Source organism: Bacteroides sp. RCH18, from assembly GCF_058231005.1.
Map to the genome: position 1 here is coordinate 346,029 of NZ_JBIPTC010000002.1, position 922,746 is coordinate 1,268,774.

The 922,746-nt window shown below is 44.5% G+C and carries 679 protein-coding genes, 8 tRNA genes, 3 rRNA genes and 10 pseudogenes (1 of these 700 cut by a window edge); 396 read left to right on the forward strand and 304 right to left on the reverse strand.

The annotated features are described in order from the left end of the window. Window positions 1-191, reverse strand: partial view of a GH92 family glycosyl hydrolase gene (locus tag ACHLI0_RS16590; protein WP_225695554.1) — the 5' end (the start) only. Its footprint begins 2,092 nt before the window's first position; 191 of the gene's 2,283 nt are visible here — the first part of the coding sequence; its start codon is at window positions 189-191; its stop codon lies off the left edge, out of view. 209 nt (window positions 192-400) lie between these two features. Between ACHLI0_RS16590 and ACHLI0_RS16595 the strand changes: the two genes are divergently transcribed. From ACHLI0_RS16595 to ACHLI0_RS16625, 7 genes are all read left to right on the forward strand, one after another. Beyond that, window positions 401-4,438 carry a hybrid sensor histidine kinase/response regulator transcription factor gene (locus tag ACHLI0_RS16595; RefSeq protein WP_490749709.1) on the forward strand — a complete coding sequence of 1,346 codons (4,038 nt, stop codon included), beginning with the start codon at window positions 401-403 and terminating at the stop codon, window positions 4,436-4,438. Between the two features lie 518 nt (window positions 4,439-4,956). Next, the gene (locus tag ACHLI0_RS16600) at window positions 4,957-6,315 is read left to right on the forward strand and encodes an IPT/TIG domain-containing protein (protein ID WP_011108971.1); all 1,359 of its coding nucleotides are present in this window, start codon (window positions 4,957-4,959) and stop codon (window positions 6,313-6,315) included. Window positions 6,316-6,337: 22 nt separating this feature from the next. Beyond that, on the forward strand, window positions 6,338-9,439 hold the full coding sequence (locus ACHLI0_RS16605; RefSeq protein WP_011108972.1) for a SusC/RagA family TonB-linked outer membrane protein: 3,102 nt from the start codon (window positions 6,338-6,340) through the stop codon (window positions 9,437-9,439). Window positions 9,440-9,458: 19 nt separating this feature from the next. After that, window positions 9,459-11,438, forward strand: a complete 1,980-nt coding sequence (locus ACHLI0_RS16610) for a RagB/SusD family nutrient uptake outer membrane protein (RefSeq protein WP_011108973.1) — start codon at window positions 9,459-9,461, stop codon at window positions 11,436-11,438. An 18-nt stretch (window positions 11,439-11,456) separates the two neighbouring features. Then, window positions 11,457-12,431, forward strand: coding sequence for a BT_3044 domain-containing protein (locus ACHLI0_RS16615; RefSeq protein ID WP_011108974.1), 975 nt, complete (start codon window positions 11,457-11,459; stop codon window positions 12,429-12,431). A 70-nt stretch (window positions 12,432-12,501) separates the two neighbouring features. Then, entirely contained in the window at window positions 12,502-14,139 is a 1,638-nt protein-coding gene (locus ACHLI0_RS16620) for a LamG-like jellyroll fold domain-containing protein (RefSeq protein ID WP_070750591.1), read from the forward strand. Between the two features lie 19 nt (window positions 14,140-14,158). Further along, window positions 14,159-15,736, forward strand: coding sequence for a glycoside hydrolase family 76 protein (locus ACHLI0_RS16625; RefSeq protein WP_011108976.1), 1,578 nt, complete (start codon window positions 14,159-14,161; stop codon window positions 15,734-15,736). A 91-nt stretch (window positions 15,737-15,827) separates the two neighbouring features. Here the strand turns inward: ACHLI0_RS16625 and ACHLI0_RS16630 are convergent, their stop codons facing one another. The 7 genes from ACHLI0_RS16630 to ACHLI0_RS16660 form a co-directional block, all read right to left on the reverse strand. Further along, window positions 15,828-16,721 (reverse strand): hypothetical protein, encoded by an 894-nt coding sequence (locus tag ACHLI0_RS16630; protein ID WP_011108977.1) that lies wholly within the window; start codon window positions 16,719-16,721, stop codon window positions 15,828-15,830. 614 nt (window positions 16,722-17,335) lie between these two features. Further along, a complete protein-coding gene (locus ACHLI0_RS16635; protein ID WP_008762730.1) occupies window positions 17,336-17,605 on the reverse strand; it encodes a hypothetical protein in 270 nt (89 codons plus the stop codon). A gap of 695 nt (window positions 17,606-18,300) precedes the next feature. Beyond that, the gene (locus ACHLI0_RS16640; protein WP_490749710.1) at window positions 18,301-19,857 is read right to left on the reverse strand and encodes a sulfatase; all 1,557 of its coding nucleotides are present in this window, start codon (window positions 19,855-19,857) and stop codon (window positions 18,301-18,303) included. A 17-nt stretch (window positions 19,858-19,874) separates the two neighbouring features. Next, a complete protein-coding gene (locus tag ACHLI0_RS16645; protein ID WP_490749711.1) occupies window positions 19,875-21,956 on the reverse strand; it encodes a Sip1-related alpha-galactosidase in 2,082 nt (693 codons plus the stop codon). Window positions 21,957-21,966: 10 nt separating this feature from the next. Continuing rightward, window positions 21,967-23,349, reverse strand: coding sequence for an alpha-L-fucosidase (locus ACHLI0_RS16650; RefSeq protein WP_490749712.1), 1,383 nt, complete (start codon window positions 23,347-23,349; stop codon window positions 21,967-21,969). 5 nt (window positions 23,350-23,354) lie between these two features. Next, window positions 23,355-24,824 (reverse strand): sulfatase family protein, encoded by a 1,470-nt coding sequence (locus ACHLI0_RS16655; protein WP_490749713.1) that lies wholly within the window; start codon window positions 24,822-24,824, stop codon window positions 23,355-23,357. Window positions 24,825-25,123: 299 nt separating this feature from the next. After that, window positions 25,124-26,497: a sigma-54-dependent transcriptional regulator gene (locus ACHLI0_RS16660; protein WP_008766933.1), complete on the reverse strand. Its 1,374-nt coding sequence runs from the start codon at window positions 26,495-26,497 to the stop codon at window positions 25,124-25,126. Window positions 26,498-26,585: 88 nt separating this feature from the next. Here ACHLI0_RS16660 and ACHLI0_RS16665 point away from each other — a divergent pair, with 88 nt between their 5' ends. The 4 genes from ACHLI0_RS16665 to ACHLI0_RS16680 all read left to right on the forward strand — a co-directional run bounded on the left by ACHLI0_RS16665 (window position 26,586) and on the right by ACHLI0_RS16680 (window position 32,510). Continuing rightward, entirely contained in the window at window positions 26,586-27,425 is an 840-nt protein-coding gene (locus ACHLI0_RS16665; RefSeq protein WP_258982841.1) for a peptidylprolyl isomerase, read from the forward strand. A gap of 5 nt (window positions 27,426-27,430) precedes the next feature. Then, window positions 27,431-28,669 (forward strand): M16 family metallopeptidase, encoded by a 1,239-nt coding sequence (locus ACHLI0_RS16670; RefSeq protein ID WP_490749714.1) that lies wholly within the window; start codon window positions 27,431-27,433, stop codon window positions 28,667-28,669. A gap of 84 nt (window positions 28,670-28,753) precedes the next feature. Continuing rightward, a complete protein-coding gene (locus ACHLI0_RS16675) occupies window positions 28,754-30,112 on the forward strand; it encodes an MATE family efflux transporter (protein ID WP_055220334.1) in 1,359 nt (452 codons plus the stop codon). A 19-nt stretch (window positions 30,113-30,131) separates the two neighbouring features. Next, window positions 30,132-32,510: an ATP-binding response regulator gene (locus ACHLI0_RS16680; protein ID WP_490749715.1), complete on the forward strand. Its 2,379-nt coding sequence runs from the start codon at window positions 30,132-30,134 to the stop codon at window positions 32,508-32,510. A 349-nt stretch (window positions 32,511-32,859) separates the two neighbouring features. Here ACHLI0_RS16680 and ACHLI0_RS16685 read toward each other — a convergent pair whose 3' ends face one another. Next, entirely contained in the window at window positions 32,860-33,741 is an 882-nt protein-coding gene (locus ACHLI0_RS16685) for an IS3 family transposase (RefSeq protein WP_490750164.1), read from the reverse strand. Further along, window positions 33,738-34,109, reverse strand: coding sequence for a hypothetical protein (locus tag ACHLI0_RS16690; RefSeq protein ID WP_258971489.1), 372 nt, complete (start codon window positions 34,107-34,109; stop codon window positions 33,738-33,740). Before ACHLI0_RS16690 ends, ACHLI0_RS16685 begins: the two co-directional genes overlap by 4 nt. A 246-nt stretch (window positions 34,110-34,355) precedes the next feature. On the opposite strand from ACHLI0_RS16690, the gene ACHLI0_RS16695 reads away from it, so the two are divergent. From ACHLI0_RS16695 to rodA, 11 genes are all read left to right on the forward strand, one after another. Beyond that, a complete protein-coding gene (locus tag ACHLI0_RS16695) occupies window positions 34,356-38,864 on the forward strand; it encodes a translocation/assembly module TamB domain-containing protein (protein WP_490749716.1) in 4,509 nt (1,502 codons plus the stop codon). Window positions 38,865-38,866: 2 nt separating this feature from the next. Next, window positions 38,867-41,233, forward strand: coding sequence for a translocation and assembly module lipoprotein TamL (gene tamL, locus ACHLI0_RS16700; protein WP_074859259.1), 2,367 nt, complete (start codon window positions 38,867-38,869; stop codon window positions 41,231-41,233). 128 nt (window positions 41,234-41,361) lie between these two features. Beyond that, on the forward strand, window positions 41,362-42,273 hold the full coding sequence (locus ACHLI0_RS16705; protein ID WP_008762743.1) for a nucleotidyltransferase family protein: 912 nt from the start codon (window positions 41,362-41,364) through the stop codon (window positions 42,271-42,273). Window positions 42,274-42,416: 143 nt separating this feature from the next. Beyond that, window positions 42,417-44,372, forward strand: coding sequence for a ribosomal protection-like ABC-F family protein (gene abc-f, locus ACHLI0_RS16710; RefSeq protein ID WP_490749717.1), 1,956 nt, complete (start codon window positions 42,417-42,419; stop codon window positions 44,370-44,372). 13 nt (window positions 44,373-44,385) lie between these two features. After that, window positions 44,386-46,422, forward strand: a complete 2,037-nt coding sequence (locus tag ACHLI0_RS16715; RefSeq protein ID WP_055220327.1) for a M13 family metallopeptidase — start codon at window positions 44,386-44,388, stop codon at window positions 46,420-46,422. Window positions 46,423-46,573: 151 nt separating this feature from the next. Next, window positions 46,574-48,097, forward strand: a complete 1,524-nt coding sequence (gene purH, locus ACHLI0_RS16720) for a bifunctional phosphoribosylaminoimidazolecarboxamide formyltransferase/IMP cyclohydrolase (RefSeq protein ID WP_490749719.1) — start codon at window positions 46,574-46,576, stop codon at window positions 48,095-48,097. A gap of 107 nt (window positions 48,098-48,204) precedes the next feature. Beyond that, window positions 48,205-49,227, forward strand: a complete 1,023-nt coding sequence (locus tag ACHLI0_RS16725) for a rod shape-determining protein (protein ID WP_008762747.1) — start codon at window positions 48,205-48,207, stop codon at window positions 49,225-49,227. 19 nt (window positions 49,228-49,246) lie between these two features. Beyond that, window positions 49,247-50,089 carry a rod shape-determining protein MreC gene (mreC, locus tag ACHLI0_RS16730; RefSeq protein ID WP_016269863.1) on the forward strand — a complete coding sequence of 281 codons (843 nt, stop codon included), beginning with the start codon at window positions 49,247-49,249 and terminating at the stop codon, window positions 50,087-50,089. After that, window positions 50,089-50,586, forward strand: a complete 498-nt coding sequence (gene mreD / locus ACHLI0_RS16735) for a rod shape-determining protein MreD (RefSeq protein WP_008762749.1) — start codon at window positions 50,089-50,091, stop codon at window positions 50,584-50,586. The genes mreC and mreD overlap by 1 nt, the downstream gene beginning before the upstream one ends. A gap of 2 nt (window positions 50,587-50,588) precedes the next feature. Then, on the forward strand, window positions 50,589-52,451 hold the full coding sequence (mrdA, locus tag ACHLI0_RS16740; protein WP_490749720.1) for a penicillin-binding protein 2: 1,863 nt from the start codon (window positions 50,589-50,591) through the stop codon (window positions 52,449-52,451). Continuing rightward, on the forward strand, window positions 52,432-53,889 hold the full coding sequence (rodA, locus tag ACHLI0_RS16745; RefSeq protein WP_490749721.1) for a rod shape-determining protein RodA: 1,458 nt from the start codon (window positions 52,432-52,434) through the stop codon (window positions 53,887-53,889). The genes mrdA and rodA overlap by 20 nt, the downstream gene beginning before the upstream one ends. A gap of 1 nt (window position 53,890) precedes the next feature. Here rodA and gldH read toward each other — a convergent pair whose 3' ends face one another. The 6 genes from gldH to ACHLI0_RS16775 form a co-directional block, all read right to left on the reverse strand. After that, the gene (gldH, locus tag ACHLI0_RS16750) at window positions 53,891-54,370 is read right to left on the reverse strand and encodes a gliding motility lipoprotein GldH (protein ID WP_490749722.1); all 480 of its coding nucleotides are present in this window, start codon (window positions 54,368-54,370) and stop codon (window positions 53,891-53,893) included. Next, entirely contained in the window at window positions 54,348-55,931 is a 1,584-nt protein-coding gene (locus tag ACHLI0_RS16755) for a PSP1 domain-containing protein (RefSeq protein WP_490749724.1), read from the reverse strand. The genes gldH and ACHLI0_RS16755 overlap by 23 nt, the downstream gene beginning before the upstream one ends. 14 nt (window positions 55,932-55,945) lie before the next feature. Next, window positions 55,946-57,070: a DNA polymerase III subunit gene (locus ACHLI0_RS16760; protein WP_490750165.1), complete on the reverse strand. Its 1,125-nt coding sequence runs from the start codon at window positions 57,068-57,070 to the stop codon at window positions 55,946-55,948. Between the two features lies 1 nt (window position 57,071). After that, window positions 57,072-58,025: a methylenetetrahydrofolate reductase [NAD(P)H] gene (gene metF / locus ACHLI0_RS16765; RefSeq protein WP_055220318.1), complete on the reverse strand. Its 954-nt coding sequence runs from the start codon at window positions 58,023-58,025 to the stop codon at window positions 57,072-57,074. A 156-nt stretch (window positions 58,026-58,181) separates the two neighbouring features. After that, on the reverse strand, window positions 58,182-58,712 hold the full coding sequence (locus tag ACHLI0_RS16770; protein ID WP_118337550.1) for a hypothetical protein: 531 nt from the start codon (window positions 58,710-58,712) through the stop codon (window positions 58,182-58,184). 252 nt (window positions 58,713-58,964) lie between these two features. Further along, window positions 58,965-59,477, reverse strand: a complete 513-nt coding sequence (locus tag ACHLI0_RS16775) for a ferritin-like domain-containing protein (protein WP_008762757.1) — start codon at window positions 59,475-59,477, stop codon at window positions 58,965-58,967. Between the two features lie 171 nt (window positions 59,478-59,648). On the opposite strand from ACHLI0_RS16775, the gene ACHLI0_RS16780 reads away from it, so the two are divergent. The 16 genes from ACHLI0_RS16780 to der all read left to right on the forward strand — a co-directional run bounded on the left by ACHLI0_RS16780 (window position 59,649) and on the right by der (window position 75,265). After that, the gene (locus ACHLI0_RS16780; protein WP_195380848.1) at window positions 59,649-59,804 is read left to right on the forward strand and encodes a hypothetical protein; all 156 of its coding nucleotides are present in this window, start codon (window positions 59,649-59,651) and stop codon (window positions 59,802-59,804) included. Between the two features lie 742 nt (window positions 59,805-60,546). Continuing rightward, window positions 60,547-62,250, forward strand: coding sequence for a tetratricopeptide repeat protein (locus ACHLI0_RS16785; RefSeq protein ID WP_414202990.1), 1,704 nt, complete (start codon window positions 60,547-60,549; stop codon window positions 62,248-62,250). Between the two features lie 241 nt (window positions 62,251-62,491). Beyond that, complete coding sequence (locus ACHLI0_RS16790) at window positions 62,492-62,854, forward strand: DUF3244 domain-containing protein (protein ID WP_195380847.1); 363 nt, start codon at window positions 62,492-62,494, stop codon at window positions 62,852-62,854. Window positions 62,855-63,029: 175 nt separating this feature from the next. Beyond that, a complete protein-coding gene (locus tag ACHLI0_RS16795) occupies window positions 63,030-63,242 on the forward strand; it encodes a hypothetical protein (protein WP_008762761.1) in 213 nt (70 codons plus the stop codon). A 61-nt stretch (window positions 63,243-63,303) separates the two neighbouring features. Then, on the forward strand, window positions 63,304-63,915 hold the full coding sequence (locus tag ACHLI0_RS16800; RefSeq protein WP_414202992.1) for a tail fiber domain-containing protein: 612 nt from the start codon (window positions 63,304-63,306) through the stop codon (window positions 63,913-63,915). 7 nt (window positions 63,916-63,922) lie between these two features. Then, window positions 63,923-64,708: a class I SAM-dependent methyltransferase gene (locus ACHLI0_RS16805; protein WP_414202993.1), complete on the forward strand. Its 786-nt coding sequence runs from the start codon at window positions 63,923-63,925 to the stop codon at window positions 64,706-64,708. A 994-nt stretch (window positions 64,709-65,702) separates the two neighbouring features. Further along, window positions 65,703-67,225: ribosomal RNA gene (locus ACHLI0_RS16810) — 16S ribosomal RNA — on the forward strand. 161 nt (window positions 67,226-67,386) lie between these two features. After that, window positions 67,387-67,460: transfer RNA gene (locus ACHLI0_RS16815), tRNA-Ile, on the forward strand. A 54-nt stretch (window positions 67,461-67,514) separates the two neighbouring features. Next, window positions 67,515-67,591: transfer RNA gene (locus ACHLI0_RS16820), tRNA-Ala, on the forward strand. 159 nt (window positions 67,592-67,750) lie between these two features. Then, window positions 67,751-70,630: ribosomal RNA gene (locus ACHLI0_RS16825) — 23S ribosomal RNA — on the forward strand. A 117-nt stretch (window positions 70,631-70,747) separates the two neighbouring features. Beyond that, a 5S ribosomal RNA gene (gene rrf, locus ACHLI0_RS16830) occupies window positions 70,748-70,858 on the forward strand. Together the 16S, 23S and 5S rRNA genes with 2 tRNA genes alongside form the textbook arrangement of a ribosomal RNA operon. Window positions 70,859-71,065: 207 nt before the next feature. Further along, window positions 71,066-71,644 carry a YceD family protein gene (locus ACHLI0_RS16835; protein ID WP_008760763.1) on the forward strand — a complete coding sequence of 193 codons (579 nt, stop codon included), beginning with the start codon at window positions 71,066-71,068 and terminating at the stop codon, window positions 71,642-71,644. A gap of 12 nt (window positions 71,645-71,656) precedes the next feature. Then, window positions 71,657-71,842: a 50S ribosomal protein L32 gene (rpmF, locus tag ACHLI0_RS16840; RefSeq protein ID WP_002562387.1), complete on the forward strand. Its 186-nt coding sequence runs from the start codon at window positions 71,657-71,659 to the stop codon at window positions 71,840-71,842. An 86-nt stretch (window positions 71,843-71,928) separates the two neighbouring features. Next, window positions 71,929-72,936: a beta-ketoacyl-ACP synthase III gene (locus ACHLI0_RS16845; RefSeq protein WP_008760764.1), complete on the forward strand. Its 1,008-nt coding sequence runs from the start codon at window positions 71,929-71,931 to the stop codon at window positions 72,934-72,936. 85 nt (window positions 72,937-73,021) lie between these two features. Next, the gene (era, locus tag ACHLI0_RS16850; RefSeq protein ID WP_008760765.1) at window positions 73,022-73,903 is read left to right on the forward strand and encodes a GTPase Era; all 882 of its coding nucleotides are present in this window, start codon (window positions 73,022-73,024) and stop codon (window positions 73,901-73,903) included. Between the two features lie 48 nt (window positions 73,904-73,951). Next, on the forward strand, window positions 73,952-75,265 hold the full coding sequence (der, locus tag ACHLI0_RS16855) for a ribosome biogenesis GTPase Der (protein ID WP_008760766.1): 1,314 nt from the start codon (window positions 73,952-73,954) through the stop codon (window positions 75,263-75,265). Window positions 75,266-75,342: 77 nt separating this feature from the next. Here the strand turns inward: der and lptB are convergent, their stop codons facing one another. Continuing rightward, window positions 75,343-76,110 (reverse strand): LPS export ABC transporter ATP-binding protein, encoded by a 768-nt coding sequence (gene lptB / locus ACHLI0_RS16860; RefSeq protein WP_008760767.1) that lies wholly within the window; start codon window positions 76,108-76,110, stop codon window positions 75,343-75,345. Between the two features lie 75 nt (window positions 76,111-76,185). Between lptB and ACHLI0_RS16865 the strand changes: the two genes are divergently transcribed. Beyond that, window positions 76,186-76,929 carry an MlaE family ABC transporter permease gene (locus ACHLI0_RS16865; RefSeq protein WP_008760768.1) on the forward strand — a complete coding sequence of 248 codons (744 nt, stop codon included), beginning with the start codon at window positions 76,186-76,188 and terminating at the stop codon, window positions 76,927-76,929. Next, the gene (locus ACHLI0_RS16870) at window positions 76,926-77,696 is read left to right on the forward strand and encodes an ABC transporter ATP-binding protein (protein WP_490749729.1); all 771 of its coding nucleotides are present in this window, start codon (window positions 76,926-76,928) and stop codon (window positions 77,694-77,696) included. The genes ACHLI0_RS16865 and ACHLI0_RS16870 overlap by 4 nt, the downstream gene beginning before the upstream one ends. 88 nt (window positions 77,697-77,784) lie before the next feature. On the opposite strand, the gene rbpC is transcribed toward ACHLI0_RS16870, so the two are convergent. Further along, the gene (gene rbpC / locus ACHLI0_RS16875) at window positions 77,785-78,030 is read right to left on the reverse strand and encodes an RNA-binding protein RbpC (protein ID WP_004297160.1); all 246 of its coding nucleotides are present in this window, start codon (window positions 78,028-78,030) and stop codon (window positions 77,785-77,787) included. Between the two features lie 398 nt (window positions 78,031-78,428). On the opposite strand from rbpC, the gene tig reads away from it, so the two are divergent. The 23 genes from tig (at window position 78,429) to ACHLI0_RS16990 (ending at window position 116,273) form a co-directional block, all read left to right on the forward strand. Beyond that, window positions 78,429-79,784 carry a trigger factor gene (gene tig / locus ACHLI0_RS16880; RefSeq protein WP_008764110.1) on the forward strand — a complete coding sequence of 452 codons (1,356 nt, stop codon included), beginning with the start codon at window positions 78,429-78,431 and terminating at the stop codon, window positions 79,782-79,784. 143 nt (window positions 79,785-79,927) lie between these two features. Continuing rightward, a complete protein-coding gene (clpP, locus tag ACHLI0_RS16885) occupies window positions 79,928-80,590 on the forward strand; it encodes an ATP-dependent Clp endopeptidase proteolytic subunit ClpP (protein WP_004297164.1) in 663 nt (220 codons plus the stop codon). Window positions 80,591-80,592: 2 nt separating this feature from the next. Then, the gene (clpX, locus tag ACHLI0_RS16890; protein WP_490749730.1) at window positions 80,593-81,837 is read left to right on the forward strand and encodes an ATP-dependent Clp protease ATP-binding subunit ClpX; all 1,245 of its coding nucleotides are present in this window, start codon (window positions 80,593-80,595) and stop codon (window positions 81,835-81,837) included. A 169-nt stretch (window positions 81,838-82,006) separates the two neighbouring features. Continuing rightward, entirely contained in the window at window positions 82,007-84,187 is a 2,181-nt protein-coding gene (gene recQ / locus ACHLI0_RS16895) for a DNA helicase RecQ (protein WP_008764112.1), read from the forward strand. Between the two features lie 87 nt (window positions 84,188-84,274). Further along, window positions 84,275-85,753, forward strand: coding sequence for an IMP dehydrogenase (gene guaB, locus ACHLI0_RS16900; RefSeq protein ID WP_490749731.1), 1,479 nt, complete (start codon window positions 84,275-84,277; stop codon window positions 85,751-85,753). A 94-nt stretch (window positions 85,754-85,847) separates the two neighbouring features. Beyond that, window positions 85,848-87,392 (forward strand): peptidylprolyl isomerase, encoded by a 1,545-nt coding sequence (locus ACHLI0_RS16905; protein WP_490749732.1) that lies wholly within the window; start codon window positions 85,848-85,850, stop codon window positions 87,390-87,392. 54 nt (window positions 87,393-87,446) lie between these two features. Next, a complete protein-coding gene (locus tag ACHLI0_RS16910; protein WP_008760774.1) occupies window positions 87,447-88,292 on the forward strand; it encodes a peptidylprolyl isomerase in 846 nt (281 codons plus the stop codon). Window positions 88,293-88,301: 9 nt separating this feature from the next. Continuing rightward, a complete protein-coding gene (locus ACHLI0_RS16915; RefSeq protein ID WP_008760775.1) occupies window positions 88,302-89,684 on the forward strand; it encodes a peptidylprolyl isomerase in 1,383 nt (460 codons plus the stop codon). Between the two features lie 22 nt (window positions 89,685-89,706). Next, window positions 89,707-91,437 carry an OstA-like protein gene (locus tag ACHLI0_RS16920; protein ID WP_490749733.1) on the forward strand — a complete coding sequence of 577 codons (1,731 nt, stop codon included), beginning with the start codon at window positions 89,707-89,709 and terminating at the stop codon, window positions 91,435-91,437. A gap of 1 nt (window position 91,438) precedes the next feature. After that, window positions 91,439-91,741, forward strand: a complete 303-nt coding sequence (locus tag ACHLI0_RS16925; RefSeq protein ID WP_008760777.1) for a hypothetical protein — start codon at window positions 91,439-91,441, stop codon at window positions 91,739-91,741. Window positions 91,742-91,755: 14 nt separating this feature from the next. Further along, complete coding sequence (gene mutL / locus ACHLI0_RS16930; protein ID WP_234118551.1) at window positions 91,756-93,678, forward strand: DNA mismatch repair endonuclease MutL; 1,923 nt, start codon at window positions 91,756-91,758, stop codon at window positions 93,676-93,678. Between the two features lie 102 nt (window positions 93,679-93,780). Further along, entirely contained in the window at window positions 93,781-94,965 is a 1,185-nt protein-coding gene (locus tag ACHLI0_RS16935; RefSeq protein WP_055216327.1) for an OmpA family protein, read from the forward strand. A gap of 228 nt (window positions 94,966-95,193) precedes the next feature. Next, a complete protein-coding gene (locus ACHLI0_RS16940; RefSeq protein WP_490749734.1) occupies window positions 95,194-97,755 on the forward strand; it encodes a Kelch repeat-containing protein in 2,562 nt (853 codons plus the stop codon). 467 nt (window positions 97,756-98,222) lie between these two features. Then, the gene (locus ACHLI0_RS16945; protein ID WP_490749735.1) at window positions 98,223-101,354 is read left to right on the forward strand and encodes a SusC/RagA family TonB-linked outer membrane protein; all 3,132 of its coding nucleotides are present in this window, start codon (window positions 98,223-98,225) and stop codon (window positions 101,352-101,354) included. Between the two features lie 11 nt (window positions 101,355-101,365). Continuing rightward, window positions 101,366-103,297, forward strand: coding sequence for a RagB/SusD family nutrient uptake outer membrane protein (locus ACHLI0_RS16950; RefSeq protein ID WP_195211640.1), 1,932 nt, complete (start codon window positions 101,366-101,368; stop codon window positions 103,295-103,297). Window positions 103,298-103,325: 28 nt separating this feature from the next. Continuing rightward, window positions 103,326-104,021, forward strand: a complete 696-nt coding sequence (locus tag ACHLI0_RS16955; protein ID WP_008760783.1) for a DUF3823 domain-containing protein — start codon at window positions 103,326-103,328, stop codon at window positions 104,019-104,021. Window positions 104,022-104,039: 18 nt separating this feature from the next. Further along, complete coding sequence (locus tag ACHLI0_RS16960; RefSeq protein WP_490749736.1) at window positions 104,040-105,947, forward strand: GxGYxYP domain-containing protein; 1,908 nt, start codon at window positions 104,040-104,042, stop codon at window positions 105,945-105,947. A gap of 31 nt (window positions 105,948-105,978) precedes the next feature. Continuing rightward, window positions 105,979-108,246, forward strand: a complete 2,268-nt coding sequence (locus ACHLI0_RS16965) for a GH92 family glycosyl hydrolase (protein WP_490749737.1) — start codon at window positions 105,979-105,981, stop codon at window positions 108,244-108,246. 38 nt (window positions 108,247-108,284) lie between these two features. Next, window positions 108,285-110,261 carry a GxGYxYP domain-containing protein gene (locus ACHLI0_RS16970; protein ID WP_490749738.1) on the forward strand — a complete coding sequence of 659 codons (1,977 nt, stop codon included), beginning with the start codon at window positions 108,285-108,287 and terminating at the stop codon, window positions 110,259-110,261. A gap of 33 nt (window positions 110,262-110,294) precedes the next feature. Further along, complete coding sequence (locus ACHLI0_RS16975; RefSeq protein ID WP_490749739.1) at window positions 110,295-111,425, forward strand: DUF4972 domain-containing protein; 1,131 nt, start codon at window positions 110,295-110,297, stop codon at window positions 111,423-111,425. Window positions 111,426-111,451: 26 nt separating this feature from the next. Then, the gene (locus ACHLI0_RS16980) at window positions 111,452-112,594 is read left to right on the forward strand and encodes a DUF4972 domain-containing protein (RefSeq protein ID WP_258983667.1); all 1,143 of its coding nucleotides are present in this window, start codon (window positions 111,452-111,454) and stop codon (window positions 112,592-112,594) included. A gap of 74 nt (window positions 112,595-112,668) precedes the next feature. After that, window positions 112,669-113,817, forward strand: coding sequence for a glycoside hydrolase family 99 protein (locus ACHLI0_RS16985; RefSeq protein ID WP_048696344.1), 1,149 nt, complete (start codon window positions 112,669-112,671; stop codon window positions 113,815-113,817). Window positions 113,818-113,897: 80 nt separating this feature from the next. Next, window positions 113,898-116,273, forward strand: a complete 2,376-nt coding sequence (locus tag ACHLI0_RS16990) for a DUF2339 domain-containing protein (RefSeq protein ID WP_490749740.1) — start codon at window positions 113,898-113,900, stop codon at window positions 116,271-116,273. 80 nt (window positions 116,274-116,353) lie between these two features. Here the strand turns inward: ACHLI0_RS16990 and trpS are convergent, their stop codons facing one another. Beyond that, window positions 116,354-117,454 carry a tryptophan--tRNA ligase gene (gene trpS / locus ACHLI0_RS16995; protein WP_008760790.1) on the reverse strand — a complete coding sequence of 367 codons (1,101 nt, stop codon included), beginning with the start codon at window positions 117,452-117,454 and terminating at the stop codon, window positions 116,354-116,356. Between the two features lie 430 nt (window positions 117,455-117,884). On the opposite strand from trpS, the gene carB reads away from it, so the two are divergent. Continuing rightward, complete coding sequence (gene carB / locus ACHLI0_RS17000) at window positions 117,885-121,106, forward strand: carbamoyl-phosphate synthase (glutamine-hydrolyzing) large subunit (RefSeq protein ID WP_490749741.1); 3,222 nt, start codon at window positions 117,885-117,887, stop codon at window positions 121,104-121,106. 983 nt (window positions 121,107-122,089) lie between these two features. On the opposite strand, the gene ACHLI0_RS17005 is transcribed toward carB, so the two are convergent. Continuing rightward, window positions 122,090-124,075 (reverse strand): beta-N-acetylhexosaminidase, encoded by a 1,986-nt coding sequence (locus tag ACHLI0_RS17005; RefSeq protein WP_490749742.1) that lies wholly within the window; start codon window positions 124,073-124,075, stop codon window positions 122,090-122,092. Between the two features lie 146 nt (window positions 124,076-124,221). Between ACHLI0_RS17005 and yaaA the strand changes: the two genes are divergently transcribed. The 12 genes from yaaA (at window position 124,222) to tsf (ending at window position 134,325) form a co-directional block, all read left to right on the forward strand. Then, window positions 124,222-124,995, forward strand: coding sequence for a peroxide stress protein YaaA (yaaA, locus tag ACHLI0_RS17010; RefSeq protein ID WP_490749743.1), 774 nt, complete (start codon window positions 124,222-124,224; stop codon window positions 124,993-124,995). 5 nt (window positions 124,996-125,000) lie between these two features. Next, window positions 125,001-125,552: a sugar O-acetyltransferase gene (locus tag ACHLI0_RS17015; RefSeq protein WP_490749744.1), complete on the forward strand. Its 552-nt coding sequence runs from the start codon at window positions 125,001-125,003 to the stop codon at window positions 125,550-125,552. A gap of 236 nt (window positions 125,553-125,788) precedes the next feature. Next, window positions 125,789-125,863, forward strand: a tRNA-Val gene (locus ACHLI0_RS17020). Window positions 125,864-125,894: 31 nt separating this feature from the next. Further along, window positions 125,895-125,969: transfer RNA gene (locus ACHLI0_RS17025), tRNA-Val, on the forward strand. Between the two features lie 138 nt (window positions 125,970-126,107). Beyond that, window positions 126,108-127,454 carry an adenylosuccinate lyase gene (purB, locus tag ACHLI0_RS17030; protein ID WP_008760796.1) on the forward strand — a complete coding sequence of 449 codons (1,347 nt, stop codon included), beginning with the start codon at window positions 126,108-126,110 and terminating at the stop codon, window positions 127,452-127,454. Between the two features lie 74 nt (window positions 127,455-127,528). After that, window positions 127,529-129,028, forward strand: a complete 1,500-nt coding sequence (locus ACHLI0_RS17035) for a pseudouridine synthase (RefSeq protein WP_195380905.1) — start codon at window positions 127,529-127,531, stop codon at window positions 129,026-129,028. A 27-nt stretch (window positions 129,029-129,055) separates the two neighbouring features. Further along, the gene (gene asnS / locus ACHLI0_RS17040; protein WP_055216360.1) at window positions 129,056-130,459 is read left to right on the forward strand and encodes an asparagine--tRNA ligase; all 1,404 of its coding nucleotides are present in this window, start codon (window positions 129,056-129,058) and stop codon (window positions 130,457-130,459) included. A gap of 139 nt (window positions 130,460-130,598) precedes the next feature. Further along, window positions 130,599-131,090, forward strand: coding sequence for a DUF4488 domain-containing protein (locus tag ACHLI0_RS17045; RefSeq protein WP_008760799.1), 492 nt, complete (start codon window positions 130,599-130,601; stop codon window positions 131,088-131,090). A gap of 304 nt (window positions 131,091-131,394) precedes the next feature. After that, window positions 131,395-131,856, forward strand: coding sequence for a 50S ribosomal protein L13 (rplM, locus tag ACHLI0_RS17050; RefSeq protein WP_008760800.1), 462 nt, complete (start codon window positions 131,395-131,397; stop codon window positions 131,854-131,856). A 6-nt stretch (window positions 131,857-131,862) separates the two neighbouring features. Continuing rightward, window positions 131,863-132,249, forward strand: coding sequence for a 30S ribosomal protein S9 (gene rpsI, locus ACHLI0_RS17055; protein WP_008760801.1), 387 nt, complete (start codon window positions 131,863-131,865; stop codon window positions 132,247-132,249). Window positions 132,250-132,370: 121 nt separating this feature from the next. Then, window positions 132,371-133,207, forward strand: coding sequence for a 30S ribosomal protein S2 (gene rpsB / locus ACHLI0_RS17060; protein WP_008760802.1), 837 nt, complete (start codon window positions 132,371-132,373; stop codon window positions 133,205-133,207). 125 nt (window positions 133,208-133,332) lie between these two features. Continuing rightward, window positions 133,333-134,325 (forward strand): translation elongation factor Ts, encoded by a 993-nt coding sequence (tsf, locus tag ACHLI0_RS17065; RefSeq protein ID WP_016269412.1) that lies wholly within the window; start codon window positions 133,333-133,335, stop codon window positions 134,323-134,325. Window positions 134,326-134,383: 58 nt separating this feature from the next. On the opposite strand, the gene ACHLI0_RS17070 is transcribed toward tsf, so the two are convergent. Next, entirely contained in the window at window positions 134,384-134,734 is a 351-nt protein-coding gene (locus ACHLI0_RS17070; protein ID WP_008764143.1) for a translation initiation factor, read from the reverse strand. Window positions 134,735-134,845: 111 nt separating this feature from the next. Between ACHLI0_RS17070 and ACHLI0_RS17075 the strand changes: the two genes are divergently transcribed. The 5 genes from ACHLI0_RS17075 (at window position 134,846) to ACHLI0_RS17095 (ending at window position 140,376) form a co-directional block, all read left to right on the forward strand. Further along, window positions 134,846-137,446 carry a DUF5686 and carboxypeptidase regulatory-like domain-containing protein gene (locus ACHLI0_RS17075; RefSeq protein ID WP_490750166.1) on the forward strand — a complete coding sequence of 867 codons (2,601 nt, stop codon included), beginning with the start codon at window positions 134,846-134,848 and terminating at the stop codon, window positions 137,444-137,446. 89 nt (window positions 137,447-137,535) lie between these two features. Further along, window positions 137,536-138,198, forward strand: coding sequence for a redox-sensing transcriptional repressor Rex (locus tag ACHLI0_RS17080; RefSeq protein ID WP_008760805.1), 663 nt, complete (start codon window positions 137,536-137,538; stop codon window positions 138,196-138,198). Continuing rightward, window positions 138,198-138,812: a fumarylacetoacetate hydrolase family protein gene (locus tag ACHLI0_RS17085; RefSeq protein ID WP_490749745.1), complete on the forward strand. Its 615-nt coding sequence runs from the start codon at window positions 138,198-138,200 to the stop codon at window positions 138,810-138,812. The genes ACHLI0_RS17080 and ACHLI0_RS17085 overlap by 1 nt, the downstream gene beginning before the upstream one ends. Window positions 138,813-138,851: 39 nt before the next feature. Further along, complete coding sequence (gene ispF / locus ACHLI0_RS17090; protein WP_490749746.1) at window positions 138,852-139,331, forward strand: 2-C-methyl-D-erythritol 2,4-cyclodiphosphate synthase; 480 nt, start codon at window positions 138,852-138,854, stop codon at window positions 139,329-139,331. A 37-nt stretch (window positions 139,332-139,368) separates the two neighbouring features. Beyond that, entirely contained in the window at window positions 139,369-140,376 is a 1,008-nt protein-coding gene (locus ACHLI0_RS17095; protein WP_490749747.1) for a metallophosphoesterase family protein, read from the forward strand. Here the strand turns inward: ACHLI0_RS17095 and ACHLI0_RS17100 are convergent. Together ACHLI0_RS17100 and ACHLI0_RS17105 are read right to left on the reverse strand one after the other, a co-directional pair. After that, complete coding sequence (locus tag ACHLI0_RS17100) at window positions 140,351-141,229, reverse strand: exodeoxyribonuclease X C-terminal domain-containing protein (protein WP_490749748.1); 879 nt, start codon at window positions 141,227-141,229, stop codon at window positions 140,351-140,353. The genes ACHLI0_RS17095 and ACHLI0_RS17100 overlap by 26 nt on opposite strands. A gap of 370 nt (window positions 141,230-141,599) precedes the next feature. Next, on the reverse strand, window positions 141,600-141,827 hold the full coding sequence (locus tag ACHLI0_RS17105; RefSeq protein WP_195591665.1) for a hypothetical protein: 228 nt from the start codon (window positions 141,825-141,827) through the stop codon (window positions 141,600-141,602). A 158-nt stretch (window positions 141,828-141,985) separates the two neighbouring features. On the opposite strand from ACHLI0_RS17105, the gene mnmA reads away from it, so the two are divergent. From mnmA to ACHLI0_RS17145, 8 genes are all read left to right on the forward strand, one after another. After that, window positions 141,986-143,074, forward strand: a complete 1,089-nt coding sequence (gene mnmA / locus ACHLI0_RS17110; protein WP_048695159.1) for a tRNA 2-thiouridine(34) synthase MnmA — start codon at window positions 141,986-141,988, stop codon at window positions 143,072-143,074. Window positions 143,075-143,098: 24 nt separating this feature from the next. Further along, window positions 143,099-144,454, forward strand: coding sequence for a S8 family peptidase (locus ACHLI0_RS17115; protein ID WP_490749749.1), 1,356 nt, complete (start codon window positions 143,099-143,101; stop codon window positions 144,452-144,454). Window positions 144,455-144,805: 351 nt separating this feature from the next. Then, window positions 144,806-146,059: an exodeoxyribonuclease VII large subunit gene (xseA, locus tag ACHLI0_RS17120; RefSeq protein WP_490749750.1), complete on the forward strand. Its 1,254-nt coding sequence runs from the start codon at window positions 144,806-144,808 to the stop codon at window positions 146,057-146,059. Window positions 146,060-146,070: 11 nt separating this feature from the next. Next, the gene (xseB, locus tag ACHLI0_RS17125; protein WP_225694108.1) at window positions 146,071-146,277 is read left to right on the forward strand and encodes an exodeoxyribonuclease VII small subunit; all 207 of its coding nucleotides are present in this window, start codon (window positions 146,071-146,073) and stop codon (window positions 146,275-146,277) included. 51 nt (window positions 146,278-146,328) lie between these two features. Continuing rightward, window positions 146,329-147,348 carry a branched-chain amino acid aminotransferase gene (locus tag ACHLI0_RS17130; RefSeq protein WP_008760814.1) on the forward strand — a complete coding sequence of 340 codons (1,020 nt, stop codon included), beginning with the start codon at window positions 146,329-146,331 and terminating at the stop codon, window positions 147,346-147,348. A 40-nt stretch (window positions 147,349-147,388) separates the two neighbouring features. Next, window positions 147,389-148,012 (forward strand): DUF975 family protein, encoded by a 624-nt coding sequence (locus tag ACHLI0_RS17135; RefSeq protein ID WP_225665174.1) that lies wholly within the window; start codon window positions 147,389-147,391, stop codon window positions 148,010-148,012. Window positions 148,013-148,122: 110 nt separating this feature from the next. After that, the gene (trmB, locus tag ACHLI0_RS17140) at window positions 148,123-148,881 is read left to right on the forward strand and encodes a tRNA (guanosine(46)-N7)-methyltransferase TrmB (RefSeq protein ID WP_234118528.1); all 759 of its coding nucleotides are present in this window, start codon (window positions 148,123-148,125) and stop codon (window positions 148,879-148,881) included. Between the two features lie 82 nt (window positions 148,882-148,963). Continuing rightward, entirely contained in the window at window positions 148,964-150,064 is a 1,101-nt protein-coding gene (locus tag ACHLI0_RS17145; RefSeq protein WP_490749751.1) for an Mrp/NBP35 family ATP-binding protein, read from the forward strand. A gap of 120 nt (window positions 150,065-150,184) precedes the next feature. Here ACHLI0_RS17145 and ACHLI0_RS17150 read toward each other — a convergent pair whose 3' ends face one another. The 3 genes from ACHLI0_RS17150 to ACHLI0_RS17160 all read right to left on the reverse strand — a co-directional run bounded on the left by ACHLI0_RS17150 (window position 150,185) and on the right by ACHLI0_RS17160 (window position 154,464). Continuing rightward, the gene (locus ACHLI0_RS17150) at window positions 150,185-152,107 is read right to left on the reverse strand and encodes a TlpA disulfide reductase family protein (protein ID WP_490749752.1); all 1,923 of its coding nucleotides are present in this window, start codon (window positions 152,105-152,107) and stop codon (window positions 150,185-150,187) included. Between the two features lie 144 nt (window positions 152,108-152,251). Beyond that, on the reverse strand, window positions 152,252-154,081 hold the full coding sequence (locus ACHLI0_RS17155; protein WP_490749753.1) for a TonB family protein: 1,830 nt from the start codon (window positions 154,079-154,081) through the stop codon (window positions 152,252-152,254). A gap of 17 nt (window positions 154,082-154,098) precedes the next feature. Continuing rightward, complete coding sequence (locus tag ACHLI0_RS17160) at window positions 154,099-154,464, reverse strand: BlaI/MecI/CopY family transcriptional regulator (protein ID WP_048695148.1); 366 nt, start codon at window positions 154,462-154,464, stop codon at window positions 154,099-154,101. Between ACHLI0_RS17160 and ACHLI0_RS17165 the strand changes: the two genes are divergently transcribed. After that, window positions 154,463-154,696 carry a hypothetical protein gene (locus ACHLI0_RS17165; RefSeq protein ID WP_373150897.1) on the forward strand — a complete coding sequence of 78 codons (234 nt, stop codon included), beginning with the start codon at window positions 154,463-154,465 and terminating at the stop codon, window positions 154,694-154,696. The genes ACHLI0_RS17160 and ACHLI0_RS17165 overlap by 2 nt on opposite strands. A gap of 161 nt (window positions 154,697-154,857) precedes the next feature. Beyond that, window positions 154,858-155,415: a porin family protein gene (locus ACHLI0_RS17170; protein WP_054960130.1), complete on the forward strand. Its 558-nt coding sequence runs from the start codon at window positions 154,858-154,860 to the stop codon at window positions 155,413-155,415. Window positions 155,416-155,586: 171 nt separating this feature from the next. Here the strand turns inward: ACHLI0_RS17170 and ACHLI0_RS17175 are convergent, their stop codons facing one another. From ACHLI0_RS17175 to ACHLI0_RS17190, 4 genes are all read right to left on the reverse strand, one after another. Beyond that, window positions 155,587-156,846, reverse strand: coding sequence for an ABC transporter permease (locus tag ACHLI0_RS17175; RefSeq protein ID WP_490749754.1), 1,260 nt, complete (start codon window positions 156,844-156,846; stop codon window positions 155,587-155,589). After that, on the reverse strand, window positions 156,846-158,027 hold the full coding sequence (locus ACHLI0_RS17180) for an ABC transporter permease (RefSeq protein ID WP_008760823.1): 1,182 nt from the start codon (window positions 158,025-158,027) through the stop codon (window positions 156,846-156,848). Before ACHLI0_RS17180 ends, ACHLI0_RS17175 begins: the two co-directional genes overlap by 1 nt. Window positions 158,028-158,029: 2 nt before the next feature. Next, window positions 158,030-159,022: an HlyD family secretion protein gene (locus ACHLI0_RS17185; protein WP_011109013.1), complete on the reverse strand. Its 993-nt coding sequence runs from the start codon at window positions 159,020-159,022 to the stop codon at window positions 158,030-158,032. Between the two features lie 78 nt (window positions 159,023-159,100). Continuing rightward, window positions 159,101-160,564, reverse strand: a complete 1,464-nt coding sequence (locus ACHLI0_RS17190) for a TolC family protein (protein WP_490749755.1) — start codon at window positions 160,562-160,564, stop codon at window positions 159,101-159,103. A gap of 236 nt (window positions 160,565-160,800) precedes the next feature. On the opposite strand from ACHLI0_RS17190, the gene ACHLI0_RS17195 reads away from it, so the two are divergent. The 5 genes from ACHLI0_RS17195 to ACHLI0_RS17215 are packed head-to-tail and all read left to right on the forward strand — an operon-like array spanning window position 160,801 to window position 168,073. Next, entirely contained in the window at window positions 160,801-162,129 is a 1,329-nt protein-coding gene (locus ACHLI0_RS17195) for an SWIM zinc finger family protein (RefSeq protein ID WP_117981651.1), read from the forward strand. Continuing rightward, entirely contained in the window at window positions 162,116-163,591 is a 1,476-nt protein-coding gene (locus ACHLI0_RS17200) for a DUF5691 domain-containing protein (RefSeq protein WP_490749756.1), read from the forward strand. The genes ACHLI0_RS17195 and ACHLI0_RS17200 overlap by 14 nt, the downstream gene beginning before the upstream one ends. Window positions 163,592-163,609: 18 nt before the next feature. After that, complete coding sequence (locus ACHLI0_RS17205; RefSeq protein WP_008760828.1) at window positions 163,610-164,689, forward strand: ATP-binding protein; 1,080 nt, start codon at window positions 163,610-163,612, stop codon at window positions 164,687-164,689. Window positions 164,690-164,703: 14 nt separating this feature from the next. Next, complete coding sequence (locus ACHLI0_RS17210; protein WP_490750167.1) at window positions 164,704-166,932, forward strand: DUF5682 family protein; 2,229 nt, start codon at window positions 164,704-164,706, stop codon at window positions 166,930-166,932. A 10-nt stretch (window positions 166,933-166,942) separates the two neighbouring features. Continuing rightward, a complete protein-coding gene (locus ACHLI0_RS17215; protein ID WP_010536536.1) occupies window positions 166,943-168,073 on the forward strand; it encodes a vWA domain-containing protein in 1,131 nt (376 codons plus the stop codon). An 87-nt stretch (window positions 168,074-168,160) separates the two neighbouring features. Here ACHLI0_RS17215 and mdh read toward each other — a convergent pair whose 3' ends face one another. Then, window positions 168,161-169,102: a malate dehydrogenase gene (mdh, locus tag ACHLI0_RS17220; protein WP_008760830.1), complete on the reverse strand. Its 942-nt coding sequence runs from the start codon at window positions 169,100-169,102 to the stop codon at window positions 168,161-168,163. 183 nt (window positions 169,103-169,285) lie between these two features. On the opposite strand from mdh, the gene ACHLI0_RS17225 reads away from it, so the two are divergent. From ACHLI0_RS17225 to ACHLI0_RS17235, 3 genes are all read left to right on the forward strand, one after another. After that, window positions 169,286-170,158 carry a DUF8429 coiled-coil domain-containing protein gene (locus ACHLI0_RS17225; RefSeq protein WP_008764168.1) on the forward strand — a complete coding sequence of 291 codons (873 nt, stop codon included), beginning with the start codon at window positions 169,286-169,288 and terminating at the stop codon, window positions 170,156-170,158. Between the two features lie 108 nt (window positions 170,159-170,266). Further along, on the forward strand, window positions 170,267-170,842 hold the full coding sequence (locus ACHLI0_RS17230; protein ID WP_008760832.1) for a DUF5034 domain-containing protein: 576 nt from the start codon (window positions 170,267-170,269) through the stop codon (window positions 170,840-170,842). Window positions 170,843-170,853: 11 nt separating this feature from the next. Further along, complete coding sequence (locus ACHLI0_RS17235; RefSeq protein ID WP_117859985.1) at window positions 170,854-171,756, forward strand: hypothetical protein; 903 nt, start codon at window positions 170,854-170,856, stop codon at window positions 171,754-171,756. Between the two features lie 744 nt (window positions 171,757-172,500). On the opposite strand, the gene ACHLI0_RS17240 is transcribed toward ACHLI0_RS17235, so the two are convergent. After that, entirely contained in the window at window positions 172,501-173,409 is a 909-nt protein-coding gene (locus ACHLI0_RS17240) for an NAD kinase (RefSeq protein WP_117859984.1), read from the reverse strand. A gap of 112 nt (window positions 173,410-173,521) precedes the next feature. Here ACHLI0_RS17240 and ACHLI0_RS17245 point away from each other — a divergent pair, with 112 nt between their 5' ends. The 14 genes from ACHLI0_RS17245 to folE all read left to right on the forward strand — a co-directional run bounded on the left by ACHLI0_RS17245 (window position 173,522) and on the right by folE (window position 185,285). Next, window positions 173,522-174,235, forward strand: coding sequence for a pyridoxine 5'-phosphate synthase (locus ACHLI0_RS17245; RefSeq protein ID WP_048697017.1), 714 nt, complete (start codon window positions 173,522-173,524; stop codon window positions 174,233-174,235). After that, window positions 174,235-174,954, forward strand: coding sequence for a MotA/TolQ/ExbB proton channel family protein (locus ACHLI0_RS17250; RefSeq protein ID WP_008760839.1), 720 nt, complete (start codon window positions 174,235-174,237; stop codon window positions 174,952-174,954). The genes ACHLI0_RS17245 and ACHLI0_RS17250 overlap by 1 nt, the downstream gene beginning before the upstream one ends. Window positions 174,955-174,999: 45 nt before the next feature. Beyond that, on the forward strand, window positions 175,000-175,416 hold the full coding sequence (locus ACHLI0_RS17255) for an ExbD/TolR family protein (RefSeq protein ID WP_008760840.1): 417 nt from the start codon (window positions 175,000-175,002) through the stop codon (window positions 175,414-175,416). A 42-nt stretch (window positions 175,417-175,458) separates the two neighbouring features. Continuing rightward, window positions 175,459-176,337 carry a TonB family protein gene (locus ACHLI0_RS17260; protein ID WP_008760841.1) on the forward strand — a complete coding sequence of 293 codons (879 nt, stop codon included), beginning with the start codon at window positions 175,459-175,461 and terminating at the stop codon, window positions 176,335-176,337. A 25-nt stretch (window positions 176,338-176,362) separates the two neighbouring features. Then, complete coding sequence (locus tag ACHLI0_RS17265; RefSeq protein ID WP_016269433.1) at window positions 176,363-176,914, forward strand: DJ-1 family glyoxalase III; 552 nt, start codon at window positions 176,363-176,365, stop codon at window positions 176,912-176,914. Window positions 176,915-176,921: 7 nt separating this feature from the next. Further along, complete coding sequence (locus ACHLI0_RS17270) at window positions 176,922-177,581, forward strand: 2-C-methyl-D-erythritol 4-phosphate cytidylyltransferase (protein WP_490749757.1); 660 nt, start codon at window positions 176,922-176,924, stop codon at window positions 177,579-177,581. Further along, window positions 177,582-179,678, forward strand: coding sequence for an ATP-dependent DNA helicase RecG (gene recG, locus ACHLI0_RS17275; RefSeq protein WP_132062339.1), 2,097 nt, complete (start codon window positions 177,582-177,584; stop codon window positions 179,676-179,678). A 223-nt stretch (window positions 179,679-179,901) separates the two neighbouring features. Continuing rightward, window positions 179,902-180,366 (forward strand): nucleoside-diphosphate kinase, encoded by a 465-nt coding sequence (ndk, locus tag ACHLI0_RS17280; RefSeq protein WP_008760845.1) that lies wholly within the window; start codon window positions 179,902-179,904, stop codon window positions 180,364-180,366. An 18-nt stretch (window positions 180,367-180,384) separates the two neighbouring features. Further along, a complete protein-coding gene (locus ACHLI0_RS17285; RefSeq protein WP_008760846.1) occupies window positions 180,385-181,257 on the forward strand; it encodes a peptidoglycan DD-metalloendopeptidase family protein in 873 nt (290 codons plus the stop codon). 109 nt (window positions 181,258-181,366) lie between these two features. After that, window positions 181,367-181,909: a DUF1599 domain-containing protein gene (locus ACHLI0_RS17290; protein WP_011109023.1), complete on the forward strand. Its 543-nt coding sequence runs from the start codon at window positions 181,367-181,369 to the stop codon at window positions 181,907-181,909. After that, the gene (locus tag ACHLI0_RS17295; protein ID WP_105100232.1) at window positions 181,899-183,215 is read left to right on the forward strand and encodes a BT_3928 family protein; all 1,317 of its coding nucleotides are present in this window, start codon (window positions 181,899-181,901) and stop codon (window positions 183,213-183,215) included. Before ACHLI0_RS17290 ends, ACHLI0_RS17295 begins: the two co-directional genes overlap by 11 nt. Before the next feature lie 29 nt (window positions 183,216-183,244). After that, window positions 183,245-184,003 carry a triose-phosphate isomerase gene (tpiA, locus tag ACHLI0_RS17300; protein WP_008760849.1) on the forward strand — a complete coding sequence of 253 codons (759 nt, stop codon included), beginning with the start codon at window positions 183,245-183,247 and terminating at the stop codon, window positions 184,001-184,003. A 234-nt stretch (window positions 184,004-184,237) separates the two neighbouring features. After that, window positions 184,238-184,687: an SPOR domain-containing protein gene (locus ACHLI0_RS17305; RefSeq protein ID WP_008760850.1), complete on the forward strand. Its 450-nt coding sequence runs from the start codon at window positions 184,238-184,240 to the stop codon at window positions 184,685-184,687. A 7-nt stretch (window positions 184,688-184,694) separates the two neighbouring features. Next, the gene (folE, locus tag ACHLI0_RS17310; RefSeq protein ID WP_490749758.1) at window positions 184,695-185,285 is read left to right on the forward strand and encodes a GTP cyclohydrolase I FolE; all 591 of its coding nucleotides are present in this window, start codon (window positions 184,695-184,697) and stop codon (window positions 185,283-185,285) included. 47 nt (window positions 185,286-185,332) lie between these two features. Here folE and dnaG read toward each other — a convergent pair whose 3' ends face one another. The 8 genes from dnaG to recJ all read right to left on the reverse strand — a co-directional run bounded on the left by dnaG (window position 185,333) and on the right by recJ (window position 196,757). Further along, window positions 185,333-187,525, reverse strand: a complete 2,193-nt coding sequence (dnaG, locus tag ACHLI0_RS17315; RefSeq protein WP_490749759.1) for a DNA primase — start codon at window positions 187,523-187,525, stop codon at window positions 185,333-185,335. 114 nt (window positions 187,526-187,639) lie between these two features. Continuing rightward, window positions 187,640-188,413, reverse strand: coding sequence for a prephenate dehydrogenase (locus ACHLI0_RS17320; protein WP_151209114.1), 774 nt, complete (start codon window positions 188,411-188,413; stop codon window positions 187,640-187,642). A gap of 217 nt (window positions 188,414-188,630) precedes the next feature. Next, the gene (locus ACHLI0_RS17325; RefSeq protein ID WP_008760854.1) at window positions 188,631-189,692 is read right to left on the reverse strand and encodes a bifunctional 3-deoxy-7-phosphoheptulonate synthase/chorismate mutase type II; all 1,062 of its coding nucleotides are present in this window, start codon (window positions 189,690-189,692) and stop codon (window positions 188,631-188,633) included. Between the two features lie 92 nt (window positions 189,693-189,784). Further along, window positions 189,785-190,966 (reverse strand): pyridoxal phosphate-dependent aminotransferase, encoded by a 1,182-nt coding sequence (locus tag ACHLI0_RS17330; protein ID WP_490749760.1) that lies wholly within the window; start codon window positions 190,964-190,966, stop codon window positions 189,785-189,787. Further along, window positions 190,941-191,789 (reverse strand): prephenate dehydratase, encoded by an 849-nt coding sequence (locus tag ACHLI0_RS17335; RefSeq protein WP_055216402.1) that lies wholly within the window; start codon window positions 191,787-191,789, stop codon window positions 190,941-190,943. Before ACHLI0_RS17335 ends, ACHLI0_RS17330 begins: the two co-directional genes overlap by 26 nt. A gap of 350 nt (window positions 191,790-192,139) precedes the next feature. After that, window positions 192,140-193,102: a tetratricopeptide repeat protein gene (locus ACHLI0_RS17340; RefSeq protein WP_490749761.1), complete on the reverse strand. Its 963-nt coding sequence runs from the start codon at window positions 193,100-193,102 to the stop codon at window positions 192,140-192,142. Between the two features lie 39 nt (window positions 193,103-193,141). After that, window positions 193,142-195,046, reverse strand: coding sequence for a RecQ family ATP-dependent DNA helicase (locus ACHLI0_RS17345; RefSeq protein WP_490749762.1), 1,905 nt, complete (start codon window positions 195,044-195,046; stop codon window positions 193,142-193,144). Then, window positions 195,039-196,757 carry a single-stranded-DNA-specific exonuclease RecJ gene (gene recJ, locus ACHLI0_RS17350; RefSeq protein WP_055216406.1) on the reverse strand — a complete coding sequence of 573 codons (1,719 nt, stop codon included), beginning with the start codon at window positions 196,755-196,757 and terminating at the stop codon, window positions 195,039-195,041. Before recJ ends, ACHLI0_RS17345 begins: the two co-directional genes overlap by 8 nt. A gap of 862 nt (window positions 196,758-197,619) precedes the next feature. On the opposite strand from recJ, the gene ACHLI0_RS17355 reads away from it, so the two are divergent. Continuing rightward, window positions 197,620-198,474 carry a phosphodiester glycosidase family protein gene (locus ACHLI0_RS17355; RefSeq protein ID WP_070751128.1) on the forward strand — a complete coding sequence of 285 codons (855 nt, stop codon included), beginning with the start codon at window positions 197,620-197,622 and terminating at the stop codon, window positions 198,472-198,474. Window positions 198,475-198,662: 188 nt separating this feature from the next. Here the strand turns inward: ACHLI0_RS17355 and ACHLI0_RS17360 are convergent, their stop codons facing one another. Beyond that, window positions 198,663-199,100, reverse strand: coding sequence for an acyl-CoA thioesterase (locus ACHLI0_RS17360; protein WP_008760862.1), 438 nt, complete (start codon window positions 199,098-199,100; stop codon window positions 198,663-198,665). A gap of 78 nt (window positions 199,101-199,178) precedes the next feature. Between ACHLI0_RS17360 and ACHLI0_RS17365 the strand changes: the two genes are divergently transcribed. The 46 genes from ACHLI0_RS17365 to ACHLI0_RS17590 all read left to right on the forward strand — a co-directional run bounded on the left by ACHLI0_RS17365 (window position 199,179) and on the right by ACHLI0_RS17590 (window position 256,975). Then, entirely contained in the window at window positions 199,179-199,742 is a 564-nt protein-coding gene (locus ACHLI0_RS17365; protein ID WP_054959195.1) for an L-threonylcarbamoyladenylate synthase, read from the forward strand. Next, window positions 199,743-201,539, forward strand: coding sequence for a chloride channel protein (locus ACHLI0_RS17370; RefSeq protein WP_055216419.1), 1,797 nt, complete (start codon window positions 199,743-199,745; stop codon window positions 201,537-201,539). Window positions 201,540-201,601: 62 nt separating this feature from the next. Beyond that, window positions 201,602-202,570, forward strand: a complete 969-nt coding sequence (fmt, locus tag ACHLI0_RS17375; protein ID WP_258971725.1) for a methionyl-tRNA formyltransferase — start codon at window positions 201,602-201,604, stop codon at window positions 202,568-202,570. Between the two features lie 52 nt (window positions 202,571-202,622). Then, window positions 202,623-203,273, forward strand: a complete 651-nt coding sequence (gene rpe / locus ACHLI0_RS17380; RefSeq protein WP_113748946.1) for a ribulose-phosphate 3-epimerase — start codon at window positions 202,623-202,625, stop codon at window positions 203,271-203,273. Between the two features lie 36 nt (window positions 203,274-203,309). Beyond that, on the forward strand, window positions 203,310-205,499 hold the full coding sequence (locus tag ACHLI0_RS17385; RefSeq protein ID WP_490749763.1) for a ComEC/Rec2 family competence protein: 2,190 nt from the start codon (window positions 203,310-203,312) through the stop codon (window positions 205,497-205,499). A 45-nt stretch (window positions 205,500-205,544) separates the two neighbouring features. Then, complete coding sequence (locus ACHLI0_RS17390) at window positions 205,545-206,582, forward strand: DHH family phosphoesterase (RefSeq protein ID WP_010536566.1); 1,038 nt, start codon at window positions 205,545-205,547, stop codon at window positions 206,580-206,582. 118 nt (window positions 206,583-206,700) lie between these two features. Next, window positions 206,701-207,345, forward strand: coding sequence for a BamK family beta-barrel-assembly machinery protein (bamK, locus tag ACHLI0_RS17395; protein WP_010536567.1), 645 nt, complete (start codon window positions 206,701-206,703; stop codon window positions 207,343-207,345). Window positions 207,346-207,374: 29 nt separating this feature from the next. Continuing rightward, entirely contained in the window at window positions 207,375-208,763 is a 1,389-nt protein-coding gene (glmM, locus tag ACHLI0_RS17400) for a phosphoglucosamine mutase (RefSeq protein ID WP_008760870.1), read from the forward strand. 195 nt (window positions 208,764-208,958) lie between these two features. Then, window positions 208,959-212,933, forward strand: a complete 3,975-nt coding sequence (locus ACHLI0_RS17405; RefSeq protein ID WP_490749764.1) for a two-component regulator propeller domain-containing protein — start codon at window positions 208,959-208,961, stop codon at window positions 212,931-212,933. Window positions 212,934-213,233: 300 nt separating this feature from the next. Continuing rightward, the gene (locus ACHLI0_RS17410; RefSeq protein WP_081030289.1) at window positions 213,234-216,377 is read left to right on the forward strand and encodes a SusC/RagA family TonB-linked outer membrane protein; all 3,144 of its coding nucleotides are present in this window, start codon (window positions 213,234-213,236) and stop codon (window positions 216,375-216,377) included. 21 nt (window positions 216,378-216,398) lie between these two features. Continuing rightward, the gene (locus ACHLI0_RS17415; RefSeq protein WP_490749765.1) at window positions 216,399-218,333 is read left to right on the forward strand and encodes a RagB/SusD family nutrient uptake outer membrane protein; all 1,935 of its coding nucleotides are present in this window, start codon (window positions 216,399-216,401) and stop codon (window positions 218,331-218,333) included. Window positions 218,334-218,370: 37 nt separating this feature from the next. Beyond that, a complete protein-coding gene (locus ACHLI0_RS17420) occupies window positions 218,371-219,726 on the forward strand; it encodes a hypothetical protein (protein WP_490749766.1) in 1,356 nt (451 codons plus the stop codon). Between the two features lie 24 nt (window positions 219,727-219,750). Next, complete coding sequence (locus tag ACHLI0_RS17425) at window positions 219,751-221,106, forward strand: hypothetical protein (protein ID WP_490749767.1); 1,356 nt, start codon at window positions 219,751-219,753, stop codon at window positions 221,104-221,106. Window positions 221,107-221,184: 78 nt separating this feature from the next. Further along, complete coding sequence (locus ACHLI0_RS17430; RefSeq protein WP_008764196.1) at window positions 221,185-222,576, forward strand: alpha-L-fucosidase; 1,392 nt, start codon at window positions 221,185-221,187, stop codon at window positions 222,574-222,576. Window positions 222,577-222,880: 304 nt separating this feature from the next. After that, window positions 222,881-226,828: a helix-turn-helix domain-containing protein gene (locus tag ACHLI0_RS17435; protein ID WP_490749768.1), complete on the forward strand. Its 3,948-nt coding sequence runs from the start codon at window positions 222,881-222,883 to the stop codon at window positions 226,826-226,828. 631 nt (window positions 226,829-227,459) lie between these two features. Next, window positions 227,460-229,418: a SusC/RagA family TonB-linked outer membrane protein gene (locus ACHLI0_RS17440; protein WP_490749769.1), complete on the forward strand. Its 1,959-nt coding sequence runs from the start codon at window positions 227,460-227,462 to the stop codon at window positions 229,416-229,418. Between the two features lie 218 nt (window positions 229,419-229,636). Continuing rightward, window positions 229,637-230,767 carry a site-specific integrase gene (locus tag ACHLI0_RS17445; RefSeq protein ID WP_007569236.1) on the forward strand — a complete coding sequence of 377 codons (1,131 nt, stop codon included), beginning with the start codon at window positions 229,637-229,639 and terminating at the stop codon, window positions 230,765-230,767. Between the two features lie 257 nt (window positions 230,768-231,024). After that, entirely contained in the window at window positions 231,025-231,669 is a 645-nt protein-coding gene (locus ACHLI0_RS17450) for a hypothetical protein (protein WP_044301893.1), read from the forward strand. Between the two features lie 198 nt (window positions 231,670-231,867). Further along, a complete protein-coding gene (locus ACHLI0_RS17455; RefSeq protein ID WP_004294465.1) occupies window positions 231,868-232,242 on the forward strand; it encodes a helix-turn-helix domain-containing protein in 375 nt (124 codons plus the stop codon). Then, window positions 232,220-233,344 carry an AAA family ATPase gene (locus ACHLI0_RS17460; RefSeq protein ID WP_007569240.1) on the forward strand — a complete coding sequence of 375 codons (1,125 nt, stop codon included), beginning with the start codon at window positions 232,220-232,222 and terminating at the stop codon, window positions 233,342-233,344. The genes ACHLI0_RS17455 and ACHLI0_RS17460 overlap by 23 nt, the downstream gene beginning before the upstream one ends. A gap of 81 nt (window positions 233,345-233,425) precedes the next feature. Beyond that, window positions 233,426-234,313 carry a DUF8464 domain-containing protein gene (locus ACHLI0_RS17465; RefSeq protein ID WP_007569241.1) on the forward strand — a complete coding sequence of 296 codons (888 nt, stop codon included), beginning with the start codon at window positions 233,426-233,428 and terminating at the stop codon, window positions 234,311-234,313. A gap of 241 nt (window positions 234,314-234,554) precedes the next feature. Then, window positions 234,555-235,004, forward strand: a complete 450-nt coding sequence (locus ACHLI0_RS17470; protein ID WP_007569247.1) for a hypothetical protein — start codon at window positions 234,555-234,557, stop codon at window positions 235,002-235,004. A 1-nt stretch (window position 235,005) separates the two neighbouring features. After that, on the forward strand, window positions 235,006-235,332 hold the full coding sequence (locus ACHLI0_RS17475; protein WP_004289321.1) for a DUF4134 domain-containing protein: 327 nt from the start codon (window positions 235,006-235,008) through the stop codon (window positions 235,330-235,332). A 74-nt stretch (window positions 235,333-235,406) separates the two neighbouring features. Next, entirely contained in the window at window positions 235,407-235,772 is a 366-nt protein-coding gene (locus ACHLI0_RS17480) for a DUF4134 domain-containing protein (protein ID WP_007569248.1), read from the forward strand. 12 nt (window positions 235,773-235,784) lie between these two features. Beyond that, a complete protein-coding gene (locus tag ACHLI0_RS17485) occupies window positions 235,785-236,081 on the forward strand; it encodes a DUF4133 domain-containing protein (RefSeq protein WP_007569249.1) in 297 nt (98 codons plus the stop codon). A 106-nt stretch (window positions 236,082-236,187) separates the two neighbouring features. Further along, window positions 236,188-238,893, forward strand: a complete 2,706-nt coding sequence (locus ACHLI0_RS17490) for a TraG/VirB4 family ATPase (RefSeq protein WP_080783882.1) — start codon at window positions 236,188-236,190, stop codon at window positions 238,891-238,893. A 24-nt stretch (window positions 238,894-238,917) separates the two neighbouring features. Next, window positions 238,918-239,328, forward strand: coding sequence for a DNA-directed RNA polymerase subunit alpha C-terminal domain-containing protein (locus tag ACHLI0_RS17495; RefSeq protein WP_007569251.1), 411 nt, complete (start codon window positions 238,918-238,920; stop codon window positions 239,326-239,328). A gap of 33 nt (window positions 239,329-239,361) precedes the next feature. Further along, entirely contained in the window at window positions 239,362-241,917 is a 2,556-nt protein-coding gene (locus ACHLI0_RS17500; protein ID WP_032587840.1) for a hypothetical protein, read from the forward strand. After that, window positions 241,914-242,636, forward strand: coding sequence for a hypothetical protein (locus ACHLI0_RS17505; protein WP_007569256.1), 723 nt, complete (start codon window positions 241,914-241,916; stop codon window positions 242,634-242,636). The genes ACHLI0_RS17500 and ACHLI0_RS17505 overlap by 4 nt, the downstream gene beginning before the upstream one ends. 155 nt (window positions 242,637-242,791) lie before the next feature. After that, window positions 242,792-243,550 carry a DNA-methyltransferase gene (locus ACHLI0_RS17510; protein WP_007569258.1) on the forward strand — a complete coding sequence of 253 codons (759 nt, stop codon included), beginning with the start codon at window positions 242,792-242,794 and terminating at the stop codon, window positions 243,548-243,550. Between the two features lie 75 nt (window positions 243,551-243,625). Further along, complete coding sequence (locus tag ACHLI0_RS17515) at window positions 243,626-244,393, forward strand: DUF5045 domain-containing protein (protein ID WP_007569261.1); 768 nt, start codon at window positions 243,626-243,628, stop codon at window positions 244,391-244,393. 13 nt (window positions 244,394-244,406) lie between these two features. Beyond that, on the forward strand, window positions 244,407-245,540 hold the full coding sequence (locus ACHLI0_RS17520; protein ID WP_008655099.1) for a membrane protein: 1,134 nt from the start codon (window positions 244,407-244,409) through the stop codon (window positions 245,538-245,540). A 27-nt stretch (window positions 245,541-245,567) separates the two neighbouring features. Then, window positions 245,568-246,182 (forward strand): conjugative transposon protein TraK, encoded by a 615-nt coding sequence (gene traK / locus ACHLI0_RS17525; RefSeq protein WP_007569263.1) that lies wholly within the window; start codon window positions 245,568-245,570, stop codon window positions 246,180-246,182. Between the two features lie 13 nt (window positions 246,183-246,195). Then, a complete protein-coding gene (locus ACHLI0_RS17530) occupies window positions 246,196-246,579 on the forward strand; it encodes a hypothetical protein (protein WP_007569264.1) in 384 nt (127 codons plus the stop codon). Between the two features lie 72 nt (window positions 246,580-246,651). Further along, complete coding sequence (gene traM / locus ACHLI0_RS17535; protein ID WP_007569265.1) at window positions 246,652-247,803, forward strand: conjugative transposon protein TraM; 1,152 nt, start codon at window positions 246,652-246,654, stop codon at window positions 247,801-247,803. A 13-nt stretch (window positions 247,804-247,816) separates the two neighbouring features. After that, window positions 247,817-248,170: a hypothetical protein gene (locus tag ACHLI0_RS17540; RefSeq protein WP_007569266.1), complete on the forward strand. Its 354-nt coding sequence runs from the start codon at window positions 247,817-247,819 to the stop codon at window positions 248,168-248,170. Then, window positions 248,167-248,979, forward strand: coding sequence for a DNA-methyltransferase (locus ACHLI0_RS17545; protein WP_007569267.1), 813 nt, complete (start codon window positions 248,167-248,169; stop codon window positions 248,977-248,979). Before ACHLI0_RS17540 ends, ACHLI0_RS17545 begins: the two co-directional genes overlap by 4 nt. A 9-nt stretch (window positions 248,980-248,988) precedes the next feature. Continuing rightward, window positions 248,989-249,840 (forward strand): conjugative transposon protein TraN, encoded by an 852-nt coding sequence (gene traN / locus ACHLI0_RS17550; protein ID WP_007569269.1) that lies wholly within the window; start codon window positions 248,989-248,991, stop codon window positions 249,838-249,840. After that, a complete protein-coding gene (locus ACHLI0_RS17555; protein ID WP_007569273.1) occupies window positions 249,837-250,349 on the forward strand; it encodes a hypothetical protein in 513 nt (170 codons plus the stop codon). Before traN ends, ACHLI0_RS17555 begins: the two co-directional genes overlap by 4 nt. A 7-nt stretch (window positions 250,350-250,356) precedes the next feature. Then, on the forward strand, window positions 250,357-251,028 hold the full coding sequence (locus ACHLI0_RS17560) for an Lcl C-terminal domain-containing protein (protein WP_007569275.1): 672 nt from the start codon (window positions 250,357-250,359) through the stop codon (window positions 251,026-251,028). 4 nt (window positions 251,029-251,032) lie between these two features. Beyond that, complete coding sequence (locus ACHLI0_RS17565; RefSeq protein ID WP_007569279.1) at window positions 251,033-251,515, forward strand: hypothetical protein; 483 nt, start codon at window positions 251,033-251,035, stop codon at window positions 251,513-251,515. Between the two features lie 7 nt (window positions 251,516-251,522). Beyond that, a complete protein-coding gene (locus tag ACHLI0_RS17570; protein ID WP_007569281.1) occupies window positions 251,523-253,709 on the forward strand; it encodes a type IV secretory system conjugative DNA transfer family protein in 2,187 nt (728 codons plus the stop codon). A gap of 228 nt (window positions 253,710-253,937) precedes the next feature. Further along, window positions 253,938-254,702 carry a type IV toxin-antitoxin system AbiEi family antitoxin gene (locus tag ACHLI0_RS17575; RefSeq protein ID WP_032571833.1) on the forward strand — a complete coding sequence of 255 codons (765 nt, stop codon included), beginning with the start codon at window positions 253,938-253,940 and terminating at the stop codon, window positions 254,700-254,702. Beyond that, window positions 254,695-255,606: a nucleotidyl transferase AbiEii/AbiGii toxin family protein gene (locus tag ACHLI0_RS17580; RefSeq protein ID WP_007569286.1), complete on the forward strand. Its 912-nt coding sequence runs from the start codon at window positions 254,695-254,697 to the stop codon at window positions 255,604-255,606. The genes ACHLI0_RS17575 and ACHLI0_RS17580 overlap by 8 nt, the downstream gene beginning before the upstream one ends. Then, the gene (locus ACHLI0_RS17585) at window positions 255,504-256,115 is read left to right on the forward strand and encodes a GNAT family N-acetyltransferase (RefSeq protein ID WP_225719309.1); all 612 of its coding nucleotides are present in this window, start codon (window positions 255,504-255,506) and stop codon (window positions 256,113-256,115) included. Before ACHLI0_RS17580 ends, ACHLI0_RS17585 begins: the two co-directional genes overlap by 103 nt. Next, a complete protein-coding gene (locus ACHLI0_RS17590; RefSeq protein WP_007569291.1) occupies window positions 256,112-256,975 on the forward strand; it encodes a helix-turn-helix domain-containing protein in 864 nt (287 codons plus the stop codon). The genes ACHLI0_RS17585 and ACHLI0_RS17590 overlap by 4 nt, the downstream gene beginning before the upstream one ends. 14 nt (window positions 256,976-256,989) lie before the next feature. On the opposite strand, the pseudogene speD reads toward ACHLI0_RS17590, so the two are convergent. Then, window positions 256,990-258,501: pseudogene (speD, locus tag ACHLI0_RS17595) on the reverse strand (adenosylmethionine decarboxylase); the annotation flags it as partial. 106 nt (window positions 258,502-258,607) lie between these two features. On the opposite strand from speD, the pseudogene ACHLI0_RS17600 reads away from it, so the two are divergent. Continuing rightward, window positions 258,608-258,901 (forward strand): annotated as a pseudogene (locus tag ACHLI0_RS17600) (type IV secretory system conjugative DNA transfer family protein); the annotation flags it as partial. Window positions 258,902-259,306: 405 nt separating this feature from the next. Beyond that, entirely contained in the window at window positions 259,307-260,200 is an 894-nt protein-coding gene (locus ACHLI0_RS17605; RefSeq protein ID WP_007569300.1) for a DMT family transporter, read from the forward strand. Window positions 260,201-260,202: 2 nt separating this feature from the next. Here the strand turns inward: ACHLI0_RS17605 and ACHLI0_RS17610 are convergent, their stop codons facing one another. Beyond that, complete coding sequence (locus tag ACHLI0_RS17610; protein ID WP_007569301.1) at window positions 260,203-261,102, reverse strand: helix-turn-helix domain-containing protein; 900 nt, start codon at window positions 261,100-261,102, stop codon at window positions 260,203-260,205. A gap of 265 nt (window positions 261,103-261,367) precedes the next feature. On the opposite strand from ACHLI0_RS17610, the gene ACHLI0_RS17615 reads away from it, so the two are divergent. From ACHLI0_RS17615 to tatC (ACHLI0_RS17635), 5 genes are read left to right on the forward strand one after another with little or no spacing between them, the layout of a single operon-like run. Then, window positions 261,368-262,555 carry an aldo/keto reductase gene (locus tag ACHLI0_RS17615; RefSeq protein ID WP_007569302.1) on the forward strand — a complete coding sequence of 396 codons (1,188 nt, stop codon included), beginning with the start codon at window positions 261,368-261,370 and terminating at the stop codon, window positions 262,553-262,555. 9 nt (window positions 262,556-262,564) lie between these two features. Further along, a complete protein-coding gene (locus tag ACHLI0_RS17620; RefSeq protein WP_007569304.1) occupies window positions 262,565-263,593 on the forward strand; it encodes an alpha/beta hydrolase in 1,029 nt (342 codons plus the stop codon). Continuing rightward, a complete protein-coding gene (locus ACHLI0_RS17625; protein ID WP_080783879.1) occupies window positions 263,590-263,673 on the forward strand; it encodes a twin-arginine translocation signal domain-containing protein in 84 nt (27 codons plus the stop codon). Before ACHLI0_RS17620 ends, ACHLI0_RS17625 begins: the two co-directional genes overlap by 4 nt. Before the next feature lie 30 nt (window positions 263,674-263,703). After that, entirely contained in the window at window positions 263,704-263,901 is a 198-nt protein-coding gene (tatA, locus tag ACHLI0_RS17630; RefSeq protein WP_007569305.1) for a twin-arginine translocase TatA/TatE family subunit, read from the forward strand. A 1-nt stretch (window position 263,902) separates the two neighbouring features. After that, window positions 263,903-264,706: a twin-arginine translocase subunit TatC gene (gene tatC / locus ACHLI0_RS17635; RefSeq protein ID WP_007569307.1), complete on the forward strand. Its 804-nt coding sequence runs from the start codon at window positions 263,903-263,905 to the stop codon at window positions 264,704-264,706. Window positions 264,707-264,908: 202 nt separating this feature from the next. On the opposite strand, the gene ACHLI0_RS17640 is transcribed toward tatC (ACHLI0_RS17635), so the two are convergent. From ACHLI0_RS17640 to ACHLI0_RS17655, 4 genes are read right to left on the reverse strand one after another with little or no spacing between them, the layout of a single operon-like run. Continuing rightward, on the reverse strand, window positions 264,909-265,286 hold the full coding sequence (locus ACHLI0_RS17640; RefSeq protein ID WP_007569310.1) for a hypothetical protein: 378 nt from the start codon (window positions 265,284-265,286) through the stop codon (window positions 264,909-264,911). 32 nt (window positions 265,287-265,318) lie between these two features. Then, window positions 265,319-265,591: a hypothetical protein gene (locus tag ACHLI0_RS17645; RefSeq protein ID WP_007569311.1), complete on the reverse strand. Its 273-nt coding sequence runs from the start codon at window positions 265,589-265,591 to the stop codon at window positions 265,319-265,321. 10 nt (window positions 265,592-265,601) lie between these two features. Next, a complete protein-coding gene (locus ACHLI0_RS17650) occupies window positions 265,602-265,874 on the reverse strand; it encodes a hypothetical protein (RefSeq protein WP_171059051.1) in 273 nt (90 codons plus the stop codon). 11 nt (window positions 265,875-265,885) lie between these two features. Further along, window positions 265,886-266,083 carry a hypothetical protein gene (locus ACHLI0_RS17655; protein WP_007569317.1) on the reverse strand — a complete coding sequence of 66 codons (198 nt, stop codon included), beginning with the start codon at window positions 266,081-266,083 and terminating at the stop codon, window positions 265,886-265,888. A 369-nt stretch (window positions 266,084-266,452) separates the two neighbouring features. Here ACHLI0_RS17655 and ACHLI0_RS17660 point away from each other — a divergent pair, with 369 nt between their 5' ends. Both ACHLI0_RS17660 and ACHLI0_RS17665 read left to right on the forward strand, forming a co-directional pair. Continuing rightward, on the forward strand, window positions 266,453-266,767 hold the full coding sequence (locus ACHLI0_RS17660; protein ID WP_007569322.1) for a helix-turn-helix domain-containing protein: 315 nt from the start codon (window positions 266,453-266,455) through the stop codon (window positions 266,765-266,767). Further along, entirely contained in the window at window positions 266,764-268,044 is a 1,281-nt protein-coding gene (locus ACHLI0_RS17665) for a type II toxin-antitoxin system HipA family toxin (protein ID WP_007569324.1), read from the forward strand. Before ACHLI0_RS17660 ends, ACHLI0_RS17665 begins: the two co-directional genes overlap by 4 nt. Before the next feature lie 69 nt (window positions 268,045-268,113). Here the strand turns inward: ACHLI0_RS17665 and ACHLI0_RS17670 are convergent, their stop codons facing one another. Then, on the reverse strand, window positions 268,114-268,590 hold the full coding sequence (locus ACHLI0_RS17670) for a hypothetical protein (protein ID WP_007569325.1): 477 nt from the start codon (window positions 268,588-268,590) through the stop codon (window positions 268,114-268,116). A 137-nt stretch (window positions 268,591-268,727) separates the two neighbouring features. Here ACHLI0_RS17670 and ACHLI0_RS17675 point away from each other — a divergent pair, with 137 nt between their 5' ends. Then, window positions 268,728-268,925 carry a hypothetical protein gene (locus ACHLI0_RS17675; protein ID WP_154396197.1) on the forward strand — a complete coding sequence of 66 codons (198 nt, stop codon included), beginning with the start codon at window positions 268,728-268,730 and terminating at the stop codon, window positions 268,923-268,925. Between the two features lie 124 nt (window positions 268,926-269,049). Here ACHLI0_RS17675 and ACHLI0_RS17680 read toward each other — a convergent pair whose 3' ends face one another. From ACHLI0_RS17680 to ACHLI0_RS17715, 8 genes are all read right to left on the reverse strand, one after another. Further along, entirely contained in the window at window positions 269,050-269,565 is a 516-nt protein-coding gene (locus ACHLI0_RS17680) for a DUF4313 domain-containing protein (protein ID WP_007569328.1), read from the reverse strand. 413 nt (window positions 269,566-269,978) lie between these two features. Further along, on the reverse strand, window positions 269,979-270,146 hold the full coding sequence (locus ACHLI0_RS17685) for a hypothetical protein (RefSeq protein WP_007569330.1): 168 nt from the start codon (window positions 270,144-270,146) through the stop codon (window positions 269,979-269,981). A 60-nt stretch (window positions 270,147-270,206) separates the two neighbouring features. Beyond that, the gene (locus tag ACHLI0_RS17690) at window positions 270,207-271,961 is read right to left on the reverse strand and encodes a ParB/RepB/Spo0J family partition protein (protein WP_007569332.1); all 1,755 of its coding nucleotides are present in this window, start codon (window positions 271,959-271,961) and stop codon (window positions 270,207-270,209) included. A gap of 53 nt (window positions 271,962-272,014) precedes the next feature. Then, window positions 272,015-272,266, reverse strand: coding sequence for a hypothetical protein (locus ACHLI0_RS17695; RefSeq protein WP_007569334.1), 252 nt, complete (start codon window positions 272,264-272,266; stop codon window positions 272,015-272,017). A 465-nt stretch (window positions 272,267-272,731) separates the two neighbouring features. Beyond that, entirely contained in the window at window positions 272,732-272,986 is a 255-nt protein-coding gene (locus ACHLI0_RS17700; RefSeq protein ID WP_007569339.1) for a plasmid partition protein ParG, read from the reverse strand. Window positions 272,987-272,993: 7 nt separating this feature from the next. Beyond that, window positions 272,994-273,749 (reverse strand): ParA family protein, encoded by a 756-nt coding sequence (locus ACHLI0_RS17705; RefSeq protein WP_007569340.1) that lies wholly within the window; start codon window positions 273,747-273,749, stop codon window positions 272,994-272,996. Between the two features lie 246 nt (window positions 273,750-273,995). Next, window positions 273,996-274,409, reverse strand: coding sequence for a single-stranded DNA-binding protein (locus tag ACHLI0_RS17710; protein ID WP_007569341.1), 414 nt, complete (start codon window positions 274,407-274,409; stop codon window positions 273,996-273,998). 468 nt (window positions 274,410-274,877) lie between these two features. Continuing rightward, a complete protein-coding gene (locus ACHLI0_RS17715) occupies window positions 274,878-275,324 on the reverse strand; it encodes a hypothetical protein (protein ID WP_007569346.1) in 447 nt (148 codons plus the stop codon). An 86-nt stretch (window positions 275,325-275,410) separates the two neighbouring features. Between ACHLI0_RS17715 and ACHLI0_RS17720 the strand changes: the two genes are divergently transcribed. Beyond that, on the forward strand, window positions 275,411-275,650 hold the full coding sequence (locus ACHLI0_RS17720) for a hypothetical protein (RefSeq protein WP_007569347.1): 240 nt from the start codon (window positions 275,411-275,413) through the stop codon (window positions 275,648-275,650). A gap of 491 nt (window positions 275,651-276,141) precedes the next feature. On the opposite strand, the gene ACHLI0_RS17725 is transcribed toward ACHLI0_RS17720, so the two are convergent. The 3 genes from ACHLI0_RS17725 to ACHLI0_RS17735 form a co-directional block, all read right to left on the reverse strand. Then, entirely contained in the window at window positions 276,142-276,552 is a 411-nt protein-coding gene (locus ACHLI0_RS17725) for a hypothetical protein (protein ID WP_007569349.1), read from the reverse strand. Window positions 276,553-276,581: 29 nt separating this feature from the next. Further along, window positions 276,582-277,106 carry a hypothetical protein gene (locus ACHLI0_RS17730; protein ID WP_007569350.1) on the reverse strand — a complete coding sequence of 175 codons (525 nt, stop codon included), beginning with the start codon at window positions 277,104-277,106 and terminating at the stop codon, window positions 276,582-276,584. 452 nt (window positions 277,107-277,558) lie between these two features. After that, window positions 277,559-282,535 (reverse strand): N-6 DNA methylase, encoded by a 4,977-nt coding sequence (locus ACHLI0_RS17735; RefSeq protein WP_007569351.1) that lies wholly within the window; start codon window positions 282,533-282,535, stop codon window positions 277,559-277,561. Between the two features lie 436 nt (window positions 282,536-282,971). On the opposite strand from ACHLI0_RS17735, the pseudogene ACHLI0_RS17740 reads away from it, so the two are divergent. Further along, window positions 282,972-283,610 (forward strand): annotated as a pseudogene (locus ACHLI0_RS17740) (DUF1016 N-terminal domain-containing protein); the annotation flags it as partial. A 66-nt stretch (window positions 283,611-283,676) separates the two neighbouring features. Here the strand turns inward: ACHLI0_RS17740 and ACHLI0_RS17745 are convergent. Then, window positions 283,677-284,432 carry a LytR/AlgR family response regulator transcription factor gene (locus ACHLI0_RS17745; protein ID WP_007569354.1) on the reverse strand — a complete coding sequence of 252 codons (756 nt, stop codon included), beginning with the start codon at window positions 284,430-284,432 and terminating at the stop codon, window positions 283,677-283,679. Then, complete coding sequence (locus ACHLI0_RS17750) at window positions 284,429-285,502, reverse strand: sensor histidine kinase (RefSeq protein ID WP_101543009.1); 1,074 nt, start codon at window positions 285,500-285,502, stop codon at window positions 284,429-284,431. Before ACHLI0_RS17750 ends, ACHLI0_RS17745 begins: the two co-directional genes overlap by 4 nt. Window positions 285,503-285,890: 388 nt before the next feature. Here ACHLI0_RS17750 and ACHLI0_RS17755 point away from each other — a divergent pair, with 388 nt between their 5' ends. From ACHLI0_RS17755 to ACHLI0_RS17790, 8 genes and pseudogenes are all read left to right on the forward strand, one after another. Beyond that, a complete protein-coding gene (locus tag ACHLI0_RS17755) occupies window positions 285,891-286,430 on the forward strand; it encodes a GNAT family N-acetyltransferase (protein WP_171059046.1) in 540 nt (179 codons plus the stop codon). Further along, the gene (locus ACHLI0_RS17760; protein WP_007569358.1) at window positions 286,427-287,551 is read left to right on the forward strand and encodes an efflux RND transporter periplasmic adaptor subunit; all 1,125 of its coding nucleotides are present in this window, start codon (window positions 286,427-286,429) and stop codon (window positions 287,549-287,551) included. Before ACHLI0_RS17755 ends, ACHLI0_RS17760 begins: the two co-directional genes overlap by 4 nt. Further along, complete coding sequence (locus ACHLI0_RS17765; protein WP_007569360.1) at window positions 287,548-290,661, forward strand: efflux RND transporter permease subunit; 3,114 nt, start codon at window positions 287,548-287,550, stop codon at window positions 290,659-290,661. The genes ACHLI0_RS17760 and ACHLI0_RS17765 overlap by 4 nt, the downstream gene beginning before the upstream one ends. Next, complete coding sequence (locus ACHLI0_RS17770) at window positions 290,662-292,017, forward strand: efflux transporter outer membrane subunit (protein WP_007569361.1); 1,356 nt, start codon at window positions 290,662-290,664, stop codon at window positions 292,015-292,017. Between the two features lie 56 nt (window positions 292,018-292,073). Beyond that, a complete protein-coding gene (locus ACHLI0_RS17775; RefSeq protein ID WP_007569362.1) occupies window positions 292,074-292,385 on the forward strand; it encodes a winged helix-turn-helix transcriptional regulator in 312 nt (103 codons plus the stop codon). Between the two features lie 165 nt (window positions 292,386-292,550). Continuing rightward, a pseudogene (locus ACHLI0_RS17780) lies at window positions 292,551-293,382 on the forward strand (phosphoribosyltransferase family protein). 131 nt (window positions 293,383-293,513) lie between these two features. Continuing rightward, window positions 293,514-293,960, forward strand: a complete 447-nt coding sequence (locus ACHLI0_RS17785) for a GNAT family N-acetyltransferase (protein WP_007569366.1) — start codon at window positions 293,514-293,516, stop codon at window positions 293,958-293,960. A 163-nt stretch (window positions 293,961-294,123) separates the two neighbouring features. Beyond that, window positions 294,124-294,408, forward strand: a complete 285-nt coding sequence (locus ACHLI0_RS17790) for a hypothetical protein (RefSeq protein ID WP_164932424.1) — start codon at window positions 294,124-294,126, stop codon at window positions 294,406-294,408. Window positions 294,409-294,694: 286 nt separating this feature from the next. Here the strand turns inward: ACHLI0_RS17790 and ACHLI0_RS17795 are convergent, their stop codons facing one another. The 13 genes and pseudogenes from ACHLI0_RS17795 to ACHLI0_RS17855 form a co-directional block, all read right to left on the reverse strand. After that, window positions 294,695-296,173 carry a PepSY domain-containing protein gene (locus ACHLI0_RS17795; protein WP_007569370.1) on the reverse strand — a complete coding sequence of 493 codons (1,479 nt, stop codon included), beginning with the start codon at window positions 296,171-296,173 and terminating at the stop codon, window positions 294,695-294,697. A 10-nt stretch (window positions 296,174-296,183) separates the two neighbouring features. Continuing rightward, window positions 296,184-297,077 carry a hypothetical protein gene (locus ACHLI0_RS17800; RefSeq protein WP_007569372.1) on the reverse strand — a complete coding sequence of 298 codons (894 nt, stop codon included), beginning with the start codon at window positions 297,075-297,077 and terminating at the stop codon, window positions 296,184-296,186. Between the two features lie 12 nt (window positions 297,078-297,089). Continuing rightward, a complete protein-coding gene (locus ACHLI0_RS17805) occupies window positions 297,090-298,019 on the reverse strand; it encodes a hypothetical protein (protein ID WP_007569373.1) in 930 nt (309 codons plus the stop codon). Further along, a complete protein-coding gene (locus ACHLI0_RS17810) occupies window positions 298,006-298,260 on the reverse strand; it encodes a hypothetical protein (RefSeq protein ID WP_225719307.1) in 255 nt (84 codons plus the stop codon). The genes ACHLI0_RS17805 and ACHLI0_RS17810 overlap by 14 nt, the downstream gene beginning before the upstream one ends. 8 nt (window positions 298,261-298,268) lie before the next feature. Beyond that, window positions 298,269-298,982, reverse strand: coding sequence for an HmuY family protein (locus ACHLI0_RS17815; RefSeq protein WP_008655044.1), 714 nt, complete (start codon window positions 298,980-298,982; stop codon window positions 298,269-298,271). A gap of 14 nt (window positions 298,983-298,996) precedes the next feature. Further along, entirely contained in the window at window positions 298,997-301,354 is a 2,358-nt protein-coding gene (locus tag ACHLI0_RS17820; protein WP_008655042.1) for a TonB-dependent receptor, read from the reverse strand. Window positions 301,355-301,443: 89 nt separating this feature from the next. Further along, entirely contained in the window at window positions 301,444-302,076 is a 633-nt protein-coding gene (locus tag ACHLI0_RS17825) for a DUF4903 family protein (RefSeq protein WP_044301994.1), read from the reverse strand. A 412-nt stretch (window positions 302,077-302,488) separates the two neighbouring features. Continuing rightward, window positions 302,489-302,980 (reverse strand): hypothetical protein, encoded by a 492-nt coding sequence (locus ACHLI0_RS17830; RefSeq protein ID WP_007569380.1) that lies wholly within the window; start codon window positions 302,978-302,980, stop codon window positions 302,489-302,491. A 40-nt stretch (window positions 302,981-303,020) separates the two neighbouring features. Further along, the gene (locus tag ACHLI0_RS17835) at window positions 303,021-304,463 is read right to left on the reverse strand and encodes a hypothetical protein (RefSeq protein WP_007569382.1); all 1,443 of its coding nucleotides are present in this window, start codon (window positions 304,461-304,463) and stop codon (window positions 303,021-303,023) included. Window positions 304,464-304,610: 147 nt separating this feature from the next. Continuing rightward, a pseudogene (locus ACHLI0_RS17840) lies at window positions 304,611-307,348 on the reverse strand (outer membrane beta-barrel protein). A 386-nt stretch (window positions 307,349-307,734) separates the two neighbouring features. Then, complete coding sequence (locus ACHLI0_RS17845) at window positions 307,735-308,274, reverse strand: DUF8460 domain-containing protein (RefSeq protein WP_007567538.1); 540 nt, start codon at window positions 308,272-308,274, stop codon at window positions 307,735-307,737. 120 nt (window positions 308,275-308,394) lie between these two features. Continuing rightward, window positions 308,395-308,781 carry a DUF8440 family protein gene (locus tag ACHLI0_RS17850; protein ID WP_172681970.1) on the reverse strand — a complete coding sequence of 129 codons (387 nt, stop codon included), beginning with the start codon at window positions 308,779-308,781 and terminating at the stop codon, window positions 308,395-308,397. A 123-nt stretch (window positions 308,782-308,904) separates the two neighbouring features. Next, window positions 308,905-309,699 carry a M23 family metallopeptidase gene (locus ACHLI0_RS17855; protein WP_007567541.1) on the reverse strand — a complete coding sequence of 265 codons (795 nt, stop codon included), beginning with the start codon at window positions 309,697-309,699 and terminating at the stop codon, window positions 308,905-308,907. Window positions 309,700-309,839: 140 nt separating this feature from the next. On the opposite strand from ACHLI0_RS17855, the gene ACHLI0_RS17860 reads away from it, so the two are divergent. From ACHLI0_RS17860 to ACHLI0_RS17940, 17 genes are all read left to right on the forward strand, one after another. Beyond that, window positions 309,840-310,598: a DUF4099 domain-containing protein gene (locus tag ACHLI0_RS17860; RefSeq protein ID WP_007567550.1), complete on the forward strand. Its 759-nt coding sequence runs from the start codon at window positions 309,840-309,842 to the stop codon at window positions 310,596-310,598. Between the two features lie 20 nt (window positions 310,599-310,618). Further along, window positions 310,619-310,843 (forward strand): hypothetical protein, encoded by a 225-nt coding sequence (locus ACHLI0_RS17865; protein ID WP_007567552.1) that lies wholly within the window; start codon window positions 310,619-310,621, stop codon window positions 310,841-310,843. A gap of 25 nt (window positions 310,844-310,868) precedes the next feature. After that, a complete protein-coding gene (locus ACHLI0_RS17870; RefSeq protein WP_007567553.1) occupies window positions 310,869-312,443 on the forward strand; it encodes a hypothetical protein in 1,575 nt (524 codons plus the stop codon). 8 nt (window positions 312,444-312,451) lie between these two features. Further along, window positions 312,452-313,900 carry a toprim domain-containing protein gene (locus tag ACHLI0_RS17875; RefSeq protein WP_007567554.1) on the forward strand — a complete coding sequence of 483 codons (1,449 nt, stop codon included), beginning with the start codon at window positions 312,452-312,454 and terminating at the stop codon, window positions 313,898-313,900. A gap of 46 nt (window positions 313,901-313,946) precedes the next feature. Next, window positions 313,947-315,338 carry a toprim domain-containing protein gene (locus tag ACHLI0_RS17880; RefSeq protein WP_007567560.1) on the forward strand — a complete coding sequence of 464 codons (1,392 nt, stop codon included), beginning with the start codon at window positions 313,947-313,949 and terminating at the stop codon, window positions 315,336-315,338. Further along, window positions 315,335-315,832, forward strand: coding sequence for a PH domain-containing protein (locus ACHLI0_RS17885; protein WP_007567564.1), 498 nt, complete (start codon window positions 315,335-315,337; stop codon window positions 315,830-315,832). Before ACHLI0_RS17880 ends, ACHLI0_RS17885 begins: the two co-directional genes overlap by 4 nt. Then, the gene (locus ACHLI0_RS17890) at window positions 315,813-316,508 is read left to right on the forward strand and encodes a hypothetical protein (protein WP_007567566.1); all 696 of its coding nucleotides are present in this window, start codon (window positions 315,813-315,815) and stop codon (window positions 316,506-316,508) included. Before ACHLI0_RS17885 ends, ACHLI0_RS17890 begins: the two co-directional genes overlap by 20 nt. Before the next feature lie 27 nt (window positions 316,509-316,535). Beyond that, entirely contained in the window at window positions 316,536-317,219 is a 684-nt protein-coding gene (locus ACHLI0_RS17895; RefSeq protein WP_008655035.1) for a hypothetical protein, read from the forward strand. A 16-nt stretch (window positions 317,220-317,235) separates the two neighbouring features. Then, a complete protein-coding gene (locus tag ACHLI0_RS17900; RefSeq protein WP_008655034.1) occupies window positions 317,236-317,901 on the forward strand; it encodes a hypothetical protein in 666 nt (221 codons plus the stop codon). A 22-nt stretch (window positions 317,902-317,923) separates the two neighbouring features. Then, a complete protein-coding gene (locus tag ACHLI0_RS17905) occupies window positions 317,924-318,754 on the forward strand; it encodes a M23 family metallopeptidase (RefSeq protein WP_008655033.1) in 831 nt (276 codons plus the stop codon). Window positions 318,755-318,777: 23 nt separating this feature from the next. Next, window positions 318,778-319,062: a hypothetical protein gene (locus ACHLI0_RS17910; RefSeq protein WP_008655032.1), complete on the forward strand. Its 285-nt coding sequence runs from the start codon at window positions 318,778-318,780 to the stop codon at window positions 319,060-319,062. Between the two features lie 15 nt (window positions 319,063-319,077). After that, window positions 319,078-320,886 carry a hypothetical protein gene (locus ACHLI0_RS17915; protein ID WP_008655031.1) on the forward strand — a complete coding sequence of 603 codons (1,809 nt, stop codon included), beginning with the start codon at window positions 319,078-319,080 and terminating at the stop codon, window positions 320,884-320,886. 26 nt (window positions 320,887-320,912) lie between these two features. Beyond that, window positions 320,913-323,252 carry a zincin-like metallopeptidase domain-containing protein gene (locus tag ACHLI0_RS17920; protein WP_008655030.1) on the forward strand — a complete coding sequence of 780 codons (2,340 nt, stop codon included), beginning with the start codon at window positions 320,913-320,915 and terminating at the stop codon, window positions 323,250-323,252. 4 nt (window positions 323,253-323,256) lie between these two features. Beyond that, complete coding sequence (locus tag ACHLI0_RS17925) at window positions 323,257-324,804, forward strand: glucosaminidase domain-containing protein (protein ID WP_008655029.1); 1,548 nt, start codon at window positions 323,257-323,259, stop codon at window positions 324,802-324,804. Window positions 324,805-324,816: 12 nt separating this feature from the next. Continuing rightward, window positions 324,817-324,993: a hypothetical protein gene (locus ACHLI0_RS17930; protein WP_008655028.1), complete on the forward strand. Its 177-nt coding sequence runs from the start codon at window positions 324,817-324,819 to the stop codon at window positions 324,991-324,993. Window positions 324,994-325,071: 78 nt separating this feature from the next. Then, entirely contained in the window at window positions 325,072-325,680 is a 609-nt protein-coding gene (locus ACHLI0_RS17935) for a hypothetical protein (protein ID WP_008655026.1), read from the forward strand. Window positions 325,681-325,685: 5 nt separating this feature from the next. Further along, on the forward strand, window positions 325,686-327,371 hold the full coding sequence (locus ACHLI0_RS17940; protein ID WP_008655024.1) for a zincin-like metallopeptidase domain-containing protein: 1,686 nt from the start codon (window positions 325,686-325,688) through the stop codon (window positions 327,369-327,371). 103 nt (window positions 327,372-327,474) lie between these two features. On the opposite strand, the gene ACHLI0_RS17945 is transcribed toward ACHLI0_RS17940, so the two are convergent. Beyond that, window positions 327,475-327,843: a hypothetical protein gene (locus ACHLI0_RS17945; RefSeq protein WP_008655022.1), complete on the reverse strand. Its 369-nt coding sequence runs from the start codon at window positions 327,841-327,843 to the stop codon at window positions 327,475-327,477. Between the two features lie 94 nt (window positions 327,844-327,937). Between ACHLI0_RS17945 and ACHLI0_RS17950 the strand changes: the two are divergent. Continuing rightward, window positions 327,938-328,036: pseudogene (locus ACHLI0_RS17950) on the forward strand (IS982 family transposase); the annotation flags it as partial. Window positions 328,037-328,183: 147 nt separating this feature from the next. On the opposite strand, the gene ACHLI0_RS17955 reads toward ACHLI0_RS17950, so the two are convergent. From ACHLI0_RS17955 to ACHLI0_RS18035, 17 genes are all read right to left on the reverse strand, one after another. Next, the gene (locus ACHLI0_RS17955; RefSeq protein WP_008655007.1) at window positions 328,184-328,468 is read right to left on the reverse strand and encodes a hypothetical protein; all 285 of its coding nucleotides are present in this window, start codon (window positions 328,466-328,468) and stop codon (window positions 328,184-328,186) included. A 12-nt stretch (window positions 328,469-328,480) separates the two neighbouring features. Beyond that, the gene (locus ACHLI0_RS17960; RefSeq protein ID WP_008655004.1) at window positions 328,481-328,675 is read right to left on the reverse strand and encodes a hypothetical protein; all 195 of its coding nucleotides are present in this window, start codon (window positions 328,673-328,675) and stop codon (window positions 328,481-328,483) included. Then, the gene (locus ACHLI0_RS17965; protein ID WP_008655002.1) at window positions 328,672-329,025 is read right to left on the reverse strand and encodes a hypothetical protein; all 354 of its coding nucleotides are present in this window, start codon (window positions 329,023-329,025) and stop codon (window positions 328,672-328,674) included. Before ACHLI0_RS17965 ends, ACHLI0_RS17960 begins: the two co-directional genes overlap by 4 nt. Window positions 329,026-329,541: 516 nt before the next feature. Continuing rightward, window positions 329,542-330,807 carry a PcfJ domain-containing protein gene (locus tag ACHLI0_RS17970; RefSeq protein WP_008654999.1) on the reverse strand — a complete coding sequence of 422 codons (1,266 nt, stop codon included), beginning with the start codon at window positions 330,805-330,807 and terminating at the stop codon, window positions 329,542-329,544. A gap of 2 nt (window positions 330,808-330,809) precedes the next feature. Then, the gene (locus ACHLI0_RS17975; protein ID WP_008654998.1) at window positions 330,810-331,235 is read right to left on the reverse strand and encodes a PcfK-like family protein; all 426 of its coding nucleotides are present in this window, start codon (window positions 331,233-331,235) and stop codon (window positions 330,810-330,812) included. Window positions 331,236-331,252: 17 nt separating this feature from the next. Further along, window positions 331,253-331,738, reverse strand: coding sequence for a hypothetical protein (locus tag ACHLI0_RS17980; protein ID WP_008654997.1), 486 nt, complete (start codon window positions 331,736-331,738; stop codon window positions 331,253-331,255). A gap of 503 nt (window positions 331,739-332,241) precedes the next feature. Then, window positions 332,242-332,730, reverse strand: coding sequence for a GNAT family N-acetyltransferase (locus ACHLI0_RS17985; protein ID WP_008654991.1), 489 nt, complete (start codon window positions 332,728-332,730; stop codon window positions 332,242-332,244). Between the two features lie 456 nt (window positions 332,731-333,186). After that, window positions 333,187-334,101 carry a hypothetical protein gene (locus tag ACHLI0_RS17990; RefSeq protein ID WP_007572000.1) on the reverse strand — a complete coding sequence of 305 codons (915 nt, stop codon included), beginning with the start codon at window positions 334,099-334,101 and terminating at the stop codon, window positions 333,187-333,189. Window positions 334,102-334,478: 377 nt separating this feature from the next. Further along, entirely contained in the window at window positions 334,479-334,673 is a 195-nt protein-coding gene (locus ACHLI0_RS17995; RefSeq protein WP_007571998.1) for a hypothetical protein, read from the reverse strand. Window positions 334,674-334,866: 193 nt separating this feature from the next. Then, window positions 334,867-335,568 (reverse strand): hypothetical protein, encoded by a 702-nt coding sequence (locus ACHLI0_RS18000; protein WP_225719306.1) that lies wholly within the window; start codon window positions 335,566-335,568, stop codon window positions 334,867-334,869. 15 nt (window positions 335,569-335,583) lie between these two features. Continuing rightward, window positions 335,584-336,165, reverse strand: a complete 582-nt coding sequence (locus tag ACHLI0_RS18005) for a hypothetical protein (RefSeq protein ID WP_007571996.1) — start codon at window positions 336,163-336,165, stop codon at window positions 335,584-335,586. A gap of 627 nt (window positions 336,166-336,792) precedes the next feature. Beyond that, window positions 336,793-338,523: an ABC transporter ATP-binding protein gene (locus ACHLI0_RS18010; protein WP_007571994.1), complete on the reverse strand. Its 1,731-nt coding sequence runs from the start codon at window positions 338,521-338,523 to the stop codon at window positions 336,793-336,795. A gap of 12 nt (window positions 338,524-338,535) precedes the next feature. Continuing rightward, window positions 338,536-339,156 (reverse strand): class I SAM-dependent methyltransferase, encoded by a 621-nt coding sequence (locus ACHLI0_RS18015; protein ID WP_007571993.1) that lies wholly within the window; start codon window positions 339,154-339,156, stop codon window positions 338,536-338,538. Window positions 339,157-339,166: 10 nt separating this feature from the next. After that, window positions 339,167-340,972, reverse strand: a complete 1,806-nt coding sequence (locus ACHLI0_RS18020) for an ABC transporter ATP-binding protein (protein WP_007571990.1) — start codon at window positions 340,970-340,972, stop codon at window positions 339,167-339,169. Window positions 340,973-340,996: 24 nt separating this feature from the next. Next, a complete protein-coding gene (locus ACHLI0_RS18025) occupies window positions 340,997-341,698 on the reverse strand; it encodes an L-2-amino-thiazoline-4-carboxylic acid hydrolase (protein ID WP_007571988.1) in 702 nt (233 codons plus the stop codon). After that, window positions 341,695-342,549 (reverse strand): class I SAM-dependent methyltransferase, encoded by an 855-nt coding sequence (locus ACHLI0_RS18030; protein WP_007571986.1) that lies wholly within the window; start codon window positions 342,547-342,549, stop codon window positions 341,695-341,697. Before ACHLI0_RS18030 ends, ACHLI0_RS18025 begins: the two co-directional genes overlap by 4 nt. Before the next feature lie 132 nt (window positions 342,550-342,681). Beyond that, on the reverse strand, window positions 342,682-343,293 hold the full coding sequence (locus tag ACHLI0_RS18035; RefSeq protein ID WP_007571984.1) for a TetR/AcrR family transcriptional regulator: 612 nt from the start codon (window positions 343,291-343,293) through the stop codon (window positions 342,682-342,684). Window positions 343,294-343,543: 250 nt separating this feature from the next. Here ACHLI0_RS18035 and ACHLI0_RS18040 point away from each other — a divergent pair, with 250 nt between their 5' ends. The 3 genes from ACHLI0_RS18040 to ACHLI0_RS18050 all read left to right on the forward strand — a co-directional run bounded on the left by ACHLI0_RS18040 (window position 343,544) and on the right by ACHLI0_RS18050 (window position 345,463). Then, complete coding sequence (locus tag ACHLI0_RS18040; protein ID WP_007571983.1) at window positions 343,544-344,353, forward strand: KilA-N domain-containing protein; 810 nt, start codon at window positions 343,544-343,546, stop codon at window positions 344,351-344,353. Window positions 344,354-344,409: 56 nt separating this feature from the next. Further along, window positions 344,410-344,964, forward strand: a complete 555-nt coding sequence (locus tag ACHLI0_RS18045; RefSeq protein ID WP_007571982.1) for a Crp/Fnr family transcriptional regulator — start codon at window positions 344,410-344,412, stop codon at window positions 344,962-344,964. A 79-nt stretch (window positions 344,965-345,043) separates the two neighbouring features. Continuing rightward, entirely contained in the window at window positions 345,044-345,463 is a 420-nt protein-coding gene (locus ACHLI0_RS18050) for a DUF4405 domain-containing protein (protein WP_007571980.1), read from the forward strand. An 11-nt stretch (window positions 345,464-345,474) separates the two neighbouring features. Here the strand turns inward: ACHLI0_RS18050 and ACHLI0_RS18055 are convergent, their stop codons facing one another. Then, entirely contained in the window at window positions 345,475-345,744 is a 270-nt protein-coding gene (locus ACHLI0_RS18055; protein WP_225719305.1) for a hypothetical protein, read from the reverse strand. A gap of 189 nt (window positions 345,745-345,933) precedes the next feature. Between ACHLI0_RS18055 and ACHLI0_RS18060 the strand changes: the two genes are divergently transcribed. The 7 genes from ACHLI0_RS18060 (at window position 345,934) to ACHLI0_RS18090 (ending at window position 354,961) form a co-directional block, all read left to right on the forward strand. Continuing rightward, window positions 345,934-346,593: a recombinase family protein gene (locus ACHLI0_RS18060; RefSeq protein ID WP_007571976.1), complete on the forward strand. Its 660-nt coding sequence runs from the start codon at window positions 345,934-345,936 to the stop codon at window positions 346,591-346,593. A gap of 322 nt (window positions 346,594-346,915) precedes the next feature. Further along, complete coding sequence (locus ACHLI0_RS18065) at window positions 346,916-348,166, forward strand: DUF3575 domain-containing protein (RefSeq protein ID WP_007571972.1); 1,251 nt, start codon at window positions 346,916-346,918, stop codon at window positions 348,164-348,166. Continuing rightward, window positions 348,163-349,191: a DUF5119 domain-containing protein gene (locus tag ACHLI0_RS18070; RefSeq protein ID WP_007571970.1), complete on the forward strand. Its 1,029-nt coding sequence runs from the start codon at window positions 348,163-348,165 to the stop codon at window positions 349,189-349,191. The genes ACHLI0_RS18065 and ACHLI0_RS18070 overlap by 4 nt, the downstream gene beginning before the upstream one ends. Before the next feature lie 58 nt (window positions 349,192-349,249). Beyond that, window positions 349,250-350,278, forward strand: coding sequence for a fimbrillin family protein (locus tag ACHLI0_RS18075; RefSeq protein ID WP_007571968.1), 1,029 nt, complete (start codon window positions 349,250-349,252; stop codon window positions 350,276-350,278). Between the two features lie 145 nt (window positions 350,279-350,423). Beyond that, entirely contained in the window at window positions 350,424-351,392 is a 969-nt protein-coding gene (locus tag ACHLI0_RS18080; protein ID WP_225719302.1) for a fimbrillin family protein, read from the forward strand. A gap of 46 nt (window positions 351,393-351,438) precedes the next feature. Further along, window positions 351,439-352,581: a fimbrillin family protein gene (locus tag ACHLI0_RS18085; RefSeq protein ID WP_225719301.1), complete on the forward strand. Its 1,143-nt coding sequence runs from the start codon at window positions 351,439-351,441 to the stop codon at window positions 352,579-352,581. 301 nt (window positions 352,582-352,882) lie between these two features. Next, window positions 352,883-354,961, forward strand: coding sequence for a DUF4906 domain-containing protein (locus ACHLI0_RS18090; RefSeq protein WP_225719300.1), 2,079 nt, complete (start codon window positions 352,883-352,885; stop codon window positions 354,959-354,961). Between the two features lie 389 nt (window positions 354,962-355,350). On the opposite strand, the gene ACHLI0_RS18095 is transcribed toward ACHLI0_RS18090, so the two are convergent. The 8 genes from ACHLI0_RS18095 to ACHLI0_RS18130 form a co-directional block, all read right to left on the reverse strand. Further along, complete coding sequence (locus ACHLI0_RS18095) at window positions 355,351-356,481, reverse strand: acyltransferase family protein (protein ID WP_007571958.1); 1,131 nt, start codon at window positions 356,479-356,481, stop codon at window positions 355,351-355,353. Window positions 356,482-356,658: 177 nt separating this feature from the next. After that, window positions 356,659-358,065: an OmpA family protein gene (locus tag ACHLI0_RS18100; RefSeq protein ID WP_007571956.1), complete on the reverse strand. Its 1,407-nt coding sequence runs from the start codon at window positions 358,063-358,065 to the stop codon at window positions 356,659-356,661. Between the two features lie 52 nt (window positions 358,066-358,117). Further along, window positions 358,118-359,575: a MobV family relaxase gene (gene mobV / locus ACHLI0_RS18105; RefSeq protein WP_007571955.1), complete on the reverse strand. Its 1,458-nt coding sequence runs from the start codon at window positions 359,573-359,575 to the stop codon at window positions 358,118-358,120. Between the two features lie 222 nt (window positions 359,576-359,797). Next, window positions 359,798-360,640 (reverse strand): hypothetical protein, encoded by an 843-nt coding sequence (locus ACHLI0_RS18110; protein WP_008654966.1) that lies wholly within the window; start codon window positions 360,638-360,640, stop codon window positions 359,798-359,800. Beyond that, on the reverse strand, window positions 360,630-361,220 hold the full coding sequence (locus ACHLI0_RS18115; protein WP_007571950.1) for a hypothetical protein: 591 nt from the start codon (window positions 361,218-361,220) through the stop codon (window positions 360,630-360,632). The genes ACHLI0_RS18110 and ACHLI0_RS18115 overlap by 11 nt, the downstream gene beginning before the upstream one ends. Beyond that, window positions 361,217-361,615, reverse strand: a complete 399-nt coding sequence (locus ACHLI0_RS18120) for a hypothetical protein (protein WP_171059043.1) — start codon at window positions 361,613-361,615, stop codon at window positions 361,217-361,219. The genes ACHLI0_RS18115 and ACHLI0_RS18120 overlap by 4 nt, the downstream gene beginning before the upstream one ends. 10 nt (window positions 361,616-361,625) lie before the next feature. Then, entirely contained in the window at window positions 361,626-362,078 is a 453-nt protein-coding gene (locus ACHLI0_RS18125) for a hypothetical protein (RefSeq protein ID WP_007571948.1), read from the reverse strand. A gap of 26 nt (window positions 362,079-362,104) precedes the next feature. Beyond that, on the reverse strand, window positions 362,105-363,154 hold the full coding sequence (locus ACHLI0_RS18130; protein ID WP_007571947.1) for a hypothetical protein: 1,050 nt from the start codon (window positions 363,152-363,154) through the stop codon (window positions 362,105-362,107). A gap of 234 nt (window positions 363,155-363,388) precedes the next feature. Between ACHLI0_RS18130 and ACHLI0_RS18135 the strand changes: the two genes are divergently transcribed. After that, on the forward strand, window positions 363,389-364,036 hold the full coding sequence (locus ACHLI0_RS18135) for a recombinase family protein (RefSeq protein ID WP_007571946.1): 648 nt from the start codon (window positions 363,389-363,391) through the stop codon (window positions 364,034-364,036). A 335-nt stretch (window positions 364,037-364,371) separates the two neighbouring features. Then, a complete protein-coding gene (locus ACHLI0_RS18140; protein WP_008654963.1) occupies window positions 364,372-364,704 on the forward strand; it encodes a DMT family transporter in 333 nt (110 codons plus the stop codon). 100 nt (window positions 364,705-364,804) lie between these two features. Here ACHLI0_RS18140 and ACHLI0_RS18145 read toward each other — a convergent pair whose 3' ends face one another. After that, complete coding sequence (locus tag ACHLI0_RS18145; protein ID WP_007571944.1) at window positions 364,805-365,041, reverse strand: winged helix-turn-helix domain-containing protein; 237 nt, start codon at window positions 365,039-365,041, stop codon at window positions 364,805-364,807. 210 nt (window positions 365,042-365,251) lie between these two features. After that, window positions 365,252-366,616, reverse strand: coding sequence for an MATE family efflux transporter (locus ACHLI0_RS18150; protein ID WP_007571943.1), 1,365 nt, complete (start codon window positions 366,614-366,616; stop codon window positions 365,252-365,254). 217 nt (window positions 366,617-366,833) lie between these two features. Between ACHLI0_RS18150 and ACHLI0_RS18155 the strand changes: the two genes are divergently transcribed. Both ACHLI0_RS18155 and ACHLI0_RS18160 read left to right on the forward strand, forming a co-directional pair. Next, window positions 366,834-367,115 (forward strand): HU family DNA-binding protein, encoded by a 282-nt coding sequence (locus ACHLI0_RS18155; protein ID WP_007571941.1) that lies wholly within the window; start codon window positions 366,834-366,836, stop codon window positions 367,113-367,115. Window positions 367,116-367,212: 97 nt separating this feature from the next. Then, the gene (locus ACHLI0_RS18160; protein ID WP_007571940.1) at window positions 367,213-367,605 is read left to right on the forward strand and encodes a hypothetical protein; all 393 of its coding nucleotides are present in this window, start codon (window positions 367,213-367,215) and stop codon (window positions 367,603-367,605) included. Window positions 367,606-367,664: 59 nt separating this feature from the next. On the opposite strand, the gene ACHLI0_RS18165 is transcribed toward ACHLI0_RS18160, so the two are convergent. From ACHLI0_RS18165 to ACHLI0_RS18180, 4 genes are all read right to left on the reverse strand, one after another. Further along, entirely contained in the window at window positions 367,665-367,979 is a 315-nt protein-coding gene (locus ACHLI0_RS18165; protein ID WP_007571936.1) for a hypothetical protein, read from the reverse strand. A gap of 469 nt (window positions 367,980-368,448) precedes the next feature. Then, a complete protein-coding gene (locus tag ACHLI0_RS18170) occupies window positions 368,449-369,138 on the reverse strand; it encodes a DUF1281 family ferredoxin-like fold protein (protein WP_007571930.1) in 690 nt (229 codons plus the stop codon). Between the two features lie 426 nt (window positions 369,139-369,564). After that, the gene (locus ACHLI0_RS18175) at window positions 369,565-370,092 is read right to left on the reverse strand and encodes a hypothetical protein (RefSeq protein WP_007571928.1); all 528 of its coding nucleotides are present in this window, start codon (window positions 370,090-370,092) and stop codon (window positions 369,565-369,567) included. A 380-nt stretch (window positions 370,093-370,472) separates the two neighbouring features. Then, on the reverse strand, window positions 370,473-370,856 hold the full coding sequence (locus tag ACHLI0_RS18180; RefSeq protein WP_007571923.1) for a single-stranded DNA-binding protein: 384 nt from the start codon (window positions 370,854-370,856) through the stop codon (window positions 370,473-370,475). 213 nt (window positions 370,857-371,069) lie between these two features. Between ACHLI0_RS18180 and ACHLI0_RS18185 the strand changes: the two genes are divergently transcribed. Beyond that, window positions 371,070-371,264, forward strand: a complete 195-nt coding sequence (locus tag ACHLI0_RS18185) for a hypothetical protein (RefSeq protein ID WP_080715528.1) — start codon at window positions 371,070-371,072, stop codon at window positions 371,262-371,264. Between the two features lie 304 nt (window positions 371,265-371,568). Here ACHLI0_RS18185 and ACHLI0_RS18190 read toward each other — a convergent pair whose 3' ends face one another. The 8 genes from ACHLI0_RS18190 to ACHLI0_RS18225 form a co-directional block, all read right to left on the reverse strand. Then, window positions 371,569-372,711, reverse strand: coding sequence for an IS481 family transposase (locus ACHLI0_RS18190; RefSeq protein ID WP_005867787.1), 1,143 nt, complete (start codon window positions 372,709-372,711; stop codon window positions 371,569-371,571). Window positions 372,712-372,867: 156 nt separating this feature from the next. After that, window positions 372,868-373,083 carry a thioredoxin domain-containing protein gene (locus ACHLI0_RS18195; RefSeq protein WP_007571920.1) on the reverse strand — a complete coding sequence of 72 codons (216 nt, stop codon included), beginning with the start codon at window positions 373,081-373,083 and terminating at the stop codon, window positions 372,868-372,870. A 36-nt stretch (window positions 373,084-373,119) separates the two neighbouring features. Further along, window positions 373,120-373,407: an LPD11 domain-containing protein gene (locus tag ACHLI0_RS18200; protein ID WP_007571918.1), complete on the reverse strand. Its 288-nt coding sequence runs from the start codon at window positions 373,405-373,407 to the stop codon at window positions 373,120-373,122. A gap of 472 nt (window positions 373,408-373,879) precedes the next feature. Next, the gene (locus tag ACHLI0_RS18205; RefSeq protein ID WP_007571911.1) at window positions 373,880-374,137 is read right to left on the reverse strand and encodes a DUF8466 domain-containing protein; all 258 of its coding nucleotides are present in this window, start codon (window positions 374,135-374,137) and stop codon (window positions 373,880-373,882) included. Window positions 374,138-374,141: 4 nt separating this feature from the next. Next, window positions 374,142-374,438 (reverse strand): hypothetical protein, encoded by a 297-nt coding sequence (locus ACHLI0_RS18210; protein WP_007571910.1) that lies wholly within the window; start codon window positions 374,436-374,438, stop codon window positions 374,142-374,144. 12 nt (window positions 374,439-374,450) lie between these two features. Continuing rightward, window positions 374,451-374,783, reverse strand: coding sequence for a hypothetical protein (locus tag ACHLI0_RS18215; RefSeq protein ID WP_007571909.1), 333 nt, complete (start codon window positions 374,781-374,783; stop codon window positions 374,451-374,453). A gap of 14 nt (window positions 374,784-374,797) precedes the next feature. After that, on the reverse strand, window positions 374,798-374,974 hold the full coding sequence (locus ACHLI0_RS18220; protein ID WP_007571908.1) for a hypothetical protein: 177 nt from the start codon (window positions 374,972-374,974) through the stop codon (window positions 374,798-374,800). An 18-nt stretch (window positions 374,975-374,992) separates the two neighbouring features. Then, on the reverse strand, window positions 374,993-375,289 hold the full coding sequence (locus tag ACHLI0_RS18225) for a hypothetical protein (RefSeq protein WP_007571905.1): 297 nt from the start codon (window positions 375,287-375,289) through the stop codon (window positions 374,993-374,995). Window positions 375,290-376,070: 781 nt separating this feature from the next. Between ACHLI0_RS18225 and ACHLI0_RS18230 the strand changes: the two are divergent. The 8 genes and pseudogenes from ACHLI0_RS18230 to ACHLI0_RS18265 all read left to right on the forward strand — a co-directional run. Next, a pseudogene (locus tag ACHLI0_RS18230) lies at window positions 376,071-377,255 on the forward strand (SusC/RagA family TonB-linked outer membrane protein); the annotation flags it as partial. Window positions 377,256-377,279: 24 nt separating this feature from the next. Further along, a complete protein-coding gene (locus tag ACHLI0_RS18235; RefSeq protein ID WP_011109040.1) occupies window positions 377,280-379,244 on the forward strand; it encodes a RagB/SusD family nutrient uptake outer membrane protein in 1,965 nt (654 codons plus the stop codon). 57 nt (window positions 379,245-379,301) lie between these two features. Further along, window positions 379,302-380,828: a C2 family cysteine protease gene (locus ACHLI0_RS18240; RefSeq protein ID WP_011109041.1), complete on the forward strand. Its 1,527-nt coding sequence runs from the start codon at window positions 379,302-379,304 to the stop codon at window positions 380,826-380,828. A 25-nt stretch (window positions 380,829-380,853) separates the two neighbouring features. Continuing rightward, complete coding sequence (locus ACHLI0_RS18245) at window positions 380,854-382,089, forward strand: DUF4302 domain-containing protein (protein WP_490749770.1); 1,236 nt, start codon at window positions 380,854-380,856, stop codon at window positions 382,087-382,089. A gap of 281 nt (window positions 382,090-382,370) precedes the next feature. Continuing rightward, window positions 382,371-384,656 carry a GH92 family glycosyl hydrolase gene (locus ACHLI0_RS18250; RefSeq protein WP_490749771.1) on the forward strand — a complete coding sequence of 762 codons (2,286 nt, stop codon included), beginning with the start codon at window positions 382,371-382,373 and terminating at the stop codon, window positions 384,654-384,656. Window positions 384,657-384,694: 38 nt separating this feature from the next. Then, on the forward strand, window positions 384,695-386,998 hold the full coding sequence (locus ACHLI0_RS18255) for a GH92 family glycosyl hydrolase (protein ID WP_490750168.1): 2,304 nt from the start codon (window positions 384,695-384,697) through the stop codon (window positions 386,996-386,998). A 29-nt stretch (window positions 386,999-387,027) separates the two neighbouring features. Beyond that, the gene (locus ACHLI0_RS18260; protein WP_490749772.1) at window positions 387,028-387,822 is read left to right on the forward strand and encodes a basic secretory family protein; all 795 of its coding nucleotides are present in this window, start codon (window positions 387,028-387,030) and stop codon (window positions 387,820-387,822) included. 13 nt (window positions 387,823-387,835) lie between these two features. Further along, the gene (locus tag ACHLI0_RS18265) at window positions 387,836-390,175 is read left to right on the forward strand and encodes a GH92 family glycosyl hydrolase (RefSeq protein ID WP_490749773.1); all 2,340 of its coding nucleotides are present in this window, start codon (window positions 387,836-387,838) and stop codon (window positions 390,173-390,175) included. 127 nt (window positions 390,176-390,302) lie between these two features. On the opposite strand, the gene ACHLI0_RS18270 is transcribed toward ACHLI0_RS18265, so the two are convergent. The 4 genes from ACHLI0_RS18270 to ACHLI0_RS18285 form a co-directional block, all read right to left on the reverse strand. After that, window positions 390,303-391,094 carry a LytR/AlgR family response regulator transcription factor gene (locus ACHLI0_RS18270; RefSeq protein WP_490749774.1) on the reverse strand — a complete coding sequence of 264 codons (792 nt, stop codon included), beginning with the start codon at window positions 391,092-391,094 and terminating at the stop codon, window positions 390,303-390,305. A gap of 17 nt (window positions 391,095-391,111) precedes the next feature. After that, window positions 391,112-392,170: a sensor histidine kinase gene (locus tag ACHLI0_RS18275; RefSeq protein WP_490749775.1), complete on the reverse strand. Its 1,059-nt coding sequence runs from the start codon at window positions 392,168-392,170 to the stop codon at window positions 391,112-391,114. A 62-nt stretch (window positions 392,171-392,232) separates the two neighbouring features. Then, complete coding sequence (locus tag ACHLI0_RS18280; protein ID WP_490749776.1) at window positions 392,233-393,162, reverse strand: efflux RND transporter periplasmic adaptor subunit; 930 nt, start codon at window positions 393,160-393,162, stop codon at window positions 392,233-392,235. 76 nt (window positions 393,163-393,238) lie between these two features. Further along, a complete protein-coding gene (locus tag ACHLI0_RS18285; RefSeq protein ID WP_490749777.1) occupies window positions 393,239-397,564 on the reverse strand; it encodes a CusA/CzcA family heavy metal efflux RND transporter in 4,326 nt (1,441 codons plus the stop codon). Between the two features lie 378 nt (window positions 397,565-397,942). On the opposite strand from ACHLI0_RS18285, the gene ACHLI0_RS18290 reads away from it, so the two are divergent. Continuing rightward, complete coding sequence (locus ACHLI0_RS18290; RefSeq protein WP_490749778.1) at window positions 397,943-398,080, forward strand: hypothetical protein; 138 nt, start codon at window positions 397,943-397,945, stop codon at window positions 398,078-398,080. A 468-nt stretch (window positions 398,081-398,548) separates the two neighbouring features. Next, window positions 398,549-399,091, forward strand: coding sequence for a glutathione peroxidase (locus ACHLI0_RS18295; protein WP_016269479.1), 543 nt, complete (start codon window positions 398,549-398,551; stop codon window positions 399,089-399,091). Here the strand turns inward: ACHLI0_RS18295 and ACHLI0_RS18300 are convergent. The 3 genes from ACHLI0_RS18300 to ACHLI0_RS18310 all read right to left on the reverse strand — a co-directional run bounded on the left by ACHLI0_RS18300 (window position 399,069) and on the right by ACHLI0_RS18310 (window position 400,984). Beyond that, window positions 399,069-399,611, reverse strand: coding sequence for an NUDIX hydrolase (locus ACHLI0_RS18300; protein ID WP_490749779.1), 543 nt, complete (start codon window positions 399,609-399,611; stop codon window positions 399,069-399,071). The two genes, ACHLI0_RS18295 and ACHLI0_RS18300, sit on opposite strands and share 23 nt — an antisense overlap. A gap of 20 nt (window positions 399,612-399,631) precedes the next feature. Further along, window positions 399,632-400,852, reverse strand: a complete 1,221-nt coding sequence (locus ACHLI0_RS18305; RefSeq protein ID WP_490749780.1) for an S-adenosylmethionine:tRNA ribosyltransferase-isomerase — start codon at window positions 400,850-400,852, stop codon at window positions 399,632-399,634. A 58-nt stretch (window positions 400,853-400,910) separates the two neighbouring features. Then, window positions 400,911-400,984 (reverse strand) — tRNA-Pro (locus ACHLI0_RS18310). A 295-nt stretch (window positions 400,985-401,279) separates the two neighbouring features. On the opposite strand from ACHLI0_RS18310, the gene ACHLI0_RS18315 reads away from it, so the two are divergent. Continuing rightward, window positions 401,280-402,143, forward strand: a complete 864-nt coding sequence (locus ACHLI0_RS18315; RefSeq protein WP_055217481.1) for a helix-turn-helix domain-containing protein — start codon at window positions 401,280-401,282, stop codon at window positions 402,141-402,143. Between the two features lie 123 nt (window positions 402,144-402,266). On the opposite strand, the gene aroB is transcribed toward ACHLI0_RS18315, so the two are convergent. After that, window positions 402,267-403,328: a 3-dehydroquinate synthase gene (gene aroB, locus ACHLI0_RS18320; protein WP_234118453.1), complete on the reverse strand. Its 1,062-nt coding sequence runs from the start codon at window positions 403,326-403,328 to the stop codon at window positions 402,267-402,269. 80 nt (window positions 403,329-403,408) lie between these two features. Between aroB and ACHLI0_RS18325 the strand changes: the two genes are divergently transcribed. The 3 genes from ACHLI0_RS18325 (at window position 403,409) to cls (ending at window position 408,407) form a co-directional block, all read left to right on the forward strand. Continuing rightward, window positions 403,409-403,813 (forward strand): hypothetical protein, encoded by a 405-nt coding sequence (locus ACHLI0_RS18325; RefSeq protein ID WP_490749781.1) that lies wholly within the window; start codon window positions 403,409-403,411, stop codon window positions 403,811-403,813. 80 nt (window positions 403,814-403,893) lie between these two features. Continuing rightward, window positions 403,894-406,824: a TonB-dependent receptor gene (locus ACHLI0_RS18330; protein ID WP_490749782.1), complete on the forward strand. Its 2,931-nt coding sequence runs from the start codon at window positions 403,894-403,896 to the stop codon at window positions 406,822-406,824. A gap of 143 nt (window positions 406,825-406,967) precedes the next feature. Continuing rightward, window positions 406,968-408,407: a cardiolipin synthase gene (gene cls, locus ACHLI0_RS18335; protein WP_008764220.1), complete on the forward strand. Its 1,440-nt coding sequence runs from the start codon at window positions 406,968-406,970 to the stop codon at window positions 408,405-408,407. Window positions 408,408-408,441: 34 nt separating this feature from the next. Here cls and ACHLI0_RS18340 read toward each other — a convergent pair whose 3' ends face one another. Genes ACHLI0_RS18340 through ACHLI0_RS18350 form a run of 3 tightly spaced genes read right to left on the reverse strand, consistent with a single transcriptional unit; the run spans window position 408,442 to window position 410,422 of the window. Continuing rightward, window positions 408,442-408,975, reverse strand: coding sequence for an RsmD family RNA methyltransferase (locus tag ACHLI0_RS18340; protein ID WP_055216478.1), 534 nt, complete (start codon window positions 408,973-408,975; stop codon window positions 408,442-408,444). After that, window positions 408,966-409,736: a DUF3822 family protein gene (locus tag ACHLI0_RS18345; RefSeq protein WP_225679749.1), complete on the reverse strand. Its 771-nt coding sequence runs from the start codon at window positions 409,734-409,736 to the stop codon at window positions 408,966-408,968. Before ACHLI0_RS18345 ends, ACHLI0_RS18340 begins: the two co-directional genes overlap by 10 nt. Continuing rightward, window positions 409,736-410,422, reverse strand: a complete 687-nt coding sequence (locus tag ACHLI0_RS18350) for a hypothetical protein (RefSeq protein WP_008760896.1) — start codon at window positions 410,420-410,422, stop codon at window positions 409,736-409,738. Before ACHLI0_RS18350 ends, ACHLI0_RS18345 begins: the two co-directional genes overlap by 1 nt. Before the next feature lie 95 nt (window positions 410,423-410,517). Between ACHLI0_RS18350 and ACHLI0_RS18355 the strand changes: the two genes are divergently transcribed. From ACHLI0_RS18355 to ACHLI0_RS18385, 7 genes are all read left to right on the forward strand, one after another. Then, complete coding sequence (locus tag ACHLI0_RS18355) at window positions 410,518-411,936, forward strand: ATP-dependent DNA helicase (protein ID WP_490749783.1); 1,419 nt, start codon at window positions 410,518-410,520, stop codon at window positions 411,934-411,936. 224 nt (window positions 411,937-412,160) lie between these two features. Continuing rightward, complete coding sequence (locus tag ACHLI0_RS18360) at window positions 412,161-415,544, forward strand: SusC/RagA family TonB-linked outer membrane protein (protein WP_413555013.1); 3,384 nt, start codon at window positions 412,161-412,163, stop codon at window positions 415,542-415,544. Between the two features lie 16 nt (window positions 415,545-415,560). After that, window positions 415,561-417,174: a RagB/SusD family nutrient uptake outer membrane protein gene (locus ACHLI0_RS18365; protein ID WP_413555014.1), complete on the forward strand. Its 1,614-nt coding sequence runs from the start codon at window positions 415,561-415,563 to the stop codon at window positions 417,172-417,174. A gap of 24 nt (window positions 417,175-417,198) precedes the next feature. Next, entirely contained in the window at window positions 417,199-418,275 is a 1,077-nt protein-coding gene (locus tag ACHLI0_RS18370; protein WP_413555015.1) for a glycoside hydrolase family 18, read from the forward strand. 8 nt (window positions 418,276-418,283) lie between these two features. After that, window positions 418,284-419,438, forward strand: coding sequence for a DUF1735 and LamG domain-containing protein (locus ACHLI0_RS18375; RefSeq protein WP_413555016.1), 1,155 nt, complete (start codon window positions 418,284-418,286; stop codon window positions 419,436-419,438). Between the two features lie 33 nt (window positions 419,439-419,471). Continuing rightward, complete coding sequence (locus ACHLI0_RS18380; protein WP_490749784.1) at window positions 419,472-420,902, forward strand: BT_3987 domain-containing protein; 1,431 nt, start codon at window positions 419,472-419,474, stop codon at window positions 420,900-420,902. Between the two features lie 30 nt (window positions 420,903-420,932). Further along, entirely contained in the window at window positions 420,933-422,267 is a 1,335-nt protein-coding gene (locus ACHLI0_RS18385) for a DUF4989 domain-containing protein (RefSeq protein ID WP_490749785.1), read from the forward strand. Window positions 422,268-422,536: 269 nt separating this feature from the next. Here ACHLI0_RS18385 and ACHLI0_RS18390 read toward each other — a convergent pair whose 3' ends face one another. The 7 genes from ACHLI0_RS18390 to alaS all read right to left on the reverse strand — a co-directional run bounded on the left by ACHLI0_RS18390 (window position 422,537) and on the right by alaS (window position 434,528). Continuing rightward, window positions 422,537-422,971, reverse strand: coding sequence for a DUF6078 family protein (locus tag ACHLI0_RS18390; protein WP_490749786.1), 435 nt, complete (start codon window positions 422,969-422,971; stop codon window positions 422,537-422,539). A 173-nt stretch (window positions 422,972-423,144) separates the two neighbouring features. Beyond that, window positions 423,145-425,415, reverse strand: coding sequence for a GH92 family glycosyl hydrolase (locus ACHLI0_RS18395; RefSeq protein ID WP_490749787.1), 2,271 nt, complete (start codon window positions 425,413-425,415; stop codon window positions 423,145-423,147). Window positions 425,416-425,438: 23 nt separating this feature from the next. Further along, window positions 425,439-427,724 carry a GH92 family glycosyl hydrolase gene (locus ACHLI0_RS18400; protein WP_490749788.1) on the reverse strand — a complete coding sequence of 762 codons (2,286 nt, stop codon included), beginning with the start codon at window positions 427,722-427,724 and terminating at the stop codon, window positions 425,439-425,441. Window positions 427,725-427,755: 31 nt separating this feature from the next. Continuing rightward, window positions 427,756-428,766, reverse strand: a complete 1,011-nt coding sequence (locus tag ACHLI0_RS18405; protein ID WP_225679769.1) for a FecR family protein — start codon at window positions 428,764-428,766, stop codon at window positions 427,756-427,758. Window positions 428,767-428,803: 37 nt separating this feature from the next. Next, on the reverse strand, window positions 428,804-429,358 hold the full coding sequence (locus tag ACHLI0_RS18410) for an RNA polymerase sigma-70 factor (RefSeq protein WP_055216501.1): 555 nt from the start codon (window positions 429,356-429,358) through the stop codon (window positions 428,804-428,806). Between the two features lie 27 nt (window positions 429,359-429,385). Then, window positions 429,386-431,617, reverse strand: a complete 2,232-nt coding sequence (locus ACHLI0_RS18415) for a GH92 family glycosyl hydrolase (RefSeq protein WP_490749789.1) — start codon at window positions 431,615-431,617, stop codon at window positions 429,386-429,388. Window positions 431,618-431,909: 292 nt separating this feature from the next. After that, window positions 431,910-434,528 carry an alanine--tRNA ligase gene (alaS, locus tag ACHLI0_RS18420; protein ID WP_225679773.1) on the reverse strand — a complete coding sequence of 873 codons (2,619 nt, stop codon included), beginning with the start codon at window positions 434,526-434,528 and terminating at the stop codon, window positions 431,910-431,912. A gap of 107 nt (window positions 434,529-434,635) precedes the next feature. Between alaS and ACHLI0_RS18425 the strand changes: the two genes are divergently transcribed. Both ACHLI0_RS18425 and ACHLI0_RS18430 read left to right on the forward strand, forming a co-directional pair. Next, the gene (locus tag ACHLI0_RS18425) at window positions 434,636-435,604 is read left to right on the forward strand and encodes a M23 family metallopeptidase (protein ID WP_061474349.1); all 969 of its coding nucleotides are present in this window, start codon (window positions 434,636-434,638) and stop codon (window positions 435,602-435,604) included. 21 nt (window positions 435,605-435,625) lie between these two features. Next, window positions 435,626-435,967 carry a MerR family transcriptional regulator gene (locus ACHLI0_RS18430; protein ID WP_008760912.1) on the forward strand — a complete coding sequence of 114 codons (342 nt, stop codon included), beginning with the start codon at window positions 435,626-435,628 and terminating at the stop codon, window positions 435,965-435,967. Between the two features lies 1 nt (window position 435,968). Here the strand turns inward: ACHLI0_RS18430 and ACHLI0_RS18435 are convergent, their stop codons facing one another. The 5 genes from ACHLI0_RS18435 to ACHLI0_RS18455 all read right to left on the reverse strand — a co-directional run bounded on the left by ACHLI0_RS18435 (window position 435,969) and on the right by ACHLI0_RS18455 (window position 442,168). Continuing rightward, window positions 435,969-438,212, reverse strand: coding sequence for a RelA/SpoT family protein (locus ACHLI0_RS18435; protein ID WP_055216510.1), 2,244 nt, complete (start codon window positions 438,210-438,212; stop codon window positions 435,969-435,971). 72 nt (window positions 438,213-438,284) lie between these two features. Beyond that, on the reverse strand, window positions 438,285-439,580 hold the full coding sequence (locus ACHLI0_RS18440) for a lytic transglycosylase domain-containing protein (protein WP_008764235.1): 1,296 nt from the start codon (window positions 439,578-439,580) through the stop codon (window positions 438,285-438,287). Between the two features lie 33 nt (window positions 439,581-439,613). Continuing rightward, on the reverse strand, window positions 439,614-440,501 hold the full coding sequence (locus ACHLI0_RS18445) for a DUF5683 domain-containing protein (protein WP_196069240.1): 888 nt from the start codon (window positions 440,499-440,501) through the stop codon (window positions 439,614-439,616). Continuing rightward, window positions 440,502-441,392, reverse strand: coding sequence for a ParB/RepB/Spo0J family partition protein (locus ACHLI0_RS18450; RefSeq protein ID WP_196069239.1), 891 nt, complete (start codon window positions 441,390-441,392; stop codon window positions 440,502-440,504). Window positions 441,393-441,403: 11 nt separating this feature from the next. Beyond that, the gene (locus ACHLI0_RS18455) at window positions 441,404-442,168 is read right to left on the reverse strand and encodes a ParA family protein (RefSeq protein WP_016269488.1); all 765 of its coding nucleotides are present in this window, start codon (window positions 442,166-442,168) and stop codon (window positions 441,404-441,406) included. Window positions 442,169-442,528: 360 nt separating this feature from the next. Here ACHLI0_RS18455 and surE point away from each other — a divergent pair, with 360 nt between their 5' ends. From surE to ACHLI0_RS18470, 3 genes are all read left to right on the forward strand, one after another. Beyond that, window positions 442,529-443,308: a 5'/3'-nucleotidase SurE gene (gene surE / locus ACHLI0_RS18460; RefSeq protein WP_008764237.1), complete on the forward strand. Its 780-nt coding sequence runs from the start codon at window positions 442,529-442,531 to the stop codon at window positions 443,306-443,308. A gap of 51 nt (window positions 443,309-443,359) precedes the next feature. Continuing rightward, the gene (gene lpxB / locus ACHLI0_RS18465) at window positions 443,360-444,496 is read left to right on the forward strand and encodes a lipid-A-disaccharide synthase (RefSeq protein WP_055216517.1); all 1,137 of its coding nucleotides are present in this window, start codon (window positions 443,360-443,362) and stop codon (window positions 444,494-444,496) included. Between the two features lie 91 nt (window positions 444,497-444,587). Further along, on the forward strand, window positions 444,588-445,364 hold the full coding sequence (locus ACHLI0_RS18470) for a NigD1/NigD2 family lipoprotein (RefSeq protein ID WP_008764239.1): 777 nt from the start codon (window positions 444,588-444,590) through the stop codon (window positions 445,362-445,364). Between the two features lie 112 nt (window positions 445,365-445,476). On the opposite strand, the gene ACHLI0_RS18475 is transcribed toward ACHLI0_RS18470, so the two are convergent. Genes ACHLI0_RS18475 through rsfS form a run of 3 tightly spaced genes read right to left on the reverse strand, consistent with a single transcriptional unit; the run spans window position 445,477 to window position 448,849 of the window. Next, on the reverse strand, window positions 445,477-446,319 hold the full coding sequence (locus ACHLI0_RS18475; protein WP_196069235.1) for a phosphatidate cytidylyltransferase: 843 nt from the start codon (window positions 446,317-446,319) through the stop codon (window positions 445,477-445,479). Window positions 446,320-446,335: 16 nt separating this feature from the next. Beyond that, window positions 446,336-448,480 (reverse strand): ATP-dependent zinc metalloprotease FtsH, encoded by a 2,145-nt coding sequence (gene ftsH / locus ACHLI0_RS18480; protein ID WP_221647222.1) that lies wholly within the window; start codon window positions 448,478-448,480, stop codon window positions 446,336-446,338. 9 nt (window positions 448,481-448,489) lie between these two features. Then, the gene (gene rsfS, locus ACHLI0_RS18485) at window positions 448,490-448,849 is read right to left on the reverse strand and encodes a ribosome silencing factor (protein ID WP_221647223.1); all 360 of its coding nucleotides are present in this window, start codon (window positions 448,847-448,849) and stop codon (window positions 448,490-448,492) included. 264 nt (window positions 448,850-449,113) lie between these two features. Here rsfS and ACHLI0_RS18490 point away from each other — a divergent pair. From ACHLI0_RS18490 to ACHLI0_RS18545, 12 genes are all read left to right on the forward strand, one after another. Next, window positions 449,114-449,184, forward strand: a tRNA-Gln gene (locus ACHLI0_RS18490). A gap of 172 nt (window positions 449,185-449,356) precedes the next feature. Next, window positions 449,357-450,619 carry a site-specific integrase gene (locus ACHLI0_RS18495; protein WP_490749790.1) on the forward strand — a complete coding sequence of 421 codons (1,263 nt, stop codon included), beginning with the start codon at window positions 449,357-449,359 and terminating at the stop codon, window positions 450,617-450,619. Beyond that, window positions 450,616-450,876, forward strand: coding sequence for a hypothetical protein (locus ACHLI0_RS18500; protein ID WP_117578836.1), 261 nt, complete (start codon window positions 450,616-450,618; stop codon window positions 450,874-450,876). Before ACHLI0_RS18495 ends, ACHLI0_RS18500 begins: the two co-directional genes overlap by 4 nt. A 21-nt stretch (window positions 450,877-450,897) precedes the next feature. Further along, window positions 450,898-451,194: a helix-turn-helix domain-containing protein gene (locus ACHLI0_RS18505; protein WP_117578837.1), complete on the forward strand. Its 297-nt coding sequence runs from the start codon at window positions 450,898-450,900 to the stop codon at window positions 451,192-451,194. After that, complete coding sequence (locus ACHLI0_RS18510) at window positions 451,191-452,177, forward strand: DUF4373 domain-containing protein (protein ID WP_490749791.1); 987 nt, start codon at window positions 451,191-451,193, stop codon at window positions 452,175-452,177. Before ACHLI0_RS18505 ends, ACHLI0_RS18510 begins: the two co-directional genes overlap by 4 nt. A 26-nt stretch (window positions 452,178-452,203) precedes the next feature. Then, a complete protein-coding gene (locus tag ACHLI0_RS18515; protein ID WP_490749792.1) occupies window positions 452,204-452,431 on the forward strand; it encodes a hypothetical protein in 228 nt (75 codons plus the stop codon). After that, window positions 452,428-452,700 carry a hypothetical protein gene (locus ACHLI0_RS18520; protein ID WP_490749793.1) on the forward strand — a complete coding sequence of 91 codons (273 nt, stop codon included), beginning with the start codon at window positions 452,428-452,430 and terminating at the stop codon, window positions 452,698-452,700. Before ACHLI0_RS18515 ends, ACHLI0_RS18520 begins: the two co-directional genes overlap by 4 nt. Window positions 452,701-452,926: 226 nt before the next feature. Beyond that, window positions 452,927-453,583 (forward strand): hypothetical protein, encoded by a 657-nt coding sequence (locus tag ACHLI0_RS18525; RefSeq protein ID WP_490749794.1) that lies wholly within the window; start codon window positions 452,927-452,929, stop codon window positions 453,581-453,583. 125 nt (window positions 453,584-453,708) lie between these two features. After that, a complete protein-coding gene (locus ACHLI0_RS18530) occupies window positions 453,709-453,963 on the forward strand; it encodes a DUF4248 domain-containing protein (RefSeq protein ID WP_008764272.1) in 255 nt (84 codons plus the stop codon). A 176-nt stretch (window positions 453,964-454,139) separates the two neighbouring features. After that, the gene (locus ACHLI0_RS18535) at window positions 454,140-454,643 is read left to right on the forward strand and encodes an N-acetylmuramoyl-L-alanine amidase (RefSeq protein ID WP_258901728.1); all 504 of its coding nucleotides are present in this window, start codon (window positions 454,140-454,142) and stop codon (window positions 454,641-454,643) included. A gap of 394 nt (window positions 454,644-455,037) precedes the next feature. Then, the gene (locus ACHLI0_RS18540) at window positions 455,038-455,514 is read left to right on the forward strand and encodes an HU family DNA-binding protein (RefSeq protein ID WP_011109078.1); all 477 of its coding nucleotides are present in this window, start codon (window positions 455,038-455,040) and stop codon (window positions 455,512-455,514) included. A 401-nt stretch (window positions 455,515-455,915) separates the two neighbouring features. Continuing rightward, the gene (locus ACHLI0_RS18545) at window positions 455,916-456,230 is read left to right on the forward strand and encodes a hypothetical protein (protein ID WP_490749795.1); all 315 of its coding nucleotides are present in this window, start codon (window positions 455,916-455,918) and stop codon (window positions 456,228-456,230) included. Between the two features lie 272 nt (window positions 456,231-456,502). Here the strand turns inward: ACHLI0_RS18545 and ACHLI0_RS18550 are convergent, their stop codons facing one another. The 10 genes from ACHLI0_RS18550 to rsmA form a co-directional block, all read right to left on the reverse strand. Continuing rightward, a complete protein-coding gene (locus ACHLI0_RS18550) occupies window positions 456,503-456,826 on the reverse strand; it encodes a hypothetical protein (protein WP_258982707.1) in 324 nt (107 codons plus the stop codon). A 407-nt stretch (window positions 456,827-457,233) separates the two neighbouring features. Beyond that, a complete protein-coding gene (locus ACHLI0_RS18555) occupies window positions 457,234-457,554 on the reverse strand; it encodes a helix-turn-helix domain-containing protein (protein WP_008764277.1) in 321 nt (106 codons plus the stop codon). A 17-nt stretch (window positions 457,555-457,571) separates the two neighbouring features. Further along, on the reverse strand, window positions 457,572-458,120 hold the full coding sequence (locus ACHLI0_RS18560; protein WP_414238228.1) for a hypothetical protein: 549 nt from the start codon (window positions 458,118-458,120) through the stop codon (window positions 457,572-457,574). 88 nt (window positions 458,121-458,208) lie between these two features. After that, window positions 458,209-458,466, reverse strand: coding sequence for a hypothetical protein (locus ACHLI0_RS18565; RefSeq protein WP_490749796.1), 258 nt, complete (start codon window positions 458,464-458,466; stop codon window positions 458,209-458,211). A gap of 465 nt (window positions 458,467-458,931) precedes the next feature. Then, complete coding sequence (locus tag ACHLI0_RS18570; RefSeq protein WP_151210011.1) at window positions 458,932-460,773, reverse strand: RagB/SusD family nutrient uptake outer membrane protein; 1,842 nt, start codon at window positions 460,771-460,773, stop codon at window positions 458,932-458,934. Window positions 460,774-460,797: 24 nt separating this feature from the next. Beyond that, complete coding sequence (locus ACHLI0_RS18575; protein ID WP_414231632.1) at window positions 460,798-463,899, reverse strand: SusC/RagA family TonB-linked outer membrane protein; 3,102 nt, start codon at window positions 463,897-463,899, stop codon at window positions 460,798-460,800. A 39-nt stretch (window positions 463,900-463,938) separates the two neighbouring features. Continuing rightward, window positions 463,939-465,282, reverse strand: coding sequence for a BT_3987 domain-containing protein (locus tag ACHLI0_RS18580; RefSeq protein ID WP_414231633.1), 1,344 nt, complete (start codon window positions 465,280-465,282; stop codon window positions 463,939-463,941). A gap of 904 nt (window positions 465,283-466,186) precedes the next feature. Then, window positions 466,187-468,064, reverse strand: coding sequence for a DUF349 domain-containing protein (locus tag ACHLI0_RS18585; protein ID WP_259020271.1), 1,878 nt, complete (start codon window positions 468,062-468,064; stop codon window positions 466,187-466,189). Between the two features lie 85 nt (window positions 468,065-468,149). Further along, window positions 468,150-469,490, reverse strand: coding sequence for a magnesium transporter (gene mgtE, locus ACHLI0_RS18590; protein WP_008760927.1), 1,341 nt, complete (start codon window positions 469,488-469,490; stop codon window positions 468,150-468,152). A 53-nt stretch (window positions 469,491-469,543) separates the two neighbouring features. Beyond that, entirely contained in the window at window positions 469,544-470,347 is an 804-nt protein-coding gene (rsmA, locus tag ACHLI0_RS18595) for a 16S rRNA (adenine(1518)-N(6)/adenine(1519)-N(6))-dimethyltransferase RsmA (RefSeq protein WP_310505097.1), read from the reverse strand. 70 nt (window positions 470,348-470,417) lie between these two features. Between rsmA and ACHLI0_RS18600 the strand changes: the two genes are divergently transcribed. Together ACHLI0_RS18600 and ACHLI0_RS18605 are read left to right on the forward strand one after the other, a co-directional pair. Then, window positions 470,418-471,404, forward strand: coding sequence for a lysylphosphatidylglycerol synthase transmembrane domain-containing protein (locus ACHLI0_RS18600; RefSeq protein ID WP_414231634.1), 987 nt, complete (start codon window positions 470,418-470,420; stop codon window positions 471,402-471,404). 24 nt (window positions 471,405-471,428) lie between these two features. After that, window positions 471,429-472,886, forward strand: coding sequence for an aminoacyl-histidine dipeptidase (locus tag ACHLI0_RS18605; RefSeq protein WP_132060092.1), 1,458 nt, complete (start codon window positions 471,429-471,431; stop codon window positions 472,884-472,886). Between the two features lie 579 nt (window positions 472,887-473,465). Here the strand turns inward: ACHLI0_RS18605 and ACHLI0_RS18610 are convergent. Beyond that, window positions 473,466-473,826: pseudogene (locus ACHLI0_RS18610) on the reverse strand (PD-(D/E)XK nuclease domain-containing protein); the annotation flags it as partial. Between the two features lie 925 nt (window positions 473,827-474,751). On the opposite strand from ACHLI0_RS18610, the gene ACHLI0_RS18615 reads away from it, so the two are divergent. The 5 genes from ACHLI0_RS18615 (at window position 474,752) to ACHLI0_RS18635 (ending at window position 488,599) form a co-directional block, all read left to right on the forward strand. Further along, window positions 474,752-480,526, forward strand: coding sequence for an alpha-2-macroglobulin family protein (locus ACHLI0_RS18615; RefSeq protein ID WP_490749797.1), 5,775 nt, complete (start codon window positions 474,752-474,754; stop codon window positions 480,524-480,526). 235 nt (window positions 480,527-480,761) lie between these two features. Further along, window positions 480,762-481,829 carry a DUF1573 domain-containing protein gene (locus ACHLI0_RS18620; protein ID WP_008760932.1) on the forward strand — a complete coding sequence of 356 codons (1,068 nt, stop codon included), beginning with the start codon at window positions 480,762-480,764 and terminating at the stop codon, window positions 481,827-481,829. An 11-nt stretch (window positions 481,830-481,840) separates the two neighbouring features. Beyond that, window positions 481,841-482,935, forward strand: a complete 1,095-nt coding sequence (gene meaB / locus ACHLI0_RS18625; RefSeq protein ID WP_008760933.1) for a methylmalonyl Co-A mutase-associated GTPase MeaB — start codon at window positions 481,841-481,843, stop codon at window positions 482,933-482,935. 91 nt (window positions 482,936-483,026) lie between these two features. Next, a complete protein-coding gene (locus ACHLI0_RS18630) occupies window positions 483,027-487,055 on the forward strand; it encodes a glycoside hydrolase family 2 TIM barrel-domain containing protein (RefSeq protein WP_490749798.1) in 4,029 nt (1,342 codons plus the stop codon). A 221-nt stretch (window positions 487,056-487,276) separates the two neighbouring features. Continuing rightward, window positions 487,277-488,599 (forward strand): IS4 family transposase, encoded by a 1,323-nt coding sequence (locus tag ACHLI0_RS18635; protein WP_490748799.1) that lies wholly within the window; start codon window positions 487,277-487,279, stop codon window positions 488,597-488,599. A gap of 247 nt (window positions 488,600-488,846) precedes the next feature. Here ACHLI0_RS18635 and ACHLI0_RS18640 read toward each other — a convergent pair whose 3' ends face one another. Next, window positions 488,847-489,764, reverse strand: a complete 918-nt coding sequence (locus ACHLI0_RS18640) for a DMT family transporter (protein ID WP_490749799.1) — start codon at window positions 489,762-489,764, stop codon at window positions 488,847-488,849. A gap of 106 nt (window positions 489,765-489,870) precedes the next feature. Between ACHLI0_RS18640 and ACHLI0_RS18645 the strand changes: the two genes are divergently transcribed. The 7 genes from ACHLI0_RS18645 (at window position 489,871) to ACHLI0_RS18675 (ending at window position 501,832) form a co-directional block, all read left to right on the forward strand. Then, window positions 489,871-490,746, forward strand: coding sequence for an AAA family ATPase (locus tag ACHLI0_RS18645; protein WP_490749800.1), 876 nt, complete (start codon window positions 489,871-489,873; stop codon window positions 490,744-490,746). A gap of 13 nt (window positions 490,747-490,759) precedes the next feature. Further along, on the forward strand, window positions 490,760-491,761 hold the full coding sequence (locus ACHLI0_RS18650) for a DUF4435 domain-containing protein (RefSeq protein WP_490749801.1): 1,002 nt from the start codon (window positions 490,760-490,762) through the stop codon (window positions 491,759-491,761). A 51-nt stretch (window positions 491,762-491,812) separates the two neighbouring features. Further along, window positions 491,813-493,144 carry a mechanosensitive ion channel family protein gene (locus ACHLI0_RS18655; protein ID WP_258894534.1) on the forward strand — a complete coding sequence of 444 codons (1,332 nt, stop codon included), beginning with the start codon at window positions 491,813-491,815 and terminating at the stop codon, window positions 493,142-493,144. A 60-nt stretch (window positions 493,145-493,204) separates the two neighbouring features. After that, a complete protein-coding gene (locus tag ACHLI0_RS18660) occupies window positions 493,205-494,101 on the forward strand; it encodes an AraC family transcriptional regulator (RefSeq protein WP_413555610.1) in 897 nt (298 codons plus the stop codon). 696 nt (window positions 494,102-494,797) lie between these two features. Beyond that, window positions 494,798-497,512, forward strand: coding sequence for a TonB-dependent receptor (locus tag ACHLI0_RS18665; protein WP_490749802.1), 2,715 nt, complete (start codon window positions 494,798-494,800; stop codon window positions 497,510-497,512). A 43-nt stretch (window positions 497,513-497,555) separates the two neighbouring features. Continuing rightward, window positions 497,556-498,767 (forward strand): beta-helix domain-containing protein, encoded by a 1,212-nt coding sequence (locus ACHLI0_RS18670; RefSeq protein ID WP_490749803.1) that lies wholly within the window; start codon window positions 497,556-497,558, stop codon window positions 498,765-498,767. Window positions 498,768-499,036: 269 nt separating this feature from the next. Next, window positions 499,037-501,832, forward strand: coding sequence for a sensor histidine kinase (locus tag ACHLI0_RS18675; protein WP_490749804.1), 2,796 nt, complete (start codon window positions 499,037-499,039; stop codon window positions 501,830-501,832). Window positions 501,833-501,911: 79 nt separating this feature from the next. On the opposite strand, the gene ACHLI0_RS18680 is transcribed toward ACHLI0_RS18675, so the two are convergent. The 11 genes from ACHLI0_RS18680 to ACHLI0_RS18730 form a co-directional block, all read right to left on the reverse strand. Beyond that, entirely contained in the window at window positions 501,912-503,354 is a 1,443-nt protein-coding gene (locus tag ACHLI0_RS18680; protein WP_259020275.1) for an NADH-quinone oxidoreductase subunit N, read from the reverse strand. A 37-nt stretch (window positions 503,355-503,391) separates the two neighbouring features. Next, entirely contained in the window at window positions 503,392-504,876 is a 1,485-nt protein-coding gene (locus ACHLI0_RS18685; RefSeq protein WP_055298756.1) for a complex I subunit 4 family protein, read from the reverse strand. Window positions 504,877-504,965: 89 nt separating this feature from the next. Next, window positions 504,966-506,855: an NADH-quinone oxidoreductase subunit L gene (gene nuoL / locus ACHLI0_RS18690; RefSeq protein ID WP_490749805.1), complete on the reverse strand. Its 1,890-nt coding sequence runs from the start codon at window positions 506,853-506,855 to the stop codon at window positions 504,966-504,968. Window positions 506,856-506,942: 87 nt separating this feature from the next. After that, window positions 506,943-507,251, reverse strand: coding sequence for an NADH-quinone oxidoreductase subunit NuoK (gene nuoK / locus ACHLI0_RS18695; protein WP_007764713.1), 309 nt, complete (start codon window positions 507,249-507,251; stop codon window positions 506,943-506,945). Between the two features lie 95 nt (window positions 507,252-507,346). Continuing rightward, window positions 507,347-507,859 carry an NADH-quinone oxidoreductase subunit J family protein gene (locus ACHLI0_RS18700; protein WP_055216576.1) on the reverse strand — a complete coding sequence of 171 codons (513 nt, stop codon included), beginning with the start codon at window positions 507,857-507,859 and terminating at the stop codon, window positions 507,347-507,349. Between the two features lie 2 nt (window positions 507,860-507,861). After that, window positions 507,862-508,350, reverse strand: coding sequence for a 4Fe-4S binding protein (locus ACHLI0_RS18705; protein WP_055216579.1), 489 nt, complete (start codon window positions 508,348-508,350; stop codon window positions 507,862-507,864). A 10-nt stretch (window positions 508,351-508,360) separates the two neighbouring features. Further along, window positions 508,361-509,437: an NADH-quinone oxidoreductase subunit NuoH gene (gene nuoH / locus ACHLI0_RS18710; RefSeq protein WP_113748814.1), complete on the reverse strand. Its 1,077-nt coding sequence runs from the start codon at window positions 509,435-509,437 to the stop codon at window positions 508,361-508,363. Between the two features lie 125 nt (window positions 509,438-509,562). Next, on the reverse strand, window positions 509,563-511,155 hold the full coding sequence (locus ACHLI0_RS18715) for an NADH-quinone oxidoreductase subunit D (protein ID WP_008760950.1): 1,593 nt from the start codon (window positions 511,153-511,155) through the stop codon (window positions 509,563-509,565). Between the two features lie 20 nt (window positions 511,156-511,175). Next, window positions 511,176-511,769: an NADH-quinone oxidoreductase subunit B gene (locus tag ACHLI0_RS18720; RefSeq protein WP_008764304.1), complete on the reverse strand. Its 594-nt coding sequence runs from the start codon at window positions 511,767-511,769 to the stop codon at window positions 511,176-511,178. Then, entirely contained in the window at window positions 511,760-512,110 is a 351-nt protein-coding gene (locus ACHLI0_RS18725; protein WP_008760952.1) for an NADH-quinone oxidoreductase subunit A, read from the reverse strand. The genes ACHLI0_RS18720 and ACHLI0_RS18725 overlap by 10 nt, the downstream gene beginning before the upstream one ends. A gap of 113 nt (window positions 512,111-512,223) precedes the next feature. Then, complete coding sequence (locus ACHLI0_RS18730) at window positions 512,224-512,601, reverse strand: hypothetical protein (RefSeq protein WP_055216583.1); 378 nt, start codon at window positions 512,599-512,601, stop codon at window positions 512,224-512,226. 259 nt (window positions 512,602-512,860) lie between these two features. On the opposite strand from ACHLI0_RS18730, the gene susR reads away from it, so the two are divergent. The 28 genes from susR to ACHLI0_RS18870 all read left to right on the forward strand — a co-directional run bounded on the left by susR (window position 512,861) and on the right by ACHLI0_RS18870 (window position 563,888). After that, window positions 512,861-514,465 (forward strand): SusR family glycan utilization regulator, encoded by a 1,605-nt coding sequence (susR, locus tag ACHLI0_RS18735; RefSeq protein WP_022470737.1) that lies wholly within the window; start codon window positions 512,861-512,863, stop codon window positions 514,463-514,465. Window positions 514,466-514,655: 190 nt separating this feature from the next. Next, the gene (locus ACHLI0_RS18740) at window positions 514,656-515,180 is read left to right on the forward strand and encodes an RNA polymerase sigma-70 factor (RefSeq protein WP_008760954.1); all 525 of its coding nucleotides are present in this window, start codon (window positions 514,656-514,658) and stop codon (window positions 515,178-515,180) included. A gap of 75 nt (window positions 515,181-515,255) precedes the next feature. Next, window positions 515,256-515,486, forward strand: a complete 231-nt coding sequence (locus tag ACHLI0_RS18745; protein WP_048695082.1) for a hypothetical protein — start codon at window positions 515,256-515,258, stop codon at window positions 515,484-515,486. 7 nt (window positions 515,487-515,493) lie between these two features. Then, entirely contained in the window at window positions 515,494-518,043 is a 2,550-nt protein-coding gene (locus tag ACHLI0_RS18750; protein WP_490749806.1) for a glycoside hydrolase family 38 N-terminal domain-containing protein, read from the forward strand. Between the two features lie 34 nt (window positions 518,044-518,077). Continuing rightward, a complete protein-coding gene (locus tag ACHLI0_RS18755) occupies window positions 518,078-520,426 on the forward strand; it encodes a GH92 family glycosyl hydrolase (RefSeq protein ID WP_490749807.1) in 2,349 nt (782 codons plus the stop codon). 13 nt (window positions 520,427-520,439) lie between these two features. Continuing rightward, window positions 520,440-523,523: a discoidin domain-containing protein gene (locus ACHLI0_RS18760; protein WP_490749808.1), complete on the forward strand. Its 3,084-nt coding sequence runs from the start codon at window positions 520,440-520,442 to the stop codon at window positions 523,521-523,523. A gap of 768 nt (window positions 523,524-524,291) precedes the next feature. Continuing rightward, window positions 524,292-525,695 carry an SGNH/GDSL hydrolase family protein gene (locus ACHLI0_RS18765; RefSeq protein ID WP_490749809.1) on the forward strand — a complete coding sequence of 468 codons (1,404 nt, stop codon included), beginning with the start codon at window positions 524,292-524,294 and terminating at the stop codon, window positions 525,693-525,695. A 71-nt stretch (window positions 525,696-525,766) separates the two neighbouring features. Beyond that, window positions 525,767-528,445, forward strand: a complete 2,679-nt coding sequence (locus ACHLI0_RS18770) for a glycoside hydrolase family 78 protein (protein ID WP_490749810.1) — start codon at window positions 525,767-525,769, stop codon at window positions 528,443-528,445. Window positions 528,446-528,454: 9 nt separating this feature from the next. Beyond that, a complete protein-coding gene (locus tag ACHLI0_RS18775) occupies window positions 528,455-529,321 on the forward strand; it encodes an alpha/beta hydrolase (RefSeq protein WP_490749811.1) in 867 nt (288 codons plus the stop codon). Between the two features lie 353 nt (window positions 529,322-529,674). Then, window positions 529,675-530,346 (forward strand): GDSL-type esterase/lipase family protein, encoded by a 672-nt coding sequence (locus tag ACHLI0_RS18780; RefSeq protein WP_234118406.1) that lies wholly within the window; start codon window positions 529,675-529,677, stop codon window positions 530,344-530,346. Window positions 530,347-530,373: 27 nt separating this feature from the next. Continuing rightward, complete coding sequence (locus ACHLI0_RS18785; RefSeq protein ID WP_490749812.1) at window positions 530,374-532,134, forward strand: hypothetical protein; 1,761 nt, start codon at window positions 530,374-530,376, stop codon at window positions 532,132-532,134. A 183-nt stretch (window positions 532,135-532,317) separates the two neighbouring features. Beyond that, window positions 532,318-533,688: an IPT/TIG domain-containing protein gene (locus tag ACHLI0_RS18790; protein ID WP_225694310.1), complete on the forward strand. Its 1,371-nt coding sequence runs from the start codon at window positions 532,318-532,320 to the stop codon at window positions 533,686-533,688. A 31-nt stretch (window positions 533,689-533,719) separates the two neighbouring features. Then, a complete protein-coding gene (locus ACHLI0_RS18795) occupies window positions 533,720-536,821 on the forward strand; it encodes a SusC/RagA family TonB-linked outer membrane protein (RefSeq protein WP_490749813.1) in 3,102 nt (1,033 codons plus the stop codon). A gap of 31 nt (window positions 536,822-536,852) precedes the next feature. After that, window positions 536,853-538,904 (forward strand): RagB/SusD family nutrient uptake outer membrane protein, encoded by a 2,052-nt coding sequence (locus ACHLI0_RS18800; RefSeq protein ID WP_055216610.1) that lies wholly within the window; start codon window positions 536,853-536,855, stop codon window positions 538,902-538,904. Between the two features lie 19 nt (window positions 538,905-538,923). After that, window positions 538,924-539,952: a BT_3044 domain-containing protein gene (locus ACHLI0_RS18805; protein ID WP_234118402.1), complete on the forward strand. Its 1,029-nt coding sequence runs from the start codon at window positions 538,924-538,926 to the stop codon at window positions 539,950-539,952. Between the two features lie 26 nt (window positions 539,953-539,978). Then, window positions 539,979-541,310 (forward strand): DUF5005 domain-containing protein, encoded by a 1,332-nt coding sequence (locus tag ACHLI0_RS18810; RefSeq protein WP_490749814.1) that lies wholly within the window; start codon window positions 539,979-539,981, stop codon window positions 541,308-541,310. Window positions 541,311-541,527: 217 nt separating this feature from the next. Beyond that, a complete protein-coding gene (locus tag ACHLI0_RS18815) occupies window positions 541,528-543,384 on the forward strand; it encodes a RagB/SusD family nutrient uptake outer membrane protein (protein WP_490749815.1) in 1,857 nt (618 codons plus the stop codon). Window positions 543,385-543,413: 29 nt separating this feature from the next. Continuing rightward, on the forward strand, window positions 543,414-543,866 hold the full coding sequence (locus ACHLI0_RS18820) for a DUF5004 domain-containing protein (RefSeq protein ID WP_055216614.1): 453 nt from the start codon (window positions 543,414-543,416) through the stop codon (window positions 543,864-543,866). Between the two features lie 17 nt (window positions 543,867-543,883). Beyond that, window positions 543,884-544,936 (forward strand): DUF4961 domain-containing protein, encoded by a 1,053-nt coding sequence (locus ACHLI0_RS18825; protein ID WP_490749816.1) that lies wholly within the window; start codon window positions 543,884-543,886, stop codon window positions 544,934-544,936. A 24-nt stretch (window positions 544,937-544,960) separates the two neighbouring features. Continuing rightward, window positions 544,961-548,095, forward strand: coding sequence for a SusC/RagA family TonB-linked outer membrane protein (locus tag ACHLI0_RS18830; RefSeq protein WP_490749817.1), 3,135 nt, complete (start codon window positions 544,961-544,963; stop codon window positions 548,093-548,095). Between the two features lie 6 nt (window positions 548,096-548,101). Further along, window positions 548,102-549,898 (forward strand): RagB/SusD family nutrient uptake outer membrane protein, encoded by a 1,797-nt coding sequence (locus ACHLI0_RS18835; RefSeq protein WP_055216626.1) that lies wholly within the window; start codon window positions 548,102-548,104, stop codon window positions 549,896-549,898. 4 nt (window positions 549,899-549,902) lie between these two features. Then, on the forward strand, window positions 549,903-552,983 hold the full coding sequence (locus tag ACHLI0_RS18840) for a SusC/RagA family TonB-linked outer membrane protein (protein ID WP_490749818.1): 3,081 nt from the start codon (window positions 549,903-549,905) through the stop codon (window positions 552,981-552,983). 152 nt (window positions 552,984-553,135) lie between these two features. After that, window positions 553,136-555,124, forward strand: a complete 1,989-nt coding sequence (locus ACHLI0_RS18845; protein ID WP_413554693.1) for a sialate O-acetylesterase — start codon at window positions 553,136-553,138, stop codon at window positions 555,122-555,124. A 37-nt stretch (window positions 555,125-555,161) separates the two neighbouring features. Further along, on the forward strand, window positions 555,162-557,435 hold the full coding sequence (locus ACHLI0_RS18850; RefSeq protein WP_490749819.1) for a GH92 family glycosyl hydrolase: 2,274 nt from the start codon (window positions 555,162-555,164) through the stop codon (window positions 557,433-557,435). Window positions 557,436-557,553: 118 nt separating this feature from the next. Then, a complete protein-coding gene (locus ACHLI0_RS18855; protein ID WP_414231644.1) occupies window positions 557,554-559,707 on the forward strand; it encodes a GH92 family glycosyl hydrolase in 2,154 nt (717 codons plus the stop codon). Between the two features lie 26 nt (window positions 559,708-559,733). After that, window positions 559,734-560,867, forward strand: coding sequence for a beta-1,2-mannosidase (locus tag ACHLI0_RS18860; protein ID WP_011109096.1), 1,134 nt, complete (start codon window positions 559,734-559,736; stop codon window positions 560,865-560,867). 6 nt (window positions 560,868-560,873) lie between these two features. Then, window positions 560,874-562,412 (forward strand): family 43 glycosylhydrolase, encoded by a 1,539-nt coding sequence (locus ACHLI0_RS18865; RefSeq protein ID WP_055216632.1) that lies wholly within the window; start codon window positions 560,874-560,876, stop codon window positions 562,410-562,412. A gap of 93 nt (window positions 562,413-562,505) precedes the next feature. Continuing rightward, window positions 562,506-563,888: an SGNH/GDSL hydrolase family protein gene (locus ACHLI0_RS18870; protein WP_008760980.1), complete on the forward strand. Its 1,383-nt coding sequence runs from the start codon at window positions 562,506-562,508 to the stop codon at window positions 563,886-563,888. Window positions 563,889-563,972: 84 nt separating this feature from the next. On the opposite strand, the gene ACHLI0_RS18875 is transcribed toward ACHLI0_RS18870, so the two are convergent. The 3 genes from ACHLI0_RS18875 to dxs all read right to left on the reverse strand — a co-directional run bounded on the left by ACHLI0_RS18875 (window position 563,973) and on the right by dxs (window position 568,845). Next, window positions 563,973-565,424, reverse strand: coding sequence for a TrkH family potassium uptake protein (locus ACHLI0_RS18875; protein ID WP_081030297.1), 1,452 nt, complete (start codon window positions 565,422-565,424; stop codon window positions 563,973-563,975). Between the two features lie 134 nt (window positions 565,425-565,558). Then, window positions 565,559-566,899 carry a Trk system potassium transporter TrkA gene (gene trkA, locus ACHLI0_RS18880; protein WP_008764324.1) on the reverse strand — a complete coding sequence of 447 codons (1,341 nt, stop codon included), beginning with the start codon at window positions 566,897-566,899 and terminating at the stop codon, window positions 565,559-565,561. A gap of 2 nt (window positions 566,900-566,901) precedes the next feature. Next, complete coding sequence (dxs, locus tag ACHLI0_RS18885) at window positions 566,902-568,845, reverse strand: 1-deoxy-D-xylulose-5-phosphate synthase (protein WP_490749820.1); 1,944 nt, start codon at window positions 568,843-568,845, stop codon at window positions 566,902-566,904. A gap of 666 nt (window positions 568,846-569,511) precedes the next feature. Between dxs and ACHLI0_RS18890 the strand changes: the two genes are divergently transcribed. The 5 genes from ACHLI0_RS18890 (at window position 569,512) to ACHLI0_RS18910 (ending at window position 577,779) form a co-directional block, all read left to right on the forward strand. Beyond that, entirely contained in the window at window positions 569,512-570,501 is a 990-nt protein-coding gene (locus ACHLI0_RS18890) for a GSCFA domain-containing protein (protein ID WP_490749821.1), read from the forward strand. Beyond that, on the forward strand, window positions 570,477-573,026 hold the full coding sequence (locus ACHLI0_RS18895; protein WP_490749822.1) for a bifunctional UDP-N-acetylmuramoyl-tripeptide:D-alanyl-D-alanine ligase/alanine racemase: 2,550 nt from the start codon (window positions 570,477-570,479) through the stop codon (window positions 573,024-573,026). Before ACHLI0_RS18890 ends, ACHLI0_RS18895 begins: the two co-directional genes overlap by 25 nt. 208 nt (window positions 573,027-573,234) lie before the next feature. Next, entirely contained in the window at window positions 573,235-573,456 is a 222-nt protein-coding gene (locus ACHLI0_RS18900) for a Sec-independent protein translocase subunit TatA/TatB (protein ID WP_008760985.1), read from the forward strand. Window positions 573,457-573,462: 6 nt separating this feature from the next. Continuing rightward, window positions 573,463-574,290, forward strand: a complete 828-nt coding sequence (gene tatC, locus ACHLI0_RS18905; protein WP_055216640.1) for a twin-arginine translocase subunit TatC — start codon at window positions 573,463-573,465, stop codon at window positions 574,288-574,290. 114 nt (window positions 574,291-574,404) lie between these two features. Further along, window positions 574,405-577,779: a DEAD/DEAH box helicase gene (locus ACHLI0_RS18910; protein WP_490749823.1), complete on the forward strand. Its 3,375-nt coding sequence runs from the start codon at window positions 574,405-574,407 to the stop codon at window positions 577,777-577,779. A 370-nt stretch (window positions 577,780-578,149) separates the two neighbouring features. On the opposite strand, the gene ACHLI0_RS18915 is transcribed toward ACHLI0_RS18910, so the two are convergent. The 3 genes from ACHLI0_RS18915 to ACHLI0_RS18925 all read right to left on the reverse strand — a co-directional run bounded on the left by ACHLI0_RS18915 (window position 578,150) and on the right by ACHLI0_RS18925 (window position 582,277). Beyond that, window positions 578,150-579,667: an MFS transporter gene (locus ACHLI0_RS18915; protein ID WP_165938023.1), complete on the reverse strand. Its 1,518-nt coding sequence runs from the start codon at window positions 579,665-579,667 to the stop codon at window positions 578,150-578,152. 259 nt (window positions 579,668-579,926) lie between these two features. Further along, window positions 579,927-580,847: a 5-dehydro-4-deoxy-D-glucuronate isomerase gene (gene kduI, locus ACHLI0_RS18920; RefSeq protein ID WP_225658130.1), complete on the reverse strand. Its 921-nt coding sequence runs from the start codon at window positions 580,845-580,847 to the stop codon at window positions 579,927-579,929. 32 nt (window positions 580,848-580,879) lie between these two features. Then, a complete protein-coding gene (locus ACHLI0_RS18925; RefSeq protein WP_011109102.1) occupies window positions 580,880-582,277 on the reverse strand; it encodes a PTS galactitol transporter subunit IIC in 1,398 nt (465 codons plus the stop codon). A 346-nt stretch (window positions 582,278-582,623) separates the two neighbouring features. On the opposite strand from ACHLI0_RS18925, the gene ACHLI0_RS18930 reads away from it, so the two are divergent. From ACHLI0_RS18930 to ACHLI0_RS18945, 4 genes are all read left to right on the forward strand, one after another. Then, a complete protein-coding gene (locus tag ACHLI0_RS18930; protein ID WP_490749824.1) occupies window positions 582,624-583,778 on the forward strand; it encodes a glycoside hydrolase family 88/105 protein in 1,155 nt (384 codons plus the stop codon). Between the two features lie 9 nt (window positions 583,779-583,787). Continuing rightward, window positions 583,788-584,756: a pectinesterase family protein gene (locus ACHLI0_RS18935; RefSeq protein ID WP_202572887.1), complete on the forward strand. Its 969-nt coding sequence runs from the start codon at window positions 583,788-583,790 to the stop codon at window positions 584,754-584,756. A gap of 137 nt (window positions 584,757-584,893) precedes the next feature. Beyond that, window positions 584,894-586,621: a pectinesterase family protein gene (locus ACHLI0_RS18940; RefSeq protein ID WP_490749825.1), complete on the forward strand. Its 1,728-nt coding sequence runs from the start codon at window positions 584,894-584,896 to the stop codon at window positions 586,619-586,621. A 124-nt stretch (window positions 586,622-586,745) separates the two neighbouring features. Further along, complete coding sequence (locus ACHLI0_RS18945; protein WP_490749826.1) at window positions 586,746-591,281, forward strand: hybrid sensor histidine kinase/response regulator transcription factor; 4,536 nt, start codon at window positions 586,746-586,748, stop codon at window positions 591,279-591,281. A 910-nt stretch (window positions 591,282-592,191) separates the two neighbouring features. Here the strand turns inward: ACHLI0_RS18945 and ACHLI0_RS18950 are convergent. From ACHLI0_RS18950 to ACHLI0_RS18970, 5 genes are all read right to left on the reverse strand, one after another. Further along, entirely contained in the window at window positions 592,192-593,769 is a 1,578-nt protein-coding gene (locus ACHLI0_RS18950; RefSeq protein ID WP_490749827.1) for a DUF5123 domain-containing protein, read from the reverse strand. Between the two features lie 13 nt (window positions 593,770-593,782). After that, window positions 593,783-595,603 (reverse strand): RagB/SusD family nutrient uptake outer membrane protein, encoded by a 1,821-nt coding sequence (locus ACHLI0_RS18955; RefSeq protein WP_234118377.1) that lies wholly within the window; start codon window positions 595,601-595,603, stop codon window positions 593,783-593,785. 19 nt (window positions 595,604-595,622) lie between these two features. After that, window positions 595,623-598,844 (reverse strand): SusC/RagA family TonB-linked outer membrane protein, encoded by a 3,222-nt coding sequence (locus ACHLI0_RS18960; RefSeq protein WP_008764337.1) that lies wholly within the window; start codon window positions 598,842-598,844, stop codon window positions 595,623-595,625. A gap of 219 nt (window positions 598,845-599,063) precedes the next feature. Further along, window positions 599,064-600,557: a pectate lyase gene (locus tag ACHLI0_RS18965; RefSeq protein WP_490749828.1), complete on the reverse strand. Its 1,494-nt coding sequence runs from the start codon at window positions 600,555-600,557 to the stop codon at window positions 599,064-599,066. Window positions 600,558-600,563: 6 nt separating this feature from the next. Beyond that, window positions 600,564-602,135 carry a pectate lyase family protein gene (locus tag ACHLI0_RS18970; protein ID WP_490749829.1) on the reverse strand — a complete coding sequence of 524 codons (1,572 nt, stop codon included), beginning with the start codon at window positions 602,133-602,135 and terminating at the stop codon, window positions 600,564-600,566. Window positions 602,136-602,418: 283 nt separating this feature from the next. Between ACHLI0_RS18970 and ACHLI0_RS18975 the strand changes: the two genes are divergently transcribed. The 7 genes from ACHLI0_RS18975 to ACHLI0_RS19005 all read left to right on the forward strand — a co-directional run bounded on the left by ACHLI0_RS18975 (window position 602,419) and on the right by ACHLI0_RS19005 (window position 615,277). Beyond that, entirely contained in the window at window positions 602,419-603,213 is a 795-nt protein-coding gene (locus ACHLI0_RS18975) for a LiaF transmembrane domain-containing protein (RefSeq protein WP_011109111.1), read from the forward strand. Window positions 603,214-603,216: 3 nt separating this feature from the next. Continuing rightward, on the forward strand, window positions 603,217-604,029 hold the full coding sequence (locus ACHLI0_RS18980) for a LytTR family DNA-binding domain-containing protein (RefSeq protein ID WP_259022533.1): 813 nt from the start codon (window positions 603,217-603,219) through the stop codon (window positions 604,027-604,029). Between the two features lie 626 nt (window positions 604,030-604,655). Continuing rightward, complete coding sequence (locus ACHLI0_RS18985) at window positions 604,656-606,158, forward strand: pectate lyase family protein (protein WP_490749830.1); 1,503 nt, start codon at window positions 604,656-604,658, stop codon at window positions 606,156-606,158. 29 nt (window positions 606,159-606,187) lie between these two features. Beyond that, complete coding sequence (locus ACHLI0_RS18990; protein WP_490749831.1) at window positions 606,188-607,855, forward strand: hypothetical protein; 1,668 nt, start codon at window positions 606,188-606,190, stop codon at window positions 607,853-607,855. A 26-nt stretch (window positions 607,856-607,881) separates the two neighbouring features. Beyond that, a complete protein-coding gene (locus ACHLI0_RS18995; protein ID WP_490749832.1) occupies window positions 607,882-611,310 on the forward strand; it encodes a SusC/RagA family TonB-linked outer membrane protein in 3,429 nt (1,142 codons plus the stop codon). Window positions 611,311-611,324: 14 nt separating this feature from the next. After that, on the forward strand, window positions 611,325-613,400 hold the full coding sequence (locus ACHLI0_RS19000) for a RagB/SusD family nutrient uptake outer membrane protein (protein ID WP_490749833.1): 2,076 nt from the start codon (window positions 611,325-611,327) through the stop codon (window positions 613,398-613,400). 290 nt (window positions 613,401-613,690) lie between these two features. Beyond that, complete coding sequence (locus tag ACHLI0_RS19005; RefSeq protein ID WP_490749834.1) at window positions 613,691-615,277, forward strand: glycoside hydrolase family 28 protein; 1,587 nt, start codon at window positions 613,691-613,693, stop codon at window positions 615,275-615,277. A 233-nt stretch (window positions 615,278-615,510) separates the two neighbouring features. On the opposite strand, the gene ACHLI0_RS19010 is transcribed toward ACHLI0_RS19005, so the two are convergent. Beyond that, window positions 615,511-619,863: a hybrid sensor histidine kinase/response regulator transcription factor gene (locus tag ACHLI0_RS19010; RefSeq protein ID WP_490749835.1), complete on the reverse strand. Its 4,353-nt coding sequence runs from the start codon at window positions 619,861-619,863 to the stop codon at window positions 615,511-615,513. Between the two features lie 444 nt (window positions 619,864-620,307). Here ACHLI0_RS19010 and mnmL point away from each other — a divergent pair, with 444 nt between their 5' ends. From mnmL to nagB, 3 genes are read left to right on the forward strand one after another with little or no spacing between them, the layout of a single operon-like run. Continuing rightward, window positions 620,308-621,282, forward strand: a complete 975-nt coding sequence (gene mnmL / locus ACHLI0_RS19015) for a tRNA modification radical SAM protein MnmL/YtqA (protein WP_490749836.1) — start codon at window positions 620,308-620,310, stop codon at window positions 621,280-621,282. 55 nt (window positions 621,283-621,337) lie between these two features. After that, window positions 621,338-622,534 (forward strand): FprA family A-type flavoprotein, encoded by a 1,197-nt coding sequence (locus tag ACHLI0_RS19020; RefSeq protein WP_490749837.1) that lies wholly within the window; start codon window positions 621,338-621,340, stop codon window positions 622,532-622,534. A 45-nt stretch (window positions 622,535-622,579) separates the two neighbouring features. Next, window positions 622,580-623,392 carry a glucosamine-6-phosphate deaminase gene (nagB, locus tag ACHLI0_RS19025; RefSeq protein ID WP_008761009.1) on the forward strand — a complete coding sequence of 271 codons (813 nt, stop codon included), beginning with the start codon at window positions 622,580-622,582 and terminating at the stop codon, window positions 623,390-623,392. 124 nt (window positions 623,393-623,516) lie between these two features. Here the strand turns inward: nagB and ACHLI0_RS19030 are convergent, their stop codons facing one another. The 4 genes from ACHLI0_RS19030 to ACHLI0_RS19045 all read right to left on the reverse strand — a co-directional run bounded on the left by ACHLI0_RS19030 (window position 623,517) and on the right by ACHLI0_RS19045 (window position 629,613). After that, a complete protein-coding gene (locus ACHLI0_RS19030) occupies window positions 623,517-624,131 on the reverse strand; it encodes an L-threonylcarbamoyladenylate synthase (RefSeq protein WP_008761010.1) in 615 nt (204 codons plus the stop codon). A 17-nt stretch (window positions 624,132-624,148) separates the two neighbouring features. Beyond that, complete coding sequence (locus ACHLI0_RS19035) at window positions 624,149-626,665, reverse strand: AsmA family protein (protein WP_490749838.1); 2,517 nt, start codon at window positions 626,663-626,665, stop codon at window positions 624,149-624,151. A gap of 120 nt (window positions 626,666-626,785) precedes the next feature. Next, window positions 626,786-628,783 carry an AAA family ATPase gene (locus ACHLI0_RS19040; RefSeq protein ID WP_008761012.1) on the reverse strand — a complete coding sequence of 666 codons (1,998 nt, stop codon included), beginning with the start codon at window positions 628,781-628,783 and terminating at the stop codon, window positions 626,786-626,788. A 44-nt stretch (window positions 628,784-628,827) separates the two neighbouring features. Continuing rightward, complete coding sequence (locus ACHLI0_RS19045) at window positions 628,828-629,613, reverse strand: Cof-type HAD-IIB family hydrolase (protein WP_055216694.1); 786 nt, start codon at window positions 629,611-629,613, stop codon at window positions 628,828-628,830. Between the two features lie 68 nt (window positions 629,614-629,681). Here ACHLI0_RS19045 and ACHLI0_RS19050 point away from each other — a divergent pair, with 68 nt between their 5' ends. The 9 genes from ACHLI0_RS19050 to ACHLI0_RS19090 all read left to right on the forward strand — a co-directional run bounded on the left by ACHLI0_RS19050 (window position 629,682) and on the right by ACHLI0_RS19090 (window position 636,973). Continuing rightward, window positions 629,682-630,854, forward strand: coding sequence for a MalY/PatB family protein (locus ACHLI0_RS19050; protein ID WP_490749839.1), 1,173 nt, complete (start codon window positions 629,682-629,684; stop codon window positions 630,852-630,854). 74 nt (window positions 630,855-630,928) lie between these two features. Next, complete coding sequence (locus tag ACHLI0_RS19055) at window positions 630,929-631,252, forward strand: nucleotidyltransferase domain-containing protein (RefSeq protein ID WP_117859954.1); 324 nt, start codon at window positions 630,929-630,931, stop codon at window positions 631,250-631,252. Continuing rightward, window positions 631,249-631,650, forward strand: coding sequence for a HEPN domain-containing protein (locus tag ACHLI0_RS19060; RefSeq protein WP_062695672.1), 402 nt, complete (start codon window positions 631,249-631,251; stop codon window positions 631,648-631,650). The genes ACHLI0_RS19055 and ACHLI0_RS19060 overlap by 4 nt, the downstream gene beginning before the upstream one ends. Window positions 631,651-631,690: 40 nt before the next feature. Then, window positions 631,691-632,782, forward strand: a complete 1,092-nt coding sequence (locus tag ACHLI0_RS19065) for a metallophosphoesterase (protein WP_195577127.1) — start codon at window positions 631,691-631,693, stop codon at window positions 632,780-632,782. A gap of 87 nt (window positions 632,783-632,869) precedes the next feature. Further along, window positions 632,870-633,184 (forward strand): nucleotidyltransferase family protein, encoded by a 315-nt coding sequence (locus ACHLI0_RS19070; RefSeq protein ID WP_008764355.1) that lies wholly within the window; start codon window positions 632,870-632,872, stop codon window positions 633,182-633,184. Next, on the forward strand, window positions 633,181-633,585 hold the full coding sequence (locus ACHLI0_RS19075) for a HEPN domain-containing protein (protein ID WP_490749840.1): 405 nt from the start codon (window positions 633,181-633,183) through the stop codon (window positions 633,583-633,585). The genes ACHLI0_RS19070 and ACHLI0_RS19075 overlap by 4 nt, the downstream gene beginning before the upstream one ends. A gap of 447 nt (window positions 633,586-634,032) precedes the next feature. Beyond that, window positions 634,033-634,347, forward strand: coding sequence for a hypothetical protein (locus ACHLI0_RS19080; RefSeq protein WP_490749841.1), 315 nt, complete (start codon window positions 634,033-634,035; stop codon window positions 634,345-634,347). A gap of 818 nt (window positions 634,348-635,165) precedes the next feature. Next, window positions 635,166-636,293, forward strand: coding sequence for a GyrI-like domain-containing protein (locus tag ACHLI0_RS19085; RefSeq protein WP_490749842.1), 1,128 nt, complete (start codon window positions 635,166-635,168; stop codon window positions 636,291-636,293). Beyond that, complete coding sequence (locus tag ACHLI0_RS19090; RefSeq protein WP_490749843.1) at window positions 636,290-636,973, forward strand: epoxyqueuosine reductase; 684 nt, start codon at window positions 636,290-636,292, stop codon at window positions 636,971-636,973. Before ACHLI0_RS19085 ends, ACHLI0_RS19090 begins: the two co-directional genes overlap by 4 nt. 261 nt (window positions 636,974-637,234) lie before the next feature. Here ACHLI0_RS19090 and ACHLI0_RS19095 read toward each other — a convergent pair whose 3' ends face one another. The 6 genes from ACHLI0_RS19095 to ACHLI0_RS19120 all read right to left on the reverse strand — a co-directional run bounded on the left by ACHLI0_RS19095 (window position 637,235) and on the right by ACHLI0_RS19120 (window position 647,839). Then, the gene (locus ACHLI0_RS19095) at window positions 637,235-640,009 is read right to left on the reverse strand and encodes an alpha-L-rhamnosidase (RefSeq protein ID WP_490749844.1); all 2,775 of its coding nucleotides are present in this window, start codon (window positions 640,007-640,009) and stop codon (window positions 637,235-637,237) included. Next, window positions 640,009-641,412, reverse strand: coding sequence for a rhamnogalacturonidase (locus ACHLI0_RS19100; protein ID WP_490749845.1), 1,404 nt, complete (start codon window positions 641,410-641,412; stop codon window positions 640,009-640,011). Before ACHLI0_RS19100 ends, ACHLI0_RS19095 begins: the two co-directional genes overlap by 1 nt. A 208-nt stretch (window positions 641,413-641,620) precedes the next feature. Next, window positions 641,621-642,211, reverse strand: a complete 591-nt coding sequence (locus ACHLI0_RS19105) for a DUF4450 domain-containing protein (protein WP_008764363.1) — start codon at window positions 642,209-642,211, stop codon at window positions 641,621-641,623. After that, the gene (locus ACHLI0_RS19110) at window positions 642,162-643,682 is read right to left on the reverse strand and encodes a glycoside hydrolase family 28 protein (protein WP_490749846.1); all 1,521 of its coding nucleotides are present in this window, start codon (window positions 643,680-643,682) and stop codon (window positions 642,162-642,164) included. The genes ACHLI0_RS19105 and ACHLI0_RS19110 overlap by 50 nt, the downstream gene beginning before the upstream one ends. 24 nt (window positions 643,683-643,706) lie before the next feature. Beyond that, a complete protein-coding gene (locus ACHLI0_RS19115) occupies window positions 643,707-644,945 on the reverse strand; it encodes a rhamnogalacturonan acetylesterase (protein WP_055216702.1) in 1,239 nt (412 codons plus the stop codon). A 17-nt stretch (window positions 644,946-644,962) separates the two neighbouring features. Further along, the gene (locus ACHLI0_RS19120; RefSeq protein ID WP_490749847.1) at window positions 644,963-647,839 is read right to left on the reverse strand and encodes an exo-beta-1,4-galactosidase; all 2,877 of its coding nucleotides are present in this window, start codon (window positions 647,837-647,839) and stop codon (window positions 644,963-644,965) included. Window positions 647,840-648,126: 287 nt separating this feature from the next. Between ACHLI0_RS19120 and ACHLI0_RS19125 the strand changes: the two genes are divergently transcribed. From ACHLI0_RS19125 to ACHLI0_RS19135, 3 genes are read left to right on the forward strand one after another with little or no spacing between them, the layout of a single operon-like run. Beyond that, complete coding sequence (locus tag ACHLI0_RS19125; protein WP_490750169.1) at window positions 648,127-651,063, forward strand: beta-galactosidase; 2,937 nt, start codon at window positions 648,127-648,129, stop codon at window positions 651,061-651,063. 50 nt (window positions 651,064-651,113) lie between these two features. Next, window positions 651,114-652,412 (forward strand): rhamnogalacturonidase, encoded by a 1,299-nt coding sequence (locus tag ACHLI0_RS19130; RefSeq protein WP_490750170.1) that lies wholly within the window; start codon window positions 651,114-651,116, stop codon window positions 652,410-652,412. Between the two features lie 24 nt (window positions 652,413-652,436). Continuing rightward, entirely contained in the window at window positions 652,437-653,816 is a 1,380-nt protein-coding gene (locus tag ACHLI0_RS19135; RefSeq protein WP_490750171.1) for an alpha-d-galacturonidase, read from the forward strand. 124 nt (window positions 653,817-653,940) lie between these two features. Here the strand turns inward: ACHLI0_RS19135 and ACHLI0_RS19140 are convergent, their stop codons facing one another. Beyond that, complete coding sequence (locus ACHLI0_RS19140) at window positions 653,941-656,379, reverse strand: glycoside hydrolase family 2 protein (RefSeq protein ID WP_490749848.1); 2,439 nt, start codon at window positions 656,377-656,379, stop codon at window positions 653,941-653,943. Window positions 656,380-656,385: 6 nt separating this feature from the next. On the opposite strand from ACHLI0_RS19140, the gene ACHLI0_RS19145 reads away from it, so the two are divergent. From ACHLI0_RS19145 to ACHLI0_RS19155, 3 genes are all read left to right on the forward strand, one after another. Further along, the gene (locus tag ACHLI0_RS19145) at window positions 656,386-657,078 is read left to right on the forward strand and encodes an SGNH/GDSL hydrolase family protein (protein ID WP_490749849.1); all 693 of its coding nucleotides are present in this window, start codon (window positions 656,386-656,388) and stop codon (window positions 657,076-657,078) included. Window positions 657,079-657,318: 240 nt separating this feature from the next. Beyond that, complete coding sequence (locus ACHLI0_RS19150; protein ID WP_490749850.1) at window positions 657,319-658,980, forward strand: glycoside hydrolase family protein; 1,662 nt, start codon at window positions 657,319-657,321, stop codon at window positions 658,978-658,980. 28 nt (window positions 658,981-659,008) lie between these two features. After that, complete coding sequence (locus ACHLI0_RS19155) at window positions 659,009-661,105, forward strand: exo-beta-1,4-galactosidase (protein ID WP_490749851.1); 2,097 nt, start codon at window positions 659,009-659,011, stop codon at window positions 661,103-661,105. Window positions 661,106-661,243: 138 nt separating this feature from the next. Here ACHLI0_RS19155 and ACHLI0_RS19160 read toward each other — a convergent pair whose 3' ends face one another. After that, on the reverse strand, window positions 661,244-661,846 hold the full coding sequence (locus ACHLI0_RS19160; protein ID WP_143919575.1) for an HU family DNA-binding protein: 603 nt from the start codon (window positions 661,844-661,846) through the stop codon (window positions 661,244-661,246). A 412-nt stretch (window positions 661,847-662,258) separates the two neighbouring features. Between ACHLI0_RS19160 and ACHLI0_RS19165 the strand changes: the two genes are divergently transcribed. Next, window positions 662,259-664,337 carry a BT4734/BF3469 family protein gene (locus ACHLI0_RS19165; protein ID WP_490749852.1) on the forward strand — a complete coding sequence of 693 codons (2,079 nt, stop codon included), beginning with the start codon at window positions 662,259-662,261 and terminating at the stop codon, window positions 664,335-664,337. A 100-nt stretch (window positions 664,338-664,437) separates the two neighbouring features. On the opposite strand, the gene ACHLI0_RS19170 is transcribed toward ACHLI0_RS19165, so the two are convergent. Continuing rightward, window positions 664,438-664,677 carry a hypothetical protein gene (locus ACHLI0_RS19170; RefSeq protein ID WP_490749853.1) on the reverse strand — a complete coding sequence of 80 codons (240 nt, stop codon included), beginning with the start codon at window positions 664,675-664,677 and terminating at the stop codon, window positions 664,438-664,440. Between the two features lie 239 nt (window positions 664,678-664,916). Then, window positions 664,917-665,093 (reverse strand): annotated as a pseudogene (locus ACHLI0_RS19175) (tyrosine-type recombinase/integrase); the annotation flags it as partial. 386 nt (window positions 665,094-665,479) lie between these two features. Between ACHLI0_RS19175 and ACHLI0_RS19180 the strand changes: the two are divergent. The 10 genes from ACHLI0_RS19180 (at window position 665,480) to ACHLI0_RS19225 (ending at window position 686,978) form a co-directional block, all read left to right on the forward strand. After that, complete coding sequence (locus ACHLI0_RS19180; protein ID WP_490749854.1) at window positions 665,480-667,801, forward strand: fasciclin domain-containing protein; 2,322 nt, start codon at window positions 665,480-665,482, stop codon at window positions 667,799-667,801. An 18-nt stretch (window positions 667,802-667,819) separates the two neighbouring features. After that, window positions 667,820-671,086 (forward strand): SusC/RagA family TonB-linked outer membrane protein, encoded by a 3,267-nt coding sequence (locus ACHLI0_RS19185; protein WP_490749855.1) that lies wholly within the window; start codon window positions 667,820-667,822, stop codon window positions 671,084-671,086. Window positions 671,087-671,098: 12 nt separating this feature from the next. Then, entirely contained in the window at window positions 671,099-672,685 is a 1,587-nt protein-coding gene (locus ACHLI0_RS19190) for a RagB/SusD family nutrient uptake outer membrane protein (protein ID WP_490749856.1), read from the forward strand. Between the two features lie 8 nt (window positions 672,686-672,693). Next, on the forward strand, window positions 672,694-674,439 hold the full coding sequence (locus tag ACHLI0_RS19195; protein ID WP_490749857.1) for a DUF5108 domain-containing protein: 1,746 nt from the start codon (window positions 672,694-672,696) through the stop codon (window positions 674,437-674,439). A 5-nt stretch (window positions 674,440-674,444) separates the two neighbouring features. Next, window positions 674,445-676,187 carry a hypothetical protein gene (locus tag ACHLI0_RS19200; protein ID WP_490749858.1) on the forward strand — a complete coding sequence of 581 codons (1,743 nt, stop codon included), beginning with the start codon at window positions 674,445-674,447 and terminating at the stop codon, window positions 676,185-676,187. Window positions 676,188-676,203: 16 nt separating this feature from the next. Further along, window positions 676,204-679,356: a SusC/RagA family TonB-linked outer membrane protein gene (locus ACHLI0_RS19205; RefSeq protein ID WP_490749859.1), complete on the forward strand. Its 3,153-nt coding sequence runs from the start codon at window positions 676,204-676,206 to the stop codon at window positions 679,354-679,356. Between the two features lie 5 nt (window positions 679,357-679,361). Beyond that, on the forward strand, window positions 679,362-681,113 hold the full coding sequence (locus ACHLI0_RS19210) for a hypothetical protein (protein ID WP_090613916.1): 1,752 nt from the start codon (window positions 679,362-679,364) through the stop codon (window positions 681,111-681,113). Between the two features lie 32 nt (window positions 681,114-681,145). Next, window positions 681,146-682,753: a rhamnogalacturonan lyase gene (locus tag ACHLI0_RS19215; RefSeq protein WP_090613726.1), complete on the forward strand. Its 1,608-nt coding sequence runs from the start codon at window positions 681,146-681,148 to the stop codon at window positions 682,751-682,753. Window positions 682,754-682,774: 21 nt separating this feature from the next. Then, window positions 682,775-683,428, forward strand: coding sequence for a hypothetical protein (locus ACHLI0_RS19220; RefSeq protein WP_118417752.1), 654 nt, complete (start codon window positions 682,775-682,777; stop codon window positions 683,426-683,428). 253 nt (window positions 683,429-683,681) lie between these two features. Then, complete coding sequence (locus ACHLI0_RS19225; RefSeq protein ID WP_490749860.1) at window positions 683,682-686,978, forward strand: exo-rhamnogalacturonan lyase family protein; 3,297 nt, start codon at window positions 683,682-683,684, stop codon at window positions 686,976-686,978. Window positions 686,979-687,056: 78 nt separating this feature from the next. Here ACHLI0_RS19225 and ACHLI0_RS19230 read toward each other — a convergent pair whose 3' ends face one another. Together ACHLI0_RS19230 and ACHLI0_RS19235 are read right to left on the reverse strand one after the other, a co-directional pair. Then, a complete protein-coding gene (locus ACHLI0_RS19230; RefSeq protein WP_490749861.1) occupies window positions 687,057-688,691 on the reverse strand; it encodes a rhamnogalacturonan acetylesterase in 1,635 nt (544 codons plus the stop codon). Between the two features lie 20 nt (window positions 688,692-688,711). After that, window positions 688,712-689,851: a glycoside hydrolase family 88/105 protein gene (locus ACHLI0_RS19235; protein ID WP_072066190.1), complete on the reverse strand. Its 1,140-nt coding sequence runs from the start codon at window positions 689,849-689,851 to the stop codon at window positions 688,712-688,714. 266 nt (window positions 689,852-690,117) lie between these two features. Here ACHLI0_RS19235 and ACHLI0_RS19240 point away from each other — a divergent pair, with 266 nt between their 5' ends. The 7 genes from ACHLI0_RS19240 (at window position 690,118) to ACHLI0_RS19270 (ending at window position 702,232) form a co-directional block, all read left to right on the forward strand. Then, the gene (locus tag ACHLI0_RS19240) at window positions 690,118-691,959 is read left to right on the forward strand and encodes a rhamnogalacturonan lyase (protein ID WP_055216749.1); all 1,842 of its coding nucleotides are present in this window, start codon (window positions 690,118-690,120) and stop codon (window positions 691,957-691,959) included. Window positions 691,960-691,962: 3 nt separating this feature from the next. After that, on the forward strand, window positions 691,963-693,360 hold the full coding sequence (locus tag ACHLI0_RS19245) for a glycoside hydrolase family 88/105 protein (RefSeq protein WP_490749862.1): 1,398 nt from the start codon (window positions 691,963-691,965) through the stop codon (window positions 693,358-693,360). 30 nt (window positions 693,361-693,390) lie between these two features. Beyond that, a complete protein-coding gene (rhaM, locus tag ACHLI0_RS19250; RefSeq protein ID WP_258972014.1) occupies window positions 693,391-693,705 on the forward strand; it encodes an L-rhamnose mutarotase in 315 nt (104 codons plus the stop codon). Between the two features lie 142 nt (window positions 693,706-693,847). After that, window positions 693,848-698,149, forward strand: coding sequence for a hybrid sensor histidine kinase/response regulator transcription factor (locus ACHLI0_RS19255; RefSeq protein WP_270600280.1), 4,302 nt, complete (start codon window positions 693,848-693,850; stop codon window positions 698,147-698,149). A gap of 157 nt (window positions 698,150-698,306) precedes the next feature. Beyond that, complete coding sequence (locus ACHLI0_RS19260) at window positions 698,307-700,085, forward strand: polysaccharide deacetylase family protein (protein ID WP_413554670.1); 1,779 nt, start codon at window positions 698,307-698,309, stop codon at window positions 700,083-700,085. A gap of 44 nt (window positions 700,086-700,129) precedes the next feature. Then, window positions 700,130-700,936 (forward strand): sialate O-acetylesterase, encoded by an 807-nt coding sequence (locus ACHLI0_RS19265; protein WP_490750172.1) that lies wholly within the window; start codon window positions 700,130-700,132, stop codon window positions 700,934-700,936. Between the two features lie 15 nt (window positions 700,937-700,951). After that, window positions 700,952-702,232 (forward strand): rhamnogalacturonan acetylesterase, encoded by a 1,281-nt coding sequence (locus ACHLI0_RS19270; protein WP_490749863.1) that lies wholly within the window; start codon window positions 700,952-700,954, stop codon window positions 702,230-702,232. A 135-nt stretch (window positions 702,233-702,367) separates the two neighbouring features. Here the strand turns inward: ACHLI0_RS19270 and ACHLI0_RS19275 are convergent, their stop codons facing one another. Together ACHLI0_RS19275 and ACHLI0_RS19280 are read right to left on the reverse strand one after the other, a co-directional pair. Further along, complete coding sequence (locus tag ACHLI0_RS19275; protein WP_490749864.1) at window positions 702,368-705,337, reverse strand: glycoside hydrolase family 2 protein; 2,970 nt, start codon at window positions 705,335-705,337, stop codon at window positions 702,368-702,370. A gap of 87 nt (window positions 705,338-705,424) precedes the next feature. Beyond that, on the reverse strand, window positions 705,425-709,720 hold the full coding sequence (locus ACHLI0_RS19280; protein WP_490749865.1) for a hybrid sensor histidine kinase/response regulator transcription factor: 4,296 nt from the start codon (window positions 709,718-709,720) through the stop codon (window positions 705,425-705,427). Window positions 709,721-710,064: 344 nt separating this feature from the next. Here ACHLI0_RS19280 and ACHLI0_RS19285 point away from each other — a divergent pair, with 344 nt between their 5' ends. Continuing rightward, window positions 710,065-711,378, forward strand: a complete 1,314-nt coding sequence (locus tag ACHLI0_RS19285; RefSeq protein ID WP_258894580.1) for a right-handed parallel beta-helix repeat-containing protein — start codon at window positions 710,065-710,067, stop codon at window positions 711,376-711,378. A 112-nt stretch (window positions 711,379-711,490) separates the two neighbouring features. Here ACHLI0_RS19285 and ACHLI0_RS19290 read toward each other — a convergent pair whose 3' ends face one another. The 4 genes from ACHLI0_RS19290 to ACHLI0_RS19305 all read right to left on the reverse strand — a co-directional run bounded on the left by ACHLI0_RS19290 (window position 711,491) and on the right by ACHLI0_RS19305 (window position 717,056). Further along, on the reverse strand, window positions 711,491-712,141 hold the full coding sequence (locus tag ACHLI0_RS19290; RefSeq protein WP_490749866.1) for an HAD family hydrolase: 651 nt from the start codon (window positions 712,139-712,141) through the stop codon (window positions 711,491-711,493). A 73-nt stretch (window positions 712,142-712,214) separates the two neighbouring features. Beyond that, on the reverse strand, window positions 712,215-713,891 hold the full coding sequence (locus ACHLI0_RS19295) for a glycoside hydrolase family 43 protein (RefSeq protein ID WP_061473393.1): 1,677 nt from the start codon (window positions 713,889-713,891) through the stop codon (window positions 712,215-712,217). Window positions 713,892-714,055: 164 nt separating this feature from the next. Then, window positions 714,056-715,288: a DUF4861 domain-containing protein gene (locus tag ACHLI0_RS19300; RefSeq protein WP_490749867.1), complete on the reverse strand. Its 1,233-nt coding sequence runs from the start codon at window positions 715,286-715,288 to the stop codon at window positions 714,056-714,058. A gap of 151 nt (window positions 715,289-715,439) precedes the next feature. After that, window positions 715,440-717,056, reverse strand: a complete 1,617-nt coding sequence (locus tag ACHLI0_RS19305) for a glycoside hydrolase family 28 protein (RefSeq protein ID WP_072066194.1) — start codon at window positions 717,054-717,056, stop codon at window positions 715,440-715,442. Between the two features lie 350 nt (window positions 717,057-717,406). On the opposite strand from ACHLI0_RS19305, the gene ACHLI0_RS19310 reads away from it, so the two are divergent. From ACHLI0_RS19310 to ACHLI0_RS19320, 3 genes are read left to right on the forward strand one after another with little or no spacing between them, the layout of a single operon-like run. Further along, window positions 717,407-718,264, forward strand: a complete 858-nt coding sequence (locus ACHLI0_RS19310) for an enoyl-ACP reductase FabI (protein WP_008759864.1) — start codon at window positions 717,407-717,409, stop codon at window positions 718,262-718,264. Between the two features lie 6 nt (window positions 718,265-718,270). Further along, window positions 718,271-719,278, forward strand: a complete 1,008-nt coding sequence (locus tag ACHLI0_RS19315; protein WP_055216780.1) for a gliding motility protein GldB-related protein — start codon at window positions 718,271-718,273, stop codon at window positions 719,276-719,278. A 46-nt stretch (window positions 719,279-719,324) separates the two neighbouring features. Beyond that, the gene (locus tag ACHLI0_RS19320; RefSeq protein WP_055216782.1) at window positions 719,325-720,029 is read left to right on the forward strand and encodes an SAM-dependent methyltransferase; all 705 of its coding nucleotides are present in this window, start codon (window positions 719,325-719,327) and stop codon (window positions 720,027-720,029) included. Here the strand turns inward: ACHLI0_RS19320 and ACHLI0_RS19325 are convergent. From ACHLI0_RS19325 to ACHLI0_RS19335, 3 genes and pseudogenes are all read right to left on the reverse strand, one after another. Continuing rightward, window positions 719,995-721,117: pseudogene (locus ACHLI0_RS19325) on the reverse strand (hypothetical protein). The gene ACHLI0_RS19320 and the pseudogene ACHLI0_RS19325 overlap by 35 nt on opposite strands. 57 nt (window positions 721,118-721,174) lie before the next feature. Continuing rightward, the gene (lipA, locus tag ACHLI0_RS19330) at window positions 721,175-722,023 is read right to left on the reverse strand and encodes a lipoyl synthase (protein ID WP_008764405.1); all 849 of its coding nucleotides are present in this window, start codon (window positions 722,021-722,023) and stop codon (window positions 721,175-721,177) included. Beyond that, window positions 722,023-724,233: a S9 family peptidase gene (locus ACHLI0_RS19335; protein ID WP_272184240.1), complete on the reverse strand. Its 2,211-nt coding sequence runs from the start codon at window positions 724,231-724,233 to the stop codon at window positions 722,023-722,025. Before ACHLI0_RS19335 ends, lipA begins: the two co-directional genes overlap by 1 nt. A 269-nt stretch (window positions 724,234-724,502) precedes the next feature. Between ACHLI0_RS19335 and ACHLI0_RS19340 the strand changes: the two genes are divergently transcribed. From ACHLI0_RS19340 to ACHLI0_RS19375, 8 genes are all read left to right on the forward strand, one after another. Continuing rightward, window positions 724,503-725,450 carry an SPFH domain-containing protein gene (locus tag ACHLI0_RS19340; RefSeq protein ID WP_008764407.1) on the forward strand — a complete coding sequence of 316 codons (948 nt, stop codon included), beginning with the start codon at window positions 724,503-724,505 and terminating at the stop codon, window positions 725,448-725,450. Window positions 725,451-725,477: 27 nt separating this feature from the next. Next, the gene (locus ACHLI0_RS19345; protein WP_151209250.1) at window positions 725,478-725,690 is read left to right on the forward strand and encodes a type II toxin-antitoxin system antitoxin; all 213 of its coding nucleotides are present in this window, start codon (window positions 725,478-725,480) and stop codon (window positions 725,688-725,690) included. A gap of 78 nt (window positions 725,691-725,768) precedes the next feature. Then, window positions 725,769-726,071, forward strand: a complete 303-nt coding sequence (locus tag ACHLI0_RS19350) for a hypothetical protein (protein ID WP_008764409.1) — start codon at window positions 725,769-725,771, stop codon at window positions 726,069-726,071. A 700-nt stretch (window positions 726,072-726,771) separates the two neighbouring features. Continuing rightward, window positions 726,772-727,137, forward strand: coding sequence for a BlaI/MecI/CopY family transcriptional regulator (locus ACHLI0_RS19355; protein WP_008759873.1), 366 nt, complete (start codon window positions 726,772-726,774; stop codon window positions 727,135-727,137). A gap of 34 nt (window positions 727,138-727,171) precedes the next feature. Continuing rightward, entirely contained in the window at window positions 727,172-728,791 is a 1,620-nt protein-coding gene (locus ACHLI0_RS19360) for a M56 family metallopeptidase (protein ID WP_490749868.1), read from the forward strand. A gap of 17 nt (window positions 728,792-728,808) precedes the next feature. Then, entirely contained in the window at window positions 728,809-730,941 is a 2,133-nt protein-coding gene (locus ACHLI0_RS19365; RefSeq protein WP_490749869.1) for a M56 family metallopeptidase, read from the forward strand. Window positions 730,942-731,041: 100 nt separating this feature from the next. Beyond that, window positions 731,042-733,294, forward strand: coding sequence for a M56 family metallopeptidase (locus tag ACHLI0_RS19370; protein WP_490749870.1), 2,253 nt, complete (start codon window positions 731,042-731,044; stop codon window positions 733,292-733,294). 125 nt (window positions 733,295-733,419) lie between these two features. Further along, on the forward strand, window positions 733,420-733,863 hold the full coding sequence (locus ACHLI0_RS19375; RefSeq protein WP_055216794.1) for a hypothetical protein: 444 nt from the start codon (window positions 733,420-733,422) through the stop codon (window positions 733,861-733,863). Here ACHLI0_RS19375 and miaA (ACHLI0_RS19380) read toward each other — a convergent pair. From miaA (ACHLI0_RS19380) to ACHLI0_RS19505, 26 genes are all read right to left on the reverse strand, one after another. Continuing rightward, window positions 733,836-734,762, reverse strand: a complete 927-nt coding sequence (miaA, locus tag ACHLI0_RS19380) for a tRNA (adenosine(37)-N6)-dimethylallyltransferase MiaA (protein WP_490749871.1) — start codon at window positions 734,760-734,762, stop codon at window positions 733,836-733,838. The two genes, ACHLI0_RS19375 and miaA (ACHLI0_RS19380), sit on opposite strands and share 28 nt — an antisense overlap. 117 nt (window positions 734,763-734,879) lie before the next feature. Continuing rightward, window positions 734,880-735,434 carry an IS1096 element passenger TnpR family protein gene (locus ACHLI0_RS19385; protein WP_008759878.1) on the reverse strand — a complete coding sequence of 185 codons (555 nt, stop codon included), beginning with the start codon at window positions 735,432-735,434 and terminating at the stop codon, window positions 734,880-734,882. Between the two features lie 21 nt (window positions 735,435-735,455). After that, window positions 735,456-736,223, reverse strand: coding sequence for an acyl-ACP--UDP-N-acetylglucosamine O-acyltransferase (gene lpxA / locus ACHLI0_RS19390; RefSeq protein ID WP_008764415.1), 768 nt, complete (start codon window positions 736,221-736,223; stop codon window positions 735,456-735,458). Between the two features lie 10 nt (window positions 736,224-736,233). After that, window positions 736,234-737,619: a bifunctional UDP-3-O-[3-hydroxymyristoyl] N-acetylglucosamine deacetylase/3-hydroxyacyl-ACP dehydratase gene (locus ACHLI0_RS19395; RefSeq protein ID WP_008759880.1), complete on the reverse strand. Its 1,386-nt coding sequence runs from the start codon at window positions 737,617-737,619 to the stop codon at window positions 736,234-736,236. A gap of 11 nt (window positions 737,620-737,630) precedes the next feature. Beyond that, complete coding sequence (gene lpxD, locus ACHLI0_RS19400; RefSeq protein ID WP_055216796.1) at window positions 737,631-738,671, reverse strand: UDP-3-O-(3-hydroxymyristoyl)glucosamine N-acyltransferase; 1,041 nt, start codon at window positions 738,669-738,671, stop codon at window positions 737,631-737,633. A gap of 81 nt (window positions 738,672-738,752) precedes the next feature. Then, window positions 738,753-739,982, reverse strand: coding sequence for an HD domain-containing protein (locus ACHLI0_RS19405; RefSeq protein WP_008759882.1), 1,230 nt, complete (start codon window positions 739,980-739,982; stop codon window positions 738,753-738,755). Window positions 739,983-739,991: 9 nt separating this feature from the next. Beyond that, entirely contained in the window at window positions 739,992-740,816 is an 825-nt protein-coding gene (pyrF, locus tag ACHLI0_RS19410; protein WP_055216800.1) for an orotidine-5'-phosphate decarboxylase, read from the reverse strand. 16 nt (window positions 740,817-740,832) lie between these two features. After that, a complete protein-coding gene (prfA, locus tag ACHLI0_RS19415; protein ID WP_008759884.1) occupies window positions 740,833-741,945 on the reverse strand; it encodes a peptide chain release factor 1 in 1,113 nt (370 codons plus the stop codon). Between the two features lie 3 nt (window positions 741,946-741,948). Beyond that, complete coding sequence (locus ACHLI0_RS19420) at window positions 741,949-743,115, reverse strand: AIR synthase-related protein (RefSeq protein WP_055216802.1); 1,167 nt, start codon at window positions 743,113-743,115, stop codon at window positions 741,949-741,951. 325 nt (window positions 743,116-743,440) lie between these two features. Next, the gene (locus tag ACHLI0_RS19425; RefSeq protein WP_151209254.1) at window positions 743,441-744,022 is read right to left on the reverse strand and encodes a LemA family protein; all 582 of its coding nucleotides are present in this window, start codon (window positions 744,020-744,022) and stop codon (window positions 743,441-743,443) included. Window positions 744,023-744,072: 50 nt separating this feature from the next. After that, window positions 744,073-744,990: a TPM domain-containing protein gene (locus ACHLI0_RS19430; protein ID WP_490749872.1), complete on the reverse strand. Its 918-nt coding sequence runs from the start codon at window positions 744,988-744,990 to the stop codon at window positions 744,073-744,075. A 7-nt stretch (window positions 744,991-744,997) separates the two neighbouring features. Beyond that, complete coding sequence (locus tag ACHLI0_RS19435; protein ID WP_490749873.1) at window positions 744,998-745,948, reverse strand: alpha/beta hydrolase; 951 nt, start codon at window positions 745,946-745,948, stop codon at window positions 744,998-745,000. 74 nt (window positions 745,949-746,022) lie between these two features. After that, complete coding sequence (locus tag ACHLI0_RS19440; RefSeq protein WP_490749874.1) at window positions 746,023-746,769, reverse strand: shikimate dehydrogenase family protein; 747 nt, start codon at window positions 746,767-746,769, stop codon at window positions 746,023-746,025. A gap of 38 nt (window positions 746,770-746,807) precedes the next feature. Then, entirely contained in the window at window positions 746,808-747,545 is a 738-nt protein-coding gene (gene ubiE / locus ACHLI0_RS19445; RefSeq protein WP_234118291.1) for a bifunctional demethylmenaquinone methyltransferase/2-methoxy-6-polyprenyl-1,4-benzoquinol methylase UbiE, read from the reverse strand. Window positions 747,546-747,547: 2 nt separating this feature from the next. Beyond that, window positions 747,548-748,492 (reverse strand): phosphoribosylaminoimidazolesuccinocarboxamide synthase, encoded by a 945-nt coding sequence (locus ACHLI0_RS19450; RefSeq protein WP_048696888.1) that lies wholly within the window; start codon window positions 748,490-748,492, stop codon window positions 747,548-747,550. A gap of 46 nt (window positions 748,493-748,538) precedes the next feature. Continuing rightward, complete coding sequence (locus tag ACHLI0_RS19455; RefSeq protein ID WP_048696890.1) at window positions 748,539-749,555, reverse strand: PhoH family protein; 1,017 nt, start codon at window positions 749,553-749,555, stop codon at window positions 748,539-748,541. A 74-nt stretch (window positions 749,556-749,629) separates the two neighbouring features. After that, window positions 749,630-751,186, reverse strand: a complete 1,557-nt coding sequence (locus ACHLI0_RS19460; protein ID WP_490749875.1) for an ATP-binding protein — start codon at window positions 751,184-751,186, stop codon at window positions 749,630-749,632. A 113-nt stretch (window positions 751,187-751,299) separates the two neighbouring features. Beyond that, complete coding sequence (locus tag ACHLI0_RS19465; RefSeq protein WP_008759894.1) at window positions 751,300-751,977, reverse strand: DUF5715 family protein; 678 nt, start codon at window positions 751,975-751,977, stop codon at window positions 751,300-751,302. A gap of 83 nt (window positions 751,978-752,060) precedes the next feature. Then, a complete protein-coding gene (locus tag ACHLI0_RS19470; RefSeq protein ID WP_008764424.1) occupies window positions 752,061-753,719 on the reverse strand; it encodes a flotillin family protein in 1,659 nt (552 codons plus the stop codon). Window positions 753,720-753,739: 20 nt separating this feature from the next. Further along, a complete protein-coding gene (locus ACHLI0_RS19475) occupies window positions 753,740-754,237 on the reverse strand; it encodes a hypothetical protein (protein ID WP_008764425.1) in 498 nt (165 codons plus the stop codon). Window positions 754,238-754,625: 388 nt separating this feature from the next. Beyond that, window positions 754,626-754,886, reverse strand: coding sequence for a hypothetical protein (locus tag ACHLI0_RS19480; RefSeq protein ID WP_490749876.1), 261 nt, complete (start codon window positions 754,884-754,886; stop codon window positions 754,626-754,628). A gap of 39 nt (window positions 754,887-754,925) precedes the next feature. After that, entirely contained in the window at window positions 754,926-757,784 is a 2,859-nt protein-coding gene (locus tag ACHLI0_RS19485; protein WP_490749877.1) for a DUF4906 domain-containing protein, read from the reverse strand. An 18-nt stretch (window positions 757,785-757,802) separates the two neighbouring features. Further along, the gene (locus ACHLI0_RS19490; RefSeq protein WP_490749878.1) at window positions 757,803-758,840 is read right to left on the reverse strand and encodes a FimB/Mfa2 family fimbrial subunit; all 1,038 of its coding nucleotides are present in this window, start codon (window positions 758,838-758,840) and stop codon (window positions 757,803-757,805) included. A gap of 16 nt (window positions 758,841-758,856) precedes the next feature. Further along, window positions 758,857-759,945 carry a FimB/Mfa2 family fimbrial subunit gene (locus tag ACHLI0_RS19495; RefSeq protein ID WP_490749879.1) on the reverse strand — a complete coding sequence of 363 codons (1,089 nt, stop codon included), beginning with the start codon at window positions 759,943-759,945 and terminating at the stop codon, window positions 758,857-758,859. A gap of 111 nt (window positions 759,946-760,056) precedes the next feature. Further along, window positions 760,057-761,337: a fimbria major subunit gene (locus ACHLI0_RS19500; protein WP_490749880.1), complete on the reverse strand. Its 1,281-nt coding sequence runs from the start codon at window positions 761,335-761,337 to the stop codon at window positions 760,057-760,059. 764 nt (window positions 761,338-762,101) lie between these two features. Next, window positions 762,102-763,361, reverse strand: coding sequence for a DUF3874 domain-containing protein (locus ACHLI0_RS19505; protein ID WP_490749881.1), 1,260 nt, complete (start codon window positions 763,359-763,361; stop codon window positions 762,102-762,104). Between the two features lie 328 nt (window positions 763,362-763,689). On the opposite strand from ACHLI0_RS19505, the gene ACHLI0_RS19510 reads away from it, so the two are divergent. Next, window positions 763,690-764,328 (forward strand): HU family DNA-binding protein, encoded by a 639-nt coding sequence (locus tag ACHLI0_RS19510; RefSeq protein ID WP_048694232.1) that lies wholly within the window; start codon window positions 763,690-763,692, stop codon window positions 764,326-764,328. Window positions 764,329-764,535: 207 nt separating this feature from the next. Then, the gene (locus ACHLI0_RS19515) at window positions 764,536-764,838 is read left to right on the forward strand and encodes a helix-turn-helix transcriptional regulator (RefSeq protein ID WP_048694281.1); all 303 of its coding nucleotides are present in this window, start codon (window positions 764,536-764,538) and stop codon (window positions 764,836-764,838) included. Window positions 764,839-764,909: 71 nt separating this feature from the next. On the opposite strand, the gene ACHLI0_RS19520 is transcribed toward ACHLI0_RS19515, so the two are convergent. Together ACHLI0_RS19520 and ACHLI0_RS19525 are read right to left on the reverse strand one after the other, a co-directional pair. Next, window positions 764,910-766,367: a DUF3868 domain-containing protein gene (locus ACHLI0_RS19520; protein WP_490749882.1), complete on the reverse strand. Its 1,458-nt coding sequence runs from the start codon at window positions 766,365-766,367 to the stop codon at window positions 764,910-764,912. A gap of 12 nt (window positions 766,368-766,379) precedes the next feature. Next, window positions 766,380-766,949 (reverse strand): DUF3575 domain-containing protein, encoded by a 570-nt coding sequence (locus ACHLI0_RS19525; RefSeq protein ID WP_048694237.1) that lies wholly within the window; start codon window positions 766,947-766,949, stop codon window positions 766,380-766,382. 496 nt (window positions 766,950-767,445) lie between these two features. Between ACHLI0_RS19525 and ACHLI0_RS19530 the strand changes: the two genes are divergently transcribed. The 5 genes from ACHLI0_RS19530 (at window position 767,446) to ACHLI0_RS19550 (ending at window position 775,010) form a co-directional block, all read left to right on the forward strand. Then, a complete protein-coding gene (locus ACHLI0_RS19530; RefSeq protein ID WP_234118277.1) occupies window positions 767,446-768,081 on the forward strand; it encodes a DUF5033 domain-containing protein in 636 nt (211 codons plus the stop codon). A gap of 304 nt (window positions 768,082-768,385) precedes the next feature. Then, on the forward strand, window positions 768,386-772,543 hold the full coding sequence (locus tag ACHLI0_RS19535) for a response regulator (RefSeq protein WP_490749883.1): 4,158 nt from the start codon (window positions 768,386-768,388) through the stop codon (window positions 772,541-772,543). Between the two features lie 47 nt (window positions 772,544-772,590). Continuing rightward, the gene (gene truA / locus ACHLI0_RS19540; protein ID WP_055216836.1) at window positions 772,591-773,352 is read left to right on the forward strand and encodes a tRNA pseudouridine(38-40) synthase TruA; all 762 of its coding nucleotides are present in this window, start codon (window positions 772,591-772,593) and stop codon (window positions 773,350-773,352) included. Window positions 773,353-773,449: 97 nt separating this feature from the next. Further along, entirely contained in the window at window positions 773,450-774,349 is a 900-nt protein-coding gene (locus ACHLI0_RS19545) for a DMT family transporter (protein WP_055216838.1), read from the forward strand. A gap of 10 nt (window positions 774,350-774,359) precedes the next feature. Next, window positions 774,360-775,010 carry a DUF3256 family protein gene (locus ACHLI0_RS19550; RefSeq protein WP_195380951.1) on the forward strand — a complete coding sequence of 217 codons (651 nt, stop codon included), beginning with the start codon at window positions 774,360-774,362 and terminating at the stop codon, window positions 775,008-775,010. A 24-nt stretch (window positions 775,011-775,034) separates the two neighbouring features. Here the strand turns inward: ACHLI0_RS19550 and ACHLI0_RS19555 are convergent, their stop codons facing one another. The 9 genes from ACHLI0_RS19555 to ACHLI0_RS19595 all read right to left on the reverse strand — a co-directional run bounded on the left by ACHLI0_RS19555 (window position 775,035) and on the right by ACHLI0_RS19595 (window position 792,179). Further along, window positions 775,035-776,126: a phosphotransferase enzyme family protein gene (locus ACHLI0_RS19555; RefSeq protein WP_225720824.1), complete on the reverse strand. Its 1,092-nt coding sequence runs from the start codon at window positions 776,124-776,126 to the stop codon at window positions 775,035-775,037. A gap of 29 nt (window positions 776,127-776,155) precedes the next feature. Then, window positions 776,156-779,530 (reverse strand): glycoside hydrolase family 2 TIM barrel-domain containing protein, encoded by a 3,375-nt coding sequence (locus ACHLI0_RS19560; RefSeq protein WP_490749884.1) that lies wholly within the window; start codon window positions 779,528-779,530, stop codon window positions 776,156-776,158. A 23-nt stretch (window positions 779,531-779,553) separates the two neighbouring features. Beyond that, complete coding sequence (locus tag ACHLI0_RS19565) at window positions 779,554-780,444, reverse strand: YitT family protein (RefSeq protein WP_011109173.1); 891 nt, start codon at window positions 780,442-780,444, stop codon at window positions 779,554-779,556. Between the two features lie 108 nt (window positions 780,445-780,552). Then, window positions 780,553-781,956 (reverse strand): Gfo/Idh/MocA family protein, encoded by a 1,404-nt coding sequence (locus ACHLI0_RS19570; protein WP_490749885.1) that lies wholly within the window; start codon window positions 781,954-781,956, stop codon window positions 780,553-780,555. Window positions 781,957-782,189: 233 nt separating this feature from the next. After that, window positions 782,190-784,763, reverse strand: a complete 2,574-nt coding sequence (locus ACHLI0_RS19575; protein WP_258972086.1) for a M60 family metallopeptidase — start codon at window positions 784,761-784,763, stop codon at window positions 782,190-782,192. Between the two features lie 82 nt (window positions 784,764-784,845). Continuing rightward, the gene (locus ACHLI0_RS19580) at window positions 784,846-786,138 is read right to left on the reverse strand and encodes a BT_3987 domain-containing protein (protein ID WP_234154458.1); all 1,293 of its coding nucleotides are present in this window, start codon (window positions 786,136-786,138) and stop codon (window positions 784,846-784,848) included. Between the two features lie 36 nt (window positions 786,139-786,174). Next, complete coding sequence (locus tag ACHLI0_RS19585) at window positions 786,175-788,115, reverse strand: RagB/SusD family nutrient uptake outer membrane protein (RefSeq protein ID WP_490749886.1); 1,941 nt, start codon at window positions 788,113-788,115, stop codon at window positions 786,175-786,177. Between the two features lie 6 nt (window positions 788,116-788,121). After that, entirely contained in the window at window positions 788,122-791,475 is a 3,354-nt protein-coding gene (locus ACHLI0_RS19590; RefSeq protein WP_258972091.1) for a TonB-dependent receptor, read from the reverse strand. Between the two features lie 50 nt (window positions 791,476-791,525). Continuing rightward, window positions 791,526-792,179 (reverse strand): FecR family protein, encoded by a 654-nt coding sequence (locus tag ACHLI0_RS19595; RefSeq protein WP_048694264.1) that lies wholly within the window; start codon window positions 792,177-792,179, stop codon window positions 791,526-791,528. Between the two features lie 266 nt (window positions 792,180-792,445). Between ACHLI0_RS19595 and ACHLI0_RS19600 the strand changes: the two genes are divergently transcribed. Continuing rightward, window positions 792,446-792,679: a hypothetical protein gene (locus ACHLI0_RS19600; RefSeq protein ID WP_048694267.1), complete on the forward strand. Its 234-nt coding sequence runs from the start codon at window positions 792,446-792,448 to the stop codon at window positions 792,677-792,679. 129 nt (window positions 792,680-792,808) lie between these two features. Further along, window positions 792,809-793,354, forward strand: coding sequence for an RNA polymerase sigma-70 factor (locus ACHLI0_RS19605; protein ID WP_048694270.1), 546 nt, complete (start codon window positions 792,809-792,811; stop codon window positions 793,352-793,354). A gap of 64 nt (window positions 793,355-793,418) precedes the next feature. Here ACHLI0_RS19605 and ACHLI0_RS19610 read toward each other — a convergent pair whose 3' ends face one another. From ACHLI0_RS19610 to ACHLI0_RS19635, 6 genes are all read right to left on the reverse strand, one after another. Then, on the reverse strand, window positions 793,419-795,266 hold the full coding sequence (locus ACHLI0_RS19610; RefSeq protein WP_490749887.1) for a right-handed parallel beta-helix repeat-containing protein: 1,848 nt from the start codon (window positions 795,264-795,266) through the stop codon (window positions 793,419-793,421). Between the two features lie 37 nt (window positions 795,267-795,303). Beyond that, window positions 795,304-796,563 (reverse strand): Gfo/Idh/MocA family protein, encoded by a 1,260-nt coding sequence (locus tag ACHLI0_RS19615; RefSeq protein WP_055216856.1) that lies wholly within the window; start codon window positions 796,561-796,563, stop codon window positions 795,304-795,306. Between the two features lie 61 nt (window positions 796,564-796,624). Next, window positions 796,625-796,697, reverse strand: a tRNA-Gly gene (locus ACHLI0_RS19620). Window positions 796,698-796,705: 8 nt separating this feature from the next. Beyond that, window positions 796,706-796,788 (reverse strand) — tRNA-Tyr (locus tag ACHLI0_RS19625). Window positions 796,789-796,838: 50 nt separating this feature from the next. After that, on the reverse strand, window positions 796,839-797,333 hold the full coding sequence (gene ribH, locus ACHLI0_RS19630) for a 6,7-dimethyl-8-ribityllumazine synthase (RefSeq protein WP_008764452.1): 495 nt from the start codon (window positions 797,331-797,333) through the stop codon (window positions 796,839-796,841). A 167-nt stretch (window positions 797,334-797,500) separates the two neighbouring features. Then, on the reverse strand, window positions 797,501-798,184 hold the full coding sequence (locus ACHLI0_RS19635) for a tetratricopeptide repeat protein (RefSeq protein ID WP_008759931.1): 684 nt from the start codon (window positions 798,182-798,184) through the stop codon (window positions 797,501-797,503). Between the two features lie 161 nt (window positions 798,185-798,345). On the opposite strand from ACHLI0_RS19635, the gene recF reads away from it, so the two are divergent. Then, window positions 798,346-799,455 carry a DNA replication/repair protein RecF gene (gene recF / locus ACHLI0_RS19640; protein ID WP_055216859.1) on the forward strand — a complete coding sequence of 370 codons (1,110 nt, stop codon included), beginning with the start codon at window positions 798,346-798,348 and terminating at the stop codon, window positions 799,453-799,455. Further along, window positions 799,452-799,739 (forward strand): DciA family protein, encoded by a 288-nt coding sequence (locus tag ACHLI0_RS19645; RefSeq protein WP_008764453.1) that lies wholly within the window; start codon window positions 799,452-799,454, stop codon window positions 799,737-799,739. Before recF ends, ACHLI0_RS19645 begins: the two co-directional genes overlap by 4 nt. On the opposite strand, the gene ACHLI0_RS19650 is transcribed toward ACHLI0_RS19645, so the two are convergent. From ACHLI0_RS19650 to gap, 7 genes are all read right to left on the reverse strand, one after another. Then, complete coding sequence (locus ACHLI0_RS19650; protein ID WP_055216861.1) at window positions 799,726-800,517, reverse strand: histidinol-phosphatase; 792 nt, start codon at window positions 800,515-800,517, stop codon at window positions 799,726-799,728. The two genes, ACHLI0_RS19645 and ACHLI0_RS19650, sit on opposite strands and share 14 nt — an antisense overlap. Next, window positions 800,462-801,022: a 5-formyltetrahydrofolate cyclo-ligase gene (locus ACHLI0_RS19655; protein ID WP_490749888.1), complete on the reverse strand. Its 561-nt coding sequence runs from the start codon at window positions 801,020-801,022 to the stop codon at window positions 800,462-800,464. The genes ACHLI0_RS19650 and ACHLI0_RS19655 overlap by 56 nt, the downstream gene beginning before the upstream one ends. Beyond that, window positions 800,964-802,712: a S41 family peptidase gene (locus ACHLI0_RS19660; protein WP_048692196.1), complete on the reverse strand. Its 1,749-nt coding sequence runs from the start codon at window positions 802,710-802,712 to the stop codon at window positions 800,964-800,966. Before ACHLI0_RS19660 ends, ACHLI0_RS19655 begins: the two co-directional genes overlap by 59 nt. A gap of 31 nt (window positions 802,713-802,743) precedes the next feature. Next, window positions 802,744-803,193: a dCMP deaminase family protein gene (locus tag ACHLI0_RS19665; protein ID WP_016268480.1), complete on the reverse strand. Its 450-nt coding sequence runs from the start codon at window positions 803,191-803,193 to the stop codon at window positions 802,744-802,746. Window positions 803,194-803,211: 18 nt separating this feature from the next. After that, complete coding sequence (locus ACHLI0_RS19670; protein ID WP_016268479.1) at window positions 803,212-803,709, reverse strand: DUF4847 family protein; 498 nt, start codon at window positions 803,707-803,709, stop codon at window positions 803,212-803,214. A gap of 24 nt (window positions 803,710-803,733) precedes the next feature. Further along, window positions 803,734-805,797, reverse strand: coding sequence for a M3 family metallopeptidase (locus ACHLI0_RS19675; protein WP_490750173.1), 2,064 nt, complete (start codon window positions 805,795-805,797; stop codon window positions 803,734-803,736). A 181-nt stretch (window positions 805,798-805,978) separates the two neighbouring features. After that, entirely contained in the window at window positions 805,979-806,989 is a 1,011-nt protein-coding gene (gene gap / locus ACHLI0_RS19680) for a type I glyceraldehyde-3-phosphate dehydrogenase (protein WP_016268477.1), read from the reverse strand. A gap of 142 nt (window positions 806,990-807,131) precedes the next feature. On the opposite strand from gap, the gene mscL reads away from it, so the two are divergent. Together mscL and guaA are read left to right on the forward strand one after the other, a co-directional pair. After that, window positions 807,132-807,578, forward strand: coding sequence for a large-conductance mechanosensitive channel protein MscL (gene mscL, locus ACHLI0_RS19685; RefSeq protein WP_008759941.1), 447 nt, complete (start codon window positions 807,132-807,134; stop codon window positions 807,576-807,578). A gap of 205 nt (window positions 807,579-807,783) precedes the next feature. After that, the gene (gene guaA / locus ACHLI0_RS19690; RefSeq protein ID WP_413590379.1) at window positions 807,784-809,307 is read left to right on the forward strand and encodes a glutamine-hydrolyzing GMP synthase; all 1,524 of its coding nucleotides are present in this window, start codon (window positions 807,784-807,786) and stop codon (window positions 809,305-809,307) included. Between the two features lie 170 nt (window positions 809,308-809,477). Here guaA and ACHLI0_RS19695 read toward each other — a convergent pair whose 3' ends face one another. Continuing rightward, entirely contained in the window at window positions 809,478-809,765 is a 288-nt protein-coding gene (locus ACHLI0_RS19695; RefSeq protein ID WP_055229305.1) for a hypothetical protein, read from the reverse strand. A 487-nt stretch (window positions 809,766-810,252) separates the two neighbouring features. Here ACHLI0_RS19695 and ACHLI0_RS19700 point away from each other — a divergent pair, with 487 nt between their 5' ends. The 7 genes from ACHLI0_RS19700 to ACHLI0_RS19730 all read left to right on the forward strand — a co-directional run bounded on the left by ACHLI0_RS19700 (window position 810,253) and on the right by ACHLI0_RS19730 (window position 823,606). Next, window positions 810,253-811,725, forward strand: coding sequence for a hypothetical protein (locus tag ACHLI0_RS19700; RefSeq protein ID WP_234118265.1), 1,473 nt, complete (start codon window positions 810,253-810,255; stop codon window positions 811,723-811,725). A 17-nt stretch (window positions 811,726-811,742) separates the two neighbouring features. Continuing rightward, window positions 811,743-814,862 carry a SusC/RagA family TonB-linked outer membrane protein gene (locus ACHLI0_RS19705; RefSeq protein WP_234118264.1) on the forward strand — a complete coding sequence of 1,040 codons (3,120 nt, stop codon included), beginning with the start codon at window positions 811,743-811,745 and terminating at the stop codon, window positions 814,860-814,862. A 21-nt stretch (window positions 814,863-814,883) separates the two neighbouring features. Further along, window positions 814,884-816,935: a RagB/SusD family nutrient uptake outer membrane protein gene (locus ACHLI0_RS19710; protein ID WP_234134042.1), complete on the forward strand. Its 2,052-nt coding sequence runs from the start codon at window positions 814,884-814,886 to the stop codon at window positions 816,933-816,935. A gap of 28 nt (window positions 816,936-816,963) precedes the next feature. Beyond that, window positions 816,964-817,959 carry a BT_3044 domain-containing protein gene (locus ACHLI0_RS19715; protein WP_234134041.1) on the forward strand — a complete coding sequence of 332 codons (996 nt, stop codon included), beginning with the start codon at window positions 816,964-816,966 and terminating at the stop codon, window positions 817,957-817,959. A gap of 13 nt (window positions 817,960-817,972) precedes the next feature. Then, window positions 817,973-819,790, forward strand: coding sequence for a BACON domain-containing protein (locus ACHLI0_RS19720; RefSeq protein ID WP_490749889.1), 1,818 nt, complete (start codon window positions 817,973-817,975; stop codon window positions 819,788-819,790). Window positions 819,791-819,908: 118 nt separating this feature from the next. After that, window positions 819,909-820,610, forward strand: a complete 702-nt coding sequence (locus ACHLI0_RS19725) for a tetratricopeptide repeat protein (protein WP_032850061.1) — start codon at window positions 819,909-819,911, stop codon at window positions 820,608-820,610. Window positions 820,611-820,615: 5 nt separating this feature from the next. Continuing rightward, window positions 820,616-823,606, forward strand: a complete 2,991-nt coding sequence (locus ACHLI0_RS19730) for a M60 family metallopeptidase (protein ID WP_490749890.1) — start codon at window positions 820,616-820,618, stop codon at window positions 823,604-823,606. A gap of 77 nt (window positions 823,607-823,683) precedes the next feature. Here ACHLI0_RS19730 and ACHLI0_RS19735 read toward each other — a convergent pair whose 3' ends face one another. Further along, a complete protein-coding gene (locus ACHLI0_RS19735; protein ID WP_178069556.1) occupies window positions 823,684-824,607 on the reverse strand; it encodes a DUF5030 domain-containing protein in 924 nt (307 codons plus the stop codon). Between the two features lie 1,431 nt (window positions 824,608-826,038). Between ACHLI0_RS19735 and ACHLI0_RS19740 the strand changes: the two genes are divergently transcribed. Next, window positions 826,039-828,132 (forward strand): BT4734/BF3469 family protein, encoded by a 2,094-nt coding sequence (locus ACHLI0_RS19740; RefSeq protein ID WP_234118255.1) that lies wholly within the window; start codon window positions 826,039-826,041, stop codon window positions 828,130-828,132. Window positions 828,133-828,253: 121 nt separating this feature from the next. Here the strand turns inward: ACHLI0_RS19740 and ACHLI0_RS19745 are convergent, their stop codons facing one another. The 8 genes from ACHLI0_RS19745 to ACHLI0_RS19780 all read right to left on the reverse strand — a co-directional run bounded on the left by ACHLI0_RS19745 (window position 828,254) and on the right by ACHLI0_RS19780 (window position 841,960). After that, complete coding sequence (locus ACHLI0_RS19745) at window positions 828,254-829,999, reverse strand: ATP-binding protein (protein WP_490749891.1); 1,746 nt, start codon at window positions 829,997-829,999, stop codon at window positions 828,254-828,256. Window positions 830,000-830,092: 93 nt separating this feature from the next. Next, window positions 830,093-830,794, reverse strand: coding sequence for a tetratricopeptide repeat protein (locus ACHLI0_RS19750; protein WP_490749892.1), 702 nt, complete (start codon window positions 830,792-830,794; stop codon window positions 830,093-830,095). 114 nt (window positions 830,795-830,908) lie between these two features. Next, window positions 830,909-832,753, reverse strand: a complete 1,845-nt coding sequence (locus ACHLI0_RS19755; protein ID WP_490749893.1) for a BACON domain-containing protein — start codon at window positions 832,751-832,753, stop codon at window positions 830,909-830,911. 9 nt (window positions 832,754-832,762) lie between these two features. After that, window positions 832,763-833,782 carry a BT_3044 domain-containing protein gene (locus ACHLI0_RS19760; protein WP_008764488.1) on the reverse strand — a complete coding sequence of 340 codons (1,020 nt, stop codon included), beginning with the start codon at window positions 833,780-833,782 and terminating at the stop codon, window positions 832,763-832,765. A gap of 27 nt (window positions 833,783-833,809) precedes the next feature. Beyond that, window positions 833,810-835,861 (reverse strand): RagB/SusD family nutrient uptake outer membrane protein, encoded by a 2,052-nt coding sequence (locus ACHLI0_RS19765; RefSeq protein ID WP_011109191.1) that lies wholly within the window; start codon window positions 835,859-835,861, stop codon window positions 833,810-833,812. 18 nt (window positions 835,862-835,879) lie between these two features. Continuing rightward, window positions 835,880-838,969 carry a SusC/RagA family TonB-linked outer membrane protein gene (locus ACHLI0_RS19770; protein WP_016268367.1) on the reverse strand — a complete coding sequence of 1,030 codons (3,090 nt, stop codon included), beginning with the start codon at window positions 838,967-838,969 and terminating at the stop codon, window positions 835,880-835,882. Between the two features lie 18 nt (window positions 838,970-838,987). Then, window positions 838,988-840,475, reverse strand: coding sequence for a hypothetical protein (locus ACHLI0_RS19775; RefSeq protein ID WP_490749894.1), 1,488 nt, complete (start codon window positions 840,473-840,475; stop codon window positions 838,988-838,990). An 822-nt stretch (window positions 840,476-841,297) separates the two neighbouring features. After that, the gene (locus ACHLI0_RS19780) at window positions 841,298-841,960 is read right to left on the reverse strand and encodes a Crp/Fnr family transcriptional regulator (protein WP_054959787.1); all 663 of its coding nucleotides are present in this window, start codon (window positions 841,958-841,960) and stop codon (window positions 841,298-841,300) included. A gap of 135 nt (window positions 841,961-842,095) precedes the next feature. On the opposite strand from ACHLI0_RS19780, the gene ACHLI0_RS19785 reads away from it, so the two are divergent. Then, window positions 842,096-842,695, forward strand: a complete 600-nt coding sequence (locus tag ACHLI0_RS19785; protein ID WP_117577006.1) for a MarC family protein — start codon at window positions 842,096-842,098, stop codon at window positions 842,693-842,695. Window positions 842,696-842,702: 7 nt separating this feature from the next. Here the strand turns inward: ACHLI0_RS19785 and ACHLI0_RS19790 are convergent, their stop codons facing one another. After that, window positions 842,703-843,371, reverse strand: coding sequence for a rhomboid family intramembrane serine protease (locus ACHLI0_RS19790; protein WP_490749895.1), 669 nt, complete (start codon window positions 843,369-843,371; stop codon window positions 842,703-842,705). A gap of 215 nt (window positions 843,372-843,586) precedes the next feature. On the opposite strand from ACHLI0_RS19790, the gene ACHLI0_RS19795 reads away from it, so the two are divergent. From ACHLI0_RS19795 to ACHLI0_RS19805, 3 genes are read left to right on the forward strand one after another with little or no spacing between them, the layout of a single operon-like run. Continuing rightward, window positions 843,587-845,524 carry a glycogen debranching enzyme N-terminal domain-containing protein gene (locus ACHLI0_RS19795; protein ID WP_008759974.1) on the forward strand — a complete coding sequence of 646 codons (1,938 nt, stop codon included), beginning with the start codon at window positions 843,587-843,589 and terminating at the stop codon, window positions 845,522-845,524. Between the two features lie 17 nt (window positions 845,525-845,541). Further along, window positions 845,542-846,816 carry a glycosyltransferase family 4 protein gene (locus ACHLI0_RS19800; RefSeq protein ID WP_008759975.1) on the forward strand — a complete coding sequence of 425 codons (1,275 nt, stop codon included), beginning with the start codon at window positions 845,542-845,544 and terminating at the stop codon, window positions 846,814-846,816. A 13-nt stretch (window positions 846,817-846,829) separates the two neighbouring features. Continuing rightward, on the forward strand, window positions 846,830-848,212 hold the full coding sequence (locus tag ACHLI0_RS19805) for a glycoside hydrolase family 57 protein (protein ID WP_008759976.1): 1,383 nt from the start codon (window positions 846,830-846,832) through the stop codon (window positions 848,210-848,212). Window positions 848,213-848,418: 206 nt separating this feature from the next. Here ACHLI0_RS19805 and bamH read toward each other — a convergent pair whose 3' ends face one another. Both bamH and ACHLI0_RS19815 read right to left on the reverse strand, forming a co-directional pair. After that, window positions 848,419-850,038: a BamH family beta-barrel-assembly machinery protein gene (gene bamH / locus ACHLI0_RS19810; protein WP_055216873.1), complete on the reverse strand. Its 1,620-nt coding sequence runs from the start codon at window positions 850,036-850,038 to the stop codon at window positions 848,419-848,421. A gap of 19 nt (window positions 850,039-850,057) precedes the next feature. Further along, the gene (locus tag ACHLI0_RS19815) at window positions 850,058-850,894 is read right to left on the reverse strand and encodes a glycogen/starch synthase (protein ID WP_008759978.1); all 837 of its coding nucleotides are present in this window, start codon (window positions 850,892-850,894) and stop codon (window positions 850,058-850,060) included. A gap of 142 nt (window positions 850,895-851,036) precedes the next feature. On the opposite strand from ACHLI0_RS19815, the gene panC reads away from it, so the two are divergent. Beyond that, complete coding sequence (gene panC, locus ACHLI0_RS19820) at window positions 851,037-851,885, forward strand: pantoate--beta-alanine ligase (RefSeq protein WP_055216874.1); 849 nt, start codon at window positions 851,037-851,039, stop codon at window positions 851,883-851,885. A 21-nt stretch (window positions 851,886-851,906) separates the two neighbouring features. Continuing rightward, a complete protein-coding gene (gene panD / locus ACHLI0_RS19825; RefSeq protein WP_008759980.1) occupies window positions 851,907-852,260 on the forward strand; it encodes an aspartate 1-decarboxylase in 354 nt (117 codons plus the stop codon). A 74-nt stretch (window positions 852,261-852,334) separates the two neighbouring features. On the opposite strand, the gene ACHLI0_RS19830 is transcribed toward panD, so the two are convergent. From ACHLI0_RS19830 to ACHLI0_RS19950, 25 genes are all read right to left on the reverse strand, one after another. After that, window positions 852,335-854,626, reverse strand: coding sequence for a bifunctional dihydroorotate dehydrogenase B NAD binding subunit/NADPH-dependent glutamate synthase (locus tag ACHLI0_RS19830; protein ID WP_055216876.1), 2,292 nt, complete (start codon window positions 854,624-854,626; stop codon window positions 852,335-852,337). Between the two features lie 144 nt (window positions 854,627-854,770). Beyond that, entirely contained in the window at window positions 854,771-855,982 is a 1,212-nt protein-coding gene (gene gluP / locus ACHLI0_RS19835) for a glucose/galactose MFS transporter (RefSeq protein ID WP_193759420.1), read from the reverse strand. Window positions 855,983-856,064: 82 nt separating this feature from the next. Next, window positions 856,065-857,339 (reverse strand): serine--tRNA ligase, encoded by a 1,275-nt coding sequence (gene serS / locus ACHLI0_RS19840; RefSeq protein ID WP_055216881.1) that lies wholly within the window; start codon window positions 857,337-857,339, stop codon window positions 856,065-856,067. 149 nt (window positions 857,340-857,488) lie between these two features. Beyond that, window positions 857,489-857,758, reverse strand: a complete 270-nt coding sequence (rpmA, locus tag ACHLI0_RS19845; protein WP_055216883.1) for a 50S ribosomal protein L27 — start codon at window positions 857,756-857,758, stop codon at window positions 857,489-857,491. A 21-nt stretch (window positions 857,759-857,779) separates the two neighbouring features. After that, the gene (rplU, locus tag ACHLI0_RS19850) at window positions 857,780-858,097 is read right to left on the reverse strand and encodes a 50S ribosomal protein L21 (RefSeq protein ID WP_008759984.1); all 318 of its coding nucleotides are present in this window, start codon (window positions 858,095-858,097) and stop codon (window positions 857,780-857,782) included. Between the two features lie 159 nt (window positions 858,098-858,256). Next, window positions 858,257-858,898, reverse strand: coding sequence for an HAD-IA family hydrolase (locus tag ACHLI0_RS19855; protein WP_490749896.1), 642 nt, complete (start codon window positions 858,896-858,898; stop codon window positions 858,257-858,259). After that, complete coding sequence (locus ACHLI0_RS19860) at window positions 858,898-859,782, reverse strand: TraB/GumN family protein (protein ID WP_022471541.1); 885 nt, start codon at window positions 859,780-859,782, stop codon at window positions 858,898-858,900. The genes ACHLI0_RS19855 and ACHLI0_RS19860 overlap by 1 nt, the downstream gene beginning before the upstream one ends. Window positions 859,783-859,808: 26 nt before the next feature. Next, entirely contained in the window at window positions 859,809-860,321 is a 513-nt protein-coding gene (locus ACHLI0_RS19865) for a C40 family peptidase (RefSeq protein WP_055216887.1), read from the reverse strand. 42 nt (window positions 860,322-860,363) lie between these two features. Continuing rightward, window positions 860,364-861,068, reverse strand: a complete 705-nt coding sequence (locus ACHLI0_RS19870) for an ABC transporter ATP-binding protein (RefSeq protein ID WP_055216889.1) — start codon at window positions 861,066-861,068, stop codon at window positions 860,364-860,366. A 50-nt stretch (window positions 861,069-861,118) separates the two neighbouring features. Next, window positions 861,119-862,612 (reverse strand): DUF5687 family protein, encoded by a 1,494-nt coding sequence (locus tag ACHLI0_RS19875; protein WP_165938062.1) that lies wholly within the window; start codon window positions 862,610-862,612, stop codon window positions 861,119-861,121. Between the two features lie 22 nt (window positions 862,613-862,634). Beyond that, window positions 862,635-865,475 carry a M16 family metallopeptidase gene (locus tag ACHLI0_RS19880; protein WP_234118247.1) on the reverse strand — a complete coding sequence of 947 codons (2,841 nt, stop codon included), beginning with the start codon at window positions 865,473-865,475 and terminating at the stop codon, window positions 862,635-862,637. 96 nt (window positions 865,476-865,571) lie between these two features. Beyond that, window positions 865,572-868,373: a M16 family metallopeptidase gene (locus ACHLI0_RS19885; RefSeq protein WP_490749897.1), complete on the reverse strand. Its 2,802-nt coding sequence runs from the start codon at window positions 868,371-868,373 to the stop codon at window positions 865,572-865,574. A 46-nt stretch (window positions 868,374-868,419) separates the two neighbouring features. Continuing rightward, entirely contained in the window at window positions 868,420-869,220 is an 801-nt protein-coding gene (gene kdsA, locus ACHLI0_RS19890; protein ID WP_113748729.1) for a 3-deoxy-8-phosphooctulonate synthase, read from the reverse strand. A gap of 83 nt (window positions 869,221-869,303) precedes the next feature. Then, a complete protein-coding gene (locus ACHLI0_RS19895) occupies window positions 869,304-870,230 on the reverse strand; it encodes a diacylglycerol/lipid kinase family protein (protein ID WP_008759992.1) in 927 nt (308 codons plus the stop codon). 80 nt (window positions 870,231-870,310) lie between these two features. Further along, a complete protein-coding gene (gene miaA, locus ACHLI0_RS19900; protein ID WP_490749898.1) occupies window positions 870,311-871,231 on the reverse strand; it encodes a tRNA (adenosine(37)-N6)-dimethylallyltransferase MiaA in 921 nt (306 codons plus the stop codon). A gap of 139 nt (window positions 871,232-871,370) precedes the next feature. Next, complete coding sequence (locus tag ACHLI0_RS19905; protein ID WP_490749899.1) at window positions 871,371-874,013, reverse strand: TonB-dependent receptor plug domain-containing protein; 2,643 nt, start codon at window positions 874,011-874,013, stop codon at window positions 871,371-871,373. 11 nt (window positions 874,014-874,024) lie between these two features. Then, a complete protein-coding gene (locus ACHLI0_RS19910) occupies window positions 874,025-875,230 on the reverse strand; it encodes an ABC transporter permease (protein WP_490749900.1) in 1,206 nt (401 codons plus the stop codon). Between the two features lie 45 nt (window positions 875,231-875,275). Continuing rightward, window positions 875,276-875,920: an ATP-binding cassette domain-containing protein gene (locus ACHLI0_RS19915; RefSeq protein WP_165938061.1), complete on the reverse strand. Its 645-nt coding sequence runs from the start codon at window positions 875,918-875,920 to the stop codon at window positions 875,276-875,278. 16 nt (window positions 875,921-875,936) lie between these two features. Then, window positions 875,937-877,484, reverse strand: a complete 1,548-nt coding sequence (locus ACHLI0_RS19920; RefSeq protein ID WP_490749901.1) for a DUF4836 family protein — start codon at window positions 877,482-877,484, stop codon at window positions 875,937-875,939. Between the two features lie 21 nt (window positions 877,485-877,505). Next, entirely contained in the window at window positions 877,506-878,204 is a 699-nt protein-coding gene (locus ACHLI0_RS19925) for a 16S rRNA (uracil(1498)-N(3))-methyltransferase (RefSeq protein WP_258972178.1), read from the reverse strand. Window positions 878,205-878,210: 6 nt separating this feature from the next. Continuing rightward, the gene (locus ACHLI0_RS19930; RefSeq protein ID WP_234118236.1) at window positions 878,211-878,822 is read right to left on the reverse strand and encodes a bifunctional nuclease family protein; all 612 of its coding nucleotides are present in this window, start codon (window positions 878,820-878,822) and stop codon (window positions 878,211-878,213) included. Window positions 878,823-878,835: 13 nt separating this feature from the next. Further along, a complete protein-coding gene (locus ACHLI0_RS19935; protein ID WP_055216905.1) occupies window positions 878,836-880,086 on the reverse strand; it encodes a nucleoside permease in 1,251 nt (416 codons plus the stop codon). A gap of 376 nt (window positions 880,087-880,462) precedes the next feature. Beyond that, window positions 880,463-881,641, reverse strand: a complete 1,179-nt coding sequence (locus tag ACHLI0_RS19940; protein ID WP_055216907.1) for a class I SAM-dependent rRNA methyltransferase — start codon at window positions 881,639-881,641, stop codon at window positions 880,463-880,465. Between the two features lie 54 nt (window positions 881,642-881,695). Next, window positions 881,696-882,346, reverse strand: a complete 651-nt coding sequence (locus ACHLI0_RS19945; protein WP_055216909.1) for a 3'-5' exonuclease — start codon at window positions 882,344-882,346, stop codon at window positions 881,696-881,698. A 6-nt stretch (window positions 882,347-882,352) separates the two neighbouring features. Continuing rightward, complete coding sequence (locus ACHLI0_RS19950) at window positions 882,353-883,054, reverse strand: DUF5063 domain-containing protein (RefSeq protein ID WP_055216911.1); 702 nt, start codon at window positions 883,052-883,054, stop codon at window positions 882,353-882,355. Between the two features lie 122 nt (window positions 883,055-883,176). On the opposite strand from ACHLI0_RS19950, the gene ACHLI0_RS19955 reads away from it, so the two are divergent. From ACHLI0_RS19955 to trxB, 3 genes are read left to right on the forward strand one after another with little or no spacing between them, the layout of a single operon-like run. Then, the gene (locus ACHLI0_RS19955) at window positions 883,177-885,672 is read left to right on the forward strand and encodes an FtsK/SpoIIIE family DNA translocase (RefSeq protein ID WP_258972188.1); all 2,496 of its coding nucleotides are present in this window, start codon (window positions 883,177-883,179) and stop codon (window positions 885,670-885,672) included. Between the two features lie 19 nt (window positions 885,673-885,691). Then, entirely contained in the window at window positions 885,692-886,339 is a 648-nt protein-coding gene (lolA1, locus tag ACHLI0_RS19960; RefSeq protein WP_490749902.1) for an outer membrane lipoprotein periplasmic chaperone LolA1, read from the forward strand. A 60-nt stretch (window positions 886,340-886,399) separates the two neighbouring features. Further along, on the forward strand, window positions 886,400-887,350 hold the full coding sequence (gene trxB, locus ACHLI0_RS19965; RefSeq protein ID WP_011109204.1) for a thioredoxin-disulfide reductase: 951 nt from the start codon (window positions 886,400-886,402) through the stop codon (window positions 887,348-887,350). Between the two features lie 113 nt (window positions 887,351-887,463). Here trxB and ACHLI0_RS19970 read toward each other — a convergent pair whose 3' ends face one another. The 4 genes from ACHLI0_RS19970 to ACHLI0_RS19985 all read right to left on the reverse strand — a co-directional run bounded on the left by ACHLI0_RS19970 (window position 887,464) and on the right by ACHLI0_RS19985 (window position 893,751). Next, a complete protein-coding gene (locus ACHLI0_RS19970; RefSeq protein WP_490749903.1) occupies window positions 887,464-889,893 on the reverse strand; it encodes a beta-N-acetylhexosaminidase in 2,430 nt (809 codons plus the stop codon). A 157-nt stretch (window positions 889,894-890,050) separates the two neighbouring features. Beyond that, window positions 890,051-890,752, reverse strand: a complete 702-nt coding sequence (locus ACHLI0_RS19975) for a Crp/Fnr family transcriptional regulator (RefSeq protein ID WP_008760011.1) — start codon at window positions 890,750-890,752, stop codon at window positions 890,051-890,053. A gap of 117 nt (window positions 890,753-890,869) precedes the next feature. Then, window positions 890,870-893,059, reverse strand: coding sequence for a glutamine synthetase III family protein (locus tag ACHLI0_RS19980; RefSeq protein ID WP_022471551.1), 2,190 nt, complete (start codon window positions 893,057-893,059; stop codon window positions 890,870-890,872). Between the two features lie 182 nt (window positions 893,060-893,241). Continuing rightward, a complete protein-coding gene (locus tag ACHLI0_RS19985; protein ID WP_195382179.1) occupies window positions 893,242-893,751 on the reverse strand; it encodes a hypothetical protein in 510 nt (169 codons plus the stop codon). A 924-nt stretch (window positions 893,752-894,675) separates the two neighbouring features. Here ACHLI0_RS19985 and ACHLI0_RS19990 point away from each other — a divergent pair. Both ACHLI0_RS19990 and ACHLI0_RS19995 read left to right on the forward strand, forming a co-directional pair. Then, a complete protein-coding gene (locus tag ACHLI0_RS19990) occupies window positions 894,676-896,835 on the forward strand; it encodes a DUF5686 family protein (RefSeq protein WP_490750174.1) in 2,160 nt (719 codons plus the stop codon). Window positions 896,836-897,040: 205 nt separating this feature from the next. Continuing rightward, window positions 897,041-898,171, forward strand: coding sequence for a retron St85 family RNA-directed DNA polymerase (locus ACHLI0_RS19995; RefSeq protein ID WP_490749904.1), 1,131 nt, complete (start codon window positions 897,041-897,043; stop codon window positions 898,169-898,171). 2 nt (window positions 898,172-898,173) lie between these two features. On the opposite strand, the gene ACHLI0_RS20000 is transcribed toward ACHLI0_RS19995, so the two are convergent. The 9 genes from ACHLI0_RS20000 to ACHLI0_RS20040 all read right to left on the reverse strand — a co-directional run bounded on the left by ACHLI0_RS20000 (window position 898,174) and on the right by ACHLI0_RS20040 (window position 912,129). After that, window positions 898,174-899,094: a DUF5106 domain-containing protein gene (locus tag ACHLI0_RS20000; RefSeq protein ID WP_234120048.1), complete on the reverse strand. Its 921-nt coding sequence runs from the start codon at window positions 899,092-899,094 to the stop codon at window positions 898,174-898,176. 89 nt (window positions 899,095-899,183) lie between these two features. After that, window positions 899,184-902,309 carry a hypothetical protein gene (locus ACHLI0_RS20005; protein ID WP_234120049.1) on the reverse strand — a complete coding sequence of 1,042 codons (3,126 nt, stop codon included), beginning with the start codon at window positions 902,307-902,309 and terminating at the stop codon, window positions 899,184-899,186. Window positions 902,310-902,339: 30 nt separating this feature from the next. Continuing rightward, a complete protein-coding gene (gene fimD / locus ACHLI0_RS20010) occupies window positions 902,340-904,550 on the reverse strand; it encodes a fimbrial tip adhesin FimD (RefSeq protein ID WP_490749905.1) in 2,211 nt (736 codons plus the stop codon). Window positions 904,551-904,556: 6 nt separating this feature from the next. Further along, the gene (locus ACHLI0_RS20015; RefSeq protein WP_490749906.1) at window positions 904,557-906,068 is read right to left on the reverse strand and encodes a fimbrial protein; all 1,512 of its coding nucleotides are present in this window, start codon (window positions 906,066-906,068) and stop codon (window positions 904,557-904,559) included. Between the two features lie 6 nt (window positions 906,069-906,074). After that, window positions 906,075-907,034, reverse strand: a complete 960-nt coding sequence (locus ACHLI0_RS20020; protein ID WP_490749907.1) for a FimB/Mfa2 family fimbrial subunit — start codon at window positions 907,032-907,034, stop codon at window positions 906,075-906,077. A gap of 112 nt (window positions 907,035-907,146) precedes the next feature. Beyond that, entirely contained in the window at window positions 907,147-908,304 is a 1,158-nt protein-coding gene (locus ACHLI0_RS20025; protein WP_490749908.1) for a fimbrial protein, read from the reverse strand. A 41-nt stretch (window positions 908,305-908,345) separates the two neighbouring features. Next, entirely contained in the window at window positions 908,346-909,839 is a 1,494-nt protein-coding gene (locus tag ACHLI0_RS20030) for a DUF3868 domain-containing protein (RefSeq protein WP_490749909.1), read from the reverse strand. 15 nt (window positions 909,840-909,854) lie between these two features. Next, window positions 909,855-910,430, reverse strand: a complete 576-nt coding sequence (locus ACHLI0_RS20035) for a DUF3575 domain-containing protein (RefSeq protein ID WP_315864405.1) — start codon at window positions 910,428-910,430, stop codon at window positions 909,855-909,857. Between the two features lie 487 nt (window positions 910,431-910,917). Next, window positions 910,918-912,129: a site-specific integrase gene (locus ACHLI0_RS20040; protein WP_490749910.1), complete on the reverse strand. Its 1,212-nt coding sequence runs from the start codon at window positions 912,127-912,129 to the stop codon at window positions 910,918-910,920. A gap of 679 nt (window positions 912,130-912,808) precedes the next feature. On the opposite strand from ACHLI0_RS20040, the gene rpsA reads away from it, so the two are divergent. The 5 genes from rpsA (at window position 912,809) to ACHLI0_RS20065 (ending at window position 917,128) form a co-directional block, all read left to right on the forward strand. Then, window positions 912,809-914,608 (forward strand): 30S ribosomal protein S1, encoded by a 1,800-nt coding sequence (rpsA, locus tag ACHLI0_RS20045; RefSeq protein ID WP_008764512.1) that lies wholly within the window; start codon window positions 912,809-912,811, stop codon window positions 914,606-914,608. A gap of 104 nt (window positions 914,609-914,712) precedes the next feature. Continuing rightward, window positions 914,713-915,663, forward strand: coding sequence for a ribonuclease Z (locus tag ACHLI0_RS20050; protein WP_032840516.1), 951 nt, complete (start codon window positions 914,713-914,715; stop codon window positions 915,661-915,663). After that, entirely contained in the window at window positions 915,650-916,201 is a 552-nt protein-coding gene (locus ACHLI0_RS20055) for an RNA polymerase sigma factor (RefSeq protein WP_008760019.1), read from the forward strand. The genes ACHLI0_RS20050 and ACHLI0_RS20055 overlap by 14 nt, the downstream gene beginning before the upstream one ends. A 47-nt stretch (window positions 916,202-916,248) precedes the next feature. Then, the gene (locus ACHLI0_RS20060) at window positions 916,249-916,635 is read left to right on the forward strand and encodes a hypothetical protein (RefSeq protein ID WP_008764514.1); all 387 of its coding nucleotides are present in this window, start codon (window positions 916,249-916,251) and stop codon (window positions 916,633-916,635) included. Window positions 916,636-916,660: 25 nt separating this feature from the next. Then, window positions 916,661-917,128: a hypothetical protein gene (locus ACHLI0_RS20065; protein WP_008760021.1), complete on the forward strand. Its 468-nt coding sequence runs from the start codon at window positions 916,661-916,663 to the stop codon at window positions 917,126-917,128. 193 nt (window positions 917,129-917,321) lie between these two features. Here the strand turns inward: ACHLI0_RS20065 and mazG are convergent, their stop codons facing one another. Further along, entirely contained in the window at window positions 917,322-918,110 is a 789-nt protein-coding gene (gene mazG / locus ACHLI0_RS20070) for a nucleoside triphosphate pyrophosphohydrolase (RefSeq protein ID WP_008760022.1), read from the reverse strand. 104 nt (window positions 918,111-918,214) lie between these two features. Beyond that, on the reverse strand, window positions 918,215-919,282 hold the full coding sequence (locus ACHLI0_RS20075; RefSeq protein WP_490749911.1) for a DUF3810 domain-containing protein: 1,068 nt from the start codon (window positions 919,280-919,282) through the stop codon (window positions 918,215-918,217). A 91-nt stretch (window positions 919,283-919,373) separates the two neighbouring features. Between ACHLI0_RS20075 and ACHLI0_RS20080 the strand changes: the two genes are divergently transcribed. Further along, window positions 919,374-920,012 (forward strand): hypothetical protein, encoded by a 639-nt coding sequence (locus ACHLI0_RS20080; protein WP_008764517.1) that lies wholly within the window; start codon window positions 919,374-919,376, stop codon window positions 920,010-920,012. A 64-nt stretch (window positions 920,013-920,076) separates the two neighbouring features. Then, window positions 920,077-922,716 (forward strand): valine--tRNA ligase, encoded by a 2,640-nt coding sequence (locus ACHLI0_RS20085; RefSeq protein ID WP_234120060.1) that lies wholly within the window; start codon window positions 920,077-920,079, stop codon window positions 922,714-922,716. The last annotated feature ends 30 nt before the right edge of the window (window positions 922,717-922,746 follow it).

The window sequence follows — 922,746 nt, forward strand, 5'->3', positions numbered from 1 at the left end:
GTCCAGAAGTTCATTCCCCACGGCAGTGCCGTGGCCGGATAGGTATTTCCGGTCGATAACTCAAACTTGGACTGCGTTCCTACCAGCGTGCTGACATAGTCTACCGGATTCTTGACGGCAGAAATTTGCATGCTGTACAACACCGCACCTCCAATAAATAACAGGTGTTTAAATGAAAAATGTGTTTTCATGAACAAATGAATTTATGAATAAAATTAGTTTCTGTGACGAAAATAGAGAGAAAAGGAATGCCGCTACCGGAAGTCGAAATACTAAATTGCCCTGTGGCGCTATAATTAACTAAACTGGCACGCATTCTTACATATATTCTGCGCCAAAAAAGTGCTGGAAAGTTTTTTTGTTTACCTTTGTCATATTGCAAATCTAAGGATTCTATGCCATGAAAAAACATTGTATTTTACTTTTCTTCTGCTGCCTTAATCTGCTGATGAATACAGCCGGTGCCTATAATCTGAAGCAGGTTGCCGACAAAGAATATATGTCCAACAGCTCTATTACTTCTCTGTGCCAGGACGACAAAGGACTGATGTGGATCGGCACTTGTGACGGACTCAATATCTATGACGGTCAGGAGATCGAAGAATTTAAGACCCGTGACAAGGAGGATTACTTATCCGGCAATCAAATTGATAATATTATCTATACCGGCAACGATACTTATTGGTTTCAGACCTATTATAGCCTGATTCGTCTGGACCGTAAAACGAACTCCATAACACGCTTTAATGAGTTTCAGAAACTCTTCTTGATGAATAAGGATAATCATGGCACCTTGTTTATCATTAAAGACACCAACTGCATCTATTATTTTCATAAGAAGGAAGGCATCTTTAAGAAAATCAATGTGACCGGTATCCCGATATCGGATGTCATTACTTTCTTCTTTGATAAAAATAACCGTATGTGGGTGATGATGAAAGGGTATAACCGGTGTTATGACCTGCAACAGGACCCTCTGACGGAGAATATCACTTTAGTATCGCAGAAAAGCGGTTTGGATCATCACACGCCATTGATTTGTAGCTTTTACGATGACGCCGCCGTTTACTATGTGGATAAAGAATACAATCTCTATGCCTTTCATATTGAGAGTAAAAAGAATGAATTTATAGCTAACCTGGGAGCGAACATACAGGCGCATGACAAGATTTCCTCCATTGTTAAATATCATGATAGCTTTTTTGTCGGCTTAATGATGGACGGTGTTCTGACGTTGGAAAAACAAAAGGGCAGCGGTGAATATCAGATTCAGACCTTACCTATAAATAGCGGAACATTCAGCCTGATAAAAGACCGCTTTCAGGATGTTGTCTGGATTGGTACGGATGGGCAGGGCGTTTATCTTTACTCAAATCCTCTTTATTCTATAAAATCGGTGGTACTGAATAACTATACCGAAAAGATAGAACGGCCCGTGCGTGCTTTGCTGCTTGACAAGGAGCGTACTTTTTGGATCGGTACCAAAGGAAATGGTATACTTAAAATCTTTGATTATGAGGTACAAAAGAATATCTCGGACTGCCGCTCGGAGATACTGACAACATCGAACAGCGGTTTAGGCAGTAATGCGGTCTACTGTATCAGAGAAAGTAACCGTAACTTGTTATGGATCGGTGATGAAGAAGGACTGAACTTTTATTCGTATCGCGAACGCCGTATCAAGAAACTTCCTCTCTGGATTGATAATGAGGAATTCAAATACATACATGATATTTATGAAACGGAGGACTCGGAATTGTGGCTGGCCAGTGTGGGGATGGGAGTAGTCAGAGCGCGTATCGGAGGTACACCGGATCATCCGGTTCTTGAAGATGTGCAACGATATGTGGTCAATGGCGGAGAATTCGGCTCTAATTACTTCTTTACGATCTGCAAGGGAGACAGTCTGAACCTGTTGTTCGGCAATATGGGATACGGGGTATACCGCTTCAATGAAACGATCAACGGATTGGAACCGCTGACCACTCATAAGTATGAGAATATGAACTTGAACAAGGTAGTACCTATTATAAAAGATGATGCGGACAATTATTTGATCGGTACTACTTATGGAGTCATCAAGTATGCCTCAGAAAACTCTTATCAACTGTTTAATGCGAAAGACGGTTTTCTGAACAGTACCATTCATGCCATTCTGAGGCATTCGTCCGATAACTTTTGGCTGAGTACGAATCAGGGATTGATTAATTTTGATACCAAAAGAAATGTATTCCGCTCTTATGGCTTTGGCGACGGGCTTAAAGTCGTCGAATTTAGTGACGGAGCTTCTTACAGAGACCCGCAAACGGGTATACTGTTTTTTGGAGGAATCAACGGCTTTGTAGCTATTCAGGCAGATGGACGTCCCGAACAGCTTTATATGCCTCCCATCTACTTTGACAAACTCTCTATCTTTGGAGAACAATACAACCTTGGAGAGTTTATCACCCGTAAAAAGGAGAATGAAGTATTGAATCTGAAATACGATCAGAACTTCTTTGCTGTTTCATTCACCTCTGTCGATTATCTGAACGGAAATAACTGCACCTATTCTTATAAACTGAAAGGATTGAGTGACCAGTGGATTAATAATGGTAAAGAAAGTTCTGTCTCTTTCACGAACATGGCTCCCGGCGAATATACGTTATTGGTGAAGTACTACAATAGTGTATTCGATAAAGAAAGTGAAGTCTATTCTTTGTTGATACGGATCGGTGACCCGTGGTACGCCTCTTGGTGGGCGTATCTCATTTATTCTTTATGTCTGCTTATGATAGCCGCCATGCTGGTACGTTCGTTTATTCTCCGCACCAAACGGAAAAAGCAGGAACTGCTGAATGAAATAGAGAAACGCCATCAAAAGAATGTATTCGAGTCGAAACTTCGTTTCTTCACTAATATAGCTCACGAGTTCTGTACCCCGTTGACTCTTATCTACGGTCCTTGCGGACGTATCCTTTCATCAAAAGGACTCAGTAAATTCGTAGTCGATTATGTTCAGATGATTCAGACGAACGCGGAACGTTTGAATAACCTGATTCACGAACTGATCGAATTCCGCCGTATCGAAACCGGAAACCGGGAAGTGAGGATCGAAGCCCTGAATGTATCTTCCTTAATGAAAAATACGGCAAAGACCTTTGTCGATATGGCTAAATCCCGGAATATCACATTCCTGAGCAAGATACCCGAGCAAGTTTCCTGGAACTCAGACAAAGGTTTTCTGAATACTATTATTATCAATCTGATATCCAATGCTTTCAAGTATACTCCGGATGGGAAAAGTATCAAAATAGAAGTGGATACCAACGATGAAAACCTGCTGGTTCTCCGGGTGGCCAATGAAGGAAGTACGATTAAAGAAGAAGACTTTCAATATGTTTTCAACCGTTATGCTATCCTGGATAGCTTTGAAAACCAGGATGAAAAGAACTTCTCCCGTAATGGGCTGGGACTTGCCATTTCCTACAATATGGCGAAATTGCTGAATGGTACGCTGAAGGTGGAAAATACGCCTGACGGCTGGGTATTGTTTACTTTGTCATTGCCTCCGCTGGAAGTGACTACCGGCGTATCGTCTTCTAAACGAATCACTTCGGAATACATTCCAAAAATAGAGTCGCAACTGGTGCTGAAACTTCCTCACTATGAATTTGACAAGATGCGGCCTACATTGCTGGTGATTGATGATGAACTGGAAATGTTGTGGTTCATCGGGGAAATCTTCTCTAACGATTTTAATGTGGTCACCCTGCAGGAGCCGGAACGGGTGGAGCAGGTATTGAATGAAGTTTATCCGAATGTGATCATTTGCGATATCATGATGCCGGGAGTTGGCGGTATCGAATTGACGAAACGGATTAAGTCGGTGAAGGAAACGTCACATATACCTATTATTATGGTTTCCGGCCGGCATGAAATGGAACAGCAGATGGCTGCACTTTCTGCAGGAGCCGAGATGTATATCACCAAACCGTTTAATGCCGAATATCTCCGTATCTCTGTTTGTCAGATGTTGGAACGTAAGGAAGTACTGAAGGATTATTTCAGTTCAGCAATCAGCTCTTTTGAAAAGACAGATGGTAAACTGACACATAAGGAATCGAAAAAGTTCCAGCAATCTGTTCTGAAGATTATCAATGACCACATTCAGGAGAAGGAACTGACTCCCCGTTTCATAGCCGATCATTTGGCTATCAGCGTTCGCAGCCTTTACCGGAAAATGGAGGAGATGGGGGAAGAAAGTCCTACGATTATGATTAAGGAGTGTCGTTTGTATGTAGCGAAAGATTTGCTGCTGAAAACGAAAAAGACGATTGATGAAATTGTATTCGAAGCCGGATTCTCTAATAAGGTCACTTTCTTTAAAGTATTTCGTGAAAAGTACGGATGCACGCCAAAAGAATTCCGGACCAAACACTTGGAAGAAGTACAATAATTATTGGAGTGGTATGGCAACAATTAGAATTTTTTCGAATTTTCATTCGAAAAAAATAATACTGAGTAATTGGAGGATTTTTCTCTTTATCCCTACCAGTAGCAGTTTTAATTTATGAAATAGAAAGATATGATAGTGTCGCATTTAGTTTATATATGAGTAAATGTCTATGCCAAAGAAGTAAAAAAGGAAGTTCGTTCTCCAGTTATTGTTTTCTTGATTTTTATCTTGATTTTAATAGCGGGGAATTTAACCTTTAAGGAGAACTGGAATACTATTAAATCATGCCAAAATAGTAAATATCCCTGCCGTATAATATAAAACACAAAGAAGGAAAACTAAAAATCTTGGCAAACACATTAATTTTGCTGGTGCATTAAAAAGGTCAGAATAATATAATATGTTTAACTAAATATCTCATGAAACTATGAATCAACAACACGATCCTCCACCTGTTTTTTAAGTATGTAATGATCCCTTTTTACTTTTTATTTTATTTGAATTAAATTTAATATCTTATGAAATCTAATTTATTTATGAAGCGAAAGCTTGAAATCGGACTATCTTTATTAATTGGAACGTCCGTTTTTGGAGGATGCAATAATGACTTGGCTCCGATACGCCAAAGTCAGACTTTTCCTCCCAATTTGAATGCACCAACTGTTTTTGAGAGTTTCTCTCCTGATAGTGGTGGCGTAAAGACTCAATTAATTATTCGTGGACAGAATTTTGGTACGGATACTGCCTATCTGAAAGTGACTGTTAATAATAAGCGTGCTGCTATTGTAGGAGTAGCGGATGATGTAATTTACGCTATTGTTCCTGCGCGTGCTGATACTGGTTATGTTCGTTTATTTGTGGGCAAAGATGATAATGTCGAAGAATATGCTTCCCAAACAAAATTTATTTATCAGTTTAAACGTAATGTAACAACTTTGATGGGTAGACAAGGGCAAAGTGGGCGTGATGACGGACCATATGCTGAATGTAAACTACAACGTCCTTGGTTTGCTTTGGCGGATAAAGATGGTGCCTTGTTTTTTATTGATGAGGGGCGTGGACAAAATAAAAATGGTGCTTTGCGCCGTGCTCAGGAAGGCTGGGTGGAAACTTTGGTGCAAAATTCGAGTGGTCCATTCCAAAGTCCTACCTGTCTTGCGTTTAATCCCAAGCAGGACACTCTTTATATTTCTAATATGTCCTACGGAAGTGATATAAAAACTAGTTTTAACATACTATATGTAACACGTGAAGGTGGTTTTATGGATGTGAAAGGGCTATGTAAGTTTGAAAAAGCAGAAACGCAAGGTTTAGCTGTGCATCCACAGACTGGTGAAATTTTCTTTTGTAATAAATCTGGTGGATATATTTATCGCTTTAATGGTCCCGATTATGAGGATTATGAACCATTATTCCAAATAAACAGAGCAGATAAAATAGATACTCGTATGGTTTTTAATCCCGAAGGTACGGCTTTATTCGTGGTAGTTTGTAACAGACATTGTATCTATAAAGTTCCTTATAATGCATTGACTCATACTTTTGGTGAGCCTGAACTATTCGCAGGTGGCTGGGATGAATCCGGTTATGTCAATGGTAGTGGGGTGACTGCTCGTTTCGATAATCCGAGACAACCTGCTTTTGATCAGGATGGGAATATGTTTGTCCCTGAATATGGACGACATACTATTCGTAAAATTACTCCAACAGGTGAGGTGTCTTTGTATGCTGGATTACCTGGTCAAGCAGGATTTACGGATGGTCTTCCAGAGAAGGCTAGATTTAATAAGCCTGAATGTGTGACAGTTTATTTAGATAATTCACTATATGTAGCCGATAGAGATAACCATCTTATTCGTCGTGTAACAGTGGAATAATAATGTATAAAAAGATATATTCATGAAAAATACACAGAAATATTTCATATTACTTTTGATGTTGATATTACTTGTTCCAAGCAATATATGGGGACAAGAAACAAAAAAGGAAATTATAGTCAAAGGTGTAGTGGAAGATGATTTAGGGCCGATAATTGGTGCGTCAGTCGTTGCTAAAAACCAGGCAGGTGTGGGAGTAATCACAAATACTGAAGGTAAGTTTTCTTTGAAAGTGGGACCTTATGATGTATTGGTAGTGACTTTTGTTGGTTATCAGCCATATGAGCTGCCTGTTCTGAAAATGAATGATCCCAATAATGTAACTATAAAGTTATTGGAAGATGTTGGCAAAATTGATGAAGTGGTAATTACAGCCAGTGGACTTCAACAAAAGAAAACTCTGACTGGGGCAATAACCAATGTTGATGTAAAACAGTTGAATGCTGTAGGAAGTAGTAGTCTTTCTAATTCATTGGCTGGTGTGGTTCCCGGTATTATAGCCATGCAGCGTAGTGGTGAACCGGGTGAAAATACATCTGAATTCTGGATTCGAGGTATTAGTACCTTTGGTGCAAAATCAGGAGCCTTAGTTCTTATCGACGGAGTAGAACGAAATTTTGATGAGATTTTGCCGCAAGACATTGAATCGTTCTCAGTACTGAAAGATGCATCAGCAACTGCAATATATGGTCAGCGCGGTGCAAATGGAGTTATCTTAATTACCACCAAGCGTGGGGAAAAAGGTAAGGTGAAAATTAATGTAAAAGCAGGATTTGACTGGAATACTCCTGTAAAAGTGCCAGAGTATGCAAGTGGTTATGATTGGGCGCGTTTAGCCAATGAGGCTCGGTTAGGACGCTATGATTCCCCGATTTATACTCCTGAAGAATTGGAGATAATTAGATCAGGTTTAGATACTGATTTATATCCTAATATTGATTGGAGGGATTTAATGTTGAAGAGTGGTGCACCTCGCTATTATGCTAATATTAGTTTTTCAGGTGGTAGTGATAATGTACGTTATTATGTCTCTGGACAATATACCAGTGAACAAGGACGTTACAAAACGTTTAGCTCTGAAAATAAGTACAATACCAATACGACTTATGAACGATATAATTATCGTGCTAACGTAGACATGAACATAACTAAGACAACAGTACTGAAAGTTAGTGTAGGTGGATGGTTGGTGAATAGGACTACGCCTACTAGAAGTACTGGTGACATATGGGAGGATTTTGCCAAATTTACTCCTTTGTCTACTCCTCGTAAATGGTCTACAGGACAATGGCCGAGAGTGGATGGGCAAGATACTCCTGAATATCATATGACACAAAGAGGATATCATACGAAATGGGAGAGTAAGGTGGAAACTAGTGTAAAGTTAGAGCAGGATCTTAAGTTTATTACGCCCGGTTTGAAGTTTGAAGGAGTATTTGCTTTTGATACTTATAATGAGAATATAATAAAACGGGAGAAAAAAGAGGAAGTATGGGAAGCCCAAAAATATAGAGATGAAAATGGTAAATTGATTTTGAAAAGAGTGGTCAATAGAAGTCCGATGAATCAAAATAAGGAAGTTAGGGGTGATAAACGATACTATTTTCAGGCGTCATTAGATTATAACCGTTTATTTGCTCATGCACATCGTGTCGGTGTTTTTGGCATGGTATACCAAGAGGAAAAGACGGATGTTAATTTCGACTCCAGTGATTTGATTGGTTCTATTCCTCGTCGTAATTTGGCTTATTCCGGTCGTTTTACTTATGCTTATAAAGATAAATACCTTGCTGAATTTAACTGGGGATGTACTGGTTCAGAGAATTTTGAACATGGAAAACAATTTGGTTTCTTTCCTGCTGTTTCTGCCGGTTATGTAATTTCTGAAGAGGCTTTTATGAAAAAAGCATTGCCATGGATAGATCAATTTAAGATCAGAGCTTCTTATGGTGAGGTAGGTAATGATGTATTGGATGGTCGTCGATTCCCTTATGTGTCTCTTATAGATACTGATGATGGAGGATCATATTCATTTGGGGAATTTGGAACAAATAGAGTGCAAGCCTACCGTATTAGAACTTTGGGGACTCCTAATTTGACTTGGGAGATAGCTAAGAAATATGATGTAGGTGTTGACTTTTCTTTTTTTAATGGGAAAATTAGTGGTGCTTTAGATTGGTTTTTGGATAAACGTGATGACATCTTTATGCAGCGTAAACATATGCCATTGACTACCGGGCTTGCTGATCAGACTCCAATGGCCAATGTCGGAAAGATGAAGTCTTATGGATGGGAAGGAAATATAGGATTTACTCAATCTATTGGTCAGGTGAATCTCCAACTTCGTGCCAACTTTACTTATCAGACTACTGATATCATAGATAAGGATGAAGCAGCCAATGAGTTATGGTATAAAATGGATAAAGGCTTTCAGTTAAATCAATCGCGTGGATTGATTGCTTTAGGATTATTTAAAGATCAAGATGAAATAGACCGTAGTCCGAAACAGACAAGTAACAGACCTATCCTTCCCGGTGATATTAAATACAAAGATGTAAATGGTGATGGAGTTATTAATGATGATGATATTGTGCCTTTAGGATATCGGGAAGTTCCGGGATTACAGTATGGTGTCGGTTTAAGTGCTAATTGGAGAAATTGGAATTTGAGTGTACTTTTCCAAGGAACAGGTAAATGTGATTTCTTTATTGGCGGTAATGGGCCTCATGCTTTCCGTAGTGAACGTTATGGTAATATTTTACAGGCAATGGTCGATGGTAATCGTTGGATACCCAAAGAAATATCAGGCACGACTGCTACTGAAAATCCAAATGCGGATTGGCCGCTTTTGACATATGGCAATAATGATAATAATAATAGAAAATCAACATTTTGGTTGTATGAAAGAAAATATTTGCGATTACGGAATGTTGAAGTCAGCTATGATTTTCCACAAACTTGGACGCGTAAATTTTTTGTAAGTAACTTACGTCTAGGCTTTGTTGGACAAAATTTGTTGACATGGGCTCCTTTTAAAATGTGGGATCCGGAAGGGACTAGAGAGGACGGATCTAACTATCCGATAAATAAAACATTCTCATGTTATCTTCAAATAAGCTTTTAATCTTTTGAAAAAACAGATCATGAAAAAACTAGTATATTATATATTGTTATCCATAAGTGCGTTATCTTTTTCGGCATGTACCGATTATATTAATGTGGATAAATATTTCTACGATCAGGTATCATTGGATTCAGCCTTTTCCAAACGTATTTATGTTGACGGATGGTTATCCAGTGCTTATAGTGTAATGAATAAGCTAGGTGAATACAAGGAACCGTTTCGCTGGGCAAGTGATGATCTTTACCATCCTGATATGAAAGAATATGTGGAAGGAAGTTATAGTGCTGATAAACCAAAGGGTGATGAAAATGCTGGTGAGTCTCGTTTATGGAAATATTATGAAGGTATCCGTAAGGCATCTACTTTCTTGGATAATGTAGACCGTTGTCCGGAACTAACTATGGATGAAATAGCTGATATGAAAGGACAAGCCCGCTTTTTACGTGCTTATTGTTATTGGGCTTTGATACGTGTTTTTGGACCAGTACCTCTTATTCCGCTTGAGGGACTAGATGCTGACCTTTCGTATGAAGAATTGTCTTTGCCACGTACTCATTTTGATGAGATAGTTAGTTTTATTGATACGGAACTTGCCGAGACAGCCCGCTTGTTACCCATGAGAAGAACTGTCAACAATTTGGGGCGTCCTACACGAGGTGCGGCTTTAGGACTTCGTGCACGTGTATTACTTTATGCTGCAAGTCCTTTATATAATGGAAATCTCGATTTCTTCAACGTAGTAGATAATAAAGGAAACCAGTTGATTTCTCAAACGTATGATGAATCTAAATGGGCAAAAGCAGCAGCTGCTGCCAAAGATGTAATAGAACTGGCTAAAACCTCAGGTTTGTACGAGCTTTACACCATAGCTCCTAAAATTGGGACATTGGATATGTATCGTCCGCCGGTGCATCCCGAATATTCTACAAAAGATTATCCTGATGGTTGGGCGAATATTGATCCGTTACTTTCGTATAAGTCAAATTTTGATGGTTCAGTTCAAGGTTCCAAGAATCCGGAATTGATTTTTACAAGAACCAGTGATGGAACGGGGACTATTAATGATTGGATGTATCAAGCTTTACCCAGAACAATAAGTGGAAATAACCGTTTATGTGTCACACAAAAGCAAGTTAATGCATACGCAATGAATGATGGACGCACGATTTCGGAAGCTGCAAACACGGGTGATTATGTGACGACAGGTTTTACAACTGAAGCATATTCGGAAAATAATCCATTTCTACCGGCTAAAGTTAGTCTTATGTACAATAAACGTGAACCTCGTTTTTATGCATCTATCGCATATAATGGTTCGGTATGGGAAGCAGCCAGTGCTTCGGAACCTCGATATCGTAATCAACAGATCTTTTATTATCGTGGAACTGAAGATGGTAAACAAGGTTTTAAAGAAGAATGTCCTCTTACAGGGATGACTTTGAAGAAGTTTTATAATTCGGAAGACTCCAGAACAGATGGTGGTTATGTTATAGAAAAAACCGAAATGACTATTCGTTATGCTGAAATATTGCTGATTTATGCGGAGGCATTAAATGAATTATCGGAGGGGGAAGTTTATCATTTAAAGACCTACTCTAATGAAGATGTAGAAATAAAGCGTGATGAGGATGAGATGCGTTATGCTATCAAGCGTATTCGTATGCGTGCCGGAGTTCCCGATTATACGAATGAGACTTATAAAAATCAAGCAGATTTTCGTGTAAAACTGAAAAGAGAACGGCAAGTGGAATTGTTAGGAGAAAACAGTATGCGTTATTTTGATCTCCGCCGATGGAAGGATGCTTTGACAGAAGAAAATCAATTATTGCAGGGTTGTAATATTAATATTAGTGATGATGATACTTATATTGCAGACTTTTACAAGGAAACTCCAGTCTCTTCAGTACATAAAGTCTTTGAACAGCGTATGTATTTATTCCCATTCCCGACATACGAATTAAAGCGCAATGTAAATTTGACACAAAACCCGGGTTGGTAATTAAAACAGTATCATGTTATGAAAAAAGTAATGATTAAAAATATAATAAACAGCCTTTTACTCGTTGTCGTTTTGGGAGTATCTTCTTGCAATGATCAATTGGCTGATGAATTGTTTGAAAAAAGAACATATTTAATAGAAAATGGCTGGAAAGATTATCAACTCGAAGTAGATGATGACAATACCGCTATATTACCGGTTTACTTTGGTATAAACGGCACATCTTTGAATGATAAGGATATAACTTTGACTTTAGATGTAGATCCTGATACACTTGAAAGATATAATTGGGAGAAATATAAAAATCAGAAAGAACTTTATTTAAAACTATTACCAGAGGAATCTTATACTTTTGATGCAAGCTCATGGACTATTCCAAGTGGTGAATTAAACACGTCAGCATATATAAAGATTTCATTGGATAAAATAAAAGAAGTTGGTAGTTTATACAATGATTATGTATTGCCTCTCAGAATAAATTCTTCAGTAGGAGAGCCGATAGGGAGAAGTAAGTACACGAAAGTATTGGCACATATTGCTTTTAAAAATGATTTTTCTGGTCAGTACACAGGAAAAGGTGTCATAAAGCAAATAGGGACAAGCTTTACAACGGATATAACCAGCACCAATATCTATGCTATCAATCAGAATACATGTTATATGTTTGTTGGCGACAAGACTCGTGAAAAAACAACGAATTATCTAGATTATGTTGTCGAAATTACCAAAGATGACGAAACAGGTACTTTTGTGTTAACTTCTCCAGTGGAAAGTTTGAAGTTTAAATCTTATTCATCTCAAATAAGTCGTAAATATACATTGAATTATGGTGATGACAGATATTATATAGAAATTACAACTGTTGATTTTTCTTATGAATATCAAGACTCATCTTATAATAATGAGCCTGTGCTAATGAATTTTCAAGGAAGTTTTACGATGACTAAAAACGTATGGAAATATCAATATCCGGATGTGGATGTAGAAGATTAAGCCATGGTTGCTGGAATGAAAATATCAGTGGCTATTCTAACTGTTTGTTTAAACCCTAAATTTTGTATATATGAAAATTGTGAAGTATATAGTTATCGTATCATTATTTAGTATTTCTGCATGTAGTGATGATGATGATAAAAAAAACAATGAGCGACCTGGGAATCTTGTAGAGTTACAGGTTGATGTAAATGAGATTAATATTGCGCAAGGAGATACCCGTACTGTAAACATTACGTCAGGTAATGGGGAATATGTTGCGACTTCGGCTAATGAAGAAGTAGTTGTCGCAGAAATAGATGGAAATGTGGTGAAACTAACCGCTGTTGAGGGGCATAATAATGCTCAAGGAGTTGTTTATGTTAGCGATAAGTATTTCCAACGCACTAAAATTCTAGTTAATACGGCGGCAGAATTTGAATTGAAGTTGAATAAAACTTTGTTTACGCTTTATTCTCAAGTGGAAGGATCTGATGAAGCTCTCATCAAGATCTATACAGGAAATGGAGGTTATTCTCTTGAAGTGATTGATGATAAAAATTGTATTGAAGTTGATCAATCTACGCTTGAAGACACAGAATCATTTATGGTGAAAGGCATTGCTCAAGGTAATGCTGAGATTAAGATTACTGACCAAAAAGGAAAAGAAGCTTTTGTGAATCTGAATGTAATTGCTCCTAAGCAAATTACGACTGATGCTGACGAAAAGGGCGTTCTGATAAATTCTAATCAAGGATCACAACAAGTGAAGATTCTTACAGGTAATGGAGAATATAAGGTTCTTGATGCTGGTGATGCAAAGATCATTCGTTTGGAAGTTTATGGTAATGTGGTAACGGTGACCGGAAGAAAGGCCGGAGAGACTTCATTTACTTTGACTGATGCAAAAGGACAAGTTTCACAGACTATTCATGTAAAGATCGCTCCTGAGAAGCGTTGGTATATGAATTTAGGAAAAGAGTATGCAGTTTGGACTCACTTTGCAGAGATGACTGGTGAGGGACTAGAGGCTGTGAAAGTTGAAACTAACGGCTTTAAACTTAAAAAAATGACTTGGGAGCTAGTTGCTCGTATCGATGGAACTAATTGGCTACAGACCTTTATGGGTAAGGAAGGCTATTTTATTCTTCGCGGTGGTGATTGGGAAAATAATAAGGGTAGACAGATGGAGTTGGTAGGTATAGATGATAAACTAAAACTGAGAACTGGACATGGAGCCTTTGAACTCGGAAAATGGTCTCATATTGCTTTAGTTGTAGATTGTTCGAAAGGTAAGGATGATTACAATGAAAAATACAAGCTTTATGTTAATGGTAAACAAGTAAAGTGGGACGATAGCCGCAAAACCGATATGGACTATTCTGAGATTGATCTTTGTGCAGGTAATGACGGGGGTAGAGTATCAATCGGAAGAGCTAGTGACAACAGACGCTTTCTTGATGGTGCTATACTCGAAGCACGTATCTGGACGGTTTGTCGTACAGAGGAACAACTTAAGGCTAATGCATGGGAGCTTCATGAACAAAATCCCGAAGGGTTATTAGGGCGCTGGGATTTCTCGGCTGGAGCTCCGACATCTTATATTGAGGATGGTACCAATTCGGATCATGAGTTGCTGATGCATATTTCGAAGTATGATAGCTGGAATGCCACAGAATTTCCTATGAGCAGATTTGGGGAAGCTCCCATTGAAGTACCTTTTAAATAACTTTTAAATTCGAAGAAAAATGAAAGCAATATTCAAGCTGTTGATATTGAACTTTTTGACTCTGTTTATCTTTCCGTCTTGCAGTGATGATGATAAGTCAAAGTCTGAATTGAATGACCCCATCAGTGGCAATATTTCTCCGGTAGGTTCATTTGCGGTAGAAGCTACCAATAACGAGAATGAACTTCTGGTGAAATGGACCAATCCCAGTAATCGCGACGTGGATATGGTAGAACTCTCTTACAGGGACGTGGAAGCGAGTTTGTCTCGTGCTACCGACTTCTCGCCGGGACATATCATAATACAAGTAGAGCGTGATGTCACACAGGAATATATGTTGAAGGTTCCTTATTTTGCTACTTACGAAGTTTCTGCCGTAGCTATCAGCAAAGCCGGCAAGCGATCGGTACCCGAAAGCCGTGTGGTGATGCCTTATCATGAAAAGGTGGACGAGCCGGAACTGAAACTGCCGGAAATGCTGGACCGTGCACATTCTTACATGACTTCTGTCATTGGATATTATTTCGGCAAGAGTTCCAGAAGCTGCTGGCGTAGTAATTATCCTTATGATGGAAAAGGTTATTGGGATGGTGATGCGTTGGTCTGGGGACAAGGCGGTGGGCTTTCGGCATTTGTTGCTATGCGTGATGCAACCAAAGAGAGCGAAGTGGAGAATCTTTACGGTGCAATGGATGATATGATGTTCAAAGGAATACAGTATTTCTGTCAGCTGGATCGTGGAATCCTGGCTTATTCCTGCTACCCGGCTGCCGGTAACGAACGTTTTTACGATGATAACGTATGGATCGGGCTCGATATGGTCGACTGGTATACGGAAACGAAAGAGATGCGTTATCTGACACAGGCAAAGGTGGTATGGCGCTACCTGATCGATCACGGTTGGGATGAGACTTGCGGAGGAGGTGTACACTGGAGGGAGTTGAACGAACACACTACCAGCAAGCACTCTTGCTCTACCGGACCTACTGCTGTGATGGGCTGTAAGATGTATCTGGCAACTCAGGAACAGGAATATCTCGACTGGGCGATCAAATGTTACGACTATATGCTGGATGTATTGCAAGACAAGTCCGATCATTTATTCTATGACAATGTACGCCCGAATAAGGATGATCCCAATCTGCCGGGTGATCTTGAAAAGAACAAGTATTCCTACAACTCCGGACAACCATTGCAGGCGGCCTGTCTCTTATATAAGATTACCGGCGAACAGAAATATCTGGATGAAGCGTATGCGATTGCTGAAAGCTGTCATAAGAAATGGTTTATGCCCTATCGTTCCAAAGAGCTGAATCTTACTTTCAATATCCTTGCTCCGGGACACGCTTGGTTCAATACGATCATGTGCCGTGGATTCTTTGAACTTTATTCTATAGACAATGACCGTAAATATATCGATGATATCGAAAAGTCAATGATTCATGCGTGGAGCAGTAGCTGTCATCAGGGTAATAACTTGCTGAATGACGATGATCTGAGAGGGGGAACTACCAAGACCGGTTGGGAAATACTCCATCAGGGAGCATTGGTTGAATTGTATGCCCGGTTGGCAGTATTGGAACGTGAAAACCGATAGTTGAACGATTCCCGTTCAGGGAACATATGAACATAAAAAAGCCATCCCCGGAATAGACAAAGTAGGGATGGCTTTTTTGTAGTGTGCTTATTTACCGTAGATTAACATTTATATCAAATGAAAATGGTGGAGTTATTTCATTTGGGGTACAAGTGGGTATAGTGAATAACATAGGGTCAAAGGATATATAATACCCTCCTGGAGTACGGTTGGTAACTGATATACTACACCCATGATAATTAATATAGGCTTTATCCATTGAAATAGTATATGTTTCTCTATAGCCTGATTTTTTATAGTATTTATCCTTTACTGTATAAGTTAAATTTTTATCTCCATATTTTATAGAAGCTGCAAAATTGGATAAATCTTTCTCCCATAAGTAACCTGTGTAGGATGCGTTAAAAATGAAATTGAGTTCTACTATTATATTGTTTTTTGTTAACGAAATCCCATCGCTATTATAGATATTGTTAAATGCATATAGTGAATATGACCATGGAGATAGTTCGTATGAATATTCATATTGTCTGGATCCAGGAATTTTAGCTAACTCCTCTTTATCCATAGTTCTTGCTCTAAAATATATTTCTCCAAATGGATAATAACTTTTCTTCAAATATATTGGATTCTCCATTTGAATTACAGCATCTTTCCAATCTCCATCATAGAAAGAATTCACTTTACAATATTGAAGTTGTATATATTGTCCTTTATGTCCATAATCATATTCTCCGTTTTCATTATATCTGTCAGTTCTAATATATAATATCCACATATCAGTTGTATCTTTATGACTAGTGTTATCTAAATCAGGGCGCGAAATATATGGCATGTCTAAAACAACTCCGTTAGAACGAGTAATTACATTATTTTCAATGGGTGGAGGTGGGGATGGAATTAATGAATCCTCATTTGAACAAGAATAAATTACAGAACTAATAAATAGTAATAGTAATAATAATTTGTAATTTAAAGTTTTCATGGCTTTAACTTTTTAAGGTTAATATATTGATTATTCTCAAAGGTAGTATATTAATACTAGAACTTATGCTAAAATTCAATGTTTGATGGCATGAATGCTTTTAATTTTTAATTAATTGGTAGAAATAAGCTCATGTTGGACTATGGTTTGGTAAAAATGTATGGTACAAAGGCGAAGTATTTCAACCGGTCGGTAATAAACCGGTCGGTTAAGAATACCCCCAAACGCTTCCCCGGGTCTTTATGTTTGAAATAACAAAGGACGTATGAGATTCTCTAAGGTGCAATTTTAGTACCTTTTGAGGTTATAAATGACTTATCAGAGGATAATTGTAAAGAATTTGATAGATTATATCGCCTTTTCGCAGTTGGTGGATAAGATGAGGCGATCAAAACCATGTAGACCTATAGGCTTCTCAATTCCGAATAAATATATGAAGAAAGAATAACTACGGCTAATAACTGCATGATCTCCGATTGCTCCGTTGATTATTTATTAACCTTAATTGGAAACCATAAAAAAGCCATCCCCGGAATAGACGAAGTAGGGATGGCTTTTTTTGTAGTGTGCTTACTATTGTTCGGCAGACTATGTTCCGTGAGTTTTTGGAAAGGTTATTCCTTGACAGGCTCAGCCGGTTTGTCTTTGGATGCAGTGTCAGTAACGACTGTATCGTTGACAATAGCGGTCGGTGCACTCAGTTCTGTCTTAACAGGTTCCTCGCTCTTGGTTACAGTATCTTTTACTACTGTATCATTAACGATAGCTGTTGCATTAACTTCTGCCAGGGCTGTCGCAGCTTCTGCAGAGTTCTGAGCCTTTACAAGGAATGAACCACCACAAACAAACATAAACATTGCTACTACTAATACTAATTTTTTCATAATCGTTTGCTTTAATGATTATTAAACATATATTTTCAATTCTCTCTTATGTGTTAAGGAATCGGTTGTTGCTTTATCTAACGGCTAATTAAAGATCAAAGTGCGTGCCAAAGACTGATGTGTGTTAACAATTCGTTGATTATAAGTGGAATATGTAGATTATGTACATTATCTATAGTGTGGAAACCTATGGGGAATATGTGGAAAATGGGGCAGGGAGTGTGGAATTATTCCACAATAGTGTGCTTTGCTATGCAGGTAATAATAAGTAATGAAAGAATGGTTGTGATACAATGAACTTATGTTTAAGTGACAGTGAGTTGAAATGTAGTAAATAAGTGACCGTTCTGCTACTGTTTATTAGTCGGTCATATTGGTTCTCTAACCATTATAACCCTGTTTTTATTTCGTTGCACCTAGGTTTAATAGTCATTGCACCTAGGTTGAATAGTTGAAGCACCTTAGTGCTATATTCGTTGTACCTTGGTGCAACGAAAGAAAATTACTGATGAGAATGAATATTGCTTCAAATAAAATGCTTATTTAGTAGTAAATTCCACTAAAAAAATAATGAAGGTGTGTCAAAAGTCAGTAGTAACTAAACTCTCCTCCTTCCTGAAGGAGAGTTTAGTTACTACTGACTTTTGACACACCTTCATACGATTAATGTAATTTCCGACTAAACAGGTGAATAATTACTTAATTTCGTCCGGCCAAGGACAAGGTTTACCCGTAGCTTTGACAATAGGACGTTGGGCATCAACTTTTCTCAAATAGGTTCCTAATTCTTTAGAAAGCCGTTTCACAATATCCGGATGTTGTGCGCTGAGATCATTACTTTCGCCTATATCATCGGGGATATTGAATAGTTCTTTTTTACCTGTACCATAGTAATAGATTAATTTCCAGTCACCGTTGCGTACGGCACAGTTAAAGTTGATTCCCGGACCGTCGTTTCCCCAGTTGTTGGGCATATTCCAGAAGAGGCTGCGTCCTTTGGAGGGATTTCCGGTCTGTTTCAGTAAAGGCATGAAGCTGATGCCGTCGATAGGCTGAACTGTCTTGTATTTTTTGATGCCCGCCATTTCGAGGATAGTAGGATAGAAGTCTTCTATCAGCAGATAGTCATTGCATTTGCTGCCAGGGGCTACGACACCGGGCCAGCTGACGATCATCGGTTCACGGATGCCGCCCTCATAGGTGGAGCCTTTACCACTGTTGAGAGGATGATTCTGGGTGTGCAGTTTGCCGTCACGCCAATACGATTCGGCGGCAAGTCCTCCGTTGTCGCTCATGAAGATGATAATGGTGTTGTCGGCTTCTCCGCTCTTTTCCAGCCAGTCCATCAGATCGCCCAGACTCTTGTCCATGCCTTCGATCAGTGTGGCGTATGCGGCTTCATGATCAGTCATACCTTTTTTCTTGTATTTGTCGTAGAAACGTTTGTCCTTGTCCAAGGGGACGTGGATGGCGTATTGGGACATATACAGGTAGAAAGGCTGGTTGTACTTCTTAGCCTTGTTCAGAGCTTTGATGGCTTCCAGAGTTAATGCTTCGGTGACGAAGGTCTCCGTACCCCAGTACTTTTCAAGTCCGGGAACGGCCATGAGTGATATTGGCTTTCCGTCTTTGTTGTGACCGTAATTCTCTTCTCCCAGATAGCTGGCGAGTCCTCCGGCAGCATGTCCGGCTATGTTTACTTCGAAGCCCCAGTGGTGTGGGTCTTCTCCCGGAGTGTCTATGGCACCGAAATGTGCTTTTCCGCAATGAATCGTATGATAGCCGCTGTCTTTCAGTAGTTGTACGAAGGAGGTTCCTACGAATGTGTTGTTGGTGCCGGGCACTTGGCTTACTCCGTTGTAGTTCCAGTCCGGCACATCCAGCACTTTGTCCTTGCGGTCTGTCTTTGTGTTCTTTTGCAGCGTCCAGTTGGTTACGCGGTGGCGTGCCGCGTTCGTTCCGGTGATGAGGCTGCATCGGGTGGGGGAACTGATACTGCTGGCATACGCTTGTGTGAACATCATGCCTTGTTTGGCAAGTCGTTCCATGTTGGGTGTTTCGTACAGCTTATTGTAATCTGTCTTTTGTGTCCAGAAGGGGAGTGAAGTGTCTTGCCATCCCATGTCGTCTACCATGAAAAGGATGATGTTGGGGCGTTTGTCCACGCGTTGTGTCTGGGCGGACTTCTGTGCTTGCAGGCTGGTGGCAGCCAGTGGCACGAGTGCGAGGGGGAAAAGTAGTTTTTTGTTCATGGATTAATTATTTAGTGTTATTTCTTTATTTCAATTCTGCCGGCCTTTTTGATCGGTATGCTCCGTAATTCCTGGTTCCCGTGGGAGTCTGCCCATATTCTTAATGTACCGGTGCAGTGGACATCCAATATCAGCTTATCGGTAGTACGTTTGAGTATCTGCACGGTGGCAGGCGACAGGTATTTTTCTTGTATGCCGATGACTGCCCAGCCTTTACGGATGGGGCAAAGATGGAACAGACTATCTGTAAATCCGGATAACTTTATTTTTCTTTCAGATGCGTTCAATACTTCGGCGCTCTGTTTTTCCCAGTTGAATGCGAGAATGCTGTCGCAAGAAGAATCTGCGGATTTACCGGTGCTTTCCCGTAACAGGTAATCTTCCTGTTTGACGAAACTTTCTACTTCCCGATAAGCGGGAGAAGTGTTCAGATTGTAGCAAATGACTGAGAGCGCTTCGTCTCCTGTAGGGGCAAATACGCGGTAGGCTTTACCGCTTTGCAGGGGATTGGTCAGTATGGATTCCGGAGTCGGGACGGCGGGAGCCGCCGGACGGAATATCTTTCCGGTTTCATCAATCAGAGGGCGGATATTGTCGGCAATAAATTCGCCTGGTGAGTCGGACAGGTAAACAGGTCCGCCGGAGATCGCTTTCGAACGTGCCATCAGACTGCCGCAAACGGTATCGCAGGAATGAAACATATCGTGGTCGGGCCAGACGGTCTGCCCCAGTATGAGTGTATTGGTATATGACTGGAACAGATGTGATTTAGCCATATTCTCGTCATATTTCTTATAGTCGATGCTGGCACGGGTTACGCTACTGTACAAGGTATGGTCAATGTTCAGCACATTTTGTGCCATGCAGTTCATCAGTCCCATTTGCATTCGATGTGTCTGATGTTCCAGAGCAAGGTTGCAGTCCTTAGCCTGTCGGATAACCTGCGTTCCGCCCATATAGAGCGGGAGGGTGAAGGATTGATTGTCTATCTTCAAGAAGTCAAATCCATACTCCTTCATGGTACGGACATAATATTCGTACCATGTTTCTATCTTTTCTGTACTGGTGCCGGGTAGTAAACTGCCATTATATGAGTGTAGAACTTGCCGGATTTCCGGCGGAAAGTCATTCTCGGCAGAGATTCCCATCCAATAGCCGGAAAGGCTGTACCATAGCCCTATCCATCGGATTTTATCTGCTTGTTTGCGCTTCATGATGCGGCTCCATCCGTTCGGAAAACGTTTTTTGTCGGGGACGAGACTGGTCAGTTGCCGGTTCTTGTTTGCTATGTGTCCGTCGTCAATTAAGACATAACGTACCGGTATGCCGGATGCTTCGATGGCATCGATATCGTTCAGTATTTTCGTTTCATCAATGTCATAATGATAATGTTCCCACGTACACCATCCCAGATAGTCAAAGGCATTGAAATACTCTTTGTCCGCTCTTTTGCGGAGGGCAGATACGGCTTTCTTTGCGATTAACGAATCGTAGGCGTCACTGAATACATGGTAGACGGATGAAGATTTCCGGAAAATCAGGAGGGGGAGTCGGCCGGTCAGTGCATCTTCTCCTAATGTGGAGACATACAACGTGAGCGTGCCGTCCTGATTAACCTGAAACCAGCTGAGGCTGTTGCTGCCCGCAATGGCTTTGGCGAACAGATATTCTCCGTCTGCGAGTTCGAGGAGCAGTGCATCGCCCGATGCGGACGGCAGGGCATTGGAAGGAATGCCTGCATAATCGCTCCGTGTGAGGTCTTCGAGACGGTTGAACATCCAGGGGAGCAACCGATTGGTGTTATTCGGCCATTGATAGTCGCCGGGGCGGGAATCACGGCTGAAGAATATGCCACGAACATACAAAGGAAGTGCAACTTTATACGAAAGAGTGCTTTGGTGTTCCGGCACTTGTTGTTCGCATAAGATGGGGGTGGATGGAGTATGCGTGTTCAGGTCGATGATTTCTTCCATCCGATAAGCTGCAACATCTTTGTATGTCTTCCCTTTATGGTAGATAAACGGGTTCTGTGCAGACAGCGATGCTTCCGCAAAGATGCCCGTCAATAGCCATAAACAGATGTGGATCATTCTTCTCATGCCTCTTGTGTTATTTTACGGAATAGGCGCTGAAGTTGATAATATCCGGCAGTGCGACAGATTCGGATACGGTCAGTCTTAATGCTGTGGCTTCTACCGGTTCAAACTTTTCGATTCGTTTGTGCCCTACAGATTCTCCTTTGCAGACTGTTTGCCATTTACCGTTCACTTTGGCTTCTATCTGATATTGCCGGATGCGTTCTCCGTTTTTGATGTTTTCCTGGATGATGCAGTAATTGACAGGCTGCTCCTTTCCGAGTTTCAGTGTCAGGCTTTTCTTTTGTCCCGAAATGCGGGCTATCGGGGAGGAGAACCGCCGATTGATTTCATCTCCCATTTCTTTCAGGCGCTGTGCGTCTCCGGCGGGGATTAATCCGGTCGGGTCAGGAGTTAATCCGAGAATGAGGGTGGCGTTTCTTCCTACTGACTTTTCATATTTATCTATCAGCGTGTTTAGCGGATAGATGTTGTTCTCGTCATCCGGTTCCCAGAACCATTCGTGGCGGCCGTTTGCTCCCCGTAGCGGAGTGTCCGCCATTGCCGGTACCCAGTATTTACCGTTCTTATCGCCGTGTTTTAACAGTTCGAGCTGGTCGATACTGCTCTCAATGCGTTTATGGTGTGAGCAGGGGACGGGAAAGGTAGACCAGCAGGGATATTCCACTGTACCTGTCTCCGAACCTCCCCAACGGAAGTCGGCACGGTCGATGTTATGATAGAAAAGGCAGTTTGGCTGATACTTGTTGACAATCGGTTCCACGTCGGGGCCATCGGCACGTGGATCATCGGCTCCGCCGTCAAACCATATCATATATAAATCTCCGTAGCGGGTGCAGAGTTCTGTCACCATTTTCTCGCACAGGCGCTTGTACCATGCCTGGCGGTTGCGGGCGAACGCTCCTTCTCCTTCGGCCTTGAAGTTATGGATGCCCAGCAGGGAGTTCCATCGGATACCGATATAGATGCCCGGTTGCAGACCATATTTGCGGCAGGAGTTGACGAAGTCACGGACAATGTCTCCTTTCCCGTCTCTCCATTTCACGGCTTTCAGGCAATAAGGGTTGACGTCGCTTTGCCAGAGTCCGAAACCTGTTTCGTGGGTAGCAGTCAGTACGGCAAATTTGCATCCGGCAGCTTTGGCGGCTTGTACCCATTGGTCAGTGTTCAGTTCGGTCGGGTTGAAGATGTTGTAATCTTCGATGGGATTGATACGGTTGTTGCCTTGTCCGTAGCGGATGCCGTCAAACACGTGCAGGTCATAATGGAAGACAGCTCCCATTTCCGCCTCATGCCATTTAAGTTGATGGGGCTTGGGGACGGGGATAGCCTGTTGTTGTGCGAAGCTGCAAACTGAGTATAGGATAAAAAGAGAGAGATAGCAAAGTTTCTTCATGGTGTTTATTTAGTTACGGTTTCGAGATAATGGGCAAATGAATCGTTGGTATGGAGTAGCCATGCCTTGAGTTGTTTGTTGAATTGCCGGACCAGACGGGGGGATTGTCCGGCAATATTATCCATTTGATATGGGTCTTTGGTTCGGTCGTAAAGAACTGTTTCGTCTATTTTTCCATTGGTTGCGTGGACTGCGAATGTGTGGGTTGACGTACGTAGCCCGCGGTATCCGGTGGCATGATTGTCAAACTGTACATAATAATAAGGTTGTACCACTTCTTTTTTACTCTTGCCCAGAATATGGCGGGATAAGTCGAAAGTCTGTACCGTTTCGGGTATTTCTTTCCGGAACCCCATCAGGGAAAGGAGGGAAGGATATAAGTCGGCGAAGGCGATCATCAAATGGTCGTCTTTGCGTGGCTTTATCTTTGCCGGCCATGAGATAATCATGGGGATGCGCATGGCTTCTTCGTAGAAGATATCCTTTCCGGCATTGTTGTGAGCTCCCATGCAGATGCCATGATCGGAAGTAAATACAATGATGGTATTTTCAAACAGTCCGTTGCTTTTGAGGGTTTCGATGATACGTCCTACCTGCTCGTCTACCCCTGTGATACAGGCGTAATAATTGCGTATGTTATTTCTGAAATAGTTTCCCATTTCGGTTCCTTTGGCGGGTATGTCCGGGCGGTGGGCACAGAGGGCTTCCACATCTATATCCTTATATAGGGCTTTGTATTTGTCGGGAACCAGTTCGTAACCGGTATGCGGAGGATTCATCGATACGACCAGTGCGAAAGGTTGTTTATTCTCTTTTTGTGTCTGAATGTATTCGATGGCTTTGTCCGCTTCGTATGCAGGGCCCCATTGGTTGACGTAGTAGAAACTGTCACGTGGAGCAGTCGTGTCCCAGTACATCGGTTTCAGATGATAATCGTATGTCCCGTAGGCTGTCCAGTATTCAAATCCGTGGCGGCGTTCGGGCGGACACCATTCGTTCCACGCTACTTTGCCACGATTGTTGTAAGTGTCTACATAAGGCTTGTAAGGAGAATCCAGATGCCATTTTCCTATGTATCCCGTACGGTAGTTCATGTCTTTTAGTACATCACTCCAACAGCGGGCCTCCTGTGGAAGCTCCACTCCGTAAGGCGCTGTTTGTGAATTGCAGTTGCCCGTTACCTTATTATGCAGGGGGTACATGCCCGTCATCAGCATGGCACGGGCGGGTGATGAAACAGGATAACTGCTGACTGCATTAGTGAATAAGACTCCTTCGGAAGCCAGATGATCCAGGCAAGGAGTCTTTACGGGTTCTTTGCCCAGACAACCTAGTGCGTCCCCCCGATACTGGTCTGCCATGATGAAGACAAGATTCGGAGACGTCTGGGCGGCAAGCGGAAGAACCGGAGCGACGAGTGTAGCTCCGATGAACCATTTATGATAATATGTACTCTTTGGTATGTGCATTATCATAAAAATTTCTCCTTTGTGTCTGACAGGTTAAGATAAACTAAGGTCATTGTATATTATTTAAAAGGTGTACATCAGGTTGTTGTATGGCTGCAAATGTACGCAAACAATGTGGTTCCGAGTATGCCTGTTTCTTTCATTCAACATACATGTTTAATTCATAAGTCCATTTCTTTATTCGTTTTTTGTATGTTCTGACTTAATTTTGTTTGTTTGCTATATATTGTTTAATAGGATGAAGCACTTCATGGAACAGTTCGGCGTATCTCCTTCTAAATATCTAGATACTACTGATGGATAACCTACAAGTCGATATTATATAGTTTCAGCTTATTATATAATGTCTTCCGGTCGATATTTAGTAATTGTGCCGCTTTACTCTTGTTATTTCCGGTTTGGCGCAATGCCTCCAGAATGTGTTCTTTCTCTGTCTCTTCGTTGCGTAGCGCCATGCTTGCGGAACAAACGGTACTTGTTTCCAGTAATTCGGTTCCTAACTCAAGAAGAGTGATGAAACTGCCTTGTGCCAGTAAGGTCGCTCTTTTTACGATATTCTTCATTTGGCGTAAGTTGCCCGGCCAGTGATAATTGAGTAAGGCTTGTGAGGCTTTCGAGTCAAAACCGATCAGATGCTTGTCCAGTTCCTTGTTTGCCTGATCGAGGAAGAAGTTGGCAAATAACAGGATATCCTCTTTCCGTTCTTTCAGGTCGGGCATCCGCAGGGTAAATTCATTGATACGATGGAAAAGGTCTTCACGGAAAGTACCTTTCTCGATAGCCTGTTCCAGATTCTCGTTGGTGGCGGATACCAGACGGATATCAACCGATACCTCTTGCGTGGAACCGACCGGACGAATCTTTCTCTCTTGCAAGGCACGGAGAAGTTGTATCTGTACCTCGTAACTGAGATTTCCTATTTCATCCAGGAAGATAGTGCCTCCATTGGCGGCAACGAACGCTCCGGTCTTGTCCGTCAGTGCTCCTGTAAAAGAGCCCTTCACATGGCCGAAAAACTCGGATGCAGCTAATTCTTTGGGGATCGAACCACAGTCTACCGCGATAAACGGCTTGTCATTCCGTTTGCTCAGTTGATGGATGCGGTGCGCCACATACTCTTTTCCCGTTCCGCTGGAACCGTTGATCAGTACGGACATATTGGTGGGAGCTACCAGACCTACATAATTATAGAGTTGCTTGGCGGCATCACTTTCTCCTTCCAGATAAGCATGATGGGTTTCGGTGGCGTTTCCGGACGAAACGGAAGAACCTTTCTTTGCAGAAGTTTTGGCTGCGGTATGCGTAGTCGGCGCTTCTTTTGCTTGCAAAGCTTCTGACATCTTTTTGAGTAGTTCCTCCGGATTCACCGGTTTGGCAACATAGTCGCGTGCTCCCAGTTTCATCGCTTGTACTGCCGATTGGATATCGGCATAACCGGTCATGATGATCAAAGGAATATCGATTCCTTTTTCGTTCATCCATTTCAGAAGATCGATTCCGTCGTGATCCGGCAGGCGTAAATCGGACAGGATTAAGTCTGCCCCTTGTCCTTCAATGTGCTTCTGGGCACGGGCAATGTTACTAACTGACGACACTTCAAACCCTTTTTTACTTAGCCAGGTTTTCAGCATCATTCCGAAAGTGATATCGTCTTCTATTATTAATATGGATTTCATCATACTCTCTTTTGCCTCTTTTAATGCTACAAAGGTAAGAGGATTTGGGCGAAAGTAGTATATTTGCAAACTTAAATTAAATAAAAGTGTTATGAAAAAGATTGCATACTTACTATTAACCATATCGTTTTGCGGACTTACGGCCTGCAAAACCGGAACAAAAAAAGGAGGAAATATGGACAACGAAACGTTGGTAAAGATTGAAACGACCTTGGGAGACATCAAGGTTAAGTTGTATAATGAGACGCCGAAACATCGTGATAATTTCATTAAGCTGGCGGAAGACGGCGTTTATGAAGGAACGCTGTTCCACCGTGTTATCAAAGACTTTATGATTCAGGCAGGTGACCCGGATTCAAAGAATGCACCGAAAGGAAAGATGCTGGGTGCAGGAGATGTGGGTTACACCCTTCCGGCCGAATTTGTTTATCCGAAGTATTTTCACAAAAAAGGCGCTTTGTCTGCTGCCCGTCAGGGAGACAATGTCAATCCGAAGAAAGAATCATCCGGTTGCCAGTTCTACATTGTGACAGGCAAGGTGTACAACGACTCTACATTGCTGGGCATGGAAAGCCAGATGAATGAGAATAAGATCAATGTTATTTTCAATACGTTGGCTCAGAAGCACATGAAAGAAATCTATAAGATGCGGAAGGAAAACGATGAAAACGGTTTGTATGAATTGCAGGAGAAGCTTTTTGCAGAGGCGGAGGTAGAAGCTGCCAAGCAACCGGAATTCCACTTTACGCCGGAACAGATCGAAGCTTATACGACTGTAGGAGGTACTCCTCATCTGGACGGTGAGTATACGGTTTTCGGTGAAGTAATCGAAGGCATGGACATCGTGGATAAGATTCAGCAGGTGAAAACCGACCGTAGCGACCGCCCCGAAGAGGACGTGAAGATTGTAAAAGTAGAAGTACTAGATTAAGTAGAATGAAGATCAACAGGCATATTCTGGACAATGGGTTACGTCTGGTACATTCGCAGGACGAAAGTACGCAGATGGTAGCTCTTAATGTATTATATAATGTGGGAGCCCGCGATGAACATCCCGAGCATACCGGCTTTGCTCATTTGTTCGAACACCTGATGTTCGGAGGTTCGGTGAACATCCCCGATTATGATATGCCGCTGCAACTGGCAGGCGGCGAGAATAATGCCTGGACCAATAATGACATAACCAATTACTACCTCACTGTACCCCGGCAGAATGTAGAAACCGGCTTTTGGCTGGAATCCGACCGTATGCTGAGCCTTGATTTCAGTGAACGGAGTCTGGAAGTACAGCGTGGAGTAGTAATGGAAGAATTCAAGCAGCGTTGCCTGAATCAGCCTTACGGAGACGTCGGTCATCTTTTGCGTCCTCTGGCATATCGGGCACATACTTATCAGTGGCCTACCATCGGAAAAGATTTGTCGCACATAGCCAACGCGACGCTGGAAGAGGTGAAAGCATTCTTCTTCCGTTTTTATGCGCCGAACAATGCAGTGCTGGCCGTAACGGGAAATATCTCTTTTGAGGAAGCAGTCGCATTGACGGAAAAATGGTTTGGTCCCATCCCTCGCAGGGAGGTTCCTCAACGGAATCTGCCGCAGGAACCGGAGCAGACAGAAGAACGACGGTTGACAGTAGAGCGTAACGTACCCCTTGATTCACTATTCATGGCGTATCATATGTGTAGTCATGAGCATCCGGATTATTACGCTTTTGATATATTGTCGGATTTGTTGAGCAACGGACGTTCCAGTCGTCTGAATCAACGGCTGGTACAGCAAAAACAATTGTTTTCGAGTATCGACGCTTATATTTCCGGTAGTGTGGATGCCGGATTGTTCCATATCTCAGGCAAACCTGCGGCAGGTGTTTCGCTGGAACAGGCGGAAGCGGCCGTACGTGAAGAACTGGAACGTTTGCAGCAAGAACCTGTTGACGAACAGGAACTGGAAAAAGTGAAGAATAAATTCGAATCGACGCAGATATTCGGCAATATCAATTATTTGAATGTCGCTACCAATCTTGCGTGGTTTGAACTGTTGGGCAGGGCGGAAGATCTGGAAAAGGAGGTAGAGCGTTATCGCGCCGTTACTGCCGGACAATTGCAAAAGGTAGCTCAGTCTGCTTTCCGCAAGGAGAATGGAGTGATACTTTATTATAAGAAACAAATATCCTGACTTCTCCTTACCGGCGGGATATTTATTGGAGGCAACGGCGGGATGCGGAGTTGCCGGAATATGCGATTAACTACAGAAAAATAAATGAGAAATATCTATAGTATATATAAGGAGCATTACAAAGCACTGATTTCTCTCGGATTGCCCATTGTAATCGGGCAAATAGGAGTTATTGTGCTGGGGTTTGCCGATACGTTGATGATCGGACATCATAGTACGATAGAACTGGGTGCTGCTTCCTTCGTCAATAATGTATTCAATCTGGTGATTATTTTCAGTACGGGCTTCTCGTACGGGCTGACCCCTATCGTGGGAGGTTTGTATGGAACTCATCAGTACGCTTCGGCAGGACAGGCGTTGCGTAACAGCCTGCTGGCAAATTTGTTGGTGGCACTCTTGCTTACCATCGGTATGACTGTCCTTTATTTTAATGTAGGAAATCTGGGACAGCCGGAAGAACTTATTCCCCTGATAAAACCTTATTATCTGGTTCTGCTGGCTTCGCTCGTATTTGTGATGCTGTTCAATGGCTTCAAGCAGTTTACGGATGGAATTACGGATACTAAGACCGCTATGTGGATATTGCTTGGCGGAAATGTGCTGAATATTATCGGCAATTATATCCTGATATACGGAAAGCTGGGCTTGCCGGAAATGGGCTTGCTGGGTGCAGGTATCAGTACGCTGTTCTCGCGTATCATGATGGTAGTCGTTTTTATCATTGTCTTTATGCGGAGTCCGCGTTTTCTTCGTTTTAAGCTCGGCTTCTATCGTCTGGGATGGTCGAAGGCTATATTCGGACGTTTGAATTCGCTGGGTTGGCCGATTGCTTTTCAGATGGGGATGGAGACAGCTTCGTTCAGTCTGAGTGCGGTGATGATTGGCTGGCTGGGTACCATTGCGCTGGCTTCTCACCAGGTCATGCTGGCTATTTCCCAGTTTACGTTTATGATGTATTACGGGATGGGGGCAGCTGTGGCTGTCCGTGTGAGTAACTTTAACGGGCAGGGCGATATACTCAATGTACGTCGTTCGGCTTATGCCGGTTTTCATTTGATGATGGCGTTGGGCGTCGTGCTTTCTTCCATCGTATTCCTCTGCCGCAATTATCTGGGAGGCTGGTTTACCGATAGTACCGAAGTGGCGGCTATGGTAACTTCGCTTATCCTTCCGTTCCTTGTATATCAGTTTGGAGATGGATTGCAGATAACCTTTGCCAATGCCTTGCGTGGAATCTCAGATGTAAAACTGATGATGCTGATTGCCTTCATTGCTTATTTCCTTATTTCGCTTCCGGTCGGCTATTTCTGCGGATTCGTGTTGGAGTGGGGAATCATAGGTGTCTGGATGGCATTTCCTTTTGGGTTGACCAGTGCCGGTCTGATGTTATGGTGGCGTTTCCATCACAAGACGAAACTACCGCCTTCCATTCAAAATTCATAATTTAAAATCATCATTGCCTATGGCTTCCTTTCGCTCCACCAAACTGAAAATAACCATCGGCTATATATTGCTGCTGGCGATTCTTCTTTTTTCTCTGGTCTTTGTGCATCAGGAGATGGAGACGCTGTCGGCTGCGGACGATCAGCAGAATCTGCGGACAGACAGTCTGCTGAGTCTTCTTCATGAGAAAGATCAGAATACCCTTCAGATGCTGCGGGTGCTGAGCGAGGCGAATGACAGCTTGCTTTCCGCCTCGGAGATTGAAGAAATCATATCAGAACAGCAGGACTCGGTGATTACTCAGCAACGGGTACAACACCGGGTCATTACCAAACGCGATTCTCTGATCACTACTCCGAAGAAGAAAGGCTTCTTCAAACGATTGGGGGAAGTGTTCGCGCCTTCTAAGAAAGATACTGCCGTGCTGGTCAATACTTCTCTGGAAGTTGCCACCGATACGATTCTGGAACCTGTCAAGTCGGCGGACTCCCTTCAGCATAAAATTCGCATGGCTACCGAAGAGAAACGGTTGCAGCGGAGGCGAACGATCCGGCGTACCAGTACGAGGTATCAGCGGATGAATACACAGCTGACCGCAAGAATGGATAGTCTGATAAAAGGATACGAGGAGGAAATGTCTGTGCGTGCCCGTCAGGATGCGGAACTTCAGCAAGAGGTGCGGATGCGTTCGGCTAATATCATTGCCGGGATCGCCATTGGCGCCGTATTTTTATCCGCCTTTTTCCTGATCTTAATTATGCGGGATATTACTCGTAGCAACCGTTATCGGCGTCAGCTCGAAGAAGCGAATAAGCGGGCGGAAGATTTGCTTGTTGCCCGTGAGAAACTGATGCTTGCCATTACCCATGACTTTAAGGCACCATTAGGCTCGATCATGGGATATACGGAACTCTTGTCCCGCCTGACCGAAGATGAACGGCAGCGATTCTATCTGGACAACATGAAAAGTTCTTCAGAACATTTACTGAAGTTAGTAAGCGACTTGCTTGATTTCCACCGTCTTGACCTCAATAAAGCGGAAGTGAACCGGATTGTTTTTAATCCTGCTCAGTTGTTTGAAGAAATCCGTGTTTGCTTTGAACCTCTGACGGCGGCTAAAGGCTTGGTCTTGCAATGTCATATCGCTCCGGAATTGTCGGAGAAATATATCAGTGATCCTTTACGTATTCAGCAGATAGTGAATAATCTCTTGTCTAATGCGGTGAAATTCACTCAGCAGGGCAAGATCACACTAACTGTCGGTTATAACGCTTCGAAGCTGACAATAGCGGTTGCGGATACCGGCAAAGGGATGGCATCGGAAGACCGGGAACGCATCTTCCAGGAATTTACCCGCCTCCCCGGTGCGCAGGGAGAAGAAGGATTCGGACTGGGATTGTCCATTGTGCATAAGCTGGTTCTTCTGCTTGAAGGTACGATTGATGTACAAAGCACGTTAGGAAAAGGAAGTTGCTTTACTGTCGTGTTGCCACTTTTTCCGGTAGGCAAGTCAATAGTGGAAAATAAACCTTTCGGAAGCAGAATCAAGAAAACGTCGAAAGATACGGATGCTTCTCCGGAAGAAACAGATGTTTCTCCGGAAGAGACAGATGCCGTACCGGCCATGAAGGTGATCCGTGTGCTTCTGATTGATGATGATAAGATTCAGCTGAACCTGACTGCTGCCATGTTGAAACAGCACGGTATCGATGCTGTCTGCTGCGAGCAGTTGGAAGAGCTGATAGAGCAACTGCGCTCTTCGACGTTTGATGTGCTGCTGACCGATATACAGATGCCTGCTATCAACGGTTTTGATCTGGTCAAATTATTGCGTGCCTCTAACATTCCGCAAGCCCGCAATATTCCTGTCATTGCTGTCACGGCACGCAGCGAAATGGATGAGAAGGCTTTGCATGAACACGGCTTTGCCGGATGCCTGCACAAACCTTTTACGGTGAAAGAATTGCTGGTAACTCTGAATGAAGGACAAAGGTCAGCTGATGAGGCGCATATAACACATGATATGCAATTGATTGCAGATGCGCTACCTAAAGATACTTTATTCAACTTTTCTGCACTGACTGCCTTCTCGGAAGATGATTCGGAAGCGGCGTGTTCTATTATCCGGACTTTTATCGAAGAGACCGGCAAGAATGCCGACCGGATGCAACAGGCATTAACTGACCGGGAGGTGGATGGAATAGCCGCTATGGCTCATAAACTCCTTCCGCTTTTCACCTTGATCGGAGCATCTGAGTCAGTCACTTCATTAAGATGGCTGGAGTCTTGCCGGGGGGAAGAATTCTCCGAAGAAATAGAAAAGACTACGCTGGAAGCTTTGGAGGCGGTGCGTAAAGTTGTTCGTGCTGCTGAGGAGTATAGTCTCGGTTTACATTAAATCTCTCCCGGCAGCTCCTTTGGAACAGCCTATATAGTGCCATGTTTGTGCCACCTTGTTGGCACAGTTGTGCCAAAGGCATGTCACAGTCGTGCCACTGCGGTGGCACAAGCGTGCCAACGTAGTGGCACGGGCATAAGTGTCTTATCCTAAAAATGGTTGTCACTATTAGAGGCTGGTTACTAAAAAGGTTGTTACATTCTATTATTTTATACTGAAAAAGTTTCTAGTTTGCATGTCTCTATTCTACAAAGGTTGTCATTAAAAAAAATAATGGACAAACCCAAATGTTCTCCGGTTCTCGGTGAAACAAAAATACAATAAATTTATGTATTCCATGCCTGTCCTTTCATTTTTTCCACAGTGATTTTCCTGGTACTTCACCGTAATACACATCTATCGGTTTTTTCATGCCGATGCTCATATGTGGTCGTTCATTATTATAGAATTCTATCATTTTTCCGATTTGTTCCCGTGCTTCCTGTTCATCCTTAAACAATGACATGCCGTATATCCATTCTGTTTTCAAAATCCCGTTCATCCTTTCAGCGACAGCATTGTCAGTGGGATTGTAGCATTCAGTCATACTCACGCGTATATGATGTTCCACCAACAGGTGAATGTAGGCATCACAGGCGTACTGCGCGCCACGGTCGGAGTGATGGATAGTTCCACATAGATTCCCGCCTCCGGCTATGACTATAGCCTGTTCTAATGCCTGTAAAGTGTATTTGGCATTAAGACCGGAAGAAAGTATCCACCCCAGAACTGCATGTGAATATATGTCAGTCAGCAGATGGAGATAACACACGCCACCTTCAATCCATATATACGTTATGTCACTGACCCAAATATGATTCGGATATTGTGCCGTTACGCCTTTTATCAGATTCGGGTATTTTTTGTACAGATGGTTCGAGTCTGTTGTATGCCTGGGTTTCTTAGGGGGTAGCATCAGACGCTCGGAACGCATTAAGTTAAGGAATGCATCCCTGCCACCAATCACATCACCACCATAAATGGAACGCAGCTCGTAATGGAGCTTCAAACCGCCTATGCCAGGATCCTTGGAACGATAATACAGGATTGAATCCACAATCATTTCCCTTATCTGCTTGCGTGAGAGAGAAGATTTGTGTTTCTTGTAGTAGGCCTGGGAAGACTTGCCAAACAGTCCGCAAAGAGTCTTCAGACTGATAGCCGGAAACTCTTCGCGAAGACCTGTGACTATTTGGCACCATCTTTTTTTAAGATGGAAATTCCTTCCTCCTTTTCCGTGGTTTCAATCAGCTTTTTAAAGGCATGAGAACGAAGTTTCTCCAGTTCAAGGGCTTTTCGCAGACGGAGAACCTCTTCTTCTAGAAGCTGTTCCTTGGATTTTGGTGCATCCTTCATTTTCAATTCGGAGATTAGTTCAGGGGGCAAAGATAGTAAATCTGAATCAATAGGGTACTGATGCAGCCATTTTATCAATACTGAATGACTACTTAAACCCCATTTCTTAGCAGTTGAAATCTTTGACATACCGCTAGTGTAATAGTCTATTAAGACTTCCAATTTGAAAGTCTCAGAATAACTCTTAGGAGATTGATTTGGCATATTTTTTCGGTTTTTATGCCTCTAAAAGAGTGTCAACCTAAATCCGTATAAGACATAAGCTCGTAGCACAGTGAGGAAGGTGCTGCCTTAACAAGTATCTAACCTTCCGAATGAACAGAATGAACGGGATGAAATTGCGCTAAATGTAACCATAACCTCCGCCTTTTTCACATTTTAGCTCTTGGACAAACCTTTTTTCAAAGTAATTTGTTTACTTTGTATCACTTTTACACTGACACATCCTGCATGAAACGAAAATGGATAAGACGGGTGGGCTGGATATTGCTTACTCCTATAATACTTTTTGTAATACTGATGGTATTACTTTATATACCTCCTGTTCAGAATCTTTTGCGCCGGGAGGTTACTGCGTATGCTTCTAAGGCAACCGGAATGCAGATTCAGGTGGAACGGATAGACCTTCGTTTTCCATTAAATCTGCTGGTACGAGGGGTGGAAGTCATACAGCAGCCGGATACCTTATTGTCTTTGGAAAGCCTGAATGTCCGCGTACAGGCATGGCCGTTGCTCAAAGGAAAAGTCGAAGTTGACGAGGTTACCTTAAGTCAGGTGGCGGTCAATTCAGCCAATCTGATAGAGGGGATGCAGATAAAAGGCGTTTTGGGACGCTTCTTTCTGCAAAGTCATGGGGTCGATTTATCGAACGAAACGGCAGTTGTTAATCGGACAGAGCTATCCGATACTCATATACAACTTCTGATGACTGATACCACGACCACTCCCAAAGACACGACGGCATCCGCCCCTGTGAACTGGAAGGTGAATCTTCATCAACTGAAGTTGAAGAATGTATCATTCGGTATGAAACTTCCTGCCGACTCCATGAAGATGGCGGCGTACATAGGCGAAGCGACCATTGATGACGCCAAAGCGGATTTAAAGAACCAGTTTTATGGATTGAAGCAATTCCTTTTGTCGGGTGCCTCCGCCAGTTATGACACCGGAGAGGCCCAACCGTCGGAAGGTTTTGACGCCTCTCATATGGCAGTCCGGAATATCCGCATCGGATTGGACTCTCTGCTCTACGAAGGCAGAAATATGAACGTTGTGATTCGTGAAATAACGATGGAAGAGCGTTCGGGACTGAGTATTACTTCACTGACAGGGCGACTCTTTTCGAATGATTCTATCATCCGCATTCCTGAACTGAAACTGCAAACCCCACATTCTGAAATAGACCTGTCTGCCCAGACTTATTGGGAACTCGTAAATATCCCGACGACAGGACGTTTATCCGCCAGCTTTAACGCACATATAGGTAAAGAGGACGTGATGCTTTTTGCCGGCGGACTGCCTCAAACGTTTAAAGAAGCATATCCGTTCCGTCCGTTAGTGATCCGTGCCGGTACGGATGGGAATCTGAAAGAAATGCAGATTTCGCGCTTCACAGTAGACTTGCCGGGAGCTTTCTCGCTAAAGGGGGGAGGAATCCTTGAAAACCTGACGGACAGTCTGACTCGTTCGGGAACTATTGGGCTGGATATGGTTACCCGGAATCTGAACTTCCTGACAGGATTGACCGGAGTCACACCCGATGGCTCTTTGGTAATTCCCGACAGTATGAGTCTCAAGATGAAGATGGAGATGAACGGCCCGCAGTATAAAGCAAAACTCGATCTGAGAGAAGGCAAGGGCAGCATGAATGTAAATGCCGCATTAAATAGTTCGACAGAGGCTTATACGGCCGATCTGAAAATAAACGATCTGCAACTGCATCATTTTCTCCCGAAAGACTCGATTTATGAACTGTCTCTTTCGGCAGATGCCAAGGGAAGAGGGCTGGATGTCATGTCCTTCCATTCTTTAGCCAATCTGAATCTTTCTTTGGACCAGCTTCATTACGCCCGCTATCATCTTTCGAATGTTCATTTGACGGGAAATCTCAAAGGTGCTTTGGCAACGGCTCAGCTTACGAGTGATAATGAACTCTTGAAAATGACGGCGGATGCAGAATATAATTTAGCTCATAGCTATCCGGACGGTAAAGTGACAATTGACGTTACTCAGCTTGATTTGTACGAACTGGGACTTATGCCCAAGCCGATGAAGCGTCCGTTGGCATTCAATTTAAGCGGAGAGGCACGGCAGAACCGTGTTTTCACTCATTTCACCGCCGGTGATATGAAACTGAATCTGAGTGCCCGTGCCGGTGTATATCCTCTGATTCGTCAGTCTACCCATTTTGTAGATGTGTTGATGAAGCAGGTGGATGAAAAACTCTTGGATCATGCTGCTTTGCGTGAAGCATTGCCATCGGCCATTTTCTCTTTCTCGGCAGGAAAGGAGAATCCGTTGGCATACTATATGGCAATGAAGAATATATCGTTCCATGATGCTTCCATGAAATTCGGCACTGCTCCCGATTGGGGAATCAACGGAAAAGCAGCCATCCATGCTTTGAAAGTGGATACCTTGCAACTGGATACGGTCTTTTTCACCGTCAAACAAGATACTACCCGTATGAACCTTCGTGCCGGAGTAATCAACGGACCGAAGAATCCCCAGTTTTCCTTCTCCACTATTCTGACAGGCGAGATTCGCGACCGCGATGCCGAGCTGCTGGCAGAATATAAGAACGAAAAGGGGAAAACCGGTGTGTTGCTCGGAGTCAATGCCCGTCCGCTCGTTGGAGGACGTGGAAAAGGGGATGGACTCGCTTTTACACTGATTCCGGAAGAACCGATTATTGCGTTCCGTAAATTCCATTTCAACGAAGATCATAACTGGATTTATCTACATAAGAATATGCGCGTGTATGCCAATGTGGATATGTGGGATGATGAAGGTATGGGATTCCGTGTGCATTCGGTACAGGGAGATACGGTCTCTTTGCAGAATATCGATGTCGAAATCCGGAGAATCCGCTTGGATGAAATAACGAGCGTACTGCCTTACTTCCCCGAAATCACCGGATTGTTCTCGGCAGAAGCACACTACATACAGACCGAAAAAGACCTTCAGCTCTCTGCGGAAGCATCCATTGATGAACTGACTTATGAACGCCAGCGCATTGGTGATATTACGTTGGGAGCTACATGGCTACCGGGCGAACAGGGAAAACAATACCTCAACGCTTATCTGAATCATGATAAGGTAGAAGTGCTGATAGCAGATGGCAAGCTGCTCCCTACTTCGACGGGAAAGGATAGCCTGGAAGTAAATACGACGCTGGAACATTTCCCGCTTCGTATTGCCAACGCCTTTATTCCCGACGGGCTGGTTACGCTTGCCGGTGATATGGACGGTGACCTGAATATAACAGGCAGTACCGAGCAGCCATTGATAAACGGCGAACTGATACTGGACAGCGTATCTGTCCTGTCACGCCAGTATGGTGCTAACTTCCTGTTTGATAACCGTCCTGTGCAGTTGAAGAACAATCGTCTGATATTTGATAAGTTCGCCATCTACACCACAGGAAAGAATCCGTTTACGATCGACGGTTATGTCGATTTCCGTGATATGTCCCGACCGATGGCGAGTCTGAATCTGCTGGCGGAAAACTATACCTTGTTGAATGCGAAGCGTACCCGCGAAAGCCTTGTCTACGGAAAAGTCTTTGCGGACTTGCGGGCAACCATAAAAGGCCCGTTGGACGGGTTGAATATGCGTGGAAACCTGAATCTGCTGGGCAATACGGATGTCTCGTATGTACTGACCGATTCACCGCTGACCGTACAGGATCGTCTGGGAAGTCTGGTGACATTTACTTCATTCAGTGATACTACGACAGTTGTCCGCCAGGAAGTGCCTACCGTATCTTTAGGTGGGCTGGATATGCTGATGATGGTTCATATCGACCCTTCAGTCAGGGTGAAAGTGGACTTGGATGCCAGTGACAATCGTATCGAACTGGAAGGAGGCGGCGATCTTTCGATGAAATACACTCCACAGGGAGACCTGACATTGACCGGACGTTACACACTGAGCGGTGGACTGATGAAGTATTCTCTGCCTATCATTGCAGTCAAGGAATTTGCCATTGATAACGGCAGCTATGTAGATTGGACCGGAAACCCGATGGACCCCATGCTGAATTTCAAGGCAACCGACCGTATCCGTGCTTCTGTATCCGAAGGAGAGAACGGAGGAACGAGAATGGTTAACTTTGACGTTTCCATTGTCGTAAAGAACCGGTTGGACAACCTGTCTTTTGCTTTCGACGTAGCGGCCCCGGAAGATGCGACCATACAGAATGAACTGACAGCAATGGGAGCGGAAGAACGTGGAAAACAGGCACTTTATATCATGTTGATGAAAACCTATCTCGGCACCGGACCGATCGGCGGTGGAGGCGGCGGACTTGGCAAGCTGAATATGGGTTCTGCCCTGAACTCCGTACTGAGCAGTCAGATAAATTCACTGATGGGTAACCTGAAGAATGCCAGCGTCTCTGTGGGTGTCGAAGATCATGACGCCTCGGATACTGGCGGCAAGCGTACGGATTACAGTTTCCGTTATTCGCAGCGCCTCTTCAATAACCGCTTCCAGATTGTAATCGGCGGTAAGGTATCGACGGGCGAAAATGCGACGAATGATGCCGAATCCTTCATTGACAATATCTCTTTGGAATATCGTCTGGACCGTACGGGAACCCGTTATGTCCGTTTGTTCTACGATAAGAACTATGAGAGTGTACTCGAAGGCGAGATTACGGAAACCGGAGTCGGTCTGGTACTTCGCAAGAAACTGGATAAACTCAGTGAACTGTTCATCTTTAAGAAAAAGAAGTAAGAATGAAAGATATACGTATTAACATATTAGCAGGCTGTCTTATAGGTATAGTGTTGTTCTCGGCGTGTTCGGTGACGAAACATCTGCCCGAAGATGAAATACTCTATACCGGAGGAAAAACGGTGATTGTCAATAAATCATCGACACGGGTTGGTGAAACTGCTTTGACGGAAATCAATGCGGCACTTGCCAAAACTCCCAGTACTACTCTGTTGGGAGGTTTTCTGCCTATTCCTTTTAAAATGTGGATGTATAATGACTTCGTGAAATACAAGAAAGGATTCGGTAAGTGGATGTTTAACCGCTTTGCCGCCAATCCGCCTGTCTTTATTTCTACTGTCAACCCCGAAGTACGTGTCAAGGTGGCCACTAACCTGCTCCGTGATTACGGATATTTCAATGGAAAAGTGACTTACGAGACCTTGGTCGATAAGAAAGATAGTCTGAAAGCAAGTCTGCTTTATACGGTAGATATGAAGAATCCTTATTTCATAGATACTGTGTATTATCAGCGTTTCACTCCCCAGACTCTGAAGATCATGGAACGCGGACGTCGTATGTCTTATATCACCCCCGGCGAACAGTTTAATGTGGTGGATTTGGATGAAGAACGTTCCCGTATCAGTACCCTTTTGCGTAATCGGGGATATTTCTACTTCCGTCCGGACTATATGACCTATCAGGCGGATACAACCTTGGTTCCCGGCGGACATATCAGTCTTCGTCTGATTCCTCTTCCGGGATTACCGGCTGCCGCTCAACGTTCTTACTATGTAGGAGATGCTTCGGTCTATCTCTTCGGAAAGAATGGCGAGGCACCTAATGACAGTATCTTGTACAAGAATCTGAATATCCACTATTATGATAAATTGCAGGTCCGTCCGAATATGCTCTATCGATGGATGAACTATCAGCAGTTTGTACGGAGCAAACAGATGAGGGCTTCCAACCGTACCCGCCTTTATAGCCAGTACCGGCAGGAGCAGGTGCAGGAGAAATTGAGTCAGCTCGGTATATTCAGCTATATGGATATGCAATATGCTCCCCGAGATACGACAGCGGCTTGTGATACACTGGATGTCACTATGCAGGCTACGTTTGCCAAACCGTTGGATGCGGAACTGGAACTGAATGTAGTAACGAAGAGTAATGACCAGACCGGTCCTGGTGCATCTTTCGGTGTCACCCGTAATAATGTATTCGGAGGTGGTGAAAGCTGGAACGTAAAACTGAAAGGCTCTTATGAATGGCAGACCGGAGGCGGTGAGAAGAGTTCACTGATGAACAGTTGGGAAATGGGGCTTTCTACTTCTCTGACTTTCCCGAGAGTCGTGTTCCCGCATCTGGGTAAAAGGGAGTTTGATTTCCCGGCCACGACGACCTTCCGTCTGTATATCAACCAGCTGAACCGGGCAAAGTATTATAAACTGCTGTCCTTTGGCGGCAATGCTACATACGATTTCCAGCCCTCCCGTACCAGCCGGCATAGTATTACTCCTTTTAAACTGACATTTAATGTCTTGCAGCATCAGTCTGCGGAATTTAAAGAGATAGCTGAAGCTAATCCTGCACTGTATGTCAGTCTTAGGAATCAGTTTATTCCGGCGATGGAATATACGTATACGTATGACAATGCTTCGGTTCGCAGGATAAAGAACCCTATCTGGTGGCAGTCTACCGTCACTTCGGCGGGTAATATCACTTCCCTTATTTACCGTGCTTTTGGCAAGCCGTTCAATGAAGAAGATAAAAGTTTATTAGGTGCTCCGTTTGCACAGTTTGTGAAGTTGAATACGGAGTTGCGTCATTTGTGGAACATAGATAAGAATAATGCGATAGCCAGTCGGGTGGCAGTAGGTGCACTGTTTACTTATGGCAACGCTACGATAGCTCCCTATAGTGAACAATTTTATGTAGGTGGTGCCAATAGTATCCGCGCTTTTACAGTGCGCAGCGTCGGTCCGGGCGGTTATCATCCGGAAGAGGGAAAATATTCCTATCTGGATCAGACCGGTACATTCCGCTTTGAGGCGAATGTGGAATATCGTTTCCGTATTTTCAAGAGCTTTTGGGGAGCTACCTTTCTGGATGCAGGAAATGTGTGGTTGTTGCGCAAAGACAGAAAGCTTTTGGCTGATGGAAAAGAAGCACGTCCCGATTCACAACTGCGTCTGAAGACTTTCCCTAAACAAATAGCTTTGGGAACCGGTGTCGGTATCCGTTATGATATGGATATTCTCGTATTCCGTCTCGACTTCGGTATTCCTCTGCATCTGCCTTATGATACGGATCGTAGCGGCTATTATAATGTAACCGGAGCTTTCTTTAAGAATCTGGGAATACATTTTGCTATCGGTTACCCGTTCTAATGAATGATTTTTGTACGATTTTAGTGAATAATGATTGATATTTGTCCTGTTGGATTCAACTATTTTTGTAAATTTGCAACGAAATCTGATGCCATTGACATCACTAACCTTTTAATATTACACAATTTATGAAACCAACTTTATTCTTATTGGCTGCTGGTATGGGTAGCCGTTATGGAGGCTTGAAGCAATTGGACGGACTGGGTCCTAACGGCGAAACTATTATGGATTACTCTATCTATGATGCTATCAACGCAGGATTTGGTAAGCTTGTATTTGTAATCCGCAAAGATTTTGAACAGGATTTCCGCGAAAAGATTATTTCTAAATACGAAGGCCATATTCCTTGCGAACTGGTATTCCAGTCTATCGATGATCTTCCGGAAGGCTTCACTTGTCCGGCAGACCGTACCAAACCATGGGGTACAAATCATGCGGTAATGATGGGAGCTGATGTGATTAGTGAACCGTTTGCGGTAATCAACTGCGATGACTTCTATGGTCGTGACTCGTTCCAGGTAATGGGCAAATTCCTGTCTGCTCTTCCCGAAAATTCCAAGAATGTTTATTCAATGGTAGGTTTCCGTGTAGGAAATACGTTGAGCGAGAGCGGTACGGTATCTCGTGGTATCTGCAGTACAGATGCTAACAACTTGCTGACTTCCGTAGTGGAACGTACGAAGATTCAACGTCTGGACGGTGAAGTAAAATACATCGATGATAACGGTGAATGGACAGCTACTCCTGATACGACTCCGGTTAGTATGAACTTCTGGGGTTTTACTCCCGACTATTTTGCTTACAGCGAAGAGTTCTTCAAGACTTTCCTGAGCGATCCGAAGAACATGGAGAACCTGAAGAGCGAATTCTTTATCCCGCTGATGGTGGATAAATTGATTAACGACGGAACTGCAACTGTGGAAGTTCTGGATACTACCAGCAAATGGTTTGGGGTAACTTATCCGGAAGACCGTCAGAGCGTAGTGGACAAGATTCAGGCATTGGTAGATGCCGGTGAATACCCTGCTAAATTGTTCTAAAGAAAAGCTTTTGATAAAGATCAGGAAGCAGTCATTCTTATGAATGACTGCTTTTTTTGTCTTTCATAACGGATAATACTGCCCTTTATCCAATAATTATTCATTATCTTTGCAATCCAAAATCTTATAAATCAGAGACAGAAGTGATTTCAGTAGAAGGATTATCAGTAGAATTTAATGCGACACCGCTCTTTGCGGATGTCAGCTATGTGATCAATAAAAAAGACCGCATCGCTTTGGTCGGCAAGAACGGTGCGGGCAAATCGACTATGCTGAAAATATTGGCAGGTCTGCAAACACCGACCCGCGGAGTGGTAGCCGTCCCCAAAGATGTAACGATCGGCTACCTGCCGCAAGTCATGATTCTTTCGGATGTCCGCACGGTGATGGAGGAAGCAGAACTCGCCTTTGAGCATATTTTCGAACTTCAGGCAAACCTTGAACGGATGAATCAGCAGCTTGCCGACCGCACCGACTATGAATCCGAAGAATACCACCAGTTAATAGACCGCTTCACACACGAAAACGACCGTTTCCTGATGATGGGTGGAACCAATTTTCAGGCGGAAATAGAACGTACTCTGTTGGGATTGGGCTTTAGCAGGGAAGACTTTAACCGTTCGACTTCCGAATTCTCCGGCGGCTGGCGTATGCGTATCGAACTAGCGAAGCTCTTGCTCCGTCGTCCGGATGTGCTGCTCCTTGATGAGCCGACTAACCATCTGGATATCGAGAGTATACAATGGCTGGAGAACTTCCTGTCTACCCGTGCCAATGCTGTTGTGCTGGTCAGCCACGACCGTGCTTTCCTTAATAATGTAACTACCCGTACGATTGAGATTACCTGCGGTCAGATTTATGATTATAAAGTGAAGTACGATGAGTTTGTTGTATTACGTAAAGAGCGTCGTGAGCAGCAGCTCCGTGCCTATGAGAATCAGCAGAAGCAGATACAGGATACGGAAGACTTTATCGAACGCTTCCGCTATAAGGCAACCAAAGCCGTGCAGGTGCAGAGTCGTATCAAACAACTGGAAAAGATAGACCGTATCGAGGTCGATGAGGAAGATAACTCTTCCCTCCGCCTGAATTTTCCTCCTGCCAGCCGTAGCGGGAATTATCCGGTTATCTGTGAAGATGTACGCAAGGCATATGGACATCACGTTGTTTTCCATGATGTGAATCTGACGATCAACAGAGGAGAAAAAGTCGCATTTGTCGGAAAGAACGGAGAAGGTAAATCTACGTTGGTGAAATGTATCATGGGCGAGATCGATTTTGATGGTAAACTGACGATCGGACATAACGTTCAGATCGGTTACTTTGCACAGAATCAGGCGCAGATGCTGGATGAAAACCTGACGGTATTTGATACGATCGACCGTGTGGCGACAGGAGATATCCGGTTGAAGATACGTGACATTTTGGGTGCATTCATGTTTGGCGGAGAGGCTTCGGATAAAAAAGTGAAAGTACTTTCCGGTGGAGAACGTACCCGTCTGGCTATGATTAAGTTGCTGCTGGAACCGGTGAACTTCCTGATTCTGGACGAACCTACCAATCATCTGGATATGCGTTCCAAAGATGTACTGAAGGAAGCGATCCGCGAATTTGACGGAACAGTGATACTTGTCAGCCACGACCGTGATTTTTTGGACGGACTTGCGACTAAAGTATATGAGTTCGGTGGTGGAATAGTGAAAGAACATCTTGGCGGTATTTACGATTTCCTGCAAAAGAAGAAGATCGACAGCCTGAATGAACTTCAGAAAGGAGCTTCTCTCTCTACTTCTCCTACCGCATCTGCCAAAGGAAACGAAGCGGATACAGAGCAACCTTCGGAGAACAGACTCTCGTATGAAGCGCAGAAGGAACTCAATAAGAAGATAAAGAAGTTGGAACGCCAGGTGGCGGACTGTGAGGCTTCGATTGAAGAAACGGAATCGGCAATCGCCATTCTGGAAGCAAAGATGGCAACCCCGGAAGGAGCATCGGATATGCAACTGTATGAACGGCATCAGAAGCTGAAACAGCAATTGGATACCACCGTTGAAGAGTGGGAACGGGTTTCGATGGAACTGGAAGAAGTGAAAAACTAATTTATTATATAATATGAAAGTAACCAAGTATTTACCAATTCTTGCCGTATGCCTTATGACAACAGGATGTAATAGCAAGAAAGAGGCCGTACTAACGTCCGGTATCGACCTTGCTAATCTGGATACCACGGCAATGCCGGGTACAAGTTTTTATCAGTATGCCTGCGGTGGGTGGATTGAAAGTCATCCGCTGACAGACGAGTATTCACGCTTCGGCTCTTTCGATATGCTTCACGAGAAAAGCCGCGAACAGTTGAAAGAACTGATTGCCGAACTGGCTGCAAAGAAAGACAATGCTCCGGGCAGTGCTGCCCAGAAAGTGGGTGATCTTTATAACATCGCTATGGACAGCGTGAAGCTGAACAAAGAAGGAGCAGCTCCGATCAAAGAAGAAATGGCGGCTATCGATGCGCTCAAAGATAAAGAAGAGATTTACACCTACATTGCCGAAAGTCAGAAGAAAGGAATACGTCCTTACTTTACCATGTTTGTTAGTGCGGATGATATGAACAGCTCTATGAACATGGTGCAGACCTATCAGGGCGGTCTCGGAATGGGACAGCGTGACTACTATCTGGAGAATGACGAGCAGACGAAGAGTATCCGCGATAAATATAAGGAACACCTCGTTAAAATGTTCCAGTTGGCCGGCTATGACGAAGCTACCGCACAGAAAGCAATGGTGGCCGTGATGAACATCGAAACACGTCTTGCCAAAGCTGCCCGTTCTCAAGTAGAATTGCGTGATCCGCATGCCAACTATAATAAGATGGACATGGAAACGCTGAAAAAGAACTTTCCTACTTTCAACTGGGATGTTTACTTCACTACTTCGGGACTGAGTGACTTGAAAGAAGTGAATATCGGTCAGCCTGCAGCTATGAAGGAAGTTGCCGATGTTATTAATACAGTACCTCTTGAAGACCAGAAGTTTTATCTTCAATGGAATCTGATCGATGCCGCAGCTTCTTTCCTTAGTGATGATTTCGTGGCACAAAACTTCGACTTCTATAGCAAGACAATGTCCGGCAAGAAAGAAATGCAGCCTCGCTGGAAACGTGCGGTAAGCACTGTAGACGGCTCTTTGGGTGAAGTCGTAGGGCAGATGTATGTCGAAAAATACTTCCCTGCCGCTGCCAAAGAACGTATGGTTGGACTGGTGAAGAATTTGCAGACTTCTCTGGGCGAACGCATCAAAGCGCTGGAATGGATGAGCGAACCGACAAAGGTGAAAGCATTAGAGAAACTGGCTACCTTCCATGTAAAGATAGGTTACCCGGATAAATGGAAAGATTACTCTGCTCTGGAGATCAAAGACGACTCTTATTGGGCAAATATCGAGCGTGCCAGCCAATGGGATTTCAATGACATGATTGCGAAAGCCGGTAAGCCGGTCGACAAGGACGAATGGTTGATGACACCTCAGACGGTGAACGCTTATTATAACCCGACAACCAACGAAATCTGTTTCCCAGCCGCTATCCTGCAGGCTCCGTTCTTTGATATGAACGCTGACGATGCGATGAACTATGGTGCTATCGGTGTGGTAATCGGCCATGAAATGACTCACGGATTCGATGATCAGGGTCGTCAATACGACAAGGATGGTAACCTGAAAGACTGGTGGACAGAAGAAGATGCTAAAAAGTTCGAGGAACGTGCTCAAGTGATGGTTAACTTCTTTGACAGCATAGAAGTGGCTCCCGGTGTACATGCAAACGGTGAACTTACTTTGGGAGAGAACATTGCCGACCACGGTGGCTTGCAGGTTTCTTTCGCAGCTTTCAAGAAAGCAATGGAAACAGCACCGCTGGAAGTTGTTGACGGATTTACTCCCGAACAACGTTTCTTCCTTGCTTATGCTAATGTATGGGCAGGACACATCCGTCCGGAAGAGATTCTCCGACTGACCAAACTCGATCCTCACTCTTTAGGAAAATGGCGTGTGGACGGGGCATTGCCTCATATCCAGAACTGGTACGAAGCATTCAATATCACAGAACATGATCCTATGTTCGTAGCGAAGGACAAACGAGTGTCTATCTGGTAATAGATTTTGATTAGAAGCTCTATATGAGAAGAAGCGTTGACTTTCCAACAGGAATAGTCAACGCTTTTTTTTATTAATTCACACCTTATTTATTACGTACGATAAACAATATTTCGTAACTTTGCGCATCAAATACTTAATAAGCAATTCAATGTCAGAGTCTAAAAGAATAAAAACTGCATTGGTATCTGTATACCATAAGGAAGGTTTGGATGAAATTATTACCAAACTTTACGAAGAAGGAGTAGAGTTTCTCTCAACAGGTGGAACTCGTCAGTTTATTGAATCACTAGGATATCCCTGTAAGGCAGTGGAAGATTTGACCACTTATCCTTCCATCCTTGGTGGTAGAGTGAAGACATTACATCCGAAGATTTTCGGAGGTATCCTTTGCCGTCGTGACCTGGAACAGGATATTCAACAGATTGAAAAGTATGAAATCCCCGAAATAGATTTGGTTATTGTCGACCTGTATCCGTTTGAAGCTACCGTAGCTTCCGGCGCATCCGAAGCAGACATCATTGAAAAAATCGATATAGGTGGAATCTCTTTGATTCGTGCTGCTGCCAAGAATTATAACGATGTCATCATCGTGGCTTCTCAGGCACAATATAAGCCATTGCTGGATATGCTGATGGAACATGGCGCTACTTCTTCACTCGAAGAACGTCGCTGGATGGCAAAAGAAGCGTTTGCCGTTTCTTCTCACTACGACTCAGCTATCTTCAATTATTTCGATGCCGGCGAAGGTTCTGCTTTCCGTTGTTCGGTAAACAACCAGAAGCAACTCCGTTACGGTGAAAACCCTCATCAGAAAGGTTATTTCTACGGAAATCTGGATGCGATGTTCGATCAGATTCACGGTAAGGAAATCTCTTATAACAACTTGCTGGACATCAATGCTGCCGTCGATCTGATCGACGAATACGAAGATTTGACTTTCGCTATCCTGAAACATAATAATGCTTGCGGCCTGGCTTCTCGTCCAACTGTACTGGAAGCATGGACAGATGCGTTGGCTGGTGATCCCGTTTCCGCTTTCGGAGGCGTATTGATTACTAACGGAGTGGTTGACAAAGCAGCAGCCGAAGAGATCAACAAGATATTCTTCGAAGTGATTATTGCGCCGGACTATGACGTAGACGCGCTCGAAATTTTGGGACAGAAAAAGAACCGCATCATCCTGGTTCGCAAAGAAGCCAAACTGCCGAAGAAACAGTTCCGTGCTTTGCTGAACGGTGTATTGGTGCAGGACAAAGATATGAATATTGAAACGGTTGCCGATCTGAGAACTGTGACAGACAAAGCTCCTACTCCGGAAGAAGTGGAAGATCTGTTGTTTGCCAACAAGATTGTTAAGAACAGCAAGTCGAACGCTATCGTGCTGGCAAAAGGCAAACAGCTTCTTGCAAGCGGTGTGGGACAGACTTCACGGGTAGACGCCTTGAAGCAAGCGATTGAAAAAGCCAAATCATTCGGATTCGATCTGAACGGTGCGGTAATGGCTTCAGATGCTTTCTTCCCCTTCCCGGATTGCGTGGAAATAGCAGACAAAGAAGGTATTACGGCAGTCATCCAGCCGGGCGGCTCGGTGAAAGACGATCTTACTTTTGCTTACTGCAACGAGCACGGTATGGCGATGGTGACCACCGGTATCCGTCATTTTAAACATTAAAAACAGGCATTAAGTATTAGGTATTAAGTATTAACCTTGCGGATAAGGCAGTCTACTTTATACCTGATACTTTATACCTAATACTTAATACTTAATACTTTATATTAATGGGATTATTCTCTTTTACACAAGAAATAGCGATGGACTTGGGGACAGCCAATACCATCATCATCACAAACGGGAAAATTGTGGTGGATGAGCCTTCGGTTGTGGCCTTGGATCGCCGTACAGATAAGATGATCGCCGTTGGGGAAAAGGCGAAGTTGATGCACGAAAAGACCCACGAAAATATACGTACTATTCGTCCGTTGAGGGATGGAGTGATCGCCGACTTCTATGCTTGCGAGCAAATGATGCGCGGTTTGATTAAACAGGTAAATACTCGTAATCACTTGTTTTCGCCGTCACTTCGTATGGTGATCGGTGTACCGTCGGGAAGTACGGAAGTAGAACTCCGTGCCGTTCGTGACTCAGCCGAGCATGCCGGTGGACGTGACGTCTATCTGATATTCGAACCGATGGCTGCGGCAATCGGTATCGGTATTGATGTAGAAGCGCCCGAAGGAAACATGATTGTGGATATAGGTGGTGGGTCTACGGAAATTGCCGTTATCTCTTTGGGAGGTATCGTTTCCAACAACTCTATCCGTATCGCCGGTGATGATCTGACTGCGGATATCCAGGAGTACATGAGCCGTCAGCATAATGTGAAAGTCAGCGAACGTATGGCAGAACGTATTAAGATCAACGTAGGTGCTGCACTGACCGAGCTTGGCGATGACGCTCCGGAAGATTACATCGTTCATGGACCGAACCGTATCACAGCTCTTCCGATGGAAGTGCCCGTATGTTATCAGGAAGTGGCTCACTGTCTGGAGAAATCCATCTCCAAGGTTGAAACAGCCATCCTGAGTGCATTGGAAAATACGCCGCCCGAACTGTATGCGGATATTGTACACAACGGTATCTATCTTGCCGGTGGTGGTGCATTGCTTCGCGGACTGGACAAGCGTTTGACAGATAAGATTAACATACCTTTCCACATTGCTGAAGATCCTTTGCACGCAGTAGCCAAAGGTACGGGTGTGGCATTAAAGAATGTAGACCGTTTCTCTTTCTTGATGAGATAAATAATACGGATCATTATTCATGCGGAATTTAATAAACTTCCTTTTGAAATACAATTACTGGTTCCTCTTCATCGTATTAGAGGTAGCCAGTTTTGTTTTGTTATTTCGGTTCAACAACTACCAGCAGAGTACTTTCTTTACATCTGCCAATGTCGTTGTGGGGGCAGTTTATGAAGTTTCGGGAGGAATAAGCTCTTATTTCCATCTCAAATCGGTCAACGCAGACTTGCTGGATCGTAATATGGCGCTCGAACAGCAGATCACTAATCTGGAAAAGGCGTTGCGGGAGCATCAGGTTGATTCGGTTACTGTAAACAGCATCAAGGAGATACCTCTGACAGATTATCAGTTGTTCAAGGCACACGTCATTAAGAACAGTCTGAATCAGGCGGATAATTATATAACGCTCGATCAGGGTTCTTCTGCCGGTATCCGTCCCGAAATGGGAGTGGTGGACGGAAACGGAATTGTGGGCATTGTCTATGAAACCTCCTCTTCGTATTCACTCGTGATATCGGTATTGAACAGCAAGTCAAATATTAGTTGCAAGATTGTCGGAAGTGACTACTTTGGTTATCTGAAGTGGGAGCATGGAGATTCCCGCTATGCGTATCTGAAAGATTTGCCTCGTCATGCAGAGTTTAATCTGGGTGATACGGTGGTGACAAGCGGCTTCTCTACCGTATTCCCCGAAGGAATCATGGTAGGAACAGTCGATGATATGTCCGACTCGCACGACGGATTGTCTTATTTGTTGAAAATCAAGTTGGCTACCGATTTCGGCAAGGTGAGTGATGTGCGGGTGATAGCCCGGAACGGTCAGCAGGAACAGAAAGAACTGGAAAATAAGGCTGTGAAATAATGATAATTACCTATATACATAGAATCGGATGGTTTATCGGGCTGGTACTTCTTCAGGTACTGATCCTGAATAACGTACATATTGCCGGATATGCTACTCCCTTTCTCTACATTTACTTTATCCTGAAATTCGCTTCCGGAACTTCCCGGAATGAGTTGATGTTGTGGGCTTTCTTCTTCGGACTAACCATTGATATCTTTGCCGATACTCCGGGGATGAATGCTGCGGCAACCGTGTTGCTGGCTTTCCTTCGTCCGTCTTTGCTGCGCCTGTTTACTCCGCGTGACAATCTGGACAGTATCATCCCTTCTTTCAAGAGCATGGGCATCACTCCTTTCCTGAAATATACCACGGCAAGTGTTTTTGTCCATAGCCTGGCATTACTCAGCATTGAGTTCTTCTCATTTACCAGCATCTGGCTGTTGTTATTGCGGGTGATTTCGTGCACCCTTCTGACTTTAACCTGCATTCTTGCTGTAGAAGGAATAAGGAGATAGGAATGGCAAAAGACTATAGATTAGAAAAGCGGAAATTTGTTATCGGGGGGATTGCTTTAACTATTGTGTTGATTTATCTGATACGCCTCTTCGTATTGCAGATAACGACAGATGACTACAAGAAGAATGCCGACAGCAATGCTTTCCTGAATAAAATTCAATATCCCTCACGGGGAGCTATTTACGACCGTAACGGCAAACTGCTGGTATTCAACCAGCCGGCTTATGACATCACTCTCGTCCCGAAAGAGGTAGAAAATCTGGATACACTCGATTTATGTGAATCGTTAGGCATTACTCGTGCTCAGTTCCTTAAGATCATGAGTGATATGAGAGACCGTCGCCGCAATCCGGGATATTCTCGATATACCAACCAGTTGTTCATGTCACAACTCTCTGCGGAGGAGTGCGGTGTCTTCCAGGAGAAACTGTTCAAGTTTCCCGGTTTTTATATTCAGCGGCGTACGATCCGGCAATATTCATACAATGCTGCCGCCCATGCTTTGGGGGATATCGGTGAGGTATCCGTTAAAGATATGGAGGCGGATGAAGAGGGATACTACATCCGTGGAGATTATGTAGGAAAACTGGGGGTCGAGAGATCGTACGAGAAACACCTGCGTGGAGAAAAGGGAGTAGAGATTCTGTTGCGCGATGCGCACGGACGTATCCAGGGACGTTATATGGACGGAGAGTATGACCGTCCTTCCATTCCCGGCAAGAATCTGACTTTGAGTCTCGACATTGATTTGCAGATATTAGGCGAACGGTTATTGAAAAATAAGATTGGAAGTATCGTAGCTATCGAACCGGAAACCGGAGAAATCCTTTGTCTGGTTTCTTCTCCGAATTATGATCCGCATCTGATGATTGGTCGTCAGCGTGGTAAGAACCACCTGATGCTGCAACGTGATAAACAGAAACCGTTGCTCAATCGTGCATTGATGGGAGTCTATCCTCCGGGGTCAACTTTCAAGACGGCACAGGGACTGACCTTCTTGCAAGAAGGAATCATTACCGAGCAAAGTCCTTCTTTCCCCTGTTCTCGTGGTTTCCATTATGGACGTCTGACAGTGGGATGTCATGCTCACGGCTCACCTTTGCCATTGATTCCGGCTATTGCGACTTCCTGCAACTCCTATTTCTGTTGGGGGCTGTTCCGAATGTTCGGCGATCGCAAGTATGGTTCACCACAGAATGCCATCACAGTCTGGAAAGATCACATGGTTTCTCAGGGATTCGGCTATAAGTTAGGAGTCGATTTGCCCGGAGAGAAACGGGGCTTGATACCGAACGCACAATTTTATGACAAGGCTTATCGTGGACACTGGAACGGACTGACGGTCATCAGTATCTCCATCGGACAAGGTGAAATTCTGTCTACCCCTCTTCAGATAGCTAACTTAGGGGCAACGATTGCCAATCGCGGACATTTTACAACACCACATATTGTGAAGGAAATTCAGGATGCGCAGTTGGATAGCATTTATCGACATCCACGCAACACAACCATAGAGCGAAGACATTATGAATCTGTGGTAGAAGGAATGCGTGCTGCTGCCACCGGAGGTACTTGCCGTATGCTGTCCGTGATGGTTCCGGAACTTGAAGCCTGTGGAAAGACAGGAACGGCGCAGAATCGCGGACATGACCATTCGGTGTTTATGGGCTTTGCTCCGATGAACCAGCCTAAGATTGCCATTGCGGTATATGTGGAGAATGGAGGTTGGGGAGCGACTTATGGAGTGCCGATCGGTGCATTGATGATGGAACAATATATGAAAGGGAAATTGTCGCCCGAGAATGAGTTAAGAGCAGAAGAAATCAGTAACAGAATCATTTTATATGGTAACGAGGAACGATAGTTTGTGGAAAACACTGGATTGGGTAACGATTGGTATCTATCTGCTTTTGATTGTCGGCGGATGGTTCAGCGTTTGCGGTGCCAGCTATGACTATGGCGATCGTGACTTCTTTGATTTCTCTACCCGTGCCGGAAAGCAGTTTGTATGGATTATTTGCTCCTTTGGTTTGGGATTTGTCTTGCTGATGCTGGAAGACCGGATGTATGATATGTTCGCGTACATTATATATGTAGGGATGATTGTGCTGCTTATTGTTACCATCTTTATCGCACCGGATACGAAAGGGTCGCGTTCGTGGCTGGTGATGGGGCCGGTCAGCTTGCAACCCGCCGAGTTTGCCAAGTTTGCTACGGCACTGGCGCTGGCGAAATATATGAACTCATACTCATTCAGCATAAAGAAAGAAAAGTGTGCCTTCGTCTTGGGCTTTATCATTCTTCTTCCGATGCTCCTGATTATCGGACAGCGGGAGACGGGGTCGGCATTAGTCTATCTTGCTTTCTTTTTGGTGCTTTATCGGGAGGGAATGCCCGGTGTAGTGCTTTTTGCCGGTCTGTGTGCAGTGATTTACTTTGTTGTCGGCATCCGTTTTGACGAGGTTTTTATTGCCGATACTCCTACACCGTTAGGCGAATTTATTGTGCTGTTATTGATTCTGTTGTTTGCCGGAGGAATGGTATGGGTGTACCCCAAAAAGTGGGAACCTACACGGAACATTATCGGAGGAAGCCTGATTGTTCTGCTTATCGCATATTTAATATCGGAATACGGAATACACTTCAGTTTGGTATGGGTGCAATGGGGGCTTTGTGTTCTTGTGATAGGTTATCTGCTCTATCTGGCATTGAGAGAGCGTCAACGTTCCTATTTTCTGATTGCTCTGTTTGCTATCGGATCTATCGGCTTCCTGTATTCCAGTAATTACGTATTTGATAACATCTTGGAATCCCATCAGCAAATCCGCATCAAGGTTGTACTCGGTATGGAAGAAGACCTGACGGGAGCGGGATATAATGTCAATCAGTCAAAGATAGCCATCGGTTCCGGTGGATTGACTGGAAAAGGCTTTCTGAATGGCACACAGACGAAACTGAAATATGTGCCCGAACAAGATACTGACTTTATCTTCTGTACAGTGGGAGAGGAGCAGGGATTTGTCGGTTCGGCTGCTGTCCTGTTGGCTTTCCTTATATTGATTCTGAGACTGATTGCTTTATCCGAGCGGCAGACTTCCATTTTTGCACGTGTCTATGGATATTCCGTTGTCAGTATCTTCCTTTTCCATCTTTTTATTAATGTCGGGATGGTGCTTGGGCTGACTCCGGTCATTGGTATTCCTTTACCGTTCTTCAGTTACGGAGGTTCTTCCTTGTGGGGATTCACCATTTTATTGTTTATCTTCCTGAGGCTGGATGCCGGAAGAGGCAGAAGGCTTTAATCTATTCTCCTTGTTTTTCAATTCGGATACCGACGTCATTGAGTCCGGTTAATTTCTCATCCTGCATTCCGTGCACAATCTTAACTGTGTAGTTTCCGGGATGCAGCGGGCGGACAGATTTGACAAAAATAGCTGTTTGATAGATACTTCCCCAGCCATTTCCTGTCCATCTTCCTGTGGAATCAGCCAGGTTGACCGCTATCGTGTCAGTACGCCATACTGTGGAATCAAGCAGGTTTTCATGAATGAATAAGTAAAGGTTGCGGTAAGGGTATTCACTTCTGTTGCGAACTTCCGCAAATAATCTGAGTGTACCAGGAATGCTGTCCGTAACAGGACACTGAAAAGAGAGTGTATCACTCTTTCCCCATCCCTCATTGGGCAGGGACTGGTAGGAGTGATACACGGTATTTTCATTACAGGCTGCCATGAAGCAGACACCGAATAAACAAAATAAGCTATTCCTGAGCAGGCTTTTCATTATTTTGCGGCTTCTCTTGATTCGAATTTCTTTCAGGTCTGGGAGTACGTTCCTGGTTGGGCTGCCTTCCTTGTTCCTGCGGGCGTTCCTGATTTAGAGGACGTTCCTGTTTGGGTTGTCGTTCTCTATTCTGCGGACGTTCCTGATTGCGTTCCTGATTTACCGGACGCTCTTGATTTTGTGAACGCTCTTGATTCTGCGGACGGTTCGGATTCTGTGGACGTTCCTGATTCTGACCTCTTTCCGGACGTCTGTTCTCATTATTCCGTCCTTGATTCTGTCCTCTGTTCCGGTTATTATTGTTATTGTTTCTCGGACGATTTTCTCTGTCTCCTCTTTCTCCTCTGTTGCCGTTCTCTGACGGTTGGGGACGATTCTCGTTCTCCCCCCTCTGAGGTTGCTGCGGACGATTTCCACCTTCGGCCTGTGCCTGCGGGCGGTTGTCATTATTTCCTTTTCTCTTCTTCTTGTTCCGGTTACCGTTGTTTCCGTCCTTATTATTTCGGTTACGGTCGAAGCGGGTGAGGCTTTCCTGTTCCAGCAAGTCAATCGGCTTTTTGGATTCTTGCTTCACTTCAGCTTCGAGCAAACTATCCGGTTTCATTCCTTTCTTGTTCATGGCAATCACCTCAAAGGCACGTTTTCCACTGATTGTTACTAGGTTGGCGGGGAAGTTCTTGTCCGTAGAGTAAGAAACATGATTACTCAGAATATCAGCTTTGAAGAAGTAGAAAGTGCCGTCCTTTGTTTCCAGTTCGATTTCTCTGGAAGGAAGGCGTTTCTGAGCTTCCACATAGCAGTCCACCTCATAGTTGAGACAACACTTTAACTTGGCGCACTGTCCGGCAAGCTTTTGAGGATTCAGTGAAATGTCCTGAAAGCGGGCGGCACTTGTAGATACCGACACAAAACTCGTCATCCATGTAGCGCAGCAAAGCTCCCGTCCGCAAGGACCGATACCTCCGATACGTCCTGCTTCCTGTCGTGCACCGATCTGTTTCATTTCAATGCGGACACGGAAAGCTTCGGCAAGTACCTTAATCAGTTGGCGGAAGTCCACACGCTCGTCAGCAATGTAGTAGAAAATAGCTTTATTGCCGTCGCCCTGATATTCCACATCACCGATTTTCATATCCAGGTTCAGGTTCAGTGCGATCTGGCGGGCACGGATCATGGTCGCATGTTCCTTCGCTTTCGCTTCGTTGAATTTCTCCATATCCACCGGCTTCGCTTTCCGGTAGATTCTTTTTATTTCAACATCAGTCTTGAAGTTGGCCTTCTTCATTTGCAGTGGGACGAGTCTTCCCGTCAGGGTCACGACACCGATGTCATGACCCGGAGCAGCTTCTACGGCAACGATGTCTCCCTTTTCCAGTTTGATTTTGTTGCTGTTGCGGTAATAGCCCTTTCGGGTGTTTTTAAATTGTACTTCCACCATATCACACTCTTCCGCGTTGCCTGGTATGTCTGCCAGCCAATCATAAGTGTTCAGTTTCTTATCTTGTCGGGAGCATCCTTTGCAGCAAAGACCGCCGCTCCCATTATGAAGCTTATATTCCATAGTTTATATATTTATTATTGCTTCAACAGTACGATCATCTTCAGTGAGAAGTCGAAGAATACCATCTTGGCATTTACATTTTGTTCTATATGTAGTTGCGCTTCGCTTAGTTCATCCATGATGCCCATTACGTTCCTTTCGTTGACGAAAGGAGCAAAGCGAGAGGCGAAATTCTGTTCGTTGATTGTCATGTATGTCAGATCACGCTGATGGAGATTGAATATAAAGTTTTCGCGGATCATGCGCTGACAGTATTCCAGAAAGTTCTTCTGGCGTTCACGTCCCATGCCGGCAACCTGTTCGCTCCAGAGCTTCATTTCCCTGATTTTCCGTTGATAGGACAATCGCATCAGGCTGACAAATAAGTCGAAGAAGAGCTGATTCTCTTCATTCAGGTGAATGGTTTCCAGTGCTTTGATAAAGTTCCCGTTTGCCAGATGGGCAATGGAAAGGCTGTCGGCAGGCTGGATACCATATTTGGACTGCAATACGCGGTCGATGGCCGGCTCGTCTATTTTTCGCACGTTCATGCGTTGAGTACGGCTCAGAATGGTAGGCAGAATCATTTCCGGAGCTTCCGATACGAGCAGGAAGATGGTTTTCTCAGGTGGCTCTTCGAGTAATTTCAGTAATTTGTTGGCACATACCGGATGCATCTTTTCGGGCAACCAGAGAATCGTGATCTTGAATCCTCCTTCGCTCGATTTGAGGCTGAGTTTCTTCAGGATCTCATCGCTCTCTTTCGCGTAGATGATGGCCTGTGCATTCTCGGCATCCATTTCTCTCAGCCAGTGATTCAGGTTGAAGTACGGATTCTTCAGAACGAATGGTCTCCAGTCGGCGATATAGTCATCGCACACTTCCCGTTTCCCTTTAGAACTTTTCACAATGGGGAATACGAAATGTACGTCCGGATGTACCAGTTTATTGAATTTCACACACGACGGACATACTCCGCAGGCATCCGTCTCACCCCGGTTGGTGCAACTGATGTAGCGGGCATAAGCGATAGCCAGCGGCATTTTACCGACTCCTTCGGGGCCACAGATCAATTGGGCATGCGGTATGCGCCCTTCATTCACTTCCTGAATGAGTCGTTGCTTGATTTCTTCTTGTCCGATTACGTCTCTGAAAAACATATCAATAAATGATTTTAGCCACTTCTTTGATACTGTCCACTGCTCCGATGGAGTAGAAGTGGATGCTTGGCACTCCATGTGCCATTAACTCTTTGCATTGGGCGACACACCATTCGATACCTACCTGTTCGGCTTCCTTGTCGTTCTTGCATTTCAAAGCCTCCTTGACCAAATCTTCCGGCAAGTCTACTTTGAATGTCTTGGGCACCATACTGAGTTGAGACAACTTCTTGAATGGCTTGATGCCCGGAATGATAGGCACATTGATGCCTGCTGCCTTCGCTTGCTCTACAAATTCGAAGTATTTCTTATTGTCGTAGAATAACTGTGTCACAGCATATTCCGCCCCTGCTTCTACTTTCTTTTTTAGCCAGAAGAGATCGGATTCGATGTTGGGAGCCTCCTCGTGCTTCTCCGGATAGCAAGCCACACCGTAGGAGAACGGACTGTTGGTTACTTTCATCTCCGAGCCGTCTACAAAGATTCCCTTATTGAAGTTATTGATTTGTTCCTGCAACTCGATAGCATGATGGTACCCGTCGCCCTCAGGAGTGAATACTGATTCATGTTTGGCCTTATCTCCCCGAAGTACCAGCAGATCGGTGATATTGAGGAATTGCAGGTCGAGCAGTACATATTCGGTTTCTTCACGGGTGAAGCCGCTGCACAGTATGTGCGGAACCACCGTTATATTATACTTGTTCTGGATAGCGGCAGCTACGGCAACAGTCCCCGGGCGTCTTCTCAGCCGGTTTCGCTGGAAAAGTCCGTTGCCCAGATCCTTATATACGTATTCGCTGCGATGCGTGGTGATATTGATATATTTCGGATCAAACTCCCGAAGGGTATCGATAGTCTGATACAGCTTTTCGATGCCTGTACCTTTCAGAGGAGGAAGGATTTCGAAAGAAAAAGCTGTTTTTTCGCTGTTATGTATTAAATCAATTACTCTCATTCTTTTTCGTTGATGTTCGTTGTCTACTTGAATTAAACGTGCATATTGGGACAAAAATACGAAAAAAGAAAGATTTCTTCTTGATTTGTTTGAAAATAGTTTGGTTTTTATCGCACTATTACGTAAAAGTGGGGATAGATAAAATAAAACGGACTCTTATTTAGAGTGTTCCAGGAAATTCTCCAGAGCGGTGATCTTGTCATTCCGCAGATATTGCATATCTATGACCGGAATGTAGCTGTAAGGAATAAACTGTAACAATCTCACTGCTGCGAATTTCTTGTCAGCTGACATGAGGACATCCAGCCGAAGATTCCCGCCTGTTCCTTTCTCTATATTGATATTGTTGGAAAAATTCCCTGATTCGATCATCTCTTTCAATGGTTCAAGGTATTTCAGATTGAAGGAATAGTTCTTCTCTTTGACCACGCTTTTAGTCGGCAGATATCTCATTTCCCTGGAACGGAATTTAAGTTGGTATATACCAAGTAAACAGAGTAATATATTGCCGATAAGATACAATATGCTATCTAAAGAAATGTCGTCCATAATGAGGAGGATCGCTTCAGGTAAGTGACATAATCCTATTAATAAAACAATAACCCCGATGATTGTTTTTTTTACGTTGAACCCTTGTCTGATATCCTGATTGGATGAACTATCAGTTCTTGATAATTGATTTGCCATAGTCTTTTCTTTTTATACTCTTTATACCTATTTTCTATGCACTTATGATTAAGTGTGGTTGCAAATGTAGGAGGAATCAACTGAAATGCGGTGTTCCATTCAGGACGAAAATTGTTCAAAAGGAGACTAAAGGAGTATAAACTTCGGGGTCGTTTTCGCATCTATTTGTGAAAAAAGGCAATCTTGAAGAGAGAATGTTTTGATATTCTCTTTTTAAGACTGCCTTTCGCTCATTCTCTGACGAGTCGGAAATTACTTGTCGAGAAATGATTTTTTCATTCTGGCAATGTCAGTCAGGTAATCCTGAAGATCTTGTTCATGCTCTTCTTCTTCAGCAAGGATATGCTTGGCAATGTCGCAGGTAGTGAAATCTTTTCCATTGGTAAAGTCAGCAATTTCCTGATAACGCAGTATTGCGCAACGCTCAGAAGCTACATTATCTTTTAGCAGACTTACAGAATCAAACCCTTGGGGAGCATCATATTTGCATCTTGCCAGTTCGAACCATTTCTTTGGGTCCAATACGGGTACTCCTTCCAGTTCGATAATGCGGTCGGCAAGCAGTTGCGCATGTCTGCGTTCTTCTTCCGCATGTTCTTCGAATTCGCCTTGTACGTCTGCACGCATGGCGCCTTCTACTACTAATGCACCTACCCAGTATTGGTAATATGCCAACCATTCTTCGGACAATGCTGCATTCAACTGTGAAATCAAGCTTTCTACATCAAGCTTTCCTTGTAAGATTTTTACGCTTTCTCTAGCCATAATTTAAAAGTTTAGGTTACTATATTCAAGTCGGGTATGTAACAGACGGGAGATGTTTTTGTTTGAGAGTTAGCAGTGATTTAACAGTGATTTTATATATGCATGGTATGCAAGCGTTGAAATGAGATTTCTCCTGTAATATATAAGTGTACAAGATAGAAAAATGCCAATATGGCAGATGGATTGATTGATTTAGGGGTGGATGTTCGTGTGCCATTTGGTATTCTTTTTTTTGTGTTCGGTAACCGGGAATGCTTGCTTCATGCTGAATCAAGCACAACCGGTTTGCTAAGACAAATGATTGAAGCATCAATAGCAGGCAAATAATAAGAGTAGATTCAAGGCGAGTATATTTTCTGCTTACTATGAATTAAACACGTGTTTTGCTCCCATGCTCTCACTTTTTGCTTGTATCGTCTTATTCATCGTTGTTACAGCTGTTGTAGCAAGTGTGGTAGCAGTGTGGGAGCAGGCATTTGCTCTCACTCTATATCCATGCTTTAATACACTTTTTACTTGATGTTGTGGTTTGATATTCAGCGTGTTAATGTCTGATAGCCCCTCTTTTGTTGTCTGTACTGTATTGGATTTAGTTGACAACCTCGTGAAGCGTTAGTTTCCTCGGAGGAAACGGCAGTTCCCTTTAAAAGGAACGGTCGTTTCCATTAAAAGGAACGCCCGTTCCCTCGCCGGGAAACGACAGTTTCCATTTCAAGAAATGATAGGAAACTATAAATCATTGAGATCTAGCTGTATAGAATGCTATCGGTAATGTTATAGAGTTTATGTTCATGTCTTAACTGATTTGAATCATTTCAGTATAATTTTGATTCAACTACTGATTCACATTTTTAATTTTAAAATATGCAACAGGGTTATTTGTAGTTTAAGAAATAATTCATATCTTTACAAGACAGCATAATACTTTTGAAACTGAAAAAAATAATTATTGCACATATTGATACTATCTGTGTTTTCAAGGGTTCAACGGAAAAATGGGAAAAGAATTTTTTATCCCCTCGTTTAACTTACTTGTTTGTTTTTTATTCATATAAGCAAAACTATAATAATGAAACATTTATCATATGTGTTAACACTAGTGCTAATATTATTTTTTGTAGCTTGTAGACAGCAACAATCAGTGTCTACTCCGTTAAATGCTGCAGAGCGAATACTCAAAGACAATCCGGATAGTGCTTTTCGTATTATACAAAGTATTCCTTATCCTGATAAACTGGATAAGGAAGATTTAGTGCGTTGGTGCTTGATAGCTGGTAAAGCTGCTGACAAATTGAATACGTCTCTTCCTCCTTCTTACTATTTCGATCATGCATATTCTTGGCTGATTAAATATGGAATAACTAAAGATCAAGTAGATATAGGGTTGTTTTGGGGGCGCTCTCTAGTGGCTGATGGGGAATATGATAAGGCAATGAGCATTTATGCAGAAGTATTGGCAATCGCAAAAGAGAAAGAACTATATAATGAAGCAGGCTATATATGTACGTATATAGCCGATCTATATGATTTTAGGGATATGCAAAAAGAGGCCAGACATCAATATGAGGAAGCGCAAGGACTATTTAAGAAAGCGGGAAATATCAAAAGTCATGTATTTGCTTTGCGAAATATAGCTCGTGAATGGGCCTTTTTCGATTCTTTGGAATGTGCATTAAAATATATGGGAATAGCAGATTCTATTGCTCAGCAGTTGCATGATAATGAGGTTAGATCTTCTCTAGATAATGCTTTGGGTAACATTTATTTGGCAATGAATCAATATTCTAAAGCAGAATATCATTTCCTTAAATCAACATCTTTGGATAAGGAAAATGAATTGTATAATACATTCTGTCTGATCAAACTATATCTGCAAGTTGGTGATATTTTAAAAGCTCGTGAGCTTTTGTCTACACTGCCTTTAGATAACTCTGAATATGAATATGGTATAGAGCGGGCTTTTTATCAGGTAACTAAAGCGGAAGGTAACTATAAAGAAGCACTTAAGTATCTCGAAAGTTGTAAATCTTTTAGTGATTCCATTACTATACTACAGAATAATACAAAAATACTGGAAGTAGAAAAGAAATTTAATAATTTGAGACTTAAAGAAAAGAATCATCAATTGGAACTCACTCAGCAAAAGTATATGATTATAATTTGTATATGTTTGATTTTTGGTATAGCTATCACATTACTCTATTTGCTGTACAGGCAAAAAACCAAAAATGAAATGAATAAGCAAGCCCTTGAGTTGAATAATATAAAACTAGAGTTGGCTAATGCCTTTATAGAGTTGGATAAAAAGAAAAATCAATTAGTGGTTTCGCAAAAAGAGAATGAAAGTAGTCAAAGTCGATTAGAAAATGAAATTAAAAACTTAACCTCTAATTATAAGAAATTGCAGCGAAGAAGAATTGTTACGTCAATAATTTTTAGAAAATTAGTGAATATTGCTGAACGTAATACGAATTGCAATGAACCATTACTAACGGAGCAATTATGGTTCTCTATTGTTTCTGAAATAACAGAAACTTATCCGAATTTAAAAATGTATTTATTAGAACGATACCCCAATTTATCAAGTCAGGAGTGGGAATATTGTTGTTTATGCATGTTTAATTTTGATTCGAAAACCGAAGCTAGATTGCTTGGTATTAATCCTAGTTCAGTTTCTACAAAGCGATTAAGGTTCAGACAAAAATTGGGAATCTCTGCTTTACAGGAAGAAGCCAACTTGTGTGAGTATCTGATTAACGAGCTTTTAAAATAATCCTATTTAAGTAGTTCTTTTCTGAATAAGGCAATGCATGCTGCTATATTGATAGTGGCATGCACTTTTTTTATTTTAATGCTCTGAAAGTCCCTTTGAAATAGTAAATGTATACTATATGTCTATGTTATTTTTATAAGTTGTTGATAATCAAGCTGTATTTGTCTATTCTGATATTGTTTTGAATATAACAAACGAATCATCTATCCCCTATATTTGCAAAAAAACAAAATTAATAAATATGAAAAAGTTTGAGCTTGTATTATTAGTGATGTTATTAATGCCTGTTTCTTTTGCAGTAGCTAACAGACATGTTGATATTAAAATGGAATGGCGAGAGGGGCAAAAAACTTCTGTTGACCCCGAATGGCTTAAAGTGTATGTGGATGATGAAAGCAAAAGTCTTTATTTAAATTTTAAAGACAGTTTTGCTCCTATAACTATTGAAGTAAAAGACATTGAAAAACAAATCGTTTTTCGAACTATAATATTCCCTGTTGTGGCAGGAGAGTATACTCTTTATTTAGGTGATCTATCATTAGGTCAATATGAGTTGTATATATACAATGCAAATGTTAAGGTTATAGGAAACTTTAACCTTTAAGGATTGATATATAGATATTTCAGAAGAATAGTATTATCAATGCAATAATTATTTAAATCTAAAGTTATGAGAGCAAACACAATGTCTAATTTAAGGATAAGACTACCTACATTTAGGTGAGATACTAATCTTTATCAAGTAATTTTTTGACACTTAATGTTTAATTTGAATAGTCATGAGAAAGTTATTTATGTTATTTTCTTTTTCTATGATGATTCTCTGTGGATGTACGGACGAATCGGAGGAAGTAAATACGAACAATGAAACTACTACTGGTATAACTACTAGGGCGGTTGGTGTGGTTGTATGGGAAGCTCAACCTGGCACTGTAGATATTCCTTTTGGACAAGCTGTAACCATAGGATTGGATGGCTCAGTAACAAAATGATGTCTAAGGGATATGTGCCTTTATTTATATCGAAAAGTTATTAATTAAAACTTGTAATATTATGAAATCATTATTTTTAAAAAGTATACTCTTAGTGCTATTCTTGGCTGTTGCAGTTCTTGCAAATGCACAAATTAAGTATTATTCAAATGGTAAATTGACAATTGGCAATACCGAACCTTATTCATTTTATCATACGACGTTTAGTGGAAACGGAATATATATGAAATGTAATGCTAGTAACTTCTTTCAAATTGATTGTAGTCCGGCTGCAACTCGATTGGCTAGTCATTATGATCAAGTTGTTTTCTATAATACAGCATCCGGAGTATATAATAGTATTCAGGTGAAAAATGTATATAACTATTCTGATGCTAGAGCAAAAATTAATATTAATCCATTAGGTTATGGTTTAAATGTTCTGTCTAAACTGAATGCTGTAAGTTATGATTTCAAAGATAAGAATGAACCGGCAGCTGCTGCTTTTCGAGTAGGTGGAGATGGTAAAGAAATTGGGTTGTTGGCTCAGGAAGTTGAGAAAGTTCTTCCGAATATAGTATTGACTGATCCGGATGGGAATAAACTAATTAATTATACAGCAATTATTCCTATAATGATTCAATCAATCAAGGAATTAAAAGCAGAAGTTGAGGCTTTGAAAGCAAATAAATAGATCGACTATGCAGCAAAGACATATAGATAGATATTCCTATTTTAATGAACTTGCAATAACTTCTCGAGACTTTTATATTGATTATCTCGAGAAGTTTGTTGCTATAAAAAGAGGTATGAATATATTGGAGATAGGGTGTGGGGAAGGAGGAAATTTGTTACCATTTGCCGAAAAAGAATGCAATGTAACAGGAATAGATCGTTCCGAAGAACGAATCTCTCAGGCAATTAGTTATTTCAATCTCTTAGGTTTTAATGGGCGGTTTATTCATTCTGACTTTTTTGATTTTAGTTCTGAAGAGGATATGAATAAATATGATATAATTTTGATACATGACGTTATAGAACATATAGATAAATATCGGAAAGTTGAATTTATGCTTCATGCTAAAGAATTTCTGTCTGAAACAGGTATAATCTTTTGGGGATTTCCTGCTTGGCAAATGCCGTTTGGTGGACATCAACAAATATGCCGTAATGGATTTTGTTCTAAAATGCCATTTATTCATCTTTTACCTTTATCTGTGTACAATAAAATTCTATTTATTTTTGGTGAAAATGATTCATGTATTAAAGAATTGTTGAATATAAAAGCTGCGGGGCTGTCTATAGAGCATTTTGAAAGCATAATAAAAGAAAGTAATGGCAGAATTGTAGACCGAATTTTGTGGTTTATTAATCCCCATTATAAGCAAAAGTTTAAATTAAAACCGCGCAAACTTATGCCAATACTTAGTTCTATTCGATATATTCGAAATTATTTTTCTACTTCCTGTTTCTACATAACTAAATGATTGTATTTTATAAGGAATTGGGGTTTCATATGTCCAGAGGGCGAACGAAGCCCTATTTTGTTTTAAGAGATACAACAAGCTGTGTGACTACTCATGACAGATACTTTCAACTTCCGGGCTTCCTTCTACTGTATCTAACCTGTGTTATCTAACCAGTGTTTTATATAACAGACTATTTCATGAATCTGATATTTCCTCTTATTCCATCCTCTTTGTTCCCTTTTCCTCCATCTTTTTCTTCCTTTTCTTTGGATTCCCGGTCTGCGTTTCCTCTGCGCATCTTCTTCACCTTTCCTGTATTTCCTCTTCATTTCCCTGGTGCATACGCCCGTGCCCTCGCCCTCCTAACGCGCGTGTGAATATAATAATGTGTATGCCTTTCCTCTGTTCCTCCTACATCCGAGAAAAATATGTTCTACAACATCCTTATGATTCAACACTTTAGCGAGTCTTTTCAAAAATAATTCAAAAAAAGAGTGATTTAAGTTTGGAGTATATTTGAAAAGGGGCTACTTTTGCACCCGCTTTCCAAGAGAAGAAAGCCTTGATAAATTGACTTAGTGTAAAAGCAAGTGTCTGCTTAACCATAAGAACAAAAAAACTTCCGATAAAGTTTGGAGGATAATGCTAAAAGTTCTTATCTTTGCAGTCCGATTCGCAAAGCAAAGGTGTTTCGCTTTTCTTCTTTACCTTCTTTCCCTTTCGCTAAGAGAGTCTGAGAAACGATAGAAAAAGAAAAACGAAAAAAAACTTCCGAAAACATTTGGTAGTTAAAATAAAACCTCTTACCTTTGCACTCGCTTTTAAAACGAAAGCAAGATGTTCTTTGAAATATTGATAAACAATACAAGTAGTACAAGAAAAAATAGAACCGTCAATACTTGTCTTATATGTAGTAATATGTATGAGTCATAAGGTATTAATGAAGTCAATAAATTGTACGGCATCCTGAACAGAGCAAAAAGCAGCAGCAATGCTGATTGAAAATACTTTTACAATGAAGAGTTTGATCCTGGCTCAGGATGAACGCTAGCTACAGGCTTAACACATGCAAGTCGAGGGGCAGCAGGATCTAGCAATAGATTGCTGGCGACCGGCGCACGGGTGAGTAACACGTATCCAACCTGCCGATAACTCGGGGATAGCCTTTCGAAAGAAAGATTAATACCCGATAGTATAATCAGACCGCATGGTTTGATTATTAAAGAATTTCGGTTATCGATGGGGATGCGTTCCATTAGGCAGTTGGTGAGGTAACGGCTCACCAAACCTTCGATGGATAGGGGTTCTGAGAGGAAGGTCCCCCACATTGGAACTGAGACACGGTCCAAACTCCTACGGGAGGCAGCAGTGAGGAATATTGGTCAATGGACGGGAGTCTGAACCAGCCAAGTAGCGTGAAGGATGACTGCCCTATGGGTTGTAAACTTCTTTTATATGGGAATAAAGTTTTCCACGTGTGGAATTTTGTATGTACCATATGAATAAGGATCGGCTAACTCCGTGCCAGCAGCCGCGGTAATACGGAGGATCCGAGCGTTATCCGGATTTATTGGGTTTAAAGGGAGCGTAGGTGGACAGTTAAGTCAGTTGTGAAAGTTTGCGGCTCAACCGTAAAATTGCAGTTGATACTGGCTGTCTTGAGTACAGTAGAGGTGGGCGGAATTCGTGGTGTAGCGGTGAAATGCTTAGATATCACGAAGAACTCCGATTGCGAAGGCAGCTCACTGGACTGCAACTGACACTGATGCTCGAAAGTGTGGGTATCAAACAGGATTAGATACCCTGGTAGTCCACACAGTAAACGATGAATACTCGCTGTTTGCGATATACAGTAAGCGGCCAAGCGAAAGCATTAAGTATTCCACCTGGGGAGTACGCCGGCAACGGTGAAACTCAAAGGAATTGACGGGGGCCCGCACAAGCGGAGGAACATGTGGTTTAATTCGATGATACGCGAGGAACCTTACCCGGGCTTAAATTGCAAATGAATAATCTGGAAACAGGTTAGCCGCAAGGCATTTGTGAAGGTGCTGCATGGTTGTCGTCAGCTCGTGCCGTGAGGTGTCGGCTTAAGTGCCATAACGAGCGCAACCCTTATCTTTAGTTACTAACAGGTTATGCTGAGGACTCTAGAGAGACTGCCGTCGTAAGATGTGAGGAAGGTGGGGATGACGTCAAATCAGCACGGCCCTTACGTCCGGGGCTACACACGTGTTACAATGGGGGGTACAGAAGGCAGCTACCTGGTGACAGGATGCTAATCCCAAAAGCCTCTCTCAGTTCGGATCGAAGTCTGCAACCCGACTTCGTGAAGCTGGATTCGCTAGTAATCGCGCATCAGCCATGGCGCGGTGAATACGTTCCCGGGCCTTGTACACACCGCCCGTCAAGCCATGAAAGCCGGGGGTACCTGAAGTACGTAACCGCAAGGAGCGTCCTAGGGTAAAACTGGTAATTGGGGCTAAGTCGTAACAAGGTAGCCGTACCGGAAGGTGCGGCTGGAACACCTCCTTTCTGGAGTGATGTCGTTACAACGATTTCATTGGTTCTATTATTGTACTACTGGTACTTGTTTATTTATAACATATAGATCAACCATCTATAGAAGTATAGATAGAGATAAACAAGAGAAAAGAAAGAAGCCGAGTCTAACATCAGGTAGACAAGGTTGAACTAGTCCTATAGCTCAGTTGGTTAGAGCGCTACACTGATAATGTAGAGGTCGGCAGTTCAACTCTGCCTGGGACTACTCCGAACAAAAATTGTCGTTGCCAATACAGTGTTGGAATGTTCAATTACTCTTGGGGGATTAGCTCAGCTGGCTAGAGCATCTGCCTTGCACGCAGAGGGTCAACGGTTCGAATCCGTTATTCTCCACCATCTCTGAAAAGAGAAACGATCTTTGACATGATGTACAAAAAGTAAAATTTAGTAAAGAGCTAAAAGTATATATCGAACCGTACGTTTTAAGTACCGCGATATTAAGTACTCCGGTTTAATACCTGATACTTAATACCTGATACTTAAAAGTAAGTTTGAAAGAAAGTAAGCAAGGGCGCATGGCGGATGCCTTGGCTCTCGGAGGCGATGAAGGACGTGATAAGCTGCGATAAGCTCTGGGTAGGTGCAAATAACCTTTGATCCAGAGATTTCCGAATGGGACAACCCGGCATTCTGAAGGAATGTCATCCATCTTTGATGGAAGCTAACGCAGGGAACTGAAACATCTTAGTACCTGTAGGAAAAGAAAATAATAATGATTCCCCTAGTAGTGGCGAGCGAACGGGGAATAGCCCAAACCACCCATGTTACGGCATGTGTGGGGTTGTAGGACCACGATGTCGCAAGACATTTGATGAGTAGAATCCTCTGGAAAGTGGAACCATAGACGGTGATAGTCCGGTATACGAAGTCAAATTAAGCGTAGTGGTATCCTGAGTAGCGCGGGACACGAGAAATCTTGCGTGAATCTGCCGGGACCATCCGGTAAGGCTAAATACTCCCGAGAGACCGATAGCGAACCAGTACTGTGAAGGAAAGGTGAAAAGCACTTCGAATAGAAGAGTGAAATAGTCCCTGAAACCGTGCGCCTACAAGCGGTCGGAGCTTCGTAAGAAGTGACGGCGTGCCTTTTGCATAATGAACCTACGAGTTACTTTTTCCGGCAAGGTTAAGCATCTTGAGATGTGCAGCCGAAGCGAAAGCGAGTCTGAACAGGGCGTCGAGTCGGAAGGAGTAGACGCGAAACCAAGTGATCTACCCTTGGTCAGGTTGAAGGTTAGGTAACACTAACTGGAGGACCGAACCGATAAGCGTTGAAAAGCTTCCGGATGAACTGAGGGTGGGGGTGAAAGGCTAATCAAACTTGGAGATAGCTCGTACTCCCCGAAATGCATTTAGGTGCAGCCTTGTGAGTTACTAATGTGAGGTAGAGCGACTGATAAGATGCGAGGGCTTCACCGCCTATCAAGTCTTGATAAACTCCGAATGCGCATTAGTTCTATCACAGGAGTGAGGGCATGGGTGCTAAGGTCCATGTCCTAAAGGAGAAGAATCCAGACCATCAGCTAAGGTCCCCAAATAAACACTAAGTTGAACTAACGAAGTCAGATTGCTAAGACAGCTAGGATGTTGGCTTGGAAGCAGCCATTCATTTAAAGAGTGCGTAACAGCTCACTAGTCGAGGAGTTTGGCGTGGATAATAATCGGGCATTAAGTGTTTTACCGAAGCTATGGGATCAGTAATGATCGGTAGGGGAGCATTCCACTCTGCGTCGAAGGTGAAGCGTGAGCTTTGCTGGAGCGTGTGGAAAAGCAAATGTAGGTATAAGTAACGATAAAGGGGGTGAGAAACCCCCTCGCCGAAAGACTAAGGTTTCCTGATCAACGCTAATCGGATCAGGGTTAGTCGGGTCCTAAGGCTCAGCCGAACGGTGAGGCCGATGGCAGAACAGGTTAATATTCCTGTACTACCTTAAGGAGTGACGTGGAGACGGAGCAGTGACAGCGCCGCGGACTGACGGAATAGTCCGTTGAAGGGTGTAGATGTTGATCATCCCAGGCAAATCCGGGATGAGAGTCGAACCTGATAGTATGGAGCGTTCTTCGGAACAATCCAATAGTGCGTGTAAGCATACTCCCAAGAAAATCCGCTAAACTTAATCCTTAAGGTACCCGTACCGCAAACGGACACACGTAGTCGGGTTGAATATACTAAGGCGCTTGAGTGATTCACGGTTAAGGAACTAGGCAAATTGACCCTGTAACTTCGGGATAAAGGGTCCCAACGAGAGTTGGGCGCAGAGAATAGGTCCAGGCAACTGTTTAACAAAAACACAGGGCTGTGCCAAATTGAAAGATTATGTATACAGCCTGACACCTGCCCGGTGCTGGAAGGTTAAGAGGAGATGTCATCGCAAGAGAAGCATTGAATTGAAGCCCCAGTAAACGGCGGCCGTAACTATAACGGTCCTAAGGTAGCGAAATTCCTTGTCGGGTAAGTTCCGACCTGCACGAATGGTGTAATGATCTGGACACTGTCTCAACCGTGAGCTCAGTGAAATTGTAGTATCGGTGAAGATGCCGATTACCCGCGATGGGACGAAAAGACCCCGTGAACCTTTACTATAGCTTAACATTGAATTTGGGTAATTGATGTGTAGGATAGGCCGGAGACTTTGAAGCAGGTACGCCAGTATTTGTGGAGTCGCTGTTGAAATACGGCCCTTTGATTATTTGAGTTCTAACTCGTAGTTGCGAGGACACTGTTTGGTGGGTAGTTTGACTGGGGTGGTCGCCTCCAAAATAGTAACGGAGGCTTCTAAAGGTGCCCTCAGGACGATTGGTAACCGTCCGTAGAGTGTAATGGCATAAGGGCGCTTGACTGGGAGACTAACAAGTCGATCAGGTAGGAAACTAGAGCATAGTGATCCGGTGTTTCCGTATGGAAGGGACATCGCTCAAAGGATAAAAGGTACTCCGGGGATAACAGGCTGATCCCTCCCAAGAGCTCATATCGACGGAGGGGTTTGGCACCTCGATGTCGGCTCGTCACATCCTGGGGCTGGAGAAGGTCCCAAGGGTTGGGCTGTTCGCCCATTAAAGTGGCACGCGAGCTGGGTTCAGAACGTCGTGAGACAGTTCGGTCTCTATCTATCGTGGGCGTATGAAATTTGCGTGGCTCTGACACTAGTACGAGAGGACCGTGTTGGACTGACCGCTGGTTTACCAGTTGTGCCGCCAGGTGCATTGCTGGGTATCTAAGTCGGGATTGGATAAGTGCTGAAAGCATCTAAGTACGAAGCCAGCCACAAGATTAGATTTCTTAGGGTCGTTAAAGACGATGACGTTGATAGGATGCAGGTGTAAAGGTGGTAACATCAAAGCCGAGCATTACTAATTGCCCGTTCACTTTCTTTCGGACGGTGCGGATCGCGATATATACGTTTAGCGAGCGTATCAGTAAGTTCATTCATTTGACTCTGATATCTTACTTAAGTTTTACTTTTCATCATGTCATAACCTTATTGAATTTATTCAGGTGGTTATAGCACGAGGGTTCCACCTCTTCCCATTCCGAACAGAGAAGTTAAGCCTCGTCACGCCGATGGTACTGCGTAACAGTGGGAGAGTAGGTAGCCGCCATTTTTAGAGAAGCCCTTCAGGTAGAAATACCCGAAGGGCTTTCTTGTTTTTTGTCCTTCTGAAATTTGTGACATCATTTTTAACAGCAATAATCCTCATAATACCTATTAAAAAAGTGAATATTTACTGGTAATTTGTATGTTATGAGGATATTTATTTGTATCTTTGTCGCCCGAATTGTAATCTAACGATTTAAAAAAGAGAGAAGCTTTGGGAAAGTTTGATAAATACAAAATTGATTTGAAAGGCATGCAAACAGACTCTGCTAAGTATGAGTTTGTTTTGGATAACCTTTACTTCGCCCACATTGATGGTCCTGAAGTTCAGAAAGGAAAAGTAAATGTTACTTTGACTGTGAAAAGAACCTCTCGTGCTTTCGAACTGAGCTTTCAGACAGACGGTATAGTATGGGTACCATGCGACCGTTGCCTGGACGAAATGGAGCTACAGATCACTTCGTCTGACAAACTGATGGTGAAGTTTGGACATGAATATGCAGAGGAAGGCGACAACCTGATTGTGATCCCTGAAGAAGAGGGAGAAATCAATGTTGCATGGTTCATGTATGAATTCGTTGCACTCTCTATCCCAATGAAGCATGTACATGCTCCGGGTAAGTGCAACAAAGCTGTTACTAGCAAGTTGAGCAAGCATCTCAAAACAGATGCTAATGAAGATAGCGATGAAGTCTTCGACACAGGTGGAGATGATATCGTAGTTGAGGAGGAAATGGAGGAACAAATTGATCCCCGTTGGAATGAATTAAAAAAAATATTAGATAATAATTAAAGTTTTAAGAAAATGGCACATCCTAAGAGAAGACAATCAAAAACAAGAACAGCAAAGAGAAGAACTCATGATAAGGCAGTAGCTCCTACATTGGCTATTTGTCCGAATTGCGGAGAATGGCATGTTTATCACACTGTATGTGGCGCATGTGGTTACTACAGAGGTAAGCTCGCTATCGAAAAAGAAGCAGCTGTATAATTAGTACAGTATACTCAAGACAGCCGAGGGGGAAAACTCTCCGGCTGCTTTAAGTATTATAGTATCGCTAATTTAAAATAGGTTTGATGGAAAAAATAAATGCAGTAATCACAGGAGTTGGAGGATATGTACCCGATTATATCTTGACTAATGAAGAGATATCAAAAATGGTAGATACCAACGATGAATGGATTATGACTCGTATTGGAGTAAAGGAAAGACATATTCTGAATGAGGAAGGATTAGGTAGCTCATACATGGCACGCAAAGCTGCCAAGCAGTTGATGAAGAAGACCGGAGCCAATCCTGACGATATCGATTTGGTTATTGTTGCTACTACTACTCCTGACTATCACTTCCCTTCTACAGCTTCTATTCTTTGCGATAAACTCGGACTGAAAAACGCATTTGCTTTCGATTTGCAGGCCGCTTGTTGCGGTTTCCTGTATTTGATGGAAACAGCTGCTAACTTCATTCGTTCGGGAAGATATAAGAAAATTATCATTGTCGGTGCCGATAAGATGTCGTCAATGGTTAACTATACAGATCGTGCTACATGCCCTATCTTTGGTGACGGCGCCGCTGCTTTTATGATGGAGCCCACTACGGAAGATTTAGGTGTTATGGATTCGATACTGAGAACAGATGGTAAAGGCTTGCCTTTCCTCCACATGAAAGCTGGTGGTTCGGTTTGTCCTCCGTCTTATTTCACTGTAGACAATAAAATGCACTATCTGCACCAGGAAGGAAGAACAGTGTTCAAATATGCGGTTTCAAGTATGTCGGATGTATCGGCTGCAATTGCAGAAAAGAATGGTTTGACCAAAGATACTATTAACTGGGTGGTTCCCCACCAGGCGAATGTACGTATCATTGAAGCTGTGGCTCATCGCATGGAACTCCCGATGGATAAAGTGCTGGTGAACATTGAACATTATGGTAACACAAGTGCCGCTACGCTTCCTCTGTGTATCTGGGATTTTGAAGATAAACTAAAAAAAGGTGATAACATTATATTTACAGCATTCGGCGCCGGATTTACATGGGGTGCGGTTTATGTAAAATGGGGTTATGACGGAAAAAAGGAATCGTAACGTAAGTTACTGAATTATAACACAAAAAACGCATCCTATTTCGATTCGATGCGTTTTTTTGTCTCAACCAATAAAATAAAGAGAAATGCATAAAGCAGGTTTTGTAAACATCGTAGGGAATCCGAATGTCGGAAAGTCGACATTGATGAATGCTTTGGTGGGAGAACGTATATCAATTGCTACCTTCAAAGCGCAGACTACCCGTCACCGAATTATGGGAATTTATAATACGGATGATATGCAGATTGTTTTTTCTGATACTCCGGGAGTATTGAAACCTAACTATAAGTTGCAGGAGTCGATGCTGAACTTCTCAACTTCTGCACTGACAGATGCGGATGTACTGCTTTATGTGACTGACGTGGTGGAGACGCCCGATAAGAATAATGAGTTTATGGGAAAGGTGCGTCAGATGACGGTTCCTGTCCTGTTGCTTATCAACAAAATAGACCTTACGGATCAGGAGAAGCTGATCAAACTGGTCGAAGAGTGGAAGGAACTGCTTCCGCAGGCTGAGATTATCCCTATTTCCGCCGCATCCAAGTTTAATGTAGACTATGTGATGAAGCGTATTCAGGAACTGTTGCCTGATTCTCCTCCTTATTTCGGCAAAGATCAATGGACGGATAAGCCTGCCCGTTTCTTTGTGAATGAGATTATCCGTGAAAAGATTCTGCTATATTATGATAAAGAAATCCCCTATTCGGTGGAAGTAGTAGTGGAAGAATTTAAAGAGGAAGCGAAAAAAATACATATCCGGGCAGTGATTTATGTGGAACGTGATTCACAAAAAGGAATCATTATCGGCAAGCAGGGAAAAGCATTGAAAAAAGTAGCTACCGAAGCACGCCGGGAATTGGAACGTTTCTTTGGAAAGACGATTTTCCTGGAAACTTATGTGAAGGTTGATAAAGATTGGCGTAGTTCGGATAAGGAACTGCGGAACTTTGGTTATCAGTTAGATTAAGAGTATTCATGCGACTGGGATAGTCGTGAAAAAACAAGGTATTGAGCTATGAATAATTTAGTTGCAATTGTAGGACGCCCCAATGTGGGCAAGTCTACCTTATTTAACCGTCTGACGAAAACTCGTCAGGCAATTGTGAATGAAGAAGCGGGTACAACCCGTGACAGACAGTATGGCAAGTCCGAATGGCTGGGCCGTGAGTTCTCCGTGGTAGATACCGGCGGATGGGTAGTGAACTCTGATGATATCTTTGAAGAGGAAATACGGAAGCAAGTATTGCTGGCTGTGGAGGAAGCAGACGTTATTCTGTTTGTAGTGGATGTGATGAACGGAGTGACTGACCTGGATATGCAGGTTGCGACTATCTTGCGACGTGCTAACAGCCCGGTGATTATGGTTGCCAATAAGACAGATAATAATGAACTACAATATAACGCTCCTGAGTTTTATAAATTAGGATTGGGCGATCCGTATTGTATCTCTGCTATCACCGGAAGTGGTACAGGTGATTTGATGGACTTGATTGTCAGCAAATTCAATAAAGAGACTTCGGAAATCCTGGATGATGATATTCCCCGCTTTGCTGTAGTAGGACGCCCGAATGCGGGAAAATCCTCTATCGTAAACGCGTTTATCGGAGAAGACCGTAACATTGTTACGGAGATCGCCGGAACAACCCGTGACTCTATTTATACTCGTTACAATAAATTCGGATTTGATTTTTATCTGGTAGATACAGCCGGTATCCGTAAAAAGAATAAGGTGAACGAGGATCTGGAATACTATTCGGTAGTTCGTTCGATTCGTTCGATTGAAAATGCGGATGTCTGTATTTTGATGCTCGATGCTACAAGAGGCGTTGAAAGTCAGGATTTGAATATTCTTTCTTTGATTCAGAAAAATCAGAAGGGACTGGTAGTCGTGATTAATAAGTGGGACCTGATAGAGGATAAAACAGCGAAAATGATGAAGGAGTTTGAGGCGACTATCCGTTCACGTTTTGCTCCCTTTGTGGATTTCCCGATTATATTTGCTTCTGCATTGACCAAACAGCGTATCCTGAAAGTGCTTGAAGAAGCCCGTAACGTGTATGAAAACCGTACGACGAAGATACCGACTGCCCGTCTGAACGAAGAGATGCTTCCGCTGATTGAGGCATATCCGCCTCCATCCAATAAAGGTAAATATATCAAGATTAAATATATCACGCAGTTGCCGAATACACAAGTGCCTTCATTTGTGTACTTCGCCAATTTGCCGCAGTATGTGAAGGAACCGTACAAACGTTTCCTGGAAAACAAAATGCGTGAGAAGTGGAACCTGACCGGTACACCGATCAATATTTATATCCGACAGAAGTAAAAGGTATATTCGTATGAATAAAAAGAAATCGCCCGGCAATATTCCATTGCCGGGCGATTTCTTTTTATTTAAGAGGATTATTCGTCTTTATTTAACTGGAAGTCCTTACGGCGCAAAACGAAACTGTTACTCAGGTATTTTTCACGCACAATCTTGTTTTCTGCCAATTCTTCCGGTGTTCCCTGAAACAGGATCTTGCCTTCGAACAGCAGATAAGCGCGGTCAGTGATACTTAATGTTTCCTGCACATTGTGGTCGGTAATCAGGATACCGATGTTTTTATCCTTCAGCTTCCACACAATCTGCTGAATATCTTCTACTGCGATAGGGTCGACTCCGGCAAACGGTTCATCGAGCATAATGAACTTCGGGTCGATGGCAAGACAACGGGCGATTTCAGTACGACGGCGTTCACCTCCGGACAACTGGTTACCCTTGTTCTTGCGTACCTTCTGAAGGCGGAACTCAGCAATCAGACTTTCGAGCTTGTCTTTTTGATAATCTTTGGGCTTATTGGTCATTTCGAGTACGGAAGCGATATTGTCTTCTACACTCATCTGACGGAATACGGAGGCTTCCTGTGCAAGGTATCCGATACCTGTCTGCGCCCGTTTGTATACTGGAAACTTGGTTATCTCAAGGTCGTCGAGAAAGATTCGTCCTTCATTAGGAGTAATCAGTCCTACGGTCATATAGAATGAAGTCGTCTTACCGGCACCGTTCGGTCCCAGCAAACCCACAATTTCACCTTGCTTCACGTCGATGGATACATGGCTTACAACGGTTCGTTTACCGTACTTTTTAACCAGGTCTTCCGTGCGAAGCACCATCTTGCTTTCTTCCATATTCTAGTTATTTTGCGGCAAATGTAGTAAAAATAAGCTGAAATAATGTACATTTGCAGACAAATAGTGTGAGTTATGATAAAAGCATTGAGAACTGTCGGACGATATATCATGCTGATGGGACGTACTTTTTCCCGTCCCGAGCGTATGCGTATGTTTTTCCGGCAATACCTTAACGAGATGGAGCAACTGGGTGTGAACTCCATCGGCATCGTGTTGTTGATTTCGTTTTTCATCGGCGCGGTGATTACTATTCAGATTAAATTGAATATTGAAAGTCCATGGATGCCTCGCTGGACAGTGGGATATGTGACACGTGAAATTATGTTGCTGGAGTTCTCCTCTTCTATTATGTGTTTGATTCTGGCGGGAAAGGTCGGCTCGAACATTGCTTCGGAACTGGGAACAATGCGGGTGACGCAACAGATTGACGCACTCGAAATAATGGGTATTAATTCCGCCAATTATCTGATACTACCCAAAATAACGGCCATGGTAACTGTGATCCCTGTGTTGGTGACGTTTAGTATTTTTGCCGGTATTATCGGTGCTTTTTGTACCTGTTGGTTTGCCGGTGTGATGAATGCGGTCGATCTGGAATATGGACTGCAGTATATGTTTGTCGAATGGTTTATCTGGGCGGGTATCATAAAATCCCTTTTCTTTGCCTTTATTATTGCAAGTGTTTCTGCCTTTTTCGGCTATACGGTAGATGGTGGTTCCATTGCTGTAGGAAAGGCTTCTACGGATGCTGTGGTAAGCAGTAGTGTGTTGATTCTGTTTGCAGATTTGGTATTAACTAAACTTTTGATGGGATGATTGATATTAGAGGACTTTATAAATCATTTGAAGATAAAACGGTATTGAGTAATATCAATGCGTCTTTTGAGAATGGAAAGACAAACCTGATTATCGGTCAGAGCGGCTCTGGTAAAACGGTCTTGATGAAATGTATCGTAGGCTTGCTTACTCCCGAAAAAGGAGAAGTGCTGTATGACGGACGTAACCTTGTCCTGGTGGGGAAGAAGGAGAAAAAGATGCTTCGTAAGGAGATGGGGATGATTTTCCAGAGTGCGGCGCTTTTTGACTCCATGTCGGTGCTGGATAATGTAATGTTCCCGCTGAATATGTTTAGCAACGATACACTGCGTGACCGTACCAAGCGTGCCATGTTCTGTCTGGAACGTGTGAATCTGACTGAGGCGAAAGATAAATTTCCGGGTGAAATCAGTGGCGGTATGCAGAAGCGTGTGGCTATTGCCCGTGCTATCGCATTGAATCCGCAGTACCTGTTCTGTGATGAACCGAACTCCGGGCTGGACCCCAAAACGTCATTAGTTATTGATGACCTGATTCATGACATCACTCAGGAGTATAATATGACGACTATTATCAATACCCATGACATGAACTCTGTGCTGGGAATCGGTGAGAAAGTGATTTATATTTATGAAGGACATAAGGAATGGGAAGGGACGAAAGATGATATTTTCACTTCTACCAATGAACGGTTGAATAACTTTATCTTTGCTTCGGACCTGCTTCGTAAAGTGAAGGATATGGAAGTGCAGAATATGGAAGGCTGACGGAAAAGTAAATAGAAGGACATAAAAAAACTTCTGTCATCAGGTGGCAGAAGTTTCTTTTTTTTCTTAGCTATATTAGCGTCGGCAATTAAGCTCTGGGTCTAGCTTCTTTAACTACCATTGTACGGCCCATGTACTCTGCACCGTTCAATTCTGCGATTGCTTTAGCAGCTGCTGCATCGTCTTCCATTTCGATGAAAGCAAATCCTTTGGATTTACCGGTTTCACGATCCATAACTACTTTAACTGATGATACTGCTCCGTAATCTTCCATCACTTGTTGCAGATCTCCTTCCTTAACACGGTAGTTAAGGTTTCCAACATAAATGTTCATAATGAAAATGATAAAAAAATAAATAAATGAATAAAACTCTCTGGATAGATGGTTACTAATAAAAAGATTAAAACGACAGAGAGTTTACAAATGCGTTTTCGAAACAGAAGTAAAAACCTTGTAATCAAATCGAGAAACTAATGGTCCATCAATCCGCAGCAAAGAAAAGAATAATTTTTGGATTGACCATCTTTTTCTTACTTTTATTTGCAGGCAACGAGAAAAAAACAAGGATGCGTGGCTAGTGAACCGCTGCCTGTCATGCAATTGTCATTTGTATATTCCAAAATAGATGCGAAATAAATCTGCAATGTCTTTTGAAAATTGAAAGATTAGCACTAATTTTGCACCCTCGTTTGAGTTAGAACAAAGTATAAATCAAATAAATAATTGTCAGAATGAACGTTTCATTACAAAACATTGACAAAGTAAGCGCACAGCTTACTGTGAAGCTTGAGAAAGCCGACTATCAGGAAAAAGTAGACAAATCGTTGAAATCATTCCGTCAGAAGGCACAGATGCCGGGATTCCGTAAAGGAATGGTTCCGATGAGCCTGGTTAAGAAGATGTATGGTAAATCAGTGATTGCAGAAGAAGTGAATAAGGTACTGCAAGAAGCTGTTTACAACTATATTAAAGAAAATAAGGTGAACATGCTGGGCGAACCGTTGCCTAACGAAGAAAAACAGCAGGTTATCGACTTCGATACAATGGAAGAATTCGAGTTTGTGTTCGATATCGCTCTGGCACCTGAATTCAAAGCTGAAGTAAGCGCTAAAGATAAAGTAGATTACTATACGATCGAAGTATCGGATGAAATGATCGAAAACCAGGTGAAGATGTATACTCAGCGCACCGGTAAATACGACAAAGTAGACGTTTACGAAGATAACGACATGCTGAAAGGTCTGTTGGCTCAGCTGGACGAAGAAGGTAATACGAAAGAAGGCGGTATTCAGGTAGAAGGTGCTGTATTAATGCCTTCTTATATGAAGAACGACGATCAGAAAGCTATCTTTGCTAATGCCAAAGTAAATGACGTATTGGTATTCAACCCGAATGTTGCTTACGACGGACACGCTGCTGAACTCGGCTCTCTGTTGAAGATCGACAAGGAAATCGCTAAGGATGTGAAGTCTGACTTCAGCTTCCAGGTAGAAGAAATCACTCGTTTCGTACCGGGTGAACTGACTCAGGAAGTATTTGACCAGGCATTTGGTGAAGGTGTAGTGAAGACTGAAGAAGAATTCCGCGCTAAGATCAAAGAAGAAATCGCAGCAAGATTTGTTGCTGACAGCGATTATAAATTCCTGATCGACATTCGTAAAGTGATGATGGACAAAGTAGGTAAGCTGGAATTCTCTGATGCATTGCTGAAACGTATCATGTTGCTGAACAACGAAGAAAAAGGCGAAGAATATGTAGCTGAAAACTACGATAAGAGCATTGAAGAACTGACTTGGCACCTGATCAAGGAACAGCTGGTAGAGGCAAACGATATTAAGGTAGAGCAGGAAGATGTGCTGAAGATGGCGAAAGAAACTACCAAAGCACAGTTCGCTCAATATGGAATGTTGTCTGTACCCGAAGATGTGCTTGATAACTATGCACAGGAAATGTTGAAGAAGAAAGATACTATCAACAATCTGGTAAGCCGCGTAGTGGAAGTGAAGCTGGCTGCAGCTTTGAAAGCTCAGGTAACTTTGGAGAACAAGAACGTTTCTATGGAAGAATTCAATAAAATGTTTGAATAATCGTTCGGTTGAATAGAACATAAAGTCACAGAAACACAGAGTTTTTATAAAATTATAACTCTGTGTTTTTTTGTGTCTCTGTGTTCTTTTTCGTTTCTTTGCACTTACGTTTATTATAAATTTAATTAGAAAGGAACAATAACATGGATGATTTTAGAAAATACGCAACCAAGCATTTAGGAATGAATGGCATGGTGCTGGACGATGTGATTAAATCGCAAGCCGGGTATTTGAATCCCTATATTCTCGAAGAGAGACAGCTGAATGTAACTCAGCTCGATGTATTCTCCCGACTGATGATGGATCGCATTATTTTTCTGGGTACACAAGTAGATGACTATACGGCAAACACGCTTCAGGCGCAGCTGCTCTATCTGGACTCTGTAGACCCGGGCAAGGATATCTCTATCTATATCAATTCTCCGGGCGGTAGTGTGTATGCCGGACTGGGTATTTACGATACCATGCAGTTTATTTCAAGTGATGTTGCTACTATTTGTACAGGTATGGCTGCTTCGATGGCTGCTGTATTACTGGTAGCCGGTGCCGAAGGCAAACGTTCTGCATTGCCGCATTCACGTGTGATGATTCACCAGCCGATGGGCGGTGCGCAGGGACAGGCTTCGGATATTGAAATCACAGCCCGTGAAATTCAGAAATTGAAGAAAGAACTTTATACGATCATCGCTGATCATTCGCACACTGACTTTGATAAGGTATGGGCCGATTCGGACCGTGATTACTGGATGACAGCTCAGGAAGCGAAAGAATACGGAATGATTGATGAAGTATTGATTAAAAAATAAAAATGGCTGATTCAAAGACAAAGAAAAAGTGTAGCTTCTGCGGTCGGTCGGAGAATGAAGTCGGATTCCTGATCACAGGAATGAACGGCTATATCTGCGACAGCTGTGCTACTCAGGCTTATGAGATTACTCAGGAAGCCCTGGGCGAAGGCAGAAAAAGGGCGGGAGCTACCAAACTCAACTTAAAAGAACTGCCCAAACCGGTAGAAATAAAGAAATTCCTCGACCAGTACGTAATCGGACAGGACGATGCGAAACGCTTTCTTTCTGTATCAGTTTACAACCATTACAAGCGTCTTTTGCAGAAAGACAGCGGTGATGATGTAGAAATTGAAAAATCAAACATTATCATGGTGGGTAGTACCGGAACCGGAAAAACATTGCTGGCACGTACTATTGCCAAGCTGCTTCATGTCCCGTTTACGATTGTAGACGCTACGGTATTGACGGAAGCCGGTTATGTCGGTGAAGATATTGAAAGCATTCTGACCCGTTTGCTTCAGGTGGCAGATTATAATGTGCCGGAGGCTGAGCAAGGAATTGTGTTTATCGATGAGATAGACAAGATTGCCCGCAAAGGAGACAATCCTTCTATCACCCGCGACGTAAGTGGAGAGGGTGTGCAGCAAGGTTTGCTGAAATTGCTTGAGGGATCGGTGGTGAACGTTCCTCCCCAGGGAGGCCGTAAGCATCCCGACCAGAAAATGATTCCGGTGAATACCAAGAATATTCTCTTTATCTGTGGTGGTGCTTTCGATGGTATTGAAAAGAAAATCGGCCAACGGCTGAATACGCATGTGGTAGGATATACCGCATCGCAGAAAACAGCAGTGATCGATAAGAATAATATGATGCAGTACATTGCTCCTCAGGATTTGAAGTCATTCGGCCTGATTCCCGAAATAATCGGTCGTCTTCCGGTGCTGACTTATCTGAATCCGCTGGACCGCAATGCACTCCGTGCTATTCTTACCGAGCCGAAAAACTCTATCATCAAGCAATATATCAAGTTGTTTGAAATGGATGGTATCAAGCTGACATTTGAAGATTCTGTTTTCGAATATATCGTTGACAAGGCTGTAGAATATAAGTTAGGTGCCCGTGGATTGCGTTCTATTGTGGAAACAATCATGATGGATGTCATGTTTGAAATCCCTTCAGAGAGCAAAAAAGAGTATAAGGTAACGCTGGATTATGCAAAACAACAGCTGGAAAAAGCGAATATGGCAAGGCTGCAAATTGCTTAATATCAAATAGTAAGGCTACTGAAAATGATTGTTTCTGTTTTTTCTTGAAAATATTAGTCGTATTTTGCTTGGTAATTACGAAGTTGTTTATAACTTTGTTTGGCTCTCTTGCAATGGAGGGCTTTACTTAAAGTTAAACCATGAACTGAATAAAACAACCTAAGTTAAGATGGCAGGGAAGATTAATTTAACAGATGAACTGAAAAAGTATTTCGGATTTAATAAGTTCAAGGGAAACCAGGAAGCAATCATTCAGAACTTGCTTGATGGTAAAGATACCTTTGTGCTAATGCCTACCGGTGGCGGAAAATCTTTATGCTATCAGTTACCTTCGCTCTTGATGGAAGGTACGGCAATTGTTATTTCTCCGCTCATTGCGTTGATGAAGAATCAGGTGGATGCAATGCGTAATTTCAGTGAAGAGGATGGCATCGCCCATTTTATAAATTCTTCATTAAATAAAGGCGCAATAGACCAAGTAAGGTCTGACATCCTTGCCGGAAAAACAAAATTGCTATATGTGGCTCCTGAGTCATTGACAAAGGAAGAAAACGTAGATTTTTTGCGTTCGGTGAAAATTTCGTTCTATGCGGTAGACGAAGCTCATTGTATTTCCGAATGGGGGCATGACTTCCGTCCGGAGTATCGGCGAATTCGTCCGATCATTAACGAAATAGGGAAAGCTCCCTTGATTGCGCTTACTGCAACAGCAACACCGAAGGTACAGCACGATATCCAGAAAAATCTGGGGATGGTGGATGCACAGGTTTTCAAATCCTCGTTCAACCGTCCGAATCTTTATTATGAGGTACGCGCAAAGACCAATAATATTGATAAAGATATTATCAAGTTCATCAAGAACAATTCGGAAAAGTCGGGCATTATCTATTGCCTGAGCCGGAAGAAAGTAGAGGAACTTGCTGAAATTCTTCAGGCAAACGGAATAAACGCGCGTCCTTATCATGCAGGTATGGACTCAATGACGAGAACGAAAAACCAGGATGATTTCCTGATGGAAAAGGTGGAAGTGATTGTGGCTACCATCGCTTTCGGTATGGGAATCGACAAGCCGGATGTACGGTTTGTGATCCATTATGATATCCCGAAGAGTCTGGAAGGGTATTATCAGGAGACAGGACGTGCCGGCAGAGACGGCGGCGAAGGCCAGTGCCTGACCTTTTATACAAACAAAGACTTGCAGAAACTGGAAAAGTTCATGCAAGGAAAACCTGTGGCAGAACAGGAAATTGGCAAGCAGCTTCTGTTGGAAACCGCTGCTTATGCCGAATCTTCCGTGTGTCGGCGCAAGACATTGCTGCACTATTTCGGTGAAGAATATACGGAAGAAAATTGTGGAAATTGTGACAACTGTTTAAACCCTAAAAAACAAGTGGAGGCTCAAGAGTTATTATGTGCCGTGATTGAAGCGATTATCGCGGTGAAAGAAAATTTTAAGGCAGATTATATCATAGACATACTACAAGGTAGAGAAACGTCGGAAGTACAGGCTCACCTACACGAAGATCTCGAAGTGTTCGGTTCGGGTATGGGCGAAGAAGACAAAACATGGAATGCAGTGATCCGACAAGCTTTGATTGGCGGTTACTTGAGCAAAGATGTGGAGAATTATGGTCTCCTGAAAGTGACGGAAGAAGGACACAAGTTCCTGAAGAAGCCAAAATCATTCAAGATTACTGAAGATAATGATTTTGAAGAAACGGAAGAAGAAGTACCTGCACGTGGCGGTGGCTCTTGTGCGGTAGACCCGGCTCTTTATTCAATGCTGAAGGACTTGCGGAAGAAGCTGTCCAAGAAACTGGAAGTTCCTCCTTATGTCATTTTCCAGGATCCGTCTTTGGAAGCAATGGCTACCATCTATCCGGTGACATTGGATGAACTGCAGAATATTCCGGGCGTAGGTGCCGGAAAGGCGAAACGCTATGGTGAAGAGTTCTGTAAACTGATCAAACGTCATTGCGAAGAGAATGAAATCGAACGTCCGGAAGATTTACGTGTACGTACGGTTGCCAATAAGTCAAAGATGAAGGTGGCTATCATTCAGGCTATCGACCGTAAAGTGGCGCTGGACGATATCGCTCTTTCCAAAGGAATCGAGTTTGGTGAACTGCTGGATGAAGTGGAAGCAATCGTTTACTCTGGAACCAAACTGAATATCGACTACTTCCTGGAAGAAATTATGGATGAAGATCATATGCTCGATATCTATGATTACTTCAAGGAATCTACGACAGACAAGATTGATGATGCTCTTGACGAACTGGGCGATGAATTTACCGAAGAGGAAGTCCGACTGGTGAGAATTAAGTTCATCTCTGAAATGGCTAATTAAAAAAGCGAAAAAAATAGGCGTGCAGGTATGCTGTTTTGAATAAAAACCGTATATTTGCACGCAATAAATTTTTAAACGCACAGCCCTATGTCATTTATTGCTGATAAGATTGTAATGGATGGGTTAACTTACGATGACGTATTGTTGATCCCCGCTTATTCTGAAGTTTTACCGCGCACTGTCGATCTCTCGACAAAGTTTTCAAGAAACATTGAGTTAAAAATTCCTTTTGTGACGGCTGCCATGGATACGGTTACCGAAGCGAAAATGGCTATTGCCATTGCCCGTGAAGGTGGTATCGGTGTGATTCACAAAAATATGTCTATTGAGGAGCAGGCAAGACAAGTTGCCATTGTAAAGCGTGCTGAAAATGGTATGATTTACGATCCTGTTACTATCAAGAGAGGTTCTACTGTCAGCGACGCTTTGGGAATTATGGCTGAATATAAAATCGGTGGTATTCCTGTAGTGGATGATGAAGGTTATCTGGTAGGTATCGTTACTAACAGAGATTTGCGTTTCGAAAGAGACATGACAAAGCATATTGATCTTGTTATGACTCCTAAAGAAAGATTGGTTACTACTAATCAGTCTACCGATCTGGAATCTGCTGCACAGATTCTTCAAAAACATAAGATTGAAAAGTTGCCGATTGTAGGAATGGATGGCAAACTGATCGGTCTTGTTACATATAAAGATATTACAAAGGCAAAAGATAAGCCGATGGCTTGTAAAGATGCCAAAGGTCGTCTGCGGGTAGCTGCAGGTGTCGGCGTTACTGCTGATACGCTGGATCGTATGCAGGCATTGGTGGATGCCGGTGCAGATGCTATCGTAATCGATACAGCTCACGGACATTCTATGTACGTTATTGAAAAACTAAAAGAAGCAAAGAAACGCTTCCCGAATATTGATATCGTGGTAGGTAACATTGCTACCGGAGAAGCTGCGAAGGCTTTGGCAGAAGCTGGTGCTGATGCAGTGAAAGTAGGTATCGGTCCGGGTTCTATCTGTACTACTCGTGTTGTTGCAGGTGTAGGTGTTCCTCAGTTGTCGGCTGTATATGATGTAGCCAAGGCACTGAAAGGTACAGGTGTTCCTCTGATTGCTGATGGTGGTTTGCGCTATTCCGGTGATGTGGTAAAAGCATTGGCTGCCGGCGGATATTGTGTGATGATCGGATCATTGGTTGCCGGAACAGAAGAGTCTCCGGGTGATACTATCATCTTCAACGGACGTAAATTCAAATCATATCGCGGTATGGGCTCATTGGAAGCGATGGAGAATGGCTCAAAAGACCGTTACTTCCAGAGTGGAACTGCCGATGTGAAGAAACTGGTTCCGGAAGGTATTGCTGCTCGTGTTCCTTATAAAGGTACACTTTACGAAGTGGTTTATCAGCTGTCCGGTGGTCTTCGTGCAGGTATGGGATATTGCGGTGCTGCTAATATTGAACAACTACATGATGCGAAGTTTACTCGTATCACAAATGCCGGAGTGATGGAAAGTCACCCGCATGACGTGACGATTACCAGTGAATCGCCTAACTATAGCCGTCCGGAATAATTTATATAAACGGTAAACGATTAACGGTGAACGGTGAACAGGCTGTATGGCATATGTTCGTTGTTCACCGTTTGTCGTTTTAAAATAAAAATCAATGATGAAAAGAAATCTGCTTTTAGGATGGATAAGTCTCTTCGGAGTATTGGCTTTCGCTCAGGAAGATCCCGTAGTGATGCGGATTAATGGGAAAGAAATACCTCGTTCGGAGTTTGAATATTCCTATCGTCGGCATACGGACGGTAATGGTACGAAATTGTCTCCTAGAGAATATGCGGAGCTTTTCATTCAGTCTAAGTTGAAAGTGGAAGCAGCCAGAGCGACCGGACTTGACACAGCTTTGGCTTTCCGCAAACAACAGGAGGCTTATCGGACAAATCTGCTGAGGTCATACCTTCTGGATGATCAGGAAATGGATGGCAATGCCCGTATTCTATATCAGAAGATGAAGGAAAATGTACGTGGCGGACAAGTGCAGATACAGCAGATTTTCAAATACCTGCCTCAGACCATTACTTCCCGGCATTTACAGGAGGAACAAGCCCGCATGGACTCTATTTATCAGGTGATACAAAATCAGCCGAGCGTGGATTTTGCCCGTTTGGTGGATCGGTTTTCGGATGATAAACGCTGTCGGTGGATAGAAAGTTTGCAGACAACCTCGGAGTTTGAGGAAGCAGCTTTCTCTTTAGCAAAAGGTGAAATATCCAAACCTTTTTTTACTCCGGAAGGGATTCATATTCTGAAAGTTATAGATCGGAAGGAAGTGCCTGCATATGAAGTCGTTAGTGACAGCCTTCTGAATCGTTTAAGGCGTCAGCCGTTGGATAAAGGAACGGAAGCCATAGTAGAACAACTGAAAAAGGAATACCAGTATATTCCGAATACGGAGTCTTTGGACGAAGTATTGCAGAAAGGTGGAACGGAGCGGACTTTGTTTACCATCAACGGGCAGGCATATACTGGGGAAATGTTTAAGCGGTTTGCTTCATCCCATCCTCAGGCTGTAAAACGGCAGTTGAATGGTTTTATAGCAAAATCTCTACTGGATTATGAGAGTCAGCATATGGAAAGTAAGCATCCGGAGCTTCGTTATACTTTGCAGGAATATGCTGAAAAATGTCTGGCTGAGGAAATTGTGCATCAGAAAGTAGATTTACCGGCTGTTAATGATCGGGCGGGATTGGCTACTTATTTTAGGTTTCATTCATCGGATTACCGATGGGAACATCCCCGATATAAAGGAGTGGTGTTGCATTGTGCAGATAAAAAGACTGCCAAACAGGCTAAAAAGCTGCTGAAAAAAGTTCCGGAGAATGAATGGGAGGATATACTTCGCAAAAGTTTTAATACATCCGGTGCCGAAACAATTAAAATTGAACAGGGTATTTTTGCCGACGGAGATAATAAATATATAGATAAATTGGTCTTTAAGAAGGGGGGATTTGATCCTGTAGTGTCTTATCCTTTTACTATTGCTGTGGGCAAAAAACAGAAGGGACCGGAGGATTACAGAGAGGTAATTGATCAGGTGAGAAAAGATTATAGAAACTATCTTAACGCATATTGGGAGCGGGAATTGAGGGAGTCTGGTAAGGTTGAAATAAACCAAGAGGTTTTAAAAACAGTTAATAATAACTGATGTAACCGATTATTCACTATCTTCGTACCTTAAATAAGTAGATTTGAATTGACAATGCGAATATTAGTCCTCTTACTAATTACCCTTCTCTGTTGTGGAGCGTGCAAAGAGCAGTACGACCACAAAGGCAAGACTGCATTGGTGGAGGTAGATGGTAACTTTTTGTATAAAGAAGATTTGATGTCTGTACTACCGGTCGGATTGTCAAAAGATGATAGTATTCTTTTCGCTGAGCATTACATTCGTAGTTGGGCGGAAGAGATTTTGTTGTATGAAAAAGCAGCGAATAATATTCCGGATAATGTGGATGTAGATAAGCTGGTGGAGAATTACAGGAAAGCTTTGATTATGCATACCTATCAGCAGGAATTGATAAATCAAAAACTGACGAATGATATTTCGGAACAGGAAATAGCGGATTATTATGAGAAAAACAAGGAATTGTTTAAATTGGAATCTCCGCTGATCAAGGGATTGTTTATTAAAGTACCGTTGACGGCACCTCAGCTGAACAATGTTCGCAGATGGTACAAGACGGAAAAACAGGATGCTGTGGAAAGTCTGGAAAAATATAGTTTGCAGAATGCGGTGAAGTATGAATACTTTTACAATAAATGGGTTCCGGTAACGGATGTTCTGGACCTGATTCCATTGAAAGAGGCATCACCGGAGCAATATGTAGACAAGCACCGACATGTGGAACTGAAAGATACGGCATTTTACTATTTCCTCAATGTGAGCGATTATCGCGGGGCAGGTGAAGAGAAACCGTATGAGTTTGCCCGGTCGGAAGTGAAGGATTTACTGGTCAATCAGAAACGGGTGAACTTTATGGAACAAGTGAAGAATGACCTGTATCAGCAGGCTGTAAACAAGAAGAAGATTATATACAATTATTAAATACAAAGAATGAAGAAGTTTGTGAACTTTAGATTTATTGTTACCCTTGTCCTGGCAGTATTTGCCAACGTGGTAACTTATGCACAGGACAATGTAATTGATGAGGTAGTTTGGGTAGTAGGTGACGAAGCTATTTTGAAATCAGATGTAGAAGAGGCCCGTATGGATGCCTTGTACAATGGACGCAGATTTGAAGGCGATCCTTATTGTGTAATACCCGAAGAAATCGCTGTGCAGAAGTTATTCCTGCACCAGGCAAAGTTGGATAGTATCGAAGTTTCCGAAGCGGAAATCATTCAGCGTGTAGATATGATGACCAATATGTATATCCAGCAGATTGGTTCTAAGGAGAAAATGGAGGAATACTTCAATAAGACTGCTACTCAAATTCGTGAAACGTTGCGCGAAAATGCCCGTGATGGACTGACAGTACAGAAGATGCAGCAGAAACTGGTAGGAGATATCAAGGTAACTCCGGCAGAAGTACGCCGCTATTTCAAGGATCTTCCTCAGGACAGTATCCCTTATATTCCGACTCAGGTAGAAGTGCAGATTATTACACTGCAACCTAAAATTCCTATTGCTGAAATTGAAGATGTAAAGAGACGTCTGCGTGATTATACAGACCGTGTGACAAAGGGTGAAATTGATTTTTCTACACTGGCACGTCTGTATTCCGAAGATAAGGCTTCTGCTATCAAAGGTGGTGAACTTGATTTTATGGGACGTGGTATGCTGGATCCGGCTTATGCCAATGTAGCATTCAGTCTTCAGGACCCGAAGAAAGTTTCCAAGATCGTAGAATCTGAATTTGGTTATCATATTATCCAGCTTATCGAGAAACGTGGCGACCGTGTGAATACCCGTCACATCCTGTTGCGCCCGAAAGTATCTGAAAAGGAGTTGACAGAGGCTTGTGCCCGTCTGGATTCTATTGGCGATGATATCCGTCAGAATAAGTTTACATTTGATGAGGCTGCCTCTGTGATTTCACAGGATAAGGATACTCGTAATAATCACGGTCTTATGGTGAATACGAATGAGCGTACAGGTATCACTACTTCTAAGTTCCAGATGCAGGATTTACCTCAGGATGTTGCGAAAGTGGTGGATAAGATGAATGTAGGCGAAATTTCCAGAGCCTTTACGATGATTAACGAGAAGGATGGAAAAGAAGTTTGTGCTATTGTAAAACTGAAAGCAAAGATCAACGGTCATAAAGCTACCATTGCAGAAGACTATCAGGACCTGAAAGAAATCGTGATGGATAAGCGCCGGGAAGAAATGTTGCAGAAGTGGATTCTGAACAAACAAAAACATACGTATGTACGTATTGACCCGAACTGGCAGAAGTGTGACTTCAAGTATCCGGGTTGGGTAAGGAACGATTGATGTTTAAACAGCTTGACTTTATATGCTGAAACAAAACAAAAAAGATAAACAGCAAGACGGGCATAGATGGCTTCTTATAGGCTTTCTATGCCTGTTTGCCGTATGCCTTGTGGCGCAGGTGAAGCCCACCGGACAGACTAAAAAGGCTGAGACTCCGGCTGCGAAAACTCCGGATGGAACGAAGCAAACTGGTAAAGATACCAAGAAAGAGCCGGAAAATAAGAAGACGAAAGTATATTTGCTTCATGCAAACCAAGGAAAAGCTGATAAGCTTGCCCGTCCGGATGTTCAAGTATTGATTGGTAATGTGAAATTGCGTCATGATAGTATGTATATGTACTGTGATAGTGCCTTGATTTTCGAGAAAACCAATTCGGTTGAAGCATTCAGTAATGTACGTATGGAACAGGGAGATACCTTGTTTATCTACGGTGATTATCTTTATTACGACGGAATGACACAGATTGCGCAGATTCGTGAGAACGTAAAAATGATTAACCGGAACACGACGCTTCTGACCGATAGTCTGAATTATGACCGTCTTTATGATCTCGGTTATTATTTCGAGGGTGGTACTTTGATGGATGAAGAGAATGTACTGACCTCGGACTGGGGAGAATACAGCCCGGCTACCAAACAGTCGGTATTCAATCATGATGTGAAATTGGTGAATCCCAAGTTTGTCCTGACATCGGATACACTGAAATATAATACTTTTTCCAAGATTGCTACCATTCTCGGTCCTTCGAATATCGTAAGTGACAATAATCACATCTATTCGGAACGAGGCTTCTATAATACACTCAGTGAACAGGCTGAATTACTGGACCGTTCTATCCTGACGAATGAGGGAAAGAAGTTGATTGGTGACAGTTTGTTCTATGACCGGAAAGTGGGATACGGTGAAGCGTTCGATAATATACGAATGACGGATACCATTAATAAAAATATGCTGACCGGCGATTATTGTTTCTATAACGAATTGACCGACTCTGCTTTTGCTACCAAACGTGCAGTTGCTATTGACTATTCGCAAGGAGACAGCCTCTTTATGCATGGAGATACGTTGCAGCTTATTTCCTATAATCTGAATACGGACTCTGTTTTCCGCCTGATGAAAGCTTATCATAAGGTACGTATGTACCGGACGGATGTACAGGGAGTTTGTGACTCACTGGTTTATAATTCAAAAGACTCTTGTCTGACCATGTATACCGATCCGATTCTTTGGAATGAAGGTCAGCAACTGCTTGGCGAGGAGATCAAGATTTATATGAATGACAGTACCATTAACTGGGCCCACATTATCAATCAGGCACTGACGGTGGAGATGAAAGATTCTGTTCATTATAACCAAGTGTCCGGTAAAGAGATGAAAGCCTATTTCGAAAATGGTGATATGCGTCATATTGAAGTGATAGGTAATGTGATGACCGCTTTCTACCCGGAAGAAAAAGACAGTACGATGACCGGATTTAATAATATGGAGGGGAGTGTGCTCCATCTTTATATGAAAGAGAAGAAGATGGAAAAAGGGATGTTCGTAGGTAAGTCCAACGGAACATTATATCCGATGGATCAGATCCCTCCCGACAAGTTGCGGCTATCTACATTTGCCTGGTTTGACTATGTCCGTCCTTTAAATAAAGAGGATATCTTCAACTGGAGAGGCAAGAAGGAAGGAGAGACACTGAAACCAACCACCGACCGGAAACCAAAGACAGATAAGCGAAACTTAATTAATATGAAGTAATATGGGAATGTTTTTCAATTCGATGAGAAAACCTCGAGGCTTTAATCATCAATACATTTATGTAAACGAGCGGAAAGAAAAGCTTGAGAAGATGGAGGAGAAGGCGAAACGCGAGTTGGGAATGCTTCCGGATAAAGAGTTCAGTCCCGAAGATATCCGCGGTAAGTTTGTCGAAGGAACAACGCACCTGAAGCGCAGAAAGGCAAGTGGCCGTAAGCCTGTATCTTTTGGAATCATATTGATTATCATAGCTTTCCTTTTGTATTTGTGGCATTATTTAGCGACGGGAAGCTGGTCATTTTAACTACTAAATAAACTATGAGCGATATTATTCATTTGTTGCCTGATTCGGTAGCTAATCAGATTGCTGCCGGTGAAGTGATACAACGTCCGGCATCTGTTATTAAAGAGCTAGTGGAGAATGCGATCGATGCAGATGCTCAAAATATACATGTGTTAGTTACGGATGCCGGTAAGACCTGCATCCAGATTATAGACGATGGAAAGGGAATGTCCGAAACGGACGCGCGACTTTCCTTTGAACGCCATGCGACTTCTAAGATTCGGGAAGCGGCGGATTTGTTTGCTTTGCGTACGATGGGGTTTCGTGGAGAAGCACTGGCTTCCATTGCGGCTGTGGCGCAGGTTGAACTGAAAACACGGTTGGAATCGGAAGAACTGGGAACAAAACTGGTGATTGCAGGCTCCAAAGTCGAAAGTCAGGAAGCCGTTTCCTGTTCCAAGGGAAGTAACTTCTCTGTGAAGAATCTGTTCTTCAACGTGCCCGCCCGTCGTAAATTTCTGAAAGCTAATTCAACAGAACTAAGTAATATTCTGGCAGAGTTTGAACGTATTGCTTTGGTTCATCCCGAAGTAGCCTTTTCGCTTTACAGCAATGATTCCGAACTGTTTAATCTGCCTGTATCTCCTTTGCGGCAACGTATTCTTGCTATCTTCGGCAAGAAGCTGAATCAACAGTTGTTGAATATAGAGGTGAATACTACGATGGTGAAAATCTCGGGTTACATAGCGAAGCCGGAAACAGCCCGTAAGAAAGGTGCTCACCAATATTTCTTTGTCAACGGGCGTTATATGCGCCATCCTTATTTTCATAAGGCAGTGATGGAGGCTTATGAACAGCTGATTCCCGTTGGCGAGCAAGTTTCCTACTTTATTTATTTTGAAGTAGATCCGGCTAATATCGATGTGAATATTCATCCCACAAAGACAGAAATCAAGTTTGAGAATGAACAGGCCATCTGGCAAATACTTTCGGCATCAGTAAAAGAGTCTTTGGGCAAGTTCAGTGCCATTCCTTCCATTGATTTCGATACGGAAGATATGCCGGATATTCCTGCATTTGAGCAGAACCTGCCTCCTGCACCTCCGAAGATTCATTATAATTCGGATTTCAATCCGTTCAAAGTATCTTCCGGTGGAAGTGGCGACGGATCATATAGTCGTCCGAAGGTGGAATGGGAAGGACTGTATGGTGGATTGACCAAAGCAAGTAAGATGAATGAGCCTCAGCAGGAACCGGAAATGGATTGGGAAAATTCTCCTTTCGAGGAAGAACCGATGGTTGCTGAAGAGAAAACTATTTCGGCGGTATCTGCCGCTTCCTCCACTTTCTCATCGGCTTCCTCTACTTTATATGCTAATGAACCTGTGATTGAGAAAGGAAATCTGCATTTGCAGTTCAAAGGTCGTTTTATTCTGACTTCGGTGAAATCCGGTTTGATGTTGATCGACCAGCATCGTGCGCATATCCGCGTACTTTTTGACCGGTATATGGTGCAGATAAAACAAAAACAAGGTGTTTCGCAGGGAGTGCTTTTCCCCGAGATATTACAGCTGCCTGCTTCAGAAGCGGCTGTCCTGCAAGGAATCATGGATGATTTGTCGGCGGTAGGTTTCGATTTGAGTGATTTGGGTGGCGGTAGTTATGCCATCAATGGCATTCCTTCGGGGATAGAAGGATTGAATCCGGTTGAGTTGGTACGGAATATGCTACATACAGCTATGGAAAAAGGGAATGATGTGAAGGAGGAAATTCAGAATATCTTAGCTTTAACACTAGCGCGTGCAGCGGCTATTGTCTATGGTCAGGTGTTGAGTAATGAGGAAATGGTAAGTCTTGTAGACAGTCTTTTTGCCTGTCCTTCACCAAATTACACTCCGGATGGCAAAACAGTCTTGACAACAATCAAGGAAGAGGACATCGAGAAATTATTCAAATAAAACAAATAAAATCATCATTTCTTAAAACCTTTTAGTTCAGTTCGTGTTATTTAAATAGTTCAACAAAGAAAAGATTATAATAACCACTTAACTATTAGGTATATGAAAAAGATTCTAATGTTGCTGGCTTTTGCCGGCGTTGCGTCTGTCGCTTCTGCGCAGCAAACCGTGACTGTAACTGAATACGATGTTATTCAGGTACAAGATAAACATCAAGTAATAACTAACCCATTCTGGAGCAACTGGTTCTTCTCTGTAGGAGGCGGTGCACAGGTATTATTTGGTAATAACGACCATATCGGAAAATTCAGAGATCGTATTGCTCCGACATTGAATGTGTCAGTTGGTAAATGGGTAACACCCGGTTTCGGATTGCGTATGCAATATAGCGGACTGCAATCCAAAGGATTCACCACCAATGAATCTGCAAACTATGTAGTCGGTGGTCCGAGAGAAGATGGCTCCTACAAACAGAGATGGGACTATATGAATCTTCATGGTGACTTGCTGATTAATCTGAATGCACTTTTCGGTGGTTACAATCCGGATCGCGTATATGAAATTATTCCGTATATCGGTGCCGGTTGGGCTCATTCTTATTCTAAGCCTCATACAAACGCTGCTACCTTCAATGCAGGTATTATCAACCGTTTCCGTTTGTCAAACGCTGTAGATTTGAACCTTGAACTGAGTGCAACAGGTCTGGAAGGTAAATTTGACGGTGAACACGGTGGTAAACCCGATTATGATGGTATCTTAGGTGCTACTCTCGGTGTGACTTATTATTTCCCGACCCGTGGATTCCAACGTCCTGTTCCACAGATTATCTCCGAACTGGAATTGAGACAAATGCGTGATCAGATGAATGCTATGGCAGCCGCAAATATGCAGTTGCAGCAACAGTTGGCCAATGCACAGCAGCCTGTAGTGGAAGAAGCAGAAGAAGTCGTTGTAACAGATGCCAACATTGCACCGCGTACCGTATTCTTCAAGATTGGTTCAGACAAATTGTCTCCACAAGAAGAAATGAACTTGTCATATCTTGCCAGCAAGATGAAAGAATTCCCGAACATGACCTATACAATCAACGGATATGCAGACTCTGCAACCGGTACTCCTTCTATCAACCAGAAGTTAAGTCTGGAACGTGCACAAGCTGTTAAGGACCTGTTGGTTAAGAAATATGGCATCTCTGCAGACAGACTGTCTGTTGCAGCAGGTGGTGGTGTCGACAAGTTCGGTCAACCGATTCTGAATCGTGTTGTATTGGTAGAATCAGCTCAATAATACATTTGATATTGTAATATAGATACGGCTGTTAAGTGGGCCGTATTTATGAAAGGAAAGACTTGCTCAGGTAAAGATATCCCTCGGATACTTTACTTGGGCGAGTCTTTTTGTTTCCAATGATTTGCATATCCTATAATTTTTTGCGAATATTGCAATCAAATGCATTGGTCTTAGACATAAGTTTCTTACTTTTGAACAAGGATTCCGGTTTTTATGATTGTTACTATGAAATGTAGATACCTTCTATCTTTAGTCTTTTTATTGCATATATGGGTATGCAAGAGTAATGTTATAGATAATAGTGTCTATGATTATGGTCTCACGTTTCTGGCTCATTCTACCAATCAGGATCAGCGGACCAATCTGGATCTTACTCCTGCGGCTTCTTTGTCTTTTCCCGAGGACGGTTTCTCGGTGGGATTCGATATAAAGTTGAGAAATGAGCTGTATACTTATGGTTATGTTGTACGGGTCATAGCAGATGATTCTTCTTGCTTTGATTTTATCTCCTACCTGCTTTATTCCCGGTTTAATATTGTATTGACTGACAAAGACCGGGTGATCAAGAATACAGAGATTGCAGATTCGGTAAAGATTGTAGCAGATAGATGGATACACGTCAATCTGCAATTTACCAAAGACCGGATTCATATTGCTGCAGACGGTATCCAGGCGGAAATCAATCATTCCCTGAGCAACTTTAAGGATATCAAGATCTATTTCGGAGGCAGCAAGCATCCCCGTTTCTTCTCTACAGATGTACCTCCTATGACCATTCGTAATATAGAACTTGCTGATATTCAAGGTAAACTACTTTATAAATGGGAATTGGCTGCTCATGATAAAGATGTGACTTACGATAGTGTCAGAAATAAACAGGCTTTTGTACGTAATGGCGTCTGGGAGATAGATAAACATACTAAATGGGCGGCATTAGCTTCGTTGAATGTGCACCATATTAATCCGCAGGTGGCTTATGACGATGTGTCGGGACGTTTTTTCATAGCAGGAGGCGGTCAGTTATTTGTTTACGATGTGAAGACGAATCGTATTGATTCGATTGCTTATAAAGGACATCCTTATATAGGAGCTTCCAGCCAGATGATTTTTGATGCCAAACGAAACAGGCTCTTGTCTTATACACCGGATTTCAACGATTTGAATGTCTATGAGTTTGACCGGAAATGCTGGACATTAGAAACTCCGGTAATGATTGATACCCGCCAGCATCATAATCGTATTATCAATCAGAAAAGAGATGAACTGATTGTTTTTGGTGGCTATGGAAATCACCGCTATAATTCACAGTTGAGCAGAATAAACCTGTCTGATCCGCAGGGGTGGTCGATCAGTTCCCTTGATTCCTGTCTGTTTCCCCGCTATTTAAGTGCGATGGGGGCGGAGAATGAGGACTACTTATTGATCATGGGTGGTTATGGCAACCAGTCGGGTAAGCAGGAAGAATCTCCGGGAAACTTTTATGATCTTTACCGGTTGAATTTGAAAACAGGTAAATGCGCTAAGTTATGGGAGTTTGTGAATGACAGGCAGCACTTTACTTTCGGTAATTCAATGATTATCGATACACCGTCGAATAGTGTATATGCTTTGACATATAATAATGACCGGTATAATACTTTTGTTTATTTGAGCCGGTTTGATATACATACCAGACAACCGGTTCAGGAAGTGATGAGTGATTCCATTGTTTATAACTTCCTCGATATTCATTCTTATTGTGATATGTTTCTACATAAAGAGACATCTTCTATTTATGCCGTGGTGTTGCAGGAAAAGGAGCCCGGAATATCTAAAGTCGAATTTTATAAACTGGCATTTCCACCTTTGTCCAAGGAAGGTATTTTGCCTCATCAGACTGGCGGAATGAAGCCGGTGGTATTGATATCCGGTATTTTGGCAGGACTACTGTGCCTGATAGGAGGAAGTATATGGTTATTGCATAGTGAGAGAAAGAGAAAAGTGAATGTGGCAGTCGGTCCGGTTGCTACAGAAGAAGCAAAAGACAGATTGGCCGAAGAAGAACCGACTGAACAAAAAGTATCTTCGGTTTTATTACTGGGCGGATTCCAGATATTTGATAAGCAAGGTGATAACATCACGGGAGATTTTACGCCTACTCTTAAGCAATTATTCTTGTTTTTACTGCTGAATACCATCAAGAACGGAAAGGGAACGACTTCTCAATGCCTGGATGAAACTTTCTGGTTCGATATGAGTAAGTCCAGTGCATCGAATAACAGAAACGTGAATATCAGAAAGCTAAGGCTGATCATTGAGAAAATCGGAGATATCAATATTGCCAATAAGAACGGCTATTGGTATCTGAATCTGGGGAAAGACGTGACCTGCGATTATCAGGAAGTGATGAGATTGCTGGATCAGATAAAAGATACCATTACGGACAAAAAGATAATCAATAAAATCATATCCCTGGCGAGTGCCGGCGCATTGCTCCCTAACGTCAGTGCCGAATGGATTGACGAATATAAGTCAGCCTACTACGTTCTGTTGACGGAAATACTGCTTTCTGTGGTCAACCGTCCCGATATAAAAGAAGATTCTAGGCTTTTGCTGAAAATATCAGATGTAATTCTGCTTGTTGATAATATAGACGAAGACGCTATCCGCACTAAATGCAGAGTTTTGTATCAGATGGGGCAGAAAGGTTTGTCCAAGCAAAGTTTCGATAAGTTCTGTATTGAATATGAACGTTTACTGAATGCCAAGCCTGATTTCTCTTACGATGATATTATAAATTCACTCTAAATTAATCCTCTATTAATAATTTTCCGCTACTTCCTGTTGGTCGGTGGAGAGGTATGCCTTCATCGGTGCCGGAGCCTGTCCTCATCGGTGCCGGAAGTAGGTCTCATCGGTGCCCGAAATAAATCCTTGCGGAGTAAGGCACTCATTATACCATCAAATAATAATTGTTTTTTTTATCATGAAAACATCATTGATAACTAGATACTTATGCGAAAAGGATGAAATTATTTATCTCTATTAATCTAAAATTAATATGGCATTAAGGACTGGAATTCTATATTTGCTTCAGAAACGGACGGGATATCCTCCACTATGTTTCTGATGACTTGAGCGGATCAAACTATAACCTTATAAAATGATGGAAATATGAAAAACGACACTTCTTAATTACTGCTTGGACTTACTTGTCAGAGAAAGTTTTCTTGAGATGAAAACGGTTTGAATCAATTAATGTTAATCTATAAATTATGAAAACAGGAAAGAGCAAAGATCATTTGCAAAGAGTTTTTTTAAGGTTCCTTTATTTGATAATGGGGAGCATCCTTTCTTTGGATTCTGTTATGGCGCAGGAAAACCTGAAAGTTTCCGGGCAGGTGACAGACAATAAAGGAGAAGCCATTATCGGAGCCTCAGTGAAAGTACTGAAAACGGGTACGGGGACTATTTCTGATATGGATGGTAAGTTTACTATCCAGGTTCCTGTGGGAGCGGAACTGGAGATAGGATATGTCGGCTATAATCCGAAGAGAGTGAAAGTGGTGAATAAAAACTTCGTAACGGTAGTCCTTGAGGAGAATGTGGTAGCATTGGGCGATGTAGTTGTTGTCGGATATGGCATTCAGAAAAAGGAAAGTCTGACGGGAGCTATCGGAAACCTGAAAGTAGATGATATCGTAAAGACCAAGGCACCTAGTTTGGCACAGGCCATTCAAGGAAAAGTTGCCGGTCTGCGGATCAGACAGGAGAATGGAGAGCCGGGTAAGTTCAGTTCCAATATCAATGTCCGTGGCTTCGGAACTCCTTTGTTTGTGATTGACGGAGTAGTGAGAGACGGTTCCAGCGAATTTCAACGGCTGAATCCGGAAGATATTGAAAGCATATCTTTTCTGAAAGATGCTACTGCCTCTATCTATGGTATGAATTCGGCGAATGGTGCCGTGATTGTTACCACCAAGAAAGGGGCTACAGGCAAACCGCGTATTACGTTGAACGCCAATGTCGGCATTACTTCTCCTACCAATGTGCCGGAGATGGCCAACGCCGGACAATATATGACCATGCGAAATGAGGCGGAAATCAATGCAGGCAGACCGGCTTATATCACAAAGGACGAATTGACCAAATGGCAGCAAGGTGCTCCCGGTTATGAGAGTGTAGACTTGTATGATGCCGTTTTCAATAAGCACGCCACACAGTTCCAGACGACTCTGTCCTTGGAAGGTGGTACCGACAAAGTAGGTTATTACGGTAGTTTCGGTTATGCCACCGATAACAGTTTGTTGAAGAATAACGCATTGACTTATGATAAATATACATTCCGTTCCAATGTCAGTCTGAAGATTACCAAAGACCTGACAGCCAGTATCAATCTTGGCGGACGTTATGATACCACCAACCGTCCCTGGTTTCCTTTCTATGATATATTTAAGAGTACGCGTGTAAATCCGCCGACTACTTCTATCTATGCCAATGACAATCCGGATTATTATAATAACTTCTCTTATGTTCCTAATCCGGCAGCTATGATCGATGCCGATTATACCGGCAGCGCTAAAGAGCGGAATAAGAACTTGCAGACACAGTTTGCATTAGAGTATAATATTCCTTATGTAAAGGGGCTGAAGGTGAAAGGTACTTTTATCTACGATTACAATAACTACGGATATAAGGCAACGCGGAAAGGTTTTAAGACATATACCTATGGCGAATATACGGGCGAGTATACGGCGGCAGATGCCAACTATCCGGCTTTACTCCAGGATAATCGCAGAGAATCGGAACGGGTGGATATGCAGTTCCAGACAAACTATAACAGAACGTTCGGCAACCATACCATCGGAGCTACTTATGTCTTCGAAAGACGCGAAGAGAAAGCAAACTGGATGAATGGCGAGCGCAAGTTTGACTTTTTCACGATCGGTGAACTGGACAATGCACGCGAATCTGACCAGAAAGTATCCGGTTCCTCGGAACACCAGGCTTATCTTTCTCATATCGGGCGTCTGACCTATGATTATAAAGGCAAATATCTGGCAGAGCTTGCTTGCAGATACGACGGTTCTTATCGATATGCTCCGGGCAGCAGATGGGCATTCTTTCCGTCCGCTTCCGTAGGATGGAGAATTTCGGAAGAGAGATTTATCAAAGACAACTTCAAGTTTGTCGATAATCTGAAACTTCGTTTCTCTGCCGGTCGTTCGGGGCAAAATGCCGGTGATCCGTTCCAATACTTCTCCGGTTACACGTTGAACAGTGGCGGATATGTATTCAGTCAGGGAAATTATACCAATGGGGTGGCTTCTCCTGTGATGATCAATAAGAATCTGACCTGGATTAAAGTGAATATGTATAATATTGGTATTGACTTTTCAATCTTTAACCGGCTGATCGCAGTAGAGTTTGATATTTATCAGCGTGACCGCAGCGGCCTGTTAGCCGACCGTTACGGCTCTCTTCCCAATACGTTCGGTTCCAAGTTGCCACAGGAAAACCTGAACGGCGACCGTACGAGGGGTATTGAATTTACATTGACTCATACCAACAAAATCGGTGATTTCCACTACAGTGTATCCGGTAACTTTAACCTGGCGCGTACCCAACGCCGTTATATAGAGAGCGGTCCTTACAAGAGCAGTATGGAAAGATGGAGAAACCAGGCATCCAACCGCTGGGGAGATTTTATCTGGGGGTATCAGACGGACGGACGTTTCCAGAACTTTGACGAGATTAATACATATCCGCTTCAGAATGGGGATAACGGAAATTCCAAGGAACTTCCCGGTGACTACATCCTGAAAGACGTAAATGGTGACGGAGTGGTGAATGATCTGGACAAGACTCCTTTGTTCTGGTCCGGCAGCCCGTTGATTCACTATGGTTTCAATGTGGAAGCGTCCTGGAAGAACTTCGACTTCTATGCTCTTTTTCAAGGTTCTGCCCTGTACACGGTGCAGTTTGACGAGGTATACGCAAAGATGCTCTGTTTCAAGGGTGGCAATACCCCCGAATACTTCTACGACCGTTGGCATCTGTCCGATCCGTATGACTCGAACAGTGAATGGATACCGGGAGAATGGCCGGCCATCCGTCTGGAGCAGGACATGGGATCGTTCTATACGAGGGATTCGCAGATATGGCGTAAGAACGCTTCTTATCTGAGACTGAAAACAATTGAGATCGGCTACACCTTCAGTCCCCGACTGATGCATAAACTGGGTATCGGTAGTTTAAGAATCTATGCGAACGGAAATAACCTGTTTACTATCTGTGACCCGTTTGTAAAGGCATTCGATCCGGAAAAGATTGAAGGAGACTATAGTGCCGGCTTGAATTATCCTCTGAATAAGAGCTTTAACTTTGGATTGACCTTGAACTTTTAAAGAAGATGATTATGAAAATATATAGTTGTTTATTATTGGGAGCCATGTTCCTGCTGGGCGGATGTAGCGATTTGCTTGATATCGATCCGAAGAATAAAATTCCGGCGGATGAATTGTTCTCCACTCCGGAAGGAGTACAGGCACATATGGCCAATCTGTACGGTCGTTTGCCTATCGAAGATTTTACCTATTCACCGAATCGCGGCTTCAATGTGGGAGTCGGTACGGATGTGAATAATGCTGGTTTTATGGCTGCTCATTTCTGTGATGAGGCTATCCATCCGGAGTACAATGACTTTGGAGAAGAGTGGTTCGATTATTGGGAAGACGGTTATAAACTCATTCGTGATTTAAACAGTCTGTTGGTTACTATTCCTACATTGACCAGTATTACCGAACAGCAAAAGAATGAGATCAATGCGGAAACTCATTTCCTGAGAGCTTATACCTATTTTGCCTTAGCCAAAAGATACGGTGGGGTACCTATCATTAAAGAACCGCAGGAGTATAATGGTAATATCGAAGAACTGCGTGTCCCCAGAAATACGGAGAAAGATACTTGGGACTTTGTCTTGGAAGAATGTGACCAGGCAGTATCGCTTTTTGGAGATGCGAATGAAAATGATGTGCTGAGAGCGAACAAATGGGTAGCATTGGCGCTGAAGTCAAGAGCCGCTCTGTATGCCGCTTCCGTTGCCAAGTTTACTCATCAGCCTTATGTTTCTTTCTCAGGTCCGGCTGTTGACCAGAAGCTGGTAGGTATAGAAGTTATATCGGCCGATCATTATTATGATGAATGTATATCAGCCTCACAGGAAATCATGAATAGCGGTAAGTTCGGTCTTTACAAACCTTCTCCCGCTACTCCGGAAGAAGCGACAACCAACTATCAGAAGTTATTTGAACAGCCTTTCCAATGCCTGGACGGATTGAAAGAGCCTATCTTCATGAAAGCCTATGCTGCAAATACCATTCTGGCACATAACTATGATGTCTGGTTCAGCCCCCGTCAGATGATCCTCGATCCGAATCTCTATCCCGGTCGTATGAATCCGACACTGGATTTTGTCGATTCTTTCGAAGATTATACGGATGACGGAACCGGAACGCCCAAACCAATCAGCACGCGTGTGGATGGAAATGAAAGTGATTATAATGGATTTAACCTATCCACTCGATACCTGTCTTTCCCGATAGATAAACCTTACCAGGCATTTGCCGGTCGTGATGCCCGTTTGAGTGCGATGGTGTTATTCCCGGGACAGAACTTCGGAAGTACGAAGATCATTATTCAGGGTGGTTTGGTAAAAGCTGACGGTTCCGGTTATCATTACAGGACTCAGGCTTCGGAGAAGGGGCAGGATGGTCTGATCTATTATACTTACGGAGCGGAGAAAAGCACGGAATATTCAGGATTCGATCCGACTTTGGGACACTATACCCGTAGCGGGTTCCTGTTTAAGAAGTTCTTGCAGATAGAAAGTCCGGTTGAGCAGGCATGGAGTAAAGGTACACAGCCTTGGATCGATTTCCGTTATGGGGAAATTCTTCTCAACTATGCAGAAGCCGTTATCGAAAAGACAACCTCTACTTCTGCTGAAAAACAGGCTGCACAAGACGCTTTGAATGCGATCCGCAAAAGAGCGGCTCACAAAGATGACATTGCATTGACTCAGGCGAATGTTCGCAAAGAACGTTTTGTCGAGCTGGCATTTGAAAACAAACGCAGATGGGATTTGTCGCGCTGGAGAACTTTCCATAAGGAATTTGAAAACCGGGTGAGAAAGGGACTTGTACCTTTCCTTGACCTGCGGACAAATCCTGCGCATTATGTATTTGTACGTGTCAATCCGTTGGGCATTGAATCAAAGACCTTTGATTATAGCTGGTATTATAAGAGTATTCCGGGTACAGGGGCTAATGGGCTGGTACAGAATCCTTAATTAGTATATTCTAAAATATAGATTAGATATGAAAAAGCTTCTATTTTTATTATGCGTTGTAGTAGCAGGCAGTATGTTTTACTCTTGCGAAAAAGATAATCTCGAAGGGCCGGATGCAATCTTTGCCGGCGAACTGAGAGACCGGAAGACCGGAGAACTCATTCAACAGGAGATATCGGACGGTTCCCGCGTTTATTTCATCGAACAGGGGTGGGGAGATAATCCTCCTGTTCAAAATATGGTCGTTAAAAAAGACGGAACGTTTTATAACGGTATGATTTTCTCCGGTGACTATAAAATCATCCTGAATCGTGGGAACTACGTTCCTTTGGATACCCTGGATATGAAAATAAAGCCGGGAAAGAATTATCAGGTCTTCGAAGTGAATCCTTATCTGCGGATCATTGAACCAGAAATATCTGTGATCGGAAGAAAGGTAGTGGCGAAATTCAAACTGGAGCAGGTGACCAGTAACGAGGTCTATCGCATTTCGTTGTTTGCACACTCTCACATCGATGTATCCAACAAACTGAATATTGTCAACCGGACAGAAGAACTGAACCGTTCCATTACCGATGGTGAGGCTTTCGAACTGTCTATCAATCTGGACGACTACACTTCCACGCTGGTTCCGGGCAAGAGTTATTATTTCCGGATCGGCGCACAGTCTCACGGAAGCGAGACAAAGTACAATTATTCGGCATCTGTACAGTTGGATATTTAGCATAAAAACGGAAAAGCCATGAGAAAGTATTTACAGTTGGTATTCCTTGCGGTCTCTGTCTTTTGTTCAGAGATATTGTTGGCAGAATCTCGTGATCCGGTCCGGATACTGGATTTGAGAACGCTCAATGAACTTGATCTGAAAGAACAGGAGAAGGCGGAGCAACTATGGGACATTATGCATACGACAGCTACTTTGCAAGGCATTGTGAATCGGAATAGTCCGAGATTGTACATTCGCTATGTCAAGAACGGGCAGGGAGAGAATGTCGATGATTATTGGTGGAATAAATACCGTCAGGCAGAACAGTGGCTGGCGGGACGTGATACGGTAGCTTACACGGAACTGTCGGATGTCGTGACCGTTTTCAGAAAAGAAATACGCGGGGTGGTTGTTTATGACTCAAAAGTAGCATCTACCAGTAATATTGCTTCATCTGTGGCGGGAATCGAGAATCTGATAGCTGTGCGCTATGACATATCTCCCAATAGTCTCTATACCCGTTTGGTACTGCAAGGACCGAAGCTGGCTGTGAAATGCTGGCTGGTGAACAAAGATGGTTCTTCTCTTTTCACGGGCAAAGGAAAGATTGCCGGAACCGGTCAACCTTCGACAGGATCTTTGAAAATCGATCCCTATGTATGGTTTATAGAGAAATACCTGAAGAAAGGGTTATGCAATACGGAGTACGCCGCTTATTACATCGACCAGTTCTGGCGTACCGATCCTACCCGGACGGTAACGAACCATCACCAGTTGACCAATCATGACTTTTTTGTCAGCAAGAAAGCTTTCTTCTTTGACCTTTCTCCTTGGGGAGACGAGCCGGCAACAGATGATCCGACACAAAAAGAAGGACTGGACTTGCAGATACTGGAAACTTTTCTGCAAGAAGCCTATAAGCAAAATAAAGGAGAGAAATTCTGCTATATCGGAGGTTTCCCGAGCTGGATTTATAAATATACGCAGCACGCCGGAGGAAAGCATGAAGATGTAGCTACTGAATGGGAATTTTCCCGTATTATCAGTGCTTATAACGCCTTTAAGGATGCCGATGCCATCGGACTGGGAGCATTGGCTAACTCCTCCTTCTGGCAACATTTTCCTCTTCAGGAAAAGTATCCCCAAAAGTGGGTGACACATCAGGAGCTGATGGACAGAGGCTATCTGAACAGTGACGGAACAATCAACTTCCAGGGACGGAACTTTATCCTCTTCTATGTAGGCGATTATGATTCCTCCTCCTGGATTGCTCAGACTACCCCTTTCCTGTGGGACGAACCCAGCCGGGGAGAAGTGCCTTTGATGTGGTCTGTCAGTCCTGTACTTGCAGAACGCGTTCCGATGGTGATGCATAATTATCGGGTGACTGCTACTCCGAATGATTATTTTGCCGCTGCCGACAATGGTGCCGGATATTTAATGCCGGGTATGTTGCAAGAGCCCCGGCCGGTGTCCGGATTGAAAAGCGGATTGAGTGCATGGGCAAAGCATTGCAGCAAATATTATCAGAAGTGGGGATTGACCATTACAGGATTTGTGATCGACGGCGAAGCCCCCGGACTGGATTCAGACGGATTGGACTGTTACGCATCGTTCAGTCCGAATGGAATAGTTCCGCAGAAGATGCCTTTGACATTGCTGCACAATGATATGCCGGTGATCCGGGCAGATTATGATATTGTAGATCAAGATTACCGCAAGGCAACGGATGTGATTGTGGAAAGAGTAGAGAAACGCCCGGTTCCTTTCCATTGGTTCAGAGCCATATTGAAGTCACCTTCCTGGTATAAAGGGATTTGTGATGAGTTGAAACAGCGGCATACGAATATTGAATTGCTGGATGCACCGACATTTTTTGAACTCTATCGTATCTATCTGAAGCAACATCCGAATGCTGCTGCCGGAAAGATAACGATGAACTAACCAAATTAATGAACAGACATATTCATATAGAATGATGATGAACAGATTGAATATAAAAAGAACAGTCGGCTCCTGTTTGATGGCGATGGCGTTTTTTTCGTGTACCCATACGGATCAGACGCCCGCGAAAGACTTTGTCGATTATGTAAATCCATATATCGGCAATATCAGCCATCTGCTGGTGCCTACTTACCCAACCGTACATCTGCCGAACTCGATGCTCAGGGTCTATCCGGAAAGGGGAGACTATACATCGGACAGGGTAAACGGCCTTCCGGTCGTGGTGACCAGTCATAGAGGCAGCTCGGCTTTTAACCTGAGCCCGGTGCAGGGAGAGGTATCCCGACCGATTGTATCTTACTCCTATGATTTGGAGAAGATTACCCCCTATAGTTATTCCGTATACCTGGATGAGGCTGATATACAGGTTGAGTATGCCCCTTCACATCAGGCTGGTATTTATCATATCAGTTTTGGGACGGAAGGTGATAATGCTTTGGTGGTGAATACGAAGAACGGAAAGCTGGTCGCTGAAGAAAAAGGAGTCAGTGGCTATCAGATTATTGACAACACTCCTACCAAAATCTATCTGTATCTCGAAACCAGTCAGCCACCTTTACGTAAAGGAGTACTGGCAGATGGAAAAGTTGATATGGAAAGTAAGGAAGGCAGTGCCATCGCTTTGTTTTATGGAAGCGAGAAGAACCTGAATCTACGTTACGGAATTTCCTTTATCAGTGCCGAGCAGGCAAAGAAGAATCTGCAACGTGACATCACCACCTATGATGTAAAGGAAGTGGCGAATGCCGGACGCAGGATGTGGAACGAGACATTGGGCAAGATTGTGATAGAAGGCGGTTCGGAAGACGAGAAAGAAATCTTCTACACTTCCCTTTATCGTACATACGAACGGATGATCAATCTTTCGGAAGACGGGAAGTATTACAGTGCTTTCGATGGCAAGATTCATGAAGATGGCGGAGTACCTTTTTATACAGATGACTGGATATGGGATACTTACCGGGCTACACATCCGTTGCGTATCTTGATAGAACCGCAGAAAGAACTCGATATGATTCGTTCATATATCCGGATGGCAGAACAGTCGGACAGAAGATGGATGCCTACCTTCCCCGAGGTGACCGGAGACAGCCACCGGATGAATGGCAATCATGCAGTGGCAGTTATTTGGGATGCTTATTGCAAAGGATTGAAAGACTTTGATCTGGAGGCTGCTTATGAAGCCTGCAAGGGAGCGATCACAGAGAAAACATTGTTGCCCTGGCTGAGATGTCCGTTGACGGAGCTCGATGAGTTCTATCAGGAAAAAGGATTTTTCCCTGCACTGAACCCTGGCGAAGAAGAGACTTGCAAGGCTGTTCATTCGTTCGAGAGGCGACAAGCAGTTGCGGTTATGTTGGGTAACTGTTACGATAATTGGTGTCTGGCACAGATAGCCAGAACATTAAACAAGACCGATGACTATAAGAAGTTTATGCGAATGTCTTATACGTACCGAAATGTTTATAATGCGGAAACGGGGTTCTTTCATCCCAAGAACAAGGACGGAAAGTTTATCGAACCGTTTGACTATCGCTATTCGGGAGGACAGGGGGCACGTGGCTATTATGGTGAAAACAACGGTTGGATCTATCGTTGGGATGTGCAGCACAATCCGGCGGATTTGATTGCCTTGATGGGTGGACAGGCTTCATTTATCGAGAGATTGAATCAGACATTCAATGAACCGTTGGGGCGGAGCAAGTTTGATTTCTATCATCAGTTGCCGGACCATACCGGTAATGTCGGCCAGTTCTCTATGGCAAATGAACCTTGTCTGCATATTCCCTATTTGTATAACTATGCTGGTCAGCCGTGGATGACACAAAAAAGGATTCGCGTTTTGCTGAACCAGTGGTTCCGTAATGACTTGATGGGCGTTCCCGGTGATGAAGACGGAGGTGGAATGACCGCATTTGTGGTATTCTCCATGATGGGCTTTTATCCGGTAACTCCCGGTTCTCCAACCTATAATATCGGCAGTCCGGTATTCAAATCCGCAAAGATGGAGGTAGGTGACGGACATTCTTTCGAGATCATAGCGGAGAATTATGCGCCGGACCATAAGTACATCCAGTCGGCTACCTTGAATGGAAAGCCGTGGAATAAGCCGTGGTTCAGCCAGTCGGATATTCAAAACGGCGGACGTCTGGTTTTGCAGATGGGAGATAAGCCCAATAGGAAGTGGGGGACAGCTTCGGACGCCGTGCCGCCTTCTTCAGAGAGTTTGCCGGAATAAAGTCAGAATAATAATATTAAAATCTAAAATATAACACAATGAAAAAGATGATTGTACTCACCAGTCTATGGTCGTTTTTATTTATCTTTTCCTTTTCAATGTTCGGTTGCAGCGAGGATGACGATGAATTTGGTACAACGGCCGAAAGAGGAAATGAAGTCCGTACTCCCCGTGTGGAGGAGATTAATGGAAAAGCAGTGGTCACCTGGATTGATCCTTATATTACAGACATCAAGGAGGTGCAGGTAAAAGATTTGCAGACTAATGAGCAGCAGACGGTTGCCAAAGGAGTGCAGAGCGCAGAATTTGCGATTACGGATAATAGCCTGTTGTCTTACCGATATGAAATGAAAGTTGTCAGAACGACCGGAGAGGTGTCTGCCGGAGTGACTGCCCGTTTGGTGAAGAACTGGGCGCAAAAGCTGCATCCTTTGATGGATTATCATAGTGATGCGACTCCTCAAAGTGGTATGTTCTTTAAAAATCAGCCGGTAGCGAAAGTGAATGTGTTCGATATTCGTGATGACGAAAACATATCGAAGCTGACTACCGCTGTCATGCAGGGAGTGATTAACCAGGAACAGGCACTGACTTATCTGATCTGGTTACAGCAGGATTTGACGCAGCTGGATGATGCCGAAGTGCAGTATGAAATGCAGCCTTTGGCGAATACTTCCCGCAACAGAGGTTTTGCGGCATTATATAATATGTACAAAGACCGCTTCAACTGCCTGGTAGTCTGGGATGAGAATCAGCCTTGGTCATGGAGTATGGCACAGATGATTTCGTCACAGGAGAAAGGTATTCCGGTTACGGAATCCATGAGAAAGTTTATAGAGGACGAGCTGGGAACAGGAAATCTGGAAGTTAGGGATATACGTAACCAATGGTCGTCAAAGGCAGAAGCTTATGGCTGGGCGATAGCGCACTATGCCGGCAAATGCCATCCGAAGCTAACCTTCTCCGGTGGATTGCGGAGTGATTATAAAGATAATCCGTGGAGAATGTACGATTACGTAGCTGCTTCTAAAGGTTTTGTTTTCTGGTTGGACGACTCTAATGGAGATGACAAACAGATCATGGATAATATCTTCAATAGCGGATCTTATCCGGTGGGTTCTTCGGTATTTGGTTATGGAATGAATGCCAATGGCGATGAACTGAACAAGATTACCAACATCCATAATGCAGGATTTGTGGTGAGTGACTATTATGCGAATGGCAGTTATTGGTGCAGTTTCCCGAGCAAAGCCTTCCAGCAGCGTAAAGGGATAGCCGGAGAAGTGAAGCCGGGTAAGATATATGTCGCTATCAGTCTGAGTGACGGAGATAATATTCAGTTCGATGCAAATTCTCTTTATCAGATATTCAAGGAAGGAAAGCGCAGAGGCGAAGTCCCCGTAGGAGTGACTTTGGCGGCAGGCTTACAGGAATTGAATCCGAAGTTGCTTGAATTCTACTATAAGAATATGACTCCGAACGATGAATTGACGGCAGGACCTTCCGGTTTCCAGTTTATCTATGGTGATTATTATGCGCAGAGCGGTAAATATGCGGAATGGCTGGAAATGAACAAGAAATGGTTATCCACCGCCGGTTTCCACACGGCGCATCTCTGGAATACAGACGAGCAGATGTATTTCGAACAATACATGAAGAGCAAGGCTGTCGATGTGATCATGGACGGATCTAACCGGACGCATACCACAGGCTCATCCTACAAATTGGTAGATGGCGTGGTGCGTATCGATCAGGGAACCATGTGCCGCAATAATGGAGACGTATACCGTGATCTGATGTCTGTATCTCCCAGCCCGCGGCGTCCTTTATTCCGGCATGTATATCTGTTGACCAACTATTACGGATTTGAAGGAAATAAAGTGGTGGTGTACGAGAGACTGATCAAGGAACTCGAACGGGTTGAACAGGATTGTCCGGATACGTATGAATTTATGCTCCCGATGGATTTGGCCGCTTCTATCAGGAAGTACATAGAAGAAGGCGGTATTTATTAAAGGAATTATAAACGAATCTAAAACAAATGAGATATGAAAAATAGATATAGTATCCGGTTACTGGTTATAGCCTTTCTTTCGGCTTTCGCTATGGGTATCTGCTACTCATGTTCGGATGATGACGGAGAAGGAGTGAAGGTATATGAGTATCGTGAACAGATAGGCAAGAAGATAAAAGTGTTGACCGACCTGCAGGCTGAATCCCAGTTCGGGCTTCGGGAAGGAATGTATCCTGAAACAAGCCGGGCGATTCTGGAAGAAGCGATAGCCAAGCTGAAAGATTTCCTTCAGACGATAAAAGAAGCGGGAGTGGCGGAAGCTCAGATTCCCGAAGAGACAGCCAGACTGCTGAAAGAATCGGACGAAAAGATAGCTGAGTTTAAAGCGACTGTCCGGACGGAAGACTTACTGGTTCCGGCAGAGCTGGAAGTAAGCGGAAAGAATGGCGGATATATTGACTTTGGCGCTCATTCGGAGTATTCCACATTCGGTGAAGTTGGCAAGCAGGCATTTACTGTTGAGTTTTGGGTAAAGCTGAAGGATGTAGAAGGCTTCTTCTATCTGATCTCTACCTTTACGGATGATGATACGAACAATCACGAGCGCAAAGGCTGGTGCGTGAATAGCTACAACTATGGTGGCAACAACATGCGTATGACATACGGAATGGGCTTTAATGACCTGATGGAACCTGCCTTCGGATTTACCACCATTAATGAGTGGGTACACTTGGCTGTGGTGACGGATGAAATCGGAGTAGACGGCGAGATGAATGGAGGCAGACCTGTCATGACCAAAATGTATATGAACGGTGAACTGAAACTGTCGACCACTTCTCATCAGGATGCTTCCAAACCATACGCTTCTAACGACAGCAATGTCCCGATGGTGGCATTTGGCGGCATGAGTGCTACAGGCAACCGTATCGGTGATAAAGGTGCTAACGGAAGTATGAAACATCTGCATATCTGGCGTGCCGCCAAGACTCAGGATGAAATCCGCCGGTTGATGGAGCATCCGGAGAATGTGACGGGCGAAGAGGACGATTTGGTTTGCGGATGGACTTTCGCGAAGATGGCGCTTGACGACCAGGAAATTAAAGACTTGACCGGAAAGTATACGGCAAAGCTGGTCGGAGACTATAAGTGGATTGAATTAGAATGATACGAAACAGAAAATACAGGATAGATATGAAAAATAACTATTTATATAATTGGGTAGTGATAGTGTTTATGATGCTTCAGATGCTGGCATTTACTTCTTGTTCTGATGATGATGACAATAGCGGCTGGCCGACGGAAACGGACAAGACCGAAATCTTCATAGAGCGCTTCAGTACATTGGTGACTAACCTGACTGCGCTGCGGGATGGAGCTACATATGGCGAACTGAAAGATAACTATCCGGTATCCAGTAAAGCCATGCTGGATGATGAGATTGCTTATCTGGAGGAAACGATCGCTAAACTGAAAGAAGGAAACAAAAAGTTGGCTGACAGTGAAGCCGACCGCATTATCCGTGAAGCTAACCAGATAGAGAAGAACTTCAGAGCGACTAGACGTACCGAAGACTTTTTACCGATTTCCGCTGAACTGTTGGTCAACGGAAAGAATGGCGGATACATTGATTTTGGTGTTCATCCGGAGTATTCAGCTTTCGGCGAGCAGGGGCAACAAGCATTCACAGTCGAGTTCTGGGTGAAGCTGACAGATGTGGACGAATATCTCAATAGCTTTGTATTCTTGCTTTCCACCTTTACGGATGATGATACGAAAGATCACGAGCGTAAAGGATGGGCGGTAAACAGTCACTTCGGCAGATTACGTATGACGTATGGTATAGGCTATAGTGACTTGTTTGAACCGGGCTTCTCGTTCAGCACACTAAATCAGTGGGTTCATGTGGCAGTTGTCACTAACGAGAACGGAGTGGACGGAGAAATCAGAGACGGAATCCCGGTGATGACTAAGATTTACGTCAACGGTCAGTTGATGTTGTCGGAAAGAGGCCGGGATGACCGTTTGCCATATACTTCGAATGATAAGGAAGTGGCTATGGTTGCCTTTACCGGACTTAGCGCAACAGCCAACCGTATCGGAGAAAAGAGCACCAATGGATGTATGCGTCATCTGCATATCTGGAAATCAGCGAAGACACAGGCCGAAATACAACATCTGATGGATACTCCGGAATCCGTGACAGGAAGCGAATCGGATCTAGTGTGCGGATGGACATTGAATAAGACTGTTTCGGATAACAATAACATCAAAGATCTGACGGGCAAATTCTCAGCCAGGCTGATCGGAGATTTTCAATGGGTAGAGAATAGATAATTGTTTTACGAACCGGGTAGTTCCCAAGGCCGTCGGATAGCTGGCTTTGGGACTACTTTCTTAAACAAACGAACATGAGGAAAGAACTTGTTTTTGTTTTATTGGCATTATTTCTGTGTGCCGGCTGTAACGGCAACAAAAAGAAAATGAACGGTGAACACGATTTGGATGCGGCAAACATTACGTTGGATGACCATACGATCAGTTTTTATTATAATTGGTATGGAAATCCGTCAGTGGATGGAGAAATGAAGCACTGGATGCACCCGATAGCCCCTGCTCCGGGACATTCGGGAGATGTCGGTGCCATATCCGGACTTAATGATGACATCGCCTGTAATTTTTATCCGGAGCTCGGAACGTACAGCAGCAATGATCCTGAAATCATTCGGAAACATATCCGGATGCATATAAAAGCGAATGTCGGTGTACTGTCTGTCACTTGGTGGGGAGAAAGCGATTATGGCAACCAAAGTGTGTCTCTCCTGCTGGATGAGGCTGCAAAAGTAGGGGCAAAGGTGTGCTTTCATATAGAGCCTTTTAATGGACGCAGCCCGCAAACGGTAAGGGAGAATATTCAATATATAGTGGATACTTATGGTGATCACCCGGCTTTTTACCGTACGCATGGCAAACCTCTTTTCTTTATCTATGATTCTTATCTGATCAAACCTGCCGAGTGGGCGAAGTTGTTTGCTGCCGGGGGAGAGATAAGTGTGCGTAATACCAAGTATGATGGTCTTTTTATAGGTCTGACATTGAAGGAAAGCGAGTTGCCCGACATTGAGACAGCGTGCATGGATGGCTTTTACACTTACTTTGCCGCAACAGGTTTCACAAATGCTTCTACTCCGGCCAACTGGAAATCCATGCAGCAATGGGCAAAGGCACATAATAAATTGTTTATTCCGAGTGTCGGTCCGGGATATATTGATACCCGGATTCGTCCTTGGAACGGAAGTACCACCCGCGACCGTGAGAATGGAAAATATTACGACGATATGTATAAAGCTGCCATAGAAAGCGGTGCTTCTTATATTTCGATTACGTCTTTCAATGAATGGCATGAAGGAACTCAGATAGAGCCGGCTGTCTCAAAGAAGTGCGATGCTTTTGAATATTTGGATTATAAACCATTGGCTGATGATTACTATTTGATAAGAACCGCCTATTGGGTAGATGAATTTCGGAAAGCAAGATCTGCTTCGGAAGATGTTCAATAATATGCTATATCTTGCCGGTTTTGCCCATTTGTAATTAAAATGTTCTATATTTGTGATACATAACTCAAATATAGAACATTATGGGTGAACTTTATGGCACATGTGCATTGCTTGCTGCAGTGTTGTTTTTTGTTCTGCTGCAAAAGTTTGAAAGCCGGTTCGGCAAGGTAGACAAAGAGCTTGGCGAGATAAAGAAACGAATGGACGACCTGCTCAAAGCTCAGGAGAAAATGGCTTCCGGCCCTGTAAGGGCCAAAGAGGATGTAACGGCAGAGACTTTGGACAATACGGATATACTGCCTTATGTAACAGAAGAATTGCCCGATTCGACAGTGACAGCCTTGAAGGAAGAGAAAGCTGTCGAAGAAAAAACTGTTGAAGGCATACAGCCCATTATGGCGGAAACTACGCCGCAGAAATTAAACGCTTCCCTTGAAAAAGAATCTGCTGAGGCTACTTTGCAGGAAACTTCTCCGGAAGCTCCTTTCGAAATACCGTCTGTTCCCAAACGGAAGCAGGTTAACTATGAAAAGTTTATCGGTGAAAATCTTTTCGGTAAGATTGGTATTCTTGTATTCGTCATCGGAGTCGGCTTCTTTGTAAAATATGCCATTGATAAAGACTGGATTAACGAAACATTGCGTACCGTACTTGGTTTCCTGACCGGCTCCGCATTGCTGGTAGTTGCCGAACGCCTGCAAAAGAAGTACCGCACATTCAGCTCCTTGCTTGCGGGTGGCGCCTTTGCCGTTTTCTATCTCACAGTCGCCATTGCCTTTCATTTTTATCACCTTTTCCCTCAGACGGTCGCCTTTACTATTCTGATAGCTATAACGCTGTTCATGTCTATCCTGTCCATTCTGTATGACAGGCGCGAACTGGCTATCATCTCACTTGTCGGGGGATTTCTGGCACCTTTCCTTGTTAGCACCGGGAATGGTAACTACCTGGTACTGTTCACTTATATGAGTATCTTGAATCTTGGAATGTTCGGACTGTCCATCTATATGAAATGGGGAGAACTTCCGGTGATTGCATTTGTTTTTACTTATGTGGTAATGGGAATCTTCCTGTTGACAGGCTTTACTACAGGATCGACACATATTTCCGTCCATCTCTTCATTTTTGCGACGCTGTTTTATTTCATCTTCCTCCTGCCGATATTATCGATACTCCGGATAGAAGCCGTGAAAAAGAACAGGGGATTGCTGCTGGTCATCATAACCAACAACTTCATTTATCTGCTATTGGGAATCCTGTTCCTGCGTAATATGGGACTGCCGTTTAAATCGGAAGGATTACTGAGTTTATTGATCGCTATCATCAATTTAGTTTTAGTCATCTGGCTACGGATGAGCAAGAAAGATTATAAGTTCCTCATTTATGCGATGTTGGGACTGGTACTGACATTTGTCTCCATCACTATACCTATTCAGTTGGATGGAAATTATATCACGTTGTTCTGGGCAGCGGAAATGGTTCTGCTGTTATGGCTTTACGTAAAATCGAGGATTGGAGTATACGAACGTGCTACACAGGTATTGATGGGACTGACCCTTGTTTCATATCTGATGGATATATATAATGTACTGATGACCTCTTCCTCCTCCGAAACCATTTTCCTGAACAGTTCTTTTGCTACTTCCCTGTTTGTCGGTCTGGCCACGGGAGCATTCGCTTTACTGATGGGGCGTTACCGTTCTCTCTTTACCGAAGCCCGTTATCTGAGATACACTCCCTGGAATTCGATCATGCTTCTTGCTGCTGCCGTTATCCTCTATTATACATTTATGGCAGAGTTTGCCTTGCACTTGGCAGGAGCTACAAGAAGCGGAATGATGTTGGCGTTTACTTCCGCTGCCATCTTCATCCTCAGCTATGCTTTCAAAAAGCGCTTCCCGATAGAACAATACATAATCCCTTATCTGGCAGCTATGGGAATGAACGTGCTGATATATGCGATCAATATATGGGGAGGCCAGGGGGCATACACGAGCCTGACTCCTGCTTTGCTCCGATGGCTTGCGGCAGCGTTTGTTATAGCTAACCTCTACTACGTTGCCCGTCAATACTATACATTAATAGGATTGAAAACTCCTTTCACCGTTTATCTGAATGTCCTGGCGCTCCTCCTTTGGTTGACGATGGCACGTTCTTTCCTCCTGCAAGCAGGAGTAGAGGATTTCGATGCCGGCTTCTCCGTTTCACTGAGTATCGCAGGATTTATTCAAATGGCACTGGGTATGCGTCTGCATCAGAAAGTACTGCGAATCATCAGTCTTTCAACTTTTGGAATCGTCCTGTTGAAGCTGATTCTGAAAGACTTATGGGCAATGCCAACAATCGGTAAGATCATTGTATTTATCATTTTAGGATTAATCCTGCTGATTCTCTCATTCCTTTATCAGAAACTGAAAGACGTACTCTTTAAAAATGATGAAGATGAAACAGATTGAGCATACTATATAATAAAGTAAAGGCTGCCTGTTCGAAAGTGAACGGCAGCCTTTACTTTATTATATAGTCTTTATTATCTTTATTCCTGTGAAGCTGCGAAGCGTTTCACCTGCTCTTCAATCAGTTCTTTATCATCGAAATAGTTGATCTTCATAGCCTTCTTCACATCCGCCAATGTTTCGGCAGCGGCAGCTCTGGCTACTTCGCATCCTTTTTGTAACATCTCGTAAACGGCAGGAATATCCTTGCTGAACTCTTTACGACGATTGCGGATCGGTTCCAGTGTTTCCTGCATGATAGCATTCAGGAAGCGTTTTACCTTCACATCACCCAGTCCGCCGCGTTGATAATGCGCTTTCAGTTCATCCAGATTCGGATAATCCGGCAGATAGCGTTCGAAGTGTTCCGGACGGCAGAAAGCATCCAGGTATGTAAATACGGTATTACCTTCAATCTTGCCCGGGTCCTGAACACGGAGATGTCCCGGATCGGTATACATACTCATGATTTTCTTCTGAATTTCTTCCGGTTCTTCCGACAGGTAGATACAGTTGCCGAGTGATTTACTCATCTTGGCTTTGCCGTCCGTTCCCGGCAGACGCAGGCAGGCAGCGTTGTCCGGCAACAGGATTTCCGGTTCTACCAGCGTTTCGCCATAGATATAGTTGAAACGGCGGACGATTTCACGAGCCTGTTCGAGCATCGGTTCCTGGTCTTCACCGACGGGGACGGTGGTTGCCCGGAAGGCAGTAATGTCCGCAGCCTGACTGATAGGATAAGTGAAGAACCCTACAGGGATGCTTGCCTCAAAGTTACGCATCTGTATTTCTGATTTCACAGTCGGATTACGTTGTAAGCGGGATACGCTTACGAGGTCCATATAGTAGAAACTGAGTTCGCAAAGTTCCGGAATCTGTGACTGGATGAAGATGGTAGCCTTGGACGGGTCTATTCCACATGCCAGATAGTCAAGAGCAACCTCAATTACATTTTGACGTACCTTCTCCGGATTATCTATATTGTCCGTCAACGCTTGTGAATCGGCAATAAAGATAAACATCTTACTATAATCACCTGCATCCTGCAGGTCAACTCTGCGCTTCAATGAACCTACATAGTGTCCGATATGAAGTCTCCCGGTAGGGCGGTCACCGGTGAGTATGATTTTTTCTTTTCCCATTGTTGTTACCTTATTATAATAGATTTAGCGACAAAGATAAGGATAAAAAATGAAAGATGCGTCAAAATGGAGCTACTTCGTTACTAATGCTTACTATTGCTGGCTTTTGGTATCAGATGGCAGGGGAACGGTGCCTGTTTTCACAGCAACAAAGCAAATAAAAGAGAATATTCTTCTTCAAATTCTTTGTAGTTTTAGAAATATGTCGTTACTTTGCACAAATTTTGAAATCGACAATGAATCAACAAGAAATAAGAAGTAAGTATTATCTACATTCGGATGTTTTCCACCCGGAATCAACAACCTTCTTCTTTTTTCTCCAAAAACGATATTTTAGTTCTTTGGTAATGCGTTAATCCTTTTACGAGGGTAACGCATTTTTTTTATTGGCAAAACTTAGAAATAACAACTTACTATAACAACAAAAGAAATGGAAAAGGAAATCAAGAAAGTTCTCGTTTTGGGTTCTGGAGCACTCAAAATCGGACAAGCCGGAGAATTTGACTACTCAGGCTCACAAGCACTGAAAGCTTTGAAAGAAGAAGGTATCAGCTCAGTATTGGTAAACCCGAACATCGCAACCATTCAGACTTCTGAAGGAATTGCCGATAAAGTGTATTTCCTTCCCGTAACTACTTATTTCGTAGAAGAGATTATCAAGAAAGAACGTCCCGACGGCATCCTGCTGGCATTTGGCGGACAGACTGCATTGAACTGCGGCGCCGAACTGTACACGCAAGGTGTTCTTGATAAATATGGAGTGAAAGTACTCGGTACATCGGTAGAAGCTATCATGTACACGGAAGACCGTGACCTGTTCGTGAAGAAACTGGATGAAATCAATATGAAGACTCCGGTAAGTCAGGCAGTAGAAAGCATGGAGGATGCCATCGCTGCTGCCCGCAAGATCGGTTATCCGGTGATGGTACGTTCGGCTTACGCGTTGGGAGGTCTGGGTAGCGGTATCTGCGCTAACGAAGAAGAATTCCTGAAACTGGCCGAAAGTTCTTTCGCCTTCTCCAAGCAGATTCTGGTAGAAGAATCTCTGAAAGGCTGGAAAGAAATCGAGTTCGAAGTGATCCGCGACGCGAACGACCATTGCTTCACTGTAGCCAGCATGGAAAACTTCGACCCGCTGGGTATCCACACCGGTGAATCTATCGTAGTAGCTCCGACTTGCTCATTGGACGACAAAGAACTGAAACTGTTGCAGGAACTGTCTACAAAATGTATCCGTCACCTCGGCATCGTAGGTGAATGTAACATCCAGTATGCGTTCAACTCAGATACGGACGACTACCGTGTGATCGAAGTAAATGCTCGTCTGAGCCGTTCTTCCGCGCTGGCATCCAAGGCTACCGGTTATCCGCTGGCATTCGTTGCCGCCAAGATCGCATTGGGTTACTCACTCGACCAGATCGGTGAAATGGGCACTCCGAACTCTGCATATCTTGCTCCGCAACTGGACTACTATATCTGTAAAATCCCTCGTTGGGACTTGACGAAATTCGCCGGTGTATCCCGCGAAATCGGTTCAAGCATGAAGTCGGTAGGTGAAATCATGTCTATCGGCCGCTCTTTCGAAGAAATCATCCAGAAAGGTCTTCGTATGATCGGACAAGGCATGCACGGTTTTGTCGGTAATGATGATGTACACTTCGACGACCTCGACAAAGAACTTTCACGTCCGACCGACTTGCGTATCTTCTCCATCGCACAAGCTATGGAAGAAGGATATACCATCGACCGCATCCACGAACTGACTAAGATCGATCCTTGGTTCCTCGGCAAGCTGAAGAACATTGTTGACTACAAGGCAAAACTGTCTACATATAATAAGGTGGAAGATATTCCGGCTGATGTGATGCGCGAAGCTAAAATCCTTGGTTTCTCTGACTTCCAGATTGCCCGCTTCGTACTGAACCCGACCGGCAACATGGAAAAAGAAAATCTGGCAGTACGTGCTCACCGTAAAGCCTTGGGCATCCTTCCGGCAGTAAAACGTATCAATACTATCGCTTCCGAACATCCGGAACTGACTAACTACCTGTACATGACTTATGCAGTAGAAGGTTACGATGTAAACTATTATAAGAATGAGAAATCAGTAGTCGTACTGGGTTCGGGTGCTTACCGCATCGGTAGCTCGGTTGAATTTGACTGGTGTTCGGTGAACGCTGTTCAGACTGCCCGCAAACTGGGTTACAAGTCTATCATGATCAACTACAACCCCGAAACGGTTTCTACTGACTACGATATGTGCGACCGTCTGTACTTCGACGAACTCTCTTTCGAACGTGTACTTGACGTGATCGACCTTGAACAACCGCGCGGTGTGATCGTATCCGTAGGCGGACAGATTCCGAACAATCTGGCTATGAAGTTGTATCGCCAGTCAGTTCCTGTACTGGGTACTTCTCCGGTTTCCATCGACCGTGCCGAAAACCGTAACAAGTTCTCGGCAATGCTCGACCAGCTTGGCATCGACCAGCCGGCTTGGATGGAACTGACCAGCCTTGAAGAAGTGAAGGGATTTGTAGAAAAAGTAGGTTATCCGGTATTGGTTCGTCCTTCTTACGTACTTTCGGGTGCGGCTATGAACGTTTGCTATGATGACGAAGAACTGGAAAACTTCCTGAAGATGGCTGCCGAAGTATCTAAAGAATATCCGGTAGTTGTTTCTCAATTCCTCGAGAATACAAAGGAAATTGAGTTCGACGCGGTAGCTCAGAACGGTGAAGTGGTTGAATACGCTATTTCCGAGCACGTAGAATTTGCCGGTGTACACTCCGGTGACGCTACACTGGTATTCCCTGCACAGAAGATTTACTTTGCAACTGCCCGCCGCATCAAGAAGATCAGCCGTCAGATTGCTAAAGAACTGAATATCTCCGGTCCGTTCAACATCCAGTTCCTTGCCCGCAACAACGAGGTGAAGGTGATTGAATGTAACCTGCGTGCTTCCCGTAGCTTCCCGTTCGTATCTAAGGTGCTGAAACGCAACTTTATCGAAACAGCTACCCGCATCATGCTGGATGCTCCGTACAGCCAGCCGGACAAGACTGCGTTCGACATCGACTGGATCGGCGTAAAAGCTTCTCAGTTCTCTTTCTCCCGTCTTCACAAGGCTGACCCTGTTTTGGGCGTGGATATGTCCTCTACCGGTGAAGTTGGCTGTATCGGCGATGACTTCTCTGAAGCATTGCTGAACGCAATGATCGCTACAGGATTCAAGATTCCGGAAAAGGCGGTGATGTTCTCTTCCGGTGCTATGAAGTCTAAAGTAGATTTGCTGGATGCGAGCCGTATGCTGTTTGCCAAGGGATATCAGATTTATGCTACTGCCGGAACGGCTGCATTCCTGAACGCTCACGGTGTAGAAACAACTCCGGTTTACTGGCCGGATGAAAAACCGGGTGCTGAGAACAACGTGATGAAGATGATCGCTGACCATAAGTTCGATTTGATCGTCAACATTCCGAAGAACCACAGCAAACGTGAGTTGACGAATGGTTACCGTATCCGTCGTGGTGCTATCGACCATAACATTCCGTTGATCACCAATGCCCGTCTGGCAAGTGCTTTCATCGAAGCATTCTGTGAACTGAAACTGAGTGATATTCAGATTAAGAGCTGGCAGGAATATAAATAAACTGCTTTAGCTGTATATATATTAAGGAGACTCCCTCTTTGGCTTGCCAAGGGGGAGTCTCTTCTTTTGTAGGTATGACTCTTCTTTTTGTTTGTTGTCTGCGGTGTAATGAGTCGTAAGATAGTGCTAATGTTCTCTTTAGCTCCTTATATACTTGCTTTTTCCTATAAGGAAAGTAGGAATAGAGTGCCGTTCTCTTTGGCTCTTCACGGCCGTGAACAGAGCTGCTCATGGCCGTGATCAACTCTTGTCACGACCGTGAGCAATGCTTGCCACGGCCGTGAACAACTAAAGAGATCGGTGTCTTAATGGAACAATAAAGGCACTATAAGAGAAAGATACCGGTAGTATACGGTATTTGTTGCATAGGATCAGGATTCGGATGAAGTAGGCCTGATGGGGAGATAGCAGTAGGTGAGATGAACAGTGAGATTGGGAGGGAGGTGACAATAAAATGTATGAATGCGGCTATTGTCACCATATTATCACCGCTTATTATCACCGATGATATGTTTATAATCAGTTAGTTAACTTCGAAAAGTGATAAGTGACAATAAAAAAGCGTTTTATTGCTTAGGTAAGAAACGTTTGTGTAGCTTTTGGTTATACAGGTTTGAATTGATTCATAACCATACAGGAAACGAGCTAAATTAAAAGTCGGTAGTATCTTAAATCTCCTCCTTCGGGAAGGAGGAGTACCCGCAGGGGGAGGTGGTAGGTGAATACGCAATTCTTTCATTCATAATAAATTAGGTACACCTTGTTTTACCTACCACCCCGCCCTTTGGGCACCCCTCCTTCCCGAAGGGAGGGGAATCCATACGGATAGCTAGCTTAACCCTAGCGGATAGCTGGTTCGAAACTGTGCATAAATGAAATGAATGATTGTGCTTCTTCCAGAAGCGGATTACACAGATTGATACGGTTTTTGGTAGATTGTACCGCTAAAAAAATGTGAAATCTGTGTAATCCGTATTTGAATCTTATGGTTTGCTTACGCAATAATTGTATACTTTCAGATTCTGTACCTTACTATTAAAGTTTCCTGCTTTCTCCAGCGGGAAAACCAGTGTACGTACATAGTTCATCGAATCTTTTCCCGCATTAAAGTAAAGTTTCTGCGTATTCATTTCATCAACCACTTTACCGTTGACTCTCAGCGTTGTACTGCAATTGTCTCCTTCTATCTGAATCGTTGCTTTTTCTCCCGGATTCACTTTGTAGGGGAAGGTATTCAGATAGCCGTCGCGTGCAAATCCCATCATCCCCCGAATAGGGTCTGACAGATAGAATACGGCGTTAGGCGAACGGAACAATTCGGTTCCTTCACTTTCTTTAGCTCCGGTAATATCGAAACTAACTGTGTAATTATAGCCAATTTCCGGATAATCGGAAGTGCTGCCGGGAGCGACTGTGGAACGTTCGTATACCAATTCCGGCTTTTTGCCGATTCTTGCCAGTTGGTTGACTCCGGGCGCTTCGCTGAGGAGGGCACGTTTCTCATTGAATGTTTCATAAGGAATACCCGTCTGAGCGCCTGTCCACATCTTTACAGAGAGTGTTTGCAGGGGCGAGAATATACGGTGATGGATGTCTTTCACCGAAATACCGTTGCCGACATGGTCGTTCCAGATGGCAAACATACCGCCGAGAATGGAAGGATGTCTCTCGTCGAATACAGCTTTGCCGATATGGGCGGGTGTCCATTCCTTATATAAGTATGGTTCGTTGAGGTAATCATAGTAGTAGCCGGCTTTCGGAACGATATATACCAGTCCGTCCGGAATACTGATCAGTTGATATCCGTCTTTGATCATAGTTGCCGGATCGGCGTATCCGTTGTACCAAGCATTCATGACGACATTTTCTGATTTGACGGGCGTATCGCCTTTGGCATGGCTGAGCGCACCCCATACGACTGCTTGCTTGCCGAAACCTTCCACAAAACGGATGTAATGGTCGGTGAAAGCGCGGAATTTTTCTACCACGTCTTTCTTCGCATTCGAGTATTCGTCTGTACCGATATGTACACGCTTGCCTACGAATACCGGATTGTCGCCCTCCAGATATTCTTTGAACAGAGCATCTACGAATTCGTAAGTTTCCGGCTTGAACAAGTCGAGATGATCCATGCCGTACTCTTTGCTTCCGATTTCCGGTTTGTAATGGGTGAGAGCCAGTGAGTGGGCGGGAACGTCAATCTCCGGAATGATTTCCACGAAGTTGGATGCCGCCTGTTTCTGGAAGTCGATGAATTCTTTCTTGGAGTACGAGCCGTCACGGGCTGTCAATCCCGGATAAGTCTCCGATTCCAGTCGGAAGGCAGCGTAAGTCTTGTCCCAGTTGTGTTCGAAGTATTGCTTGAATCCGTTATCGTTCAGATGGACTTGCAGGGTGTTCATTTTGTAGTAAGCCATGATTTTCACCAAGTCCTGCAGATAAGCCATCGGAATGAACTTACGGCCACAGTCTATCATGAAACCACGAAGCGGATAATCGGGAAAATCACGAATCGTTCCTTGCGGGAGTGAGCGTTCCTGATTCTGTTCCGCCAGTTGCAGGAGTGTGCGTGTACTCCAGTAAAGACCGGTCGGGGTGGGAGCGGAGATGGTTACACGGTCGGTTATCTTGATGGCGTAACCTTCCTCGCCGAGTTTCTTGTCTGCCGACAAGGATAAGACGAAATCGCCGGACGTGGCTTTGCCTTGCGCTACGCTTAATGTCTGCCCGAACATCTGTTGATAATCGTCGGCAAACATCCGGGCTATTCTCAGTAATTCGGGATTTTGGGAAGTGCAGACGATTCGGGTGTCTTTTCCCGGGGTGAAGTTACCGTCTTTTCCCGTCCATTGTTTGAGTTCGGGGACAACAAACGGTTTCGGATTGACAGCGGCACGGGTTAAGCTACCCGTCAGACAAAAGATGACCAATAAGGCCAGAGCTTTCAAAGATACAAACTTGTTTCTCATAAGGGGGATTCTTGTGTTTTTGTTAATTAATAAATGATTATAGTTAATTATTGGCTGAAAGTAGGCATAATTTGGATATCTGTCAACAAGTGAAGCTATTTATTTTTTATTTTTGTGTTTTTCAAAATGATTAAACCCGATTCAGAATGTTAGTACTTCTATCTTGTGCCAAGACGATGAGTGCGGTGTCGAAGGTGAAAGTTCCTTTGACCACGAGTCCCCGTTTTCAGAAGGAAGCGGCGGAAATAGCGTTGCAGATGTCCCAGTTTTCTGTAGACGAATTAGAACGTCTGCTGCGTGTAAACGCAAAGATTGCTGTGGAGAATTATAAACGTTATCAGGCTTTTCATGCGGAAGCTACTCCGGAATTGCCTGCTTTGCTGGCGTATACCGGCATTGTATTCAAACGGCTGAATCCGAAGGACTTCTCTGCAGAAGATTTCGGGTATGCGCAGGAACATTTGCGGCTGACTTCTTTCTGTTACGGTCTGTTGCGTCCTTTGGATGTGATTCGTGCTTATCGGCTGGAGGGAGATGTCGTATTGCCTGAACTGGGGAATCAGACCTTGTTTTCTTATTGGCGGTCGCGACTGACGGATACGTTCATAGAGGACATCCGGTCGGCAGGAGGAATCTTGTGCAATCTTGCCAGTGATGAGATGAAAAGCCTGTTTGACTGGAAGCGGGTGGAGAGCGAAGTCCGTGTGGTCACTCCCGAATTTCATGTCTGGAAGAATGGAAAGCTGGCTACGATAGTGGTGTATACCAAGATGTCCCGTGGCGAGATGACATGTTTCATATTGAAAAATAAGATCGGAAATCCGGAGGAACTGAAAGGATTCTCGTGGGAAGGGTTCGAGTTTGACGAATCGTTTTCGGATGAAAAGAAATTGGTATTTATTAATGGGAAGGGAGAATAAGGAATATGACAGAAGTGGAGAAGATGCGTAGCAGCCAGTTGGCTGATATGTCTGCGCCGGAGTTGCAGGTACGTTTTGAGCATGCCAAGAAGTTGCTGGCGATCATGCGTGGGTTGAGCACGTACGATGACGGGTACAGAGAATTGTTGGAAGAATTGGTGCCGGGTATTCCTGAAACTTCGGTGATCTGTCCTCCTTTCCATTGCGATCACGGAGACGGGATAAAGTTGGGCGAACACGTGTTTGTCAATGCTAACTGTACTTTTCTGGACGGAGGGTATATCACAATCGGTGCCCATACGCTGGTCGGTCCTTGCGTACAGATTTATACGCCGCATCATCCGATGAATTATCTGGAGCGTCGCGGTTCGAAAGAGTATGCTTATCCGGTTACGATCGGTGAGGATTGCTGGATTGGCGGCGGGGCTATCATTTGTCCCGGTGTGACGATTGGCAACCGTTGTGTGATAGGAGCGGGAAGCGTCGTGACGAAAGATATTCCCGACGACAGTGTTGCAGTCGGGAATCCGGCGCGCCTTATCCGTAAGCAGGCTTGACCGGGAATCTTATTTCCCGGATTTGAGTGTTCCCGCATTATTGTCTTCATCTTGTTCTGTTTAGTGGACGGACTTGGAGAAGGGAAAGTTGCATGAAAAAAAACTTTTTTCATTATTTGCTGATAATCAGTTGGTTCTTACTTTTGATAAAAAGTTTCTTGAAAAATAATATGCAAAATGTTTGGAGGTTTCAAAAAAAACCGTACCTTTGCATCGCTTTTGAAACGGAAGTGTACGGGCGCTTAGCTCAGCTGGTTCAGAGCATCTGGTTTACACCCAGAGGGTCGGGGGTTCGAATCCCTCAGCGCCCACAAAGAATACCGAACACTTCCGCTAATAAAAGGGCGCTTAGCTCAGCTGGTTCAGAGCATCTGGTTTACACCCAGAGGGTCGGGGGTTCGAATCCCTCAGCGCCCACGAAAAGAAGTCTTACGAAGAAATTCGTGAGACTTTTTTTATTTCTTACCGCTTTTATACAAACTTTCTTTATCCTTTTGTCTTATAACTCAGGAAAAAGAGTTAATTTTGCAGTCTGATAATTATCTAAGAAAACGTATGGAACTTGATGTATTAACGGCCATATCTCCGATTGATGGTCGATATAGAGGCAAAACTAAAGCTTTGGCAGCTTATTTCTCTGAATTTGCACTGATTAAATACCGTGTACAGGTAGAGGTGGAATACTTTATCACCTTGTGTGAACTTCCTTTGCCGCAGTTGAAAGGAATCGATAGCAGCGTGTTTGAAACTTTACGGAATATCTACCGTAACTTCTCGGAAGCAGATGCGCAACGCATTAAAGATATCGAAAGTGTAACCAACCATGATGTAAAAGCCGTAGAATATTTCCTGAAAGAAGAATTCGATAAGCTGGGTGGAATGGATGACTATAAAGAATTCATTCACTTCGGACTGACTTCTCAGGACATTAACAATACCTCTGTGCCTCTTTCTATCAAGGAAGCTTTGGATAAAGTCTATTATCCGCTGATTGAGGAACTGATTGCACAACTGAAAACATATGCAACAGAATGGGCTGAAATCCCGATGCTTGCCAAAACTCATGGGCAACCGGCTTCTCCGACTCGTCTGGGTAAGGAAGTAATGGTATTCGTTTACCGCCTGGAACGTCAGCTGGCTATGTTGAAAGCATGTCCGATCACTGCAAAATTCGGTGGCGCTACCGGAAATTATAATGCTCATCATGTAGCATATCCTCAATATGACTGGAAACAATTCGGTAATCGGTTTGTTGCAGAGAAACTGGGACTGGAACGCGAAGAATATACCACTCAGATTTCGAACTACGATAACTTGTCTGCTGTCTTTGACGCGATGAAACGTATCAATACCATCATGGTGGATATGAACCGTGATTTCTGGCAGTATATTTCTATGGAATACTTCAAGCAGAAGATCAAAGCCGGTGAAGTAGGATCAAGCGCGATGCCGCATAAAGTGAATCCGATCGATTTTGAAAATGCGGAAGGTAATTTGGGTATCGCAACTTCTATTTTGGAACACCTGGCTGTGAAACTGCCTGTTTCCCGTTTGCAGCGTGACCTGACAGACTCTACGGTACTCCGTAATGTAGGCGTGCCTTTCGGTCATATCGTGATTGCTATTCAGAGTTCACTGAAAGGACTTCGCAAACTGTTGCTGAACGAACCGGCTATTTACCGTGATCTGGACAACTGCTGGAGCGTAGTGGCTGAGGCAATCCAGACGATTTTACGCCGCGAGGCTTACCCGCATCCGTATGAAGCTTTGAAAGCTTTGACCCGGACCAACCAGGCTATTACAGAAAGTTCTATTAAAGAGTTTATCGAAGGCTTGAACGTAAGCGAAGATATTAAAAAAGAGTTAAGAGCAATTACTCCGCATACATATACGGGACTTTAATTGTTTACTTATACAATAAACGTGTTTTTTAAATAGGCCGTGAGGCCAAAGTCTAATTTTATTCGAATAAAAAAATGAGCACAGAAAACGAAGAATGGCGCGAAAATTCTTACAATGAGGAGAATACAGGTGCCGGCCGTGATGGTAACAAGTCTTACAACAGAGAAGGTGGAGAACGTCCGTATCGTCCTTCTTACAACCGTGAAGGTGGGGATCGTCCGTATCGCCCGCGATTTAATACCAACAGTGAAGGTGGAGAACGCCCGCAGCGTTCTTATGGAGACCGCTCTTATGGCGACCGTCCCCAGCGTCCTTCTTACAATCGTGAAGGTGGAGACCGTCCGTATCGTCCTCGCTTCAATAGCAACAATGAAGGAGGCGAACGTCCGCAACGTCCTTACAACCGCGAAGGTGGTGAACAACGTTCTTATGATCGTCCTCAACGCCCTTCTTACAACCGTGAAGGTGGAGACCGTCCGTATCGTCCGAGATTTAATCCGAACGGTGAAGGAGGCGATCGTCCGCAGCGTCCTTACAATCGTGAAGGTGGCGAACAACGTTCTTATGGCGACCGTCCGTACCGTCCCCGTTTCAACAGTGGTGAAGGTGGCGACCGTCCTCAGCGTCCTTACAACCGTGATGGCGGTGGTGACCGTCCATACCGTCCTCGCTTCAACAGTGGTGAAGGTGGTGGCTACCGTAATAACAACGGTGGTGGCGGCTATCGTCCGAGATTTAACAATGACCGTTCGCAGGGTGGCTATCGTCCGCGTCCGCGTACCAGTGATTACGATCCGAATGCTAAGTATAGCATCAAGAAGCAGATTGAGTACAAGGAACAGTTTGTTGATCCGAACGAACCGATTCGTCTGAATAAGTTCCTGGCTAATGCCGGTGTTTGCTCACGTCGCGAAGCTGATGAGTTTATCACAGCAGGTGTGGTTTCTGTAAACGGTGAAGTAGTAACTGAATTGGGTACAAAGATCAAACGCTCGGATGTGGTGAAGTTCCACGATGAACCGGTTAGCATCGAACGTAAGGTATACGTACTGTTGAATAAGCCGAAAGATACGGTTACTACATCGGATGATCCGCAGGAACGCCGTACGGTAATGGATCTGGTAAAAGGCGCTTGCAACGAACGTATTTATCCGGTAGGACGTCTTGACCGCAACACGACTGGTGTACTCCTGTTGACAAATGACGGTGATCTGGCTTCCAAGCTTACACACCCGAAATTCTTGAAAAAGAAAATATATCATGTTCATCTGGACAAGAACCTGACAAAAGCAGATATGGATCAGATTGCAGCCGGCGTACAGTTGGAAGACGGTGAAATCCATGCAGATGCTATCAGCTACACAGATGATTTCAAGAAAGACCAGGTAGGTATCGAAATTCACTCCGGCAAGAACCGTATCGTTCGCCGTATTTTCGAATCACTGGGATATAAAGTAGTAAAACTCGACCGTGTATTCTTTGCCGGACTGACCAAAAAAGGTCTGCGCCGCGGAGACTGGCGTTACCTGTCGGAAGCAGAAGTAAACTACCTCCGCATGGGTTCGTTTGAGTAATATATAATATTGTATTAAAAAAGTTTTATGGAAAAGATTGGTAGAACAAAAATTGTTGATCTGTTGAAGCGCGAAGATATTGGCGCTATGGTCAATGTGAAAGGATGGGTTCGCACCCGTAGAGGTAGCAAACAAGTAAACTTTATCGCACTGAATGACGGTTCTACAATAAATAATGTGCAGATCGTAGTAGATCTGGCTAATTTCGATGAAGAGATGCTGAAACTGATTACTACCGGAGCTTGTATAAGCGTGAACGGAGTAATGGTGGAATCTGTGGGTTCCGGTCAGAAAGTGGAAGTGCAGGCTAAAGAAATCGAAGTGCTGGGTACTTGCGACAATACATATCCATTGCAGAAAAAAGGTCACTCCATGGAATTCTTGCGCGAGATCGCTCACTTGCGTCCGCGTACCAATACCTTTGGTGCAGTGTTCCGCATTCGTCACAACATGGCGATTGCTATTCACAAGTTTTTCCATGAAAAGGGATTTTTCTATTTCCATACACCGATTATCACAGGTTCCGACTGTGAAGGTGCCGGACAGATGTTTCAGGTAACTACCATGAATCTGTATGACTTGAAGAAAGACGAAAGAGGTTCTATCTCTTATGATGACGACTTCTTCGGCAAGCAGGCAAGTTTGACAGTATCCGGTCAGTTGGAAGGTGAATTGGCGGCCACTGCTTTGGGCGCTATCTACACATTCGGTCCTACTTTCCGTGCCGAAAACTCCAATACTCCCCGTCATTTGGCAGAGTTCTGGATGATTGAGCCGGAAGTTGCGTTCAACGACATTGCCGACAATATGGACCTGGCAGAAGAGTTCATCAAATATTGTGTGAAATGGGCGTTGGATAACTGTGCGGATGATGTGAAGTTCCTGAACGATATGTTCGATAAGGGCTTGATTGAACGTCTGCAAGGTATATTGAAGGATGATTTCGTTCGTCTGCCTTATACGGATGGTATCAAGATTCTGGAAGATGCCGTTGCGAAAGGTCACAAGTTCGAATTCCCTGTTTACTGGGGGGTAGACTTGGCTTCCGAGCACGAACGCTATCTGGTGGAAGATCACTTCAAACGTCCGGTGATTCTGACTGATTATCCGAAGGAAATCAAAGCCTTCTATATGAAGCAGAATGAGGATGGAAAGACAGTACGTGCAATGGACGTTCTTTTCCCGAAGATCGGTGAGATCATTGGTGGTTCTGAACGTGAAGCGGATTATAACAAGCTGATGACTCGTATTGAAGAAATGCATATCCCGATGAAGGATATGTGGTGGTATCTGGATACCCGTAAGTTCGGTACTTGTCCTCACTCCGGTTTCGGACTCGGTTTTGAACGTCTGTTGCTGTTTGTAACAGGTATGTCAAATATCCGTGACGTGATACCGTTCCCGCGTACACCGAGAAATGCTGATTTCTAATATTTCGGTATATTTATGTAAAACTCGCATAATCTTTTGATTGTGCGAGTTTTTTTATGCATTTGATTGTTACTTTCTCAAAATAAATCTTTATATTTGGACATGCGCATTCAAGAGTGTTAACTAAAATCATATTGTCATGAAAAAGCTCTATTTTTTTACCATGCTTTCAATCATGTTGTTAGCGGTAACAGGTGCGACGGCCCAAAAGAAAACCAAATTCAAACCGGCCGATTTGAAAGGGATCTGGCAGTTGTGCCATTATGTATCAGAATCTCCCGATGTTCCGGGATCGTTGAAACCCAGTAATACATTTAAGGTATTGAGTGATGACGGCAGAATCGTGAATTTTACCATTATTCCCGGTTCTGATGCGATTATCACAGGATATGGTACATATAAACAGTTGACTGATGATTCTTATAAGGAGAGTATCGAGAAGAATATCCACCTTCCGATGCTCGATAATCAGGATAATATTCTGGAGTTTGAAATAAAGGATAATGATTATTTGCATTTGAAATACTTCATCAAGAATGATCTGAACGGAAACGAACTGAACGCCTGGTATTATGAGACCTGGAAACGGGTGGAGATGCCGGCTAAGTTTCCGGAAGATATTGTGCGATAAATGAGATTGCAATATAGATTCTTTGTTGTTTCTTGACCTCCCCGGTGTAAATCCGGAGGAGGTCTTTTTGTTTTCTGTTCCTTATTTGTAAATATAGTAAGTTCCCCTTGTCATTCAACCCGATAAATCTAAAAAAAGCTAGAAATAGTTTGCCAATTCAAAGAAAAGCCGTACTTTTGCAAGCCGATTATTATCACAAAATGATAAGAGATTAATTCATAGCAAGTTAGTCCTCCTTTGTCCGGGGAGGCTGATATGTGGTGAAGAAAATTTTTAGTAGTAACATTTAAAAAACAAAATTAGAGTGGATACTTTAAGTTACAAGACCATTTCTGCAAACAAAGCGACCGTAACCAAAGAATGGGTTATCGTTGACGCTACAGACCAAACTTTAGGTCGTCTGGGAGCAAAAGTTGCAAAATTGCTGAGAGGAAAGTACAAACCAAACTTTACTCCTCACGTAGACTGCGGTGATAACGTTATTATCATCAATGCAGACAAAGTAAAACTGACTGGTAACAAATGGAATGACAGAGTATATTTGTCATATACAGGCTACCCTGGTGGTCAGAGAGAAATGACTCCTGCCCGTTTGATCACTAAACCGAACGGCGAAGAGAGATTACTGAAAAAAGTAGTGAAAGGCATGCTTCCTAAGAATATCCTGGGAGCTAAATTGCTGGGTAACCTGTATGTTTACGCTGGTAGCGAACACAAACATGAAGCTCAGAGCCCGAAAATGATTGATATTAATTCATATAAATAAGATATAATGGAAGTAGTAAATGCATTAGGCAGACGTAAACGTGCAATTGCACGTGTATTCGTAAGCGAAGGTACAGGAAAGATTACTATTAACAAGAGAGACCTTGCAGAGTACTTTCCATCAACTATACTTCAGTATGTTGTAAAACAACCATTGAACAAGCTGGGTGCTGCTGAGAAGTATGACATCAAAGTAAACTTGTGTGGTGGTGGTTTCACTGGCCAGTCTCAGGCATTGCGTTTGGCAATCGCTCGTGCATTGGTTAAGATGAACGCTGAAGATAAGGCTGCACTTCGTGCTGAAGGCTTCATGACTCGTGACCCACGTTCTGTAGAGCGTAAGAAACCGGGACAGCCGAAAGCTCGTAGAAGATTCCAGTTCAGCAAGCGTTAATGTGCTGCCTGACCGAGGAATATGTTTAGTATCTAAACTACTGGGACTCTGCTCATAGACTACCCAGCGGTTGGTTTAGAAAAAACAAAAAAGAAAGTAAACGATTTAAAGAAAAAACAAGATGTCAAGAACAAATTTTGATACTTTATTGGAAGCCGGTTGCCACTTCGGACACCTTAAGAGAAAGTGGAACCCTGCAATGGCTCCTTATATTTTCATGGAACGCAATGGTATTCACATCATTGACCTCCACAAAACAGTTGCAAAAGTAGACGAAGCTGCTGAAGCTTTGAAACAGATTGCCAAATCAGGCAAGAAAGTTCTTTTTGTTGCTACTAAAAAACAAGCAAAGCAGGTTGTAGCTGAGAAAGCTCAGTCTGTTAATATGCCTTATGTAATCGAGCGCTGGCCGGGTGGTATGTTGACCAACTTCCCGACTATCCGTAAGGCTGTGAAGAAGATGGCTACTATCGATAAATTGACTAACGATGGTACATATTCTAACCTTTCTAAGAGAGAAGTTCTTCAGATCTCTCGTCAACGTGCAAAATTGGACAAGACTTTGGGTTCTATCGCTGACCTGACTCGTCTGCCGTCTGCATTGTTCGTTATCGACGTAATGAAAGAAAATATCGCAGTTCGTGAAGCTAACCGTCTGGGTATCCCTGTATTCGGTATTGTTGATACTAACTCTGATCCTACAAACGTTGACTTCGTAATTCCTGCTAACGATGACGCTACTAAATCGGTAGAAGTTATCCTGGATGCTTGCTGTGCTGCAATGATCGAAGGTCTGGAAGAAAGAAAAGCTGAAAAGATCGATATGGAAGCTGCTGGTGAAGCTCCTGCAAACAAAGGCAAGAAGAAATCAGTAAAAGCAAGACTCGACAAGTCTGATGAAGAAGCTATCAACGCAGCGAAAGCTGCTGCCTTCATCAAGGAAGACGAAGAGGCTTAAATATATAAATGTGCCAATTTGCTAGCGTGCAGGCGTGTGGTAGTTACCTCATCCTGCATTGTATTGGCAGATTGGCACATTTTTTGTTTTGAAAATTATTATTCATTTAAATAAAGGAAATTATTATGGCTGTAACTATGGCTGATATTACCAAGCTGCGCAAAATGACCGGAGCTGGTATGATGGATTGCAAGAATGCATTAACAGAAGCTGAAGGCGATTACGACAAGGCAATGGAAATTATCCGTAAGAAAGGACAAGCTGTTGCTGCTAAGCGTTCAGAACGTGATGCTTCTGAAGGTTGCGTTTTGGCTAAGACTACCGGTGACTATGCCGTTGTCATTGCTCTGAAGTGTGAAACTGACTTTGTGGCTCAGAATGCTGATTTTGTGAAACTGACTCAGGATATTCTTGATCTTGCTGTGGCTAACAAATGCAAGACATTGGACGAAGTAAAAGCTTTGCCGATGGGTAACGGTACTGTACAGGATGCAGTGGTTGACCGTAGCGGTATCACAGGTGAGAAAATGGAGCTTGATGGTTACATGACTGTAGAAGGAGCAAGCACTGCTGTTTACAATCACATGAACAGAAACGGTCTTTGCACCATTGTTGCTTTTAACAAGAACGTTGACGAACAGTTGGCTAAGCAAGTAGCTATGCAGATTGCTGCCATGAATCCGATTGCTATTGATGAAGATGGCGTTTCTGAAGAAGTAAAGGAAAAGGAAATTGCTGTTGCTATCGAGAAAACAAAAGCTGAACAGGTACAGAAAGCTGTAGAAGCTGCTTTGAAGAAAGCTAACATCAACCCTGCTCATGTAGATAGCGAAGAGCACATGGAAAGTAATATGGCTAAGGGCTGGATTACAGCTGAAGATATAGCTAAGGCAAAGGAAATCATTGCTACCGTTTCTGCTGAAAAGGCTGCACATCTGCCGGAACAAATGATTCAGAACATCGCTAAGGGTCGTCTGGGTAAGTTCTTGAAAGAAGTTTGTCTGCTGAACCAGGAAGATATTATGGACGCTAAGAAGACTGTAAGAGAAGTATTGGCAGCTGCTGATCCTGAACTGAAGGTTCTTGACTTTAAGCGCTTCACTCTGAAAGCTGAATAATCTATCTCAAAAAGATAATAGAGAAGGGCGGAACTTTGATGGTTTCCGCCCTTTTTCATTATCCTCCGACTCCTTTGGTCTTTGTATATCCTTCTTTTATCAGCAGGTCTATCACTTTTTGTTTGAAATCTCCCTGTACGATGATTTCCCCGTCTTTGGCCGAACCTCCGACTCCGCATTTACTTTTTAGCATTTTTCCGAGTTCTTTTTGGTCATTCTCTGTTCCAACGAATCCGGTGATGAGTGTAACTACTTTGCCGCCACGGTTTTTTCGGTCGAGAGAAACCCGAAGGTTCTGTTTGCTCTTGTCCAGCGTCACTTGTTCCTGATCGTCATCCATGTCATAGTTGAAATCAGGATTTGTAGAGTAGACCACGTTCAATCTATCTTTCCAATCATTATTTTTCATATACTTCAGCTTTTATTGTGTCAAAAGTAATATTTTGTGGGGAACTTTGCAATCTTTTGTTTACTTTGGCGTCTAATAATAAAACGAAATAAGACTAATAAACAGAAAATGATGAAACGATCCATAGCGTTTGCTCTCATATGTTCTTTTACTATTTCTCTTTGGGCACAAACATTTAAAGGCAGAGTAGTTGATCTTGCAGGAAATCCGATCCCCTATGCGGCACTCTATCTGAAAGAACTTAAAACAGGCTTCACTACCGATGATAACGGCTGTTTTCAGACCTCGCTCCGGCCGGGACAATATACCTGTGAGGTTTCCTCTTTAGGTTTCGCCGGACAAACATTCTCCTTTTCCATATCTGCCGGAGATGTGGAAAAGAATGTTGTGCTCTCCGAACAAATATATAGTCTGCGGGAAGTGAGTGTGGTGAAAGGTGCGGAAGATCCGGCCTATTCCGTAATGCGTAAGGCGATTGCGAATGCTCCTTATTACCGGACACAGGTGAAGGGATTTAGAGCTGGCACCTATCTGAAAGGCACAGGAAAAATGAAGACTATTCCCGCAATTCTAAAGCTGTCGAAGGAAGTCAGGAAAGAGTCGAAAGAGTTTCTGGGCAAGTTGTTTGTGATGGAGGAACAGCGAGTGGTGACTTTCAAGGCACCCTCTACTTGGGAAAATCAGGTGAAGGCCTATTCCAATTCATTTCCCGAGGAGATGGAGGTCAGAATCGGTCTGACCACTATTAACTTTTACGAACCTACTATCTTCGATAAAGTATCACCGCTAAGTGCCGGAGCATTCTCTTATTACCGTTTTAAACTGGAAGGCTGCTATAGTGAAGGCAACCATCTGATCAATAAAATAAAAGTCATCCCCAAGCAAGACAGTCCGCGTCTGGTGTCCGGAGATTTATATATTGTGGAAGATCTCTGGTGCGTCTCTGCGGCCGAATTTTCTATCCGTATGAGTGGCTTGAAAGCTACGGGCAAGGCAACTTGTAAAGAAGTTCAGCCTTCTGTTTTCCTGGCTACCTCCACAAGTATGTCCTGTGAAATCAAAATGATGGGATTTTCTGCAGAGGCTTCCTATCTGGCAGCAGTACATTATACGAATGTGGAAGTAGCAGACCGTCAGCAAATGATGAATGGGGCTTCTGATGCCTCACCGAAACAAAACAGGAAGCAGCAGAAACTTGTAAAGCAGATAGAAGAACTGTCGACGAAGGAGGACTTGACTTTGAGAGAAGCCTATAAGCTATCTAAACTGATGGAAAAGAACATTGCCGAATCCGATTCCGCACGTTCTCTGCATAAATATGAACGTAAAGTGAGAAAAAGAGAGGTGAATGTAAAGACCGATTCGCTGGCGGGCAAAAAGGATTCGCTTTATTGGGCAGCTATCAGAAGTGTACCTTTGCGTCCGGAAGAAATACAGAGTTATATTCATAAAGAAAAGTTATCCCTCTCCAAAGACTCCGTTCAAGAGAATGATTCGGCTAAAACAACAGTCGGGAAAAAGATCGTTCAAACATTCCTGATGGGCAAAACCTATCGTACTTCAGACAAGAAAGCATGGATTGGCTGGAAAGGCTTGCCTTCCTATGTACCTGAGTATAATTTTGTGGATGGCTTCTGGCTGGGAGCTAAGTTTGAAACAGGGTTGAAGTTATCGGAGGCATCTACTTTGCAATTCACTCCTTCTGCTTATTATACCACTGCCCGTAAAGCGGTAGCAGGGCAAAGTGAACTCTCCTTGAGTTATGCTCCGAGGCGACGGGGATACATGGAACTGTCCGGCGGAGTTCTTTCTGCCGATTATAATGGAGAAAGTGGAGAATCCCGTCTGATAAATACCGTTGCCTCTTCTTTCTTCGGGCGGAATGATGTGAAACTCTATGAGAAGCGTTTCCTGTCTTTCCAAAATAAGATCGAACTGGCGAATAGTTTGTTGCTTTCTACCTCGCTATCCTGGCAGCGACGGCAGATGCTGGAGAATCATATACACCGGAGCTGGTTCAAGAAAGAAGCGGAGTCGAATATTCCGGACAGCCGGGCATTCTATCCGATGCCGGAAAATGAATTGTTGAAAGCTTCCTTTGCCTTGGAATATACACCGGCTCATTATTACCGGATGTACAGAGGAAAGAAAGTATACGAAGAATCCAGATACCCTACCTTTACATTGCGTTATGACCGTGCCTTCCCGTTGAAAGGTTCTTTCCCTTCTCCGTCCTATCACTTGGCGGAGTTTTCGGCCAGGCAGAGCATAGAGTTCGGAATGTTTAATACACTGAACTGGGCTGTTAATGCCGGAACATTCTGGAATAAGAGCGGTATGCAATTCCCCGATTTCAAACATTTTGCGACCACAGGTTTGCCGGTGACGGAACGCTCGTTTGATACAGGATTCTCTTTGCTGGATAATTATGCATACTCTACCAATACCCGTTGGGTGCAAGCCAATATGTCCTGGTACACACCCTATCTGTTTCTGAAGTTCCTTCCTTTTCTGAAAAAGAAGAACCTTGACGAAGCGCTGCATCTCCGTACACTCGTGAGATACGACCGTCGTCCCTATTCGGAAATCGGCTACTCCATCGGATTCATGAAACTGGCACGGTTAGGCGTCTTCCTTGGCTTCGACAGTTTGAAATACCGCTCGGCGGGAGTTTCCGTCAGCATTCCGTTGTCAACGTTTGCGGGAGAATAGCGCCTGTGTAGAAATAGTATGAATCATTCTTGCAATTCCGAAAAAAAAACGTATTTTTGTCAATCTTATAACCTGAATAAATAAAAGAAATGGCCGAGAACCAAAAGATACAGCAGATAGATTGTACGAAAGTGCCGGAGCCTACTTTGCGCAGGCTGCCGTGGTACTTGTCGAATGTCAAGTTGCTGAAGCAAAGAGGCGAACGTTTTGTCTCTTCTACGCAGATATCTAAGGAAATAAATATTGACGCTTCACAGATAGCAAAAGACTTGTCGTATGTGAATATCTCCGGGCGTACACGTGTGGGGTACGAGGTCGATGCGCTCATTGAGGTTTTAGAGCACTTCCTGGGGTTTACGGAGATACATAAGGCTTTTCTTTTTGGAGTCGGCAGTCTGGGAGGCGCACTTTTGCAGGACTCCGGTCTGAAGCATTTCGGGCTTGAGATTGTGGCTGCTTTTGATGTAGACCCGACTTTGGTCGGCACTAACCTCAACGGGATTCCTATCTACCATTCGGACGACTTTCTGAAGAAGATGGAAGAATATGACGTGCAGATTGGCGTGCTGACCGTTCCTATCGAGATTGCCCAGTGCATCACAGATATGATGGTGGACGGGGGAATCAAGGCAGTCTGGAACTTTACCCCGTTCCGTATCCGTGTACCTGAGGACATCGTGGTACAGAATACATCCCTTTACGCTCATCTGGCGGTGATGTTCAACCGCCTTAATTTTAACGAAATCAAATAATGAAGATTATTGCCGTAGGAATGAACTATGCCCTGCATAATCAGGAGCTGGGACATACATCCGTAAATAAAGAACCGGTTATTTTCATGAAGCCCGATTCGGCTATTCTGAAAGATGGCAAACCGTTCTTTATCCCCGATTTTTCGAATGAAGTACATTATGAGACGGAGCTTGTAGTACGCATCAACCGTCTGGGAAAGAATATTTCTCCCCGTTTTGCCAGTCGTTATTATGACGCATTGACGGTAGGCATTGACTTTACCGCCCGTGACCTGCAACGGAAATTCCGCGAAGCGGGCAATCCGTGGGAACTTTGCAAAGGCTTCGACTCTTCTGCCGCTATCGGCACCTTTGTTCCGGTAGACCGCTACAAAGATATCCAGTATCTGAATTTCAATCTGATGATTGACGGCAAGGAAGTGCAGCGCGGTTGTACGGCCGATATGCTTTTCAAAGTCGATGATATCATTGCTTACGTCAGTCAGTTTGTAACCTTGAAGATTGGCGATTTACTATTTACGGGCACGCCTGTCGGAGTAGGACCGGTCAGTATCGGTCAGCACTTGCAGGGATATCTTGAAGGAGAAAAGCTGCTTGACTTTTACATACGTTGACCCGTGTATTCTTTATTTGACTCATTTATTAAATAGCTTATGAAAATAAGAGTAGGTTTTGGCTTCGACGTACATCAGTTGGTCGAAGGTCGTGAATTGTGGCTGGGCGGTATCCGTCTGGAACATTCCAAAGGGTTGTTGGGACATTCGGATGCTGACGTATTGCTGCATACGGTTTGCGATGCCTTGTTGGGAGCGGCCAATATGCGCGATATCGGTTATCATTTTCCGGATACTGCCGGAGAGTACAAGAATATCGACAGCAAGATTCTTTTGAAGAAGACGGTAGAGCTGATTGCGACCAAAGGATACCGTGTCGGGAATATCGATGCGACTATTTGCGCGGAACGTCCCAAACTGAAAGCTCATATTTCTTTGATGCAGGAGACGATGGCAGCCGTCATGGGAATCGATGCGGAAGACATCTCTATCAAGGCAACTACGACGGAGAAACTCGGTTTTACCGGACGGGAAGAAGGCATTTCCGCTTATGCTACCGTGTTGATAGAGAAGGACTGACAAAGCAGATTACTAACCCCCTTAAACGATAAATAGTATGAATCGAACTTTAAAATTATTCTTAGCACTGGTCTCTTTGTGTATGACCGCCTTCTGCTTCGCCCAAAAGAGCGAATTACGGTTCAACAAAGACGGTAAATTTAAAATCGTACAGTTCACCGACGTCCATTTCAAGTATAAGAATCCCGCTTCCGACATCGCATTGGAACGTATTAATCAGGTACTCGACGAAGAACAACCTGATTTTGTAATCTTCACCGGAGACGTCGTTTATTCCGCTCCGGCAGATAAAGGTATGTTGCAGGTGCTGGAACAGGTATCGAAGCGTAAGCTGCCGTTTGTTGTCACTTTCGGCAATCATGATAATGAACAGGGAATGACGCGGGAACAGCTATATGACATCATCCGTCAGGTACCCGGCAATCTGATGCCGGATCGTGGCTCGATCCTTTCTCCGGATTATGTATTGACCGTGAAATCCTCTTCTGATGCGAAGAAGGATGCAGCCGTCCTGTATTGCATGGACTCTCATTCTTACTCCCCGCTGAAGGATGTGAAAGGTTACGCATGGCTCACCTTTGATCAGGTCAACTGGTATCGTCAGCAGAGCGCAGCCTATACAGCACGGAACGGCGGAAAGCCATTGCCGGCACTTGCTTTCTTCCACATCCCTGTACCGGAATACAATGAAGCTGCTTCCGACGAAAATGCCATCCTGCGCGGAACCCGCATGGAAGAAGCCTGTGCGCCGAAACTGAATACGGGTATGTTTGCTGCCATGAAAGAGTCCGGTGATGTGATGGGAATATTCGTGGGGCACGATCATGATAATGATTATGCAGTGATGTGGAAAGGAATCCTGTTGGCTTACGGTCGTTTCACAGGCGGAAATACAGAATACAATCACCTGCCGAACGGCGCCCGTATCATCGTGCTTGATGAAGGCGCCCGCACGTTCACTTCCTGGATTCGTCAGAAAGACGGTATCGTCGACAAAGTGACCTATCCGGCAAGTTTCGTCAAAGACGACTGGACCAAGCGTTAACTATTGCCAGCTTCACGTTGCTGAGGCGGGTATATTTGGAACCGTAGCTTTCGAACAGGCGTGACACCCGCGCCGATGCTACATATATAATTTCTCCCGGTCGATATTCATGCTCTATTCCGGATAGAGTGCATGATACCGCACTGGGAGTTTTTGATGGGATGCTCATCGTCACCAGGTTGCCGCTGGCATCGTTCAGAGTCAGTATCTGCTTCACGAAAAATTGCGGAGTCGTCCCATATACTCTTGTTTTATACGGATCGTCTTCCAGGCGCACCCGCATGACTTTCAACTTTAAGTCCGTCAGCTTCTCGTTCACTTCTCCCAGATAGCGGCTCTTCCGGCGTACCTCTTTGCTCTTCCGCAGCATCACGTCCAGATGTATCGAGTGATACGCCTGCGCTATTTTGACAAAACGCTCCTGTTTGGGAATCTTCGGAGTAAACTTATAGGCGATCCAGCTTAGATAGGCAGGATCGACTTTGAGGATTTCGTGTAGGAAGTGTCCCCTGTATTTGCCGAAAAAGATGAGGTCGTCACCGTTGCTCTGCATTCTCTTCTCGTTGTAATCCACAAGGATGAGGCACCGTCGTGAATAATAAAACATGGTGCTTGCTATCCGCAGGGACTCGTTGATATCCGGAGATAAATCGTGTATATAGAGAATCGATTGCTTTTCGGGCAGGGGAGAGTAGAGCCAAAGGGAATAGTTGGGTTTTCCCGGTCGGGGCAACACCACCAGATAAACTCCTGCCTCTTTAAAGGAGGCTCTGCCTCGGTTGTATTCATTCAGTTTGGCATACAATAAGGCTTGCTCGCTTTCGGAAATTCCCGGTAATTTTGGATTAGCCATAATTGTTCTCGCTTTTGGTATAATTCAAATATACGAAATTATGACCAGAAAAGCAAATTTTGGCGGGAGTTTCTTTGAATAAGACCTGTTGGCGAAGTTAACTCGTTTCCGATTCAATTATACGCTAAATTGTTAGTCCATATAAATCAAGTATCAGTATCTATAGAGCAATCGTTGGTTTCCTCGGAGGAAACGCCAGTTCCCTTTAAAAGGAACGCCCGTTCCCTCACCGGGAAACGACAGTTTCCATTACAAGAAATGATAGGAAACTATAAATTATTGATATCTAACTACATATAGTTCTATCGGTAATGTTATAGAGTTTATGTTCATTTCCGTACAGTTTAGCTCATTTCTGTACAGTTTTGAACTAAATGATAGTCAATAGTATCTTCAATCTCCTCCTTCGGGAAGGAGGAGTACCCGTAGGGGGAGGTGGTAGGTGAATGCATAAATCTTTCATATACAAAGAAATAGGAATAAACATTATTTCTCCTACCACCTCGGTCTGCGACCACTCCTCCTTCCCGAAGGAGGAGATTCGAGATACTATTGACTTTTTAGTCACCCCCAATGGAGATACTACTGTTTGATTCATTTATCATTCGTTTTGAATAGTAGAAAATGATTGTCTGATGATGGCAATGGGGCTATTGTCTGTTCATTCATTCGGGGACGCAAACTTTTCATTTCCTTTTTATGGCTGTCTGACTATAATCTTGTACTTTTGTATTCTTCTAATGATTGGAAATTCGGATGAAAGAACGAAATAAAAGAGTATTGGTCGGCATGAGTGGCGGTATAGACAGTACCGCTACCTGTCTTATGCTACAAGAGCAGGGATATGAAATAGTAGGAGTCACGATGCGTGTTTGGGGAGACGAGCCCCAGGATGCCCGCGAACTGGCCGCACGAATGGGAATTGAACATTATGTGGCTGACGAGCGTATACCTTTTAAGGAGACCATCGTGAAGAACTTTATCGATGAGTACAAGCAAGGACGTACCCCGAATCCGTGTGTGATGTGCAACCCCTTGTTTAAATTCCGTGTACTGGCGGAATGGGCCGACAAGCTGGACTGCGCCTACATTGCGACCGGACATTACTCTCGGCTGGAAGAGCGGAACGGGCACATCTATATTGTAGCGGGGGATGATGATAAAAAAGATCAGTCCTACTTCCTATGGCGGCTGGGGCAGGATATACTGAAGCGGTGTATCTTCCCGTTGGGCGACTATACGAAAATAAAGGTGCGTGAGTACCTGGCGGAGAAAGGATATGAAGCGAAGTCTAAGGAAGGCGAAAGCATGGAAGTCTGTTTCATTCAGGGAGATTACCGTGATTTTCTGCGCGAGCAATGTCCGGAACTGGATACGGAGATCGGTCCGGGATGGTTTGTCAACTCCGAAGGAGTGAAGTTGGGGCAGCATAAGGGAGCACCTTATTATACCATCGGTCAGCGGAAAGGACTGGAAATTGCCTTGGGCAAGCCCGCTTATGTGCTGAAAATCAATCCGCAGAAGAATACAGTGATGCTGGGAGATGCCGAACAACTGCAGACGGAATATATGCTGGCGGAACAAGACCGGATAGTAGATGAGCAAGAACTGTTCTCATGCGAGAATCTTGCGGTGAGAATCCGTTACCGCAGCCGCCCGATACCTTGTCGGGTGAAACGTCTCGAAGACGGACGCTTGTTGGTACGCTTTCGTGAGACGGCTTCGGCTGTTGCCCCCGGTCAGTCTGCCGTATTCTACGATGGACGGCGGGTACTCGGCGGCGCGTTTATCGCTTCGCAGCGGGGAATCGGACTGGTGATCATAGAGAATAAAGACGAATTGTAGAATAAAATAAACAGAGAGATTCAGATGAAAAGATTAGTATTAGCGGCATTGATCCTGACTACAGCGGTGGGAGCATCTGCTCAATTTACCTCTACCGATACCTTGAAATATCGGATCAGCCTCACAGATAAGGCTGCAACCACTTATTCCATCCAGCAACCGGAGAAGTTCCTTTCCAGAAAATCCATCGACCGCAGGTTGAGACAGAAGTTGGCTATCGACTCTACCGACTTGCCGGTATGCAAGAAATATGTGGATGCCATACGGAAGAAAGGCGTCCATGTGCTTGTCACCGGAAAGTGGGATAATTTCGTCACAGTCTCCTGCAATGACAGTATGCTGATCGATGAAATAGCCAAACTGCCTTTTGTACGTTCCACCGAGAAAGTGTGGCAGGGAAAAGTGTCGGCAGTTACCAAAAGAGATTCGCTGATCAATGATCCGCAGCGTTCGGACAGCCTGTATGGGCCCGCTATCACTCAGATTGAAATGAGCCGTGCCAATCTTCTCCACGATGCCGGATTCAAGGGACAGGGCATGACGATTGCCGTTATCGACGCCGGATTTCATAATGCGGACAGAATCGAAGCGATGAAGAATATCCGCATACTCGGGACACGCGACTTTGTGAACCCCGAAGCGGACATCTATGCCGAAAGCAGCCACGGTATGTCAGTGCTGTCTTGTATGGCAATGAATCAGCCGAATGTCATGGTCGGCACCGCACCGGAAGCCTCCTACTGGTTGCTTCGCAGTGAGGATGAGGCTTCCGAGCATTTGGTAGAGCAGGATTACTGGGCGGCAGCCATCGAATTTGCCGATAGCGTGGGCGTGGATGTTGTGAATACCTCACTGGGCTATTATACCTTTGACGACCCGACCAAGAACTATCGTTACCGTGACTTGAACGGACACTATGCACTGATGTCAAGGGAGGCTTCGAAGGCAGCAGATAAGGGGATGGTCCTCGTTTGCAGTGCCGGCAACTCCGGCAGTGGCTCATGGAAGAAAATCACTCCTCCGGGCGATGCCGAGAATGTGCTGACTGTGGGAGCTATTGATAAGAAGAAGTTGCTGGCTCCGTTCTCTTCTATCGGCAACACTGCCGACGGACGTGTGAAACCGGATGTCGTAGCGGTCGGATTCAAGGCGGATATAGTGGGCACAGACGGTAATCTTCGTCTGGCCGACGGAACTTCTTTCTCTTCTCCTATCATGTGCGGAATGGTAGCTTGCCTGTGGCAGGCCTGCCCGAAGTTGACCGCCAAAGAAGTGATCGAACTGGTGCGCAGCGTAGGCGACAGATCCGATTTCCCGGATAACATCTACGGTTATGGCATTCCGGATCTCTGGAAAGCATACCAAATGAGCAAAGAATAGTGCTCATTTCTTATTCTTAACTGAAATTTCGCAGATTACCTGTACGTTATCATAACTATCTCCAGCGGGATTGACTAAAAAGTCGGTACTACCTTAAATCTCCTCCTTCGGGAAGGAGGAGTACCCGTAGGGGGAGGTGGTAGGTGAATGCATAAAGCTATCATTTACAATAAAATAGGAATAAACATCTTTTTTCCTACCACCTCGGTCTTCGACCACTCCTCCCTTCCCGAAGGAGGAGATTTAAGGTAGTACCGACTTTTTAGTCAACCCCATTTAAGGTAGTTCTATTCAGTAAGATAGATAACTTGTGAAACCTAAATTCTCTATTCTTCATTATAATAAAAGCCTATGGATTCTCTTTCCCTACTAGAGCTAAACGCGCTTGTCCGGCGAAGTCTGGAGCAATGCCTGCCCGATGAATATTGGATACAGGCAGAACTGAGCGATGTCCGTTCCAATACTACCGGACACTGCTATCTGGAGTTTGTGCAGAAAGACCCGCGCAGCAACAATCTCGTAGCCAAGGCACGGGGTATGATCTGGAGTAATATCTACCGCTTGCTGAAACCTTACTTTGAGGAAACTACCGGACAGTTATTTACTTCCGGCATCAAAGTCCTGGTGAAAGTAACAGTCCAGTTTCACGAACTCTACGGTTACAGTCTGACTGTTCTCGATATCGACCCTGCCTATACGCTGGGCGATATGGCCCGCCGTCGTCGTGAGATACTCATGCAACTCGAAGAAGAAGGAGTACTGACCTTGAATAAAGAGCTGGAGATGCCGGTTCTTCCTCAACGTATAGCGGTCATTTCCTCTGCCACGGCAGCCGGATACGGAGATTTCTGCCATCAGTTGCAGCACAATCCCGGCGGATTCTTTTTCTATACCGAACTGTTTCCGGCATTGATGCAGGGCAATCAGGTGGAAGAGTCCGTATTGGCTGCATTGGATCGCATCAATGACCGGGTGAACGAGTTTGATGTAGTGGTTATCATACGAGGCGGAGGGGCGACTTCGGATTTATCCGGTTTTGATACGTACCTCTTGGCGGCCGCTTGTGCTCAGTTCCCGTTGCCCGTCATCACCGGTATCGGTCACGAGCGGGACGATACGGTGCTCGACTCTGTGGCACATACCCGGGTGAAGACTCCGACGGCTGCTGCCGAACTTTTGATTCACCGGATCACCGAATCGGCAGATCATCTGGAAGAGTTATCCGCCCGTCTGCAACAAGGGGCGTATGCCCTGCTCGAACAGGAAGGACGGAGGCTGGAAATGATTCAGACCCGCATCCCGAACTTTGTTCACCGGAAACTGACAGATGCCCGTTTTGCCTTACTGGCAGCCGGAAAAGACTTGGCGCAAGTCACTCAGACCCTGTTGTCCCGTCATCGTCACCGGCTGGAACTTTTGCAGCAGCGTGTGGCGGATGCTTCTCCCGACAAACTGCTGAGTCGTGGATATAGCATCACGCTGAAAGACGGAAAAGCGGTCACGGATGCCGCTTCGCTGAACCCCGGAGATCAGTTGGTGACCCGTCTGGCTAAGGGAAGTTTCACTTCCGAAGTCCGGCTCGATGAGCATTATTATTCATCTTAAATACAATAAATATGGCAGCTAAAAAAGAAACATACTCCCAGGCAATGGAGCGTCTTGAAAAGATAGTCCGTCAGATAGACAACAACGAACTGGATATCGACATTTTGAGCGAAAAAATAAAAGAAGCCAATGAAATTATTGCCTTTTGCACCGAGAAACTGACAAAAGCGGATCGGGAAGTCGAAAAATTGTTGCAAGAAAGGCGGCAGTCTGAATAATAAAAGTTATTTTTGCGAATCAAAGCGTAAAATAAACTAATACATAACGATATGAAAGAAATAGACTGGGCGAATCTGTCGTTCGGATACATGAAGACAGATTACAATGTGAGAATCAATTTCCGTAACGGCGCATGGGGCGAACTGGAAGTCAGCAGTGATGAACATCTCAACCTGCACATGGCGGCTACTTGTCTGCACTATGGTCAGGAAGCTTTTGAAGGTTTAAAGGCTTTCCGCGGCAAAGACGGTAAAGTACGTATCTTCCGTCTGGAAGAAAATGCGGCACGCCTGCAATCTACTTGCCAGGGCATTCTGATGGCCGAACTGCCAACCGAACGTTTCAAGGAAGCGATTCTGAAAGTTGTAAAGCTGAACGAACGTTTCATTCCACCTTATGAGACCGGTGCTTCTCTATACATTCGTCCGTTACTGATCGGAACAAGTGCCCAGGTAGGCGTACATCCTGCCGAAGAATATATGTTCGTGGTATTTGTAACTCCGGTAGGGCCTTACTTCAAAGGTGGTTTCTCTACCAATCCGTATGTGATTATCCGCGAGTTCGACCGTGCCGCTCCTCATGGAACTGGTATCTACAAGGTAGGCGGTAACTATGCGGCCAGTCTGCGTGCCAACAAGAAAGCACACGATCTGGGCTATTCCTGCGAGTTTTATCTGGATGCAAAAGAAAAGAAATATATCGACGAGTGCGGCGCAGCTAACTTCTTCGGAATTAAAGATAATACGTATATTACTCCGAAATCATCTTCTATCCTGCCTTCGATCACCAATAAGAGTCTGATGCAGTTGGCAGAAGATATGGGCATCAAGGTAGAACGCCGCCCGATACCGGAAGAAGAACTGGAAACGTTCGAAGAAGCGGGTGCTTGCGGTACAGCTGCGGTAATCAGTCCGATTCAGCGTATCGATGACCTGGAGAACGGAAAGTCATACGTTATCTCTAAAGACGGCAAGCCGGGACCGGTCTGCACGAAACTGTATAATAAGTTGCGTGGTATTCAGTACGGTGACGAACCGGATACACATGGTTGGGTGACGATTGTAGAATAATTGATCTTTAAGTATAATCTCTTTTAATTGCGTAATTACTATGTTGAAACAAAATTCAGAGTTGCGTGCTCAGGCACGTGAAGCCCTTCGTGGAAAGTGGCCTATGGCAGCCGTTGCTGCTCTTATTTATTCGGCTATTGCCGGTGGTTTGTCTTCCATTCCTTTTATTGGATGGATCGGTTCTTTGTTGGTCGGACTGCCTGTTGCATACGGCTTTGCTATTTTGATGCTGGCTGTATTCAGAGGAGCGGAAGAGGTTGATCTGGGAGTGTTGTTTGCAGGATTTCAGGAATATAGTCGTATCTTGACTACTAAACTGCTGCAGGCTGTTTATACTTTCCTGTGGTCATTGCTGTTGCTGATTCCGGGTATCATTAAGCATTATTCTTATGCGATGACGGACTATATTTTGAAAGACGAACCTGAATTGTGTAACAATGCTGCCATTGAAAGAAGTATGGCAATGATGGAAGGCAACAAGATGAAATTGTTCCTGCTTGATTTGAGCTTCATCGGTTGGGCTATCCTTTGCCTCTTTACTTTCGGTATCGGATTCTTCGTTTTGCAACCCTACATGCAAGTATCTCATGCTGCTTTCTATGAAGATTTGAAAGCTCAGCAGGGTGGTATTAATATCAATGTAGAAGTGACTGTCGAAAGTTGATAAGCGAATAAATATCATTCTATAGAATGGAGTACGGAGCAATCTGTACTCCATTTATTTTTGTAGTTTACGCCAAAAGTAAGTACCTTTGCGTCCTAATCAGTAATGAGATGGGAAAGAATAAATTAGAGAAGTTTGCCGATATGGCGAGTTACCCGCACGTGTTCGAATATCCTTATTCGGCGGTGGATAATGTGCCTTTTGACATGAAGGGAAAATGGCATCAGGAGTTTTTCGGAAATGATCATCCTATTGTGCTCGAACTGGGCTGCGGACGGGGTGAATATACCGTCGGACTGGGCCGGATGTTTCCCGATAAGAACTTTATAGCAGTTGATATCAAGGGTTCCAGAATGTGGACAGGCGCCACGGAGTCCTTGCAGGCAGGAATGAAGAATGTCGCTTTCCTGCGTACAAATATCGAGATTATCGAACGCTTTTTTGCAGCAGGTGAAGTCAGTGAAATCTGGCTGACCTTCTCCGATCCGCAGATGAAAAAGGCTACTAAGCGGCTAACCTCCACTTATTTCATGGAGCGCTACCGTAAATTCCTGAAACCGGATGGAATCATTCATCTGAAAACCGACAGTAACTTTATGTTCACCTATACAAAGTACATGATAGAAGCCAATCAGCTTCCTGTCGAGTTTACCACCGAAGATTTGTATCATTCGGATTTGGTAGACGATATTCTGAGTATTAAGACTTACTATGAACAACAATGGCTCGATCGTGGTTTAAATATCAAATATATCAAGTTCCGCCTTCCGCAAGAGGGAGTTTTGCAGGAACCGGATGTGGAAATAGAACTTGATCCGTACCGTAGCTACAACCGTAGCAAGCGGAGCGGACTGCAAACGAGCAAATGATAAGTAATAAGTGACAAGTAATAAGTAATAAATAGTAATTGGGTGGAACTATCAATTTTCCACTCTCAATTCTGAACTAATTATGACTCTTTATCCGAAATTAATATTGGATGCGCTGGCAACGGTGCGTTATCCCGGTACGGGAAAGAATCTGGTGGAAGCGGAGATGGTCGCTGATAATTTCCGCATTGATGGCATGGCGGTTAGCTTTTCATTGATATTTGAAAAACCGACCGATCCGTTTATGAAATCAATGCTGAAGGCTGCTGAAACAGCTATTCATACGTATGTATCACCGGATGTGCAGGTAACTATTACAACGGAAAGCAAGCAGGCAGCCCGTCCGGAAGTGGGTAAACTGCTTCCGCAAGTAAAGAATATAATCGGTATCTCTTCCGGTAAGGGAGGGGTAGGCAAATCTACCGTATCCGCAAATCTGGCGGTGGCTTTGGCTAAGTTGGGCTACAAGGTCGGTTTGCTTGATGCTGACATTTTCGGTCCTTCCATGCCGAAGATGTTTCAGGTGGAAGATGCCCGTCCGTATGCGGAAAAAATCAATGGACGTGACTTGATTATTCCGGTAGAGAAATACGGTGTGAAACTGCTTTCTATCGGTTTCTTCGTTGATCCGGATCAGGCTACACTCTGGCGTGGCGGTATGGCGAGCAACGCATTGAAGCAGTTGATTGGCGATGCCGACTGGGGTGATCTTGATTATTTCCTGATTGACCTTCCTCCAGGCACAAGTGACATTCATCTGACCGTTGTCCAGACGTTGGCAATGACGGGAGCAATTGTTGTTAGTACTCCGCAGGCGGTAGCGCTGGCGGATGCCCGCAAGGGAATCAATATGTTTACGAATGATAAAGTGAATGTGCCTATTTTAGGACTGGTTGAGAATATGGCTTGGTTTACGCCTGCCGAACTACCGGAGAATAAGTACTATATCTTTGGTAAGGAAGGAGCCAAGAAACTGGCGGAAGAAATGAATGTGCCTCTGCTCGGTCAGATTCCTATTGTACAAAGTATCTGCGAAGGTGGGGATAATGGAACTCCGGTGGCGCTGGATGAAGATACGGTAACCGGTCGTGCTTTCTTGTCATTGGCTGCCAGCGTAGTTCGTCAGGTAGATCGTCGGAATGTGGAGATGGCTCCGACTAAGATTGTAGAGATGCACAAATAAGTGCTCTTATTTACTTTAAATATAAAACCTCCCGATGATGTTACTTTTGTCTGTCATCGGGAGGTTGTTTTATCTTATGGTATATTGGTATAGCTTGTTGTTACCTTGCGATTGGTGATTCTACTTTTCCAATGCTTTCATCAATTGTTCTTTCATGGTGTCCACTCCGGGGAATCCGGTTTGTTTATAAGTGATGTTTCCTTCTTTGTCAATGACAAAGTAAGTAGGAACGCCCCGGATACTGAACTTCTCGCGCAGATAGCTCCACTGTTCATCCGTCACACGGAAATGTTCTCCGTGAATGTCAGGAATCATGTTTCTCCAGGTTCCCAGCGGAGACGTTTCACCTGTGATGTAAAGGTAGATGATGTCTTTGTCTTTCAGTTCTTTTTTCATCGGGAGAATCTGTTTGTTGGCAGACCGGCATGGACCACACCATGTTGCCCAAAAATCAACTAACAGCGTATGTCCCCGGAATTTGGAGATAATGGAGGGGAATAAATCTTCATTCGATACTTCTCCTGTCTCATTAACGGTGAATCCTGTTTTCTTCTTGTTGATTTCTATTTGTTTCAGCAGGTCGTTGTTCATAGCCAGAGCCATGTCGTTGTATGCTGCGGGCATCGTTGACAGTTCTGCCTTTTGCTTATCGTTAAGTGGATTGAGATCTCTCATGGAGACTCCAATCATCTGTGCCTTCAGATTTTGTATTAAGTAACTGGCAGCTGTATGATTGCTCAGACTCTTAAGAATCTTATCATCTATGCCTATACGGCGTATGATGTCAAACAGTATCGGGTATCTGCTGTTGTAACAGGCTTTAGGTGAAAGGATATAGGTGAAGTCCTGAAGACTTTCATAATATCCTTGCGGAATATCAATCTTAGTCTCGGCATAGTATTTATTTGCTTTTTCTCCTTCCAGCCCATTCGTCATGATATGAGCTAATTTCAAGTTCCTTTCAGTTTCGATAATCTTTAGTGCGGCAGACAATTCGAGGTCTGTATTAATAATCTCCTTATATGCAGGGCTTCCTTTCGACTGTGTGATTTGTTTTCTGAACTCAGGGAGTCGGGCAAGTATTTGAGCTTTATATTCTTCAGCTGTTTTACCATTCAGCTTTTTAATCTGTTGTTGGTATTCTTCATAACTATTGCCTTCAGTGAAACTGAAGCTCATAGGATGATCTGCCAGCTCTTGCTGTACTCCGGCTAAATATCCTCCGTAATAGATTTCTTTTCCGTATGGCTTTTCTGCTTGACGAAGATGTGACTGCTTGCGAGCATTTTCGCGAAGATTGATAACGACCGAGGTGGTTTCCCCCGGTGCTAATAAGTAGCTGACAGCTCCAAAAGGAAACCTGATCATGCATGGGGTGACCATGAAGACATTCATCTCATGATAAAACGTTCCGTCATCCTGGATGCGGATTTTTCCTTCCTGAGCTTCGTCTCTTATTACATCTTGAAAATAAAGACTGCCTTTGTTGGGCATCCCTTTTTGGTAGTCAAGGATTCTTCCTTTGAGAATTGCTTTGGCGTATTTAGCGACTGGCTCGGGCAACGTCGTTTTATGGTCTGCTTTGGTGACTGTAATGTCTTTAGGCAGTTTGAACTTGCTGAATGTTTTCTTGTCCAGCTGTATGCCCCATATCTTAAATGCGCCCTCAAAGTCTCCTTCAGAGAAATCCAGGCAAGTCACGTTTTGAGGAATAGGTGGGAAAGTTAATTGGAATTCGGCTTCGCCGGATTCGGGCATCCAGAACTCTTTGTCCAGTGTAATGCCGATTCCCTTCCGGACAGGGTATAGGTTGCCATTGTTGTCTTTCAGTACACTGCCGGTTGCGATCTTTATCCAGTATTTGGGCCGATAGAAAGCTTTGATATACACAGTGGTGACTGTGTCACTCATGACAATTTTGTCTATCTCTATACTTGAGGAACTCTGAGCTAAAAAGGGAGGACGTTCTACGATTCTGTCTTTAGCTTGTGTCATACAAAGTATGCTTAGCAGCAAACTTATCATTAATGCGAATCTTTTCATACGATTAGGCTTTTATCTCCAACAAATGTAATCATATTATTGTAATTATCTATGCGAAAATAGAAAAAGGAGCAGAATCGCTTACGATTGCTCCTTTTTTCTGTTATTTATTTGTTAGGGGAATAATGATATTTTCGGTTTTGCTTATTGAAGTCGGAATGTAATAGGGAATGTATATTCTACAGCAACGGCTTGTCCGTTCTGTTTTCCCGGTTCCCACTTAGGCATACCCCGCACTACACGAATTGCTTCAGCGTCCAACCATGCCGACGCACCTTTTAATATTTTTATATTCGACACGTTACCGTCTTTTCCGATGACAATCTGGACCAGCACTTTGCCTTGTTCCTTATTCTGCTGGGCCATAGTCGGATATTTTATATTTTTGGCTAAGTAGCGCATTAATCCTTCCTGTCCTCCGGGGAATTTAGGCATCTCGTCTACGACTTTGAAAGTTGGTTCATTATTGGGTGTGGCTTCTTTAGGACCATAGCCCACCACTACGACCTCTTCAAACTTTTCTATTGCTACTGCTTCGGGTGTTTCTGCCGGTTTTGCAGGTTCCGGACCGGACAGACGGAAAGTTACGGGAACCGTAAATCTAACGTTCACAGCTTGTCCTCTTTGCTTGCCGGGTTTCCAATTAGGCATGGCGGTAATCACTCGTTCAGCTTCCTTGTCAAGATAGGGGTCTACGCCTCGTTCTATTTTAGTATCGCTGATACTTCCGTCTTTTTTAACGACAAAACTGACAATCACACGTCCTTGCTTTCCATTTTCATGAGCTGTTGCCGGATATTTGATATTCTTGGCAAGATATTCCATCAGTGCTGATTGTCCACCGGGGAAGTCGGGCATTTCTTCTACAACTTCAAATACGACAGAATCATTTACAGTAGCATTTTTAACGGGTGCCGGAGGGGGAGGAGGAGCTACCTCTTTTGTTTTCTGCGTTCCTTTTTTATCCTGTAATGTCGCTACTCCCGTCATTCCATCGGGAAGTTCCGGACCATTGGCGAGTTCGGTTTGCGAAACACCTTGTTCTTCCGGTGCTGCCATCATTTCTTTGGCAAATTCTTTCGTTGTACGAGCTACTACTTCGATGTTGCTGATAATCATCAACAGGGCAGCCAAGGGAAGGAACATCAGATATTTAGTCCTTCCTATTTCTTTGGTTCTTCGTTTATTCATCATTTTGATACGATTTTTAAGTGGTAAAACATTGAAACTATTAGATAAATTTGCTGCAGCCTTGTGATGTGCCAGTCCCAGCAAGTGGTACTGGTATGATTTACTATCATGTCCCGTCTCTAATACCCGGTGATCTGCCATGTATTCCAGATTACCTCTGACTTCCCGTTTCATCAGCCAGACGAAGGGATTGAACCAGCAGAAAGTACACATGATCTCGCTGACGAGTACATCTGCTGAGTGATATTGGCGGGCATGAGTCTCTTCATGCGTGATTATTTCGCTGATCTCGGATTCTGTATGCGATTCCGGATGTATGAATATCCAGTGGAAGAAGGAAAAGGGTCCTGTACCTTTCTTCAATATGTGTACACGTGATCCTTGTATCGTGCTTTTCGGGCATAGGAAATGCAATCGTATGATACTGCCCAGTTGGATCAGGAAGCGTAGGGCAAGAAGTAATACCCCGGTCCAGTAGATAAATCCCAGAATTTGTGGGATTAGCTCCTGCCAGTTGGCCGTTGTTTCCTGTGGTGCCTCGATGATTTGCTCCGGAAGTATGATCGTAGCATAAAGATCTGCCATTGCCACCATCGGCTCCTGCTCCTTTATCCACTCTTGAATATTCAGTAAGGGATAGAGCAGAGAGATGCCAAAGAAGCATAACAGAGCGGTCCGTCGCCAGTGGAAGAAGGTGTCTTTATGAAAAAACAACCGATAGAAAGCGTAGAACAATGCGATGGCTACGTTTATCTTTAAGAAATAGGCAAGTTCCGGAGTCATATTGATAAAGTTTCAGTTTATTTTTCTTTTCCTTTCTCTATCAGGTCGATAATGTCCTTAAGGTCATCCGTAGATATCTTCTGGTCCTTTGCAAAGAAAGAAACCATTTCCTTATAGGAGTTCTCGAAATAGTTGCGGACAACTCCACTCATGAAGTGGCGTTTGTATTCATTTTCACGAATAGAGGGAGTATATTGGTAGGTATTCCCTATATGTTTCGATTTAACGTATCCTTTCCGTTCGAGATTTTTCACGATGGATGCAACGGTGGTATAAGGTGGTGCCGGTTGCGGAAACTTAGATACGATGTCCTTTACGAAACAGTCTTGTAACTCCCAAATGTAGATCATTACTTCTTCTTCTTGTATAGTTAACTTTTCCATGGAGATGATGTTTAATTACGATTCTTTCGCAAAGCTACGAATATTTCGTAATAAAGCAATAGCTAGTCGGTTAAATATTGTAAATGCCTCTTTGGAATGGGGTGATTTGCGGGTAAAAGCCCCTGATTCTCGTAAGCATGAAAATAATGTGGATAAACGTTATTTTCATCCAAATAAGCAATCTTTAGGACATTTAGGTGAACAAAAAGCCTATCGTGGCTTTTTTATATAAAATAAATGAAATACTTTTGTAGAGTATAAAACGTATGTTAATAAAAGGAGAGTGCGTTTCAACACAAAGCAAAGCTTGAAAGATTCCCCGTACTCGATAATGAAGCTATTAACTATGCAGCCCGGAGGGAGGAGGGAGGCAAACTAAAAAAAATGACTGATATGAAAAAAGGTTTGATTTTTGTGCTGTTTGCACTTGTTTCTATCGTTTCTTATTCTCAGATTTCCTGGAATGCTAAGGTAGGTATGAACATGAGTAATTTCACAGGAGATGCTGATACGGACATGAGAGTAGGTTTTAATGTTGGAGTGGGAATGGAGTATCAGTTTACTGATATGTGGTCTATTCAGCCTTCGTTGATGTTTACTCAGAAAGGTGCAAAACTGGGTGATATCAAGGCTAATCCGATGTACCTGGAACTGCCGGTAATGGCTGCTGCTAGATTTGCTGTGGTAGACGGACAAAATGTAGTTGTAAAAGCCGGTCCGTATCTGGCATGTGGTATTGCCGGTAAATATAAGATAGCTGGCGTTAAGGAAGACTTCTTTGGTGATGATGCAGCGAAAAGATTTGATTTTGGTCTAGGTGTGGGCGTTGCTTATGAAATCAATCGGTTCTTTGTTGACTTATCCGGTGAATTCGGATTAGTTAAGATGTACGATGGTGACGGTTCTCCTAAGAACATCAACTTCTCTATCGGAGTAGGTTACAAATTCTAATTGAATTATATTCTCTTTATAATACCATTCATAAAGTCCTCTGCCCAATAGATGGAGCGGAGGACTTTTTCATTTCCTCCCATAAAGAAATTTCTCTTCCTATAAAGAAAAACGATGTATACTTCCGAAGAAGCACACATCGTACTAAACTCTCTCTCTCTCTTAATTGTCTCAATCGGTCATCTGTTTGGCCAGATTCTCTTTTTCTTTCAGTTCTTTATATCTCTCTATGGCGTGTTTCCGGCTCATCAGTATTTGCCAGCGGTATACCCAGCAAGTGGTGAGGAAATAAACGCCTGCTTGTATCCACAGTGCCTTGTATTCAAAGGCGACTTCGCTTAAGGTAGCTCCCATATTATTGATCTTCACAAAGCCGTTGATGCCGAATGTGGACGGGAAAATGTAAGAAACATATTTCCAGAACGGAGGAATGGCGGCTCCCGGCCACGAGATACCGGAAATAAACAGCAGCGGTACGGAAGTGAATACAAAAATCAGCATACAGGTTTCCCGGTTGCGAATGGCGATGGAGGTGGTCATTGCAAAGAAAATGCAGGCCGCCAGATAGGGGGCGACGAATAATACCAGTGAACCGGGTTGCCCGATTTGGTTGAGGCTGAATAGTCTTGGCACGATATGCAGCACGTAAAATGATACAAGTACATACACAAGGAAGTAACTTAGCCCCTTGCCAAGTACAATTCGCAACGTTCCGTTATAATGCCGGTTGATGGGGACAAGGTCTTTAAACCGGTTGTTTTCCCGGGCAGTTCCTGCTGCCAGTCCGATTCCGAGCAATAGTGTCTGCTGTATGATCAGTACCAATACGGCAGGAATCAGGAAAGCGGCAAAACCGGCTGTAGGATTAAAGATGGAAATCTCTTCATATTCTATCGGATAACCGGTGATTTCGTCCTGTCGCCCGGTCGTGTTCCCGCTACGCGCGATCTTTATATCTTTATTCATATCCAATGATACGGCCGTATTGGCGATCAGCATGGATTTATAGTACAGCAATCCGCTCATGTCGCAATAGATACTGACTTGCGTCTGTTTCCCTTTGGCGATGTTGTCGTTGAAATCAGATGGGATATAGATGATGCCGTATGCAAGCCGGTTCTTCAGCATTTGCTTGGCTTCTTCCATATCGGCACAATAGGCAACAATCTGAATGTCCGGTGTGGCATCCACCTTCCGGAGATATTCGCGGCTAAGGGATGAATGAGAGTCATCGACTACAACGGCCGGGACTTCTCGTACTACTTCATTGTCATAGATAAAGCTGTACAGTAACGGATAGCCCAGTGGGACGAGGATAAAGAAAATCAGTACCCCCTGGTCGCGGAAAGTTGTCTGAAACTCGCGCTTCCAGATATAAAACAGGTCGTTGATGCCTTGGGCTATCTTGTCTTTAAATTTTATATCTTTCATCAGGGTATGTATTTATAGTAAACCAATGCTTCTTTCAAGCGGTGAACCACAAAGAAGGGAAGCATCATGAATATTAATAATGCCATATAGTTGGACCATGAGTAAGCCATGCTGTATCCGTTGAGCGCCTGATCTACATAAATCAGGAAATAATGACGTAACGGAAACAGGTTGCTCAAGGCCTGCAAAACAGGATTCATTGCCATCACCGGAAAAGAAAAACCGGAGATGGAGAATGAAATCACTCCCCACAAGGAGGCAAAACTTAATCCGAGGCGGAGTGTAGGCAGTGTACCTATCATGACGATGCCGCAACACTGGGATGCCAATACAAGGCAGAGCGTGGCGAATATCATCGGGAAGATGCCACTGTTGCAGGGGAAATGCAGAAAACCATACAGGTATACATTATAGAATATCCCCATTATGAAAAAGACCACCGTATGCGGAAGCAGTTTGCCTGCCAAAGCAATGTAAATGGAATTGTTACTCATTCGCAACCATTCACGGGCAGTGCGGTCTTTGATTTCTACACCGATAGAATAAACGGTGACCATGAAGATGAGCAGCATGAGTACTCCCGGTATCAGTGTATTGCACAGGTATACCGAATAGTTCAGCCACGGATTGTTCAGTGGATGCGTGTCGATCACGATCGGTTGCAGGAACCCCATTGCCTGATCTTCCGTAGCCCCTTTGGCGTACAGTACGCTCCTTGCCGCGGAGCCGGCGGTGAGTTCTCCCATCATTTTCATGTCTCTGAATAGTAAAGAACCTGCAATCAGATAGGAGTAATTGGTGTAGAAAGAGATTTTGGGCTGCCGTTGGCTTTGTGCCTCTGCCGACAGGCCTTTCGGGATATAGAAGAAACCGTAGATCTTGCCTTCCTGCACAGCGATACGCGCGTCCGTCACATTGCTGTAATGAGCTACGACACCTGTTTGCGAGAAAGCATCCAGATTGCGGACAATGTTGCGTGAAGTAGACGAATCATCCATGTCTACCACGCCCGCCGGAAGATTCTGCGGAAGTCCCGAATCCATCAGGGTTGTGAAAAATAGGTAGCAGAATAATGGAGCGATGACCATGCAAAAGAGATAGAGCGGGCGTGATACTAACCGCCTGCACTCCCTTTGCATGACTTGCCATAAGGCTACATATTTCTTCTTTCTCTCTTTCATGATTATTTATTAATGATAACGGACATACCCGGACGAAGATTCTCCACTTTTTCCATCGGAGAAGCTTTGACTTCAAATGTCTTCAGGTCGAACTGACCGGTAGTCTTGGTTGCCTTCCAGGCAGCGTAAGTACCTAAGTCTTTCAGATAGTATACTTTGAGTTTGACTGTTTTATTATCCAGCGCGGGAACAACAGCTTCAAATTCTGCTCCCATAGTCAGGTTTTTGAGCAAGTCTTCGCGTACGTTGAAAGTCACCCACATATCATTGAGCTCGGCTATGTTCATGATAGGAGCACCTGTGCCTACCAATTCGCCTACTTTCGGGAAAATCTCGGAAACTTCTCCGGCAGCCGGAGCAATCAGATAGGTTTCCTTAATGTAAGATTCTACTTCGGCAACAGCTCCTTTGGCACGGTTCACCAACGCTTCGGCAGCCATCTTGTCTTCACGTTCCGCACCGTTCTTTGCCATAGTATATTGTGCTTTGGCAGCTTTCTCGGTAGCGATGGCAGCGTCACGTTGTGCGGTAACCTCGTCCAGTTTTTGTGCGGGCATCACTCCTTGTTCATACAGGTTCTTGACTCTCTTATATGATTTTTCGGCAATCGTAACACCTGCCTGAGCTTTCTGCCACATTTCATAGGCTGCCTGAATCTGTTCTTCGCGTGCACCTTTGATTGCTTTTTCGTTTTGTGCCTGAGCGGCAGCTTCGGCGGCACGTGCCTGTTCCATTTTAGCCACTACATCGGGGGCTTCCAGAATAGCCAGTGTATCTCCGGCATTTACGCTTTGTCCTTCTTTCACACGAAATTCCAGTATACGTCCCGGAACTTTGCTTGAAACGCGGTATTCGGTAACTTCAGCCTGCCCCTGAATAATCTCAGGACCTTTGCGGAGCATGAAAAAGCCAACGACTGCAACGATTGCAATAACTCCCAGTAAAGTAAGAAATGCAAGCAGCATATTGCTGTTTTGTGATTTTATAGGTGCCATATTATTGATGAATTTTAAATTACGAATAATAAATTGATTGAATACCTCAGTCTTTAATTGTCAATTGTCCATTGTCCATTATTTCAGCGTTCCCAAAGACTTCTTCAGATAAATCTCCGTCAGCTTCACGTCGATTTGTGCGTCAATCTTTTCCGATTGGGCGGACAGCCATGCCGTTTGTGCTTCCAGGACATTGCTGGTGGCAATGACCCCTTCTTTGAAGCCTAACGTGGCATAACGGAGATTTTCGTCAGCCTTTTCCATATTCTTGGTTGCCATTACCAGTTTTTTACTGGCTTCCTTTACTTTAAAAGCGGACTGGTTGACTTGCAATTCGATCTTTTCTCTCGCATCCTGAAGCTGATATTGTGCGATTCGTGCTTCTGCCTTGGCGGCTTTGGTCTTGTAAATGCCTTCCCCCCAATGCCAGATAGGTATCTGTACCATAACGCCCACATTCCACATTCCTTTGAATTTATTCTCAAAGCTGTTGAATACGGAAGGATTGGTCACCATATAATTTCCCATCAACGCAATGGACGGAAGATGTTCGGCGCGGGTAACATTTATTTTCTGTTTATAAATCTGAGTAGCCAGTTCAAGGCTGCGTATCTCCGGACGGTTGGCGTAAGCGGTGGACATGTCGAAGTGGGTCTCCGGTGTGAGCAGTGGAATGTCCTCCATATTTTCGTCTGCCAACGTGATAGGAGAGCTGAGATCAATGCCACATAGTTGACACAACAACATTCGGGCCAGGCTTAATCCGTCTTCCACTTTAGTCAGTGTCATTTCCGCTTCGTTGACTTTCACACGCACGGACAAACCGTCGGCTTTTGTGGCAACTCCTTCGGCAATCATCTTTTCCACATCGCTGTCCAGCTGCTGCAAAAGTTTGAGATAGCCTTCGGCCAGTTTTTTCTTGTTTAATAAGGATATGACTTGCCAGTAAGCCTGGTCAGTGCTCATGATAACCTCCTGCATGCCTCCTTGATGTTGCTGTTGCGCTAACTCTTCGGCATACTTTGTGATTTTATTATATGCACGGATTTTGCCGCCCATGTATAATGGCTGTGTCAGCGTGATGGCACCTGCATATACATTTCTTGTATCTGTGCGGAGCGCATCGACCAGTGAACTTCCTGCCTGGTCAAGGGCGGGCAAGGCAGCTCCTAACTTTTCACTTAAAGAAGCGATAAGCGGTCTCAACTCCGGGTGTGCGGTAGCAATCTCTGTGGCCGTCTGTTGTATCGGACCGGCCAGATTGGTCCCCAATCCCGAAAGCGCCGCTTTCTGGTCATTGTTCAATAATGAAAATTCTTTTTGATTTCTCATGTAAGTTCCCGTAGCCGAGAAACTGGGCAGGTAGTTGGTAAATGCAGCTTTGTGCTGATAATGAGCGGCATTTATTTTTTCATTGCTTATCAACAGATCTTTGTTGTTGGCAAGAGCTAATGCGCGGCAACTATCTAGGCTTAGGAAGCTTTGCGCTTTTACTATAAAAGTCAGGCTCAACAGAATTGTCAGAAGAAATAGTTTTTTCATCGCATCTTACATATTAATAAGGTGATACTTCTTTTTTAAATAACCCCGTTATCATATAAATTGTTTATTGAGATAGTTCATTTTTTTATACTTGTTGACTTAAACAATAATTGCATAAACAACGATGCAAATGTATGTGCTTTCTGTGAAAACGCAAAATGAATTAGCTTTTTTTAAATGCTTCTCTTTGGAAAATATGCTATACTTGCATTTTGAAACATGATAAACATACTATAATGTTATTAAATCTGACAGAAGAACAAATCGCTCAACTCGCTCCGGACGCTGCGTCTGTCAAAGCAGGAAAAGGGCTGGCGAACCGGACTAAGTGGGTACTTCTGGAGCATAGTGACCGCGCCATCTGGGGACACTGCCAAGGAAGTGGAAAAACGCCTTATCAAACAGTAGTTGATACAAAGAATATTGCATTCAAATGTTCTTGTCCCAGCCGTAAGTTTCCGTGTAAACATGGGGTGGGGCTTTTATTTATGTATGCTTCCCATGCTGATCTTTTCAAGGAAGCGGAGGAACCGGACTGGGTAACGGCATGGCTCTCCAAACGTGAAGAGAAGGCGGAGAAGAAAGAACGGAAAGAGAAATCGGAAACTCCGGTGGATGAAGCGGCACAGGCCAAGAGGCAGGCCGTGCGCCATCAGAAGGTATTGGCCGGAATGGATGATCTTCAGATCTGGATGAAAGACTTGCTCCGCAACGGGCTGCTGAATATCCCGGAAAGAGCACATACACTATTTGAACCCATATCCCGCAGGATGATTGATGCGCAGGCCGGCGGATTGGCGGGCAGGTTACGATCGCTACAGGAAATCAATTACTATACAGACAGTTGGAAATATGAGCTTACCGACAAATTGAGTAAACTGTATCTTCTGACAGAAAGTTATAAGAATCTGGATTCTCTTTCTGCTGAGTGGCAAACGGAAATCCGTACTCAGGTAGGATATCCGCAGGCGAAGGAAGAAGTGATGTCCGGCGTACCGGTGGCAGACCAATGGATCGTTTTGCATACCAGAAGCCGGAAGATAAATGAGCTGCGGACAGAAACTTTCTGGTTGTACGGGAAGTCCAGTCACCGTATGGCCCTCTATTTAAACTTTCTGGCTCCCGGAGCGTTGCCGGAATTTAATCTGGTTCCCGGTGGTGTCTATGAAGGAGAGTTGTATTTTTATCAGGGTGTTGGTGCCTTGCGTGCCCTGCCCAAAAACATGAAATGGCTGGATAGTACCTTCCTGCCTTCATTGTGTGCCGATATACCGGTTGCCATGCAATCTTACAGAGCAGTTATACAGACTCATCCGTTTGCGGAGGAAGTTCCTCTCTTGGTGGACAATGTCAGGCTGGTAACAAGCGGAAATACGCACTATCTGCAGGATGCCGGAGGTATGGCCGTTCCGGTGCATATCGAAGAGACTGCACGTGTTGACATACTGGCTATAACAGGCGGAAAACCCTTCTCGGCTTTTTTGCTGGCAGACGCCGTTTCCTGTGAATTGAAAACAATCTGGTATCAATCTGAATTTTATTTTTGGAAAGATGAACTTAACTGATCATATCATCAATGTGGCATTGCTTGGCACTGCCACCCGTGAACTGATAACGACTGATTTTCCGGAAGAGTTGCAAGAAACTCTCCGCGACATTCAGGCGAAAGCAGAGGATGCGGAAGCTCTCTTCTATCAGCAGTCCGCTTTGGGCTTTGCCTTTGCACGTGCCGGAGTGGAAGCGCAATCCATTGCAGGAGTTGCCAATGTGACAGAAGCTCCGGAAGAAGACAAACCTTACTTCCTCCGTGAAGTGGGAGAGTTGCTTACTTCCCTGTATCTCAATAAAAATCAGTATCTTTTGCTATATGCTTACCGGAAAGCTGCCGACAAAGGAAAATTGATCCCTCCTGCCTATCTGCAAACTTTATTGCGAAGAGCTTTTGACCGGAATAATCCCTACAGGTATGAGGAACAGCACTGGCTGTCTCTGCTGACAGGGCAAAGAGGACGTTGGCTTCTTCCGCAAATGGGATTTCCCGTATGGGGAGAATCCGGCAACGAAACTTGGGAAACCGCCTCTCACGAAGAACGGAAACGAATGTTGACTAACCTGCGGAAAAATAGTCCGGAGCAGGGGCTTGCCTTATTGCAGACCGAACTGAAGAATGAGTCGGCTGCCCATCGGGATGAACTGATTCAGTGTTTGCGGTGGGGGTTGAGTAAATCAGACGAAGCATTCCTGCAAGAGATCGTGGCGACCGACCGGAGCAGTAATGTCAAAGAAACGGCCCGGCGATTATTGTGTAGCCTGCCGGACTCCGAACTGGTGAAAATATACGAAGAATTATTGCGGGGGAAATTACATTTCAATTTCCTTTTGGGATGGTCGTATGATAAGATTGAATTTACCCCTGAAATGAAGAAACTGGGACTTGAAGAGGTGAGTTCCAATAAAAACGAGAAGGATGATCGTTTCTTGTTACGCCAGTTGGCGGAACGTGTTCCATTAAGTTTCTGGAGTGAGTTTTATGACTGTCCGCCGGAGAAGGCTGCCGGCAAACTGGCGAAGAACCCTCCTTTTCAGAAACTGTTCGACCTGTCGAAACCGATCCTGAATTTCAGCGACTCCGGTTGGGCATATCATACCTTGAAGGAGAATGCGGATGAAAAAATGGCGGACGCGTTGATGGGGTTATTGCCTTCCTCCCAACGGGAGGAAATAGCTTTTCAGTCGGAGAGAGGCGGCTATATTCCGGATAGCTGGTTCAACGAAGACGGCATCGGATGGGGAATGAAATTCTCCACTCGTGTATTCCAGCGGATGCTTCGGAATAATTACTATCTTCCTAAGGAGACAGCCGAACAACTGGCATTATACTTCCCGTCCGAGATGAGAAAACCCATCGAACAGACAGCGCTTGCAATGGCCGCACAGGATAATAATACCTCCACTCGTTTTTGCCGGTTGATGATGGAATACATGGATTTGAAGCAGAGAATAGATACCTTATTAAATAATGATTAATAAAAACAGAAAAAAGATATGAGCACTTTATTAAGACAACATGCTGAACAGCAATTTGCAGAAGAACTTCACGAGTTGAAACAGAATGAAACAAATCCCGTTCCGGAGAATTGGGAGATGTCTCCGCAGTCAGTGGTTACCTACCTGATGGGCGGTAAATTGAAAAACGGATTTGAAGTTTCTCCTAAATATATAGGTAACCGTCGTCTGATGGAAATAGCTGTGGCAACCCTTGTCACCGACCGTGCGCTACTACTTTACGGACTGCCCGGAACTGCAAAAAGCTGGGTGAGCGAGCATATTGCCGCTGCTATTTCCGGTGATTCCACTTTGATAGTGCAGGGGACGGCCGGCACCGGTGAAGAAGCGATCCGTTATGGGTGGAACTATGCCCGTTTGCTGGCGGAAGGTCCGAGTGTGGGGGCATTGGTGCAAACTCCGGTAATGAAAGCTATGCAGGAAGGTAAGATAGGCCGTATTGAGGAGCTGACACGCATCGGTTCCGATGTGCAGGATACACTGATCACCATTCTTTCTGAAAAGACATTGCCCATCCCGGAGCTGAATACAGAAGTACAGGCAATCCGCGGTTTCAATATCATCGCTACTGCTAATAATCGGGATAAGGGAGTCAATGATCTGTCAAGCGCCTTGAAGCGCCGTTTCAATACGGTCATTCTTCCCTTGCCGGATTCTATTGATGAAGAAATAGATATTGTGCGCCGACGGGTAGAGAGCTTTGAGAAAGTAATGCAGCTCCCGGCTGAGAAGCCTGCTCTGGAGGAGATTCGCCGTGTCGTTACTATCTTCCGTGAACTTCGTCAGGGTGCTACTGCTGACGGTAAGACGAAACTGAAGACTCCGAGCGGAACGCTTAGCACGGCAGAGGCTATTTCGGTGGTAAACAATGGACTGGCGATGGCAGGTTATTTCGGTGACGGAGAAATTCATGCCGAAGATCTCGTATCCGGTATTTTGGGGGCAGTGGTCAAAGACCCCGTACAGGATAAAGTCGTTTGGCAGGAATATATGGAAACGGTCGTGAAGAATCGGGATGGCTGGAAAGATATTTACCGTGCTTCAAGGGATATGATTTAAAAAGAAAGGAAGAAATGGCTATTCATTTACTAGGCATCAGGCATCACGGTCCCGGCTCGTGCCGCAATGTGCTGAACTACTTGCAGGAACTGCAACCGGATCTGATTCTGGTAGAAGGTCCGGCAGAAGCTGAAGCGCTGCTGCCCTGTGTGGAAAATCCGCAGATGACGCCTCCGGTAGCTTTGCTGGCATACCAGCCGGACGAGCCTCAGAATGCAGTGTTCTACCCTTTTGCGGAGTTCTCGCCCGAGTGGCAGGCGATACGTTATGCCGTACAGAACCGGATACCTTTCCGCTTTTTCGACTTGCCTCTGATCTATTCGCTGGCTCTTCGGACAGAAAAGACCTCTGAACAGGAGACGGAAACGACCGCTGAAGTCGCAGAAGCCGGCGACCCGTTCGACTGGCTGGCTCATGCCGCAGGATTTACTGATGGTGAATCCTGGTGGGAAACTATGATTGAACACCGGCAAGAACCTGCCGATATTTTTCAGGCGGTACAAGAGGCTGTGACTGCTCTTCGGGAAGAACTTCCAGGGCACACCTCTCCGCGTGACCTGATACGTGAAGCGTGGATGCGTAAAATGATACGTGCGGCACAGAAGGAGAATTTCGAACGCATTGTCGTCGTCTGTGGTGCATGGCATGTACCCGCACTGGACGATATGCCCAAAGTAAAGGACGATAATGAACTACTGAAGGGACTTCCCAAAGTAAAGGTAGAATGTACATGGATTCCGTGGACGTATGACCGGCTTGCTTTCCGTAGCGGGTACGGTGCGGGAATCGAATCTCCGGGCTGGTATCATTATCTCTGGCATCATCCCAAGGATGATGGCACGCTTTGGGTGAGCCGGATCGCCTCTCTGTTGCGGCAGAAGAATATGGATATCTCGGTAGCCCATGTTATTGAAACCGTCCGTCTGGCACAGGTGACGGCTGCTTTGAGAGATCTGCCTTATCCTTCTCTGAATGAATATAACGAAGCTGTCACTACGGTGATGGGCTTCGGAGATGATATTTTGTTGCAGATTATCAAAGAAGAACTGATCATCAGCAACCGCTTGGGAAGTGTACCTGATGACGTTCCCAAAGTACCTCTGCTGGTAGACGTGGAGAAAATACAAAAACGTCTGCGTGTTCCGTTCACCGCCGAGATCAAAGAACTGATATTAGACCTCCGCAAGCCGAACGATCTGGAGCGAAGTATCTTCTTCCATCGCCTGCAACTGCTGGGCATCGACTGGACTATCCTCGGACGGATAGACGGGAAAGGTACTTTCAAGGAAAAATGGACCTTGTATCACAAACCGGAACAGATCATCCAAATCATTGAACGGGCTATCTGGGGAAACACGGTGATGGAAGCTACGCAGAAATATCTGTTGAAACAGATGGCGGAGATTCAGCATATCCCGGAACTGACAGCTTTGTTGAGTACGGTCCTCCCCGCCGATCTTCCGGCGCTGGTGGAAGCGATGACCGTACAGTTGGACCGTCTTTCGGCTGCTTCTACCGATATTCTGGAAATGATGGAGGCGGTCCCCGATCTGGTGAATATCGTCCGTTACGGAAACGTGCGTGACCTTGATTTCTCGAAGGTCGGTGATATGCTCGAAGCCATGATTGCCCGTATTCTTGCGGGTGGTGTATTGGTGTGTATCAATATCGATGAAGAGGCTGCCGGTGATCTTCTGAATAAATTGGTTGCCACGGACTATGCGCTCTCCATTCTGAATCGGGAAGAACTGAACCTGATGTGGCGCAATTTCATCGGTCAGGTACGTTCTTCTGCCAATGTGCATCCGTTGTTGTCCGGTTATGCTACCCGTCTGCTGAATGACAAAGGGGAAATCTCCGCAGAGGAGATGGAGACGACACTTAGTTTTTATTCTTCTGTTGGCAATGCTCCGGCAGATATGGCATACTGGTTCGAAGGCTTTTTGCGTTCATCCGGTTCGATCCTGTTGCTGGACGACCGTCTCTGGAATTTGGTGAATAACTGGGTATGTTCGCAGGACAAAGACACATTTATGGAGCTGTTGCCTGTATTGAGGCGTACTTTCAGCGAATTTACCTCTGCCGAACGCCGTAAGCTGGGTGAGAAAGCCCGTCGTACGGATTCTACGGGCACATCATCTGCCGTAGGAGCTTCGGTAACGGAGAATGAGTGTCTGAATCGGGAAGAAGCAAAGAAGGTAATCCCCGTGATTCGTCAATTATTGGGACTGGAAACAAAGTAAAGGAAAGAAGATGGAAGAAGAATTACTGAAAAGGTGGCGTCTGATACTGGGCGGCGATGAGGCTGACGGTACAGGCGTGACATTGAATCTGGAAGAACAGCGGATAGACCATTCTCTGGAAGCTGTATATGATAGTGACAGAAGAGGGGGGCTGGGTTCCTCGGCTCCCAAAGTAAGCCGATGGCTTGGAGATATCCGTGAGTTCTTTCCGCAGACAGTGGTACAAGTGATTCAGCGGGATGCTATAAAACGTCTGAATCTGACTAGTCTGCTTACCGAAAAAGAAATGCTGGAAACGGTCGTCCCCGATGTTCATCTGGTTGCCACCCTGATGTCGTTAAGCCGGGTGATTCCTGAAAAGAATAAGGAGATGGCACGCCAGGTAGTCCGCAAGGTGGTTGAGGAGTTGCTTCGCAAACTGTCGGCTCCTACGCAACAGGCGGTAACCGGTGCTTTGAACCGTTCCAGCCGTCGCAGGAACCCGCGTTACAATGAGATAGATTGGAAAACGACCATTACCAAGAACCTGAAAAACTACCAACCGGACTATAAGACGATTATTCCCGAAATCCGTATTGGTTACGGGCGTAAACGGAAAGCGATGAAAGACATTATCCTGTGTCTGGATCAAAGCGGTTCTATGGGGACGTCGGTCATTTATTCCGGCATATTCGGTTCTGTGTTGGCATCCATTCCGGCGGTATCTACCCGTATGGTGGTTTTTGATACAGCAGTCGTTGATCTGACGGATGATTTGCAAGATCCCGTGGATCTGCTTTTCGGGGTACAGCTCGGGGGAGGAACCGATATAGCCCGTGCGCTGACTTATTGTCAGGGAGTCATTACCCGTCCGCAGGACACGGTGATGGTGTTGGTGACTGACCTTTACGAAGGAGGAGACTCCAGAGAAATGAGAAAGAAATTTGTCTCGTTGGTCAATAGCGGTGTGCAGTTGATTGTTCTTCCGGCGTTGAACGATGACGGTGCTCCGTCCTACGACAAGGGGCATGCTGAGTTTCTCGCTTCCATAGGAGTGCCGACATTTGCCTGTACTCCAGATAAGTTTCCGGACCTTATGGCGGCTGCTTTGAGTAAACAGGACATTGGAATGTGGGTTTCTCAGAATGTAAAGAGTGAATGACAGCTATTGGATAGAAAAGAAAGAAGGCTGTCCCTCATAGCGAAGGACAGCCTTTCTTAGCTTATATAAATGTAAGGGGATTGCTAATTACAGAGCACCTACTTCTTTCAAAGCGGCGTTTGTTCCGTGAACAGCTTTTGCGCTGGCAGCGAACTTAGCTTTTTCGTCAGCGTTCAGATCCAGTTCAACGATCTTTTCGATACCGTTCTTGCCAAGGATTACAGGAACACCGATGCAAATGTCTGATTCACCGTATTCTCCCTCCAGATATACTGAACAAGGGATCATCTTCTTTTGGTCGTGAAGGATAGATTCAACTACGAATGCTCCTGCTGCCCCCGGTGCATACCATGCAGAAGTACCCAGCAACTTAGTCAGAGTAGCACCACCTACCATAGTAGCAGCAGCCACTTCGTTCAGTTTTTCTTCAGAGATGAAGTTAGTTACAGGCATACCTTTGTAAGTAGCGAAGCGAGTCAAAGGAATCATAGTAGTATCACCGTGACCACCGATAACCATACCTTCTACTTCGTTGGCGTTGCAGCCCAAAGCCTGAGACAAGAAATATTTGAAACGAGAGCTGTCCAGTGCGCCACCCATACCGATGATGCGGTTCTTCGGCAAGCCCAGAGCTTTCAATGACAGGTAAGTCATTGTATCCATCGGGTTAGAGATAACAACAAGGATTGCATTGGGAGAATATTTCAAGATGTTTTCTGCCACTGATTTAACGATACCAGCGTTTACACCGATCAGTTCTTCGCGAGTCATACCCGGTTTACGAGGAATACCTGAAGTAATTACAACAACGTCAGAGTTAGCAGTCTGAGCATAGTCGTTAGTGCAGCCTACTACAGTTGTGTCGAAACCCAACAGTTGAGCTGTCTGCATCATATCCATTGCTTTACCTTCTGAAACGCCTTCTTTAACGTCCAGCATTACTACTTCGTCTGCTACTTCATTGAAAGCAAGTACATTTGCACATGTAGCACCTACGTTACCTGCGCCTACTACGGTTACTTTTGACATAATACTATATATTTAAAAAGTTGATAATTTATTTCATGCTTTTTAGCGCGACAAAATTACAACGATAATCCTAATTAAAGAAATTTTTCCGTAATAATTTTCGTTAAAGAAAATGCCCAAGACTATGTTACTCTGTTACGAAATGATTACTTTTGTGCCCGTTATCGATTAACAATTGGAACTATGAACAAAAAAAGCCTTCTTATTGCAGCTGTAGCTGTTTTGGTGATAGCGATTATCGGCATCACTTATTTGTTGTTTACTGAAAAGAAAGCCAATCGCGAGCTGGTACAGGAATTTCAGTTGGATAAGGAAGATTTGGAGAATGAGTATAGCCAGTTTGTGCAAAAGTATGATGAGTTAAAGTTTACGGTAACTAATGACTCTCTCGCACTGTTGCTGGAGCAGGAACAATTGAAAACTCAACGATTGCTCGAAGAACTCCGTACCGTGAAAAGCTCGAATGCAACGGAAATCCGTCGTTTGAAAAAGGAGCTTGCCACTTTGCGTAAGATATTGGTAGGCTACGTCAATCAGATAGACTCACTGGACAGAATCAATAAGCGCCAGCAACAGGTGATTGCAGACGTTACTCAGAAATACAACACTGCTTCACAGCAAATCAGTACACTTTCCAAAGAAAAGGAGAATCTGGATAAGAAGGTGACACTGGCTGCCCAGCTCGATGTGACCAATATCCGTATCGAACCGCGCAATAAACGGGGGAAGGTTGCAAAGAAAGTGAAAGACATCGTGAAGCTGGCTATCAGCTTTACAGTCGTGAAGAATATTACGGCAGAGAATGGCGAACGTACCATCTATATACGTATCACCAAACCGGATAATGACGCACTGACCAAGAGTGCATCCAACACTTTCTCTTACGAAAACCGTACACTGACTTACTCCATCAAAAAGTATATCGAATACAACGGTGAGGAACAGAACGTGAATGTATTCTGGGATGTGGAAGAGTTTTTGTATGCCGGAAACTATCGTTTGGATATCTTCGAGGGCGGAAATCTGATCGGCTCTCAGAAGTTTACGCTGGACTAACCGATATAAATTCAAGAAAAAAATGCGCCAATAAGCAGTAAAAGGCTTTTTGGCGCATTTTTCTATTAGAAAAAGGTTAACTTTGTGAAAACTAATAGAATAATACGTATGAAAAAGCACTTGACTCAGCTACTGCTATCATTACTGTTTCTGGTGGTGACAGCCATGACTTGCGATGAACAGGATTTGGCTGAACCGATAGACATCTCCTGTACTTTGAAAGAAGTGGAGTTATATCATTGGGATAATGCAGGTGAGAAACCTAAGGAGGCTCTTGATAACAAAGTTCTCAAAGAAGCTTATATGATGGAGATTCGTTTGCTGACAGATGCGGGGGAAAAAGATCCGGAATCTTATGACGCCGATCATTATCTTCGCCATGTATTATCGGATGGCATCAAAAAGATTCAGATATTTACGGAAACAGCTTTTAATGAAGAATTTCCCGCAGGAGCAGAAGTCACTTCCTGCTTTTATGACTATCCAAAGACGTTTGTTAAAGATCAGCAGACAGATTATACTGTTAATGGAGGGGTTATATCCATGATAGATGAAGTAAACAAGATATATAAGGCGTTATTGACCATTCCCCAATCAGGCGGAGAGTTCCGTTTTCGTGTAGTGCTGACAATGGAAAGCGGTGAAACGGTTGAACGGCTGAGCGATCCGGTTACTTTCTATTAAATCTGCTGTCTATGAAGAAAATACATTTATTAGCCATGCTATTGTTTACTGCATGTGTTGTGCCTGTATCGCAGGCACAGGAAAGTCTGTTTCTTAAAGATCCATCTACCAAGAATAAGTTGCTACAGTTAGACTTGGATGTGGGAACCTGTTTTGACCAGGCTTATCGGGGGAAGGGAAATATGTACACTGCAATGTCGGACCGGAAATCTGTGTTTCCTGCTATCAACCTTCGTTTGCAACATTTCTTTTCGCGTAAATGGGGATGGTATACGAATATCCGTTTGGGGATTCCCGTGAAATATAGGCGGGATTGTTATACTGAATTAGTCCATGCAGTCGAAGCGGATTACTATGTGAATAATCTCATACCGGGAACGCAAAAACCGGACGTTAATCCCTGTCTGGATTTTGGTGTTGCTTATCGCTTTGAAAATTCCCATTGGGCTTTTTATCCTCGTTTGGGGATTGGTGTGAATAGCATTTCCTATCAGCGTGTTTGTGCGGAACTAAAGAAAAAAGGAGGAAATGAATTATATAAGATAGAGTATAGAGGGGATGATGAAAGTAACTATGGTAGTGAGAGTATCGATGCTTTTATTCTTTCGGCAGGTATTACCGCCAACTATAAGCTCAGTCGAAATTGTTTTTTACTGTTGAATGTCAATTATATACAGCCATTGGGGAGATTTACTTATCGTAAATATGTAACAAACCTTTATACGGGAGAAAAGGTGGAGAGAGGAGCCTATAAAAGTTCTACATTCGCCCGTGCTCTGAATGTAAGTGTCGGATTCGGATTCCCTTTTTATCTGGGAAGAAAGACTAATAGAAAATCACCGCATAGAGAAAGAACCAGGCAGCTGATGGAACAGAAACGGAAAGCATACGGGTTGTTTCCGGGAAATAAGTAGCCATTTAATCATTTCTTTGCAATGATGAGCGAATAGAATTTAGCCTTTATACAAAGTTTGAAAAAGAAAAAATTCTGCCATCCGTAACAATTGGATTAACATTCTTATGATATACTTACGTGTCAGCTAGTCTCTCTATAAAAATAAAAACTATAAATTGCTGTCATCTGTCACTTTGTTGGGGGTAATATCTTGAATATGAGTGATTAATGAGGTGACGGCAGTAGGTGACGGCAGTGTGACGGCAAATTTTGCTGTCACACTGCCTTGTTTTCAATGGTTCCTTATGGTCTGTTTGTTGTTCTATATAGAGCTTTTTAGTTTCTCCCGTTTGAAACTTTTGTTTCTCCAGCTTGGAACTAAAGTTTCATCAGCTTGAAACTAAAGTTTCAAAGCCTTGAAACCAAAGTTTCGGACGCTTGAAAACATTGGTTCCAGCGTATGGAAACTTATTATACTAGAGTGTTCATTATGTGTCGGACAGAATAGGAATAATTATAAAATATGGGGTGAGATGTTTTTCTAAAAAGGTTACTGTGAAGTACCCGAATGGGGATAAACCCTTTATAGCATGTTTATGTTTCCCACAACATGCTTGTTGCTTATATAAACGGAATCTCCTGGATGCCCGTTTTATATAATTGTTTGTTTTTGTTTAAGTACATTCTGTCCTGGTGAGGAAGGATGTACTTTTTTGTGTCCGAAGGTCCGGAATCTGATAGTCGCGAAGGTCCGGTCGAAAGATCAACGCCTTCCGTCCGCTCCCCACATCATCTTGCTGCGGAGGGTATCGAAGAAAATATGATTGAACCGTTTCACTACTTTTATACTGTAGTCTGCCCGGCGAATGGTCAGCTGAGTCGTCTCCTTGCACGTTTCGCTGCTGCCGTCGATGGCAACGAGGAAGTTATGGCTGCGGCTTTCCACGTCCAGCGTGATTTCCCAGTCGTCACGAATGACGATAGGACGGACGTTGAGGCTGTGCGGAGCTACCGGGGTAATGGCGATCGTATTGGAATGAGGAACGATGATCGGGCCGCCTACGCTTAATGAATACGCAGTAGAGCCGGTAGGAGTGGCAATCACCAGGCCGTCTGCCTGATACGTATTCAGATAAGCACCGTTGATCGCAGTGCGGATGCTGATCATGGAAGAACTGTCCCGCTTGAGCACCGCAATTTCGTTGAGGGCATAGGGCGATTCCTGAAGATTTCTGTCATTGCAGATAAGCTGCAATACACTTCGTTCCTCCACACTGTATCTGCCTGCCCGAATCTCTTCGAAAGTCACCTCCATCTCTTCGGGTGAAACATCGGCAAGAAATCCCAGTCGCCCTGTGTTGATGCCGAGAATGGGGATTTGTTTTCTACCCACCCGGCGAGCAGCTTTCAGAAATGTGCCGTCGCCTCCGATGCTGATAACCATATCGGCTGTGAAGTCGTTGCCTTCGAGCAGGGCGTCGACAGGCACTTCCATTTTTAAATCTGCCGTCAGGAACTGGTAAAACTCCCGGCACATACAGATTTCCGCTCCCTGCTTCTTGAGAAGCTCGAACAGTCTGAGTGCATGCAAAGACTTTTTAGGCTGATACGTATTTCCGAAAATGGCAAATTTCATAAGCTGTTTCATTAGTTTCGGTTGCAAAATTGGCATTTTTTCTTGGATTTCTACTTTAAATAACCAAAAAAGAACTGAGAATGCGTTTCGTATTATTAGGCAACTAATAATAATATTTGTATTTTTGCGGCAAATATTGCGTAAAACTATGACTAAATTAAGTGTAAACATAAACAAGGTTGCTACATTGAGAAATGCACGCGGAGGGGATATCCCCAATGTGGTGAAGGTAGCACTTGATTGTGAAGCTTTCGGGGCTGACGGTATTACTGTTCATCCCCGTCCCGACGAACGCCACATCCGCCGGGCAGATGTATATGATCTGCGTCCGTTGTTGCGGACCGAATTCAATATCGAGGGCTACCCGTCGCCGGAGTTTATAGACCTGGTATTGAAAGTGAAACCTCATCAGGTGACGCTGGTTCCTGACGATCCTTCGCAGATTACTTCCAACTCCGGTTGGGATACAAAAGCAAATCTGGAATTTCTGTCGGAAGTTCTCGATCAGTTCAACAGCGCGGGCATCCGTACTTCCGTCTTTGTTGCCGCCGACCCGGAGATGGTGGAATATGCGGCAAAAGCAGGTGCCGACCGTGTGGAACTTTATACGGAACCCTATGCTACGGCATATCCGAAGAATCCGGAAGCGGCTGTTGCCCCATTTGTGGAAGCAGCCAAAACAGCCCGCAAGCTGGGCATCGGCTTGAACGCCGGACACGACTTGAGTCTTGTGAATTTAAACTATTTCTATAAAAACATTCCTTGGGTGGACGAAGTATCCATAGGTCATGCCTTGATCAGCGACGCATTGTATCTGGGACTGGAACGTACTATTCAGGAATATAAAAACTGTCTACGCTAATGAATGTATTGATGTTATTGGCCCAGGGTGCCATGAATATGGCCGACTCGCTGGCAACTGCCAACCCGGTGCTGACTCCGGTCAGCGCTCCCGAGATGAATATGCTTGATATGGCTATCAAGGGTGGTTGGATTATGATTGTACTGGGTGTACTGTCTGTAGTCTGTTTCTACATCTTATTTGAACGTAACTATATGATCCGTAAAGCGGGAAAAGAAGACCCGATGTTCATGGAACGGATCAAGGATTATATCCATAGCGGTGAAATCAAAGCGGCCATCCAGTATTGCCGCACGATGAACACTCCTTCGGCACGCATGATTGAAAAAGGAATCAGCCGTCTGGGACGTCCCATCAACGATGTGCAGGTAGCCATCGAGAATGTCGGTAATCTGGAAGTTGCCAAACTGGAAAAAGGCCTGACCGTCATGGCAACAATCTCCGGTGGTGCTCCGATGCTCGGATTCCTCGGTACGGTGACCGGTATGGTACGCGCATTCTACGAAATGGCGAATGCGGGAAGCGGAAACATCGATATAACCTTGCTTTCCGGCGGTATCTACGAAGCCATGATCACCACCGTAGGCGGTCTGATCGTGGGTATCATCGCCATGTTTGCTTACAACTACCTGGTGATGCTGGTAGACCGTGTAGTAAACAAAATGGAAGCTCGTACGATGGAATTTATGGATCTCTTGAACGAGCCTGCCCAAAAGTAACCCTGAGACGTTAATCACTATCATTAACCACTAATCAATAATAAAGTGGGATTAAAAAGAAGAAATAGAGTATCGCCCAATTTCAGTATGGCATCCATGACGGACGTCATCTTCCTGCTGCTGATATTCTTTATGATTACCTCTACGGTGGTGTCGCCCAATGCCATAAAGGTGTTGTTGCCGCAAGGCAAACAACAGACTTCGGCCAAACCGCTGACAAGAGTCGTGATCGATAAAGACCTGAACTTCTACGCTGCTTTCGGCAATGAGAAGGAAAAGCCGCTGTCGTTGGACGAACTGACTCCGTTCCTGCAAGGTTGCGCGGAGAAAGAACCGGAGATGTATGTGGCATTGTATGCAGATGAGTCGGTGCCTTACCGTGAAATCGTGCGGGTGCTGAACATTGCGAATGAGAATCATTTTAAAATGGTGCTGGCTACACGCCCGCCGGAAAACAAATAAAGTAAGTAGTTGCTACTTAACTACTAAAAAAAAGAAACAATTATGGACGACAGAAGAAAAAAGGGTGAATTCGTCGGCGCGCTGGGTGCACTGTTGGTACACGTGGCAGTGATAGCTCTTTTGATTCTGGTGAGCTTTACGGTTCCCCAGCCGGATGAAGACGCAGGCGGCGTACCTGTGATGCTGGGAAATGTGGAGTCTGCCCGAGGCTTTGACGACCCTTCGCTGGTGGACGTGGATATACTGCCCGAAGAACCGGAAGCACCTGCACCTGCGGAAACGCAGCCGGAACTGCCCTCGGAACAGGATCTGCTGACACAGACCGAAGAAGAAACGGTAGTGCTGAAACCGAAAACGGAACCTAAAAAGGAGACCGTGAAACCCAAAGAGGTAGTGAAGCCCAAAGAACCGGTGAAGAAACCCGAAAAGACAGAGGCAGAGAAAGCTGCCGAAGCGAAACGTCTTGCCGAAGAAAAAGCGGAACGTGAACGGAAAGCCGCCGAAGAAGCTGCGAAGAAAAAGGTTGCCAACGCTTTCGGAAAGGGAGCGCAGATGGGAGGCAGCAAAGGTACTTCCGCCAGCGGCACGGGAACAGAAGGCAGCAAGGACGGCAATTCATCCACCGGAGCGAAGACCGGAACCGGAGGTTACGGAACATTTGATCTTGGCGGACGTTCTTTAGGTACGGGCAGTCTGCCAAAGCCTGCCTATAATGTGCCCGAAGAAGGACGTGTGGTAGTCAATATCACCGTGAATCCGGCGGGAGTAGTCATTGGAACCAGTATCAATCCTCAAACGAACACCGTGAACTCCACCCTGCGGAAGGCAGCGGAAGACGCGGCGAAGAAGGCTCGCTTCAACACCGTGGAAGGACCGAACAACCAGACTGGAACCATCACTTATTATTTTAACCTGAGATAGTATCACTAATCAAAAATATAGGATTATGGGAACTGTATATGCTTTTTTTGCAGATGGCTTTGAAGAAATAGAAGCCTTTACTGCTGTCGACACTTTGAGACGTGCCGGACTGAATGTGCAAATTGTATCTGTCACTCCGGATGAAATTGTAATGGGCGCTCACGATGTGTCATTGCTCTGTGATATAAACTTTGAAAACTGCGATTTTTTTGATGCCGATCTGCTGTTGTTGCCGGGAGGAATGCCGGGAGCGGCTACGCTCGATAAACATGAAGGGCTGCGAAAACTGCTTCTTGACTTTGCTGCCAAAGGAAAACCGATCGCAGCGATCTGCGCGGCTCCGATGGTATTGGGCAAATTAGGTTTGCTGAAAGGCCGGAAAGCCACTTGTTATCCCAGCTTCGAGCAATACCTGGAAGGTGCGGAATGTGTCAGTGAACCCGTAGTTCGGGACGGAAATATCATCACAGGTATGGGACCGGGCGCTGCTATGGAGTTTGCTCTGACCATCGTAGATCTGTTGGTCGGCAAAGAAAAAGTAGACGAACTGGTAGAAGCGATGTGTGTAAAACGCTAAGCTGTCTATGAAACAATCTGTGATTATTGTCGCCGGTGGAAAGGGCTTGCGAATGGGAAGCGATCTTCCCAAACAATTTCTTCCTGTCGGTGGCAAACCTGTGCTGATGCGTACGCTGGAAGCATTCCGCAAGTACGATGCGATGCTTCAGATTATTCTGGTACTTCCCCGTGAACAGCAGGACTTCTGGAAACAGCTTTGCGAAGAACATCATTTTTCGGTGGAACATCTTGTGGCAGATGGCGGCGAGACCCGTTTTCATTCGGTGAAGAACGGGCTGGCGCTTGTGGAGGCTCCCGGTCTGGTAGGAGTGCACGACGGAGTTCGCCCGTTTGTATCCCTTGAAGTGATTCGCCGGTGTTACAAGCTGGCGGAACAGCATAAAGCTGTGATTCCGGTGGTGGATGTAGTCGAAACGCTGCGTCATCTGACGGATGCCGGAAGCCAAACGGTGAGCCGTACTGAATATAAGTTAGTGCAGACTCCTCAGGTCTTTGAGGTGGAGTTGCTGAAACAGGCTTATGGACAGGAGTTTACTCCGTTCTTTACGGACGATGCTTCGGTGGTCGAAGCAATGGGCGTACCCGTACATCTGGCAGAAGGTAATCGTGAAAACATAAAAATAACAACTCCCTTTGACCTGAAGATCGGGAGTGCTCTCTTGTAAATGTTCGATTTAACCACACGCGACATCAAATTTATCTCCGGTGTAGGGCCTCAGAAGGCCGCAGTATTGAACAAGGAGTTGGAAATCTACTCGTTGTACGATCTGATTTATTATTTTCCTTATAAATATGTTGACCGGAGCCGCATCTATTACATTCACGAAATAGATGGCAATATGCCGTATATCCAGCTGAAAGGAGAGATTCTCGGCTTCGAGACGGTAGGCGAAGGGCGGCAACGGCGGCTGACGGCCCATTTCTCCGACGGAACGGGAATCGTCGACCTGGTGTGGTTTCAAGGCATCAAATATATATTAGGTAAGTATAAACTTCACGAAGAATACATCATCTTCGGTAAGCCTACCGTGTTTAACGGGCGTATCAATGTGGCACATCCCGACATCGATAAGCCGGATGATCTGAAACTTTCTTCCGTCGGACTGCAACCTTATTATAATACGACGGAGAAAATGAAACGGAGTTTTCTCAATTCGCATGCGATTGAGAAGATGATGGCTACAGTGATCCAGCAGATACAGGAACCGCTGCCGGAAACGCTTTCTCCCAAAATCCTGTCGGACCATCATCTGATGCCTCTGACGGAGGCACTCCGGAATATTCATTTCCCGACGAATCCCGATTCGCTGCGCAGGGCTCAGTATCGTCTTAAATTCGAAGAACTGTTCTACGTGCAGCTGAATATCCTCCGCTATGCGAAAGACCGCCAAAGACGATATCGTGGATATATCTTTGAACGGGTAGGGGATGTTTTCAATACTTTCTATTCGCAGAACCTTCCTTTTCAGTTGACGGGTGCACAGAAACGGGTACTGAAAGAAATAAGGAATGATGTGGGAAGCGGCCGGCAGATGAACCGTCTGCTTCAAGGAGACGTGGGTAGTGGTAAAACCTTGGTAGCATTGATGAGCATGCTGCTTGCACTGGACAACGGTTTTCAAGCGTGCATGATGGCTCCCACCGAAATTTTGGCGAACCAGCATTACGAGACAATCAAGGAACTGCTTTTCGGTATGGATATCCGTGTCGAACTGCTGACCGGATCTATCAAAGGAAAGAAGAGGGAAGCGATCCTGACCGGACTGCTGACGGGAGATGTGAAAATCCTGATAGGTACGCACGCGGTCATTGAAGATACGGTGAACTTCTCTTCTTTGGGACTGGTCGTTATTGACGAACAACACCGCTTCGGAGTGGCACAGCGTGCCCGCCTCTGGACGAAAAACATACAGCCGCCCCATGTGCTGGTGATGACCGCCACGCCTATTCCGCGTACACTGGCGATGACGTTGTATGGCGATCTGGATGTTTCTGTCATTGACGAGCTGCCGCCGGGACGGAAGCCGATAACCACCATTCATCAGTTTGACAACCGTCGGGAAAGTATGTATCGTGCCGTACGCAAGCAGATAGAAGAAGGACGGCAGGTATACATCGTCTATCCTTTAATAAAGGAAAGCGAGAAGATCGACCTCAAGAACCTGGAAGAAGGTTACCAGCATATCCTGGAAGAGTTTCCCGGCTGTACCGTTGCCAAAGTTCACGGCAAGATGAAGTCTGCGGAGAAAGATGAGCAGATGCAGCTCTTTATTTCCGGACAAGCTCAGATTATGGTTGCCACTACCGTGATCGAAGTCGGGGTGAATGTCCCCAATGCTTCTGTGATGATCATTGAGAATGCCGAACGCTTCGGACTTTCACAACTCCATCAGTTGCGCGGTCGGGTGGGACGGGGTGCTGAACAGTCTTATTGTATCCTTGTGACGAACTATAAACTGACCGAAGACACGCGGAAACGGCTGGAAATAATGGTGCGCACCAATGACGGCTTTGAAATAGCGGAAGCGGACTTGAAACTGCGCGGTCCCGGTGATTTGGAGGGGACGCAGCAAAGCGGCATTGCCTTCGATCTGAAGATTGCGAACCTTGCCCGTGACGGTCAGTTGTTGCAGTACGTCCGTTCGATAGCCGAAGATATCGTAGATAACGACCCGTCGGCTCAAAGTCCGGAGAACGAGATCTTGTGGCGGCAACTGAAATCTCTCCGGAAAACGAATGTTAACTGGGCGGCTATAAGTTGAAAAACGGTTAAACATGCAGTTTATTTGCGGGAATGTGTTGCAAAACATGTTTCGTTTCTATTCCTCCTATTTATAGGGCTTTAACGCCGCTTTTTCTGTTCTTTTCATCTCCGTACTTCTGAAAAATAGTTAATGACTTACTTGCCCTTTCATCGGAAAATACTATCTTTGGGGGAATTTTTTATAGTAAATGTATAGTTTAATCTTTTGAAAGTCACACATCATGATCGAAAAAACGCTGGTTATTTTGAAGCCGTGTACCCTTCAACGGGGATTGGTTGGTGAGATCACTCATCTCTTTGAACGTAAAGGACTACGGTTGGCCGGCATGAAAATGATGCAACTGACGGATGAATTATTAAGCGAACATTATGCCCACCTGAGCAGCAAGCCTTTCTTTCAGCGCGTGAAAGATTCGATGATGGCAACTCCTGTCATTGTTTGTTGTTATGAAGGTGTGGATGCTATTCAAGCAGTCCGTACGTTGGCGGGACCAACTAATGGACGTCTGGCTGCGCCGGGAACCATTCGTGGGGATTATAGTATGAGTTTTCAAGAAAACATCGTTCATACTTCCGATTCTCCGGAAACTGCGGCTATCGAATTAACGAGATTTTTTAAACCTGAAGAGATATTCGACTACAAACAGGCGACTTTTGACTACCTGTATGCGAACGACGAATATTAATTGAATTGACAAGAACGAATGAATTTCAATTGCATTATTAAAACAGGATTGGTAGCTGTAGCAGCTATGGTCAGCCTGAGTTCTTTCTCTCAAGACCTGATTGCCCGCCAAGCTCCGATAGACAAGAAATTAAAAACCGTAGACTCTTTGGCACTTCAGAAACAGATCCGTGCCGAACAGTCGGAATATCCCGCCTTAAGTCTTTATCCAAACTGGAACAACCAGTATGCACATGCTTACGGCAATGCTATCATCCCCGACACTTATACCATCGACCTCACAGGCTTCTGTATGCCGACTCCGAGTACGAAGATTACTTCGCCTTTCGGTCCCCGCTGGAGAAGAATGCACAATGGTCTGGACCTGAAGGTGAACATCGGTGACACGATTGTAGCTGCCTTTGACGGTAAAGTACGTATCGTGAAGTATGAACGCAGAGGATATGGTAAATATGTAGTGATTCGTCATGACAATGGATTGGAAACCATATACGGACACTTGTCCAAACAACTCGTTGAAGAAAATCAATTGGTAAAAGCCGGCGAAGTGATCGGTCTGGGTGGTAACACCGGACGTTCTACCGGTTCTCATCTCCACTTTGAAACCCGCTTCCTGGGAATCGCCATCAACCCGATTTATATGTTCGACTTCCCGAAACAGGATATCGTAGCCGATACTTATACTTTCCGCAAGACGAAAGGTGTGCGTAGTGCCGGTTCTCACGACACTCAGGTAGCCGACGGAACGATCCGTTATCATAAAGTGAAGAGCGGAGATACATTGTCACGTATCGCTAAAGTGCGTGGAGTATCGGTCAGTACGCTTTGTAAGCTGAACCGTATCAAGCCGACGACCACCTTGCGTATCGGACAAGTTTTACGTTGTTCGTAAAGATGTAATACAATAATAGCTTTGGAAGAGGGCACTTTAATATAATTTAGAGTGCCCTCTTTCTGTTTTTACTTAATTATTGTTACCTTTGCGCACTATTTGGAAGAAGATGAAAGATACCAAGCAACAATTTGAACATGTCATTGCCTTGTGCCGTGACTTATTCTCCAAGAAGCTGCACGATTACGGGCCTGCATGGCGTATCCTGCGTCCGGCTTCGGTTACTGATCAGATTTTTATCAAAGCTAACAGGATTCGCAGTATCGAAACCAAAGGGGTGACTCTGGTTAACGAAGGAATCCGTTCGGAATTTATTGCGATAGTCAATTATGGCATTATCGGTCTGATCCAGCTGGAACTGGGCTACGCCGAATCTGCCGACATCAGCAATGAGGAGGCTTTGGCTTTATATGACAAGCATGCAAAGGAAGCGCTGGAGCTGATGCTTGCCAAAAATCATGACTATGATGAGGCTTGGCGCAGTATGCGTGTGAGTTCCTACACAGACTTGATTCTGATGAAGATATACCGTACCAAGCAGATTGAAAGTCTGGCAGGGAACACGTTGGTGTCGGAAGGTATCGATGCTAACTATATGGATATGATTAATTATTCAGTATTCGGATTGATTAAGATAGAATTTGAAGGATAAGAACTTACATATCATCCAGAAGACAGGAGCGAATGTCTGCCGTTTCCTTTTAGCGGCATCGTTCATCTTTTCCGGTTTTGTGAAGGCTGTCGACCCGCTGGGCTTCCAGTATAAGATACAGGACTATCTGACCGCCTTCGGGGTGATTTCATGGTTTCCTTCTTTCTTCCCGTTGTTGGGAGGCATAATATTATCCGCCATCGAATTTTCAATCGGTATCTTCCTGTTCTTCGGTATCAAGAAAACAATCTCCACCACATTGGCGTTGGTGCTGATGATCTTCATGACACCGCTGACGCTGTATCTGGCGATTTTCGATCCGGTGTCGGACTGCGGTTGTTTCGGCGATGCCTGGGTATTGACTAACTGGGAGACATTTGCAAAGAACATCGTACTGCTGCTTGCCGCGATTGCTACATTCCAGTGGAGGAAAATGCTGATCAGATTCGTGACCCGAAAGATGGAATGGCTGATTTCTCTGTACACGATATTCTTTGTATTTACACTGTCGTTCTATTGTCTGGACCGTCTGCCTGTGCTGGACTTCCGTCCTTACAAGATCGGACAGAATATCATGAAAGGCATGAGTATCCCCGAAGGAGCGAAGCCGAGTGTATATGAAAGTGTCTTTATCCTGGAAAAGAACGGGGAAAAGAAAGAGTTTACACTGGACAATTATCCGGACAGCACATGGACCTTTGTCGATACGCGTACCATTCTGAAAGAAAAAGGATACGAACCTTCGATTCACGACTTCTCCATGATGGATCTGAGCACGGGTGATGATATCACGGAAGACGTGCTGACGGATATGGGATATACCTTCCTGCTGGTGGCACATCGTATCGAAGAGGCGGACGACAGTAACATTGATTTGATTAATGAGATATATGACTACTCGGTAGAGCATGGTTACAGATTCTACTGCCTCACTTCCTCACCGGAAGAGCAGATAGAATTGTGGAAGGACAAGACCGGTGCGGAATATCCTTTCTGCCAGATGGATGACATTACGCTGAAGACGATGATTCGCTCCAATCCGGGACTGATGCTGATAAAGAACGGTACGATTCTGAACAAATGGAGTGATGAAGACATTCCGGATGAATATGTACTGACTGACAAACTGGAGAATCTGGAACTCGGTCAGCAGAAGGTCCGGAGTGACGTACATACGATTGGATACGTATTCCTGTGGTTTGTCATTCCGCTGTTGCTGGTGTTGGGAGTGGACATTCTGATTGTCCGCCGACGCGAACGGAAGAACGAAAAGCGGAAGCAGCAACAGGAAGTAAAAGAACAATAAATTTATTAACCCTTTAAATAAAGAACAAAATGAGAAAGAACATTGTTGCAGGAAACTGGAAAATGAACAAAACCCTTCAAGAGGGTATCGCTTTGGCAAAAGAACTGAACGAAGCATTGGCTAACGAAAAGCCCAACTGTGATGTAATCATCTGTACTCCGTTTATCCACTTGGCATCTGTTACTCCGTTGGTAGACGCTGCTAAGATCGGTGTAGGTGCTGAAAACTGTGCAGACAAGGCATCCGGTGCATATACAGGTGAAGTTTCTGCTGAAATGGTAGCTTCTACAGGTGCAAAATATGTAATCCTGGGTCACTCAGAACGTCGTGCTTACTACGGTGAAACTGTTGCTATCCTCGAAGAAAAAGTAAAATTGGCTCTGGCTAACGGTCTGACTCCGATCTTCTGTATCGGTGAAGTGCTGGAAGAACGCGAAGCTAACAAGCAGAACGAAGTAGTAGCTGCTCAGATGGAATCTGTATTCTCTCTGTCTGCTGAAGACTTCTCTAAGATCATCCTTGCTTACGAACCGGTTTGGGCTATCGGTACAGGTAAAACAGCTTCTCCCGAGCAAGCTCAGGAAATCCACGCTTTCATCCGTTCAATCGTGGCTGACAAGTATGGCAAGGAAATCGCTGACAACACTTCTATCCTTTACGGTGGTAGCTGCAAGCCTTCTAACGCTAAAGAACTGTTCTCTAACCCCGACGTAGACGGTGGACTGATTGGTGGTGCTGCTCTGAAAGTTTCTGACTTCAAGGGTATCATCGATGCGTTCAATGCATAATTAGAATATCTTTCGGGAACTGACTAAAAAGTAGATAGTAACTCTAAACTCTCCTCCTTCAGGAAGGAGGAGTACCCGTAGGGGGAGGTGGTAGGTGAATACATAAAACTATGAAAGTTCATTTGTCAGGTGCTTCCTACCACCCTGGCTTTCAGCCACCCCTCCTTCCAGAAGGAGGGGAATTGCAGATAGTATCGACTTTTTAGCCACTTCCTGAAATTAAACTTTTATCGAATGAGAAAACTAGGTTTACTTTTATGGATGCTGGCTTTTACCGCTGTTGGTGCACAGGCGCAGAACATCATCAAGAGTCTGGAACGTACAGTGCCGGGACAGGGAAAGGTGACGATTCATCAAGACCCTAAGATAGAGGCATTGATAGGCGTGGAACGTCCTTCTATGGGCGAACAGAAAGTGTTGAAGGCAGCCGGATTCAGAATACAGGCGTATGCCGGTAATAATACCCGTGAGGCAAAGAATGATGCCTATCGTGTAGCTTCCCGCATCAAAGAGTATTTCCCCGAACTGACGATTTACACTTCGTTCAATCCTCCCCGCTGGCTTTGTCGTGTGGGTGATTTCCGGAGCATTGAAGAGGCGGACGCGATGATGCGTAAACTCAAGGCAACCGGTGTATTCAAAGAGGTCTCTATCGTCAAAGACCAGATCAATATTCCTTTATAATTGTATCATGTTAGAAAAAGAAGAAATTGTCTCTCCGAATCTGGAGGAATTGAAAAGTCATTATCACAGTATTATTACTTTGTTGGGTGAAGATGCCGGAAGGGAAGGTTTGCTGAAGACCCCCGAACGTGTTGCGAAGGCTATGCTGAGTCTGACAAAAGGTTATCATATGGATCCTCATGAAGTGTTGCGCTCGGCTAAGTTTCAGGAAGAATACAGCCAGATGGTGATAGTGAAAGACATTGATTTCTTCTCTCTCTGCGAACACCATATGTTGCCGTTCTACGGAAAAGCACATGTGGCATATATCCCTAACGGCTACATCACGGGATTGAGCAAGATTGCCCGGGTAGTCGATATCTTTTCCCATCGCCTGCAAGTGCAGGAACGCATGACGCTGCAAATCAAAGACTGTATCCAGGAGACACTGAACCCATTGGGAGTGATGGTGGTAGTGGAGGCAAAGCATATGTGTATGCAGATGCGCGGCGTAGAAAAACAAAATTCTATTACTACTACTTCAGACTTTACAGGAGCTTTCAATCAGGCCAAGACTCGCGAAGAGTTTATGAATCTGATTCAGCACGGCAGGGGGTAATATGCTTCACAAAATGTGGACAATGTAGTTCTCCACCGATGAGAAATTTAGCGTAATACAACGCGGTCGCCCAGGCGCTTCGCCATCAGACTTTGCACTTCCCGCATCTCATTGTAACGCTGCATCAGCGAATTACATTTCTCATTGTCATGAGCGAGTGCCGGATCTTGCAGGGCATAAAGCATATGTTTTAGTTCTTCCGTGACAATCGCATATTTGAAGTTGATCATCAACATCGGGACGAGTTCGTACAGCCGTTCTTCATCTGTCACGATCTTCTGTGATTTCGAGTGATACTTACTTAGCTGATAACGTACATTAATCAAGTCCACGCTCAACCGGCTGATGGTCTGGTCGGGATGTGCCAGGAAATAGCGTTCCGCGATAAAACCGGCATCGTGTATATGCGTGGCGGCTTCTGTCAGAATCTGTCGGTGCAACGGATTATGGAAAGCCAGGTCGTCTTCCTTCAGATCATTTACCACATATTCGATAACGGTTACCGGAATTTCATTTCCTTCTTCGTCGGTAAGGTTGCACATTACTTTCTCACCATAGCGGACTACTGCTTGCAGGATCAATCGCTCAAACTTATAGAACTCCTGACCTTCTTTCCCTTCCTGCGGAATAAAGGAGGTATAAGAATCTCCGGGAACAGCGGTATCCGTAGTGGAGGCGGGTGCATTGCCGGGAGGAAGTCCTGCTGCACCTCCTGTAGCAGCGGGCATCGGATCTGCGAAAGATACGATATTGCCATTGTCATCATATTCGGGTTCCGGTGGCATTCCTGCATTGCCGTAGGGGCTCGATGGACTAGAATAAGTCGGAGCACCGGAGTAAGCCGATGTGCTGGAAGCGGCGGCTGTACCGGAAGTATCTCCGGTTGTTGAAGCTGAATGATTATAGCTGGGACGGTTGGCTTTTTCAGCCTGCACCTCTCTTAATTTGGCGACTTCCGCTACCAGCAGTTTTTCTTCGATGCGCAGATGTTGGCTGCATTCTTTGATGTAGACATCCCGTATAATGGCTTCCGGTATGACGGAAATACTTCGTACGATATTAGAAATCAGTTCCGCGCGTTTGATCGGATCTCTTCCCGCGTCTTCCATCAGAAGGTCGGTCTTGAAGCGGATGAAATCTTTCTCGTGCTCACGGATGAATGACTGGAATTCTTCCGAATTATGTTTGCGGGCAAAGGAGTCCGGGTCGTCTCCGTCCGGCAGCAGGCATACTTTGATGTTCATGCCTTCTTCCAGTAGCATATCGATTCCGCGGATAGAGGCTTTGATACCAGCTACGTCACCGTCATAGAGTACGGTAATGTTATTGGTGAAACGGTGGATCAGACGAATCTGTCCCGGCGTCAATGCGGTGCCCGATGAAGCGACTACGTTTTCTATGCCCGACTGGTGCATGGAGATAACGTCCGTGTATCCTTCCACAAGGAAACATCTGTCCTGCTTGACAATCGCCTGTTTGGCAAAATAGATTCCGTATAGCTCGTTACTCTTGTGGTAGATTTCCGATTCGGGAGAGTTGACGTATTTCACCTTCACCCCTTTGGTGGCGGTGCTGAGCACACGTCCGCCGAAGGCGACTACCTTTCCGGAAAGGGTATGGACGGGGAAAATCACACGTCCCCAGAAGCGGTCACGAAGACGGTGGTCGTCCGTTTCGTAGCAGATTCCCGTTTTCACCAGGAATTCTTTCTTGTAGCCTTTGCGCAATGCTTCTTGTGACATGGCATCATGGCTTTCCGTACAATAGCCCAACTGGAATTTCTCAATGATGTCATCACGAAATCCACGTTGCCGGAAATAAGCCAGACCGATGCTGCGGCCGTCCACATGATTCTTTAAGATATTCTGAAAGTAATCGCGGGCGAAGTTGTTGACAATGAACATACTTTCGCGCGTTGTCTGCGCCTGTTTCTCTTCATTGGTCAGCTCCCGTTCTTTGATTTCGATGTTGTATTTCTTGGCGAGATATTTCAGTGCCTCGTAATACGACATCTGCTCGTGCTCCATGATGAAGTGGACCGAGTTTCCGCCCTTACCGCAGCTGAAACACTTGCAAAGTCCCTTGGCGGGGGAGACACTGAATGACGGAGTCTTTTCGTTGTGGAACGGGCACAGACCGACATAGTTCACTCCGCGTTTGCGCAGGGTGACAAATTCAGATACTACATCTACAATCTGTGCGGCATCTAAAATTCGGTCTATGGTAACTTGATCTATCATTCTTCTTTTCTCCTGTGATTCCGTTTTTGCGGATACAAAGGTACATATAAAAAAATCCCCTGCAAAGAACTTTTTTGTAGGGGATGGTTAAATCTTATCGAAGCAGAGGATGATTTACTTGATCTTTTCCCGAATCTTGGTGAGGTAGGCTTTCATACCTTCCGCATCTTTCTTTTCGATGATTTCGAGAAGATTCTTCAGCTCTGTACGGATATTGGTCACTTGTCCCGGCGTGCGTGGGTTGAACAGGATTTCCTGCAGCAGGTAGTCATCTTCGCTCAGCAGCCCCTTTGCGATAGCCATATGCTTCTTGAAAGTCGTTCCCGGAGCTTCCTGATGCTTCATCACGGCAGCAAATACGAAAGTCGAAACGAATGGGATGGAGAGCGAGTATGCCACCGTTTCATCATGTTCGTCGAACGTATATTCGAAGATGTTCAGGCGCAGCGTCTGGTAAAGGTCTTTGAAGAAAATCTTTCCCAAATGATCTCCTTCGCTGATGATAATCGCATTCTCGCTGCTCAGATTGCTGAGACTGGCAAACGTCGGTCCGAACATAGGGTGACTGGAAACGTAGCGGAATCCGCTTTCTTCGTAGAACTTCTTCAGTCCTGTCTTTACGGAAGCGATGTCACTGATGATACAGTCTTTGGGCAGCACAGGCAATACCTTGCGGAAAGCATCCAGCGTGTATTTTACGGTGACGGCATTGATGACCAGTTCCGGCTCGAATTCCTTGATTTCCTCCAGCGTGGTGAAACGATACGTGTTATACACGAAACGCAACTGGTGCGGGTTGACGTCAAACACGGCCGTCTCGTGCTGAAAACTCAGTATATCCGTAAAGAAGGAACCCATTTTACCGGCTCCGAGGATTAATATTCTCATATCTATTATTTATTGGGGAGTTTCTCAAAAGTCAATAGCTTCTTCAAAAGTTAATAGTATCTCACATTGGGGTGACTAAAAAGTCGATTCTATCTCTATTCTCCTCCTTCCAGAAGGAGGAGAGTTAAGATACTATTGACTTTCTAGTCGGCCTCAGTTGTGTTACTGCTGACTTATTTGTTAGTTTTCATTTGACTTTTAAGTTCTCTTTGGCTTTTTATTTATTGATAATCTCGATCTGCTGGCGGACAGACTCTTCGTGGATTGCTTCGAAGATCAGCTTCATAAAGTCTGCGCTCATGCCGCATTGCTCTCCTTGCGCACCGCGTTTTTCCAGGATTTCATTGTAACGTCCTGCTTGAAGAACGGTGATTCCGTGTTCTTTTTTGTAAGTACCGATCTCACGTGCTACGCGCATTCTCTTAGCCAGTTCCTGGATGATGTTATCGTCGCATTCGTCGATTTGCTTACGCAGTTGGCTTAGGCTTTCTGTCGTCTGGGTTTCGGTACGGATCACCAATAAGTTGAGGATGTAGTCGAGTACATCGGGCGTTACCTGTTGAGAAGCGTCGCTCCACGCACAGTCCGGATTGCAGTGACTTTCCACGATCAGACCATCGAAGTTCAGGTCCATTGCCTGCTGGCAGAGCGGGGCAACCAGTTCGCGTTTTCCTCCGATGTGACTTGGGTCACAGAAAATCGGCAGGTTAGGCAGACGGCGACGCAGTTCGATAGGAATGTGCCATTGCGGAAGGTTGCGGTATATCTTTTTGTCGTAGCTGCTGAAACCACGGTGGATAGCTCCCAAACGTTTCAAGCCTGCGTTGTGGATACGTTCCAGTGCACCGATCCACAATTCCAGGTCTGGGTTTACCGGATTTTTTACCAGCACGGGGATGTCGACCCCTTTCAATGCGTCGGCAATTTCCTGTACGGCGAAAGGATTGGCTGTGGTACGTGCGCCTACCCAAAGGATGTCGATTCCTGCTTTCAGACATTCGTAAACGTGTTTGGCAGTCGCCACTTCGGTAGAAACATACATACCTGTCTCTTTCTTCACTTCCTTCAGCCAGGCAAGTCCTTCTACACCGATTCCTTCGAAACCTCCCGGTTTGGTACGTGGTTTCCAGATACCGGCACGGTATATCTTTTGTCCTTTGGCTGCCAGTTGTTTGGCGGTTTCCATTACTTGTTCTTCAGTCTCTGCGCTACACGGGCCGGCGATAACAATCGGTCTTTTGGCTTCGATGCCCGGTAATAAAATTGATTCGAGTTCCATATTCTTATTGTTTTTATTTTATTCCTGTTCTTATTCTTTCGGGCAGGCGTTTCCTGGTCTGCCGCTGATTTACTTTTATCGGTCTTTTCTTTTTAAGAAAGCTTCTTGATTCTTTCCAATGCTTCCGCCAGTTTGGCATCCTTGCAACAAAGGGAAATACGGATAAACCTTGCTCCGTTACTGCCAAAGATGAATCCCGGCGTGATAAATACCCTTGCCTGGTGCAATACTTTTTCGGTCAGTTCCTCTACATCCTTGCACGAAGCGGGAATCTTTCCCCAAAGAAACATACCCACCTGGTTTTCGTCGTAGGTGCAACCCAGCTCTTTCATGATTTCACCGGCCAGATGGCGGCGGCCACGATAGTTGTGGTTGTTACCTTCGTACCAGTCCGCTTCGGCTTCCAGAGCTGTGGCGGCTGCCAGTTGCATGGCACGGAACATACCGCTGTCGATATTGCTTTTTACTTTCAGTATCCATTGTACGAATTCGGCATTCGAAGCCAGCATTCCGATACGCCATCCCGGCATATTGTGGCTCTTGCTCATGGAGTTGAATTCGATGCAGCACTCTTTGGCTCCCGGTACGCTGAGAATACTGATCGGCTTTTCGTTCAGGATAAAGCTGTACGGGTTGTCATTCACGATGACGATATTCTTGCGGCGTGCGAAGTCTACCAGACGTTCGTAGAGTTCCGGAGTGGCGTTGGCTCCTGTCGGCATATTCGGATAGTTGGTCCACATTAGTTTCACGCGGCTCAGGTCCATCTTTTCCAATGCTTCGAAATCGGGCATCCAGCCGTCTTCTTCTTTCAGGTCGTAGCTGATTACTTCCGCACCGAGTATTTTGCTCAGAGAAGTATAGGTGGGGTATCCCGGATTCGGCACCAGTACCTGTTCGCCCGGATTGACAAAAGCCAGCGTGACGTGAAGGATACCTTCTTTGGAACCGATCAGCGGCTGTATTTCCGTATTCGGATTCAGTTCCACTCCATACCAGCGTTGATACCAGGCTGCGAAACCTTTACGGAGTTCCGGTATGCCCACATACGGTTGGTAACCGTGTCCGTTGGGGTCGTGAGCATTGTTGCACAATGTTTCGATGGTAACTTTTGAAGGAGGCATATCGGGACTTCCGATACCCAGACTGATAACATCTTTCCCTTCTACATTCATTTGTGCTACCTCTTTCAGCTTCTTTGAGAAGTAGTATTCGCTGACACTTGCCAGTCTTTCGGCAGGAGCGATTTTATACGTTTGACTTTCCTTCTGCATATTCGCCTAATATTTTAAGTTCTTTGGTTAATGGAGTAATTGCTGCTATAGATTGTTTATATCTCAGATAATCATTGAAAGATACATCGACGTAAAACTGATATTCCCATTCCCGTCCGATGATCGGCAGCGATTGTATCTTTGTCAGATTGATGTTGTAGAACGAAAGAATGGATAATACTTGCGACAGGCTTCCTTCTGTGTGTGGCAATGTGAATACCATGCTTGCCTTGTTGGTCGCCTTTGCGTGATGCTGGCGGAGTTCGTCCACTTGCCACGGATCGGCAACTACCAGAAAACGGGTGAAGTTGTGCTTGTTGGTCTCGATGCCTTCTTGCAGCACTTTCATTTCGTAGCGTTCTGCCGCAGCTTTCGAGCAAATGGCTGCATGCCCTTTCAGGTTTTCTTTCTTGATGATTTCCGCGCTGCGTGCCGTATCTTCTCCTTCCACTACTTTGAGTTGCGGATGCTGATTCAGAAAATCACGGCATTGCATCAGGGCGATAGGGTGGGAGTTGACTTCTGTCAGGTCTTCCCAGCTTTCTTCGGGCAGGCAGACGAAGCTATGTGAGATGCGCAGCTTGTATTCGCCGATAATCTGCGTACCGCTTTGTCTCAACAGTTCATTGTTGTGCAGCAGGCTTCCCGCTATCGTATTTTCGATGGCTAGCATTCCGATGACCTGGCTGTCTTTCCGTATCGAAGTAAACACGTCTTCGAAGTTGGCACAACAGATTAACTCTATTTCTTCTCCCTCGAAGTACTTGTGTGCGGCGATATCGTGATATGAGCCGAGTGTTCCTTGAATTGCTATCTTTTTCATTGTTCTAATAGGGTTATATAAAAAAATCCCGCGTCCATATGGAAGCGGGATTTATATGATTAATTTCTTCATCTCAGTCCTTAAGCATCATGTCACTTGATACATACAAACTCCCGCTCTACTTTCTGGCTAAAGTAAAAGTAAAAAAAGAAGTAATATGCATAAGAAAATGATTTCATACGAATCTTTGTTTCTGCTTTGGTTTCTAATTCTGGGGCAAAAGTAATAATTTTCTGTTAGATGCAAACAAAAAGCGATACTTTTTTTGTTTTCTTCTCTAAAAAAGATGAAAAGGTCACCTGATATGACAGTAATGTTTCAGTTAAAAATGAGTATATACTGCCGTCTGCCTAGAAGATTCCCGGCAGTGCTTCCGGTTTCGGTCCCAAGTTCTTGAATTCTCCGTTCAGACCAGCTTCGTCTTTTGGATTCAGCTCCAGTGACTTCTTCATGTCTTCTACGGAACCGTCTTTATCACCGTTCAGTAGTTTGGCGCGTCCGCGTTCTTTATAGGCTTCGGCGAAGTTCGGGTTCAGCTCGATGGCTTCGTCAAACAGGGCGATTGCTTCCGCTAGTTTCTTCTGATTGATATAAAGTTGTCCCAGATAGAGATAGGCTTGCTCGTTGAATGGGTTTATTTCCGTTACAAACTTGTAGTCTGTTTCCGCTTCTTCTTCCTGTCCGTTGGCTTCTTTCACCTTGCCACGCAGCAGGATGGCGGTCTCTTCTTCCGGATTCTGGGCGAGTACGGCGTCTATGTCTTCCATTGTTTCCTTGTATTGCTTCATTTTCAGCAGAGCTTCCGCGCGCATCAGACGGGCTTCGATGAAGTCGTCTTTCAGAGTGATGGCTTTTGTCAGATGAGCGATGGTCATGATTTCGTCATCCTGTCCTTTGCGGGCTTTTCCGAGCAGGAAGTGTGCGACTGCATTTCCCTCTTCGATGGCGATTGCTTTGCTGGCAGCCTCTTCCATTGCTTTGTAATCTTCCTGGATGTAGCAGACATTGGCCAGTGTGAGGAATGTGTTGGTCACATGAGGTTCCATTACTGCCATTTTCTCCAGAAGTTTGCGGGCTTTTTCGGTTTCTCCCATCGGGATGTAAAGTTGACTGAGATAGCCCATCGTTTCGAAATCCTCTTCGATGGCAAGCGCCTCGGTAAAGCACTTTATGGCATAATCCGGACGTCCCATGCGTTGTGCACGCAAGCCGTCATATTTGAATATCTCGAAGTTTTTCTGATCGTTTTTCTGTTTTTCACTCTCCGGAGTTTCGGACTTACCGGAGAAAAAAGACTTAAAAAAGTTCGGCATGATAGTGTTGTTTTAGAGTTTATCTGCAAATGTAATAACTTATTTTGAAATATATAGCATTCCGTCCTGCATCTTCAGCTCGCCTTCGTCCAATAAATATCGGATTACTTGTCCGATATCCTCTTTTTCCGCCTTTATCTGATCGGCTGTTTCGGCAGGAGTGAGAGGGCTGTGGCTGAGTAAGTCGAGTATTTGCCTTTTCACTTCTTCGTAAGATTCCTCGGATAAGTCGTTGGTGGCACGCTTGCTGAGGCAGACATCGCATTGCCCGCAGTTGTGTTCGTTTTTCTCTCCGAAGTAGCGGAGAAGCATTCGGCTCCGGCATACGTTTTCGGTGGTGACGTATTCTTCCATTGCCTTGATGCGTGCTTCATAGCGTGCTTTGCGCTCTTCGTAGACGCTGGCGGGAATATGCAGGAAACGTAATTCCAGTCGTTCGCGCGTATATATAATATAAGGTGTCTTTTTGCGGGGAATGTAGTCCACGATGCGGCGTTTGGTTAATGTCACCAATATATTATAGATTTGCTGGCGTGTCAGTCCGGTACGGATGGCAAGAGACTCTTCGCTGATGTAGGCATAATCGGTGAAAACTCCTGTGTATGAGCGAAGAATACTCTGTATCAGGGCTTCCGCTTCCTTTCCCATCTCCCGCAACTTGTATAGTTCGTCCCGACGGATGGTAAAGAGAATCCGTGATGAATTATCCTGTTCGTCCGTGTATTCCAGATAGCCTGCCTGAGTCAGTATCTTCAAGGCACTGTCTACCGGCACCGGAAAGTATTTGAACTTCCGGCAGAACTCTTCCAGGTTGAATTCACGGATACATTGAAAACCGTCGCCCATCGCCATTTGGTAATAGTACTGGAGATGTTCGTAGACATTCAGAATGTACTCTTTGTCGGGGAAGGTGTCGACCACTCGTTTATGGAGTGTTGTCTTGTCCGATTTGGAGTACAGGATGACGGCATAGGCTTTCTCTCCGTCTCTTCCGGCACGTCCGGCTTCCTGAAAGTAGGCTTCGGGAGAGTCAGGCAGGTCGAGATGCAGCACGATGCGGACATCCGGCTTGTCGATACCCATACCGAAGGCATTGGTTGCCACCATGACGCGGACTTCTCCGCTTTGCCAGCGTTTCTGCCGGAGGTCTTTGACGGCGTTATCCAGTCCGGCATGATAGAAGTCGGCGGTTATACCTTCGTTCATCAGCAGTTCGGTGATTTCTTTGGTACGGCGTCTGTTGCGGACATAGATGATGGCACTGCCCGATATTCGTTGCAGGATATACAGGAGTTCTTTCGTTTTGTTGTCGGTTTTGCGCACGATATATGCCAGATTCTTCCGTTCAAAGCTCATTCGGAAGACATTTCCTTCCCGGAATTTCAGACGGGCCTGAATATCTGTTACGACTTCCGGAGTGGCCGTAGCTGTCAGTGCCAGTACCGGAACTTCCGGCAATAGTTCCCGTATCTCCGCTATTTTCAGATAGGCCGGGCGGAAGTCGTATCCCCATTGTGAGATACAGTGGCTTTCGTCTACCGTAATCATGGAGACTTTCATCGAACGCAACTTGGTGCGGAATATTTCCGTATCCAGCCGTTCCGGAGAAATATAAAGGAATTTGTAATTGCCGAAGATGCAGTTTTCGAGTGCGGTAAGTATTTCCTGCCGTGTCATGCCCGAATAGATGGCAAGAGCTTTGATTTCCCGCTTCCGCAGATTCTGCACCTGATCTTTCATCAGGGCGATAAGCGGGGTGATGACGATACAAATGCCCTCCTGGGCGAGAGCGGGCACTTGAAATGTAATAGACTTACCGCCTCCGGTAGGCATCAGTCCCAGTGTGTCTTTGCCTTCGCCGATACTGGTGATGATCTCCTCCTGCAAGTCGCGGAAGGAGTCATAACCCCAGTATTGTTTTAATATCTCCTGATACTTATTCAATCGGCTTTATATCCTCGATTTGAAGTTGGACTTCGCCACGCTTGTGCGTGTTCTCCTCGATCGTATAGCAGATGTCGAATGAACGCTTCGTCTTGATATAGCGCACATGAGAACTCTGTCCGAATGCGATGCCGTTCATGACGTTATTCGACTTGTTGTCAACCAGTTCCAGCTTGATATGTTCCTGATCGCGTCCCACTACTTTGCTGGTTCCGTAATCATAGACGTGATGCGTACAGAAGATCGGTTTGATATTGTCCGGACCGAAAGGATTGAATTTCTTCAGATCATTGAAGAATTTCGATGTGATGTCTCTGAAGTCGATCTCCGCATCTATATTGATGACGGCGCTGGTTTGTTCCGGCAGAATATGTTGTGACACGTATTCTTCGAATCGTCGGGTAAAGACTTCCACATTTTCCACTTTCATGGATAATCCCGCTGCATAGGTATGTCCGCCGAAGTTCTCCAACAGGTCGCGGCAATGTTCAATCGCCTTGTACACATCAAATCCGGAGACGGAACGTGCGGAACCGGTCGCCATATCATCTGTCCGTGTGAGCACTACTGCCGGGCGGTAGTAAACTTCTGTCAGACGGGAAGCTACGATACCGATGACACCTTTGTGCCATTCCTCATTATAAAGCACGATGGAACGGCGTTCGGACAGCCCTTCCAGATTGGCCACAATATTGTTAGCTTCTTCTGTCATGCTCTTGTCGAGGTCTTTCCGGGTTTCGTTGTACTGATTGATCTGTCCCGCTTTCTCCAGTGCGGCAGAAAAGTCCTTCTCTGTGAGGAGGTCCACCGCTTCCTTACCGTTCTGGATGCGTCCCGATGCGTTGATACGTGGTCCGATTTTGAACACGATATCGCTGACGGTGATCTCCTTTTCGGAGAGTCCGCATACATCGATGATGGCTTTCATGCCGACGCTGGGGTTGCTGTTCAGTTGTTTCAGACCGTGATAGGCGAGAATACGGTTTTCGCCCATGATCGGGACGATGTCCGATGCAATGCTCACCGCTACGAGGTCGAGCAATGGAATCAGATGATGAAATTCGATGCCATTGTTGATAGCAAATGCCTGCATAAACTTAAAACCGACTCCGCAACCGGAAAGGTGGGTGTATGGATAAGTGTTGTCCAGACGTTTGGCGTTCAGGATTGCGACGGCAGGGGGGAGGATATCGTCCGGTACATGATGGTCGCAGATAATAAAGTCGATTCCCTTTTCTTTCGCATACGTGATTTCCTCCACTGCTTTGATTCCACAGTCGAGTACGATGATCAATCCTACGCCGGTCTCTGAGGCATAGTCAACTCCTTTTTTAGAAATGCCATACCCTTCGTTGTAGCGGTCGGGTATGTAATAGTCAATGTTCGAATAGAACTGTTGAATAAACTTGTAGACCAATGCTACGGCAGTAGTACCGTCTACATCATAATCTCCATAAATCAGAATACGCTCTTTCTTTCCCATCGCCTTGTTCAGACGTTCTACTGCAATGTCCATGTCCTTCATCAGGAACGGATCGTGCAGGTCGGGCAATTGCGGGCGGAAAAACTTCTTGGCATCTGCTGCCTTCGTTATTCCCCGCTGCACCAAAAGTTGTCCAAGTATCGGGCTAATGCCTAATTCCTGGGCCAATGTCTGGCTTGTCTCTGCCTGTTCGGGTGTAATGGGTTGATAATTCCATTTGTGATTCATTTTATATATTGTTTTTTCTTTTTCTGTTCTCAGGGGTCAGAAAGGCGCTACTTTCCAACAAGGGGTAAAAGTACGAAAAAAAGCGGAAGGGTATAGTAGATATGACGAAAATATTTCAAAACCTGTGGAATTAGCTCCTTACGGGCTTGGTATTCAAATGGAGCAAATGCATACAGATTTGAATCAACCGCTGATTCGCATTAATAGCTAATAAAGTGAAAATGAAAATTAAGTCCGAAGATTATTCTCCTCATAACATCATAAGGTATTCAGTTATATGACACAAAAAGAGAAAGGTAGTTATTGTAGCAATAATTCATCGATTTACCTAGAAAATAAAGAACTTTTCAAAATCAGCACCAACATCTATACGAAAGACTTTGACTAATTATGTAGTAACCTCCAATCATTTATTAATAAATTCTTTCATCGTTTATTATGAACGTCCTCCAAGTTTATTATAAACTCGGATTTCGTTATTCCTGCAATAAATATCAATATTAAGCAACAAAAAGGGCCGCAATTCCCATAAAGAATCGCAGCCCTTAGCTTGTATCAGACTATCCAACAAGCATTACCCGGAGTGGGAATGCCTGCAATCTGTTATTATATAATACTTATTATTGCTCATATTTCGTCTATATTATCAATGTTATCGAATTTACTTCCGGTTTTCACTTACAAAGATACAACATTAAAAGCGGTTTGTCAAGTCCTCCATGCTTCTTTCATACATCTGATTACAAATCACATATAAATGAATTAATTTATATCCGAATATATTAGTTATATGACGGGAGAAGTATATCTTTGTGTGATTAGTTGCTACACGAAATATGAATCCAAAACTTACAGACTGTTTATGAGAAGAAATCTTGTTGGTATCATTGTTCTAATCTTGTTGTCCGTTAGGGTCGTAAATGCACAGACTGTTGCTGACTCTATAGCAATAGTGACAGCTCCTTGGGAAGTGGTGACCGTAGAAAATGGAATTGTACATAAGCGGGCTTCCATCCCTTTTCTTTATCAAGGCGCTCAGTCCATTAATATATTGGAGATAAATCCGAAGACTGGCAAAAAGATCGGCATTGCCTTTACCGGACAATTGGAGAAAATAAGCCGGATTGCCCGGAAACATCAGGCCATCGGAGCCATCAACGGCTCCTATTTTGATATGACGAAAGGAAACTCCGTCTGTTTTCTGAAGGTGGGAAGTCAGGTTGTGGACACTACTTCGTTGGATGAATTGAAGTTGCGGGTGACAGGAGCAGTTTATGAGAAGAAAGGAAAAGTGAAGCTCATTCCTTGGGACAGGCAGATCGAGAAGAACTACAAGAAAAATAAAGGTTCTGTGTTAGCTTCTGGCCCGTTGATGCTGAAAGACGGGGAATACTATGACTGGAGTCAGTGCAATGCCAATTTTATAGAAACCAAACATCCGCGTAGTGCTATTTGTCTGACTGAAGAAGGAAAGATTCTGTTTGTTACTGTCGATGGGCGATCTCCGGAAAATGCTGTCGGAATCAACATTCCGGAACTGGCACATCTGCTTCATGTATTGGGTGGAAAAGATGCGCTGAATCTGGATGGAGGAGGTTCTACCGCCTTATGGCTGTCCGGTGCACCGGAAGAGGGAATTGTGAACTTTCCCTGTGATAACAGAAACTATGATCATCAAGGAGAGCGTAAAGTGGCAAACTTCCTTTATGTTCATTAAGAGAGTATTCACATGGTTGCTGTTCACTTTTGGAGAGAGGAATTATATAATATAATGTATAAGCAAGTAATTTCTATTATATAGCGGACATGATTCAGTATAAAACTTTTCTTATCGCTCAGGTTTTGGCTCTCCGAAGTCAGGCACCGATGAGGAATGGTCCCGACACCGGGGAAGGCTTATTTCTTTCAGTTTTTCTTCTTGCGTACGTCCTTCCCTTCGAATTTGCAGATTGCCTCTATCCAGTCTTCGGTTAGTGGCATCGACTCATGTTTTTCCAGGTCGAAAGTTACCATGATCGATTTGCAGATACATTTCACCTCTTGGGTTTCCGTGTCGATCACCCGTTGGATGAGATGAAAGCTTTTGGTTCCAATTTCAGAAACGGCGGTTTGTACGGCAATATGATCGGATGCGAAAATCTGCTTTACAAAATTGGCTTCGATATGAACGACCACTATACCGATCTTTTCCCAGTCCACTCCCGGACATACGGAGGCGAAATATTCAGTCTTCCCTAAGTCATAGAAAGAAAAGTAGACAGTGTTGTTGACGTGACCGAATTTATCTACGTCGTTGAAGCGCAACTGGATAGGCAGTGCATGATGAAATACGATTTCTTCCATTGTTTTCCCTTAATCTTTTTTATTTCGACGCAAAAGTACTACTTTTGCGTGTTATTCTCAACAGAAATAGTTCAAGAAATGATAGAAGATATTAAAAAAGCCTGTCAGGTGATGAATGAAGGAGGTGTCATCCTTTATCCTACCGATACTGTATGGGGCATAGGCTGCGACGCTACTAACGAAGAGGCTGTACACCGGGTGTATGAGATAAAAAAACGTGCCGATAGCAAGGCTATGCTGGTACTGGTAGACTCTCCTGTGAAGGTGGATTTTTATGTACAGGATGTCCCCGATGTGGCATGGGACCTGATAGAAGTAGCCGATAAACCATTGACTATTATTTATTCCGGTGCACGGAATTTGGCCCCGAACCTGCTGGCGGAAGATGGCAGCGTGGGTATCCGGGTGACCAATGAAGAATTCTCCAGACGACTTTGTCAGCAATTCCGTAAAGCCATTGTTTCCACTTCTGCCAATATCAGCGGACAGCCGGGAGCGGCCAACTTTACTGAGATCAGCGAAGAAGTCAAGTTGGCAGTGGACTATATCGTCGGCTTCCGGCAGGATGATATGAGCCGTCCCAAGCCCTCAAGTATTATAAAGTTAGACAAAGGCGGAGTGATCAAGATAATTCGTGAATAGATGAAAAGAGAGGAGAGACAGAGTTTACTACAGCGTTGCATCAAATGGCGGGAAGCTAATATTAAGGAAAAGCAGTTTATCCTGATATTGAGTTTTCTGGTCGGGATCTTCACTGCGATTGCCGCTTTATTTTTGAAGTTCCTTATTCATCAGATACAGAATTTCCTGACAAACAACTTTAATGCGACATCGGCCAACTACCTGTATCTGGTATATCCGGTGATAGGTATTTTCCTGGCGGGATGGTTCGTGCGTAATATTGTGAAGGATGACATCAGTCATGGTGTTACTAAGATTCTGTATGCGATTTCGCGTCGTCAGGGACGTATCAAACGACATAATATCTGGTCGTCTACGATTGCCAGTGCCATCACGATCGGCTTTGGTGGATCGGTCGGAGCGGAGGCGCCGATTGTACTGACGGGGTCGGCCATCGGTTCCAACCTGGGAAGTGTTTTCAAGATGGAACACCGCACGCTGATGTTGCTTGTCGGCTGTGGTGCGGCAGGTGCGATTGCAGGTATCTTTAAAGCTCCGATAGCCGGGCTCGTATTCACACTGGAAGTGCTGATGATCGATCTTACGATGTCTTCTCTGCTTCCATTGCTGATTTCCGCCGTGACTGCGGCGACCGTTTCCTATATCACAACCGGTACGGAGGCTATGTTCAAGTTCAATCTCGATCAGGCTTTCGAACTGGAACGTATCCCTTACGTGATCTTGCTGGGAATCTTCTGCGGACTGATTTCTCTCTACTTCACACGGGCGATGAACTCCATAGAAGGGGTATTCGGAAAACTCAAGAACCCTTATCAGAAACTTGCTTTTGGCGGTGTGATGCTGAGTGTGCTGATCTTCCTTTTCCCTCCGCTCTACGGTGAAGGCTATGATACAATCGAACTTCTGTTGAACGGAACTTCGGCAGCGGAATGGGACACGGTTATGAACAACTCCATGTTCTACGGCTATAGTAATCTGTTGCAGGTTTATCTGATGCTGATTATCTTGTTGAAAGTGTTTGCTTCCAGTGCGACGAACGGTGGCGGCGGGTGTGGTGGTATTTTCGCTCCTTCGCTTTATCTGGGATGTATTGCCGGATTCGTGTTTTCTCATTTCAGCAATGACTTTGCCTTTTCCGCCTATCTGCCCGAAAAGAATTTCGCCTTGATGGGAATGGCGGGTGTCATGAGTGGGGTTATGCACGCTCCGTTGACAGGAGTGTTCCTGATAGCCGAGCTGACCGGAGGATACGATTTGTTCCTGCCGTTGATGATTGTGTCTGTCAGTTCCTATCTGACGATTATCGCTTTCGAGCCTCACAGTATCTATTCCATGCGTCTCGCTAAGCGCGGACAACTCCTCACGCATCATAAGGATAAGGCAGTGCTGACCTTGATGAAGATGGAGAATGTGGTGGAGAAAGATTTTGTAGCCGTGCATCCGGAAATGGACTTGGGAGAGTTGGTAAAAGCCATTGCCGCTTCCCACCGTAATATGTTTCCGGTGACGGATAAAAAGACCGGCGAATTGTTGGGAATTGTCTTGCTCGACGATATCCGTAACATCATGTTCCGGCAAGAACTTTATCACCGTTTTACTGTTAATAAATTAATGACATCTGCTCCTGCCAAGATATTCGATACGGATGGAATGGAGCAAGTGATGCAGACGTTTGATGATACCAAAGCATGGAATCTGCCGGTAGTGGACGAAGAAGGACGATATCAGGGATTTGTCTCCAAATCAAAGATATTTAACTCATACCGCCAAGTATTGGTACATTTTTCCGAAGATTAACCGGCAAGGTGCCGGAGCCAGGTTACTATGCAGATAACTTCTACGAAGATAATAAGAAGATTATGAAGAAAGAAGATTTAAGGATCGTTTATATGGGTACTCCCGATTTTGCGGTGGAGGCCTTGCGTCAGTTGGTAGAGGGTGGTTATAACGTGGTAGGCGTGATAACGATGCCCGATAAACCGGCCGGACGCGGACATAAAATTCAATATTCTCCTGTCAAGCAATATGTACTCGAACAGAACTTGCCGTTGCTTCAGCCGGAGAAACTGAAGGATGAGGCTTTTGTGCAGGCACTTCGTGACTGGAAAGCTGATCTTCAGATTGTGGTTGCTTTCCGTATGTTGCCGGAGGTGGTCTGGAATATGCCGCGGTTGGGTACTTTCAACCTGCACGCTTCGCTGCTTCCTCAGTATCGGGGTGCTGCTCCTATCAATTGGGCGGTTATCAACGGCGATACGGAGACAGGTATTACTACCTTCTTCCTGCAACACGAGATTGATACCGGAAAAGTGATTCAGCAAGTACGTGTCCCCATTGCCGACACGGATAATGTGGAAGTGGTGCACGATAAACTGATGGTACTCGGTGGTAAGCTGGTGCTCGAAACCGTGGATGCGATCTTGAATGATACGGTGAAACCGATTGCTCAGGAAGACATGGCGGTAGTGGGCGAACTTCGTCCCGCTCCGAAGATCTTTAAAGAGACTTGCCGGATTGACTGGAACTCTCCTGTGAAAAAGGTGTATGATTTCATTCGTGGTCTGTCGCCTTATCCTGCTGCCTGGAGTGAGTTAGTCAGTCCGGAAGGAGAAGCGGTGGTGATGAAGATTTTTGAGAGCGAGAAGATTTATGAGGCACATCAGCTGGCTGTCGGAACAGTTGTGACGGATGGCAAGAAATATATAAAGGTGGCTGTGCCCGATGGATTTGTTTCTGTCCTGTCTTTGCAACTTCCCGGCAAGAAACGTCTGAAGACCGATGAATTGCTTCGTGGATTCCGCTTGTCGGATGGATATAAAATGAATTGATAAAATGAACTGACCACGGTCAAGCTAACTTAGAACTTAAAACAATAGAATGATGAAACCGATTATTTCTCCTTCCATTCTTTCTGCCGACTTTGGTTATCTGGCGAGAGATCTTGAAATGATAAACCGCAGCGAAGCGGAGTGGGTGCATATTGATATAATGGATGGAGTATTTGTCCCTAATATTTCATTCGGCTTCCCGGTGTTGAAGTATGTAGCAAAGTTGACGGACAAACCGCTGGATGTACATCTGATGATAGTCAATCCGGAGAAGTTTATCCCCGAAGTGAAAGCGTTGGGCGCACATACAATGAATGTTCACTATGAGGCTTGTACGCATCTTCATCGGGTGATTCAGCAAATCAAAGAAGCTGGAATGCAGCCGGCAGTGACAATCAATCCGGCAACTCCTGTTGCTCTATTGCAGGATATCATTCAGGATGTGTATATGGTACTTATCATGAGTGTGAATCCGGGTTTTGGCGGGCAGAAGTTCATTGAGCATTCTGTAGAGAAAGTCCGTGAATTGCGTGCTTTAATAGAACGGACCGGTTCAAAAGCATTGATCGAAGTGGATGGTGGTGTGAATTTGGAAACGGGTGCCCGACTGGTGGAAGCAGGGGCGGATGTGCTGGTAGCCGGCAATGCTGTTTTCGGAGCACCGGACCCGGAAGAGATGATCCGCCAGCTACATGAGCTTTAATCACATACGATCTATATACGATACTTCCGATTTAAATTGAACACTAATTTTATCCATCAGTATCCTTATATACGCCTGATTATCCCGTGGATAGCAGGCGTTTTTTGTGGCGATTGGTTGTTCGACGAATCGATGAAACTGCTATGGAGTATTCTTATCTTTTGCCTCTTTGCAGGACTATCCTTTGCCCTTTATTTTCTAAAACGCCACTCCCTTCGGTGGTGTTTTGGAATATCTGTCTTTGCGCTTTGTTTCGCAGGTGGGTGGCTAGGCATCACTTGGCAATTAAAACAAACCGTATATGACTTTCCGGAAAAGGAAACTGTCTATCGGGCGAGATTAACGGATACTCCAGAGGCAAAGGAACGGACGTTGCTCTGTAGGGTATTGCTTGAAGAACTACGAGATTCATCAGGTGTGTGTCCGATAGGGCGAAAGGCTATTCTTTATCTGCAGAAAGATTCATTGGGCGCTTTATTGAAGCTGGGGGATAAACAACTAAAGATGGGAGATGAACTGCTGGTATCTGCCCGCATTGCTTCACCCGTTAACGGAGGAAACTTTGATGAGTTTGACTACGCTCGCTATTTGATGCGTCATGGTATTAGTGGAACGGGGTATGTGGTATCTGGAAAATGGGCATTAGGGTCGTCATCGTCTTTTGCTCATTCTGCTGCCTCCTCTGATCCTTCTTCCCAGGCTTCTCCTTTTGCTGCTTCTCGGTCTTCCGATTCTCTACATTCCATCAGGTATACTGCGATGTTTTATCGGGAAAAGGTGATGAACCTTTATCGGAAGCTGGGATTTGAAGGAGATGAACTGGCTGTGCTTTCAGCGTTGACCGTGGGTGAGAAGACCGATTTAAGTGACTCTATCCGTGAAAGTTATTCAGTATCCGGTGCCAGTCATGTCTTGGCTCTATCCGGCCTGCATATAGGGCTTTTGTATGCTTTGCTTTTCCTCCTTTTGAAACCTCTAACAAGGAAGTGGCAGGCAGGGCGATATTTCCGTTCCGTTCTGCTCCTTGTTTTATTATGGTCTTTTGCCTTTTTTACCGGTCTGTCGCCGTCTGTAGTCCGTTCGGTAAGTATGTTCTCGGTTTTGGCAATAGCGGAACTGTTCGGTCGCCAATCATTGACTCTGAATACACTGGCTGCTACCGCATGGGTAATGTTGCTTGTCAATCCGGCTTGGTTGTTCGATGTTGGTTTTCAATTATCTTTTCTCGCTGTACTTTCTATTTTGATGATTCAGAAACCGGTCTGTCAGTTGTTGCCAGTGAAGAGCAGGATAGGCAAATCTGTTTGGGGATTGATGAGTGTATCGATAGCTGCGCAAATAGGAACCGCTCCGCTTGTAATGCTATATTTCTCCCGTTTCTCCACTCATTTTCTGCTGACTAATTTAGTCGTCATACCTTTGGTAACTGTAACTTTGTATGCTGCCGTTCTTATGCTTCTTCTGACTCCGCTGCCTGCCGTTCAGTTTGTTATGGCGGAAGTAGTCCGATTCCTGTTGAAAGTGCTGAATGATTTTGTCCGGTGGGTTGAGCAACTTCCTAATGCTTCCTTGGATGGTATCTGGCTTTATCGGTTGGAGGTGTTGGGCATCTACATATTCTTGCTGCTTTTCCTTTATTATTCGAAGACCCGAAGGTTCAGGAATCTGGTTATTTGCTTTTCCTGCCTGTTGTGTCTGGGCATTTATCACACGGTCATGCGCTGGTATGACCGTCCTTGCCCGAGCCTTGTATTTTACAATGTTCGTGGTTGTCCGGCGATTCATTGTATTGCTGAGGATGGGACTTCTTGGCTGAACTATGCCGATACCCTTTCAGATAAGCGCCGTTTGCAGGCTGTAGCGGCTAATTATTGGAGACGTCATCAACTTCTGCCTCCAATAGAAGTGACGGCTGATTGTCAGAACGTTGACTTCTGTCGTCATCAGCAGATTGTATTTTATCATGGCTGCCGTATTTGTATGGTGACCGACAATCGATGGCGGAACAAATCTGCCGCTTCGCCGTTATTTATTGATTATATGTACTTATGCAAAGGCTATAACGGTTGTCTGGAAGAACTTACCGGACTCTTTTCTCCATCTTGTATCCTGTTGGATGCTTCCCTTTCCGATGATCGCAAACAGCTCTTCCGGAAGGAATGCGAGAGACTGCATCTGCATTTTATCACTCTGTCTGAAGAAGGTTCTGTGCGGTTTTTGCTCTAAGTACGAAGAATTATCGTACATTTGCAACTCGAAAAAGAATATGGTATGTTGACTAAAGTAATAGAACAGGCAAAAATCGACCACTTTACTAAGTGGTTTGAGCGCGCTGACAAAATAGTAATCGTTTCTCATGTGTCGCCCGACGGCGATGCTATCGGCTCTTCACTGGGGCTTTATCACTTCCTGGATTCACAGGAGAAGACAGTAAATGTAATTGTTCCTAACGCTTTCCCCGATTTCCTCCGCTGGATGCCGGGTAGCAAGGATATCCTTTTGTATGACCGCTATAAGGACTTTGCGGACAAATTGATTGCCGAAGCTGATGTGATCTGCTGTCTGGACTTTAATGCCCTGAAGCGTATTGATGACATGGCGGATGCCGTGGCAGCTTCTCCGGCACGCAAAGTGATGATCGACCACCATCTTTATCCCGAAGAATTCTGTAAGATCACCATGTCTTATCCTAAGATATCTTCTACCTCCGAACTGATATTCCGTCTGATTTGCCGTATGGGCTACTTCAGTGATATTTCAAAGGAAGGAGCAGAATGTATCTATACCGGTATGATGACGGATACAGGTGGCTTTACCTACAACTCCAACAATCGCGAGATTTATTTTATCATCAGCGAACTCCTTTCCAAAGGGATTGATAAGGATGATATCTACCGTAAAGTATACAATACATATTCGGAGAGTCGCCTGCGTCTGATGGGGTATGTGTTGTCAAACATGGTGGTTTACTCAGATTACAATGCCGCATTGATATCGCTGACAAAGGAAGAACAAAGTAAGTTTGACTATATAAAAGGCGACAGCGAAGGGTTTGTGAATATTCCCCTTACCATTAAGAACGTATGTTTCTCCTGTTTCTTGCGGGAAGATACAGAGAAGCCGATGATTAAGATTTCGCTCCGTTCGGTCGGTACTTTTCCATGCAATCAGCTTGCAGCCGAATTCTTTAACGGAGGCGGTCATTTGAATGCTTCGGGTGGTGAATTTTTCGGAACGATAGAGGAGGCGAAAGCTGTCTTCGAACAGGCACTGGAGAAATATAAACCTTTGTTGACAGCCAAAAGCTAAGAATGGAAGGTTAAAAGTAGACAGAGAAAGGTTAAAAGTTACCAACTTTCAACTTTCCCCTTTCATCTTTCAATGAATTTGAGATACATTTGTGCAGAATATAGCTAAATAACAGATAATGAAGAAACTTGTATTTTTATTTCTCTCTTTGTTGGCGGCCGGAGGTATATTCCAGGCGTGCGACGATTCAAAGACTTACGCTGAAATGTTGGAGGACGAAAAGAATGCGGTGAATAAATTCATCAAAGATAAAGGAATCCGGATCATTTCACAGGACGAATTTGAGAAGAATGATACTGTCACCAATTTGGACCGGAATGAATACGTTGCCCTCTCCGATGGTGTATATATGCAGATTGTAGATCGTGGAAGTGCCGAGAACAAAACGGATACTTTCGCTAACAACAATGAAATCTGCGTCCGTTATATCGAAGAAGATATAATGACACGCGACACTACCTGTTTCAATGTTTTCCTCGAAGAGTGGGGAGATGCAAATCAGCTTTACACGAATCCTGCTGTATTCCGTTATGTAGCCGAAGGCAGCTATGTGTACGGTACTTTCATACAAATGGACTATTACTGGGCAAGTTATTATCAGTCAACAGCAGTACCTGCAGGCTGGCTGCTTGCACTACCTTTTGTGCGCAACTACGCTCACGTACGTTTGATCGTTCCTTCCAAGGTAGGACATTCATCAGCACAACAATATGTCAATCCATACTATTATGATATTTGGACATTCAGCAAAGCACTGAATTAACCCCCATATAAATCTTAGTTAAAAGACCTATGACTCTAATCAAATCTATCTCTGGAATCCGCGGAACTATTGGCGGAGGAGCGGGTGAGGGACTAAATCCGCTTGACATTGTAAAATTCACCTCGGCTTATGCTACTTTGATTCGTAAGACCTGTAAGGCACAAAGCAACAAAATTGTAGTGGGACGCGACGCCCGCATCTCAGGTGAAATGGTAAAAAACGTAGTTGTCGGCACACTGATGGGAATGGGCTGGGATGTTGTAGACATCGATCTGGCTTCTACCCCGACTACCGAGCTGGCTGTGACGATGGAAGGCGCCTGTGGCGGTATCATCCTGACAGCTTCTCACAACCCCAAACAGTGGAACGCACTGAAACTACTCAATGAACATGGAGAATTCCTGAATGCGGAAGAAGGCAACGAAGTACTTCGTATTGCTGAGGCTGAGGAATTCGACTATGCCGATGTAGACCACTTGGGCTCTTATCGCAAAGACCTGACTTACAATCAAAAACATATCGACAGCGTACTGGCTCTCGACCTGGTAGATGTGGAAGCTATCAAGAAAGCGAATTTCCGTGTAGCTATCGACTGTGTAAACTCTGTAGGAGGTATTATCCTTCCGGAACTCCTGGAACGTCTGGGTGTGAAACATGTAGAGAAACTCTATTGTGAACCTACCGGAAACTTCCAGCATAACCCCGAACCACTTGAAAAAAACCTGGGTGACATCATGAACCTGATGAAAGGTGGAAAAGCGGATGTTGCATTCGTTGTAGACCCGGATGTTGACCGTCTGGCTATGATCTGCGAGAACGGTGTCATGTACGGTGAAGAATATACATTGGTTACTGTAGCCGATTATGTATTGAAGCATACTCCGGGCAATACGGTTTCTAATCTGAGCTCTACCCGTGCTTTGCGTGATGTAACCCGCAAATACGGTATGGAATATAGCGCCTCTGCTGTAGGAGAAGTAAATGTAGTCACCAAGATGAAAGCAACGAATGCTGTCATTGGCGGTGAAGGAAACGGTGGAGTGATCTATCCTGCCAGCCATTACGGACGTGACGCCTTGGTAGGTATCGCTTTATTCCTCAGCCATCTGGCTCACGAAGGAAAGAAGGTGAGCGAGCTTCGTGCTACTTATCCTCCTTATTTCATTGCCAAGAACCGGGTAGACCTGACACCGGAAATCGATGTGGATGCTATCCTGGCTAAAGTAAAGGAAATCTATAAGAACGAGGAAATCAATGACATCGACGGTGTGAAGATTGACTTCGCTGATAAGTGGGTGCACCTGCGCAAGAGCAATACGGAACCGATTATTCGTGTGTACAGCGAGGCTTCGACCATGGAAGCTGCTGAAGAGATCGGTCAGAAAATTATGGATGTAATCAATGAACTAGCCAAGTAACAGCAATCAACTAGCTTTGAGCATAATATGAGAGGGAGGACTAATAAATGAGTCCTCCCTTTTTTCATACCTTTCTGAGATACCTATTTGTTAATGTGAGGTTTGTAACCGCTGAAGGCGAAAAAAACTTTTGGTAATTTGCTACCGAAAATATACCTTTGTGCATATTATTATCTGATTACTTTCCAAAATGCTATGAGAATACGCCTGATTCTAGTTTTTATCACATTGATTTGTCCATTGATTAGCATAGCTGACAATGTAAAGGATGCCTATCTTTTCCAAAAGGTAGACTATCAGCAGGGATTGTCCAATAGCGCCGTACTTTGTCTTTTTCAGGATAATGAGGGATTGATGTGGTTTGGTACCTATGATGGGGTAAACTGTTACGATGGGAAAAGTATGGAAGTGTTTCGTTCCGACTTTTCGGAACAAAAAACGCTGAGCAATAACATTATTCATTCTATTCAACAGGCAGACAGCAGTTGCTTGTGGATAACTACACATTTGGGAGCCAATCGTTTTTCGAAGGATTCACGGCAGGTAATCTGCAATTACGAATTTGACACTGATTTCGTGATTCATTCCAACCATGCAGGTAATACATGGGCGTTGAGTTATGACTGGATTGCCTATTACAATACCCACCATCGCCGTTTTGTGCAGATTCCGATGCCCGATATTAAAATGCTGAAAGTAGATGTTCGCGCGTTTGTTACCGACGAAGGTGAATTATACCTTTTCCCTTATGAAAGCGGTGACCTGTATCGTTTCTCTTTAAACTCTTTCGATCAGGATACCTTGTCTACTCGTCTCACTACTACTCCCTCACATTTTCACTCCAAGCAGATACAGTATGTCTGCTATCAGAATGGTGTATTCTGTTTCTATGATTCGGATTATGATCTTTTTGTGTATGATATATCAAGAAAGTCTAAGATTTACATCCGTAACATTAGTGAGATGGTTCATAAATATGGGCAAATAACGGGAATCGTACCTTTCTATGAGGATATTGTTATCGCATTCCAGACGAATGGTCTGATTCGCTTGCGTCTTTCTCAAAAGTATGCAGAGGAGATTATCGATCAGAATATGCGTATCTATGGTATTTATAATGACTCCCGGCAAGGGGTACTGTGGGTAGGAACCGACGGGCAAGGAGCCATTATGTATTCCAAGAAGTATTCTATTGCCACTAATCTGATGTTAAACAGCTTCTCGCCCAATTTGACCCGTCAGGTAAGATCGATAATGACCGATAAATACGGGGGACTTTGGTTTGGGACAAAGGGAGACGGATTGCTGCATGTGAAAAACTATCGGGATGGGGTAAAAGCTTCCAACACAGAGGTTTACTCATTGGATAAAAAGCAGAATGCGATGTCGTATGTCAAGCAGAACAGGGAATTTCAGGTATATTCCATGTTGGAGAGCCGCTATAGGAATGGATTCTGGGTTGGAACCGGCTCTTCGGGCTTATGCTATTATTCTTTTGATAATGGAAAGTTGCATGAACTTTCAAATAGGGAAACAGGAACTGGAGGAGAAGTGGCAGAAGTGCATTCCATCTTTGAGGAAAGCGACAGTGTCCTTTATCTGGCGACTTCGGGTAAAGGTTTTTATAAAGTAATAGTAGATAACAGTAAGCAGGACGTTCAAATCAAATCGTGGAAGAATTATCGTTTTTACCATGAGCAGCAAGAGCTTAACCTTTTTTATAGTATGGTGCCACAAGGAGATTCCCTGTTGTGGCTGGGAAGCAGGCAAAAGGGATTGATACGTTTTGACCGGAAAACGGAAGAGTATCAGATCTATTCCCTGAATGAGATTCTGCATAAATCTGTAGACGATATTCTCTGTTTGCACTGGCATGGAGAGCAATTGTATGTGGGCACTACCTCCGGCTTGGTGCGCGTTACTTTTAAAGAACGCAAACTGGAAGCGGATTATATCGGTCGTGAACAAGGGTTGCTTAATGACATGATTCATAGTATTCTGGAAGATGCCAACGGGCTGCTGTGGCTAGGGACGAATCGCGGACTGATCAAATTCAATCCGGAAAATTCATTTTCTCATGCCTATTATTACAGCGGAGGCATTCAGATAGGAGAGTTTAGCGATGATGCATATTACCGTTGTCCATATACCGGTTGTCTTTTCTTCGGAGGAATCGACGGATTGCTCTACCTTGATAAGAAGGTGTCGGCAGCACCGGAATATTATCCAGAAATATTATTGCGTAAGTTGATCATAGAAAAGACATTTGTCAATTTGCAAGACCATTATTTGCCGGACAGGAAAGGGCTGCGGATGCAGGGAGCCAATCTTTCGTTTTCTTTATTCTTTGTAGTACCTGATTATGCCAGTGGTGGCGATGTGGAATACTCGTATATGCTCGAAGGTTATGATAAGGACTGGGGAGCTTTCAGCAGTGTGAATGAAGCATCCTATTTCAGCGTCCCGTCCGGAGATTATCTGTTTAAGGTTCGCTATAAGAAAGATGTGTTTGCTACGGAATACAAGACCTTCACGATTCCCGTGCACATTCTGCCCCCTTGGTATCGCACAGTGTATGCGTACATTATTTATATACTATTGGGTATCGTATTGGCAATGTATGTGATTCATCTTTTCCGCAAGTATTTTCGTCATGAACGGATGATGAAGAAACTACTGGAGTCGGAAAATCGAAATATATCTCTGGCGGCGGATAGTTATCAGGCGCGTGAGGTGCTCAATACTTGTACTCTCATTTATCAGGCTTGTGATCAGCTAAACGACAAGAATATCTCCTCTGAAGGACATGCAGAGAAAATAGGTCAGATTCGTGAATCCGTGATGTCCTTGCTCTTTGGGTGTGGGTTGGGTGATGAATGTTTCCGTTTGTTGTCGTCGCTGCATTTTTCGGTTTCGGGGCGTTTGTCTCTTTTGAAGTTGGCGGAAGAGGTGCTTCAAGTACTTGAAAAAGAAGGCCATGATGTCTCTTCGATACAGTTAGACATTCCGGAAAATTTCACTTATCCCGCCTATAAGAATGCGTTACGTTGTATCCTTTATTTCAGTTACCTTTATATTTCCAGTTGTAAGACAGAGAAGGTATCAGTGACGGTGACAGAAGAAGCAGGTTGTATGATGCTGACATTTGTTTCTCCGGATGAAACAGTGAAAGGATTGAATGATGTATTGTCCGGAGAAGAACTCTTGTCTATCAGGGCGAAAGATTCGGATGATATGTTCAGGATACGGACCATGCAACGTTTCGTGTTTTCTGCATTGAAGCAGCAGAATAGTGTGATGCGCTATATAACCCCTGTAGGGCAGGATAATCAGTTGACTATCACATTCGATCCGGTTGTTGTGGCAGAGCAGAATGAAGTGAGAAAAACTGTTTTGTTGTTGGAAGACAGGGAAGAGATCGTCTGGTTGATCAGTGCGTTACTTTCCGATGAGTATGAAGTCCGTTCAGTGCGGAGTGTGCAGTTGGCATTTGACGAGATGCATAAGTCCGCACCGACTTTATTTCTGGTGGATATGCTTATGTATGCCGATGCGGAAAGTACTTTTATAAAGTATGTCAATAAGAATCGTTCCATGTTGTCGAAGACAGCGTTTATTCCGATGTTGACATGGAAAGTCAGTGCGTCTATGCAGCGGGAGTTGATTCTATGGGCAGATTCTTATATTGTTCTTCCTTATGATATACCATTCCTGAAAGAAACGATTCATAAAGTGATTTATGGCAAGCGGGAAGCCAGACAGATTTATATGGAAGACCTGGAAGGCTGGGCAGATTCTATTGTTTGTACCACTACGGAGCAGGCGGATTTTGTCAGGAAGTTCTTGCAGGTCGTGGAGCAGAATTTGGATCGTGAAGATTTGGGCTCCACGTTTGTGGCAGAACAAATGTTGATGAGTTCCCGTCAGTTCTACCGGAAGTTTAAGGAGATTTCGGGTATGTCACCCAGCGATTTGATTAAAGATTACCGGATGGAGAAGGCCGCCCGTTTGTTGCAGAACGAGGAACTGTCTATTCAGGATGTAATTTCCGATGTGGGCATATCCAGTCGTGCTTACTTCTACAAAGAGTTTACCCGTAAGTTTGGCGTGACTCCTAAGGTATATAGAGAGAAACTTTTAGGGAATGACACTCATAAAAATCAGGAGTGAACGAACAGTCAGGAAGCGGTCTGGTATTAGTTGCCAAGAAACAAATTTCCATGCTGATCTGTGCTGCTTTTTAAGGTTGGTCTCCTTTGTACTCTCTTTTGTTTTCCATTGTTTATTATTCTGATATATAGGGTGTTATCCAGTACTCTATTTTACCATCTGTACTTTAAACAGACATTTTTTCTCTTCTCTGTTTTTTGGCGCACAGGAGTATCCCGTTTCTTTGGTTATTCCTTTAATTTGCGTCAACGTATTAAACGTATTTGGTAACCTTATTATTATTAATTAAAAACAAGTAGTATGAATTTGTTTGAAATGAAAAAACATCGCATCAGGTCATTATGGCTACTGCTATTGTTACTTACGTGTAGTGTAACAGTATGGGCGCAAGGAAGCTCCGTCACAGGCCGTGTCTCTGATGAAAAAGGAGAACTGCTCATAGGGGTGAGTGTTCAGGAAAAAGGTACAACGAATGGTACCATTACCGATATGAACGGTCAGTATACCTTGAAGCTTTCAACAGGGAATCCTATTCTGCTCATATCTTATATAGGATATAAGCCGCAAGAGGTAAAGGTAGCAAAGCAAAAAATCGTAGATGTCGTTTTGGTGGAAGATGTGTCGTCACTGGATGAAGTGGTAGTAGTGGGTTACGGCAATCAGCGTAAAGTATCCGTGGTAGGCGCTCAGTCTACGATGGATGTGAAAGACATTAAGATGCCTGCTGCAAGTCTGTCTTCTGCTATTTCCGGACGCATTGCCGGGGTGGTTGCCGTTCAGCGTAGCGGCGAACCCGGTCACGATGAATCGGATATCTGGATTCGTGGTTTATCTTCCTTGCTCGGACAGAGTTCCAGTCCTCTTGTACTCGTTGATGGGGTGGAACGTAGTTTCAACAATATCGACCCTGAAGATATCGAATCGTTTACAGTGCTGAAAGATGCTTCCGCAACTGCAGTATATGGTGTACGTGGTGCCAACGGAGTCGTAATCGTGAAAACCAAACCCGGTAAAGTAGGCAAACCGCAGTTTAGTGTGGACTATTACGAAAGTTTTACCCGCCTGACCAAGAAAGTAGATATGGCAGATGCTTACACTTACATGGATGCACGCAACGAGGCGCAGATGAATACAAGCGGTACACTTAAATACTCGGCTGCTTATATCGAAGCGACAAAGAAGGCCAACGGTTTATTGCCGAATGACAATCCCCGATTGTATAATCCTTACCTGTATCCGGCCATCGACTGGGCTGATAACCTGTTCAATGACTGGGGACACAACCGTCGCGGGAATATTAATATCCGTGGTGGTGTACCTAATGCAAACTATTATGCCTCATTGAGTTACTACGGAGAAACCGGTATGACCCGCAACTTCAAGCTGGAGAACTACAATACTCAGATGAAGTATGACCGTTATAACTTTACCTCCAACCTGAATCTGAAGCCGACTTCCAAGACGACGGTTGATCTGGGTTTTTCCGGTTATCTGGGACAGGGACATTATCCGCAGAGCAGCACCAGTTCACTGTACGCAGCCTGTATGGATGTGAATCCGGTTATTTATCCTTTGTTGCTGCCCAACGGTACCGTGTCCGGTATCAACTCACAGCAAAAGTTCAACCCTTACGGTCTGCTGGCTCGCGGAGGTTATTATGATGAATTTTCCAGCCAGTTAAATTCTAATATCCGCGTGAAGCAGGACTTGGATTTCTGGAAGTGGAGCAAAGGACTTTCTGCTTCTGCCATGGTGGCTTTCGATACTTACAATTCACGTAAGAGAAAATATAACCGGAACGAACCGATGTACACCTTTGCCGGCAAAACGGACGAAAACGGAATCTGGATAGAAGACACCTTGTTTGATGAAGAAACAGGCGATTACCTCTACTCGGTGCTGAAAGAAGCGGACGGTAGCCTGTCACTTCAGACACCGGAGCAATGGAGCAGCCGCACGGTATATACAGAAGCATCCTTGAACTATGACCGTAGTTTCGGTGCTCATCGGGTAGGAGGTCTGTTGCTTTACAATCAGAAAGTATATTGGGATTTGAATGCGACGGATGTCATTGGCGGTATGCCTTACAAGCAACGCGGTTTTGCCGGACGTGCTACTTATTCATGGAACGACCGTTACTTCGCAGAATTCAATCTCGGTATCAATGGTTCGGAGAACTTCAGTCCGGGCAAGCGTTATGGTGTTTTCCCTGCTTTTGGTCTGGGATGGGCAGTCTCTAATGAATCTTTCTGGAATCCGGTTCGCAAATACATTTCCTTCCTCAAATTCCGCTATACGGACGGATGGGTCGGCAGTGATACCGCAACAGGCAGACGCTTCATGTATCAGGGGGTGTTCACCGGTCTGACAGGAACCATGTTCGGAACCAATTATACAAGTGCCAACGGTTATGGAGAAGAAAAGTATGGTGTGAATGTCACTTGGTCTAAATCCAGAAAGCAAGACTTGGGTATCGATATCAAGTTCCTAAATGATAATCTGTCCTTTGTAGTCGACTTTTTCAAGGAACGTCGCGACAACATCTTCCTGCAACGCAGTACAATCCCCAGCTACGCCGGATGGATCGAAAACCCTTATGCTAATCTGGGTGTCGTAGAAAACAAAGGTATAGAGCTGGCGATGGACTATACACAACGGTTGGGCAAGAAGACATTCCTTACGGTACGTGGCAATCTGACTTTCAATAAAGACAAGATTATAGAGAACGACGAACCGCCGGTAGACTATCCTTGGATGGAGACACGCGGTACGAATGTAAATGCGACTTGGGGATTCATAGCCGATGGGCTCTTTACCAGTCAGGCGGAGATTGAAGACCATGCTACCCAGTTCGGGACAGTAAATGTAGGCGATATCAAATACCGTGACTTGAACGGAGACGGTGTGATCGACAACTATGACAAGACCGTCATCGGACGCGGTGATGTTCCCAGAATCTATTACGGATTCGGTGCCGACTTACAGATCGGAGACTTTTCTATCAGTGCCCTGTTTCAGGGAACCGGACAGGCCGACCGCTATCTGGACGGCATTTGTATCAAGCCTTTCTGGGATGACGAAGGCCGTGACAATGTCTTTGCCAACATCCACGACCGCTGGAGTCCCGACGATCCGACCAATCAGGATGTGTTCTATCCGCGCATGTATGTCGGCAGTGACGCCAACACGAACAATGTTCAGAAAAGTTCGTGGTGGGTGAAAGATGTCAGCTTCCTGCGTCTGAAGCAACTGAACATATCCTACAATATACCGAAAAAACTGCTGGACAGATGTTTCCTCAAAAGTGCAAGCGTCTACCTCATGGGTACGAATCTGCTTACCTTCTCTAACTTCAAGCTGTGGGACCCGGAACTGAATACGAGCAACGGAACAGCTTATCCGAATGTATCCAGCTATTCGGTCGGAGTCAAGTTTAGTTTTTAACCCTAAAGTCAAATAATCGTTATGAAGAATAGAATAAAACAATACCTGTTGGCTGCATCGATGTGTGTCGGACTGACTGCTTGCAGTGATTTCTTTGAACCGATTCCCGGTGTGCAGTTTGGACTGGACGAAACGTTTGCCTCCAAGCAAAGGACGGAAGAATATCTGAACAATGTATACAGTTACGTGCGTGAAGTGACAGATGCAATTCATCCGAACACCTACGGAGGTATCTTTACAGAAGCATCGTTGGACGGAGCAAACCGCTGGAACAAAACGTATGCGGAATGGACCAACGGTTCCTTTAACTCCGCTTCAGCTCAGGCCAGTGAGTACTTCTCAAAGTACTATCAGGCAATAGCCAAAGCAAGTACGTTCATCCAGAACGTAGATAAATGTACAGAAGCCGCCGCCTCTACACGTGGAAAGTGGAAATCGGAAGCACGTGCATTGCGGGCATACTATTATTTTGAATTGCTGCGCCTTTACGGTCCCATTCCGTTGATTGGCGAAGATCCCATTCCTTTGGACGCTTCCTTGGAAGAACTGATTAAAGAACGTAATTCGGTAGACGAATGCGTAAACTTCATCGCTACGGAATTGCAGAGCGCCATTGATTCCGGCGATTTGCTCCAGAGAGCTGGGAAGGCAAACTTGGGACGTATGGATGTCGCCACTTGTATGGCACTCAAGGCAAAGCTGTACCTCTATTGGGCAAGTCCGCTTTTCAACGGAAATACGGATCAGGCGTCAGTCAAGAATAAAGACGGCAAACAACTTTTCCCTCAGACTGAAGATAACTCCAAATGGGCTCAGGCACGTGATGCGTATGAACGGTTTATGACCTTCGCAACCGGACAGGGATATAAGCTGACCGAGGTCTATACGAATGGAAAACTAGACCCTTATGCTTCGTGCAGGGCTGCGGGCGAGTTTTTCACCACAACCTGGGAAGCTGTTGATGAACTGATTTTTGTGAAGTTGAGAGATTTGTACGACTATACCTACTGGGTATGTCCTAAGTTTACCGACTTCCAGGATACCGACGTGACTGGCGGCGGTGGCTATTATACAACCCAGGAAACGGTAGACCTGTTCTTTACGAAAGACGGACTGACCATCGAAGAAGACCCCGGTTATGACAAATTCGAGGGTATACCGGGCGCCAACAACTTCACATCCGGAAGATATTATGACCCCAACAACCCTTCCCGTCTTTACTTTGACGCCGATAAGTCCAAAGTGCTGAAACAGTGGAAAGACCGTGAACCTCGCTTTTATGTGAATATTACCTACAGCGGCTCTATCTGGCTGAACGAAGGTAAGTACAATGAGGAAATGCGCACAGACTTCACCAACGGTGCAAACGGAACCTGCGGCAAGTCCAAAGCCTCCGGCGACTGTCCGGATTCGGGATACTTGATCCGTCGGGGTGCGAAATCCTCTAACAACAACGGCTCGAAACACTTCTCTCCGGTACTTCGGCTGGCAGATATGTATTTGGGATATGCTGAGGCGCTTTGTATGTGCAGCGATCTCGACAATGCCCTGACTTATCTGAATAAAATCCGTGTCCGTGCAGGAATTCCCGAATACACATTTACCGCAACAGCCGGCAAGATAACCTGTCCGAAGACACAGACCGATCTGCTGAACCGTATCCGCCGCGAACGTCTGGTTGAACTTGTCTTCGAATGGAACCGCTATTTCGATGTGCGTCGCTGGAAAGTGGCGGAAGGACAGAATGATCCCGAACATTGGATCTATCCGGCATATCACACCGGAGGCGAAGGAGGCAAAGTATACGGTATGAATATGGATAAGGATTATCCGGCATTCTTCGAAAGGACCTCTTTTGAGACTCGTGTAGCATTTACGAAAAAGCAATATTTTATGCCGATACCTTATGATGACCTCCGTCGTATCCCGTCGCTGGTACAAAACTTAGGATGGTAATACAATATTCGAACAATAACGCTTAAACAAGAAGATTATGAAACATTGGAAAGATATAGCTTTCGGGTTGTTTGTCTCGCTGACGCTGGCTGCCTGCTACGGTGAGGAAGACAGCTTTGCAACTCCTGACATCTATAAAGATTATCAGCCTGTACTGAAAGACGGGAATACTGTAGCCGGATATGCGGCTGCCCCTCTCAAAGAGGCGAAATATGATGAGGTGCTGAATGAACTTTACCTCACGTGGGACGGCAGTAACTCCGGCTGGGAAAAGAGAGACGAATATGTGGGAGTGGAAGTAGAATTCAACTCCCTGCTCTCCGGCAAAAAGATAAAGCGCGTCATGATACCGAATGTCGGTGATTTTGGCAACCTGACTGTGAAAAGGCGGGATTATGGCAACGAGCCGATCACTCTGCGTCTGAGTAAATATCGTACAGTAGTGGTTACAGACCGTTACGGTGTAGAGGAACTTCGTTTCCGTTCTATCTACAAAGATGCCGACGGTGCCCGGCAGACAAGTGACTGGACAAATCTGAGCGATCAGGCGGATAAGTATGAACTTCAAGTGGATATGAACTATGCTGCCTGGCAGTATTTTAAAACCAGTCAGGCGACACAAGTTCAGATTTCCTTTGAGAGTGATTCGGAGATACGTCCCGTTTCTGCATTGTATAATCTGATAGGCAACGGAGACGAGGCCGCTACTCAGCAAGAGTTCCGGAAATGGTATTATATGGATTGTGCGGCCATGTCATTCGACCCCTATAATCTGGCTTTTGACCCTTACAGCAAACTGCGTGTCTTTATCAAGAAAGACCAGACCGGAGGAGCGTATGCGATAGACTACCCCACCCATAACGAAGGAAGAGGTATTGTTTATCCGGCTTCGGAAAGCAATCCGAACGATGCGTGGTGGAAACTGCCGGACATGCAGCATGTGTTCATGCACGAGATGGGACACTGCGTGCAGTGGATGCCCAAACAAGGAAAATATATCATGGAAGGTGTGCAGGATTGTGACCGACAGGGGTATCAGGAAGGATGGCCGGACGCTGTGAAAGTAGCGAGCAAAGGATATATTCTGGCTACGCAAAAAGAAGAGTATCAGGCCGCTATCGCCAAGTCTTACCGGAATCCGCAGAGTGATAAATACTTTGTCTGGCAGGTTGACTATAATACTTCCGGTGCTTTTATGAGCTGGCTGCGTCTTTATAATGGCGACTTCGTGCGTATGTTGCCGTGGACGGTGCTGATGGACGAACTGACCAACCAGTGGAGCCTGGAGGATGCGGTGAAGTATATCCTGAAGGAGAGCTACCCGGACCTTACGATGGAAGAACTCTGGAACGAATACAAGACAGAGGTGGAAGTGTTCCTGCAAAATAACTAATAGAGTAACCTTTAAAAAACAACTATGATGAAGAAAGTATTATTTGCATTAGCTGTGCTGTGCACGAGCTTTTGGAGTTGCAATACCTTGGATTTGAATGACGTGGGTTACGGAGATGGTGACCGTCTGAAGGCTTCCACCGTTAAAGAAATATTGTATGGCACAGCCGATGGCTGTTGGAAAGCTGACTATCAGGGGCACGAGTTTTACTTCCAGTTTCATGAAGACGGAACAGTGACACTGGATTCGGACTTTCTGGAGATGGCGGTAGAAGGAAAAACATCATTCTCTGCCAAAGGCAAGGAAGTGGCACTGGATATTGAGAATTGCGATGTCCATCTGCAAAACCTGGGTAGTGAATTTGCAGATACCAAGTTTGTCGTATCAGAGATTCCGGCAGAAGGAGAGGCGCCGCAGCTGAACTTATACGGTGAATCTACCGGCAATACCATTGAACTGCAGCCGACTACACAGGCATACATCGATGGTAAAGTTGCTTCAAAAGCGGACTTTACCGAACTCTTTGAGAAAAATTTATTGGATAATCAGTCCATCTGTGACGCTTCCGGCAATTTTATCGGTTATTATGGCTTGGTACTAAATGGTGTCAATGATCTTTCTGTCAAGATAATAACGATTGAAAACAAGGATGGAAGCGATGCGAACGGTCATACGCAATATTATGAATCTAAACTGACGAAAGAAGGGCAAATCTTCAAACTGGACACGCCGGTAGAACAGATTAAATCGGTGAACGGAGCCACTTATGCCTTCAAAGCCATTGATTGCACCGGTGATGCGGTGGCGGTAGACGGTATGTCAAATGTAACCCTGACCTCCAACAAGGGAGCGGTCAATGACTTCGACTATGTGACTTCCGGAGGAAAATTCACACTCGGAAAAGCGCAGGATCACGGTGCCGCTTGCGATGAAATATGGGCGGGAACAGGCGGACAGGCTACAAGCTCCGGCGGAACAATTGCCGATATAAATGCCATGAGTTATGACTACGGATGGAGTGGAAGTCCGAAACAAAGACCGCTCGTTATCTGGACATGGTGGTTTGCGAACCTTGCCTTCCCGAGCAGTGAAGAAGGAGTAAGCATCCTGATGAATAATTCCGATAAAGACCGTGTCCTATTTAAGAACATATCCGGCAGCGGACAGACCTGTGGCGGCGGTACTCTTAATGCGACGGAAGTGGCCGAGATAAATGCCTACTGTAAAGACCTGATAGATACTTGGTTCAATGAGAAAGGGCTTTTTGTTGTTCGTCACGACCGTCAGAGTGCAGGAGATAAATTCTACATCTATCTTTTGTGTCCCGATACGGAAGCTACTTCGAAAGGTGGAATGTGGATGAAGTATCAGAGAGACTGAGAATGAATGTGAATAAGATAGTATAAGCTAATGATGCTAACGTACTTAACTAATTAATAATTAATAAATGAATAGATGATGAAAAGACTGTTTTTACTGATGATCCTGGGTGTAACTTCGGTGTTATGCCTGAATGCTCAAACTAAGTCGTTGCACCAGCTGCAACAGGAATTCGTTGATTTACGCTGTGGTATGTTCATTCATTTCAACATGCCGACCTTCTTTAATGAGGACTGGCCGGACCCGGATGCTGCTCCCGAGCTTTTCAACCCTGTCAGGATGGACTGCAAACAATGGGCAAAAGCGGCAAAATCAGCCAACATGACCTACGGATGTCTGACAACGAAACATCATAGCGGTTTCTGTATATGGGATACTAAAACGACCGATTATAGTGTAATGAGCAGCCCGTTCAAACGTGACGTGGTAAAAGAATATGCCGACGCATTCCGTGCCGAAGGGATGAAAGTGATGCTCTATTATTCGATCCTCGATACGCATGCCCGGCTGCGTCCCAAGTGTATAACTCCGCAGCATATCGAAATGATCAAGGAGCAACTTCGCGAACTGTTGACCAACTATGGTGAAATAACAGCTTTGATCATTGACGGTTGGGATGCCCCGTGGTCACGTATCTCTTACGATGACGTACCTTTTGAAGATATTTATCGTCTGGTCAAATCAATCCAGCCCAACTGTCTGGTGATGGATTTGAATGCAGCGAAATATCCTGCCGAGGCTTTGTTTTACACGGACATCAAGTCTTACGAACAAGGAGCCGGACAGCATATCTCGAAAGATACCAACCGTCTGCCTGCCTTGTCTTGCCTGCCGTTACAGCAGAACTGGTTCTGGAAAGAAAGTTTCCCGACTACCCCTGTGAAGTCTCCGGCACAAATGGTCAATGATAATATCATCCCGATGGGCAAATCCTACTGTAACTTTATCCTGAACGTAGCTCCCAACAGAGACGGCTTGATGGATGCCAACGCCTTGAAAGCTCTGAAGGAAATAGGTAAACTGTGGAAGAACGACGGTCGTGTAGCAACGGTTCCCGAAGCGGATGCTCCTATTATATCTTCCAACATTGCCAAATATCAGCCTGCCGAAGGTACATGGAGCAGTGACTATGCTATCATGGACTTTGCCAATGACGATGATTTCGGGACCTGCTGGAATTCTAATCCTGAAGTGAAAGTGCCCTGGTATTCGGTTACTTTTGAGCGCGAGAAATCTTTCAATATGGTGGTTATTACGGATCGTAACAATGACCGTTTGCAGGAATACCGTCTGGAATACCGTGCGGGTGGTACATGGAAACCCCTTTACGAAGGTAAGGCTCCTACCGGTCTGCGTGTGAAAATCCACCGTTTCGATACGGTTTGGGGAGATGCGGTACGAATGACTGTCTTAAACTCTAATGGTACTACCTCCATTGCAGAGTTCGGGGTATATTGTGAGAGAAGATGATGAATTTATCTTAGAGTTAAATCATTGATTTTATATAGAATCACCATCAGGTAAAGTCGTGTTTTTTGATGGTGATTCTATTTCATCCAACTCTTTATCGTACGTCCGTACTTCCCTTTTTGTGGGAATTGCGTGTAGAATAATATTTGGATTTAGGCCAAACATTTGTATCAGCTTTCTAATGGTCTATCCGATGGCTTTTGTTACTTTTCTTACTTATTAATGTCTCATTTATATTATATTTAGTATATTTGTTCCCGCTTTATCTAATAAGACATGAACAATAACACTTGCTATTAATATAATGAGAAGATGTCTGATATTATGCCTTTTTACATTTATTGGTTCGTTGGTCTGTTGGGCTGATGCGGGTAAAGATGCTTATCTTTTTCGGAAAGTCGATTATCAACAAGGGCTTTCTAATAGTGCTGTGCTTTGCCTCTATCAGGATAAAGCAGGGCTGATGTGGTTTGGCACTTATGATGGCGTGAATTGTTATGATGGGAAAGGTATCGAGGTCTTTCGTTCTGATTTCTCAATGAAAAAGACGTTGAGTAACAATGTCATTCATTCTATTCAGCAGGCAGATAGCAGTTGTTTGTGGATTACTACACATTTGGGAGTTAATCGTTTTTCGCAAGATTCGCGTCAGGTAGTGGGATATTATGATTTTACAGGTGATTATTATCTGCATTCCAATCCGAAAGGAGATACTTGGGTAGTAAGCGATGAAGGAATCTTTTATTATAATACTTATCATAAAAAGTTTGTCCATCTCAAAAATATAGAGACTCCTGTCGAGAATATGGATCAGCGTGCTTTTGTCACGGATGATGGTGTCTTATGGACTTTTCCACGGAATACAGGTAGTCTGATTCAATGTTCATTAGATGGCTTTGACCGGGATACATTGTCTGTCCATCCTACTGTTTCATCTTCTGATTTTCATGCAAAACCTATCGATAATGTATTTTATCAGAATGGCATTCTCTGTTTTGTGGATGCAGAGCGGGATCTTTATGTATATGATATTTCCAGAAGGTCTAAAATCTATATTCGTAACCTTTCTTCGTTGGTGCAACGATATGGGAAAGTTGTGGGAATTGTTCCTTTTTATGAAGACATTATAATTGCTTTTCAAACCAATGGTTTAGTACGTTTGCGCACCTCGAAAAAATATGAAGAAGAAGTGGTGGACCGTAATGTACGTATATATGATATTTTCCGCGATCCTCATCAGAATATTCTTTGGGTAGCTTCTGATGGGCAGGGAGCTGTCATGTACGCTAAGAAGTACTCGATAGCCACTAATCTGATGCTTAGCAAACTATCATCCAATCTAAGTCGGCAGGTACGTTCTGTCATGACAGACAAATATGGCGGATTATGGTTTGGTACGAAAGGAGATGGACTTTTGCATGTACATGACTATGAAGGTGGTATGGATGCTTCTGCTACTACAGTTTACTCTCCAGTAGGCAGGCAGGATGCCTCATCTTATACCCGTTGGAATAGAGAGTTTCAAGCATACTCATTAAAACAAAGCCGTTATATGGATGGCTTTTGGGTAGGATCGGGTAATCCCGGACTGTTTTACTATTCTTTTGCAGATAAAGCCTTGCATTGTGTTGAGGATAAGTCTACAGATCCTGTTATCGAAATACATGATATCTATGAAGAGAATGACAGCGTACTCTATGCGGTTACGGCTGGGGTCGGATTTCGTAAATTGATATTGGAGAGGAAACAAGGGGAGATTCACCTCAAATCGCAAAAGCGTTATCATTTCTTTTATGAACAAAAAGAGATAACCATGTTTTATCCTATGTTAGCTGAAGGAGATTCCATTCTTTGGTTGGGAAGCCGGGAAAAAGGGTTAATTCGATTTGATAAACAGACAGAAGAATATAAAGTCATTTCTTTGAAAGAAATATTGCATAAATCTGTTGATGATGTACTTAGCCTGCATCGTGCTAAAGATGGTAGGATGTATGTAGGAACAACATCGGGACTAGTGTGTTTGACCTTTAATAAGGAACAAATCAGTGCCTCCTATATCGGTAGAGAACAAGGGTTGCTTAATGATATGATTCATGGCATATTGGAGGATGCAAATGGTTTTTTATGGCTTGGCACTAATCGTGGACTTATTAAATATAATCCCAAAAACACTTCTTCGCATGCTTATTATTATGCCGCCGGTGTGCAGGTGGGCGAGTTTAGTGATGATGCCTATTATCAATGTCCTTATACCGGACGTCTTTTCTTTGGAGGCATTGACGGTTTGCTTTATCTGGATAAGGAAGTGGCGACAGCTCCGGAATTCTATCCGAACATATTATTGCGTAAGCTAATGATTGGACGTAAAGAGGTTAATCTGGGGGATTATTATACCGATGGTGGCAAAGCGTTAAGTTTTAAAGGAGCGAAGGCTTCTTTTTCCCTTTCTTTTGTTGTTCCAGACTTTCTTACTGGAGGGGATGTGGAGTACTCCTATATGCTGGACGGATTTGATAAAGACTGGACCTCGTTTAGTAGTATAAATGAAGCATCGTATCTAGAAATACCTTCGGGTAGCTATGTTTTAAAGGTCCGTTATAAGAAAGATGTATTTAATACGGAATATAAGGTATTTTCTATCCCTTTGTACATTCTTCCACCTTGGTATCTTTCTACGGTAGCCTATGTCATTTACTTGCTGTTTTTCATATTAATAGCCGGTTATCTGATTCATTTATTAAGAAAATATTTTCTCCAGAAGCGTATGATGCAGCGGCTGTTGACAGCAGAAAGCAATGAAGCTCTACCGGAGTCCGCCAGTCTTAATCGTGAGTTACTGAATCGCTTTACGTCCATTTATCGCTCTTGTGATCAGTTGCGTGCGGAAAATCTCCCTTATGAACAGCGTCTCAGAATTATGGAGCAGGTACACGAGACGGTTATTGCAACTCTTTTCCGTCCGGGAACTTTGGCTGTAGAGGAACTTAAGTCATTTTTTCCTACGGAATATGCGATTACTGGTTGTATGTGCATGAAAGAGCTCTCTATAGAAGTCTTGCATGTGTTGGAAGGACAGGGCGTTGATATATCTTCTGTAAAACTTGCTATACCAGAACACTTTGTTTATCCTGTTTATAAGAATGCTTTACGCTGTATGCTCTATTGGTGTTACCTTTATATTGGCGGAGTAAAACATAAGTCGGATATTGTAGTGGATGTGAAGGAAGAGGAAGGACGGATGTTGCTGCAGTTCTCTGCTGTAGATGATACTCTGAAGGAATTATATAAGCAACTTTCCGGTTCGGAAGAAGAGGGAAGAAGGGATAGTAAGGAAACAGAAGAGGCGATAACTACCCGTCAATTACTGTTTTCTGTGCAAGCGGCTTTGAGACAGCTAAATGTTACGCTTTACTATGCCGACAGAGAAAAGGATCATTTATTGACGTTAGCCTTTGAACCGGCTATCATCAAGGAGACTGAAGAGCATGGGAAGAAAACGGTTCTTCTGCTAGAGGATAGGGATGAAATGGTATGGCTGATAAGTGATCTCCTAGCAGATGAATTTGTTGTTTGTCCGGTGAAAAGTGTACAACTTGCATTTGAAGAAATACGTAGATCGGCTCCTGCTTTGTTACTAGTTGATATGTTGATGTATGCAAAAGCAGAGAGTGACTTCCTGGAATATGTGAATAAGAATCGTACTCAACTTTCGAAAACGGCATTTATTCCAATGTTAAGTTGGAAAGTAAGTTCGTCCATTCAGCGTGAATTGATTATGTGGGCTGATTCATATATTGTACTTCCTTATGATATTATATTTTTGAAAGAAGCCGTCAATAAAGCTATTTACGGTACTCGGGAGGCAAAGCAGATTTATATGGAAGAGCTTGGTGACTGGGCCGGACGCATTGTTTGTACTACAGAAGAACAGGCGGACTTTATCCGGAAACTGTTGCAAGTGATAGAACAAAATCTTGACCAGGAAGAATTGGGATCAACCTTAATTGCCGACCGCATGGCGATGAGTCCGCGTCAATTCTATCGCAAGTTTAAAGAAATATCCAATGCGGCTCCCAGTGACCTGATAAAGAGTTATCGGATGGAGAAGGCTGCACGATTGTTGCAGAATGAAGAACTTTCTATTCAGGATGTTATCGCTGAAGTTGGTATTTCCAGCCGTTCCTATTTTTATAAAGAGTTTACCCGCCGATTCGGAATGACGCCGAAAGATTATCGGGAGCAACTCCGATAATGCCATCCCCCACTATCTTATTCTTTACTAATTGAGTTTTTGGATGTATTACCCGAATCCTTAGATCAGTAGTTCCGGATAATTAAGTCTTTCGAGGCTCTTATTTATTCGTTCCACTATAGTTGGGCGCAAGAGGAACTATAGTGCTTCTTGCGTCCAACTATAGTGGAACGAAAGGGAAACTACAGTAGAACGAATCAATTTGGACTGATAAGAAATTAGTTTTTCAAAGTCTTTCGGTTAATGATTCGGGATTCCTTCATTCCTTCTGTTCTTTGGTCGTTTGGGGTGACAGATATATTTGAATTCATGTCTGTATAGATTTTATTTATTACTACTTACGAATAAACTTTTTAATAAAAGTGGTGAAAAGGCGGCTATTATAACTTGATACAATGTGCGCAAACTTGTGCTCTGTTTGTGCGCAAATGAATGCTATGTGTTGATATATAGATGTTTATAATGTGCTTTATTTCTCCTTTCTGTTCTATGAATGAGCATTCTTATTTTGACATAATTTTGTCACTTCTGCGGAATATTCTTAATATTAAAAGTTTTTAATTTGCCTCCGCTTATAAGAATTATATAGGCGATTGATAACCTTAGTATTAATTAAAAAAAACAAAGTAACATGAATTTGTTTGAAATGGAAAAACATCACACAAAGACATTGTGGCTATTGGCATTACTGCTAACATTTAGTACAGTAGTGTGGGCACAAGGTACTCCTGTAACAGGGCGTGTGTCTGATGAAAAAGGCGAATTGCTCATTGGAGTGAGCGTTCAGGAAAAAGGTACTACGAATGGTACCATAACAGACACCAATGGTCAGTATAATCTGAAACTGACGAGTAACAATCCCATTCTTATCGTATCCTATATAGGATATAAATCACAAGAGGTAAAAGTAGGCAAACAGAAAGTGCTGGACGTAATTCTTGCAGAAGATGTATCGTCACTGGACGAAGTGGTAGTTGTGGCTTACGGACATCAACGTAAAGTATCGGTAGTAGGTGCGCAGTCATCTATGAAAATAGAAGATATAAAGATGCCGACGGCTAATTTATCTTCTGCTATTGCTGGACGTTTGCCGGGTGTAGTAGCTGTGCAACGTTCAGGAGAACCGGGGCATGATGATTCCGATCTTTGGATCCGTGGTATTTCTACACTGGCGGGTCAGAACTCTAAACCACTGGTATTGGTGGATGGTGTGGAACGTAGTTTCAATAATATCGACCCTGAAGACATTGAGTCGTTTACGGTGCTGAAAGATGCTTCTGCCACAGCTGTATATGGAGTACGCGGTGCTAATGGTGTAATTCTGATTAAAACCAAACCGGGTAAGGTGGGCAAGCCGCAATTCTCAGTAGACTACTATGAAGGTTTTGTGACATTGACAAAGAAACCTGAAATGGCGGATGCCTTTACGTATATGGATGCTGCCAATGAAGCGTATATGGATACTAGAGGCAGTATGTTATATTCTCCTCAATATATTGAGGCTACGAAGAAAGCCCATGGATTACTACCGAATGATAATCCACTGATGTTCAATCCTTATTTGTATCCGAACGTTGATTGGATGAACGAATTATTCAATGACTGGGGACATAATCGTCGTGTAAATGTAAGTGTGCGTGGTGGTGTACCTAATGCCACTTACTACGTTTCATTGAGTTATTATAATGAAAAAGGTCTGACACGTACCGCTGAAATGGAGAACTATGATGCTAACATCCGTTACGACCGCTACAATTATACCGCTAATTTGAACTTGAAGCCAACAGAAACGACTACTATTGATTTGGGCTTCAATGGTTTCCTTTCTATGGGTAACTATCCGCAGCAATCTACCAGTGACTTGTTTGCGTCAGCCATGGAGATTAATCCGGTCTATTTGCCGTTAATGATGCCTGATGGTTCTGTACCAGGTATCTCTACCAATGGTGACCTCCGTAACCCGTATGCCGATTTGACTCGTCGTGGTTACAAAAATGAAGCAAGAAATCAGTTGAACTCCAACATTCGTTTGACGCAAGACCTTGGTTTCTGGAAGTGGAGTAAAGGGCTTACCGCCTCTGCCATGTTGGCTTTCGACGTGCATAACAGTCGTGACCTGAAGTATAACAAGCGTGAAGATACTTACAATTTTGCCGGAACTAAAGACGAAAACGGATTGTGGAATGATGATGTATTTGATGCAGATGGCAATTATCGGTATGCACTGACCTATACAGGACATAAAGATCTTGCATTTGACCAGGGCGCTTCCGACTCTAGAAGTACTTACTTTGAAGCTTCTTTAAATTACGACCGTTCGTTTGGTTTGCATCGGATAGGTGGTCTTTTGCTTTATAACCAAAAGATTTACCGTTCGAGTTCTGATAATCTGATCGGTTCTTTGCCTTATAAGCAACAAGGCTTGGCCGCCCGTGCTACTTACTCATGGAACGACCGTTATTTTTTCGAGGCAAACCTTGGGTATAATGGTTCCGAGAACTTCAGTCCAGAAAAACGTTTCGGTTTCTTCCCTGCATTTGGTCTTGGCTGGGCTATCTCTAATGAGGCTTGGTGGGAATCTTTGCAATAAACAAACAGACATATTAAAGATGAAAATAAAATCCAAATAAGTACAAGTAAATAGGCTTTATATCAGACATTTATAAAGAAATCGTTTCTTTCAGTTGTTTTCGCTATTTTCTGTTAATTAGTTCTTTTTGGGTACATTTTTGTTCCTTGTTTGTTTCTTGATTTCGGTTTTAATTCGTACATTTGCATACGAAAAAGAACGAATGAAAGAATACGATTATGCCACGAATAAAGAAGCCTAAAAAAGTAAAAGAGCCCATCCGTCTTCGGATGAAGGATTTGTCCGATGGCAGCAAAAGTCTGTATCTGGATATATACCGCAATGGCAAGCGGACATATGAGTACCTGAAGCTGTATCTTATCCCGGGAACGGACAACAATACCCGTCGGCAGAATGAAATAACAATGGCCGCTGCGAATGCCATCAAGTCGAAACGCATTATCGAACTGACCAGCGGCGAAGCCGGTATCGTGAACCATACAGATAAGGTTTATCTGCTGGACTGGATGCAAACCTATTTGGAGTACCAAGAGAAACGCGACAAGAAAGGCATCGGTCAAATCAAGGCCGTTACCCATATCCTGAAAGAATATGCAGGGGAAAGGTTTTTGTTGGATCGGGTTGACCTCGCTTTTTGCCAAGGCTATATCGACTACATGCTGACGACCTTCCGCCCTAAAGGAAAGCCGATAGCAGCATCTACACGCAATACCTATTATCAGATATTCAACGGTGCCCTGAACGCTGCCGTCCGGGCTAAACGGTTGTTGAGAAATCCGTTTAATGAAATGGAAAAATCGGAGAAGCCCAAAATGCCGGAGAGCGTGCGGTCCTATATGACCATCGAAGAGGTACGGGCGTTGATTGCCACTCCGGTACAGGATGGGAGGGTTAAAAACGCCTATCTGTTTTCCTGCTTCTGCGGACTGCGTATCAGCGATATTGTCGGCCTGAAATGGAAGAATGTCTTTGTCGATAACGGCCAATACCGTCTGGCGGTGGCTATGCAGAAGACCAAAGAACCGATTTACCTGCCACTCTCCAACGAGGCGTTGAAGTGGATGCCGGAGCGTGAGGACAAGGCGGCGGATGACCATGTGTTCAGCTTGCCTTCAAACATCAACCAGTATCTCAAGCCGTGGGCCGAAGCGGCCGGAATCACCAAGCGTTTTACTTTTCACACGGCCCGGCACACATTCGCGACCATGATGCTGACGCTCGGTGCGGATCTCTATACCGTATCGAAGCTGCTTGGTCATACCTCCGTGAGAATGACACAGGTGTACGCCAAAATCATCAACCAGAAAAAAGACGAAGCAGTCAATTTGGTCAACGGGCTATTCGACTGATGTAGTTATACATGTCAAATTCAATTTACAGGTAAATATTTCCGGCTTTTCTCCGACTTTTCAAATAGTCGAAGTAATGCCACTATTATAATAAGTATAAACCCATAAAAACAATTCGACATGAAAGGACAAAACAACAGGTCCTCTCTTTTTTTGAAGGGAGACCACATCTGCACCACTTCGCTACGGAACAGGATGTAGCGGAAGAATTTTACGAATTGCTCTCCGAAGCGAGGGAGCTTTATCTTCAAGACGTCATGGCAGGCGGCAAACGGTATGGCCGCTATGTGGATGACTTTATAAACAGTCACCGGTACATCGACTGCAACAGTGCGGTTTGCAGGAATTGCCATGAAATGAACATCCATATCATCAGAGGGCTGTTGATCGATTGCACAAGTCTCGTCAAAAGCCTCTTTACCGCAGAAACATTTTCTTTCGAGGAGTGCATGGCCTTGAAACGAAAGTACGACATTGCCGGAGTATGGTTCGGCTCTTCACGTATAGAAGATTCCAGAAACGATCCACCTCTCTCCTTCGGTTGTAATTTTTCCCGTGAACAGATGACAGGTATTGTGGCTTGCGCCAACGCTTATCATCTGTTTTGCGTTTCCACACTCCGCATCGAGGACATGGAAGCGCTTTTTGCCTGCAAGAAGGGCTTCTGCATACGTGTGAACAATATCCGCCATGTGGCGGTCCTGTTCGACGCGTTGCTCGAAAACACCTTCATCCTGCCTCACTGGCAGTCGGTTCTCGACAAGGGGCGGTTCCTGTTGTCCAAAGACGGCACAAGATACGTTACCGCTTCAAGCCTCTCGTCCGCCCTGTCTGCGGCGAGGAACAACATTACATCGGCAAACCTCGGCATACGAAAAGCCGTCAGCCGACTGAAAATATAACACGAAGTGCCAAAAAGCCAAGTATGTGAAAGATAAAACAGTGACAATTGCCGTGATACGTGCATAGTATCACGCCGGTATTTCCGGCTGTCCGGTTCACATCACATAACTTTGACCTCCGTTAGCGCGCTGCATAACGGAGGTAACTCTCCATTGTCTAATTTTAACATGTATTTTATGCAAAACAGAACAACATTCATGGAGCGGTTGAGCGAACGGCTGACCGCCATAGAAGCGGTTCTCAAGAAGTTGGAACCGGTGGAAGGTCTGTTGGAGCGTGTGGCTTTGCTGGAAAATACCATTTACACGACCAAGAAGGTCTTCACTTTTCAAGAGGCGTGCATGTATATCGGCGTGTCCGAAAGTATGTTGTACAAACTCACATCGAACAAGGAAATCCCGCACTACAAGCCTCGCGGCAAGATGCTCTACTTTGCGAAGGAAGAGCTGGACGCGTGGCTCTTGCAAAACTACGAACCTACGGTGGACGATGCCATGCGTATGGCGACGGAAGTGTCCGCAACCCAACCGTTCTTTAACCAGAAGCGCTATGGAAAACGAAAAAAGAACTGACCGTAACTCGTGGGCGGAGCTGGACGAGAACCGCCTGTCGGATATCCTCACGGCATCGCAAATAAAGGCCACGGACACCTACGAGACTCCGCCCCAGATTATATGGATTGACAACTCCACCATAGCGACGCTCGGTAATTTCAGCGCTTCGACGGGTAAGGCGAAGGCGAAAAAGACGTTCAACGTCTCGGCCATCGTCGCCGCGTCGCTGGCGGGCCGGCAGGTCTTGAACTATCGGGCGCACCTGCCCGAAGGCAAACGCAGGATTCTGTACGTGGACACTGAACAGAGCCGTTTCCATTGCCACAACGTGTTGGAACGCATTCTCCGCCTGGCGGGGCTGCCCACCACGACGGACAACGAGAATCTCGATTTCATTTGCCTGCGGGAATACACTCCTGCCGTCCGTATCGGGGTTATCGACTATGCCCTGCGTCAGAACAAGGGGTATGGGCTGGTCATCATAGACGGCATCCGCGACCTGATGCTCGACATCAACAGCACCAGCGAATCGGTGGAGGTCATCAACAAGATGATGGAGTGGTCGTCGAAATACGACCTGCACATCCATTGTGTGCTACACCTGAACAAGGGCGACAACAATGTGCGCGGGCATATCGGTACGGAAATGAGCAATAAGGCGGAAACGGTGCTGGTCATCACCAAAAGTGCGGAGAATCCCGTTATCAGTGAAGTTCATGCGCTGCATATCCGCGAGAAGGAGTTCAAACCGTTCGCCTTTTCCGTTGATGACGAAGGGTTGCCGGTCATGGTGGATAACTATTCGTTTGACGGCAGTGTAAGACCGAAAGCCCGGAGCAGCTTCATGGATTTGTCCATCGAACAGCACCGGGAGGCACTTTCCGCCGCTTTCGGGGACAGGCCCATCAAAGGTTTCGAGAACGTGCTGCAGGCCCTCATGGCTTCCTATGAGGCTATCGGGTTCAAACGGGGACGCAGCGTCATGATAAAACTGCTGCAATACCTGACGGAAAACCTGAAGCTGATCGTCAAACGGGACAAGCTCTTTTATTACGATGTGACCCCGACCGAAGCCCTGCTTTTCGACGAAGAATGCGAGGAAGCGGAAGGTGAAAAATAATTTAGTTTACTTTGGTCCGGGTATATATAGGAGAAAAACCAAAGTAAACTGTTTTTTGAAAACAAGTGAAAAGAAAATGACATGACCATAGCGGAAGCAAAACAACTGCGTATCGTGGACTATCTCGCCAGTCTCGGCTACCATCCCCAGAGTGTGATATCAAAACAATACTGGTATCTGTCACCGCTGCGCGATGAACGCACTCCGTCGTTCAAGGTCAACGACCGGCTCAACGAATGGTATGACTTTGGCGCAGCGACGGGCGGCGACCTTGTGGAACTGGGCAAATACCTGTACCGGACGAACAGCGTGAGCGAAGTGCTTGCCTGTATCGGGAGACATGAAAATGCTGCCCCGATACAAAGAGTGCGGATTCCGGGGACAACACCCCGTCCCGTCGAAGCTGACATGAAGGACGTGCTCGTCGTGCCGTTGCAGCACCATGCGCTACTCTCGTACCTTCATTCCCGTGGAATCGACGGGGACATCGGCCGCATGTTCTGCCGGGAGGTCCATTATGAATTACGTAAACGGCGCTACTTCGCTCTTGCCTTCGGCAACGCGGCGGGCGGGTACGAGGTGCGCAATCCTTATTATAAGGGCTGTATCCGGTGTAAGGACATCTCTGTCATCAGGCAATCTCATGGTGAAACACAGAACCGTGTTTGCGTGTTCGAGGGCTTCATGGATTTTCTCTCTTACCTGACGCTGAAACAGGCGGGTGATGATACGGTCTGCATCGACGCACCTTGTGATTACCTCGTGATGAACTCGGTGAACAACCTGAAAAAAGCATTGGAACACTTGCAGGTGTACGAGGAAATCCACTGTTATCTCGACAATGATCTCGCAGGGCAGAAAACGGAAGAGACCATCGCCGGCATGTATGGCGGGCGTGTACGCAACGAAGCACCCCGTTATCGCGAATACAAGGACCTGAACGATTACCTACGCGGAAAGAAACGGTAAGGCATCATCGTTACCCTTTCCCTTGAAAGCTCTCCTCCCGGAGGGCTTTTTTTATGCCCGATTTTTCTGCTTCGATACCTCAAAGTATGAAATTAAAGTTCAATTTTAGTGTTTCAAACTTATTTCTATGTAATAAAATACTGTTTGATATAAAGAGTTTTTGTTACATCAAATATAATATTTTTCTTTGCAACCGTACTTTCAAAGTTCAATTAAAGTTTAATTTCATACTTAAAAACAGATGGGTTCATACTTTATATTCGCCCTTGTACTGACGGTGCTGTACATCGTCTATTTCGCGGTCAATATCATCCGTGACCTGTATGGAAAGAAGGGAACGGAGAAGACTGACGAGGAAGTTTTCGACCTCGGTCCGATGGATTCCACGGAAGAGAGTGTCGAGGTTTCGGAGAACGAGACCGGGTTCAAAATCGGAAATGAAACATACGGCACGGAGACTGTACCTGCCGCTTCGCCTGCCGCCCAAAACGGCGACACCGGGAAAAAAGATGGAACAGCCAAGGATCGGCTCGAACGGCTGAAAGCCAAGGCAGAGGCACAGATGGAAAAGGTCGCACCCTACCTGTCCGACGGCTTTACCGACGAAGAGATGTATAAGGCAATGATTTCCAAAGGACGCTTGGACAACCGTCCCAGCCTGAAATGGAGACCGGTCAAAGATAAGCTGTAAGATGTCGAAAACGAAGAAGATACTATGTGCGCTTTGTTCCATCATCCCCTGTTCGGCTCTGGCGAAAAGTGGCAGCGTGAATTACAGTTGGGGGGCGGATGCGCTGGCGACGATGCACGACTACGTGGTAACGATGATGTTCTACGTCCAAGCTCTCTGTTGTGCCATCGCCGGGATTTGTGTGATTGTGTCCGGATTCCAGATTTACGTAAAGATGAACACGGGCGAGGACGGTATTACCAAGTCCGTCGTAACGCTTGTGGGCGCGTGCCTGTTCCTGATCGGTGCCTTCCTTGTCTTTCCTGCCTTTTTCGGCTATCGCATATAGAAACGGGATGCAGGAATGAGGTGCCGCCATAACGATTCGAAAGAACTGCAATACTTACCCTAAAATAAATAATCATGTTTCAAAAAACAAAAAGACAAATGAAAAGAATGTTTTCTGCTAAAAAGGTACAGATGCTCACACTGATGTTGCTGTGTGGCACGACGGCCGTCATGGCCCAAAACTCCGCAGGCGATTACTCCGCCGGTACGACCGCACTGGCGACCGTGACGGAGGAAATCGCCAAGTACGTCCCCGTCATGGTCAAACTGTGTTACGCCATTGCCGGTGTAGTGGCTATCGTAGGCGCTATCTCGGTGTACATCGCCATGAACAACGAGGAACAGGACGTGAAGAAAAAGATTATGATGATCGTTGGCGCATGTATTTTCTTAATCGCTGCCGCACAAGCACTTCCGATGTTCTTCGGTATCGGCGCATAACCCTCCCGCACGATGAAAGGCAAGGACGAACGCTATCCCGACTACCCGCTGTTCAAGGGCCTGCAACGGCCTTTGGAGTTCATGGGTATTCAGGGACGCTACATCTACTGGGCGGCGGGCGTTGCCGGCGGAGCCATCGTCGGATTTATCATCGCCTACTGCCTCGTGGGTTTCGTGGCCGGACTGGTCGTGCTGGTTGCGGTCGTCTCGACGGGTATTGCGCTTATCATGCTCAAACAGCGGAAAGGGCTGCATACCAAGAAAGACGGTCGCGGAGTGTATATCTACGCCCACTCGAAGAAACTGTGAGAAGAAAAGAAAAACCATCACGGGCAACGTGTGGTCTTGTTGAATGTTGAACGCGGGCCGGCCGCCTGAAATCCGGGTGGACCGGCCTTTTTTATTGTATTTTGAAATGACCTTGTACATCATTCTACTTTTTATCGCCTTGTGTGCCGGCATGGCCCTGTCGGTCTATGCGTTCGGTACCGGAGGCAAGCGTAAGCGTATCTTTCAGGACATCTATTTTTCTGTGGAAGATACGAACGGCGTGGGCGTGCTGTACACCAAGACGGGCGAATATTCAGCCATCCTGAAAATAGAGAATCCCGTGCAGAAATACTGTGCGAACATCGACAGCTACTACGAGTTCACGCACCTTTTCACCGCCCTCGCGCAGACGCTCGGCGAAGGATATGCCCTGCACAAACAGGACATCTTCATCCGGAAACAGTTCGAGAACGAGACGGGGGACAAACACGAGTTCCTCTCATCGGCCTACTTCCGTTACTTCAAGGGGCGTAACTATACGGACAGCGTGTGTTACCTGACCATCACGCAGGAGGCGAAGAAGAGCCGCCTGTTCTCGTTCGACAACAAGAAGTGGCGCGACTTTCTGGTCAAGATACGCAAAGTGCATGACCAGCTGCACGATGCCGGGGTACAGGCCAGGTTCCTGAACAAAGCCGAAGCGAGCGAATACGTGGACCGCTATTTCGCCATGAACTTCAAGGAGCGGATCGTGTCGATGACCAACTTCAAGGCGGACGACGAAACGGTCTCGATGGGCGACAAACGCTGCAAGGTATATAGCCTTGTCGATGTGGACTGTGCCGCACTGCCCTCACTGATACGGCCTTACACCAATATAGAGGTCAATAACACGGATATGCCCGTGGACCTGCTGGCTGCCATCGACAACATTCCGAATGCGGAGACGGTCGTCTATAACCAGATTGTCTTCCTGCCCAACCAGAAAAGGGAACTGGCCCTGCTGGACAAAAAGAAGAACCGGCACGCCAGTATTCCCAATCCGAGCAACCAGATGGCCGTGGAGGACATCAAGCGGGTGCAGGAGGTCATCGCGCGGGAAAGCAAGCAGCTCGTGTACACCCATTTCAACCTGATCGTCGCCGTACCGGCCGATACGGACCTGCAAAAATGCACGAACCACTTGGAGAATGCTTTCGGACGTATGGGTATCCATATTTCCAAAAGGGCGTACAACCAACTGGAACTGTTCGTGAACTCGTTTCCGGGTAACTGTTACGGCATGAACGAGGACTATGACCGCTTCCTGACGCTGGGTGACGCGGCGATGTGTCTGATGTATAAGGAGCACATACAGCACAGCGAGGAGACACCGCTGAAAATCTACTACACAGACCGCCAAGGCGTGCCGGTGGCTATCGACATCACGGGAAAGGAGGGGAAAAACAAGCTGACGGACAACTCGAACTTTTTCTGTCTCGGTCCTTCGGGCAGCGGCAAGAGCTTCCACATGAACTCTGTCGTGCGCCAGTTGTACGAGCAAGGAACGGACGTGGTGATGGTCGATACGGGTAACAGCTACGAGGGACTTTGCGAATACCTCGGCGGCAAGTACATTTCCTATACCGAGGAAAGACCGATTACGATGAACCCATTCCGCATCAATCGGGCGGAAATGAATGTGGAGAAGACGGGCTTCCTGAAAAACCTCGTGCTGCTCATCTGGAAAGGCTCGCAGGGTACGGTCACAAAGACAGAGGACCGCCTGATAGAACAGGTCATCACGGAGTATTACGACACTTATTTCAATGGGTTCGACGGCTTCACACCCCTGCAACGGGAGGATTTGCGTAAGGGGCTGCTCATCGACGACCGTAACCATGCCGAGAAGCAGGACGAGGACGAAGGAGAGCGGACCGGGCGTATCGAGCGCATGATCGACGAGATGGAACGCCGCCGTAAGGAGTTGAAAGTGGAAGAGCTGTCGTTCAACTCGTTCTATGAATTTTCCGTGCAGCGCATCCCCGACATCTGTGCCGAAAACCATATTTCGGGCATCGACATATCGACGTACCGTTACATGATGAAGGACTTCTATCGGGGCGGCAATCATGAAAAGACGCTGAACGAGAACATGGACAGTTCATTGTTCGATGAGACGTTCATCGTCTTCGAAATTGACAGTATAAAGGATGATCCTCTCCTGTTCCCTCTTGTCACACTGATTATCATGGATGTATTCTTACAGAAGATGCGTATCAAGAAGAACCGCAAAGTCCTGGTCATAGAGGAAGCGTGGAAGGCCATTGCCAGCCCGCTCATGGCCGAATACATCAAGTTTATGTACAAGACGGCCCGTAAGTTCTGGGCCTCGGTCGGCGTGGTGACGCAGGAGATACAGGACATCATCGGCAGCCCTATCGTCAAGGAAGCCATCATCAACAACTCCGACGTGGTGATGCTGCTTGACCAGAGCAAGTTCCGCGAGCGGTTCGATGAAATCAAGGCTATTCTCGGACTTACCGACGTGGACTGCAAAAAGATATTCACCATCAACCGGCTGGAAAACAAGGAAGGGCGCAGCTTCTTCCGAGAGGTGTTCATCCGCCGGGGGACGACCAGCGGCGTGTACGGCGTGGAAGAACCAAGAGAGTGTTACATGACCTACACCACCGAGCGGGCGGAGAAAGAAGCCCTGAAACTCTACAAGCGGGAATTGCGGTGCAGCCATCAGGAAGCTATCGAGGCGTACTGTCGGGATTGGAACGCCAGCGGTATCGGAAAATCCCTGCCGTTCGCCCAAAAGGTCAACGAGGCCGGGCGGATATTGAACCTTCATGTAAAACAATAACAATCAAATCATCAATTACAGAAAATGGAAAAGATAGACATCAGCCAAAGTGTGAAGACACTTGAGTTCGGGAGCAAATATGAAGCCCGTATCCAACGGATATTCCGTGAGTTCGACATCAAAACCATCCGGGATTTGTGCCAATGGCCCGGAAAGGACTTGGTAAGGGTACGCGACATGGGAAGAAAAAGCATCGAGGAAATAGAGGATGTTCTGGAAAGGTACAATCTCCGGTTGGGAATGCCCGGTAAGGAACTGGACGAATACGCCGGTATCGGAAATTCCGTGCAGGACGAGGAAGAAGAGGCGAAGTGGGAACAACGCAGGTACGAGATAGCCAAGGAGGTATTCATACACCACCGTCTGGTGGCAAATTCCGCCGTATATGAGGCCGACGAACTGATACGTGCACTAAGAGGCATGACGCGCCGTTGACGGGGGCTGTTTTTAACCGGGGAGGAATCCATGATGAAACGGCTGTCACTTATCCTTATGCTCCTGTCGCTCGTTGTCGTACAGCACATCCACGCGCAGTATTACAGCGTGAACTACGATGCGCGTACCGTGGCGGCAATGGCTACCGCTTTCGGTACGGAAGCCGTGGCGGAAAGCTATTACCGGGAGCAGGTCGATGACATACTCAAGCACTACAATGCGGCGGAAGTGGCCACGGCGGGGATTTTTGCCTCCAAGTTCTTGGAGCATAAAGCCTTTTCCGACCTCGGTATCTGGAACAGCAGTACGGAGAACTACTACTACCGCCGCATTTACCGCATGGTCTCGGAGAAGATCATACCCAAGATATGGGTGGTGGCGAAACTGATGCTCCGCTCACCGCAAACGGCTATCTACTGGGGCAGCTACCTGATGAAAATCTGCGACGAAACGAAAAGCCTGTGTATGCAGTTCGAGAGTGTAGTGACGAACAGCACGTTGGGCTTTTCGGACATCGTGTTTCTGGAAATCAACCGGAACATCGCCCCTCTGTTGAAACTCTCGGAGATAGGCGACATCGACTGGCAGCACATGCTGGACGACATCGCCAGCGTGCCGGGCAATTTCACCAAGGAGAACCTGCAACACGACATCGACAACCTCTACAACATGGGTGTCGGTCTCGCCTCGGCAGGTATCGGGAACATTGGTGACGCCCTGTTGCAAACCAGTTCGTTCCATGAGCTGATGGGCGGCAGGGTCAGCAAGGTCATCGACCTGTATGACCATTACGGTGCGCTCTTCGAGCAGGCGGAGCATGACCTCGGCGGCCTGCTGATTGACATGGTGGGCGGTGAGGACAACGTGGCGGGACTGTTCGATTTCAGCAACTACGACCTTACCTCCTGGATGACGGACTATCTGGACGAGACGGCGGGAAACTACTACACGCAACGGTGGTATATCGCCCGGCGTGAGCAAGGGAGTATCGCCTTGTGCGACTACTACCCGCCGACGGACGATAACAGCATACTGAACGGCGGCGAATGGACGCGTTTCGAGACAACCGATCCCGACTTTTATCCCAATGCCTCGCAACGGGAGCAGGCGCTCGCCAATTCGGAACGGTACGCCGGTTGGTCGAGAAGCCGGGTACAGCAGCTCAACAACCAGAATGACGGCTATACCTATAGTATCAACTACTGGCAGAACGGCTATATCATCAGCCGGGGCGGCAAACAGACGAAGAAGGCATACGCCTACGAAATCCATGTGAAGAAAAGCTGGAACCGGGAAGAGGTCGTCTATGAAGAGGTGTTCGATTCCTACTCGATGGACCTGAACACGTTCAAAGCCGGGCTTAACGCCCGACTCTCGGAGTTCAACGACAACGAGGAAGGTTATACCTATTATATAGCTTCTGACGCGCGGAACTATTATCAGGCGACGGACGCCGCGAAATTGCAAGGCTGCGAGAGCGTGACCATCAGTGTAACCTGTTCGGACGGGGCTACGCTCGGTCAGGGCACGACGCAGTACAAGTGCCGAACGTGCGGCAAATCCCTGAACGCCCATTCAAAGGAGTGTGCCATGCAGACCACGGTTACGGAGAACGAACTGGACTTGTCCGAGCTGGACGCCATGCTGCAGGAGGCAGAGAATCAGGTAGCCGCCATCCAGTCGCAAATCAACGCGTTGGAGAGCGAGAATGCCGACCTGCTGAAAAAAATCGCCGAGGCAAGCGTGGAAGATGCGGCGGTGTACCGGCAGCAGTACAACGCGAACAAGACACAGATAGACCGCCTGAAAAGCGAGCTGTCCGAATGGCAGAAGAAACAACGGGAATACACCGACGCGAAAACCGAGGCGGCGGGCGATAACGATGTGGCAACAGACGACTATTACCGCATACCGGCCATCATGCAGGACTGCAAGACGGCTTACAGCCTGTCGTGGCAGGACGGCGGGGCGTGGAACGGCTACACCTATGTCCGTAAGGCGACCATGCCGAACATCAACGGGGTCATCACGTTCAAGGCGACGGTCTCGATAGCCCGCAAACCGAAATATTTCCTCGGTATCAAGATACACCGTGCCATCGTGCAGATCAGTTGGGAACTGACCACGGAATACACCGACACGTATGTGGCCGACGTGCTGACGCTCGACCCTAACCTGTCGGACGCGGAGAAAACGAAACTGGTGAACGACCGTATTGCGGAGATTGCACGAGAGCATCCTTCGTGCAAGATCACGACGGAATATGCCCGTACCCCACCATTGGAAGAGACTCCGACCGGGGAGGTGTACCATCTGCTGTGGTCAAGCGACCGGCTCGAAATCGCACGGGAAGTGGATTCCCGGATTACGATGATATATGCCGACCTCGTGTCACTGGAGAAGATGATGCACTACAAACGGAGCATCATCGACGTGCTGAAGGACGTGCTGCCCGAATTGGATATGGACGAGGGACGCAGGCTGACGCTCGTGGAGGAATGCCACGAACGCTGGGTGGAGAATGCGCGGAACCTGCGGAGCGGAAACGGCAGGAACGGCAAAGGCAGCGGAAAGGAGGTGCGGCCATGAAACGTGCCCTGCTGATGGCAGTCGTGCTGCTGGCTCTCCTGCCCGGCATTGCCAAGGCGCAATGGACGTTCGACATCGTGTCGGTAGAAGCCTACATCAACGACCACAAGAAGCAACGCAGCCTGCTGCTGGCCCGCAGTACGCTGGAATACAGCAACAAGCTGCTGCACGAGTACAGCCGCAAAGAGGTCGGCGAGTACAAGGAACTGAATGTGGACTTGGACCGCTACACCCGTGCCTTCGACGTCATCGACGTGATGTACCAGTCCTTGCGGACGGTGCTGAACGTGAAAAGCACCTATACGGCGGTCAGCGACCGTATCGGCGATTACAAGAGACTGCTGGAGGACTTCAACGATAGAATCGTGAAACGGGGGCGCATCGACCCCGGCGATGCCGTGATACTGGCCATCAACGAAAAGGCAATACGGGACATCGCCGATGACGGGAAACAGCTTTACAAATCGGTCAGTGACCTCGTGCTGTATGCCACAGGGGCGGCAGAATGTTCGACCTCCGACCTGCTGATGGTGCTGGAAGCGGTGAACACGTCGCTGGACGACATCGAGCGGCACCTGAACCGGGCGTATATCGAGACGTGGCGGTACATACAGGTGCGCATCGGTTACTGGAAAGCGAAGATTTACCGTCCCAAGGTCAAGGAGATTATCGACGGGGCTTTCGGACGATGGCGCAAAGCGGGACGGCTGGATTATTAACGAACGATAAAAGGGAAAGAAGGCAAACTATCTACAGGTTAGAGTTTGACTTCCATGCCATCGACATCGGGAAATAAAAACAGAGAAAGAATTTTTAGTACAAACAAGCCTATTGGGATTATACCAAGGGATAAAAAGACATTCAGATTGATGCAATGGAAAAGATTGTTTTTGCAAAAGACATTACGTTATATAAGGCCGATTGTCTTGAAGTGATGCCTTTTCTTCCGGAATCAAGCATTGATTTGGTTTTATGCGATCCCCCTTTTGGAATTACAGCTTCACAGTGGGATAAAATAATACCATTCCCGGAAATGTGGAAAGAGATCAGGAGAGTCAGGAAAGAAAATGCACCTACGGTCTTATTTGGCAGCGAACCGTTCAGCAGCTTTCTACGCTGCGGCAATTTAGATGAATTTAAATATGACTGGGTTTGGGAAAAGTCAAAAGCAAGCAATTTTCTTCTCGCTAAAAAACAACCTCTAAAAGCACATGAGCTAATAAGTGTCTTTGGCAAAGGCAGAACCCCTTATTATCCAATCATGGAGGAAGGCGAGCCTTACGGGAACCGCACGAAGAGAGGAAGCAATTGGACAGGGATAAACAATGTACCCAATCCTACATTCAGGCATGAAAACAAAGGGACAAGATATCCACGAAGTGTGATATACTTCAAAACAGCGGAATCGGAAGGCAAAACGATTCATGTCAACCAAAAGCCGATTGCATTATTGGAGTATCTGATAAAAACATACACAAAGGAAGGAGATACTGTCCTTGATTTTGCTTCGGGGAGCATGAGCACCGCAATTGCCTGTATCTATACGAATAGAAAATGTATTTGCATTGAAAAAGACGAGACATATTTCTCGCAAGGAGAGAAACGAGTCAGGAATGAATACCAATATTTATGACAGTAAAGGAAGCTCAAAAAAAGTATGACTATACGATATAAATAACTGTAAAATAATGAATAACCGGAAATTAATATGAACAGAACTCTCTTACTCATGGCGGTTGCAGCAGTTGCAACGAGCGGTGTCAAGGCGCAGTCGGTTACTTACAACCATGACTCGCCGAAACAGAACCAGATTACGGTTATGGAAACCGGTACGGGCGCTCTGTCGCCCGAACTTTATTACACGCTGCTGCACAACAAGTACAAGAAGTCGGCGGCAAGCAAGAACAAACTGTCGTTCCGCACGCTGGCGGGTGTGAACCTGTACAACCAGACAGACGAGGCGGAAGCCATCGACTCGGCACTGGTCAAGCGGGCCGAAATCGAGGCACTGAATGTAGCCGACCGGCAGATTGACCTCGCGTGGCTGGCCGAGGGCGATAAGATAAACGCTCAAATGGAACGGCTTCAGCGCAACATCGACCGCATCCCCCTTGCCGGGGGCACAACGGACGACAGGGAGCGGTGGACGGAATACTACCACGTCTACCAGTGCGCCATTGACGCTACGAAGGACGCCTACATGCCCAACGCACAACGGAAGAAAGAGTACCTGCGAATCTACGAGGACGTGGTACGGCAGAACGAGATTCTGGTCGGCTACCTTGCCCGAAGACAGAACGCCACGGTTGCGAACGGGCTGCTGAATGCAACCGCCGACCGGAGACTGGACAAGGGCGGTATCGTCCGCGAGGCGATGGGCCGGTGGAACGAATCGCGTTCCGCCGTGCGAGGGGCGCAATCGGGCGGCGAAACTGATACGGGAGACGGAGACGAGACGGTAAACAGAAAGAACTAAAAACACACAACGTATGGCAGACGGAAATATTCTTTCGGATTTCGGTATCGACCTCTTGGAAGAGGAAATCGACGACGTGATTTTTCAGACCAACGAGTTTCTGACCGATGCGACCTTTACCGGCTCGCAAGGTCCCTTCTGGTGGATTCTTCAAATGTGCATGGCACTGGCCGCCCTATTCGCCATCATCATGGCGGCAGGCATGGCGTACAAAATGATGGTCAAGCACGAGCCTTTGGACGTGATGAAGCTCTTCAGACCGCTGGCCGTGTCGCTTATCCTCTGCTGGTGGTATCCTCCGGCAGACACGGGCATGGCAAACAGCGGGAGCAACTGGTGCTTTTTAGATTTCCTCTCCTATATCCCGAACTGCGTCGGTTCGTACACACATGACCTGTACGAGGCCGAAGCCTCGCAAATCTCGGACAAGTTCGAGGAAGTGCAGGAGTTGATTTACGTGCGCGACACGATGTACACTGCCCTGCAGGCACAGGCCGATGTCGCCCATACGGGTACGTCGGACCCAAACCTTATCGAGGCAACGATGGAACAGACAGGTGTGGACGAGGTAACGAACATGGAGAAGGATGCGGCGAAGCTGTGGTTCACCTCGCTGACTTCGGGGGTAATCGTGGGGATTGACAAAATCATCATGCTGATAGCCCTTGTAGTATTCAGAATCGGTTGGTGGGCAACCATCTATTGTCAGCAAATTCTTTTGGGAATGCTCACCATCTTCGGCCCTATACAGTGGGCGTTCTCGCTCCTGCCCAAATGGGAAGGTGCGTGGGCGAAGTGGCTCACGAGGTATCTGACGGTGCATTTCTACGGGGCGATGCTCTACTTCGTGGGCTTCTACGTGCTGCTGCTGTTCGACATCGTGCTGTGCATACAGGTGGAGAACCTGACGGCAATCACGGCGAGCGAGCAGACGATGGCGGCTTACCTGCAAAACAGCTTCTTCTCCGCCGGCTACCTGATGGCGGCAAGCATCGTGGCCCTGAAATGCCTGAACCTCGTTCCCGACCTTGCGGCATGGATGATACCGGAGGGCGATACGGCGTTCTCGACCCGAAACTTCGGTGAGGGCGTGGCGCAGCAGGCCAAAATGACGGCGACGGGCGCAATGGGTACGGTAATGAGATAACAAAGTAACGATAAATATTCAAACAAAATGGTCATCAAGAATTTAGAGAACAAAATCAAACTGGTCGGAATTATCTGCACCGCCTTTCTCGTGGGGTGCGTCATCATCAGCATGTCGAGTATCTGGACGGCCCGCATGATGGTTACGGACGCTCAAAAGAAGGTGTATGTGCTGGACGGCAACGTGCCCATACTGGTACGCCGCACGACGATGGAGGAAACGCTCGACGTGGAAGCCAAGAGCCATGTAGAGATGTTCCACCACTACTTTTTCACGCTTGCCCCTGACGACAAGTACATCCGCTACACGATGGAGAAAGCGATGTACTTAGTGGACGAAACGGGCTTGGCACAGTACAACACGCTCAAGGAAAAAGGTTTCTACTCGAACATCTTGGGAACGAGCGCCGTCTTTTCGATTTTCTGCGACAGTATCGCCTTCAACAAGGAGAAGATGGAGTTTACCTACTACGGACGGCAGCGTATCGAACGGCGCAGCAATATCCTGATGCGCGAACTGGTTACGGCGGGACAGCTCAAGCGTGTACCCCGGACGGAGAACAACCCGCACGGGCTGCTCATCGTGAACTGGCGCACACTGCTGAACAAGGACATCGAGCAAAAGACGAAAAGCAACTATTAACACCATCAGCCCTATGAATATCAAAGGATTCAGACGTATGCTGTTCGGTGAAAAAATGCCGGACAGGAACGACCCGAAATACAAGGAACGCTACGAGCGTGACATAGATGCCGGACGGCGTTTCGCCAAGGCAACACGCATCGACAAGGCTGCGGCCAAGGTGCAGGGCTTCGCCAACATGCACCGGACGCTGTTTCTCGTCATCGTATTTGGCTTCGCCATCTGCGGGCTGACATGGAATATTTACCGCCTGACGGTGGTGTACCGCCATCATCCGACCCGCCGGACGGCCACGGAGATGCAGGATTCCGTGCTCCGGGAACGGCATAAGATGCTTTCCGTACCGCATGTACGAAGATTCGATACGAAGGAAAGTGGTACGGAAAGGCCGGAATAGAACGGCAGGCTTATGAATATGCCGTTTGAGAGAACTATAAGCAAGTATGTGCAACTCAATTAAAGGGAAACAATGAACAATATCTTCAAGAGAATTAATTTCAGGCAGCCAAAGTATATGCTTCCGGCTATCCTCTATATTCCCCTTCTCGGCACGTCGTACTTCTTTTTCGACCTGTTCCATACCGAGAAGGTCGAGGTACAGGATAAGACACTCCAGACGACCGAGTTCCTGAATCCCGAATTGCCGGACGCCCAAATCAAGGGTGGCGACGGTATCGGCAGCAAGTATGAGAACATGGCCAAATCATGGGGCAAGATACAAGATTATTCCGCTGTGGACAACATCGAGCGGGACGAACCGGACAATAACCAAGAGGAATATGAATCGCAGTACACCGAAGAGGACATCGCCCTGCTTGACCGGCAGGAAAAGGAAAATGATCTGGCAGCGGAAGCGGCCGATGCCAAGAGGCGGGAACAGGAGGCTCTCGCAGAACTGGAAAAAGCACTCGCCGAAGCGAGGTTGAGAGGACAACGGGAGGTCATGCCGTCCGAAACGGACAGCACCGCAACGGCGGCTCCGCCGGACACGATGACGCAGGCCAAGGGAACCATCGACGAGGAAAGCCGTTCGGTCAAAGCTCCTGCGGAGACGGACAAGGCAAGCGAGGTGGTGAAGAAGGTAAAGACGGCTTCGGACTACTTCAACACACTGGCGAAAGACGCTCGGGAACCGAAACTCATCAAGGCGATCATCGACGAGAACATCAAGGCCGTGGACGGCTCGCGTGTGCGGCTGCGCCTGCTGGACGACATCGAAATCAACGAGAGCGTGGTCAGGCGTGGTACTTACCTGTATGCCACAGTCAGCGGTTTCTCTTCCGGACGTGTAAAAGGAAGCATCAACAGCATATTGGTGGAGGACGAACTGGTCAAGGTCAGCTTGTCAATCTACGATACGGACGGGCTGGAAGGACTTTACGTACCCATCAGCCAGTTCCGCGAGACAAGCAAGGATGTGGCGAGCAGTGCCATGTCGGGCAGCATGAACATGAATACCAGCGGATACGGTAACAGCCTCGCCCAATGGGGTATGCAGGCGGTGAACAATGCCTACCAGAAAACGAGTAACGCCATCAGCAAGGCTATCAAGAAAAACAAGGTGAAGCTGAAATACGGGACGTTTGTGTATCTGGTGAACGGACGGGAAAACAGGAACTAAAAGGGCAGTGACAATGGAATCAGACATATCAAAACTTCATAAGGGAACGGACGGCTTCTATTACGAGGACTACATCGCTCCCGATAAGCCCGAAACATTCGTTGGGAAGCTCGTAAGTACCGAATGGTGGCACAAAGGGGTACGATTCGCCCTGATATGCAACTTTCAGGCAGAAGACGGGCGGAGGATTGCCTTATTCGCCTTCCAGAAGCATACCGGTTTTTACGGGCCGAGAGACGGTGCGGTCAATTTCAAACATGTGGAGAAGAATACCCTCTGGGAGTGTGAAATCCGGAAAACCCGGACGGAACGCTGTACCTGGATGAGCGCCCGACAAATTGTAGAACTGAAAACAGACGCAATATGATAGAGACGGATCGCATTTACCTTATGGACTGCATGGAGGGCATGAAACAGATAGCGGATAGTAGCGTGGACGCCATAATCGCCGACCTGCCTTACGGGGTGTTAAATCGCAGCAATCCGTCGGTGAACTGGGACCGCCAGATACCGTTCGCAGCCTTGTGGGAGCAATACCGGCGGATTACCAAGCCGGACAGCCCCATTATCCTGTTCGGACAGGGGCTTTTCTCCGCATGGCTCATGCTGTCGCAACCCCGGCTATGGCGGTACAACCTCGTGTGGCAGAAAGATCGGGTGACGGGACATCTCAATGCCAAACGTATGCCGCTCCGGCAGCACGAGGATATTCTGGTATTCTATAAAAAACAGCCGGTCTATCATCCGCAGATGACACCGTGTCCTCCGGAACGGAGAAATCACGGGAGGCGTAAAACGGAGGGATTTACCAACCGTTGTTACGGAACGATGAAACTCTCACCGGTACGCATAGCCGATGACAAATATCCGACCTCGGTCATCTTCATGCCGAAGGAACACAAGAAAGGCGCGTTCTACCACCCGACACAAAAGCCCGTGGCGTTGATGGAGTACCTGATACGGACCTACACCGACGAAGGCGATGTTGTACTGGACAACTGTATCGGGTCAGGCACAACCGCCGTGGCCGCTATCCGCACGGGACGACACTACATCGGATTTGAAATCGAACAGGTGTACTGCGAGATTGCCGAACGGCGGATTCAGGAGGAACTGGAATGCAGGAACAAAGCACAAGAGGAAAAAGAGATAAGGGAAGAAAAACAAAATCAATAAATCAATGACATGGACAAAAAAGGAATCGTAACGGCATTTCTTCTGGCGGCAGGACTGCTGGGAACGCCGAATGTACAGGCACAACGAACCTACGAGGAGATGGAACAACTTACGGTAAATGAACAGGTAACGACGGTCATCACGGCCTCGGAACCGGTACGCTTCGTGGACATCTCCACCGATAAGGTTGTCGGTGACCAGCCGATAGATAACATCGTCCGCCTGAAACCGAAAGAGGGCGGACACGAGGACGGCGAGGTGCTGGCCATAGTGACCATCGTAACGGAACGCTACCGCACGCAGTATGCACTGCTCTACACCACACGGGTGCGGGAGGCGGTAACTGACAAGGAAATCCAGTTGCAGGAACGAAACGCCTACCACAACCCGGCGGTCTCGATGTCCACCGTGGAGATGACACGCTTCGCCCGGCGTATCTGGAACTCGCCCGCGAAGATCCGCAACGTCGCCACCAAGGCACACCGCATGACCATGCGGTTGAACAACATCTACACCGTGGGAGAGTATTTCTTCATCGACTTCTCAATAGAGAACCGGACGAACATACGTTTCGACATTGACGAGATACGGGTGAAGCTGGCGGACAAGAAACTGACCAAAGCGACTAATGCGCAAGTCATCGAACTGGTCCCGGAACTGGTGCTGGAGACGGGCAAGACGTTCCGGCACGGCTACCGGAATGTGGTCGTGGTCAGGAAAATGACGTTCCCGAACGACAAGGTACTGACCATCGAGATGACGGAGAAACAAATCAGCGGGCGTGCTATCAGCCTGAATATCGACTATGAGGACGTGCTGTCGGCCGATTCGTTCAGCACGGCATTGCTGGAGGAGGAATGACAATGAGAAAGACGATTATCCTGACGATTGCCTGCATGTGCCTCGCCGTCGGCGCGAATGCACAACGGGGCAGCGGCCGCCTTTCGCTCGGAGCGGGGCTGCTGTACAAGAACGGGCTGGACGTGACGCTGGCCTACGAACACGAGATGAACTACCGCCATGCGTGGGAGTTCTTTGCCAACGGCTACCTGCAATGGGCAGAGTGCGAATCCTGCAAGCATGTATGCCCGAAATCTTTCTGGCAGAATTACCGTACCTACGGCTTCGGCGTGGCTTACAAACCCTGCGTCACGAGGGGACGCAACCATTACGGAAGCCTCCGTATCGGGGCTTCGGGCGGAAGCGATACGAGGAAGTTCCTTGTCGGGCTGCATTTCGGCTACGAGCACAACTATGTGTTGCGGGCGGGCTGGACGCTATACTGGCAAGTCAAGGGAGACGTGATGATAAAGGGGGCCGATGTGCTGCGTACAGGAGTTGCCCTCGGTATTAAACTACCTATAAAATAAGGGAAAGATGAAACAGAACACTATCAGAAAAACGTGCCAGGTAGTGCCGGTTCTCCTCATAACCGGGGCATTGGCTGCCTGCGACGCACATATAGAAGAACCCGACAAGACGGTACGTCCCGGACATGTCCTCTGCGTGGACGGCAAGGCCGTGCCGTACAGCGAGTATGAAAATTCCGGGAAACAGGCGATTGCCGTCGTCTTCCATACCTATTCGGACGGGGAAACGGAAGGAAACGGCTATGCCGTCTATCTGTGGGACATGACGCCGAAGGCTTTTGCCGACAGCCTCGGTGTCGAGCAGGGTACGTCGGCGGACATTGCTGCATACGACGGGAATGAGAACACGTTCGCCCTGTACGATACGGAAGAAACGGCCTCGCCGATGGCTGAAGCCGTTTTTGCCTTGTGGAAATACGGACAGAGCGCCTATATCCCCTCGGTGGCACAGATGCGTCTGCTGTATTCGGCACAGACCGTCATCAATCCGATTATCGAGAAATGCGGCGGCGACCCGCTGCCGACCGAGGCCGACGAGTGCTGGTATTGGACATCGACGGAGGTGGAAGGACAGCAGACAGTCAAAGCATGGCTCTACTCGACAGCCAGCGGAACCATGCAGGAAACGCCCAAGACACAGGCGCATAAAGTGCGTCCCATTATAACCATCAACAACTGAATTTATGATTATGAACGGAATTAAAGATTTTCAAGCACCACAGTATGTGGATATAGTACATCCGGACAAAGGATTCTTCGGGTATCTGTTAAGATGCAAATGTCCTAAACAAGAGGACGTTTCCGGTAATTTCATATTCCTCGACGATGGAATAGACTGCTACAAGAGGTTTCCCTCCGTAAAGAATCGCAGGGAAGAAATCCGGGCAGAATGGAACGGCCGTATCAGCCGTTACCATGATATTTTCCAAGGTCAGCTCTGCTATGTCAATGAAGAATTGATTGAAGATTTCATTGATTTCATGACTTATGGCTCTGACAATGCCGTCCGGATTTTCCTTGAGAAGTTTACAGCGGAAGTACGGGCTTCTGCAATATATGACGGGCTTAAACCTCTATATGCAGTTTCCCATGTCTGCCAGCTTTCCGCTGATAACCGTATGCAATGGCCTCACATCCACGTCCTCTGGGGTATTAAAAAGAATTGACATAGCAATGGAAGAGAGCAAGGAATTACAGGGATTTTACCGGATATTCCGTGCGGTGGTGTATGTCTCCGTACTGATGGAGTTTTTCGAGTATGCCATCGACCCGGCCATGCTGGACCACTGGGGCGGCATACTCTGCGACATTCACGGACGTATCAAACGGTGGGCCATCTATAACGACGGCAACCTCGTGTACAGCAAGGTCGCCACGGTGCTGCTGATCTGCATTACCTGTATCGGCACCAGAGCCAAGAAACATTTGGAATTCAACGCCCGGCGGCAGGTCTTGTACCCGCTCGTGAGCGGCTTTGCCCTGTTAGTGCTGTCCGTATGGCTGTTCGGTCATCCGATGGAGACGCGGTTCTACACGCTGCCGCTGAACATTATTCTCTATATGGCGGTATCGCTCACGGGGGTTATCCTCGTGCATGTCGCACTGGATAACATCTCCAAGTTCCTCAAAGAGGGACTGATGAAGGATCGTTTCAATTTCGAGAATGAAAGTTTCGAGCAATGCGAGGAACTGATAGAGACTCCGTACAGCGTGAATATCCCCATGCGATATTACTACAAGGGCAAGTTCCGTAAAGGCTGGACCAATATAACCAACTGTTTTCGTGGAACATGGGTAGTCGGAACACCGGGGTCGGGCAAGACATTCAGTATCATCGAGCCGTTTATCCGACAGCACTCGGCCAAGGGGTTCGCGATGGTGGTCTATGACTACAAGTTCCCGACGCTGGCCACGAAACTGTACTACCACTACAAGAAAAACCAGAAGCTCGGAAAGTTGCCCCAAGGCTGCCAATTCAATATGATTAACTTCGTGGACGTGGAGTACAGCCGCCGGGTAAATCCAATTCAGGCAAAATACATCAACAACCTCGCTGCGGCGAGCGAAACGGCGGAAACGCTGCTGGAATCCCTGCAAAAAGGCAAGAAAGAGGGAGGCGGCGGCAGCGACCAGTTTTTCCAGACTTCGGCTGTGAACTTCCTCGCCGCCTGCATCTACTTTTTCGTGAACTATGAACGCGAGCCTTACGATGCCAAAGGAAACAAATTGTACGCTGAAAAACGGCAGGACCCGGAGACGAAATTCTGGAAACCGACGGGTGTGGTACGCGCCAAAGAGGGCGGGGAAATCGTTGAACCTGCCTACTGGTTAGGCAAGTATTCGGATATGCCGCATATCCTGTCGTTCCTGAACGAGAGTTACCAGACCATCTTCGAGGTACTGGAGACCGACAACGAGGTTGCCCCGCTGCTCGGTCCGTTCCAGACCGCTTTGAAAAATCGCGCGATGGAACAGTTGGAAGGTATGATCGGTACATTGCGCGTCTATACCTCTCGTCTGGCGACCAAAGAGAGTTACTGGATATTCCACCGTGACGGTGATGACTTCGACCTGAAAGTGAGCGACCCGAAGAATCCGAGCTACCTGCTGATAGCGAACGATCCGGAAATGGAAAGCATTATCGGAGCGTTGAACGCCCTTATCCTGAACCGCCTCGTTACCCGTGTGAATACGGGACAGGGCAAAAATGTCCCCGTGAGCATTATCGTGGACGAGCTGCCGACGCTGTACTTCCACAAGATAGACCGCCTGATCGGCACGGCACGAAGCAACAAGGTGAGCGTGACGCTCGGCTTCCAAGAACTGCCGCAGCTCGAAGCGGATTACGGGAAAGTGGGTATGCAGAAAATCATCACGACGGTGGGTAACGTGGTGAGCGGTTCGGCCCGTGCCAAGGAAACGCTGGAATGGTTGTCGAGCGACATCTTCGGCAAGGTGGTGCAAATCAAGAAGGGTGTCACGATAGACCGGGACAAGACTTCCATCAATCTGAACGAAAATATGGACAGCCTCGTACCCGCCTCGAAAATCTCGGATATGCCGACGGGCTGGATCTGCGGCCAGACGGCACGGGACTTCATCCAAACAAAAACCGGCATAGGCGGCTCGATGAACGTGCAGGAAGCGGAGGAGTTCAAGACCTCGAAGTTCTTCTGCAAGACGGATTTCGACATGAAGGAAATCAAGAAGGAGGAAGCGGCGTATGTACCGCTGCCGAAGTTCTACACGTTCAAGTCGAGAGAGGAACGGGAACGCATTCTTTACCGGAATTTTGTGAATGTGGGAATGGAGGTGAAAGAAATGATAAAGGACGTGCAGAACAAACGAGGGGCGAAATAAGAAACCTGTTTCCGATATGAGGGAAAGTAAAAAAAATGCCTGCAATGATTCCGCGATTATTGCAGGCGTTTTGGCGTTTCCGGTATCTTGGAAAATCCTGTGGAGTTGGTTTTGGTATTCAATACTACACAAAAAGTATATTATACCGAAACAAAATCAACTTTCAAGACCTTTGGAACGGAAAATAATGCTACCTTTGCAGTTGAAAAAGAAAACAAATCATATACTGTGGATATAGAACAAAAAAGCAAAATAAACCAACTGCTGCTTTCCGCCACTCCCAAAGGATTGTTATTCTCCGAATGGCTGAAAAGGAACGGTTATTCCGACCAGTTGATAAAAAGATACCGGGAATCCGGCTGGCTTGAGATGCTGTCAAAGGGAGTCATGTACCGAACGGGAGACAGCCTGTCGGCATACGCCGCATTGTCCTGCTACAACAGGCAATTGGGCAAGACGTTCCGTGTCGCAGCTCATTCTGCATTGGAACTGTTCGGCTTCAACCACTATGTGCCTATGGGGAAACCGTTGCTGATGGTGGCACACGGCAAACAGCGTGTTCCGGAATGGATACGCCACGATGTTTTCGACAGGGTGATAAAACCGTTTTCCACCGATACCTTTTCAGAACCGCAGACCGCAACGATTGTGAAATACGAAGTGGATCTGCTGGTTTCTACACCTGAACAGGCATTCTTGGAATGTCTGTTGCTTGCACCGCAACAATATTCCTATATGGACTTGTTCTATATGATGGAACAACTGACAACGCTGCGTCCCGAAATGCTACAGCAACTGCTCGAAACGACCAAGAACCTTAAAGTAAAGCGTATGTTCCTTTATATGGCAGAAAAAGCGGGACACTATTGGTTCGAGGCACTTGATACATCCAAAATAGGACTGGGAACCTCCAAATTGCAACTGTCAAAAAACGGGATTTATATCTCCAAATACAAAATAACCGTACCTAAAGAACTGAACGAATATGAATGACATCTATAAAAAACAGGTGGCATTGTTGATACGCATTATGCCGTCCGTGTACCGCATCAAAGATTTTGCTGTGCATGGAGGTACGGCTATCAACCTGTTTCATAAAAACATGCCTCGCTATTCAGTCGATATAGACCTCACCTATATTCCCGTAAAGGAAAGGGCCGAGAGTCTGGACGCAATCAACAACCATCTGCGAACTTTGAAAAGCTACATAGAAAAATCCATACCGGGCATAAAAGTGATCCACAAGCATGATGTCTGGAAATTACAATGTACTTTGGACGGTGCGACCGTCAAAATCGAAGTGAACGGGACAAAGCGGGGTATCATCGGAGAGACAGAGGACAGGAAACTGTGCGAACGGGCTGAAACGGAGTTCAATATGACCTGTAAAGCACGTACAGTTTCTTATTCGCAGCTTTACGGGGGCAAAATTGCAGCGGCATTAAGCCGCCAACACCCACGGGACCTGTTCGATTGCAAGTATATGGAAATGGCGTCGTTTCATGATGTCAAGAACGGCTTCATGCTTTGCCTGTTGGGGAGCGACAAGCCTGTCATCGAATCTTTGCAGCCGAACGCCATCGACCAGACGGAAGCACTGGAAAAGCAGTTTGAGGGAATGTCCGATACTCCATTCACTTATTCGGATTATGAAGAGGCAAGGCATAACCTCATTCAGCAGGTAAACGACAGCCTGACCGAAACAGACCGGGAATTTCTTCTGTCATTTGAAAACGGCGAACCCGATTGGGAAAAATGCTGTGCCGGAGATTTAAGCCGCTATCCGTCCGTAAAATGGAAATTACAGAACATTGCCAAGCTGAAAAAGAGCAATCCTCAAAAGCACAAGGCGGGATTGGAAAAGCTACAGACCTTCTTATTTCCGAAGAAGGGATAAGTTTTTATGGGCATCATGCCGGACAGATTGGTGTTAACGGAAAAACAATATTTGGAATCATGTACAATATGCGAGAAATAAAAGAGGAAGACTTTGAAGCGGTGGCAAAATTTGAAATTGAAATTTCTGAAATCTCATTCGGAGAAAAGGCTATTACTGACCTCGAGTTCCACTGCAAGAAATTAGCCAAAGCAAAAGACCGACGCGGAATGATCGTGATAGAAGACACGGAATCCGGTAAAATTGTGGGCTGGGTATGGATGGAGAAAAAGCAGAACAGCCTGACCGGAGAGGTTTATGCCAACTTCAAGTCCATTTATGCGGATGAGTGCATTCGAGGAATGCAAATTGTAGACGACCTGTTTGAAAAAAGCATAGAATATGCGAGAGAGTGCAAGGCGGCTTATATTGTCGGCAAGGTTCATGCCGGGAACGTACCGATGCGCTCTTTGTATAAAAAGCATTGCTTCGAGCCAACCCATGTAACGATGGAAAGGAAATTGTTATGATAACGTCCGGCATACAAAGTTTTGCTCTCTCGCATGGCGAACAATACAAACACGGAAGAACAAGCCTGCGTGACTTGTCAGGTAAACTGCCTTTCGTGGCAAACGGGTGTACCATGCTGTTATGCGTTGAAGGCCGGGCTGTCGTAACCACCAATACACGAAAACGGACATTCCGCAAAGGTGATTTGCTTGTGTTGTTTTCGGACACCTTATTTGCACCGCTGTGTGTTTCTCCTTCATTCACGGCAGAATATATATCCTTGTCATTGGAACTGACAGGGGAGATTTTCTACAAAATGACTTCCCCCGCATTTTGGGACGGACTGTATGAATATCCGGTCTGCCGACTTTCGGAAGCACAATACTCATTGGCAGACGGAGTGTTCAAGCAGATGATATGGGCGATGGAGAACGGTGATGAAGAAAGCCGGAAAAACATCCTGCAAAATTGCATTTACAATGTTTTTCTGGCTTTAGATATTGTGTTCAAGCCGATGTTTCCCGACTTGGGCAAGTGTTATCAAAAGGATCAGTCAAGGGTGCTGTTCGGCAAGTTCATGTCACTGCTGGCTAAGAATTTCCATGTAAAAAGAGATGTACGATATTATGCGGACAGGCTTTGCATCACGACCGATTACCTTTATAAGATAACCTGCAAAATAGAACAGCGGACTCCGAAGGAAATCATTGACCTGTTTGTCGTAACGGAACTCAAACGCTATTTGGACAACACAGAACAGTCCGTCAAAGACCTGGCCCGTCTGTTCCATTTCGAAGACGCGTCGTACCTTTGCCGCTTTTTCCGCCGCACGGCAGGCTGTTCCGTTTCCGAATACCGCAACAGGCTTAGCCGCTCATAGGCTCCCCGTATCAAATCGCTGTATTCCACTTTCGCACATCCGAGCCGCTCCTGCAAATAGTCGAAAGCAGTCCACGGACGGACATTGGTGCCGCATGTGAACAAATCGACAGCGGCATAACCACACTCCGGCCACGTGTGTATGGTCAAGTGGGATTCTTGGATGACCACCACACCGCTCACACCCACTGGGGCGTATTTGTGAAAGTTTTCCTGTACTATGGTCGCTCCGGCACTTACTGCCGCTTCGTGCATGAATGTGCGAATCTGTTCCACATCGTCCAGTTTTTCCGGGTCGCAGTTGTAGAAGTCTGCAAGGATGTGATGCCCTAAGGGAAGGTATTGCTTTTTATCCGTATTCCCGTTTTTGTGCAGTCTGTCGAAAACCGTAGCTCCGCATACATTGCAGCCTTGTTTTTTCAACTCCCTGATGGTCTGATATTCCGCCTCTTTCCCCACGGCATAGACTTTGCCGCATTGCCGGCAGCGGTAACGGTTTTGCCGGAGATTGCGGTCTGCGGTGTAGATGTCATCGCGCCCTCGTTTTTCGAGAGGAAACAAGGCGCGTGTACGTTCTGTCGTTTCCAGGACAAAGAGCTGTCCTTTGTTGCCCAAAAGAGATGCGCCCATGTATTCATTGAACCGGGTGAACATCTCTTTGATGGCCAGTCCGTGCAGTTGGAAACATTTTTGCAGAAAGTAAACCTCCGTTGCCGACTTGTTCCCGAACGAGAAAAAGATTCTCAATCCGGACTCTTCTTTCAGTACGCTAATGGCACGTGACAGGAACAAGGAAGCTCCCTCTTGCGTATAAGGCGGATCGGTGAACAGGCAGTCGAAACGCCCGCACAAATGCGGAGGCAGAGGCATCCTCAAATCCACCCGTTCACAACTTATCGGCAGGGCGAACCGTCCGGCCAGCCGCTCCAGACACTCGATATAACGACCGTCCATCTCAAGTACATGGATGTGTGTCGGGCAGATGCTTGGACCGGGATAAAGTTCTTTCAGCAGAAACCCGATGGCAAGGCTGACAAAATCATCATCGCCCATGCATACGATTTGTCTGCCTGTCAATGTGCCGTTTGCCAAGCAGAGCAAAGCCCTGCGGAATGCTGTCTGTACGGTACATTGGGCTTGGTCCAGTGCTACATCCGCTACGGGGCGTTCGTCGAATGCCGCACGGTATTTTTTACTCAGCGCGTCAGCGTATGCGTCCCTTGCCTGTTCGCTTTCCGCCAGTCGGCGATACAGGCAGAGGTCAATCCCCTTGAATCCAAGAGCTTGTTCCACATACTCCTTTCCGTTATGAGTAAGCCCTACGCCTCCGCTGCATTGTTCCAATATGCCCAGCCTGATACCTTCGTTCTTTATGGCGGTCACGATAGGTACCGGCAAGAGTAATTTTTGAGAGAGGGCTTTGTTGGAAAGTGGCGCAAAACAATACAGCTCCTGAAAATAAAGTTCAATAATCCGTCGGCTATCCTTAATTGATACTGTCTTAAATATTTTGTCGATATAATCCATTTATTACATATCGTTGATTTACAGGCTGCAAAAATAGAACAACATCATTAAGTAATAGAGAGCAAAATCCTGCTGATATGGGTACTTTTCAATACAAAGGCAGATAGGTTGGATATATGGCCAGACGGCTCAGGACTTCATCCAAACAAAAACCGGTATAGGCGGCTCAATGAACGTACAGGAAGCGGAGGAGTTTAAGACCTCGAAGTTCTTCTGCAAAACGGATTTCGACATGAAGGAAATCAAGAAGGGGGAAGCGGCGTATGTACCGTTACTGAAGTTCCACACGTTCAAGTCGAGGGAGGAACAGGAACGCATTCTTTATCGGAATTTCGTGAATGTGGGAATGGAGGTAAAAGAAATGATAAAGGACGTGCTGAACAAACGGGAAACTAAATAGAAAGCCAGATTCCGATATGAGGGAACTAAAAAACGCCTGCAATGATTCCGTGATTATTGCGGACGTTTCGGCGTTTCCTATCTATTGTGAAAATCTTATAGTTCAAAATCAGCTTCTTGCGGCCCTACATAAAAGAAGGGAAATCAGGTGTTTTTTATATAACGGGTACATTTACCAGTCCCCCTTTTTTTGTATAATACCTGCATCTTCCGTTTTGGAGATAAACTCCCGAACCTGTTTTTCGGACAGTATATCTGCGAATATTTCCTTGAGGACAGCCCGGTTGATACAACCATTTTTACGGAAACAACAATAAAATCCTTTCAGTCTTTTACCGCAGTTTCGACGGGAGTTTATGAAAATAAAGTCGTATCTTTGCACTCTCTATCAAACAGATAAATCCATGTGAACAAAGGGTTGAACGGACATATCGCCATGCTTTCGACACAAATTATTTGTGGTTTGAATGTACCTGTCGGTAAATCGCTCCTGGCAGAGTGGATGACACCGATTGGGCTTGCCTCCTCTCGTGTTTTATTCGCCACGCTGATATTTTGGACGATCGGGCTTGTTTTCAGGAGAGAAAAGGTCAATGCCAAAGACTTGATGGTGATTGCTTTGGGCGGTATTTCCGGTGTTGCTTGTACTTATCTTTCCTTTGCGTGGGGACTTAATTATACGACACCAGTTCACTTCGCACTTATTGTCGCCTTAAATCCAATCGTAGTTATGCTCTTTTCCGTATTGTTTTTAAAAGAAGCTATCAACCGGCGGAAGTTGACAGGTGTTCTGTTGGGAATTGCAGGAGCATGGGTCTTGATTTCACAAATGGATATTGCCGCATCCGTTGAAAATCATATACTTGGCATTGTTTTCGCCATCGTCAATACAGTTATGCTCGGATTTTATCTGATTATCATCCGAAGAGTGGCGATAAAATACTCTCCTGTCACACTTCAAAAATGGATGTTCCTATTTGCAGCATTGTCCATGCTGCCGTTCAGTATAAATGAATTGTACGTGCAACCGCTTTATCAGTCCGCGTTCTGTTGGCAACCATTACTCCAGCTTGTATTCGTATTGTTGCTGGCAACTGTTCTCAACAATCTGCTATATCCCGTCGCTCTCAAGGGGATACAGCCCACCACTGCCAGCATTTACATCAACCTACAGCCTATTATAGCTTCTGTCGTTGCCATTTTAATCGGGCAGGACATTTTTAGCTGGGATGAACCGGTTTCGGCCATACTTGTCATATCCGGTGTTTTACTGGTCAGTCATTCACAAAATAAAAAATAAAGCTAATTTGCGGTTCTGTATTCATTGGGCGTACACCCGGCCATTTTCTTGAACCAACGGCTGAAGTGTTGCGGATATGGAAATCCAAGTTCATAGGATATTTCACTTATGGACTTCGCCGTATTGAATACCCGCTCTTTAGCGACATCGAGCATTTTCTGCTGGATGTGTTTCAGGGCAGGCATTCCCGTTTCTTTTTTCATCAGGTCACTGAAATAATTCGGGGAAAGACAAAGTTTGTATGCACAATATTGCACAGTCGGCATCCCTCCATGCCTTGCAGGGGCATCAGAGGCGAAATACTCATCCAGAAGGTCCTCGAAACGCGCTAACAGGTCGTGATTGGCATTGTCGCGGGTGATGAACTGACGGTCGTAGAAGCGGATGCAATAATCAAGCAGCAGCTTGATGTTATCCACGATGAGCGAACGGCTGTGCTTGTCGATAGGATACTGCAGCTCAATGCGAATTTTTTCCATACATTCTATAACCGTCCGTCTTTCTTGTTTGGAAAGGTGCAGGGCTTCGTTGGCATTGTAAGAAAAATATGAATAATCTTTCATTATATGCGCCAATGGTGTACCTCGCAGAAATTCGGGATGAAATGCAACAACCCATCCTTCGGGCTGGTGCAGCTGCCCGTCATCTTCAGATCCCATTACCTGACCGGGGGCGAGGAAAAGCATCGTCCCCTGCTGATAATCGTATATACTTTTTCCATATTTAAGATTTCCACAGTTCGCATCTTTCAATAGAATAGCATAGATGTTATACAGTTTTTTCCCGAACCGGAGAGGCTTCCCTTTACTGCCTTCAATAACGCTGACCAACGGGTGCAGGGTCTCCACGCCAAAATAGTCGTTGTACTGCTGGACTGTATCAACCTTCATTATTTCACTCATAATTTCCTCTTTTTTAAGTCATTGCAAATATAGCTATTTTTCTGTGATAGCTTTTCATTCTGCTTTTAATTAAAAGCAAAGATACGGATTCCCGATGGTACGGCATATACCGAAATCATCGTTTTGGATACCAATTTTACTGGTATACCGGCATCGTTCTTACCGGCCCGTTGAAATTGGTAATTCTATCCGTGAAATTGATACACAGGCTCTTAATTCCCCTATCTAATTTTGCAATCAGAAAGATAATCAAACAGATAACGACATGAAAAAAGAACAGATTCAAGAGAACGGCATCAGTCGTCGCGGGTTCCTGAAACGAACCGCATTGGCAGGCGCGGCCATCTGCATCGCGCCGGCATTGGAGAAAGTAACGGCCGCGGAAAAAGCCATTACAGGTAAATCGTCAGTATCGGCAGCAACCATTCCAGCAGGAATGGCAGCAGTCCGCGCACAGCGTACCTTGAGCAGCGGCAAGGCAGCCTTTACCATTTCGGCGATGGGCTTCGGCTGCATGGGGCTGAACCATCACCGCAGCCAGTCTCCCGATGAAAAGACCTGCATCCGGTTGATTCACGAAGCGATAGAACGGGGTGTAACCTTATTCGATACGGCTGAAAGCTATGGCTACCACAAGAATGAAAAACTGGTAGGCGAAGCCCTGAAAGGCTATACCGACCGCGTGTTCGTCTCTTCCAAATTCGGGCACAAGTTCGTGAACGGCGTGCAGGTGAAGACCGAAGAGGACAGCACCCCGACAAACATCCGGCGCGTATGCGAGAACTCCCTGCGCAATCTCGGCGTGGAGACGCTCGGCATATTCTACCAGCATCGCGTCGACCCTGCGACGCCCATCGAGGTCGTAGCCGAAACATGCGGCGAGCTTATCCGGGAGGGAAAGATACTGCACTGGGGCATGTGCGAGGTCAATGCTGAAACCATCCGCCGGGCGCACAAGGTATGTCCGGTTACGGCCATACAGAGCGAGTATCACTTCATGCACCGCGCGGTGGAAGAAAACGGCGTGCTGGCGCTTTGCGAGGAACTGGGTATCGGTTTCGTGCCGTACAGCCCGCTGAACCGTGGTTTCCTCGGCGGCATGATAAACGAGTACACCCGGTTCGACACCGCCAACGACAACCGCCAGACGCTTCCGCGTTTCCAGCCCGAAGCCATCCGTGCCAACACGCGTATCGTGGAGGTACTGAACGCTTTCGGACGGACGAGAGGCATTACCACGGCGCAGGTGGCATTGGCATGGCTGCTGAACAGGAGGCCTTTTATCGTTCCTATTCCCGGCACGACCAAGCTCTCGCACCTCGAAGAGAACCTGCGGGCCTGCGACATAGTGTTCACGTCGGAAGAAGTGACCGAGCTGGAAAAGGCCGTGGCCGCAATTCCGGTCGTGGGAAGCCGCTATGACGCTTTGCAGGAATCGAAAATCCAGAAATAGGAAGGGCGTATGAGAAAGGTTGTCTTTTATATGATGGCCGCCGCCTTGCTGTCGGGTTGCAACGCACGCAACGGGAATATCATGCAAATCGAGGAACAGGGCAGTTTCGCCGTGGGCGGCACGGTGCTCACCGATTCACTGGGGCGCACCTATCACGGCGACCACGCCTACGTGTTCTATCAGAAACCCGTCGATGCCCGGAAATACCCGCTTGTCTTCGCCCACGGCGTGGGGCAGTTTTCCAAGACATGGGAAACTACGCCGGACGGCCGCGAGGGGTTCCAGAATATTTTCCTGCGCCGCGGTTTCCAGACTTATCTCGTCGACCAGCCCCGCCGGGGAAACGCGGGGCGGAGCACGACACCCGCAACCGTTACCCCCGTCTTCGACGAGGAGACGTGGTTCAACCGTTTCCGCGTGGGCATCTGGCCCGATTATTTCGAGGGCGTGCAGTTCAGCCGCGACAAGGAGGCTCTGAACCAGTATTTCCGTCAGATGACGCCAACTCTCGGCCCTCCCGATCTGGATGTCTACGCCAAGGCGTATGCCGCACTGTTCGACAGGATAGGTCCGGCTGTCTTCGTCACCCATTCGCAGGGCGGAGGTGTCGGATGGCTTACACTGCCGCAGACAAGGAACATCCGTGCCATCGTCGCCTACGAGCCGGGAACAAACGTGCCTTTTCCCGAAGGGCAGATGCCGGAGGAAGGGAAAGTACTAACCCTGTCGAAGAAGACCGAAGGCGTGGAAGTGCCGATGGAAGAATTTCTGCAGTTCACGAAAATCCCTATCATCATCTACTATGGCGACAATCTGCCGGAAACCGACGAACGGCCGGAACTGTACGAATGGACACGACGCCTGCATCTGATGCGCAAATGGGCTGCCTTGCTCAACGAACACGGCGGCGATGTCACGGTCATTCATCTGCCGGAGATAGGTTTGAAGGGCAACACCCATTTTCCCTTCTCCGATTTGAACAACGTGGAGGTGGCCGATCACCTGTCGAGATGGTTACATGAGAAAGGACTGGATTGAGAAGGCGGAGTCATGGACGAAGGAACTTTCTGAAAATGGCGGGAATAGCCGGCGGAACGATGACTGAAAACGACTATTGAGTTAATCGAACAACCTTTAACAATTTTCATATGATACCATTATTTATCGGAGGCATCGGTATGCAGGAAGTGCTGCTGATTGCATTAGTCGTCCTGCTGTTCTTCGGAGGACGCAAAATTCCCGAACTGATGAAAGGCATCGGCAAAGGTGTCCGTTCATTCAAGGAAGGTATGAACGGCATGGAGAAAGAAATCAGTCCCGAAAATACCGACAAGAAAGAGGAGTGACATGGCAAAGGAAGACAAAACGGACGGCTTGAGCTTTTGGGAGCACTTGGACGTGCTGCGGACGGCGATTGTTAAAATCGTCGCCGTGGCCGTCGTGTTCGGTATCGCCGCCTTTTGTTTTAAGGAAAAACTTTTTGCCGTTATCCTTGCCCCGAAAAACGACGGCTTCATCACGTACCGTCTTTTCAACCGGATTGCAGCATGGGCCGGCGGCGAGACCGGGAGTTTTGCCGTGCAGCTCATCAACACGGGACTGGCCGGGCAGTTCGTCATCCACATGAAGACGGCATTATGCGCGGGTGTCCTGTGCGCGTCGCCCTATATCCTTTACCAGTTGTTCCGGTTCGTGTCGCCTGCCCTGTATGCCTGCGAGCGGAAATATGCCGTGCGGATAGTCGGAGGCGGCTATGCAATGTTCCTGATGGGTGTGGCGGTCAGCTACTTTCTTATTTTCCCGCTGACATTCCGTTTCCTTGGAACCTATCAGGTCAGCGGTGAAGTGGAGAACATGATCGTCTTGCAATCCTACATTTCGACCCTCGTGCTGATGTGCCTGACAATGGGTATCGTGTTCGAGATTCCGATTTTATCATGGCTGTTTGCCAAATTGGGGTTTCTCACCGCCGATTTCATGCGACGTTACCGGAAGCACGCTATAGTGATTATCCTTATCGTTGCGGCTGTCATCACGCCGACTTCGGACGTGTTCACGTTGTCATTGGTCACATTGCCGATGTGGGTTTTATATGAAGCGAGCATTCTGGTCGTAAATAGAGCTGCAAGTAAAAAGGCAGTAGACAGATAAAGAAACGACATCTTGAAGTGAAAAACAATCTGCCGGCCAAAAGATAAAACAAACCTTTTTACAATAAGAGGTAAGGTACTGTAACACGTAGGTAATCCGTTTTATAAACGGCAGGTTTTTATTCGTTTCTGCATTATACATAGAAAAGCCGTACCCTGCTCGTTTTCCGAAAGGCACGGCTTTCATCCCCTAAAAAGAGGAATCAGACAGTGACAACAGTTACATATAAATTCTGTCGCTCCTGTTCGCAGAATTTATCGTACTCGGCTTTGTCCGTGCCGCTCTCGATAGCCCGGTCGATAACGTCTCCCAACTCGTCGAAACAAACCTCTTCGTTCACACATTCCACCTCCATTCCTTTCACAAGATAGACCTCGTAATAATCCGATCCGTTGAGTGCGACGATGACGTACCCTGCGTGCAGCCGTCCGTTCACCTTAATGCGGAGTGCCGGCAAATCCCTGTATAGGGTGGCGGCAAACTCTTTGATACCCCACGACATGAGGACGGTCATGGGGGTTAACGCTACTAACTGTTCCTTAATGGTCTGTGCGACCTGCATTACATATTCTTTTTCCATAATTCTAAGTTTATAAATTATTATTCCATGATTTACTCGAACCAATCGGGGTTATCCTTTTTGAGTTCGGCTATCAACTCGTTTTCGGGAAGCTGAAGCGTTCTCTCGTCGGTAAAGAAGAAAATCTCGTCATAAATCCTTTCGGCTTCTTTACTGGCAAAACCTTCGTTCTCGTCATTGAAACTGCCGGGCTGCAAGGCATCGAGCAGGATTGTCGAACCGATAAGCAATTCTTCGCCATCGACAGATTCCACGATGCGGGAGTAATAAGACCTGCCGTTGAATTGAATCTTAGTTGTTTTCATATCGTCGTTTTTATATTAATGGTACATTTTTTCCGTGTTCATTGAGGTATTCCATGATATGCTTCGCTTCCTCGTGCGATGCCCGGTTCCGGTCATCGTAACGGCGTGTTTCGTCCGCCATGACCTTGATACACGCCTTAATCAGGCGGTACAGGCTTTGCTGAAGCGTCGGGTGCATGTCCGGGATTGCCGCCGCGAACCGTTCGGGGTTGAAACTGAAACTGTTTACCGCCATTTCCCAGTCTTTGGCGAGGCGGTATTCTTTGCTTTCTTTAATGTCCATATTCTTGAATTTTAATAGTTCTCGTTGCATATTCTGTCAAGTTCCTCAATTATGGGTGTCACCTTTTTGCCTGTAAGACTTTCTATGTCATACAGCAAGTGCTCCAAGCGTTCATACGCCTTTTCTCCCGCTTTTGTAAATTCTCCGGTACTGTCGAATGCGCTACCTTCGCAGCCCAGTTCTTGCAATAATTCTTCTAATGTCTTCATTTGTTAAATTTTAATAATTGTTTTTCTTTCCCTCTGTTCGGCTTCCTTGTTGCCGGAGCCGCTTCGGGTTTTATGGTGCTTTCCGGGGCTGGCGAAAAAGCCCTTTCCGACGTTTTTTCTTGCCAATTACGCTTCGCAGAAGGAAGAATTTGCAAGAAATGCACTTCAAAACGACGGAATCAGGCGCGACAGCCCATATTTGCACCGATAAAAACCGGTGCGGTGACGGACGGGAAAGCCAGACGGGAGAGAATACGGAGACCTGAAAGCGGTAGAAAAGGACGGCTGGAAGCTAAAAAAGAGAATTTATATATCTATATATGGATAATTGTTGTTATATTTGCATATAAATAGTGATATATTGACATTATGGAAACAACGAACTATACCACAAACAGCGATATGCTGACGCTTTTGGCGAAGCGGGTCAAGGAGTACCGTCTGGCCGCCCGCATGAGCCAGAAGGAGCTGGCCGAACAGTCGGGTGTAAGCCAGACGACTATCAGCCATTTCGAGCAGGGGGTCAGCCGTAACCTGACCTTGGCCAATTTCATCTCCCTGCTGCGTGCGCTCGGTCAGGCAGAGCGGCTCGCGGAGATTCTGCCGGAACTTCCCATGCCGCCGATGGCGCTTCGGGAAATCGAGAAACTGATACCTAAACGAGTTAGGAGGGGCAAGAAATGATAGAAAGTCTCGATGTAATCCTATGGGATAAAAAGGTCGGCACGCTTGTCGCCAATCGGGAAGGACACCGCAGCAAAGCCTGTTTCTACTTCGACAGCGATTATGTCCGCGACGGCTACGACATCGCCCCGCTCCGTGCGCCGGTAAAAGGGGTTGCCGCACAGCGCGGCCTGCCGGTCTATCCCGATGAAGAGCGGCTTTTCGGCGGCCTGCCCTCGTTCATAGCCGATTCGCTGCCCGACCATTGGGGAAACACCGTGTTCAACGAATGGGCCAAAGTGCATCATATCCGTATGAGGGACTTGTCCGCCCTCGACCGTCTCGCCTATATCGGACGGCGCGGCATGGGGGCATTGGAGTTCGTCCCGCCCACTGCCGAGGAACTGGAGACACCGTTCAAGGTGGAGATCGCTGACCTCTACCAACTGGCCCGGCAGGCTTTCGAGGAAGCCGGACGGTTCAACGTCCCGGTATCGGGCAACCTGATGGTCGAAAGCCTGTTCAAGGTAGGAACGTCCGCAGGAGGACGACGGCCCAAAGCGGTGGTCAACGTCAATTTCGGGGAAGGACAATGTTACTCCGGACAGGTGGCGACCCCTTATCCGGGCTACACGCCGATGATCGTCAAGTTCGACGAACACCAGAAGATGCCGACGACACGGATAGAATACAGTTATTACCTGATGGCCGTAGACGCCGGGCTTCAGATGATGCCGAGCCGCCTGTTGGAAGGTGAGCAGACAGCGCACTTCCTGACCGAGCGTTTCGACCGCCGGAACGGCAAGAAGGTGCATATCCAGACATTGGCTGCCATGAACCCCCCGGCAGATTCTTACGAAGCACTATTCGAGGCGGCCTGCCGTATCGGCGTGCCGCCGGGGGAACTCCGGCAACTGTTTCGCTTGATGGTGCTGAACGTGCTGGGCGGGAACGTCGATGACCATAACAAGAATTTCAGCTTCCTGATGGGCGATGACGGGCGTTGGCACGTTGCTCCGGCCTACGACTACACGTTCTCGGTCGATCCGGACGCACCGTATTACGTCAACCGCCACAGCATGACTATCAACAACCGGACAGAGGGTATTACTGCGGCAGACCTGCTGGAAGTAGCCCGCCGGTACGGTATAAAGGCCGCAGAGCCGTTCATAGAAAAGACCATAGGCATCGTTTCGCGTTACCCGGAATACGGCCGGGAGGCCGGTGTCGGAGAGGAATGGATAGGAACGATAGAAAAGGAAATCGCTGCACGAGTGGAGTGCGTGCGAGCCGATTAAAATAGAGCATGGGATTTCATGCAGGGGAAATGAACCCACCCGTTTTTGTGGCGGGTGGGTTTGTCGTTGTCATTCCGCCCCTTTCTTGCTTAGGAGGGTCAACTGGTCGGGACGGTCGGGAAACCAATAGGCGTCGCTGTCAAGATACACGCATCTGTCACCATTCCAAGGCTTCCTGAAAGCTAATACCTCTTGAGGGCCGAATACTACTCCATAATCGTTTGTAAATGCTACCATGTCGCCTACGGCCAAATCGTCCTCCGTTTCCATGACTTCGGAAAGGCGATTATAAAACTCCATGCCTTCGGCTTCACGTTCCGCTTTCCAGCGCAAAAAATCCTCTTTATGACTTCTGCCCGTGTTTATCGGCGATAATTCCGAAGGCAAAACCTCCGCTTCCGAAGTACCGGACGAAATCAGAATAATGCTGTCGTCTTCCATGTTTTCCGGTGCAGAAATCACTCGGTAAGCCCCATCGGACAAACCGTTGTCCGGGTCATGCCAATAAAGCAGATTCCCTGTCTTGATAAAATCGTATTTTCCCATTGTCTTGTGAATTATTGATTATTTATTTCCCTTTTTTCGATCCCTTTCCTTTGGAACCGCTTCGGGGTTTTACTGATGCAGTACACGGTCGTCGGCACAGCTTCATACGACGGCTCTTCTTGCCAATTACGCTTCGCTTGGGAAGGAAGAATTTGCAAGAAGTGCACTTCAAGCCGGAGAATCAAGCGCGACGACCGACTTTCGCATCGGATAAAACCCGTGCGGTGAGGGACGGGAAAGCCGGACGGGAGAAACAGGCGGCTCGTGCCGCTACAAAAGGGAAAGAATGCAATTATAAGAGGAAACGGGCGGTGGCGGGGTATCCGGGAGGCTGACTATAAAAGGACGAAGGCGGGCGATAAAGACAAAGGAGATAGCGCACTGACTGTGTTATCAGTACGCCATCTTGTACATTCAATCTTCGGAACCCGACACTTTCATTTTTGGGAACAATCCTTTTCAAAAGCATTCTTCTCCGAATGGCTCGATGTTCGCTTTTTGGAAAATTTGCGGGTTATGCTGATAAAGAAGCGGCAGGTTCAACATAGCCATAGGGTATTCCACGAAGCCGCTCCTGCGTTTGTAGCCGGAATCGGTCGCCAATCTGTTTTCTACCAAAAAGTCCAACGCATCCGGGTAATTGTTCACGTCGATAAAGGTACGGTCCGGCAAACCGAGCGCATCCATTTCCTCCAAATTGACGGAAAGTACGATATATTCGTCTTCATCTTCCACCATTACCAAGATAAGAGCCAACCAGCCATTGCGATAAAACCGTGGTACGAGGTAATACCGTTCGCCTCTGAACTCGTATTCTTTCTGTCTGAAAGAGCTGTCCGGCTCTACGATTTCAAATTCATCTTCACCTGCGGTAAAAGCAATCATAGGGTTGCTGGCATCTACATACGCTTCACCTGCTTTGTAGCACAAATACTCTCTGTTTTCGGAACGCACGATAGCAAATTGAATTTCCATAAAATCTTAACATTAATCAGTTGAACAATCTGTTTATTTTTTCCCTCCTTTCGGAAGCCTTCAGGCTTCTCCTGTCGGGATTTGATTTTTACGTGCATTAAAGATTGCCTTTCAGGGAGAAACAGGCAAGGAATTTGGGCAGAATTTTATAGTTGCGGTATTGAGCGTCCGCGAAATATGGACGATTGAAAATCGGGAAAGCTGCTGAAAAATTGTGTTCAAATAGCGTAGCGGTACTTGAATGTTCCTCCAAGGCAATACCTTTGCACCGGAAAAAGCATGTCCCGACGGGCAGAGCCGTTGGCGAAGGGATTTCCGTACAAAAGGAAAACGAAGGGATAAAAAGGGAGATCTGCCAACGGCAGTGCTAAAAAAGACAGCCGCTCCTGCGGCTCTCTCTCTGTAGCGTTGCGCTATTTCTTCCCGGTCTTGCTATCCGGTTCGTCTTGCCGTTTTTTCGGGGTGAACAGTCCATTGAAACAGACCGTCGTGGCAAAAGTACGTGCCTGCGTGGCATTGCACAATCCCGCTCCGGGCATTGTCGCACCGTTGTAATGTTTGCAGTCCTTACATTTCATCATTACCTCTTTTGATTGGTTAGACAGTAGGACGGATTTCTCCGTCCTACTATTGAATTATGGTCAAGCTGCGACCTCTTCGGGTTGCGTATGTTCTTCGGGTTGTACCTCTGCCGTGGGTTGTGTATTTTCTGCCTCGGCGGCTTCTTCGGGCTTTGTCTGCCGTTCCTTTGCCAACAAGGCGGCTTTGCGTTCCTCGATACGTTTATGGCGTTTCTCATACACCTCATTATATCCACTTTCAATTTCGGCGAGCGTGTCGGGCATGTGCTTACGGGCAAAATCGAGCAAGAGGGTCGCAGCAGCGTTATTGCCGTATGCGCCTTTGAAGTTGTCTATCAAGAAATCCCTGCGGATAACGGCTTTCTGCTTGGCCGTGAGGTTGGCGATGATGTTCATTTTTTCTTCGTCCTCAAGGTGTTGGTAGGCTTTTTTCTCCCCGATACCGAATACCCCGAAGTGTTCCCTGCGGAGAGACGACAGCAGGAAGAAATATATCATCTTTTCCTCGTCCTGCGTGAATTTGCTTTCAGACGTATCAACGTCCAAAATCTGTTTCTTAGCGTCTGCAACGGTTTTCTCGACGGCTATTTCCTTGTTACGTTTGTCCTGCTGTTCCAATTTTTCCACCGGGGAAAGTTGTTTTTCGGTAGCCATGTCCGCATTGGCGGCAGCACTTGCCATGTAACACAGCGTAATTTCTTTCTGCCCGATGCAGATATAAAACGTGAGTTCGCCCGTATCGATTCGTTCATGAATTGACTTGCATTTTTCCATATAGTTGCTGAAATCCTGCTCGTACTCCTTGTATGCCGCCTCGTATTCCTCGGTAGTGTCGTATTCTTCCTTTTCGGGTGCTACCGGCGTTTCGGGGTATGCCGTGGCATAGGTATTGAGGTGCTCGACCTCGTACCCCATAGCGGTAAGGCGTTCCACCGCAAGCATGTTATTGTTGAAATCTTGGTAGCCCAATGATACGGAGGGGTATTGTTCCACAAACTGCAAGGCTTTCTCCACGAGATAGGAAGCGTTCATTTCGGCCAGACAACTCCGATTGGCGCAATTTCCGCAACCACCCTCGCAGAACAACATCATGTTGTTGGTATTGTGGGGGCATGAGGCGCATAGGGTCTTGTCGAATGCGTAACGGCTAAGGTCTGTCGTGAAATCCCGTTCGATAAACTTTGCCACCTCGGCGGCTTTCAGTCCTCGCCAACAGTCGTACAACATGCTGTCGCTGTCTTTCAAGTGTTTATAGTACACCTCTTTCTGAATATCCGTACCGTATCGGCAAATCTCACTCGCTACACTGATTGTGATTTCGTCCTTTTCCAGAAGTTCGGCGATTTCGGGTATCAATGATACGAATTTCAGACGGGTACGGATATAGTTCTCGTTTTTGCCGAACTGCACGGCCAATGACTGCACATCGTAGCGACCGCTTTCCATGAGCTTTTGGTAGGCGTTGGCTTCCTCTATGGGGGTAACGTCCTTGCGCTGCAGGTTCTCCGTCACGGCCATTTCGGCGGCGGTCTCGTCCGAAACATGCAAGATGACAGCCGGAATTTCGGTCAGTTCTGCCATAAGGGCGGCACGATACCTGCGCTCTCCGAAAATAATCTCGAAGCGGTCGGTGTCCACAATGGGGCGCACGCCGATAGGTTGCAATACTCCCTGCTGACGAATACTCTCGGCCAGTTCGGCAAGGCTCGCCTCGTCAAAGTGCTTGCGTGGGTTATAGTTGCTCGGTTGAATATTCATCAATGCAACTGATACGATGTTGTTCTCTACTACTGATTGAATGTTCGCTGTTTCCATAATTCATAAATTTTAATTTGTTATTACATTAGATTGTTTGATTACTATTGTCTTTATTGTGCGGTGTCATACTCGTATATTTCCGGATTGTCGTACCCGTCGAACACTATCCGAAACGTGTCAAAGTCCTTTCTGCCCGCCAGTCTGACGGTATCTCTTTTCCCGATGAAATAGGGTTCATTCATTGTCCGAAACGGTGCGCCGAGCGTTATCCTATCCACCAACGTACAAACTTTGCCGGGTTGTTCGGGCATGATATAACCCAGTGCGTACTCGTTGTAAACTACCAATTTGATTTTATCCATATCGCTGTCAATTTTACGTTGTTTTTTTCTTTCCCTCCTTTCGGTTCCTTTCTCTGCCTGAACCGCTTTGAGGTTTTACGGATGCGGTACACGGCTGTCGGTACAGCTTCATACGACGGCTTTTCCTGCCAATTACTCTTTCGCAGAAAGGAAGAATTTGCAGGAAATACACTTCAAGCCGCCGTATCAAGCGCGACAGCGGACCTTTGCATCTGATAAAACACAACGGTGACGGCAGAGAATGAAGCCGGGAAAGCGGTAAGGGAATCGGTAGAAAAGGGATATGCCCGTCAGGGTTAGAATAGGGATAAAACGGGCCATGTGCCTGTACTTGCGGGCAGGTAAAAAAGAGAAAGATGGTAAGACTATAAAGGAGGAATGCGCCCTATGGAAACAGCGGGCGGATAAAAAAGGACGCATGGCTGCCGTCTCCGGGGTGGGCAGACGCGGTAGCCATGCCTGTGTTTATTGTTCGTTCTTCTCCAGATACTCTTTCATTGCCTCGTTCACGATGTCTTTCAGCGACATGTTCTTCTTGATGGCGAGGAATTTCATACGGGTATGAATGCTTTTGTTGATGACGAAGTTGCAATGAACCGCCGTTTCTTTTTCCGTGGGGGCTGCTACCGGCTGTTTTCCGCCGGTAGTCTTTTTCGTAGGTGACAGCAACCCGTCCAGTCCGCCTTTCATGCTGTCTTTCAGTAAATCGCTCTTGCTCATATCGGGATTATTTTAATTTCAGTACCTCTTGCGCCAGTGCCATGTAGTCCTTGGCTCCGTTGCTGTTCCTGCTATACTCGAAGATGTTCTTGCCCTTTATGGGAGCTTCGGCCAAAGATACGTTATCCCGTATAACGGTCTTGAACACCTTTTCGCAGAATGAATCCTTGACGAGTTCGGCCACACTTTTGTTCAGTGTCTTGCGTTTGTCGAACTGGGTAATTACAATGCCACCAATAGCGAGTTTCGGATTCAGGCGTTCCTGGACGGTGGCAATCACATTCATGATCTTGGCCATGCCGCGCATGGCGAGGAATTGTGCCTGTACCGGGATAATCAGGTAGTCTGCGGCGGTAAGGGCGTTCAGCGTCAGCAACCCCAACGAGGGCGGACAGTCGATAAGGATATAATCGAATTTCCGGTTTTCGAGCAACTTGCCAATCAGGCCGTTCAATATCAGTTCCCGTCCCGGCTCGTTGATGAGTTCTGCCTCGGCAGCCGAGAGGTCGAGGCAGGACGGTACGACGGTTACACCTCCTGCCGTTTCAACTAATGGCAAGGGGTATTTGCCTTTCATCGCCCCGTACACCGTCTGTTCTTCCTCAATGGAGAGGCCGAAGGATTCCGTAAGGTTCGCCTGACCGTCCATGTCGATAGCCAGCACGCGCTTTTTCTTTTGCTGCAGGGCCGCAGCCAGATTGATGGTGGTGGTCGTCTTTCCGACCCCTCCCTTATGGTTCAAGACCGCAATTATTTTTGTCATCGTTTCACTCTTTTATTCCACTTGCAAAGTTAATACTATTTTTCGTAAATACTAAAATTAGTATATACTAATTCACTAAAAACTATTGTTTTAGCAGTGTAGTATTTTAGTATTTACTACTATACTAAAATAAAGTTTGACTAAGAGTAGTATATCCTACATTCGCAGACGAGTGGCTTACTAATCTACTACATATAGGATATACTACATTTAGTATTCGCTTATTTTCAAAGGTTTACTCTCTTATCAGAAAGGCAAATCCTCCTTTTCGTCCTGCGGGAAATCTGCAGGAGGAACGGGTGCGCCGTCTGCTCCGCTTACTGCATTGTCCTCTCCGGCTGCCGCGCCTTCCCGCCTTCCGGTATTGATAAAGGCAATACTCTCTGCCGTGATGGAGAGCTGTATCTGGCTCTCGCCGTTCTTGTCTTTCCACAGGGAAGATGACAGCGTGCCGTCAACAAGTATGAGTCTCCCTTTCGTCAGATATTCGGACAAGCGGATATGGTTGTCCTTGTTGCTGCGTACCCTTATCCAAGTGGTGATGTTTTGCCCCTTTGAATAATCGTCAACGGCTATGTCCATAGCCATGAATGAGCCGTGTGCTCCTGAAATTACTTGGCAATCTTTGCCGATGCGTCCGATAGTGTGAACATGTAACATAATAGAAAATTGTTTGTGGCAAGGTGGTTGGTCCTGCCGTTACCTAACTGTTTATTTTTTCCCTCTTTTCGGTTCCTTTCTCTGCCTGAACCGTTCCGGGATTTTATAGATGCGGTACCCGGCTGCCGGTACAGCTTCATACGACGGCTTTTCTTGCCAATTACTCTTCGTAGAAGGAAGAATTTGCAAGAAATACACTTCAAGCCGCCGGATCAAGCGCGGCAGCCTACCTTTGCATCTGAAAAATCGGACGGTGACGGCAGAGAGGAGACCGTAGAGGTTATACATATAATTGATATAAAGGGAAGAGGGCTTCGCCCAAGTATAAGAGCAGAGGAAAAGAGAGAGGTATAAAAGGAAACCGCCAACGGAGTTGCGGTAATTTACAAACGGGTATCGTGCCCTTCACCGACGATGTTGTCATAGGCACGATACCTTATCATAGCTTATTTTGTCAGAACCGGTATCTCAAAGGGAGGAATGCAGCAAATCGCCCATCCTTTGTTCTGGCAAAGTACAAAACCCTCTGACGATAGTATCTCCGTTTACGCCTTCAAGTCCGGCGAACATTTGTAATGCGTCAAACCCTCTGTCGAACTGTTCCATGATGACGGCGGGGGCAAAATGGATAATCCCGTGAGGGTAGCTTTTCGATGTGCCAATCCACCCGCGCAAATAATCATCGAAACAGCCTTCTGCTCTTGACGCATGGAACTCTTGTGAATGGGAACTGCAAATGGTTTTACCGTAGATTTCGTCTCCTAAAATTAAAGTTCCCGTTTGCGGATTGTACATAAAACGCCGATTGGTTATTTGAAGAATATCTATGATTTCCCATTTGACATTGATAACCATCAGGATTTTTTCAACCTGCCTTTTCATGCGTTTGCCTGTTTTACAATTTTTCTTGTCCATCACTTGTCTTTTATGCCGTGAAACATCTGCTTTTTTACCCTTTTTTCGATTCTTCTCTCTGTCTGAACCGTTCCGGGATTTTACAGATGCGGAACACGGCTGCCGACAGGGCTTCATACGGTGGGTTTCCCGGCCAATTACGCTTTCATGGAAAGGAAGAATTTGCGGGGAATGCACTTCAAGCCGCCGGATCAAGCATGGCAGCCGACCTTTGCATCTGGCAAACCGGACGATACCGGCAGAGAGGAGACCGGAACAGACCGGTAAATATGATGGTAAAAAGGGAGTACGGCTTTGCCTGTATAAATGCAGGGGAAGCGAAGTAGAAAAGGGTCCGGCTTGGGCGGGTCAGGCAAGGGTCTGCCGGGGCAAACATGAAAGGGATTCTCCTTATCCGCTCCACGCCTGAATTTCGACCGGGCGGAATGAAAGCGCGGAGCGAATAAGAAGTATCACCGTTTGCCCTTGACGTGGCAGGTCACAAGGGAAAGATACGGAACAGAGGCGGAAAGTCCGAAACCAGCGGCATAAAGACCGGTCGGGCTGTGGAATACCGTGTTGTTTCGACAGGTCGAAGCTCCGGCATGGAACGGCACGATCCGGGCTGCCGCCGGTTTTGAACGGCCTCCCGTACCTTTCCCTGACGACTTGTTACGGCACAGACTTTCCACTGGTTCACGGGGTTGGGAAAGCCGGCGTATAATAGGGAAACAGCCTGAAGGTAAAAAAGGAGTAATCGTACTATAAAAGGTATCGGTTGCCCCGCAATCCGTCCGGAGGGCTTTCGCCCATCGGACAGACCACAGAGGTTATCGGCTTATAGTTTGGGCTTGTTCTTCGGGAGAATGGGGCAAGAAAGTATTATTCTGTAAAATGGCCCCAGCTCGGTCTTTACCGGGTCTTTCGATACCAAGAATGTTGCGCTCTCCTTGACCTTCGCTATATCCAAAATGGTCTTACAGATGTACTTATTCCTCAAACGTGTTCCTCCCCTGTTGAACTGCAGCGGAAAACCTCGCTTGTCAGTGGTTTTGTGCAGAAACCACTCTTTCGGGTTGTTTTCATCACAGCCAAACTCCAGTCGGTCGTTCATTGTGATATTCATTTCTTTTGCCAATTTGGTGGATAGATACATGTTGCCGGTAACGCTGTTGAACCTTATGCTTCTTTTACCTACACGGTTTTCTCTTGTCCGGCAATTCTCGACGTTGTAAATTACAAATTTCATTTTCTTGAATTATTTACGGGTTATACAAATTACATGCTTACGTGGGCGTACCTTTTGGAAAATCCTTCGTGATTGCGGATAGTGTCGGTTATATCGCTTATTCTCCGGTGTATCGCACTTGCGGAAATGCCTGCATAGGCGGAAAGGTGTCTGTATGAACATTTCGCCTCGTACTCTTTCAGTCTGAAAAGCTCGTAGTCCGTTTGGGGATATTTCTTCTTCACAAACAGCAGTATGTCATACACCAGCTTGTCGGAAGCTGCCAGCACCTCGACGGACGGTGTTTCTTCTTCCTGCATGAGCAAAAAGAAATGTTCGTTGTCGGGGAAACAGTAACAACTATCCTTGTGAATACATTTCAGTCTGCACTTTTTGTACACGCCGAAAAAATAAGGCTCGAAGCTCTCGACAGGTATTTCCGAAATCACGACTTCCCGTTTCATCGCCAAATAGGCGTCGTGAAAGGCGTCCTCGTGCAGGTAACGTCCGAATATGTTACGCAATCTCTGATAGTTGTAAACGAACCAGTTGTCAAAAAGCGAATTTTTTTTCATGTTTCAATTTGTTTTTAAGTTTTTTTTATTTCCCTCCGGTTCGAGCGATTACCGGAAAGTTCGATTCTTTTTTCTGCCTCGTCTTTGCATCACGGGGTTTGCAGCAAGGATTCCATGAAAAATACTCTTGGAATGGAATGAGAAGGAAGATTTTTCATCAGGAAAATCGAAGATGGGCCTTGAGGCAAAGTTTTGAGATGCAATCAACTTTGCGGAAAAAAGTGTCGGGCTTTACGGTCGTCGGTTCGTGATAGCATCTCAATCTACAAAGGGGGGGGAAGCGAAAGCCTGCCTATAAAAGACAAGGTGTGTGGTATAAAAGGAGTGGCTGGAGGTACAAGGGGAAGATTCCGTTACAACCGGGTATGGCCGTGGCAGACCGGAAGGTGAAAAAATCCCCTGTCCGGTGTTGTAACCGAACAGAGGGAAAAGGTTAAATCTATGAATTATGGTCATGCCGCTTTGTCGGTGGCCTCGTGTTCGGAAAGGGCGGACTGCGTGCGTTCCGCCTCTTTCATGCTTTCGTCGATCCGATGCTGTAAAGCGTTGCACTCCTGTTTGAGCCTTGCCAACTCGTCCGCCTTGCTCCACTTGCGGGCGATGATTCCCTGCAAAGCGGGTATCTCGCTCTCCAGCTTGGCTATCTTCTGCCGTTGTTCCTCAATCATGCCGGGCAGCTTGGCGAGGGCGGCTTGCGGGTATCGGGAGGATTCCACGAAGCCCAGAGGCAATGCTCCCGATATGCCACAACGGTATTTCAGTCCGCTTACGCCCTCGACGAGGAACGTGTTGCGGTAGAATGTACCGCCCATGTCATACTCGCTGTACACCGACAGGTTCAATCCGGCATACGTGCCTATCGTACCGATTGCCCCGTTGCGGTAGGTCTTGGAAATGCGGTGCAGCTCCCGTCCGGTCTCTTCCGCCGTGGCTTGTGCGAGGTTCAACAGCCGGGTCGTCCGGTCTCCGGTGTAAGAGGTGATATATTCCCAGTCCTGCGTCATGCGTGCCGCCGCACTCTCGGCCTTTGTCATGTCTTCCCGGTTGGCCGCAATCTTACGCTCGGCCCTGATACGGTCTTTCTTGAAAATGGCCTGTTCCTTTTCGAGCTGCATAATCTTGTTGTCGAGCTTCGTTTTCTCCAACAGGTCGGTATTTCCCGACAGGAGAGCCACGAACTCGGCGAAATTCATGCCGTTATCCTCGTCCATAGCGTCCTCGTCGATACGGCGCACAGCAATCGTACCGTTGTTAATTTGGTTGATGAACATTTGCTTGGTTTTCAACAGGTTAAATTTGTAAGCGTCGAGCGTCTTTTCCGTTCCGTAAATCACCACGTCCACGGTATTGTTTCCCCAGAGCTTAACGGTGTTGCCTTTGCGTACCGCACGACCGTTGCGCTGCTCCATGTCGGCGGGGCGCCAAGGTATCTCCAGATGATGCACCGCAACGGCCCTTTCTTGGGCGTTTACTCCCGTTCCCAACATCGAGGTAGAGCCGAACAACACCCGTACCCTGCCACTGTTCATGTCCGCAAAAAGTTTCTTTCTCGCCCGTTCGGTCTTGGCGTACTGGATAAACTGGATTTCATCGGCAGGAATCCCCATTGCCACCAGCTTGTCCTTGATGTCGCTATAGATGTTCCACTCGTTCGGCTTGTAAGTGGCAAGGTCGCTGAAGACGAACTGTGTACCACGATTGGCATTTGAACTTACATAATAATCATAAATAGTTCTTGCGCAAATCGAAGCCTTGTTGTTCGGGTCATCAGTAAACTTATCGCCCAACAGACGCATATCAAGAGACATCTTACGGGCCACGTTGGTAGCAACAAGCATTTTTGCCTTGTCGAGATTGTCCGGCTGCGGAATATCCAACCCCAAATCTTCCCATTGTCCGCTGTGCGCAAAGGCGACGAGCCGCCCGATCATTTCCTCCTGTTGGATAGTGGGTGCATGGGAAAGGAAACGCACGTTTTTGTCCGGCACATCGAGGTTTATCATATCGGCTGTACGATAGTCGGTAATCTCCCGCAGGAACATCGCCAGTTCCGGCACTTTGATGTAAGTGCGGAAACGCTCTTTGCGCTTTATCGTACCCGTTACGTTCAGCTCGTAGTCGGCGGCCTTTTTCGTGAAGATAGCCGCCCAAGCGTCGAAACAGCTTACTTGTTGCCGTTTGAGTTCCCTTGGACGCAGATATTTGAACATCACGTACAGTTCGGTCAGCGCATTGACGACCACCGTACCCGACAGGAACGTAGCCCCCAAGTCCTTTCCCGTGCGGCGTTGAATGTCCCGAATGGCAAACAAAAGGTTCATCGCCCTTTGCGAGCCTTGCGCATTGCCGATGCCCGCTACTCTCGTGTGGCGTGTCTGGAACATCAAATTTTTATAGCAGTGGCATTCGTCTACAAAAATGTGGTCTATGCCCATCGAACGGAAATCGATGGTATCGTCTTTCCGGAGGTCTATCTTCATCTGCAGTTCGGCGAGCTTGGCTTCAAGGTTCTGTTTCCGGGTTTCCAGTCCTTTCTGCATCCTGCCGCTCCGGTAACGCATAGTGGATTGCTCCAGCACTTCGAGGCTGCGCTCCACATCGGCCAGTTCTTCCGAGAATATGTCGTACATGGTTTCTTCGGATTGCGGAATCTTGCTAAACTGGTCGTGTGTCAGGATAATGCAATCCCAGTTGTTGTTCTTGATTTTTGAAAACACTTCCTTGCGGTTGGCGGGGGTGAAATCTTCCTTGCCCGGATAGAGCACCTTGGCCGTGGGGTATGCCTTTCGGAATGTATCGGCAATCTCGTGTACATTGGCTTTCAGCCCGATAATGAGGGGTTTCTGCACCAGTCCGAGACGTTTCATTTCGTATGCGGCCACGCACATAATCATCGTCTTGCCCGTGCCGACCTCGTGCCAGCAGATACCGCCGCCGTTCTGCTTAATCATCCAGATAGCGTCTTTCTGTGAGGGATAAAGTTCTTTGTACGGGAACAGCTCGAAAGAGAGGCCGGGGAACGTCTGCGCCGAGCCGTCGTAGTGCGGACGCACGTAACAATTGAAGCGCTCGTTGTATGTCCTTACCAGTTCGTCCCGGACTTCCAAAGGCTCATCGTCAAGCCACCGGTTGAAACGGTCTCTAATTTCCTGTATCTTGGCGGCGGCCTCCTGCATGGCTTCCTCGTCCGGCACACGTATTTTGCTGCCGTTCCGGTATTCCTCTTTCGTTATCTCAGGTACGGTATCGTGCAGGGCGTGTACAAACAAGTCCTCGCCGTTGTAATTGCGCACGGAATAGGTATTGTATGCCACGGGCGAATATCCCTGCAGCCGAATCAAGTAGGTATCGTTCACGTCGAAATACATCACGTCCGCACCCACTCCGAATAGGTCGGAGGCGAAATCGGCGTACAGCTTCGTATCTATCCACCGCTCGCCCATGTTGATGTCGAGTTCTTCATAGGGTATCGGTTCGGGTATGGTGTTCTCCAGTGCCTTTGCGGACGCTTCGGCCCATTCTTTCTCCTTGCCTGCGAGATTCGGGAGAAAGGAAAGCGTCTCTTCCTGCTTGGCGATGATGTTTCCGGAGAGGAACTTTCCTTTGTGCTCCCATTCCCCATTGGCCGGATTGTAGAAAATTTCCCCTTGCAGGGCTTCGATGATTTCTTCTTCCTCCTTGTTCGTGGCTTGTGCCATGTAGCCCATATCGACCTTGCCGTAAAAGTTCAGGCTGCTTGCCAAGGCTTCCACGGGGGACAGCGTTACGGCGGTGTCTATCTTCTTGAAAGCTACAGGTTCACGCATAACGTCGGCTTTGAAGATGTCCCTGCCGACCTGCATTTCTATCGTGAACACCTCCGTACCGAGGCTGTCGAGCAAGATAAACTCCTTGTTGTCGTTGTCGTGGAAAAATCCCCATTTGGCAATAAAAGCGTCGTATAGGGTGTTGAGTTGTTTACGCAGTTCCGAGCACTCCTTTTGTTCTTCCCGTTCCCTGCCGGACAGCTCGAAATACACCTTGCGTATGGGGAAATAGTCGGCGGCCCTGTCCGTATTTACCTTGCCCTCGTCCACGGGTACGAAATCAACGGCTGTCTCCGTGTAACGGCTCGACTTACGAAACCGAAGCGTACCTACCTGCCCCTCGAAAACGACCATTGCGCCGTTCTTCATCCATGTTTCCATGTCCTCCGTGTAGGCACGTATGCCTTTGACCGTCTGCGGCTCGCCGAAAAGAGACATCTGCACGGGGGTGTTGTCCTGGCCGTGATTGGCAAAAAGAGCCTTGCGAAAATAGCGGTCGAAATCGTATTTGAGCAGTGCGGAAAGGTATTGGGACATGGCGTTTCCATCGCCTAACCACTGGTATTTGCGGACGTACTTACCGAACTGGTTCAGCGCAATGCGACTGTCCGTGGCAAGGGCGGTCTTGGGGAGGGTAAAGATTTTGTTCGCATAGTCGGTCATCGTTCCTGCCGTGTCGACCTTTTCCTTGGAGACCTGCAAAAACATCTTCTCCCGTAACGAGAGCGTCGCCTTGCGGCTGTGCTTTTGGAATATCAAAAGGTCGCTCCCTACCTCTATGCCGCTCGTCTGCATGAAAAGGGTATCGGGTAGCCGTAAGGCCGTTATGAGGTCGGCATGATTGACGAGGTACTCGCGCACGAACTTGTTGCCCGGCGTGTCGGCAATTCCTCTCGGCGCAACGAACGCCAGCAGTCCGCCCTCGTTCAACAGTTCCATTGCCTTGACAAAAAAGTAGTTGTGTATGGTCTTGGCTGACTGTTCGTACATGCCGCCTTTCTTCCACATTTCCGCATCGAACACCCGGAAATTGCCGAACGGGATATTCGAGGCGATAACATCGAAGCTCTCATGCTCCAGATGCTGGTCGGCTATCGTCTCGAAGCCTGCCGTTACCGTGGTCGCCTCGTCATACAGAAGCGACAGGATAAGCCCCGTAAGACAATCTTTTTCAAAAGCGTAGCTGCGAGTGCCGGGCATGGAGACGGGCAGAAAGCCGCCAATTCCCGCACTGGGTTCAAGAAAGGTACTCATTTGCAGGCAGTTATCCTTGAATGTAGCGTGTATCTGCCGGGTTACTGCGTCCACGAGGAATTTCGGTGTGTAAAAAGCAGTCAGGACGGAGGATTTTATACTGTTGATGACGGCTTGCCGCATGGCGTCGTCATAATAGGGATATGCGCCTATCAAGTCCTGCAGCTTGCGGATAGGCTCGGCCACATCATCGCTGACGGTATGCTCCGTTCCTATATTCAATACATCTTTAATCCCCCCGAAACCGGAATATCGGGATAATACCTCTTTCTCTTCGTCAGTGGCTTGTCGGTCGTCGATACGGACTTTCATTGCCGTTGCAATGGCTTCCACGTTTGCCACCAGTGATTTTAATTTGCTGTAACTCATAATTTAACCTTGTTTGTTTCCCTTTATTCGGCCTGTTTGCGGCCTCCGGGATTATTTTTCTGCCTCTTGAAGGTGGCAGGGACAATCGGACAAGGCTGAAGCGAAAAAATACGCTCGACAACGGAGAGGAAGATTTTTGCGCCTCACTCGCGGCGCAGCCGGCATTGGCAAGATTGGAACGGCCCGTTACCTTCGCGGAAAAATAATACCCCGCAGGTCGCTGCAAGGCTGGGCACGGAAACCGACAGCTAAAAGAGGGAGGAAAATGCGTACAAGGGAGAAAGGACGGAACGGGTATAGAAAAGGGAGAAAGCGTCGTACAACGGGGAATGCTGCCGACAGACCGGAAATCCGGAGAAGATGGGATAAGACAAGGGAATCCTGTGCATAATCAAAAGAAAAACTTACCCCTGTAACCGATTATAATGAATAACCTATGACTGAAAAGAATACTCCCATCTTATCTCCCGAATATCTCGATTTCAGAAACGAGATAACCTCCCGCATCCGGTCGCCCCAATACGAGGCATTGAAGGCCGTAAACAAAGAGATGATCGCCCTGTATTGGGAAATCGGCAGGCGGATTACCGAACAACAAGCGGCCTTGGGCTGGGGAAAATCCGTCATGGAGAACCTTTCGCGGTACATACAAAAGGAGTTTCTGGGTATAAAGGGATTCGGTGTTTCCAACATGTGGGACATGGCCCGTTTTTATACCGAATACCGGTCGAATGAAATTCTCCAACCGTTAGTTGGAGAAATTAGCTGGTCGAAGCACATCGTCATTCTGACCAAGTGCAAAGAGATGCAACAACGGCAATTCTACATCTTGTCAACCAAGAAATACGGCTGGACGAAAGATGTACTTATCAACAAGATAGAAGCAAAGACCTACGAAAATTATCTGCTCGGTCAGAGCAACTTCGACATGACCTTGCCGGAGAAGATAAAGAACCAGGCCATACTTGCCCTGAAAGACGAATATACATTCGACCTTGTGGGCCTTTCGAAAGAACATTCCGAATACGAACTGGAACAAGCGATTATAAAGAATATCCGCGCGTTCCTCATGGAGTAGCGAGATATTCAGTTTTTTCTAACTGAAAGTGAGTACAGAAATGTTATCATAGCATGGCAGAGACTATTTGTCAATCCACTCTTTTAGCCGTTGAGCCTTCTCTTTACTAACGGTTATTTTTGTGTTCGGATACCCTTTTAAGCGGACAATAAGTTTCCCTCCGAAATAATTAGAAAGAAACAATACGTATTCTATGTTAATTATGTATTGGCGGTTGGCACGGAAGAAGCAATCAGGATTGAGTTGCTGTTCGAGTTCGTCCATTGACATATTGACAACTTCTGAAGTTCCATTATTAAGACGAAGGTATACCGTCTTGTTTTCGGTTTCGATATGGTTGATGTCCGAAACACGTACGGTCTTATACCCGTCACGATAGGGCAACAGGAAACGTTCCCGATAGCGGAACTGGTTCTTCTGCAACGAATCGAAAAGCTGCCGGAGATTTTCGTCAGCATAATTCTTGCCAGCTTTGGTAGCTTTATCTATGGCAGCTTCAAGTTCATCGGCATCCAAAGGCTTCAGAAGATAGTCAAAGCTATTGAACTTGAAAGCCTGTACCGCATATTCATCGTATGCGGTGGTGAATATGATTGGAACGGTTGCCGGAGCATATTTAAGCGCTTCAAAACTCAGGCCGTCAGTAAGGCGGATATCCGCAAGGATGAGGTCTGTTGTTTTGCCTGATTGGAAAAAATCGACCGCCTCTTTGATATTTGTAAGTGGTCCTTCAATTATAAACGTCGTATCAATGTCGTTCAGCAATCTAATGAGACGCATGGCATTGCGCTGTTCGTCTTCAAGAATCAGTATCTTCATAGGGACTGTTTTTTTATGATGGGCAAACTCACCGAATAGAAGTTCTCGGCATTTTCTATCTTGACTTTTTTATCGCAGAGCAACGAATAACGCTCTATTATGTTTTTATGACCCAAGCCGGTCGATTCCATTTTTGAGAGCAAGGAAGATTTAAGGTTGCGCACTGTGATATAGTCGTCAGACAACGTGATGTCAATAAACAACGGATTTTCCATCGAAAAACCGTTATGCTTTATTGCATTCTCCACAAGAAGTTGCAACACGGCCGGGGGAAGGTATCCTTTGCATTCTTTCAGTTCGAGGCTGATGTTCGTGACGACCCCTCCGACGTGGCGCACCTGCATCAGATACAAGTATGATTCAAGGAACTTTATCTCATCTCTGACGGGAATCAGATTCCGGTCCAGATTGGTGATGATGTACCGGTACACTTTCGACAGGTTACTCAGGAACTTGCCGGCAAGTTTGGTATCTTCCTCTATCAATTCCAGCAGGTTGTTGAAGTTGTTGAACATGAAGTGCGGATTAATTTGCAGCTTCAGCGAGTTGAGTTGCGACTGTAAGGCAATCTCCTTCTCCTTCATCAGTGCCATTTCAAGAGCCTGCTTCTCATCGCGCGCCCTGATGTATGACTGGAGGAAGAATGTGTTGGCATAAACGCTTGATATGAAAGTGGCTATCATGGCAAAAGTGTAAGCCCCCTTCATGTTGATCAGTTCGTCAAGAAGCCCGTTGCCGGTTTCATCCCACAAAAGATTGAACAGAGATGTCATGCCGAACGCAACGAGGTTATTCAGCGTCAAAAGACAGGAAGCATAGACAATCACCCACACATAAGATGTTCTGAACGGCAAAATCTTAAAAACAAGGTAAGAGAACCCCAAGGATATGTAGGTAAAGAGCATACACAACAAAAAATCGACGACATAATCGACTGTCGCCATTCCCGGTAATTGGTTGGCGGTTTCGTCATCAAGAATTAACCATATAATAAGGTAGAGGATATAGGAAACGAGCGATAGCAGGAAGCCGTTCCGCCAGTTCATTATTTTTACATTTTCTTTGATCATATTTGGTTGCAAAGTTACTTCATGTTGCAAAGGTACGACTTTGCTTTTTCATTTGATAGGTCGAAACCGGATGAAACAGACAAAACAGCAGTTGAAACAGATAAAAGGAGTGTCGAGACAGATGGTTCTATCATTTATACTGTATTCGATGCTTGCATAATGAACGTAGATTGCCAAAACAGGGTATGATTTTGGTAATCTGTAGGAAGGTGACGCATCAAGAAGCATGGCTTAACTGCCCAAAGATGTGCATCTTTGAAAAGAGCATTTACAATGACATTTCAGAAGCCATTTTAGCTGTTTTATAAATGTTTTTTTCCGTTTCGACTGCATGCCGGTTGTCGGCAAATTGGGTATGGAATATCTTTGCAGCCAAAATTGGCGACTTATGATTATTGAAACAGAACACCTTATCATCAGAGATTTTCAGGAGAAGGATGCCGTTGGTTTGCTGGAATACCTCTCCCATCCGCGTGTCAACTGCTTCGTGAGCGAACGCTTGTGCTCTGAAGAGTCTGCACTGGCTTATATATCCAATACTCCAAAGGAGTTGCTGCGCTATGCCGTGTGCCTGAAGGAAGACGATTTCATAATCGGTGATGTTTTTGCATTGCGTGAAGAAGCCGACACATTCAACGTGGGCTGGCATTTCAACCAACGCTTCGAGGGCAAGGGATTGGCGCATGAAGCGGCAACGGAATTTCTGGATTACCTTTTCCGTGAAGCAGGCGCACGTCGCATCTACGGCTTTGTGGAGGATGACAACCTGCGGTCGAAAAGATTGTGCGAACGTCTCGGAATGAGATATGAAGGATGCATGAAGGAATTCATATCGTTTGTGTGCCATCCCGATGGAACACCACGGTATGAGGACACCTGCATTTATGCGGTATTGAATAAGGAATGGAAAAACAATAAGAACAGATGATGAATAGAAGAACATGGATAGCCGGCATCACGGTAACAAGCCTGCTGGCTGCATTATTGACAGCCTGCAAACAAGAACAGAGGGAACAGGAAATGAGACAGACATTGCCCGTCATGGTGGTTTCTTCCCGGGCAGTTGAATTTCAAGAAAGTTATTCCGCCTCCATCCGTGGGCGGCAGGATGTGGACATAGTACCCCAAGTGTCGGGCCGTATCACCCGCCTGTGTGTGAAAGAAGGGGAGCAGGTTAAGACGGGACAAGTGCTTGCCGTCATCGACCAAGTGCCCTATCAGGCAGCCTTGCGCACCGCACAGGCAAACGTCAGCGCAGCACAGGCAAAAGTGGAAACGGCACGGATCGAGCTGCAAGGCAAGCAAGCCTTGTTTGATGAGAAAGTCATATCCGATTACGAACTCTCTCTTGCCCGCAACGGGCTGGCGGTAGCACTTGCCGAACTCGAACAGGCAAAGGCTCAGGAAACGGATGCCCGCAACAATCTCTCCTATACCGAGATAAAAAGTCCCAGCAACGGAGTGGTAGGCACGCTTCCTTTCCGCATCGGCGCACTTGTCAGTCCCGGCATGACGCAGCCCTTCACGGTAGTTTCCGACAATGCGGAAATGTACGCCTATTTCTCCGTCTCCGAAAACAAGCTGCGTCAGTTCAGGACACAATACGGTTCCATAGACAAGATGATTTCCCAAATGCCGGAAGTCGGCCTGCAACTGAATGACGGCACGTTCTACGGACGGAAGGGACGCATAGAGACTGTCAGTGGCGTGGTCAATGCCACCACCGGGGCGGTGCAAATCAAAGCCCGCTTCCCCAACCCCGACCGTGAGCTGCTGAGCGGCACCATCGGCAATATCGTCCTGCAAGGAGTGGATGCGGATGCCATCCTGCTGCCCAAGACCGCCACCGTGGAATTGCAGGACAAGATTATCGCCTACCGCCTCAGAAACGGAAAGGCCGAAGCAGCCTACCTGACCGTGGACCGTCTGAACGATGGTAACCACTTCGTGGTGAAGCAAGGTGTGTCCGTGGGCGACACCATCATCACCGAAGGGGTAGGACTTGTAAAGGAAGGAATGATTGTTACACCTAAAAACGTAACCCCATGAATCTACGATTTTTCATAGACCGCCCGGTATTCTCGGGCGTTATTTCCGTGGTGATTGTCTTGATGGGACTCATCGCCATCAAAGTGCTCCCGGTGGAGCAATATCCCGACATTGCACCGCCTACTGTCAACGTGTTCTGTACCTATCCCGGTGCGAATGCCGAAACCGTGCAGAAAGCGGTAATCGTCCCGCTTGAGGAAGCCATTAACGGAGTGGAGGACATGATCTACATGACCTCTACCGCATCCAACACGGGCGATGCTTCCATCAACATCTATTTCAAGCAGGGTGCCAACGCGGACATGGCGGCGGTGAACGTGCAGAACCGTGTGAATGGCGCGTTAAGCCAGCTTCCGGCGGAAGCCACCAAAAGCGGCGTCACGACAGAGAAACAGCAGAATGCCGAGCTGATGACTTTCGCGCTTTACTCACCCGACGACCGTTTCGACCAGACTTTCCTGAACAATTACATGAAAATCAATGTCGAGCCACGGGTGAAACGTATAGGCGGTGTCGGAAAGGCACAGCTGTTCGGCTCGAACTACAGTATGCGTTTGTGGCTCAAACCGGACAAGATGGCGGGGTACGGGCTTATCCCGGATGATATTTCGGCGGTATTGGCACGGCAGAACATTGAGGCCGCCACCGGTTCTTTCGGACAGAACTCCGACGGGGCAAACGAGTACACGATGAAATACCGGGGCAGGCTCTCGACTGCGGAAGAGTTCGGCGAACTGGTGGTCAAGTCCCTGCCCGGCGGCGATGTATTGCGATTGAAAGAGGTCGCGGATATAGAGCTGGGCGATGAGTATTACAATTATTCATCCGAAGTGAACGGACATCCGGCAGCCATGATGATGATAAACCAGAAATCCGGTTCGAACGCATCAAGCACCATCAATGAGATACACGAGGTACTCGATGACCTCAGCCGCGATTTGCCCGAAGGGGCAGAGTTTGTGGTGCTTACCGACACCAACAAGTTCCTGAATGCCTCCATCCATTCTGTCATCAGGACGCTTATCGAGGCGATACTTTTAGTCATCGTGGTGGTGTATGTGTTCTTACAGGACATCAAGTCCACGCTGATTCCCACGATTTCTATCTTCGTGTCCATCATCGGAACGTTTGCCGTAATGTCACTGATAGGCTTTTCCATCAACCTGCTTACGCTTTTCGCCCTTGTGCTTGCCATAGGCACGGTGGTGGACGATGCCATCGTGGTGGTGGAAGCCGTGCAGGCGAAGTTCGACGAGGGGTATCAGTCTCCGGTGCTTGCCGCCGATGATGCCATGAAGGGCGTGTCGTCGGCCATTCTGACCTCCACCCTTATTTTCATGGCGGTGTTCTTCCCTGTGGGCATGATGGGCGGTACTTCAGGGGCGTTCTATACGCAGTTCGGTATCACGATGGCGGTTGCCGTGGGCATTTCGGCCATCAATGCCTTCACCCTTTCTCCGGCATTGTGCGCCCTGCTGCTGAAGCCTTACATTGACGAGCACGGGAACACGAAGAACAACTTCGCGGCACGCTTCCGCAAGGCATTCAATGCGGTTTTTGACCGTTTGAGCCGTCGTTATGTGCGCGGTGTGCTATATGTCATTCATCGCAGGTGGCTGCTGTGGGGCACTATCGCGGTATCGTTCGGGCTGTTGGTGCTTTTTGTCAATACGACCAAGACCGGACTTATTCCTGAAGAAGATACAGGCACGGTCATGGTCAGCATGAACACGAAACCCGGTACATCCATGGCGCAGACCGGCAAAACCCTAAAACGTATAAACAGCCGTCTTGACAGTATCGCAGAGATTGAATACAACGGTACTGTGGCAGGCTTTTCTTTCAGTGGCTCGGGACCTTCGCAGGCCATGTCTTTTCTCACTCTCACGGATTGGGACGAGCGCAAAGGGGAAGGGCAGTCGGTGAACGATGTAATAGGCCGTATTTATGCCGCCACCGCCGATATTCCCGATGCCACCGTATTCGCCATGTCGCCCCCGATGATTGCCGGATATGGGATGGGCAACGGTTTTGAACTGTACTTGCAGGACAAAAACGCCGGAGACATAACCGCCTTCAGCCAAGTGACCGACCGGTTTGTGGAAGCGTTGTCGGGCAGACCGGAGATCGGTGAGGTCTATTCATCGTTCGCGGCTGATTATCCGCAATACTGGGTGGATATAGATGCTGCCAAATGCGAACAGTCCGGTGTGTCTCCTTCCGATGTCCTGTCAACACTCTCGGGATATTTTTCGGGAGAATATGTATCGAATTTCAACCGCTTCTCAAAACTGTACCATGTCACCATGCAGGCTCCTGCCGAATATCGCATGGACACCGAATCGTTGGACGGCATGTATGTCCGTACTTCCGACGGCTCCATGTCGCCGTTGAGCCATTTTGTCCGTCTTACCAAGACCAACGGTCCGTCGGACCTGACCCGCTTCAATATGTTCAATGCCATTTCCATCAGCGGGTCGCCGGCAACAGGATACAGTTCGGGACAGGTATTGAAGGCCATAAGGGAAACTGCCGACCACGTTCTCCCGTCAGGTTACACCTACGAGTTGGGAGGGTTGTCGCGCGAAGAAAGCAATACGACGAACAATGCCGTGTGGATATTCGTGCTGTGCATGGTCTTGATATACCTCATACTGTGTGCCCTCTATGAAAGCGTGTTCATCCCGTTTGCCGTGTTGCTGTCCGTGCCTTGCGGTTTGATGGGCAGCTTCCTGTTCGCGGGACTGTTCGGGCTGGAGAACAACATCTACATGCAGACCGGACTGATTATGATTATCGGGCTGCTTGCCAAGACAGCCATTCTGCTGACCGAATATGCCGGCAAGCGGCGGTCGGAAGGCATGACCCTCGCGCAGGCGGCATACAGTGCGGCAAAGGTTCGCCTGCGCCCCATCCTGATGACCGTATTGTCTATGGTGTTCGGACTCGTTCCGCTGATGATGGCTCATGGTGTGGGTGCCAACGGCAGCCGCTCGCTCGCCACGGGCGTAATCGGAGGTATGATAGTAGGTACGCTGGCACTGCTGTTCCTCGTACCGTCACTGTTCATCACATTTCAATATATTCAAGAACGGATTAAACGTAATTAAATGAAGAAGATCATCTTATTTACCATATCAACCTTGATGCTTACCGGCTGTGGCACATACAGCCGGTATCATCGGGCTGACATTCCGACAGAGAAGCTGTACCGGAATATCCCGGCTGGCATTGATACAACAACGCTTGCATCCATGTCATGGCGGGAGATGTTTACCGACCGTAAACTTCAGTTTTTGATTGAGACAGGACTCCGGCAGAATACCGACCTCAATGTGGCACGCCTGCGAGTGGAAGCGGCAGAAGCCGCCCTGATGACAGCCAGACTGTCGTACCTCCCTTCATTGGGAATCAGTGCGGAAGGCAGCGGAAACAAATATGACGGAGCTACGGCAAAGGCGTACAATGTGGGAGCGTCCGCAAGTTGGGAGCTTGAATTATTCGGCAAACTTACGGCAGCAAAGCGTGGTGCGGTTGCCGCATTGCAAGGAAGTCGTGACTACCGGCAGGCCGTACAGACACAGCTTGTCGCTACGATAGCGGACAGTTACTATACCCTCGCCCTGCTTGATGCGCAAAAGGTGATAAATCATCGGACTTTGGAAAACTGGCAGGCTACCGTGCGCACACTTGAAGCGTTGAAAAAGGTGGGCAAGGCGAATGATGCCGGTGTGTTGCAGGCAAGGGCAAACGTGATGCAGCTGGAATCATCGCAACTGGCTATATGCAAAAGTATCTCTGAGACAGAAAACGCCTTGTCGGCGATACTTGCCATGCCGTCGCACTCGATTGAGCGGAGCGATTTGGCAGAAGCGTCTTTCCCCGATACAATCTCTGTCGGAGTTCCTTTGCTGTTATTATCCAATCGTCCTGATGTTCGTCGGGCTGAAATGGAACTGGCTCAAGCGTTCTACGCCACCAATGTAGCCCGCTCGGCCTTCTACCCCAATATCACTCTTTCGGGTACATTGGGCTGGACCAACAATGGAGGCGGGGTAATCACCAATCCCGGACAGTGGCTGTTCAATGCAATCGCTTCGCTGACACAGCCGTTATTCAACCGTGGAACAAATATCGCTAATTTGAAAATTGCTCAAACCCGTCAGGAAGAAGCCAGATTGTTATACCAACAGTCATTACTGAACGCGGGGAAAGAGGTGAATGATGCCTTAACCGCATGGCAGACGGCAAAATCGCAATTTGAAATAAACACCCATCAGGTTGAAACCTTGCGTGAAGCTGTGCGAAAGACGGAACTGTTGATGCGCCATTCCGGTACCACCTATCTGGAAATATTAACTACCCAACAGTCACTCCTTGAAGCAGAGACAAACCGGTTGCAAACCAGCTTTGACCGCATACAGAGTATTATCAAACTTTATCATGCACTGGGAGGTGGAATATAAATTAGAATCGGGTATCGAAAATACCTTTTGACATTGATTACGGAATCAGAATTGCAATGGAAGTTATTAGTGGGACATGGAAAAGTTGTATCATTTTTGAGCTAAGCGATGGGGCTAAATGTCCGAGCAAATTACACAAATTGTTTCCTGAAGCCAATGCTCGTGTTATAAATCAGCAATTAAAGAAATTGGAAATGTATGGAATCATAGAGAAGAAAATATTTGCGGAACTTCCCCCACATTCCGAATACTCGATTACTCCGATAGGTGAAACCCTTTTGCCTATCATTGAGAAACTGGAAGAGTGGGGCAATTTCTTTCGTCCCAATATGGAAAAAATATTAGGAATGTCAGCAGACAAAATGTAATTCATTCCTTTGCTTATATATTACACAGTAATAAATTGCATAAATACATGAAAACAAGATATTTCGAGAAGACATTGAAACAGGTGAACGGCAGGTGCAAAGCTCCCGTGGCAGAGAAAACTGCCGGTTGTACAGGTATGTCGGAATAACCTTATCCCAATGAATATGGAAGCAAAGCTCTGGTTCATGGTTTTGTGCGGCCTTGCAGTCCTGCTGTCGTATCTTGCCGGTTTCTGGCGACGGAAGACTGCAGCTGCTGCGTTCGCAGCAGCACGCCGCTACCGCCAAAGAGCGCGACCGTTATTGCCGTCTGGCGGTACTGGCGGGCCATCGGGAAGCCTGCCTCATGTTCTGTTTCGCCCGTTCGGACTTTTTCGAGGACCATCAGCCGCTCAAGCCGTTCAAATCGCACGGAATAAAAGTCGCTTTCTATGGGTATTACTATCCTTCACGGTACGCCGACCTGATCGACGATGAACAGCGGGCGTTCTGCTGTTCCCTCTACCAGTTCAAAGAGGGCGAAAATCACGGTATCGAGTTTTTTAAGGCGTGCATGTCCGTCTTGAATTTGGCCGATGCCCCTTACCACATCCTGTTTATGCCGTGCAGCGACGAGTTCAAGTATGCCCGGCGATTCAAACGGCTCGACTGGTACATCACAACCCACCGGCCGGACCTAAGTTCGGGCTTATATGATGTCGATGTGTTCGAGTCACGCGACAGCTTGCACGAGGCGAAAGGCGGCGAAAACCGTATCCTCGAAAGGAACTACCGTATCACGGGGAATATCGAAGGGAAACAGATTATCATCGTGGACGACGTGCTGACAAGCGGACAGAGTATGGCCGACTACAAGGAGGAGATAGAAAGGTGCGGCGGCAAGGTGGTGGCGGCCATCTTCTATGGAAAAACCGTTACCCGGCCGCCTCTGCTTCTGATAAAGGCGCACGTGTGGGGTGGCTGCATCGTGAACAAAATCAAGGAACTGACGAAATGAAAGAATGACTATTGTTGAAATTCGTTTGAACATCATCGGGAAAAAGCCTTATCCTTTTTATCAAGGGGTGGTAGAAAGGGGACTTGAACACTTGGAAACGGTTTTGGAACATTGGAAAAAGAATATATGACATGGAAATAAAACTTATTACTTCTAACAAGAAACAATTCTTGGATTTGCTGTTGTTGGCAGATGAACAAGAAAGCATGATAGACAAATATCTGGAACGAGGTGAGATGTTTGCCCTCTATGATGACGGTCTGAAGGCTATCTCTGTAGTGACGTGTGAAGGAGAGGGTATTTACGAAATAAAAAACATAGCCGTTTGTCCCTCCTCCCAACGCAAAGGATACGGAAAACGGCTGGTTGATTATCTCTTTGGATACTATCAGGGCAGATGTTCCGTCATGCTTGTCGGTACGGGAGATACGCCATCTACACTCTCTTTCTACGAACATTGCGGCTTTCGTATCTCACACCGACTGAAAAATTTCTTCACGGATAATTACGATCATCCGATTTATGAGGATGGAAAGCTGCTTACCGACATGGTGTACTTGCGGAAAGATTTCTCTTAATTCATATTTTGAATGGAATCTCATTTTTCACATCATTTATTATAAGTGATTTGTGATTATTGAATTATATCTCTATTTTTGGAAACGTAATTTTAATTTTCCCGAAAAACCAAGAATAATAGGGACAAGTATTTTTAGTCATTACATTAAAACATTATAATTTATGAAGAAAATCGTATTGACTTGTGTCCTCGTTTTTTCAGCCTGCTGTGTGACCCTGTTTGCACAAAAGGACAAAAAAGAAAAGGAAACAGTGAAAATAGAATGTTGTTGCGAGGACTGTACCTGCCGCAAGTGTAAATGCGATACGGACTGCTCGGAATGCAGAGGTTGTCGCAAGAATGAAGAATGCAGAAGTTGCGTAGATTGTGATCATGAAGGTCGTTGCTGCGATTATCATCGTCATCACAAGAAACACAGAAGAGGCGGATGTTGCGGAGGATGTTAAACAATCGCTGCCCCAAATTATAAAAAGTGAGGTTGTTCACTTCAAACCGGCACAACCTCACTTTTTATGCGCAAAGAGGCGATGTCTCCGTATGCGGTCATTCCAACCAATGGAATCTTGAACAAAGCCTCCCAAATTTTCAACTGGCAATCCGTTTCTTTCAAATGCCGTTTTATCTCTCCGGTCCTGCATGAAAATAAACAGGGCGTTCTGCCGTATGCCATCGCATTTTGTGTAGAATCGGGTGTGCTCAATCTCCAAGAGACTTTCTTAAAAACAAGTTTTATTACTTGTTTCCTTTTCTCACCCTATATCCTGTCCACAGACACCATACGCATCCTCCTCCCACGAGGAAGACAAACACGTAAGTAGCCACGCTGCCTATGAACACCCGTCCGCTGTGTACTTCCAAAGCGAAGTTCCAAAGCGACATGGGTTGTGTGGAGAGTTCGCCGGGCTGGACAAGTGCATCCGTTCCCTCGTAATATTCCACCACGCATTCCTTTCCCTTGAAATCCGCACTGTAACCCGAAACGGCAAACTTGCCGAAAGGAGGACCGGCTGTATCTTCGGCTTCTTCTCCCGTGAAGTAGTCCGTTACCCAGCCCTGCTGTCTGTCCCAAACGAACAGGCCGCTGAACGAACCGGCCAGCCAGTTCCCCTGCTTATCCTTTTGCCAGACATTCAGCCCCATGACACTGACCGGGGGAGCTTCCTCCACCTTCACGGGAACGGCATCCGGTGAAGCCAGCGAATAAAAACCTTCGGAAGTGGAGAGCAGCCAGTCACCGCACATATCGTCATAGCGCACCATGCGCAGCTTGTCGTGCCAAGGATTAGGGCTGTCTAAGGAAGTGCCGGGCAGAGCGGGTGTCTTAGTCAGAGCCAACGGTATCATGACGGGTGGACGGAGACACCAGCCCGTAACGGCCACCAAGAGGGTCAGTATGATAGTGGTGCGTCCCAGCTTGTCGTGCCACAGCAGGGAGAGGCGTGTCCATCGGGCTTCGCCTTCCGTGTGCCGCCCGTGGCGGTGGCGGCGGCGCATGTCCTTGGGCAGCAGCCAGTAGGCAAGCCCCGTGAGGCACAGGAGAACCAGCACAACAGCCACCGCATCCACAACCAGCTTGCCTGCCGTGCCGAACAACTCCCCGCTATGCAACATCCACACCGTGCGGAAAAGCGTCACCTTCGGCTCGTAACCGTCGGGAACTTTCACCTGTATTTTCCGAAATCCGGCGTGAGAAGACGTGGAGAGATAGAGGTACGAACGTCCGGCAACTACCAGCGTGTCGCCCCGGACGGTGATGTCCGAAAGACGTTCTCCCTCGTCCAAAGGCAGGGGGATTTCTATCCAAGCCGTTCCGTCGTGGCGGTACAGGCCGAACTGGCCGGCGGCATACAGCGTACCGTCGGGTGTTTGCACTATGCCTTTCATGCTACGGTAGTCCGCCCCTTGGGAAAGTCCTTCGTTGAAGTCCGCAAAAGCCGAGGCGGCAGTGTCCGTGCGCCATACCCCGGCTGCACCATAGGCCAGTATATGAGCCACGGAATCCTTGTCCGTATAGCGCAGCGTTCCCCTCAGCAGCCCGCCGTTCCATGCTTCGAAACGATAACCCGCAGGCAGCCACTTCCGGCTGACGTTGATGTCGGCCACCGCTTCACGATGATTCAGCACAATACCGCTCCAACAGAACATGAGCATGAAGAAGCAGAACAGCAACCCGAACCATTTATGATGTTTCCTCCAAGTTATCCGTTTCATGATTTATCTTTTATTGTCGTTTTACATCCGCAGTTTTCTTTCGTCTGTCACAAGCGAGATAAAGCCCGGTTACTGCAAACGAAACCAGAATCAACGCGATTTCCTGCACATGTCCTTGTGGATTTGCCCATAGCCCGTTCAGCAGGTGAATCCGGTCGAAGACCTCTACCGCGATCCAGAAGATAATTACGGTGGCGAAACCGAAACGCAGGCTCATGCCCCACGAAGCATAACGCAACAGCTTGGCGAACATGAACAGCGAACCGATGAAGCCCAGCATCCCGACAAGCAATGTCACCGGATGATGGTCACCAAAAAAACGCTCATCGTAGCAGAACATCAGCACCAAGTAGCACGTCCACAGCATGGTAATGACTTCCATAAAAGCGACAATGCTGGTATGGCGTGTCATGGGGCGTGCGGCGATTTCCTTCTTGTGCTTGCCGAAGAACAAGCGCTGCCACCAGTTCAGGAAATTGCAGCCGTTGGCAGTGCAGAACAGGTACAGCATCATCGTCATGGCCCAGAACCCGAATGTGGACGGAAGTATCAGGTATTCCGGCCGGCTGACAATCTCGCCCGTTACCGGGTCGAGCTGCGCCTGCGTGCCGAAACGGTTGGCATAGTACATAAACAGGAAGTCGATGGCGCCCATCCAGTAAAACATACCGCCGAACAAACCCAACAGCGTTTGTTTGACGTCGCCTTTTATGAATACACCGATAATGACCATCAGCAAACCGAACAGCCCCATTCCCATACCGGCATAGAACTGTTCCACCCCCGCCGTACCGTCTTTCAGCGCACGTGCCAGGATGTGTGTCAGCGGCATGGCAACCAATGTCACAGCGATGGAGACAAACGCTTTAAGCCAGTGCCTTTTTCTCTCTTTTGTTGCTGCCATATCCGGTTTTCTTTATTGGGAAACGGCATTCTTTTTCTTCGCACCCATATACCACAGGTAAACAGCCAGTACAAGGAACGCTGCCAGTATGATAATCATTTCCGTCTTATGCCCCATAGGGTCTACCCATATCTCGCTCAACAAATCCATACGGCCAAGGATCTCAATCGGTGTCCAGAACACGATAACGGTAGCGATTGCCATACGGATGTTGGCCCCCCACGCAGAAAGGCGCAACTGTTTGGCGAAGATAAAGAACGAGCCGATAAAGCATCCGACCCCCACCAACAGTGTCACCGGATGATTCTCGCCCAGGAATACATCATCGTAGCAGAACATCAGCAACAGGTAGGAAGTCCACAGCAACATCATCAGTTCCATGAATGTGACGATACTCGTGTGGCGCGTCATGGGGCGGGCGGCGATGTCGTTCTTCTTACCACGGAAGAGCAACCGTTGCCACCAGTTGATGAAGTTGCATCCGTTCTTTGTACTGAACAGGTACATTACCATAATCATCATCCAAAAACCGAACGAGGCGGGCAGTATGAGATATTCGGGACGGGTTACGATTTCACCCGTCACAGGGTCGAGTTCCGGCTGCGTGCCGAAACGGTTGGCAAAATACATGAAGAGAAATTCCACCCAGCCTGTCCAGAAGAGCAGACCGCCGAAGAATCCCCAGAGTGTTTGGCGCGTATCTCCTTTGGCGAATACGCCGACAATCACCATCGCCATACCTACCGCGCCCATGACAAAGGCCGAATAGTGCAGAACGGTCTCGCTCATCAGATGCTCCATGATAATCATCAGCCCGTGCCCCAAAGGCATGGTAAACAATACCATGAGGAAAGAAGCGATGGCTTTCCACCAATAGCGCCGTTTGGCGGCAGGAGGTGTTACATTTGTTGTTTCAGTGGTCGTTACGTTAGTCTTTTCCATATTCCATTAATTTACGTTTGATACGTTTCTTGTAGAATACTATAATAATTGCCGCAGCAACCAGCATGGCGGCGTGCAGCGTAATTGTAAACTCCCAAGTGGGAGCATTGGGGCTGTCCCCGTACTTGTCTGCCATGACGAAGTGGGCGACCGTTATCGCCGTCAGGAAGACGATAACTGTCGGCCATTTCACCCACCGCCGGTTGCAGAAGCGCATAAAGCGCACGAATTGTCCCATCATACTTTCCGTCATTTCAATTCGTCGCAATAGTAACTGATTCTCCCGCCTTCATCACCGATTTCCACGTTGGCATCGTACCAACTGATAATCTGTATCTTGAAGTACCTCTCTCCGTCGGCGGTACGCACCACATACGTGTGGAACGAAGGGGTGTATGTGGGGGGAGGCCCGGAGAAGCTCATGGCCTGCGACAGCAGCGGGTTGGCATTGGTCTCGGTCGTGGCAGGACCGTTGTTGGGGTCGAACCACGGGTTGGCATCGAAGTCCAGATTGTTTTCCACAAGGTAATGGTTCCAGTCGTTCTGCGACATGGTGACGCGCACGTCGTCCGTGTCAACGACCCATTCCAAGTCGGAAGGCAGTTGTGAAACGCTCGTCCAGTCATCGTAACCGCCATAGCCCAAGTCGGCGGCACCGCCCTGACCGATGCCGCTCGTACCCGAATTGGTACGCATGGTATAGCCGCAGAAAGCCAGATCCCAGTCCGTGCGGTTGATTTGTTCGCCTTCCTTGATGTCCTTGTTCACGGTGTAAGTGTTGAATGACTCTCCCGTGCGGAGGTTGAAGTATATCCAGTCGTTCGTCACCCCTGTGGAATAGCCCGACTTGCGGGGCAGCGTCTTGCCCGTAAAGGGCTGTATGTCGTCATAGTCCACGCAGGAGAACATCGTGAGACAGCCCAGCAGGAGGCTTACCGTTTTGAATAATCCCATACGTTTCATTGTCGTATATTTAATCATTTCTTTTTCCTTAAAGAGTTAATCACATCGTCCAGCATAAATTCCAACTGCACCCATCCGCGTGTTCCCGGCGTGGCGGGCACGTTGAACATCGTGATGCCCGAACCGAGGGTTTTCGGCACGTAGTTGAAGATGTTGTCCACACCGAGCGTCAGTTTTACCTTATTGTAGAAGGTCTGCGACACCGACAGGTTGCACAGCACGTATTGCGGCAGGTCGCAACGGAAGTAGGCGTCATAGCTCTTGTTGTCCTCTTCCACGAACACGCGGTCCTGCACGTCGAACTTCTTGCGTCCCATGTACGAGGCGCTGAACACGGCGTTCAACCGGTAGTTCTTCTTCGTGAACTTGTAGTCCAGACTGGCCGTGGCGGCATGGGGAGAGGTGGTGTTCACCTGTATGCCCTCGTTCTTGCTCACGTTCACGAAGCTGTACGTCCCGTTCAGCGTCAGGCAGTCCAGCACGTGCCAGCGCAGCAAGGCTTCCAGCCCCAGAAGGCGTTGCTTGCTCAAATTGGTGTACTCGAAGTTGTACTGCATGTCGTAGATGCGCCATACGCCCTCGATTTTATCACGGAAATAGTTGCCGTAGGCCGTACCGGACAGGAACAGGCGGTCGTTGCTGTACTCGGCTCCCAGCGAGAAATAATTGTTCTTTTCCGGTTGCATGTTCTCGTTTCCGCGGATCATGAACATGCCCAAATGGTCCCAGTTGAAGAAGAGTTCCTTGATACTCGGAGAACGGTATCCCATCGAATAGTTGGCGCGGATGCTCCACCGTTCGTTGGGCGAATACTTGGCGGCAATCTTGGGCATCCCCATGAAACCGAACGCCTTCGAGAAGTTGGTACGCAGTCCGGCAGATACCATCCACTTGGGGTTGATGGTCCACTCGTCCTGCAAGAAATACTCCGTTTCTTTCAAGGCGCGGGTTTTCAGATCGTGGTTGGCATTGCCGGAGAAACGGTCGGAGGTCAGTTCGTCCGACGTATGTTCCACACCGAAGATCAGGCTGTGCCCGTCGAAGTAGTTGCTCGTGATGGTCAGGCGCGGCTGCCAGATGCTACTCTCGTAGTCCTTGTTGCGCGTGTCGATGCGCTCGTGCCGCTTGAAGCGGTCGTAAAAGTCGGCATGAAGGCTACCCGTAACGCTGAACCAGTCCTTCACGTGGTAGGTCAGCTTGGCTCCCGCCGTCCAGTCACGCGCCTGGCTGAAAGTCATGTCCTGTATCAGGTCATACGTGTTCATGAAGAAGGTGCTCCCGTAAACCAAGACCGAGAGGTCATCGGTCGGGTCGTAATACAGTTTTTGGGAAACCGTGATATGCTCCTTGCCCTCGATGCCCATCGGCGGACGTGAGGACGAGTTGACCACGGTGATGTCGTGCGGAAGGAAGGGATTGGCCTCCTGCGTGTAGACCTTCTTGTCATTCTCCGCCTGATACATGTAGAACGCATCCGAGGAACTGTACCATGCGTCGGTCTGCGAGGTTACTTTCCCCGCCTTGAATCCGGCAGATACCCAGCCTTGCAGGTTGGGGCGGTCGGCATTCTTCTCGAACATATACAAAAAATCCTTCGGTTGCGGATTCTTGTAATTGCGCTCGTTCATCTGTCCGTAGCGCACACCTGCGTCGATGGAAAGCGGTTTGGTCGTTTTCTTCGTGATAAGGTTGATTACCGCACCGGCGGCACGCGAGCCGTACAGCGTACTGCTGGCTCCTTTTACAATCTCGATACGGTCGATGGCGTGCAGGTTGAAACGCTCGTAGTCGAGATTCCCGGCCATGTCGCCCGTCATGCGCTCGCCGTCCATCAGGAACAGCACGTGGCGGGCGTCGAGCCCCTGCATGGAGATTTCGTTTCCGAAGCCCACCTTCTGGATATTCAGACCGGGAGTTTCCTGCTGCAATGCCTGTTGCAGGTTGCTGTATCCGGCTTCGACCAACTGCTTGCCGCCCAAGACTTGCGTCGTAACGGGCGACATCTTGATGGGTCGCGCTGTACGCGAACCGGTGACGACTACCTCGTTCAGTCCCAAATGATCCTCTTCCAGATAGACGGTCTTCTCGGTTTCGGTCGCTTCTATCTTTCCTGTTGCCGGAACAAAACCGACATAGGATATTTTGTAATAATACGTTTTCTTGGAGGGGATTTTCAGTTCCGCCAGCCCGTCCACATTCGTGACGCTCCCCTGCAGGTTTTGCAACGCTTCGTTATCGGCATAGACCACAGTGGCCGCGATGACCGGCTGTTCCGTCCCTTTCTCCAGAACTTTGAGCTTTACTTTACGTTGTGCCTGGGCATTCATACATGCCAGTAAGACACAAAATAAGATGGCTGTTATTCTTTTCATCTGTCTATCATCAAAACATGTTATTCTACACAAAAAAGAGGGAAAGCCGTGTGTCTTACGGTCTTTCCTTCTTTCCTGCAATCGAAAGGTCAAGCCTTGCCCTGTTCTTTCTTGGCTTCTTCCAAGTCTTTTTCGTACTGGGCAAATTCTTCTTCAAAGCGGTCGATACGGCTCTTGTCGATTTCTTGCAGGAAGGTTTCGGTGCGCACGTTCATCATGTTGTAGTCCACGATGAACTCCACTTGCTTGGTGTCCACGTTCAGGAAACCATCTACACGGGCGCCGCTCCCTTCCTGGTTGTCCGCAGCGTCATCGCCGCTCGTGGTGACATTTCCGTCCGTTCCCACGAACTTCACCCAACCGCTGCCGGGGTATTCATCCTTTTCCCAACTGTTGAGTTGCATAAACTTCGTTGCACAGCGGAAGGTGATGGCGAAGGGCATGGCGCCCACGGTGAAGTCGCTCAGGTCGAGCACCATCGTGCCGTCTTCCCGCCAAGAAAAGTTGAATTTGGTGGGGCAACCGCTTTCCAACAGCGTCTTGTCCACACCGCTCATTGTAGCACGGGTTGAGAGCACGAGGTCTCCTACAAGGATTTCCTTCGCCTTATCAATATATTCCTGTGCAGGTGGCTCATTGGTAAGTGAATCGTCACTTTCACACGAACTTAATCCGATTACTGTTGCCATAAGAAGGCTGAATAAAAAGTATAACTTTTTCATTTTGCTTATATAATTTACTTGTTTTGTAATCCATAATTGTTTCCTGTTCATTACCCTTGCCTGCGTGTATTCCGCAAAGGGTATGTAAAGTCATGGTTTTTACATGATTAAAGGCAGGCTTTTTCCGATGGCAAAGTCTGTCTTTGATGTGTACCGCATGTAGGCTTCAGAAGCGGTTCAGGCGGTTTGGATAATTTTGTTTCCTCGCCGTCGGTTGCATACCGGAAGTGTTTTTAGCGGCATAGCAGCCTTGCTGACAGGATAATGGTGTCTTCCCCATTGGGTGAGGTGAATATATTGTGATAATTTTTTCTTAGTAACACACAAAAAAAGAGCTAAGAGAAAGCCGTTTGACAGCTTTCTCCTTACTCTTTCTGAATTTAATTTCGTTGCTTGACAAAATAATGACGAATTATTTTGTTCCAACAAAGTGTACGGATGCAGGGAAATCTGCACCTAAGAACTTACCGGATACTGCCAGAGTAAACTCGATAGTGTTGCCTGTAACTTTGGCATCAGTCAAAGAATCTAACTTCAATGTTACTAAATCCATGCCTAAAATGGTCAAAGTTCCTGCTTTATCACCTTTGAAAGCTGTAATTTCACCGGTTTCTTCATCTACTTCTACTTCCAACTCGATAGTGATATTCCCCGGCATACTTCCGATCTGCGGAAAATCGCAACTCAAAATACCATTTTCAAGAGTATAAGATGCAGCACGTGGCTCATAATCTTCTCCTCTCATTTTGATTTGATCCATTGTACCGTTATAAGTACCTTCGTAATCGCTGATTGCCAATACGGTACTTACACCATCTACATCCATCACTGTGGCAGCGTCAGCAGACTGTGCCATTCCGAAACTTGCTGCAACAAGGGCAGCTCCTAAGAAAAATTTTCGCATCGTTTTTATAATTAAAGTTTAATAAAAAAATAATTACACTTTATTTTTGTTTGTTCAATAAAGTCCTCCAACGGCATCCTTTGTTTTTATCATACGATAAAGAAGAAGTATAACCTAACCTTCTGACCGTATCGTCTGGGTCAATGTCTGTATAATTTGCTTTCAGGAATGCTTGGGTTGATTCTCTATAGAAAGTGTTCTCTGAACAAGCGAAATAAGTACCGGCATATCCATCTTCACTATAGAAAATGGTCAGTTCCGGATAAACCAGATTAAAGTCTTTATTCAAATCACCTATACTGAGTTCTGCTACCATCTTGACATTCGACATGTCAAATGTTTCCAATGCGTCCAAGCATTCAATATCAATTCTGTAGGCTTTCAATTCATTTTTTTCGGGCAATTTGATTTCTTTCAGTATAGGACATCCCAGAACCATCAGACTACTGCCATACGTACCATTGCCTTCCGTTTCTTTATCTCCTTGACCCCAAATAGTGGAATAACTCAAATCTAACTTCTGCAATGCCGGGTTATTTTGGACCCAAGCACTTCGCAAATCTGTAGCATTGGATAAGTCGATATCTTCCACTTCTATATTTTGCAGGATGACTTGGGTTATGAATTTCCCTACTTTTATATTGGGCATAGAAGCTATACTTTCTTCTCCGGCAGAATAAAGGCTGATTTTAGCACCTTCCCAATAAGGATTCTCCACCAGAAACTGAATACCCTCAAAGTTGGTAACATTATCAGCAGGAGCAACAAGCAGTTCCTTTGTTTTCTGGTCGAGTCCCAAATGTTTGCTAAGGTCTATTTGGTCGCCGTTAAACAGATCGGCAAAATTTGTCTGCAAATAAGTGAGCAGGTTTGCGTCGGGCACGTCGCGCAGGGTGGTATAAGTTTGCAGATTGCCGTCGACATCAGTCATCTTCATATCAATGGTGCCGGCGGTGATGGCTTCCTTGTTTTGGCGGTAGAAACGCACGAGATCTTCGATATTCTCTTTAGCGGTTTCCGGAAGGTAAAGTTTGGTAATTTCGTGCAGGTTAGTCACAGTTTCATCACCGTTTTCTTCCACTACGACACTCACAAGATTATCATAGTCGTAGATTTCATTACCCGTCAGGTCTATTCCGGTGATTTGTTCCGGCAATTTGGCAAAGTCGAACGCCGGGCCGTAACCATTGTCCGACAGATCCACATCAGTCAAGTTAGGGAACATGGAAAGTTCTGCCAGTGCGTCTGTGGAAATCTGCGTTCCGGAGAGGTCAAGCGTCGTCGTATTGTTAGCCAAATCATCAAGCAACAGATTGCCGTCCTCGTTGAATGTGTAGCCTCTTTGAACAAGAATGGTTTTCAATTCGGTATTCTGCACGGCACCCGTGCTGTATGAGAGGGTGTTGTCGTCATCGCTGCACGATGCCCCTATCAGCAGCATTGCGAATGCCATCAAACCGACATGCAAATTGTTTCTTTTCATCTTTCTGTGATTTTATTATTTCGTTATTATTATTTCGGGGTGCAAAATTATAACGAGTTTACTCAGAGCACAATACCTAAAAATTGGTATATAATTAGAAGCAAATCACCACTCATTAACTAAAAAAATATAAACTTCGCTCCTGCTTTATAATTGTTTGTTAAAACGGTACTTGAAGGAGAGCATGAACCAACTACCTATCTGCTGCGTGTGTCTCTCCGACAATCCGGAGGAAGAGACGCTGCGGGTAAAGTTCTTTTTCTGGCTAAGGATGTCCGCCCAGTAGAATGACAGTTCCGCCTTCTTCTGTTTGAGGAAACGCCAAGAAAGGGAGGCGTTCCACACTACCTGGTCATCTTCGCCGGGGGTGATGTTCGTCCCGTTGCGGAAAGAATAATCGACATCGCTCCGCAACTGAATGCCGCCGGGCAGGTCGGCGTAGGCGTTCACCCCAAGCGGTAGTCGCGGGTGTAATCGCCGGTTTCGCGCAAAAGGTTGGTGGAGTGGCGGAAACGCCAGTCACCCGTCAGGTCGAAACCTCCCCATTGGGGCTGGTAGCCAAAACGCAGGTTGGCATTCAGTGTCGTGTTGTGGGTCGTACTGCGCTCCGGCATCTCCTGCTGTCCCTCGTTGATAAGGCTTACGTTCTGGCTGAACGAAGCGCCGGTACGTGCGGTAACGGAAAATCGGCGTTTGATGCGCTTCTGGTATCGCACGGTGGCTCTTGCGTTCCAATTCCCGTTCACATTCACGGGATAGCTTTCTATACCGCCTGTTTGGGTATTGTACGTCACAGCCCGTGTCACACTGTTCACCGTGTTCGCCCAAGTCATGTCTCCGTTCAAACCTATCTTCGTGTCTCGTGCTTCTAAGCGCACCCTTTGGTTGTACGAAGGGCGCAGGCTGGGATTTCCCCGTGTAATGTTCAGCGGATCGCTGTTGTCGGTCAGTGTCAGCAGTTCGGTCAGTCCCGGCTGTTTCGTGTCTCCCTCGTAACTTAGTTGCACCCGTGTTTTCTTTTTGTGCCACAAGACGGTAACAGCCGGGTAGTAGTTCACGGAGGTTCTCAGCGTGTCGGCTTGCATCCGCCCGGTCTTCTGGTCGAGACTCTGCCGTTCGGGAACGACGGACAGGCCAGCGTTGATTTCCCAAGTTCTGTCCGTATAGTTAAGGTGGAGGGCCACTTCATGCGCTGTCGTGTGGCTTCGGCTTCTGTTGCTCAGGCTGTCGGTATAGGCTGCCTCGTAGCCTTCCGGCAGGGTGTACAAGGGTTCATCGTCCGTACCGTCGAAAAAGCGGGACAGGTCGTAGGTATTGCGGTCGTTGTTTTGGTTTTCCCGTCTGAATTTATACGAAAGTTGTGCCCGCAGGCTCTTGTGTAGTGGCTGTGTCAGTATCAGTCCCAAGCTGAATTTGCGGTTTCTGTTTGGGCTGTCATAATATTGATTACGGTAGAGGACGGAATCGTTACCCCACTCATCCTGCAATTGGTAATAGGTGGTGGAGGACACGGAAAACGCCTCGTTCTTTCCTCTCCCCTCCGAGTATTGCATGGTTAGCCCCAAACTGCTGCCTTTCTCGTTCAGCCGTCGGGTGAGGTCGGCGTTCAGGAAATACTGCCGGTTGGCGCTTGTTGAACGGGAGTTCATGCGGATGCCATTCACCCGGATATCGTTTTCCGTTTGGCCGTTTTCTTCCCCATTGAACGGTGCTGTGATATCCAATTCTGGATTTTCATTGTAGGTCGCCTGCCGGCTGTCACTCCCGTTTGTCCCTTTCATCGCACTAAAGCTGCCTGAAAGGTTCAGCAAGGTCATCTTATCGATATTCCATTTCATGCTTAGCATGGTGCTTGCCATGCGGTTGGTGTTGTGGCGGTCGCTGGTCGCATAGCGGTAGCGGTTCCCCGTTTTCAGGTATTGCTCGTAGTAAGATGTCCCCTCGTTCCCATTGATAGCATTGCTGTACATGACATTCCCGTTAAGGTGTATCTTCTTTCCGAACTTTTTCAGGAAGTTCACCGCTACATTGTCTTGGCGGTTGTCTTTGTTTGCGGATGTCATGTTGCGGTTGCCGCTTTTGGCGATTACCGACAGGTTTTCCCCGCCGGTTTTGAAGAAATTGCTGATTAGTTCCGCTTCTTTTTTCTTGTTGTTACCCTTGCCTGCGGCTACGGAAGTCATCAGTGTACCGTTGAACTCCTTCTTGGTTTGCAGGTCGAGCACATAGTTTTCTTCCCCTGTTTTTATCCCCATGAATTTCTCCATTTCGCTACGCTTGTCATACACTTTTATCCTGCTTACCAAATCGGCGGGCAGATTTTCCAAAGCCAGCGCATGGTTTCCTGCAAAGAACGCTTCCCCGTTAACATTGATTTCCGCAATGGGAAGCCCATTATAAACCAAGGTTTTGTTTTGCCTGTCATATTCCAAGCCCGGTATCTTTTTTACCAGCTCTTCCAAGTTCGAGCCTTCGGGAATCCGGTAGGCATCGGCATTGATGACGGTAGTGTCGCCCACCAGTTCCACCTCCTTTATGGGAGCCGTGACCACCACTTCGGACAGTTCAAGACCTTCTGTCAAGACAATGTTTCCGACATGGATTTTCGTCTTGCCTGTATTTAATGCACGAAACTCCGGCTTCATACCTATATAAGAAACTTTCAGCAGGTAAGGCGATTCTTTCTTTGCATGGAAGCTAAGACGGAAATTCCCGCCGGCATCACTCATCACCCCTTTTACAAGGGTGGAATCCCCGGCTTCGAGTACCAAGATATTGGTATAGGGCAACACCTCTTGTCCTTCTCCATTGTTGGAAACGACAAGGGTCTTTCCGGTCACATCCACCCTCTGTTGGGCAAATAGAGTTATCGGAAACAGGAACATAAGTATCAGTCCGAGAACAGATATACGCACAATTACCCGTTATTTTTTTATAGTTTTTAAAAGAAATGAAAAACGGGTACAAAATTACAAGCTTTTACCAGCCGTGCCAATACCAAACAATCGGTATATATAATAACTCATTACTTTAACCTTCAACATATAAAAAATGGTCGGAACGATACAGAGTACAAGAAAACCTGCCGTACAACCGGGTCTTTTCCAGAGCATGGCGTCATGTATGAACCGGACATTTGTCGTGCAAATGAAAGCCTTCCAAAGAAACAAACCCCAGTCCACAATAAAAACAAATCCGGCAACCGTTCTTTTATAGAACCGGCTGCCGGACGAGCCAAATTGCGGAAACTGTTACCGTTTCCCTTCCAGAATCAGAATCGGCCGACCCGCAAAGCATTCACGAAAGCGCTGGCCTCTTCTCCCGTATAATGGAGTACGGAAGATGCCGGTTCGTAAGCGTAAGGAACATACTTCAGCAACTGGACGGCAGCGAAGTTACCGTCCTGCGAAACCATGTAGTCCATCCGCACACCGCCGTCCTTCTTCGGCAGTACCTCTGCCTTGCCGTCAAAAGTCTTCTCCTCCAGCAACCGCCCCAATACAGAGAGGTCGCCCGCATCGAAGAAACAAGAACCTTTTTTCACCAAACTGCCGGTCGGAACGTATATCAGACTCCTTTTTCTTATCATCAGGCGAATACCTCCGGCCACCAGAAAGGCGATTCCGCCGACCAGCAGGACAGGACCTGACGCGGAAGAGGAATCTTCCACTTTCGACGAGAAAAACAGAAGGCACAGTCCCACCGCACAAAAAAGGAGGGAAAGAATAAGAGCCGAAATATTGGTAATCTTCTTTATATCGGGATGCGCTGCGGAAAACAGGGTTTCGGCAGCAGAAATGTTTTGATTCATACGGATTGAAAATTTTATTTTTGCTGATTGTTCAATAATAAGATATACTCACGACGAACAGCCACACCCCGCTTTTCAGCCAAGTGTAACCGTCAGTATAAACGATAAAAAAACAAACCGCTAAATCAGAATCCGTCTCATCCCGAAGATATAATGCTCGCAGGCATTATCCCAGTTCGGGCTACGGGAAGAGTCATGCACGAGGGTACAACAATAGGTCAGGTTGTTCATGCGGCAAATGAGATACCGCTGTAAAATTCGGAGAAAATGGGCCGTTTCCACAGATATGTACCGAAGATGCATCCCCTTTACCGATGCGCCGGCACGGCAAGCCACATCGGGGATTTCCCCGATTATGCCTGTTATGTCGCTGTCCTTTTTTTGCCGGATAGAGTCTCTGTCATGGAATTGCTGAAAAGAGGCGTTGTCCGTATTTCGGACACAACATTCCTGCGCAGCCGCCACACCGGCCGCCGGAACATGCAGCGCCCCGGAATTGCATACCAAGGCCAGCAGCACCAACGATAGAACAGCAACGAATCCTTTCATACCTTAATTTTGCCTTGCAAAGGTAAGCATAAAGGCATTTTTTTACCATTCCCGTGAAATGATTAACAAAAATAAACGGAATCATCTGTGTTTTCCACCCGCAGGACTTAATGCGGGGGCCTCTCTGGATTCGGCCAGTGCCGCCACGCACTCTTCGCGTATGGACTTGATGTAATCCAGTACCATTAACGGATCGACACTTTTTCCATCGAGCTTGCAGGAAATATGCAGGTGTTCGCTGGTGCTGCGTCCTGTAGAACCGGTAATACCGACGACATCCCTCGGCCCGATAGCAGCCCCTTTCCGGGTAAGGATACGCGACAGGTGGCAATAGCTGACCGTGTAGTCTCCATGCCGTAAGGTCACATACTTGCCGGAGGATTTGTCCTGCCCGACTTTCACTACCACTCCCGCCATCATGGCCATCACCTCGTCGCCCCGTGCGTGGAGGTCGATTCCGTTGTGAAACTTCTTTTTTCCGGTAAAAGGATCTTTCCGATACCCATAAAGCGAGTTGATTTTCATCCGGTGCAGCGGATAGCTTACGCTAAGGTAACGCTCTATCCATACGTGTTTGCAGGTGTCGGCGGGCAATGCCGGGGCGGCGTCTCCTGCCGACGGTAAGGAGTCTTGGACGGAAAGCATGTTTCCGGGCAAGGTCGCCACATTATCCCTACCGGCAGAAACGACTTCAACCCTGTATCGGGACGGCACGGTCGAGACCGTATTGAATTGTGCTTGAACGGGGCCTGCGATACTTGCAGCACCCGCCATCAAAACCAGTAGTTTCTTTCTCATGCGGCAAATATAACCAGCCCTGCCCAAGATGTCCCGTTTCCACGGCCTTTTTCGACCAAAGTACAACAAAAAAAGCATTCAGAGTATGAATTTATGCGCAAAATCATACTCTGAACATAAAAATAAACTCTCTTAATACACTAATATTATTCTATTATATACAAGGGAATGAAAAGAATCTATCTTTGCAAAGTGTAATTCAAAATACAAAATTAAATATGAATGTAGTACGATTTGAACTAATTGAATTGCCCTATCCGACACTGGCCCGATTCGGGCTTACACAGGAGATGATCGAGGACTTGCCGATGCGTGTCCTCGATGAGATTTGCGACGGCAGACACTCTCCCGTGCTTCCGGTCCGTGTCCGTGACGAGAAGGGAGAACTAATCGAAAGCCGCAGCCGCTTCGCCCTTGTCCGTAGAGATGACGGTCTGTCGGACGTGGTATTTTATCCCGTCCTGGAATCCTCGCCACTGGAACGCTACGACGAGGCGCAACAGAAACAACTGCTCGCAGGCAAGGCGATTCTTGCCGATGTGGAGACGGCAGACGGACGGCACAGCAAGGCATTCGTGCAGATAGACGAGGAAACGAAGCAGGTGATGTATATCCCCACGCCGATTATCGGGCGCAACCTGCAAGTGCTGGCCGACATAATGCACCTCGGTACAATGGAGGTAAACAGTATGCAGAACGGCGAACCGCTGACACTGGTCGTGGACGATGAACCCGTCACGGTGGGCATCGACCTGCATGACAAGACCGGCATCCGCTTCTGTTCGGGCGACAGCCAGAAATGGAAAGAACAGCCCAAACGCGAGTGGGACAAGTACACTTTCGGCGTGTACGGCTGCTGGGTGATGGACGATGACGGCAACCTCGACTATGTTCCCGAAGAGGAATATACCGAAGAACTGTGGAACGAACAGAAGAAAAGCGCCGAGCGTAACCGTGCGGCGGGAGTTCACAAATAATATCTTAACATCCAGCGAATATGGCAGAACACCAATATTATTCCGAAGAGGTACTTATCGAGAAGATGGAGCGCGGCGAATACGGCTGGCTCGACTATGTGAATCATTTCTCGCCCGAATGGCAGGAGGAATATGCCCGCTATTGCAAGGAGCACAGCCTTATGGCGGGCAACGAATCCGCCGCCGAGTTCGTCCACTACAAGGACGAGCAACTGGAGGCGGCGATGGAGAACGGAGATGCATAACGGAAACCCTTTTTAACAACGGATTATGGCGATACGAAAGAATACCAACCCCCGAATGATGGACCTGCAACCCGAAATGCAGGACATATTGAGGCGTAACGGTATGCAGGCCCACGTGGTCAGCGACGGCACGGGCTACCGGCTCGTGGTGCAGGGCCACGATTCGCCGCTGCTGACCTACGACCTTACCGAGCGTCAGATGTTGGCCCTGACGGACTGGGGAACAAACTCGGCCAACAAGAAAGCCTACAACGTGTTCACGAGCATTGTAGGGAAAGACTTTTATATGCCCAAGAACTTCGTCCATGCCCGCAATGCCAACGGTCGTGTCGCTATGGGGCTGCACGGCTACCGTATCGGTATCGGCGAATACGGGCATGTGGGACGGTTGGGTATGCCGCCCCCGTTTCTCGGCTGGACGCCACGCCACCAGTGGGGCTTCCATCTGCGGCGGGTCGGCGGCCAACTGTTCTATCCGGGACCGCCCGTTGTCCCTGAACGGTGGGACGGACGCATGAAGCCGGGCGAATTGCAGTCGGGCGGCTACGGCTTCTATTACAAATACAAGGCCGGACAACCGGTGCAACCGGCACAACAGGCCGACGTCCTGCAAAACCTGCAGACGGTCATCACGCCGCTGGTCAGCCGTCCGCGCAGCACGGAACCGGCCCGTACCTACAAGGAACTGATAAGCTCTCCTGTCTATTTTTCCAACGAGAAATGGCAGGAATGTCTTGCCTCCCACGGCCTTATCGTCGATAAGGAGGCACGGACACTGACCGTACAGTCCGAAAAGGTGACCGCCGATCTGGTCTATGACCTGACGGAAGAAGAAACGGCCGTCCTGACCTCCAACTCCATCGAGGAACAACCGGTCGAGAAGCGGCTGGAAGTCCTGAACGGGGTTATCGGGGCGGATTTTGCCGACAAGGTAACGATGGCGGACCTCGACAGCAAACAACGTATCGCCCTTGGTCTGCACCCCGAAGTACAGGAGGAACTGACGCAGCGTCAGCAACAGGAGCAGGAAATCCTCTCCCCACTGGAAAACCAGCTCCGGCAGGAGATGCCGTATGGTGCGGCTGCTTCCGTCGATGGACGGGATATTTCCGTCCTTGACGAGCGCAAGGGCTGGTACCGAGAAGAACGGCACGGCAGGGAGGTCGAGGTCGGCGAGATAGCCGTACACCCGTCCCCCATAGAGGGCAAGTACAAGATGACGGCCGTCATCGACGGGCAGGTCATCAGCCACGAGATCAGCCAGAAGGATTACGACAAATTCCTTGCGGTCGATGACTACCACCGCATGAAAATCTTTTCGAAAATATTCAGCGAGGTGGACATGAAGATGCGGCCGGAAGCACAGCGCGGTCTCGGCGTGAAGATTTTCGCCGCCCTTGCGGCAGGAACGGTCGTCACGGCGGGTGTCGTCCACGGCCTGCGGCATCATCATCACGGTCCGGAGTTCTACGGTGAGCGTTTCGGAGGCGAGCCGCGTCCGTATTTCAAGCCCGGTGTCGATACGCCGAGGGACGTGGCTATACGCAATTTCGAGGCACAGATGAATCAGGATATTAACGATATGAGAAGAGGGAGATAAAGACAATTATGAGAGAAGGAGACCTTACCTACGACGACTTCCTGCAAAGGCTGAACATTCAGGACGTGCTGATTGACGCGGGCTACCACCTGAACCGGCGCGACGGCCTGCGCTATCCCTCGTATGTCCGTCTGGACAGCGAGGGACGGCGTATCCGTGGCGACAAGTTCATCGTGACGCAACAGGGAAAGTGCTGCTTCCAAGCACAGCAGCAGAAAGTCTATAACATCATCTCGTTCATCAAGGCGCACCCGCAGTTTTTCGCTGAATACCGTGCGGGCATGTCTCCCGACCGACTGGTGAACCTCGTGTGCAACCGGCTGCTGAACCATCCCATCGAGGACCGGACAACGCGGATTATACAGCCCAAGCGGGACATCCGCCCGTTCGACATCGCGAACTACGACCTGTACAAGTTCAACCCGCAGGACCGGGAGACACAGAAGAAGTTCTATCCTTATTTCAAGAGCCGGGGTATCGACCTCTACACCCAGTACGCCTTCCACCGCCACTTCTGTCTGGCGACGAAACACCGTGAGGACGGTGCGGCATACACCAATCTCGCTTTTCCGCTGACCTTGCCCAAAGGCGACGGCACGGTCGTGGGCTTCGAGGAACGGGGACGTGCAAGAATGGACGGAAGCGGCAGCTACAAAGGCAAGGCCGAGGGCAGCAATTCGAGCGAGGGGCTGTGGATTGCCAGCCCTGCCCAAACCCCACTTGCGGAAGCTAAGCGTATCTATTGGTTCGAGAGTGCCTACGACGCGATGGCTTATTACCAGCTTAACCAGAAATGGGACAAGGAACTGCGAAAGGGAGTGTTCGTTTCTACCGGCGGGGCACCGAGCCAACAGCAGTTCAAAGCCATGATAAAGGCCACTCCACGCGCTTACCACCATCTCTGCTTCGACCAGGACCGTGCCGGACAGATCTTCGCCATCAACTTCGCGCTCACCCAGGCGGGCAAGACATTCACCAGCAACGTGACGAAAGACGACAAACTGCTGGTCCGTATCAGTGGCGAGGAGAACCAGAACTACGAAATAAAACTCGAACCCTTCGACTTTCACAGGATAATCGGCACGCTTTTACGTCCCAAAGAAATCTATCGGGAAGATGGTACGCTCGACTATCGGACAATCGGCGACGGATATTTGCAGGAGATGAGCATGGTGTGCCAAGACGAGTACGAGATAGCCCTTGCCGAGGGTTCGGCCAGTGAGGAAACACTGGAGGGCATGAGACAAAATATCATGGCCATAGAGGATGCGATCCGTAATCTTCCCGCTCCCGGCGAGGACAGCACCGACCTTATTGTGTACGAGCCCGCTGAAAAAGGCTATAAGGACTGGAACGAACAGCTCTTGGCAAAGATCAGGCTGCAAGAATCAGTTCACGAAGAGCCGGCCAGAAGAGAAGAACCCGAACAGGAACGGCAAGCACGTTTCCACCGATGACAACGCAGTACCCCCTACATGAAACAACAAAAGAAAAGAGAAGACAATGAATGACAAGAAATTGACACATAATGATTTTTTGCAAAGACTCGATATCCGGGATGTACTGCTTGATGCCGGGTATCGCCAGAACCGACGCTTCGGACTACGCCTCTCCTCGTTTATCCGCACGGACAGTGAGGAAAAGCGTATCCGGGGTGACAAGTTCGTCATAACGCAACAGGGAAAATGCTGTTGCCAACCACCCCGGCAGAAGGAATACAACGTCGTTTCGTTCATCAAGGAGCACCCGGCGTTATTCGCGGAATATTATGAGGGAATAGACCTGAACCGGCTGGTAAACCTCGTGTGCAGCCGCCTGCTGAACATCCCCTTCGAAGAATACGAGGTGCAAACCGTACCGGTCAAGCAAGACCTACGACCATTCGATATAACAGACTACGACCTGCACAGATTCAACCCTCAAGACCATGAGATGCAGGAGATATTCTATCCCTATTTCAAGAACCGGGGTATCGACCTCAGCACGCAGAATGCTTTCCACCGTCATTTCTGCCTGGCAACAAAACACGGCGCAGACGGTGCGGCATACACCTGTCTCGCTTTTCCACTGACCTTGCCCAAAGAGGGCGGTACGGTCGTGGGTTTCGAGGAACGGGAACGTATGAGAATGGACGGATGCGATAGCTATAAAGGCAAGAGCGAGGAAAGCAATGAGAGCGAAGGGTTGTGGATTGCAAGTCCTGCCGGAACACCTCTTGCCGAGGCCAAACATATCTACTGGTTCGGGAGTACCTATGACGCGATGGCCTATTACCAACTCCATCAGGCGAAGAACAAGGATTTGAGAAAGGCGGTCTTTATCTCAACGGGCGGCAAGCCTATCGGGAAACAGATGAGAGAGATACTTGATCTTACCATCCCTGCCCGGCAACATATCTGTTTCGATAATACCCGGAAAGGGTCGAATCTCACATGGGATTTGCAAAAGGAGATATGCCGCTCAGTACGTTTTGCCATAGAGGAAACGCCGGAGAGGAAACCCTATCTCGATTCCATACCGGACGGCGGGGATTTGACAGACGGAGAATTTTACCTATTGCCCAAGGGTGGTTTGCAAGAAATCTGCATACGGTTCGACGCCGAATCGGAAGAAGCGGAGTCGATGCGTTCGAGCGGGTTGTGTGCCCCGGAAGACGTGCAGGACCAGATAGATACCACGAACAAGTGCTACCGGGAATATCGAGAGAAACTACGGGAGTTCCTTGGTATTGACAGGGAGCATGATGTCTCCATTACCTGGGAAAGTCCGGATTATCGCCATACGAGCTGGAACGAACAGCTTTTGGCTGAACAGAAACGTGAAGAGACTGTCGGGCAGGAGTCGGAAAAAGAAGAAAACGCCGGGCAGGAACGACAGATACACTTTCGCCGATGACCATGCCATATACCATACAAGATGTCCGGAACATTATCCTGCGCCCGCACGCCGGGCAATTCGTCATCGACGAACTGCCATTGATATTCATGTGCATGGCGGGACTGGTGTACGGCGGCATGGAAGGTATGCCGCTTGGCGGTATGGCGACGGTCATTGCCTTGTTTCTGTTCCTCGTGCTGCTGTATCGTTTCATTTGCCTGCGCCGGATATGTTACCGGGTCGGCAACGAACAGCTTGTCTGCGAGCGGGGACTTTTCTGCCGCAGGGTGGACTACATGGAACTGTACCGTATCGTGGACTTTCAGGAACACCAGAGCCTCCTGCAACAGCTTTGCGGTCTGAAAACGGTCGTTATCCTTTCGACGGACCGGAACAGCCCGAAGCTCGACCTTATCGGTATCCGGCGCGGAAACGACATCGTGGCGATTATCCGTGAACGTGTGGAAATCAATAAACGAAAAAAGGGAATCTATGAGATTACGAATCATTAGCATATGGGTGGTCTTTGTGCTTGCCGGTCTGCTTCCGCAATTGGCCAAGGCGCAGGTTGCCGCTTCGAACCCGTTGGAATGGGCAGCCTTGGCCGAGGGAAACGAACTGATAAACGGCCAGATAGACAAACAAATCAAAGGGCAGACACAGACCGCCCTGATGCAGAACAGTATCGCAGCGGAGTTCAACCGCATACATGAGTGGGAAAAGCAGTACAACAGTTACCTCAAGACGGCGAACGGTTATGCTTCGTCGCTGAAAGCCTGTACCCACCTCTATAACGACGGCGTGCGGATTTTCCTCACGCTGGGAAAACTGGGCAAAGCCATCGGGGACAACCCGCAGGGCATCGTCGCCAGCATGAACATGAACAACCTCTATATCGAGACGGCGACGGAGCTGGTTTCCGTGTTCACGTTGCTGAACGACGCCGTGGCCAAAGGCGGCACGGAAAACATGCTCACGGGGGCGGAACGGAGCAAAACCCTGTGGGCTTTGAACGACCAGCTCGCGGCATTCAGCCGGAAACTGCATCTGCTCTATTTGAGCCTGCGCTATTATACCCTGAACGACGTGTGGAACAACATAACGGCGGGTATGATAGACCGCAGCAACGGCGAGGTGGCCCGTCTGGCCATGTCCCGCTGGCGCAGGGCGGCAGCCATCGCCCGTTGAAAAAAGGATAATAAAAAACGAAGAACGATGAAGCGGATAATCTCGATATGGATTCTGTTGCTGTGCGCCGGTATCTCGAAGGTACAGGCGCAGAACGATGCGACCCTTGCGGGAATGATTCTGGTTTATACCAACAAGGCCGAGAAGGAACTGAAAAACCAAGAGAAGGTCATGCTGATGCAAACTACAGGGCATGTGTGGACGAAGGAAGAAGTGGAAGGCACGACGGACTTGCAACGGGAGTTCAACAATTACCTGAACTCGTTCCGCTCGATTGTCTGCTATGCGGCTCAGATTTACGGTTTTTACCATGAAATATCGCAGCTTACAGACAACATGGGCGACTTCACCAAACAATTGAGCAGACATTCGACGGGTGCATTGGCCGTCGCCCTCTCCACGCGGCGCAACCAGATTTACCGGGAGATGATATTGAACAGCGTGGAAATCGTGAACGATATACGCACGGCCTGCCTCTCGGACAACAAGATGACGGAAAGGGAACGTATGGAGATCGTGTTCGGCATACGTCCGAAACTCCGGTCGATGAACCGGACGCTGCAGCGACTGACCAAGGCAGTGAAATACACCACGATGGGCGACATCTGGCGGGAAATCGACGAGGGCGCACGCCCTGTCGCGGACAAGTACGACATCGTGAAAGCCGCCCAAAGACGCTGGCGGCAAATTGGAAGAAATGTAAGACCCTAAAAAAAAGAATAAAAATATGGGAGCTTGGGATACGATATTGAAATACGGCGGAAAGGCCATGAAAGGCATGGGCAAGGCCGCCAATGCGACGGGGAAAAGTGCCGGTCATGCGGTACTGCATCCCTCGCAGACCCTTCGGGGAGCCGGGCAGGCGGTCAAAACGGCTACCGCCGGAGCTGCCGTCGGTTATGTGGGTTGGGAAAAACTGACCACCGACAAAAGTGTCGCACGGATCGTCAGTGAGGCCGTAGTCGGCAAATCCGCCACGGATGCCCTTGCAGGTACGACCGAAGACATGAAGGAACTGAAAGACAAAGCCGGAGAGACGGTCTCTGCCATAGGTGAGGCTGTGGGAGGCGCGGACTCGAAACTGAACGGGGTATCGAACTTCCTGCGGGAAGCCTCCGGCGGTGGGTTGTTCAACATGCTCAGCGGCTTTTTGCGAAACCTCGGAGGGGGCAATGTGTCGGGATTGAACATTGCAGGACTTATCGCAGCAGCGTACCTCGTGTTCGGACGTTTCGGCTGGCTGGGTAAAATCGCCGGTCTGTTTCTGGGCATGATGCTTATCGGCAACAATGCGGGCGTTGTCCGCACGGTTCCCTCGGAAACGGTATCGAGGACACAGACGCCGACACTCTCTCCGGAGGAACAAACGCAAAGCGGAGGAATGAGAAGATAGAAACACGAAAATATATATCACAATGAAATATACGGAAGAAATGATTCTGCACTCCGACAGCGGCTATTGTATGCCGTTCGAGGAGCCGCAGGGGAAAGATGTGGAGATGTCGCTCGGCTACGGCGAACAGGTACACCCGGCAACGGGAGAAAAGTTCTTTCATCACGGAATAGACTTCAACGTGAGGTGTTACATGCTGTCAGCCGTGGCCAGCGGCATCGTGTCAGGTGTGGGCAACGACCCGGTACATGGCATTTGCCAGACGGTCCGTTACGGCGGGTACGAGGTGACATACGGTCATCTGTCGAATGTATTCGCCCAATTCGGACAGCGGGTGAAAGCCGGACAAACGGTGGCTTTGAGCGGCGAACTGCTGCATATAGAAGTCAAATTCAAGGGCGAGGAACTGAACCCAATAGAGTTCCTGACCATGTTGTACGGCAACATCAAGGCTTTGCAGGAAGCCGACGGCAATGGTGCGGCGTCTTTTTACGATGCGGAAACAAGAGTAAAAAACGACTACGAGAAGGATCAAAGGGAAATAGAAGAGCTGATGCTCCGCTTTCTGCCACTTTACATGGAGGATTTACAGCGGGGAGCGTACACGGTGCCCGCACATACGGAGCAGTCGCTGCGCCACATCTTTACAATGGGAGCTGCGAAGGAGTATTTCTATGAGAAGATGCCGAGCATGTACAACCCGCTGGGACTGGGGCGCAAAGCCATGCCGCTGGCCTGCAAGGTACAGAACCTGCTGATAGCGGATTTCCTGAACTACCTTGCCCTGCGGCATGATGTGTACCTTTCCGCAACAGGCGGCGAGGTAAAAAAAAACTTCATGACGAAGCCGTAGCGGGCAGCGGACTCATTGATCTGTTGGCGGAACTGGACATCGACATCCAGAGCTTCGACATACCGAGAATCGTCTCCGTCTATCCCGACCGTGCCGGAGTCCGCTGGTGGACGAAGGCATGGTTCAACAACCGGGAGGAAGGGGAAGCCTCGGTAGAAATCGAGCGGGAACAGGCGATACGTTTCATTCACGACAATATCGAAAAGGACACGTGGCTCGAAGAGTTTTTCCCCAAGCAAATGGAGGTGTACCATAACGCTATCGAGCAGACGAAGGAACAACTGTTGAAACAAATAAACATGATATAGAAAGACATTGATTATATGGACGGAATCAAACATAGCAGAAGGTTTGCGGAGTTGGAGGCCCTGATGGGCAGTTATTTCCGCCATCATCTTGTCCCCGTCATGACGCAGACGCAATCCTACCTGACCGAAAAACAGGGCGAGGAAATGAAAGCGTATTCGACCTCCCTGGGCGGCATACTCGGCATGATGGCGTCAGCGGGGCAACCGCTCGCCGACCCGTACCAGACTCTCAAGGTTACGGGAGAGTGGAACTCCAAGACGACCGAGGACTACATCGGGATGTGCAAGGACAGGATTCTCTCGTCGGAGGAGATGCAGCACGACCTCGCCTACATGGCCGGACAGTGGCGCGATGTCGTTGTGAAGGAAGTCGGACGCGAGCGTTACGATAAACTGTCGCAGGAATTGGGCTGCGACCTCGCCTATGCCTTCGTGGACTATCGTGTAGAGCAACTGATGATAGACCAACTGGTCAAGGAACGTATGCCCAAATCCTCGGCGGACTACATCATCCGTAAGGCGGCAGAATCGAGCCTGCTGGGATTGCCACAGGCTTTGGGGCGCTCGCCGCTGGCCGAAGAGATAGAAAAACGCGGAGAGGTTGCCTACCGGCCGAGCAAGTTGGAGAAAGGTGCGGGCTGGGTGTTGGGGGCTTCGGCCGATACGGTCATGTTGGGCGGTACGGGTTCGTGGACGGCCGTTGCACGGTTCATCGGTGCGGATACGGCAATCTCAGCCGTTGCCGACCATTTCGGGAAGGAGGAAACGCAGCCGCTCTCTGCAGAGGAGTGTATCAGCAAGGGCGTGTTCGGCAGCGACAGCAACGTGTTCGACAGCTTCCGCAAAGAGGCGGCAAGCATACCGGGCAAAGAAAACACGGCTCTTGCCGCAGCCAACGGAAAGTTGCAAAAGAAGATACCGATTGTAACATTCGATTTTATGGACTGGTGGAAAACAGACAATAGAAATATGCCGTGGCGGGAAGAAACCGCCGAGGAGGAACGGAAACGGGTGGAACGGTATAAAGACGTGCCGATGGTTGTCGCTCCCGGACAAGAGGAAGCCTACCTGCAAGATATGGAAAGACGGAAAGCCGAAACGGAGGAACAGACGGAATCGAAACCCAAACAAAGGGAAAAAGAGGAAAAGGAAGTGTCGACTTCCGCCGTCTCTGCGGGGGAAGGGATGCGGCAGGAACAGGCAGGTCAGGGAACACAGACCATACAGACCAACGAGAACGGCTGGGACGAGCTGGTCCGCTCGCTCGGACTGGACGGCATAGGCGATGTCGCGGGTAATCTGGGCTATATACTGGCCATGCTGCCCGACATCCTGCTGGGCGTGTTTACAGGTAGGACACAATCGCTGGGCCTGAAAGACAACCTGCTGCCGATAGCGAGTATAGTGGCAGGTATGTTCGTCAAGAATCCGATGTTGAAGATGCTGCTTATCGGCTTGGGTGGCGCGAACCTGCTGAACAAGGCGGGACACGAGGTGCTGGGAAAAGAACGGACGGAGGGAAACAGAAATGCAGCCACGACCGGTAGAGAGGTACAGTACAGACGCTATCCCGACGAGCCGCTGAATCCGCGTATCGTGAACCCGGCACTACAAGGCTGCACGCTGGTTGCCACGATAGACCGTGTGCCCTGTACGGTGCAGCTCACCCCCGCTATGGCCGACGCTTACCGTGCAGGAGCCTTGCCGCTGAACACGCTGGCCAATGCCGTGCTCGCCCAAAGCGACAAGCTCCGCCAGATGGCTTCGCAGAACTATGACAACGGACAGCAGGAAACCATCGTGCGGACACGGGGCATTCAATAATCCTGTAACCGAAAAAATATGGGAATATGAAAGAAAAATCGCAAATAGAAAAGAATGCCGAGGAGCGTCAGATAGAGCTGCTCTCCACGGCTTTGAACGAAGCGTCGAATGCCGGGGGACACTGGCTCAACGCTACGGGCAAGGGCTTTCCGAAATTTTATCCGAAAGGTGTTGCCGTCAGCCCGTTCAACGGCCTGTTCATGGCCTTGCATTCGGACCGGAACGGGTGCAAGACCAACCTGTTCACCCTTTACAGCGATGCCAAGGCACGCGGCACATCGGTACGCGAGCACGAGCAAGGCGTTCCGTTCCTGTTCTACAACTGGAACAAGTACGTCCACCGCAACAATCCGGAGGACATCATCAGCCGGGACGCTTATCTGAAACTGGACGAGGAGGTGCAGAAACAGTACAAGGGCATACATAACAGGGAGATCCGCACACTTTTCAACATCGACCAGACGACACTGCCCTACGTGGATAAGGAGACTTACGATGCGGTATTGCAGAAAGACGGTAGTGCCGTGGAGCGTGGCTACTCCGAAACCGATGAACGGAGACTGCATATCCGCTTCAACGACTTCCTGCTGAAAATGCGGGACAATCTCGTGCCCGTGCGTTCGGACGGCAGCGGAATGCCCCATTACGAGACGGACCGCGATGCGGTCTATATGCCGCGCCAACGGAACTTCGAGCATTATAACGACTACGTTCAGGAAGCCTTGCGGCAAATCGTGAGCGCCACGGGGCACCAACAACGGCTGGCCCGTGAAGGCATGGTGATGAAAAACGGCATGGGTCCTTCGGAAGATGCCCTCAAACAGGAACGGCTGATCGTGGAGGTGGCTTCGGGCATCAAAATGCTGGAACTGGGACTGCCTGCCCGTCTGTCCGACAAAAGCCTTGAATTGGTAGACTACTGGAACCGGGAACTTAAAGAGAACCCCAACCTGATGGATGCCCTCGAAAGCGACGTGAACAACGCCCTCGAAGTAATCCACAAGGCGGAACGGGGCGAGAAAATCGAATATGCCACGATGCGTAACCGCCGGCAGACTTCGGATATGCAGGAGCAGTTACCCAAGCATTTCTACGTGGCCGATGAAATCCGGAAACACCCGAACAAGGAGGACAAGACCATTGTCATCGTCATCGATCCGTCCTCGAAATCGGCGGATGTGATACTCCCTGCCGGTGCGTCGCCGGAGGTGGACAACGAAGTGCCGGGCATGAACAAGGCCCGTATCGGCAGGGCTTTGCGAAGGGAAGGTATTGAAAACGTGCGTTTCTTCAATCCCGACGGCGCATGGGGGTACAGGCCCGATGATGCCTATTTCGCCAAGAAACAGGTATCACTGGCCCGACTGAAGAACTGGGCACTGGAGATGCTTTCCACACTGGACGTGACGCCTGCGGTCAAACGGGCGGACGAAATCGGTTTCGACCAGATACAGATGATCCAGGACGACAAGAACCGCTGGGCGCTGTATCTGAAGCCCGAACATCAGAACGGGTACAGTATCTATCCAGACAAGGAGGACGTGAACCGTTTTTTCTCCACGCTCAAACAGGCGATGGACAACATCGACAAGGTACGCATGGAACTGGCGCACAAGTATTATGTACTGGCGGAAACACAGCCAGACCTGAAAGTGGACCTGTTCAGCAGCGGGGCGCAGGACATCGACCTGAACCGGATTCAGCGTGTGTCCGTATTCAAGACCAAACAAGAAGGAACTCTGTGCGTGGCGACCATCGACGGGAAGAAACTGCAGCCCCGGAGCGTCACGCGGCAACAGTGGCAGCGCATGTGGCTGGCTGAGGACCGTGCAGAATATAAACGCCATCTGGCGGCCACGCTTTTTGCCGATGTGCTGCGTAAAGGACAGACGCAGGAAGAGACTGCCGGAAAGAAACAAGGAGAAGAGGATACCCTACAGCAGGATAAGGACAAGCACCCCAAGCAAGCCAATGAGGAATCCCCCAAAACTGCTTCATCCTTGAAAGAGTTGCCCATAAAAGATATACCGGAACAACTGTATGACAAATACAAGAAAATCAAAGAGGAACAACCGGAAGCGGTCGTCCTTTTCAAACATGAGAACAAGTATTACGCTTCCATGTATGATGCGGAGACCATAGCGAACGAGCTGGACATGCCTCCGGCCAAAGAACGCATTCCGTATGATGCGGACAAAATCATATTGGTATTTGAACACAGCAATGAGGAAACAAGGCAGCAAATCCATGCGCTGCGGGCATACGTGATGGATTGTGACGGTATGTCCAAGGCGCAGCAAAACGAGCCTGCAGAGGCAACTGACGAACAGAACGAGAACGAACAACGTCCAACCATGAGGAGGTAAAGATATGGCAAACAAGAATCAAGAATATACGGAACAATACGCAGATTATGCGATGGCACAGATGCGGAGGTACGGCATTCCGGCCTCCGTGACGCTGGCACAGGGCATACTGGAAAGTTCCAACGGGCAGAGCCGTTTGGCCGTGAATGAGAACAACCATTTCGGCATCAAGGCCACGCCCGAATGGATTGCCGAAGGTGGCCGGTACGGTCTGTATTCCGATGACAAGCCGAACGAGAAGTTTTGCAGCTACGACAGCGTGGGCGATTCGTATGAGCACCACTCACGCTTCCTGAAAGAGAACAGCCGCTATGCCCGCTGTTTCTCGCTCTCGCCCGATGACTACAAGGGCTGGACACAGGGCCTCGAAAAGGCGGGCTATGCCACGGGCGGGCATTATGCCGACAGCCTGCAACGTATCATCGAACAGAACGGGCTGCAAAAGTACGACCGGCAGGTCATGCAGGAAATGGAGACGCAGGGAAAGCGGTTCGGCGTGGAAGAGAACCCGCTCCGTGAGGTCGGAAATACAGTGGACTATTCGTTTCCGGTGGAGCGGAAAGAGTTTCTTTTCGTCACCTCGCCATTCGGTATGCGGCAAGATCCGGCAGACGGCAAGGAACGTATGCACACGGGTATCGACATCCGGTGCGACGGCGATACGGTCCTGGCCACGGAAAAAGACGGCAAGGTCGTCGCTGTCAAAGACAAAGGCCATGCACCCGGTAACAAATCGCTGACCGTGGAATACACCCGTCCGGACGGCAGCAAGGTACAGTGTACCTACATGCACCTCGGCGAAGTTTCCGTAAAGGCAGGCGATACGGTACAGGCAGGCCAGAAGCTCGGCCGTTCCGGTAACACGGGGACACGGACGACCGGGAAGCACCTGCACTTCGGTGTCCGGCAGATTTATGCGGACGGCACGCAGCGGGACGTCGATCCGGCAGCGTATCTGGCTGAAATCGCACAAAAGGGCCACATCAAACAGCAGGTACTACATAACGGCAACGACCTGCTCGCCCGATATAAGGGAACAGAAGAGAATGCCACCGGCAAAAGCCTTTCGCCCGATGCGTGGATGAAAAAACTGCTCTCCTCGGAGGATAGCGGCGTGGGATTGTCGGGGTGCAGTGATCCTGTCGTGGAAATGGCCATGACCGCCTTTACCTCCCTGATGTTACTGGCGACGCAAATCGACAGCAAGAACAAGGAGGAACAAAAGGCAGCCATTTCCGAGGCGATGGACAGCCGGCGTATCGACCTCAAAGCGTTGCTGCCGGGCATGAAAAACTGTGACCTCACAGTCGGGGAAAACGGGCGAGCTGTCCTGCAGGCGGACAACGGCAGCGTTCAGGTATCACGGGAACTGGCCTCTGCCGAGTTAAGCCGCCTGTCGGTGACGCTGAACGACAGTTCTCTTTCGGAGGAAGCCAAACGGCTGCGTGTGACCGGCGTGCTGAACACGGTCATCCTCTCGGAGGCGGCGTCGCAGAACTTTGAACGGGGAATGTCCGAACAACGGGCACAATCGGAAAACCTGAAAAGATAATCCCAAAAAGTCATGATAAAACGCGTGATGATACGACTTTGCGGGTACTTGTCCGGGGTGTCCGTCTGCGCCCTGCATATCCTGTTCTGTTCCCGGCTATTCGGTTGGGTAGCAACACTCGTTATCGTGGGCGTCCAACTGGGTATTGCCGGCTGGATTGTCTACATGAGAATACGTGCTCCCGATTAGGAAACGCTTTCAACCTGTTCAACTTCAAGACACCCCGCTTTGTCCGGTGGACTATGTATCACTAAAAGACAAAATAAAATGATTAAATGCAATATTACGGCGTGCGGCACCATCGGCCGCGACGCTTCGATGCGCACGACCAAAGAAGAGAAAACATTCCTGACCTTTCCGCTCCGCGTCGTGCTCCAAGGCAAGGACGGTCGGAACGAAACGGTCGAGATCAGTGTCAGCAAGGAGGGCGGTCAGAAGAAGGTATCCGGCTATCGAAACGGATTGCGTGTCGAGGTTGCGGGGACGCTGTTCCTGAAACGCCGGGGCGAAAAGCTCTATTTCAACCTCTTTGCCGACCGTATCGGCCCGGCGGCGGACATCGCGGATTCCATCAAGGGCGAACTGTCGTTCCGGGGCAAGGTGGGCAAGAACATCGAGGAACGGAAGGACAAAAAGGATAAGTCCTACACGATGTTCTCTGCATTCAGCACCGAAAAGGTCGATGAGAATTTCGAGTACCAGTGGGTGCGTTTCTTCTGCTTCGACAGGCAACGTGAAGAGTGGCTGCAACCGGGCGTCAAGGTAGAAGCCAAGGGCGAAATGACGGTCTCGGTACATAACGGGAAGCCGGACATCTCCTGCCGGGTGGAAGAACTGGCGCAATATATTCCCGAATCGGATAACTTCAATCAGTAGCAGTCATGGCCGGTTATAGAAAGCGAAATACGGAGGGGCCGAGCAGCGAGGACAAGGCGCTGGACCTCTTTGCCGAGATGATGATCGAGAAAATCGAAAGCATCCACAAGGACTGGCATAAGCCGTGGTTTACCGAGGGGGCACTGCAATGGCCGCGTAACCTTTCCGGGCGGGAGTACAACGGTATGAACGCCCTTATGTTACTGTTGCATTGTGAGAATGAGGGGTACAAGATTCCGCGCTTCTGCACCTTTGACTGCGTGCAGCGGCTCAACAAGCCCGGCAAGGACGGGCAGGAATTACCCCGTGTATCTGTACTGCGCGGCGAGAAATCGTTTCCCGTCATGCTGACCACATTCACCTGCATACATAAGGAAACAAAGGAGAAAATCAAGTACGACGACTACAAGAAACTCTCCGACGAAGAGAAGGCGCAATACAATGTCTATCCGAAAATGCAGGTGTTCCGGGTGTTCAATGTCGCCCAGACCAACCTGCAGGAGGCTCGACCGGAGTTATGGGAGCAGTTGGAAAGAGAGAACGGGAAAAGGGTCGAAAACGGCGAACATTTCAGTTTTGGGCCTGTCGATGCGATGATAAAGGACAACCTTTGGATTTGTCCCATCAAACCGACGCACCAAAACGAAGCATACTACTCAATCACAAAGAACGAGATTGTCGTACCCGAAAAGGAGCAGTTCAGAGACGGGGAATCTTTCTACGGAACGCTGTTCCATGAGATGGTCCATTCCACGGGTGCCGAAGGTGTGCTTGACCGACTCCAACCTACCTCTTTCGGTTCGAAAGAGTATGCCCGCGAGGAACTGGTGGCCGAACTGGGCAGCGCGTTGGTCGCACAACGCTACGGCATGACCAAGCATATAAAGGAAGACAGTTGCGCATACCTCAAAGGGTGGCTCGATGAGTTGAAAGAATCCCCACAGTTTATCAAGACAACGCTTCTGGACGTGAAAAGAGCTTCGTCAATCGTTACTCAAAAGGTGGATAAGATTGCGCAGGAGTTGGAACAAAATGTTACCGAAGAGCAAGAGGACAAACGCTCTGCCAAGGAACGTATTTTTTATGCTTCGGTGGCCTATCTCCAAACCGCTGACGACACGAAGCAACTGGACGAATTGAAGGACAAAGGCGACTACAAGGGTCTGCTTGCGCTCGCCAAGGAGTATTACGACGGCAACGGCATGGACGAGCAGCATACATACGCTTCTCCCCTCCAGAACCGGGGCGATGACCTGCTGATTGAAGATAAGGACTTTGCCGTGGTGTACAACGGAAGTGTCGGAGGCACATACGACATCATGCTGAAATACACGGAACAGGAGGTGCGGGACCATATCACACGTTACGGCACAGACCGTGCCAGCGATGATGTGAAAGAGGTGGCCAAAGATATGGCGGCGGAACAGTTTGCTGAACTGACACATCAGAGAATGCCGGTATTCGAAATGCCAAACGGAGATATTCTGTATGCAAGGTACAACAGGGACAAGGATACGCTGGACGTGGGTACGGCCACCAATGCAGGGATGGCCGTACAACATCATTACCCTTATGACCACAACATGACGCTGGAGGCCAACCTGCAAGCCGTGAACGAGAAGCTGAACGAGCTTGAAGAATACAGGGAGGAGCTACAAGAGGCGGAATATGGCGGCGGTCTGCGTCGGTAACGGCAGCGTAATATGAAGAATGTGGAGCGATTTCATACTGAAGGCGCTCCACATCCTTATAGTCCCTACCGGTTTTCATTCCGCTACAGACTATATGTTATCATTACGACAGCAGTTTGTCAATCATTGACTGTAACTGCAGCATATCGCAATATTGATTGTTTCCGCCGGTATAATCCTTTGCGTGCCGGGCAGTCCGTATCATGAACGAACCGAGTTCTATCTTTATCCCATCATCCATCCGCACATCCGCAGAATGGTTTATATATACAAACTTACCATTACGTTCAATAAAGCAACTTGTATAATAATGCCCCTTATTCTCGGATACGACCGCCGCATCCACGGCTTCTGCATATTTGGATATTTCACGTAGCAATGCCGTTTGGAAATTACTGTATTCCTTTGAAACATAAGTTTCTGCGTCTGCAAGGACAGAAGATTGCCATTGGGTATAAAAAGTCTGTGTCATATTCTTTCAATTCTAATTCTGTAAATAAATTAGGCACATAGCAATAAAAGTATTGAATTTATAGTATTCAATTAACATTTAAGCAATTACCATGATGTTTTCAGAGACCAAAATTACGGAGATTTATTGTATGACAGATGATTTTTGCAAAGAAATTGCTCAATTTCAGGAAAAATATATGGTTGAAGATAAAGATATTGAATATTCCATGCCCCACTTCCTTTAATATAACTTTATTTCCAACTCCCTTTCTACCATAACAGCATACTGTTTTTGAAAGAAGCCCGCCATTGATGTATGTTTTTCAAAGACGGGCAACTGGCTATATTTTGAATTATACTCACGTTAAATAGCTTTCCCAATTCTCTTTGTCGATAGTTAATTTGTTCATTTCCCAATCGTATTCCACTTCCGGTATATCGGAATAAGGGAAGTGCACGGTATAGCCTATCTGTCCGTAGGAGCAATGCAGCGGTACAACGCAAATTTCCTGACCGCAATAAGACTGTGGCGTACAGTATTTCTTCCAATCAAAACGGCCTGCAACTATATTGCAGCAGAGCAGTTTTAGAGCCATTATGCCTTTCCAACTCTGAAAATCTTTCTTGTAACTTGCTCTTTTCATAATGAATACCATTTAATGAGCCATGTTGTAGTAAATTTCGGGTTCGCTCGATACGTTGTAAATCTGACTCCCGCAACGTACCAATAGGGCGTTTTTTCCGTAGTAAAGCTGCTTCATGCCGGTTATGTTCCCCGTGCGGTGAAAGTTTGGGAAACGGCTTATTCCTGCCTTTTCGGCGTCTCGTGTGTAGAGGGTTTTCGTTCTCATTGCATGGTTGTTTTTAATGTTTCATAAAGTTTTTCTATCATGGCTTCCGCCTGCTCCATATCGCTCACGATGTCTTTGATTCGGTAAGGTGCGCCGTTCTTGCCATGCCCGTCCGTACCAATCCACAGGTAGGCTTCATAGTCGGGGTCGAAGTCTTCGTAATATGTTTCAACTTCCTGTAACAAGCTGTCGGTGTCATTGCCTTTCATCTCAACCGAGAAACTGAAATCCTGCCCGTGAGGTGTGTATTGCTGAAAATCGAACACCACGAGGTTCGGTTTGTCGGTATCGGTTTTAACTTGCCAGCCTAATTGTTCAGCTATGGCGATAATCTGTTCTATTGCTGTCATTGTTCTGTTTTTTTATTTCCCTTTTCTTGAAGCCTTCCGACTTCGCCCAAAGGGTTGATTTTTACGTGCAATTCCCAACGGCGAAAGCAAGAACAGCAGGCAAGGAACGGAGGTTAAAATTTTATGAAATGCCGCAATCTGCGATTGCGGAAAGTTTGCGTCAAATTTTATCCGGAGTAGCGAAGCGGTACTTGACACGCTGTTCGTTCGCCGTACCTTTGCTGCGTAAAAACAGGCCGTGGCGATAGTGGAGATTCCATGAAATGATACGCCCAAGCATACAAAGGGAATGGAGGCAAAGATCTCCGGCCGTTACAACAGGAAACGACGGCAGTATGTGTCTGGGGTATAAAGGGCAAAAAAAACGTCGAACGATTGTCCATCGGACAAAATGTAAGGGAATGGAAAAAGAATTGTCTGTATAACAGAATGTTCGACATGGCCTTTATCGGGAATATGAACAACCACCTGTCCCGATTGGCAGGTGGTTGCCCGATATAACTTCCGCAGCCGGTATCAGGCGGCCATGCGCTTTCGGATAAGGGCGATGTTCTTATGCACGAGGTTCATAATCCGCTTGTGATATTTCGTATTTTTATTACACAGTCCTCTCGACTGCAGCACCTTGAATGTTTCGAGGCTCAATTCTACGGTCTCGACCCTCTTGTCCTCTATCCGTGCGGAGAATACCAGCGTATCCGGTTTGAGGTAATATTCGCACTGTCCCACGCAGTGGTGCAACGCATTACCCTCGTCGTAGTAGGCTTCCACGCTATCCAGTACACGGACGACTATCGTTCCGTCCGTGAACTCCAGACCGAAGAACTTGCCTTTCAACTCCCTAAAACGTGCCTCGTTTTCCCTCGCCCGTTTCATCTGCTCCTTGCGTTTTTCCTGCTCTTGGAGAATACGCACCTTGTTCTGATACTTGTCATGCTCGGCTTTCAAATCGGCGGGGCAAACATAGTGGGCGTTGTGCAAGTCCTTGCCGCATCTGTCGAGCATACGGAGATAATCCACCCATATTCCAATGTCCGTTATCCGATACTTCTGGCGTAACACGATTTTGTAGGACGGCCAACAGAAATCCAAATCCTGCGGGTGGTCGATGAAGTGCTTGAGGTCTCGTTTGCGTCCACTTTTAAGTATTGTCTCCACTCGGCTGTCCGATAGCAGGGCTTTCATCAGCTTTTGCGGGGCGATGTCGGCAAACGACCCTTTCAGCCCGTTGCGCCGTAACTTCGGGATAACCGTGTAGCCCGGACAGACATAACAGTCGGCTATGCGTTGGTACACGTAATTGTCGTTCCGCAGTTCCAATCCCGACCCGTACAGAAAGCTGTCCAAATAACACCCCATTGTCCGTTGCAAGGCTGTCAAAGCGGTTTTCCCGTTCTCGTCCAACCAGTATCTCGCCACTTCGCACACGTCTGTCCATGCGTTCTTGCCTTTGCGGTAACAGACATTCATTCTGAAAATCCGCTGCACCTGAAATCCGTCCTGCGTGGTGATGACAGAAAAATAGCTTTTCTCATCTGTCTTGCGGCAAAGCGTGTCTTTGAGCGTCAGTTTGGCGTGGCAGTTCGGGCAATGGCAACGCTTCGCCTTTGTCTCGTTCCACCTATGACCGCAATCGAGGCAGGTCGTTTGTCCGCTCGGTGTACGAAAAGCGTAATGTCCGACGGTATGCCGGAACGCCCATTCTGCCTGTTTCTCCGTGATAGGCAGCAACCGCCCGTTGGCGGCTACTACCTGATGCTGAAATTTTGTCCGTGCTTTCATGGTCAGAAATCGAAGAGTGAGAGTTCCGTTTGGGTATTCTGTACAGCTTTGGCGGTCGGCTTCGGCCTGCTGTGGCGTTGCTGTATCTTGCGCATTTCTTCCTCCTGATAGGCTTTCAGCGCGTCTTTTCGGGCTTGCGCCTTTTCTTCTTCGGTCAGCTCCACCTTGTGATTGACCACGACGCCACAACTGATAGGTTTGCCCACGTCGATGTTGTCCTCATCATAGTAATGAATGGCGAGCGACCACACCTCGTCGTCGGTCATTCCGCAACAGCCGCTTGCCTTGACTTGATTGAGAATGAATGTGATACAATCGTCCAAGTTTTTGTTTTCTTTGGCATAGGAGACGGCGAAAAGTTCGTCCGTCCGTGCCTTGCCGTCCAAGTATTCCTTGATAGTCCGTTTGAAATGTTCCGTACCTTTCATCGTTCAGCGTTTTGAGGTTAAAAATGATAGTCGATGACACCGCCGATGTAAAGCAGCGTACCGGGTTTAAATTCACATGCCTGCCGCAGGAACTCGTAGGATTGCTCGGCGTTGGATTGCAGCCCCTCCTCGTCCATGTAGAACCAGTAAGCGGTATCGAGCGGGTTTTTCAGGAACTTTTCGAGTTGATAGACCGGGCCAATCCAGTCCTGCACGCTTTCGGGGGTAAGGGCTTCCGCCCTGCTTCGAATGTCTGCGATGAAATCTTCTCTCCATCGTTCCGCACCGCCTTTGTAGCGTATGGTATCGTCGGAAACAAGCTCGAACATGCCTTTGGGCAGAATGTTGTTTACCAAGTTGTCGATATGGAACTGGCGTTCCTCATCGTCAATCTCCGCACAATAGTCGAAGAAACTATCGTCGCCCTGCGTGAGGGTGTCCTCGTTCAGGTAGTTGTCCTTGCTCACCCGTGTTTCGGTAATTTGAAAAATCTTGCTGTGCATAACTTTAAATTTTTAATTTGTTGAACTTGCTTTTTTCTTCTCCCTGCTTTCGGAGCCTTTCGGCTTCCTTGGCGGGAGAGATTTTACATGCAAGCCAGACAGCGGGGAAAGGACGGAAAGGCAAGCAAACGGCCGGAGAATTTCACGGAATACCCAACCCGTCGAGGTACGAGGCGGGGGCTGAAAGGCCATCTTCGATTTGCGGAAGGCTGCCGGGCAAATCCGCGAGCCGTTAGCATAGTGGTGCTTGACGCCGGACGACCGCTGTACCTTTGCATGAGAAAATCCAACCGGCGAGGAGGCAACGGGGGCGAGATCAGGGAAAGAATGGGATAACCGGAATAAAAGAGGAAGAAGCCCGATTGTATATAGAAGTGGGAATAACGGCTAAAAAAGAAAATCTGCCTGTGAGGGCGATTGACAAAAAAAGCCCCCTGAACCTTTTGACCGTCCAAGGGACTTCACGTGCCCGGCAAAGCGGAATTTTCGGAACGCGAGCCGGATTATAAGGTGGCTTTTAATCGTAATGCATAATTCAACAGATATTTTCCTGAATCGGAAAACTCTTTTTTATTTCCTGTATAGACATACCCGTGGCTCTCATAAAATTTTCTTGCTGCAAAATTTTCTTCCAACACCCACAGGTAAACCTCTTTTACATCGTGACTTTTTGCTGTTGTAAGGAAATGGCGCATAAGTTTTGTCCCAACACCTTCTCCTTGAAAGAACGGATCTACATACAACTCTTTCAATTCCCATATACTGTTTTTACAATCCAGTTTCATCATCCCCTTTACAATCCCGTCATCAAAAACATATATATCGTCCAAAGCTCCTATAACATCCTGATAATATAATGCAAGACGCAATACCGACATTTCATTAAAGGAAACATCATCGTTTTGAAAAATAGGGCGAAAGGCTTTTCTTTTAGAGAAAATCTGTATTTCCGCAAGTCTTGAAGCATCCTTTATCGTGGCAACTCTAATCATTTTTTTGTTTTTATAATTTTGTATTTACATATTATTTTCCCAAAAGTTTCTGTTCTTCACATACTATCCGGCACTGTTTCCAGTATGTTTTTTTCAGAAGCAAATATATAAAAATCAATTCCACAAGGTGCCATGAACGACTTTTTTTATTAAGATTCACAGGAATGTGATATAAAAGAGTTTAACTCCTCCGACGTTCCTTTGCAGCTGCATAGGGTGTCGTGTGTCTTGCCTTGATTTGTCGGGTAACGTCAGGAGCAAAAACGGGAAACGCTATCGGGAGGTAGAAAGGAATGGAAATGGGGTATAAGGGTTATAACAGGTGGACGTCCGCTTAAAAAGGAATTTCTTGTGACATGCCGGGTATGGCATATAACTGGAGAGACGACCTTGCGGAATAAAGCCCCCGAAACCGGCTTTGCAGGTTCGGAGGCTTGTGCCGCATGAGGCTATTTATCAGCGTTTGCCGTGCGCCTGTCCCAGAAGATAGTCTTGCAGGGATTGGTAGCGGTTTTGAATATTAGCGTTTTCATTGAAACCGTTCAGGCAATGAAGCAATGCTTTTTCGAGCGTGATGTATCGGCGGCTGAAAGTCTGTACGTTATCCAAGCAACAGGCTTCCAAAGCGTATTTGAACGGTGCAAAATTTTCAGGTTCTTTCCGAATCCGCACATGCCACAGGAAGAACAACTGAATCGTGAAACTGTCGGATTCACCTGCTTTCATCAAATGTTCTTCATCGAGCAACCGTCGGACAAGCTCCGGGGTAAGCTGGCAATCATTTTTCCGGTAATACATGCGTTTTGCCGTATTATAGGCTGCAAACTGTTCGATGTCCTGTGCCGTCAGCCTGTATACTTCCGAGTAAAATGCACGTACTTCTTTACCTGTAACAACGATTTTCTCGTCTCCGAACTCGTATTCATACGCTTTTTCATCGGAGATTTCCTCTTCTGTTAAGGTCTTGAACCCGTAACATTCCGTTACGATGAACGGTTCTTTTCCGAACTCCGCCAGAGATTCGAGGGCATGGAGGCTGTTGCAGGAGAAGAACATGTCGTTTCCAATACTTTCACCGCTTTCCAGCAGCCGGATTTTTACGTCTTCGGAATCGTTGGTGTACTTCCATACTATCCGACAACTTGCATAATGGGGCTTCCTGCCGTTCGCCTCGACAAATCCGGCAAATCCGCTCTTGATGGCGGCCTTTGTCTTCTCTACATCCGTCAGGACGCTTCGTGCCTTACAGGTTTCGCACCGGCCGAATTGCAAAGAATCGTCGGAAATTTCCGTTATCACTTTGGTGTTGGGGTTTACTGTGGCTTCGCATACTACCTGCGTACCGCCACATCGTGTACATATTATACTCATATCTTGTCAAGATTAAAAATTAATATATCTTTCTATCCGCTATATTGAACTTGTCGATAAGGTTCAGCCAATGGCTGCAATTCCTTTTCAACAAAACAATTTATCCAGATTCTGCTTAAAGCGTAGCATTAGGCGACACTTCCCATCGCATTTACGAACCGACCCCATATAGGCGCATTGACCGCTTGTTTCATCAAACAAAAAACATGACTGCCGGAATGCCTCAAAAATTCTTATCTTAACCTGTTCGTCCAGAACTTTCCCTTCCATAATTTGATTACCATTTGCGTGCATAATACATAAAAGTTAAATTAAACTCCGAGTTATTTATTTCCCTCCTCTCGGAAGCTTTTCAGCTTTCCTTGCCGGGAGAGATTTTACATGCAGATCAGACAGCGGGGAAAGGACGGGAAGGCAAGCAAACAGCCGGGGATTTCACGGAATACCCAACCCGACAGGCGCAGCAAGGAGGGAACTGAAAGGACATCTTCGATTTGGGAAGGCTGCCGGGCAAATCCACGAGCGGTTAGCATGGCGGTACTTGACACCGGACGACCGCTGTACCTTTGCATGGGAAAATCCAACCGGCGAGAAAGTGGCGGAAACGAGATAAGGGAAAGAAGGAGATACGATAGTGGAGTAAAAGGGGAAGAAGCCGGACTGTATAAAAAAGCCGGAACATTGGCTAAAAAAGGAGGTCGTTCCGTGGAAACGGCGTACAGAGAAAGTCCTCTCGAACTTTTACTGTCCGAGAGGGCTTATCGTCTACTCTATAAAATGGTAATGGGCATTTTGGCATTCTCCGTTCGATTGTGTCTTTTGCAAAACGTCATCGACGCTGGAATATCGGCTAAAACAGCCGTTATATATCTGCTTGCCGTCGAGCGTTATCCGTTGCAGGTAACAGCCGCATACTCCGTCACGGCTACGGTCAGCGACAAAATAGAACACGATACCGTTGCTGTACGACAATCGCAATTCCGTATAGTTTATCTCGGTTTTGGGCTGTTCGGTCGGCAGACGGGTATTGAAATAACCCGTAGCCAGCATGACCTGTCCGGCGAAACGCATGGCTTCTGCCCGATATTTTTTCATGGCCGAAGCCACGGGGCTTTCGTCCCGACCGTTTCCGACAAACGATGCGGGCAGGCTTCTGTTCCTGTAAGACAGTTTGAACATGCCGACCTCTTCCTGCACCACGGGCAGGCCGACAGCTTCGTACTCCTCTTTCGTCATTTCGATGAAACGTGTGCGTTCCTCGTCCAGATAGAGGCGGTAAGCGGGTTTCACCCGCTCCCGCTTCTCTTCATATTCCGCCTGTTCCCGTGCGTTCATGCAGTTATAAACGTGTCGGGACACTCTCCGCACCGCATTGACGAAAGTCGGGCTTTTGCATATCCCGAAATGCCGGGCGAAGTCGGGTACAGTCCCGATAAAGCCGTACTCTTTCCAATGATAGGTTCTCATGGCTGTCTGTCCGATTTAATCCACGACCACATATTCATTGATACTGCAGCAAGAATCGGGGTTTTCCTGCGCCCATTCTTCAAACAGAGCCTTGGCATCCTGTTCCGAGCGGACGGTTTTTCCTGCGACCTCGCCAAGCCACGCAAACAGGCTCTCCCTGTCGGCAAAATATTCGCAGAAGTATTTGCCTTTGGCAGTACATAAATCGACTATGTATTTGTCGGTAAAATACTTGCCTTCGCTGTCGTTGGTCTCGTAGAAGCCCATTCCCGGCTCTTCGGTCTGGTAATAATAACGGAGCGATGGGAATTTCTCGCACACGAGGTCGAATGTCTCGTTGCATGGCCCCCATGCCGTCTCCGTCGTAAAGCGGAGGGTTTCGCCCACCATTTCGAGGTTTGCCCAATCTCCCCGACAACTCACCTTGTCCCAGTCCTTGCCCAAGGCATCCACAAGACACCCCAGCCATGATGTCCCGAAGCCGTTTTTCACGGCAGGCGTTTTTCTGTCCTGCAAATCTTTCATCAACTCATAGAGGCTTTTGATTTCCTGCGCGTCGCCCTCTATCACATACGCTGTTGAACACCAGTTTGGCATAATCGTTAATTTTTATTCGTTAAACTTTTTCTTCCCTTTTTTCGGAAGCTGTTCCGGCTTCCTTATCGGGATAGATTTTACATGCAGGCCAGACAGCGGGAAAATGAGGAAAAGGCAAGGAAACCGCCGGGGATTGAACGGAATACCCAACCCGACAGCGCAGCACGGCGGGGACCGAAAGGTCATCTTCGATTTGGGAAGGCTGCCGGGCAAATCCGCGAGCCGGTTAGCGGAGCGGTACTTGACGACCGAATGACGCTGTACCTTCGCATGGGAAAATCACACCGACAAGGGAGTGCGGCAGGGAGCGATAAGAACGAGAATAAATAAAAAGGAGAGGTGAACGGGATATAACGGGTATAGAATATGGACTTGAAAAGGAAATTTTTCGGTATAATTATAATAAGGTGTTTCCGGACACGAGGCCGGGTAGCCGTCTTGTCTCTGCCATAACCGAAAGGTCCAGCGAACAATGAATAACGCAGCATCGTTCAGCAGTCAGAAACAGTAACTATGCCGTCGTACTGATTTACGACAATGCCGATAAAATAAGGAAAAGCCGAAAAGAGGGGCTTGCCTTCTTTCCGGCTTTTCGTGAAAGTCCTATTATCCGGGCTTCCCGTTATTCTATACGGTCCAGCCTGCGGACTTCTCTTGAATCGTCCACAGACGGGCATAAAGCCCCTCGTGCCGCATCAGTTCGTCGTGCGTGCCTTGTTCTTTTACCCGTCCGTCTTCCAGAACGACGATCCGGTCCGCATTCATGATCGTCTTAAGCTTGTGGGCGATGACGATGACGGTGCGTCCCTTGATAAGCGTGTCGATGGCTTTCTGCACCTCCACCTCGTTTTCCGGGTCGAGCGATGCGGTCGCCTCGTCCAGCAGGATAATCGGCGCATCCTTCAAGATGGCGCGGGCGATGGATATGCGCTGTTTCTCGCCGCCGGACAGCGTGCAACCGCCCTCACCCACCATCGTGTCGTATCCCTGCGGCAGGCGCATGATGAAATCGTGGCAGCAGGCTTTCTCGGCTGCCGCGATGATCTCCTCGTCCGTCGCACCGGGCTTTCCGAAACGGATATTGTCGCGTATCGTGTCCTGAAACAGATAGACGTCCTGGAACACCATCGAGATGCGGCTCATCAGACTTTCAGGTTCTATATCTTTCATCGGAACGCCATCGAAAAGGACACGCCCCTGCTGCGGGTCGTAGAATCGGGCGCAAAGTTTCATCACCGTACTTTTCCCGCTCCCCGAAGGACCGACGAGAGCCGTCAGCGTGTTTCTCGGAAACGCGATGGAAACGTCCTGAAGCACCTTCTTGTCCTGATAGGCGAACGACACATGCTCGAACCGGATGTCGCCGGTGGCCGGCGCCTGCCGTTCGCCTTCCATCTCCGGCTCGTTCATCAGCGTGAGAATACGCCCTCCGGCAATGGAGAAGTAGCGGAACTCCGCAAAGTTGGTCAGCGCCGAAGTCAGCGGGTCGAACACGCGCGAGCCGACCACGAGGAACAGCACGAAGACGAGCAGCGAGAGTTCGCCTCCCAACAGCAGGTAGGTTCCGCACAGCACCATCAGGGTCAGTCCGGCCCGCACCAATGTAATGCTCAGCAGCACGAAAGGCCCCAGCATGGCTTCCTGACGGATACAGGCACGGCGCAGTTCCGCAAAAGCATCGCGCAGGCGGACAAAGCGGTCGCCCAGCAGGTTGTAGGCTTTCATCACGCGAATGCCCTGCAAGTATTCCTCCAAGCGGTTCCCGGCATTGATTTTGGCTTGTATCTGCCTGCCGCTCAACTTTTTCTGCACACTCGTGCTCATCCATAGGACAAGCAAGGCGACCGGCAGTGCGGCGAACATGGCAACGGCCATCCGCCAGTCGATCCATACCAGCGAGAGGAATGCCAGCACGGGCATGACGACGGCTCCCATCAGTTGGGGCAAATGGTGGGAAATGCCCGTCTCGGCCATCGTGAAATCGGTAACGAGCATGGACGAAAGATCGCCGGGGTCGCGCCGGGAAAGAAATCCGAGAGAGAGTTTCCGCAGATGTTCCGCCAGTGCAATGCGCCCCGACGCACTCATTTCGTAGGCTCCTCTGAAATTGGCCCGGTAGGAGGCCCGTTCGGCCAAAGCCATCACCAGCATATAGACAGCCAATATGCCGAAAATGCACCACAGTCTTGCCGTGTCGAGCGGTCGTCCGCTGCCGTCGAACGCGGCGAAGATGATGCGCACCGCCTCGATGGAGAGGCAGAAAGGTATGATGTTGACCAGATTGGCGAGCATGGTATAGCCCACGGGCTTGTAAAGACGTTCCGTATGGCCTATCGTAATGTTTTTAATCGCATTCATGTTCCACTCCTTTCATTTATGTGCGACGATATGCAGTTCTTCTTTTTTCTGAATTACCCGGATGTCGGAAAAGCCGGCTTGGGACAGCAACTGTTTCAGTTCTTCGGCTCCGTACACCGTCATTCCCTTTATCCGCTCCGTCCACGCCTTTCCGAGTTCGGGGTCGCTCGCTTCCAGACTGATGAGAAAGCAGCCCCCTTTCCGGATCACGCGGAAGACTTCGGCCAGCGCCTTGCTGACGGAAGACCAGAAATAGACGGTCTCGAAGGCCGTAACGGCATCGAAGGCCCCGTCCCCGTAAGGCAGGGAGCAGACATCGCCCTGCTGTATGAAACATCGGCGGTCCAGTTCTCCCGCATTGTGCCTGCGGGCGAAGGCGACGCTCTCCTCCGACAGGTCCATGCCGTAAACTTTTCCCTGCGGACACAGCTTCAGCAGACGCTTCACGTTGGCGCCGCCCCCGCATCCGATGTCCAGCACATTCCATTCCGGCCGCCAGTCCACCTGTTTCATGCCGCGATGGGCCAGCGAAGCGTGGAAACAGTTCATTCCCCGCAAAATCATCCGTCCCCAGAATCCCTGCGGACAACTCGTATTCTGTAAAATATCGTTCAAGAAACTATTCTTTTTCATATCTCCGTATTCAATTTTTGTTCAACTTCCAATGATAAGCGCTCGTATAGGCATCCCACATGTTCTTGTAGAGCCCCTCGGCGACGGATAAGTCGTCGTGCTGGCCCTGCTGTACGATCCGTCCCTGCTGCAAGACCACGATGTTGTCCGCCGAGACGATGGACGACAGCCGGTGGGCGATAATAATCACGGTCTTGCCTTTTATCAGGGATTGAAGGGCCTGCTGCATCTTGTATTCGTTCTCCGGATCGGCGAAGGCCGTGGCTTCGTCCAGTACCAGTATCGGCGCATTCTTCAGAATGGCGCGGGCCACGCATACCCGCTGCGCCTCGCCGCCCGACAGATACACGCCCTCGTCGCCTATTCTCGTCTCGTAGCCTTGCGGCAGCCGCTCGATGAACTCGTGGCACTGGGCGGCTTTGGCCGCCGCCACGACCGTTTCTTTCGTTGCGGCGGGGGAACCGACGGCGATGTTCTCGTACAGCGTGTCGTAGAACAGGAACGTATCCTGAAAGACGAATGAAACGGTATCCATCAACTGCGTCGTAGCGATGTTCTTGATGTTCACGCCACCGATGAGAATCTCGCCCTGCTCCACGTCCCAGAAACGGGGAATCAGGTTCGCGACGGTGGACTTGCCGCTTCCCGAAGGCCCCACGAGCGCCGTAATCCGGCCTTGCGGCGCCGTGAAGCAAACATCGCGCAGCGCCTCGGTACGTGTGCCCTGTTCCGTATTTTCGTAGGAGAATGACACGTGGCGGAACTCCACCTCATACGACTGCGGCACTTCGGGGTGTTCCGGTTCGGGAACGGGCTTTTTCTCCAGAATGCGGTCGATACGCGCCACGCCTTCGTCGATCTCCTTGGTGTTTCCGCCCAGGAACGTCAGTTTGTAGATGGGCGAAGCCACACCCGGTCCCATGATGATGAAAAACAGCCATACGGCGGCCAATGCGAGCGACTGCGGATTCCCTTGTATCAGCAGGATACCCACGGGAAGAATGAACGTCACCATCGAACCCAGCAGGACGGTGAACGCGATCATCCCGTTCTGGTAGGTGTCGCAGCATTTCAGGGCGAACGTCTTGTAAGCCTGTATCTCGGCGTTGAACTGCCGGAACGAGCGGACGCTCTGTCCGAATATCTTCACCACGGGCATTCCCCTGACGTACTGCACGGCGGAGGCGCTCATCTTTTCCTGCGCATCATAGTAAATACTCATGAACTCCCGTGCCTTCTTCCCCATGAAATTGGAGAATTGCAGGGCGAAGCTCAACAGCACCACGGCCAGACAGACCGCCGTCAGCCATGTATCCAGCGAGAAAAAGATGACGAGCATCACCACGACCGTCGCCACTACGTTCACCAAATCGGGAATCGTGTGGGCGATGAATCCCTCGATTTTCTCGATGTTCTGCTCCATCGTCTTCTTGATGGCTCCGGTAGAGGTGTTGTTGAGATAACCCAGCGACAGCTTGCCGATATGCTCGGACAGCCGGACACGCAATCCGTACAGAATGCGGAATGCAGCCACGTGCGAGGACATCAGGGCGGCGTACAGCAGCACCAGTCCGCCGATAAGCCCGCAGAAGGCGATCCAGCCCCAACGAATCATGCCGGCTTCGTCCACCGAAGCCGGGCTTGTACCGTGCGTCAGCAGCTCTTTCAACACCTCGTACACCGCCCAATAGGGTACGAGCATACACACGGCGCTGCCTGCCGACAGCAGACCCGCCAGAAAAAGCAGCCCTTTCTTCTGCCCCGCGATCTCGAACAGGCGGGACAGACCTTCTTTCTTCTTTTCTTTTGTTTCCATATATTGAATTTTATCCGATTCTCTCTATCCGTTGTTGGTAAATTCCTGTAAATCTTCCGGCCGGATTACAACAGCCCCGTCAGCCGCTCCCCGCTCTTTTGTCAGCCGGAAATCGCAGCACGAAGCACCGTGTGCCAATGTGCGGGTCCGTGTCAGCCGGATACCGAGTACATCGTGTGTGATATAATCATTCACGCAGAAATAGGGAAAAAAGCACTCGACGCCAATACGGGAACAGAGTTCGGCGACCGGGCACCGGGCAATGTCCATACCGACATCGAACGTATCGTCCGCATTCGGCAACACGCAATCGAACAGCCAATCGTCCTCTGTGGAAACATGCGAAGCGGAAGCGATGCGACGCACATAGTCGGGCGAACACAACATTTCGCGTATTTCCGAAATTTTTTCAGAAGGGATACTCGACAACGTGAGCTTTTTCAATGCTTTCTGCGTAACAATGGAAAGTTCTGCCGGACTCCATCCTCTGGCCGACAGTTCTTGCCACAGACCGATCTCATAGGCTATACCGATAATGTTTTTCACCCATGGTGATGTCGGCGGGACATCCGGAATGATTGCGGAGATACGATGAAAATTCTCGACAGCCGCTTCCATCACGGAATCAACGGATTCGACCGACAAACGGGATGCCAGTTCTTCCCTGAAAAATTCTTCGAACCGTTCCAACATTGGGAGATAAGGTTCAATCGTCGTCTCTTTCATCTTTCATGGAGAATTGCCGCCGTGTCACGGGAATTCGATACGATTTCATATCCCAACATCGAACTGAACTTGTAGCACAGCCGCGTCATCCGTCCCAATATTTGCCCGAAGAAGAAGCCCCAGCGCGGACGGAAAAACTTCATGTAATTGGCCTGTTCCAAAAGGCGTAGGCGGGGTTCCCATTGTTCTACCAGACGCCCGTCGCTCAGACCGGAGCGGATTTGCGCCTCGTGTTCACGGAGCGAATCGGGTTTCACTCCGTGACGGCTCATCATCGTACCGCAGACGTCGAACCACAGTTCGCCGCCCCCGAAACGCTCGGCCACATGGTGCAGAAATGTTTTTACCTGCTTTTCATAGAAATACATCAGCACGCCTTCGACCACGAAGATGAAATGCGCATCGGGATGCCGGCGACGCAGGTCGTCCAGCCAGCCGGCATCCAGCAGGGAGGCCGCAATGTAGGGGTTGCCCGGCTGCTCCGGAATCAGCTCGCGGCGCAGCGCGATGACTTCCGGCAGGTCCATGTCGTAGAATACGGCCTTCCCGTCGCCGATACGCTGGAAACGGGTGTCCAGACCACAGCCCACATTCACCACCACCGCATCGGCGTGCTTCCCTATGAAGCGGCGCACGGCACGGTCGAAAAACCACCCGCGCACGACGCAGCCGACCTCGCTCAACTTCGCCCCGTCGAAACGGGAGTAGTCGTATTCCAGACTGTCCACCAGCCCCTCCGCAACCTTGTCGTTCAGAATCGGGTTCTTTCGGCGGCTCTCTTTCGCCCTGTAATAGAGCGGAATGAGCAATGTCTCGGCGACAATGCTCTCGAATTTATGTCTCTGTTTCATTTGTTATGATATTTATTAATGAACGATATTCAGATTTGTTCACGAATAAAAAAAGAGGAAACCTTTGTGAAGATTTCCTCTTTTCCCGCTGCCCCGTTACGGCAGCTTGTCCGTATGTGTCTTTTCTATCTGTCATACCTTGATAATGGCCCTCCAACCTTGAATTTCAAACAGAATATAGTCATGCAGAATGGATTCCATTTCCTGTTTGGGCACCGCGTGCATCAACAGCTCCTCGAACAGCGTGAACATCCACACCGTATGCAGGTGAATGATAAAATCGGACACAGCCGTATTTATATTCGGGTACTTCTTCTTCATGGCGGCGAACCATGCCTTGACCAGCCCGGTCGAACGGTCGGTGTAGCTTTCGCGAAAATGTTCCAGCGAAGAGCCTTGGGCACGGAACAACAGGATCTCCAGCAGGCTGCGATGCGTTTCGATGAGCGAAACGTATTCGTCGATACAGGCTTTCAGGTATTTTTCGGAACGCATCGTCATCACGTCCTCGCCGCGTATGCCGTGATGCTCCTGCAACATGGCTTCCATAGCGTGCAGGACGGGACGGACCACTTCACAGAACAATTCGTCCTTGTTCCGGAAATAATTATATATGTTCCCCACACCGACACCGACGGCTCCGGCAATCTCGCGCATGGAGGTCTTGGAATACCCCTGCTGCCCGAATCGCTGTTCGGCGACTGCCAATATGCGGCCGCGTATGTCTTCTTTGAGTACCTGCATAAATAATGAACGATGTTTCCGTTTATATTTTTGCAAAAGTACGGGGTTTGAATTTACTGGACAATACCTATTTATGGTGATTTTACATGATTGAAATAAGGGAAAAGCAGGTATTACCGGAGGTAGCGAAATACCTTGTCTATATCCTTGTCTATATCCGAAAGGAAAAGTCATATTGTTCATTGAAAAGGAGAAAGTCTCATAGATTATAATTACTTTTGTACATAAAACCCAAAGAATCAAATATAAAATGGCAAAGATTACAGTAAAAGACACAAGTGTCACAATTATATCAGTCAACGAGAATGATTATATCAGCCTGACAGACATAGCAAGATACAAAAGCGATGACCCGACTGCGGTTATCGGGAACTGGCTGCGTAACCGGAATACAATAGAATATCTGGGTATTTGGGAGAGTTTGTACAACCCGAGTTTTAAACCCCTCGAATTCGAGGGGTTTAAAAAGGAAGCCGGGCTGAACGCCTTTACCTTATCACCGACAAAATGGATAAGTACGACAAACGCAATAGGCATACTCTCCAAATCGGGACGCTACGGCGGCACTTACGCTCACAAGGATATAGCATTTAAGTTTGCAAGCTGGATTTCCGTTGAATTTGAACTGTATATTATAAAGGAGTTCCAACGATTAAAGACCGAGGAACAACAGCAACTCGGTTGGTCAGCCAAACGGGAACTGTCGAAAATCAACTACCGCATACATACCGATGCCATAAAACAGAACCTTATCCCGGCAGAGGTAACCGCCAAACAAGCCAGTATTATCTATGCCGATGAAGCCGATATGCTGAATGTGGCGATGTTCGGTATGACCGCCAAGATGTGGCGTGAGCAACACCCCGAACTGAAAGGGAATATCCGGGACTATGCCACAATCAATGAGCTTATTTGCCTCTCAAATATGGAAAACCTCAATGCAGTATTTATAGACCAAGGTATTCCGCAGGGTGAGCGGTTGATTAAACTCAATCAGATAGCCATTCAACAGATGAGAATATTGGGAACTGGCGGCAGCGAACGCAAGTTATTAAAGTAGATGAGTCTCTATCAGAATTTGTGCCGAGTACGTGATGAACAATACACTATCAAACCATGACGAATAAAGATGAAATGACAATGAACTCTGATAAAAACGCCTATTTTCTATCGCTTCCGGAGATAACCGAATTATCCGTTCCTCCTAAAACGATATTGTTGGAAGAAGGCAAGGTAGCCGACAGAATGTACCTGATCCGGAAAGGTTGCCTGCGCCTGTTTTTCAACAACGAAGGACGGGACATCACTTTCCAGTTCTTTTTCGAAGGGGATTTCGTCGCGTCATTCGACAGCCTGTATCAACGGACACCGAGCCTTTTTTCCCTGGAAAGCATAGAGCCGGCAGAACTGTCGGTTATGAAGCGGGAAGATTTTTTCAGAAACCTCGGACAGAAGCCCGCGCTACGGCAGATATATGAGGAAAAAATCATCGAACGCTTCCATGTTTATCAGCGGCTCTTCCTTTCCCGCATAAAGAACACCCCCCAACAACGGTATGAAGAACTGCTGAAAGAACACCCCTCTATCATACAGCGGATTCCCCAGCATTATATTGCCTCCTATTTGGGGATTACTTCTGTTTCCCTGTCGAGGATCAGAAACAGGCGATAGTTCATTTCTTTACATTTGTTATCGTCCGGTTCCAGTCGAAGATGCGAACTTTGCCGCATCTATTAAAACCGAAAGACAGATGAAAAAGATTTTTATAATAGACTGGAGCCTGATTCCCGTGTTTGTCCTGTCCGCATACTCCGGAATCGAATTGCATGTGGCCGACTATGAAGGCAATCACGAGGTATGGCATAATTGGGCAGTTTTCCATGTCCTGACGAGCCTGCTGTTCCTCATGGCCTCCATATTTCATATAGCGACGCATTGGGGCTGGTACAAGGGAACTGCCAAGAACGGAATAGGCCGGAAAAGCAAGGTCACGGCGGTACTGTCGGTCCTGTTCCTGTCCGTGGTTCTGACCGGATTTGCCCTGTTAGGCATAGAAGGAGCAGGTTCCCCGGTCGGGCAATGTCATTTTTGGGCAGGAATCGTTACAACTGTCCTTTCTATCGGCCATATACTGAAACGCCTTCCGTTGCTACGCAAATCATTGAAATAAGCACAACCTATTCAACGGACAACTTCCGGACAAAGCGTTCTTACAGAAATCGGGGTACTTATTACAAATGCGGCTTCTTGCTTACTGTCGAGAAGACCGCATTTTTCTTTATTTTTCGGCATATCATTCGATTTCAGCATTGCTCGTCCAACCATTTGGGGCATCCGGTCCATTCGTTGCCCCTTCAAATCCGGCATCAGAGAATGGCTGTTGTCATAGGCACCGACTTCATGCAGTTCCACGAATGAGGCATTTCCTCCGTAACGGTTTATGTTTTTCACGAGCTTACGGCCTGTCCGGAGAAAACATACGTGCCAGTTTTTCCCGACGAGATTCCGAAAAGACATTAAAATAGTTGAAGAATAAAATGTTACGCATACAATTATGTACAGAATCCTTTCATTTCGAACCATCATGCCTTATTTATACCGGACGGGGGCAATGTCGCTCCCGTAAAATAATTAAGGATTATGATAATAGGTTATTTAAGGGTCAGCACGGGCAAACAGAACCCGGCTAACCAACAAGACGAGATCCGGCGTTTCGCCGACAGTAGAAATCTTTCCGTCAGCCAGTGGGTGACGGAGGTCGCCAGCGGCAAGAAGAAGGGGTGCGACCGCAAATTAGGGGGACTGATACGGCGCATGAAACGGGGCGACACGCTGATTGTCACGGAAGTTTCGCGGCTAAGCCGCACGCTGACGGACCTCATGGCCATCATGGGCAAGTGTCTGGAGAAGGGAATCAACCTTTACACAACCAAGGAGGGGTATTCGTTCGACAACTCCATCAACAGCAAGGTACTTTGTTTCGCGTTCGGTCTGGTAGCGGAAATTGAACGCAACCTGATTTCGATGCGCACGAAGGAGGCTCTCGCCCTCCGGAAAGCCGAGGGTGTCGTCCTTGGTCGGAAAAAAGGCAGCTACACGAAAATGAACGTGCTGATCGAAAACCGAAAGGTCATCGTTGGCATGTTGAAGCGGAACTGTACGATTGCCGATATATGCAGGCGTTTCGACATTTCGCGGGATACATTCATGAAATTCCGTAGCCGCTATAAGGAAATAGATAAGGCCATGAAAGAGAAAGAGATAAGACGGAAAGGGGAGTTGCAAAAACGGAGGGTATGATTTTACGTTGGTTAAATCGTTCGTTTTCAGCCACAAAATTACAAAAACACGAATTATCCACAAAAAAAATCTGCAAAAAATTGCGTTTCAGTTCTTTGAGTAGGACAAATTTTCCCGGAGTGTCCGAATAATACGACCTTTTTTCCGATAGTCTTTTTAACGAACGATTAAACCAACAAATAAATCGGCATAACTGACAGTTATCCGGCTGATTATTTGTTGGTTCGGTGCTTTTTTACCTCTAAAGAAAGAAGCACGGCACGGACAAACGTACAGAGATTGAATAAATAGCTGATATAAATAAATTGGCATAGACAGAATTATGACAATGAAACGAATACTGTTATTATTTCTTTTATTCTGCGGCGGGTATGTTCATGCGCAAGAGTTGGACTCGGCCCGTATCCATTACCGGCAGGGCCACAGGGAAGTGGACATGCTCTTCCGGGACAACCGCGCGGAACTGGAGCGTTTTATCCGCACCCTGCGTGAAGAACACGGTGCGGACCGCCTTGAAAGCGTCGTGATACGCTCGTGGGCATCGCCCGAAGGTGTGAACCGTCTCAACGGGGTGCTGTCAGAGCGCAGGGCCGACTCCCTGAAATCCTATCTCGTGCGCCACGCCGGAATCCCCGACAGTTTGATCTGCATACATGGAGAAGGTATTGCGTGGGACATGCTGCGCCAAATGGTCGCCGCCTCGGACATATTATACAAGGAAGAGGTGCTGCATATCCTTGACCATACGCCCGTATGGGTGTTCGACAAGGCAGGTCGCGTAGTGGACGGACGCAAGAAACAGCTCATGGACCTGCGGGGCGGTATGCCGTACACCTACATGCTGGAGAATTTCTTTCCCGAACTGCGCTCCAGCCTCTCGGTGGCCTGCTACCGGAAACCCGAACCGCCCGTAAAAGTCATTTCCCAAAAAGAGACGAAAGTGAAAGAGCCGGAACCGGCCCTGCAACCCGATAGCGTGGCGGAACCGGCCTCCGAGCCGGCAACGGTGCGGAAGGAAGCGACCGTGCAACCGCATAGACCGACAGTACAGCGGTTGGCCGTTAAGACCAACCTGCTCTACGATGCGATACTGATGCCTTCGCTCGAAGTGGAGTACCGTATCGCCGACCGTTGGACGGTGAACCTCGAAGGCGACATGGCATGGTGGAATAATGACGGCAAGCACAAATGTTACCAAGTAGCTACAATCAGCCCGGAGGGACGCTGGTGGTTCGGACAGAAGCAAGGCAGCCCGTGGCACGGCCACTACCTCGGCGTGTTCGGCGGCTTCACGTGGTACGACCTTGAAAACGGCAAAGAGGGCTATCAGGGCGAGGCCGAAATGGTGGGTGTCAGCTACGGCTACATGTTCCCCATCGGACGGCGGCTCTCGCTGGAAGCCGGTATCGGTCTGGGGTACATGCACAGCAAGTACGAAGAATATCTTCCCATCGACGGGCACTACGTGTACCAGCAGACAAACCGAATGAATTACTTCGGTCCGTTGAAACTGAAGTTTGCCCTTGTGTGGCGGTTGTGGGATACCGATAAAAAGAAAGGAGGCGCACGATGAAAGCAACGCTACGATATACCCTCATGGGGCTTACGTTTGCAGGATTGACATTCCTTTCCACGAGCTGCCGGAAAGACCTGTGTTACGACCACGACGAGCATGGTCTTTCCGTGAAGGTGAATCTCTCTTCCGACTGGGAACAGGAATGGGAACGTACTTACGCCTATGACTGGGAAAAATTGTGGGAAGAGGACTGGAAGTACGACTATGAAGATTTGTGTCCTGCTCCGGCCGACGGAATACGTGTCCAAGTCTATACCAGCGACGGACAGCGTATAGAGAGCAATCTGCCCGATGAAGGAGGACGGATCGCCATGCCGGAAGGCACGCACGAACTGTTGTTCTACAACAATGATACGGAATATATCGTGTTCGATGGCGTGGCCGCTTCGGAATCCGCCACAGCCACCACACGCGGCGTGACCCGGAGTTCTTTCCATGAATTGCACGCGGGGGAACGTACCGTGAACCAGCCCGACATGCTTTACGGGGCATACATGGAAGAATACACGGCAGAAAAAACACTTGCCCCGACGGAGCTGCCGGTTACCTTGCGTCCATTGGTTTACACCTATATGATACGTTACGAGTTCGAAAGCGGACAACAATACGTGGCCTTGGCACGCGGAGCCTTGGCAGGCATGGCCGAAACGGTCTATCTGAACGATGGGCATACCGGAGAAACCGCAGCCACGGTAATGTTCGACTGTACGCTGGAAGATTACGGAGCGGAAGCGCTGGTACAGTCGTTCGGCGTACCCGACTATCCGGGTGAACATTACGGACGAAACGGTACGGACGGGCGAAGGTACAGCCTGAACTTGGAGGTGAGAATGGTGAACGGCAAGTTCAAGACCTTCGAGTTCGATGTCACAGACCAAGTGAAAGGACAACCACGGGGTGGCGTTATCGTCGTGAGCGGGCTGTCGATTTCCAACGACGAGGGGCTGGAAGGCGGAGGCAGCTTTGACGTAGATGTGGACGGCTGGGGAGAATGGGTGGACATACCGCTGCCCATTGACTGAAACGAATAAAACAACAGGTACTAAATAACCAAATTTTTAATTTAATTTTTTACATCTTATGAAGAAAAGTTTTTTTGTGCTTGGAGTGGCTGTAGCAGCACTGGCAAGCTGTACGAACGAAGAAGTTGTGGATATGCCGCAGAGCCGGGCGATCCAGTTCGGAACTTTCGTGAACCATTCAACGAGAAGTAGTGTGACTGAAACAACGGAGCAGAATCTTCAGAAGTTCTTCGTATTCGGAAACTATGATGATTCATGGACTTCCGTATATACCAATGTTCAGGTAGACGGAGGCACTGTAGGAGCGGAGGGGACGGTTTGGAATCCCACACAGACTGCTTATTGGATAAATGGCAAGAAGTACCGTTTTGGCGCTTACTCCAATGGTGGTAATAAAATTGAGAATGCAGAGTTTAATGCAACCTCTCGAGTGTTGACATTCCCAAATTACTCGGTAGACAATACGAAAGATTTGATTGTGGCTATACCCCAAGAGGTGACTGCAAAAGAAGCTAATAATGGTCCGGTAAACTTATCTTTCTACCATATGTTGTCGCAGGTGAAGTTCACGTTCAAGAACACGGACGCTTATGACTACACCATGAAAATCTCCGACATCAAGGTGAATGCAGTAAAAACAACTAATGTTACAGCGACTTATGCCGAAAGCGGGAAACCAGATATCAATTGGACTACTCAAAGTGTTTCAACAGAGGACTATGATTTCGGAGCATTAGGGGATATTGCCGAAGAATTTAAGGACGCTACCCACACTACGACCTGCTTTGTCATTCCACAAAGCAACGAAAATCTGGAAGTAACCTTTACCGCAACTTTCTATGATGCAGCAAATAAACAATTAAGTGAAAATCAGTTCAAAGGAAAATTGGCATATAAAGGCGATGTTAGCGGCACAGTACAGAACCAATGGACTGAAGGTTTCAAATATAACTATACAGTAGAAATCAACGGTAGCACGATTGATCCGGAGTTGAAGGAGCAGGTAATTGAGTTCAAAGTTATTGATGTAGATGAATGGGCTGACGCATCAAATAGTGATGTAACCCCGGAAAACGCCGGAGAGTAATCGCTTGCATCAATAGCCGAAAAGACATCACATCAGGCTATGAGGGGTTGAATGTCCCCTCATAGCCACTAACGGGAGTGTTGCTCCTTATTTACGCTACCGGTAGCGTCAGAAATAACCGGATATAAAGAAACAATGTATGATTATGAATAACAACCTATTCAAAACCTTGTTCATACCGGCTGTCGCCTGCCTGCTGGGAGCCTGTACGGAAAGCACGGGCCCGGACATGGAAACAAGCGGCAACAGCGGGGCGATCCGTTTTGCCGGTCCCGCCGTGACACGGGCCGCCATCGACGACGCGGACGGAATGTTGACCGATGGAAACTCGTTCAGCGTATGGGGGAACTACACCGACGGAACGGGCGGTACGGCCACGAGCGTGTTTAACGCCGAAAAAGTGACATACGTTTCCGGCATGTGGGGTTACGAGGGCACGAGATACTGGCTCCCCGGTAATACCTACGACTTCTACGCCCTTTATCCGTCTGTGGAAACGCTGGGCGATGCCGTGTCCTCCGCCACCTGCACGGACGGCACATTTACCGTCAAGGGCTTCGACGCCACGAAAGGACACGACCTGATGACGGCGAAAAAGACGGGTATCTCCGTCATGGCAGGCCAGACAGAGCCTCCCGGTCCGGTAGCCCTCAAATTCCAACATTTGCTGGCACGCATCACCTTTGCGGCACGCAGTGAGGGTGGCAACGCCACGGTACATTCCATCTCCCTTGAGGGGCTGGATGTCAAGGGAGATTACGACAGCGGCAAGGAACCCCTGTGGAGCAACACGGCAGAGGGAACCGTCAGCGTGGAGAAAGAGACTTCCGTAACTCCAGCCGGAAATGCGGACGTGTCGGGCGACCTGCTACTCATTCCGCAATCGCTCACGGACGGGGTGAAACTGACTGTCACCTACGATACCGATGCCGAGAGGGGAAAGACCGCTTCCTACACCTTGCCTGCCACCACCGTGAGCATGTGGGAGGCGGCGAACCATTACCGTTACTCGTTCACCCTCACCGGCGGAGGCTATATCGTGTTCGACCCGCCCACGGTCAACGCATGGAGCGACGCCATAGGCGGGAACGTAACCATCGACGTGACCCAATAACCCAATTATAAGCTATCTGTAACTTGACGATAAAATGAACATCCAAATGAAGCAACGATACATACTTCCGGCTCTCCTGCTTCTCTGCTCCGCCTGCCAGCAGGAGGAATGGGCGCAGCCCGAAGCCGACAGTCCCGACGCCATCCACTTTGCCGCCCCGGTCATTACCGTGGAGAAACTCACCCGGAGCACGTTCCACGACGCATTCCCCACCGGCGGCACGTTCGGCGTACTGGGCTACTGCGTGCCTTATCAGCGTGGCAGTAACACCGAAAAGGACTGGGCATCGGGCAGCGCGAACTGGGGTAACAAGAGCGGCAACGCCTTCCCCGACGTGTTCTTCAATCAAGCCGTCACCTACAACGGCTCGGCCTGCACTTATGACTATAATAACAGTGGCGGCCCGCGAAAATGGTACAACACGACGGAAAATCCGGCGGCGACCTCCCCCGACAGCTATCGGTACACCTTTTTCGCCTATTACCCGAAGGACGGTTTTACAGTGGAAAGTCCCGCCAGCGCCACCACACGGGGCGTGCCGAAACTGACGTTCACCATGCCGTTCGGCGAGACGGGCGATGTAGCGACTACCACGTTGAACGACATGCAGACACCCGACGCGATGGTTTCCGTCGTCTATAACCACCTGCGTACCACGGGGAACGTGGGCTTCAATTTCAGCCACATCATGACGGGCTTGGGCTTCGCCGTGAACAACTACAATTACGGAGATGAAAAGAAGGAAACTGTTACCGTCAAGCGTGTTACCTTGTCGGGCCACTTCACCCGCTCGATTACCATCGATTTCAGCAAGAATACCAACGAAGAGGGATTCTACACCTACAGCGGCACCTATCCCGGCACATACGAGATATATAACAACGAGACAGGGCTTGCAGTAGCTCCCAACAGTTCCGTCAGCCCGATAGGCGACAAGCACCTGCTTCTGTTGAGCAACGCCACGGACGGCACTTATTTCGGCAAGGACGTGGAGGTTTCCGTCGAATATACCTACAAAGGGGCGGATAAGACCGCTACAGCCGAACGTCCGACACAGTTCCAGCCCCGTGCGGGTGTCCGCTATACGGCGCAGCTCAACTTCGTGGGCGAAACCTTCGCGCTGAACTTTATTGCCGCCGATAACGAGTTCTGGGAAGACGGGGGCGACAGCGACGTCTCTATCCAATAAAACAACAACCGAAAACAGCATAAAGATGAAAAAGATACTTTATTATTTCCTGCCGGTGGCCTCCATGCTCTTGCCGGCAGCCTGCACCACGGAGGAGGACTTTGGCGGCGGTACCGTTCCGCCCGGCGACGGATTCACCATCGAGGCCGTCTGCCAGAACATGCTGCCGCAGCAAGTCGTCACCCGCTCGGCCATCGCCAAGGACGACAAGGAGAAGCGCATCAACCAGCTCTACCTGTTCTTCTTCGACGAAAACGGCGACTATCTGGAATCGAGCAACACGAAAGTATTCTCGCCGTATATGGCTCCGTCGGCGAATACGACCAATGTCAGCATTCCTACGGACGTGTTTAAAGATCCGGCACTCGCAAAAAAAACTACCATCTACGCTTTGGCCAACGTGACTCCGGAGGTGGTAACTGATGCCAACGGCGACGGTTATCCCGATAATTTCCCCCAATATAGCAAAGACGGGAAAAAGCCCAAGGAGCTGCTCGAAGCGTTCGTGTACGATCCTGCCAATTATACTCCTAACACCCGCGATGACATCACGACCCTGCCCAGCACGGGAATGCCGATGGCGGGCAAGAGCGCGACCGTGAACCTCACCGAGAAGGGAAGCCTCACGATGCAGCTCAAGGCACTGATGGCCCGCATCGACATCAACATCAGTATCGATTCCGACCACTCGGACGAGAGCGGACAACTGCCCCGCCTTTCCATTGCGGAATGGGGCGTGTACAACATGCCTACCGCCGTACCCCTGACCGAGCCTGCCGATGGCCAGACCAGCCTGACTACCGATGAGCCATACCGCAATGTAGAAAACATACAGAGCGATGCCGTCGTTTACAACCACGGCGGGGCCGCCTCCCTGACCTTCTACATGTTCGAGAACATGATTGAACCGGACGAAGATCCGGAAAACTATCAGTATCCGGCTGGAGTAGAGGACGATGTTGACAAGCAGCGGTGGAAGCCGAGACTTGTAGGCGAAAACAGTAAGGCTACCTATTTCAAGATGAGAGCCTACTACACTACCTATAACGGCGACCCCTCCCTGCCCGCAAATCAGGATAACACCACCATCGAGGCCGAATATACCTTCTATCTCGGAGGCAACCCGGTGAATGACTTCAAGGTGATACGCAACAGGCACTACGCCAACAACATCGTCATCAGCGGACTGACCCATGTGGGCAACAACCCGGACCACATCACCTTCGATGCCCGCGTCAACATCACCGAGCAGAACAACCCGTTCTACCTGTCCATGCTGCGCGAGCGTGACCACGACGCCCACTTCTGTATCACACCTTTGGACGTGTACCTCTTCGAGGAAGATGAGAATCCAAAGATGAAAGTCAGCATAGCCGACCCGGAAAGTCACACTTGGATACGCATGGAACGTGTGCCAGCCGAAAATATGGAGAATGGAACACTCTCTGCCGACATGAGTACAGATACCCATTTGGCGACCGGACAGAAATGGACTGCGGGAAACGGCAAACGCAAATACTTCACCACGGACTTGGTGACCAACACCCTTGCCCAAAACACCGAATACACCATCAGCAGGAGCCGTGACCGCATCTATTTCTACTTGGACGAAAACCTAAGCACGAAAGACCGCACCGCCACCGTCAACATCTCGTACACCGACAACAACACGCAGACGCCACGTACCCGTACCATTGAAATCGTACAGCACGGTCTGTTGCCGGTACAGTGGTATTATGAAGGCAGACTTCAAGGCACTATCTACGTGGAAGCCTATGAGGAATATATATCCCATTACGACCCCCTGAACGAGTTTGAAGGGGATTATATCTATGACGGTTTGGAATGGGGTTGTAATGGTGAATACATCGGAGGTCCGCTAAATAACGAATGGACGGAAGGAAACAAACATGGGGCGGCAGCTACCCGGCGCATTATTACCCAAGCTGGACAATCAGAAATGAACCTGAACGAAAAACCCCGCTCAGCGGCGGAATATTGCTATAACAAGAACAAGCGCAATGCCAATGGAGCCGTACAGGGCATGAGCAATTCTTCCGGTTGGTTCCTGCCCGGTATCTCCCAACTGGAAAGTATTCTTACCTCTTATTACAATACATACACGGAGTTCCAGAACAATTTCTACTGGTCATCGGCGGCAGCAAAAGATAGAACAGGAATATGGCCTGCGTATATCTATCCAGAGAGCACCAGCTATGCCCGTGCCACCAAGGCCCTGCCAGACGGTGGTTATGCAGAAAGTGATTGGGACGATATATACACGAATGATAACGGCACTACCGGTAAAGCACCCCGCATCAATAGACCTCTCCGCATCCGTGCAGCCTACGTACCGCCCAGTGGCGTAACTATCCAGTGACAACCGCCAAACTTTAATTCCGTGTCTTACTCACTGCCCGTCTGTAGGAAACCCCTCTACAGGCGGGCAGTGCTGTTTTTATTCTCCCGGTATGTCTTTGGCCTGTACAACCGACATGCACACGCACGTTTTATACGTCGGTCGGGATAGAAAAAGGTGTGACAATATCAAAAGAACCTATTCAACAAAAAGAGGTTTGTAGCCTCCCCAAAAGCCCCTCAAACCTATGGCAAAGGCATCAAGGGGCTTTTCTTCTATCAGCGAAACAGTAATAGACATTTGGGTTCGCGTTATCTGATTGTGTCGTCCGCAAAACACCTTCGGCGTCGGAACTTTATCTGTCATCCGACAGAAATACGATAATAAATATAGGATTTCTTTACCGCTTTTTATTTCTTCTTCAAGAAACGTTCCGTGAGCCATTTGCGCACCGGGAGATCATAGCACTTCAGGCAGGCATAGGCAAGCGCGAACGCCCCGACGAACGTGAGCAGCATGTAAGGAAGGCCTTCGGCAAGTGTCGCCTGACGGTTGAACGCCCATGCCGTATAAATATAGACCAGCGGATAGTGGGTGATATAGACGGGATAGGATATGTCGCCCAGAAACTTGCATACGGCAGCGGAGCGTTTGCCCGTTATCCTGCCTCCCGCTCCCATCGAGACGATAACCGGGAAAATGCAGATGATGCAGAAAGCCTCGTAAAGCCCGTTCATCCAATACCCGTCCTCCCCACCGATACGGGGCGCGGAAAGCACGGCGATTATCATCAGGCTGCACCACCCAAAAGCATTCTTGCGGGTGCGTATCAGCCAGCCAAGCCGGGACAGGAGCAGTCCGCCAAAGAAGGGGTACATCAGCCGGACCAGTCCCACGTACTGCTGTTCCCAGTTCAAAGCCCATCCGCCCACGATGTCGCCGGCAGGTGCGGTAAGGCAGCGGTGTACCGTGAAGCACGCCGCTATCGCCACGAGGACAGTCAATGCCGTCTTGCTGAACTTGCGGATGAACAAGGCGTACAATATGTTGCCGATGTATTCGTAGTAAAGCGACCATGCCGGCCCGTTCAGCGGGTGCATTTCCATCCATCCCCGGACGTCCCACTTCAGCGGCAGAGGCAGTAACGTACAACCCAGCAGCATGACCAGCAGCACCGCACCGGCGGACACGCCCTCCATTGCCGGATAACAGGGGGCATCCTGAAACCAAAAGAGCGCGGCTCCCACGATACTCCCCATGATCACCATAGGCTGTAGCCGGATAAGACGACGCTTGAAGAAGGTTCCCGTGCTCATCCGGTTCCAACGGTCATCGTATGCGTAGCCGATGACGAAACCCGAAAGCATGAAGAAGAAATCGACTGCCAGATAGCCATGATTGATAATCTGGTTCAGATGGTTGCCGCCGGAATGCGCTTCCAGCAGATGAAAGGCCACTACCATAGCAGCCGCCACACCGCGCAGTCCGTCCAGAATCTCGTAGTGCGGCTTCGAGGTCAGATAAGAGTTTTGCATGTTCATGAATTATACCGGTAAAAGACTGAATGCAAAGATAGTATATAATAAATAATTACGATGTTCGTTACCGATTAGAAAATATCAAACAGTCAGATTTCCGTTTAAAAAGAGAGCCGATCTTCACAGACAGGCTCTCCATAAACGAAAAAAAATGTTTTTATATCGTATGAACAAAAAGTATTATTTGAGATGCAGCATAACCTTTGTATGGCGGTTGGCCTCATTGGGCGCATAATCGGAAATGCCGCCTTGGTGAGTTTTGGTTATCTTGTCGCCCGACACCCCACGTTTGATTAATTCTTCAGCGATATAATCGGCTCTTGATGCACTCAAGACATTGTTTACGGATGCTGTTCCGGTCATACTGTCAGCTGCACCAATGACGCTTACCGATAACCCGTACTTCTTCGCTACTCTTGCCAACTCGTCGAGATTAAGCGTCTGGGAGGTATCCGTGAGACGCGCCGTATTGAGTTGGAAGAAGAAATACACGGGTGAGCCGATACACTCTTTTCCGTTCTGCATACGAGCCAAATATTGCATACAGAGTGTGTCTTGACCCGCACAAAGGGGAATTGTGTCGGCAGATTGTGTACCCTTCCCATCCAAGGGAGATTTCCCGTCCCACTTCCGGTTCTTAAGTCTCGCTTGAAGCGAGTTCAGACCGCTGTAATTGTTTTTGGGATAACGGTTGCCGTCGAATGCATCGTCGTCATCAAAAAGATGGCTGTACTTGTCGAGCAATCCTTCGATTTCCAGAATCTTTTTCAGCTCAGCGAGTGTCCGTCGGTCTCTGTCATGCTGCCCTGCATAAAGACGGTTCTCTTCCGACAAAGCATTTACGCGCTCGACAAGCCACTGATCGCGGCGGATATAAGGACTTGGGTCTATGGCGCGTTTCCAACCGACCCTGCCGATATGAAAAGAAAATCCGGCGGTAAGCGATAACATGTGGTCACCAAAACGGTTCTCCTTACCATACCCGTCGAAATCTTGGAAAGTGGTTGCGCCGGAGAGTTCCACGAGGGCGCTTACCCTTTTGGAAATCCGGTACTGCCCCTGTATACCATAAGAGACTGCAAACGGGTTATGCCCGTTGGTCGCATGATGCAGCAGCCCGATACCGGCAAAGGGAGCCAGATGCCAGCGTACCTGTTCCTGACGGGAATAACTGCCGCCGAGCACATTCCATAGCAGATCCGCATGGAGGTGGTGGTATTCCTGCACGGCCAGCGTACCGTCCTTGAACTGCAAGCCGCTATAATTTATGCGTGCGCCTACCCACGGGGTGAACCACTTGCCAATGGCAAGGCTATACGAGGGTTTCAACCTCCCGAACAGGTCTTCGCAGCCAAGCGGGGTGCCGAGAAAGGCCGTCGTGCCTCCGGCGATACTGACGAACCAGTTGCCGTTTCCCCGTGCCGGGACGACCACTCCGTCAAGATATGAGGGCTGTAACGGCTGCAGCAGTTCAGTGTCATCGTAACGGAACATGCAGCGTACAGTATCCTTCTCCGTGGGTTGTACATCCGCACGGGCTTGCAGCGTACAGAACGCCGCAAAGATAAAGATGATATTCTTTGTCATAATTCCAATTTTTTAATTGTAATCTATTCAGTTTTCAGGCAATCTTTGCCATTTATCGTTTGGGCTTTTTGCCGATGGCCGGACGCATCATGCGGCTCGCCATTCTCATGCAGCGGAGCGCCCATGCCCGGTTGTCCTCGTCGTCATCGCGTCCCCATTTGAGGTCACTGCCGCCACCACCTCCGCCACGTGTTTCGGCAAATGTAGTGGCATCATCGACCATGCCGAGGAACAACAGTGTGGCGCAGTGCATGACTTCCGTGCCTTGTTCTGCCACGGAGCGCACGAGGGTGCCATCGAACAGTTGCCGTTCGGAGGGCTTCATACGTGCCGACAGTTCCCGCCACTCATCGACCATGTTTTCCAGCATGGCATCCTTGAGCAGGCTGTCCACTTTGGAATGTACATCACGGGTGTATTCGTAGGCTTCTTCCTTAAGCTGTTCCGTGCGTTCCTGAATGGCATCCATATTCTCTTTGAGGTCGGAAAGCTGTCGGTCGGCAGTCTGTAACTTCTCCTGTTTGTCTGCCAGTTTCCCTTGGATAGCGACCAGTTCTTTTTCGAGTTTCTCTTTCTCGGCGGATATGGCCAAGGCATCGTCTTTTCGGGAGTTCATGTCATTTTCGAGTGCTGCCAGTTGGGCCTCCTTTTCGGATTTCTCTCGTCGCAGGTTTTCCACCATTGAAGTGAGACCCTTTACCCTGCGCTCTGCCAGCCGTATATCCGAATGAAGATCGGAAAGCACTTTTTGGTGGCGGTCAATATTCTCCTCGATAGTTGTACACTCTTCCGAGAGCATACGGCGGTATTCTTCCGTCGTCCTGTGCCGTGCGCCGGTCTCGGCGACGCTCCGGCCTCTCGCCATTCCCCATTTCGTGTTGACCTCGGCGAAAAAGTCCGTATGGAGCTGTTTCATTCTCGCACTATATTCGAACTTGTCCTTTCCGGCGAATATCTCCTTGTACGCAAACTTCCCGTCTTTGATTGGCAGAAGCGTGCAATGCACGTGCGGATTCAACTCGTCGAGGTGTACAATGAAGGCGGCAACATTCTGCTCTCCGTATCTGCCACAAACGAATGAATAGACATCCTTTGCCCAACGTTCGATGTCGCTCTTCCTTTTGATGCTGGTATTGTCCGCACCTTTTTCAAAATCCACCTTCTGCGTACCGAATGCGAGTTCGTGCATCCGCTCCCGCGAACCTCCAAAGATGATGTTTACCACCGTGCGGTATTTCGGTTCGATCAGTCCCTCGTTGGGGTCCTTTATTCCGCGACGGCCCAATATGTCCGCCATCCGTTCCGGGATATTACGGCTCGTGTCAATAGGGCGTATCTTGCCTCCGGACGCAATCTCGAAGTTCAGATGTTTGCGAGTGGGATCGTAGTTGCCCTTACTCATGGCGTACTTCTCTGCCTCTTTGCTGCGATTGCGCAGATGTTCGTTGCCTTGGGCGGCGGTGATTCCTTTCGACACTTGAACGTCAAGAACCTGTTTTGCATTTGCCATACTGCTTCCGTGTTATTTCGGACAATCCCCCGTGTCCCCAGCTTGCTGCTTGTACGGACACCCTTCCCACCGACGAATGTCGGTCGGGGTATTAGGCTCCCCCTTCCCTTTGTTCAGTGGCAGACGGGCAAGCCCGGATGCCTGCTATAACTGGAAGGATATTTGAACCTGAACCGGGGAGAATTGCCCGTGGTTATACAATCTTTGTCTGCGAATCCCTGTTCAACTTTCTTCCTGCGCCTTCGCTAAAAGCGATAGAAAGGGTTTACGAAGCGATTCGAGGCGTTCCGTCTCTTCGTCCATACCGAAATCCGTTCCATCCGGCTTTCCGTCGATAACAAGCTCTGCAAGCTCTTTCGAGGCTTCGATGAACGCCGCCCATTCCCCACCGAGATCGGACCGGAAGAACTGCACGAGCGGTGAGCCGTCGTCGAATCTCGACTTGCGCAGAACCCGCCATAGGGCGGCATGGGCGATACACTCCAAAACGGTCTCACGCAATTGTTCTTCTGATCGGAGGGTATGCACGGATGTCGTGCCGGAATGGTTGTCCGGATAGGCCCGGCTGTCCTGTCCGGTTATCTCCGCCAAGGTCTGACGCATGATTTGTCCGCATGATTTGCCGACATCGAAAGAAGTTGCTTTGCCAATCACCCAATCGTACAATATTCCTTGTATTCTTGTGGCAAAGTCCGTTTCTTTCTGCCCACTGTCCGGCATGTCAGGCGTGCCGATTCGCAGGTGCATGGTAATGATGACGCTTTTCGCCAGCCGGATACGTTCCAACTGCCCGAATGCTTCGAGCGTGTCCAGAAACGAGCGGACGGTGGCGCGGTGCCAATGCCACTCGGATGCAAGGTCGGAAACGGTCACATGGCACTGGCAGGGACCGAGGTCGTAGTCTTGTTTCCTTAAAAACGGGGAGACGAAACCTGCCAGCGATTTATCCAACAGGTCGCAGTAGGCTTCTGTTCTTGTTTTCCGCTCGCCGACTTTTTCTTTCAGATAGTCGAACACTTCCGTGTTGGCCAGTATGGTGGCGGGTGCTTCATTTCTATTTCTCATTTTCGTTCTGTTTTTGATGATTCATATCGTGCGGATTGTATGGACTGCCATTATCCGCATTATCATGGCAGTCTTGCGTGATGATACTATGATAACTGTCGGCTAATGCTCCGGGATATTCCAGCCATTCGAGGAATTTGCGCATGTCTGTCCTTTCGGACATGACCCTTGCCGACGGGTAGAACAGGGCAGCCAAAAGAATAAAGGCGATGGTTACGGACATCGTGTACAGATGCGGCACGAAGCCGATGACCAATGCCAAGAGCGCAAACCAGACGAAACGTTTCGGCCGGTCGAGCAAACAGCGCATCCATCGGTCCGCCCGCCGGAAAGAGGCCCATGCGGCACACACAATGGTGGATGGCACAACACCGAACTCGCCGGGGTGTCCGCTCGTATAGACATAATGGAAGAGGAGCAATACGATAAGCAGCACATGGGTGTACAACCTGCGGGCCTTTTCGCTCCATATCATTTTATCGTAGAATTTTGCCATGAAGTAACGTCTGCTCCTGTACAACAGTGCCGGAAGGACGACAGGCATTGCAAGAAACACAAACTGTAATATAATCCAAGTCATAACAGGTAATAGGGTTTTGAAGGTATGTGAACGGGCCGTACCACGAGTTCCAAGCGGACAATCCCGTGGGTGGCCAAGCGGATAATGTTCTCGGTGTCTTCAGCTGTCAGGGACGATGCGCCTTTCTTCATCCGGGACTTGAATATGCCGTTCTGCTTGCGGTATGTAGCCAGTGCCGCGTCCAGATCATGCTCCGGAATCGTCCACGTCATGCCCCGGTCGTATGTGCCATGCGGTTTGCAAGCACGCAGTACCAGCGTGCGGGAAACCAGGAAATCGGTCCGGTTGTTCCTCGGAATGACGTGCTCCTTGTAGAGGTTGTCATCGGCCACCTCTATCCATGTGCGGTATGTGTCGATGCAGAAAATCATCTGGCGATATATCGTGTTTCGCATAGGAACTGTTTTACATGAAATCCAACAGCACGTCTTCCAGCTCCTTCTTGTACTTGAAGCTGCCGTTTCCGGTGTGGAGTTTCAAGTCGAGAGACAGGTCGCCGTACATCAGTTCCAACGAATCGTAAACGGTCGCGATGACGCGGTTTACCTTACCGTCCGCGTCTGTCCGGGCGTTCATCTTGAACATTTGTCCGAAAGCGGGATTGGAGTAGGCACAGGTGCTATGACCGGATTTTTCCAATCCGACCGGCACATGGTGGTAGAGCGTGATCAGCTCCATGTCGTCCTCGAATATGTCCATGACCTCCTCCAAATCATAGGGGTCCCGCAACGGGAACGTGAGCAGAACGTAGTCGCCGTAAAACTGCGGCTCCTCCATTGTCGCCACATTGAGAAGCTGCGGCATTTGCAGGGGTACGAACGACATGAAGTCATCCAGAAAGTGTCGTAACATAATCATATATCGTTTATTTTATGAATAGGCTTTTACAAAGAGGCGATGAATATCTCCATGAGCATACCGGGCAGCTCGTCCAACCGGTTGTTCTCTGACGACAGGATTTTACGCAGTGTCTCGAAAGCGCCGGGTGTTTCGGTCGCAATCCGGTCGAGGGCTTTCTTATCCTCTGGGGAAAGAAGCGTCATACAGAGGCCGTCCAAGGAAGCGTAGGGCTGGAGTATCATCCAGATGTAGGCGTGCGCCTGTTCGGGTGTCGCGATTTCGCCCCGATGTATGTCGTCGAGACAGGTACGCACGTTCTGTATCAGTCGGCGGTCGGCACGCAGGGCCATGTATATCAGGGCCTCCTTGTAGGTAATCTCTTTGCGTCCGGCAGCGAGAAACACCTCGGAACAGCACTTCTCCGTGTCGCGGGTAATGTCGGCCATGTTTGCACTGCCGGAATCGTGCAGACCGGACAGAAAAGCGCGAAAAACGGCGTCTTCTTTCTCGATGAATCTCTTGAGGTCACGACTGTCGTGTATGCCGTTGTTCAGGGTTCCGGCAAGCAACTTACGATATGCCGACAGCGTTTGCTCCTTGTTGCCACGGTAGGCAGGCCGTTTATCCAGCGCTGCGAAAAACGGGCGGATCTCCTCGGCGGAACGGTGTAGTTCCACGTCTCCGGCATAGGGAGAGAACCGCTCTTTTAAGCTCAACACTTCCTTGTAGGTGCGCGGTTTCGACAGGGCCAACCGGGAAAGTTCCGAGCAAATGGAGTCGTGTAACAGACGACATTCTTCCCGTGTGCCGGAATGGGCCTGACGGGCCGTGTCCTGCCGAATGGCTGCAGCCACGGAATCTTTCAAGGTTTGCCATTCCCCGATACATACAGTCAGCTCTTCAAAGGAAAGTTCTTGGGACTTGCGTATCTCGGAGAGGTACTCTCTGTACAGACCGGCAGGCGTGTCTTGGGGTTCCGCCAGTGATTTGCCGTTCGGACTGTCGCATGACGGGAATGTGAAAACGGCAATCGAAGCGGCAGAAAGTCCAGCAATGGGAAGTATGATTTTTAAGTATGATTTTCTACTATTCATTGTTCAATTTTGAATTTTACAGCGCAAATCTAAGTATTATTTTCAAGATGGCAAGTGTTGAAATTTGTTTTATAAGCTATTTTTAACATTACACTTAATAGTTTGATTTTCAATGAAAACAAGTGAAAAAAACGGGAGATTTAAGTGCTTTATTCGATTTTCCGTTCAAAGTATGGTTTAGTTTAAAATAAAACTGTTATATTTGTACTTGTTATCATAGAAGTGTACAATGAGATGGCAAAAGTAGGTTACATATTTAAGGCGGATCGTTACGACGGGTTCGAGGCTGACAAAGAATGGATGCAGAAGTACGGCTGTGTACAAGTGATAGAGGAACCGGTCGAAAGCGAGGCGCTACGGCCTAAATGGAAACAGCTTGTGGCGAGCCTCGAAAGGGGTGACGAGGTAGTGGTGGCCAAATTCAGCAATGCCCTCCGAGGGTCGCGCGAACTGTCGGCTTTCATTGAGTTGTGCCGTATCAAGGTGGTACGCATCATATCCATCCATGACCGGATCGACTCACGGGGTAAACTGTTTCCCGAAACGACGGTTGCCGATGTGCTGGAGATGTTCGGGGCGCTTCCCGAAGAGGTGGCGATACTGCGATATTCGTCCGCACGTGTCTTGAACCTGCAACAGAACGCGAAGATTCCGAAGAAAACGATGAAGGCTATGGATAAGGCCGACAAGGAAAATACTATTGTTGACATGTATGTCAACGGCCATTCATTCGAGGACATCATGGCGGTAAGCGGGTACAGCAGTCGGAGTTCGGTATTCAGCGTGCTCCACAGGCATGGGGTAAAACTCAACAGGGGGAAATTCAGCGGCCCCTTGGGAACCCGGAAAAAGAAAAAGGACGACAGTCCGGCGGAAGAATAACCCGTAAAACGAAAAGGGCGGCGGCAACTACCGCTTATAAACGGTTTAACTGTCGGAAAACAAGATTGAAAGGGATTCGCACTCTTGGTAACAAACAGCAGATGTTTAATTTATTAATACAGGTTAAATAAAAACGTAGTATGGAAGTAATATTGATAATCGTTGTGTTCTGGGTAGTGGGTAAACTTCTGAAAGCGGTGTTCGGCGGTTTTAGCAAGAGCGACTACCGGCGTGACCAGTAACACGTATGAGGCAACGGCGGCATTGTCTTGCCGGTTCTTTCGTGTCAGGAGTCGGAATATGATTCGTATAAATCAAAAGATGAATGTAGATAAATGAAAACTTACCTTATCTTGTTTTTGGCTATCGTTTTTGAAACTGTAGCCACTTCTTTCTTGAAACAGAGCGAACAGTTTACCAAACTCGTTCCGTCCGTATTGACCGTTCTGGGGTACGCGGCGGCTTTCTATTGCTTGAGTGTCGTACTGAAGAGCATTCCGGTAGGCATAGCTTACGCCATTTGGTCGGGAGTGGGTATCATTCTTATCGCGCTTATCGGCTTTTTCGTTTTCAAACAGCACCTCGACCTGGCTGCCATCATCGGGCTGGTCCTGATTATTGCCGGAGTGGTCGTCATCAATGTCTTCTCCAACTCGGTCTCTCATTGATGGAAGTGTCCCGTCATTGTGTTCTATACCAAACGAAAAGAAAGAAATCATGTTTTTCATCAGCATGGTTTCTTTCTTTTTTCAGCATTATAGGAAGGAGTCAAATATATACATTCAACATAAGATACAAGTATGCCTTTTCGTCCTTACTGTTATGATGTTCAAGTTCGAATTGTACCTTATCTTCACGGGCCAACCAGCCAATAGCACTACCCAACTCGGCATCATCCATCCCTGTAATTTTCTTTATCTCTGAAAATTCCCATTTACGGAGATGGTCACTATTCAATAAACGCCAAACTTTACCAGCGTTCTCGCCAATGATGTATTTATCCATAAATTATAATATATTTATTGTTATATGTATATAATATGCTATGCAAATGTACAGTTTTGATAACGAATTATTGCTTACGACCCATTAATGTTTATTAATACATCATGCATTTGGCGGAATTTTTATTCCGGATAACTGCTCAGAATGCCGCTACCAATCTTTAAACTTTTTTGATAGCGGCATTTTACATGGAACCTAAATCCGAAAAAATTACCTGCAAATTATGGCACGTTGCCGGGAATATATCCAAAATGTAACGACAATCACTAAAGTCGTCAGAATTTCAGACAACGGTAAGGCGAGCCAAATTCCTTTTACTCCCATTATGGCAGGTAATGCCATGAAGCACGGAACCAGAAAAACAAGTCCGCGCAAGACAGCAAATGTGATGGCCGGCTTTACTTGTTCCATGCTCTGATAATATCCGATAATGGAGAGGTTCAAAATAAAGAAGATGAACCCCGTGCCATAATAAGGGAATCCTTCTATCGCTATGCGTGCGGCAGTATTGTCAATGCGCAAGAATAGTCCGACAAGCAATTCAGGAAACAGGATAAAGGCGGCAGTAGAAATGACTCCGCAAACTAATGCCGCAAACACGGAAACGCGTAAGGCGGAACGAACTCTTTCCGTGCTTCCTGTGCCGAAATTGTAACTGATAATAGGCTGGGCAGATTGGGCAATGGCGTTACCTATCATGAAGACGAACGGGAGATAATAACAGCTTACTCCGAAAGCACCTACTCCGTCATCTCCCAAATGGCGCATGAATACCTGGTTGCCGATGAACAGCAATATCGCCATTGTCAATTCGCCTAACAAGGCGGATGATCCTATCTTACACTGCATTCCTATATCATGGAAGAAGAATAAAATCTTTTTTCTACCCGGACGAAGAGAATGCAAACGAGTGTCACGGGCATAGAACAACAAGTAACCCATCGCCACCGCTGCCCCGGCCAAACAACTCAGGGAGGTAGCAAATGCCGCCCCCATCACTCCCCAGCCCAGCGGGAAGATGAACAGCCAGTCGAGAACGACATTCACCGCTGCGGCTATGATGCTGCACCACATGGCGAGTTTCGGAGCGCCGTCCAGGCGCATGGCAAACAAGGCGACGGCAATCCACAACTCGAACAGCAGAGACGGGGAAAACCAGACCAGATAATCGACAACCAGCGGCAGCAAATGCTCCGACGAGCCAAGCATACGGGCGGTTTCTTCGGGAAACGCCAGAATGAATCCTCCGACGGTTACGGATATGAGCGTCACGAAAAGCATGGCTTGGGTGATGGTCGCACGTGCCAAAACGGTTTTTCCTTTCGACAAGTAAATGGAAGCGATTACGGAACAACCTGCCCCCATCATCAGTCCAACACCCATGAGTGACATCAGTAGAGGGACGCAGATATTTACAGCTGCAATCCCGTCGCTGCCCACGCCGTGTCCCACGAAAATCCCGTCGATAGTCGTTACCGCCGACATACTCAACATTCCCAACAGAGTGGGGAAAAACAGTTTCTTAAACAGAACGGAAACTCTCTCATTCCCAAAATCAATCACTTTTTCTTTCATACGTCTTTGTATTTTATATTATATGGTTTACTTCCGGCAGAAAACGACGGAAGCCGGATAAGACGATGGTTTTACCCAGTCATCTTATCCGGCTTCCATAGCCCTCCGATGAGGATTATAAAATGTCCTTTGCGTTATTTCGCCGCAAAGGTGGGCCAAAGATTTGACTTATCCAAAAAAAGTTGCATTTTTGTACATTGCTATTTAATTCTTATATATGACAAAAGCAGAAATTGTTAGCCGGATTGCACAGCAGACCGGAATAGAGAAAGAGGTCGTAATGACCGTGGTCGAGGCATTCATGGAGAATGTAAAAGATGCGATGATTGCCGGGAACGAAGTGTTCCTGCGGGGTTTCGGTAGCTTCATTATCAAGCAAAGGGCAGAGAAGGTGGCCCGTAACATATCAAAGAACACAACTATTGTGATTCCGGCTCATTCCATCCCCGCCTTCAAACCGGCAAAAGTATTCCTGAATGCCGTAAAAGAGGGAAAATAAAGGACGTGTAAAAGTTTCATTTTATTTTGTAGATTTGTATCTATTAGCGATTTAAGAGGGATTAAGTTTTTAGTCTAAAAGATAATACAGAATTGTTATGATTAAAGAATTGAGAGTTGGCAATTACGTTGCTTATAAAGGTAAACCATCTTTGGTTTGTGCATTGGATTATGATCCTAAGTTGAGAAAAGAGAATATATCCGTTGTTTATAAATGGGGAGAACCTCCGTATAAAACAAATGGAGACATTCAGCCAATATTACTTACTGAAAAATTGGTTTTGCAATGCGGTTTTAATCAGCTTGACGATTATACATTTGACAATGATGAAATGGAGATTACACAAGACTGGGATGATCAAACTGTATATTACATTACCACTCATGCTAATGAATATACGGTAAGCGGACACCGCATAGAATACTTACACCAGCTCCAGAATGCGTATTTTTGTTTATCTGGTGGAAAAGAATTAGAAGTTAACCTATAAAGAAAAGAGGCTTTTAGAACTGCCTCTTTTTCTTTATATCATGCGAGGGTATTATATATTTAATCCGTCACCTCCCAGTAATAGCTTAACTCGTTCCCTTTCAGATTCTCTTTGGCGTATTGGTCGGCTTGTTCCCAAAGAGTATTGTAAAGTACCGCCATATCCGGTCTGTTTTCATAGTATTGCCATATCTTATGGTTAAGTACCAATGTCAGTTCCGTCAAGAACTTATAGTCCCCTTTCCACTCCCTGAAAGCCCGGTTGAAAGTGTCCAAAACAGCCGCCAACCCAAATCTGTCCGCTATTGAGAAGTCTTCCCAAAAGGTTGTTTGTAACTCATAACCGTTCTCTTGCATAAATTCTTTAAATGTCATACGCTCTAAATTTTAAGTTTGAACTATTTTTTGTTTTTCCCTTTGGTACAATCCTGTACCGAAAGGTTGATTATTTTTCTGCCTATAGGATTGACGGTCGGTCCAGGCAAGAAGGCTGCGAAAAATACACTCTCCAACAAAGTCGGGGAGGAAGATTTTTCGACAGCAAGCGTAAGCGGTTCTTGACAGGACAGACAAGCGGCAATCGAACTTTGCAGAAAAAATAAGCGGGCTTTCGGCATGGAGTGTTGGGAAACGGCTGTAAGGAGGATAAAACGGGGGAAGCTAAAATGTTATAAAAGGATTACTTTCCGGCTGGATAGTCACGGTACAAAGGGGAACGGACCGCGTTTCGATAAAAGGGAAAGAGCCATGAAGATATAAAGGGGGAATTCCGGCAAAAGGATTCAGGACACATCCATTGTCAATGTATCCCGAACCTGCACCGGTCATTATCTGTACCGAATGTTTAGGAAACCCATTTGTAACCTTCGTCCGTCAGTTCAAAATATTCGTCCATTCCCGGTTTCACAAAAAACATGATTTCAAAGGCTTCGTTGCTTCTACCTTCGGGTATCGTCATGTTGATTTCTCCATTGCGGGCTGTTCCTCTTCCCGTATTGAAACCTAAGTCTTCGTCCGCATAGGCGTAATGGAATTCCACATCCGGAAATATCTCGGAAAGTTTTTGGATAAGCAGTGGCACTCCATTCCATGCCGTATCGAACCAAAGTATGTTCGGCTCTTCAAAGTCTTGGTGATAGGCATTCCATTTTGTACCCCATGTGGCGGTAGACCACTCGTACCAAGTGGGATAACCGTACTTTTTCCGATTTTCCAAATACGATGCTCCAAGTTGCAGCGCTTCTTTTCTGTCCTTTTCCGCCAATCCTTCTATCCATTGAATGGTTCTCAAAGCATCATCGTCCAATAAAAAATAGAATGGCTTCAACTGCATTGCTTCAAGGTATTTCATACCCAAATCTCCACTGCTGCTTTTTTCTATCAACAGTTCTTCAGGCATAGGAATGATGTTGTTGAAGTCGATGTAACAAGGCGTATTGTCATCATCGGTTTTACCTTTTAAGAAATTCATTACTTTTTGTACTGTTTCCCGGTCTGCGTTTATTTCTAAACGGTTTGTCACATGATTAGGCATAATCTTAGTTTTTTGAAATTGTTAATACTTATTTTCCCTTTTGTCGGTTCTTTCTTCCTGAACCGCTTTGGGGTTTTACGGATGCGGTACACGGCTGTCGGGAAAACTTCATACGGTGGCTTTCCTTGGAAAATTACTCTTACCCCGGTAAGGAAGAATTTTGCAAGAAATGCACTTCAAGCCACCGGATCAAGTGCGACGGCCTACCTTTGCATCTGGTAAAACCAAACCGGTGATGGAAAGAAGAAAAGACGGGAGATATACGAAAGACCGGGGTCGGTATAAAAGGCGGATATTGCTCCGTGAGTAGTGATAAAAAGGAATGGAGCTGATTATAAAAGGAGACGGTTCTGTGTTTCGCCCATTCGATAAAGGATACCGCAACCATCTCTGGCGGATGCGTTGCGGTATTTTGTGGACAGCATTTTATGCGGCCTTGTCCGGCTTGCGCTGCCTTGTTTTCCAGCCGTACACGGCGGCTACATACGGATAGAGGGAACGTGTTCTCCGGCGGAAACCTTCTTCGTCGATTTCACGGTTGTAAATCTTATCGGCGATACGCTCCGCTTCATCACGGTCTTTGGCGATACGATACAAGGTGTAGTTCGTACCGTCATGATGGCCCATCCGTCCGCGAATGTTATAGCCGTCGCCGTACCATTCTGCATCGTCGCACTGGGATTTCAAAATATCGGCAATGGTGCTGCCCAATATTTGATAGCCTTGTCTCCGGCCGTTCCATAATCCCAAGTTGCCGAACACGACAATAATGCCGTCCACTTCTTTATTCAGGTTGCTCCGTTCGTCGTCCAGCCAGCGATATACTTCTTCTGCCCATTCTTCATCGCTGACCTCGTAACAGTCATCGTCCAATATTTCCCGTTGTGAATTTTGATAGTATTCTTTTGCCGTTTCGTCCAACAGGTCATAGCTTGACCAAATCATCTGTTTCATACGTCTTGAATTTTAAGTTTGACTTTTGTTTTTTTATCCCTGCCTTCGGAGGGTTTCCCTCGTCCGGCGGGATTTGATTTTACGTGCGGACCACAAGGCGGACAGAAGGGAAACAAGGCAAGGAGGAAGCGGATAGTCCTATGGACGATTTCATTTGTGTTGAACAAGTATTGACGAGCTTGCGAGTTGATGGTTGTTAACCTCAAATGAAGCCGCGCCTTGCCGGTTCCCGACCGCCTTAACTTTGCACGGGAAAATCAATGGACGACGGCGGACTCTTCGTGTGGAGTATGAAGGAGTATAAAAGTATAGACGTTCCGGAACGGTAACGAGCAAAACAAAAGCGGCCTTCGGGCCGCTTTGTCTCAAAAAGGCAGGAATTACTTCTTGCCCTTCTTCGGTTTCTTTGCCGGTTCCGCAGGAACTTCCTCCTCTTTATCGACAGCCGGATAAAATTTGACTGCAACCGTCACGATGCGGTTGTGCAGCACGCCGTCTTTGTCGGTCCATTCTTCGGGTTTAAAATAGCCCTCCACGGTAAGCAGCGTGCCCTTGGTGAGCTGGTCGAACGACCCGGTATTCTCGTTCTTGCGCCACGCTTCAATGTTCATGAAAGCGGATATACGCTTGGTATCTTCGCCGTTCTTCTCCTGACGGGCCACTGCCAGCGGGAAACGTGCGACACTTGTGGTGGTGAACTGACGGACTTCGGCATCTTTTGCCACGAATCCGGTTACTGCGAAATTGTTCTCGATCTTTTTCATTGCGATTGCTTTTTGAAGTTAATAAATCAGTTTTACGGTGCATAAAAGTAGGTGCAGTAAAGGGCTGCACCAAGGATAGCGCATAAATACTCTTTATTTTGGAGGCGAAGCCCCAAACCGCAAGCCCGATAAAGGAAGATTTGTGCGATACGCCATTGGTCAAGACCATCGGGTCGCGCCCGTCTGCATACTAACTTTGCAACGAAAAACGATATGGCGACTTCAAATAGAAAGCGGTCGCGAAAAAGTCGAGGCGAAACAATCCGCAGCGGACTCGGAAACATGAAAGACCTGTCCGTCCACCGACACAAGACCGCTCCCGTTCCGGCAGGTGGGCGGGAAGAACATCAGGCGAGAAAGTGTATCGGCTGTTTGGGGTTGAAGCGGCAAGAACGATATACCGTTTAACAACCATATACGCTGCATCGTGGAAAATACTATCGGACGAAGATCCGGCAAAAGGCGTGTGCGACGTATCGATATCGCTGTCTCTATCCGGCAAGAGAAATGAGGGAAAGAAGAGGTAAAGGAAAAATGGCCGAAGTCTGCCTTGAAACAAAGCGGAGAAGCCGCCTTTGCATGAGTGGCCGTTCGATATAAAAGGATATGGCGCAGCCGAAATGTATAAAGGGGTATTTCCGAAGGAAACGGTATGAGTGTCTGTTCGGAAATAAAAGAGGTGTAATAGTCAAGACTTGTTCTGACAGCTTGTTTAGTATCGGACAAAAAAACTGTCAGCTGTTTGTTGCGAAGTTACGCAACTTTCTTGACTCTCACAACCGGATGGTGTTATATTAACGCCATTCGGTTTTATTGTTTCCTGATTTTGGAGTTTGTATTTCCTTGCGACGGCAATCCCTTCGATAAAAGTCTGCATGGGTGTTTTTCCGAAACAGTACTTTCCGGAGTGGGTTCTTTGGGTGTTGTAGGAGTTCATCCACGCATCGAGGTCTGTTTGCAGTTGCTCAATAGAGGTATAGATTTTCTTTCTAAATGCGATTGCATAGAACTCGTTCTGCACGGTTCTGTTGAATCTCTCGCAGATGCCGTTTGTCTGCGGGCTTTTCGCCTTGATTTTAGAGTGGTCTATATCCTCCACAGCCAGATACAGTTCATATTCGTGGTTTTCTCTGTTTCCGCAGTATTCCGTTCCTCTGTCTGTGAGCATACGCATCAGCTTCAGGTCATGCTGCTCGAAGAAAGGCACTATCCTGTCATTGAGCATATCGGCAGCGACAAGGGCGTTCTTCCTGTCGTATAGCTTAGCAAATCCGATTTTGGAGTAAGTGTCAATGACGGTCTGCTGATAAATGTGTCCGACACCTTTGATGTGTCCAACATAATAAGTATCCTGGGCGACAAGGAAACCGGGATAATAGGTTTCTATCTCTCCATGAGCCTGTTTCTCTTCCTTTGCTTTCTCCAATGCAGCCACTTGGTTCTCATCAAGGATAATGCCCTCTTGTTCCACTTTGGCAGACAATGCTTTCAGGCGTTTCTGGAAGGTCTCCATATCGTGCCGCAGCCAAATGGAGCGTACTCCGCCCGGCGAAACAAGAATGCCTTTCTTCCGCAATTCATTGGATACACGCACCTGCCCCAATGCCGGATTGTCTATCGCCATCCCTACCACAGCCTGCTCGATGTGTTCTTCCACACGGTTCTTTATGACAGGCTTACGGCGTGAGATCTCCTGCAAGGCGATTTCACCTCCTTGTTCATACAGCTCCTTAAAACGATAAAAACTGTCACGGCTATAACCCATAATCTTGCAAGCACGTGATACGTTTCCTAACTGTTGGGAGAGTTCAAGCAATCCCAGTTTGTTCTTGATGACTTTTTCTGATGTGGTCATAACTCAATCTGTTTTCTGTTACAAATTTATTCTTTTTATACGTAACTGTCAGATTAAGTCTTGACTATTACAAAAGAGGGTATCGCACCCGCGTATCTGTTTTAGATTTTAGCCGGTGTAACCGGGCTGAAACTGGTACTCCAGCCCGTACTACATTTACCTTTTTTCTGTTTTGGTCTGTAATTCTACCGGCTCGTCATCCCATGTCAGTTCTTTGCCGAGAAGTTTGTAAACAGTCCCTTTGGGGAGTTCTATCTCGATTGGTACATTGTACACTTCTTCCAAATACTCCCAATGCCCACACCGGCCCCGAACGGGCTTTTCGGGCATAATCCATTCTGTTCCGTCTTTATTTACTGCCAACCATGCCATAATATCACATTTTTAGTCTGTTCCTTAGTAGTAATTTTATTCTTCTTGAGCTATCATTCTCTTACTGTATTCCAAAATTTTATCCATCGTAAGCCACTCCGGTTTTTCTCCCTCCTTGAAGCTATCATGCAGTTTTATCATAAACTCAATTTGCAATTTTTCGTCGCCAGCCCATAAGGTTTTGGGGTGTCTGTTACCGTAATTGAGGTAATACTCGCAGTCTGACCGTAAGCGGTCTAACAGTTGGTATCTGAAAACCGAATCCCTGTGTATTACTTCGTCTACCGTTACTCTTCCATTTGAATTTGTTACATCGTTTGTCATAACCTATAAAATTTTGAGTTTTCTTTTTCCCTCTTGTAGCACCTGCTACTTTCGGGCCTGATTTAATTATGTCGCCTCGAAAGGTGTCATAGCTCTTTATGCAAGGTTTCACGATTAAATACTACCCGTGCGAAGCGGAGGGTGGAGATTTTGTCGTGAACCGTCAGGCTTTGACCTTGCATACAAGAACGGCATGACAAGTACCTTTGCGACACAATTTATATCAGGCAGCCCGAAAGCGATGTGCGAACACAGGGAAGAGAAGGTCTCGTGTAAAAGGTTGATGGGCGATAAAAAGGGTTTGCAGCGAAAAGAGAAATATAAACGGGTATTCCGGGGCAGTATAAAAATTGATCGTGAGGATAAAAGGGGGATTGTGCCAGCATGTCTATTGCGAGAAAGAGGAACGGGCTGAAGCTGGTAGTTCCGGTTCAGCCCGCAAAGCGCATTGGAGGTCTTTTGCCTGTTCCTGTCAGAAATGGGCTACCATAATCCGATGTTTGAAAATCCTGTTTTTATCGCTCGGTCGCCGTTGCTTTATCCAGATATGGTGTGCTCCGTATCCGAATATGAAATAGTCGTCGAGCGTGGTTTCGTTCTTCAAGCGTTCCATACTTGCCCGAAGTTCGGTTTCGTCAGTTGCAAAAAGAATCGTGTTCATGATTCGGAAATAGATTTCTTCCGCTTCATCGCTATAGCGGCAAAAGACGTGTTCGATTGTTACGTTCATGGTTCTATTGGTTTGATTGAGGTGTTTCGGGTACATTAGTCATTATTGATTCTCCGTCTTGATTGAAAATTTCTATTGTCGGGTTGCCGTCGTTTTCTTCGGGGAGCATAGATTCCGATGTATCGGTCAATGCTTGCCACTCTTCATAGCAAAGACGGTTGTCAATGATGTTCGACACGTCCTCACAGTTCCATGAGCGGACGATTGCCTCGGCTTCTTCATAACTGTCCGCTTTCACACTGAAATAATCCCGTTCCCAACTTGTAACCTTACGGTCTTGATAAAATTTGTATTCTCCCATATCCTTGTTGTTTTAACCGCTTACTTCTACAATATCCTCTATTCTGCCGTACAGTATCGAGCGTAACGCTGTTTTGTCAATCGCATAATACTCGTGAATACTTCCGTGCTGTTTGACGAAATACCGTTTGAGGATGTCGGAAAAGTCAAAGTGATAACCGCTCAAGGCAATTCCACGTTTGAAATAGATACTTTCCCATACGTTACGGGTAATCCAGTTCTTTTCTTCCCGGTTTAACTTGCCTCCGTTGTTCAGGTGTACCCGCAATTTGTAAACCTTGCTGTCCTGCAATGTCGCCAGTTCGGGAATGTCCCATTTGACGAATTTTGTTGCTATCTGTGTCATACGTTTGCTATCGTTTAATCATGGATAATCACTTCATCACGGTATTCTGAAATTTCCTTGCCGCTTTCAAGGCGGACAACTATGGTATTGCCATAGTCGCCCACGATTGTGCCTTCCATGTAACCTTTATATGGATTGAGCAACGTGCAGGACAAACCGATAATATCGCTATCTTCTTCGTATTCGTACATAGTGAATTGTGTTTAGGTTTAGGATAACTTAATGTTCCATTTACCTTGCGAGAATATCCGAAAGCTCACGTATTCGTCCTCTAACTCGTATGTCAGTATGCGGATATAGATTTTGTCTTTGGCTGCCAATAAGGCTATTAATTCGTTGATTGCTTTTTCCGGGTATTCCCAGCGGGAATCAAATTCGGCATCTACCGTGTCGCCATACCGGTTGACAAAGCCGTTGAAATTATCGTCCAGAAATGCCTCTATCTTATTGAGGTCTTGTTTGTTTTCCGTACTTGCGTGGAAAATGTTTGTTGCGTAGTTTGCCATAACTTTGAATTTTAAGTTTTCTTTTTTCCCTCTTGTAGCATCCAGCTACTTTCGGGCTTGATTTAATTATGTCGCTTCAAAAGGTGTCATGGCTCTTTATGCAAGGTTTCACGATTAAATACTACCCGTGCGGAACGGAGGGTGGAGATTTTGTCGTGAACCGTTAGGCTTTGACCTTGCATACAAGAAAGACATGACAAGTACCTTTGCGACACAATTCATATCAGGCAGCCCGAAAGCGGATGTGCGAACACAGGGAAGAGAAGATCTCGTGTAAAAGGTTGATGGTTTATAAAAAGGGGGTTGCAGCGAAAAGAAAAATATGACGTGGAATGTTTTTTTCTTTTGGCTGTACAATGGGACCGGAGTGTTTTACGAAGTTCGGGAAAAGGTTTAGTTTAGTCCATTAGCCTATATATATGCTAAATCAAAGTAAACTATATTTAGGCAGCCAAATTTGCCTGCCTATAAGTTTTTCCTTATCTTTGTATGAACTAAAGAATACTTGCTTTTTTCTTTTGGCTGCAGTGGTTCTTGGAAGCTCACATGCAACCATCGGACGAAAAAAATCTGGTGGGAAGCTGTTCAAGAAGTCCCGATTATAAGCAAGTGCAAAGAAAGAAACAGAGTGAAAACAAAAAATTGGGAAATACCTTTAATTAACGATTTTGTTTCTTGTTTGTTCCTTAATTAAAATCGTGAAATTTTCAACAATCTGATTTTCAAATCATTATATAAACTATTTTTGAGAGATTGAATTTATTAACAAGAAACTGTTTCTTACTTTAAAGTGCGTTATACAGATGGCTTAGTTGGTACGGATGCTGTAACAGGACGGCGTTTTATGTACCTAGACCAGATGGCGAGCGTAGATGGTTATCGTTTTGGCGACCAGAATAACGGTGTTGGTGGTTGGGGGTTCAGCAAGTACGGAGCCAATGTCGGTTGGTCTACTTCCCGCAAGCAAGACTTAGGTGTTGACTTAAAATTTTTCAAAGACAATCTTTCGCTGACATTAGATATCTTTAAAGAACATCGTAAAGACATCTTTATTACCCGACGCGTTATTCCTGATTATTCCGGATTCGTAGAAATGCCTTATGCTAATTTGGGAGTGGTAGACAATAAGGGTTTTGAAGCTACGTTGGAATATACACAGCAACTCGGTAAGAAATGTTTCCTGACTGTCCGTGGTAACTTCTCATGGAATGAAGATAAAATTATAGAGAACGATGATCCCCGGGTACAGTATCCGTGGATGGAAAAAAGAGGAACGAACGTGAACGGACGTTGGGGATGGATTGCCGAAGGGTTATTCACTAGTGAAGAAGAGATCATGGACCATGCCAAGCAGTTTGGTGAAGGGCATCCGGGACAGATTTCGAAAGTGGGTGATATCAAATATAAGGATTTAAATGGTGACGGAGTAATTGACGATTATGATAAATGTCTGATAGGTCAGGGTGACGTACCTAAGATTTATTATGGTTTCGGTGCAGATTTACAATTAGGTGATTTCTCTGTCGGTGCGCTCTTTGCCGGAAATGCCAAGGCAGACCGTTGTTTGGGAGGAAATGCCATGTATCCTTTTAATGATGGTTCAGGTATTACGAACTTGTTTGCAAACATTACTGACAGATGGTCTGCTGACAATCCGACTAATCAGGATGTATTCTATCCTCGTTTGCATCATGGAAACAATGCGAATCAAAATAATATGAAAACCAGCACATGGTGGCAGAAAGATGTCAGTTTCCTGCGTCTGAAACAGTTGACTATTGCTTACCAACTCCCGAAGAAGTTGATTAATCAAACATTCCTGAAGAGTGCGCGTATTTATGTGATGGGCACCAACCTATTGACATTCTCTAAGTTCAAATTATGGGATCCGGAGTTGAATACCAATAATGGTACTGCTTATCCTAATGTACGTACTTATTCAGTAGGTGTGAATGTAAGTTTTTAATAATAATCAGTTAGCAAGAAGGATATGAAAAATATATTTAAAATAGGAACTTTGGCGCTGTGTTTGGTGGTCGGACTTAGTTCGTGCAATGATTTCTTCGATGCAATCCCCGGTGAACAATATGACTTGGAGGATACGTTTACTAATCGCTCGAAGACAGAACAGTTTTTGAATAATGTGTATAATTATGTGCCCGATGAAACATTAGAACGTTCTGCAAGGAATACGATGTCGGGGATCTGGACAACCGGTTCGTTGGAATGCAAGCTTTCATGGGATGGAAATAATGGTAGCGAATGGGCTTCCGGAGCCACCTATGCAGGTTCCTCATGGATAAACTTCTGGTACATCGAGTATTATAAAGGAATTTCTCGTGCCAGTACATTTATCATGAATGTAGACCGTTGTTTGGAAGCTTCGGCCGCACAACGCAAACAGTGGAAAGCGCAAGCTAGAGCTTTGCGTGCTTTCTATTACTTCATGATTTTCCGTTCCTACGGTCCATTTGTGATTTTGGGGGAAGAACCAATTCCATTGGATATTTCTACTGCTGAACTGCTGAAAGAACGTAATACGGTAGATGAATGTGTGGCTTTTATGGCAAAGGAATTTGATGATGCGGCAAATGAGCTTCCTGATAGATATGACGGATCCAATTTGGGACGTATAGACAGAGCTGCATGTAAAGCTTTCAAAGCGAAAATGTTGTTGTATGCGGCAAGTCCGCTATTCAATTGTAATCCCGATTATGCCGCCATCGTTAATCCGGAAAGTGGCAAGCAACTCTTTCCGCAAGATAAATCGCAGGAAAAAGCGAAATGGGAGGCTGCACGTGATGCTTACAAAGAATTTTTTGATGAATACGGTAACACTTTCTCTTTATATACGGAGAAGACAGCCGATGGAAAGATTGATTTCTATGAATCTTATAGAAAAGTGACATCGGGAGTTTTGTACGGTACAGAGAATAAAGAACAGATTTTCATTCGCTTGGCAGACCATGATTACCGGGCTTACGAAACCACGCCTTATCACAAGGGGTACGATGATAATAATGGTGCTTTGAGAGGTGGTCTGGGATTTGGTGTACCTCAGGAGATGGTGGACTTGTACTTTATGAAAGACGGTCGCCGGATTGTTGACGATACGAACTATAAGGAATATGAGGGGGTACCTTCTAATGAATATTTGGGATGGTCGAGTGACTATACTGACGAAGTAGTTCCTTCCAGAACCTATTTCAAGAGCAATTCGAATCAAACATTGAAACAATGGGCTAATCGCGAACCGCGTTTTTATACGAACATTACATTCCATGGTTCTACTTGGTTGAAGACAGATACTCCGCGTGGAGAAATAACCACAGAACTGACTTATAACGGTAATTCCGGTTATGCTAATGCCAATTGGGATGCCCCTTACACGGGTTATGGTATGCGTAAAATGGCTTCAAAAGAAGGACGTAGCGGGGCTAACAGGCATTGTGCAACTTTGCTTCGTTTGGCAGACATGTACTTGGGGTATGCTGAAACGTTGAGCGCTTGTGACCAACGTAATGAAGCGATTAAGTATGTAAATAAGATACGCGCCCGTGCCGGTATTCCTGGATATGGTGCGGTAGGTACTAAGGACGATAATGGATTTGCATGCATTCCTTATGAAGATACACGTGACGGAGTGGACAAACGTATTCATCGTGAACGTTTGGTTGAGCTGATGTTCGAATGGAATCATTTCTTTGATGTACGTCGTTGGAAAGTAGCCGATATGGCTGTAGGCGATGATTGGATTTATCCTAAATATCATAGAGGTGGAGAAGGCGGACCTATTCATGGTATGGCTTTCCGTTCGGATGCTCCTGCATTTTTTGAGAAGGTAGTAGTAGAAACACGTACATTTTTGCCTAAACATTACCTCTTCCCGATTCCTGACGAAGATGTACGTCGTAATCCGAAGATGGTACAAAATCTGGGATGGACAACGGAGTAATATACTCCGGATGTCCGATCTGCGAATGAATGAAAGAAATTAATGAAAAGAAAAACAATGAAGATACCTCAAATAAGATGTAGCGATGTGAATGCAGTGAAGAGAATCATTTTTCTTTTGGTGCTGCTAATTCCCTTTTGTCTGGCAGGATGTTCGTCCGACGATGATGAAGGAGATAATGGAGGAGAAGGTCCGAACGAAGATGCTCCGGTTTCTTATGTACTTGGTTCGGGTAACACGAATATGCCCTCCAGTGGTACAATTATAGCGCAATATGCTGATGCTCCTGTCGGTTCGGAAATCAGACGTTTGGTAGACGATAATGCTGACACGAAGTATGTTACTTATCATAGTAGTTTCAACATCACTTGGAATGGAAATAGTAGTAAGGCTGTCACTGCCTATTCGTTGACCTCGGCTGCCGATACTCCCGAAATGGACCCGAAAGATTGGACACTCTATGGTTCTAATGATAATACTACGTGGACAGAACTGGATGCGCAGACAAACCAACTTTTTGCAGCGAGAAAAGAAGAGAAAAGCTATGAAGTGGATAATGCAACTTCCTATCGTTACTACAGACTTTCTGTTGAAGCGAACAATGGTGGTGCTGCCACGCAGATAGCTGAATGGAAACTGGTTGCCATGCGTTCATATACGGAGAATATCAACGACTTGATTGCTAGTAAAGGTTCCAGTACGTTTAGTGCGATAACTCCGATGGGCAGACAGCATGAGAATGACAGAGAAGCTACGGCAGCAGACCTGAAATGGCTTGCCGATCCTGCTGAAGAACCTGAACCATTTGGAGATGGCGGGACGAAGATGGCTTGGAATACATTCAATGTTGTATCCATTTATCCAAATGGAAATCCTGTGATGTCTGATGTAAATCAGCGTTGGGTAGGTGACTGCTGTGCTTGTGCGGTGATTGCTTCGATGGCATACCTCTATCCTCGTTTCGTAAAACACATTATCAAGGATAATATGGACAAAACATACACAGTTACTATGTATGACCCGAAAGGAAAACAAATATCAGTGGGTGTAGGTGGCGACTATTTTATCGGTAATAGTGGTGATTTAGGTGCCTTAGGCGGCAGAAATAAAGAAGTCACTTGGGCTACGATTCTCGAAAAGGCTATGATTAAGTGGAATCAGATCTATCAAGGTAGTTCTAATGTCGGTGGTATTGGTACTGAATATGTTTCTGCTATCTTTACCGGCGACGGGGAAAGTGTAGGTTTCGGTGCAAATGCATTGATTGCCGAAGACTTGCAACGCGCGGTGGAAGTGTCGCTCAAACAAGGTAGACTGGTGATCGGTGGTTTTACAAGAAGCGGTGAACAGGTAGATCAAAACTGGCAGACGACCAGTGGGCATGCGTTTACGTTTATCTTGCCGGATGATAATACTCATCTTTTCAAGATGCGGAATCCTTGGGGAGGTACTACCGACGGTGTGATGAAAGTGAAGGATGACGGACGGATTCCGCCGATGATTGACTTACGTATTTGTGCGCCGGGAGCAGCCAAGAATTATGGAGTGGGACCGGACTTGGGAGGATATATACCTAATTTCTAATTTCAAATTTTAAAAGAAAAACATCATGAAGAAACTTATTTATATAATGTTGTCGTTGTGTTGCCTGATTTTTTATAGCTGTGGCATGACGGAACCTTGGAAAGACTGGGAACATGAAGGTGACATGAGTGCAGACCGCTTGCGTCCTTCAGAAGTAAAAGAACTGCTGTGTGCGGCAGACGGATGGAAAATGATTTATCAAGGAGTAACGTTCTACTTTCAGTTTGATGAAGAAGGAAATGTAGCATCGGATTCAGACGAAACGTTGTTGAAGAATGAGGTTGGAACAGATTATTCTCTGGATTTCCAAGGGGAAAAAGCGGTGTTGCTTACCTTACTGAATGGAGGAATGCTACAATATTTGAACGAAAACTCGGAGACGACATTTGTCATTACGGGGTATTCTGATTCACAAATTACAGCTGTAGGACAGGCGCATGGCAAAGAAATGATCTTGACTCCGGTCTCAACTGCAGCTTTGCAACAAGCTAAGGAGAGAAAACGATTGGCTATTATTGCTTACAATAAAGCACAGGCCATGGATTTGCTTAAAGGAGAGTTGAATAACGGTGTATTTCGTAGGTCATCCTCTTCTTTCCTTGCACACTATTTGATTATTTGCGACGAGAGCAATAATTGGAAAGTGAAGATTTCTGCAATAGATAACGGTGTGGTAAAACACACAGAGTATCCGATGATAATTGATACAACGAATGATGAAAATGCAGTGTTGACTTTGGGTAGCAATGTGACGGTAGATGGAATAAGTTTGAATAAACTCTATTATAACTATTTGAATGGTGAAATTGAAACTGACAATGCTAATGTTGTATGTGATACGCGGAAAGCCTCTGATATTGCAGCATGGTATGCAGATGGTTGGAAAACCCATATAGTAGATCAGGATGAGATTCATGCAGACTTTAAGGGAATCTTCCACTCTGGTGTGGAGTTTGATGATCGTAATCCGAGAAATTTGATTGCTTGTCCGTGGAGTGGTATGGGATCTTATATTGGCTTTGCGGTTACTATGACAGCGGATAATGCTACTGGTCGTATATTCATCAGCTTGGGCGAACCATATGATTTATTCGGATGGAATAATAATCCGGCTGATTATAATCGTGTACAGCAGGATTACAGTAAATTCCTCTCTTTCTGTGTTTCGGAAGACGGCTTCTATTGGAGTTATGATGACAACGACAGTATGGTGTATGTGCTAAGTGCCACAGGCGAGCGTTGGTTTAGAATGAAGAAGTAACCAGTCTTTGAAAAAAGCAAGAAAGTAAACAGAACATAATCTCGATTACTTTCTTGCTTTTGTTTTTATTTGTACTCTATTTGTATTTTCTTATGAGCAATTATTTGATTATTAGTAATTTAATTTGTGCTCTGTTTGACTCCTAGTTCTCTACTCTGACATTCTCGTCCGGACGTGCTTTTTGTCACGTTAGAGTATAGTTATTAATTTTCTATTGCGTTAATTTGTAACGTGAATAATAACACTCGCTAATCTAATATTAATAGTTTAACTCTTATATCATGAATAAACAGAAACTACTGTCTATCACAATGACCCTATTATTGGGAGTCTCCTCTATCTTTGCGCAAAAGCAGCCGGTGGATTACGTGAATCCCCTGATGGGAACCGACTCCAAGATTTCGCTCTCCAACGGAAACACCTATCCTGCCATTGCACTGCCTTGGGGGATGAACTTCTGGATGCCGCAGACCGGAAAGATGGGGGACGGTTGGGCTTACACGTATGCTTCTGACAAAATCAGAGGTTTCAAGCAGACCCACCAGCCCAGTCCCTGGATCAATGACTACGGACAGTTCTCCATCATGCCGATGACCAAACAGCTGAAGATTGATCAGGACAGCCGTGCTTCCTGGTTTTCGCATAAGGCAGAGAAAGCAACTCCTTATTATTACAGCGTTTATCTGTCAGAGTATAACATGACAACGGAGATTGCCCCGACGGAGCGTTGTGCGTATTTCCGTTTTACTTTCCCCGAAGCGTCCGATGCTTATGTGGTAGTAGATGCTTTCGACCGTGGTTCGTATGTGAAGGTGATTCCCGAAGAAAATAAGATTGTAGGTTATACGACACGTAACAGTGGCGGTGTTCCGCAGAATTTCAGGAACTACTTTGTGATAGAGTTCGACAAGCCTTTTACATTTAATAAGGTATGGGCGGACTACCATCTGGTAGAGACGCATCTTGAACTGCAATCCAATCACGTAGGTGCTGCCATCGGTTTTTCGACAAAGAAAGGAGAGCAGGTGCATGCCAAAGTGGCTTCCTCATTCATCAGCCCCGAACAGGCGGAACTGAATCTGAAAGAAATCGGAAACAAGACATTCGAACAGACCAAGGAAGCCGGACGTAAAGCTTGGAATGACGTACTGGGACGTATCAAAGTCGAAGACGATGATGAGAACCGGATGCGTACCTTCTATTCTTGTCTGTATCGTTCGGTATTATTCCCCCGTATGTTCCACGAAGTGAATGCGAAGGGTGAAACGGTACATTACAGTCCTTATAACGGTGAAATCCGTCCGGGATATATGTTTACCGATACCGGTTTCTGGGATACGTTCCGTTGCCTGTTCCCGTTTGTCAATCTGGTATATCCTTCAATGGGAGAGAAGATGCAGGAAGGACTGTTGAATACATATCTTGAAAGCGGATTCTTCCCCGAATGGGCGAGTCCGGGACATCGTGGCTGTATGGTCGGAAACAATTCGGCTTCTGTAGTGGCAGATGCTTTTATGAAGAATGTGACCAAAGCGGATGCGGAGAAAATGTATGAAGGTTTGCTCAAAGGAGCCAACAGTGTACATCCGAGAGTTTCCACTACAGGACGCCGTGGATACGAATATTATAATAAACTGGGTTATGTACCTTACGATGTGAAGATTAACGAGAATGCGGCGCGTACCTTGGAGTATGCATACGATGACTGGTGCATCTACCGTATGGGTGAAAAGTTAGGGCGTCCGGCAGAAGAACTGGAACTCTATAAGAGCAGAAGCCAGAACTACCGCAACCTGTTCGACCCTGAAACAAAACTGATGCGTGGCAAGAACGCCGATGGCACCTTCCAGACTCCTTTCAATCCGTTCAAGTGGGGAGATGCCTTTACCGAAGGAAACAGCTGGCACTATACGTGGTCTGTATTCCACGATGTACAGGGACTGGCCGATTTGATGGGCGGCAGAAAGATGTTTGTCAGTATGCTCGATTCTGTGTTCAACCTTCCACCGATATTTGATGATAGCTACTACGGAGGTGTGATTCATGAGATCCGTGAAATGGAGATTGCCAATATGGGTAACTATGCGCACGGCAACCAGCCAATCCAGCACATGATTTACTTGTATAACTATGCAGGCGAACCCTGGAAAGCCCAGTACTGGCTGCGTGAAGTGATGAACCGCCTCTACTTTGCCACTCCCGACGGTTATTGTGGTGATGAGGATAACGGACAGACTTCTGCCTGGTATGTGTTTACCGCTTTAGGCTTCTATCCGGTATGTCCGGGCAGCAATGAATACGTGATGGGTGCTCCTTATTTCAAGAAAGCGACGATCACACTGGAGAACGGCAAGAAACTGGAAATCTCCGCTCCTAAAAATAGCGACACTAATCGTTACATCCGTTCGATGAACTTTAACGGTAAGAACTATACAAAGAATTATCTGAATCATTTCGACTTGCTGAAAGGCGGACGTCTGGTATTTGATATGGATAATAAACCGAATAAAGGAAGAGGTATTAACGAATCAGACTTCCCTTATTCCTTCTCTCGTGACAATAAATAAATGGGAACTATATGAAGAAGCAAATTGGATGGTTGGCTATGGCGGCAATAACCTTGTCTGCCGTAGCTCAACAACCGGTAGATTACGTGAATCCGATTATCGGAACAAATGGGATGGGGCATACATTCCCCGGCGCCTGCACCCCTTTCGGATGGGTACAATTGAGTCCGGACACAGATACAATACCACATAATATCAACGGTGCTTATCAGAAGAATGCGTATGAATATTGTGCCGGTTATCAGTACCGGGACAAAACCATTGTCGGTTTCAGCCATACGCACCTCAGCGGTACGGGACATTCCGATTTGGGCGACATCTTACTGATGCCTGCGGTCGGCGATGTGAAGTTGAATCCCGGACGGGCAGATCATCCGGAAGAGGGTTACCGTTCGCGCTTCGATCATGCCACAGAAAAAGCGATACCCGGATACTACGAAGTGATGCTGGACGACTATGGCATTAAAGCGCAACTGACAGCTACTCAACGGACGGGTGTACATAAATATACCTTCCCGAAAGGAAAAGACGGGCATCTGATTCTGGACCTGGTGCATGGCATCTATAATTATGACGGCAAAGTATTGTGGGCAAACCTGCGGGTGGAAAACGATACATTGCTGACAGGATACCGCATCACCAACGGATGGGCACGTACGAATTATACCTATTTTGCCATCTCCTTGTCACAGCCGATCAAGGATTACGGATATAAGGATAAGGAAAAGGTATTGTACAATGGCTTTTGGCGTCGTTTCAAGCTGGAGAAGAATTTCCCGGAAATCACTGGTCGAAAGATCGTGGCTTACTTTAACTTCGAAACGGCCAAAGACCCCGAACTAGTTGTAAAGGTAGCCTTGTCGGCAGTCAGCACGGAAGGCGCTGTAAAGAACCTGCGTGCCGAGGCTTCCGGAAAGAGCTTCGAACAATTGGCGGAAGTTGCCCGGACAGACTGGAACAATGAACTGGATCATTTCGAAATAGAAGGTACACCGGATCAGAAGGCGATGTTCTACACTTCGCTTTATCATACCATGATTAATCCGTCCGTGTATATGGACGTAGACGGTTCCTATCGTGGTCTGGATCATAACATACATCAGGCGAAAGGATTCACTAACTATACTATATTCTCACTTTGGGATACATACCGTGCGGAACATCCGTTCCTCAACCTGGTGAAACCGGAACGCAATGCGGATATGGTGGAATCGATGATCAAACATGAACAGCAGAGCGTACACGGCATGTTGCCGATATGGAGCCTGATGGGAAATGAGAACTGGTGTATGAGCGGTTATCATGCTGTGTCCGTGCTAGCGGATGCAATAACCAAAGGAGTCTTTTCAAATGTGGATGAGGCATTGGCGGCGATGGTTAGCACATCTACGGTACCTTACTATGAAGGTGTAGCTGATTATATGAAGTTGGGATATATCCCGTTGGACAAGAGTGGTACGGCCGCTTCCTCTACGCTGGAATATGCATACGACGACTGGACTATTTATCAGACAGCCTTGAAAGCCGGTAATAAAGAGATAGCGGATACTTACCGCAAACGTGCTCTCAACTATCGTAACATCTATGATACAAGCATCGGTTTTGCTCGTCCCCGCTACAGTGACGGCACATTCAAAAAAGAGTTCGATGTGTTGCAAACTTACGGCGAAGGCTTTATCGAAGGTAATTCATGGAACTTCTCCTTCCATGTACCGCATGATGTGTTTGGTATGATCGACCTGATGGGAGGGGAAAAGACATTCGTACAGAAACTGGACGAACTCTTCTCCATGCATCTGCCGGAGAAGTACTATGAACATAATGAGGATATTACCGAAGAATGCCTGGTAGGTGGATACGTACATGGTAATGAACCGAGCCATCATGTACCTTATCTGTACGCATGGACTTCCCAACCGTGGAAAACACAGTACTGGCTGCGTGAAATCCTGAATAAGATGTATAAGAATGACATCAACGGACTGGGCGGAAACGACGATTGCGGACAGATGTCGGCATGGTATCTTTTCTCTGTGATGGGCTTCTATCCGGTTTGTCCGGGTACAGACCAGTATGTCCTTGGTGCTCCCTATCTGCCCTATCTGAAGCTGACACTTCCCAACGGAAAGACACTGGAAATCAAAGCGCCGGGCGTTAGCGACAAGAAGCGTTATGTACAGTCACTGAAACTGAACGGCGAGTCTTATGATAAAATGTACATCACACACGAGGATATCCTGAAAGGAGGCGTATTGGAATTTAAAATGTCGGCATCGCCCAACAAACGTCGTGGAGTATCGGCGCAGGACAAACCTTATTCATTAACTAATGGAATCAATTAACAGCATCAATAAATAATCAAGAAAAGAATATGAAAAAGAGACATTTGGTATATGCAATTGCCCTGATTGTGGGTATGGGAGCTTGTGCGGCAAGTGCGAAGAAGCAAGCCGAAGCAAAACCGGACGTATGGAAAAGCTACAATGTAGGAACTGTCTTGTTCGAAGATAAAGCTTCGGAAACAAAAGGTTCGGACATTTATCACCGGATCATTCCGGATGCGGAGTCTTATATCAAAGAGCAGGCACGCACTGTATTGGCTACTCTTTATAACTCACCGGAAGACAGCATAACTCCGGTGAACAAGATACATTATACACTGGAAGACATCGAAGGAATTTCTGCCAAAGGCGGTGGTAATGGAGACGTTACTATCTTCTACAGCACACGGCATATCGAGAAATCATTTGCGGAAAACGATACGGCAAAGCTGTTCTTCGAAACGCGTGGGGTACTGTTGCACGAACTGACACACGCCTATCAGCTGGAACCACAAGGCATCGGTTCTTACGGAACCAATCGCGTATTCTGGGCATTTATTGAAGGAATGGCAGATGCCGTACGTGTAGCCAACGGCGGATTCGACGGACCGAATGCCCGTCCGAAAGGAGGAAACTACATGGACGGTTATCGGACAGCAGGTTATTTCTTCGTCTGGTTGCGCGACAATAAAGATCCTGAATTCCTGCGTAAGTTTAACCGCAGCACACTGGAGGTGATTCCCTGGTCGTTTGACAGAGCTATCAAGCATATCTTGGGAACAGAATATAGCATAGATGAACTATGGCATGAATATCAGGTTGCTGTAGGTGATATACAGGTGTAATATACGATTGGATATGGTTAATAAAGTTGGTAGAAAAAGGTTGTTTTTGGTTTGGTCGTGTCTGGTGAGTATCTTGCCGGGCATGGCTCAAACTGAAAAGCTGACGGACTACGTGAACCCGTTTGTCGGTACGGATGGTTATGGAAATGTTTATCCCGGTGCACAGATTCCTTTCGGGGGAATCCAGATAAGCCCCGATACGGACAGCCGCTTCTATGATGCAGCTTCCGGATACAAATACAATCATCTGACATTGATGGGATTCAGCCTGACGCATTTGAGCGGAACAGGTATTCCGGACTTGGGCGACTTTCTGTTTATCCCCGGAACGGGAGAAATGAAACTGGAACCCGGTACTCACGAAGACCCCGATCAAGGCTATCGTTCACGCTACTCACATGATAAAGAGTGGGCGTCCCCCAATTATTATGCTGTGGAATTGGCAGACTATGGAGTCAAAGCCGAAATGACTTCCGGTGTGCGCAGCGGTATGTTCCGTTTTACTTATCCGGAGTCGGACAATGCGTTCATCATGATTGATATGAACCATACGCTCTGGCAATCCTGCGAATGGTCGAACCTGCGAATGATAAACGATTCGACTATCACCGGATACAAACTGGTGAAAGGGTGGGGGCCGGAACGTCATGTGTACTTCACGGCAACTTTCTCAAAGAAGTTGACCGGACTGCGCTTTGTACAAGACAAAAGGCCGGTTATTTATAACACTTCCCGATTCCGCAGCTCTTACGAAGCCTGGGGAAAGAATCTGATGGCTTGTATCTCCTTTGATACAAAAGCAGGGGAGGAAGTGACGGTGAAAACAGCCATCTCTGCAGTCAGCACAGACGGTGCCCGGAATAATATGAAGGAACTCGACGGATTAACTTTCAACGAGTTAAGGGCGAAAGGGGAAGCCCTTTGGGAAAAGGAACTTGGAAAATATACGTTGACTGCTGACCGAAAGACAAAGGAAACATTTTATACTTCCGCCTATCATGCCGCTCTGCATCCGTTTATCTTTCAGGATTCGGACGGGCAGTTCCGCGGACTGGACAAGAACATAGAAAAAGCGGAAGGATTCACGAACTATACGGTGTTCTCTCTTTGGGATACCTATCGGGCTTTGCATCCCTGGTTTAACTTGGTTCAGCAGGAGGTGAATGCGGACATTGCAAATTCTATGTTGGCTCATTACGACAAGAGTGTGGAGAAGATGCTTCCTATCTGGTCTTTCTACGGCAACGAAACCTGGTGTATGATTGGCTATCATGCCGTATCCGTATTGGCGGATATGATCGTGAAAGAAGTGAAAGGCTTTGATTACGAGCGTGCATACGAAGCGATGAAAACCACAGCGATGAATCCGAACTACGATTGCCTTCCGGAATATCGTGAAATGGGCTATGTACCATTCGATAAGGAAGCGGAGTCAGTGTCAAAGACACTGGAATATGCTTATGATGATTATTGCATCGCACAGGCAGCCAAGAAATTAGGCAAAGAAGACGATTATCATTATTTCCTCAACCGTGCTTTGTCTTATCAGACCTTGATTGACCCCGAAACGAAATATATGCGTGGACGCGACAGCAAAGGTGACTGGCGCACTCCGTTTACTCCGGTTGCCTATCAGGGTCCGGGATCGGTACATGGCTGGGGTGATATCACGGAAGGATTCACGATGCAATATACCTGGTATGTTCCGCAAGATGTGCAGGGATATATCAATGAGGCCGGTAAGGAACTGTTCCGCAAACGCCTGGATGAACTTTTTACGGTAGAACTGCCGGATGATATCCCCGGAGCACATGATATACAGGGACGTATCGGAGCCTATTGGCATGGAAATGAACCTTGTCATCATGTCGCTTACCTCTACAACTACCTGAAGGAACCCTGGAAATGTCAGAAGTGGATACGTACCATCGTCGACCGTTTCTACGGAAATACACCGGATGCATTGAGTGGTAACGATGATTGCGGACAGATGTCTGCGTGGTATATGTTCAACTGCATCGGTTTCTATCCGGTGGCTCCGTCCAGCAATATTTATAATATCGGTTCGCCATGCGCAGAGGCTATTACGGTCCGGATGAGTAATGGAAAAAACATCGAAATGACAGCGGACAACTGGTCGCCGAAGAACCTGTACGTGAAGGAGCTTTATGTCAACGGTAAAAAGTACGATAAGTCCTACCTGACGTATGATGATATCCGTGATGGAGTGAAACTTCGTTTTGTGATGAGCGGCAAGCCGAATTACAAACGGGCGGTGTCCGATGAGGCTGTACCTCCTTCGATTTCTTTACCGGAGAAGACGATGAAGTATAAATCATCAATTGGGTTTTAATAAGGTTAGGTATTAAGATAAAAATGGAAAGGATGAGGCTGGGCTTCATCCTTTTTTTAGAACTGATATCCGATACTTATAAAGAACGAATGCATATAAGCGGGATTTCAATATAGTCCCGCTTGTTTTACTTTTTGCTCGAAAACCATTCCTTAAATTCCGCTACCCGTGCTTTGCTTACCAATATCTTCTCTGTCATTCTGGAGTGACGCAGATTAATGGACAACCGGCTGTTGAACCATAAATCAATATCCTTTATCGCCTCCCTTGAAATCAGAAACTGCCGGTTGACTCTGAAGAAGAGACTAGGATTTAAACAATCGACCAATTCATCCAGCGTAAGAGAAAAATTGTATTCCATCCCGTCCGTTAAGACAGCTTTTATCTGACAATCTTTGATGTAGAACAGTTGAATCATGTCGATTGAGACAGGAAGCAGTTTATCGCCTTTCATCGGTATGAGGAAATGTGTCTTGTAGTTCTCCTGCTTTTTCAGCGAGTGAATGAGATGAAACAGTTCCTCTTCCTTATTTTCCCGTCTGCTTCCGTTTTCGGGGATGGCATCCTGCAAGTTGTCCAATTTCTCAAACGCATGTTCGATGTCCTCCTTGCCGATAGGTTTCAGCAGATAGTCGATACTGTTCACTTTGAAGGCACGCAGGGCATATTCGTCGTAAGCCGTGGTGAAGATAATGGGGCAGGTGATGCTGATATGATCGAATATTTCGAAGGCAGAACCGTCTGCCAGATGAATATCCATAAAAACGAGTTCCGGCATCGGGTGGATGCCGAACCATTCGATGGTGGAATTGATGCTGTCCAGTATGGCAATGATTTCAGCTTCCGGTTTCACTTCGTTGAGCAGTGAAGTCAGATTGCGTACGGCTGCCTTTTCATCTTCAATAATAACTGTTTTCATGGTTCATTGTTCTTACTTCATTGTATTTCATCAATGAGAGGAATGCAGACGGTGAATTCTTTGTCCTCTGTGATCTGTATGTCCTGTTTGAATAATAGCCGGTAGCGCTTGGCGAGATTGGCAAGTCCGATGCCGGTTCCGGGAGTAGCGGTCCATTTGGGCTGGATGTCGTTGCTGACGGACAGATAACCTTCTCTGTCGGTCGAAATATGGATAGTCAGCGGTTTGCGGTCGCTGATTTCATTGTGTTTCACGGCATTCTCTATCAGTACTTGTACTGCCATCGGAGGAAGACGGTAGTCTTCGAAAGATTTCCCTATCTGTATATCAAATTGCAGATTATTCTCAAAGCGCATTTTCAGCAGGAAGATGTAAGCAGAAGCGAATTCCATCTCTTCCCGCAGGCTGACGCTTTGCGATTCGTTGCTTTGTAGCGTATACCTCAGTACCCGCGAGAGTTCCTGAATATAATCCTGTGCCTTGTCCTGATTTTCGCGCACCAGTGAACGCAGCGTATTCAGCGAATTGAACAACATGTGCGGATTGAGCTGATTCTTCAATACTTCATACTGGTTGCGGATGTTTTCCGCCTGTAACTGTTCGTTCTCAATCAATACCAGTTGTTGGCGGCGGACAAGGTAGATGATGCAACAACTGCTGGTGACGAGGCAAGCCATGATGAAGTCGCGCAACGGATGGAGGTAGTGGTGTACCATCGCATCAATGGCGGGAATGTCGAATGTCCGGTGCAGGAAGACGAACACTTGTCCCAGCAGATTGCTGAGTATCCATGTCAGGATGAAGGAAAGCAGAATCTTTGCAGCCGTTATTTTAATGGACGCCTGGTTGAAATGAAACAAGCGCGTATTGATGGCGAAAAGTATGAGTAACGAAACGAAGGTAAACAGAATCTCATTTGCCACATCCATAAACTTCATTCCCGGGAAAAGCGAATGGCTTTCGAAACGGTCGAAGAGAGAGACCGATTCCGGAAAATGAATGAGCACAGCCACCATCAGCGAGATGATGACCGTGGACAGGAAATACTTATCTTTATTGATAGCTTTCAGTACCATGTTGCAAAGATAATGGTTAATTACGAATTATGCATGATGAATGGCTGTCGGTGCACGGCAGATTATTGTTTTTGGATATGTGCCGTGACGTACATCCCCGGTCGGAACTGCGGATTCGTCTCCTTGATGGAAGCGTATACTTCGAGTGAGCGGTTCACTTCGTCCACTTTTTGTCCGATGGAGATGACCGTGCCGTTGAACGTCTGTGTACCCATGCCGTTGACACGGAATTGTACGGGACTGCCTGTTTGCATATCTGCAAGGTCTTTTTCGTAGGTAGTTAGGCAGAGCATCGGTGCGCTTTTATCGATCACTTCGCAGAGAGCTTCTCCCGGATTGATGTACTTTCCCATGTTCATAGCTACGTTGACCACATATCCGCTGATAGGAGCTTTTACTTCCAGAAGCGGCTGGATGCCATCCCGAAGCAGTGTTTCCGGATTTACGCCCAAAAGCGAAAGTTGTGCGGCGGCGGCATCCTGACGGCTTTTCATCGAAAGATAGTCCGCTTTGCTTTGCTGGAACTTCTTCTGCGAAGCCGCTTGTTCGGCAGAGAGATTCTTTTGCCGTTCGTATTCCATACGCAGATATTCTGTTTGCGCGTGGCTGTCCAGATAAGTCTGTTGGAGGGTGATAAATTCCGGATTCTCCAAAGTGGCGATTACAGAATTCTTGGTAACGTGTTGTCCGGGGAGTAAGGAAGTGTTTTTGATCACTCCGCCGATAGTCAGTGCGACGGTTGCCTGCCGTTGGGGCGGAAGGACGATCCGGCCGTTGAACGAAACCTGATTGGGGCGGGAAGTGGCGGAAGTGATTGCATCCACTTCGGGCTGTGCAGTGGCATCGGCGTCGCTTTGACCATTGGATTTCTCCATTTCCGGATTCACGCTTTCTGTTGCGAGGACCGACACTGACTCGGAATCCGCTGTTTGTTGTTGTCCCTTGCAGGCTATTAAGGCGAGCAGAAGGATGGGGTAAAATATCTTTCTCATACACATTTTTATATTAAGTACTCTTGCAAAATAATCTTCTATATTAACAGGGAAATTGTTCATTAAAACTCTCCACTTATTCAAACAATTCATGTTCCAGAGCGGCAATGTTATACTGATAAACGGTTTCGATATACCCTCGCCGGATGTCCCGTGCCGTCGTGACGGACTGTATGTATTCGGCAACGCCCGTTTCGCTCTGTTGCAGTTGCAGGTTGGCGGCTTTGGTCAGTTCTTCCGCTTCTTTGAGAGCGGAAGTAGTATAATAGCGCAGGCTCTCGTTGTATCGTCGGAGAGAGGCCTCCAGTTCCATCACCTTATTGCGAAGTTCGCGGATGTTGGCATCCGCCTGAATCTGTGCCGAAGCGGCAGCCAGTCTGGCTTGCTTCACCTTGCTTTTCTGGGGCAGGAAGTAAACGGGGAAGGAGACTCCCACCATCCATGCATTCAGATTCTTCAAGGGAAGAATGTCCTGACGGGTATACCCTACGCTGATCTCCGGAAAGAAGTGGCTGCGTTCTACATGAAGCATTGCTTTCGCTTCTTCCGCCTGACTCCGGAAGTATCCGGTATGCGCTTCGGACAGATTACCGTCCGAAAGAGTGGTATAAAAGAGAGATAAGGTCGAATCTGCCGGCACGATCGGGCTGTCGGCATAACAGCACCACTGGAAACGTGCCAGTGCCGTCTTTTCCTCTTCCTGTGCCTGATACCAGCGATTGTGCAGATCGGCGGCGGTAGTCGTCATCATGTTCTTTTCGAGCAGGGTGATTTCTCCTTGTTGATAACGTATTTCGCCGATACGTTTCAACTCTTCCGCCATCTTGTCCTGATCACGGTACATGGAGCAGAGGTTAGCGGCATATTGATAATAAGCCCATGCCCGTTTTACTTCCGCTATCACTTCTTTTTCCACCATCCGGCGATAATAAGTACTTGTCTTTACCTGTCGGCTGACCAGTGCATTCTTGTAAAACGGAGTCAGCAGCGAACCGAGGCTCTGTTCGAAGGCAAGTTCCTTGTCTTTCTTGTTTTCTCCGTTGAGTTGTCCCCATGAGTAACTGAATGAGGTGGGAGCTGCCTCGACAATCTCTCCGCGAGTGGCTTTTGCCTGACGGATGGCGTTGGCGGCTATTTTCAGTCTCGGATGATTTTGTTTGGCTATCTCGATGGCCTGTTCCAGACTGACCGCTTCCGGTTGCTGCGCTGAGGCGAAAGAAGGAATCAGCAGCAACAACGGCAGGATGACGAAGAACGGCAGATGAAACTTGCTTCCGGGACGTCTCCATACAGCGAATGAGTTGACAATCTTGTAGAATACCGGAATGATAAGCAAAGTCAGCACGGTAGAGATAATCAGTCCGCCGATGACGACCGTAGCCAGCGGGCGTTGTACTTCGGAACCGGCGGAAGTGGCGATTGCCATCGGGACAAATCCCAGCGAGGCGACCAGTCCGGTGAGGAATACGGGGCGCAGCAGATGCGGGGTGCCCAGAGTGAGGATTCGGTTGGTAGTCATAGCATATTTATTTCGTTTACGAAGTTCGTTGAAATGGTTCACCATCAGGATACCGTTCAGTACAGCCACACCGAACAGGGCGATGAAACCGACTCCTGCCGAGATGCTGAACGGGAGTCCGCGAAGCCAGAGGGCTACGATACCTCCAATAAGTGACAGCGGGACGGTGGAGAATACCATCAATGTATAAGTAATGTTCTTGAAAGCGAAAAACAAGATCAGCAGAATCAGCATCAGTGCTACCGGAATGACGATCATCAGCGTATTGATGGCGTTTTGCAGGTTCTCAAACTGACCGCCGTATTCGAAGTAGTATCCCGGTTGCAGTTTGATGTTCTTGTCCAGTGTCTTCTGGATGTTGGCCACTACTTGCTGAATGTCCGCGTCGCGTACGTTCACACCAATCACGATGCGGCGTTTGGTAGCGTCGCGGTTGATTTGCAACGGACCGCTGACAAGTTCGATGCTTGCCACCTCGCCGACCGGAATCTGAATGCCTTCGGAAGTACGCACAAAGAGCTTGTCCAGATTTAAGTCTGCCACTTTCTCCTGATCCAGACGTACGACAAGGTCGAACTTTCGTTCGTTTTCGAAAACCACACCGCTGGCTTCCCCGGCATAGGCTGTCCGGATAATCGTGTTGAGTTCTTCGATATTGATGCCGTAACGGGCTATCTTGCCGCGGTTGTATTTGACAACCAGCTGAGGCAATCCCATCGTCTGCTCTACGATGACGTCTGCTGCCCCCGGCACTTTCTCTACATACGTGGCGGCTTCCTTTGCCCTCTGATAAAGTTCGTGCGTGTCTTCGCCGTATAACTTGACTGCAATATCGGCTTTCGCACCTGTCATCAGTTCGTTGAACCGGAGCTGTATCGGCTGCGAGAAGTTAAACTCGGCACGTTCCGAGAGGGGTTCGAGCGCTTCTTTCATCTTCTCTACCATTTCCGCACGGCTTGTTGCGCTGGTCCATTCCTTGAAAGGTTTCATGATGATCATCACGTCGGCGTCTTCCACTGCCATCGGGTCGGTGGGGACTTCTGCCGTACCGATCTTCGCCACTACGTGCTTGATTTCGGGAAACTGATCCATCAATGTCTTTTCCGCTTCTTCGGAGAGTTTGATACTTTCCGAAAGCGAACTGCCGGCGGGTAAGGTCATCTGCATGGCGAAGTCGCCTTCGTCCAGTGTCGGGATGAACTCGGCGCCCAGGCGGGTGAAGAGAAAGAGGGAACCGATCAGTGCGGCAAAAGCAATGACTACGGTGCGTGCTTTGTGATGCAGGCACGCATGCAGGCAACGCTGGTAGAGTTTGTTCAACTGCTCGAAGAATCGGTCGGCAAGTGTCGGCTTCACTACGATGGTATGTTTCAGGAAGAGCGACGCCATCATAGGGACGTATGTCAGTGACAGGATCAAGGCACCGATGATGCAGAACACCAGGGTTTTGGCCATTGGAGTGAAGTATTTTCCTTCGATTCCGTTCAGAGTCAATATCGGGAAGAACACGATGAGAATAATCAGTACGGCGAATGTAGCCGAACGGACTACGCCGGAAGCGCCTTTTTCCACTTCTTCGTCCATCTCTTTGCGGGTCAGTGTCCGTCCGCGGAACTGCTTGCTGTAGATGTGTGCCAGGATACCTTCCAGTATGACGATGGAACCATCTACCACAATACCGAAGTCGATGGCGCCGAGGCTCATCAGATTGGCGGTCACGTTGAAAAGACGCATCATGATGAATGCGAAAAGCATAGCCAGCGGGATGACCGAAGCTACAATCAGCCCGGCACGGACGTTGCCCAGAAAGATAATAAGTACGAGGAAGACGATGATGGCTCCTTCAATAAGGTTGTTGACGACGGTGGAGATGTTCCGGTTGACCAGTTCCGAACGGTTCAGATATGGTTCGATGCTGATGCCTTCGGGCAATAAGTGCTGTATCTTTTCCACCCGTTTTTCCAGTTCCTGCGTCACTACATTGGCGTTGGCGCCTTTCAGCATCATGGCAATTCCGCCTACGCATTCGCCCTTTCCGTCCATCGTCATCGCACCGAAACGTTTAGGTGCGCCGAAGCGGACAGTGCCTACGTCACTGATGTGTACGGGAATCCCGTTCCGGTTGGCTACCACGATCTGTTCGATGTCTTTGATGCGCGTGATCATCCCTTCCGAACGGATGTAATAAGCACTCCTTGCTTTCTCGATGTAGCTTCCGCCCGTGTTCTGGTTGTTGCTGCTCAGTGCTTCGAACACTTCGCCGATGGTGATGTTCAGCGAAAACAGGGCGTCGGGGTCTACCGCCACTTCGTATTGTTTCAGATAACCTCCGAAACTGTTTATTTCCACGATGCCCGGTATGCCCGATAACTGGCGTTTCACCATCCAGTCCTGAATGGTACGGAGTTCCATAGCGTCATATTTCTCTTCGTATCCCGGAGCTACTTTCAATATGTATTGGTAGATTTCGCCCAGTCCGGTGGTGATCGGCATCATTTCCGGTGTTCCCAGTTCGGGGGAGATTTCGCCGGATACGGTCTGTATCTGTTCGTTGATCAGCTGGCGGGCATCGAGTGTGGGCACGTCTTCCTTGAAGACGACCGTTACCACTGATAGCCCGAAGCGACTGACGGAACGGATATCTTCTACATTCATGATGTTGCTCATCGCTATTTCGATGGGCATGGTGATGAGCTGCTCCACTTCCTGCGGCGCAAGCGTAGGAGATACGGTTACAATCTGCACCTGATTGTTGGTTATGTCCGGCACGGCGTCAATGGGGAGCGTCAGCATGGCATAGATTCCCCCGATAAACAGGAAGAGGGTGGTTAACCCTACGAATAGTTTTTTCCTGATCGAAAAACGTACGATAGCTTTAAACATGATTTTACAGTGTTATTGTTTCATGTTACAAAGTTACGGACTATCCTTATCCGTGATTATCGGGAAAAGATGAAGCGGAAAGATTGACGGGTGAAATGACGAAATCAAGGTCTGAACGTGAAGGGCTGTTGTCTGTCAAATCAAGGAGTTTGAACGTCCTTTGGTTATTCGCCACAACGTTTTATGCAGCGTTTTTATTGTCACTTGTCACTTTTGCGACTTAATACGTTGCAAATTAGAATGGTAAGGGTGATAATAAGAGGTGACAATAGGGTGATAATAGGCGGAACTTAGTTTTTTATTGTCACCGCAAAGAGTTGAAGTCGGGCGCTACGTCAGGTGAGACGAACCATTGAGCATTACTAAATCGAATGAAAAATGAATCAAACAGCAGTATCTCCATTGGGGGGGGAGACTAAAAAGTCGATTCTATCTCTATTCTCCTCCTTCGGGAAGGAGGAGTGGTCGCAGACCGAGGTGGTAGGAGAAATAATGTTTGTTCCTATTTGTTTGTAAATGATAGGGTTATATATTCACCTACCACCTCCCCCTACGGGTACTCCTCCTTCCCGAAGGAGGAGATTTAAGATACTATTGACTATCATTTGACTCAAAACATGTTTGGACATGAACATAAACTCTATAACATTATCGATAGAACTCTATATGGCTAGAATTCAATGGTTTATAGTTTCCTATTATTTCCTGTAATGGAAACTGTCGTTTCCCGGTGAGGGAATGATCGTTCCTTATAATGGAAACGACCGTTCCTTTTAAAGGGAACTGGCGTTTCCTCCGAGGAAACCAACGCTTGCCCCATATGATACTGATGCTTGATTTATATGGACTGACAATTTAGCGTATAACTGAATTGTTGTTGAGCCATTCGGCATGGATACGAAGAAACAAGCAATCTCATGCTGCGGCAGAACATTTCTTTGCATAACCTCGTTTATTATATAACAAACTAAATATATATTCAGTATGAAGTCATTCATCTTAATGGTTATAACAATGGTATGTGCAATCTCTCTGGAAGCGCAGAATAAGTCTTTCTACGACTTCAATGTGACCACGATTGATGGTAAGGAATTTCCTCTTTCTTCCCTGAAAGGAAAGAAAGTGCTGGTAGTAAATGTAGCCTCTAAATGCGGACTGACGCCACAGTATGCCAAACTGCAAGAGCTATATGATAAATATAAGGATAAGAATTTTGTAATCATCGGCTTTCCTGCCAACAACTTTATGGGACAGGAACCGGGAAGCAATGAAGAGATCGCTCAGTTCTGCTCCTTAAAGTATGACGTTACTTTCCCGATGATGGCCAAGATTTCCGTCAAGGGCAAAAACATGGCGCCACTCTACCAATGGCTGACGGAAAAGAAACTGAACGGCAAAGAAGATGCGCCCGTCCAGTGGAATTTTCAGAAGTTTATGATTGACGAGAACGGAAACTGGGTCGGCTTTGTGGCCCCCAAAGAGAGTCCGCTCTCGGAGAAAATCGTTACTTGGATAGAGCAGGAGTAGGAGCAGGGTAAAGAGACGGAATAAGGGATACTTTCTTTAATTCCCCTTCGAAGTTGGGGGTGAAAATGCCTTTTCCGAGGTTTTCTTCTATTTCTTCGATGGTCCAGAATCGTCCGCCGTCCAGTTCGTCACTGGGGTGCAGTTCACCGTCATAAACAGTTTTGTGAACAAAGACAAGTTCTTTCTCACGATCCGATTCGAATACATAGCTGGTTAGCAGTTCGGGAGTAAAGTCTGTGATGCCTAGTTCTTCGCGGACCTCCCGTTTGAGTGCGATTTCTACGCTTTCGCCCAGGTCGATATGTCCGCCAACGGCTGTGTCCCATTTTCCGGGCTGGATGTCTTTCCATTCCGGACGTTTCTGCAGATATAAATCTCCTTTCGAATTGAAAATATGTAGATGGATAACCGGATGCAGGAGTTTGCTTCCGCTGTGACACTCTCCGCGTGTGGCGGCTCCGGTGATGTTTCCCTGTTCGTCTACGATGGGAAACATTTCTTGATTATTATCGCTTGGCATAGTTGTCTTTACTTTTTGGTTTACGGTATCAGTAGAGAAGAATCTCCATAGCTCAGAAAACGAAAATCATGCGCCAGCGCATAATCATAAATCGTACGCCAGTTTCCCTTCACGAAGGCGGAAACCAAAAGTAACAGCGTACTTTGCGGCTGGTGGAAGTTGGTCACCATCGCTTTCACTATCTTATACTGATATCCCGGAGCTATGATAATCTGCGTACTGCTGTGAAGGGCTTCCAGCCCGTTCCTGTCGAGGTAACCTAAAATCTTTTGCAGTGCGACTACAGGCGGAATCTGATCATACTTTTCGTATGGCTGCCATTGCTTGACGTGCAGTTCTTCTTCCGTAGCATCGGGATTTTCCGCCAATGTCACTCCGATGTGATACAGGCTTTCGAGCGTACGCACCGAAGTGGTGCCTACAGCAACAGCGCAACCGTCATGATCGATCAGTTTTTTGATCGTAGCCCGATTGACGGAGATGTACTCCGTGTGCATTTCATGTCCTTCTATCTCTTCGCTTTTCACGGGCTTGAAGGTTCCCGCGCCTACATGAAGCGTCAGTTCTTCCAGATCGATGCCTTTCTCCTGCAACGCTTCCAGTACGCGAGGAGTGAAGTGCAGTCCGGCTGTCGGTGCGGCTACCGAGCCTTTTATTTTGGAATAAACGGTCTGATAAGTTTCTTTATCGCTCTCTTCCGTATCCCGGTTCAGATAAGGGGGAATCGGCAGTTCTCCGAACACTTCGAGGATATCGGCAAAGGTTACTTCCGGATTATCCCAAGCGAAATCGATCCAGTGGCTGGTGCCCCTGCATTCTCCACGGGTAGCGGTCAGAGTGATCGGGAAACCTTTTACCGTCATCTCCCGTTTCAGTGCTCCGTCTTTCCATTTCTTCAGGTTGCCGATCATGCAGAGCCAGGCAGCGTGTTCCGTCTGCTGGAAGTTCAATACATAATCGTTGGGCTGAATCGGTTCCAGACAGAATACCTCAATCAGCGCCCCCGTTTCTTTGCGGAAGTGGAGGCGTGCCTGAATCACCTTCGTGTTGTTGAATACCATCAGGCTTCCTTTCGGAAGATAGTCCGGCAAGGATGTGAAGACATCTTCGCTTACTTCACCGTGGCGATATACCAACAGTTTTGACTGGTCTCGTACTGCTAAAGGAAATTTGGCGATTCGTTCATCCGGTAGTGGATAGTTGTATTCGCTGATGTGAATATGTTTCGGGTCTTCTTTCATTCTCGTTTCAATAAAAAAAGCATCAATAACCCATCGATTATCAATGCTTTGTCGGTAGTCGGGATGACAAGATTCGAACTTGCGACCACACGCCCCCCAGACGCGTACTCTACCGGGCTGAGCTACATCCCGAATTGCGGTTGCAAAAGTAGTGCTTTATTTTTAAATAGCAAATAAATAGGCTGTTTTTTTCCATTAGCTGATTTTAGGATAAGTTTCCGTTTGCGGAATAAAAAGTCCTTTAGTCTATAATAATTCTAAATAATATAGGTGGTTGCAAACTAACATAACAGGGTTTTGTTTATGAAATTAAGTGAATAGATAGTGCGTAACTTCTTTAAAATGAAACCATATCGGCATACGAGACATGAGAGTAGTTTTGGATAGTATATTTTTGTATTTAGTTTTATTTAATGAGGGGGTAAATGTGTATAATAAAAATAGAGAAACGTTAGAGGCTTATGTCTTAGGTGATGATTTTAAGTATTTTCAGAATTTGAAGTATCTTCCCCTAAGCGTTTATCCTTCTAACATTCAGTCTGCTTTGGTCGTGTATTGCTTCAGCGGAAAGGCCAAGCTTAATGTATATGATGATTCGCATTGGATACAGCCGCAGGAATTAATAATTCTGTTGCCGGGACAATTCGTTTCGTTCACCGAGGCTAGTGATGATTTTCTGACTACTACACTGGTGGTATCGCCTACCATGTTCAGCGATGCGCTGAGTGGTGTGCCTCGCTTTTCACCGCATTTCTTTTTCTATATGAGGACGCACTACTGGTATCCTCAGACAGAAAATGATACCCGGCGACTGATGAATTACTTTGGAATGGTGAAGGATAAAGTGACGTCTGACGATATATACAGGCGTGAACTGATTATCCATTTATTAAGATACCTGTATCTGGAATTATTTAACGCTTATGAAAAGGAGGCATCTCTGATGAACACCCGGAAAGATACTCGTAAAGAGGAACTGGCCAACAAATTCTTTGGGTTGATAATGAAGCACTTCAAGGAGAATAAGGATGTTGCTTTCTATGCCGATAAGTTGTGTATCACTTCCAAATATCTGACGATGGTGATCAAGGAAGTGAGCGGCAAATCTGCCAAAGACTGGATTGTAGAATACATCGTACTCGAAATAAAGGCTTTGCTGAAGAATACAAATATGAATATTCAGGAAATTGCCGTGAAAACAAATTTTGCCAATCAGTCGTCTTTGGGACGTTTCTTCAGGAAACATACCGGAATGTCATTGTCCCAATACCGGATGAGTAACTTAGGATAATATTGAAGATGCCTGTGGGGAATAAAGGCATATGTGGGGAGAGGAGAATGGGAAAGGGAAAGAAGAAATGGGAAACCTTTTAGGGAATCCCATTCTCCTTCATTATTATAATAAGTTTCAAGATCAGACTCCCATACATTCGCGATAGAAGTCAAGCATCTCAAAAATGGTGTCTTTATCAGCCGTCTGGTTGATGCAAATATCTCCGATCTCTTTCAGTAAAGTGAAATTGACCGTTCCCGAGGTATTCTTCTTATCATGTTGCATAAATGCGTAGAGTTGTTCGTACTGCTTGCAGTCGAATGCGAATGAACCATAATTCTCTTTGATGAATTGGATGGTCTGCCGCATCTTGTCTTTCGGAAAGCCGACTTTGAGGTGTGACAGGTAAAGCTCGCATACGATTCCCCATGCTACGGCATAGCCATGCAGCACGGGGCGATTCTCTGCCAATGCCAGACTTTCGAAGGCATGTCCTGCCGTATGTCCCAGATTCAGTGCTTTACGGATGCTACGTTCGAAGGGGTCTTGCTCCACAATGTCTTCCTTCACCTGTACCGATCGTCCCACCATATCTTTGAGATATGCATAATCAATGTTATTGGTATCGAAATCCAGCAACTCGACCCAGTGTGCGGTATTGCTGATTAATCCGTGCTTTAACATTTCAGCGTAACCGGAGAAGAAATTCTGTGCATCGAGGCTGCGCAGGAATTCAGTTTCAATCAGCACACTGTCTGCCGGAGCAAACGAGCCGATCTCGTTTTTCAGTCCGTTGAAGTTGATGCCTGTCTTACCGCCGACGGATGCGTCGACCATAGCCAACAGTGTAGTGGGTATATTGATATAAGAAATCCCCCGTTTGAAGGTAGCGGCGGCAAAGCCTCCCAAATCTGTTACCATGCCCCCACCAAGGTTGATGAGCAATGAGTGACGTGTAGCTCCTTGCTGGCTCAGTGCCATCCATACGGAGGCCAGAGTCTCCAGTGTCTTATGCACATCTTCGGCTCCGATACAGATTTCGACTGCGTCTTTCAGAAACGATACCTCTTTCAATGAAGGCAGACAAAGACGCTGGGTATGTTCGTCTGTGAGGATGAATAACTTGTCATGCGGACACCTTTCAATGGCACGACCGAGGCTTGTTTCCAAGCTTTCGCAGAGAATGACTTCTTGTTTACTCATGATTCTTTTGCTTTTTCTTGGTGCAAATGTATATAAAATATCTTTTTTTACTTACTTTTGTCTCATTAAAACGTTCAATTATGAAAGCATTGTTTCCTGTATTTTGTCGTCCTTTGGGATATGTGGTGTTGTTAGTAGCTTTGTTTCTTCTTCCGATTTTGCTAATGCAAGGGTTGATAACCGACCATAACCTGCTGCTTTACAAGGAATGTACGAAGCTGTTGATGATGGCAGGATGCTTGCTGATCATCTTTGCCTTAAGCAAGAATGAAAGCTGCGAGACGGAACAGATTCGTAATGCGGCAGTCCGGAATGCAGTCTTTCTGACTTTTCTGTTTGTTTTCGGTGGTATGTTGTGGCGTGTTCTGCAAGGAGATGTGATCAATGTGGACACTTCTTCTTTTCTTACCTTTTTAATCTTTAATGTGCTTTGTTTGGAGTTTGGTCTTAAAAAAGCGCTTGTTGATCGATTCTTCAAAAGATAATTTTCTATTAAATTAAACCTTTTACGATTCTATTTGTCAAAAAGACATTGTTATTACTCTACTAATCGTAATTAAGGTAAATGAAAAGATTATCAGTTTGGTGGGTGCTTACACTGTTATGCACCTTCTCTATTTTTGCACAGAATAAGGTGATTACCGTTTCGGGGCGTGTTGTCGAATCTGACTCTAAAGAGCCAGCTGCACAGGCAACTATTCAATTGTTATCGTTGCCGGATAGCGCTTATGCAGCCGGTATAGCAAGTAGTAATAAGGGGTGGTTTACGCTTCCTAAAGTGAAGGCGGGGAAATATTTATTGAAGGTTTCTTACATCGGTTTCCGTACGAAATTCGTTCCTGTACAATTATCCAATAATGTGACTGAAAAGAATATGGGGACGATCTCTCTGGATCCTGATGCAGTGATGCTGAGCGAGGCTGTGATTACGGCGGAAGCTCCGCAGGTGACGGTGAGGGAAGACACACTGGAATATAACTCTACCGCCTATCGTACTCCCGAAGGCTCCATGCTCGAAGAACTTGTGAAAAAACTTCCGGGTGCTGAAATTGATGACGACGGAAACGTGAAGATCAACGGAAAAGAAGTCAAGAAAATCATGGTGGATGGCAAAGAGTTTTTTGGTGGTGATGTGAAAACCGGATTGAAGAATCTGCCTGTCAATATGATCGATAAGCTCAAAACGTATGATAAGAAATCTGATTTGGCACGTATCACCGGAATAGATGACGGAGAAGAAGAAACCGTACTCGATCTGAAGGTGAAGAAAGGTATGAATCAAGGATGGTTTGGTAATGCAAGTGCTGCTGCCGGTACTGAAGACCGTTATGCTAGCAATCTGATGCTGAATCGGTTTGTCGAAAATAGCCAGTTCTCATTGATTGGTTCTGCCAATAATGTAAATGACCAGGGATTCTCCGGTGGAGGTGGCGGCGGTCGTTTCCGGACTAATAATGGTCTGACCGCTACTAAAATGCTGGGTGCGAATTTTGCTACTCAGACGGATAAACTGGAATTGGGAGGTAGCGCACGCTATAATTATAGCGACAGGGATGCTACTTCGATGAACTATTCAGAACGTTTTCTGAAAGGTGGAGGAGGAAGTTCATTCTCTAATTCGAACAGCAAAAATCGTAATAAGAATACGAACTTTAATGCTGATTTCCGATTGGAATGGAAACCGGATACATTAACGAATATCATTTTTCGTCCGAATGTCTCTTATGGTAAATCAAATGGGGCTTCTGTTTCCGAATCCGGAACTTTTAATCAGGATCCATTTAATTTTGCAACAAATCCTAATGATTACTTGAATCTGAAATGGCTGGAAGAACATCCGGATGAAGATCCTCTGCAAGGTCGCATAAATACCAGTAATAATCAGTCTTTGTCTGAAAGTAATAGTTTGTCAGCAAATGCTTCTTTACAAGTAAACAGGAAGTTAAATAACCAAGGACGTAATATTACTTTTCGTGGAACATTTGGCTATGGTGATAATGATAGTGAACAATTTACTGATTATCAGACATATTATTATGATAAAGATAAGAATGATATCCGTAAACAGTATATAACCAGTCCGACGAAGAATTATGATTATACAGCTCAATTGACATATAGTGAACCGATTGCTCGTGCAACTTTTTTGCAGTTAAGTTATAGGTTTCAATATAAACACAGTGAGAGTGATAAGAGTACATATAGTTTGATTCCTGAAGATGAAAAGGAACAAGATTGGCTTTGGGAGTTGGGAGATAATTTGCCTGAGAGATATAAAGAGAATTTTGTTGATAGTTTGAGTAAAAATGCCAAATATGATTATTACAACCATGAGATAAATGCTGGTTTGCGTTTTATTCGTGAAAAATACCAGTTGAATATTGGTGCATCTTTGCAACCGCAGAATACAAGATTGGCATATCGCAAAGAAGAAATAGATACAGTAGTAAAAAGATCAGTTTTTAATTTTTCTCCAAATGTTGATTTTCGTTACAGATTCTCTAAAGTAACTCAGTTACGCTTCACGTATAGAGGGCGTGCTAGTCAACCAAGTATGGAAAACTTGCTGGATATTACGGATAATTCTAATCCATTGAATATTCGGATGGGTAATCCTGGTTTGAAACCTTCTTTCTCTCATTCAGTCCGCTTGTTTTATAATACTTATAACGCGGATAAACAACAGGGAATAGTAGTACATGCTAATTTTAATTCAACACAAAATAGTATCACCAATTCTACTACTTATATAGAAGAGACGGGAGGGGTCATTGTGAAACCGGAAAATATTAATGGTAACTGGAATGCTTCAGGTATGCTTGGCTATAATACAGCTCTAAGAGACAGGCGTTTTACTATTAATACATTCTCTACTGGTACTTACTCTAATAAAGTAGCCTATCTTTATGATAGAAGTACGCATATGAATGATAAGAACACAAGTACTACGCTGACTTTGGAGGAAAGACTAAATGGAACTTTCCGGAATGATTGGTTTGAATTTACGGTGAATGGGGCGATTAAGTATAACTTTGAGAAAAATAAACTAAACCCTGATGCAAATCAGGAGCCTTATACCTTTGGTTATGGTGCGAGCACTAATATCTTTTTGCCTTGGAATATGTCAATATCTACCAATATAACGAATAATGCACGCCGTGGATATCGTGATGCAAGTATGAATCGGAATGAGGTTATCTGGAATGCACAGATTGCTCAGAATTTCTTGAAAGGTAAAGCCGCTACAGTTAGTTTTGAAATATATGACATTCTAAAACAACAAACTAATATCAGTCGTGTAATGAATGCTGATATGCGTTCTGTCTCTGAATATAATGGTATCAACAGTTACTGTATGCTGCGCTTTACTTATCGTTTGAATGTCTTCGGTAATAAAGAAGCTCGTGGCAATATGCGTCAGGGCGGTTTTGACGGTGGTGGTCCTCGTGGTCCTCGTGGCAATTATGGCGGCGGTGGCAGACCTATGCGTTTCTAAATCGTGACTAGCTCTGAATAAAAACGGGAAAGTCCCGATGGCAATGAACATGACTAACATGACTTGCTATCGGGACTTTTTTGTTTATCCGATAATTTGCTTTATATTTGTTGTTCAGTATCCATATAAAAAAGGAGTATCCTATGATTGACTGGAACATACTAGTTAGCCAGATAGCTACGGTTGCTTTTGATATCGTTTATTTTGGAGCCATTATCAGTACGATTGTCGTTATCATTCTTGATAACCGGAATCCGGTGAAGACTATGGCATGGATACTCATATTACTTTTCCTCCCAATTGTCGGTCTTGTTTTTTATTTCTTCTTTGGTCGGAGTCAACGTCGGGAACGTATCATCGGTCAAAAAAGTTATGACCGCCTCCTAAAGAAACCTATGGCGGAATATATGGCGCAAGACTGTTCGGATGTACCTGAAGAATATGCCCGCCTTATCCAACTTTTCCAGCATACCAATCAAGCTTTCCCATTTGAGGGAAACCGTATTGCTGTGTATACGGAAGGCTATACCAAATTGCAATCATTGCTTCGTGAGCTCCAAAAGGCGAAACAACACATTCATATAGAATACTACATCTTTGAAGATGATGCTATAGGACGTTTGGTAAGGGATGTATTAATCGAAAAAGCATCTCAGGGAGTTGAAGTAAGAGTAATTTATGATGATGTGGGGTGCTGGCATGTACCTAATCGCTTTTTCGAGGAAATGCGCAATGCCGGTATTGAAGTCAGGAGTTTCTTGAAAGTACGCTTCCCTTTGTTTACAAGCAGGGTCAATTATCGTAACCACAGAAAAATAGTCGTGATAGACGGACGTATTGGCTTTGTGGGAGGTATGAACCTGGCAGAACGTTATATGCGTGGTTTTTCATGGGGAATTTGGCGTGACACCCATATTCTGATAGAAGGAAAGGCAGTGCATGGTCTGCAAACGGCCTTTTTGCTCGACTGGTATTTCGTTGACCGTACATTGATTACAGCTTCACGTTATTTCCCAAAGATAGAATCTTGTGGAAGTTCATTAGTGCAGGTGGTTACCAGCGAACCTATCGGTCCCTGGAAAGAAATCATGCAGGGACTGACTATGGCGATCAATGGAGCGAAGAAGTATTTCTATATGCAAACCCCTTATTTCTTACCGACAGAGCAAGTACTTGCCGCTATGCAGACAGCCGCACTGGCGGGAGTAGATGTGCGTTTAATGTTGCCGGAACGTGCCGACAACCGAATCACTCATTTGGGATCGCATTCTTACCTGGCAGATGTGATGCAGGCAGGTGTCAAAGTCTATTTTTATAAGAAAGGGTTTCTGCACTCTAAACTGATGGTTTCTGATGATATGCTCTCTACAGTAGGGTCTACCAATGTTGACTTTCGTAGTTTTGAGCATAATTTTGAAGTAAATGCCTTTATGTATGATGTGGAAACGGCTCTTGAAATGAAGGAGATATTCCTTCAGGATCAGCGGGAAAGTACACAGATCTTTCTGAAAAACTGGGTGAAACGTTCGTGGAGGAGGAGGGCAGCAGAGTCTGTCGTTCGTTTGTTGGCTCCGCTGCTTTAAAAAGGATGCTTCCTTTATCTGATATACTGTTATCTTATCTGAAAAGCGAGAAATTCACACTTCCATAGACTCTTCTTTCTATGAAATGTGGGTGATCCTCAAAATTATTTTGCTTACCATGCTCCAATACAAACAAACCTCCTTCTTTGAGCAGATTATTTTTGAATATTAGTTCCGGTATCGATTCCAGCTCCTTTAAAGCGTAAGGAGGATCGGCAAAGATAAAATCAAACTGCTCTCGTCCGCTGTTGATAAACTTAAATACATCGCCACGGATAGGCAGACATTTGTCAGTTTGTACTTCTTTCATTATTTTGCAGATAAACGAGTGATGAGCAGGATCTTTCTCGATACTGATCACACGGTCGCAGCCTCGGGATACTAGTTCGATACTGATACTGCCCGTGCCTGCAAATAAGTCAAGTGCAGTTACTCCTTCTTCGAAATCAATATAATTATTAAGTACATTGAACAGATTCTCCTTGGCGAAATCTGTTGTAGGGCGTGCTTTGAATGTACGTGGTACATCAAATCTTCTTCGTTTATAAATACCGCTGATTACTCGCATGTTAATAAGGCTTGCATGTCAATATTGTTGGCAGGATTCATAATGAATACCTGTAGAATGAATTTTTTCAGTTCGTTCATCAATGTTTCTTTGTCCGACAGAGTGCCTGTCAGATGTAGTTCATCCCGTTCCTGATTAAATTCTAGTTGCTTCCAGACATATAATAGATAATAGATACGATCTTCGGTTTGCATGCACTCGAAAGAGTTGGCCAAAAGTAGCTGGCCCCGTTCGAAACAGTAGATGTCAATGGCATCTTTGCGTACTGAAGCATACATTTTCTTACTATTCCCCAGTCTGCTTTTGATAGAAAAATACTCGATGAGCGGGGTAGACTGAGAGTAGAAGCGGGCTTCGGGATATTGTTCATTTAAGAATGTATAGGTGCTTTTGTCTATGCCGAAGATTACGACTACATTATTCTTTTTTAGAATATTGTATATCACTATTTCATTCTCCCGTTTCTGATGATTGTGATAGAATAAAAGCTCTGCCTGCTCTTCTTCAAACAGTTCCAATGGTATCATGGTAAAGCGTTTGCTCGCTATCATGATGTTCACTCGTTTGTAGGAGTAGCTTAAAAAGTCCGATTCGTGGAAAACGTTTTTAAGATTGGCTGTCAGAGACAGAGAGGTGTCTACCTCTTTTTCGAACAGCGACTGCGAATTGTCGTTAATCGGATTGTAGATAGAAAAAGAAAATCCATCCGTACTAAGACGGATGGATAAAGTATATTGTTTTGATTTTGTAAAATCAATCATTATTCCCAGTTACCAGCACCATTGTTAGGATTGTCAATAGAACCTACCATCAAACCTGAGTATCTGCCCAGTTTTTCATTAAGGTCTTTCAAATTGATAATTTCTTGTCTGTCAAGTCCGCCCAAGTAAGTTTCATATGGAGCTTTCACTTCAAACAAGTATACAGGAGCACCTGATTTAGCTGTGTCGTTTTTAACATTCATTTCAAAGATAGCGCCGTTGCCGTAAGGAATGTACTTCATTGAATCTGCATTGAAACCTTTTGGATAGATGGTGTCCATTACAGCTACCCACATGGTGTCACGCTTAAAGTTTTCAAGTCCGTTTTTCTTAACTTCATCATACTTGCCTGTTTTTTTAGCTTTGTTGATGATTGCCATTGCTTTCTTTTCAGTCAAGCCGCTTTCCAATTGGTCGTCTGTCAGCTGACCAACTTTCATAACGAAAGGTAATTTTTGATTTTTAACGAAATCAATCAGTGTGTCAAAATGTTCTGTGTACATTCCGTGATGAAGCGAACGGTATTCCTGTTGTGCTTTACGGATGTCGATCAAACGGGCAATGACAGCCTGCTCTCTTTCCTTTTTCGCTTTTTCAAAATTGATAGGACCCATAATACTGCTATAGCAAATGTAAATTAATGCAGCAGCACAGAGTACTAATACAATATTAAATACTGTTTTCATGATAAATTATGTTTTTAGTTGTTATATTCGCATCGCAAAAATAGAATAAATAAATTTAAATACGATAGTTCCGGGAACTTTTTTCTCGTACAAAAATGATAAATAACTATTTAGAAAGGCAAATTAAGGAAAATTTTCCTTATCAACCAACTTTTGAGCAGGAAATAGCTGTAAAATCTCTTTCAGAGTTTCTGCTTTCCACACTGGCGGATGAAGTATTTATCCTCAGAGGCTATGCCGGTACTGGTAAAACATCTTTGGTAGGGGCATTGGTAAAGACGATGGATCAGTTACAGCAAAAGGCTGTGTTACTGGCTCCTACCGGTCGTGCTGCAAAAGTTTTTTCATCATATGCCGGTCACCCGGCTTTTACAATTCATAAGAAAATATACCGGCAGCAGTCGTTTTCTAATGAAACCAGTAATTTTTCAATAAATGACAATCTTGCTACGAATACTTTGTTTATAGTCGACGAAGCTTCAATGATTTCCAATGAAGGATTATCGGGCAGTATGTTTGGGACGGGAAGATTGTTGGACGACTTGATACAGTTTGTTTATTCCGGTCAGGGGTGCCGTCTTTTGTTGATGGGAGATACTGCGCAGCTTCCTCCGGTAGGTGAGGAGTTGAGTCCGGCACTTTTTGCAGATGCATTGAAAGGATATACCTTGGAAGTGCGGGAAGTTGACTTGACGCTAGTGGTTCGTCAGATACAGGAATCCGGTATTTTGTGGAACGCGACACAATTGCGTCAGCTGATAGCGGAAGATAATTGCTATTCTTTACCTAAAATAAAGATAACAGGTTTTCCGGATATAAAGATGGTACCGGGTACGGAATTGATTGATGCCATCACCAGTTGTTATGATCATGACGGCATGGATGAGACGATTGTAATCTGTCGTTCTAATAAACGCGCGAACCTATATAATAACGGAATACGTGCACAGATCCTTTGGCGGGAAGATGAACTGAATACGGGAGATATGTTGATGATAGCCAAAAATAATTATTATTGGACAGAGCAATATAAGGAAATGGACTTCATTGCCAATGGAGAGATTGCAGTCGTGCGTCGTGTCCGTAAGACGCGGGAGATGTATGGTTTTCGCTTTGCGGAAGTGACTCTCAGGTTTCCTGACCAGAATGATTTTGAACTGGATGCCAATCTGCTGCTGGATACCCTTCACTCTGATTCTCCTGCATTGCCGAAAGTAGATAATGACAGATTATTTTATACCATACTTGAAGATTACGCAGATATATCTAACAAGCGGGACCGTATGAAAAAAATGAAAGCAGATCCACACTACAATGCGTTGCAGGTGAAATATGCTTATGCGGTAACTTGTCATAAAGCACAAGGCGGACAATGGCAGAATGTTTTTCTTGATCAGGGATACATGACGGATGAATATTTGACTCCGGATTATTTTCGCTGGTTGTATACGGCATTTACTCGCGCCACGAAAACATTGTATCTGGTGAATTATCCCAAAGAACAAATTTTATAAAAGATTTCTTTTTTTTCTTCCTAAATAATTGATTCCCAGTCAGAATGAATGGAGAGGTACTCGTTGTGGAAAAATAAATATGAGATTATATTTATTTTTTTTCAAAAACCTCTAAGTGTTTTTCAAGGTATGGGTTGTTATATAAATGCGAATCGAAAATAATAAATGAAATATCGATTCTAATATTTATATAAAAACTAATGTTTAATCTTAAATTCAAGTGTATGAGAATCAATGACTCGTGTAGAGGCTCGAAGATTTTTCGGGCATTGTTGATCTTGATGCTATTCGCCCTTCCGGCACAATCTGCAATAGCACAGTTAACAATTAGGATCTCCAATTCTTCTTTAGGAACTGTGATTAAGCAAATCCAGTCTCAATCTAAGTATCAATTTTTTTATGATGACAATTTGGCTTCAATGCGCGTAGAGTCATTGAATGTTAAAGATGTTTCTTTGGTAGAAGTACTGGACAAGGCTTTGAAGGGGAAAGATGTCGTTTACAAAATTGATGACAACGTCGTTTATTTGTCGAAAGCAAGTGCATCTCCTGCGACAAAGTCGACTCAACAACAACAGAAAGTAACAGGTAAGGTGGTAGATGCTAATAACGAACCTTTGATTGGCGTTTCTGTATTGGAAAAAGGAACAACTAATGGTACTATTACTGATTTTGATGGTAATTATACATTAGTTGTTACAGGTTCAAATGCAGTTTTGCAATTTTCGTATGTTGGATATCAAACTTTGGAGAGGGCTGTAGCAGGAAAGACTGCTATTAATATCACTTTAAAGGAGGATGCTCAAGTCTTGGATGAAGTCGTAGTTACGGCTTTGGGTATTAAACGCTCAGAGAAAGCGCTGTCTTACAATGTACAGCAGGTAAACGCTGATGCGGTGACTGCTAATAAAGACCCTAACTTTATTAATTCATTGAGTGGTAAAGTGGCAGGTGTTAATATCAATGCTTCTTCGTCCGGAGTGGGCGGTGTGTCCAAGGTAGTGATGCGTGGTACAAAATCTATCATGCAGTCTTCCAATGCATTATATGTAGTAGATGGGGTTCCGATGTACTCCAATGCGAATAAAGTGAATGGGACAGAGTTTTCTTCTAAAGGAAATACTGAGCCGATTGCCGACATTAACCCGGAAGATATTGAATCAATGTCTGTGTTGACTGGTGCGGCAGCAGCTGCGCTTTACGGTTCCGATGCTGCCAATGGTGCGATTATCATTACTACTAAAAAAGGAAAAGAAGGTCGTGTGAATATCACTGTAAACAGTAATGTTGAGTTTAACGCTCCTTTGGTAATGCCCCGTTTCCAGACACGTTATGGTACAGGTATTGGTGGCGTGAAAGATGATAACTCCAGTCGTAGCTGGGGCCCTAAACTGACAGAAGCCAGATATTTTGGATATAATCCTCGTGATGATTATTTTCAGACTGGTGTTATAGGTACAGAAAGCGTATCATTCTCTACCGGTTCGGAAAAGAACCAGACTTATGCTTCCGCTGCAGCGGTTAATTCAAAAGGTATCGTTCCTAACAACAAATATGACCGTTATAATTTCAACGTACGCAATACTACTTCATTTCTTGATGATAAGATGACATTGGATGTAAATGCCAGCTACATTTTGCAGAAAGACCGCAATATGGTGAATCAGGGTACTTACAACAATCCGTTGGTAGGAGCTTATCTGTTCCCTCGTGGTAATGACTGGGAAGATATTAAAATGTACGAACGCTATGACGTTGCACGTAAGATCTATACTCAGTACTGGCCGACAGGTGATGGTAATATGACTATGCAGAATCCTTATTGGGTGAACTACCGTAACTTGCGTGAAAATAAGAAAGACCGCTATATGTTAGGTGCAAGTCTGAATTATCAGATTCTTGACTGGTTAAATGTTTCCGGACGTGTCCGCCTGGATAATTCTAACAATGATTATACGGAAAAGGCTTATGCCAGTACAAATACTCAGCTGACAGAGTTGTCTGATCGTGGTCTTTATGGCATTTCCAGAAGCTACGAAAAGCAGTTGTATGCAGACTTCCTGGTAAGTGTGAACAAAACATTCGGCGAAAAATGGTCTTTACAAGCTAATATGGGTGGATCGTTTACTGATATGCGATATGATGAAATGGCTGTACGCGGACCTATTGCTGATGATTCAAAAACGTTTGCCGGTGAAAAAGCCGGATTGACAAACGGTTTCTATATTCAAAACCTGAGTACGACCAAGACAAGCAAAATGCAGTCAGGATGGCGTGAACAGACTCAGTCTATCTATGCATCTGCCGAAGTTGGCTACCAAAGTACTTATTATCTGACATTGACAGGTCGTAATGACTGGCCTTCACAGTTGGCAGGCCGTAACTCTGTCAATAAATCATTCTTCTACCCTTCGGTTGGTATGTCTGTAGTGTTATCTGAATTGATGCCTAAATTGAATAAGGACTATCTGTCTTACTGGAAGATACGCGGTTCTTTTGCTTCTGTAGGTACAGCATTCGAAAGATATATAGCTAATCCTTTATTCGCATGGAATACCAGTATCGGTCAGTGGAGTAACCTGACTGACTTCCCGGTATATGACTTGAAACCGGAACGTACCAATTCTTTTGAAGTAGGTATGAATATGCGTTTTCTCAAGAACTTCGAACTGGATGTGACTTATTATAACGCCAAAACAATGAATCAGACATTCAATCCTGAGTTACCGGTAGGTGAATATGCTCGTATCTACATTCAGACAGGTGCAGTTCGCAATCAAGGTCTTGAGTTAGCGTTGAATTACAATAATACATGGAAAGATTTTACTTGGAATACAGGAGTTACTTATTCAATGAACAAGAATAAGATTCTTACCTTAGCTGATAATGCCATCAATCCTATCACTCGCGAGAAATTCTCTATTTCTTCTCTGAATATGGGTGGTCTGGGTAGTACCCGTTTCATCCTGAAAGAAGGTGGAAGCATGGGTGACATTTACTCCTTGATGGATTTGAAGAGAGATGCCAATGGAGCTGTTTATATCGATGAGAACAACAGTGTTGTAACAGAGAGTCTGGAAGCTAATAATTACATCAAATTAGGAAGTGTATTGCCGAAAGGAAACTTGGCATGGCGTAACAATTTCAGTTGGAAAAACATTAATGTGGCATTCCTTGTATCAGCTCGTCTAGGTGGAGTTGTATTCTCACGTACACAAGCTGTTCTCGATAATTTCGGAGTTTCTGAAGCATCTGCTGCTGCACGTGACAAAGGTTATGTATCGGTAAATGGAAACGACCGTGTAAATCCGGAAGGCTGGTATTCAGTAGTAGCTGGTGGTACGGCTGTTCCTCAGTATTACATTTATTCCGCTACTAATATTCGTTTGCAGGAAGCTTCTATCGGTTATACTATTCCGAGAAAATGGCTGGGCAATGTGTGTGATATCAAAGTTTCATTGATCGGACGTAATCTTTGGATGATCTACAACAAGGCTCCTTTCGATCCTGAAAGCGTGGCATCTACTGATAACTTCTATCAGGGAATTGACTACTTTATGATGCCTTCATTGCGTAATATTGGCTTTAATCTGAGCTTTAAATTCTAAATAAATCAAGATAGGTATGAAAAATATAATAAATAAAATAGTACTTGGATCTCTTACCGTTGCCCTGTCTTCGTGTATCGGTAACTATGAGAATATCAATTCCAACCCATATGAAGCTCCTGATTTGTCAGCGGATGGATACGCTTTGGGATCTGCCATGAATAATCTGGCCGGTTGCGTGGTATCACCGGATGTAAATACAGCTCAGTTCACAGACTGCTTGTTGGGCGGACCTTTAGGCGGATATTTTGCCGATTCTAATGCTGGCTTTACTGAGGCTATCTCCACTTTTAATCCGAAAGACGACTGGAGCCGTGTGTTTCTGAAAAGTGATAAGATTATTCCGACATTATATTCTAATCTGACCCAAGTGAAACTTGTATCACAAAATACGAATGATCCGGTTCCTTATGCCATTGCACAAGTGATAAAGGTGGCAGCTATGCATCGTGTAACTGATGCTTTCGGTCCGATACCTTATTCTCAGATAGGTGCGAATGGCGAAATTGCTACTCCTTATGATTCTCAGGAAGTGACATATAATACATTCTTCGATGAGTTGAATGCAGCTATTGCCACACTCAATGAGAATTCTAACGAACAGCTCGTTCCTACAGCCGACTATATATATAAAGGTGATGTAAAGAAGTGGATCAGATTTGCCAACTCACTGAAGTTGCGTCTTGCTATCCGTATAGCTTATGCTAATCCGGTGAAAGCTCAACAGATGGCTGAAGAAGCTGTGAATCCTGCAAACGGAGGTGTCATTGAATCGAATGCGGACAATGCAACATGGAACTACTTTGAGACTTCACAAAATCCTATTTATGTAGCTACCCGCTACAATCAGGTACAGACTTCCGATCATGGCGGCGTACCCTGTTTGACTGGTGGTGATACGCATGCTGCTGCCGATATCATCTGCTATATGAATGGTTACAAGGATAACAGACGTGAAAAGTTCTTCACAAAATCCGAATGGGCAGGACAGGACTATGTAGGAATGCGTCGTGGTATTGTCATTCCCGAACTGAAGACAATCGGACATAAATACTCTGGGGTGAACATTGCTCCTACATCTCCGCTTTATTGGATGAATGCAGCCGAAGTAGCTTTCTTACGTGCTGAAGGACAAGCTGTTTTCAACTTCAGCATGGGTGGTACAGCCGAATCATTCTATAATCAAGGTATCCGTCTGTCATTTGAACAATGGGGGGTAGACGGTGCAGAAGACTATCTGAAAGATGATGTAAACAAACCGACTGCATATACCGATCCGGCAGGTACGAATACTTATCAGAATGCTCTGTCCAATATCACTATTAAATGGAATGATAGTGCCGACAAAGAAGAGAAGCAAGAACGCATTATCGTACAGAAGTGGATTGCTAACTGGCAATTAGGTAATGAAGCTTGGGCAGACTTCCGCCGTACCGGATATCCGAAACTGATCCCGGTGAAAGAAAATAAGAGCGGTGGTGTAGTTGATTCAGAGAAAGGTGCACGTCGTATGCCTTATCCGTTGGATGAATTTGTCAGCAACAAGGCAAATGTAGAATATGCGATTGCCAACTACCTGCACGGTGCAGATAATATGGCTACAGATGTATGGTGGGCTTCTAAAAAATAATATTTAACTTAAAGGAAAGTATATATGAAAAATAACCTGAAATATAGATTGTCTGCTCTGCTGTTTCTGGCATCAGCTCTGACAATAACTTCATGTAGTGATTGGACAGATGTGGAAAGTCTCCAATTGAATACTCCTACATTTGAAGAGCAGAATCCTCAGTTGTATGCTGACTATCTGAAGGATTTGAACAGATATAAGTCTGAAGAACATAAGGTCACTTTTGTTTCTTTCGAGAACCCTAAGGGATCTCCCGGCAAGCAGGCTGAACGTCTGACCGTCGTACCTGACAGCGTTGATTTCATTTGTCTGAATAATCCGGAAGTAAGTCCCGAAGTACAGGCAGAAATGGTCAAAATACGCGAGAAAGGAACTCGTACGGTTTACAGTATTGATTATTCCAGCATTGAAAATGCCTGGAAGGAGAAAGTAAAAGCCGAACCGGAGTTGACAGAAGAGGATGCTCTTCAGTATATCGGTGAACGCACTAATGAGATGTTGGCACTTTGTGACAAATATAACTTTGATGGTGTTATTGCTGATTATACGGGGCGTTCACTGGTGAGCCTTCCGGAGGAAGCTCTGAAAGAATATAATGATCGTCAACAGAAATTTTTTGGCGAAGTGATGAATTGGCAAGGTAACCATGATGACAAGACTCTGGTATTCTACGGAAATGTACAATATTTAGTGCCGGAGAATATGGATATGTTAAGCAAGTTTGACTACATCATGTTGAAAACTGCTTCTTCTACCAATGCTGATGATCTTGCTTTAAAAGCATATTTGGCTATTCAGGCGGGTATAGATGCAGTAGGCGGTACAGAAGGAGGAGTGAATCCTGTTCCTGTTGATCGTTTTATCGTTTGTGTCGAATTGCCGCAGGCTGACGATAAGGATAAAGTGAAGGGTTACTGGAGTACAGTGGATGAAAAAGGCAATAAACTAGTAGCAGCTCCGGGAGCAGCCCGGTGGATGGTTGAAGCATCTCCTAATTACACCCGGAAAGGAATCTTTATTATGAATGTCCATAATGATTATTATAACAATACTTATGGATATGTGCGTGAAGTTATTCGTATTATGAATCCTAATAAATAAGAATAGAAATGAAACTCTATAAATATTGTTTTGCGCTTTTGGCTCTTACAACAGTCACAGTGAGTGGTTGTAAGAATGAAGATATCAATGAAGAGCATCATTATGACAATAAACTCTATGTTAGCTCGGCTCCTGTTTGTGATGATTTGCTGATTAAGCCCAGTATAACTGAGGCTACCCGTGAACTTAGCTATCGTATAGCATCGCCGGCAGAACAAGATATTCAAATAAGCTTTGATGCGGCTCCCGCTATGACAGCAGCATATAATTTGATTTACAATGATAATGCAACTGCACTGGATTCATATTTTTATAATATACCAACAAAAACTGCTACTATTAAGGCAGGGGATATTTCCAGTGATAATATTGTGATTGACTTTAAGAATACCAACGAATTGGATAAGTCAAAACGCTATGTATTGCCCGTCACCATTCTAGATGCATCCAATATTGATGTACTCGAAAGTGCCCGTACTGCTTATTTCATATTTAAGGGTGCTGCCCTTATTAATGTAGTGGCAAATATCAAAGAAATCTATTTCCCAATTAACTGGAAGAGCAGTGTGAATGGTCTTTCTACTGTTACTATTGAAGCTTTGGTTCGTAGTGAAGACTGGGTGGCAGGACGTGAAAATGCCCTGAGTTCTGTTTTCGGTATTGAAGGTAAATTCCTTGTACGTATTGGTGATGCTGACCGTCCACGTGATCAAGTTCAGGTAGTAGCTCCCGGTGGTAATTTCCCAGGTCCGAATGTTGTTCCGGGTTTACCGGTTAATGAGTGGGTACACATTGCTATTGTTTATGATAATACGACAAAAGAACGAATCTATTATAAAGATGGTGTGCTTGTTTATAAAGACGAAGCAGCTTCAGGTAATGTATCTTTGAGCAGTGGTTGTTATATTGGTCGCGCTTGGGATGATACTCGTTGGTTGCCGGGAGATATTTCAGAAGTCCGCGTGTGGTCAGTGCAAAGAACGGCAGAGCAAATTGCCACTAATCCTTATGAAGTAGATCCTGCCAGTGAAGGACTGGTTGCTTACTGGAAGTTTAATGAAGGTGCCGGAAATGTTATTACCGACCAGACTGGACATGGTAATGATATTACAGGTTCGGGCGATCCTACTTGGGTAAAAGTAGAGATTCCTAAGATAAATTAATTGTTGGTTTAATCTTTTATTCAAGAATTCATTATGAATATGAAATATATAACTTCGGGTTTGTTCGCTGCCATGATTGTGAGCAGTACTGCATTCTTGACCTCTTGTGCTGATGATCTTGAGGTCGGAAAGAATATTGATGAGTCGGCCTACAGTGGCATTTATGAAAATAATGCATATCTGCGTGATGGAAAGTCGAACTTAGTTTCTAAGGTTGTCGAATTGCACGGTGAGACTTATGCTACTACCGTAAAAATGGGGTTGAGCAAGACACCTAATACAGCTACATCGGCAAAAGTGAAAATTGATGCTACTTATTTGGAAACGTATAATAAGGCGCATAATACAGATTTTGCATTGTATCCGCAGGACTTGGTTACCTTTGCTAACGAAGGAATACTTACAGTGAACGCTAATACTAAATCAGCGGAGGTAGAGATGACTATTCGGGCAGGAGAAGGTCTGCAGGAAGATAAAACATATGCTATTCCGGTAGCTATCAGTGATCAGAGCAGTGATATCACTATTAAAGATGAAGATGCGAAACATTGTATTTATCTGGTGAAAGATATGCGAAATGCCGGTGATGCATATAAAGGAGAAGGTGTAATGCAAGGTTATTTGTTCTTTGAAGTAAATGACGTAAATCCGCTGAATACTCTTTCTTTCCAATTAGAGAATGGAAAACTTCTTTGGGATGTTGTTGTACTGTTTGCTGCTAATATCAACTATGATGCTGAAGCAGGACGTCCTCGTGTACAATGTAACCCGAATGTACAGTATCTGTTGGATAATAATGAAACTCTTCTTCAGCCACTGCGTAGACGTGGTGTGAAAGTATTGTTAGGACTGCTTGGTAACCATGACATTACAGGCTTGGCACAGCTTTCCGAACAAGGTGCTAAAGACTTTGCCCGTGAAGTTGCCCAGTATTGTAAGGCATATAACTTGGATGGAGTAAATTATGACGATGAGTATTCAAACAGTCCTGATTTGAGCAATCCGTCTCTTACTAATCCAAGTACGGCTGCTGCAGCTCGTCTGTGTTATGAAACCAAACAGGCAATGCCGGATAAACTGGTTACTGTATTTGATTGGGGACAGATGTATGGTGTAGCTACTGTTGACGGGGTAGATGCAAAAGAATGGATAGATATTGTGGTAGCCAACTATGGTAGTGCTGCATATCCTATCGGACAAATGACAAAGAAACAATGCTCCGGTATTTCAATGGAATTCAACTTAGGCGGTGGCGGTAGCTTATCAGCTTCTAAAGCTCAAAGTATGATAGATGGAGGGTATGGATGGTTTATGGGATTTGCTCCAAGTCCGGCTAAATATGGTAGTGTTTTCAGCCGTCTTCAAGGTGGTGGCGAAGTATTGTACGGGTCTAATGTAGCAGCACCGACTATATTCTACAAGAAGAATGATCCGACGCCATATAAATATCCGGATGATCTTTAAATAAAATAGGAACAAATAAAAAACAAGAATATGAAAGCACATTATAAACTCTTTTTATCTCTGGCAATAGGATCATTCGTTACTTTTGCTGGATGTCAGGATGATGAGGTGGTGGATTTGGTTAAATATCCGGTGAATCAGCCTGCTATAACGATTGACGATGCGGAAGGAGCGTCTAAAGCGACGTTAACTGCAGTTTACAAATCTGATGGTACATTGGAATTAGATGGTCCTGTCACTAGAACTTATACATTCCATTTTGCTGCATCACCGGAAGATGCTACAGTGACTTTTGATATTATAAATACTAATATCCCAAAAGAAAATGTAGAGATCAGTGCCACTAAAGTAGTTCTTCCTGCCGGTTCAACAGATGCTTCTGTCACTGTGACTTTGAAGGATGAAGATTTTAGCTTTGCAGCACCCAATTATGATGCGACTACTTATGAATTAGGGGTGAAAGCCAGTGTGGAAGGATATAAGATAGGAACTGAACCAATAGAATCTAAAGTTGTAATAGAGAAGGAGGCATACACAGCTTCATGCTCTGTGGTTGGTGAGAGCGGTAATAACGTTACATTTGAACGTGCTTTCTCTCAAGGAGCGATTGTCAATCCTGATCCTATATCCTATACTTTCAAGATGAAGCTGGATAAGCCGGCAAGAAAAGACGTAAAGGTGAAACTTGCCACTACAGGGCTGGACGAACAGTTTATGAAGAATATCACTGTAACTCCTGCTGAAATTGCCATACCTGCCGGAGAGTTAGAATCAGCAGAGGTTACCTGGACTATTACTGATGATTTCTTGCTGACAACAGCTGGAGAAGAATCTCACACTCTTATTGTAACTGCATCAGCAGAAAGTGAAGACCCCGTTGTGAAGGTTAATAGTAAGGAGAACTTCTTAACCTTTAATGTGGATAAAGTACTTAGAAACTTTAAATATTTATCTGCTATAGGTAGCAACTGGGCTCAATTGTCGAAAGCCGGTTGGAGTGCGGAAATTCCTTCTGGTGTCTCCGGTAGAGCTAGTTATCTGATTGATGGTGATGGAGGAAGCTATGGATCAGATGTATATAGTTATAATCCATTCTGGTTTGTTATTGATATGAAATCAGCACAGGCTTTTAATGCTTTAGGTATGGATTATTATTATACGTATGCTTCTAAGAAAGTACGTATTTCAACTTCATTGGATAATGAAAACTGGACTCCGCAGGGAGTGTTGGAAGTTCCTCGTGTGGGTAATCATTATTTCCAATTCTTCTCTTCTATAACAGCTCGTTATGTAAAAGTTGAATTATTGGAAGGCTTTGGTTCATATATTGATGTCACTGAAGTTTATATCTACAACGCTCAGTAAGGCCTAGTCATTAGCAGATTAGTTAATTTTAGAGCCAGGCTTCATTCAGAAAGCCAGGCTCTTTTCTTGTATAAGCTACTATGTCCTTCTCTGTCTCCTCGTAAGGGAATCTTTGTGCCAAGGGCTTGGCACAGTTGTGCCACTACGGTGTCATTGTTGTGCCAATGGCTTGGCATAGTCGTGCCACCAATGTGTGACAACAGTGCCATCAAATAGTGACAGTTGTGTCTTCAGAGCGTAACAGTAGTATCACTTCGTGTTACTGCTGATCACCAGTCATAATCTTCAACGTATGCATCAAAGTTCTGTAGATGAGTTACTCCGCAATTCTTGAGGATATTTAATAATCTTTGTTGCTCGGAGGGGGTAAGGAGGCGTTCGCCTTTGCGGATGCGGTAGTAAGTTCTGCGACCAAAATAGCTCATTAAATGTGATATAACAGTTTGCATTTGCTTGTAGGGCAGGTTTTCTAACATTCTGATGAATCCCTTGGCATAACGTACTTTGACATTAGAACGATAATAAGGACAATTCCCTTGTTGGGCAGCGAGATGTTTGGGACTGATGATAACCCAGTATTCAATCTTTTCCGGTACGCTTTGTGCTGTAAGCCGTCTTAAACAAGTGTTTGCTTTTGAACATTCCCGGTTGAGGCACATTGCGTACTGATAGGGGACTTTGGTAAAGTCAATTTCTTCTTCCATGATTATAGTTGTTTGTCCGGCAAAAGTAGTGAATACTAAATGAAAAAAATGATAGTCTGAAAGTAAACTTCTTTACTTTCAGACTATCATTTTTTTCATTATCCGGATAAAGTCTTTCAGAACTGAGTGAAAGTCTGAAAACCGGAAGACAAAAGCTTTAATATAGATGTGAATTACTGTTCCTTAGAAAAAGAATAAGGCATATCCTCTTCTTTGGTTCCTCTGTTCAGATTCGGCTGATTACTCATGTCTACTTTGATAGTACCTCCCTTGAACAAATCTTCATGACGCAGATAGTTCTTGGTATGACCAGCACCGTTGAAGCTCATGGAATCAATATAGAAATTCTCTTTGCTGTTATTGGGTGCGTCGATAACAAGACTATTGCCGTTCTCGAAGTGAAGAGTTGCCTTTTTGAACAGAGGAGCTCCCATCACATATTCGTCCGTTCCAGGGCAAACAGGGTAGAAACCCAGCGCAGAGAATACATACCAGGCAGAAGTCTGTCCGTTGTCTTCGTCTCCGCAGTAACCGTCCGGTCCGGGCGTGTACATTCTGTCCATTACCTGACGTAACCAATATTGTGCCTTCCACGGTTGTCCTGCATAGTCATAGAGGTAAATCATGTGCTGGATCGGTTGATTGCCATGTGCATAGTTGCCCATATTCATCACTGTCATTTCACGAATTTCGTGAATTACCTGTCCGTAATAGCTGTCATCAAAAATGGGCGGTACGGCAAATACGGAATCCATCATGGTAATAAACATTTCTTTCCCGCCCATCAGGTCAATAAGTCCCTGCGGATCGTGGAAGACAGACCAGGTATAATGCCAGCTGTTTCCTTCCGTAAAGGCATCTCCCCATTTCAGTGGTGAGAAAGGAGACTGGAATGTACCGTCTTCGTTGCGACCACGCATTAGCTTGGATTCTTTATCGAAAAGATTCTTGTAATTCATGGCACGTTTGGCAAACAGGTTGATTTCTTTCTTGGGACGTTTCAGTTCCTTTGCCAACCGGTAGATACACCAGTCATCGTATGCATATTCCAGAGTACGGGCGGCGTTCTCGTTGATTTTCACATCGTAGGGTACGTATCCCAGTTTATTATAGTACTCGTATCCCAATCGTCCGGTGGAAGAAACCTCCGGATGCACATTCTCCGTTCCATGAATCAATCCTTCATACAACGTCTTGATATCATCGACTTTTACTCCCTTCATATAAGCGTCCACAAGGATTGATGCGGAGTTATTTCCGACCATGCAACCTCTGTGTCCCGGACTTGCCCATTCGGGGAAGAAACCGCTTTCAAGGTATGTATTGATCAACCCTTCCTGCATCTCCTTGTTAACCGACGGGTACATCAGATTCAACAGTGGGAAGAGGCAGCGGAATGTATCCCAGAAACCAGTATCGGTAAACATATATCCCGGAAGTACCTGTCCGTTATACGGACTGTAATGGATGGGCTGGCCGTTTGCATCCAGCTCATAGAACTTGCGCGGGAAAAGCAGTGAACGATACAGACAGGAGTAGAATGTACGGTACTGATCCAGATTGCCGCCTTCTACTTCTATTTTGCCCAGCACCTGATTCCAGGCATCTTTTCCTTTTTGGGCGAGTTGTTCTATGTTATCTTTGCCCAGTTCGTTCATATTGGCGGCAGCCTGCTCAAAGCTGATGAAAGAAGAGGCGATGCGTGCATTCACCTGCTCTCCTTTGCGGGTTTTGAATCCGATGATCGCTCCGGCATGGTCGGTTGTCTGTTCCGCTACGTTCTCTTGCAGATTTCCGTTCTCTACCGTAGCCTTATAGGTGAAAGACTTGTCGAACTCGATGATAAAGTAGTTCTTGAAGTTTTCAGGAACACCCCCGCTGTTGCGTGTCGTATAACCGATTATCTTATTCTCTTCCGGAATAATTTTGATGTAAGAACCTTTGTCGAAGGCATCTACGACCACATAAGAATGATCATTCTCCGGGAATGTGAAACGGAAAAGTACGGCACGTTCCGTCGGTGTCATTTCAGTGACTATATCGTGTTCTGCCAGGTATACTTTGTAGTAGTAAGGAGTTGCCACTTCACCTTTATGTGCAAACCAGCTTGCACGTTTCTCTTCGTCAAACACCGGTTGGCCTACTATCGGCATTATAGAGAACTGACCATAATCATTGATCCATGGACTGGGCTGGTGTGTCTGTTTGAACCCGCGGATTTTGTTGGCGGTATAGGTATATTGCCATCCGTCTCCCATTTTGCCTGTCTGTGGAGTCCAGAAGTTCATACCCCAGGGGCGGGCAATAGCCGGATAGGTATTACCTGTTGATAACTCAAAAGTAGATTGGGAACCCATCAGCGGATTGACATACTGCGTCCAGTCTTTGGCTTGGGACAATAGCGTACAACTAAGTACACAAGCTATCAATAAGAGTCTTTTCATGATAAGTAATGGTTTTTATATGATTATTGAGAAGAGTTGTTACTTCCCCATTGTGTAGGATGGTCAGTCATTTTGATCTCCATGACTCCGCCCGCTACAATGTCCTGATGTCCGAAGAAAGGCGTGTCCAGAGGTTTGCCGTTCAGCAATACGCTTTCGATGTACTTGTTGCTTTTGGAGTTGTTCTTCACCACGATGCTAAATGTCTTTTCACCGGGGAGATTGATTACAGCCTTGTCGAAAGCCGGACGTCCGATAGAATACACCGGTTTGCCCGGGCATACCTGATAGAATCCCATCGAGTTGAGTATATACCATGCCGACATCTGTCCGCAGTCTTCATTGCCGGACAGCCCGTCTACATTGTTGGCATACTGGCTCCGGTAGACACTGTCCACTAATTCCTGCGTTCTCCACGGACGATTCACATAGTTGTACAGATGAATCACGTGATGACTCGGCTCATTGCCATGTGCATACTGACCGATCAGTCCGCTGATATCTGCCGAGGTGGTTTCTCCGTCCAGACTCGAATCGACTGTAAACAGCGAATCCAGCTTTTCTACAAAAGCGTCCTCGCCTCCCATCAGTTTCACAAGTCCTTCCACATCGTGCGGAACAAACCAGGTCCATTGCCAAGCGGTTCCTTCGCAATAGTCATCGCTACGGTGAGTGGAGGCACGCGGGTTGAACGGGGTGCGCCATTCGCCATTCGAATCCAGTCCGCGCATGAAGCGGGTCGATTTGTCGAAATAGAACTCATAGGCTTTAGCGAAACGTTCATACTTTGCTTTGTTTTCGAAGTCGTTCATCGCTTCGGCAAAGATGGAGATACACCAGTCGTCGTAGGCATATTCCAGCGCTTTGGCTACAGATTCATTTTCGCGGTCGCAGGGGATGTAGCCGATAGCGTTTTTATAATACTTCGCTTTGGGCATCAGATGCGGCAGCACCAGATCGGGGCATTTGATGCCTGTCGTGTCATATTCGGCTGCGCGCAGACTGGCTTTGTATGCTTCGTGAGCATCAAAATTGCGGTAACCTTTCATATAGGCATCCACGATAACGGGGACCGCATGATATCCGATCATCGTTCCAGTGTAGTTGGAAGCCAGATCCCACATCGGGTATATTCCGCCTTCCTGATGTTTCCTGATCAGTGAATTGATGAACTGATTGTTCAGATTCGGGTCGATGATCGTCATCAGCGGGTGCAGCGCGCGGAACGTATCCCACAGGGAGAAGACAGTATACAGAGGATTGATGGTATCTCCCTGATGTACTTCGAGATCCATGCCGAGATAGCGTCCGTCCGCATCCGTAAACAGGTTCGGGCTGATGGCCGTATGATACAGAGCGGTATAGAAGATGGTTTTATCTTCTTTATCGGAAGTGGTGATGTCTATTTTAGACAGATAATTATTCCAGGCAGTGCGGGCGTCTTTTCGTACCTTGTCGAAGTCCCATTCGGGAATTTCGGATTCCACATTCTTGCGTGCGCCGGCGATATCGACAGCAGATACACCCACTTTTACTAGTACTTCTTCGTCTTTCTTTGTATTGAAGTGCAGCACCGCTTTGCATACAGGAAGGCGCTTGCCGTTGTCCATCGTGACAGAGTCGGTGATGAGGGTATATGCGAACGGTTTGGAGAACTTGGCGTAGAAGTTAATATACTGGTCGAAAGCCCAGTAAGTCGTCTTCTTGTGTCCGCTGATTTCCGTGTCGCTGATTACTTCGATTTCCATCTCGTAGTTGGTCTGCCGTTGCAGGCTGTAGTCCAGATCGATGATAAATCCGGATTCTGTGCTTTCGGGGAAGGTGTAGCGGTGGATGGCGCCGCGCTTGGTAGCCGTGATCTCCGCTTTGACCTGATAGGTGTCGAGGAAGACGGAGTAATATCCGGGTTCCGCTGTCTCATTCTCGTGCGAGAAAGCAGAGGCGTAAGCCAGTTTCTGGCTTTCCGGATCTGTTGTCAGATACTGCGGCTTGCCGACAGTCGGCATCAGTAATACGTCTCCGTAGTCACAACAGCCTGTACCGCTGACGTGGGTATGCGAAAAACCGTTGATCGTGTTGTCGTCGTAATAATAACCGGAGCAAGCGTCCCAGCCGTCGATCCGGGTGTCCGGACTGGGCTGGATCATACCGTGCGGAACTACAGCTCCGGGGAAAGTATGTCCATGTCCGCCGGTGCCTATGAAAGGATTGACATAAGCACTATAATCTTTTACACTGGGGGACTCTGTGCAGGAGTTGAGCATTATAAATCCTCCGAAACATCCTATCAGAAGTGTCTTTAATTTCATGTCGTTTATTAGTTTAAGTTTAACACAGGACTCATTTCTTATCTGAAGAGATAAAGATGTTGTTTCCTACGATTTTATATTCAATAGGTATGGAATTCTGCAAGGATTTCAATACCGATTCGATGGTTGATTTTTTCTTCAATACACCCGAATATGTTTTGTCCGACCGAATGTCAGGAGACAGAATGATCTTCACGTCGTAGAAGCGTTCCAGTGCCTTGGTGATGGTAAATATGTTTGCTTTATTGAATGGTATCAGATTGTCACGCCATACAGCATCCAGTTTCGCATCGACCTGTTTCACCGTCAGTCGTCCGCTGTTTCTGTTCAGTTCGGCACGCTGACCGGGGGCGAGGACAATTTGTCCTTCGTCCTTGTTGCCTTTCACTTCGATTTCTCCTTCGATCAAGGTTGCTTCCGCTATCCGGCAACGTTTGTCGCATTTGAAGTTGAAAGTGGTTCCTAGTACACGTACGCGCATAGCGTCGCTTTCTACCGTGAATGGTTTATGGCGGTTCTTGGTCACTTCGAAATAGGCTTCTCCGTCCAGATACACATTACGTTCTTTTTCGGAGAATTCGCGCGGGTACTTCAGCGTGGCGGCATTGTTCAGCCAGACTTTCGTCCCATCCGGCAAGACAACTTCCTTCACGATGCCTTCATTGGCAACGGCTACCAGCATCTGATGCTCCGGCCGGTTGTAGAACCAATATCCAGCTCCTCCGCCCATTAGTAAAGCAACGGCAAGGATGGCCGCATATTTCATCCAGCGATGCATATGCAGTACTTTATCTTTCTTCTTTTTCTCTTGCGACAGTTGTTTATAAAGCCTTTTTTCCGCATTAGCCATTCTCTGTTCATCGGCATAATGGTCGAATTTACCCAGATGATAAATTTCTTCCATGCGGAACAACTGGCGGGCATTTTCGTCCGATTCGCTGATCCAGGCATTCACCTCGATCAGCTCTTCTTCAGAACACTGACCTGTCAGATATTTGTTTATTATTTCTTCGCTCAGATTTCTCATTTTCTTTTCCTTCATATAAGTAATACAATTGAAACCCCAAAAACACTTATCTTTAATCCAATAAAAATAAGAGGAGAATGAACCAAAGATGTCCGAGACGATTTCGCAGGAACTTCAATGCCTTATACATATGTGCCTCTACCGTGCGGAGTGAAACCCCCAGTACATCGGCTATCTCCTTATTTTTCATGTCGTGCAGATAGCTGAGCTTGAAAACTTCTTTGCACTTGTCCGGAAGCTCATTGATCGCATCGTGAATCTCTTTCCGCAATTCCCGGTCTTCGATCTTGCGGATCACTTCGTTGTTGTCCGGCTGATAAAACTCTGCACGCCTCCGGTTTATCTCTTCCATGGCGGCGCAATAGCCATCTTCTACATTACGATGTTTCAATACGTTAAGGGCACGTGTATAGACAGCACGATAGAGGAAAGCCTGAATCTGCTCTCCTATCTCTATGCTGTCTTTTCGTTTCCAAAGCTCTACGAACACGTCCTGCACTACATCCTCCGCCTCTTCTTCTCCTACCAGTCGGGTGGCATAGAATATCAGGCTGGGGTAGTACCTGCGGAATAGAGCTTTGTAGGTTAAGTCGAAGTTTTCATTCATTTTTCCGATAGATTAGTTTAGGTGGACCTACTGGGTCTGTTCTTCAAATTCGACTTCCACTAAGGGAGTATTCCCCATTTCAAATTCGACGGTGGCACCGCTCATAATCTGTTCATGGGTAAGGTAGGTCTTATCGTACGGTTGACCGTCTACTTTGATAGATTGAATGTAAATATTCTCTTTGCTCACTTTGGGAGCAAGTACTGTAAATGTCTTTCCGTTAGCCAGATGCAACTTCATCTCCGGGAACAGGGGAGTACCTATTTCATACTTTCCGCTGACCGGATTGACCGGATAGAATCCCATCGCGCTGAATACGTACCAGGCAGACATTTGTCCGCAGTCTTCGTTTCCACAAAGACCGGCAGGCTCGTTCTTGTAAAGCTCGTTCATTACTTTGGCAACGTATTTCTGTGTCAGGTTCTGTTGTCCTACGGCATTGAAAAGATAGATTACGTGATGGCTCGGCTCATTGCCGTGAGCATATTGCCCGATCATTCCCGTGCTGAAGATGGGAAGTTCTTCGTCGTCTGCCGGATGATAGGTAAACATGCTGTCCAGTTTCTCTGCAAAGCGGCTTGTGCCTCCTGTGAGATCAATCAGACCGTCTATGTCATGCTGCACGGACCAGAAGTATTGCCAGCCGTTGCTTTCGCAGATATGCGGAGTATATTCGTCGGCTTTGAAGTCTTTGATAAAGTTTCCTTTATCGTCACGCGGCTGCATGAACGAAGTGGCCGGGTTGTAAACATTCTTGTAGTTCTGAGAACGTTTGTAGAATTCGTCCGCTATCTCTTTCTTGCCCATCTTGTTCGCCATCTCAGCAATGCAGTAATCGTCAAATGCATATTCCAATGTTTTGGACAGTGACCAATTTTCGGCGTTGTAATGATCTGTCACATTGTAAGGAATATAGCCTAATTGCTTGTATAGCCCGATGCCCCGGTAGTTATCCAAGTTGGCGGTAGCTACGCAGGCGGCCAGTGCTTTCTCCGCATCAAAGTTGCCTATACCTTTCAGATAAGCGTCTACAATCACGGGAACGGCATGATAGCCGATCATCATATCGGTTTCACTCCCGTAGAAGTTCCATACGGGCAGGCGTCCGTTCTGTTCAAAGAAGGCGATGAAGGATTTTACCATGTCGTTGACACGTTCCGGTTCGGTATATGTGAAAAGGGGATGGGCGGCACGGTAGGTATCCCAAAGGGAGAAAGTGCTGTAATTCACCCAGCCGTCACTCTGATGTACTTTTTTGTCGGGACCGTAATAGGCTCCGTCTACGTCACTGTAAATCGTAGGTGCGATCATCGAGTGGTACAGAGCTGTATAAAAGTTTACTTTATCGTCTTGATTGTTACCCTCAACTTCGATCTTTCCCAGTTGGCGGTTCCAGTTTGCTTTTGTTTCTGCCAGATACTTGTCGAAGTCATTTTCGGGCACTTCGGCTAGCAGGTTCTTGGCTGCGCCTTCCATGCTGACGCCGGAGATGGCGGTATTGACGAGAATCTGTTCTCCTTCTTCGGTATGGAAGTCAAAACGTGCGATGACAGCCGTACCGATGTGTTGCTTGTCTTTGATAATGGCAGTCGTATCCAGTTCCACCTTGTCGAAAGGCTTGGAGAAGCGGGTGCGGAAGTAGATTCGCTGATCGCGTGCCCAGCCGTCGGAGTAACGGTATCCTTGAATCGTCACAGAGTCCACTACCTCGATGTGCGAATCGTTCGTGAAGTCCCAGTTCATGGCTTTCTTCAGATTCAGGAAGATGGCGGCTTCGGCTTTGGGGAAGGTGTATCGCTGGATGCCACAACGTTCGGTTGCGGTCAGTTCCACGTTGATATGGTAGTCTTTCAGACGTACTTGATAGTAGCCTGCATAGGCGCTCTCTTCATCGTGAGAAAACTTGGAGTAGATGCCCAGCGGCGCTTCTGCCTCTTTGTAGGGCAGTGTGACCGGCATAAAAGAGATGTCGTACAGGTCGCCTGCACCTGTTCCCGAAAGGTGGGTATGGCTGAAGCCGGCGATTGTGCTGTCCGGATAAAAATAGCCGGAGATGCGGTCCCATCCCGGAAGTCCGTTATCCGGGCTGAGCTGCACCATGCCGAAGGGGGCTTGTGCGCCGGGATAAGTGTTTCCTGTGAAATCGGTGCCAATAAAAGGATTTACATACGATGTGTAATCAATTTCAGCTTGTGTCTGTTTGGCGTTGCAGGATGCAAAAATACAAACGATTAGAAGTAGGTAAATAGGTGTTTTCATCGGTGTACGGGTATTGGTGATTACTTATTTTATTATTTGAAGGATAAGAAAAATAATTAATCTGTTTACAAAGGTAGGAAAAAGTTGTGATAATTGAGTTTATATCACGAATATTTTTGGCAGGAGGCCGGTTGGTTGCAGATGGCGCCGGAGTTTTCCGGTGTCGGGAGGTGTCCTCATCGGTGCCGGGGGATGTCCTCATCGGTGCCGGAATTAGAAATAAAAAACCGTGTCTTAAAGTGCGGGTGACTTTAAGACACGGTTCTTATATTGGATGTATATTACTGCTTTCTTAGATACCTGCGAGTTCCAGTACTTTTTCGATAGCGGCATTCAGTCCGTCTGTATTCTTGCCTCCGGCAGTAGCGAAGTGAGGTTGACCGCCTCCGCCGCCTTGAATCAGTTTGGCTGCCTCTTTCACCAGGTTGCCTGCTTTCAAGCCACCGGCCACCAGATTGTCGCTCAGCATGACGGTCAGCATAGGTTTGCCATGGTCGAGGCTTCCGGCCACAAAGAACAGGTTTTCTGTGATTTCACCGCGAAGCTGGAAAGCGATATTCTTTACCACTTCCGCCGGCAACGGAGCACAGAACTTGATTACCTTGATACCGTGAATTTCCTGTATATTCTTCAGCAGTCTTTCTTTCAGCGAGGCTTCTTTCTCTTTCATGTAGTCTTCTACCTGCTTTTTCAGTCCTGCATTTTCCTCAATATACTTGCGGATGGCAATACCTAGGTCGGGTGCGTTGTTGAAGAGCGATTTCAATTCACTGATCGTATCCTGAATGGTATCCAGCATTTCTTCCACACGGGCTCCCGTATATGCTTCGATACGGCGTACACCGGCTGCAACAGAGCTTTCGGAAATGATCTTCACCATACCGATATTTCCGGTTGCGGCTACGTGGATACCTCCACAGAATTCGATAGAAGAACCGAACTGGATGACACGTACTCTTTCACCGTACTTTTCACCGAAGAGGGCGATAGCTCCCAGCTCTTTCGCTTCCTCGATAGGAATGTTGCGGTATTCCTTCAAAGGTATGTTGGCACGAATCTTGGCATTCACCAGGTGTTCTACCTGGCGGATTTCTTCGTCGGTCACCTTCTGGAAGTGAGAGAAGTCGAAACGCAGTGAATCCGGTGTTACTAACGAACCTTTCTGCTCGATGTGCTCGCCCAGTACTTCGCGCAGGGCAGAGTCCAGCAGGTGAGTTGCCGAGTGATTGGCTGCGCAGGCTGCCCGCTTGTCGGTGTCTACACAAGCCATCATCGGAGCTTCCGGATGTTCCGGCAGTTTTTTGGTAATATGTATCGGTAGATTGTTCTCTTTCTTGGTGTCGATTACTTCGATGGTCTCGAATTCGCTGACCAATACACCGGTGTCGCCTACCTGACCACCGCTTTCTGCATAGAACGGAGTACAGTCAAGTACGATCTGATACAGTGTCTGGTTTTTCTGCTTGATCTGACGATAGCGGAGAATAGATGCTTCGTATTCGGTATAGTCGTAACCTACGAATTCGGTTGTTCCTTCTCTCAGAGTCACCCAGTCACCGGTTTCGATGGCGGCAGCGTTACGTGCACGCTGTTTCTGCTGTTGCATTTCTGCGTTGAACTCTTCGATGTTGACTGTCATTCCGTTTTCACGAAGAATCAGTTCTGTCAGGTCTAACGGGAAACCGAAAGTATCATATAAGGTAAAGGCATCTTTACCGCTGATTTCTGTCTTTCCGGCAGCCTTTGTATCTTCCATTGTCTTATCCAGCAGACGGATACCTGTTTCCAGCGTGCGAAGGAAGGCTTCTTCTTCTTCCTTGATTACTTTTTCGATCAGACCTTTCTGTGCGATCAGTTCCGGATAAGCGTCTCCCATGTTGTCGATCAACACCGGAAGCAGCTTGTACATGAATGACTGTTTCTGTCCGAGGAAAGTATATCCGTAGCGGACGGCGCGGCGGAGGATACGGCGGATGACATAACCTGCCTTAGCATTGGAAGGCAGCTGGCCGTCCGTAATGGAGAAAGCAATCGTACGGATGTGGTCAGCGATTACGCGCATGGCGATGTCCTGCTGCTTGTCTTTTCCGTACTCTGTGCCTGACATTGCTGCAATCGCTTTCAGCATCGGCTGGAATACGTCTGTATCGTAGTTGGAAGTCTTGCCCTGCAAAGCCATACAGAGGCGTTCGAATCCCATACCTGTATCGATAACCTTTGCAGGAAGTGGTTCGAGGCTGCCGTCAGCTTTACGGTTATATTGCATGAACACAAGGTTCCATATTTCAATTACTTGGGGATGATCGTGGTTGACGAGATCACGGCCGGAGATTTTGGCACGTTCTTCTGCCGGACGGAGGTCGATGTGGATTTCCGAACAAGGTCCGCAAGGACCTGTATCACCCATTTCCCAGAAGTTGTCGTGCTTGTTGCCGTTGATGATGTGATCTTTCGGCAGATACTGTTCCCAGTAAGAAGCGGCTTCGTCGTCACGGCTCAGTCCTTCTTCGGGGCTTCCTTCGAATACGGTGGCGTACAGGTGTTCCGGATTCAGTTTCAATACTTCTACCAGATATTCCCATGCCCAGTTGATGGCTTCTTTCTTGAAATAGTCACCGAATGACCAGTTGCCCAGCATTTCGAACATGGTGTGGTGGTACGTGTCGTGTCCCACTTCTTCCAGGTCATTATGCTTTCCGCTTACACGCAGACATTTCTGAGAGTCCGCGACTCTGTGGTATTTGGCCGGGTGGTTACCCAAAATAATATCTTTAAACTGGTTCATCCCTGCGTTGGTAAACATCAGGGTAGGGTCATCTTTTATCACCATCGGAGCCGAGGGAACAATGTGGTGTCCTTTCGACTCAAAGAAATTCTTGAATGAATCTCTGATCTCTTTTGCAGTCAACATATTCTTCTATATATCTATTGTTGAGGTTAATATTCTCAAAAAACTGTGCAAAGATAGCTTGTTTTTATTACTTTTGCCGTATTAACAAGCGAAATATTTCCAAAAAGATGCGCAAAGTTTACTACATCTACAATCCAAGGACGCAGACTTATGACCGAATTTACCCTACCGTACGGCAGCGTGCGCTTAGCATTCTGCGCCGGCTTTTTATCGGTATGGGACTTGGAGCCGGATGCTTCATCGTCTTGCTTCTGGTGTTCGGATCGCCTTCGGAGAAGGAGCTGCGAATCGAAAATAGCCGTCTTTTGGCGCAATATAATGTACTTTCCCGCCGTCTGGATGATGCGATGGGGGTGCTGCAGGATATTCAGCAGCGTGACGATAACCTGTATCGGGTGATTCTGCAAGCTGATCCTGTTTCGCCGGCTATCCGTCAGGCAGGTTTTGGAGGAACGAACCGGTATGAGGAGCTGATGGATCTGGCAAACTCCAAGCTGGTGGTAAATACGACCCAAAAGCTGGATGTACTGTCCAAACAACTTTATATCCAGTCCAAATCTTTCGATGACGTGGTGGATATGTGTAAGAATCATGATGAAATGCTGAAGTGTATTCCGGCCATCCAGCCTATCTCCAATAAAGACCTTCGCAAGACTGCTTCCGGATACGGAACACGTATTGATCCGATTTACGGTACGACGAAGTTCCATTCGGGAATGGATTTCTCCGCTCATCCGGGAACGGATGTCTATGCGACCGGTGACGGTACAGTGGTAAAAGTAGGATGGGAAACCGGATATGGCAATACGATTGAGATTGACCATGGCTTCGGTTATCTGACTCGGTACGCTCACTTACAGAGCTATAACACGAAAGTCGGGAAAAAGGTGGTACGTGGCGAGGTGATTGGAAAAGTGGGAAGTACAGGTAAGAGCACTGGTCCTCATCTTCACTATGAGGTATATGTGAAGGGAAAGGTTGTGAATCCTGTCAACTATTACTTCATGGACTTGAGCGCGGAAGATTATGAGAAGATGATTCAACTGGCCGCCAATCACGGTAAAGTGTTTGATTAATCTCTTAAAACAATGATTTCTATGCTGAATACGGACAAAGAACTAAAATTATATTACTCCATAGCCGAAGTGGCCGATATGTTTGGAGTCAACGCATCCTTGCTTCGTTTTTGGGAGAAGGAGTTCCCTCAGATTTCTCCCAGGACGACGGGGCGGGGGATACGTCAGTATCGTAAGGAGGATGTAGAAACGATTGGTCTGATCTATCATCTGGTGAAGGAGAAAGGTCTGACGCTTCCCGGTGCCCGTCAACGGTTGAAGGATAACAAGGAAGCTACGGTTCGCAATTACGAAATTGTGAACCGTCTGAAAGGTATTAAGGAAGAGCTTCTGGCTATCAAGAAAGAACTGGACGGACGATAAATTATTCCTCCACCCGGTTCACCTGTTTGATGTTTTGAATCTTCTTCAGATTATTGCAGATTGTTTTTACATCTTCCACATCGTGTACCCATAGCTGAATCTTTCCTTCGAATATCCCGTCATTTGTTTCAATGGCAAGTTTACGGATATTCACGTTGAGCTGTCTGGAGATGACCTGAGTCACTTCGTTTAGAAGTCCCATACTGTCTATACCTCTTAAATAGATATATACGAGGAAAGAAAGTTCTTTGTGAGTATCCCATTCGGTCGCTAATATACGGTTGCCATAGCTGCTTTTCAGCTTGGCGGCAACAGGGCATTGGCGTTTATGAATAATAATGCGGTCGTTTTCATCAACGTAACCCAAAACATCATCACCGGGAATCGGATGACAACATTCGGCCATGATGTATTTCTTTTGCAGACTTTCTTCGGTCAGTTTAAGAATCTCTTTCGGATTGATCTTTTCTTTTTCCTGCGGTTCTTTTTCTTCCGGTTTTTCCTTGTTGCTGTTCCCGAAGGAGAACGTCAGGTATTTCTTCCAGTTGCTGGTCTGCTTTTCTCTCAGCTCGTTCTTGTCCGCTTCTCCCAGAGTGATAGCTTTGCTGCCGATAGCGGCTAGTAACTCTTCTTCATTCTTAAAGTTGTGAAACTTACGCAACTTCTCGATGACAGCTTCTTCCGGACGTATTTCTTCCTTCTTCAGAAACTCACTGAGTAGCTCTTCGCCAATTTTCTGATTCGCTTTCCGTTCTTTGCGAAGAATCGCTGCGATCTTGGCACGGGCACGGGCGGTCGTTGCGAATACCTCCCATTGCGGTTGTACACGTTGGGATTTTGAAGTTAATATTTCAACCTGATCACCACTTTGCAGTTTATGGCTTAGCGGCACCAGTTTATGATTGACCTTGGCACCGATACAATGGCTACCGATATCTGTGTGCAGTGAGAAGGCAAAATCCAGCGCCGTAGAGTTCTGCGGCATTGTCTTTAACTCTCCCTTCGGAGTGAACACAAAGATTTCGGAAGCAAACAGGTTCAGCTTGATTGTATCCAGAAAATCTATCGCATCCGGTTGCGGATCATCCAGTATCTCTTTAATGGTTTTCAGCCATTTCTCCAGTTCGCCTTCGTCTTCGCTGCCTCCTCCTTCTTTATATTTCCAGTGGGCGGCAAAGCCTTGTTCTGCAACATCGTTCATCCGTTCGCTGCGAATCTGTACTTCGATCCATTGTCCGTTGTTTCCCATCAGGGTGACGTGCAATGCCTGGTAACCATTCGCCTTCGGATGGCTTACCCAGTCGCGCAGGCGGTCGGGATGAGGCTTGTATATCTTGGAAATGGAGACATAGATGTCGAAACAGTCGTTGAGTTCTTCTTCCACGTTGCGTGGTTCGAAGATGATACGGACAGCGAGCAAGTCATAAATCTCCTCGAACGGGACGTGCTTGGTTTGCATCTTGTTCCAGATGGAGTAGATCGATTTCACACGTGCCAGAATCCGGTATTTTAGCCCCATCTTATCCAGCTGAGTGCGGATCGGAGCTGTGAAGTCGTTGAATACTTTGTCGCGTTCGGCGGCGGTAGCATTCAGCTTTTCTTCTATTTCGGCATATTCTTCGGGGTGTTCATATTTGAAGCTGAGGTTTTCAAGCTCTGTTTTGATCTTGTACAGACCTAGGCGGTTGGCTAACGGGGCATAGATGTAGAGAGTTTCTCCTGCTATCTTATATTGCTTGTTGGGCAGCATGGAACCCAGCGTGCGCATATTGTGCAAGCGGTCGGCTATTTTGATCAGGATAACTCGGATATCGTTCGACATGGTGAGCAGTAACTTCTTGAAGTTCTCTGCCTGTGCCGAAGCACGGTCACCGAAGATCCCTCCGGAGATTTTGGTCAGTCCGTCTACAATCTGGGCAATCTTCGGTCCAAAGATATTTTCGATGTCTTCTACCGTGTAATCAGTGTCTTCTACTACGTCGTGCAGCAGTGCCGCACAGATAGAAGTAGAACCAAGACCAATTTCGTTGCATACTATTTGTGCAACGGCAATCGGGTGCATGATATAAGGTTCGCCGGATCGGCGTTTGATTCCTTTGTGTGCCTGATTAGCGAAGTTGAAAGCTTTCGTGATGATTTCAACTCGTTTGCGATGTTTAGTATGGAGATAATCATTCAGAAGTTCCTGGAACGCCTGATTGATCATCTCTTCATCTGCTATTTCTTTGGGGGTTATATTATCCATATTCGTTATCCTTTCATTCGCTTATTTTTGCAAAAATAAGCAAATTTCCGAATGAAGCAAGCGGGAAGTCATTTATTTGTAGATTTTCAATTGTTTTCCTGCTGCGATTCTGGTGTTCGACATACCGTTCCACTGCTGTATATCTTTGACACGTACGCCTAGCTTTTCGGCAATCGATGAAAGAGTGTCTCCACTTTTTATCTTATAATAAGTTAATTTTCCTTTACCGGCCACTGCACTTGTCTGTCTGCGGGTGGTTGGAGTTACTTCTTTCACGGCAACGGTTTTGCGGTTGCGGAATAGCTCGTCGGCACGATGTGCGTAGATCGTATCTTGCTTGTCAATAAACGTACTGATGGCGCCTTGTGGTAAACGTAATGTACAAGGTTTGGTCGTGCCGGGAATCACTTGTTTCTTGTATTGGGGATTCAGGCTCTTCACTTCCTCCAGCGGAACATTGCAAAGTTCGGCAATCTGCTCGAAATGAAGGTTTTTAGTGACTTGCACCGTATCTGTGCTTGCCGGAATGTTTGTTTCCATCGGACATATGTTGTGGTCGCAATAGTATGTCATCACATAGTTGGCTGCGATGAAAGCAGGTACGTATCCGCGTGTCTCTTTCGGCAGCAGGTTATAGATTTTCCAGTAATCCGTTTCGCCTCCGGCGCGGCGGATTGCCTTGTTGATAGTACCTGGGCCGCAGTTATAGGCTGCGATAACCAGATTCCAGTCTCCATAAATATCGTACATCTCTTTCAGATAACGGGCGGCAGCCCAGGTTGCTTTGATCGGGTCGCGGCGTTCGTCTATCAGACTATTGGATTCAAGACCGTAAATCTTTCCTGTTCCAATCATGAATTGCCACAGTCCCGAGGCACCGGCACGTGACACAGCCGAAGGATTCAGTGCAGATTCGATAATCGGCAGGTACTTCAGTTCCAGAGGAAGTCCGTAAGCGTCCAGTGCTTCTTCAAAAATAGGCATATAGAAATTGCAGGCGCTCAGCATGAATGAAACCTGATTGCGCAGGCGACCCGCGTACATATCGATGAATTTGCGTACAATGTCATTATAAGGCATCTCCATGACAGCCGGAATACGTGAAAGGCGGTCAATGTAGACAGAATCACTGAATAAAGGATTCACTTCCGCCGTACTGCAATCTTTGCCTAAATCAATATAGTTTTTAGCTTTCCAGTCGTTCAGCAGACTGTCGAGCGGGTAAGTCATACTCTTTGGAAGATCGATGCTTTCTTTGCGTTCGGTTCCGTTTTCACGAATAACTACATCTACACTTTGAGCTTTTACCTGTGTGGTTGCCAACAGGAAAAGGAAAATAATCGAACAATAGTTTTCTAATTTCTTCATGCTTTAATTATAAGTTCAATCTAAATTGTGTTTTTAAAATCGTAGTACGCATTGCAGTCCCACTGACTTATTCTTGTAACTGTTGGAGCGGAACTGGCTGTTATTGTCGATGACAGTTGGCTCCAGCTTCATACTCAAGTCAGGTGAAATGTCGAAGTTTGATAATTCCGCATCGACATAGGCATCGATGATGGAAATAAGGTATACTCCGATAAATGCAAATATACTAAGGTCCCGAAAACGACGGAACGAGTCCTTTCTTCGTTTCAAGGTGTTTTTCAGTTGCTCTTCATTATACTGGGCGTTCGGTGGCAGCAAATCTTCATAGCTCTTGGTGTTTGGATTACTGTCCATGATGTCCAGATAGGCCTGTGAATAGTCTTTATACATTTTCCCGTTCCAGCTGAGGGCATACGCACATCCTGCAAACCCTCCATATATAATAGGTAGTTTCCAGTATTTACGGTTGTAAATCTGTCCTCCGCCGGGGAATACGACTGCAAGCCATGTCGCTTTGGTCGGGTTGGGAATGAACAGTTTCTTGTTGAGATCCTGCACAGGAGGTACTGTGTCGGTTTTCACAACAATAGGTGTCGGCTGTTCTATCTTCTTCAGTTCTTTTTTATTGGCTGCGTCAAGGCTGTCGGCTATCTGTATTTTGGCGGCAGACAGGCTGTCGGTTGCTTGCAGGCGTTCCGGATGCAATATCTTGATCGAATCCTTTTTCAGCGAATCCATTACCTGAGCAGGATCCCGGTGCCTTCGTGCACGTGCTTTCGGTGCTTCCCGACTCTGAATAGTACTGTCTTTCTGTACCGGAGTCACAGGCTCCTGTGCATACACATCAATCCCTGCCACCTGTAGAAAACAGAGAAGCAGGGTGATGATGAGTAACTGATATTTCTTACTTTTTCTTGTCATTTACTTTTTTAGCGTATCGAAGATTTCCATGATACGTTCCAGTTCCTCCTCGTTGCTGAAAGGAATACTGATTTTTCCTTTCCCCTTTTCGGAGCAAGTCAGTTGTACCTTGGTGTTGAAGAATCCCGTGAGTTGTTGCTTCAGTAAGTTGAACTCTTCCGGTAGTTTGCCGCGTTTCGGAGTGATTTTCCGTGTGCCGCTTTTCACAGCTTCTCCTTCGCTCAGCGATTTGACAATCTCTTCTACTTTGCGGACGGAGTATCCGTGTTCCTGTATCTCTTCGAATATTTTTACTTGAAGTTTGGGGTCGCCTAATGAAATCAATGCACGTGCATGTCCCATATCCAGTTGTTTGTTTTGCAGAGCCATCTGTATAGGAGCCGGCAGTTTCAGCAGACGCAGGTAGTTGGCGATAGTGGTCCGGTTCTTGCCGATACGTTCGCTCAGGCGTTCCTGTGTCAGTTCATACTGGTCCAGCAGATGTTGATAAGCCAATGCTATTTCTACCGCATTCAGGTCTTCACGCTGTATGTTTTCAATCAGCGCCATTTCCATCATGTTCTCGTCGTCGGCGGTGCGGATGTAGGCAGGGATGGTTTTCAGTCCTGCTTTTTGTGAAGCACGGTAACGACGCTCTCCCGCGATGATCTGATACTCATCGTCCGAGAGTTTGCGTAGAGTGATAGGCTGTATGATACCGATTTCCGCAATGGAGTCAGCCAGTTCCTGCAAAGCCGTTTGATCGAATTCGCGGCGTGGCTGATTGGGGTTGACGGTAATCTTCGCCAACTCTATTTCACTAATGGAAGAAGAACCTTCGGTTTTCACATCATCCATTGAGAGCAAGGCGTCAAGTCCGCGTCCTAATGCATTTCTTTTTTGTGTTGCCATATCTTCTTCGGTTATTTATTTCTGTTGATAATCTCTTTGGCAAGGGCGAGATGGTTTTTGGCACCGGTAGAGTCCGCATCATAAAGAATGGTCGGGATACCGTAGCTGGGAGCCTCGCTCAGTTTCACATTTCGCTGGATCACGCTGTTGAAAACTAATTCCTGGAAGTGTCTTTTCACTTCGTCGTAAATCTGGTTTGCCTGACGCAGACGTGAGTCATACATCGTCAGCAGGAAACCTTCGATTTCCAGAGCGGGATTCAGTTTTGACTTGATGATTTTAATCGTATTCAGCAGTTTGCTGATGCCTTCGAGAGCAAAATACTCAGCTTGCACGGGGATGATCACGGAGTCGGCTGCCGTCAGGGCATTGATGGTGATCAGTCCGAGTGAAGGAGAACAATCTATCAGAATATAGTCATATTCTTTCTTCAAGGGTGTGAGCACTTCTTTCAGTATCTTTTCGCGGTTTGGGAGGTTCAGCATTTCAATCTCTGCTCCTACAAGATTGATGTGCGAAGAGATCACCTTCAAAGAGTCGATTTCTGTGTCAAGAATAGCGTCCTGTACATTGGCTCTGTCAATAATGCATTCATAGATAGTGCATTCCGACTGCTTGATGTCCACTCCCAGGCCGGAAGAGGCATTTGCTTGCGGGTCTGCATCTACCACGAGTACTTTCTTTTCAAGTGTAGCAAGTGACGCTGCGAGATTAATCGTAGTCGTGGTTTTTCCTACACCCCCTTTTTGATTGGCCAAAGCAATTATTTTTCCCATATACTCTAAATTTATTGGCAGCGAAATAAGTGATAATTCCTTAGAGCGCCTACGAAAAAAGAGAAACTTTGCATTTTCTGTTGATAAGTCACCGGTTTTGTTAATAACTGCCGGACGAAACAGTTCCGAAACCTGGTTGATTTTATCATCATACTTTCTCTGTTTGAGCTTGCAAATATACATATTTATATTGGATATCTATTTCTTTTTTTACTCGCTTGCAGAAGATTAAGATTTGTAAACGGGTGTATATTCGTCAGATAGCGATGTGATTAATATGATATTCGGAGATAAGCGGTTGGCAGTACGGTTACTTTTTGCTACTTTTGTGCGAACATTAAAAAGGAAAGGATTGAATATATGGAAAGTAAGAAGCCGTTGATCCTCGTTTCGAATGACGATGGTGTTATGGCTAAAGGTATTAGTGAATTGGTGAAGTTCCTTCGTCCGTTGGGGGAAATTGTTGTAATGGCACCCGACTCTCCGCGCTCCGGCAGCGGCAGTGCATTGACGGTGACTCATCCGGTTCATTATCAACTGGTCAAAAGAGAAGTGGGACTGACTGTGTATAAATGTACAGGAACGCCGACCGATTGTATCAAGCTGGCATTGGGCTCAGTGCTCGACCGGAAGCCTGACCTGATCGTAGGCGGTATCAATCATGGAGATAATTCCGCTATTAACGTGCATTATTCGGGAACGATGGGAGTGGTGATTGAAGGCTGTCTAAAGGGAATTCCCTCGATTGGTTTTTCTCTGTGCAATCATCGGCCCGACGCTGATTTTGAACCTTCGGGTCCTTATATACGCAAGATAGCTGCCATGATATTGGAAAAAGGACTGCCCCCGTTGACTTGTCTTAATGTGAACTTTCCCGATACTCCCAACCTCAAAGGAGTGAAGGTTTGCGAACAGGCAAAGGGATGCTGGGTGAATGAATGGGTAACTTGCCCCCGTCTCGATGACCATAATTACTTTTGGCTGACCGGTTCATTCACCGATCATGAACTTGAAAACGAGAATAATGATCATTGGGCGCTGGAAAACGGATATGTGGCTATCACGCCAACGACAGTCGATATGACTGCTTATGGCTTTATAGATGAACTGAATGGCTATTGTCAGCAACTGGAATTCTGACATACGCATTGTGCTGATTTCAAATTTCAAAACTCCTAATTCAAAATTCCCATGAAGTACTATCTGATTGTCGGTGAAGCTTCCGGAGACTTGCATGCGTCCCATTTGATGACGGCCCTCAAGGCGGAAGATCCTCAGGCCGATTTCCGCTTTTTCGGCGGAGATCTGATGGCTGCCGTCGGAGGAACGATGGTGAAGCATTATAAAGAGCTGGCGTATATGGGATTTATTCCAGTACTGCTTCATTTGCGTACAATCTTTGCAAATATGAAACGTTGCAAGGAAGATATTGTGGCCTGGAATCCCGATGTGGTGATCTTGGTCGATTATCCCGGTTTCAATCTTAACATAGCTAAGTTTGTGCATTCCGAGACACAGATTCCTGTCTTCTATTATATTTCTCCGAAGATATGGGCATGGAAGGAGTACCGCATAAAGAATATCAAACGTGATGTGGATGAACTTTTCTCCATTCTTCCTTTTGAAGTGGAGTTTTATACTTTGAAACACCGGTATCCTATACATTATGTAGGAAATCCTACGGTAGATGAAGTGACTGCCTATCAGAAAGCTCATCCCAAAAATCCGGAAGCATTCATGGCGGATAATAATCTGGAGGATAAACCGGTAATCGCACTGTTGGCGGGAAGCCGGAAACAGGAGATCAAGGATAATCTGCCGGATATGCTGAAAGCTGCTTCTGCTTTTCCCGATTATCAACTGGTACTGGCCGGTGCTCCCGGTATCGCTCCGGAGTATTACAAACAATATGTAGGGCAGGCTAAAGTGAAAATAATCTTTGACCAGACCTATCGTTTGCTACAACATGCGGAGGCGGCTTTGGTCACTTCGGGTACGGCGACTCTTGAGACAGCCTTGTTCCGTGTTCCTCAGGTGGTTTGTTACTATACACCGATTGGAAAAGTGGTTTCGTTTTTGCGTCGTCATATCTTGAAAGTGAAATTTATTTCACTAGTCAATTTGATTGCAGACCGTGAGGTCGTAAAGGAGTTGGTTGCAGATACAATGACAGTCGGAAATATGCAGAGTGAACTAAAGAAACTGATTGAAGATCAGGAGTATAAGAATCGTATGCTTGCCGAGTATGAGTATATGGCAGATCGGTTGGGGCCTGCAGGTGCTCCCCAGCATGCTGCTCGCAAAATGCTTGAACTGTTGAAAAAATAACTTTCTTTTTCTGAATAAACGTAAAGCCGGTGCAGTAAATGCCCGGCTTTTTAATTTATATAGCAGAAGAATTAAAAAGAGAGGAATAAATATGAAAAAATTTAATTGGCTTTTAGTAATGTTATTGCTCGCATTGGTACCTGCGCTGCAATCATGTGACGACGATGGGTACTCAATTGGAGATATAGGATGGGATTGGGCTACAGTTCGTGCCACCGGTGGCGGTGGTTATTATCTGGAAGGTGATCGTTGGGGTATGATTGATCCGGTGGCCAGTTCTATTCCTTGGTACAAACCGGTAGACGGTGAACGAGTAGTTGCTTTTTTCAATCCTTTGGCTGATACGGATAAGGGTGCTCAGGTAAAGATTGAAGGAATTCAGGAAGTGTTGACAAAAGAGGTGGAAGATATGACGGCTGAAAATGAAGAGGAATTCGGTAATGATCCTATCGTGATTTATCAAGGAGATATGTGGCTGGGAGGAAAGTTTTTGAATATCATCTTCCATCAGTATTTGCCTCGTTCTGAAAAGCACCGCATCAGTCTTGTACAGAATAAGATAGAACCGGAAGCTCCGGAAACACCGGAAGCTTTGAATGTGGATGAAGATGGGTATATACATCTGGAATTACGTTACAATACGTATGATGATGTAACTGGATACCGGGGATGGGGACGAGTTTCTTATAATCTGGAAGAGTTCTATCCAACGGCAAAAGATGCAGCTGAAACAGAATTTAAAGGATTTAAGGTGACTATTAATTCAAAAGAAAATGGAGAAGGAAGAGTGATCGTTCTTGATTTGGATCATCCGGTAGGCGTTCCGGAAAAAGCGAAAGATGTGCATTCTACTTCTTTTGTTAAATAGCAAAACTTTTATAAATAACTAAACCTAAACCTTGACGAACACTGTGTGTGAAAAAAAAAGGTCGGAAGTGCTTCAAAGCGGCTTCCGACCTTTTATTTTATTTATTCTGTTATTAAAACCAAGTTAGTGCATACAGATAAAAGACTGCTGCCGGTATAGCCATCAAAGCACTGTCGAAACGGTCGAGCATCCCTCCGTGTCCCGGAAGAATGGTCCCTGAATCTTTAACGTGCAGCTGGCGTTTCAGTAATGATTCTGTCAGGTCGCCCCATGTTCCGAAAACGACAACGACTAAAGCGAGACCTGCCCATTCCCACATCGACATAATCGTGAAGTAATGTGCCAAGACAAAAGAAGCTCCGATAGCTACTACTCCGCCGCCGATGGAACCTTCCCATGATTTTTTAGGAGAGATACGTTCAAACAAGCGGTGTTTGCCAATTAATGAACCGACGCAATATGCACCTGTATCACTCAGCCAAAGGAATATAAAGATAGACAATGGCAGGATCGGATTGTAGCTTACGCTGCTATATTCCGGGTCAGTATGAAATGCCAAGACATTAAGCAATGCAAACGGCAGACCTATATAAAGCTGGCTGAGCATGGAATATGCCCAGTTAAGCATTGGGTTTGACTTTTTCAGATACAGCTCGCTGATCATCAAATAGAGTAGCAGCAGCAAATAAGGAATGAAAATCTTGGAGTCGGCTGCATCGATACAGAATCCCATCACTGCGAGGAACAAGTAAGCTCCTCCCAGCATGATAATGGTTTTGTTTACGTTGACTCCTTCTGCACGGCTGTTGATTAACTGTCCGAATTCATAGATCGTCAGTGCACTGATCGCCATGAACAGAATGCCGAAGCTGAAAGAATTATAGAGTATACATCCCACCAGAATGGCGACAAAGAGTATACCCGTAATGGCCCGTTTTATAAAATTACTAATCAAAATCTTCGTGTTTTAATTATTTAGATTCGGTAGTTTGTTCTTCCTCATTGGATTTTGCTTCTATAGTAACTTTTCCTTCTACGGTTACTTTTTTTCCTTCCGCAGTGATTTTCGTTTCTGTAGTTGCTTCTTCCTGAGCAGAATTTTCAGCTTCCTCTTCTTTGATTTCTTGTTCTTCCGCTTTCAGTTTCTCGGCAAGTTCTCTTTCCGCTCTGGCAGCGTCCTGGCTTTCTTTGGCAGCCATGATTTCTTCCGAGCGGGATGCCCACGGACGTTTACCGAAAATACGTTCAACGTCTTCGGCAAAGATCACTTCTTTGTCGATCAGTAACTGAGCCAGTTCATTGTGTCCTTCCATATGTTCGGACAAAATCTTCTTGGCACGTTCATATTGCTCGTTCACCATCCGTTTCACTTCTTCGTCGATAAGTTCGGCTGTCTTTTCGCTATACGGGCGGTTGAAAGAATATTCCTCATTATTATAATAGCATAAGTTGGGGAGCTTGTCACTCATGCCTAAATAAGCAATCATGCCGTATGCTTGTTTGGTAACCCTTTCGAGGTCGTTCATAGCGCCGGTAGAGATGCGTCCGATAAACAGGTCTTCGGCTGCACGTCCTCCAAGAGTGGCGCACATTTCGTCAAGCATTTGCTCTTTGGTAGTGATCTGACGTTCTTCCGGCAGATACCAGGCGGCGCCCAATGCACGTCCGCGGGGAACAATCGTTACCTTGATCAATGGATTTGCATATTCCAGCAACCACGAGATAGAGGCGTGTCCTGCTTCATGCAAGGCAATCGAGCGTCTTTCCGCTTCTGTGGTAATCTTGGTCTTCTTTTCCAGACCACCGATGATACGGTCTACCGCATCCAGAAAATCCTGCTTGCCTACAAATTTCTTTCCGTGACGGGCTGCGATCAAGGCAGCTTCATTGCAGACATTCGCAATGTCCGCACCGGAGAATCCCGGAGTCTGACGTGCCAGCAAATCTACATCTACTGTATCGTCTATCTTGATCGGACGCAGGTGTACGCCGAATACTTCTTTACGTTCGTTAAGGTCGGGCAGGTCTACGTGTATCTGACGGTCGAAACGTCCGGCACGAAGCAATGCCTTGTCAAGTACGTCCACACGGTTGGTAGCGGCAAGGATAATCACACCACTGTTGGAGCCGAAGCCGTCCATTTCAGTCAGCAACTGATTCAGTGTGTTTTCACGCTCATCATTTCCACCCATTGCAGGGTTTTTGCCACGAGCACGGCCTACCGCGTCAATTTCGTCGATAAAGACAATGCAAGGAGCTTTTTCTTTAGCTTGCTTGAACAGGTCACGTACGCGGGAAGCACCTACGCCGACAAACATTTCTACGAAGTCGGAACCTGCCAGCGAGAAGAACGGAACGTTTGCTTCGCCGGCAACAGCCTTCGCAAGCAATGTCTTACCGGTGCCCGGAGGGCCTACGAGCAATGCGCCTTTGGGAATCTTACCTCCCAGGTCAGTATACTTCTGAGGTTCTTTCAGAAACTCTACGATTTCTTCTACTTCCTGTTTGGCTTCCGCCAGGCCGGCTACGTCCTTGAATGTAATCTTGATGGAGCCTCCCTTTTCGAAAAGCTGGGCTTTGGATTTTCCTACATTGAATACACCGCCGGCACCGCCGCCGCCACCGCCGCTCATACGACGCATGAAGAATATCCACAGGGCGATTAATAAAACCAGTGGAAGAATATTAATCAGGATTGCCGGGAAAATATCCGAATCGGCAGGATAATCCGCGATTCCGTCAAAATGACCGGCTGCTTTTTCGTCCTGCAGAAATTTATCCAGTCTGTCCTTAGAAGGAGGGTTACTGGTAATAATCGGGTTTCTTCCCACTTTGGTGGAGTCCGCACCGAATATTGCACCTACGGCATTCGGTTTGACATGAGCTTCGAGAGTTTTCTCAGAGCCCAGTACTTTGCTGATGTAGCCGTTAGTGACATACTTCTGGAAGTCGCTGTAAGGAACGACTTTACTTCCGCTTCCTCTTGAATCGCTGCTCCACCAAAGGCCGAGAAGCATGAGGGCAATAATCATATATAACCAGTTCAGATTGAACTTAGGCATATTCACCTTATTATTAGGCTTATTGTTATTGTTGTTAGTATTATTGTTGTCCATAATTGTGGATTAGTCTAAATCGGGGATTTGAGTAAGTTTGGCGTCAGCCCAGAGATGTTCAAGATTATAGAAGGACCTTACTTCCGGCAGAAAGACATGTACAAGTACATCGGAATAATCCATCGCCACCCATTCTGCATTTCGAAGTCCGTCGATTGCAGTCGGTTTGCTGTTTGCACCTTCACGGGCAAACTCCTTGACAGAGTCTACAATGGCACTTATCTGACTAGGGGAATTCCCCTGGCATATAACGAAATATTTGCAGATGGTATCTTCTATACTGGTTAAATCAGCAATAATGATGTTTTTACCTTTTTTTTCCTGAATTCCCTCTTTAATTTTTTCAATTAATATTTTCGTATCGTTCATTCCTGTAATTGAAATTAATAATTCATGTTCTCTTTTGGTTTATAACAAAAAAGGATTACCCTTTGTTTCTGATTATAAACGTGATATTTTTGACAAATATACGGTGATTTATTGGATACAAGAAAGTTATGACTTAATTTTTGTGTTTTTTAGGGGAGATGCTTCTACTTGAAGGAGCAAAATGAGAGTTTTTGCAAAAAAAATAGCAGAAATGTTTGCAATTCCCAAATTATTTGTATCTTTGCACCCGCAAACGAAAATCATTGGGCTATGGTGTAATGGTAACACTACAGATTCTGGTCCTGTCATTCCTGGTTCGAATCCAGGTAGCCCAACAAACCACCAGCTTTTTAATGACAAAAACCCGCTAAAACTGCAATTTTAGCGGGTTTTTTCATGCTTTGACAAATGCCACCCGAAAAAAGTTGACGCTAATTCGGTGACAAATTCGGTGACACGATTGCTCTTTTTTGATATTTTTTTGAGTGATTCTCAAAAAAAACAACGATGAACCAAAAAAAGCAAACTTTCAATGTTCTTTTCTGGATAAGGAAAGGAAGAACGAATGAAAAGATGTCACCTCTTTCATGTCGGGTTACGATCTCGGGACAAAGATACGAAATTCCCACGAAACTACATCTACGTCCTGAGTCATGGTCGGCGGTTGCGCAAAAGTCGCTCGGGAAAACCGCTAATGATAAAGAAGTCAATCGGTATATCGAGGATTTGAAGATCACGATTGAGGATACCATTGCCAAAATCAGGCAGAAAAGCTATCCCTTGAACATTGAGAATTTCAAACTCATGTTCCAGACACAGGATAATGAGTTCTCTACGATCAGCACACTGTTCGACTACCATGAAATCATGGAGAAAAAGAATCTCCGTACCAGTACATTTATTGGCTATCACGTCACGAAAAAACATCTGCTCAATTTCATACGCATCAAATACCACGTTTCCGATTATGACCTGGCTGCTGTTGACAAAGCATTCGTTTATGAATTTTACGCCTATCTTCAAGGGTATAGGAGGGAAGGGGATACCGTATGCGCAGTCAATGGTGCATTAAAGCATATCCAGCGTTTCAAAAAGGTGATGAATGTAGCCTTGCAAAACGAATGGATAAGCCGAAACCCTGTTTGCCTGCTCAATGCCAAGAAAACAAAAGTGGAAAGGGGATTCCTCTCCGAAAAGGAACTGAAAAGCCTTGAGGAGGTCCCTTTGCCCGCCAACCTGTCTATCGTGAGAGATGTCTTCATTTTTGCTGTATATACAGGCCTGTCCTATGTCGATATAGAGAACCTTACCAATGAAAATATTAATGTCGGCATAGACAAAAGCCTGTGGCTTAGCTACTATCGGCAAAAAACTGACATACACGCAATACTGCCTTTATTACAACCTGCCGTTAATATATTAAAAAGGTATGAGGCATATCACGAAGGAAAACGGAACAATCATATATTCCCCGTGCCACTCAATCAGGTGATGAACAGATACTTGAAAAAGGTGGCCAAGCAAGCGGGAGTAGATAAGAACATCACGTTTCATATGGCCCGGCATACGTTCGCCACTACTATTACCTTGTCTCATGGCATACCGATTGAAACCGTATCGAAAATGCTTGGACATACCAGTATCAAGACGACGCAAATCTACGCTAAGATTCTGGACACAAAAGTGATGGACGACATGGCGGCCCTTAAGGAAATGTACGCCCGGAAAGAATCACAAGAATCACCCAACAATAAAGCAGCAAACGAATGAAAACAACCGCAACCCTCATCCAGCAAGCCCTGGAACAAAAAGCAATCGACAGCATGATAGCATACGAACGGAACCTCATCTCCGAACAGAAGATGGGGAAAGCGCTCAATGACGCACTGCAGCACTATGGCAACGTCGAAGGACACCGCAGCATTGTCCTCAAAGGATGGATTATAAAAACGATCTACGCCCTGAAAAGCAACCAACTGAATGATCTCGACCGAATAGCTTTCAAATACATAAAAAATGAATATTAATCCCTATAAAGAAGTAGAACAATGAAAACAAAGAACAATAGCATGAAAATCATGAAAACCGAAAGTACAGCCAATGAACAGGAACGGAAAGAAGCGAAGTACAAGCCCGTTACCCCCGTCATACTCGACAATGTCTCCGAAGATGTGACATTTATTCGCTCTGCAGATGTGTGTAAGCTACTCAATGTCAGCAATTCAACATTGAGAAACCTGCGTGCAGCGCAGGCTATTCCCTTCTACAAGCTGGGCGGAACGTTCCTATACAACAAAGAAGAAATCATGAATTATCTGGCATCCAATTACAGCAAAAGAATATGAGCAAGAACGGTTTTTCATACTACAAAGCGGAAACGGACCGCTTTCAGGACATTAAGATAAAGCGTCTGAAAAAGAAATACGGATGCGACGGATACGCTGTCTACCAATACGCGCTGAATGAAATCTACCGGGTGGAAGGCGCATATATCCGCTGGACGGAAGACCAGCTCTTTGACTGTGCCGACTACTGGGACATGGACGAAGCACGGGTGAAGGAGATCATCGGTTACTGTGCCGAAGTATGCCTGTTCGACCCCGTGATGTGGAAGACGCAATGCATACTGACCTCACGTGCCATTCAAAGCCGATATCTCGATATCTGCAAGATCAGCAAGAAGAAATCATACATACCGCTCGAAATCCTGCTTGTAGAACCGGAACAGCCGATGAGGGAGCCTGTAGCGATGCCACTCTTCGAAGGCGGGGCCGGGGCGGCGGAACACGATACACCGAATCAGGCAACATTGGCCGAACAAAAATTCCGGAGTACTCCGGAAACTTTCCAGAATACTCCGGAAAGTTCCGGAAACATTCCGGAAAAAACAGACAAAGAAAAGAAAATAAAAGAAAAACAAAGAAAATCCTCCTCTACTCCCCCGCAGCCTTCCGGAGCGCTTACGGAGGAGGAAGCAAGAGTTTTACTTTCTTCTACCGTATTGGGTGAGGACCGTAACTCCCAACCGGATATCGCCAGGCATCAACCGCCACAGGCGGATGCGAAGGCGGAGGAAGAGAAACAGCGCAATCCGCAGGGGCTGATAAACACGCTGCGTCCCTACAATCTGTCGCAAAGAGAGCTGGAGGAGGTACTGCAGCTCTCACGGCATGGAGAAATCGGAAATCCTGTCTGGTCTATTCTTGCCGAAATGCACGGAAACAAACGTCTCAAAATGCCGCGTCTATTCCTGTTGAAGCGACTGCGGGATGCAATGGGACTAGTGGCCGGAGGAAACCCGGGCGGTAAAGCGAAAGAAGCCTCCTGATTGATCACTCAAAAGAACGAAAAACAATGAACGAAAATACAACAAAAGAAACGCTGTACTATCCCCGCAAAATGCGTATAGGATGGTGCGTGGCTCATGAAGTGACAGCCGCAGGCGTCAAGATCGAGCGTTACGGAATCAAGTGCCGGACGTATGCCGAAGCATTCGACAGGGCGGCGAAACTGAATAATGAAAATCGGGCCGGCAAAACGGCTGTTAATGAATCGGCAAGTGAAGGAGGCGGGCAATTATGAGCGAAAAAGTGAGCATCCTCACGCTACGGCTGACAGCCGAAGAGGCCGCACAGATGGAAGTGCTCAAATCCATCACCGGAAAGAAAAGCGGCAGTGAAGCGATAAAGTACATCGTGAAGGAATACCCCCGATTCTGTGCCCACTACAAGCAGGAGGCACGGGAGAAGGGAGAATTGCAACGCAAGTACCAGGATCAGAAAATCGCTGTGGGAGATTTCCTCAAAGCATTCGAAAGATTGCAGCAGACGATGGGGGATTACCGGAAGTAGAGCATCCTGCCGATGTCAGTCGAAAAGGTGATAGCTGATTTCTCCGGAAGAAGATCTCGATCTGAATAAAAGTGATAGCAGATTGTTTGTCCAGGAACAGCTGCCGGCGAAAATTCTGCTATCATAACGAGTGAGATATCGGGATGATCAGGTGTAGATCCTGCCAGGTGTGTGATAGCAATCCGGCAAGCCGGACCACAAGCGACAGCCTATGCGATGGTAGCCCATGTGGTGTGTACTCAATCGTTTTCAATGCCCGGTGCGGTTTCGCTCTGCCCGGCACTTGCTGCCGGGACAAGGCTCAATCCGCTACCTTCCTGCGTCTGAACGACAGAAACAGGCAGTCGGTCCGAAGTGCAGCCATGCGGTACGGGGTTCCCGTGTTTATCGCAAACGCATTTGTTCTACGGAAGTCAGCGCCCTTCGCCGTCCTCCGGGCGCGTGCGGTCGTGATGCTGCGTGCGCGGTGTGCTTCCGGTGTTTCTATCCTGCTGCAGCTTTTGCGCGGAAAATCCATAATAGGCAATTATGTTTAATAAGTTGCGGAACCGTTCCGGATTCCGCCCTTTTATTAAACATAACAGCGCATTATGGATATTCCCGCTGTTTGGGTAGTTTCCCGTTTCTCGGTACCGGGCTCAAAGTTACCCCTTGCGGAACATTACCGCCTCCACACAGCCGCCCCGTAGCTTCTCACATGGGACGGCGGCTGTCCCCGACCACCGCCCCGAAGTTACTCCCGTCTTTCCGTTCCTCCTTCGGACTGCGCCTGTCGGCGTGCCCGGCTGACTGTTTCCACCCTGCGGCATACCGAAGTTTCTCGGCGGGGCGTGCCGCCCCGCTCCGCGGAGCGGACGGCGAAGCCGACCGCCGAAAGTTGTGACATTTGCGCCATTGTCACAACTTTCAGCCTTTGACAAGCATATATAACTATATCTACTCAGTTTCCGGATGACAACTACACATTAAAAGCCTTACCTTTACGACTGTAAACCAATATTCCGAACCATGTATACAAACGTACACTCACAAAACAACTATCAAGCCAACCTGAGTAACCGAAGTTATGGCTTTAAAGAGCTGGCCGTACTTTACTTCCCCAATATAGCCCCTGCCTCTGCGAGTATCCGCCTTAAACAGTGGATAAAGGATGACGTAGAACTATTGGGATCACTGGAAGAAACCAACTACCACCTCAGCAACCGTATTCTCACCCCTAAACAGAGAGACCTTATAACCACCACTTTCGGTTCACCCTTCTGACCCCATAGCGCAGCCACTCCCACGGCTACAGCCCGACACCCCTTTGGTGGGGGAACGCCCTGCGGCAAGGGGGGCGACCACGCCCACCGACTGAGCGCCTCCCCCAAAGGGGGACGGGAGGGGGGTAGATGAGAAATACACAACTAGAAATTACTCACATAATCACCCACAAAACAATGATCAAACAAAGAAACATCTCTCTCATTGTGGTGCATTGCACCGCCTCCCGCTGCACCAGTGATCTCACCCCGTCCGCCCTCGACGCCATGCACAAGCGGCAAGGCTTCACCGAATGCGGCTATCATTATTACATCACAAAAGACGGCCGGATACACCACATGCGCGACATTACCAAGATCGGCGCACACGCCAAAGGCCATAACAGCGAATCCATAGGAATCGCCTACGAAGGAGGTCTGAACGCATCAGGCAAAGCAACCGACACACGTACCACCGCACAGAAACAAAGCCTTGAAACGCTCCTGCGCTTTCTGTTACTCACCTATCCGGGAGCAAAGGTCTGCGGCCATCGTGATCTGAGTCCCGATCTCAACCATAACGGGATCATAGAACCATGCGAGTATATCAAAGAATGTCCCTGCTTCAATGTCCGGACCGAATACGGTTGTTTAATGGAAAATGGAGAATGGAGAATGGATAATGTACCATGCGGTATATAAGCGCATGAAAGCGTAGCCAATTATTCATTGCTCATTATCCATTATCCATTCACCCTACCTTTGCCGGGAACAATTAAAAAGGAGGTCAATATGAAACCATTTTGGAGAAACACGTTGCGAGTATTGAAGGTGATCGGTAAAATTTTCGTTTGGCTGACCGGAGCGGATAGCCCGGTCAACGATAACGAGAAGAAGGACTAACTCCTGTAATACCCGGCAATGGGAAAACCCCTGTTTTGAGGGCTGCGGACATACCCCGCAGCCCTTTTTTCATGTACATAAACGCATCATGCATCACATATCATCATAGATAAGAATGCACGCCCGCAGCCGCCCGCGCGTATATATAACTTTGCCCGCAGAATGAATCATTAATCACTAAACACTAATAAACATGGCAATTCAAGTAAAAGCATCCTTGCGTAAGAATCCGCAGGACAAAAAAGCAGCCGGAAAATACTACGCTCAGGTAGTTCTTGCTCCGGAAATGACACAGAGACAAATCATCGACCAGATCGCTGACCGTTGTACAGTAACTGGCTCAGACGTGAAAGCGGTGCTGGACGCATTGATGACAGTTATCAAACGTAACCTAGCCAACGGTTCTCCTATTCGCTTAGGCGACCTTGGCTCATTCCGTCCTTCCGTTTCGGGTATCGGTAGCGAAAATGTGGATAAGTTTACGGCAAGTAACGTGAAGAAAGCCCGCGTGATCTACGTACCTTCTGCAGAAATCAAGGAAGCGGTAGCAATGTATGCTTTCTCTAAGGTTGGCGCGACTGCCGAAGGCGGGAATACCGAAAAGCCCGGTGGAGGGGATATCGACAACCCCGGGGGCGGAGACGAAGAAGCACCAGACCCGACAGTTTAAAGCGGTCATCCGCTACGTATCAGTAACCATTTGAAAAGAAAGCCTGATGAACAGAAAAAGTTCATCGGGCTTTCTTCGTTTTCAGCTGTTAGAGACTGTCTGCAGGGCTTGCGGAATATATCAGGAGTTTTTCAAAAAATGTCTGACGTTTTTTAGAAAACTCTTGTTGTTTTCTTGGAGATGTTTTTCGCAATTTCAGGCATATAGCTGACTGTTTTCTTTCTGATTGGGTGTTCTTCTATCCATAAATAAACGCAGGAAGAGGAATAGAAACGCTGTTATCTATAAATTTATAAAGAGGTATTTTTGTTCTACCCCCCTCCCGTCCCCCTTTGGGGGAGGCGCTTAGTCGGTGGGCGTGGTCGCCCCCCTTGCCGCAGGGCGTTCCCCCACCGAAGGGGGTGGGCTGTAGCCGTGGGAGCGGCTGCGCTACGGGGTCATTCATGTGTTCGTTATGTGATTTATTCCTTCTATACTTTTTAGTGATATTCGCCCGATTGTCACGGATTTCCCCTGTTCGTTACTTTTCGGCGGGGCGTTTCGCCCCGCTCCCCGGAGCGGACGGCGAAGCCGATCGCCGAAGATTTCCGGCACGCCGCAGGGCGGAAGCGGTCTGCCGGGAACGCCGCAGGCGCAATCCGCAGGAGGAGCGGAAAACGGGAGTAACTTCGGGGCGGTGGTCGGGGTGGCGGCTTGCCACCATAGTGGAGGCGTAAACATTCCGCAGGGAAACATCCGGAAGGGGTAACTTTCTGCCCGGTTATGCCAAACACTGTCTTTCCGGGGCGACGTGCAGAAGGCCACATTATGTTGAATATTCCTCACGGGCGGAACGCGCCGGAGGATATTAAATATAATGTTCCTTCTGCATCTCGCCCAATTCAACTATTTCTCTGCAAACCACTGCTACCCATAGCGCACGCAGGCATCACGTCAGCACGGCGGCGGACGCTTGCGCCGCCTTCATGGTCTAATCGCTCAGGAATGGTCAATCATAAACACGGGAACCCCGCACCGCATGGCGGCACTTCAGACTAGTAGCCTGTTTCCTGTCGTTCAGACGAAAGAAGGTAGCGGATTGAGCCTTGTCCCGGCAGAAAGTGCCGGGCAGAGCGAAACCGCACCGGGCATTGAAAACGACTGAGTACACACCGCATGGGCTACTACCGCATAGGCTGTCGCTTGTGGTCCGGCTTGCCGGGGTGTGAGCGGGAGCCGGAGCCGAATGCACCAGACGGAAGTAACTTCCGGGAAACGTCCCCAGCTGTACTTCCTTTGTATCACCGCCAAAGGGCGGCTTTCTTTGCGCCAATCAGATGACTACGGGGAAAGCAAGGGAAGCGGCACGGTGCACGGAAATACTGTCCGACCGATAAACGCTGGCAGTGAAGGAGAATCCCGGTAGTAACACTGGAGGAGCAGGGCGAGCGCATGGGGTGCAGTCCTGTAAGGCTGCGCCCTGATGCGGTTGCGCTGCGGTGGGTATTCAGACGAACTGATGTTCGCCTGATCACTTCCGTACTCCTGTGTCCGATCTGCCGGGATTGCTATCACACACCTGGCAGAATCTGCACCTGATCATCCCGATATCACCTGTTAGCTGATAGCAGATCACGGCAGCCGGCTTTTTCCTGGACACAACTTTTGCTATCACTTTGATTCAGCTCAGGAACTGGATCCGGAGAAATCCGATAGCAGATACTAAACCACCTGTGCAAGTTAAACAGCAAGAGGTTCTTCTTTAATGATCGAGATTCCGAGTGCATTTTCAATCTTGGCCAACGTTTCAAGCGAAAGGTTTTCCCGTCCTTTCAATACCTTCGAAATATACTGCCGGCTACAATTCATCTTCTCAGCCAGTTGCTTCTGATTCATTTCCAGTTCCTCCATTCTATCGAGCATCAGCATCGCTATATGTTGGGAATACCGCAACCAAGTTTCATTAGCATCCATGTACTCAAACACTTCACGCCATTTCGACGGTGTTGGAGATGCATGCTTTTCAAGCCTCTCCACAATCTTTCTCATGTTCTCATTCATATATCTACCTCCTATAATTACAATTCACTCATATAATCAATAAACCCGTCATCATCAATAATGTTCTCTTCCAGCAAATATCGTCTGACCTTATCCATTTTCACAAGTTCCTTTCTTGTATGCTCTCTTTCCTGCATGGTAGCCGTCAGTTTGATAGCTCCCCCCGTAATGATGTATACGCCAGGAGTTAATTTGATAGCATAGAGACGTAGCCAGGACGAATGCCCGATGGTACGTTTCAATCGGGCCTTTTCTTTCTGAAGCATAAAATCCGATGTCTGGTTATTATCCAGCGGTCGAAACAATCTGCTCAAATCTGCATCCGGAGATATGTCCATAATGACGCATCTCAATCTCTTGCTGTCTTCAATCGTATCCTTAATCGCCTGATTGATATCAGTAATTTTAAAATAGGCACTCAAATCGTTTATATTTTCTTTGAAAAACGACCGCAGCCACATCACATCACTCCAATCGTAGAACAATTTGAGAAACTCATTATCTTCCTCCCCATCCAGGCGTACAGACCACAGTTTTTTGCTTCCTGTAATATCGTCAAATGTCATATTTTTCCTGTTTTGTTTCCACAAAGATACGAAAAAGAATCGAAACTGTCAACTTATAAGTTGACAGTTTTAGTTAATTAAGATTGTTTTATACAGGCTTTGCGTGTGACTGATAAGTGGTCGTATCAGTTTCCCATTCATTAATATCTAAATCATTCTTTGTACTATCTAATGGTGAGGCCACCGTTTCGCGATTGCTTTCATCAGGAAGCATCGGCTCACAACCACTCAACAGATGGAGTACAAACATAACTATAGCAATAATAACTCCCGCCGTCAAATGCCCCTTTATATGATGGAAATATCCTCTCGCATACGCTTCGTCCCGACTATAATTCTTTTGCATTTTTTAATTTTTTAGTCCGACAAAGTTGATAAATTAAATGCGAGATTTGTCTCTTTTTGTCACTTTAATTAGGTTTATCCGATTAAAAACAATACCTTTGTAGGAGAAAACTTGAATCCTCAATTGGATATTAAAAGAGGGTTTTTGCCAAAGTAGGTGTCTAATTCGGTGACACTACTAAAAATGAAAGCTGTTATTTCATTGAAAATGAGATTATAAAGAAACTAAAGTTTGAGGGCAGGTAGCCCAACAAGATCAACATCAATGATGAATACGAAAATCCCGCTAAAATGAAAGTTTTAGCGGGATTTTTGTTTTTTGCGGTATACTTTCATAGCTGGTAAGGCTCAAAAAAAGAGTCTTCCAAAATGAATGGAAAACTCTTTTTACATCAGCACCGTTTAGGTGATGTTTTTTGCATCTATGATGAGATACCTATTGTGCCTGTGTTATGACATTTGGCTGCTACCATCCCGGATTCTGAACAAGTTTGCTCGACTTCTGAATCTCGTTTAACGGGATAGGATAGAGGTACATGCGTCTTTCAAAAATACGGGTTTCAAATGCGGTACGCTCCATAAAGTCCTCCAGGTTATCAGCGTTCATATTCATGCCATGTACTGGTCCGCCTTGCTTATATCCTTCTTCATCGGCACACATCCAGCGACGGACGTCGAAATAGCGTTGCCCTTCGGCAAATAGTTCGATCCGGCGTTCTTTGCGTATGGCTTCTTCCTGCAAAGTTTGATTGCCTTTTATTTCAGGCTTGATGTCCTTCAATAAAGGGATACCTGCTCTGTAGCGGACGCTGTCGATGTGTGCAATGATACGCTCATCTGAAGGGTTTACATGATTCAATGCCTCGGCATATAGTAAATAGAAGTCGGCGAGACGGAACAGCATTCCTGCCCTGTACTTTGACTTGGCATTGCTTCCTTGGTTTAAAAGATCACGGTTCATTCCTTTATAAAGCAGATAGCCGGAGTAGCTCATATCCGCTTTGGAGTTATCGTCTCCGCTGCCTTTATAGAAATAAATCTGTTTCGTTGTTTTTTGCCATGTCTTGCCGGAGTAAGTTATGTCCTGATAAAAACGTGGTTCTCGATTCTTATACATATTAGGAATGCCATCTTCACCAATGCCTTCTTCTGAATAAAGTCCTGACTCGTGAATACTCTTGCCGTCATTCATGAAGAAATCGTCAATAGCTTCCTGCAATACACCTACACAACCGAATCCGCTATATATGGCACGTGGAGTGCATCTGCGTTCTCTTCCTTCTCCACCTACATCGCCCCATGAATTCTTGCTGGTTTGCCAGATAGCTTCCGGGTTGTTCAAACTTACCTGAAAGAGTTGGTATAGAGATTCTTCTGCATTCAACTCTCCATCTTTATCTTTTTCTTTATAAAGGTGATAGTGAGTTTTTGCATAATCAATGAAGCGCTGCAACGCGTTTAAGGCAGTTTGCCATTTTTTGTCATCTTTCGCAGGAAACAGTTGTTTGTCCTGATTATCCCTCAATGCGATTGCTTCCGAATATCCTCCGTTAAGTAAGGGGCTTGCGGCATACACGTGGAGTTTTGCCAGAATAGCCAATGCTGCCCCTTTGGTAGGTGCTGCGCTTCGGTTCTCGTTTGGAGTTCCGTCATCATTCACTTCCTTTTCAGGCAGCTCATTGTAGCATTCATTGAGTTCGGAATCGATGAATTGCACTACTTCGTCGACAGAGTTCCGGTAATAGTCCAGATCACTTGCGGACGGTTCCGATATTTCTGTCATAATGGGGATAGGGCCATACAATTCGAATAACAAGTAGTGATAGTAAGCACGTAGGAAACGGGCTTCGTTTTTCAATCTTGCCAATTCGTTTTCGTCAATGTAATCCGTCACGTCGCCTTGCTGTGGGATCGTATGCGAGTATGCCAGAAATTCGTTTGCCTGACGGATTTGTTTGTAAAGACTCCAGCGCGATAAATCCGCCGATCCGGCATGGTAACCTACTGTCGGAATTGTCTTGACATTATTTTGTGCACTTTTTAACTCGTCGGAAACTGCCGGCCAAGGATTATCTAATCCTGTCAAACCTGCATAAGCGCTGGTTATAATAATGTTTGATACATCCGGAATTCCGGAATATATATATCGGTGGAAGCGACGGGCATAACCGGTATTATTGAATACTTCTTCCATGCTTAATTCTGCCGCCAGGTCGTCCGATACATCCAGATAATCGCTGCAACCCGAAAAGAATACCGTGCTTAGTCCTACGGCTACTATGATTGATAGTTTTTTCAATGTCTTCATATATATAATGTATTATATGTATTATTAGAAAGTAAAGTCAAGACCGAATGTGAAAGTCCGGCTCAGTGGATATGAGAAGCCGCCGTTGGTGTTTCCAAGTTCCGGGTCCCACATTTTGATATCATCCCATACACAAAGATTGTTTCCTTGCAGATAAACACGCAAAGCTTGTATACCGATTTTTTTCAGTGTTTTCTCCTTGAAGTTGTAACCGACTTCAATATTTTTCAGTCGCAGGAAACTGGCATTGCGCAGCCACCAAGTGCTGGCAGCTGTATTGTTGTCATAATTGGTAGAGTGCATGCGGGGGAACATTACATTTTGGCTTGGGTTCTGTTCCGTCCATCTGTTGGCTACTTCTGATCGTACGGCAGACTCTTCGACTCCCCATTGGAACGGGAAAAATGCTCCGTTCGAGCTGGCTCCTAATACGGTCGATGTATTTCCTGAACCTTGGAAGAAGATACCGACATAGGCTCCTTTCCATTCGGCATTGAGGCCGAAGCCATAAACTATTTCCGGAACAGAAGGATTTCCTACATCTTCCATCTGGTCGTTGCTGTCGATCTTACCGTCTCCGTTCAGGTCTTTGTATTTGATATCTCCCGGACGTACTCCGCTTGACAGACCGGATACAACTCCCGGTTTCAGTTCATACTGGCGGTTCAGACCTTCACCTGTTATGTTGAAGTCGTCGGCGGTATAAAGTCCGTCAGCAATGTATAGTTTCCATGAGTTGAGTCGTGTCCCTTTCTTTTTGAGCCACGGATAAACTTGTGGCACCTGATCATATTCGAGGATTTCGTTGCGTGCAAATGTAAAGTTACCGCGTGCGCTCAGGTTAACTTCACCTACTTTATAATTGAGATTCAGACTTGCATCCACACCTTGGTTTTTCACGATACCGAAGTTTTGCCATGGCATTTGCTGGAAGCCTGTCACATTGGAAACGGTATTACGTTGCAATAGGATGTCCTTACGTTTGTTGTTGAAGTAGTCCACTTGCAGGTCAATGCGGTTGTCGAATAACCCCAAGTCGATACCGAAGTTGCGTTTGTCTTCGATTTCCCAGGAAAGAAACGGTGATTCGAACTGGGCTTCGGTAATTCCATTGCCTACTCCGCCTAATGCGCCGCTGTTGCTGAATCCGATATTATAGCCGCTATTATCCTGTTTCATGGTTCCACGATATAAGAAGCGGTTGCCGCCGGTATCGTCGTTACCGGTACGACCGATGGAGAATCTTAATTTCAATTTGCTTACTACCTTTTTCAAGGCTTCCGGATAATAATGTTCATTGCTGATATACCATGCCAAACCCATGGCGGGGAAGAAACCGAAGCGATAGCCTTTTGCAAAGGTTTCCGAACCGGTGTAGCCGAAGTTACCTTCTAAGAAATAGCGTCCGTCATATCCATAAGTTACACGACCTACCAAACCTTGCTTTCTATAAGGTAAAGCGTTATTGTGATACTGTGTTTCTTTTTGCATGTATAGGAACATGGCCCCTACATCGTGTTTCTCTGCAAATGTACGGTTGTAATTGAAGGCTGTTTCAAAGTAAATCTTTTTGTTTGAACTGTTACTCAGGTTTTCTGATAGTACATCGCTGCCTTCTACTACAGTCTTATATAACAGTTTGCCATTTTCGTCGCGTCCTGTGGCTAGATATTGTGTCGGTGTTTTGGTACGTTTGGCGATATATGACATGTCTGCGTCAAAGCTGATAAGTCCTTTCCATGTCAATCCCTTGGTCAGGAAGTCCAGCTTCTGGTCTACTTCCACTTTCGACTGGATGGAAGTTCTCCATTCTTTGGCGTATCCTGAGTTAACAAGCTGGTTGTACGGGTTAGAACGGTTGCCTGACGGACGGGGATGTCCGGCCACAGTCCCGTCGGAATAAACTGCCGGCATGATATAAGACGGAGTACGGCACATGGTAGTAAAAATAGTGCTGGTTCCTGTTCCCGGATAGTTGGTTTGCAGATATTGTCCGCTGAGGTCTACTTTTACTGTTGTGGTTTTAGTTGCGTCAAAGTCAATGTTGCTGCGCAGATTGTAGCGCTTCAATCCGATATTGTTATCATAGTCATTGCCGAAATCCTTGAATATACCATTTTCCTGATAGAAGGCGCCGGATACGAAGTAACGGGCACGTTCAGTTCCTCCTCTTACGTTTAGGGTATACCGCATATTGTAGGTATGGTTTCTTAACATGGTACCCAACCAGTCGGTGTCTGGATATAAATCACGGTCGGCTCCGGGACCGTATTTGGCTATCTCTTCGTCTGTGCGTATGCTGGCGGTTCCTTCGTTGTTCAATGCTTCGTTGTATAGGTTCAACGTTTCTACTGAGTTCATGAAAGTCGGCAGGCGTGTTGGCTCGAGAATAGTTCCTTCAGCTCGGAAAGAGATTTTAGGTTTCTGTGAATTTCCTCGTTTGGAAGTAATCAAGATAACTCCGTTTGCGCCTTCGGCTCCGTAAACGGCCGTGGCGGCAGCATCTTTCAGTAAGGTAAATGATTCAATTTCATCTGCTTCAATATCCTGCATTTGCCGGGGGACACCGTCGACTAATACAAGCGGATTGGTACCTCCTTTGAAAGAACTTTGTCCCCGAATCCAAAAGTCGGCATTGTCGTATCCCGGTTCTCCGGAACGTTGTACTGCGATCAATCCCGGTACTTGCCCTGCCAGATTATTGGTCATATTACGGCTGGAAGAAACGGACAACTCTTTGGGGCCGATGGCGTTGATGGAACTCACTACGCTGTTCTTCTTTTGTTTTCCGTAGCCGATAACAACTACATCCTCCAGCATCTCTGTGCTCGGAAGCATTTTGATTGCTAATACCTTTTCTCCCTTGTAAGTGATTTTTTGCTGTTCGTAACCCACATAAGAGAAAAGAAGTATATTGCCTTTTTGGGCTTTGATGGTGAAATTACCATCTACGTCAGTGATGGCGCCGACTGTGGTTCCTTCGATTTTTATCTGCACTCCGATCATCGGTTGCCCGTTTTCATCGACTACGAGTCCTGTTGGACTTTGTCCTTGTGCATAAATTGTGTTTATTCCTGCAAATAAGGCAAACAGAATGAAACACATTACTTTTAATGTCTTATTCATAAATGTTTCTTTTAAGTAAGAATTAGAAAATAATTAAGGTTACTTGTCCGTGCCGTATACATATATTTCTGCCAGATGTCCTACAGACGAACCACTGCCCAGAGTGGGGATGTAAAGACGTATCCAGCGTGCGTCACATGCTTTTACGGGGACCATTTGCTCTGTTTTTATGCTACCGTCAAAGAAGTATTTTCCAATCAGGTTCCATGTTTCACCGTCATCTCCTGCATAAATCTCAAGATTCATAGAAGTAAGTGCATTTTGTCTGGCGATGAGTCCTAATTGGCTGACACTGTTTTCTTTGCCCATGTCGAGTATTATTTCATATGGTGGAGCTACTTCGCCTCCCTGCCATTTACTATGCCAGAAAGTGTTTATCTCTCCGTCAATCAAAGATATCGTCTGACCGTTGTGGGGGTAAGCGGCTGAAACTTCGCCTGTCTTTTCTTCCGTGTTGGCAGTCACTGTCCAGTGGTCACGGTTAATAGGGCCGCCTTGTTTGATTACGAAATAGTTGGCTACCGTTTCCTTGTCTATGTTGATGCTGGCGTCTCCTTGTTCGCTAAGTCCGCCAAGTGAAACCGGAAGAAGATAATTTCCGGGGGGAAGTGTTTCACCCAGCAGGCTAATAGCAGAGCCTCCCGTTGTCTTTCCCTTGGCGATAGTGACATCGGGAAGAGTGTAGAAGTCGGAAGGTAAAGGTATGTAATAGGTCGAATTTGCCGAATTGTAGTTGTCCACATAGTCTGCTCCTTTGGTTGCAAACGAGGTCGTCAGATCCCATTCGTTCTCAAAGCTTATCTCTGTGTCGAGATTCATTGGTGAAGTAGTCGTTCCTCCTTCAACGACGAAGTCTCCTCCGGTAGATGCAAGTCTGACGATGGCTTCTTTAACGATAAATCCGTAAAGCGTTGCCGTCCGGTCGGAGTTCATAGGAGTCCCTGTAGAGGATACCCGTAATGGAAGAACGTATTTAAGTTCATCAAAGCCGCACAGGTTGTAGATTTTGTGAGGATCATACACCAGACTGCCTCCTGTTACACGCCTGTCTCCGCCAGGAGAGACGGAATAGGTTGCATTTTCAATCGTATAGCATTCGGGAGGTAGTAATTGATAGGAAGTGCCGTCCGCATTATTCAGAGAATCCAACAGGGATTGTTCTACTGAAAAAGTAACTGTTCCTCCGGTATCTTCTAATCCTGCCTTGGCAATGGATAAATCAATCTTGTTGAGAGGGCCTAAATCATAAACTTCAATGGTGGAGAATCCACTTTGTGATGCTGAGAACATTCCCTTAGAACGTTCGTTATCAACATCTTCTACGCAGCTGGTAATGCATAAGAATGCCAGCAAGCATGGTGTTAATTCAAAGCATTTTTTCATAAATTAATATTAGTTTTATTAAAGGTAAAAAGGGTAAAAACAAGTTGAAGTACTTGTGGGTACTCTTGGATTTGGAATACTTATTTCTTTCTCATAGGCATTAAAATTAGAAGTTAAAACTTTTATTTGCGTGCTGAACTATGCTGATTTAAAGTCAAAAAAATAATAGGTTCTATGTCTTAGTTCTGGTAGAACTATAATATAGTAGATGATAAGAGAGAATGAAATATATATTGTTGATATTCAATGGATAATGTTGGGTTTTGTAAAGGCGTAATAAGGAAATTACGACTCAGTTTCTACCCGTTGATTGATTGAATGAGAATTAGTAAGAAACTTATTTGTAATTTTAATCTGAAATATTATTGCTAAATAGTATGGCTTTTTCGAACTAATTAGTATATTTGCGCACGAATCGTTGATTTTTAGCAAAAAAGATGGTAAATCTATTGCTTAGCTAGATACGTTAATGTAGATACGAGCGGATTAACAGACTGTTTTTTATGCTAAGTTCTACCAGAACTTAGTTGAATTGTTCCTCTATTCCTTTTAATTGGTTGAATGCTTCGGTCAGACGGGCGAAAAACTCACTTTTTAAATATAAAGCATTTTGGCAGTCGTTTAATTACGGGTGTAAGGGAGAAAATATTTAGTTGCTATTTGGATAGTACACAGCGTGATAAAGGTTGCTATATTCTCAAAGAGTTCTCATGCCTTTGAGAAAAAATTCTCACCACACTGAGAAAAAATTCTCAATGCAATGAGAAAATTTTCTCAAAGGCATGAGTATTTTTTCTCAGTGCAGTGAGAATATAATGAAAGCTTCAATAAAAAAGCCAACTAAATCCCTAATGGGTTAGTTGGCTTTTATATGAGAGGATTTTATCCTTTGTTTCGGGAAAATTTATTCTTCCGCTTTCAATGATTCGTCGATAACCTTGATTTTCTGTAATACCAGTTCAAGGTCAGCTTTCAGTTTATCCACTTTTCGATTCAGTTCAGTCAGCAGGCTGCTACCTTTCTTGGAAGAAGAAGTAAGGAATCCCAGGTTATTTTCATAAGTCTGAAGTTCATTCTTCATATTCTCATAAATACGTACCAGTTTTTCCCGTTCTCTATATAAAGACTGAGAGCCTCCTCCTTGGATATTGCTGATGTTTGAACGGAAATTGCTTAATTTCTTGTTGGATGCACTGATGTTGAAACGGTCAAACAGTTGATCGATCAAGCCGTGATATTGCTTATACAATTTATCTTTCTCCTTGAACGGAACATGACCGATGGAATTCCATTCCTTCATCAGTTCGCGTACCAAAGTGCTGGCTTCGTCAGTATCCATGTTTTCATCGATTGAAGCTAATTTTTCAATCAACGCTTTCTTCTTCTCCATGTTCTCTACTTCTACAGAGCGTTGTGAAGAAGTAGCCTTGTTTTTCTGGTCGAAGAAATAGTCACAAGCAGTGATGAAACGTTTCCATACGGCATCCGAGTATTTCTTGGCTACCGGACCGATTGTTTTCCACTCTTTCTGCAATTTGGTCAGTGCATCAGCGGTTGCTTTCCAGTCAGTGCTGTCCTTCAGTGCTTCTGCTTTTTCGCAAAGTGCTTTCTTCTTTTCCAGATTCTCGTTCATTCCCTCTTTCAGAGCCTTGAAGAATTCTCCTTTCTTTTTGAAGAAGTCATCGCAGGCATGACGGAAGCGTTCGAATATCTTCACGTTCATCTTTTGGGGAGCGAATCCGATTGTCTTCCATTTGTTTTGTAGAGCAATCACTTCCTGTGTCTTGTTTTCCCAAGCCGAGAATGTTTTCAGTTCATCATACTCGATTGCTTCTACAATTTCGCAAATGACAGTTTTTTGATCCAGATTGTGCTGTTCCGATTCTTTCAGCGCTTCGAAATGTTGCTGGTGACGGCGGTTTACAGCCGTAGAAGCAGCCTTGAAACGGTTCCAGATTTCGTCACGCAATTCTTTAGCCACCGGACCTGTATCACGGAATTCCTGATGCAGCTTCTGAAGCTGGTGGAAAGCGGAAACTACATCTTCCTCGTCAGCCAGCTTTTCGGCTGCCTCGCAAAGATGGGTCTTGATCTCCAGATTCTTCTTGAAGTCGTATTCACGAAATTCGTTGTTCAGTTTCAGCAGATCGTAGAATTTCTCTACGTACAGTTGGTAATTCTTCCAAAGTTCATTCACCTTGCCTTGCGGAACCAGTTTGGTTTCGTTCCATTGCTGTTGCAGCTTTTTGAACTCCGTATAAGATTTATTGGCATCATCACCCGATTCTACCAGTTCTTTAAGTTCTTCGATAATGGAAAGCTTGACTTGCAGATTTTCTTCTTTCTGACGTTCCTGTTCGGCTACAAGTTGACTTCTTTTCTCTTTGATCGATCCCATGAGGCGTTTGAATTCCTCTTCTGTCGGATCATCCTTCGGAGTGAAGTCTTCGGCAGCGCCTCCGTTGTCGATAAATTGCTTTTTAGCAGCCTCCAACTCGGCGTTGTGTAACTTGTAGAATGATTGTTTTAGATTGTCAATTTCCTGCTTGTTTGCGTTTTCCGAGTCTTGCGCAAGCTCTTTCAATCGGTTCAGTACGTCTTCCTTTGTGGCAGGTTTAGGTGCTGCTTCAGTCTGAACTTCGGCAGTAACTTCTTCAGTAACTTTTTCGGTACCTTCTTCAGTCGGAGTCTCTGTAATGGCTTCAGAAACCTCAACTGTTTTCTTTTCTTCTTCTAACTCCCCTTGGTTCAAGGGAAGATTAGTGTCATGAGCGTCCATCATTGTATATTAGTTTTGGGTCACAAAATAATGAAATAAAACGATTACTTCATACTCTTTTGCTTATTTTTTTTTGATTATCGTGTTTTTATGATAATAAAACAGTAATTCCCATGTACAGCATCATGCCGATTATGTCATTTGTGATGGCTATAAACGGACCTGTTGCGATGGCGGGATCTATTTTTAGTTTCTCCAGTGTCATCGGGACCAGTGTGCCGAAGATGGAGGCGAACATCACTACGGCAAACAGGCTGATGGATACGGAATAAGTAACCGTAGCCGTCGCACCGAACCGGATAAAGTTGTAGGTATATACCAGCAGGGAGATGATGGTAGCATTGATTAAGGCTACTACCGCTTCCTTGGTCACTTGCTTGAAAGTGTTTTTGGCGTCCAGCGAACTGTTGGCAAGCCCTTGTACGATGATAGCGGAAGACTGTGTACCGACGTTTCCTCCTGTACCACCGATCAGCGGGATATATAATGCCATTTCGGGGTGGGCGGCGAAGGTTGCGTCGAAATTTCCCAATATCATGGAGTTTCCGATTCCTCCGATCATGCCGATCAGCAGCCACGGCAGTCGGGCCGTGGTCTGTCTTAGTACGTTATCGTCGGTTTCTACGTCCTGCGAAAGACCGGATGCTAACTGGTAATCACGTTCCGACTGTTCACGAACTTCGTCCATGACGTCGTCGACGGTAATCTGTCCTATCAGTCGGCCGATGCTATCCACCACGGGGATGGCAACAAGGTCATACTTTTCGATGGTTTGCGCCACTTCGTCGATGGAAGTGTCTACGTGTACCGAGATCGGGTCTTTCTGCATCACGTGTTTTACTTTGGAGACAGAAGGGGAGGTGATCATCTTCTTGAGCGGGAAGATTCCTCTCAGGCGTTCATCGTCGTCAATGACATATACATAATATATTTCGTCCAGTTCTTCGGCTTGCTGGCGCATTTCCTTCAGACACTCGGGCATACTCCAGTTCTCGTTCACGACTACCATTTCGGTGCCCATCAGACCACCGGCGGTGTTTTCGTCGTATTTCAAGAGGTCTACGATGTCTCCCGCCTGTTCGATGTCTTCGATGTGCGAAAGAATTTCTTCCTGCTTGTCTTCGTCAAGGTCACGCATCAGGTCTACGGCATCATCCGTGTCCATGTAGTCCACAAAGCGCTTGGCGATTGTTTCCGAAGGGATCATTTCGAGGAACTCTTTACGAACGTCCTCATCCATTTCGACAAGTACGTCGGCCGCGGTTTCATTGTTGAGCAGGCGGTAGACAAACCGGGCTTCTTCCGGGTTCAGGTCATCACACAGCTCAGCGATGTCGGCGGGATGAAGGTCGACAAGAAGTTCTTTAACCTTATCGGCATCTTTTTGCTCGATAAGGTGTTTTACGTTGTCAATGTATTCCTCGTTCATCTTTTTGTTTACGATTAAACGTTTTACAAATTACGGTTTTCGCTCACTATCGGTCAGTTACCGGATGATGTGGCTGTTTTCAGTGCTTCTTCCACTTGGTTGGTCAGACTGATGAATTCTTCTACCGACAGTTGTTCCGGGCGCTTGTTGAATAATGCATCCTCTGTCAGCGGGCAGTCTTTGCCTAAAATCGGTTTGATAGAGTTGCGCAATGTTTTACGCCGTTGGTTGAAGGTGGTCTTCACTACTTGCTTGAACAGTTTTTCGTCGCATCCCAGGTCTTGGGTATCATTGCGGGTCATGCGGATGACGGCGCTTTTCACTTTTGGGGGCGGGTTGAAAACATGTTCGCTGACGGTAAAGAGATATTCTACTTTATACCATGCCTGTATCAGTACGCTCAGGATGCCGTAGGTTTTGCTGCCCGGTCCGGCAGCGATACGTTCGGCTACTTCTTTCTGTATCATTCCGGTACAGCAGGGGATGATGTCCTTGTTTTCCAGCATCTTGAAAAATATCTGGCTGGAGATGTTGTACGGGTAATTACCGGTCAGTACGAAAGGCTTTCCGTCGAACAGCCGGTGAAGGTTCATTTTCAGAAAATCGTCTTCGATAATGTGATCTTCCAGTGACGGATAGGCTTCACGGAGATAGGCAACCGATTCATAGTCCACTTCAACGACTTTTACCAATCGGTCTTTTTTTACCAGAAACTGGGTCAATACTCCCATACCCGGTCCTACCTCCAATACAGGCAGTTCGGGGAAGGTGTCGACTGTATCGGCAATATCCTGCGCTACTTTCAGATCTTTCAGAAAGTGCTGTCCGAGAAACTTTTTAGGCTTTACTAATTTCATTTACCAACTAAATAATTACTTTTGCAGCCGACAAAGGTAATTCTTTTAAATGAAGAATGAAGAATTAAGGATGAAGAAACTACTAAAAAAGACGCTGAAGCTGATATTACCGATTGTTTTAGGCGGCTTTATTCTATACTGGGTTTATCGCGACTTTGATTTTAGCAGGGTCGGCGAGGTATTACGGCATGGCACGAACTGGTGGTGGATGCTCTTTTCGCTCTTGTTCGGGGTGCTTGCTCAAGTATTTCGCGGGTGGCGGTGGCGGCAGACGCTGGAGCCGCTGGATGCTTTCCCAAAAAGAAGTGACTGTGTGAATGCCATCTTTATTTCTTATGCCGCCAGTCTGGTCGTTCCCCGGATAGGAGAAGTGAGCCGTTGCGGAGTGTTGGCGAAGTACGATAATGTTTCCTTTGCCAAATCGCTGGGGACAGTGGTGACGGAGCGGCTGGTAGATACATTGACCATTCTTCTGATTACCGGTATTACCGTATTGCTGCAAATGCCTGTGTTTGTCACTTTCCTCGAAAATACAGGAACCAAGATACCTTCTTTTACCTACCTCTTGACTTCGGTATGGTTTTATATCGTCTTGTTTTGTTTTATCGGGGTGGTGGTACTTCTTTATTATTTAAGGAAGACGCTGTTTTTCTATGAACGGGTGAAAGGCTTTGTGCTGAATATTTGGGAAGGAATCATATCTTTGAAAGGAGTACGCAATATTCCTTTGTTCATATTTTATACATTGGCCATCTGGGCTTGTTATTTTTTTCATTTCTATTTTACGTTCTATTGCTTTGCATTCACTGCTCATTTGGGCATCCTTGCGGCACTGGTGATGTTTGTAGGTGGTACGTTTGCTGTTATTGTGCCGACTCCCAACGGGGCGGGACCGTGGCATTTTGCTATCATGGAGATGATGATGCTTTACGGAGTAAATGTGACGGATGCCGGAATATTTGCTCTAATTGTGCACGGTATTCAAACTTTTTTGGTAGTTTTGTTGGGTGTATATGGTTTGGCGGCTTTGTCGTTTACCAATAGACAGCGAAAGTAATCACTTAATAAAAATAGATTTGTTATGAGTACTATTCTTTCTTTAGCTCCACAGAATGTGTGGAAGCATTTTTATTCGTTGACTCAGATTCCCCGTCCGTCCGGACACATGGAGAAAGTGACTGAATTTCTGATTAACTTCGGAAAAGGCCTGGGACTGGAATCTTTCGTAGACGAAGCGGGTAATGTGATTATCCGTAAACCGGCAACTCCGGGCATGGAAAACCGGAAAGGTGTAATTCTTCAGGCACACATGGATATGGTTCCTCAGAAGAATAATGATACGGTTCATGATTTTGAAAAAGATCCTATCGAAACTTATATAGACGGTGACTGGGTAAAAGCCAAAGGTACTACGCTGGGCGCTGATAACGGACTGGGTGTAGCTGCTATCATGGCTGTATTGGAAGCAAAGGATCTGAAACACGGTCCGCTGGAAGCATTGATTACTAAAGATGAAGAAACCGGCATGTACGGTGCGTTCGGCTTGAAACCGGGTACGGTAAACGGAGAAATCCTGCTGAATCTTGACTCTGAGGACGAAGGCGAACTGTATATCGGTTGTGCCGGCGGTATGGATGTAACTGCTACGCTGGAATACAAGGAAGTAGCTCCCGAAGAAGGCGACGTCGCTGTTAAAGTAAGCCTGAAGGGCTTGCGTGGCGGACACTCCGGATTGGAAATCAATGAAGGACGCGCCAATGCCAATAAGCTGTTGGTACGTTTCGTACGTGAAGCGGTTGCCAGCTATGAAGCCCGCCTGGTAAGCTGGGACGGTGGTAATATGCGCAATGCGATTCCTCGTGAAGCGTGTGCGGTACTTGCCATTCCTGCTGAAAACGAAGAGGAACTGCTGGGCTTGGTGAAATATTGCGAAGACTTGTTCAATGAAGAGTTCTCTGCAATCGAAACTCCGATCAGCTTTACGGCAGAACGTGTGGAACTGCCTGCCGGTGAAGTGCCTGAAGAAATTCAGGATAATCTGATTGATGCCATCTTTGCTTGTCAGAATGGTGTGACTCGTATGATTCCGACCGTTCCCGATACGGTGGAAACATCTTCTAATCTGGCTATCATTACGATTGGCGGTGGTAAGGCTGAAATTAAGATTCTGGCCCGTAGCTCCAGCGATAGCATGAAAGAGTATCTGACTACCAGTCTTGAGTCTTGCTTCTCTATGGCAGGTATGAAGGTGGAAATGACTGGTGGCTATTCAGGATGGCAGCCGAACGTTGAATCGCCTATTTTGCATGCGATGAAGGAATCTTATAAACAGCAGTTTGGAGTAGAACCCGCTGTGAAAGTAATCCATGCAGGTTTGGAATGCGGTATTATCGGTGCTATCATTCCGGGGTTGGATATGATTTCGTTTGGTCCTACATTGCGCTCACCGCACTCACCGGATGAAAGAGCTTTGATTCCTACCGTACAGAAGTTCTATGACTTCTTGGTGGCTACCTTAGCACAGACTCCGACGAAATAAGATTTCTTTTCCTATTATATATAGGTATAATACAGTAAAAAGGCACGGAAGACATCTTCCGTGCCTTTTTGTCATATTTGCTGCCATCGATATTACAATTCTGTCTTATAACAAATAAATTAATTGATGCAAATCAATTAATATGCTATAAAACATAAAATTCTTTCCTTTTTCGGCTCAATCTATAAACAATGGTCGTATTTTTGTGTTATAAAACATGTAATTAGGAGGATAACAAAATGAAAAAGTTAGAAAGATTGTTTAGAAAGATCGGCAATGCCGATGTACATGTTTGGGGATACTCAACACTTGGCATACTCCCCAAAGAGAAGATTTAAGTTTTTTAGTTTTCAGGTATTAGTAATTTTAAAGGTTTAAAGATTATGGCAAAGAAAATGAGTTCATTAATTAGAAAAATCCTCAGTGAAGTAGGTCGCAACGAAATGCTTTCATGGGGGTACAGAATTGAGAAATGAGATTCAGTACATTAACTAAGCTTGAGTGGGGATGCGTTATTGAAAACGTTATCCCCACTTTTTATTCTGTCATTTAGGCTGGATAGTGGCTAATCCGCGTTCTTTATCTTTCTGTTTTCCATGTGCCGATAGTTCTCGTCGCACTATCAAAGTTTACCCCCACTTTTATTATTTTCCAGTCTCCCACCTGATAGGGAATGGCATACTCCTTACTATTAATTTGCGCCAATGCTTCTTCCGGTGTACCGTCCACTTTAAATTCAAGGACATAAAGGGTATCAGTTGTCATCCAACTCACGGATATCAAAGTTACTTTCTTGCAGGAGATCTATCAAAAAAGTGGGAGTACCGGTAGAAAACCAAAAATTCTCATAACTTTTTTGGGCAAATGCGTTGAATAAACTAAATGGATTATAAATGTCTTTGCTATTCTTACTAAAATGATATCCGTCATATTGTTGTCTCCTTCCATTGTTATTTTTGTATTTCTTTTCACATAACATATTCTTGGTATCTTCCCATATTACGATACGTTCTTTTAGCTCCTCACCTGTTTTATTTCTGTTTGTGTATATATCGGTCTTATGGTGAAAAAAGGATCTTCCTTAAAAAAAAGAATATTTAAACAGTCAGGAAGACGCTAATTACAACATCATATAAATATAGAATGAAAAAGTTCCGGTATTTGTAACTTTGATATTTACTCCTTTTATGAATTGGATAGTTTTGCGATTAAACTGAAGTAATTCTGATCTTAAACTGATTATTTGGTAACTTTGTTGAATTTTGATGATTCATTATGTTATTGTTGTCATGTTTGCTGTTGTTGATAAACTAGAGAAAAATAGCTTTCCGATACCTTTTTTATTACTTTTTCGCCGGTGATAAACAAGTTCCTCGGTGAGGAAAGAGTCGTTGGTTTAAAACCAACGGTCCTTTGGTTTTAAACCAATGAAGGATTTGTCAGTTAGAAAAGATGTATATTTTACGTACCTTTATGTGATTTTGGACTATATTTCTGCATATTATTGCACTTATTTATGCGATTTATTTGCTGGCTCACTATTTTTTGATCAACTGATTTCTTGATATAATCTTAAAAATCGAACATTACTACGAACTAATTGCATGAGATGGGCCAAACAACTCAGTCTTCACGTTTTTTTGTTTATAGTTCTTTGATAATAAGTTCTTCTCCCAAAATAGTTGGTAAAATGTTGGCACATTCGTTGTGTTTCGTCTTATTGCGTCTTCTCTTCTTCAAATTTGGCATTAGATGAGATAAGTCAATTATTGAATTTTAATTGAAAAAGAATAAATCTTTAAACTTTATTTCTTTACTTTGTTATTTATACAAAGAGGATATATCAAACTTAAACTGGAAAGATTATGAAAATAAAGCAGATTTGTATGCTGGTACTGTTATGGTTGGGAGTGATTCCGGCGGTGCAGGCTCAGACGTTCGACAAATTATGGAAACAAGTGGAGCAGGCGGAAAAGAAGAGTCTGCCTCAGACAGTGATAAAGCTGACAGGAGAGATTTATCAGAAAGGAGAGGCGGAAAAGAACTCCCCACAAATGCTGAAAGCGTATATGTGGCGAATGAAGTATCGGGATATGCTGACTCCTGACAGCCTTTATACAAACGTAAAAGAGTTGGAACAATGGGCAAAGCTGGCAGATAAACCGATGGACCGGGCTATATTGCATTCATTGATTGCAGGAATTTATGCGAATTACGCCGCTAATAACCAATGGCAACTCCGGCAGCGGACAGAGATTGTAGGCGAAGCTCCTTCGGCAGATATGCGGGAGTGGACAGCAAATATGTTTGTAGAAAAAGTCAAAACAAGTATTAAAGAAGCGATGGCAGACTCCGTGCTATTACTCAATACTTCTTCACGCACTTATATTCCTTTTGTGGAACTGGGCGAAACCAGTGAATATTATCATCATGATATGTATCATTTGCTGGCTTTCCGCAGCATTGAGGCATTGCAGCAGATAGAAGGACTGGATCGTGCCACTCCGGTAGAAGCTTATTCGGAGGATACTTCCTCTAAAAAGCAATCTCCGGTAAAACAGGATATTGAACGTATATATGAAAATATGCTCACTTCTTATAAAGCCAAAGGGGATAAGGAGGGATGTTTGCTGACGAATTTGAATTATCTGAGTTGGAAGCGTGATAGTTCGAAGAGTTTTCGTGAACCTTTCAGTGTGAAGAAAGGCGGTACTTATATGATGACGGTTGATCCTTATGAAACAGGTTTGGATGCACTGAAAACCGAGTATAAGTCATCGGATCTTTGTGCTGAAGTTTATTTGGCTCAGGCCAATTATATGATTGGGAAAGAACAGCAAACCGTTGCTTTGCAACTTTGTGATGAGGCGATCCGTTTATATCCCGGTTATCGTAGAATAAATGCGTTGAAGAATCTTCGCGAAGACATCCTGTCGCCGTCTCTGAATGTGACTGCGGCTGCAACGGCTTTTCCCGGTGAAGAATTTAAGATAAGAGCCTCGCACAAGAATCTGGACGGATTCACACTTCGTCTTTTCCAGGCAAAGAAATTGATAAAGGAGCAGCATTTTGCAGTCCTGCGTCCGGAAGATTATCGGACACAGGATACGGTGTTTACATTCCAGGCACCGGAAGTTGGAGAATATGTCATGCGTATCATTCCGGATATTCGTGCAAAGAGAGACAGTGAAAGCAAATTCAATGTTACACGTTTCAAGGCATTGACTTGCCGTTTGCCGGGAAATCAGTATGAAGTAGTGACACAGGACGGACAGACGGGACATCCTATACCGAATGCGAAAGTAACTCTTTATACAAATGACGAAAAGATATTGCAGGAATTTACGACGGGGACGGATGGAAAGGTTGTATTCCCCTGGAAATCCGATTATAGATATTTGAAGGCTGCCAAAGGCGCCGATACCGCTATGCCGCTTCAAGGTGTCTATGGCGGAAGCTATGGATATTACGGAGATGAAAATAAGACTTCGGAACAAATGACCTTGTTGACAGACCGTTCCTTGTATCGTCCCGGACAGACTGTATATGTGAAAGGAATCGCTTATACGCAGAAAGCGGATACGGCAAATGTGCTTCCCAATAAGGAATATACCGTGATATTGACAGATGCGAATAATCAGGAAGTCGGACAGAAAAAGGTCCGCACGAATGAGTTCGGGTCATTTGCCACTGATTTTGCGCTGCCTTCTGCCTGTCTGAACGGAATGTTCTCGTTGATAGTCGGAAATAGCAGGACAAGTATTCGTGTGGAAGACTATAAGCGTCCGACATTCGATATAACTTTTGAGAAACAGGCGGGAAGTTATCAACTGGGAGATCAGATAGAAGTAAAAGGTAAGATACAGTCTTATAGCGGCGTTTTATTGCAGGATCTTCCTGTGAAGTATACCGTGAAACGTTCAGCCTTTAGCCTGTGGCGGTTTGCGGAAAGCACGCAGATTGCTTCCGGTGAGGTGACTGCCAATGAGAACGGAGAATTTACAATACCGGTTCGTCTCGAAGAAAATGATGCTTATAAGAATGATGCCAGAGTATACTACCGCTATTCGGTAGAAGCCACTGCAACCAATGTGGCGGGTGAAACGCAGTCGTCTACAGATGTGATCTCGGCGGGCAATCGTTCGTTGGTTTTACAGACAGAATTGAGTGATAAGATTTGCAAGGATAAGCCGTTCCATACGGTATTCAAAGTACAGAATCTGAATGGGCAGCCTGTTGAAGTGAAGGGCACATTCTTTTTGTATCAGGCCAAAGATGCCGACTTCAAGAAGCTGGACGAGAAACCTATTGAGACAGGCGCATTCACTTCCAACGAAGAGATGACGATTCATTGGGGAAACCTACCTTCCGGACCTTATGTGCTGAAAGCAGTCGTCAAAGACGGACAGGGCAAGGACGTGACGGCTGATGCGAATACGATTCTTTTCGCTTGGGAAGATAAACGTCCGCCTGTTGAAACGCCCGTATGGTTCTATGAGGCGAATACAGAGTTTGATGCGGCGTATCCGGCAAAGTTCTGCTTCGGAACTTCGGAGAAAGATGCTTATGTGATGATGAATGTATTCTCCGGCAACGAGTTGCTGGAAAGCAAAGTTCTGAATTTGTCCGATACGATAGTACATTTTTACTATCCGTATAAGGAAAGTTATGGGGACGGAGTCTTCATCAACTTCTGTCTGGTAAGAGACGGACAGGTATATCAGGAACAAGTCCGGTTAAAGAAACGTCTGCCGGACAAGACATTGACCATGAAATGGGAAGTATTCCGCGATAAACTGCGTCCCGGACAAAAGGAAGAATGGAAACTGACGATTCATACTCCGCAAGGGCAGGCTGCCGAAGCGGAAATGTTGGCTACGATGTATGATGCCTCGTTGGATAAGATATGGAATAGAAAACAGAATTTCAGTATTTACTATAATCAGATCATCCCTTATTCCAATTGGATGAGCGGTTATTTCGGCAATAACTCCTTCAACTACTGGTGGAATCATAAATACCTTAAAGTGCCGGCAATGGAATTTGACCATTTTGTGACGCAGGGAACGATGTCGATGGACCAGGCGTTGAATGGAATGGTGCCGGGAGTGATGGTCAGAGGATATGGCGTGCAAAAGCAGGCCTCAATGACGGGCAGTATGATGATACGGGGCGTTTCGAGAAGTAAGGCGGAAGCAAAATATGTACCTGCTTTGGCTGGAAGTGTTGCTGAGGATGCAGTATTTGAATCAGAGTTAGTGTCAGTAGAGGCAGGCAAGCCGGACGGCGCATCCGAAGAAGAAACCCTTCCCGAAGCTCCCGCCGACCTGCGTACGAACCTTGCGGAAACAGCCTTCTTCTACCCGCAACTTCGTACCAATGAACAAGGCGAAGTTTCCTTCTCCTTCACTATGCCCGAAAGCCTGACCCGCTGGAACTTCCGTGGCTATTCTCATACCAAAGGTATGCTGATGGGCACACTGGACGGTGAAGCCACTACAAGCAAAGAATTTATGCTGACTCCTAATCTGCCTCGTTTCGTACGTGTCGGAGATAAGACATCTGTTGCCGCCTCCATTTCCAACATGACCGGAAAGCCGCAGGCCGGTATGGTGAGCATGATTCTCTTTGATCCGATGACGGAAAAGGTAATCAGCACACAGAAACAGAAGTTTACCGTAGAGGCCGGAAAGACAATCGGCGTCAGCTTCATGTTTACCGTGAGTGATAAATACGAGATACTGGGATGCCGGATGATAGCCGACAGCGGTACCTTCAGTGATGGCGAACAGCAGTTACTTCCGGTGCTCAGCAATAAAGAGCATCTGGTAGAAACGCTTCCGATGCCTGTCCGTGGAGAAGAAACACGTACTTTCTCTCTCGACAGCCTGTTCAATCACCACAGTAAGACGGCAACCGATCGTAAACTAACCGTTGAATTTACCGGAAATCCTGCCTGGTATGCTATTCAGGCATTGCCTTCATTGAGCCTTCCGGAAAATAATAATGCCATTTCATGGGCTACCGCTTACTACGCAAATACACTGGCTTCCTACATCATGAACAGCCAGCCGCGTATTAAAGCCGTATTCGATAGCTGGAAGCTACAGGGTGGAACAAAGGATACCTTCCTGAGCAACCTGCAAAAGAACCAGGAAGTGAAGAATATCCTGTTATCCGAATCTCCGTGGGTACTCGAAGCGCAAACGGAAGAACAGCAGAAAGAACGTATCGCCACTCTGTTCGATCTGAACAATATCCGTAGCAACAACATTGCCGCATTGACAAGATTGCAGGAATTGCAGAATTCAAGCGGAGCATGGTCGTGGTATAAAGGTATGACCGGCAGCCGTTACGTCACTACCTACATTGCCGAATTGAATGCCCGTCTGGCTATGATGACAGGTGAACAACCAAGCGGCACGGCGCTTGCCTTGCAGAAGAATGCCTTTACCTATCTCCATCAGGAAGCTCTGAAGGAATATAGAGAAATTCTCAAAGCACAGAAAGACGGTGTGAAGTTTACAGGTGTTTCCGGAAGTATCCTGCAATATCTGTATCTGATCGCTCTGTCCGGCGAACAAGTTCCGGCTTCCAATAAAGCCGCCTATACCTATTATCTGTCCAAGATAGGCGAAATGCTTCCGACCGCTTCGATGGATACGAAAGCGATTGCCGCTATCATTTTGGATAAGGCCGGACGGAAGAAAGAAGCTCAGGAGTTTATCGCTTCACTGAAAGAACATCTGACGAAGACGGACGAACAGGGAATGTTCTTCGCCTTCAATGAAAACCCGTATACTTGGGGCGGAATGAAAATGCAGGCTCATGTAGACGTAATGGAAGCGCTGGAACTGACAGGCGGAAATAACGATACCGTAGAAGAAATGAAACTCTGGCTGCTCAAACAGAAACAGACCCAACAGTGGAATTCTCCGGTAGCTACTGCCGATGCTGTCTATGCCTTACTGATGAAAGGCGTAAACCTGCTCGACAATCAGGGAGACGTGCGTATTGTCATTGCAAAGGAGGTGCTGGAAACTGTCTCTCCAAGCAAGACTACCGTACCGGGACTGGGCTATATCAAACGCTCGTTTACACAGAAGAATGTAGTGGACGCCCGTAAGATAGAAGTCGAAAAGAGAAATCCGGGCATCGCATGGGGAGCCGTTTACGCGGAATATGAATCACCCATCAAGGATGTGAGACAACAGGGAGGAGAACTGAATGTGCAAAAGCAACTGTATGTGGAACGTATGGTGAACAATGCTCCTCAACTACAGCCTATTACAGAAAAGACCGCTCTTCAGGTAGGCGATAAAGTAGTTTCCCGTTTGAGCATTCGTGCAGACCGTCCGATGGACTTCGTACAGTTGAAAGACCAGCGGGGCGCCTGCTTCGAACCGATCGGCAGCGTATCCGGTTACAACTGGAGTAATGGAATCGGCTATTACGTAGACATCAAGGATGCTTCCACCAATTTCTTCTTTGACCATTTAGGAAAAGGAGTGTATGTGTTGGAGCATAGCTATCGTATCAGCAGAGCGGGAACCTATGAGACAGGTTTGGCAACCATGCAATGCGCCTATGCGCCGGAATACGCTTCCCACTCGGCTTCGATGACAATTATTATTAAATAACGCAGGGAGAAGATTTCTTCCCCACCGGTGAGCAGGGCACTCGCCACCGATGAGGAAGGTGTTCCCCACCGATGAAGGCTTCCTTCATCGGTGGGGAACTTTTTGTTGGTGAATACCGCGTTGCAGGAGTTGTCACAGGGTAAAGTATTTTCTCAAACGGTGTTAATCTATGTAATCTGTGATGAAAAACTCATCTAAAACTCCTACATTTGTGGACCAAAATAAAATATATCACATGAAACGTACTTTACTATTGATATTTACTCTGCTTACTGTCACTTTGGCGGCTGTTGCCCAACCCCGTATTTCCTCTAACAAGGAGACGCACAACTTTGGACAAATAGAATGGAAAAAGCCGGTAACAGTAGAATATACCATCACCAATACCGGAAACGAACCGTTGGTGCTGACCAATGTCACGACTTCCTGCGCCTGTGCCGTAGCCGACTGGACAAAGGAACCCATTGCTCCGGGTGCCAAAGGAACTGTGAAAGCCTCTTTTGACGCGAAAGCGCTGGGACGTTTTGACAAGTCGATAGGCATATACAGCAATGCCACTCCGAATCTGGTTTATCTGAAATTCACCGGTGAGGTAGTGCAGGAAATCAAAGATTATTCAAAACTTCTTCCGTACGCCATCGGCAATATCCGCATTGACCGTGACGAGTTCTCCTTCCCCGATGTCTATCGCGGACAGCAACCGTCCATGACGTTCAGCATTGCCAATCTTTCCGACCGTCCGTACGAACCGGTGTTGATGCACCTGCCTCCTTATCTGAAGATGGAAGCGGAACCTAAAGTACTGCTGAAAGGTAAAAAAGGAACGATCAAGCTGACACTGGATGCCAGCCAGCTACAGGACTTCGGACTGACACAGACCTCTGTCTACCTGTCCCGTTTCTCCGGTGATAAAGTGAGTGAAGACAATGAGATACCCGTTTCGGCCATTCTTCTTCCCGATTTCTCGCGTATGACGGAGAAAGATTCTTTGAATGCTCCTTCCATCCACATCTCGGAGACGAATATTGACCTGAGTATTCCGTTGATCAAGAAGAATAAAGTCAGCCATGATATATTGATCGCTAATGCGGGAAAGACCCCGTTAGTCATCAGCAAGCTACAGGTATTCAACTCTTCTGTAGGAGTAAGACTGAAAAAGACGGTCATTCCGCCGGACGGAATGACTAAGTTGAAAGTGACGATCCACAAGCGGGATGTAGGTAATAAGAAACATCATTTACGTATCTTGATGATTACAAACGACCCGTTGCGTCCGAAAGTTGAAATAAATATCAAACGCTAACTCTTATTGCCATGGAACATCCTGAAAATAACGAAGAATATAAAGGACTCGTTGTCAATAAAGGCATCGAACAGCCCTCATCCGTGAATCCTTATTTGAAACGTAAGCCCAAAAAGCGTCAGCTTTCGGTAGCGGAATTTGTAGAAGGTATTGTGAAAGGCGATGTCACTATTCTCAGTCAGGCTGTGACACTGGTAGAGAGCGTGAAGCCCGAACATCAGGCTGTCGCCCAGGAAGTGATCGAGAAATGTCTGCCTTATTCCGGCAATTCCATCCGTGTAGGTATCAGTGGAGTGCCCGGTGCGGGAAAGAGTACCTCGATTGACGTATTCGGTCTGCATGTGCTCGAAAAAGGCGGTAAGTTGGCGGTGCTGGCTATCGACCCGAGCAGTGAGCGCAGTAAAGGCAGTATCCTGGGAGACAAGACACGTATGGAACAACTTTCCGTACATCCCCAATCGTTTATCCGCCCCAGCCCCTCAGCTGGTTCGTTGGGAGGAGTTGCCCGGAAGACCCGTGAAACGATTGTGCTCTGTGAGGCTGCCGGATTCGATAAAATCTTTGTGGAAACCGTCGGAGTGGGACAGAGCGAAACGGCTGTTCATTCTATGGTGGATTTCTTCCTGCTGATTCAGTTGGCAGGTACGGGAGATGAATTGCAGGGCATCAAACGAGGAATCATGGAGATGGCGGACGGTATTGTCATCAACAAAGCCGACGGAGATAATCTGGAACCTGCCAAGTTGGCTGCCAGCCAGTTCCGTAATGCGCTGCATCTGTTTCCGGCTCCCGAATCGGGATGGATTCCGAAGGTGCTGACTTACTCCGGTTTTTATAATATCGGCGTGAAGGAAATCTGGGACATGGTGTATGAATATATCGACTTCGTGAAGAAGAACGGTTATTTTGACTATCGCCGTAATGAACAGAGCAAGTACTGGATGTACGAAACGATCAATGAACAGCTCCGTGATAGCTTCTATCACAATCCTCGGATTGAAGCGATGCTTCAGGAGAAGGAACAACAAGTGCTGCAGGGAAATCTTACTTCGTTTATCGCTGCTAAGAGCCTGCTGGATACCTATTTTGACGAATTAAAACGATGATAATGCAGAAACAGTGATGGATTAAAACGACCGAACATTTACCCCCGATAACTATACCCTAATTAATAACCAATTGTTAACTTTACACCTGATGAACAAAACCTTATTAACTGGGCTTTTGTGTTGTAGTTTGTCAATACAGAGCTTTGCAGACCAACCGTTAGAAGGATTCACCTATGGTTCGGTGAATGCTCCTACAGGAAAAGAGTGGGAATCTCCCGAAAACCTGGCGCTCAACAAAGAGCAGCCGCATGCTTATTTCTTTCCGTTCCAGCATTTGGATAATGCCCGCAAGGTATTGCCAGAAAACAGTAAGTTCTGGCAGTCACTCGTTGGTGACTGGAAGTTTCACTGGGCACCCGACCCCGACTCCCGCCCCAAAGATTTCTATCAGACTGAGTATGATGTCAGCTCATGGGATGCGATTCCCGTACCTTCAAGCTGGAATATCTATGGCATTCAAAAGGACGGAAGCCAGAAGTACGGAACGCCTATCTACGTCAACCAACCGGTCATCTTCCAGCACAGCGTGAAAGTGGATGACTGGCGCGGAGGTGTGATGCGTACTCCTCCTGCCAACTGGACTACTTACAAGGATCGGAACGAAGTAGGTTCCTTCCGCCGTGATTTCGAAATCCCGCAGGACTGGGACGGACGCGAAGTCTTTATCAGCTTCGATGGTGTCGATTCATTCTTCTATCTGTGGATCAACGGTCAGTACGTAGGTTTCTCCAAGAACTCGCGTAATGCCGCTAATTTCAATATCACTCCCTATTTACAGAAAGGCAAGAACACCGTAGCCGCCGAAGTGTATCGTAGTTCGGACGGTTCCTTCCTCGAAGCGCAGGATATGTTCCGTCTGCCGGGCATCTTCCGTACGGTTGCCTTGTACTCGGTTCCCAAAGTTCATTTCCGTGACTTGGTTGCCACACCCGATTTGGATGCGACTTATACGGACGGTTCTCTGACTGTCAATGCCGAAATCCGTAACCTGGATAAGAAAGCCATCAAAGACTACAAGGTATATTACTCTTTATATGCCAATAAATTGTACTCTGATGAGAATACCTTAGTAGATGGATTTTTATCTCCTGTGATCGACAAAATCACTCCGAATGAAACAGGCAGTGTTCAGACTGTTCTTAAGGTAAAGGCTCCTAATAAGTGGTCGGCTGAATTTCCTTATCGCTACACGTTGGTAGCCGAATTGAAGGATAAGAAGAACAGAACCGTTGAAATGGTTTCCACCATTGTCGGTTTCCGCAAAGTGGAGATTAAGGATACTCCTGCTTCCGAAGATGAATTCGGACTTGCCGGACGTTATTATTATGTGAACGGAAAGACGGTCAAACTGAAAGGGGTGAACCGCCACGAATCCAATCCGGGAGTAGGGCACGCCATTACCCGTGAGATGATGGAGAAAGAGATTATGCTGATGAAGCGTGCCAACATCAATCATGTACGTAATTCACATTATCCGGATGATCCGTATTGGTATTTCCTGTGCAACAAATACGGTATTTATCTCGAAGATGAGGCGAATATAGAATCGCACGAATATTATTATGGTGCTGCCTCCCTCTCTCATCCGGTGGAATGGAAAAATGCGCACGTGGCACGTGTGATGGAAATGGTGCGTGCCAATGTCAACAATCCTTCTATCGTTATCTGGTCGTTGGGCAATGAAGCCGGACCGGGCAAGAACTTTGTGGCGGCTTATGATGCTTTGAAGAAGTTTGATACTTCCCGCCCTGTGCAATATGAGCGTAATAATGACATTGTAGATATGGGTTCCAACCAATATCCGTCTATCGGCTGGGTACGTGGAGCCGTGCAGGGGAAATATGATATCAAGTATCCGTTCCATATATCCGAATATGCCCATTCAATGGGAAATGCCTGCGGTAATCTGATAGATTACTGGGAGGCTATGGAGTCGACCAATTTCTTCTGTGGCGGTGCCATCTGGGATTGGGTAGACCAGTCTATGTACAATTATGACCCGAAGACAGGTGTCCGTTATCTGGCTTACGGCGGAGACTTTGGCGATACTCCCAATGATGGTCAGTTTGTAATGAACGGCATCGTGTTTGGTGACCTTGAACCGAAGCCTCAGTACTATGAAGTGAAAAAGGTATATCAGCACATCGGCGTAAAGGCGATAGATACTGAGAAGGGTGTGTTTGAGATCTTCAATAAGTACTACTTTAAGAATTTGGCGGAAGATTACCAGTTGGTATATTCGCTTTATGAAGACGGCAAACCGATAATGACCGGTAAACCGATGGATATCAATGTAGCTCCGCGCCAACGCACACAGATCACTCTGCCGTATGATCATGCCTCTCTTAAGAGAGATGCGGAGTACTTTATGAAGCTGCAGTTTATACTGAAAGATCAAAGACCTTGGGCTGCCAAAGGCTTCCCGATGGCAGAGGAACAGATTTTGATAAAGGAGGCTACAGATCGTCCGTCCATCAGTGAAGTAACTGCCAATGCAGCAAAACTGGATGGATTTGTGCTGGACAAGGATACGAAGCGCATCCTTATAAAGGGAACTGACTTTGAAGCCATATTTGACCCGCAAACCGGAAGTATCTACAGTCTGAAGTATGGCAACGAGACTGTTATCGCCGATGGCAACGGTCCGAAGCTCGATGCTCTCCGTGCTTTTACAAACAATGATAACTGGTTCTATGCTCCCTGGTTCGAACATGGTTTGCACAATCTGATTCATAAAGCAACTGAATATAAAGTACTGAATAAAGGCAATGGCACTTTGGTGTTGAGCTTTACAGTAGAATCTCAGGCACCGAATGCCGCACGCATTAAGGGCGGTACAAGCTCCGGTAAGAATAGCATCGAAGAATTGACCGACAGAAAATTCGGTAGCAATGACTTTAAATTTGTCACTAACCAGATATGGACAGTGTATCCGGACGGTTCTATTGAATTGCAATCCAGCATTACTTCCAATCGTTCAAGTTTGGTTCTGCCACGTTTGGGTTATGTGATGAAAGTTCCCCAACAATACAGTAACTTCACTTACTATGGACGCGGACCGATAGATAACTATGCCGACCGTAAGAGCGGACAGTTTATCGAACAGTATACGAATAGCGTAGCAGGTGAGTTCGTAAACTTCCCGAAACCTCAGGATATGGGCAATCACGAAGATGTTCGCTGGTGTGCATTGACCAATCAGGCAGGCAATGGAGCTGTCTTCGTAGCTACCGACCGTCTTTCGGCTTCGGCACTTCAGTATTCGGCTCTCGACTTGATTTTGGCTTCCCATCCTTATCAGTTGCCGAAGGCAGGCGATACCTATCTGCATTTGGATTGTGCAGTGACCGGTCTGGGTGGTAACAGTTGTGGTCAGGGAGGTCCTCTCGTACACGACCGTGTGTTTGCCAACCAGCACAGCATGGGCTTCATCATTCGTCCTGCCGGTAAGGAACTGAGTGTTGTTGCCAATGTTGCCCCTGCGGGAGATCTTCCTCTGTCTATCACACGCACACCTGCCGGAATGGTCGAATTGACTTCGGCAAAGAAAGATGCTGTCATTTGTTATAGCATTGACGGAAGTAAGAAAGTGCAAGAATACACAGAGCCTGTCCCTATGCGTAACGGAGGTACGATCAAGGCATGGTATAAGGATAGTAAGGATATCAGCAGCACGATGAAGTTTGAGAAAATAGAAAGCATTCAGACGCAAGTTGTGTACGCCAGCAGCCAGGAATCGGGTGAAGGCGATGCTTCTCATCTGACTGACGGTGATCCGAATACCATCTGGCATACCATGTATTCGGTGACAGTTGCCAAATACCCGCATTGGGTAGATCTGGATGCCGGTGAAGTCAAGGAAATCAAAGGCTTTACTTACCTGCCACGACAGAATGGAGGAAACGGTAATATCAAGGATTACTCTATTCAGGTCAGCATGGATGGAAAAGAATGGGGAGAGCCTGTTAATAAAGGAATATTCGCAAGGGACTCCAAAGAAAAGAGAGTCTTGTTTGACAAACCGGTGAAGGCGCGTTATATCCGTTTCACGGCTTTAAGCGAACAGAACGGACAGGATTTTGCGTCCGGTGCGGAGATAACGATTCTGGCTAACTAAGAATTATTGAATATATAGCAGAAAGAGACTGACTCAAAGTCAATAATATCTCAAATGAGGCTGACTAAAAAGTCGGTAGTATCTAAAACTCTCCCCCTTCTGGAAGCTACCCTTTATACACAAGTATATATTATTTTTTTTATCTTTGCTTGATGTTATTAGAGACAGATCAAATTCGTGATCCTCGGCTTTTGCGACGTTTAAACTTAATTTGCTCTCAGATGGTTGTCCATCAAAGTGCTATAGTGAATCAATTTAGTAAGGAACATAAAGAAAAGATGGGTGCTTATAGATTTTTGAACAATTCCTCAGTCAGTTCTGATGCTATCTTATCAGGTCTGATACAAACTTGCTGTAAGAATGCTTCCGGTCGTAAGCATTTACTGTGTATTCAAGATACCTCGGAGATAAACTATGAGGCTCATGTTGAGCGAATGAAGAAAAAAACAGCCAGTCCCGGCATTGTCGGTCAAAGGCAATGTGGTACTTTTTTGCATCCTGTCTTGGTAGTGGATGGCTCCAGCCATATTCCTATAGGCTTTTCTTCGGTCAAGCAGTGGAATCGCTCACCGGATGCTTTAAGTCGTGAAGAACGTAATTACAGATATCAGCCTATAGAAGAAAAAGAGTCATATCGTTGGATAGAAAGTGGAATGGCTGCCAGTGAGCAAATGCCCCGGGATGCAGTTAAAACGATCATCGGTGACCGTGAAGCGGACATTTTTGAACTTTTCAGCCGTATCCCTGCTGATAATGTTCACTTGCTGATACGTTCTGTTCATGAAAGGAATTGTCGGTTGGATGATCCAGACTGTTCTCTCCATCTGAATACATTAATGGAGCAGGCTGTTCTACGGGCAGAGTATAGCTTTGAAGTGCTCCCGGGAAGCGGACGTAAGAAACGGGTAGCGTGCATGGAACTTCGCTTTGAAAGAGTCACCTTGTGCGCTCCTGTTAACGGTCCGGCAAAGGGCAGTCCCCCTGTTAGTCTTTATTGCATACATGTTAAAGAAAAATCTTCCAGTACACCGGTAAATGAGAGCCCTATTGAATGGAGACTGCTAACTACACATGTGGTGGAGACTGTAGAACAAGCAATTGAATGTATCGGTTGGTATCGTTGTAGATGGCTGATTGAAGAGTTGTTCAGAGTGCTCAAAAGAAAGGGATTCATGATTGAGGACGCACAGTTGGAAACAGTTTCGGCATTACAAAAACTAATCTTAATTTCCTTGCAGGCAGCCCTGCAGGTGATGGTACTCAAACTTTCTTTTGATAAAGAAGATGAAAAACTCTCTTCAGAAATCTACTTTACAAGCAAAGAAATAGAATTATTACATATAGTAGGAAAAAAGAGTGAGGGAAATACAAAAATACAGCAAAATCCATATAAAAAAGAATCAATGGCATGGGCAGCATGGATTATTGCAAGGTTAGGAGCATGGAGTGCATACAAGAGCCAGTCCATTCCAGGATATATAACCTTTAAGAATGGACTGGATAGATTTTATACACAGTTTGAACTGTATGAGTTTATCAGATAAGACTTGTGTATAAAGGGTAGCTTCTGGAAGGAGGAGTACCCGTAGGGGGAGGTGGTAGGTGAATGCATAATCCTGTCATTTACAAAGAAATAGGAACAAACATTATTTCTCCTACCACCTCGGTCTTCGACCACTCCTCCTTCCCGAAGGAGGAGATTTGAGATACTACCGACTTTTTAGTCAACCCCATTTTAGATACTATCAACTTTTTAGTCCGCCTCTTTATTTTATCGGTATGAGGAAACTCCTACAACTCCTTTCCCACCTTCTCAAAATCCGCCTTAGACTTACTCTGCGTCACAATATACACACCCAGAAACACAAGTGTAATGGCAATTCCTTTTTCCCAGCCGAAGCTCCCGATTCCCATGAGGATTGCTGCAATCGTAGCCACAATCGGCTGCATATAATTATACATACTAACCACTGTAGGACGGAGTAATCTCTGAGCCGTCATGATGCAGAGATAAGCAAGGAAACTTCCTCCCAGTACGACATACAATACCTGCAAAATGGCAACCGTCGGAATGCTGGCCCATTGAATGACCGAAAAATCTTGATAAGAGAAAGGAATATAGCACATCGAAGCATAGATAAACATCCACTTATTGATGGTCACTGCCGAATATCGCTGAGACAACCCCTTGAACACCGTCAGATAGATGGAGAAACTGATTTGCGCAACCAGACAAAGCAAGTCGCCGATCAGACTTCCGTTACCGCTACTCGCTGCCTGACTGCTCATAATAAGGATAAGCGCTCCCATAGCCCCCACGAAAATACCCAGTACTTTTTTGTTCGTAATCGGTTCTTTCAGATAAATAGCTGCCACAATCATGGTAACTATCGGCAGAGTAGTCGTTACGATGGAAGCGTCGATAGGCGAAGTCATCGAAAGCCCGAAGATAAATACCCCCTGATTGAAAACCAGAGCAAAGAGGGAAGCAAAGAAAATCTTCAGCATATCACGGTGGTCCACATGCTCCTGTTTGCAGAAGATGGAAAGTATCCAGAATGCCGCTGCCGCTCCTACCATACGAAACGTGGTGACGGAGATAGCGGAAAACTCCTGAAGTGCCGATTTGCCGATAGGAGACATCAGTCCCCACATAACGTTTGCCGTAAGTGCAAACAGATGTCCATGCAGATTCTTGTTATTGCCCATAAGTTCGTGTATACCTTTTAATTGTTACAAAGGATGAAAACTGCTGCAAAGGTAACCAATTTGTCGCATGATTTGTTTATATTTGCCTTGATTAAAATTGAATATTATGGAACAACAGGCAGACTATATCCGGCGGATCGAGATCAAAGGACTCTGGGGCCGCTTTAATATACAATGGGATTTGCGTCCGGATGTGAATATCCTTTCCGGCATCAACGGAGTGGGAAAGACCACTATTCTGAACCGTTCGGTGGGATACCTCGAACAGCTTTCCGGCGACATACAGCTCTCCGGTGAAATGAAAAGCGACGCGAAGAACGGAGTACACCTCTTCTTTGATAATCCCGAAGCGACTTATATCCCTTACGATGTGATCCGCAGCTACGACCGCCCCTTGATTATGGGTGACTTCACGGCACGCATGGCAGACAAGAACGTGAAGTCCGAACTGGACTGGCAACTGTATCTGTTGCAGCGCCGCTATCTCGATTATCAGGTCAATATCGGCAATAAGATGATCGAAATGCTTTCCAGCAATGACGAGGAACAGCGCAGCAAAGCCGCCACCCTGTCCCTTGCCAAACGTCGTTTTCAGGATATGATTGACGAACTTTTCAGCTATACCCGCAAAAAGATAGACCGCCGTCGGAATGACATAGCCTTCTATCAGGACGGAGAACTGCTGTTTCCATACAAACTCTCGTCCGGTGAAAAGCAAATGCTCGTGATTCTGCTGACAGTGCTCGTGCAGGACAACAGTCACTGTGTCCTTTTCATGGACGAACCGGAAGCCTCCCTGCACATCGAATGGCAACAGAAACTGATTTCAATGATCCGAGAACTGAATCCCAATGTGCAAATCATTCTGACCACCCATTCGCCTGCCGTCATCATGGAGGGCTGGCTGGATGCGGTGACAGAGGTGAGCGATATTTCCACCGAAACGGACGGATTCAGACTCACCCCGACTATTAATTGTTAATGACAACTTCTACATGGCAACTTCACTACGCGATAATCTGACTTCTTCTTACTTCAATGCTGCCCACAAGCTGTATTCCAAAAAGGCTCGCCGGCGCATCATTGCTTACGTAGAGAGCTATGATGATGTTGCTTTCTGGCGCACATTACTCGAAGAGTTTGAAGATGACGAGCATTATTTTCAAGTGATGCTCCCTTCGGCCACCTCATTGGCAAAGGGTAAGAAGATGGTACTCATGAACACGCTGAACACCGCCGAACTGGGCAGAAGTCTGATTGCCTGTGTCGACAGTGACTATGATTTCCTGTTGCAGGGAGCCACGAACACATCCCGAAAGATCAACCGGAACAAATACATATTCCAGACCTACACATACGCCATCGAAAACTATCACTGCTTTGCCGAAAGTCTTCACGAAGTATGTGTACAGGCCACATTGAACGACCGTTTTATACTGGATTTCAACGCTTATCTGAAACGGTATTCGGAAATCGTATACCCGCTTTTCCTGTGGAACGTGTGGTTTTATCGCCAACGGGATACGTATACTTTCCCGATGTACGACTTCCATACTTATACCTCTTTGAGGGAGATCACTCTGAAACATCCGGAGCATAGTCTGGAAGCACTGCAACACCGGGTTAATCAGAAACTTTCTGAACTGAAAAAACGCTTCCCCGGTTCTGTCAACCAAGTGAACGGATTGCGGTCGGAATTAAAGGAACTGGGACTCGTCCCCGAAACCACCTATTTATATATGCAGGGACATCACGTGATGGATAATGTCGTGATGAAACTTCTGATTCCCGTCTGTACCGCCCTGCGCCGGGAACGGGAACAGGAAATCAAACGACTGGCGGAACATAATGAACAATTCAGGAATGAATTGACTTGTTATCAGAACAGCCAGGTGAATGTCGAAATCATGTTGAAGAAGAACGTCGCCTATAAGCGACTCTTCCACTATGACTGGCTGAGGCAGGACATTCAGGAATATCTGGGCAAAGGAGAATAAACAAAAGGGAACTAACTAAATAAGGGAATAAACTAAAAGAGATACTATTTTATGAAAGAAGTGATTGATACAGTGAGTGTGGCATTGGCAAATGGAGATACGGAGAATGTTGGCAATGTCGTGATGCAGGAGGTCAACCGTACGTTGCTCTCGGCAGGTGTGGATGAAGTATGGGCGGACAAAATAGATAATCTGATCGTATTGCTGTTTATTATCGGAATAGCTTTCTTGGCTAACATAATCTGCCGTAAAATCATTTTACGGGTGGTAGCCAAGCTGGTGAAGCAGACCAAAGCTACCTGGGACGACATTGTATTCAACCATAAAGTGATGGTGAATGTCAGCCGGATGGTAGCGCCTATCCTGATTTATATTGCCATTCCTATCGCATTCCCCGAACACGCGGATTCTGACTTGCTCGATTTCCTGCGGCGTCTCTGTCTGATATATATCATTGCCGTTTTTCTTCGTTTCATCAGCGCTTTGTTTACGGCTGTCTATCAAGTCTATAGTGAGCGGGAGCAGTATCGGGACAAACCGTTGAAAGGACTTTTGCAGACGGCGCAAGTGATTCTTTTCTTTATAGGAGCCATCATTATTATAAGCATTCTGATCAATCAGAGCCCGATGGTCTTGCTGACCGGCTTAGGAGCGTCTGCCGCTATTCTGATGTTGGTTTTCAAAGACAGTATCATGGGATTTGTATCCGGTATTCAACTTTCTGCCAACAATATGCTGAAGGTGGGCGACTGGATCACCATGCCGAAATATGGTGCGGACGGTACAGTGATAGAAGTTACGCTGAATACCGTGAAGGTGCGTAATTTCGATAATACGATTACGACCATTCCTCCTTACCTGCTGATCAGCGACTCTTTTCAGAACTGGCAGGGAATGCAGGAGTCCGGCGGACGCCGGGTGAAGCGTTCCATTAATATCGATATGACAAGCGTGCGCTTCTGTACACCGGAAATGCTGGAGAAATATCGCAAGATACAGTTGCTGACAAATTACGTAGATGAAACGGAGAAAGTGGTAGAAGAATATAATAAGGAGCATGATATTGATAATTCTGTGTTGGTGAACGGGCGGAGGCAGACCAATCTGGGAGTTTTTCGTGCCTATCTGACCAATTATTTGCGGAGCCTGCCCACTGTTAATCAGGATATGACCTGTATGGTACGCCAGCTTCAGCCTACGGAAACCGGCATTCCGCTGGAACTTTATTTCTTTTCTGCCAACAAAGTATGGGTTGCCTACGAAGGCATACAGGCAGACGTGTTCGACCATGTACTTGCCATCATTCCGGAGTTCGGCCTGCGTGTCTTCCAGAATCCGTCGGGTGAAGACCTGCGGCGGATAGGAGTGAAGATAGAACACTGATTTAAAAGATAGAATACTATATATTTTAAGAACGATACATACTGTTAACCATTATTGATTATGAACACACCTATACCCAACCAGATTATCCGTGAAATTACACCTTTGTCCGACAAAGACTGTTTCTATATTGCAGAACGTTATAAGACGGAGTTTACCTATCCGATTCATAATCATTCTGAATTTGAACTGAACTTTACGGAGAAGGCTGCCGGAGTCAGGCGTGTAGTAGGAGATTCCTCCGAAGTGATAGGAGATTATGATCTGGTTCTGATCACGGGCAAAGACCTGGAACACGTATGGGAACAGAATGAATGCTGCTCCAAAGAGATACGGGAGATCACCATCCAGTTCTCTTCCGACCTGTTCTTCAAGAGCTTTATCAATAAGAACCAGTTCGACTCTATCCGCCGGATGCTGGATAAAGCTCAGAAAGGACTTTGTTTCCCGATGTCCGCCATACTTAAGATATATCCATTGCTGGATACGCTTGCTTCCGAGAAACAAGGGTTTTATGCGGTGATCAAGTTTATGACGATCCTGTATGAACTTTCTCTCTTTGAGGAAGAGGCCCGGACATTGTCCAGTTCTTCTTTTGCCAAGATTGATGTTCATTCCGATAGCCGCCGGGTACAGAAGGTGCAGGAATATATCAATCTCCATTATCAGGAAGAAATCCGATTGGGACAGTTGGCAAGCATGGTCGGGATGACTGATGTGTCATTCAGCCGTTTCTTTAAGTTGCGTACAGGGAAGAACCTTTCCGATTATATCATTGACATCCGACTGGGATTCGCTTCGCGGTTGCTGGTAGATTCTACGATGTCTATCGCAGAAATTTGTTATGAGTGCGGGTTCAATAACCTGTCTAATTTTAATCGTATCTTTAAGAAGAAAAAGGATTGTTCTCCGAAGGAGTTTCGCGAGAACTACCGGAAGAAAAAGAAACTGATCTAATTTCTCTGTTTTCTCGTATACTTTACTAATCTGTTTCTCTATTAGGGCTGACTAGAAAGTCGGTAATATCTTAAATGGGGTTGATTAAAAAGTCAATAGTATCTTAAATCTCCTCCTTCGGGAAGGAGGAGTAGTCGAAGACCGAGGTGGTAGGAGAAATAATGTTTACTCCTATTTCTTTGTAAATGACATAATTATGCATTCATCTACCACCTCCCCCTACGGGTACTCCTCCTTCCCGAAGGAGGAGAATGGAGATAGTATCGACTAATAATTAGCTTAAAATCGTGTTGAATTTAGAGTCTTGTTCCCTAAGATTTATTCTTCGGGAGGCTGACATCTATTCTCCGTTAGGCACAAAACTAATCGTCTGACAGTTGTTGTTTTTTCGTCTGACAACTGTCAGACGCAAGTTCAACAGTAGTCAGACGCAAGTTTAACTATAGTCAGACGATTAATTCTGTGCATGACGGGAGATAAATTCTTTCGATATGCAGATTAAATCTTACCTGGAAGAGGACTAAACCTCACCCGAAAGCGGATTGAAACAGTGTGGTAAGTCATTGATAACAAGTTTGTAACACGATGTAACAAACCTGAAACGGCTATTTCAAACCATTGTATCTGATTCGTATTCATATTGTAATCTCCCAGGTCTACCTTTGCCGACGTAATAAAAATGTAGAGCGAAGTTCGATGAAAAAACTATTTCTTTTAAGATTTTCAGTTGCAGCCTTCTTTTGTTTGCAGTGTGTTCTTCCCGCATTGGCTGCCAATATTAAGATTAAAGGTGCTGTGAAAGATAAACTTTCCAAAGAGCCTTTGATTGGAGCAACGATACGGTTGGTAGGAACTCCTGCCGGAGCCGTGACCGATATGGACGGTAATTTTGAATTGAACAGTACCGGTGTTTTGGAAGGTTTGTATGATATAGAGATTAAATATGTAGGATATAAAACGGAAGTACGTCGTAAGGTCCGTGTAGAAAACGGAAAACTGGCGATTCTGAATCTGGAGTTGGAGACAGATGCGCACGAACTTTCGGACGTTGTGGTGGTAGCAAAGAAGAATCGTGAAAATGAGAATATGTTATTGCTCGAACAGCAGAAGGCGGTCATTGCCGTGCAGGCTGTCAGCGTCAAAGAGCTTTCACGCAAAGGTGTTTCCGATGCGGAAGGGGCTGTAACCAAAGTGGCGGGAGTCTCCAAACAGGATGGAGTGAAGAATGTTTTCGTCCGTGGACTGGGCGACCGCTATAATGCGACTACCTTTAACGGATTTGCCGTTCCTTCGGAAGATCCGGAATATAAGAATATCTCTCTCGACTTCTTCGGTACGGATATTATCCAGTCTGTTGGCGTCAATAAGGCATTTAATGCAGGAGGTATCAGTGATGTCGGCGGTGCGACAATCGACATTGTTTCCAAAGAACTGATTGGCAGCGGAAACCTGAATATCGGCCTTTCCGGAGGACTGAACACGCAGACTGTGACAGCCGACTTTCTGAAGCAGGACGGAGTAAACCTTCTGGGCTTCGCCACTACAACAGAACCCGCCGATGAAAACAACTGGGGATTCAAGAATAAGCTGGACCCCTCCAAGCAGAGCTTGCAGATAAACCGGAGTTATAGCATTTCCGGCGGAAAGCGGTTTCATATAGGGAAAGACAGGAATCCGCTCTCTTTCTTTCTCACTGCCGGACATACCACTGATTATCAATTTACGGATGAAACCATCCGCAACACAACGACGAGCGGTACGATCTACAAAGATATGACAGGCAAGAAGTACACCGAGAATATCAGCCAACTGGCACTGGCCAATGTGGATTATGATATGCAGAACCGTCACCACATGAGTTATAACTTCATGATGATTCATGCCAATGTGCAATCCGTAGGAGACTATACCGGTAAAAACTCCATCTTCAGTGACGATTATGATAATCAGGGATTTACCCGTCGCCAGCAAGCGAATGACAACTTACTAATCGTTAACCAGCTGATGACTAACTGGGGACTGACCAAAACATTGAGTCTGGATGCCGGTGCTTCTTATAATATCGTGAAAGGCAATGAGCCCGACCGCCGAATCAACAATATAACCAAAGCGGAAGAAGGATATACCTTACTCAGGGGCAACTCCCAGCAACGGTATTTCTCCACTTTGGACGAAGATGACATCAACGTGAAGGCAGGACTCGTCTACCGTCTGAAAGATAACGTAGAAGAAATCTCTAATATACGCTTGGGCTATACAGGCCGATTCGTAGACGACAATTTCAAGGCGACTGAATACAACCTCACAGTAGGACACACTTCTTCCATCCTCTCATTAGATAATTTCTCACTCGACGATTATTATAATCAGGAGAATCTCTCTTCTGGATGGTTTGCCGTTCAGAAGAATATCGATAAGTATTCGGTCACCAAGAATATCCATTCCGCTTATGCGGAAGCCACCTACCAGTTTACTCCCCGCTGGATTGTAAATGTAGGAATGAAGTATGACAATGTGGATATTCAGGTAGACTACAATGTAAATAAAGGCGGATCGGAAGGAAGTAACACGATTCAAAAGGACTTCTTTCTCCCGAGTTTGAATCTGAAATACAATCTGAGTGAAAAACACTCCTTGCGTCTCGGAGCGAGCAAAACATATACGCTGCCGCAAGCAAAGGAAATTTCTCCTTATCGCTACGTAGGTGTGAATTTCAACAGTCAGGGAAATGCGAACCTGAAGCCTTCGGACAACTATAACGTCGATTTGAAATGGGACTTTAATCCTACCCCCACTGAATTGATCTCTCTGACAGCTTTTTATAAGCTCATCAAGAATCCGATCTCACGCATTGAGGTGGCAAGTGCCGGAGGATACCTTTCGTATGAAAATATAGCCGATAAGGCAACAGTGGCTGGAGTGGAAGTAGAGGTACGTAAGAATCTGTTTGTCCGTCCGCTAAACAGTGCGGCAAACGGAATGAACAAGCTCTCTTTCGGCTTGAACGGATCGTACATCTATACAAATGCGAAAATGCCTCTGGCAACGGTTACCACCGGATCGCAACTGGAAGGGGCTGCTCCCTGGATCGCCAATTTCGACTTGTCCCACAACTTCACGAAAGGAAATCATAGCTTCATTAATACATTGGTACTCAACTATGTCAGCGATAAGATTTATACCATCGGTACGCAAGGCTACCAAGACATCATGGAGCAGGGAATGATGACGCTTGACTTCGTTTCGCAAGCCAAACTCAACAAGTATGTCTCACTTACGCTGAAAGCCCGCAATCTGCTGAATCCCTCTTATAAGTTGAGCCGCAAAGCCAACGAAAGCGGAGAGAAGGTAGTACTCAGCGATTATAAAAAAGGAATAAATATCAGTCTGGGAGTGTCGTGCACATTTTAAACCGGATAATGAAATAAGATTATTAACTAATTATTAAAGCAAAATGAAAAGATTGTTTGTAAACTTTATGACGTTTGCCGCTATGGCAACTGCACTGACATTCACTGCATGTAGTAGTGATAGTGACGGAGATGACAATGGAAACGGTAACGGTGGAAATGGCGGAGGAACAGGTAGCTCTATCGTGGTAGGCGAAAACATCCTGTCCGGTACACTGACCGGTGAACAGACACTGGATGCCAAAGAATACATTCTGAACGGAACGGTTATCATCGCCGACGGCGGTCGCCTGAATATCCCTGCCGGAACTACCATCAAGGCGCGTGAAGGTTTCAGCAGTTATCTGCTGGTAGCGCAGGGAGGTAAACTCTATGCCGATGGTACGGCCGACAAACCAATCGTCTTTACGGCAAATACCACCAGCCCGGTATCCGGATATTGGGGTGGCGTGATTATCAATGGTAAAGCACCTATTTCCGGTTCAAAGACCGACAAGAGCGATACGGCACTGACGGAAATCAATAATGACTATAAATACGGCGGCAGCGCAGCTGATGACAACTCCGGTTCGTTGACTTACGTGAAAATCTGCTATGCAGGTGCACGCTCCACAGCAGACATCGAACACAACGGACTGACCTTGAACGGTGTCGGCAACGGAACAAAGATTGAAAATATCTACGTACTGGAAAGTGCCGACGATGCAATCGAGTTCTTTGGTGGAACAGTAAATGTAACCAATCTGCTGGCTGTTAATCCGGATGATGATATGTTCGACTTTACACAAGGTTATTGCGGTACGCTGAAGAACTGCTATGGCGTTTGGGAAAGCGACTACACAAGTACGGAAGCCGATCCTCGCGGCATCGAAGCCGACGGTAACATGGACGGTCTGTATCCGGATCACCTGCGTCAGTCTGACTTTAAGGTAGAAAACATGACTATCGTGAATAATGCTGCCAATACTGCCGATAACGTAGACCGTATGCAGGATGTAATCAAGATTCGTCGCGGAGCAAAAGCTACCATCACCAATGCACTGGTTAAGGGTACGGGTGGCGCTATCGATCTGGTTGATATGAAAGACAGCAAAGGTGCAGGAAACATAGAATCCAGCATTAACATCACAAGTACATTGAGTCTCACAGGATTGAAACTGAACGGCGAACTGAATACATTTGTCGAATCGGCAGACAATATAGGTGCAGACGCTTCTCTGTTCGGTTGGACAGGCTATAATTTATCAGCATTCTGATGAAGTAGCCAACGGTTCCTTTTACAGTAGGTATTACTTTTTCGGGCACGGATTATACGAATTGCACGGTTATGATTTACTAAAACCGTGTAATCCGCGTAATCCGTGCCAAATCATATAATAATGAGATGCGTTTATTACGCTTTTACCTCCCTGGCTATCCCTGCTACTATCCTCTCTCTTCTATTATGAATTATTTCAGATATTATATGTTTCTCTGATTTTCTTTTTCGTATATTTGCTCTTCATTATTATATGATCAATCACTTATGCAAACAAACTACGAGCGATACTGTAAAATGTCTTCTCTGGCTCAGATAGGATGGTGGGAAGCGGACTTTTTGGCTGGGCATTATGTCTGCTCTGATTTTCTTTGTGATCTTTTGGGACTGGAAGGAGATACTATCTCTTTCATGGATTTCCAAAATTTGATACGTGAGGATTACCGTGAACAGATAGTACAGGAGTTTCGGGCCAATGCAAATATCCATAAAGACTTTTATGAACAAACCTTTCCCATCTGTTCAAAAAATGGTGAAGTTTGGCTGCATACCCGTCTGGCTCTTCGTGAGAAAGGTACCGGAACCAATGGAGGTGACAAATCTTTTGGCGTTATCCAGCGTGTTGAGGCACCTAAAGAAGTGGAACAGAAAAATACCCTCCGGCGTGTAAATGACCTGTTGCGCCGGCAAAACTATATATCACAGTCTTTGCTTCGCTTCCTCCATGATGAAGATGTAGATTCTTGTATTATGGAGATATTGAATGATGTGCTGAGCCTCTATCAAGGCGGTCGTGTGTATATCTTTGAGTATAACGAAGACTATACGCATCATAGTTGCACGTATGAAGTCGTTTCGGAAGGTGTTTCCAAAGAGAAAAACAAGCAACAGTCCATTCCGGTTAATGAAACCCGATGGTGGTGTGAGCAGATTCTATCTAGTAAACCCATCATACTGACTTCCTTGAAACAGTTGCCCGAAGAAGCGGAGGATGAATATAAATTCCTTGACGCTCAAGGCATTTGTTCGTTGATGGTCGCTCCTTTAATGGCTGGTGACCGTGTATGGGGATTTATGGGCATAGATTTGGTCGAATCGTATCGTGAATGGAGCAATGAAGATTTTCAATGGTTCTCTTCATTGGCGAACATTATCAGTATCTGTATTGAACTGCGTAAGGCCAAAGATCGTGTTGTTCGTGAACAGTCTTTTTTAAGTAATCTTTTCCATTTTATGCCGTTGGGATATATACGGATGTCTGTTATCCGTAATGAAAACGGTCAGCCTTGTGATTATAAGATAACGGATGTCAACAAGACCTGCTCCCGCTTCTTTGCCCGACCTGCCGAAACGTATATAGGAGTCTTGGCCTCTGAAATATATCCGGATTTTTCTTCACAGCTCCTCTTTCTGAAAGAAGTGCTGGATAACAATTCATATAGGGAAAAGGATATCTTTTTCCCACAGACAGAACTTTATACCCATTGGATAGTCTATTCGCCGGAGCAAGATGAAGTGGTAGGTTTGTTCACGGATTCCACGGAGGCCGTGAAGACCAACAGGGCACTGGACCGCAGTGAGAAGCTCTTTAAGAGTATCTTTGCCAATATCCCGGCAGGAGTGGAAATCTATGATAAGGATGGATTTCTAATTGACCTGAATAATAAGGACCTGGAAATATTCGGCGTAGAAAATAAACAGGACGTGATAGGAGTCAACTTCTTTGAGAATCCGAACGTACCGCAGCATATCCGTGACCGTGTGCGGGATGAAGATTTGGTAGACTTCCGTCTGAACTACTCTTTTGAACGGGCAGAAGGTTATTATCACCCCGATCGTCGGGATGCGATAGATATATATACGAAAGTCAGCAAGCTCTATGATAACGAAGGTAGCTTTAACGGCTATATCCTGATCAGCATTGATAATACGGAGCAGATTGATGCGATGAACCGTATTCGTGATTTTGAGAATTTCTTCCTTCTCATATCGGATTATGCAAAGGTGGGATATGCCAAGCTGAATCTGCTGAACCGGAAGGGATATGCCATTAAACAATGGTACAAGAATCTAGGTGAAGAAGAGGATACTCCATTGGCGGACGTGGTGGGAGTCTATCGTAATATGCACCCCGAAGACCGTGAACGTATTTTTGATTTCTATCGGGAGGTCAGAAAAGGAAACCGGAAACACTTTCAGGGAGAAATGCGAATCTGCCGTCCCGGCAAGAAGAATGAATGGAACTGGATACGTATGAATGTAGTCGTTACGACATACAATCCGGAAGAAAACGAAGTGGAAATCATCGGTATCAACTATGATATTACCGAACTGAAGGAGACGGAGAAAGAACTGATCCTGGCACGTGACAAAGCCGAAATGATGGACCGTCTCAAAAGTGCTTTCCTTGCTAACATGAGCCACGAAATACGTACTCCTCTGAATGCTATCGTCGGTTTCTCCGATTTGCTCGTCGATACGGAAAATATAGAGGAACGGCGGGAGTATATTCAGATTGTGAAGGAGAACAATGACCTGCTTTTACAACTGATTTCGGATATACTCGACCTGTCGAAGATTGAAGCGGGTACATTTGAGTTTACCAACGGAGATGTAGACGTGAATATGCTCTGTGAAGATATTGTCCGCTCCATGCAAATGAAGGTGAAGGAGAATGTAGAACTGGTGTTCGATCCGCACCTTGCGGAATGCCGCATTATTAGTGACCGTAACCGTTTGCATCAGGTGATCTCCAATTTTGTGAACAATGCGATTAAGTTTACTTCGGAGGGTAGTATCCGTGTAGGCTATAAGCGGAAGGGAGAAGAACTGGAGTTCTATGTTCAAGACACGGGAGTTGGTATTGACGCAGAGAGCCAGACACATATTTTTGAACGCTTTGTAAAGCTGAACTCCTTTGTACACGGCACAGGCTTGGGACTCTCCATCTGCCAAAGTATTGTGGAACAAATGGGCGGAAAGATAGGGGTGGAATCCGAACCGGGAAAGGGTTCGCGTTTCTGGTTTAGCCTTCCTTGTTTCGTGGTGATGTCGGAAGAATAAGTAAGAATGATATAAAAAGTAACGGTCTTGACGAGAATCCTGTCAAGACCGTTACTTTTTTATATAGAGAGTCGGTTTCTTATATTCCGAATGAAAGTTTATCGATAGACTGATATACGATACTTGCAATACCCAGTCCGATGATGCCCAGTGTGCAGAGCGCCAGTCCCCACTTCGTACAGCGGTCGCTGCGGAAAGCCGGAATCGGATTATCGGAAGGCGTGATATACATTGCTTTTACAATCAGCAGATAATAGTACAATGAAATCACGGTATTAACCAGTGCAATGAATACCAGCAAGTGGAAGCCTGCCTCGAAAGCTGCCATGAAAATAAAGAACTTCGAGAAGAATCCGGCAAACGGAGGAATACCTGCCAGTGAGAACAGGGAGATAGTCATCAGGAAAGCCATTTTCGGGTTCGTCTTATAAAGTCCTGCATAGTCTTCGAGGGTAAACTTCTGACTGCGTAATGCTACGATAGTGATGACGGCAAATACTCCGAGATTGGCAGCGGCATATACAAGTATGTAATATACCAGAGCAGTCATTCCCTGTGCCGTTCCTCCAATCACACCCAGCATGATATATCCTGCCTGCGAAATACTGGAGAACGCCATCAGGCGTTTCAGATTCTGCTGGCGGATAGCGAATATGTTGGCGATGGTGATAGAAGCGATAGTCACCCAGTAAAGTACTTCCTGCCAGTCATGTATCATCGGTGCAAATACTTTGATCAGAATAGCCATCAGCACAAATGCTGCCGAACCTTTGGAGATAACACTCAGATAGGCGGTAACCGTACTCGGTGCACCTTCGTAAACATCTGCCGTCCATAAATGGAACGGAACCAAAGAGAGCTTGAACGCCATACCGGTAAAGAAGAATACAAAAGCCATGATTTGCAACGGATTTCCATCGATATGAGCAGGAAGATCATCGAAATACAGTGTTCCTGCGGAACCGTAAATCATTGACAGACCAAACAGTAACAGTGCGCTGGAGAAAAGTGCGGTAAGGATATACTTGGCACCGGCTTCAGCGGAGTTATGGCGGTATTTGTCGAAAGCGATCAAGGCTGCCATCGGGATGGAAGCTGTCTCCAGTCCGATGAAGAACATCAGGAAGTGTCCGGCGGAAATCATGAGATACATACCGAACAGGGTGGAGAGTGTAAGTACATAGAACTCACCTTGCTTGAATGAAGTATCGTCGCGTTTCATCCATTCGTGTGCCATCAGGAAAACAATCAGCGTGCCTATGTTCAGGATTGATTTGACAACCGTGTGCATGGGTACATAGTGATACATACCGCCAAAAATGTCGGCAGCTGTGCCTGGAACCAGATTGATCGCTGTATGGATGGCCATCAGGATAACTGGCAGCATGGTGTTCAAAACGGGTCTCGTCCCTTTTTGCTTGTGTGCGTCCGGACTCATGAAGAGATCGGCAAGGAACAGCAATAGTAAAACTGCTACGAGCGACAGCTCTTCCCGCATATGTAGAAATTGTGAATAATCCATCTTTATAAATTAAGAATTAAAGATTAAAAAATAAAGGTTATGGGATGAGTTGTGAGACTACAGGGAGTACACTTTCACCAATCATGTGGCTTACCCAGAAAGGAGCCATACCCAGTCCGGCTACACAAACGATGAGGCAGATAACAGCTACCCGTTCATCCCAGGTCGCGTCTGTCAGCGCGAGATGATGTTTGTTGGTGCAGGTACCGTACAGAATCTTGCCTACCAGACGCAGGATATAGACTGCCGTGATCACGATGGATGAACAAGCGATGATGGTCAGTGTACGGTGGAATACGTCGTTGTTCTGGAAAGAACCTACGAAGATAGTCATTTCGGCAATGAACCCGCTTAATCCCGGCAAACCGAGATTGGCAAGACCGGCAATCACATAACATACGCTGAGGAACGGCATTACTTTCATTAATCCGGCAAGCTCGCGGACATCACGTGTGTGTGTACGTCCGTAAATCATACCGATCAGGGCAAAGAACAAGGCTGTCATCAATCCGTGGGAAAGCATCTGAAGAATGGCTCCTGTCGCAGCAGTCTGATTCAGCATCAGAATGGCGAAAAGTACCAGTCCGCAGTGAGAAACGGAAGAGTAAGCGTTGATGTATTTCAAGTCTGTCTGTACGCAAGCGGAGAATGCTCCGTAAACAACGGAGATACCTGTCAGTATCAGGAATATCCATGAAAGTTCGTTAGCGGCTTCCGGCATCAGATACATGGCGATACGGAAACATCCGTAACCTCCCAGTTTCATCAGTACTCCGGCGTGAAGCATGGATACAGCTGTCGGGGCGGAAGCGTGACCATCGGGACTCCATGTGTGGAACGGGAAAAGAGCACCCAGCACACCGAACCCGAGGAAGGTAAGCGGGAACCAGATACATTGCTGTGCAAAAGGAATATTATGTAGCTGTGCTATTTCCAGCAGGTTCATGGTGGTAGCTCCCGAACCGAAATAGATTCCGAGAATACCGATCAGCAGGAAAGCGGAACCGCCCATCAGCATAAGGGTCAGCTTCATGGCTGCATATTCTTTACGTCCCGAACCCCATACACCGATCAGCAGGTACATAGGAATCAGCGCGATTTCGTAGAACATGAACATGGTGAATAAGTCGATGGATATAAAGAATCCGAAGACTCCCATAGACAACAGTGTGAACCAAAGGAAATATTCTTTTGTCAGAGGCTGCAGACGCCAGGAGGCGAAAGTACCTGTGAATACAATAACGGCAGACAATAACAACATGGCTACCGAAATACCGTCAACGCCTACCGAGTAGGAGATGTGAAGCGGTGCATACCAGAGTGTATCCGCACGGAATAGCATTTCTGCCGTGTTGCCGGCACTGCGTTCTCCCAAATACATAAAGGTAAGTACGACGGAGGCAATCAGAAGTGCCGATGCACCGGTAACCATAACCCCCCGAATCGCTTTGATTCCCCGTGCTGCCCAAAGTCCGGCAAGCATCAGTAAGGGGATGAGTACGAAGATTGATAAAAAATTCATAATTGAATTATTAAGTTTTAAGTATTAAGTATTAATTCGCAGCGACTTGTTGCGCAGCTTAATATCTAATACCTGATAGTTAATACTTGCTATAGAACTAACAGCAGGATAAGCGCCAGCGCTCCGCAAAGGAACACGTATGCGTATTGCTGTACCTGACCGCTTTGAAGACCACGTATCTCGTCGCTTGTCGTATGCGTAGCCCATGCCAGGAAATTAAAGAACCCATCCACTACATGACGGTCGAACCATGCGATAGGAGTCGAAATGCAACGGAAGATGATCTTATGCGTAATAAACTGGTATATATCATCAATATAAAAACGATGATAAGCAGCCGTCCACAATCCATTGAACCGTTTGGCAAGTGCATTGGCAACAGGCTGTTTGGCATTCTTATACATCCATGTGGCAATCCCGATAGAAATAATCGCAATTACAACGCTTGTGACAGCTACCGACAGATCGAGGTGAATAGAGTAAGACTCCCCGTTCGAACTGATAAAGTGTCCGAAAGGAATGAACCCTGCAAGGCAGGTAACAACCGCCAGAAACATCAACGGAAAAGTCATAGCCAACGGACTCTCATGCGGGGTATGATGAGCATGAAGCTCTTTATTTTCTTTGCTCCAAAAGATGCCATAGTAGAGGCGGAACATATAGAAGGCGGTCATTGCGGCAATTACTGTCATCACCCAACCCATTGCAGGGCTATATTGGAAGCAGGCAGCCAGAATCTCATCTTTCGAGAAGAAACCGGAGAACGGAGGAATACCGGCAATGGCGAGACAGGCAATCAGGAATGTCCAGTGAGTAATAGGCATATATTTGCGTAGTCCTCCCATAGCTGACATTTCGTTGGAATGTACTGCATGGATAATGCTGCCGGCACCCAAGAAGAGTAATGCCTTAAACATGGCGTGTGTGAAGAGGTGGAACATGGAAGCCATGTATCCCAGTCCTCCGTGGTGCGGGTCCATAGAAGTACAAACGCCCAGTGCTACCATCATAAAGCCAATCTGTGAAATGGTCGAGAAGGCCAGCACACGTTTGATATCCGATTGTACGCAAGCCACGCTTGCTGCATAAAAGGCGGTGAAAGCACCTACCCAGGCAATCATGTGCAAGGTGTCCGGCGCATAAGCGATGAAAAGCGGGAACATACGCGCTACCAGATAAACACCGGCAACTACCATCGTAGCCGCATGGATCAAGGCACTGACAGGAGTAGGACCTTCCATGGCATCGGGCAGCCAGATATGCAACGGGAACATGGCACTCTTTCCGGCGCCACCGATAAACATCAGTCCCAAAGCCAATGGAAGCATGGAAGCGCCGCCACTGATCAATGATACCGTATCCGGTGTGAAACCGAACGTGCCACCGTAGTATCCGTAAATCAGAATACCGATAAGGAAGCCTAAGTCAGCAAAGCGGGTGACAATGAACGCTTTCTTGGAAGCGGCAATGGCAGCGGGCTTTGTATAGTAGAACCCGATCAGCAGATAAGAGCTGACACCCACCAGTTCCCAGAAAAGATACATCTGGAAAATGTTTGTGGCAACCACCAGTCCCAGCATAGACATTGTAAACAGGGACAGGAAAGCGTAATAACGTTGAAAGCCCGTCTCGCCTTTCATGTAGCCGAAGGAGTAGATATGCACCATCAGTGACACGGTAGAGATGACAATCAGCATCATCACGGATATGGGATCGAGCAGAATGCCCAGATCAAATCGTAAAGTCTCGGTGAAAGGAAGCCACGTAAAATTATAAGGTATCAACGTGGCAAATGTTCCGTCTTCCAAACGAGGGGCGGAGAAATATTGGAAAGCCGTAACGTACGACAGTACTGCTACTGCTCCCAGTATCAGCGTACCGATAGCGCCCGCTGTCCGATGAGACATCCATTTTCCTCCGATTCCCAGAATGAGGAAGGAGAGGAAGGGAAGAAGGAGTATTAGAATTGTTAGTTCCATACAGTTTATTTTAATTACTTGTTTTATTATTGTTCATATTTATCACGATATCCATCCGAATGGAAATTGGGTCGCGCCGCCTCGGCACTACCACTTCAGATCGTCCAGATTGCGGACTTGAATACTTCGGAGGTTGCGGTAAATGTTAATCATGATGGCGATAGCTATAGCCGTTTCCGCAGCCGAAATGGCGATGGAAAAGAGTGCAAAGAAATAGCCTTCCATGCCTCCCGGAAAGAGAAAACGGTTGAACACGGCGAAGTTGATGTCCGTGGCGTTCAGCATTAACTCTACAGAAATCAGGATAGCCAGCGTATTACGACGGGTAAAGAACCCATAGATTCCTGCAAACATCATGATGGTAGAAACTACCAGATAATATTCCATGTGTATCATATCTGAAATTATTGGGTTTTAAGTATTAAGTATTAATTCCTTGCGGTTCATTGCGCAGCCTAATACCTGATACTTAATAGTTAATACTTACTTATTTATCTCTTTCGGGCGATCATGATACCACCGATGATACAAGCCAGTAATAAAATACTGATTGCTTCGAAAGGCAATATATAACCATATTTGTCACTGCTTAGCAGGGCATTACCGATGGCGTGGATGTTAATCTCCTGTGGTGCCAGATTTCCGGTTTGCAGGAAGTTGTGCTTCAGGGTGATAAACAAGATAATCGCTAAACCGGCAACCATCGTAAAGAGTCCTGCCAGAAACCTGCTTCGTTTCAGTTTCTCGGCGCGATCACCTTCTCCACTGGTCAGCAGGATGGAGAATACATAAAGAACGACGATACCACCGGCATAAACCATAATCTGGACAGATCCCAGAAATGTGTAACCCAGCAGGAAATAGATGCCGGCCGTGCCGAAGAGCACGAAGAGCAGATAGGTGGCTGAGCGGACAATACGTTGGGTAGTCACCGTCATGATGGACATTGCAATAATAAATGCTGCCAAAAAGTAGAATACTACTGTTTCAAGTGTTGATCCCATATCTAAACTTCTTTTTTCTTTTCAATTACTTTACTACCGGCATGATTCAGTTGCAGGACAAGCTTCGTCCGGTCAAAGACGGCGTGTTCGAAGTTCTGGTCGAACGTGATGGCGTCGTGCGGACAAGCGTTGACACACAGTTGGCAGAACATACAAGCTCCGAGGTCATATTCATATTTCGCCAGGATTTTCTTCTTCTTGCCGTCTTCAGTCTCGATCGTTTCGCTGGTTACGGTGATTGTATCATTCGGACAAGCCATCTGACACAATCCGCAGGCTACACAGCGGTGTTCGTTATTCTCGTTGTGGGGCATTGCCAGTGTACCGCGGAACCGGTCGAACATTTTCAACTCTTTCCGGTTTTCAGGATACTGTTCGGTTACCTTCTTACGGAAGTATACCTTGATACTGGTTTTCATACCCGTTGCCAGAGTGCTGATACCATGTATCAGTCCTCCCAAGTACGTATATTTTTGATCTTTATATTCCATAATTCTTATTTTAGAAGTGGAAGCCAAAGGCAACACAACATGCCATTAATAATAGGTTTACCATAGAAATAGGAACCAGATATTTCCATTCCAGATTCAGAATCTGGTCGATACGCAGGCGTGGGAAAGTCCATTTGATCCACATTAAGAGGAACACAACGAAGAATGCCTTGGCAAAGAACCAGATGAAGCCGGGGATATAGTCCATAACAGCGTTGAATCCGTCCAAACCGACGATATGCAATGGCATCCAGCCTCCCAAGAAGATGGTAGCGGCCACGCTGGCTACGATAAACAGATTCAGATATTCCGCCAGATAAAAGAAACCGAAGTGCATACCGGAATATTCCGTATGATATCCGGCCGTCAGTTCACTTTCCGCTTCGGGAAGGTCGAACGGGCCACGGTTACATTCTGCATTTCCGGCAATGAGATAGATGATGAAAGCGATCACGGCAGGAATATGTCCTTTGAAGATAAACCATCCGTCAGCCTGTCCTTCTACGATTTCGGAGAACTGCATGGTGCCCATCAGTACGACCATCGTCATGATGCTCATACCCACTGACAACTCATAACTGATGATCTGTGCGCCGCTTCGCATGGCACCGATCAGCGAAAACTTGTTGTTACTACCCCAACCGGCAAGCAGAATACCTACTACACCGATGCTGGAAGCAGCCAGCAGGAAGAATACGCCCACATTAAAATTCAGAATTTCCGCTCCTTTATTAAAAGGAATACAAGCGAAAGTGAGGAACGAGGCGATAATTACCATGAATGGAGCCAGATTGTAGAGGAAGCGGTCGGCATCCTTCGGAGTGAAAATCTCCTTGGTCAGCATCTTGAGTACGTCGCATACCACTTGAATAGAACCCCATTTACCGACACGGTTCGGACCGAGGCGGCACTGGAAGAAACCACAGACTTTGCGTTCCATGTAAATCAGTACGATAGCCAGAATAGCATATAGCGCAACGATGCACACGCCGACAGCTACGCACTCTATAAAGATGGCCCATCCCTCCGGCATAACGGAGAGCAGCAGCTCATGTATCCAGTTTGTTACTATACTAAAGTCGAACATATATATTTTAATTATTAGGTTTTAAGTATTAAGTATTAATTCCATGCGGAATATAGTGTATATCATATTGCATAGTCGGTTAATACTTACTACTTTATACTTAATACTTGTTTTTTATCTCTTGTTTATCGGTCGATGTCCGGAACTACATAGTCCAGTGTGCCTCCGATGGCAATCAGGTCGGCAATCTTCGCTCCGCGGCAAATCGTGTCGATTGCAGCAACAAGTGGCAATCCCGTAGCACGATAGTGCAGGCGATAAGGCATCTTGTCACCCTGACTTTCGAGAAAGACTCCGAATTCTCCGCGGCTTCCTTCTACGGCGGCATAATAACTGCCTTCGGGAACGCGGATGATCGGTTTCATCTTTTCCTGATACGGTCCTTCGGGAATGTTGTCTATCAACTGTTCGATAATCTTCAGACTCTCCATGATTTCGTCCATACGTACCAGATAACGGGCGAAACAGTCTCCTTCCGTATAAACAATTTCCTGGAAGTCTACTTTGTCATATACACCGTACGGTATCCGCTTACGTACATCGCAAGCCCAGCCCGAAGCACGGCCTGTACCCCCAGTACAACCGAATGAAATTGCATCTTCACGGCTTAACACTCCGACGCCCTTCATACGGCTCTGAGCAATAATGTTGCCGGTAAATATGTCGTGGTATTCGTGAATGATACCTCTCATATAAGGGATAAATTCTTTTACCCGCTTGACGAAGTTAGGATGAAGATCGGCCTGTACACCACCGATGGTATTGTAGTTCATGATCAGACGTCCGCCGCAAGTCTCTTCAAAAATATCGAGAATCTTTTCACGGTCACGGAATCCGTAGAAGAAAGCAGTCAGTGCTCCAAGGTCCATGGCGAGGGCAGAGTAGAACAGTAAGTGAGAGTCGATACGTTGCAGCTCATCCATAATTGTACGGATGTATTTGACACGGTCGCTCACTTCGATGCCCATTGCTTTCTCAATACACATACACAAAGCGTGACGGTTCTGATGTGCGCCCAGATAGTCGAGGCGGTCAGTCAATGCCAGTGTTTGCGGATATGTAAGACTCTCGTTCATTTTCTCAATACCCCGATGGATATAACCGCAGTTAGCATCGATCTTACGAATAATTTCACCTTCAAGAGAAACGCGGAAACGCATTACACCGTGAGTTGCAGGGTGTTGCGGACCAATATTGACCACATACTCTTCTTCTCCGAAGAGTTTCATTTCTCTGTTTTTAATCGTTCCGTCCGGATTAAGTTCTATTTCCTGTGTTGTATCGAACGTCTCTTCGTTAGCCATACAAAGCGGATTATCTTTCTCCGGATCATTATCTTTACGCATGGGGTACCCTACCCAGTCATTACGTAAGTAAAGGCGGCGCATATCGGGATGGCCTACGAAAACAATGCCATAATAGTCGAATACTTCACGTTCGTAGAAATCGGCTATTTTCCATATATCGCTGACTGACGGAATTTCCGGTCGTTCACGGTCGGTAACGGCTGTTTTCAGTGCTATCCGTTCTCCCGTAACAGTCGATTCCAGATGGTAGACAACGCCTAAACCACGGAGTTTCTCCGGTGCGTCTTTTTCGTCTGCTACTCCCCAGTCCATACCAGTGAGGCTTTCAAGGAAGTCCATCTGTTTTTCATTTCGCAAGCGCAGCATTTCGTCGTGTAACGCTGCAGGGACTATAAATTGTATTTCTTGCATAATTCTTCGTTCCTCATTCTTCATTTCATAAATTCCGGTTTCTTCTCTTTTCTGTTCGTTCCACCAAAGAATTTTTCTATTTTCACTTTGCGTTGTAGTTGCATCATGCCGTAATAGAAAGCTTCCGGGCGGGGCGGACATCCGGGGATATATACATCTACCGGAAGAATCTTATCCACTCCGTTCACCACATGATAAGATTTCTTGAAAGGGCCTCCGCTGACAGCACATCCGCCTACGGCAACCACGTATTTCGGGTCGGGCATCTGATCGTACAAACGTTTCAGTACCGGTGCCATCTTATTGGTGATTGTTCCGCAGACCATGATCATATCAGCCTGACGCGGACTGGCACGTGCTACTTCAAACCCGAAGCGGGCCATATCATAACGCGCGGCACCCAGTGCCATGAATTCGATACCGCAACAGCTGGTTGCGAAAGTAAGCGGCCACAGTGAATTGCTGCGTCCCCAGTTGACAAGGTCGTCCAGAACCCCGAGGAAAACGTTCGCTCCTCCGGCATTAAGTTCCTTGACCAACTTTTCCAATGATTCATTGTCGATGAATTCATCATACGGAATTGATTTTATTTTCGGTTTTTTGGTTATTTCCATTCCAAAGCTCCTTTCCTCCAGGCATAAGCAAGGCCCAGAACCAAAATAATAAAGAAGAAGAGAATACTAACGAGTCCCTGAGGTCCCATGTCATGCATTACTACTGCCCAAGGGAACAGGAAAGCTGTTTCCACGTCGAACATCAGGAACAGGATGGCAAACAGGTAGTAACCTACACGGAACTGCATCCATGATTTACCACGCGTTGGTATACCACATTCATAAGCTTCAAACTTTTGTACATTGTACGAACGGGGTGAAATAGCTCGTGAAAGGGCTATTACTACACCGACAAAAGCGAGCGCTGTCAGTAAAACAACAACTAAAAATGTAAAATTCATAATTTCAATAGCTGTTTAGATTGAATATTATATAGAAATAAACAATTAGTTTCTCCACACCCGGATGAAACCAACTGTAATGAATTAACGAATAAGATAATGGATTGTACCGTCTAAATGACGATCTTCCTTAAACCATATATATAATATGTAATAGGATCGTAAAAGTACTTGGGAATATGGAGTGAATGAGTCTGAGACGTATTTTGCTGACTTTTGTATTCACGGAAATAAGTAATCAGCAGTTGCACGCTTTTATCTGTAGGGATGTGTGCAACATCCGTATGACTCATATCACAAGACTGGGTAGAATAGAAATAATGAAGACGTTCAAGAGCATTATGAACAGGATGATCCTGAGATACGTAGCACTTCTCCTGGCGATATGTCGGGGGGGATACTCTGCAGTTATCTTCCATTGCTTCATTGGAAACAACATGGATCAGCAAAGCAAGTACCAGAAATAGTCCGTATTTTAAGCTTTGTTTCATCTTTCTCTTTTAACGGCTGCAAATATAGGATTAATATTCATGTTTTTTGCAAAGTCGGGGTTACAAAAAAGTATTTTTTAACTTGCTTTATTTCAAGTCCGTTTTTATTTCAGTGCTGCTCTGGAGAATCTTCTTCCTATATGGTATGCATCCGTTCTGATTTGGTTAAAAGATGTAATAAAAAGAACGATTTACGTTCTTTTTGACGAATTACCCAAAGAAAATTCATTTTTTTGCAAATTGTATATAACACATTGATATGAAACACACACTTTGCTTTATAACAATCCTACTGGGTTCTTTGTTGAATCTTTATGCAAATAACGAGAATGATTCTCTATTGAAAGTTTTAGATAAAGTGATTTCTGAGCGTCTTGTGTATACAGAAAAGAAAGAAGCTACTATCAAAGAGCTGAAAGCAAAAAAGAAGGAACAAAAGACCTTGGACGATATGTATCGTTTGAATTCCGAGATTCTCCATCAATACGAAACGTTTGTCTGCGATTCTGCGGAACAGTACATTAATGAGAATATTGAGATCGCTAAGAAACTGGATAATAAAACCTATTTGCTGGAAGGAAGGCTGCAACTGGCTTTTGTTTATTCCTTATCGGGGTTGTTTATTCAAGCTAATGATATTTTCAAATCAATCAATTGTTCGGATTTACCAAGTCATTTACAGGCTTTGTATTGTTGGAATCGCATTCGGTATTATGAAAACTTGATTAAATATACAGATGATGCTCGATTTGCCAGTGAATATTTGATTGAAAAAGAGGCGTATCGAGATACAGTTATGAGTATCTTGTATGATGCATCGGAAGAATATTCGAAAGAAAGAGCTATAAAGCTTCAGGACCAGGGCAATACAAAAGAAGCACTTAAGATACTGACTAAAATTTATCAAAAGGAAAAACCTGGAACTCACGGGTTTGCGATGATGTCTATGGGACTATCAAGAGCATATCGGCTGGTCGGAGAGCATGAATTGGAAGAAAAGTATCTTATATTAGCTGCTATGACCGATATAAAACTGGCAGTGAAAGAAAATGAGGCTTTGTTGACTTTAGCCGTGAATTTATACCATAAAGGAGATATCGATAGATCTTATAATTATATTAAAGTAGCACTGAGTGATGCTATCTTCTATAATTCCCGTTTTAAGAATACGGTAATAGCTCGTATTCATCCTATTATAGAAAATACTTATTTATATAGGCTGGAAAAGCAAAAGCAGAATCTTCGTTTTTATATTTTGCTCACTAGTTTGTTTGTTGTGGCTCTTGCTATCACTTTGTATTTTACTTATAAACAGACTAAGATTGTTTCCCGTGCAAAGAAGAATCTCAATGTTATGAATGAAGAGTTAGTTGCATTGAACAAGAATTTGGATGAGGCTAATTTAATAAAAGAAAGATATGTAGGCTATTTCATGAACCAGTGTGCCGTTTACATTAATAAACTGGATGAATATAGGAAAAATGTAAATCGAAAAATAAAAACTGGTCAAGTTGATGATTTATACAAATCTTCTTCTCGTCCTTTCGAAAAAGAATTGGAAGGATTATATACCAATTTTGATAAAGCGTTTTTAAAATTGTATCCTAATTTTGTCGAAGAGTTTAATTCATTGTTGAAACCGGAAGATTATTATAAACTGGACAAAGACCAGTTGAATACAGAATTGCGTATTTTTGCTTTGATGCGAATGGGGATTACAGATGTTTCGCAAATTGCTGTTTTTTTGCATTACTCAGTACAAACGATCTATAATTATAAGAGTAAAGTGAAGAGAATGTCTTTATTGGATGGAAATATCTTCGAAGAAGAGGTGAAAAAGCTTGGTTCTTTGTCTCAAAAATGATTCTATTTGGTTTACCAAAACCTTAAAATGGTTGTTTATTAATGTGTTGAATAATAATGTGTTATCTGAAAAAGGTGTTCAAAAACGTCTACTTTATAGCCTACTTCCAATAAGGAGTAGGCTTTTTTCATCTCTATATTTGCATCACAAGATTTTTGATAACTGAATACTAATCTAAAGAAACACAGCTATGGATTTTTCAGAATTGTATCTTACTTATTATTCAAAACTGGTTCGGTTTGCAAAAGAATTTGTAATACTGGAAGAGGATGCAGAAAACATAACACAAGATGTGTTTACCGACTTATGGGCGAAACGCGATTCTATGGATCGCATTGAAAATATGAACGCGTATCTTTTCAGATTAATAAAGAATAGATGCTTGGATCATTTGAAACATAAAATGTTTGAACAGAAGTATATTGAATCAGTTCAAACCTCTTTCGAAATAGAAATGTCCTTGAAATTACAATCTTTAAACAGGTTTGATGTGTCTGATATCTCGGAAGGAAATGAAACGGAAATGCTCGTTCGTAACGCAATTAATAGTCTGCCTCGAAAATGTCGTGACATATTTTTATTAAGTCGTGTCGAAGGGTTAAAATATAGAGAAATCTCAGAACGTTTGGGTATTTCAGTAAATACTGTAGAATGTCAGATGGGGATAGCACTCAAAAAATTAAGGGTAAAACTAAATATTTGCCTTGCAGCATGAGTTTTAATAATTTTATTGATATTTTTTTAGGGGTATTTACTGGGATAATCGTTCTTTTGTAAAAAGGAACGAATAATGGGAACTAATTTAAATAAATATTTTGCAGGTGAATTGACTTCAGAAGAAAAGGAAGTCTTCCTTCTGAATGTGAAGAATAATGGGGAAATGCGCGAAGAATTTATTGAGTATCAGAGTGTTGTTGCTCTCCTGGATTGGTCGTTCCCTAAAGATGATAAAGAACTTGCTAAGCAAAAACTATCTGAATTTATGAGTCGGATAGAGAATAGCGAAAATAAAAAGGCTTAAAAATACCATGAATAGACTTTATAGCATCATATTACTAGTCGTCTTTATATGTACGCATGCTCATTCGCAACAAGCTTATTTTGTTGATGGATATCATGGAGGGATATACGGGCATTATCCGGTGAAGTGGAAAACTCAGTTTATTGTCGACCAGTTATCCAAGCATCCGGATTGGCGAATTTGTCTGGAAATAGAGCCTGAAACATGGGATACGGTGCAAATACAGACTCCCGGAGCCTATCGACAATTAAAAAACGTAGTAGTAAGTAAGCAGGTAGAGTTTACAAATCCTACTTATGCTCAGCCTTATTGTTATAATATATCGGGCGAAAGCATTATACGTCAGTTTCAATATGGTATTGCTAAGATAAATAAACATTTTCCGGGAGTGACTTTTACCACTTATTCTGTGGAAGAACCCTGTTTCACAAGTTGTTTGCCTCAGATATTGAAGTTATTTGGTTTTAAGTATGCCGTACTCAAATGCCCGAATACTTGTTGGGGAGGATACACTAACGCTTATGGCGGCGAATTGGTCAATTGGGTAGGCCCGGATGGAACTCCCATTCTTACTGTTCCTCGCTATGCTTGCGAGAAATTGGAAAAGAATTCTACTTGGCAGACAACTGCTTGGTGTAATGAAGAATCTTATCTGAATGCTTGTCGTGATGCAGGGATTGAACATCCTGTGGGAATGTGTTTCCAAGATGCCGGATGGAAAAATGGTCCATGGTTAGGAAGTGGAAAGAATACCAAAAGTAATTCAATTTATGTGACGTGGAAAGATTATTTTGAGAATATTTCCATTGGTAAAACGGATGATGACTGGCATTTTTCGCAGGAAGATATGCGTGTAAACTTAATGTGGGGAAGCCAAGTGTTGCAGAGAATTGCTCAAGAAGTACGTGCTTCTGAGAATAAAATAATAATGGCAGAGAAGATGTCTGTTATTGCTCATCTTGCCAATGGGTACACTTGTGTTCAGGAAGATTTGGATGAAGCATGGCGTACTTTGATGCTTGCGCAACATCATGATTCTTGGATCGTACCTTACAATGGACTAAATAAATTTGGAACTTGGGCGGATCAAATAAAGCGATGGACAGATGAGACAAATACTGTGGCTGATAAAATTACAGCTGCTTCTATACTCAGTTTTGATAACAATACTATTAATACTGAAAAAGCCCAGGGATTTGTACGCGTTTATAATACATTGGGAACAAAAAGAAAAGAACTGGTAGCTGTTGAACTCCCTCAGGAATATGCAGACTTTGATTTGGAAGTCAATGATTATAGAAATAAAAAAGTTGATTATTCAATAGGAAAAGAAGGTGGAAAAATAAGATTGTTGTTTGAAGCAGATGTTCCTCCCTTTGGCTACTCCACATATCGTATTAAACAAGTAAAGACAGGTAAAAGAACGGTTTCAGGAAGCGAAAAGATTATAAATGAAGGAGAATATGTGGTTGAAAATGATATGTATAAAATTGTTTTTGACTTGTCGAAGGGAGGAATTATTAAAAGCCTTGTAGCAAAAAAAGAAGGAAACAAAGAATTTGCCAAACAATCGGGTGAATATTCTATAGGTGAATTGAGAGGCTATTTTTATGACGAAGGCAAGTTTCGCTCTTCTACAGAAGCTCCGGCTAAGCTGACGGTTTTGCGAAGTAATATACAAGAGACAAAGGTAAAACTGGAAGGGAAAATAGCTTCACATCCTTTTGTACAGATTATAAGCATTGCTCAAGGGGAGAAGCGTATCGATTTTGACCTTACTATTAATTGGAAGAAAAATGTAGGTATTGGAGAATATAAAGAAAATAGTTGGCGGGATAATCGCAGAGCTTATTGTGATGACAGATTTAAGTTAAGTGTACTTTTCCCTGTAAATCTTCATTCTCCTCGTATTTATAAAAATGCGCCGTTTGATGTTTGTGAAAGTAAGTTAGATGATACTTTTTTCAATAGTTGGGATCAGATTAAGCATAACATTATTCTTCATTGGGTTGATTGGGCAGAACAGGAAGGAGATTATGCATTGGCTTTATTCGCAGACCATACTACTTCCTATTCACACGGAAAAGATTATCCGTTAGGGCTGACTGCCCAATATTCTGGTAATGGGCTTTGGGGACCTGACTATAAGATTACTGGACCGTTGAAAATGAAATATGCTATTGTTCCTCATCGTGGCAAATGGGACAAGGCTGCTATAGCCACGAAGAGCGATTGTTGGAATGAACCATTGTTATGTTCCTATCATTCATTTGCAAAATTGGAGTCAAGGTCACTGGTAGACTTAAAAAATACCGGTTATCAGGTGAGTGCAGCCAATATAAAAGATGGAAAAATAATCTTGCGATTGTTTAATGCGGAAGGTGACAGGAAGCAGCATAATATTACTTTTGATATGCCGCTGTCTAGTATAGAAGAAGTAGATCTGAATGGTAGAATTATAGATAGAAAGACAATAAAAACACGTACCGGAAAATCTGAAATTAGTATTTCTATGCCTCGTTTCGGTCTAAAGACATTTGCTTTGAATTTGAATTGAACATATTCTAATAATAGTAAACTGTAATATTTTTATGTATAAAGCTAGCGCTAATATTTTAATAGCTTGCTCTTTTTTGTGGCTGACTGCTTGTTCTTCAGCAGGAGTAGTAACAGAAGAATTAATTCCGACTGATTATGTAAATCCTTTTATAGGAGCTAGTACCAGTGTAGGAGCTGCCGGTGTTTATCATGGATTAGGTAAGACATTTCCTGGCGCTACTACTCCGTACGGTATGGTACAAGTAAGTCCCAATACTATAACCGGAGGTGATAATAGTTCCGGTTATAGTGATGAACACAAAACCATTGAAGGCTTTGCCTTTACTCAGATGAGCGGAGTGGGCTGGTTTGGGGATTTAGGAAATTTCCTGGTGATGCCTACAACGGGCGAACTGCAAAAAATAGCGGGTAAAGAAGATGGTAGTATAAAAGGGTATCGTTCTTCTTATGATAAAGCTACCGAAACAGCTAAAGCGGGATATTATTCGGTAGAACTGACCGATTATAAGATTAAAGTAGAGAGCAGTGCGACACCTCATTGTGGAATATTGCAATTTACTTTTCCTTCGAATGAACAATCTCGTATTCAGATAGACCTGGCACGTAGAGTGGGAGGGACTTCTACTTCGCAATATGTGAAAGTATTGGATGATTATACCATTCAAGGTTGGATGAAGTGTACACCTGATGGGGGTGGATGGGGAAATGGTGAGGGAAATTCCGATTACACAGTTTATTATTATGCACAATTTAGTAAACCATTGAGTAATTATGGCTTTTGGAGTGCGGATATTCCTGATGAATGGGTTCGGAAGCGTGATGAAGTGGTAAGTATTCCCTATCTGACACGTGTATCACAAGCTCCGGTCATTAAAGATAAGAAAGAACTGGAAGGAAAGCACCTTGGCTTCTTCACAGAGTTTCCCACAAAAGAGGGAGAACAGGTTGAGATGAAAGTAGGCATTTCCTTTGTCGATATGGAAGGAGCAGCTAATAACTTTAAACAGGAGATTGCTTCTAAAAACTTTGCTCAAGTAAAACAGGAAGCGAGTGATTTGTGGAATAAAGAACTTAACCGTATACGGATATCCGGTGGAACTGATGACGAAAAAACTGTTTTTTATACATCATTATATCATACGATGATTGACCCTCGAATCTATACAGATGTTGATGGGCGATATATTGGCGGAGATAAAAAGGTACATGAACAGGACGGTACATTTACCAAGCGTACTATATTTAGTGGTTGGGATGTTTTCCGTAGCCAGTTCCCTTTACAGGCGATGATTAATCCGCGTTTGGTGAGTGATGCGTTGAATTCGCTGATAACGATGGCAGATCAGAGCAGACGGGAATATTATGAACGTTGGGAACTTCTGAATTCTTATTCCGGCTGTATGATAGGTAATCCTGCACTGTCGGTGCTGGCAGATGCTTATATGAAAGGAATTCGCACGTATGATGTAGAAAAAGCATATCAATATGCAGTCAACACGTCAGCTAAGTTTGGGAATGATTCGTTGGGATATACTCCTGAACCGTTGAGTATTTCATATACGCTGGAATATGCCTATGCAGACTGGTGCGTGGCTCAATTGGCAAAGGCGTTGGGGAAAGAAGAAGATGCAAAGCGCTTTTATGAAAAAGGGAAAGCCTATCGTAACATGTTTGATGCGGAAAAAGGCTGGTTCCGTCCCCGGAATGCAGATGGATCATGGAAAGCATGGCCGGAGAATGCACTGACCGAAGAATGGTATGGTTGCATTGAGTCGAATGCTTATCAGCAAGGCTGGTTTGTGCCGCATGATGTTTCGGGAATGGTTGAACTGATGGGAGGCAAGGAAGAGGTTATAGCTAATCTGACTAATTTATTTGACCACACTCCTTCTGATATGTTATGGAATGATTATTATAATCATGCTAATGAACCGGTACATTTTGTTCCTTTCCTTTTTAATCAGTTGGATGTACCTTGGTATACACAGAAGTGGACACGATATATCTGTAAAAATGCTTATGCGAACAAAGTAGAAGGGATTGTGGGCAATGAAGATGTAGGACAGATGTCGGCTTGGTATATATTGGCTGCTTCCGGCATTCATCCTTCCTGTCCCGGTAACACCCGCATGGAAATAACCAGTCCTGTTTTTGACAAGGTAGAATTTAATCTGGACTCAAAATATCATCAAGGGAAAGTATTTACAATTATTGCTCACAACAACAACACAAATAATCTATATATACAAAAAGCTTTGCTGAATGGCAAGGAGTACAATAAATGTTACCTTGACTTTGCTGAAATCGCAGCAGGAGGAACATTGGAATTATTTATGGGCGATAAGCCCAATACAGAATGGGGTGTTTTATCTAACATTTAAATAACTGAATATTATGATGAATAAGTTTAGACTTCTTTTACTAGCATCAAGTTTGTTTGTACTGAATGGAATAGGGCATGCTCAGACTTCTACCATGTCACTGAACAGTTCCAATCCTAAGATAGTATGGGAAGTCAAACCGCAGGCAGATTTGAATAATATAGGGGGAGAACAAATCTCTACCCCGGGTTTTAAAATGCCGGACTATGTGAAAGGCGTAGTTCCCGGAGCTGTTTTTACAGCATATGTTGAAGCCGGAATCGTTCCCGATCCTAATTACGCTGATAATATATATAAAGTAGATGAGACGTTTTATAACCGTCCTTTCTGGTATCGTACGGAGTTTGAACTTCCGGCATCTTATTCAGCAGGTAAGCGTGTCTGGCTTCATTTTGATAATACCAATCGTTTCGCCGATTTCTACTTTAACGGAGAAAAAATATCGGGGACAAAGACATCGACTAAAGATGTGAGCGGACATATGTTGCGTTCTAAATTTGATGTGACACACTTGATTAAGAAATCAGGAAAGAATGCGGTTGCGGTTCTGATTACTGATCCTGATCAGAAAAAGACTCGTAAAGGAAAAGATCCGTATGGTGTTGCCTGTAGTCCCAGCTATCTGGCAGGTGCCGGTTGGGATTGGATGCCGTATGTGCCGGGACGTCTTGCCGGAATTACAGGAAATGCATATCTTTCTATTACAGGCGATGCTGTGATGGAAGACCCTTGGATGCGCTCTGAATTGCCGACTTTGCAGCAAGCGGAGTTATCTTTCTCTACAGGAATCAAGAATGCTTCTTCGACTCCGAAAGAAGTGGAAGTTTCCGGTGTTATTCAGCCGGGAAGTATAACCTTCTCCAAAAGCATTCGGGTAGAAGGGAACGAAACTGTGCAATTATCGGTAGATAAGAATGATTTTGCTGCATTAATTGTTCGCAACCCGAAACTTTGGTGGCCTAATGGTTATGGAGAACCCAATCTTTATACCTGTAAACTGACTTGTTCGACAGATGGAAAAATATCAGATGAAAAGGAGATTACTTTTGGTATCAAGAAGTATGAGTACAAGATGATCAACAACGTAGTGAATTACCCGGTTCTGACGTTCTTTATCAATGGGCAGAAGATTTATCTGAAAGGTGGAAACTGGGGTATGAGCGAGTATTTGCTTCGTTGTCATGGCAAAGAGTACGAAACGAAAATCAAATTGCATAAGGATATGAACTACAACATGATCCGCTTATGGACAGGTTGTGTGACTGATGATGAATTCTATGATTATTGCGATAAGTATGGAATCATGGTGTGGAATGATTTCTGGCTGTATGTCGCTTATAATGATGTAGCTGAGCCGGAAGCATTCAAAGCAAATGCTCTTGATAAAGTGAGACGTTTAAGGAATCATCCTTCTATAGCTATCTGGTGTGGTGCTAATGAAACACATCCGACACCCGATTTGGATAATTATTTGCGTGAAATGATAGCTCAGGAAGATAAAAACGATCGAATGTATAAGTCTTGTTCCAATCAAGATGGTTTATCCGGAAGCGGCTGGTGGGGAAATCAGCCCCCTAAGCATCATTTTGAGACTTCGGGCAGTAATCTGGCATTCAATAAACCTGCTTATCCGTATGGTATAGATCATGGTTATGGTATGCGTACTGAAATAGGAACGGCTACTTTCCCGACATTTGAAAGTGTGAAATTGTTTATTCCTCAGGAGTCATGGTGGCCTCTGCCTACTGATGAACAATTGAAAGATGATGATGATAACGTTTGGAATAAGCACTTCTTCGGCAAAGAAGCATCCAATGCCAATCCTATCAATTATAAGAAATCGGTGAATACGCAATTCGGAGAATCTTCCAGTCTGGAAGAGTTCTGTGAGAAAGCTCAGTTGCTGAATATTGAAGTAATGAAAGGGATGTATGAAGCATGGAATGATAAGATGTGGAATGATGCGGCCGGGCTTTTGATCTGGATGAGTCATCCGGCATATCCATCATTCGTATGGCAGACGTACGATTATTATTATGATCCTACCGGAGCTTATTGGGGAGCAAAGAAGGCTTGCGAACATCTTCATCTTCAGTGGAACTCATCTAATAACAGTATAAAAGCTGTAAATACTACTACCAAAGACTTGAAAGGTGCTTATGCTAAAGCGACCATCTACAACCTGAACGGAAAAGAGGTTGCGGCATATGGACGTACAAGACAGATGGACGTACCGGCAAGTAACATTGCAGAAGCGTTCACGTTAAACTTCAATCCATACAATCTGGCTTTTGGCAAGAATGTGGTAGCTTCTTCATCATCACCATCCAGATCGGCTTCTTTAGTAGCTGACGGAGGGGCAGGCAGTCGTTGGGAAAGTGATGCGAGTGACTCTCAATGGATCTATGTTGACTTGGGTAAGAAAGAAAAAATAGAGCATGTTGTGTTGAAATGGGAAACGGCACGTGCCAAAGAGTACGAGATCCAAGTGTCGAATGATGCGAAGAAATGGAAAACAGTCTATATAAACAAAGATGGACAAGGTAGTACAGATGAGATAAAACTTTCTCCGGTTACTGCGCGCTATGTGAAAATGGCAGGAGTTAGCCGTGCCACAGACTTTGGATATTCACTGTATGAATTTGAAATATATGGTAAGAAACAAAAGAATGTTGAGGAACTGACTCCGCTCCATTTCATCCGGTTAGAACTGACTGACGCAAATGGTAATTTGATTTCAGATAATTTCTATTGGAGAAACGGCGTGACAGATCTTGACTATACAGCTTTGAATACATTGCCGGAAGCAGAATTGTCGTGCAAATTAGTTGATAAGTCAATGATATCCGAAGGAAAGATGAAATTGTCGGTAAAGAATCATTCGAAAACTGTTGCTTGTGCTAACCGGATAAGATTGGTGAATACGGCTACACAAGAAAGAATCCTTCCTGTTATCATGTCTGATAATTATATAACTTTGATGCCGGGTGAAGAACGGACTATTTCTGTTGAGGCGGAACCGGAAATGCTGAAAGGAGGAGTCAGTGTTTTGCTAAAACAATATGGTAAGGCTGAACAAAAGAAGTTGGATATATGATATACGTAGAAAACTAAGGGTCACCTTTTTAATTAGAACACCAGAAGACATTGCCTGTCCTGTCTTCTGGTGTTTTTTTTAATTTCCCTCTATATTGTGCCTGATATATTCAGGAGGAGTAGAAAGTGAACTTTCTTTCTTGAATAACCTGCTTGATTTAATAGACAATGAACAGTTTATTAATCTATTATGTGTACTTGCTTAATATCTTTTGGAACTAACAACAGTTCGTTTCACATACGTGGTCCTATCGCTTCACATACGTGATCCCATTAGCTCACGTACGTAGACCGAACGCTCCACGTACGTGAAACAAGGAAATGTTACTGACAAAGTTTATTAGTCTTGCCTTCTTCATATATTAATGTTACCGACATTTGTTTTATTTGTACCATGATAAATAGTCCTGTGTATGAACAGAATGAAGAAAATAAGGCTTTAGAGTTGAATAAATAAGTGAGCATACTTGATTTGTAGTGGGATAGGGGTGACAATAGAAACTTATAAAATTCTATTATCACCCTTATTATCACCTGCTATTATCACCATTACATGCTTGATTGATAATCGTTTATCTTTAAAAAGTGACAAGTGACAATAAAAAACTGTTTTTTTCTTAGTGGGAGTTACTTGAAAAATAAAACATTTATTTTAGTGGTTAAGCAAACTTGAATCGTCTTTTTTAATAAGATTCTTTTTTATTCAAAGTTGGAAAAGAGAATGTTTTGAAAGATAAATAATTAAATTTGTAATAAAGTGTATAATCAAATGAATAGTAAAATAAACGTAAAGGTCTTTTTCCTGCTATTTCTAATCTGTGTTTATTCTAATAGCTTGTACGCACAATCAATTCCACCCTTTAAAAAAGGAGAACGGGTAGTCTTTGTTGGAAATAGTATAACCCATGGTGGACATTATCATTCGTTTGTGTGGTTGTATTATATGACTCGTTTTCCAAATAAACCGATTACAATAATGAATGCCGGAATTGGCGGTGAGAGTGCATGGGATATTAAAGATCGGTTGGACTACGATGTTTTTGACAGGAAACCGACTTATGTAACTCTGACTTTTGGTATGAATGACACAGGGTATGATATTTTCTGGAAAGAGAATGCTAAGGAGTTGTCGGAGCAACGGATTGAAAAATCTTTGGAAAGTTTTCGGGAAATAGAGAAGCGCTTGCTGGCAGAGAATAAAATGACCAAAGTGCTGATAGGTGGATCACCTTATGATGAAACTACGAAATTGAACAGTTTACTTTTTCTTCATAAAAATGATGCTATTTTAAAGATAATTGATGCCCAGCGTAAGGCGGCTAAGAAAAATGGATGGGGATTTGTGGATTTTAATCAGCCGATGGTACAAATAAGTCTGGAAGAGCAAAAGAAAGATTCGACATTCACTTTTTGTAGAGTAGATAGAATCCATCCTGATAATGATGGACAGATGGTGATGGCTTATTTATTTTTAAAGGCGCAGGGGCTGGCTGGAGTCGAAGTTTCGGATATTTCAATTGATGCAAATAACAAGAATCTATTAAGTCATAGGAATTGTAAGGTCTCCAAACTGAAGAAAGAAGCTGGTGGTTTAAGTTTTGATTATTTGGCAAATTCACTTCCTTATCCTTTGGATTCTATTCCAAGACATGGTTGGGGAAATAAAAGGTCACAACGTGATGCTATGGATTTAATACCGTTTATGAAGGAATTTAATCAAGAGCGTTTGCAGGTGACTAATTTAGAAAAAGGACATTATCGGCTGACAATAGATGGATTGTTTATCGATAATGTTTCATCTGGACAGTTGGAAGATGGTATCAATCTGGCCGATTATCCCAATACACCCCAATACCAGCAAGCCATGAAAATCATGTATCTGAATGAAGAACGTTTTGAAGTAGAAAAACGTTTCAGAGAATATTTGTGGACAGAATATTCGTTCTTGAAAAAGGAAGGTCTGCTGTTTGCTGATAACGAGAAGGCTATAAATAAACTTAGGGAGTATTTACCTAAAGATGGTTTTCTGAGGATGAGTTATGAGTGGTATACCAAAGCGATGTATCCAGAGATACGCGAAGTATGGAGTAGATATATGAAGACTATTGTCGATACAATTTATAAAATGAATAAGCCGACTACTCATAAAGTCAAGTTGACAAAGATAGGTTGAGTAATGCATTATCCATTGTAAGAGTGTTTGGGGTGATGATTCATAGCTGTAATATTCGCAGAAACTTATTTATGAAGAATAAAAAACTGTTACTAGGCATAGGAATAATGTGTTGTCTTTGGTGTTTGCCAAAGATTGTACATGGGAAAGAAAAAAAGGTCTCTTTTTCTTTAGTGGAGTTAAAATGTGAGAATATGGTTGATCCTTTAGGGATTGACAACGTTACTCCCCATTTGAGTTGGAAGTTGAAAGGAGATGGGGTGGTGGATGGACAAGCTTTTTACGAAATTCAGGTAGCGTCAGATAGTCTTCTATTAATTGGGGGGAAGGCTGACTTATGGAAATCGGGAAAGTTGAAGTCTGATGTTTCTGTGATGGTGCCTTATCAAGGCTTACCTTTGGCTTCGCGTTCTTTATGCTACTGGAGGGTACGTGCCTGGGATCGGAAAAGGCATGTTTCCCAATGGAGTCCGGTGGCGCGTTTTTCTGTTGGTCTTTTGAATAAGGAACAGATACATGGTGTCTATATCGGTTCATCACCGGAAGGAGGCAAAGTTTGTGCTCCTTTACTTCGTAAAAAAGTGCAAATAGATGAACTGGCAACGACTTTTCTGTATGTGAATTCGCTGGGATATCATGAAGTATATGTCAATGGAAAGAAGGTTACGGAGAATGTTCTTACCCCTGCAGTCTCTCAACTGAATAAACGTTCGTTGATGGTCACTTATGACGTATCTTCTTATTTGAGAAAAGGAGAGAATGACCTGCTGATATGGCTTGGACAAGGGTGGTATAAGAAAACTACTTTTGGTGCTGCTTATGACGGTCCGTTGGTAAAAGCGGAACTGAATATGCTGAGAAATGGAAAATGGGAAGTATTGACTGCAACTGACACTTCTTGGAGGGGACGCGAAAGTGGCTATTCGGATACAGGTAATTGGTGTGCTTTACAATTTGGTGGTGAAAGGGTGGATGGGAGAATAGTGCCGACAGATTTTTCAACTTATTCTCTAGATAAAATGAAATGGTATCCTGTGGTGGAAGTAAATGTACCAAGACACATTGTTTCACCTCAAATGTGTGAAGCTAACAAGATACATCAAACGTTGCAACCTGTTTCTATCAGGAAACTTAGTGAAGATACCTGGTTGGTAGATATGGGAAGAATACAAACCGGATGGTTTGAAATGAAGATGCCGATGTTATCTGCGGGACATGAGGTCACGATGGAATATAGCGATAACCTGACTAAAGAAGGAGAATTTGACAAACAAGGTGAAAGTGATGTCTATATTGCAGGTGGACGGAGGGGAGAATATTTTAGGAATAAATTCAATCATCATGCTTATCGTTATGTCCGTATCTCCAACCTTCCGGCAAGACCGAAGACTGAATGGATAAAATCTCTCCAGATTTATGGCGATTATCGACAGACTGCGACTTTCGAATGTTCGGATGCTGACTTGAACGCCATTCATAATATGATTCAATATACTATGAAGTGTCTGACATTTAGCGGATATATGGTCGACTGTCCGCATTTGGAGCGGGCAGGCTATGGTGGCGATGGAAATTCGTCTACAATGAGTTTGCAAACAATGTATGACGTAGCACCGACTTTCACAAATTGGATACAAACATGGGGAGATTCAATGCGTGAAGGGGGAAGTTTGGCCCATGTAGGTCCCAATCCCGGTGCAGGTGGCGGTGGTCCGTATTGGTGCGGATTTATTGTACAGGCGCCATGGCGAACGTATGTGAATTACAATGATCCGAGATTGATAAAGAACTATTATCCGAAAATGAAAGAATGGTTCTCGTATGTGGATAAATATACGGTGGATGGATTGCTGAAACGCTGGCCTGATACTCAATATCGGGATTGGTTTCTTGGTGACTGGCTTGCACCGATAGGAGTAGATGCAGGAGCACAATCTTCTGTTGATCTGGTGAATAATTGTTTTATCAGTGAATGTTTGGGGACAATGGAAAAAATAGCTCTGATGCTTGGGGAAAAAGAGGAGGCAGAGAAGTTTGCTATACGCAGGAAGAATCTAAATGAGTTGATTCATCAAAAGTTTTATCATCCGGATAAAGGTATCTATTCTACAGGTTCACAGTTGGATATGTGTTATCCAATGCTTGTAGGAGCTGTACCGGATTCTTTGTACGATGATGTGAAAAGAAAGATGATGACTGATACTGAAAAGCAGCACAAAGGTCATATTGCTGTAGGGTTGGTAGGTGTCCCAATTTTGACAGAGTGGGCTATTCGTAATAGGGAAGTTGACTTTTTATATCAAATGTTGAAGAAACGTGATTATCCAAGTTATCTGTATATGATAGATAATGGTGCTACAGCGACTTGGGAGTATTGGAGTGGTGAACGGAGTAGGGTGCATAATTGCTATAACGGAATCGGAACCTGGTTTTATCAAGCAATAGGGGGACTTAGAATAGATGAATCGGTACCCGGTTATCAACATGTATTTATTGATCCTCAAATACCGAAAGGTGTGACTTGGGCTAAGATGACAAAAGATACTCCATATGGTGTGATTGCTGTTGACTGGGAATTGACAGATAATATTATGAATCTTCAAGTGGACATTCCTGTTGGGGGTACTGCTACACTCTGTATTCCCGATGAGGCTGTGTCCTGTATGATGGATAGGAAGAATATTCGCATAGAAAAGAAAATGATTCAATTAAAAGCAGGTAATTTTAAATATTATATTTACATGAAATAATAGATACGTATGAAAAAACATTTATTATCAGCGCTTTTAGCGATGTGTCTGGTTGCTACGGCTTTTGCCCAGCAAGGGAAAGTGTATGAGACACGTACCGTAAAAAGTAAGATTCTGGGAATGGAACGTAGTTACTCCATTTATTTGCCAGCAGGCTATGACGAAGGAGATGGTAGTTATCCGGTATTGTATTTGCTTCATGGATTAGGAGATAATCATACGGGATGGGTGCAATTTGGGCAGGTTCAGTATATTGCAGATAAAGCGATTGCTGAGGGTAAATCAGCTCCGATGATTATTGTTATGCCAGATGCTGACACGGTTCATAAAGGTTATTTTAACTTGTTGGATGGAACATATAATTATGAGGACTTCTTTTTTCAAGAATTGATTCCGCATATCGAGAAAACGTATAGAGTGCGTGCTGAAAGTCGTTATCGTGCTATCTCCGGTTTGTCTATGGGAGGTGGCGGAGCGTTGTTTTATGCCCTTCATTATCCGGAGATGTTTGTTGCTGCTGCTCCGTTAAGTGCTGTTGGAGGGGCATGGACATTCGATCAGATGAAGAGTCAATCAGATTTATCGAAGGTGTCAGAAGAAAAAAAAGTGGAAGTTCTCGGGCAAATGGATATACAAACTATCTTGGAGAAATCTCCGAAAGAAAAGCTAGACCGTATCAAATGGATTCGTTGGTATATCAGTTGTGGTGATGATGATTTCTTATCGGTAACGAACTGTCTCTTACATAACACGTTGTTACAGCATCAGGTTGGTCATGAATTTCGTATGAAAGACGGCAGTCATTCGTGGACTTATTGGCGGATGGAATTACCAGAGGTTATGCGATTTGTTTCTAGAATATTTACTCAATATTGAGCGTAAGTAAAGTGATTCTTAACAAAATAGGCTTTGAAGATCAAGTCCTTTTATCGTATGAATTAAAATTTATAGATATTTTTTTATTTCTTTTTAGTGGTATTTGCTTGCTTACTCGTTCTTAATATAAACATTGTTTTTTATGGGTTTAATTTAGGTAAAAGGTTAGAATTGGTGTTTGATTGGTTTTCAAGTTTATCCTCCGGTTAAAATTTGCTCCTCATTGCTTTTACTACACCGGAGGGAACTTGTAAAATACTGTAGGTCAAGATAGGTAGATCGTTTTTTTAAAGGTAAAGAGGTTTTGTTTTCAGTTAAAAACAGGAAAAATAGTGACTAGAATACAAAATCATATGACGAAAATAGTTCGAATATTAGTTTTCGCATTTCTGATGCTCATACCTGTTTGCGGTGTAGCGCAGGATAAAATTAAAATAGCTTGCATTGGCAATAGTATAACTGAAGGGGCTGACAATTATCCGACTCCTTTGGCTCGTATGCTTGGAGATCGATATGAAGTTGGCAATTTTGGAAAGTGGGGCCATACTTTATTGCGAAAAGGTGATCATCCTTATATGAGTACCGATGCATTTATCAATGCACAGAAATTTCAACCGAACGTTGTAATTATTAAACTTGGTACAAATGATTCCAAGCCGGAGAACTGGAAATATAAGGATGAATTTGAAACTGATTTAGAGTATATGATCAGCACTTTTCAGAAGTGTGGATCTAAACCGAAAATTATTATATGTCGTTGTATTCCGGCAAGTAATAATTTATATGGGATCCGTAATGATATAATAAAAGATGAAATTTATCCGATACAAAAGAAAGTAGCTAGGAAGTTTCATCTGAAATTGGTAGATCTGTATAGCCCATTAGAACATAAAGTTGATTCAACCTGCTATGTATGGGATAATGTACATCTGAATAAGAGCGGTTCGCTTATATTGGCGGAGCATATATATAAAGCTATTACAGGTAAAAAAGCTCCTAAATTGGAAAATGCATTTGCTAACTAGAAGAAAAATCATACTATAAAACGACACATGAGGCGATATATTTATTTTGTTTTTTTATTATGTTGTACTGTTAATCTAGTGTTAACTAGTTGTGTACGACAGAAATATGTTGTAATGGATATGGTACACCATAATCCGGGTGAAGCTATGACGGAATCGAAGTTTCTCGACCCTTCTTTTTTGAAAACAAATGAATATGGAGCAAAAGTTTTTTTCTTGTTTGAGGCTGCACAGTTTGGAATTGATTGGAAGAGTTTGGATCCTTCTTTATTCCCGGATACGACTGAAGCCGGACGTTGGGTGGCAGAAAAAGCAGAAATAATACATAAAAAATATGATGCAGCAAAAAAGGAGGGCCTTCAGGTATACTGTATGCTTGATATGTTAGTACTCCCTTCTTTGCTAGTAGAAAAACATAGAGCAGAACTTACTAACGAACAAGGAAAACTTGATATCTCGAAACCTTATACTCAGCTTTGTATTCGTGAATTGATGAAGGAAATGTTTGAAACGTTTCCACAATTGGATGGATTAGTGATTCGTACTGGAGAAACTTACCTGCACGATGCTCCTTATTATGTAGGCAATCATCCAGTACAAAATGGTATGCATGATCATATTGCGTTAATTAATTTGTTACGGGAAGAGGTTTGTGAAAGACGTAGTAAGAAGTTGTTTTATCGTACATGGGATATGGGACAATTACATTCGATCCCTAAATATTATTTGTCCGTTACAGACAGTATAGAACCGCATCCAAATCTTTATTTCTCTATCAAACATACCATGACGGATTTTTGGAGATCAGCAATCACTGATCCTGATATGAATTATAATACAATGGATAAATATTGGTTGGAAGAATCAGGACAATATGGTGTCCCTTTTAATCCTTGTATAGGTATTGGTAAACATCAACAAGTAGTTGAAGTGCAATGTCAACGTGAGTATGAAGGAAAGGGAGCACATCCCAATTATATCGCTAAAGGAGTAATTGATGGCTTTGAAGAATTTAAGAAACCTGGTATAAAGAAGCCGTATTGTCTAAACCAAGTGAAAGATAATCCCTTATTTAAGGGTGTTTGGACTTGGTCACGTGGCGGTGGCTGGGGAGGTCCTTATATCAAGAATGAGTTTTGGATCGAATTAAATGCTTATGTCATGTCGCATTGGGCTAGTAATCCTTTGAAAACAGAAAAAGAAATACTATATGATTTTGTAAAAGCCAAAGGGCTTCCCGAGTCAGAATGGGAGATGTTCCGTCGGCTTTGCCTGTTATCAGAAGATGGAGTGATAAAAGGGCAATATAGTACTATGGGAGATACTTATGTTAATTGGACACGTGATGACACCATAACGGGAGATGTATATCAAAAGAGTTATTTTGATCGTATGATTGAAAGAAATCAGGTAAATGCTTATCTGAAAGAAAAGGAAGAAGCTGTCCGTATTTGGAAGGAAATAGAACAGATATCTCAAAAACTACATTTTCCCTCAGAAGAATTGAACCATTTCATTCGTATTTCCTGTTCGTATGGACGCATTAAATATGAGCTGTTTGCTGTTTCGTGGCATATTATGCTATGCGGTTATGTGGCAGATACAATAAAAAAGCCTTTTAACCGGATAGAGATGGATAAATATATTACTGCATTTGATGATTTGTGGAAAGAATGGAACGACTTATCTCTAGAAAACGATAATTGCCCTTCAATGTATAAGATTTCTTCTAACTTTTTTGGTTTTCCTGTAGGTATACAAGAGACCATTGATAAATACAGAAAATAGTTTTCCTTTTCTCTTCTTATATGTTATAGAATATAAAAAATAAATGAATATTACTTAGTGGTTAGTATTATTCTAGTCGTCTTAATATTAGTAGTAGCAAAAAGTATGAGAAAGAAACATAAAATAACGAAAGTGAAATTATGATCATTATTATTATATAAATTCTTAAAAACGGTATTTTCTATGAGAAACTTATTACAAAAATGTTTTAAATGGCAGTGGCTTGTCTGCTTGGCTGTAGGCTGCTGCTTTTCGTCTTGTAAAGATGATGAAGAGTCAACTTCGGGCTATGATCCGAATAAGCCGATTGTGTTGACTGATTTTTATCCGCCCGAAGGAAAGCTTGCAACTCAAATTATTCTTAATGGATCGAATTTTGGGAATAGTAAGGAAAATGTGAAGGTCTTTTTCAATGATAAAGAGGCTTCTGTAATTTCTGTGAAGGATGATAGAATGTTGGTATTGGCTCCTAAACGTGCATCTACAATAGAGGACCCAGAATGTGTGGTTAAAGTACAAGTACATGAACAAATAGAGGAGTACAAACAGACATTTGATTATTATATCCAGACTACTGTGACTACGTTAGTGGGAGGAAGTACATCGGCACAGGTGAATCCAACAGGAACTATACCACTTTCTGAAGCACAATTTAGAGCAAATATTGATAGGTGTATTTGTGTAGATCAGGATAAAAATGTTTTCTTTTTAGTAGATAATGATGGAAAGTTTGCTGCATTTATGTTAAATGAGGAGGCTGATAAATTAATATCTCTAAAGTCAGATATTAATGCGTTGTTTAACTCTCCTGTTTTGGGGTATAATAGTAAGGACGACATTGTCTATCAATTCTGGGCTAATAGAGATAGTCATGAAGTTTATTATTTTGACCCTAAGACGGATTATGCACCGACTACAGCCATAAGTTCTATTTCATGGGATGATCCAAATTTTCCAAATATTGAAGGATTTGGAGTATGGGCAGCCAAGTGTAATTTTACAATGGGACCAGATGGAAAAATGTATTCAAGAATGTTAGGTGGAAATCTGGTACGGATTGATGTAGAGAATGCTAGAGGAGAGAATCTAACGAATGGGGATTTGGTTGGAACCAAGGATGGTAGTGCTTATGGACTTGTTTTCGATCCTCAAGATGAGAATGTTTTTTATTTCTCAAATAATGATAAGCATTGTATTTATAAATATGATTTACGTACTAAAGAATGTGCATGTTGGGCTGGTCAAGAAGGTAAAAGTGGATATTTGGATGGACCAATAGGACAAGCTATGTTTAATAAACCTGGACAGATGTGTGTCGATTCAGAAGGTAATATAATTTTGACTGATACCGAAAATCACTGTATTCGTAAGATAACAATGAGTACAGGTTATGTATCTACATTAGCAGGAAAACCCCAAAATTCAGGTTATGTAAATGGTAGTGCAGAAGATGCTCAATTCAAAAAACCATTGGGAATTTGTATTGATAACGACGATGTAATGTATATCGGCGACTCAGAGAATCGTGCTATTCGTCGATTAGCTGTCGAATAAATAATTAGTGAAACTTTATATTTAATATAATATGAATCGAATATTTGTAATTTTTGCTTTGCTTCTTGCGTTTGTAGCACAAGTACATGCACAGAAAGAGCAAAGTTTTATGTTGACTGGTACAGTCTTCGATGAATTTAATGAACCAGTTCCGGGAGCAAATGTATATGTTAAAGATAAACCGGGTGTGGGAATAACAACTAATATTGATGGTAAATTTCGGTTAAAGGTAAATATATATGATATAGTGGTTGTGTCTTTTTTGGGATATGAAAACTATGAGCAACGTTTGACGAATAAAATTGACAATGTTAAAGTAACCTTAAAACCGGCTACGGAGAATATTGATGAAGTAGTTGTAGTAGGTATGGGTACGCAGCGAAAGGTCAGTGTTGCTGGTGCAATTACAACGATGGATCCAGCGCAACTAGAGGTTCCTGCTACAAATATAGTTAATACACTAGCAGGTCGTGTTGCAGGTGTGATTGGAGTTCAATCTAGTGGTGAACCGGGCAAAAATATTTCCGAGTTTTGGGTGCGCGGAATTGGTACGTTTGGTGCTAATAGTGGTGCATTAGTGTTGATTGATGGATTGGAAGGTAGTTTAAGTCAGATAGATGCTGCCGATGTTGAAAGTTTTTCTGTTTTGAAAGATGCTGCCGCTACAGCGGTGTATGGTAGTCGAGGTGCAAATGGTGTAGTATTGGTAACGACGAAGCGTGGTTTGGAGTCCAAATTGAAGATCAGTGGTCGTGCTAATATGACAATCTCACATTTAAAACGTTTACCTGAATATGTTAATGCCACTCAATATGCTGAAATGGCAAATGAAGCTTCTGTTGCAACCGGATTATCTCCTATTTATAACCAGACAGAAATGGATATTATAAAATATGGTTTAGATCCGGATCTGTACCCAAACATTGACTGGCAAGATGTTATTTTAAATCCCAATTCTTTCCAGCAAACTTATTATGTTAGTGCTCAAGGTGGTAGCAGTGTTGCCCGTTATTTTGCAAGTTTAGGAATGTCGAAAGAATCTGCGGCTTATAATCCATCCAAAGATAGTAAATACAATAAAGGTGTAGGCTATGATACTTATAATTATCGTTTGAATTTGGATATAGATTTGACTAAAACAACTAAAGTCTATATTGGAACAACTGGCTATATGTCGGTGAATACTCGCCCGAGCATGGGGGAATATTCTAGAGGAGTCAGTTTGACAGATTGGCTATGGAGTTCACAGGCAAAGACTACTCCAATAAGCTATCCATTACGCTATTCAAACGGATATTATCCTGCTGCAGGAACTAAGGATGAAATATCTCCGTATGTTCTATTGAATTATACAGGTAATGCTAGAGAACAGAATACCAGGAATTTAGTTACTTTAGGTATTACACAGGATTTGTCGATGATTACTAAAGGGCTATCAGCTAAAGTACAGGGATCATGGGATACACAAAGCTTATTCGGAGAAGCGCGCTATAAAATGCCGGAACTAAATGAGGCATTGAAGGAGCGTAACCCTAATGGTACTTTGAGTTTTGAGAAAATAGCTGATGAGAAAACCGTTACATATAGCAGTGCTGCTTGGGTTTGGAGGAAGCTATATTTAGAGGCAAATGTTAATTATGACCGTACCTTTGGCGATCATCGTTTAGGTGGTTTACTGTTTTATTATATAGAAGATACATCTGAAACTGGTGCAGATAAAAGTATGAATGCTATACCAAAGCGTTATCAAAGTCTTTCTGGGCGTTTTACATATGGTTTTAAAGATACATATTTTTGGGATTTGAACTTTGGTTTGAATGGATCTGAAAACTTTGAACCAGGTAAACAATATGGATTCTTTCCGGCAGGAGCTTTCGCATGGGTACCATCTTCATATGAATTTATGCGTGAAAATGTAAGTTGGTTGAATTTTCTAAAGCTTCGCGTTTCTTATGGTGTTGTTGGTAATGACCGCATCAGCTCTAGACGTTTTCCTTATCTGACCCTAATAAAAGAAGAAAATGCTTCAAATCCTTGGGGAGGGACTGGTAGCTTGACAGAAGAACAAGTTGGTGCCAATAATTTGATGTGGGAAAAAGCAAAGAAATTTGATGTTGGTATGGATCTGCATTTGTTTAAGGATAAATTTACTTTGACTTTAGATTATTTTAAGGATACACGAGATGGTATTTTTCAGGAACGTAAACAAATTCCTGATTATGTAGGTTTGATTCAAATGCCTTATGGTAATATAGGTCGTATGAAAAGCTGGGGAGCTGATGGAAATATGGAATTCTATCAACAGATAGGAAAGGATGCACATGTGATATTACGTAGTAATTTTACTTTGAGTAAGAATAAGATATTAAATTGGGAAGATACAAAGAAGCCTTATACATATTTGGAAAATAATGGTTATGCCAATAATGTACAACGTGGATTTGTTGCTATGGGATTGTTTAAAGATCAACAAGATGTAGACATGAGTCCTACACAATTTGGTACGGTACGTCCTGGTGATATTAAATATCGAGATATAAATGGTGATGGTAAAATTACTGATGATGATAAAGTTCCTTTATTTGCTTATTCAGGGGTACCACAGTTGATGTATGGTATTGGTGCTGAGTTTCGTTATAAAAGTTGGACACTAAATGTCTTGTTCAAAGGGACAGGACGTAATAAGTTCTTATATGGCGGTTCGGATGGTAGAAACTTCGATGGATACATGCCATTTAATCAGAAGGATAAAGGAAATATAATGACAATTGCTTATAATCCGGAGAATCGTTGGATTTCTGCTGAATATTCAGGAAATCAGGCTACAGAAAATCCAAATGCTCGTTTTCCACGTTTGTATTATGGAAAAAATGAGAATAATACGAAACCTTCTACATTTTGGATGGGTGATGCCCGTTACTTGCGTTTACAGGAGTTGAGTTTGGCATATAATCTAAAAGTTCCTGCATTACAACGTATTTTGGGTATTAATTCCATGAATATTCAGTTGATGTGTGAAAATTTGGCAGTATGGGATTCTGTAAATATATTCGATCCAGAACAAGCGACATCTTGTGGACAGGCTTATCCTTTACCTGCACGTTATTCATTGCAGCTATATTTGAATTTCTAATACGATGTATAAACTTAATAGAAATTAGTTCATGAAAAAATATTTTATATTATCGGTTCTGTTATTTGTATCCGGCTTTTTTGCTTCTTGTAATTATTTGAATATAGATGATTATTTTGAGGATACCTTTCAAGAAGATTCTATTTATGCAAATAAGCGTAATATTGAACGTTATTTTAATGGGGCTGCCGCTCTGCTTCCTGTTGTCGATAAAAATTGGGAATATGGGAACACTCCTGGAGTTACAGGTTCAGACGAGGCTGTGAGCTGTGGTGATTGGAATGGTATGGTTGTTATACAATTCTCTGGAACGAAGTTAATGAATAATGAGATTACTTCTAGTTCAATGGGCGGTTGGACATGGGATTTCAATATTTGGCCTAAATGTTATAAGGTGATTCGTAAGGTGAATACTATATTGCCACATATTGATGGTGTTCGTGATATGAATAGTTTTGAAAGAATGGAATTTCGTGCAAAATGCCGTTTCTTAAGAGCTTATGCATATTATTTAATTTTGCAACAGAATGGTCCAATGATTTTGTTAGGTGATGAAATTGTTAGTAATAATGAGGAAGCTGAGTATTATGCAAGAACGCGTAATACGTATGACGAATGTGTGGATTATATTTGTTCTGAATTTGATGAAGCTGCTAAAAACTTGCCTGATGCTACCACTTCGATGGATCAATATATTCCAACAGAAGGAGCTGCCTTAGCTTTAGCTGCTCGTGTGAGATTACAAGCTGCTAGCCCATTATATAATGGTGGAGAGGCAGCCCGTAGATTTTTTGGTGATTTTACCCGTTGTACAGATGGAGATCATTATGTTTCTCAGTCATATGATGAACGTAAGTGGGCACTTGCTGCTGCGGCAGCGAAGAAGGTTATTGATTTAGGACGATATCAATTATATACTGTTGCTGCTTCTACTGATGCTGAACATCCTGAATCAGGGAATTATGGTACATATGTAGTCACTCTGCCGCAAGAGGTTCCTACTGCAGAATTTCCAAATGGTGTAGGGATGGGAGATAAAAAAGTTGTAGATCCGTATCGCTCTTATGCCGAAATGTTTAATGGAGAGCTTGCTATTAATCAAAATCCGGAGTTCATATGGTGTAGTTCTACAGCGCAGGTTGGTAGCCATATGGGGTACGTATTCCCATTGAATTTTGGAGGATCTTCTTGTCTATGTGTACCTCAGCATATAGTAGACCAATTTTATATGGCAGATGGGCGTGATATTAAAAATTCTAGTAGTGCATATCCGTATATAGCCCGTCCTTATGATAAGACTTGCGTGACGACAGAAGACAAAGTTTTATCTGAAGGTTATAAAATCAGCCAAGGAACATATTTGGCATACACTAATCGTGAACCACGTTTCTATGTGAATATTGGTTACTCACATGCTTGGTGGGCGATGGGATCTACTACTGAAAGTGCTAAGAAAAATGTTAATATTGATTATTGGAATGGAGCTAATTCTGGTAAAAATCATTCTAATAATAATGTTTATAATATAACTGGATATACTTCTCGAAAATATATCAATCCACAAGATGCTATGAGTGGTAGTGGGGCGCGTCAAAAAGATAAGTCATTTCCGATTATTCGATATGCAGAAATATTGCTTGCTTATGCAGAAGCCTTGAATAATTTAACTCAAGCATATGAAATTGATGGTCAGACTTATACTCGTGATACAGAAGCTATCAAATATTATTTTAATCAGATACGTTATCGTGCTGGTATTCCGGGATTAACAGCGGATGATTTGATTACAGTGGAAGCTTTTAATAAAGTTGTTCAACGTGAACGTTTGATTGAGTTATTTTGGGAAGGACAACGTTATTATGATATTAGACGCTGGGGAATTGTTGAAGATTTGGAAAGGGAACCTTTAATGGGGTTAAATGTAGAACAGGCTGAATGGGAGGGATTCTATCAGCCCACTGTCATTCAGTATAAATCGATAATTGAACGTGATTTCAAACCTAAGATGGTATGGTTACCTTTACATTTGGATGAGATTAGAAAGGTTTCTGTTCTTGATCAGAATCCTGGTTGGGATAAATAAAATTTTAAATGTATAAACTATGAAATATAGAAATTTTACAAATAAATTGATGCTTATGGTAGGTGTGACAGCTACTGCTGTTCTCACATCCTGCGAGCAAGAGTTTTATCAGGATGAACAGTATCGTAAGGAAATTTATATTGTTAGTGGAGAAGATAATATTTTCCAACGAGAATTTGCTTTCGGCGGGGAGGAAATAGGATACCTTTCTGTTTATGCAAGTGGTACAACTCCAATTGAAAAAGAAGTGATGGTAGAACTGGAAAGGAATGAAACTGTATTATCGGACTATAATCAAAAGAGATATGGGGATAATTACAAAAACTATGTCCTGGAGTTACCAGATACTCATTATAAAGTAGATGATTGGAGTATAAAATTATATCCAAATGCAAATTCATCTTATTCTTTATTTCCAATTAAAGTAAATATTGATGGGCTAGAACCTGAAGATAATTACTTTCTTCCTTTAAGAATAGCTTCTGTTTCTGACTATATGATTTCTTCTGCAAGGAGGAATGTATTGATGCAGATACTTATGAAAAATGATTATGCAACGACTAAGGAGAAAAGCTATTATACTATGAATGGAACAAGATTGAGAGTAGCTAAAGATACTTGGGAACCTTTGGACAAAAAGAATAATGCTCCAGATTATAAACCAATAAATGCCACTAAGTTGGTTGCTCCAGTTACGGAATATGGTATTCGTATTTTAACGGGATCTACACTTACATCGGATAGAAAAGAACTCCGTAAACAAGGGATTGTTGTTACGGTCCATCCTGAGGAGATGATTGATGTTCCTGTTATCGGGAGTAATGGATTGCCAACTGGAGAATATATCCAATGTCAAAAAGTGACATTAGATAAATGGTATAATGTAAATGGTGGAATTACAGTGTTAAATATTGAGGATACCCCATCATATTATAATCCAGAGAAGAAAGAGTTTACGTTGAATTATCGTTATAATTATAACTCGAATGATTGGTATGAAATGAAAGAGGTGATGTCTCCAGTGGCTATTGCTAACGAAAATAATTGAGTGGCTGATAATAAATGATAAATCTTATGAAAACAAGAAATATATATAGTCTTCTATATGTAACTTTCGTTGCAGTGGCGTTAGTTGCATGCAACGATTATGACGCAGCGCAAACTGCATATGAAGAAATAGTGGATAGTGATGTAACGACTACTCCTCCAAATATAGATTCGGCATGGGAATTACAGCTAATTCCTAATGTAGGTCAGCATAGTGGTGAGGTTTTTGTTTATAAAGACAAAAAGTATGATAAGCTATTTACTCGCACATTAGGATGGAATGGTGGAATTGGTGTGCAATCTACATCATTGTCTGATGGAAATGTTCTATGGGCTTTTAATGATAGCTATTTTGGAGTTGTAGATGCTGAAACAAGAGCAAGAGGTAATTGTAATTTCCCACATAATAGTATTATGGTCCAAACGACTGTTGGTGGTAGTCTTGGAGAAACGGATGATGATCTAAGATGGTTAGTTGATTATATACAAACTAATGATCCTGATGGAGAAGGTTATTATCAGGCGTATACACACATAGCTCCAGATGAGACTATTATGGAAGAAACAGATGAAGAGCATTTCTATCAGATAGGTGGTGCTACGATATTTGATAATAATGGAGTTAAAGAACTTCAAATGTTGTGGGGGGAAATGGATAATCATGAAGGTAAAATGACTCGAACTGGTACCTGTTTAGCTGTTTACAGTTTGGAAGGACAGCCGGGTAATAGTACTTATCTTAAAAGAATTAGTAAAAACGAAGAATTCAATACAGATGATGTTGGCTATGGTTCTACTATATGGAAAGATGAAGATGGACATATTTATCTTTATGTAACAGAGAATAACAGACCATTAGTTGCTCGCACCACTACTCATGATTTAACTTCTGAGTGGGAGTATTACATACGTGATTTAAGTGGTAACTTTATGTGGCAAAAGATGTATCCGACGAAAGAGGAGAGAACTCGCTCTACTATAATGGAAAATAATTATGTATGTAGTATGCCACAGATCTTTAAAAAAGGAGATTACTACTATATGATAGGACAAGCCGTATCTTATGGTCATTCTGTTTATTTATATCGTGGCGAGACGCCTTATGGACCTTTTACAGATCAAAAAAATTTGTTTAATGTCCCTTATGCTGTGGATAAGATAGGTAATCAGTATTATAAAAATTTGCTTAGAGTAAATTTGCATCTAGAACTTGCACGAGAAGGTGAATTAGTATTTTCTACTAATACTGATGCTGATACTGCTGGAGATAATTTTGATTTTCCGGGTAGTGCTGACTTTTGCCGTCCTTATTTTTATCGTGTTTTCAATTGGGAAAGTATATATGATGAAGATGATTGATAGATACTGACGGATTCATCTTGGTAAATTGATTTAGAAAGTCATTTCTTCATAAAAGGGAGAAATGACTTTCTTTTTTAATATGTTCTGAGCTTTCCTGCATACAAGTAAATTTATTAATAAAAAACATGTAATTGTTTTAGTGGTATATTATTTTTAAATCGTCATTAGATAAATAACAATAAAATAGTACACATATTAAAAAGAACTAATAATAATGAATATTACCGTTTTTAGAGTTTATCAACTAAATTTATTAACCGCTATTTCTATGTATATGAAAAGCTTATTTTATTTATTCCTACCTATTGTAGGTGCGTGGCTTTTTTCGTCTTGCTCAGATGATTTTTTGGGTGAGACAGAAACCACGGACTTAGATCAGGCAACCGTATTCGCTGATAGTACTTATACGGCAGATTTCTTAAACCAGATTTATGTGGATATTGGTTTTGATATCCAACATAATCGGTATAAAGATCAGTATAATGATCATGGAGGATTGCAGACTAGTTGTGATGAAGCTGCGTATAAAGCTAGTACCGGGCTTACGACAGATGTAATGTTCGCTACTGGAACAGTCAATCCTGTTACTATTTCTGAGGACGATGTTTGGAGAATTGCATATCGAAATATTCGTCGAGTAAATGTGTTTTTTAAATATGCAGATGGATCCCGAATGGCTGAAGTGGCAAAGGAAGAGTATAAAGCAGAAGCACGCTTTTTGCGTGCTTGGTATTATGCAATGCTATTAAGACATTATGGTGGTGTGGCTTTAATTGGTGATGATGTTTATGAAACTGTAGAAGAAGCAATCAAGGAGCGTAACTCTTATGCGGATTGCGTTGAGTATATTGTGGATGAAGCTAATAAAGCTGCAGAAATATTGCCAGTTGAAAGAAGTGGAAACAAATTTGGACGTGTAACCCGAGGAGCTTGTAAAGCCTTAATTTCACGTGTACGTTTGTATGCTGCTAGCAAATTATTCAACGGTAGTGATTTTGCGCCTGCTGATTTTCCAAAAGAATTGTTAGGGTATCCTACTTATGATAAGGAGCGTTGGAAAATTGCTGTAGATGCTGCCCTTGATGTGATAAAGATGAAGCAGTATGATTTGTACATTCGTAATGAAGATGAGAATAATGAGGCTTATCCGGGATGGGGATATTATGCACAGTTGTTACCTGCTGATTATTATGGAAAAGTGGGAACGGAGGTTTATTGCGGTACAATCTTTGAAAAGAAAGCAGGAGCTAGTATAGATACAAACCGATGGTTTGCTCCTCCTAGTACAGGAGGAAATGGTATTGGAGGGTATGTTTATCATGATTTGGCTGAACTTTTCCCAATGGCAGATGGCACATCGACTAAGGATAGTCCAGATTATGACCCTACGAATCCTGCTAACAAACGTGATCCTCGTTTCATGTTCACTGTTACTTATGATGGATGCATAATGAAGAGTAATATGCAGGATACTGAAATTAATATATCTGTGGGAACACAACAGGACGCTATCTATCGAGGGACTCCGACAGGGTATTATACACATAAATTCTTGAAATTTGGTTCAATGGCAAATCAAATGCTTTATGGAGGTTCACAAGCACGACCATTGATGCGTTATACTGAAATTTTGCTGAATTATGCAGAAGCTGCTAATGAATATTATGGACCTGATCATAAAGATGTACTAGGAGATCAAGAAATTAGCCCATATATTGTATTGAGAAAGATACGTGAGTGTGCTGGCATAGAGCCTGGCGAGGATGGAACATATGGAATTGAAAATAATATGAGTCAGGCTGATATGACAGAAGCTATTCGGTTGGAACGTCGGTTGGATTTAGCGTTTGAAGGACATCGTTTCTTTGATGTACGTCGTTGGATGATTGCTGAAGATACAGATAATAGGATGATGCATGGTTTTGAAATCACAAGAAATGGTGAGCGGAAGACAGGAAGAATCATTGATACTCGTCAGCATACCTTCCGTAAAGCGATGTATTTTTATCCAATACCTTATAAAGAGACTGTGAAATCACCGGATTTGTTGCAGAATCCTTATTATGAATAGGAATGATTGTTATATTAAAAATAAGAAATATGAGATTTAAAATACAAACTACGGTTTTACTTTTCGTCTTATTAGGTATTGTGAGTGCTTGCAATACATTTAAAGATGAAATAGCTCCTGATTCTTATATGGAAGTACCAAAGCAGTTAGATGGGAAGTGGCAATTAAAAACTGTTGTACGCAATGGAACGGATATATCTGAAGTGATGGACTTTAGTCAGTTTCGTCTGATTATGAATAAAGATAATACATATAATATTGAAAACTATCTCCCTTTTTTAGTAAAGAAAAATGGTACATGGAGAATTGATAATTTGACATATCCTTTTTTCTTAACTTTTCAGGAGGAAGGTGCTGAAAGAGAAGCTATAACTGAAATCACTTACCCGATTGTACAAGGGAAACGCCATATAACCCTTACAATTAGTCCGGGATGCTCGAGCAACTCTTATGTTTATTCTTTTGAAAAAATAGAAGAATGATTTAAAAAGAAAAGCTTATGAAATATTATTTAAAAAAACATAGAATAAAAATCTCTTTTTTGTTGGTACTTTCCTTAATAGTCTTTGGATGTTCCTTTTTGATTAAGGAGGTAAATGTTAAACAAGAGAACGAGGCCGGAGAGATGGTTACCTATATTAAGGCTGGTGAAATTGCAACTTTTACGTTTAGTGGAGAAATAAACATCGATGGTGATGCAAGCAATGAAACGTTTATTGTTGGCTTCTTGGCTCCAAGAAGTTGGAATGTACGTCAGAATGCAACTGTGACATACAGAGAAGATAGGTATGAAACGGAAGTGGATCACAAAATGACAGTAATTCCAGATACTGAACAGCCTGCAAATTATAAAGGTATGAGTTGGTCAGCGGCATTGAAAAAAAAATATGGTGTACGAGGCAATGTCTTGAACGATATGGAATGGATTGCATTTAAATCGGATAACTATCCTAGTGTAAATGGAACAATACATTATACAGTAACAATTAAGTGTAATTCAGGAAAAAGCAACTTAAAATTCCGACCAAGTTTTTTTATCAATCACTCTAGTGATGGGATTGGAGGAGACGAGGCTCATTATTCTGTTAAGGATGCTGATGATTGCTTTGAAGTGGTAGAAGGATCAGGTACTGTGATTGATTTTTGTTCTACGCACTATTATCAAATTGAACCTTTGTCTGCTTTACAAGATGATTATGTAACATTCACTTTTCAAGGGGATATTAATACCAATGAATTGATAAAAGCTGAGAATGTGTATATAGAAGCTACTGCTTATACGATAGAAGGAAAGATATATACAGTCAATGAAAAGAGTGCGAAAACACTGATGAAAAGAGAAACGAAATTGCCAAGATATAATGTAACTCTTTGGCCTGGTGGATTTTTTAATATTCCGGCCGGTGAAACAATTTCTCGTATAGAGTATATTTTCACAAATGAAGATGGAATAGTATCTATTTCCCAGTCAGATGACAGTAGAGATAATGAAGGAGAAGAGGTAGAAGAAGGAATAAAAGAGCCTTTCGTATTCGAATTTCAATGTGAATAGAGTTTAACCTTAAAAAAAGATTATATGCGTAATATTTTGAATAAAAGAAATAGTCGGTACTGTTTCACATGGTTTGTAATGTGGCTACTACTTGGCTTGGGACATTTGAATGCGGTGGCTCAAGAAGCAGGAGGAACGGCTAATATTACAGGTAAGGTAATCGATCAATATGGCAATCCTGTCTCGGGTGTTGTAATCACGATGAAGAATACTGATTTTAAGACTGTGACAGGTGATGATGGTACTTTTGAATTTCAGTATAAGAAGGGCGATATGCTTCGTTTTTCTCATCCAGGTTTTTTACATAAGGAAATTAAGGTGAACAAGCTAAGAAGTCTGGAACGTATTTTTAAAGTAACGTTGATAGAAGAGTTCGTGAAATTTCCAGAAGTAATAAATGGACCTTATGATACGAAAGATAAAGCAAGCTATTTAGGTTCAGCTGCTACGGTTTATACAGATCAGGTTAGTTCATTGATGGGAACTACTATTCTTCCTTCATTACAAGGGCGTTTACCAGGACTAGATATTGTACGTACTCGTGGTGCACGTAAGAGTCAAATTGAATCCAGTTCTTCTGGAACCATCTTTAACTTTAATAGCCCTACATTGGGTAAAGAGGCATATAGTGATAATACGGAATTTAATGTTCTATCACGCCACAATGCACCGGTGGTGGTAGTGGATGGTGTGCAAAGAGAATTATATTCTATCGATCCTGATGCTATTGAATCGGTATCAATTCAGAAGGATGCTTTGTCATCTATGTTTTTGGGGATGCGCAGTTCCCGTGGTGCATTAGTAATTACTACTAAAGATCCTATCAAACAGGGATTTCAGTTATCATTTACTGGACGGTTTGGTGTGCAGAGTTCTGTGAAAAAACTAAATCCGCTGTCTACTTCTCAATATGCTTATTTATTGAATGAGGCGTTGCTGAATGATGGTAAAAATCCCTTTTATTCTTATGATGACTTTATTAAGTTTCGTGATCATTCCAGTCCGTATACACATCCAAGTGTGAACTGGTGTGATGAACTGATGAACAAAAATTCGACTACTCAGTCTTATAATTTGAATGCTACAGGTGGTAACAAGTACGCACAATATTTTATTAGTGTAGGCTATGTAGGTGAAAATGGATTATTTAAAAATCCAGGTGGAGATGCTCACGATACAAATATGACATTTGATCGTTATATGATTTCTTCTAAAGTGAACATCAATATTACTGATGATTTGACTGCAAAAGTTACTTTGATGGGACGTATAGAAGAAGGTACTCAACCAGGAGGGACTGGAAATGGGTATGATGATATTCTCAGTTCAATTTATTCTACTCCAAGTAATGCATATCCTGTGACAAATCCAGATGGATCATGGGGAGGTAGTCAGTCGTTCAATAATAATTTGTTATCGCAGACTATTAACTCTGGCTATATAACAGATGGGGCTCGGGATGTATTGGGAGCTATTAATTTGCGTTATGATTTTGGTAAGTTAGTTAAAGGCTTGTCTGTTCGTATGGTAGGTAGTGTAACTTCTCAGAATCGTTCGACTACGAAACGAACAAAAACTTCCGAAGTTTTTGATTATACTATTGATAAGGATGGCAATGACGTTTATACTCGGTATGGAGAAAAGAAAACGCAATCAAATTCATTTAGTTCTGTGTCTACCTATCGGCAGATGTATGGTCAACTTGCTGTTGATTATGAACGTCAATTTGGTAAGCACAAATTTAAGGCCAGTGTTCTAGGAGATACGCGAAATACTCTTACTAACTGGGATCTTCCTGAATATCCATCAAATATTATAGGTGATGTCTCTTATGATTATGCGGGGCGATATTTTGCACAGGTAGCATTAAGTAAAAGTTATTACAATCGTTATGCTCCAGGCAGAAGGTGGGGAACCTTTTATGCTTTCGGTTTAGGATGGGATATCAGCAAAGAGAATTTTATGGAAAACTGTGAGTGGCTGAATCAACTAAAGATACGCGGTGTATATGGTAAGACAGGTAATGGTATGAACAATGCTGGATATTATACGTATTATCAGACTTATTCCTCAGGAGGTGATGATTATCGGTTGGGGACTAATTTAGGACAAAGTTCAGGAAGTTTTACAGAAAAAGATAAACTGGCGAATTTATATCAAACGTGGGAAAAAGGCAATAAACTGAATATTGGTGTAGATATAGCTTTGTTTAACAATAAATTACAGGTAACTGCTGATTATTTTAATGATAAATATTATGACTTGTTGCAGGCTCGTGGAAAAAGTATCGAACTAATTGGGCAGAATTATCCGGATGAAAATATTGCTAAAGAACGTTGGTATGGAGGCGAATTCTCAATTACCTATCAAGATCACGTTGGCGATTTTAATTATTATGCATCTGCTAACTGGAGTTGTGAGCAAAGTAAAGTGTTATATAAAGATGAACAAAAAGTGCCTTATGAATATCTGCGTACTACAGGTAAACCCAAAGGGGCAATCTTCGGTTTGGTAGCAGAAGGTTTTTTCACTTCTCAAGACGAAATTATAAAGAGTCCTGTAATTGAAGGATTTAACAATATTCAGCCTGGTGATATCAAGTACAAAGATCAGAATAACGATGGAGTTATCAATGACTTTGATAAGGTAATGATTGGTGGCGATAAACCACTCTCTTATTTCGGTATTGATTTAGGTTTCGAATGGCGTGGATTAGAATTCTCAATGTTTTGGCAAGGAGTGTACAATAAAGATGTTTTAATGAGTGATTGGAATTTATTGGAAGGTTTTCAAACTCAAGGACAAGTTTATGGACAGGCATATGAGAATATGCTGGATCGATGGACTCCAGAAACTGCTGCTACTGCAACTTTCCCGAGGTTGAGTGCTGGTGGTAATAAGTATAATCAAGGCAATGGTTGGGGCTCTTCTTTTTGGTTACGTTCCGGTAATTATATTCGGTTGAAAAATGTTAGTTTAGGATATAACTTACCTGATTCATTCTGTCGTAATTATTTAGGTGGAGCACGTGTGAAAGTTTTCGTAAGTGGACAAAACTTATTCACAAAAGCTGCTAATGAACTCGTTGACCCCGAAGTTAGCTTCGGTAACTATCCGCTACAACGTTGCATCAGCACAGGTATTAATATTAAATTCTAATATACTATGATATCTATGATACGAAATAAATATTTGACGCTAATCGGAGCTGGATTGTTGTTTACAGTTGTATCCTGTACCGATGGGTATGAACCAGAGCCAGTTGAACTGGTATCAATTGATTTTGTATTTTCAAAAACCGATTCTCTTGGTACGAATGCGGTAAAGTTTATGAATAATATTTATGCTACGTTGCAAAACGGGCACAATCGTGTAGGAAGTGATTATTTAGATGCTGCGTCTGATGATGCTATATCTATAAATGTTTCTGACCCGGATGTTTATAAGTTGGCAATGGGACGGTATACTGCGAGTACACGTGTTGAATCGGATATGCGATGGAAAGAGTATTATTCAGGAATCCGTAAGGCAAACATTCTGATTAATCATATTGATGTTGTCCCTTTTATGCTGACTTATAAGAACGCAAAGGGAGAAACAAAACCATTGAATGTTACAATGAAAGCAGAAGCGCGTTTCTTGAGAGCTTATTTCTATTTCGAATTAGTGAAACGCTATGGTGGTGTTCCTTTGATGGGGGATGATGTACATATATTGGGTGATGATATGGAGATCCCAAGAAATACTTTTGAGCAATGTGTACAGTATATTTGTGATGAATTAGATGATATTAAAGATGATTTGCGTACCAATCCAATGCCTGATTTTGAACAATATGCACATACTCCTACTCGTGAGGCTTGCCTAGCTTTAAAGTCTCGAGTGCTATTATATGCAGCGAGTCCTTTATTTAATGAACGTCCTATTGAGATTGGTAATGAATTGATAGGCTATGCTTCTTATGATAGAGAGCGTTGGAATGATGCGGCTAAAGCTGCCAAGACATTTATTGACGAGTACGGTCCGAATGGTAATGGGGCATATGGTTTAACACAGTCTACATCTGATGGCGATAATCGGGATTTTCGTGACGTCTTTTTAGGTTTTTATAATAAGACTAATAATCCTGAAGTCATCTTTTATCGTCCGGGGGGTGAAGATAAGTCTATAGAAAGCAATAATGGGCCTTTAGGATTTTCTGGTGACAATTTAGGTAAAGGACGTACGCTTCCAACTCAAAATTTGGTAGACGCTTTCCCTATGAAGGACGGCATGTTTGCTGGACAAGGTAGTAAATATACTCTTAATCAGAGTAATCCATATGAAAACCGTGATCCGCGTTTGGATTATACAATACTGCATCATGGGTCATCTTGGTTGAATAATACGCTTGATATTTCAATCGGAGGAGTTAATAATCCATCTAACTCTGCTGAATATTCTAAGACGGGTTATTATATGTGTAAGTTTATGGGTAAATTCGGTGAAGAGTCTCAATATGGGAATAAAATACATCTTTGGGTTATGTTTCGTTATGCAGAGATGTTGTTGAATTATGCAGAGGCAATGAATGAGTATCTTTCTTCTCCTTCTCAGGATGTGTACGATGCTATCATTGCATTACGGGCACGTGCTGGTATTGAAGCAGGTAATGATGAATCTCCTTATGGACTTAAGAAAAATATGACACAGGCAGAGATGCGTGAAGTGATTCAAAACGAACGGCGTATTGAAATGGCATTTGAAGAACAACGATATTGGGATATTCGCAGATGGAGAATTGCTGAAGAGATATTTAAGAATCCTTTGGAAGGTTTGGAGATTAGGGTAAAAGGAAATACTACGAGTTTCAATGAAGTGGATGTCCTAAGTACGACGTTTGATGTGAAACGCTATTTATATCCGATCCCATATAATGAGGTAGTTAAGAATGATAACATGATTCAAAATCCGAAGTGGTAATATTATGAAAAGACTATTATTAATATTAGTATGTATAAGCCTTTTTATCTCGGCGTTCGGTCAATCGTTCGTTTTGAAGGGAATTGTCTCTTCAGCCGACGGTGAGTTGTTGCCGGGGGTAAATGTAAAAATACAAGGTACAACAGTGGGTACAATTACCGATATTGACGGTAATTTCCAATTAAATGTAAATAAAGGTGCTGTATTGGAGTTTTCTTATATCGGTTTTAAGAAACAAAGCATTAAAGTAAATAGTCAGCAAATGCTGAATGTAGAATTGGCTCCTGATCAAACAAATTTGGATGAAGTCGTTGTCGTTGGTTATGGTAAGGCTAAGCGTATAACGTTGACAGGTGCAGTTAGTGGAATACAGGCACGTGAGATTCGTAATGTTCCAACTAGTAGTGTACAGAATGCTTTGACAGGAAAGCTGCCGGGTTTTTTTAGTCAGCAACAGTCTGGTCAACCAGGTAAAGATGCTTCAGACTTCTTTATCCGCGGTGTCAGTTCATTGAATAATGATGGTAATAAACCGTTGATTATGGTGGATGACATGCAGTATACTTATGAACAGTTGTCTCAAATTAATGTCAACGAAATTGAAAGTATATCAATATTGAAGGATGCTTCTACTACGGCCATCTATGGTATCAAAGGTGCTAATGGTGTATTAGTAGTAAAGACTCGTCGTGGGGAGCAAGGTAAACCGAAAATTAATGTACGTTTGGAAACTGGTATGCAAACCCCAGTTCGTACGCCTAAATTTCTGAACGCTTACGAATCTTTACAATTAGTAAAGGAAGCACATACGAATGATGGTACTTTGTCTGATTTCCCGTATACTGAAGACGATATGATCGCTTTCAGAGATCATACTGATCCTTATGGGCATCCTGATGTCAATTGGTATGATGAGATTTTTAAGAAAATGGCATTTCAGGAGAACATAAATGTTGATGTCTCAGGTGGTTCTAAGAAATTGAGATATTTTGTTTCTGCGGGATATTTTACTCAGAATGGCTTGGTAAAAGACTTTGGGGGTAATTCTGGTGATGGTGTGAATCCTAATTATTCCTATCGTCGTTTCAATTATCGCACTAATCTTGATTTTGATGTGACTGATAACTTCAATATGCGTTTGGACGTTTCTTCACGCTTCATGGATATTAATGAACCGTACAATATGAATGTAACAGGTGAGCTTTATGATTTCTCTAAGATGCACCCTTATTCGGCTCCACTTTTGAATCCGGATGGTTCATTTGCTTATTTATATGATACGCAAGATAGAAAACCGACATTGAACGCACGGTTGGCAAATGAAGGATATAAACGTACTAGACGTAATGATAATAATATTTTGTATGGTGCAACATGGAAGATGGACTTCTTAACGCCAGGGCTTGCAGCTGATTTTCAATTGGCATATTCCAGTAGTGATGAAAATTATCGTGCAGTGATGCGTACACGATATCCGACTTATCATTACGATTCTACAACAGGTTTGTATAATATCAATCCGAATGGGGTCTATGATTATGAGCAGTATTTTGTATATAACAGTACAGATAAAGCTATCAAAGATTTGAATATCAAAGCATCTTTGAAATATGCTCATGTTTTCAATAATGCACATGATGTAAATGTTATGTTTTTGTACAATCGTCAGAGTACAACAAATGAAAAGGATGCAGCTGTTCCCAATAATTTCGAAGGTTATACGATGCAGCTAGGCTATAAATATAAAAATAAATACTTGGTAGATTTGAACATGGCATATAATGGGACCGATCGTTTTGGTAAGGATAACAATTTCGGATTCTTTCCAGCATTGGCTATAGGTTATGCTATTTCTCAAGAAGACTTTTTTAAGAATGTAGACTGGTTGGGAAGGAATGTGCAGTTATTGAAGTTTAGAACTTCTTATGGTCTTGTAGGGTCAGATGTAGCAAGCGGCGATCGTTATCTGTATCGGCAAGTATATAAAACAGGTGATTCTTATACTTTTGGTGAAGGTAACAACTTTGGTGTCAGTGGTATCAAAGAAGGTGATTTAGGAAATTTAAATGTAACGTGGGAGAAAGCGAGAAAGTTTAATGTTGGTGTAGATATGAATTTGTTTGATAAATTCTCCTTGACTTTCGACTGGTTTATAGATAAACGTTATGATCAGCTAGTTACCAGAAATGATATTCCGGATATATTAGGTATCGGCTTGTCTCCTGAAAATGTAGCAGAAACTACCAATAAAGGTTTTGATGGACAGATTGGTTATCAAGACCGTTTTGGTAACTTCAACTTTAATACCAATTTTGTATTTGGTTATGCTAAAAATCGAGTCGATTATAAAGCTGAGGCTCAACAGAAATATGAATGGTTGAGAGAAACCGGTAGACAGATTGGGCAGCCTTTTGGCTATCATTGGATTGGCTATTATACACCGGAAGATATTGAAAAGATTAATTCTGGTGCTGCGGACGCTCCGGCTAAACCTGATATTGCTGTGCAGGCAGGTGACTTAAAGTATGCAGATTTGAATGGTGATGGTACTATCAATGATTTTGATAAACGTGCTATTGGCAAACCGAACTTGCCTACTACAACATTAGGATGGACGATTGGAGGAAATTGGAAAGGGTTTAGTATCAGTGTTTTATTCCAAGGATCGTTTGATTATAGTTTTGCTATCAATGGAACAGGGATTGAGTCTGGTAAGAGTCAGTTCCAGCCACTTCACCAAAAGCGTTGGACACAGGAACGTTATGAGAATGGAGAAAGTATTGAGTTCCCACGTTTGACAATGCAAGATGGTACAATAAATAGTGCTTCTGCTTATAATTCGGATTTTTGGCTGATTAATGCATGGTATATTCGTTTGAAGACTGTTGACTTGGGCTATCAACTTCCCAAGACAGCATTACCTAAGTTCTTAGACAATGTCCGTTTTTATGTAAATGCTTATAACTTACTGACTTTTACCGGTTATGATAAATATCAGCAAGACCCTGAAATTAAGACCAATACAGCTGGTGATGCTTATATGAATCAGCGTGTTATAAACTTTGGAGTTCAGTTGGGCTTCTAGTAAATAAGTAGGGTTTAGATAACAAGAGAATAATGTTTGCTATAAAAACATTATTCTCTTTTACTTTTTTAAGAAGTTAGTTTAGTGGTTATTGTATATTTGTTCGTCATAAAGTAAATTGAAAAATTGTATACTATAAAAAAGTAGTTAATATGAATAAGAATTTTGTAATCTCTCTATTCTTTCTATTAGGGAGTGCTACACTCTCTGCACAAGTGAAATTGCTTCCGATATTTTCGGATAATATGGTGTTACAGCAACAAACGCAAGCCCCTATATGGGGCGAGTCTAAGCCTAATAAGAAAATAGAAATTACGACCTCATGGGATCAGAAAAAATATACTATTCAGGCTGATGCACAAGGGAAGTGGAGTACGAAAGTTGCTACCCCAGTAGCGGGTGGCCCTTATAATATTACAATTTCTGATGGTAAAAAGGTGAAGCTTTCTAATGTAATGATTGGTGAAGTTTGGATATGTTCCGGACAATCCAACATGGAAATGCAGGTAGAAGGTTGGGGTAAGGTGAAGAACTATGAACAGGAGAAAGAAGAGGCAAATAATTATCCTAATATTCGTTTCTTATTGGTAGAAAATGCGATGAGTCCTACACCTGTTGAGAATATTACAGTAAAAGAGAATGGTTGGCAAGTGTGTACATCAAAGAGTGTAGCGGACTTTTCTGCAGCAGGTTACTTCTTTGGACGTGATTTGAATAAATACCGTAATGTGCCAATAGGATTGATTGATACATCTTGGGGAGGAACAATTATAGAAACATGGACCAGTAATGAGGCACTATCCACTATACCGAGTATGAAGAAAAGACTCGAAGCATTGGTCGGTTTGCCTGCATCTCAGGAAGGACGCAAGAAAAAGTTTGAAGAAGATGTTGAGACTTGGAAAGCTGAAGTTGAAAGAATTGACAAGGGGTGTGTTAATGGGGAGGCTATATGGGCAGCTCCTGATTTTAACGATGTGGCATGGAAATCTATGAAAGTTCCAGGTTTGATGCAAGAACAAGATTTACCAGGATTTAGTGGGCTTGTTTGGTTTAGGAAAACAATTGATATTCCGGCTGGTTGGGCAGGAAAAGATTTGATCTTGAATTTAGGTGTTATTGATGATAATGATTTTACTTATTTCAATGGTATACAGATAGGACATACAGAAGGATGGATGGCACCTAGAAGCTATAAGATTCCGAAAGAACTTGTGAAGAAGGGAAAAGCGGTGATTGCTGTACGTGTAATGGATACTGGTGGCACGGGTGGTATTAATGGAAGTCCTGAAAGTATTTCACTTCACCTTTCTGATGCAGAGGCTATCCAATTGGCTGGTAATTGGAAATATCAGGTTTCTTTAGATATGAGAGAGGTTGCACCAATGCCTGTTGATATGTCATGGAATCCGAATTCTCCTACTTTCTTATTTAATGCTATGCTTAATCCACTGATTCCCTATGCTATCAAAGGAGCCATCTGGTATCAGGGAGAATCAAATGCGGGAGAGGCTTTTCAGTATCGTGATTTAATGCCGTTGATGATTACTGATTGGAGAAATCGCTGGGGATATGATTTCCCTTTCTATATGGTGCAGTTAGCTAGTTTTACAGCGAAACAAACAGCTCCTGTTGAATCTACTTGGGCGGAATTGAGAGAAGCTCAAACTCGGACTTTACATTTGCAAAATACAGGTATGGCTGTGGCAATTGATATAGGTGAGGAGTTTGATATTCATCCGAAGAACAAGCAAGAAGTGGGTAGACGCTTGGCATTAGCGGCCCGGGCGCAGACTTATGGCGAGAAGATTCCTTATTCCGGTCCGATATATAAATCTTATAAGATTGAAGGAAATAAAATTCGTATCTTCTTTGATTATATTGATGGTGGTCTGAAGACGGCGAATGGCGAAATGCCGAAAGGATTTACCATTGCTGGTGTAGACCATAAATTTCATTGGGCAGATGCTGTGATCGAAGGAAATACAGTTGTTGTTTCCTCATCTGAAGTTACCCTCCCGGTTGCAGTACGTTATGCATGGGCTGATTATCCGATATGCAATATGTATAACGGTGCGGATCTGCCAATGTCTCCTTTCCGTACTGATGATTGGAAAGGTATTACTTATGTCAATAAATAGTAAGTCTTTATTTAATTAATATATTCAATAATAAACCATGAAGAAACTAGTTTATTTAATTATCTTCTTTTTGTATTCGACTGTGATGAATGCTCAGCTAAAAGATCTGGTACAGTATGTGAATACGCTACAAGGTACCGATTCTAATTTTGGTTTGAGCTACGGTAATACTTATCCTACTACAGGTATGCCTTATGGTATGCATATGTGGTCTGCGCAAACAGGTAAAAATGGGGATGGATTTAAGTATATGTATACTGTTGATAAGATTCGTGCTTTTAGCCAATCACATCAATGTAGTCCTTGGGTGAGTGATTATGCTGTATATTCTTTCATGCCGATGGTAGGGGAGCTGGTTGTAAATCAAGATGCTCGTGCTACCAAGTTTAGTCACGATAATGAGATAGCTAAACCTCATTATTATAAAGTAACATTCGATAATGGCATTACTACTGAAATGGCTCCGACTACTCGTGGTGTACATTTACGTTTTTCCTATCCTACTACGGGAGATGCTTATTTGGTACTTGATGGATATACGGATATGAGTGAAATCAAAATTGATCCGGCTAAGAGACAAATCTCCGGTTGGGTAAATAATCAACGTTTTGTGAACGATTCAAAATCATTCCGTAACTATTTTGTTGTTCAATTTGATAAACCTTTCGAAGATTACGGCGTATGGGAAAACCAAAAGGATGAAGTGTTTCCACAGAAATTAGATGGATCAGGTAAAGGATATGGTGCATTTATTAAATTTAAAAAAGGCTCGAAGGTTCAGGCTAAAGCAGCTTCCTCATACATAAGTGCAGAGCAGGCTCTGATAACTTTAAATAAAGAACTCGGTAAAGATAAGAATCTGGAAGTAACGAAAGCACGCGGTCAGAAGACTTGGAATGAAGTACTGAATAGAATTGTAGTTGAAGGATGTACGGACGAACAGATGAAGACTTTCTACTCTTGTCTTTTCCGTGCTAACTTATTCTCTCGCAAATTTTATGAACGCAAAGAAAATGGTGAACCATATTATTATAGCCCATATAATGGTAAGATTTATGATGGTTACATGTATACTGATAATGGATTTTGGGATACATTCCGTTCTCAATTCCCTTTGACAAATATTTTGCATCCAACAATGCAGGGACGTTATATGAATGCTCTTTTGGCAGCCCAGGAACAATGCGGCTGGTTGCCTTCATGGTCTTCCCCGGGTGAAACAGGAGGAATGTTAGGAAATCATTCTATTTCATTGCTGGCAGATGCATGGGCAAAAGGAATTCGTGATTTTGATCCTGAAAAAGCGCTGAAGGCTTATGCGCATGAAGCAATGAATAAAGGTCCTTGGGGTGGTGCTAACGGACGTGGATTCTGGAAAGAATATTTCCAGTTAGGATATGTTCCTTATCCTGAATCAATGGGTTCTAGTGCACAAACTATGGAATATGCATATGATGATTTCTGTGGATATCAACTTGCTAAAATGGTTGGAAATAAACATTACCAAGAAGTATTTGCCCGTCAGATGTACAACTATAAAAATGTCTTTGATAAGTCTATCGGATTTATGCGTGGAAAGGGTGTTGATGGTAAATGGCAGGAACCATTCGATCCACTGGAATGGGGTGGACCTTTCTGTGAAGGAAATGCATGGCATTATACATGGTCAGTGTTCCATGATGTACAAGGTTTGATTGATTTGTTTGGAAGTGATGAGAAGTTTACTACTAAAATAGATTCTGTATTTACTATTCCTAACATAATTAAACCGGGCACTTATGGTGGAGTTATTCATGAAATGAAAGAAATGGAGCTGGCTAATATGGGACAATATGCACACGGAAATCAACCGATTCAACACATGCCTTATTTGTATTGCTATGCAGGTCAGCCATGGAAAACTCAATATTGGGTACGTCAGATTGTTGAAAGATTATATAACTCAACAGAGAAAGGTTATCCGGGTGATGAAGACCAGGGCGGTATGTCTTCATGGTATATTCTGAGTTCATTGGGTATATATGCAGTTTGCCCGGGTACAGATGAATATGTGATTGGTAGCCCATTATTTAAGAAAGCTACTATAACTATGGAAAATGGCAATAAGTTTGTGATTGAAGCACCGGAAAATAGCAAAGAAAATTTGTATATACAATCGGCTACTTTGAATGGCAGACTTTTAGATAAAAACTATATCCATTATGATGATATAGCAGAAGGAGGAGTCTTGAAATTTGAAATGGGAAGCCAGCCTAATAAAGAAAGATGTACTTCGAAGTATGCTGCGCCTTTCTCTTTGTCTAAAGAATAAAGAATCAAAGAATAAAGTTTAATAATACGATCGATTTTATCCGAATAACGAAACAGGGTACTATTAGTGGTATTCCTGTTTCTTATTCGAAACAGACTCTACTAAAAGAACATCCGGAATGAAACATAAATTCTTATTTATTTTATTATTCTCTCTTGTTTTAGAAGGAATGGTTGCAACACAAGCTGTGGCTGGTGACTATGTCCATCAAGTCAATACGTTGATTGGAACAAAAGGTACCGGACTGACTTCCGGATATCTTTATCCGGGAGCAACTTATCCTTATGGGATGGTACAATTTACTCCATCTTATTTTTCCAAAAGGTCGGGATTCGTTATCAATCAGTTGAGTGGTGGTGGTTGTGAACATATGGGAAATTTCCCCACTTTCCCTGTGAAAGGAAAACTGAAAATGTCACCTGATAACATCCTCAACTATCGTATAAATGTATCTGAAGAAAAAGGACATGCCGGTTATTATGAGGCTATGGTGCAAGAGGATATCAAGGCAAAACTGACAGTGACCGAGCGAACGGGGATGGCTAGTTATGAATATCCGGCAGATCAACAGTATGGTACAATAATCATTGGTGGAGGTATTTCTGCAACTCCTATTGAACAAGCTGCAATTGTTATTACTGCCCCGAATAAGTGTGAAGGTTATGCAGAAGGAGGAAATTTCTGTGGGCTCCGTACTCCGTATAAAGTCTATTTTGTAGCGGAGTTTGATACTGATGCTTTTGAAACCGGTACATGGAAGAGAGAAGAATTGATGCCAAATACAACTTTTGCAGAAGGCGAATATTCTGGTGTATACTTTACTTTTGATGTAAACAAAAAGAAGAATATTCAATATAAGATTGGAGTTTCTTATGTTTCAGTAGAAAATGCACGTGAAAATTTGAAAGCCGAAAATGCAGAATGGGATTTCCAAAAGATACAGAATCAGGCGGAGGCAAAATGGAATCATTATTTGGGTATGATTGAAGTGGAGGGTACCAATCCCGATCGTACGACCCAATTCTATACACATTTATATCGTTCTTTCATTCACCCGAATGTTTGTAGCGATGTGAATGGGGAATATATGGGAGCGGATTTCAGAGTGCATAAGTCACGTTCTAAACACTATACTTCTTTTAGTAATTGGGATACGTATCGTACACAAATTCAATTATTATCCATGCTTGATCCGGAGGTAGCTTCCGATATTGTTATTTCCCATCAATTGTTTGCAGAACAGTCCGGTGGCTCTTTTCCTCGTTGGGTGATGGCTAATATTGAAACAGGGGTAATGCAGGGAGATCCGAGTCCTATTTTGATTGCTAATGCCTATGCTTTCGGAGCTCGTAATTATGATCCGAAACCTATCTTTAAGATTATGAGAAAAGGAGCGGAGGAACCGGGTTCTAAGTCGCAAGATGTGGAGACCCGCCCGGGATTGAAGCAGTATTTGGATAAGGGTTATTATAATGCATCTATTCAATTGGAGTATACCTCAGCAGATTTTGCTATCGGACAGTTTGCATTGCATGCAGTGGGAGATGAATTTGCCAGTTGGCGTTATTTTCATTTTGCCCGTTCATGGAAGAATTTGTATAATCCGGACACAGGTTGGCTACAATCACGTAATCCGGACGGATCGTGGAAATCTCTTGGTGAAGACTTCCGTGAATCTACTTATAAGAATTATTTTTGGATGGTGCCTTATGATATTGCCGGTCTGGTAGAAATAATAGGTGGTAAGGAAAAAGCCGAGAAACGGTTGGATGAATTCTTTACACGCCTGGATGCCGGATATAACGATGCATGGTTTGCTTCCGGTAATGAGCCGAGTTTCCACATACCTTGGATATATAATTGGATTGGTCGTCCATACAAAACACAGGAAATCATTAATCGTGTGTTGAATGAGCAATATTCAAGTAAGATAGATGGTCTCCCGGGAAATGACGATTTGGGCACAATGGGTGCTTGGTATGTGTTTGCCTGTATCGGGCTTTATCCGGAAATCCCGGGTGTGGGGGGATTTACGGTAAATACTCCAATCTTTTCATCTGTCAAGGTACATTTGAAAAAAGGTGATATTGTGATAAAGGGAGGTTCAGAAAAGGACATCTATATTAAATCCATGAAACTAAACGGAAAGTCATATGAAAGTACATGGATAGACTGGGACCTGCTCAATAGCGGAGCTACTATCGAATACAGTACTTCGGGTAAACCGGACATGAAGTGGGGAGCAAAGGTCGTTCCACCATCTTTTCCTTAATTAATGAATTATTATAAAGAACAATCATGAAAAGAAAATTTCAACATATAGCTTATTTACTGATGGTTGCAGCAGTGATTACTTCCTGTGGAGAGAAGAAGCAAACATCCGAATTCCCCGATTGGGCATGGGCGGATTTTCAACGTCCGGAAGGTATTAACCCAATTGTCTCTCCTGATACCACTACTGTTTTTTATTGCCCAATGAGGCAGGATTCGGTAGCATGGGAATCTAGTGATACTTTTAATCCGGCTGCTACAATTTATGATGGTAAAGTGGTTGTGCTTTACCGGGCTGAAGATAATTCGGCGGTAGGAATTGGTTCACGCACTTCTCGCTTAGGCTATGCTTATTCTGATGATGGTTTGCATTTTAACCGGATGACTGTTCCTGTATTTTATCCGGCAGATGATAACCAGAAAGAATTGGAATGGCCAGGGGGGTGTGAAGATCCGCGAGTTGCTGTGACAGAGGATGGCCTTTATGTAATGCTTTATACACAATGGAATCGTAAGCAGGCCCGTCTTGCCGTAGCTACTTCTCGTGATCTTCAGATATGGGAAAAGTATGGTCCGGCTTTTGCAAAAGCATATGGCGGACGTTTTTTTGATGAATTTTCCAAATCAGCTTCTATTGTCACAAAATTGGTAGATGGCAAACAAGTGATTGCTAAAATTGATGGAAAATATTGGATGTATTGGGGAGAAAAGTTTGTGAACGTAGCTACTTCCACAGATTTGATTAATTGGGAACCGATGCTTGATGAAAAAGGAGACTTTCTAAAAGTAATTACTCCTCGTGAAGGTAAATTTGATAGTGACCTGACAGAGTGTGGTCCACCTGCAATTATGACTGATAAAGGTATTTTATTACTTTATAATGGTAAGAATAAGTCAGGTGCAGAGGGTGATACATTGTATACTGCTAATTCTTATTGTGCTGGGCAAGCATTATTCGATGCTAAAGATCCGACTAAATTGATTGACCGATTGGATAAACCATTCTATATTCCGGAATCAGATTTTGAGAAGAGCGGACAATATCCCGCGGGAACAGTATTTATAGAAGGTTTAGTATTCCATAATCAGAAATGGTACTTATATTATGGTTGTGCAGATTCACGTGTAGCAGTTGCTGTGTATGATCCTTTTAAGAAATAAAATGCAATGAAAAAGATAGGACTCTTTTTGTTTGGTATTTGTTTTGCATTGCAAATGGTGGCACAAGAACAAAACTACTTCACAAATCCTGTTATTCGGGGAGATGTACCCGATCCTTCCGTCATTCGGATTGAAGATACATATTATGCTACGGGTACCTCTTCGGAATGGGCGCCTTTTTATCCAATGTTTACCTCGAAGGATCTGGTAAACTGGAAACAGGTAGGGCATGTTTTTACCAAGCAACCGTCCTGGACTTCTAATTCATTTTGGGCACCAGAATTGTTTTATCATAATAATAAAGTTTACTGTTATTATACTGCCCGCCAAAAAAGTACCGGGATATCATATATCGGAGTAGCTACGTCTGATTCTCCTTTACATGAATTTATCGATCATGGTCCGATTGTAGAGTATGGAAAGGAAGCTATCGATGCATTTATTTATGATGATAACGGGCAGTTGTATATCAGTTGGAAAGCTTATGGTTTGGATACGCGTCCGATAGAATTGTTAGGATGTAAACTGTCCGCTGATGGTTTGCATTTGGATGGTGAACCTTTTACTCTTTTAGTAGATGAAAAGGGAATCGGTATGGAAGGACAGTACCATTTTAAAGAAGGCGACTACTATTATATAGTATACGCTGCCCATGGATGTTGTGGTCCTTCTAGTGACTATGATGTGTATGTAGCACGTGCAAGGAATTATGGTGGACCTTATGAAAAATATTCTGGAAACCCCATTCTTCACGGCGGAGAAGGAGATTATAAATCATGTGGTCATGGTACTGTGGTGAGAACATCTGATGGTCGTATGTTTTATATGTGTCACGCTTATTTGAAGGGAGATGGTTTCTTTACCGGGCGTCAACCGATTTTGCAAGAAATGGAAATGACGGATGATCATTGGGTGCGTTTCAAGACTGGGAATTTGGCTATAGCTGAACAGCCTATACCTTTTGTCGGTACAAAGCAAGAGCCTCTCTCTGATTTTGAAGATAATTTTAAAGGGAATCAATTGAAAGTTGATTGGACGTGGAATTATCCTTATTCAGATATACACGCTGTGCTAAAGAAAGGAAAGTTATTTTTATCCGGTACTCCAAAGAATAACAATAAATATGGTACAGCATTATGTTTACGTCCTCAATCTCCACAGTATAGCTGTGAGACGAAAGTAATAAACACAGGCAAAGGGCTGAAAGGATTGACCTTGTATGGCGATGATAAAAACCTGATTGCTTGGGGAATTGAAGGAGATAAACTTATTTTGAAAGTGGTGAAAGACGATATTGAGTCAGTACTTTATGATTCAGCTTTTGCAAGTAAAGAGATATATTTGAAATTGGAAGTTGAACAGGGGTGTATATTCCACTTTTATAAAAGTCTGGATGGAAAAACATGGCAATCTGTGCAGAATACCCCTTTCAAGGGTAAATCCTTGATTCGTTGGGATAGAGTGCAGCGTCCGGGATTACTACATTATGGAGATAAGGATGTACCGGCAGAGTTTTCTTATTTTAAAATGAAGAATTTAAAATAAAAAGAAAGCAGATGGTGATAAAATTTTTAGTTTATACTATTAAATTATCCCTCATAGTAGATTAACAGTATTTGTAAAATATAGATTGATAACATGAAAAAGTTTTTAGTATTAGTTGCAGCAGTTTGCATGGCATATACTACTGCGTTTGCTCAGACCGTGAAACCTTTTAAGGAAGGTGACAGAGCTGTGTTTTTAGGAAATAGTATTACGGATGGTGGTCGTTACCATTCATTTATCTGGTTGTATTACATGACCCGCTTCCCGAATATGCCTATTCGTGTATTCAATGGAGGTATTGGTGGTGATACAGCGTATGATATGAATAAACGTTTGGATGGTGACATTTTTAGCAAAAATCCTACTGTATTGATGGTGACTTTCGGTATGAATGATTCCGGTTATTATGAATATAATGGTGATAATGCGAAAGAATTTGGTGAACAGAAGTATCAGGAAAGCATCAAGAACTTCCAGCAGATGGAAAAACGTTTCAAGGAGTTGCCACATACTCGTATCGTAATGACGGGAACTTCTCCTTATGATGAAACTGCGCAAATAAAGGATAATACGGTCTTTAAGAAAAAAAATGAGACTATTAAGAGAATTATAGAATATCAAAGAGAATCTGCTGCAAGAAATGGTTGGGAATTTACAGATTGGAATGCGCCTATGGTAGCTATAAATCAGGAACTTCAACAAAAAGATCCTAGTTTTACTCTTTGTGGTAACGATCGTATCCATCCGGACAATGACGGTCATATGGTGATGGCTTATCTTTTCTTGAAAGCACAAGGTTTTGCTGGTAAAGATGTGGCCAACATGGAAATCAATGCAAATAAGAAGCAAGCAGTGAAGGCAGAAGGTTGTACCATCTCAAATATTAAGAAAATAGGTAAAGATATTAGTTTTGATTATCTGGCAGAGGCGTTACCATATCCTTTGGATACTATTGCACGAGGCTGGGGTTCTAAGAAGAGTCAGGCAGAAGTTATAAAAGAAGTTCCTTTTATGGAAGAGATGAATACTGAGTTGCTGAAAGTTACCGGTTTGAAGGGGCAATATAAACTGTTGATTGACGATCAGGAAATAGGAACCTGGGATGCTGCTGATTTGGCAAAGGGTATAAATTTAGCTGCAGAATCTAAAACTCCACAATACCAGCAGGCATTAACTATCATGCACCTCAATGAGTATCGTTGGGAACTTGAAAGAACATTTAGAGAATATGCGTGGTGCCAGTTTGGTTTCTTTCAACAAAAAGGCTTATTGTTTGCTAATGACAGAAAGGCTATTGAAGTGATGGATGAAAATGTAGAGAAGAACATGTGGTTGAAAGGACGTCGGGATCTTTATTCAAAGATGATGTTTAAAGAAATTCGCGACGCACGTGAACAAGAGATGGATGTTCTGATTTCCAAGATCTACGAAATCAACAAGCCAGTAGTAAGAAAGATTGTTCTGAGAAAAATATAATATTTCTTTAGATAAGAAAGGTTTGAATTGGTGTATGGTGGTGCCGGCTAATAGTCGGCACCTTTTTTATGTATGATATTCGATTTAATTTCTTTTCCAGAAGTCCGAACTGAACAGCAACAATACCGTAAATAACTCCAGACGTCCGAGAAGCATCAGAAAGGAGAGCAACCATTTGGCTGCATCAGGCAATTCACTCCATGAGAAGGCAGGGCCACACGTGCCGAGTCCCGGTCCCATGTTTCCTATACTTGATATGACCGTTCCGATAGATTCGAGAAATCCCACTCCGAAGCCCATCATGACAAGAATGCTGATAATGGCGATGATTGCATACAAAAATGTAAATGCCAGTACGGTAGACTGGATAGAGGGGGAGATCACCTGTTTATTCACCCGTACGGGCAATACTGCATTGGGATGCAGAATATGTTTAAATTCATTTTTGGCAACTTTGAAGAGGATAACCATGCGGATACATTTGATACCACCTGTCGTACTGCCTGCGCAAGCGCCCATTATCATAACGATAAGAAGACAGCCCCAGAGAATGGAAGGCCAGAGCATATAGTCGGCAGTGGCAAAACCGGTTGAAGTCTGTAGGGAGATTACTTGGAACAGAGATTTACGGAATGCCTCTTCCGCTCCCATCGAACTGGTCTGATAAAGCCAGACTGCTATGAAAATCGTGAAAAAGGCAACAGACATAAAATAAAACTTCAGCTCGGCATCATGGATAAACTTCTTTATTTTTCCATTGAACATCAGCAATAATAGCGTGAAGTTGACTCCCGAGAGGAACATGAAAACAGATATTACATAGTCTATGTAAGGCGAGTGGTAATATTCGATACTTGTCTGCTTGGTGGAGAACCCACCTGTACTGGTCGTGGTGAAAGCGTGGCAGATACTGTCGAAAAGTCCCATGCCCCCGAATACCAGTAATATAATCAATGTCCCCGTCATACCGGCATAGATGCCCCAGATCCATTTGGCGGTAACACCAATACGGGGATGTACTTTGTCATGAGTCGGCCCGCTGGCTTCGGCGGCAAATACTTGAATACCTCCCATACCAAAAATCGGAAGGACGGCAATCGTAAAGAATACAATTCCCAGGCCACCAATCCACTGAGTCATTGCCCGCCAGAAAAGAATTCCGTGAGGCATAGATTCTATATTATTCATGATGGTGGCACCGGTACTGCTGAAGCCGGACATTGTCTCGAAGAAGGCATCGGTGAGACTTGGAATATACCCGCCTATATAATAGGGCAACATTCCAAAAAAGGAGAAAGCGATCCAGGCTACACTGACAATCACATATCCGTCGCGGCGGTTGAGTGACTTCTCGGCCCCTCTTCCGATAGCAAGCATAATCACACCTACAAAGGCCGTGATAGCTGATGAAAGCAGAAAACTGTTTAAATCATCTTCCTTGTAAAATAGTGAAACACCACCGCAACACATTAACATAGCCGTTTCTATCAGTAACAGAAACCCCATGATGCGATATATCATCCTCGAATTAATCATATCTCTAACTAATAGGTAATAGGTAATAAGTAATAAGTATTAAGTAATAGGTATTAAGTATTATGCGCCAAGTATCAGATATAATGTCAAGTACAAGCAGCTACGGTTATTACCTATTACCTAATACCTATTACTTAATTAAAGAACTTCTCAATCTTCTTGATCATCATACTCAGGCAGAATACAACGACATGGTCTCCGGGACGAATCAGCGTATCTCCGGTTACGAGCACTCCTTCGCCGTTGCGGATCATACCTCCGATGGTTGTTCCTTTGGGCAATCCCAGGTCCTTGATTAAGTTTTTAGTAATCTTTGCTCCGGCGGGTACGGTAAATTCAGCCACATCGGCGTTGGCAAACGTCAGGCATTTGACATTGGATACGTCGGCATCCAGCATCATCTGATAAATGTGGCTGGCGGCAATCATTTTCTTATTGATGACCGTGCCTATATCGAGACTTTCCGCCATGCCGATATAGTCGATATTCTCTACTTCCGCTACCGTCTTTTCCACTCCCATACGTTTGGCGGCGAGACAGGCGAGGATGTTCGTTTCCGAATTGTCCGTCAAGGCGACAAATGCTTCGGTATTCTTTAAACCTTCTTCGATGAGCAGGTCCATATCACGACCGTCGCCGTTGATGATCATGGTTTTGTCGTCCAATAATTCAGTCAGCCGGTTGCAACGATTGATGTCGTTATCTACAATTTTCACCTGCATATAATCCGGCACGTACTGGGCGGTACGGACGGCGATACGGCTTCCGCCCATGATCATGACGTTGCGTACATCGGCATAATCCTCCTTACCGGCTATTTTCCGGATATAAGGAATATATTTGCGTGTAGTGGTGAAATAAACAATATCGTGCAGTTTGATGACATCGTCTCCGCGCGGAATGATGGTTTCCGTTCCGCGTTTGATGGCTACCACGTGGTAAGGGATGTCCGGCGCACCCAGTTGATGGAGGGGAATATTCAGTATTTCCGCTTTTTCGCGCATCTTGGTACCGATCAGTATCAAGGCGCCTCCACAGAATTCCCACCATTGGCGTACCCAGCTCATACGCATGGAAGATACGATTTCTTTGGCAGCAAGCATTTCCGGATAGATCAATGAGTCTACACCCAATTTCCGGAAGAATTCCTTGTTTTTGGGCAGAAGATATTCGTAGTTGTCGATGCGGGCGACAGTCTTTTTGGCACCCAGATTGGTGGCTAGCATACAGGCAGTCATATTCCGGCTTTCGTCGGGGGTGACTGCGATGAACAAGTCCGCTTCTTTCACGCCTACCTCTTTCAGTCCCGAGATGGAAGAAGGAGAAGCCGTGACAGTCAACAAATCGAAGTTGGCGCTGAGGGCACTTAGTTTTTCTTCGTCATCGTCCATCAGGATAATGTCCTGTTTTTCCCGGGACAATAATTTAGCCAGGTGGGTGCCTACGTTTCCGGCACCTGCGATAATTATCTTCATCTTCAGTTAGTTAATTCTTTTATTTTGCTCATGTCGGGCAGAAGTTCACATTGCTTCAGCAATTCTTTTGTCAGGCTGTCTTCATCCATTCCGCAGAGCTGATATAACTCGGCTACCGTGCCGTGTTGCACGAATTTATCCGGAATTCCGATGCGTTTGACTGTCGGGGTATATTCATGGTCGGCCATGAATTCAAGTACGGCACTTCCCATTCCTCCCTGAATCGTTCCGTCTTCTATGGTGACGATGTGGCGGAATGTGCGGCCCACTTCGTGCAGCAGTTCTTCGTCCAGCGGTTTGAGGAATCTCAAATCATAGTGGGCGATGCTTCTTCCCGATTCGGACTCGGCACGGGCGATGGCACTCCTTGCTTTATTTCCGATAGGTCCTATGCTGATGACAGCTATATCTTTTCCGTCCTTCAATTTCCGTCCTTTGCCTACAGGAATTTCTTCAAGCGGGCATTTCCAGTCCACCAATACGCCACGGCCACGCGGATAGCGGAGTACGAACGGACCTTTATCCGGCAGTTGTGCCGTGTACATCAGCCGTCGCAGCTCATGCTCATTCATGGGGGAGGCGATGGTCAGATTAGGTATCGGACGCAGATAAGCCATGTCGAACGCACCGTGGTGTGTCGGACCGTCTTCGCCTACCAGTCCGGCACGGTCGAGACAGAGAACTACGGGAAGATTCTGAATAGCCACATCATGGATCATATTGTCATAAGCCCGTTGCATGAACGATGAATAGATGTTGCAGAAAGGCTGCAAGCCATCCTTTGCCATTCCTCCGGAGAAGGTGACGGCGTGGCCTTCGGCGATACCCACGTCGAAAGCCCGCTTGGGCATTTTGGACATGAGGATGTTCATCGAACAGCCGGAAGGCATGGCGGGAGTCACACCTACGATCCTTGGGTTGGCTTCCGCCAGTTCCACCAGTGTATTTCCGAAAACGTCTTGGAACAGGGGAGGCATTCCTTCCGTATTGACTACGAAACGCTCTCCGGTGACGGGATCGAACTTGCCGGGAGCGTGCCATTCGGTGGCGTGTTTCTCGGCAGGGGCGAAGCCTTTTCCTTTGATCGTGTGGAGATGCAGTATTTTGGGACCTTTGAGGTCTTTAATGTCACGCAATACCCTCGAAAGGTTCTTTATGTCATGGCCATTGATAGGACCGAAGTAGCGGATATTCATTCCTTCGAATATATTCTGTTGCTGGGCGGCCATTGACTTCAGACTGTTGCCGAAGCGGATCAGTGCCTTGCGACGTTCATCGTTCAGGATGCCGAGCTTGAACAACAGGCGGGAAGCCTTGAAACGCAGTTGGTTGTAGCGGTTCGAGGTTGTCAGGTTGAACAGGTATTGTTTCATACCGCCGACACTGCGGTCGATAGCCATGTCGTTATCATTCAGGATAATAAGCAGGTTGTTCGGGGTGGTAGAAGAATTGTTCAATCCTTCAAAAGCCAGTCCTCCGCTCATCGAACCGTCTCCGATGATAGCTATCACATGACGTTGGTCGTCTCCCTTCTTGGCGGCGGCGACAGCCATGCCGAGGGCTGCGGAGATCGAATTGGAAGCGTGTCCGCAGGTAAATGTATCGTATTCGCTCTCTTCGGGAGAAGGGAAGGGGCGAATACCTCCCAGTTTCCGGTTGGTGGAGAATGCTTCACGCCGTCCTGTGAGGATTTTGTGGCCGTATGCCTGATGTCCTACGTCCCATACAATACGGTCATAAGGTGTATTGTAGACGTAGTGCAGGGCTACGGTCAGTTCCACTGTTCCGAGGCTGGCAGCGAAGTGCCCCGGATTGCAGGAGAGTTCTTTAATAATGTCTTGCCTTAATTCATCGCATACTTCCGGCAGTTGGTCTACTTCCAGACGGCGCAGATCATCGGGGCTGTTGATTGAGTTTAGCAAGTTATATATCGGTTCATTCTTCATGATTCGAGAAAATTTGGTGCAAAAATACGAAAAAGAAAGCGGAAGCCCTTTCTTTTTACCTAAATTCTTATTGTTAAAGCGAAGTACGAGGGTGGAATGGCATTCGGTCGTTGGTATATTGAGGTATGTGCCGTCGGGTTCCCGGAAGAACTGTAACTTTCTTTTTATTATGTGAAATGTGGATTAATATTACTAATCAAATGAAATCTCTATTAGGAAAATAAAAGTTGCATGAAAAAAGAGAACATGAACTTGCAGAAACGTTCGTATCGTTATTAATAAATTTGATGATCGTTTATTATAGACGTGTCTTCCGTTTATTAGAAACTCTAAAATGAGATTTTGTAGAAAAAAGATTGAATTAATTCAACAAAAAAAGGCTGCAAACTTCATAGAGCTTGCAGCCTTTGGGTTATATCAATCGTCTTATTCCTTAGTGTAATGAGAAGGAATAAGCTGTATTTGTTGTAATATGATACTGTATTTTATCCATGTTTTCTATTCTTTTATATCCGTTATTCATTGATTTTCGGTTTTCGGTCTACAAATATACAACATAAAAAGCCATTTGTCAAGCCTTGAATAGATTTGCGATTAAAATAAAGCGGAATATCGTATCTTTGTCGTACTTTTGCAAGAGAGAAACAATCGAAAGAAGGAGAATATATGGATTTTCAAACAAAGGTAGAACTACCGGCGGGCTTGCCGCCTGTCAGTCATGCGGAACGGATTCTTTTGATGGGGTCTTGTTTTGCAGAGAACATGGGCAGGTTGCTGGCAGAAAATAAGTTTCGCGTTGACATGAATCCTTTCGGGATTCTCTATAATCCGCTGTCGGTCTCTACGGCTTTGGTGGAGATATTGAAGGGGAAGGTGTATCAGGAGAAAGACTTATTCCTATATAAGGAGTGCTGGCATAGTCCGATGCATCATGGTTTGTTCTCTGCGTCATCGCCGGAGGAAGTACTTGAAAAGATAAACACTCGCTTGTCGCAGGCCCACCGTTCGGTCCACGAACTTGACTGGCTGATGCTGACTTTCGGCACTGCCTATGTATATGAACAGAAAGAAACAAGGCAGGTAGTCTCCAATTGCCATAAACTGCCGGAGAACTGCTTCAACCGCCGGATTCTTTCGGTAGATGAGATCGTGAACGAATATACTTCGTTGATTACCAGTATGGTGGCGCGCAACTCTCGCTTGAAGGTCTTGTTCACGGTCAGCCCTATCCGGCATATACGTGACGGGATGCATGCTAACCAGTTGAGTAAATCAACCTTATTGCTTGCCATCGACCGCTTGCAACAGCTCTTTCCGGATCATGTGTTCTACTTTCCTTCTTATGAGATCGTTTTGGATGAATTGCGTGATTATCGTTTTTATGCCGATGACATGCTCCATCCGTCTCCGTTGGCTGTCCGTTATTTGTGGGAACGCTTTTCAGAGGCCTTCTTTTCTGCCGAAACGAAGCAGGTGATCACTGCCATAGAAGATATTATTAAAGACTTGTCACACAAGCCTTTTCATCCGGAGTCGGAAACGTATCAACGCTTTTTAGGACAAATAGTGTTAAAAATCGAACGACTTAACGGAAAATACCCGTACTTAGACTTTCAAAAAGAAACAGAACTATGTCATATACGATTGAATCCATAGCCGAATATATCGGTGCACGCCGTGTCGGAGAGCATGAAGCGACGATTGATTGGCTACTTACAGATAGCCGCTCTTTGAGCTTTCCGGAAGAAACCCTTTTCTTTGCTTTGCCCACCAAACGTAATAATGGTGCACGCTATATCTCCGAACTATATGATCGGGGAGTGCGCAACTTCGTGGTTACGGAAGAAGACTTTAAGAAAATGGAGAATGGAGAATGGAAAATGGAGAATGCTATGCAGGAGGATGGTGCGCAGCCTACTCCCAACTCTCAACTCTCCATTCTTGATTTCTCCAATTTCTTGATCGTGGCGAATCCTTTGAAGGCTTTGCAGAAACTGGCCGAGGTTCATCGGGAGAATTTCAAGATTCCGGTAATCGGTATCACGGGCAGTAATGGAAAGACCATTGTGAAAGAGTGGTTGCATCAATTATTGAGTCCGGACCGCTGCATTGTCCGTTCGCCCCGCAGTTATAATTCTCAGATCGGCGTTCCCTTGTCCGTCTGGCAACTGAATGAAGAAGCCGAATTGGGTATTTTCGAAGCCGGTATCTCCGAAATGGGGGAGATGGGGGCCTTGAAGCGCATGATTAAACCGACTATCGGTATTCTGACTAATATAGGCGGTGCCCATCAGGAGAATTTCTTCTCATTGCAGGAGAAATGTATGGAGAAGCTGACACTCTTTAAAGATTGCGATGTGGTGATCTATAATGGAGATAACGAGCTGATCAGTAATTGTGTGGCAAAGTCGATGCTGACAGCCCGTGAGATTGCATGGAGCTGCAAGGATATCGAGCGCCCTCTTTATATCAGCAAGGTGACAAAGAAAGAAGACCATACTGTGATTGCTTACCGCTATCTGGATATGGATAATATCTTCTGTATTCCTTTTATAGACGATGCTTCCATCGAAAATGCGTTGAACTGCCTGGCAGCCTGTCTTTATCTGATGACTCCTGCCGATCAGATTACCGAACGGATGGCACGGCTCGAACCGATCGCCATGCGCCTGGAAGTAAAAGAAGGCAAGAATAATTGTATACTCATCAACGATAGCTACAATTCGGACTTGGCTTCTTTGGATATAGCACTGGATTTCCTGGTACGCCGTTCGGAAAAGAAAGGACTGAAACGGACACTTATCTTATCGGATATTTTGGAGACAGGGCAAAGTACGGCTACGCTTTACCGCCGGGTGGCACAACTGATAAAGAGTCGGGGCATCAACAAGCTGATCGGTGTAGGAGCGGAGATTTCTTCGTGTGCCGCTCGCTTCGAAGGTACGCCGGAACGATACTTCTTCCCCGATACAGACGCCTTGCTAAGATCGGGCATTTTCAAATCCCTTCACTCGGAAGTCATTCTGATAAAAGGTTCCCGCGTATTCAACTTTGATCTGGTATCGGAAGAGCTGGAACTGAAAGTGCATGAAACGATTCTGGAAGTGAACTTGGGTGCGATGGTTGCCAATCTGAATCACTATCGCTCCATGCTCCGCCATCCGGAGACGAAAATGATCTGTATGGTGAAGGCTGCTGCCTACGGAGCCGGATCATACGAGATTGCCAAAACATTGCAGGAGCATCATGTGGATTACCTTGCTGTAGCCGTTGCCGACGAAGGCTCCGAACTGCGTAAAGCGGGCATCACCTCCTCCATTATCATCATGGACCCCGAACTGACATCGTTCAAAACGATGTTCGATTATAAACTCGAACCGGAAGTGTACAACTTCCATTTGCTGGACGCACTGATTAAGGCGGCCGAGAAAGAAGGAATCACCAACTTCCCGATTCATGTCAAACTGGATACGGGTATGCACCGTCTTGGTTTTTCCGTCGATGAAATTCCGTTGTTGATCCGTCGTCTGAAAAGTCAGAATGCGGTTATTCCCCGATCGGTATTCTCACATTTTGTGGGAAGTGATTCGGCGCAATTCGACTTCTTCACCCGCCAGCAGATTGAACTGTTCGAGAAAGGTTCGCAGGAATTGCAGGAAGCCTTCTCACACAAGATTCTGCGTCACATCTGCAATACAGCCGGCATCGAACGTTTCCCTGGTGCGCAGTTTGATATGGTGCGCTTGGGAATAGGACTCTATGGGGTAAGCCCGATCGACAATTCGATTATCAATAATGTAAGCACGCTTAAGACTACGATTCTTCAGATTCGGGACGTGCCCGGAGAAGATACGGTAGGCTATAGCCGGATGGGACATCTGACGCGTCCTTCCCGCATTGCGGCAATTCCTATCGGGTATGCCGATGGCTTGAACCGCCATCTGGGACGTGGCAATGCTTACTGTTTGGTGAATGGCAAGAAAGCTCCCTATGTAGGAAATATCTGTATGGATGTCTGTATGATTGACGTGACGGATATCGATTGCAGGGAAGGGGACAAAGCTGTTATCTTTGGTGACGACCTGCCGATAACCACACTTTCGGATAAGTTGGGGACGATCCCTTACGAAGTGCTGACCAGCATCTCGAACCGTGTGAAGCGAGTCTACTATCAGGACTAAAGCACAGGCGGTAAAAACAGAATTATATGTAGTAGAATAGTGAATGGAAGACTATAAAGGTTAACGATGGGTAAATGGGCGGTAAATGATAACGGGTATACTTAAATTATTTCCCGTTTCCCGTTTATAGTTTCCTGTTTTTCTTTTATAGTCTGCCGTTTTTCTTTATATTTGCACCAACTAATAAACCTCTATAATTAATAAACATATGACAAACTTATTATTATTAGGCTTTTTGCCTAGTGGCTCTGAATGGATCATTATTGCTCTTGTTATTCTTCTCCTTTTCGGTGGTAAGAAGATACCCGAATTGATGCGTGGCTTAGGCAAAGGAGTAAAGAGCTTTAAAGATGGTGTGAACGAGGCAAAAGAAGAAATCAATAAGGCAAAAGACGAAATCGACGCACCGGCAGATTCAGCTAAGAAATAATAAGCAATGGCAGAAATGACCTTCTGGGATCATTTGGATGAGTTGCGTCGGGTACTTTTTCGTGTTATCGGAGTCTGGTTTGTATTGGCAATCGGCTATTTCGTAGCGATGCCTTATTTGTTCGACCATGTAATACTGGCGCCTTGCCATAATGATTTTGTATTTTACGACTTACTACGCTTTATCGGTCAGAAATTCGATTTGACTGATGAATTTTTTACGCAGGAGTTTAAGGTGAAGCTTGTCAATATCAATTTGGCAGCTCCTTTCTTTATACATATGTCGACAGCTTTCTGGATGTCGGTAGTGACGGCTATGCCCTATATTTTCTTTGAAGTCTGGCGTTTTATTAATCCGGCCCTTTATCCGAATGAGCGGAAAGGGGTGAGGAAAGCGTTGACCATAGGAACCGGTATGTTCTTTATCGGCGTACTTATGGGATACTTTATGGTATATCCGCTGACACTCCGTTTCCTCTCTACCTATCAGCTGAGTTCGGAAGTCGAGAACATTCTGTCGCTCAATTCGTATATCGATAACTTTATGATGCTGATTCTCTGTATGGGACTAGCTTTTGAACTTCCGCTGGTGACTTGGTTGTTGTCTTTGCTGGGAGTCGTCAACAAGTCTTTCCTGCGCAAATATCGCCGTCACGCAGTTGTCATTATCGTAATAGCTGCCGCTATCATCACTCCGACGGGCGATCCGTTCACACTGAGTGTTGTGGCTATTCCGCTTTATCTGCTCTACGAAATGAGTATTCTGATGATAAAGGATAAGAAGGAAGTTCCTGAGTTGGAAGAAGAGGAAGAAGAAGGCGTGGCAAAAGTCTGATAAGCCAATTATTTATCGTTCGTTTCCCCAAGTGTGTGTCAAAAATCAATAATAACTCAATTAAGGCTGACTTTTGACACACCCTCGTAACTTTTATCATATCCCTTTTGTCGTATGGAAAATGAAGGAAGAGAATCTTATGAAATCCTTTTAGCCGTTTGTAAGGCAGATCATTTGCAGCTGACTGTCGGCTACAAACAGATGCGCGACTTGCTGGAAAGGCTTTGCCGCCTACATATGCACAACGGTAGTCTGCAGATGACCGATCTTTCCGCACGAATTAGTTTTGTAGCGGCTAAAGTAGGGCTTTCTGTAGCGGAGCAAAACAGGCTGCATACCTTCCGACTGACCTCCAATGCTATTCTGAACCGACAACAGGAACCTACCCGCGAACACCTTCTGCGGGATGCGAAAACGCTGGCTTTCTTCATCCGTAAACTTTTTGAGGAAGATATTCCAGAGGAGCTGTATCGTTTGCTTCCCCGGACGGATGCAACTTATATCGTGGCTCCTCCGGCACACAAGCAGGTGCAGCGGATGCGCGTCTGTTTCCAATATTCCGACGAGCGGTATCTGTATGTGACTCCTTTGGATGAAATAGCCGACGAACCATTACGTGTCCGTTACAATATACCTCAGATCAATGAAGAATTTGCGGAAACCTGTCAGTTGCTCTGGCGCCATGCACAACTCAACTTGCTGGATGTCGCTGTTGACGAAGCAGGAATTCTGACCCCTTCGTTCATTGTCCTTGAACCTGATTATCTGATTGATATCAGTTCATTGGCAGAATGTTACCGGGACTATGGACATCATCCGGCAAACTATTTCCTTTCCCGTCTTCAGCCGATAGAGAATGCACGCCCGTTGCTTTTAGGAAATATAGCCAACCTTTTCCTCGATGAGTGGATACATACGGAAGGGGAGGTGGATTATCTGAAATGTATGCAGAAAGCTTTCCGGCGTTATCCGATTGAACTGGCTGCTTGTGCCGACCTACGTGATCGGGAGAAGGAACGTCAGTTCTTTGATGACTGCAAACTTCACTTCGACCATATCCGCGAGACGGTGAATGATACTTTTCATGCCGCCGGCTACGAACTGGACAAGACGGATGCCGTGCTCGAACCTTCTTATATATGTGAAGCGCTCGGCCTGCAAGGGCGACTCGACTATATGCAGCGCGATATGTCTTCTTTCATCGAAATGAAATCGGGAAAGGCTGACGAATATGCGATTCGCGGAAAAGTGGAACCGAAAGAGAATAATAAGGTGCAGATGCTGCTTTATCAGGCAGTTCTGCAATATTCGATGGGGATGGATCACCGGAAGGTAAAGGCTTATCTGCTCTATACACGCTATCCGTTGCTTTATCCTTCCCGTCCTTCATGGGCAATGGTCCGCCGTGTGATCGATCTGCGTAACCGGATTGTAGCGGATGAATATGGCATCCAGTTGCGGAACAGCCTGGAATATACGGCACAGAAACTGGAAGAAATAAAAGCCTCGGTACTAAACGAGCGGGGATTGTCGGGACGTTTTTGGGAGACGTATCTGCGTCCTTCTATCGATAATTTTCAGGAGAAGTTGAAGTCCCTCTCCGCTTTAGAGAAAAACTACTTCTATGCACTCTATAATTTTATAACGAAGGAACTTTATACGTCCAAGTCCGGTGATGTGGATTATGAGGGACGTACAGGAGCCGCTTCTTTATGGCTTTCCACTCTGGCGGAGAAATGCGAATCGGGGGAGATCATCTATGATTTAAGAATTGAAGAGAATCACGCAGCCGACGAACATAAATCCCATCTGTTGCTGGTGCCGTCCGGAGAACTTCAGAGAACGGTGGCGGATGATGCGCAACACACCCTCCCTAACTTCCGTCAGGGCGATGCCATCGTGCTTTACGAACGGAATGCGGATACGGATAACGTCACCAACAAGATGGTATTCAAAGGCAATATCGACTATCTGAACGAGAATGAAATCTGCATCCGTCTTCGTGCTACCCAGCAGAATTCTTCCGTACTTCCGTCTGATAGCCTCTATGCTATTGAGCACGATGCGATGGATACTACTTTCCGTAGCATGTACCAGGGACTTTATGCTTTTATGTCTGCTACAAAAGAGCGTCGTGATTTGCTGCTCTCTCAACGGGAACCGCGATTTGATGCGGCATTGGATAAGCAGATAACCAAAGCTGCCGATGACTTTACCCGCATTGCCTTAAAAGCAAAAGCAGCAAAGGACTATTTTCTGCTGGTAGGGCCTCCGGGAACCGGTAAAACGTCTTGTGCACTGAAGAAGATGGTCGAAACCTTTTATAAAGAGGAAGGAGCCCAGATTTTATTGCTCTCATATACTAACCGTGCGGTGGATGAAATCTGTAAAGCACTTTCTTCCATTCGTCCGAAAGTAGATTTCATTCGTGTGGGAAGCGAGCTATCGTGTGACGAGAACTATCGGGAGCATTTGATTGAGAATGAACTTGCTACCTGTATGCGTCGTACAGAGGTTTACGAACGTATTAACCGCTGTCGTATATTAGTCGGTACAGTAGCGTCTATCTCCGGCAAACCGGAACTTTTCCGATTGAAGCATTTCGATGTGGCTATTGTGGATGAGGCTACTCAGATACTGGAACCGCAGTTGCTGGGTATACTTTGTGCCAAAGGAGAAAACGGGAAAGAGGGCGTTGGCAAATTTATCCTGATAGGCGATCATAAACAACTTCCGGCTGTCGTCTTGCAGAATTCGGAGCAATCGGAAGTATACGATGAAGCCCTGTCTGCTGTCGGACTGAAGAACTTGAAAGATTCTCTGTTTGAAAGACTGTATCGCACAGCCCGTCAGCATACCGATGCCCATCGTACTTACGATATGCTCTGCCGTCAGGGACGTATGCACCCCGAAGTGGCTCTGTTCGCCAATCAAGCTTTCTATGAAGGTCGGCTGCTGCCTGTCGGACTGCCGCATCAACTGGAAGATTCCGGAAATATCAACCGGCTGTCTTTTTATCCTTCGCAGCCCGAACCGGTGGGTTCTTCTGCTAAAACAAACCATTCGGAAGCAAAGATTGCCGCCCGTCTGGCCGCAACTATCTATAAAGAACACTCAGAGGCATTTGATGCCTCCCGCACATTGGGGATTATTACTCCATATCGTAGTCAGATAGCTTTGATCAAGAAGGAAATAGAAGCTCTCGGCATTCCCGAACTGAATCAGATATTGATTGATACTGTAGAACGTTTTCAGGGAAGTGAACGCGATGTGATTATTTATTCATTCTGTGTGAACTATCCGTATCAGTTGAAATTCCTTTCCAATCTGACAGAAGAAGACGGAATTCTGATTGACCGGAAACTGAATGTTGCCTTGACACGTGCAAGAAAACAGATGCTGCTGACAGGTGTGCCGGCGCTGCTGGAGCGTAATCCACTCTATAAAAGTTTATTAAAATTAATAGAGAGCCTCCGGAATATTGCATAATTTTTGCAGACGTTAGTTTTTATTCTCTCTTTATGCAATTCATTAACACCTATTTATTGAACAAACCCCTATCTTTGCAATACGTTTTTTTCATAGAGATTTAGATTTAAGGTTAGAAGAATTGTGGAAGTCGTGAGACTTCCCTTTTTTTCATCTTAACGTTTACTATCCTTCATTGTTTGAATGTGCAAGTTGTTTTGTAGAATGGTACAGGATGGCTATGAAGAATAAGTAAACCTAAAAAGCCTTCTTCGTGAGAAGAGGCTTTTTTGTTTTTGGAACTTTTTGAATAAATAATTGGTTAAAAAAACAGGAGGACAAACTCATACTGAGTGCCCTCCTGTTTTTTATTCTATATAATTATATCGGATTAATCCAATACGATAGGCTTATATTTAGGAACCAGTGCTTTCATAATAACCCAACCGATTAGGTAGGCCACTGCGCATACACAGAAGATTACAAAGTAGCCGGCCGGTTTTCCTTCGAATCCCATGAATGTCATCGCAGGGTGTACAAACTGTGCTCCTTGTTCCAGCAGTTCTTTTGTCATTTCCACTTCTTTACCGTCAACCATTGTTGTTCCGGAAGCATATACAAATAAGTTACCTGCCACTTTCTGAAGAATCATTGAACCGATACCACCGGCCATACCACCGATACCGGTGATACTTGCAATCGCTGTTCGGGGAAACATATCACCTACTGTAGAGAAGATATTAGCCGACCATGACTGGTGGGCAGCTCCGCCGATACCGATCAGGATCACGGGGAACCACGGAGAGAATGTTCCCAATGGCTGTGCCAGCAATACCACTAACGGGAAGAATGCGAAAATCAACATTGCTTTCATACGTGCCGCATAAGGGTTCATGCCAGTCTTGTTGATGAAGATAGTAGGAAGCTTGCCACCGTAGATGGATAACATGGTGATTGCATAAAGCGTGAAGATAAGTCCCATTCCCAGAGGATCGGAAGTTTTGATACCGAATTGGGAATTCAGGTAAGACGGGGTCCAGAACAAGAAGAACCACCATACACCGTCAGTGGTAAATTTACCGAAGACAAATGCCCAAGTTTGTTTGTAGCTGAAACATTGCCAGAATCTCATCTTTTTCTCGTCTTTCTCCTCTGTTTTCGGACCTGCACCGACTTCATTCTGGTCTTGTTCGATATATTCAAGCTCGGCTTTGTTTACGTGCTTGCTCTTTGAAGGAGCATCGTACATAAATACCCAGAAGCCCATCCAGATAAAACCAAGTCCACCAATAACGATAAACGCCATTTCCCAGCCGAAAGCTTTGGCAAGAATAGGAATGGTGAGCGGAGCGATCAAGGCACCGATAGAAGCACCGGCGTTGAAGATGGAAGTAGCATAAGCACGGTCCTTCTTCGGGAAGTACTCGGCAGTTACTTTAATAGCAGCGGGGAAGTTACCGGCTTCTCCGAGAGCAAGTATACAGCGTGCAGCCAGGAAGCAGTACATACTGACAGTAGCGATGGTTACCACCACGTCTCCGGTAGCTCCGGCAAGTTCGGCAGCACTGTGCAGTCCTACCTGTGCTTCTGTTACAATACCACAGACTGCGTGCAGACAGGCACCGGCAGACCATACGCCGATAGCCCAGAGGAATCCTTTCTTCGTTCCCATCCAGTCCACAAAGCGACCGGCAAAGAGCATACATATTGCGTAAACAATAGAAAATACGGAAGTGATAGTACCGTAGTGTGATTCATCCCAGTGAAATTCCGGTTTGATAAATTCATCCCAGGTGAGCGATAGTACCTGGCGGTCGAGATAGTTAACTGTAGTAGCAAAAAATAGCATCGCACAGATCGTCCATCTGTAGTTTGTCATTTTTTCGCCTGTTTTTTGAAATGCATTCATGATAATGGATTTAAATAGATTTTGATTTGCTGACAAAGGTCGGTATTTCAGCTGGATTTTTTTTGTAATAATTGGTCAAAATCATGTATAATTCGTTGCATTATACATATTATTTGTACATAGTAATGTATTATCGTAACAATTTGGTCTCTTTGGGGGAAGAATATGACAAATCCGGAAAACTTCATTCTCTCCCCGTTTCGAGGAAAGAATGAAGCTTTTCGGATCACTTGATATGTGCTAAAGAGCTGCGCAAAGATTAGCGCATTTCTGTATATTTGATCTTATCCATGTCGCCATAGTCAAGATTTTCACCGGCCATACCCCAGATGAACATATAGTTGCTGGTTCCGGCAGCTGCGTGGATAGACCATTCCGGTGACATGATAGCTTGTTCGTTCTGCATCCATACGATGCGTTCTTCCTGAGGTTCGCCCATGAAGTGGCAGATGGAGTTGCCTTCCGGCACGTTGAAGTAGAAATATGCTTCCACACGGCGACTGTGAGTATGTGCCGGCATGGTGTTCCATACACTACCCGGTTTCAGTTCTGTCAATCCCATTTGCAGTTGGCAAGGACCTTCTTCAAGTACGTTGTTAACAATCAGCTGGTTGATAACGCGGTCGTTGCTTTCTTCCATCTTTCCTGCCGCGAAAGAGTTTGCTTTTAGAGAACCTTTGCGTCCGTCGATAGTGATCAACTGAGTTTTGTACTCCTTGTGAGCAGTAGCGGAGTTGATATAGAATTTTGCAGGTTTGCTGGCATCTTTACTCTTGAAAGTAACTTTCTGCTTGCCTCTGCCTACATACAATGCATCTTTGAAGTTCAGCGTATATTCCTTGCCGTCAACAGTTACGATACCTTCGCCGCCAATGTTGATAACACCCAGTTCGCGACGTTCGAGGAAATACTTAGCTTTCAGCGGATCGATAGTTTCAAGTACCAGTTCTTTTGTTGCAGGTACGGCACCACCGAAGATGAGGCGGTCGTACATGGAATAAGTCACGTTGATTTGATCAGGAACCATTACTTTTTCCATCAGGAAGCTACTACGCAGGCGGTTTGTATCATACGTTTTCACGTCTTGCGGATTGCAAGCCACCTGCATCTTGTAATTTACCTGGGCAGAAGCAGACATAGCTGCGATACCCATCATCATTGCAATTGCTAATTTTTTCATCTTTCGAATCTTTATTTGGATTATACTTATATTTAATCGTTAGCTGCGTTTTTCGCATCATTTCTTTTCATGCGGATCCGGTTGTAGACTGCCATTCCTAGAGCAAGGGCTACGAGGATGGCAGGACCGATAATCTTCAGACTGTAAGTCAGGTGGAAGATACCCCAGCAGAAGAGGCTGGAAGCAAAGTCGAGCGCTCCGCCTTCGAAGCCGGCGGGGATATTTACTGTCGGGTCACCCGTAGCGGCATATACGTCTTTGGCAGCCATCGTGAAGAATCCTGCCAGTTCTGTTACGAAGTACAGACCTACGATCAATGCTACCAGTCCGATGATGAATGATTTCACCACATTACCTTTGGTGATAGGCAGAATCATCGGGAATAGGTAGAACATACCGGCCAGAGAAGCCAGCGGTAAGAAACGGTTACCCGGAAGGATCACTGCAAGGAAGATAGTAACCGGGATCAAAAGCAGGGATACAACCAGCGTTGTCGGGTGGCCGATAACAAGTGCAGGGCTCATACCGATGCTCAGGCCTGTATTACTCTTATATTTTTTAGCGATCAATTCACGGGTTGCATCAGAGATAGGTTTCAAACCTTCAATGAAAAGGCTGGTGATACGTGGAATCAACTCCATAACCGCTCCCATTTTGATACCCAATCCAAGGATACCCGGAATGCCGTCCAGTACTTCTTTCCAGCTGGCACAGCCCAAAGCTCCGATACCGCAACCAATCACGATACCCAGGAATAACGGTTCACCCATCAGACCGAATTTCTTCTTCATTCCTTCAGAGTCGATATTCAGTTTGTCGAATCCCGGAATTTTATCTAAAAGCTTGTTGATTACAATCGCGAACGGAACGAAGCTCTGGCAGAAAGGCTGCGGGATAGAGATACCGTCCATCTTATCATAGAACTTCTGAAAAGCAGGAGCAGTCATGTCTGCCATTACCAATGTTATAATGTAGCAAATGATAGCGGCGAAAAATCCCCAGAAAATACTATCGGAGGCGAAGTATACGATAGCCCCGATAAATGCGAAGTGCCAGTAGTTCCAAAGGTCAATATTAACAGTACGGGTTGTTTTGGTCAGTAGCATTAACAGGTTTACTCCCAGACAAACAGGGATAATGAAAGCGCCGACCGAGGTATTATAGGCAACTGCTGCTGCCGAAGGCCATCCCATGTCGAAAATACCGAGTTCCAATCCGTAGATTTCTACCATCTTACTTAATGCCGGACCAAGACTACTGGTCAACAGGGCTGTGACTACAGATAAGCCGACGAAACCGACTCCCACCAACAAACCGCTTTTGAGCGCTTTAGGGAGTTTAATGCCGATACATACTCCTAAAATTGTGAAAATGATCGGCATCATTACTGCCGCTCCCAGACCGATAATGTACTTGAATACTTCTTCCATTCTGTTCTATTTTTTCTCTGTTTTTAATGATAAATTACTGTGTTTCCCCAGAGGGTATTAGTTGTAAACCGTGCCAAAAGTACGACCTTTTCCGCTTTATTCCAAAACGAAACTCTTAATTTATCAGTTAATGCATCAAAAATGGACATTTTTGACGTTTACGTGCACAAAATTAGTCGTTTCCGTGCACGAAAAACAAAAAATACACCTTCTTAACTAAAAAATCCCACTCTGTTTGGAGGAAATACACTACTTTCGTAGCATGAAAAAATAGCATGTATAATCCTTAAAACAATAAACCATGAGACGAAGCTCTTTTTATAAAATTTTGATATTAGTAATAATAATGTCAAGCACCATTTCACTGTCGGCGCAGCAGGTGGATGAAAAACTGCCTTGGTCGGTGCGGATGACTGAATCGGAGATGATTCGTTGCCCGGAATCCTGGCAGCTCGATTTTCAGCCCAGACTGAAATGGGACTATTGCCACGGACTGGAATTGGGGGCGATGCTTGATGTATACGATACTTATGGCGACAAGAAAATACGAGATTATGCAATTGCTTATGCAGATACGATGGTGCATGAGGATGGAAGTATTACTGCATACAAATTGACCGATTACAGTCTGGACCGTATCAATTCCGGAAAAATCCTGTTTCGTATCTATGAGCAGACCAAGGATGAAAAGTATAAGAAGGCATTAGACTTGCTCTATAGCCAGTTTGCCGGACAGCCTCGTAATGAAGACGGAGGATTCTGGCATAAAAAGATATATCCGCATCAGATGTGGCTGGACGGACTTTATATGGGAGCTCCTTTTTATGCAGAATATGCTTTCCGTAATAATCGCCCGCAGGATTATGCAGACGTCATCAATCAGTTTATCACCTGTGCCCGTCATACGTATGATCCGAAGAATGGTCTTTATCGTCATGCGTGTGATGTAAGTCGCACGGAGCGCTGGGCCGATCCGGTGACAGGACAGTCAAAACATTGTTGGGGACGTGCGTTAGGCTGGTATGCGATGGCGTTGGTAGATGTGCTTGATTTTATTCCGAAGCATGAGGCCGGAAGAGATTCGTTGCTTGCAATCTTGGATAATGTAGCGGTTCAGGTAAAGAAACTGCAAGATCCGGAGACCGGTGGATGGTATCAGGTGATGGACAGAAGCGGTGACAAGGGTAATTATCTGGAATCATCCTGTTCGGCAATGTTCATATACAGTCTGTTTAAAGCAGTACGTATGGGATATATCGATCCGTCTTATCTGGATGTAGCAAAGACTGGTTATGAAGGTTTTCTGAAAAATTTCATTGAAGTGGATAAAGATGGAGTGGTGACTATAACGAAGGCCTGTGCCGTAGCAGGGCTGGGTGGGAAGGTTTATCGTTCCGGCGATTATGACTATTATATAAATGAAACGATCCGTAATAACGACCCGAAAGCAGTAGGACCATTTATTATGGCGAGTCTGGAATACGAATGTTTGCAAAAGTAATTTCGATCGATGAAAAGGAATATTTTGAAAGGAATGGCGTTGTTTCTTCTGCTTTGTTCAGGAGGAACTTTGGCCTGTGCACAACAGCAAAAGCAAGACACAATAGTCGTGTCACGAGACGGAACGGGAAAATATCGGGATATTCAGGAAGCCGTGGAAGCGGTACGTGCTTTTATGGATTATACGGTGACTATCTATATAAAGAATGGTATATACAAAGAAAAACTGGTGATTCCTTCATGGGTGAAGAACGTGCAGCTGGTAGGTGAAGATGCCGAAAAGACGATCATCACGTATGATGATCATGCCAATATCAATAAAATGGGCACTTTCCGCACTTATACTGTAAAGGTAGAAGGAAGTGACATTACTTTTAAGAATCTGACCATTGAGAACAATGCCGCTCCTTTGGGGCAGGCAGTTGCGCTCCATACCGAAGGAGACAGGCTGATGTTTGTCGGCTGTCGTTTTCTGGGAAATCAGGATACTATTTATACAGGATCGGAGGGTAGCCGCCTGTTATTTACTAACTGCTATATTGAAGGAACTACAGATTTCATCTTCGGCCCTTCTACAGCTTTGTTTGAATATTGCGAACTACACAGCAAGCGCGATTCATACATCACCGCCGCTTCTACTCCGAAAGAGGTGGAGTTTGGTTATGTTTTCAAGAACTGTAAGCTGACAGCCGCTCCCGGTATCAAGAAAGTCTACCTGGGACGTCCTTGGAGACCTTATGCTGCTACGGCTTTTATTAATTGCGAGTTTGGCGGACATATCCGTTCGGAAGGCTGGCACAACTGGAAGAATCCGGAAAACGAAAAGACTGCCCGTTACGCTGAATTTAAAAATACGGGTGAAGGTGCGGATGCTTCCGGACGTGTGAAATGGGCTAAACAACTGACTGATAAAGAAGCGGTGCAATATACTCCGCAGAATATATTTAAGGAATGCAGCAATTGGTATCCTTATAAATAACATCAGTTCGATATAAGAGTAATCCGCATGGTTTCCCCTTCCGGAAGGAGGAGAATTGAGTTACTCAAATTTATATCGAACTCACGTTAAATAGAAGTCATAAGGGAACTTGGATTTTGTACCAATAAAATAAGATTATGAAAAATAGACTGCTATTACTGCTTATAGTATTTATCCTTTTCTCCGCTTTTCGTGCGGATAAACCTGTATTGACCATCTTCACGATAGGTGACTCTACGATGGCTAACAAAAATTTGTACGGTGGAAATCCCGAACGCGGCTGGTGTATGGTGCTTCCCGGATTTTTCTCAGAAGATATACGTGTTGATAATCATGCTGCCAATGGCCGCAGTTCCAAAAGTTTTATATCTGAAGGCCGATGGGCAAAAGTGATTTCTCAGGTAAAGAAGGGAGATTATGTCTTTATCCAGTTCGGACACAATGATGAAAAGGCTGATTCTGCACGCCATACTGATCCGGGAACGACCTTTGATGACAATCTCCGTCGTTTCGTCAATGAAACTCGTGCCAAAGGAGGGATTCCTGTGTTGTTCAACTCCATTGTTCGTCGTAATTTTGTACAGCCGGAAGATGCCTCGATTGCCACAGATGCCCGTCGTGCTCCGGGTGAACAGGAACTGCCGAAAGAAGGAAACGTCTTGTACGATACGCACGGTGCCTACCTTGATTCTCCGCGTAATGTGGCAAAAGAGATGGGAGTGGTGTTTATCGATATGAACAAAATTACCCATGATCTGGTGCAGGGACTGGGTCCCGCAGAGTCGAAGAAGTTGTTTATGTTTGTCGAACCTGAGAAAGTTCCGGCTTTTCCGAAAGGCCGGGAGGATAATACCCATTTGAATGTGTACGGAGCACGGACTATCGCCGGGCTGACTGTAGATGCCATCGCAAAGGAAATACCGGAACTGGCAAAATATGTCCGTCATTATGATTACGTAGTGGCACAAGACGGAACAGGTGATTTCTTCACGGTGCAGGAAGCGATAAATGCAGTACCCGATTTTCGCAAGAATGTGCGTACTACTATCTTGGTCCGTAAAGGCACTTATAAAGAGAAGATTATTATTCCGGAATCCAAAATAAATATCTCTCTGATAGGAGAGGACGGTGCGGTGCTGACAAATGATGACTTTGCCAATAAGAAAAATGTGTTTGGTGAGAATATGGGAACTTCGGGATCGTCGAGTTGCTACATTTATGCTCCCGATTTCTATGCGGAGAACATCACTTTTGAAAACTCGGCAGGACCGGTAGGACAGGCGGTAGCCTGTTTTGTATCTGCCGACCGTGCGTTCTTTAAGAACTGTCGTTTTCTCGGTTATCAGGATACCCTTTATACGTATGGCAAGCACAGCCGTCAATATTACGAGGATTGCTATATCGAAGGAACGGTTGACTTTATCTTCGGATGGTCTGTAGCCGTATTCAATCGTTGCCATATCCATAGCAAACGTGATGGTTATGTGACGGCACCTTCTACAGATCAAGGCAAAAAGTATGGATATGTCTTTTATGATTGCCGGTTGACTGCTGATCCGGATGTTGCCAAAGTATATCTGTCTCGTCCGTGGCGTCCGTATGCACAGGCTGTATTTATCCGTTGTGAACTGGGTAAACATATCCTTCCGGAAGGCTGGCACAACTGGGGAAAGAAAGAAGCGGAGAAAACCGTATTTTATGCCGAATACGATAGTCGTGGTGAGGGAGCCAATCCGAAAACCCGCGCAGCTTTCTCTCGTCAACTGAAGAATCTGAAAGGCTACGAGATGGAAACGGTTTTGGCAGGTGAAGATGGCTGGAATCCGGTAAAGAATGGAAATCGGATGGTGGAAGTGAAACGCTGACCGGATCGGAAAGTAACATTATTTGATCAAAAATAAGAGAACGATTCTGTTAAATAAACACTGAATATAGATGTAAGTTCAGCTAAATCATTATCTTTACACCATTCAATATATGTGTGTAATAATGATAAAAAGAATCTTATATCTAATTCTTTTGTGCCTGACCGCGCCTGTAGTGCAGGCACAACAACACAGTTTTTTCACCCATTATTCTACCGAGGATGGGTTGTCTCAAAACACGGTGATGAGCATGTTGCAGGATCACAAAGACAACCTTTGGTTTGCCACATGGGATGGAATCAATCGTTTTGATGGCTATAACTTTAAAACTTATAAAGCACGTCAGGGCAATTACATCAGTCTGACCAATAACCGTGCCGACCGGATGTATGAAGACCGGTACGGCTTTCTGTGGTTATTGACTTATGACAACCGTGTCCACCGTTTTGACCCGAAAACGGAGACGTTCGAACAAGTTCCGGCAGCAGGTGAAGAGGGTAGTACATACAACATTCACGCTATTCAGGTATTGCCCGATGGTACGGTCTGGCTGCTGACGGAGCATGATGGAGCTATCCGTGTAGTCACGCTTCCTCAGAAGAATTATACGACGAAATCAGATATTTATTCAACGAAGTCCGGTCTGTTTCCTGCCGATCACTTTTATCAGGTCTATCAGGACAAAGCCGGCAATCACTGGCTGCTGACTGATAACGGTTTGGGAATGATACGCCCCGGTGAGCAGCAACCAGTGAATTTCTTTGTGGAGACGAAAGGGAAACAAGACGGCATGAATCAGGCATTTTATGCGGTCCGGGAATGTGAAGACGATATCTGCTTTGCTTCCGACAGGGGGAGAATCTGGTGTTATCAGAAACAGGGCGGAGAGTTTCGCCTGCTCGAACTTCCGACGAAAGCCCGCATTACTTCTATACACACGGTGGGCAATGACAACACTGTAGTGACAACAGATTCGGACGGGTTCTTTCTTTGCAACCTGAAGACAAACAAACATACGCATTATTCTCCCGTGACCTGCAAGGAGTTGTCCGCTCAACCGATTCTTTCGGCTTATGTAGACCGCACGTCAGAGGTCTGGTTCGAACAGGAAGAGCCGGGAGTCGTCGTTCATTTTAATCCTGCCACCGGTGTGGTAAAGCGTGAACAGATGCGGGTGGAATACAGTAACGCCGATCGTTCACGTCCCGCTTTCCATATCCATGAAGATATCCACGGGCATATATGGGTACATCCTTATGGCGGCGGATTCTCCTATTTTGATCGTGAGCGGAACTGTCTCGTTCCTTTTTATGATGATTTGGGCAGTAACAACTGGCGCTTTTCTAACAAGATACATGCCGCTTTTTCTGATAAACAGGGGAATTTGTGGCTTTGTACCCACTCCAAAGGGCTGGAGAAAGTAACATTCCGCAACGTACCGTTTTCAATGCTGACTCCCGTTCCGCATGAATATGAATCTTTGAGCAACGAAGTGCGGTCGGTATGCGAAGATAAACAGGGGAATTTGTGGGTCGGACTGAAAGACGGAATGATCCGCCTGTACGATTCGAACCGGAAATATATAGGTCATCTGACAGGCAATGGAACCATTTCGCCGACAGGTACGCCTATGGAGGGTACAGCCTATTTTATTATGCAGGATTCAAAAGGGATTATCTGGATTGCCACCAAAGGAAACGGTTTGGTGCGTGCCGAACAGACTTCTCCCACAGGTCTGTCTTATAAACTGACCCGTTATCAGCACGACGCCAATGATATGTACAGTCTGAGTGACAACAATGTATATTGTGTTTATGAAGATCATCATGGTCGTATCTGGGCGGCTACTTTTGCAGGCGGTATCAACTATATTTCCCAGGGAGAACATGGAGAGACCGTCTTTATCAATCACCGGAATAACCTGAAAGGATATCCGATTGACGTCTGTTACAAAACGCGTTTTATCACTTCGGATAATAACGGACGTCTTTGGGTAGGTACTACCACAGGCGCCGTTGCCTTTGATGAGAATTTCAAAAAGCCGGAAGATATACAGTTCCACCACTTCTCGCGTGTCCCGAACGATACGAAGAGTCTAAGTAATAATGACGTACATTGGATTATCGCTACCCAGCAGAAGGAACTCTATCTGGCGACTTTCGGCGGGGGACTGAACAAACTGATTTCCATCAGCGAAGACGGTCACGGTGAATTTAAATCTTACTCAGTACTCGACGGACTTTCTTCGGACGTCTTGCTTTCCATCCGTGAAGACCATAAACAGAATCTTTGGATCAGTACGGAAAATGGAATTTGTAAGTTTGTTCCTGCCGGCGAACGTTTTGAGAATTACGATGAACGAAGTATCAGTTTCCGTGTCCGTTTCAGTGAGGCGGCTTCTACGCTGACATCCGGCGGAGATATGCTGTTTGGAACCAGCAACGGATTATTCATGTTCAGTCCGGATTCTATCCGGAAGAGTAGCTATGTGCCTCCTGTAGTCTTTTCCAAGTTGATGGTAGCGAATGAAGATGTAATTCCGGGAGAGAAGTCCATATTGAAAGTCGATTTGGATGATACACAGGAACTGGTGCTTTCTCATGATGAGAATATCTTTTCCGTTCAGTATGCTGCACTCGATTATACGAATCCGCAGAATATACAGTACGCATACATTCTCGATGGTTTCGAGAAGCAGTGGACTTTTGCCGACCGGCAAAGAAACGTGACCTATACTAACCTTCCGAAAGGAGATTATATATTCCGTGTCCGCTCTACCAATAGCGATGGGGTGTGGGTGGACAATGAGCGCATCTTGAATATTACAATCCTTCCTTCTTTTTGGGAAACACCTTTGGCGTATGTGCTGTATGTCTGCTTTGTGCTACTGATTATTTTTGTTGCGGTTTATATCCTGTTTACCATTTATCGGTTGAAGCATGAGGTGTCTGTAGAACAACAGATTTCTGATATCAAGCTGCGCTTCTTTACGAATATATCCCATGAACTCCGTACTCCTCTGACGTTGATTGCAGGGCCGGTGGAACAAGTTTTGAAGAACGATAAACTGCCGGCTGATGCACGGGAACAGTTGGTAGTGGTCGAACGGAATACCAACCGTATGCTTCGTCTGGTCAATCAGATTCTGGACTTCCGTAAGATTCAGAACAAGAAGATGAAGATGCAGGTGCAACAGTTAAATGTCGTTGTCTTTGTCCGCAAGATTATGGATAATTTTGAGTCGGTGGCGGAAGAACACAACATCGATTTCCTTTTCCAGACAGAGAAAGAGGCTTTGAACCTTTGGGTGGATGCCGATAAGTTTGAAAAGATTGTGTTTAACCTTCTATCCAATGCGTTTAAATATACTCCTAACGGGAAAATGATCACCGTCTTTATCCGTGAAGATGAGGGCACGGTGTCTGTCGGCGTACAGGATCAGGGGATTGGTATCGCCGAAAATAAACGGAAGTCTCTCTTTGTGCGCTTTGAGAACTTGGTGGACAAGAATATTTTCAATCAGGCAAGCTCCGGCATCGGTCTTTCTTTGGTGAAGGAACTGGTAGAGATGCACAAGGCTACGATTTCCGTTGACAGCCGGCTTGGTGAAGGAAGTTGTTTTAAAGTGGACTTTCTGAAGGGCAAAGAGCATTATAGTAGTTCAGTGGAGTTTATTCTCGAAGATTCGGCTGCTCCGCTGAGCATGGAACGTATTGTGGATATCGCTAATTCTTCGCTTCAGACAGAAGCTGCCATCGTAGATGCGCCGGACCTGGAAGTATCTGCTGCCAAAGAAGAGGCTGGGGAAAGCAGTTCGAAAGAGCTTATGTTACTGGTAGAGGATAATCAGGAATTGCGTTCCTTCCTGCGCAGTATTTTCGCTTCAACTTATCGGGTGGTAGAGGCTTCCGACGGTATGGAGGGGTGGAGCAAGGCTCTGAAGTATCTGCCGGACATTATTATCAGCGACGTCATGATGCCGGAGAAAGACGGTATCGAAATGACGCGTGAACTTCGTGCGGATATGACGACCAGCCATATTCCTATCATCCTGCTTACTGCCAAGACGACGATAGAAAGTAAATTGGAAGGACTGGAATATGGGGCGGATGATTATATCACCAAGCCTTTTAGTGCGACTTATCTTCAGGCTCGTGTGGAGAACCTGCTGATGCAGCGTAAGAAACTGCAAAATTTCTATCGTGATAGTTTGACGCATGTGACGGTGTCTGAAACTCCGGTTGCTCAAGGGGAGACTTTAGCAGGTCATGCATCTGCTGAACCTGTAAGTAGTGCAACGGAAGAGCCTGCGATGCCGGAAATGTCTCCTAACGATCGTAAGTTTATGGATAAACTGGTTGACTTGATGGAGCAGAATATGGATAACGGGGAATTGGTAGTGGATGATTTGGTTCGTGAACTGGCTGTCAGCCGTTCGGTGTTCTTCAAGAAACTAAAAACGCTTACGGGATTGGCTCCTATCGAGTTCATAAAGGAAATGCGTATCAAGCGTGCCGCACAATTGATTGAAACGGGAGAGTTTAATATGACTCAGATTTCTTATATGGTCGGTATCAATGACCCGCGTTATTTCAGTAAATGTTTTAAGGCGCAGGTCGGTATGACTCCGACAGAGTATCGGGAGAAAGTCGGTCGGTAATTGGAGCTTTTTGCAGTTTTATCTCCTTAGAAGTTTCATTGAATAAATAGCGTTCAGCCGTTTCAGCTTTCTTCGGAAAAGCCTTGATAGAAGGTGATAGCGGCTGAAGGTACCATTTCATACTCTTGCGTAGACGTGCTCTGAACGGGGAGGAGTGGTTTCAGTTCTTTCAGGTTTATAGTTTGAGTTTCTGCTTTTATAGTCGATAAGCTATGTATATCTTAAATTTTGAACAAAGGCTGGTTGATATGTAGGCAAAGGCTGACTGACGTACGGGCAAAGGCTTGCTGACCCGTCGGCTCAGGCTTGCTGACGTGTAGGCTTAGGCTTGCTGACCTCCGAGCTAAAGTTTGCTGACAAATAAGGTGAGAATGATAGAAACAGCGCTGAAAATATGATGAATGAATAGAGCCTCTGTTTAAGTAAAACAGACCTTTGACTTTTAGTAAATAGAACTTCTGATTGGAACAAATGCAGGCTCTGTTTTTGAAACTGAAAGAGCTGAATGCTGAAATCTCTTTTCAGGGACTACTGCTTTCAGCTGTATCTCCTTCTGACAGGGCTTTTGCGGAGATAACTGAAAGAACTGAATACCTGGATTTCAACTTTATTTAGTAGGTGGCTGATTCTTTCATTGTTAGCCTGACAGGCAGGCTTTTTTATAAATTTGTATTAGAGTAAATAGAAAGAAGTACAGGAGTTGTTATGATGATGTACTAGAGTCACTCCAAGGATGTAGAAGATTTAAGGAAAAGCTGTATAAGAATTGGATGAATGGTGTACAAGACGGGAGTGAATCATGCACTTCTTTGGAAGAATATAAAAAGATAGCGATATTCGAATCCGGACATCGCTATCTTTTTATATACAGTGTCTGAAACAGACACTTAGGGTTTATTAATTATCAGATTTATTCTTTAATCCATCTAGGGTCGCCAGCTTTGGAATCTTTGATATCTTCAGCTCCAACAGTGAAATCTCCACTTTCAGGATTTGTGAATTTAGGGTCTATTTCTGTAGCATTACATGCTGACGGGTCTGTATAAAGTCCATTGGTTGCATCCCATAGGTTTGCACTGTTATGGTAGTAATTCTTAGAATAGCTAGCCTGAGCTTTCAACTTTCCCTTCTTTGCCCAGTATCCTAATGTTCCGACACCGATTTGGGAGAATACACATTTCTCAACAGTTAATTTGCCTGTAGAAGTAGAAACCTTATCCATTAAGAACAATCCATTATTATTGCTGCCGCCATCATAAGAGCATACTTTGTAGAAAGTGCAATTGGTTACACTTACAGTAGCTGATGTCATATTACAACGTAAGAAGGTACGTATACCATTACTAAAGGTTGAGTTTTGGATAGTTAATGTTCCTAATGTCGTATTGGCGCGAAGGTCGAAGCCGTCACCACCGGAACCTGTAATATTATCTGCCCAGCAGTTCTCAAACAAGGCTGTTCCTAAAGTTGCCGTTGCATTACAGTAAAGAATCTGATTCTTATAGTTTCTGATTTCGCAACCGCTGACTGTTAAAGTTGAAATATTAGCTCCACCTTGCAACTCTATGAAGTTTGAAACCAACTCTTCTGCTCCCGGAGTGTCACCACGGAAAATTACATTATTGATTTCTATGGAAGAAGCGCCGGCTTCAGGTTGTAAGCGGCCATAGATGGTAGGCATGTTTGCCTTGTCATAACCGCTGATGATAACAGATTTGTTTAGTGCATAATCTCCCAAAACAAACGAACCGGATACAAGAACGATGTTTGCACCATCTGCTGCTCCTTCGAGTACGGTAGCAAGATCATCACCTTCATATACAGGAGTCTTTCCCTGAAAGTCAATGGCTGTTTTAAATGTAACGGTACCACGGAGTTTATCTACATTGTATAACTTGGCTGTATACGATGTGCTTTCTTCCAGTCCGTCTATATAAGCCTTTTTGTTGGCTATATCCGTACTTTTCAGAGTATATGTTATGTCTGTTTTTCCATCTGCACTCAGCACGATTTTGGTTGCCGTTGCATCAATAGCCTCCCATGTAAGCGTTACTGCATGTGCTTCTATATTTTCGTCTTTCACAGAATTGAAGATATTCTCTGCTTCTGTCATGAAGGAAACAGCCGACCATTTTGATTCATTGATCTCTTCACTCAAGGCTCTGATTCTTGCTGTATATTGAGTTTCACCCAATAGTCCTTCTACAGTATATGTGTTGTCCGTAATCCCTTCATATGTTTTCGGAGTACCTTCGAAAGTCATATCTTGATTTTCATAAAGCTCGATCGTATATGATGTGGCATTTGTCACTGCTGTCCATTTAAACTTTACATTTGTCTTTTTCTGGATAACAGCTTCTACATTTGTCGGTGAGAATAATCGGTCAAATATTCCCGTTGTGACTTCGTCATCCGGTTCTGAACAGCTTACTGTAAAGGCAGACAGAACCAGGCTAAATAATACTGTATATATATAATTCTTTTTCATAATTCATTCATCATTAATAGTCATAATCGTTTGTTAGCACACCGTTACTTCCGTCTATAAATACTTTCCAGATAGGCCAGAATTGCTTGGTATCGGGATTGTTATCATACAATTGGTCAATAAGCAGCAAAGCAGCAGCCTGGTCTGCAGATTCTTTCGGTACAATCCATTCCTTACTTTTAGAGTAGCCTAATGTTTGTCCTATTTCATCTGTATCTCCATGGTTTAATCCATACATTTTGTAGGAAGTTGCATCTGTTCCATCCAAGCCCTCATTATAATAGATTTTCAAAGGAAGATCAGCGTATTCACCTTCACGGTTATATAATCGTGTCATTTTCTCTTTGGCTTCATTCATTTTACTTCCTAGAAGATTCCAACGGATCAGGTCGACTTTGCGTATTGCTTCTCCTGCAAATTCAAATTTACGCTCGTCTACAATTACGTTAAAGAATGCATCCTGACTGGCTTTTGCCTTCGTTAATATAGCACTTGCTTTTTCGGCCGGGTATGAACGGTCGAGGATTGCTTTCAAATATTTTCCTGCATCAGACGATCCTTTAGGACCTTCCAGTTCATTGATAGCTTCTGCTGCCATTAAATAAATATCAGCCATACGCATTACTTGCCAGTTCATGCCATCATCATTTGAAGAGTCAACTACACGGTTCATCCACTCGAAACGAACTTTACCAAAACTCCATCCCCCCCAGCATTTATTGGGTGCTTTCCAGGCAATGTCTCCATCGTTGTCACTTGTCCATTTAAAAGGTACACAAGTGATATCACGACGAACATCTTCTACATCATAATCATAAAACAAAGTCGGAATAGGACCGTTTATGCCTCCTTTGGCTAGTTTTGTCCATTGGTCTTTCTTTTCGTGTTTCACTCCCCAAGTGTAGATGACACGTCCACGGGATGCCGAAAATGGAATCTCGAAAATAGATTCTGCTCCTGCAATTGTTCCTTCAGCACATAGTGCTTTAAAGTTAGCTTCAAATGTGCCTAATGTGTTATAGCCTTTGCTGATGATGTCCAGACATTCATTTTTTGCAATTGTATATAGTTCCTGTCTTTCTGTTACATCTTCTGTATTGTAACGGATCCCATCCGGATGTTGTGAGTAACCTGCCGCAAATAATGCAATCCTCGCACGTAATCCTTTGGTGAAGGTTTGGCTTACTCGTTCTGTTGATTTAGTAAAGCTGTTTTCGTTAGGCCAGCCTACGTAGTCTTGTGCTATAAGTAAGTCGTTCAACAGTCTTCTCATGATAACCATACGGTCGGTCTTAGGCAAGTCGATTGTTTCTGTGGTGTTGGGCTCAAAACGGGCAGGGACATCACCGAACGCTTTAATCAGATCGAAATAGATAAAAGCTCTTAAGGTCAATAGTTCACCGTAAAACTGGCGCATATTGGCGCTACTCATATCGCTGTACTCGTCCATACCGGTTATAGCGCTGTTTGCACGTTCTATGGCTTCATAAAGTTTGGCCCAAACGTTGTTGTCCGTATTCATGTATTGATTATCGGTAGTGGCATTGTATGTTACCAAGGCTCCTTCTTTATCAGTGAAAGCTCCTTTCTTACCTGTATTATTCCAGATTTCACAGTCGCTGTTGACTCCGAAGTAGGCAATATAACGTCCACGATAAGAGTTTGTTTCACCGAATGACTGGTGCAGTCCCATCACTACATCATTGACCAAAGCCTCGTTAGAAAAAACTTCTGTCTTTTCCATAGATGACTTTTTGGAAGTATCTAATATGTCATCACAAGAAGAAAAAGCAAATAGTGATGCTGCTAATGCTGTATATAATATTTTTTTCATTACTTACTAGTTTTACTGATTAAAAATTAAGGTTCAAACCGATTACAAACTGACGGCTCTTAGGATATGCTGAATAGTCTACACCCGGAGTCAGTTGGCTGCCATTTCTGCGGCAAGTAGAAACTTCCGGATCGTAACCGCTATATCCCGTGATACAGAACAGGTTGTATCCCGTTACATAGAAACGAAGGTTATTGATTCCAACTTTCTTGGTTAGATGAGCAGGCAGAGTATATCCCAATGTCAAAGTGCTCAGACGAAGGTATGAACCGTCTTCAACAGCCCAATCCGAGAATACGAATTTGCTCATATAAGGTGACCACATCGTGGTGTTCTCGTTCATTTGCGCCAATTGGTTCATGTCTGTTACCAAATTGCCGTTTCCGTCAATATTAGTCCAACGTTTTGCAGCGGACATTTCAGAAGTCATGTTTCTGTATAAGTACTTGGAAGTAGAAGTTGTTTCGATCTTATTAGCGTTATAGATGTCGTTACCATAGCTCCATGTAAAGTTGGCTGCCAGGTCGAAACCATATAGGCGGGCATTGATGTTGAATCCACCTGTATGCAGGGGATTGGCATCGCCAATGATCGTTTTATCCTTTTCACCATTCGCATCTCCACTATTATCCAAATCTTTTAGTTTCATCATACCTGGGCGTGCAGTTCCAACGGCAGAAGATTTGTTGACGTCTTTCTTCAGAGTCCAGGTATCGGTTGTTGCATCATAACTCTCAAAATCGGAAACCTCATAACGTCCGGCACTTACATAACCATACATTTTTCCAACAGAACCACCTACTTCCGGCAAGAAATCCTGACCTATTTCTGTAGAAGCCCAATAAGATTGTGCTTGTTCGTTAGTAAGTTTCTGTAAAGAACCGAGAGATTTGATCTTATTTTTATTAAAACTGATATTGGCTCCAATGCTTAGACCAAAATTCTTTTTATCAACGGCTACCCAGTTGACGCTGGCTTCAAGACCTTTGTTTTCTGTCTCGCCCATGTTACGGTATTGGTAGTTATAACCAGTTCCGGATGTCGGGAACATAATTAACAGGTCTTTTGTATTATTCCAGTAGCCTTCAATTGTTCCGCTTAATCTGCCTCCTAAAGTAGTGAAATCCAAACCGACATTTCTTGTAATGGTTGTTTCCCAGGTGAGATCGCTGTTTGCCATATATTTACTTGGAGCAATGTAGGAATTGACACCATTGATCCATGGAGTTTTATTTAACTCATATAATTGAGAGATCTGTCCCGAAGGAATATTATTGTTTCCGGCTGTACCATAGCTAAAGCGGAGCTTCAGGTCATCCAACCAATTTTTGGTATTCTCCATGAATGATTCAGAAGATATACGCCATGCGACAGCGGCAGAAGGGAAGAATCCCCATTGGTTACCTTTGGCAAACTTTGAAGAACCATCGGCACGGAAAGTGGCGCTAAACAAGTATTTGCTGTCAAAGTCATAGTTTGCACGTCCGAAGAATGAGAACAACACATCATCCGGATAACCATAATTGGTCACTTCATATGGGTTTCCTTTTGTGGAATAGTTGATGCAGTCGTCTGCCGTATATTCAGTCGGGAAGCCATGTACAACGTTTCTTAATTCTCTCTCTCTGGTAACAATATATTCTTGACCAGCCAGCAGGTTTAAATGGTTTTTGTTATTCTTAAAGAACTTCTTGAAGTCATAACTTAAGGTGTTTGTACTGCGGAAGGCGGTTCTTGTACCACGAGTAAAAGAAATAGCAGGTTTACTCTTATCTTCATCGTCTACGTTATTTCTTACATAGTAAGTAGTCACACCATAATAGCGGTCTGCATTATTTCGATAATCGTCATAACCAACTTCTGCTTTTAGTTTTAAATCTTTGATTATTTCCCAAGTGATAGAGCCGGCAAGGTTATAGTTGATACGTTCTTTGCGGGTGTCATTATCTCTTAGGGAGATTAACGGATTAATCAATAGAGAATTGGCATCTTCTTCGTCTGCATTGAGTGCATCAGAGATACCAGGTACAGGATATGGAGTATACAACAAAGAATATTTCAGGCGTTTGTCCGTGTTCAATGAACTGTTGGCATCATTGGAACCTCCACCATTGATTTTGGTTTTGGAAAAGCGTGCTGAAAAATCTAAAGAAACGTTCTTCAGAGGCTTATGATTCAACTTTAAATTGAGGTTATCACGTGCATAGTCAGACATTTGCATGATGGCTTTGTCGTCAATATGAGAGTAGCTGAACGAATATTTGAACTTATCGCTACCACCATTAATGCTTAGATTGTGATTAAATGAATGTCCGGTACGTCCGAAAGTTAAATCCTGCCAGTCATTGGTAGCTACGTTGTCATACATGTCAAGGTCTTGATAATTACCAAAATACTTGATATAATCATCATTCTTATTTGTAAGTTGAGCCAGTTCATACTGCCATTTGGTATAATCGCTTGCGGAAAGTACATCTAATGTTTTTGCCACTTTTTTCCACGCATAATAAGCATTGTAGCTAACACTGACTTTGCCTTCTTTACCACTCTTGGTAGTAACAATAATTACACCATTAGCACCACGTGCACCGTAGATAGCAGTTGAAGAAGCGTCTTTCAATACATCGATTGATTCAATATCTGTAGGTGGAATATCTGAGATACTTTCCACTGGAAATCCGTCTACAATAAAGAGAGGTTCGTTACTTTGTGTGATTGAACCACCTCCACGTACGCGAATACTCATTTGTGCGTCAGGAGAGCCCTCTGTAGTTGTAATTTGTACACCTGCCATTTTTCCTTGCAATGCTTCAGTTGCAGACGCTACAGGAATGGCTGCTAAAGTTTCTGAATTAACGGATGCTACTGATCCTGTAATGTCTTTACGCTTGGCAGTACCATAACCGATAACTACAACTTCATCCAACGCTTTTGCATCATCTGATAGTGTAACATCAATCTTGCTTTTTCCTTTGATTGCGATTTCCTGCGTTTTCATACCAATATATGAAATAACTACAGTGGCGTTGGCAGGAACTTTTAGAGAGAAATTTCCATCCAGGTCAGTAATTGTACCATTGGTAGTATTCCCTTTTTCTACAATGGAAGCACCGATAATCGGTTCTCCGGTTGTGTCTTTCACATTACCATTTAAGGTAATAGTCTGCGCTGATACGCTGAGCGATAATGCTGCGAAAATCATTAGCAGCAAAGTGCGCATGTTTTTCATTCCTTTAGGCATCTTTTGTTCTTTTATATTAGATTATTAATATTCGAGTGTGTCCACTCTTAGAGTTCTCACTGGTGCAAAATTATGTTTTTGGGGCTTGTGGGATGTGTAATATTTGTTTTTACGATAGTATTTTTTGTTTTTCCGGCATAAAATGAATAAAGACGAGCGTTTATGGGGAAATGTACTCTCGTCTTAATCTTTTATAACTGTTTATTCGGCCTTTTAGTTTTATTTTTTAGAATCCGCAGGATACAGATGATTGACTAGCTCATTCAGATATACCTCAAGATTGGTGTATTCTTTACTTAAACTATATTGTGCGCCGTCGCTTGGATCATTCGGATTCAGATTGTGCTTTTTTTCCCATTCGTCCGGTATGCCATCTCCGTCAGAGTCGGTTGGGGCCGGTTCGGATTTATATTCGGGCCAGCCTCCAACGTCTATCGGTTGGTCAACCATTCCGTTGGTGCTTCCATGAGACCCTTCATAGGTGTAATTCCCTTTGCGGGTTTCTTCTACGATTCGTTGGTCTACGGCATCGCGGCGGTGAGAGGCTCCGGCAAATTGAAGTACATCTTTATAGGCTTTCTTTGCCGGTTGCAATGAAGTATGCTCTGCTATATCAAATGCTTTTTTGGATAATAAATTCTTTTCCGGTGCGAAGTCGTTCTTGACGATCAGACCAAATGTATTATCCATATTGACTTTATAAAGAGCTTCTTTCTGCTTGTCAGTCAGGCTGGGACAGGTGGCGTCCATAAAGTTTCCTTTGAAGTGGAAGATTCCATGTACCCCTGCCTCATTTTGATTTTTGCCGTCGTCTGCATAAGCGGTGAACAGGCGTCGGTATGAACCTTTGGTAGCACTATAGGGACCCGGCTTATAGTAATTATTGAGAAAGTTGTACGAACCGCCTTCACCGGCATAAGCCCCGTCACTACCATAATTGTAGATTACATTATTGAATAATTCCACCTTTTCCTCTTCCGGTTTGCCTGTATAACGGCTGCCGCAGAGTCGTGGAGTACGATTGGTGTGATGTGCCAACAGATTATGATGAAAGGATGCTTTTTGTCCACCCCAAATGCCACCATAGCCATGTGCTCCTTTCTCATGAATGGAGTTGGCGAGGCTTTCGCTGATGATACACCATTGAAGGGTGAAATGACTGTTATCATAGAAAGTGGCACATTCATCCGTACACCAGCTCAAAGAGCAATGGTCTATGATTATGTTACTGTTTCCTTTGGTACCGTTCATTGCATCGTCACCTTTTTGCTTGATGTCCGCTCCCATACGTGAACGGATAAAGCGGACAATCACATTGTCTGCTTGAATGGAAAAGGTGTAGTTCTTCAGACAGATGCCATCTCCGGGAGCTGTTTGACCTGCGATTGTCACATCTCCATTGTTGAGTTTTAAAGGTTTCTGCAATTCAATGATGCCGCTGACAGCGAAAACGATCGTACGGGGGCCCTTTTTGTTGATAGCCCAGCGGAAGGTTCCTTCCGAGCCGTCATCTGCCAGTGAAGTTACAGTGTATACCGTTCCACCGGCACCTCCTGTTGTATATTTCCCTGCACCGTCGGCGCCCGGGAAAGCCGGAACTTTTGAACGGTCGGGAGTAGCATTCTCTTTGTACGAATTGTCAGTATTTGTATTCCCTTGAATAGAAGGGAGCATAAATAAGGCACATAGCCCTGCCAGGATTTTTTTGTTCATAGCTACTTAGTTATTGGTTGGATATAAGGAGTTTACCAAACTATTCAGATAGACTTCGAGATTGGTATATTCCTTGCTTAAGTTATATTTGTTTCCGTCACTGCCGTCGTTGGGATTCAGCCCGTTGGCTGTTTCCCATTCGTCCGGTATCCCGTCTTTGTCACTATCCTGCTGTGTGGTGGTAGTGGATATGTATTCACTCCATCCTTCCACATCAGTTTGTGTATCGATCAGTCCGTTCGTTCCTCCGTTTGAGCCTGTGTATGTGAAAGTGCCTTCCTGGGTTTCTTTTACAATACGCTTGTCAATATGGTCACGCAGATTGGAAGCACCAGCGTATAGTAATACAGACTGATAGGCATCGTGTGCAGACTGAACGAACGAATAATCATCTAAGATAGGAAAACGCAAAGATACAAGCAAATCTTTTGTCGAAACTTCGTTGTTTTTTACGCAAAAAGCGGTAGAGGAGGTATTATCTGCATTCGCATTGGCCAATTCTGTCTTTTGTGAATTAGATAACTTCTCATGTGTTTCGAAATAATTCCCGTTTACATAGAATTTTCCATATATCCCTTGTGCCTGTTGGTTTTTACCATCATCTACGTAGGCGGTGAAAATACGGCAATGTACTTTTGCCGAAGCATTAACAGGTCCCGGCTTATAGTAGTTATTCATGATATTATAAGAACCTCCCTCTCCTGCATAGGCTCCTTCACCAGTCCAATTATAGATTACATTATTGCATAAATCGGCTTTTTCCATATCTTCTCTGTTAGAATAGCGGCTTCCACAGAGACGAGGGGTGCGGTTGCTATGGTGTGCCAGCAGATTATGGTGGAAGGTTGCAGGGCTTCCTCCCCATATTCCGCCATATCCATGGCCTCCTTTGTTGTGAAGAGAATTTGTCAGACTCTCGCTGATGATACACCATTGCATGGTAAAGTCGGTATTTCCATAGAAGGAAGCACATTCGTCTGTACTCCAACTCATGGAGCAATGGTCGATAATAATATTCCTTTTGCCGGGATAAGAATCTTGATACCCATTCATCGAATCATCTTCCGTCTTGCATTCATCCCCCATACGTGAACGGATAAATCGGATAATGACATTGTTTGCGTTGACACGTAAAGTGTAATTTCTCAGGCAAATACCGGGGTGGGGAGCGGTTTGACCTGCGATGGTTATATCGTCATTCTTTATTTGCAACTGTTTGCTTAAGGGGATGACTCCACCAACGGCGAACACAATCGTCCTTTTGCCCGACTTCTCTATCGCCCAACGGAGAGTACCTTCTGAACCGTCATCTTTGAGAGAAGTTACTGTATATACTGTTCCTCCGGCTCCACCGGTAGTTAGTTTTCCGGCTCCTTCGGCACCGGGAAAAGCTGCGACTGTCGAACGGTCGGGAGTCGGATACTCCGGCAGCTGATCCTCTCCCGAATCATCCGGATCAGTAGAATCTCCCGGCTGTTCTGTTGGAGGATTTGTGTCCTGTTCGAGATTTTCTTCCGAACAGGCTGTGAATGATATGAAGACAGATGCAAGAAAAGCTCCTAAAAAAGTTTTATTCATGGCATTAGTTCTTTAAAATATGGGTTGTACTCACGTATTGTGTTAATTATATGGTTGCAAATGTATAGGGAAGAAAAGACGTCGGTGTGCAATATTTGTTTTTCACATTGTATTTTTTGTTATTAGATTCAATTAGAGCATAATTTATTGCGCTTTACTTTGTTCCATTCACCGATTTTTATCCGGCATTCATCGGCTTTCTGACCGGAAATCATCAGAAAAGCCTGTAAGAGCACAAAGAAATGATGTATCTTTGAACCATCAATCATTAATCATAGAAACGATGGAACAGAAATCTAAATTCTCATCTGCTACAGTTTTCTCAGGAAAACTTCTGATAGCTTCATTATTTATCCTTTCAGGAATTTTGTTATTCGCCCGTAACATGGGTTGGATTACTGCTGAATTGTTCAATATAATAGTATCATGGCATTCTCTCCTTATCATATTGGGAATTTATTCGATGATACGCCGCCATTTTGTTGGTGGAATTATCCTTGTATTGGTAGGTGTTTATTTTCTGTTAGGAGGTCTTTCGTGGTTGCCTGAAAATTCTCAGGCAATGGTCTGGCCGCTGGCTTTGATCATAGCCGGAGTTTTATTCCTCTTCAAATCCCGCCACAGAGGACCGTGGGATGACAAACAGCGTATGTTTCGTGACCATAGAGAATGGATGAAGCATGGGCACCATGGTCATGCGGGCATGAACTTTACAGACAATCAGCAGCAATGTGAATCGGAAGATGGCTTTCTGCGTTCTGATAATACTTTTGGGGCTGCACGTCATGTAGTACTCGATGAACTTTTTAAAGGAGCAGTCGTCCGTACCTCTTGTGGAGGAACAACGATTGACCTGCGTCATACTCATATCGCACCGGGAGAAACATATATCGATATCGATTGTAGCTGGGGAGGAGTTGAAATATATGTTCCTTCCGACTGGAAAGTAGTATTTAAGTGTAATACTTTCTTTGGCGGCTGTGATGACAAACGCTGGCAAAACGGGAATATCAATAAGGAAAGTGTATTAGTCATTCGGGGAAGGCTTTCTTTCGGGGGACTGGAAGTTAAAGACTAACGTATGAAAGCACATCCGATTATAGATTATCCTTATCGCTGGGTGCCGATGCTGGTGGTAGCGCTGGTATTGGTTGTAGCTCAGGTAATGATAATGAGTGTATACACAGGCGCGGACTATGTGCCTGCTGTCATAGACGGAATAGCGACAATCGGTTGGTTGATGGCATTAGGTTATTTGGCCTGGTTTGTTGTCGGAGTAGTCTCTATCTTTCAGACGGAAGTCATTACTCTGGTGGCAGGAATACTGATCTGGATAGCCGGCAGCTTTATGGTTTACGATATTGTAACAAGAATAGCCGGTATACCTTATATCACTTTTGCATCTACCATCCCTTTTCGTCTGTTGTTTGGCATTCCGACCTGGGTCGCCATTCTTCTTTGGTATCGCTTGATTGTCGCTAAAGAAGATGCACTGAATCAGGAACTGGAAAAAGAATTGATAATGCATCAACCGGTTAGCCTGCCGGAAGAGCCGCAGACAGAGCAGATCGACCGTATCACAGTGAAAGACGGTTCGAAAATTCATTTGATTAAAACGGATGAATTAACCTACATACAGGCGTGTGGAGACTACGTTATGCTGATTACTCCTTCGGGGGAATATCTGAAGGAACAGACGATGAAGTATTTTGAGACTCATTTGCCTTCCGATACCTTTGTTCGTGTTCATCGTTCAACGATTGTCAATGTCACTCAAATCTCCCGTGTAGAACTGTTTGGGAAGGAAACGTACCAGCTTTTATTGAAAAACGGAGTTAAACTTCGGGTAAGCCTTTCGGGTTACAGGTTATTAAAAGAACGTTTAGGACTATAAGAAATAGCTATTTGATCAACGGATGATTCATTTTCGTTCATTATCAGCTAAAATTTGAGTGTCCATCAGGCGGCTAGCATTTAGAGTAATGAATGCTAGTCGCCTGATGGACACTTCTATTCTAATCCAAGCAAATACTGAAAATGACTAGTAGAAATTACTATGTAAAGTAAAATATGGAATTTTTGGTATTTTAATCCCAAAATCTCGTATCTGATATTTTAGTGATAAAATAGTGCACCTAAACGCTCAAAAAGTCCCCTCGCTTTATGTTTTATATAACTTCTTTTGCACATATGAAACAAAAAATAAGAACTATAAATCAGGAATATTAATGAATAAACATGAGATGATTCCTGTTTCAATTTTCCCCATGTTTTAACGATTGATTTGCATGTAACATAAGTATTGATTAGATAGTAATATGTATTAACTTTAAATTGAAATGAATGAAAAATTGTGTATTTATTAAGAAATGGAAAACGTGGTATCAACGCTTTCCTGTGCTTATTAGAACGAAGTTTATGGTAACTCCAGTCTTTTTCAGACGTTACCTGGTACAATATCCTTTTTGTGCTTGTCTTTTATTTTTGGGGGCGTGTACCGATGTCAAAGGGTTTACTAATATGGAGTTAGGTCCCTATGCGAAAGGACCGGAGGTATTAAAGGCTTTCCCTACAGCTGAAGGCTTCTGTAAAAATGCCACGGGAGGTCGTGGAGGAAAAGTCGTTATAGTGACCAATACCAACGATGACGGAGAAGGCTCTTTTAGATGGGCATTGCAGCAATGCTCACAAAACGAAGCAACTACTGTTGTTTTTGCAGTTTCGGGCAAAATAGAATTAAAGTCGGAAATCCGTTGCAAAGCTAAGAACTTCACGCTGGCTGGACAAACAGCTCCCGGTGATGGTGTTTGCATCATAAAGAATGAAATAAATTTTGGTGGTTCGGAGAACTTTATTATTCGGCATATGCGTTTTCGTGTCGGTGAAAAAGATGCGAGTGGAAAGGAACATAATGCCGCCTGTCTGCGGGTGGAAAATGCGAATAACTTTATAATTGACCACTGTTCCTTCAGCTGGGCTAGTGAAGAGAATACCGATTTTATTGATACTCATTTTTCTACAGTGCAATGGTGCATTTCCAGCGAGGGGCTTTATTATTCGGTCAATAAAAAAGGTGCACGTGCTTATGGTGGTGCGTGGGGAGGAACTTCATCTACTTATCACCATAATCTGTTTGCTCATTGTAATAGCCGGACACCATTGATGAATGGCGCACGGGGGAAGGATCCCGGACAGGATATCGTTGTTTATATGGAATATATTAATAATGTGAATTATAATTGGGGCAGTCAAATGGCTACTTATGGAGGTATGGACGAGTCTCAGGATCCGGAACATCACGGATGGTCATGTAACTTTGTGAATAATTATTATAAACCGGGGCCCGCTACGACAGCCCGGGTAAAAGAACTGAAATTCTTCCGGCAATCAAGTGCCCGTGAACCCAATAAAGCACCTTTACGTGCCGTTTCAAAGTGGTACTTTCATGGCAATGTAATGGAGGGTAATTCTCAACTGACTTCGGACAATTGGGAAGGTGTATATACGGATGGTAATTATCCTTATTCTATCGATGAGATGAAAGCTTCTTCTTTCATTATTCCTTCAGGGAAAGAGAATTATGAACAATATTGGTTCGACTGGGAATCATACACTTTATCTGACCAATATGAATCTGCGGAGAAAGCTTATCAATCTGTGTTGGCTGATAAAAGTGGTGCCGGCGCATTTCCCCGTGATAAAGTAGATGCGCGTATTGTAAAAGAAGTGAAGAGCGGACTTTGTACTTATACAGGAGCCGGAGACGCCAATAGTGGTGCTATCCCGGGCATAATAAATAGCCCGGATGAGGCTGAAGGTCTGGATGGACTGACATATAAAACCAGTGGAACCATTACGGATGCGGATCAGGATGGCATGGATGATGCCTGGGAGAAAAAGGTTGGTTTGGACCCTGCTAATCCGGAAGACCGTAACAGGACAACAGAGGTTGGTTATACAGCTTTGGAAGTATATCTTAATAGTCTGGTAGGTGAAAGTATTTCCTACAACTTTAAGAAGTGAAATCAGTGTTAATATTAAAATAGAATGCTATGAATTTATTGAAATTAATGACAGTAGGGTGCCTGTTAAGTTGTTTTTCAGGACTGATGACAAGCTGTTCGGACGATGATGATGCCGGCTCAAAAGTATTGTTACGACCGGTTACTGCTATGGAGATAGTGCAAAACAAGGCATATCTTAGTTGGAAAAGCGTAGAAGGAGCGACCGAATATATCGTCGAGGTGTATAAGGTGGTGAATAAAGGGGAAGAACTTTATAAGACGGAGACCGTGCCGGGTGACCGTTCTTCCTGTGTGATAGATTTAGACTGGGAAGAAAACTACAAGTTTAAGGTGAAATGTGAAGGTAATGGAAGGCTGTCCGGTTATTGGGAAACAGAGGTGACGGGTATTCTTTACCGTCCTTTGTCGATAGAGTTAGGAGAAGCTCGTACTATAGATACACAGGCTCTTATTTCGTGGACGCCTAATGATACTGTTGTGATTACAGCTCTGACTGCTGTTCCGATGGGACTGGAGACAGTTAATTCTCAAGATATAAAGGTTTATAACGTTTCTTCCGAAGAATATCTGGCCGGCTCCAAAATCATAGATGATTTAACTCCGGAGACTTCTTATCGTGTTAGTTTATATTCGGGTGATGAACAGAGTTCGGATACTTATCAGGCACGCATAGAAGTAAAGACAGCTGTAACCGAAAATCTGGATGAAGATTATGGGACGGCAAACCGGATAGATTTGCGTAACGAAGCATTTGATCCTGACTATTTTAATAAACTTGACTGGAACTCTCTGGCAGAAGGTACAACCTTTGTGCTTCCGGCAGGTAAGACGTACGTGTTGAATAGTGGAGAAACTGTTATTGAGTTTGCACATTCAGTTCATTTTGTTACTCCGCAAACGTTGGAAGATTATCCGACATTTAGTTTTGATAACGCTTTCCGTATAGTAGAAGGCGGAGTTGTAGACAAGGTTACTTTTAAACGCGTCAATCTTAGGGCTTCCAAATCATTAAGTGAGGTTGCTGATAACAGTTTGAGTGGTAAACAAGTGATTTGTCCGGAGTCCGATGTTTTTCTGATTAACACGATTGATTTCACTAATTGCTATATTGAGAATTTCCGTTCTATTGTCCGTTCAAAAAAGGCTACAGGAAATGTAGGAGCTATTGCTTTCAAAGAATGTACCATTAACGCAATCGGTAATCAGGGTATAGTTTCGACTGATGGCAAAAATGGAAATTACATCAATGATGTCTCTTTTGATGAGTGTACTATCACTAATATTTGCGGTATTGCAGATTTGCGGAATAGTAGCAGTGGAAAGAGTATTTCGATTACAAACACTACATTCTGTTATGCGCCGATGGAAAACTCCTTCTTATTCCGGGTAGATCCGAGTATTGCTGTCAAGATTGAAAATTGTGTATTTGGCGGTTCCATGAAAATAGATGGAAAACTTCCGAAATTTAATGAACTGGGGTCCGGAGGACAGGATGATTATACCGGCGTATATCCTTTCAGTTCGGTTAATAGTTTTCAGGCTAATGATCGTACCTCAAGCAAAGGAAACCTCGGACTGAGTGATTCTAAAATGTCAACTACCACTCTGTTCACTGCTCCGGGGACTAACAATTTTAAATTGAACGAGTTATTCACAGGTTGTTCCAGCGTAGGTGCTTCAAAATGGAGACGATGAACCGCGCATTAAATAATATATATAATATGAATAAACACATTGTATTGATGAAGTTCAAAAGTTCTTCATTCATTAAAAAGGTAGGAGTGCTATTGTGTTTCGTAGCATTTGCGCTGTCAGCTAATGCACAGACCCGAAAGGTTACAGGACAGATAGTGGACGAAAGTGGTCAGCCGATTATCGGAGCTACTATACGGTTACAGGATGCTACGACAGGTACTATTACTGATATTGACGGTCACTTTTCGCTGAATGTGCCGGATGGAAAAAAGGTGGTAATATCTTATATCGGATATCTGAAACAAGTAATCCTGCCGAAAGGCGATACTTTGAAAGTCATTCTTCAGGAAGATAACCAGAAACTTGATGAAGTAGTCGTAGTAGGTTACGGTAGTATGAAACAGAAAAACATTACCGGTTCCGTATCGACTATTTCTGCTGAAGAACTGGAAGATCTTCCGGTATCCAATCTTTCGGAAGCCTTGCAGGGAATGGTGAATGGCTTGAATGTACAGTTAGGCTCCAGCCGTCCGGGTACGAATGCCAATGAGGTTTATATCCGTCAGAACCGGACTTTCACCGGAATATCCAAGGATGGCGGTAATTCCACCCCTTTGATTATTATTGATGATGTCATTCAGTTAGGAACGAATGGACAGCCGAGTATGGAGCAGTTTAATATGCTGGACCCTTCGGAAGTAGAAAGTATAACAGTGTTACGTGATGCCAGTGCAGCGATTTACGGCTCTCGTGCTGCCAATGGTGCAATTCTTGTAAAGACCAAAAGAGGAAAAAAAGGAGTACCTGTCATTTCCTATTCAGGTAAATTTGCCGTCAATGATGCCGTTAGTCATTCCAAGGTGCTGAAAGGTTCTGCTTATGGACGTTTCTATAATGCTTTGGCGATAGGTTCCAATAAAGCGAGTGGTTATGACGACCTCGACGTACTGTATAGTGATATGGAATTGGCTGAGATGGACAACCTGAATTATGATTGGCTGGATAAAGCAGGCTGGAAATCGGCTTTCCAACAGACACATACACTGAATGTTACCGGTGGAAGTGAACGTGCTACATATTATGCCGGAGCTACTTTTTTTGACCAGGGAGCAAATTTGGGTGATCAAAGCTATAAGCGTTATACTTACCGTGCCGGTGTTGATGTGCGTTTAACGAATGATATTAAATTATCAGCCACGGTTGCCGGTAATGAGGGTAAATCCGATCAGATCTATACAAAAGGAGCCCGCTTTAAACTGTACGGGATGAGTGGAAGTACGGAAAAGTCAGACTATAGTGCTTTGCATCATATGCCCAATCATATGCCTTGGAGCGTGACGTTACCGAATGAAAACGGGCAAGATCAGGAATATTGGCTGGGACCTATCGAGAATACCTATAGTAGTCCGAGCTTTAATAGAGATTATGTCACTTCCTGGAATTATTTTGCGTTGAATAATAGTGGTTCGTTCAATAAAAACAGGAGCAACAGCTGGAATGCTGACATTTCATTGACCTACGAAGTTCCTTTTGTGAAAGGTTTGTCACTCCGTGCCACTTATTCGTCTTCGCACTCAAGTGAAGCAACCGAGCAGGCTAGCTTCCCTTATGAACTGGCGTATGTAGGCGGCAGAATGCCTGCCGACCAGCATTTAGTCTATACCATCCCGAGCAGTTCCTTTAAAACGGCTATCTTTGATAAGAACAGTACATTATCATTTAAAGATAAACAGGCGGAAAGACGTCAGATGAACTTTTACGTAAACTATGACCGTACGTTTGGCCAACATAGCATTTCGGCTATGGCTTCCATCGAGCGTTATGAATCATTCTATGATTCTCGTGATATTGAATATGCCGATCTGGCTCATGACATTTCTGATACTTATCTGGGAGTCGGTGGTCCCTCCATCGTCGGGCCGGACGGCAAGTCAGCTCTGGCTTCCGACAATACAGTGACGCTTAAAGGTGAATCGGGCTCGCTTTCTTACTTGGGACGTGTGGCATATTCTTATGCTGACCGCTATATGTTGCAGTTTATTTTCCGTTCGGACGCTTCGACTAAGTTTGCTCCGGAGAATTACTGGGGATTCTTTCCCGGTATCTCTGCAGGATGGATCATGTCTGAAGAATCATGGTTCAAACGCTCGCTTCCTTGGTTTGAATTCTTGAAGGTACGTGCATCCTGGGGACGTACGGGACGTGACAATATCAAGATGTGGAAATGGAAAGAACAGTACAAGATGGACTTGAAAGGAATGCAGTTCGGTGCCGAAAGCGGAAAGCCAGGTACCAGTCTGATCCCGCAGTCATCTCCGAACCGTAATGTGAAATGGGATGTTTCCGACAAGTTTAATCTTGGTTTTGATACTCGTTTCTTTGATGGTCGTTTAAGTGCGGTATTCGATTTCTACTATGATATCAATGATAACATCTTGAATCAGTTTATGGCTAGCCAACCGGGAATTCCCGTGTATGCCGGTGGTTCGTATGCTGAAGAAAATTTTGGCCGTGTTGATACATATGGCGGCGAGTTGTCTTTGACATGGCGTGACAAGGTAGGACAGGTGAACTATAATATCGGTATGGATTTCGGTCTGAACGGTAGTAGAGTAAAAGAGTGGGTGCCGGGTTTGCGCTATAACAAATATCCGTCCAGCTCAAGCTGGGAAGAAGGAATGTCTACATATCTGCCGGTATGGGGATTCAAGGTATGGAAAGGAACCTCGAATGGTGACGGAATTTTGCGTACGCAGGATGATATTAACAGGTACTGGTCTTATCTGGAATCATATACTCCCGAAGGCGGACAAACTAAATATCTGGATAAGACAAGTAAAGACGATTTGCGTCCGGGCATGCTGGCTTACCAGGATTTAGGGGGCGAAATGGTCAATGGAGTTCAACAAGGTCCCAACGGACAGATTGTATTGGAACAGGATTATGGAAAGTTATGTGAAAAGAATAAGACTTATAATGTCTCGACAAGACTGGGTGCCAGTTGGAAAGGACTTGCTATCAGTGCCAATATCGCTACTTCATGGGGTGGAGTACGCTTTATAGATCGTGCTTCTATGGGTGGTAATAAGAGTACAATGATATGGGCGCCGGATTCTTTCTGGGGAGATATGTTTGACGAAATGTACAATCCGAATGGTAAATACCCTAACTTGGGAACAGAATCTCTGATTTCCAGTTCAGCTATCGCCAACTCTGATTTCTGGATGATTAGTACCTTCCGTTGTTACATACGTAATCTGTCTGTCAGCTATACACTTCCTAAAAAGTGGATTGCTCCGTTGAAAATGTCGGCTGTCCGTCTGAATCTGACCGGTAATAATTTGTGGGATTTGTACAATCCATACCCTGACCATTACCGTAATATGTATGATGCTTCTTCTACAGATTATCCTACTTTGAGAACTTGGTCATTAGGTGTTAACGTTACATTTTAATAATTGTATCAACGATGAAAAAGAACAACTTTTTATATACAGGAACTTTAGCCCTCGGTATGTTTATGTTCGGTTGCAGTGATTCATTTTTGGATATGAATAATTACGGAGCTTATGATGATTTTAATTCTGAAACGAAAATCACCTGGTATCTGGCCGGATTATACCAGACAAGTTTTGAAAACTATACATCTCCGACGTCGCAGTATTTGGGATTGTATACTTCTTATGCGCAGGATTTTAACGAATTCACGGATGAGATGTGGGGAATCACGTCTACCAGCCGGATTGACCCGAGTACGCAATATTCGACCATTGATGATATAAAAACACAGACAGATGCTTCCAGCGGTAAAAGTTACGACCCGTTGTTTGCTGGTTATTTTGGCAAGGCACTAGGTTCAAGTGTTACGAACAATGCTTATACGCGTATACGTAACTGCAATATCCTGCTTCGTGACATTGATGCTTCCTCGGTTTCGCAGGATACCAAAGATAGGGCAAAAGGGCAGGCCCTCTTTCTACGTGCCATGCAGTTGTTTGATTTGGTTCGTATGTATGGTTGCGTACCTATTGTGACAACAGTGCTGAATGCTGAGGTGACCGATGCCGGACTGCCAAGAGCTTCTGTGACCCAATGTGTGGAACAGATTGTGAAAGACCTGACCGATGCGGCCGCTTTGTTGCCGGATGAATGGGGAACAAACGATTACGGACGTCTCACACGTGGCGGAGCATTGGCATACAAGAGCCGTGTGTTATTATTCTATGCCAGCCCCATCTTTAATAAGAATTGGAATGATCCGGGCAACCTTCGTTGGCAAAAAGCTTTGGAAGCTACTCAGAACGCTATTTCCGGTATTACTGCCAGCGGATTGGACGGTGTGACCGATGCTGCAAGCTGGAGTAGAATATTGGCGGATGACGATAATGAACATTCTAACAGAGAAACATTAGTTGTCCGACTATTGGCTAAGGAAAGCAACTCGTCATTAGGTTACAAGAATAATCGCTGGGAGAAGAATATCCGTTTGAGTTCTCAAGGAGGAAGCGGAGGAAAAGGTGCTCCTATTGAGTTGATCGATGTATTCCCTATGGCTGACGGTACACTTCCTGATGCCGCTCATCAGGTTACCGAAGGTAGTTTGCGCTTTATGGAAAACCGTGATCCGCGTTTCTACCAGACATTTGCCTTTAGTGGCTTGAAGTGGGGACATAAAGATGTCACCAATGATACTGTCTGGGCTTATCGTTGGCGAACTTCGGAGTCAACCACCAGCGGCTTTGCCTATAGTGAAGGAGTAAATATAACCAGTCCGGTATTCGTACGTAAGATGAGTGGACTCAATACTGCTTCTGCCAATAACTACGAAGCTTCGGGAGTACATATCTATGATTTCCGTTATGCGGAATTGCAATTGAATCTTGCCGAGTGTTATGCGGCGACCAATCAGATTGACTTATGTAAACAGGCAATCGGGAAATTGCGTGCGCGGGTTGGAATTTCTTCCACTAATAATTACGGTTTGGATACTTATGTGTTTGACCGGGCATCGGCATTGGCTGCCTGTTTGCGTGAACGTCAGGTCGAACTGGCATATGAAGGCAAAAGATATTGGGATATTTGGCGCTGGATGCTTTATGATGGAGGCCAGGGAGAAGCTATGCAGTTGAGTACCACTAATACCTGTTCATTCCTGGGAGTAACTCCGTTGACCGAAAGATATCGTACAGCTAAATATGTGGATGTAAAAGATGGATATACACCGGGCAGTAAAGATGTGTTGTCGGAACTGCGTAAGAATATATTTGCAGACCCTGAATCTGCCGATTTCCAGAAGCAACTTAAAGAAGTGGCTGATTTCTGGGAGTCTAATTTCCAGTACGGGGAGCCCAATGCGCAACCTGATAAGAACAACAGCAATGAATGGATTAAGATCGGATGGCGATCTAATTATTATATAATGGGTCTGTCAAAAGATATTTTGGACAATAACTCCTGGCTCGGACAGACCAAAGGCTGGACAGACCAGAATGGCGCTGCCGGAACTATAGATTGGCAAGATGATGAAACTCTGACCATAGATTAAAACTGTTTTCAGGATTAGATTAAGGGCCATAGTAAGGAAGAATTTTATAATACTTTTCTACTATGGCTTTTTTATGAATTATTTTCCGGAGATATACTTTGTTTGAGTACAATTTTAATAGACGAACAGGTAAATGACTATTTTTTACTCCTAATCTGTCAATAATTGAACTTAAGGGTAGTAGACTTCCATTACTTTTGCTTGTGAAATGGGAAAAACAGATCAATGAAGATATGAATATTTCTGTAAGTAGTTATCAATAGGAACCCGATAAAATAAATTAAAAAGAGATGAATGGAATTTTGAAAAAGGATTTGAGAGTCGTGCTGACAGGCGTTATGATATTTATATCATATCAGGTTTATTCAAATCCGGAAAGTGGAACAAAAGAACAGGGAGATGTATACAGGAATCTTCCGTTTTCAATGCCTGAAGTGAGCCAACCTTCCTTTCCCGATTACGAGGTTAATATCTGTGATTTCGGTGCACTCAGCGATGGTGTGACCTTGAACACAGAGGCGATAAACAATGCAATCAAGGCGGTAAGCTCCAAAGGAGGGGGGAAAGTTATCATACCCGAAGGACTATGGTTGACGGGGCCCGTCGTACTTTTGAGTAACGTTAATCTATATGCCGAGAAGAATGCTCTCATTGTATTTAGTAGCGATACATCTCTATATCCCATCATTGACGCTTCTTTCGAAGGGCTGGACACCAAGCGCTGCCAATCGCCGATTTCGGCAATGAATGCTGAAAATATAGCCATCACCGGCAATGGTGTTTTCGATGGGGCAGGAGATAGATGGCGTCCGGTCAAGAAAGACAAGATGACGGAACGGCAATGGAAAAATCTGGTGAGTTCGGGTGGTAAAGTGGATGAGAACGGAAAAGTATGGTATCCTGATGCGGGTGCTTTGAAAGCCTCTGTACTTGTAACCGGACAAAATAACGGGCAGAAAGAAATAACCGATGAAGAGTGGACTTACATGAAAACCTGGTTGCGCCCTGTCATGCTGAGTATAGTAAAGAGCAAACGGATTCTGCTGGAAGGAGTGACCTTCAAGAACTCACCGGGCTGGTGTATCCATCCTTTGTCCTGCGAATCTTTGACTTTGAACGATGTGAAGGTGTTCAATCCCTGGTATTCGCAAAACGGCGATGCACTGGATGTAGAGTCGTGTAAAAATGTACTGGTCACTAATTGTTTCTTTGATGCGGGGGATGATGCTATCTGTCTGAAATCGGGTAAAGATGAGGATGGACGCAGGCGGGGAGAACCTTGTGAGAACGTGATTATTAAGAATAATACGGTTTTGCACGGGCATGGCGGATTCGTTATCGGCAGCGAAATGTCCGGTGGTGTCCGGAATGTATACGTATCGGGCTGTTCTTTCGTGGGCACAGATGTCGGTCTGCGGTTTAAGAGTACCCGCGGACGTGGTGGCGTAGTAGAGAATATTTTCATAGATAATATCAATATGATTGATATTCCCAATGATGCTCTGACGATGGATTTGTATTATGCTGTCAATGACTCTCCGGAAACTCCGATACCGGATGTGAATGAGGAAACTCCTGTTTTCAGGAACATTTATATTTCAAATGTTCTTTGCAGAGGTGCGGGACGGGCAGTATATTTCAACGGGCTGCCGGAAATGCCTCTTAAGAATATCTTTATCAAGAACATGACTGTCACTAATGCCAAGAAAGGTATTGTAATCAATCAGGCTTCTCAGGTGAATATGGAGAATATTAAAGTGGAGGATCCCGAGACTCCGGGCATACAGATAGAAAATGCTACAGGCATCATTATTAACGGGAAAGAATATAAAAAGGATTCCGGAAAAATGCTGCTTTCCGGAGATCAGCGGAATTAACAGATTCGGAACTGTTACTAACTTGGTGGAACTTAGGGATAAACAAGTCTCCTGCTAGCTAAAATCTTTTATGTCTTTAGTCGTTTTTCTTTCGTAGCACCTAGGTGAGACGAATGTATCACTTAGGTGCTTCAGTTGTTTGACCTAGGTGCTACAATTGTCTAACCTAGGTGCTACGAAAGAAAATAGCCGGTTATGATGATTAATGAATGCGTACGGTCGGCTTCTTTCTTTTATTTATTCTTCTCTTTATATTCGGAAGGCGTGATACCTACTACCTTCTTGAAGCATTTACTGAAATACTTCGGGTCATTGAAACCGGTCATATAGGCTACCTGTGAGAAATTATATTCCCCGCTGTCTATTAGCTGTGCTGCACGTTTGATGCGTACTTCACGTATGAAGTCTACGGGAGTCAGTCCGATGATGGACTTCAGTTTCCGGTAGAAGATGGTGCGGCTGAGCATCAGATGCTCTGCAAATTCGTCGATGGTCAGTTCGGCATTATCCATCTGTTCTTCTATGAACTCCATTACCTTTTGCATGAATTGCTCGTCGTAGGGAGTAATCTGCGGTTGCGACGGGGTAAGAGCTTCTGCGACAGCTATTTCTTTTCCTTCCGTCAGTTTGGCCATATAGATTTCCTGCAAGGATTTGCGTTGGCGGAGCAGTGAAGCGATACGTGTTTTCAGATATGTGGCGCTGAAAGGTTTCGTGATATAGTCATCTATGCCTTGCTCCAATCCGGCAATCCGGTCATCCAAAGAGGCTTTTGCCGATAATACAATGATGGGAATGTGGCAGATGTTATTGTTTTCTTTGATTTGCCGAATCATCTCCAGACCGTCCATAACCGGCATCATTACGTCACTGATGATAAGATCGGGGATATTATCAACTGCGTGTTGCCATCCTTCTTTTCCGTTTGAAGCGGTGATTACAGTATAATTCTCAGACAAGATGTTTTTTAAGAAAGTTTTCAGTTCCTCATTGTCCTCAACCACCAATATAGTAAGCGTATCCGGAGCCGCATTATTCTCCATATCTTCTTTGTCTTCCGCTTCTGGTCTTTTCTCAGTCTGGAGGCTATTGTCCGGATGAGTAGCCGGACTTTGGCTGTCATTCAGAATAAATTCCACCTGACTATCTTGTTCGAAGACTTCCTTTTGAAGAGGCAGAGTTACCATGAAACGGCTTCCTGCTTCCGGTTCGCTCGTTACTTTGATTGTACCGTGATGCATATCGACCATTTCTTTTACCAATGACAGGCCGATGCCGGAAGACGGTTGGAGCATATTTTGCTGTGCCAGCGTTTCGAAGCGCTGGAACAAAGTACGTAGTTTAGTCGGTTCAATCCCGATGCCTTCATCCACCACAGAGATAGTCACTTTATCCGTCTGTTTTGTCACTTCTATTGTAATTGCCTTCTCAGCCGGTGTGTATTTGAATGCGTTGGATATCAGATTAAAGAATATCTTTTCAAACTTATCGCGGTCTATCCATGCATATATTGACTTAAGTTCGCTTTCCAACCGGAAATTAATCTTCTTTTCTTCTGCAATCAAGCGGAAGTTGATCATTACTTTTTCAAGAAGTGGAATCAGGTCTGTCTTCTCCACCAGCACTTTCATCTTCTGATTCTGTATCTTACGGAAGTCCAGAATCTGATTCATGAGACGTAGCATACGTTCGGCATTCTTTTGTACCACAGTCAGGTGTTCACGGGCTGTGGCGGATAAGTCTTCATTTTCCAGAACTTCATTGACCGGACTGCTGATCAGAGTCAGCGGTGTCCGGAGCTCATGAGATATGTCAGTAAAGAAACGGAGCTTGATATTGGATAGTTGTTGCTCGATATCCACTTGGTGGCGCAACCGATAAATATAAAAAAGAACATATACAATACTGCCCGTAAAGAGAACGAAGAGAATAATGTAGAGCAGCCATGCCCAGCCCGTCTCCCAGAAAGTGGGCAGTACGTTGATGGATAAAGTGCGGATATTGTCCATCCATACGCCGTCGCTGTTGGTGGATTTGATTTGCAGTTTATATTTGCCGTTCGGCAAGTTGATGTAGCTGGCAGAACGGTTCTTGTCCCCGTCATGCCATTCTTCTTCCAGTCCTTTCAGTCGGTATGCGTAACGGATTTCTTTGGAATCGACATAATCGAGTGCCGCAAACTGGAAAGTAACATTACGCTGAGAGGGGGTGAGGCGTAATTCTTTCAGATCGTCAATGGCGATGACGGAAGATTGCCCCTGCACTTTCAAACCGGTAAAGACAATGGGAGGCACATAGGAACTTTTCTGCATCTCTTTGGAAGAAATCTCAATGAAGCCCTTGTCTGTGCCGAATACGATTTGATTTCGAGCGTTGATCACCGGTGCCGCTTCTGAGAAGCTAAATTCCTGGTGCAGAGAGTTAAGCCCGTAATTCTCGAAAGTCTTTCTTTGAGCGTCGAATTTAGAAATGGCATTTTCCGAAAGAATCCATAAGTTGCCTTGTTGGTCTTCCTGCATGGCTTGTACCAAGTCCGAAGCCAGTCCGTCATCCGTTGTATATGTCTTGAACTCAATCTTGTTGCTGAGCAGGTTCTTGGATACGATTTGGCTGATGCCTCCCGTAAAGCTGGCTATATAGGTTCGTTTTTGCTTGTCGGTGTACGTATGCATCACATCATTTCCGCTCACGCTGGTACTTACTCCTGACTCGCAACAATTGCGATAAAACTTGATTTCTTCCGGTCTCTCAAATTGATTGGAGAAAGTCAGTAATCCGTTGGTGGTTCCTATTAACAGCACACCACCCGGCGCTTCGGATATGTGGCGGACTTTCGAAGCGTAGCCGGTCGGGTAATTCTTCAACTCATTATTGCTGTGTATAAATTCTGTCTTACCGTCCTTGTTGTAGGTTAGCAGATTGATTCCTCCGCCATAGCAGCCTATCCAGATACGTTTATGGCTATCTTGAAAAATGGAATATACGCTGTTACCACTCAAACTGTATGGCATATTCGGTTGGTGAGTGAATTGTTGTACGGAATAGGAGTCCGGCGACTTTTTCTTTAACAGATAAATGCCGTTTTCCTTTGTTCCTATCCAGATATTGCCTTCATGGTCTTCAAGAAAGCAATATACGCTTGTAAAACTCTGTTTGTTTTTGCTTATTTTTCCTTGTGGCGTCAGATAGCCTTCCAACTGTCCGTCCGGTTGGTACACTCTGATCACCTGTGCCTTCGAAGAAACCCACAGCCTCTTTTCACTGTCGCATAAAAAAGCGCGGGTCTCGAATCCATTGTCAATATGTACCAGATTATAGGTATGTGGAAAGAAGGACAATTTGTAAATGCCACGTGTACTGGTCAGCCAGCAGTTGCCTTGATTGTCCAGTGTGTAAAAGCGGACGAGCGGACTGAAAACAGACTTCGGATTGTTGCTGTCCTTCAGCATGGGTTTCAGTTCTTTGTTTTCACGGTCATAATAAGACAGATTCCCTTCCGGGGGGAGAACCCATAACGTGTGTTGCCGGTCTTCAAAGATCACATTCTTATTTTTCCGTTCATATCTGATCACTTCGTCGGCCGGTGTGAACAAATGCTGCATTTCCTTGGTGGATGGATTATAACGGATCACTCCTGTCGTTTGGGGGAATATCCATAGTTCCTTGTAATGGTCTTGATAAACTGACTGTACGACGTTGGAAGGTTGCGTTGATGTGCGTATATCAATCAACTGAAATTCTTTTTCTTTTATCTTATAAATAATCAGTCCGTTATCTGTAGCCAGCAAAAGTGTATTGGAGTCAAACTTCTTGACTTCGTTAATCATCGAAACATGATAAGGAATCTCTATGAATTTGAATTGTCTGGTCTTAAAGTTGTAAGAGGCCAATTTGTCCGATTGGGAAACCAGATAAATAATTCCATCCGCTTCTTTAATATATTGGAACGGGAAATCGCTGTCTACCTGCTTCTTTCCTATGATAGAAATTCCTTTGTTGGTCAGTATCCATTCATCTCCTTCGGAATCTTCGAAAACGGTATATATCTTGTCTCCCTTCAAGTTTTGTTTGAAGGAACTGTACAGAGTGATTCCTTTCCCCTGTTTGCAAAGTTGGTCATCTATGCGGATGGCGGCACATTCGTTTTGAAAGGTGATCCATGAGATTCCTTTGGAAAGGGTATAAATATGGTCGGCATAATTATTCGTTATCATCGTTTCTGCTACTGAACCTAAAATGTCGATGAACTTCTCTGTCTGATTGTCGAACATATACACCCGTCCGTCATAGGCTTGGCACCAGATATCCCCATATTTCGTTTCCGCTATCTGACTGATCCGGTTGGTATTCAGAATATAGCCGTCTTTGTAAGATGTCTTATAGTTTTTGAATGTATATCCGTCGAATTTATTCAGCCCGTTCCAGGTGCCGAACCATAGGAATCCTTTTTTGTCTTGTATGATTGTCTGTACTATTCCTTGTGACATTCCGTCATTGACGGAATAATGCTTGATCTGATAGGTAGGCTGGGCCGCTAATATGCAAAAGTTAAAAAGAGAAATAAGAAGGAGCCATGCGCGTTTCATAATATCGGTGTTTTTTGTTAGAACAAAAATAAGTAAAAGGATGGAAAACAAGAAGCCCGGACGCTACATTGAACGGATAATACGAAAGTTTGCCTATTTTTTCCTCCCTTTCGCTGTCTTGTCTGCCAGCTTATGCTAAAAATCCTCTTTATATTCTGTTTTTAGAACATAAAGAGGATAGTTTATTGACGAGAGTCGCATGGGGTATGGTGAGATGAAATCATAATTGGGGAATAATTGCACAAGACTTTCACAAGTATCCTCCCGTCAATGCTTAAAATCACACAAAACTAACTAAATAGTTTCTGCTTTCGCAATAAATATTAATTTATCTTATGCACTTTATGTTTTTTTTAATATATTGAAGATATTTTGGGGCGTCTTTCCGTAACTCGCTGTTTTTTCTTATGTTTGCCACACAAATAACAAATGAATTAAATAGATATGTCTTATCAAATACAATATAATGATTTCCCAACCTTTCTGCGAAAGTATTTTCCTTACAAAGTGCAGAAAATATCATTAAATGCCGGCTTTACTTGTCCCAATCGGGATGGGACGAAGGGATGGGGCGGTTGTACGTATTGCAATAACCAGACTTTCAATCCGGACTATTGCCGGACGGAAAAGTCGATTGCTACCCAACTGGAGGAGGGGAAATGTTTCTTTGCCCATAAATATCCGGAGATGAAATATCTGGCGTATTTCCAGGCATATACCAATACTTATGCAGAACTGGAAGGACTGAAACGTAAATATGAAGAGGCGTTGCAGGTAGACGGAGTAGTAGGATTGGTGATCGGTACGCGTCCGGATTGTATGCCGGAAGAACTGCTCCGGTATCTGGAAGAACTGAACCGTCATACATTTCTGATGGTGGAATATGGTATTGAGAGTGCCAGTGATGAAACTTTGCGGCGTATCAATCGCGGACATACGTATGCGGATACGGTAGAGGCTGTTCAGCGTACCGCCGCCTGTGGCATACTGACGGGCGGGCACGTCATCCTCGGCCTTCCGGGAGAGACACATGATACAATGGTGGAGCAGGCAGGAATCCTTTCCGCGCTTCCTCTGTCCACACTCAAAATTCATCAGTTACAGTTGATTCGTGGTACTCGCATGGCGCATGAATACGAAGAGAATCCGGAAGGTTTTCATCTGTTTACGGAAGTGGACGAATATATTGACCTGGTGATTGACTATGTAGAGCATCTCCGTCCGGATCTGGTACTGGAACGTTTTGTTTCGCAGTCTCCCAAGGAACTACTGATTGCTCCGGACTGGGGACTGAAGAATTATGAATTTGTAACTCGTTTGCAAAAAAGAATGAAAGAAAGGGGAGCTTATCAAGGTAAGAAGTACAGGGATTCAGAAAAAAGAGTTATTTTTGCGGAAGATAACTTCACCACAGAATAAATCTCTGTCCTCAGAGGATCATAGCTGGTGAGCAGAAATTAATTAAAGTTGAAGAATGGAACAGAAAACAAGAATTAAAGGAAATGTCCACTATGTGGGAGTAAATGACCGTAATAAACACCGTTTTGAGGCGTTATGGCCGTTGCCCTATGGAGTTTCGTATAACTCTTATTTGATTGATGATGAAATGGTGGCGTTGGTGGATACTGTAGATATCTGTTATTTTGAAGTCTACTTGCGCAAGATCAAGCAAGTAATCGGCGAACGTCCTATTAACTATTTGATTATAAATCATATGGAACCGGATCATTCGGGCTCCATCCGATTGATTAAACAGCACTATCCAGATATTATTATTGTCGGCAATAAGCAAACCTTCGGCATGATTGAAGGATTCTACGGTGTTACCGGCGAGCAATATCTGGTGAAAGACGGAGACTTCCTTGCATTAGGCAAGCATATGCTTCGTTTCTATATGACCCCGATGGTGCACTGGCCCGAAACGATGATGACATTTGATGAAACGGACGGAATTCTTTTCTCCGGTGACGGATTCGGATGCTTTGGCACTGTAGACGGAGGATTTTTGGATACCCGTATCAATATAGATAAGTACTGGGGTGAAATGGTGCGTTACTACTCCAATATCGTTGGCAAATACGGTAGTCCGGTACAGAAAGCCCTGCAAAAGTTGGGAGGACTGCCCATCACTACCATTTGCTCTACACACGGACCGGTATGGACAGAGAATATTTCCAAGGTGATCGGTATCTACGACCGCTTGAGCCGTTATGATGCGGACGAAGGTGTGGTTATCGTATATGGCAGTATGTATGGAAATACGGAACAGATGGCGGAAGCTATTGCTGCGGAACTCTCAGCACAGGGAATCAGAAATATTGTGATGCACAATGTGACGAAGAGTCATCCTTCTTATATCCTTGCAGATATTTTCCGTTATAAAGGATTGATTGTCGGTTCTCCGACATACAGTAATCAGATATTCCCGGAAGTGGAATCGTTATTGTCCAAGATTCTGGTTCGTGAACTCAAAGGACGTTACCTGGGATACTTCGGTTCCTTCACCTGGGCAGGAGCTGCTGTGAAGCGTATGGCTGAATTTGCGGAAAAGAGTAAGTTCGAGCTGGTAGGCGATCCGGTAGAGATGAAACAGGCGATGCAGGATATTACCTATACCCAATGTGAGAACCTGGCACGTGCGATGGCGGATCGCTTGAAAAAAGACCGCTAAATAAAGAATGAACAATTATTTACTAACCTATAAAACAATCGACTTATGAGACTTATTATTCAGCCGGACTATCAGTCCGTATCTCAGTGGGCTGCACATTACGTTGCCGCAAAAATAAAAGCTGCCAACCCAACTCCGGAAAAACCTTTTGTATTGGGCTGTCCTACGGGATCTTCACCTCTGGGTATGTATAAAGCTTTGATCGATTTAAATAAGAAAGGAATCGTTTCTTTCCAGAACGTCGTAACATTCAATATGGATGAATATGTAGGCTTGCCGAAAGAACATCCGGAAAGCTATTACTCTTTTATGTGGAATAACTTCTTCAGCCATATCGATATCAAAAAGGAAAATACGAATATCCTGAACGGTAATGCTCCCGACCTGGATGCAGAGTGTGCACGTTACGAGGAAAAGATTAAGTCTTATGGTGGCATCGACCTTTTCATGGGTGGCATTGGTCCAGACGGACACATCGCATTCAACGAACCGGGTTCTTCACTGACTTCCCGTACCCGTCAGAAAACGCTGACTACGGATACAATCATTGCGAACTCCCGTTTCTTTGACAACGATATTAACAAAGTTCCGAAGACAGCTCTGACTGTTGGTGTCGGCACTGTGCTTTCTGCCAAAGAAGTGATGATTATCGTAAATGGTCACAATAAAGCTCGCGCATTGTATCATGCAGTAGAAGGTTCTATCACTCAGATGTGGACTATCAGCGCTTTGCAGATGCACGAAAAGGGTATTATCGTTTGTGACGATGCTGCTACGGAAGAGTTGAAAGTAGGTACTTATCGTTACTTCAAGGATATCGAAGCAGGTCATCTGGATCCGGAATCATTGATCAAGTAAGAAATATTCAGGCACGGATTACACGGATGAACGCGTTTTTTTTAGATACTCAATCTCTTAAAACCGTGCAATCCGCGAAATCCGTGCCTGATTTATATATTCTCTAAGTAAACAGTCTTCGGGATTAAATCCCTTCCAGCCAGCCTTTTCCCTGACGAACGATTTCCGGTTCATCTTCTGTGCACTTCACTACTGTAGAAGGTTCTATACCTCCTATTCCTCCGTCGATCACCAGATCCACGATATCGCCGAACTTTTCGTCAATCAGTTCGGGATCGGTCATATATTCCAGATCTTCATGCTCATCGTATGGCAGTGTGGTGGTCATAATAGGAGCATCCAGTAAGCGGGCGATTTCACGAATGATGTTGTTGTCCGGCATACGGATACCCACCTCTTTTCGGTTGCGGAAGATTTTGGGCAGCCGGTTGGTACCATTCAGGATAAATGTGAACGGACCGGGGAGATTATGCTTCATGAGCTTGAACTCATTATTACCCACTTTGGCATACTCGCTGATACTGCTTAGATCGTAGCAGATGATAGACAGGTTGTTTTTGCGCGGATCAATATCCTTGATCCGGCAAATCCGTTCGATAGCACGTTCTTTCAGCCCGTGGCATCCGATGGCGTACATCGTATCCGTAGGATAGATGATCAGTCCGCCGTCGTTCAGGATGTCGGTTACCCGTTGCAAGTCCTGCGGGTTATTGTTTTTATCGTACAGTTTCAGAAGCATACTCTCTTCTCCTTTTCTTATTTAAGTTTCTTCTTTAAGAAATCAAGTGCTTTCTCTGTAGCTTTTTCCGTCACTTTCTGTTTGATGGAATCTTTGTTGGCAGTCGTGGCTGAATCCAGTCCGAGCTTTTGTCCCAGTTTGCTGATCGCTTCGTCGGCTACGGATTCAAGTGCCTGATTGGCCATACTCTTTGTATCGACACTGACTTTCGGGGAAGTGAATGAACCGCCGATCTTCAGATCGAGTGTCATCAGCTTGGAAATGCCGGTGGATGCCGGAAGCTTGATCTTGCCGGAGTAGTCGATGGTCTGGTCAAGTCCTGTGCTACCGGAAAGATTCAGATTATAGTCACCCATTTTGATATCAAACGGTTTGGTTTCCACCCGTCCGTCTTTGATGGTGAAATCCAGTGTCATATCTTTCACTTTCATTTCTTTCAGACTCGGTTGGCTGATGGCATCGGCTATCTGGTCGATTGCTTTCACACCACTCAGACTGAGGTCGCGGGTAGACAAGCTGCCGTCTCCTTGCATCGTTTCCAGTATCGGGCTCATAGCTGCGTCCAGGTCGGTCAGCACATTGATGCTGCCGGAGAAGTTTCCTTTCAGGTTCTCAAAGATAGGAGCCAGTTGCTGAACCATATCCAGTTCTTTGTATGCCTGTGAGAAGCTGATATCCGACAGTTTGAATCCGGCTTTCATTTCCGGTTTCTTCGCATTGGCGGTAGAGTAATATCCGTTCATCACCACGTTGCCGCCCATGGTACCCATAGAAAGGTTCTTCATATCTACCTTTCCGTCTTTGACAATAAGTTTACCGTTCATATTGTTGAATGTCATCTTGTCAAACAGCACCTGTTTCAGATTGGCGTCCATCTGGAAGTCGATATTGCGCGGAACTTCTATCACGCCGGCAATTGCCGTGGAGTCTGTGGCAGCTGCTTCGGTAGTTGCCACGCTGTCTGCGGAGGCTGTCATGAAATCATTCAGATTGAAATAATTGGAATGAATGTTCAGCGTTCCTTTCAGTGTAGTACCTTTCAGAGCGTAGCCGATATAGTTCTCGAAACGGCTGTCGGCAGTAATATCGTTCTTACCAATATTGACCGTCGTTTCGCTCAGTTGCAGATATTTCGGGGTGAAGGTAAAGAGTGATTTCTTGATATCCACATCCGGCATATCCTGCATTTTCAGTTTCATATTGGTCAGACCGATGGTTCCGGAGGCTTTCATGTTGTCGTACTGTTCTTTCTCTATATAAGAAAGACGTCCGGACATTTGCATATCGGCGTTGATGGTTCCGTTCAGTTCCATATCTCCCAAAGGATATACCTGTTTGATCATACCCAGGTCGAGGGTACCTTTTGCCTCTGCTTTGAAATCGGGGTCGCTGATCGGTGTTTTCACGTCCGCAGTCAGACTGAAAGGATTTCCTGCCAGACGGAAACTGAACGGGTTGATTTGGATGGTGGTCAGGTCTATATTTCCTCCCGGATTTCGGACGTTGGCATTAATGTTGATCTGATCGACTCCTGCAGGCAATGCCGGATAACGGAACATAGCGTTCTTGACTTGCATGTCGATGTTGAATGCGGGGACAGTATCTCCTTGCAGCGTACCTTTGGCTGATGCGGCAAGAGTAGCGGTTCCGTCTGTTTTCAGACTGGAGAATTCCGTTGCGTAAATGGCGGGAATCAAAGACAGTATTTCCTTGAAGCCTACATCATTGGTGTTGAGTTTGAGATCCATGTCGATAGCGGGATCTTTCAGTTCCACCCAACCGTCGATACCTGCCTGAATGGCGTTGAGGCGAATGGTATTGTCTTTCAGTGTATACTTGTTGTTGGCAAGATCGGCGTCTACATCCATCTTGGCGGAGATGTTGGCGTTTGCAAGGAAAGGAATGCCATTCATCTTGTAAGTCAGTGATTTGGTTTCCGCTTCCAGTTTCAGCGTAGTGCGGTCACTGCCCAGGTCACCGGCACAAAGGGCGTTGAAATCACGGATGTCGGCATACATTTTACCTTGCTGGTCGTCATAAATCAAATTCATGTTCTTGATGACAAAACGTTGCAGCTTGACTTTGAAAGGAGATGAATCTTCTTCCGCGGCAGGCGTTTCCTGCGTGTCTGTCGTGTCGGGCTTCATAATATCCCAGTTGGCACGACCGTCCGGCAGGACAATGGCGTGCAGGCGGGTATCTTCTATGAATACTTTGGAGATGTCATAACCGCTGTCTCCGAAAAGGGAGAACAGATTGATGGTGGCAGTTACCTCTCCGGCTTGTACAAGGGTATCATTTGCGAATTCTCCCGCGCCTTTCAGCCAGAAATCTTCGAGAGTGACAGAAGCCTGCGGAAAGTTGCGGAACAGGCTAATGTTGAGTTTCTTGAAATCAAATTGTGCATTGAGCATCTTGTTGCCTTCTGTTTTTACAATACCTGCTATCTTACCTTGGAAGGCGAAAGGAAGGAGGAGCATCAGAATGATTATTACCCCTACGACGATAGCTGCGATTTTCAAACCTTTTTTCATTTGCTTTTCTTTTAAGAGTTTGACGTACATACGAAGGCAAAGTTAATAAAAAGTTTTTGATGTAAGATGATATTCAATAACTTTCACAATCAGAAGACTTCTGATACACTACCAACTTATTTATGATTTTTTCTTTCTGAGTTCTTCGGCAATTCTCCATTGTATGGCGGCTTCCACTTCTTTCCCCACTCTCAACAGGGCATCTCCGAAAAGCTCGTGTGCACCGGCATGCTCGGGTTTCAGACTTGTAGCCTTGTCCAGGTCGGCAATTGCTCCTTCAGTATTATCGATTTTCAGACGCAGTTTTCCACGGTTGTACACAGCTTTAAAGTTTGCAGGATGAAGGCTGACAGCGGTATTGAAACAGTTTTCCGCATCAAAATACTCTTTGCTGTTGAACAAGGTGATTCCTTTTCGTATCCAGGCATCTATATAATTAGGGTCGAGGCTGAGCGCTTTGTCATAATTGGCAATGGCGGCACGAGCGTCGTGGGCTTGGGTGATACATTCATTTCCCATTAACAGATATTCATGGGCATATTGCCGCAGACGTTCCTGCTGTTCCCGCATTTGCTCTTTGAGCTTTTTGTTCTGCTCCTGCAAGGTATTGATAATCCCCAGTTTCCGGCGGATTAATCGGCGGGGAACAGGTTTCTCTATGTCATAACGGGAGTGAATGGCACGGAAAAATTGTTCCAGGCATTCTTCCATATCCCCTTTGTCGAATGCACGTGCGGCAGCGGCATACTGGACATCGGCCTGCGCCTGTTTCAGAGCCTTGTCGATGGCTTGCCGGTCGTTGAACCGTCCGGCAAAGTTTACGATTTCGGGACGCACAAAGATATCCGCCCGGTTGATCGGCTTTTTGAGCTGGATGCCATCCAGCGAGGTGCAGCGGCTGAGTGCTACATACGCCTGTCCGCCGGCAAATACACCTCCCGTGAAGTCAATCACTACTCTGCTGAAAGTCAGCCCCTGACTCTTGTGGACGGTAATGGCCCAGGCCAGCCGGATGGGATATTGGGTGAAGCTGCCCAGTACTTCCTCTTCAATCTCTTTTGTCTTTTCGTTGTAGCGATAGCGGATGTTACGCCATGATTCCCGTTTTACATCGCATTCCTTGCCATCGTCGGTGATGACATATATCGTTTCTTCTTCCTCGTCGATACCGGCAATCACTCCGATGGTACCGTTTACCCACCGGCGGTCGAAATCATTCTTGATAAAGATGATTTGAGCACCCGGTTTCAGAACGAGTTCCTGTGAGGTTGGCAGACTGCTTTCGGGGAAATCTCCTTCAATGCTTCCCTCAAAGGTGATCGGTTCTCCTGCCAGCTCGGCCAGTTTCTTCTCATTGATCGAGTCAACCGTATCCCTTCGGGTGGCAAGCGTGATATACATATCGGCTTCCGATTCTTCGATATGACTTCCGTACCGGGTGTTCAGCAGTTGCAGGTCGGCTGCTCCGGCGGTGTTGGTACGGATATGGTCGAGAACGCTGACAAAGACGGAATCAGTCTGCCGGTATACTTTCTGGAGTTCGATGGATACCAGATCGATCTGGCTGAATACTCTTGCCGAGAAGAAGTATGGAGTAGGGTAGGCACGGTTCAGAATCTCCCGCTCGTCATTCTTCACGACAGGTTCCAGCTGGAAAACGTCGCCTACCAATAACAGTTGTTTGCCGCCGAAAGGTTCCCGTAAGTTATGCGAATATACACGTAAGATGCGGTCGATGGCATCAATGAGGTCCGCCCGTACCATAGAGATTTCGTCTATGATGACCAGTTCAATCTGTTCCAGTAATTTCCGGTGCGGTTTGGTGTACTTGAAGAACTCGTGAATGCGTCCTCTCTGAAGACTTAAATTCGGATCGTCCGGCAGTAACGGATAGAAGGGGAGTTTGAAGAAACTGTGCATCGTACTTCCTCCGGCGTTGATGGCGGCAATGCCGGTAGGTGCGAGTACGACATGTTTCTTCTTGGTATGTTCGCAGACATAACGTAGGAATGTAGATTTACCTGTACCTGCCTTTCCGGTCAGAAAAACCGACTGGCGGGTATACTGAATAAGATTCAGGGCGTCCTGAAAAGCTGCGTTATTAGTGTCTACGCTCATAAAGTTAGTGACGGATAAACAGATGTGCTGACCGGATAAATAAATTAGATAATCCCGAAATGTTTCATTGCCTTGCTGATGCCGTCCTCATCAATGGGAGCTGTCACATAGTCGGCTGCGGCTTTTACATCCTCTTTGGCCTGCCCCATAGCGACTCCGATAGCTGCGTGGCGGAGCATGCTGATATCGTTTCCTCCGTCGCCGAAGGACATCGTTTCTTCCAGCTTGATGCCAAAATGCCGGATGATTTCATCGATGCCTTTCTGTTTGGTATCGCCTTTGGCTGTGACATCCGCAAAAGCCGGATACCAGCGGCCTATTTCGCAAGTCGGGATGGATGGAAGCACTTCTTTTTCTTCTTCCTCCGTGATGAAGGGAGTCATCTGGATGACTTCCTTATTGCTTGCTTCTTCAAATGAAACTGTCGGAATGACATTTACATGCAGGAAGTCATAAAAGATCTTCTTCACCATCTCATTCGGTTGGCAAACAGAGATATTATGCTCCTCTACGAAGATGCAGGGGACTCCTTTTTTTTTGCAGAAAGCAGCCATTGCTTTTACTTCTTCCTGCGGGATGGCACTTTTGTAAATTACTTCTTCTCCGACAAAACAATAGGCTCCGTTCATGGTTATATATCCATCGATCAGGTTCCGGTCCTGCAATTCGGAAAGATTGTTGATAATGGCTTTCGGGCGTCCGGTAGCGATAAATATTTTAAGCCCTTTTGCGTGGGCGGCTTCCAATGCCTCAATGGTAGAAGACGGGATACGGTGTGTTTCGAAACTAACCAGCGTTCCGTCTATATCAAAAAATAAAGCTTTCGTCATAAATTCCTTTTTGAATTGAGTACAAATGTACTACTTTTGTCTCACATAACATAAAAACCTCATGCAGTATGAACTATAATTTTGATGAAATAATAAACCGTAACGGTACGGACTCCGTAAAATGGGATGCCGTAGAACGCCGTTGGGGGCGTAATGACTTGATTCCGATGTGGGTGGCTGATATGGATTTCCGCACAGCCCCTTTTGTAATCGACGCCTTGAAGAAACGTCTGGAACATGAAGTGCTGGGCTATACATTTGCCTGCAAGGAATGGGCCGAATCCATAATCAACTGGCTTAAAGAACGGCATGGCTGGGAAATTCGTGAGGATATGCTGACGTTTACTCCCGGCATTGTCCGCGGACTGGCATTTGCTATCCATTGTTTTACGGAGAAAGGAGACAAGGTGATGGTTATGCCTCCTGTCTACCATCCTTTCTTTCTCGTGACGCAGAAGAACGAACGTGAAGTGGTGTACAGTCCGCTGGTATTGAAAGACGGACAATATCATATTGATTTCGACCGTTTCCGCAAAGATGTGCAGGGATGCAAGCTGCTTATCCTGAGCAATCCCCATAATCCGGGCGGACGTGTATGGACCAAAGAAGAACTGTCGCAGATCGCTGACATCTGCTACGAGAGCGGTACATTAGTAATCTCTGATGAGATTCATGCCGACTTGACCCTGCCTCCTTACAAGCATCCTACCTTTGCTTTGATTTCTGAGAAAGCACGGATGAACTCCCTTGTCTTTATGTCTCCGAGCAAAGCGTTCAATATGCCCGGACTGGCAAGTTCGTATGCAATCATTGAGAATGACGAACTTCGTCATCAGTTCCAGGTATATATGGAAGCGAGCGAGTTCTCCGAAGGACACTTATTTGCTTATCTCAGTGTAGCGGCGGCATACAGTCATGGTACTGAATGGCTGGATCAGGTCGTTGCCTATATCAAAGGAAATATTGACTTTACGGAAAGTTATCTGAAAGAGCGGATTCCTGCCATCAGAATGATTCGTCCGCAAGCATCCTACCTTATCTTTTTAGACTGTCGTGAGCTGGGGTTAGATCAGGAGGAACTGAATCGCCTGTTTGTAGAAGATGCCCACTTGGCTTTGAATGAAGGAACGACGTTCGGCAAAGAAGGTGAAGGGTTTATGCGGTTGAATGTTGCCTGTCCGCATGCTACGCTGGAGAAGGCTTTGAGGCAATTGGAACAAGCTGTAACTGATTTGAAATGAACTTTTTCCAGGAAAAGTTGGCTTCTTATACGTAAAATTCTATCTTTGTAAAAAGAGGACTAAAGGAAAAGAATATGAAAAGTCATGCAAATAGAGTATTAGACTCCATTAAGCGGTCATTAGCCGAACATTTGCCAAAAGAAGGGAAGGCATTATTGTTTGGTTCCCAGGCGCGGGGTGACGCACAAGTAGATTCAGATTGGGACATCTTAATCCTGTTGAATAAGGAAAAATTAGAACCGTCTGATTATGATGAAGTGAGCTTTCCTTTAACGATGCTTGGATGGGACCTTGGAGAAAGGATAAATCCCATTATGTATACAATGAAAGAATGGGCTGCGAGTTGTATCACTCCTTTTTATAAAAATGTAGAACAGGAAGGAATCGAATTGATATGAAACTGACAGATGAAGAACGTAACTCGCTTGTAGTGTTGCAAATGGAAAAAGCTAAAACATTTCTGAAACAAGCCGATGAGATGTATGAAATGAAATATTGGGATATTGCTTCCAATAGATATTATTATGCTTGCTTCCATGCTGTTCAAGCTCTACTGATAAATAGTGGGTTATCGTGTAAGACGCACGATGGATTAATAGCATGCTTTGGTCTGAATTATGTGAAGACGGGTAAGGTGAGTACGCGTTTGGGGAGTTTTCTCGCACGTATGGAGCAGTTACGTCAGAAGGGAGATTATAATTGTATCTATTCAATATCAGAGGATGAAATAGCTACCATAAAGGCTCCGGCAAGAGAACTTATTGATACAATAGAAGTCTTATTGACGGAGGTGTAACTGTATCCTAGTTATTAACTCTGCTCAATTTATAACGATTATGCGAATATTCTTCCTAATATTCCTGCTTGCCTATGTCGGTGGCAATGTTTATATCTTTATCCGTACATTACAGATGCTTTCCGGCTTCTCGCTGGCTATGAAGATTCTGTTGTCTGCCATTTATTGGCTGGTAGCTTTCTCGTTGGTGATAGCTATGCTGACCCGTCATATAGATATGCCTGTCATCCTGTCGAAATCCATGTTTCACATCGGTTCGGTATGGCTGGTCTTTACACTGTACATGATTTTTGCTTTGTTGATAGCGGATGTGACGAAGATATTTGTGCCGTCACTGAATCACGGTTTCTATTATGCGCTGGGAGCGACTTGCTGTCTGCTTCTGTACGGTTATTATAACTACCGTCATCCACAGGTCAATAAGATTGATGTCTCCCTTGATAAGCCGATAGAAGGTAACGGAATCAATATCGTAGCTGTGAGTGACGTCCATTTAGGGTATGGTACGGGAAAAGCCATGCTGAAAGAATATGTAGATATGATAAATGCGCAGCATCCCGACCTTATACTTATCGGTGGAGATTTGATAGATAATAGTCTTACCCCATTATATAAGGAGAATATGGCGGAAGAACTGGCACAACTGAAAGCTCCCTTGGGCATTTATATGGTTCCGGGAAATCATGAATACATCAGCGGTATTGATGAAAGCGTCCGCTTCTTGAAAGATACTCCCATACAACTATTGCGTGATTCCGTAGTAACATTGCCTAACGGTGTGCAGATCATCGGACGTGACGACCGCTCCAACCGTTCCCGTCATTCCCTGCCTACCTTATTAAAGCAAGCGGATCGTAGTAAACCTATCATACTTTTAGATCATCAACCCTACAACCTGGCTAAAACAGATTCTTTGGGAATAGACCTGCAATTCAGCGGACATACGCATCATGGACAGATATGGCCTATAAGTTGGGTAACAGACAGAATATATGAACAGAGTCACGGCTATCGCAAGTGGACCCAATCACATATCTATGTTTCCAGCGGATTATCTCTTTGGGGGCCTCCTTTCAGAATAGGAACAAACAGCGATATGGCGGTATTTCGTCTGAATCAGATGGCGAAATAGTGAGAATATAATAAAAAGCGTTCTTGGGTGTGTTGAGAATTGAAAAGAATCGAGTATATTTGCATATAATCAATAGATTAAGAAGTTATGAGACGAACAGAAGTGATCGAACAAATCAAGGACATTATCCGTCATGTTGCTCCTACTGCTAAGACCATATTATATGGTTCTCAAGCGAGGAATGAGGCACGCAGTGACAGTGATATTGATTTGCTCATCTTGCTTGATGGAGAGAAAATAACTTTGAAAGAGGAAGAGGCGATTACTTTACCCCTTTACGAACTTGAACTGAAAACCGGTATATCTATCAGTCCGATGGTTATGCTGAAAAAACTTTGGGAAAACCGTCCGTTCAAAACACCTTTTTATATTAATGTCACTAATGAAGGAATCGTATTATGAAAGATATTTTAGACGAAGAGAGTCGGAAAGCATTGATCGCCTACAGAATGCAACGTGCTTATGATACAATGAAGGAAGCGGAGGTGATGATTCGGGAATCTTTCTATAATGCTGCTATTAACCGAATGTATTACGCATGCTATTATGCGACGGTAGCATTATTGCTAAAGAATAATATTCAAACGCAAACTCACAATGGGGTTAAAACGATGTTAGGACTGCACTTTGTATCTACCGGAAAGCTTCCTCTAAGAATAGGTAAAACATTTACTACGCTTTTTGAGAAAAGACATAGTGGAGATTATGATGATTTTATGTTTTGTGATAAGGAGATGGTTGACGAGTTGTTTCCACAAGCTGAATTGTTCATCAAATCTGTTGATGAATTACTAAAAGAATAAATTAGACTATTCAGACTCTGTAACTCTTTTCTCTTCTTAACTTGTTATATGTTTATCGATCTGATTATTGAAACGGAACAAACAGCGATATGGCGGTATTTCGTCTGAATCAGATGGCGAAATAGTACTCACCAAAGTATCAATATCAGAAAATATAACTATATTTGTAGCGTATCTCCGCAAAGGAGCTACGCTTTTTTATTTTGGAGATAGCGTTTTTATTATCTGCTGTGAAAATCTGGTAAATTTTTGTGCTTGCAGATAATAAGTAACCGGTCTCCACGTCTCTGTTGTATATAAATTTGTTATATACCTCATGGGCGTGGAGCTATTACTTATTATTCGAGCACGGGCTTACCAGAGCCTTCACAGGGTAATGTAGTAATAGTTTCCGCGCCTTTTTTCTTTGGGGCATGCGGGAACACACAAATGAAAAAACAGAAAATTATGGATGATCCTACTTGTTCCTACCCCTGCCTGATGAAGCTTGATTTACAGGACTCCACCGACAAACTTGCCTTTCTTAAAGACAATTGGCCTAGCTTTGGACAAATTGAAAGCATTGATAAACTATCAAAACATGAACTTAAATGTACTCTCTGCTTCCTTGATGTCCTCATTGATGAGTTCGTAGATGATGAATATGTTTGTTCAAGTCGTGTTATGACTCGTTTGGTGTTAACACGCATATATGTTCAGAATACTATGGAAATCACGGCATTAAAAGAATTACGATTGGAACTAGAGAAGTCGGATGATTGAGAATAGGTTGATTCTGGATTTTCTCCACAGTGATTTAATAGCAGTTTTGCTCTCATGCTCTAACAATTCGCTTGTATCCCTTTATTCATCGTAGTTTCAGGTATGGTAGCAGGCGTGGTGGCAAGTATGAGAGCAAGCGGTTGCTCTCACTCTGTCAAATCGTGTTAGTAAGTGTTTATTTAATGCTATCTTTTGATTTGTAGGATGTTAATGGTTGATTTGTCAACTATTAACGATTGATATCTCAGCTATTAATAATTGAGAAATCAGGTATTAATGACTGATAAATGATGTATTATTGGCCAATGGATGATTTAGTGTTACTTGAAAGAACAGGTGAATCGGAACAGTTGATACGGTTAAGTCAATCAGATCGTGCGGTCAAGTAATCCCAATCGACAGTAGTTTCAGATAGTTTCAAGCGTCTGAAACTTTTGTTTCAAGGCTTGGAACTAATGGTTTCAATGCTTGAAACTAGAGTTCCAAGCGCTTGAAACTATCTGAAACAACCGTGATTTTGAATTGGAAATTGCAGTTTGCACGAGAAGAATCAGGATGGAATTGACAACATAGACACAAGACAGGTATGAGAGCAAACGTTTGCTCTCATACCTGCTACCACACTTGCTACCATACCTGAAACAACGATGAATAAAGGGATACAGGCAAATTGTTAGAGCATGAGAGCAAAAACGCATTCAAATTACATGGGGAGATGTACAGAATCAATAAAAAGCAAATAAAAACGAAAGAAGGCTATTTATGGTAACTTTTTGCATAACATATTGGTTAACTTTGCACTCAATGATAAAAAACTTATGAACATCAATTTTGAAACAAAATATTGCCAGACTTGCGGGATACCTTTGGATATTGATTATACCAATCTGAAGGCAGACCAAAATGAGGAATATTGTGATTACTGTCTGAAAAATGGAGTTAAACTGTATGACTTCTCAATGGATTATCTTATCTACCTTTGGGGACTTTTTCCCGAAGAATACTATAAAGAGGTCGGCATACGCCATACTTCGTCGGAGTTGAGAGAAATTATGTCCAGACGGTTACCTGAAATTAAAAGATGGAAGCAAAAAATTAATACCGCTCACATACAATATGAATTGGTGATCAGAGTTCAAGAATATATCAACTGTCATTTATTTGATGACCTTGATTCTGAAAAGTTATCCCAAATTGTATGCATTTCCAAGTATCATTTCCACCGACTTTTTAAAGCCGTTTGCGGTGATAGCCTTGGGAATTACATCCAACGATTAAGATTGGAGTACATTGCTTTTAAGTTAATATCCACCAATGTAAGTGTCTCCGAAATTCTTAGTCAAATCAATTATCAGAATAAACATACGCTTTCAAGGGCATTCAAAAACTATTTTAATTGCTCTATACCTGAATTTCGTAAAAGACATTCAAATGCCTGTTCTGAAGGTAAGAATCCAATACAGATTGAACCAAGTATTGAAAGAGTGCCTCATACACGGATTGCATATTTAAAATTAGAGAGAACACATCATGTCAGCCATAGTTTTTCTGTTTTATGGAAACAGGTGCTACAATTTTCTGAAAGCTATGGATTATTATCAAAAGGATGTAAATATGTAAGCCTGACTCTTGATTATCCTTTTATCACGCTTGAAGAACAAAGTCGTTTTATGGTTGGAGTAACATTACCACAATCATTTAAAATTCCGAAGGGGTTCGGTGTTTATGAAGTTCCTGCGGGTGAATATGCTATATTTCGTTTTAAAGGACTATACCATGAACTGAATAGGGTATATCGTTATATTTATCTTGACTGGCTACCTGCAAATGATTATAGCTTGCGAGAACCATTTACTTTTGAGACTTATATCAATACACCCGAAAAAACTCCGGTTTCGGAACTAATCACAGATATTTATATCCCTGTCAAAAAGAAAGAAATATGAACTATAAAGAAGTAGAGAATGAATTGAAAAAGTCAAGGATAGATTTTGTTCATTTCGTAGATATATCCAAGTTGACCAATAAGCAGAATAGAGGTTTGCCATGTGCTATATTAATAGGAATCGCAATAAATCCGAAGTTTGTAAAAGATGTATTTAATAATCCTGATTATAAACCTGTTCTTGAAGATGAGTATGTAAAAACTGAAAATAGAGTGGGAGAAGTAACAGACGAGTTAGCTGAATTTCTTGTCAGCAAAGGGTATAAAGCTCTTTCACAATCTGATGCGGGACTTTTGGCAGAAGGTGTGTTTAATTTTGAAACGAAGGAGTCGGTTTTACCTCACAAAACAGTAGCGCAACTTAGTGGATTAGGATGGATTGGGAAAAACAATCTGTTTATTACTCCTGAATATGGTGCAGCGCAATGTCTTGGTACTGTTTTAACTGATGCACCGTTAGAAACTGTACCGTATGCCCCTATTTCCCCGAAGTGTGGTAATTGTAACATTTGTAGGGATATATGCGAAAGAAAAGTATTGAAAGGGACCACCTGGAATACAGCAATCTCAAGAGATGATATAATTGATGTATATGGATGCAGTACCTGTTTGAAATGTCTTGTGCATTGTCCTTGGACGCAGAAATACGTAAACTTTAAAAGCAGTCTTTTACAGCCATAGAAGAACTAGCCTGACTAAAAAGTCGGTTCTATCTCTATTCTCCTCCTTCGGGAAGGAGGAGTACCCGTAGGGGGAGGTGGTAGGTAAACACGCAATGCTTTTATTCATAGCAAATTAGATACAACCTTATTTTACCTACCACCCCGCCCTACGGGCACCCCTCCTTCGGGAAGGAGGGGAATTGGAGATACTACTGACTTTTTAGTCAGGCCCGAACTATATTGCCTTATCTTGAACTGAAAGTAGATTTAAATAATAACTTTAGTGTGTCTTGAAAGATAAATAATCTACCGGAATCAGCCGGACCTCGCTATTTAATCCCGAAGGCATGGGAGCCCAGTGGCTATAGTTGGCCGGACGATAATTCAGATCGACAATATTGATCTCTTTAAATTTGCGCCACTGCACTCCCTGCCTGTCCAGTTCGGCTATTCGGTTGGCAGGGAGGTTAGTGACTTCTATCTCGATGTGGTTTTTTCCTGATTTCAGCAGATGACCTACTCGTAGCTGATAAGGTACTGCCCATGCGCAGCCCGCTTCCTGTCCGTTGATCCGGACACGGGCACTTTCGCGTACGTCTCCCAAGTCGAGTACCCAGTCATCGGCTTGCAGAGCGGGCAATTCGATATCCAATGAATAAACACCGCTGCCCATGTTAATCTTGGCTACCGGATGGTCGATGCCTGTCCATGAGCAAGGGCGGTCGATGTCGAACGTACCCTTTATCTCCGGTTCGCTTTCGGCGAAGTGTAGTTTCCAGCCATGATCCAGGCTGAGGCTGAACGGTTGTTCCTGAATATATTTCCAGGGTCGGGCAGCTTGCAGCGGCTGTTGATAAGTCTGCAAAATCACCGATTCGCCGGATTTCAGTTGGAGGTAGACTTGTGTCTGTTCTCCGGCCTGGCGTACCTTTGCTTCTCCGCATTCACCTGTCATGGGATTGAAGAGGGCGGCAGCTTCGGCTTTGGTTCCCAGTGTCACCCAATCATTCACTCCTTTATCTTGGAGAGAAGAGATAAAGTAATGGTGCCCGCTATCGTTCACTCTGCGGATGGCTTGCAGTCCGAACTTGGTTTTCATTTCTTCCTGAGGAATATTACAACTTGCTAAAGTACGCGCATAATCCGTACCTGTAATAATCTTGCCTTTGCCTACCGGAGTAACCGTTGTTTCGGAGAATGAAACGGAAGGTAACTTTTGCAGCGTCTGCTGATAAGTCTTGCGCTTCTGTTCCAGTTGACCGTATCCCGGTACGTCCGTCGGATAGTTTTCGAGGAATACGATGGTGGCTCCCTGTTGTGCCAGTTTCAGCAGATGAGCCAGAACATCATTCGGCATCAAATGGGCGGCGGGTACGACCAGTGCTTTGTAACCGGTTCCGCCGGAAGTGATGAGCTGTCCGTCTTTGAAACGAGTGCTGCGGATAAAGTTGTCCGAGATATAGTCTCCGTCATATCCGCTGTTATTGATACGGTGGATGGCATCTATAAATTTCGGGGCGAGCTTGGCCATGTGATGAATGCTGAATAGCAGCAAACGTCCCGGTTGCTCATCCCACATATCATAGACAGGCAGATAAATAAGGAAATCATTATCCGGTTTACCCATTTGCAGGAAACTTTGGCAACGGGTGATATAATCGAAGAACGAAGGGGCATCGTGCCAGATACTGTTCGTCGGATTCATATTGATAGAGGCGTAAAACAACCATCCCGGCCATTCGGCTTCTTTCGGCGAATAGGGAGTGCCGTGAAAGAACATATGATTAATGCCGGAGACGAACATCAAGTCCATATCCGGTTTGCACTGTGACAAAGAAGTGCGGAAATGCTCCGTCAGCCAGGTAAATGTTTCGGTAGAAGTATAAGGCTTCCCGGCGATATGGGCGGCAGAAGAGGCATATTTCAGCATCGACAAGTCCGAATCATTCTTTTTGGTTAATGAATCCTGACGTAATCCTTTGATATGAAATTGGGACAAACCGAATCCTTCACATTCAGGGATGTCTACGGCTGCGTAGACATCGATCAGGTTGGCAGGCGACCCGTGTGCCTGATTACGGGTGATGCTGCCATTCTTGTGTGCCCAGTCCGTCCATTGGCGGGTGAAGTTCTCCAGCAATAAGTCGGAGATCGTCTCCCGATAGTCGGATACGATGCGGCGGCTGACTTCCGGACGGCTTTCGTCCAGAAACTCCGGAAAATGTTCTTCCAACTTATATCCCCGTCTGCGGGCGAACTGATCCAGAAAGTCTTCTGTCCAGTCTGCCTGATAGACTTCGTAAGAGTCGTTGAAGAATGTATGCGGATAACTCGTCTTGCTGCTTTTGAAAGCACGGTCAAATCGGGAGAGATAGTTCTTGACGGCAGTCTTGGAAAGATGGTTCATTACGTATCCTTCCCCTCCGGGGGCGGCACGTTTCACTTTCTGACGTGTCTTGCTGTTATACAGCGCTATCACTTTCCATTTTCCGGCAGGGGCTTTCCATACCAGTTTGTCTTTCCTGACGTGGGAAGTAAGGTTGATGCAGCGCCCGTTTTCATCGTATGCCATTACACGGCTTAAGACAGAATAAGGTTGTTGCTTCTTGTCTGTCACATTGATATCTTGCACGATTTCCTGGCCTCCTTCTATATCATAAATCTGGAAGATGGCTTTGCTTGCCGCGTCTTCGATGCTGACTTCCGGTCCTCCGAAGGGCCATCCCGTTCCGGTGTTCATATCGATCTCGATGCCGGTGCGTTTTCCTTCCGCCTGTGTGTGTTTGAGGACTTCCATCCAGCGGGGAGAAAGGAACTGAATATCGTTGGCGTCATTGCCCTGTACACCATAGATGGGAGTGATTTCTACGGCGCCCATGCCGGCACGCGCGTATTCTTCCAGATTGTAAGTCAGGTTCTTTTCATCGACAGCGCTTCCCAGCCACCACCATCTGGTGCCGGGACGGGCTTCTGCCGGAGCATCCGGCCACTGTTGCGCTTGTATGCTTCCACCTGCTGCGAGCATACAGAGGAGTATCAGTTGTTTCTTGTTCATTATTCTTGGGGTGTATGATAGTATTCAATGTTTTCTGCGTCGTCGGTCACAAAGAGCGGACGTCCGTCCGGCTGTGCAAAGTGGAAGCGGACACCGTCGAAAGTTATGTTCTTTGCGTGACGGATATAAAATCCTTTGGCGGGAATCGTTCCGAACATCCAGGGTTCGGGATATACTTTTTCCTGTTCGGGTGGAGTGCGCTTGCCGTCTTCTTCGCTGTATCCACCTTTATAATATAGGTGAATGTTGCGGAAAGTAACATCTTCGATAGATGCACCGGGCACGCCGCTGATAATGGAAGAATACCGGCTGTCAGCGTTCCATACATTGATGTCGCTGATCAGAATACGCTTCATGGTGCCTATGGGTGTCCCTTCCGGACTGCGCATGCGCGCACCCAGGCGAAGGAAGATAGGAGCGTTGACAATATCCCTCATGGTGATATTGCTGATAACGATGTCTTCCAGATGACCGCCGTCTACGGTTTCGAGCGCCAGTCCCCGGCAATGTTCGAAGATACAGTTGGTGAGGACGATGTTGCGGAAGCCTCCGCTGCTTTCCGTGCCGAACTTGATACGTCCGGTGCGGTATCCATGATCGGGTGCCTGCGGTTCGTCGAGTTGCCAGCTGCCGTCCAGTACGCTTCCCTTGTCGAATCCGCTGACGTAGCAGTCGCTGATGGTAATGTTCTCCGTATCTTTGAAACGTCCCAGCGCATAGGAGGCTTTCAGAACGATGGCGTCATCCCACGGGGAGTTGACCGTGCATTGGCTGATGCGTACGTTACGGCAGCAGTCAATGTCGAATCCGTCCCGGTTGGTATCTACTTTCAGATTAAGCAGGGTGAGGTGCTCTACACCGGTGGCAAGCAGGGCGAAGTGTCCGCAATGGAGCATGGAGAAGTCTTTCAACGTGACGTTCCGGCAATCCTTGAGGCTGATCGCTTTGTTGCCTACACCCGGCAGGCGGCTTTCTTCGCGGGTCAGTCCTTTGCCGTAGATCAGTCCCGGACCGCTGATGGTGATGTTTTCCAGACCGATTCCCCAGATCAGGGAGTTCTTCCAGTGGCTGTGCCCGAAGTCCTGGTATTTATTATGCTCATTAGGTTCCGCCGAGTCGTATCCTTCGTCCTTTCCCGGAAAGGCGGCGATGATGCGTGCGCCTTGTTCCAGATAGAGATGGATGTTGCTTTTCAGCCGGATGGAATAACAGGCATATTCTCCGGCAGGCAGATATACGGTACCTCCGCCTTCTTGTGCGGCAGCTTCGATGGCACGGTTGATGGCGGGAGAATCAATCGTCTTTCCGTCTGCTTTTGCTCCGAAATCCCTGACGTTATAGATTGCTGCCTGCATATACAGGCAACCGGCCAGTAGGCTGAGTAGTAGATATATTCTTTTCATCTTTGTATGGATTTAAGCTAAATGATAATCAATAGTATCTTAAATCTCCTCCTTCGGGAAGGAGGAGTACCCGTAGGGGGAGGTGGTAGGTGAATGTATAACCCTTTCATTTACAGAGAAATAGGAATAAACATTATTTTTCCTACCACCTCGGCCTTCGACCACTCCTCCTTCCCGAAGGAGGAGAATGGAGATACTACTGTTTTATTCATTTTTTACTATGTTTAGATTCATCAATCTTTGCAAAAAGATCCGGCAACATAAAATAATTATAATCTGCTCGTGTATTTTGCTCGTAGAAACAGAAATAAAGTTTACTGTTTGCTGCGAGCGGGCAGCGCCCTGCGAGGACCGGACGGTCTGTTCGTTTCCCCGATTCATAAAGCAAGAGGGGAGTCTTGTCCTGACGGCCGTTACTCAAACGGATATCGTCAGTGGGAGTGACCGCCTGCAAGGTGCGGAGTTTCATACTTTCACCATAATAACAGGTGAAGGCTTGCCCTTCTACACTGAACACGTTTATATCCATGTCCGGCTGACAGTCTCCGAAGCTCCAGAATAAGGTATCGGCCTGCTGCAAGGAGGTGACCGCTACTTCGAGAATAAAGCCGCGGGTATCCGGCAGGGCTTCCCACCGGAAAGCGATTCCTTTCACTTTTTCCTGAGGAGCCAGCCAGTGACTGTTGGTTCCTTTCGATATTCCCAAACGGAAAGTTCCGGCGGGAGGAGTCAGTTGCTGCGCCTGTACGTTAATGAGGCAAATTGCCAGCAGTACGACGGTCAGTAGTTGTTTTAACATAGTCGAAGTGGATATTACTTTGTTCATTTTCCTTTAATACAATAGCATCTTTGTCTTTGACGTCCAATGTTATCTCCGATAGATTAAAGTTTCTCGTATAGCAGATTTTCCCCGGTTTATTGGTCTGCGCTTCGATGCCGTAAAGATAGAAGTTTTCCAGACGCAATGTATCATTCCAGCCCGAAGCGGAGATAAATTCATCTACATTTTCCGCTTTTACCTGCGAGAGGTATATGTCACGGAATCGCGGATACCCTTTTTCGGGTGGTTCTACCGGAGTCAGCATCACTTTCCAGTGCTCCGGAATCTCCTTGTCTTCATATTCTTTGGGCAAAGTGCTGTAGCTGTAACTTGGATTCCAGTTTAAGTCAGCCGCCAATACCTGACGGACATTTTCTGCGCTGACACGGGTCATGTAGATATTCTCAATGGTTCCCCCACGGTTCATGGCACTTTTCAGTCGCAGCACGGTATACGTGCCGACAGCTTTAAGATCATAGCCTAATACATTGCGGATGCTGCCGGAAGTTTCGCTGCCGCAGGTAATCAGTCCCGCTCCTTTGCGGGCTGTGCAGTTGCGCACTACCACATTCTCTGTCGGACGGTTCACACGTAGTCCGTCCGCGTCCCGTCCCGATTTGATACAAATATTGTCGTCGTTGCAGTCTACGTCACAGTTCTCGATCAGTATGTTGCAGGAGGAGTCGATGTCGATGCCGTCCGTGCTTGGACCGTGCCCGCCGATGTTATTGTTGATAGTCAGTCCGTCTATGGTACAATAGTCGGAATAGAGAATCTGACATCCCCAGAATCCCGTGCGCATCAGGGTGAAACTGCTCAGTGTGATGTCCGAACTGCGTTCGACAAGGATTCCCCGTACACGTTTGCAGTCGTAATCCACTATCCAGCGTAACCCTCTGGCTTCGTATTCTTTCCTCATTTCCCAGTATTTATCCCAGAAGACTTTTCCACGGCAGTCCAGTGTACCTTCTCCGCTGATGGCGGCGTTCTTCTCGTCGACAATGTTGATCACTGCTGCCGGCCATGTCATCTCTATCCCTGCTATACGCGAACGGAATTCGGGATAATGGTGGATGTCGGGGCTGGCAAGCAGAGTTACCCCTTTGCCAATCTGCAGGTTTACACCGCTTTTGACAAACAAGGCTCCTGTCTGGTAATACCCCGGTTGCAGGACAACCGTTCCTCCGCCGGAGACAGCGCAACTGTCGATTGCTTTCTGAATGGCCTCTGTGCTGAGTACGGTACTGTCTGCTACTGCGCCAAAGGAATTGGCGGATATAATCATCTTGTCTCCGGGAAGTTGGCGGCTGCCTACGCTGTCTGCCCACGATAAATCCGGTTGCTGAGGTACCTGCCCCCATTCGAAGCTGTTGCCGGCTTGTTTGGCAGGAGTGCACGCTATCGTCAACGAGCCTGCCAGAAGTAGGGGAAGGAGGTTTTTAATTCTCATATAGTCTTTTAGTATAGGATTCTTTTAATTTCCATCCGGTTTCTCTATTTCCGTGAACGGTGAATCGTTCCAGTGGAAAGTATTCACATCGTCCGGATGTGCGGGATTGTATGCCGGGTCTATTTTCAGATGCTTCGCCAGTTCGGGAACGGCTTTCTTCATCCCTTCGATGACGCATTGGGCGATCTGATAGGCACCGTAAGGATTAAAGTGCGTATTATCTGCAAAATCCCTGGTCTGTCCCGGATACGTTCCTGCCGGATAGTGGACGAAAGCACGTTTGGAAGTGTCCGGTCCCAGCGCCTCGTACAGGGTGCGTGTCATTTCATTGAGATCGATCAATGGAACATTCTCTTTGGCTGCCAGCCAGCGCATCGCTTCCGGATAGTCTTCGTGTGTGTCGCGGATATGTCCGTTGGCGTCGAAACTACGACGCTGGGTAGGAGTGACAAGCACCGGATGCGCTCCGCGTGCACGTGCTTCGTCAATGAATGTTTTCAGACTGGTCATGAAGGAGTAATAAGCCCCTTTGCCTGGTCCTTTCTGCTTTTGGTCGTTGTGGCCGAACTCCATAAAGAGGTAATCTCCCTTTTTGATCTGGCTTAAAGCCTTCGCCAGTCGTTTGGCTCCGATAAAGGTATTTGCCGATTCGCCGGATTCGGCATAATTGGCGATACAGACATCGGTGCCGAAGAAGTGAGGAATCATTTGTCCCCAGCTGGCCCACGGCTCGTTGTCCTGATCGACTACCGTACTGTTGCCGCACAGGAATACGGTAATTACAGACGGGTCGGCAGGCTCGATGCTGATGCTCTGACATACAGGAGCGTCACCGTTAAATTCCAGTGTCAGTTTGTCGTCCCAGTTCAGTTTCGTCTTTTCACGGGGTTTGATGCGTACCGATTCTTTGTCGGAAATGCGTGGATTCCGTTTGTTGATGATAAATGTCTCGTCTGTGAACTGCCCTTTCCTGGTGGGCAGATTATCGATGAAGAGACGGCGTGATTCGCCTCGTACAGTAGTTACGCCTGCCTGCTTCTTGCTTCCGAGACGTACGGTTACTTTGTAGTTGCCGTCCGGCACGCGGACAGAAAAGAAGAAAGGTGCTTTGCTCCCTTTTTCGGGAGTGGGTGCAAGGTCATATCCGTATCCTGTTTCCTCGCTGTAGCGGGGGGCGTCTGCCAGTTGGAATGTGCGGGCTTGTTCCTGAGCGCTGATAGCTGTTGCTGTCAGCAGCAGAAGTCCGAGAAATGTTGTTTTCATATCAGTCGTTAATGATTTTAATTAATTTTCGGTTTTAGTTCGTCGGGTGAATCTTTGGTATAGGATTTCACGTCTCCCGCCACTTTGGTGAATAGTTCCTGAATCAGTTCCGGAGCGATATTCGCTGTCGGGCGGAAAGCATCGGAGTTCATATAGTCAAGGATGGCTTTATGCATCTGGCGGGCAACGACCCGTTTTTCCGGTTTCGAAGTGATGTCCATGCTGGTCATCATCAATTTGCCGTTCAGTACGTTGGCTTCGAACAACATTCCGATTTTCCGGTTGATAAACCAGGTGTCTATGCTCTGGATAGTCGGTTGGAATTCGGCCGGGAATCCGGTGAACTGCATAACCTGTGCTTTGTTCAGCAGTTCCCACCATTGCAGGTTGCTGTGATATTCGGTCGGGAATTCACGGAAAAGCGGATGATATTCGTTGAGGAAGATGCCTGTGGTATGAGGCGGACGCATCTTGAACCAGGAAGTATTCCAGAAGACAGGAGTGAAGTATTGTTTCACTTCCTTGCCATACTGGATTTTTCCGGCTGCCATGATCAATACGTTTCCTCCTTCTTGCAGGATGGAGATTGCCTTTGCGTCCAGTGTATCGGTGGTGTAAACATTGCCCTGAGTCAGTTCTACCTGTGCGGGATATACCCAGAAGTCCCAGTCATTGACGGTATCGCTGCCTTCGATACGAATTTCCATATTCAGCTTCTGCGGTCTAGTGATTCCGCTTAGCTGCATGTCTACACTTCCTAGCGGACAAAGATTTCCGACTGGTATATTCTGAATGCCTACAGTGCCGTGAGCGTATACTTTGCCATATTCATCCTTAATGCTGTATACCGTTTTGGCTCCCTGCAGAGGGGCTGCTCCGAAATGGGACACTTCGATATCGGCATGGAAAGTCTCGTCGTTGGTATATACGAATTTAGGAATACGTGCCAGCGGGACGGTCGGGCTGCAGAAACGTCTGAACTCATCTGCGTTGATATAGCCTTTTTCTTCAAAGAAGACATCCAGAAGACCTACTAATGCAGTTCCCTGACCGGAATAGTCGTTCAGTGCCAGCAACTGGAAGCCTGCATAGTCGGGTGTACGTAATGTTTTCTCGATTTCGTGTTTGTAGCAGATTGCCTGAAGCTTGCCCGAAGCCATCATAAAGTCGTGCCCCATGCTGCCCATGTGATTATCATTCAGAATATCACGGAAGATTTCAAAGTTCTTGGCCTTGTTTACTCCGGTGTATTTGCGTATCTCGCTGAAATTCGGGAATGCACACCATTGTCCCGTCTCATGAGAGACGTACGGTTGCTTCACGGAATCGATCTTGGCGCGGTAGTCGGACATACTTTCCGGTTGCGAGCCTGCCCAGCTAAGCCCCCGTGCACCGGCTTTCACATGATATTGATTGTGGGGCTGCCATTGCCAGCTACCACCTACGGAAGCTCCTGTGTATACGTGGCGAGGGTCGGTCGCTTTCCAGTAATCAACGAATTTGCTGACCCAAGGTACCCAGCGGCCCGAAGGTTCGTTGCCGCAAGCCAGCATACAGTAAGAGGCGTAATTGCCGTATTCCTTGGTCAGAGCGATGGTTTCGTCCATCAGATATTTGTCAATCGGCTGCCCGTTGCCCAGTCTCGGACCGTGATTAGGCCAGCTGGGACCTTCGGGTTGCAGATAAAAACCAACGAGATCGGCAGCGATGAAGGCTGCTTCCGGCGGACAGAAAGAGTGGAAACGCATATGGTTCAATCCATAGTTGCGGCAGATGCGGAATACCCGTTCCCAGGAAGCTAAGTCCATCGGTGCATAACCTGTAAGCGGGAAATCGCAGTTTTCCACTGTACCGCGGAGCATTGTCTTGCGTCCGTTGACGTAGAACCATTTGCCTTCTATCTTGAAATCACGCATACCGAACTGTACCTGTTTCTTTTCGGACTGCTTGCCGCTATTCAGCATGGCTGTCAGTTTGTAGAGTGCCGGATTGAACTCATCCCACGTCAGGAAGTCTTTTCCCATCGGTAGTTCCATTTCTACCCGGTTGTCTCCTGCCTGAATACGAAAGCTCTGCTGAACAGGGGGGACGTTGTGGCGGGTATCCGTATTAAAGCTTTCGGCAGAAAGTGTTATTTCTCCTTTGGCCGTAGAAGAGGATTTTATATTCATGCGTACCAGCGCTTTCCCATTGTTCAGATCAGGATATACCTGTATATCGTCGAAATAGACTTTGGGAGTTGTCTGCAGTTCGATTTTACCTACGATTCCGTTCCAGTTGCCCTGTGTCTGGTCGGTGATGCTATGTGAATCCGGACCGACATTGATCTCTTTAATCCGGTTGTCAACCCGGATAGTGATCCGGCACGGCTTGCCGGGAGTGACGGCCGAGGTCAGGTCGTATACATGAGGAACACAAAGGCTGTTTTGCATACCGATTTCTTTCGTGTTTACCCATACGGTCGTTTCAATATGCGGGCGTTCCAGAAAAAGGAGAATCCTTTCCCCTTTCCAGTCGGATGGGATTGTCACTTTCTTTTGATACCAGGCGACACCTACATAGTGCTTGTCGGGAGTCAGGAAGAAAGGTAATTTGACTTGCCCTTCTATCCGGTATTTCTCCATGTAAGGATTGAAATAGTAAGAACTGTCATATAAACTTCCTGTCCATTGGGTACGTGCGGTTACATTGTCCCCTTTCAGCTTTTCGGGCATGGAACCGGGTAAGTTGATAGACTCGTCGAGCGATTTATTGAACCATTGTTCTTTTATCCCCCCATCTTCCCGGTCTATCTGGAAATCCCATTTTCCGGATAGGCTGAAAGAATGGTTTTGCCCTGTTGCGGTCAGTACAGAGGCGAATACAATGGCAATACTTACTAAAAGTTGTTTCATGATATGTAGAATTGATATGTTTTCCACTACGTTTAAAAATCTGCTGCTAAAGTAGAGCTTTTGAGTAATCCATAAAATAGAAAGATGTACAGATACATAGAATATTGTATCAAAAACGGCTTTTATGGCGGTTGGTGTACGAAACTACATGAATATGACAATATATCCATCATCATTCATTTCTGAAATTTTGCAGGATGCCATATCTTTGCGAAGTAAACTTTTTAATCTTAAAGTGAACCATGAAAAAAGTATTTGCCTGGATGGCTTTAACTCTTTGGTCGGTAATGACAATCTTTGCAGGTGAGACTGCTTATCTCTTTTCTTATTTCATTAATGACAGCAAGGACGGTCTGCATCTTGCCTACAGTTATGATGGGCTGAACTGGACTCCTTTGAACGGTGGACGTTCTTTCCTGACTCCGGCTGTAGGTAAAGATAAATTAATGCGTGATCCTAGTATATGCCAGTCTCCCGACGGAACATTTCACATGGTCTGGACTTCCAGTTGGACGGACCGGATTATCGGATATGCTTCTTCCCGTGACTTGATTCACTGGAGTGAGCAACAGGCTATACCCGTGATGATGCACGAGCCGGAAGCGCATAATTGTTGGGCGCCGGAACTCTTTTATGACGAGCCTTCGGAAACATATTACATCTTTTGGGCGACTACCATCCCCGGACGTCACAAGGAAGTGCCTACCAGCGAAAGCGAAAAAGGACTGAACCATCGTATGTATTATGTCACAACGAAGGATTTCCGTACTTTCTCAAAGACGAAGATGTTTTTCAATCCCGATTTCAGTGTGATCGATGCGGCTATCGTGAAAGATCCGACACAGGGAGATCTGATCATGGTCGTCAAGAACGAGAACTCCAATCCTCCGGAGAAAAACCTGCGTGTGACACGCACGAAGGATATTGCCAAAGGTTTTCCGACGAAGGTATCCGCCCCGATTACGGGAAAATATTGGGCAGAAGGACCGGCACCTCTTTTTGTGGGTGATGCGCTTTATGTGTATTTTGATAAGTATCGTGACCATCGTTACGGAGCTGTCCGTTCGCTGGATCATGGTGAAACGTGGGAAGATGTATCCGATCAGGTTTCGTTTCCGAGGGGAATCCGCCACGGGACTGCCTTTGCGGTGGATGCTTCCGTCGTAGAGTCTCTGATAAATGACCGGAAGCATCAATCTGTAAAGGCACAAACTTCTTCCTGGTTCAGCGATAAGGACCTGACATTGACAGGAGTTTACTATTATCCCGAACACTGGGATGAAAGTCAGTGGGAGCGTGATTTCAAGAAGATGCACGAACTGGGATTTGAGTTTACGCACTTTGCGGAGTTTGCATGGGCGCAGCTGGAACCGGAAGAGGGACGCTATGATTTTGCCTGGCTGGATAAAGCAGTAGCTCTTGCCGCCAAATATGATCTGAAAGTCATCATGTGTACTTCGACTGCCACGCCCCCGGTGTGGATGAGCCGGAAGTATCCCGAAATCCTGTTGAAGAATGAAGACGGTACGATTCTTGATCATGGTGCCCGTCAGCATGCCTCATTTGCTTCGCCGCTCTATCGGGAATTATCGTATAAGATGATCGAGAAACTGGCACAGCATTATGGCAATGATTCCCGTATTGTCGGATGGCAGCTCGACAATGAACCTGCCGTACAGTTTGATTATAATCCGAAAGCGGAACTGGCTTTCCGTGATTATCTCCGTACAAAATACAATAACGACATTCAGTTGCTGAATGACGCATGGGGAACCGCTTTCTGGAGCGAAGCTTATTCGTCTTTTGATGAGATAACCCTCCCTAAGCGTGTCCAGATGTTTATGAATCATCATCAGATTCTGGATTACCGTCGTTTTGCCGCAAAGGAGACCAATGATTTCCTGAATGAACAATGCCTGCTGATCAGGAAATATGCGAAGAATCAATGGATAACTACCAATTATATCCCCAATTATGACGAAGGTCATATCGGTGGCAGTCCCGCACTCGACTTCCAGAGCTATACACGCTATATGGTGTATGGCGATAACGAAGGCATCGGCCGTCGCGGTTATCGGGTAGGGAATCCGTTGCGTATTGCATGGGCGAATGACTTCTTCCGTCCTATACAGGGTACATACGGTGTGATGGAGCTACAACCGGGGCAAGTAAACTGGGGCAGTATTAATCCGCAACCACTTCCGGGAGCTGTCCGTCTGTGGATGTGGAGCGTATTTGCCGGTGGAAGCGATTTTATCTGTACATATCGTTATCGGCAACCTTTATACGGCACGGAGCAGTATCATTATGGAATAGTGGGAACGGACGGCATAACGGTTACTCCCGGTGGAAGAGAATATGAAACCTTTATAAAAGAGATCCGGGAACTCCGTAAACATTATGCTCCCCGCGAAACGAAACCTGCCGATTATCTGGCCCGTCGTACCGCCATTCTTTTCAATCCCGAAAACTCCTGGAGCATCGAACGGCAGAAACAGAACCGCACATGGGATACTTTTGCACATATCGAGAAATATTACCGGACTTTAAAGTCATTTGGTGCACCTGTTGATTTTGTCTCCGAACAGAAGGACCTGACAGAATATCCTGTGGTGATAGCTCCTGCTTACCAACTGGCTGATAAAGAATTAGTAAATAAATGGATTGCCTACGTGAAGAATGGCGGTAATCTTGTATTGACCTGCCGTACAGCACAGAAAGACCGTTATGGCCGTTTGCCGGAAGCTCCTTTCGGTTCTATGATTACTCCTCTGACGGGAAATGAAATGAACTTTTATGATCTGCTGTTACCGGAAGATCCGGGTACTGTTGTCATGAATGGAAAGCAATATGCGTGGAATACATGGGGAGAAATATTGATTCCCACATCAGATTCGCAGGTCTGGGCAACGTATGCCAATGAATTCTATGAAGGTGGTCCTGCCGTCACGTTCCGCAAGCTGGGCAAAGGCACGGTGACATATGTCGGAGTGGACAGCCATAATGGTGCATTGGAAAAAGATATCTTGAAAAAATTATATGCACAACTGAGTATTCCCGTGATGGATTTGCCTTATGGAGTTACGGTGGAATACCGGAATGGTCTGGGGATAGTGTTGAATTATGCTGATCGTCCTTATACATTCAACTTACCTGAAGGAAGTAAGGTTTTGATAGGGACGAAAGAGATTCCGACAGCAGGGGTATTGGTATTTTCATTATAATATGTTGGTTCAGGTATAGTTTTTAAAGGAAAAAAAGTAAAGAATAGATGATGAGATTGATAATTATAGCGTTGGTAGTTTGCAGTTGCTTACAGGTTTTTGGTCAGGAAAGGTTTCCTGACGGTAAGTTAATACCGGACTGGTTCAGAAAAAATGAACAAGTAGATATGAATACTCTCGGAACAAAATACCGAATTACGGATTATGAGGTAATAAATGACAGTACGCTACTGCAAACGGAGAAAATTCAGGCAGTGATTGATCTGGCTGCGGAAAATGGGGGAGGCGTGGTGGTAATCCCACAAGGTACTTATTTGAGTGGTTCTCTGTTTTTTAAACCCGACACTCACTTGTATCTGGAGGAAGGAGCTGTTTTGAAAGGAAGTGATGATATTAGTAACTTCTCGATATTACCGACACGCATGGAAGGGCAGACACTGAAATACTTTGCTGCTTTGGTTAATGCGGACGGTATGGACGGTTTCACTATTTCGGGTAAAGGAATGTTGAATGGTAACGGACTTCGGTATTGGAAATCATTCTGGTTGCGTCGTTCTGTGAATCCGGATTGCACGAATATGGATGAGTTGCGTCCCCGCATCATCTATTTATCCAACTGCACAAATGTGCGGATTGACGGAATCAAAATAGCCGATTCTCCTTTCTGGACTAGTCATTTTTATAAATGCAGCTATCTGAAGTTGACAAATCTTCGTATCACATCTCCTCACGCTCCCGTAAAAGCTCCCAGTACGGATGCTATCGACCTTGATATATGCAACAATGTGCTGGTTAAGAATTGCTATATATCTGTCTGTGATGATGCTATTGCGCTGAAAGGCGGAAAGGGACCTTGGGCGGATAAAGATCCGGATAATGGAGGAAACTTCGATATCATTATTGAAGATTGTGATTATGGATTCTGCCATAGTGCTTTGACATGCGGCAGTGAATCGATCTATAACAGGAATATCATATTTCGTCGGTCGATGATGAATAGTCCTAATTGCCTGTTGCGTCTCAAAATGCGTCCGGACACTCCACAAAAGAACGAATATATATTAGTGGAGGACATCAAGGGAAATGTCCGTAGCTTTTTAGCTATTGCACCTTGGACACAATTCTATGACTTGAAAGACCGTAAAGATATACCTCTTTCTTATTCTAATCACATTACGATGCGCAATATAGATATTGATTGTTACGTGTTTTTTGATGTTAAGAAGTCCGACCAATATAAATTGTCCGATTTCTGTTTTGAGAATCTGACAATACGGACTAAGAAAGGGAAAGTGGATCAGAGTATAATTGAATCGTTCACAATGAATAATGTGAAGATAAACCAGTAATGTAGAGATTAAAACGATATTATGATGAAACAGAACTTCTTAAAATGGATGATAAGCATGTGCTTGGGGCTGTTGTCTGTAACCACTGTTATGGCGGGGGATAATTATAAAACAGTTAAAGTAAAAGCTCCTTTTCCGATGCAACCGATTAAAGTTTTTATTTATCCGGATCGGGATTTTAAGATAACGGATTTTGGAGCAGTATCGGGCGGAGAGGTGAATAATACAAAAGCGATTGCTGATGCTATTGACGCATGTAATAACGCAGGTGGCGGTCGTGTGATTGTTCCGGCAGGCACTTGGTTGACGGGACCTGTACATTTTAAAAGTAATGTAAACCTCTATTTAGAAGAAAATGCCGTATTGAATTTTACAGATAACCCGGAAGATTATCTTCCGGCAGTGATGACTTCATGGGAAGGGTTGGAATGTTATAACTACTCACCGCTACTGTATGCATTTGACTGTGAAAATGTGGCAATCAGCGGGAAAGGGACATTACAGCCGGAGATGAGTACATGGAAAGTATGGTTCAAACGTCCTAAACCTCATCTGGAGGCACTAAAGGAATTATATACCAAAGCTTCAACTAATGTACCTGTTATAGAACGTCAGATGGCTGCCGGCGAAAATCATTTGCGTCCGCATCTGATACATTTCAATCGCTGTAAGAATGTGATGCTGGATGGATTTAAAATACGTGAGAGTCCGTTTTGGACTATTCACCTTTATATGTGTGACGGAGGTATCGTCCGTAATTTGGATGTGCGGGCACATGGACACAATAATGATGGTATTGACTTTGAAATGAGTCGTAACTTTCTGGTCGAAGACTGTTCTTTTGATCAGGGAGATGATGCTGTTGTAATCAAAGCCGGTCGTAATCAGGACGCATGGCGCCTAAATACACCTTGTGAGAATATCGTGATCCGTCATTGTCAGATATTGAAAGGACATACCTTACTAGGCATCGGCAGTGAGATCTCCGGTGGTATACGGAATATCTATATGCATGACTGTACAGCACCTAATTCAGTGATGCGTCTTTTCTTCGTGAAAACGAATCATCGCAGGGGAGGATTTATAGAGAATATCTATATGAAAAATGTAGCATCCGGAACAGCCCAACGGGTACTTGAAATAGATACAGAGGTACTTTATCAGTGGAAGGACTTGGTCCCGACTTATGAAAAGCGAATCACTCGTATCGATGGCATCTATATGGATAAAGTAACTTGCGAATCGGCAGACGCGGTATATGAACTGAAAGGAAACGCTGAACTTCCTGTGAAGAATGTGCGGATAAAGGATGTAAAGGTTGGTTCGGTTAAGAAGTTTGTGAAGAAAGTAAGTAATGTTGAGAATGTGGTAGAAAAGAATGTAACTAATTCACGGAAAGATTAAAAGTAAATAGAGAATATAAATTCCCCGAATTAAGTTTCTTCATTAATTAGGTAATTTTTGAAACTTGATTCGGGGAATTTATATTACAATTTTTTGTCAGCTATATATAGCGTACATTAATTGTTTATCGGAAGTCAAACATCAGATTCAGATGTAGTCCTTCATCTCCCGATTTGATTCGGACATTTCCCGATTGACCGTTAGGACCTTGTTGCTCGATCGGCTTGAACGAACAGATAGCCGGAATATCGAGCAAGAATGAAAGATCACCTTCTGGGAATGCAGGCATGGTATCTTTTATCCGTCCTGTCGGTTCTTCGGGAGTGAATACCCGGAAGAAAGTACCGTCATTACGCGAATAGACGGTAAATGAAGTCCTTTCACAATAGAGGTTGGCATGGTAACCCTTGAACTCAGGATATATCAGATTCTCAAAACTTTCTCCGGTAATGGTGTTGTTATAATCTTTGTGCCAGATACCGTAGTTCGTTCCTGGGATTCGGTTTTTCCATACCCTGTATGGCCCGCGTCCCATCCATTTCATACCCGAACAGCTTTGTTCCGGATAAGAGAAGCTAAGTCCGAGATTGAAAACCTGTGCATCCATGAAAGCATCGTCGAAGCCACCGCCACCGGAACCGCGATTTAATAAAATAGCATCCATATAAAGCAAGCCTTCGTTTGTCAGACGCCATACAATGGAATCTGCCGCACCTTTATATTTGGCACAATAAATGGCGCCGTCGGAGGAATGACGAGTATAGCTGAGCGAAGGTTCATATCGCATCTTCATACCTATTGCTACCGGACCATCCTTGAATGGAACCTCAGTCTCACCGGATTTAATGTGACGGATCATACCGGTTGCCGCATCGAAGGTTATGCTGACTTTGCTGCTCTTTAGTTCGATGGCGTCAGATGTTTGTCGGGCTTCTGCTTTTTGAGGAGCAGGGGTGAGTGTCGTTTGCGCCAGGTTACGTTCAAAATATTGTTTTGCCAGATGAATCGGATAAGTCCAGTTACAGATACTTTTTCCTTCTCTATCAAAGGCCTCCAGTTCGAGCACATCCCCTTCCCGGAATGAATCGGGCAGTTCAAAACGGGCAGTACCTGTTTCTCCCGGATTGATGGATGGAAGTTGCACTTTTCCTTCGGCGATCACCTTTCCTGCTTCTGCGTTTCCTTGGAGAGGAGTGCCGCATGATAAAACCTTATAAGTCATACGACAATCTTTCAGATTGGTAAAAGTATATTCATTGGTCAAGAGGAAACTGCCGTCGAAGTGGTTAGTAATGAGAAGAGGCTTCAACTGGATAGGCGACCATTGTGCACGGATGGCATAATAGCTTCCTTCTTTCTCTCGACGTGGTCCTACTACTCCGTCGGGTGCATTGGACTTGTCAGAGTCGAGTATTCCCCCTTTATCACTGCGTTTGGGAGCCTCATCGCAATATACCCATATGAACCCTCCTGCAAACAAGGGATTGGTACACCAGCGATCCCAAAAGTCGCGCAGGCCGGCTCCTCCTCCCTGATCGTACATGGCGTGCATAAATTCGGTCGGCATGAATACTTTATAACCATTGGTGAAACGTGCTACCCCTGTCAGATAAGTAGGATAGTGATGCGTATCCAAGTCGTTAAAGTCGGCCCAGGGATGTACCATATGTCGTTTTTGTAGTCTGTCATATTGAGCAAACAAAGGATCGGTTTGTGTATTCCAGCCTCCTTCGTTTCCGTTACTCCAGAGAATGATGCAGGGGTGGTTAACGTCCCGTTCAATCATCTCCTTTACGAGTTTTGCTCCGACTTTAGAGTCGTAACCGTTTTGCCAGCCTGCCAGTTCATCCATGTAGACAAGTCCCAGTGAGTCGCACATATCAAGAAAGTGCTCGTCGGGCGGGTAGTGCGAACGTACTGCATTCATATTCATTTCTTTGATGAGCAGGGCATCCATTCGGCTTAATGCAGCACTGGTGGTACGCCCTCCGTCTACAGAAAATGAGTGGCGGTTGATTCCTTTGACCACTAGTTTGGTACCGTTCAAATATACGCCGTCCTGGGGAAAGAACTCTACGGTACGGAAACCAATGCGTGTTTCTCTGGTTTGTACGATTTTACCTTCGGGATTCTTTAATTCCAATTTGGCTACATACAGATTGGGATTCTCTGTAGACCAGGGAATGATGCTTGCCCATTCACCGCTAATCATCTGCTCCTTATCGGAGTTACTGATTGAATGAGTGATTGTTGTTTGTCCGTTGGAGGTATATACGGTTTTCCCGTCTTTTAATGAACGGACAGATACGATGATTTCATGTCCTTTGGCATCTTCTGCCTGGAAATAGAATAGAACACTCTGTTGGCAAAGATATGTAAAGTCATAGTATGGTCCAATGGCAAATAAGTATAGAAAGATGGAAAATCGTCCATTTATTGGAGAATTGGGGCGTAAAAACCGGATTAAAGCATGAAAAGTGTATGAATTTAATGGAAAACGTATGAATTTACATGTACTGACATTACAACTGCCCTTATCTTTGCTAGCAAATGAAAAATACATAAAGTGATGACACATTTAAAAATCTTTTTATTGTTAATCGTTTGTGCGTTGTCCGTTTTGGATGGGAAAGCACAGACTGGTATAGCACTTGCTGACGAACTTAACGGCAAGCGGATCGGAGTAATAGGTGACAGCTATGTGAGAAATCATAAAGAGCCGTTTGAGAACACATGGCATTATAAGTTTGCAAAGAAGCACGGTATGGAATATTTTAATTATGGAAAGAATGGGAATAGCATAGCTTATTCCAGCCCGCGATGGGGAAAAGCGATGTTTCTGCGATATGCGGAGATGACGGATAGCCTCGATTATGTCATTGTCATTGGCGGACATAATGATGCATTTAAACTGGACTCTATCGGAGGTATTGATAACTTCAAGGATAAAATGGAAATTCTGTGCAAAGGCTTAGTCGAGAAATATCCGACAGCGAAAATCTTTTTCTTTACCCGCTGGAACTGCAAAAACTTTAAAGGAAGTGACTCGGAAAAAGTAGTGGATGCGATGATTGAAGTCTGCGGCAATTATAGTATTCCTATTTTTGATTGCGCAAGAAAAGGAAGCATCTATGCCGATAATGATACTTTCAGAAGAATCTATTTCCAGAAAAGCAAGAATAATACTGATACAGCGCATCTGAACAGTAAAGGACATGACCGTTTTCTAAAAGTTGCCGAGAATTTTCTGCTCCAATATTAGTTTGGAAGAAAATAGTGTTATTTACTATGATGAATAAAAGAGTATTTTGCATTCAGTTGTTGGTATCAACCGTTTGGTTGGGCTATTAGGATTTTGGGAATGTTCGTATTATTTACGTAAAGCATTACGTGCCTTTTTCCCTGTTTGTTATCATTCACTAATGAGGGATTGATTTACTTTTGTCGTAATACTAATAGTATTAATCAAACGAACTATCAAACTAACTAACAGAAGAAAAACATGTACGGAAAAAATCTTAAATTAGTATTAATGGTAATGTTGCTACTTGTGAGTAAATCCACTTTCTCTCAAGTAACAGAACGCGAACGTCCCAAGGAGTGGAGTCAACTGGTGAAAGGTGCCCGGTTTATGGATCGTTTTTTGCCGATGAAAGGCAATCAACTGTCATCCGACACGTGGGGAACCTCCGATGTGCGTCCGCGTTATGTTGATAATGGTATTGAAGACCGTATCTGGTCCTATTGGGGTGGAAATATCCGGAAAGGAGAAGACGGTAAATATCATCTGATGGTTTGCGGATGGCTGGAAGCCTCTCCTAAAGGACATATGGAGTGGAGAAATTCATGGGTGTTCAATACCGTGAGTGATAATCTGACCGGTCCGTTCAAACTGGTTAATATCATCGGAAAAGGGCATAATCCGGAGATGTTTCAGGCAAAAGACGGCCGATATGTTTTGTATGTCATAGACGGCCGTTATGTTGCAGATGATATCAACGGAAAATGGGAATATGGAAAATTCGACTTCAATGCGCGCGATCGTAGAATCATAGAAGGATTGTCCAACCTTTCGTTTGCCCAACGGGAAGACAGTTCATATGTAATGGTCTGTCGTGGCGGTGGAATCTGGATCAGCCGGGATGGTTTGTCCGAATATAACCAGTTGACAGACCGTCGTGTTTATCCGGATGTGAAAGGACGGTTTGAAGACCCTGTCATCTGGCGCGATCATATCCAGTATCATCTGATTGTCAATGACTGGTTGGGCCGTATTGCCTTTTATCTTCGTTCAAAGGACGGAGTCAATTGGGTAACTGATCCGGGAGAGGCCTACATGCCGGGAGTTGCCGTACACGAGGACGGACATTCTGAAGGCTGGTTCAAGTATGAACGTCTGAAAATGTATCAAGATAAGTATGGCCGTGCTATTCAGGCTAATTTTGCGGTCATTGATACTTTGAAACATGAAGATAAGCCATTTGATAATCACAGTTCAAAGAATATTAGTATTCCATTGAATCCGGGACTATTGCTGACAGTGTTGAATGATAAGCCCATTACCGCCGGAACGAAGACTATCCGGCTGAAAGTACAGGCAGAAGAAGGTTTTCATCCACAAACCGATATGGATATCAGCTCTTTGCGTTTTGGCGCTTCCGAAGAGGTGAATTATGGCAGAGGAAGTAAGGTATTGAAAACAGAGAATGACGGAAATGACCTGATCATTACCTTCGATGGAAAAGGAAATGGGATTACAGAGAAAGAATTTGCTCCTAAATTGATAGGCAGATATAAAAACGGAAAGATGCTTTACGGATATGCGCGTTTGCCGTATGTTGATTATGTGGAACCGATTCTTTCTGCGCGTGCCCCTGTATTCTCTGAATCGCAAAAAGGCTGGAACGGGAATATTGAAGTACAGAACTTCGGACAAGTTAGCTCACAAAAGGCTTCGGTCAAGATAGAGTATAAGAAAGAAGGCAAAATGGTCAAAGTGGCTTCTGCTGCCGTACCTGCCTTGAAACCCTATGAAAAAGCTGACATCCGCTTTGCGACAAAGGCTGATTTTGAAAAAGGTGAGGACTATAACTTCCTTGTGACTGTTTATTCCGGCAAGAAAGTTCTCTCTACTTTCCGTTTGAATCGGAAGGTCGTTGAATAATTGAAAGACTAACAATTGAAAGATTACCATGAAAAAGAAGATCACATTTTTATTGATGTTTGTACTGTCGTTGTCAATGGTTTCAGCGCAAGGTACTTTCCGGTTTGGGACATCTGCAACACCCGAAGGCAAAACTCTTCTGGTGGATAGCAAGGGGCTTATCCTTGACGGCAAGCATATCATTCCCGTCATGGGCGAGATTCATTATTCCCGCGTGCCGGAGTCGGAATGGCGCCGTGAAATCCGTAAAATGAAGGCCGGTGGTATCAATATCATTTCTACATATATCTTCTGGATTCACCATGAACCGGAAGAGGGAAAATGGAACTGGAGCGGCAATCATAATCTGCGCCGCTTCGTCCGGATCTGTGCAGAAGAAAATGTGATGCTGGTGTTGCGTCTTGGTCCTTTCTGTCATGGGGAAGTGTATCAAGGCGGAATTCCTTCATGGGTACATGAGAAAGCCGGGCAGAATCCTAAGTATAAGATACGTGCCCGTACTCCCGGATTCCTTGAAGATTGTACGGAGCTTTATAATACTATTTTTGCTCAGGTTAACGGACTTTTGTGGAAAGATGGCGGTCCTGTGGTCGGAGTGCAGATCGAGAACGAAAGTCGCGGTCCTTGGGATTATCTGGAGGCATTGAAAAATATTGCTGTGAAGGCGGGATTTGATGTCCCGTTCTATACACGTACCGGTTGGCCTGCACTTCGGGGAAAAGAGGTTTTCGGGCAGCTGTTGCCGCTTTATGGTGACTATGCCGACGGATTCTGGGACCGGAAACTGGAGGATATGCCGGGCAGTTATGCCGATGCTTTCATTATGAGAGACAAACGCATGAGTAGTGCTATTGCCACAGAGACATTCTCTAAAGAGGAATTGTCGGAAGATTCCCCCTCTCTCAGTTCAAAATTGTCATATCCCTATTTTACTTGTGAGTTGGGCGGTGGTATGATGCCGGCGTATCATCGTCGGATAAATATCAATGGAAAGGAGCTTAAACCGCTGGTTATATGCAAGCTGGGTAGTGGCTCCAATCTTCCGGGATACTATATGTATCACGGTGGCACCAATCCATACAATCCTCTTCACACTATGGGAGAAACGCAAGCCTCTCCGGGTACTAATCATAATGACCTGCCTCATATGACCTATGATTTTCAGGCTCCTCTTGGCGAAGTGGGACAAGTATTCGAGACTCCCTTTCATGAAGGACGTTTTATCCATCAGATGTTGACAGACTGGGGCAGTGAACTCTTGCAGATGAATGTTGACTCATTAAGCAGGCATTATGCCCGCCGGGGTGCTTTCGAATTCTATAATGACTATGTGCGTATCAAGAATGAGAGCGGGACGTCCCATGTTACTTTTAAAGACTATCGGACTGGGGGTGCAACCATTGACTGGACTACTGTAGAACCGTTCTGCAAAGTGGATGACCTTATCTATTTCATCGAAATCAGGGGTAAAAAGCCTCAAATCTGCGTTGACGGCAAGGTCTATACTTGTAAACTTAACAAGCAGCAGAAGGCGGGCAAGCTCAATGTCTGTGTGCTCTCATACGAAAAGGCAAAGACTGCCTATAAAATTGACGGTAAACTGCTTTATGCCAAGAATGGCGGTATTCTGTATAAGAGTGATTCATGCATCGTGGAGGAGGTATGGACAAAGTCTCCTGTCATTGCCGCCACAGTCACGGAAGTGAAAAAAGCGGATGCTCCCCGTGTTGTCCCCATGGGTCGTCAGGCAGTGGCTGCGCAACCTGTAGAAGAGGACTTTGCAAAAGCTGCGGTATACACTATTAACTATGATACATCTGGAATAAATAATTATGATAATCTTTTTCTCCGTATAAATTATCGGGGTGATGTGGCCCGTGTGTATGCTGACGGCAGGCTTGTAGCAGATAACTTCTGGAATGGAAAGGAGATGTGGGTCCGTATGGCAGATCTCGTCGGCAAAAAGGTGGAACTAAAGATTTTACCTTTACGTAAAGATGCCCCTGTCTACTTTCAGAAAGAACAAAAAGCTATGATTGAGGCGACCAAAGGTGACTATATGCTTGGGCTCGATTCGGTAGAAGTTATTGAGCGTCACACACTGGAGTTTAATGATACTTTTTAATGTCACTTGTCACTTTGTAGAACTAACCGGTTCATTATCAGTGAAAAACGGGTGACAATAGATGGTGATAATAGGGTGATAATAGAATAGTAACCTCTTTTCTATTATCACCCTTATTGTATCTTTTACTGATTTAATCTACTGATTATTAGGCTTTAAATACACCACCCGGTTCCCATATCCGCGAGTGTTAAGAACTCCGTTTTCTACCAGAAGATTCAATTCCCGTTGTGCTTTTCCCTTTAATAAACCCGTAATCTGAGAGTATTCTCTGCGAGTGATGAAGTGATTCTTTGCTAAAAAGGCTTCCAGTCGGGAACGGCGTGTCTCTTCCGGCAAGTTTGATGATTCTTGAAATCCGAATTTGGCACGGGTCACCGTCCCCGAACTACGTCGTCGAAACCAGGGAGTAGCTCTGAAATTTACGTTGTCGAAAGAGATAGAGACCGAACGGATCTCTTTCTTGTCCATCACCGGACGTGCTTTCAAACTAGAGGAGAAATATCCGATTTCTCCCAGTTTCACATGATACCCCTCACTTAAATAATAGGATACCTTCTCTTGAAAAGCTACCATGATACCTGCCAAATCTCCCTCGGTGAAAGAAGAGGCTTCGGCTATTTCACGAAATAACCGTTTGCTGTCAATGGTTCCTTTGGATACAATTCGGGGATACAGAGGCTGTACTTCTCCGTCTCCCTTTTCATTCGGTTTTCGCCGAAAGTCATAATCTGCTGCCATAGCGTCACTTGTTTTTTGTTGGTTAATAGGATTGTTACTCAATTGATACCGCGTGTGTTAGTACAAACACTAGTAACCTTAACATGTAGACAAGGCTCGACTAATATATTTTGTCTGTTTCACGTTTTCGTTCCACGTACGTGAACCGTTCGGACTATGTACGTGAACCCAATAGTTCACATACGTGGACCGATGGGACCATGTACGTAAAACGATTTCTTATCACTACAAAGATACATTAATCTAAGCTTCTAAACAACTTAATGAACGTTTTATTTACTATTAATTCAAGGAGCTTCCGAAAGAATGGAAAGGCGGATAAATAATCTGTAATAATAATGAATAGAAAGGTTGTTTGCTGTCTGTTTTATGCCTACCTTTGAGGGATATACATAAATATTTAAGAAAAGTAATGAAGATAACACAAATCAGGGAGAAAGATGGAGTCGAAGCATTAAGTGTATTAGATTTTAACTTGTTGATAGAGAAGATAAAAACAGAGATTAAGACCCGTCCGGTGACCGGATTGCGCCAAGCCCTGCATTTTGTTTTACCCGGAGAATCTTGCAGTTTTGCCGGGAAACTTCCCAAAGTAATACCTGCTGCCGTTTTCGGACGTGTGAATGGCGTGAAGCGGATGAAAGTATATAATGGCATCGTGGAACTGACTGTAGGTCCGTTGGCGGGAAAAGTAGAAGTGGAGATGGTCAAGAAGAAAGCGGCTGAATTGCCGCAGACTATGTTTGCATATATGGGATCAAGTGGAAATTCCGTGAAGATATGGACTCTTTTTACTCGTCCGGACGGTACGTTACCGCAGACGCAGGAAGAAGCTGAAATTTTTCAGGCACATGCGTATCGTTTGGCGGTGAAATGTTATCAGCCGCAAATCCCCTTTGATATTCAGTTGAAAGAGCCGGTTTTGGAGCAATATTCACGGCTGAGTCATGATCCTGAACCTTTCTATCGTGAAAATTCCGTGCCGTTTTATCTTTCTCAGCCCTTCGGGATGCCGAAAGAAATGAATTATCAGGAGAAGCTGACCCCGGAAAAGTCTCCATTGAATCGTGCCGTTCCGGGATATGATACGGAAGATGCGTTGGCATTGATGTATGAGGCTGCCTTGCGAAAGACTTTTCAGTCGATGGAAGAGGGGTGGAGGCGGAATGATGATCTGCAGCCCCTGGTAGTCCGGTTGGCGGAAAATTGTTTCCTTTCCGGCATTCCGGAAGAGGAAGTGGTGAGGAGGACTATTCACCGATATTATCATTCGAAGCAGTCTGTGCTGGTTCGCGAGATGATAGGCAATGTGTATCAGGAATGCAAAGGCTTCGGCAAGAAAAACGGGCTGACAAAAGAGCAATATCTCAATATGCAGACAGAGGAGTTCATGAACCGGCGTTATGAATTCCGCTATAATACACAGATAGGTGAAGTGGAATACCGGGAACGATGCTCATTCTATTTTCGTTTCCGTCCGTTGGATAAACGGGCGCAGAATAGTATTCTGCTGGATGCGCAAAGTGAGGGTATTGCGGTGTGGGACCGGGATGTGGACCGTTATCTGCATTCAAACCGTGTATCTGTTTATAATCCATTGGAAGAATTTATTTTTCATCTTCCTAATTGGGACAAAAAAGACCGCATTACGGAACTGGCAGACCGTGTGCCATGTGCTAATCCGCATTGGACGATGCTTTTCCATCGCTGGTTCCTCAACATGGTAGCTCATTGGCGTGGGTATGATCGGCAGCATGCGAACAGTACTTCCCCTTTGCTGGTAGGTGCACAGGGAACACGCAAGTCTACCTTTTGCCGGGATCTGATACCGCCGGGGCTTCGCGGATATTATACCGACAGTATTGACTTCGACCGGAAGCGGGATGCGGAAATGTATCTGAATCGTTTTGCGCTGATCAATATTGATGAATTTGATCAGATTACTTTGACGCAGCAGGGCTTCTTGAAGCATATCCTGCAAAAGCCGGTCGTCAATCTTCGCAAACCGTATGGCAATTCGATACAGGAGTTGCAGCGTTATGCTTCGTTCATAGCGACCAGCAATCAGAAGGATCTGTTGACTGATCCCTCCGGCAGCCGTCGTTTTATGTGTGTTGAGGTGACGGGTACGATTGATACGGCTCGCCCGATAGATTATGAGCAGTTGTATGCACAGGCTATGTACGAGATTTATCATGGAGAGCGATATTGGTTTGACGATAAGGATGAGGCTATCCTGACACAAGGGAATCGGGAGTTTGAACAGACTCCGCCGGCTATCCAGTTGTTTTATCGCTACTTCAAAGTTGCCGGGGATGATAAGGAAGGGGAATTCCTGTCTCCGGTAGAAATACTGGATTATCTGCAAAAAAGAACGACTATTGCTTTATCTTCCGGCAAGGCATACCATTTCGGAAGGCTGCTTCAGAAAGAAGGGATACCTTGCAAACATACGAAGAAAGGGACGGTGTATCGGGTGGTTAAGCTATAAAGAGGGTGTGGTGAAGGTGACAATAGAAAGTTGAAACTTTTTATTGTCACCTTTATTATCACCGGTTATTGTCACCCTCTTTATGTTGATAATGAATTGGTTATCTTGGAAAGGTGACAAGTGACAATAAGAATGGCGAAAAGTAGGTGGCGTATTCTGTTCCGAACTCCTCAATCAATATGTTCCGTCCTTTATTGAGAAATGTAGAGTCCTCTTGAACCATCTGCGAAAGCATCTTTTTGTAGGTAGTAGATCCGGCATCCATAAATTGCTGGACGTACTTTGCCACACCGCCCGTGAAGCTATATAGGGCGAGCAGATCCTTCGGCGTATATTTCACCCATGATAGGAATACTGAGTTTTTTTGTTATTTTTTGCTGGAAATCTTGACATAGAAAGCTCTCCGCTTTTCGAGTAACAAAAAAAGTAGAGAGCAGGTTTTTCTACCGACTCTGTGGCTTTAAGTATCAACTGTGTTTTACCTATATGCCTATGTCCGGTAACCAGCGGTTAGTTGCGCATTGTTTCGTAATGCTTGTCCGATTTCTAGAAGTCGACCAATCTCTTTCTCTCTATCGTAAAATATAATGCAAAGGTATATTCCTCGTATTCATCAATAATCCTTCGCAAGCACGAGTTTATGTTAAATGCATTTTCGTGTCTGACAACTCTACCATTTTTTAGCTGACTTGCGGAATCCAATGTAAATTGAGTATGAATATACCTGATCTTAGACCGATGTGCTACTGTTATTCTCCATGCAATGAAATAGGAATAAAATGTCCTCTAAGCACTCTTTCTTAATTAAAAAATGGATTTATTGCATGGATTTCCGTGCAAAAGACGGTATTTTCCATGCTTTTGTACGATTCTTCATTGGTATTTCTTCATTAACTCCTTATGTTTGCAACAGTTTTTCACAGGTATTTATGATAAAGTACCTTTTGAAAACAGAATCTAACTTTTTTTAAACTTATATTAATACATTAATATAAAAAACTATGGAAACTATATGAATGTATGTGAATCTATGCAGTTATTAATATCGAGCGCAAGTCTTTTTTTGTTAGCCACGATACCAAACTTTTTTTAGCAGATTTTTAATTATAACTTAATATAATTTTAGTATTATGAGAAATGCAATGATTCGAAAACGGCATCTGCTGCTACTATTGTTCCTCTCTTCCTTTTTCCTGTCCTGTGATGACAAGATGGATGAACATTATGAAAAACCGGCTTGGCTGAAAGGTACGGCTTGGGAAGTTCTTTCTAATGAATATGAAGGTAAATTCTCCATGTTTCTGGAAGCGGCAGAGCTATCAGGCTTCAGACCCATTCTTGATGGTAAGAGTGTTGCAACTGTCATGGCTCCGGACAATGATGCGTTTACTGCTTATCTGGAGGAACACGGCTATGTTTCAGTAAAGGATATACCGACAGATGATTTGAAGAAACTGATTGGCTATCATTTAATCTACTACTCTTATAGCAAGAGTGATCTCGAAAACTTTCGCCCGGAAGACAGTGCTACAAGTGATAATGACGATGATGACGAAGAATTGGGAGTTTTACAACCGGGAATGTATTATAAATTTCGCACACACAGCACCAGTCCTATTACAAAGGAAGTGGATCCATCAACAAATAATACAGTAACCGTCTATCATTTAGAGCGGTTCTTGCCTGTATTCTCTCACTATATTTTTGCATCTAAAGGTATTGATGCAAAGAAGAATTATGAGTTTTTCTATCCTAACTCTACATGGACGGGAGATAACGGGTTCAATGTATCGAATGCAAGTGTTAAGGAATACCAAATCATAACTAATAACGGCTATATATATAATGTAGACAGAGTGTTGGAACCATTGGAAACTATTTATGATGTTTTGAAAAAGAAATCAGATTATTCCGATTTTCTCGACTTCTATAGCCAATATAGTACTTATACCTATGATAAGGACTTGTCGGTCGATTATGGAAATGCAGTCGGAGTAGATAGTCTCTTTTTGCACGAACATGCATCAAACGGACTCCCTAATATTGCTTTGGAGTGGCCGACTTCTAATTTCCGTCTTTATCCTGAATTGGCTTCTATATCCTATAGTATCTTTGCACCGTCCAATCAGGCATTAAATACTTTTTTCAATAAATATTGGAAAGTTGGAGGATATTCTTCTTTAACTGATTTGGACCCACTGATTACTAAGATATTGCTTTATCAATCAGTATATGGAGGTTCTATCGTTTTCCCTGACGAAATTAGTGGAATTACCAATTCTTTGGGTTCGCACTATGATTTTCAGTTGAGTGATGTGAAAGATAAGAGTATCTGTGTGAACGGTAGTTTTTATGGATTAAGCAATTTCCCAATGCCTGAAATATTCAGTACCGTGATGGGACCGTCTTTCCTCAAAAGAGATTATCTACTTTCATTGTATGCTATCTATCAGAGTAATCAGATGGCTGCGTACACTACTACTGCTACAAGCTATACGATGTTGATCACTAAAAATAGTGGATATGAAATCAGTGATATGCGTCTGATGTCTGATGGAGTAGGTAATACATTGGCAACTTCAGGAGAAGATGGTGATGTGGCTGTTGCAACTTCGGACTTGAAAAGAATTGTCAGTGGTGGAACTGTAGTAGGAGATGTTAACTTCAATACACCTTGGGCTGTTCATGCTACTCAGGATGGTGGAACTTATTGGTTCGTGAAAGATGGAAAATTGACAACGAATTATGTGTTTAATAGTGTATTAGGTCAAGACCCTCAAATGGTTATTCCTACACTTTTCACTGAAGTAAAAGAGGTGACTAATGATGCCGGAGGTGCTTGGACAAACGGAAAAGTGTATGAATATGAAAGTGATTTCGGTGTATTCGGAAAACTGGATGGATTGGAATATACAAGCCTGAAGACAATGCTGACTTCCATCGGAGAAACGAAATATCCGAATTTCGTATTTGCCTATTTAATGAGACAGGCTGAAATATTTGCTACTATAGACGGTGTACTTGCTTGGGATTACAGATTGGCCGGACGTCTCATTGGGTTTATTCCGACCAATGAAGCATTAAAGGAGGCTTTGGATAATAATCGTATTCCAGGAGTAAAAGGCACAATAGACTTAAGTCTGCCTTCACCCACTCTTCAAGGAGAAGTTACAAACAAGCGCTTGTTGGGAGAATATTTACTTAATTATTTCTTTACGCCTACCAATGCTCCGGTTGCATCAGGCTGTCCGTATCTCGGATCACCTGATTGGTTATCGGGAGAATACCGTAACAGCAATAATATTCCTGTGAAGTATACTGATAACGGTACTTTCATAACCTTACAGTTGCAGGACCAGACTACCGGTCAGTATGGAAATGCGTGTAAAGTAGTATCATATGAGAATTTCCCATTTGCTTTTATGGATGGTGCTTTCCACCTGATAGACGCTGTTTTTAATTAACTGAATATCTAATTAATCATGAATCAGACAAATAAAGTCTTTTATACATTAGTAGCCATTTTTCTGTCCTGTTCTATAGAAATGGCAGGGCAGGTACAGAAGGTTATATCCGGTACGGTTACTGAATTGTTTGGAAAAACTGCAGAACCACTGGTTGGTGTGAATGTCAATCTAGTAAACAACCAGAACCGTTCATTGGGTGGTGGTATCACAAACCTGAACGGACAGTATAATGTGAAAGTCCCTGCAGGCGAAAAAGATCTGACTATTGTTTATTCTTATATCGGAATGAAAACAAAACGTATAAAGTATACAGGTCAGACCTTATTGAATGTGACTCTGGAGTCAGAATCAATGGCTGTGGATGAAGTTGTAGTTTCAGCTCGTCGGTTAAATCGAAATGATTTGGGTATTTCGGACAAAGAAATGGTTTCGGCTACTCAGAAAGTTGATATGGAAAAGTTGATTGCTGCAGCACCTGTTGTATCTATAGAGGAAGCCTTACAAGGACAGTTGGGTGGTGTGGATATTGTTTTGGGTGGAGATCCAGGTAGCCGTAGTGCTATCAGAATCCGTGGTACAAGTACGTTGAATGCATCTTCTGACCCGTTGATTGTTATCGATGGTGTACCATATCCGACAGACATCAGTGATGACTTCAATTTTAGCACAGCTACGGAAGAAGATTTGGGGGCCCTTTTAAATATTTCACCTAATGATATTGCTTCAGTTGAAGTACTGAAAGATGCGTCAGCTACTGCTATTTGGGGTACTCAGGGTGCCAACGGTGTATTGGTTATTAAGACAAAACAAGGTACGGTTGGTAAAACTCGTTTCTCATTCTCTTCCAAATGGACAATGAAGGAAGATCCGAGTACTATCCCGATGTTGAACGGTAAGGAATATACTTCTCTTATGCAGGAATCTATCTGGAACTCGGCCAAATACATCGGTCTGAATAATCCGGGAAATAAATATCTGAATATGTTGTCTGATGCACCGGCAATCGGTGACAATCCGGACTGGAGATACTATGATGAGTATAATCAAAATACTAATTGGTTGGATTATGTACGCCAAAAAGCATTGGTTTCTGATAACAGTTTTTCAATGAATGGTGGTGGTGAAAAAGCAACTTATCGTTTCTCGTTAGGATATATGAGTGATATCGGTACTACTATCGGTACGTCTATGAACCGTTTGAATACTTCAATGGTCATCAATTATCAGTTTTCTAATAAGTTAAAATTCGGTGCAGACTTTTCTTATTCGCAGACCAATACGGATGCGAATTGGGTAAATACTATTCGCTCGGAGGCGTTGAGTAAAATGCCGAATAAATCACCTTTTACAGTAAACGACTTGACAGGTACATTGACCGATGAGTACTTTACTTATCATGATCCGAATTTTGAAGGCTCTTTTAATGGAAAGAGTAACTACAATCCCGTTGCTATGGCACATGAAGCAATCAACAGAACTGTGCAGCGTGAAGGTAAGATTACATTCCGTGCCGATTATGAGATATTGCCAGGATTCTTTTATAAAGGTTGGGCTTCTATCAACATGCGTGCAATTAAAACACGTCGTTTTTTGCCGCAGGTAGTAACAGGAGTAGAACAAGTGAACCAATATGCCAATCAGAGTGCTGACGCTTATTCCGATCAGTTGGCTTTGCAGACAGAGAATAAGTTGATGTATATCAAGAACTGGAATAATAAACATAATATTATTGCGAATGTATTGGTTCGTACCGGTCAGTATATTAATTCAGGCTATAATAGCGAAGTATACGGCAATGCTTCTTCCGATCTTTCTGATCCGGTAGTCGGAACTACTATCAGTGACATGAATTCAAGCGAATCGGAAACACGTAATGTATCTTTTGTAGGAGTATTAAACTATACATTGCTGGATCGTTATGTTGTTCACGGATCTCTCAATGCCGAAGGTAACTCTGCTATGGGACGTAATGAAAGAATGGGTTACTTTCCCGCTGTAGGTCTTGCATGGAACTTTCAGAACGAGTCTTTTATGGAAAAAGCAAGAGATAAATGGTTGGACGAAGCGAAATTCCGTTTCAGTATCGGTCAGAGCGGACGTGCTCCTAGCGGTGCTTCTGTTTATTTGGGTGCTTATGTGAAGGGAACAGACTATATGAACATGTCAGCCACAAAGCAAGCCCGTATGCAGTTGGATAATTTGAGATGGGAAACCTCTACCGAATATAACTATGGTTTGGATGCTTCTGTATTAAAAGGTCGTTTAAGATTTACATTCGATTATTATTATAAGACAGTGAAAGACTTGCTGCAGAAGAACTACAAACTACCTTCAACTACCAGTTTCGGATCGATTAGTTATTTCAATTCGGGTAAAATGGAGAACAAAGGTTGGGAGTTCCGCACGGATGTTGTTTTATTTGAGAATAAAGACTGGCGTATCAACGGTTATGTGAACTTTAGCCGCAACGAAAATAAAATAACTGAGTTGCCAGCCAATATGGTACAGGAGAATTATTCACCCAAGAATGGAGCATACGCTGCCCGTGCAGAAGTCGGACGTCCTATCGGTTCGTTCTACGGATACCGCTACAAAGGCGTATATCAAAATACGGAAGCAACATACGCGCGTGATGCTGAAGGAAATGTAATGAATGATGCAAAAGGTAGGCCGATCGTAATGAAAAATCTGACAGCTACCTGCCAGCCGGGGGATGCGATGTACGAAGATATCAACCATGACGGTGTTATCAACCAATATGATATTGTCTATCTTGGTAATGCCAACCCGATATTGACTGGTGGTGCGGGATTGACTATTAAGTACAAACAATTCTCTATCAATACTTTCTTCCACGGGCGTTTCGGACAGTCGGTAGTGAATACGGCACGTATGAATAATGAGTCTATGAACGGTAATGCTAATCAGAGTACGGCTGTGTTGAGAAGATGGAAAAATGAAGGTGATATTACTGATATACCGCGTGCATTGTATGGAGAAGGATTCAACTATTTAGGTTCTGACCGTTTTGTGGAAGATACTTCCTTCCTTCGTTTGAAACAGTTGACACTGAATTATGCTTTTCCGAAAAGCATTTGCAACAAAATGGGTATCACTTCACTGACATGTTTCGTTACAGGATACAACCTGTTTACTTGGTCTTCTTATACCGGTCAGGATCCGGAAGTAAACCTCCCGTCAAGACCGACAGACCTGGCTACGGACAGCGCAACGACACCTGTGTCTAGACGATATACTTTTGGTTTTAACTTAAGTTTTTAATACGATAATAATATGAAGAAATTATTAATATACATAGCAATAGCCGGAACAACTTTGCTGACTTCTAGTTGTAATGATTGGCTGGACGTACTGCCTAAGAACGAACAGGTATCTCCAGAATACTGGAAAACAAAAGAGCAGGTAGAAGAGGTCTTGGCACAAGGATACCATAATATGCGTTTGACAGTTCCTACATTAATTTATTGGGGCGAACTTCGCGGGGCATCCATTTATGCCTATTCAGGTAAGTCAAAACAGGAATTACAGAATTTCCAGTTAACCTCCTCATCAAATGAATGCAAATGGGCAAGTTTCTATTCTATATTGAATGTGGCGAACTCCATTATTAAGTATGCACCGGAAGTAAAGAGGGAAGATGAGACTTATCATGAGGCAGTAATGAACTCAAATATGGCAGAAGCATATTTTATGCGTGCATGGACATACTTTACGTTAGTACGCAATTTCAAAGAAGTACCTTTGATTTTGGAACCTTACATGACGGACGAATATGCTGTCGATGTACCCAAATCTTCAGAAGAAGCGATTATAGCGCAGATCAAGTTGGATATCGAGACTGCACTTTCCACAGGAGCAGCCAAAGAAATGTATGATGATGAAGACTGGACCGGCATGAGTAAAGGACGTGTCACCGTATGGGCATTGTATGCATTGATGGCAGACGTGTGCTTGTGGAGCGAAGATTATGATGATTGTGTAAGATATGCGGATATGCTGATTAATTCGAATTCTACTTTCCGTCCGGCATTTGTGGAAGATCCCGAACAGTGGTACGGAATCTTTTTCCCGGGTAATAGCAACGGTTCTATATTTGAACTTAATTTTGATCAGTCACGCAATCAATCTCCTGATGATGATGCTACAGCAAGCTCTTATCCTTCTCCATCGAATATTTATCCTTGGACACAATCTACTGTTGCCGCTCTTCAGTTTTCGAATGCAATGTGTAAACGTTTGTTTGATGAAGAAACCGATACATGGGTAACCTCTAACACGGTTCGTGGTTATGGTAATACATTTATTCTTTCTTCAGGAACTGTTATTGGTAACTCCAATACGGAAGGCTATCTTCCTTTTAAGTTCAGAATTGGTGGAAAAGATGGATTATCTACGGCTCGTTCATACAAAGATGCCAACTGGATACTCTACCGCATGGCAGATATATTATTGATGAAAGCTGAAGCACTGATTTGGAAAGGTGGCGAAACAAATTTCGCACAGGCTTTGGAACTTATCAATAAAATACGTACTCGTGCTAACGTTACCACGTTAAGTGTTCAGACGAATGCTGTGTCACAAGAAAACATGCTCGGATACTTGCTGCAGGAACGTGACCTTGAATTTGCTGCGGAAGGCAAACGCTGGTATGACCTTTTACGGTTCGGTAGATCGCAAAACTTTAAGTATAAAGATCAGTTTATTAATATGATCATTGAAAATAATGCAACGGTTAGTGCTAGTTGGATACGTTCGGTACTTAAGAATACTGATGCATGGTATTTACCTATTAACCAAGGTGAGATTGACAGTAACCCGAACTTAATACAGAATCCTTATTATGATGTAACTGCAAATTAATATATACTATGAAGAATATTGTAATATTTTGCCTATTGATTTTGTGCATCACTTGTTATTCCTGCGATGATCCGTATAAGGATACGGTATTTAAGGTATATGATGTGCAACCTGCAGCAACCTATCTCCAGAATCGTCCTGACGATTTCTCTGAATGGGTGAAAGTTTTGAAATATGGAGATTTGTTCAATGCTGTAAACCGCGCAGAGGATGCTTTCACTGTGTTGGCACCTACTAATGATGCAGTTCTCCGCTTTTACGAAAAGAAGGGAGTAACTTCTATCGAAGATTTGGGATATGAATATGCCCGCACTCTTGTTACATATCATGTCATCAATGACTCCATTGATCGGGAGGATTTTGTGAAAAGCGGTGAATTACCGGGCAGAACACTTTCAGGAGATGCATTGAAAGTTTCTTTTGGTAGTGAAGGCGGCGATAAATCTGTTTATATTAATAAAGAAGCTCATGTGAGCGAATTAGCAATACGCACAGCTAATGGGCGCATATATGTGCTTGATGATGTGCTGAGTCCGGCTGTAGAGACTATCTACGCACGTCTTTCGGACAAGGGTAATTATAAGATATTTTGTGAAGCGTTGGAGAAAACAACATGGAGCGATTCGCTGAGTGTTGTGAATTCTATACTCGAAGGTCCGTTAGGCATGAGAGTAGAATTGCGTAAATATTTCACAGTATTTGCCGTATCCGATGCCGTATTTGCACAGGAAGGTATCACCAGCTTTAGTGCATTGGCTACCAAGGTTGGAGCATTGACCGACGATTATGAACTCCCCAATAATGAGTTGAACAGGTTTATAGCTTACCATATTATGGATGGAGAACATACTATTGAATCTCTTCGTACATTTCCAAAACCTTTCGACAGAGACACATGGGAATATAGGAAAATGCTGAATACGAGAGCAACAAACGACCTGATCTTGATTTCCGAAAACGGATTAAACAATGAAGTTAAATTCATAGAGGAACAAGCTGACGAAGTCGTGAAAAATGGATATATCCAACCGATTGATGGGTATTTGCCGGTGAAAACCGATTTTGAGCCGATACCTGTTATCTTTGATTTCTGTGATTATCCCGAAGTATCTTCATATATCGCTTCAAAAGGAAAAGGACAGCTTTATCAGCAGGTTTCACGTGACGATGATGATACGTACACTGCATTGACAAAATTCATAGGCAGGCAGGAGATTGTTCCGCAAGTTTCATCTTATCAAATAGAAATGGGACCTAGTGGTACGTTGGCAAGTGACTGGAGTTATTTGTCATATTGTACCAAAGGTGCCAATACTTCGGGCAACTGGACTAAGTTGATGAATAATGATGCGTTGGTAGTCAATATAGGATATAACGGTACATTGAATTTGACCATTCCACCCATTTTGGCCGGGAAGTATAGAATTACTTTATATTACGCATATGATCCGTCGATGAAGTTTATCGGTGAGAGGGGAGAGGGCAGTCAAGCCGGTTTGACCAATTTCAGATTAGATTCTAAACGACTGGCAGGTGGTGACAACAAACGTATTTATGATGGAAAGACGGGAGATGTACAAGATTGTTTCAATACACCGTTAACATCAAATTTGAGTGGAGAAGAAACTGCGTTTGAATTTACAACAACCACTTCTCACACATTAAACGTAGTTGTGGTAGATCCTGCAGCTAGCTCTCACAATAAATTCCGCATGTATTTTGATTATATATTGTTTGAACCTGTAATAGAATAACAACCATGAAGAAAATTAGATATATCATAGCATCTGCTTTGGTTTCGATTGGACTCAGTGCCTGTACGGATACTTGGGATTCGCATTATTCCAAGTGGGAAACGGTGATTGACAACACGGAGATTGAAGCAGTGGATGAGCTGGCGGCCGACTTCTTAAAGACTGCTCAAGGCTATAGTAAGATGTATGAACTGTTCGACAAAACAGGAGTGATTAAAACTTGGCAGGAGAAAAACCTGATGTACACCATCATGGTGGTAGGTGATGAATCTACAGCTAACACGAATCAGCCTGCTACGAAAGCAGAAGGCAGCGAAGGACAAGCAAGCGCTGAAGAAATATTTAAGGCAGAGGCCCACATTACGGATGCTCTTCTTTCACCCAGTAATCTCGAAGATGGACAACGTTTGTTGATGTGGAATGGTAAATATGTGACTGTAAGAATCTATGATGAACCTATGGATGGTATGGAACCGGGAATTTATTTCAATGGTTCGAAAGTGAAAAAGGTGATTAAAACCCAAAATGCCTATATTTATGATTTGGAAGAATATATCAATACTCCCAAAGCATTAATGGAGTACCTCAAAGAATTGCCGGACGAAGAATACTCTATTTTTAAGGAAATGGTATTGAGTCGTACGCAAAGAGTATTTGATAAAGCCGCAAGTACACCTATAGGAATTGATAAGACTGGAAATACAGTATATGACTCTGTATTCACAGAAAAGAGTCAGTATTTTGCAGATAAGAAGTTAGACCTTTATTCGGAGAACATTACCGCTACATTACTGGTACCTTCTAATGACTTGATAGAGAACGCACTGAAAGAGGCGAAAGAGAAGTTGAAATCGTGGAATATGGAACGTGAAGACTCTATTCTGAACAACTGGATATTCCAGACTGCTTTTTTTAGTAAAAAGTATGTAAAACAAGACTTTATTTATAATGAAAGTGATCCGACTTCAACCCAGGACTTCTATTCTGTTTTTGACCAACAATGGCGTACAACAGTAAATACGGTAGATCTTGATAATCCGGTAGAGTTGAGTAACGGTGTTGCTTACAAGATAACTTCACTGAAAATACCGACCAACAAGATATTGATCTGGAGAATCAAGGAACGCTTTGAAACGTTTGACAAATTGACGGATGAAGATAAAAAGTACTATTATCCCGGATATAATTATATCAGTACTTATCTGAAAGATATCGGTGAGAACGTACAGATGAATCGTGTGAAAGAATACGTGGGGGCCAATCAACCTCAACCGTGGTTGCCGGCCGTTTATTGTAGATCTATGATGTTGTGGGTGGTAGATACCGACAGACCAGGCATTTTCAAATTCAAATGCTATCGATTGGTAGAAGACAAAGCTTCTACAACAGGTTTCACGGCTGTACCTTATAAGATACCTGCCGGATCATATAACTTCTATATGGGATTCTTAGGTTCCCGTTCGCAGGTGAATGCTACTTTCTACCTGAATGGTAAAAAGATACCGAAATGCGAAAACGGTCCTATTCCATCTTCAACCATGAAGGGGTCTAATCATGACCGTGGTGGTGGCGGATATAGCGAGCTTTACAGAGCCGGTAACTATGATCGTGACGGATCAACAGATCTTGGAGTAGTCACATTTGACCAAACGGAAGAACTTGAAGTTACAATTGAATTTACAAAAGGCGCACAAAGCACGATGGAACCAACTACGTGGTGTTTCCGTCCAACAGTAGATTTGTATTAACCTTGATAAACAGGATATGAAAAAGATAAAAACAATACTTAGTATTTCTGCGCTACTCGTATGTGGGGTGGCAAATACATGGGGACAAGGAGGCCAGAAACTGACAGGTAAGATTTTGTCAGCGACAAATCAGCCGGTGGAAGGTGCTATTGTCACAGTACTCGATACGATGAATGTAACTACCAACAAAGAAGGTACATTCCAGTTTGAAGTGAAGGACCTTTCTAAAGCAGGTGAGATTTCCGTTTGGGCTCCGGGTTACTTCTCGGCGAAACAGCTAATCAAAAATCGGTCGAATATCGTGATTACATTGATTCCCGAAGATCAATATAAATACAATGAGACTATGGTGCTCCCCTTCCGTCGGGAAGGGGAAATGCAGCTCGAAGACTATACGGCTGCTACCAACATCACTAAGAAAGATTTTATGTTGGGTACTACGAAGATTGATCGTGCTTTGACAGGACAAGTTGCCGGGTTGCAAGTGAAACGCAGTAGTGGTATGCCGGGAGAAGGCAGTTATTATAACTTACGCGGTATCCGCACATTGACTGGCGATAACGCTCCTTTGATTGTGATAAACGGAGTGCCTCACATGCCTGATAAAACACCTTCCGAACTGATTGGCGGCTTTACCCGTGATATCTTTCAGTTTTATCATTTGCAGGATATACAGAATATCACTGTGTTGAAAGGTGCGGAAGCAGCTATGTATGGTTCAATGGGTTCCAATGGTGTAATCTTGATCGAAACAGACGGTACCGCATCTAATGACTTGGAGACCAGGGTAAGTTACTATGGATCATACGGAATCAACTGGAACGATAAGCGGATGCCGGTGATGGGACTGGATGACTACAAGCAGTATCTGGCAGATATGGGTATGACTATTTCTAAGGACCCGCAGAACTTCTATACAAACTTCCCGTTCATGCAGAATCCCAACGATCCACGTTACAACTATCTGTATAACAATAATACGGATTGGCAGGATTTGATTTACAAGAACACAGCTTCCACCGATCATCTTTTCAGAGTAGAAGGTGGTGACAATATTGCTAAGTACGACCTGTCATTAGGGTATTACCGCGAGAATGGTCTGATGGATAACACAAGTATGGAACGTTTTCATACATTGCTGAATGCCAATGTGTTGGTCAATAAACAACTGAATATTTTTGCAACAGTAGGTTTGGCTTATATGAACGGACATTATCAGATGCAGGGGATGGATATCACGACGAATCCTATATTGGCAGCCTACGCAAGATCTCCTTTCCTGAGTCCATACGAAAAAGACCGCGAGGGAAATACACTGAAAACTTACGCATCTCATTTCTATGGACGGAGCAAGAGTCGAGATTACAGTGTCAGCAATCCTTTAGCAATAGTTAACACGTTGGATTCTCGCAATCGCCAATATGATCTGAATATGAAAGCCGGTATTGCATATAGCCCTTTTCGAGAATTGACACTAACCGGAACAGTAGGTTTGTATTATAATTATGATAACGAACATCTCTTTATCCCCGGAGCAAGTGAAGCTACTATAGTACCGTTAAGCGATAAATACGGTTTGCGGAATAATGCGGTAAGCGACGGAGTTGCTGTAACGACTAACTTTTTTGCCAACTTGAATGCCAGTTATAAGAAAACATTCAATTATGTCCACCAATTGAATGCAATAGCCGGATGGCAGTTGATGACTACTAAAAACGAATATGATGCAGGAGAAGGACGCAACACCGGTAATGACTTCTACCAGACATTGGGTAGCACGACTGACGGAAGACGTTTCTTGGGGTATATCAATAGCTGGAACTGGACTAATTTCTACGGACATGCCAACTATACTTACAATAATATGGTACAGGCATCTGTGAATATAGCTGTTGATGCAGCTTCTTCTACCGGTACGGATGTTGCTCGTTTCTATACATATCCGTCAGTAGGAGTAACTTTGCTGGGCAAAGGATGGAAACCGCTTCTTGATGCTACATGGCTCAATAAGCTGAATGTACGTGCCGAATACGGACTGACAGGTAACTCACGCTTCTCTTCACAGATGGGAGGATACTATTATTCCACAGTACCTTACATGCAGTTGTCAACCATCGTTCGCTCTAATATCCCGAACGTATCATTGAAACCGGAGAAGAATGCTTCTTTGAATCTCGGACTGGACTTGTCTGTACTGAACAATCGTTTGAACCTAACTTTTGATTATTATAACAATCAAATCAGTGATATGATATCTGCTATGCCTCTTTCATCTGTTTATGGATCGGTTCCCTATTATGCGAATGTAGGTAAGTTAGAGAATACAGGCATAGAGTTGTCAGTGCAGGCTTCATTGGTACGCACTCATAACTTCGAGTGGATCGTTGGTGGAAACATTGCTCGTTCCAGAGATAAGGTCAAGTCATTGGGCGGTGAAGAACAAATCATATTAAGTTATGATAATGGTGTGCAGATGGTCAACCGTGTGGGAGAATCTCCTTACCAATTCTACGGTTATCAGGCAAATGGAGTATACTCCACACAAGCTGAAGCTGACGCGGCAAATCTTAGTAATCGTACCGGACGTCGTTACAATGCCGGAGATGTACGTTTTGTAGATCAGAATGGCGATAACCGTATTGATGATAAAGACCGTATTCTTCTTGGCAGTGCCGCTCCCGCCTATTTCGGAGGTTTCTATACACAATTGAAATACAAAGGATTTGCTCTTTCTGCAGAGTTCTCATATTCAAAAGACAACATTGCATACAATGCTGTCAGACAACAACTGGAGGCTGTGTCTACTACCAACAACCAAAGTATTGCAGCTGTAAACCGTTGGACAGTAGAAGGACAGAAGACCGATATGCCGAAGGCAACATGGAAAGATCCTGTGGGCAACAGCTATTTCTCTTCTCGCTGGATGGAAGATGCATCTTACCTAAGAATGAAGAATGTGACAGTAAGCTATACTTTCTCTAAAACACTTTGGAATTTCTTCCGTTCGGGAACAATATATGTGACAGGCGAGAACCTGTTGACCTTCACAGATTATTTGGGAATGGACCCTGAATTCTCTTATTCTTATGCTGAGAATATGCAAGGTTTTGATAATGCAAAGCTAATGCAACCCAAAACAGTGAAAATGGGCGTTAATTTAAAATTCTAATGAAAATGAAAAAGTTTAAGATAGAAATAATACTTATGGGGGTGTTGGCGATGATATTCGCTTCGTGTAGTGACTTCTTTGAGCCAAACAATGATACGACCTTGAATGGTGACAGATATATCAAGGAAGGCAGCGAGCTTTATTCCGGTTTTCTGGGTATCATCACAAAGATACAAGCTATCGGAGACAAAGCTATTTATCTGACCGATATGCGTGGAGAACTGTTGGAACCTACCGAAAATACACCGGCAGACCTTTATAGCATCTATAATTATGATGATGATTTGAGCGGTAACACATACGCTGACCCTGCTAAGTATTATGATGTAATTATTGCTTGCAATGATTATCTGCAGAAAGCAAAAGAATACAGAGATACACATGTTACTACCGTAGATGACGATGATTATAGAGGTCTGATTAGTAGCACGGTGAGATTGAAAACATGGACTTATCTCATGTTGGCAAAGATATATGGACAAGCTATATGGTTCGACGATCCGATGCAAAGCATGAAAGATATCGTCAGCCAGACTGCTAAGAACCTGAGTGAGCTTGTCGATGAATGCGACAAACTGTTGAATACAGGCTTTGATGGAATAAACGGTACATACAATATGTCATGGAATGAGTGGCTTGATCCAGCTAACGGAGCTACTTCCACAAACGATGAATATAAAAGATGGAATATGATGGTTCCCGGATACTTCGTATTACAGGCAGAAATCGCACTTTGGAAAGGGGATTATCAGAAAGCGGCTACAACGATTCTTGGAGAAATGAGCAGAACTTTTGCGTTGGCTGAGTATCAAGGAAATGTTGCTAATATCAAGTATATGCGTTCGGGAAGTTACGGTAGCAATTACGGTCAGCAATATGATTCTGAGATGCCGGTGCTGACAGCAGCTGAATCTGTTATTATGTATGATTACAAATACAATCAGCAGAATTCGTTATTGAATCATTTCGACCGTAGCGGAAGCTATATGATGCGTGCTTCTGTGCCAGGATCAAAACGTTTTGAAGATATTACTTTCAATCCGTCTGCCGATGCAACGGCTATTAAAACATCTGATGCGCGTTTCAGAGCCATTCAGGAAATCGAAAAAGATGTGGAATATGCGATACGCAAATACCGTGGATTTAGAAAGAGCGGACATTCTGTTGCTCATGACGATACATATATAATGATTTATCACACTTCTGATCTTTATTTCATGGCGATTGAAGCGCTGAATAATATGGGACGTTTTGAGCCGGTATCCGTCTTGATGAATACTGGTGTGGATCCCTTCTACGGAGCCGGTGTAGTATTGGGCGAACAATGGCAAGGACTGAATTGCAACTGGGGATTGTGGACAACACTTTATGCGGGATTCCGCCGCACGTATGCCGATAATGGTGTTCGCGGTATTTTAGGACTTGGCAAGCGCGATATGTGGCAGACCCCGGAAGACATCAAAGAGGAGATTGTAGCAGAACAAAAATTAGACGGTTTGAGTGACGAGGACAAGATCAAAAAGCATAATGATATTGAATTGGTGAAAGAAGCCTTCTTGGAATTCCCTTGTGAAGGAAAAACTTATCCGCTTATGATTCGTGTGGCAAAACGTTGGAATGACTATTCATTTATAGCAGATTTTGTCGGGCAGAAATATGAATCCGATCAGGCTAAACAAGCAGAAGTAAAAGCCAAGATTATGAATGGTGCTTATTTCGTACCTTGGGACTTGCAAGGTAAGTCTTCTTCTCATTAAATAGCATGTTTTTCAATCAAAAAAAGATAATTATGAAAGATATAACAAAAATAACGTACTTACTTTTGGGACTGATGTTATCAGTCCCTCTAGCCGCACAAAAGACATATTATATGGATCCTGAGGGAAGTGATTCTAATCCGGGAACTTCAGATAAACCTTTTGCCACTTTAGTAAAAGTGCAGGAAGTGGTAGTTGCGGGAGATGTAGTTTATATCAATCCGGGAACATATGTGGTTCCCGCCAATCAAGTGCCGATGACAACTACCAATAGCGGACTTTATCATTGTGTATTTCATATGAATAAAAGTGGTGAAGTAGGTAAACCTATTTCTTATTTGGCTAATCCGAATAAACAGGGGAGGCCCATTTTTGATCTTTCGCAGGTAAAACCGAAAGATCAGCGTATTACGGTGTTTTATGTTACAGGTTCCAATCTTTATCTAAAGGGATTTGATGTCATCGGTACGCAAGTGACTATTACCGGTCATACGCAATCAGAGTGTTTCCGTATTGTAAAAGGAGCCAATAATAACAAATTTGAAGATTTGAGAACGCATGATGGTATGGCAATTGGTTTCTATTTGCTTGGAGGAAGCAATAATCACATCTTGAACTGTGATGCTTACAACAATTATGATTCGGTTTCCGAAGGTGGTAAGGGGGGCAATGTTGATGGTTTTGGCGGTCACATTAACTCATCTTCAGTTGGCGAAGGCAAAGGCACGGGAAATGTGTTCGAAGGATGTCGCGCATGGTACAATAGTGATGATGGTTTCGATTTGATCAATTGCTTCGAGGCTGTGAAGATAATTAATTGTTGGTCTTTCTTGAATGGGTATAAACCCGGAACCAAAGAAGTTGCTGGTGACGGTACCGGTTTTAAAGCCGGAGGCTATGGAATGGCTGCCGACAAACTGCCTGCCATACCCAGTGTGATCCCTCAACATGAGGTACGGAATAGTTTGGCTTATTACAATAGATTGAGAGGATTTTATGCCAATCATCATTTAGGTGGAATTATATTTGAGAGCAATACGGCTGTCAATAGCGGAGAAAACTATAATATGACAAACCGTGAGTCACCTCTGGCGCTTCCTCCGACTGATGTCAATGGATATGATCATATGGTTAAGAACAACTTATCATTGGTTACAAGATCGGGTAGTAAGCATATTGTAATGGTGAACAGGGCGAAGAGCGAAGTATCCAACAATTCGTTTGATGGTAGCGAGGAAGTGATAGAAACCGATTTTATTAGTTTGGAAGAAGCGGAATTGATGAGAGACCGCAAGCCTAACGGAGATTTGCCTGATGTTAATTTCGGAAAGCTGACTACTGATGCGGAATTACGTTTTTGGGGAATGGGATGTTTTGCTACAGGTGAACCTACTGATCTTGATTTTGGTTGGTTGAAGAAGCCGACAATTGTTGTAGTTGGAAGTAAAGCCAGTGTAGTGGGACCCGAAGCTGCATCGTTCACGAAGATGTATGTGATTGTAGATGGCGAAGAAACGACGGAGTTTGATAAGAACTCAATAGACTTGTCTGATTTTAGCGGCGTGCTTGAAGTGAAGGCAGTCATTGAAGATGCAAACGGAAACATTACAAAATCTATTGCGCTTAAATTTAAAAGATAAAACGGATAAACTTAGAATAATATGAAACAGTTTATTAATATTTATATAATATCTTTTGTCTTGATATTATCTCAACTCAGCCTCTTTTCGTCTTGCAAAGACGAAGATACGGTTGCTGAACTGAAGCTTGATCGTATAGCTATTCAAATCAAAGAAGGAAGTGAAGGTATACTAAAGATTGAAAGCGGAAGCGGTGGATACCAGTTTTCTTTTTCTGAAGAAGGTTATGCTACCGCCAAGTATCGTGAAAATCTGATATACATTCAGGGAGTGAAATACGGCAAAGTCGTCTTGAATGTAACAGATTTGGAAGGACACAGCGTATCACTTGATGTAGTGGTTGTATCAAGTGTATTGAGCACCGATAATCAGCGTTTTGTATGGGGAAACATGATTGAATTAAATAAAGCCAATAATTGGAGTTTGTTCACTGATGTCAATAGTGTTGCTATTACCAACGTAATGGAAGGAAGACAATATGTGTTATCCTGTGACGGTGATTTGTCGGTTGGTGTGAAGTCGAATGCCACGTTAGAGATCTTGAGTAGTAAAACCGGAGCTGAACCGGAGATCGTTCAACTGGCTGGAATGGAAGTGTTGCAAATAAAAGATGGCCTTTGTTCCATAGTCTTTAGTACGGCAGACCGTATGGGTGAGCTTGTGTTTCAAAAATAGATATATACGCTGAAGATAAATGAATCGATCTGATATCAAGTTAGGCTTGGTTATCAGATCGTTTTTTTTTGTATTTGTCACTTTTAATACAATTAATGATATTGCTGTTTGCTGGAAGAAGACCGTTTGTTGAACAAATATCCATTTAAATGAATGATATTCTATTTATCATTCGGGTGGTATTTTCTAATTTTGTGATGTGAAACTATTGAGAATGTTCCTTATAATGGAACTCCTTATCCTAAATTAGCATATGAAAAGCATATCTATTTTTTTGTTCTTGCTTATTACTTTGGCATCGAACGCCCAAGATAATAAAACCTCCGGACTCAACGCCCGTCAGTTTCATAAATACTGGAAAGTAGAGTCCGAATCTCCGGATTATAAAGTAACCTTTCGTGGTGATACTGCTGAAATTCTTTCTCCCAAAGGCTTAACTCTTTGGCGAAAAGAAAAGATGAGTGGCAAGGTAACCATTGAGTACGATGCGTGTGTCGTTGTTGAGGCAGAAGGCGATCGCTTGAGTGACTTGAATTGTTTTTGGATGGCTTCGGACCCTCAATACCCCGATAATATCTGGAAACGTGAGAAATGGCGTAATGGCATCTTTCTGAACTGTTATTCCCTGCAACTTTACTATATGGGATACGGTGGGAATCATAATTCTACTACACGTTTTCGCCGTTATGACGGCAACGAAGCGGCTGTTACAAATGCAAAAGCCCGTCCCGCAATCTTGAAAGAATATACAGATGCCGACCATTTGTTGGAGGCAAACAAGTGGTATCATATCAAGATAACGAATGAAAATAATAGGGTTAGTTATTATATAAATGGAGTGCGATTGGTGGATTTCCGTGATGCCGAACCCCTTACGGAAGGTTGGTTTGGCTTTCGTACCACCTTGTCCCGAACTCGTATCGCCAATTTTCATTATGAATGTTCGTCGCAGGAAACTTCTGAAATACCATTACACTGGATCGGTCATACTCCGCAGCAAAACAAAGCGGTAAGTCTGGGAGTTCCCTTCAATGAAGGAGAATTATATCCGGAGCACACTTTGCAGCTAATGACCGATAAAGGTGAAATGCTTCCGACAGATACCTGGACATTGGCCTACTGGCCCGATGGTTCTGTGAAATGGAACGGAATAGCCGGAGTTATTCCGAAAAATACGGAGAAACTGCTACTCAAAAAGACCGGAAAAAAGTCAAAAGAAAAAGCATCTTCAAGGACTGCAGATGATCGTAGCAATAAATCATCCCTATCTGTTGTTGAAACACCTCAAAGTATCTGCATAGAGACAGGAATTATTTCCGCTTACATCCCTCGTCAGGGAGATTTTCTGATTGACAGTCTATTCCGTGGAGGAGTAAAAGTCGGTGAAAAAGCACGTCTTGTATGTAACACTCAAAGCGAACCGGTCCTTGAAAATACTTCTCAAATCACTTTTACCAACTATACCGGAAGATTGACATCGGCTACAGTAGAACGTACCGGTCAGGTGCGGACACTCGTCAAACTGGAAGGCACCCACAGAAGTGAAACGGGGCGGGAGTGGCTTCCGTTCGTTGTCCGTCTCTACTTTTACGCCGGAAGTGAGCAGATCAAGATCGTACATAGTTTTGTGTACGACGGAGATCAAAATAAGGATTTTATTCGTGCCTTGGGCATTCGTATGGATGCTCCTATGCGTGAAGCTCTTTATAACCGTCATGTCGCTTTCTCCTGTGCCGATGGAGGAGTCTGGAGTGAACCGGTACAACCGCTGGCAGGACGGCGCAAACTGACTCTCGGCAAAGAGGATACACTTTCTCTGCAACAGCAACAGATGGATGGCAAACGCATTCCGCCTTACGAGGCTTTTGACGGGAAGAATCGTGACCTTCTTGATAATTGGGCTTCATGGAACGATTATCGCCTGTCTCAACTCTCTGCTGATGCTTTCTCCATTCGCAAACGTGCCAATGACAATAATCCCTGGATAGGAACTTTCTCCGGCACCCGTAGCGGAGGCTATGCTTTTGTCGGTGATATTACGGGAGGTTTGGGACTCTGCCTACACGATTTTTGGCAGTCTCATCCTTCATCCCTCGAAATATCGGGCGCCAAAACTTCAGCTGCAACGATCACGGCATGGCTATGGAGTCCCGAAGGAGAACCGATGGACTTACGTCACTACGATAATGTCGCTCACGGTCTGAATGCCAGCTACGAAGATGTTCAGGAGGGAATGAGTACTCCTTATGGCATTGCCCGCACTACTACACTTACACTTATTCCACAGAGAGGTTATGCAGGAAAAAAGGCTTTTGCCGATGTTGCTGAATCACTCTCAGAACCGGGAATATTGCTGCCTACGCCGGACTATCTTCATGCACGACAGGCTTTTGGCGTATGGAGTCTTCCGGACCGGAGTACTTCTTTTCGTGCGCGGGTAGAAGATCGTCTGGATGCATATATTGATTTTTATAATAAAGCCATAGAGCAGAATAAATGGTATGGTTTCTGGAATTATGGAGATGTGATGCATGCTTATGACCCCGTCCGTCATACCTGGCGTTATGATATAGGAGGATTTGCCTGGGACAATACGGAACTGGCTTCTAATATGTGGTTGTGGTACAACTTCCTGCGTACAGGTCGCGAAGATATCTGGCGTATGGCAGAAGCAATGACCCGTCATACAGCCGAAGTGGACGTTTACCATATCGGACCGAATGCGGGGTTGGGCAGCCGGCATAATGTCAGCCATTGGGGATGCGGTGCCAAAGAAGCCCGGATCAGTCAGGCTGCATGGAACCGTTTCTATTATTATCTCACTACCGATGAACGTTGCGGTGACTTGATGACTGAAGTAAAGGATGCCGATCAGAAACTATATGAATTAGACCCCATGCGGCTGGCACAGCCTCGCAGTGAATATCCCTGTACGGCGCCTGCCCGCCTGCGTATCGGTCCGGACTGGCTGGCCTATGCCGGTAACTGGATGACGGAGTGGGAGCGTACGGGCAACACTGTTTACCGGGATAAGATCGTAGCCGGAATGAAAAGTATAGCAGCCCTGCCCAACCGTATTTTTACGGGACCCAAAGCGCTGGGTTTCGATCCGGCAACGGGAATCATCACCAGTGAATGTGATCCTAAGCTGGAATCTTCGAATCATTTAATGACTATTATGGGTGGTTTTGAAGTGATGAACGAAATGATACGTATGATTGACCTTCCCGAATGGAAAGACGCGTGGCTGGACCATGCGGCACGTTATAAGCAAAAGGCGTGGGAATTGAATCATAGCCGTTTCCGAATTTCCCGTCTGATGGCATACGCTGCTTATCATAAGCGGGATACACTAATGGCAAAAGAGGCATGGGAGGATTTATTCACCCGACTGGAACATACATCTGCGCCTCCTTTCCGGATCACTAAACTGTTGCCACCCGAAGTTCCGGCCCCTTTGGATGAATGCGTCAGCATCAGTACAAATGATGCGGCACTCTGGAGCCTTGATGCTATCTATATGCAAGAGGTCATTCCGATGGATGAATAATAGCTAGAAGAAAGCGGTTAATGCACTGTCAGTGAAATGCATTAACCGCTTTATGAATATATCAGATGAGTCTGTCTCTTATTTCAAGTACTGTTTCAACGGGCAATCAGCCATTTTCAGTCCATCTGCGATGCTTTTGGCATTCATGTGCGCTCCTTTCAAAGAAGTATGCGTATGGTCATTGTTATAATAATCTGCTGCTTTCTTGATACCTTTCTTTTCGAGCTTGTCAGCACTTATTTTATTCAGGTCGATAAAATAGGCTCCGGTAGCTTCGGCAGCTTCACGTGTCCATTTACCGAAGGAGGCAGTGTTGCGTTCTATCTTTCCGTCTTTCCACTTATTGCGTGGGGTATGGCTTAAAATGATAGGTATGGCACCCTTTTCCTGAACGTCCATGATAAACTTCCTGAGATACCAGCCGAAAGTATAAATGACTTGATATTTACCTGTTTTCTCCATTAAAAATACTTTGCTTTCTTCTCCGGAGCCGGGCAATTCGGCACGGGCTTTTCCGGTATTTATCTCTCCGGCATCATTGTGTCCGAACTGGATAAGAACAAAGTCTCCCGGTTGGAGTGCATGATATACTTTATCCCAGCGACCTTCGTCAAGGAACGTACGGGCGCTGCGTCCTGCCATAGCGCAATTCTCAACAGATATCTTATTCAGATTAAACTCATCTGCTATCACGCTGCCCCATCCCCACATACCGTTTTTATCGTTATCTTTATTTTTAACCGTACTGTCACCGATGGTAAACAATACCGGACGTCCTTCTTTACGGCTCGAACCGGTAGCCTCGTCCTTTTCGACCGGTTTCAGATACTTTGCCAATTCCAGCCCTTCGCAGGCACGTATCCCGTCTGCGGCAGATTCGGCATTCACTTTGGCACCGAAAGCGCTGGTATGAATGCGGTCGATATAGAACATATATTTCACTTTGTTCTTGCCGAATTTCTCAAACTTGCGGGCGCTGATATCATTCAAATCAATGAAAGGAACATTCTGTTCTTCCGCTACTTGCTTTGCCCACAAACCGAATGTTTTGTTAACACGGGTAATGATGGTGCTGTCTTTGTCTTCCCAGGCATTGCGGGGAGTCAGGGAGAATAAAATCGGGTGTGCTCCTTTGGCTTTTACATCGTTGATGAAACGGCGCATATATTCGCCGTATGTGTATACGGTCTCTTGTGCTCCGGTTTCTTTGATTGTCACATTCAGACTGTCCTTGCCGATTCCCGGAATGGAGGCGCGGGCACGTCCGCTGTCATAAGGGCCGTTATCATTGTGTCCCAGTTCGATGATTACCCAGTCTCCGGCTTGCACGCCTTTGATTACATCCGGCCAGAGACGGTTGTAGAAGGTGCGGCTGCTGGTTCCTCCCAAAGCATGATTCTCAACGGTGATTCGGTTGGAGTCGAAATAATCTCCTGCGTAATATCCCCAGCCCCATTGGCCGTTGTTGCCGTTTCCTAAAGTACCGGTGCGCATGGTAGAGTTGCCGACTAGAAATAAGACCGGATTGTTGCCTTTACGGCTTGCTCCGGCAGCGGGGCGTGCCGTACGTGCTTTATTCAGACTGTCCAATGTGTTGTCTACCACCTGATTTACATCTTTCATGGGGGAGGCAACGTTGTTTTGTGCCTGCATCTGCAAGCTGCATATGATGGCTGTGAACCAGCATAAGTAGTGAAATACCTTGTTTTTCATTTACCTGATAAATAATGCTCTTATTTTAACTTGTAAATCTCTGTACCTGCTAATAGAAAACAACCTACACCATAATCTTCAAAATCGGGAACACTTTTGTAAGTTACCGGCTGGCCGTCTTTCGGTTCCTTGCCTGTTCCTTGTACATAGCCCAGGAAGCCATTTGGATGAACCGCCTCCTTTGCCATTGCATTCCATGCTTTCAGTGCAACAGGGAGATATTCTTTACGGTCGAGCAATCCGTTGCGGATTCCCCATGCCATTCCGTATACAAACAGAGCTGTGCCCGAAGTTTCTTTTCCTCCGAAATTGCTTTCATCGTGGAGGCTTACGTTCCAGAAGCCGTCTGCACGCTGACATTGTTTCAAGGCTTTGCTCATGGCTAGGAAGTCATGGATATAGTCCTGACGATGTGTTTCGTCAGCGGGAATTTCATCCAATACACGCACAAGGGCTGCATATACCCAACCGTTGCCTCTGGACCAGTAGCAGTTCTTGCCGTTCGGCTCCTTGTAAGGAGGGTCGAAATCCTGATCGCGCCACCACAATCCTTCTTTGACATTGTACATACCGGCTTCTCCATGGGTATTACGGGTGTATGCGTACAGGTCCCACATTTTATTATAGTACTTCTGTTCTCCGGTCATCTTACCGAATTTGGCATAAATGGGCATTGCCATCTGGATAGCATCGATCCACCACCAGTCGTTCACTTGCGGAGTGTTTACTACCATATCGATGCTGGCTTTGATATTCCGGATCATGTTCGGGTCCGATGGACACATATTATATAGGTCGATATAAACCTGTCCGCAGCATTGGTCGTCCGCATTGCGGGTCGTGTTTCCATTACGCATTCCCCACTTGTGGAAATTCGCCCAATCGTATGTATAGCTATAATAATCTTCGCGCGGGTAAATGCTATATAAAGCCATCAGCCCTTCGTAATATACTCCACGAGTCCAGATATTGCTGGGACGAACTCTGCCAAAAAACGAAGGTAGGGTATAATCGGCATACTTTTTCATAAAGTAGTCGTTTACTTTTACGATGGTTGCCAAAGTCTCCTTTTGTTCGGGCAACTCTTGCGCACCGGCTGAACCGGCAGACATGCTACTCAGGAGAGTTGCTGTAATAAATGAGAGGAGTAATTTCTTCATGGTATAAAAACTGTTTATAAATAAAATTAGCTACTATAATTGATTTCACGGGCAAAGATACGGGATTCTTGTTTCCTCTTCAATGGAATATTGTCCACAAGTATTTAAATTTGTCCATAATGCCTTCGGAAAGGGGGTGCGATGGTTAAAAAGGCAATTTATACATAGATTTGTACGATATTCTATTTTATGGGTAGACCATATCGCTTACTTTTGCACGATGTTATTCTAAATATGATAAGAACACTTTGATTAATGATAAAACTATGAAATGTACAAGCATCTTTTTTAGTTTGTTGGTAATAGCGACTTTTGTAGTTGCCCAGCCAAACTATGATTTTACTAAACTGAAACGAGAACATTTAGGACGTGGCGTAATTGCCATTCGTGAGAATCCGTCAACCGTAGCCGTCTCTTGGCGCTATCTTTCTTCTGATCCGATGGACGAATCCTTTGATATATATCGGAATGGTAAAAAGGTGAATAAACATCCGCTGAAAAATGCAACTTTCTTCCAGGATTCTTATCAGGGAACAGAGCCTGCACTCTATACGGTAAAAGCTATAAAAGGTAAAACAGAAAGCAATTATCAACTGCCTGCCGATGCTCCGACAGGATATTTAAATATTCCTTTGGTACGCCCCGAAGGAGGTACTACTCCGTCCGGACAAGCATACACTTATGCTCCGAATGATGCCAGTATCGGTGATGTGGATGGGGATGGTGAATATGAGATTATTCTGAAATGGGATCCGTCCAATGCACATGATAACGCTCACGATGGTTATACGGGACCGGTGATTTTTGACTGTTATAAGTTGAACGGGCAACAGTTGTGGCGTATCAATATGGGACGCAATGTACGTGCCGGTGCACATTATACACAGTTTATGGTTTTCGATCTTGACGGTGACGACCGTGCGGAAGTAGTAATGAAAACCGGAGACGGAACAGTGGACGGAACGGGAAAGGTGATCGGTGATGCGAATGCGGATTATCGGAATGAGCGAGGACGTATCCTGACAGGTCCGGAGTATCTGACCATCTTTAACGGACTGACCGGAGAAGCAATGCAAACGATTGATTATGTGCCCGAACGTGGCAATCTGATGGACTGGGGGGATGGACGTGCCAATCGCAGCGACCGTTATCTGGCTTGTATTGCGTATTTGGATGGAGTACATCCGAGTGTGGTGATGTGCCGTGGATATTATACACGTACTGTATTGGCTGCCTATGACTGGGATGGTAAGAATTTGAAGAACCGCTGGGTATTCGACAGTAATAATCCCGGTTGCAGAGCTTATGCCGGACAAGGAAACCATAATCTTCGTGTAGGTGATGTAGATGGTGACGGCTGCGATGAGATTGTATATGGACAATGTACGATTAATAACGATGGAACCGGACTTTATTCTACTCGCATGGGGCATGGTGATGCTATGCATCTGACTCACTTTGATCCTTCCCGTCCGGGATTGCAGGTTTGGAGTTGCCATGAGAACAGAAGAGATGGCTCAACTTTCCGGGATGCAGCTACGGGAGAAGTTATTTTCCAGATAAAGAGTAATACTGATGTCGGTCGTTGTATGGCTGCTGATATTGATCCTAATCATCCCGGAGTTGAAATGTGGTCTTTAGATTCTAAAGGTGTCAGAAATGTGAAAGGAGAAGTGATTGCTTCCAGAGTCAGAGGATTGTCTACGAATATGGCTGTCTGGTGGGATGGTGATCTCTTGCGTGAGTTGCTGGATCGGAATGTAGTCAGTAAATATAATTGGGAGAAAGGACTTTGTGAACGTATCGCTGTTTTTGAAGGCGCTCTTTCTAATAACGGAACAAAGTCAACTCCTTGTCTGCAAGGAGATATTGTAGGAGACTGGCGAGAAGAAGTATTGTTGCGTACAGCTGATAATACAGCTTTGAGACTTTATGTTTCTACCATTCCTACGGACTACCGTTTCCATACTTTCCTGGAAGATCCGGTTTACCGTATCAGTATTGCGACTCAAAATGTGGCTTATAATCAGCCTACTCAGCCCGGATTCTATTTTGGTCCGGAGTTGCGTGGCACTATATTCAGAGGATGTAAAATACCTAAAAAGTAAATTATGAATTATCGTATGATGACCGTTGCTGCGTTATTGGTGGCACTACCTGCCTGTGCGCAGAAAAAGAAAGCAGTAATCAATGATTCAAATACCCCTTTGCATTTACTGCAACCTGCTTATCAGGGTACTTATGGTGATTTGACACCCGAACAGGTTAAAAAAGACATCGATCGTGTTTTTGCATATATAGATAAGGAGACACCGGCCCGTGTAGTGGATAAGAATACCGGTAAGGTGATTACGGATTATACTGCAATGGGGGATGAGGCGCAGCTGGAACGCGGAGCTTTCCGTTTGGCAAGTTATGAATGGGGTGTCACTTATTCCGCTCTGATAGCGGCTGCCGAAACAACTGGTGATAAGCGTTATACTGACTATGTTCAGAATCGTTTCCGCTTTTTGGCGGAAGTCGCTCCGCATTTCAAACGTGTCTATGAAGAAAAAGGGAAGACTGATTCGCAATTGCTGCAAATCCTGACTCCTCATGCGTTGGATGATGCAGGAGCCGTCTGTACTGCCATGATTAAGCTACGGTTGAAAGACGAGTCTCTTCCGGTTGACGGATTAATTCAGAATTACTTTGATTTTATCATCAACAAAGAATACCGTCTGGCAGACGGAACGTTTGCACGTAATCGTCCTCAGCGGAATACTCTTTGGCTGGATGATATGTTTATGGGCATTCCGGCGGTAGCGCAGATGAGTCGTTATGATAAGGAAGCGAAGAATAAATATCTGGCAGAAGCCGTGAAGCAATTCCTGCAATTTGCAGACCGTATGTTTGTCCCCGAAAAGGGATTGTACAGACACGGATGGGTGGAAAGCAGTACGGATCATCCGGCTTTTTGCTGGGCACGTGCCAATGGATGGGCGCTGCTGACAGCTTGTGAACTGCTGGATGTATTGCCGGAAGATTATCCTCAACGCCCGAAGGTAATGGATTATTTCCGTGCTCATGTGCGCGGAGTGACGGCGTTGCAAAGTGGAGAAGGACTTTGGCACCAGTTGCTCGACCGCAATGATTCTTATCTGGAAACTTCTGCAACTGCTATCTATGTATATTGTCTGGCACACGCTATTAATAAAGGTTGGATTGATGCGATAGCGTATGGTCCTGTTGCCCAGTTGGGATGGCATGCCGTTGCCGGAAAGATAAATGAAGAAGGACAGGTGGAAGGCACTTGCGTAGGCACCGGTATGGCTTTCGATCCGGCTTTCTATTATTATCGTCCGGTCAATGTATATGCGGCGCACGGATACGGACCGGTGCTTTGGGCAGGTGCGGAAATGATTCGTTTGCTCAACACCCAGCATCCTCAGATGAATGACAGTGCCGTGCAATATTATCAGGAAAAGCAGAAGACGACAGCTCCTATCTTTGCGGTGGATAGTGAATAAATAAGAGATTAACTTTAAAATATAGGAACCATGAAACGAGAAGCATTCAAAATGTATTTAAAACCGGGCTATGAAGCAGAATACGAAAAAAGGCATGCCGCTATCTGGCCTGAATTAAAAGCACTGCTTTCAAAAAATGGGGTGTCGGATTATTCTATATATTGGGATAAAGAAACCAATATTCTATTTGCTTTCCAGAAAACGGAAGGAGAAGGAGGTTCGCAGGACTTGGGCGACACAGAGATTGTACAGAGATGGTGGGATTATATGGCAGATATCATGGAAGTGAATCCGGACAATTCACCGGTTTCAATACCATTGCCAGAAGTCTTTCATATGGACTAGAACCCTTAGAAAGAATTGATATCAGGGGGATGTTTGATTAAAAAACAAGCATCCTCCTGATACTATTTATGGATTGTTTCTTTATTATTTCAACTATCTTGACTATTTTTGTCTGGCATTTATCATTAATCTTAGAATCTATATGACACAGAGGCGCATATTACTTTTCACATTGTTCATGACTCTTGTTTTCAATGCGGCTTATGGCGGCATTGAACTCCGTTCCAAACAAATGAGAACAAGTGACGGACTCCCGAATAACTCAGTTCGGTACCTGTATCAGGATAGCAAAGGCTTCTTGTGGTTGGCTACCCTGAATGGGTTAAGCCGCTATGATGGCAACTCTTTTCTGACTTTCCGTCCGGAAATCGGTGATAAAGTCTCTTTGGCTGATAATCGGATTTACGACCTTACCGAAGATAAAAATGGTTTCTTATGGATCTCTACAACTCCGGAGTTGTTCAGCTGTTATGACTTGCAACGTGCCTGCTTTGTAGATTATACGGGGACTGGTGCGCTGGAAAAGAATTATTCGTCTATATTTGTTGCTGCCAATGGGGATGTATGGCTCAGACATTCCGGCAATGGTTGTCTCAGAATAGTCCATCAGAAAGACAGACAGATGGTGTCTACGGAATTTAAGACGGAGCGTGGAAATCTTCCGGATAACCGGGTACAGTTTGTAAATGAAGATGCCGGCGGACGAATCTGGATCGGGACGCAGCGCGGCCTAGTTTCCGTATCCGACGGACAGTATAAGGTAGAAGACAGATTACTCCATTTTACTTCTTCTCTGGCATTCAAGAATGACATGTATTTTCTGACAGCGGACGGAGACATCTTCTGTTATCAGACTACAAAGCAGAAACTGACAAAAGTCGGTTCGCTTTCTGCTGTTGCGGGTAAGACGTCGCCTACGGGAAACTTCCTGTTGAACGATAAATGGATCATCCTTACCAATACCGGGGTTTATAACTATGATTTCAATACACGCAAGATCAGTGTGGACTCCGGTCTGAACATCAGAAATGGTGAAGTGATTTGTGATAATCATGGTGACTTCTGGATATATAATCATACGGGACGTGTCACTTATATTTTGGCCAAGAATGGAGCAAGAAAAGAATTTCAATTGATACCTGAAGATAAACTGGGGTACATTGATTATGAACGTTATCATATTGTTCATGATTCCCGGGGAATCATTTGGATTTCTACTTATGGTAACGGATTGTTTGCCTATGACACGATAGAGGATAAGTTAGAACATTTTCTGGCTAATATAAATGATCAGAGTCATATAAGTTCGGATTTTCTGTTATATGTGATGGAGGATCGTGCCGGAGGTATTTGGGTAAGTTCAGAGTATTCCGGTTTATCTCGTATTTCGGTTCTGAATGAAGGAACCTCGCGTATTTATCCCGAATCCCGTGAATTGTTTGACCGATCGAATACGATTCGTATGTTGACTAAAATGCCGGATGGAGATATCTGGGTCGGAACACGTAAGGGCGGACTTTATACTTTTGATTCAGATCTTCATTCCAAAATGTCCAATCAGTATTTCCATTCCAATATTTATGCGATAGCAGAAGATAATCAAGGCGAAATGTGGGTGGGAACCCGTGGAAATGGGTTGAAGATCGGAGATTCATGGTATCGCAATGAAGTCTCGGATCCGGCTTCGTTATCAGATAATAATGTCTTTTCTCTTTATCGCGACCGGAAAGACCGTATGTGGATAGGAACTTTTGGCGGTGGGCTTGAACTGGCAGAACCGACGACTGATGGCAAGTATAAATTCCGTCATTTTTTACAGCAGAAGTTTGGTCTGCGTATGGTGCGAGTAATAGAAGAAGACGATAATGGAATGATCTGGGTGGGTACCAGTGAAGGTGTTTGCATCTTTCATCCGGATTCATTGATAGCTGACAGTGACGATTATCATCTGTTCAATTATACAAACGGTACATTTTGCAGCAATGAAATCAGATGTATCTACCGTGATACGAAAGGACGCATGTGGGTGGGGACATCTGGCTCCGGCTTGAATCTTTGTGAGCCTGAAGATAATTACCGTTCATTGAAATATGAACATTACGGAACCTCTGAAGGATTGGTTAATGATGTGATCCAGTCAATTTTAGGGGACAATAACGGAAACTTATGGGTAGCTACGGAATATGGTATTTCTAAGTTTAACCCGACTAATCATTCTTTTGAAAATTATTTCTTTTCTTCCTATACTTTGGGTAATGTTTATAGTGAGAATAGTGCTTGTGTGGGAGTAGATGGAAAATTGCTTTTCGGCACAAATTACGGTCTGCTTGTCATTGATCCGGATAAAATACAGGATAGCGAAACTTTTTCTCCGGTGGTCTTTACAGATTTGCATGTGAATGGTACCCAGATAAATCCTACTATGGAGGATTCTCCATTGAAACAATCGCTTGCTTATTCGGATGAAATTACTTTGAAGTATTTTCAGAATTCATTCTTGATAGATTTCTCTACTTTTGATTATTCGGACAGCGGACGTACAAAGTATATGTACTGGCTGGAAAACTATGATAAGGGATGGAGCACACCTTCTCCGTTGAATTTTGCTTCTTTTAAATATTTGAATCCGGGTACATATGTACTTCATGTGAAGTCATGTAATGGAGCAGGCGTTTGGAATGAAAGTGAAACAACCTTGAAGATTGTCATTGTGCCTCCTTTCTGGAAGACGAACTGGGCTATGTTGGGATATGTGCTGCTGCTGATTGTAACTTTATATTTTACTTTCCGTATTGTGCGTAACTTTAACAGTCTGCGTAATCGTATTAATGTGGAAAAACAGTTGACAGAATATAAGCTGGTTTTCTTTACTAATATTTCCCATGAATTTCGTACTCCGTTAACTTTGATTCAAGGAGCGTTGGAAAAGATTCAACGGGTCGCTGATATTCCCCGTGATCTGATACACCCGCTCAAAACGATGGATAAAAGTACTCAGCGAATGTTGAGGCTGATCAATCAGTTATTGGAGTTCCGCAAGATGCAGAATAATAAGTTGGCACTCTCTTTGGAAGAAACGGATGTCATTGCTTTCCTTTATGAAATCTTCCTGAGTTTCGGTGATGTAGCGGAGCAAAAGAATATGAATTTCCGTTTTATTCCGTCTATACCGTCTTACAAGATGTTTCTTGATAAAGGTAATCTGGATAAAGTGACTTATAACCTGTTGTCTAACGCTTTTAAATATACTCCTTCGAACGGTACGATTATACTTTCTGTTACGGTAGATGAAGTGAAGAAGACATTGCAGATTCAAGTATCTGATACAGGTGTTGGTATTCCAAAAGAGAAGCAAAATGAGTTGTTCAAGAGATTTATGCAGAGTAGTTTCTCCGGTGATAGTATCGGAGTTGGTTTGCATCTGAGTTATGAATTGGTACAGGTGCATAAAGGTACGATTGAATATAAAGACAATGACGGCGGAGGTTCTGTCTTTACCGTTTGTATCCCGACGGACAAAAATGTTTATTCGGAGAAAGATTTCCTTATTCCCGGTAATGTCTTGTTGAAAGAGGCAGGCGGGCAGGCACATCATTTACTGGAACTTTCGGAAGAACTACCGGAACCGGAGAAAATAGCAGAGCCTTTGAATAAGCGTAAAGTATTGATTATAGAAGATGATAATGATATCCGTGAATTTTTGAAAGAAGAAGTAGGAGTTTATTTTGAAGTTGAAGTAGCTGCTGACGGAACTTCCGGATTTGAGAAGGCTCGTACCTATGATGCTGATTTGATTATTTGTGACGTACTGATGCCCGGAATGACCGGATTTGAAGTGACAAAGAAATTGAAATCTGATTTTGCGACAAGTCATATCCCGATTATCTTGCTGACAGCATTGAATTCTCCGGAAAAACATCTGGAAGGAATTGAAGCCGGTGCTGATGCCTATATTGCGAAGCCGTTCAGTATAAAACTTCTGTTGGCGCGCGTATTCCGCTTGATAGAACAGCGTGATAAGTTGCGGGAGAAATTCTCCAGTGAGCCGGGAATTGTTCGTGCTGCCGTATGCTCTACTGACCGTGATAAGGAGTTTGCCGACCGATTGGCTGTTGTACTGGAACAGAATCTTTCTCGTCCGGAATTCTCTATTGATGAGTTTGCTCAATTGATGAAATTAGGACGAACGGTATTTTATAGAAAACTGCGCGGAGTGACGGGTTATTCTCCCAATGAATATTTGCGGGTTGTACGAATGAAAAAAGCGGCTGAGTTGTTATTGTCTGGTGAGAATCTGACTGTTGCGGAAGTTGCTTACAAGGTTGGCATCAGCGATCCGTTCTATTTTAGTAAGTGCTTTAAGACACAATTTGGGGTAGCGCCATCCGTATACCAACGAGGTGAAATGAAAGAACAGGGAGAAAATGAGACAGAAGAAACCTAAGCAACCAAGCTATTTTAAATGGTAGTTTAAATCTTCCCTATAGTGCCCGATGTGAATGATCTACCTTGTATTTGTGTACAATAGTCTATGGTCGAATAGTAAAAGTACCCTTATTTTTGCAGGAGAATATTACTATAAAATTAAAGGATCATTGATCATGAGAACACTCTTTTTTATCTTGTTTTTTGTATTAGGCTTTTGTCATATTCAGGCGAGAGGGCAGAAGCCTGCACATGTTATAATAACAGCTGGTCAGTCAAACACAGATGGACGAGTACCTAACAATCGTTTACCGGATTATATAAAGGCAATGGCTGTGGATAGTACGTATACTGCGGGAGCCTACAAATATTGCCATATTGCCCATAATCGTACAGATGGTATGTTTGTTCCATTTTGGCCATTGAGTCATCCTAAAAGTAAGCCTTATACGTGGGGATATGATGCGATTGCTTATTATTGGTTGGAACAGTTGTTTCAGGAAGATTTTTATGTTATCAAGTGGGCTATTGGCGGCACTGCCATAGCTGCTCCTGTCACTACTCCTTTTCGGGGAACTTTCTGGTCTGCCGACCCGAAATGGTTGGCAGAGAATACGGCTACCAGTGAGAAAGGAAAATCTTTATTACTTTCTTTGATTGCCAATATTGATGCGAGTATTGATCAGACACTTTCCAAACTAAAGCAAGGTTATCAGATTGATGCTTTTGTTTGGCATCAGGGAGAAAGTGATTATGAGCACGGAAAAGAATATTATCAGAATCTGAAAGGGGTAGTTGCCTATGTGCGTAACCACCTGACAGAGAAAACAGGAAAAGATTACTCTGAACTTCCATTTATATTTGGCACTGTATCCAGAAAAAACAAACGGTATAATAGTGATGTCGAGGAAGGAATGCGTCGCTATGCAAAAGAAGATAAAAACGCTTATCTGATTGATATGTCGGAAGCGGAACTTATGGGAGATAAACTTCACTTTAACCAGGTTTCTGCCGAGTATATGGGTAGACAGGTATATGAACAAATTAAAAAGACTCTTTCGGATGATCCGCATGTATATGTCGCCAAATATAAAGGAGACAGAGCCTGTGCTATCAGCTATACATTTGATGATGGATTGGCGGAACATTCAACTGTAGCTGCTCCAGAGTTGGAGAAACGTGGTTTTAGAGGTACTTTCTGGGTATGCGGCTATTATACGGAACAAGGTGCATCTGCAAAGGTACCTCGAATGACTTGGGATGAATTGCGTGAAATGTCAGAGAAAGGACATGAGGTTTCCAGCCATAGTTGGGCACATAAGAATGCCAAACGATTAACTATAGAGCAAGTTAAATCGGAGATAGAAAAGAATGATAGTGCTATTTATGCTAATATTGGCATTGCACCTCGTACCTATTGTTACCCATATAATTATAAGACAGAAGAAATAGTCGGGATGGCTTCTAAAGGCAGGGTTGCTACACGTACTAAACAAATTTCAATCGGAGGAAAGTCAACTCCCGAACGGTTTGACAAATGGTTGAAGGATTTGATGAAAGCGGAAGATTGGGGAGTAGGTATGACGCACGGCATTAATTATGGATATGATGCTTTCAAATCGCCTTCTTTATTTTGGGAACATTTGGATAAAGTGAAAAGTATGGAAGATCAGATTTGGGTAGGTACCTTCTGTGAAGTGGCATCTTATATCAAAGAAAGGGAGGAGATACAGTTGAAAGTCTCCAATAAAAAGAATGGCATGACAATTACTCCCAAGTTGAAATTAGATAGAAAACTGTTTGCTGAGCCATTGACGATGGTGATTCAAGGGGAAACTATGAATGGAATTCAGGTGAAGCAAGGCAGGAAAGAATTACCAGTGTATATGAATGGGAATAAAGTTATGTTTGACTTTAATCCTTATGGAGGAGCTATTAAAATTCATTTCAATTAGGGGTGTGTACGAATAAAGTTTAACCTGATAATAAAATCAATAAAATAATGAAAACAAATTATCTATGTGGCCTCTTCCTTTTATGTGTGCTAGTATGGGGAAGATCGGAAGCACACGCTGAGAAACCGTTGAAGACTCTGGATTTGTATCTTTGCATTGGACAGTCGAATATGGCAGGGAGAGGGAAATTATCACCGGAAGTGATGGATACTCTACAAAATGTATACCTGCTGAATGCAGATGATCAGTTCGAACCCGCAGTGAATCCTTTGAACCGCTATTCTACGATAGGAAAAGGACTTAGCTGGCAACAAGTAGGACCTGCATATGGATTTGCCAAGACGATGGCTTCTAAAAAACATCCGGTAGGCTTAATTGTCAATGCACGGGGAGGATCTTCGATTCGTTCATGGGTTAAGAATGCCAAACAGTCCGGCGGATATTATGATGAAGCAATACGACGTGCAAAAGAAGCAATGAAGTATGGTACATTGAAAGCAATTATCTGGCATCAGGGAGAAGCCGATTGTCATCATCCGGAAGCATATAAAGAGAAGATTATTCAGTTGATGACAGACTTACGTAATGACCTGGGAATGCCAGATTTACCAGTTGTCGTAGGACAAATAGCACAATGGAACTGGACAAAGAAACCTCATATTCCCGAAGGTACAAAACCCTTTAATGACATGATAAAAGAGATCTCCACTTTTTTGCCCCATAGTGCTTGTGTGTCTTCCGAAGGATTTACTCCGTTGAAGGACGAAACAGATCCTCATTTTGATACAGCAAGCCAGATTACTTTAGGCAAACGCTATGCTAAAGAAGTTAAGAAACTAATAAAGAAATAAATAGAAATAACAGAAATGAAGAAATTAACCTTACTGGCTAGTGCTATTTTGATGGCAAGTAGCATTTTGGCGCAAACGCAAGTTTATAAATTTGACTTTTCTTCTGATAAGAAAGTAAAAGACGGATATACAAAAGTAACTTCTGAAACTTTATTTAATAATGAACGAGGTTATGGTTATGACTTATTGCCGGCTTGGGATGGAAAGAGCAACCGACCTTTCTTTTTCTCGCTGAACGTACCGGATGGGAATTATAAAGTAACAGTTGCTTTGGGCAGTAAAAAGGAGGCTGCCAGTACAACAGTCCGTGGTGAATCACGCAGATTATTTATAGAGAACCTTTCGACCAGAAAAGGAGAAATGAGAACAGAAACGTTTACTATTAATAAACGTAATCCTGTGATCTCCGGAGAAGAAAGAGTCAGTATAAAAGAGAGGGAAAAGAAGAAATTGAACTGGGATAATAAGCTGACACTGGAGTTTAATGGTGATTTGCCTCGTGTGAATTCTTTAGTGATAGAACGGGTTGAAAACGTACCTACAGTATACCTTTGTGGTAACAGTACGGTGGTCGATCAAGACAATGAACCTTGGGCAAGTTGGGGACAAATGATTCCTCGCTTTTTTACAGATCAGGTTTGTATCGCCAATCATGCAGAGTCAGGACTATCTGCCAATACATTTATCGGTGGGAAACGTCTGGTGAAGATATTGAGTCAGATCAAGGAAGGTGATTATCTGTTGGTTGAATTTGGGCATAATGACCAAAAACAAAAGGGACCCGGAAAAGGCGCATTTTATTCTTTTGCGTACAATCTGAAAATCTTTATCGATGAAGCCCGTGCCAAAGGGGCTTATCCGATATTGGTGACTCCGACAAGTCGTCGTCGTTTTGATGAGAACGGGAAGTCTGTAAATACTCATGGTGATTATCCTGATGCAGTCCGTTGGGTAGCTGCAAAAGAGAATGTAACTTTGATTGAATTAAATGGTATGACTGCCACTCTTTTCAATGCTTTAGGAGTAGATAATTCAACAAAAGCATTCGTACATTATCCGGCAGGAACTTTCCCGGGACAGACTAAAGCTCTTAAAGATAATACTCATTTTAGTACTTACGGAGCATATGAAGTTGCCAAATGTGTCATTGAAGGAATGAAAAAGGCTAATCTGGAGATTGCGAAATACCTGCGGCCGGATTATAAAGGCTTTGATCCGGCTCAACCGGATAGCTTTGAATCTTTCAAATGGAATTTGTGTTCATTTACGGAGAATGAAAAGCCGGATGGTAATTAATGAACAGAAGACTACGACTTTAAGAATATAGGGAAATAATGAAGTAAAAGTAAAATAGTCATATCATAAAAAATCCCATCTCATGAATTGAAAAAAACATGAGATGGGATTTTTTATGAAAGAGAATGTTTTATTCTATTTGATTGTTTCCAGAAACTCTATTTCAATAATTCTCAGATTTGCATTATTTTTGTTCGCTTTCGCTTCGAGTTCCATATCATTTGCTGCTTTTGCTGCTACTTCAGTAATCTGTCCGAAAGCATCCTGATCACTGGTATTACCCTTCAGACGAATGGTGATTTGATTGGAACGTACTGGTTTCTTCACATTTAAATGAACATATCCCAAACTCTTATTAGTCTCTCCACTCCAAATCATGGTTTTACCGGCAAATACTTCCAAAGGATAACTGCGTGAACGCCATCCATTCAACTTAATACAGATATCATCTATTTCTGCTTCTTTTTCAAGAGTATATGTAATCCAGGCGGTGCTGAGTTTTCCGTCATTCATCCATTCGCTTCTTTCATTATCGTCGAAGCTTTGGTTTACAGTTTCATTGTTGGCTCCGGCTTTAGCGGATACAATACGTATATCACGTTTTGTGTCTTTGTAAGATGGGGTAAGAGGAGTCTTTCCTTTATCCAGATTTCCTTTCAGAGTCATCTGAGGTAAATATGTACTCAATCCGTTGCTAACTTTGACGGGAAGGGTTTCTAATGTAATTGTAGCGCTGGGGAGCCCTTCTGCTTTAGCGGTCAGAGTGATCTTGCCGGCTTGGGTAGTGCTACGGATAAGAGCACGGTTAATACCACATTCCACAGGGAGACTGGTATTAAGAATATAATTGTCTTTTCCTTGTGCGATGCCTCCGCGCCATTCGGCATTCCCTTTCAGGTCGAATTGAATGGTACGGTTGTCAAGCGGACAGCGTTTTCCATCCTTATCTACCACTTCTACCTGTATTAATGCCAGGTCAGCTCCGTCCGCGTGGAATCCTTCCGGATTTTGTATCCTTGTCAGTTTCAGTCCGGCAGGTTCACCAACGGTACTTACTGCGTAGCGGCTTATTTCCTTACCGGCCTTGTTGTAGCTGACAGCTTCCAGTTTACCGGCTTTAAAAGCCACATTGTCAAAGGTGAACAGGAAATTGTATTCGCGTTTGCCTTTTCCTAGTGACTGACCGTTCAGGAACAGTTCTACTTCTTCACCTGTAGAAACGACATAGACCGGTTTTACTGTATTTGCGGGATAGTTCCAATGACCGATGATATAGGTATTGTCTTCTTCTGTATCTACCCATCCGTTCCACATGACCTGATGTGCAAAGAAAGCATCTTTTTCGATGCGCATAGGGTCCGTTACTCCACTTCTGCGATAGTTTTCTTCACCACGGTGGTGTGTGTTGGTATCCGAGAAAATGATTTTGGCCCCTCCGGAACTGACTCTGCGACCTGTCCCTGGACGCTCACGCCAATAATCATACCAACAGCGGATCATTGCTATCGCCAGCATGTCCTGATTGTGATTGTAGTCTGTTGCAGGTTGGTTACGATGTAACGGTCCGTCTCCTTCTTTGTGGAAAGGATAGCTGTATTCATCCCAATATTTTCTCAAACCTTCGTCACGACAATATTCTGTAGCCCACATCGGGTGATGTTCACTCTTGTTGATATAAAGCATTTCTCCGCCATATTCGGCTTCACGGATGTCCAGCATCTCACGAGAGCCGATAGCACGTCCGCCGAAAGGATCGTATTGATCACGGATAGCTTTCATTTCTATCATGTGCTCTCTGCTGATACCTTTGTTTCCACATTCATAAAATAAGATACTTGGATTATTACGGTTGTAGATAATCGCATCGCGCATTAGTTCTGTACGCTGATCCCATTGGCGTCCTGTACGGTCTTTCTCGGAATCTCCTGCCGGCATTGCTTGAATCAGGCCTACACGGTCGCAGGACTCTACGTCTTGTTTCCATGGGGTAACATGCATCCAGCGTACCAGATTACCATTGCCTTTTACTACCAGGCCATTGGAGTAGTCACTAAGCCATGCCGGAACGGACAGGCCTACCGCCGGCCATTCATTACTGGTGCGCTGTGCATATCCTTTCATCTGGATCACACGATCATTCAACCATATTTTGCCTTCTGCAAATCGTGTCTTGCGAAAACCTGTACGAGTCGTTACTTCATCAAAAATCTGATTCTTATGGTCTTTTAGAATTGTTTTGGCTGTATAAAGATAACCATATCCCCAGCTCCAGAAATGAAGATTATCTACTTTGGCAGCCGCTTTCACTACCCTTGTTTCGCCACCTTGTAAGGTTACTTTCTCACCTTCGAAGCTTTTCACCTGTTTGCCGTCAGCATCCAGCAAGACCACCTGGTAGCTAAATTGGCGTGGTTCACGACTGTCGTTTTTTACTTCCGATTCTGCATGGATGGTTGCAGTACGTCCTTTTACATCGATGTCTTTAGCATAAATATAAACTCCGGTAGTTTTCAGATTACTGTATAAAGGAAGAGTCTGATATACTTCATCTGTAACATACAGGAAAACATTTTTGGGTAGACCTCCGTAATTTGCATTGAAGTTGCGGTCGTTCCATTGGAACTTGGAGTTTGTACTTTTTTCTCGATACATCCAGTCGTTATCTGTGCGGACTGCGAGTACATTATCGCCTTCTTTAATATAAGGTGTCAAGTCGAAGCCTACTGCCATTACTCCGTTTTCATGTTTACCCAATAGTTGTCCGTTCAGATAAAAGTCACCTGCCTGGCGTACTCCTTCGAACTCAATAAATACTTTTTGTTTCTTGCCAGAAGCCGGAATCCGGAAGTGTTTCCGATACCAGACAACTGTGTCTGTCAGCTGTTCAATGGATACTTTGAAGGCTTCGTCTTCATTGAAAGCGTGCGGCAAGGTGACTGCTTTCCACCGACTATCGTCGAATTGAGATTGTTTAGCTTCGGGAAAGTCTCCGATTTGCAGACGCCATTCACTGTTGAAATTGTATTTTTTGCGTTCGAAAGCATGGCTGTCAGTAATAGCCAGCACTGCAAACAGAAATACAAATAAAAAGAGTTTGTTTCTCATGATTTCTTAATGATTAATTTTTCATTTGCAAAGAAAGCACATCAATGAAAGAAACACCCCTTAAATTAGTACGGAAAACATGTAAGATCATACGTCAACATCATTAATGGATTCATTTTCATCTTCAGACAGCCTTTTCCGGTAGGCGGAAGGAGATACTCCGAATTGGCTTTTGAAACATTTACTGAAGTAGAACGGATCGTTGATACCTACGCTATAGGCGACTTCGGCTATGGTGAGGTCTTCTGTCAATAACATTTCTGCAGCCTTCTTCAACCGCATGACGCGCAAATATTCGTAAGGAGAATAACCGGTCACTCCCCGTACTTTTTTATAGAAAACAGTACGCCCTAATCCCATTATTCCGGCAAAGTCATTGACCGAAAAATCAGTATCGGTCATGTGCTCATTCAATACTTCATTCAGCTTTGCCGAAAACTTCTGGTCTTTATCGTTGGTACAGATAATGGAATGGGCTAATCCCGGTTCGTTAGAATATTTTTGGCGCAGTTTATCCCGTAGTTCGATTAACTTGAAGATTCTTGCCAGTAGTAAAGAGACATTGAATGGCTTCGTGATATACGCATCAGCTCCGGATTCAATACCTTCCTGATATTTCTCTTCTATATTGAGAGCAGTCAGTAATATGATGGGGATATGGCTGGTGGTAAATTCATTTTTAAGTTTGCGTGTCACTTCAAATCCATTCATTCCCGGCATCAGAACGTCACAAACAATTAAATCAGCATCATAGGTACGAGCCTTCTCAAAACCGGATGTTCCGTCAGCAGATACTTCAACTTCAAAGTAAACTCCTATTTCTTCTCTTAGGAATTCACGGATATCAGTATCATCTTCTATAATCAAAACTTTGCGTTTGTTCAAAGGATCGACAGGAGGCTGGAAAGTATCCTCTGACGTTTCATTTCTGAGAAAATCTTTGGAGTGCTGTTCCTCTTCTTCGGTTAATAACTGATTGGGAATCAGGAAATCTTTCTCCTGATATATATCAGAATTAGTCGGCAATAGGACGGTAAAGACAGAACCGCCTCCCTCATTTTCATCATAATTGATATTACCTTTATGTACCTGTACCAGTTCGTGTGTCAAGTGGAGACCTACTCCGACACTGCTATGAGAGAAGCTGCTTTGCATGAAACGCTTGAACAGTTCTGAACGTTTTTCTTTGGGTATGCCAATCCCGTTATCTATGACTTGTATACGAAGCTGTTGCTTGTCTTCCTGAATATCTATTTTGAATATAATCTTTCCGTTAGAAGGAGTATACTTGAAAGCATTGGATAGCAGGTTGTAGGTAACCTTGTCTAAATTGCCTTTATCAATAAACATTTTATAAGCAGGTTGTGACGGCTCGAAACTGAAATCGATGTTTTTGGACTCGCTTGTATCCTTGAAACTCAGGAAGATTTCATAAAGGAAAGCAATGACGTCCGTCTCTTCCAAAGATAAGGCCAGTTTGTTTTTCTGCATCTTTCTGAATTCAAGTAGCTGATTGATGAGGCGTAACATTCTCTGAGTGCTTTTATCCATGGTTTTTAAAGGACGTTGCATCTCTTTGGGAGGATTCTCTATATTGATTAGCTTGTTGAGAGCACCTTGAATTAGAGTAAGCGGTGTACGGAATTCGTGGGATATATTGGTGAAGAATTCCAGCTTATATTCGGTCAATTGCTTCTCAACAGCGATGCGATTGCGTAATCTGTTGAAATTTCGTATGATATGGAAACTGAAATAACAGACGATTCCAATGAATACCAGATAAATCAGATAGGCCCAGGTCGTCTGCCAGAAAGGAGGAGCTATGACAATCTCCATAGTGCTTTCTTCCCCCCATATGCCGGCTACATTGCAGGCTTTCACTTGCAACTGGTATTTGCCGGGAGGAAGATTACGGTACGTTGCCAGATTTTGTGCCGAAGGGATGCTCCATTCCGAATCATATGGAGGCATCCGATAAGAATATTTGGATGCTCCGCTTAAAAAGTTGAATGTTGAAAAGGCTATGACAAATGAATTTTGATAATGTTTCAAGTTTAACTGCCCTGTATAGGACATGGTTTCGTTGAGAGGGGAATCATCCATACCGGGCAGCATATGCGTTCCATTGATGTGAAGTCCTGTAAATACGGTCGATGCAAGTTTTTCCATGTTTTCCACTTTATTGGCATCGAGAACTACTAGGCCGTAGTTTGTACCGAAAAGTAATCTTCCGTCAGCATTTATGCAAGCGGTATTTTCAGAGTATACATTCCCCAGTGTATGTGAGGAAAAATAATAATTCTCTATTTGCTTGGTGGCGGGGGTGAAGCGGGAAATGCCATATTCGGTCGCAATCCACATTTTATTGTCCTGATCTTCAACAATAGACTGTATGACTCCGTTGGGCAATCCGTCTTTAATGCTATAACAATCGAAAGTCAGATGTTGGTAGTCATTTCCCGGATAGCAGATGGCAAAGCCTGCTCCCGTTGTTCCAATCCACATATTTCCTTCATGATCATTCACCAGACAGCGGATTTCATTGCTGGGGAATGTTTCATTGACATGATTGTAAAGTACGTAATTCTTGGGGGAGTTGATCAGTGAGTCCGGATGGAAGATATAGATACCGTTGTTGGTACCCACCCACATCATACCGTTGCGGTCTTCCTGTATAACGCGCACCCGTTTTTCTCCATAACTGTCTTGAAAGAAATGTTTGAATTGATAACCGTTGTCTGTTTTGACAGCCAGATTCAATCCTCCGCCAAATGTTCCTATCCACATCCGCCCTTTGCGGTCACGGTAGATTAAGTAGACATTGTCGTTTGATAAGGAGTTTTTATCCTTGCTGTTATATCGGTACCATTGGTCAGCTCCGATACGTATTCCTATACCACGCATACCCAACCATAACTGTCCTTCATTATCTTCGCACATACTGTATACGTTATGCGTAAACTTCTCTTTGCGAAGCATGTTTTTCAGGTCGGCATCATATTCATATAGGGTACCCATACGGTTTGCCATATATACATTACCGTTTTTGCCACGTAAAAGCATACGTATCGTGTTGGAGCGGTCGGAAGCATCTTCGCCATTCGGATAGATACGTAACGTTCCTTTATTCAGAATCTCCAGATGAGATAATCCGGAGAATTCTGAACTTACCCAGATACCTCCGGAACGGTCTTCAATGATATATTGCAGATAATTGGAATTGATATGGCTGGAATGACTGACTTCAAAAGTGAAGTGCTGCAGATCACCGGTATTCAGATCGTAGGCAAAGAGTCCGTTTCCGTAAGTCGTAATCCAGATGATATCCCGTGAATCATGAATGACAGAGTAGCGTTCTACATCAATATATCCCAAATGCTCGGATGAAAGAAACTGAAAATGTTTGATGTCGCCAGTGCTGGTATTGACATACCATACGTTGCCGGTATAGTTGTGTACCCATGCATTCCCTTTATTGTCTCTGGTGACGTTACCGTTTTTAATATTCAGGCGGGAGAACTGGCGCAGCTTTCCCGTAACGGGATCTAGGATGTAACTGCCAGTGGCGGTAAACATCACCCATTGATGTTGCAGGCGGAGGCTTCCGGTGATTACACCTGTATCTCCGAGTTCGGTTAATGAAGCGATTTTCTCCAGTCGGTTATTGGAAAGAGAGTGGCGGTAGATTTCTTTTTTTCCGGTAATGATGCAAGTATATTGGTCATAAGAAAAGATATGTTCCCAGCTTTCTCCCTGTGTATCCATTGCTTCCAGTTTGCCGTCATGGTATTTCCATAATCCTTGCTTGGTTCCTATCCATACATGTCCGGGGCTGTCATTGCTTTCGTAGACAAATAATACCTCGTCAGAAGATAGGTTGCCTAATTCTTTTTTGTATGCCTGCGACGAGAACTGGCCATCCTGATAGACGACACGACGACAGCCGTTATTGTTATCCCACAACCAGATAGACTGGTCGGATGCAATGATTTTTTTCGAATAGCTCTGTTTGTATTCTCCGCAACCGGTGAAATCGACGAAGCGCCCATGTTTTAAATCGTAACAGCTATATAAAGAAGAGAGGGTGGCGATCCATAAAAAACCGTTAGAGTCTTCTTCCATATTCCGGATGCGTGGGTCGGCTAATGAAATCGGCAGATTAGGGTCCGGGTAGATACTGACAAAAGAGTTACCGTCATAATAGCTTAATCCGTTGATGGTTCCCATCCACATAAATCCCTTGCTGTCCTGAAACATATATCGGATGGAATTATTCGCCAGTCCGTCACCGGTGGTCAGTTTGTTCGAACGTATCTCGACAGATGCATGTACTGAACTGAGATAGAAAGATAAGAATGCGAATATCAGCAGTGCATTTTTCATATTTGATTTCTACGATTCTACATTATTATTAATGGTTACAAAGTTAATTTTCTTTTTAGAATAGAGGATGTAATAGCGTACGGAAAAACAAAGAAACGATGTATTATCGTTCATTCTTGATGTAAATCTCAGGTGAAATACGATTTTCTAGGCTTTGTGTACGCATGTACATTCTAAACTATAAAGAAAGCTGTAATTTAGCAGCATGAAAACGGTAACTGGAAAAAACTTCTAGTTACAGAATATTTGTTTAGAGGTAGAAGATAAGAGTCAGGTAACAAAGAAGCACATTAACAACAGTAAAATGGAAATCAGTTTTCAATAGGTTTTTAAATATAAGCATAATGAAAAAGCATATAGGTATTAGTCTTTTTTTTATGGGGTGTTTCCTATCTCTTTCGGCTACGAATTATTTTGTAGCTACCAATGGTGATGATTCAAATACGGGCACGCTTGACAAACCTTTCGCTACTTTACAAAAAGCGCAGTCAAAAGTCGTTCCCGGAGATACGGTATATATTCGCGGAGGCGAGTATCGGATACGGGAAGAACAGATGATGGGAGGAGATCATTTGCGTGCTTATGTTTTTGAAATGAATAAAAGTGGTACTCAGGTCAAGAGAATCTGTTATACAGGTTATCAGGATGAACGCCCGATATTCAATCTGGCTGAAGTAAAGCCGGAGGGTAAACGGGTATCTGTCTTTTATGTATCAGGCTCTTACCTCCATTTTCGCAATTTTGAGATTATCAAAACACAGGTTACTATCCGGGAGCATACTCAGTCGGAGTGTATATACAATCAAGGTGGAAATCATAATATTTACGAGAATCTGGCGATGCACGATGGCATGGCTATTGGTTTTTATTTGGTGCGGGGAAGTAATAATCTCGTACTGAACTGTGATGCTTATAATAATTATGACCCTGTATCTGAGAATGGTATCGGTGGAAATGTGGATGGCTTCGGTGGGCATCCGGCTTCTGCCTCCTATACGGGAAATGTGTTTAAAGGATGTCGGGCCTGGTACAACAGTGATGACGGTTTTGATTTGATAAAGGCACAAGCAGCTTATACGATTGAAGATTGCTGGGCGTTTTATAATGGATATAGGCCCGGAGGATTTGTGGGTGCGGGAGATGGTACAGGGTTTAAAGCGGGTGGCTATGGTATGCGCTCAAAAGTGAAGATGCCAAATGAGATTCCACACCATGTAGTGAAGAATTGTCTGGCATATAAAAACAAGAACAAAGGATTTTATGCCAATCACCATTTGGGAGGAATTTCCTGGTTCAATAATACCGGTTATCAGAATCCGTCTAATTTCTGTATGCTGAATCGTAAATCAGCGGAGGAAATAGTGAATGTGGGCGGTTACGGTCATGTAATTCGGAATAATTTGTCCTATATGCCCAGATCAGCAGGAAAGCATATAGTCGATGTGGACCCTAAGGAATGTACAATTGTCAATAACACCTTCCTTCCCGTGGATTTGACTGTGGAGGAGGATGACTTTGTGAGTCTGGATGCTTCTCAGTTAACGCTGCCTCGTAAGGCGGATGGAAGTCTGCCGGATATTGATTTTCTGAAGTTAAAAAGAAATAGTAAATTATATGATGCGGGAATCGGTTTTCAATTCTCTTCGCAGAATCTTTAAAATATCGTTCTGTTATTGAAAAAAAATAGCTGCATGATAGATCTATGTTGATATAATCCGCATAGATCTATCGTACAGCTTGAAGAATGAGATCTTTCTGTAGATTCAGATATTAGAGAATAAGACGTTTGATCTCCTCAGCGGTATCTACAATATATTGAGGACTGAATTCTTCCAGTTCGGCACGTGGGCGGAATCCCCATGTTACTCCGCACGCTGTCACTCCGGCATTGGCAGCTGTTTGCATATCCACGCCGGAATCACCCACGTACAGCACTTCTTCTTTGGTTACTTTGGCAATTTCCAGAATATCGAATACAACGGTTGGATCGGGTTTAACCTTTATCCCTTCACGTTGCCCGAACACAGCGGTAAAATGGATTTCCGGAAAATAATGGTCAATCAACTTTTGGGTGGCTGCCTGATATTTGTTGGAAGCCACAGCAATTTGAATACCTGCATCCTGTAAGTATGAGAGCAATTCCGGAATGCCGGGATAAGGGCGGCTGTCATCGGCGTTATGAACGTCATAGTAAGGGACGAATTCTTTGCGTACACGCAACACATTCTCCTTTGACTTTTCTCCTTCCGGCAGGGCACGTTCGAAAAGTTTGTCGATGCCATTTCCTACCATGAAGTTATACTTTTCAATTTCATGGGTGGGATATCCTAATTTATTCAAAGCATGATTTGTACTGTGTGCAAGGTCGGCAATGGTATTCAGTAATGTACCATCCAAATCGAAAATGACTAGTTTCTTCATTGAACTTCCTGTTTTTTAATGTTAGTCCTGTATTCCTATCTTTCAGTTCACAAAGATAGGAATAAAAAACGAATCATTTCTTTGTAATACGAAACCAGTCTACATCTGTCCATCCTCCATCATTGGTAACAATAGCCGGACGGGTACAGAACATGCCGACTTTGGCGCCAATCCATTGTCCCTCCCTTGCCTGAAAAGGGTTGCCTAATGGCAAGAACTTCTTTCCGTCAAGGCTATAACTGAAGTTGCACATCACAATGAGGTCGTTACCTCCTTCACTGGCTTTAATTTTCTTGCCGTCGCAACTGAAACGTACCTTTAGGTATACCGTGTTTTGGGTAAGACCGACAGAAGAGTTTACCTGTTCCGCTTCTCCTTTATCTGCTTTTTTACATTCAATTTGAGACAGCACCAGACCTTTGTCCGTATTTTCCAGAATCAATCCTGCATAATCCCTGCCCATTACGATTAAGCCTGTACGTTCACCTTTCAGTTTGGGATTAGGTGTAAAGGTCAGTTTCATTGTGGCGGTGAAATTATCAGAAGGAGTTTTTTGCAGTAGCAGATTAGCTACATCCCACAGATTTTTATAATCCGCTACTACCGGATAAGAGTATAGTCTGACATAACTTTTATCTCCGGCGTAATATGCCCATTTTTCATTGATATTCGCATGCCACTGCCATTGCGGAGAGAGGGTATATCCGTCGAACTCGTCACTTTCTTGCGGGGTACAAATAGGATATGTCTTTCCGACACTCGGTTTTTGGTATGTCAGTACCGGTTCGCCGCAGCCGTCACCATCTTTGTCAATACCAATCACCGGCCAGTCATTTACCCATTTCATCGGTTGCAAGTGAACAAGACGACCATAAGCGCCTACATCCTGAAAGTGGAAGAACCAGTCTTCTCCGGAAGGAGTATCTACCCAAGCTCCCTGATGAGGTCCATTGACGGGAGAATCACCCTGCGCCAGTACAGTTTTCCATTCATAAGGGCCATACACATTTTTAGAACGGAGTACTACCTGCCAACCGGTTGGCACACCGCCTGCCGGATGGAAGATATAATAATAGCCGTTCCTTTTATAAAACTTCGGGCCTTCACACGTCTGGTGTGCTTCGTGACCGTCGAAGATAATGCGTGAGGGGGTGATGGCTTTGGTCGCTTCCTTATTCAATTCACAGATGGTGATTACACTTTTCAGTCCGGCGCGGCTTCCTGCATAGGCGTGTACCAGATATACTTTTCCGTCTTCATCCCAAAGTGGGCAGGTATCGATGATTCCTTTTCCCGGTTTAACCAGAACAGGTTCCGTCCACGGACCTTGCGGGTCTTTGGCCTTTACCATGAAAGCGCCTTGATCCGGGTCTCCCCAGAAGATATAAAACTCTCCGTTATGATGGCGGATGCTGGGTGCCCAGACACGGTTACCATGTTCCGGACGTTCCGGAGTTTCAATAGGAGTGAGGGCATAGGGAACAGCAGCTCCGATAATCGTCCAGTTCACTAAATCCTTGGAATGTAGAATCTGCAATCCCGGCAGACAGTTGAAGCTGGAAGAAGTCATATAGAAATCATCTCCTACGCGGCAAGCGTCCGGATCGGAATAATCGGCATAGAGCACCGGATTTTTGTATTTGCCGTTTCCGAGATCGGAAACCCATACTTCGGATACATAGTTTTTCTGTGCTACCGCAGTGAAAACAGTCAGCAGGCAAAAAGCTAAAGTCTGTGTCAATCGTTTCATGATATAGGTATAATAGTTTGATATTAAAGATTCAGTTGAAGTCTCTCAATGGGGCAAAGGTAAAAAAAAGACTCCGCACAAAGGAGTAATAATTGTGCAGAGTCGGTATAAAAACTGGTAAATACTCCAGTATTTGATTGTTTAATTGTATTTGTATGCTCTGTTTAATGCATCTCTTTTATTTTGACTGTTACCGGATGTGCCAGTTCTTCTTTCCATTCGCGGAGATAAGCGAACCATGCTTCCGGTGTCTTATAGCCGAAAGTTTCTTTCATGGAAGTGAAGGTGGTGTGATACTGTAGGTATTTACTTCCCGGGGCTGTGATCGTATAAAGGTAGTTGTCTTTGTCTTTCTCTTCCGATTTTACATAGCGTTGGGGGATGCAAGTTCCCAGTCCTACAGTTTCTTTGGCATATTTCACGGTGTCGTTTACCGGCCAGTCAGTGCCCCAGCTTCCAACCAGTCCTTTATGATCCGAATAAGACTCCGCAGTACCGACAATATCCTGAACGCCTGTACAGAACACTTCGTTCTTAATCGGCTCGTCGAAGAATGCCTCGATATGAAGATCACGGTGTCCGGCATAGAGTGTGTAACGGGTCATCATGTCCAATTCCGCATTATGATATTTCCAGCCTGTCACTTCGATTTCTGCGATGACACGCACCGGACCGTAAGAGATGATACGTTCCGTACGGGTAGCCACCGGAGTGATATGAGTTGCTTTCTTTCCGTCCCATCCTTTGAAAGCACCCGGACCGCAACTGTCGAATACCCGGAGGACATCGTCACCGAATCCTCTTGCTAACTGTTCGTCAGTAGGGTAGAACTGAGATTCTTTGATTTCCAGTCCTTTATTGAACTTACCATAGATATCCGGCGTCTGTTTTTCGTTAAAGTAAAGACGATAGCCTACCAGTTCCGATTCCAGTACAGGACCATGAGGACGGACCATACTATATATATTACTTGTACCAGGGACAGTGATTGCCTGTACTGACTGATGCTTTCCTTTTCTCGGGTCAGCAATGAACATTTCCGCATAAACCCGTGCCGGATAGGTTTTCGTACTCTTTTCAGAAGACAGGGTTACCTGAAATGTTTTTCTTCCGTGAGCAGGGAGGCTGGTAACGAATGCCAGTTCATCCATCTTACGGTCTCTGTTCAGGTCGTCCAGCTGAGAAGGAATTTCAGTGCTTCCTTCCATTACTACGGCGGACTTTACTTTAAATCCGGTATGCAGGTCACGCAAGTTGATTACTACCGGTTCATCCGTCTTGGCACGGTCCCAGTTATTGTTTACTTCTACAGTAATGGTTTTCTCCTGTTTTTGAGCCCAGACGGACAGAGAGCAGCACCCGACTAGGAGTGTGATGATAAAAATATTCTTCTTCATGATTTTAAGGCATGATATTATACGTCGTATTTCTTTCTGCAAAAGTAATTGAAAAAATAGCAGACCGGCTTATCTTTGGAAGATAAATTAGTCTGCTATTTGAGCTTTTTACTCTATATAATGATTTTGTGGTTTTCTGTGGTGGAATCTCTTATTTGAAATTCAATATCTGTCCTTTGGCGTCAATCTCTTCATAAGTCTCTCCATCGACTTTCAGATTCTTGGCGCTTTTGACGTTCAGTATATTCTTTCCTTTGGTTGATTCTACATAAATATTTTCGAGTGTGACACCGTCTACCTGACTGATAACGACTCCGTCAGTAGCCTCTGTCATCACCACATTCTTCACGGTTACGTTACGGATAGGCATTTCCGGAAGTCCGTTGAAGAACATCGCACGTCCCGAACCTCTGCAAATGACATTTGATATATGAATATCACGGAACGCAGGAGTCTCTTCGGTAACAGGAGGAATCGCCGTCTTCATACGGCTCAGCAGATCTTCTTCCGATTCTTCTCCGGCTCCTTTGCCACCATAGAACAGGTCGAAAAGTAACGGTTCGTTCGGTATATTGATCATGTTGATGTTATTGATATAGATGTTTTCTACAACACCGCCACGTCCGCGGGTACTTTTGAAGCGCAGACCTACATCTGTTCCTAGGAATGTACAATCTTCTACATAGATATTCTTCACACCACCGGACATTTCACTGCCTACTACAAATCCGCCATGCCCATGTAGTACCGTATTATTCTTTACGATTACATTCTGGCAAGGTTCTCCGCGACGGCGGCCGTTTTCATCTTTACCCGATTTGATACAGATGGCATCGTCACCCGCATCGAATACACTATTCAGGATCAGTGCATTCTTGCAAGATTCCAGATCGAGTGCATCTCCGTTCTGAGAATACCAGGGATTGATTACCTGAATATTATTCACTGTAAAGTCTTCACATGACAACGGATGCAGACACCAGCTCGGTGAGTTCTTAAAAGTGACTCCTTCCAGCAAAATCTTCTTGCTTTTCACGAAACTCAGTAGTACGGGGCGCAACCATGCACGGATTTCATTCCATTCTTCGTCCGTGTTGATGCCTTCGGGTACATTGAAGTCTTTGCAGGCCATTGCACCTTTCAGCGAACCGGCGGTAGGATACCATATTCTTTCCTGTTCATCGAGTACACCACCCGATTTTACCAGTTTATTCCATTGCGAAGCTGTTAGTTTTTCTTTCTTCACCGGACGCCAGCAGTCTCCGTTACCGTCAAATATTCCATATCCTGTGATAGCGATATTCTCGGCATTACGAGCAGAAATCGGTGATTGACAGCGGCGTGTTTCCAATCCTTCGAAAGAAGTGGGAATGATAGGATATGCTTCAAAGTCACCGGTGAAGAGTACCAGTGCATTGCGTTCTGTATAAAGATTCACGTTGCTGAGCAGTTCGATAGGTCCGGTCAGCCAGGTGCCTTCCGGGATGATCACTTTACCTCCGCCACGTTGGTTCACCTCTTTTATAGCATCGTTGATTGCTTTCGTATTCAGGGTCATTCCATCCCCCTTGGCTCCGAATTTAGAGATATTTACCTCATAAGCGGGAAAAACCGGCTGCTGTACTTTCGGCATTTCGAAAGGTAAATTCTGGTAAATGGTGTCGTCTATTGCGTTTTCGCTTATTGCGCACTCACTTTGTTTGCATCCAGAGACAAACGGCAAACAACATACGACCATCCAGAGGAGTCTTCTTGTCATTGTGTTCATTTAGTAACTTTTCTATAGGGTTATACATTTATTGTTTTTCTGGTATTCTCTTTCGATTGTTAAGATGGCTTTTTCATAACTCTTATCTCCCTCCGCAGGCGACCTCTCGCAGGCAGCCTGCCGGAAAGGAATAAGACAAATTCATGTTAACCTAATTCTAACCTTAAAATAAATATTATGAAAAAACCTCTTAATTATCATTGGCAAAGATAGGGGGGAAACTTCAGGCGGATGTGGAGTTATTGATAGAATACGTGTATTTTTTGTCATTTATGTCTAATATTTGCACACTTCTCGTGTTTTTATGCAGAAAGATACTATCTTTGCACAAAATTTAACTATTAAAAGATATGAGTAACAACTTGTTGAAAGGAAAAAGAGGAATAATCTTCGGTGCCCTGAACGACCAGTCTATCGCCTGGAAAGTAGCAGAGCGTGCCGTAGAAGAAGGTGCAACTATTACATTATCAAATACTCCGATGGCTATCCGTATGGGTGAAGTCAATGCATTAGCTGAAAAACTAAACTGTCAGGTAGTGCCGGCAGATGCCACTAGTGTGGAAGATCTGACGAATGTATTCAAGACATCTATGGATATACTGGGCGGACAAATTGACTTTGTATTGCACTCTATCGGTATGTCTCCTAACGTGCGCAAGAAACGTACTTATGATGACCTTGACTATGGAATGTTGGACAAGACATTGGATATTTCGGCTGTATCGTTCCATAAAATGATCCAGTCTGCCAAGAAACTGAACGCTATTGCAGAATATGGTTCTATCGTAGCTTTGAGTTATGTCGCTGCCCAGCGTACTTTCTACGGCTACAATGATATGGCGGATGCTAAAGCCCTGCTGGAATCTATCGCACGCAGCTTCGGTTATATCTACGGACGCGAACATAGCGTACGTGTGAATACGATTTCGCAGTCTCCTACATTCACAACTGCCGGTTCGGGTGTGAAAGGTATGGATAAGCTGTATGATTTCGCTAACCGTATGTCTCCGCTCGGAAATGCAACGGCTGACGAATGTGCTGATTATTGTATCGTGATGTTCTCCGACCTCACCCGTAAGGTGACCATGCAGAACTTGTTCCATGACGGTGGTTTCTCCAGCGTAGGTATGAGTCTTCGTGCAATGGCTACTTACGAAAAAGGACTGGATGAGTACATGGACGAAAATGGTAATATCATTTACGGATAAAAGGTAATGAAACTACGGATCTCTCTTCTTACTATATTAATAGGTATGCTTTTCGCCTCCTGCGGCTTAAGCACAGGAACAGTTGCGGAGCAGAAGGAAGAAGGGATTTCTGTTCTGAGATACGATAAGCTGTTGAGCGAATATGTTCGCTCCAACAGCTTTTCCGCTATGCAGAAACTGACAATGGACTATCGCCAGCCGACAAAGATTCTGATAGAAGATGTACTGTCTATCGGTACGGTGAAGGACGATACCATTTCTCAACGTTTGCAAAAATTCTACTCGGATACCACCTTGCTTCGCTTGCTGAGCGATGTCGAAGCTAAATATCCCAATCTTGACGAAGTAGAAAAAGGGCTCACCAAAGGATTCCGGAAGCTGAAGAAGGAAGTCCCCGATACGAAAATACCATTTATTTATTCGCAGATATCCGCATTCAATGAATCGATCATTCTGGTAGATACATTGCTGGGAATCAGCCTCGATAAGTATATGGGAGAAGACTATCCTCTCTACAAACGTTTCTACTATGACTATCAATGTACCTCGATGCGTCCGGAACGGATTGTGCCGGATTGTTTCGCATTCTATCTTCTCAGCCGTTACGGACTGGACTATCATGAAGGTACTTGTCTGGTCGATCTGATGATGCATTCCGGCAAAATCAATTATGTGGTGCAGCATCTGCTTGGTTATGACGATATTGGCCAGGCAATGGGATACTCCGATCAGGAGAACGAATGGTGCAGGAAGAATGAGAAGGATATCTGGGAGTATATCTGTGCAAACGATCATCTGCACGCACGTGACCCAATGGTGATCCGCTACTATATGAAACCGGCGCCGACTGTTGATATGCTGGGAGGACAAGCCCCTGCATTGATCGGTTCGTGGGTGGGAGCACGGATTATCGCATCCTACATGAAAAAGCATAAAGATCTTAAAATAAAGGATCTGTTAGAGCTTACCGATTATCAGAGTATGTTCGAAGAGTCCGGCTACCTGAAACTCTAGCCCATACCTATTACTTATTACCTATTATTATCACCTATTACCTAAAGTGGAAACTGCTCTTTACCTGTTGCCCGTTACATTGGGCGATACACCTCTTGAACAGGTGTTACCTTCTTATAATACGGAGATCATTCGTGGTATCCGGCATTTTATTGTCGAAGATGTTCGTTCTGCCCGTCGCTTTCTGAAGAAGGTTGACCGGGAAATAGATATTGATTCACTGACTTTTTATCCTTTGAATAAGCATACTTCTCCTGAAGATATATCCGGTTATCTGAAACCTTTGGCGGGTGGAGCCTCAATGGGGGTGATTTCGGAGGCGGGCTGTCCTGCCGTTGCCGATCCGGGAGCAGATGTGGTTGCCATTGCCCAACGCCAGAAGCTGAAAGTGGTTCCTTTGGTAGGGCCTTCCTCTATTATTCTTTCTGTGATGGCTTCGGGATTCAATGGACAGAGTTTTGCCTTTCATGGCTATCTGCCGATAGAACCGGGAGAACGGGCTAAGAAGCTGAAAACACTGGAGCAGCGTGTCTATGCTGAAAGTCAGACACAACTATTCATCGAAACTCCTTACCGGAATCATAAGATGATAGAAGATATCTTGCAGAATTGCCGCCCGCAGACAAAACTATGTATTGCTGCCAATATAACTTGCGAAGGCGAGTTTATACAAACCCGCACGGTGAAAGACTGGAAAGGGCATATTCCCGAATTGTCTAAGATTCCCTGTATTTTTCTCTTATACAAATAACATCTTTCAGGTGTTCGTATTCATCTTCGAAGCAACTGCTGAAAAAGCCTTTGCCCATATTTTCTTCTATCTGTTTGAAACTCCATAGCTTGCTGTTCTTGAAACGGGGAGTGCAAAGGATAGAATCATCTTTGATATCGACGATGAAAAGATAGATGAGCCGGTTGGTTGTTTCATTCTCGAAGTGATAGACAATGTTAAACTCCGGCTTGAAGTCTTCCGTTGCGTGTGGAAGCGCATTGTTCACCAGGCGGTTTACTCCTTCGGTGAGGGACTCACCATAACGGAGATAGCATTCCATCGGTATGTCAGTTTTCCCTTTATCAAGGATGGCATTCATCGGTCTGTCACAAAGAAACAGCATCCCGTGAGTAGATACGGCTATTCTTATGACCGGATTGATATAGGCATTCTTATAGTTGAGTGCTTCTATGGCAAGACTTCTTCCGATGACATCTCCTTTCGTATTGACTATGGGCACGTATTCCGTGTGCGACATCAGATGGTTGAAATACCGGATAGCAATCTGATTGAACAGGATACTCATCACAAATACGACAGGGGGAAATACCTTATAAAGTATCACCATGCTTGTCTGGCTTAAAGGGTCCTGACAGGCAACGACAATACTGATAAATAATAAAATGCAGGATACCGAAGATCAATGCAAAACGGGCCGAAACAACTGCCGCCTCTGCTCCTTGCGCATACAAGCGCTTATTGCAGGAGCCTATCTGTCTCAGAAAGTGGTTGATAAATCTCTTTTTATGCATATAGAGTATCAGCATCGGAATGAGGATACTGACTTCCAGGGTAAGAGGCAGAGCACCTGGCGGAACATAGTCACCGGGAATCAAGGCTGCAAGTGACAGCAGTGCCAGCATTCCGGTGGCAATATAAAGAATAAAATTAGGAATTAGCGCTCCTTTACGGTGTAGTAATAGGTATATCCCTACGATACCTATACCAGTACCGATGTAAATAGCCGTGTCTTGCGTTATAAATTCACACAATAAAATGGAAATAATAACGGGGATAAAACCCAATGACATGTTAAACGCGGAAGAAAGTGTTCCTTTATGATCCATCTTTATGTTTATTTGCCGGTTTTACCTATAAAACAAATAGTGAATGTGTTTTGTTTTCTATCGAATGTGTTTCTCTGCATGATAAGACGAACGAACGAGAGGAGCACTCTCTACAATGCTGAATCCTTTCTCCAAACCGATGGTTTTGTAAGTGGCGAATTGCTGTGGCGTCACATACTCGGCAACCGGATAATGACGGTGCGTAGGCTGCAAATATTGTCCTATCGTAAGAATCTGGCAGCCGACTGCCAGCAGGTCGTCCATAATGGTTTCCACTTCCTGTGGAGTTTCTCCCAACCCCACCATAATACCGCTTTTTGATTTTGTTCCGCTTCGGGCGATGTGACCGATCACTTGCAGGCTGGTATCATAGTTGGCCGCACTGCGAACCAGGGGACTGATGCGTCTTACCGTCTCCATATTATGGGAAATAATATCGGGATTGGCTTCTATCACTAGGTCTACCAGTTCCATTCTACCCTGAAAATCGGGTATCAGTACTTCGATTGTGGTCTGCGGATTCAGTCGTTTGATCTCACGAATGGTATGTGCCCAATGTCCGGCTCCCAGATCGGGAAGGTCGTCACGGTCTACCGAAGTAACTACCGCATGATCTAGTTTCATAAGAGCGATAGACTCCGCTACGTGTGTCGGTTCGTTGGCATCCAGTGGATGCGGGCGTCCGGTTTGTGTGTTGCAGAATTTGCAGCTGCGGGTGCAGATGTCACCGCCGATCATAAATGTGGCAGTTCCTTTTCCCCAGCATTCTCCCATGTTGGGACAACGCCCACTGCTGCATATCGTATGCAGGCAGTGGGAGTCGACAATTCTTTTAGTTTCGGTGTAACGGTCGTTGGCACCGATATTTATTTTCAGCCATTCAGGCTTGCGCACTCTGTCAGCCATTACAAATTGTTCAGGAAGAAGTTGGTCAATCGTGTATATAGATGCTGACGGGTGTTGCCGCCGTATATGCCATGATTACGATTGGTATATACTTGCATATCAAATTGTTTGCCCAACTGCACCAGATGTTCGGCGTATTCAGCACAGTTCTGGAAGTGAACATTATCGTCTGCCATACCGTGTACCAGCAACAGATTGCCGTGCAGCTTGTCGGCCCGTGTGAAAGCGGATGATTCTTTGTATCCTTCTGCGTTTTCTTTCGGGGTGCGCATGAAACGTTCTGTATATATGGTGTCGTAGAAACGCCAGTCGGTAGGTGCGGCAACAGCTACACCGGCTTTGAATACCGGAGTTCCTTCGCTCATACTCATCAATGTCATGTATCCGCCATAGCTCCATCCCCAGATACCGATACGGTCTTTATCCACATACGGCTGTTTGCCTAAATAGAGAGCTGTTTCGACCTGGTCTTTGGCTTCTTTCACGCCGATTTTGAGATAAGTGCATTTCTCGAACGCTTCTCCGCGGCCTCCTGTGCCACGACCGTCTACACATACAACGATATAGCCGAGGCTGGCCATGTAAGTCTCCCAGCTGATTCCCCAAGTATCCAGAACTTGTTGTGACCCCGGACCGCTATACTGGTACATCAGCACCGGATATTTCTTAGATGCGGAGAAGTTGACAGGCTTCATCATCCATCCATTCAAAGTTACCCCGTCCGTAGTCTGGAAGGTAAAGAACTCTTTTTGCGGGATGGCATAGCCGGCTAACGTTTGTTTCAACTGGTCGTTGGTGATAAGCGTTTTTAAGGTTTTGCCTGTGTTGTCGTTCAGCGTAACCAGCATAGGAGTATCCAGATTCGAGAATTTGTTTATGTAATACTTCATCGATTTGCTGAATAACGGCGTATTGGTTCCTTCACGTTGAGACAACTTTGTCTTTTTACCTTTCTTATCGATCTTGTAAACTGCTTTACGCAAGGGGCTTTCCTCATTGCTGGTATAATAGAAAGAGCCGTCTGTTGCGTCATAACCCAGAAAATCCTTCACTTCATATTTGCCATTGGTTACTTTCTTGATAAGGTTTCCCCCCATGCTGTACCAGTAAAGATGGCTGAAACCGTCACGTTCGCTAAGCAAACTGAAAGTTTCCGGATAGAACTTGATATTATCGAACACGTTCTCCTTAATATAATAAGGTGACTCATCACGCAACACTAACTTGCAGAGCGTTGAGCGCGGATCGGCAAAATAAAGGTCGAAACGATCCTGATGGCGGTTCAATGTCATAACGGCAAGTTTGCTGGCATCTTTCGTGAAGCGGATGCGGGGGATATATCCGTCTGCATCTATCGGAAGCTTCATGGTGCGGGTCACGTGCGATTTGATGTCGTACGTACGTACTTCTACTTTCGAGTTCGGGTATCCGGCTTTCGGATACTTGTAGGTATATTCGCCCGGATAGTCTTTCAAAGGAGTAATCTGCGGCGCTTCTCCCGCAAACATCGGAAAAGAATAGGAAGGAACTTCCGACTCGTCGAAGCGGATGAAAGCAATCATGGTATTATCGGCACTGAACTCCAGAGCACGGTTAAAACCGAACTCTTCTTCATATACCCAGTCGGGGATACCGTTGAGAACCATATTTTGCTTGCCATCTTCGGTCACCTGACTTTCGCTGTTACCGTAGAGCAACTTTACGAGAAATATATTATTGTCACGCACGAAAGCGATCATCGTTCCGTCGGGAGAAAAGACGGGGACCTGTTGAGGTCCGCCGTCGGACAGCCGTTCAATAATGTTGTTTGTCGTAACTCCCTTATCATTTCGTTTCAAAGGGTATATATAATGTACAGCTGTGTATGAATGCCGGTATATCGGGGTCGTTTTGGTAGCGATCAGCAATTTGTCACCATCGGGTGAGAACTGATAGCTGTCGAAATTCTTGAAGTCACATTCACGTGCCTGGTTCACGTCAAAGATCACCTCTACCTTTTCTCCTGTGCGGAATGAGTATTTGATGATTTGCGTACCATCGGCGTTCATTTGTGTGTAGTGCTCTCCATCTGGTGTGGGGATGACTCCCTGAATATTTTCCGGGCGGAAGCGTCCGGAGGTAATATCTTTTAAATCAAGTGCCTTTTGTCCTTGTGCCATTCCGGCGAGGCAGAGAAGGCAGAGGAGCAGGGCTAAACTTACTTTTCTCATTTTATAAATCGTTTTATATTTTACTTGTTTAAGGGGGTTAAGTTCATACCCTGCAAAAATAACAATAAACTTAAATACCTCAAAGTACATCCTGTTTTTGTTTGAATTAAACCCTAATTTTCTTACGCCTTTTAATTTTGTTTAGTATCGGATGACTGCTGTTTAGTTAAAAATGATGTATTGCGAAGAAAAAAGAGTCTTTCCCCTTGCATTATCAGAATGGAAAGTGATATATTTGTGATATCAAAATAATATCAAAATTTAGTCCTATGAATGCAAAAGAATTTCAGTACAATGACGTGGTTATTAATGGGTTTGTAGCCTTGTTTGTTAATTTGGCTATACTGCCTCTTCTGATTGTGATGAGCTTTATCCTTTTTAAAGGAAGTATTGTTTTGTTCCTGCTGCTGATCCTCTTTCTTGCGGCAGCTATTCTGATGATTCCCGGATATTTTTCTCAGGAACCGAACGAAGCCCGGGCTATGGTATTCTTCGGAAAGTACAAGGGTACCTTTACCGAAACCGGTTTCTTTTGGGTGAATCCTTTTATGAATAAGAAAAAGCTCTCTTTGCGTGCCCGTAATTTGGATATAGAACCTATCAAGGTGAATGATAAGATTGGTAACCCCATTCTGATAGGACTGGTGCTTGTCTGGAAACTGAAGGATACGTATAAGGCCATGTTCGAAATCGATGCACAGACGATGGCGGATAATAAAGGAACCGGACAGATGAGCGTAACCGTTGCCGGACGAATGAATGCTTTTGAAGATTTTGTGCGTGTGCAGAGTGACGCTGCTCTCCGTCAGGTGGCAGGATTGTATGCTTACGATGATAACGAAGCGAATTCGGATGAATTGACATTGCGGAGCGGTGGTGATGAAATCAATGATCAGTTGGAACACCAGCTTAACGAACGTCTGGCGATGGCCGGAATGGAAATAGTGGAAGCCCGTATCAACTATCTGGCTTATGCTCCGGAGATTGCGGCCGTCATGTTGCGTCGTCAGCAGGCTTCGGCCATTATTAGTGCCCGTGAAAAGATTGTGGAGGGTGCCGTATCAATGGTACGTATGGCTTTGCATAAACTTTCTGAAGAAGAAATTGTTGAATTGGACGAGGACAAGAAGGCGGCGATGGTCAGCAATCTGCTTGTAGTTCTTTGTGCGGATGAGGCTGCACAGCCGGTAGTCAATACAGGTACGTTGAATCATTAATAAATAAAAATAGAAGGTAAGAAGGTCGTGGCTAAAAAAGAATCTTCAATAAAGAGTTTTGTTTTGCGTGTAGATGCCGAGACAATGGATGCCATCGAAAAATGGGCAGCCGATGAGTTTCGCAGTACCAACGGACAACTTCAGTGGATTATTGCCGAAGCGCTGAGAAAGAGCGGTCGGCTGAAAAAGAAATCCGCTAAGGCAGGGAATGCTCCGTCCGAATCTTCCGATCAGACATAACCTTTTTTAGATAGAATTGATAAGGATTATTGGAAGATATTCGATATCTTTGTGAAAAGTACTTTAAATATTACCGCTATGAATTCGAAGAGAAAAGATTTGCAGTATGCTTCTGTCTTCCTGTTGGCCGTAGCATTGACATTCCTGATGGGAAAAGGTGATAACCTGTGGTTGATATCATGGGGTGACTTGATACCGAGTCTGTTTGTGCTGTTCATTGCGGGTGATTGTCTGCACAGTTCCCTGCTCCGTATTAAACGTGGCGAGGAAGCAGGAGGTTCCCGTTGGAGTACCTGCTTTGCTTTTCTGATATTCAGCATTGTTTTCATGGGCGATTTATTCTTCATCGGCCATTTTATCATTGATAAATTACTGGGATAATAAGGGAGATGTAGCCTTACTTTTCAGATAAACAACCCTATATTCTTGTGTTATCTATCGGATAAGGTCGTGTGATATAAGTTCAATTGTTATCGTGCCACTCGGGTGAACAGGTCGTTTCACCCGGGTGGCACGATCTGTTCACTAGAGTGCACAGGCCTGTGCACTCTAGTGGAACGATGAAGATGTCGGTAAGAAAACAGAGGTATGTAAGGGAGATAAGATAAGGATGTAGGTAAGAGATGCTAAGAATATAGGTAGTATCATCTGTAAAGGACAGCCGGATGAAGGTAAGGTAACGGTATACTGTCCGAAAAATCATGAGAGATAAGTTGAAATAGAATGAGAGATAGGTTGAAGTGGGGTGAGAGATAGGTTGATTTTATGTGATTTGGCTGAAAAAAGAATGAGAGATACCGATGATGAAAGTATCTCTCATTTTGTATCTTGTTAGTTCTCTGATATTTATAAGAAAAGAATGAGAGTATGAGAGATAAAAACATAATTCTTTTCTGAGAGGATGGGGGAATGGATGGATAAATAATGATGGAATCTGAGTTGAATGCCAATATATAAATAGGTATACTTTACCGCAATTGTTAGAAAAGAAGATAAACTAAAGCATTTAGTTTACTTTAACTATGAAAATTAGTTTATGAACTAAAACTTCTCGTTATTTGCAGCAAACAATGTTGTACATATGAAAGGATTAACAGTAAAAGAAGAGGAATTGATGGGGTATTTCTGGGAGAAAGGCCCTTTGTTTGTGAAAGAAATGTTGGCTTTCTATGAGGAACCAAAGCCTCATTTCAATACGTTATCTACGATTGTTCGCGGGCTTGAAGATAAGGGATTTCTGGCTCATCATACTTTTGGGAATACTTATCAGTACTATCCCGTTGTCAGTGAAGAAGATTTTCGTAAAGGGACATTGCGGAATGTAATCAGCAAGTATTTCAATAATTCATATTTGAGCGCTGTTTCGTCTCTGGTCAAAGAGGAGGATATTTCTTTGGATGACTTGAAAAGGCTTATAAACGAGGTGGAACAAGCTCATCAGAAATAATAAAGAATAACACGATCTAATACAAAACAATACTATGCACATTTTCTTCCTCATATATATGTTGAAAACAGCGCTTTGTCTGTCTGTTTTTTATTTATTCTACCGCTTGTGGCTAAGCAAGGAGACATTTCATCGATTCAACCGGATGGTGTTGATCGGACTTATATTGGTTGCATTTGTCATTCCTTCGCTAAAAGTTTCACAGAACTTCCATTTACCACAGATTGAACAAGTGTTTGACCACCTGAATAATCCGGAAGAAGAAATAAAACAGCAACTGAATCCGCAGGAAACGGAACAAGTCACAACAAATACGGTACAGACACAATTGGAAAAAGAAAAGTCTGACTTCACAATTTTGACCCCAGTCAATTTAGAATTGTTGTATTTGGGTGGAGCATTGCTGGTATTGTTGCGTTATATATTTTCTATAGCATGTATATACCGTTTGATTCGTAACAGTGAGAAGAAGTGTTGGAAAGGAAAAATCAGATTGGTGGTCCATCAGCAAAATGTGGCACCGTTTAGTTGGAGACACTATATTGTGCTATCCCGGCGGGACTTGGAGGAGTATGGCGAAGAAATTATAGCTCATGAGTATGCGCATATCCTGCACAAACATTTCCGGGATCTATTATTGGCGGAGATTTGCCTTTTGTTCCAGTGGTTTAATCCTGCAATGTGGCTGTTCAGAAAAGAATTGAAAGCCATACATGAGTTTGAAGCAGATGAATCAGTTCTGAAAACAGAGATTGATGCGAAGAAATATCAGCTTTTATTGATTCAAAAAACAGTTGGAACAAGGTTATATTCTATGGTCAATAGCTTTGATCACAGTTCACTTAAAAAACGTATTACTATGATGTTGAAGAAAAAATCAAATCCTTGGAAGTTATCAAAATACTTGATAGTATTTCCGTTGGCAGCTATTGCAGCTATTCTTTTTGCCCGTCCGAATCTTCTGAATATGAATAATCAGGAGAGAAATGCATTCATACAGGATACACTGGATGTGAGACATTTCGAAGAGATTCTGGTTTCTAAGAGTTATGCAGAATCGGACACTGTACAAATTATAGAAATCGATACTCTAAAAATGCATATCCCTGTAGGATATGCAGGATGGTCAATTTCGGAATCAAGTTCTGATGATAATGTCATCAGTTATCGGAAAGGTGTTTACCAAAAGGAAAATGGAATACTGCGTTTATCTTCGACTACTCCGTGGACAGAAAATGACTTGGCGGATTTTGTTCATCGGGTAAAAAAAGGAATGCTTAAATCATTGAATGAACTCTATGGAGTTAAAAAGCAGCAGAACGCTCATCCTGCACTTGCTCATGAAGTGAAGACCTCTCATACTGTGAAGTGCATTTATTATGTGAAGGATTTCTTTAAGATTTATTGTACGGATGGAGGGGGAACCGGGCATGATGGACAGCTTATTCTTTTGGATGGAAAAGAAATTTCTTACCAGCAGTTGAAGAGCTTATCTCCGGATGATCTCCTGCATGATGTATGGGAAATTTTGCCGGAGTCGACGAATCTGGAATCTAAGTTTGGTAGTAAAGCCAAGAAAGGCATTTGGGTGTTGGCATCTAAAAAGAATCCTTCCTATTTGGAGGAGTTTGAGAAGAAATTGGCAGAGAACTAACTGGAATTAATCTATATATGGGATTCTTTTTCGTCTATATACTAAAATCGGGGGTGTGCCTGTCATTGTTTTATTTGTTTTACAGGCTGCTGTTGAGTAAAGAAACGTTCTACCGTTTTAACCGGATTGCGTTGTTGGGCATTCTCGTGTTTTCTTTGTTGCTTCCGCTGATTGAAGTGACCAAGGCGCCGCAGAATGAAATAAATCAGGCAGTATTGACAATTGAACAACTACTTGTTATGGCAGAGAATCATCAGCAAACCCAGGTGACAGCAGTAGTGGAAGGAGATGATTTGGTAGATACGTGGAGAAGCCCAGTGCATTGGATAGAAATAGTTCTTCTATTTTATATAGCGGGCATATTTTTCCTTGTTTGCCGGAATGTCTATTCTTTATTCCGTCTTGTTCGGTTAATGAATACGGCGCAACGGAGACAGATAGATAAACATACTGTTTTGTTGGTTCATGACCGGAAAGTGGCGCCCTTCAGTTGGATGAAGTTTGTTGTGATTTCACGAACTGATTTGGAGGAGAACGGACGTGAAATACTGATTCACGAATGTGCGCATATCAGAAAGCACCATTCTTGGGACTTGCTTATAGCAGATATCTGTATATTCTTTCAGTGGTTTAATCCTGGAGCGTGGTTATTGAAACAGGAATTGCAGAATATCCATGAATACGAAGCCGACGAAGCGGTCATTAATGGGGGTATAAACGCTAGAGATTATCAGTTATTATTAATAAAAAAAGCCGTTGGCACAAGGCTCTACTCTATGGCCAACAGCTTTAATCACAGTAAACTTAAAAAACGTATCACTATGATGTTAAAAGAAAAATCGAATCCTTGGGCGCGTTTGAAATACTTATATGTACTTCCGTTGGCTGCTATTGCAGTAACCGCTTTTGCCCGTCCCGAAATCTCTGAAAAGGCTGACGAGATTTCTGCCGTCAAAGTTAATGATTTGGCTGCAATTGTAGAAGCAAAAGTGGAAGAAATTACCAAAGATGTGCTGAAAGATTCCCTGAAAGCTAAGCCTTATGTAGTGCCTGAGAAATCAAAAATGTATGGAGGACGTTGGGTTTCTAAGGATTCGTCGACTGTATATTCAGCAGATTCAGTTGTAATATTCAATGATTCCGTTACTTCCAAGCGAAGTTCGGTTGTTTTATACGGTGGCCGTTTTGAACGGATCTCGGAATCAAATAAGCCTCTTATATTGGTAGATGGTAAGGAAGTATCTAAAGATACATTGTATTCGATAATGAATGATGAAGCCAACCCGAATCGAATAAAGACTGTGTCTATATTACGTAGCGATGCGGCCCTTTCTATCTATGGTGAGAAAGGAAAACATGGTGTGTATGATATTGAATTACTGCCGAATGCGGATAACCACTTTCGAATTACTAAAACTCAGGTTAAATTTAAGACTAAAACCGAATCATTTCCTAAACAGAACTCTGTCCTCGGTATTGGCGGACTTCCCATTCGTGGTGTATATGATGGTGAGGAACCATTAGTAGTGATTGATGGTAAAGAAGTTTTGGGTCCTAATGCTTTGTCTAAAGTTTCTCCGGATCGTATAAAAAGTTTTTCTGTTTTGAAATCAGAAGCTGCACTGGAGGCTTATGGGGATAAAGCAAAGAATGGAGTGATTATGGTAGACCTGTTTACTGAGGAAGAATATGAAGCTCGCAAAAAGAACCCGCAGCATCCCTATAACAATGCCTGGGAGATAGCGATGAATCTAAAAAATGATAAAACTGTTCCTACAGGGAAGGTGGTATTCTTTATTGATGAAAAAGAAGCCTCGGAAGAGGATTTGAAAAATATTCCGGCAAACGAAGTGCGTGGGGTATCACGTAATGAGAATAGCGGGAAAGGTGAAACTATGATCCGCGTTAGAACGGAAAGAAATTCGGATAAATGGGTATTAGCTTCGGGTATTGTAATGGATAAGGAAAAAAAGCCTATAGAAGGGATCACTATTACTATGTATGGAACTTCATCGTCTACAAAGACTGATGCAACTGGACACTTTGAGTTGAAAACTCCTAAAGACGCCTCTCTCCAGATTTCTCGGGGTGAGAAGGTTCTTTTCAGGACAAAAGCTGCAAAAGATATAAAAATCGTATTGGATAATTAATTAAGGAATCAATATACTTATAAAACGGCCATTCAGCGTCCTTATTATTTATACTAATCCGGGTTAAAACTATATTTGTCTCCTTTAAATATCAATGATTATGGGAATCTTTCTTATCTATATTTTGAAATCGGCGGTTTGTCTGTCTTTATTTTATCTGTTTTACAGATTGTTGTTAAGTAAGGAAACATTCCATCGGTTCAACAGGATAGCCTTATTGGGGATATTATTTTTATCCCTGCTGATTCCTTTTATAGAGGTGACTACTGCTCATCAGACCGAATTGAGTCAGACCGTGCTGACAGTTGAGCAACTATTGATGATGGCGGAAGCTATGAATCCCGTAGAGGTGACGATTGCACAGCCGGAGGAACTTTCCATTTCCTGGGTACAAGTTCTGTTGCTGTTTTATCTGGTTGGTATTATATTCTTTGCATGCCGTAATCTTTACTCTTTATCCCGTTTACTATTACTGATTAAATCGGGTAAACGGGAAAGGCTTGAAGGAGGAGTCAGACTGATTGTTCTGGAACGGGAGGTCGCTCCTTTCAGTTGGATGAGATATATCGTTATTTCCCGGAAAGATTTGGAAGAGGATGGACGCGAGATTCTGATTCATGAAATGGCACATATTCAGAATCGTCATTCCATCGATTTGTTGGTAGCTGATATCTGTATCTTTTTTCAATGGTTCAACCCCGGTATATGGCTGCTGAAACAGGAATTACAGAATATTCATGAATATGAAGCCGATGAAACAGTTATTAATGAAGGTATCGATGCAAAAGATTATCAGTTATTATTAATAAAAAAAGCCGTTGGCACAAGGCTCTACTCTATGGCCAACAGCTTTAATCACAGTAAACTTAAAAAACGTATCACTATGATGTTAAAAGAAAAATCGAATCCTTGGGCACGTTTGAAGTACTTGTATGTACTTCCGTTGGCAGCTATTGCAGTAACCGCTTTTGCCCGTCCCGAAATCTCCGAAAGAGTTGAGGAGATTTCTGCCGTCAAAGTTAATGATTTGGCTGCAATTTTAGAAGCAAGAAGTGAAGAAAATGTGGTAACGGCATCTGTCGATACTGCTAAGAATAAAGTGGTGGTAGTGGGTGTCGGGACTATGCCGAAAGATTCTTCTAAAGAAAAAACGCCTTTGGTTATTATTAATGGAAAAGAATCGGATCGTGCGGTAGTAGATGCTTTAGACCCTAGTCGTATTGAAAATATCTCTGTATTGAAGAATGAGAATGCCGTAAAAATATATGGGGAGAAAGCTAAAGACGGTGCTATGATCATCCAGCTTAAATCAACGGAAGTACAGATGTTTTCGAATAAAGGCGTAATTGGTGCTAATGTGAAAATGAGACTGGATGCACTGAGCAGTGGAGATAAGAACTGGGGAACTAAATTTTATTCTGCAACCGGAGGGAAACCGTTGGTTTTCGTTGATGGTGAAGAAGCTATTGGAGATGATCCTTTATCCAGTATCTCTCCTGATCGTATAAAGAGCCTGTCTGTAATGAAAGATAAGTCAGCTAAGGAGGTTTATGGAGATAAGGGGAAAAATGGAGTGATTCTTGTTAGTTTGTTGACAGAGGAAGAATATCAGGCTAAGCAAAAACTTCCAAAACCTGCCAAGGTAAGTACTGAGGGTGAATTACCTAAAAAGGCACACTTTTATATGGGTGGACCTCATGATGCTGAATGGCATACTTCACAAGCAAAAAATGCAGCTCTGATTATCATTGATGGTAAAGAGGCTTTAGGTGTTAATCCTTTGAATGATCTGTCCCCTGATCGTATTAAAAACTTCGCTGTGTTGAAAGATAAAGCAGCCACAGACGCTTATGGAGAAAAAGGGAAAAATGGAGTGGTGATGATCACTTTGTTTTCGGATGCGGAATATGAATTTAATAAAACTAACTCGAAGAAGCCTTATGCCGATGCTTTGGAATTAGCGGAAAGTGTAGCAAGAGATGTAGAAGGGGGAATTATCTATTGTATAGATGATGAAGAAGTTAGGAAAACGAAGCTGAAAGGAATGTCTATTAAGGAGATCAAATCTGTTTCGTTAGATAAATTCGGTAAGAAGACAGTTGTCCGTTTGCAAACTGAGAAATATCGTTCTGATTGGATTAATGTAACTGGAGTTGTGTGTGGTGAAGATGGAAAACCAACGGCTGCTATTGTTAATGTAAAAGGTACGGGATATATGGAAAGAACAGATTCTAATGGGCATTTTAGAATAAGAGCTCCTAAAAAAGGTGTACTTTTGATAGGCTATAATGGCAAGCCAACCATTGAGATGAAAGTGAAACCTACACTTGAAGTTGTTTTGAAAGATAAATGAGAACAAACTTTATCCGATTTGTGAATTGGCCGTTTATGTATTGCTGCAGAAAATGCTGATTTAAATAAGGATAAAAGCGATATACACTATTATTAACTATTTGTTAAACTTAAAATTTTATTATTATGAAAAGACAATTTTGTAAGATTTTACTAGCTGTTTCATTTCTTTTTCTTGTGCCTGCACTTTGTATGAGTCAAAACTTAAAAGGAATCTGGAAACTTGTTCAGAGTGAAGGCTCTTCGCAAGTGGTCAGATATAAGGTACTTGATAAAGATGGCAATTATTTTAATGTGGATGCGTATATCAAAGATGCTGTAGACGTGAGTTCAGGCAGCCGCAGTTCGGACGATGTATTTTGCCCGTACAAAATTACCCGTTCGGGGGAGTACAGTATCATTGCAAAAGGCCTTTACTGCGAGAAACTGCGTAATGAACATGGCAGATCGGCAAATGCTATCGTTCCTATATCTTACCGGATTGACGGAAAGAAAATGACGCTTCTGTTCCGGTTGGGCAATAATGTCTATCGGGAAGTTTATCAGAAGGTATCCAAACTGGGCAAATGAGTCAGATTTTGTAGACGGAGGTACTCAAGTATCTCCGTTTCTTGTTCCGGATGAAACCAGTGTATTTCTTCATCCCTTTTGAACCATGTCATCTGTTTGCGTGAATAAATGCGTGAATTTTGCTTGATCTTTTCGATAGCGAAAGGGAGTTCCCATTCTCCGTCCAGATATTTGAACAATTCTTTGTAACCTACGGTATTAAGAGAGTTTAGATGCCGGTAGGAGAGTACGGAACGTACTTCGTCCAGTAATCCTTCCTCCATCATTTGGTCTACACGACGATTAATGCGGTCATACAGTTCTTCTCTGTCACGGGTTAATCCGATCTTAAGAATGCGGAAAGGGCGTTCCTTTTTCTGTTGGGTGCGGAAAGAAGTATATGTCTTTCCGGTCATGTAACAGATTTCCAATGCATGAATCACTCGTTTTGGATTTTTCAGGTCTACGATGCGATAGTAGTCCGGATCTAATAAACGGAGCTCTGCACAAAGTTGCTCCAATCCCTCTTCCTCATACTTTTGCAGCATCACCTGACGTGTTTCAGCATCAACGGTAGGGATGTCGTCAATCCCCTTGCAGATGGCATCTACATACATCATTGATCCACCCGTAAGTACTACTACCTCATGTTCTGTGAATAATTGATGGAGGATTTTCATCGCTTCCTGCTCATATTGAGCGGCGCTGTAATAATCGGTAAGATGAAGAGTACCTACCAAATAGTGAGGCACGCGTTTTAATTGATCCGGGGTAGGAGCCGCCGTTCCTATTTTTAATTCAGCATAAAGTTGTCTCGAATCAGCGGAGACAATGCTGGTGTGAAAGTTCTCCGCCAGTCGCAGGCTTAATTCTGTTTTTCCTACTCCTGTAGGTCCGATTAAAACAATGAGAGTGGGCATGGATTTTAAAGTATTAAGTATTAGGTGTTAAGTATTAAAGTGTCGGGGATAAAAATATTAGGTATTAACTGCTTGTCACTGCATAGCAATTAATACCTAATACTTGATACTTAATACTTAAAACTTCTCTTCTTCATAAGAGCCACCCGCGTTACCACCTATGTCGAAGCCTTCCTGATCAAAATCTTCCATATCAAAGTCCTGATCACCATAGAAATTTTCGTCCAGGTCGAGTGAACCGCTTGCAGCAGCCATTTCTTCAAAATCTACAGTTTGTGGCGGAGCATCACCCGATTTCTTGGTACATTTGGCACCATTCATATCTTTTCCGGTGATGATTTCAGACAATTCGATGAAGAAGCAACGCTCTGTCATGTAGTCGAATACATACAACAATTTTTGCTTTTCATCTTCTACCAGTTCGCTGATAGTAGTCTCTTTCATTACCCAACTATCCATTTCCGGATTGTCGTCCATTTCTTCCAAAGTGACTTCTTTTTCTTTTTCCCAATCATCATCACAGATAAAGAAGGAGGTCATCTGGTCGTTTGTGTACCCTACTGATTTCAGTATTGCTTCATGGAAGTCAAGAAATGTAGCTTCCGGATCAATTTGTATTTCTCTGACAAAATCGTCAACTTCATCAGATATGATAGTAAATCTGTATATCATAATATGACTATTTTGAACTGTTTATTTAATAATACCACGTTCTGAATTACGGATGAAATTGATGATGTAGTCAATCTCCGGACTCTTCTCAACTTCATCTTCAATTTTCTTCAATGCATCTGTCGTATTCAAGCCGCTTTGGTAAATGATACGGTAAGCGTTATGAATACTTTCGATTACTTCATTGGCAAAACCACGGCGACGAAGGCCGATAATGTTGATACCGCTGAAAGCTATGGGCTCACGTCCTGCAATGATATAAGGAGGGATATCTTTACTGAAGCGGCATCCGCCCTGAATCATTACATGGCTGCCTACATGGCAGAACTGATGCATCAATACATTGGCACTGATAATAGCATTGTCGTCAATAACGATTTCACCTGCCATCTTGGTAGAGTTGCCGATAATACATCCGTTACCGATCAGTGCATCGTGTGCTACATGCACCCCTTCCATTAATAAGTTGTTGCTTCCTACAATGGTACGCCCTTTAGCTGCCGTACCACGGTTGACTGTAACATTCTCACGAATCAGATTATTGTCTCCGATCTCAGCAGTTGATTCTTCTCCACGAAACTTGAGGTCCTGTGGAACTGCTCCGATAACAGCACCCGGAAAGATCGTATTTCCATTACCAATGCGTGAACCATACAAGATGTTCACATTAGCCATAATCTTGTTGTTATCGCCAATAACTACGTTTTTATCAATAAATACAAAAGGCGCAATTTCTACATTTTCTCCGATTTTAGCTTCGGGATGAATATACGCTAGAGGACTTACCATGTTTTTGGTTTTATTTATTTTTTACTATTTGTGCCATGAATTCTGCTTCGCAAACGACTTTTTCGCCAACGAATGCATAACCTTTCATTGTGGAGATGCCACGACGGATCGGGGCTAATAATTCTACACGGAAAAGCAGTGTATCTCCCGGTACTACTTTCTGGCGGAACTTTACGCCATCTATCTTCATGAAATAGGTAGAATAACGTTCCGGTTCGTCAACAGAATTAAGAACGAGCAAACCGCCTACCTGAGCCATTGCTTCTATTTGAAGTACGCCCGGCATCACTGGTTCCTGTGGGAAATGTCCCTGGAAGAAAGGTTCGTTTGCTGTGATATTTTTGATACCTACGATATAGCTGGCACCCATCTCAATTACCTTGTCTACCAATTGGAAAGGATAACGGTGTGGTAATAGCTCACGGATACGATTTACGTCCATCACCGGTTCGCGGTTACAGTCGTATGTCGGTGCCTGTATTTCATGCAGGCGAATTTCTTTCCGCATCTGACGCGCAAACTTATTGTTGATGGTGTGACCGGGGCGGGTAGCAATGATGCGACCTTTAATCGGTTTACCAATCAATGCAAGATCACCGATAACGTCCAGCAGTTTGTGACGGGCACACTCATTCGGCCAAACCAGTGGTTTGTGATTGATGTACCCCAACTGATCCGCATCCATGTGAGGAACACCCATTACATCAGCCAGTTTGTCATAGCTTTCCTGTGACATTTTGCGTTCGTAAATAACGATTGCGTTGTCGAGGTCACCACCTTTGATGAGGCCGGCGGAGAGAAGCGGCTCTATTTCACGAACAAAGACGAAAGTACGGCTGGCAGCCACTTCGTCTTTGAAATTGTGCATATCTTCAAGTGTTGCAAACTGATTCGGGATAATGGTTGAATCGTAGGAAACGAGTACATTCAGACTAAAATTCTCGTCCGGTAGCACGATGATAGAAGAACCAGTTGATTCGTCCCGGAATTCAATTTTAGATTTGATGATATAAAAATCCTTGACAGCACTTTGTTCTTCTGTTCCTACACGTTCTATTTCTTGTACATAATATTGTGCACTACCGTCCAAAATCGGAAATTCCGGACCATTAACCTGGATAAGGCAGTTATCAATGCCCAATGCATAAAGGGCTGCCATACCATGCTCTACGGTACTTACTTTGACTCCATTCTTTGACAATACTGTGCCACGGGTTGTTTCCGTCACATTGTCGGCTACTGCATCGATAGTTGGTTGTCCTTCCAGGTCAATACGCTGGATTTTATATCCATGATTGTCCGGGGCAGGATTAAAAGTTACAGTGAGATCAAGTCCAGTGTGAAGACCTTTCCCGCTCAGTGAAAAGCTATCTTTCAGCGTTTTTTGTTTCAGCATTGGTTACTTATTTACTTATTTAATAGTTGTTTTAATTCTTCTACTTCTTTACGCAGATTGCGTATTTCTTTTTGCATATCCGGCAAATTCTTAGTCACAACAGCAGCCTTGAAGTAAGCTTTCGGTTCCATAGGAGGAGTCCCGATCAGTACGCTGTCTGCTTTGATGCTGCTTGGTATACCTGATTGTGCTCCCAGATTTACCCGGTCACCGATTGTGATATGTCCGGCAATACCTACCTGACCGCCAAACATACACCATTCTCCGATTTTGGCAGAGCCTGCTATGCCGACTTGAGCCGCCATAACTGTGTGTGAGCCAATTTCATCGTTGTGCGCAATCTGCACAAGATTATCAATTTTAGCGCCACTATGTATGATAGTAGCTCCCATTGTAGCACGGTCTACACAGGTATTGGCACCTATATCTACTTTGTCTTCCAGGATCACAATTCCGATTTGTGGAATCTTATCGTATCCGTTCGGAGTGGGAGCAAAACCGAATCCATCGGCTCCGATCACTGCACCTGAGTGAAGGATACATTCATTACCGACACGGCAGTCATGATAAACATTTACATTTGAGTAAAGAAGACAACCGTTGCCTATCTTCACACCGTCTCCAACGAAAGTATGCGGGTAAATTTGAGTATTATCTCCGATAACGGCGTTTTCGCCGATATAGGCAAAGGCACCGATGTATACGTTCTCGCCAATTTTGGCGCTGGGGGCAATATAAGCCAGTGAATCGATACCTTGCTTCTTTGGTTTACTCATTTCATAGAGGTTAAGCAGCTTCGCCAGGCTTTCATAAGCATTGTCTACTTTTATCAGAGTAGCTTGAATCTCATGTTCAGGGACAAAATCTTTATTAACTAATACAATGCTTGATTGTGTCTCGTAGATATAAGGCGTATATTTAGGGTTCGACAGGAAAGAAATAGCTCCGGGCATTCCCTCTTCTATTTTAGCGAATGTGTGTACCGTTGCGTTTTCATCTCCAATGATTTCCCCTTGGATAAATGCTGCAATTTGCTTAGCCGAGAACTCCATGTCTTTATTTTAAATTAAATTAGTTCACAAATAACGGATTTTTTTTTCAGATTTCCGTGTTATTGAATGAATATTTTATACTTATCTATGCAATCGCTGGTAGCAGAGATAGTATTTCTTTACCTTTTTGGACAATAATGAGATGTTCAGCATGTCCGATGCTTCGGCAATATTTTTGATAGTGCCGTCTTTGTAGATAATATCAATACTGTCATCTGCCGGGTCGTACATATTCTTTTCGATGCTGGGGGTAGAGACAAAATAGTTCGCTTCGGAAAGGGTTATGCCTAGTTGCTGGCTGATTTGCAAAGTTAACTCTTTTATTCTGTCCTCACCAATAGGTTCGGCAGAATTTTCCACTTTAAAGATATTTCGGTTAATCATGCCCAGACTAAGTGTGGAAAGAACTTTATCAGGATGGTTGCTCCATACTTTCAAGGCAGTCCAGATATCATTGTCATCCAATTGGATGAAATTTTCCAGACAATCGGGATTGTTATGGAACTCCGTATGATTAATGTCATTATATAGAAAGAAATGTAAGGCCGGCGAAGCAAACAGTTCTACTCCTTGTGATGCCAGTTCTTTGGCACGAAGCAACGTGCTGATAAGCATTCGTTCATAGGCTACCGATGTCTTGTGCAGATATACCTGCCAATACATCAGGCGACGTGCTGTCAGGAAATTTTCGATAGAGTAGATACCTTTGGATTCAATTACGAGACGGTCGTCGGCCACATCAAGCATCTTGATGATGCGGGCAGAACCGATATTCCCTTCTGTAACACCGGTATAGAAACTGTCACGACGAAGATAATCGAGGCGGTCCATATCCAACTGACCACTGACGAGCTGATGCAGGAATCGTTTCGGATATTCGTCCTTAAAGATCTGTATGGCAAGACTAAGTTGCCCGTTCATCTCTTTATTCATTCGTTCCATCAGCATAAGGGAGATTTCTTCGTGAGAAACTCCTTGTACAATCGTATCTTCAAGCACATGCGAAAAAGGACCATGTCCGATGTCATGCAGTAAGATAGCCGCTTGTACGGCTTCAGCTTCGCTGTCAAATATAAAGTTACCTTTGGAGGTCAGTTGGGTGATAGCTTCGCTCATTAGGTAGAACGCACCTAGTGAGTGCTGGAAACGAGTATGTTGCGCACCGGGGTATACTACTGACGAGAGTCCTACTTGCTTGATGCGGGTGAGACGCTGCAAAAGGGGATGCCGTACAATATCGTACAGTAACCCCTTTGGGATATTAATGAATCCGAATACCGGATCGTTGATTATCTTTCTTTCGTAAGGCATTCCTTCTCTTTAAAGAATCGCTTTCAGTTGCTCTGCCATTTGCGCCTGTACTTCTTGGGCGGCAAGCCTTGCAGCTTCGGCAAACTTTTCTGTTTTATCGACGTAGATGATTCCACGGGAAGAGTTAACAATTAAGCCACAGGTACTGTTCATTCCATATTTGCAAACTTCTTCGAGCGAACCGCCTTGCGCTCCGACACCGGGAACGAGCAGGAAGTGGTTGGGAACAATCTTACGAATATCTTCAAAAGCACGTCCTTGAGTAGCGCCGACTACGTACATCATACGTTCGTCATTTGCCCATTCCTGTGATTTGCGTAGTACTTTTTCGAAGAGACGTTCGCCGTTTGCATCTTCTGTCAACTGGAAGTCGTGGGAACCTTTATTAGAAGTCAGTGCCAGCAAGATCACCCATTTGCCTTCGTAAGTAAGGAACGGAGTTACGCTGTCTTCACCCATATAAGGAGCTACAGTGACGGAATCTATCTCCAGCTCTTCGAAGAAAGTACGGGCATACATGGCAGAAGTGTTTCCGATGTCGCCACGTTTGGCGTCGGCAATAATAAACTGGTCGGGATAGTTTTCCTTGATGTATTTTACTGTTTTCTCAAATGCGATCCAGCCCTTCACGCCCATACTTTCGTAAAAAGCGAGATTAGGTTTGTAAGCGATACACAGATCGGCTGTTGCGTCGATAATCGCTTTGTTGAATGCGAAGATCGGATCTTCTTCTTTCAACAGGTGCTCGGGAATCTTCTTGATGTCAGTATCAAGTCCTACGCAAAGGAATGATTTCTTGCGTTTTATGTTTTCAAATAGCTGTTGTTTATTCATGTCTATACTATAATTTTTAGAGTTCACTTTCTTTCAGGCGTTCCGCATTTTCTGCCACGATCAGGTGATCGATACAATCTTGAATATCTCCGTCCATAAAAGCGGCAAGATTATAGATGGTATAGTTGATACGATGATCGGTGATACGTCCTTGAGGGTAGTTGTATGTTCGGATTTTAGCCGAGCGGTCACCGGTGGATACCATTGTCTTACGTTTGGAAGCAATGTCGTCTATGTACTTCTGATGTTCCTTGTCGTAGATAAAGGTACGGAGTCGTGCCAGGGCGCGTTCCTTGTTCTTCGGCTGGTCACGGGTTTCTGTACATTCAATCAGGATTTCTTCTGCAACGCCTGTATTCGGGTTCTTCCAGATATAACGCAAACGTACACCGGATTCTACCTTATTAACGTTCTGTCCACCTGCACCGCCACTTCGGAAGGTATCCCATTTGATTTCTCCTTCATTGATGACTACGTCAAATTCTTCGGCTTCGGGGAGTACGGCCACCGAAGCGGCGGAAGTATGCACACGTCCTTGTGTCTCTGTGGCAGGAACACGTTGTACGCGGTGTACACCCGATTCATATTTCAATATTCCGTAGACGTTATCTCCTGTGACGCTGCAAACAATTTCTTTGTATCCTCCGGCTGTTCCTTCATTTGCATTGGATACTTCCATTTTCCAGCCTTTGGTTTCACAGAACTTGGCATACATACGGAAAAGGTCGCCGGCAAAGATTGCGGCTTCGTCTCCTCCTGCACCACCACGAATTTCGAGGATGGCGTTCTTGCTGTCTTGCGGATCGGCAGGAACAAGCATCAGTTTGATTTCTTCTTCTAATGCCGGAAGACGTTCCTGACTGTTGTCCATCTCCTCTTTTGCCATTTCACGCATGTCGGCGTCCGACTCATTCGAAAGGATGTTTTTGGCTTCTTCGATGTTGCCCAGTAGTTGGATATATTCTTTGCGGGCTTTCATCAAGTCATCCAGATCCTTGTATTCTTTAGTCAGTTTGACATAACGTTTCTGGTCGGCAATTACTGCCGGGTCGGTGATAAGGGTAGATATTTCTTCAAAACGGGCTACAAGTCCGTCTAATTTTTCTAATATGGTACTGTTATCTGCCATTCTTTAGTATCTGAATTCTCCGAACTCGCTTTTAATGATTAATTCAGTCTGGTCACACGCTTCGATACGTCCTACTATCTGTGCAGGAATGCCGAATGATTCGGAAATAGCGATCACTTCTTCTGCATGTTCCGGTGACAGGTAAACTTCAAGACGGTGTCCCATATTGAATACCTTGTACATTTCCGCCCAGTCTGTACCGCTTTGTTCCTGAATAGTCTTGAACAGAGGAGGAACAGGGAAAAGATTGTCTTTTACTACACGGACATTTTCTACGAAATGCAGCACTTTGGTTTGCGCACCACCGGAGCAATGAACCATACCGTGGATTTCCGGACGTAAGGCGTCAAGCAGCTTTTTCACTACCGGAGCATAGGTGCGGGTAGGAGAGAGTACCAGTTTGCCTGCGTCAATTGGAGAGTCCTCTACAGTATCTGTCAGTTTTAATCCTCCGGAGTAAACCAGTTCTTCAGGTACGGCGGCATCATAGCTTTCCGGATATTTTTCTGCGAGGTATTTGCCGAAAACATCGTGGCGGGCACTCGTCAGACCGTTGCTGCCCATACCTCCGTTATATTCTTTTTCATAGGTAGCCTGTCCGTAAGAGGCAAGGCCGACAATGACATCTCCCGGACGGATATTGGCATTGTTGATAACGTCTGAGCGTTTCATGCGGCAGGTTACGGTAGAGTCTACGATAATAGTACGAACCAAGTCGCCGACATCAGCAGTCTCGCCACCGGTTGCATATACGCCTACACCCATTTCACGGAGTTCGGCCAGCAATTCGTCTGTTCCGTTGATGATAGCGGAGATTACTTCGCCGGGAATCAACAGTTTATTGCGTCCGATAGTTGAAGAAACGAGGATATTGTCTACAGCGCCTACACAAAGAAGGTCGTCGATATTCATAATCAATGCGTCCTGTGCAATACCTTTCCACACAGACAAATCGCCTGTTTCTTTCCAGTACATATAAGCAAGGGAAGATTTGGTTCCGGCGCCGTCGGCGTGCATGATGTTGCAATATTCCGGGTCCCCACCCAGTATATCGGGAATAATTTTGCAGAATGCTTTCGGGAAAATTCCTTTGTCGATGTTCTTGATGGCGTTGTGCACATCTTCTTTTGATGCGCTTACGCCCCGCATCATGTATCGTTGATTACTCATGAGTTAAAGAATTATTTTTTGTATACGGCTGCAAAAGTACTGCTTTTTTTTCGTACAGCCAACTATTTGTTTGTCAAGCTTCGTCCGGAAGAAGAATAAAACATAAAAGTGTTAATTAATGGCTTGTTTTATTTTAATCATTATGCTGATTGATAGCGGAATGAGAGTATTTAAACCGTTAAAGAAACAGGAGCAAAAGTTCCTTTTTAACGCTCTTTTATGGAAGTCCTTTCGTGGTGGTTCAGAGCCGGAATCGCCGTTATCTGAATAAATCAGGTAACGGCGATTCCGATTTTAGCCTGGAAGCTCTTTAAGAAATCATCCTTTAGAACTCTACTTTCGGAGCTTTTTCGCTTCCTTCTTCCGCTTCAAAGTATGCTTTCTTATCGAATCCGAACATCCCTGCAAATATATTCTTCGGGAAACGGCGGATATTGGTGTTGTATGATTGTGCCGCATCATTGAAGTTTTTACGGGCTACATTGATACGGTTTTCAGTACCTTCCAGTTGAGCTTGCAGTTCGAGGAAGTTTTGGTTTGCTTTCAGGTCAGGATAACTTTCGCTGATAGCGAGCAATTTGCCAAGTGCGGAAGTAACAGCACCTTGTGCTTTTTGATATTCAGCCAGTTTCTCCGGAGTCAGGCCGTCAGCATCCACTTTGATCTGTGTGGCTTTGCTACGTGCTTCTACCACTCCTTCCAATGTTTCTTTCTCATGTGAAGCATATCCTTTTACGGTGTTTACAAGATTGGGTATCAGGTCTGCGCGGCGTTGGTATTGAGTTTCTACATTTGCCCATTGACCGGTTACATTCTCATCCATGGTGACAAGACCATTATATACACTGACTGCCCATATGACAAGGATAGCCACAACGGCTAAAATGATGATAATTGACTTTTTCATGTTTCTTACTTTTTTATGAGTATTTGATTATTTAATATTATTTGTTGGGGTCAGAATCGTGAACCGGCTCCGCCGCCGCCTCCCATTCCTCCGCCGAAGCTGCCGCCGCTAAAGCCTCCGCCACTGCCTCCGAATCCACCGCCGCCTCCGAATCCGCCGATGAACGGACCGCCTCCGCCGCCTCTGTTGTGATAGTCGCTATCGTAGCTTTGCTGACGACGTATGATTGTATTTCCGCAGTTCTTGCAAGTATAGGTGACATCTTCCGTCTTTACCCCATTGACACGCGATACAAGTCTGCTTCCGGTTCTTTGCAGGGCATGTTTCCCGCATTTGGGGCAACGGCTCTGATTTCTTGCGGCAAAGAACGCTATCCCTACACCGATTACAGCGAACAGGATAACTGCGAAAATGAAATCCATCGATTCATTATTCGATTCAGAAAGCGAGTCATTTTCCATTGATCCGTCAAGTCGCTGGCAAGTCGCCCGGATGCCGGCTACCATTCCTTCATTCCAGTTGCCGTCTTTCAGATATGGAATCATGTACTTAGTCTGGATGCGTTTACATATCGCATCGGGAAGTACCCCTTCCAAACCGTATCCGGTGTAAAACTGGATGCAGCGTTGGTCCGTGACTAACAGGATAACCAGCCCATTATCTTTCCCTTTTTTGCCTACTCCCCATTGATTGAGAAGCTGATGGCAAAAATCAAAACACTCCATATCACCAATCGAGGGAACTACGGCAACTACCGTTTCAATCCCCGTCTGTTGTTCCAGAGCGTAGAGCATAGAGTCTATTGTGTCACAGGCAGCTTGCGAAAGTATCCCTGCCGGATTACATACATACTGCATTTTATTTTGCAGATGTACTTTCGGCAAGTTGTCTACCGTATATACTTTTTCTTGGGCTTGCAGTGGAATTAGTAGAAAAGTAGCAAGTATAAGCGTCAATATTGATTTCATAATAGTTTTAATAAATATACCGCCCGACGAAATCCTGTACTTTGTCGGTGTATTCCTGTTTATTCTCTTTGTACGAGAGGGCATGGGCTGCTCCCGGTACGATCCAGAGTTCTTTGGGTTCCGGCTTTGCTTCATAAAGCGGATAAACCATCCATGTGGGGACATATGTATCTTTGTCTCCATGAATAAACAGCATGGGCAGCTCACATTTCTCTACCTGCTTAAGTGAGGAAGCTTCTTTGAAGTTCCATCCGTATTTTTTCTCGCATAACCAGCTTGTAGTGTACATTAACGGGAAAGCAGGCAGGTGGAAAGAAGATTTGAGTTCGTGCGAAAATTCATCCCATACACTGGTGTAGCCGCAATCCTCCACAAAACATTTCACAAAAGGTTTCTGTTTTTCGCCGGATACCATCATTGTAGTGGCACCTCCCATTGAGATACCATGTACTACCATTTGAGTACTGTCTCCAAAGATTTCATTTGCAATGTTCATCCATTGCAAAACATCAATCCTGTCTTTCCATCCCATTTGGATGGCTCGTCCTTCGCTCTCTCCCTGATGTTGCAAGTCGGGAAGCAGGATATTATATCCCAGATCACGATTATACAGATAGCCGATCATAAACATACGGATAGCATTGTCGGTGTATCCATGAACGATTACAGCCGTTTTACTGGTTGGAGCAGGTGCGGCGATGTAAAAGGCGTGTAGCTGTATGCCTTGCGGATTGATAATGAATGTATCTTTCAGTGCATTCACTTGTTTCAGGCTATCCACCCACGGGCGCAGGAAAGGATAGTTTCTGTACATATAGGGATATGAATCGGCGTCTTTAGACAATATTTTGGCATTCGGCGTCAAGGAGAAATTCAACATATAGAAACTCCCGCCGATTGTGCAACTGGTAAATACCAGCATGATAATAATAATGCTGTAGACTGCTCTTTTCTTCATAATAAATCCCCTCAATTAAAATATCACGCCCTTATTCTTAACTCTATCAGAAAACGGCTGTCAGCACCTTTATCTTATCGGTGCCATATTTCCCAAGCGGCAAATGCCTGTAAAAGTAGCATTTCCAGACCGTTTTTCGTAACAGCCCCTTGTGCTTCTCCCTTTTTCATGAAAAGAGTGACGTTTGGATTATATAACAAATCGTAGAGCAAATGGTTTGGAGTGAGCAGTTCGTAAGGAATGTTGGGGCAGAAATCTACTTTGGGGTACATTCCTACCGGAGTACAGTTGACGATAACGGTGTATTCCTTCATGATTTCCGGAGTCAGTTCCTCGTAAGTCAGCATATCGTCGGTTTTGTGCGTCCGCGATACAAATATGCTTTCGATACCCAGATTTTTGAGTCCGTGGTAAACAGCTTTGGAAGCACCTCCGGTGCCGAGGATCAGTGCTTTTTTGTGCTGAGGTTGTAGCAACGGCTGAATAGATTGTGTAAAACCGATGATGTCGGAATTGTAGCCGACCAGTTTTACTTTTCCTTTCGGTTGGCGGATAATCTTAATGACATTTACAGCGCCAATTTTAGCTGTATCCCGATCGAGTTCGTTCAAAAAAGGAATCACTTGCTCTTTGTAGGGGATGGTGACATTGAGCCCGCACAAGTTGGGATTCTCTTCAATAACTTCCATAAAATCATTGATATTGGGAATCTCGAAATTCACATATTCCGCATTGATGCCTTCGGATCTAAACTTTTCGTTAAAGTAGCCGATTGAAAACGAATGTCGCAAGGGGTAGCCGATTAAACCGTATTTTTCCATGACACGAAAGGATTAAATTAATTATTCATCATTCTTCATTATTTTGTCGCCGTATAAAGTGTGCAGATACCAAATGTCAACCGTCGGAAATGAACTTCGCCGAATCCGGCTTTCGATATGACTCCTTTCATGACTTCCCCTTGGGGAAATACTTTGATAGTGTCCGGCAGATAATGGTAGGCACTGTTGTCTTTGGAGAGAAGTTTGCCAAGCAATGGGATAACAACTTTCGAGTAGATGGTGAACAGTTGCTTCATGGGGAAGCGATCCGGAGTAGTCAGTTCCAGGATAACCAGATGTCCGCCCGGTTTCAGTACACGGCACATTTCGGAGAGACCTTTGTCCAGGTCTTCAAAATTGCGGATACCGAATGCTACGGTGATAGCGTCAAATCTATTGTCGGCAAAGGAGAGAGAAGTGCAGTCCTCCCGGGCAAAAGAAATTTTGTCCGAGAGTCCTTCCTTCTTTACTTTTTCACGACCCACGTTCATCATGCCTTCCGAGATATCCGTCCCGATCAGTTCGTCGGGTTTCAGTTCACGGCAAGCGAGGATGGCAAAGTCTCCCGTTCCGGTGGCAACATCCATGATGTGCTGTGGGCGGAAGGGGCGGAGCCAGGCAATGGCTTTACGGCGCCAGCTGCGGTCTATACCTAAAGATAAGGTATGATTCAGTTTGTCGTAAGCATGCGCAATGTTATCGAACATGCGTTCCACCTGCTCGGTTTTCTTACCGTCTTCGTTGTAAGGCTTGATATGTTGTTGTGGGTAATCCATGCTTATTTGCTCAAGAAATTCATTACGTTCTTTTCGATACGTTCAGCGATGTTGCTGGTATCTTCTTTCACAAATTTCTCACCGGTGATATTCTCGAACAATTCGATGTAACGATCGCTGATGCTCTGTACGATAGCCGGAGTCATTTCAGGTACTTTCTGACCATCCTTGCCTTGGAAACCATTTTCCATCAGCCATTCACGAACGAATTCCTTAGAAAGCTGTTTTTGAGGTTCGCCTTTTTCGAAGCGTTCCTGATAGCCGTCAGAGTAAAAATAACGGCTTGAATCCGGTGTATGAATTTCGTCCATCAGATAGATAGTGCCGTTGTGCTTACCGAATTCATATTTTGTATCAACGAGGATCAGACCGCGTTCAGCAGCGATTTCAGTTCCGCGTTTGAAGAGAGCCAGTGTATATTTCTCAAGGACTTCATATTCTTCGGGAGTAGCAAGTCCTTGTTTCAGGATTTCTTCCTTAGAGATATCTTCGTCGTGCAGTCCCATTTCCGCTTTCGTTGTCGGGGTAACGATCGGTTCCGGGAATTTCTCGTTCTCGCGCATACCATCCGGCAGTTTTACACCGCAGATTTCGCGTACGCCGCTTTTGTAAGTACGCCATGCGCTACCGCACAGATAGCCGCGTACAATCATTTCTACCGGAAAGCCTTCGCACAAAACTCCGACAGTAACCATCGGGTCCGGTGTAGCCATTTTCCAGTTCGGACAGATGTCAGTAGTGGCATCGAGGAATTTGGCTGCAATCTGATTCAGCATTTGGCCTTTGTAAGGGATACCTTCAGGTAAAACCACATCGAAAGCCGAGATACGGTCGGTTGCTACCATGACGAGTTTTTCGCCGTTGATGTTGTACACATCGCGCACTTTTCCGTGGTACACGCTTTTTTGTCCCGGAAAGTTGAAATCTGTTTTTGTTAATGCTTTCATTGTCTTATTATAATTACAAATTACAAGTTACAAATCACAGAAACGATTAGTTGTTGACCTGTTTCACCGGTCGTTCACCGTTGATAACCTGTTGTTCATTCTTTCGTTTCTCCCTTTCGGCTTTCGCCTCCTTGTCGAATTTTTCGTAAGCATCTACGATGCGTTCCACCAGTTTATGGCGTACAATATCTTTTTTGTTCAATTCTACAAAGCTGATTCCCTTTACCCCTTTTAGGATGCGGAGTGCTTGCACCAGTCCCGAAGTTTGTGAGGCGGGGAGGTCAATCTGAGTCATATCTCCCGTAACGATCATTTTGGTATTCATACCCATACGGGTGAGGAACATTTTGATTTGTTGTGTGGTGGTATTCTGCGCTTCGTCGAGGATTACGACTGCGTCATTCAGCGTACGTCCGCGCATAAATGCTAACGGAGCAATCTGAATAATGTTCAATTCCATGTATTCCTTTAACTTGGCAGCGGGGATCATGTCCTGCAGAGCATCATATAATGGTTGCAGATACGGATCGATCTTATCTTTCATATCTCCGGGCAGGAAACCGAGTTTTTCTCCGGCTTCTACAGCGGGGCGGCTGAGGATAATCTTTTTGATCTCTTTGTTTTTCAGCGCACGGACGGCGAGGGCTATGGCAGTATATGTCTTTCCCGAACCGGCGGGACCGATGGCGAATACCATATCGTTTTTGGCAAAGCCTTCCACCAGTTTCAGCTGGTTCTCGCTTCGTGGGATGATGGGCTTGCCGGTAACGCTGAAAACAATCACATTTCCGGTCTGTTCCGCTTGCGGAGCATTCCCTTTTATAATGTCGATGATGACTTCCTCTTTCAGCGAATTATATTCGGCACAGTATTTTTCGAGTTTGGTGATATTTTCTTCGAAGGCACACATTTCCTCCTCATCGCCCAGCACTTTGATGACATTGCCGCGGGCAACGATGCGTAGCTTCGGATATAAAGCTTTAATTAACTGTATATTGGCGTTGTTTACACCGTAAAAAATAACCGGGTCAATATCCTCAAGAACAATCAGTTTCTCTATCATTGAATCGTATTAAAGAAAAATTTCTGCAAATTTAGTGAAACGTTTTGGATTCTTCGGCTGTTTACGGGTGAATTTTATTGCAATTCTTCTACTATCCACTTCTCGATGTTTCTGGTCTCTTTGCTGAAGTTTACACCTATCTTGAATAGTTTTCGTGCATCAGTGGCAAATGCCTGTGCATAATGTTTGTCATTGATTTGTTGAAGCGCCTCTTCGGCAGTCCCATCCAGCTTGAATTCCATCACGTAAATGAAGTGATCGGTTTGCAAAACAAGGTCAATTCTTCCCTGTGAAGTATGATATTCAGCTTTTACATAGAAACCGATCAGTTTGAATACGATAAAGAGTACGTTTTGATAGTGCAGTTCCAAGTCACGTATCAGTTCGTATGGTGTATCAGCAAAGAAACTTTGCAGACGATGGAAGAAGGCGTTATAATCACCTAGTTCTACTTCATCAATAAATTTACGAATTTGAAAAGGAGACTCAATTGCATCTATACTGGTATAAAATGGAAGGAGATATTTAACAAAACCTTCCTCTACTTCACGATTGGGAAAACCTAACTTATAAATTCCGAAACGTTTGTCGAACCCTTTGATCGTGAGATACCCACTCTGATAGATAACCGGTATCGGATTCCTGGAGGTCGAATCAATACTGTTCAGTACTTCTGCATCCGTTTCTTCATGTGTGATACGCTGAAGATCATAGTTCGATTTCTTCAGTAATTCCACTAAATAAGTCGGGGTACCGGTTTCGAACCAGTAGCTGCCGAATTTCATCTTATAGAATGTATTGAGCAAGCTGAACGGGTTATATATTCCTATGGAGTCTTCTACGAAGTGATAGCCGTCATAACATTCTTTCAGTTCGGAGCATACTTCTTCATAAGTCATTTTCTGTTTGCTTGCCAATATTTGCACATCCTCTTCCATATTATCATGGATTTCTTTTTCCGTGATACCGCAAAGTTCTACGTACTGTTCATCCATTGAGATATCGATCAGATTATTCAGGTCGCTGAATACGCTTACTTTACCGAATTTAGTTACCCCTGTCAGAAAACCGAGTTTGATACATCCGTCTTTGCTTTTTAATGCGCCATAAAAAGGTTTCAGCGTATTTCGGAAGTACTTTTGTAACTCTTCATTTCCGATAGCTTGCAACATGGGTTTGTCATATTCATCCACAAGGATAACGACACGTTGTCCGGTCTGTTCGTAAGCACGTTGTATGATACCTGCAAAACGCAGGGAGAAAGATACTTCCGATGGGCGTGCGCCGTACAGGCTCTCCCATTTCTCCAGGTTATCATTGAGTATTCCGTCGAGACTTTCGGGGGTATCATACTTTTCATTGTTCAAGTCCAGATGCAGTATCGGGTGCTTTATCCAATCCTTTTCCAGTTGTTCGATGGCAAGTCCCTCGAAAAGTTCTTTTTTTCCCTGATAATATGCTTCAAGAGTCGAAATCAGCAAACTTTTTCCAAAACGGCGGGGACGGCTCAAGAAGTAGTAACGACCGGTCTTTACTAATTGGTAAATAAGTCTTGTTTTATCTACATAGAAATAGCCGTCTTTTCGGAGGCTTTCAAAATTCTGTATGCCGATAGGGTATAGCTTACTCATAATCTGATTCTTTTTAGCGTTGGATTCGTACAAAGATAGCCGTTTCCCATCATAACGCAAAATTTAGTCTGAAGGTTTTGTACTATCCAGTCTAAATTCTAAGCAATTTATACTCATCGTGCAGTGATGTGGAAACATCCCTGTTTTAATTCATATTTTATGTAGCATTTATCGGCTTGGCGCAAGTCTCTCAATACTTCAGACAGAACGAGTTTTAAGGTATCGGCATTGACATCCTGCAGAGGTCGTCCGTCTTCGTCTTCCACCTTTTTGAATCGTTTCCAGCTGACGTCAAAGGTTGCGCCATAGCAATGGGCGGAGTTTGCGGAAGCATTTCCATTCCGACGGCGGAGACGCTTCACGTCACTCTGCGAACGTAGTACGGAAGTGACGATGATCTGATTCGGGTTCAACCCTTTTGCTGTCAGTGAATCAAGAAAATTGGAGCCGATGGTGTCGAGCAATTCGCTGGCGCGGGGGACCAGATAGGGGATAGAATGCGTCAGAGAATCTACCGTATAAAATTGATTGTCGGTGATATGGATAAGCTGTTCTTTCATCTTTTCGGCGGCGTCCCTGTCTTCCGGCGGGCAGATGCCGACGGCTTGGGCCACGGCGAGATGTTTATCATTCAAATCCGGGAAAGAACGTTTGTAACTGACTACACCACGGATGTTGCGGGGTTCGTTCAGTTTGAGAGACATATCTTTCTTTTTGCAGCCGGCAGTGAGAGTGACAAGCCCCGTAATCAATATAAATAAAGGCAGAAGGTGAAGTTTATGGTTATTCATTTTTAATATTTTGCTCGCAAAGATATAAAAAAATGCCTACCTTCAAAATGAAGGCAGGCAATCTCTATGAAATAATTTATTGGTTATTTCTTCTTCTCTTCTTTTTTCTCCTCCGGCTTTCCGGCAGGTTTCTCTTCCGTTTTGCTTTCCGGATTGATGATACCCTTTACCGTTTCGCCGATAGGCAGTTTATCCAGTACACCGAGACTTGGGGCTACTGTTTTCACCAGTGAACTGAGGAAATTGCTTGTACCTCCGTTTCCTCCGTCGAATACGGTGATATTGCCTAGGTTCATGTGTTCGAAAGCCTTCACTTGTTCTCCGGCAATTTCCTTCCATTGGTCTACCATCTTGTATTGGATGGCGATGGCAGGGTTCGATTCTGCTGCTCTGACCATAGCCTCGAAACCTTCTGCTTCTGCGAGCAATGACCTCTTCTTACCTTCTGCTTCCGCTTCCAGTTTCAGTTGGATAGCTTTGGCTTCCGCTTCCGCTTGTGCCAAAGTCGCTTTTGCACGTGCTTCCGCTTCACGGGTAATCTTTTCGGCGATGGCATTTGCCTGAAGGATAGCCTCCTGTCTTGCGATCTCTGCCGGAACGATCTTTTCAGCTTTCAGTGAAGATTCTACTTTCTTCGCTTTTGCTTCTTCCACTTCTTTTTGGGCGATTTCCCGGGCAGTTTGTACGGCAGCTTCCGATTTTGCAGCGGCTTCACCGGCTTGCTTGTCGGCATTTGCCTGTGTGACGGCTAATTCGGCATTTGATAAGGCCACTTCCTTCTGTGCGTCATTACGTCCGATAGCCGCTTTCTTAGCAGCTTCTGCCTGTTTGATTTCCATGTCGGAGTTCAGTTCGGCGACACGGCTTTCCTTTTCGGTGTTTGCCTGCTCGATGCGGATATTCTTTTCCGCTTCCGCTTTGGCCACTTGCGATTCTTTTTCTGCGTTGGCAAAGGCTACCTGAGAGATTCTCTCCTTATCCGCATTTGCTACAGAGATTTCCTGTTGCTTTTTAGTTTCGGCGATGGCGATATCCTGATCTTTGCGGGTTTCCGCAACCTTTGTTTCACGTTCCTTTATCTGATTGGCAATTTTGATAGCACCCAGCTTTTCCTGTTCTTCGATGTTGGCTTGTGCTTCGTTCAGAGCCTTGCTTTCAGCTTCCTTACCCAGATTGACGATGTAGTTGGCAGCGTCGCGGATATCACTGATGTTGATGTTCATCAGATACAAACCGAACTTGCGAAGTTCCGTGTCGATGTTGTCTTTTACTTTCGACAAGAATTTATCGCGGTCGGAGTTCAGCTCTTCGATAGTCATGTCCGCAATCACCAGACGCATCTGACCGTATACTACATCCGTAATCAGGTTCTGTTTGTCATCCATCGTCAGTCCCAGCATACGTTCGGCAGCATTCTGCATCACTTCCGGGTCTGTGCTGATAGCTACGGTGATGGTAGTAGGTACGTCCACACGGATATTTTGTGCAGATAGGGCGCCTGTCAGTTTACAGTCTATCTGCAATGGTTTCATAGAAAGGAATTCGTAGCCCTGAATGATCGGCCATACGAAAGCGGCTCCACCGTGATATAACTTGGCTGATTTCTTTTCTCCCCCTGTTTTACCATATACTACGAGGACTTCGTCACTCTTACATTTACGGTAACGCGACAGGATACCGATAAAAGTAAGCAGAATGACCGCCACTAGTATAGCAGCCATGATTAGCATTTCTTGTGTCATAAAATTGTGTATTTGAATAGTTATTTAATGTATAAAGTTCCGTCTTTGTAGCTGCTGATGATTGTTCTGTCTCCGGTCTGATATGCTTTCCCGGTTTCGGAGATCACGTCCACTTCGCGCATGGCGCCGTCCCGGTTTGTCTGTACTGTATATTTGTTATCACTTTGCTTGAAGTAGATGGTGCATTCCCGTCCTACCAGCTGATCGGTCTCTTCAGACCGGTTCACTTGCTGCAGTTGATAGGCTTTCTTATAAAGAAACCATACGGCAAAGACAAAGAACAGACCTACCAGAATTCCGATTGCATAACTTGCTATATCGGCATTTCCTACGAGGTACATATACCATCCGAATCCGATCCCGAAGTGGGTGAGACCTTTGAAAGATACTACGCTGCTGATATCAGCATCCACGTCCACATCTGCATCTATGTCTCCGAAGAAAATGGATAATACGAATTGAATAAGAAAAATTCCTGTAGTGACGAGGGCGATGATTAGGAAGATGGTATGACTCATAGTAATTCTGTATTAATATAAATGTATCAGTTATAATACTCCAAATATACAGGTTTATAAGAGATAAACAAAGATTATTAGTCAAAAAATAAATAATTTCTATTTGCGGGGAGTTATCAGTGTCAGGTTATGCTCATTTTGTAAATCAGAAATCATTCTTCTGTTTTTTCTGGTCGCAGAAGTATTTTGGCTATTACATATTTTACGTTACACATTTTATGTAATACATAGATAGCAAACCTGTTTAACTTGTGCACAAAAAATCCCCACCCACTCAGCGCTACTTTCACAAGCTGCCTCTGAGTGGATTGAGGAACACAAACAAAACAAACAATATATTGTGTAATTTCTTACTACGAGTTATGAAGCTTATACTCTTCTACAGTTTTTAGGCTGCAGGGCAATCAAGTACAAGCAGTGAATCTTCACACAGCGTGATGGAACACTTTTCCAAAATACTGAGGTCGATTTCTACTTTCATCCGACCGCAGACATCTTGCACTTTGTGTTTGAAGTCTACAAAGCCCTTCACAAATTTCTCGATTCGGTTGGCTGAATGTTCGTAAGCATACCAGCGTCCGTTCTCTTCAAACAGATAGGCTTGACGCGTATCCGATGATTCTAACTGCAGGATGTCATTTGGTTTCATAATATTCAGTTTTTGAGTATTTAGTTTTTATTAATTAATCTATTTTTCAATTATATTCCCGTTGGCATCTACATCAACATCGCGGACACAACGCAATGCTATTTCAAATGATTGACCACTATCTAAGAATAATATGCCTTCATTGTAGCCAAAATGCCTGTCTGCATTATATTTCCATTCTGTTCTGGTATATGCTCTGACATACTCCTTATTATTATATTTGAAATAACGAACGAAGTCTACGCTCTGCGTATACATAATCATAAACTCTCTTTGATTGGGTGTTCTCCATTTGCCTTTGTCACTTTTATCTAGTTTCTCAGAATAGGTGCGACACTTGCTTTCGTTGAGCTTGTTTATTTTTACTTGGCTAGCCCACTTGCCATTCGACGCTTTAAGAAAGTCCTTAGCTATCTGAAATGCTTTGTATGGTCTATTGGTAATGCTGAAATTATGATGTAATCCCAATTCTCCTGAATCAACTTTGCCACGTATATTTTTACTATCCATTTTTTCAAGATTAAAAACACGTGTAGTTTCGTCATATGTGAAAACATTACTCACTTTACTATTTATATTTTGTGCATTACTTGAATTCATGTCTAGATTTAAATTTCGTACGCATCTCAATTCTTTAGGGGAACCCTTATCAGCAGTTCTTGCTCCAAGAGAGGCTCCTTCTTCTGCCCACAACTTTTGATCATTACTTAAAAGAAAATGATATCTGGTATCTCCCGATATTACCTTTTCAGGATGTGCGTCTGCGTTAAACAAAGGAGTTATTAAACTTTCTGCTCCTAGATACATCCCACTCAACTGATCTCTGGCTGGTAAGTACCATTTTACTTCTTCAGGATCAATGATACCATTTCCATTCTCATCCCTGTTTCGTGATAAACAATGAGACCAACCACTATTTTTAGTTATCTTGAATGTATATCCGTTAGTATTAGGCTCAGTCATATCTGCATGATCTTTAGACCAATTTTTAATATCTTTTTCTACTATAAATTTGTAATACATATTGTAGAAACCATTAGATGTATTGAAGCTACCAGTAATATCTGGGGCATTATTCGGCGGCACTCCTGTTTCATTTACGTGCTCTAATCCTAATGCAGTTTGATCCTTATTAAAGTTGGTAGTACTGTAATATGTCTGGATAGATCTTTGGGTGATCAGGTATTGAGCGTCTGCATAGCTACTTTCTTTATCCGCACTGTATAGAGGAGCAAATAAAAGAATGGCATATCTATTTTCTTTATTTACAAAATATTGCCAGTATGGTTTATTCCAGTTTTGTCCTTTAGGAGGTTCATTATAATAATATTCGTCCACAAAGACAGTATAATAGAATGTTTTGTCATCTGCTCCATCTTGACTTTGTATATGTTTGGATAGACCAAATAGGTCTATTAATCCTTCACCATTTGCAGGGTAGAGAGCTAATTTGTTCGATGTGCAGGGAGCAAATCTGATCCATTTATAGTCTCCTAATTCACGTTCGCTTTTATTTGATTCATTGGTGACAGTAGCAAAAGGGGTCTTTACAATAAAACTCATATCTTTAGTCTCTTGTTTGGTCAATCCCAAAATAAAGCAACTGTAGTGAGAGTCTAGAGTATATACTTTGGTTTTTGCATCTATTACATCACCTTCTACACCTGGGCGCCTTTCGTTATCTTCTTGAACTTCTACACGAATATCTTCTGTATCTTTGATACTTATGTTATATGTATATTTAATATTCCGTTTGCTTTGGAAGTTAGTGAAGTCATCGCTTCCTCCGCCCAAATGAATAACATATGTAACATTTGCTATCTTCTTGCCATTTTCGTCATTGCTGCTTAGCAATTCCATATTGGCTTTAATTTCTACATAGGTAGCATAAGGCTCAACATATTTATATATTCCCTTATTTGTGCCATCAGCATTCTTCTCTTCCGTTTCTCTTGCTGCATAACTCTTCAATGTGCTCCCATCATCCGCAACAATCTTTGCATTTTTTCTGTTTTCAAGCATATAGAAGTCGAAAGAACATGTATTATTCTCTCTATCAGTTGTTGCTTTAAAAACTGAAGGACTCGTTGCATAATGGTTCTCGCTATCTCCCACTGCGTCTTTATCTTGTGCGAATAGATAGGACTTAACAGGGACATTATATACTCTCCATCCAGTCAATTCAAAAGAGGTAACTTTTGAATCTGTGGCTCCCCATGTTATATTGAATGTGATATGCGAATCCAATCGCTCTAATATGATTTTTCCATTTGTGATAGCACTGTTTTTCGTTGGGATGATGCATTCACCTTCTGCCTCTGTTGTGCCAGGTTGGTTGGGAGTATATGCTCCGCACATAACTAATGCTGCTTGTGTACGCTCTACTTGTGCAGCATCTGTTTTCGAATTCAGCGTAGCGGTAGTTGCTTTGAATTGCTCTATGTTTCTTACGGCATCTAATTGTTTTTTTATGTTATTCTCTCCATTAAGTTGGTTATTACTTACATTGGCAGCCGCAAAGATATAGCTTTTCCCGCTTGTTGTATGTATTTTTAAGATTTCGCCATAAGTTGGCTTATTCTGGCTTCCATTATGGTTATATGCTAATAATTCTTCTGAATCATAATAGTGCGTACCTTCTTTTCTCTCACCTTTTGAGTCGAATATGAGCAAGTATAGGTCATTGATTTGAAACTCTTCTTCGTCTCGCAATCCACGGGTAACTGCTGTTGTCATCTCTGTTGCCGATAGGCTGAATTCTACCTCTACAGGTATGCCTTCTTCTACTGTGCTATTTTTGATTATTTCATCATCTTGACAGGCAAAGAATAGGATACTAGTTAGCGCCAGACTTAAAGCCTGTTTTGTATGTGCTAATATGTTGTTTTGCTTTTTCATTTTATTTTCTTCTTTGAGTTAATCGAATGACGGAACATCTACAGTTTCCTTTTCCCACACTTTTACCTCATACTTTAAACTTATTTCCACATCGTCCATTTTTACGCTTTGAATGTTGAATACGTACATGTTGTTTCGTAAAACATCGTATGCTAAATCATCTTTTATAAAACGTAGTGTATATGTATTGGAGATTCCTTTCACTGTCGCTTTGATTGTCAGATATAACTTGCTGTCTTCATCGATTCTTACATTTTTGTGTTCCGGAATATAGAATCGGTTTTCAACTCTATTTCCTTCTGCTCCTGACAGTTTACCGGATGTCAGACTATTGCCGGATATATTGGAAGAACCGGGAATAAAAGGTGCTTCGTTCGCATCAAGCGGTGCGCAGAATCCTTGGGTATTATAATTATGAAGTATGATTTCATCAATTTGAAATCCTTCAATTCCTTTCCCTTCGTTCACTGTTACATTTACTTTAGCAATAGCACGTTTTAAAGTAAGATCTCCTATATTATAAATCCCATTTTTTATATCAGTAATGCTACCTACTCCCCACATCGGAATATATGTTGACCAGTCCTCATGATCTTCGTAATTGAATATTAACTTATTATATAACGTCTTTTTGCTATCACCTTTTTCTATAGAAATGTTAGTGACTCCTTTATTTTCGGCGTTTACAATTACAACAAACTCCATAGATTGGGCAGTAGCGTAAGTTTCAGATAGCTTTCCTTCAACAATTCTTTTTGTATCTCCATCGACCCCGCTTATAAGGATGTATTTTATTTCTTCAACGAATTTGTCGTTTTGGAATGTATATATGTGTATATCATCTATTTTTCGTTCATTTATCAAGCCATCGTCTTCGGTAATCCCTCTTGTAGATGTTTCAGGAAAAGTAAGAACGAAATTGATATGTGCACCATCAAGCAGCACAAGATTGTCGCTGTTATCTGGATAATCATCCATAACTCCATCCGTGACACACGACGTTGCCATAATGCAGAAGATAGCCAGCAAATAATATGTCAATTTAGAGTATTTCATTTTTAGTTTTTTTATTTTAAAGTTCGATGTCATTGAGTTGGATAATCCAGTCGTTTACGTCAATCACAGTTTTAATCAGTGCAAGTTTTTCGTCTACAAAAATCTTAATAGAATATTCATCTTCACGATCTAAATATTCTTGAAGAGAGTAGTTGCGATTTTTGTATTTTTCGGCATCTACTTCTTCGAAGTATTTTATCAAGTCATAACTGTGGAATAAAACTTCTTGTGTTTTAGAATTCTTAATTGTCAATTCGGGGGTTTGTCCCCCTACAAGTCTTGCCACACTCAAATCACAAGTGATGCCGTTGTATTCTTTAGCGGGTTCGTTTTCTGCGCTGAAGGCTCTTGTTTTTACAATTTCGGCTTTTGTATTGTATGGCTTATACGTCAAAAGATTATCTTCAAGTAATGAATTATCATAATTCATATATCCATTGTCATCATAAATTGCACATTGGAAGCTCTCTTCTGTCAATGCTTTCGTTATGGGGGCATTAGATTGGTTTACTTGTACAACACTAACGTGGATGGTATTGGTGTTTTTAACTAATGACACATTGGTGATTTGTTGTCTTCCGCTACGGGTGGTAGGTCCTTTTTTAACTTCACCGTGCCAAAGTGAATATAAGCTGTTTTCTACTATATATTGGTCCTTTTCGTCTTCCGAGGTACTTCGGGTAGCTTGTTTGCGTAATGTTTTTACAGTAAGTTCATCAATCTTTGCTTGATTCGGATATAATAAAGGAACTGCAAATGATTCGTCATTTAATCCTGCCCATACAACCAAGCGATATTGAGATGGGTCTATATCCACTTTCATCGAATAATTTCCCTCACCTAATGGTTCACCTTCATCTGTATTCTGATAGACAAGATTGTTATTGTCGTCAAAAGCATAAAGTGTCACTGTTCTTACTTGTTCGGCAAAAACGTCTACTTCTTCCATGTTATAGTCATATTTGAACTTTACACAGTATTCGATGCTGCAATCTCCTTCATCGTAATTCAAGACTGAGTCACAGGATGTGATTGCACCAGCCAATATTGTGAGCAACAATATCTTGTTTGCCTTTTCTTGTATGGTAGTTAGTATTCGTTTCATTATTCTTACTTTTTATGCTTTTAGAAGCTGATGTTTTGTTTGGATACAATGCAAGTGGAAGATGTAAATCAGGAGAGCTTTTTCTCTCCTGATTTCTTATTAAATGGAAACTTAGAGGCCAATGTTGTTGTTATGGATTGTCCAAGGTTGAATTTGAGCTATTACAATTAACTTAGTTGGTGCTGTTGGAGGAGGAGGAAGTGCACCCGGCCAGCCAAGATCATCAATAGTAGTAACTGTAAGTTTATACCAATTGTTACGTTCGATAGTACAATTTTTGCCAACATGTTGAATTGGTGCATCATAATAGCAAACGCCATTTGTGTATTTTTCTATTTCATAACCTTTAAGGTCAGCTTCGTTGGCAGGTTCTGTTTCCGGAAGATTACCAAAATCATTTCTCATTTGATTCCATGATGTGTATATAGTTCTTTTAGTTGCACCATCATAGAATGTTTTAACGAAGAATGTGCCAGCTGCTGCATAATTTTCTGATCCTGCTTCATAAAAATAAACTTGTCCTTTATAGTGTACATTTGTTGCAGTTGCTTTTGCGGTATTATATGCAGTTCCTACTTTGTTTTCTAAACAATAAGTAACGCTGGTAGTAATCCATGAGAATTCACCATTAGCAACTGGCTGGAAGTAAGTGCTCTCACCTGTCCAACTATTGGCTTGTGGTAATGCATATGAATTTTTGGTCAAGTTTGAATAAGAATGGTCTGTAATTTTAACAGCTACTAATTTACCATCTTTAGAAGTAACTGTTGGTGCTTGTAATTCAAATGCTTTGTTAGCATCTGTAAGTTCTTCTAATTTAGCAGCTACACGATTTACGTCTATTTCAACTTCATTGTCATCCCTACCTGCTACAATATTAAATGTACCATCTGAGGCTCCACTCATTAGGAACATATCTTTAGCAGCTACAGTCGTTGTGAGATAATCAAGGTTTGTCCACGCTTGGGTTCCGATAACTAAACTATTGTAAGCAGTGCCCGCAGTGAGTGCAGCGTTCAATGCATCTGTTGGATTGATAAATGCATAAATAGTAGCTGTTCCTGCTGATACAACAAATGCATCAGTACTAGCAATTCTTACATTGTTTCCATCTGGACTGCCACTGAGTGTCATATTCTCTTTTACAATTCGTTTTGTTCCATTGTAATCCAATACGATTGTTGCTTTAGTAATTTTAGATTCATCCATGGAACCTGCATTTGTACCACCATCAGTTACACCTCTAGTTTCTGATGCAGGAGCTAAAAAGCTGATTCTAATACTTGCGTCTTCACCAGTTGCTATAGCACTGCTGTCTACGATTTCGTCATTGCTACAAGCTGTCATGGCTGCTACTGCCAAACCTGCTAATAATAAATTTTTTACTTTCATTTTTGTTTTGATTTTAATGTGTGATGCTATAATTCTTTTTGGGGTTTGCACACTCACACTATATATAATGTATACTGTGCTAATTGTTTTTTTTCTTCTTTTGAGGAGGGTCATCTAAAGGATGAGGACCGTTTGTTTTGTTAAAACATCATTTTCTTTTTAATAGGAAGCCCTTATATTATATAAGGAAAAAGAAGTAACTTCCGAGAGGAATGATTTTGTTTGTTTCTAATAGGCAATGTTTCTTTAATTGTTTATATACTGATTTTATTGTTTTGTTCTTTTTGTTTGTTTCGCAAGAAACTTTTGTTCCTTATCGACATTGCAAAGGTATGGGAGAAATGCGAAATCGTTAATTGGTGTTTTTTTCAATTTTTAAGGTGAATTTTTCAATCTTTTAAATGGGTATTTAAGATGGGTGAATTGATCGTTTGTTGAATGATTTTTGGCCTAAATGAATGTTTTGCCGCCCATCTTTTCTATTTACCGCTGTTATTATTTTATTATTTTCTTCAACTATTTTAGATAGAGCGAATAGAATTTGCAACTAATGTGTGGGAAGTTAGTGAAATTGTGTTTCGTTCATCTCGATTTGAATGATTTACTACTGCTTTGCATCACACTGAGAATTATGGCACCGATTAGGGTTCAGATTGTTCAGTTTTATCATGAAACTCTTTGTTCATCGGCATTCCGGCTGAAAGCACTACCCTGAAAACAAGGAATACCGCTTTCAGTGCTTTCAGCTGTGTTACCAAATTCAATCATCGTCTTACCACCAAATATACATTCCCATATTCCGTATGCTTCCGTTCTACCCCCATTTTTATCAGTACTTGCGCAAAATGGTTCGGATTGAAACCTCGCAGAGCGGCAGCATTCCGTTTCTTCAGTTCTTTATAAATATCGGCGGCAGAAAGTCGCAGATATTTCTCTTCTGCTGAGGCTGTGGTGCGGAAACAGCTGAGAAATACCTCTTCGGCAGGGCAAGTACGGTAAAAGGGTGCATTGTTCTGTTGTATTTCACGTTCCGTTTCTTTGTCGAACCAATACGGACACCCGTCAGCAAGCTCCGCTTTCAGCTGGGCGAAGATCTGTTCATGCTCGATTCCCTCACAATTTATCGGCTTTTCTACTTCTACACAGAAGAAACGGCGGCTGCCTGTCGGATCACTCATCAGATCGGAGCGGTTGGAAGTTCCGATGAAAGAAGCGATACGCGGCAAGTCCCGGAAGTTACGCTGATACGCTTTGCAGACATGGAGACTCGACATTTGCATTAAATTCTTCAGAAGCGGTATTTTACTCTCTGCATATTTGTCGAATTCATCCAGATTGATCAGTCCCATTTCTGATAGAAGACGTTCTGCCTGTCCTTCTGATGTCAGTTTGAGATTGTCCATATAGTAACGTTGCAGTACTTTGGGCATCAGCGATTTGCAGAAAGTCGATTTCATCCGTCCCTGTTCGGCACTGATTAGGATGGGAGCCAGGCTGTTGGCATGGACGCCCGTCTTTCCTTCCCATTGGGCAGCCAGTCCCAGCATCCATGTGTGGAATCCCTTAACCCATAGAGGTAGTGCGGATACACGTCGGGCAAGCGGAGTCAACCGATCGATGCCGTCCCAGGGAGGAAGTTCGTCCATATAAAGCCGGAAGGGATGATACTCTCCGATCTGTGTGGAATAAATATAACGGCTCACATCTTTATCCCAGCAGGAAATGCCTTCTGCATGAGCTTCCATGCAGAGTGTGTTCAGTTCACGTTTTCCGATGGGACGAAATTCGGTCTTTGTTCCGCTTAATGGGCGAAATTCTGTTTCTTCCGTCAGGCGGTTGTAGCGGAAGTCATAGTGAGTTTGCAGAAAGGTGTTGACCCGTTTCGTCAGGCAGGCGGAGTTGTTGGGAGACTGCTGCTTCGATTCGGGCGTTGCGGGAACGGGAGGTGTGTCAATCTGTGATACGCTCTCTTTTTTCCATGCCTTTATCAGCATGGCGATCATTTGGGTTACTTTTTCCATCATATTTGTTCTTTTTTTAAGTTTCGTGCATCAAAGTTACAATGCGGGGATAGCGATTTGCAAGTGTTTTCGATAGATTCCTTTAAATACTTCCGTTTATGAAATAACGTAGGAATCATTAGGTTTTCCTGCCTTTCTGTTGTAACTTTGAAGGCGCAAACATCAGAGGCTAATGCAGATTAGCTGATCAGCTATCCTTCATTAGTCAATCGGCTAATCTCCATTAGCCGGGCAGCCATAGTACATTAGCCGATGAAAATGAAGCTTCTTTCATCGGAAGTTTCCGTAGGAATAACAGATTAGAAGTACTTATTTAATAAAAGAGGAAGCTATGGCTATATTATTTGACTGGTATGAGAACCCGGTATCACCGGATCAACCGAAGAAAAAAAGATTTCATCCCCGCATTGCTTACAATGGTCAGGTAGATACGGACGAAATGAGGAGTAAGATTCAATCCCGTTGTACGCTGAATGAAGTTGATGTGACTGCTGTACTGGATGCACTTTCGCAAGTCATGGGAGAGGAGTTGGGAGAAGGACGGCAGGTGCATTTGGACGGCATCGGCTATTTTTATCCCACGCTGACTGCTACGGAAGAGATAGCCGCCGACACTCCACGACGGAATATGAAAATCAAACTGAAGGCTATCCGCTTTCGTTCGGATCAGAAACTGAAAAACTCTATCGGATTAATCAAGGTAAAGCAACTGAAGAAGAATTTTCATTCGTCCAAACTTTCGGAAGTAGAGATTGATATATTACTGAAGGAGTATTTCAGTACGCATCAGATGATGCAGCGCAGAGATTTTCAGTCTTTGTGCGGCATGGTACGTTCTACGGCTATGATTCATATCCGGAGGATTTGCCAGGAAGGAAAGTTGCAGAATATCGGATTGCGTAATCAGCCGATCTATGTCCCTGTTCCCGGATTCTACGGGACATCCAGAGATCAGCCGACGCTCCGGTGATTTTCCGGCTGAAAGGACTGAAGGCTGAAAGGCTGCTTTTTCGGGGGCGGCTTTCAGCCGCTTTCGCCTGCTGGCAGGCGGTTGTGGCGGATGGCTGGAAGGGCTGAAACGCTTGAAAATAAAAAAGACATTCCATGAATATTTATGTTGGTGGGTGTTAAATGCCATAAATAAAAGAATTAAAAATTGCACTTAAAAATGAATATTATGCAAGTAAACCCTGACGTTGGAAGTATGGATGCTGTATTAGACAAATTGTACGGCAAGGTAGGTACCCCCGAAAGAGAGGAATTTCGTAAAGAGGCATATTCTTATTGTGTGGGGCAATTGATCAGTGATGCACGGAAACAAGAAAGAATGACACAAGCTGAATTGGCAGAAAAGGTAGGTACCAACAAGTCCTATATATCTAGAATTGAGAAAGGAGCGATTGAGCCGGGAGTCGGACTTTTCTTTCGTATCATTGATGCACTAGGCTTAAAAATGGAGATTGTTAAGCCGATGATATGATGATTATAATAAAAAAAACGCACTGCCTTCTCAGGTAGTGCGTCTGTGTTTTGGGGTAAAATTGTTTGTTATTATTCTTTGGGGTAATTTCTGATGCTTTTTAGTTGCTTCATATTGGTGTCAGCCTGAGTGGCAAGGCCACCGGCCTTTGCTGCATTGAAATATTTCTCAGCCGCATCGTAGTCGCCTTCCAGCAGTGCGATGACTCCCAGGTTATTCAGCGTTTCCGCTGCTTTCTGATCAGCTTTGGCAAGATGTTTCTTTGCTGTTGTCAGGTCTCCGCCTTTCTGTATTTCCATGGCTCCTGCATTCAGATTGGCAATAGGATCATCCGGGAACATGGTGGCTGCTACTTGGAATGAATGGTTGAACTCTTCGCTTCCCGGCTGGCAACTTTCCGCAATACGGTAGATTTCCTGCAGGCTCAACAGTTGCGGACGTGTCTTGATAATCTCTTTGGTTTCTTCCAGGTTGAATCCGCGTACGGTATAGTTAACGGTATAGTCAGAATGACGCAAAGCCGGATAACATTCTTCCAATATATATTTATAAGTTTGCGGACCTGCCAATTGAGCGATCTGACGTTCTTTCTTGTCTATGTCCAGTGTCGAGTCATCCGTCAGTTTCAGTATCTCGTCCTTCTTCTCCAATGAAGAGGCTGCGATAAACTTGCGGAATCCTTCCCAGTCTTCAGAAGTATACTCTGAAGTGATCAGTTTATTGTCGAACTTGTAATAACTGGTCACGTAATCTACCAATGCTTGTGTACGACCTTTTGCCAGTCGGGTATTGTTGGCGTAACTTCCTTCCGGTGATGCGTAACCGTGAATTCTTATGCTGCTGAGGGTGGTCTTGTCATCATTGCGTACACTGTCAATCGTTGCACGTATCTTAGCCAGTTCTACTGTGTTGCGACGGTACTCCGGTCGGATGATAATTTGATTCACCGGGAAGTCAAGGAAGGCACTTCCTTCTATGGCACGGTGCTTGACGGCTTCTGCCTGTGGTGTTATATAAGAAATAGACGGCTGTATCACCAGTGGTGAAATGTTCAAACGGGTGATTAATTCACCGCTGGTCTCCTCTTTCAGGTCGCAGCAGCCGCATACATCAATATTCAGTTTCATTTCCGCATCACGCATCCAGGCTTCGAACTGGAATTGCTGGTGGTAGTTGATTATCTGTTCCTTATTGTGTTTACGGCGGATTACGCTGTAAGTATTCTCCGAAACCGGAGTGATGTTATTGCGTTGGTTCACTACTTCCCGTTTGCGACCGTAAACTACGATGGACGGTAATATCTTAGTGCGACCATTCGATTCAAGGAACGGAGTGAGGGTGGCGACATGATTGGAGGAGAGCTTCAGATTTTCCTGCATCACGATATCCATATCGATGCTCAGCACATTGTTATCTTCATTGCGTGTGATAGATTCTTTCTCTATACGCACCTGATCTCTATAGAGTGTCTGCGCTTTCCCGCCCAATACAGGCAGCAGGCAGAAGAGTATGCATAATATCTTTTTCATATTTGTTTTGTTTTAGAATAAATAGATTAAACTGATAGCAGCTTTCGTGGGACCTAAATAGTTCTTATGTCCTTCGCTAACCTTCTCACCGCACGTCTTGCATTCGAATTGCTCATACTTGACACGTGCGTAACCTACACCGATATTCCCTTCCAGATTCCAGTGCTTGGCAAGAATCCATTGATAACCGTAGGAAATACCTGCACCAAAGAAGTTGCCTTTGAAACGGTGGTCCTCCAGTTCCGGCCAGATGCCCCAGGGCATATTGATGGCGGCAGCCTGATAGACGCCTCCATGTACATGGAATCCCACAAAGTGTCCATTGAACTTGTCGCAGAACCAGTAGCGGAGTTCCGGCTGGATGGCGAGCATCTTCATCATCTTCTGATCTTTGTATTTCCACGGATTATAGTTGGCATACAAGTCCAGCGTTAACTTTTTACTCAGACCGACTTCGGCTCCGAGATTGATAATTTTCATCGCGTCCATTACGAGATTGGTTTTCACTCCGACTACCTGACTATATAATAAGGTAGAAGCAAACAAGGTAACGAACAAAAATAAGATTCTTTTCTTTTTCATCGCATGATGGGTTTTGTTTGTTGATGCTACAAAAGTAACGGTTATATGAATAGACGTTAATTGGTGGATTCATCTTTCTTCTCTTTCCTTTCAATGGAAATTAATAAGTAGGGTGGTATATCATTCTTTTTATAGGTGGTATATTATTCATTGATGATAGATGGTGTTTTTACCGTCCGTGTTGAATGAATTACGTATGAGTGGTAATTTGAACTTGCATATCTTATTCAAGTGCTTGAATAAGCTGTATTTCGTTCGTTAAAGAGTGGTAATTCATTCATTTTGCCTCCTAAAAAGTTTTTTCTATTGAATAAAACGCCTATGTTTGCAGTGTACAAACAAACAAGAAAAGATAAATAAGACAACTTAAGTTTAAAAGATTCCCTCCTAAGGAACATGAACAGATAAACAATATGAAGTGTAAGAAGCGGACGAAATAACAAACAACAGTTCGCAAACAAATTAAAAAAACAAATAAAATTTAGGAGGAACTAATATGAAATCAATTAAATTCTTTTTCGCATGTGTATTGGCATTAACTTTTGTAGCATGTTCTAATGCTGAAAGTGATAGTTTTGAAGACAACTCTTCAAGCTTTGAATCCATGATATCTTTATATGGTATACAATCTGCAACTGTCGACTCTAAAGTAGGCGATGTACCCTCTGTGACTGCAGAAGAAATGGCAAGTGTGCTTGAAGCACTTCGTCAGAACGGTAATACCATCCGTAACTGTGAATCGGAAACTTTGGAAGGATACTACGAAAGTGGTGACAGAAAAGAAGTGAAGATGCTTGCAGAATATCAGGCCCGTACCAGAAGCGGTGCTTTCGTAGAACAATTCGCATTGTGTGTTTCCATCAACTTTAATATTGATAATAACGGCGGAGTATTTTATATAGGTACTACATACTCTTCCTCGACTGACCTGTTCAACTGGCAGGGTTATGGAGCTTCCTTATCTACTACTGCTGAAAGAAACAGTATATTCAGCTCAACTTCTTATCTCTATTTCCGTGTAAGCGACCAGGGTAATTGTCTGGTTAAGGTACCCGTAAGCTTTAAAGGTAGCTACAACTTTAAGGATAATAAGGGAACTTATAGCTTCACTCTTTCCAAAGCAGCTAATTAATACAACAGGAATTTATTGATTTAAGGTATTACGTTACAATATATACAACTTATATAAAAGGACTCTATGCGTCGTGCATGGAGATTCCATCAAGCTAAAAGAGGAACCAGACAGCAAACAATATAGCTTTGGTCATTCAGGCAATGAAGAAACAAACAATGGGAGGTCCGCCGATTCTTTTACGAATCAGCGGGCTTTTACTTTATTGTGAATTATTGCTAAAAAATATTTGTTATCCGATTTGCTAATGATTTAATTATCTATCTTTATCAGCCAATACACATGAACAAAATACAATTAAGATATGAGGAAGTTCTTCTTTCTGTTGTTGCTATTGACGGTTTTTCTTCCGTCATACTCTATAGATACCCACTGGGACCTGGAACCGCAAATAATTAAAAACGGAGTCGGAAATAATACTATTTATCATGTTTGTTACGGAAGCGAAGGATTTATGTGGTTCTCTACCGACAAGGGAATCTCCCGTTATGATGGCTTCAGATTTCGCGATTATCCTCTCATTATGAGTATTGACTCACTTTCCACCCCTCTGCATCAGGCTGTAAAAATGTTGAAGGAAGGTTCCGACGGTTTATTTTATGCATTACTCTATCAGGGGGGAATTACCTGTTTTGACAAAGAGATTGAACAGTTTTTGCCCGTACGTTTCGACAGGCCGCTGAAACTTAAAGAGATTCAGGATTTCTGCTGGAATGACGGAAATCTCTATCTGGCTACTTCACAGGGATTGTTTGAATCACGCCCTATCCGCAAGAAAGAAGGAAAAGATGATTTCGTCTATTGTATATTAAATCCCGAGCCTTTGATAAAAGGAAAGATTACCAATCTTTGCACGGATGGAAAAACAAATCTGTATTTTGCCGTTGACCGCGAAAGGGTGATGCATTATGATCTCGTAACGAAAAGGAGTTCTGTGATCAGAGAATATGATGTGGTGAACAGACTCTTTTTGCGACAGGGGAATTTATGGATATGCAGATTATGGAATGACATCGTATGCTATGACCTTAAATCGCATAAGGAACGTGTAGTCTCTCTCGAAGGGGGCGACCAGTCGGATTTCTCCAACTCGTATGTTACGGATATGGTGATGAAAGATAAGCAGACGTTTTATCTGACGACATGGGACGGATTATACAAATTGCGTTTTGAGAATCAGAATTTGTGTGAGAGCCCGTTTACATTGACACTGCTGACACAGGGGGAAAGAGCATTCCATTCGAGAATCGAAAATAAGATGACCAGTCTGCTATGGGATGATAAGCAGCAGATTCTCTGGGTAGGCACCTTTGGCGGCGGAGTGGTAAAGTTTGATATCAGCGACAGTATGTACAGCCGGGTGCGGCAGAATTTCAAATCCAGAGTGGATGGCATGGTCGAAGATGCAAAAGGGTATATCTGGCTGACGGTGACCGACGGGGGAATCATGAGAAGTGATACTCCGTCATTTTCGATGGATACACATTTTGAGCCGTGGACAAAAGTATCCGGTCTTTCCGGACGTTATCATATATATAAAGGTAAAGATGGAAACATCTGGCTGGGCAACAATTTTGGAGAGATCATCTCTGTCAATCCGCTTACGGAAGATGTGGAATCTTTCCAGTTGAAAAACAACGAAGGCGGGAGGATGCAGGCTGTTATCCATTGTTTCTGTCTGGATTCGTGGAATCGTTTGTGGGTAGGTACTTCGAATGGATTGGTACAGGTAGATCCTAAAACTCACGGATGCAAAAATATAAAGCTGCCCAGTGAAATCAAGAATGTATTTGCCATCACTGAAGATAAGGAAGGAAATGTATGGGTAGGTACGGATAAAGGGCTGAAAAGACTTGAAACGAACGGTGACCAGATACGGGTGGAAGGAAACTATGAAAAGGAGAACGGGCTGGAAGAAGCCGGAGTGCGAACCCTGTATGTGAATAACTATAATCAGATTTATGCAGCCTATCTGAACGTCGTTATTCGCATCGACGGAAGAGAGAAGGATAAGATAGAATCTGTCTATACACTGCAGAGTGGATTGACGGACGGACATGTCGGTTGCATGGTCGACGACCATATCGGAAACACATGGGCAGGAAACAATGTCGGTGTGATGACCATCAGGAATGGACAGGAGGCTTTCTATAGTTATCTGTCGGTGGGAAACTGCAGTGCGGTCTGTCGTTTGAATGACGGACGCTTGTTATGGGCGAATTCATGGGGACTGATTTTCTTTGATCCTTCCGCTACCAAAGGGGATAGCAGCAAAAAGTGCTTGATGCTGACCGATGTGGAAGTAGGCGGCGAAACGGTGCTGGCAGGAGAGAAGCGGAACGGCCAGATGATTCTGTCTGTTTCTCCGGAAAAGCAGGAGAAGCTGGTGTTTGCTTCCGATAACAACGACTTTCATTTGTTCTTTTCCGATTTGCGTTACGGACTGGCGCAGCGCAAGATTGCCTACCGTCTGCTTCCTGTGGATAAAGAGTGGAAGATGATACCGCTTGCAGAAGGACTGTGGTTCAACGGATTGGCTGCCGGAAAATATATCTTGCAGGCAAAACTGGTCTTTCCGGATGGTAAAGAAGGAGATGTAATAGAGATCCCTCTGGTGGTGAAGGGCAAATGGTATCAGACTATATGGGCATATATCATGTATGTTCTGTTACTTGGCGGATTATCTTATTTCTTCTATTCTTATTTCAGAAAGAAGGATCATCGCAAACAGATTCATCGGGACCGTGAGATGATACTGAAGGAGAATCTGAATCTCGAAAAGCTGAAACAGGAACAAAAGAAAGAGATAGAAGCGATGAGGAACCGGTTGCTGATGCTCTTTGTGCAGGAATTGCGTACGCCGTTGTCACTCATCATCGCTCCGCTGAAGGAATTGCAGAAGGATGACGCTCAAACTTCTCAGCTTTCTCTGCAGGTGGCGTACCGGAACTCACTCCGTATGGTGGATGCCTGCGACCAGTTGCTGGCAGTATACGGACAAGGCAATATGGAATCAAAACTGGAAGTTGCTCCGTATTCGGTGGATAAAATGATCGACAGCTCTCTTTTTGGTGTCCGGGACTTGTTGAAGGTGTATGCCATTGATTTCCATTGCGAGAAGAGAATCAAGAAGGAGATGGAATTCTATGTGGACAAAAAGAAAATAGAGTTCGTCATTCATAATCTGCTGACGAACGCTTTCACTCATACGCATTATGCGGGAACGGTTTCTTTATCTGTTTGTGAGGTCGTAAATGACAATATGCACTATGTCTGCCTGATAGTAGAAGATGACGGAAAAGAAAAGGTAAGAACCGCTGAGCAGTTGATGAGCGAGAATAAAGGATCGGAACATGATATGTCGGTTGCGCAAATGGGATTCACCATCATGCAGCAGATGGTCGAAGCCCATTACGGAACGATTACTCTTGAAAGTACCGAAGGAAAGGGGACGAAGGTCACGGTCAATCTTCCTGCAGACAGAGATGTCTTTGAAAACAATCCGAATATTCAGTTTACCGATCCGGAAGAACTGACGGAAGTAGCAGAGCCGGAACCCGAATCGGCAGAAACACAGAAACAGGATTTGGCAGTAGAGGATGCTGCCGTGCAACAGGATCAGCAACTGCCGTTTTTTGCGGAGACATTGCCTGCCGAAGAAGTAGCATCTCCTGTAGCGGGCGGAGCTAAAAAGACGATATTGATTGTAGAAGATCATAAGGATATCCGCCTGTATCTGAAAGTGCTCTTCGGCAATGAATATAACTTGTTGATGGCAACCAACGGGCAGGAGGGAGTCGATACGGCAATGAAAGAGATGCCGGACTTGATCATCTGTGATGTCATGATGCCGGTGAAAGACGGTTTCGAATGTTGCCGGGAGGTGAAGGAGAATCCGGAAACGTGCAGTATTCCTTTTATCATGCTGACGGCAAAGGTAGAAGACGACGATATTATTCACGGACTGCAGCTGGGTGCGGATGATTATGTGCTGAAGCCGTTTACCCCGGGCATTCTGAAGGCAAAAGTCAGTAGTCTGATTAATGGTCGTCAGACGTTGAAGCAGATGTACACGAAGTTGTTTAAATTGCCGGGAACGGATACAATTGTCGTGAGCGAACCGGAACAGGCGGGTGAGGAAGTGAAGACGGAAGATCCGTTTATCACAGCCGTTATCAAAATTGTGGAAGAAAATATTTGCGAGGCGGACTTCAGCGTGAAGAAACTGGCAGCGGAAATGAATATGAGTCAGCCTACCCTCTACCGCAAAGTGAAGCAAAGTACAGACTATACCATTATAGAACTGATCAGAGGAGTACGTATGCGCCGTGCGGGAGTGCTGTTGAAAACGAAACAATATGCAGTGCAGGAAGTTGCCGAAATGGTGGGGTATAATGACATTCCGACTTTCCGCAAACATTTTGTGGATGCATTTGGTACGACTCCTTCTACGTATGAATAAAAAAATGACTACTTTTGCAGTCGAAAACCCTAAAATGAGGAATCGGCGTGCAAAGGTATTTTATTTATTTGGCTTATGATGGAACCAACTATCACGGTTGGCAGATACAACCCAACGGGAGTAGTGTGCAGGAATGCTTGATGAAGGCTTTGTCTACTTTTCTGCGTCGTGATGTGGAAGTGATAGGTGCCGGACGGACGGACGCGGGGGTGCATGCCTCGCTGATGGTGGCACATTTTGATCATGAAGACGTGCTCGATACGGTGACCGTTGCCGACAAGCTGAACCGTCTGTTGCCTCCCGATATTTCTGTCTATCGTGTCCGTCAGGTGAAACCGGATGCGCACGCCCGTTTTGACGCGACTGCCCGGACGTATAAGTACTATGTGACTACCGCCAAATATCCTTTCAACCGCCAGTACCGCTACCGTGTCTATGGTTCATTGGATTATGAACGGATGAACGAGGCTGCACGTACCCTGTTCGAATACATCGATTTTACAAGTTTCAGCAAACTGCATACAGATGTAAAAACAAACATCTGCCACATCTCCCATGCCGAATGGACGAAGATGGAAGGAGAAGACACCACCTGGGTATTTACTATCCGTGCCGACCGCTTTCTCCGTAATATGGTGCGTGCCATCGTAGGAACATTGCTTGAGGTAGGACGCGGCAAACTGACCGTGGAAGGTTTCCGTAAAGTGATAGAACAACAGGATCGTTGCAAAGCAGGAACTTCCGCTCCGGGAAATGCGCTCTTCCTTGTCAACGTAGAATATCCGGAAGAGGAAATAAGTAATAGGTAATAAGTATTACCCAGTGCTTATTACCTATTACCTGATACTTGTTACTTGACACCTATTACTTATTACCTATTACTTAATACTTATTACTTATTTCAACATGTGGTTATTATTAGCTTTTCTCTCGGCTACCTTGCTGGGATTTTATGATGTATTCAAGAAACAGTCGTTGAAAGATAATGCGGTGTTGCCTGTATTGTTTTTGAATACGCTTTTCTCCAGTCTAATTTTTCTGCCGTTCATTTGGGTATCGGCATTTGAACCTGATCTCCTTGGGGGAACCATCTTTAATGTTCCCGTTGCAGGATGGGAGCAGCATAAATATATTATCATCAAGTCGTTTATCGTTCTGTCATCGTGGATATTCGGTTACTTCGGGATGAAACACTTGCCTATTACTATTGTGGGGCCTATCAATGCCACCCGTCCGGTGATGGTGCTTGTAGGAGCGATGCTGGTGTTTGGCGAGCGTCTGAATCTCTACCAATGGATCGGAGTGATGCTGGCAGTGGCTTCCTTCTTTATGTTGAGCCGTTCGGGGAAGAAAGAAGGGATCGATTTCAAGCATAACAAATGGATTCTCTTTATTATACTGGCAGCAGTCATGGGAGCTGTCAGCGGATTGTATGACAAGTTTCTGATGAAACAGTTGAATCCGATGCTGGTGCAATCGTGGTATAATGTCTACCAGTTCTTTATCATGGGAACCATTATCTTCCTCCTCTGGTGGCCCAAACGGAAGACGACCACTCCTTTCCGCTGGGACTGGACCATCATTCTGATTTCCGTATTCCTTTCGGCGGCAGACTTTGTCTACTTTTATGCTCTGAGCTATGATGACTCCATGATCTCCATCGTTTCGATGGTTCGTCGGGGAAGCGTGATCGTATCTTTCATTTTCGGAGCGCTCTTCTTCCGTGAAAAGAATTTAAAAAGCAAAGCGATTGACCTTATCCTCGTGTTAATCGGAATGATATTCTTATATTTGGGGTCTAAATAAAAAGTACAATATGAAATCAAATAAAATCACTCATACCATCGCATTTTTCATCATCGGTCTGTTTACTTTTGTCTCTTCACAGGCGCAGGAAGCAAAGACTCTTTTTATCAACGTACCGGATTCACTTTGTCCCTTGCTTACGAAGGTGAACCGTGAAGACTGCATCGACTTTCTGAGCAGTAAAATGAAAGCACAAGTGGAAAACCGTTTCGGACAGAAATCGGAAATGACCGATCTGAGTAAGGACTATATCCGGATGCAGATGACTCCGGAAACCACTTGGCAGATGAAAGTATTGGCTTTGAATGATACCACGAATGTGATTTGTACGGTAGCTACGGCATGTGCTCCGGCTTGTGACAGCAGCATCCGCTTCTATACCACAGACTGGAAACCGCTGACTGACCATTCATTCATTACCCTCCCGGTCATGAGTGATTTTCTGATAACTCCTGACTCCGCTTCCATATATGAATTTGATGAAGCCTCCCGTTCGGCAGACATCTTATTGATGAAAGTGGATATGAACAAGGAAAACACAGAACTGGCTGTCACTCTGTCCACTCCCGACTATATGTCAAAAGAAACGGCAGAAAAACTTAAACCGTTTCTCCGCCGTCCTATTGTTTATCAGTGGAAGAATGGAGCGTTTACCAAATAAACAGCTCCGCCCCATTTCCACTAATTATCCATTAGCCAAGCACTCATTGATGAATGCCACCATCTCCGGTGTATGTTCTTCTACGCTTTGAAGTAGTTTGAACTGTGCCTTGGTGCGCACCAGATTATGTTCGGGATATTTGATTTTGTAGTAAGTATCTCCGTTGATATAATCGGCAAGGAACCGTACGCACTGCATATAGGGGAATAAAGCGGCAGCATAAGGCAGGTTCTCTATTTCAATGGGAGTGAGGAACGATTTGGCACCTTTCAGATATCCTTTGGTGAATGCCTTGAATATCTCCATGTTGAAGTTCACACGATCCAGGTCTTTGTCATCTTCATCTCCGGTGTTGGCACCTGTACGGAGGAAATCACCGTAGTCGGAGAAGATGAAACTCGGCATTACCGTATCGAGATCGATGACGCAAAGCACTTTTCCGTCTTCATCGAACATCATGTTGTTTACTTTCGTATCGCAATGGCATACTCGTTTCGGAAGTTTTCCTTCGCGGAACAGGCGTTCTGCCTTGCACATTTCGTCCGCACGCTTTTCTATCTCGTCCAGATAATACTGTACTTCGGCTACTCGTCCGGCAGCATTGGCAGCGACTGCATCACGTAGCTGTTTGAGACGGAATTCCATGTTATGGAAGTCGGGGATGGTTTCTCCCAGTGTTTCCGGAATGTCGGCAAGCATAGCCTGGAAGTTTCCGAAAGCCTCTCCTGCATAATTGGAATATTCCGGATTAACGGTCTCGTATGTTTTGGCACGCGGAATGAATACCATGACACGCCAGTAGCTTTCTCCGTCGAACCAGTAAGTTTTTCCTTCTTCAGTGGCGAGGAAAGAGAGAACCTTGCGGTCGATGTCAGCTTCTCCGGCTTCGGTCAGTTTCTTGCGAATATGTCCGGTGACTGCGGCAATATTGGATTGAAGCATTTCTACATTCTGGAAGATAGCATGGTTGATGCGTTGCAGAACGTAGTTGGGGGCGTCTGCTTCTTGTGTGTTAACTTTGTATGTGTCGTTGATAAGTCCTGCTCCCAAAGGCTTAATCTCTGTGATAGTACCTTGGGTGTTGAACTTGGCTACAATACTTGATAAATCTTTCATGGGTCTTTTCTTTAAAATTTATACTAAGGTTATCGATAATCATATTTGGCGGCTTCGGTAGCCTGACTGCCGGAACGAACCGGTACCAGAGTGAACCCCCAGTTGTATTCGCGGTTGGCAGGAATCTGGTGGAAAGGTTCCGGACGTGCTCCCCAACTGTCATAGCCGCCTACTCCCTGTTGCTTCATGTCGACACAAACTTCGACGAAGTCTCTCGGAGTGATGTCGTTGACGTGATGCATCCGGCGCAATACATTGCGGGCGGCCTTTTCGTCGTGGTTGGCAGCTTCTTCCGGGCTGAAGTTATTCCATTGGTAAGGGTGGGGTAGCGCTTCTTCCGAGTCGAAGTCCTCGACGGAATTGCGCAGTGCGTTGAAACCGATCAGGCTGTCGGCAACGATGACAAGGCCGTTTCCTTTATCGGGAGACAGGTTGAGCCAGCGCGTATCCGTGTGATGTCCGTTCTCCTGAGGACGTACGTAGTTGAAGTACATCTTATCGGCGGTTGTCTGATAGACGCCTACCATGGTTCCGTGATTGCGGTCGATGTAGTTTTCTTCCGGACCACGCCCGAAATACTGTACATTGTTCATCTGCGCCGGCAGACGGAAACGTACACCGATGCGGGGGACTTCCAGCTTGGAAGCGGCTTTGCGGGCTGCATCACTTCCGGGAGTGAAGGTAGCCATGCGGGTAGCTTCGGAGACTTCCGTCTCGGCAGCCTGCATATCGGTAGAAGTAAATTTGGCATTTACATGAACGATTCCGCTTGGGTATATCTTATAGGTGACAACATACAGATTGCCGGCTGCCAACAGATAAGTTGCCTGCAACAGGACGGCTTTGTCTTCTGTGCTTACCTTCGTGTCTGTCACATGGAAGTCTTTGCTGGACTTTTTCCATACGTGGAGGCGTTTGGGAGCACCGTTTCCGTAATCATTGTCATTAGGTGCCCGCCAGAAGTTGGGCTGGATGCCGAATCCGTCTTTGAAGTATTCGGTTCCATTCACTTTGTATGAGGTAACCAGACCGCTCTTCTTGTTGAATACAAAGTTTACTTTTGAAGAAGAAACAGTCAGTTCGTCTCCTTGGGTTTGAGTTTGCAATGCGGGGCCGTTGGCTTTGTACGTATTCCTTTCGGCTTCGACGGGCAGACGGAACTGGTCATATGCAATCTCGTATCCGGCGGGAATCAGCGGTTCCGGTTCTACGGCTATCACGCTGAAGTTTATGAAATATTCTGTTCCCGGACGGGCTTTCAGACCACTTACCGGTACGGTAAATTCTTTTGAAGCCTGCGGAGCGATGTCCAGTGATACCTTTCCGCTTTTGACGGTTTTTCCGTTGGCCAGTACGCTGTAATGTATCTGATACTTTTTCAGATTGGTGAAGTAGAAACGGTTCGTGATGTTGAACTTGCCCGAGGCTGCGTCAATCGCATCGAAGCCGACATTCTGATGCACGTATTTCACTTCTGCCATTGCCGGATGCGGACCACGGTCGGGATTGACAAGACCGTTGCAGAGGAAATTACCGTCGCTGGGTGCATTTACTCCGAAGTCACCTCCGTAAGCCCAGTATTCTCTTCCGTTCTTGTCTTTCTGGAGCAGACCCTGATCTACCCAGTCCCAGATATATCCTCCCTGAAGGTTCGGATATTTATAGATAGCCTGCCATTGTCCCCAGAGATTTCCGGTAGAGTTGCCCATTGCGTGTGCATATTCTGACGGGGCAATAGGACGGTCGCTGCCGTTCTTGCCGATATCTTCCAGCCAGCCGGCACCCGGATACTGGGGTACGTACATATCGGTGTTCCATTCCCATTGTGCACGTTCATAGTTGACGGGACGTTGCATGATGTTCTTGTCAGCTTCTTTCAACCAAAGATAAGTCTGGTAGAAGTTGTATCCGTTTCCGGCTTCATTTCCTAACGACCAGAAAGTTACGCTGGGGTAGTTCTTGTTGCGTTCGAACATATTGATTGTGCGATCCATGTGTGGTTTCAGCCATTCGGGGTTGTTACCTAATGATCCGCCTTTGCGGAGATCGTAGTACATACCGTGGCTTTCGATATTGGCTTCATCGTACACGTAAAGTCCGTATTCGTCGCAAAGTTCATAGAAACGGCGGTCCTGCGGATAATGGCAGAGACGTACGCTGTTCAGATTATGCTGTTTCATCAGTTCGAAGTCACGACGCATCAGTTCTTCGGTGACGTAATGTCCGGTTTCCGGATTATGTTCGTGGATATTGACTCCTTTCAGTTTCAGCGGTTGTCCGTTGATAAACAGGCATACATAAGGTTTTCCGTTAGCGGCTTTCTGATCGATTGGTTTGATCTCGATGCGGCGGAATCCTACGTTGAAAGGGATAATCTCATTGATTTTACCCTCTTCTTTGACAGTCATCACCAACTTGTAAAGGTTCGGGTGTTCCGATGTCCATGTGTGTACATCAGTCAGATTCTTGTCAAAAGAAAGGGTACGTGTTTCGTTGACAGGGACATAAGTTGTCTTCTCTTCAGTAGCAACTACTTTTCCCTGAGCATCGAGCAGTTCATATGCCAGCGTCAGATTGGTTGCAGCCGGACGATGATTGCGCAGGTCGACGTTCAAGGCGAATACTCCGTTCTTGTAACTGTCATCCAGTGTCGATGTGATGCGGAAATCTTTCAGGGCAGCTTTGGGCTGTGAATACAGATAAACATCCCGTTCGATACCGCTGATACGCCAGAAGTCCTGACATTCCAAATAAGAACCTGTGCTCCAACGGAAGATTTTCAGTGTAAGTACATTCTTACCCGGTTTCACGTATTTGTTGATCAGGAATTCTGCAGGGTTCTTGGAATCTTCGCTGTATCCTACTTCCTGTCCGTTGATGTATACATATACACCTGATTTCGCTCCGGCGAGGTGGAGGTAGATATCCCGTTCTTTCCAATCAGCGGGAATATCGATGTCCCGACGGTAGACTCCCACGGGATTGGCTTCCGGAAGGGTGGGAGGCTGCGGGTTACGGGGCTTGAACTCATAACCGTGGTTGGTGTAGATAGCCACTCCATACCCTTGTACTTCCCAGTTGCCCGGAACTTTGATGTCATTCCAGGAGTCCGTGCTTACGGAAGGGTCGGTGATATTGGCGGGAAGGTCTTTGTAGCTGTCTGCGAAGAAGAACTTCCATGTACCGTTCAGCAACTGATAATAGTTGCTTTTTTCAAACTTCCCGGTAAGTGCATCAGTCCGGTTATCGTACGTCATGAAGGAAGTACGCGGATATTCTTTATTGACCGATACAACTTGCACATCCTGCCAGTAAGGCTTGTCGGATATCTTTTCGGCCATAGCGCCTGTTGTTAACAGAGAGAATATTCCTGCCAGTAATAGGTGATATGATCTGTATTTCATGTTTTTCAATCTTGTTTCTTTTTTTATTTAACTTTGATATGGTCGAAGCCTTCCCCATAAACTCCGATAACGGCACTTTGCGATACAAATGCGTTGGGGTCGATATCTTTAATCAGTCGGAAGATGATGGTAGACTCCCGTTTTTTGGCAAGCACAAACATCATTTTCACTTCTCTGCCTGTGTAGAAGCCGGTTGCATTGATGATCGTCACTCCACGGTGAGGGTATTCGTTGATGTGTCGTCCTATCTCCTCATATTTATTGGATATGATAAAGAACTGGACAGACTGACGTGCGCTGTTCACTACCTGATCGAGGACGAAACTGCAAATGTAAAGCGTTGCAAATCCGTATACCACCTTCTCCCAGTCCTTCAGAACGAAATAACTGGAGGTAATGATGATCATATCGCAGATCAGTATGACTCTTCCCAAGGTTATGTCCCGGTATTTGTTGATGATAGCGGCAATGACGTCCGTACCGCCGGTGCTTCCGTTGGCGCAGAACGCAACTCCGATACCGCCGCCACAGAACGATGCTCCGATGACGCATGCCATGAAAGGCTGGTCGCGAAGAAGGGAAACGCCTGATGCCAGTTGCTGGATAACGGACAGGAAGAAAGTCAGGGTGAATACTCCAAAAATAGTTTTAATACAGAACTTTAATCCCAATAACTTAAGCGCAAGCAACAATAAGAAAAAGTTAATGCTGAAATATGTATACTGTACCGGGAATCCCGTTGCCCAATATACAATAGATGCAATACCCGGCACTCCGCCCGTCGTAATGTCGTTGGGGAGTAGGAAAACGGTCCATCCGATGCCATAAAGTATCATACCTACGGCGATCATCACATAATCTTTGGCTTCCCGAAGGATAGTCTGTCTAGAGGGTTTTAAAATATCTGCTTTCATATAGGTGATTATAATAATCAGTAAAGTGCCGAACATGAACTTACGGATAACCTGACTTTTTCCCAGTCTGGCTATCCGTAAGTTTATATATTAATAAGGTATAATGGCTTATTCGGCAAAAGCATGTCTGTAACCTTGCACTTTGTTCCATCCGCCACGGGTGAAATCAGGAACTTCTACCGGAGCAGAACCGTTTTCGATGGAGAGTCTGGTCAGTTCGGCCATACAACACCATTCTGCGAGGTCGTAAACGTCCATGTCCAGTGGCAAACCATTGCGCAGACAGTATACTAGACGATAGTCCATGATATAATCCATACCGCCGTGTCCACCTACTTTCTTGGCAGTTTCTTCCAGTTCTTTGTGGATAGGATCTTTGTATTTAGCCATCAATGCTTTTTTTACATCTTCAGATACAGAACCGTGTGCGTTCAGCTTTTCGTGATTTGGCACATCATTAGAGTCTACTTGTGTAGGTCTCAGACAGTATTCCTCAATCGGATATTTGCTGGCATAGCCATCAGCTCCAACTACTTGGTACATACGGCTGTAAGGACGGGGAGTCATTACATTGTGCTGTATCAGCATTGTTTTACCGTTCTCCGTACGGATGAGGGTTGTGGTCTGGTCTCCGTTCTGGAAGTCTTTTACTTCTTTTCCGGTAGACTTTTTAATGTATGCCGGACCGTTCACAGCTTTGGTGTCCATAGCAACGAGAGTTTTCATACGGTCGCCACGGTGAATATTGAGTACTTGGCAAGCCGGGCCCATACCATGAGTTGCATATACATCACCACGATGTTTTTGATTGTAATCCATACGCCAGTTGTTCCAGTAATACGGCCAGAAGTCTTCCAGATTGTGGATATAAGCACCTTCTACGTGAAGTACTTCACCGAATACACCTTGTTGTGCCATATTGAGTGAAGTCAGTTCGAAGAAGTCATATACGCAGTTTTCCAGTTGCATACAGTGCTTGCGAGTCTTCTCGGAAGTGTTGATTAGCTTCCAGATTTCATCCAGTGTCATAGCGGCAGGTACTTCGATGGCTACATGTTTGCCATGTTCCATAGCGTATACACCCATGTCTGCATGGTGTTTCCAGTCTGTAGCTATGTATACCACGTCGATATCGTCCCGTTCGCAGAGCTTTTTCCATGCGTTTTCATCTCCTGCGTAGGAAGCTGCTTTCGGCAGACCGGCTTTTTCCAGTATCTTTTGTGCACCTTCAACACGTTCGGGGAGAAGATCGCATAAAGCTACAATCTGAGTTCCAGGAATATGTGTCCAGCGTTCAACCGCACCAGGACCGCGCATTCCCAATCCGATAAAGCCTACACGGACTGTTTCAAGTTTAGGAGTAACGAGTTGGATTACATCTTGCTGATTTGCCGGACGAGCCGGAGTTTCTACTTTTATAGGAGAGAATTTTGCTTTTGTCTTTTGAGCAAAACTGGTCTGGCAGGTCAACAATGCAAGACCGACGAGTGTGCTAAGTAGTAGTTTCTTCATCTTTCTTTTAATTTTTAGTTGGGGGTTATTAATTGGTTTTTCATTTCGGTGTCAAAAATACTAATTAATTAATCAATCCAGTGTAATTATTGTAGATATTTTCATTGCCCGTCTATATTTTTGGTAGAAAAAGAGTCGCACTATTCGCTATGTTATAATGATGTTTTCGGCATCGCCCGAACAGTGAGCGATGCCGTTTTTACATCTGTAATGTGTGTTAAGTTAAATTATTCTTATAATAGAATACGTTTTCCGTCAGCTTGTACGGCATATAATTTGGCATTCACCATCAATATAGATGAAGGAATCTCGAAAGTCGTGAAGGTAGAAAAATAAAGTAATTTTCCATTTTCATCATTCTCCCTGAGTTCAAAAGCCACAGCTTCATCTCCGTTTTGGATGGAGACCTTGCGTCCTGCCAGCTCTGCCGTGATAGCTTTGGTTATCTTCTGATTTTCTTTGAATTGAGTGTAATATCCGACATCTCCAACTGCCGAATAGCGGTAGTCATTCTGTGGAAACTCACTTTTCTTTCTATCTTCGATGTATTGGAAAGCGTGTTTCGGGGCGGGGAATTGTGCCATGTATTCTTTTGCTTCCCGAATCATCGCATCACTTACATAGTATTTGTATGTTCCATACTGTTCGATAGTCGTATTGACAGGTTCGAAGAATCCCCACATCTCGAAAAAGTCAGTCAGGTTCTGATTGGCGGCTTTACTTGCCATTTTGGCAAATTCAAGTTGCTTTTTCCCAGGATCTTCACCTTCGGTCATATTCACTTCACGCATCAGTTTGAAAAGTGTCTGCCAGAAATCAGTTTTATATTCGCATCGATGATAGTAAATCCATAATTGCCAGTTCATTCTCATATGCGTTTCTGTGTCTTCGTTCTGGTGGGTTGCGTCTCCCATATTATACCAAGCCTGCCCGTTGGCATAACGGGCGGTTGCAACGCTTCCTAACCCGTTACCACGCGATTTGTATTTTCCTAATTTATAGATAATGAAATTAGAGAACAGATTATTAGATGATTCGGTAGAACTGGCCCAGTTAATAGCTGCCTGATGAACATGGCCAATTTCATGAGCTGGTCCCCACGCGTTATCTTCCGCCGCCATTACATTATCTTCCAACAAGATATTGCCTAAGTAGGTATAGACAAATCCGATTTGATAGTCAGAAGCCCACATATAACTTCCTTCCGGTGAGATGGCAAATAAATGGTTGTTGACTTGTGATGGGCGTACATCGTCAATTCCCATTAATTCTTGTTGCCAGCCGACAATGTTATCCCATAGATGGATGGCTGAGAGGATGTTGTTGGGTACATATTCCAATAATTTGTTGCGGTGGAAATAGAACATGATCTTTTCACCGCGTATGCAGAAGTATTTGTGTGTTGATTTTTTCAATAGTTCAGCGTATTTTTCGTCTGTCTTATGTTCTTTCAGGTCGAAGAAACCGTTCACTGTGCCACTTCCGAGTGGTATGTGAATTTTGATGGGTTTTGCTGTATTTGAAGTCAGTTCGGTGTTGTACATGACAAACAATTGTCCTTCTCCTTTCATAGTCAGTTTGTTGACTCCGGGATTTAGCATATAGACATCGCCTGAAGAAGCTGTTTGCTTGTATTCTGTTCCTGTTTCCCAAATACACTGCATTGAAATATTCTGTCCGTATGTGTCACCAACCAATACGATGATATCGTCTCCTGCCTTGACGGATATACCAGTCGGATTGTCGAGATCACTATATTTCTTAGTCATTAATTTATCCGCCCATTCGGCAATATTACTGTATGGTTCATAGCTGCGAATGCGAAATTCTTTTTCCCATTTGTCGTATGTATTGTCACGAACCGCTTCTGCTATTCTGACGAAATAGTCTGGCAGAGCTTGTATCTGTTCGTTGGTGACATTGTTCTTTATTTCCGTACAGGTTATGTCGGTGAATACGGTAAGAAGTTGTTTGTCCAGTGTTTTATCCGTATTTGTTTTGTAAAATTCCATTTCATCACAGCTTACAAAATCGCCCAGACCGCTTAATACTTCGAATTTGATTCCGGTCGCTTTTATGCCTTCTGAAAATGAAACTTTGGAAGGAGCATTCTGCTCTTTAAAGTCATATTCTCCCTGTAATGTATAATCTGATCGGTCAGGATTGGTTGTTGTATATACTTTGACCTTTCCGAAGTTTCCATTACCGGATCGTGTATAATAAATTAAGTAGTCTATTTCCGTATCTCCTTTAAAATAGTATTCCAGCGTGACAGGGAATTTGGCGGATTGTCCCCACGGAGTGTGGAAAGGGGCAGCTCCATCAGTTGAAAATTTGCCATCATATGTATTTTCAATATCCTGTCCCTCCTGATGCTCACTCGCTTTGCCTCCGGTTGGTGTAACCTTGATGTCACCCTCAACAATTACTTCGCCTTTGGCATATTGATTAACGGTGATAGTATAGGTAGCAGTAGTTGATGTTACTTTTATATTGGCTGTTCTTTTGGTTTCGCCTGTATTTTCATTCACTGTGATTTTTAGGAAAGTTCCTTCTGCTGCTGTCTTTTGTTTTGAGCATTGTAGCCAGTTTGCTTCATAAGAGACACTCCATTGAGCTAACTCCAGAGATGTGTTAATTGGAATCTGGACAGATGTACTTGATTTATCCAGATTTTGTGTCAGATATTCCTCACTGATACTGAAGGAGCTATTTATAATCGATTTTTCGCTATCCTTGCATGCCAGTGAAACTGTGAATAGAGTAAAAAGGGCTAATAGGTTAGTAATGAATCTTTTTATTGTCATTTTTTTGCTGTATTAGTTTTTAAGATAGATGAGGTATAAAAGGGTGAATCAAAAGTCTGACTCACCCTTTGTCTCTCATTTATTATTCGGACAGTATGAACAGACTAAATTCGCTCCATACAAAGAAGGAACCACCGGTCCAGTTGCTTTCACATTCAAAGCGTAAGGTGTTGGCAGCATTGTCTATTGAAACGTCGGGAGAAACATAAACTCCTGCAGCACCTGACGGGAGACCATCTTCATCCCACGCAAAACGCTTGTAAAGTTGTAAATTGTTCTCATTCGTTCCTGTATATAAATTGAACCATGCCAAAGCGGCATTTCCGTTATTTGATCTGTTTGTATAGGTGAAACGGAATGTCTTAGTTGATACGGGCAATTTTACTTGAACATAATGCTTGCCGGCAACCGATACGCTCCACGCGCTGTGGAAGTAGGTACCTACGTCTCCATCCAATAAATTAGCTAAGGAACCTTCTGACGGTTCTATTGCATTACTGGAAAGCATGTCCGCTGTCAGACTGTATTTTTCAACAGATGCAACCAGTATAAATGGATTCGTGTCGAATTCGAAACCGTCTTTTCCATTAATTTCCAGAATCTTTATACCCACATTTCCGGAGGTCTTCGTAAATTTAGGGATATTAACCTGAACAGAAGATGTGTTTCCAGGCTCAAATGAGATGATGTCCGAAACTAACGTTGCTCCTTCTAAGGTAGTAGTCGTTTCATCAATTGCTACTTTACAGGTGAAATTCCATTGGTTTTCGACTTGCAATCCTAAAGCAAGATCAATGATACCTCCACTTTGTGATAAATATTTAGTCACGGTTCCTGAACTGGATTCAGTGACTGAAAGAGAGGGAGTAATAATCTCCGGTTTCAGAACTAATGTGTTCTTATCTGCCAGGATGGAATCGGATGTACTGGTCAGCATGATTGGAAGAACACACGTTTGTCCCTCTTCAAGAGTCTGCTCAAAGATTTCGATCTCGTTGGTATTCAGCTGTAAATTGATGATCTTATAGGTTTCAGCAGAAGAATAATCGAGTTCTTCTATGTTGAACGAATAACAATTGGCAGGCATTGCCACATAGTCCAAACCTCTCTCGGAGATATACTTTTCAAAATTGACTGCATCCATTGCACCGATATGGGCAGAAGCTGTCAATGTGGGTTGACTTCCGGATTTAATGACCGTTATTGAATAGTTAGTAGCCTCTCCTGTTTTATAAAGATCTACGGCTTGCTCACCGGTGGTCTGCAGTGATAGTATTTTCTCATATTCCTGCGGATAGGTATCGTCATAATTGTCGCAGGAAGTATTCATCAGAATCATCCCGCACAAACACAATGCTATTGATATATGTTTCATATATATTCTATATTGTTATGAATGAATAAAAAATAATTAATATCCGGGTGCTTGTACCATTTGCGGATTTTTGTATACTTCGTTGTAGAATACCGGATTCAGGTACATGTGGTTTTCCCACACATAAGGTGCATCAACTGTAGTTCGTTTATTAAATTCTTCGAATGTGGGACTTTGAACTTCTGCATTCAATCCTTCCCGTTTGTTTGCTCCAAAGTACTTGGCTCCTTCTGCCCAACGGCGGACATCGAAGAAGCGGTGACCTTCGTTCCATAATTCAACAAAACGTTCATTGTGTACCCAGTCTTTTATTGTCATATTATTTGTGACATCAGCCAATGTTAATTTAGGGATTCCGGCACGTTCACGAACAGGATTTAGTGCATCAATGGCTTCCTGCGTATTTCCTAATGCTGCATGGCATTCTGCTACGTTTAGGTAGAGTTCGGCGAGGCGGAATAAGATAGTAGGTGCGCTTGTTCCGCTTGTAGAACCGCCGGCTGTATAGAATTCAGTTACCGGATCAACAAACTTTTGTGTCAGGAACCCTGTGACACTATGGTCACGATTGAATAGAGACGGATTGTAACCGTGCATTTCCGAATTCCTCATTTCCAGTTTCAGGGGAGAACCGGCCGCAAATTTAGTTCCGTAGTCACCACCGTCAAAAGCCATCCATGCATAGAAACGAGGTTCACGACCCACATTCAGTTTGATAATATCTTCACGTGAAGAGATACCGGCTGACTCAAACCATTCAGAGGAAGGAGTAAAGTCAAGGTCTTTTTCAGGTAGTTTCCCGTTAGCTGTATAGAAATGTTCGAACGTATATAATGTAGGAGATACACCACTATAACCAGCATGCCATGTTCCATCCGATTTCTTCAGAATACGAAGCGGATAACGGGAATAAAAATCAAACTGGTTGGATAATCCCCAGATAATTTCTTTGTTTCCTTCAGATTCACGTGTACTTACGGCATAGCGCATCTTCATTACGTTTTTCAGGAATTCTTTATTATCTTCCACGTCTGCTACTCCGGGAACAAAAGGTAAGTTCAGGGATTGTCGGGAGTAATATTCGTCGTCATCGTAAAGTTCACGGTCACCGGAAGTTGTAGCTAATGTAAGTGCTTCCTGACATGCGGCCAGTGCTCTTTCCCATTTGCTCTTGTCATAAGTATTGCTTACTAAAGCTTTACCGTAACCCGGAGTCTCGAAATTCTCATTCTGCCAGTTAGGATAGGGGAAACTTCCGTTCCATAAAGGAGATGCGGCATAAAGTAGTAAACGGGCTTTTACAGCTTTGGCTATAGTAGATGTGGCGCGTCCCCATTCATTGGTAACGGTGCGGTTGGCAGGAAGTACTTTGGCGGCTTCATCCAGCTGGTTCGCAATCCAGTCTACACAATAGTCAAAGTGAAAACGTCCATTATACTCTGACGTTGGGGTATCCATCGGGATGTACGAGTCTGTAATTGGGATGGGACCATATCTTCTTAAAGTAGCGAAGTGGTAATAAGCTACCAGGAATTGGCATTCGGCTCTCCATTGTTCCTTTTCTGCATCAGATGCAATGTCGCTTCCCGCATTTTCCAACTTTTGCAAAAACAGATAACATTGTCCTATATATTGGTAAGTAGTTCCCCATAGCCAGTCTTGGTTAGTGGATGATGCAGTGTTAAATGCATAGGCGCCCCAATAACCGTCTGTGTTCCATGAATAAGGTAATACATATTCGTCTGTCGTAGAGTTTATTTCCCCCAGATAGGCACTGGGTAAGTCTGTACTGACACCTCCATAACAGGAATAAAGAAATCCTAAAGCTCGGGTGGGGCTTGACATTGCGTCATCGATATTGGGTTGTTCGGGTGGAACAACGTCTAGATAATCACATGAGGTTAAGCCCAATGCAGTGATAATAACTGCTATACTTATATTTTGAAAGATGCGTGTTAGTTTCATATTTTTTCTCATAATAAATTAGAACTGAAGTTGAATTCCGACATTGACAGTTTTTTGCATAGGATAACTGTTCCAAGAAGACAGTTCAGGATCCCAAAGGTCAAACGGACTAAAGGTGAATAGATTGGCTGCGCTGACGAAAATACGTCCGTAAGGTATCTTATATCCTACTTCTACATTCTTCAATCGGAGGAAAGAACCATTTCTCAACCAGTAACTACTGTTCACTGTATTGTTGGCAACGTCTGTTGCAAGTAATCCCAGACGAGGATATTTGGCATCCCAATTCAGTTTTTCTTCCGACCAGTAATTATCAGCTATATATTTTAATACATTTCTGTTACCGACGGCTATTCCTTCTTGGAAAGGGTCAATACCGTTTGTCATGATAGAACGCAGAGCAGAGCCACTGAAGAAGACACCAAAATCAAACTTTTTGTAGTTGACAGTTCCGCCAAATCCGTATTGTAAGCGTGGAGTACTTCCATATTTGGAGATCATCGTCTGGTCATCCGAATCAATGATACCATCACCGTTAAGGTCACGATATTTAATATCTCCGACCTTGGGTGTAGAACCCAAATTCTGGGCAGGGCTGTTATCTATTTCTTCTTGTGACTTGAATAAGCCTTCTGCTATGTAGCCGGTAATGCGTGAATAAGGTTTTCCGGTTTCTGACTTCCATATAGTCGGATATTCCGGTTCATCCACATAGACCATTTTATTTTTGTTGTAGGTGAAGTTTGCCTGTAGACTGACAGACAAATCTCTGGAGAAGTTATTGGCATAATTAATACTGAATTCTACTCCCTTATTATCCATTTTACCAATATTACTCCAAGGTTTGGCAATATGATAAGCCAGTGATTGCGGCCATGCTTCACGGTTCATGAAGATGTCATAACGCTTGTCGTAGAAATAATCGAAGGTAAATGTCCAGTTGCGGAACAATGTAAAATCAATACCTATATCGAGCTTCTTTACTTTTTCCCATCCCAAACCGGACATGGCGTAGTATGCCATCTGAGGACCTCCTAATTGGTAGTCCATATTTTGTCCGGAAGTCCATTTCAGATAAGACAGGTCGTTGTTTGTAATCTTGTCTATATACAGGTAATAACTTCCGCCGGCTGTTGCCAGGTCGTCGCTACCTACAAGACCGTAGGAACCTCTGACCTTGAGATTGTCCACTACATTTTTCATTGGTTCGAAGAAAGCTTCATTGCTTATTACCCATCCTAAAGAGACGGCAGGGAAGAATCCGAAACGGTCTTCTTTGGCCAGACGTTCGGTCCCGTTGTAACCGAAGTTAAACTCAAATAGATAGCGTTGTCCGTAATCATAAGTAAGACGTCCGGAAAGGCCTTGATTACGGTTGGGTAACACGTCGCTTCTGTATTCGCGTTGTTTGTAGAGTAACATGGCACCTACATTATGCAGACCGAATTGACGGGCGTAGTTTAGGTTGAACTGTAATTCAAATGTTTGGTCGGAAGACTTTCCGATAGCCGACTGACTGATATAATCGCTGCCATTCGAATTTAGCAGTTCCAATTCATAATTCGTATTTTCCAGGTCGGTTTCATCGTAGCTTCCGCTTTTTATGCGATAATAATAAGGAGCAATGCTACGATCAAAGTAAGAACTTGACCAGGTCTTGAAATTTACAAAAGCATTAATTTTAAGCCCTTTAGTGATAAAATCCAAATCCTGGTCTATCTTGATAACTGTGTTAAGTGTATTTTCGTTCGTTTCGGCAAAGGATGTCATCATCCTGGCATAGGGGTTCGTGTATAAGGTACTTCCTGAGATGATGTTATTGCCGTACATGATACGCCCGTCCTGACTTGGATAAGTAACCGGAAATTCTATGGGGGTAGTAGTCAGAATCTGTTTGAACAAATCCTCGCTTGATACATTCGGGCTTTTTTTCTGACGGATCTGAGCGTTCATATTCATTTTGATTGTTGTCGTCGGCGTCAGTTTATAAGCAATATTATTCTGGAAGGTATAGTTCATTATATTAATATTGTTGTTCCATGAATATGCTTTCCCTGTGTTCAGCAAGCCTGAATCATGGCTGACATCCAAACTCATGTAATATTTAACTTTTGAACCACCACCGGAAATGTTGACGTTGGCACGTTGGCGCATACTCATGTTTTTGAACAATACGTCTTGCCAGTTTACATCGGGGTATAGGTATGGGTTGACTCCGGATGCCGTGCGTTCCATGTCTGTAGCACTGTATTTGGGTGTAGCGGAAGAGTTTCTGGCTAATGAAGCTTTATTATACATATCCATATAAGTAGCTCCGTCCACAAATTCCGGGAACTTGTCTAAGTAGTTGAAAGAATTTTCCGCTGTAACGTTGATGGATGTTTTACTATTGTATTCTCCGCCTTTAGTTGTGACGATCATTACACCGTTAGCTCCGCGTGAACCATAGATAGCGGTGGCAGATGCATCTTTAAGGATAGAGAAACTTTCAATATTCTCGGCCGGCACATAATTAAGGTCACCGGATGATATTTCTACATCATCCAGTAAAATCAGAGGAGTTGCTCGTCCACCGAAAGTACCGATACCGCGAATGTAAAATTCGGCACCGGAGCCAGGCTCTCCGGAATTTGTTTTTGCGATGACACCCGCCAACTTTCCGGCAAATGAGTTGGACAGGGTAGCTGACGGCAGTTTGAGGCTGGCACCTTTTATACTTGTGATAGCTCCTGTTACGCTGACCTTCTTTTGGGTACCGGAACCGACTACGACAACTTCATTCAAGGTATGATCGTCTCCTTCCAGTACAATTTTGATATTCCCTAGATCTTCTACAGGAACTTCACGAGTTTTATATCCGATGTAAGTTACGACAAGGATCGTCTTATTGTCGGGTATGGAAAGACTAAAATTACCATCAATATCCGAGATTGTACCAGTGTTCTTGTCACCTTTAATCGTGATGTTAGCTCCAATGATGGGGCTATCGTCCACTGCGTCTATGATAGTACCGGTTACAGTACGTTTTTTCTTTTGTTGGGTGTTATTCGTTTTTTGTACGTTGAGAATAACCTCTTTGTTTTTTACGATATAGCTAATACCGCTGTCTTTGAAAACTTCATCCAGAATCTCGTCAATAGGACCATTACAATTAATGTCTTTCCGTTGTTTGTCTTCGAGATCTGCTGCATTGTAGAAAAACGTGTAGTCGCTGTTTTTTTCTATAAGCTGGATAGCTTGCATAATAGTGATTGATTGCCCCTTGATAGATATGTGTCCCTGAGCTCCAAGAGCGGACAAGGGGTAAAAGAGCAAAACGAGTGCGATATGCTTCAGATATCGCCTCCGGTAACAACTGTGATTTTTTTTCATGATTTAACTTGTTGTGAGGTTAAATATTGGGTTAATTATTAGAAATATGGTTAATTATATATTACTATTTTACTATTCTGTTTTTTGTATGTGAGGTTAAGGCTGAAACAAAGCTTCTCTATTACGTCATCCAATGTTTCATCATAACGGATGCTACCTGTGAATGAAGATTGTTTAGTAAACTTTCCTTCTAGAATTATATTTGATTGGTATATTTGATTTACAATTGAAATGAGCTGGGGTAATGGGGTTTCTTTGAAGTTGTATCTTCCGTCCTTCCAATTGATATCCATTACATTCTCAACTAATGTTTGTGCATTGTTGGGATTATACATTACCTTTTGCGATGGAGACATGATAATTTTCTCTCCTGTAGATTCTACATTAAATTCTATTTTACCATGAAACAGCGTGATTTCATTTTTTTCAGCATTAGTTTGCTTGATTTGAAAACAGGTTCCCTTTACTTCTATAAAAGCTTTATTAATATGTACTTGGAAGAAACTGCCTTCATGTTTATATACTTCAAAAAATGAGTTGCCTTCTAGCCATACTTCTCTTTTTTTGTTAAAGGCTTTTGTGTATTTAATGGAACTACCTGATTCCATCCATACTTTTGTACTGTCCGGTAAAACGTGCATTTGGTTTTGTTGTGCTATCACCATTATAAATTCGTCGTTAATATTATCTCTGACTGAATTCATCCAAAATCCTCCTATTGTTAGTAAAAGAGCGAGTGAAGCTACGGCAAAATACCATCTTAGTTCTGTTAGAACTAAGATAAAAAAATGACTTTTCGAAAAAAAAACTTCTTTTTGGTTAGTGATTAATTTGTTGAATATTAGCTTATTATGATTTTAATGATAGTTTTGCTATTTTTTTTATCGAAGGGATGTGGGGGTAGACTTAACTCAAGTGTATTTATAATATACGAGTAATAATAAATAGAATAATAACAAAGTAAGATAGGATGGATAAAGATACAAAGATGAGTTTGATTAAAGATTTGCTGGCAGGACGGCTGACTAAAAAGCAGCGAAGAAGCTATGCTGACCTGGAATCAGTGGATAGAGAACTTAAAATACAATGGAATGAATCAGAAAATAAAGCTATAGATTTTAAAATAAAAGAACAGATATGGGAAAGAGTAAAAGCAAGATGTGTAGATAGGAAAAGAAACAAAGTTCTAACAGAACTTAGTTGAAATTAATAATTAGAATAGATTTTGAAGACATTATTAAAGGAAAAAAGGTAACTTTATTATAAATAAAAATCAAAAAAAATGTTGTGGTTAATGGTTATTTCTTTATTTTTGTAACACAATTGAAAAGAGATGGAGGAGACAATAATTCTGGAAAAGGTAAAAGCGGGAGATGCGGCTGCATTTTCTTTGCTGTATGACCTTTATTGGCTGAAGGTTTATAACTTTGCACGACTTTATGTCACTTCATCTTCCGTGATTTCAGAAGTAGTTCAGGATGTTTTTGTGAAAGTTTGGGAGTCCAAAGAGTTTCTTGATATTACCAAGAATTTTGATGGGTTGCTTTTTATGATTACCCGTAATATTATATTCAATTATTCGCGTAGACATTTTAACGAGCTGAATTTTAAAATGACAGTTCTGAAAGGACTTGAAAATTCTTATGATATAGAAGAGGAATTGGATGCTGCTGATTTGAAGAACTATATTGATAAATTGATTTCGCAACTTCCGGCCAGACGGCAGCAGATCTTTAGAATGAGCCGCGAAGAGCATCTATCTAATCGGGAAATCGCGGAACGTTGTGCAGTCAGTGAAAAAGCAATAGAACGGCAGATTACCTTAGCATTGAAGTTCATCAAAGAGAACCTTCCTTTATTTGTTGTATTTATGGGATAAAGACTCAAACGTATTCATGCTCATGCTTGAGCCTGAATACGTTTAATTGCCTATATGGTGTTTTTTATTTTTTCAGTTTAAAGAAAGGGTTCTTGCTAATCTTGACATCCGAAGGTTTCATATTTTCAATTTTAACAGTACGTCCTAATACATCCCCTTCAATCTTATTGTTTGAAATAACCACAGATTTACATGCTTCCAGCGTAATACCTTCTTTACGATAGTGATAAGGCTGGTAAGTCGTATCACGTATGAGTGTATTGGAGGAGAAGGTGAGTCCGTCTACCGACCGTGCGAAGAGAATCGGATAATCAAATAGGTGGAAGGTATTATCCATAATGCGGATATTGCGATGATAGGGGTACTTCTGTTCCGGTGTCGGAATTTCCGGATCAATGCTGATCACGGCTTCACAGAACTGATAAATCGAAGAATTGCAAGGATAACGGAAATCATTGTTACGTATCAGCACGTCTCTGACAGCTCCTGACTCGTACCATGCATTTGCGTCTCCGGCAATCAGAATGGCAGAGCCGCTGGATTCGAATACATTGTTCTCAATAATAACCTTGCCGGGAGTAGATACAAGCAGACCACGTGCCCGGCAACTTCCGAAATGGCAGTTGCGTATTTCTGCATCAGGTGTGCAGGTCAGATTCTCTATTACATATCCGGCTTCCACTCCGGCTGGAAGTGGTACTGATAATTCGATGATAAATTCAGCTTTATTTAGTGCTTCAAATTTATTCATTTTACCAGTAGCTACGGTACGCATGGTTTTATGCTCTATAAATCCGATTGTTTCGTCCGGACGTCCCCATTCCATCCCTTCACTCATGTCCTGCATGAATTTGCATTTGATGCGGGTAGGAGAAAGAACTTCCATAATACGGGAACATGTTCCATGGATGTTAATAGGGTCATCCATCAATCCTGCCCAACTGCAGTTCTCAATCTTGAGTAATCCGCTGCATCCCATGAAGTGGAAACCGTCGTCGTGTCCGCTCAGCACACGTTTCTTGGAAGTGTTAGGGATGATATGTACATCATTGAAAGATATATTCTTGCTATACTGTGACAGAATTCCCAGTCCGCAGGTATGGAATAGTTTTACGTTTTCTAGTTTTGTGTCCATGCTGTGGTAAATGAAGATGCCGGCGTGGTCTCTGGTGCTGTGTCGTAACACAAGGACCGTACCCGGCGCAGGGAAGAATTTATCAGCCTCCTTTTTAGGATCGGATAAGCGTATTAATCCAGGTTTTACTTCTGTTGCATCGTATGAGCGCCAGCCTAAGTTGTCACCTGTATTTGGCAGGACGAGATGGGTGTCGGGATCAAACTGCATGATCGCCCAAAGACTGCTTTTCCATCCTTCACCGACAAAAGTCAGTCGTTTGTTTTCTATGATATAAGGATATTGGTGGGAGTCGATTTCGATCTCAAGGTATCCGGAGGTAGATTGAGTGACAATACCTTGCGCAGTTAATGGGATTTCCCAATCGACGGAGAAGTTCTTTAAGGTAATGTTCCGGCAATGATCCAAAGTGAATGGCTGCATCCGTCCATGCATAATAAACTCAGAACCATTACCGTCAATCGTCAGATCATTGATCTGCTCCAATAGCACGGCGAGAATTTTGGGATTAACATCGTAGGTGTTCGTTTCGTGATAATCTTTTTCGATAGCATGTTGTGCCCAGAAATCATATCTTCCTTTTGGGAAAGCAAGCGTGGAACCGGGATGTTGCTTGCAAGCATCGATTGCCTTTTGTATAAATGGCACTGCGTTAATACGGCTGTCGGGTTTCAAACCGAAATCGGATACGGAAATAACTTTGCTTGCCGAAATGCTGTTTACACAAAGTAAAAGTGCAGATAGTAAGCATGTCTTTAATGATAGGAATGTTTTCATGTGTTTTTATAGTTTAATTGGGGTAAATAGGTAAAATCTAATGTTTGTGTTTTTCCCAGACACCTCTGGTGAAATCCGGTATTTCTACAGGAATACTTCCGTTCAATACCGACTTCTCGCTTAATTCGGTGATACACGACCATTCGGCTGCATCATAAACGTCCATGTCAAGGGGAAGTCCGTTGCGCAGGCAATATATTAACCGATAATCCATTACATAGTTCATTTCGTTCGGTAATCCTTTACGATGTGCTTCCTCGCCGATGGTGGCGCTAAAAGGGTGTTTATAGAGAGTTAATACTTGTTCAAGTGCTTCGCCTTCAAGCGGAGTATCTCCATGAGAATCCAGGGCAATGCATGGTACCGGATATTTTTGTGCAAAGCCGAGTGTGCCGCATACTGTTTGCAGGCGACTGTAAGGGCGGGGAGTCGAAACATTATACTGAAGCATGATCGTTTTCCCTTTGGCGGTATGGATAAGCGTGGTGTTGACATCTCCCAGTTTATACTTTTGACGGGCTTCCGGTGAGTTCTCTCCGAATCTTTTCCGCGCATACTCGCTCATGCCGGCCTGATGGGTGGACATGGATACGAGATATTCCATCCTGTCATTGCGGTGGATGTCGAGGATTTGACAGGCAGGCCCTAGTCCGTGGGTGGGGTAGGGATTGCCTGTATGTTCGATACTGTATCTTTTTCCCCAGTGATTGTGGTAACCGCCTTCGCTCTCTTCGGCAAAATACATGGAACGGAGATCGTGAATATATGCTCCTTCTACATGCATTATTTCTCCGAGTACACCTTGACGTGCCATTTCGAGAGTAGTCAGGGCAAAAGGGTCATAACAGCAATTTTCCAGCATGATACAGTGGCGTCTTGTCTTTTCTGCTGTATCGACCAGTTGCCAGCATTCGGCTACATTCATGGCGGCAGGAACTTCGATAGCTACATGTTTGCCGCATTCCATTGCATAGGTTGCCATTTGGGTGTGAGTGAGCCAATCTGTACAGACAAAGACTAAATCCAGATCGTTGCATTCACACATCCTTCGCCAGCCGTCCGGTCCGGTATATCCCATGGCTTCTGGATGCTTTGCTTCTTTTAGTATGAGTTGGGCTTTGTTCAAGTTGCCTTCTCTGATTTCGCAGAGAGCTTTGATTTCAGTTCCTTCTATTTGCAGATAACGTTGCAGGGTAAGTAGCCCTCGATTCCCCAATCCTATAATTCCGATGCGGACAATTGGGATAGGGGGGTGTGCCAATTGCAGTACGCTTGATTGCGTTGGAGAATCTTTCATGTTCTTAGAGGTTTAAAGTAATACAAAAAAGAGAATCTAATTTCTCAGATTCTCTTTGAAGAGCGGAAGACGGGGCTCAAACCCGCGACCCTCAGCTTGGAAGGCTAATGCTCTATCAACTGAGCTACTTCCGCAATTTTTGTGGGCAAAGATGGATTCGAACCACCGAAGTCGAAAGACAGCAGATTTACAGTCTGCCCCATTTGGCCACTCTGGTATTTGCCCTTTTTTGCTTTTGAGGAGGTTTGTTTCTCAATTGCGGTGCAAAGATACAACTATTTATTTAAACTCCAAACAAAATCGATCATTTTTATTGCAGAAATTGCACATTCATCTCCTTTGTTACCCAGTTTGCCACCGGCGCGATCCTCTGCTTGCTCCATTGTATTGGTAGTAATTAATCCGTAAATGACTGGTATGTCGCCAGTTGCGTTTAATTCGGTAATTCCTTGAGTCGCTCCCATACAAACATAATCAAAATGTGGAGTATCTCCTTTAATTACGCAACCAATTGCAATAATTGCATCCACATCGCAATTTTCCATCATTTGATTGGCGCCGAAAGTTAGTTCGAAACTTCCCGGTACAGTTTTTACCAGAATATTTTCATCTTTCACTCCATGTTTTTTTAATGTATTGACTGCGCCGTTCAGTAAGGCTCCGGTAATATTGAAATTCCATTCGGATACGACGATGCCGAATTTCATGTTTTCAGCGTTTGGTACAGAGTTGAAATCGTATTCGGATAAGTTATGGTATGCTGTTGCCATAATTGTAGTAATTAAAGTGGGTTATAAATACATGATTTTAAAAAGGCACGGATTACACGGATTTCACGGTAGCTTCGCATAATTGCATTAGTACATATTGTGCGTACTAAAAACCGTGAAATCCGTGTAATCCGTGCCTAACCTTCTATTATATATAATAAGGTATATTATTTCTTCATCAATTTAGCCTGTTCGATGTACTTGTCGATGTCCATAGCCTGGTAAGACTGGAAGTATTTGTCCTTGATCTTAGTATACGCATTAACGGCATCATCATACTTTCCTTGTTTCACCAGGATTTCACCGGCTTGCATCAAGAAGATAGGGCTTAATGAGTTATTGTCAGCTTTGTCTGCTGCAGAGAGCAGGGTAGAAGCGGCTTTGTCCAGCTGACCCAGTTGTGCGTAGCAGTTTCCTGTTGCGCCGAGGATAGCGGGAGCTACCATCTGGTCGCCTCCGTTGAAGCCGTCGAGCATCTTCACTGCTTCGTCATATTTACCCAGTTGTGCGTAGCAGATTCCTGCATATGCTTTTGCCAGATTAGCGGCTTTAGTTCCGCTATATTCGTCGGCAACTTTGAGGAAACCTACATAACCAATACTATCACCGTTCAGTGCTTGTTCATAAGCATCTTGTTCAAAGTATTCCTGTCCTTTGAAAAGAGCAGCCTGTGCCTTTTCTTCACGTGGCTCAGCATAGAGGTTCTTGTACATGATAAAACCTGCTACGATGATAATCACGGCTACAACACCGCCGATGATTGCGTTTTTGTACTTAACAAGAAATGCTTCCGATTGTGTCAGTGCATCTTCTACGTTCAGATGTTCGTTCTGATTCTTTTGTTCTGCCATTTTTATATGATTCTTTTTGTTATTATTCATCGTTTGATAATTCGACTCGCAAAAGTAGTTTTTTTATATCTACAAACGAAATTTAGAGGCATCTTTTTTTGTTTTACGCTCGAAAACCTCGAAAAACTTGCTACTTTTGTGAACAAATTAACGCGTATACAATGATACTGAAACGGATATCCATATTAAACTATAAGAATCTGGAACAGGTAGAGATCGGATTCTCCGCCAAACTGAATTGTTTCTTCGGACAGAACGGGATGGGAAAGACGAATCTGCTCGATGCAGTGTACTTTTTATCTTTCTGCAAGAGTTCGGGTAATCCGATTGATTCGCAGAACATTCGGCATGATCAGGATTTCTTTGTTATTCAGGGCTTTTATGAGGCGGAAGATGGCACACCGGAGGAGATTTACTGCGGAATGAAGCGTCGTTCGAAAAAGCAATTCAAACGGAATAAAAAGGAGTATAGCCGCTTTTCCGATCATATCGGCTTTCTGCCGTTAGTGATGGTTTCGCCTGCCGATTCGGAGTTGATAGCCGGAGGAAGTGACGAACGGCGCCGCTTTATGGACGTCGTGATCTCTCAGTATGATAAGGAATATCTGGAAGCATTGATACGCTATAATAAGGCATTGGCACAGCGTAATACCTTATTAAAAAGTGAATTTCCGGTAGAAGAGGAATTGTTCCTGGTTTGGGAGGAGATGATGGCGCAAGCGGGTGAAATTGTTTTTCGCAAGCGGGAGGCGTTTATCGAAGAGTTTATTCCTATTTTCCAGTCGTTCTATTCTTTTATTTCCCAGGATAAAGAGCAGGTGGGGCTGTCTTATGATTCGCATGCACGGGATGCTTCTTTGCTGGAAGTACTGAAGCAAAGCCGGGAACGGGATAAAATTATGGGATTCTCTTTGCGGGGGATTCATAAAGATGAACTGAATATGCTGTTGGGCGACTTTCCGATCAAGAAGGAAGGTTCGCAGGGACAGAATAAAACGTATTTGGTAGCGTTGAAGCTGGCGCAGTTCGACTTCTTGAAACGTACGGGGCAGACCGTCCCTTTATTGCTGTTGGATGATATCTTTGATAAACTGGATGCTTCGCGGGTAGAGCAGATTGTCAAGCTGGTGGCTGGTGACAACTTCGGACAGATATTTATAACGGATACCAACCGTGAACATCTGGATCGTATTCTGCAGAAGGTAGGCAGCGATTATAAAGTATTCCGCGTAGATCAGGGTGTAATTAATGAAATGGGAGCAGAACAATGAAACGTAACGATGCCGAGCAGATAGGAAAACTGATTCAGCAATACCTGCGTCAGGAGAGTCTGGAGTCTCCTCTCAATGAGCAGCGGTTGCTGGATGCCTGGCCGCAGGTGTTGGGACCGGCGGCAAGCTATACCAGTAATCTCTATATCCGTAACCAGACGCTGTATGTACATCTCACTTCCGCCGCCCTTCGTCAGGAACTGATGATGGGACGGGAACTTCTGGTGCGTACTCTGAATCAGAGAGTAGGGGCTACGGTTATCACAAACATTATTTTTCGTTGAGGAAAGGAATTCTGTCTGTCACTTTCATCCCCAGCTTTTGGAGTGTCTCATTTGCCCGGTCATAGTAGAACGGAGTTTCAAGATATTGGTTGTTGTGGGCATCCACTCCGATAATGGCGGTGCAGCCTTCGTGTGCTGCTATTTCCCAAAAAGCAGGGTGGGGAATGGTTGTTATTCCATGTTCATCGTTGTAGTCTTCGTAACCTATATTATATTCCAGGGGCAGGTTCAAGCGGGCTGCTGTCCGGCAGATGTGTCTGCTGACAAGTTTACAATGACGGTCGAATTCAGGATATGAACGCATGAACAGGTCGGGATGTGCCAGATAGGCAAACAAGCCGCTTTCCATCCCTTCAATCGCACTCTCTTCATAAAGTTCAAGCATATCTACCGTATGGGTATTTCGCCCGAAATAAGGAAACTTCTCATCTGTATGGAAATGGTGGTTGCCGAAGATGATGTAATCCAGTTGATACTCCTTGATAACTCCTTTCAGCCAGGGAATATACTCCGGAAAATATTCACATTCCAAGCCGATTTTAATGCTGATTTGATCTTTATATTTCTTTTGTAGCGAGCGGAGGCTTTCTACATACTCCGGCAGTTCTTCGGGAGTCATCCGGATGTCGGATACATAATCGGTATGGTATTTCCATGGTGTGTGGTCAGAGAAACCAAGTTCCTGATAGCCGCCTTTGATGGCGCTTAAAACAAATTCTTCGTCACTCCCTGTCGCATGGAGGCAGCGGGTGGTGTGGGTGTGATAATTCGTCCTCATTACTTGTTATAATTATGTCCATGCAGATGTCGAATGCTTCTGCCGGAACTTCTTCTACTATTTGAAATGGGAAGCAGATGCCTGCTTTATAAGCTGCGGGGATACGTGGCAGCAAACGGTCATAATAGCCTTTTCCCCTCCCCAGCCGGTTTCCTTTCCGGTCGAAAGCTACACCGGGAACGGCAATAAAGTCTATGTCTGCATAGTCCGTAAATGTTTCTCCAACAGGCTCTTTAATACCGTAAGTGCCGGTTGCCATATCCTCGGGACCGGTATAGAGGCGTAATTCCAATTCATCACCGACAACTACCGGAAGTAATATCCGTTTCTCATTGCTCCATTTCCGGATAAACGCATGCGTGTCTACTTCATCTTTGAGCGAATGGTAGAGCAATACAGTAGTTGCCGCCCTGAAAGCCGGGTGGGCTTCGAGGGCGGCAAGTATTTTAGCTGATTGAAGCTTCTGCAAAGTCGAAGATGCGTGTCGGATCTTCAGTGATGCCATAAGCTTGCGCAGTTCTTTTTTTCTTTCCATCTTTATTATCTTTCGTCACTTCCTCTTCTGTCTCGGCGGGTGCTTTTGGGAAAGCTTCTCCCTTTTCGAGCAGTTCTATACCTTGTTGTACTGTAGCATCCGATTTATTGAAGTATTTCAGATAAGCTTCCAGTCCCAGCATATTATAGATAATGTTGCCGTATATATTCGCTTCCAGTCGTTTATACGATTTCTGGATCAGAATATTCCTTCTCTTTACACCTTTCGAGTCGGCAAAGCGGATGAACTGCTCTACCAGACCTTGGTGACGGAGATAATTCAGCAGGTCTTCTTCCGTTTCATACTGGCTCAGCTTCTTCCGATTATTGTCCGTGTATTGGAAAGTAAACTGAAGAGTTAGTCCGCGGTTGATTACTGATGAGAGATAAGAAGTGACTCCGGTAGTATCTTGTGGTACAAATACGTCCGGCATGATACCGCCACCACCATAAACAGTGCGTCCCAGGCTGGTGAGATAGCGTTCGTTTTCGTTCAGCTTGATGCTGTCGCGTGAGAAGAACTCACCGTGTTCGTAGCGGTTGTATATGTCTAGTTCATAATTCTTGTCTTTACCACTTTCGTAAGGACGTTGGATGCAACGCCCTGAAGGAGTATAATAGCGGGCGATAGTCAGGCGGATAGCAGAGCCGTCGCTGAAGTCAATCGGTTGTTGTACCAGTCCTTTTCCGAAGGAACGGCGTCCTACCACTGTACCGCGGTCATTATCCTGAATTGCTCCGGTAAAGATTTCGCTGGCAGAAGCAGAACCCTCGTCAATCAATACAACGAGTGGCATTTTCTGGCAACTGCCCGTACCGTTGGCAAATTCTTCCGCACGGGGATATTTACGTCCTTGTGTATATACAATCAGTTTACCTTCGGGCAGGAATTCATTCACCATGCGGATGGCAGCTTCCATGTATCCTCCTGTATTGCCGCGAAGGTCAATAATCAGTCCTTTACATTTCTTATGATTGAGCTGAGCCAAGGCGTTAAGCAATTCTACGTGGCTTGTCCGTCCGAATTTGCTGACTTTTACATAACCGATATCATCGTTCAGCATATAGGCAGCGTCTACTGTATTTTGAGGAATGTCTCCGCGGGTGATGGTGAAGTCCAGCAATTTCGGTTCTCCTACGCGTTTGACACCCAGTTTCACCTGCGATCCCTTAGGACCTTTCAGTGTGCGCATGGCTAGTTCGTTGTTCAACTTTTTGCCTACAAATAAACTGTCGTCTACATTAACGATGCGGTCGCCCGCCATGAGTCCCACTTTTTCAGATGGGCCTCCCTGGATAACGGCATTCACATGAATCGTATCATTCTGTATCGTAAACTGGATACCGATTCCGCTGAAACTGCCTTCCAGTTCCGAATTGACTTCTTCGAGATTCTGTGCAGGGATGTAAGTGGAGTGCGGGTCCAGTTCTGCCAGGATCTGTGGCATAGCCTTCTCCACGAGGTCGGTCATGTTTACGGTGTCTACATATTGATCATCTACGATTCTCAACAGCGCATTCAGCTTGTTGGAAGAACCGTTGATGATACCCAGACGGTTGCCGGCGAAGTGCTTGGCATAAAATGTACCGATAAGAATACCGGCCACCACGCTGATAGCTATGATGATAGGCGTAAAACGTGAAGAGTTTCTTGTACTCATGTCTATTCCTTTTTTTAAAACGTTCGTTTTATTATTTGTTTGGAGAAGAATCTTCGTTCATTTCTGTATAGATAACTTCGATTCCTGCCCGTTTTAATAGTTCTATTCCATCTTCGAGGCGGTAATGTTCGGAGTAGACTACCCGTTTGATTCCTGCCTGTATGATTAACTTTGCACATTCGATACAAGGTGAGGCGGTGACGTACATCGTGGCACCGTTGCTGCTGTTGTTCGAGCGTGCTATCTTGGTGATAGCGTTTGCTTCCGCATGGAGAACATAAGGTTTTGTCAGGTTATTCTCGTCCTCGCAAACGTTTTCGAAGCCCGAAGGAGTACCATTGTATCCGTCGGAGATAATCATTTTGTCTTTGACGATCAACGCTCCTACCTTACGACGCTGGCAATAAGAGTTTTCCGCCCAGATGCTTGCCATACGTATGTAACGTTTGTCCAGTTCCAATTGTTTCTTTTCCGTGTCCATCTTGTTTCAATTCTAGTCTTAGTTTGGAGCGAATACGAGACAGAGGCTTTCTTTATCAGTCTGGTAATAAAGATATAGGTTCCGGCTGTCCGATCCTTTGTAAGAATTTGCTTTTTTCATGCCTTCCAGTATCTTTTCGGCGATGCGGTCTTTGCTGTCGATGGGAGTTCCCTTTTCCACTTTCATCCCGAATTCCTGGTTTTTGCCGTTCGCACTCCAGGTTCCGTTGGCGTTGATTGCGCCGCTGCCTGTAAATGTACCTTGTATTATATCATCCTCTACAGTACCGGAAAAAACCAGCATGAAAGTTTTCTTTCCATCTGCATATTCCATGATGTTGCTATCATCCACATCCGCAAATTTATACCATCCATGACCGTTGGCTTTGGTGATATAAGTCAGTTTCCATGTCTTGCCGGTGAAGATGCCGGCTACATCATCCGTATCATTACATCCGGAAAACATCGGAAGCAATAACAGCAATCCTAATACTTTAAGTATCAATCTCTTCTTCATGTCCAATTCTCTCCTATTTTAATTTTATTGTTTCTTTATGCCGTTTCGGATCAGCAATGCGTCAATGGTAGGCTCCTGCCCGCGGAAGCGTTTGTAAAGTACCATCGGGTGTTCTGTTCCTCCTTTCGACAGGATATTGTTGCGGAACGAATCTGCTACTTCACGGTTGAAGATTCCTTGTTGTTTGAACAGTGAGAACGCATCCGCATCCAGCACTTCTGCCCATTTATAACTGTAATATCCTGCGGAATATCCTCCGGCAAAGATATGGGAGAATTGTGTACTCATGCAGGCTTCTTTGACTATCGGCAATACTTGTGCGTCTTTCCAAGCTTCCTGTTCATAGGCTTTTACATCGCCCTCGAAAGGAGTGCTGCGGGTGTACCATGCCATATCGAGCAGACCGAAGCTCACTTGTCTCAGGCAGGTATAGGCTGCATTGAAGTTCGAAGCATCCACGAGTCTCTGTATCAGTTCATCCGGAAGCACTTCTCCGGTTTCATAATGACGGGCAAAGGTATTGAGAAATTCTTTCTCGATGGCAAAGTTTTCCATGATCTGTGAAGGAAGTTCCACAAAGTCCCAATATACGTTTGTTCCGCTTAGACTCTGATAGGTTGAGTTGGCAAACATACCATGCAGGCTGTGCCCGAACTCATGCAGGAATGTCTCCACTTCGTTGAAAGTTAGCAAAGCAGGTTTGCTTTCGGTCGGCTTGGTGAAGTTCATCACTACAGATATATGCGGTCGGCTGTCTTCACCGGTTACGGGATCTATCCATTGTTCCTTGTAACTGGTCATCCAGGCTCCGGCGCGTTTTCCGGGACGGGGATGGAAGTCAGTGTACAATACAGACAGGAACTTGCCGTCTTTGTCGAATACCTCGTAGGCTTCAACATCTTTGTGATAAACCGGGATTTCCGTATTTTTCCGGAAAGTGATTCCGTAGAGTCTTTCTGCCAGTCCGAATACTCCTTTTTTTACTTGTTCCAGTTCGAAGTAAGGACGGAGCATTTCTTCATTGATATTGAATTTCTTGTTTTTCAGTTTATTGGAATAGTAGCTCCAGTCCCAGGGCATGACAATGAAGTCATCACCTTGTTCCTCACGTGCCAGTTCCTGTACTTCGAGATATTCTTTCTGTGCGGTGGGAGTGTAGGCTTCCAATAACTGGTTGAGCAGCTTATATACGGCATCGCTGTTTTCAGCCATTCGTTTTTTGAGGGTATATTCCGCATAATCTTTATATCCTAGTAGCTGGGCTATTTTCATGCGTGTATTAACCAGCTTCTTTACGATTTCGATATTGTTGAATTCGTTATCGTGCGTACACTTTGTATTATATGCGATGTAGAGCTTATGACGCAGCTCGCGGTTGTCGGCATAAGTCATGAAAGGCACATAACTTGGAGCGTGCAGGGTGAAAGCCCATCCTTCTTTATCCTCACTTCTGGCTGTTTCGGCAGCAGCTTCTACGATGATTTCCGGCAGTCCGGCAATGCTGGCTTTGTCTGTCAGAAGCATCTGATACCTGTTTGTCTCCTTCAGGTTGTTTTCACTGAAGTCGAGTGTCAGTTTGCTCAGTTCGTTGGTCAGTTGTCGGTATTGTTCACGGGCTTCCCCTTCGAGGTTGGCACCGTGGCGTACAAAACTGTCGTATATATCGTCTAGCAGGCGATTCTGTTCCTGAGTCAGTTGCAGAGATTGTTTTTGTCCGTACACTTCTTTCACGCGGGCAAACAACTTCTCATTCAGTGTGATGTTGTTGCTGTGTTCGCTGAGTAGCGGCATGATTTTCTGAGCCAATGCCTGTAAGTCGTCATTGGTTTCAGCACTAAGCATATTGCCGAATACGGCAGTTACTTTGTCCAGCAGCCTTCCGGATTGTTCGTAGGCTTCTATTGTATTTGTAAATGTCGCCTTCTCCGGGTTTTGTATGATCGCATCAAGTTCCGCATTCTGTTGTTTGATTCCTTCGAGGATGGCAGGCTCATAATGCTCTGTTTTAATCCGGTCAAAGGGTACAGTACCATGCGGTGTCTGATACTGACCGAAGAAAGGATTCTGAGCGTTCAGTATATTGTTCATGGTGTAAACTAGTATCAATGTTATTAATATTCTCTTCATAATTCTCTTCATAGAAGTACAAAACTACTAAAATTGTAGGTTATACCACGGATAATACCTTGCTTTTTAACAATATATAAAATGAAGACAAAAAAACCGCTACGGTTTCCCGCAGCGGTTTCCTATATGTTTAGACTTCTAATTAAGCGTTAACTGATGCCATGTGAGCGATCAAGTCAAGAACTTTGTTAGAGTAACCGATTTCGTTGTCATACCAAGATACAACTTTTACGAAAGTGTCAGTCAAAGCGATACCAGCTTTAGCATCGAAGATAGAAGTACGAGCGTCACCCAAGAAGTCAGAAGAAACTACTGCATCTTCAGTGTAACCCAGAATACCCTTCAATTCGCCTTCAGAAGCTTCTTTCATAGCAGCGCAGATTTCAGCGTAAGTAGCCGGTTTAGCCAAGTTAACAGTCAAGTCAACTACAGAAACGTCCAAAGTAGGAACGCGCATAGACATACCAGTCAATTTACCGTTCAAAGCCGGGATTACTTTACCTACAGCTTTAGCAGCACCAGTAGAAGAAGGGATGATGTTGCCAGAAGCAGCACGACCACCTCTCCAGTCTTTCATAGAAGGACCGTCAACTGTTTTCTGAGTAGCAGTTGTAGAGTGAACTGTAGTCATCAAACCGTCAAGGATACCGAACTTGTCGTTCAATACTTTAGCGATAGGAGCCAGACAGTTAGTAGTACAAGAAGCGTTAGAAACGAACTGAGTACCTTTCACGTATGTTTTTTCGTTTACACCGCAAACGAACATCGGAGTGTCATCTTTAGAAGGAGCTGACATTACAACATATTTTGCACCAGCTTCGATATGAGCCTGAGCTTTGTCTTTGCTCAAGAACAAACCTGTAGATTCAACAACGTATTCAGCACCTACAGCATCCCATTTCAAGTCAGCCGGGTTTCTTTCTGCAGTGATGCGGATAGCCTGACCGTTAACGATCAATTTGCTGTTTTCAACATCTGCTTCGATAGTACCGTCGAATTGACCGTGCATTGTGTCATACTTCAGCATGTAAGCCAAGTAGTCTACCGGGCAAAGGTCGTTGATACCTACGATTTGAATATCGTTTCTTTTCATTGCAGCGCGGAAAACGAAACGTCCGATACGTCCGAATCCATTAATACCTACTTTAATCATTTTGTTTAAACTTTTAAGGGTTTTATAATATTTGTTCAAATATCTCTCAGCTCGCGCATTTGTTTTATTTTCAAATGCGGTGCAAAATTACAAAAATGTTTTTATATTCGCATATTAAATTCACATTAAATATTGAAAAAAGATGGGAAAGAGCACATTTTTACAAGACTTTAAGGCGTTTGCTATGAAAGGGAACGTCATTGACATGGCTGTCGGTGTAGTTATCGGCGGCGCGTTTGGGAAGATCGTATCGTCACTGGTGGCGAATGTTATTATGCCCCCAATAGGTTTATTGGTTGGTGGTGTGAACTTTACAGATCTGAAATGGGTAATGAAAGCGGCTGAAGTTGGAGCAGACGGTAAGGAGATTGCTCCTGCCGTATCTCTGGATTACGGACAATTTCTGCAAGCAACTTTTGACTTTCTGATTATAGCTTTTGCTATATTCCTATTTATACGTCTGATCACTAAACTGACCACGAAGAAGGCGGCAGAGGAAGCCCCGGCTGCTCCTCCTGCACCACCTGCTCCTACTAAAGAAGAGGTGTTGCTGACTGAGATTCGTGACTTGCTGAAAGAGAAGAAATAAGTACTTGTATAATGAATAGGAGATTCTGTTTTGAGTCTCCTATTTATTATATATAAGTCTCTCTGACATCGTTTCCCTTTTCGGATTTTATGTTGTCCGATGATATATTTCTCTCGTAAATTTCGATTTTTCTGTTTATTCTTCTATCTTTTTGCCTACTTTTTTCTACTTTTGCAAATCATTTATTCAAAATCCAACCATTGATATGCAGGAGAAAATAATAATTCTTGATTTCGGTTCGCAGACAACACAGCTGATTGGTCGTCGCGTACGCGAACTGGACACGTATTGCGAAATTGTTCCTTATAACAAGTTTCCTAAAGAAGATCCGACAATTAAAGGAGTCGTCCTTTCCGGAAGTCCTTTTTCGGTTTATGATAAAGATGCCTTCAAAGTAGACTTGAGTGAGATTCGTGGTAAATATCCTATTTTGGGTATCTGCTATGGTGCACAGTTTATGGCGTATACTAACAATGGAAAAGTAGAACCGGCCGGTACACGTGAATATGGCCGTGCACATCTGACTTCTTTCTGCAAGGATAATGTGCTGTTTAAAGGAGTTCGTGAGAATACGCAGGTATGGATGAGTCATGGTGATACAATCACTGCTATCCCTGATAATTTTAAGAAGATTGCTTCAACGGATAAAGTGGATATCGCTGCTTATCAGGTTGAGGGTGAGAAGGTATGGGGCGTTCAGTTCCATCCGGAAGTGTTCCATAGCGAAGACGGGACGCAGATATTGAGGAACTTCGTAGTTGATGTTTGCGGATGCAAGCAAGACTGGTCGCCGGCTTCTTTCATCGAGAGTACGGTTGCTGAGTTGAAAGCTCAGTTAGGTGATGATAAAGTGGTGCTGGGATTGAGCGGTGGTGTCGATTCATCGGTTGCTGCTGTTTTGCTGAATAGAGCTATCGGTAAGAATCTGACTTGTATCTTCGTAGACCACGGTATGCTCCGTAAGAATGAGTTCAAGAATGTGATGAACGATTACGAATGCCTCGGGCTGAATGTAATTGGCGTGGATGCCAGCGAAAAGTTCTTTGCAGAGCTTGCAGGTGTGACGGAACCGGAGCGTAAACGTAAGATTATCGGTAAGGGCTTTATCGATGTATTCGATGTGGAAGCTCACAAAATAAAAGATGTGAAATGGCTGGCTCAGGGCACTATTTATCCAGACTGCATCGAATCATTGTCTATAACAGGTACAGTGATCAAGAGTCATCATAACGTAGGTGGTCTGCCCGAAAAAATGCACTTGAAGTTGTGCGAGCCGCTTCGTCTGTTGTTTAAGGATGAAGTTCGTCGTGTAGGTCGCGAGTTGGGTATGCCGGAACATCTGATTACTCGTCATCCATTCCCTGGCCCGGGTTTGGCTGTACGTATTCTTGGAGACATCACCCGTGAGAAAGTGCGTATCCTGCAAGATGCTGATGATATTTACATTCAGGGATTGCGCGACTGGGGATTGTATGATCAAGTATGGCAGGCAGGCGTTATCTTACTGCCGGTACAGTCTGTAGGTGTCATGGGAGATGAACGTACTTATGAAAGAGCGGTAGCATTGCGTGCCGTGACTTCTACTGATGCCATGACTGCCGACTGGGCGCATTTGCCATATGAATTCCTGGGTAAGATTTCGAATGATATTATTAATAAGGTGAAAGGTGTAAACCGCGTAACCTATGATATCAGTTCCAAGCCACCTGCAACTATTGAGTGGGAATAAGAGATTTTCTTGATTTATATAAAATTCCAGTATCGCAAGTTACTGGAATTTTTTTTATGTAATATAGCCTTTACTTCTTATTACGGCCTATTCGCCAGAGATTGTTGGTGAAGGAGAAAATATTATTATATATGGTAGAAATTAAGGTGTGCATTTTATTTCTTATGCATTTATTCTTTTGGGGATCTACTACCTTTTTTATTTAGTAAGTTTAGGAATATATATAGTTGTGCTTGGCTGTTATGATTCATTTTTATATTTAACAGATTGGGATAAGTTGCTCTAGAACTTGGTAATTTTATACCAATAAGTGTATTTTTTCCTGTTTTCATAGGCTTTTCAAAGGTTATTAAGTTTGTGTGCCACTTAAGACGGTGTAAAGTTATTAATAAAATTGGTAAACGCAATGTTTTTTTTATTTTAATTATCGGCAAACGGTATTTTTTTTGATTTTTCATTCTACTACTCAGATCGTAATAAGATAGATATAATCTTTTTATTGATGTATATTGTTGATTATCATGATTTTATTGTTTTGGTTACCAAGTTCTAGAGCGACTTATTCTAATCGGTCAATTACGACTATATTTTTTAATAATTATTTATGATAACGCGAAATTGTAGGCCGCCTCCGGGCAGTGATTAAATTTTTATTATCGTTTCTTCAGCATAGATCAGAACAGTGCTGAAGAGAGATTGAATTCATTAAAAATTTCAATACCCCCAAGAAAAACAAATGAATGATAACAGTCAAACACAACTATATATATTCCTAAACTTACTAAATATTAAGATAAAGCATACACACCCAAAAACAAACGTATTAGAGTAAAAATGCACATCTTATTTCTACCACATTATCATAATGCCTAGATATAGAATAGTAAGTTTTCTACTTATCCATATTAACCCAACTAATTATTAACCTTTAATCACAGAAAAACAATGCAAAAAAGAACTATTTTTTTGACATTTTTTGCCGCCGTATTTGTCTATCTGACTTCATGTTCGGATAGTAAGAATATAGGAAGTGCAGTATTCAATCCGGATCAACCTATTGAGGTGACCGGATTTTATCCGGATTCCGGTGGAATTGCCACCCCTATGATCGTCGAAGGCAGAAACTTCGGCTCAGACACTACCAATCTGAAAGTTTACTTTGAGGATGTGGATGGAATAAAGCATCCGGCAGGCTTAGTCAGCTCGAATGGAAGCAAAATCTACCTGTATGTTCCTTCAGGGTTAACGTACAAGAAAGAAATGAATCTTCTCGTTGCCCGAACGATGTCCGACGGAAAAGAATATGAAGGTCAAGCCAGAAAACAATTCATTTACAAGACTCAGACAAGTGTAACTACCGTAATAGGTCAAGCTTCACCGGATGCCGACCAGCCTACTGTGGGAGGAGATATAGCTACTTCTACATTGTCGGCACCCAACTACATTTGTTTGGACGATGAGGATAATATTTTTATTACCGAACGTCATGTTTGGCACGGAGGAGATAATTACCCATCCGTAACCTGTAAGAATGATAAAGGAGAGAACTCGAATGGAAATGTTGTCATGGCTTCTGTAAAGAGTAATTCAGTGCTTGTACTACAGTATGGTACGGCGGCCATACTAAATGCTCCTGCTTTCTCGGACATAGATAATACGATGTATGCTCCTGAAGATGGTGGCATGGGGTTCTATGCTTTGTCTAAAAGTGTAAGTTATGCACCTCGTCGTCTGACAGTGTTGCTGGATGATGCAACAAAGGATATTGCCGATAATAATTATAAACACTGTTTCGTGGTGAACAAACTCGACCATTACATTTATACGGTGATGGTAAGAGGCCAACTGGTCAGGATAAAACCGAATACCCGTACTTGTGAACTCCTGCTTAAGAAGGTAGGTACTTCCACCCGACCTGACGCCTGTGACTCATACTGTGCATTCAGCCCTGTCAAAGGACAGGAAAATATGCTTTACATCGCAATGGCTGAAGGTAATCAGATATGGAGAGTAGATGTCGGTAATTTGGAAGGTAAAGATATAAATACCTATCCTGGTGAGGGTTATGCCGGAAAAGCTATAGTAGAAGGACAAGTTGCAGGAAAAGGATGGGAAGATGGTCTACTGAGAAATGCCAAGTTTAATAATCCCCACCAGATCTGTTTTACGGAAGACGGTAAGTTGTATATCGCCGATTGTGGTAACAATTGTATACGAGTGATTGATACAAGATTGTCAATAGACAAAGCTACCGTAAGTACCCCTATCGGACTTCCGGGAATGAAGGGCTATAAAGACGGTGGTCCGGACATTGCTATGTTCAATCATCCTTTCGGAGTTGCTGTCAGTGCCGATGGACAAATCGTGTATGTTGCTGATACCGGAAATAAAGTGATTCGTAAATTGTCTATAGAATAACCTTTTATAATACATATATGAAAAAAAATCTTTTATTGATTGTGCTGTTGATGATACTCATTCCATTGGCAGGTTACAGTCAGAACGAAACGAAGACACAGTTTACAGTGGCGGGCGTGATTGTGGATGCATCCGGTGAGCCATTGGTAGGTACGGCTGTTTATGTAAAGAATGAACCGGGAGTCGGCGTGGTAGCGGATTTGGACGGAAAATTCAAAATTAGAGTGACGAAAAATGCCACGCTGGTATTCCAGTCGGTCGGTATGAAGAATGTCGAGATGCTGATTACCAAAGATGAAGAGAAACTTAAGATTGTCATGAAAGAAGACGAGACTAAGATTGATGAAGTAGTGGTAACGGGTATGAGTTCGCAGAAAAAAGTCTCGGTAGTAGGCGCAATTACCACAATCGATGTCGCGCAATTGAAAACTCCCGCCACCTCTCTTAATAATATGATCGGAGGTCGAATGGCGGGTGTCATCACTATGCAGACTTCGGGTGAACCGGGGAAAAATATCTCTAACTTCTGGATTCGTGGTATCAGTACTTTCGGAGCCGGTACCGGAGCATTGGTGCTGATCGATGGTATCGAAGGAAGACTGGAGGATATTGATACCGATGACGTTGAATCATTCAGCATTCTGAAGGATGCTGCAGCGACGGCTGTCTACGGAACACGCGGGGCCAATGGTGTAGTATTGGTGACTACCAAACGCGGTACCAGCGGAAAACTGGAAGTGACCGGACGTGCTACCATGAAAATATCTCACATCAAACGTCTGCCCGAATATCTGGGAGCTTATGATTACGCGCTTCTTGCCAATGAAGCCAGAGCAATGTCGGGAGAAGATGATCTGTATACCCGTCTGGAACTAGACCTTATCAAAAATAAGTTGGATCCGGACCTCTACCCGGATGTAAACTGGATGGATGAAATCATGAAACATAATTCTATCCAACAGAATTACTATGTCAGTGCTAAAGGAGGAGGTGATGTTGCCAGATATTTTTTATCGATAGGTTATCAGGATGAAGGTGCTGCTTATCGTCAGGAAGAAAACCTGTTTAAGAAACCATTGAGCGTAAACAAGCTGAACTATCGTGCCAATATCGACATGAATCTGACCAAAACAACCCAGTTGTATTTCGGTGTGGACGGATATGTCAATTCCTATGTCAGCCCGGGCGGAATGAATACAGATGCAGTATGGTCTGCTGTCCAGCAGTTGACACCACTTCTGTTTCCGGTCACTTACTCCGATGGTACGTTACCCGTATATGGAGGACAGCGTACATTAGCTTCTCCCTACGTCATGCTGAATAATACCGGATACATGCAAAGTGAGGACAACCGAAATATGCTGACGCTTAAATTGACACAAGAATTCAGAGGATTCCTGAAAGGACTGACATTATCCGTACAAGGGATGACAGAACATATCGGTTATTTCAGCGAATACCGTTCTATCTGGCCGGATCTTTACCGTGCTACCGGGCGAACGGCACAAGGAGTTTTGATTAAATCATTGCGCTCTTCACAGCAAAGTCTGGCATACGGAGATGCTGAACACGCTTACAGACAGTACTACCTGGAAGCAAAAGCTAATTGGAACCGGACATTCGGCGATCATACTTTCGGTGCGTTACTCGAATACTATATGAAAGATGAAAAAGATTCTCAATGGGGAGCCATTGATGATTTGGGCATCAGCAGCATTCCCAAGCGCCATCAGAATCTCTCCGGACGTATCTCTTACGACTATAAAAACCGTTATTTTATTGATGCGAATTTCGGTTATACAGGTTCTGCTCAGTTTAAAAAAGGCGAACGATTCGGTTTCTTTCCTTCCATTGCTGCCGGATGGGTTCCTTCCTCTTATAACTGGTGGTCTGAGAAACTGCCTTGGTTCACGTTTCTGAAATTTCGCGGTTCTTACGGTATTGTAGGAAACGACCAGATTGTTGCCGTCAACGATTATACAGGCGTAGGACGTTTCCCTTATATGACTATGATAGACAATCACGCCGGATCTGCCTGGGGATACCGCTATAATGGTATCACAGAAACCTACACTGGAGCCGACAACTTAAAATGGGAAGTAGCGAAGAAGGCAAATCTGGGTATCGACGCCAAGTTCTTTCATGACAAGCTGTCTTTTACTGTCGACATTTTCCGGGATACTCGTGATCATATCTTTCAGGATCGTGTGACGTTGCCTTCTTTTGTAGGTATGGTGACCTATCCGAAATCGAATGTAGGACGTATGCACAGTGTGGGATCTGATGGAAACATTGAGTTTTTCCATCAGATCAACAAGGATATGAATTTTACCATTCGTGCTAATTATACGTTCTCACAAAATGTTATTGACTATTTTGAAGAGAATAAATTACCTTATGATTATCTCAGTGTGACTGGCAAGCCTTTTAATATTTTGCGTGGATACATCTCCGAGGGGCTGTTCGCCAGTAAAGAGGAGATCAATACCAGTCCTGACCAAAGTGGATTTGGAACGATACGTCCCGGTGACATTAAATATCGTGATGTGAACGGAGACGGCATTATCAATGAAGACGACAAGGTGCCTTTGTCTTATTCCAACCAGTTGCCCAGAATGATGTATGGATTCGGCGGCGATTTTCAGTGGAAAGATTTGACTGTGAGTATTTTGTTCAAGGGTTCTGCGAAAGTGGATTACTATCGTGCAGGACTTGGCAATGACTATGGATGGATTCCGTTTTATAACGGAGACTTGGGAAATGTGATCAAACTAGCTAACAATCCCAAGAACAGATGGACTCCTGCATGGTATTCGGGAACTACTGCTACAGAGAATCCGAATGCGGAATTTCCACGGCTTTCTTATGGTAAAAACACGAACAACTCCCAGCTTTCTTCTTTCTGGAGACGGAACGGGTCTTTCCTGCGCCTTCAGGAAGTCAGCTTGAGATACAGCCTGAAACATCTGCCCTGGATTAAATCGGTTGGATTGTCTTCCGTTGATCTGGAATTTGTTGCCAACAATCTGTTCACTATCGACAAAGTGAAATATTTTGATCCGGAACAGGCTTCGGCAAATGGTGCTGTCTATCCGATACCTGCTACCTATGCTTTTCAGGTATACTTAAGATTCTAATCACATAATATTGAAAAATTCATGAAAAATCGAATTAAAATACTTTTGGGAGTGGTCATTGGCAGTTCTTTACTGTTCAGCTCCTGCAACTTTCTGGATGTAGACAGCTATTTCCAGGCTACATTCAAGGAAGATTCCATTTTCCATAGCATGAAGAATGCCGAAGGATACCTTTGGAATACCCCGACCCGTTTTCCAGACGCTGGTGCCATTTGGGGAAATTCCTGGAATCCGGGAGAAACTGCTTCGGACGAGATAACCGTCAGATGGCAAACTAGCGAATTCTGGGGAGCGCAGTTCAGTATCGGCAAAATTAACAGCAGAAACCTGCCGCGGGATTTGTGGTATACTATGTATGTAGTAGTGACAAGATGCAACCGGATGTTGGAAAATGTCGGCAAGGTGCCCGATATGACGGAAGCTGACAGAAGACGCTATATCGGATATGTACACTTTATGCGCGGTTATGCCTACTACCATTTACTGATGAACTACGGTCCGCTGCTGATTGTGGGGGATGAAGTGCTGAGCACTTCCGAATCGGCGGAATACTATAACAGGGAACGGTCTACATACGACGAATCTGTGGATTATATATGCAATGAATTCAAACTTGCTACGCAAGGCATTTACGGACCGACCGAACAGAGTATCAGTTATTCTGATCGTCCTACGAAAGGAGCGGCTTTGGCACTGATAGCCCGTTTGCGCCTGTTCCAGGCTTCTCCGTTGTTTAATGGCGGTGATGCTGCCCGTCAATGTTTCAGTAACTGGCAACGTAAAAGCGACGGTGCCGATTACGTAAACCAAACTTACGATCCCGATCGTTGGGCGGTAGCAGCCGCTGCTGCAAAACAGGTGATTGATATGGATTACTATTCGCTGTTCACGGTGATGCCGGACAACCAGCATCCATATCCGTTGGCAGATAATGTTCCTACAGCTCCTTTCCCCGATGGTGCAGGCGGTATTGATCCTTTCCACTCTTTTACTGATATGTTCAACGGTGAAGGTATTATATCCACTAACAAAGAGTTTATCTGGGCTATGTCATCCGGCAATGTGCGTGACTACACTAAGCACTCGTTCCCAGTAGGTTTCGGGGGCTGGGGCGGTATGTCCGTACCCCAGAGAGTGGTCGATTGCTTCCTGATGATGGACGGCAGAGACATACACAATGCATCGGCGGAATATCCTTATGTAGCGGACCTTAACCAGACAATAGGTACCAATAAAGTATTGGGAAGTTACCAGTTGCGAGGAGATGTTCCGAAGATGTATGACAACCGTTCGGCACGCTTTTATGCTTCCATCGGATTTCCCGGACGCCTGTGGACTATGAATTCCGCATCATCTGATGCGAGCTATATCAATCAGCAGTTCTGGTATTCGCATGATGACTCGAAAGCCGGACTTGCCGGTGCGGGAAGTAATGTCAACGACTACAATATCAGCGGTTATACTCCTGTCAAGTATATTCATCCGGACGATTCATGGGCTGGCGGAAAGGGGAATGTGAAAGGTTCATTCATTACCAGTCCCAAACCGTTTGCCATCATTCGCTATGCGGAAGTACTTCTTGAATATGTAGAAGCACTGAACAATGTAACGGGTACCGTAACCGTAACTACCCCCGATATGACAGGTACGGATGTCGAAGTTACTGTCAGCCGTGATGTTCAGGAAATGGCTAAATATTTCAATATGATCCGCTATCGCGTCGGATTACCCGGTCCGTCTTTGAGCGATATGAATGATGCGAGCCGGTTTGAGCAAATTATCCGCAACGAAAGGCAAGTGGAACTTTTCAACGAAGGCTACCGCTATTTCGATACCCGCAGATGGGGTACTTTCCTCACCGACGATGCCAATATGTCCAACTGGCGGGGACTGGATGTGCAGAAAGACCGTACCGACGTCAGTGGCAATCCGGGATTCTGGAATATCGTGACGATCGATCAGCAGAATATCCGTGACCGTGTTGCACTGCCCAAAATGGTATTTATGCCGATTCGTCATGATGAATTACTGAAAGTTCCCGCAATGGATCAGAATCCGGGATGGGACAGATAATGAAAAACAAGAATAACAGAAAGAAAATATGAAGAAGATAGTAACTATAATTCTTTGCTCTGCTTTGGTTGTAATAAGTGGTTGCGATAACTATGATTTCGCTCAGGAACAATTCCGCAAAGAAGTAAATTTGCTCAGTAATTCGAGTCTGGTGTACGATCGCCAGGTAGCCGAGTTGCAGCAGGGAGGAGATACCCTTTTCGTGGTGGCTTCATTAAGTGGTTCGCAGGCTTCCGATGAATCGTTTACAGTAGCACTGCAAAACTCCGATACATTGTTGAGAGCTTACAACAAATCTAATTTCGATATCAATAAAGCACGCTTCGCGAAGTATTTACCGGAAGAATGTTATGATTTTCCGACTATGGAAATGACTATTCCTGCCGGCTCTTCCAAAGCGATGTTTCCGGTGTATCTGAAAAATCTGGATAAGATTTCACCCGACTCCATTTATTTTCTCGAATATAAGATTGATTCGCTGAAGACACCGGACTGTAATCCGAAGAAACGACACGTGCTTCTTCGCATTCATAAGGAAAATTATTATGCATCCACACAAACGGCAACGTATTACAATTATACGAGTAGTACCATTATTATTCCGAATACGGATGGAACCAGTGAAGTCCGTCGTCCGACGAATTCCAATCGTGTATTTCCTGTTTCGGAGAATTCCGTACGCCTGATGGCAGGCGATGAAAGTTTTAGTGATTATACCACTGCACTGGATATCATCAATAAAGGAAGCATCATTCTGGAAATGGGAGAACAGTTGCCCGAGAATCCGCTGGCAAAAGAGCTTACTATTCTGCCCTATAAGGATATCGACGTAATGCAATTGACTCCCATTGGAGAGTATGACAATACGTATTTGCTGAATGTCATCCGGACGCCCGACGGACGTGCCACTTATTATAAGGAGTTCCGTCTCCATTACAAATACCGTTTGCAGCCTACAGACCGATACAGGGAAGTAAATGCCAAACTGAGATACCAATTCAATCCAAGAGTAGAAAACTTGTAATGCATCTAATGATATGAAAAAAAATATACTAATCATCGGGCTGGCAGGAGTTTTGGGAACGTTCATTGCGCTTTCTTCCTGTGGTCCCGATTATGAAACGGAGTTCAGTGTGTTGTCTTTGACTATCCCTAGCGAGAGTCAGGCAGCTATCGTTTTCCCCCTTGCTGGTGGTGAGCATGAGATAGAAGTGGAGACCAACGTGGCGCTTGATAACTGGACGGCAAGTTCGAATGCCGGATGGTGCAAGCTACAAAAACAAGAAGGTAAAGTCACCGTATCTGCTGACGAAAATGAGGATTATAAACAGCGCATAGCGGAAATTACGATAGCTTACGGTCATCAGAGCTATTCTATTAATGTCAAACAGTTCGGCCTGGAACCGGTGATCGAAGTGGAAGGATTGACGGCCGATGGAATGAAAATCGTAGATTCTAAAGCGACTTCTCTGACCATTCCGGTAAATACCAATCTGAATCTAGATGTTATTACTGTGCCGGATACTTGTGATTGGGTACGTTTTAACGAACCGGAGCAGCCGAAGGCTAAGAAATCACAGAAAGCAGAAAAAGCAGAGAACACAGTCAAGAAGAATCTGACATTTACTTTGGATCAGAATACCGATACCCTTGTGCGGTATTGTACAGTCACTCTGCAGTCGTCACAAAACTATAATTGTGTCGGTACACTCATTATCAAGCAGCAGCCGAGAGGATATATTGTTGACATTGACGAATCAAAGAAGGAATATCAGGTGAAAGCTACCGGAGAAACAATCACGATTCCATTTAAAGTAAATGGTCCTGCAGATGCGTATACTTATGAAGTGGAGGCTTCTGCCCGCGAATGGATTACGCCTTTGCCTGCCACGAGAGGTATGCGTGATGCTTCCGAAAGTTTCATTATCCAGCCTAATACTGTAGAGGAAGAACGGGTGGGACACATCACATTCAGAAGCACTGACCCGATAGAGCCTAATGAGTTCACTGTCACCGTTACACAGGAGAAATTCATTCCGGTTCCTCCCGAAGGGGTGAAGAATCCGACAGCTACTCCGGGAGCGGGATTTATTAAGTTGAAATGGGAGATGCCTGTAAATGTGAATTTTACAAAGATGAAAGTCATCTATCATGATCCGGTGACGAAAGAGGATAAGGAACTGGAAATCGCAGATAATACTACCAACTTATTTATCGTAGATAACACATTCAAATGTGGCGGTGAATATGAGTTTACTATCAAGACGTATGGTCCTACAGGCATGGAGACGGAACAACCTGCCGTCGTAAGAGGAAATTCCGGGGAGTCCGTTATCAAGGCACCTATTGCTCTTACGGTCGATATGTTCTCTGCCAATGCGACCGAACCGTCCGAAGGATCACTTGCAGCTTTAGTCGATGATAATATAAATACCTATTATCACACGATATGGAGTGGAACATCACCCAATAAGCAGCCTCATTATCTGCAAATCAATATGTCGGAATTGCCATTGCAGTCCTTGCGCTTTGAGTATGATGGCCGAAATAATGGTAATGGTGCCGGGGACGTAAAACGTGTAGGTATCTGGGGAAGTGACAATAACAATACCTGGACGTTGATGGGTAAAGAGACTTATACACTGCCCGGCAGCAGAGGACAGCACGTTGAACCTAATGAGAATATAAAAGCCGGCAAACCATATAAATACATTCGCTTTATTCCGGAAGCTCGTCGTGATGCCGATCCGATAGATCCGAGCGGAGGAAACGGCTGGTGGAATATGGCTGGTATCTATCTTTATAAGATAAACGATCATGATGAGGCTTGGGCAAGAAAAGAACTAGGCATCTGATAAACTAATGGAAAGACTGGCGGGGAGGAAATAAGATTAGATTAGACACATTTTCCTATAAAACTCCCTGTCAGTCATTTTTTTTATTTATATTATCCGACTATTGAGAATCATGTACATGAAAACAAAGAAACTGAATATCATATTACTTGTTTTGCTGCTAATCTGCACAGCCATCGGTTGTCATTCACGGCAGAAACCGGACATTCGTCCCCATCCCGTAAATCTCAGTGCCGACAGTTTTTATCAACAGGCAGTAGCCATCCTGCAATCGTCTTATGATGTCGATTCCACCCGGAAGTGTATCAGCCTTCTGGACCGGGCACTGTCGATTGACAGTCTCAACCCCGATTATTATGGTACCAAAGCTAAACTACTGGCTGAGATGGGGGAGCTGGATTCCGCATTGCATGTCCAGACTTTGGCAATGGAGAGAAAAGCGATAACAGGAGAATACCTGTTTCAGTTAGGATTGTTTCAGGCGGCTAAAGATATGAATGCTGATGCGCATCAAAGTTTCGGAAAAAGTCTGGAAATTCTGCGGGCAGTGCTCGAACAATATCCTGACAGTTTGGGAGCATTTATTCTTGAAGAATCCGCCAATGCGCTTTATCAGGGAGCAGACAGCATTTATATGAAAGACATCGATGGCATTCGCAAACGTTTCCCGAACAGGCTTTTGGAAATAGAGATGATCCGAAGGCTGAAGCCGCATTCGCTGGTGAAGCAAATCAAAAAGATTCAGATAGAGAATGAATATAACATTGACTTCGATTTGGATAGTCTGGTCAACGAAATGGAAAAACAACAAAAATTATAAATACTATGTTATTGGATAAGATAAAACACATACTATGTATCTCTCTTATTCTGCTGGTGGGAGTCACTACTCTCTATGCTTGCAAGAGTGATGATAAGGAGCTGCAGGGAGAGCCGGTGCTGCAAGTCCAGAAATCCATTGGATTCAAGAAAGAAGGTGGGGAAGTAGCCGTACCTGTCAAATCGAACCGGGAGTGGAATGCATCGGTAACCGAGGGAAAAGAATGGCTGACGGCAAGGAAAGCATCGGATACAGAACTGACGGTTTCGGCAACATCCAGTCCCGAAAAAGGAGTCAGAGAAGGAAATATTACTATCACCAATAATGCGCTGACTGCTAAACTCAGAGTTGTGCAGACAGGCGGTGACCTGATCATTGAAGTGGCTGAAGAGAGCCGTGTCATTCAGGTGGCGGGAACAGGAAACGATCATATAGAAGTCAACTTGCTTTCCAATACAGACTATGAAGTAGTCATTCCGGAGGAAGCCAAAGACTGGATTACCGAGAAAGAAGTACCTGATACAAGAGCCGATCTGGCATCCAGTACACGAATATTCTCCATTGCTTCCAATCCTCTGACTACAGAAAGGAATGCTACGATCAAGTTTGTATCCAAAGAAAATACAAACATTTATGACCAGTCGGAAATCAAACAACAAAAGAAATCGAGTGATATTTCGGGGGTAAATCCGGAGAAGGATGTAAAGTTGAAAGTTACCGGCGGATACGACACCGACCATCAGCCGGGGCAGGATATATCGAAGTCTTATGACGGTCAGTTCGGCGGAACCTGTTATCATTCCACATGGAGTCAATCTGCAAAATTCCCCGTTACTCTTGAATATCAATTCGATCAGAATCAGCTTACGCTAGACTATATCCTGTATCACAGTCGAAATGGTAACGGTAATTTCGGAGCATTCGAACTTTACATCAAGCCTCAAGGAAGTACGGATTTTGTTCATATACAAGATTATGATTTTAAAGGAGCAGGAGGCAGCCATAGGATATTGCTGAACGATCCGGTTGTACCTGCGGCTGTTCAATTCAAAGTTAAAAGCGGATTAAATGATTTCGTCAGTTGCGACGAGATGGAATTTTTCCATGCTGCGGAAAATCCGCTTGACGAACAACTGATAACTGTATTCACCGATCGTTCATGCAGTGAACTCCGCCCGGACGCTTCCGACGAAACCATCAATCGGCTTCCGGCATTCTTCAATGTGCTGGCAAAGTCTTTGCAGAGTAATACTTATCCCGAAGCGGAAAAGAGATTCAGGATACAGTCATATCAGGCATACAGTGTGCCCGAATATTGGGGAGATAAATTGAGAACCAATTACTACTCGCCTCTTTGCAACCCTACCGGTATCATAACGAATGCGGGTGAAGAGATGGTCGTTTTAGCAGACGGCATACCGCAAGGTGAATCCATTTCACTAAGGTGTTGTTCGGATCTGGGGCCCGACGGTGAAGAACGATTCCTGAAAAACGGAATCAACAAGTTTTCATTTTCACGTGCGGGAAATCTGTTTGTCATCTATCAGAAACTTGATCCCCGTGGCATGCCGGCAGTGAAAATACATTTTCCGCCCCAGTATGTGGAGACAACGGAACATGCGCGCGTAGGCTTCAATGTATGGGATCTGACTGTGGATAAAACCGATGATCTGTTCCGTGAATATATCCGGAAGGCAAAATCTGTCACTTTGGACGGAGCTGATAAATGCGTATTTGTATTGAAAGGCAGGAAGATTCTGTTTACAGCACTGAAAGACTTGCTGCAAAATCAGGACAACTTCAAACAGTATGGAGTAGTAAGAGGAATGGAGCGATGGGATAACCTGATAGATTGGGAGCAGGAACTGGCTGCTATCGACACCTATTCTAATACGGGAGAATTCAATTCACTGATGCATGTCACGACTTTCACCGACGGACTTTATGCTACCAATTATTACATTAACATGGCAGCCGGTGATGTAAGCACAAAAGATGGATGGGGATTCAAAAACAACTTCGATCCGCGTGATATGGACAAGAATCAGGACAATGAATGGGGACCGGGACATGAACTCGGACATATGCATCAGGGAGCCATCAACTGGCCCAGTACTACGGAATCGAGCAATAATCTCTTTTCTAATTACGTGGTATACAAGATAAACCAGTGGGGATCACGTGGAAGCTCCATTGGGACTTTAGCTACTTACCGATATGCGCCTCCGACTCCTTGGAGCAGATTCATGCATCCGCGCGACCCGAACACGTTGGCATTTACCCCTCAGGACATGACATCCGATGATGCCAATAAATATGGATTATATCAAGGAGAAGCCTCCGAAATGCACATGCGCCTTAACCAGCAATTGTGGACATACTTCGAACGTATCGGCAAGAAACCGAATACCATCCGTAAGATATTCGAACAAGGACGTACCTCTGAATTTTGGTTACCTTTCAATGATCCGGGCGCAGCACAGCTGATGTATGCACGCAACGTAGCAAAAGCTGCTAACATGGATATGACCGAATTCTTCGATGCCTGGGGATTCTTTATTCCGGTCAGTTTCAAGTTGTATGCTTACGGAAGCTTTTCATATACCGTGACACAGGATATGATTAATCAGACGCTGGCTTATATGAAAACATTTTCCACTAAATGTCCGCCTATTGAATACATTGAAGACCGAAGATATCAGGTAGGAGCCAAAGGCAATCAAAAAGGTATATCCGAAGATGGAGGAGATGTAGGGTACTTCGAAACATTCCAGAACAATGTGAAAATCACCAAGACTGTAAGTTATACCGTTTCCGGAAGAACATACACTGTGACTAATGGCGAACAGGCGGTTGCTTTCGAATTAATCAAGGGTGGCAAAAAAGTATGGTTTGCCAATCGGTTTGTATTTACTGTACCTGCCGAAGCAGACATTGAAGGAGCGGAACTGTACGCTGTTCAGGCGGACGGGCAACGTATTAAAGCAAATAAATAGGGAAATTTACTGAATATCCCCAATCTTATATGGAATGAAGAGTAGCTTTTACTTTTGAGTAGAAGTTACTCTTTGTTCTAATGAAGATAATCCTCGAACTTCCAGCCTGTACCCGATGAATAGTTTGCTTTTACATACCGTCCCTGAAAAATTGAACCGTTTATCGTCTGTAACCATCCGAAACTCCAACGAGGCAACTTACTAATCTGTTTTATTAATTGTTTAGTTAGAGCTTGTTCTTCTTTATTCATAATCTCGTCGGGGGATAATAAATATCCGGTCGTTTTACCTTTTTTATTTGTTACCAACAATATATCTAAACCAAATTTCGTAGTTTCTACATTATGTTTTTTTAAATTGCTATTAACGAACTCTTCTAATAAATCCAGTTTATATTGAAGATTACTATACCAGCAACCATCTGTACTGGCAATAGGCGAATACTTGATAGTAGGACGAGAACGACGAGGACCTTCCATCGTTCCGGTTTTTGCAATATCTAAAAAGTTTCGTGATATTACCTGTCCCTTTTCTATGTCAAACTCAGCTACATTCTTCGTCACAATTTCTCCAAATAAGTCTTTGGGACACGATAAGGCTGTTATCTTCCCCGAATACCATATTGCAGGAATCCCTAAATCGTCTTTTCCATATTTTTCAGCCAACTTATTCTTATAGATCGATGCTTCATTCGACTTTCCTTCTTTTGATGAATATATTTTCTTTAAGTATAACGTAGCCTTTTGTCCTGAAAAATATTCAAAGCACCATTCTGCACGAATATCTTTTGGTCTTTGTAAGTCAGATGGTAATAGAGATTGTTCCATAAATATTCCTGTTTCAGGAGATTCTTCAATATTATAAATAATATCATGATTCTTCAAAGTATCGATAGCTTTTTGCTCTTTATAGTTAGATATCATCTCTTTGACCGGGATATAATGCTGTCCATGAACAGTACAAGCATAACATAGAATACTTAAAGAAAGAAACTTTTTCATAACCTGCTATTGATTTGATGATTAGTATTAAATTCGATTATCATGATTAGCCAATTATATGTATAGTATTCGATTTGTTTAGTTCTGGCAGAATAAATATTTTATCTGTTTCAGGTTGTTTAGGATCTATCTTTATTTTCGTATTTTTCTCACATTTTTTTGTAAAAAGACATCCTAAATAAGTTTCATTTTTTCCTGCAGAATATACGTAGGATATAAAATATTTGGGCTGATTACATTGTACCTGATTTCTATCAAATGTATATCCTTCATGAGAGAATGCTCGGAGATTCTTATTTTTCAGAGGATAACCACTGGATGTTATCAAAAGTAATAGTGATGATAAGGTTATTGTTTGTAGTATTCTCATAACTTTACACTTTAATAATTGTAGCCATTATAATCATTTTGATAAGTTTTAGTTGTGTTATTCAGTAAAGATACAAATAAATTCTGCCTTTTTACAAGGAATATAAATCTTTTTTTATGCAAACACGGAAATTTCTGTGAAAGTACTAAATAGATGTGGTAGAGAATAGTGATTGGGATATATTTGTAGAAGTGGAATTCCCTTATCTTTATATAGAGCGAGGTAGGATAGAAAAGCTAGATGCCATCTGTATGTTGACAAACTACATGTGAGAATGAGAAAATGGTAGATTCTAAAACGAAAGGATAATTCCCTTCTTATTATCTACAAATTTCATAGAAAAGAGTAATGAGAGATGCGTTGTTATATTCTCCATAGGAATTCAACACGACTTTTGCCCTCACGCTCTAACAGTCTGTCTGTATCCCTTTATTCATAGTGGTTTCGGGTGTGGTAGCAAGTGTGGTGGCAAGTATGAGAGCAAACGGTTGCTCTCACTCAGTTTCGTCGAATTATATGTTGTTTTTTGCTGCTATTATTTGATTTACAGAGTATTAATGTCTGAAGTGTCAACTATTAACGATTGGCATTTCAGCCATTAATAACTGGGAAATCAGGTGTTAATAGCTGATAACTCACGTATTATTGACCGATATATGATTGAATGCTTCCTGAAAGATCAGGTTAATTGAAACATTTCATGCGGTCAAATCAATCCAATCATATAAGTCAAGCGCCAGTTTCCTGCTTGGGAAACTGGCATTCCCTTATAAGGGAACGGCAGTTCCAAGGCAGGAAACGAGCGTCTCCGATATAGGGAACGCTCGTTTCCAAAATAAGAAATTAAAGGAAACTGTAAGCCATTCAGATACAATGATATAGGGAAATCTTGGTAAGAAATGAAACATATACGTGTGATTGATGTCGTATTTTATTATAAGGTTAATGCGAGCAAAAAGTCTGTTTTAAACATTGGAAAAGTTTGTATGCCGTAATATAATATCGTACCTTTACAGGAATTAAGCGATAAACAATATTGGTAGATAAACAGACAAAAAAGAATGAAAATAACTTTAATCAGACAAGACAGCGAGAGTGGAAAAGAAGCTCTAAGCATATGTGAAGCAGGTACATTATTCAACAAAATGAAAACGGAGACAAAATCGGGACACATTACGGCTTTGCGAAACCTGATACCGATGCTGGAAGGTACGTACAGCCAGTACGAACATATAGACAAATTGCCATATATCTATTCTGCCGTAGAATATACCCGCACTAAAGAAGGTGAACGAAAAATGAAACAATATAACGGACTGGTACAGTTGGAAGTGAAACGGCTGGCAGGCCCGTCCGAAATGGAATATGTGAAACGGCAGGCGGCGCTTTTACCCCAGACTTTTGCCGCATTCTGCGGTTCCAGTGGCCGTAGCGTGAAGATATGGGTGCGTTTTGCCCTGCCGGATGACAGAGGACTGCCCGAAAAAGAAGCAGAAGCAGAATTATTTCATGCTCATGCCTACTGGCTGGCGGTAAAGTGCTACCAGCCGATGCTTCCTTACGATATTAATCTGCAAGCACCGGTGCTGACGCAGAAATGCCGCATGACATTGGACGAATCTCCTTATTATAATCCCGATGCTGTTCCGTTCTGTCTGGAACAACCGCTCACGATGCCCGGTGAAGAAACTTTCCGGCAGCGTAAACAGGGCGAGAAGAATCTCTTGTCGCGCCTGCAACCGGGATATGAGTCTGCGAAAACCTTCACGAAGATTTATGAAGCGGCGTTGAACAGGGCATTTCAGGAAATGGAAGACTGGAAGCGTGGAGATGATTTGCAACCTTTGCTTGTACACCTTGCCGAGCATTGTTTCAAAGCGGGTATCCCCGAAGAAGAAGCGGTGCGGCAGACACTCATTCATTACTATCGGGAAGAGGATGAACGGGTTATACGTTCGACGATTCATAATCTTTATCAGGAATGTAAGGGTTTTGGTAAGAAAAACAGTATCGGAAGGGAGCAGGAGACGGCTTTTCTGCTGGAAGAATTTATGAACCGTCGTTATGAATTTCGTTTTAACACCGTGTTGGATGATCTGGAATACCGCCAGCGTGATTCCATCCACTTTTACTTTAAGCCCGTGGACAAACGTGTGCGCAACAGTATCTCTATCTGTGCCTTGAAAGAAGGTATCAATGCCTGGGATCGTGATGTAGACCGTTTTCTGAATTCGGAATATGTTCCTTTGTACAATCCTGTAGAAGAATATCTTTATGATGTCGGCCGTTGGGACGGGAAAGACCGTATCCGTGCATTGGCAGGATTGGTTCCATGCACGAATCCGTACTGGCAGGAGTTGTTTTATCGTTGGTTTCTGAGCATGGTGGCGCATTGGAGAGGGGTGGATCGGCAGCATGGAAACAGTACGTCACCTTTGCTTGTCGGTCCGCAAGGGTATCGTAAGTCAACGTTTTGCCGGATTATCCTGCCGCCTGAATTGCGTTTCGGCTATACGGACAGTATCGATTTCAAGAGTAAGCAGGAAGCGGAGCGTTATTTAGGACGTTTTTTTCTGATCAACATTGATGAGTTTGATCAGATCAATGTCAGCCAGCAGGGGTTTCTGAAGCATTTGTTGCAAAAGCCTGTTGCTAACTTGCGCAAGCCTCATGGCAATACTATTCGTGAAATGCGCCGTTATGCCTCCTTTATCGGCACCAGCAATCAGAAAGATTTGCTTGCTGATCCCAGTGGTAGCCGTCGTTTTATCTGTATTGAGGTGATAGCTCCTATCAAAACCAATGCTACCATCAATTACAAACAGCTTTATGCTCAGGCGATGGAAGCCATTTATAAGGGTGAGCGTTACTGGCTGGATGATGAGGATGAAAAGATTTTGAAGCAGACGAATCGTGAATTTGAGCAGGCGAGCCCGTTGGAACAGTTGTTCCATTGTTATCTCCGTCCGGCGGAAGAAGAGGAGGGAGGTGAATGGATGACGTCCATGCAGATTCTGAATTATTTGCAGACGAAGACACGGGACAGGTTGGCTATCAATAAGGTAGCTGTGTTCGGCCGTGCGCTTCAGAAGCTGAATATTCCCTGCCGGAAGTCCGGTAAGGGGACACTTTATCATTTGCTGAAAATAGAATAATTGGTAGTAACGTGAGGGCAAACGGTTGCTCTCACGCTGCTACCATTGGATCTCTAATCGCTGTAACTCCGATGAATAGGGGGATTGAGGCGAAAATGAGAGCGTGAGGGCAAAAGTGCTGTCATTTTATATGTGGTTGAATTACTTCTTCCATTCGTTGGAGTTCCCAGCCACGGAATTGCATCACAATGCAATGTAACTTTGTATTCTGTATCAATTGGCGAACTTTCGGTGCGGCTGCATATCCCTTTATCTGCTCAACGGCTTCTTCCCATTGGGTTTCGGCTTTCGCATCGGAATCTTTTTCTGAAAGGTATTTTAGCTCTATGATGTAGCTATGATTCACTTCATAATGCAGCAGGTCCGGCATCAGGAACAGGTCACAGTAACCGTGATTCAGTTCCACTTCCGGAGCAGTCAGGTAATAAGCATTTACGCTTAGGTAGGCAGTAAAGAATCCTTGGATATTCCGTTCGCCTTCAATCGCACTACGTACCGAGGAATTTTCCTTGTAGGCATGAGCGATAAACTCTAAAGATTTTTGCCAGTGACCGTCGAATGCCATGTCATCAAATAAATCTCTTAAGCCATTCAAGTCAATATGCCGTTTCTCTTGATATTCCTCTAACAGAAAATCGTAATACTGCTTGCGTACATTATTGTTGGGAATACCCAGTATCAGGCGGACTCCTCGTGTACCGGTAATGGTCAGCATGCCATAATAAAAGAGTAGGCTGGGGAAAATCTCCGGGTTGGCTATTTCGCTGGCGGGGAAGGTTGTCACTAAGTTGGTGATGACTTCTCCTTCTTCAGTGATTTTGCGCAACACACCTTTACGATTTCCGTCGAGCTTGTCCAATCGGATCAGTTTTTTCATTTTATTGTAATCCGTGCGGGTATTAGGGTCAATCATTTGTTCGGGAGATTTCCCCAACGTTATGTAATGACGCAGATAATAAAGTACCATGTCGCAGTTGAACATCTTCGGATCACGTTCCAGACTTTCTTTGGCAAAGCAATAATTGTCATACCACGGTTTTATTTCCCGAATCAGTGCATCTATGTCTGTATCTGCCGGCAGTTGTCCGGCGTCTTTATAGTACTGAAACATGGTCCGCACATCTGTCTCACTGAATCCCAGCATCATATTGAATTGGAAATCGGTGCTGATGTTCCAGCCGATATTGAATCCGCTGGTGAGATCATCCAATGTAACGGGGCTGACACCTGTCATGAAGATGCGTTCGAACATTCCTTTAAACTTTTTGAAAATCTCCCGGTAGAATCCGCTGGCATGAGTCAGGGCATGATAGATTTCATTACCTTGTTCGTTCAGAACCACGTTGGTGAAGTTGTCATATTCGTCAATAATCAGATAGAGATGGGAACCATTGTTGCGGGCCTTTCGATCCAGAAAATTCAGCTTATTGGTGGAGCCTTCCAGTTGCTTCATTTCTAATGCGAACCCCGGATAATAGTATGGTTCATAGATGGATGCGAAGTCATCCAATCCACCGCAGCAATAATCGTCAAAGTTCTGTGCCAATGTACCGTCGATTCCGCCTATACGCGAGAAATCAAGAAATAGCACCTGGAATGTTCCCTGTAGGGGAGTTGGCTGACTGCCTATCCACAAATTACCAAAGCGTTTCTGAAACTTTTCTTTTTGCGAAATATCATAATAGGTGCGAAGCATGCTCAGGAAGATACTTTTGCCGAAACGCCGGGGGCGGATAAAGAATAGACTGTTGGGCTGCTGTTCCAGCAGAGGCAGATACATGGTCTTATCTACATAATATTGATTTTGCTCTACCACTTCCACGAAATTGGAAACTCCATATGGGATTCTTTTCACATCTTCTATCATATTTCCTGTTATTTTAGTTCATTGCTCACGGAATAAGACAAAAGTAATCTATTCCGGCTGAAAGAACAAAGAAAAGGGGAGGAAAGTTGGAACTTAGTCTTTATTCACAGTCGCCTCAACGAGACTATCCATATCAAAATCAATATTATAATCCTTTTCTATTTGAATCCTTCTTATTTGATTGACCAGTGAATGCGGTTTCACCCTTCGGGTCATCTCTATTTCCAGCAACCTTTCGGGAAAGCGTTTACGGATTTCATCTATATTTCTCATGAAAAGTGAATCTTTATTTTCGTAGAGAGAATTGGCGGCTTCTGCCAGAATAAAAGCTCCCAAGCTGTCGGGATATTGTTTTAATACTGCTTGAAGGAAGACCTTGCTTTTTCCAAAACTTTCGTGGGCTTCGGTGTGCATATCTTTGGCAGCTTGAAGTAGTCCCAGTTGGAACAGATACTCACCGGTAATTGCGTTTTTCTCCATAGCAAGTGTTTGTATGTATAGGGCGGAGTCCAGTTCTCCCATTTCAGATAAAAGTTTGGCTTTCATGCCGTAATAGTCGGGATTTAAACTGTCGATTGCCAAAGCTTTGTCCAGAAAGCGGATGCATTTTCGGGTGGAGTCTACATCGCAAGAAGATTCCATTAATGTCATTGCTTGCCGGTAGAGGCTGTCTGCCTGAAGATTGATACGATGAGGAGTGATGTCTGCTTTAGACTCTTGCCGGGAATGACAGCTTATGACTGCTATTATCATTGGCAAGACAGTTAATAAGAGGCTCAATTTCTTGGGTTTCATATTCATAATTCTTGTAATCTGATCTGATAAAAAGTAAGACTGGCGAAGAACTCGATAAGAAAATATGTCTAATCTGATCTTATTTTGTTCTTCGTCAGTCTTTTCTTGTTTTACTTAAATGCCTAGCTGTTCTTTAGCCCAGGCTTCATCATGTCTTATTCTGTAAAGGTATATTTCGGACATATTCCACCATGCACTGCCTGCGACAGTATAATCCAATGGATCTTTGTCACGGCGAGCTGTTGGAGTAAATCGGATATAGTTGTAAGCTTGCTTTCCACTCACATTGTTTTTAGCGGTAGCATGGCCACCGTTTGTTGTCGGCAGATTGAATTCTTCATTACCCATACTTTCAAAGAACTCACCGTTCATACTTCCGTATATTGTTGCGGCTTTTACGTCACCTCCGTTATTCACTCCGCTTTGACGTGCATCATATTCAAAACAAAGGTCCTTTAATGGTTTGTTCAGTTTGATCTGGACATAATGTGCTTCTGTTGTAACAGGAGCATTCCACTTGGTATGATAATAAGTACTGACTTTGCCGTCAATCAATGCCGGTAAACCGCCTCCGTCTCCGACATGATTAGCATTGTCGGAAAGCATATCGATAGTAAGAGTAACACGTTCCATTTCGGAAGCTTCGCCGGAAATGCCTGTTATTGTTACCGGACTATCTGTCTCCATACCAGTCGGACCATAGGTGTTGATAGTAAATGAGTATTCACCTGCACATTGGTAAGTATCATCTATGATATAGGATGTTGTCTTATAGTCATTTATCAAGATCTCTTTATTTTCTTTCGTGACTTTATCGTAATAGGTAATCTTTATCTTGTTGAAGTCTACATCTTCAGGTATCTCCCATTGCAGCTGAATACTTCCGGCTCCCGGAGTAGCAGTAGCATTGATTACATTTAAAGGAGGTGTCGCGATAAATCCGGCCTGTTTTACTGTGACTACGAACTGACTTGGTACTTTGTCGGTGCTATTGGTACTCTTAAAGGTTATCTTTCCTTCACGAGGTTGATTCTCAACTTCAGTGTTGGCTTTAATGATAAAGCTTTCGGAGACATCACGCAGTGCTCTTGAAGCGGGTAATGATACTGGAGTGATCCAGGATTGGGCGGATTCTTCGATTTCATAGGTATATGACACTTCACCGGCAGGAGAATTTACTTTGAAAGGAATAGTGATTGTTTCTCCCATTGCTTTCACTTCATAGATCTTCTTGTCTTCATCGATTTCGACTATATAACCTCTGGGTTGTTGCTTTATCAGGAAAGAAGCTGTATAGCTGTAATTCTGGGAAGACTGGAGGATAATCGTACAATAACGTACGTCAGTCTCGGTGCTTTTATCCAGCGTAAATTTCAGTTCCTGTTTGTTTACGTCTTCCGCTGCACGCGTCTTTGCATCAAATGTGGCAGGTTGCTCTGCCAGACGTATCCAGTCGCAAGTGTCTGGTATAATGATATTATCCAGATTCAGGTTGGTCGCTACAGGAATTGTCAATGTTTCTCTTTCTGCATCTATTATTTCTACATATCCTTCCTGTTGTAGCTTGTCACCTATCAGGATGGCCGGTTCTTTACCAAACTGCGAGACAGTGATGGAATAGCTTTGATGACCATAGGCTACAGTGATTTCCGCCCGGCGTTGTTTGTATATATTGTTTGCACTGGCAGATACGACTACTTTGCCCTCGTGTTGTACTACCTTGCACCATTCTGCATTGGACTGGGCACTCCATCTGTCGAGTGGTACATTGGTCTGCACTTCAATTTCATGTTCTCCTCCCAGAAGTGGGAAAGTGATAGGTGCCTGACTTTTATCAGGAACTACCAGCGTTTCTACTTTAAACTCGGTTTCGTAATCGGGCGAACAAGAGATAAGTCCGGAAGCAATTCCGAATATGCTTGCGAGCCCGATGATTAATATATTTTTTTTCATACTCATTTGATTTGATTACAAGTTATCTACTCTTGGGTTAAATTCATATCGTAGTTTGGCTTTCACTTCCCGGTAAGGGGCGGTGGATTCCAGGCGATATTTATAATGCAGACGGAACTCTTTGTAATAAGTGGCACGTCCGTCGGGAGTACGGATAGCGTTTAACAGGAATGTGTTGTCGTAATCATCGATTGGAGTAAGTTGTACTACATCGACCGGATCCACTTCCACATCATTAACTCTGTCATGCGCTCTGATGGTAAGTTCTCTGGCCTGAGGATTCTCCGGTTGCTGCTCGCCAATTTCCAGAATGATACTCTTAGATACAATTCTGCTTCTTGCTGTCTTATAATCGCCAAGATCTTCATCACCTGCCATCATGCGTACCGAATTGGCACCGATCGGGAATACTTGATTGGCATTTGTCGGTCTACGGACTTCGGGACTACCACTGGGGTTAGGAATTACAATCGTACTGCTTGTATAATTGTAGTAGGTAGAAGTCTTTGTTGTTGCGTAATAGTTTTCTTTATAGATACGCAATAATACATGACTTTTATCCGGATTATAATTAGGTGTTTTTTCCGGATCTATCTTGTAATCCAGAAAATAAATGGAATCCGGTGAAATCCTTTCCAGATTTTTCAGATAGATCGGAAACATTACTTTGGAAGTGCCTGCCTGAATATCCAGTTCCTTATTGGGAAAATCATAGCATTCATCGGGAAGCAGTTTGGCAAATTTTTCTTTTTCTATATCAAAGTTGGATTTGTTGTATGCTTTCAGCAAAGAGTCCGATTCCAAAAGAGCTACATGGTGTGTGTTAGGGCTTATTTGTGAGCCGCTAACCGTGGCAACCAGATAGATCGTATCTTTTTCTTGTCCTACATTAGCCACCTGCCGGTCGTAGATCAGACTCGAATTACTGAGTAAGCCTACTTCGTTCCGGTATTGTTCCTGGTCGAAATCGTATTCATTGCAAGCACTCAATACACCTATAAGGGTGCAGAGCATTATATTAAATTTCTTTTTCATATTCAGTCTGTTATTCATGTTTTGATATTATCTGTCCCATCCGAAATTCTGGTCGGCATTGGGAACCTTCAGCAATTCATCATGGCGGATCGGTAAGAATACCATTTTAGGCAGTGCAATGCGGTCTCGCACATTTTGTGTATTGATCGTCACAATATTCCAGAATCCTTCATTACCGTTGGCATTTGTACGGTCTTTTGTCACATCCAGTCCCCGCCAGTTGGAGCTGTTGGCATCTTCGTCCAGATAGGTTCCCCACCTGCGCGTATCGAAATATCGGTATCCTTCGTTAAAGAGCTCTACCTGACGTTCATTGCGGATGATTTTTTCAAAATTGTCTGCTTCTGCCATGTCGTTGGCATCTACTCCCGGCAAGCCGACGCGATAACGTATCATGTTGAAATATTTAGCCATTTCTGCCGGATCACGGCTAACGGTTTCCTCAATAAGTGTACCTGTATTGTCGGATACTTCTACGGTCACTGTACCTTCTACACGGTTCAATGCTTCTACATATTCCAGTAGCACTTCACCATAACGAATGATAGGGAACGGTTTAGGGCTGGTGACGAATGCGCCTTTTACACTCCCTTTGCCGTTAGCCCATGAGTCGTCCGGATGAATGTATTTGACGGGAACATAACCGCTGACACTGTAGTCGTTTACGTTATTTCCGGCACCGGCAATTCCGGCATTGGTATCATCGTGAGAATACCAGAATTGCTGATTGACGTAGGAAGCGTCGGTAGAAGCTGAACTCATCGGCCAGTAGCGACCCGGAAAACCTATCGAGGCATAGAAGCGTGCCGAACGATTGGCGTACATCATAGGTACGTTTTCCCTCAGTAGGTATGTCCCCAGTTTTTTGGATTCGCCGGTGAGTCTGCTGAAGTCCGGTTCATATGGATATTCTGCCGATGAATTATGAATAGTCCGCCCATCTGCCATCAGATAGCAATCAATTACTCTCTGCGGCACAGACATTGAACCCCATCCGCCAAACTTGACAGGGAATGAGTGATGGGTATAGTTAGTGACGTTACTGGATTCCATCGCCCAGATGAATTCTTTATTAGTCTGTATGATACCTTCTCCTGTGAACATGTCGGAGTAAGAGTGATAAGGATCGATATTGCCTGCTCCGTCAGGGAAGTTAGCAGTAGGGACATTGGAGGCCAGAGGATATGGGTTCTGGGCATCTGCTTCCACTGTATGTAGCTCGTATCCCATTTTGGTCAGCTGTTTGGCGGCAGCTGCTGCAACGGCCCAGCGTCTCGGGTCATACTCTTGATTGACATAGTAGGCTCCGTCGCTTTTACGTTTCCAGGTCCCGAAACATTTACGGGCTGCAGCTCCGCCATTGAAAAGCGGTGAAGCCTGGAAGAGGCGCAAACGGGCGATGAGTGCCATGGCTGCTCCTTTGGTCGGACGTTGATAATAGTTGACGCTTTGCTCATCCGCCGAATAGATGCCTTGAGTTGCCAGTCGGAATTCATCGCATATATAATCTACAGACTCATCATAGGTAGCCCGTTCGCGATTATAATATTCGGCAGGTTCGGAGGTGCTCAGTTCTTCATCGCCCACGATAATCAACGGTCCCCAGTTCATCAAAAGATGATAATAAGCGTACCCACGCATAAAGTGAACATATCCGATATAACGTCTTCTGTCCATTTCGTTCATATCTGGTACATTGTAGACTTCTTTAAGCATTTTGTTACATCTTGCTACAATGACATACATGTCGTACCATTGGTTTTGGATAGGCAGATTTCTGCTGTTGATGGTACCTACGGAAAATTGTAGTCCCCAAAATTCATTTGTCTGATATTTAAGTGTTATTTCGTCCGAAGCAGATTCCCCCGGATTCCAGGAATTTCCCCAGATAGCCCCTGCGTCGGGAAAACCTTTCGGAGTGTTCCAGAGATAACCTTCAGCATTTTTCTTGCTGTGAAAGATGGAGTCTTCTTTGAAAGTAGCTTCGAAGTATGGGTCTACATCCAGAAAATTGCAGGAACTGAGTAGTAGTGTACTTCCTACTGTTGCTCCCAATATTATTTTGAATAACTTTTTCATGAGTGTTCTATATTATTTTTAGAATTTAAGATAAACCTGGAACGTGTAAGTTGCCGGTATCGGATAAGCGGCCCCGTTTGCAGATGCCTGTTCCGGATCAAAATACTTCACTTTGTCGATAGTAAAAAGGTTGTTGGCAACAAACTCCAGATCGACAGAAGATAGTCCTGTCTTTTTTATCCATGGAGTCTTCAGGTTGTACTTCAGACTGAGTTCCTGAAAGCGCAGGAAAGAACCGTTCCGTTTCCAGAAAGAGGAAAGCTGGGAGTTGTTCGTATTACCTCCGTAGGAGAGACGTGGGAATTCTGCATGGGGATTTTCCGTAGCGGTGGTGCCTGAATACCATGCGGGCGTCCATCTGTTCTTGGGATTGTTGGCCAGCTTGATAACGTTGCCGAGTTCTCCGTTATAGAAGGGAATCCATCCTGCGTCATTACCGAGTCCCGAACGGTAGTAGTCTACTTTTGCCGAACCTTTGAAAAGGAAGCTGAGGGTTAAGTCTTTCCAGTGAAAATCGGCTCCGAACCCATACATTACCCGGGGGAGTTGGTTGGAATAAGACAAAGGTACTTTGTCATCGTCATTGATAATACCGTCTCCATTTACGTCACGATATTTGATATCTCCCGGACGAATGCGGCCGAATCCGCTTTGGTCGGCACTTGTGTTGATTTCTTCTTTACTGGAGAAGAGACCTTCTGCAATATATCCGCGAAGGATGTTAAAGGGTTTTCCGGTTACACTCAGATAATCATAAGGTAACTTGTTTTCTTCATAGTAATCAATAATATTCTGAGAGAAAGTGTAATTGCCGCGTACAGTGAAGCTCATGTCTTTATTGATCTGGTGGAAGAATTCGAAGTTTCCGTCAGAACCATAGCTATGCATTTTTCCTACATTTGATTTCGGGACGGTAACCATACCTACAAACTTAGGCAGCGTCACACGATCCTGAAAGATGTGATCACGTGTATCGCGGAAAAAGTCAACAGTGACAGAGAGCTTGTCGTGGAAGAACTTGGCATCGATACCAAAGTTGAGTTTCTTTGCTACTTCCCATTGAAGGTTGTCGGCTCCTTTCACAGTTTCTGTAATACCCCGTTCACGATATCCCCAGTAAGAGGCGGCATTGTCATTGATTAATGTCAAATAAGGGAACCGGTCACCACTGATCTGGTCATTACCTACCTGACCGTAGGAGCCGCGGAACTTGAGGAAGCTTAACCAGGGAATGGCCTCATTGACCCAGTTATAGGATGTCGGTACCCAGCCTACAGCAATGGAAGGGAAGAAACCGAATCTTTTTCCTTTTTCGAATTGCGCAGAACCTGTGTAACCGAAGTTTGCATCAATGAAATAGCAATTGTTATAGCCATAGGAAACACGTCCTGATAAGTTTTGACGTCGTTGAGGAATGGCATTAATACCCATTGCGTCATAGTCCCATTGGGTGTTATGAACATCTTCCATGTAATATAAAGCCAATGCTCCTAGTGAGTGCAAACCAAATGTACGGTCCCAGTTGGCTTTGGCTTCCATGTAGTATTTTCTGTATCTGTTGTTATTTTGTGTATATTTCATGTTCTCTTTGGCAGTACGCAATGTTTTGATGAGTACCCCTTGTGAACTTCTTCCTGTAGCGCGGTAGAGGTCAGGCCATATGTAACGTCCTTCATTGAAATAATTGATATTTTCGCTCATCGCTTGTACCGACGCTGTCATTCCTTTCAGGAATCCTCCGAATTCCTGTTCAAGTTTGAGTGTAAGCATATTACGCTGAGTTTCATCTTGCGTGTATCCGGTGTTATTTAGCATGACATACGGAGAAGCAAGGTCATGTTTTCCATAAGAAGGGAAGGTGCCGTCTGAATAGGTTTTAGGAAACATCAGTGGAGTTAGCTGACGGACTGCTGACCATACCGTATTCGTGTTTTGTCCACCCGGGCTGGTATAGTTGGAAATATATCCGTCCAGACCAAAATAAACTTTGGTTGTTTTGGTCAGATTCATGTCAATATTGGCACGATAGGTTATTTTTTTATATGACAAAGGCTTTTTGAACAGGTTGTCTTCCTGCCGGTAGGCCGCTCCTTCATCCTGATACCCTAATGAAAGATAATATCTGGCTATGTCGCCTCCTCCTTGTGCATTGATGTAATAATTCTGCTGGATAGATGTGCGTTTCATTATTTCATCTATCCAGTTAACATCCGGGTAGAGGTCTTTATCCAAATTGTATTTTATCAGATCCAGTTCCAGACGGGAGTAAAGGTCGTCTTCACCCGACATGGCACGTGCCTCATTGGCAAGGAGAGCGTAGTCATAAGCTCCCAGGTATTCGGGCAGACGTTTGATGTGCGATACTTTTAATGTTGCTCGTCCTGTGATGGTAAGTTTGCCTGTTTCTCCACGTTTAGTGGTAACCAAGACCACGCCATTGGCACCTCGGGTACCATACACTGCGGTGGCGGAGGCGTCTTTCAGGATACTGAACGATTTTACATCATCAGGATCAATGTCTTCAAGGCGGCCTTCGATACCGTCAATCAGCACTAATGCACCGGAGCTGGCTCCGAAAGTACTGATACCACGAATCCAGAAGTTGGAGATGTTTTTTCCCGGTTCGCCCGAACTCTGCATGGTGATGACACCAGCCAACCGTCCGCCGATCATGTTGTTGAGAGAAGTACCGGGAGTACTGAGCTGGGCTACATCAATGGTACTGATTGCACCTACTACTGATATCTTTTTTTGTGAAGTCATACCTGTGACCACTACTTCGTCAAGCTTGGTGTCATCTTCTTCCAATGTAACTTTGAGTGTCATTTCATCTTTAGTCACCAGTTTCTCGATAGATTTCATTCCAATAGCCTGAATGACTAATATTTGGTTGGCATCTACTTTGATACTGAATTTACCATCCATATCTGCTGAGGTTCCCACTCCCGGTGCATTCTTAACATAAATGGTAGTACCCGGTAGCGGTTCACCGGTTTTGTCTATTACAACCCCCGCTACAGTAAACTGTTTTTTCTTATTGTCTTGACTGTAACTCGTCAGCGGTATAAGCGCCATGATCAGTACAATCAGTAGAAAATTATTTCTCATATTGTATTTTGTATAAGGTTATTCAATGGATAATTTACGAATCACTTTGTTCTGTGTGTCGGCTACATATACAATAGTTCCATCACTGTTGACTGCTACTCCGCAAGGGAAGTGGAATTTGGCAATTTCCGGACCTCCATCCTTATAACCTTCCGCTCCCGGCAGACCGATAGGTGTGGTTACGGCTGCTCTTTCTTTCGGCATAGTAGTATCTATTACGCGGATGCAGGAATTACCACTGTCAGCAATGTACATTTTTCCGTCGTCGGTGAAACAAATCTGGCGCGGGTGTCTGAATTTGGCGTTCTTCAGCAAGCCGTCTTCCCAGCCCTTCCCGTTCATAACTCCTTCGTAGATTGCTTTTCCTGCGTATGATTCTCCGTTATAAGTGTCTTTATCTTCCGGAGTGATCTTGGATACGTCCACTCTCCAAATCTGGTGAAAATCTGCAAGAGATACATAGAGTACGTTTTCTTCTCCTTTAATAGGGCTGAATGCGATATAGGAGTCACTTCCTGCTTTGCCGCCGTCGCCTGTTGCTACATTAGATATTTTCTTTAGCAAAATTTCTGCTGTACGGTTTTTAGGATTGATTCGAACCAATTGCCCTTTCCACATGACCGTATAGATCATATGATCCAGCTTGTTGATTACAAAGCAATGCTTCCAGTTGTTTTCGTCTACAGTGCTGAGTTCTTCTGATTTCAAGACTGTTCTATATCGGGGAACATAGTTTAGAAGTTTTTGCATGTCATAATACTTCATGCCGGCATCATCCGGAATGTAAACAGCTTCAGCGTCTTTTTCATCAGAATAAGCCGGGGCATTAATACGTGCAGTTCCATATTTTAATACAATGGAAGAATTGCTGGCAATGGAAATCATTGAAATGTTTCCGTTTACGCCTTCACCTTTTTCATTGCGGCAGGTTGTGTTTGGTTGTTTGGCTTTTCCACTGTCTCCTTTACGGTCTACCACAAATATATTGTCTTCACCGTCTATACAGAGATAGAAAGGAGAGGAGAAAGTACATGTGGCAAGGTCACCACCAACGGTATTTATATTATTGTCCGGTGATGCAAGTCCTGCTACCGTACTAACACTGGTTTGTGTCTTGTATAGGAATTGGTCTGGTGCTTTGCCTATGTATTCTTGACCGTCGGGCGTTCTTCTTTCTACAAGAATATTCATCTCTCTTTTGAAGGTGAGTCCTTTGGGAACAAATGCATAGATTCTGCTACCGTTACTGCTGACTAATCCGGCAGGATGTCTGATCCCGTCTACATCTTCAAAATAGACTTTCATGCCAGTGGTGTCTGTACCGAAGTTGCGGCCTTCGATGATCATCGGAGTGGCTATACCTCCGGAATCAGGATAAAATTCTGTAATCTCAATAGGCTGGTTTGGGTTGAACCCGCTGCTTCCATTGATGTCGTCATCTGAACAGGAAGCTAACCACGCGAAAGCTGTAATGAACAGCGTCCAATAAACTCTTCTTTTTCGCATTGTTTTTCTGTGATAAAAGGTTAATAATTAGATTGGTTAAAAAAAAGTGATAGGGAAACCTACTCTTGTGTGTCTACTATGTGGGTAGAACTAGGGTATGCATACAAGGGGTATACGTTTGTTTTTGTATGTATGAGTAAGTTTGAAAATATATGGGTGTGTTTGACTGCTATTATTCATCTTCTTAAATTGGGGGTATTGAAGTTGATAATGAACTCAGAATACATATCATACCTATTCTGATCTGTGCTGAAATAAAAGTAAAAAATGAGATCAAATTCTCCGATTTTGAAAGGCGGAGGGCTGTTGCTAAGAGTTTTCATAAATGTTAATTTAAGGTTATAATCATATTGATTAATTGGGGCTAAGTCGTAATAGGACTTGGTATGTGTGTATATAAGTGCCTTATATATAATTGATTAATTGGTTGATGAATGCTTGGGATGACAATTTATGAACTATATAGTAGAATTGAGATTATAAAATTGAAAAATAAATATGTTTTTTATTTAATTATAAAAAACATATTTTTTTTATTAATTAACTTTACACCGTCTTAGAATAGTACATGTGCTTAATAACCTTTGAATAGCCTATGAAACAGTAGAAAATACACTTTATATAACAATACCAAGTTCTATTACGACTTCTTCAAAATTATTCAATTTGGCATAAGGTCTTTATTGCTCTCCAAGATGAAAAGTAATGCAATTAATTTAAATAATTAGGTCGATTTTTCCTTTGAAAATAATTAGAAGACTGTTCTTTTGACTTTTTTCTACCTTATATATATTAGATTGTTCTACCCAAACTGTCAATCTCTTAAAGTAGTTTTTGAGCATCCGGAATCAGAATCTCTTTTCTGTGCAACTCGATTAAACCATTATCCTGTAGTTCATTCAGTGTTTTAGAAATATTTAATCGAGTATCATCCAGACAACGTGCCAAATCGTCCATCTTTACTTTGAAAGTCTTTTCCCCTTGCGGTTTTTCGCAATGTGACAGAAAGAAACGGATAATTTTGCTTTTTAAATCCAGCGTGGGTTCATCCCATAAACGGGAATAGAGATTTTGCGCCCGGTTGCTGACGATATTCATATAGTTGAGGCGGAAGATGTCATATTTGAACAGATCACTGAGTACGAATGCTTTGCTGATGCAAACAGTATGCACTTCCGTATGTGCCACATAAGAAGAGGCATAGTTGGTATTCATACCGAATAAAGACTGAGGTTCTATCAGATAGGGAGCTTCGATTTGTTCGATGACCGTATAAATGTTTTCTTTTGCATTGGTGACAATAGAAATCTCACCTTTCAACAGAAAACAAAGCTGGGTACAGGGATTACCACTCTTTATGATGGTTTCCCCAGCTTTATGTTTGATAAAGTGCAGCTTGACTTTATCTAGAATACTAGTGAAATCTTCATGACAAAGCCCCTGAAATAAAGGTAATTGGAGCAAAGTATCGAACATTGTTTCCATACGTTGTAATCTCTTATTAATCGTACAAATTTACTCATAATACAACACTGCTATCCACATATCCCCTTTCTTTTTGTTTTTTTTATTGTTTGAATGCATAAAAATAGAGTATATTTGCAAAAAAAAGGAGGAATTATGTTCACGGGTTTTAATTGGCAGCAAATGGTCAGTGCGTTTATCGTACTTTTTGCAGTAATAGATATTATCGGTTCTATACCTATTATTATTAACCTGAAGGAAAAGGGGAAAGATGTGAATGCAACAAAGGCTACTGTCATCTCCTTTGCTTTACTGATAGGCTTCTTCTACGCGGGTGATATGATGCTGAAACTTTTTCATGTAGATATCGAATCATTCGCCGTGGCGGGCGCATTCGTTATTTTTCTTATGTCTCTGGAAATGATTCTGGATATAGAAATCTTCAAAAATCAGGGGCCGATAAAGGAAGCGACACTCGTTCCGCTTGTCTTCCCGCTGCTGGCAGGGGCCGGAGCTTTTACTACGCTTCTTTCGCTTCGTGCCGAATATGCCAGTGTTAACATAATCATTGCCTTGATACTGAATATGCTATGGGTCTACTTTGTAGTAAGCATGACCGGACGTGTGGAACGTTTCCTCGGAAAAGGGGGAATCTACATCATCCGTAAGTTTTTCGGTATCATCCTGCTCGCTATCTCAGTAAGGTTGTTTACTGCTAATATCACTTTATTGATTGAGGCATTGCATAAGTCGTAACCGGGATTTATGAGGTAATATCTGTAGAGTCGGTTGTATTGCGATCGTTGATATCTTCTTCCGGAGATTCTTCTTCTTCATCCGTTTCGTCCGCAAAAGGTTCCTGTCGTTGAGGCCCGTGGTTCAAGAAACCGAATGCACAGAGTGTTCCCATGATTCCTCCGCTGAGATGTCCTTCCCACGACATATTGGCGGGAGAGAAGTAGGGGAACATATGCCAGATGATTCCTCCATACAAAAAGGTGACAAGCAGTGAGATGGCAATCAGAGGAACATATTTCCGCAGGATACCACTGAAAAAAAGAAAGAAGGCAAGTCCGTAAATCAGTCCGCTGGCACCGATGTGCCATCCCGGTTTGCCGATTATGAAGGTCAGCAGTCCGGCTCCGATCCAGATGATCATAAAAATACGTCCGGCTATCCCCCTGTAGAAATAGAACAAGCACCACGATAAAAAAAATAGCGGCAACGTATTGGCCAGCAAATGGCTGAACCCGCTGTGTATCAGCGGATGAGTCAGAATACCCGTTATTCCTCGCTTTTCCAGAGGGTATATCCCCATGTGAGAGAAGTCCCAGCCCATGCCGACTTCAACGATCTTTAGCAGAAATAGGATAAAAATTAGGAACAACGGCACCGCTGTAGCCAGCATGATACGCTGAATATCTCGCTTCATTACTTTCTATTCTTTAGATATTTTACGCAATACTACGAATATTTGCACAAAAACTGAAAATAAAAAGCCTTTTTATTTTTGTTTTTATCTAGAATTTGTACATTTGGGCATTATACCTATATATACAATGCTCAGGCTGGTATATATACAGAACAGCAATAGATATATATAAGGAATATAGTGACCAATAATTAACCTTTAAATAATGCACAACTATGAGTTATTTACGATTTGACAAGACCCTCATGACGAATCTGGAAGAAAGTCTCCAAAGGGAGATTCTCCGGACGAACAAAGCAGGAGCTTATCATTGTACAACGATTGTTGATTGTAACACACGCAAATATCACGGACTGTTGGTAATTCCTGTTCCCAATATCGACGATGAAAATCATGTGCTGCTATCTTCTCTTGATGAAACGGTAATTCAACATGGTGCTGAGTTTAACTTGGGGTTGCATAAATATCAGGGAAACAACTTTAGTCCGAATGGACATAAGTATATCCGTGAATTCGATTGTGAGCATATCCCGGCGACAACTTACCGTGTTGGAGGAGTAGTGTTACGCAAAGAAAAAATCTTTGTACATCATGAAAACAGAATCCTGATTCGTTATACTTTGTTGGACGCACACTCGGCGACGACGTTGCGCTTCCGACCGTTCCTCGCTTTCCGGAGCGTACGAGAGTACACTCACGAGAATGCGCAGGCAAGCCGCGATTATCAACTTGTGGAAAATGGTATCAAGACTTGTATGTATCCCGGTTATCCGGAACTGTTCATGCAGTTGAACAAGGCTTGCGAGTTCCATTTCCAGCCCGACTGGTATCGTGGATTCGAATATCCGAAAGAACAAGAGCGAGGCTACGACTTCAATGAAGACCTCTATGTTCCGGGATATTTTGAAGTGGATATAAAGAAAGGAGAAAGCATCGTTTTCTCCGCGGGTACTTCCGAAGTGACTCCGCGCAGACTGAAGCAGACGTTCGAAGCCGAAGTGGCTGACCGTACGCCTCGCGATAGCTTCTATCACTGTCTGAAAAACTCAGCACATCAGTTCCATAATCAGCAGGAGGGAGAACATTATATCCTTGCCGGTTATCCGTGGTTCAAGTGCCGTGCCCGCGATATGTTTATATCCCTGCCGGGACTGACACTTGCGCTGGACGAGGTGGATCAGTTTGAAGATGTGATGAAGACAGCGGAAAAAGCGATTCGAAGCTTCATCAATGATGAGCCGGCAGGATACAAGATTTACGAGATGGAACATCCGGATGTACTGCTTTGGGCCGTATGGGCTTTGCAACAGTATGCCAAGGAGACCTCCCGCGAACAATGCCGTCAGAAATATGGCGAACTGCTGAAAGATATCATCGAATTTATCCGTCAGCGGAAACATGAGAACCTCTTCCTGCATGAAAACGGACTGCTTTATGCAAATGGCACCGATAAGGCGATTACGTGGATGAACTCCACCGTAAACGGACATCCGGTGATTCCCCGTACGGGATATATCGTAGAGTTTAATGCTTTGTGGTATAATGCGCTTCGTTTCGTTGCCGATCTGGTTCGTGAAGATGGAAACGTTCTTCTGGCCGATGCGCTTGACGCACAGGCGGAAGTGACGGGAAAATCATTTATCGAAGTGTTCCGCAACGAATATGGATATTTACTTGACTATGTAGACGGAAATATGATGGACTGGAGCGTACGCCCCAACATGATATTTGCCGTAGCATTCGATTATTCTCCGTTGGACCGGGCGCAAAAGAAGCAAGTGCTCGACATCGCAACCAAAGAGTTGCTCACCCCCAAGGGACTCCGTACCTTGAGCCCGAAGAGCGGGGGCTATAACCCTAACTATGTTGGTCCTCAGATACAGCGTGACTACGCTTACCACCAAGGCACAGCCTGGCCTTGGCTGATGGGATTCTATATGGAAGCCTATCTGCGAATTTATAAGATGAGTGGTCTGTCGTTCATTGAACGCCAGCTTATTGGTCTCGAAGATGAACTGACAATTCATTGTATCAGTTCGCTGCCTGAACTTTTCGATGGTAATCCGCCTTTTAAAGGACGCGGAGCTGTATCGTTTGCCATGAATGTCGCCGAAGTACTGCGTATTCTAAAGCTACTGTCTAAGTATTATTAAAAAGAGGAGGAACGAAAATGAAAGTTTTAATGTTTGGATGGGAGTTCCCCCCGCATATCTTAGGAGGGTTAGGGACTGCCAGTTATGGTCTGACAAAAGGAATGTCTCAGCAGGATGATCTGGAGATTACATTCTGTATTCCCAAACCATGGGGAGACGAAGATCAGAGCTTTTTAAGAATTATCGGCATGAACAGCACGCCGGTAGTGTGGAAAAATGTCGGTTGGGACTATGTGAAAGGACGCGTAGGCAGTTATATGGATCCGCAATTGTTCTATGACTTGCGCGATCATATCTATGCCGACTTCAACTATCTCAATACGAATGATCTGGGATGCATCGAGTTCTCCGGACGTTATCCGGACAACCTGCACGAAGAGATCAATAACTATTCAATCGTTGCCGGGGTGGTAGCACGTCAGCAGGAGTTTGATATCATTCATTCTCATGACTGGCTGACTTATCCGGCAGGGATACATGCCAAGCAAGTATCTGGTAAGCCATTGGTGATCCATGTGCATGCTACTGATTTCGACCGTAGTCGCGGCAATGTCAATCCGACAGTGTATGCCATTGAGAAGAATGGTATGGACAATGCCGACCACATCATGTGTGTGAGCGAACTGACCCGTCAGACTGTGATCCATAAGTATTTCCAAGACCCGAAGAAGGTGTCTACTGTGCATAATGCCGTTTCTCCTTTGTCACAAGAGATACAGGATATTGTTCCTCAAAAGAATCCGAGCGAAAAGGTCGTTACTTTCCTGGGACGTATTACCATGCAGAAAGGACCGGAATACTTTGTAGAAGCTGCAGCAATGGTATTGCACCGTACGCGCAATGTCCGTTTCGTAATGGCCGGTAGTGGTGATATGATGGATCAGATGATTCGTCTGGTAGCCGAACGCGGTATTGCGGACCGTTTCCATTTCCCCGGTTTTATGAAAGGAAAGCAGGTGTACGAAGTGCTGAAAGCCAGTGACGTATATATTATGCCTTCTGTATCTGAGCCATTCGGTATCTCTCCGTTGGAGGCTATGCAATGTAGTGTACCTTCCATTATATCCAAGCAATCCGGCTGTGCCGAAATTTTGGATAAATGTATTAAAACGGACTACTGGGATATTCATGCTATGGCGGATGCCATTTATTCTATCTGTACTTACCCGGCTATGTACGAGTACCTGAAAGAAGAGGGTAAGAAAGAAGTGGATGAGATTAAATGGGAGAACGTGGGATATAAAGTTCGCGGTATCTATGATGAGGTTATTAAAAATTATGGTAAACAATAAAATGATATAGACTATGAGAACGATCTGTCTTTATTTCGAAATACATCAGATTATACACTTGAAACGCTACCGTTTTTTCGATATCGGCACCGATCATTATTACTATGATGACTATGCAAATGAAACCGGTATGAATGAGGTTGCCGAACGATCTTATATACCTGCTCTCAGCACGTTGATCGAGATGGTGAAAAACTCGGGAGGAGCTTTCAAAGTGGCGCTTTCTATTTCCGGTGTGGCATTGGAGCAACTTGAAATTCATGCTCCGGCGGTGATTGACTTGCTGCATCAGTTGAATGATACCGGTTGTTGTGAGTTCCTTTGCGAACCTTATTCACACGGCTTGTCATCTTTGGCTAACGAAGACTGCTTCCGTGAAGAAGTGCTTCGCCAGCGTGATAAAATGAAACAGATGTTTGGCAAAGAACCGAAGGTGTTCCGCAATTCCAGCTTGATTTATTCGGATGAAATCGGTGGACTGGTAGCTTCTATGGGCTTTAAGGGAATGCTGACGGAAGGTGCAAAACATGTATTGGGATGGAAGAGCCCGCACTATGTATATCACTGCAATCAGGCTCCGAGTCTCAAATTGCTCTTGAGAGACTTTAAACTTTCTGATGATATAGGATTGCGTTTCTCCAATTCGGAATGGCCGGAATATCCATTATTTGCTGATAAGTATATTAACTGGATTGATGCGTTGCCACAAGAAGAGCAAGTGATTAATATCTTTATGGAATTAAGTGCATTGGGTATGGCTCAGCCGCTTTCTTCCAATATCCTGGAATTCCTGAAAGCATTGCCCGAATGTGCTAAATCAAAGGGTATCACGTTCTCTACTCCAACAGAGATTGTATCTAAATTGAAATCTGTATCTCAACTGGATGTTCCTTATCCAATGTCATGGGTGGACGAAGAAAGAGATACAAGCAGTTGGCTGGGTAATATCCTGCAGCGTGAGGCTTTCAACAAGTTGTATAGCGTAGCAGAACGTGTTCACCTGTGTGACGACCGTCGTATCAAGCAGGACTGGGATTATCTGCAAGCCAGCAACAACTTCCGTTTCATGACTACCAAGAATACAGGTATCTGGCTGAATCGTGGCATCTATGACTCTCCTTACGATGCCTTCACTAACTACATGAATATCTTGGGCGACTTTATCAAACGAGTAGATTCACTGTATCCTGTTGATGTAGATAATGAAGAGCTTAACTCTCTGCTGACTACTATTAAGAATCAGGGTGAGGAGATAGCCGAACTGCAAAAGGAAGTAACCAAATGGCAGGCAAAAGCTGAAAAAGGAGCTGCAAAAGCTACCAAGAAAGTAGCTGCGAAAAAGGAACCGGTAGCTAAAGCTACTCGCAAGAAAGCTACTGCAAAGAAAGAAGAATAAGATAATAATAAATTAACTGGTTGTAACCGTGGGGAGATGGGAATCACCTCACGGTTGTTTTTTATATTGCGATGTTATATTGGAATGTTATATAGGAATGGGATTGTCCGAAAAGGGCTTGTTTGCTATTAATTCCAGTGACAGGTACATATAAAAAACAGCGCGAATTACCGAAGTAACCCGCGCTGTTTATTTTATATATCTTTTTAGTTTGACTTAGTTGTTAATCCGAAGTCTGTAGAAATAACTTCAAGTTTCAACTTGTAATTCTCACCACCTGGATTTTCTCCAGCTTCTCCACCTTTCAGACGTACATAACCAGGTTTTAAGTCATGTTGTATTCTAATAATATTAGCCTGACCGGTTGTAGTGTTTGAAGAGTCATAAGTCACAAGTACAGGTATAAGTACTACCTTATTCCAATCTGGATTTTTTTGTAACCAGTCAGCTTCATTCCATTCACTACCCTTTGCTTTCTTAGCCTCTTCCTTTTCTGCAATGCAGGCATTTACCAATTTGGTGATGTTGCTGAATACATATTGATTTGTACTACTTGTATGTGAAGTTAGATAAGAAGATACACCATCGCTCAACTTATTGTCTTTAAAGAAGCTATCCTGGAATTTCTTGCGTACAAGCATTACAGTAGATGGTATAGACATACCAAACTTCTTGTCACTTGATTGATTGTAATTAGTGAATGTCAGTTTTACTGCATTTAAGGTATCGCCAGTTAATTCGTTCTCTATGTCAGAAATTGGTAATGTAGCTTCAGTGAATATACCTGCCGGACTTTTTAAATAAGTACAGGTTTTTTCATTTATTCTTTCATTAATGGCTTGTTCGTCATTACTTAATTGATTAGCCTGAATAATTTCTCTGGTAGAAGCAAATTGACGCCAAGTATAATAGGTTGAATCGTTAACTCCATCTTGCTTTTTTAATTTAATGCCTGTGATGGAATCTGTAGCATAACATTTGTATACTACTCTCATTTGTACTTGATCTACATAAAGTACTGTTCCGTCACCATAATCGCTTTTTACGTAAATCCCTGGAAAGGCTTTTCCAAATAACTGATTATTAAATTTTTTTCCAGCTGCTCTTGATGCTTCTAGAATATTTTTGCCCACTTCTTTAGCTCTGTCTTCTTTAAAAGCAACGTGAATATAGGGTACGTATGTACTTGAATTACGGTCTTCTTCAGATAGGGAGTAGTCTACGGCTGTATAAGCTTTTGTTCCTAAAAGATTCTGGCTATCATAGAATTCTTCAGGAATAATATTTGTATAATACGCATTATCTGTGTTTAGTGTTTCTTTATTATCTCCACCTAATTCATAAACACTCAATCTACAAGCAGTCAGTGAGTCACCGAAATAGTTATCATACAATAAGAAAAGTTCGGTAGTACGTATGTTGCCAATAGGATTACCTTGGTCATCCTTAATGATTTCAATCGTTTCGTCATCTTCATTAGTTATAACCATTTTTCCTGTAGCTGAGATAACTTTACCGCTAGCATCTTTCTTTTCTGTATATACTTCAGGAAAAGTTAAGCCATCCGGACAATTCAGTTGAGCAAGGAAGCCTGCCTGATAAGTACCGAATGTTTCATCAGTGAACTTTCCAACATATCCGATGTTGGTTTTGGCATAGATCTTTCCAGTAGGAATTGATTTAGTAGTTACATCAAACGTGGATAACTTTCCTTTGATATTTTGGTCATTGCCCGGGAACATTCCTAATCCCAGTCCGCCTGTATTATCATCGCATCCGAAAAATGTGATTGCCAGTAAAGCTATCAAGGCATATTTTGCTTTCATGATTGTCGTATCTAGATTTTTATTCTTCTTCTTTATTTGTAGTGGTTTCCCATACCTGATCGTAGAATTCGTTGCAAGCGTTTGCGTAGTTTTCCGGATCCTGATAATCAAGTACCAGTTTGCCTGATTGACGGGCGTACTCAATGATTGATTCGTCTACCTTTGCGCTGTTTTGTATGATTCCGTCAGAATAATCAACGGCAAGTTTACAAAGTGCCGCATAGTCTACCGGTTCCTTCAAACCAGCCAAATCCTTCTTGGTGATGCCTTTCAACATCAGTTTGGTTGCAAAGTCTTCACTGAGCGTATTCTTGAAATCATCTTCATATACCGAGAATACAACTTTAGCATCACGGAACGAGGGTTCGTCCTTGTAGGCCTTCTTAATATAAAGAGGAGCCAATGCCGTCATCCATCCATGACAGTGGATTACGTCAGGACACCAGCGAAGTTTCTTCACTGTTTCCAGCACACCGCGTGCATAAAAGATAGCACGACTGTCGTTGTCATCGTATTCCACACCATTTTCATCCGCTGTCTGCAAGCGATTCTGGAAATAATCATCATTATCGATGAAATATACCTGCATACGTGCGGATTGAATAGAAGCAACTTTTATAATAAGGGGGTGATCAGTATCGTCGATGATCAGGTTCATACCGGAGAGGCGAATTACTTCATGCAGTTGATTTCTGCGTTCGTTAATGTTTCCCCATTTAGGCATAAATGTCCTGATTTCACGGCCTTTTTCTTGTATTGCCTGTGGAAGGTTTCTACCTATATTGGCCATTTCGGATTCTGAAACGTAAGGTGTAATCTCTTGAGTAATAAATAAAACTTTATTCGCCTTTGTCATAATAACAATAGTTCACTATAATATTCTGCAAAGATAGCAAAAAAAAGGAACTTTAAATACCATATTCTTTCTTTATGTGGCAAATATTAGTTTATTTTGCAGAGTTTTTGCAAACGACCAAAACATAAACCAATTAACAAAAATGAAAGTAATACACACTATCAAGGACTTACAGGCCGAATTGACGGCACTGAGAGCCCAGGGTAAGAAGGTAGGACTGGTACCCACAATGGGTGCTTTACATGCAGGACACGCATCACTGGTAAAGCGCAGCGTAAGTGAGAATGGTGTAACAGTAGTGAGTGTTTTTGTAAATCCCACTCAGTTTAACGATAAAAACGATTTAGCAAAGTATCCGCGTACACTGGATGCTGACTGCCGCTTGTTGGAAGATTGCGGTGCAGCATTTGCCTTTGCTCCTTCAGTAGAAGAGATGTATCCGCAGCCGGATACGCGTGAATTCAGCTATGCTCCGTTGGATACGGTGATGGAAGGGGCTTTCCGTCCGGGGCATTTCAACGGAGTTTGCCAGATTGTCAGCAAGTTGTTTGACGCGGTGCAACCGGATCGTGCTTATTTCGGAGAGAAAGATTTCCAGCAACTGGCGATTATTCGGGAGATGGTTCGTCAGATGGATTATAAACTGGAAATTGTAGGTTGTCCTATCGTTCGTGAGGAAGACGGACTGGCTCTGAGCAGTCGGAATAAACGTTTATCGGCACAAGAACGTGAAAATGCTTTAAATATTTCTCAGACATTATTTAAAAGTCGTACCTTTGCAGCATCTCACACAGTGAGTGAGACGCAGAAGATGGTAGAAGAGGCGATAGAGGCTGCTCCGGGATTGCGTTTGGAGTATTTTGAAATCGTTGACGGAAACACGCTGCAAAAGGTAAGCAGTTGGGAGGATTCTCAGTATGTAGTAGGCTGTATCACAGTGTTCTGCGGAGAGGTCAGACTGATTGATAATATCAAGTATAAAGAAATCTAAATTAAAAAAAGACGAAACCTTATGATGATTGAAGTGTTGAAGTCGAAAATTCATTGTGCACGTGTCACAGAGGCAAACTTGAACTACATGGGTAGTATCACGATTGACGAAGACCTGCTGGATGCTGCCAACATGATTCCGGGAGAAAAAGTGTACATCGCTGATAACAACAATGGCGAACGCTTTGAAACCTACATTATCAAAGGTGAACGCGGTTCCGGTAAGATTTGTCTGAACGGTGCTGCCGCCCGCAAGGTGCAACCGGATGATATTGTGATTATCATGTCGTACGCATTGATGGATTTTGAGGAAGCGAAGTCGTTTAAACCGACGGTGATTTTCCCGGACCCTGCGACGAATAGCGTAGTGAAGTAAGAAGTATCTTGTGATAAGAAAGCCCCGTCTGCTGAATGCAAACGGGGCTTTTCTGTTATAATAAGGTGGCCTTTTTACTTGCTTTGCAGTTGTTCATTCATGGCAGCAGCGGCTTTACGGCCATCTCCCATGGCAAGGATTACGGTAGCTCCTCCACGCACAATGTCTCCGCCGGCATAGATCATCGGAATAGATGATTCCATGTTGTCATCTACGGCAATGGTTCCTTTGCGTCCTAATTCCAGCCCTTTAATGGAACTCGGAACAATCGGGTTCGGAGATACACCGACACTGACGATGGCCAGATCGATATCGATTGTTTCCGTAGCTCCCGGAATGGCTACAGGGCTGCGACGTCCGGAAGCATCCGGCTCTCCTAATTCCATCTTCTGGAGAATGACCTGTTTCACGCAACCTTGTTCGTCGGCAATATATTCAATCGGATTGTGCAATGTCAGGAATTCGACTCCTTCTTCTTTGGCATGCTTCACTTCCTCGATACGTGCAGGCATTTCTTCTTCCGAACGGCGGTAGATGATCATAGCACGTTCAGCACCCAGGCGTTTGGCTGTACGGACAGAGTCCATAGCAGTATTACCACCACCGATGACAGCCACATTCTTGCCGAAAGCTACCGGAGTGTCAGAGTCTTCGCTCGCAGCATCCATTAGGTTGACACGGGTGAGGTATTCGTTGGAAGACATGATATTGATCGAGTTTTCGCCCGGTATATTCATAAAGTTAGGCAGACCGGCACCGGAAGCGACAAATATTCCTTTAAAACCTTCTTCCTTCAAATCTTCCACACTGATTGTTTTTCCTACGATGCAGTCTTTGATGAAAGTAACGCCCATTTGAACGAGATTGTCTATTTCTACATCTACAATCTTGTTTGGCAGACGGAATTCCGGAATACCATATTTTAATACACCACCGATTTCGTGGAGTGCCTCGAATACTGTTACATCATAACCGTATTTTGCCATATCACCTGCGAATGATAATCCGGCAGGACCCGAACCGATCACCGCTACTTTGATACCGTTCTTTTCGGCAATGACAGGTACTGAAATCTGTCCGCTTTCACGTTCGAAGTCGGCAGCGAAGCGTTCCAGATAACCGATAGCTACCGGTTTTTCATTCATCTTCAAGTGTATACATTTAGATTCACATTGCTTTTCCTGTGGGCAGACACGGCCGCATACAGCCGGAAGCGCACTTGTTTCTTTCAGTGTTTTGGCTGCTTCGAGGAATTCGCCACGTTCGATGTTCTTAATGAAGCGCGGAATGTCGATACCTACCGGACACCCTTCCATACATCCAGGGTTAGCACAGTCCAGACAACGCTTGGCTTCTGTAACTGCTTGTTCGGCGGTCAGACCCTGGTTTACTTCTTCCTTGCGGCTATGTGAACGGTATTCGGCATCGAGTTCATTCATTTCGACACGTGGAATAGCTGTACGTTCTTTCGGTTTCATCGATTTGCGCAGTTCCTGTCTCCAGGCTGCGTTGCGGCTTTTCTCATCTATCTCTTTCGTTGCTTCACATTCGGGCTGGAGTTTGTTCATCTCTTCACGCTCAATCTTTTTGAACGCACCCATACGTTTCAACATTTCATCAAAGTCCACCTGATGACCGTCGAATTCGGGACCGTCAACACAAACGAACTTCGTTTTTCCTCCTACCGTGATACGGCAAGCACCACACATGCCGGTTCCGTCTACCATGATGGTATTTAATGAAACGTCGGTCGGAATCTCATATTTCTTTGTCAGCAGACAAACGAACTTCATCATGATAGCAGGGCCGATGGCGAAGCATTTATCCACCTTTTCACGTTTAATGACTTCTTCCACGCCTTCAGTTACCAGACCTTTACGCCCGTAAGAGCCGTCGTCCGTCATGATAATCACCTCATCGGAGCTTTCACGCATTTCTTTTTCCAGAATGATAAGGTCTTTGTTACGTCCTGCCAAAACAGTGATCACTTTATTTCCGGCAGCTTTCAAAGCCTGCACGATAGGAAGCATCGGAGCAACACCTACACCACCACCAGCACAAACAACTGTTCCGAAATTCTCAATATGAGTAGCTTGTCCGAGCGGACCTACTACGTCAGTGATATAATCACCTTCGTTCAATTCACAAAGACGGGTAGAGGAGAGCCCGACTTCCTGTATCACCAGAGTGATGGTGCCTTTCTTCAAATCAGAACCGGCAATCGTCAGAGGCATACGTTCTCCCTTGTCGCCTACACGTACAATGACGAAGTGTCCGGCTTTGCGGGATTTAGCAATTAAAGGAGCTTCAATTTCAAGTTTAAACACTTTCTCAGAAAAGCGTTCTTTGCTAATGATTTTGTTCATTATCTAATTAATTTGTTGGTATTATTACGTAACTGCTATCAGAATGTTATAAATTTCGGCAAAGATACGGCTTATTTACGAAATATAAAAAGAAAAGTCACTCTTTTGATGAGTGACTTTCCATATCCATGTGAATATCTTTATTTATTTCGTTCTGATTTTATATCCGGCTACCCCATAATATAGAATAAACAGGAAGCAGGGAAGGCAAATCCAATATGCTTTCTGAATATCGGAAATGTCTTTCAGATAGCCGAATAAGGTAGGAATAACAGCACCGCCTGCCATTGCCATGATCAGAAGAGATGAACCGGATTTGGTGAACTTTCCTAAATCTGCCATAGCCAAAGGCCATAGGGCAGGCCACATTAAAGAACATCCCAATGCCATAAATGAGATGAAATAGATGGATATATCGGCAGGTGTAAGTACTACCAGTACGGAACCGATGATAGCCAGAACCGAACAAATCTTCAGTGCTGTAGCCTGGCTCATATATTTAGGGATGAAGATGATGCCGCAGATGTAACCGATCACAATGCCTATCGGAGCAATCCAGGCATACATTGCTGCATTTTCCAAATGAAGGCTGGTGGCATAATCTACTAATGTACCCAGTGATACGGTTTCTACACCTACATATAAGAAGAGAGCAAGACAGCCTAATAATAAATGCGGGAATTGCCAGATGGAAGTTTTCTTTGCAGCGTAAGGACAGGCTTCGGCTGCCTCTTCGCTGTCGTCTTCGCCGACGGCTTTGACTTCCGGTAGCGGGGCTATATATGCGATAATTCCTAATGCGATGAATGCGGCGATAATAACGTAGAACGGCAGAAACAGGTCAGCTACCGTAATGTCGGTCACTTCTTTTCCGATAAGGAAAGCCAGGAATAAAGGTGGAATCGGCCATGCGAGTTTATTGCATATACCCATAATGCTGATACGTTTGGCAGCACTGTCTATCGGTCCCAGAATTGTGATATACGGGTTTACGGCAGCTTGCAGATAAGCGTTGGCAGTTCCGCTGATAAAGGAAGCCAATAAAAACAGAGGAAAACTTTCATAGCTTGCCGATGGTATGAAAAGTCCGAAGGCTATGGCAAACATAAGGAATGACAGAACCATCGTCCGTTTGTATCCGATCTTTTTAATCGTAAGTCCTGCCGGATAACCAAAAATAAGAAACGGGATGAAAGTGGCAGCGATAATCAGATATGATTCCGCCGAACTGATTTCCAGCGATCCCTTCAATACGGGGACTAATACTGAGTTGATACCAAGGGCGAAGCCCAGTGAAAAGAACATGACGCCAATGAATGCCAATGGCAATGCAAAACTTTTTGTGTTTTTTGTCATGGGGGTAAATGTGTTAAAGGTTAATAAAGGAAACTCCTGTAAGGGGCAGAGATGTCTCATTCTTACAGGAGTAGAAAGTTTCTTAGTCTATCATTTCGAAACCGCAGTATGGAACCAATGCTTTAGGAATTCTAATTCCTTCGGGGGTTTGATTGTTTTCCAATAAAGCGGCGACGATACGTGGTAGTGCCAGTGCTGATCCATTCAACGTATGGCAGAGTTCTGTTTTCTTTTCTGCACTACGGTAACGGCATTTCAGTCGGTTGGCCTGGTAAGTGTCGAAGTTGGATACGGAACTTACTTCCAGCCAGCGTTTCTGTGCTTCGGAATATACTTCGAAGTCGAAACAAAGTGCAGCGGTAAAGCTCATATCGCCACCACACAGGCGGAGTATGCGGTATGGAAGTTCCAGTTTCTGCAACAGGCCTTCTACGTGGTCAAGCATTTGCTGGTGAGATTCTTTGGAATGTTCCGGTTTGTCGATACGTACCAATTCTACTTTGGAGAATTCATGCAGGCGGTTCAGACCGCGTACGTCTTTACCATAAGAACCGGCTTCGCGACGGAAACATTGTGTGTATGCGCAGTTCATGATCGGCAACTGTTTTTCTTCCAAGATAACATCACGGTAGATGTTAGTGACAGGTACTTCAGCTGTCGGGATCAGGTAGAGATCATCTACTTCGCAATGATACATCTGTCCTTCTTTGTCGGGAAGCTGTCCTGTGCCATAACCGGAAGCGGCATTGACTACTGTCGGCGGCATGATTTCTGTGTATCCGGATTTGCGTGCTTCGTCCAGGAAGAAGTTGATCAGGGCACGTTGCAGTTGGGCACCTTTTCCTTTGTATACGGGGAAACCTGCACCTGTAATCTTTACACCAAGATCGAAATCGATTAAATCGTATTTTTTAGCCAGTTCCCAGTGAGGCAGTGCATCTTTGGGAAGTTCTGTTTCCATGCCTCCCATCTTTTCTACGACATTGTCTTCGGCACCTACGCCTTCGGGTACGCTGTCATAAGGAATGTTAGGGATCGTATAAAGTACATTCTGCATGTCTGTAGCAGCCTGTGTCATGGTAGCGTCCAGTGCTTTGTTGCTTTCTTTCAGTTCGGCAACACGTGCACGTGCAGCTTCGGCTTCTTCTTTCTTTCCTTCTTTCATCAGCTGACCGATCGTGCGGGAAAGTGAATTAACCTCTGCCAGGTTCTTATCTAATAGGTTTTGCGTAGTACGTCTCTTGTCGTTGAGGGCGATGACTTCGTCAATCGTCTCTTTTGCATTCTTGAAATGCTTCTTTTCCAGTCCGCGGAGCACCGCCTCTGTATTTTCTGTAATTTGTTTAATGGTAAGCATATCTATACTTTTTATGAACTTTCTTTATTAAGGCTACAAAGATAAAGAAAAAACGAATAAGCGAGCAATGAAAATCTGCATAAAAAAAGAAAGGAGATGCAATCGTTTGGATTACATCTCCTTTTCTTGAATATTTTCAGTTGTGCAGGTTATGCTTCTGTTGCTTCAGCAGGGATGATAGAAACATATCTTCTGTCTTCTCTGCCTACTTTAAAGCTAACTGTACCATCTACTAAAGCGAAAAGAGTGTGGTCTTTACCCATTCCGATGTTTTCACCCGGGTGGAATTCAGTACCTCTTTGACGAATGATAATATTACCTGCTTTGCAAGCTTCGCCACCAAATATCTTAACGCCTAATCTTTTGCTATGTGATTCGCGGCCGTTCTTAGAACTACCGACACCTTTTTTATGTGCCATTTCTTCTTACTTTTTAAATGATTAAGCTACTACTTCTGTGATTGTTAACTCTGTGAACTGCTGACGGTGACCGTTCAGTTTTCTGTAACCTTTTCTTCTTTTCTTGTGGAATACAAGCACTTTGTCACCTTTAACCAAGTTTGAAATAACCTGGCAAACAACTTTAGCACCTTCTACAGTCGGAGCACCTACAGTTACGTTTCCGTCTTTGTCTACCAAAAGAACTTTTTCAAATTCTACAGTTGAACCGTTTTCAGCACCTTCAATGTGGTGAACGAACAGTTTCTGACCAGCTTCTGCTTTAAATTGCTGACCGTTAATTTCTACAATTGCGTACATCTTATATATAATGTATAAGTTAGCTCCGGCGGGTGGTCTTTAATCACTTAAAGAGCTCTTTATCGAACCCGTTGCGGAATAATCGGGCACAAAAGTACTTCTTTTATTTGTTTCAGACAAATATTTCCTTTATTTTTTTGCTGTTGTAACAGAAGATAATCAGATATATAGCAAACCGAATAAATTCTCCATAATAAACCGGTGGGGATATGCTCTGAGTTCGTCAGCGGTAGTCATTCCATTAAGGACACCTGCAAAATCTACTCCCGCATTTTGTGCTGTTTCGGCATCCACAGTACTGTCTCCGATGTATAAGGTTTCTTGCGGAGTACTGCCCAAGTGTTCGAGAGCGAATTTTACTCCTTCCGGTGAAGGCTTGGCAGCTTGTACATCTTCTCCGCCTACCACTATGTCGAGAAAGTTTTCCGGCAGATACTCATCCAGAAAACTAAGTATACGGAAACGGTATTTAGTAGAGATAATGCCGATGCGGGCACCTCGCTCTTTTAGTTCTTTCAGAGTAGAGAGTGTATCAGGAAAAAGGCGGGTATTCACGTTCATGTGAACATCCGCTTCCAGTCTGTACTCTTGTCGAAAAGCGGTGAGCTGTTTCCAGTCGGTGACTCCGGTCAGTATGCTGAAAGATTCTTCCAATGTTTTACCAATGGTACGTTTGATCGCTTCGTCAGTGACATTCGTATATTGGTGACGATTAAGTACATTTCTGAAACAAGTAACGATACCTCGTGATGAATCGGCTAGTGTATAGTCGAAATCGAATAAATAAGTTTTATAATTCATTATTTTACTGCTTCTACTGTATATCCCTGTTTTTTCAGTAAGCTTAATAAGCCTTTATTACCCGGCAGGTGCAAAGCGCCGACTGCAACGAAGGTAGGAGCGGCTTTCATGATAGCCGGTAGTTTCTGTGCCCATGTTTTATTGCGGTCGTAAATTAGGGCATCTTCTTCTGTGGGAAGTGCATCACATTGATTTCCTTTACGCTCTTCGTTGATTTTCAACATGGTTTCCAAATCTTGTTTCATGTAGGCATCTGTCAGTCTTTTGAGGCTTTCCACCTCTTTGTCGATGTTATTGAGGGTACACATGAGCAGTTGGGCTTGGCGTTGCAGGGAAATTCCATTGTATAGCAGGTTAAACTGGAAATCCGGAGTTTCCAGTCCATCCACTTTTTTCCCTTTCTGCGTTGCCTGAGTCTGGAAATAAGTATCGAGCTGTTCTTGTGGATTATAGTTTCCGATGTGCTTGATGTACGCCACTACTGCTATGTTGTTCAGTAAGAAAGCCGGTTTGATTTTGGGTGCCATGTTGAGGTCCATCATCAGGTTCTCCTTGCAGAATTTATTAGCGGTTTCGTAATCTTCCGGTGAGAGGAGGGTAGTCAGAGTCGTATCGCTTTCGATCATCATCATTTTCTGCATCTTCTGGATGGTGGCCGGAGACTGGATATCCGACATTTTCAGTTCTCCATATACCTGTTGTGTCTCATCCATCGCTTTCTGTAGTCCGGCGATGCCGTCTTTGACACTCAACGGAGCGAGATGGTGAGTCCCCATAATGTATGAAGGGCTGCTAAGTCCGTTACCAGATACTTTCCATAAAAGCTGTGCGTTTGCGCTTAACGCTACGCAGATAAATATGACTGCTCCAATAAACGATTTCATGATTCTATATGCTTTTAAGTTGATAATCAGCGAATTCTTCCTCCGGATATCCAGTGTCTGGTGTAATAGTCTTCGCTCAGTCGACTGACAATCACTCCTTTGCTGGTACTGGCATGAATGAATTTCCCATTTTTGAGATAGATACCTACGTGAGCTACCTTTTTTCGGGAACGGCTACTGCTGAAGAATACCAGATCGCCTTCTCGCAAATTCCGTTTGGCGACTTTGGTACTTTCTTTTCTCAGGTCTTCGGTATTTCGCGGAACCTGAGTACGGTATACTTTCCGGTATATCTGGTAGGTGAGTCCCGAACAGTCGGTACCGCGTTTTGAATCGCCGCCTCCACGATAAGGAACACCAATCCATTCGGCTGATTCCAGATAGAGCTTGTGGTTATCTTCCATATTGATGTCCACGCCCAGCAGGATGGAGGCGCGTGCCAGTGCCTGGTAATCCAGACGGGGAGCAGACGTGCGGCAGGAACTAAGGACAAGGGTCAGTCCTGTCAGTATGAAGATAAGTTTGAAGTTCACTCTCATCGGCTATCTTTCTTTTCGTATATCGTAAAATTATAAGTAACTTTATTCTTCTACATTGAAGTAGTCTTCCAGTTCTTTTTCAGCAGAATTATTCTCATTCATAATATCCCGGATGATGACGCCATTCTCCAGCAGGGCAATACGCGGACATACATCTATCGTATGATTCAGATTGTGGCTGGAAATGATTACAGTTGCATTATGCTCTTCGCTATACTTTTTGAGCATATGTTTGATAATGGATTGCGAACTGGGATCGAGGAAATTGAACGGTTCGTCGAGTATCAGCAACTGAGGATAATGAAGCATGGCGGAGATGATGCCGATTTTCTGTTTATTACCGGCTGAGTAGTTACGGATCAGTTTCTTTTGTCCGATCACTTCTCCGCTCATCAGACGTTCGAACGGCAGAAGGCGTTCGTCCACCTCTTCTTTTTTCAGTCCGTACATTTTCCCGATAAAGTAGAAATACTCTTCCGGGGTAAGGTAGTCTATCAGAAATCCATCGTCAATGAAAGCACCTGTGAAGTTTTTCCAGTCTTCACTTTGACTGACGTCAATGTCATTGATAACGACATTCCCATTATCCGCTTTCAGTAAGTCGAGCATCAACCGGAAAAGTGTTGTTTTACCGGCACCGTTGTTTCCTACCAATCCGAGCATATCGCCTTGATTGATTTCATAGTGATCTATGTTTACGGCTATCTTTTCGCCGAATTTCTTTTGAAGATTATTGATGCTTATCATTGTCTTGGTATTTTTATCGTAAATGACTAATCGGTTCAATCGTAAATCTCTTATTGGCGGCTGTCTCTGAAGCCTTCCATATTCTCGTATCTCCGTTTCATGAAACGATTATAGACGTTTCTGATCCAAAGCGGAGAAGTCAGTGTGAATCCAAGCCCGATGGCGAGCAGGATAGAGTAGGCGACCGTTTCACCCAGAAACGCATTCAACACAGAATACAGGATCAATGGGATACCGAAAGCTCCGAAGTTGACAACCATTTGTATGGCACTGTTGGTCTGGCGGCTTGTCACTTTTTCGTTCAGTGCTACAGTCTGCTTATTGTAAACAGCCAGTTGGAAGAAACAAAAATAGATAAAACCGGTGGTATAGAAGAACCAGGCAAAGATACCCAGTAAGGGAACTTTATCCATTATAATGGCGGGAATCATCAGGACAAATGGGACGATCTCGCCGATAGTATAGATATAATATTTTGCTTTCAGCAGACTCATGATGGATTCTTTGCGGGACATTAGTCCGTCAATGTAATTGCCTTCGAAAGACATGAGCTGCGAAAGGATGATCATGCCGAATACGGCAAAGTTGTAAACACAGATAAAGGTAGTCATGGTGCTCGTGTCATAAAGGCTTGAAAAGCTAAGTATGCAGGAGAAGGCGATGACTACAAGGAGAACATTGCGCAATGCACCTTTGCAACGCCGGTTGCGCAAAAGCATTTTTAATTCCAACCGCATATATTCACCAACTTCTCCGTATCGCTCGAAGAATTTGTATTCTGAAACATGCTTGATGCGGGTGTCATCTACTTTTGCCAATTCAGCGTAGATGAGGCCGGACATGATTTTGCGGTTAATCAGCCATAAAATGGCTATGACAAGGATGGTACCGAGGAAACAGAGAATATTCCCGTTGATATATCCGTCTCCCAGGTCCATAAAGAAGTAGAACAGGGGACTGTCTTCGGGAATAAAGGCAAGGCAGCCCAGCCCACCGTAGAAAGCGACAGGGAGCAGCACCCACCAAATACGTTCATTGATTAGTGTGCGACATAACAGGTACCAGTAATTGTTGGCAACGATCAAAAGCCAGATGCCTATGAGATAGGTGAGTACACCTGAAATACCGAAATATTTGGTAATGGTAATGAAGGAAAAGGGGACGAACATAAACAACCAGAACAGGTTGAACAGACTAAGTCCCGAACGGATAAGCAGGAAATCGATGATCCGATTTCGTTTAACCGGTAACAGGAGGTAAGGTTTTACCTCCTGCGTCGGTGTTTTTTGGAACGGAATACGCAAGAGGAAGTCAAGTGCCAGAATAAATATCAGGGCAACGGCATTCATTACATGATATGGTTCCCGGTTGGGAACCATATCTGCAAAACCGAATGCAAACGTTGTACCGAAGAATATCAGGTATCCTGCCCAGAAAGCAACCCCGATATATCCGAATATTTTGGCAACTTTGTTCTTTTCATACATCGGATGCCGTTTGGAGGCGAGCCGTCCATGTTTGCGTAATTCGTTAAATATCATCATACTGTTGGTATGCTATAAAAGTTTATTTAGCTTCTTCTTCAGGTACGGTCATGATGACTTGGATTTCGTTGTTCTGTTTCATCAGCTTGGCAAGGAATTCCTGTACATCTTTTGCTGTGATGCTGTTGACCAACGTTTCATAGTCTTTTGTATAATCAATACCTGTGTAGAAATACTCATCCAGATTGCCCAGCCAGTAGCCGTTTTCCTTTTGAGCGTCTTTGTATTTTTTCAGCATATACTCTTTGATCTTCTGCATGTGTTCGGCAGACGGACCTTCTTTGGCCATTTTTTCCAACTGTTCGATGACGATGCCCGACAGTTTGTCTTTCTTGGCCGGATCGGTCTGGAATACAATCTGAAGCACGAGTTGTTCTTTCGGATATTTGGTGAGGCTTCCGCTGCAGCTTACGCCATAAGTACCGCCTTCTTTTTCACGGATTTCTGCGGTGTAAACCATATCCAATGCCTGATCGAGGATGCTGAGAGTAAGGTTGTTGCGTAAATCATATTTGCAAGTACCGTTGAACAGGAACATGATGGTTGCCATCGGTGTTTCTTGTTTCTTGGCAAACTCGTTCTTGTATTGACCCTTACGGATTTCCATCTTCGTATCTTTGAAAGTCTCTTTGCGATTGATAGATGGCAGACCACCCAGATATTTGGCGATCATCGGTTTCATTTTCTCAACATCAATGTTTCCTACAAAGTAGAATGTAAAGTCGCTCGCATCTTTGAAACGGTCTTTGTACATTTCCATTACACGGTCATAGTCGATCTTGTCCACCATGTTTTCTTTCATGCTGAAAGAACGTGGGTGATTGCCATACAATGCATAAGAGACTGTATCACTGAATGCGGTCATCGGATTAGCGTCAGCATTCTGCAATTCTGCTTTCATGCGGTTCTTGTAAGATTCGAATGCTTCGTTGTCTTTGCGGGGAGCAGTGAAAGTCAGATAAGTCAGCTGCATCATTGTTTCAAAGTCCTTCGGAGAACAACTGCCGGAAACCGTTTCTGTTGTCGCGCTCACACCGGCTCCTACAGAAGCACGTTTGCCTGCAAGTGCTTTACTCAGGTCTACTTTGCTGAAGTTACCGATACCACCAACCATTGCTACGCTGTTGATTTGAGAGATATTCAGAATCTCTTTGTCGGGGAACTGGCTGCTACCACCAAGGCTGGTACCTTTCATCAGAATCTGGTCAGCTTTGTAGTCAGTTGTTTTGATATATACTTTCACACCGTTGGACAGAACAAGTTTTGTTGTTCCGTAAATATCTCCGGTTTTTTCAGAAACTATCTTTCCGCCTTTCGGCTCTTCTTTCAGCAATGGTTCGTTAGAAACCTTGTCTTCGTAAGGCTTCAGATCGAAAGATTTCATTTGTTTCAGCAAAGCAGCGATTTCTTCTTTCGTCGGGTATTTTACACCTTCCTTCTCCGGACCTGCCAACAGTACTACCTGATTGTTGTCAGTGATCAGCTGTTGCATCACTTGATTGATAGCCGCTACCGGAATGTTCGGAGCCAGCTGATTCATCATAGCGTATTCGTATTCAATGCCCGGCATCGGTTCGTTGTCAAGGAAGTTGCTGATGTATTCGTTGACATAAGTGTCGTTTTTCATCTTTTCGCGTTCATTGTAAGCAGATTCTACGCGTTGAAGATAGTTGGCACGGGCACGGTCATATTCAGTTTCGGTGAATCCGAAGCGGCGTGCGCGTTCAGTTTCTTCGAGAATCGTTTTCATGGCCAGTTCGATACCATCGATTTTGCTGCTGGCGTCTACTCCGAAAGCATTTTTGGTCTTGGCTACGAAGAAGTCGCCATAACCTGCACTTGCACCTGTAAAAGGAGGATTCGCTTGCTGACGGATTTCTGCCAAACGGCTGTTCAGCATTGTAACTCCCATGCTAATCATGTATTGAATGCCGTAATAGTTGATTGTATTCTTCAGCGAATCCGGGAAGGCTTCGCTCTTGAAGAAGAAGCTGATGGAAGGAGTTTCGATTTCTTTGTCCGTACCGATGAAGATTTGCGGTTCCTGATTGTTTGCTACCGGATAGTAGATACGTTCAGCCGGATTCACCGGAGCTTTTACGTCTGCAAATACCTTTTTCAGCTTTGCTTCCATTTCATCTACATTGATGTCGCCGACAATCATGATACCTTGCAGGTCCGGACGGTACCATTTCGCATAGTAGTCACGGATGTCCTGATAAGGGAAATTGTTGATTACATCGAGGCTTCCGATTGGCATACAGTCTGCATATTTGGAATCCGGATACATGACAGGCAGGGCATTGGTCATGATGCGCTGCATACCACTGTTGCGGCTTCTCCATTCTTCACGGATCACACCACGTTCTTTGTCGATTTCCTTGTCGGCAAGGTTGATGGCGCTTGACCAGTCATGCAGGATCAGCAGACAAGAGTCTACTACACTGACGTTGTCGGTAGGTACGTTGCTGATTCGGTATACTGTTTTGTCGATACTGGTATATGCATTCAGGTTTGTTCCGAACTTGATACCTTTAGTCTCACACCAAGGCACGATGCCCAGTCCGGTTTCATCACCCGGGAAGTTTTTTGTTCCGTTGAAAGCCATGTGTTCAAGGAAGTGAGCCAGACCGCGCTGTTGCGGCTCTTCAAGGATAGAACCCACTTTCTGTGCAATGTGAAATTCGACGCGTTTTTCTGGGAGTGCGTTGTGTCGGATGTAATAAGTAAGCCCGTTGTCAAGTTTACCTATGCGGACATTTTTGTCCACGGGCAATGTTTGCATAGGTTGTGCAAGCACGAGTTGGAAGTTGCAGCATATAAAGAGAACTGCAATAAAAAATCCACGTAATAAATGTTTCATGTTCTATTTAGTTTATAAAAAAGTTGTCTGAAATATCTGTCGTTGGTATCTCTGTTAAATCACAAGTTATACTTTTATTATTAATAATAAACATATCTATTTGGTTTTATTTTCTTTCTGACTGACCATTGAAACCTCTACTCTATTTTTTTGCTCTAGCAGTGTTTTAATGAAATTGGATACATCTTTTGTAGTGAAGCTGTTTATGACTGCTTCGTAGTTGTCGAGCAGATTGAGACCGGTACGTAGATATTCATCAATCCATAATATCCAATATTCATTATCTTTTAAGTCTTTAGCTCGTTTATTCAGCATGTATTTTTTTACTTTGTCTAGGCTTTCTTTTGTTGGACCTACTTCAGCAATATGTTTTATTTCATCATCGATAATTTTTATCATTTCTTCCCGTTTGGATGGGGCGGTATCGAATAATATTTGCAAACAGATTTCTTCAGGGTATTTGTCGTTGTCTGCACCTACATGGATAAAATATGTTGCTCCTGCTTGTTCACGTACTTTGTCTGTATAGATTTCATTGAGAACTTGACAGGATATATCGAACAAGGTAATGTTTCTTAAGTTATATGGACATGATCCGATGAAGGATATGAAATTCGATGCTTTGTCGATTTCCTGTTTTTGGTAGAATATATTCTTGTAGATCCCTCTGCGCCTTTTTATATGCTGATCTTTGAATGTTTCTTTTTGTTGAGTCGATGGTAGAGATCCTAGATAGTTAACTATCAGTGGTTCCAGTTGTTCCATATCAATATTACCTACAAAGACGAATGTGAAATTTCCGGCGTTTTTAAAACAATCATGATATATTTCTAATATTCTATCGTAGTCCACATGATCTAGCATTTGAGATGTAAGACGTTTCCTACGAGAATGTCCCATATATATGGCATTATTTATACTGTCTTTGAATATAATTTCCGGGTCTTTTTCTTGATTATACAATTCTTTTTTGTGAAAGTCTTTTGTAATATTAAAACTGGATTCATCTCGTCGAGGTGATGTGAATATTAGGTATGTGAGTTGTAGCATTGTTTCGAAGTTTTTCGGTGTGCAATTACCGTCTACTGTTTCTGTCAGTTCAGCGATATTATAGCTAACGGATACTTGTTTATCTGCTAACATTTTCTTTAGTTCACCAAAGGTGAAATTTCCTAATCCTGTTGTTATCACACTTCCCAAGGATTTGATATTAGGAATTTCTGAGTCAGGGAATAAAGAGCTTCCTCCTAAGCTGACTCCTTTCATCAATATCTGGTCATTTCTGAAATCTGTTTTCTTGATCATCACTTTTACCCCATTTGAGAGCGTTAGCAGTGTGGTTCCGAATATAGAATCTGTGACTTCTGAGATGATTTTACCATCTTGAGGAATGTCTTTGATTAATAGTTCGTTAGTATAATCGTCTACATAGGGGGTGAGCTCTTTATCTTTTACTTCTTTCAGTATATTCCTGATCGCTTCTTCTGTTGGTAATATTAAGTCCTTCTTTTCCGGTGCGAGAAGTGCTATGAACTTATTATTATCTGTAATAAACTGATGTATAACATCGTTTAACATATTTACAGTAGTTGTTGCAGCGATTTCATAGAGTATTTTACATTTATATTCTATGCTTGGTATGGGTTCATTATCAAGGAAATGAAGAATGTATTGGTTGGTGAGTTCCTCATTTTTCATATTATTACGTTCGTTATATCTATTCTCCAAGTATTGAAGATAGCTACGTCGTGTACGGTTGTATTCAGTTTCGGTGAAACCAAAACGGCAGACACGTTCTATTTCTTCGAATAAGGTGGTAATTCCTTTTTCTATAGAGTCTTTAATACAAGTTATGTTGCCTATGAAAGCTTTTTTTGTTTTGGCGATGAAGAAGTTACCATCATATACAGAACAACTAGTGTATGGAGGATACGCTGTTTGTGAACGTTCGTACAATCGTTGTTCGAGCATGCGACTGATTACCTGCGTTGCGTAGTCCTGTCTCAGATAGTTGGTATTGTTTTTAAGACTGTCAGGAGTGGTGTTATGTTTATTAAATACAACGAATTCAATGTCCGTTTTTTCTTTATCTTGTGCGATGAATATAATAGGGTCCTTATGATCATAAACGGGGTAATATTCTCGTTTGGCGGCATTGGGTTGGGCGGGAATATCGGCAAATATTTTTTTTATTTGTGCTTCTATGCGATCTACGTCGATATCTCCTACAACAATAATAGCTTGCAGGTCGGGACGATACCACTTTTCATAATAATCTCTAAGTGCTTGTGGTTCGAAATTCATTATTATTTCCATCTTTCCAAGTGGAAGACTGACCGCATATTTGCTTCCGGCATACATGATGGGTAACATCTGCTCTTGAAAACGTAGCATGGCATTCATCCGTGTACGCCATTCTTCATAGACAACTCCGCGCTCCTTATCTATTTCTACCGGATCTAAGGTTAGGTCATTACTCCAGTCATGCAGAATCAGCAGACAAGTATCAATAGCACCGGAAATATCGACCGGCACATCACACATATGATAAATCGTTTCATCCATTGCGGTGGAAGCATTTGGGGAGACGCCTATCCGTTTGAGATATTGTTCGAGAGAATTACCAGGAAAATGTGTAGTGCCATTGAAACACATGTGCTCTAGAAAATGAGCTAGGCCAAGCTGGTTGCTTTCTTCTTGTATAGACCCTACTTTTTGTACGAAATAAAAGTCTGCACGGTTTTCTGGCAGAGCATTTTTACGGATGTAATAGGTAAGACCATTGTCTAGTTTGCCTATGCGTACTTTAGGATCAATTGGAAGTATAGACTCTTGTGCCATAGTCTTTTGAAGACTGCAGCCTATCATTAATAGTAGAACTAATAGTAGATGCTTCATGGTCGTGTTGTTATTAATTAACGTGTGTACTTCCTGTTTTAGTAGACTATTTGATAGCTTCCCGTATTCTGACTAATTTCGTTAATAGTCCTTCCAGAAGGTCCAGCTTCAACATGTTTGCTCCGTCGCTCTTGGCTACGGCGGGGTTTTCGTGTGTTTCGATAAAGATACCGTCGGCTCCTACGGCGATGCCGGCTTTGGCTACGGTTTCGATCAGTTGGGGCATACCACCAGTCACTCCGCTGGTCTGGTTGGGTTGCTGCAATGAATGGGTGACATCCAGTATGACCGGATAACCGAACGTTTGCATTTCAGGAATCCCCCGGTAGTCTACTACAAGGTCCTGATAACCGAAGGTTGTTCCGCGTTCGGTCAGCATCACGTTCTTGTTACCTGCTTCCACCACTTTGTCAGCGGCAAACTGCATGGCGAGCGGAGAGAGGAACTGTCCTTTCTTGATGTTAATCGTCTTGCCCGTTTTTGCAGCGGCAACCAGCAAATCCGTTTGACGGCAAAGGAAAGCCGGAATCTGGAGAATGTCTACGTATTCGGCAGCCATCTCAGCCTCGTTGGCCGAATGGATATCCGTCACTGTGGGGACTCCGAAAGTATCATGTACCTTTTTCAGCACTTTGAGTGCCTTCTCGTCACCGATACCTGTGAATGAATCAAGACGCGAACGGTTTGCCTTGCGGTAAGAACCTTTGAATACATAAGGAATCTGTAATTTTTCAGTGATTCCGACCACGCGCTCAGCGATGCGCATTGCCATCTCTTCACCTTCTATTACACATGGACCGGCCAGCAGAAAGAAATTACCGGCAGGATTGTTCTTAAGTTCGATCATTTTATTAATTACAAGTTACTAATTACTTATTTATAGTTTCATGAGTGAGGGGCTGCTTTTCGTCAGAAGCCCGGTTCTATTGGCTAATTCGGAATGATTAAAGTAGTCTTTTCTGATAATACACCTATCTCCAACGGGAAATGTCTTGCCAGCAAACGACCGTCCAGATCGACGGAAGCATTTTGTGCGCGGAGCACTTTCACTTTTCTTGTCCGATAGCTTTTCACCATCTTATGGTTCAGGATTCTTCCCTGAATCAGCATCCACAATCCCGAAATGATTTGCAGGAATTCCGGACGGTAGATGACGGATACATCCAGCCAGCCGTTGTATGGTACGGCACTCGGAGTCTGTCCCCAGCCCCAGGCGCTTCCTACACATACGGTCATGATGCGCCCGCGGATGTGCTCGTCATTGATACGAAGGTGCATCCGGTATAGTTTGCGTTCGAATATCAGCGAGAAGAGGGCGGCAACGTACGACAGGAATTTCACCCCCCAGAAACGTTTGGTCTGGTCGGTGATTTTCACAATCCTTGCGCCTAGCCCGATGTTGACTGCATTGAGGAAATAACGGCGTTGGTGTTCCTTGCCGTCGTAGAAGTTGCAGAAGCCTACGTCTATTTTCTTGAGACGGTGGTTGATGATACAGTCTACGGCAGGTTTGTATTCGGTACTGAGTCCCCAGTATTTGGCAAAGTCATTTCCTATACCGTTCGGGATCATGCCAAGGGCGATGTTCTCCTTGTCTTCGGCATCAGAGAGCATGATACCGTTGATGGCATCGTTCAGCGCACCGTCGCCACCTACGATAACAATGGTACGATAGCCGTTGTTCGCCAGAATTTTGGCAAGACGTTCTACCGAACCGAAACCTTCGGATTGTACATAGTCATAGTTGACACCTTTGCTGTCCATGTACTCCTTGATTTCTTTCCATCGTTTCTGTACCTTTCGGGTACCTGCTTTGGGGTTGTAGATCACTCCCCATTTTCCAGGTTCTACACTCATAACCGTATTTCTATCCTAACTGTATTAACAATCGCATTCTTTATCTTTCACAGACCATTCGTAAATGACTGGCAAAGATACTAATTCCCTCGCAGTTTTTCTATCACAAAGGCTATCTTTTCTTCCATAGGCAGCTCTGCACTAACCCAGTGGATGGTAAATCCCCGACGTTCCATGCCGCGGAACCAAGTCATCTGACGTTTGGCGAACTGATGGATGGCCGTCTCCAGCTCAGTGAACATCTCTTCGTAAGTCAGTTTGCCTATGACGTATAACGTCAGGAATTTGTATTCCAGTCCGTAATAAATCAAGTCGTCCGGTGAAATACCTTGTTCTGTCAATCGCTTTACTTCGTCCACCATTCCTTCGTCCAACCGTTGTTTCAACCGTCGGGTAATCTTTTCGCGACGCAGTTCCCGATCGATATCTACTCCGATGATGAGGCTGTTCAATTTCGGAAACTCCCGTTCGGGAACCGGATGCACGGCATAATACTCCTCAATTTCTATCGCACGGATCGCACGTTTCACAGTATCCACATCCGTAGAGTTGTGCAATGTTTTATATTGCTTCAGGATTTCGGTCAGTTCTTCGAGAGAGTGATTAGCCAGACGGGCACGTAACTCCGGATTTTCCGGTACCGGCATCAGCTTATAGCCTTTCAGTACCGATTCCAGATACATACCTGTCCCTCCACATAAAACGGGCAGACAGCCTTTTTGTTTGATGGATTCGTAAGAAATCAGGAAATCCCGCTGATATTCGAAAACATTGTATTTATATCCGGGATCGGCGATATCAATCAAGTGATAAGGAATTGGATGTCCGTCGACTGTATAATCTGCCAAGTCCTTGCCCGTACCGAGGTCCATTCCCCGATAGATCTGACGAGAGTCGGCACTGATAATTTCTGTATTCAGTTCATGGGCTAATGCTGCAGCAAAAGGAGTTTTCCCTGAGGCTGTTGGCCCTAATATGGTGATTAAATCATAGTCCGGCATAGCTTTATTCTTTAATGACGGCAAAAATACAAAATAATTTTGACTCAATGGGTTGTTCGGATGTTTTTATCTGATTATTTAATAGGAAGCAGAACTCAAATTTGAACTACACAAAAGTTTGAAGAAGCATTGAGAAAAGCTACTTATTAATGGTCTGTAGGATGCGACATACCTTTCCATTCTTGTCCACGCCCTCGATAATGATATCTTCGGGAGCTGTGCTGTCTGGTGTATAGTATTCTATGGTCGCTTTGCCTTCGGCGTCTAACCGTAATTCCGGATTCCAGTAAACGGTACTCCGGAAGTCCGAACGCTGAGCGTTCTTTTTCTCGGGAGTATCATAGGTCGGGTGATAGAATTCTACGGACTCACTGTATCCCAGCGGCGTATAAGTGATAATTCCCTGCGCTGGTCTGGCCGGAAGATTTCTAGGGTCTTTCAGAGTGATGACAACGGCACCTCCGGAAGCACGGGGACCCAGTATGACGGCATCTGCTCCTCGAAGCAGGCTGATACTGGACATATCACTGACTTGAATATCCTTCAAAATATCGGAAGCATCTTCATACACAATATCATCGATAACAATGATTGCCGGTTCGGAATTGTTGCGGATATGTATCTCACTTCCGTTCGTGATTGTAACGCTGGGTAGTCTGCTGGCTGCATCAAAAGCTGTCTGACCGTATCCTTGCAGCCTGTCTTCTTCTACAGTATAGGTGTTGATACCTCCCGTATAGATACTTTTAGAACTTGGACGTTCCCGCTTCGCTGTAACTGTCACTTCTTTCAGATTGTACACACGCATTCCCCCTTCCATGTAATACTGGTCACGGGTATTCATCAGATAATCTTCCATAAAGGTAGCTGCTCCGTTAAAATAAGGGGCTTTATGTGTAGCGACCGGGTACTGGGGAGGGTCCATAAGAATATCTACACCGGCAAATCCTTTCTTGGTGCGTGCCTGAACAAGGAATGTCGTGCTGTCTCTGAATGAGGTATTGACGATGAACTGACCTTTTTCGTCTGTTTCGGTGGTGGCTATGATATTGTATTTGGGAGCCAGTACACAGATGGGACCTTTCTTTACGTTTGCTCCGAAGAAGCCCATGATTCGTCCGCTGATGGTTTGTCCTTTTTCTATATAATTTGTGAAATTCAGCGAAGGAGTGCGGAGAACATTTTCCATTTTATGCCTGCGCCAGCCATGTGTCATCATCAGATAGTCGATGGAACGGAGCGTCCGGGCGTCCTGATTCAGAAAATAGTATGCGGGGTCTTCCACATATCCTTTCAGATCCGAAGTCAGCAGGAGATTGGACAGGATATTGTCGGCGAGAGAGTCGGGCTGAATACTTTTCCGGTCGGTGATGCTGACAGAGAAGGTTCCTTCTACCGGGTTACCTTCGTTGTCTTTGGCAGCAATCTGCAAAGATACCTTCTCTCTTTTTCCATACGTCGGTTGGTCTGCAGTGATTTGCCATTGATTCGGCTTATGGTCCGGAACGAAAATCAACCGTTCGCTAAGTGCATTTCCTTGTTCATCAATCAGCATGAAGTGAGTGATCCCTTCCGTAAACAGGCTGTCATTCATCTTTCCGAAAGTTCTTTTCGGATTGATGGGTTGTAAAATGGCCAGTTTGCCACGGGTATGTGCAAGCAGGAATAGTTTCTGAGGCCATTCGGTCGCTTCTGTCTTTTGGATTTCGTAGCGAATCTCCTGTTTATAGTGCGACATGGCGATGGAGATTCCTTTCGGTTCTATGGCAGGAAGGTCAAATCGCTTGGTAATACTGTCATTGGTTCTTACCGTAACATAATAAGTCTCATTGTTGACGGGATTCATTGTAAAGATACCCATACCGTTGTGTTCCGACCGGAAATTGGTAAGCGTGTCTCCTTTGGAGTTGAACAAGAAACCTTCGACTTCTTTAGAAAAACCGTCTGCTCCCTGTGCTTTGAAAGCGACATTCTGATGGGGAATGCTGAGCAGGGCACCGCCTTCGGGGAAAAACTTCACATCGAAATCATTGGTAAATACAGGAAGATGGAAAGTCCGTTTGTAGATATATTGCGGATCGTCAAATTCTACTTCTATTCTGCGCGCTGCCGGAGATTTTAAATCGGGCAGGGAAATGGAAATCCAGCCGTTTTCGTCCGTCTTTTTTTTGCCTTTGTTTTTTATCTTACCATTCTCAAGGTACAGGTATTTGATCGTTGTATTTTCGAAAACAGCCTGTACGTTGCTTGTAAATTTGATTTTGGCAGTGTAATGTGTATCGTCTTCTTGCTGATACTCAATGCTCGAAACGATGGTATTGTCGATAGAGTTTCCTATCTTGATGTTGCGCGAAAAGAAAAAGTCGGGGTCTTCATTCAGCATCCAGTTGCTGTACCCCCGCAGGTAGTAATCGCCTGCCGGAAGGGTGGCAGGGAGGGTGAAGGCGTTGTGGAATCCGAGAGAATCTCTGCGGATTTTCTTTCGTTCCACAATGGAGTCGGAACGGTTGATCAGTTCCGTAATGATAAAATTACTTTGTGAGTTGTCCTGATGGGTGGTGGCGTTCACCAAATAGCCTTTGAACCATATCTTTTCTCCGGCTCCGTAGAAAGGCTTGTCCAGATGGAGGTACAACTTTTCTTTAGGAATTCTTTCCAACAGACTGAAGTTAGCGATAATCGTATCTTGCATGGTCTGTGCAGATAGCGATGAGAAATATAGAAGGACTCCCAAGAGTACTGTAATACTTCTCTTACTTTGAAGAGTAGTGGTGTTTTTCATATATTGTGTTTTTAATTTTTATGCATCCAGATAGAAAGAACTTTTCGCTTCACAGCCAGTATATTAATGACTGATACGATGAGGAATAAAAGAATACCCATACTGACAGCTGCCCATAACGAACCGGTTTCCAGTTGCGGGAAGAGGAGTCTGATGCTCTCTATGTAATAGCTGCGCAGCCAGCATACCAATCCGACAGATAAAATCAGTACGATGATGTTCAGTCCTACGGTCAGTATCTGATAAGGCAGCGCCACTCTGTTGGGGCTGTAGCCTATCAGAAGCAGGCTTTCGAGTTTGGTTGTATTCTTTTGGAGCAGTAAGAATATGCTGAGCATCAGGATATAGAATGACAGGATACTGATGAATAAACCTACTCCCAGCACAATGCCTACGATAAGGCGAAGGAAATAAGTAGTCTTTCCGGCATCCAGTTTTCCATCTTCCGTCTCGTAGCCTTTCTTTTGAAAGTAGTTGGCAATCGAAGAGTCGGCGGGATTGCTGACCTCGATGATCAGTCGGGCAGGTTGTGCCTCCGCGTCGGGGGCGAAGTTCTTGTTGGCCCAGTTCATGAAAGACTGCGGAACGAGAATCGTATTCAGACGGTTGGAAAAACCGACGATGTTTCCCTTGTATTGTTCTACCCGTCCGTTGCCCCGCATCATGATGTCCATCTGAATAAGTCCCATCAATCCTTCTGATAACTTAGGCAGACTGCGGCTTTGAGCAAAACCGAAGTTATACAGATTCAGATAATTGCGTGGGATGATGATGGGAATGGTATGTGTTTCTTCGTCGAAGTGCCATTTGTCGAGTTTGATATCTACAAATTCATCGGGAACTGACTCGAAGAACATATCCGTAGAGAGATGAATACCTGCTTCCTGCATTCCTAATCCTGCTGAAACTTTGAATTGAGAAGGGGTGAAAGCTCCTATTGTTTTGGTAAACGACTGTTTTTTCAGATCAGCGATGTCTTCGGGAGAGAACGTATTGCTTTTTCCGGCAAAAGACCCGAGCGCACTGATTTTCTTGGTTGCTATGATGAAGTCTTTTTTCATAAAGCTGTCTCCTTCGGTGAATACGGGGATGACATCTTTATAAAACTGTACGCTGAGCAATACAATCATCATGCCGAATAAGTTGGCTAAAAAGAAACCGGCTAACTGACCGATACTGATATGTTGGCGGAGAAGTTTCCAGACAAGGGTATTCATTATGTTGTATTTTTATATTTTTAGGCGTGGATGACGCTGATTCTGTTATAGTTGGAGCACCTTCTTGTATGGCAGTTCGATATGTTTGCCAATGGACGTGGCGATGACTCCGGCACCTTGTTTCCCGGCTTCGTCGATGATGATTTCTCCCATGATGCGGCTGTTTTCATCATCCAGATGGCTGATAGGTTCATCCAGAAACAGGAAGTCGAACGGCTGGCAGAATGCACGGATAAAAGCGACCCGTTGTTGTTGGCCGAAAGACAGTTTTCCGGCTTTCACGTTCAGTTTATCTGAGATACCCAGCTTTTCGAACAATGCAAGAATCTCTTTTTTCTTTTTGTGTCCGGTAAGGTTATTCTTCAGTTGTACGTTTTCTAGCGCTGTGAGTTCGGTGAAGATACGCAAGTCTTGAAAAAGCATACTCAGTGAATGCTTTCTCAGGTCTACCCATTGCTTCACGGAATATGCTTTGATATTGGTTTCATCGAAATTGATAATTCCTTGATAGTCGTTGCGATAGCCGTAAAGATAGCTGCACAACGATGATTTTCCGGTGCCTGAGGCGGCTTCTATCAGATACATTTCTCCTTTCCGGAAGATAAGGTCCTGATGCCATACGTCAGAGGTCACCGAATTACGGTCAGCAAACACTTGGGGAAGTGTTTGCTGTAAGTGAATACTATTCATGCCGTTCATTTACGAATTACATGCCGGCGAATTGCTTGGCAAAATCTACGATTTGTTTGAGGGCATTGACATCTTTGTCTTTCAGGCAAAGGTCTGTTTCGCTTGTTTCTCCTTCCGAACTTACGGATAAATAAGAAACTTTGGAAGCGAGATCAGAATAAGTCTTGAACTCCTTGCCTCCGAAACCTACCAGCATCTTTACGACCGGTAAATCCAGTATGGCTTCAGCATTGATGGCCATAAATACGGTCTTGCCTTTCATATCTGCTGCGTAAGGAGCGTCTTTGATCGATTTGTCAACCGCTTTGCCAATGCTCTTGTAGAGCAGTTCGTCATTGGTGGCGTACATCTGTTTATCCTTGATGCCGAAAAATATATTCATGCCTCTTGTTTTGTAGACATACTCGTCTTTGCCCAGTTCCATGATGTCTTCTCCTTTTCTCATGCCCAGTGCCTGTTTGTTCTTGTAAAGAGCTTCAAGAGCATTTCCATTCTTTACATCGGCATAAGCAAGGAAAGTAGGGGCGCTGTTCATGGTTACATTGATCAGTCCGGCAGAGATATCGCCGTTGAATGAGCTGAACAGTTCTTTTACTTCATCCGCTTTGGCGATAGACACGGTGCTGCGGAATTCTTTATTCTCACTCAGCAGATTGTAAAGTCCGTCTCCTTTTACGCCCATATTGATGAACATCAGCGTAGATGCCGGAAAGTATTTCACGAATATGCCGTTTGTCTTTCCGAATGATTCCATTTGTTTTTTCAGAAGCGCTTTGACGGCGTCGTTCTCCGTGTAGTTTTCTGTTTTAAGGGCGATCTTGCCTTTTTCGAAGTTCAGTTCACCTAGGATGGTAATGTCTTCCGGTTTGATTTCAGCGGGAAGTCCCATGCTAATCTGGCTTCTGTAAGTAGAAGGGATTGCTGACATGGAGGCGAAGAAGTTGATATCACTCTTTTGCTTGGCTATTTTCTGGAAAGCTCCGGATTTCGCAATGCTGTTGTCGGCCGTCTGTTTCATCAGTTTGGTGATGGCTTCTTTGGCTGCTTCTGTCTGAGAAGTTCTGCTGGCAGAGATAATGATTGCAGTGGTTTCATTGAAAGCAAGCAAGTTGCCGCTCAGGGTAGTAAAGCTATATCCGTCCGCTTCGCTGACCGGCTGGCAGATTTGTTCTTTTGCCATCACATCAAGGGAGGCGTGCAAGTCATCTTCATTGCTGACTTTGGCAACGAATGCACCACCGGAAATTTGCGGAGAGCTAAAGATATAGATCGGCGCTTCCGGATCCAGACCGGATGCTCCCGGGTTGTTGATCACCTTCTCCAACTGTTGGAAAGTGGCGGCATTCATCCCACTCTTCATTGCTTCCAGCAGTTTCTGTTTAGCAGCTTCATTCTCTTTGTCATTCATTCCGGCTTTGTTGGCCAGTGATTTCAAATCAATAGAGGCAACAGCCGTAGCGTCTGCCGGTATTACGTTCGTATATTCCGTTTGTTTGGAACATGCTGCCAGAAACACAATCAGTACTGCCAGTACCGAGAGCCGTGAGATCATTTTCTTTGCCATACTCATACTATTTAAAAGTTATTATTGATTCAATAAGTTCATTGTGTGGCAAGCCACGAGTGCCGCTGTCTCTGTCCGGAGCCGTGATTTGCCCAGGCTGATGGGAGTGAATCCGCGTTCGATGGCTTTCTTCACTTCCTCTTCGCTGAAGTCTCCTTCGGGACCGATCAGAACGAGAGCATCTTCTCCGGCTTTCAACACATTTTTCAGCTGAGGCTTTTCGCCTTCGTAACAGTGAGCAATAAATTTCTGTCCTTGAAACTCTTGTGTGATGAACTTGTCGAAGTCCGTCATTTCGTTGAGTTTCGGCAGGCGAGCCTTAAGAGATTGCTTGATGGCTGATATCAGAATCTTTTCGATCCGTTCGGCTTTAATCACCTTGCGTTCGGAAAAACGGCAGTTGAGAAAAGTCAGTTCGTCAAATCCGATTTCCGTAGCTTTCTCGGCAAACCATTCATTGCGGTCCATATTCTTGGTCGGCGCCATGGCAATGTGCAGATGACACGGCCAGAGCGGTTCCTGAAAGATTGTTTCTTTGATGGTTACAAGGCAACGCTTGTTGGTTGCAACCGTGATTTCTGCTTTATAGAAATGTCCCTTACCGTCCGTAAGAGTGATTTCGTCTCCGATACCCAACCGCAGGACGCGGGTACAGTGTTGTGCTTCCTCTTCTGGAAGTTCGTTGTTTTTCTGTATATCGGGAGTATAAAATACGTGCATAATTGGTTACTGGTTTTGATTTCTTGAATTGATCCGGTCGCGTATCTTGGCAGCCAGTTCGTAATTCTCGTCTTTGATTGCTTGCTCCAATGCTTCTTCGAGTGACATCGAAGTAACGTTGCGAGGCAGATCCCGTTTCTTTTCGTCTTCCGATTCTTCTTCATCGTTTTCGTCGTCAAACTCTTCCGGATGTCTTCTTTCCTCGTCCGATATCCGGAGGCATTCCTGTTCCAGAATGGATTCATAAATGAAGATCGGACATTCGGCACGGATCGCCAAAGCGACTGCATCCGAGGTACGTGTATCGATACGTATAATTTCTTCGTCTCTTTTAAGGTAAATGTAGGAGTAGAAAATACCGTCCTTTGCCTTGTAAATCAGTACGCGGAGCAAACTGGCTCCCAACACGCCGAGAATGGTCGTGATCAGGTCATGGGTCAGAGGGCGGGGAGTTTTGATCCCCTTCAGATACAGGGCGGTTGCCTGAGCTTCGGCGGGACCGATGATAATAGGCAGTTGCCGTTCACCGTCCACTTCACCCAACAGCATGGCAAAGGCGCCTACTTGCGCTTGGCTATTTGTGATATTTAAAACTTGTAATTCTACCTTTTTGTCCATTGTTCTTTTTTACTTAATTTACTTTACTCTCTCGTTGGTGTTTGTACTTGAATACCAGAGCAAACAGGATGCCGATTACCAGTGCATACGCCGCAAAGATAAACCAGATGTCCGGCCATTCACGGCTCACCAGTTTGCCATCAGCATATACTGAGAAGGCGTCTACGACAGCACCGCTGGCATATCCTCCGATGATGGCACCCAACCCGTTGGTCATCATAAAGAACAACCCCTGGGCACTGGCACGGATGGAGGAACTGGTTTCTTGTTCAACAAACAACGAACCTGAAATGTTGAAGAAGTCGAACGCCATACCGTACACGATCATGGAAAGAATCAGCATCCACAGACCGGAACCCGGATCTCCGAAGCCAAACAGTCCGAACCGGAATACCCAGGCGAACATACTGATTAGCATCACTTGCTTGATGCCGAAATGTCTCAGGAAGAATGGTATAGCGAGAATAAATAATGTTTCAGACATTTGTGAGATAGACAGCAGGATCACCGAATGTTTCACTCCGAAAGAATCTGCAAACTCCGGAATACTGGCGAAGCTGCCGAGGAAAAGGTCGCCATACGTGTTAGTGATCTGCAATGCTGCTCCTAAAAGCATGGAGAACAGGAAGAAAATAGCCATTTTCTTTCTTTTGAATAATACGAATGCATCCAGCCCGAAGGAAGAAAGCAATGTTTTCTTTTCTGTCTTGGCCGGTTTGCATGCCGGCAGGGTGAAAGAGTATAACCCCAGCAAGAGTGCGGATGCACCGCCTACATAAAGTTGTGCGCTGGAATTCTTGAATCCGGTAAGGTCTACGGCCCACATGGCACAGATGAAACCGATTGTTCCCCATACACGGATAGGAGGGAAGTCCTTGATCAGATCGCATTTATATTGTTCCAGTGCATTGTATGAAACGGTATTGGCCAGCGACAGGGTAGGCATATATACCAATAAATTGAGCAGCATTGCCCAATACATCTGGTTATAGCTCGTGGCAGTAGAGGCATAGAAAAGACAAGCTGCCCCTGCGATGTGGCAAAGTCCGTATAAACGTTCGGCATTGAACCATTTATCGGCGATAATACCAATGATGCCGGGCATGACTAAAGAGGCAATACCCATGGTGGCGAAGATGGCACCGATCTGCCCTCCTTCGAAGTGGAGTTCTCTGCCCATGTAACCCCCTAGTGAAATTAACCATGACCCCCATACAAAGAATTGCAGGAAGTTCATAATGATCAAACGAACTTTTATACTCATGACTTTTCTAATTTGTGTTTCTCTTTTTACGTTAATAATAGATGCAAATATAATATTTTCGTTGATTGGGTGGACAAGTTAATCGATAAAAAGGGGATAAAAAAGCCATAAATGCGAAGAATGGTGAAGAATTGCCGTTAAAAAGAGGGTGGATAGGTATATAAAAAAAAGAAGGCTATCTATCCCAGACAGCCAATCTTTATTAACCTTAAATCTAATACCATGAAAAACACAGTGCAAATATAAAGGGTTTTATGTTATAGAACATAATGTTTTGGCGAAAAACTTCTGTTTGTTAACTCTAATTAACTTTGAATCTATTATTTTTCTGTTATTCACCCTTGTTTATGTAAGTTCATGGCGTTTATGATATATATTACTCTACATAGAGTACCAGTCCTTTCAGATATTCTCCTTCGGGATGGTATATATTTACCGGATGGTCGGCAGGCTGGGTTAGTTGGTGCAGGATACGTACACTACGTCCTGACATGGCGGCAGCGGTAAACACAGCCGTGCGGAAATTATCCTTGGTTACCACCTGTGAGCAAGAGAAAGTAAACAGGATGCCGCCCGGTTTGATCTTTTCGAATGCTTTGGCATTCAGTTTCCGGTAACCTTGCAAGGCATTCCGCAAAGCATCCTTATGCTTGGCAAATGCAGGCGGGTCGAGGATTATCAAATCGTATTGGTCGCCCATGCGGTCAAGGTATTTGAAAGCATCTTCAGCGAAAGCCTCGTGACGCGCATCGCCGGGGAAATTTAGTTCTACGTTTTTGTTAGTCAGATCGATTGCTTTGGCAGAACTGTCAACAGAATGTACCAGCTTTGCGCCTCCACGCATAGCGTAGAAGGAGAAACCGCCGGTGTAACAGAACATATTCAGTACCGAACGGTCTTTAGAATAATGCTCCAGCAGTGAACGGTTTTCACGTTGGTCTACGAAGAAGCCTGTCTTTTGGCCTTTCAGCCAGTCTACATGGAACTTCAGGCCATATTCCCGTGCGATATTATCGCTGCTTCCTCCTTTAAGGAAACCGTTTTCGGGGAAAAGATCTGCCTTAAAAGGCAGTGTAGTCTCCGATTTATAATAGATATTTTCGATCTTGTCACCCATGACTTCCGACAGGGCCTCGGCGATAGTCATGCGGTCTACATGCATTCCTGCGGAGTGCGCCTGCATGACGGCAGTCCGGGCGTAAATGTCAATGACCAGCCCGGGCAGATTGTCTCCCTCACCGTGTACAAGACGATAGGTGTCATTGGTGGGATTGAGTGCAATACCGATTCCACAACGCATATCATAGGCGATTTGCAGTTTACGTTTCCAGAAATCGTGGTCGATGGGTTCCTGTCGGAAAGAAAGCACACGTACGGCGATACTTCCGATCTGGAAATGTCCTTCGGCTATAAATTCCTTCTTCGAAGTGTATACTTCTACAACTTCACCTTCTTCGGGTTCTCCATCGAAACGGGCGATTGCTCCGGAGAAAATCCAAGGGTGAAATCTTTTTAAAGACTCTTCTTTGCCGGGTTTGAGGTATACTTTATGCATGTTGTTTAAAATGCTATTTTATCAGTTATTAATTAGTCTTTTATCGGTTATTTGTCAGCGATTGGCGGGAGCACTTGCGTCAACCTCCTCTTCTACAGGGAGGCTTTCGACCTCGTAGTTGCCGGTTCGTTTCAGTTCCTGCAACAGGTTGTAGATGTTGAGGCAAGCCCAAGCATCGGTGGCGGCATATTGTTTCTGTCCGTCGCTCAGTACGTCCGCTTCCCAGTTGGACAGCCGTTGTGATTTGGAAATCTTTTCTTTGAACAGGATGGCATAAATCTTTTGCAGGCTTTTGTCCTGTATGCCGAACTGGCGTACATAGTCTTGCAGTTCGATGCAACTCTGCTGGGTGAAAGGTGCACGTTTGTGCAGCATCATAAAGTCGTCTTTGAGCGACAGTCCTACTTTGATGACAGCCGGGTTTTCCAGCAGGTCGACCAAAGGTTGGGTAAGTCCCGTCATGTTGAGGCGGAACAGGAAACAGCATTCGTCCGAAGAAATCTGCAAGAGTGCTACTTTATGACTTTGTCCTTTGGTGAAGGATGGGCGCGTTTCGCTGTCGATACCCAGTATCGGCTGGGATTGCAGGTAAGCTACCGCTTTTTCTGTTTCCGCTTCTGACTGGATCACATGGATTCGTCCCGGAAATACAGTTTTCGGGAGTTCCTTTAGTTCGTCTTTATTTATACTTCTTCTTACTATCATTTTCGTTTATTCGTCATTACGACAATGGCATCCGTCCTCGTGACAGTGGCATTCGTCGTCGTGGCAGTGACAACCGTCTTTGTGATCGTGATCATCGTCGTCATGACAATGGCATCCGTCTTCTTCACAACAATAGTCGTCATCGCTTAGTTCGTTATTCTCTTCTTCGTTGTCCTCTTCGTCATTCTCATTCTGCTGGTTGTATTTCACATCGTGAAGGGCACGCAGCGTGTTTACCAACTTCTGTCCCCACAACAGGCCGAAGTTTTCCTGACAGATGGCCAGCGAGTCGTTCATGGTTTCGTTCAGTCCCAGCTGGAAGACGAAAATAAAATCTTTGATATCCTGATAGATATCTGCCAAATCTTCCGAGATGGACTTCTTAATAGGCTGGTCACTGTACACCATATCCTGTACGAAAACGTCCAGATAATCATCCTTTTCACCCATCAGCCCTGCCAGATTGATACGCAGAATCTCGTAAATTTCCTCCGTCACATACGTTTCGGGTGCCTCGTCTCCGATTGTTTCACACTTCGGAAGCAAGGATGCTTTGAGATAGAGCAGGGGAAGTATTTTTAAGGACGTGTCGACAAAAGCTTTGCGCTTCATGTGTTCGGCACGTTCGAGGAATGCGCAAAATTCGGCGGCTACCGTTACGAACTCAATCACATTCTTTTCAAATATCGTTTGGCTTTCTTTTTCCATAATCAGATTGATTTGAATCGCAAAGGTAAGAAAAAGGATTGAATGAGAGTACTGCTCGTTATTTTTTTATTATTTTTGCGGCTTATAATACGGATTCCAATTTATTTAAAGAATAAAGACTCATGGCAAAAAAGAAAATAGATAAAGAGGCTGAACGCACTCCGTCTTCTCCTGGAAGGATTGTATCAATTTTTAAGAATGAAACCGTTCATTTTGTGATCGGATTGATGCTGGTAATCTTTTCTGTTTATCTTTTGTTGGCTTTTTCTTCCTTCTTCTTTACGGGGGCAGCCGACCAAAGTATTATCGACAGTGGCAACTCGGCAGACCTTGCGGCGGTCAATAATAATGTAAAAAACTATGCCGGATCTCGCGGAGCGCAGCTGGCTAGTTATCTGATAAATGACTGTTTTGGAATATCTTCTTTCTTTATCCTTGTCTTTTTGGCGGTGGCAGGATTGAAGCTGATGCGGGTGCGCATTGTCCGTCTGTGGAAATGGTTTATCGGTTGTACTTTATTATTAGTGTGGTTCTCCGTATTCTTCGGCTTCGCTTTGATGGATCATTATCAGGATTCTTTCATTTATCTGGGAGGTATGCACGGTTACAATGTAAGCCGCTGGCTGGTTTCGCAGGTGGGAGTTCCCGGAGTATGGATGATCCTGCTGATAACGGCTGTCTGTTTCTTTATCTATATAAGTGCACGGACAGTAATCTGGTTGCGCAAACTTTTTGCTCTGAGTTTCCTCAAACGTCAGAAGAAAGAAGAGGAAAAGGAGACTGCGGCAGAAGGAACACAGGAGTTCACGACCTCGCAACCGCAGGAAGTGGAGTTCAATCTGAAACGTACTTATAAGCAAACACCTCCTCCTGCTCCCGTGATGGATATACAGGCAGAAGAACCGAAAGAAGAATCTCCGGTCAACGCACCGGAACCGGACGACGAACTTCCTTCTGCTGATGAGGCGGAAGGGGTGACTATGGTCTTTGAACCGACCGTTAGTGATGTGGTTCCTCCAATTGCTCAGGATGAATTGCCGGGTGAGGATGAACCCGGATTTCAGGTAGAGACAGCTGCGTCGGAAGAAGAATATCAGGGTCCGGAGCAAGAACCTTATAATCCGATGAAGGATCTGGAAAATTACCGTTTCCCGACAATCGACTTGATGAAGCATTTTGAGAATGACGATCCGACGATCGACATGGACGAGCAGAATGCGAATAAAGACCGTATCATTAATACATTGCGCAGCTTTGGCATTGAAATCAGTACGATCAAAGCTACGGTAGGTCCTACGGTGACTCTTTATGAAATCACCCCTGAACAGGGTGTGCGTATCTCGAAGATTCGGGGCCTGGAGGATGATATCGCCCTGAGTTTGTCGGCTGATGGTATCCGTATTATTGCTCCGATACCGGGTAAGGGAACCATCGGTATCGAAGTTCCGAACAAGAATCCTAAGATTGTATCCGGTCAGAGCGTGATTGGAAGCAAGAAGTTCCAGGAGTCCAAATTTGACTTGCCGATTGTACTGGGTAAGACGATCACGAACGAAGTGTTTATGTTCGACCTTTGCAAGATGCCGCACGTGTTGGTGGCAGGTGCTACCGGTCAGGGTAAGTCTGTCGGCTTGAATGCAATCATTACCTCCTTATTATATAAGAAGCATCCGGCTGAACTGAAATTTGTGCTGGTCGACCCGAAGAAGGTGGAGTTCAGCATTTACTCCGTCATTGAAAACCATTTTTTGGCCAAACTTCCCGATGGAGGCGAACCGATTATTACGGACGTGACCAAGGTAGTGCAAACGCTGAATTCTGTTTGTGTGGAAATGGATACGCGCTATGACCTCTTGAAGATGGCTCATGTACGTAATGTCAAGGAGTATAATGAGAAGTTTATCAACCGCCGCCTCAATCCGGAGAAAGGACATAAGTTTATGCCGTATATTGTGGTGGTGATCGATGAGTTCGGAGATTTGATCATGACTGCCGGTAAGGAAGTGGAACTTCCGATTGCCCGTATTGCGCAGTTGGCACGTGCGGTCGGTATTCATATGATCATCGCTACGCAGCGTCCGACAACGAATATCATTACAGGTACGATCAAGGCGAACTTCCCGGCACGTATTGCGTTCCGTGTATCCGCCATGATGGACTCCCGTACGATTCTTGACCGTCCGGGGGCAAACCGCCTGATTGGTAAGGGGGATATGCTCTTCCTGCAAGGTGCTGATCCGGTACGTGTGCAGTGTGCCTTTATCGATACACCGGAAGTGGAGGAGATCACGAAGTTTATTGCCCGTCAGCAGAGTTATCCTACTCCGTTCTTCCTGCCCGAGTATGTGAGCGAAGACAGCGGCAGTGAAGTGGGAGACATTGATATGGGACGTCTCGACCCGTTGTTTGAGGATGCGGCACGCTTGGTGGTCATCCATCAGCAAGGTTCCACTTCGTTAATTCAACGTAAATTTGCTATCGGTTACAATCGCGCCGGACGTATCATGGACCAGCTTGAAAAGGCGGGAATCGTCGGACCTACACAGGGAAGCAAGGCTCGTGACGTACTCTGTGTCGACGATAATGATCTTGAAATGCGTTTGAACAATTTACAATAACAGATCGTTTATTAATCAAATGAAGAAATACATTTTTAGTGTTTTAATAGCTTTACTGTCACTGCCTGTGATTGCTCAACAACAGCAGTCGCAGGCTAAAGCTGTTCTGGAGAAGACAGCCGAAGCGTTTAAGAAGGCAGGTGGTGTGAGGGCCGATTTTACCTTGAAGGCTGTCAATGACGGTCGTTTGGAAGGACGGGAGAATGGTATCATTCAGTTGAAGGGCGAGAAGTTTATGCTGAAGACTTCCGAGACCACCACTTGGTTTGACGGGAAAACACAGTGGAGCTACATGGTGAGAAATGATGAAGTGAATGTCAGCAATCCCACTCAGGAAGAGTTGCAGCAGATCAATCCGTATACCTTTCTTTATATGTATCAGAAAGGGTTTTCTTATAAATTGGGAACTGTGAAGACATATCAGGGTAAAGCTGTTTGGGAAGTGATTCTGACTGCTAATGATAAAAAGCAAGAGTTGGAAAGCATTACGCTTTATGTGACGAAGAGTACGTATGAACCGGTTTACATTCAGCTTCAGCAACGTGGTCAGAAAACGCATAATGAGATTACCGTGACAGCTTATCAGACCGGACTGGATTATGCGGATCATGTTTTCACTTTCGACCGGAAGGCATACCCCACTGCGGAAGTGATAGACTTACGATAGAATGTTCTTTTGAGTAAGAGATGAGATAGTTGGAATATAAAACAATAATATAACAATAAAATGGCAGAAATAGAAAAAGTAAAATGCCTGATTATAGGCTCAGGGCCTGCCGGATATACGGCAGCGATCTATGCAGGACGTGCTAACCTTTGTCCGGTGCTTTATGAAGGATTGCAGCCCGGCGGTCAGTTGACGACTACTACGGATGTGGAGAACTTCCCCGGTTATCCGGAAGGAATCAGTGGTCCGCAGTTGATGGAAGATTTACGCGCGCAAGCCAGCCGTTTCGGAACGGATGTTCGTTTTGGTATTGCGACAGCGGCAGATTTGAGCAAAGCTCCTTATCAAATAACGATTGACGGCGATAAGGTGATTGAAACGGAAGCATTGATCATTTCTACCGGTGCTACGGCCAAATACCTGGGACTGGAAGACGAAAAGAAATACGCCGGAATGGGAGTCAGCGCTTGTGCTACTTGTGACGGTTTCTTCTACCGGAAGAAGGTCGTTGCAGTGGTGGGCGGTGGAGATACAGCCTGTGAGGAAGCGATCTATCTGGCTGGTCTGGCATCCAAAGTATATCTGGTGGTTCGCAAACCTTACCTGCGTGCATCGAAGATTATGCAGGAACGTGTGCAGAAGCACGAGAAGATTGAAGTGCTTTTCGAACACAATGTAGTCGGCCTGTTTGGCGATAACGGTGTAGAAGGCATGAATGTTGTGAAGCGTTGGGGTGAATCGGACGAAGAACGTTACAGTCTGCCTATCGACGGTTTCTTCCTAGCTATCGGTCACAAACCGAATTCGGATATTTTCAAGGAGTATATCGACACTGACGAAGTGGGTTACATTATTACAGATGGTGACAGCCCCCGTACGAAAGTTCCCGGAGTATTCGCAGCGGGAGATGTGGCTGATCCGCATTACCGTCAGGCTATTACAGCAGCGGGAAGTGGCTGTAAGGCTGCTATCGAGGCGGAACGTTATCTTTCTGCAAAGGGAATTATTTAAAGATGAAGCAAGGCGGAATGCTTTGCATGGAATAAATAAGAACTGAATCAATAAAAAACGGTGGATATGAGCAACAAGCTGAATGTCCACCGTTTTTTGTTATGTCACAGGCATTAATATGCCTCGATTTCGTCTATCCACAATTCGGCAGGAATGACTTCCGGACCGTTGTTCTTTTCGAAATTGACGCCATTACGCAAGGTACCGCCATTCTTGATTTTTACTTTCAGGAAAGTGGCTTGTGTCGGTTCAAATTCGATTGAGTCGGTGAATGCGATTCTTCCCGTTTCCGGACAATCATGCTTCAAGGCCTTTTCGGCTATCTGAGTATATTGCTGACCGTCAGCAGATACTTCTACGGCAACTCCTCCGGCGGGGAGCATTCTCATGGCAGGATTGAACAAGGAGCCGAAGACCACTTTTCTTACTTCCGTCGGTTTGTCCAGATGGACGATGAATTCCAGGTCTTTACCTTCTACGATTGCGAAACTGGACCACGGGGTGTAAGAAGCATTGTTACCTCTTTTTCCATTCGTCAGACCGAAAGTTGTTTTGTCAGCTCCCAGTACATCATTGTCCCCGAAAATATCCCCTGTCCATCCCATTGTATAATTAACGGTAAATGGTTTTCCCGCCAGCAGATTGCCATACAATGGCTTGTTGGTGACTTTGCCCAGCATCTTGCCATCTTTGAAGGCAGCAGCTTTCAGGTCGATGTTTCCTTCAAGCACGAAAGGCTGTTCATACAGCGTAGAACCGTAAGTCGGTTCGCTGCCGTCTGTGGTGTATCTGATTTCCGCATTCGGGTAGAATGTTTCCAGCAGTACCATTAACGGACCGTTTTCATCCGCATGCGTATTGATGTTTACGTCGAAGAAGTTGAGGCAGGGTTTGGTATCCATGACTTCCAGACGTTCAAATTCGGTAACCATGCGTTCGCAGAAACTCTTCCAGTTTTTGTTGGCATCCAGTGTCCATCCCGTTTCCGCGATAGCCATCGCACGTGGGAAGGCCTGATAATCTACCCGGTCGGAAGTTTTCATATACTCTCTCCAGAGGTTGCCTTGCATACCGATGATATGTTTCTTCACCAGTTCGTCGGCATTATCCGGAACAGGATTGTAGCTATAAGTCTTCTTCAGCGTTGTGTATCCGCCGATGGTAGTCGGGGCGATTTCCGGATCTTCCTGATAGAAGTCCAGATAAGCATAAGGCATGGGAGCCATGATTGCGTTGTGGCCTGCTTTGGCCGCATTCAATCCGCCTTCAACGCCACGCCATGACAAGACAGTGGCGTTTGGAGCTAGGCCACCTTCCAAAATCTCGTCCCAGCCGATGATATTGCGTCCTTTACCGTTCAGGTATTTTTCCATGCGGGTAACGAAGTAACTTTGCAGTTTATCTTCCTTGCTGTGCTTCACTCCGTCCACTTTGCTGGGAGTCGCGTCATCTTTCAAGCCTAACTGACGAATCAACTGCTGGCAGAAAGTACTGTTCTTCCAGGCTGTTTTGGGGCATTCGTCTCCTCCGATATGAATGTACTCGCTGGGAAATAACTCGACTACCTCGTCCATGACTCCTTCAAAGAACTTGAAAGTGGTCTCGCTCGGACAGAATACCTGTTCGAATACGCCCCATGTAGGTGATACTTTATATGTCTGTGTAGAATCACAAGACAATTCGGGGTATGCAGCCAGAGCCGCCAATGCATGCCCCGGCATTTCTATTTCGGGGATTACATTGATATATTTGCTTGCAGCATAAGCTACCACCTCTTTTATCTGTTCCTGTGTGTAATATCCTCCGTGTTCTATTCCGTCGAATACTTGCGGATAGTTCACATAATAATAGTCTACCAGCGTTTTTTCGCGTTTGGAACCTATCTCTGTCAGTTTCGGATATTTCTTGATTTCGATTCTCCATCCCTGATCGTCCGTCAGATGCCAGTGGAAAACGTTCATCTTGTTCATTGCCAGCAGGTCGATAAACTTGTAGATATACTCTATCGGTGCGTAATGACGGCAAACGTCCAACATCAGTCCGCGATGTACAAAGCGGGGAGCGTCTTCGATCTCTACAGCCGGAACAGACCAGTCGGCTTTCTTCTTCAGTTCTTTTCCGTAAACAGCGGGAGGAAGAAGTTGATAAATAGTCTGTACACCATAGAAAAATCCGTTCGGCTGAGAAGCTGTAACTGTAATAAGGGTAGGGGTGACAGACAGTTTGTAGCCTTCTTTAGGCATACCTTCTTGTAGTACGAAACTGATAGCAGGCTTTCCGTCTACGCTTTCGGCTTCTTTCAGAGAGATTCCGGCAGTCTGTTTCAGTTGTTCGGCAAAGCCGTCGGCTACCTTTTTAACTTCCGGAGCATCGGACGGAACTACCAGCCGGACTTTGTTACTCAGTTCGAAGCGGCCTTCTTTGGGAACAAGCTGGTTGGGTTGCGGAACGATGTTGTACTCGTTCGTCACTTCTTTTGGCTTCTGACAACTGGGGGTAATCATAAGTAAGGACAAAAGAAGAAGGGAAATACTTTTCTTCATGGTCTGAAATTGTGTTAAGTTATTAATATATTGACAGGACAAATGTACTTGTTTAATTGATAAGTTCCAATAGTATAGAAATAAAAAAGCCGATGTGACGAACATCGGCTTCCAGTTAAAGTTTCAGATCACTTTTTATGATCGTATAAGGTCTGTATTATCCTATCTTGCTTATTTTCTTGAGTTTTTCTTCTTCAATGATTTTGATCTTTCTTCCGTCGATGGTGATCAGGCGTTCCGTAGCGAACTGTGATAAGGTACGGATGGCGTTCGAGGTGGTCATGTTCGACAGATTTGCCAGGTCTTCACGGGAAAGATAAATACTCAATGTCGACCCGTCTTCTTCCAGACCGTAGCTTTCTTTGAGGAAAATTAGCGATTCTGCCAGACGTCCGCGGATATGTTTCTGTGTCAGGCTGACGGTACGTTCGTCGGAAATGCCGAGATCGATAGAAAGCTGGCGGATGAAGAACATGGCTAAATCATTGTTTTGAGCAATAAGCGTGGTAATGGCAGTCATGGGGATGAGACAGATAACAGAAGGTTCAAAAGCAGCGGCAGCAGTTACGAAGTCTTCCTTTGCGAAGTATGCACGGTACGCAAAGTATTCCCGCTGTTTAATCATGCGGATAATCTGACTTCTACCTCCTACACCATCTTTGAAGATTTTGACTTTGCCGGTAATGAGGCACATCAAATGAGAGGGAGTCTCCCCTTCGCAGTAGATGGTTTCGTTTTTTTTGTAGGTCTGTATTGTATAATTGTTCATCAGAAACTCCCTTTGTTCGTTATTCAAAGGAGCTAACAAATCGGATAATGGTTCCGAAATATCGATGTCTGACATGTTCATTTTTACCATGGGTGCTACAAAACTGTGTTATACAGCACAAAAGTAGAAAGAAAAAATGAGAAAATGAACGAATCTATAAAAAGATTGCACAAAAGCAGGTTCTTTCGTGCAATCTTCAGGAGCTTTTTATTTGGTGAACAAGAGTTCCCTGTACTTGGGTAGCGGCCATATTTCGTCGTCTACCTCCATCTCCAGATGATCGATATGATCGCGGATTTTATCAAGATAAGGACGTACTTTTTCTTCGTATTCGAATGCTCTCTCTTTGTAGTTGTCTTTGTGATTGGCAACTTTTCGGGCTTCGGTCATTTCGCGTACCAATACTTTGATGGAAGTCACCCGGTGTGAGATTTCGCGAATCAGCTCTTTGCGGTCGGCGCTCAATACTTCGTATTCTTCGGGAGAGAAGATTTCTTTCATTTTGCAAAGATTCTCCAATAGCCGGTTCTGGTAGGTGACAGCCGTCGGCACGATGTGGTTGATGGCAAGGTCGCCCAATACGCGTCCCTCGATCTGTACCTTCATGGTGTATTTTTCCAGTTCTACTTCGAGACGGCTGTTCAGTTCGGTTTCGTTGAAGATGCGCTCACCGATCAGTACCGATTTCGACTGGTTGTCTACGTAGTGCATCAGTGCTTCCGGCACGTGGCAGATGTTGGTCAGTCCGCGGCGGGCAGCTTCCTGTCTCCATTCTTCTGAGTAACCGTCGCCTTCAAAGCGGATGGCTTCGGAAGCGATGATGGTTTCTTTCAGCAGGCGGAAGATAGCTTCGTCTTTGCCCACTCCTTCTTCCATCAGTTTCTCCACAGATGCGCGGAATTCGTTCAACTGGTTGGCCATGGCGGCGTTGATGGCGATCATGGCGGCGGCACAGTTGGAAGAAGAACCGGCGGCACGGAACTCAAAGCGGTTTCCGGTGAAGGCGAAAGGAGAAGTACGGTTGCGGTCGGTGGTATCGAGCAAGATTTCCGGGATACGTCCGATTCCCAGTTTCAGCGTAGTCTTTTCTTCCGGTGTCATCTTTTCGTTTCCTACTTGGCGTACGATTTCGTCGAGGGTTGCCGAGAGTTGTGAACCGAGGAAGCAGGAGAGGATGGCGGGAGGAGCTTCATTCGCTCCCAGACGGTAGCTGTTGCTGGCACTCATGATGGAGGCACGCAGCAGGTCCTGGTTCTTGTATACCATCATCAGTACGTTTACCAGGAAAGTAAGGAACAGCATATTGCCTTTCGGATTCTTTCCGGGGGCAAACAGGTTGATGCCGGTGTCGGTGCAGAGCGACCAGTTATTATGTTTGCCGGAGCCGTTTACGCTGCTATATGGTTTTTCGTGCAGCAATACATTGAAGTGATGCTTGCGTGCGATACGCTTCATCAGGTCCATGACAAGCTGGTTGTGGTCGTTTGCCAGGTTGCAGTTTTCGAAGATGGGAGCCAGCTCGAACTGGTTGGGAGCTACTTCGTTGTGACGGGTCTTGGCAGGGATGCCCAGTTTGTGACATTCGATTTCGAGTTCCTTCATAAATGCGGTGACACGTGGAGGAATGGAGCCGAAATAGTGATCTTCCAGCTGTTGGTCTTTGGCGGAAGAGTGTCCCATCAAGGTACGTCCTGTCAGACAAAGGTCGGGACGTGCATTATATAAGGAGGAGTCTACAAGGAAATATTCCTGTTCCCATCCTAAGTTGGTAAAGACGCGTGTTACGTTCTTGTCGAATAGCTGGCAAACATCCGTGGCAGCCTTGTCTACGGCGGCAAGTGCTTTCAGAAGCGGAGTCTTGTAATCCAGCGCTTCGCCTGTGTAAGAGATAAAAATCGTAGGGATACAGAGCGTGGTATCTACTACGAATGCCGGAGAAGAAACGTCCCATGCGGTATATCCGCGAGCTTCGAATGTATTACGGATACCGCCATTGGGGAAAGAAGAAGCGTCCGGTTCTTGCTGAATCAGCAGTTTTCCGGAGAATCGTTCAATGACTCCGCCGTCTTCGCCGAATTCGATAAAGCCGTCATGCTTTTCGGCGGTTCCGTCTGTCAGAGGCTGAAACCAGTGTGTGTAGTGGGTGACGTTGAGCGACTTGGCCCAGCTCTTCATGCCGTTGGCAATCAGGTCGGCTATTTCACGGCTGATCGGTGTACCTTTTTCGATTGCATCGGTAACAGCCTTATAGGCTTCCTTCGGAAGATACTCCTGCATCTTCTTGCGGTCGAATACGTGGCTACCATAATAATCAGAGAGTTTGTTGGAAGGGGCAGTAACTTCCAGCGGCTTCCGGTTGGAAAGTTCTTGTAAGGCGTAAAATCTCATTTTTGACATAAATCGTCTTCTTTTTATCGGTTGATGGTGCAAAATTATATGTTTTTTCTGAAAGTACCCCTATTTAAAAGGGGGTATTTTCAGAAAATGATATATTTTTCTGAGGAACACCCCCTCTTTAAAGGATTGATTCGTCTCTGAATTACCTTTTGCCCGTCATGGTGCTTTTTGATTATAACCGATTAAGAGATGGATTCCAGTATTTCCTGCTGTCCGTCCTTGTTTTTCTGCCGGTCGATTTCCGCAGCCATCTGTTTGACTAACATTTCTACCTGCATATAATGCTTGTTCATGTTTCTGTATAGCAGCTTCATTGTAGGACTGTCCATAGCCATTTGGGTGAGGAACTGTAGATGCTTCCCCATCGATGCGTTCATTTGCATACGCGTTTTTTTGTTTAAGTCGTCCTGTATGGAGTAGGCACCGCAGGAGAGCAGGATTTCTGCCATGCCATCATCCCAAGCGTGCATGGTGAGATGGGTGAGTGCTCCCACAATTTTCTTCAGGTCTTTCAGCAGAATGTTTAGCATTTCGAATTCAGTGCGGTTTGCGGAGCAGGAATCCGGGTTCAGGAAGAGGGCGAATTTGAGGTAGAAGTCCTTTAATTCTCTGTCATTAACAATAAATACATTTTTGGGAGCTTGTGTGATACCTCCCACCGTTGGTTGAACGGCAACTTGTTCTGTTTCCATAATAAGTGATTATGAGTGTGTGGTAGGCGAAGATTTTCTAAAATAATAAGAGCGGTTCCGCCTTTCCCGTTGCATTTCACCAGAAGGCAGTAGATGCATTAACATTCTACACGGGGGTACGGAACCGCCATATAGATATGAACGTGGACAGGCATAAAAATGCCTGCCACGAGGATTGGCAGGTTTCCCCGCCTTCTGGTATGAAATGCATAACAAAGATACAACATTTTTCTTTTTCGTCAAGAATAAAGTGGAAAATAAAAGGCAGGTGAGGATAACTTTAACACGGATATGCAGGGATGCCTTATACTGATGCTGTTACTTTTACTTTCGTTTAGTTGGAAGGGACTCATTCTTTATTTAAACCCTGTTCGTGCCTAAAAGGAATGGTAAGCATTTTAGTTCAAAACTGTACGTTAATGAACTAATCATTCGTCTTCTTTATTAAGATTTAATTCTGTTTTTGCAAAGAACTAGTCCCCATTATACTTAAATCTATTCGTCTGACAGTTGTTGAACTTTCGTCTGACAACTGTTACTCTTTCGTCTAACAGCTGTCAGACGAAAAAATAACAGCTGTCAGACGAATAGTTTTATGTATAGTCGAAGATAGATTTATTAAAGATAAGAGGTAAAAAACGTGTAAATCAGGATTAGTTTATAGCCTGCCTCAAGATGACCCATAACTATGCAGAAGTGATTTAAATCATGCAAGAATGAATCACCTTCTACATAGAAATGTGAATGTAGCATAAGTAGAAAAATGTCCATGAAAACTGATATGATGCGTGGCGTGGGGAAAGGATTTTCCTTGCTAACTCTTTTTTGCAGCTTAATTCCCTTGCTTTTCGATATTCTTTTTTATATTTGCCTACAATAAACAAGGAGATACGACGATTGAAATATAAGATATTGATAGGATGTATGTTGTGCTTGTTCTCTTTTATTCCGAAGGGGGCAGCCAATCTTGTTCTTAATCCTTATACAAGTCAGGAGATATCTGCTGATTCCATCATTGAGCGTGTCATGACTTTTGCTCCCTCTTATGAAAGTATAGTGAGCGACTATCGCGCGAACCTATATATAAAGGGTAAGATGAATATTCAGAAGAAGAATTTTATCCTCCGGTACGTTCCTTCGATGTTTCGCTTGCAGAAGGGGGTACGTGAATACTTGCTCGAAACGTATAGTGACCTGCATTATACAGCTCCCAATATCTATGACCAGAAAGTTAAGGCATCACAAGGCACTGTGAGAGGAAACAGGGGACTGCCGGGGCTGCTTGAATATTTTAGTGTCAATATCTACTCATCTTCTCTTCTGAATGACGAACGCTTGCTGTCTCCGCTTGCCAAGAACGGGCAGAAATACTACAAATACCGGATAGACAGTGTGATGGGCGATCCCAATAATCTCGACTACCGGATACGTTTCATTCCCCGTACCAAGAGCGACCAGCTGGTGGGCGGCTATATGATTGTCAGCAGCAATGTATGGAGCGTGCGTGAAATACGTTTTTCGGGACGGTCGGAACTGATTACGTTTACTTGCTGGATCAAGATGGGGGAAGTTGGAAAGAAAGATGAGTTTCTCCCGGTGCGTTATGATGTGGAGGCCCTTTTTAAGTTCCTGGGCAATAAGGTGGACGGCAATTATACCGCTTCGTTGGACTATAAATCAATAGAGCTGAAAGAAAGAAAGGTTCGGAAGAAGGAGAAGAAAAAGTATAATTTGTCGGAATCATTCTCCTTGCAGTGTGATACGAATGCCTATAAAACAGATGCTTCCACGTTTGGCGTATTACGTCCCATTCCTTTGAGTGACAGGGAAAAACAACTTTATAAGGATTACGCATACAGACGGGATACCGTGTCGGTGCAACGAAAATCCAAGAGTCAGGCTTTCTGGGGAACGATGGGCGACCTGATGGTGGAAGATTATAAATTCAATCTGTCCAATATCGGAAGTGTCCGCTTCTCGCCGTTTATCAATCCGCTTTTGTTCAGTTATAGCGGAAGCAACGGATTATCGTACCGGCAGGACTTCCGTTACAATCGGATTTTCAGAGGCGACAAGTGGCTCCGCATCGTGCCCAAACTAGGTTATAACTTTACACGGAAAGAGTTCTACTGGTCGTTGAATGCCGACTTTGAGTACTGGCCGCAGAAACGGGGCTTTTTTCGGCTGAGTGTGGGCAATGGTAACTGTATCTATAGCAGCAAGATGCTGGACGAACTGAAAGCGATGCCGGACAGTATCTTTAATTTCGACCTCATCCATCTGGATTATTTCAAGGACTTGTATTTCAACTTCCGTCATAGTTTTGAAATTACCAACGGACTGGATATCAGTCTCGGTTTCTCAGCGCACAAGAGAACTGCCGTCGAGAAATCCCGTTTTGTGATTACAGGTGACTATCCGATGCCTCCGCCGGAATTTATGGAACGCTTCAGAAATACCTATATCAGCTTTGCCCCGCGCATCCGGGTGGAATGGACTCCGGCGCTTTATTATTATATGAACGGAAAGCGTAAGATCAATCTCCGTTCTGACTATCCGACATTTTCGGTGGACTATGAACGGGGGATAGAAGGAGTATTCAAAAGTACCGGAGAATATGAACGGATAGAATTCGATCTTCAACATAAGATTCAGCTGGGACTGATGCGAAATATTTATTATCGTTTCGGCTTCGGGGCGTTTACCAATCAGGATGAACTGTACTTTGTGGACTTTGCCAATTTTGCCCGTCATAATCTGCCGGTAGGGTGGAATGATGAAATCGGCGGTGTGTTTCAAGTGCTCGACGGACGTTGGTATAACTCCTCCCGCCGCTATGTACGCGGACATTTCACTTATGAGGCCCCTTTCCTCATTCTCCGGCATTTGATGAAATATACCCGCTATGTACAGAACGAGCGTCTTTATATCAGTGCGCTCTCTATGCCGCACCTTCAGCCTTACCTTGAAGTGGGCTACGGCATCGGTACGCACGTCTTTGATGTGGGAGTATTCGTCAGCAGTGAGAACTGGAAATTCAGCGGGATCGGATGTAAATTTACTTTCGAGTTGTTCAACCGATAGTTTTTCTTTGTAATAATTGCATAATGTGTATAAAATACATATCTTTGTAAGGAAGAGGATGAGGAAAAATTTAGCAGATAAGAGGTGTAGTCGCCTCGCAGGCACAGGTGTTTTCCTAGAAAATAAATACCTAGGTATAAATACCTAAATTTATTTTAGTAAAATCTCGTCCTCTTCTTCTCCTTTTTATATATGCAACAACAAGATGGACGGAATTTTAATTACGATACTTATTGTTACCGGTTTTCTGATTTATAAATTGATTTCTTCGAGCCGGAAACAGGAAGGATACAAGAGATGGAAAGCAACAGGCAGCGGTAATACTACTAACGAAGAGACTTCCAAAAACAAATGGGAACATGGAGCCTGGCTCAGGCATGCTCTAGGAGTAGTCACTCCTAAAACGAGAACATGTCCTGTATTTGATGAAGAGGCGGTGGTGTGGTGTGCCAATCTGTTGGGAATAGAGGTGATGAGGCTGAAAGAGATACTGCAGGATGTCTCTTCTCATTATCGGGAGTTCTGGATCAGAAAGCGGAGAGGAGGATACCGCATGATCTCTACTCCGGACAAGGAGCTGAAAGCCATTCAGGATACTATTTATCACCGTATATTACTGTCTGTAAATGTGCACCCTGCCGCTACGGGATTCCGGCGTCAGCATTCCATTGTCGATAACGTCCGTCCCCATTTGGGAAAACGCTATGTCTTGAAGACGGATATCCACGATTTCTTTATTTCCATACGCAGTCCGAGGGTGAAGAAGACTTTCGAAAAGATCGGTTATCCGAAGAATATATCGAAAGTGCTGGGCGAGTTGTGTTGTATGCGCCGGCATTTGCCGCAAGGAGCGTCTACCAGTCCGGTACTGAGCAACATCATCGCTTATGAGATGGACCGGAAACTGGCGGCGATGGCGGAAGAATTCGGGCTGACTTACAGTCGTTATGCCGACGACCTTACCTTTTCGGGCGATGTCTTGCCGAAAGAGCAGGTGCTTGCCCGGGTCAAGGAAATCATCAGGGAAGAGAAGTTTGAACCGAATCATCGGAAAACCCGTTTTCTGAATGAATATGACAGGAAGATAATCACGGGCGTATCCGTCAGCTCCGGTGTGAAGCTGACCATTCCTAAAGCCCGAAAGAGAGAGATTCGCAAGAATGTCTATTTCATTCTGACGAAGGGACTGGCGGAACATCAACGCAGAATCGGTTCCCATGATCCTGCCTATCTGAAACGGTTGATAGGGTCGCTTTGTTATTGGCGTTCCATAGAACCGGATAACATGTATGTAGCCGATTCTATTGCTGCTCTGAAACGTTTGCAGAAAGGGTAATCTCACTTCGAAATGATTTTCCTGCATTTTTGTTGTTTCTCAAACCATGTTTCTATCTGTTCCACTGAAGTGTCTTTGAGTATCACTCGTTTTTTATCATCAAGAAGATAGAGCGTAGGCATAGCTTTGAGGTCGTATACCCGTTCATGTCTAAGCTGTCGTTTCTCATCATAGCCGTCGATCCAGTGAGGCGGAAATGTCGTTTTTTCCCATGCGTCAGTCTTCCCATCTATACAGACGGAAAACAGCTTCAGACGACCGGATTCCAAAAGCTCGTTCACTCTCGGTGATGAGGAGAGACATTCTTTTACACGTTGGCACTCCTCACAATCGGGGTCGTTGAAGTAAAGCAGGATGTGGTTGGCTTTAAGTTTAGAAAGATGCCTGCGTTTGCCATCCCGGCAGGTAACAGTGAAATCCGCTGCTACGTCACCCGGGCGATTTTTCAACGTTATCTCGAGCAAGTGGCGAGGACGTATCTTATCCTTCTCTTCCAGATGGGGATTGTCCACCAATGCGCGCAGTATGAGGATATACAGTTCTTCGTTGTGCATAGGCGAGTTGGGTTCGTACAGATATTTGTCGCCTAGTGAGATGAAGTGATATAACATCTCCTTTTCAACTAAGGCACGATGAAAGAGGGTATCGATAGCTGCCGACGCATTTGGAGTATAGGGAAGTATGCTGACGAAATCGACGAATGCCTGTTCGGTAATCTCCGTAGGGGCAATCAATGTTGTGTCGGTAAAGTCAAAATAGTCCCAGTAGTGCAGCGCGAGGTAGGCGACACGTTTTTCCGGGATGCTTAGTGTGTCGGGGATAGAGGGGAGGCGGAATGATTGGCTCTGTGATGTCTGTGCTTGCAGGTGGGGTATGTTGATACCAAAATGGTACGCAAGGAGTATTGTCAGGAGGATTTTCATATACGATGATGATGCCGACAAATGGAAACTCCGGGTGTGAGTGAGCACATCCGGAGTTTTTTGTATGAGATAACGCACTTGCATGGTGATCAGTTGCCTCTGGCCGTTTCCTGTTCGAGTACGACATGGGGATTAGCAAAGAGAGTTGCCAAGTTGTCCACTGTTGCACTATAGATTATCTTATCGGTAGGGTTTTCAAACCGCAATTCTACTTTGTCCGTATTCCAGTTGAATGCATACTCCTTGCGTAAGCGCAGTTCATATTGCCCGTCTGCTGTTACTGTTATCGCACCGATACGGCTGTTATTACTTGTACGCTCAAAGGGAACGAAAGAGTTATGAGGTACGTTGTGTGTACTGCCGTCATTTGTTTTGTATTTCAATGTACCGGTAATGGAACTGTTGCTTACGCGGAATGTTTTGGCGAAGTATACCACTTCCTTTTCGTCGGAAGAGATTACAATGTCTTCTGCACTCACTACGTTTTTCACTTTGAATGGCAGTCGCTTGCGTTCGCCTGTTTGTTGTACTCCGGTGGTGCCGTCTTTGCTCAGGGCGTCGGCAATACCGAATTTGCGCTCCTGTTCTCTGTTAGCATCCACTGTGTAAATGAAGCGTCCGGGAATTTCTGGATGAACTTTTAGTTTCTCTTCTGTTATATGGCAGGCGTTTAGTCGGTTTACGTCTATTTCCAGCATTGGGGCATCGATGTATATTTCGAATGATCTGCCGAAAGGATCAGCTGACTTTTTGTCTGAGCCTGCAAAACTAGTTATGTCTATCTCGATATCTACTGGTTTTCCTGGGTTATAGCTCCATGTTAGGGGGGTGACGGGTTCGGCTGCACTGCCGGTTGCGTCGTTTCCCTGAGCCCCGGAATTGTCGTAATTTACACGTGCTGCAAAGCGAAATGGGGTATAGTTGGCAAGCTCAAAGATGACACTGCGATAGGTTTCGCCTATGTACAGTCCACCTGCCATTTCACCTTCTGCGTTTTTGGCCAATACTGCGGGCTTATTGTTCAAATTGGATGCGATGCGGATCACTTCGGCACTTTTGGCCTTGTTGGTATACATATAGATAGCATATTTGCCTGTGCCTGCCGTTGGATTTTCCGGTTTGATTGGTGTAAACATACAGGTCTGTCCGCCATTGGGATTGTTCTTTTGTGCCCAGGCTGTGGCTTCCGTATGGTGAAACTCACAGTCGAATTCTTGAACCCCTGCATCTTCGGTTTTGTCGTAATGCAATAAATTGCTGGTATAAATAAGAAACTCGTCATGTCTTGTGGCATTGATGTTTTGGGACGGTTGATATTTAGAATCCAGTTCTTTCATTTGCATGTCAAACTGCACTTTGGCTCCTTTTTTTTGTGGTACCAGACGATACAAGATGGCTTCGTCTTTCGGTCCTCCTGTTATGTCTGTGGCGTTGTAGCTTTCCAAACCTTCTAAGGTGATGGTGTTTGTCTTTTCCGAGAACATAAACTCCAGCTCCATAGTTTTGAAATGATCTGCTTCAATGATGAGTTTTTTGGGAGTGTTGGTATCGTCTCCTGTCTGATTCAGTATACTCTCGAAGTAGACACGTTGTACGCCGGGACTTTCTGCCATGTAGACGTATTTGTATCCCCAGTCATTGTCTGCGCCGTATCCTTCATCACCTTTCCGGATGATGGAGAGCGTCATACCTGATGCGGAACGTACGTCAAGTGCATTGACAGATAGCAGTACTCGCATGGGGAATAGTTCCTGCGGACAGGTTTCGGGAATGGTGAATACGGCTGTGGCCTTGGGACGGTTTTTGTTTTCAGTGTCGGTTTCATCAAGTTTCCCGTACAACTGTGCTCCCATCCAACTGGGCACAAAGGTCTGTTCTTGCATTTTGATGACTTTTATCTTACGTTGCAATCGTCCTTTCTTTACGAGTAGCGTTCCTTCTAGTTTGTGGATGTTTCCTTCTAACGGTTGTGTATAGATAATTATCGTTCCTTCGCCTGTGCCGTTGTTCACAGTGAAAGTGTTGTCTATATTTGTTTCCGATGCTACAGTATTGCCTTCCAGCCAACTAATACTTGGTTTGTCGGAATTGCTAACAGTCTGTCCGTTTTTACCTTTCACGGTGTAATGCAGCGGAAATCCGGTGCCCGGCGCAATGGTGGGATCAAGCACATAGGTGGTTTGTTCTACGGCCAATATATAGTTTTGGTCTTCTACCTCTTTAACATCTTCAGAGATGGAAATCCACACGTTGTTGGTAGCAGCAGCTTCCAGTGCTTCTGCGAAGGTTTTTTGTCCGTAGGCAAGTGTGCCGTCGATGTTTACTTTATAGTGATGGTTGCGACGTATCAGGATTTGTTCTCCATTATCATTCACTAGCATTACGCGGTAGTACAAATCGTCTGTTTCGGTTTGCCCCGGCAAGTGTCCTCTGATGATTACACTGACTGGGTCGTCTTCTTTGTTTTCGCATTCAAAAACGTATTGGCTCATGTCCGTCACCACATCTTGAATGTCGCTCATCTTGGCTTTGTTGTCAGGCAGGGTGACAAATGGTGAGTCGTCGCTTGGCCATGTAAAGTCGAACCCTTTTTGTGGATGATAGGGAGCCACTGTGCCGAAGGCATTTGTGTTATACACTTTGAAACCTGTCACTTCAATCCATTGGCTCTGTGGGTTTTCCAAGGAAATTTGTGCATGGTTGCGAATCAGTTTGATGCCTTCGGAACTCATCTGTTCGTTTATCTTGGCGGTGTTATCGGGGGCGCAAGCAAAACGTGCCCAATAAATCATTCTACCGGAAGAACCTTGCAGTAATGCCATTACTTCTGCTTCTGCTTTGCCCAGGAAGTTGTCTTCCGGAAATTCTGACATGTTCTGGTTGGCTACAAAATGAATAATACGTGTATGATCGGGGACTGATGCATCAAAAGTTCCTTCGGTTTCGCTGGTGGGTGTGACCTTGGCTGTGACGGTGGTGACGAACAGTCCGTAGGTATCGAAGCAGAAAAGCGTCATGTTTTGCACTCCTTTTCCGTCTTCATCTACTGCACGGGTAGTTACTTCCTGCATGGCAGGTATATCGGCTCTGAAACGCAAGGCGACATAGCCGTCAGGCACGTTAGGCATTCTTGTTTCGTATTCATCTTGACAGGCAATGAGTACTATCGACAAGACCAACAGGACCATTGCTGTATGTATCGCTTTCTTTATCATATTTTTATTGTCTTTTTAATGTTCTCTATGTTATTGGTTGACGGTACTGTCATCGTAAGCATCGCGGATGCAGCGGATAGAAGTGCCACTGGAGCTACTTTTAGTATTATTAATTCGTCCACTGGCACTCCAGTAATACTCAGCATTCAGTAAGTAGTCGATAGCATCTGCATCTTGATTTTCTTCGCCTTGGAATTTCATGATAATCTCCAACTCGGCTTTTGTAGGTAGACGCCAATCGTCTAACTTTACTTTTTTTCCGTCTTTATCTTTATAGACTTCTACATAATTGGCACAATGTTTTTTTACGACTTCCTGCGCATAATCAGCAGTGAGGTCAATGTTTCCTGTATTCAAAAATCCTAAACGCGAAGCAATCATGAATGAGGGCGATACCAATTTGGCGTTGTCGGTTCCCGGGTCTGTATACCCTTCGCTTGTTAAGCGGGGTTTACCTAATGTATAGTCACCAGAGGATGCTGTAATTCGTACGTGATACATTCTGGCATTGCCATTGCTTTCTGCCGAACTAGTTCGAGGGGTATTGCTATTATTATCATCCCAATAGTAATAACTAATTCGAGACTTTCCATCTTCATTTGGAGTATCAGCTACTTTCGAATGCCAAAAACCACCATTATACGATTGTTTATATACATACTCATACGGACCATATCCACTACTCCATGACCACTCTCTTTCGTAACCTACTCCTGTAATTCTATCACCTTTATATTCATACGTCGTCGGCTGTGAATTATTACTCTTGAAGTCATCGCGATATGAATACCAGCTTTGTATATTCGTGATATACTCTAGAGGATGTTGGGCAATTGTCACCATACAAGGAGTCGCACTGTCTATATTGGTAATTTTTAACACTACATACCGTATTGCATTATTGGTAGGAACCGGACTGTGTACGGCAATATTTCCGCTCAGTCCATCATCGGCGGTTACATTGATTTGATTTAGAATACTGTTGTCCACATCAGTTTCTATTCCGAATTTATTTACATAATAAGCACGTTCTACTGTTGCAGTTACTTCTGACGATGAGGAGAAATGTAGGGTGGTGTTATCATCTGTCATATTGTACATTGCCATTTCTTCCTTGTTGACATGAAGAAAGACCGGGCGGTTGCTTTCACCTCCGACATTTATTGTTTCTTCTTTCCACTCCTCTACACTATATTTTACTTCCTCCAGTGCTGTTGCTTCCGACGGATTTGTTGCTCCGGGTGCATTCACTGTGGCTGTTACTACATAGTAAGTGTTTCGTTCCAGCTTTTTGGTTTGGTTGACAACGGGAACTTGATAGTAGTTTGATTCACGTACTATCTCTCCACCGTCTTCATATTCTTTATAAGTCAGCGGAATGTTAACCACTAAGCGTACATCTTTCTCAAACACGCTCTCGTCTGCCCAACTATGGGCATAAACGTAGGTTGTGACGACAATTTCTTCGCTTCCCCACTTGAAGTATGTGGGGGCGGCTATCATAGGAGTGTACAATTCAGCTTCGGCATCTACACCCGATATTACGGAGGTGGTGTAGGGCATATTGCGGAGATAATAGCCGGCACCGCCAGGCATACTGGTACCGAATGTAACTTTATCGCCTTTTTTTATCTTGACTTCAACTTTTGCCGCAGCTCGGCGCAGTACGACTTCCAACACTGTGTCGTCTGTTTGGCCGTTGTTATTTAACACTACATCGGTAGAGGTTTGGTTTTTCCGATGGGCTATACCATCCATCAAGAAAGTCTGTGGAACATCGTTGAGATTTTTTAGTCCGGTCAGGTGAATATTCTTGTCTTCCTGAGTCATGGCTTTCAGTGCGTCCAGATTGGCAAGGGTCTTGAATCGGGTTGCCTCGTGGTTGCTGTTGGCTATGAGATATACCTTGTATGGCTGGTTTTCCACGAATTCTTCACGTGGTTTTGTCAGGGTGATAGCATTCAGTGTATTGTTGTTCGATACCTGTACGCGTTCATGATACACTTGCTCTTCACCCACACTAGTGTTGAATATCAATACGTCGATGTGGTCTAATGCTGCCTCGATGCCGATTGCTTCTGCACGACTTGTCGGCTGTGCCGGAGAAGATACGTCGAGAATGATGCTATTTCCTTTTGTTTCTGTAGCTGCGTAGGGCAAAGTATCATTTTCGTTGATACAGGCGGCAAGAAAGAATGCCGTCATGCAACCTATCATCATGTTATATACCGTCCGTTTCATATTTCGTCAATTTCGTTCTACCTGTGTAATTGTAATGTAGTTGGGATCGTTGCCGCTGTCTTGCCATGCTATCCGCCCGGCACTTCCGTTAATCATCAATGTGGAACTTCCGGTGGGATCCCACATCGGTGTGTAGGATATGGCAAGAGAGGTTTGTTTTGGTTCCGAACCGAGTGTATTTCGTGCCCTTACTCTGATTTGGAAATCACCGGGAGCCACGTATGGCGGCTGAACAACTGTGGTACCTTGGAGTACTTCTACCTCAAAGTCTTCGGGGTTTCCGAACAAAGTGGGAGTCCACTTCTGTTCTTTGGGCCCTTCTATGTGGAACATAACGGAGAAGGTTCCTTTGTCCGAGCTCTCATCGGGATTGTAATATACTGTTGGTTTAGGATAAGGGGTAGTCGTGCTTCCGTCCAGCGGCTGTAGTGGATTGGTGTAGGTGGGAGCGTCAAACTCCAGGTCGTAGACGGGAGCGTCGTCCCAAGGGGCCACTGAAGTTTGTATCAACAGTCCGTTCTTTTTTAAGAGGGCTTGTACTTGGTATACGTTGCCGGCATCGAGCGTCACGTCTGCGTTGTTGTCAGCGTTGGCTACTACAGCAGAGTAAGTCTTTGTAATGCTTTCGCCTATTTGCACAGTGATGTTGATCCGTGGCGCGTGTTCGCTTGTACGGGATTGAGAAGTGCGGTAAGTGTAGAAACTTCCATTCCGGTAGTTGTCAATTCGCCAAAATATCTCGGTCTCTTCATTAAATGGAGGCAATGTTTTATTATGGGCGATGCCATCTTCGGTAATGCTGCGGGGGGCATCGTGTGCGGGAGTATCGGGCAAGCTCAGTGTACCTTCACTGTATTCTAATGTGCTGTTTGTCACACCTCCGGAGAACTCTATATTTATTATTTCTACATCGGCATTCCAGTCGTTTGCCTTGAATGCGTGTACATCTAAACGGGCAGCGAGCCGCTTTAGTTGTACGTTAACGTTCACTGTCTCTGACTGTGTGATGTCTTTCTCGAAGACAATATCTGCTTTCCCCACCATCAATAGGCCAGTGGGTGACAATTGGGTGGTTTGGGCTACCAAGGATTTTACCTGGCTTTTTGTCATTCCTTTTTGTAGTTGTTCATCCAGTCCCGTATGGGCGCTATAGTTGGCAATACAAAACAGCTCAGCGGCATTGCTCAGGCAAGTGAAGGAGGTTACGAGCTGGTTGTCACCATTGTTGGAAGCATCAACCGATGGTACTTGTTCTTTTCTTAATCCTACAAATCCTCCGTCTTTGTCGAAGATATATGTGGCCAAGCTACTAAAACGGTCGTCGTTGTTTCTCATCAACGGGTCGTTTTCTCCCGCTCTGGTAGAGGTGGAAAGATGTACCGTAATCTCTCCTAAGCCTGTTGTGGCAGCACTTTCGTCTTTTTGGCAAGAAACCACCGACATACCTGTTACGATTGGTAAGGCTATGTAGAAGAAGAGCCTTGCTATATATCTGGTTGTCATTATCTTCTGTTTCATATTAGTTTATAAATCAGGTAGTATGTCTATTGCTTCCCAACCGTTGATAGTAACGGATACGGCAATGTTTTTGTCCATACGTACCACAATTTCGTATTCATCTTCACGGTCAAAGTCTTCCTGATTCTTGAAATTACCAATTTCTTTCATAAAGTTGACCAGATCTTTGTCAAAGACACTTTTTCCGGTGGTGTCTTTAATCGTAATACGTAGCTCACGGTCTAAAGTAGGACGGAGCGTATTTAAGGTAGCATACATTGTCCCTGTTTCCAATCGGATGTTATAGGGAGTATACTTCACTTCTGCACACTGACTGCTGAAGTTGTTATCAGCACGATATCGGCCGTTTGTGCCTGTGCAATATATTTCGTAAGGTGCTGCGGTCAGGGCATCTGTCTTGCTCTTGCCGATGCTTGCGTCTTTTACTGTAACATACACACGTTTTGTATCTTTGGTGAGTGAAACCGTATGGAGTGTTTGGGCTTGGTAGGTCGATGTTACATCTGTTATGCCATGATATAAATCGGTCAACGCGCCAAGTGCTTGTCCGTTTTTGCGTTCGGCTATCAGCGTGAAATCTTCTATGCGTGTAACCCCTTCTTTCAACTGCTCATGAAACACACTTTCGGCATTATCGGACTCGCCAAGACGGTAAGATGTTAAATCACCACCCCATGTCACCACTGTGTAACGGCCTATTGGCAAAGGCAGTAACATTTGGTAGTCATTGGTCAGCTGAGGACCTTCTTCTGAGTGGCAGCCGCAGTAAAGGCCTTTCTCATCGAATATATAAACTGTAACCTTATTTACTTCCGCGCCAAAAAGATTGACGTGTTCCGTATTCAGCGAATAATCATATTTCAGCAATACTCCAGGGTTACATTCGGAGCGGTCTTCCTTGATGCAGCTTGAAACACAGCTAATCAAGGCTATTGCTGAAAGTATATGCTTGAGTGTATATTTCATCGCAAATTCGAGTTATAAAAAATAGATGGGGGAGGAGATGCGTTGAGAACAAGAGAACGCATCCCCGCCTCTCTCTTTCTATGTGAGAATTACTTTTTGAGTAAAAAAAAGATTAGTTTCCGAAGTCAGGTAGAATATCTACGCCTGTCCATGGAGAAACACTTACTGTAGCTGATACGGTCTTTGTCTCTTCATATGGTTCTTCTGTCAAGTTAGTGGCATCGAACATTAAGTTCTCGATACGGTAGGCATTACCTCTTTCAAATGTGTCCAAAGGAGTTGAACCAGCAGCTATCTTGTATTGATGAATTGTCAGATAACGTTCTACTGGGGCTGAGTCACCGTCATATGTTACATCTAATTTGATTATTAAGTGAGGAACATGCCCTTTCAACACTGAATATCCCCACCATTTTTTCGGTTGATTTTCGTTGGTAGATTGCACTGGAGATACTTTCCAAATTCCGTTACCTGTTGTATATGTCGTTGATGTAGCAGTAGGATTTTCTGTTGGTGCATAAGTAGGCTCATCAAACAAGTATTTATAGTCTGCATAGGCAGTTGCATTGAATCCTTTTTCTTTCATATCCACTTGTTCACGGTTATTATCAGCAATGTTGCCCAATTTTCCTTGTGCGTAGAAAGAGTTTATATAAATACCTTTCACATCAAATTTTTCAATGTCTTTACCCAAGAAACTATCTGGAGCTTTTTGAGCAATGAAATTTTGTACTTCTAAGCGGCAAGTGACAGGTTTTAAAGTAACCTCAGTATTGCTTGTAATTTTACTATATCCTGTCATTGTTGATTCTTCATTAGAGAATGTAGTAAAGCTTTCTTTAACTTGATTAACCAAATATATATCAGTGTTCTCCACAGCTGCCCATGAACCTATTGCAATCGGGTTTTTCTCTTTTTCATTGGCAATGATGTATATTCTGTCTGCAGAACCAGGTACCTCTGTTAATTCAATAGTAGCTGATTGAGCTGTTGCCAAATCAGTTACCGCTTTGTTCAGCACTGCTTGGTCTACCACATAATTAACATATTGGTTGCTACTGGTGTAGAAGAACACCTTAAGATTCTTAATGTTGTTAGTCTTGCCTTCTGCGCTCTCACCCAAAGATCTGCTTTTCGCACTACCCAAAGACAAAGATACATACACCTTACCTTCGGTATTGTCGGTAGTTACGTTTTTCTCTTCTTCGTTACTACATGCTGCAAATGTCAAACTGACCAAGCCCAGCATAAAATACTTGTTTAATTTCATAATGTAATTGAATTAATAGTGAAAAAATCTATGAATATTAATTATAAGTCATTCATTACGCCTGCTACTTGTTGCAGGTTGTTTTGTGCTTCCGCGTTTCCGGCAGCTTTGGCGCGTTGTAGCCATTTGCGTGCTTTGTCATATTGTCCGTCTTTGGCGTATGCCACTCCCAGGGCGTTCTGAATCTCTGGAGTTTCGGTAGCCGAGGTATTCTCTAATAGACGGATGGCCGATGACACGTTACCTCGCTCCAGTTCTACACGTGCCGCATTTACCACTGCGGTTGCTTTGTCGGGATAGGTGCGGGCAGCGGTCAGTATTGTTTCACGATATTCTTCTGTTCCTTCACCATAAGAATCGGCTACAGCGTACATTTCAGCTATGCTCAATAATTCGGGGGAGTGTTTTATTTGCTGTTTGGCCTCTTCGATGTTGAAGTTACGTACATTGTACTCGATGCGGTATTCGTTACGACGCAATGGACCGTACATCTCGTTGAGTAGTCGTTGGTAGATTTCAGGAGGAAACAGTGCTTTAATTTTCTTTTCGCAGTCGTCTTGGTTGCCATCGCATTCATCGATGATGCGGAGTACTTCATCTTTTTTTAAGAGTTGCGGGTGTTTTTCTACTTCGCGGCGTAGTCCTTCCCAGTCTTCACCTTTCCATGATACGTGCCACAGAGAAGAGGGTATGTCGGTGGTGTGTTGCTGTATGTAATGGGTGAATGATTCGGCACGGTTTTTAGAGAGTCGTTCGTTGTAGGCCACACTACCTTCGGGTGAAGCGTAGCCCGTGACGTAAATACCCGTCACGGTGAGGTCTTTATTCTCCTTTACCAAGGCGATGGAGTGGAACACACTGTCTAGCTCGTAGCGGTTATTCTTAAACTCAGGCTGTATTTTATAGCTGTCCTGACGGAATTGTAATCGTGCCACACGTACTTCGGCGCGTCTTTTCACCGGTTCAGGGGCAGGTGCTACCTTATTTATATTGTAGTTGGGGATGAATGCCGCCAGTGCTGCTTCCGATTCGGGTAGGGATTGTTCTCCTTGTCCCTTGTTACAATTAGCACAGCCGGATACTTGTTCACGTACCTCTATTCGCCCTCCCAGCATCCAGCGTTCGTAGGATATGGCGGCACGGTAGTCATAGCTTTGTTCCTTGCCGTTGTTTCGGCGGATAATGGCTTGCGCACTGCTGTCGTGGATGGGTGGCAATGTTATACTTTTAATATGTTGTGCCCGCAAGTAGACTTTGTTGCGCGTCTTTCCGTCGATGACTACTGGCGGGAAGGCTACTTCGCGGTTATCGTCTTTGGATACGAGTACCGGGGTAAGGGCAACAGTGTGCTGGGTGTGGAGTTTGAGTTTACTCAAATCGATTACCATTGTCAGTGTTACTTCCCGGTTCTGCCTGTTGATTGTTCGATTGCGGAATTCAATTTCAGGAAGATAGCTGGTTTCATTATTGGCGTGCATTGTCAGAGGGCACGTAGCCAACAACAAGAGGAATATGGATGAATATATGTGTTTCATTGTCTTTCCGTTTTATTATTTAATAATGTATATGAGGGATACGGCTGCTTTGGTGGGACCGAGGTAGTGTTTGTCATAGCTGCCCTTGTGATCACCGCAGGTGGCACACTCGTATTTGTCGTAGTTGGTGTAGATGTAGCCCAAACCGATGGATGCTTCTATATTCAGACGTTTGCCTATTATCCATGAATAGCCGTATGAGATTCCTACACCGGTGCCCCATCCTTGGTAGCGGTGCTCTTTGGTAGACTTGCTCATAAAGGGGATGCGAACACCACCTATGTTGTAGTAGGCATATCCGCTGTGTAGCCCGAAGAAGTGGCCGTTGAAACGTTCGCACAGCCAGTAGCGGAACTCGGGCATCACCAGCCAATGCTTAATTTTCTTGTTAGCGTCTTTGTTGAATGTCCAAGGATTGTAGCCGCCCATGAGTTCAAGAGTGGTTTGCTTGCCTAAACCCAATTCAAGTCCAAGGTTGGGCGTGGAGGTTGCCCAATACAGCAGATTAGTTTTCGTTGCGATCTCTTGCGCTTTAGCGGTGCTTGCCCCTCCCCATAAGAAGAGAAAAATACCTAGGATTAATTTTTTCATATTTTCATCTTATCGTTATATTATTTACCATTGGCAGAATCGGTATGCCATTATTATATCATGGGGATATAACCCGGTGTTATGTTTTTTATTTTTACTTCCGAACAAAAATATCTATGGTACTTCTCTGTATAAGAGATGTATTATAACTAAAAATAATACATAATCATCTGTAATACAGTATTATATAGAATTGTGTTTTCCCGTTTTTGTACTGTTTTTGTTGATCAAATCTGTTTCTGAAGAAAAAAACAACTAAATTTTCTATTCTTTTTTATTGCTTTTTTTCATACTTATCACTAATTTTGCATTTATAAATACTTCTCTTATACAGAAAAAGACAGAAATTTTCAACAATTCTGGATGTATGTACATCTTCCTTTTGCCTACTGTATATGTCTTTTTTATGTTTTGATAATGTCTGCTATTTCTTCTCCCAAGAGAAAGCTGTATTTGTTTGACGATATTCCTTATCAGGGTTCACGTTTTACAAGGATTTTAGGACAAGGCTGTTGGCCTTATCTACTACGGAAGAGTCTAGTGAAGCCAGATAAATACGGGTGGTTTTCTCCGAATCGTGTCCCATCGCCTCACTGATGGTGGCAATGGGAATATTCTTGTTCTTGGCTATGTTGGCCCATCCATGCCTTGCGACGTATGTTGTTAACGGTATTTCTAGCCCTAACTGCTTTCCGATTTTTTTCAGTTTACCGTTTGTAAGATGTTCCGCGTTTTTGTATTGCCGTCTTGGGTCTTTCATCATATCATTGATGATAGGTAGCAGGTAGGGTGTTTTTGTAGTGTCGTACTTGTCGATAATTTCCTGCATGGGCTTTTCCCACTTGATGAATAGTTGTTGTCTGGTCTTTTGCCGTCGATATGACAAAATACCGTTTTTCAGGTCGGATTTCTTTAGGAAGGCCATGTCAATGAATGACATGCCACGGGTATAGAACGAAAACATGAAAATGTCTCTAGCCAAATCCATGACCGGATTTAACGTTAGATCCAGATCTCTTATTTGACGGATGACCTCTGCTGGTACAGCTCGTTTCACGGTTTTGTCTATTCCGGTATACACATGTTTGAACGGATTTCGTTGTACGACGAGTCCTTTTTCTACCGCCCGGTTATAGATGGCCCGTAATCCACGCATATAAAAAGAACTGCTGTTGGGACATATACCACTGGATTTCAAAAAGGTCTCGTATTCTAACATTAAGCTGGAATCCACATGGTCGAGGGGGATGTCATCGCGTTTGGTCATGAAACGCTTGAAGCTGTTTAGGATAGTCGTGTATCTTTCAGTAGTACGTTCCCGACCTGCCTGTTTCAGCTCTGTGATTAAGTCTCTGGTGAAAGAGATGAATCCTCCGGTCCCTGACGGTGAACGATAGAGTTTCATTACATCGTCAGTCATGTAATTTCTGCCTGCACGGTCAAGTCTTGTAACGATATCTTTTAAAATAACGATATCCTCGGCTATCTTGTATTTCAATGTTGTCAGATAAGACCGGCGGCTTGTCGAACATCCAGGGGGGAAGGTTACTTCTGAATGAAGCCCGTCCCATTCCTGCGGATAAAGTTTGTAGCCAGTGGTGACCTGTCTTGTCACCCGTCTGTGAATAACCTGATAAACCAGCGTACCCTCCCTCATTCCCACGGAAGAAGCACGGAACTTAATTTTTACTGTCGTCATACTTACATTATATTATATATTATAGTAACATTAGTTCGTGATAATCGAACTCGTCACCGAACATCTCTATGCTCTTGTCGAGAATGAAAAGTCGGTGGTTTTCTCTGTTGTAACAGAGAGTAAACGGCGTTGTTTTTAGGACGATAACACAAGTAATCGATTTTCGGTGTTGTTTTGGCTGGCGTAACCAGTGCGCGTTGTGTTATAGCAATGGTTGGCAAAGCCAGATTATTTTTTGGGGGATGGTCGTATACCAGAATATTAATGAGATATGTTCGGGTAAAGATCACTTTTGTTTCGAAACGGAGTACTATTACTTCCACTATAACAAGGGTGATGCTGGGAAGTCGGGTTAGACTGTTATTTCTACCCGAATGTTTTTGAAGGGCTCGGATGTCCTCTTTTCAAGCAAAAGTTGAAAGATGACCGATACTTTGTTTTATAGCATCGCGAAATGAATAAGTGGCAGATAAGCAAATAGCACTCTGATTTTGTCCAATGTTGCGTTTGTGCTGAAAGTCGTATAATATTAGTTTTGCAATATTACAAAAAATACGGATATCACCATCTTTTCTTTGGGTATTCTTTTGTCGGTCAAGAAAATATTCCTACCTTTGCGCCCGATTTATAGATAATATAATGTCTTATTCAATTAAAGTATTAAACAATTTATTTATTAATGGAAAACTTAAAGAACGTAGCTCCTATTGAAGACTTCAACTGGGATGCTTATGAAAACGGCGAAGCTGTAACAAGCGCAAGCCACGAAGAACTAGAAAAAGCTTACGACGGTACGCTTAACAAAGTGAACGACCGTGAGGTTGTTGACGGAACCGTAATCGCAATGAACAAGCGTGAAGTAGTTGTGAACATCGGTTACAAATCAGACGGTATCATTCCTTTGAATGAGTTCCGTTACAATCCGGACCTGAAGGTAGGTGATACTGTAGAAGTATACATCGAAAACCAGGAAGACAAAAAAGGACAACTCGTTCTGTCACACAGAAAAGCCCGCGCTACTCGTTCTTGGGATCGCGTTAACGCTGCTCTGGAAAATGAAGAAATTATCAAGGGATTCATCAAGTGCCGCACAAAGGGTGGTATGATCGTAGACGTATTCGGAATCGAAGCATTCTTGCCGGGTTCTCAGATCGACGTTAAACCGATCCGTGACTATGATGTATTCGTTGGCAAAACAATGGAATTCAAAGTGGTTAAGATCAACCAGGAATTCAAAAACGTTGTTGTATCTCACAAGGCTCTTATCGAAGCTGAACTGGAACAACAGAAGAAAGAAATTATCGGCAAGCTCGAAAAAGGACAGGTTCTTGAAGGAACTGTTAAGAATATCACCTCTTACGGTGTGTTCATCGACTTGGGTGGCGTAGACGGTTTGATCCACATCACAGACCTTTCTTGGGGCCGCGTTAGCGATCCGAAAGAAGTGGTTGAACTGGATCAGAAGCTCAACGTTGTTATCCTTGACTTCGATGACGAAAAGAAACGTATCGCTCTTGGCTTGAAGCAACTGACTCCGCACCCATGGGATGCTCTTGACACTGACTTGAAGGTAGGTGACAAGGTGAAAGGTAAAGTGGTTGTGATGGCTGACTACGGTGCATTCATCGAAATCGCTACAGGCGTAGAAGGTCTGATCCACGTATCAGAAATGTCTTGGAGCCAGCACCTGCGTTCTGCTCAGGACTTCATGAAGGTGGGCGACGAAGTAGAAGCTGTAGTTCTGACTTTGGACCGCGAAGAACGTAAGATGTCTTTGGGTATCAAACAACTGAAACAAGATCCATGGGAAACTATCGAAGAGAAGTATCCTGTAGGTTCTAAGCATACTGCAAAAGTACGTAACTTCACTAACTTCGGTGTATTCGTAGAAATCGAAGAAGGTGTTGACGGCTTGATCCACATCTCTGACCTTTCTTGGACTAAGAAAGTAAAACACCCGTCAGAATTTACTCAGATTGGTGCTGACATCGAAGTTCAGGTATTGGAAATCGACAAAGAAAACCGTCGTTTGAGCCTTGGTCACAAGCAACTCGAAGAAAATCCTTGGGATGTATTCGAAACAGTATTCACTGTAGGTTCTGTACACGAAGGTACTATCATCGAAATGTTGGATAAGGGTGCTGTTGTAGCTCTTCCTTATGGTGTAGAAGGTTTCGCAACTCCGAAACACCTTGTAAAAGAAGACGGTTCACAAGCTCAGTTGGATGAGAAACTTGAATTCAAAGTGATCGAGTTCAACAAGGACGCTAAGAGAATCATCCTGTCTCACAGCCGTATCTTCGAAGATGTAGCTAAGGCTGAAGAAAGAGCAGAGAAGAAAGCTGCTTCCGGTGCTAAGAAGTCTTCTAACAACAAGAGAGAAGATGCTCCGATGATCCAGAACCAGGCTGCTTCAACTACGCTGGGCGACATCGACGCTTTGGCTGCTTTGAAAGAACAGTTGGAAGGAAAGAAATAATCGTTATTTCTATATAATGGAAAAGCGCTCCGGTTATCGGGGCGCTTTTTTTGTTTTGCCATGATAGCGCAAATACCAAAAAACTTGTGTACATTTGTGCCGCTATGGAGAAATTCGAACTACATATACTTGGATGCGGTTCTGCTTTGCCCACCACTCGCCATTTTGCGACATCGCAGGTTGTGAACTTGCGTGAAAAGCTTTTTATGATTGACTGTGGGGAAGGAGCGCAGATGCAGTTGCGTCGTTCCCGCTTGAAGTTTTCCCGCTTGAATCATATCTTTATTTCCCATCTTCATGGCGATCATTGCTTTGGACTGTTAGGACTGATTTCTACCTTCGGTCTGTTGGGACGAACGGCAGACTTGCATATCCATTCACCCAAAGGACTGGAAGAACTGTTTGCTCCCTTGCTTTCTTTCTTTTGCAAAACGCTGGCCTATAAAGTCTTTTTCCATGAATTTGAGACGAAGGAGCCAACGCTGATCTATGACGACCGCTCGGTGGCTGTGACCACCATTCCTTTGAGACACCGTATTCCTTGCTGCGGTTTTCTTTTTGAAGAAAAGCAGCGTCCCAATCATATCATCAGAGATATGGTGGATTTCTATAAAGTACCCGTCTACGAACTGAACCGGATCAAGAACGGAGCGGATTTTGTAACTCCCGAAGGAGAAGTCATTCCGAATCATCGGCTGACCCGTCCTTCTGCCCCTGCACGAAAATATGCTTATTGCTCCGACACGATCTACCGACCTGAGATCGTGGAGCAGATAAAGGGGATAGACCTCCTTTTCCACGAAGCTACCTTTGCTCAGACCGAACAGGTGCGGGCAAGGGAAACTCATCATACAACTGCTGCACAGGCCGCACAGATTGCTTTGAATGCTGAAGTGAAACAATTAGTCATCGGACATTTTTCCGCCCGCTATGAGGACGAGTCTGTATTGTTGAATGAAGCAGCGGCTATCTTCCCCCAAACGGTTTTGGCAAGAGAGAATATGTGCATAACCATAAATAACTATACAGATACGAGAGACTATGACCCCTTATAACGAACGTGAGGTTCTGAAACTCCTTCAGGAGGAGAGTACACAGCGGAAAGGATTTGAGTTGATTGTGGCGCAATACAGCGAGCAGTTATACTGGCAGATCCGCCGGATGGTACTGTCGCATGAAGATGCGAACGACCTTCTGCAAAACACCTTCATCAAGGCATGGACAAATATTGACTATTTCCGTGCCGAGGCGAAGCTGTCTACGTGGCTCTACCGTATTGCGCTGAATGAATGTCTTACTTTTCTGAACAGGCAGCGTGCTACAACGACGGTAGCTATCGACGATCCCGAAGCGGCGATTGTGCAGAAACTGGAGAGTGATCCCTACTATTCGGGCGATCAGGTGCAGATGCTATTGCAGAAAGCATTGCTCACCTTGCCCGAAAAACAACGAATGGTGTTCAACCTGAAGTATTATCAGGAAATGAAGTACGAAGAGATGTCAGAAATCTTTGGAACTTCAGTCGGAGCGCTGAAAGCCTCCTATCACCATGCGGTAAAGAAAATAGAGAAGTTTTTGGAAGAAGTAGATTAAACCTTTTAAAGCAGACATCGTCTAATCAAAAGAGAGGAGAAAAACGTATGAAAGAAGAAGATACCCTATTGAAGAAAATCGGAAAGGAGCATTCCTTCAAAGTGCCCGACGGTTACTTTGAAAATCTGACTTCAGAGGTGATGAACAAACTTCCTGAAAAAGAGAAAGTTGCTTTCAAGGAAGAGCATGTTTCGACATGGACGAGATTGAAACCATTATTCTATATGGCGGCTATGTTTGTAGGAGCTGCCCTGATTATCCGGGTAGCGTCATCAGACCATAAACCGGTGGCAGATGATATAGCGGTGACAGTAACGGCTATGGAAGCGGATACGGAACAGGTATCCGATGAGATGATTGATGTTGCGTTAGACCGTGCGATGTTGGATGATTATTCGTTATACGTCTATCTGAGTGACGCGAGTGTAGAATGATTTATTAAACAGATTGAATAAGAAAATGAAGAAACTAATCGCTTTAGTCGTTTTGTTATGTGGCTTTATGCCTGTTCTTTGGGCTGCCGATGGATGTGACCAGCATTTGTCCCGTGAGGAATTCCGGAATAAACAGAAAGCGTTCATTATTGAGCAGGCCGGATTAACCAAAGAAGAGGCTGCCAAATTCTTCCCGGTTTATTTTGAACTGCAGGAGAAGAAGAAGAAACTGAACGATGAATCGTGGAGTTTAATGCGTCAAGGTAAAGACGACAAAACAACAGAAGCCCAGTACGAAGAAATTGTAGCAAAGGTATGTGACAACCGTATCGCTGCCGACCGTCTTGATAAGTCTTATCTGGACCGGTTTAAAAAGATACTTTCCAACAAGAAGATATTCCTTGTTCAACGTGCGGAGATGCGTTTCCATCGGGAAATGCTGAAAGGCATGAACCGCAAGGACGGAGGAAATGATCCGAAAAGGAAGAAATAAAACGGAGGCTCTGTTGGGATGAAACAGACGCTCTGTCAGAGTAAATCAGAGGCTCTATCCGCATAGGATAGAGCCTCTGATTTTTGTTTCCGGATGTATCTTTGTTGCTTTACTAAAAGAGTAGAACATTGGAAGTGGGAATAACAGAGTTTGGACAGGTATTATATCCATTCCATAAGGAAGTCGAATGGTGTTACAGTCCTTTTCTCTTAGCTTCGTTCCAAATAGCGTCCATCTCCTCAAGGGACATATCTTTGAGGTTTTTCCCTTCTTTAATCGTATGTTCCTCCAGGTAGTTGAAACGGCGGATGAACTTTTGATTGGTTAGTTCCAAAGCATTGTCCGGATTGATTTTGTAGAGGCGTGCCGCATTGATGAGGCTGAACATGACGTCACCGAATTCGGCTTCTGCTTTCTCTTTGTCCATATTGGCTACCTCTGCCTGAAATTCTCCGATTTCTTCTTTTACCTTATCCCATACCTGTTCCCGTTCTTCCCAGTCGAAGCCTACATTGCGGGCTTTGTCCTGAATGCGGTAAGCTTTGATGAGTGAAGGGAGTGCAGCGGGAACACCGCTTAATACACTCTTGTTTCCGTCTTTCTCTTTCAGTTTCAGCTGTTCCCAGTTTTCGGATACCTGTCCGGCAGTCTCAGCTTTTACTTCTCCGAATACGTGAGGATGGCGGAAAATCAGTTTGTCGCACAACTTGTCGCAGACATCTTTGATGTCGAAGTCTCCTGTCTCCGAACCGATCTTTGCATAGAATGCTACGTGCAGCAGCACATCTCCCAACTCCTTGCAAATATCTTTTTTGTCATCCCTCATCAAGGCATCACAAAGCTCGTAAGTCTCTTCTATAGTGTTGGGGCGCAGACTTTCGTTCGTCTGCTTGCGGTCCCACGGACATTTGACCCGAAGCTCGTCGAGGATGTCCAGAAAGCGGCCGAAGGCTTCCATCTGTTCTTCTCTTGTATGTATCATTCCTTTGATTTTTTTATAAATAATGTTGCAAAGATAATGCTTCCTTGTCTTTTATAGCCTTAATCGGTACGAAAACAGAAGCAAGGACGCTAATAAAAGTCTTTTTATTGGTCTGACGTGTTTTTCGCTTTCCATACTTGATACGAAATCAACAGCCCGATCACTTCCGAATAGTTTTTTCTTCCGCTTTCTATTTTGTTTCCTTTTAGATAAAGGTCGTATATCCAGTCCTGAACATCACCGATCAAAGGACTGTATTTAGCCATCCAGTATTCCTGATTCTTTTTCGCCAGTTCTATAATCTCCGGTCGGATACGGTTGATTATATCGGCGTATTCTTTTTCACTCAGCAGGCGTCGGGCATTCCCCAGTACATGATTCAGAATCGAGAAATACCCGCTGAAACGGATTCCTTTTATTTGTGAACGGGTACAAACCTGATAGGCATAGAAATTGGCCTCTGCCTCGCTTGAAATTCCCAGCAGATGAGCCAGTTCGTGAGTGTACGTTGCCGGATAGTTGATGGGGAGCAAGTCTCCGTTTAAGGTGAATTCGCAGAAGAAAGGCCCCATGCTTCCCGTCACTCCGACCATTGATATGAATGGGGTGAAAACCATCGTCTTTACCCGTGGATTGGGAAATGGCGGGCGGTGCACTCCCAGGCTGTCGCTTAATTGATTGTAAAGTTTGACAGCTTCGTCACGTACCTGTTCCTCATGGATTCCTTTTACGGGAACAAACGAACTGTTCAGTGAGTCGATATAGTCATCCACAAACTCTTGAAAAATCTCCGGTGTGTAAGCTGTATAAGGAATATGCGTACGCTGGTAAAAGTTTGGTTGCGAATAGTTTAATCCCCAGGCGAGGTAGAACCATATGTAAACCCATAACAGATATTCTCCGTCACGCAGCAGAATCCTTTTCCACGGCAGTTTCTTGCGGATACGGGCATAAAAAGGATAAACGATGACTCCCGTGATACTCCCGAAAATAAATAGATCCCCTATGGCAAAAGGGAATAAGTTGGAGAAGAATGATAAAACGCGGGAGATGACAGGATAAACGGTTTGTGAATACAGGTTTCCCAAAGCAGGAATCGACTGTGTCATCCATACCAGAAGCAGCAGTACTCCCAGGAGTATATATCTAATTATCAGTTTCCGTTTCATCATCCGTTCAGATTTTAGTCAACAAAAATATGCATTAAATAAACGTCACGCGAAAAAATACCTCTATATTTGCAAAAAAACTGTTAAATGAAAGATGGCTACCGTAGAAGAAATTGAAAAGTATTGCCGGAATTGCGTGTCACGTGATTTCGTGAATGGGAAAGGGCTTGTTTGCAAACGTACCAGAGAGCTTCCTGACTTTGACGAAGAATGCGAAAACTTCGAGAAGGATGAAGAACTGTTGAAGATGGCTCCTCCCAAGCCCGATGACTTTCCGGTGTCAATGACGGAAGAAGAACTTCTCGCCGAAGAAAATCTTCCCAAAGGAGTGCTGTATGCATCCGTCGCGTGTATCTTGGGGGCGGTGGCATGGAGTCTTATCTCCGTATCTACAGGTCTTCAGATGGGATATATGGCTATCGGAGTCGGATTTCTGGTCGGTTTCGCCATGCGGCAGGGGAAGGGGATACGTCCCGTCTTCGGTCTTCTTGGGGCAGCACTGGCATTGATCAGTTGTGTGCTGGGTGATTTCCTATCCATCATCGGTTTCGCTGCCAAGGATTATGATATGACGTTTTTCGAAGTGCTGGCAGGAGTCGATTATGGCGAAATCTTTTCTGTCATGGTGAAGAATGTGGTGTCGATGTCCGCCTTATTTTATGGAATTGCTGTTTATGAGGGATATAAATTATCTTTCCGGGCACAGAAACATCCTGTGGGTGGTAAGATTTGAATTAAAATTATTAATTTTGCAGCCGTTATTTTTTGAATATACATTATCATATACATAAAGAAACATGGAATTAGCAAGTAAGTACAATCCCGCTGACGTGGAGGGAAAGTGGTACCAGTATTGGCTGGAACACCGTTTATTCAGTTCGAAACCCGATGGTCGTGAACCTTACACCATCGTCATTCCGCCCCCGAACGTCACCGGTGTGTTGCACATGGGACACATGCTTAATAATACCATTCAGGATATTTTGGTTCGTCGTGCCCGTATGGAAGGTAAGAATGCCTGCTGGGTGCCGGGAACTGACCACGCTTCCATCGCTACCGAAGCAAAAGTTGTAAACAAACTCGCAGCCCAGGGCATCAAGAAGACAGACCTGACCCGTGATGAGTTCCTGAAACATGCCTGGGACTGGACAGAAGAGCACGGAGGCATTATCCTGAAGCAGCTCCGCAAACTGGGTGCATCCTGTGACTGGGACCGCACCGCCTTCACTATGGACGAGGAACGCAGCGAAAGCGTATTGAAAGTATTTGTAGACCTGTACAACAAAGGATTGATTTACCGTGGTGTCCGCATGGTAAACTGGGACCCGAAAGCGTTGACTGCCCTTTCCGACGAAGAAGTGATCTACAAGGAAGAGCACGGAAAACTGTTCTATCTCCGCTATAAAGTGGAAGGTGATCCGGAAGGCCGCTATGCAGTAGTAGCAACGACCCGCCCCGAAACAATCATGGGCGATACGGCAATGTGCATCAACCCCAACGACCCCAAGAACGCATGGCTGAAAGGAAAGAAAGTCATCGTTCCGTTGGTAAACCGTGTTATCCCTGTCATCGAGGACGATTATGTGGACATTGAGTTCGGTACCGGTTGTCTGAAAGTAACTCCGGCCCACGACGTAAATGACTATATGTTGGGTGAAAAGTATAATCTGCCCAGTATCGACATTTTCAACGATAACGGAACATTGAGTGAAGCTGCCGGATTGTATATCGGTATGGATCGTTTCGACGTCCGCAAGCAGATTGAGAAAGACCTCGATGCTGCCGGATTGCTCGAAAAGACAGAAGCCTACACAAATAAAGTAGGTTACTCGGAACGTACCAATGTAGTGATCGAACCGAAATTGTCTATGCAGTGGTTCCTCAAAATGCAGCATTTTGCCGATATGGCATTGCCTCCGGTAATGAACGATGAATTGAAATTCTATCCTGCCAAATATAAGAATACATACCGCCACTGGATGGAGAACATCAAAGACTGGTGTATCAGCCGTCAGTTGTGGTGGGGACATCGTATTCCTGCTTACTTCCTGCCGGAAGGTGGCTATGTGGTAGCCGCTACTCCCGAAGAAGCGCTGGCAAAAGCTAAAGAGAAAACAGGAAACGCTGCTTTGACGATGGATGACCTTCGTCAGGACGAAGACTGTCTGGATACTTGGTTCTCTTCCTGGTTGTGGCCTATCTCCCTGTTTGACGGAATCAATCATCCGGGTAACGAGGAAATCAGCTATTACTATCCCACCAGCGACCTGGTGACCGGACCGGATATCATCTTCTTCTGGGTGGCACGTATGATCATGGCGGGCTACGAATATGAAGGAAAGATGCCGTTCAAGAACGTTTACTTTACAGGAATCGTTCGTGACAAGCTGGGACGTAAGATGTCCAAGTCACTCGGCAACTCACCCGACCCGTTGGAACTGATCGACAAATATGGTGCCGACGGTGTCCGTATGGGAATGATGCTGGCAGCTCCCGCCGGAAACGATATTCTTTTCGACGACGCGCTTTGCGAACAGGGACGTAACTTCTGCAGCAAGATATGGAATGCCTTCCGTCTGATCAAGGGTTGGACGATTGACGATAATATTCAGGCTCCGGATGCCGCTAAACTGGCTGTCCACTGGTTTGAATCCAAACAGAACGAAGTAGCTGCCGAAGTAGCGGACTTGTTCAGCAAATACCGTCTGAGCGAAGCATTGATGGCTGTTTATAAATTATTCTGGGATGAATTCTCTTCCTGGTATCTGGAAATGATTAAACCGGCTTACGGACAGGGAATTGACCGTACCACTTATAGCGCTACTCTCTGCTTCCTCGATAACCTGTTGCATCTGCTTCATCCGTTTATGCCGTTCATCACAGAAGAATTGTGGCAACAGATGTACGAACGTAATGCGGAAGAAGGAGAAAGTCTGATGGTAAGTGCATTGAGCATGGATACTTATGTAGACACCGCATTCGTTGCACAGTTTGAAGTTGTCAAGGGAGTTATCAGCAATATCCGCAGCATCCGTCTGCAAAAGAACATAGCTCAGAAAGAACCGCTTGACTTGCAGGTGCTGGGCGAAAATCCGGTTGCAGAGTTCAATGCGGTGATTCAGAAGATGTGTAACCTTTCTTCCATTACAGTGGTAGAGAGCAAGGCGGAAGGCGCTTCTTCCTTCATGGTAGGAACTACCGAATACGCTGTGCCACTAGGCAATATGATTGATGTAGAAGCCGAAATCGCCCGTATGGAAGCTGAACTGAAACATAAGGAAGGATTCCTGCAAGGTGTATTGAAGAAACTCAGCAATGAGAAATTTGTCAATAACGCCCCCGCAGCCGTTCTCGAAATGGAACGTAAGAAGCAGGCCGATGCGGAAAGTATCATCAGCTCTTTGAAAGAGAGCATCGCAGCTTTAAAAAAGGCATAATGAACTGATACATAAAAATATGTAATAGAG

What these genes read in the sequence shown, in the direction of transcription:
- ACHLI0_RS17190 (WP_490749755.1), bottom strand. Translation starts at nt 160,564, where the DNA reads ATGAAAAAACTATTTCTTCTGACAATTCTGTTGAGCCTGACTTTTATA.
- ACHLI0_RS16790 (WP_195380847.1), top strand. Translation starts at nt 62,492, where the DNA reads ATGAAAAAGTTTGAGCTTGTATTATTAGTGATGTTATTAATGCCTGTT.
- ACHLI0_RS19210 (WP_090613916.1), top strand. Translation starts at nt 679,362, where the DNA reads ATGAAAAAGTTTAAGATAGAAATAATACTTATGGGGGTGTTGGCGATG.
- ACHLI0_RS18215 (WP_007571909.1), bottom strand. Translation starts at nt 374,783, where the DNA reads ATGACACAGATAGCAACAAAATTCGTCAAATGGGACATTCCCGAACTG.
- ACHLI0_RS17470 (WP_007569247.1), top strand. Translation starts at nt 234,555, where the DNA reads ATGGGTTCATACTTTATATTCGCCCTTGTACTGACGGTGCTGTACATC.
- ACHLI0_RS17475 (WP_004289321.1), top strand. Translation starts at nt 235,006, where the DNA reads ATGTCGAAAACGAAGAAGATACTATGTGCGCTTTGTTCCATCATCCCC.
- ACHLI0_RS17245 (WP_048697017.1), top strand. Translation starts at nt 173,522, where the DNA reads ATGACTAAATTAAGTGTAAACATAAACAAGGTTGCTACATTGAGAAAT.
- ACHLI0_RS19220 (WP_118417752.1), top strand. Translation starts at nt 682,775, where the DNA reads ATGAAACAGTTTATTAATATTTATATAATATCTTTTGTCTTGATATTA.
- ACHLI0_RS17940 (WP_008655024.1), top strand. Translation starts at nt 325,686, where the DNA reads ATGGCCGGTTATAGAAAGCGAAATACGGAGGGGCCGAGCAGCGAGGAC.
- ACHLI0_RS17790 (WP_164932424.1), top strand. Translation starts at nt 294,124, where the DNA reads ATGAAGAAAATCGTATTGACTTGTGTCCTCGTTTTTTCAGCCTGCTGT.
- ACHLI0_RS20065 (WP_008760021.1), top strand. Translation starts at nt 916,661, where the DNA reads ATGAAGAAACTAATCGCTTTAGTCGTTTTGTTATGTGGCTTTATGCCT.
- ACHLI0_RS19920 (WP_490749901.1), bottom strand. Translation starts at nt 877,484, where the DNA reads ATGGCAAAGAAAATGATCTCACGGCTCTCGGTACTGGCAGTACTGATT.
- ACHLI0_RS18635 (WP_490748799.1), top strand. Translation starts at nt 487,277, where the DNA reads ATGGTTGTCCATCAAAGTGCTATAGTGAATCAATTTAGTAAGGAACAT.
- purB (WP_008760796.1), top strand. Translation starts at nt 126,108, where the DNA reads ATGGAACTTGATGTATTAACGGCCATATCTCCGATTGATGGTCGATAT.
- ACHLI0_RS17995 (WP_007571998.1), bottom strand. Translation starts at nt 334,673, where the DNA reads ATGCAAAGGTACAGCGGTCGTCCGGTGTCAAGTACCGCCATGCTAACC.
- ACHLI0_RS17490 (WP_080783882.1), top strand. Translation starts at nt 236,188, where the DNA reads ATGACCTTGTACATCATTCTACTTTTTATCGCCTTGTGTGCCGGCATG.
- ACHLI0_RS19100 (WP_490749845.1), bottom strand. Translation starts at nt 641,412, where the DNA reads ATGAAAAGAATATATCTACTACTCAGCCTACTGGCCGGTTGCCTGTAT.
- ACHLI0_RS18645 (WP_490749800.1), top strand. Translation starts at nt 489,871, where the DNA reads ATGGAACAACAGGCAGACTATATCCGGCGGATCGAGATCAAAGGACTC.
- ACHLI0_RS17305 (WP_008760850.1), top strand. Translation starts at nt 184,238, where the DNA reads ATGAGAAAACTAGGTTTACTTTTATGGATGCTGGCTTTTACCGCTGTT.
- ACHLI0_RS17560 (WP_007569275.1), top strand. Translation starts at nt 250,357, where the DNA reads ATGAAACAGAACACTATCAGAAAAACGTGCCAGGTAGTGCCGGTTCTC.
- ACHLI0_RS18345 (WP_225679749.1), bottom strand. Translation starts at nt 409,736, where the DNA reads ATGATTGATTTTACAAAATCAAAACAATATACTTTATCCATCCGTCTT.
- serS (WP_055216881.1), bottom strand. Translation starts at nt 857,339, where the DNA reads ATGCTTACCATTAAACAAATTACAGAAAATACAGAGGCGGTGCTCCGC.
- ACHLI0_RS18945 (WP_490749826.1), top strand. Translation starts at nt 586,746, where the DNA reads ATGATAAAAAGAATCTTATATCTAATTCTTTTGTGCCTGACCGCGCCT.
- ACHLI0_RS16780 (WP_195380848.1), top strand. Translation starts at nt 59,649, where the DNA reads ATGGCAGATGGATTGATTGATTTAGGGGTGGATGTTCGTGTGCCATTT.
- ACHLI0_RS18175 (WP_007571928.1), bottom strand. Translation starts at nt 370,092, where the DNA reads ATGAAACAGATGATTTGGTCAAGCTATGACCTGTTGGACGAAACGGCA.
- ACHLI0_RS17755 (WP_171059046.1), top strand. Translation starts at nt 285,891, where the DNA reads ATGATTATTGAAACAGAACACCTTATCATCAGAGATTTTCAGGAGAAG.
- ACHLI0_RS17340 (WP_490749761.1), bottom strand. Translation starts at nt 193,102, where the DNA reads ATGCCGAACTTTTTTAAGTCTTTTTTCTCCGGTAAGTCCGAAACTCCG.
- ACHLI0_RS18720 (WP_008764304.1), bottom strand. Translation starts at nt 511,769, where the DNA reads ATGGAAATAACCAAAAAACCGAAAATAAAATCAATTCCGTATGATGAA.
- ACHLI0_RS17610 (WP_007569301.1), bottom strand. Translation starts at nt 261,102, where the DNA reads ATGAGTGAAATAATGAAGGTTGATACAGTCCAGCAGTACAACGACTAT.
- ACHLI0_RS19045 (WP_055216694.1), bottom strand. Translation starts at nt 629,613, where the DNA reads ATGACGAAAGCTTTATTTTTTGATATAGACGGAACGCTGGTTAGTTTC.
- ACHLI0_RS18015 (WP_007571993.1), bottom strand. Translation starts at nt 339,156, where the DNA reads ATGAAAAAGAATAGTTTCTTGAACGATATTTTACAGAATACGAGTTGT.
- ACHLI0_RS18580 (WP_414231633.1), bottom strand. Translation starts at nt 465,282, where the DNA reads ATGAAAAAATGCTTTGAATTAACACCATGCTTGCTGGCATTCTTATGC.
- ACHLI0_RS19260 (WP_413554670.1), top strand. Translation starts at nt 698,307, where the DNA reads ATGAGAACACTCTTTTTTATCTTGTTTTTTGTATTAGGCTTTTGTCAT.
- mnmL (WP_490749836.1), top strand. Translation starts at nt 620,308, where the DNA reads ATGTCTTATCAAATACAATATAATGATTTCCCAACCTTTCTGCGAAAG.
- ACHLI0_RS16795 (WP_008762761.1), top strand. Translation starts at nt 63,030, where the DNA reads ATGAGAAAGTTATTTATGTTATTTTCTTTTTCTATGATGATTCTCTGT.
- guaB (WP_490749731.1), top strand. Translation starts at nt 84,275, where the DNA reads ATGTCATTTATTGCTGATAAGATTGTAATGGATGGGTTAACTTACGAT.
- ACHLI0_RS18990 (WP_490749831.1), top strand. Translation starts at nt 606,188, where the DNA reads ATGAATTTATTGAAATTAATGACAGTAGGGTGCCTGTTAAGTTGTTTT.
- ACHLI0_RS18360 (WP_413555013.1), top strand. Translation starts at nt 412,161, where the DNA reads ATGAGAATCAATGACTCGTGTAGAGGCTCGAAGATTTTTCGGGCATTG.
- trpS (WP_008760790.1), bottom strand. Translation starts at nt 117,454, where the DNA reads ATGGGAAAAGAAAAAATCATACTCACCGGTGACCGCCCTACCGGGAGA.
- ACHLI0_RS19780 (WP_054959787.1), bottom strand. Translation starts at nt 841,960, where the DNA reads ATGGAAACAATGTTCGATACTTTGCTCCAATTACCTTTATTTCAGGGG.
- ACHLI0_RS18820 (WP_055216614.1), top strand. Translation starts at nt 543,414, where the DNA reads ATGAGATTTAAAATACAAACTACGGTTTTACTTTTCGTCTTATTAGGT.
- ACHLI0_RS19420 (WP_055216802.1), bottom strand. Translation starts at nt 743,115, where the DNA reads ATGAGTAATCAACGATACATGATGCGGGGCGTAAGCGCATCAAAAGAA.
- ACHLI0_RS17075 (WP_490750166.1), top strand. Translation starts at nt 134,846, where the DNA reads ATGAAACGATCCATAGCGTTTGCTCTCATATGTTCTTTTACTATTTCT.
- ACHLI0_RS18160 (WP_007571940.1), top strand. Translation starts at nt 367,213, where the DNA reads ATGATTAAAGAATTGAGAGTTGGCAATTACGTTGCTTATAAAGGTAAA.
- ACHLI0_RS17960 (WP_008655004.1), bottom strand. Translation starts at nt 328,675, where the DNA reads ATGAGAACGAAAACCCTCTACACACGAGACGCCGAAAAGGCAGGAATA.
- ACHLI0_RS19200 (WP_490749858.1), top strand. Translation starts at nt 674,445, where the DNA reads ATGAAGAAAATTAGATATATCATAGCATCTGCTTTGGTTTCGATTGGA.
- ACHLI0_RS17640 (WP_007569310.1), bottom strand. Translation starts at nt 265,286, where the DNA reads ATGGAAAAAGAATATGTAATGCAGGTCGCACAGACCATTAAGGAACAG.
- ACHLI0_RS17965 (WP_008655002.1), bottom strand. Translation starts at nt 329,025, where the DNA reads ATGACAGCAATAGAACAGATTATCGCCATAGCTGAACAATTAGGCTGG.
- ACHLI0_RS18415 (WP_490749789.1), bottom strand. Translation starts at nt 431,617, where the DNA reads ATGAAAACACCTATTTACCTACTTCTAATCGTTTGTATTTTTGCATCC.
- ACHLI0_RS18120 (WP_171059043.1), bottom strand. Translation starts at nt 361,615, where the DNA reads ATGCGAAACACGATATATCGCCAGATGATTTTCTGCATCGACACATAC.
- ACHLI0_RS18450 (WP_196069239.1), bottom strand. Translation starts at nt 441,392, where the DNA reads ATGGCAACACAAAAAAGAAATGCATTAGGACGCGGACTTGACGCCTTG.
- ACHLI0_RS19225 (WP_490749860.1), top strand. Translation starts at nt 683,682, where the DNA reads ATGAAAAGCATATCTATTTTTTTGTTCTTGCTTATTACTTTGGCATCG.
- ACHLI0_RS18835 (WP_055216626.1), top strand. Translation starts at nt 548,102, where the DNA reads ATGATATCTATGATACGAAATAAATATTTGACGCTAATCGGAGCTGGA.
- mscL (WP_008759941.1), top strand. Translation starts at nt 807,132, where the DNA reads ATGGGAAAGAGCACATTTTTACAAGACTTTAAGGCGTTTGCTATGAAA.
- ACHLI0_RS17175 (WP_490749754.1), bottom strand. Translation starts at nt 156,846, where the DNA reads ATGAAAGATATAAAATTTAAAGACAAGATAGCCCAAGGCATCAACGAC.
- ACHLI0_RS17945 (WP_008655022.1), bottom strand. Translation starts at nt 327,843, where the DNA reads ATGACACAGACTTTTTATACCCAATGGCAATCTTCTGTCCTTGCAGAC.
- miaA (WP_490749898.1), bottom strand. Translation starts at nt 871,231, where the DNA reads ATGCCGGACTATGATTTAATCACCATATTAGGGCCAACAGCCTCAGGG.
- ACHLI0_RS16785 (WP_414202990.1), top strand. Translation starts at nt 60,547, where the DNA reads ATGAAACATTTATCATATGTGTTAACACTAGTGCTAATATTATTTTTT.
- ACHLI0_RS17765 (WP_007569360.1), top strand. Translation starts at nt 287,548, where the DNA reads ATGAATCTACGATTTTTCATAGACCGCCCGGTATTCTCGGGCGTTATT.
- ACHLI0_RS17130 (WP_008760814.1), top strand. Translation starts at nt 146,329, where the DNA reads ATGAAAGAAATAGACTGGGCGAATCTGTCGTTCGGATACATGAAGACA.
- ACHLI0_RS19195 (WP_490749857.1), top strand. Translation starts at nt 672,694, where the DNA reads ATGAAGAATATTGTAATATTTTGCCTATTGATTTTGTGCATCACTTGT.
- tamL (WP_074859259.1), top strand. Translation starts at nt 38,867, where the DNA reads ATGAAAGATATACGTATTAACATATTAGCAGGCTGTCTTATAGGTATA.
- ACHLI0_RS16965 (WP_490749737.1), top strand. Translation starts at nt 105,979, where the DNA reads ATGATGATGAACAGATTGAATATAAAAAGAACAGTCGGCTCCTGTTTG.
- ACHLI0_RS19065 (WP_195577127.1), top strand. Translation starts at nt 631,691, where the DNA reads ATGCGAATATTCTTCCTAATATTCCTGCTTGCCTATGTCGGTGGCAAT.
- ACHLI0_RS17450 (WP_044301893.1), top strand. Translation starts at nt 231,025, where the DNA reads ATGGCAGGCGGCAAACGGTATGGCCGCTATGTGGATGACTTTATAAAC.
- ACHLI0_RS19110 (WP_490749846.1), bottom strand. Translation starts at nt 643,682, where the DNA reads ATGAGAATTAAAAACCTCCTTCCCCTACTTCTGGCAGGCTCGTTGACG.
- ACHLI0_RS19235 (WP_072066190.1), bottom strand. Translation starts at nt 689,851, where the DNA reads ATGAAGAAATTACTCCTCTCATTTATTACAGCAACTCTCCTGAGTAGC.
- ACHLI0_RS18790 (WP_225694310.1), top strand. Translation starts at nt 532,318, where the DNA reads ATGAGAAACTTATTACAAAAATGTTTTAAATGGCAGTGGCTTGTCTGC.
- ACHLI0_RS19905 (WP_490749899.1), bottom strand. Translation starts at nt 874,013, where the DNA reads ATGAAAAACACCACTACTCTTCAAAGTAAGAGAAGTATTACAGTACTC.
- ACHLI0_RS19740 (WP_234118255.1), top strand. Translation starts at nt 826,039, where the DNA reads ATGAAAATAACTTTAATCAGACAAGACAGCGAGAGTGGAAAAGAAGCT.
- ACHLI0_RS17495 (WP_007569251.1), top strand. Translation starts at nt 238,918, where the DNA reads ATGGAAAAGATAGACATCAGCCAAAGTGTGAAGACACTTGAGTTCGGG.
- ACHLI0_RS17005 (WP_490749742.1), bottom strand. Translation starts at nt 124,075, where the DNA reads ATGAGAAACAAGTTTGTATCTTTGAAAGCTCTGGCCTTATTGGTCATC.
- ribH (WP_008764452.1), bottom strand. Translation starts at nt 797,333, where the DNA reads ATGGCAACAGCATACCATAACTTATCCGAATACGATTTCAACTCTGTA.
- ACHLI0_RS18185 (WP_080715528.1), top strand. Translation starts at nt 371,070, where the DNA reads ATGGCGACTTCAAATAGAAAGCGGTCGCGAAAAAGTCGAGGCGAAACA.
- nuoH (WP_113748814.1), bottom strand. Translation starts at nt 509,437, where the DNA reads ATGTTCGACTTTAGTATAGTAACAAACTGGATACATGAGCTGCTGCTC.
- ACHLI0_RS18620 (WP_008760932.1), top strand. Translation starts at nt 480,762, where the DNA reads ATGAAACGTACTTTACTATTGATATTTACTCTGCTTACTGTCACTTTG.
- ACHLI0_RS17360 (WP_008760862.1), bottom strand. Translation starts at nt 199,100, where the DNA reads ATGGAAGAAATCGTATTTCATCATGCACTGCCTATCCAGTTGCGCTTC.
- ACHLI0_RS19995 (WP_490749904.1), top strand. Translation starts at nt 897,041, where the DNA reads ATGGACGGAATTTTAATTACGATACTTATTGTTACCGGTTTTCTGATT.
- trmB (WP_234118528.1), top strand. Translation starts at nt 148,123, where the DNA reads ATGGGAAAGAATAAATTAGAGAAGTTTGCCGATATGGCGAGTTACCCG.
- ACHLI0_RS18445 (WP_196069240.1), bottom strand. Translation starts at nt 440,501, where the DNA reads ATGACAAGAAAAAGTAAGAAATATCAGTTACTCATCATCACCCTGCTT.
- ACHLI0_RS18440 (WP_008764235.1), bottom strand. Translation starts at nt 439,580, where the DNA reads ATGAAGAAATTAGAAAACTATTGTTCGATTATTTTCCTTTTCCTGTTG.
- ACHLI0_RS17900 (WP_008655034.1), top strand. Translation starts at nt 317,236, where the DNA reads ATGGGAGCTTGGGATACGATATTGAAATACGGCGGAAAGGCCATGAAA.
- nagB (WP_008761009.1), top strand. Translation starts at nt 622,580, where the DNA reads ATGAGACTTATTATTCAGCCGGACTATCAGTCCGTATCTCAGTGGGCT.
- ACHLI0_RS18600 (WP_414231634.1), top strand. Translation starts at nt 470,418, where the DNA reads ATGAAGAAACTACTAAAAAAGACGCTGAAGCTGATATTACCGATTGTT.
- traM (WP_007569265.1), top strand. Translation starts at nt 246,652, where the DNA reads ATGAACAATATCTTCAAGAGAATTAATTTCAGGCAGCCAAAGTATATG.
- ACHLI0_RS17045 (WP_008760799.1), top strand. Translation starts at nt 130,599, where the DNA reads ATGAAAAAGCTCTATTTTTTTACCATGCTTTCAATCATGTTGTTAGCG.
- ACHLI0_RS18455 (WP_016269488.1), bottom strand. Translation starts at nt 442,168, where the DNA reads ATGGGAAAAATAATTGCTTTGGCCAATCAAAAAGGGGGTGTAGGAAAA.
- ACHLI0_RS19535 (WP_490749883.1), top strand. Translation starts at nt 768,386, where the DNA reads ATGAGGAAGTTCTTCTTTCTGTTGTTGCTATTGACGGTTTTTCTTCCG.
- clpP (WP_004297164.1), top strand. Translation starts at nt 79,928, where the DNA reads ATGGATGATTTTAGAAAATACGCAACCAAGCATTTAGGAATGAATGGC.
- rplU (WP_008759984.1), bottom strand. Translation starts at nt 858,097, where the DNA reads ATGTACGCAATTGTAGAAATTAACGGTCAGCAATTTAAAGCAGAAGCT.
- ACHLI0_RS18035 (WP_007571984.1), bottom strand. Translation starts at nt 343,293, where the DNA reads ATGCAGGTACTCAAAGAAGACATACGCGGCCGCATATTGGCAGTCGCC.
- ACHLI0_RS17555 (WP_007569273.1), top strand. Translation starts at nt 249,837, where the DNA reads ATGACAATGAGAAAGACGATTATCCTGACGATTGCCTGCATGTGCCTC.
- tsf (WP_016269412.1), top strand. Translation starts at nt 133,333, where the DNA reads ATGGCTGTAACTATGGCTGATATTACCAAGCTGCGCAAAATGACCGGA.
- ACHLI0_RS18725 (WP_008760952.1), bottom strand. Translation starts at nt 512,110, where the DNA reads ATGAATTTTACATTTTTAGTTGTTGTTTTACTGACAGCGCTCGCTTTT.
- ACHLI0_RS18750 (WP_490749806.1), top strand. Translation starts at nt 515,494, where the DNA reads ATGAATAGACTTTATAGCATCATATTACTAGTCGTCTTTATATGTACG.
- ACHLI0_RS18090 (WP_225719300.1), top strand. Translation starts at nt 352,883, where the DNA reads ATGGCTCCGTCGGCGAATACGACCAATGTCAGCATTCCTACGGACGTG.
- ACHLI0_RS19585 (WP_490749886.1), bottom strand. Translation starts at nt 788,115, where the DNA reads ATGAGAAAAAATATGAAACTAACACGCATCTTTCAAAATATAAGTATA.
- glmM (WP_008760870.1), top strand. Translation starts at nt 207,375, where the DNA reads ATGACTCTAATCAAATCTATCTCTGGAATCCGCGGAACTATTGGCGGA.
- ACHLI0_RS18865 (WP_055216632.1), top strand. Translation starts at nt 560,874, where the DNA reads ATGAAAAAGATAGGACTCTTTTTGTTTGGTATTTGTTTTGCATTGCAA.
- ACHLI0_RS19915 (WP_165938061.1), bottom strand. Translation starts at nt 875,920, where the DNA reads ATGAATAGTATTCACTTACAGCAAACACTTCCCCAAGTGTTTGCTGAC.
- ACHLI0_RS17355 (WP_070751128.1), top strand. Translation starts at nt 197,620, where the DNA reads ATGAGAAGAAATCTTGTTGGTATCATTGTTCTAATCTTGTTGTCCGTT.
- ACHLI0_RS18910 (WP_490749823.1), top strand. Translation starts at nt 574,405, where the DNA reads ATGGAAAATGAAGGAAGAGAATCTTATGAAATCCTTTTAGCCGTTTGT.
- ACHLI0_RS19185 (WP_490749855.1), top strand. Translation starts at nt 667,820, where the DNA reads ATGAATCAGACAAATAAAGTCTTTTATACATTAGTAGCCATTTTTCTG.
- ACHLI0_RS17930 (WP_008655028.1), top strand. Translation starts at nt 324,817, where the DNA reads ATGATAAAACGCGTGATGATACGACTTTGCGGGTACTTGTCCGGGGTG.
- asnS (WP_055216360.1), top strand. Translation starts at nt 129,056, where the DNA reads ATGGAAAAGATTGGTAGAACAAAAATTGTTGATCTGTTGAAGCGCGAA.
- ACHLI0_RS19510 (WP_048694232.1), top strand. Translation starts at nt 763,690, where the DNA reads ATGGCTATATTATTTGACTGGTATGAGAACCCGGTATCACCGGATCAA.
- ACHLI0_RS17330 (WP_490749760.1), bottom strand. Translation starts at nt 190,966, where the DNA reads ATGCAGAAGGAAAGTCAAACGTATAAAATCGCTCCTGCCGAAAGACTG.
- ACHLI0_RS19875 (WP_165938062.1), bottom strand. Translation starts at nt 862,612, where the DNA reads ATGATGATATTTAACGAATTACGCAAACATGGACGGCTCGCCTCCAAA.
- ACHLI0_RS19160 (WP_143919575.1), bottom strand. Translation starts at nt 661,846, where the DNA reads ATGGCAGCAGATTATGACTTTCGGCGAAAACCGAATGAAAAGGGAGAC.
- ACHLI0_RS19575 (WP_258972086.1), bottom strand. Translation starts at nt 784,763, where the DNA reads ATGACAATAAAAAGATTCATTACTAACCTATTAGCCCTTTTTACTCTA.
- ACHLI0_RS19610 (WP_490749887.1), bottom strand. Translation starts at nt 795,266, where the DNA reads ATGAAAACATTCCTATCATTAAAGACATGCTTACTATCTGCACTTTTA.
- ACHLI0_RS16910 (WP_008760774.1), top strand. Translation starts at nt 87,447, where the DNA reads ATGCGAATATTAGTCCTCTTACTAATTACCCTTCTCTGTTGTGGAGCG.
- rpmF (WP_002562387.1), top strand. Translation starts at nt 71,657, where the DNA reads ATGGCACATCCTAAGAGAAGACAATCAAAAACAAGAACAGCAAAGAGA.
- ACHLI0_RS16665 (WP_258982841.1), top strand. Translation starts at nt 26,586, where the DNA reads ATGAAAAAGATTGCATACTTACTATTAACCATATCGTTTTGCGGACTT.
- ACHLI0_RS19310 (WP_008759864.1), top strand. Translation starts at nt 717,407, where the DNA reads ATGAGTAACAACTTGTTGAAAGGAAAAAGAGGAATAATCTTCGGTGCC.
- ACHLI0_RS16770 (WP_118337550.1), bottom strand. Translation starts at nt 58,712, where the DNA reads ATGGCAAATCAATTATCAAGAACTGATAGTTCATCCAATCAGGATATC.
- ACHLI0_RS17880 (WP_007567560.1), top strand. Translation starts at nt 313,947, where the DNA reads ATGAATGACAAGAAATTGACACATAATGATTTTTTGCAAAGACTCGAT.
- recF (WP_055216859.1), top strand. Translation starts at nt 798,346, where the DNA reads ATGATACTGAAACGGATATCCATATTAAACTATAAGAATCTGGAACAG.
- ACHLI0_RS19745 (WP_490749891.1), bottom strand. Translation starts at nt 829,999, where the DNA reads ATGATAGAAGATGTGAAAAGAATCCCATATGGAGTTTCCAATTTCGTG.
- ACHLI0_RS16605 (WP_011108972.1), top strand. Translation starts at nt 6,338, where the DNA reads ATGAAAAATACACAGAAATATTTCATATTACTTTTGATGTTGATATTA.
- ACHLI0_RS20060 (WP_008764514.1), top strand. Translation starts at nt 916,249, where the DNA reads ATGAAAGAAGAAGATACCCTATTGAAGAAAATCGGAAAGGAGCATTCC.
- ACHLI0_RS19240 (WP_055216749.1), top strand. Translation starts at nt 690,118, where the DNA reads ATGAAATGTACAAGCATCTTTTTTAGTTTGTTGGTAATAGCGACTTTT.
- ACHLI0_RS19815 (WP_008759978.1), bottom strand. Translation starts at nt 850,894, where the DNA reads ATGACAAAGGCGAATAAAGTTTTATTTATTACTCAAGAGATTACACCT.
- ACHLI0_RS19885 (WP_490749897.1), bottom strand. Translation starts at nt 868,373, where the DNA reads ATGAAGCATCTACTATTAGTTCTACTATTAATGATAGGCTGCAGTCTT.
- ACHLI0_RS18355 (WP_490749783.1), top strand. Translation starts at nt 410,518, where the DNA reads ATGATAAATAACTATTTAGAAAGGCAAATTAAGGAAAATTTTCCTTAT.
- ACHLI0_RS18565 (WP_490749796.1), bottom strand. Translation starts at nt 458,466, where the DNA reads ATGCAAAAGAATTATAGTCGGGACGAAGCGTATGCGAGAGGATATTTC.
- ACHLI0_RS20005 (WP_234120049.1), bottom strand. Translation starts at nt 902,309, where the DNA reads ATGATAAAGAAAGCGATACATACAGCAATGGTCCTGTTGGTCTTGTCG.
- ACHLI0_RS17915 (WP_008655031.1), top strand. Translation starts at nt 319,078, where the DNA reads ATGGACGGAATCAAACATAGCAGAAGGTTTGCGGAGTTGGAGGCCCTG.
- ACHLI0_RS18305 (WP_490749780.1), bottom strand. Translation starts at nt 400,852, where the DNA reads ATGAAAGAAGACCCGAAACATATTCACATCAGCGAATACAACTATCCA.
- ACHLI0_RS18115 (WP_007571950.1), bottom strand. Translation starts at nt 361,220, where the DNA reads ATGACTTGGATTATATTACAGTTTGTGTTTCTTGCAATGCCTGTCGTC.
- ACHLI0_RS18560 (WP_414238228.1), bottom strand. Translation starts at nt 458,120, where the DNA reads ATGACATTTGACGATATTACAGGAAGCAAAAAACTGTGGTCTGTACGC.
- ACHLI0_RS19935 (WP_055216905.1), bottom strand. Translation starts at nt 880,086, where the DNA reads ATGAGTATAAAAGTTCGTTTGATCATTATGAACTTCCTGCAATTCTTT.
- ACHLI0_RS16800 (WP_414202992.1), top strand. Translation starts at nt 63,304, where the DNA reads ATGAAATCATTATTTTTAAAAAGTATACTCTTAGTGCTATTCTTGGCT.
- ACHLI0_RS17820 (WP_008655042.1), bottom strand. Translation starts at nt 301,354, where the DNA reads ATGAAAAGAATAACAGCCATCTTATTTTGTGTCTTACTGGCATGTATG.
- ACHLI0_RS17285 (WP_008760846.1), top strand. Translation starts at nt 180,385, where the DNA reads ATGAATTTCAATTGCATTATTAAAACAGGATTGGTAGCTGTAGCAGCT.
- ACHLI0_RS18280 (WP_490749776.1), bottom strand. Translation starts at nt 393,162, where the DNA reads ATGAGAAAGATATTTTACCCCATCCTTCTGCTCGCCTTAATAGCCTGC.
- ACHLI0_RS18985 (WP_490749830.1), top strand. Translation starts at nt 604,656, where the DNA reads ATGGAGTTAGGTCCCTATGCGAAAGGACCGGAGGTATTAAAGGCTTTC.
- ACHLI0_RS16630 (WP_011108977.1), bottom strand. Translation starts at nt 16,721, where the DNA reads ATGAAAACTTTAAATTACAAATTATTATTACTATTACTATTTATTAGT.
- ACHLI0_RS19385 (WP_008759878.1), bottom strand. Translation starts at nt 735,434, where the DNA reads ATGATATACAGATTTACTATCATATCTGATGAAGTTGACGATTTTGTC.
- ACHLI0_RS18515 (WP_490749792.1), top strand. Translation starts at nt 452,204, where the DNA reads ATGAACGAAAATACAACAAAAGAAACGCTGTACTATCCCCGCAAAATG.
- ACHLI0_RS17325 (WP_008760854.1), bottom strand. Translation starts at nt 189,692, where the DNA reads ATGGAACTCGAATCAATTTTATTACCGGGCATCGAAGCCAAAAGACCG.
- ACHLI0_RS19655 (WP_490749888.1), bottom strand. Translation starts at nt 801,022, where the DNA reads ATGGCATCACTGAAGATCCGACACGCATCTTCGACTTTGCAGAAGCTT.
- purH (WP_490749719.1), top strand. Translation starts at nt 46,574, where the DNA reads ATGTCAGAGTCTAAAAGAATAAAAACTGCATTGGTATCTGTATACCAT.
- ACHLI0_RS18875 (WP_081030297.1), bottom strand. Translation starts at nt 565,424, where the DNA reads ATGATTAATTCGAGGATGATATATCGCATCATGGGGTTTCTGTTACTG.
- ACHLI0_RS19790 (WP_490749895.1), bottom strand. Translation starts at nt 843,371, where the DNA reads ATGAAGCGAGATATTCAGCGTATCATGCTGGCTACAGCGGTGCCGTTG.
- gap (WP_016268477.1), bottom strand. Translation starts at nt 806,989, where the DNA reads ATGATTAAAGTAGGTATTAATGGATTCGGACGTATCGGACGTTTCGTT.
- ACHLI0_RS17895 (WP_008655035.1), top strand. Translation starts at nt 316,536, where the DNA reads ATGAAGCGGATAATCTCGATATGGATTCTGTTGCTGTGCGCCGGTATC.
- ACHLI0_RS17655 (WP_007569317.1), bottom strand. Translation starts at nt 266,083, where the DNA reads ATGAAGACATTAGAAGAATTATTGCAAGAACTGGGCTGCGAAGGTAGC.
- ACHLI0_RS17085 (WP_490749745.1), top strand. Translation starts at nt 138,198, where the DNA reads ATGAAGATTATTGCCGTAGGAATGAACTATGCCCTGCATAATCAGGAG.
- ACHLI0_RS16975 (WP_490749739.1), top strand. Translation starts at nt 110,295, where the DNA reads ATGAAAAATAGATATAGTATCCGGTTACTGGTTATAGCCTTTCTTTCG.
- ACHLI0_RS19945 (WP_055216909.1), bottom strand. Translation starts at nt 882,346, where the DNA reads ATGATAGTAAGAAGAAGTATAAATAAAGACGAACTAAAGGAACTCCCG.
- ACHLI0_RS17480 (WP_007569248.1), top strand. Translation starts at nt 235,407, where the DNA reads ATGTTTCAAAAAACAAAAAGACAAATGAAAAGAATGTTTTCTGCTAAA.
- ACHLI0_RS18300 (WP_490749779.1), bottom strand. Translation starts at nt 399,611, where the DNA reads ATGCCAAGCGATAATAATCAAGAAATGTTTCCCATCGTAGACGAACAG.
- surE (WP_008764237.1), top strand. Translation starts at nt 442,529, where the DNA reads ATGGAAAGTAAGAAGCCGTTGATCCTCGTTTCGAATGACGATGGTGTT.
- ACHLI0_RS18570 (WP_151210011.1), bottom strand. Translation starts at nt 460,773, where the DNA reads ATGAAGACATTGAAAAAACTATCAATCATAGTAGCCGTAGGACTAAGC.
- rpsI (WP_008760801.1), top strand. Translation starts at nt 131,863, where the DNA reads ATGGAAGTAGTAAATGCATTAGGCAGACGTAAACGTGCAATTGCACGT.
- ACHLI0_RS17460 (WP_007569240.1), top strand. Translation starts at nt 232,220, where the DNA reads ATGGAAAACGAAAAAAGAACTGACCGTAACTCGTGGGCGGAGCTGGAC.
- ACHLI0_RS19855 (WP_490749896.1), bottom strand. Translation starts at nt 858,898, where the DNA reads ATGAATTATAAAACTTATTTATTCGATTTCGACTATACACTAGCCGAT.
- ACHLI0_RS16970 (WP_490749738.1), top strand. Translation starts at nt 108,285, where the DNA reads ATGAAAAAGATGATTGTACTCACCAGTCTATGGTCGTTTTTATTTATC.
- ACHLI0_RS17210 (WP_490750167.1), top strand. Translation starts at nt 164,704, where the DNA reads ATGGCTATTCATTTACTAGGCATCAGGCATCACGGTCCCGGCTCGTGC.
- ACHLI0_RS17750 (WP_101543009.1), bottom strand. Translation starts at nt 285,502, where the DNA reads ATGATCAAAGAAAATGTAAAAATAATGAACTGGCGGAACGGCTTCCTG.
- ACHLI0_RS20080 (WP_008764517.1), top strand. Translation starts at nt 919,374, where the DNA reads ATGGCTACCGTAGAAGAAATTGAAAAGTATTGCCGGAATTGCGTGTCA.
- ACHLI0_RS18245 (WP_490749770.1), top strand. Translation starts at nt 380,854, where the DNA reads ATGAAGAAACTTATTTATATAATGTTGTCGTTGTGTTGCCTGATTTTT.
- ACHLI0_RS19980 (WP_022471551.1), bottom strand. Translation starts at nt 893,059, where the DNA reads ATGTCAAAAATGAGATTTTACGCCTTACAAGAACTTTCCAACCGGAAG.
- ACHLI0_RS18045 (WP_007571982.1), top strand. Translation starts at nt 344,410, where the DNA reads ATGACGAATAAAGATGAAATGACAATGAACTCTGATAAAAACGCCTAT.
- ACHLI0_RS18630 (WP_490749798.1), top strand. Translation starts at nt 483,027, where the DNA reads ATGAACAAAACCTTATTAACTGGGCTTTTGTGTTGTAGTTTGTCAATA.
- ACHLI0_RS18530 (WP_008764272.1), top strand. Translation starts at nt 453,709, where the DNA reads ATGTATACAAACGTACACTCACAAAACAACTATCAAGCCAACCTGAGT.
- ACHLI0_RS19710 (WP_234134042.1), top strand. Translation starts at nt 814,884, where the DNA reads ATGAAAAATCGAATTAAAATACTTTTGGGAGTGGTCATTGGCAGTTCT.
- ACHLI0_RS19635 (WP_008759931.1), bottom strand. Translation starts at nt 798,184, where the DNA reads ATGGCAGAACAAAAGAATCAGAACGAACATCTGAACGTAGAAGATGCA.
- ACHLI0_RS17165 (WP_373150897.1), top strand. Translation starts at nt 154,463, where the DNA reads ATGGAGATGATGTTTAATTACGATTCTTTCGCAAAGCTACGAATATTT.
- ACHLI0_RS17540 (WP_007569266.1), top strand. Translation starts at nt 247,817, where the DNA reads ATGGAATCAGACATATCAAAACTTCATAAGGGAACGGACGGCTTCTAT.
- ACHLI0_RS18685 (WP_055298756.1), bottom strand. Translation starts at nt 504,876, where the DNA reads ATGAATTTTTTATCAATCTTCGTACTCATCCCCTTACTGATGCTTGCC.
- ACHLI0_RS17800 (WP_007569372.1), bottom strand. Translation starts at nt 297,077, where the DNA reads ATGGCAGCAACAAAAGAGAGAAAAAGGCACTGGCTTAAAGCGTTTGTC.
- ACHLI0_RS19765 (WP_011109191.1), bottom strand. Translation starts at nt 835,861, where the DNA reads ATGAAAAAGTTATTCAAAATAATATTGGGAGCAACAGTAGGAAGTACA.
- mobV (WP_007571955.1), bottom strand. Translation starts at nt 359,575, where the DNA reads ATGGCAAATGCAAAACAGGTTCTTGACGTTCAAGTGTCGAAAGGAATC.
- ACHLI0_RS19925 (WP_258972178.1), bottom strand. Translation starts at nt 878,204, where the DNA reads ATGCACGTATTTTATACTCCCGATATACAGAAAAACAACGAACTTCCA.
- ACHLI0_RS17805 (WP_007569373.1), bottom strand. Translation starts at nt 298,019, where the DNA reads ATGGAAAAGACTAACGTAACGACCACTGAAACAACAAATGTAACACCT.
- ACHLI0_RS17435 (WP_490749768.1), top strand. Translation starts at nt 222,881, where the DNA reads ATGAGAAGATGTCTGATATTATGCCTTTTTACATTTATTGGTTCGTTG.
- ACHLI0_RS19020 (WP_490749837.1), top strand. Translation starts at nt 621,338, where the DNA reads ATGGAACAGAAAACAAGAATTAAAGGAAATGTCCACTATGTGGGAGTA.
- ACHLI0_RS18380 (WP_490749784.1), top strand. Translation starts at nt 419,472, where the DNA reads ATGAATATGAAATATATAACTTCGGGTTTGTTCGCTGCCATGATTGTG.
- ACHLI0_RS19665 (WP_016268480.1), bottom strand. Translation starts at nt 803,193, where the DNA reads ATGGACACGGAAAAGAAACAATTGGAACTGGACAAACGTTACATACGT.
- miaA (WP_490749871.1), bottom strand. Translation starts at nt 734,762, where the DNA reads ATGCCCACTCTCATTGTTTTAATCGGACCTACAGGAGTAGGAAAAACA.
- ACHLI0_RS19615 (WP_055216856.1), bottom strand. Translation starts at nt 796,563, where the DNA reads ATGAAAGATTCTCCAACGCAATCAAGCGTACTGCAATTGGCACACCCC.
- panC (WP_055216874.1), top strand. Translation starts at nt 851,037, where the DNA reads ATGAAAGTAATACACACTATCAAGGACTTACAGGCCGAATTGACGGCA.
- ACHLI0_RS18500 (WP_117578836.1), top strand. Translation starts at nt 450,616, where the DNA reads ATGAAAACAACCGCAACCCTCATCCAGCAAGCCCTGGAACAAAAAGCA.
- ACHLI0_RS19990 (WP_490750174.1), top strand. Translation starts at nt 894,676, where the DNA reads ATGTTGTGCTTGTTCTCTTTTATTCCGAAGGGGGCAGCCAATCTTGTT.
- tatC (WP_055216640.1), top strand. Translation starts at nt 573,463, where the DNA reads ATGGCAGAAATGACCTTCTGGGATCATTTGGATGAGTTGCGTCGGGTA.
- ACHLI0_RS17505 (WP_007569256.1), top strand. Translation starts at nt 241,914, where the DNA reads ATGAAACGTGCCCTGCTGATGGCAGTCGTGCTGCTGGCTCTCCTGCCC.
- ACHLI0_RS18705 (WP_055216579.1), bottom strand. Translation starts at nt 508,350, where the DNA reads ATGGAATATAAAGATCAAAAATATACGTACTTGGGAGGACTGATACAT.
- ACHLI0_RS19910 (WP_490749900.1), bottom strand. Translation starts at nt 875,230, where the DNA reads ATGAATACCCTTGTCTGGAAACTTCTCCGCCAACATATCAGTATCGGT.
- ACHLI0_RS18110 (WP_008654966.1), bottom strand. Translation starts at nt 360,640, where the DNA reads ATGAGAAATAGAAATGAAGCACCCGCCACCATACTGGCCAACACGGAA.
- ACHLI0_RS17650 (WP_171059051.1), bottom strand. Translation starts at nt 265,874, where the DNA reads ATGGACATTAAAGAAAGCAAAGAATACCGCCTCGCCAAAGACTGGGAA.
- ACHLI0_RS17545 (WP_007569267.1), top strand. Translation starts at nt 248,167, where the DNA reads ATGATAGAGACGGATCGCATTTACCTTATGGACTGCATGGAGGGCATG.
- ACHLI0_RS17885 (WP_007567564.1), top strand. Translation starts at nt 315,335, where the DNA reads ATGACCATGCCATATACCATACAAGATGTCCGGAACATTATCCTGCGC.
- ACHLI0_RS18655 (WP_258894534.1), top strand. Translation starts at nt 491,813, where the DNA reads ATGAAAGAAGTGATTGATACAGTGAGTGTGGCATTGGCAAATGGAGAT.
- ACHLI0_RS18755 (WP_490749807.1), top strand. Translation starts at nt 518,078, where the DNA reads ATGTATAAAGCTAGCGCTAATATTTTAATAGCTTGCTCTTTTTTGTGG.
- ACHLI0_RS19880 (WP_234118247.1), bottom strand. Translation starts at nt 865,475, where the DNA reads ATGAAACATTTATTACGTGGATTTTTTATTGCAGTTCTCTTTATATGC.
- ACHLI0_RS16725 (WP_008762747.1), top strand. Translation starts at nt 48,205, where the DNA reads ATGGGATTATTCTCTTTTACACAAGAAATAGCGATGGACTTGGGGACA.
- mreC (WP_016269863.1), top strand. Translation starts at nt 49,247, where the DNA reads ATGCGGAATTTAATAAACTTCCTTTTGAAATACAATTACTGGTTCCTC.
- ACHLI0_RS17240 (WP_117859984.1), bottom strand. Translation starts at nt 173,409, where the DNA reads ATGCCAATTTTGCAACCGAAACTAATGAAACAGCTTATGAAATTTGCC.
- ACHLI0_RS19520 (WP_490749882.1), bottom strand. Translation starts at nt 766,367, where the DNA reads ATGAAAAAGATATTATGCATACTCTTCTGCCTGCTGCCTGTATTGGGC.
- ACHLI0_RS19770 (WP_016268367.1), bottom strand. Translation starts at nt 838,969, where the DNA reads ATGAGAAATAATTTTCTACTGATTGTACTGATCATGGCGCTTATACCG.
- ACHLI0_RS19340 (WP_008764407.1), top strand. Translation starts at nt 724,503, where the DNA reads ATGAATGCAAAAGAATTTCAGTACAATGACGTGGTTATTAATGGGTTT.
- mutL (WP_234118551.1), top strand. Translation starts at nt 91,756, where the DNA reads ATGAGCGATATTATTCATTTGTTGCCTGATTCGGTAGCTAATCAGATT.
- ACHLI0_RS18665 (WP_490749802.1), top strand. Translation starts at nt 494,798, where the DNA reads ATGAAAAAACTATTTCTTTTAAGATTTTCAGTTGCAGCCTTCTTTTGT.
- ACHLI0_RS17990 (WP_007572000.1), bottom strand. Translation starts at nt 334,101, where the DNA reads ATGAGTATAATATGTACACGATGTGGCGGTACGCAGGTAGTATGCGAA.
- ACHLI0_RS18070 (WP_007571970.1), top strand. Translation starts at nt 348,163, where the DNA reads ATGAAAGCAACGCTACGATATACCCTCATGGGGCTTACGTTTGCAGGA.
- ACHLI0_RS19035 (WP_490749838.1), bottom strand. Translation starts at nt 626,665, where the DNA reads ATGAAAAAAGGTTTGAAAATCGCAGCTATCGTCGTAGGGGTAATAATC.
- ACHLI0_RS17425 (WP_490749767.1), top strand. Translation starts at nt 219,751, where the DNA reads ATGATGAAGAAAGTATTATTTGCATTAGCTGTGCTGTGCACGAGCTTT.
- lptB (WP_008760767.1), bottom strand. Translation starts at nt 76,110, where the DNA reads ATGGAAGAAAGCAAGATGGTGCTTCGCACGGAAGACCTGGTTAAAAAG.
- ACHLI0_RS17720 (WP_007569347.1), top strand. Translation starts at nt 275,411, where the DNA reads ATGCGGAACACGGCTGCCGACAGGGCTTCATACGGTGGGTTTCCCGGC.
- ACHLI0_RS17705 (WP_007569340.1), bottom strand. Translation starts at nt 273,749, where the DNA reads ATGACAAAAATAATTGCGGTCTTGAACCATAAGGGAGGGGTCGGAAAG.
- mgtE (WP_008760927.1), bottom strand. Translation starts at nt 469,490, where the DNA reads ATGAACGAGGAATACATTGACAACGTAAAACACCTTATCGAGCAAAAA.
- ACHLI0_RS18505 (WP_117578837.1), top strand. Translation starts at nt 450,898, where the DNA reads ATGAAAACAAAGAACAATAGCATGAAAATCATGAAAACCGAAAGTACA.
- ACHLI0_RS17485 (WP_007569249.1), top strand. Translation starts at nt 235,785, where the DNA reads ATGAAAGGCAAGGACGAACGCTATCCCGACTACCCGCTGTTCAAGGGC.
- ACHLI0_RS19660 (WP_048692196.1), bottom strand. Translation starts at nt 802,712, where the DNA reads ATGAGTACAAGAAACTCTTCACGTTTTACGCCTATCATCATAGCTATC.
- ACHLI0_RS18805 (WP_234118402.1), top strand. Translation starts at nt 538,924, where the DNA reads ATGAAATATAGAAATTTTACAAATAAATTGATGCTTATGGTAGGTGTG.
- recG (WP_132062339.1), top strand. Translation starts at nt 177,582, where the DNA reads ATGTTCGATTTAACCACACGCGACATCAAATTTATCTCCGGTGTAGGG.
- ACHLI0_RS18860 (WP_011109096.1), top strand. Translation starts at nt 559,734, where the DNA reads ATGAAAAGAAAATTTCAACATATAGCTTATTTACTGATGGTTGCAGCA.
- ACHLI0_RS19500 (WP_490749880.1), bottom strand. Translation starts at nt 761,337, where the DNA reads ATGAAAGTAAAAAATTTATTATTAGCAGGTTTGGCAGTAGCAGCCATG.
- ACHLI0_RS20015 (WP_490749906.1), bottom strand. Translation starts at nt 906,068, where the DNA reads ATGAAACAGAAGATAATGACAACCAGATATATAGCAAGGCTCTTCTTC.
- carB (WP_490749741.1), top strand. Translation starts at nt 117,885, where the DNA reads ATGGAAAAGGAAATCAAGAAAGTTCTCGTTTTGGGTTCTGGAGCACTC.
- clpX (WP_490749730.1), top strand. Translation starts at nt 80,593, where the DNA reads ATGGCTGATTCAAAGACAAAGAAAAAGTGTAGCTTCTGCGGTCGGTCG.
- ACHLI0_RS17725 (WP_007569349.1), bottom strand. Translation starts at nt 276,552, where the DNA reads ATGAAATTTGTAATTTACAACGTCGAGAATTGCCGGACAAGAGAAAAC.
- ACHLI0_RS17235 (WP_117859985.1), top strand. Translation starts at nt 170,854, where the DNA reads ATGAAGAAAATACATTTATTAGCCATGCTATTGTTTACTGCATGTGTT.
- ACHLI0_RS19865 (WP_055216887.1), bottom strand. Translation starts at nt 860,321, where the DNA reads ATGAGAGTGAACTTCAAACTTATCTTCATACTGACAGGACTGACCCTT.
- ACHLI0_RS19645 (WP_008764453.1), top strand. Translation starts at nt 799,452, where the DNA reads ATGAAACGTAACGATGCCGAGCAGATAGGAAAACTGATTCAGCAATAC.
- ACHLI0_RS18435 (WP_055216510.1), bottom strand. Translation starts at nt 438,212, where the DNA reads ATGGATAATATAACCCCCAAAGAAATAGCAGATGAAGAGATGATCAAT.
- ACHLI0_RS16935 (WP_055216327.1), top strand. Translation starts at nt 93,781, where the DNA reads ATGAAAAAGATTCTAATGTTGCTGGCTTTTGCCGGCGTTGCGTCTGTC.
- ACHLI0_RS18200 (WP_007571918.1), bottom strand. Translation starts at nt 373,407, where the DNA reads ATGACAAACGATGTAACAAATTCAAATGGAAGAGTAACGGTAGACGAA.
- ACHLI0_RS18780 (WP_234118406.1), top strand. Translation starts at nt 529,675, where the DNA reads ATGACGAAAATAGTTCGAATATTAGTTTTCGCATTTCTGATGCTCATA.
- ACHLI0_RS18270 (WP_490749774.1), bottom strand. Translation starts at nt 391,094, where the DNA reads ATGAAAACAGTTATTATTGAAGATGAAAAGGCAGCCGTACGCAATCTG.
- ACHLI0_RS19105 (WP_008764363.1), bottom strand. Translation starts at nt 642,211, where the DNA reads ATGTTAAAACAACTACTGACCGTCGTACTGCTGGCAATTTGCCTCATT.
- ACHLI0_RS19350 (WP_008764409.1), top strand. Translation starts at nt 725,769, where the DNA reads ATGAATTCGAAGAGAAAAGATTTGCAGTATGCTTCTGTCTTCCTGTTG.
- ACHLI0_RS18510 (WP_490749791.1), top strand. Translation starts at nt 451,191, where the DNA reads ATGAGCAAGAACGGTTTTTCATACTACAAAGCGGAAACGGACCGCTTT.
- ACHLI0_RS19295 (WP_061473393.1), bottom strand. Translation starts at nt 713,891, where the DNA reads ATGAAACGATTGACACAGACTTTAGCTTTTTGCCTGCTGACTGTTTTC.
- ACHLI0_RS19730 (WP_490749890.1), top strand. Translation starts at nt 820,616, where the DNA reads ATGTTATTGGATAAGATAAAACACATACTATGTATCTCTCTTATTCTG.
- ACHLI0_RS19725 (WP_032850061.1), top strand. Translation starts at nt 819,909, where the DNA reads ATGAAAACAAAGAAACTGAATATCATATTACTTGTTTTGCTGCTAATC.
- ACHLI0_RS18520 (WP_490749793.1), top strand. Translation starts at nt 452,428, where the DNA reads ATGAGCGAAAAAGTGAGCATCCTCACGCTACGGCTGACAGCCGAAGAG.
- ACHLI0_RS17745 (WP_007569354.1), bottom strand. Translation starts at nt 284,432, where the DNA reads ATGAAGATACTGATTCTTGAAGACGAACAGCGCAATGCCATGCGTCTC.
- ACHLI0_RS18730 (WP_055216583.1), bottom strand. Translation starts at nt 512,601, where the DNA reads ATGAAACAAAGCTTAAAATACGGACTATTTCTGGTACTTGCTTTGCTG.
- ACHLI0_RS18135 (WP_007571946.1), top strand. Translation starts at nt 363,389, where the DNA reads ATGGCAAAAGTAGGTTACATATTTAAGGCGGATCGTTACGACGGGTTC.
- xseA (WP_490749750.1), top strand. Translation starts at nt 144,806, where the DNA reads ATGGATTCTCTTTCCCTACTAGAGCTAAACGCGCTTGTCCGGCGAAGT.
- ACHLI0_RS18400 (WP_490749788.1), bottom strand. Translation starts at nt 427,724, where the DNA reads ATGAAATTAAAGACACTTCTGATAGGATGTTTCGGAGGATTTATAATG.
- ACHLI0_RS19950 (WP_055216911.1), bottom strand. Translation starts at nt 883,054, where the DNA reads ATGGAAAAAGAAAGCCAAACGATATTTGAAAAGAATGTGATTGAGTTC.
- tpiA (WP_008760849.1), top strand. Translation starts at nt 183,245, where the DNA reads ATGAGAAAGAACATTGTTGCAGGAAACTGGAAAATGAACAAAACCCTT.
- ACHLI0_RS18890 (WP_490749821.1), top strand. Translation starts at nt 569,512, where the DNA reads ATGGATTTTCAAACAAAGGTAGAACTACCGGCGGGCTTGCCGCCTGTC.
- ACHLI0_RS19435 (WP_490749873.1), bottom strand. Translation starts at nt 745,948, where the DNA reads ATGAAGAAAAGAGCAGTCTACAGCATTATTATTATCATGCTGGTATTT.
- bamK (WP_010536567.1), top strand. Translation starts at nt 206,701, where the DNA reads ATGAAGAAACTTGTATTTTTATTTCTCTCTTTGTTGGCGGCCGGAGGT.
- rpmA (WP_055216883.1), bottom strand. Translation starts at nt 857,758, where the DNA reads ATGGCACATAAAAAAGGTGTCGGTAGTTCTAAGAACGGCCGCGAATCA.
- guaA (WP_413590379.1), top strand. Translation starts at nt 807,784, where the DNA reads ATGCAGGAGAAAATAATAATTCTTGATTTCGGTTCGCAGACAACACAG.
- ACHLI0_RS19395 (WP_008759880.1), bottom strand. Translation starts at nt 737,619, where the DNA reads ATGCTGAAACAAAAAACGCTGAAAGATAGCTTTTCACTGAGCGGGAAA.
- nuoK (WP_007764713.1), bottom strand. Translation starts at nt 507,251, where the DNA reads ATGATACACATGGAATATTATCTGGTAGTTTCTACCATCATGATGTTT.
- ACHLI0_RS17710 (WP_007569341.1), bottom strand. Translation starts at nt 274,409, where the DNA reads ATGTTACATGTTCACACTATCGGACGCATCGGCAAAGATTGCCAAGTA.
- lpxB (WP_055216517.1), top strand. Translation starts at nt 443,360, where the DNA reads ATGAAGTACTATCTGATTGTCGGTGAAGCTTCCGGAGACTTGCATGCG.
- dnaG (WP_490749759.1), bottom strand. Translation starts at nt 187,525, where the DNA reads ATGATAGATCAAGTTACCATAGACCGAATTTTAGATGCCGCACAGATT.
- ACHLI0_RS19470 (WP_008764424.1), bottom strand. Translation starts at nt 753,719, where the DNA reads ATGACACAAGAAATGCTAATCATGGCTGCTATACTAGTGGCGGTCATT.
- ACHLI0_RS19515 (WP_048694281.1), top strand. Translation starts at nt 764,536, where the DNA reads ATGCAAGTAAACCCTGACGTTGGAAGTATGGATGCTGTATTAGACAAA.
- ACHLI0_RS19095 (WP_490749844.1), bottom strand. Translation starts at nt 640,009, where the DNA reads ATGAACAAGAAACAACTGATACTCCTCTGTATGCTCGCAGCAGGTGGA.
- ACHLI0_RS17520 (WP_008655099.1), top strand. Translation starts at nt 244,407, where the DNA reads ATGGCAGACGGAAATATTCTTTCGGATTTCGGTATCGACCTCTTGGAA.
- ACHLI0_RS17565 (WP_007569279.1), top strand. Translation starts at nt 251,033, where the DNA reads ATGATTATGAACGGAATTAAAGATTTTCAAGCACCACAGTATGTGGAT.
- ACHLI0_RS19800 (WP_008759975.1), top strand. Translation starts at nt 845,542, where the DNA reads ATGAAAGTTTTAATGTTTGGATGGGAGTTCCCCCCGCATATCTTAGGA.
- ACHLI0_RS19570 (WP_490749885.1), bottom strand. Translation starts at nt 781,956, where the DNA reads ATGAAGAAACTACTACTTAGCACACTCGTCGGTCTTGCATTGTTGACC.
- ACHLI0_RS17570 (WP_007569281.1), top strand. Translation starts at nt 251,523, where the DNA reads ATGGAAGAGAGCAAGGAATTACAGGGATTTTACCGGATATTCCGTGCG.
- ACHLI0_RS18040 (WP_007571983.1), top strand. Translation starts at nt 343,544, where the DNA reads ATGGCAAAGATTACAGTAAAAGACACAAGTGTCACAATTATATCAGTC.
- ACHLI0_RS20025 (WP_490749908.1), bottom strand. Translation starts at nt 908,304, where the DNA reads ATGAAATTAAACAAGTATTTTATGCTGGGCTTGGTCAGTTTGACATTT.
- ACHLI0_RS16660 (WP_008766933.1), bottom strand. Translation starts at nt 26,497, where the DNA reads ATGATGAAATCCATATTAATAATAGAAGACGATATCACTTTCGGAATG.
- ACHLI0_RS17925 (WP_008655029.1), top strand. Translation starts at nt 323,257, where the DNA reads ATGGCAAACAAGAATCAAGAATATACGGAACAATACGCAGATTATGCG.
- trkA (WP_008764324.1), bottom strand. Translation starts at nt 566,899, where the DNA reads ATGAAGATAATTATCGCAGGTGCCGGAAACGTAGGCACCCACCTGGCT.
- ACHLI0_RS20050 (WP_032840516.1), top strand. Translation starts at nt 914,713, where the DNA reads ATGGAGAAATTCGAACTACATATACTTGGATGCGGTTCTGCTTTGCCC.
- ACHLI0_RS19165 (WP_490749852.1), top strand. Translation starts at nt 662,259, where the DNA reads ATGAAGATAACACAAATCAGGGAGAAAGATGGAGTCGAAGCATTAAGT.
- ACHLI0_RS18050 (WP_007571980.1), top strand. Translation starts at nt 345,044, where the DNA reads ATGAAAAAGATTTTTATAATAGACTGGAGCCTGATTCCCGTGTTTGTC.
- ACHLI0_RS19280 (WP_490749865.1), bottom strand. Translation starts at nt 709,720, where the DNA reads ATGAAAAATGCACTGCTGATATTCGCATTCTTATCTTTCTATCTCAGT.
- ACHLI0_RS19830 (WP_055216876.1), bottom strand. Translation starts at nt 854,626, where the DNA reads ATGAACAAAATCATTAGCAAAGAACGCTTTTCTGAGAAAGTGTTTAAA.
- ACHLI0_RS17365 (WP_054959195.1), top strand. Translation starts at nt 199,179, where the DNA reads ATGATAGAAGATATTAAAAAAGCCTGTCAGGTGATGAATGAAGGAGGT.
- ACHLI0_RS16645 (WP_490749711.1), bottom strand. Translation starts at nt 21,956, where the DNA reads ATGAGAAGAATGATCCACATCTGTTTATGGCTATTGACGGGCATCTTT.
- ACHLI0_RS18065 (WP_007571972.1), top strand. Translation starts at nt 346,916, where the DNA reads ATGACAATGAAACGAATACTGTTATTATTTCTTTTATTCTGCGGCGGG.
- ACHLI0_RS18005 (WP_007571996.1), bottom strand. Translation starts at nt 336,165, where the DNA reads ATGCCAAACTGGTGTTCAACAGCGTATGTGATAGAGGGCGACGCGCAG.
- ACHLI0_RS18670 (WP_490749803.1), top strand. Translation starts at nt 497,556, where the DNA reads ATGAAAAGATTGTTTGTAAACTTTATGACGTTTGCCGCTATGGCAACT.
- ACHLI0_RS16920 (WP_490749733.1), top strand. Translation starts at nt 89,707, where the DNA reads ATGCTGAAACAAAACAAAAAAGATAAACAGCAAGACGGGCATAGATGG.
- ACHLI0_RS19605 (WP_048694270.1), top strand. Translation starts at nt 792,809, where the DNA reads ATGGAGGAGACAATAATTCTGGAAAAGGTAAAAGCGGGAGATGCGGCT.
- ACHLI0_RS19070 (WP_008764355.1), top strand. Translation starts at nt 632,870, where the DNA reads ATGAGACGAACAGAAGTGATCGAACAAATCAAGGACATTATCCGTCAT.
- ACHLI0_RS17215 (WP_010536536.1), top strand. Translation starts at nt 166,943, where the DNA reads ATGGAAGAAGAATTACTGAAAAGGTGGCGTCTGATACTGGGCGGCGAT.
- ACHLI0_RS16960 (WP_490749736.1), top strand. Translation starts at nt 104,040, where the DNA reads ATGAGAAAGTATTTACAGTTGGTATTCCTTGCGGTCTCTGTCTTTTGT.
- ACHLI0_RS19030 (WP_008761010.1), bottom strand. Translation starts at nt 624,131, where the DNA reads ATGCTTCTGAAACTGTACGATAAAAACAATAACCCGCAGGACTTGCAA.
- ACHLI0_RS17250 (WP_008760839.1), top strand. Translation starts at nt 174,235, where the DNA reads ATGAATGTATTGATGTTATTGGCCCAGGGTGCCATGAATATGGCCGAC.
- ACHLI0_RS17185 (WP_011109013.1), bottom strand. Translation starts at nt 159,022, where the DNA reads ATGGCACCTATAAAATCACAAAACAGCAATATGCTGCTTGCATTTCTT.
- ACHLI0_RS18810 (WP_490749814.1), top strand. Translation starts at nt 539,979, where the DNA reads ATGAAAACAAGAAATATATATAGTCTTCTATATGTAACTTTCGTTGCA.
- ACHLI0_RS16945 (WP_490749735.1), top strand. Translation starts at nt 98,223, where the DNA reads ATGAAAACAGGAAAGAGCAAAGATCATTTGCAAAGAGTTTTTTTAAGG.
- ACHLI0_RS17735 (WP_007569351.1), bottom strand. Translation starts at nt 282,535, where the DNA reads ATGAGTTACAGCAAATTAAAATCACTGGTGGCAAACGTGGAAGCCATT.
- ACHLI0_RS19255 (WP_270600280.1), top strand. Translation starts at nt 693,848, where the DNA reads ATGACACAGAGGCGCATATTACTTTTCACATTGTTCATGACTCTTGTT.
- ftsH (WP_221647222.1), bottom strand. Translation starts at nt 448,480, where the DNA reads ATGGACAACAATAATACTAACAACAATAACAATAAGCCTAATAATAAG.
- ACHLI0_RS18030 (WP_007571986.1), bottom strand. Translation starts at nt 342,549, where the DNA reads ATGAAACAGAGACATAAATTCGAGAGCATTGTCGCCGAGACATTGCTC.
- ACHLI0_RS17660 (WP_007569322.1), top strand. Translation starts at nt 266,453, where the DNA reads ATGGAAACAACGAACTATACCACAAACAGCGATATGCTGACGCTTTTG.
- ACHLI0_RS17195 (WP_117981651.1), top strand. Translation starts at nt 160,801, where the DNA reads ATGTTATTAAATCTGACAGAAGAACAAATCGCTCAACTCGCTCCGGAC.
- ACHLI0_RS17785 (WP_007569366.1), top strand. Translation starts at nt 293,514, where the DNA reads ATGGAAATAAAACTTATTACTTCTAACAAGAAACAATTCTTGGATTTG.
- ACHLI0_RS18470 (WP_008764239.1), top strand. Translation starts at nt 444,588, where the DNA reads ATGAAAAAATTTAATTGGCTTTTAGTAATGTTATTGCTCGCATTGGTA.
- ACHLI0_RS17095 (WP_490749747.1), top strand. Translation starts at nt 139,369, where the DNA reads ATGAATCGAACTTTAAAATTATTCTTAGCACTGGTCTCTTTGTGTATG.
- ACHLI0_RS16640 (WP_490749710.1), bottom strand. Translation starts at nt 19,857, where the DNA reads ATGAACAAAAAACTACTTTTCCCCCTCGCACTCGTGCCACTGGCTGCC.
- ACHLI0_RS16675 (WP_055220334.1), top strand. Translation starts at nt 28,754, where the DNA reads ATGAGAAATATCTATAGTATATATAAGGAGCATTACAAAGCACTGATT.
- pyrF (WP_055216800.1), bottom strand. Translation starts at nt 740,816, where the DNA reads ATGAATAAACAACAGCTATTTGAAAACATAAAACGCAAGAAATCATTC.
- ACHLI0_RS19285 (WP_258894580.1), top strand. Translation starts at nt 710,065, where the DNA reads ATGAAAAAGCATATAGGTATTAGTCTTTTTTTTATGGGGTGTTTCCTA.
- ACHLI0_RS17815 (WP_008655044.1), bottom strand. Translation starts at nt 298,982, where the DNA reads ATGAAACGTATGGGATTATTCAAAACGGTAAGCCTCCTGCTGGGCTGT.
- era (WP_008760765.1), top strand. Translation starts at nt 73,022, where the DNA reads ATGCATAAAGCAGGTTTTGTAAACATCGTAGGGAATCCGAATGTCGGA.
- ACHLI0_RS17980 (WP_008654997.1), bottom strand. Translation starts at nt 331,738, where the DNA reads ATGCACAGCAAGATTTTTCAAATTACCGAAACACGGGTGAGCAAGGAC.
- mazG (WP_008760022.1), bottom strand. Translation starts at nt 918,110, where the DNA reads ATGATACATACAAGAGAAGAACAGATGGAAGCCTTCGGCCGCTTTCTG.
- ACHLI0_RS18895 (WP_490749822.1), top strand. Translation starts at nt 570,477, where the DNA reads ATGTCATATACGATTGAATCCATAGCCGAATATATCGGTGCACGCCGT.
- ACHLI0_RS18540 (WP_011109078.1), top strand. Translation starts at nt 455,038, where the DNA reads ATGGCAATTCAAGTAAAAGCATCCTTGCGTAAGAATCCGCAGGACAAA.
- ACHLI0_RS20085 (WP_234120060.1), top strand. Translation starts at nt 920,077, where the DNA reads ATGGAATTAGCAAGTAAGTACAATCCCGCTGACGTGGAGGGAAAGTGG.
- ACHLI0_RS18800 (WP_055216610.1), top strand. Translation starts at nt 536,853, where the DNA reads ATGAAAAAATATTTTATATTATCGGTTCTGTTATTTGTATCCGGCTTT.
- ACHLI0_RS17105 (WP_195591665.1), bottom strand. Translation starts at nt 141,827, where the DNA reads ATGAATCAAACAGTAGTATCTCCATTGGGGGTGACTAAAAAGTCAATA.
- ACHLI0_RS19080 (WP_490749841.1), top strand. Translation starts at nt 634,033, where the DNA reads ATGGATGATCCTACTTGTTCCTACCCCTGCCTGATGAAGCTTGATTTA.
- ACHLI0_RS19955 (WP_258972188.1), top strand. Translation starts at nt 883,177, where the DNA reads ATGGCAAAAAAGAAAATAGATAAAGAGGCTGAACGCACTCCGTCTTCT.
- ACHLI0_RS17035 (WP_195380905.1), top strand. Translation starts at nt 127,529, where the DNA reads ATGAGCACAGAAAACGAAGAATGGCGCGAAAATTCTTACAATGAGGAG.
- ACHLI0_RS17270 (WP_490749757.1), top strand. Translation starts at nt 176,922, where the DNA reads ATGAAACAATCTGTGATTATTGTCGCCGGTGGAAAGGGCTTGCGAATG.
- ACHLI0_RS19290 (WP_490749866.1), bottom strand. Translation starts at nt 712,141, where the DNA reads ATGAAGAAACTAGTCATTTTCGATTTGGATGGTACATTACTGAATACC.
- ACHLI0_RS18785 (WP_490749812.1), top strand. Translation starts at nt 530,374, where the DNA reads ATGAGGCGATATATTTATTTTGTTTTTTTATTATGTTGTACTGTTAAT.
- ACHLI0_RS18075 (WP_007571968.1), top strand. Translation starts at nt 349,250, where the DNA reads ATGAAGAAAAGTTTTTTTGTGCTTGGAGTGGCTGTAGCAGCACTGGCA.
- ACHLI0_RS19795 (WP_008759974.1), top strand. Translation starts at nt 843,587, where the DNA reads ATGAGTTATTTACGATTTGACAAGACCCTCATGACGAATCTGGAAGAA.
- ACHLI0_RS18350 (WP_008760896.1), bottom strand. Translation starts at nt 410,422, where the DNA reads ATGAAAACAGTATTTAATATTGTATTAGTACTCTGTGCTGCTGCATTA.
- ACHLI0_RS19705 (WP_234118264.1), top strand. Translation starts at nt 811,743, where the DNA reads ATGAAAAAAAATCTTTTATTGATTGTGCTGTTGATGATACTCATTCCA.
- ACHLI0_RS19125 (WP_490750169.1), top strand. Translation starts at nt 648,127, where the DNA reads ATGACAATCTTTGCAGGTGAGACTGCTTATCTCTTTTCTTATTTCATT.
- ACHLI0_RS16690 (WP_258971489.1), bottom strand. Translation starts at nt 34,109, where the DNA reads ATGCCAAATCAATCTCCTAAGAGTTATTCTGAGACTTTCAAATTGGAA.
- ACHLI0_RS16695 (WP_490749716.1), top strand. Translation starts at nt 34,356, where the DNA reads ATGAAACGAAAATGGATAAGACGGGTGGGCTGGATATTGCTTACTCCT.
- ACHLI0_RS19785 (WP_117577006.1), top strand. Translation starts at nt 842,096, where the DNA reads ATGTTCACGGGTTTTAATTGGCAGCAAATGGTCAGTGCGTTTATCGTA.
- ACHLI0_RS18410 (WP_055216501.1), bottom strand. Translation starts at nt 429,358, where the DNA reads ATGAATGAAAACTTCGACTTAACCTACAAAGCTCTATTCCGCAGGTAC.
- ACHLI0_RS19775 (WP_490749894.1), bottom strand. Translation starts at nt 840,475, where the DNA reads ATGCGAAAAAGAAGAGTTTATTGGACGCTGTTCATTACAGCTTTCGCG.
- fimD (WP_490749905.1), bottom strand. Translation starts at nt 904,550, where the DNA reads ATGAAACGGACGGTATATAACATGATGATAGGTTGCATGACGGCATTC.
- ACHLI0_RS17700 (WP_007569339.1), bottom strand. Translation starts at nt 272,986, where the DNA reads ATGAGCAAGAGCGATTTACTGAAAGACAGCATGAAAGGCGGACTGGAC.
- ACHLI0_RS19805 (WP_008759976.1), top strand. Translation starts at nt 846,830, where the DNA reads ATGAGAACGATCTGTCTTTATTTCGAAATACATCAGATTATACACTTG.
- ACHLI0_RS17585 (WP_225719309.1), top strand. Translation starts at nt 255,504, where the DNA reads ATGGAAATTACAGAACATTGCCAAGCTGAAAAAGAGCAATCCTCAAAA.
- ACHLI0_RS17070 (WP_008764143.1), bottom strand. Translation starts at nt 134,734, where the DNA reads ATGAAAAATAATGATTGGAAAGATAGATTGAACGTGGTCTACTCTACA.
- ACHLI0_RS19870 (WP_055216889.1), bottom strand. Translation starts at nt 861,068, where the DNA reads ATGATAAGCATCAATAATCTTCAAAAGAAATTCGGCGAAAAGATAGCC.
- ACHLI0_RS18715 (WP_008760950.1), bottom strand. Translation starts at nt 511,155, where the DNA reads ATGCAAGAAATACAATTTATAGTCCCTGCAGCGTTACACGACGAAATG.
- rpsA (WP_008764512.1), top strand. Translation starts at nt 912,809, where the DNA reads ATGGAAAACTTAAAGAACGTAGCTCCTATTGAAGACTTCAACTGGGAT.
- ACHLI0_RS19975 (WP_008760011.1), bottom strand. Translation starts at nt 890,752, where the DNA reads ATGGTAAAAATGAACATGTCAGACATCGATATTTCGGAACCATTATCC.
- ACHLI0_RS19970 (WP_490749903.1), bottom strand. Translation starts at nt 889,893, where the DNA reads ATGAAGAAAAGTATTTCCCTTCTTCTTTTGTCCTTACTTATGATTACC.
- ACHLI0_RS17225 (WP_008764168.1), top strand. Translation starts at nt 169,286, where the DNA reads ATGAACAAAAAAAGCCTTCTTATTGCAGCTGTAGCTGTTTTGGTGATA.
- ACHLI0_RS17320 (WP_151209114.1), bottom strand. Translation starts at nt 188,413, where the DNA reads ATGAGAATATTAATCCTCGGAGCCGGTAAAATGGGTTCCTTCTTTACG.
- ACHLI0_RS18260 (WP_490749772.1), top strand. Translation starts at nt 387,028, where the DNA reads ATGAAAAAGAGACATTTGGTATATGCAATTGCCCTGATTGTGGGTATG.
- ACHLI0_RS17080 (WP_008760805.1), top strand. Translation starts at nt 137,536, where the DNA reads ATGGCCGAGAACCAAAAGATACAGCAGATAGATTGTACGAAAGTGCCG.
- ACHLI0_RS19430 (WP_490749872.1), bottom strand. Translation starts at nt 744,990, where the DNA reads ATGAAATCAATATTGACGCTTATACTTGCTACTTTTCTACTAATTCCA.
- ACHLI0_RS19940 (WP_055216907.1), bottom strand. Translation starts at nt 881,641, where the DNA reads ATGCATAAAGTATACCTCAAACCCGGCAAAGAAGAGTCTTTAAAAAGA.
- metF (WP_055220318.1), bottom strand. Translation starts at nt 58,025, where the DNA reads ATGAGAGTAATTGATTTAATACATAACAGCGAAAAAACAGCTTTTTCT.
- mreD (WP_008762749.1), top strand. Translation starts at nt 50,089, where the DNA reads ATGATAATTACCTATATACATAGAATCGGATGGTTTATCGGGCTGGTA.
- ACHLI0_RS19050 (WP_490749839.1), top strand. Translation starts at nt 629,682, where the DNA reads ATGAACTATAATTTTGATGAAATAATAAACCGTAACGGTACGGACTCC.
- ACHLI0_RS19245 (WP_490749862.1), top strand. Translation starts at nt 691,963, where the DNA reads ATGAATTATCGTATGATGACCGTTGCTGCGTTATTGGTGGCACTACCT.
- ACHLI0_RS18195 (WP_007571920.1), bottom strand. Translation starts at nt 373,083, where the DNA reads ATGGCATGGTTGGCAGTAAATAAAGACGGAACAGAATGGATTATGCCC.
- ACHLI0_RS18815 (WP_490749815.1), top strand. Translation starts at nt 541,528, where the DNA reads ATGAATATTACCGTTTTTAGAGTTTATCAACTAAATTTATTAACCGCT.
- ACHLI0_RS16925 (WP_008760777.1), top strand. Translation starts at nt 91,439, where the DNA reads ATGGGAATGTTTTTCAATTCGATGAGAAAACCTCGAGGCTTTAATCAT.
- ACHLI0_RS18555 (WP_008764277.1), bottom strand. Translation starts at nt 457,554, where the DNA reads ATGAATGAGAACATGAGAAAGATTGTGGAGAGGCTTGAAAAGCATGCA.
- recQ (WP_008764112.1), top strand. Translation starts at nt 82,007, where the DNA reads ATGGCAGGGAAGATTAATTTAACAGATGAACTGAAAAAGTATTTCGGA.
- ACHLI0_RS19140 (WP_490749848.1), bottom strand. Translation starts at nt 656,379, where the DNA reads ATGTATTTTTCATTTGCTAGCAAAGATAAGGGCAGTTGTAATGTCAGT.
- ACHLI0_RS17890 (WP_007567566.1), top strand. Translation starts at nt 315,813, where the DNA reads ATGAGATTACGAATCATTAGCATATGGGTGGTCTTTGTGCTTGCCGGT.
- ACHLI0_RS17515 (WP_007569261.1), top strand. Translation starts at nt 243,626, where the DNA reads ATGAACAGAACTCTCTTACTCATGGCGGTTGCAGCAGTTGCAACGAGC.
- ACHLI0_RS16775 (WP_008762757.1), bottom strand. Translation starts at nt 59,477, where the DNA reads ATGGCTAGAGAAAGCGTAAAAATCTTACAAGGAAAGCTTGATGTAGAA.
- ACHLI0_RS18845 (WP_413554693.1), top strand. Translation starts at nt 553,136, where the DNA reads ATGAATAAGAATTTTGTAATCTCTCTATTCTTTCTATTAGGGAGTGCT.
- susR (WP_022470737.1), top strand. Translation starts at nt 512,861, where the DNA reads ATGAAACACACACTTTGCTTTATAACAATCCTACTGGGTTCTTTGTTG.
- folE (WP_490749758.1), top strand. Translation starts at nt 184,695, where the DNA reads ATGTTAGAAAAAGAAGAAATTGTCTCTCCGAATCTGGAGGAATTGAAA.
- ACHLI0_RS19895 (WP_008759992.1), bottom strand. Translation starts at nt 870,230, where the DNA reads ATGAGTGTAGAACCTGGAAAATGGGGAGTGATCTACAACCCCAAAGCA.
- ACHLI0_RS17665 (WP_007569324.1), top strand. Translation starts at nt 266,764, where the DNA reads ATGATAGAAAGTCTCGATGTAATCCTATGGGATAAAAAGGTCGGCACG.
- ACHLI0_RS19060 (WP_062695672.1), top strand. Translation starts at nt 631,249, where the DNA reads ATGAAACTGACAGATGAAGAACGTAACTCGCTTGTAGTGTTGCAAATG.
- ACHLI0_RS18265 (WP_490749773.1), top strand. Translation starts at nt 387,836, where the DNA reads ATGGTTAATAAAGTTGGTAGAAAAAGGTTGTTTTTGGTTTGGTCGTGT.
- ACHLI0_RS17715 (WP_007569346.1), bottom strand. Translation starts at nt 275,324, where the DNA reads ATGGACAAGAAAAATTGTAAAACAGGCAAACGCATGAAAAGGCAGGTT.
- ACHLI0_RS18770 (WP_490749810.1), top strand. Translation starts at nt 525,767, where the DNA reads ATGAAGAATAAAAAACTGTTACTAGGCATAGGAATAATGTGTTGTCTT.
- ACHLI0_RS19135 (WP_490750171.1), top strand. Translation starts at nt 652,437, where the DNA reads ATGAAACAGAACTTCTTAAAATGGATGATAAGCATGTGCTTGGGGCTG.
- ndk (WP_008760845.1), top strand. Translation starts at nt 179,902, where the DNA reads ATGATCGAAAAAACGCTGGTTATTTTGAAGCCGTGTACCCTTCAACGG.
- ACHLI0_RS19475 (WP_008764425.1), bottom strand. Translation starts at nt 754,237, where the DNA reads ATGAGTCATACCATCTTCCTAATCATCGCCCTCGTCACTACAGGAATT.
- ACHLI0_RS19580 (WP_234154458.1), bottom strand. Translation starts at nt 786,138, where the DNA reads ATGAAACATATATCAATAGCATTGTGTTTGTGCGGGATGATTCTGATG.
- ACHLI0_RS20040 (WP_490749910.1), bottom strand. Translation starts at nt 912,129, where the DNA reads ATGACGACAGTAAAAATTAAGTTCCGTGCTTCTTCCGTGGGAATGAGG.
- ACHLI0_RS16635 (WP_008762730.1), bottom strand. Translation starts at nt 17,605, where the DNA reads ATGAAAAAATTAGTATTAGTAGTAGCAATGTTTATGTTTGTTTGTGGT.
- ACHLI0_RS18190 (WP_005867787.1), bottom strand. Translation starts at nt 372,711, where the DNA reads ATGACCACATCAGAAAAAGTCATCAAGAACAAACTGGGATTGCTTGAA.
- ACHLI0_RS18615 (WP_490749797.1), top strand. Translation starts at nt 474,752, where the DNA reads ATGAAAATAAAGCAGATTTGTATGCTGGTACTGTTATGGTTGGGAGTG.
- bamH (WP_055216873.1), bottom strand. Translation starts at nt 850,038, where the DNA reads ATGAAAGCAAAATATGCCTTGATAGCTTTACTGGCAATCACATTTTTC.
- ACHLI0_RS16865 (WP_008760768.1), top strand. Translation starts at nt 76,186, where the DNA reads ATGATAAAAGCATTGAGAACTGTCGGACGATATATCATGCTGATGGGA.
- ACHLI0_RS20055 (WP_008760019.1), top strand. Translation starts at nt 915,650, where the DNA reads ATGACCCCTTATAACGAACGTGAGGTTCTGAAACTCCTTCAGGAGGAG.
- ACHLI0_RS16620 (WP_070750591.1), top strand. Translation starts at nt 12,502, where the DNA reads ATGAAAATTGTGAAGTATATAGTTATCGTATCATTATTTAGTATTTCT.
- ACHLI0_RS17415 (WP_490749765.1), top strand. Translation starts at nt 216,399, where the DNA reads ATGAAGAATAGAATAAAACAATACCTGTTGGCTGCATCGATGTGTGTC.
- ACHLI0_RS18840 (WP_490749818.1), top strand. Translation starts at nt 549,903, where the DNA reads ATGAAAAGACTATTATTAATATTAGTATGTATAAGCCTTTTTATCTCG.
- ACHLI0_RS19550 (WP_195380951.1), top strand. Translation starts at nt 774,360, where the DNA reads ATGAAATCAAATAAAATCACTCATACCATCGCATTTTTCATCATCGGT.
- dxs (WP_490749820.1), bottom strand. Translation starts at nt 568,845, where the DNA reads ATGAAGAATGAACCGATATATAACTTGCTAAACTCAATCAACAGCCCC.
- ACHLI0_RS18125 (WP_007571948.1), bottom strand. Translation starts at nt 362,078, where the DNA reads ATGATTATGTTACGACACTTTCTGGATGACTTCATGTCGTTCGTACCC.
- alaS (WP_225679773.1), bottom strand. Translation starts at nt 434,528, where the DNA reads ATGTTGACTGCAAAAGAGATCAGAGATTCATTCAAGAATTTCTTTGAG.
- ACHLI0_RS18365 (WP_413555014.1), top strand. Translation starts at nt 415,561, where the DNA reads ATGAAAAATATAATAAATAAAATAGTACTTGGATCTCTTACCGTTGCC.
- ACHLI0_RS17870 (WP_007567553.1), top strand. Translation starts at nt 310,869, where the DNA reads ATGGCGATACGAAAGAATACCAACCCCCGAATGATGGACCTGCAACCC.
- ACHLI0_RS17500 (WP_032587840.1), top strand. Translation starts at nt 239,362, where the DNA reads ATGAAACGGCTGTCACTTATCCTTATGCTCCTGTCGCTCGTTGTCGTA.
- ACHLI0_RS16600 (WP_011108971.1), top strand. Translation starts at nt 4,957, where the DNA reads ATGAAATCTAATTTATTTATGAAGCGAAAGCTTGAAATCGGACTATCT.
- ACHLI0_RS19425 (WP_151209254.1), bottom strand. Translation starts at nt 744,022, where the DNA reads ATGAAAAAGTCAATTATCATCATTTTAGCCGTTGTGGCTATCCTTGTC.
- ACHLI0_RS16650 (WP_490749712.1), bottom strand. Translation starts at nt 23,349, where the DNA reads ATGAAGAAACTTTGCTATCTCTCTCTTTTTATCCTATACTCAGTTTGC.
- ACHLI0_RS19555 (WP_225720824.1), bottom strand. Translation starts at nt 776,126, where the DNA reads ATGAAAGATTTATCAAGTATTGTAGCCAAGTTCAACACCCAAGGTACT.
- ACHLI0_RS19270 (WP_490749863.1), top strand. Translation starts at nt 700,952, where the DNA reads ATGAAGAAATTAACCTTACTGGCTAGTGCTATTTTGATGGCAAGTAGC.
- rpsB (WP_008760802.1), top strand. Translation starts at nt 132,371, where the DNA reads ATGTCAAGAACAAATTTTGATACTTTATTGGAAGCCGGTTGCCACTTC.
- ACHLI0_RS19720 (WP_490749889.1), top strand. Translation starts at nt 817,973, where the DNA reads ATGAAAAAAAATATACTAATCATCGGGCTGGCAGGAGTTTTGGGAACG.
- ACHLI0_RS18960 (WP_008764337.1), bottom strand. Translation starts at nt 598,844, where the DNA reads ATGCCTAAAGGAATGAAAAACATGCGCACTTTGCTGCTAATGATTTTC.
- ACHLI0_RS17680 (WP_007569328.1), bottom strand. Translation starts at nt 269,565, where the DNA reads ATGGAAATTCAATTTGCTATCGTGCGTTCCGAAAACAGAGAGTATTTG.
- ACHLI0_RS20030 (WP_490749909.1), bottom strand. Translation starts at nt 909,839, where the DNA reads ATGAAACACATATATTCATCCATATTCCTCTTGTTGTTGGCTACGTGC.
- ubiE (WP_234118291.1), bottom strand. Translation starts at nt 747,545, where the DNA reads ATGGATTACCCACAACAACATATCAAGCCTTACAACGAAGACGGTAAG.
- ACHLI0_RS20075 (WP_490749911.1), bottom strand. Translation starts at nt 919,282, where the DNA reads ATGATGAAACGGAAACTGATAATTAGATATATACTCCTGGGAGTACTG.
- ACHLI0_RS18150 (WP_007571943.1), bottom strand. Translation starts at nt 366,616, where the DNA reads ATGAAAGAAAAAGTGATTGATTTTGGGAATGAGAGAGTTTCCGTTCTG.
- ACHLI0_RS19490 (WP_490749878.1), bottom strand. Translation starts at nt 758,840, where the DNA reads ATGAAATACTCTAAATTGACATATTATTTGCTGGCTATCTTCTGCATT.
- ACHLI0_RS17730 (WP_007569350.1), bottom strand. Translation starts at nt 277,106, where the DNA reads ATGAAAAAAAATTCGCTTTTTGACAACTGGTTCGTTTACAACTATCAG.
- traK (WP_007569263.1), top strand. Translation starts at nt 245,568, where the DNA reads ATGGTCATCAAGAATTTAGAGAACAAAATCAAACTGGTCGGAATTATC.
- rsfS (WP_221647223.1), bottom strand. Translation starts at nt 448,849, where the DNA reads ATGAACGATACGAAAATATTAATTGAAAAAATTAAAGAGGGAATTCAG.
- ACHLI0_RS17695 (WP_007569334.1), bottom strand. Translation starts at nt 272,266, where the DNA reads ATGGATAAAATCAAATTGGTAGTTTACAACGAGTACGCACTGGGTTAT.
- ACHLI0_RS19305 (WP_072066194.1), bottom strand. Translation starts at nt 717,056, where the DNA reads ATGAACACAATGACAAGAAGACTCCTCTGGATGGTCGTATGTTGTTTG.
- ACHLI0_RS16610 (WP_011108973.1), top strand. Translation starts at nt 9,459, where the DNA reads ATGAAAAAACTAGTATATTATATATTGTTATCCATAAGTGCGTTATCT.
- ACHLI0_RS18340 (WP_055216478.1), bottom strand. Translation starts at nt 408,975, where the DNA reads ATGCGAGTAATCAGCGGTATTTATAAACGAAGAAGATTTGATGTACCA.
- ACHLI0_RS17230 (WP_008760832.1), top strand. Translation starts at nt 170,267, where the DNA reads ATGAAAAAGCACTTGACTCAGCTACTGCTATCATTACTGTTTCTGGTG.
- ACHLI0_RS17825 (WP_044301994.1), bottom strand. Translation starts at nt 302,076, where the DNA reads ATGAAAAAGTTATACTTTTTATTCAGCCTTCTTATGGCAACAGTAATC.
- ACHLI0_RS19120 (WP_490749847.1), bottom strand. Translation starts at nt 647,839, where the DNA reads ATGAAACAACTTTTAGTAAGTATTGCCATTGTATTCGCCTCTGTACTG.
- ACHLI0_RS16715 (WP_055220327.1), top strand. Translation starts at nt 44,386, where the DNA reads ATGAAAGTAACCAAGTATTTACCAATTCTTGCCGTATGCCTTATGACA.
- ACHLI0_RS17155 (WP_490749753.1), bottom strand. Translation starts at nt 154,081, where the DNA reads ATGACTCCGGAACTTGCCTATTTCTTAAAGATAAACGTAGCCATCGCA.
- ACHLI0_RS19530 (WP_234118277.1), top strand. Translation starts at nt 767,446, where the DNA reads ATGAAATCAATTAAATTCTTTTTCGCATGTGTATTGGCATTAACTTTT.
- ACHLI0_RS19010 (WP_490749835.1), bottom strand. Translation starts at nt 619,863, where the DNA reads ATGAAACGCGCATGGCTCCTTCTTATTTCTCTTTTTAACTTTTGCATA.
- ACHLI0_RS19150 (WP_490749850.1), top strand. Translation starts at nt 657,319, where the DNA reads ATGTACGGAAAAAATCTTAAATTAGTATTAATGGTAATGTTGCTACTT.
- ACHLI0_RS19495 (WP_490749879.1), bottom strand. Translation starts at nt 759,945, where the DNA reads ATGAAACGAATACTAACTACCATACAAGAAAAGGCAAACAAGATATTG.
- ACHLI0_RS18940 (WP_490749825.1), top strand. Translation starts at nt 584,894, where the DNA reads ATGAAAAATAGACTGCTATTACTGCTTATAGTATTTATCCTTTTCTCC.
- ACHLI0_RS18650 (WP_490749801.1), top strand. Translation starts at nt 490,760, where the DNA reads ATGGCAACTTCACTACGCGATAATCTGACTTCTTCTTACTTCAATGCT.
- ACHLI0_RS19595 (WP_048694264.1), bottom strand. Translation starts at nt 792,179, where the DNA reads ATGAATTCAGTCAGAGATAATATTAACGACGAATTTATAATGGTGATA.
- ACHLI0_RS19040 (WP_008761012.1), bottom strand. Translation starts at nt 628,783, where the DNA reads ATGAGCGTAGACACTAATAACGCAGCTTTTCAGGACGCCCTGAATCTT.
- ACHLI0_RS19860 (WP_022471541.1), bottom strand. Translation starts at nt 859,782, where the DNA reads ATGAAATCGTTTATTGGAGCAGTCATATTTATCTGCGTAGCGTTAAGC.
- ACHLI0_RS19760 (WP_008764488.1), bottom strand. Translation starts at nt 833,782, where the DNA reads ATGAAAAAGAAATTTAATATAATGCTCTGCACCCTTATAGGTGTATTG.
- ACHLI0_RS17420 (WP_490749766.1), top strand. Translation starts at nt 218,371, where the DNA reads ATGAAACATTGGAAAGATATAGCTTTCGGGTTGTTTGTCTCGCTGACG.
- ACHLI0_RS18935 (WP_202572887.1), top strand. Translation starts at nt 583,788, where the DNA reads ATGAAAAGGAATATTTTGAAAGGAATGGCGTTGTTTCTTCTGCTTTGT.
- ACHLI0_RS17975 (WP_008654998.1), bottom strand. Translation starts at nt 331,235, where the DNA reads ATGAAAGGTACGGAACATTTCAAACGGACTATCAAGGAATACTTGGAC.
- ACHLI0_RS18740 (WP_008760954.1), top strand. Translation starts at nt 514,656, where the DNA reads ATGGATTTTTCAGAATTGTATCTTACTTATTATTCAAAACTGGTTCGG.
- ACHLI0_RS17370 (WP_055216419.1), top strand. Translation starts at nt 199,743, where the DNA reads ATGAAAAGAGAGGAGAGACAGAGTTTACTACAGCGTTGCATCAAATGG.
- ACHLI0_RS18325 (WP_490749781.1), top strand. Translation starts at nt 403,409, where the DNA reads ATGAAAGCATTGTTTCCTGTATTTTGTCGTCCTTTGGGATATGTGGTG.
- ACHLI0_RS18205 (WP_007571911.1), bottom strand. Translation starts at nt 374,137, where the DNA reads ATGAACGTAACAATCGAACACGTCTTTTGCCGCTATAGCGATGAAGCG.
- ACHLI0_RS17455 (WP_004294465.1), top strand. Translation starts at nt 231,868, where the DNA reads ATGGAGCGGTTGAGCGAACGGCTGACCGCCATAGAAGCGGTTCTCAAG.
- ACHLI0_RS18980 (WP_259022533.1), top strand. Translation starts at nt 603,217, where the DNA reads ATGAAAGCACATCCGATTATAGATTATCCTTATCGCTGGGTGCCGATG.
- ACHLI0_RS18585 (WP_259020271.1), bottom strand. Translation starts at nt 468,064, where the DNA reads ATGATGGACGCTCATGACACTAATCTTCCCTTGAACCAAGGGGAGTTA.
- ACHLI0_RS18000 (WP_225719306.1), bottom strand. Translation starts at nt 335,568, where the DNA reads ATGAGAACCTATCATTGGAAAGAGTACGGCTTTATCGGGACTGTACCC.
- der (WP_008760766.1), top strand. Translation starts at nt 73,952, where the DNA reads ATGAATAATTTAGTTGCAATTGTAGGACGCCCCAATGTGGGCAAGTCT.
- rbpC (WP_004297160.1), bottom strand. Translation starts at nt 78,030, where the DNA reads ATGAACATTTATGTTGGAAACCTTAACTACCGTGTTAAGGAAGGAGAT.
- ACHLI0_RS18100 (WP_007571956.1), bottom strand. Translation starts at nt 358,065, where the DNA reads ATGACAAAGAATATCATCTTTATCTTTGCGGCGTTCTGTACGCTGCAA.
- ACHLI0_RS18900 (WP_008760985.1), top strand. Translation starts at nt 573,235, where the DNA reads ATGACAAACTTATTATTATTAGGCTTTTTGCCTAGTGGCTCTGAATGG.
- ACHLI0_RS18775 (WP_490749811.1), top strand. Translation starts at nt 528,455, where the DNA reads ATGAAAAAACATTTATTATCAGCGCTTTTAGCGATGTGTCTGGTTGCT.
- fmt (WP_258971725.1), top strand. Translation starts at nt 201,602, where the DNA reads ATGAAGAAAGAAGATTTAAGGATCGTTTATATGGGTACTCCCGATTTT.
- ACHLI0_RS17620 (WP_007569304.1), top strand. Translation starts at nt 262,565, where the DNA reads ATGAGAAAGGTTGTCTTTTATATGATGGCCGCCGCCTTGCTGTCGGGT.
- ACHLI0_RS18395 (WP_490749787.1), bottom strand. Translation starts at nt 425,415, where the DNA reads ATGAAAAGACTCTTATTGATAGCTTGTGTACTTAGTTGTACGCTATTG.
- ACHLI0_RS18425 (WP_061474349.1), top strand. Translation starts at nt 434,636, where the DNA reads ATGCGCAAAGTTTACTACATCTACAATCCAAGGACGCAGACTTATGAC.
- ACHLI0_RS19565 (WP_011109173.1), bottom strand. Translation starts at nt 780,444, where the DNA reads ATGAAAGCAGATATTTTAAAACCCTCTAGACAGACTATCCTTCGGGAA.
- ACHLI0_RS17015 (WP_490749744.1), top strand. Translation starts at nt 125,001, where the DNA reads ATGACAGAAGTGGAGAAGATGCGTAGCAGCCAGTTGGCTGATATGTCT.
- ACHLI0_RS19440 (WP_490749874.1), bottom strand. Translation starts at nt 746,769, where the DNA reads ATGGAAAAATACGGTTTAATCGGCTACCCCTTGCGACATTCGTTTTCA.
- trxB (WP_011109204.1), top strand. Translation starts at nt 886,400, where the DNA reads ATGGCAGAAATAGAAAAAGTAAAATGCCTGATTATAGGCTCAGGGCCT.
- ACHLI0_RS19405 (WP_008759882.1), bottom strand. Translation starts at nt 739,982, where the DNA reads ATGCCTTACGAAAGAAAGATAATCAACGATCCGGTATTCGGATTCATT.
- ACHLI0_RS16615 (WP_011108974.1), top strand. Translation starts at nt 11,457, where the DNA reads ATGAAAAAAGTAATGATTAAAAATATAATAAACAGCCTTTTACTCGTT.
- meaB (WP_008760933.1), top strand. Translation starts at nt 481,841, where the DNA reads ATGGAACATCCTGAAAATAACGAAGAATATAAAGGACTCGTTGTCAAT.
- gldH (WP_490749722.1), bottom strand. Translation starts at nt 54,370, where the DNA reads ATGAAAAGCCTGCTCAGGAATAGCTTATTTTGTTTATTCGGTGTCTGC.
- ACHLI0_RS18930 (WP_490749824.1), top strand. Translation starts at nt 582,624, where the DNA reads ATGTCAAGCACCATTTCACTGTCGGCGCAGCAGGTGGATGAAAAACTG.
- ACHLI0_RS19695 (WP_055229305.1), bottom strand. Translation starts at nt 809,765, where the DNA reads ATGAAAAATCAAAAAAAATACCGTTTGCCGATAATTAAAATAAAAAAA.
- ACHLI0_RS17145 (WP_490749751.1), top strand. Translation starts at nt 148,964, where the DNA reads ATGACTCTTTATCCGAAATTAATATTGGATGCGCTGGCAACGGTGCGT.
- ACHLI0_RS17180 (WP_008760823.1), bottom strand. Translation starts at nt 158,027, where the DNA reads ATGAAAGAGAGAAAGAAGAAATATGTAGCCTTATGGCAAGTCATGCAA.
- xseB (WP_225694108.1), top strand. Translation starts at nt 146,071, where the DNA reads ATGGCAGCTAAAAAAGAAACATACTCCCAGGCAATGGAGCGTCTTGAA.
- ACHLI0_RS16670 (WP_490749714.1), top strand. Translation starts at nt 27,431, where the DNA reads ATGAAGATCAACAGGCATATTCTGGACAATGGGTTACGTCTGGTACAT.
- ACHLI0_RS19755 (WP_490749893.1), bottom strand. Translation starts at nt 832,753, where the DNA reads ATGAGTATGAAAAAAAATATATTAATCATCGGGCTCGCAAGCATATTC.
- ACHLI0_RS19700 (WP_234118265.1), top strand. Translation starts at nt 810,253, where the DNA reads ATGCAAAAAAGAACTATTTTTTTGACATTTTTTGCCGCCGTATTTGTC.
- ACHLI0_RS19275 (WP_490749864.1), bottom strand. Translation starts at nt 705,337, where the DNA reads ATGAGAAACAAACTCTTTTTATTTGTATTTCTGTTTGCAGTGCTGGCT.
- recJ (WP_055216406.1), bottom strand. Translation starts at nt 196,757, where the DNA reads ATGAATCACAAATGGAATTATCAACCCATTACACCCGAACAGGCAGAG.
- ACHLI0_RS19005 (WP_490749834.1), top strand. Translation starts at nt 613,691, where the DNA reads ATGAATGGAATTTTGAAAAAGGATTTGAGAGTCGTGCTGACAGGCGTT.
- ACHLI0_RS19180 (WP_490749854.1), top strand. Translation starts at nt 665,480, where the DNA reads ATGATTCGAAAACGGCATCTGCTGCTACTATTGTTCCTCTCTTCCTTT.
- ACHLI0_RS19335 (WP_272184240.1), bottom strand. Translation starts at nt 724,233, where the DNA reads ATGAGAAAAGTAAGTTTAGCCCTGCTCCTCTGCCTTCTCTGCCTCGCC.
- ACHLI0_RS18130 (WP_007571947.1), bottom strand. Translation starts at nt 363,154, where the DNA reads ATGAATAGTAGAAAATCATACTTAAAAATCATACTTCCCATTGCTGGA.
- ACHLI0_RS18955 (WP_234118377.1), bottom strand. Translation starts at nt 595,603, where the DNA reads ATGAAAAAAATATTATATACAGCATTAGCAGCATCACTATTTGCTTTT.
- ACHLI0_RS17265 (WP_016269433.1), top strand. Translation starts at nt 176,363, where the DNA reads ATGGGAACTGTATATGCTTTTTTTGCAGATGGCTTTGAAGAAATAGAA.
- mdh (WP_008760830.1), bottom strand. Translation starts at nt 169,102, where the DNA reads ATGTCAAAAGTAACCGTAGTAGGCGCAGGTAACGTAGGTGCTACATGT.
- ACHLI0_RS17410 (WP_081030289.1), top strand. Translation starts at nt 213,234, where the DNA reads ATGAATTTGTTTGAAATGAAAAAACATCGCATCAGGTCATTATGGCTA.
- ACHLI0_RS19360 (WP_490749868.1), top strand. Translation starts at nt 727,172, where the DNA reads ATGCACATTTTCTTCCTCATATATATGTTGAAAACAGCGCTTTGTCTG.
- ACHLI0_RS18495 (WP_490749790.1), top strand. Translation starts at nt 449,357, where the DNA reads ATGAACCAAAAAAAGCAAACTTTCAATGTTCTTTTCTGGATAAGGAAA.
- rhaM (WP_258972014.1), top strand. Translation starts at nt 693,391, where the DNA reads ATGAAACGAGAAGCATTCAAAATGTATTTAAAACCGGGCTATGAAGCA.
- ACHLI0_RS17865 (WP_007567552.1), top strand. Translation starts at nt 310,619, where the DNA reads ATGGCAGAACACCAATATTATTCCGAAGAGGTACTTATCGAGAAGATG.
- ACHLI0_RS18010 (WP_007571994.1), bottom strand. Translation starts at nt 338,523, where the DNA reads ATGAATGCGATTAAAAACATTACGATAGGCCATACGGAACGTCTTTAC.
- ACHLI0_RS20020 (WP_490749907.1), bottom strand. Translation starts at nt 907,034, where the DNA reads ATGAAATATACACTCAAGCATATACTTTCAGCAATAGCCTTGATTAGC.
- ACHLI0_RS18700 (WP_055216576.1), bottom strand. Translation starts at nt 507,859, where the DNA reads ATGGGATCAACACTTGAAACAGTAGTATTCTACTTTTTGGCAGCATTT.
- ACHLI0_RS18745 (WP_048695082.1), top strand. Translation starts at nt 515,256, where the DNA reads ATGGGAACTAATTTAAATAAATATTTTGCAGGTGAATTGACTTCAGAA.
- ACHLI0_RS18640 (WP_490749799.1), bottom strand. Translation starts at nt 489,764, where the DNA reads ATGGGCAATAACAAGAATCTGCATGGACATCTGTTTGCACTTACGGCA.
- ACHLI0_RS17510 (WP_007569258.1), top strand. Translation starts at nt 242,792, where the DNA reads ATGGAAAAGATTGTTTTTGCAAAAGACATTACGTTATATAAGGCCGAT.
- ACHLI0_RS18025 (WP_007571988.1), bottom strand. Translation starts at nt 341,698, where the DNA reads ATGAAAGAGACGACGATTGAACCTTATCTCCCAATGTTGGAACGGTTC.
- ACHLI0_RS17810 (WP_225719307.1), bottom strand. Translation starts at nt 298,260, where the DNA reads ATGATGGGACAATTCGTGCGCTTTATGCGCTTCTGCAACCGGCGGTGG.
- ACHLI0_RS19485 (WP_490749877.1), bottom strand. Translation starts at nt 757,784, where the DNA reads ATGAAAAAGCAAAACAACATATTAGCACATACAAAACAGGCTTTAAGT.
- ACHLI0_RS17775 (WP_007569362.1), top strand. Translation starts at nt 292,074, where the DNA reads ATGGAAGTTATTAGTGGGACATGGAAAAGTTGTATCATTTTTGAGCTA.
- ACHLI0_RS18080 (WP_225719302.1), top strand. Translation starts at nt 350,424, where the DNA reads ATGAATAACAACCTATTCAAAACCTTGTTCATACCGGCTGTCGCCTGC.
- ACHLI0_RS19190 (WP_490749856.1), top strand. Translation starts at nt 671,099, where the DNA reads ATGAAGAAATTATTAATATACATAGCAATAGCCGGAACAACTTTGCTG.
- ACHLI0_RS17920 (WP_008655030.1), top strand. Translation starts at nt 320,913, where the DNA reads ATGAAAGAAAAATCGCAAATAGAAAAGAATGCCGAGGAGCGTCAGATA.
- ACHLI0_RS16915 (WP_008760775.1), top strand. Translation starts at nt 88,302, where the DNA reads ATGAAGAAGTTTGTGAACTTTAGATTTATTGTTACCCTTGTCCTGGCA.
- ACHLI0_RS17955 (WP_008655007.1), bottom strand. Translation starts at nt 328,468, where the DNA reads ATGAAAAGAGCAAGTTACAAGAAAGATTTTCAGAGTTGGAAAGGCATA.
- ACHLI0_RS18225 (WP_007571905.1), bottom strand. Translation starts at nt 375,289, where the DNA reads ATGGCAAACTACGCAACAAACATTTTCCACGCAAGTACGGAAAACAAA.
- ACHLI0_RS18180 (WP_007571923.1), bottom strand. Translation starts at nt 370,856, where the DNA reads ATGAAAAAGATCGAGAACAATTTCGCAGTAACCGGATTCGTGGCAAAA.
- ACHLI0_RS17615 (WP_007569302.1), top strand. Translation starts at nt 261,368, where the DNA reads ATGAAAAAAGAACAGATTCAAGAGAACGGCATCAGTCGTCGCGGGTTC.
- ACHLI0_RS18965 (WP_490749828.1), bottom strand. Translation starts at nt 600,557, where the DNA reads ATGAACAAAAAAATCCTGGCAGGGCTATGTGCCTTATTTATGCTCCCT.
- ACHLI0_RS17160 (WP_048695148.1), bottom strand. Translation starts at nt 154,464, where the DNA reads ATGGAAAAGTTAACTATACAAGAAGAAGAAGTAATGATCTACATTTGG.
- ACHLI0_RS17845 (WP_007567538.1), bottom strand. Translation starts at nt 308,274, where the DNA reads ATGAATCAAAACATTTCTGCTGCCGAAACCCTGTTTTCCGCAGCGCAT.
- ACHLI0_RS16980 (WP_258983667.1), top strand. Translation starts at nt 111,452, where the DNA reads ATGAAAAATAACTATTTATATAATTGGGTAGTGATAGTGTTTATGATG.
- ACHLI0_RS18295 (WP_016269479.1), top strand. Translation starts at nt 398,549, where the DNA reads ATGAAGTCATTCATCTTAATGGTTATAACAATGGTATGTGCAATCTCT.
- ACHLI0_RS16655 (WP_490749713.1), bottom strand. Translation starts at nt 24,824, where the DNA reads ATGATAATGCACATACCAAAGAGTACATATTATCATAAATGGTTCATC.
- ACHLI0_RS18165 (WP_007571936.1), bottom strand. Translation starts at nt 367,979, where the DNA reads ATGACATTTAAAGAATTTATGCAAGAGAACGGTTATGAGTTACAAACA.
- ACHLI0_RS17690 (WP_007569332.1), bottom strand. Translation starts at nt 271,961, where the DNA reads ATGGAAACAGCGAACATTCAATCAGTAGTAGAGAACAACATCGTATCA.
- ACHLI0_RS17760 (WP_007569358.1), top strand. Translation starts at nt 286,427, where the DNA reads ATGATGAATAGAAGAACATGGATAGCCGGCATCACGGTAACAAGCCTG.
- gluP (WP_193759420.1), bottom strand. Translation starts at nt 855,982, where the DNA reads ATGACAAAAAACACAAAAAGTTTTGCATTGCCATTGGCATTCATTGGC.
- prfA (WP_008759884.1), bottom strand. Translation starts at nt 741,945, where the DNA reads ATGGCAGATAACAGTACCATATTAGAAAAATTAGACGGACTTGTAGCC.
- ACHLI0_RS18020 (WP_007571990.1), bottom strand. Translation starts at nt 340,972, where the DNA reads ATGGAAACAAAAGAAAAGAAGAAAGAAGGTCTGTCCCGCCTGTTCGAG.
- ACHLI0_RS18220 (WP_007571908.1), bottom strand. Translation starts at nt 374,974, where the DNA reads ATGTACGAATACGAAGAAGATAGCGATATTATCGGTTTGTCCTGCACG.
- tatC (WP_007569307.1), top strand. Translation starts at nt 263,903, where the DNA reads ATGGCAAAGGAAGACAAAACGGACGGCTTGAGCTTTTGGGAGCACTTG.
- ACHLI0_RS18155 (WP_007571941.1), top strand. Translation starts at nt 366,834, where the DNA reads ATGACAAAAGCAGAAATTGTTAGCCGGATTGCACAGCAGACCGGAATA.
- lpxD (WP_055216796.1), bottom strand. Translation starts at nt 738,671, where the DNA reads ATGGAGTTCTCGGCTAAGCAAATTGCAGCATTTATCCAAGGGGAAATC.
- ACHLI0_RS18575 (WP_414231632.1), bottom strand. Translation starts at nt 463,899, where the DNA reads ATGAATAAGACATTAAAAGTAATGTGTTTCATTCTGTTTGCCTTATTT.
- aroB (WP_234118453.1), bottom strand. Translation starts at nt 403,328, where the DNA reads ATGAGTAAACAAGAAGTCATTCTCTGCGAAAGCTTGGAAACAAGCCTC.
- ACHLI0_RS18285 (WP_490749777.1), bottom strand. Translation starts at nt 397,564, where the DNA reads ATGTTTAAAGCTATCGTACGTTTTTCGATCAGGAAAAAACTATTCGTA.
- ACHLI0_RS19450 (WP_048696888.1), bottom strand. Translation starts at nt 748,492, where the DNA reads ATGAAAGCATTAACAAAAACAGATTTCAACTTTCCGGGACAAAAAAGC.
- ACHLI0_RS17905 (WP_008655033.1), top strand. Translation starts at nt 317,924, where the DNA reads ATGAAATATACGGAAGAAATGATTCTGCACTCCGACAGCGGCTATTGT.
- ACHLI0_RS17860 (WP_007567550.1), top strand. Translation starts at nt 309,840, where the DNA reads ATGAATGTAGTACGATTTGAACTAATTGAATTGCCCTATCCGACACTG.
- ACHLI0_RS19670 (WP_016268479.1), bottom strand. Translation starts at nt 803,709, where the DNA reads ATGAAGAAGAGATTGATACTTAAAGTATTAGGATTGCTGTTATTGCTT.
- ACHLI0_RS18525 (WP_490749794.1), top strand. Translation starts at nt 452,927, where the DNA reads ATGTGGTGTGTACTCAATCGTTTTCAATGCCCGGTGCGGTTTCGCTCT.
- ACHLI0_RS18405 (WP_225679769.1), bottom strand. Translation starts at nt 428,766, where the DNA reads ATGAAGGAAAAGAAAATGAGAAATCTGAGCGAAGAAATAATAAACAAA.
- ACHLI0_RS17875 (WP_007567554.1), top strand. Translation starts at nt 312,452, where the DNA reads ATGAGAGAAGGAGACCTTACCTACGACGACTTCCTGCAAAGGCTGAAC.
- ACHLI0_RS19675 (WP_490750173.1), bottom strand. Translation starts at nt 805,797, where the DNA reads ATGAACAATATACTGAACGCTCAGAATCCTTTCTTCGGTCAGTATCAG.
- ACHLI0_RS16905 (WP_490749732.1), top strand. Translation starts at nt 85,848, where the DNA reads ATGATGAAAAGAAATCTGCTTTTAGGATGGATAAGTCTCTTCGGAGTA.
- ACHLI0_RS19300 (WP_490749867.1), bottom strand. Translation starts at nt 715,288, where the DNA reads ATGAAGAAGAATATTTTTATCATCACACTCCTAGTCGGGTGCTGCTCT.
- ACHLI0_RS19930 (WP_234118236.1), bottom strand. Translation starts at nt 878,822, where the DNA reads ATGGACAAAAAGGTAGAATTACAAGTTTTAAATATCACAAATAGCCAA.
- nuoL (WP_490749805.1), bottom strand. Translation starts at nt 506,855, where the DNA reads ATGGAACTAACAATTCTAATACTCCTTCTTCCCTTCCTCTCCTTCCTC.
- kduI (WP_225658130.1), bottom strand. Translation starts at nt 580,847, where the DNA reads ATGAAAAAATTAGCAATTGCAATGATGATGGGTATCGCAGCTATGTCT.
- ACHLI0_RS18375 (WP_413555016.1), top strand. Translation starts at nt 418,284, where the DNA reads ATGAAACTCTATAAATATTGTTTTGCGCTTTTGGCTCTTACAACAGTC.
- ACHLI0_RS19000 (WP_490749833.1), top strand. Translation starts at nt 611,325, where the DNA reads ATGAAAAAGAACAACTTTTTATATACAGGAACTTTAGCCCTCGGTATG.
- ACHLI0_RS18060 (WP_007571976.1), top strand. Translation starts at nt 345,934, where the DNA reads ATGATAATAGGTTATTTAAGGGTCAGCACGGGCAAACAGAACCCGGCT.
- ACHLI0_RS18870 (WP_008760980.1), top strand. Translation starts at nt 562,506, where the DNA reads ATGAAAAAGTTTTTAGTATTAGTTGCAGCAGTTTGCATGGCATATACT.
- ACHLI0_RS18170 (WP_007571930.1), bottom strand. Translation starts at nt 369,138, where the DNA reads ATGCCTAATCATGTGACAAACCGTTTAGAAATAAACGCAGACCGGGAA.
- ACHLI0_RS19715 (WP_234134041.1), top strand. Translation starts at nt 816,964, where the DNA reads ATGAAGAAGATAGTAACTATAATTCTTTGCTCTGCTTTGGTTGTAATA.
- ACHLI0_RS18085 (WP_225719301.1), top strand. Translation starts at nt 351,439, where the DNA reads ATGAAGCAACGATACATACTTCCGGCTCTCCTGCTTCTCTGCTCCGCC.
- ACHLI0_RS18795 (WP_490749813.1), top strand. Translation starts at nt 533,720, where the DNA reads ATGAATCGAATATTTGTAATTTTTGCTTTGCTTCTTGCGTTTGTAGCA.
- ACHLI0_RS17150 (WP_490749752.1), bottom strand. Translation starts at nt 152,107, where the DNA reads ATGAAAAGATTCGCATTAATGATAAGTTTGCTGCTAAGCATACTTTGT.
- ACHLI0_RS17205 (WP_008760828.1), top strand. Translation starts at nt 163,610, where the DNA reads ATGAGCACTTTATTAAGACAACATGCTGAACAGCAATTTGCAGAAGAA.
- ACHLI0_RS16805 (WP_414202993.1), top strand. Translation starts at nt 63,923, where the DNA reads ATGCAGCAAAGACATATAGATAGATATTCCTATTTTAATGAACTTGCA.
- ACHLI0_RS18925 (WP_011109102.1), bottom strand. Translation starts at nt 582,277, where the DNA reads ATGGAAGAAGTATTCAAGTACATTATCGGTCTGGGAGCGGCAGTAATG.
- ACHLI0_RS19465 (WP_008759894.1), bottom strand. Translation starts at nt 751,977, where the DNA reads ATGAATAACCATAAACTTCACCTTCTGCCTTTATTTATATTGATTACG.
- ACHLI0_RS17835 (WP_007569382.1), bottom strand. Translation starts at nt 304,463, where the DNA reads ATGAAAAGAAACAATTTGCATGTCGGTTTGATGGCATTCGCAATGCTG.
- ACHLI0_RS18370 (WP_413555015.1), top strand. Translation starts at nt 417,199, where the DNA reads ATGAAAAATAACCTGAAATATAGATTGTCTGCTCTGCTGTTTCTGGCA.
- ACHLI0_RS16870 (WP_490749729.1), top strand. Translation starts at nt 76,926, where the DNA reads ATGATTGATATTAGAGGACTTTATAAATCATTTGAAGATAAAACGGTA.
- ACHLI0_RS16705 (WP_008762743.1), top strand. Translation starts at nt 41,362, where the DNA reads ATGAAACCAACTTTATTCTTATTGGCTGCTGGTATGGGTAGCCGTTAT.
- tig (WP_008764110.1), top strand. Translation starts at nt 78,429, where the DNA reads ATGAACGTTTCATTACAAAACATTGACAAAGTAAGCGCACAGCTTACT.
- cls (WP_008764220.1), top strand. Translation starts at nt 406,968, where the DNA reads ATGATTGACTGGAACATACTAGTTAGCCAGATAGCTACGGTTGCTTTT.
- ACHLI0_RS19145 (WP_490749849.1), top strand. Translation starts at nt 656,386, where the DNA reads ATGACACATTTAAAAATCTTTTTATTGTTAATCGTTTGTGCGTTGTCC.
- lpxA (WP_008764415.1), bottom strand. Translation starts at nt 736,223, where the DNA reads ATGGTAAGTCCTCTAGCGTATATTCATCCCGAAGCTAAAATCGGAGAA.
- ACHLI0_RS17335 (WP_055216402.1), bottom strand. Translation starts at nt 191,789, where the DNA reads ATGAAAAAGATAGCAATTCAAGGAACACTCGGCTCATATCACGATATC.
- ACHLI0_RS18975 (WP_011109111.1), top strand. Translation starts at nt 602,419, where the DNA reads ATGGAACAGAAATCTAAATTCTCATCTGCTACAGTTTTCTCAGGAAAA.
- ACHLI0_RS18915 (WP_165938023.1), bottom strand. Translation starts at nt 579,667, where the DNA reads ATGAATGCATTTCAAAAAACAGGCGAAAAAATGACAAACTACAGATGG.
- ACHLI0_RS19590 (WP_258972091.1), bottom strand. Translation starts at nt 791,475, where the DNA reads ATGAAAAAAAATCACAGTTGTTACCGGAGGCGATATCTGAAGCATATC.
- ispF (WP_490749746.1), top strand. Translation starts at nt 138,852, where the DNA reads ATGAAAATAAGAGTAGGTTTTGGCTTCGACGTACATCAGTTGGTCGAA.
- ACHLI0_RS17390 (WP_010536566.1), top strand. Translation starts at nt 205,545, where the DNA reads ATGTTGACTAAAGTAATAGAACAGGCAAAAATCGACCACTTTACTAAG.
- ACHLI0_RS19600 (WP_048694267.1), top strand. Translation starts at nt 792,446, where the DNA reads ATGGATAAAGATACAAAGATGAGTTTGATTAAAGATTTGCTGGCAGGA.
- ACHLI0_RS19735 (WP_178069556.1), bottom strand. Translation starts at nt 824,607, where the DNA reads ATGAAAAAGTTTCTTTCTTTAAGTATTCTATGTTATGCTTGTACTGTT.
- ACHLI0_RS18535 (WP_258901728.1), top strand. Translation starts at nt 454,140, where the DNA reads ATGATCAAACAAAGAAACATCTCTCTCATTGTGGTGCATTGCACCGCC.
- lolA1 (WP_490749902.1), top strand. Translation starts at nt 885,692, where the DNA reads ATGAAGAAATACATTTTTAGTGTTTTAATAGCTTTACTGTCACTGCCT.
- ACHLI0_RS19085 (WP_490749842.1), top strand. Translation starts at nt 635,166, where the DNA reads ATGAACATCAATTTTGAAACAAAATATTGCCAGACTTGCGGGATACCT.
- ACHLI0_RS19230 (WP_490749861.1), bottom strand. Translation starts at nt 688,691, where the DNA reads ATGAAAAACAAGGTATTTCACTACTTATGCTGGTTCACAGCCATCATA.
- ACHLI0_RS16940 (WP_490749734.1), top strand. Translation starts at nt 95,194, where the DNA reads ATGAAATGTAGATACCTTCTATCTTTAGTCTTTTTATTGCATATATGG.
- ACHLI0_RS16760 (WP_490750165.1), bottom strand. Translation starts at nt 57,070, where the DNA reads ATGTTTTTCAGAGACGTAATCGGACAAGAAGAAATCAAGCAACGACTC.
- ACHLI0_RS18390 (WP_490749786.1), bottom strand. Translation starts at nt 422,971, where the DNA reads ATGGAAGAAGAAATTGACTTTACCAAAGTCCCCTATCAGTACGCAATG.
- ACHLI0_RS16950 (WP_195211640.1), top strand. Translation starts at nt 101,366, where the DNA reads ATGAAAATATATAGTTGTTTATTATTGGGAGCCATGTTCCTGCTGGGC.
- ACHLI0_RS18855 (WP_414231644.1), top strand. Translation starts at nt 557,554, where the DNA reads ATGAAACATAAATTCTTATTTATTTTATTATTCTCTCTTGTTTTAGAA.
- ACHLI0_RS19130 (WP_490750170.1), top strand. Translation starts at nt 651,114, where the DNA reads ATGAGATTGATAATTATAGCGTTGGTAGTTTGCAGTTGCTTACAGGTT.
- ACHLI0_RS19985 (WP_195382179.1), bottom strand. Translation starts at nt 893,751, where the DNA reads ATGGAAACAGAACAAGTTGCCGTTCAACCAACGGTGGGAGGTATCACA.
- ACHLI0_RS18995 (WP_490749832.1), top strand. Translation starts at nt 607,882, where the DNA reads ATGAATAAACACATTGTATTGATGAAGTTCAAAAGTTCTTCATTCATT.
- ACHLI0_RS18970 (WP_490749829.1), bottom strand. Translation starts at nt 602,135, where the DNA reads ATGAATAAAACTTTTTTAGGAGCTTTTCTTGCATCTGTCTTCATATCA.
- ACHLI0_RS19750 (WP_490749892.1), bottom strand. Translation starts at nt 830,794, where the DNA reads ATGAAACCCAAGAAATTGAGCCTCTTATTAACTGTCTTGCCAATGATA.
- ACHLI0_RS18385 (WP_490749785.1), top strand. Translation starts at nt 420,933, where the DNA reads ATGAAAGCACATTATAAACTCTTTTTATCTCTGGCAATAGGATCATTC.
- mnmA (WP_048695159.1), top strand. Translation starts at nt 141,986, where the DNA reads ATGAAAGAACGAAATAAAAGAGTATTGGTCGGCATGAGTGGCGGTATA.
- ACHLI0_RS18850 (WP_490749819.1), top strand. Translation starts at nt 555,162, where the DNA reads ATGAAGAAACTAGTTTATTTAATTATCTTCTTTTTGTATTCGACTGTG.
- ACHLI0_RS18430 (WP_008760912.1), top strand. Translation starts at nt 435,626, where the DNA reads ATGCTGAATACGGACAAAGAACTAAAATTATATTACTCCATAGCCGAA.
- ACHLI0_RS19055 (WP_117859954.1), top strand. Translation starts at nt 630,929, where the DNA reads ATGAAAAGTCATGCAAATAGAGTATTAGACTCCATTAAGCGGTCATTA.
- mrdA (WP_490749720.1), top strand. Translation starts at nt 50,589, where the DNA reads ATGGCAAAAGACTATAGATTAGAAAAGCGGAAATTTGTTATCGGGGGG.
- ACHLI0_RS18250 (WP_490749771.1), top strand. Translation starts at nt 382,371, where the DNA reads ATGAATAAACAGAAACTACTGTCTATCACAATGACCCTATTATTGGGA.
- ACHLI0_RS17830 (WP_007569380.1), bottom strand. Translation starts at nt 302,980, where the DNA reads ATGCGAAAATTTTTCTTAGGAGCTGCCCTTGTTGCAGCAAGTTTCGGA.
- ACHLI0_RS17795 (WP_007569370.1), bottom strand. Translation starts at nt 296,173, where the DNA reads ATGAAACGGATAACTTGGAGGAAACATCATAAATGGTTCGGGTTGCTG.
- tatA (WP_007569305.1), top strand. Translation starts at nt 263,704, where the DNA reads ATGATACCATTATTTATCGGAGGCATCGGTATGCAGGAAGTGCTGCTG.
- ACHLI0_RS19375 (WP_055216794.1), top strand. Translation starts at nt 733,420, where the DNA reads ATGAAAAGACAATTTTGTAAGATTTTACTAGCTGTTTCATTTCTTTTT.
- ACHLI0_RS20035 (WP_315864405.1), bottom strand. Translation starts at nt 910,430, where the DNA reads ATGAAAAAATTAATCCTAGGTATTTTTCTCTTCTTATGGGGAGGGGCA.
- ACHLI0_RS17645 (WP_007569311.1), bottom strand. Translation starts at nt 265,591, where the DNA reads ATGAAAACAACTAAGATTCAATTCAACGGCAGGTCTTATTACTCCCGC.
- ACHLI0_RS16985 (WP_048696344.1), top strand. Translation starts at nt 112,669, where the DNA reads ATGAGGAAAGAACTTGTTTTTGTTTTATTGGCATTATTTCTGTGTGCC.
- ACHLI0_RS18240 (WP_011109041.1), top strand. Translation starts at nt 379,302, where the DNA reads ATGAAGATACCTCAAATAAGATGTAGCGATGTGAATGCAGTGAAGAGA.
- ACHLI0_RS18675 (WP_490749804.1), top strand. Translation starts at nt 499,037, where the DNA reads ATGCAAACAAACTACGAGCGATACTGTAAAATGTCTTCTCTGGCTCAG.
- ACHLI0_RS18760 (WP_490749808.1), top strand. Translation starts at nt 520,440, where the DNA reads ATGATGAATAAGTTTAGACTTCTTTTACTAGCATCAAGTTTGTTTGTA.
- ACHLI0_RS19215 (WP_090613726.1), top strand. Translation starts at nt 681,146, where the DNA reads ATGAAAGATATAACAAAAATAACGTACTTACTTTTGGGACTGATGTTA.
- ACHLI0_RS16990 (WP_490749740.1), top strand. Translation starts at nt 113,898, where the DNA reads ATGGGTGAACTTTATGGCACATGTGCATTGCTTGCTGCAGTGTTGTTT.
- ACHLI0_RS17685 (WP_007569330.1), bottom strand. Translation starts at nt 270,146, where the DNA reads ATGATGAAATGTAAGGACTGCAAACATTACAACGGTGCGACAATGCCC.
- ACHLI0_RS18290 (WP_490749778.1), top strand. Translation starts at nt 397,943, where the DNA reads ATGAATCAAACAGCAGTATCTCCATTGGGGGGGGAGACTAAAAAGTCG.
- ACHLI0_RS17855 (WP_007567541.1), bottom strand. Translation starts at nt 309,699, where the DNA reads ATGCTTTTTTTGTTGTACTTTGGTCGAAAAAGGCCGTGGAAACGGGAC.
- ACHLI0_RS17290 (WP_011109023.1), top strand. Translation starts at nt 181,367, where the DNA reads ATGAAAGATACCAAGCAACAATTTGAACATGTCATTGCCTTGTGCCGT.
- ACHLI0_RS19460 (WP_490749875.1), bottom strand. Translation starts at nt 751,186, where the DNA reads ATGAGTAAGCTATACCCTATCGGCATACAGAATTTTGAAAGCCTCCGA.
- ACHLI0_RS19090 (WP_490749843.1), top strand. Translation starts at nt 636,290, where the DNA reads ATGAACTATAAAGAAGTAGAGAATGAATTGAAAAAGTCAAGGATAGAT.
- kdsA (WP_113748729.1), bottom strand. Translation starts at nt 869,220, where the DNA reads ATGATCGAACTTAAGAACAATCCTGCCGGTAATTTCTTTCTGCTGGCC.
- ACHLI0_RS18605 (WP_132060092.1), top strand. Translation starts at nt 471,429, where the DNA reads ATGAGTACTATTCTTTCTTTAGCTCCACAGAATGTGTGGAAGCATTTT.
- ACHLI0_RS17590 (WP_007569291.1), top strand. Translation starts at nt 256,112, where the DNA reads ATGATAACGTCCGGCATACAAAGTTTTGCTCTCTCGCATGGCGAACAA.
- rodA (WP_490749721.1), top strand. Translation starts at nt 52,432, where the DNA reads ATGGTAACGAGGAACGATAGTTTGTGGAAAACACTGGATTGGGTAACG.
- ACHLI0_RS17260 (WP_008760841.1), top strand. Translation starts at nt 175,459, where the DNA reads ATGGACGACAGAAGAAAAAAGGGTGAATTCGTCGGCGCGCTGGGTGCA.
- ACHLI0_RS17970 (WP_008654999.1), bottom strand. Translation starts at nt 330,807, where the DNA reads ATGAAAGCACGGACAAAATTTCAGCATCAGGTAGTAGCCGCCAACGGG.
- ACHLI0_RS19355 (WP_008759873.1), top strand. Translation starts at nt 726,772, where the DNA reads ATGAAAGGATTAACAGTAAAAGAAGAGGAATTGATGGGGTATTTCTGG.
- ACHLI0_RS17985 (WP_008654991.1), bottom strand. Translation starts at nt 332,730, where the DNA reads ATGATTAGAGTTGCCACGATAAAGGATGCTTCAAGACTTGCGGAAATA.
- ACHLI0_RS17100 (WP_490749748.1), bottom strand. Translation starts at nt 141,229, where the DNA reads ATGGCTAATCCAAAATTACCGGGAATTTCCGAAAGCGAGCAAGCCTTA.
- ACHLI0_RS19525 (WP_048694237.1), bottom strand. Translation starts at nt 766,949, where the DNA reads ATGAAAAAGAAAAGAATCTTATTTTTGTTCGTTACCTTGTTTGCTTCT.
- ACHLI0_RS19315 (WP_055216780.1), top strand. Translation starts at nt 718,271, where the DNA reads ATGAAACTACGGATCTCTCTTCTTACTATATTAATAGGTATGCTTTTC.
- ACHLI0_RS17200 (WP_490749756.1), top strand. Translation starts at nt 162,116, where the DNA reads ATGAACTTAACTGATCATATCATCAATGTGGCATTGCTTGGCACTGCC.
- ACHLI0_RS19370 (WP_490749870.1), top strand. Translation starts at nt 731,042, where the DNA reads ATGGGAATCTTTCTTATCTATATTTTGAAATCGGCGGTTTGTCTGTCT.
- ACHLI0_RS17530 (WP_007569264.1), top strand. Translation starts at nt 246,196, where the DNA reads ATGAATATCAAAGGATTCAGACGTATGCTGTTCGGTGAAAAAATGCCG.
- ACHLI0_RS16845 (WP_008760764.1), top strand. Translation starts at nt 71,929, where the DNA reads ATGGAAAAAATAAATGCAGTAATCACAGGAGTTGGAGGATATGTACCC.
- ACHLI0_RS18275 (WP_490749775.1), bottom strand. Translation starts at nt 392,170, where the DNA reads ATGGTACTGAAAGCTATCAATAAAGATAAGTATTTCCTGTCCACGGTC.
- ACHLI0_RS19075 (WP_490749840.1), top strand. Translation starts at nt 633,181, where the DNA reads ATGAAAGATATTTTAGACGAAGAGAGTCGGAAAGCATTGATCGCCTAC.
- ACHLI0_RS16955 (WP_008760783.1), top strand. Translation starts at nt 103,326, where the DNA reads ATGAAAAAGCTTCTATTTTTATTATGCGTTGTAGTAGCAGGCAGTATG.
- ACHLI0_RS19650 (WP_055216861.1), bottom strand. Translation starts at nt 800,517, where the DNA reads ATGAGGACGAATTATCACACCCACACCACCCGCTGCCTCCATGCGACA.
- ACHLI0_RS18140 (WP_008654963.1), top strand. Translation starts at nt 364,372, where the DNA reads ATGAAAACTTACCTTATCTTGTTTTTGGCTATCGTTTTTGAAACTGTA.
- ACHLI0_RS19115 (WP_055216702.1), bottom strand. Translation starts at nt 644,945, where the DNA reads ATGAAAACAACATTTCTCGGACTTCTGCTGCTGACAGCAACAGCTATC.
- ACHLI0_RS19505 (WP_490749881.1), bottom strand. Translation starts at nt 763,361, where the DNA reads ATGATGGAAAAAGTAACCCAAATGATCGCCATGCTGATAAAGGCATGG.
- ACHLI0_RS19365 (WP_490749869.1), top strand. Translation starts at nt 728,809, where the DNA reads ATGGGATTCTTTTTCGTCTATATACTAAAATCGGGGGTGTGCCTGTCA.
- ACHLI0_RS18255 (WP_490750168.1), top strand. Translation starts at nt 384,695, where the DNA reads ATGGCGGCAATAACCTTGTCTGCCGTAGCTCAACAACCGGTAGATTAC.
- ACHLI0_RS17115 (WP_490749749.1), top strand. Translation starts at nt 143,099, where the DNA reads ATGAAAAGATTAGTATTAGCGGCATTGATCCTGACTACAGCGGTGGGA.
- ACHLI0_RS17170 (WP_054960130.1), top strand. Translation starts at nt 154,858, where the DNA reads ATGAAAAAAGGTTTGATTTTTGTGCTGTTTGCACTTGTTTCTATCGTT.
- ACHLI0_RS16755 (WP_490749724.1), bottom strand. Translation starts at nt 55,931, where the DNA reads ATGGAATATAAGCTTCATAATGGGAGCGGCGGTCTTTGCTGCAAAGGA.
- ACHLI0_RS17770 (WP_007569361.1), top strand. Translation starts at nt 290,662, where the DNA reads ATGAAGAAGATCATCTTATTTACCATATCAACCTTGATGCTTACCGGC.
- ACHLI0_RS18660 (WP_413555610.1), top strand. Translation starts at nt 493,205, where the DNA reads ATGAACACACCTATACCCAACCAGATTATCCGTGAAATTACACCTTTG.
- ACHLI0_RS19205 (WP_490749859.1), top strand. Translation starts at nt 676,204, where the DNA reads ATGAAAAAGATAAAAACAATACTTAGTATTTCTGCGCTACTCGTATGT.
- ACHLI0_RS17465 (WP_007569241.1), top strand. Translation starts at nt 233,426, where the DNA reads ATGACCATAGCGGAAGCAAAACAACTGCGTATCGTGGACTATCTCGCC.
- ACHLI0_RS18210 (WP_007571910.1), bottom strand. Translation starts at nt 374,438, where the DNA reads ATGGGAGAATACAAATTTTATCAAGACCGTAAGGTTACAAGTTGGGAA.
- ACHLI0_RS17135 (WP_225665174.1), top strand. Translation starts at nt 147,389, where the DNA reads ATGTTGAAACAAAATTCAGAGTTGCGTGCTCAGGCACGTGAAGCCCTT.
- ACHLI0_RS17445 (WP_007569236.1), top strand. Translation starts at nt 229,637, where the DNA reads ATGCCACGAATAAAGAAGCCTAAAAAAGTAAAAGAGCCCATCCGTCTT.
- panD (WP_008759980.1), top strand. Translation starts at nt 851,907, where the DNA reads ATGATGATTGAAGTGTTGAAGTCGAAAATTCATTGTGCACGTGTCACA.
- ACHLI0_RS17670 (WP_007569325.1), bottom strand. Translation starts at nt 268,590, where the DNA reads ATGGGAAAATACGATTTTATCAAGACAGGGAATCTGCTTTATTGGCAT.
- ACHLI0_RS18095 (WP_007571958.1), bottom strand. Translation starts at nt 356,481, where the DNA reads ATGAACATGCAAAACTCTTATCTGACCTCGAAGCCGCACTACGAGATT.
- ACHLI0_RS17935 (WP_008655026.1), top strand. Translation starts at nt 325,072, where the DNA reads ATGATTAAATGCAATATTACGGCGTGCGGCACCATCGGCCGCGACGCT.
- ACHLI0_RS18950 (WP_490749827.1), bottom strand. Translation starts at nt 593,769, where the DNA reads ATGAAAAAGAATTATATATATACAGTATTATTTAGCCTGGTTCTGTCT.
- ACHLI0_RS17405 (WP_490749764.1), top strand. Translation starts at nt 208,959, where the DNA reads ATGAGAATACGCCTGATTCTAGTTTTTATCACATTGATTTGTCCATTG.
- ACHLI0_RS17440 (WP_490749769.1), top strand. Translation starts at nt 227,460, where the DNA reads ATGAATTTGTTTGAAATGGAAAAACATCACACAAAGACATTGTGGCTA.
- ACHLI0_RS17430 (WP_008764196.1), top strand. Translation starts at nt 221,185, where the DNA reads ATGAAAAGACTGTTTTTACTGATGATCCTGGGTGTAACTTCGGTGTTA.
- ACHLI0_RS19480 (WP_490749876.1), bottom strand. Translation starts at nt 754,886, where the DNA reads ATGAAACCAAATGACATCCTGCAGTTAGAATCATCGGATACGCGTCAA.
- ACHLI0_RS19155 (WP_490749851.1), top strand. Translation starts at nt 659,009, where the DNA reads ATGAAAAAGAAGATCACATTTTTATTGATGTTTGTACTGTCGTTGTCA.
- ACHLI0_RS18825 (WP_490749816.1), top strand. Translation starts at nt 543,884, where the DNA reads ATGAAATATTATTTAAAAAAACATAGAATAAAAATCTCTTTTTTGTTG.
- rpe (WP_113748946.1), top strand. Translation starts at nt 202,623, where the DNA reads ATGAAACCGATTATTTCTCCTTCCATTCTTTCTGCCGACTTTGGTTAT.
- ACHLI0_RS16625 (WP_011108976.1), top strand. Translation starts at nt 14,159, where the DNA reads ATGAAAGCAATATTCAAGCTGTTGATATTGAACTTTTTGACTCTGTTT.
- ACHLI0_RS19455 (WP_048696890.1), bottom strand. Translation starts at nt 749,555, where the DNA reads ATGATAGAGAAACTGATTGTTCTTGAGGATATTGACCCGGTTATTTTT.
- ACHLI0_RS18765 (WP_490749809.1), top strand. Translation starts at nt 524,292, where the DNA reads ATGAATAGTAAAATAAACGTAAAGGTCTTTTTCCTGCTATTTCTAATC.
- ACHLI0_RS18235 (WP_011109040.1), top strand. Translation starts at nt 377,280, where the DNA reads ATGAAAAATATATTTAAAATAGGAACTTTGGCGCTGTGTTTGGTGGTC.
- ACHLI0_RS18145 (WP_007571944.1), bottom strand. Translation starts at nt 365,041, where the DNA reads ATGGATAAATACATCATTGGCGAGAACGCTGGTAAAGTTTGGCGTTTA.
- ACHLI0_RS20000 (WP_234120048.1), bottom strand. Translation starts at nt 899,094, where the DNA reads ATGAAAATCCTCCTGACAATACTCCTTGCGTACCATTTTGGTATCAAC.
- ACHLI0_RS18680 (WP_259020275.1), bottom strand. Translation starts at nt 503,354, where the DNA reads ATGGATTATTCACAATTTCTACATATGCGGGAAGAGCTGTCGCTCGTA.
- ACHLI0_RS16680 (WP_490749715.1), top strand. Translation starts at nt 30,132, where the DNA reads ATGGCTTCCTTTCGCTCCACCAAACTGAAAATAACCATCGGCTATATA.
- ACHLI0_RS19560 (WP_490749884.1), bottom strand. Translation starts at nt 779,530, where the DNA reads ATGAAATACAGATCATATCACCTATTACTGGCAGGAATATTCTCTCTG.
- rsmA (WP_310505097.1), bottom strand. Translation starts at nt 470,347, where the DNA reads ATGAAATTAGTAAAGCCTAAAAAGTTTCTCGGACAGCACTTTCTGAAA.
- yaaA (WP_490749743.1), top strand. Translation starts at nt 124,222, where the DNA reads ATGTTAGTACTTCTATCTTGTGCCAAGACGATGAGTGCGGTGTCGAAG.
- ACHLI0_RS18830 (WP_490749817.1), top strand. Translation starts at nt 544,961, where the DNA reads ATGCGTAATATTTTGAATAAAAGAAATAGTCGGTACTGTTTCACATGG.
- lipA (WP_008764405.1), bottom strand. Translation starts at nt 722,023, where the DNA reads ATGGCTGACAGAGTGCGCAAGCCTGAATGGCTGAAAATAAATATCGGT.
- ACHLI0_RS19545 (WP_055216838.1), top strand. Translation starts at nt 773,450, where the DNA reads ATGTGGTTATTATTAGCTTTTCTCTCGGCTACCTTGCTGGGATTTTAT.
- traN (WP_007569269.1), top strand. Translation starts at nt 248,989, where the DNA reads ATGGACAAAAAAGGAATCGTAACGGCATTTCTTCTGGCGGCAGGACTG.
- ACHLI0_RS17580 (WP_007569286.1), top strand. Translation starts at nt 254,695, where the DNA reads ATGAATGACATCTATAAAAAACAGGTGGCATTGTTGATACGCATTATG.
- ACHLI0_RS18330 (WP_490749782.1), top strand. Translation starts at nt 403,894, where the DNA reads ATGAAAAGATTATCAGTTTGGTGGGTGCTTACACTGTTATGCACCTTC.
- ACHLI0_RS16595 (WP_490749709.1), top strand. Translation starts at nt 401, where the DNA reads ATGAAAAAACATTGTATTTTACTTTTCTTCTGCTGCCTTAATCTGCTG.